Source organism: Paenibacillus sp. FSL H8-0259, from assembly GCF_037963255.1.
In the GTDB taxonomy this organism is placed as follows: Bacteria; Bacillota; Bacilli; order Paenibacillales; family Paenibacillaceae; genus Paenibacillus_AQ; species Paenibacillus_AQ phytohabitans.
Genome location: NZ_CP150147.1, coordinates 3,805,083 through 4,727,828, shown reverse-complemented (window position 1 = coordinate 4,727,828; position 922,746 = coordinate 3,805,083). Strand labels below are relative to the sequence as shown.

At 50.3% G+C, this 922,746-nt stretch carries 800 protein-coding genes, 10 pseudogenes, 3 riboswitches and 1 other annotated feature (2 of these 814 running past the window's edge); of the genes and pseudogenes, 424 read left to right on the top strand and 386 right to left on the bottom strand.

All coding sequences use genetic code 11. The features are described 5' to 3' along the window. Together NSU01_RS20220 and NSU01_RS20215 are read right to left on the bottom strand one after the other, a co-directional pair. Positions 1-975, bottom strand: the 5' portion of a protein-coding gene (locus tag NSU01_RS20220) for a glycoside hydrolase family 88 protein (RefSeq protein ID WP_076246847.1). The gene continues 132 nt to the left of window position 1, outside the view; 975 of the gene's 1,107 nt are visible here — the first part of the coding sequence; the start codon lies at positions 973-975; the stop codon falls past the left edge of the window. 102 nt (positions 976-1,077) lie between these two features. Then, positions 1,078-1,938 (bottom strand): AraC family transcriptional regulator, encoded by an 861-nt coding sequence (locus tag NSU01_RS20215; protein ID WP_076246845.1) that lies wholly within the window; start codon positions 1,936-1,938, stop codon positions 1,078-1,080. A gap of 162 nt (positions 1,939-2,100) precedes the next feature. On the opposite strand from NSU01_RS20215, the gene NSU01_RS20210 reads away from it, so the two are divergent. After that, a complete protein-coding gene (locus NSU01_RS20210) occupies positions 2,101-3,690 on the top strand; it encodes a glycoside hydrolase family 43 protein (protein ID WP_042137999.1) in 1,590 nt (529 codons plus the stop codon). A 27-nt stretch (positions 3,691-3,717) separates the two neighbouring features. On the opposite strand, the gene NSU01_RS20205 is transcribed toward NSU01_RS20210, so the two are convergent. Next, positions 3,718-4,818, bottom strand: a complete 1,101-nt coding sequence (locus NSU01_RS20205) for an endospore germination permease (protein WP_042137997.1) — start codon at positions 4,816-4,818, stop codon at positions 3,718-3,720. A 185-nt stretch (positions 4,819-5,003) separates the two neighbouring features. Here NSU01_RS20205 and NSU01_RS20200 point away from each other — a divergent pair, with 185 nt between their 5' ends. The 4 genes from NSU01_RS20200 to NSU01_RS20185 all read left to right on the top strand — a co-directional run bounded on the left by NSU01_RS20200 (position 5,004) and on the right by NSU01_RS20185 (position 9,341). After that, positions 5,004-6,512, top strand: coding sequence for a spore germination protein (locus NSU01_RS20200; protein WP_076246842.1), 1,509 nt, complete (start codon positions 5,004-5,006; stop codon positions 6,510-6,512). Positions 6,513-6,537: 25 nt separating this feature from the next. Next, positions 6,538-7,740 (top strand): Ger(x)C family spore germination protein, encoded by a 1,203-nt coding sequence (locus NSU01_RS20195; RefSeq protein ID WP_339302331.1) that lies wholly within the window; start codon positions 6,538-6,540, stop codon positions 7,738-7,740. A 6-nt stretch (positions 7,741-7,746) separates the two neighbouring features. Next, complete coding sequence (locus NSU01_RS20190) at positions 7,747-7,977, top strand: hypothetical protein (RefSeq protein ID WP_231575152.1); 231 nt, start codon at positions 7,747-7,749, stop codon at positions 7,975-7,977. 134 nt (positions 7,978-8,111) lie between these two features. Next, complete coding sequence (locus tag NSU01_RS20185; protein ID WP_042137992.1) at positions 8,112-9,341, top strand: MFS transporter; 1,230 nt, start codon at positions 8,112-8,114, stop codon at positions 9,339-9,341. A gap of 90 nt (positions 9,342-9,431) precedes the next feature. On the opposite strand, the gene NSU01_RS20180 is transcribed toward NSU01_RS20185, so the two are convergent. Beyond that, a complete protein-coding gene (locus NSU01_RS20180) occupies positions 9,432-9,746 on the bottom strand; it encodes a helix-turn-helix domain-containing protein (protein ID WP_042137990.1) in 315 nt (104 codons plus the stop codon). A gap of 198 nt (positions 9,747-9,944) precedes the next feature. Here NSU01_RS20180 and zwf point away from each other — a divergent pair, with 198 nt between their 5' ends. The 4 genes from zwf to NSU01_RS20160 all read left to right on the top strand — a co-directional run bounded on the left by zwf (position 9,945) and on the right by NSU01_RS20160 (position 14,284). Further along, positions 9,945-11,483, top strand: coding sequence for a glucose-6-phosphate dehydrogenase (zwf, locus tag NSU01_RS20175; protein WP_076242876.1), 1,539 nt, complete (start codon positions 9,945-9,947; stop codon positions 11,481-11,483). 45 nt (positions 11,484-11,528) lie between these two features. Further along, positions 11,529-12,422: a phosphogluconate dehydrogenase (NAD(+)-dependent, decarboxylating) gene (gnd, locus tag NSU01_RS20170; protein ID WP_076242877.1), complete on the top strand. Its 894-nt coding sequence runs from the start codon at positions 11,529-11,531 to the stop codon at positions 12,420-12,422. A gap of 224 nt (positions 12,423-12,646) precedes the next feature. Then, positions 12,647-12,853 (top strand): hypothetical protein, encoded by a 207-nt coding sequence (locus NSU01_RS20165; RefSeq protein WP_039294632.1) that lies wholly within the window; start codon positions 12,647-12,649, stop codon positions 12,851-12,853. Between the two features lie 141 nt (positions 12,854-12,994). Then, positions 12,995-14,284, top strand: a complete 1,290-nt coding sequence (locus tag NSU01_RS20160) for an L-serine ammonia-lyase, iron-sulfur-dependent, subunit alpha (RefSeq protein WP_042137984.1) — start codon at positions 12,995-12,997, stop codon at positions 14,282-14,284. A gap of 20 nt (positions 14,285-14,304) precedes the next feature. Here NSU01_RS20160 and NSU01_RS20155 read toward each other — a convergent pair whose 3' ends face one another. Then, entirely contained in the window at positions 14,305-15,360 is a 1,056-nt protein-coding gene (locus NSU01_RS20155) for an ankyrin repeat domain-containing protein (RefSeq protein WP_076242878.1), read from the bottom strand. Positions 15,361-15,576: 216 nt separating this feature from the next. Beyond that, a complete protein-coding gene (locus tag NSU01_RS20150; RefSeq protein ID WP_042137981.1) occupies positions 15,577-16,332 on the bottom strand; it encodes a DeoR/GlpR family DNA-binding transcription regulator in 756 nt (251 codons plus the stop codon). Between the two features lie 368 nt (positions 16,333-16,700). Here NSU01_RS20150 and NSU01_RS20145 point away from each other — a divergent pair, with 368 nt between their 5' ends. The 13 genes from NSU01_RS20145 to NSU01_RS20085 all read left to right on the top strand — a co-directional run bounded on the left by NSU01_RS20145 (position 16,701) and on the right by NSU01_RS20085 (position 31,610). Further along, complete coding sequence (locus tag NSU01_RS20145; RefSeq protein ID WP_039294619.1) at positions 16,701-17,852, top strand: iron-containing alcohol dehydrogenase; 1,152 nt, start codon at positions 16,701-16,703, stop codon at positions 17,850-17,852. 29 nt (positions 17,853-17,881) lie between these two features. Continuing rightward, the gene (gene rhaB, locus NSU01_RS20140; RefSeq protein WP_076242879.1) at positions 17,882-19,357 is read left to right on the top strand and encodes a rhamnulokinase; all 1,476 of its coding nucleotides are present in this window, start codon (positions 17,882-17,884) and stop codon (positions 19,355-19,357) included. 20 nt (positions 19,358-19,377) lie between these two features. Further along, positions 19,378-20,634, top strand: coding sequence for an L-rhamnose isomerase (gene rhaA, locus NSU01_RS20135; protein ID WP_042137975.1), 1,257 nt, complete (start codon positions 19,378-19,380; stop codon positions 20,632-20,634). Positions 20,635-20,706: 72 nt separating this feature from the next. Next, positions 20,707-21,552, top strand: a complete 846-nt coding sequence (gene rhaD, locus NSU01_RS20130) for a rhamnulose-1-phosphate aldolase (protein WP_076242880.1) — start codon at positions 20,707-20,709, stop codon at positions 21,550-21,552. Between the two features lie 172 nt (positions 21,553-21,724). Next, positions 21,725-22,819, top strand: coding sequence for an NADH:flavin oxidoreductase (locus NSU01_RS20125; RefSeq protein ID WP_076242881.1), 1,095 nt, complete (start codon positions 21,725-21,727; stop codon positions 22,817-22,819). Positions 22,820-23,055: 236 nt separating this feature from the next. After that, the gene (locus NSU01_RS20120) at positions 23,056-24,054 is read left to right on the top strand and encodes a collagen-like protein (RefSeq protein WP_144025994.1); all 999 of its coding nucleotides are present in this window, start codon (positions 23,056-23,058) and stop codon (positions 24,052-24,054) included. A gap of 171 nt (positions 24,055-24,225) precedes the next feature. Further along, a complete protein-coding gene (locus NSU01_RS20115; RefSeq protein WP_042137969.1) occupies positions 24,226-24,609 on the top strand; it encodes a cytidine deaminase in 384 nt (127 codons plus the stop codon). A 235-nt stretch (positions 24,610-24,844) separates the two neighbouring features. Further along, the gene (miaB, locus tag NSU01_RS20110) at positions 24,845-26,428 is read left to right on the top strand and encodes a tRNA (N6-isopentenyl adenosine(37)-C2)-methylthiotransferase MiaB (protein WP_076242882.1); all 1,584 of its coding nucleotides are present in this window, start codon (positions 24,845-24,847) and stop codon (positions 26,426-26,428) included. A 24-nt stretch (positions 26,429-26,452) separates the two neighbouring features. After that, positions 26,453-26,905 carry a YlbF family regulator gene (locus NSU01_RS20105; RefSeq protein WP_039304693.1) on the top strand — a complete coding sequence of 151 codons (453 nt, stop codon included), beginning with the start codon at positions 26,453-26,455 and terminating at the stop codon, positions 26,903-26,905. Between the two features lie 136 nt (positions 26,906-27,041). Continuing rightward, on the top strand, positions 27,042-27,812 hold the full coding sequence (locus tag NSU01_RS20100) for an NUDIX domain-containing protein (RefSeq protein WP_039304691.1): 771 nt from the start codon (positions 27,042-27,044) through the stop codon (positions 27,810-27,812). Between the two features lie 48 nt (positions 27,813-27,860). Next, positions 27,861-28,403, top strand: coding sequence for an isochorismatase family cysteine hydrolase (locus NSU01_RS20095; RefSeq protein WP_076242883.1), 543 nt, complete (start codon positions 27,861-27,863; stop codon positions 28,401-28,403). A gap of 125 nt (positions 28,404-28,528) precedes the next feature. Further along, positions 28,529-29,980: a nicotinate phosphoribosyltransferase gene (locus NSU01_RS20090; protein ID WP_076242884.1), complete on the top strand. Its 1,452-nt coding sequence runs from the start codon at positions 28,529-28,531 to the stop codon at positions 29,978-29,980. Positions 29,981-30,380: 400 nt separating this feature from the next. Further along, positions 30,381-31,610, top strand: coding sequence for a glycosyl hydrolase family 8 (locus NSU01_RS20085; protein WP_076242885.1), 1,230 nt, complete (start codon positions 30,381-30,383; stop codon positions 31,608-31,610). A 166-nt stretch (positions 31,611-31,776) separates the two neighbouring features. Here the strand turns inward: NSU01_RS20085 and NSU01_RS20080 are convergent, their stop codons facing one another. Next, positions 31,777-32,979, bottom strand: a complete 1,203-nt coding sequence (locus NSU01_RS20080; RefSeq protein ID WP_076242886.1) for a site-specific integrase — start codon at positions 32,977-32,979, stop codon at positions 31,777-31,779. A 31-nt stretch (positions 32,980-33,010) separates the two neighbouring features. Beyond that, positions 33,011-33,676, bottom strand: coding sequence for a LexA family transcriptional regulator (locus NSU01_RS20075; protein WP_083705271.1), 666 nt, complete (start codon positions 33,674-33,676; stop codon positions 33,011-33,013). Positions 33,677-33,826: 150 nt separating this feature from the next. Here NSU01_RS20075 and NSU01_RS20070 point away from each other — a divergent pair, with 150 nt between their 5' ends. From NSU01_RS20070 to NSU01_RS20010, 13 genes are all read left to right on the top strand, one after another. Next, positions 33,827-34,108, top strand: a complete 282-nt coding sequence (locus tag NSU01_RS20070) for a helix-turn-helix transcriptional regulator (RefSeq protein WP_076242887.1) — start codon at positions 33,827-33,829, stop codon at positions 34,106-34,108. A 15-nt stretch (positions 34,109-34,123) separates the two neighbouring features. Continuing rightward, on the top strand, positions 34,124-34,321 hold the full coding sequence (locus tag NSU01_RS20065; protein ID WP_076242888.1) for a helix-turn-helix domain-containing protein: 198 nt from the start codon (positions 34,124-34,126) through the stop codon (positions 34,319-34,321). A gap of 61 nt (positions 34,322-34,382) precedes the next feature. Continuing rightward, positions 34,383-34,589, top strand: a complete 207-nt coding sequence (locus tag NSU01_RS20060; protein WP_076242889.1) for a hypothetical protein — start codon at positions 34,383-34,385, stop codon at positions 34,587-34,589. A gap of 15 nt (positions 34,590-34,604) precedes the next feature. Next, the gene (locus tag NSU01_RS20055) at positions 34,605-35,738 is read left to right on the top strand and encodes a ParB N-terminal domain-containing protein (RefSeq protein ID WP_076242890.1); all 1,134 of its coding nucleotides are present in this window, start codon (positions 34,605-34,607) and stop codon (positions 35,736-35,738) included. After that, entirely contained in the window at positions 35,725-36,168 is a 444-nt protein-coding gene (locus NSU01_RS20050; RefSeq protein ID WP_076242891.1) for an ORF6C domain-containing protein, read from the top strand. Before NSU01_RS20055 ends, NSU01_RS20050 begins: the two co-directional genes overlap by 14 nt. Next, on the top strand, positions 36,165-36,314 hold the full coding sequence (locus tag NSU01_RS20045; protein ID WP_179093438.1) for a hypothetical protein: 150 nt from the start codon (positions 36,165-36,167) through the stop codon (positions 36,312-36,314). The genes NSU01_RS20050 and NSU01_RS20045 overlap by 4 nt, the downstream gene beginning before the upstream one ends. A 2-nt stretch (positions 36,315-36,316) precedes the next feature. Further along, on the top strand, positions 36,317-36,679 hold the full coding sequence (locus tag NSU01_RS20040) for a hypothetical protein (protein WP_076242892.1): 363 nt from the start codon (positions 36,317-36,319) through the stop codon (positions 36,677-36,679). 80 nt (positions 36,680-36,759) lie between these two features. Continuing rightward, entirely contained in the window at positions 36,760-37,800 is a 1,041-nt protein-coding gene (locus NSU01_RS20035) for a replication protein (protein ID WP_076242893.1), read from the top strand. Beyond that, a complete protein-coding gene (locus NSU01_RS20030) occupies positions 37,800-38,777 on the top strand; it encodes an ATP-binding protein (RefSeq protein WP_076242894.1) in 978 nt (325 codons plus the stop codon). The genes NSU01_RS20035 and NSU01_RS20030 overlap by 1 nt, the downstream gene beginning before the upstream one ends. A gap of 2 nt (positions 38,778-38,779) precedes the next feature. After that, the gene (gene dnaN / locus NSU01_RS20025) at positions 38,780-39,883 is read left to right on the top strand and encodes a DNA polymerase III subunit beta (protein ID WP_076242895.1); all 1,104 of its coding nucleotides are present in this window, start codon (positions 38,780-38,782) and stop codon (positions 39,881-39,883) included. Positions 39,884-39,885: 2 nt separating this feature from the next. Beyond that, positions 39,886-40,431 (top strand): hypothetical protein, encoded by a 546-nt coding sequence (locus NSU01_RS20020; protein WP_076242896.1) that lies wholly within the window; start codon positions 39,886-39,888, stop codon positions 40,429-40,431. A 25-nt stretch (positions 40,432-40,456) separates the two neighbouring features. Continuing rightward, positions 40,457-40,660 carry a hypothetical protein gene (locus tag NSU01_RS20015; protein ID WP_076242897.1) on the top strand — a complete coding sequence of 68 codons (204 nt, stop codon included), beginning with the start codon at positions 40,457-40,459 and terminating at the stop codon, positions 40,658-40,660. Then, entirely contained in the window at positions 40,657-42,579 is a 1,923-nt protein-coding gene (locus NSU01_RS20010; protein ID WP_076242898.1) for a DNA cytosine methyltransferase, read from the top strand. Before NSU01_RS20015 ends, NSU01_RS20010 begins: the two co-directional genes overlap by 4 nt. A gap of 26 nt (positions 42,580-42,605) precedes the next feature. Here the strand turns inward: NSU01_RS20010 and NSU01_RS20005 are convergent, their stop codons facing one another. After that, positions 42,606-42,821: a helix-turn-helix transcriptional regulator gene (locus NSU01_RS20005; protein ID WP_144025995.1), complete on the bottom strand. Its 216-nt coding sequence runs from the start codon at positions 42,819-42,821 to the stop codon at positions 42,606-42,608. 158 nt (positions 42,822-42,979) lie between these two features. Between NSU01_RS20005 and NSU01_RS20000 the strand changes: the two genes are divergently transcribed. The 24 genes from NSU01_RS20000 to NSU01_RS19885 all read left to right on the top strand — a co-directional run bounded on the left by NSU01_RS20000 (position 42,980) and on the right by NSU01_RS19885 (position 56,151). After that, entirely contained in the window at positions 42,980-43,153 is a 174-nt protein-coding gene (locus NSU01_RS20000; protein ID WP_156118609.1) for a hypothetical protein, read from the top strand. A 72-nt stretch (positions 43,154-43,225) separates the two neighbouring features. Next, positions 43,226-43,903, top strand: coding sequence for an HNH endonuclease (locus NSU01_RS19995; protein ID WP_076242899.1), 678 nt, complete (start codon positions 43,226-43,228; stop codon positions 43,901-43,903). Between the two features lie 12 nt (positions 43,904-43,915). Beyond that, positions 43,916-44,509, top strand: coding sequence for a sigma-70 family RNA polymerase sigma factor (locus NSU01_RS19990; protein ID WP_076242900.1), 594 nt, complete (start codon positions 43,916-43,918; stop codon positions 44,507-44,509). Positions 44,510-44,565: 56 nt separating this feature from the next. After that, positions 44,566-45,312 (top strand): hypothetical protein, encoded by a 747-nt coding sequence (locus tag NSU01_RS19985; RefSeq protein ID WP_076242901.1) that lies wholly within the window; start codon positions 44,566-44,568, stop codon positions 45,310-45,312. A gap of 60 nt (positions 45,313-45,372) precedes the next feature. Further along, entirely contained in the window at positions 45,373-46,008 is a 636-nt protein-coding gene (locus NSU01_RS19980; protein ID WP_256703769.1) for a hypothetical protein, read from the top strand. A 289-nt stretch (positions 46,009-46,297) separates the two neighbouring features. Beyond that, positions 46,298-46,654, top strand: a complete 357-nt coding sequence (locus tag NSU01_RS19975) for a hypothetical protein (RefSeq protein ID WP_076242903.1) — start codon at positions 46,298-46,300, stop codon at positions 46,652-46,654. Between the two features lie 85 nt (positions 46,655-46,739). Then, entirely contained in the window at positions 46,740-47,060 is a 321-nt protein-coding gene (locus tag NSU01_RS19970) for a hypothetical protein (RefSeq protein ID WP_076242904.1), read from the top strand. A 30-nt stretch (positions 47,061-47,090) separates the two neighbouring features. After that, positions 47,091-47,318: a hypothetical protein gene (locus tag NSU01_RS19965; RefSeq protein ID WP_076242905.1), complete on the top strand. Its 228-nt coding sequence runs from the start codon at positions 47,091-47,093 to the stop codon at positions 47,316-47,318. A 269-nt stretch (positions 47,319-47,587) separates the two neighbouring features. After that, a complete protein-coding gene (locus NSU01_RS19960) occupies positions 47,588-48,088 on the top strand; it encodes a hypothetical protein (RefSeq protein WP_076242906.1) in 501 nt (166 codons plus the stop codon). After that, positions 48,085-48,261, top strand: a complete 177-nt coding sequence (locus NSU01_RS19955) for a hypothetical protein (RefSeq protein WP_179093440.1) — start codon at positions 48,085-48,087, stop codon at positions 48,259-48,261. Before NSU01_RS19960 ends, NSU01_RS19955 begins: the two co-directional genes overlap by 4 nt. Before the next feature lie 107 nt (positions 48,262-48,368). Next, on the top strand, positions 48,369-48,788 hold the full coding sequence (locus NSU01_RS19950; RefSeq protein ID WP_076242907.1) for a YopX family protein: 420 nt from the start codon (positions 48,369-48,371) through the stop codon (positions 48,786-48,788). A gap of 13 nt (positions 48,789-48,801) precedes the next feature. Then, on the top strand, positions 48,802-49,251 hold the full coding sequence (locus NSU01_RS19945) for a hypothetical protein (protein WP_076242908.1): 450 nt from the start codon (positions 48,802-48,804) through the stop codon (positions 49,249-49,251). A 20-nt stretch (positions 49,252-49,271) separates the two neighbouring features. Next, positions 49,272-49,607: a hypothetical protein gene (locus tag NSU01_RS19940; protein ID WP_076242909.1), complete on the top strand. Its 336-nt coding sequence runs from the start codon at positions 49,272-49,274 to the stop codon at positions 49,605-49,607. Between the two features lie 82 nt (positions 49,608-49,689). Continuing rightward, the gene (locus NSU01_RS19935; protein ID WP_076242910.1) at positions 49,690-50,043 is read left to right on the top strand and encodes a hypothetical protein; all 354 of its coding nucleotides are present in this window, start codon (positions 49,690-49,692) and stop codon (positions 50,041-50,043) included. Beyond that, positions 50,015-50,365, top strand: coding sequence for a hypothetical protein (locus NSU01_RS19930; RefSeq protein ID WP_076242911.1), 351 nt, complete (start codon positions 50,015-50,017; stop codon positions 50,363-50,365). Before NSU01_RS19935 ends, NSU01_RS19930 begins: the two co-directional genes overlap by 29 nt. 18 nt (positions 50,366-50,383) lie before the next feature. Continuing rightward, positions 50,384-50,545 (top strand): hypothetical protein, encoded by a 162-nt coding sequence (locus tag NSU01_RS19925; protein ID WP_179093441.1) that lies wholly within the window; start codon positions 50,384-50,386, stop codon positions 50,543-50,545. A 24-nt stretch (positions 50,546-50,569) separates the two neighbouring features. Beyond that, positions 50,570-51,226, top strand: coding sequence for a hypothetical protein (locus tag NSU01_RS19920; RefSeq protein ID WP_083705275.1), 657 nt, complete (start codon positions 50,570-50,572; stop codon positions 51,224-51,226). Between the two features lie 12 nt (positions 51,227-51,238). After that, positions 51,239-51,520, top strand: a complete 282-nt coding sequence (locus NSU01_RS19915) for a hypothetical protein (RefSeq protein ID WP_076242913.1) — start codon at positions 51,239-51,241, stop codon at positions 51,518-51,520. Positions 51,521-51,588: 68 nt separating this feature from the next. Beyond that, positions 51,589-51,828, top strand: a complete 240-nt coding sequence (locus NSU01_RS19910) for a hypothetical protein (protein WP_144025996.1) — start codon at positions 51,589-51,591, stop codon at positions 51,826-51,828. Positions 51,829-52,216: 388 nt separating this feature from the next. Further along, positions 52,217-53,110, top strand: coding sequence for a hypothetical protein (locus tag NSU01_RS19905; protein ID WP_076242914.1), 894 nt, complete (start codon positions 52,217-52,219; stop codon positions 53,108-53,110). Positions 53,111-53,114: 4 nt separating this feature from the next. After that, positions 53,115-53,702, top strand: a complete 588-nt coding sequence (locus NSU01_RS19900) for a hypothetical protein (RefSeq protein ID WP_076242915.1) — start codon at positions 53,115-53,117, stop codon at positions 53,700-53,702. Between the two features lie 85 nt (positions 53,703-53,787). After that, positions 53,788-54,339 carry a tyrosine-type recombinase/integrase gene (locus tag NSU01_RS19895; protein ID WP_076242916.1) on the top strand — a complete coding sequence of 184 codons (552 nt, stop codon included), beginning with the start codon at positions 53,788-53,790 and terminating at the stop codon, positions 54,337-54,339. A gap of 262 nt (positions 54,340-54,601) precedes the next feature. Further along, positions 54,602-55,342: a phage terminase small subunit gene (gene terS, locus NSU01_RS19890; protein WP_076242917.1), complete on the top strand. Its 741-nt coding sequence runs from the start codon at positions 54,602-54,604 to the stop codon at positions 55,340-55,342. Between the two features lie 245 nt (positions 55,343-55,587). Beyond that, complete coding sequence (locus NSU01_RS19885; RefSeq protein ID WP_076242918.1) at positions 55,588-56,151, top strand: hypothetical protein; 564 nt, start codon at positions 55,588-55,590, stop codon at positions 56,149-56,151. A gap of 322 nt (positions 56,152-56,473) precedes the next feature. Here the strand turns inward: NSU01_RS19885 and NSU01_RS19880 are convergent, their stop codons facing one another. Both NSU01_RS19880 and NSU01_RS19875 read right to left on the bottom strand, forming a co-directional pair. Further along, complete coding sequence (locus NSU01_RS19880; protein WP_076242919.1) at positions 56,474-56,710, bottom strand: hypothetical protein; 237 nt, start codon at positions 56,708-56,710, stop codon at positions 56,474-56,476. A gap of 32 nt (positions 56,711-56,742) precedes the next feature. After that, a complete protein-coding gene (locus NSU01_RS19875; protein WP_076242920.1) occupies positions 56,743-56,988 on the bottom strand; it encodes a hypothetical protein in 246 nt (81 codons plus the stop codon). A 191-nt stretch (positions 56,989-57,179) separates the two neighbouring features. Between NSU01_RS19875 and NSU01_RS19870 the strand changes: the two genes are divergently transcribed. The 36 genes from NSU01_RS19870 (at position 57,180) to NSU01_RS19695 (ending at position 88,885) form a co-directional block, all read left to right on the top strand. Further along, entirely contained in the window at positions 57,180-58,631 is a 1,452-nt protein-coding gene (locus NSU01_RS19870) for a terminase family protein (RefSeq protein ID WP_076242921.1), read from the top strand. 159 nt (positions 58,632-58,790) lie between these two features. Further along, entirely contained in the window at positions 58,791-59,363 is a 573-nt protein-coding gene (locus NSU01_RS19865; RefSeq protein WP_144025997.1) for a hypothetical protein, read from the top strand. A 209-nt stretch (positions 59,364-59,572) separates the two neighbouring features. After that, positions 59,573-60,427, top strand: a complete 855-nt coding sequence (locus NSU01_RS19860; RefSeq protein ID WP_076242923.1) for a restriction endonuclease — start codon at positions 59,573-59,575, stop codon at positions 60,425-60,427. 110 nt (positions 60,428-60,537) lie between these two features. After that, positions 60,538-60,996: a hypothetical protein gene (locus NSU01_RS19855; RefSeq protein WP_076242924.1), complete on the top strand. Its 459-nt coding sequence runs from the start codon at positions 60,538-60,540 to the stop codon at positions 60,994-60,996. Positions 60,997-61,037: 41 nt separating this feature from the next. Next, entirely contained in the window at positions 61,038-62,498 is a 1,461-nt protein-coding gene (locus NSU01_RS19850) for a hypothetical protein (protein ID WP_076242925.1), read from the top strand. 5 nt (positions 62,499-62,503) lie between these two features. Continuing rightward, positions 62,504-62,716 carry a hypothetical protein gene (locus tag NSU01_RS19845; RefSeq protein ID WP_076242926.1) on the top strand — a complete coding sequence of 71 codons (213 nt, stop codon included), beginning with the start codon at positions 62,504-62,506 and terminating at the stop codon, positions 62,714-62,716. Between the two features lie 75 nt (positions 62,717-62,791). After that, the gene (locus NSU01_RS19840; protein ID WP_076242927.1) at positions 62,792-64,093 is read left to right on the top strand and encodes a hypothetical protein; all 1,302 of its coding nucleotides are present in this window, start codon (positions 62,792-62,794) and stop codon (positions 64,091-64,093) included. Between the two features lie 3 nt (positions 64,094-64,096). After that, positions 64,097-64,477 (top strand): head decoration protein, encoded by a 381-nt coding sequence (locus NSU01_RS19835; protein WP_076242928.1) that lies wholly within the window; start codon positions 64,097-64,099, stop codon positions 64,475-64,477. Between the two features lie 14 nt (positions 64,478-64,491). After that, positions 64,492-65,505 (top strand): major capsid protein, encoded by a 1,014-nt coding sequence (locus tag NSU01_RS19830; RefSeq protein WP_076242929.1) that lies wholly within the window; start codon positions 64,492-64,494, stop codon positions 65,503-65,505. Positions 65,506-65,519: 14 nt separating this feature from the next. Further along, positions 65,520-65,930, top strand: coding sequence for a hypothetical protein (locus NSU01_RS19825; RefSeq protein ID WP_076242930.1), 411 nt, complete (start codon positions 65,520-65,522; stop codon positions 65,928-65,930). Next, positions 65,920-66,357 (top strand): hypothetical protein, encoded by a 438-nt coding sequence (locus NSU01_RS19820; protein WP_042136416.1) that lies wholly within the window; start codon positions 65,920-65,922, stop codon positions 66,355-66,357. The genes NSU01_RS19825 and NSU01_RS19820 overlap by 11 nt, the downstream gene beginning before the upstream one ends. Next, positions 66,357-66,926 (top strand): hypothetical protein, encoded by a 570-nt coding sequence (locus tag NSU01_RS19815; RefSeq protein ID WP_042136418.1) that lies wholly within the window; start codon positions 66,357-66,359, stop codon positions 66,924-66,926. The genes NSU01_RS19820 and NSU01_RS19815 overlap by 1 nt, the downstream gene beginning before the upstream one ends. Before the next feature lie 47 nt (positions 66,927-66,973). After that, positions 66,974-67,501, top strand: a complete 528-nt coding sequence (locus NSU01_RS19810; RefSeq protein ID WP_231575357.1) for a hypothetical protein — start codon at positions 66,974-66,976, stop codon at positions 67,499-67,501. Continuing rightward, complete coding sequence (locus tag NSU01_RS19805; RefSeq protein WP_042136421.1) at positions 67,498-67,932, top strand: hypothetical protein; 435 nt, start codon at positions 67,498-67,500, stop codon at positions 67,930-67,932. The genes NSU01_RS19810 and NSU01_RS19805 overlap by 4 nt, the downstream gene beginning before the upstream one ends. Before the next feature lie 69 nt (positions 67,933-68,001). Beyond that, positions 68,002-68,187 (top strand): hypothetical protein, encoded by a 186-nt coding sequence (locus tag NSU01_RS19800; protein ID WP_042136422.1) that lies wholly within the window; start codon positions 68,002-68,004, stop codon positions 68,185-68,187. A gap of 30 nt (positions 68,188-68,217) precedes the next feature. Continuing rightward, the gene (locus NSU01_RS19795; protein WP_076242932.1) at positions 68,218-69,000 is read left to right on the top strand and encodes a hypothetical protein; all 783 of its coding nucleotides are present in this window, start codon (positions 68,218-68,220) and stop codon (positions 68,998-69,000) included. A gap of 49 nt (positions 69,001-69,049) precedes the next feature. Further along, positions 69,050-69,373: a hypothetical protein gene (locus tag NSU01_RS19790; protein ID WP_076242933.1), complete on the top strand. Its 324-nt coding sequence runs from the start codon at positions 69,050-69,052 to the stop codon at positions 69,371-69,373. After that, entirely contained in the window at positions 69,339-69,629 is a 291-nt protein-coding gene (locus NSU01_RS19785) for a hypothetical protein (RefSeq protein ID WP_076242934.1), read from the top strand. The genes NSU01_RS19790 and NSU01_RS19785 overlap by 35 nt, the downstream gene beginning before the upstream one ends. 126 nt (positions 69,630-69,755) lie before the next feature. Further along, positions 69,756-75,164 carry a transglycosylase gene (locus NSU01_RS19780; RefSeq protein WP_256703786.1) on the top strand — a complete coding sequence of 1,803 codons (5,409 nt, stop codon included), beginning with the start codon at positions 69,756-69,758 and terminating at the stop codon, positions 75,162-75,164. After that, entirely contained in the window at positions 75,165-75,968 is an 804-nt protein-coding gene (locus NSU01_RS19775) for a phage tail domain-containing protein (protein WP_076242936.1), read from the top strand. A gap of 14 nt (positions 75,969-75,982) precedes the next feature. Next, complete coding sequence (locus NSU01_RS19770) at positions 75,983-76,810, top strand: hypothetical protein (protein WP_076242937.1); 828 nt, start codon at positions 75,983-75,985, stop codon at positions 76,808-76,810. A gap of 15 nt (positions 76,811-76,825) precedes the next feature. After that, a complete protein-coding gene (locus NSU01_RS19765) occupies positions 76,826-77,866 on the top strand; it encodes a hypothetical protein (protein WP_076242938.1) in 1,041 nt (346 codons plus the stop codon). Positions 77,867-77,881: 15 nt separating this feature from the next. Beyond that, positions 77,882-79,069, top strand: coding sequence for a hypothetical protein (locus tag NSU01_RS19760; RefSeq protein ID WP_076242939.1), 1,188 nt, complete (start codon positions 77,882-77,884; stop codon positions 79,067-79,069). Positions 79,070-79,081: 12 nt separating this feature from the next. Continuing rightward, positions 79,082-79,567, top strand: coding sequence for an XkdW family protein (locus NSU01_RS19755; RefSeq protein ID WP_076242940.1), 486 nt, complete (start codon positions 79,082-79,084; stop codon positions 79,565-79,567). Then, the gene (locus NSU01_RS19750; protein ID WP_076242941.1) at positions 79,567-79,698 is read left to right on the top strand and encodes an XkdX family protein; all 132 of its coding nucleotides are present in this window, start codon (positions 79,567-79,569) and stop codon (positions 79,696-79,698) included. Before NSU01_RS19755 ends, NSU01_RS19750 begins: the two co-directional genes overlap by 1 nt. Positions 79,699-79,786: 88 nt before the next feature. After that, on the top strand, positions 79,787-82,003 hold the full coding sequence (locus NSU01_RS19745; protein ID WP_076242942.1) for a phage tail spike protein: 2,217 nt from the start codon (positions 79,787-79,789) through the stop codon (positions 82,001-82,003). A 48-nt stretch (positions 82,004-82,051) separates the two neighbouring features. Beyond that, positions 82,052-82,603, top strand: coding sequence for a hypothetical protein (locus NSU01_RS19740; RefSeq protein ID WP_076242943.1), 552 nt, complete (start codon positions 82,052-82,054; stop codon positions 82,601-82,603). Positions 82,604-82,625: 22 nt separating this feature from the next. Next, positions 82,626-83,021 (top strand): hypothetical protein, encoded by a 396-nt coding sequence (locus NSU01_RS19735; RefSeq protein ID WP_076242944.1) that lies wholly within the window; start codon positions 82,626-82,628, stop codon positions 83,019-83,021. Between the two features lie 96 nt (positions 83,022-83,117). Then, positions 83,118-83,327 (top strand): hypothetical protein, encoded by a 210-nt coding sequence (locus NSU01_RS19730; protein WP_076242945.1) that lies wholly within the window; start codon positions 83,118-83,120, stop codon positions 83,325-83,327. A gap of 42 nt (positions 83,328-83,369) precedes the next feature. Continuing rightward, complete coding sequence (locus tag NSU01_RS19725) at positions 83,370-83,648, top strand: hypothetical protein (RefSeq protein ID WP_144025999.1); 279 nt, start codon at positions 83,370-83,372, stop codon at positions 83,646-83,648. A 189-nt stretch (positions 83,649-83,837) separates the two neighbouring features. Continuing rightward, positions 83,838-84,230: a hypothetical protein gene (locus NSU01_RS19720; protein ID WP_076242947.1), complete on the top strand. Its 393-nt coding sequence runs from the start codon at positions 83,838-83,840 to the stop codon at positions 84,228-84,230. After that, on the top strand, positions 84,217-85,017 hold the full coding sequence (locus tag NSU01_RS19715; RefSeq protein ID WP_076242948.1) for a M15 family metallopeptidase: 801 nt from the start codon (positions 84,217-84,219) through the stop codon (positions 85,015-85,017). The genes NSU01_RS19720 and NSU01_RS19715 overlap by 14 nt, the downstream gene beginning before the upstream one ends. 2 nt (positions 85,018-85,019) lie before the next feature. Beyond that, positions 85,020-85,235 carry a phage holin gene (locus NSU01_RS19710; protein WP_076242949.1) on the top strand — a complete coding sequence of 72 codons (216 nt, stop codon included), beginning with the start codon at positions 85,020-85,022 and terminating at the stop codon, positions 85,233-85,235. A 552-nt stretch (positions 85,236-85,787) separates the two neighbouring features. Continuing rightward, entirely contained in the window at positions 85,788-86,954 is a 1,167-nt protein-coding gene (locus tag NSU01_RS19705) for a hypothetical protein (protein WP_076242950.1), read from the top strand. A 260-nt stretch (positions 86,955-87,214) separates the two neighbouring features. Next, positions 87,215-87,919, top strand: coding sequence for an acetylglutamate semialdehyde dehydrogenase (locus tag NSU01_RS19700; RefSeq protein ID WP_076242952.1), 705 nt, complete (start codon positions 87,215-87,217; stop codon positions 87,917-87,919). A 174-nt stretch (positions 87,920-88,093) separates the two neighbouring features. Beyond that, positions 88,094-88,885: a hypothetical protein gene (locus NSU01_RS19695; protein ID WP_076242953.1), complete on the top strand. Its 792-nt coding sequence runs from the start codon at positions 88,094-88,096 to the stop codon at positions 88,883-88,885. 531 nt (positions 88,886-89,416) lie between these two features. On the opposite strand, the gene NSU01_RS19690 is transcribed toward NSU01_RS19695, so the two are convergent. Then, positions 89,417-89,644, bottom strand: a complete 228-nt coding sequence (locus tag NSU01_RS19690; RefSeq protein WP_076242954.1) for a hypothetical protein — start codon at positions 89,642-89,644, stop codon at positions 89,417-89,419. Positions 89,645-89,854: 210 nt separating this feature from the next. Here NSU01_RS19690 and NSU01_RS19685 point away from each other — a divergent pair, with 210 nt between their 5' ends. From NSU01_RS19685 to NSU01_RS19665, 5 genes are all read left to right on the top strand, one after another. Next, entirely contained in the window at positions 89,855-90,916 is a 1,062-nt protein-coding gene (locus NSU01_RS19685) for a fibronectin type III domain-containing protein (RefSeq protein ID WP_256703770.1), read from the top strand. Between the two features lie 460 nt (positions 90,917-91,376). Beyond that, complete coding sequence (locus NSU01_RS19680) at positions 91,377-92,531, top strand: protein kinase family protein (RefSeq protein ID WP_076242956.1); 1,155 nt, start codon at positions 91,377-91,379, stop codon at positions 92,529-92,531. 86 nt (positions 92,532-92,617) lie between these two features. Next, positions 92,618-92,794 carry a hypothetical protein gene (locus tag NSU01_RS19675; protein WP_179093444.1) on the top strand — a complete coding sequence of 59 codons (177 nt, stop codon included), beginning with the start codon at positions 92,618-92,620 and terminating at the stop codon, positions 92,792-92,794. 224 nt (positions 92,795-93,018) lie between these two features. Further along, complete coding sequence (locus NSU01_RS19670; protein ID WP_256703771.1) at positions 93,019-93,951, top strand: hypothetical protein; 933 nt, start codon at positions 93,019-93,021, stop codon at positions 93,949-93,951. A gap of 152 nt (positions 93,952-94,103) precedes the next feature. Further along, the gene (locus NSU01_RS19665) at positions 94,104-95,081 is read left to right on the top strand and encodes a HEPN domain-containing protein (protein ID WP_076242957.1); all 978 of its coding nucleotides are present in this window, start codon (positions 94,104-94,106) and stop codon (positions 95,079-95,081) included. Between the two features lie 271 nt (positions 95,082-95,352). Here the strand turns inward: NSU01_RS19665 and NSU01_RS19660 are convergent, their stop codons facing one another. From NSU01_RS19660 to NSU01_RS19645, 4 genes are all read right to left on the bottom strand, one after another. Then, the gene (locus tag NSU01_RS19660) at positions 95,353-96,543 is read right to left on the bottom strand and encodes a hypothetical protein (RefSeq protein ID WP_144026001.1); all 1,191 of its coding nucleotides are present in this window, start codon (positions 96,541-96,543) and stop codon (positions 95,353-95,355) included. A gap of 170 nt (positions 96,544-96,713) precedes the next feature. Then, on the bottom strand, positions 96,714-97,385 hold the full coding sequence (locus NSU01_RS19655) for an SOS response-associated peptidase (RefSeq protein ID WP_042136476.1): 672 nt from the start codon (positions 97,383-97,385) through the stop codon (positions 96,714-96,716). Between the two features lie 26 nt (positions 97,386-97,411). Beyond that, the gene (locus tag NSU01_RS19650; protein WP_076242959.1) at positions 97,412-98,275 is read right to left on the bottom strand and encodes an ATP-dependent DNA ligase; all 864 of its coding nucleotides are present in this window, start codon (positions 98,273-98,275) and stop codon (positions 97,412-97,414) included. A gap of 154 nt (positions 98,276-98,429) precedes the next feature. Then, entirely contained in the window at positions 98,430-98,936 is a 507-nt protein-coding gene (locus tag NSU01_RS19645; protein ID WP_076242960.1) for a hypothetical protein, read from the bottom strand. A 155-nt stretch (positions 98,937-99,091) separates the two neighbouring features. On the opposite strand from NSU01_RS19645, the gene NSU01_RS19640 reads away from it, so the two are divergent. From NSU01_RS19640 to NSU01_RS19630, 3 genes are read left to right on the top strand one after another with little or no spacing between them, the layout of a single operon-like run. Continuing rightward, complete coding sequence (locus NSU01_RS19640; RefSeq protein ID WP_076242961.1) at positions 99,092-99,289, top strand: hypothetical protein; 198 nt, start codon at positions 99,092-99,094, stop codon at positions 99,287-99,289. Further along, positions 99,282-99,581, top strand: coding sequence for a hypothetical protein (locus NSU01_RS19635; protein ID WP_076242962.1), 300 nt, complete (start codon positions 99,282-99,284; stop codon positions 99,579-99,581). Before NSU01_RS19640 ends, NSU01_RS19635 begins: the two co-directional genes overlap by 8 nt. A gap of 14 nt (positions 99,582-99,595) precedes the next feature. Continuing rightward, complete coding sequence (locus NSU01_RS19630) at positions 99,596-100,075, top strand: hypothetical protein (protein WP_076242963.1); 480 nt, start codon at positions 99,596-99,598, stop codon at positions 100,073-100,075. 17 nt (positions 100,076-100,092) lie between these two features. Here the strand turns inward: NSU01_RS19630 and NSU01_RS19625 are convergent, their stop codons facing one another. After that, complete coding sequence (locus tag NSU01_RS19625; RefSeq protein WP_179093445.1) at positions 100,093-100,263, bottom strand: hypothetical protein; 171 nt, start codon at positions 100,261-100,263, stop codon at positions 100,093-100,095. Between the two features lie 139 nt (positions 100,264-100,402). Here NSU01_RS19625 and NSU01_RS19620 point away from each other — a divergent pair, with 139 nt between their 5' ends. The 16 genes from NSU01_RS19620 to NSU01_RS19545 all read left to right on the top strand — a co-directional run bounded on the left by NSU01_RS19620 (position 100,403) and on the right by NSU01_RS19545 (position 112,695). Continuing rightward, a complete protein-coding gene (locus NSU01_RS19620; protein WP_179093446.1) occupies positions 100,403-100,573 on the top strand; it encodes a hypothetical protein in 171 nt (56 codons plus the stop codon). 30 nt (positions 100,574-100,603) lie between these two features. Further along, positions 100,604-100,801: a hypothetical protein gene (locus NSU01_RS19615; protein WP_076242964.1), complete on the top strand. Its 198-nt coding sequence runs from the start codon at positions 100,604-100,606 to the stop codon at positions 100,799-100,801. Between the two features lie 38 nt (positions 100,802-100,839). Then, positions 100,840-101,217 (top strand): hypothetical protein, encoded by a 378-nt coding sequence (locus tag NSU01_RS19610; protein WP_076242965.1) that lies wholly within the window; start codon positions 100,840-100,842, stop codon positions 101,215-101,217. Positions 101,218-101,334: 117 nt separating this feature from the next. After that, positions 101,335-101,580 (top strand): hypothetical protein, encoded by a 246-nt coding sequence (locus tag NSU01_RS19605; RefSeq protein WP_076242966.1) that lies wholly within the window; start codon positions 101,335-101,337, stop codon positions 101,578-101,580. 112 nt (positions 101,581-101,692) lie between these two features. Beyond that, on the top strand, positions 101,693-102,322 hold the full coding sequence (locus NSU01_RS19600; protein ID WP_076242967.1) for a hypothetical protein: 630 nt from the start codon (positions 101,693-101,695) through the stop codon (positions 102,320-102,322). Then, positions 102,319-102,846, top strand: a complete 528-nt coding sequence (locus NSU01_RS19595) for an accessory gene regulator B family protein (protein ID WP_076242968.1) — start codon at positions 102,319-102,321, stop codon at positions 102,844-102,846. The genes NSU01_RS19600 and NSU01_RS19595 overlap by 4 nt, the downstream gene beginning before the upstream one ends. Next, the gene (locus NSU01_RS19590) at positions 102,843-102,986 is read left to right on the top strand and encodes a cyclic lactone autoinducer peptide (RefSeq protein ID WP_144026002.1); all 144 of its coding nucleotides are present in this window, start codon (positions 102,843-102,845) and stop codon (positions 102,984-102,986) included. Before NSU01_RS19595 ends, NSU01_RS19590 begins: the two co-directional genes overlap by 4 nt. A 17-nt stretch (positions 102,987-103,003) precedes the next feature. Further along, entirely contained in the window at positions 103,004-103,402 is a 399-nt protein-coding gene (locus tag NSU01_RS19585) for a LytTR family transcriptional regulator DNA-binding domain-containing protein (protein ID WP_076242969.1), read from the top strand. A 656-nt stretch (positions 103,403-104,058) separates the two neighbouring features. Then, positions 104,059-104,253 carry a helix-turn-helix domain-containing protein gene (locus NSU01_RS19580; RefSeq protein ID WP_076242970.1) on the top strand — a complete coding sequence of 65 codons (195 nt, stop codon included), beginning with the start codon at positions 104,059-104,061 and terminating at the stop codon, positions 104,251-104,253. 512 nt (positions 104,254-104,765) lie between these two features. After that, positions 104,766-105,776, top strand: a complete 1,011-nt coding sequence (locus tag NSU01_RS19575; protein ID WP_076242971.1) for a 2-oxoacid:acceptor oxidoreductase family protein — start codon at positions 104,766-104,768, stop codon at positions 105,774-105,776. Positions 105,777-105,802: 26 nt separating this feature from the next. Continuing rightward, positions 105,803-108,109 (top strand): thiamine pyrophosphate-dependent enzyme, encoded by a 2,307-nt coding sequence (locus NSU01_RS19570; protein ID WP_042137959.1) that lies wholly within the window; start codon positions 105,803-105,805, stop codon positions 108,107-108,109. 153 nt (positions 108,110-108,262) lie between these two features. After that, the gene (locus NSU01_RS19565) at positions 108,263-109,288 is read left to right on the top strand and encodes an ROK family transcriptional regulator (protein ID WP_076242972.1); all 1,026 of its coding nucleotides are present in this window, start codon (positions 108,263-108,265) and stop codon (positions 109,286-109,288) included. Positions 109,289-109,299: 11 nt separating this feature from the next. After that, on the top strand, positions 109,300-110,508 hold the full coding sequence (locus tag NSU01_RS19560) for an MFS transporter (RefSeq protein WP_076242973.1): 1,209 nt from the start codon (positions 109,300-109,302) through the stop codon (positions 110,506-110,508). Next, positions 110,508-111,107: a DUF1349 domain-containing protein gene (locus NSU01_RS19555; protein ID WP_076242974.1), complete on the top strand. Its 600-nt coding sequence runs from the start codon at positions 110,508-110,510 to the stop codon at positions 111,105-111,107. The genes NSU01_RS19560 and NSU01_RS19555 overlap by 1 nt, the downstream gene beginning before the upstream one ends. 127 nt (positions 111,108-111,234) lie before the next feature. Next, positions 111,235-111,756, top strand: coding sequence for a hypothetical protein (locus NSU01_RS19550; RefSeq protein WP_042137954.1), 522 nt, complete (start codon positions 111,235-111,237; stop codon positions 111,754-111,756). A gap of 741 nt (positions 111,757-112,497) precedes the next feature. Next, positions 112,498-112,695, top strand: coding sequence for a hypothetical protein (locus NSU01_RS19545; RefSeq protein WP_042137953.1), 198 nt, complete (start codon positions 112,498-112,500; stop codon positions 112,693-112,695). 421 nt (positions 112,696-113,116) lie between these two features. Here the strand turns inward: NSU01_RS19545 and NSU01_RS19540 are convergent, their stop codons facing one another. The 5 genes from NSU01_RS19540 to NSU01_RS19520 all read right to left on the bottom strand — a co-directional run bounded on the left by NSU01_RS19540 (position 113,117) and on the right by NSU01_RS19520 (position 117,899). After that, entirely contained in the window at positions 113,117-113,935 is an 819-nt protein-coding gene (locus tag NSU01_RS19540; RefSeq protein WP_076242976.1) for an ABC transporter permease, read from the bottom strand. Continuing rightward, positions 113,932-114,945: an ABC transporter ATP-binding protein gene (locus NSU01_RS19535; RefSeq protein WP_076243174.1), complete on the bottom strand. Its 1,014-nt coding sequence runs from the start codon at positions 114,943-114,945 to the stop codon at positions 113,932-113,934. The genes NSU01_RS19540 and NSU01_RS19535 overlap by 4 nt, the downstream gene beginning before the upstream one ends. Positions 114,946-114,975: 30 nt before the next feature. Further along, the gene (locus NSU01_RS19530; RefSeq protein ID WP_042137949.1) at positions 114,976-115,773 is read right to left on the bottom strand and encodes an ABC transporter permease; all 798 of its coding nucleotides are present in this window, start codon (positions 115,771-115,773) and stop codon (positions 114,976-114,978) included. 31 nt (positions 115,774-115,804) lie between these two features. Continuing rightward, positions 115,805-116,851, bottom strand: a complete 1,047-nt coding sequence (locus tag NSU01_RS19525) for a metalloregulator ArsR/SmtB family transcription factor (RefSeq protein ID WP_083705277.1) — start codon at positions 116,849-116,851, stop codon at positions 115,805-115,807. A 532-nt stretch (positions 116,852-117,383) separates the two neighbouring features. Next, complete coding sequence (locus tag NSU01_RS19520) at positions 117,384-117,899, bottom strand: MogA/MoaB family molybdenum cofactor biosynthesis protein (RefSeq protein ID WP_076242978.1); 516 nt, start codon at positions 117,897-117,899, stop codon at positions 117,384-117,386. 181 nt (positions 117,900-118,080) lie between these two features. Between NSU01_RS19520 and NSU01_RS19515 the strand changes: the two genes are divergently transcribed. The 5 genes from NSU01_RS19515 (at position 118,081) to NSU01_RS19495 (ending at position 122,133) form a co-directional block, all read left to right on the top strand. Continuing rightward, on the top strand, positions 118,081-119,091 hold the full coding sequence (locus NSU01_RS19515) for a GTP-binding protein (protein WP_076242979.1): 1,011 nt from the start codon (positions 118,081-118,083) through the stop codon (positions 119,089-119,091). Positions 119,092-119,184: 93 nt separating this feature from the next. Continuing rightward, on the top strand, positions 119,185-119,532 hold the full coding sequence (locus NSU01_RS19510) for a four-helix bundle copper-binding protein (protein ID WP_039304665.1): 348 nt from the start codon (positions 119,185-119,187) through the stop codon (positions 119,530-119,532). 213 nt (positions 119,533-119,745) lie between these two features. Then, complete coding sequence (locus NSU01_RS19505) at positions 119,746-120,714, top strand: ABC transporter ATP-binding protein (protein WP_076242980.1); 969 nt, start codon at positions 119,746-119,748, stop codon at positions 120,712-120,714. Beyond that, the gene (locus tag NSU01_RS19500; RefSeq protein WP_042137944.1) at positions 120,711-121,421 is read left to right on the top strand and encodes a hypothetical protein; all 711 of its coding nucleotides are present in this window, start codon (positions 120,711-120,713) and stop codon (positions 121,419-121,421) included. Before NSU01_RS19505 ends, NSU01_RS19500 begins: the two co-directional genes overlap by 4 nt. Before the next feature lie 247 nt (positions 121,422-121,668). Further along, on the top strand, positions 121,669-122,133 hold the full coding sequence (locus tag NSU01_RS19495; protein ID WP_042137943.1) for a hypothetical protein: 465 nt from the start codon (positions 121,669-121,671) through the stop codon (positions 122,131-122,133). A gap of 86 nt (positions 122,134-122,219) precedes the next feature. Here the strand turns inward: NSU01_RS19495 and NSU01_RS19490 are convergent, their stop codons facing one another. From NSU01_RS19490 to NSU01_RS19480, 3 genes are all read right to left on the bottom strand, one after another. After that, on the bottom strand, positions 122,220-123,476 hold the full coding sequence (locus NSU01_RS19490) for a winged helix DNA-binding domain-containing protein (protein ID WP_256703773.1): 1,257 nt from the start codon (positions 123,474-123,476) through the stop codon (positions 122,220-122,222). A gap of 141 nt (positions 123,477-123,617) precedes the next feature. Next, positions 123,618-125,714 carry an ABC transporter ATP-binding protein gene (locus NSU01_RS19485; protein WP_144026004.1) on the bottom strand — a complete coding sequence of 699 codons (2,097 nt, stop codon included), beginning with the start codon at positions 125,712-125,714 and terminating at the stop codon, positions 123,618-123,620. Between the two features lie 66 nt (positions 125,715-125,780). Further along, complete coding sequence (locus NSU01_RS19480) at positions 125,781-127,529, bottom strand: ABC transporter transmembrane domain-containing protein (RefSeq protein WP_076242983.1); 1,749 nt, start codon at positions 127,527-127,529, stop codon at positions 125,781-125,783. Positions 127,530-128,009: 480 nt separating this feature from the next. On the opposite strand from NSU01_RS19480, the gene NSU01_RS19475 reads away from it, so the two are divergent. Beyond that, complete coding sequence (locus tag NSU01_RS19475; protein ID WP_042137938.1) at positions 128,010-128,327, top strand: hypothetical protein; 318 nt, start codon at positions 128,010-128,012, stop codon at positions 128,325-128,327. 128 nt (positions 128,328-128,455) lie between these two features. Here the strand turns inward: NSU01_RS19475 and NSU01_RS19470 are convergent, their stop codons facing one another. Further along, the gene (locus NSU01_RS19470; protein ID WP_039304650.1) at positions 128,456-128,971 is read right to left on the bottom strand and encodes a hypothetical protein; all 516 of its coding nucleotides are present in this window, start codon (positions 128,969-128,971) and stop codon (positions 128,456-128,458) included. Between the two features lie 120 nt (positions 128,972-129,091). On the opposite strand from NSU01_RS19470, the gene NSU01_RS19465 reads away from it, so the two are divergent. After that, positions 129,092-130,840, top strand: a complete 1,749-nt coding sequence (locus NSU01_RS19465; RefSeq protein WP_042137935.1) for an ABC transporter ATP-binding protein — start codon at positions 129,092-129,094, stop codon at positions 130,838-130,840. Between the two features lie 111 nt (positions 130,841-130,951). Here the strand turns inward: NSU01_RS19465 and NSU01_RS19460 are convergent, their stop codons facing one another. Both NSU01_RS19460 and NSU01_RS19455 read right to left on the bottom strand, forming a co-directional pair. Continuing rightward, positions 130,952-131,395 (bottom strand): DUF441 domain-containing protein, encoded by a 444-nt coding sequence (locus NSU01_RS19460; RefSeq protein WP_076242984.1) that lies wholly within the window; start codon positions 131,393-131,395, stop codon positions 130,952-130,954. Between the two features lie 20 nt (positions 131,396-131,415). Continuing rightward, a complete protein-coding gene (locus tag NSU01_RS19455; RefSeq protein WP_076242985.1) occupies positions 131,416-132,399 on the bottom strand; it encodes a YpdA family putative bacillithiol disulfide reductase in 984 nt (327 codons plus the stop codon). Positions 132,400-132,618: 219 nt separating this feature from the next. Between NSU01_RS19455 and NSU01_RS19450 the strand changes: the two genes are divergently transcribed. The 4 genes from NSU01_RS19450 (at position 132,619) to rsgA (ending at position 136,466) form a co-directional block, all read left to right on the top strand. Next, positions 132,619-133,215, top strand: a complete 597-nt coding sequence (locus tag NSU01_RS19450) for a metalloregulator ArsR/SmtB family transcription factor (RefSeq protein ID WP_039304641.1) — start codon at positions 132,619-132,621, stop codon at positions 133,213-133,215. A gap of 120 nt (positions 133,216-133,335) precedes the next feature. Next, a complete protein-coding gene (locus tag NSU01_RS19445) occupies positions 133,336-133,794 on the top strand; it encodes a DUF3939 domain-containing protein (protein ID WP_076242986.1) in 459 nt (152 codons plus the stop codon). A 153-nt stretch (positions 133,795-133,947) separates the two neighbouring features. Beyond that, on the top strand, positions 133,948-134,616 hold the full coding sequence (locus NSU01_RS19440) for an HAD family hydrolase (protein WP_076242987.1): 669 nt from the start codon (positions 133,948-133,950) through the stop codon (positions 134,614-134,616). Between the two features lie 758 nt (positions 134,617-135,374). Then, positions 135,375-136,466, top strand: a complete 1,092-nt coding sequence (gene rsgA / locus NSU01_RS19435) for a ribosome small subunit-dependent GTPase A (protein ID WP_076242988.1) — start codon at positions 135,375-135,377, stop codon at positions 136,464-136,466. Positions 136,467-136,662: 196 nt separating this feature from the next. Here rsgA and NSU01_RS19430 read toward each other — a convergent pair whose 3' ends face one another. Continuing rightward, entirely contained in the window at positions 136,663-137,289 is a 627-nt protein-coding gene (locus NSU01_RS19430) for an FMN-dependent NADH-azoreductase (protein WP_039310081.1), read from the bottom strand. 329 nt (positions 137,290-137,618) lie between these two features. Here NSU01_RS19430 and NSU01_RS19425 point away from each other — a divergent pair, with 329 nt between their 5' ends. Next, positions 137,619-137,756 carry a hypothetical protein gene (locus NSU01_RS19425; protein WP_171715981.1) on the top strand — a complete coding sequence of 46 codons (138 nt, stop codon included), beginning with the start codon at positions 137,619-137,621 and terminating at the stop codon, positions 137,754-137,756. Between the two features lie 139 nt (positions 137,757-137,895). Here NSU01_RS19425 and NSU01_RS19420 read toward each other — a convergent pair whose 3' ends face one another. Continuing rightward, entirely contained in the window at positions 137,896-138,135 is a 240-nt protein-coding gene (locus NSU01_RS19420) for a hypothetical protein (RefSeq protein WP_039310083.1), read from the bottom strand. Positions 138,136-138,315: 180 nt separating this feature from the next. Here NSU01_RS19420 and NSU01_RS19415 point away from each other — a divergent pair, with 180 nt between their 5' ends. Continuing rightward, entirely contained in the window at positions 138,316-138,984 is a 669-nt protein-coding gene (locus tag NSU01_RS19415) for a hypothetical protein (protein WP_144026005.1), read from the top strand. On the opposite strand, the gene NSU01_RS19410 is transcribed toward NSU01_RS19415, so the two are convergent. Next, positions 138,971-140,710: an alpha-amylase family glycosyl hydrolase gene (locus NSU01_RS19410; protein WP_076242989.1), complete on the bottom strand. Its 1,740-nt coding sequence runs from the start codon at positions 140,708-140,710 to the stop codon at positions 138,971-138,973. The genes NSU01_RS19415 and NSU01_RS19410 overlap by 14 nt on opposite strands. Before the next feature lie 389 nt (positions 140,711-141,099). Here NSU01_RS19410 and NSU01_RS19405 point away from each other — a divergent pair, with 389 nt between their 5' ends. From NSU01_RS19405 to NSU01_RS19375, 7 genes are all read left to right on the top strand, one after another. Next, the gene (locus NSU01_RS19405; protein WP_042137922.1) at positions 141,100-142,107 is read left to right on the top strand and encodes an ABC transporter substrate-binding protein; all 1,008 of its coding nucleotides are present in this window, start codon (positions 141,100-141,102) and stop codon (positions 142,105-142,107) included. A gap of 146 nt (positions 142,108-142,253) precedes the next feature. Next, positions 142,254-143,033: an ABC transporter ATP-binding protein gene (locus tag NSU01_RS19400; protein WP_076242990.1), complete on the top strand. Its 780-nt coding sequence runs from the start codon at positions 142,254-142,256 to the stop codon at positions 143,031-143,033. Positions 143,034-143,086: 53 nt separating this feature from the next. Beyond that, positions 143,087-143,866, top strand: coding sequence for an ABC transporter permease (locus tag NSU01_RS19395; protein WP_076243175.1), 780 nt, complete (start codon positions 143,087-143,089; stop codon positions 143,864-143,866). Positions 143,867-143,960: 94 nt separating this feature from the next. Then, a complete protein-coding gene (locus NSU01_RS19390) occupies positions 143,961-144,950 on the top strand; it encodes an aromatic acid exporter family protein (RefSeq protein WP_076242991.1) in 990 nt (329 codons plus the stop codon). A 155-nt stretch (positions 144,951-145,105) separates the two neighbouring features. Further along, positions 145,106-146,188 carry an HD-GYP domain-containing protein gene (locus tag NSU01_RS19385; RefSeq protein WP_231575150.1) on the top strand — a complete coding sequence of 361 codons (1,083 nt, stop codon included), beginning with the start codon at positions 145,106-145,108 and terminating at the stop codon, positions 146,186-146,188. Between the two features lie 245 nt (positions 146,189-146,433). Further along, positions 146,434-146,991, top strand: coding sequence for an outer spore coat protein CotE (locus NSU01_RS19380; protein WP_039310097.1), 558 nt, complete (start codon positions 146,434-146,436; stop codon positions 146,989-146,991). Between the two features lie 232 nt (positions 146,992-147,223). Then, a complete protein-coding gene (locus NSU01_RS19375; protein ID WP_076242992.1) occupies positions 147,224-148,816 on the top strand; it encodes a hypothetical protein in 1,593 nt (530 codons plus the stop codon). A 444-nt stretch (positions 148,817-149,260) separates the two neighbouring features. Here the strand turns inward: NSU01_RS19375 and NSU01_RS19370 are convergent, their stop codons facing one another. Next, complete coding sequence (locus NSU01_RS19370; protein ID WP_076242993.1) at positions 149,261-149,713, bottom strand: hypothetical protein; 453 nt, start codon at positions 149,711-149,713, stop codon at positions 149,261-149,263. 265 nt (positions 149,714-149,978) lie between these two features. Here NSU01_RS19370 and mutS point away from each other — a divergent pair, with 265 nt between their 5' ends. The 19 genes from mutS to NSU01_RS19275 all read left to right on the top strand — a co-directional run bounded on the left by mutS (position 149,979) and on the right by NSU01_RS19275 (position 171,231). Beyond that, positions 149,979-152,720, top strand: coding sequence for a DNA mismatch repair protein MutS (gene mutS, locus NSU01_RS19365; RefSeq protein ID WP_076242994.1), 2,742 nt, complete (start codon positions 149,979-149,981; stop codon positions 152,718-152,720). Positions 152,721-152,827: 107 nt separating this feature from the next. Then, on the top strand, positions 152,828-154,954 hold the full coding sequence (gene mutL, locus NSU01_RS19360) for a DNA mismatch repair endonuclease MutL (RefSeq protein ID WP_076242995.1): 2,127 nt from the start codon (positions 152,828-152,830) through the stop codon (positions 154,952-154,954). A 42-nt stretch (positions 154,955-154,996) separates the two neighbouring features. Further along, positions 154,997-155,782 (top strand): class I SAM-dependent methyltransferase, encoded by a 786-nt coding sequence (locus NSU01_RS19355; protein WP_076242996.1) that lies wholly within the window; start codon positions 154,997-154,999, stop codon positions 155,780-155,782. Next, positions 155,766-156,722 carry a tRNA (adenosine(37)-N6)-dimethylallyltransferase MiaA gene (miaA, locus tag NSU01_RS19350; protein WP_076242997.1) on the top strand — a complete coding sequence of 319 codons (957 nt, stop codon included), beginning with the start codon at positions 155,766-155,768 and terminating at the stop codon, positions 156,720-156,722. Before NSU01_RS19355 ends, miaA begins: the two co-directional genes overlap by 17 nt. A 586-nt stretch (positions 156,723-157,308) precedes the next feature. Continuing rightward, on the top strand, positions 157,309-157,548 hold the full coding sequence (gene hfq, locus NSU01_RS19345; protein ID WP_039299258.1) for an RNA chaperone Hfq: 240 nt from the start codon (positions 157,309-157,311) through the stop codon (positions 157,546-157,548). A gap of 139 nt (positions 157,549-157,687) precedes the next feature. Continuing rightward, the gene (locus tag NSU01_RS19340) at positions 157,688-160,357 is read left to right on the top strand and encodes a PBP1A family penicillin-binding protein (protein WP_076242998.1); all 2,670 of its coding nucleotides are present in this window, start codon (positions 157,688-157,690) and stop codon (positions 160,355-160,357) included. Positions 160,358-160,535: 178 nt separating this feature from the next. Continuing rightward, positions 160,536-161,090, top strand: coding sequence for a DUF402 domain-containing protein (locus tag NSU01_RS19335; RefSeq protein ID WP_039299253.1), 555 nt, complete (start codon positions 160,536-160,538; stop codon positions 161,088-161,090). A gap of 2 nt (positions 161,091-161,092) precedes the next feature. Further along, on the top strand, positions 161,093-161,749 hold the full coding sequence (locus tag NSU01_RS19330) for a YdcF family protein (RefSeq protein WP_042137901.1): 657 nt from the start codon (positions 161,093-161,095) through the stop codon (positions 161,747-161,749). 90 nt (positions 161,750-161,839) lie between these two features. Beyond that, positions 161,840-162,811 carry an AAA family ATPase gene (locus NSU01_RS19325; RefSeq protein ID WP_042137900.1) on the top strand — a complete coding sequence of 324 codons (972 nt, stop codon included), beginning with the start codon at positions 161,840-161,842 and terminating at the stop codon, positions 162,809-162,811. A gap of 35 nt (positions 162,812-162,846) precedes the next feature. Further along, on the top strand, positions 162,847-164,136 hold the full coding sequence (hflX, locus tag NSU01_RS19320; RefSeq protein WP_039299242.1) for a GTPase HflX: 1,290 nt from the start codon (positions 162,847-162,849) through the stop codon (positions 164,134-164,136). Between the two features lie 178 nt (positions 164,137-164,314). Continuing rightward, a complete protein-coding gene (locus NSU01_RS19315) occupies positions 164,315-165,568 on the top strand; it encodes a methionine gamma-lyase family protein (protein ID WP_042137898.1) in 1,254 nt (417 codons plus the stop codon). 349 nt (positions 165,569-165,917) lie between these two features. Beyond that, positions 165,918-166,454: an ATP-binding protein gene (locus NSU01_RS19310; protein WP_076243000.1), complete on the top strand. Its 537-nt coding sequence runs from the start codon at positions 165,918-165,920 to the stop codon at positions 166,452-166,454. Between the two features lie 278 nt (positions 166,455-166,732). After that, positions 166,733-167,143 (top strand): MerR family transcriptional regulator, encoded by a 411-nt coding sequence (locus NSU01_RS19305; protein ID WP_019910684.1) that lies wholly within the window; start codon positions 166,733-166,735, stop codon positions 167,141-167,143. 29 nt (positions 167,144-167,172) lie between these two features. Continuing rightward, a complete protein-coding gene (gene glnA / locus NSU01_RS19300; protein WP_039299225.1) occupies positions 167,173-168,501 on the top strand; it encodes a type I glutamate--ammonia ligase in 1,329 nt (442 codons plus the stop codon). Positions 168,502-168,842: 341 nt separating this feature from the next. Further along, positions 168,843-169,355, top strand: coding sequence for a hypothetical protein (locus NSU01_RS19295; RefSeq protein WP_076243001.1), 513 nt, complete (start codon positions 168,843-168,845; stop codon positions 169,353-169,355). A 148-nt stretch (positions 169,356-169,503) separates the two neighbouring features. After that, entirely contained in the window at positions 169,504-169,836 is a 333-nt protein-coding gene (locus NSU01_RS19290) for a hypothetical protein (RefSeq protein ID WP_042137891.1), read from the top strand. Positions 169,837-169,983: 147 nt separating this feature from the next. Continuing rightward, a complete protein-coding gene (locus NSU01_RS19285; RefSeq protein WP_197072940.1) occupies positions 169,984-170,127 on the top strand; it encodes a hypothetical protein in 144 nt (47 codons plus the stop codon). 2 nt (positions 170,128-170,129) lie between these two features. Next, the gene (locus NSU01_RS19280; protein WP_076243003.1) at positions 170,130-170,405 is read left to right on the top strand and encodes a M15 family metallopeptidase; all 276 of its coding nucleotides are present in this window, start codon (positions 170,130-170,132) and stop codon (positions 170,403-170,405) included. Between the two features lie 322 nt (positions 170,406-170,727). Further along, entirely contained in the window at positions 170,728-171,231 is a 504-nt protein-coding gene (locus NSU01_RS19275; protein ID WP_076243004.1) for a hypothetical protein, read from the top strand. A 322-nt stretch (positions 171,232-171,553) separates the two neighbouring features. On the opposite strand, the gene NSU01_RS19270 is transcribed toward NSU01_RS19275, so the two are convergent. Next, on the bottom strand, positions 171,554-171,898 hold the full coding sequence (locus tag NSU01_RS19270) for a hypothetical protein (RefSeq protein WP_042137886.1): 345 nt from the start codon (positions 171,896-171,898) through the stop codon (positions 171,554-171,556). A 1,138-nt stretch (positions 171,899-173,036) separates the two neighbouring features. Here NSU01_RS19270 and NSU01_RS19265 point away from each other — a divergent pair. From NSU01_RS19265 to NSU01_RS19240, 6 genes are all read left to right on the top strand, one after another. Then, entirely contained in the window at positions 173,037-173,213 is a 177-nt protein-coding gene (locus tag NSU01_RS19265) for a hypothetical protein (RefSeq protein WP_156118654.1), read from the top strand. 15 nt (positions 173,214-173,228) lie between these two features. Then, the gene (locus NSU01_RS19260) at positions 173,229-173,588 is read left to right on the top strand and encodes a hypothetical protein (RefSeq protein WP_042137882.1); all 360 of its coding nucleotides are present in this window, start codon (positions 173,229-173,231) and stop codon (positions 173,586-173,588) included. Between the two features lie 104 nt (positions 173,589-173,692). Then, positions 173,693-173,917 (top strand): hypothetical protein, encoded by a 225-nt coding sequence (locus NSU01_RS19255; RefSeq protein ID WP_305954185.1) that lies wholly within the window; start codon positions 173,693-173,695, stop codon positions 173,915-173,917. Positions 173,918-173,970: 53 nt separating this feature from the next. After that, entirely contained in the window at positions 173,971-174,156 is a 186-nt protein-coding gene (locus tag NSU01_RS19250; protein WP_039299211.1) for a hypothetical protein, read from the top strand. 80 nt (positions 174,157-174,236) lie between these two features. Continuing rightward, positions 174,237-174,458, top strand: coding sequence for a hypothetical protein (locus tag NSU01_RS19245; RefSeq protein ID WP_144026006.1), 222 nt, complete (start codon positions 174,237-174,239; stop codon positions 174,456-174,458). A gap of 188 nt (positions 174,459-174,646) precedes the next feature. After that, positions 174,647-175,204 (top strand): hypothetical protein, encoded by a 558-nt coding sequence (locus NSU01_RS19240; RefSeq protein WP_042137880.1) that lies wholly within the window; start codon positions 174,647-174,649, stop codon positions 175,202-175,204. 86 nt (positions 175,205-175,290) lie between these two features. On the opposite strand, the gene NSU01_RS19235 is transcribed toward NSU01_RS19240, so the two are convergent. Both NSU01_RS19235 and lexA read right to left on the bottom strand, forming a co-directional pair. After that, complete coding sequence (locus NSU01_RS19235; protein ID WP_076243005.1) at positions 175,291-175,629, bottom strand: L,D-transpeptidase; 339 nt, start codon at positions 175,627-175,629, stop codon at positions 175,291-175,293. Positions 175,630-175,765: 136 nt separating this feature from the next. Beyond that, on the bottom strand, positions 175,766-176,392 hold the full coding sequence (lexA, locus tag NSU01_RS19230; protein ID WP_039299199.1) for a transcriptional repressor LexA: 627 nt from the start codon (positions 176,390-176,392) through the stop codon (positions 175,766-175,768). Between the two features lie 196 nt (positions 176,393-176,588). Here lexA and NSU01_RS19225 point away from each other — a divergent pair, with 196 nt between their 5' ends. From NSU01_RS19225 to NSU01_RS19135, 19 genes are all read left to right on the top strand, one after another. Beyond that, positions 176,589-177,002, top strand: coding sequence for a LysM peptidoglycan-binding domain-containing protein (locus NSU01_RS19225; protein ID WP_076243006.1), 414 nt, complete (start codon positions 176,589-176,591; stop codon positions 177,000-177,002). Positions 177,003-177,112: 110 nt separating this feature from the next. Beyond that, positions 177,113-177,322, top strand: a complete 210-nt coding sequence (locus NSU01_RS19220; RefSeq protein ID WP_042137875.1) for a DUF896 domain-containing protein — start codon at positions 177,113-177,115, stop codon at positions 177,320-177,322. 47 nt (positions 177,323-177,369) lie between these two features. Beyond that, positions 177,370-177,897 carry a hypothetical protein gene (locus NSU01_RS19215; RefSeq protein ID WP_042137873.1) on the top strand — a complete coding sequence of 176 codons (528 nt, stop codon included), beginning with the start codon at positions 177,370-177,372 and terminating at the stop codon, positions 177,895-177,897. A gap of 34 nt (positions 177,898-177,931) precedes the next feature. Next, positions 177,932-178,717: an HAD-IA family hydrolase gene (locus NSU01_RS19210; RefSeq protein ID WP_042137871.1), complete on the top strand. Its 786-nt coding sequence runs from the start codon at positions 177,932-177,934 to the stop codon at positions 178,715-178,717. 226 nt (positions 178,718-178,943) lie between these two features. Further along, the gene (locus tag NSU01_RS19205) at positions 178,944-179,366 is read left to right on the top strand and encodes a FixH family protein (RefSeq protein ID WP_042137869.1); all 423 of its coding nucleotides are present in this window, start codon (positions 178,944-178,946) and stop codon (positions 179,364-179,366) included. Between the two features lie 118 nt (positions 179,367-179,484). After that, positions 179,485-182,922, top strand: coding sequence for a methionine synthase (gene metH / locus NSU01_RS19200; RefSeq protein WP_042137867.1), 3,438 nt, complete (start codon positions 179,485-179,487; stop codon positions 182,920-182,922). A 227-nt stretch (positions 182,923-183,149) separates the two neighbouring features. Beyond that, on the top strand, positions 183,150-184,100 hold the full coding sequence (gene rnz, locus NSU01_RS19195) for a ribonuclease Z (RefSeq protein WP_042137866.1): 951 nt from the start codon (positions 183,150-183,152) through the stop codon (positions 184,098-184,100). Between the two features lie 294 nt (positions 184,101-184,394). Then, positions 184,395-185,183 carry a TIGR01457 family HAD-type hydrolase gene (locus NSU01_RS19190; protein WP_076243007.1) on the top strand — a complete coding sequence of 263 codons (789 nt, stop codon included), beginning with the start codon at positions 184,395-184,397 and terminating at the stop codon, positions 185,181-185,183. A gap of 45 nt (positions 185,184-185,228) precedes the next feature. Beyond that, positions 185,229-186,044 (top strand): DNA-formamidopyrimidine glycosylase family protein, encoded by an 816-nt coding sequence (locus NSU01_RS19185; RefSeq protein WP_076243008.1) that lies wholly within the window; start codon positions 185,229-185,231, stop codon positions 186,042-186,044. Next, positions 186,034-186,891: a deoxyribonuclease IV gene (locus NSU01_RS19180; RefSeq protein ID WP_076243009.1), complete on the top strand. Its 858-nt coding sequence runs from the start codon at positions 186,034-186,036 to the stop codon at positions 186,889-186,891. The genes NSU01_RS19185 and NSU01_RS19180 overlap by 11 nt, the downstream gene beginning before the upstream one ends. Further along, positions 186,891-187,232 carry a cyclic-phosphate processing receiver domain-containing protein gene (locus tag NSU01_RS19175; protein WP_305954186.1) on the top strand — a complete coding sequence of 114 codons (342 nt, stop codon included), beginning with the start codon at positions 186,891-186,893 and terminating at the stop codon, positions 187,230-187,232. Before NSU01_RS19180 ends, NSU01_RS19175 begins: the two co-directional genes overlap by 1 nt. Further along, positions 187,229-187,552 (top strand): thioredoxin family protein, encoded by a 324-nt coding sequence (locus tag NSU01_RS19170; RefSeq protein ID WP_076243011.1) that lies wholly within the window; start codon positions 187,229-187,231, stop codon positions 187,550-187,552. The genes NSU01_RS19175 and NSU01_RS19170 overlap by 4 nt, the downstream gene beginning before the upstream one ends. Continuing rightward, positions 187,552-188,334 (top strand): ATP-binding cassette domain-containing protein, encoded by a 783-nt coding sequence (locus NSU01_RS19165; protein ID WP_042137857.1) that lies wholly within the window; start codon positions 187,552-187,554, stop codon positions 188,332-188,334. Before NSU01_RS19170 ends, NSU01_RS19165 begins: the two co-directional genes overlap by 1 nt. After that, positions 188,331-189,398, top strand: coding sequence for an SAM-dependent methyltransferase (locus NSU01_RS19160; protein ID WP_083705283.1), 1,068 nt, complete (start codon positions 188,331-188,333; stop codon positions 189,396-189,398). Before NSU01_RS19165 ends, NSU01_RS19160 begins: the two co-directional genes overlap by 4 nt. A 117-nt stretch (positions 189,399-189,515) precedes the next feature. Continuing rightward, a complete protein-coding gene (locus NSU01_RS19155) occupies positions 189,516-191,045 on the top strand; it encodes a serine/threonine-protein kinase (protein WP_076243012.1) in 1,530 nt (509 codons plus the stop codon). Between the two features lie 145 nt (positions 191,046-191,190). Then, complete coding sequence (locus NSU01_RS19150) at positions 191,191-192,747, top strand: ABC-F family ATP-binding cassette domain-containing protein (RefSeq protein WP_042137854.1); 1,557 nt, start codon at positions 191,191-191,193, stop codon at positions 192,745-192,747. Between the two features lie 114 nt (positions 192,748-192,861). Beyond that, positions 192,862-193,932 (top strand): ThiF family adenylyltransferase, encoded by a 1,071-nt coding sequence (locus tag NSU01_RS19145; protein ID WP_076243013.1) that lies wholly within the window; start codon positions 192,862-192,864, stop codon positions 193,930-193,932. 16 nt (positions 193,933-193,948) lie between these two features. Continuing rightward, positions 193,949-194,251 (top strand): Dabb family protein, encoded by a 303-nt coding sequence (locus NSU01_RS19140; protein WP_076243014.1) that lies wholly within the window; start codon positions 193,949-193,951, stop codon positions 194,249-194,251. A gap of 129 nt (positions 194,252-194,380) precedes the next feature. Next, a complete protein-coding gene (locus tag NSU01_RS19135; RefSeq protein WP_083705285.1) occupies positions 194,381-195,139 on the top strand; it encodes a response regulator transcription factor in 759 nt (252 codons plus the stop codon). Between the two features lie 110 nt (positions 195,140-195,249). Here the strand turns inward: NSU01_RS19135 and NSU01_RS19130 are convergent, their stop codons facing one another. Then, positions 195,250-195,789 (bottom strand): C40 family peptidase, encoded by a 540-nt coding sequence (locus NSU01_RS19130; protein ID WP_042137848.1) that lies wholly within the window; start codon positions 195,787-195,789, stop codon positions 195,250-195,252. A 281-nt stretch (positions 195,790-196,070) separates the two neighbouring features. Further along, positions 196,071-196,712: a thiamine diphosphokinase gene (locus NSU01_RS19125; RefSeq protein ID WP_076243015.1), complete on the bottom strand. Its 642-nt coding sequence runs from the start codon at positions 196,710-196,712 to the stop codon at positions 196,071-196,073. A 168-nt stretch (positions 196,713-196,880) separates the two neighbouring features. On the opposite strand from NSU01_RS19125, the gene NSU01_RS19120 reads away from it, so the two are divergent. Then, entirely contained in the window at positions 196,881-197,354 is a 474-nt protein-coding gene (locus NSU01_RS19120; RefSeq protein WP_076243178.1) for a low molecular weight protein-tyrosine-phosphatase, read from the top strand. 135 nt (positions 197,355-197,489) lie between these two features. On the opposite strand, the gene NSU01_RS19115 is transcribed toward NSU01_RS19120, so the two are convergent. Beyond that, a complete protein-coding gene (locus tag NSU01_RS19115) occupies positions 197,490-198,221 on the bottom strand; it encodes an alpha/beta hydrolase-fold protein (RefSeq protein WP_076243016.1) in 732 nt (243 codons plus the stop codon). 266 nt (positions 198,222-198,487) lie between these two features. On the opposite strand from NSU01_RS19115, the gene pdhA reads away from it, so the two are divergent. The 8 genes from pdhA (at position 198,488) to NSU01_RS19075 (ending at position 208,221) form a co-directional block, all read left to right on the top strand. Further along, positions 198,488-199,555 (top strand): pyruvate dehydrogenase (acetyl-transferring) E1 component subunit alpha, encoded by a 1,068-nt coding sequence (gene pdhA, locus NSU01_RS19110; RefSeq protein WP_039299153.1) that lies wholly within the window; start codon positions 198,488-198,490, stop codon positions 199,553-199,555. A gap of 15 nt (positions 199,556-199,570) precedes the next feature. Beyond that, positions 199,571-200,548, top strand: coding sequence for an alpha-ketoacid dehydrogenase subunit beta (locus NSU01_RS19105; RefSeq protein ID WP_042137842.1), 978 nt, complete (start codon positions 199,571-199,573; stop codon positions 200,546-200,548). 108 nt (positions 200,549-200,656) lie between these two features. Then, a complete protein-coding gene (locus NSU01_RS19100; protein WP_076243017.1) occupies positions 200,657-202,309 on the top strand; it encodes a 2-oxo acid dehydrogenase subunit E2 in 1,653 nt (550 codons plus the stop codon). A gap of 3 nt (positions 202,310-202,312) precedes the next feature. After that, positions 202,313-203,725 carry a dihydrolipoyl dehydrogenase gene (gene lpdA, locus NSU01_RS19095; protein ID WP_039299144.1) on the top strand — a complete coding sequence of 471 codons (1,413 nt, stop codon included), beginning with the start codon at positions 202,313-202,315 and terminating at the stop codon, positions 203,723-203,725. Positions 203,726-203,859: 134 nt separating this feature from the next. Beyond that, positions 203,860-204,834: a S66 peptidase family protein gene (locus tag NSU01_RS19090; RefSeq protein WP_076243018.1), complete on the top strand. Its 975-nt coding sequence runs from the start codon at positions 203,860-203,862 to the stop codon at positions 204,832-204,834. Positions 204,835-205,161: 327 nt separating this feature from the next. Then, positions 205,162-205,956 (top strand): thymidylate synthase, encoded by a 795-nt coding sequence (thyA, locus tag NSU01_RS19085; RefSeq protein ID WP_042137834.1) that lies wholly within the window; start codon positions 205,162-205,164, stop codon positions 205,954-205,956. A 49-nt stretch (positions 205,957-206,005) separates the two neighbouring features. After that, the gene (locus NSU01_RS19080; RefSeq protein WP_076243019.1) at positions 206,006-206,497 is read left to right on the top strand and encodes a dihydrofolate reductase; all 492 of its coding nucleotides are present in this window, start codon (positions 206,006-206,008) and stop codon (positions 206,495-206,497) included. 236 nt (positions 206,498-206,733) lie between these two features. Continuing rightward, positions 206,734-208,221 (top strand): glutamate synthase subunit beta, encoded by a 1,488-nt coding sequence (locus NSU01_RS19075; protein WP_042137832.1) that lies wholly within the window; start codon positions 206,734-206,736, stop codon positions 208,219-208,221. Positions 208,222-208,338: 117 nt separating this feature from the next. Here NSU01_RS19075 and NSU01_RS19070 read toward each other — a convergent pair whose 3' ends face one another. After that, a complete protein-coding gene (locus NSU01_RS19070) occupies positions 208,339-210,339 on the bottom strand; it encodes a methyl-accepting chemotaxis protein (RefSeq protein WP_042137830.1) in 2,001 nt (666 codons plus the stop codon). Between the two features lie 579 nt (positions 210,340-210,918). Here NSU01_RS19070 and NSU01_RS19065 point away from each other — a divergent pair. Together NSU01_RS19065 and NSU01_RS19060 are read left to right on the top strand one after the other, a co-directional pair. Further along, on the top strand, positions 210,919-212,622 hold the full coding sequence (locus NSU01_RS19065; RefSeq protein ID WP_076243020.1) for a proline--tRNA ligase: 1,704 nt from the start codon (positions 210,919-210,921) through the stop codon (positions 212,620-212,622). Positions 212,623-213,786: 1,164 nt separating this feature from the next. Then, a complete protein-coding gene (locus NSU01_RS19060) occupies positions 213,787-216,054 on the top strand; it encodes a type IA DNA topoisomerase (RefSeq protein ID WP_076243022.1) in 2,268 nt (755 codons plus the stop codon). A 76-nt stretch (positions 216,055-216,130) separates the two neighbouring features. Here NSU01_RS19060 and NSU01_RS19055 read toward each other — a convergent pair whose 3' ends face one another. From NSU01_RS19055 to NSU01_RS19045, 3 genes are all read right to left on the bottom strand, one after another. Next, entirely contained in the window at positions 216,131-216,874 is a 744-nt protein-coding gene (locus tag NSU01_RS19055; RefSeq protein WP_042137822.1) for a DsbA family protein, read from the bottom strand. 85 nt (positions 216,875-216,959) lie between these two features. Next, positions 216,960-217,712, bottom strand: a complete 753-nt coding sequence (locus NSU01_RS19050) for an HAD family hydrolase (protein ID WP_042137820.1) — start codon at positions 217,710-217,712, stop codon at positions 216,960-216,962. 123 nt (positions 217,713-217,835) lie between these two features. After that, positions 217,836-218,753 (bottom strand): helix-turn-helix domain-containing protein, encoded by a 918-nt coding sequence (locus tag NSU01_RS19045; RefSeq protein ID WP_042137818.1) that lies wholly within the window; start codon positions 218,751-218,753, stop codon positions 217,836-217,838. 182 nt (positions 218,754-218,935) lie between these two features. On the opposite strand from NSU01_RS19045, the gene NSU01_RS19040 reads away from it, so the two are divergent. The 6 genes from NSU01_RS19040 (at position 218,936) to NSU01_RS19015 (ending at position 225,386) form a co-directional block, all read left to right on the top strand. Then, the gene (locus NSU01_RS19040; RefSeq protein WP_042141254.1) at positions 218,936-220,072 is read left to right on the top strand and encodes an MFS transporter; all 1,137 of its coding nucleotides are present in this window, start codon (positions 218,936-218,938) and stop codon (positions 220,070-220,072) included. 89 nt (positions 220,073-220,161) lie between these two features. After that, positions 220,162-220,887, top strand: a complete 726-nt coding sequence (locus tag NSU01_RS19035; protein ID WP_042137817.1) for an ATP-binding cassette domain-containing protein — start codon at positions 220,162-220,164, stop codon at positions 220,885-220,887. 30 nt (positions 220,888-220,917) lie between these two features. Further along, positions 220,918-222,210 (top strand): hypothetical protein, encoded by a 1,293-nt coding sequence (locus NSU01_RS19030; RefSeq protein WP_076243023.1) that lies wholly within the window; start codon positions 220,918-220,920, stop codon positions 222,208-222,210. Continuing rightward, positions 222,203-222,901, top strand: coding sequence for a response regulator transcription factor (locus tag NSU01_RS19025; protein WP_039299112.1), 699 nt, complete (start codon positions 222,203-222,205; stop codon positions 222,899-222,901). The genes NSU01_RS19030 and NSU01_RS19025 overlap by 8 nt, the downstream gene beginning before the upstream one ends. Further along, on the top strand, positions 222,898-224,304 hold the full coding sequence (locus NSU01_RS19020) for a HAMP domain-containing sensor histidine kinase (RefSeq protein ID WP_076243024.1): 1,407 nt from the start codon (positions 222,898-222,900) through the stop codon (positions 224,302-224,304). The genes NSU01_RS19025 and NSU01_RS19020 overlap by 4 nt, the downstream gene beginning before the upstream one ends. Beyond that, positions 224,301-225,386 (top strand): GNAT family N-acetyltransferase, encoded by a 1,086-nt coding sequence (locus NSU01_RS19015; protein ID WP_083705292.1) that lies wholly within the window; start codon positions 224,301-224,303, stop codon positions 225,384-225,386. The genes NSU01_RS19020 and NSU01_RS19015 overlap by 4 nt, the downstream gene beginning before the upstream one ends. A 92-nt stretch (positions 225,387-225,478) precedes the next feature. Here the strand turns inward: NSU01_RS19015 and NSU01_RS19010 are convergent, their stop codons facing one another. Continuing rightward, positions 225,479-226,702 carry a glucose-1-phosphate adenylyltransferase gene (locus NSU01_RS19010; RefSeq protein WP_042137813.1) on the bottom strand — a complete coding sequence of 408 codons (1,224 nt, stop codon included), beginning with the start codon at positions 226,700-226,702 and terminating at the stop codon, positions 225,479-225,481. Between the two features lie 217 nt (positions 226,703-226,919). Here NSU01_RS19010 and glgB point away from each other — a divergent pair, with 217 nt between their 5' ends. Together glgB and glgA are read left to right on the top strand one after the other, a co-directional pair. Beyond that, on the top strand, positions 226,920-228,839 hold the full coding sequence (gene glgB / locus NSU01_RS19005) for a 1,4-alpha-glucan branching protein GlgB (protein ID WP_042137811.1): 1,920 nt from the start codon (positions 226,920-226,922) through the stop codon (positions 228,837-228,839). Positions 228,840-228,869: 30 nt separating this feature from the next. Next, positions 228,870-230,306, top strand: coding sequence for a glycogen synthase GlgA (gene glgA, locus NSU01_RS19000; protein ID WP_042137810.1), 1,437 nt, complete (start codon positions 228,870-228,872; stop codon positions 230,304-230,306). A gap of 376 nt (positions 230,307-230,682) precedes the next feature. Here glgA and NSU01_RS18995 read toward each other — a convergent pair whose 3' ends face one another. Then, entirely contained in the window at positions 230,683-232,428 is a 1,746-nt protein-coding gene (locus NSU01_RS18995) for an alpha-glycosidase (RefSeq protein ID WP_076243025.1), read from the bottom strand. A 376-nt stretch (positions 232,429-232,804) separates the two neighbouring features. On the opposite strand from NSU01_RS18995, the gene NSU01_RS18990 reads away from it, so the two are divergent. The 4 genes from NSU01_RS18990 to NSU01_RS18975 all read left to right on the top strand — a co-directional run bounded on the left by NSU01_RS18990 (position 232,805) and on the right by NSU01_RS18975 (position 236,782). Then, a complete protein-coding gene (locus tag NSU01_RS18990; RefSeq protein WP_076243026.1) occupies positions 232,805-233,620 on the top strand; it encodes a transporter substrate-binding domain-containing protein in 816 nt (271 codons plus the stop codon). Positions 233,621-233,758: 138 nt separating this feature from the next. Beyond that, positions 233,759-234,418, top strand: coding sequence for an amino acid ABC transporter permease (locus NSU01_RS18985; RefSeq protein ID WP_042137804.1), 660 nt, complete (start codon positions 233,759-233,761; stop codon positions 234,416-234,418). Then, on the top strand, positions 234,405-235,127 hold the full coding sequence (locus NSU01_RS18980; protein WP_039299084.1) for an amino acid ABC transporter ATP-binding protein: 723 nt from the start codon (positions 234,405-234,407) through the stop codon (positions 235,125-235,127). Before NSU01_RS18985 ends, NSU01_RS18980 begins: the two co-directional genes overlap by 14 nt. Positions 235,128-235,255: 128 nt before the next feature. After that, a complete protein-coding gene (locus NSU01_RS18975; RefSeq protein WP_042137803.1) occupies positions 235,256-236,782 on the top strand; it encodes a Ppx/GppA phosphatase family protein in 1,527 nt (508 codons plus the stop codon). Here NSU01_RS18975 and ppk1 read toward each other — a convergent pair. After that, a complete protein-coding gene (ppk1, locus tag NSU01_RS18970; RefSeq protein WP_042137801.1) occupies positions 236,730-238,850 on the bottom strand; it encodes a polyphosphate kinase 1 in 2,121 nt (706 codons plus the stop codon). The two genes, NSU01_RS18975 and ppk1, sit on opposite strands and share 53 nt — an antisense overlap. A gap of 391 nt (positions 238,851-239,241) precedes the next feature. Between ppk1 and NSU01_RS18965 the strand changes: the two genes are divergently transcribed. Next, positions 239,242-239,919, top strand: coding sequence for a 3D domain-containing protein (locus NSU01_RS18965; protein ID WP_039299072.1), 678 nt, complete (start codon positions 239,242-239,244; stop codon positions 239,917-239,919). Between the two features lie 158 nt (positions 239,920-240,077). Here the strand turns inward: NSU01_RS18965 and NSU01_RS18960 are convergent, their stop codons facing one another. After that, a complete protein-coding gene (locus tag NSU01_RS18960) occupies positions 240,078-240,938 on the bottom strand; it encodes a polysaccharide deacetylase family protein (RefSeq protein ID WP_039299069.1) in 861 nt (286 codons plus the stop codon). Positions 240,939-241,131: 193 nt separating this feature from the next. Between NSU01_RS18960 and NSU01_RS18955 the strand changes: the two genes are divergently transcribed. The 8 genes from NSU01_RS18955 to glp all read left to right on the top strand — a co-directional run bounded on the left by NSU01_RS18955 (position 241,132) and on the right by glp (position 247,787). Beyond that, entirely contained in the window at positions 241,132-242,172 is a 1,041-nt protein-coding gene (locus NSU01_RS18955) for an NADH:flavin oxidoreductase/NADH oxidase (RefSeq protein WP_076243027.1), read from the top strand. A gap of 86 nt (positions 242,173-242,258) precedes the next feature. Then, positions 242,259-242,963 (top strand): dihydroorotate dehydrogenase electron transfer subunit, encoded by a 705-nt coding sequence (locus NSU01_RS18950; RefSeq protein ID WP_076243028.1) that lies wholly within the window; start codon positions 242,259-242,261, stop codon positions 242,961-242,963. Beyond that, positions 242,956-243,888 carry a dihydroorotate dehydrogenase gene (locus NSU01_RS18945; RefSeq protein ID WP_076243029.1) on the top strand — a complete coding sequence of 311 codons (933 nt, stop codon included), beginning with the start codon at positions 242,956-242,958 and terminating at the stop codon, positions 243,886-243,888. Before NSU01_RS18950 ends, NSU01_RS18945 begins: the two co-directional genes overlap by 8 nt. 97 nt (positions 243,889-243,985) lie before the next feature. Continuing rightward, entirely contained in the window at positions 243,986-244,324 is a 339-nt protein-coding gene (locus tag NSU01_RS18940; RefSeq protein ID WP_042137791.1) for a hypothetical protein, read from the top strand. Positions 244,325-244,404: 80 nt separating this feature from the next. Beyond that, complete coding sequence (locus NSU01_RS18935) at positions 244,405-245,073, top strand: PspA/IM30 family protein (protein ID WP_039299055.1); 669 nt, start codon at positions 244,405-244,407, stop codon at positions 245,071-245,073. 126 nt (positions 245,074-245,199) lie between these two features. Further along, complete coding sequence (locus NSU01_RS18930; protein ID WP_042137790.1) at positions 245,200-245,610, top strand: DUF350 domain-containing protein; 411 nt, start codon at positions 245,200-245,202, stop codon at positions 245,608-245,610. 166 nt (positions 245,611-245,776) lie between these two features. Further along, positions 245,777-246,283, top strand: a complete 507-nt coding sequence (locus tag NSU01_RS18925; protein WP_039299317.1) for a DUF4178 domain-containing protein — start codon at positions 245,777-245,779, stop codon at positions 246,281-246,283. Between the two features lie 211 nt (positions 246,284-246,494). Next, the gene (glp, locus tag NSU01_RS18920; protein ID WP_076243030.1) at positions 246,495-247,787 is read left to right on the top strand and encodes a gephyrin-like molybdotransferase Glp; all 1,293 of its coding nucleotides are present in this window, start codon (positions 246,495-246,497) and stop codon (positions 247,785-247,787) included. A 1,354-nt stretch (positions 247,788-249,141) separates the two neighbouring features. Here glp and NSU01_RS18915 read toward each other — a convergent pair. Then, complete coding sequence (locus NSU01_RS18915) at positions 249,142-250,017, bottom strand: pentapeptide repeat-containing protein (protein WP_256703787.1); 876 nt, start codon at positions 250,015-250,017, stop codon at positions 249,142-249,144. Positions 250,018-250,080: 63 nt separating this feature from the next. After that, on the bottom strand, positions 250,081-251,175 hold the full coding sequence (gene xerS / locus NSU01_RS18910; RefSeq protein ID WP_076243181.1) for a tyrosine recombinase XerS: 1,095 nt from the start codon (positions 251,173-251,175) through the stop codon (positions 250,081-250,083). A gap of 172 nt (positions 251,176-251,347) precedes the next feature. On the opposite strand from xerS, the gene NSU01_RS18905 reads away from it, so the two are divergent. From NSU01_RS18905 to NSU01_RS18870, 8 genes are all read left to right on the top strand, one after another. After that, on the top strand, positions 251,348-251,857 hold the full coding sequence (locus NSU01_RS18905; protein ID WP_039299018.1) for a GNAT family N-acetyltransferase: 510 nt from the start codon (positions 251,348-251,350) through the stop codon (positions 251,855-251,857). 109 nt (positions 251,858-251,966) lie between these two features. Then, positions 251,967-253,013, top strand: coding sequence for a hypothetical protein (locus tag NSU01_RS18900; RefSeq protein ID WP_076243032.1), 1,047 nt, complete (start codon positions 251,967-251,969; stop codon positions 253,011-253,013). A gap of 81 nt (positions 253,014-253,094) precedes the next feature. Further along, positions 253,095-253,496: an Rrf2 family transcriptional regulator gene (locus tag NSU01_RS18895; RefSeq protein WP_076243033.1), complete on the top strand. Its 402-nt coding sequence runs from the start codon at positions 253,095-253,097 to the stop codon at positions 253,494-253,496. 105 nt (positions 253,497-253,601) lie between these two features. Then, positions 253,602-254,255 (top strand): MBL fold metallo-hydrolase, encoded by a 654-nt coding sequence (locus tag NSU01_RS18890; RefSeq protein WP_076243034.1) that lies wholly within the window; start codon positions 253,602-253,604, stop codon positions 254,253-254,255. Between the two features lie 24 nt (positions 254,256-254,279). Continuing rightward, positions 254,280-255,386: an AbrB family transcriptional regulator gene (locus tag NSU01_RS18885; protein WP_076243035.1), complete on the top strand. Its 1,107-nt coding sequence runs from the start codon at positions 254,280-254,282 to the stop codon at positions 255,384-255,386. A gap of 288 nt (positions 255,387-255,674) precedes the next feature. Next, positions 255,675-256,304, top strand: a complete 630-nt coding sequence (locus NSU01_RS18880; protein ID WP_076243036.1) for a TetR/AcrR family transcriptional regulator — start codon at positions 255,675-255,677, stop codon at positions 256,302-256,304. A gap of 35 nt (positions 256,305-256,339) precedes the next feature. Beyond that, complete coding sequence (locus NSU01_RS18875; protein WP_083705298.1) at positions 256,340-257,218, top strand: hypothetical protein; 879 nt, start codon at positions 256,340-256,342, stop codon at positions 257,216-257,218. A gap of 41 nt (positions 257,219-257,259) precedes the next feature. Further along, positions 257,260-257,745 carry a flavodoxin domain-containing protein gene (locus NSU01_RS18870; RefSeq protein ID WP_076243037.1) on the top strand — a complete coding sequence of 162 codons (486 nt, stop codon included), beginning with the start codon at positions 257,260-257,262 and terminating at the stop codon, positions 257,743-257,745. Between the two features lie 378 nt (positions 257,746-258,123). Here NSU01_RS18870 and NSU01_RS18865 read toward each other — a convergent pair whose 3' ends face one another. Then, the gene (locus tag NSU01_RS18865) at positions 258,124-259,059 is read right to left on the bottom strand and encodes a Gfo/Idh/MocA family oxidoreductase (RefSeq protein ID WP_076243038.1); all 936 of its coding nucleotides are present in this window, start codon (positions 259,057-259,059) and stop codon (positions 258,124-258,126) included. 115 nt (positions 259,060-259,174) lie between these two features. Here NSU01_RS18865 and NSU01_RS18860 point away from each other — a divergent pair, with 115 nt between their 5' ends. After that, the gene (locus tag NSU01_RS18860; protein WP_339302327.1) at positions 259,175-260,134 is read left to right on the top strand and encodes a WYL domain-containing protein; all 960 of its coding nucleotides are present in this window, start codon (positions 259,175-259,177) and stop codon (positions 260,132-260,134) included. A gap of 180 nt (positions 260,135-260,314) precedes the next feature. Here NSU01_RS18860 and NSU01_RS18855 read toward each other — a convergent pair whose 3' ends face one another. Further along, the gene (locus NSU01_RS18855) at positions 260,315-261,556 is read right to left on the bottom strand and encodes an MFS transporter (protein ID WP_076243040.1); all 1,242 of its coding nucleotides are present in this window, start codon (positions 261,554-261,556) and stop codon (positions 260,315-260,317) included. Positions 261,557-261,698: 142 nt separating this feature from the next. On the opposite strand from NSU01_RS18855, the gene NSU01_RS18850 reads away from it, so the two are divergent. Together NSU01_RS18850 and NSU01_RS18845 are read left to right on the top strand one after the other, a co-directional pair. After that, positions 261,699-263,474 carry an ABC transporter substrate-binding protein gene (locus NSU01_RS18850; RefSeq protein WP_076243041.1) on the top strand — a complete coding sequence of 592 codons (1,776 nt, stop codon included), beginning with the start codon at positions 261,699-261,701 and terminating at the stop codon, positions 263,472-263,474. A 142-nt stretch (positions 263,475-263,616) separates the two neighbouring features. Beyond that, positions 263,617-264,603: a cation diffusion facilitator family transporter gene (locus NSU01_RS18845; RefSeq protein ID WP_076243042.1), complete on the top strand. Its 987-nt coding sequence runs from the start codon at positions 263,617-263,619 to the stop codon at positions 264,601-264,603. Positions 264,604-264,709: 106 nt separating this feature from the next. Here NSU01_RS18845 and NSU01_RS18840 read toward each other — a convergent pair whose 3' ends face one another. Continuing rightward, positions 264,710-264,883 carry a hypothetical protein gene (locus NSU01_RS18840; protein ID WP_179093450.1) on the bottom strand — a complete coding sequence of 58 codons (174 nt, stop codon included), beginning with the start codon at positions 264,881-264,883 and terminating at the stop codon, positions 264,710-264,712. Positions 264,884-265,236: 353 nt separating this feature from the next. On the opposite strand from NSU01_RS18840, the gene NSU01_RS18835 reads away from it, so the two are divergent. Continuing rightward, positions 265,237-266,457 (top strand): aminotransferase class I/II-fold pyridoxal phosphate-dependent enzyme, encoded by a 1,221-nt coding sequence (locus tag NSU01_RS18835; RefSeq protein ID WP_076243043.1) that lies wholly within the window; start codon positions 265,237-265,239, stop codon positions 266,455-266,457. A gap of 12 nt (positions 266,458-266,469) precedes the next feature. Here the strand turns inward: NSU01_RS18835 and NSU01_RS18830 are convergent, their stop codons facing one another. Then, positions 266,470-267,798 carry a PQQ-binding-like beta-propeller repeat protein gene (locus NSU01_RS18830; protein ID WP_076243044.1) on the bottom strand — a complete coding sequence of 443 codons (1,329 nt, stop codon included), beginning with the start codon at positions 267,796-267,798 and terminating at the stop codon, positions 266,470-266,472. 235 nt (positions 267,799-268,033) lie between these two features. On the opposite strand from NSU01_RS18830, the gene NSU01_RS18825 reads away from it, so the two are divergent. Beyond that, positions 268,034-268,390, top strand: coding sequence for a hypothetical protein (locus NSU01_RS18825; protein WP_052770023.1), 357 nt, complete (start codon positions 268,034-268,036; stop codon positions 268,388-268,390). A gap of 127 nt (positions 268,391-268,517) precedes the next feature. Here NSU01_RS18825 and NSU01_RS18820 read toward each other — a convergent pair whose 3' ends face one another. Beyond that, positions 268,518-269,468, bottom strand: coding sequence for an alpha/beta hydrolase (locus NSU01_RS18820; RefSeq protein ID WP_076243045.1), 951 nt, complete (start codon positions 269,466-269,468; stop codon positions 268,518-268,520). 187 nt (positions 269,469-269,655) lie between these two features. Next, positions 269,656-270,972, bottom strand: a complete 1,317-nt coding sequence (locus tag NSU01_RS18815; protein WP_042137759.1) for an amino acid permease — start codon at positions 270,970-270,972, stop codon at positions 269,656-269,658. 117 nt (positions 270,973-271,089) lie between these two features. On the opposite strand from NSU01_RS18815, the gene NSU01_RS18810 reads away from it, so the two are divergent. Continuing rightward, a complete protein-coding gene (locus NSU01_RS18810) occupies positions 271,090-272,004 on the top strand; it encodes a LysR family transcriptional regulator (RefSeq protein WP_042137757.1) in 915 nt (304 codons plus the stop codon). Beyond that, positions 272,001-272,933, top strand: a complete 933-nt coding sequence (locus NSU01_RS18805; RefSeq protein ID WP_042137755.1) for a tyrosine-type recombinase/integrase — start codon at positions 272,001-272,003, stop codon at positions 272,931-272,933. The genes NSU01_RS18810 and NSU01_RS18805 overlap by 4 nt, the downstream gene beginning before the upstream one ends. A 369-nt stretch (positions 272,934-273,302) precedes the next feature. Here NSU01_RS18805 and NSU01_RS18800 read toward each other — a convergent pair whose 3' ends face one another. Next, positions 273,303-274,226 (bottom strand): L-lactate dehydrogenase, encoded by a 924-nt coding sequence (locus NSU01_RS18800; protein ID WP_039298976.1) that lies wholly within the window; start codon positions 274,224-274,226, stop codon positions 273,303-273,305. A gap of 267 nt (positions 274,227-274,493) precedes the next feature. On the opposite strand from NSU01_RS18800, the gene NSU01_RS18795 reads away from it, so the two are divergent. The 17 genes from NSU01_RS18795 (at position 274,494) to murB (ending at position 293,196) form a co-directional block, all read left to right on the top strand. After that, complete coding sequence (locus NSU01_RS18795) at positions 274,494-275,879, top strand: amino acid permease (RefSeq protein WP_076243046.1); 1,386 nt, start codon at positions 274,494-274,496, stop codon at positions 275,877-275,879. 25 nt (positions 275,880-275,904) lie between these two features. Next, positions 275,905-277,197, top strand: coding sequence for a YCF48-related protein (locus tag NSU01_RS18790; protein WP_076243047.1), 1,293 nt, complete (start codon positions 275,905-275,907; stop codon positions 277,195-277,197). Between the two features lie 215 nt (positions 277,198-277,412). Continuing rightward, on the top strand, positions 277,413-277,589 hold the full coding sequence (locus NSU01_RS18785) for a hypothetical protein (RefSeq protein ID WP_171715899.1): 177 nt from the start codon (positions 277,413-277,415) through the stop codon (positions 277,587-277,589). Between the two features lie 227 nt (positions 277,590-277,816). Continuing rightward, positions 277,817-278,209 (top strand): DUF2500 domain-containing protein, encoded by a 393-nt coding sequence (locus tag NSU01_RS18780; RefSeq protein WP_042137749.1) that lies wholly within the window; start codon positions 277,817-277,819, stop codon positions 278,207-278,209. A 289-nt stretch (positions 278,210-278,498) separates the two neighbouring features. Beyond that, positions 278,499-278,921 (top strand): cell wall hydrolase, encoded by a 423-nt coding sequence (locus NSU01_RS18775; protein ID WP_042137747.1) that lies wholly within the window; start codon positions 278,499-278,501, stop codon positions 278,919-278,921. Between the two features lie 170 nt (positions 278,922-279,091). Continuing rightward, positions 279,092-279,496 (top strand): spore coat protein GerQ, encoded by a 405-nt coding sequence (gene gerQ, locus NSU01_RS18770; RefSeq protein WP_256703788.1) that lies wholly within the window; start codon positions 279,092-279,094, stop codon positions 279,494-279,496. Positions 279,497-279,809: 313 nt separating this feature from the next. Next, positions 279,810-281,126, top strand: a complete 1,317-nt coding sequence (locus tag NSU01_RS18765; protein ID WP_042137745.1) for a hemolysin family protein — start codon at positions 279,810-279,812, stop codon at positions 281,124-281,126. 204 nt (positions 281,127-281,330) lie between these two features. Continuing rightward, positions 281,331-283,250, top strand: a complete 1,920-nt coding sequence (locus tag NSU01_RS18760) for an ATP-binding protein (RefSeq protein WP_076243048.1) — start codon at positions 281,331-281,333, stop codon at positions 283,248-283,250. 93 nt (positions 283,251-283,343) lie between these two features. Continuing rightward, positions 283,344-284,099, top strand: a complete 756-nt coding sequence (locus NSU01_RS18755; protein ID WP_076243049.1) for a DsbA family protein — start codon at positions 283,344-283,346, stop codon at positions 284,097-284,099. Beyond that, complete coding sequence (locus tag NSU01_RS18750; protein ID WP_042137742.1) at positions 284,096-284,530, top strand: disulfide oxidoreductase; 435 nt, start codon at positions 284,096-284,098, stop codon at positions 284,528-284,530. Before NSU01_RS18755 ends, NSU01_RS18750 begins: the two co-directional genes overlap by 4 nt. Before the next feature lie 226 nt (positions 284,531-284,756). Continuing rightward, positions 284,757-284,916, top strand: a riboswitch (cyclic di-AMP (ydaO/yuaA leader). 128 nt (positions 284,917-285,044) lie between these two features. After that, positions 285,045-286,862 carry an APC family permease gene (locus NSU01_RS18745; RefSeq protein ID WP_042137741.1) on the top strand — a complete coding sequence of 606 codons (1,818 nt, stop codon included), beginning with the start codon at positions 285,045-285,047 and terminating at the stop codon, positions 286,860-286,862. 198 nt (positions 286,863-287,060) lie between these two features. Further along, positions 287,061-288,083 carry an iron-hydroxamate ABC transporter substrate-binding protein gene (locus NSU01_RS18740; RefSeq protein ID WP_083705307.1) on the top strand — a complete coding sequence of 341 codons (1,023 nt, stop codon included), beginning with the start codon at positions 287,061-287,063 and terminating at the stop codon, positions 288,081-288,083. A 220-nt stretch (positions 288,084-288,303) separates the two neighbouring features. Continuing rightward, a complete protein-coding gene (locus NSU01_RS18735; protein WP_076243050.1) occupies positions 288,304-289,362 on the top strand; it encodes an iron ABC transporter permease in 1,059 nt (352 codons plus the stop codon). Continuing rightward, the gene (locus NSU01_RS18730) at positions 289,362-290,396 is read left to right on the top strand and encodes an iron ABC transporter permease (RefSeq protein ID WP_042137737.1); all 1,035 of its coding nucleotides are present in this window, start codon (positions 289,362-289,364) and stop codon (positions 290,394-290,396) included. Before NSU01_RS18735 ends, NSU01_RS18730 begins: the two co-directional genes overlap by 1 nt. A 57-nt stretch (positions 290,397-290,453) precedes the next feature. Next, a complete protein-coding gene (locus tag NSU01_RS18725) occupies positions 290,454-291,260 on the top strand; it encodes an ABC transporter ATP-binding protein (protein ID WP_076243051.1) in 807 nt (268 codons plus the stop codon). 42 nt (positions 291,261-291,302) lie between these two features. Further along, on the top strand, positions 291,303-292,112 hold the full coding sequence (locus NSU01_RS18720) for a (2Fe-2S)-binding protein (RefSeq protein WP_052421904.1): 810 nt from the start codon (positions 291,303-291,305) through the stop codon (positions 292,110-292,112). 169 nt (positions 292,113-292,281) lie between these two features. After that, positions 292,282-293,196, top strand: coding sequence for a UDP-N-acetylmuramate dehydrogenase (gene murB / locus NSU01_RS18715; RefSeq protein ID WP_042137735.1), 915 nt, complete (start codon positions 292,282-292,284; stop codon positions 293,194-293,196). A gap of 138 nt (positions 293,197-293,334) precedes the next feature. Here murB and NSU01_RS18710 read toward each other — a convergent pair whose 3' ends face one another. After that, entirely contained in the window at positions 293,335-293,670 is a 336-nt protein-coding gene (locus tag NSU01_RS18710) for a hypothetical protein (protein ID WP_039298941.1), read from the bottom strand. A 299-nt stretch (positions 293,671-293,969) separates the two neighbouring features. On the opposite strand from NSU01_RS18710, the gene NSU01_RS18705 reads away from it, so the two are divergent. The 12 genes from NSU01_RS18705 to NSU01_RS18650 all read left to right on the top strand — a co-directional run bounded on the left by NSU01_RS18705 (position 293,970) and on the right by NSU01_RS18650 (position 302,834). Continuing rightward, a complete protein-coding gene (locus NSU01_RS18705; protein WP_042137733.1) occupies positions 293,970-294,710 on the top strand; it encodes a membrane protein in 741 nt (246 codons plus the stop codon). A gap of 90 nt (positions 294,711-294,800) precedes the next feature. Beyond that, positions 294,801-294,844, top strand: a riboswitch (PreQ1 riboswitch). A 175-nt stretch (positions 294,845-295,019) separates the two neighbouring features. Continuing rightward, on the top strand, positions 295,020-295,520 hold the full coding sequence (queF, locus tag NSU01_RS18700; RefSeq protein ID WP_042137732.1) for a preQ(1) synthase: 501 nt from the start codon (positions 295,020-295,022) through the stop codon (positions 295,518-295,520). 48 nt (positions 295,521-295,568) lie between these two features. Further along, a complete protein-coding gene (gene queC, locus NSU01_RS18695) occupies positions 295,569-296,231 on the top strand; it encodes a 7-cyano-7-deazaguanine synthase QueC (RefSeq protein ID WP_039298934.1) in 663 nt (220 codons plus the stop codon). Continuing rightward, positions 296,231-296,713 (top strand): 6-carboxytetrahydropterin synthase QueD, encoded by a 483-nt coding sequence (gene queD / locus NSU01_RS18690; protein WP_042137730.1) that lies wholly within the window; start codon positions 296,231-296,233, stop codon positions 296,711-296,713. Before queC ends, queD begins: the two co-directional genes overlap by 1 nt. After that, positions 296,706-297,428 (top strand): 7-carboxy-7-deazaguanine synthase QueE, encoded by a 723-nt coding sequence (queE, locus tag NSU01_RS18685; RefSeq protein WP_042137728.1) that lies wholly within the window; start codon positions 296,706-296,708, stop codon positions 297,426-297,428. The genes queD and queE overlap by 8 nt, the downstream gene beginning before the upstream one ends. A gap of 216 nt (positions 297,429-297,644) precedes the next feature. Further along, positions 297,645-297,806: a hypothetical protein gene (locus tag NSU01_RS18680; protein WP_167549552.1), complete on the top strand. Its 162-nt coding sequence runs from the start codon at positions 297,645-297,647 to the stop codon at positions 297,804-297,806. 72 nt (positions 297,807-297,878) lie between these two features. Further along, positions 297,879-298,181 carry a VOC family protein gene (locus NSU01_RS18675; protein WP_076243052.1) on the top strand — a complete coding sequence of 101 codons (303 nt, stop codon included), beginning with the start codon at positions 297,879-297,881 and terminating at the stop codon, positions 298,179-298,181. Between the two features lie 112 nt (positions 298,182-298,293). Beyond that, positions 298,294-298,821: a cysteine hydrolase family protein gene (locus NSU01_RS18670; protein WP_042137727.1), complete on the top strand. Its 528-nt coding sequence runs from the start codon at positions 298,294-298,296 to the stop codon at positions 298,819-298,821. Further along, positions 298,818-299,636, top strand: a complete 819-nt coding sequence (locus tag NSU01_RS18665; protein ID WP_042137725.1) for a VanW family protein — start codon at positions 298,818-298,820, stop codon at positions 299,634-299,636. The genes NSU01_RS18670 and NSU01_RS18665 overlap by 4 nt, the downstream gene beginning before the upstream one ends. An 88-nt stretch (positions 299,637-299,724) precedes the next feature. Then, on the top strand, positions 299,725-300,861 hold the full coding sequence (locus tag NSU01_RS18660) for a zinc-dependent alcohol dehydrogenase (protein ID WP_076243053.1): 1,137 nt from the start codon (positions 299,725-299,727) through the stop codon (positions 300,859-300,861). 157 nt (positions 300,862-301,018) lie between these two features. Then, a complete protein-coding gene (locus tag NSU01_RS18655) occupies positions 301,019-301,933 on the top strand; it encodes a DMT family transporter (protein ID WP_039298918.1) in 915 nt (304 codons plus the stop codon). Between the two features lie 64 nt (positions 301,934-301,997). Continuing rightward, the gene (locus NSU01_RS18650) at positions 301,998-302,834 is read left to right on the top strand and encodes a class I SAM-dependent methyltransferase (RefSeq protein ID WP_076243185.1); all 837 of its coding nucleotides are present in this window, start codon (positions 301,998-302,000) and stop codon (positions 302,832-302,834) included. Positions 302,835-303,343: 509 nt separating this feature from the next. On the opposite strand, the gene NSU01_RS18645 is transcribed toward NSU01_RS18650, so the two are convergent. Then, a complete protein-coding gene (locus NSU01_RS18645; protein WP_076243054.1) occupies positions 303,344-304,273 on the bottom strand; it encodes a LysR family transcriptional regulator in 930 nt (309 codons plus the stop codon). Positions 304,274-304,533: 260 nt separating this feature from the next. On the opposite strand from NSU01_RS18645, the gene NSU01_RS18640 reads away from it, so the two are divergent. From NSU01_RS18640 to NSU01_RS18610, 7 genes are all read left to right on the top strand, one after another. Next, positions 304,534-305,481 (top strand): phosphate ABC transporter substrate-binding protein PstS family protein, encoded by a 948-nt coding sequence (locus tag NSU01_RS18640; RefSeq protein WP_042137717.1) that lies wholly within the window; start codon positions 304,534-304,536, stop codon positions 305,479-305,481. A 99-nt stretch (positions 305,482-305,580) separates the two neighbouring features. After that, positions 305,581-306,483, top strand: a complete 903-nt coding sequence (gene pstC / locus NSU01_RS18635; protein WP_039298909.1) for a phosphate ABC transporter permease subunit PstC — start codon at positions 305,581-305,583, stop codon at positions 306,481-306,483. Beyond that, the gene (pstA, locus tag NSU01_RS18630) at positions 306,480-307,376 is read left to right on the top strand and encodes a phosphate ABC transporter permease PstA (protein WP_042137714.1); all 897 of its coding nucleotides are present in this window, start codon (positions 306,480-306,482) and stop codon (positions 307,374-307,376) included. The genes pstC and pstA overlap by 4 nt, the downstream gene beginning before the upstream one ends. Before the next feature lie 108 nt (positions 307,377-307,484). Continuing rightward, complete coding sequence (gene pstB, locus NSU01_RS18625; protein WP_039298903.1) at positions 307,485-308,261, top strand: phosphate ABC transporter ATP-binding protein PstB; 777 nt, start codon at positions 307,485-307,487, stop codon at positions 308,259-308,261. A 320-nt stretch (positions 308,262-308,581) separates the two neighbouring features. Continuing rightward, a complete protein-coding gene (locus NSU01_RS18620; protein ID WP_076243055.1) occupies positions 308,582-309,310 on the top strand; it encodes an MBL fold metallo-hydrolase in 729 nt (242 codons plus the stop codon). Continuing rightward, positions 309,303-309,887 (top strand): TetR/AcrR family transcriptional regulator, encoded by a 585-nt coding sequence (locus tag NSU01_RS18615; protein WP_076243056.1) that lies wholly within the window; start codon positions 309,303-309,305, stop codon positions 309,885-309,887. The genes NSU01_RS18620 and NSU01_RS18615 overlap by 8 nt, the downstream gene beginning before the upstream one ends. A gap of 24 nt (positions 309,888-309,911) precedes the next feature. Further along, complete coding sequence (locus NSU01_RS18610) at positions 309,912-310,604, top strand: hypothetical protein (protein WP_083705310.1); 693 nt, start codon at positions 309,912-309,914, stop codon at positions 310,602-310,604. A 177-nt stretch (positions 310,605-310,781) separates the two neighbouring features. Here the strand turns inward: NSU01_RS18610 and NSU01_RS18605 are convergent, their stop codons facing one another. The 3 genes from NSU01_RS18605 to NSU01_RS18595 form a co-directional block, all read right to left on the bottom strand. After that, the gene (locus NSU01_RS18605; protein ID WP_156118649.1) at positions 310,782-310,955 is read right to left on the bottom strand and encodes a hypothetical protein; all 174 of its coding nucleotides are present in this window, start codon (positions 310,953-310,955) and stop codon (positions 310,782-310,784) included. A 425-nt stretch (positions 310,956-311,380) separates the two neighbouring features. Further along, positions 311,381-312,610 (bottom strand): aminopeptidase, encoded by a 1,230-nt coding sequence (locus NSU01_RS18600; protein ID WP_076243057.1) that lies wholly within the window; start codon positions 312,608-312,610, stop codon positions 311,381-311,383. Between the two features lie 53 nt (positions 312,611-312,663). Beyond that, the gene (locus tag NSU01_RS18595; protein WP_042137704.1) at positions 312,664-313,902 is read right to left on the bottom strand and encodes an aminopeptidase; all 1,239 of its coding nucleotides are present in this window, start codon (positions 313,900-313,902) and stop codon (positions 312,664-312,666) included. 166 nt (positions 313,903-314,068) lie between these two features. Between NSU01_RS18595 and NSU01_RS18590 the strand changes: the two genes are divergently transcribed. Beyond that, positions 314,069-314,350 (top strand): hypothetical protein, encoded by a 282-nt coding sequence (locus tag NSU01_RS18590; RefSeq protein ID WP_076243058.1) that lies wholly within the window; start codon positions 314,069-314,071, stop codon positions 314,348-314,350. 132 nt (positions 314,351-314,482) lie between these two features. On the opposite strand, the gene NSU01_RS18585 is transcribed toward NSU01_RS18590, so the two are convergent. Next, positions 314,483-315,829 (bottom strand): TrkH family potassium uptake protein, encoded by a 1,347-nt coding sequence (locus NSU01_RS18585; RefSeq protein WP_042236724.1) that lies wholly within the window; start codon positions 315,827-315,829, stop codon positions 314,483-314,485. Positions 315,830-315,979: 150 nt separating this feature from the next. Between NSU01_RS18585 and NSU01_RS18580 the strand changes: the two genes are divergently transcribed. The 3 genes from NSU01_RS18580 (at position 315,980) to NSU01_RS18570 (ending at position 317,366) form a co-directional block, all read left to right on the top strand. Beyond that, positions 315,980-316,339: a VOC family protein gene (locus NSU01_RS18580; RefSeq protein WP_042137700.1), complete on the top strand. Its 360-nt coding sequence runs from the start codon at positions 315,980-315,982 to the stop codon at positions 316,337-316,339. A gap of 117 nt (positions 316,340-316,456) precedes the next feature. Then, on the top strand, positions 316,457-316,831 hold the full coding sequence (locus NSU01_RS18575; protein ID WP_179093452.1) for a GNAT family N-acetyltransferase: 375 nt from the start codon (positions 316,457-316,459) through the stop codon (positions 316,829-316,831). A gap of 16 nt (positions 316,832-316,847) precedes the next feature. Continuing rightward, a complete protein-coding gene (locus NSU01_RS18570; protein ID WP_081970028.1) occupies positions 316,848-317,366 on the top strand; it encodes a GNAT family N-acetyltransferase in 519 nt (172 codons plus the stop codon). Between the two features lie 110 nt (positions 317,367-317,476). Here NSU01_RS18570 and NSU01_RS18565 read toward each other — a convergent pair whose 3' ends face one another. After that, positions 317,477-318,799 (bottom strand): hemolysin family protein, encoded by a 1,323-nt coding sequence (locus NSU01_RS18565; protein ID WP_042137696.1) that lies wholly within the window; start codon positions 318,797-318,799, stop codon positions 317,477-317,479. 115 nt (positions 318,800-318,914) lie between these two features. Between NSU01_RS18565 and NSU01_RS18560 the strand changes: the two genes are divergently transcribed. From NSU01_RS18560 to NSU01_RS18540, 5 genes are all read left to right on the top strand, one after another. Then, on the top strand, positions 318,915-319,682 hold the full coding sequence (locus NSU01_RS18560) for a DUF1836 domain-containing protein (protein WP_042137694.1): 768 nt from the start codon (positions 318,915-318,917) through the stop codon (positions 319,680-319,682). Positions 319,683-319,764: 82 nt separating this feature from the next. Continuing rightward, positions 319,765-320,976, top strand: a complete 1,212-nt coding sequence (locus NSU01_RS18555) for an MFS transporter (RefSeq protein ID WP_039299274.1) — start codon at positions 319,765-319,767, stop codon at positions 320,974-320,976. A gap of 499 nt (positions 320,977-321,475) precedes the next feature. Next, on the top strand, positions 321,476-323,065 hold the full coding sequence (locus NSU01_RS18550) for a TerB N-terminal domain-containing protein (RefSeq protein WP_076243059.1): 1,590 nt from the start codon (positions 321,476-321,478) through the stop codon (positions 323,063-323,065). An 8-nt stretch (positions 323,066-323,073) separates the two neighbouring features. Continuing rightward, positions 323,074-324,393: an ATP-binding protein gene (locus tag NSU01_RS18545; protein WP_042141234.1), complete on the top strand. Its 1,320-nt coding sequence runs from the start codon at positions 323,074-323,076 to the stop codon at positions 324,391-324,393. Next, positions 324,390-326,591 (top strand): DEAD/DEAH box helicase, encoded by a 2,202-nt coding sequence (locus NSU01_RS18540; protein ID WP_076243060.1) that lies wholly within the window; start codon positions 324,390-324,392, stop codon positions 326,589-326,591. The genes NSU01_RS18545 and NSU01_RS18540 overlap by 4 nt, the downstream gene beginning before the upstream one ends. A gap of 225 nt (positions 326,592-326,816) precedes the next feature. Here NSU01_RS18540 and NSU01_RS18535 read toward each other — a convergent pair whose 3' ends face one another. Beyond that, a complete protein-coding gene (locus NSU01_RS18535; protein WP_076243187.1) occupies positions 326,817-328,127 on the bottom strand; it encodes an amidohydrolase family protein in 1,311 nt (436 codons plus the stop codon). Positions 328,128-328,292: 165 nt separating this feature from the next. Between NSU01_RS18535 and NSU01_RS18530 the strand changes: the two genes are divergently transcribed. The 8 genes from NSU01_RS18530 to NSU01_RS18495 all read left to right on the top strand — a co-directional run bounded on the left by NSU01_RS18530 (position 328,293) and on the right by NSU01_RS18495 (position 336,280). Continuing rightward, a complete protein-coding gene (locus tag NSU01_RS18530) occupies positions 328,293-328,724 on the top strand; it encodes a MarR family transcriptional regulator (protein ID WP_042137690.1) in 432 nt (143 codons plus the stop codon). 244 nt (positions 328,725-328,968) lie between these two features. Then, positions 328,969-329,346 carry a hypothetical protein gene (locus NSU01_RS18525; protein WP_076243061.1) on the top strand — a complete coding sequence of 126 codons (378 nt, stop codon included), beginning with the start codon at positions 328,969-328,971 and terminating at the stop codon, positions 329,344-329,346. A gap of 26 nt (positions 329,347-329,372) precedes the next feature. Further along, positions 329,373-329,813, top strand: coding sequence for a GNAT family N-acetyltransferase (locus NSU01_RS18520; protein ID WP_042137688.1), 441 nt, complete (start codon positions 329,373-329,375; stop codon positions 329,811-329,813). Between the two features lie 117 nt (positions 329,814-329,930). Continuing rightward, positions 329,931-331,304: an extracellular solute-binding protein gene (locus tag NSU01_RS18515; protein WP_042137686.1), complete on the top strand. Its 1,374-nt coding sequence runs from the start codon at positions 329,931-329,933 to the stop codon at positions 331,302-331,304. Between the two features lie 162 nt (positions 331,305-331,466). Continuing rightward, positions 331,467-332,357: a sugar ABC transporter permease gene (locus NSU01_RS18510; protein ID WP_039301056.1), complete on the top strand. Its 891-nt coding sequence runs from the start codon at positions 331,467-331,469 to the stop codon at positions 332,355-332,357. An 18-nt stretch (positions 332,358-332,375) separates the two neighbouring features. After that, positions 332,376-333,200, top strand: coding sequence for a carbohydrate ABC transporter permease (locus tag NSU01_RS18505; protein WP_042137684.1), 825 nt, complete (start codon positions 332,376-332,378; stop codon positions 333,198-333,200). Between the two features lie 93 nt (positions 333,201-333,293). After that, complete coding sequence (locus tag NSU01_RS18500; protein ID WP_076243062.1) at positions 333,294-335,072, top strand: sensor histidine kinase; 1,779 nt, start codon at positions 333,294-333,296, stop codon at positions 335,070-335,072. Further along, on the top strand, positions 335,069-336,280 hold the full coding sequence (locus tag NSU01_RS18495) for a response regulator (protein WP_076243063.1): 1,212 nt from the start codon (positions 335,069-335,071) through the stop codon (positions 336,278-336,280). The genes NSU01_RS18500 and NSU01_RS18495 overlap by 4 nt, the downstream gene beginning before the upstream one ends. Positions 336,281-336,341: 61 nt before the next feature. On the opposite strand, the gene NSU01_RS18490 is transcribed toward NSU01_RS18495, so the two are convergent. The 4 genes from NSU01_RS18490 to NSU01_RS18475 all read right to left on the bottom strand — a co-directional run bounded on the left by NSU01_RS18490 (position 336,342) and on the right by NSU01_RS18475 (position 338,787). Next, complete coding sequence (locus NSU01_RS18490) at positions 336,342-336,707, bottom strand: DUF4190 domain-containing protein (protein ID WP_076243064.1); 366 nt, start codon at positions 336,705-336,707, stop codon at positions 336,342-336,344. A 91-nt stretch (positions 336,708-336,798) separates the two neighbouring features. Further along, positions 336,799-337,572 (bottom strand): GNAT family N-acetyltransferase, encoded by a 774-nt coding sequence (locus tag NSU01_RS18485; protein WP_339302325.1) that lies wholly within the window; start codon positions 337,570-337,572, stop codon positions 336,799-336,801. 52 nt (positions 337,573-337,624) lie between these two features. Further along, positions 337,625-338,404 carry a glutamate racemase gene (murI, locus tag NSU01_RS18480; protein WP_076243066.1) on the bottom strand — a complete coding sequence of 260 codons (780 nt, stop codon included), beginning with the start codon at positions 338,402-338,404 and terminating at the stop codon, positions 337,625-337,627. 212 nt (positions 338,405-338,616) lie between these two features. Beyond that, complete coding sequence (locus NSU01_RS18475) at positions 338,617-338,787, bottom strand: hypothetical protein (RefSeq protein ID WP_179093454.1); 171 nt, start codon at positions 338,785-338,787, stop codon at positions 338,617-338,619. Positions 338,788-339,033: 246 nt separating this feature from the next. On the opposite strand from NSU01_RS18475, the gene NSU01_RS18470 reads away from it, so the two are divergent. After that, positions 339,034-339,486, top strand: coding sequence for a GrpB family protein (locus NSU01_RS18470; RefSeq protein WP_256703776.1), 453 nt, complete (start codon positions 339,034-339,036; stop codon positions 339,484-339,486). Here the strand turns inward: NSU01_RS18470 and NSU01_RS18465 are convergent. Then, positions 339,446-340,606: a C45 family peptidase gene (locus NSU01_RS18465; protein ID WP_042137669.1), complete on the bottom strand. Its 1,161-nt coding sequence runs from the start codon at positions 340,604-340,606 to the stop codon at positions 339,446-339,448. The genes NSU01_RS18470 and NSU01_RS18465 overlap by 41 nt on opposite strands. A gap of 519 nt (positions 340,607-341,125) precedes the next feature. Here NSU01_RS18465 and NSU01_RS18460 point away from each other — a divergent pair. Continuing rightward, positions 341,126-342,499 (top strand): annotated as a pseudogene (locus NSU01_RS18460) (DNA cytosine methyltransferase); the annotation flags it as partial. 435 nt (positions 342,500-342,934) lie between these two features. Here NSU01_RS18460 and NSU01_RS18455 read toward each other — a convergent pair. Then, a complete protein-coding gene (locus NSU01_RS18455; RefSeq protein WP_076243070.1) occupies positions 342,935-343,219 on the bottom strand; it encodes a phosphatidylinositol kinase in 285 nt (94 codons plus the stop codon). A 124-nt stretch (positions 343,220-343,343) separates the two neighbouring features. On the opposite strand from NSU01_RS18455, the gene NSU01_RS18450 reads away from it, so the two are divergent. The 3 genes from NSU01_RS18450 to NSU01_RS18440 are packed head-to-tail and all read left to right on the top strand — an operon-like array spanning position 343,344 to position 344,323. Next, positions 343,344-343,829, top strand: coding sequence for a hypothetical protein (locus NSU01_RS18450; protein WP_076243071.1), 486 nt, complete (start codon positions 343,344-343,346; stop codon positions 343,827-343,829). A 45-nt stretch (positions 343,830-343,874) separates the two neighbouring features. Then, positions 343,875-344,174, top strand: coding sequence for a hypothetical protein (locus NSU01_RS18445; protein WP_076243072.1), 300 nt, complete (start codon positions 343,875-343,877; stop codon positions 344,172-344,174). Between the two features lie 17 nt (positions 344,175-344,191). Next, on the top strand, positions 344,192-344,323 hold the full coding sequence (locus tag NSU01_RS18440; protein WP_305954187.1) for an ASCH domain-containing protein: 132 nt from the start codon (positions 344,192-344,194) through the stop codon (positions 344,321-344,323). Between the two features lie 335 nt (positions 344,324-344,658). Here the strand turns inward: NSU01_RS18440 and NSU01_RS18435 are convergent, their stop codons facing one another. After that, entirely contained in the window at positions 344,659-345,072 is a 414-nt protein-coding gene (locus NSU01_RS18435; protein WP_076243073.1) for a hypothetical protein, read from the bottom strand. A 109-nt stretch (positions 345,073-345,181) separates the two neighbouring features. Between NSU01_RS18435 and NSU01_RS18430 the strand changes: the two genes are divergently transcribed. The 16 genes from NSU01_RS18430 (at position 345,182) to NSU01_RS18355 (ending at position 355,338) form a co-directional block, all read left to right on the top strand. Then, positions 345,182-345,646, top strand: a complete 465-nt coding sequence (locus NSU01_RS18430) for an ArpU family phage packaging/lysis transcriptional regulator (protein ID WP_076243074.1) — start codon at positions 345,182-345,184, stop codon at positions 345,644-345,646. Positions 345,647-345,684: 38 nt separating this feature from the next. Next, on the top strand, positions 345,685-346,563 hold the full coding sequence (locus tag NSU01_RS18425) for a DUF5677 domain-containing protein (protein ID WP_076243075.1): 879 nt from the start codon (positions 345,685-345,687) through the stop codon (positions 346,561-346,563). 309 nt (positions 346,564-346,872) lie between these two features. Beyond that, the gene (locus NSU01_RS18420) at positions 346,873-347,181 is read left to right on the top strand and encodes a hypothetical protein (RefSeq protein WP_076243076.1); all 309 of its coding nucleotides are present in this window, start codon (positions 346,873-346,875) and stop codon (positions 347,179-347,181) included. Between the two features lie 15 nt (positions 347,182-347,196). Further along, positions 347,197-347,370: a hypothetical protein gene (locus NSU01_RS18415; RefSeq protein ID WP_179093455.1), complete on the top strand. Its 174-nt coding sequence runs from the start codon at positions 347,197-347,199 to the stop codon at positions 347,368-347,370. A gap of 569 nt (positions 347,371-347,939) precedes the next feature. Then, positions 347,940-348,248 carry a hypothetical protein gene (locus tag NSU01_RS18410; protein ID WP_144026011.1) on the top strand — a complete coding sequence of 103 codons (309 nt, stop codon included), beginning with the start codon at positions 347,940-347,942 and terminating at the stop codon, positions 348,246-348,248. Between the two features lie 623 nt (positions 348,249-348,871). Next, positions 348,872-349,237, top strand: coding sequence for a hypothetical protein (locus tag NSU01_RS18405; protein WP_076243077.1), 366 nt, complete (start codon positions 348,872-348,874; stop codon positions 349,235-349,237). A 67-nt stretch (positions 349,238-349,304) separates the two neighbouring features. Further along, positions 349,305-349,436, top strand: coding sequence for a hypothetical protein (locus NSU01_RS18400; RefSeq protein WP_339302324.1), 132 nt, complete (start codon positions 349,305-349,307; stop codon positions 349,434-349,436). A gap of 126 nt (positions 349,437-349,562) precedes the next feature. After that, a complete protein-coding gene (locus tag NSU01_RS18395) occupies positions 349,563-350,681 on the top strand; it encodes an acyltransferase (protein WP_076243078.1) in 1,119 nt (372 codons plus the stop codon). A 78-nt stretch (positions 350,682-350,759) separates the two neighbouring features. Then, positions 350,760-352,334 carry a phage tail spike protein gene (locus NSU01_RS18390; RefSeq protein WP_256703778.1) on the top strand — a complete coding sequence of 525 codons (1,575 nt, stop codon included), beginning with the start codon at positions 350,760-350,762 and terminating at the stop codon, positions 352,332-352,334. Continuing rightward, complete coding sequence (locus tag NSU01_RS18385) at positions 352,321-352,752, top strand: hypothetical protein (RefSeq protein ID WP_076243080.1); 432 nt, start codon at positions 352,321-352,323, stop codon at positions 352,750-352,752. The genes NSU01_RS18390 and NSU01_RS18385 overlap by 14 nt, the downstream gene beginning before the upstream one ends. 134 nt (positions 352,753-352,886) lie before the next feature. Continuing rightward, positions 352,887-353,450: a hypothetical protein gene (locus tag NSU01_RS18380; RefSeq protein WP_076243081.1), complete on the top strand. Its 564-nt coding sequence runs from the start codon at positions 352,887-352,889 to the stop codon at positions 353,448-353,450. Positions 353,451-353,756: 306 nt separating this feature from the next. Then, a complete protein-coding gene (locus tag NSU01_RS18375) occupies positions 353,757-353,921 on the top strand; it encodes a hypothetical protein (RefSeq protein ID WP_339302323.1) in 165 nt (54 codons plus the stop codon). An 85-nt stretch (positions 353,922-354,006) separates the two neighbouring features. Continuing rightward, positions 354,007-354,291, top strand: coding sequence for a hypothetical protein (locus NSU01_RS18370; protein WP_042215747.1), 285 nt, complete (start codon positions 354,007-354,009; stop codon positions 354,289-354,291). Between the two features lies 1 nt (position 354,292). Beyond that, positions 354,293-354,508, top strand: coding sequence for a hypothetical protein (locus NSU01_RS18365; protein ID WP_042215744.1), 216 nt, complete (start codon positions 354,293-354,295; stop codon positions 354,506-354,508). 63 nt (positions 354,509-354,571) lie between these two features. Then, positions 354,572-354,874, top strand: a complete 303-nt coding sequence (locus NSU01_RS18360) for a hypothetical protein (RefSeq protein ID WP_076243083.1) — start codon at positions 354,572-354,574, stop codon at positions 354,872-354,874. Then, the gene (locus tag NSU01_RS18355) at positions 354,871-355,338 is read left to right on the top strand and encodes an N-acetylmuramoyl-L-alanine amidase (protein WP_083705319.1); all 468 of its coding nucleotides are present in this window, start codon (positions 354,871-354,873) and stop codon (positions 355,336-355,338) included. The genes NSU01_RS18360 and NSU01_RS18355 overlap by 4 nt, the downstream gene beginning before the upstream one ends. 141 nt (positions 355,339-355,479) lie before the next feature. On the opposite strand, the gene NSU01_RS18350 is transcribed toward NSU01_RS18355, so the two are convergent. Beyond that, positions 355,480-355,701 (bottom strand): hypothetical protein, encoded by a 222-nt coding sequence (locus NSU01_RS18350; RefSeq protein ID WP_076243084.1) that lies wholly within the window; start codon positions 355,699-355,701, stop codon positions 355,480-355,482. Between the two features lie 277 nt (positions 355,702-355,978). Here NSU01_RS18350 and NSU01_RS18345 point away from each other — a divergent pair, with 277 nt between their 5' ends. Both NSU01_RS18345 and NSU01_RS18340 read left to right on the top strand, forming a co-directional pair. After that, positions 355,979-358,525 carry a diguanylate cyclase gene (locus NSU01_RS18345; RefSeq protein WP_076243085.1) on the top strand — a complete coding sequence of 849 codons (2,547 nt, stop codon included), beginning with the start codon at positions 355,979-355,981 and terminating at the stop codon, positions 358,523-358,525. Positions 358,526-358,682: 157 nt separating this feature from the next. Next, entirely contained in the window at positions 358,683-359,363 is a 681-nt protein-coding gene (locus NSU01_RS18340; protein WP_076243086.1) for a succinylglutamate desuccinylase/aspartoacylase family protein, read from the top strand. Here the strand turns inward: NSU01_RS18340 and NSU01_RS18335 are convergent. Further along, positions 359,352-360,860, bottom strand: coding sequence for a hypothetical protein (locus NSU01_RS18335; RefSeq protein ID WP_076243087.1), 1,509 nt, complete (start codon positions 360,858-360,860; stop codon positions 359,352-359,354). The genes NSU01_RS18340 and NSU01_RS18335 overlap by 12 nt on opposite strands. Before the next feature lie 222 nt (positions 360,861-361,082). Between NSU01_RS18335 and NSU01_RS18330 the strand changes: the two genes are divergently transcribed. From NSU01_RS18330 to NSU01_RS18320, 3 genes are read left to right on the top strand one after another with little or no spacing between them, the layout of a single operon-like run. Beyond that, positions 361,083-361,463: a GntR family transcriptional regulator gene (locus tag NSU01_RS18330; protein ID WP_042137658.1), complete on the top strand. Its 381-nt coding sequence runs from the start codon at positions 361,083-361,085 to the stop codon at positions 361,461-361,463. Next, a complete protein-coding gene (locus NSU01_RS18325) occupies positions 361,460-362,329 on the top strand; it encodes an ABC transporter ATP-binding protein (RefSeq protein WP_076243088.1) in 870 nt (289 codons plus the stop codon). Before NSU01_RS18330 ends, NSU01_RS18325 begins: the two co-directional genes overlap by 4 nt. Then, positions 362,322-362,960 carry an ABC-2 transporter permease gene (locus NSU01_RS18320; protein ID WP_076243089.1) on the top strand — a complete coding sequence of 213 codons (639 nt, stop codon included), beginning with the start codon at positions 362,322-362,324 and terminating at the stop codon, positions 362,958-362,960. The genes NSU01_RS18325 and NSU01_RS18320 overlap by 8 nt, the downstream gene beginning before the upstream one ends. A 99-nt stretch (positions 362,961-363,059) precedes the next feature. On the opposite strand, the gene NSU01_RS18315 is transcribed toward NSU01_RS18320, so the two are convergent. After that, entirely contained in the window at positions 363,060-363,407 is a 348-nt protein-coding gene (locus NSU01_RS18315; RefSeq protein ID WP_042137651.1) for a ribosomal protein L7/L12, read from the bottom strand. A gap of 242 nt (positions 363,408-363,649) precedes the next feature. Between NSU01_RS18315 and NSU01_RS18310 the strand changes: the two genes are divergently transcribed. The 43 genes and pseudogenes from NSU01_RS18310 to NSU01_RS18100 all read left to right on the top strand — a co-directional run bounded on the left by NSU01_RS18310 (position 363,650) and on the right by NSU01_RS18100 (position 459,657). Beyond that, positions 363,650-363,994: a hypothetical protein gene (locus NSU01_RS18310; protein WP_039291910.1), complete on the top strand. Its 345-nt coding sequence runs from the start codon at positions 363,650-363,652 to the stop codon at positions 363,992-363,994. Positions 363,995-364,071: 77 nt separating this feature from the next. Next, positions 364,072-364,263 carry a hypothetical protein gene (locus NSU01_RS18305; protein ID WP_039291913.1) on the top strand — a complete coding sequence of 64 codons (192 nt, stop codon included), beginning with the start codon at positions 364,072-364,074 and terminating at the stop codon, positions 364,261-364,263. A gap of 144 nt (positions 364,264-364,407) precedes the next feature. After that, positions 364,408-365,387: pseudogene (locus NSU01_RS18300) on the top strand (patatin-like phospholipase family protein). Positions 365,388-365,573: 186 nt separating this feature from the next. Then, complete coding sequence (locus NSU01_RS18295) at positions 365,574-366,023, top strand: YdeI/OmpD-associated family protein (protein WP_076243092.1); 450 nt, start codon at positions 365,574-365,576, stop codon at positions 366,021-366,023. A gap of 405 nt (positions 366,024-366,428) precedes the next feature. Then, complete coding sequence (gene iorA / locus NSU01_RS18290) at positions 366,429-368,177, top strand: indolepyruvate ferredoxin oxidoreductase subunit alpha (RefSeq protein WP_042137644.1); 1,749 nt, start codon at positions 366,429-366,431, stop codon at positions 368,175-368,177. A gap of 7 nt (positions 368,178-368,184) precedes the next feature. Next, complete coding sequence (locus tag NSU01_RS18285; RefSeq protein WP_076243093.1) at positions 368,185-368,775, top strand: indolepyruvate oxidoreductase subunit beta; 591 nt, start codon at positions 368,185-368,187, stop codon at positions 368,773-368,775. Continuing rightward, entirely contained in the window at positions 368,765-377,224 is an 8,460-nt protein-coding gene (locus NSU01_RS18280; protein ID WP_076243094.1) for an SDR family NAD(P)-dependent oxidoreductase, read from the top strand. The genes NSU01_RS18285 and NSU01_RS18280 overlap by 11 nt, the downstream gene beginning before the upstream one ends. 5 nt (positions 377,225-377,229) lie before the next feature. Continuing rightward, positions 377,230-383,535: a beta-ketoacyl synthase N-terminal-like domain-containing protein gene (locus NSU01_RS18275; RefSeq protein ID WP_179093460.1), complete on the top strand. Its 6,306-nt coding sequence runs from the start codon at positions 377,230-377,232 to the stop codon at positions 383,533-383,535. Positions 383,536-383,569: 34 nt separating this feature from the next. After that, a complete protein-coding gene (locus tag NSU01_RS18270) occupies positions 383,570-390,022 on the top strand; it encodes an SDR family NAD(P)-dependent oxidoreductase (RefSeq protein WP_076243096.1) in 6,453 nt (2,150 codons plus the stop codon). Next, entirely contained in the window at positions 390,015-392,210 is a 2,196-nt protein-coding gene (locus NSU01_RS18265; RefSeq protein WP_076243097.1) for a type I polyketide synthase, read from the top strand. Before NSU01_RS18270 ends, NSU01_RS18265 begins: the two co-directional genes overlap by 8 nt. Positions 392,211-392,270: 60 nt before the next feature. Further along, positions 392,271-404,654, top strand: coding sequence for an SDR family NAD(P)-dependent oxidoreductase (locus NSU01_RS18260; RefSeq protein ID WP_076243098.1), 12,384 nt, complete (start codon positions 392,271-392,273; stop codon positions 404,652-404,654). Next, positions 404,651-408,460 (top strand): beta-ketoacyl synthase N-terminal-like domain-containing protein, encoded by a 3,810-nt coding sequence (locus NSU01_RS18255; protein WP_076243099.1) that lies wholly within the window; start codon positions 404,651-404,653, stop codon positions 408,458-408,460. The genes NSU01_RS18260 and NSU01_RS18255 overlap by 4 nt, the downstream gene beginning before the upstream one ends. After that, positions 408,461-417,712 (top strand): SDR family NAD(P)-dependent oxidoreductase, encoded by a 9,252-nt coding sequence (locus NSU01_RS18250; protein WP_076243100.1) that lies wholly within the window; start codon positions 408,461-408,463, stop codon positions 417,710-417,712. It begins immediately after the preceding gene. 53 nt (positions 417,713-417,765) lie between these two features. Next, the gene (locus NSU01_RS18245) at positions 417,766-426,738 is read left to right on the top strand and encodes an SDR family NAD(P)-dependent oxidoreductase (protein WP_076243101.1); all 8,973 of its coding nucleotides are present in this window, start codon (positions 417,766-417,768) and stop codon (positions 426,736-426,738) included. After that, a complete protein-coding gene (locus tag NSU01_RS18240) occupies positions 426,735-429,293 on the top strand; it encodes an alpha/beta fold hydrolase (protein WP_076243102.1) in 2,559 nt (852 codons plus the stop codon). The genes NSU01_RS18245 and NSU01_RS18240 overlap by 4 nt, the downstream gene beginning before the upstream one ends. A gap of 141 nt (positions 429,294-429,434) precedes the next feature. Beyond that, a complete protein-coding gene (locus tag NSU01_RS18235; RefSeq protein WP_039291928.1) occupies positions 429,435-430,112 on the top strand; it encodes an MBL fold metallo-hydrolase in 678 nt (225 codons plus the stop codon). A 26-nt stretch (positions 430,113-430,138) separates the two neighbouring features. Then, on the top strand, positions 430,139-433,702 hold the full coding sequence (fabD, locus tag NSU01_RS18230; protein WP_042137630.1) for an ACP S-malonyltransferase: 3,564 nt from the start codon (positions 430,139-430,141) through the stop codon (positions 433,700-433,702). Continuing rightward, positions 433,699-433,938 carry an acyl carrier protein gene (locus NSU01_RS18225; RefSeq protein WP_039291935.1) on the top strand — a complete coding sequence of 80 codons (240 nt, stop codon included), beginning with the start codon at positions 433,699-433,701 and terminating at the stop codon, positions 433,936-433,938. The genes fabD and NSU01_RS18225 overlap by 4 nt, the downstream gene beginning before the upstream one ends. Continuing rightward, positions 433,925-435,229 carry a beta-ketoacyl synthase N-terminal-like domain-containing protein gene (locus tag NSU01_RS18220; protein ID WP_076243103.1) on the top strand — a complete coding sequence of 435 codons (1,305 nt, stop codon included), beginning with the start codon at positions 433,925-433,927 and terminating at the stop codon, positions 435,227-435,229. The genes NSU01_RS18225 and NSU01_RS18220 overlap by 14 nt, the downstream gene beginning before the upstream one ends. Next, positions 435,230-436,462 carry a hydroxymethylglutaryl-CoA synthase family protein gene (locus NSU01_RS18215; protein ID WP_076243104.1) on the top strand — a complete coding sequence of 411 codons (1,233 nt, stop codon included), beginning with the start codon at positions 435,230-435,232 and terminating at the stop codon, positions 436,460-436,462. Positions 436,463-436,474: 12 nt separating this feature from the next. Next, the gene (locus NSU01_RS18210; protein ID WP_076243189.1) at positions 436,475-437,257 is read left to right on the top strand and encodes an enoyl-CoA hydratase-related protein; all 783 of its coding nucleotides are present in this window, start codon (positions 436,475-436,477) and stop codon (positions 437,255-437,257) included. Between the two features lie 10 nt (positions 437,258-437,267). Next, positions 437,268-438,041: a 4'-phosphopantetheinyl transferase superfamily protein gene (locus tag NSU01_RS18205; RefSeq protein WP_076243105.1), complete on the top strand. Its 774-nt coding sequence runs from the start codon at positions 437,268-437,270 to the stop codon at positions 438,039-438,041. A 33-nt stretch (positions 438,042-438,074) separates the two neighbouring features. Further along, a complete protein-coding gene (locus tag NSU01_RS18200) occupies positions 438,075-438,587 on the top strand; it encodes a flavodoxin domain-containing protein (protein ID WP_042137623.1) in 513 nt (170 codons plus the stop codon). A 31-nt stretch (positions 438,588-438,618) separates the two neighbouring features. Next, the gene (locus NSU01_RS18195) at positions 438,619-439,371 is read left to right on the top strand and encodes an electron transfer flavoprotein subunit beta/FixA family protein (RefSeq protein WP_076243106.1); all 753 of its coding nucleotides are present in this window, start codon (positions 438,619-438,621) and stop codon (positions 439,369-439,371) included. Between the two features lie 139 nt (positions 439,372-439,510). Further along, the gene (locus tag NSU01_RS18190) at positions 439,511-440,533 is read left to right on the top strand and encodes an electron transfer flavoprotein subunit alpha/FixB family protein (protein WP_076243107.1); all 1,023 of its coding nucleotides are present in this window, start codon (positions 439,511-439,513) and stop codon (positions 440,531-440,533) included. 4 nt (positions 440,534-440,537) lie between these two features. After that, positions 440,538-440,807 carry an acyl carrier protein gene (locus tag NSU01_RS18185; RefSeq protein ID WP_076243108.1) on the top strand — a complete coding sequence of 90 codons (270 nt, stop codon included), beginning with the start codon at positions 440,538-440,540 and terminating at the stop codon, positions 440,805-440,807. A 26-nt stretch (positions 440,808-440,833) separates the two neighbouring features. Continuing rightward, positions 440,834-441,907 carry a 3-oxoacyl-[acyl-carrier-protein] synthase III C-terminal domain-containing protein gene (locus tag NSU01_RS18180; protein ID WP_076243109.1) on the top strand — a complete coding sequence of 358 codons (1,074 nt, stop codon included), beginning with the start codon at positions 440,834-440,836 and terminating at the stop codon, positions 441,905-441,907. Positions 441,908-441,923: 16 nt separating this feature from the next. After that, complete coding sequence (locus NSU01_RS18175) at positions 441,924-442,958, top strand: hypothetical protein (protein WP_039291955.1); 1,035 nt, start codon at positions 441,924-441,926, stop codon at positions 442,956-442,958. A 22-nt stretch (positions 442,959-442,980) separates the two neighbouring features. Next, positions 442,981-444,627, top strand: coding sequence for an AMP-binding protein (locus NSU01_RS18170; RefSeq protein ID WP_042137615.1), 1,647 nt, complete (start codon positions 442,981-442,983; stop codon positions 444,625-444,627). A 56-nt stretch (positions 444,628-444,683) separates the two neighbouring features. Continuing rightward, positions 444,684-445,838, top strand: a complete 1,155-nt coding sequence (locus NSU01_RS18165) for an acyl-CoA dehydrogenase family protein (RefSeq protein WP_076243110.1) — start codon at positions 444,684-444,686, stop codon at positions 445,836-445,838. After that, positions 445,831-447,438 carry an amino acid adenylation domain-containing protein gene (locus tag NSU01_RS18160; protein ID WP_076243111.1) on the top strand — a complete coding sequence of 536 codons (1,608 nt, stop codon included), beginning with the start codon at positions 445,831-445,833 and terminating at the stop codon, positions 447,436-447,438. Before NSU01_RS18165 ends, NSU01_RS18160 begins: the two co-directional genes overlap by 8 nt. A gap of 30 nt (positions 447,439-447,468) precedes the next feature. Next, a complete protein-coding gene (locus NSU01_RS18155; RefSeq protein WP_339303507.1) occupies positions 447,469-447,732 on the top strand; it encodes an acyl carrier protein in 264 nt (87 codons plus the stop codon). A 5-nt stretch (positions 447,733-447,737) separates the two neighbouring features. Continuing rightward, entirely contained in the window at positions 447,738-450,668 is a 2,931-nt protein-coding gene (locus NSU01_RS18150; RefSeq protein ID WP_076243113.1) for an amino acid adenylation domain-containing protein, read from the top strand. Further along, positions 450,665-452,035: a radical SAM protein gene (locus NSU01_RS18145; protein WP_076243114.1), complete on the top strand. Its 1,371-nt coding sequence runs from the start codon at positions 450,665-450,667 to the stop codon at positions 452,033-452,035. Before NSU01_RS18150 ends, NSU01_RS18145 begins: the two co-directional genes overlap by 4 nt. Then, positions 452,032-452,280, top strand: coding sequence for a phosphopantetheine-binding protein (locus NSU01_RS18140; protein WP_042137607.1), 249 nt, complete (start codon positions 452,032-452,034; stop codon positions 452,278-452,280). The genes NSU01_RS18145 and NSU01_RS18140 overlap by 4 nt, the downstream gene beginning before the upstream one ends. A gap of 45 nt (positions 452,281-452,325) precedes the next feature. Further along, entirely contained in the window at positions 452,326-453,030 is a 705-nt protein-coding gene (locus tag NSU01_RS18135; protein WP_042137605.1) for a response regulator transcription factor, read from the top strand. Then, positions 453,027-454,058 carry a HAMP domain-containing sensor histidine kinase gene (locus NSU01_RS18130; protein WP_052421892.1) on the top strand — a complete coding sequence of 344 codons (1,032 nt, stop codon included), beginning with the start codon at positions 453,027-453,029 and terminating at the stop codon, positions 454,056-454,058. Before NSU01_RS18135 ends, NSU01_RS18130 begins: the two co-directional genes overlap by 4 nt. An 87-nt stretch (positions 454,059-454,145) precedes the next feature. Continuing rightward, on the top strand, positions 454,146-454,913 hold the full coding sequence (locus tag NSU01_RS18125; protein WP_039291976.1) for an ABC transporter ATP-binding protein: 768 nt from the start codon (positions 454,146-454,148) through the stop codon (positions 454,911-454,913). Continuing rightward, positions 454,903-456,861, top strand: a complete 1,959-nt coding sequence (locus NSU01_RS18120; protein ID WP_076243115.1) for an ABC transporter permease — start codon at positions 454,903-454,905, stop codon at positions 456,859-456,861. The genes NSU01_RS18125 and NSU01_RS18120 overlap by 11 nt, the downstream gene beginning before the upstream one ends. A 173-nt stretch (positions 456,862-457,034) precedes the next feature. Then, positions 457,035-457,487: a hypothetical protein gene (locus NSU01_RS18115; protein WP_052421891.1), complete on the top strand. Its 453-nt coding sequence runs from the start codon at positions 457,035-457,037 to the stop codon at positions 457,485-457,487. Between the two features lie 65 nt (positions 457,488-457,552). After that, entirely contained in the window at positions 457,553-458,104 is a 552-nt protein-coding gene (locus NSU01_RS18110; RefSeq protein ID WP_042137601.1) for a GNAT family N-acetyltransferase, read from the top strand. A 142-nt stretch (positions 458,105-458,246) separates the two neighbouring features. Continuing rightward, a complete protein-coding gene (locus NSU01_RS18105; protein WP_042137599.1) occupies positions 458,247-458,669 on the top strand; it encodes a MerR family transcriptional regulator in 423 nt (140 codons plus the stop codon). 16 nt (positions 458,670-458,685) lie between these two features. Further along, positions 458,686-459,657 carry an aldo/keto reductase gene (locus NSU01_RS18100; RefSeq protein ID WP_076243116.1) on the top strand — a complete coding sequence of 324 codons (972 nt, stop codon included), beginning with the start codon at positions 458,686-458,688 and terminating at the stop codon, positions 459,655-459,657. Positions 459,658-459,844: 187 nt separating this feature from the next. Here the strand turns inward: NSU01_RS18100 and NSU01_RS18095 are convergent, their stop codons facing one another. Beyond that, positions 459,845-460,447: a hypothetical protein gene (locus tag NSU01_RS18095; RefSeq protein ID WP_144026013.1), complete on the bottom strand. Its 603-nt coding sequence runs from the start codon at positions 460,445-460,447 to the stop codon at positions 459,845-459,847. Positions 460,448-462,116: 1,669 nt separating this feature from the next. Here NSU01_RS18095 and NSU01_RS18090 point away from each other — a divergent pair. Next, positions 462,117-462,629, top strand: a pseudogene (locus NSU01_RS18090) (NlpC/P60 family protein); the annotation flags it as partial. 403 nt (positions 462,630-463,032) lie between these two features. On the opposite strand, the gene NSU01_RS18085 reads toward NSU01_RS18090, so the two are convergent. The 8 genes from NSU01_RS18085 to NSU01_RS18050 all read right to left on the bottom strand — a co-directional run bounded on the left by NSU01_RS18085 (position 463,033) and on the right by NSU01_RS18050 (position 471,687). Further along, positions 463,033-463,179, bottom strand: a complete 147-nt coding sequence (locus NSU01_RS18085; protein ID WP_179093462.1) for a hypothetical protein — start codon at positions 463,177-463,179, stop codon at positions 463,033-463,035. 89 nt (positions 463,180-463,268) lie between these two features. Then, complete coding sequence (locus tag NSU01_RS18080) at positions 463,269-464,606, bottom strand: glycosyl hydrolase family 28 protein (RefSeq protein ID WP_339302322.1); 1,338 nt, start codon at positions 464,604-464,606, stop codon at positions 463,269-463,271. 143 nt (positions 464,607-464,749) lie between these two features. Further along, complete coding sequence (locus NSU01_RS18075) at positions 464,750-466,105, bottom strand: glycosyl hydrolase family 28 protein (RefSeq protein ID WP_076243117.1); 1,356 nt, start codon at positions 466,103-466,105, stop codon at positions 464,750-464,752. Between the two features lie 285 nt (positions 466,106-466,390). Beyond that, positions 466,391-467,332 (bottom strand): alpha/beta hydrolase family protein, encoded by a 942-nt coding sequence (locus NSU01_RS18070; RefSeq protein WP_256703781.1) that lies wholly within the window; start codon positions 467,330-467,332, stop codon positions 466,391-466,393. Between the two features lie 691 nt (positions 467,333-468,023). Further along, the gene (locus NSU01_RS18065; protein ID WP_076243118.1) at positions 468,024-469,169 is read right to left on the bottom strand and encodes an alginate lyase family protein; all 1,146 of its coding nucleotides are present in this window, start codon (positions 469,167-469,169) and stop codon (positions 468,024-468,026) included. Beyond that, positions 469,166-469,345, bottom strand: coding sequence for a hypothetical protein (locus tag NSU01_RS18060; protein WP_076243119.1), 180 nt, complete (start codon positions 469,343-469,345; stop codon positions 469,166-469,168). The genes NSU01_RS18065 and NSU01_RS18060 overlap by 4 nt, the downstream gene beginning before the upstream one ends. 728 nt (positions 469,346-470,073) lie before the next feature. Further along, a complete protein-coding gene (locus NSU01_RS18055; RefSeq protein ID WP_076243121.1) occupies positions 470,074-470,676 on the bottom strand; it encodes a hypothetical protein in 603 nt (200 codons plus the stop codon). A 333-nt stretch (positions 470,677-471,009) separates the two neighbouring features. Continuing rightward, entirely contained in the window at positions 471,010-471,687 is a 678-nt protein-coding gene (locus tag NSU01_RS18050) for a lactate utilization protein (protein ID WP_076243122.1), read from the bottom strand. Between the two features lie 112 nt (positions 471,688-471,799). On the opposite strand from NSU01_RS18050, the gene NSU01_RS18045 reads away from it, so the two are divergent. After that, positions 471,800-472,483 carry a Crp/Fnr family transcriptional regulator gene (locus NSU01_RS18045; RefSeq protein ID WP_076243123.1) on the top strand — a complete coding sequence of 228 codons (684 nt, stop codon included), beginning with the start codon at positions 471,800-471,802 and terminating at the stop codon, positions 472,481-472,483. Between the two features lie 281 nt (positions 472,484-472,764). After that, positions 472,765-473,508 carry a suppressor of fused domain protein gene (locus NSU01_RS18040; RefSeq protein WP_076243124.1) on the top strand — a complete coding sequence of 248 codons (744 nt, stop codon included), beginning with the start codon at positions 472,765-472,767 and terminating at the stop codon, positions 473,506-473,508. A gap of 366 nt (positions 473,509-473,874) precedes the next feature. Here NSU01_RS18040 and NSU01_RS18035 read toward each other — a convergent pair whose 3' ends face one another. The 3 genes from NSU01_RS18035 to NSU01_RS18025 form a co-directional block, all read right to left on the bottom strand. Further along, the gene (locus NSU01_RS18035) at positions 473,875-474,606 is read right to left on the bottom strand and encodes an NAD(P)-binding domain-containing protein (protein WP_076243125.1); all 732 of its coding nucleotides are present in this window, start codon (positions 474,604-474,606) and stop codon (positions 473,875-473,877) included. A gap of 53 nt (positions 474,607-474,659) precedes the next feature. Beyond that, positions 474,660-475,085 carry a MarR family transcriptional regulator gene (locus NSU01_RS18030; RefSeq protein WP_042137556.1) on the bottom strand — a complete coding sequence of 142 codons (426 nt, stop codon included), beginning with the start codon at positions 475,083-475,085 and terminating at the stop codon, positions 474,660-474,662. Positions 475,086-475,187: 102 nt separating this feature from the next. Beyond that, complete coding sequence (locus NSU01_RS18025) at positions 475,188-476,156, bottom strand: nitronate monooxygenase (RefSeq protein ID WP_042137553.1); 969 nt, start codon at positions 476,154-476,156, stop codon at positions 475,188-475,190. 217 nt (positions 476,157-476,373) lie between these two features. On the opposite strand from NSU01_RS18025, the gene NSU01_RS18020 reads away from it, so the two are divergent. Then, positions 476,374-476,742, top strand: coding sequence for a helix-turn-helix domain-containing protein (locus NSU01_RS18020; protein ID WP_081970015.1), 369 nt, complete (start codon positions 476,374-476,376; stop codon positions 476,740-476,742). A gap of 159 nt (positions 476,743-476,901) precedes the next feature. Here the strand turns inward: NSU01_RS18020 and NSU01_RS18015 are convergent, their stop codons facing one another. Both NSU01_RS18015 and NSU01_RS18010 read right to left on the bottom strand, forming a co-directional pair. Next, a complete protein-coding gene (locus NSU01_RS18015; RefSeq protein WP_083705354.1) occupies positions 476,902-477,840 on the bottom strand; it encodes an NADP-dependent oxidoreductase in 939 nt (312 codons plus the stop codon). Positions 477,841-477,885: 45 nt separating this feature from the next. Continuing rightward, positions 477,886-478,353: a MarR family winged helix-turn-helix transcriptional regulator gene (locus NSU01_RS18010; RefSeq protein ID WP_042137550.1), complete on the bottom strand. Its 468-nt coding sequence runs from the start codon at positions 478,351-478,353 to the stop codon at positions 477,886-477,888. A 282-nt stretch (positions 478,354-478,635) separates the two neighbouring features. On the opposite strand from NSU01_RS18010, the gene NSU01_RS18005 reads away from it, so the two are divergent. Next, a complete protein-coding gene (locus NSU01_RS18005; RefSeq protein WP_076243126.1) occupies positions 478,636-480,912 on the top strand; it encodes a hypothetical protein in 2,277 nt (758 codons plus the stop codon). A gap of 218 nt (positions 480,913-481,130) precedes the next feature. Here NSU01_RS18005 and NSU01_RS18000 read toward each other — a convergent pair whose 3' ends face one another. The 12 genes from NSU01_RS18000 to NSU01_RS17945 all read right to left on the bottom strand — a co-directional run bounded on the left by NSU01_RS18000 (position 481,131) and on the right by NSU01_RS17945 (position 496,106). After that, complete coding sequence (locus NSU01_RS18000; protein ID WP_042137548.1) at positions 481,131-482,288, bottom strand: glycoside hydrolase family 172 protein; 1,158 nt, start codon at positions 482,286-482,288, stop codon at positions 481,131-481,133. Positions 482,289-482,314: 26 nt separating this feature from the next. Continuing rightward, positions 482,315-483,148 (bottom strand): carbohydrate ABC transporter permease, encoded by an 834-nt coding sequence (locus NSU01_RS17995; protein WP_042137546.1) that lies wholly within the window; start codon positions 483,146-483,148, stop codon positions 482,315-482,317. After that, entirely contained in the window at positions 483,145-484,080 is a 936-nt protein-coding gene (locus tag NSU01_RS17990; protein ID WP_042137545.1) for a sugar ABC transporter permease, read from the bottom strand. Before NSU01_RS17990 ends, NSU01_RS17995 begins: the two co-directional genes overlap by 4 nt. Positions 484,081-484,161: 81 nt before the next feature. Next, on the bottom strand, positions 484,162-485,580 hold the full coding sequence (locus tag NSU01_RS17985; protein WP_076243127.1) for a sugar ABC transporter substrate-binding protein: 1,419 nt from the start codon (positions 485,578-485,580) through the stop codon (positions 484,162-484,164). Between the two features lie 174 nt (positions 485,581-485,754). Further along, a complete protein-coding gene (locus NSU01_RS17980; protein ID WP_076243128.1) occupies positions 485,755-487,545 on the bottom strand; it encodes a histidine kinase in 1,791 nt (596 codons plus the stop codon). A gap of 7 nt (positions 487,546-487,552) precedes the next feature. Next, positions 487,553-489,160: a response regulator gene (locus tag NSU01_RS17975; RefSeq protein ID WP_076243129.1), complete on the bottom strand. Its 1,608-nt coding sequence runs from the start codon at positions 489,158-489,160 to the stop codon at positions 487,553-487,555. A gap of 140 nt (positions 489,161-489,300) precedes the next feature. After that, entirely contained in the window at positions 489,301-490,293 is a 993-nt protein-coding gene (locus NSU01_RS17970; RefSeq protein WP_076243130.1) for a LacI family DNA-binding transcriptional regulator, read from the bottom strand. Between the two features lie 45 nt (positions 490,294-490,338). Next, complete coding sequence (locus NSU01_RS17965; RefSeq protein ID WP_076243131.1) at positions 490,339-491,427, bottom strand: glycoside hydrolase family 172 protein; 1,089 nt, start codon at positions 491,425-491,427, stop codon at positions 490,339-490,341. A gap of 21 nt (positions 491,428-491,448) precedes the next feature. Next, complete coding sequence (locus tag NSU01_RS17960) at positions 491,449-492,282, bottom strand: carbohydrate ABC transporter permease (protein ID WP_076243132.1); 834 nt, start codon at positions 492,280-492,282, stop codon at positions 491,449-491,451. A 1-nt stretch (position 492,283) separates the two neighbouring features. Beyond that, entirely contained in the window at positions 492,284-493,159 is an 876-nt protein-coding gene (locus tag NSU01_RS17955) for a sugar ABC transporter permease (protein WP_076243133.1), read from the bottom strand. Positions 493,160-493,249: 90 nt separating this feature from the next. Continuing rightward, positions 493,250-494,584 carry an extracellular solute-binding protein gene (locus NSU01_RS17950; protein ID WP_076243134.1) on the bottom strand — a complete coding sequence of 445 codons (1,335 nt, stop codon included), beginning with the start codon at positions 494,582-494,584 and terminating at the stop codon, positions 493,250-493,252. A 58-nt stretch (positions 494,585-494,642) separates the two neighbouring features. Next, positions 494,643-496,106, bottom strand: a complete 1,464-nt coding sequence (locus NSU01_RS17945) for a glycoside hydrolase family 32 protein (RefSeq protein WP_076243135.1) — start codon at positions 496,104-496,106, stop codon at positions 494,643-494,645. Between the two features lie 254 nt (positions 496,107-496,360). Here NSU01_RS17945 and NSU01_RS17940 point away from each other — a divergent pair, with 254 nt between their 5' ends. Next, positions 496,361-496,714, top strand: a complete 354-nt coding sequence (locus NSU01_RS17940; RefSeq protein WP_076243136.1) for an ROK family protein — start codon at positions 496,361-496,363, stop codon at positions 496,712-496,714. Between the two features lie 276 nt (positions 496,715-496,990). On the opposite strand, the gene NSU01_RS17935 is transcribed toward NSU01_RS17940, so the two are convergent. The 3 genes from NSU01_RS17935 to NSU01_RS17925 form a co-directional block, all read right to left on the bottom strand. Next, positions 496,991-497,422 carry a hypothetical protein gene (locus NSU01_RS17935; RefSeq protein WP_083705357.1) on the bottom strand — a complete coding sequence of 144 codons (432 nt, stop codon included), beginning with the start codon at positions 497,420-497,422 and terminating at the stop codon, positions 496,991-496,993. A gap of 326 nt (positions 497,423-497,748) precedes the next feature. Then, on the bottom strand, positions 497,749-498,591 hold the full coding sequence (locus NSU01_RS17930; RefSeq protein WP_042137525.1) for a hypothetical protein: 843 nt from the start codon (positions 498,589-498,591) through the stop codon (positions 497,749-497,751). Positions 498,592-498,866: 275 nt separating this feature from the next. After that, the gene (locus tag NSU01_RS17925) at positions 498,867-502,655 is read right to left on the bottom strand and encodes a glycosyl hydrolase 53 family protein (RefSeq protein WP_179093464.1); all 3,789 of its coding nucleotides are present in this window, start codon (positions 502,653-502,655) and stop codon (positions 498,867-498,869) included. 551 nt (positions 502,656-503,206) lie between these two features. Here NSU01_RS17925 and NSU01_RS17920 point away from each other — a divergent pair. Then, positions 503,207-504,811 (top strand): M4 family metallopeptidase, encoded by a 1,605-nt coding sequence (locus NSU01_RS17920; RefSeq protein ID WP_076243137.1) that lies wholly within the window; start codon positions 503,207-503,209, stop codon positions 504,809-504,811. Positions 504,812-504,910: 99 nt separating this feature from the next. On the opposite strand, the gene NSU01_RS17915 is transcribed toward NSU01_RS17920, so the two are convergent. The 7 genes from NSU01_RS17915 to NSU01_RS17885 all read right to left on the bottom strand — a co-directional run bounded on the left by NSU01_RS17915 (position 504,911) and on the right by NSU01_RS17885 (position 517,282). Further along, positions 504,911-505,213 carry a MazG-like family protein gene (locus NSU01_RS17915; RefSeq protein ID WP_197074245.1) on the bottom strand — a complete coding sequence of 101 codons (303 nt, stop codon included), beginning with the start codon at positions 505,211-505,213 and terminating at the stop codon, positions 504,911-504,913. A 344-nt stretch (positions 505,214-505,557) separates the two neighbouring features. Continuing rightward, positions 505,558-507,420, bottom strand: a complete 1,863-nt coding sequence (locus NSU01_RS17910; protein ID WP_076243138.1) for a beta-L-arabinofuranosidase domain-containing protein — start codon at positions 507,418-507,420, stop codon at positions 505,558-505,560. Between the two features lie 315 nt (positions 507,421-507,735). Beyond that, entirely contained in the window at positions 507,736-510,753 is a 3,018-nt protein-coding gene (locus tag NSU01_RS17905) for a right-handed parallel beta-helix repeat-containing protein (protein ID WP_076243139.1), read from the bottom strand. 32 nt (positions 510,754-510,785) lie between these two features. Then, positions 510,786-511,928 (bottom strand): hypothetical protein, encoded by a 1,143-nt coding sequence (locus NSU01_RS17900; protein WP_076243140.1) that lies wholly within the window; start codon positions 511,926-511,928, stop codon positions 510,786-510,788. A gap of 163 nt (positions 511,929-512,091) precedes the next feature. Next, complete coding sequence (locus tag NSU01_RS17895) at positions 512,092-513,819, bottom strand: extracellular solute-binding protein (protein ID WP_042137515.1); 1,728 nt, start codon at positions 513,817-513,819, stop codon at positions 512,092-512,094. Positions 513,820-513,930: 111 nt separating this feature from the next. After that, positions 513,931-515,541: a response regulator gene (locus NSU01_RS17890; protein ID WP_076243193.1), complete on the bottom strand. Its 1,611-nt coding sequence runs from the start codon at positions 515,539-515,541 to the stop codon at positions 513,931-513,933. Beyond that, positions 515,519-517,282 (bottom strand): sensor histidine kinase, encoded by a 1,764-nt coding sequence (locus NSU01_RS17885; RefSeq protein WP_042137514.1) that lies wholly within the window; start codon positions 517,280-517,282, stop codon positions 515,519-515,521. Before NSU01_RS17885 ends, NSU01_RS17890 begins: the two co-directional genes overlap by 23 nt. A gap of 223 nt (positions 517,283-517,505) precedes the next feature. On the opposite strand from NSU01_RS17885, the gene NSU01_RS17880 reads away from it, so the two are divergent. Further along, positions 517,506-518,357, top strand: coding sequence for an ABC transporter permease subunit (locus tag NSU01_RS17880; protein WP_076243194.1), 852 nt, complete (start codon positions 517,506-517,508; stop codon positions 518,355-518,357). 32 nt (positions 518,358-518,389) lie between these two features. Next, positions 518,390-519,268 (top strand): carbohydrate ABC transporter permease, encoded by an 879-nt coding sequence (locus tag NSU01_RS17875; protein ID WP_076243141.1) that lies wholly within the window; start codon positions 518,390-518,392, stop codon positions 519,266-519,268. Between the two features lie 161 nt (positions 519,269-519,429). Here NSU01_RS17875 and NSU01_RS17870 read toward each other — a convergent pair whose 3' ends face one another. Continuing rightward, a complete protein-coding gene (locus NSU01_RS17870) occupies positions 519,430-520,677 on the bottom strand; it encodes an MFS transporter (protein WP_076243142.1) in 1,248 nt (415 codons plus the stop codon). A 561-nt stretch (positions 520,678-521,238) separates the two neighbouring features. Between NSU01_RS17870 and NSU01_RS17865 the strand changes: the two genes are divergently transcribed. Then, positions 521,239-521,412: a transposase gene (locus tag NSU01_RS17865; RefSeq protein WP_256703783.1), complete on the top strand. Its 174-nt coding sequence runs from the start codon at positions 521,239-521,241 to the stop codon at positions 521,410-521,412. Between the two features lie 75 nt (positions 521,413-521,487). Here NSU01_RS17865 and NSU01_RS17860 read toward each other — a convergent pair whose 3' ends face one another. From NSU01_RS17860 to NSU01_RS17770, 19 genes are all read right to left on the bottom strand, one after another. Beyond that, positions 521,488-522,318 carry a phosphoenolpyruvate hydrolase family protein gene (locus tag NSU01_RS17860; RefSeq protein WP_076243143.1) on the bottom strand — a complete coding sequence of 277 codons (831 nt, stop codon included), beginning with the start codon at positions 522,316-522,318 and terminating at the stop codon, positions 521,488-521,490. Positions 522,319-522,337: 19 nt separating this feature from the next. Next, positions 522,338-523,561, bottom strand: coding sequence for a Tm-1-like ATP-binding domain-containing protein (locus NSU01_RS17855; protein ID WP_076243144.1), 1,224 nt, complete (start codon positions 523,559-523,561; stop codon positions 522,338-522,340). Between the two features lie 108 nt (positions 523,562-523,669). Next, on the bottom strand, positions 523,670-524,869 hold the full coding sequence (locus NSU01_RS17850) for a phosphoenolpyruvate hydrolase family protein (protein ID WP_076243145.1): 1,200 nt from the start codon (positions 524,867-524,869) through the stop codon (positions 523,670-523,672). A 209-nt stretch (positions 524,870-525,078) separates the two neighbouring features. Next, entirely contained in the window at positions 525,079-526,791 is a 1,713-nt protein-coding gene (locus NSU01_RS17845; protein ID WP_076243146.1) for a beta-L-arabinofuranosidase domain-containing protein, read from the bottom strand. A gap of 2 nt (positions 526,792-526,793) precedes the next feature. Next, entirely contained in the window at positions 526,794-529,952 is a 3,159-nt protein-coding gene (locus NSU01_RS17840) for a family 43 glycosylhydrolase (protein ID WP_083705363.1), read from the bottom strand. Between the two features lie 891 nt (positions 529,953-530,843). Beyond that, positions 530,844-532,694, bottom strand: a complete 1,851-nt coding sequence (locus NSU01_RS17835) for a histidine kinase (RefSeq protein WP_042137499.1) — start codon at positions 532,692-532,694, stop codon at positions 530,844-530,846. Between the two features lie 20 nt (positions 532,695-532,714). After that, positions 532,715-534,157 (bottom strand): response regulator, encoded by a 1,443-nt coding sequence (locus tag NSU01_RS17830; protein ID WP_076243147.1) that lies wholly within the window; start codon positions 534,155-534,157, stop codon positions 532,715-532,717. Between the two features lie 120 nt (positions 534,158-534,277). Next, complete coding sequence (locus tag NSU01_RS17825) at positions 534,278-535,885, bottom strand: extracellular solute-binding protein (protein WP_144026014.1); 1,608 nt, start codon at positions 535,883-535,885, stop codon at positions 534,278-534,280. A gap of 118 nt (positions 535,886-536,003) precedes the next feature. Beyond that, entirely contained in the window at positions 536,004-536,900 is an 897-nt protein-coding gene (locus NSU01_RS17820) for a carbohydrate ABC transporter permease (RefSeq protein ID WP_081970010.1), read from the bottom strand. Further along, a complete protein-coding gene (locus tag NSU01_RS17815) occupies positions 536,894-537,844 on the bottom strand; it encodes an ABC transporter permease subunit (protein WP_042137495.1) in 951 nt (316 codons plus the stop codon). Before NSU01_RS17815 ends, NSU01_RS17820 begins: the two co-directional genes overlap by 7 nt. Before the next feature lie 198 nt (positions 537,845-538,042). After that, on the bottom strand, positions 538,043-538,777 hold the full coding sequence (locus tag NSU01_RS17810; RefSeq protein ID WP_042137493.1) for a glutamine amidotransferase: 735 nt from the start codon (positions 538,775-538,777) through the stop codon (positions 538,043-538,045). 72 nt (positions 538,778-538,849) lie between these two features. Further along, entirely contained in the window at positions 538,850-540,163 is a 1,314-nt protein-coding gene (locus NSU01_RS17805) for an ArgE/DapE family deacylase (protein ID WP_339302320.1), read from the bottom strand. 70 nt (positions 540,164-540,233) lie between these two features. Beyond that, positions 540,234-540,743: an ureidoglycolate lyase gene (locus NSU01_RS17800; protein WP_042137490.1), complete on the bottom strand. Its 510-nt coding sequence runs from the start codon at positions 540,741-540,743 to the stop codon at positions 540,234-540,236. Positions 540,744-540,769: 26 nt separating this feature from the next. Continuing rightward, the gene (locus NSU01_RS17795; RefSeq protein ID WP_042137488.1) at positions 540,770-541,807 is read right to left on the bottom strand and encodes an autoinducer 2 ABC transporter substrate-binding protein; all 1,038 of its coding nucleotides are present in this window, start codon (positions 541,805-541,807) and stop codon (positions 540,770-540,772) included. A 5-nt stretch (positions 541,808-541,812) separates the two neighbouring features. After that, the gene (locus tag NSU01_RS17790; RefSeq protein ID WP_042137486.1) at positions 541,813-542,757 is read right to left on the bottom strand and encodes an ABC transporter permease; all 945 of its coding nucleotides are present in this window, start codon (positions 542,755-542,757) and stop codon (positions 541,813-541,815) included. After that, a complete protein-coding gene (locus NSU01_RS17785; protein ID WP_042137484.1) occupies positions 542,754-543,716 on the bottom strand; it encodes an ABC transporter permease in 963 nt (320 codons plus the stop codon). The genes NSU01_RS17790 and NSU01_RS17785 overlap by 4 nt, the downstream gene beginning before the upstream one ends. Then, a complete protein-coding gene (locus NSU01_RS17780) occupies positions 543,713-545,224 on the bottom strand; it encodes a sugar ABC transporter ATP-binding protein (RefSeq protein WP_076243148.1) in 1,512 nt (503 codons plus the stop codon). The genes NSU01_RS17785 and NSU01_RS17780 overlap by 4 nt, the downstream gene beginning before the upstream one ends. Before the next feature lie 151 nt (positions 545,225-545,375). After that, complete coding sequence (locus tag NSU01_RS17775; protein WP_076243149.1) at positions 545,376-546,293, bottom strand: ribokinase; 918 nt, start codon at positions 546,291-546,293, stop codon at positions 545,376-545,378. A 21-nt stretch (positions 546,294-546,314) separates the two neighbouring features. After that, complete coding sequence (locus NSU01_RS17770; protein ID WP_076243150.1) at positions 546,315-547,331, bottom strand: LacI family DNA-binding transcriptional regulator; 1,017 nt, start codon at positions 547,329-547,331, stop codon at positions 546,315-546,317. Positions 547,332-547,826: 495 nt separating this feature from the next. Here NSU01_RS17770 and NSU01_RS17765 point away from each other — a divergent pair, with 495 nt between their 5' ends. Beyond that, positions 547,827-548,981 carry a glycosyltransferase family 61 protein gene (locus tag NSU01_RS17765; RefSeq protein WP_076243151.1) on the top strand — a complete coding sequence of 385 codons (1,155 nt, stop codon included), beginning with the start codon at positions 547,827-547,829 and terminating at the stop codon, positions 548,979-548,981. A 41-nt stretch (positions 548,982-549,022) separates the two neighbouring features. On the opposite strand, the gene NSU01_RS17760 is transcribed toward NSU01_RS17765, so the two are convergent. The 8 genes from NSU01_RS17760 to NSU01_RS17725 all read right to left on the bottom strand — a co-directional run bounded on the left by NSU01_RS17760 (position 549,023) and on the right by NSU01_RS17725 (position 558,859). Beyond that, positions 549,023-549,832: an AAA family ATPase gene (locus NSU01_RS17760; protein ID WP_076243152.1), complete on the bottom strand. Its 810-nt coding sequence runs from the start codon at positions 549,830-549,832 to the stop codon at positions 549,023-549,025. Further along, a complete protein-coding gene (locus NSU01_RS17755) occupies positions 549,829-551,379 on the bottom strand; it encodes a right-handed parallel beta-helix repeat-containing protein (protein ID WP_144026015.1) in 1,551 nt (516 codons plus the stop codon). Before NSU01_RS17755 ends, NSU01_RS17760 begins: the two co-directional genes overlap by 4 nt. A gap of 686 nt (positions 551,380-552,065) precedes the next feature. Beyond that, positions 552,066-553,259, bottom strand: a complete 1,194-nt coding sequence (locus NSU01_RS17750; protein ID WP_042137473.1) for a Ger(x)C family spore germination protein — start codon at positions 553,257-553,259, stop codon at positions 552,066-552,068. Next, the gene (locus NSU01_RS17745; protein ID WP_076243154.1) at positions 553,256-554,344 is read right to left on the bottom strand and encodes a GerAB/ArcD/ProY family transporter; all 1,089 of its coding nucleotides are present in this window, start codon (positions 554,342-554,344) and stop codon (positions 553,256-553,258) included. Before NSU01_RS17745 ends, NSU01_RS17750 begins: the two co-directional genes overlap by 4 nt. A gap of 25 nt (positions 554,345-554,369) precedes the next feature. Further along, entirely contained in the window at positions 554,370-556,121 is a 1,752-nt protein-coding gene (locus NSU01_RS17740) for a spore germination protein (RefSeq protein ID WP_076243155.1), read from the bottom strand. Between the two features lie 154 nt (positions 556,122-556,275). After that, a complete protein-coding gene (locus NSU01_RS17735; RefSeq protein ID WP_076243156.1) occupies positions 556,276-556,938 on the bottom strand; it encodes a hypothetical protein in 663 nt (220 codons plus the stop codon). Positions 556,939-557,099: 161 nt separating this feature from the next. After that, a complete protein-coding gene (locus tag NSU01_RS17730; protein WP_076243157.1) occupies positions 557,100-557,555 on the bottom strand; it encodes an amidase domain-containing protein in 456 nt (151 codons plus the stop codon). A gap of 440 nt (positions 557,556-557,995) precedes the next feature. Then, positions 557,996-558,859, bottom strand: a complete 864-nt coding sequence (locus tag NSU01_RS17725; protein ID WP_076243159.1) for an alpha/beta hydrolase — start codon at positions 558,857-558,859, stop codon at positions 557,996-557,998. A gap of 187 nt (positions 558,860-559,046) precedes the next feature. On the opposite strand from NSU01_RS17725, the gene NSU01_RS17720 reads away from it, so the two are divergent. Next, on the top strand, positions 559,047-559,619 hold the full coding sequence (locus NSU01_RS17720) for a TetR/AcrR family transcriptional regulator (protein ID WP_076243160.1): 573 nt from the start codon (positions 559,047-559,049) through the stop codon (positions 559,617-559,619). 47 nt (positions 559,620-559,666) lie between these two features. On the opposite strand, the gene NSU01_RS17715 is transcribed toward NSU01_RS17720, so the two are convergent. The 25 genes from NSU01_RS17715 to NSU01_RS17595 form a co-directional block, all read right to left on the bottom strand. Then, on the bottom strand, positions 559,667-559,855 hold the full coding sequence (locus tag NSU01_RS17715) for a hypothetical protein (RefSeq protein ID WP_052421883.1): 189 nt from the start codon (positions 559,853-559,855) through the stop codon (positions 559,667-559,669). 114 nt (positions 559,856-559,969) lie between these two features. Next, on the bottom strand, positions 559,970-560,821 hold the full coding sequence (locus NSU01_RS17710; RefSeq protein ID WP_076243161.1) for a chromosome condensation regulator: 852 nt from the start codon (positions 560,819-560,821) through the stop codon (positions 559,970-559,972). Between the two features lie 93 nt (positions 560,822-560,914). Beyond that, entirely contained in the window at positions 560,915-562,267 is a 1,353-nt protein-coding gene (locus NSU01_RS17705; RefSeq protein ID WP_076243197.1) for an MATE family efflux transporter, read from the bottom strand. A gap of 242 nt (positions 562,268-562,509) precedes the next feature. Next, positions 562,510-563,196: a MarR family transcriptional regulator gene (locus tag NSU01_RS17700; RefSeq protein ID WP_052421882.1), complete on the bottom strand. Its 687-nt coding sequence runs from the start codon at positions 563,194-563,196 to the stop codon at positions 562,510-562,512. Between the two features lie 113 nt (positions 563,197-563,309). Further along, positions 563,310-564,119, bottom strand: coding sequence for an alpha/beta hydrolase (locus tag NSU01_RS17695; RefSeq protein WP_042137456.1), 810 nt, complete (start codon positions 564,117-564,119; stop codon positions 563,310-563,312). Between the two features lie 7 nt (positions 564,120-564,126). Continuing rightward, positions 564,127-564,259, bottom strand: a riboswitch (cyclic di-AMP (ydaO/yuaA leader). Positions 564,260-564,439: 180 nt separating this feature from the next. Further along, entirely contained in the window at positions 564,440-565,750 is a 1,311-nt protein-coding gene (locus tag NSU01_RS17690; RefSeq protein WP_076243162.1) for an extracellular solute-binding protein, read from the bottom strand. A 66-nt stretch (positions 565,751-565,816) separates the two neighbouring features. Then, a complete protein-coding gene (locus NSU01_RS17685) occupies positions 565,817-566,644 on the bottom strand; it encodes a carbohydrate ABC transporter permease (protein ID WP_042137452.1) in 828 nt (275 codons plus the stop codon). A 12-nt stretch (positions 566,645-566,656) separates the two neighbouring features. Then, entirely contained in the window at positions 566,657-567,535 is an 879-nt protein-coding gene (locus NSU01_RS17680) for a sugar ABC transporter permease (protein WP_076243163.1), read from the bottom strand. Beyond that, complete coding sequence (locus NSU01_RS17675) at positions 567,532-568,623, bottom strand: ABC transporter ATP-binding protein (RefSeq protein ID WP_076243164.1); 1,092 nt, start codon at positions 568,621-568,623, stop codon at positions 567,532-567,534. Before NSU01_RS17675 ends, NSU01_RS17680 begins: the two co-directional genes overlap by 4 nt. Before the next feature lie 46 nt (positions 568,624-568,669). Beyond that, positions 568,670-569,404: a glycerophosphodiester phosphodiesterase family protein gene (locus NSU01_RS17670; RefSeq protein ID WP_076243165.1), complete on the bottom strand. Its 735-nt coding sequence runs from the start codon at positions 569,402-569,404 to the stop codon at positions 568,670-568,672. Next, entirely contained in the window at positions 569,401-570,144 is a 744-nt protein-coding gene (locus tag NSU01_RS17665) for a glycerophosphodiester phosphodiesterase (RefSeq protein WP_076243166.1), read from the bottom strand. The genes NSU01_RS17670 and NSU01_RS17665 overlap by 4 nt, the downstream gene beginning before the upstream one ends. 17 nt (positions 570,145-570,161) lie before the next feature. After that, the gene (locus NSU01_RS17660; protein WP_256703785.1) at positions 570,162-571,016 is read right to left on the bottom strand and encodes an HAD-IIA family hydrolase; all 855 of its coding nucleotides are present in this window, start codon (positions 571,014-571,016) and stop codon (positions 570,162-570,164) included. 108 nt (positions 571,017-571,124) lie between these two features. Next, a complete protein-coding gene (locus NSU01_RS17655) occupies positions 571,125-571,685 on the bottom strand; it encodes a glycerol-3-phosphate responsive antiterminator (RefSeq protein ID WP_042137442.1) in 561 nt (186 codons plus the stop codon). Positions 571,686-571,882: 197 nt separating this feature from the next. Then, the gene (locus NSU01_RS17650; RefSeq protein WP_076243167.1) at positions 571,883-572,782 is read right to left on the bottom strand and encodes a HAMP domain-containing sensor histidine kinase; all 900 of its coding nucleotides are present in this window, start codon (positions 572,780-572,782) and stop codon (positions 571,883-571,885) included. 22 nt (positions 572,783-572,804) lie between these two features. Further along, complete coding sequence (locus NSU01_RS17645; RefSeq protein WP_076243168.1) at positions 572,805-573,566, bottom strand: ABC transporter permease; 762 nt, start codon at positions 573,564-573,566, stop codon at positions 572,805-572,807. Further along, complete coding sequence (locus NSU01_RS17640) at positions 573,559-574,482, bottom strand: ATP-binding cassette domain-containing protein (RefSeq protein WP_042137436.1); 924 nt, start codon at positions 574,480-574,482, stop codon at positions 573,559-573,561. The genes NSU01_RS17645 and NSU01_RS17640 overlap by 8 nt, the downstream gene beginning before the upstream one ends. A gap of 81 nt (positions 574,483-574,563) precedes the next feature. After that, entirely contained in the window at positions 574,564-575,256 is a 693-nt protein-coding gene (locus tag NSU01_RS17635) for a response regulator transcription factor (RefSeq protein WP_076243169.1), read from the bottom strand. Between the two features lie 392 nt (positions 575,257-575,648). Further along, positions 575,649-576,842 (bottom strand): IS256 family transposase, encoded by a 1,194-nt coding sequence (locus NSU01_RS17630; RefSeq protein ID WP_042133759.1) that lies wholly within the window; start codon positions 576,840-576,842, stop codon positions 575,649-575,651. Between the two features lie 300 nt (positions 576,843-577,142). Further along, positions 577,143-578,429 carry a Gfo/Idh/MocA family oxidoreductase gene (locus tag NSU01_RS17625; protein WP_076245937.1) on the bottom strand — a complete coding sequence of 429 codons (1,287 nt, stop codon included), beginning with the start codon at positions 578,427-578,429 and terminating at the stop codon, positions 577,143-577,145. A 69-nt stretch (positions 578,430-578,498) separates the two neighbouring features. Beyond that, the gene (locus tag NSU01_RS17620; protein ID WP_076245935.1) at positions 578,499-582,248 is read right to left on the bottom strand and encodes a sugar-binding protein; all 3,750 of its coding nucleotides are present in this window, start codon (positions 582,246-582,248) and stop codon (positions 578,499-578,501) included. Positions 582,249-582,275: 27 nt separating this feature from the next. Further along, positions 582,276-583,673 (bottom strand): FAD-dependent oxidoreductase, encoded by a 1,398-nt coding sequence (locus NSU01_RS17615; protein WP_076245933.1) that lies wholly within the window; start codon positions 583,671-583,673, stop codon positions 582,276-582,278. Then, positions 583,670-585,739 (bottom strand): hypothetical protein, encoded by a 2,070-nt coding sequence (locus tag NSU01_RS17610; protein WP_076245931.1) that lies wholly within the window; start codon positions 585,737-585,739, stop codon positions 583,670-583,672. Before NSU01_RS17610 ends, NSU01_RS17615 begins: the two co-directional genes overlap by 4 nt. Positions 585,740-585,769: 30 nt before the next feature. Continuing rightward, positions 585,770-586,624, bottom strand: a complete 855-nt coding sequence (locus NSU01_RS17605) for a carbohydrate ABC transporter permease (RefSeq protein WP_039292182.1) — start codon at positions 586,622-586,624, stop codon at positions 585,770-585,772. Further along, positions 586,618-587,589 carry an ABC transporter permease subunit gene (locus NSU01_RS17600; RefSeq protein ID WP_042137421.1) on the bottom strand — a complete coding sequence of 324 codons (972 nt, stop codon included), beginning with the start codon at positions 587,587-587,589 and terminating at the stop codon, positions 586,618-586,620. The genes NSU01_RS17605 and NSU01_RS17600 overlap by 7 nt, the downstream gene beginning before the upstream one ends. Before the next feature lie 86 nt (positions 587,590-587,675). Then, on the bottom strand, positions 587,676-589,274 hold the full coding sequence (locus NSU01_RS17595; protein ID WP_042137420.1) for an extracellular solute-binding protein: 1,599 nt from the start codon (positions 589,272-589,274) through the stop codon (positions 587,676-587,678). A gap of 261 nt (positions 589,275-589,535) precedes the next feature. Between NSU01_RS17595 and NSU01_RS17590 the strand changes: the two genes are divergently transcribed. After that, complete coding sequence (locus NSU01_RS17590; protein WP_042137417.1) at positions 589,536-591,845, top strand: helix-turn-helix domain-containing protein; 2,310 nt, start codon at positions 589,536-589,538, stop codon at positions 591,843-591,845. A gap of 400 nt (positions 591,846-592,245) precedes the next feature. Here NSU01_RS17590 and NSU01_RS17585 read toward each other — a convergent pair whose 3' ends face one another. The 9 genes from NSU01_RS17585 to NSU01_RS17545 form a co-directional block, all read right to left on the bottom strand. Continuing rightward, the gene (locus NSU01_RS17585) at positions 592,246-595,038 is read right to left on the bottom strand and encodes a polysaccharide lyase family 8 super-sandwich domain-containing protein (protein WP_052421881.1); all 2,793 of its coding nucleotides are present in this window, start codon (positions 595,036-595,038) and stop codon (positions 592,246-592,248) included. Between the two features lie 333 nt (positions 595,039-595,371). After that, positions 595,372-597,630, bottom strand: a complete 2,259-nt coding sequence (locus NSU01_RS17580) for a polysaccharide lyase 8 family protein (protein WP_076245927.1) — start codon at positions 597,628-597,630, stop codon at positions 595,372-595,374. 33 nt (positions 597,631-597,663) lie between these two features. Beyond that, the gene (locus tag NSU01_RS17575; RefSeq protein WP_083705628.1) at positions 597,664-599,823 is read right to left on the bottom strand and encodes a GH92 family glycosyl hydrolase; all 2,160 of its coding nucleotides are present in this window, start codon (positions 599,821-599,823) and stop codon (positions 597,664-597,666) included. A gap of 39 nt (positions 599,824-599,862) precedes the next feature. After that, complete coding sequence (locus NSU01_RS17570; protein WP_042137412.1) at positions 599,863-600,966, bottom strand: glycoside hydrolase family 88 protein; 1,104 nt, start codon at positions 600,964-600,966, stop codon at positions 599,863-599,865. Positions 600,967-601,051: 85 nt separating this feature from the next. Further along, positions 601,052-602,623, bottom strand: a complete 1,572-nt coding sequence (locus NSU01_RS17565; protein WP_042137410.1) for an ABC transporter substrate-binding protein — start codon at positions 602,621-602,623, stop codon at positions 601,052-601,054. Between the two features lie 77 nt (positions 602,624-602,700). Continuing rightward, positions 602,701-603,612, bottom strand: a complete 912-nt coding sequence (locus NSU01_RS17560) for a carbohydrate ABC transporter permease (protein ID WP_042137408.1) — start codon at positions 603,610-603,612, stop codon at positions 602,701-602,703. A gap of 16 nt (positions 603,613-603,628) precedes the next feature. Then, complete coding sequence (locus NSU01_RS17555) at positions 603,629-604,564, bottom strand: ABC transporter permease subunit (RefSeq protein WP_197074243.1); 936 nt, start codon at positions 604,562-604,564, stop codon at positions 603,629-603,631. A gap of 106 nt (positions 604,565-604,670) precedes the next feature. After that, positions 604,671-606,503 (bottom strand): sensor histidine kinase, encoded by a 1,833-nt coding sequence (locus NSU01_RS17550; RefSeq protein ID WP_256703953.1) that lies wholly within the window; start codon positions 606,501-606,503, stop codon positions 604,671-604,673. Beyond that, positions 606,391-608,043 (bottom strand): response regulator, encoded by a 1,653-nt coding sequence (locus tag NSU01_RS17545; RefSeq protein WP_076245921.1) that lies wholly within the window; start codon positions 608,041-608,043, stop codon positions 606,391-606,393. Before NSU01_RS17545 ends, NSU01_RS17550 begins: the two co-directional genes overlap by 113 nt. A 282-nt stretch (positions 608,044-608,325) precedes the next feature. Between NSU01_RS17545 and NSU01_RS17540 the strand changes: the two genes are divergently transcribed. Then, on the top strand, positions 608,326-612,051 hold the full coding sequence (locus NSU01_RS17540) for a glycoside hydrolase family 9 protein (RefSeq protein ID WP_076245919.1): 3,726 nt from the start codon (positions 608,326-608,328) through the stop codon (positions 612,049-612,051). 185 nt (positions 612,052-612,236) lie between these two features. Here NSU01_RS17540 and NSU01_RS17535 read toward each other — a convergent pair whose 3' ends face one another. After that, positions 612,237-612,785: a TetR/AcrR family transcriptional regulator gene (locus NSU01_RS17535; protein ID WP_076246048.1), complete on the bottom strand. Its 549-nt coding sequence runs from the start codon at positions 612,783-612,785 to the stop codon at positions 612,237-612,239. A 148-nt stretch (positions 612,786-612,933) separates the two neighbouring features. On the opposite strand from NSU01_RS17535, the gene NSU01_RS17530 reads away from it, so the two are divergent. Further along, positions 612,934-613,845 carry a 2-dehydropantoate 2-reductase N-terminal domain-containing protein gene (locus NSU01_RS17530; RefSeq protein WP_076245917.1) on the top strand — a complete coding sequence of 304 codons (912 nt, stop codon included), beginning with the start codon at positions 612,934-612,936 and terminating at the stop codon, positions 613,843-613,845. Here the strand turns inward: NSU01_RS17530 and NSU01_RS17525 are convergent. Further along, the gene (locus NSU01_RS17525; protein WP_076245915.1) at positions 613,829-614,917 is read right to left on the bottom strand and encodes an NAD(P)/FAD-dependent oxidoreductase; all 1,089 of its coding nucleotides are present in this window, start codon (positions 614,915-614,917) and stop codon (positions 613,829-613,831) included. The genes NSU01_RS17530 and NSU01_RS17525 overlap by 17 nt on opposite strands. A 561-nt stretch (positions 614,918-615,478) precedes the next feature. On the opposite strand from NSU01_RS17525, the gene NSU01_RS17520 reads away from it, so the two are divergent. Together NSU01_RS17520 and NSU01_RS17515 are read left to right on the top strand one after the other, a co-directional pair. Next, positions 615,479-617,527 (top strand): radical SAM protein, encoded by a 2,049-nt coding sequence (locus NSU01_RS17520; RefSeq protein WP_179093568.1) that lies wholly within the window; start codon positions 615,479-615,481, stop codon positions 617,525-617,527. Positions 617,528-617,558: 31 nt separating this feature from the next. Further along, entirely contained in the window at positions 617,559-618,845 is a 1,287-nt protein-coding gene (locus NSU01_RS17515; protein ID WP_042137385.1) for an MFS transporter, read from the top strand. 374 nt (positions 618,846-619,219) lie between these two features. Here the strand turns inward: NSU01_RS17515 and NSU01_RS17510 are convergent, their stop codons facing one another. The 3 genes from NSU01_RS17510 to NSU01_RS17500 all read right to left on the bottom strand — a co-directional run bounded on the left by NSU01_RS17510 (position 619,220) and on the right by NSU01_RS17500 (position 621,519). Then, entirely contained in the window at positions 619,220-619,888 is a 669-nt protein-coding gene (locus tag NSU01_RS17510; RefSeq protein ID WP_256703952.1) for a cyclase family protein, read from the bottom strand. Positions 619,889-619,989: 101 nt separating this feature from the next. Continuing rightward, a complete protein-coding gene (gene map / locus NSU01_RS17505) occupies positions 619,990-620,736 on the bottom strand; it encodes a type I methionyl aminopeptidase (protein ID WP_076245909.1) in 747 nt (248 codons plus the stop codon). A gap of 27 nt (positions 620,737-620,763) precedes the next feature. Continuing rightward, complete coding sequence (locus NSU01_RS17500) at positions 620,764-621,519, bottom strand: helix-turn-helix domain-containing protein (RefSeq protein WP_076245907.1); 756 nt, start codon at positions 621,517-621,519, stop codon at positions 620,764-620,766. 159 nt (positions 621,520-621,678) lie between these two features. Between NSU01_RS17500 and NSU01_RS17495 the strand changes: the two genes are divergently transcribed. Then, positions 621,679-622,458 (top strand): ankyrin repeat domain-containing protein, encoded by a 780-nt coding sequence (locus tag NSU01_RS17495; protein WP_076245905.1) that lies wholly within the window; start codon positions 621,679-621,681, stop codon positions 622,456-622,458. Here NSU01_RS17495 and NSU01_RS17490 read toward each other — a convergent pair. Next, complete coding sequence (locus NSU01_RS17490) at positions 622,442-623,371, bottom strand: NAD(P)/FAD-dependent oxidoreductase (protein ID WP_042137377.1); 930 nt, start codon at positions 623,369-623,371, stop codon at positions 622,442-622,444. The two genes, NSU01_RS17495 and NSU01_RS17490, sit on opposite strands and share 17 nt — an antisense overlap. Before the next feature lie 175 nt (positions 623,372-623,546). Continuing rightward, on the bottom strand, positions 623,547-625,205 hold the full coding sequence (locus NSU01_RS17485) for a DUF6138 family protein (protein ID WP_076245903.1): 1,659 nt from the start codon (positions 625,203-625,205) through the stop codon (positions 623,547-623,549). 278 nt (positions 625,206-625,483) lie between these two features. Here NSU01_RS17485 and NSU01_RS17480 point away from each other — a divergent pair, with 278 nt between their 5' ends. The 3 genes from NSU01_RS17480 to NSU01_RS17470 are packed head-to-tail and all read left to right on the top strand — an operon-like array spanning position 625,484 to position 627,408. Then, positions 625,484-626,068 carry a papain-like cysteine protease family protein gene (locus NSU01_RS17480; protein ID WP_076245900.1) on the top strand — a complete coding sequence of 195 codons (585 nt, stop codon included), beginning with the start codon at positions 625,484-625,486 and terminating at the stop codon, positions 626,066-626,068. Positions 626,069-626,105: 37 nt separating this feature from the next. Next, entirely contained in the window at positions 626,106-626,867 is a 762-nt protein-coding gene (locus tag NSU01_RS17475; protein ID WP_042137370.1) for a hypothetical protein, read from the top strand. Positions 626,868-626,883: 16 nt separating this feature from the next. Next, entirely contained in the window at positions 626,884-627,408 is a 525-nt protein-coding gene (locus tag NSU01_RS17470) for a hypothetical protein (protein WP_042137368.1), read from the top strand. Between the two features lie 104 nt (positions 627,409-627,512). Here the strand turns inward: NSU01_RS17470 and NSU01_RS17465 are convergent, their stop codons facing one another. Together NSU01_RS17465 and NSU01_RS17460 are read right to left on the bottom strand one after the other, a co-directional pair. After that, positions 627,513-631,505 carry a collagen binding domain-containing protein gene (locus NSU01_RS17465; RefSeq protein ID WP_083705624.1) on the bottom strand — a complete coding sequence of 1,331 codons (3,993 nt, stop codon included), beginning with the start codon at positions 631,503-631,505 and terminating at the stop codon, positions 627,513-627,515. 484 nt (positions 631,506-631,989) lie between these two features. Further along, a complete protein-coding gene (locus tag NSU01_RS17460) occupies positions 631,990-632,853 on the bottom strand; it encodes an AraC family transcriptional regulator (RefSeq protein ID WP_179093567.1) in 864 nt (287 codons plus the stop codon). A 182-nt stretch (positions 632,854-633,035) separates the two neighbouring features. Between NSU01_RS17460 and NSU01_RS17455 the strand changes: the two genes are divergently transcribed. Next, a complete protein-coding gene (locus NSU01_RS17455; RefSeq protein WP_076245896.1) occupies positions 633,036-634,334 on the top strand; it encodes an alpha-glucosidase/alpha-galactosidase in 1,299 nt (432 codons plus the stop codon). 89 nt (positions 634,335-634,423) lie between these two features. Here NSU01_RS17455 and NSU01_RS17450 read toward each other — a convergent pair whose 3' ends face one another. The 3 genes and pseudogenes from NSU01_RS17450 to NSU01_RS17440 form a co-directional block, all read right to left on the bottom strand. Further along, entirely contained in the window at positions 634,424-634,774 is a 351-nt protein-coding gene (locus NSU01_RS17450; RefSeq protein WP_042137363.1) for a hypothetical protein, read from the bottom strand. A gap of 98 nt (positions 634,775-634,872) precedes the next feature. Next, complete coding sequence (locus NSU01_RS17445; RefSeq protein ID WP_042137362.1) at positions 634,873-635,796, bottom strand: alpha/beta hydrolase; 924 nt, start codon at positions 635,794-635,796, stop codon at positions 634,873-634,875. Positions 635,797-635,966: 170 nt separating this feature from the next. Next, positions 635,967-637,125: pseudogene (locus NSU01_RS17440) on the bottom strand (transposase). Between the two features lie 800 nt (positions 637,126-637,925). Between NSU01_RS17440 and NSU01_RS17435 the strand changes: the two are divergent. Next, positions 637,926-638,288: a YmaF family protein gene (locus tag NSU01_RS17435; protein WP_042137358.1), complete on the top strand. Its 363-nt coding sequence runs from the start codon at positions 637,926-637,928 to the stop codon at positions 638,286-638,288. A 163-nt stretch (positions 638,289-638,451) separates the two neighbouring features. Here NSU01_RS17435 and NSU01_RS17430 read toward each other — a convergent pair whose 3' ends face one another. After that, the gene (locus NSU01_RS17430) at positions 638,452-638,772 is read right to left on the bottom strand and encodes an ABC transporter substrate-binding protein (protein WP_042137356.1); all 321 of its coding nucleotides are present in this window, start codon (positions 638,770-638,772) and stop codon (positions 638,452-638,454) included. Positions 638,773-638,774: 2 nt separating this feature from the next. After that, positions 638,775-639,908 carry an NADH-dependent flavin oxidoreductase gene (locus NSU01_RS17425; RefSeq protein WP_042137355.1) on the bottom strand — a complete coding sequence of 378 codons (1,134 nt, stop codon included), beginning with the start codon at positions 639,906-639,908 and terminating at the stop codon, positions 638,775-638,777. Between the two features lie 125 nt (positions 639,909-640,033). Here NSU01_RS17425 and NSU01_RS17420 point away from each other — a divergent pair, with 125 nt between their 5' ends. Further along, positions 640,034-640,522, top strand: coding sequence for a MerR family transcriptional regulator (locus NSU01_RS17420; RefSeq protein ID WP_052421872.1), 489 nt, complete (start codon positions 640,034-640,036; stop codon positions 640,520-640,522). A gap of 47 nt (positions 640,523-640,569) precedes the next feature. Here NSU01_RS17420 and ppsA read toward each other — a convergent pair whose 3' ends face one another. The 6 genes from ppsA to NSU01_RS17390 form a co-directional block, all read right to left on the bottom strand. After that, positions 640,570-643,182, bottom strand: a complete 2,613-nt coding sequence (gene ppsA, locus NSU01_RS17415; RefSeq protein ID WP_076245894.1) for a phosphoenolpyruvate synthase — start codon at positions 643,180-643,182, stop codon at positions 640,570-640,572. Positions 643,183-643,460: 278 nt separating this feature from the next. After that, positions 643,461-644,732, bottom strand: coding sequence for a BNR-4 repeat-containing protein (locus NSU01_RS17410; RefSeq protein ID WP_197074373.1), 1,272 nt, complete (start codon positions 644,730-644,732; stop codon positions 643,461-643,463). Positions 644,733-645,531: 799 nt separating this feature from the next. Further along, complete coding sequence (locus NSU01_RS17405) at positions 645,532-651,927, bottom strand: GDSL-type esterase/lipase family protein (protein WP_076245892.1); 6,396 nt, start codon at positions 651,925-651,927, stop codon at positions 645,532-645,534. Positions 651,928-652,304: 377 nt separating this feature from the next. Continuing rightward, complete coding sequence (locus NSU01_RS17400; protein ID WP_076245890.1) at positions 652,305-652,907, bottom strand: lysozyme inhibitor LprI family protein; 603 nt, start codon at positions 652,905-652,907, stop codon at positions 652,305-652,307. A 335-nt stretch (positions 652,908-653,242) separates the two neighbouring features. Continuing rightward, entirely contained in the window at positions 653,243-654,223 is a 981-nt protein-coding gene (locus NSU01_RS17395; RefSeq protein ID WP_076245888.1) for an aldo/keto reductase, read from the bottom strand. 31 nt (positions 654,224-654,254) lie between these two features. Beyond that, the gene (locus NSU01_RS17390) at positions 654,255-654,650 is read right to left on the bottom strand and encodes a cupin domain-containing protein (protein WP_042137347.1); all 396 of its coding nucleotides are present in this window, start codon (positions 654,648-654,650) and stop codon (positions 654,255-654,257) included. Positions 654,651-654,881: 231 nt separating this feature from the next. Between NSU01_RS17390 and NSU01_RS17385 the strand changes: the two genes are divergently transcribed. The 3 genes from NSU01_RS17385 (at position 654,882) to NSU01_RS17375 (ending at position 657,502) form a co-directional block, all read left to right on the top strand. Next, the gene (locus NSU01_RS17385) at positions 654,882-655,430 is read left to right on the top strand and encodes a TetR/AcrR family transcriptional regulator (RefSeq protein WP_076245886.1); all 549 of its coding nucleotides are present in this window, start codon (positions 654,882-654,884) and stop codon (positions 655,428-655,430) included. Between the two features lie 266 nt (positions 655,431-655,696). Further along, entirely contained in the window at positions 655,697-656,548 is an 852-nt protein-coding gene (locus NSU01_RS17380) for an aldo/keto reductase (protein WP_076245884.1), read from the top strand. A gap of 21 nt (positions 656,549-656,569) precedes the next feature. After that, positions 656,570-657,502 carry an AraC family transcriptional regulator gene (locus NSU01_RS17375; protein WP_076245882.1) on the top strand — a complete coding sequence of 311 codons (933 nt, stop codon included), beginning with the start codon at positions 656,570-656,572 and terminating at the stop codon, positions 657,500-657,502. A 426-nt stretch (positions 657,503-657,928) separates the two neighbouring features. Here NSU01_RS17375 and NSU01_RS17370 read toward each other — a convergent pair whose 3' ends face one another. After that, positions 657,929-658,357 carry an NUDIX domain-containing protein gene (locus NSU01_RS17370; RefSeq protein ID WP_179093566.1) on the bottom strand — a complete coding sequence of 143 codons (429 nt, stop codon included), beginning with the start codon at positions 658,355-658,357 and terminating at the stop codon, positions 657,929-657,931. A 199-nt stretch (positions 658,358-658,556) separates the two neighbouring features. Then, positions 658,557-659,342, bottom strand: coding sequence for an ATP-binding protein (locus NSU01_RS17365; RefSeq protein WP_076245878.1), 786 nt, complete (start codon positions 659,340-659,342; stop codon positions 658,557-658,559). Positions 659,343-659,636: 294 nt separating this feature from the next. On the opposite strand from NSU01_RS17365, the gene NSU01_RS17360 reads away from it, so the two are divergent. Further along, positions 659,637-660,431, top strand: a complete 795-nt coding sequence (locus tag NSU01_RS17360; protein WP_042137336.1) for a helix-turn-helix domain-containing protein — start codon at positions 659,637-659,639, stop codon at positions 660,429-660,431. 42 nt (positions 660,432-660,473) lie between these two features. Next, entirely contained in the window at positions 660,474-661,700 is a 1,227-nt protein-coding gene (locus NSU01_RS17355) for an MFS transporter (RefSeq protein ID WP_076245876.1), read from the top strand. 109 nt (positions 661,701-661,809) lie between these two features. Here NSU01_RS17355 and NSU01_RS17350 read toward each other — a convergent pair whose 3' ends face one another. Next, a complete protein-coding gene (locus NSU01_RS17350) occupies positions 661,810-662,919 on the bottom strand; it encodes an NADH:flavin oxidoreductase (RefSeq protein ID WP_076245874.1) in 1,110 nt (369 codons plus the stop codon). A 218-nt stretch (positions 662,920-663,137) separates the two neighbouring features. Here NSU01_RS17350 and NSU01_RS17345 point away from each other — a divergent pair, with 218 nt between their 5' ends. After that, complete coding sequence (locus NSU01_RS17345) at positions 663,138-663,731, top strand: TetR family transcriptional regulator (protein WP_042137331.1); 594 nt, start codon at positions 663,138-663,140, stop codon at positions 663,729-663,731. 742 nt (positions 663,732-664,473) lie between these two features. Next, entirely contained in the window at positions 664,474-665,208 is a 735-nt protein-coding gene (locus tag NSU01_RS17340) for a hypothetical protein (protein ID WP_076245872.1), read from the top strand. Between the two features lie 90 nt (positions 665,209-665,298). On the opposite strand, the gene NSU01_RS17335 is transcribed toward NSU01_RS17340, so the two are convergent. The 3 genes from NSU01_RS17335 to NSU01_RS17325 all read right to left on the bottom strand — a co-directional run bounded on the left by NSU01_RS17335 (position 665,299) and on the right by NSU01_RS17325 (position 666,877). Then, complete coding sequence (locus NSU01_RS17335; RefSeq protein ID WP_042137328.1) at positions 665,299-665,790, bottom strand: pyridoxamine 5'-phosphate oxidase family protein; 492 nt, start codon at positions 665,788-665,790, stop codon at positions 665,299-665,301. A gap of 118 nt (positions 665,791-665,908) precedes the next feature. Then, a complete protein-coding gene (locus NSU01_RS17330; protein ID WP_042137326.1) occupies positions 665,909-666,373 on the bottom strand; it encodes a hypothetical protein in 465 nt (154 codons plus the stop codon). A gap of 24 nt (positions 666,374-666,397) precedes the next feature. Then, on the bottom strand, positions 666,398-666,877 hold the full coding sequence (locus NSU01_RS17325) for a GyrI-like domain-containing protein (RefSeq protein WP_042137324.1): 480 nt from the start codon (positions 666,875-666,877) through the stop codon (positions 666,398-666,400). Between the two features lie 100 nt (positions 666,878-666,977). Here NSU01_RS17325 and NSU01_RS17320 point away from each other — a divergent pair, with 100 nt between their 5' ends. Together NSU01_RS17320 and NSU01_RS17315 are read left to right on the top strand one after the other, a co-directional pair. Continuing rightward, positions 666,978-667,940 carry an HTH domain-containing protein gene (locus tag NSU01_RS17320; protein ID WP_076245870.1) on the top strand — a complete coding sequence of 321 codons (963 nt, stop codon included), beginning with the start codon at positions 666,978-666,980 and terminating at the stop codon, positions 667,938-667,940. A 149-nt stretch (positions 667,941-668,089) separates the two neighbouring features. Further along, positions 668,090-669,268, top strand: coding sequence for a serine hydrolase domain-containing protein (locus NSU01_RS17315; protein ID WP_076245868.1), 1,179 nt, complete (start codon positions 668,090-668,092; stop codon positions 669,266-669,268). Positions 669,269-669,400: 132 nt separating this feature from the next. Here the strand turns inward: NSU01_RS17315 and NSU01_RS17310 are convergent, their stop codons facing one another. From NSU01_RS17310 to NSU01_RS17300, 3 genes are all read right to left on the bottom strand, one after another. Beyond that, a complete protein-coding gene (locus NSU01_RS17310) occupies positions 669,401-670,312 on the bottom strand; it encodes a glycerophosphodiester phosphodiesterase family protein (RefSeq protein ID WP_042137318.1) in 912 nt (303 codons plus the stop codon). 97 nt (positions 670,313-670,409) lie between these two features. Next, positions 670,410-670,772, bottom strand: a complete 363-nt coding sequence (locus tag NSU01_RS17305) for an NUDIX domain-containing protein (protein ID WP_256703946.1) — start codon at positions 670,770-670,772, stop codon at positions 670,410-670,412. Positions 670,773-670,785: 13 nt separating this feature from the next. After that, positions 670,786-671,364: a TetR family transcriptional regulator gene (locus tag NSU01_RS17300; RefSeq protein ID WP_076245864.1), complete on the bottom strand. Its 579-nt coding sequence runs from the start codon at positions 671,362-671,364 to the stop codon at positions 670,786-670,788. A gap of 163 nt (positions 671,365-671,527) precedes the next feature. Between NSU01_RS17300 and NSU01_RS17295 the strand changes: the two genes are divergently transcribed. Beyond that, positions 671,528-672,436: a 2-dehydropantoate 2-reductase N-terminal domain-containing protein gene (locus NSU01_RS17295; protein ID WP_076246043.1), complete on the top strand. Its 909-nt coding sequence runs from the start codon at positions 671,528-671,530 to the stop codon at positions 672,434-672,436. A 66-nt stretch (positions 672,437-672,502) separates the two neighbouring features. On the opposite strand, the gene NSU01_RS17290 is transcribed toward NSU01_RS17295, so the two are convergent. The 8 genes from NSU01_RS17290 to NSU01_RS17255 form a co-directional block, all read right to left on the bottom strand. Then, positions 672,503-673,213: a Crp/Fnr family transcriptional regulator gene (locus NSU01_RS17290; RefSeq protein WP_042137310.1), complete on the bottom strand. Its 711-nt coding sequence runs from the start codon at positions 673,211-673,213 to the stop codon at positions 672,503-672,505. A gap of 40 nt (positions 673,214-673,253) precedes the next feature. Continuing rightward, positions 673,254-673,436: a rubredoxin gene (rd, locus tag NSU01_RS17285; RefSeq protein ID WP_039307922.1), complete on the bottom strand. Its 183-nt coding sequence runs from the start codon at positions 673,434-673,436 to the stop codon at positions 673,254-673,256. Between the two features lie 27 nt (positions 673,437-673,463). After that, positions 673,464-674,678 carry an FAD-dependent oxidoreductase gene (locus NSU01_RS17280; protein ID WP_076245862.1) on the bottom strand — a complete coding sequence of 405 codons (1,215 nt, stop codon included), beginning with the start codon at positions 674,676-674,678 and terminating at the stop codon, positions 673,464-673,466. Between the two features lie 16 nt (positions 674,679-674,694). Next, the gene (locus tag NSU01_RS17275; protein ID WP_039307916.1) at positions 674,695-675,933 is read right to left on the bottom strand and encodes an FprA family A-type flavoprotein; all 1,239 of its coding nucleotides are present in this window, start codon (positions 675,931-675,933) and stop codon (positions 674,695-674,697) included. Positions 675,934-676,170: 237 nt separating this feature from the next. Next, on the bottom strand, positions 676,171-676,875 hold the full coding sequence (locus tag NSU01_RS17270; RefSeq protein WP_042137305.1) for a class I SAM-dependent methyltransferase: 705 nt from the start codon (positions 676,873-676,875) through the stop codon (positions 676,171-676,173). A 47-nt stretch (positions 676,876-676,922) separates the two neighbouring features. Continuing rightward, positions 676,923-677,252, bottom strand: coding sequence for a protein-tyrosine-phosphatase (locus NSU01_RS17265; protein WP_042236460.1), 330 nt, complete (start codon positions 677,250-677,252; stop codon positions 676,923-676,925). A 32-nt stretch (positions 677,253-677,284) separates the two neighbouring features. After that, positions 677,285-677,722 (bottom strand): hypothetical protein, encoded by a 438-nt coding sequence (locus NSU01_RS17260; RefSeq protein ID WP_042137301.1) that lies wholly within the window; start codon positions 677,720-677,722, stop codon positions 677,285-677,287. Positions 677,723-678,258: 536 nt separating this feature from the next. Continuing rightward, complete coding sequence (locus NSU01_RS17255; RefSeq protein WP_076245860.1) at positions 678,259-680,514, bottom strand: excinuclease ABC subunit UvrA; 2,256 nt, start codon at positions 680,512-680,514, stop codon at positions 678,259-678,261. Between the two features lie 153 nt (positions 680,515-680,667). Here NSU01_RS17255 and NSU01_RS17250 point away from each other — a divergent pair, with 153 nt between their 5' ends. Beyond that, the gene (locus NSU01_RS17250; RefSeq protein WP_042137299.1) at positions 680,668-681,816 is read left to right on the top strand and encodes an epoxide hydrolase family protein; all 1,149 of its coding nucleotides are present in this window, start codon (positions 680,668-680,670) and stop codon (positions 681,814-681,816) included. A gap of 6 nt (positions 681,817-681,822) precedes the next feature. Here the strand turns inward: NSU01_RS17250 and NSU01_RS17245 are convergent, their stop codons facing one another. Both NSU01_RS17245 and NSU01_RS17240 read right to left on the bottom strand, forming a co-directional pair. Beyond that, positions 681,823-682,248, bottom strand: a complete 426-nt coding sequence (locus NSU01_RS17245) for a MaoC/PaaZ C-terminal domain-containing protein (RefSeq protein ID WP_076245858.1) — start codon at positions 682,246-682,248, stop codon at positions 681,823-681,825. Between the two features lie 46 nt (positions 682,249-682,294). Next, positions 682,295-682,882: a TetR/AcrR family transcriptional regulator gene (locus tag NSU01_RS17240; RefSeq protein WP_042137297.1), complete on the bottom strand. Its 588-nt coding sequence runs from the start codon at positions 682,880-682,882 to the stop codon at positions 682,295-682,297. A gap of 171 nt (positions 682,883-683,053) precedes the next feature. On the opposite strand from NSU01_RS17240, the gene NSU01_RS17235 reads away from it, so the two are divergent. Next, positions 683,054-684,037 carry an NADP-dependent oxidoreductase gene (locus NSU01_RS17235; RefSeq protein ID WP_042137296.1) on the top strand — a complete coding sequence of 328 codons (984 nt, stop codon included), beginning with the start codon at positions 683,054-683,056 and terminating at the stop codon, positions 684,035-684,037. Between the two features lie 79 nt (positions 684,038-684,116). Here the strand turns inward: NSU01_RS17235 and NSU01_RS17230 are convergent, their stop codons facing one another. From NSU01_RS17230 to NSU01_RS17190, 9 genes are all read right to left on the bottom strand, one after another. Then, positions 684,117-684,974, bottom strand: a complete 858-nt coding sequence (locus NSU01_RS17230; RefSeq protein WP_076245856.1) for an aldo/keto reductase — start codon at positions 684,972-684,974, stop codon at positions 684,117-684,119. A 93-nt stretch (positions 684,975-685,067) separates the two neighbouring features. Continuing rightward, the gene (locus NSU01_RS17225) at positions 685,068-685,436 is read right to left on the bottom strand and encodes an SDR family NAD(P)-dependent oxidoreductase (RefSeq protein ID WP_144026134.1); all 369 of its coding nucleotides are present in this window, start codon (positions 685,434-685,436) and stop codon (positions 685,068-685,070) included. Continuing rightward, entirely contained in the window at positions 685,408-685,563 is a 156-nt protein-coding gene (locus tag NSU01_RS17220; RefSeq protein WP_179093565.1) for a hypothetical protein, read from the bottom strand. The genes NSU01_RS17225 and NSU01_RS17220 overlap by 29 nt, the downstream gene beginning before the upstream one ends. A 22-nt stretch (positions 685,564-685,585) precedes the next feature. Continuing rightward, positions 685,586-686,341, bottom strand: a complete 756-nt coding sequence (locus NSU01_RS17215; RefSeq protein WP_076245854.1) for a carboxymuconolactone decarboxylase family protein — start codon at positions 686,339-686,341, stop codon at positions 685,586-685,588. Positions 686,342-686,511: 170 nt separating this feature from the next. Then, positions 686,512-687,060, bottom strand: a complete 549-nt coding sequence (locus NSU01_RS17210) for a GNAT family N-acetyltransferase (RefSeq protein WP_042236442.1) — start codon at positions 687,058-687,060, stop codon at positions 686,512-686,514. Between the two features lie 225 nt (positions 687,061-687,285). Next, positions 687,286-688,026: an SDR family NAD(P)-dependent oxidoreductase gene (locus NSU01_RS17205; protein ID WP_256703945.1), complete on the bottom strand. Its 741-nt coding sequence runs from the start codon at positions 688,024-688,026 to the stop codon at positions 687,286-687,288. A 211-nt stretch (positions 688,027-688,237) separates the two neighbouring features. Further along, positions 688,238-689,161: a metal ABC transporter substrate-binding protein gene (locus NSU01_RS17200; protein WP_042137290.1), complete on the bottom strand. Its 924-nt coding sequence runs from the start codon at positions 689,159-689,161 to the stop codon at positions 688,238-688,240. Beyond that, on the bottom strand, positions 689,158-690,000 hold the full coding sequence (locus NSU01_RS17195) for a metal ABC transporter permease (RefSeq protein ID WP_144026133.1): 843 nt from the start codon (positions 689,998-690,000) through the stop codon (positions 689,158-689,160). Before NSU01_RS17195 ends, NSU01_RS17200 begins: the two co-directional genes overlap by 4 nt. Further along, entirely contained in the window at positions 689,993-690,736 is a 744-nt protein-coding gene (locus NSU01_RS17190; RefSeq protein ID WP_197073119.1) for a metal ABC transporter ATP-binding protein, read from the bottom strand. The genes NSU01_RS17195 and NSU01_RS17190 overlap by 8 nt, the downstream gene beginning before the upstream one ends. Before the next feature lie 215 nt (positions 690,737-690,951). On the opposite strand from NSU01_RS17190, the gene NSU01_RS17185 reads away from it, so the two are divergent. Then, positions 690,952-691,371, top strand: a complete 420-nt coding sequence (locus tag NSU01_RS17185) for a GNAT family N-acetyltransferase (protein WP_042236440.1) — start codon at positions 690,952-690,954, stop codon at positions 691,369-691,371. A 65-nt stretch (positions 691,372-691,436) separates the two neighbouring features. Here NSU01_RS17185 and aldA read toward each other — a convergent pair whose 3' ends face one another. After that, entirely contained in the window at positions 691,437-692,882 is a 1,446-nt protein-coding gene (gene aldA, locus NSU01_RS17180) for an aldehyde dehydrogenase (protein WP_256703944.1), read from the bottom strand. Between the two features lie 169 nt (positions 692,883-693,051). On the opposite strand from aldA, the gene NSU01_RS17175 reads away from it, so the two are divergent. The 3 genes from NSU01_RS17175 to NSU01_RS17165 are packed head-to-tail and all read left to right on the top strand — an operon-like array spanning position 693,052 to position 695,896. Next, on the top strand, positions 693,052-693,801 hold the full coding sequence (locus NSU01_RS17175; protein WP_076245852.1) for a (Fe-S)-binding protein: 750 nt from the start codon (positions 693,052-693,054) through the stop codon (positions 693,799-693,801). Then, complete coding sequence (locus tag NSU01_RS17170) at positions 693,798-695,225, top strand: LutB/LldF family L-lactate oxidation iron-sulfur protein (RefSeq protein WP_076245850.1); 1,428 nt, start codon at positions 693,798-693,800, stop codon at positions 695,223-695,225. Before NSU01_RS17175 ends, NSU01_RS17170 begins: the two co-directional genes overlap by 4 nt. Then, positions 695,222-695,896 carry a lactate utilization protein C gene (locus NSU01_RS17165; RefSeq protein WP_076245847.1) on the top strand — a complete coding sequence of 225 codons (675 nt, stop codon included), beginning with the start codon at positions 695,222-695,224 and terminating at the stop codon, positions 695,894-695,896. Before NSU01_RS17170 ends, NSU01_RS17165 begins: the two co-directional genes overlap by 4 nt. On the opposite strand, the gene NSU01_RS17160 is transcribed toward NSU01_RS17165, so the two are convergent. From NSU01_RS17160 to NSU01_RS17140, 5 genes are all read right to left on the bottom strand, one after another. Beyond that, positions 695,893-696,501 (bottom strand): sugar O-acetyltransferase, encoded by a 609-nt coding sequence (locus NSU01_RS17160; RefSeq protein WP_076245845.1) that lies wholly within the window; start codon positions 696,499-696,501, stop codon positions 695,893-695,895. The two genes, NSU01_RS17165 and NSU01_RS17160, sit on opposite strands and share 4 nt — an antisense overlap. A 140-nt stretch (positions 696,502-696,641) precedes the next feature. Further along, positions 696,642-697,877, bottom strand: a complete 1,236-nt coding sequence (locus tag NSU01_RS17155; protein WP_076245843.1) for an MFS transporter — start codon at positions 697,875-697,877, stop codon at positions 696,642-696,644. 150 nt (positions 697,878-698,027) lie between these two features. Further along, a complete protein-coding gene (locus NSU01_RS17150) occupies positions 698,028-698,501 on the bottom strand; it encodes a MarR family transcriptional regulator (RefSeq protein ID WP_042137278.1) in 474 nt (157 codons plus the stop codon). A gap of 48 nt (positions 698,502-698,549) precedes the next feature. After that, positions 698,550-699,224, bottom strand: a complete 675-nt coding sequence (bshB2, locus tag NSU01_RS17145; protein WP_076245841.1) for a bacillithiol biosynthesis deacetylase BshB2 — start codon at positions 699,222-699,224, stop codon at positions 698,550-698,552. A gap of 15 nt (positions 699,225-699,239) precedes the next feature. Next, positions 699,240-700,121 (bottom strand): LysR family transcriptional regulator, encoded by an 882-nt coding sequence (locus NSU01_RS17140; protein ID WP_042236432.1) that lies wholly within the window; start codon positions 700,119-700,121, stop codon positions 699,240-699,242. Between the two features lie 113 nt (positions 700,122-700,234). On the opposite strand from NSU01_RS17140, the gene NSU01_RS17135 reads away from it, so the two are divergent. Continuing rightward, positions 700,235-701,614, top strand: coding sequence for an MFS transporter (locus NSU01_RS17135; RefSeq protein ID WP_076245839.1), 1,380 nt, complete (start codon positions 700,235-700,237; stop codon positions 701,612-701,614). An 82-nt stretch (positions 701,615-701,696) separates the two neighbouring features. On the opposite strand, the gene NSU01_RS17130 is transcribed toward NSU01_RS17135, so the two are convergent. The 6 genes from NSU01_RS17130 to NSU01_RS17105 form a co-directional block, all read right to left on the bottom strand. After that, the gene (locus tag NSU01_RS17130) at positions 701,697-703,028 is read right to left on the bottom strand and encodes a serine hydrolase domain-containing protein (RefSeq protein WP_076245837.1); all 1,332 of its coding nucleotides are present in this window, start codon (positions 703,026-703,028) and stop codon (positions 701,697-701,699) included. A gap of 99 nt (positions 703,029-703,127) precedes the next feature. Further along, positions 703,128-703,436: a hypothetical protein gene (locus NSU01_RS17125; RefSeq protein ID WP_076245835.1), complete on the bottom strand. Its 309-nt coding sequence runs from the start codon at positions 703,434-703,436 to the stop codon at positions 703,128-703,130. Positions 703,437-703,487: 51 nt separating this feature from the next. Beyond that, entirely contained in the window at positions 703,488-704,030 is a 543-nt protein-coding gene (locus tag NSU01_RS17120) for a GNAT family protein (protein WP_076245833.1), read from the bottom strand. A 109-nt stretch (positions 704,031-704,139) separates the two neighbouring features. Beyond that, a complete protein-coding gene (bshB2, locus tag NSU01_RS17115; protein WP_076245831.1) occupies positions 704,140-704,847 on the bottom strand; it encodes a bacillithiol biosynthesis deacetylase BshB2 in 708 nt (235 codons plus the stop codon). 38 nt (positions 704,848-704,885) lie between these two features. Continuing rightward, the gene (locus tag NSU01_RS17110) at positions 704,886-705,230 is read right to left on the bottom strand and encodes a YojF family protein (RefSeq protein ID WP_042137271.1); all 345 of its coding nucleotides are present in this window, start codon (positions 705,228-705,230) and stop codon (positions 704,886-704,888) included. Positions 705,231-705,239: 9 nt separating this feature from the next. Beyond that, positions 705,240-705,902 carry a TetR/AcrR family transcriptional regulator gene (locus NSU01_RS17105; protein WP_076245829.1) on the bottom strand — a complete coding sequence of 221 codons (663 nt, stop codon included), beginning with the start codon at positions 705,900-705,902 and terminating at the stop codon, positions 705,240-705,242. Between the two features lie 173 nt (positions 705,903-706,075). On the opposite strand from NSU01_RS17105, the gene NSU01_RS17100 reads away from it, so the two are divergent. Further along, positions 706,076-707,503, top strand: coding sequence for an aldehyde dehydrogenase family protein (locus tag NSU01_RS17100; RefSeq protein WP_076245827.1), 1,428 nt, complete (start codon positions 706,076-706,078; stop codon positions 707,501-707,503). A gap of 19 nt (positions 707,504-707,522) precedes the next feature. On the opposite strand, the gene NSU01_RS17095 is transcribed toward NSU01_RS17100, so the two are convergent. Continuing rightward, the gene (locus tag NSU01_RS17095; RefSeq protein WP_076245825.1) at positions 707,523-707,912 is read right to left on the bottom strand and encodes a DUF5071 domain-containing protein; all 390 of its coding nucleotides are present in this window, start codon (positions 707,910-707,912) and stop codon (positions 707,523-707,525) included. A 94-nt stretch (positions 707,913-708,006) separates the two neighbouring features. On the opposite strand from NSU01_RS17095, the gene NSU01_RS17090 reads away from it, so the two are divergent. After that, positions 708,007-708,237 carry a hypothetical protein gene (locus tag NSU01_RS17090; RefSeq protein WP_076245823.1) on the top strand — a complete coding sequence of 77 codons (231 nt, stop codon included), beginning with the start codon at positions 708,007-708,009 and terminating at the stop codon, positions 708,235-708,237. 81 nt (positions 708,238-708,318) lie between these two features. On the opposite strand, the gene NSU01_RS17085 is transcribed toward NSU01_RS17090, so the two are convergent. From NSU01_RS17085 to NSU01_RS17060, 6 genes are all read right to left on the bottom strand, one after another. Then, positions 708,319-708,450, bottom strand: coding sequence for a hypothetical protein (locus NSU01_RS17085; RefSeq protein WP_256703943.1), 132 nt, complete (start codon positions 708,448-708,450; stop codon positions 708,319-708,321). Between the two features lie 269 nt (positions 708,451-708,719). Next, the gene (tnpB, locus tag NSU01_RS17080; RefSeq protein ID WP_076246023.1) at positions 708,720-709,865 is read right to left on the bottom strand and encodes an IS200/IS605 family element RNA-guided endonuclease TnpB; all 1,146 of its coding nucleotides are present in this window, start codon (positions 709,863-709,865) and stop codon (positions 708,720-708,722) included. Positions 709,866-710,078: 213 nt separating this feature from the next. Further along, a complete protein-coding gene (locus NSU01_RS17075; RefSeq protein WP_076246021.1) occupies positions 710,079-710,828 on the bottom strand; it encodes a hypothetical protein in 750 nt (249 codons plus the stop codon). 402 nt (positions 710,829-711,230) lie between these two features. Continuing rightward, positions 711,231-711,845 (bottom strand): HD domain-containing protein, encoded by a 615-nt coding sequence (locus NSU01_RS17070; protein WP_076246019.1) that lies wholly within the window; start codon positions 711,843-711,845, stop codon positions 711,231-711,233. A 105-nt stretch (positions 711,846-711,950) separates the two neighbouring features. Next, complete coding sequence (locus tag NSU01_RS17065; RefSeq protein ID WP_076246016.1) at positions 711,951-712,940, bottom strand: Gfo/Idh/MocA family oxidoreductase; 990 nt, start codon at positions 712,938-712,940, stop codon at positions 711,951-711,953. Next, positions 712,941-713,957 carry a Gfo/Idh/MocA family oxidoreductase gene (locus NSU01_RS17060; protein WP_076246013.1) on the bottom strand — a complete coding sequence of 339 codons (1,017 nt, stop codon included), beginning with the start codon at positions 713,955-713,957 and terminating at the stop codon, positions 712,941-712,943. A 186-nt stretch (positions 713,958-714,143) separates the two neighbouring features. On the opposite strand from NSU01_RS17060, the gene NSU01_RS17055 reads away from it, so the two are divergent. Beyond that, the gene (locus NSU01_RS17055; RefSeq protein WP_076246011.1) at positions 714,144-715,010 is read left to right on the top strand and encodes a MurR/RpiR family transcriptional regulator; all 867 of its coding nucleotides are present in this window, start codon (positions 714,144-714,146) and stop codon (positions 715,008-715,010) included. Here NSU01_RS17055 and NSU01_RS17050 read toward each other — a convergent pair. The 4 genes from NSU01_RS17050 to NSU01_RS17035 form a co-directional block, all read right to left on the bottom strand. After that, entirely contained in the window at positions 715,005-715,358 is a 354-nt protein-coding gene (locus NSU01_RS17050) for an Asp23/Gls24 family envelope stress response protein (RefSeq protein WP_039291716.1), read from the bottom strand. The two genes, NSU01_RS17055 and NSU01_RS17050, sit on opposite strands and share 6 nt — an antisense overlap. 22 nt (positions 715,359-715,380) lie before the next feature. Next, positions 715,381-716,802 (bottom strand): HAMP domain-containing sensor histidine kinase, encoded by a 1,422-nt coding sequence (locus tag NSU01_RS17045; protein ID WP_076246009.1) that lies wholly within the window; start codon positions 716,800-716,802, stop codon positions 715,381-715,383. After that, positions 716,780-717,487, bottom strand: a complete 708-nt coding sequence (locus NSU01_RS17040; protein WP_042137244.1) for a response regulator transcription factor — start codon at positions 717,485-717,487, stop codon at positions 716,780-716,782. The genes NSU01_RS17045 and NSU01_RS17040 overlap by 23 nt, the downstream gene beginning before the upstream one ends. 249 nt (positions 717,488-717,736) lie before the next feature. Continuing rightward, complete coding sequence (locus NSU01_RS17035; RefSeq protein ID WP_076246006.1) at positions 717,737-718,531, bottom strand: SDR family oxidoreductase; 795 nt, start codon at positions 718,529-718,531, stop codon at positions 717,737-717,739. Between the two features lie 117 nt (positions 718,532-718,648). On the opposite strand from NSU01_RS17035, the gene NSU01_RS17030 reads away from it, so the two are divergent. Then, on the top strand, positions 718,649-719,533 hold the full coding sequence (locus NSU01_RS17030) for a LysR family transcriptional regulator (RefSeq protein ID WP_076246003.1): 885 nt from the start codon (positions 718,649-718,651) through the stop codon (positions 719,531-719,533). Positions 719,534-719,618: 85 nt separating this feature from the next. Here the strand turns inward: NSU01_RS17030 and NSU01_RS17025 are convergent, their stop codons facing one another. The 32 genes from NSU01_RS17025 to NSU01_RS16870 form a co-directional block, all read right to left on the bottom strand. After that, positions 719,619-722,432, bottom strand: a complete 2,814-nt coding sequence (locus NSU01_RS17025; protein ID WP_256703949.1) for a glycoside hydrolase family 2 TIM barrel-domain containing protein — start codon at positions 722,430-722,432, stop codon at positions 719,619-719,621. 172 nt (positions 722,433-722,604) lie between these two features. Continuing rightward, on the bottom strand, positions 722,605-724,086 hold the full coding sequence (gene abc-f, locus NSU01_RS17020; RefSeq protein WP_076245998.1) for an ABC-F type ribosomal protection protein: 1,482 nt from the start codon (positions 724,084-724,086) through the stop codon (positions 722,605-722,607). Between the two features lie 359 nt (positions 724,087-724,445). Beyond that, on the bottom strand, positions 724,446-725,303 hold the full coding sequence (locus tag NSU01_RS17015) for a Cof-type HAD-IIB family hydrolase (RefSeq protein WP_076245996.1): 858 nt from the start codon (positions 725,301-725,303) through the stop codon (positions 724,446-724,448). A 291-nt stretch (positions 725,304-725,594) separates the two neighbouring features. Then, positions 725,595-726,794 carry a hypothetical protein gene (locus tag NSU01_RS17010; RefSeq protein WP_076245994.1) on the bottom strand — a complete coding sequence of 400 codons (1,200 nt, stop codon included), beginning with the start codon at positions 726,792-726,794 and terminating at the stop codon, positions 725,595-725,597. Between the two features lie 125 nt (positions 726,795-726,919). Beyond that, positions 726,920-728,167: a SpoIID/LytB domain-containing protein gene (locus tag NSU01_RS17005; protein ID WP_076245991.1), complete on the bottom strand. Its 1,248-nt coding sequence runs from the start codon at positions 728,165-728,167 to the stop codon at positions 726,920-726,922. Positions 728,168-728,412: 245 nt separating this feature from the next. Continuing rightward, a complete protein-coding gene (locus NSU01_RS17000; RefSeq protein WP_076245989.1) occupies positions 728,413-729,564 on the bottom strand; it encodes an amidohydrolase family protein in 1,152 nt (383 codons plus the stop codon). Beyond that, positions 729,561-730,625 carry an aminotransferase class V-fold PLP-dependent enzyme gene (locus NSU01_RS16995; protein WP_076245987.1) on the bottom strand — a complete coding sequence of 355 codons (1,065 nt, stop codon included), beginning with the start codon at positions 730,623-730,625 and terminating at the stop codon, positions 729,561-729,563. Before NSU01_RS16995 ends, NSU01_RS17000 begins: the two co-directional genes overlap by 4 nt. A 23-nt stretch (positions 730,626-730,648) precedes the next feature. Further along, positions 730,649-731,398: an ATP-binding cassette domain-containing protein gene (locus tag NSU01_RS16990; protein WP_076245984.1), complete on the bottom strand. Its 750-nt coding sequence runs from the start codon at positions 731,396-731,398 to the stop codon at positions 730,649-730,651. Next, complete coding sequence (locus NSU01_RS16985) at positions 731,398-732,159, bottom strand: ABC transporter ATP-binding protein (RefSeq protein ID WP_042137225.1); 762 nt, start codon at positions 732,157-732,159, stop codon at positions 731,398-731,400. Before NSU01_RS16985 ends, NSU01_RS16990 begins: the two co-directional genes overlap by 1 nt. Next, on the bottom strand, positions 732,159-733,025 hold the full coding sequence (locus NSU01_RS16980; protein ID WP_076245982.1) for an ABC transporter permease: 867 nt from the start codon (positions 733,023-733,025) through the stop codon (positions 732,159-732,161). Before NSU01_RS16980 ends, NSU01_RS16985 begins: the two co-directional genes overlap by 1 nt. Further along, positions 733,022-734,011: an ABC transporter permease gene (locus NSU01_RS16975; protein ID WP_339303411.1), complete on the bottom strand. Its 990-nt coding sequence runs from the start codon at positions 734,009-734,011 to the stop codon at positions 733,022-733,024. Before NSU01_RS16975 ends, NSU01_RS16980 begins: the two co-directional genes overlap by 4 nt. Beyond that, the gene (locus tag NSU01_RS16970) at positions 734,008-735,627 is read right to left on the bottom strand and encodes an ABC transporter substrate-binding protein (RefSeq protein WP_076245980.1); all 1,620 of its coding nucleotides are present in this window, start codon (positions 735,625-735,627) and stop codon (positions 734,008-734,010) included. The genes NSU01_RS16975 and NSU01_RS16970 overlap by 4 nt, the downstream gene beginning before the upstream one ends. Before the next feature lie 142 nt (positions 735,628-735,769). Then, entirely contained in the window at positions 735,770-736,897 is a 1,128-nt protein-coding gene (locus NSU01_RS16965; RefSeq protein WP_076245978.1) for an FAD-binding oxidoreductase, read from the bottom strand. A gap of 18 nt (positions 736,898-736,915) precedes the next feature. Further along, on the bottom strand, positions 736,916-737,674 hold the full coding sequence (locus NSU01_RS16960; protein ID WP_083705629.1) for an alpha/beta hydrolase: 759 nt from the start codon (positions 737,672-737,674) through the stop codon (positions 736,916-736,918). Positions 737,675-737,877: 203 nt separating this feature from the next. Next, entirely contained in the window at positions 737,878-738,753 is an 876-nt protein-coding gene (locus NSU01_RS16955) for a TatD family hydrolase (protein ID WP_076245975.1), read from the bottom strand. 20 nt (positions 738,754-738,773) lie between these two features. Then, positions 738,774-741,896, bottom strand: coding sequence for a GNAT family N-acetyltransferase (locus tag NSU01_RS16950; RefSeq protein WP_076245973.1), 3,123 nt, complete (start codon positions 741,894-741,896; stop codon positions 738,774-738,776). A 190-nt stretch (positions 741,897-742,086) separates the two neighbouring features. Next, complete coding sequence (locus NSU01_RS16945) at positions 742,087-742,581, bottom strand: DedA family protein (RefSeq protein ID WP_039291658.1); 495 nt, start codon at positions 742,579-742,581, stop codon at positions 742,087-742,089. A gap of 6 nt (positions 742,582-742,587) precedes the next feature. After that, positions 742,588-743,112, bottom strand: coding sequence for a CDP-diacylglycerol--serine O-phosphatidyltransferase (pssA, locus tag NSU01_RS16940; RefSeq protein ID WP_042137216.1), 525 nt, complete (start codon positions 743,110-743,112; stop codon positions 742,588-742,590). A gap of 56 nt (positions 743,113-743,168) precedes the next feature. Beyond that, the gene (locus tag NSU01_RS16935; RefSeq protein WP_042137214.1) at positions 743,169-744,923 is read right to left on the bottom strand and encodes a HAMP domain-containing sensor histidine kinase; all 1,755 of its coding nucleotides are present in this window, start codon (positions 744,921-744,923) and stop codon (positions 743,169-743,171) included. Beyond that, a complete protein-coding gene (locus NSU01_RS16930; protein ID WP_076245971.1) occupies positions 744,920-745,600 on the bottom strand; it encodes a response regulator transcription factor in 681 nt (226 codons plus the stop codon). Before NSU01_RS16930 ends, NSU01_RS16935 begins: the two co-directional genes overlap by 4 nt. Before the next feature lie 148 nt (positions 745,601-745,748). Beyond that, the gene (locus NSU01_RS16925; RefSeq protein ID WP_076245969.1) at positions 745,749-747,593 is read right to left on the bottom strand and encodes an ABC transporter ATP-binding protein; all 1,845 of its coding nucleotides are present in this window, start codon (positions 747,591-747,593) and stop codon (positions 745,749-745,751) included. Next, a complete protein-coding gene (locus NSU01_RS16920) occupies positions 747,577-749,322 on the bottom strand; it encodes an ABC transporter ATP-binding protein (RefSeq protein WP_076245967.1) in 1,746 nt (581 codons plus the stop codon). The genes NSU01_RS16925 and NSU01_RS16920 overlap by 17 nt, the downstream gene beginning before the upstream one ends. Before the next feature lie 31 nt (positions 749,323-749,353). Continuing rightward, positions 749,354-749,839: a nitroreductase family protein gene (locus NSU01_RS16915; RefSeq protein ID WP_076245965.1), complete on the bottom strand. Its 486-nt coding sequence runs from the start codon at positions 749,837-749,839 to the stop codon at positions 749,354-749,356. After that, on the bottom strand, positions 749,826-750,161 hold the full coding sequence (locus NSU01_RS16910; protein ID WP_076245963.1) for a hypothetical protein: 336 nt from the start codon (positions 750,159-750,161) through the stop codon (positions 749,826-749,828). The genes NSU01_RS16915 and NSU01_RS16910 overlap by 14 nt, the downstream gene beginning before the upstream one ends. Before the next feature lie 546 nt (positions 750,162-750,707). After that, positions 750,708-751,649: a 2-dehydropantoate 2-reductase N-terminal domain-containing protein gene (locus NSU01_RS16905; RefSeq protein ID WP_042137204.1), complete on the bottom strand. Its 942-nt coding sequence runs from the start codon at positions 751,647-751,649 to the stop codon at positions 750,708-750,710. 171 nt (positions 751,650-751,820) lie between these two features. Next, positions 751,821-754,142 (bottom strand): universal stress protein, encoded by a 2,322-nt coding sequence (locus NSU01_RS16900; RefSeq protein ID WP_076245960.1) that lies wholly within the window; start codon positions 754,140-754,142, stop codon positions 751,821-751,823. 77 nt (positions 754,143-754,219) lie between these two features. Further along, the gene (gene kdpC, locus NSU01_RS16895; RefSeq protein WP_076245958.1) at positions 754,220-754,843 is read right to left on the bottom strand and encodes a potassium-transporting ATPase subunit KdpC; all 624 of its coding nucleotides are present in this window, start codon (positions 754,841-754,843) and stop codon (positions 754,220-754,222) included. A 42-nt stretch (positions 754,844-754,885) separates the two neighbouring features. Next, complete coding sequence (gene kdpB, locus NSU01_RS16890; RefSeq protein WP_076245955.1) at positions 754,886-756,919, bottom strand: potassium-transporting ATPase subunit KdpB; 2,034 nt, start codon at positions 756,917-756,919, stop codon at positions 754,886-754,888. An 18-nt stretch (positions 756,920-756,937) separates the two neighbouring features. Further along, on the bottom strand, positions 756,938-758,614 hold the full coding sequence (gene kdpA / locus NSU01_RS16885) for a potassium-transporting ATPase subunit KdpA (RefSeq protein ID WP_076245953.1): 1,677 nt from the start codon (positions 758,612-758,614) through the stop codon (positions 756,938-756,940). A gap of 587 nt (positions 758,615-759,201) precedes the next feature. Next, positions 759,202-759,528 carry a hypothetical protein gene (locus NSU01_RS16880; RefSeq protein ID WP_076245951.1) on the bottom strand — a complete coding sequence of 109 codons (327 nt, stop codon included), beginning with the start codon at positions 759,526-759,528 and terminating at the stop codon, positions 759,202-759,204. A 220-nt stretch (positions 759,529-759,748) separates the two neighbouring features. Next, positions 759,749-760,465: a response regulator transcription factor gene (locus NSU01_RS16875; RefSeq protein WP_042137193.1), complete on the bottom strand. Its 717-nt coding sequence runs from the start codon at positions 760,463-760,465 to the stop codon at positions 759,749-759,751. After that, on the bottom strand, positions 760,458-763,118 hold the full coding sequence (locus NSU01_RS16870) for a sensor histidine kinase KdpD (protein WP_076245949.1): 2,661 nt from the start codon (positions 763,116-763,118) through the stop codon (positions 760,458-760,460). The genes NSU01_RS16875 and NSU01_RS16870 overlap by 8 nt, the downstream gene beginning before the upstream one ends. Positions 763,119-763,343: 225 nt before the next feature. Here NSU01_RS16870 and NSU01_RS16865 point away from each other — a divergent pair, with 225 nt between their 5' ends. Both NSU01_RS16865 and NSU01_RS16860 read left to right on the top strand, forming a co-directional pair. Next, a complete protein-coding gene (locus NSU01_RS16865; protein ID WP_042137189.1) occupies positions 763,344-764,327 on the top strand; it encodes an SHOCT domain-containing protein in 984 nt (327 codons plus the stop codon). A gap of 350 nt (positions 764,328-764,677) precedes the next feature. Further along, on the top strand, positions 764,678-765,361 hold the full coding sequence (locus tag NSU01_RS16860) for a YitT family protein (RefSeq protein WP_256703947.1): 684 nt from the start codon (positions 764,678-764,680) through the stop codon (positions 765,359-765,361). A gap of 58 nt (positions 765,362-765,419) precedes the next feature. Here the strand turns inward: NSU01_RS16860 and NSU01_RS16855 are convergent, their stop codons facing one another. The 12 genes from NSU01_RS16855 to NSU01_RS16800 form a co-directional block, all read right to left on the bottom strand. Beyond that, on the bottom strand, positions 765,420-765,650 hold the full coding sequence (locus NSU01_RS16855; RefSeq protein ID WP_218639458.1) for an FMN-binding protein: 231 nt from the start codon (positions 765,648-765,650) through the stop codon (positions 765,420-765,422). Between the two features lie 229 nt (positions 765,651-765,879). Then, positions 765,880-766,653, bottom strand: coding sequence for an NAD(P)H-dependent oxidoreductase (locus NSU01_RS16850; protein WP_076245947.1), 774 nt, complete (start codon positions 766,651-766,653; stop codon positions 765,880-765,882). Between the two features lie 257 nt (positions 766,654-766,910). Next, positions 766,911-767,819, bottom strand: a complete 909-nt coding sequence (locus NSU01_RS16845) for a fumarylacetoacetate hydrolase family protein (protein ID WP_076245945.1) — start codon at positions 767,817-767,819, stop codon at positions 766,911-766,913. Positions 767,820-767,821: 2 nt separating this feature from the next. Beyond that, positions 767,822-768,754 carry an alpha/beta hydrolase gene (locus tag NSU01_RS16840; protein ID WP_076245943.1) on the bottom strand — a complete coding sequence of 311 codons (933 nt, stop codon included), beginning with the start codon at positions 768,752-768,754 and terminating at the stop codon, positions 767,822-767,824. Positions 768,755-768,870: 116 nt separating this feature from the next. Continuing rightward, entirely contained in the window at positions 768,871-770,460 is a 1,590-nt protein-coding gene (locus tag NSU01_RS16835; protein ID WP_076245941.1) for a peptide ABC transporter substrate-binding protein, read from the bottom strand. Positions 770,461-770,603: 143 nt separating this feature from the next. Then, positions 770,604-771,983 (bottom strand): peptidoglycan-binding domain-containing protein, encoded by a 1,380-nt coding sequence (locus NSU01_RS16830; protein WP_042137176.1) that lies wholly within the window; start codon positions 771,981-771,983, stop codon positions 770,604-770,606. Positions 771,984-772,642: 659 nt separating this feature from the next. After that, positions 772,643-776,587 (bottom strand): discoidin domain-containing protein, encoded by a 3,945-nt coding sequence (locus NSU01_RS16825; RefSeq protein WP_042137174.1) that lies wholly within the window; start codon positions 776,585-776,587, stop codon positions 772,643-772,645. A 346-nt stretch (positions 776,588-776,933) separates the two neighbouring features. Then, positions 776,934-777,827, bottom strand: coding sequence for a (Fe-S)-binding protein (locus tag NSU01_RS16820; protein ID WP_081969994.1), 894 nt, complete (start codon positions 777,825-777,827; stop codon positions 776,934-776,936). A 129-nt stretch (positions 777,828-777,956) separates the two neighbouring features. After that, positions 777,957-778,409 carry a MarR family winged helix-turn-helix transcriptional regulator gene (locus tag NSU01_RS16815; RefSeq protein WP_042137172.1) on the bottom strand — a complete coding sequence of 151 codons (453 nt, stop codon included), beginning with the start codon at positions 778,407-778,409 and terminating at the stop codon, positions 777,957-777,959. Positions 778,410-778,568: 159 nt separating this feature from the next. Further along, a complete protein-coding gene (locus tag NSU01_RS16810) occupies positions 778,569-779,048 on the bottom strand; it encodes a GNAT family N-acetyltransferase (protein ID WP_231575379.1) in 480 nt (159 codons plus the stop codon). A 265-nt stretch (positions 779,049-779,313) separates the two neighbouring features. Further along, a complete protein-coding gene (locus tag NSU01_RS16805; RefSeq protein WP_076245939.1) occupies positions 779,314-780,507 on the bottom strand; it encodes an IS256 family transposase in 1,194 nt (397 codons plus the stop codon). 131 nt (positions 780,508-780,638) lie between these two features. Continuing rightward, positions 780,639-780,863, bottom strand: coding sequence for a thioredoxin family protein (locus NSU01_RS16800; protein WP_256704038.1), 225 nt, complete (start codon positions 780,861-780,863; stop codon positions 780,639-780,641). Positions 780,864-781,016: 153 nt separating this feature from the next. Here NSU01_RS16800 and NSU01_RS16795 point away from each other — a divergent pair. Beyond that, positions 781,017-781,654: pseudogene (locus NSU01_RS16795) on the top strand (LysR family transcriptional regulator). After that, positions 781,654-782,295 (top strand): AAA family ATPase, encoded by a 642-nt coding sequence (locus NSU01_RS16790; RefSeq protein WP_042137166.1) that lies wholly within the window; start codon positions 781,654-781,656, stop codon positions 782,293-782,295. Before NSU01_RS16795 ends, NSU01_RS16790 begins: the two are co-directional and overlap by 1 nt. A 27-nt stretch (positions 782,296-782,322) precedes the next feature. Here the strand turns inward: NSU01_RS16790 and NSU01_RS16785 are convergent, their stop codons facing one another. Both NSU01_RS16785 and NSU01_RS16780 read right to left on the bottom strand, forming a co-directional pair. Beyond that, on the bottom strand, positions 782,323-783,240 hold the full coding sequence (locus NSU01_RS16785) for a class I SAM-dependent methyltransferase (RefSeq protein WP_042137164.1): 918 nt from the start codon (positions 783,238-783,240) through the stop codon (positions 782,323-782,325). A 103-nt stretch (positions 783,241-783,343) separates the two neighbouring features. Further along, entirely contained in the window at positions 783,344-784,729 is a 1,386-nt protein-coding gene (locus NSU01_RS16780; RefSeq protein WP_042137162.1) for an FGGY family carbohydrate kinase, read from the bottom strand. A 137-nt stretch (positions 784,730-784,866) separates the two neighbouring features. On the opposite strand from NSU01_RS16780, the gene NSU01_RS16775 reads away from it, so the two are divergent. After that, on the top strand, positions 784,867-785,625 hold the full coding sequence (locus NSU01_RS16775) for an SDR family oxidoreductase (protein WP_039291601.1): 759 nt from the start codon (positions 784,867-784,869) through the stop codon (positions 785,623-785,625). Between the two features lie 72 nt (positions 785,626-785,697). On the opposite strand, the gene NSU01_RS16770 is transcribed toward NSU01_RS16775, so the two are convergent. The 5 genes from NSU01_RS16770 to nirB form a co-directional block, all read right to left on the bottom strand. Next, positions 785,698-786,018 (bottom strand): iron-sulfur cluster biosynthesis family protein, encoded by a 321-nt coding sequence (locus NSU01_RS16770; RefSeq protein ID WP_042137160.1) that lies wholly within the window; start codon positions 786,016-786,018, stop codon positions 785,698-785,700. Positions 786,019-786,211: 193 nt separating this feature from the next. Further along, positions 786,212-786,979, bottom strand: coding sequence for a uroporphyrinogen-III C-methyltransferase (gene cobA, locus NSU01_RS16765; RefSeq protein WP_042137158.1), 768 nt, complete (start codon positions 786,977-786,979; stop codon positions 786,212-786,214). Continuing rightward, entirely contained in the window at positions 786,976-787,845 is an 870-nt protein-coding gene (locus NSU01_RS16760; protein ID WP_076248293.1) for a formate/nitrite transporter family protein, read from the bottom strand. The genes cobA and NSU01_RS16760 overlap by 4 nt, the downstream gene beginning before the upstream one ends. Positions 787,846-787,874: 29 nt before the next feature. Further along, positions 787,875-788,186 carry a nitrite reductase small subunit NirD gene (nirD, locus tag NSU01_RS16755; protein WP_042141172.1) on the bottom strand — a complete coding sequence of 104 codons (312 nt, stop codon included), beginning with the start codon at positions 788,184-788,186 and terminating at the stop codon, positions 787,875-787,877. A gap of 18 nt (positions 788,187-788,204) precedes the next feature. Beyond that, positions 788,205-790,631 (bottom strand): nitrite reductase large subunit NirB, encoded by a 2,427-nt coding sequence (nirB, locus tag NSU01_RS16750; RefSeq protein ID WP_076248294.1) that lies wholly within the window; start codon positions 790,629-790,631, stop codon positions 788,205-788,207. Positions 790,632-790,973: 342 nt separating this feature from the next. Here nirB and NSU01_RS16745 point away from each other — a divergent pair, with 342 nt between their 5' ends. Then, complete coding sequence (locus NSU01_RS16745) at positions 790,974-791,570, top strand: ANTAR domain-containing protein (RefSeq protein WP_039291592.1); 597 nt, start codon at positions 790,974-790,976, stop codon at positions 791,568-791,570. Positions 791,571-791,582: 12 nt separating this feature from the next. Then, positions 791,583-792,629, top strand: a complete 1,047-nt coding sequence (locus tag NSU01_RS16740) for an anthranilate phosphoribosyltransferase (protein WP_076248296.1) — start codon at positions 791,583-791,585, stop codon at positions 792,627-792,629. Between the two features lie 644 nt (positions 792,630-793,273). On the opposite strand, the gene NSU01_RS16735 is transcribed toward NSU01_RS16740, so the two are convergent. The 8 genes from NSU01_RS16735 to NSU01_RS16700 form a co-directional block, all read right to left on the bottom strand. Then, positions 793,274-793,768: a DMT family transporter gene (locus NSU01_RS16735; protein WP_042137149.1), complete on the bottom strand. Its 495-nt coding sequence runs from the start codon at positions 793,766-793,768 to the stop codon at positions 793,274-793,276. A 48-nt stretch (positions 793,769-793,816) separates the two neighbouring features. Beyond that, the gene (locus tag NSU01_RS16730) at positions 793,817-794,515 is read right to left on the bottom strand and encodes a cyclic nucleotide-binding domain-containing protein (RefSeq protein WP_042137147.1); all 699 of its coding nucleotides are present in this window, start codon (positions 794,513-794,515) and stop codon (positions 793,817-793,819) included. Between the two features lie 31 nt (positions 794,516-794,546). Then, the gene (locus tag NSU01_RS16725; RefSeq protein ID WP_042137145.1) at positions 794,547-794,972 is read right to left on the bottom strand and encodes a DMT family transporter; all 426 of its coding nucleotides are present in this window, start codon (positions 794,970-794,972) and stop codon (positions 794,547-794,549) included. A gap of 182 nt (positions 794,973-795,154) precedes the next feature. After that, on the bottom strand, positions 795,155-795,556 hold the full coding sequence (locus NSU01_RS16720) for an NUDIX domain-containing protein (protein ID WP_042137143.1): 402 nt from the start codon (positions 795,554-795,556) through the stop codon (positions 795,155-795,157). Between the two features lie 15 nt (positions 795,557-795,571). Next, entirely contained in the window at positions 795,572-797,530 is a 1,959-nt protein-coding gene (locus NSU01_RS16715; RefSeq protein WP_076248298.1) for a TetM/TetW/TetO/TetS family tetracycline resistance ribosomal protection protein, read from the bottom strand. Between the two features lie 9 nt (positions 797,531-797,539). Continuing rightward, on the bottom strand, positions 797,540-798,523 hold the full coding sequence (locus NSU01_RS16710; protein ID WP_076248301.1) for an aldo/keto reductase: 984 nt from the start codon (positions 798,521-798,523) through the stop codon (positions 797,540-797,542). A gap of 390 nt (positions 798,524-798,913) precedes the next feature. Beyond that, complete coding sequence (locus NSU01_RS16705; protein ID WP_042137137.1) at positions 798,914-799,093, bottom strand: hypothetical protein; 180 nt, start codon at positions 799,091-799,093, stop codon at positions 798,914-798,916. A 35-nt stretch (positions 799,094-799,128) separates the two neighbouring features. After that, the gene (locus NSU01_RS16700; RefSeq protein ID WP_042137136.1) at positions 799,129-799,971 is read right to left on the bottom strand and encodes a GNAT family N-acetyltransferase; all 843 of its coding nucleotides are present in this window, start codon (positions 799,969-799,971) and stop codon (positions 799,129-799,131) included. 134 nt (positions 799,972-800,105) lie between these two features. Here NSU01_RS16700 and NSU01_RS16695 point away from each other — a divergent pair, with 134 nt between their 5' ends. Further along, a complete protein-coding gene (locus tag NSU01_RS16695; protein ID WP_144026215.1) occupies positions 800,106-800,210 on the top strand; it encodes a TOBE domain-containing protein in 105 nt (34 codons plus the stop codon). Between the two features lie 98 nt (positions 800,211-800,308). Here NSU01_RS16695 and NSU01_RS16690 read toward each other — a convergent pair whose 3' ends face one another. From NSU01_RS16690 to NSU01_RS16620, 15 genes are all read right to left on the bottom strand, one after another. Continuing rightward, positions 800,309-801,595 carry a HAMP domain-containing sensor histidine kinase gene (locus NSU01_RS16690; RefSeq protein ID WP_083705745.1) on the bottom strand — a complete coding sequence of 429 codons (1,287 nt, stop codon included), beginning with the start codon at positions 801,593-801,595 and terminating at the stop codon, positions 800,309-800,311. Then, positions 801,582-802,262: a response regulator transcription factor gene (locus tag NSU01_RS16685; protein WP_076248303.1), complete on the bottom strand. Its 681-nt coding sequence runs from the start codon at positions 802,260-802,262 to the stop codon at positions 801,582-801,584. The genes NSU01_RS16690 and NSU01_RS16685 overlap by 14 nt, the downstream gene beginning before the upstream one ends. Positions 802,263-802,284: 22 nt before the next feature. Next, the gene (locus NSU01_RS16680; protein ID WP_042137133.1) at positions 802,285-803,061 is read right to left on the bottom strand and encodes an ABC transporter ATP-binding protein; all 777 of its coding nucleotides are present in this window, start codon (positions 803,059-803,061) and stop codon (positions 802,285-802,287) included. A 47-nt stretch (positions 803,062-803,108) separates the two neighbouring features. Then, complete coding sequence (locus NSU01_RS16675; protein WP_042137132.1) at positions 803,109-805,460, bottom strand: ABC transporter permease; 2,352 nt, start codon at positions 805,458-805,460, stop codon at positions 803,109-803,111. A gap of 136 nt (positions 805,461-805,596) precedes the next feature. Then, on the bottom strand, positions 805,597-807,168 hold the full coding sequence (locus NSU01_RS16670) for an ABC-F family ATP-binding cassette domain-containing protein (RefSeq protein ID WP_076248305.1): 1,572 nt from the start codon (positions 807,166-807,168) through the stop codon (positions 805,597-805,599). A gap of 130 nt (positions 807,169-807,298) precedes the next feature. Next, complete coding sequence (locus NSU01_RS16665; RefSeq protein ID WP_076248307.1) at positions 807,299-808,471, bottom strand: alanyl-tRNA editing protein; 1,173 nt, start codon at positions 808,469-808,471, stop codon at positions 807,299-807,301. Beyond that, complete coding sequence (locus NSU01_RS16660) at positions 808,468-808,911, bottom strand: GNAT family N-acetyltransferase (protein ID WP_179093642.1); 444 nt, start codon at positions 808,909-808,911, stop codon at positions 808,468-808,470. The genes NSU01_RS16665 and NSU01_RS16660 overlap by 4 nt, the downstream gene beginning before the upstream one ends. A gap of 23 nt (positions 808,912-808,934) precedes the next feature. Further along, positions 808,935-809,699 carry a TSUP family transporter gene (locus NSU01_RS16655; RefSeq protein WP_042137127.1) on the bottom strand — a complete coding sequence of 255 codons (765 nt, stop codon included), beginning with the start codon at positions 809,697-809,699 and terminating at the stop codon, positions 808,935-808,937. Between the two features lie 122 nt (positions 809,700-809,821). Next, a complete protein-coding gene (locus NSU01_RS16650; protein ID WP_076248310.1) occupies positions 809,822-810,256 on the bottom strand; it encodes an NUDIX domain-containing protein in 435 nt (144 codons plus the stop codon). A gap of 191 nt (positions 810,257-810,447) precedes the next feature. After that, a complete protein-coding gene (locus tag NSU01_RS16645; protein ID WP_042236321.1) occupies positions 810,448-810,627 on the bottom strand; it encodes a hypothetical protein in 180 nt (59 codons plus the stop codon). Between the two features lie 139 nt (positions 810,628-810,766). Then, positions 810,767-811,486, bottom strand: coding sequence for a YebC/PmpR family DNA-binding transcriptional regulator (locus tag NSU01_RS16640; protein WP_039291545.1), 720 nt, complete (start codon positions 811,484-811,486; stop codon positions 810,767-810,769). 94 nt (positions 811,487-811,580) lie between these two features. After that, positions 811,581-813,134 (bottom strand): lysine--tRNA ligase, encoded by a 1,554-nt coding sequence (lysS, locus tag NSU01_RS16635; RefSeq protein WP_076248312.1) that lies wholly within the window; start codon positions 813,132-813,134, stop codon positions 811,581-811,583. A gap of 110 nt (positions 813,135-813,244) precedes the next feature. Beyond that, positions 813,245-813,510: a binding site (T-box leader), on the bottom strand. A gap of 476 nt (positions 813,511-813,986) precedes the next feature. Next, positions 813,987-815,102: a 5-methyltetrahydropteroyltriglutamate--homocysteine S-methyltransferase gene (locus NSU01_RS16630; protein ID WP_076248316.1), complete on the bottom strand. Its 1,116-nt coding sequence runs from the start codon at positions 815,100-815,102 to the stop codon at positions 813,987-813,989. A 15-nt stretch (positions 815,103-815,117) separates the two neighbouring features. Next, a complete protein-coding gene (locus tag NSU01_RS16625; protein ID WP_039291538.1) occupies positions 815,118-816,050 on the bottom strand; it encodes a LysR family transcriptional regulator in 933 nt (310 codons plus the stop codon). 118 nt (positions 816,051-816,168) lie between these two features. Continuing rightward, complete coding sequence (locus NSU01_RS16620) at positions 816,169-817,290, bottom strand: phosphodiester glycosidase family protein (RefSeq protein ID WP_076248319.1); 1,122 nt, start codon at positions 817,288-817,290, stop codon at positions 816,169-816,171. Between the two features lie 213 nt (positions 817,291-817,503). Between NSU01_RS16620 and NSU01_RS16615 the strand changes: the two genes are divergently transcribed. The 3 genes from NSU01_RS16615 (at position 817,504) to NSU01_RS16605 (ending at position 819,743) form a co-directional block, all read left to right on the top strand. After that, complete coding sequence (locus NSU01_RS16615) at positions 817,504-818,265, top strand: DNA/RNA nuclease SfsA (protein ID WP_076248321.1); 762 nt, start codon at positions 817,504-817,506, stop codon at positions 818,263-818,265. Positions 818,266-818,292: 27 nt separating this feature from the next. Further along, positions 818,293-819,243: a YafY family protein gene (locus tag NSU01_RS16610; protein ID WP_076248323.1), complete on the top strand. Its 951-nt coding sequence runs from the start codon at positions 818,293-818,295 to the stop codon at positions 819,241-819,243. Between the two features lie 131 nt (positions 819,244-819,374). Then, positions 819,375-819,743 carry a VOC family protein gene (locus tag NSU01_RS16605; RefSeq protein WP_042137108.1) on the top strand — a complete coding sequence of 123 codons (369 nt, stop codon included), beginning with the start codon at positions 819,375-819,377 and terminating at the stop codon, positions 819,741-819,743. Between the two features lie 235 nt (positions 819,744-819,978). Here NSU01_RS16605 and NSU01_RS16600 read toward each other — a convergent pair whose 3' ends face one another. Next, entirely contained in the window at positions 819,979-820,428 is a 450-nt protein-coding gene (locus NSU01_RS16600) for a MerR family transcriptional regulator (protein WP_076248326.1), read from the bottom strand. Between the two features lie 168 nt (positions 820,429-820,596). On the opposite strand from NSU01_RS16600, the gene NSU01_RS16595 reads away from it, so the two are divergent. Continuing rightward, positions 820,597-821,448 carry an aldo/keto reductase gene (locus tag NSU01_RS16595; protein ID WP_076248328.1) on the top strand — a complete coding sequence of 284 codons (852 nt, stop codon included), beginning with the start codon at positions 820,597-820,599 and terminating at the stop codon, positions 821,446-821,448. Positions 821,449-821,565: 117 nt separating this feature from the next. Here the strand turns inward: NSU01_RS16595 and NSU01_RS16590 are convergent, their stop codons facing one another. The 9 genes from NSU01_RS16590 to NSU01_RS16550 form a co-directional block, all read right to left on the bottom strand. Beyond that, positions 821,566-823,026 carry a TPM domain-containing protein gene (locus NSU01_RS16590; RefSeq protein WP_076248330.1) on the bottom strand — a complete coding sequence of 487 codons (1,461 nt, stop codon included), beginning with the start codon at positions 823,024-823,026 and terminating at the stop codon, positions 821,566-821,568. A 194-nt stretch (positions 823,027-823,220) separates the two neighbouring features. After that, a complete protein-coding gene (locus NSU01_RS16585) occupies positions 823,221-824,813 on the bottom strand; it encodes a TPM domain-containing protein (protein ID WP_076248331.1) in 1,593 nt (530 codons plus the stop codon). 126 nt (positions 824,814-824,939) lie between these two features. Continuing rightward, a complete protein-coding gene (locus tag NSU01_RS16580; protein ID WP_179093643.1) occupies positions 824,940-825,773 on the bottom strand; it encodes an aldo/keto reductase in 834 nt (277 codons plus the stop codon). Between the two features lie 35 nt (positions 825,774-825,808). Continuing rightward, entirely contained in the window at positions 825,809-830,299 is a 4,491-nt protein-coding gene (locus NSU01_RS16575; protein ID WP_076248333.1) for a hypothetical protein, read from the bottom strand. Next, the gene (locus NSU01_RS16570) at positions 830,286-831,044 is read right to left on the bottom strand and encodes a DUF6063 family protein (RefSeq protein ID WP_042137096.1); all 759 of its coding nucleotides are present in this window, start codon (positions 831,042-831,044) and stop codon (positions 830,286-830,288) included. The genes NSU01_RS16575 and NSU01_RS16570 overlap by 14 nt, the downstream gene beginning before the upstream one ends. An 11-nt stretch (positions 831,045-831,055) precedes the next feature. Next, positions 831,056-832,561, bottom strand: coding sequence for a hypothetical protein (locus tag NSU01_RS16565; RefSeq protein ID WP_042137094.1), 1,506 nt, complete (start codon positions 832,559-832,561; stop codon positions 831,056-831,058). A gap of 243 nt (positions 832,562-832,804) precedes the next feature. Beyond that, positions 832,805-833,401 carry a GNAT family N-acetyltransferase gene (locus NSU01_RS16560; RefSeq protein WP_076248334.1) on the bottom strand — a complete coding sequence of 199 codons (597 nt, stop codon included), beginning with the start codon at positions 833,399-833,401 and terminating at the stop codon, positions 832,805-832,807. 44 nt (positions 833,402-833,445) lie between these two features. Then, entirely contained in the window at positions 833,446-835,359 is a 1,914-nt protein-coding gene (gene thrS / locus NSU01_RS16555; protein ID WP_042137090.1) for a threonine--tRNA ligase, read from the bottom strand. A gap of 454 nt (positions 835,360-835,813) precedes the next feature. After that, positions 835,814-836,479 (bottom strand): HAD family hydrolase, encoded by a 666-nt coding sequence (locus NSU01_RS16550; RefSeq protein WP_042137088.1) that lies wholly within the window; start codon positions 836,477-836,479, stop codon positions 835,814-835,816. 120 nt (positions 836,480-836,599) lie between these two features. Here NSU01_RS16550 and NSU01_RS16545 point away from each other — a divergent pair, with 120 nt between their 5' ends. Next, positions 836,600-837,085 carry a DUF6803 family protein gene (locus NSU01_RS16545; protein WP_042137086.1) on the top strand — a complete coding sequence of 162 codons (486 nt, stop codon included), beginning with the start codon at positions 836,600-836,602 and terminating at the stop codon, positions 837,083-837,085. A 231-nt stretch (positions 837,086-837,316) separates the two neighbouring features. Continuing rightward, on the top strand, positions 837,317-837,994 hold the full coding sequence (locus NSU01_RS16540) for a DUF1796 family putative cysteine peptidase (RefSeq protein ID WP_042141169.1): 678 nt from the start codon (positions 837,317-837,319) through the stop codon (positions 837,992-837,994). On the opposite strand, the gene NSU01_RS16535 is transcribed toward NSU01_RS16540, so the two are convergent. The 11 genes from NSU01_RS16535 to NSU01_RS16485 form a co-directional block, all read right to left on the bottom strand. Then, positions 837,995-839,380 carry a HAMP domain-containing sensor histidine kinase gene (locus tag NSU01_RS16535; protein WP_076248336.1) on the bottom strand — a complete coding sequence of 462 codons (1,386 nt, stop codon included), beginning with the start codon at positions 839,378-839,380 and terminating at the stop codon, positions 837,995-837,997. Continuing rightward, positions 839,370-840,083, bottom strand: a complete 714-nt coding sequence (locus tag NSU01_RS16530; protein WP_339303390.1) for a response regulator transcription factor — start codon at positions 840,081-840,083, stop codon at positions 839,370-839,372. Before NSU01_RS16530 ends, NSU01_RS16535 begins: the two co-directional genes overlap by 11 nt. 130 nt (positions 840,084-840,213) lie before the next feature. After that, a complete protein-coding gene (locus NSU01_RS16525; RefSeq protein WP_076248340.1) occupies positions 840,214-841,404 on the bottom strand; it encodes an ArsR family transcriptional regulator in 1,191 nt (396 codons plus the stop codon). 77 nt (positions 841,405-841,481) lie between these two features. After that, positions 841,482-842,840, bottom strand: a complete 1,359-nt coding sequence (locus tag NSU01_RS16520; RefSeq protein WP_042213531.1) for a glycoside hydrolase family 64 protein — start codon at positions 842,838-842,840, stop codon at positions 841,482-841,484. A gap of 343 nt (positions 842,841-843,183) precedes the next feature. Then, complete coding sequence (gene msrA, locus NSU01_RS16515; protein WP_076248344.1) at positions 843,184-843,696, bottom strand: peptide-methionine (S)-S-oxide reductase MsrA; 513 nt, start codon at positions 843,694-843,696, stop codon at positions 843,184-843,186. A 95-nt stretch (positions 843,697-843,791) separates the two neighbouring features. Next, positions 843,792-844,226: a GNAT family N-acetyltransferase gene (locus NSU01_RS16510; protein WP_042137076.1), complete on the bottom strand. Its 435-nt coding sequence runs from the start codon at positions 844,224-844,226 to the stop codon at positions 843,792-843,794. 22 nt (positions 844,227-844,248) lie between these two features. Then, positions 844,249-844,830, bottom strand: coding sequence for a TetR/AcrR family transcriptional regulator (locus NSU01_RS16505; RefSeq protein WP_052421865.1), 582 nt, complete (start codon positions 844,828-844,830; stop codon positions 844,249-844,251). Positions 844,831-845,003: 173 nt separating this feature from the next. Then, positions 845,004-846,029: a Gfo/Idh/MocA family oxidoreductase gene (locus NSU01_RS16500; RefSeq protein WP_076248346.1), complete on the bottom strand. Its 1,026-nt coding sequence runs from the start codon at positions 846,027-846,029 to the stop codon at positions 845,004-845,006. A gap of 38 nt (positions 846,030-846,067) precedes the next feature. Beyond that, a complete protein-coding gene (locus NSU01_RS16495; protein WP_042137072.1) occupies positions 846,068-847,156 on the bottom strand; it encodes a Gfo/Idh/MocA family oxidoreductase in 1,089 nt (362 codons plus the stop codon). Continuing rightward, the gene (locus NSU01_RS16490; protein ID WP_042137071.1) at positions 847,153-847,929 is read right to left on the bottom strand and encodes a sugar phosphate isomerase/epimerase; all 777 of its coding nucleotides are present in this window, start codon (positions 847,927-847,929) and stop codon (positions 847,153-847,155) included. Before NSU01_RS16490 ends, NSU01_RS16495 begins: the two co-directional genes overlap by 4 nt. A 70-nt stretch (positions 847,930-847,999) precedes the next feature. Further along, entirely contained in the window at positions 848,000-849,163 is a 1,164-nt protein-coding gene (locus NSU01_RS16485; RefSeq protein ID WP_042137069.1) for a Gfo/Idh/MocA family oxidoreductase, read from the bottom strand. 159 nt (positions 849,164-849,322) lie between these two features. On the opposite strand from NSU01_RS16485, the gene NSU01_RS16480 reads away from it, so the two are divergent. Continuing rightward, positions 849,323-850,156, top strand: coding sequence for an AraC family transcriptional regulator (locus NSU01_RS16480; RefSeq protein ID WP_305954236.1), 834 nt, complete (start codon positions 849,323-849,325; stop codon positions 850,154-850,156). A gap of 428 nt (positions 850,157-850,584) precedes the next feature. Here NSU01_RS16480 and uxaC read toward each other — a convergent pair whose 3' ends face one another. Beyond that, entirely contained in the window at positions 850,585-851,994 is a 1,410-nt protein-coding gene (uxaC, locus tag NSU01_RS16475) for a glucuronate isomerase (protein ID WP_042137067.1), read from the bottom strand. A 210-nt stretch (positions 851,995-852,204) separates the two neighbouring features. On the opposite strand from uxaC, the gene NSU01_RS16470 reads away from it, so the two are divergent. Both NSU01_RS16470 and NSU01_RS16465 read left to right on the top strand, forming a co-directional pair. Next, positions 852,205-852,882 carry a GntR family transcriptional regulator gene (locus NSU01_RS16470; RefSeq protein WP_039292670.1) on the top strand — a complete coding sequence of 226 codons (678 nt, stop codon included), beginning with the start codon at positions 852,205-852,207 and terminating at the stop codon, positions 852,880-852,882. Positions 852,883-853,020: 138 nt separating this feature from the next. After that, entirely contained in the window at positions 853,021-853,875 is an 855-nt protein-coding gene (locus NSU01_RS16465; RefSeq protein WP_076248348.1) for an SDR family oxidoreductase, read from the top strand. 37 nt (positions 853,876-853,912) lie between these two features. Here the strand turns inward: NSU01_RS16465 and NSU01_RS16460 are convergent, their stop codons facing one another. Beyond that, a complete protein-coding gene (locus NSU01_RS16460) occupies positions 853,913-855,004 on the bottom strand; it encodes a YeiH family protein (RefSeq protein ID WP_076248356.1) in 1,092 nt (363 codons plus the stop codon). A 198-nt stretch (positions 855,005-855,202) separates the two neighbouring features. Between NSU01_RS16460 and NSU01_RS16455 the strand changes: the two genes are divergently transcribed. Continuing rightward, on the top strand, positions 855,203-856,078 hold the full coding sequence (locus tag NSU01_RS16455; protein ID WP_076248358.1) for a LysR family transcriptional regulator: 876 nt from the start codon (positions 855,203-855,205) through the stop codon (positions 856,076-856,078). A gap of 110 nt (positions 856,079-856,188) precedes the next feature. On the opposite strand, the gene NSU01_RS16450 is transcribed toward NSU01_RS16455, so the two are convergent. The 9 genes and pseudogenes from NSU01_RS16450 to NSU01_RS16410 all read right to left on the bottom strand — a co-directional run bounded on the left by NSU01_RS16450 (position 856,189) and on the right by NSU01_RS16410 (position 872,458). Beyond that, positions 856,189-857,982 carry a glycoside hydrolase family 36 protein gene (locus NSU01_RS16450; RefSeq protein WP_076248361.1) on the bottom strand — a complete coding sequence of 598 codons (1,794 nt, stop codon included), beginning with the start codon at positions 857,980-857,982 and terminating at the stop codon, positions 856,189-856,191. Between the two features lie 42 nt (positions 857,983-858,024). Next, the gene (locus NSU01_RS16445; RefSeq protein ID WP_042137061.1) at positions 858,025-859,743 is read right to left on the bottom strand and encodes a sensor histidine kinase; all 1,719 of its coding nucleotides are present in this window, start codon (positions 859,741-859,743) and stop codon (positions 858,025-858,027) included. Position 859,744: 1 nt separating this feature from the next. Continuing rightward, positions 859,745-861,310 (bottom strand): response regulator, encoded by a 1,566-nt coding sequence (locus NSU01_RS16440; RefSeq protein ID WP_042137060.1) that lies wholly within the window; start codon positions 861,308-861,310, stop codon positions 859,745-859,747. A gap of 138 nt (positions 861,311-861,448) precedes the next feature. Further along, positions 861,449-863,092, bottom strand: coding sequence for an extracellular solute-binding protein (locus NSU01_RS16435; protein WP_042137058.1), 1,644 nt, complete (start codon positions 863,090-863,092; stop codon positions 861,449-861,451). Positions 863,093-863,164: 72 nt separating this feature from the next. Then, on the bottom strand, positions 863,165-864,064 hold the full coding sequence (locus NSU01_RS16430; RefSeq protein WP_042137056.1) for a carbohydrate ABC transporter permease: 900 nt from the start codon (positions 864,062-864,064) through the stop codon (positions 863,165-863,167). A 76-nt stretch (positions 864,065-864,140) separates the two neighbouring features. After that, positions 864,141-865,103 carry an ABC transporter permease subunit gene (locus NSU01_RS16425; RefSeq protein ID WP_042137054.1) on the bottom strand — a complete coding sequence of 321 codons (963 nt, stop codon included), beginning with the start codon at positions 865,101-865,103 and terminating at the stop codon, positions 864,141-864,143. A 142-nt stretch (positions 865,104-865,245) separates the two neighbouring features. Then, positions 865,246-868,248 (bottom strand): glycosyl hydrolase, encoded by a 3,003-nt coding sequence (locus tag NSU01_RS16420; RefSeq protein ID WP_076248363.1) that lies wholly within the window; start codon positions 868,246-868,248, stop codon positions 865,246-865,248. A gap of 158 nt (positions 868,249-868,406) precedes the next feature. Continuing rightward, positions 868,407-870,659 (bottom strand): hypothetical protein, encoded by a 2,253-nt coding sequence (locus NSU01_RS16415; RefSeq protein WP_076248365.1) that lies wholly within the window; start codon positions 870,657-870,659, stop codon positions 868,407-868,409. 589 nt (positions 870,660-871,248) lie between these two features. Then, positions 871,249-872,458, bottom strand: a pseudogene (locus NSU01_RS16410) (IS110 family transposase). Positions 872,459-872,868: 410 nt separating this feature from the next. On the opposite strand from NSU01_RS16410, the gene NSU01_RS16405 reads away from it, so the two are divergent. Both NSU01_RS16405 and NSU01_RS16400 read left to right on the top strand, forming a co-directional pair. Continuing rightward, a complete protein-coding gene (locus NSU01_RS16405) occupies positions 872,869-874,023 on the top strand; it encodes a YARHG domain-containing protein (protein WP_076248987.1) in 1,155 nt (384 codons plus the stop codon). Positions 874,024-874,323: 300 nt separating this feature from the next. Next, on the top strand, positions 874,324-874,746 hold the full coding sequence (locus NSU01_RS16400; protein ID WP_042137047.1) for a VOC family protein: 423 nt from the start codon (positions 874,324-874,326) through the stop codon (positions 874,744-874,746). A 122-nt stretch (positions 874,747-874,868) separates the two neighbouring features. Here the strand turns inward: NSU01_RS16400 and NSU01_RS16395 are convergent. From NSU01_RS16395 to NSU01_RS16360, 8 genes and pseudogenes are all read right to left on the bottom strand, one after another. After that, positions 874,869-875,545: pseudogene (locus tag NSU01_RS16395) on the bottom strand (ABC transporter ATP-binding protein). Beyond that, positions 875,542-876,666: an ABC transporter permease gene (locus tag NSU01_RS16390; protein WP_042137045.1), complete on the bottom strand. Its 1,125-nt coding sequence runs from the start codon at positions 876,664-876,666 to the stop codon at positions 875,542-875,544. The pseudogene NSU01_RS16395 and the gene NSU01_RS16390 overlap by 4 nt, the downstream one beginning before the upstream one ends. Positions 876,667-876,838: 172 nt before the next feature. Beyond that, on the bottom strand, positions 876,839-877,780 hold the full coding sequence (locus NSU01_RS16385) for a HAMP domain-containing sensor histidine kinase (protein WP_339303502.1): 942 nt from the start codon (positions 877,778-877,780) through the stop codon (positions 876,839-876,841). A gap of 41 nt (positions 877,781-877,821) precedes the next feature. After that, positions 877,822-878,223 (bottom strand): hypothetical protein, encoded by a 402-nt coding sequence (locus NSU01_RS16380; RefSeq protein ID WP_339303381.1) that lies wholly within the window; start codon positions 878,221-878,223, stop codon positions 877,822-877,824. Then, positions 878,220-878,896, bottom strand: a pseudogene (locus tag NSU01_RS16375) (response regulator transcription factor). Before NSU01_RS16375 ends, NSU01_RS16380 begins: the two are co-directional and overlap by 4 nt. 84 nt (positions 878,897-878,980) lie before the next feature. Next, positions 878,981-879,817, bottom strand: coding sequence for an SDR family oxidoreductase (locus NSU01_RS16370; RefSeq protein ID WP_042137039.1), 837 nt, complete (start codon positions 879,815-879,817; stop codon positions 878,981-878,983). A gap of 2 nt (positions 879,818-879,819) precedes the next feature. After that, positions 879,820-880,422, bottom strand: coding sequence for a MarR family transcriptional regulator (locus tag NSU01_RS16365; RefSeq protein WP_256704082.1), 603 nt, complete (start codon positions 880,420-880,422; stop codon positions 879,820-879,822). A gap of 1,093 nt (positions 880,423-881,515) precedes the next feature. Continuing rightward, complete coding sequence (locus NSU01_RS16360) at positions 881,516-882,706, bottom strand: metallophosphoesterase (protein WP_076244978.1); 1,191 nt, start codon at positions 882,704-882,706, stop codon at positions 881,516-881,518. 207 nt (positions 882,707-882,913) lie between these two features. On the opposite strand from NSU01_RS16360, the gene NSU01_RS16355 reads away from it, so the two are divergent. Continuing rightward, a complete protein-coding gene (locus NSU01_RS16355; RefSeq protein ID WP_144026106.1) occupies positions 882,914-883,543 on the top strand; it encodes a hypothetical protein in 630 nt (209 codons plus the stop codon). Between the two features lie 40 nt (positions 883,544-883,583). On the opposite strand, the gene NSU01_RS16350 is transcribed toward NSU01_RS16355, so the two are convergent. The 5 genes from NSU01_RS16350 to NSU01_RS16330 form a co-directional block, all read right to left on the bottom strand. Beyond that, positions 883,584-884,000: an HIT family protein gene (locus NSU01_RS16350; RefSeq protein WP_076244974.1), complete on the bottom strand. Its 417-nt coding sequence runs from the start codon at positions 883,998-884,000 to the stop codon at positions 883,584-883,586. A 67-nt stretch (positions 884,001-884,067) separates the two neighbouring features. Further along, positions 884,068-884,481, bottom strand: coding sequence for a bacteriohemerythrin (locus NSU01_RS16345; RefSeq protein ID WP_081969990.1), 414 nt, complete (start codon positions 884,479-884,481; stop codon positions 884,068-884,070). Between the two features lie 333 nt (positions 884,482-884,814). Next, complete coding sequence (locus NSU01_RS16340) at positions 884,815-885,726, bottom strand: NUDIX domain-containing protein (RefSeq protein ID WP_042137032.1); 912 nt, start codon at positions 885,724-885,726, stop codon at positions 884,815-884,817. Positions 885,727-885,846: 120 nt separating this feature from the next. Beyond that, positions 885,847-886,710, bottom strand: coding sequence for a cation diffusion facilitator family transporter (locus NSU01_RS16335; protein WP_042137029.1), 864 nt, complete (start codon positions 886,708-886,710; stop codon positions 885,847-885,849). A 326-nt stretch (positions 886,711-887,036) separates the two neighbouring features. Beyond that, entirely contained in the window at positions 887,037-887,540 is a 504-nt protein-coding gene (locus tag NSU01_RS16330; protein ID WP_039292730.1) for a ferritin, read from the bottom strand. 116 nt (positions 887,541-887,656) lie between these two features. Between NSU01_RS16330 and nagZ the strand changes: the two genes are divergently transcribed. Continuing rightward, complete coding sequence (gene nagZ, locus NSU01_RS16325) at positions 887,657-889,030, top strand: beta-N-acetylhexosaminidase (protein WP_076244972.1); 1,374 nt, start codon at positions 887,657-887,659, stop codon at positions 889,028-889,030. Positions 889,031-889,373: 343 nt separating this feature from the next. Here nagZ and NSU01_RS16320 read toward each other — a convergent pair whose 3' ends face one another. The 5 genes and pseudogenes from NSU01_RS16320 to NSU01_RS16300 all read right to left on the bottom strand — a co-directional run bounded on the left by NSU01_RS16320 (position 889,374) and on the right by NSU01_RS16300 (position 896,455). Continuing rightward, positions 889,374-890,477 (bottom strand): efflux RND transporter periplasmic adaptor subunit, encoded by a 1,104-nt coding sequence (locus NSU01_RS16320; RefSeq protein WP_331281722.1) that lies wholly within the window; start codon positions 890,475-890,477, stop codon positions 889,374-889,376. Positions 890,478-890,501: 24 nt separating this feature from the next. Beyond that, on the bottom strand, positions 890,502-891,893 hold the full coding sequence (locus tag NSU01_RS16315; RefSeq protein WP_171719390.1) for an ABC transporter permease: 1,392 nt from the start codon (positions 891,891-891,893) through the stop codon (positions 890,502-890,504). Between the two features lie 224 nt (positions 891,894-892,117). Continuing rightward, a pseudogene (locus NSU01_RS16310) lies at positions 892,118-892,777 on the bottom strand (ABC transporter ATP-binding protein); the annotation flags it as partial. A gap of 48 nt (positions 892,778-892,825) precedes the next feature. Beyond that, positions 892,826-895,438 (bottom strand): hypothetical protein, encoded by a 2,613-nt coding sequence (locus NSU01_RS16305; RefSeq protein ID WP_076244969.1) that lies wholly within the window; start codon positions 895,436-895,438, stop codon positions 892,826-892,828. A 183-nt stretch (positions 895,439-895,621) separates the two neighbouring features. Continuing rightward, positions 895,622-896,455, bottom strand: a complete 834-nt coding sequence (locus NSU01_RS16300) for an AraC family transcriptional regulator (RefSeq protein WP_042137023.1) — start codon at positions 896,453-896,455, stop codon at positions 895,622-895,624. 144 nt (positions 896,456-896,599) lie between these two features. On the opposite strand from NSU01_RS16300, the gene NSU01_RS16295 reads away from it, so the two are divergent. The 3 genes from NSU01_RS16295 to NSU01_RS16285 all read left to right on the top strand — a co-directional run bounded on the left by NSU01_RS16295 (position 896,600) and on the right by NSU01_RS16285 (position 900,295). Continuing rightward, positions 896,600-898,663: a beta-galactosidase gene (locus NSU01_RS16295; RefSeq protein WP_076244967.1), complete on the top strand. Its 2,064-nt coding sequence runs from the start codon at positions 896,600-896,602 to the stop codon at positions 898,661-898,663. 595 nt (positions 898,664-899,258) lie between these two features. After that, positions 899,259-899,978 (top strand): AzlC family ABC transporter permease, encoded by a 720-nt coding sequence (locus NSU01_RS16290; RefSeq protein WP_042141160.1) that lies wholly within the window; start codon positions 899,259-899,261, stop codon positions 899,976-899,978. Further along, the gene (locus tag NSU01_RS16285) at positions 899,969-900,295 is read left to right on the top strand and encodes an AzlD domain-containing protein (RefSeq protein ID WP_042137016.1); all 327 of its coding nucleotides are present in this window, start codon (positions 899,969-899,971) and stop codon (positions 900,293-900,295) included. Before NSU01_RS16290 ends, NSU01_RS16285 begins: the two co-directional genes overlap by 10 nt. A 4-nt stretch (positions 900,296-900,299) precedes the next feature. On the opposite strand, the gene NSU01_RS16280 is transcribed toward NSU01_RS16285, so the two are convergent. The 11 genes and pseudogenes from NSU01_RS16280 to NSU01_RS16230 form a co-directional block, all read right to left on the bottom strand. Beyond that, entirely contained in the window at positions 900,300-901,241 is a 942-nt protein-coding gene (locus NSU01_RS16280) for an alpha/beta hydrolase (protein ID WP_083705580.1), read from the bottom strand. Positions 901,242-901,339: 98 nt separating this feature from the next. Further along, entirely contained in the window at positions 901,340-901,747 is a 408-nt protein-coding gene (locus tag NSU01_RS16275) for a MerR family transcriptional regulator (RefSeq protein WP_042137014.1), read from the bottom strand. Between the two features lie 27 nt (positions 901,748-901,774). After that, the gene (locus NSU01_RS16270) at positions 901,775-903,118 is read right to left on the bottom strand and encodes a hypothetical protein (protein WP_076244964.1); all 1,344 of its coding nucleotides are present in this window, start codon (positions 903,116-903,118) and stop codon (positions 901,775-901,777) included. Beyond that, on the bottom strand, positions 903,115-904,203 hold the full coding sequence (locus tag NSU01_RS16265) for a DUF58 domain-containing protein (protein ID WP_076244962.1): 1,089 nt from the start codon (positions 904,201-904,203) through the stop codon (positions 903,115-903,117). The genes NSU01_RS16270 and NSU01_RS16265 overlap by 4 nt, the downstream gene beginning before the upstream one ends. Positions 904,204-904,206: 3 nt before the next feature. After that, positions 904,207-905,184: an AAA family ATPase gene (locus NSU01_RS16260; protein ID WP_076244960.1), complete on the bottom strand. Its 978-nt coding sequence runs from the start codon at positions 905,182-905,184 to the stop codon at positions 904,207-904,209. A gap of 94 nt (positions 905,185-905,278) precedes the next feature. Further along, positions 905,279-906,370, bottom strand: a complete 1,092-nt coding sequence (locus NSU01_RS16255) for a GerAB/ArcD/ProY family transporter (protein WP_042137005.1) — start codon at positions 906,368-906,370, stop codon at positions 905,279-905,281. Positions 906,371-906,388: 18 nt separating this feature from the next. Then, positions 906,389-907,537: a Ger(x)C family spore germination protein gene (locus NSU01_RS16250; protein WP_042137003.1), complete on the bottom strand. Its 1,149-nt coding sequence runs from the start codon at positions 907,535-907,537 to the stop codon at positions 906,389-906,391. Further along, complete coding sequence (locus NSU01_RS16245) at positions 907,534-908,982, bottom strand: spore germination protein (protein WP_042137001.1); 1,449 nt, start codon at positions 908,980-908,982, stop codon at positions 907,534-907,536. Before NSU01_RS16245 ends, NSU01_RS16250 begins: the two co-directional genes overlap by 4 nt. A 184-nt stretch (positions 908,983-909,166) precedes the next feature. Continuing rightward, a complete protein-coding gene (locus NSU01_RS16240; protein ID WP_042141158.1) occupies positions 909,167-910,144 on the bottom strand; it encodes an aldo/keto reductase in 978 nt (325 codons plus the stop codon). 97 nt (positions 910,145-910,241) lie between these two features. Then, a pseudogene (locus NSU01_RS16235) lies at positions 910,242-911,411 on the bottom strand (right-handed parallel beta-helix repeat-containing protein); the annotation flags it as partial. Between the two features lie 1,175 nt (positions 911,412-912,586). Beyond that, on the bottom strand, positions 912,587-913,447 hold the full coding sequence (locus NSU01_RS16230) for a DUF421 domain-containing protein (RefSeq protein WP_042136999.1): 861 nt from the start codon (positions 913,445-913,447) through the stop codon (positions 912,587-912,589). A gap of 223 nt (positions 913,448-913,670) precedes the next feature. On the opposite strand from NSU01_RS16230, the gene NSU01_RS16225 reads away from it, so the two are divergent. Continuing rightward, entirely contained in the window at positions 913,671-913,877 is a 207-nt protein-coding gene (locus tag NSU01_RS16225) for a DUF1657 domain-containing protein (protein WP_042136998.1), read from the top strand. A gap of 93 nt (positions 913,878-913,970) precedes the next feature. On the opposite strand, the gene NSU01_RS16220 is transcribed toward NSU01_RS16225, so the two are convergent. The 3 genes from NSU01_RS16220 to NSU01_RS16210 form a co-directional block, all read right to left on the bottom strand. Continuing rightward, positions 913,971-914,564 carry a protein distantly related to SAM-dependent methyltransferase gene (locus NSU01_RS16220; protein WP_076245007.1) on the bottom strand — a complete coding sequence of 198 codons (594 nt, stop codon included), beginning with the start codon at positions 914,562-914,564 and terminating at the stop codon, positions 913,971-913,973. 219 nt (positions 914,565-914,783) lie between these two features. Beyond that, the gene (locus NSU01_RS16215; protein WP_076244958.1) at positions 914,784-915,848 is read right to left on the bottom strand and encodes a Gfo/Idh/MocA family oxidoreductase; all 1,065 of its coding nucleotides are present in this window, start codon (positions 915,846-915,848) and stop codon (positions 914,784-914,786) included. 21 nt (positions 915,849-915,869) lie between these two features. Then, entirely contained in the window at positions 915,870-916,757 is an 888-nt protein-coding gene (locus NSU01_RS16210) for a sugar phosphate isomerase/epimerase (RefSeq protein ID WP_076244956.1), read from the bottom strand. 124 nt (positions 916,758-916,881) lie between these two features. Here NSU01_RS16210 and NSU01_RS16205 point away from each other — a divergent pair, with 124 nt between their 5' ends. After that, the gene (locus tag NSU01_RS16205; protein WP_076244953.1) at positions 916,882-917,751 is read left to right on the top strand and encodes an AraC family transcriptional regulator; all 870 of its coding nucleotides are present in this window, start codon (positions 916,882-916,884) and stop codon (positions 917,749-917,751) included. Between the two features lie 96 nt (positions 917,752-917,847). Here NSU01_RS16205 and NSU01_RS16200 read toward each other — a convergent pair whose 3' ends face one another. The 6 genes from NSU01_RS16200 to NSU01_RS16175 form a co-directional block, all read right to left on the bottom strand. Further along, positions 917,848-918,051, bottom strand: coding sequence for a transposase (locus NSU01_RS16200; protein WP_231575423.1), 204 nt, complete (start codon positions 918,049-918,051; stop codon positions 917,848-917,850). A gap of 3 nt (positions 918,052-918,054) precedes the next feature. Further along, positions 918,055-918,288 carry a hypothetical protein gene (locus NSU01_RS16195; RefSeq protein WP_231575422.1) on the bottom strand — a complete coding sequence of 78 codons (234 nt, stop codon included), beginning with the start codon at positions 918,286-918,288 and terminating at the stop codon, positions 918,055-918,057. Positions 918,289-918,901: 613 nt separating this feature from the next. Beyond that, the gene (locus NSU01_RS16190) at positions 918,902-920,062 is read right to left on the bottom strand and encodes a Gfo/Idh/MocA family oxidoreductase (protein WP_076244951.1); all 1,161 of its coding nucleotides are present in this window, start codon (positions 920,060-920,062) and stop codon (positions 918,902-918,904) included. 210 nt (positions 920,063-920,272) lie between these two features. Next, positions 920,273-921,481: an L-serine ammonia-lyase gene (locus NSU01_RS16185; protein ID WP_076244948.1), complete on the bottom strand. Its 1,209-nt coding sequence runs from the start codon at positions 921,479-921,481 to the stop codon at positions 920,273-920,275. A gap of 22 nt (positions 921,482-921,503) precedes the next feature. Further along, on the bottom strand, positions 921,504-922,340 hold the full coding sequence (locus NSU01_RS16180) for an enoyl-CoA hydratase/isomerase family protein (protein WP_076244946.1): 837 nt from the start codon (positions 922,338-922,340) through the stop codon (positions 921,504-921,506). Further along, positions 922,330-922,746, bottom strand: partial view of an enoyl-CoA hydratase/isomerase family protein gene (locus tag NSU01_RS16175; protein ID WP_042136985.1) — the 3' portion only. 423 nt of this gene lie beyond the right edge of the window; only the last 417 of its 840 coding nucleotides appear in the window; the start codon falls outside the window, past its right edge; the stop codon is at positions 922,330-922,332. Before NSU01_RS16175 ends, NSU01_RS16180 begins: the two co-directional genes overlap by 11 nt.

Here is a 922,746-nt window from a genome sequence, read left to right as displayed (position 1 = left end):
CTGCTGGTCCCAGGTGGCATAGTTCTCGGTCAGTGAACGCAGAATCCGCTCCGCGGCATTTGCGTAGAGGCTTTTCTCGCCTAGCGGCACGATGTCAGCCAGCTCCAGCAAGCCTGAAGCAGCGATCGATGCGGCGGAGCTGTCTCGGAACATCCGCTTGTCGTCTGCCAGCCGGAAGTCCCAGTACGGCACATGATCCTCCGGAAGGGCGGAGATGAAATAATGGGCAATCCGCTTCGCAGTATTCAGGAAGCGTTCATCCCCGGTGTGGCGGTAAGTATTAATGAATCCGTACAGTCCCCAGGCTGCTCCCCGGCTCCAGCAGGATTCTGCGGAATAGCCCTGGCCGCCGAAATTCTCGATATATGCGCCAGTCTCGGCATCGAAGGAGAGGATATGCTTGGTCGATCCATCCTCACGCACACCATACTGCATCGCAGTCTCCGCGTGGCTGACCGCAATATGTCTATAGCGCGGATCGCCAGTCACCTTGCTTGCCCAGAACAGCAGGGAGATGTTCAGCATGCAGTCAATGATCACCCAGCCGTGTTTGTCCTCATTCCAGGCGCGGATGAACCTGCCAACCGGATTATAGCGTGCGGCCAGGAAGTTAGCGGCCTCAAGGCCCCGGCGCAGGCCATCCTCGTCCCCGGTCAGAACGTTCTTGATTACGGCTGTAGGCAGGAACTGAAAACCAACATCATGATGCAGCTCCACGGTCGGCTTAACGAACCATTGCTCCAGCGTCTCATCCCAGTGCCAGGCCGCATTCTTATAGTGGTCCTTGCCGGTCATATCATGCATAATCCAGAGCATCCCCGGCCAGAAGCCGGTCGTCCACCAGTCGGAGGCGATATCATCGAACTTACCGTCTTCTCCGGCGAAATGCGGAGATTTTCCGCCGATCTGCTCTATCATCCGCGTAACCTTCGTATCCAGCCGGTTCATAACTTCCTGCCAATATGCTGTACTCATCACTGATGCCTCCATTAATTAGAATATGGCCTCAGTATAGCGTCCTATGATTATGGAAAGTTGCACTTTGATATGAAGAAATATCGTTATATTGTCATCTATCTACATGTTCCCCTTCCGGTATTTCAGCGGAGTGGTCCCGAGGACCCGCTTGAACAGCTGATTGAAATAGGAGGCGTTCGGGAATCCGACGGCAATGCCGATCTGCTCCACAGGCATATCGGTCGTTCCGAGCAGCCGGCAGGCCTGCTTGAGCCGCCGGGCGGTGAGATAGTCAACCAGCCGGCCGCCTGTCTCCTGATGGAAGATCCGCGATACATAGGATTTCGACAGATGAGTCTCCTCCGCAAGCTGATCCAGATTAACCTCTTCCTGATAATGAGCCTCAATCCAGTTCATGATCTGCTCCGAATAGCGGAGATTCCGGCGTTCTCCGGTATGGATCAGCGATTGCTCGCCTGTTCCGAGACAGCTGAGCAGCTGCAGGAGAAGCATCGAGATATCCTCAGGGTCTTCCTCAGACGATTTCATCCTTAATTCATTGTAATTCTGGTAGAACCATTCTATGGTTTCAACCCGGTCCCCGAGATCAAAGCCGCAATACGGGTTGCTCCCCTGCCAGAGAGCAGAGAAGACCGCTTTGCGCTTGCTGAAGCCCTGCAGCAGATTCTCGGCAATATGGGGGTCTAGATAGAAGATCGTGCGTACGAATGGACACTCAGGTGAAACTTCCGAATAGATCCGGTGCAGCTGATACGGCTGGAAAAAGAAAAGCATGCCCGGCCGGATATCATACATCTGCTGATTGACCACAATGCTGCCTTGTCCGCCGTGCACGAACATGATTTCACAGCACTGGTGCCAGTGGTAATATCCCTTGTAATGATCGTCGGTATAGATGCGGTAGTCCCAGATCAGAGACTGCCGGTTCGCAAACAGAACAGGTTCGAATAGCTGTTTCATAACGCTTTGCTGATGCCTCCAACATGACAAAATACAAACATTTTATTATAACCCATTATAACTTTCTGTTCTCCCGGGCGCTACAATAAAAACAGGGGTTCTTCTAAGAATCCAATCGGTGCAATCCAATCTGTAACTTACATTAACCAGGGGGTAACATTTATGGCTCCAACCATTGTCAATCCGGTGCTGACCGGCTTTCATCCCGATCCGTCTTTCCTTAGGGTGGGCGATGATTATTATATCGCAACCTCAACCTTCGAATGGTTCCCCGGTGTAGAGATTCATCATTCCCGTGATCTGGTGCACTGGCATACGCTCACCCGTGTGCTGACCGAGACCTCACAGGTGGACCTGCGCGGCAACGGAAGCTCCGGCTCCATCTGGGCGCCGGCACTATCCTATGACAACGGCTTGTACTACCTGCTGTTTACGGATGTGAAGTCCCGCTCCAGTGTGTATAAGGATCTGCATAACTACCTGATTACGGCTACCAGTCTTGAAGGGCCCTGGAGCCCGCCGGTGCGGCTGAACGGCAGCGGGTTCGATCCGTTCCTGTTTCATGACAGTGACGGACGCAAATGGCTGCTGAATATGCGCTGGGATTTCCGGCAGAATCACAGCAATTTCTCCGGCATCGTGATGCAGGAGTATAACCATGAAAGCGGCAGGCTGACCGGCCCTATTCATGAAATATACAAGGGGACTCCGACAGGTGTAACGGAAGGCCCGCAATTGTACAAGCGCGGAGATTACTACTATCTGCTGGTTGCTGAAGGGGGCACCGGAGTGAATCATATGGTCACGATGGCCCGCAGCCGCAGCCTAACCGGACCTTATGAGACCGATCCGGATTACCCGGTCATGACTACGGCTCATGATCTGACCTATGCCTTCCAGCAGGCAGGGCACGGCTCACTGGTGGAGACGCAGTCCGGGGAATGGTATATGGCTCATCTGTGCACCCGCCCGATCCCGGGTACGGGCAAGCTGAATCCGCTGGGCCGGGAGACGGCGATCCAGCACTGCGTCTGGACCGAGGACGGCTGGCTGCGCCTGGCGCATGGCGGGAAGCTGCCGGCCCTGCGGACCGAAGCGCCGGAGCTTCCCCCGCACCCGTTTGATGCCTTGCCGGAGCGCGATGATTTTGACGGCCACGTGCTGGGTTATCCTTACCAGAGTCTGCGCGTGCCGTTCGAGGAGTCGTGGGTAAGCCTGCAGGAGCGTCCCGGCTTCTTGCGGCTGCGCGGCCGGGAATCCCTGGCATCGCTGTTTGACCAGAGTCTGATCGGGAGGCCGATTCAGCATTTCGCCTGCACCGTAACTACCTGCCTGGAATTCAAGCCGGACAGCTTCATGCAGATGGCCGGACTGGTGCTCTACTATGATGACAAGGACTACTATTATCTGCGTGTAACGGCGGATGAACTCAGAGGGGTAGCTTTAGGAGTCGTAATGTGTCAGGCCGGCAAATATGGGGAAATTTCCTCCATGCAGATTTCGGTGAAGGACTGGGAACGTTACTATTTGAAGGCAGAGATTAACGGCAGAGATATTATGTTCTACGCTTCACCGGACGGGGAGGTCTGGACGGCGATGTGTACGCCGCTTGATTTCGGCACCCTCTCGGATGAGCATGGCGGCAAGCTGGGCTTCACCGGCTCTTATGCCGGAATCTGCGCCCAGGATCTGGACCAGCAGGCGAAGGCGGCGTATTTTGACTACTTCGAGTATACAGGCCTGTACTTCTGAGGCGGGCATAGCCTATAGCTATACAGCTTATGAGGCAGCCGTACGCTGTCTCACTTTATATACAATCAGCATAATCAGCGGCAGCACGAGCGAAAGCGTGAGATCCCAGTCTACCCAGTAGTCCGGGATCTCTTTTACATAGAATATTAAGTTCTTGGCGATGAGCTGGGAGAGTCCGTAGATCAGGAAGGCCACAGGGAAGATAAGCGGACGGTGGCTTTTTAATTTGAATAACTGGGCGGTTCCGAGAACGAAGGCATAGAAGTAGAGCGCTGTTTTGAAATAGGTTGTGATAATCCACGCCGTAGCCATCAATGCTTCAAGACGCTGCAGAAAGTTGCCTATATTAATCTTCTGGGCCAGGATATAGGCTGCATAGAAATTATGCTCTGAGAAATAGACGCCGAGAACGGTCAAAGAGAGGAACAGAATCAGATTCAGACCCAGCGCCCCAAGGATGAGGGCAAGGAAGATATCCCGGTTGATCTTACGGCTCTTGCGGGTGTAGGGATAGACCATGAAAAATACACATAATTCCCCAAACGGATAAAACACGCCGAACAAGACAGCATGCAGCATATCCGGAAAAGGCGTATTCAGAATGGGCTGGACTCGCTCCAGCTGGACCTGCGGAAATAAGAGCACCATCAGGCAAACGAGGAATAAAGCGAACAGCGGAAAAAACACCTGAGCCGCTCTGCCGACCGTCTCAAGGCCCAGACGCAGCCCGTAGACAAGTATAACAATACTCATGAACCGGATGACACCGCCCGGAGTTCCCTCATAGATCTGAGTACACATGAAGTCCTCGATCTCTCTGACATAGGTAGAGGCCGCGATGATGAAGAAGAACAGATAATATACGCCTACCGCACTGCCAATCCACTTCCCCAGAATCTGCTGGCTGAGCTCAATAATGTTTTTGTCCGGATTTATATTCGCAACAGTGACGAACAGGAAGACCAATGCGATTCCCGGCGGAATGCTGATCAGGGCAGCAATCCAGGCATCCTGATGAGCTACAGCAGTCATGGCTGCCGGGTAGACTAGGGCCATATCCCCAATAAAAGTGAAAAGTCCGAGGATTACCATCTGCGCCGTACTGATCCGATCTTTTTCAATACTCATGTCTACCCTCCATTTACACCTTACTATAGCCCGCAGGTTATATCTTTCCGGAAACCATCTTAGTATGGCATCTCCTTCCAGAATTATGTGTTTCAAGCGATGGCAACGATTCAGGAATAATTATCAAGCGGTGCTACCAAACTACAACAGAGTGAATGGATAGGGAAGGGTGGAGGGGAACGAAATTGAAAGATGCGGTTAACGGTGAGTTATCCTGCCGGCTGGAAGACAATGATGATCAATTGTACAAACTGCTTGGGCAGAGCTCAGATCTGGTGCGGAAACGTCTGCAGCTGGGGGAACGTACTGAGCTTGCTATTTTTTATATCGATGGTCTGATAGATACACAGCTGCTGCATAACTCAATTCTGTACTCGCTCCAGGAGGGCAGGGTTTCCGGTCTGCTGGAAGAACTGGTTCCTGACGGCAAAATAGAGATGCTGAGAAAACGCGTGCTTATGGCCGGCGATCTTACTGTGATCCATGACTATAAGAATTTCGTTCACGATTTGTTATCCGGGAATGTGATGCTCATGGTGGAGGGGAGCGCTTCAGCGCTGCGGATCGGACTGCCAGGCTGGGAAGACCGCAACGTGAGTGAACCAATCTCGCAATCTGTGGTCCGGGGACCCATGGAAGGCTTCACAGAGAATCTCAGAACGAACACTGCTTTAATCCGCCGCAAAATCAAAGATAGCCAGCTGTGGCTGGAAACCATCCAGATCGGCCGCGTGACGCAGACCAGTGTGTCGATTATGTATCTCAGCCACATCGCGAATGAAGAACTGGTGCAGGAGGTTAAGCGGCGCCTGAACAGCATTGATACGGACAGTATCCTGGAGAGCGGCTATATCGAGGAGTTCATTCAGGATACGGCGGCGACGCCTTTTCCCACGATTTATAACAGTGACCGTCCCGACACCATTGCTGCAGGGATATTGGAGGGGAAGGTGGCAATCCTGGTTGACGGGACGCCTTTTGTACTGCTGGCGCCTACGATTTTTGTATCGTTTTTTCAGTCGGCGGAAGATTACTATCAGCGGGCGGATATCTCCACGTTGCTGCGGTGCGTACGGTTCCTGGCCTTCTTTGTTACCTTGTTTGCGCCTGCGTTCTATGTAGCCATTACAACCTATCATCAGGAGATGATCCCGACCAATCTGGTAATCAGTCTTGCGGCCCAGCGGGAAACAGTGCCGTTTCCGGCTTTTATCGAGGCGCTGCTGATGGAATTCACCTATGAAATCCTGCGCGAAGCAGGTGTGAGAATTCCCAAGAATGTCGGTCAGGCTGTCTCTATCGTCGGCACGCTGGTCATCGGGCAAGCGGCGGTTGCAGCAGGCTTCATCTCCTCGGCTATGGTTATCATTGTGTCGATCACAGCGATCTCAAGCTTTGTCATTCCCGAAGCAGGGATGGCCATTGCCGCGAGAATTATCCGGTTTGCCCTGATTGGACTCGCCGGGTTCATGGGGCTGTACGGAATTTTGTGCGGAGTGTTCCTGCTGGTGCTGCATCTGGTCAGCCTGCGTTCCTTCGGCGTTCCTTACATGAGTCCGATTGGCCCCTTCAGGGCGGCAGACCTTAAGGATTCCATCTTCAGGCTTCCCTGGCCGCTGCTGAAGACAAGGCCGAAGGAGAATAAAACGCAGAATCTGCAGCGGATGAACACTTCCAAGCGTGAGGAACCTTAATATGTATACAAGAATCAGGAAAGTCTTGACGACATGCATTCCCCTATTGGTGCTTCCGATGCTGCTCAGCGGCTGCTGGGAACGGAAGGAGTTAAATGAACTGGCTTTTGTGCTGGCTCTGGGGCTGGATAAAGCCGAGTCGGGCTACAAGGTATCTATGCAGGTCGTCATTCCGTCTTCGATTACATCACAGGGGGCCGGGGGTTCAGGGGCAGGCGGGGTTCCGGTAGTCACCTATGATTTTACAGTGCCGACGATCTATGAATCGCTCCGCAAGTTCAATCTGGTCAGTTCGCGTTCGCCTTATCTGGGGCATATCCGTGTACTCGTTATCGGAGAAGAGCTGGCTCGTGAAGGGCTCGGTGAAACGCTGGATGTACTCAAAAGAAGCCGCGAGCCGCGTATGGACTTCTTCATGCTTGTGGCGCGGAATACGACCGCAGAGAATGTGCTCAAAGTCCTGACGCCCCTGGACAGGCTGCCGGCGAATAAATTATTCAACGCACTGGACAAGTCCTATAAGGTCTCCGCCAAGACAGCTGCGGTTACACTGGACAAATTCATAGAGGATGCGCTCTGCGAGGGAGAGAATCCGGTGTTGACCGGAGTAGAAGTGCAGGGAAGTCCCGAGGCAGGCGGTGAGAAAATAAATATTGAACAAACCATTCCGCGTGCAAGGCTTAGCTATAATGGGGTGGCTGTATTCAAAAGGGCGAAAATGCTTGGCTGGCTGGATGACAACGAGATTGTAGGATACAACTATGTTATTGATAACGTAAGCAAAAATACAGGGCACATCAAAGACAAAGATAACGGAAGCCTGGTAATCATCGAGGTACTGTCGACTACAACCAGGCGCAAAGTGAAAATCATCGGCGGAGAGCCGCATATTTATCTGAAGGTCGAAGCTGTAAGCAATGTGGAGGAAGTAGAGGGTTCCGGCAAGCTGGATTCGGAGAACAAGATTAGACAGCTGGAGGAGGAATCGGAGGACCGGATTATTGAGCGGATGAGACGATCGGTTGAGAAGGTCAACGAACGCTTTAATGCTGATATTTTTGGCTTCGGCCAATCCATTTACCGGTCCCACCCCCGAATTTGGGCCAAGCTGCTGGAGCAGAACAAGGAAGGCTACCTCAAAACGCTGCCTATTCATTACGATGCCAGTGTGACAATCAACCGGATCGGTACGATAGACAATTCTTTTCTTGACGATATCAAGGAGTGAGCCTGTATGTTGCTGGTGCTGTTGTTTGTCATTATAGCCGCAGGCTGTATTGCGGCGGATTTGCCCTCCCTGAAGGGCAGGGCTAAGCGGCGTGATCTTATGGTTTACGGCGTACTCTGGATTGGCGGATTGGCGGCGACGATCTGCACACTGCTGCGGATTCAGGTCCCAAGCCCGCTGCTGCTCATTATAGTCATCTACAAGCCGATCAATGATCTCGTGGCATCATGGTTCTAACCCGTTGACCCGGGAGCGGGATGAGAGGACCGCCCAGCTGTGCAAAAATTCACTTTGAAAAGGTAACAATTATAATATAATCCCAATAATTAACTCGGGTTGGAATATCAGCGAGGTGAAAGGCGGGATGCAAAGTGGAGAACAATCAGCTTCAACGGAAATACAGTGTATTTCTGGGCGTCATATTGTCGGGGTATAATGTGGCTGATAAGCTCTATGGCGCGGTTTTTATCATTTTGATGAGCTTGCGCGGCGTGGATGCCTTTCAGATCAGTATCGTGTTTGCCGTTTCTTCACTGTCCATGGCTGTCTTTGATTATCCGAGCGGGAATCTGTCCGACATCTATGGGAGAAAGCGCATGACGGCGGCCGGGTTCATAGTGTGGGGAGCGGGACTTTGGTTTTTTGCTGCTGCTGAGGGTCTCGCTTTATTCATCCTCGCCTCCATAGTGATGTCTTTGGGTGTAGCGATGATCTCGGATTCTCCCCAGGCCTGGTACATTGATCAGCTGGAAGAGCTGGGAATGCCGGATTATAAAAAAATTGCCCTGCCCCGCATCAGCGGGTTTGTCTCGGCATTTGCCATCGTCGGCGCATTGCTGGGTACGGTGAGCAGCAGCGTTCATTATGTTCTTCCGGTGGCAATTGCCGGCGTGCTGGCGGTAGGCCTGGGCATTTATACCTGGCTCAGCTTCAGCGACAACTACGGAAGCAGAACGCAGAGCAGCATCCTCAGGGAGATCTATGCCAGCTCGGCCGATTTCGCCCGCAGCACAGAGATGCGGTTTATTCTTCTGCGCAGCATCCTGACACATACCGCCTTGCTGGCCTTTCTGTTGTCCTGGCAGGTATATGGGGTGAATGAGCTGGAATTTCCGGTCAGTGCCCTCGGGGTCCTTCTGATTCTGTTCATGGGAGTAATCAGTGTATCGAGCTTCCTGGTCTCCTATCTGGCCAAAAAAGAGGTTGCTGCCGTCCGGATCATCGTCTGCGGAACTGTAATCTCTGCACTCGGACTGCTGCTGGTTGGATTGTTTCCGCATAAGGCTGTATTTATTGCCGGTCTGGTGCTGTTTGAATTCGGGCTCGGGATGGATATGTCTTCTTCAGGTGTCTGGGTACAGGATTTCATTCCCGGGGCCAAGCGGGCGACCTTCTCCTCCGGACTGTCAGCACTCAAATCACTCGCCGGGTTCCTGATTACGCTGATCCTGGGGATCATGGCCAAGAATCTCGGGTATGCCTTCATCTGGTGCTTTGCGGCCGCCTCACTGCTGGGATCCAATGTCGTGCTGCTCTATTTCAACACTAAGTATGTACGGGCAGGCAGCGGAGCAGACGGAGAGAAGACACTGGTGTCCTGATTCTGAGAGGCTTAATTTATACTATAAAAGCTAACAACAGCAGGTCTTCTTCCCGGAGATCTGCTGTTTAGCGTGTTCAGGGCAGCGGCATTACAGCCATTTCATCGCCCATGCCTCGACGGGCAGGAGCGCCGTACCCAGCTCCTGCCCCTTGGCAGTGAGCGAATATTCCGTCCGTACCGGTCGGTCAGGAATGACCTCGCGGCTGATCAGGCCGCATTCTTCAAGCTCCTTCAGGCGCTCGTTGAGCATACGTTTGCTTAGATCGGGGATGACCGTGTGCAGCTCACTGAACCGTTTGGTGCCCTCCATTAACACATGGATGATCAGATTCACCCACTTCTTGCCGATGATATGATGGACATGCTCGACTTTGGCGAGCAAGGGCTTAAGCTCCTGTGTCATGCGGATTCCACCTTATAAAGTTATTATTAATATCCACCTTACTATAACATAGTGAAAAGTGCGTGAAAATAAGTACTTTTCGTAAATGTCGAAATGAGGTTGACGAATGGATTCTGCAGTCGTATGATGAGTGTTATAAAGTTTGTGAGTAATAATAAGTAACCACATAAACATTTGATAATTACGGGAGGAATGAAAGTGGAATCATCATCATTCGTACTATTTGGCGCAACCGGGGATTTGGCCAAACGCAAAATATACCCCGCCCTATATAACCTGTTCAAGGATGGCAAGCTTTCTGGTCCTCTCTCAGTCATTGGCCTCGGCAGAAGAGAGCTGTCGAATGAAACCTTCCAGCATCAGGTGCTGGATTCACTGCGCACCTTTTCGCGGCGTCCGGTTGAGGATTCAGCAGAGCTGCAGAATTTCCTGCTGGCTTTTGAATATAGCGTGCTGGATGTCGGACGCCCCGAAGATTATGTGAAGCTGCTGGGCCATGTGCAGCGCCGTGAGGAAGAGCTGGGACTTCCGCAGAACCGGATGTTCTATCTATCCGTCGGTCCTGAATTCTTCGGTGAGATTGCCCGTAACATTAACTTCAGCGGACTTGGTGACACGAAGGGATGGAAGCGGCTGATTATCGAGAAACCGTTCGGACGGGATCTGCAGTCGGCACGGGTGCTTAATGACAGCCTGAACGCTGCTTTTAAGGAGGAAGAGATCTTCCGGATTGACCACTTCCTCGGCAAACCGATGGTGCAGAACCTTGAGGTGCTGAAATATTCCAATCCTGTACTGCGGGCATTGTGGCAGAACCGGTATATCGAGAGCGTGCAGATTACGGCCAGTGAAACGGTCGGTGTGGAAGAGCGGGCAGGGTATTATGACAAGGCTGGCGCGCTGCGCGATATGTTCCAGAACCACATGCTGCAGCTGCTTATGATGATGGCCATGCAATTGCCCAAAGGCAGCACCCCGGAAGATGTCCGCAGCAAGAAGCGCCATGTGATCCGTTCGGTACGGCCATTGCTCCGTGAGGAAGTGACGCAGCATGTGGTACGCGGCCAGTATGCAGCGGGTGAGCTGCGCGGGCAGCAGGTTCCCGCTTATACGGCTGAACCCGGCATAGAGGCCTCTTCACAGAATGAGACCTACATCGCCGCCCGGCTGTGGATTGATGACCCGCTTTGGAAGGACGTGCCTTTCTATATCCGCACCGGCAAACGCATGAAGGAGAAATCGACGCGGATTGTTATAGAATTCAAAGAGCCGTTTAATGATTTGCATAATAAGAACAGAAGCAAGCTTGCCCTGGACCCTAACCTGCTGGTGATTGATATTGGTCCGAACGAAGGGATCTCCCTTACCTTGAATACCAAAAATCCGCGCCAGCACGGACAGCTCGAGCCGGTCAGCATTAAGCATGAGTCGGGCAACCCCGATCTGCCGGAAGCCTATGAGAACCTGATTTATGATGCTTTACTGGGAGATGCCACCTTCTTTGCCCATTGGGATGAAGTTGAGTTGTCCTGGCAGTGGGTTCAGCCTATAATCGAAGCAACAGCAGAAGGGACGCTTCCGCTTCATCTGTATCCAGCCGGTTCCTTTGGACCCCAGGCTGCTGATGAACTCCTTGGAGAGCATCACTGGTGGCTTGATGAACCGGAGGCTGTGGAGCATTCCGGGGTCCGCCAGACACAGGAGCTGAATCCGGAAGCCGTCCGGCCTGGTGCGTGAGCGGCGGCATAATCATCTAATCTATAACATTCGGAGGGATTTGCAATGAAAGTCGGTTTAATTGGACTAGGCAAAATGGGCTTCAATCTCGGCCAGAATCTATTGGAGCACGCACACGAAGTCGTGGCTTATGATGTGAATGCCGCTGCGGTGCAGGAGCTGGAATCGAAAGGAGCTGCCGGTGCGGGAAGTCTGGCGGAGCTTACAGGCAAGCTGGAATCGCCGCGTATTCTCTGGATCATGGTCCCGCACACCTTTGTGGATTCGGTGATCTCAGAACTGACGCCGCTGTTGTCGGAGGGCGATATCATCATCGAAGCCGGGAATTCTCATTATAAGGAGTCGATCCGCCGTCACGATGAGCTTAGCGCCCACGGGATTTATTTCATGGATGCCGGAACCTCAGGAGGGATGGAAGGCGCACGCAATGGCGCTTGTTATATGATCGGCGGAGATGAGGAAGCGTGGGCGGTCGTCGAGCCGATTTTCCGCGATACTTCGGTCGAGAAGGGGTACCTGTATGCCGGCAAATCCGGCAGCGGACACTTCCTGAAGATGGTCCACAACGGGATTGAGTACGGCATGATGGCTGCCATCGGCGAGGGCTTTGAGGTGCTGGAGAAAAGCGGCTATGACTTCGACTTCGAGCAGGTGGCCCGCGTCTGGAATAACGGCTCGGTCGTCCGCTCCTGGCTGATGGAACTGATTGAACGCGCCTTCTCCAAGGATGCCAAGCTGGATGAGATCAAGGGAATCATGCATTCCTCCGGGGAAGGCAGATGGACGCTGGAGACCGCATTTGATCTGCAGGCGGCTACGCCGGTTATCGCCATGGCGCTGCTGATGCGCTACCGGTCGCTGGAGACCGATACCTTCACCGGCAAAGTAGTTGCTGCGCTGCGTAATGAATTCGGCGGCCATGCTGTGGAAGCGAAGTAAAGGAAGCGGCAGGGGCGGCAGTTGCCTGACTCTGGTTCTATAAGATAATAGCAGTGTGAAGAGCAGCAGATCCTTAGGGGATTTGCTGCTTTTTTGGTGCCCGGGCAGTGTCTTTGAGTCGGAGGCAGCCGGCTGATAGCGGCTCAACCCTGCGGCATCCGGAATTAGACAACCCGCACGGAGCATATAGGTACAGAAACACGAAGCAGACGGGGGATGAACCAGTGTCTCGTAATCAGGAATTTACAGTGTATCTGATCACTAAGGGTGATATCATCCGGTTTATTGCAGTTGAAATTGTCATTGGCAGCATGACGTATTCACTGGCACTGAAGATTTTTCATAATGCTATTCTGGCAGGTGCGGGGGGATGGGCCTGTACTGAAGGGCTGAAGCGGCTGGGAAAACTCGGGTTGTTACTTGGGAAATAAAAGAATTCACGATTTCAGCCGGATGGAAATGAAGTGACCCGCTGGTTAATGGTTAATAACGGGGATTCCCCCAGGCTATCAATCTGAGGTACTATATAGGAATAGTTATATAGAGAGAGATAGAGGAATGGTGATTCGCGTATGGTTAACCTACTGGAAGTATTGATAAAAGAAATTGTTCCGGCAGAAGGCTGCACCGAGCCGATTGCGGTTGCCTATGCAGTCTCTTTGGCGGCTGAACAGGTTGAGGGAGAGATTACTTCGATTCAGCTGTTCCTCAGCGGGAATATTGTGAAGAATGCGATGGGTGTAGGGATTCCGGGCACCGGGCAGACCGGTCTGCCGATAGCGGCAGCCTTGGGCGCAGTGATCCGCCGTTCTCACCGCAAGCTGGAGATTCTCTCCGGACTTACTCCCGAAGAGCTGGCGAAGGCTAATGCGATGATCGAGCAGAAGCTGCTCTATGTGGAACTGAAGGATACCCCTGAGAAATTGTATATTGAAGCCAGGGTATGCAGCTTGAATCATACAGCGACTGCAATTGTAGCCAAAGAGCATACGAATGTAGTATTCCTGTCCAAAGACGGCGTTAAGCTGGAGCAGGGGATAGACAAGGCGGATTGCGAGGAGTCAGACACGCTGGACCCGGAGGTATATTCGGTTTCATTAGAAGAAATATATGAGTTCATCCAGACTGCGGATTTCTCTGAGCTGCGGTTTCTGCTGGAAGGAGCGCGGATGAATAAGGCGATTTCGGATGAGGGGCTGCGCGGAGAGTATGGCCTGCAGGTGGGCAGGAAGATGAGCCAGCAGTCGGCTGTCAATCTGTTCGGTAATGATGTGGCGAACCGGATTATTGCCGCGACGGCAGCGGCCTCCGATGCGCGGATGGACGGCAGCGCCATGCCTGTCATGACCACTGCGGGAAGCGGAAATCAGGGCATTGCCTGCACGATGCCGGTAATTGCCCTTGCAGAGCTCCTCGGCAAAGATGAGGAGACACTGGCAAGAGCGATGGCGCTCAGCAATCTGATTACCATTCATGTCAAGCATTATATCGGCCGTCTGTCCCCGCTGTGCGGATCGGGAATTGCCGGCGGAGTAGGGGCAGGGAGCGGTATTGTCTACCTGATGGGCGGCACGCTGGAGCAGATCAAGCGCTCCATCCAGAACACTATTGCTTCTACTTCCGGAATGATCTGCGATGGTGCGAAACCGACCTGCGCGCTCAAAATCTCAACCGCCACGAACGCGGCAATCCAATCCGCAACACTGGCGATGAACGACATTTCAGCCAGTCTGAATGACGGGGTAATCTTTGAGAAGGTTGAAGATACAATCAAGAATATGGAGACACTGGTCCAGGAAGGGCTTGCGGCAACCGACCAGGCCATCCTGAACATTATGCTCTCCAAAGGAGCGGTATCGTAATACGTCCGTATATATTAGACTTAACGGGTATAATCCGGTTGTACCATAGAGACAGGCTGAGGATTGGCCAGTACCCACTGCACTGCCAGTTCACTTAATCTTGCCGGTTCATCGTAGCCGGAACCCTTACGCAGCCTATTGGTTAATGAAGCTGCCTCCTGGAGGAGGGCAGGAGATAACGGTGTACCTGTGCCCAGATGCCGGATAAGGGCATCCAGCATTTTACGGAAATTGGCATCCCAGTTGCCTCCGCCGTTATCCAGGATTTCATGAGAGACCCGTCCGGTGATGCGGATAACCTCTCCCTGTACAGTTTGCGCGTGCCCTGAAGCAGGGACAAGGTAATCCCAGAGCTCCTGATGCTGGGCGGACCATGCCGCTGTAGCAGCCTTGATGGGGGAGGTTCCATCGTGCTTCACCTGTTTCGCTACAGGCTCGACATCGAATAGCCGGTACAGCTCCAGCAGTGCGGATGCTTTTTGATCCAGCTCATCGTTACTGTGGCTGGCTCTGACGAATTCCAGATCTTTGCCGATCCGCTGCACGGAATCCTTCATCTCCGGTGTGATTGCGGCTCCGGCATCCAGCAGGATTTTTGAGATTTCCACCATGTGGGCAATATCGATATTCCGGCATTGGGATAATCCCTTAGCAAGCGGTGTTTGTTTCCGTTTATTCTCCGCATGGATGTTTGCACCATGGGCGACCAGGTCCTGTATGGCCCGGGTCCGGTAATAACCTGCCGCTGCGTGCAGCGGTGTCTCATTCTGATAATCCAGGGCATCCGGGTCCGCGCCTAATTCCAGCAGTAACGGGATATTTCCGGACCAGGTTGCAGCCTGGGAGTGCAGCGGGGTGTGCTCATATTTGTCCCGGGCGTTGATGTCGGCACCCTGCTCTACAAGCCAGCGGACCAGCTCATCCGGGATTTGCCGGAAGCTGAGCGCGGTTCCTTTGCTGTAGCCCCCGCGGGCATCCCATTCGCACTCCTCAAAGATGGCCTTGAGCGCTGCGATATCATTCGTTTTGACCCGCTCGCCAAAATCGGCGGGTAAGGTTTGCTTCTTTTTCCCCATAGCATTTTTCCGCTCCTTTATGAATAGCAGATAATTTCTGCAAGTTTATCATATAGGGGAAGTGAATTCCAATAGAGTCAGGAATAGACTGCAATGTAACGGAGAGTATGCAAAAAGGCAAAGCTTCTGATCCCGAATCCGGGAAGAGAGGGTTTGCCTTTTGCTTTTATACACTTATATAGGGGACTGGTCTGTTGATTCCTGCGCCAGGTCTACTTAATATAACACTTCCACATTCTTCCCAGACAGCAGCTTAAGCCATGTATCCGAAGGTTTGCGGTCGGTAATCAGCACATCGATCCGGCTCAGCTCGACCAGCTTGGCGAAGGCGGTTTTGTCAAACTTGGTATGGTCGGCCAGCAGCACTACCTTTTCCGCCTGGCGCAGCATATATTTCTTCAGCTCGCATTCCGGTTCATTGGAATCGGTAACTCCGTGCTCCATATCAATGCCTTTACAGCTGATCACTGCGATATCCACATTATAGCGCTGGGTGGTGTCGTGGGCTACAGGGCCGACCAGCGACAGGGAGCGGTGGCGCAGCGAACCCCCGGTGGATATAATGTTCAGGCTGGAATTCGCGAATTCATGCAGAATGTTGATCGAATTCGTGATGATTGTCAGATTGCTTTTATTGCCCAGCAGCTTAAGGAATTCAAACGAGGTGGAACTGGGGTCCACCATAAGCGTATCCCCGTCGTTAATCAGATTGAGTGCTTTGATCGCAATATTGCGTTTGATATCCGTATTGAGCGCCCCCCGGGTCAGGAACGGCAGATCTTCATTGGTATGTCTGTTCAGCATGGCTCCGCCGTAGGTGCGGCTGACAATTCCGTCCTTCTCCAGCTTCTCCAGATCTCTGCGTATCGTTTCCTCTGTGACCTCGAACATCCGGCTCAAATCAGACACAAGCACACGTTTATCCTGATGGACAAGATCTATTATTTTTTTGCGTCTTTCGGCAGCAAGCATAGGTATCACCTTTCCGGTAGCTTCTTATATTTAAATATAGACCGTTATTTCTGTGTTGTACAATGAATTTAAGGAAAACAACATTTATTCTAATATAATCTTTGTAAAACAGACATTAAACAAATAAAAACAACATAATTAATATTTTATTTGTTGACAACAAAGATTATCGGCGATACGATGAGGGTGCTAATAATCCCTTTGAAAGCGTATGCCGGTTCCCAACGGAAGCGCCGGAGCCGGTCTGCTGCTTAACCTCAGTGACCAGCCTGAGGCGCCACAGCCAGAATGTACATCCTACTATCAGTGGAGATACTTAGCTTTCTGTAATCGTTCTATACTAATTTGCCTGGGAGGCTGGTCAAGCAATGAGTACTCATGTCTATTATGTTCCGTCTATCAACATTATGGGTAAGGGCTGTCTGAAGGAAATCGCTCCCTATATTCAAGAACTGAACCTGAAGAAAGCGCTCGTGGTTACGGATAAGTTCCTGACGAAGAGCGGAATCGCCGGCAAGCTGCTGGCTGTGCTGGATGAAGCGGGAATTAACTATGTGGTATATGATGAAGTGAAACCGAACCCGACCTGCAAAAACGTCCATGACGGCGTTGATTTCCTGAATGATCATGAATGCGACTATCTGATCTCTATCGGCGGCGGTTCGCCTCAGGATACAGCGAAGGCAATCGGGATTGTAGCGACCAACGGCGGGTACATTGCCGACTATGAAGGCGTTCACAAGTCCAAGAACAAATCCTTGCCGATCGTAGCCGTGAACACTACTGCAGGAACCTCAAGTGAAGTTACAATTAACTATGTCATTACGGATGAAGAACGCAAGATCAAGATGGTAATGGTCGACAAGAACAGTATCGCCACCATTTCGGTGAATGATCCTGAACTGATGGTCGACAAGCCTGCTGCACTTACAGCGGCTACAGGTATGGATGCATTGACGCATGCGATCGAAGCTCTGGTCACTCCGGGTGCTTACCCTGTAACTGATGCTACTGCACTGGCGGCTGTTGAACTGATATTTGGCAACCTGGCCCGGACCGTAACAGACGGACATGATATCGAAGCACGTGAGCAGATGGTGTATGCGATCTTCCTGGGAGGCCTGGCCTTCAACAATGCCGGCCTTGGTTATGTGCATGCCATGGCGCATCAGCTCGGCGGCGTGTATGATCTGCCGCATGGCGTCTGTAATGCGATGCTGCTGCCATATGTGGAAGAAGAGAATGCCAAATATGTGCCTGAGAAATTCAGAGCGATTGCCAAAGCGATCGGACTGCAGGTACAAGGCAAAAGCGACAAGGAATGCGCGGATTTCGTCATCGAATCGATCAAAGCCCTGTCCAAGGAAGTTGGCATTCCGGCCAAACTGTCTGAACTTGGTGTAGATGAAGTAGATTTGGATCTGCTGGCTGAGAATGCGATGAAGGATGCCTGCGCACCGGGCAACCCGTTCATTCCTACCAAAGAAGAGGTTATTGCCTTGTTCCGCAAAATTCTGTAATTTACCTTCTATAGATAAGGAGATTCCCTATGAACAATCATATCGCCGTCGATATCGGCGCCTCCAGCGGGCGGCTTGTACTCGGAACCCTCGTGGACGGGAGTCTCAAGCTGGAGGAGCTTCACCGATTCAGCAATGGATTCACCGAGCAGGAGGGCTCCTGCTTCTGGGACATTGAGTATTTGTTTAATGAAATTATCAGCGGTCTTCATCAAGCGAAAACCGCGGGAATTACTGAATGTACACTCGGGATTGATACCTGGGCCGTGGATTATGTACTGCTGGATGCGGAAGGCAAGCGGATCAGGGAAGTATACGCCTACCGTGACCGCCGCACTGATGGGGTTATGGAGGAAGTCGGCAAGCTGCTCTCCCCTGAGAAGGTTTACGCCAAGACAGGGATTCAGCAGCTGAGCTTCAATACACTGTATCAGCTGTATGCGCATGACCGGGTAGAGCTGGAAGCGGCCGATCAGATTCTGATGGTGCCGGATTATCTCTACTATAGACTCAGCGGCCGCAAAATCAACGAGGTGACCAATGCCTCCACGATGCAGCTGCTGAACCTTGCCACCCGTGACTTTGATCCGGAGCTGCTGTCCTTCCTGCATCTCCGCAGAGAGCAGTTCGCACCGCTTACGGAGCCGGGAGAAGATCTCGGCTTCATTACGGCAGAGCTGGTGCAGCAGCATAATCTGCCGCAGTGCCGCCTAATCTGTGCCGCCACGCATGATACGGCTTCGGCCGTGCTCGGCGTGCCTGCGCAGCAAGGCAGATCCTCAGCTTACATCAGCAGCGGCACCTGGTCACTGCTCGGGGTGGAGCTGGATCACCCGATTAATGACAGCAAAGCTCTGGCAGCCAATTATACGAACGAGTGGGGAGCATACGGCACCTACCGTTTCCTGAAGAACATTATGGGCCTTTGGCTGATCCAGGAAGTACGGAGACTGGATGGGGGAAGATACAGCTTCGCTGAGCTGTCGTCAATGGCCGCGGGCAGCGAAGGCTTCCGCAGCCTGATTCCATGCAACCACCCGCGTTTCCTGAATCCGGACCATATGATAGAAGAAATTCGCCAGGCCTGCGCGGAGAGCGGCCAGCCTGTTCCAGAGACGCCGGGTGAATTAGCCCGTTGTATCTTTGACAGTCTGGCCCTATCCTACCGCAGCTATCTGGCCGAGCTTGAAGGCCTTACAGGCCAAGAGATCGAAGTTCTGCAGATCGTCGGCGGCGGCGCCAATAATGAACTGCTGTGTCAGTTGACCGCCGATATTATCGGCAGAGAAGTACTGGCAGGCCCGACAGAATCAACGGCACTGGGCAACCTGGCCGTACAGATGATTCAGTCAGGCCGTATGGCCGACATCCATGAAGCCCGGGACGTCGTCGGCACTTCCTTTGCAATCAAGTCGTATCTGCCGCGGCCGGTTCCCCGGCTGAATCAGCTGCTGGCCCGCTGGGATGAGCTCCATTCTGCGGCAAGTACGAATGAGAATATATAAAACTTTTAGGAGGCAACGACATGGATCAGAGCATCACAAACAGCTATAACGAAGCCAAAAAATTATATGCAGCCCATGGAATTAACGTAGATGAGGTGCTGGAGAAGCTTGCGAAGATCAAAATTTCAGTGCATTGCTGGCAAGGCGATGATGTTCAAGGATTCCTGTTCAAAGACAAAGAGCTCAGCGGCGGGATTGCTGTAACTGGCAGCTATCCCGGACGTGCCGGCACACCGGATGAGCTGCGCAAGGATTTGGAGAAAGCCCTGTCGCTGATTCCGGGTAAACATAAAGTCAATCTGCATGCAATCTATGCTGATACGGACGAACAGGTCGATCTCGATGAGCTGGAACCGCGCCACTTCGCAAGCTGGGTAGAGTGGGCGAAAGAGCAGGGACTGGGATTGGATTTCAATCCAACCTGTTTCTCGCATCCTAAGGCTGCTGACGGCTTCACCCTGAGTCATGCCAATGACGAAATCCGCAATTTCTGGATCAAACACTGCAAGGCTTCCCGCCGGATTGCCGAGTATTTCGGCCGCGAGCTGGGACAGCCCTGTGTAACGAATTTCTGGGTACCGGACGGCTACAAGGATACTCCGGTTGACCGCCTGGCACCGCGTGTGCGTCTTAAGGAATCTCTGGATGATATTTTCAGTGAGGAAATTGATCCGCAGTACAATATTGATGCACTTGAGAGCAAGCTGTTCGGGATTGGTTCTGAGAGCTATGTTGTCGGATCACATGAATTCTACATGGGTTATGGCCTGACCCGCGGCAAAGCGATCTGCCTCGATGCCGGACATTTCCATCCGACTGAAGTGATCTCCAATAAGCTTAGCTCGATCCTGATGTTCAGCGAACAGCTGCTGCTGCATGTCAGCAGACCGGTACGCTGGGACAGCGATCATGTCGTCACGATGGACGATGAGCTGCTGGAAATCGCCCGTGAACTGGTTCGCGGAGATTTGCTGCCGCGCACGAACATCGGCCTTGATTTCTTCGACGGCAGCATCAATCATCTCGCAGCTTGGGTAATCGGTACGCGCAACACCATTAAGGCTTTGCTGCGCGCAATGCTGGAGCCGGTTGAGGAGCTTCGCGCCATTGAACTGGCAGGTGACTATACTTCACGCCTCGCGCTGGTAGAAGAATTCAAGTCCTATCCGTTCGGCGCAGTCTGGGATTACTACTGCGCATCACAGGGCACTCCGGTCCGGGAGCAATGGCTGGCTGAAGTGAAGAGCTACGAGCAGGAAGTACTGGCTGCAAGATAGATTAGCACTTTTGTAATTACCGAATGACAAGTATCCACGCACTTATACGTGCATATAGAGGAGAGATAACATATGAGTACTTCAGTAGTAGAATCCAAAGGTTATATCGCCGGCGTTGAAGCACCGTTTATCCGGGAAATGTCCGAAATCACCGACCACATGTGGTCCCTGGGCTGGGATGAGCTGAACGGAGGCAACGTCAGTTATCTGCTGGATGAAGAAGAAGTAGCCAAGTATATTAACATCCGCGAGCCGCTGCGTACAATCGCCCTTACCTTCCCTGTAACTGAGCTGTCCGGCAAATACTTCATCGTAACCGGCTCCGGCAAATACTTCCGTAATGTCATTAAGGACCCGGAAGCCAACCTAGGTGTGCTGCGTGTCAGTGACAGCGGTGAGAGTGTAGAGGTTCTGTGGGGTCTGCGGAATGGTGCAGTACCGACCAGTGAGCTTGCTTCCCACTTCATGAGCCATATTGAACGGCTGAAGGTAGATCCTTCGCACCGCATCGTGCTGCATACCCATGCAACGAATGTGATTGCCATGACCTTTACCCATGATCTGGATGAACTGAAGTTCACCAAGACGCTGTGGGAAATGTGCACAGAATGTCTGGTTGTCTTCCCGGATGGCGTCAGTGTCATTCCTTGGATGGTTCCGGGCAGCAGTGATATCGGCCGGGCTACTGCGGATAAAATGAAAGACTATCGTGTGGTGATTTGGCCGCAGCACGGTATCTTTGTTACGGGCGCTACCATGGATGCTACCTTCGGTCTGGTAGAAACCATTGAAAAAGCGGCAATTGTCTACAACCTGATCGGCGGACGTGAAATCAAACAGAAAATCACGGATCAGCAGCTGGCTGATCTGGCCGCAGCATTCCGTGTAACTCCGAAAGCCGGCGTTCTGGAGCTGTAGGTTAATTAGGATCATGAAGTCTTGAGAATGCTACGAAAGCCGGACAATGCAGCATGGCTGCTAGTTTCCGGCTTTTTGGCATATTTCCGGTGCTAGTTCATTTGCATTTGCCGCTGAGAACAGTCATACTATGCTTACTTAAAGTAATCATAGTATGAAATGGAGGCCGATCATGAATACCGATAAATTGTTTGAACCCTTTGAGGGAGGGGGCCTGTCCCTGACCAACCGTGTAGTAATGGCACCGATGACACGGGTGCAATCTCCGGGAGGCGTGGCTAGTCCGGAGGTAGCGGCTTATTACCGCCGCCGGGCGGAAGGCGGCGTCGGTCTGATCATTACCGAAGGAACAGCTATCGATCATCCGGCGGCGGTCAGCCACCCGGATATTCCAAATATCCACGGCGAAGCCTCTCTGGAGGGATGGGCGCAGGTAGTCAAGGAAGTGCATGCTGCCGGAGGCAAGATTATTCCGCAGCTGTGGCATGTCGGCATGGCCCGGAGCATCGGTGAATTGCCTAATGCTTCAGCGCTTCCTATCGGTCCTTCAGGGCTTAATCTGGCCGGAGAGCAAGTTACCGAGCCGATGACCAAGAATGAAATCCAGGGGATTGTCAGCGCCTTTGCCAAGGCGGCCAAAGATGCCAAGGCCATTGGCTTCGACGGCATTGAATTACACGGGGCCCACGGCTATCTGATCGACCAGTTCTTCTGGGAGAAGACTAACCGCCGTAACGACGAATATGGCGGTGATCTTGAGGCACGGACCACCTTTGCGGTTGAAGTGATCGATGCCTGCCGCCGTGCGGTAGGACCGGACTTCCCGATTGTGCTCCGCTTCTCGCAGTGGAAGGGCGGCCATTATGACGCCAGACTTGTGGAGACGCCTGAAGATCTGGCCCGCTTCCTGACACCGCTCAGCAATGCGGGTGTGGATATCTTCCACTGCTCCACCCGGCGTTTCTGGCAGCCGGAGTTCGAAGGGTCTGATCTTAATCTGGCAGGCTGGACGAAGAAGATAACCGGCAAACCGACGATCACGGTAGGCTCTGTGGGACTCGACAGTGCTTTTCCTAGCCCGGTAACCGAGAAGAATCAGGAAGATAATATTGACCTTCTGCTGGAGCGGCTGGACAAGGCAGAGTTCGATCTTGTTGCGGTAGGCAGAGCTCTGATCAGCGATCCGGCGTGGGCTGCTAAAGTGCAGGCTGGCAGAATTGGTGAGATCATTCATTTCACCTCCGACGCAACCAAGACATTATACTAAGAATACTAATTAATATAGTTTGAGCCAGAACACCCGATGTATTGGAAATTGCGGCGAACCTCGTGTTTATCCGCTAATGTCCATCTACATCGGGTGTTTTTTGCGCAGATTAACCCCATTAAGCTGTACTCCTGTCCAATTTCCTGAAATAATGCCATTGTCCGAGCACCCTTACCTTTCTCTCGAATATTGCTATAAGGAGGACCTTTGTAAATTCAGAAGAAGGAGAGTGAGATATGGCGATTCTATCGACGGGACCTATCGAGAACAATGTGGTAAACAGCACAGGTGCCCGCCCGACTCAATCGGTAACGGTCAAAATAGACGGCCGCAATACAACCGAAGAATTCGATGTTCTTATCTTGGGCTACAGCCTGATTGGATTCCGTACCTTGTATGTGCAAGAAGAATTAAGTGTCGGACCGTTTCAGGTGATCACCAGGGATTACTTTGCGGATCTGGACGCATTCGAGTTTGTGTTCAGCACAACAGGAAGCGCAGAACCCGAAGCCCAGGTGTCCGTATGGGGCAAAAATGCCGCAGGACAGCTGGTGACCGCACACCGGCTGGTATCCCAGGAGTTACTGGGTGAAACCGGGGGAGGGATCACTGGCGCAACCGGAGCCACGGGGTTGACGGGTGCTACGGGATTACCGGGAGCTACAGGAGCTACGGGAGCTACAGGGTTTACGGGTGCTACAGGAGCTACAGGAGCTACAGGATTGCCAGGGACTATCGGTGCTACGGGGTTGACGGGTGCTATAGGGTTGACAGGGGGTACAGGCGAGACGGGATTACCGGGTGCTACTGGAGCCACAGGCAGTGTTTCATCGTCCTATGCCTATATTTTCAACACAGGTGCCCAGAGTGTCGCGACCGAAGCGGATGTTACTTTTGACAGCAATGAGAGTCTTGTCGGCTTCAGCCATACCCCTAATACAGCCGCTATTAACGTGGAGAATTCCGGAGATTATGCGGTAATCTTCATTGTCAATGCAGTTGAAGCGAATCAGTTCACTTTGTATCTGAATGGTGCTCCAGTAGGAGGCAGCGTCTACGGTTCAGGAGCGGGAACCCAGCCTAATCCGGGTATGGTGATTATCTCTGCAGTCACTGGTGATGTAATCACTTTAAGGAACCATTCCAGTGCCGCAGCAGTCACATTGCAGACCTTAGCTGGAGGAACACAGATCAACTCCAATGCATCGATTCTGATCTATAGGCTTGGAGGCTGAGCCCGGTTATGGCAAGCAGTGTTTAATGAATAAGTCCGGAACCATAAGCTTGGGCCGGGCTTATTGCTGTGGATAGAATGGAAGGATGCAGTGATATTCTTTGATGAAATATTAAGAATATTTAGTATTATAAGGAAGTGAGTGAAATTGATACATAAGGAGACTAATACAATGCAAGTTGAGCAGAGAGATCTGGAACTGATCCAGGAAGCCATTAAGGTAATAGACCGCAACTTTGATGAAGTGAATGAACGTCACACGGTAGGTGCAGCAGTACGCTGCGTTAATGGCAAAGTATATACAGGAGTGAATCTCTATTCCATTCATGGCTCCTGTGCAGAGTTTATTGCCATCGGTGCTGCGATTACGGCAGGGGAACGGGAATTCGAGACCATCGTTGCAACCAGAACGCAAAGCGAGGGAGGGATTCTGCTTCCTCCATGCGGCAATTGCCGGGAGATGCTGGTACGTTATGCGCCGGATATTCAGGTTCTGGTGCAAACAGGAAATGGAGTGGAGAAGTACAGTATCCAAGAGCTTATGCCGCATCATTAAACGTAAGATTCAGGAAAAGCTCTGCCTTGTCGCGGGCTTTTTTTTGTCATTCAGGAAATTTTTTCGCATAGCACATTTTCCTCATCCTGCCGGCCCAAATCCAGAATTTTTGTACAAAAGGCTGAATCGGATCAATGGATTAGATGGTTAGATTATCCTTATCTGTGATATAATTTTGAATTGATTGCGGGTGTATCTGAATTCATGAATTACTTATAAAGGAAGTGTAAATCTGATGACGAAGGAGAACCGGAACTCAGCGGACTTCAACTCCACCAAGGGCAAGGATTACTCCAAGTATTTTGATTTTACCGATGCTAAAGTGATAAGTGAGCAAGAGGGCAAGACCACCTATCGCATAAAAGGAAGAAACGTTCAGATAAACAGCCAGCCCGATTACAGGGAAGGCAAGCGCCGCGGCAAGGAAGAGATCGAGGTGCTCTACCATTTCGAGATTCCGCCGGAGATGGAGGATTTCGGCCAAGGCAAAACCTATCATATCACCACCTACGGCTGCCAAATGAATGAGCATGATACCGAAACGATGAAGGGTATGCTGGAGCAACTGGGTTACCGGCCGGCTGATGACCGCAGAGATGCTGATCTTATTCTATTAAATACATGTGCAATCCGCGAGAATGCGGAAGATAAGGTGTTCGGAGAGCTGGGCCATCTCAAATCGCTCAAGCTGGAGAAGCCGGGGCTGCTGCTCGGGATCTGCGGCTGCATGTCCCAGGAAGAAGGCGTTGTTAACCGGATCATGAACCGGTATGGTTTCGTGGATATGATTTTTGGTACGCATAATATCCACCGGTTGCCGGAGCTGATTAAGGAAGCGGTGTTCAGCAGGGAGCTTGTGATCGAGGTCTGGTCCAAGGAAGGCGACATTATTGAGAACCTGCCGAAGAAAAGAGAGGGTTTGCGCGCCTGGGTGAATATTATGTACGGCTGTGACAAGTTCTGTACATACTGCATTGTGCCGTTTACACGGGGCAAGGAGCGCAGCCGGCGTCCTGAAGATGTCATTGCCGAAGTCCGCGAGCTGGCCCGCCAGGGGTTCAAGGAAGTTACGCTGCTGGGGCAGAATGTAAACGCCTACGGGAAGGATTTTACGGACATAGACTATACATTCGGGGACCTGATGGACGACATGCGGGGGATCGATATTCCGCGTATCCGCTTCATGACGTCGCATCCCCGTGATTTTGACGATAAATTGATTCATGTGCTCGGCAAAGGCGGTAATCTAGTGGAGCATATTCACCTGCCGGTGCAGTCGGGAAGCACAGCAGTACTGAAGCGGATGAGCCGCAAATATACCCGTGAAGCTTATCTGGAGCTGGTCCGCAAGATCAAAGCAGGTGTGCCGGATGCGGTGCTGACTACAGATATTATCGTCGGATTCCCCGGTGAAACTGAAGCTCAGTTCGAGGAGACACTGTCGCTGGTGCGCGAAGTAGGGTATGATATGGCATATACCTTCATTTATTCTCCGCGTGAAGGTACTCCGGCTGCTGCAATGGAAGATAACGTTCCGGCAGAGATCAAGAGCGCACGCCTGCAGCGTCTGAACGATCTGATCAAAGAGCAGAGCCGGCTGGGGAACGAGCGGATGCTCGGCAAGTTGGTCGAGGTGCTGGTGGAAGGCGAGAGCAAGAACAACGTCAATGTACTCGCCGGACGTACCCGTGACAGCAAGCTGGTGCATTTCGAAGGCCCGCCGTCACTGATCGGCACGATGGTGCAGGTGAGAATTACCAGTACGAAGACATGGTACATCAAAGGGGACTATCTGGCGGAAGCCGCAGCAGTCGTCTAATTATAGAGAAATGGGGCGAGAAGAATGAGCCAGGAAGAAGCGCGTTTGAATGAATACGGCATGCAGACCCACAACACCCGTGATTTAATCGTAAGAGAGGATATTATGGGCAAAGCGAAGGAGCTGGCTACACTCATCTCCACCAGTGAAGAGGTCCGGCATTTCCAGCAGGCCGAGCAGAAGATTCTGAATCACGATCGTGTGCAGGGTTTGATAGCTACCATTAAGAAGAAGCAGAAGGAGATTGTGGCCTTTGAGAGCTTCAAGAATCAGGCAATGGTCGCCAAGATTGAACAGGAAATCGAAGTGCTGCAGGATGAAATCGACAGTATTCCGGTCGTGAATGAGTTCCAGCAGAGCCAGAGCGACATTAACTACCTGCTGCAGCTGGTCATCTCCGTCATCAGGGATACCGTCTCGGACAAAATCAATGTGGAAGCAGGCACAGAAGCGCCTCCATCCACTTGCGGTGACTAATTGAATACCCCCGGGGCGGATGAGAATCCGTCCCTTTTTCATATATAGCGCGAACTGCGGTTGATTTTAAGAGGACAGGTTTGGTACATTAAAAGATACGAACAGCAAATATAGCTGCGGCAAAGGATGATCTAAAGTGAGCGAGAACGTGGAACAAACCTATAACGCCAAAAAATACCGCACTCCGGACGGCGTTCCGGCGGATATTGTCATGTTTACGCTGACCAAACGCGAACGGAAGACGGTCACGAAGACACTCCCGCTGCGGGAGCTGAAAGTTATGCTGATCCGGCGCAAGAAATGGCCCTATGCAGGCATGTGGGCCTTGCCGGGCGGCTTTTGCCAGGAAGATGAATCGATCTATGATGCGGCTACGCGCGAGCTGAAGGAAGAGACCGGCGTAGACGGCGGCCATTTGGAATATCTCGGTGTCTACAGCAAGCCGGGGCGCGATCCGCGCGGCTGGATCATCAGCCATGCGTTTTTTGCACTGGTCGAGGAGTGGATGCTGGAGCAGCGGCAGGCCTCTGATGATGCAGGTGAGGTTGGCCTGTTCACCCTGCAGGAAGCGCTGGAGGAGCTGGAGCTGGCTTTTGACCACCATGATATTATTACCGATGCTTATCTGCGGATTCAGCAGCAAATGCTGCAGACTACGATTGCACGGCAGTTTCTGCCGCGCCATTTCACACTGAGTGAGCTGTATCAGGTGATCCAGACGGTCGTGCCTGAATTCAAAGAACCGAATTTTATCCGTAAAATTACGTCAACACGCAGCCGGCAGGGTATATTAAAGGAAGTAAGTGATGAAGCGGGCAATCCGCTCAGCTCCAATCAATACTCCCAGCGTCCGGCACAGCTCTATATGTTCACGGACCATGAACCTTTATTATCGATTTATACCTAAGCTGCAGGAAAGCTTAAGCTCACAACACTTTTAGGAGGCGGTCTGCTTATGAGAGCACTCATCGTAATTGATTTCACCAATGATTTCATTGACGGAAGTCTGCCGGTTGGGCAGCCCGGTATCGACATTGCACCAAGGGTTAGCCAGCTCACGGAACAGTTCGTGCAGAGCGGGGATTATGTTGTGATGGCTGTAGATTTGCATAAAGCAGATGATCCATATCATCCGGAGAGTAAGTTATTCCCGCCGCATAATCTGCGGGGCAGTCAGGGGCGTGAGCTCTACGGCAGCCTGAAGGCCGTATACGAAGCGAACCGCGAAGCCATCTATTGGATGGACAAAACCCGTTACAGCGCTTTTAGCGGCACGGATCTGGCGCTGAAGCTGCGTGAACGCGGCATTACCGAGCTGCACCTGATCGGAGTATGTACGGATATCTGTGTGCTGCATACGGCAGTGGATGCGTACAATCTGGGATTAAGCATTATTGTACACGAGGATGCGGTAGCCAGCTTCAACCCGGACGGCCACACTTGGGCGCTGGGACATTTCCGGGGCAGCCTCGGAGCGAAGGTGGTCGCTTCCACATAGATAAAAATATAATTGAACGAAGATAATATCAAAAGCTGTAAGGAACGAAGGGGAAATTTGGATTATATAACACAACAGCAACTGCAGATCCCGCTACAGCAGTGCAACTATTAGGAGATGAGGACTTGAGGAGAGAACTTGCTCTACATACAGACAAATATCAGATTAATATGATGTACGCCCATTGGGTTAACGGCACACACAAACGCCGGGCTGTGTTTGAAGCTTATTTCCGCAAGCTGCCGTTCGGCAACGGGTTCGCGGTATTTGCAGGCCTGGAGCGGATCGCCCAGTATATCGCTGAACTGCGGTTTACAGAGGATGATATCCGCTACTTGTCGGAGCAGGAGGAGAATTATGCCCCGGCGTTTCTGGAGGAGCTGCTGCAGTTCCATTTCCAGGGCAGCATTCATTCGATGAAGGAAGGCGCGCTTGTCTTCCCGGATGAGCCGCTGATCCGCGTGGAAGGCACGATTATGGAGGCTCAGCTGGTGGAGACAGCCATCCTGAACTTCATGAACTACCAGACGCTGATTGCAACCAAGGCCTCCCGGATCAAGCAGGTGGCTCCGAATGATACGCTGCTTGAATTCGGGACGCGGCGTGCGCAGGAAGCAGATGCGGCCGTATGGGGAGCCCGTGCAGCGTATGTGGGTGGCTTCCATGCGACCTCCAACATGCTGGCCGGCAAAATGTTCGGCATTCCTACGAAGGGCACCCATGCCCATTCCTGGGTGCAGAGCTTCCCGAGCGAACAGGAAGCCTTCGACGCTTACGCCAGAGTCATGCCGGACGGCGTTACCCTGCTAGTCGATACCTTCGATACCCTGCGCAGCGGTGTGCCGAATGCAATAAATACTGCCAAGAAGCTGGAGGCGCAGGGCAAACGGATGAACGGCATCCGGCTCGACAGCGGTGACTTGGCCTATCTGTCCCGCAAAGCCCGGCAAATGCTTGATGAAGCCGGCCTGCAGTATGTGAAGATCGTTGCCTCCAATGACCTGGATGAGAACACGATCATGAACTTGAAGTCGCAAGGCGCGGCTATTGATACTTGGGGGGTTGGAACCCAGCTGATTACAGCTTCCGATCAGCCTTCTCTGGGCGGAGTCTACAAGCTGGTCGAGATTGAATCTCCAAGCGGAGAGATGATTCCAACAATCAAGATTTCCTCCAATCCCGAGAAGGTATCGACTCCCGGCAAAAAGGCCGTTTACCGCATTATCGGGCAGAACGGCAAAGCTTTGGCGGATTACATCAGCTTCTCCGGGGAAGAGGCGCCGCGTAACGGTGTCCGGCTCAAGCTGTTCAATCCGCTGCATCCGTATATGAGAAAACATGTGGAGCACTACGAGGCGCTGCCGATGCTGGAGCCGATTGTGGTGAACGGCTTCCAGGTCTATCAGCTGCCGGATCTGAACGAGATCCGCCGCTACCATCAGGAGCAGCTTGATTTGTTCTGGCCGGAGTACCTGCGTAAGCTGAACCCTGAAGTATTCCGCGTGAATCTCAGCGAGCAGCTGTGGAACCGCAAGCAGCAGCTGATTGCGGAGCATATGATGCCTGATGTGGACTAGCCTGATCGCCACAGAAGCATAGACTTATTAATACTTAGCCCTCCCAGTTGGTGGATAATCCACGACCGGGAGGGCTTTTTGCCGGGGCGAGGACAGAAGGGCAGAAGACAGGCAGGCTCATCCCCCTGCCCCCTGCGTATATCTTCATAGACATGTAATACGCAGGACCATATGCTCATTGACACGAACTCTCTGGAATAATATATTAAATATGTTCTTAAATACAATTTTTACAGGAATAATTATTTTTTTGGGGCTAAAGTTAAAGCGCTTTAACTTTAGCCCGGCGACAGTTAGGCGGATACTCTATGTGAGGGGGTGAACTTTTCCTACGGCAGTTCGTTTGTGATTGCAATGGATTCGAAGCCATATCCACCAAATCATGAGGAGTGAATGCGTTATGAATAAGCAAGGGAAACGCAAGCTGCACTGGAAAAGTCTGATGCTTCTTTGTCTGGCGCTCTTTATCCTGCCTGCCGGGTCCGCTTTCGCCGCAGTGAACAAACCGTTCCCGCAGCATACGACTTATACGGCCGGAACCATCAAACCGAATAATGTCACACAGACGGTTATGGATAATGCGGTTAAGACTAAATGGGATGCCTGGAAAGGCGCTTATCTCAAACCGGCCGGGACAGGCAAATATTATGTCAAATATAATTCAGACGGGGAGACCGTCTCCGAAGCGCATGGCTACGGCATGCTGTTCACTGTCCTGATGGCCGGTTACGACACCAATGCGCAGACGTACTATAATGGACTCTACAATTATTACACAGCACATCCAAGCTCCATCAATCCTTATCTGATGTCCTGGAAACAGAACAGCAGCTTCCAGAATATCGAAGGCGAGGATTCCGCAACGGACGGTGATATGGATATTGCGTACTCGCTGCTGCTGGCTCACAGACAATGGGGAAGCACGGGATCAGTTAACTATTTGCAGGCAGCAACCAGCATCATTAATGCAATCATGGATAATGAGATCAATCAGACCCAGTGGACCATCCGCCTGGGGGACTGGGCGAACAGCGGTTCATACAATACAGCAACCCGTCCTTCCGATTTCATGCTCAGCCATTTGAAGGCCTTCCAGTCCGCTACCGGGGATGCGCGCTGGCAGAATGTAACGGATAAGACCTATACGATTATTAACAGCCTCTATACCGGTTATAGCTCTACCACTGGCCTGCTGCCGGATTTCGTAGTCTACTCGAGCAATACCTACAAACCGGCCGCAGCGAATTTTCTGGAGGATGCTAACGACGGCCATTATAACTACAACTCATGCCGCACACCATGGCGGATTACCACCGATTATTTGCTCACAGGCGATAACCGCGCCTTGTCCCAGCTGAATCAGCTGAACAGCTGGATCAAGACCAAGGTAAGCAGTACTCCTGGCAACATCAAAGACGGCTACAAGTTGAACGGAACTACCTTTGGCAGCTACAACAGCGGCGCGTTCTATGCTCCGTTCGGTGTAAGCGCAATGACCTCATCAGGGAACCAGAGCTGGCTGAATTCACTCTGGAGCCATACGTCAGGCAGCGCGGCAGAGGATTATTATGAAGACAGCATCAAGCTGTTCTCCATGATTGTGATGTCCGGCAACTGGTGGACTTACTAAGTATTTTTATTCTTGATATGATCCAAAGACGAAATCCGGGTGATCACTGATCACGGGTTTCGTCTTTTTTCATAATGGGCGCTTGTGACATTTATCATGAAATCTGTGATAAATTCACCTTATAGAATAAGGGAGATTTATCATTTTACCCACAGATTCCCCACAATTATATTCTGTTCATGAATAGATCGAATTTTATAGGGGCATCTTTCTTTCTTTTCTTAGTCACATGTAAGTAAATTCGCCTAGTAACCGCAGCGTTGCTATGGCCTAATCTCTCCTGGATTGTCTCAATATCTATTCCAATTTCAGCCAATAATGAAACATGAGTATGACGTAAACTATGGGGTGATAAGTTCGAGGGAAGCTTTGCGAGTTCCAAGTAATCTTTAAATCTTTTGCCAACCGAAATTATATTCAAAGGGTAGCCTGGCAAGTTTTTGTTGTTCACAAACACAAAATCGTCTTTATCGTAATATTCTTTTCTGCGAGACATTTTGAATTCATTGCGCCAAGCTAATTGATTTTCCAATACAGACAAAACATTAGGCGTAATTTCAACTTCGCGGTGAGATGATTTAGTCTTCGGTGTGTTGAGGGAAAATTCAGTAGCACTGCCCTTCATGTAAATTGTTTTGGTAATGGAAATAAAACCTTCGACTTTATTAATATCTTTTGTTTTTAATGCTGCCAATTCGCCTATTCGCATACCCGTATACGCTAGTAAAAAGAAAAGGTTGTAATCTTGCAATTCCCCCTGAATCTTAATAATAGTTAAGAGCTTGGATAATTCGTCTCTTTCAAGATAATGAGGTAATTCGGTTTTGTTTTCTAAATCTTCTACAGTCAATGTGTACGCTGGAAGCTCAGCACCATTAGTAGGGTTGTTATTAATTATCCCTAAATCAACCGCCTTTTTAAAGAGCATTCTACAAGTTGTGTTTAATAGGGATATTGTATTCTTCGCAGCACCTTTGTTTTTCTGGTCATCAAGCATCTTTTGATAGTCTAATTTTGTGATATCACCTATCTTCTTATTACCAAAATAAGACGAACATTTTTTTAACTCCCATCTTCGGATGTCGACAGTAGAATTCTTTACTTTTCCTGGTGCTGCGTACATAGTAAGCCACTCAGTAGCAAAATCATCAAATAATATGTTTTTTTCTTCGAAGTACACGCCGTTAAGCAATTCAGCTTTAATGCGAATACCGGCTTCGTATGCTTGTTTGGCTGTAGGGAAACTAGGTGTCTCCTTTTGCTTTCTCCCTGTTTTACTGGTTCCAGGGATGCTGTAGCGATAGGTGAATCTTCCATCTTTCTCTCGAACACCTGGATACTTTAAAGGTTCTTTTGGTTTTCTAGCCATTTAATTTCACCTCCTTTCAAATAAATAATAATTAATATTTGGTATTAGGAGGAGACATATACCAAACCATTTTCCCCACGATCCTTAAACTTTCCAAATCAGGACCAGTAAAGTTCTGAGCAACAAAATCAGGGTTATAGCTATCAGGTTCAAGAACAACTGTATTTTGTAGGCGATAAAATCTTTTTAGTGTAGCATCATAACCGTTTACTTGAATTACAACTACATCTCCATTGGAAATGTTTTCTACAGATGAAGGACTTATTAATGCGTATGCCCCATTTGGGATAATACGGTTCATGCTATCTCCATTCACTTTTAGTAAAAAGGCATCAGGATGGTTTTTTCCGATTTCTTCAGGGACTTCTATGTATTCTTCAACAGGCAGCATTTCAAGAGGTAGTCCCGCAGCAATAGATCCATATAAAGGTATTAGGTGGGATTTAGGTTTGATTTTAATAGCGTTTACTGGTAAATCAATAGACTTTTCAGAAGACTCATATACAAGCTCCTCCAAAGTTACTCCTAAAGCATCTGCCAGTTGTTGCACCGAACCCATTTTAGGTTCACTTTTTCCTGATTCCCAATATCCGATAGAAACATCGGAAACTCCGATTCTCCGACCTAATTCCGATTTAGATAAACCCCGAGCTTCTCTAAACTTTGTTAGATTAGTGGCGAAAGCTATTGTTTTCACGTTTCATACCTCATTGTTTTTTATTTATCATACCATGTAAAATCTAATTATTCCACAAAAAATCTAATTATTATTAGATGTATTGTAATTTAGCGTTGACATCTAAATAAATTTAGAATACGATTTGGTTAGCGGAGGGAGGTAGGCAGAATGCATATAAATACTGAAACCGCAAATGAATCGAGTAAGATTGCGGACATCAATTTAAACGGAGGGATAGACAACAAAAAAACCTTAAGAGAGTGGAGGGTAAAGCGTTTCAAAAGTAAACAAGATCTTGCGGAACTACTTGATGTACACCCAAGCACGTATGCCAAAATGGAATTGAAACCTGAAGAAATGAGATTGCGTCAATTAGTGCTGATTGTTGACTTTTTAGAATGTAATCTCAGCGATATCCTTTTTTTTGAACAAAACTCTAAAAATAATTAGAGGTGGGGATTTGAAATGCGATCTGAAGATTTACCAGAAATTTGCACGCCCGAACAGGTAGCTGATTACTTAGGGGTTACTCGGAACACTGTTTATCGCTGGTGTAAAGAGGGGGATATTCCAAGCATCAAAGTTCGCAAAGTTCGTCGGATACAAAAATCAACTTTAATTGATTGGATAGAGAAGCAAGAGAAGGCCAGTTGCAGCTCTTAAATATCCCCCATAAGCAATAATGACCAAAACATAGAGTTTTATACCCGAAAGGAGAATTCGATTGAAACAAGATTTACAGATTGCTTATGAAGCTCTATCAAGAGTAGTAGCCGCAGGGTTGGCAGAGGGAGACAAAGTCGCTTTGAGAGAAGCCGGTCTTGCTCGGGCGAAAACGCTGGAGCTAAAGACAATGCTTCAGCATCGTGAGGCTAAGCCTCAAAGAGTGACACTTAACCGCTTGGAGAGTTATTGCTTACCAGTACTTTAGGAAAGGGGAATTAGCTTGCTCATTGATATCAGCAAGATCAAAGTAACGGATCGTATCCGGCAAGACTTTTCAGGCATCGAAGAACTGGCCCAGGACATTGCAGAGAACGGTTTAATCAATCCCATTGTCGTAACATCAGATTATCAATTAATTGCCGGAGAACGGCGGTTGAGAGCGCATCAGCACCTGAGGAGACAAGAGGTGGCAGTGAACGTAATGGATGTGCGTAATTATGCCCATCATTTACAACTGGAAATCAGCGAGAATGAGCATCGTCGGGATTTTACTTTTTCGGAGCGAATCGCTTACGGGAAAAAAATTGAAGAGTTAGAACGGATCAAGGCCAAGGAACGAATGACTGCACCCGATAAGGAAAATTTGCCTGAGGGAGAAAAAGGCCAAGTCAGGGATATTGTCGCTGAACAAGCCGGATTTGGCAGTGGCCGTAATTACGATAAGGCAAAATTCATTGCCGAACATGCTACGGCTGAAATCATCCAAGAGCTTGATGCCGGACTTATCAGCACTCATAAAGCTTTTACTCAAACCAAGGAACGTATGGAAGCAGCTGAAAAGGCTGCTGCGGAAGCAAATGCTCGAGCTGAGGCCGCAGAGAAGGAGAAAGAGAACCTTAGAAAGCAATACAAGGACTTTATACCTGCTGATCAACTCGAAGAGGCGGTTAACGCCGCCATAGAGCGACAGCAAGAAGAGAATGAGGTATTTATTGCTCAGAAGGACAAAGAAGCTCAGGCGGCACTTAAAGCGCGTGACGTGAAGTGGAAAAAGGATATTGAAGCAGAATCTCAGAAAGTGCGTGATCTTAATGCCGGTTATAAAAGAATTCAAGAGGAACTGGAGACGTTGAAACTTCAGCAACCTGAGGATCTGGATGAACAACAGAAAATGGCTCAGTTAAAGAAGCTGCGTTATGAGGCGGATTCGAACACAGTTCAGTTAAGTATCCATGTGAAGCAGTTCCTGCAGAAGGCAGCTGTTACTACTCTAAACCTTGGGTCCGTAGCTTCGGCATCGAGCAGTGAGAAAAAGCGCTTTAACGAGAGCCTGGACATGCTTCAAACATTTATCGATCAAATGCGGCCGGCTGTAAACGGCAGAAGGGTGGTAGAGGCAGATGTCATTAATTAATCAAGGTAATACATTGGCTATGCTGGAAAACCAGTTGAAGCAATCTGAAGCGCAAGGCGCTGCTGTGCGGATGATGTTTGAAGAAATGAAGCAAATGCATGAGAATATCCAAGAAATGAAACTTGATGTAAGTGAAAAATTTGAAGAATGCCAGATCATGGTTCAGGAGGTTCGCGATAGCGTTACGCTGATCGATGCTGAATGTGATCAGATGCAGGCAGTAGTCAGATTGAGATCAAATGAGCTGACCAAACACCGGTTTAAAGACTCGGACATGAAATTTAAAGAAATGGTCGGAAAATATCGGCGAACAATATGGAGTAAATTGAAAGAACAGTTCAGTGTAGCCAAATATAGTCATCTTCGGCGAATTGATTTCGAGGACGCAATTGAATTTGTCCAGAAATTTCAACCGGAGGACTACATGTGATGACGGATGAACGCCTGAAACAGCGCCATGATGCATGGAAGAGAATGAATCAACTTCAAAACTTTATTGGGCGAGGATTGCAATCTGCCGAAATAGATCGGGAAATTAATATCCTGGAGATTTTTTTACAAACTAGGGAGGCGTAGAGATGCAAGAATTTAGCATCCCCGTTATCGCCTTAGGCGAGCAGTTTGAAATGACACAACAAGCAGAGTTTCATTTTGAAGCAGTGGCAATCTTGCATGATAGCCTGAATGACGGATCGCTTCGAGTTGACCTTGTTCGTTTGGATCTCAATCCGTCTGAAACCGAAATCATAGACGCACTTTTTCGCAAGCGCAGCATAGAGATTCGCATCAGATCTTTGCGTAAATTTATTCGTGTTATTGGAGATGTTCCAAATTTAATCGATCAAGCTAGTGGGCAACTGAGAGATGCAGCGAGAGAATTAGAGGCGTTAATCGAAGGTATTGAAATAAAAATGACCACGTTGAGGGACGCGGCCATTTAAAATCAAATCAAAATATATTTAATTTATCGTATCACAGCCTTTTTATACGGTCAACTGGTTCGGCAGGAGAGGTGAGGTGATTGGCGGACACGCAGCCAGAGAAGGGCTATGTCAGGCTTGCCAATGATTTAATAAATGAACTGATACGCCGGAACTTCACGAAGCGTCAGAAGGACATCCTGCTGTTCGTCTGGAGGATGTCCTATGGATGCAATCTCAAAGTAGCACACATATCGAAATTAAAAGATTTTGAGATTTGCGGAGTACCGGCGACCCACATTAAAAGTGAACTTAAGCATCTGGAGAACGCGAATGTAATCAATTGGGACAGGAAAGAAAAGCTATTTTCTATAAATAAGGACTACGATCTTTGGCAAATTACCCCTGTCGTGGGCTGGGAATCTGAACGTTTTAATGCGCTTATCCATCTGAATTTGAAACGAAAAACTTCACAAAACGTGAACTTTTCAGAACCAGAACAAGAAGATGAAACTTCACAAAATGTGAACCCTGACTTCACAAAAGATGAAGTTATTGAAGAAGAAAACTTCACAAAAGATGAAGTTGAAGGTGCTTCAAACCCTTGCGGCTCTAAGGCGGAGGAGGTCTCTAAAGACAGTTCTTTTAAAAACAATATTAAAGACAGTAGTAATAGTTGTTGTTTAAAGGAGGGCTCAATCATGAATCAAGAATCTCAAAACGAAATTAAACCAGTTAGCCAGGATGCCGTTCCTGCCGGGGATTCCGACTCCAACCGGAAAGCTGCTGAATTAGAGTATCGTAATACAGTTTCAAGTCGTTACCTCGATCGTAAAGGTAGTGGGCTGATTATTACCATCAAGGATGAGGCATTCATAAGCGAACTCATTGCCGATGGAGTGCCCTTGACAATAGCTCTTGACGGTATCAATCAATCATTCGACAAATTCAAGCCCAAGCATAAAAAAGACTCAATCAAAAGCCTGGGTTACTGCGAAGGAGCAATTTATGGACTGCTTGCCAAGCAAGAGGACAAGTCTTCCAATACGGTAGCGCATGAGGAAAGCGTTCCTGAAATCAGCCAAGATGAGTATCGTAAGACACTTGAGAAACTAAAAGCCAAACGCGGAGTTGAGGCTTGATGGAAAGCATGGGCGATGAACTTAAGAAATTAATTCCGAAAGGATTCGCAGAATTCCAAGCTCAAGTAATGAAAAAACTTGAGGAACATCCGGAAGTGATTCGCATAAAGGAAAAATTTCCTGGGCGAACCGACATGTTGACTCACCCCACAAATTACGGATCAATTTCGCGGCATATCGCAGTCTCGGATAACTGTAAGACATGTCAGGGATTATCATCATGTCAGAACGACCACATAGGGCATTGCAGCGTTGTAGAAGAGAATCCGAAGGACGGCAAAGGCTTAATTTTTAGGCTCCAGAAATGCCCATTGCTTCTCTCCTACGAGAAACGTCAGAAGGTTACGGAGAAGATCAAAAGCCATTTCATACCAGAACATATTGTGAATGCAACTTTTGAAGATATCGAACCGGATGGGTACAGAGTGAAAGCAATCACAAAATGCATGGAATTCTGTGCAAATTATAAAGCCGGAAAGACTAAGCGTGGCATTTATCTCCATGGTCAGTTCGGAGTTGGGAAGAGCATGATTGTCGGGGCGATTGCACAAGAACTGGCATCTCAGGGAATAGACGTTGCTATGGTCTATGTACCGGACTTTATGGCCGAGGCAAAGGACGCGATTAGTTCAAAGACGGAAACGGTTCTGTCAAAGCTAGAGGCGCTACAGAACGTGACCGTGCTCATCTTGGATGATATCGGAGCGGAGGCCTTAACTATTTGGACAAGGGACGAAATACTTGGACCTATCCTCCAGCGCCGCATGGAAAGGTTAGTTACAATCTACACATCTAATTTATCAATGAAGGAATTAAAGCAACACTTATTAAACGTCAAGGATGCTAAGGTTATGGACCCGCGTCAAAACGAGAAGAAGGTTGAACGTATATTTGAACGGATTGAACCTTTTGTTGAAGTGCTGCATGTTGGCGGACGTAATCGCCGTAGAGACAATTCTCATAACACAGGAGGATAGACATGAAAATATCAATTGATAAACATATTTTAGCTAATCCGATTGAACAGGCTACGAAATTTATATCATCCAAAAATATCGTTCCTATTTTGTCGGAAGTGTTAATCCAAGCAACACCGGAAGGTCTTTTCATTACTGGCGGTGATGGGGTGCAATTCCTCCAAACGAAAATTGCGGATGATGATTATCAACTCATTGAACCAGGTACGATCACGATGCCCGGAAAGAGAATAGCTGAAATTGTGAAAAAGATGAAAGGCGTCATTGATATTGAATCGGAACGCATGCAGACCAAGATAACAAGCAAAAGTGGAGATTATGATCTTCCTAGCTTAGATTTCGAGGAATATCCGGAGTTTATCAACGAACAACCTGGACCTACTGTTGAAATTGAAGGAGAAACCCTCATCCGGTTGGTGGAGGAAACAGAGTATGCTGCTTCCACTGAAGAGGCCACCCCTATCCTAATGGGCCTGAGATTTAAATTTCACGAAGACACAATCACTGTAACCGGTACGAACCGGCATAAGCTTTCATCATCTGTTCGAACCATAGAAAACTTGCAGGACATGCAGGTTGTAGTTGGAGCAAAAACTATGAAAGAACTAACGAAAATAATCGAACCCAAAGAACGCATTTCAATCCGTCTTGTTGATTCCAAATTAATCGTGAACACTTCGAAATTTGTTTTTTATTCACGAGTGTTAGAGGGAGCATATCCAGATGTGGATAGATTGATTCCTAACAATATTCTATCTGAGGTTAAGGTGGAGAGAGAACAGTTTTTAGATGCATTAGAGGCTGTTTGGATTATCGCGGAAGTGGACAAAACCAAGATGGTGAGAATGGCAGTAGGGAAAATGCTTGAACTTAAAGCAAATGTGTCAGGCGTTGGTAAAGCCAATCGACTTATCGACATTCTGGAAATTCAAGGAGAATCCTTCGCAACTGCATTCAACTGCAAATATGTCTTGGAAGCAGTGAAGTCTATTAATACAAATGAAATATCAATTACTTTTACAGGAAAGTTCTCTCCCATCGTGTTTAGAGGAACAGATGATGAACGTAATTATCGTATTGTATTACCCTACCGGACGGAGGTATAGGAATGAATAACGGACTAAACTTGAAAGAAATTTCAAAACAGATAAAAGCATCCGGTAAGAGTGGAAGTTTGATCTGGTCACGGGAAGAGAAACAACATTTCATTACGAACCGACACTTCTTGTTGAGAGTAGAAGAAGTACCATCCGAAGTCTTAATAGCGCTTTTCTCTATCTTTTTAAAAATACCTGAGAAGGGAGAAACATTAACTTGCTTTGCCGGACAGATCCAGGATACCGAAAAACAAAAGCCTATTAGCTTCGAGAAGATTTATATCCCAGAAAAACAGAATGAACAGGGCGAAGTCTCCCCGTTTATCAAGGATCTCGGAAATAAACTTCAAGCTAGAGTCATTCAGTTCCCTGATCATTTCGCTTATGTAAATGAACAGTATATGAAAATGACCAATGATACGGAACCAGTGTCAACTAACGGTCCTATGACGCCGATCTACTTTGCTGATCGAAACCTCATATTACTTCCCTATAGGGTTCATGAGACGAAAGATGTTGCAACGCTATCGGTTCTGATCGGAGATAAGCATGTGTGATAACCATGAGAAAGGAAGAGTAAACATGAAGGGTATGCCTAATCAAGAATCCATAATGCTCATAAATCAAGATGTTGAAAGATATCTGGACGAGCACGATAAGAGTGAATTGTCCCGGATAGTATGGAAAATGGAGCAGTTGAAGGCTGCTGATAATGATCCGAATCAACTGCAGCTGGTGCTTAACGAGAATGTATTGACCACACCGGAACCCGAGGTGATCAAGTGAAGACAGAATATACAGCAGCGTACTTATTCGGAGGTATCGGTGGGGGAGCGCTCGGGTTCAAGGGGGCCAGAGCTGAGTACATGAACAAAGTCGCTCACTTCCGCAGCCTATGCAGCATCGATTCCGATCCCATAGTTTGCCGAAATTACGAACAGATTACAGGAGGCAGGGCTGTTCAAATGGATTTGTTCAATCGACAGCAATATCTTGATTTCCACGGAGTAGATGAGCCTCCAGCAGTTTGGCATGAGGCGGAAGCTTGGGATATCTGGAAAGCTTTTGGCGAAGAAGTTCCGGATGTTATTTTCACTTCACCACCTTGTAAAGGGTTCAGTGGTTTGCTCCCGGAGAAGTCAGCCAGCAGCAAAAAGTATCAGGCGCTGAATCTCTTAACAATTCGAGGAATCGATCTCTCCTTGCGGGCCTGCCGGGATTACGGCGGCGAACTTCCTGCGCTGTTCTTACTTGAAAATGTTCCGCGCATTATGACGAGAGGGAAGCACATCCTCAAAAAGATCAAGGACACTCTCATCAAATACGGATATGCGGTCAATGATGAAACTCACGACTGCGGAGAAATCGGCGGATTAGGGCAACATCGCAAGCGGTACTTGCTTATAGCCAGAAATGAGAAGCGCATGCCGGCCTTTGTGTATAAGCCAGAGGTTAAGCCTTTGAAAACTATCGGTGATGTAATAGGACACCTGCCGATGCCTGGGGATGAAGTAAACGGAGGACCAATGAATCGCCTCCCAATGCTTCAGCGGAAGACATGGGAACGGTTAGCCTTTATCCCGGCTGGTGGTGATTGGCGAGATCTTGAAGGCATTGAGTCTGAAAAGTACAGGCTCGAACACGAACCCCGTGCCGGAGCATGGGCAGTTGATGAATGGGATAAGCCAGGGAGAACAGTAACGGGCGGCGCGGGTGTTGGTAGGAGTAACGGCCTGTCGGCGGTAAACGACCCAAGAACGGGCTTCAAGAACGGCACGCACCCAACTATATACCGTGTGTCAAAATATGATGAGGTGAGCTCGACAGTAACCGGCGCAGCGCGTCCCAACAATGGAGCACTATCTGTAGGTGATCCAAGGCTCAACGATCGAGAGGGAAGGCATCCCGGAGTTTATCGGATTGTGCGATGCGATGAACCAGCCCCTTGCGTAACAGGAACAAGATTTGGTAGTGGAGCATTAGCTATCGCCGATCCTCGTACCCCTGGGGATCACTACGATGGTGATTACAACAGAGTGGATGTGTATGGAGTGCAGGACTGGGATAAGACCTCTAAGACGGTCAGAGGCGCAGCCAGGATAATGAATTCCGCTTCATCTGTAGCAGACCCGAGGCTGAATACAAGGAGTCAACGCTATCCCGGAACATTCCGAGTGGAAGACTGGGATGAAGCAGCAAATACAGTCCTTGGGCAGACAGACGTTCAATGCGGCGCGGCATCGATTAATGATCCGAGACTGGGATGCAAGCCGAGATCAGGATCTTATGGTGTACAAAAGTGGGATGAAACGGGCACTACAGTAACAGGTTCTGGAGACGTGCATTCCGGTAATGCAGCTATTGCAGATCCGCGAATACCGGAATATAACGAGCGTTGTGTAATGATGATCATTTCTGTGGATGGGACTTGGCACAGGCCGTTTACAACGTATGAGTTGGCGGTCGGTCTGCAAGGGTTTCCGAAATACTTGCTTGACGGTAGGCCGTTTCAGATTGACGGTTGCAGCGATGCTAAGGCAAGAGAGTATGTGGGCAATGCCGTTCCCCCGGATGCTGCAGAGGGGATGGCAAATGTAATCCTCATGGCAATGGTAATGTCAGAGCATGGCGTGAGTTTTGAGATGAGTTGGAATCTAGTGTGGGTACAACCTGAACTGAAACAAGAAATTGCACTTATTCACTGATCAGTAAAAAAAGGAGCATAGAGGATTTATTCCTCTTGCTCCTTATCAAACAAATCTTCAATTGATACTCCCAAAGCTTCTGATATAGAGAATAAATGACTTGCCTCGTGTCTTGAGTTCTTATCAAACCGGCTCAGTGATCCTTGAGGAACGCCGGATTTTTCAGACAGTTGCATTTGAGTCATATCACGTTCTTTTAGCAGCTCATTTAGTTTAGGGCGTACTTTCTTCAAATATATCACCTCTTATAGCGAGTATACGATAACGAATATTTTTCCGCAAGATCCATTGACCTATTATTCGATATCGTATATTATTGAGTTACAGACAAATATACGAAATGCGATAACGAATAAAATTCATGAGGAAAATTTTCCTTAGGTGCAGGGGAGTGAATGCTTTGACTAAAAAGAAACTTGATTTATCGGAACTTGACGATCAGCCGCAGGAAATCAGAGAAGCAATTGCATTTTATGCTGCTCACACCGTCTTACCAATTCATTTCACCGCAGCTGAGCGCGAACGGCATTATCAAACGCTGGAACAGGCTGGCTATTTGGAGGGAATTTATTGAAACCGTAGTAACAGCGCGGCGGAACAACATTGTTATAGCCCTAAAATAGAAATATAGGAGGTGTAAAAGAGCATGGGAGAGCATCAGACATTTTGGAAACCGGTCAAGGAAGTTAAGGAGAAAAAGACCTATAGCAGTCTGGGGTCAAATAAATCCAAGGCTAAGAAGGAAGTTCCAGAATGGAAGAAGGATCTCCTTGCTCATCACAAATCAGGAAAGAGTTCGAAAGATCGGTGTGATTTTACAGATGAAGTAATTGCTGAGCTCATTGCAGAGCAAGGTGAAATATGCCCGTGCTGTAAGACTGCGGCATCCTCTACTACACACCACGTGTGGCCTAGAGGCCGGAAGGGTCGGGGAGTCAAGACAAACGGCCTCAGAGTCTGCTGGCCCTGTCATGACAAGATCCAAACGACCGATGAACTCCTTCAATATTGGATTTCAGTATACCGTGAGAAATATGGAGATCATTTTTACTTTGACGAAAAAGACTGGGAAGAATTCAACCACAAGCAAAATGCTCTACAGCAGAAAGAGCACGAGAAACAGGAACGACAGAATCAAATTAAACCAGTTGTTGATTTGCTCTCAGCAGCAGCCGGACGAAATCTCAAAGCAACTGAAATACGCTTACTGCAGTCTTTCGAGGATAAGGACATGGCGATATTCGCCAGTATGATGGCAGATGCATTGGGAAGAGCAGCAGAGCCTGCACCGGTCTATAGCTACGGTGAACGGTTCGAGGACTAAGGAGGTACAACATTGAAGAAGCTTCCAACAAAACGAATAAGGGATAGCCATCCTCAGCTTGGTACAAAAGAGGAGTGCTACCAGAATCACTATAAGATGGTTCATGAGGTTGCGAAGAAATTCGGACACTTGAGATTCCAAGGCATTGATCCGGACGATTTAGTCAGCGAGGGAACCATTGGATTATTGATGGCTTATGACAGATTCGACCCCGGCAAAACATCGGCTAAGAAGTTTTCAACGTTTGCCTATCCATATATTAAAGGCTTCATTCTTAGATACCTGGAAACCAGAGCACAATTAATTCACATCCCGTTTCATTCAGGCTTGCAACCCAAATCAATCACAAGGTTAGATCGAATGATCAAATTCAAGGATGGAACTGAGCTTGGATTGGCGGAAACAATCGCAGATGAAGAAGATGATACGGAGCTTGCGGTTAATCAGTTCATTTGTGCTCTGACTCCGGTGGAGCAAGAGACTGTAAGAATGATGATGGACGGTTACTTACATCGTGAGATAGGAAAAGCGGTAGGAGTATCAGCGAATACTATAGGCCAATACAAAAATAGGATTGCACTGAAATACATTCAAATTGCTCAATAATGGGTCAGTTTAATTCGGATAACAACGTTAAATCACAATCAAAAGGAGCGAATTATATGTCGTTGGAAAACAGCATCAAAGACGTTATCACTAAGAAACTTGAGGACGGGACGATCGAGAAACTGATTGCAGAACAATTAGAAAACGGAATCAAGAACGCTCTTAAGGATCTGCTCGGTTCTTATGGCGATGTAACAAAGGTCATCGAAAAGCAAGTTAAATCCGTAATGATTCCTTATTTGGAAAATTACGATTATAGCGAATACATCACTAAGCTTGATTCTGTTTTAGTGGATGTGCTGAAAAGTTCGGCGCTTGAGAACAAAAAGATGCTGGAAAACTTCAAGGATTTAATGATTCCAGAAGAAATGGAAACTATCAAAGTAACTGATTTGTTTGAACGTTGGAAGAAATACGTAGAGCACAACGTTGAAACCGATGATCTTGAGGTTTGTTACGAAGACGGACCGCCATCTTTCGAATATGTGGATGTACGTTTTGAAGTTGAATTTAACGAAGAACGGTCTTGGAGCAGTGTAAAACATGCAGTATTGGTTTTTGAATGTGAGCATGACAAGAAAATGAACTTCGAAATTCGAATTCACACATGGCCTGAATTCGACAAAGGAAAATGGACAATCGAACGCAATTCAATTCACGATATTAATTCACTAAGATACTTGGATGAGTTTTCAATACTCCTAATGAAACTCAACCAAAATGGGACGAAGCTAATCCTTGATTCTGATTCTGAAGGCGATGAAATTAAACCTGATAAAGAACCAGAAGCAAGTTTCTCTTAATTATTGATTCTGAGATAAGTCGGGGCGTAAATCGCCCCCTAATAAAGGAGCTGAAAAGTAATGAGTAATGAAAAAAAGCAAGCGATATTGGATGTTTTGAACAGCCTGGAAGTTGTGGATCAACAGGGCGGAGATGATGCGTATATTTTGGTTGATGTAACGCCGGAAATGGTAGATAAGCTTGGCGTAGTGGGGGTTCCTCAAGAAACCCTTCATAAATACGGCGATGCCGAAACAGTTTGCATCTTGGCTCTGGCATTTGGTGAGGGCTACGCAAACGGGTTTCAAAAAGATAAATTGGTCTATTACGCTCCTGGAACAATCAATTATCTTGTTCAAGATGCTCATAGTAATGCAGTAGATAAGGGCTGGTGGGACGAGGACCGGAGCTTCGGGGAGATTATTGCTCTTATCCACTCAGAGGCATCAGAGGCGCTGGAAGATTATCGTAACGGAACTGCGCCAACAGAAATGTGGTTCGAAGCAAAGGATAAAGACACAGGTCATAAGGCAATTTCAACTGCGCAACATACACCTTACTGGAAACCATGCGGCATACCTTCCGAGCTGGCTGATATCGTAATCCGCGTATTTGACGCTTGCGGTCGTTATGAAATTGATCTAGAGCAGGCGATCCGGGAGAAGATGGCCTACAATGCTACTCGGCCGCAGCGGCATGGAGGTAAGGTGCTATGACACCAGAACGGATACAAGAGTTAAAGGGGCGGTACGAGGGTTTATCGCCCACGGATATTACATTTATGACAGTAGAAGAACTCACGAGCTTGCTGGTTGTTCTAGAAGAGGCACTACAGACCATAGCCCGGCAACACGACCAAATAAAGATACAGGACGACATTATAACAGGCCATTCCCAGATTATAGCCCGATACCATGATGCACTATTTAAAATATCCCAAGACACTCAAGATGAACGTACAGCAGCGTTCGCTTGGTCAGTACTTGAATAAGGGGAGACACAGCCATGACACAGGAACTCCCATATGCAGGGCTCTCTGGCTTCCTTGCACCAGATGGCATCTTTCATTCATGCGGTTATCAAGAACACCGTCATCTGGCGGTAGAACTGGTGAAACAATACGATGTTCAATTTTTCGATGGAGACAGCAATAAGGTTCCCAATTTCATTAAGTTTGGCTGCTTCCCATGGGTAGACAAGAAAGGAGATTCAGGTTGTCACGCGTTCGGACATGACGAACCTACACCGGAACAGGCTGCGTGGCTGCTGGCTAATGTTGATCGTATGACAGACATCCAGCGGCGGCAAATACTTCGTGATTTGGTATTCTGGGAAATTGATATTTCGGGGGTCCAACCATGACACAGGTACAGACAACAATTAGCCCCCGAGAGAGGGCAGAGGCGGCATATATAACGCTACACCAATCTGTTAAGGGGTGAGAGGAATGTTCTATTTAAGAAAGCTACCGGAGGCGAAGACGCTACCGGAGATTCGGAAGACTGACGGCACAGTGGTACCGGAGCGGCCCTACATGAGTGATGACCGGGCAGTATATAAGCATAGAGACTTCTCGCGCTTCTACCGGGGCGGATTTACCGGGCTGGATGGCCGTTACCAAGGCATGAAGGTGTACACCTGTAAGACGCTTAAGCGCATCCTGGAATTGAGGGAATCAACACTCCGGGCTACGGGAGAACTGTTTGAGGTGTATGACGAGAATGGAAAGGTGGAGTTTCCTATCGCAGAAACTTCAGTGCCGCAGTAGACGCAAACTGCACAGGAAGGAGTTAAAGGTATGGAAGCAGGAGATCCGGGTGAAGCGAAGTTTCTCGCCAGTCTGAAAAAGATGATTCGGACAGCGAACAATGCTGCTGAGCGTAAGAACTATCAGCATGGGCAGATAGAGTTAGGCGCTATTGCACGGGTAATGGATGCCCAAAGTATAGAATCTGTACCTCCGGGAGTAGAACGGGTAATAGGGGCTTATTATGAACGGGTGACCGGGCGCAAGGCATACTACTGAAGCATATTGTGCAGCTAAAGGAAGTGGAGACGGTGAATGGTAGTTGCGAACGTTGCGGTTATAGCCTCGGTTTTGAATCTGACGTTTGCGGTGTCTGCTTAGATGAATTAGAGCTGGAACATCAGTATGAAGTCTATAGGCTTGTTTGCGCACTTAAAAGCATCCCCGCAGCAGACTATGACGCTTGGGTAGATGCTGATGAATAGTACGAAGATACAGGGACAGAGAGGGTATACAGCCCTCCTCTCCCACTAAGGGAGGAACAGGATATGACACAAACACCGAGGGACTGGCAAAAGGATATGGAGCTAGCCGAGCAGCTAAAATCGTGGGACGTAGATCCGGGAGGCGAAGAGGAAGCGGCAGCCTTTTACACGATGGATGAGGATGGGATTTACACTACTGTCCGCGCAGATAACATGCTTGGCGAAGATGCTGAACTGCTTCATGAGGCGTTGTATGCCCTTCCCTACTGGCTCCAAGAAGCCAAGACACTCCAGGAGATTGCTTCAGGCCGCGGCAGAGAAGCACTGAGACTTAGCAAATTGCTGGGCGCTCTCAACGATGAACTGACAGCATCGGAAGAACGTGCAGACGCAACAGAGGCCCGGGAACAACGGCTGAAAGAGGCAGTACAGGCTATCTCAGATGAATACTGCCAGTGGAGAGACAAAGGTAGGGCGGCTAATGTGATGTTTAATCTAGCCAGTGGGACTCTCTCCACCCTATACCCAGATACCCCAGCACCCAAGGAGGACGATAACCAATGATGTTTCGGAAAAAGGACCGCCAATTACTAAACCTGATTGAAAGTCAAACCAGAAGTATTGCAGCGCTGACCATGGCACTGACGACATGCCTTGCGGATGAAGGCCACATTGACGGAACTAAGGCAGCGGAGATATCGAAAGAGCTTATGAAAACTTATAACGTCCAGAAATAGGCCGTCAGGCCTCCGATTCGACCGCAATACTCAGCGACAGCGGAGGCCGCAGCAGGTCTGGTACTTAACTTATAAGGGGGCATAGACCCCAAAGGGAGAGGATACACGTGAGAGAGATTAAGTTTAGGGCGTGGGATAAGGAACGTAAGGAAATGCGGCAGATTCAACTCATGGACTGGTCCGCATGGTGGGTTAGCACAGGCACAACATGGGAACGCGGAAATACATTGGAATTTGGAGAACGTTATAGTTTCAAAAATGAAAAGACGGATCGGCATATTCTGATGCAATTCACTGGATTAACGGACGATAACGGCCGGGGAAGGGAAATGTACGAAGGGGACATATATCAATCTGAAGGGCGACTGTACGTTATAGAATGGTCAGAATACAGCCTTGGATGGGTAGTGCGCAGCTTAAAAACGAAGCAAGTCCTGCCGGGGTATCTTCAGGGGGAAGTAGCCGTGTATGACGACTATGTTTACAAGGGAACTATCTACGAGAATCCAGAACTACTAGAGGTATAAGGGGGAGAAGAGGATGAGCATAGAAGCGCATCACTGCAATGTCGAAGGGTGCAAAGGATTTGTAGTATTTGAGAATGCCGACTTTGATTTTAACGATATCCCGACTGATTTTAAAACGGGTCTGCATGCTTTTAGTGATCCGAAATGCAGCGAATGTGGGAAGGAATATCTTGTCGTTCCTCATTATGCAGTAGTTGATGTTAAAAATGACGAAATCATAAAATCAGCCTGCATTACTGAGTATGAACGGCGAGAAAGAGAACGGAAGTATGATGCAGAAACGGACGCATCTTTGCGGATCATGAATTATATCATCCGGTGCGGGTACACATACACGGTCAGTGAAGTAATTGCTTCGTATTCCAGGTATAAGGAGACGGGTTGTTACCTCAGTCATTCCATGAAGGATTGCGTTAGGAATTTGAAGGACGAACTGGAAGAAATGCTTGCAACAGTATCGTGAATTGAGGGGGAGAAGAGGATATGAGCGAAATAACCGTTAACTACGTCACACAAAGATCGCATTGCGAATGCTGCGAACAGAGGCTGCCACAGGTTGAGACCAGCAAGGTCAAGCAGTTCATGATTAAAACGGAAGATGTGACCGATTGGGCAAAACTTGAATATTGGGAGAGTTCATATGTTGGCGCTGATGAATTTTTTGATATGGTCAGAGAGTTTACAAATGAAACAATACAATTCTTCGCTGCTGATATGTATGACCACGTTGTCATTGAAAAAACGGAACTGGAAAGAGTGAATGAGTTTATTGTGCGAGAAGTTTTGCATCAGGCCGTAGGCCATCTATCGACAGAATAATCCCAGCAGCGCGGGGGCCGTACCATTTTGTTGAACTCAGCAATATGGTCTGGCTCCCCATAAAGAAAGGAACAACAAACCTATGACAAATGAAGAAGCAATCCACACAATCAATTGCAACTATCCACATGAGCGTTACACCATGCTGCGGGAAGCATTGGACATAGCAATGGTACTGCTGGCTGCTGAATCCAAACCAATTATTCCATGGATCAAGTATGACGAGTACGACAGGGGCATAGAAAGCCATGTAACGCATTTGGTTATCAGCGAAAACGGACCGCAACTTGCCCAGCGCGCTAAATTATTAGACAGTCCTGGTTACGGATGGCACAGATTTGGCGGTAACCGAGTTTACAACGTTACACATTGGGCACCCATCAACCTACCAGGAGAGGAAACAGATAATGCCAACACCAATCCTCCCTCCACTTAAACCCATCCCTAACTATCCGGGATACAGCGTAAGCCGGGACGGAGTGGTGTACAGCAGTCGGAACAGTCGGGACGGGACGCCGAAGCTAATCAAAGTAAATTCCCGGGGGAAGGTGAACCTGAACGGGCTTGGCTGGCAGAAGGTCCGAGATCCTATGGAGGTAGCCAGAGAAGTATGGAAAATCAACGATGAACCGGCAGAAATCAAAGTGAAGAAACCAAAGTATAGGCGTATAAGGGTAGCAGCTCTGATCATGGAGGAAAAGGAAGGCATTTCAACCAAACTGATTATCGGTGGCAAAATATACGTACTGCAGCAATAAACCAAGGAGGAAAGAGCCATGCAAAACAACAACTCTACAATGATTGACGATTACGACCTGATCGACAAAGATCCAGAGGAATGCAGACGCCGGGGCATAGAAGCATACGGCATAACTGAATCCCAATTATCCGTAGTAACTCCGTATGAAATCCACTCTATACTGATTGTAAATATGTAAGACAAACGCAAGGAGGTTATGCTAATGATAGAGTTAATACCTGCACCGAATAAAGACTTCACTCCTAAGAATGATCTGGCAGATATAACGAGAGCCTATCAGGTTCAGTTCTTCACCAACGCCGACCAAGAAGATATACGCAAAGCACTCTGGCTGTTAAGCAGTTACCGGACCATCAAGGGGCTGGTGGACAGTTATGAATTTGTCCTTAAGCAGCCGCAGGAAAACGGATTAAATGATTTTGACATGGCTGGTGTTGAGGGGGCCGTCAAACGCCTCAGCACCAGCGACCACGTTTCCAATTTACCAGCCAACGTACTCATAGCTAAAGAGACACGCCATCTTAACTACATGCTATATAAACGAGTTACAGAAGCTGTGATGCACGCAGCAAATAACATCATTGATCCTCATGAGTTTAAAATTGTTGAATTACTATTTACCGGCGAAAGGAAATTCAGATACAAAGACGCCGTAGAATATATGAGGCATGAAAGGAAAAAAGGGATTTACAGCATAGAAGCCACTACATTCGCAGAGAAGCGCCGGAAAGTCATTGCCTCCCTTGCTAACACGTTGCTGTTTAATGGGACGCTGGATTATGTGACGATAGATTACGGGCGTGGACGAAATAAGGAAGGCGAAATCGGATTAAGACAACTAAATAACTGGGATGTGTAAGGAGGTAATGGTATGGAATTAATCGATGTACCATCTTATATGAGAAAAGAAATAGAGGAACTTATAAAGTCTTACACCATTACAGTCGAAGAAGCATGGAGATATTGTTTGATGGGTGGATTCGACCATGCGAAGAAACTGCTCGACTTTAGGGCGAAGATGCGTTCTTCATTAATTGGTATGATGTATAGCGAAGAATCTCTTAATAGTGCAGTTCGAAGTTTTAATAATCAATTATGGGGACAAAAGTATAAAAAAGAAGGATTAGGACAACTCAACAACCGCGAAGGGTAGATACCTAGAGCGGTTGTTTTTCTTTTCCGTATAAACTTGAAGTGCTAATATGTGTACATAACCTAGGATTGGAACCTATAACTAAAAAAACTCTTTTGGAAGGTATCGAAGAACACGAATCTGAATTTGGAGAACGACCAGAAGAAATAAGGATGCGCAGTGAAACGTGGAAAGTAATATTCAATTATCAAGGCGACCAGTTTGAGAGCATAACTGAGCCTACTTTTTTTCAAGGTATTTCAATAATAATTGATGAAAAATTACCTAAAGGGACAAGTATTGAAATGGTGGGCACACTTTCGGAATAACTGACACTAATTTCCGTAGCGCAGCAGCACAACACCCCAAATATAATAAAGATACCGAGGCGAGAGCTTCCGTACTACTCCATATCTGGTTGCGGCAATCTGTGACGGGCATATCACACCGCAGCTCATACCCGACACCTCCTGGGCAACCGTGATCTCAGCGGCTAAAGATATGGATCGAGAGCGTGGACCGGATACGTGAATAAACACCGGACGCATTCAAATGTGAAGCCCAAAATGGGGCATAGAGCATATCAAATCGATAAAACAGATAAATACAAACCTATTGTATAGTGCAATGGGTTTGTATTTATGTCGATTTATGGGTAAAAAGAAGGAATATACATTATCGGTGTGGAAGAATATCCCTAACTAAAGGGGGATGTTTATGCCACGAAAATCAAAAAGCTTTAATGCTTATCAGATAGACATGCATTACTTGGATACCAGAGGAAGACAAGATGTTGATGCGGTTAAATGGGATGCAACAGTTACCACACAACTTTTCGCTTCGATTTACGCATTAAATGATGCTGATAGAACCATTCGATTTAAAGATTCATGGTTGATGTATCTCGATCATTTAGATGAGGATCAGCATTATATATTTGGTAGGTTCTCTTCAGCTGAGTACGGAACGGTTGGGGAGTTACTTCATGCAGATAACTTGACCCGGCGCCCCAATCCTAAATTGGTGAGAGAAGGTGAAAACCAATCCACTTATTTCATTATTAAGAAAGCCGACGGCTTATTGTTGCTACAGAGTAATATTAGATTAAATCGTCCTAGGTTTGAAGAGTATATAGAAAGGTTAGGCGCAGGGGTTATTGCTGCAAATACATTAACATACATTCAAGTATGCACCCTTCTTGAGAATAATTTTTTTGATGGAATACGTGAATTAAACACGATACACAAGGTGGAAATTGAAGTGTCTCGTTCTGAAGTAGTTGCTGACGAAAACGAGGCTGTAAGAGCGCTACAGAATGATGTTGAGGAAATTCATGCTACTGATGTGAAATTGCAATTTGAAGCAAAATACCAACGAGAAGGTTTGCATGGTGTGTTTCCTTTGGTTCAAAAATATAAAGACCAAAGAGGTGTTACAAAAATTGTTGTTCGAGGCAAGCTCGCTGGCGCAGAAAAAGTGATAAGATTGGATGAATCACAGGAAAAGTACAGACGGAAAGTTGAAGTGGACAATAACAATCAGCCATTATTGACATCAACTGAGGATACATTACGTGAAATTGCAACAAATAGAAGACGTTTAAGGGGATGATATTATGATTAGTGGCATGAAAAAGTTCATAAAGGCTAACAGTTTTCCTTGGACTACGTTAGCAAAATACTGGCGTAATTCCAGCAAGTCTGAACTTATCATGGACATTTTTCTGCCAATGCTAATATCAGCTCTGTTGCTTCTATTAACTTCTAGATACATTAATGATTTCAAAGGACTAATAGGTATTTTTCAACAACTTAGTGGTCAGGTTATAGCTGCGATATCGATATTAGCTGGGTTTAATATTGCAAGTATAACGATAATAGCAACTGCAGGAGGCATTTCCGATGCTCTTAGAAATAGGAGAAGCACTCCCACTAGCTTGTCGGTATACGAGATTCTTATCATATTCTTTACGTGGGCAGTAATAGTCCAACTAATTGTTGTGTTATTAAGCGTAATGCTTTTCTACACAGGATCATTTGTACCTACTGAGATGAACGTTCTTATACCAGTATGGGGATGGTGTGCTGCCTGGTTTTGGATGTCAATCACTCTTCACTCAATTTTTATATCAATACGTAATATGAAGACGCTGTATCTTTACGTAACTTATACACCGCCACCACCAACGCCGCCTATACCATGAATAAAATTTACGTATGAGCGCCCTTCGAGGCGCTTTTTCTTTTGCTCAGGAAAATTTACCTTAACTCTAAATTGGAGGTGATGAAATGAAATTCGTACAACCAATACGAGATCCCCAAAAACTAGATGCTATGAAGAAATACTTATATTTCAAAAATATTCGTGACTTCATCATGTTCTTTGTAGGAATCAATACAGGATTTCGCATATCAGACATACTTCCACTTACAGTACGAGATGTAAAAGGTACTCACATAACGATAACCGAAAAAAAGACAAAGAAAGTAAAGAGTGTTCTTATTCGAAAATCACTTCGGAAAGCACTCGATGCCTACATCAAAGACAAAGCCGATTTTGAATATTTATTTCCAAGCAGAAAGCGTAAAAGAGGTAAGGCGTATCCGATCACACCAAACATGGCGTACAAAATCATTAGAGGCGCTGCTAAAGAACTTAATCTCGAAGAGATCGGAACACACTCCATGAGAAAGACATTCGGTTATAGATTGTACCTCGAAACGAAGGACATAGCGTTACTAATGGATCACTTCAATCATTCAGAGGAAAAGGTGACTCTGAGGTATGTAGGGCTACTACAGGACACCCTAGACGATGCTTTGGAGGACTTTGAGCTCTAACGAATGAACTACAATGGGGTCATGATGAATTCATTTGGGGGAATGAAGAACAAATCAAATCAGATCAAGGAAAATCCGTACTTTACGAATGACATACAATATATATTAAAGTGAATTCAATTAACAAATATTAGTAGAATACAGCAAGCAGCCCAAGCCTGAGTTCAATCTGAGGCTTATTTTCATTAGTAACGTTTGACCAATTTAGACCTTTCAAAAGAGGGTCCAACTCAAATACGTAGTAAGGCCGAGGTGAAGTTAGTTGACAAGAGAGAAAAGCCCAGATCGTGAAAAGGCGCTGAAGATATGGCTGAAGAGTGGAAGGCAGAAGAAGTTGAGCGAAATTGCCGCAGAACTGGGGATCAATCCATCGATGGTCCGTAGGTGGAAAAGCGCCGATAAGTGGGATGAAATACCGGCATCAGGCAGACCACGAGGAGCTAAGAAGGGCAATCAGAACGCGAAGGGGAATAAGGGTGGAAAGGGTGGACCCAAAGGGAATCAGAAAGCGCTCAAGCACGGGTTCTTCAGCAAGTTCATGCCTCAGGACCCCGAATTCATGGAGATCCGTGAGATCGTAGAAACCATGAGCCCGGCAGATATGATCTGGGAGAACGTACTTAGTCTGTATCAACGCCTCATTTGGGGACGCCGTATCACCCATGTTAAGGATAAGGACGATGTTACGAAAGTACTTAAAAAGAAAAAGCCTGGCATGTTTGGAACCGAGCAAGAGTGGGAGTATCAACAAGCCTGGGATAAGTACAATAGCGCCATCAAAGCTGAAGCTACTGTAATGAAGGAGCTCAGATCGGCAATTAAACAGTTTATTGAGATTGCTCCGGAGAAAGACGAACGCAGGTTGAAGTTGGACAAAATGAAGGCCGAGATTGAGAAGACACGTTTTGAAATAGAAAAACTAAAAAATGGCACAGGAGATTCTGAGGATGATCTTATAGAAGATTGGGTTGATGCGGTAACAGAGGAGGCAAGCAAAAATTAAGTTCAACAGGTGCGTTATTGGAGTATAAGGATCAGTATGATTCGATTTATTCGGTAAGTTTGGGTGATAGATCATAATTTATTATTGAGAGAAGTTGAGGAGTGGATTGCACAATAAGACTTCTGAATATGTAAGGATAAATAGATGTTGAGGGAAGATGAATTATATCTCAAACTAAATTTACAAAGAGAGTAAACTCCTGTAGATTTAATATGAAAAAGTAAAAAAATGGAGTGATTAAATATATGAATGAATTGACTAGCAAATGGCCCGAGCTAACAATAACTATCTCAGGAGTTTTTCTAGGAGCTATTCTTGCGTTGTGGCTCGCTAAATGGCAGTTATCACGCCAAGCACAAGAAAAACTAAAAGAAGAAAGAATAACTTTAGAACACAAATATGATAGGGTTCTAACAGAATTGAGGGATAACAGGAATTCAATCAAGATTTTAAGCGAGGCACTCGGTGAAAGTAGCATTGATACCACACGCGAAGAATGGGAATACATGATTTCCATTGCTAATTCTTTATCCCTATATTTGTACCATGACCTAATTAACACATCTCTAAACAAACTCTTGCCTCCAAAAATAGACAAAGAACTATATAATTCTTATAAATATGTACAAGATCTTAATCACTATGTATATAAACAAGCTAAACTTCATTTTGCGTTGAGAAGTATTTCAAATCCTAGAACTCAACTGAACATCCCCTATAATAATTTGTGCAAATTTACTAATACAGTATTAGATCATCTAGACTACTCAGTAAACCAATTGGATTCAGCGAATTCCAATACTAATTGATATCTGAATGACCGCTCATTGGCCGGGATATGTACCTGCAATTGAATTCATTAGGGCTTTGACATGATATATTTATAATCTGAAAATTAGTCAAGCTAGTAATGGGGCAGTTCATAACTCCAGTAATAAAGCCGCTGAGAATATTCAGCGGCTTTATTACGTTAACCTTTAGGGGGAAATGAGGCATTGCCGTGACTATCTTTAGTTTGGATCTTTCCATCTTTACCATGAATGATGTGTGCGCGAGTTTGAATTCTTAACCAACAGCAAAAACGACTTAACATAAAAACACCCCTACATTTTATCGCAGGGGCAAAGTTATTTATTTAACATCCATCAATAACTGAGCAATCGCCGAAAGAAGATCTGGAGCATGCTCAATATCAAATTCTGGACCTGGACGAGGAGACTTGCCGTGTGGCCGAATGTTAAGGCGAATACAAGGCTTTCCTGTAAACCCGTCTTTAACATAAGTTACCCTTAGACTTTCAACCCCTGTTACTGTTTCAATTTCTATATACTCTTGTTTGGAAGAATCGGTTTTTATTTCATGGCTCATTTTGAACACTCCTCTTTAAGAATGAATTGTTATTATTCAGAACTGTCTCGGACAAAAGTTACGCTCTTACCCAGAACTACTGATTTAACCTTCCAGCCAGCATTAATCCAGGAATGAGCTTGTGTTCTGGTTGGATGAGAAGTATTTCCCCACCATGTTCGATCTTTAAATGCAGATTCAGGCAATTTGCTGCCAAGGATTTTTTCAATCTCAGCAAGTGTCAATTCAATCTCCACTTGCTTTTTAAAGTACTCTTCAAGGGCTGAATATTTGCTCATTCAAGAACCTCCATATTTGTTTCCTAAATTATACATCAATCTTCGTAGGTGATGAAATATAACATGGCCAGAAAACGCAGTCCCGAACACCTAACTTCATATATAAAACTTGAGCGCCTGCGGAGGCGTTTTTTCTTTTGATCAGGATACATTTCTTTATCAATAAATAAATAATAGGAGGTCAAGGCGTGATGAAAACGGAGAGTATAACAAAACGGATGTCTGCCTTTAAAAAGAGAATTCCTATTTATAGAAAGAGTCCAAAAACCTTTTTCAAAGAAATTCTTAACTTTAACCCAGATCAATGGCAAGAAGAAGTTTCAAGTGATATAGCAAATCACCGGTTCGTGACTGTTCGATCGGGCCAAGGAGTGGGAAAGACCGCTCTTGAGGCAGCCATTGCCCTATGGTTCCTATGCTGCTTCCCGTATCCCCGAGTGGTTTGTACAGCACCTACAAGGCAACAGCTAAATGATGTCTTGTGGGCTGAGATCAGTAAGTGGCAATCCAAGAGCCCGATCCTAAAACGTATCCTCAAATGGACCAAAACTAAGGTATACATGAAGAACCATGAGGAGCGATGGTTTGCTACAGCAAGGACAGCGACCAAACCGGAGAACATGCAAGGGTTTCATGAGGATTACATGCTGTTCATTGTAGATGAAGCCTCAGGTGTAGATGATAGGATCATGGCTGCAATTTTCGGTACTCTATCCGGTGAATATAATAAGCTATTCATGTGCGGGAACCCAACTAAAACGAGTGGGTTCTTTTTTGATTCTCATAATAGAGACCGAGCCATCTACAAAACGCATCAGGTATCATGCCTTGATAGTCCGCGTACCAGTAAAGAAAACATTGAAATGCTCAAGAGAAAGTATGGCGAGGGTAGTGATGTTTACCGTGTTCGAGTTCAAGGGCAATTCCCACGAGGCGAGGCCGGCACATTCATAACTCTTGAAGCTGCGGAGCATGCAGCCAAAGAGGTACAAATAAAGGTAACTGGAACAACTCTGGTTATCGGTGTAGACGTTGCCCGTTATGGCGATGATGAAACAGCAATGTACGCTGGTATAGGCAAAAAGACAGTCGGTCAACATAGCCATTTCAAAGAAAGCACAATGGTTACCGTGGGGAATGCTATTCGATTAGCCAAGGATATGCTACTGGAACATCCCGAGGTTGAACATGTCAAATTTAATGTCGATGACACCGGTGTCGGTGGTGGCGTAACAGATCGTCTGATCGAAGTCATTAACGAAGAAGGATACGGCTGGGAGGTGGTGCCGGTTAACAATGGCTCATCATCGCTGGATGAGTATTGCGCTAACCTGGTTACGGAGATGTGGCAATCAATCAGGACGGACTTGGAAACCAATCTGACGAACTTCATCAATGGAGATCCAGGAGTCATGCAATTGCCGGATGATGATGTTCTAATTTCACAATTGGCCACAAGAAAATGGCGAATGACTTCAAAAGGGAAGATGATTCTTGAGAGTAAGGAAGATATGAAGAAGCGCGGACTTAAGTCACCTGACCGAGCTGACGCATATGTTCTAACATTCGGAGAATTCATGGTTGAAGAACCGGAACACATTATGGTTCCATCCATTGGAGGCGTAACTTTTAGAAGACAATAGCGGCATGGCCCATCAAATGAGATTACGCCGTCCACCAAGTAAATAACATGTAATGCTTCCAAGAATAAGCGGAGTATCAATTAGAAGATAATTTAAATTGTTTATCGAAGGGCGAATAAATAATTGCAACCTGAGTCAAAATATATTATAGGAGGTGCTATGATGCACGATAAAGACTACCAACAATTAGTAAAACAGATTGGAGACAGAACGAACAACGATTCGGGTGAATTGTTAAATATCGAAGGGTGGGGCCCATGGGATTACAAGGATGTTTCTTTTGATGAAAAAGGACCAGAAATAATTATTCCAAGCGGTTCGTCGATGACAGGATTTATCTATTTCGAGCATCCTGGTGATGCTCTATCGAATATACGACTGATATACAATGGTGATTCTGGTGAACATCTTACTGATGATGCTTCACAAACATATGGAGGAGAAATAAAAACACGTCTTGAAACTCGTTACAATCCAGATAAAAAATTTGTTGCTTTGAATACTAGAATACTCTTTGGTTACGCTATGTCAGATTTACAGTTCATCTATGTACATTCAGCAGATGGAGTATATGGAGCGCGTTATCCCTTGGGATTTATTCACCCAGAGTGGTCGGCTAATGATTCGTTTTTACATCTCGCATCGGCTGGTTGGGAAATCGATGGATTGCAAATGGCGGTTCATTATGGAGATGCGGTTTGTGCAATTCGAGTTCATACACGAAGAATATAAGACGACATAAAATGCAAGGATTGTCAGGTTGGAAATCCGTAGCAACAAAGAATAAAACAAATAATAGGCACAAAAAAACAGAAGGTGAATAGATAAAACTCGCCTTCTGTTTTTGTATCTGAAAATTCAAAGGAAATCTGATATCTCCTAGTATTGGAGGTGTTACAATAAAGAGGCAATAACAAATACTAGGAGAGTGATATGTTCAGATGGAAGCAAATCCGAATATTCAGTATGAGTTACTAGCAAAAGAACTATACGAAATACTTCATAGGGCTGAGGGGATTAACACTATTGACATTCAACATAATGTCAAGGTTCGCGGCAGATCTGGTTGTGAACATCAAATTGATGTTTATTGGGAATTCGAAATGGTTGGGCAGAAACACAGAATTGCAATAGAATGCAAGAATTATACACACGATATCCAGATAGGAAGAATTAGGGACTTCTTTGGTGTTGTTTATGACATAGGCAGTATTAATGGGATATTCGTTACAAAAAAAGGTTACCAGAGCGGCGCCAAAAATTTTGCTGATTACTATGGGATTTCATTACAAGAAATGAGAGAACCTAATGATGAAGATTGGGAAGGCAGAATTAGAAAAATCATTTTTGACATAACTGCGTATTCAAGTAAGATAAAGAAAACGAATGTTGTACTTAACAAGGAGTGGTCCGAGAAAAATGGATCTGTGGAAGCAATAGATAATACTCAGTTATATGAACTAATGGATAAAATGGTTTTAATAAATGAAATGGGAGATAGAATAACAGATGTTTATGAATTGTCTAATCAGTTACCTAGCCCATTGAAAATAGATAAAATTGAACTTTCCGATTTCACTGATTTAGTGCATACATTCAATTATTCAGATGCATTCATGATAATTAATGGACTCAAAGAAAAAGTAGATGAAATCACATTTACTTATGACATAATATCAGATCAAATTATCTCAGAAGCAGAGTTCTTTGCTAAGGCCATACTAAAAGATGTAAAGTCAGGTGAAATTAAATTCTTCGACGAAGAAGGCGGTGTGAAATTACCAAAAAAGCCGTAGTAACACCGAATAAATCCAATGATATTATTAATCCATAGAAGTATGAACGAATACAGAAGGTCAGGAAATTTTTCCTGCCTTCTATTTTTATGTCTGGAGGAATGTTACCCATGAGATGCCCAGCATGTAGAACGGAAGAAGTGAAGCAGTTAAATATCGGCAAGTGTGACAAATGCATTGAGATCAGCAGGACCTGCACTGAATGTGGGTTACTGGTTGATCCATCAGCAGTATTCCTAAAGGTTGAAGATAGCCAAGAAGTCGCGCGGGGTCACAAAGACTGCATTGATCTAAAGGCAGTAGCACCAAAGAAAACCATGTTTTCTGCAGACTACCAATTTGATCCTGTACAAGATCTCATAGCATGGGTTAATGGCATGTCTAACAAAAAGACCCAGCATCATAGCCCCAGATTAATCAAAATGCGACCAGAGATCTTTGAGAACCTTAAAGGGACTATACCGATTGAAACGCGGTCATTGTTGTCTGATCATCAAATCATGGATTACTTCGGCATTCCACTTGAAATAGTTCCAGATCTGAAACCGCCCATTGATTACATCTATTAATACAAAACAAAATGTTATTTCTGGAGTGAGGAGGTGAAAACTTGAAATGGTATCATAAACTCATATATTCTGCTGCCAATGCAATCTTACCGGCATCTGTAAAGCGTCAGATGATGGGTGTTGGCAGATCAACAGTGCCAACCAATAACAATGCCTGGGGCATATTCAATTGGCTACCGAAGAAGTACCAGCGTGCGCACACCATTGATTTCACCAAGCTGCAAAGCTACACGGCTGAAGAATTGCTTGAGCTTCTGATATCAACCCATCCGGATATTTCACATGCCTTATATACTTACTTGCGAATGGGCGATACAGAACTGACGTTCACGGCCAAGAAGAAGACAGGCACAGACGACAAGTCTGGACAATGGGCACTGGATGCAATTAAGGAGATGCTTGAGACACCGTTGGCTTCACCTGGATATCAGCACGGACGTTCTTTGGATAAACTTGACACCGTTCAGCGCATGATGATAATGGTTCGCGGGGCATGCGCCGGTGAAGTAATTTTAAATGAGCGATGCAATGATGTAATCGACATTGTGCCAGTAGATCCGGCGTTGATCTGGTTTCGCAGGGAGCCGGTCACGAATAGATTGGTGCCGTGGCAGTATGTCAAGAATCCCGGCAGCAGGCAGACAGGCGAAGAATGGTTCGGGCAATACAAGAAGATCGACACTCCAACCTTCATCTATGAAGAGTTCGACCCAATGGTTGATGATCCATACGGACGCACACCGTTCCTGCCGGTGCTACAAGTTGTGTTTTTCCACCTGCAGGTGCTTCAGGATCTCAAGGCGGTTGTTCACAACCAAGGCTATCCACGGTTAGACATATCCATGCTTGAGGAAATCATGCTGAAGAATATGCCGACAAGCATCAAAGGGAACGCCGCAGCACAGCAGACATGGCTCAAGGAACGAATGGACGAGATGCTAAACCATTTCAACTCACTCAATCCAGACGATGCCTTAGTCCATTGGGACAGCGTAAAGGTCGAATATTTGAAGGGCGGTAACAGTGGCCCGATGATCGACATCAAGAAGCTGATCGACATCATTGATACTCAGATGGCGACAGGTTTAAAGACGCTACTTACTTTGTTATCCCGGCACCAAGGTTCCACAGAGACATACAGCTCAGTGGATACCCAAATATATATCAAGTCCGTAGAGTCCGCCCGGAGCGTAACCAAACGTTTCTGGAAGCGGGCTTTTTCTATGGCTGTAAGAGTGCGTGGAGTACAGACACAAATAGAAGCTGACTATGCTCCGATTGACTTACGTTCTGAGATGGAACGTGAACGTGATCTAAGGTCAAAGCTAAACAATTACGTTCTAGCTGAGAAAAACTTTTACATCACTCCAGGAGAAGCGGCTACTGAAGCTCGTTGGATAATGGGACTTGACCCGAAAATCCCAGCCGAGCTGTTACCGAAACTTGAAAAGAAGCATGAAACCGATCCTACCCAACAGATTCCACCGAATGGAGGTGAATAGCCAATATGCAACCAACAGTAGGACGTATGGTTCACTATTTCAGTTATGGTACGCCCGGCGGTGAATACAAGAGCGAACCGAGAGCGGCGGTAATTACTCAAGTTCACAATGCAACATGCGTGGACTTGTGCGTGCTCAACCCAACAGGATTGTTTTTCAATCAAAACGTTGTTCAGGGCCAAGACGGTGGTAAATGGGACTGGCCTGCAAGAGTTTGATTCTGATGCGACCTTGAGCGCGAGAGGTGATCCCAAATCTAATTTTCATTACGAGAGGGAGGTGAAAAGAAGTAAATGGCAAAGCCTACAGCCGAGCAATTGGCGAAGATTAATCAGAAAGCTCTAGTACCTCTTACTGATGAACAAGTCAATGTCTTTCAGGCCAGGATTATTGGAACCAAGCGAATAGAGAAGTACATGATGAAGGTAACTCCAAATTTCCTTCGGAAAATGGCCGATCAAGTTAAAGAAGGGGTCGCCTTACTGGTAGATCATCCTTGGCAAAAGTGGGATGCCTTATCATTTCCTTATGGACGGACCTTTGACAGCAAGATTGTTGAAGAAGGCGGCGAACTGGAACTATACGGCGACCACTACATGGCAAAAGGCCTTGAAGCTAACGGTATCTCGACAGACCAACTGGCTATAGGCATTGATGCAGGTACAATCTTTGATACTTCAGCCGGGTTTGTTTCCACGAAACACACTTGCAGTATCTGCGGCGGGGATTATTTCAGAGGTTCGGAATGCTCTCATATGAGAGGCCAAGAGTACGAAGGTAAGGAATGCCTTGTCCTCGCTGATGATGGATACATCATGGAGAACTCCATCGTCTTTGATGGTGGATACGAAGGTGCTGGAATTACTCGCGGATCTCTCTCTGCAAAACCTCATGAAGAAGCGGATGACCAGCAGCAAACTGAATACGAACCACTCCCCTTAGATGCGAAGTCGCTGGATGGCGATGGACGCGTCTTTTATTTTTTCAGCAATAAAGGCGGCATGAATGCTTTTGTATCCAAACAGCACCACACATTAGAACAGGCCAAGATACTGGCCGAAGGAGATGACACTGTGACAGAAGAACAAAAGGCAGCTTTAGCAGCGGCACAAACACAAGCAACTGCGCTGGCGGCTGCAAGTGGGGTGCTGGGACAAGTCCGGGTAGCGCTGGGTGTTGAGAATGATGCTGATATCACGGCGAAGCTTACAGCGCTGAGCGCTCAAGCAGCTGACGGAGCAGCATACAAGGTCAAGGTTACTGAACAAGCCTGCGGAGCCGGTGTCCGGGCATTGGGTGATGCCTTCAACGTTGAAGCAATGAAGACAGCGCTGTCCCATTTACCGGTAACTGAGATTGAGAAGATCAACGCGACCTATGAAGCCCAAGCACAGGCTGCATTGGGTGGCGGCGGACGACATACCACGGGCGAAGACCTTAATCTTCCTGAAGGAGCTCTGAGTGGTGCGGCTCCTGCAAATCCACAGAAACCTACAGATAAGACGCCGGAACAACTGAGAGAAGCGGCCAAGACTGAAGCTCGGGCATCGCTTTCTAAGACTGGCTACGGCGGAATTATGAAGGAGGCGAAATAAAGTATGAACGGAAATAATTACGGCGGATATCCCGGCCCAGGGCAAATGTTTACACAGGAGTTCACAGAGGTCCTGCTTTCTACGGATCTCCAAGCGAAACTGCCAGGCGGAATCCTTTTGAAGCAAGGTCAAGGCATTGTCAAAAAAGGGACTATCATAGGCAAGATTTCAACAGCCGGAGCAGACAAAGACAAAGCAGTGGCTTACAGTTCAGCAGCAACTAATGGCTCAGAAGTAGCGCTGTGCATCCTTGATAACGACCAGGACACTACGCTTACTGACATGCCGGCTTCGGCATGGATTGCCGGTATTTTTGATTCAGCAAAATTGACAGGTCTTGATACTGCCGCAAAAACAGCGCTCAAGCTCTGCTACTTCGGTTAAGGGAGGAAAAACAATTGCCAAACGTACTTGATCCATACTACCAAACTGAGGTAGTTCAGAATATTCGCACTGATATCAATTCCTTTCGTGGAGCGCAACTGCTTACTGGCGGCGTAGATCTTAAAACGGAAACCAGCCTTACCATCGAGTATGACATCGTCAATGACGATACTGGCATGACACCACCTACTCAAATGAATGATCCATCGCCTATCCACTCTGCACCACCGGTTGGTCACATGAACTTCACCAACCAGGAATGGCGTGAAAAAGCAATTATTGATCGCGAGAAGATTGCTAAGCTTCGCAAGCCTGGTGGGCCATTGGATGAACTCTGGGGCGAAGAATACATGGTTGAGCAACTCGTCAACTTGAACGGTCGCCTTGAAACGCGATTCGAGTGGATGAGATGGAAACCACTCTCGGGAACTCTTGTAATCCCAGCGACCAAAACTATGCCTTCAAGAACGATTGATTACAAAGTTCCTGCTGCAAACAAACCAACGGCCGCGACTCTTTGGAGCAACTTGGCTGCTGCTGATCCATTGTCTGATTTGGACCTTTGGAAGTTGCTATTCCGTGGAACCGGTGCAAGACCATATGGTTTCTTCGTAAATCAGAAGACAGACAACCTTTTGAAGCAGAATGCAAAAATCCGCGACTTGCTGAGAACACAGTATGGCCGTGATCTTATTGCTGCTGATTCATTGTCGTTCATCATTAAACAGCAGTTGGGCGGCTTGACGTATGAGGTTTATGACGGTGGATACATTGACGATGCCGGTAACTTCCAGCCATTCATTCCGGACGGCGTTGCAATTATGGTAGGTCAAGGCATGACCGGAAACATGATGGACTTGGTAACAAGCCCTAATAACTACGAGGACATTTTCAACGGCCATGTTGGCAAGTTTGCATTGACGAAAGAAATCGGTGATGATCCAAAACAATGGACCATCGTTAATGGTGCTACCGTGCTGCCTCGTATGCGTCATACAAACTGGCATGTTTACGCGACTATCGCGTAAGGAAGGAGGTTAACATGACCATTGTAAGAATACTGAATGGATACGTGGGCGGTTGGGCTCCGGGGGATATCGTAAAAGATGCCCCCGAAGGTCTTATTGAAATTGCTCGGGATGGAGTTAAAAACCTAGCAACTGGTGAACTCATTGCCGAGATTATCGAAGGCGACTCAAATGGTTCAGGAGATACATCGGAGAGAGAACAGCAGCTGCAAATCGAGTTGAACGAATCCAAGAATCGTGAAGCTGAGTTGTTAGCTCAAATTGCCGAACTACAATCCAAGTCTGATAACGGAGAAGCTGACGATGAAGTGAAAGAATTGAAGGCAACGGCTAAGGAGTTGAAAATCCCTGGCAATACCAAAATGGACGCTGAAGAGTTGAAGAAGGCTATCAGCGCTGCCGGTGGTGACGGTGATGGCAAATAAGATCCTCACTACGGAAACGTACCACGAGGAAATAAGAGGGCGTCTAGGAGTCGGTGAGGATGTAATATCCGATGCCGATATAGACGCCCTTTCTGTTTTAACTATTGCCGAAGCTAAGGTGATTGCAGCAGTGCCGGACTACGCCGAGTTGGTTGATGATGATAGGAACTATGTGTATGCAGCGGCTGTAACTATGGTCGCTGCTATGCTGGCTCCATCCATGACGGCCAGAATCGCCAAGTCCAAGAAAGACTTCGATTTCTCTATTGAGAATCAAGTTGTGGACTGGCGTGCATATGGAATCCAACTGGTTGACGATGCTTATGCACTGATTGATCTGATATCTACAGTTACACCGAGCGCTGATGCTCCGATATTCGGCGTTGCTGGTCCAACGCGATTCAAGGAAAGGTGGCGGAACTGCTAATGTTCAAACAATTTGCTCACCGCCATTCACCTTGTACTGTCAATGGATTGCCGGATGTCGTCATACTGTCCAGGGATACCCGAGCAACGACGATTGTCGGTAAGGAATACATGTATAATGGCGTGTTTGCGCCAACTTCCCCAGTGACTCCTGGAGACTTGATTGATAACGGGGACACGTTTCTTGTACAGACACTGCGTTTGACCACAGAGAGGGATAAATACTGTTCTTTAATCAAGACCAATGCAACAATCACCGTACAGCGCTATTCGCAAGAATACGACGATAATGACAATCCTATCGGCGATGAAGAATATAGACCCATTGCCGAGAATGTTATCGCCTTTGCTCAATACGTCACAGCGCGGCTTCGCCAGGATGATCCGGGCTTGCTGCCCTCCACATCATACACGTTGCAGTTACAAACAACGGTTGATATAAAAGATCCGCAAGATGCCATCCACCCCGATCAAGTCATTCTGCACGGCAAGGCATATCAGGTAGATGCCGTTGATGTGGTCAAATACCCCAATCTCCTGCATGTGCAGTTATCGGACAGTGTCCGATGATTACCGGATATGATGCCGTAAGGGCGTCTAAGGACCTCGAAAGCAAGTTGGCAGTTGAGATTACCGGACTCACGAAACTGGTGTTACTGACCGCCAAGGGCGGTATACGGTATTATCCAGCAGTAAGAGACAAGATACAGATGGAAATGTTCGTGCTTGCAAACAAAATGATCGAAGGCGACATCACCGCCGACTATTGGCAGGCATGGCTTGAACAGTTCGGTAAAGGTTCCTTAATGGCCGATACTTCGCAAAACCCTGGGTTGGTTACCTACATGAATTCCGATGCATGGAACCGTCTGAGATCGCGCGGTAGGAAGGTGGTTGTCGGGCGTGGGCAAGGAAATTACAAAAGCATTGATGGAACAATGCGATATTCAGGTGGTGGTTATGCTGGAGTGGACCTGGAGGAACTAGCTGAACGCGGTGATATTGATCCAAAGTTCAAGCCAACACCTCCAACCTATTTCCTGCGTATCGCTATCCAGTCCAACCGAACCCGAATCCTGCAAGGCATCGCAGAGGTAATTGAAAACTTCCCGTACCACCGGTACTTTCTGGAGGACAAGCAATGAGTTTACAACTGATTGACGCTATACAGAACACACACAAGGCTGACGCGGCGTTCATGGCTTTGCTTAAGCTTTTACCTACTGCAAACGGCGAGCAGATGGCGGCGCGATTTACAAAAGGCGTGGAGCCGGAAATTGTGGTCTCCAAGGATACAGTACCTCATATCTGTCAGTACATTATGCCGGGTCAATATGGTAGAAATCATCTTGTTTTTAAAGGGAAGTTTTGTTTGGACTTTTACGGAAAGACGGGATATGAAGCGAAACTGCTGTTCGAAAGATCATTCAAGCTTTTTCATGACGACCATATTATTCAACCGGGATTCAATTCCTTCCGTTGTAGTCTTGCTTATGATGGCGACTTTTCCACTGGCATAGCCGGCGTCAAAGGCTACAAAGGAATTTATGATGTCGATTATATCCGTACGAATTAAGCAGGATAGCAGGATAAACGGCAGTATAAAGTATAAGTGAAGAAATACGAGGAACGGGGTGAACCATTGATGGATAAGCCTGATCTCAAAAAAGATCCGTCTGAAGTTGAGAAGCTGGTGAAAGAAAAAGTTTCCCTAGCTAGAAAACTCGGCATATGGGAATCTTTTAATCCAGTTGAAGATTATCAAAACAAAGAAGAATTTGCTCAGATTACCGAAATTGACAAACGCCTATCCGTAATCATTAACGGCTAGGTTTTTTAATGTCCTAAGGAGGGATAAGGAATGGGTATTTCACCGAAACAGTGGGTTATAGATGACATTTCGAATGCAGCCCTGTTTGATCTTGCTACTGGAGATCCAATGGCTTACTTTGAACGGCTCGGAAAGTTAACGCTGACAATTGCCGCACCGCAGCAGCGTGTGTACGGCGGTACAAGCAAGTATGCTTTTCACTTGACTGAACAGGACGCGGAATCAAGTGTGCAAATTGAAAACGCCGTCCTGGACCTTAACCAACTTGTCGCAGCGACAGGAGCAGAAATTACAACCGGCAGTACAGTAGTGCCGCGTGTCGAAAAACTCACAGTTTTGACTGGAGCAACCTTCACTTTGTCTAAAGGAGCAACTCTGGTTGCTGGCAGCGACCGAATCATCGTGGCAACAAAAGGTTTGACAAACTCAGGGGTGCAATTAACACGCGTTGCTTCTGCACCTACTGCACTTCAATATTCGATCACAGTAGCCGGTGTTGTAACTTTGGGCGATTCAACATTGGTAGGAAAAGACGTTCGTGCCTTTTACGACTCAACCTCTGCTACTGGTACGGCTACGTCCATCAAGACGGACACTAAAAATAAGGCATATAAATTCGTAGCTTACGGTAAAGCCTTGGATGATGAAACTAACGAATGGTTTGAATGCGTTATTGTCATCTATAAGTCTCAAATGCTGGGATCGTTCGTCATTGATCAGCAACGGAAATCGGCAACCACCAGTTCTATCGAACTTGCGGTGCTCGATCCAAGTCGGGCAGACAAAAAAGCGATTGATATTCTAACGGCCTAATTAATTGGGGGCGAAAGTCCCCATATTCTAATACATGGAGGCAAGCAATATGGAAGATCAAGAGAAGATGGATTTAATTATGGGGATTGGACCAAAAATCACTCTATCCCCAGAGGTCAGCAAGACTCTTAGAGTCGGTACACTCAAGCAAATCAAAGAGGTTGGGGCGTTGTACAAAAATGGGCTGACTCAACTGAAATATGCTGCTGTATTCCAAGAAGGAGATGAACAAAAGGCTACGTACGAGAAGTGGTCTGAAATATTGAATATTGTGTTCATCGAAGGGTTCAGTGGGGCGGACATTGAGGAGTTTATTCCTGATGTGCTGGAGGAAGCGGTTGATCGATTTCTCTTCAGTAAGCCAGGGGCCTGAGCGTAAAAGTCGGGGCAAGAGCATACCGGGGGAAGAAAGTAAGCCATTAACAATGGACGAGCTTTACGGCAGGTTATCTCGCCGTAAACTTGCAAAGCCCTGGTACGATCATAACTGGTATGAAGTAATCGCTATATTTGATGACATGAACGAGGAAATGAAAGACCAAATTCGCCTTCATGGCGGTGAAATTGAAGAGCCAAAACCACTGACAAGAAGCGGAATCGCTGAAATCCTCAGTTTTTTCAACCGGTAGTTACACATTTACAGAGACCTCCGTCACCAAGCGGCAGGTCTCTTTTTCTATATATATGGATCAAACAGAAGCTAAGGAAAATTTTCCTTATCAAAACCCAAGAGGGGTGAAGATACATTGACAGACATGGGTAAGGATGTAGTCGGAGCAAGGCTTAAGCTGGATACATCTAAGATGTTTCCTGCATTTCAGGCGATTGATAGAGGAGCAAAAGGCAACGCCGAAACTTTCAAGGTACTCAATCAAGAAATAAACGTCACCACTAAGAATTATACCGCCTTGGCTGGTGCAGCAGATAAACTCGCGCTGACATCCGAAGATCGGCGAAAGAAGATCATGGCTGAGTCTGATGCTTTGGTTAAGCAGCGTAATGCTCAAACTGCATTGATCAAAGCAAAAAAGAGTCAACTAGATCAGACCAATCAATTGGTAGATGCTAAACTCGCTGCGCAAATGGCAATCGTAGTCAAGAGAGAGAACGCTATTGAGCAACAAGAGCGGGAACACCTCAAGCGCATGGAAGCCCTTCAAAACCGGGCAAATAAAACTGCGGGTAGCAGTTCAACGGGGATATCAAGCACAGCTGACAGCACTCGGGAGCGCGTGCTAAGAGAAGAACAATCAATTCGGCAGAAGCTTGCTCAGATGGAAGAGAAAGAAGCCCAACTTGCTCGTAAGAATGCTGCAGAACGTGAAGCTGCGGTGCGTTCCCAGGAACAAAAGGAAATCAAGATGCGGGAACGGGTCTTGCAAGAAGAACAGAAGATCCGCGCGGCCTTGAAGGCTCGGGAACAGCAAGAGGCAAATATCCGGGAACGGATCATCCAGGAGGAGCAGAAGGTTCGCAGAGCGCTTGTGACCCGGGAACAGCAAGAAATCAAAATGCGTGAGCGCATACTCGCTGAAGAGAAGAAGGTATTACAGTCCCTTATTTCAACCGAAAATCAAATGAATCAAATGGGGAAAAATACGGGTTTTCTAACTCAAATTAAGGATGCCGCCATCCATGCTGCTGTTTTCCATACCGTTTTCCGTTCGATGATGACCGTTCAGGAAGCCATGAAAGAAGGTATCGTGGATATTGAATCCAACATGGCTGGTTATGTGCAGACCAATGAACACTATTTCTTGCAGTACAACCAAGGAACAGGCGAAATGGTCATGAACACAAAACTTCTAAATGCTGAAACTGAAAAGTTCATCCACACCACACATGACCTCGGATCGGAAATCACCGATGTAACCGAATCAGCCCGCCTATGGGGCCGTATGTACAAAGATGCTGGAATAGTGCAGGAAATGGTACGCAAGTCCACGATGTTATCTACAGTCGATCTGGTGAGCCTTGAAGATGCTACAAAGAGCATGGAATCTACACTTGCGCAATATGGGGTGCAGATCAAAGACGCAAACGATGCTTCTGTGCTAGGTGGACGTATCCTAGACTCCTGGTCTAAGGTAGCTCATGATACTATGGCTCCGGCACAGGACTTGGGAGCGGCATTTGAACGGACGGGTAAAATCGCTGCGGAGACCGGCGTTAGTTTTGATGTGATGAATGGTTTGATCTCTTCTGGTATTCGTAATACTGCGCTATCCGGGGAGAACCTGGGTAACATGTGGAAGACCGTTCTCGGTACGATCCGGACGGATAAAGCCGTTGCTGAAATTGAAAGCCTTGGAGTTGCCACAAAGGAAGTTGTTGACGGTACTGAACAATGGCGCAGAGCAGATGATATCTTACTCGACCTGTCTACTAAAGTAATCGATAAAAATTATGATTTGACGAAGTCCTATGCGGATATTTCGCGCGGGGTCTATCAGTATGCCAAACTGGCAGCGTCCCTTAATGCTGGGGACATCCTCTTAGGAACAGCAGCATCCATCGGTTCTACTGGATCTACACTGGAGTACCTCAAAGTTCAGATGGATACGATATCGCGGAAGGCGGCGCAAACTAAGGCTTCGCTTCTGGAAATATTCAACCAGGCAGGTGATGATGGATTACGTTCAGCAATTAAAAAATCACTGGATATCATCGATCAGTTATTGATCGGGCTTACTAAAATACCTAAAGGAGCATTTGCGGCCACTGCTACACTTGGCGGCTTGCTGGGCTTGTACAAACTGATTGCGCCGTTGCTGACTCAATGGAGAGCGGCACAGACAGCGCTAAATACTGCCATCGCTATGCATACCACATTACAAACGGCGGCTACAGCGGAAATGGTCGTTTATACTGCGGCTGCAAAAGCGGCAATGATTACTACAGCGGCATGGACTGCTGGATTAACGCTACTTGCTGGAGCTATCGCCGTATTTGTTTATCAAAGCGGCAAGGCCGAAAAGGCACAGAGAGAGCATACCCAGGCTATGAAGGATGAAGACGCAGCCAACCAGCAGATGATTAGTCAACTTCAGCGGCAGATAGAGTTATTGCCCAAACTCGTGAATGCTCATAAATCCTTGGAATCATCACTTCAGTCCGCTAATCTATCTGAACAGAAACAAACACAGATTAAGAAGCAGTTGGACGAGGTCTCCAAAGCACTAGTTATCACATTGGGCGAAGAAGGGGCGAAGCAACTAGAGACTGCGGGATTTACCGATGAAGCCGTACAGATTCAAGTGAATGCCTTGAATGCTTTGATAGCAAAACAGAATGAGGCAAGGAAGAATGTTCTTTCTGACCAGCAAAATCAAGTGAATAAGGATCTGGAGAAAAACGTTGCAGAGATCAATAAAGCTAAGGATAAATTAACTAATCTAAAAACAAGCCTGCTCGCTCAAACAGGTGAATTTGTTAAAAATGTATTCACGCTAAATGATTTACAAGATTCATCGAAATCAGTAAAGAATCTAGAAGATAGAATTGCCAGTCTAACCGTAAAAAACAACGAACTAAGAGCATCGTCTGCGGATTTAGGCGTGCAGATGTCCACTCTTGTATTGCAAGAGGATCAATTCGCAGGAAAAGCCGGAACGGCATCGGAATCAGCATCGGACCAGGCGGCGATACTGGCAGACCTTCGAGAGCAGATTGACGGAAATGGATCTGCCATCAGCGAAATGAATACACTCCTGAAAGAAATGACTGGAGAACAGTCCATGAATGCTTCTGCGGCAGCTGAACTGATTTTGAAATACCCCCAGTTAGCCACGGAGATATATAAAACGGCGGATGGATGGAAATTCGAGAAAGATGCTGTTGAAGTGCTGCGAAAAGCCAAGGTACAGAAGGCTATTGATGATCTTAAGTCTGAAAAGGCTTCTACCTTCAACACCAGACTAGCGACTGATGAACGTCTGAAGGCATACGGCATTGAAGCTGAAGCGATAAAGAGTCTAGCCGACCTGAAGGCAGCCATGAACGGTGTAACGTCTACAACCCTAACTACCGGAGATGATCTTAAGTACTTCAAGCCATCGTTTAAGGATAAAGGCGGGGTTTTAGACGAAAAAGCCAAGCAAGAAGCTGCGGCCAAGAGTGAGCTGGACAAGATATATGACTCCTATGCCAAGGAACAAATTGATTACCAAAACAAAATAAATGCCTTAAGCGGACTATATAAAGATCCGGACTTTGGAGTAAGTGCGGATAGCGACAAAAAGAGTAAAAGCGGAACAAGCGAAGCCGATAAAGCAGCCAAAGCAGCAAGTGATGCGCGTAAAGAGGCATATGCTGAAGACTTGGATAACTTCAAGTACACGGCAGAGAGGCAACAATGGACCATTGATCAACAAGCGGCGGGTTATGAGCGCCTAAAGAAACGGCACGCGGCATACTTGGCCGAAGATAAAGATGCAATGAAGCAATGGAGCCGGGATGTCATAGCGCTCAGCGATGCGCGGTACACCGAAGATGTTGCGAACCTGGATAAGAAAACCGAGCGCATGCGTCAAGCCAACCTGCAGGAGATTGAGATCGTAAAGGCCACCTTTGATTTCTATACCAAGGAATCCAAGAAGGCCTACTTAACCGCTGATCAAAAGACAGAAGCCGATAAACAAGTTTATGACTTATCCAAGCAATACAACGAACTTCGGTTTACCAACTCCACAAACTGGATAGAAAAAGAAGCCAATAAGATGGAGATGGCCGGAAACAAGAAAGTCGATATCATCAACATGGAGTTACAGGCTTATGAACGTATGACGAAAGACAAGAATCGATCTGCAGAAGATAATTTGAAACTGGAACAAAATATTTACGAACAGAAGAAATCTCTTATCGAACAACAATTTTCAGACAGTCAGAAGGTTATTAGTCACCGTAAGGCCATTGGGGAGCTTACTGCGGCTCAAGAATTACAGGAGTGGCAAAAGATACAGGCTATGTACCGCGTAGGCACTGAACAGCGTATGGAAGCTGATGAACAGGTATACGCATTACGGCAGAAGTTGATTGAAGATGAAACAAAGTCGGTTGAAACTCTAGCATCTACTTATAAATCCAAAATTGAAGCCACGCGCGACGCAGCGGTGAAAGCAATAGAAGCGGAGCGCGATGCATATCTTGCGGGAAAGGACGCTGAGATTCAGGCGATCGATGATCTGCTAAGCAAGCAACAGGAACTTAATGAGGATCAAGATTATGAGAGTGCCTTAGCAGAGAAACAAGCGCGGTTAGCACTGCTGGCTTCGGCGGTTGGCCCGGACGGGATTGCCGAACGAGTGCAGGTCCAGAAGGACATTGAAAAACTGCAATTGGATCATGAACGGGAGTTAGCGAAACGAAGCCTTGAAGAACAGAAGCAAGCCCTCCAGGACGAGAAGGACGCAAAGAAGACAGCCTATGATAAGGATATCGAAACGGCTAAATCTCACTATGAGGATCTGATATCGGCTTTCGAAAGCTTTTCATCTGACACAGCAAACCGTGCTGAGGTTCTGAAGAACATCCAAGTGCTGAAGGAGTCCGAGAAGAACGCGGAGATCCTGAGTCAGTTAGATCAGTTCATTTCAGACTATCAATCCAAGATGAGTGCAATTACCACGCTGTCGCCTACTGTGAGCGGATCTGTGACACTGGCGGCATCAACAGGTGTAAGTCAGAAGGACGCAGACTTAATTGAATACAACTCAAATAAGGATGCCTGGGACGCAGCCAAAGCAGCAAAGAATACAGCCGAAATGGAAAGATTGGCTGCACGTAATGAGGAGTTACGGCAGAAATACGGCGTAATTAAAGACACTAGAAAACTTCAGACATTTCATGATGGTGGCGTAGTCCGAGGAGCGCGGCGCGGTGAAGAAACAACAGTCAATGCAAGAGTCGGAGAGATGTACATCAATGACCGGCAGCAGGACAACCTTTTTAGAATGCTTAACTTTAAAATGCCTTCAATTGATTTCTCTATGCCAAGTTTTTCTATGCCAGCAGCGTCAGGAGGTTCAAATCCGCAGCGGGTAAGCAGCACCAGCGTAACATTCTCAGGAGATACTTATATTACAGACGAAGCCGTAGCAAAGGTTTATTGGACTGAAAGGGATAACTTCGTGCGGAGGTCGCAATCCAGATCGGGGGCGAAATAATTGATTACAGCAACAGTAGATGGTGTAACGTTTGAAAGTATCGGACTGGGGCTGAAATCTCACAATATCCCTGTTCTGCCCCCGACAAAGGATAACACAGTAGAACTGGCTGATCGTGACGGTGCCTTAGATTTTGGCAGTACCTACGGACCCAGACCATTCAACCTTGAGTGCATTATAATGGCTGACGATCCGACATTGGATTATCAAAGGAGAGTCGCTCTTGTAGCGGCTCTTTTTAACATCCAAAAAGGCGATATTGTATTTACCTTTGAGGATCATCCGGGAAAGAGATTCATAGGTAGGTACGCAGGCACTATGGATATCACAAAGCTGATATTTGATGGAGAGGTTACAATACCCGTCAAAATGAATAATCCATATCCTGAGTCGATCCAGGATACAACCGTCCGAGAATATGGGCAAGGGTTGGAATATGGACAGGGATACTTGTATAGCGATTATGCAAATTGGATATCTGCAAATGGACAGAGCATTGTTATTCGTAATGAAGGCAGTGCCAAAGCTTTCCCTATCATACGAATTAGCGGATCTTTCTCCGATTTGCATCTCTCAGATGGAACTTCGACACTCATACTATATGGCACGAGTAGCGCTTCGGATGTGTGGGAGATTAACTGCGATATGGATGAATGCACCGTTCTCCTCAACGGACAGAACGCTTTTTCAAGAAGCAATGCTGTTTTCTTTAGACTCCAACCCGGGAATACAACATTCACAGTGTCAGGTGGATCATTGGCGGTTAACCTCGCATTTATATTCAGGTACAAATATCTCTATTGAGAGGAGGAATCGTTTTGGCATTTAATCGAAGAACAATCAACAAAGAACTCGACATAGCAAACCTTAATAAGCACAACGACAATTACGCGGATATCGAATCAACATTAGATGCGCATGATATTGCCATTGCAACATCAGCCAGCCATATAGCAGACGGTAACATCCATACTACCGCAGCCGAGAAGACCAAGCTTGCGGGGATCACGGCCGGAGCTGGTGGAGCGAACTCAGCTACGGATTCTGTGATTGGGAGCCGGACGGCAACGGACAGTGTGACACCCAGCCTGACAGGGACAATAACAGCGCTGTTCTCCAGTTTGTTCACCTTGATCAAAGGGATTACGGGCAAGTCCAGCGCTCTTACGGCTCCGGCTACTACGCTTGAGGCGACCAAGGCTCATATGGATACAACCAGCATCCACACTACGGCAGCGGAGAAGACCAAGCTTTCCGGTATTGCTACCGGGGCAGAGGTCAACCAAAACGCCTTTGCCCAGGTCAATAACATCCCGGCTGCTGCTGAGTCGGACACGTTGACCGTGGCAGGCGGGACCGGCATCACCATCACGAATAACCCAACAACCAAGACTTTGACGGTCACGGCCACGGGGACGGCCACACCAGGAGCACATGCCTCTTCTCACTTATCCGGTGGAAGCGATCCTATACCTGTGGCGACTACAACGGCAGCGGGATTGATGGCAGCAGCAGACAAAACCGATCTGGCAGCGGTCAAAACGAAAGTGACGGCATTAGAGGATTTTTTGGGATACATGCCGATTGATGGCGGGGCGTTCACTGGCAATCCTATGGGGCCTACTATTGACGGCGGAACAATATAAAGGGGGAATTAGTCCATGGCAGTAACGACAATTAAGATCAGACGGGGGCCAGCATCTAACCTAGCCGGGCTGAGTTTACAAGAGGGTGAACCGGGGTTTGTAGTAGACACGGGTAAATTCCTCATTGGGGATGGTCAGGGCAATAATGTTGTAATCAATCCGGATCAGGCCAATGCGACCACGGCAGATAAGCTCAAGACGGGGCGTACTATTGCAATCACGGGGGACGGCACAGGCACCAGCGCTGCTTTTGATGGATCAGCCAATGCTTCTATTGCATTAGTACTTGCGAATACCGGCACAGCCACAGGCACTTTTACAAAATTCACGGTAGACGCAAAAGGCCGGATTACTTCCGCTGTGCTTCTCACAGCAGCTGATATTCCGACTTTGACTTTGGCGAAAATCAGTGATGCTGGTACAGCAGCAAGTAAAAATACGGGTACGGCAATTGGTAATGTGCCCATTGTTGGAAGTGATGGTAAACTTGACGCCGCTATTATGCCTGCTCTAGCAATATCAGACACTTCCGTTGTTGCAAGTCAGGCGGCTATGTTGGCCTTAACGGCTGAGGTGGGCGACCTCGCCGTCCGGACAGATATTAATAAGACCTTTATCCTCCGGGTAGCAGGGGCTTCCACCCTCGCAAACTGGCAGGAGATCCTATCACCTACGGCAGCAGTATCCAGTGTAGCTGGTAAGACTGGAGCCGTGACGGTAACGGCGTCTGATGTAGGGCTGGGTAACGTGACTAATGAGAGTAAGGCAACCATGTTCACAAGTCCAGCCTTTACAGGTACACCTACGGGTCCTACTGCAGCAGCCGGTACCAATTCAACACAACTAGCCACAACAGCATTTGTGGAGGCGGTCCGTGCAATTTTAGCTGCAGCAGATGCGCTTAAGGCTCCGTTAGCATCGCCTGCTTTTACGGGCAATCCTACAGTGCCCACACAGGCCACCTCAGATAACAGTACAAAGGCGGCAAGTACCGCCTATGTTCAGGCTCAGGGATACCTAAAGGCAACCGACACCATTGACGGCGGCACATTCTAAGGAGGGCAGTTCACTATGGCGAATAAAATACAATTAAGACGCGGTACTAAAGCACATCTGGCAACTCTCGGAGCCTTATCAGCCGGAGAGCCTGGTTATACCACGGACACCAAAGAGCTCTATATAGGTAATGGGGCCGGAGCCAATACACCTGTGGTTACAGCGACCTCAACAGATATTACCTACTATGTCCGTACAGATGGTAATGACGCTAACACGGGGCTTGCCAATACTACGGGCGGGGCGTTAAAGACGATAGGTAAGGCGGCCAGCATGGTTCCGCAGGCGGTTAACCACACCGTTGCAATCAATGTGGCGGCTGGAACGTATGCGGAAGATGTTCTGATATCGGGAACTAATGGCGCTGGATATGTTGCGTTTAATGGCACTTCAGCAAATATACGATCATTCACCGCTGCCAGATGTAGCCGTGTTGTAGTTTCCGGTTTTACAGGAACGTCTACCTCTCAGTCACCTTTCTATGCATATGATGGAGGCAAGTGCGATTTTAATAACTGTATCACTACGGTATCAGGATCTAGTGCGGCAGGCGTTGCAATCTTCAACCAAGATAGCACAATTGAGGGGTGTACAATATCTAATCGTGGTACTGCAATTCAAGCTGAGAAGGGGCAAGTAACCGTTGTAAATTGCACTGGAACCGGAAATTCCACGGCTATTCTTCCAAGTGGCGGTGCGCTGGTTAATACTGCGGGAACTTTAATGAGTGGTGCCCTTGATGGGGCAAATGGTGGAGTTATTAACCCTTGGGGAGATAATACAACAGAATCACGTTCTACCGTATGGGCTTGGAGAAGTGCTAATGCTGCTGTTAGTGCAAATACCTTTACAACTGTTATATTCGATGGCGAGGGCACTGACAAACTTAGTGAATATAATAATGCTATCGGAGGATTCACACCTTTGAAAAGCGGCTGGTATGCGATAAATACGCGAGTGCTGTGCTCATCTTTACCGGCGGGTTCTATTTTGTATCTTCGTTTCCTTAACGTCACTACTAGCAGTTCATACGATATGGATAGAGTAAACGGAGGAGGACAGGATGCAGCGGCACAAGGTTCTCTATTGGTCTTCATTCACGCAGGGGAAACTATCGTTATACAGATAAATCCCGCAGGAACTACAACGACAGTATACGGCGGTTATCAGTTTACGAGGTTAGAAATAATCAGAGTAGCATAAGGAGAGATCAAGATGAATATTGCGTACGCAGTTATGCATATATACCCTGGCTCAGATCCAATCAAAGACTTTGAAGTCTGGGACAATGGCCCGGAGCCGGTACTGCATCCGGGAGCCGAAGAGAAAGGCCGGGTCCGGTATGAGATCAAGCCCCCGGAGGAAGGCGAGGAGCCGCAGGAGGGCGTACACTACCGTTACGGCATCGACTATAACCTGCTTACATTGGGCGAGGATTACGACCTTGTAGAGCGGGGGCCGCATATCGCAGTGTGGAATCTGGACGAGCCGCAGCCCACGGAAACGGAGCTGCAAGCAGCCTGGGAAGCCTACCAGGAGGCAGAAGCCAACATGCCGCCGCAGCTGACGGAGATCGAGCAGCTGCAGATGGATAATGCCGGTATATTGTTGGAACTGGCTCAGACACAGACGAGGCAAGAACAGCAGGAACAGGATCAAGCTGCCTTACTCCTCAGTCTTGTGATGGGAGGTGTATTGTAATGGACTGGTACGCATTAGTTAAGCGCTACTACGCTGCAGGGCTTTACTCAGCAGTGCAGGTGCAGGTATTTGTATCCGCCAAAAAGATTACAGCTGATCAAGCTACAGAGATTACAGCCAGCGCCGAATAGTAGGCGTTTTTATTTTGCCCTCGGAGCTGCTTCGGGGGCTATTTTTTGTTAAGGAAAATTTTCCTTAGCCATCGAGGGAGGTTAGGAGTTGGAGTTTTTAGAATCTTACGATAAAAATTTGGTAGCAATCGGGGCTTTGGTCAAATCCTATGATGTTACCAGAAAACGCCGCATTAACTCAGATTATGAATTGTCTTTTTTGGTACCCATGAATTCAAGGGACTATCTTGAAAAGATATTAATCAAAGGCCACGTTAAAGATGAGCGCGGCCAGTTCTATGTAATTAACAGCCGATCCCGGGTCCGGGAAGATCGGAAGTTGACGGCATCTATCATGTGTACCCACGTAATGTTCAAGCTTACCGATTTCAAGTTTCCATACTCTTCGTACATTGCCGAAGCATATGGCGTGCATATTTCACAACTTACAAATCTCATCTCTTCTGCAAGCGGTGGACGGTTTACGTTTTCGATTGATGATACGTTTGATCTTTCTGATGTTAAGGATTTCGGACAGGGGAACTGCCTTCAGGCGCTAAATAAGGTCATTGAATTGTACGGATGTGAGATCGAAGCGGATAACTTTGTCATTCACCTCAAAAAGCAAATCGGTAAAGATGAAGGCATGCAATATCGTATACAGAAAAACATTGTCTCAGATCAATTTAAAGATGATGCTTCATCGCTTGTGACACGCCTGTTTTGCCAAATGAAGGACGGTAGAACGTGGATAGGTCAACCTGCATCGATCCTCACCAACGAAGAGAGAACACTGCTGGGGGCTGTACCAGGGGCAATTGTTAATGGTATTCTGCAAGTCAATTATCTTATCTCTCCATATGCCGCGAGCTGGGGGAGTAATTCAGTTCCATATTTCGATGGGGAAATAATTGAGCAGGATATTGAGTCGGTATCTGATCTCTTAGAAGCTGGGAGAAAGACACTGAGAGAAAAGGAGATCCCAAGTTTTGAAGTCACAGCAGACAGTGCTGACCTTTACAAGATCAGAAGCAATGCGGTGAAACCGGATCTCGGTGATACCGCCTATTGCTATGATCCAGATATCGGGCTAGTCAACCTTAAAGCCCGGATCATGGAATTGACGGAATACCCATATGCCAAGGAAAAGCATGCTCAGGCGGTATTGTCTAATGTTGAAGTCAAAGACATGGATGATATTATTGCTGATTTGGATAAGAGTAAAAAGCTTGTAGATAACCTTTATTCCAATGGCAGAATTCGAACAGAACTGTTTGAGGCTGTGGCAAAGCAAGTCATTACAGATATTAATAATTCAAAAACCGAACTTCTCTATCCATCGGACGGCGGTATACTGGCCCAAGACAAGAATAATCCACTTCGCCAAGTGCGTTACACTTCGAGGGGATTAGGGATATCCACTGACGGTTGGAATACTATCAGGGCGGCGATTACAGCAGATGGTGTATTGGCAGAAACGGTAGTTGGACAGTTTGGTTCCTTTGTCTCGATGCTGATCGGGAGCGGGAATGCCGTTACTCAAATCAATACCAATGGGATAGCTGCTGGACATGCTAATTTCAATGAAGCACCGTTTCGGGTGGATATGGCTGGTAACGTGGTTGCAAATAAGTTGACAGCAAATTATGCTTCGATCGCAAACTCAAGCTTTTCTGGTGGTGCTATTGTAGGCTCCTCGATTAATGTTGGAAGCGGAAAATTTGTAGTTAATTCAGCCGGAAGTGTATATGCAGCAGACGGAACATTTCAAGGGACAATTAATGCGAGAGGGGGGACCTTCGAAGGGAACATTTATGCTAGCGGTGAAATCATTGGGGGCATTATCACAGGTGCTAGATTCCGAACGGGTTCTTCTGGTATTTATCCAAGAGTAGAGATCGATCCTACTAGTGTTGCATTTGGGGTTTACTCCGATGCTACAAGCGGGATTTTGATACCAGCCTATGATGGTGGAGTCAGTAAAATCCGGTTCTTGGCAAATGGTGCTGAGTCAACAATATACAATTCTCCGGGTGTAGGCCTTGCATTGAGTGCAAATGGCAATTTAACTTTATTGGGAGCTAACATTGATTTGCAACCAAGCGGGAAAGTGAGGATTTACTCGTGGGCTGGAATTCAAAGCACGTTGTCAGGCTCCACACTTCAAGGGGAGCTAGACTCCATAAATAGCGCAATCGTTGCTCTTTGGAATGCCCTTAATACTAAATCGGATATTGGACATAAGCATACTGTTGATATCGGGACACATAACCACGGCAATGTAGCTAATCAAAATTGGGGAGGCTCCTTTACAACTTCAAGTTAACTGTCGATAATACGGATATAGAAATCTTTGCCAAGGAGAGTGTATTCGATGAAGAGATTTATATCCGGATTTGTTGCAGGCGCGATTTTGTTTGGTGGAGTTTCCGCCTTCGCTGCTTCAGGGTTAATCGGCCAGAAGGTACAGGGATTGTTCGTGATTGAAAAGGCAGGTGTCAAGGTTGCTGATGCTATTATTATAAACGGTTTGGCCTACGCCCCCGTGCGGGCTGTTGCGGCTGCTACAGGTGCAGGCCTAACTGTAGAAGGGAAAAAGATAATCATGGAAGATAAAATCACGGAAGAGACTCCTGTACAAACAGTGACAACGGGTTTGGATAATATTTCAGATTTGCAGACTGAGCGCAAAAAAGTAGGGGAACAGGTAGAGAAGAAAATAGCGATTATTTCTGACTTTAAAAAGACTCAAGTTGATATCTGGGATGTCTTAATATCAGAAAACCCAAATTCAACAACAATCCCACAGTGGGAAAACACAAAAAAGGAAAGAGAGGCTATGCTTGACCAGCTTAAAGCCGAACTGGAAACACTCCAACAACTACTTACTGATATAGATGCTCGAATCGCAGCTCTGCAAAAATAACATACCCTTTGGAGAATATTATATGAACAAAATATTAATTATCATCTTTTCAAGTACTCTCCTATTCGGAGGAGTCCATAGTGTTTCTTTAGATAGCCTAACTTTATCAACGTCTGAATCAGATTCAGATAAGGCTGGATTGAGTGATCGCTTAGTAATGCTAAGGATTGAGCGTGATGAATTGGAGTCTCAGATTTTAACAACAGAATCCTTCATAGACAGCTACAAGAAAAATCAGGTGGATAAATGGGGAAATGAAATAGAGAAAAATCCAGACTCTCCGATGATTCCGAAATGGGAAGAAGCATTTAATGACACTAGTGAATATTTGGAACAGCTTAAAGCTGATCTTGTCACGCTTCAACGACAACTCACTAAGGTAGATGCACAAATAACAGCACTAAGCAATAAACCGTAGTAATACAGCATCTACAATCAGTTACTCTATAGATATAAGAAAGCCTCTCCAATTCACTGGAGGGGCTTTTACTCTTGTCTGAAAGGAGGAATACAATTGGTAGTTGTAAAGAAAGTGGAATTGTCGATCGATCTCACCAGACCGGCAGAAGAACTTATCGATTCAATCATATCGGTTCTGAGCTTTTTCCCAGGGAGACAACAAGAGATCCTGCAGAAGGTTGATCATACAGTTGGCGACATGCTGGCAGCGATGCAGCCCAAGGAAGATCCAGGACCAGTAGAAAAGATAGAAGAATCACCATAGAGAGAAGGGAGCGGGGGAATGGAAGCAGATGGAGTAAACAACTTGAAAGAAATACTGCCACTGGTGGAGAAATACGGCCTATCAGTGGTGCTACTGTTCTTGTTTCTGATCTTCGCCTATGCGCAGTGGAGGGCCGTGGCTACCGGCAAGCTAGTGCCGCGTGAAATGCTGGACCGGGCCTTGCAGGATAATGACCATCTGCAGGAAATCCTGGACAGCGAGCGTAAGGCATTTATGCAGCCGACACTGGAAGTGCTGCAGCGGCTTAAGATTGATCACAATGCCGTAAATCCTGAAAATACCGAGGACAGGGGTGGATAACCGTGTTGATGAAGTGGATTCACCGTTTATTCCCCCGGCGACACGGCGAGTTAGATAAAGAGATCAGCCAAGCATCACGCCGGGTAGCCCTATCAATTGATAGGTACAAAAATATGTCACAAGAGATACAAGCTGAGATCGAGCGCAACCGATTTGCAAAGTACCTTGTGTACGATAAGGGGGATCACCATGGGGTTCATTGATGTTTTACTGTTGGTGCTGTATGTCGTTGCTATTGTGACGGCGGTCTATATCCTGTACAAGCATAGGTCTTATTTTCACGAAAGATTCCGTAAAGGCGTTGTCAGTGTCTTCATGCTGGCGATGCTTTTTTTCTTGGCTACTTATACGTTCAAGATGCTGATCGTGCTGCTGATCCGAGCTTCAATAGTCTTCGGCTTTGCAACTCCCGAACTTTCTGAATGGCTGCTGGAGGGCTGGGCGATTGCTCAGATCGGTACAACCGGTGGGTTGATTGCATTGGCTTGGCTGACACACTCAGGACGATATGACCAATACGCAAAGCTCTACTGGTTTGACAAAAGAATTGAAGAGGAGGCAAAGCGCGATGCTGACGCTTGATCAAGTAAAGCTTAAATCCATGTCCAAGGTTGAGAAGCTGCATCCGGTCCTTGTGGCGGCTACGGTGGCGCTGATTGAGCGCTGCTATGCCCGGGGAGTCAATATAGCCATTACCCAGGGGCTGCGGACCATCGCAGAGCAGGATGCACTCTACGCGCAGGGCCGCACGAAGCCAGGGCAGATCGTAACCAACGCCAAAGGCGGGACCAGTTACCACAACTACGGGGTTGCTATTGATTTCGCGCTGCTGCTTAATGATGGCCGCATTGTTTCCTGGGATACCGAACTTGATGTTGATAAAGACGGTATTTCCGACTGGATGGAAGTAGTAGACGAGGCTAACAAGCTGGGCTTTGAGTGGGGCGGGGATTGGACCAGTTTTAAGGATCTCCCACACCTGCAGAAGACCTTCGGTTTGAGCACGACTCAATTACGAGCTGGCAAGAAACCAACGGAAGCACAGGTAGCGGCGGCTTATGCCGTCATAGATAAATTGCAAGGGGAGGTAAAAGAGGATATGAGTAAAATTGCGGAGTTGGAGCAAGTCATAGAGGCACAGGAAGGACGCATATCCGCACTGGAGAAGCGTCTGAATGTCTCCGGCAAGGAAACGTATGCCAAAGACTACGAAAAGGCCATACAGGTCGCCAAGGATGCCGGAATTATCACCTCTTCAGCAGACAAGTCGAAGATTGAACTGAATGTAATCACAATGCTGGTGAATGTAGGGCTGGCGAATAAGGCACTTATTTCATTTTTCAAAAACTTTAAATCCGAGGTGAAGTAATCATGAAAAGCAAATGGCGTAACTATGGCATGTGGGTATCCTTAACGGCAGCCGTGCTGCTTGGTGTGCAGACAGTGGGGGCAATCTTCGGCGTAGAGTTTACTCCAGACAAATACGATCAAGTTACCGTGGCGGTCAATGCGGTCTTGGGCGTGCTGGTGGTCTTGGGGATTGTGAGCAACCCGGAGGCAGGCAAGGGGTATACAGATAAAGATTAAATTCGGTCCTACAGACGAGGTCACTGGTTGATGGATACCCATTAAGCAAACCATTTCCACAATTCATATTGACTAGGTACCGTGGTGCCGATAAAGCAGTAATCGCTATTTACAAACATATGTTCCTATGTTATTATTACCTCATGATCTAAACCAGTACTGTGAACTTACCTTTAACAGAAGCCGAAACAGATACCGATTCCTATTCATTGATTTCTAATGGAAGGAGAGGGTTATAATGGCAGCAGGTGTTGTTATAAATGGCAAGGGATATCGAATTGAAGAATACGTAATTTTTCTTTTTCTGGTATCTGCCATTTATGCTCTGATTTATATCGCAACAAGATAACGAAAAAAGCCCACTGAACCCGATGGTGGGCTTTTTGTATATGCTGGTGAAATCTTATACGGATTAGAATAACCCGAATAAACAGTAAACGCCACTCAGATAGTTATCACGTTCAAAATATATCCAAAAAAGGATTTCTATTTTTCAATTCTGTGTTATTATTTTGGGAGGAATTACCCAAAATAATAATACAGGTGGTTTATATGACGGACAAAGGCGAATTGGCTGTTGAGGGGAAAGTTGATGAGTTTTATAAAAAGTTGTTGACATCAACTATTATGGAAGGATACCCAAAATATCTACAAGAAGGTCTCCTTAAGAGTATGGAAAAGCAAGATCTACTGCTCTTGAAAAAAAGAAAGAGTGGGGTTAAGGACAACATATTGGATCTTTCAGAAGTTGAAAATACTAATGATCAAATATTACAAGCAATTAATAACGAAGAAGAAACTGTAAAAGTATTTGAAAAAAATGAATTTTTTAAGTCATATAAGTATTCATCTATTTTCTTTGTAAATAAATTAGATGAACATTTAATTAAAGGATTAGTGTTGCGTGACGAAATAAATGATTTTTTTGCAGATACATATACACATGATGAATCGACAGTGATAATCCAAGGGGTTAAAAACCCGACGATGTATTCGTTAGATAATACTATATTGTTTAAATTCAGTAAATTGCTGTCGGGATTTACTCCTGGAGATGGCGATAAAAAAGAAATAAAGTACCCTATAGTTGCAATTTACTCTAAGACAATGGGGACACTTGAAGTGCGGTTGGATAGTGTTCGTACAATGTATCAGGCTTCTGATATTTTTTACGAGTCGCAGATTTATTCTGTTTTGACTTGGTTTGAAAGTTATCTTAATTGCAAATTTGATACGGTTAACTTTCTTCCGATAATTGAATACATAAAAAGAAACAAACAAACTGAGGTCGCCGTAGAAGCACAGTCGATGGCATTTCAAAATGGCGGGAAAGCAATACTTGAAAATGGGATAAATGATAATTATGTCCTTCCGTTACTTGGCGAACTCCAAGAGTTGATTAAGGCCAATCAAGTTGTTTTCGACAGTAACCCAGAAGTGAAAAAACTGCTCGATAAGTTTATCACTGAAGCTGAAACGCTTTCTGATTTGCCTTGGGTTACTCTTGTGTGGAAAAAAGACAAAACAAAAGTTAAGTTTAAATTTGGTCATCATGATAATGATTTCACCATATTACAATATTATGGTCGTCAATCTGATATGGAGAAGATGGAATATGTCACCCAATACGTTATTGAAAATAAAGCAGAACTTGATCAACTCGAACAGACTAACGCCACAGAAGGTGGACACTCTCCTCTCGATAATCAAGTCGTATAAAAAGGGGGATTTTATTTATCCAGGCGCTCTAATCCGACACTTAAACATATCAATGAATGAAGTTTATGGTGTACTTGAATTAATAAAGGATCTCGGAATTATAAAGAATCATTATGAATTGTATTGCAGATCTTGTAGAAGGTTCACTGGGATTGGTTTTGAAACAATTAATCAAATTCCTGAATTTGTAGAATGCGAAGAATGTTTCAAAGAGTTAGATCCTATTGAAGATAGCATTGTTATTTACAGGGTGATAGCAAATGATTAGCGATGGACTAACGATGAAGCAATTATTGCTGAGTGAGTATTATTCTGAAGAAAAAAGGTTCAGGGAAATTACGTTATTGGATGAAAAAGATCAACATGAATATAGGCAACTACTCCAAATATTGACTGAGTTACACGAAGGATCGAGAAAGGCAGCTAATACACTAGAGAAAGGCAAGGCGCTTGAAAACCTAGTTAAATTTTTATTAATTAAATCAAGTGTTTTTGAAGTGTATGAAAATATTCGTAACACTACTAATGAAATTGATGAACTCCTTGTACTAAACCGTCTTGGGAAAAAATTCAAAGAATTCATGACACTACCTGGGGAGCTTTACCTATCTGAGTGCAAAAATTACAATAAAAAAATAGATGTAACTTGGGTTGGTAAATTTTTCACTTTACTTGCTTCGAATTCATCAAAGATAGGTATTCTGTTTTCCTATCACGGTCTGACAGGGAAAGATTGGAATGATGCTGTTGGTTTAACAAGGAAACTTTTCTTGCTCAAAGAAGAACTAAAAGATCGCACTTACATAATTGACATAAATAAAGATGATTTTAAGAAGATTGAGCAAGGACAAAGCTTATTAGAGTTAATTGATTCAAAAATGAAAGCTCTTCAATTACAAACAAACTTTGAGATTTTTTTAAACCAGAAACACCCTGCCATAATAGATAAAGAGAAAGAAAAATAATCTAAGTAACGATTTATTGACTTGAAAAATATTATCACAAATGCTATCGCACCCCGTCAATATTGGCGGGGTATTCTTTAGGTTAAGGAAAATTTTCCTTATCGTCACATACATAATGTGGAAAGTGAATTATATTTAGAATTGTATGTACCGAATCTTAATTTGGAGGAAGTTATGAAAGATAAACTGTTCAATTTCTATAATGAGCGATGCACAGCAAAAGTATTAGTTTATCCATACATGAAGTATCTACATGGATTCCTAATATGGCTTTTTTATCTTTGTATAGCATCTTTAGTATTAATAATATTTTTCTTACCCATTGCATTAATTAATATTAAGTGGATCATAGGACCAATTATTATATTCTTAGTTATGGTGTTGCCTACATATATTCTATTTAGGGTTCATGAAAAAAAAGCTGCTAGAATAATTAAAAAGCAATTTGGGTTAATGGACTCACCTAAAAATCGACATATAATTTTGAAGGAAATTAAAGTGCATATGATTTCAGAATATTTAATTGAGAATGATTTGTACTCAAAATGGAAAATAGAAAAATTGATTGAAGATTATAGAAAAGATAATGAGGCAGGGAAGTTACCTCCTTTAATTGCTCCCGGTCTTCTTCTAGCAATCACAATACCCAATGTTTCACAGTTTCTAAATCATGTATATGGCTTCTATAATACGAAAGAGAATATTCCAGATTTAGTGAAAGATGTGGATAAACAAGGCCTCGCTTTAAATGGTTCATTATTCCTTGGAATATTTTTTCTATCAGTAGGATTTGTTGGAGCAATTACGGTTCTGAATAATATAAAAAATGAAATTAAAGAAGTGGTAATCTATACAAAGAAACCGATTAGAGATAATTTGATTGTTGTTCTAGAAGATGTATTGTATCAAATGAAGGAGAAGACAATTGAAGAGAAATTCATACAAAGTCCTCCTCACAGACAATGATTTCTTCGTTGCTGCCCTGGCCCATTCTAAGGTATCAGTATGGTACCGATAAGATCCTGACTCTATAGGACAACTTATAGATTATGGGGGAATAATGGTGGAGGGCAAGCCGAAATCGATTAAGATAGTCGGTGCCCGATTTGTCCGTAAACGATTTGAATGTACAACATAGGCAAAAGTGAATTAACAGTTGATTTTAAAGTATATCTCATGTAAAATTATGGTTACCAAAGCCCCTCAAAAATTAGGGGATGATCGCATGAAAAATGTTGACTGGAAACCAATGCTTTTCACATGGCTTATAATTTTTACAGTCCTAACATTTCTCGTTGTAATGAGGATCATCAACTGATGGGTATGTAGCAAGCAAAAAGGAAGCCTAAAATCAAATATGCAGGGGCTCTGGCTGGCTTCCCGCTAAATGCGGAGTTGGTCAAGAGCCCTAAAGAATAAATATATGTAGAATGCATGAAAAAAGCTTTGTCACGAGATACTTCGGACAAAGCTTTTTTCAATGGTGGAGAAGTGCCTCTATTTATTTGGCTCACCTTCAACCCGCAGCCTAATTACTCGTGAAATACTCTCCACATCAACAAATGGGACCCAGACCGGCCCTTCAATGGTATTGATCTTTACTCGCTCTGGATCTGCTGATACCTCCGCAATGCCCTTAATCTTATCCCCATTAAATAGCCATACAACAATCATTTCTCGTCTTACAGCTGCCACCTTCAAACTTTGCTTAAGCTTTTTATCCATGACCACACCTCGGGTCTTTTTTGATTATTATACGCCTCAGAATATAGCATCAGGAAAATTATCCTTACCAGAGATCATGATCTCTATATCATTCCACATTTTTCCTCAATAACCCTTAAGTGTATTGTAAATTCCTGTCGATAAACAGACTGTTTGTTCGCCTTTATTTAGTGTAGGCTTGATGCATACATATTAAAGGAGATGGATGATTTGAAGAGATGGAGAGCATTGGCGTTGAGAGTAACAATAGTTTTATGTTTAACAATATCCATATTTGGCATTCAGTCAACACAGAGTTTTGCCTCGCCAACCGGATTTGGAGATCCTACTACCGTTAAAGGAATGACTGGTTTTCAAATGCCTGAAGGAACAATTGCAACAGCGACTAGTGTTTACCAAGGAAGAGAGGCAACTCTTACTATCGATAACGATGACAGTACATATTGGACTGGGAGTGGTTACGATGCACATGTTGAGCTTCGGTTTCCAAAAGCACTACTTCTTGACTATGTTCAGGTAATGAGTGCTCCCCTTAACCCTTCCAATTCAACCTATACTATCTATGGAATAGTCAACGGTGCAATTGTGTCAGAGCCAATTGGATCTTACACAACATATAACGATAATGGTGTGATAGCACCTCCAATAAAAATTACACATGGAAGTTATGATGGAATTGCAGTCAGAGCAGTTATGGATAAGTCATGGGTTGGTATTCATGAGATAACAATCTGGAATAATCAGAATATAACTCTTGCGGCTAGTGGAGGAAATACTACAGCGACTTTAACATGGAATGCTATCGAGAATGCAGAAAGCTACACTATAAAATATGGGACCGAATCCAGTGTTTATACTGAAACAGTAACAGCTACGAAAGATGAGTACAGTAACTATGTTATTCCTGGTCTAACGAATGGCACAACATATTTCTTTGTCGTTAGAGCAACGGTTAATGGTGTGGCATCTGATTACTCAAATGAAGCTTCCGCAACTCCAAATGCAACTACACCAACTCCAGAACAACCAACAGGCGACCGGGCTATCCTGGTGGTAACTATGACCACTGGTCTTGAAAAAGAATTTGACCTGACTATGTCTGAAGTAAATGCTTTCATTGCTTGGTACGAAAATAAGCAGTCCGGTTCAGGCACAGCCTCATACGCCATTGATAAGCATGATAACAATAAAGGGCCGTTCACCAATCGGAAGGATTATATGATCTTCGATAAAATCTTAACTTTCAGCGTAGATGAATATTCTGCGGAATAGTATGTTTGCTTAGATTGCCCTGCCTGCATGGTGGGGTATTTTTTTGCGTTCAGGAAAAGTTTCCTCGGGTGGGGACGGTTCATTCATTCGTTTCGCCTTGAACCCGCAGCCTAATTACTCGTGATATATCCTCCACATTGACATAAAGGACCCAGACCGGACCCTCGATCGTATTGATCTTTACTCGCTCAGGATCTGCTGATACCTCCGCAATCCCCTTTATCTTGTCCAAGTAACCATACAACAATCAATTCCCGTCTTACTGCAGCAACCTTCAAACTCTGCTTAAGCTTTTTATCCCTGACCACACCTCAGGTCCTTTCTGATTATTCAATCAGTCTGATAATAGAAGGAAAAGTTTCCTTACTCGCATTTACATAATGTTCCATGTGGATTATAATTACTTTCATTGAAAATTTAAACGAACAAAATATATCATTTCATAAGATGGGGGTAAGAAATGAATCCAAAAATATTAAACGAAGATGAAATACTTGTTTCTGGAAAGAAATTTAGACTAAATAATATAAAATTTTTAGACTACGTAGGTTCAGGAAAAAACGGCTCTGTATTTAAATGTCTCAATACACTATCAAATCAACAGTCCGCAATTAAAATATGGCTCCCACGGAGACCGCATAAATACCCAGATGTGGAAAGGTTTGCTGCAGAAATTGTAAAGTTATCGATTTTAGATCATTCGAATGTAGTTAGAATTAAAACTGCGGACAAAATAAATAAGATTTGTTACGCTGAGATGGAGTTTGTTAACGGCATTACTCTAAGAGACTGGTTGAAAGAGAATAGTGGTTTCGAAGAGAGAATAAAAGTAGCTCGGGATCTAATAAATACTATGGATTATGTACATAGTTTGCCGGGTTCAATATATCATGGTGATTTACATAGTGAAAATATTATGATTGCAGTAAATAACAAAATTAAGATTCTTGACTTTGGTACAAGTATATTTAGTCCTGATACATCTGATTTAAGAGCTTCGTGGCAACTGGCGAGAACATTAGATGAAATATTAAATATAAAAGATTCAGCTTATTTTCAATTATTAGACAAACCGATTCAAGACTTTTTAACCCACTCAAAATTTAATAGCATTCAAACAAAATATACTGATAACTACAAAGCGGATATAGTGAATGCTTCTTTCGAAATAATAATTACCTTAATGATAGCTGAAGTCAGATACTTGAATACATCAATCAATTTTAGACAGTTACTTATAGATATAGGACATTTTTTATTGAAGTCGCCTTTCCTTGATTTCACAAGAACACAACTATTTCTTTTAAATTTCATCAATCAGACAGATTTAAAGAGTCTATACGACGGAATTTTACATGCTTTATATGATCTGGAAAGTATTGATATCTTGATGAATATTCCCATTATTGATGATATGACTCGAGAAGATATTATAGCGGTAGTAGAATCACTGCCAATACTACAAATTGATCCAGACAGCTTAGATGCAAAGCGCCCTGATATTATTTATGAATCAACTAAACAGTATCTAATGGGGAATATAGAAGTTTTAAAAATTTGGAGAAAAATCTATGTAGAATATACTAAATATCTCAATATTCCTATTTTAGAATAAATCCTATATTCATTTTTTTGGATTCTTAAGTCAACCTACCATTGCCATTACTGGCGGGGTATTTCAATATAAGGGGATGAGCTTCAATGTCTAATAATCATTCGGTTGAAGATTATAGAGAACTTGGAGGTTATCCTGGACTAAACCACAGTATGCCTTCATGCTGTAAAGCAATGTATGATTACAAAAAGCCAATTGATACTGTTATGGAGGCACCACCTAAAGGTAAAGGAGCAACATTGAAAATTCGTTACTATACATAGGGGGCTGCGATGAATAGTACATAGGAGAGATTTGAATTTAGAGCATACATAAAATAACCCGTTAACCTTAATTGGTTGGCGGGCTTTTTCTGTATAGTGGCTTAAATCCACATTTTTCCTCAATAACCCTTAAGTGTATTGTAAATTAATGTAGAGAAACAGACTGTTTGTTCGCCTTTATTTAGTGTAGGCTTTATGTATACATATTAAAGGAGATGGATTTTTTGAAATTTGGTAAAATTAGAGTTAGAAAGTTTTCTATGATTTTGGTGCTTTCACTGGTCGTTATTTCCGTTCTAATATCGATTTCAGGCAACAAATTGTCTGCTGAAGCGGGGGACTCTAATTCAATTGAGGGTATGCATGGAGTCAAGGTTCCTTCAGGAAGTATTGCAGCAACGTTTAAATCTGCCAACTTAGGAAGAATAGGTAGTTTAGCTATCGACGGAGATTTACATACCTTTTGGAACAGTACATCAACCAATGACACTATTGATATTACTTTTCCCAAAGATATCAGTCTTAATTTTATTCAATTAGCGGCGCAATCTTCTCCCACTGCAAATGTGAAATACACGATATATGGTTTTAAATCTAAAAATTGGAGTAATCCCATTAAAATCAGCGACGAGATAAGTAAAGACGTAAAGAATTATCAAGACCAAGAGTATACAATACTTGATCCTTTCAATGTAACAGCAGGAAGCTATTCTGCAATAAGAATTGTAGCTTCTTCTTCAAGCACATGGATCGCAATTAACGATATTACTCTTGGGATAATTCCTGAAACGACTCCAACAGTGACTCTTGAACCAACCACTGAGCCAACACCAACTGTAGAGCCTACTTTTACACCAGAACCGACCATTGAGCCAACACCAACGGTAACACCGTCACCGACTCCAGAACAGCCGACAGGCGACCGTGCAATACTGGTGGTAACGATGAACACCGGACTTGAAAAAGAATTTGACTTGACTATGGCTGAAGTGAATGCTTTCATTGCTTGGTACGAAAATAAGCAGTCCGGTTCAGGCACAGCCTCATACGCCATTGATAAGCATGATAACAATAAAGGGCCATTCACCAATCGAAAGGATTATATGATCTTCGATAAGATTCTTACATTCAGTGTAGATGAATATTCTGCAGAATAACTTCTTCTTATTTTTAACCCTGCCAGTAATGGCGGGGTATTTATTTGTGTTCAGGAAAATTTTCCTTACCCGCATATACATAATGTTCCAAATCAAGTAAAGTGAAGTGAAAGCATAATACATATATTGTTTAAAGATCCGGAGGTTATACAATGGAGTTTTTATTTGTTGCACGAATAATAAACCTTACAGTAAGTACACCAATCACTAAATTAGATATTTTCGATGAGCTCAAATTTTCTAATAACAAAGACATTTTAGATAAAATAATTCGTTATAAAGATGTAACACAAGATATCATCGGGTTGTTGGAATATAATTCTCTATATGAAGGCACTTTCGCCTATGCCACAGGGGACAGCGAGAAGGTTAAGCATAACTTTAATAAATATGAAACGAAAATGGATAAGCTTCTTTTTTTAGACCATTACATGAAATTGATTCAGCATTTTACTAATTCACTTTGGCTTGTTAAGGATAATTGTGTAAATACAGAACTCGGATATTTATGCTTGTATGACGCAGGGGTAGAGATTACTAGTAATTCAAGAGTGACTTATTTCTCTAAAACAGATGGAAATAGAGAAAATACACATTTCACTCGACAAGAAATTAATAAGGCCCTTAGTGCTTCAAATGAGTTGTACGATGTCGAAGCCAATAGAACAATGACAGCTGCAGAAACACAAATAAAGGTTAGCTCAAATTCATATCGAGTCGAACGTTTTTTTTATTTTTTACAGTCAGCAAGATCTGAAGTACATTTGCCAAGTAGAATTGCGCTTTACTGTACAATGATAGAGAGCATTTTCTCGACTAGTAGAAATGAGATGACACATAAGATTTCTGAAAGAATTGCTGTACTCTTAGGTACAGACGGTGAAGACCGAATGAGAATCTATAATGTCGTTAAAGATGCATACAGTATTAGATCAAGTGCTGTACACGGTGATCTAGTAAGTAGTAGGTTAAAAAACTATCAAAAGCAGAAAGAAATATGCATGAGACTGGATGAATTGCTTAGAAATCTTGCGTGGCTAATTATTCAAGATAAAACATTTCAAGATGTTCTAACCTTGAAAAATGATGAATTAGAAGAATACTTTATTAAGATGATTCTCAAATTCTGAAAATTGGAGGGATAATTTGAGCACTACATATATAGTCCTGGAAAGCGATAAGGATTTCTTCGTGGCCGCACTGGCGCAATCTAAAGTATCTGTCTGGTACCGAGAAGACCCGGACCCGATTGGTCACCTTATGGATTATGGGGGAATAGTGGAGGGATACACACCGGAATCGATTAAGATAGCCGGCGCTCGGTTTGTCCGGGAACGATTTGAATTTCGCGCATACATAAAATAACCCGCCGGGCTTTTGCCTGACGGGTTTTGTTTTGGTTTACTCTGTTGTGTATTCATTTACTTCAAAGGTTAGAATCTTATCGTGTATCACGTATTCTGTTCGTTTGCTGAATGGGCCTTTGTTGTTATCATGCTTATCGATGCCATATCGGACAGATCCGTTCGCTGAATCGTACCAGTTCAAGAAAGCAGTTATCTCTTCTGATGTTAGGTCGAATTCTTTTTCTAGACCGGTGTTCATGGTTAGAACCAGAATAGCACGACCTCTTGACGGCTGTTCAGGAGATGGAGATGGAGTTGGAGACGGCGATGGAGACGGCGATGGAGTCACTATAGGCGTTGAAGTAGGAGTTGCCGAAGGAATGGTAGGCTCTCCATAAACATTTATAGTCATATAGTTATGTCCATCTCCTAAGCCGGTAACCTTCATTGATCTAACCCCAGGTATTGATAAACCAGTTTTGTTCTCCGCTGTTCCTGTTCCTGTAGGAGTATATGATTGGATTAAGTTTTTCTGATCGATATCTGAATAAAAATCATATCTTATTCTCTCAACGTAAAGTTGTCCTTTAGTATAGATTCTGGTAATAGTTGTTTCATTATCTAAATGAAGTATGAAATACGCATTATTAGAAAGGGTGTTGCCTGTACCATCAGATCCATCCGCAATTCTTGACTGCCAAGATTTAGCACTAATCGATCCGTCAGAATTATATATGGGAATATTAATAGGAGTTAGTAATGTTTCCCCAGTATCCGTATCAGGGAATAAGTTGAATTCATATATTTTAACAGTCTGCCAAGAAGTTGTGTTAGATACAACCACTTTAGAGACGTTTTTCACATATACATTTTGTTTCGTCCCTGTATTTAGGGAGGCTTCGGTACTACCTATGTATGTATCGGTAGAGTCATAATAATCAATTTTAATATTTGCATAATCGGCTAATAATCTATATGAATTAACGGTAATTGGTGAAGAAAACTGATACCACAATGAATCTTTATTTGGAGCATAAGGTGATGATGTATCAAGTGTAACAAAAGTTGATTCATCGTTATCAGTGGCAAGTGATGTTGTATTTGATACAGAAGAACCATCAATTCCTTGATTCATCGTTTTTTCATTTAAGAAGCCATTAGTACTAGAAGAAGCATTGGTAACAGAGATTACACTTACTGCTGTGAAAATAAGAAAAAATACTAGCAATAATTTAATTTTTTTCATTAATTACACTCCTTATTATGTATTGTCGCTATTGAGTTTACAAAACTTAACAAGGATTGTCTAAACATATATGTCTATATCTGCAATAAAGTGAGCGAACAGTAGTATTTATTTTTTGATCCCATTAGAAAAAGAAACAACCCCGCCAGATTTGTTGCCGGGGTTGTTTCTTATCCGATATCTTCTAGTAATTCCTTAGTGTTATTCCGTACGTTGCCTACAGTTGAAGGGACCTTATAAGCCCTCATCATTGAAGCATCATATGGCTTCAGAAGCTTTAATAAGGATTCGACATCGTCATTGTCTTTCCCCAGCCAATCAGCTTCATCTTCAGGACGCAAGATCACCGGCATGCGGTCATGTATGTCCTCCATGAGACTGTTTGGGGTAGTGGTGATGATGGTGCAGGTGCTCAATTTCTTTCCTTCCGTATCTTCCCAAGTGTCATACAATCCGGCGAAGGAGAAGAGGCTGCCATCACTCATGAGGATTCGATATGGCTGCTTGCTGGTCCCGTCCTTTTTCCATTCATAAAAACCGTCAGCTGGTATAATGCAACGCTTGGATTTAAGCAGCCGTTTAAAGGCGGGCTTCTCAGCGACTGTCTCCGCGCGGGCATTGATCATCTTACTGCCGATCTTATCGTCTTTGGCCCAGAACGGCACCAGCCCCCAGCGCAGTTCCCCAAGGCGTTTTCCTTCGTCACTGGCGATCACTGCCGGGATATTATGCATTGGTGCGACATTATAGTTTGGCTTTAAAGTAGCTATTTTGGTGTCATCGATTAGGTAATGAGTAATTAACTCCTCAAGCGTGACTGTAATTGTAAAGCGTCCACACATGTTATCCACCTCCAAATCTATAATACTCAAATTATGAACTGTTCAAACACCGGCGTCCGGAGCATCCCAGATTTGGTCCAGTTTCTCATTCTTACCCGGGCTCGCAGGCGAGGATCCAGGTGTACAAACTCCTTATCCTCTCCGGTAACGAGTTGGCCGGCCACTCCCCTGAATGCTTGCTTGTGGAGCGGGGATGCCCCAAACTCAATTATCCCAGCCGGACGCAGTTTACCGGACGTACCGGAAGGTACTGCAGCAAGCCAGCCAAATTCCTGCTTACGATAACCTGTGATATACACCTCTGCATACGTCCAGTTAATTACCTTCTGCCAAGCATGGGAGCGGCGTCCAGTCTCATAGATGCTATTCTTGCGCTTGGCGACTACACCTTCCATGCCTCGGGCTTCTATTTGCTCAAACAGAGCCTCCCCTGCACCGTCTATGTGCGGCACTACGCCAAAGCTTACAGAGGGGAGGGATAATCCTGCCAGAATCTCTTTGCGGCGCAGGAGCGGCAGCCCACGCAGGTCTTGGCCTTTGTACTGCAGGATATCAAAGATGGCGTAATAGGCTGGAAGAGTAGCAGTGAGCTTGAGAATCTTGTCCGCCCGCCGGGACTGGAAACGGCTCATGACAGCCTCGAAATCTGATACCCCGGTTGTCGGATCTACGCAGGCGACCTCGCCGTCCAGGATTACATCATCTTCAAACGGCAGCTGCAGTTCAGGGTACTGCCGGGTGCAGTCGTTATCGTGGCGGGTGTACAACCGGACCTTTCCGGCTTGCTGGGAGTATATCAGCCGGTGGCCGTCTATCTTTGGTTCATATATATAATCGCTGTGCGAAAATGGCCCGGGAGCCGTTTGCAGTAGCATAGGACTTATAAACATAGTTTCACCTCTACCTAATTATAAATCCCAGTGGAAGGTGAGGGGGCAGGTAAGTCTTGGGCAAAAAAAAACGTCAACCATGATTAGTTGACGGGATGAATATTTACCTCTGCTATTTATATAATGTTATTTTGCAAATTCTTACACATGGGCTTTAATATGCATAGATCCTACATGTCCATGTAGCAATCCCACCAGAGAAAATTAATTCAATGTTTTTAAGAGGTATAGGTTCACGGGATTCTAGAAATCCATGACTTTGACAACCATAAGTTCTATTGCCAATGTCTCCAAAAGTGGATGTACCATTGCCCACAATTCTTTTTGATTTTGAATTAACCGCGAGGGTGTAATCGAGTGTAAATGATGCGTCAAAACGACCTAAATATCCGCCGTTTCGTCCAACATATATACCTCTATCTTTAACTTCATCTTGTTTATGCCCCCATTCGCCCTCTCGTTCGTCACCGCCAACATCTACATAACTATAATAACCTTTATCAATTTTGTTGATCCTTAAGATTAGGTAGCGAGTTATTTCACCTGACTTTAACTCTCCAAATGCTGAGATTCTAAGTTTACGGTCGATTGTTTCGTTTTGAGGCAGATCAATTGAAATGTTACTGTCCCCTTGAATAGATTTTTCACCAATTAAATGCATTTAAATCACACCTATCTGCTATTTATTTATTTATTTATATTACTCTTTCCTTAAGCACTTCCTTTATACGTTGTTTCAGTTATTTCCATTGCTTAAAAATTGCAGGTACGGTTATAATACAAACAAATGTTCTTATTTTACGGAGGCGATCATCCATGAAGATGAGCATCGGCCAAACCATTGAAATTATATACCTGGACAAAGCGGGCAAGATTACGCAGCGGAAGATTGAAGTGAACGGCATCCGCAACGGCCGTATCCGGGCTACGTGTCTCACTACCAGTGCGCCGCGCGTATTCCTTGCGGCCAGTATCTTATCGTGGCAGCCTGTGCAGGAGCGGCGACATGCTTGATGATACCCCGCGCAAGCTGCTGCGGATCATCGCCCAATATCGATATCATTTCCGGCGCATGCCTACAATCCGGGAGCTTGGAAACCTAAGCGGGCGCAGACCTGCAGATATAATCAAGGGTTTTAAAGTGCTGGCTGCAGAGAACTATATATCATGGGACCCAACCAAACCAATCGAGACAGCCGAAATTATTGAGGGGTGGGAACGGCATGTACCATACGACACAACGCCGCAAGGAGGCACGCAGAGCCCAGGGCGCAGTACTAACATAGATTACTGGTTGTATCATTGAGGGGGCTTTACATAATGAGTAAATTGGACGGGAATGAGCGATGGAAAACTAAGATGGTTTCGACTGAACATGTGGATCAATACGAGCAGGAGATTAAAGCGGAGGGGGCCGGTAACAAGATGCTTACCGTAGAGGAGCGGACAATGGTGCGTGACCTCATATTACTGCCATATATCGAGACTATGGTCGATAAAAGCCTCCGGGAGATTGAGCTCTCTGGCAGCATACTGAAGAGGGCCTATTTAATGGCTGGACAGAGCATACAGCGCCGGATCACACAGGATACGTATCAGCTGAAAAAGGAACTGAAGCAGCGGAACATAAAAGTCGTGCCGGATGAACAGGAAGAATTCTTGGTTTATCATAAAATCTTTTGCCGGGGACGACAGGAGAGGTTCGGTCTTACCCGTGACGTTATGCGTACAGAGATAAGCCTGCGGTTGACCCAGTATACTGCCGAGCTGGGAATGACATTAAAAGATCATTTTAAATAACAAAGCCCCGTCAGTGATTATACTGGCGGGGTTCCACGTTTTTCTGCAGTTATTCTATTAACAATTACGCTGACCGTGCATTTCTCGCGGTCGGCTTCTTCGCGTAACCATTCCAACAATTCAGGTTCAAAGTAGATGGCCTCACGAATTTTCTTTTCACCTTCGGCTTTCGGTGGTCTTCCAGCCATGAAATCACACTCCTTGTCCTAATGAATTTTACAGCATTTAAAAATATTTAGCAATATTATAAATCACCTATTTACAAGCATTTAAAAGCATGTTAAATTAGATTTATCAACAAGGCAACCTTAAAGGAGCGTGAAGAGATTGGATGAAGAGAACGAATACGAATTTGAAGTTCATTTCATGAATGCACCGTATCTGGAAATAACTCGCCGTGGTAAAACGCAGCTGGAAGCATTATTTAACGCAGAACGTGACTACGAAAACGAACCCGGTTACTCTGCAGTGATCTCAATAGATCCACATAAAATCTAAGCCGGCGGGCATACGCGGGAGGGATAAGGGATGGACAAAAGAATGAAGATTCGCGGCCAATATCGGAGTTTATTGATGGAAGATGATGTACACCAGTATGAAACACCAAATGGTGTGACTTTCGTAAAGGTGGATGCCTACGTTTGGTACAACTACGATAATGCTAAGGAAACACTCACCACCAACCAACTTGCAGCAAGATGCGCTGATGAGGAAATAAGCAAATAACATGGGCTACGGCCCCTCTAAAGGAGGAAGTGAAGCTTATGAGCCGTCAAGAAGAGGTCCAGCGATATGCGGAAATGATAATTGAAGAAGGGGATGGATACCGTTACCCAACTGCGGTCGGGATAATTAGAGCAACCATCACCGGTGATCAGTCGCCATTTGCAAAACTTCGGCGAATTGAAAATGTCTTATCTGCTCTGGACCTTGTATATAAGCAGAGTGTGGACAGCAGGGATTGGGCAACAGTGCTGGAGCATAAGGGACGTAAAATCCAGGTACTTAAAAGAGTTGGCTCGGGAGATCCATTTGGATACCGAATTGAGCCACCCTTGCCGTATGCCGCAAACCCGGAATGCTTGACGTATTACTATGACACCATAGGTGAGGCAATAGAGAGTATCGATGAATCCGCCTGATGAGCGCTGAGAGCGCCTCGGACCGGTTGCGGGACTGGTCGAAACCTTGAGCAATATGGTCGCGGAATCCGTCATACGAGGGCTGCGCGCGTCCTCAATGCATAGGAGTGATAGATAATGTTATATGCTCATGAACGAATGGCAGAGTTATGGACTATTCAAAAAAATCGGCCACTGAAGAATTCGGAAAAATTGGAGATGGATATTTGCCATCAAGCAAATGCTCTGTACTGCTGGGATTGGGCAAGACTTAAGCATTTTTCTGTAATTGCTTCTGAGACTAATGACGTGGGATTACATCACGAAATATGTGCTCAGATTGAGGAATTACAACTTACCGGGAAGGTCACTAAGAAACATTGAAAGAACGCCGCCTGATAGGCCTATATCGTAGTAAATAAGTTGTATACGCTATACCAGGACCAGATATATAATTAACCTATTGAATGAAAATTATGTCAGGCGGTGTTGTGTCGTGTCGTGGGAACCTGTAAGTTTTGTTTTTTTCTCAACCTTAGAGTTTGTAGCTATTTATTGTATCATTTGCGCTTTATTTAGATTCAAACCAACGGAAATTATTTTTCCTGCATTATTCATCATACTGCTAATGGATTTGCAAAGCTTCATTTTCAGAGAGGATCTACAATTAACCGAAATTGTGCCATTGATTAATATTTTATTGTACATCTTATTATTTACAATCGTGATGCGTATACCGCTGATCTGGTCGGCTGTTATTTCTGTCATGGGGTATTTTGCTTACGTGCTCCTGCAAGTCGCATTAGTCCAATTATCATTTGGATATTTATCTGTAAATGAATTAGCATTACATCCCGAAAAAGGGTACTTACTGCAGGCTATGAGTAGTGTGATTGGTATTGGTGGAGCTTATCTATTTTATATGTTTGGCGGAGGATTTACATTTGATTTTGAAAAGTTGAGGTTAAAACGCGAAGCAATTTATGTGTACACACTTATTGGTAGTGCGCTTTTACTAACAGTATGGCTTCTATATAAAGGCAACACGTTGACTGATGTTATATCAGTGTCGATTGCATTTATCTTCTTTACTTACTATGCAATAAAGAAGGAGAAGGAAAGATGATAGATTTTCTCTCCTTGAGGATCGCTCAAGGAATAAAGAAGGGCGCTCCTGACAGTACAGTATCTATTGCCGTTATGAAGTATGCTTTATCAATCATTATAAACGCGTCAATGATAATCTCTCTATCGTTACTGTTCTCAATTTTTACAGGGAAGACAGTTGAAGTAGCAATAGCACTTGTGGCGTTCCCTTTACTACGACAGGTTTCTGGTGGGTATCACATGCAATCAGGATTGAAATGCATCGTGTTTTCGACAATATTAATAACTGCAATATCCCTTGCCAATTTCGGATACTGGACTATCGTGACATTAGGGATCGTAAGTTTTATACTCGTGGCATTATTTGCTCCATCGAAAATTGAGAGACAATCGCGGATACCCAGAAAATTCTATCCATTCTTAAAAGTTGTCTCTCTGATAATCGTATCAACTAATTTTTTATTGGTTTCATCAGTTCTCAGCGCGACATTCTTTGCACAGGGCATCTCGCTGATTCACATGAAGGGAGGTGACAACAAATGAAAAAAATTATGGTAAATGCAAAACGATTATTATTGATGAACGCAGCGGCTCTACTTGGAGTCGTAGCTTTATCTACAGTAAGTACTGCGAGCGCGTGGTACGTGTATAACGGGGACGTGCCTGATGAGTTGTTAAATTAGAGAAGTAGGTGGTAGGTATGCTGAAACTCTCCGTAACTCGTGATCCAGAGGGAGAATCTGGCCTGATCAACATAGATGCTGATAATGTATTGATGTTGAACTTTGAAATGAGTTCAGATAAAGTGGCTGTTCATACTGCGGAGGATGTCTTCTTTATGGTAGGAACATTGAAGTATTGGAATAAGGCTTTAAATAATAGCGGATATAGATTTGGAATAGCAGATAGAAGCAACTGCGTGAACTTAAATAAAATAACGGTGCTTGATAAAACCTTGAAAATTGCTTTCTTTGAAAAGAACTTTACAAGTAAGTCAAAGCGCTGCATGATTGCTGGATATCGTTATAAAGAGGTTGCAGAAAGTTTGATGTTAGTCAACCCTAATATAATAATTACAACGAGCGAGAGCCTTTATTAAAGGCTCTTTTTTATTACCACAATATTCATAAAATGTAAAGCAAAATACACACGTTCTCCTATACAATCTGTCCAGCCATTTGCAATATACAAAATACACAATATGGGTTTTAATATAAATATATTCGCAAGTTGAATGGGTATTGACCAGTCGTGTTGTTGCGTGTTATGGAGAGTTTTAACATGGGGGAGCAGATATCACTCCGTCCTACTGCAGTTTCCAATCATACAAATCAGCCTCAGTACAGTTAAGCGCTAAGCATATAGCTCGTTTCTGTAACGTTGTCATAGGCCGTTCGCCTCTTTCCATACGTGATAAATGGCTGACTGAAATGGAAACACCGTATAGTTTCTTTAAATTTTTAGTTAACTCAGATTGAGTTACCCCAGAAGACTCACGGATATTTGGCAGTAGGCACATCCCTTGTATAAGGTGCGCCATAACAACCTCCAATTAGAATGTCAAAGAAAGGAGACGATGTTCGAGCGAATTATATCATAAGTAATAACAAAAAGCATTAGACGCAAAGAAGGGGGACGCCCTGGCAGACGTTCCCCTTCAAGAATGCATTAGAAATTTTACATTGTAATATTAACACATACTGCAATACTTTTTGCGATTGGATATTTTAAACATACATAGAGAGAGGGAACGAGATGGAGATAAAATTAGAATTGAAAGAACTGAGAGAACAGCGCAACCTGTCAGTGGATCTTGTTGCCCAAAAAACTGGAATACAAGTGGCAGACATTAAGGCTTTTGAAAAACATCCTTTTTCAGTTGGGCTGATATTGGCCACCTCTTTTTCAATATTATATAATGTTTCATTAGATGAAATTAATTGGAACTAAATAAAAGGCCTTGAGATAATTATCTCAAGGCCTTTTATTTAGTTCCCCACATCCTCCCCACAAGGAGCAAAAATAATATTCGAATTATCAATTTTTTAACAATGTTATTGATACGTAATCGATACAATAAATACAGTGTTTAAAAGGAATAAAGATCATTGACGATGTTGCTGATACTGTGCTTTACCCATGAAATCTGTGATAAATTTAACATCTTAATTTTTAATTTTATTGCTAAATTAAGGGTGACATTGGTTCCACATCATCCTTGGGAAAACGCGGAATTACACACAATTTTCACAATTTGTCGTTTTTATGGCAGATTACCTTCTATTGAAGTAACGCCGCGCTGTCGCGTATAAAGAAATCCATTGAAATCCATAAAGAATTGTGATTCCCAAAGCGTGGATAATGCAAGATATGTCACTTCGCGGCTTGCAATTTCAAGTTACAATCGTTGAAAAAGTCAAAAGGATGTTATTCTTCTTGACACTAAGAAAGGGGTTATGTCGGTGGTACAATTGCCAAAAGTAAATGAGCTCGGCTTCTTTGAGATTCGTCTCGAATCTATTGGGGGCCTGGGAGCGAACCTTGCCGGTAAAATGCTCGCGGAAGCGGGTGTAGTCGGCGCAGGACTCAATGGCGTCAGCTTTTCATCGTATGGTTCGGAGAAGAAGGGGTCGGCGGTTAAAGCTCATATCCGTTTCTGCGATATGGACACTCATATCCGTGATACCTCCCCGGTTGAGCGTCCGCATGTTGTCGGTGTTTTTCACGAAGCGCTTGCCAAGACCGTTAACGTAACCAGCGGAATTCATGAACACAGTACCGTTCTTGTGAACTCGGCCAAGACGCCGGAAGAACTCAAAGAACTGCTGAAGATGAAGGCCGGTACGATTGCAGTAATCGATGCCACCAGCATCGCACTGAAAGAGAAGAACCGGGTGAATATGGCGATGCTAGGCGCGCTGTTCCGGCTCTGTCCGTTCCTGGATACCGATATTATGAAGGGCGTTATTGAGAAATCGCTCGGCAAGAAATATCCGCAGGCGGTCCAGTCGGCCATTACGACCTTTGACCGTGGTTATAATGAAGTGAAATTCATGCATTTCGAGCTCGCTGCCGGCGACAGCATGCCGGTGTATGTCCGCTCCGATATTTCCGCTCTCGGCTACGAGACTCAGCCGATAGGCGGCACCATCACGAACCCGGGCGGCAGTTTCCTGAAGAACCTCAGCATCTCCCGTTCCGGTATGCTTCCGGTCTATGAGAATGAGTCCTGTATCAATTGCGCACAGTGTGACACGGTATGTCCGGATCAATGCTTCGTCTGGGAAGAGCGGCTGGACCGCAAGGGCCGTTCGCAGATGTTCCTGCTCGGCATTGACTATCAATATTGCAAAGGCTGCCTGAAATGCATCGGCGCCTGCCCGACCTCGGCGCTCTCCAGCACCCGGGAGAAGGAAGGCTATGCGGACAGCCATACCGTGAAGCATACGTTTGATCTGGTTACTCAAATCTAAATTTCGGAAGAAAGGTGGAATGAATTGTGGCTATTGATTATGAAAAAGAAGTAGGCTCCGCCAAAGTGGAGCAGAAATTCCTATATGAATCCGGCAATGAAATGGCTGCTTATGCCGCCCATCAGATTAACTACCATGTCATGGGTTATTTCCCGATCTCCCCGTCGACGGAGGTTGCCCAGTTCCTCGATACCATGAAAGCCAGCGGACAGCATGATATTATGCTGGTGCCTTCCGATGGTGAGCACAGCTCCGCCGGGATCTGTTACGGCGCTTCCACAGCAGGCGGCCGCGTGTTCAATGCTACCAGTGCGCAAGGGTATATGTTCATGCTGGAGCAGCTGCCTGTACAAGCAGGTACGCGGATGCCTATGGTCATGAACCTGATCTGCCGTTCGATCTCGGGTCCGCTGAATATTCACGGTGACCATTCCGATTTGTATTTCGCCCTGAACACCGGCTGGCCGATCCTGATGTGCCGTGATCCGCAGTCCGTCTACGACATGAACCTGATGGCATTGAAGCTTGCGGAGCATGCCAAGGTCCGCCTTCCGGTAATGGTTGCTTCTGACGGTTATTTCACTTCTCACCAGAAGCGCCGTGTGCAGGCTTTTGCCCACCGCGAGGATGTTCACAAGTTCGTCGGCGAGCAGCCGCCAGTTGGCTTCACCGATACGCTGGACCGCAATAACCCTGTTACTGTAGGTCCTTATATGAATGAACCGGATTATATCAACAACCGTTATCAGCAGTCGGTAGCCATGTACAATGCCGGTGAAGTGTTTGAAGAGATCGCAGCGGAATTCGCTGTACTGACAGGCCGGCATTATCCGATGATCGAGCAGTACCGGATGGAGGATGCCGATGTGGCCGTATTCCTGATGAACTCCGCTTCGGAGATTATCAAGGATGTGGTCGACCAGCTGCGTCTGCAAGGAATCAAAGCGGGTGCCATCTCCCCGAATATGATCCGCCCGTTCCCGCAGAAGCAGATTGCTGAAGCGCTGAAGAACGTCAAAGCCATCACTGTCGGTGACCGTGCGGATTCCGTCGGCGGCCACGGCGGCAACATGGTTAACGAAATCAAGGCTGCACTGTTCACATATGGCAACACGACCACTAAGGTAATCAGCCGCATCTACGGACTGGGCGGTAAAGACTTCTATGCTGAAGACGGCCATCATTTCTTCCAGCTCGCAATGGATGCAGTGGTAGCAGACCGCGTAGAAGTGCCGTTTGATTACTACGGCCACAATCCGGGAGCGCCGGAGAATGCGCCGAAGCGTCTGCTGAAGCCGATGAACTTTGATCTGTTGAAGACCGGCCTGATTACGGTGAATAAGAATGAAGAAACTGGTAAGCTGGCCGTGAAGATTCCGCCGATCCGCTCCCTGATGAAGAAGCCAAGACGCTTGTCTCCGGGACATGGTGCATGTCCGGGCTGTGGTATTTTCTCAGGCCTTGAGCTGTTCTTCAAAGGGATTGAAGGGGATATCGTAGCGCTGTATCACACCGGCTGTGCCATGGTTACAACTACCGGCTATCCTTATTCGTCACATAAATCAACGTTCATCCACAACCTCTTCCAGAACGGTGCAGCTACACTGTCCGGTGTGGTCGAAATGTTCTGGGAACGCAAACGCCGCGGCGAGCTGGACGGCCTGGGGCTGCAGGATGACTTCACCTTCGTTATGGTAACGGGTGACGGCGGTATGGACATTGGTATGGGTCCGGCGATTGGCGCTGCACTGCGCGGCCACAAGATGATCATCGTGGAATACGATAACGAAGGCTATATGAATACAGGTGCACAGCAGTCTTATTCCACACCGCTTGGACACCGTACTTCAACTTCGAGCATCGGCAAAACCCAGCAGGGCAAGCTGACCCAGCATAAGGATACTGCGCAGATTATGGCTGCGACCAATATTCCTTATGTCTTCACCGGCTGTGAAGCTTATCCTCAGGATCTGCTGAAGAAGGCTGCGAAGGCCCAATGGTACGCGCAGAACGAAGGTCTCGTCTACGGCAAGATCCTGATCGCCTGCCCGCTCAACTGGATGAGTGAAGACAAAGACGGAACAGATATCGTCTCCCTGGCTGTTGAGTCCTGCTTCTTCCCGCTCTATGAAGTAGAGCAGGGCATGACCAACATTACGTATAACCCGGAAGACAAGGAGAAACGGATCGAAGTCTCCGCCTGGCTGAAGACTATGGGCAAAACCCGCCATCTGCTGAAGCCGGAGAACGAGCCTGCGCTGCGCAGCTTCGAGAATGAGGTACAGCGCCGCTGGAGCCGTCTCAAAGCGAAACATGAGCATCCTGATTTGTAAGGCTTAACCTAAGCACCACTATAATTAGCCATCATTCATTCCCGCCCGGCAGAGATTCTCTGCCGGGCTATTTCAACATTTCAATAATTTTTTTCAAAAAAACCATTTATTAAAATACTTTATTAAAGTATTATTATAACGAGGTGAAAGCAGATGCAGAAGATTGGCGGCAATGCGTTAGTCATTCGCGAAGTGAATATGAACCTGGTGCGGCAGGTGCTGAAGGAACACGGGCAGGCAACCAAACGGCAGATTGCCGGAGTTAGCGGCCTTAGTGTCGTTACAGTGGGCACTGTGCTGCAGCTATTGGAAGCGCAGAATGAGGTGCTGGCTGGAGCACAGGTGTCCTCCAGCGGAGGGAGACCTGCACAGCAATACATATACAATGACGAGTATGCCCTGGCGCTGATTCTGTTCACGCATGAAGAGCAGGATGTAATCTACATTCACAGAACGGTTGTTACGCTGACCGGACGTACACTGTTTGAGGATAATACAGCGGTCTCAGGCGTCGATCTGGCGGCCTTTGAAGCGGTGATTGACAGCTCGCTGCAGATGTACCCCCTGATACAGGCTATCGGGCTGGGCCTGCCTGGTGCGGAAGTAGAAGGCCTAATGGTTGTATCCGATTACAAAGCCTTGCGCGGTGTTCCGGTGGCAGAGCATTTCCGGCAGCGGTACGGCAAACCTGTAGTGATCGAGAACGATGTCAACGCTGCCGTGATTGGCTATTGCAGAAGGATGAAGGAGGAGACAGCTTCAGTTGTCTATTTGTATTTTCCGGACCGCTTCGCTCCGGGAGCCGGCATATTTATAGGAGGCAAGCTGTATAAGGGGAAACGCGGCTTCGCCGGAGAGGTAGCCAACATTCCGCTCGGCATTGCCTGGGGAGATGGCGGACTGATTGCTTCTTTTGAGGCACTTACGGATGCAATTGCCAAGCTGGCGGCTGCTGTCAGCAGTGTGCTGAATCCGGATGTTGTTGTGCTGTACGGCAGCTTCCTGAAGGAAGAGCATCTTCTATCCGTGGAGAAGAAATGCAGCGCCTCGCTGCCTTATCCTGCAATTCCAAGGGTGAGAATGTCAGACGATTTCGCTGCTGACTATATTCAGGGCATGATTGTGCAGACGCTGGGCACTTTGGAACAAAGACTGTATTTAACGAAAATAGAAGGTTAGGCGGGGAAGAGATGGCAACGGTATTCTTGATCATTATTTATATGGCATTTATCAGCTTAGGTCTGCCGGACTCCATGCTGGGAGCGGCCTGGCCGATCATGAGGCTGGATTATGGGGCGCCGGTTGAGACAGCGGGACTGCTCTCCATGATTGTAGTTGCGGGGACGATTATTTCTAGTTTAGCCAGCAGTGCCGTGCTGAAACGGCTGGGTACGGGGATGGTTACTTTTATCAGCGTGGCTGTGACGGCTCTGGCCTTGCTCGGCTTCTCTTACTCTTCTTCCGTGATTTGGCTGGCTGTGCTGGCCTTGCCGCTGGGGCTGGGTGCCGGTTCTATCGATACAGGGCTGAACAATTATGTGGCTACCCACTATAAGGCGCATCATATGAGCTGGCTGCACTGCTTCTGGGGCATCGGGGCAATGCTCGGACCGATCATTATGTCGCGTTATATCGCAGGCGGCGATTCCTGGAGAACGGGATACTTTACTGTCAGCATGATCCAGTTTGCGCTTGTGGTGCTGCTGTTCATCAGTCTGCCGCTATGGAAAAGGGCAGGCAAGAGCGGCAGTCCGCAGGCTGAGAACGTCAGGAATGAGCCAGAGACGGTAATGGCAGCGGAGGCTGCTTCCGGCAATGTGCTGCGGATCAAAGGCGTGAAGCTGGCGATGATTACCTTCCTGTTCTATTGTGGAGTGGAAGCCACGGTAGGACTCTGGGGCAGCAGCTATCTGGTTAATGTCAAGGGTGTCTCAGCAGCAACTGCTGCTGGCTGGGTGTCATTGTATTACGGCGGAATTACGGCCGGGCGGCTGCTTACCGGGTTTATTACCTTCCGGTTCAGCAACAAGGAGCTCATCCGCGGCGGTCTGGTTATATCCATGCTGGGTGCGCTGGTGCTGGCTTTACCGCTTCCGGCGGTCTTTTCACTGGTTGCATTTATCCTGATTGGATTGGGCTCGGCACCGATCTTTCCCTGTATGCTGCATGAGACACCAGCCCGGTTCGGACAAGCGAACTCCCAGAAGATTATGGGCTATCAGATGGCTCTGGCCTATACCGGTGGAGCTTTTCTGCCCCCGCTTCTGGGCTGGGTGGCAGCGCGCAGCAGCTTTATGATTCTTCCGCTGGTGATGATCGGGTATATTATTGTTATGATTCTAAGCTCTGAGCAGATCAACAGTATGATGAAAAAACGGAAAGAAGAGGTGAGCCTGTAATGAGAATAGTAGCGTGGCAGGATGGATCATGGAGTAACGAACCGGTGTCCAGCAGAGTTGTAGCAGGAGCACTTGTGGCGGAAGCTGCAGAAGGCAGTGATTATTGGCAAAAAACGATGTACGGCTTCCAGCATGACAATGGGCACGCCTTGCTCGCACCCTGGGGGGATGCGGAAGCTATAGAGGTCAGCTTTTCGCTGGACGGGTTCACAGAGCTGTATGATCAGGCAGGCATTATGCTGTGGTATAGTGAGGAAGTCTGGATCAAAGCCGGTATTGAGCTGAATGATGGTATTCCGCATGTGGGCGCCGTTGTGACCGATGGCTACTCCGACTGGTCGCTGTCACCTGTTCCGGAATGGACGGGTGAGGTGATCACCCTCCGGGCTTCGCGGATGAAGGATGCCGTAATCCTCAGAGCCAGAACGGAGAATCATCCCTGGAGGACGATCCGGGTCGCCCGTTTTCCGTATGTGACCGGTAAGCAGGCAGGACCCTTCCTGTGTGCTCCAACCCGGCCGGGATTTCAGGTAACCTTCACACGGTGGGCTGCTTCAGCTCCTGATACCGATGTGCATACGGACCCGCCAGTACGTTAATCTCCCGGTGCACGGAATCATTCCAGCAATTTGCGGTAAGACAATCGGCTCTTTGCATACTTTTCACGTACTCAGCCATCCTATACCCAACAGGAAGAATCTGAGTGTTTGTGAAGGGGGAATAGTTATGAAGCGCCGATTAGCAGGTATGCTGGCTGCGGTATTGACTGCAGGCACACTGCTCGCAGGCTGCTCCGGGGAGCAGAACAAGAAGGAAGCGGGAAGCTATACGATGCAAGCGTATCAGGACGGGTCAATGCTGGCTTACTCGCAGGGAAAAGGGCTGGACGGCCGGTTCCGCAAGGCGATGCGGCGGGCTTTTGCCATTGAACAGCTTGCGCTGACCGATGAGAAGTTCACCGAAGACAACCGCGGAAATACAAGCTATCAGTACCTGATCAACAACCAGCCCGCGCAGAATATCACGCTGCATGTATTCACCAGCCGCCCTGAGCGGGTGAGCCGGATTACGGATTGGTACGGCGGTATAGAGCTGGCGGAGACGTCCGGGGCGAGAACAGAGGTCTATAACAAGGATAATACTTCTCTGGTGTATACCTCCATGGGCAAAGAGAAGGGGAAGTATTCGAAGAAGGTAAAGGACCTGTTTAGCGGACTTCTGGAGCACCTGGGTACACACGCCCATTAAAAGATCACACAATATTCACCATTCAGGGGATTAATTTTTAGGCAGCGGTTAGGTATTTTAATACAAAGTAATTCAATTGGTATTTGTTTAATTAGCCGAGCGGTTCACCGCATGCCGGTCTCAACATCCGTAAGCGGGTGGGGTGCCGGCCTTTTCTTTTATACACCTATGTGAACAAGTTCACAACAAAGCAATGACTGCATAACAGCTTTAAGCAGGAAGCATACACCAAGAGTATAGCGCAGCATCTGCTGAGATTGGGCCGACTGGACCACAATCCGGAGGTCAAACCATACACCTGGGAGGTGAGCGGTTTGGCCTCTTTGTGTATCGCAGAATAGGAGGAGATGGGAGTGACGTGGAAGATTGCTATCGGAAGTGTGGACGCATCCACATCAATCAGCATTTTGGGCGATGTGACCGGTTCCTGATCTATAGGATGGAGCCGGAGGGAAGTTACAGCATTATAGAGGACCGGAGTTATGACCGGCAAGCGGAAGCAGCAGGCCATGACACGCATTCGATGCAGAATACCGCCGCCCTCCTTGCAGACTGCAGTTTGTCCTGGTCAGCCACATTGGACCGGGAGCGAGAGCGCTGCTCTACGAGCGGGGAATTCAGGCTATGGCGGTCGAGGCTCCGATTGAACAGGCGCTGAAGCGTCTGGAGCATTTTCTCCGCTCAGGCAGGGGTGCTATTCTGCAGTGAATTATTGCATATTACATCAAAGGAGTGTCGGACATGACTAAGAAGTTGAAGCAGATCGCAATTTACGGCAAAGGAGGAATCGGCAAGTCGACAATCACTTCCAATATCAGTACTGCGCTGTTGGGTGGCAGGCTACAAGGTCATGCAATTCGGCTGTGCTCCCAAAAGCGATTCCACCAATACGCTGAGGGGCGGAGAATACATACCTACACTGCTGGATTCATTGCGTGATAACCATTCGGTCAGGGCTCAGTTTTTTGAAATGGCTATGTTGAATTTGGTCAAAAGGCGGTTATCGAGCTATGGCTCAGGTCAATATTCGGATTCCCGTCCGATTTCCCTGTAAGGTCTTAGATGTTGAAGCGGACTGAGAATCCTTTAACTTGTTCTAAAGAGCTTGAAATGAGGCATTTCAAGACGCTTAAGGGAATCTCAGTCAGGATGATCCCAAATTCCTGCAGATTTGGCCAAGTAGCGGAATCTCATTCCTCCTCAGAAGCCGATTCCTTATATTACTCGGTGAAAACGGCTACCCTCTTAAGGACGCGTAGCCGTTTCTACCGGAAAGTGAAGACTTATTATGTTTGGGGATCCCCGTAAAGTTCCTGGATCATCCTCGAAGTTAAAGTCCACCTTTGCGGGGGGATCTTGTCTAGAACATGCTCCAGTTACCCTTCAGGCGGGCATGGCGCTCAGCGCGGTACAGGATATACCGGGTGCATCCGGCAAGCAGAAGACTGCCCGCCACCAGAACGGTCAGCGCCAGCCACCAGGTCCGACCGGTAGTGCCGTACAATGCTCCGCGTACAAGGATCAGACTGTATGTCACGGGGAACAGGGCGGACAGCCCCGTTGCCCAGGCCGGGAAGACGGCTGGAGGAATACGGACTCCCCCGAACAGCTCCATAGGAGTCTGAAAAATATAATAGAGAAATGAGGATTCCCGGGAGAACAGCGACACCGCGCTCAGCATTGCCCCCCAGATGATAGCGGCAATTATAATCAGCAGCAGAGCAACGGTTAGCGCCGTCCAATTAACTGAAGCGGTATCTGAAACAAACACAAAAGTCAGAATGGAGAAGGCCGCGAACATCCATATTCCATGCAATAAGGAATAGAGGGAGCGTCCATACAGGAAGGCTATTTTGGATGCCGGAGTGAGGAAGACGGTCTCAACAGTACCGTCCTTGCGTTCCTGCTCAAAAATCCAGGCCGCTTCCACCACCGTCCAGAACAGCTGGAATACTAAGTAGCCGCTCAGCAAAAACAACGGGATACGTTCGTCCGGGATGACCCGTGATAACACAGAGCCTTCCCCGGTCCGGTAGGGCTTCATCGTGTAATAAGAGGTCAAGAAGCTGATGATAGGCCAGAAGAGCAGGGAGAAGAAGGTAGCCCGTCCCTTCCGGCGGTTTCTGTGCTGCTTCTTAAGTTCAGCGGCAATTGTCATCCATAGGCCGCCGGGTCTCATGAGGCCCGCTCTTCGGAGAGGAGTATAATAGCATCCTCCAAGGTGGGCTTTTCGCAGGAAAAGCTGTGGATGTGCAGACCGTGATCACTCACCCAGGGAAGCAGCTCTGTAATGAGCCTGTCCGCTTGGGGAGTTTGTACAGAAATTCGATAGGCTTCTTCCGGGCTGGAAGAGATTAGTCCGGCAGCGTGTTGCCCGCCCGCTAGCTTCGCCGGATGACCCAGTGCTCCCAGATGAGCAAGCAGCAACGGCCGGAGGCACTCGTCCCATCCGCTTACATCCAGATGCGCGGTCTGCGAACCGGCAATCTGCGAGACGATAGCCTCCGGTTTGTCGCAGAGCAGCAGCTCGCCGCGGCGCAGGATATACACCCGGTCACACAGCTCTTCAACCTCCTGCAGATAATGGCTGGTCAGCAGAATGCCTTTGCCTTGTTCCTTGGAGAGCTTCCGTACCGTTCCGCGCAGCTGCCGTGCAATGGGTGCATCCAGCCCCAGTGTAGGTTCATCTAAGAATAAGTAAGCCGGATCATTGATTAATCCGCGGGCAATCTGCAGCCGCTGCTTCATCCCTTTGGAGTACTGCTCGACCGGCTGGTCAGCCGCTTCAGCCAGTCCGACCTCCTCCAGCAGCCTGCTGCTTTCCCGGCGGATTGCCAGGCTGCTGAGTCCATACAGCCTGCCGAAATACTCCAGGTTCTCCCTGCCGGTTAGCCGCCAGTACAGCATCCGTTCACCGCCGGGAATCATGTTCACCTTCGATTGGATAGCTTTCCGATTATCATCCATAGAGAGGCCATCCACCTCTATACTCCCCGAAGTCGGATCGAGCAAGGTGGAGAGCATGCGGATGGTTGTGGTTTTGCCTGCTCCGTTCAGGCCGAGCAGTCCGACAACCTCACCCGGTTCAATGGTTAGCGACAGTGCCTTGACAGCGGTATGAAGCTTAATTTCAGAGCGGAACAGGCCAAGCCTGTTTTTGGTCTGATAGATTTTGGTAACCTCATTCATGCGGATCACTTGGACATCAGCCTCCCTTATTTAGAATTGCTCGAATAAACGTCGTTCCACCCTGGAGATGCACCATAACCCTACAGTAATATAGACCAGACTAAGCAGCAGTGCAGGCAGGAGGTCCGTCAAAGATACCGTCTCCCCGGTCAGCAGTGCACCGCGCAGTAGCTGGAGCGAAGTGGTAAGCGGGAAGACCTCCGCCGCCATCTGCAGGAATCTTGGCAGATACTGGCGCGGGAACTGGAAGCCGCAGAGCAGGGTCATTACGGTGAACAACGTATTCTGCACGATGTATGTATCACGTGTAAGCAGCATCACACTGCCCATCACCAGTGCCATTGCATAGGTAGACAGGATAAAGAGGAAGGCTCCGGCCAACACAGACAGCAGATGGGGAGCTGGAAGCCGCAAGCCGGCCAGAATGCCGAAAGCGAGAACAGCCGCCAGGATTAACCCGCTGCGGTAAAATTGCTGCACGGCCGTTCCGAGGAAATAGCCGTTCCTGCTGGAAGGAGAGAGCAGCAGCGCCTCAAGAGTGCCTTCCCTCCATTCGGTGATTAGTGACCTGGAGACATTCATCATCATGCTGACGCAAAAAATATTCAAAGTGCCGCCGATGATGGCAAATGCGAGATAGTTATTTGTTCCGGTATAAAGGGCGAATTTGTCATCCAAATCCCCTTGAATCAAATAAACATACGAGAAATAGGCGACCAGGACGAGATAGGCTCCTTCAATAATGTGACCCAGGGTGAAATTCCAGGGAAACGCTCTGAGGTTGGACCTCTGGTTTCTTACAGCGGTTGCAATGGCGGTTTGCCACACGGGCGGACATCTCCTTACTCGGGAATCAGACTCATTGTTCAAAATACTGCCGCTGAAGAACAATCAGGCTGTCAAACGCCTCCTTGCTGCTGGAGTAAAACAAATAATTTCCCTTGCGCTCCGAAGTGACGAGTCCGGCTTCGCTGAGCAGCTTAAGCTGCTTCGATACGGCAGCCTCCGAGATGCCAAGCACCGGAGCGAGCTGCTTCGTGCAGTGCGGAGCCTGCCAGAGCAGCTTAAGCATGCGCAGGCGCGTTGCATCGCCGAGCCCCCTGAACTGGCGCAGCAGATCTTCCGGCGGCGCTTCATTGAAGGCCAGCCCGGGAATATCAACAGCAAGCGGCAGCATAAGCCTTCCCTTGTCCCCGGTCCAATCGATCAGCAGATGGGGGAAAATGAAGGTGGAGGATAGCACAAAGATCTGCTTCAATTGTTCATATTCAAAATGATAGGTGAACGCTTTCTGTGCAGTAATGGTCCCATCGGCGGCCTGCAGCCGGGGATGCAGCGAATTCAGCGCTTTCTCCGCAGAGCGTGAGGCTGCTTCCTGAAACTGTGCCGCTGCGGTATGGATCCAAGGCTGAATATACTCCCACTCCTTGCGGAAGTATTCCTGTTCGTAATCCTCCAGGGTGGTGATCAGCAGGTTGCGTACAGACTCCAGATGCTGCAGCAGGTAGCGGGCAGGTTCATCCGGCGGAGTTACAGGTTTGCCGTGCCCCGGCGGCAGTCCATGCTGCCATTCCAGAATCGTACCCAGTGATATCCTGCCGTTCAGCATCACATGAATAAGCTCAGTGTCCGGCAGCGCCTTAAGCACCCGGATGCCTTCCTGGCTGGAGGAGAAAGAGCCAAGGCGGTCCATAAGCGTGAGGCCCGTCCAGCTGTCGGACAGCCTCCCGATCGCCTGTATTCCCTCCACAAGGGAAGGGGACATTCTGCTTAACAGTTCCTTAGCCCAGTGCAGGCGTTTGGGGTGATGTTCCGGCTGATGGAGCACATGCAGGCTGCACAGCATTTCGTGATAGGGGCAGACAACGGTTTTGATCTTGCGTTGCAATCGTTGGAGTGAGCTCATCTCTTTCCTTTCCGGTTAACCATATGGTTAATCAAAAACCACTTTCGCGTAAAGTGTTCAATAGTATAATTACAACTCCAGAAGTTGTCAATGTCATTTGAGGGCAGCTCAAAAAAGGCAAACCTGCCAGCGCGCGCCTCATTAGAGACGCGGTTGGCAGGTCTGCCTTCTGCTGTTAACGGTAAAGTATAAGCGGGGAGGGAGTTCTATCTTCTTCTGCCGTGCTAATTCCGGAAATACCGCACATTTCATCCCGGACGGAATAAGTGTAGATATGCTGCGGGACCGGAACACATGGCGCCGGACCACTTCAACATGGTGGACTACCTGGACTACCTGGGGGTGATAGTAATCTTCATATACGACCTCTGTAGGGTCTGTAACCGTTTGAACAGGGCATTTTGGACAATTTCTCATTACATTCAGCTCTTTCGCGATTGGACTTATGCCAGTATACGCGTAGTACAGGGGCCTGCTTGTTCATTTGTCCATATTACCGGAAATTGGGTGTATGACTATCCTGTACCCTAGATCAGGAACGCTTGTAGATCTCGCGCATCACATGGCGCAGTTCGGGAAGAATCAGCCGCTCCATGGCAAGCTTGATTGCACCGGTGGAGCCGGGCATCGAGAATACTGCCGTACTGCCGATCGTGCCGGCAATAGCCCGGCTAAGCATGGCGGCAGAGCCGATATCTTCCGTGAAGCTAAGCAGCCGGAAAATCTCCCCGAAACCCGGAAGCGATTTGTCAAGCAGTGAAGCAACCGCCTCATAAGTCGTATCGCGGGGTGAAATGCCTGTCCCTCCAGTCAGCAGTACGGCTTCAATGCCGGAATGGACGGAGCTTTTGTAGACCAGTTCACGGATATCCTCATAATCATCCTTGACGATCGTGCGGCCGGTAACAGTGTAGCCCGCTTCCTCCAGCATATTCTGGATCAGCGGCCCGCCGGTGTCCGTCTCCAGGGTCCGGGTGTCCGAGACCGTAATGATATAACAAGCTACTGAATCGGGGGCTTCACGCCGGTGTTCTTCTACGGATGTCATGCGAACCAGCTCCTTTTGTCTGTAATGAACGCTTTATAACCCCCATGATAGGGGATGAAGGAAGCAAAGACAAGTTCGTGCCGGACAGGCAGAAGCGCCGGAGGGGGCCTGTGTCTTGCACAGAGGCGGTCATTGTAGTACACTCGCTACCATAACTGATTTTTGCGGGGAGCGATTGAACTTGGAACAGTCATTACCAGTTTATATATTGTCGGGATTTCTCGGCAGCGGCAAGACTACATTACTGCAGCGGCTGCTGGAGCACTGGAAGACGCAAGGGCTCCGGCCGGCGGTCATCATGAACGAGCTTGGCGAGGTTAATCTGGATGGTCTGCTGGTAGAGCAGTCTGTGCCGATGGCCGAGATGCTGGGCGGGTGTATCTGCTGCACAAGCAGGGGAGATTTAAGTACAGAACTGACCACTCTGGTCAAAAAAGAATCACCGGATGTAGTCGTCATTGAAGCGACAGGCGCAGCTAATCCGCTGGAGATTGTCGATGCGGTTACTGAAACCTCACTGTATCAGCAGGTGGAGCTTAAAGGCCTGATTACTGTGGTCGATGCCGCCCATCTCCTGGAGCTGTACCGTTCCCAGCAGGGGGCTACCTACCGCCTCATGCAGGAGCAGATCCGCTGCGCATCCGTGCTTATTCTGAATAAGACAGACCGGATCAGTGCTGAAGAGGCTGAAGAGATCATGGTTGTGCTGCGCAAATGGAATGCGTATGCAGAGATAATGCCCGCTGTACGCTGTGAGCTGGAGCCGGATGCCCTGCTCGGCAATATCGGTGGAGTCTATTCGGAAGAACGTGGTGTAACAGAAGAGAATGAGCATAGTGAACAGGATGGAGATGCCAGGCAGATGCATGCCTCGCATGATCATGTGATGGCGTACACGCATTATTTCAAGAATTCCGTGAACAGCGAGGCCTTCGAACGGTTTGTTAAGGACTTGCCGCGTGATGTGTACCGGGCTAAGGGAATTGTATCCTTTAACGATACCTCCAGCCGGTTTCTGTTTCAGTATGCATACCGGGAAGCGGATTTCATGAAAATCACCCCCCAGGGCGAAGTGCCTGATGTTGCCGTATTTATCGGTGAACATTTCTCCTCCAGCGAACTGCGCACGGAACTTCTGCGGTTGGAGAAACGTCTGCTGGCAAGACCGGCTGCCGTCAAAAGAAGCCTGTAATACCTTCCCCTGAAGCCGGGGGATTGGTTCGTTCCTTTTCTTGCAGGTTAATACATAGGCATACCCTATAATAATTGCAGGAGGTTTAAGGCTATGACCCGAATTCAATATCAGGAATGCATTGATGCTTGTATGAAATGTATGGATGCCTGTAACTATAGCTATGTCTCAAGCCTGAAAGAATATGATTTGGCAGCACTAAGGGAGACTATCCAGCTTGACCGCGAATGTGCTGACATGTGTTCTTTCGCAATCCAGGCAATGACCCGGCAGAGCCCGTTCGTGGTGGAGATTCTCCGGTTATGTGCTGATATCTGTGAGCGCTGTGCGGATGCGAGCAGCAGACATGAGCATATACACTGCCAGAAATGCATCGATGCCTGCCGCAGTGCGGCAATGGCCTGCAGACTGGTAAGCGGAGCTGTTGAGGTATACGCATAATACAGATTTAAGCACTTCCTTATATAAAAGCAGGGGCCAGACAGGTGCGGGAATCATTCTGCACCTGTCTGGCTTTTTTGTATCCGATATTCAGTAATCTGCGAAATCCAACAGGAGAAAAGGAGACTTCCGGCGAATGTAGTAAATAGAGAACTTTGGCTGTGATTCCATGCGGCCTGTGTCCTAAAGTAAATTGATGGAGGCTTTAAGCGGATGTTCCTTCAGAGTACAGACAGAATTAATAGGCCGGAAGATGCGGCGGATGCACCGCCGCTTATTACACTCACCCGGGGAGCCAAGCGGTATGGAGGCCGCCCGGTTCTTCATGAAATATCAATGATTGTCCGCCCTGGCACGGCCACGGCGCTCATCGGCCGGAACGGCTCCGGCAAGAGTACACTGCTCTCCATTCTCGCGGGACTGCTGAGGCTGTCCTCCGGTGAACTTACATACGGCCGTCAAGGGCTGACTACGGGTTATGCGCCCGAAGCGTTTCCGGGACTGAAATTAACAGCAGAAGATTATCTGCACGACATGGGCTGTATTGCCGGGCTCTCCCGGGCGGCAGCGGTATCGCGGGTGAGCGAACTTCTGGATATCTTTAAGCTGGGAGCGTCCCGCAGCCACCCTTTGGCAGGCTTCTCCAAGGGCATGCTGCAGAAGGTCAATCTGATCCAGAGCCTGCTGATCCGTCCGCAGCTTCTGCTGCTGGACGAGCCTATGTCCGGGCTGGATCTTCCGGCGCAGCATACGCTGACCGAACTGCTGCAGGAGCTGAAGTCGGAAGGGACGGCACTGGTCTTCTCCGTGCACGAGCCCCAGACCGTAGAAGCTCTGGCGGATGCCGTGTATGTGCTGCAGGAAGGGCGGATTATCCGGACAATCCATGGAGCAGAGAACCTGCGGACGGTGCCGTCAGTACATATCGTCTACACAGACCTTCCGCCAGTGGAACAACAAGCGGTAATGGCGTTGCCTGGTGTGCTCCATATGCTGCAAGTGCCGGATTCTGCAGGTGCAGCCTGTACAGGATTGACTGTAGAGCAGAAGATGTCGGATACTTGCCTGCAGCAGATTCTTGCCGCAGGAGGTTCAATTGTTTCGGTTGAACGTCTCGGGGGCTTAAGCGGTATAACAGAGTGGATGGACCCGAAGGAAGAGAACGGGAGTGGACGCGGGTGAAGGCTCTCATCGGATATTTTTTGCGCAGCTACAGTGTCTCCCAGCGGTATTTCGGTCCGGTTGCCGGCATTATTATAGCCGTGTTAATTTTGTATTCCTATAAGCCTAATCCTGTAATGAACAGCTACTCCGCTACGGCAGTCTTTCTATTTGTAGCCTGCTGCTGGCTGGGGTTAAGCTTTCTGAATCATGAGCATGCGGTACAGAAGCAGGTGGTTATCGTCCAGCTCCGCAGTGCCCGCCGCTACAGTATCGGCGGTATACTTACATTGGGTCTGCTCACCCTGCTGCTGGACCTCTTCATTGTCATCTATCCGGTGTTGACCGGGAGTTTCAATGAACCGGCCGGGCTGGACCGGATCCTGCTTGCTTTTACCGGACATGCTCTACTTGGGATGTTGGGTATTGCGGTCTCCCTGTACCTGCAGTCCTCGTGGGTGTCCAGAACCAGCTACGCCGCCGGCTTGATGCTGATCACCATCATTTTGTCCATCAGCGCCAGCAAGGTTGCTGAGCTGGTGCCCGGACCCGTTGTCCCGGTGCTGCTGCCGCCCGTATTTCCGGTGATGGATGCAATGATGAATGCGGATACGCTGCCGGTGCCGACCCTGCTTGGCGCCTATGCCCACGCACTGGTATACATAATATTGCTGACCGGATTCTACATTTACCGCTCCGGCCGCATGGACTATAACAAAATAACATGAGCTGTATCCTTTGAACTTGAAGATTTACAGTTTGGAAAAAGTGACGGAGGAGATATTTGGAACTGTAGGAGCGATAGCGTCCGCCTTTGTCTACGGATTTCCACCGCGTACAGCGGTTAAATTCGAGAAATCTGTAGACAACAGCGGCAGGAAGTCCAAATATTCTCTGCAGTAACGGTCATTCCAAAATAGAAATAAAGTTTCAATCTATACAGCTCAAATAAACAGATCAGGAACGGGAGGAAAGATGAAGGATACACAAGTACCGGAGAGTGAACAATCCAAAGAGCTATTTGCTTATTTCGGGCTGGCCGTTTATTATTGCCAGGCGCTGGAGCAGCAATTGACCAATCTGCTGCTGCTGACCAAGCTGTCACAGGGCAAAACGCCAACCGATGCAGAGATATCAGAATTGTATCAACGCAAGCTTAGCAATTCACTCGGCCAGCTCATCAAAGAAATCCAGCATCACTTTCCATTCTCGGAGGAAGAAACGAGCCAGCTTCAGGCAGTATGGAAAGAACGCAACCACATTGTCCATGATTATTTCAAGGAACGGATTCAGGAGACGTTCACTCCGGCGGGACGGGCCCATATGATCCGCGAATTGAAGCGGTTTAAGAACAAGGCAAGCAGACTGGAGATTAAGCTGCAGGGCTATTGTACAGAGATGTATAGCAAGCTGGGGCTTGAAGAAGAGCATATCAAGTAACGCCATTCTATCAGTTCATACCAAAGAGACTCACTCTTTACGCAGATAAACCCTGCGGATAAGAGGAGTCTCTTTACGTTGTGATGTTATTGTGGAGAGGACAGCGCGGATTCCAGCTCCTGCAGCCCGCAGGACTGGACAGTTTCCGGCGCAAACCGGATACCGGATGCTCCGGTTGATCGGGCAAGTGAAGTAAGAGCCTTGACGAGCGCGGGAAGCATGCCCGGAACAAGCGATTCTCCGGTTTCCCACCACCAGCGGACAATGGTAAGAATTCCGCTCTTCTTATCCATCACCGGTTCAAGCCGGGCGATAAAGCGGTCGCCATATAGAAGGGGAAGTACATAGTAACCGTATTCCCGCTCAAGCACCGGCTTGTATACCTCCCAGCGGTAATGGAAGCCAAACAGCTGGCGGATCAGCTCTCTGTCCCACAGCAGGTTGTCGAGCGGAGCCAGCGCCGCTGCGAATGTAATCTCTTGTGTGCCAGTGCCTGTATCAGCGGCGTCTTCCAGCTGCAGTACCGCTTCCAGCTCGGGAGCATCTATTGTCCGCATATACAGCGGGAGCTTGATGCCCTCGACCCGTACCTCCCGGAGCTTATCGCTTAGCAGCAGGCGCTGCACGGCTGCTGTCCGCTCCTTGCTCTTCAGGCCGGAGATTCCGAGCCAGCCGTCCCCGGATTTGTTCCATTGCAGCCCGATGCTGCCGATCCGTCGCAGCACATACCAGTCATAGTGCTGATCCATAGTTACATTCGGATCGCTTGCACTGAGCAGTCCGGCCGGCAGCAGCTTAGCCGTATAATCATAATAACGGCGGGTATGCACCCGGTGGTGAATGGATAGCTCTCCCCAGAAATACATGCTCTCCATCGCTGCCCGGGATAGTCTCGCCGGAGCCCAGGACCAGTCGATCTTCTCTTTGCTCTCCAGATCGAGCGAAGAGAGCGGACCCCGCGAGTTCAGCTCCTCACGGACATGGGTGACCATGGCAGCCATGGCTTCATTGTCCTGATGCCTGGCGGCGGCTTCTCTGCGCCTCTGGAAATAAGGCCAGTCCTCAGTGCAGTAGATCGACATATTCTTGTCCCAGCCGTCAATCAGCAGCCTGTCCTTATAGAGCAGCTCCGTGGCCATTTCCGGCCGGAATCCCGGGAGTCTGGCCTGTAGCACAAGCTCATGATTATGTCCGGCGATGCTGAGCGGATCATATTGGATACAGCCCACGTGGCGGACGAACTCGTGGATGCTCATCTTGCCCTCCTTCAGTCCTCCCGTGACCAGCCGCTGGTGACGCAGCAGGAACAGCCGGGCTTGCCGCTTGCTCAGACTATAGGTCATCAAGTCCTTCACCCCATCCGTATGTATTGCTTTCCATTATACGGAACAAATGTTCTGAACTCAAGCGAAAGAACCCCCCTGAAGCTTCTACAGCATCAGGAGGGCTTGTTAACAGCAGAGAGGCTGGCTGATCCTCAAAGATTAAATCTGCTCCAGTGACGGACGCAGTCCGGCAGCGGAAGTAGAAGAGGAGACAGCGCCTGAGGCCGGTGCCTCCGCACCGTTACCGGCACCGGCACCCAGCTGAAGCTGATACATGCGGAAGTAACGTCCGCCAAGTGCCATCAGCTCATCATGGCTGCCCCGTTCAACAATCTCACCCCGGTGCAGCACCAGAATCTGGTCTGCGCTGCGGATGGTGGACAGCCGGTGGGCAATGATGAATGTAGTCCGGCCCTTCTTCAGCACCTCCAGCGCCTGCTGGATGATGCTCTCCGTTTCGGTATCGATGTTGGAGGTCGCTTCATCCAGAATCAGGATCGCCGGATCGAACGATAACGCTCTGGCGAAGGAGATCAGCTGCCGCTGGCCGGCGGACAATGTGCTGCCTTTCTCAATTACCGGTTCGTCGAAGCCTTGCGGCAGATGGGACAGCAATTTGTCAGCCCCTACTTCACGCAAGGCACGCTCTACACGTTCCCGGCTGATGCGCTCATCCCCGAGACTGACATTCGAGGCAATCGTTCCGGTGAAGAGGTAAGGGTCCTGCAGCACAATGCCCATATGGCTGCGCAGCCACTGTTTCGGCAGATCCTTAACCTCCTGGCCGTCAATAGTGATGCTTCCGGCTTGCGGATCATAGAAGCGGAACAGCAGATTGATGATCGAGCTTTTGCCCGAGCCGGTATGACCGACCAGAGCGACAGTCTCGCCCGGACGCGCCTCGAAGGAGATATCGCGCAGGACGAAGTCTTTTTTGTAGGCGAAGGATACATCCTTGAAGACAACATCACCTTTATAACGCGGCATCGAACCGTCGGTTACCGGCTCTCCAGGCTCATCCATCAGGGTGAAGACGCGCCCTGCGGATACCATCGAGCTGTCGAGGTTCGCCAGCTGGTTGACCATCCCTGTAATCGGCTGGAACATCCGTCCCAGTACATCGACGAAGGCGTAAAGGACGCCCAGAGAGACGAAGGTTGAACCGTCAAGACTGCCGAAGCCGAAGTACCACAGCACGAGCACGAAGGAGAGACTGCGCAGGGAGTTCACCAGGTTGTGGGACGTGAAGGCATTCAGGTTAAGCATTTTGTTCTGGTATTTCAGATAATCATCATTCAGCTGTTCGAATTCCGCACTACTCTGCTTCTGGCGGCGGAAGATCCGGATAATGGACATCCCTTGAATGGATTCATTGATAATGGCATTGATCTCACTAAGGCGTGAGCGGATGATCGTATTGTATTTCGTTGCAATCTTGCGGTAGAGCACAATCCAGACAATGATAATCGGTACGATGAACAAGCTGACAAGACCCAGCTTCACGTCCAATAGGAAGAGGGCAACATATACACCCGTAATATTAATAATCCCTGTTGCGAAGTTGGACAATACAGCAATGAACAGATCCTTGACCGCTTCCGTATCATTGGTGACCCGGGACACCACCTTGCCTGCAGGCAGATTATCGAAGAAATGCACCGGGAGGCGCTGGATATGCGCATACACGTCCGTCCGCAGCTTGCGGATGACCTGGTTGGCTGATGATTGCAGCCAGTAGGTTTTGCCGAACTCCGCAATTATGGAGATAACGAGGAACATGGCGTATAGAGCGACTAGTTTATAAATCCCGGGGAACTCCGGTTTGTAAAATGAAAACAGGTCATCAGCCGACAGTCTGACGGCCGGATAGACCGTTGCCTGATCGCCATATTGGATACGCAGGTTCCCGTCCGAGAAACTCCGTTCGCCTTCGGTCTGGGCTACAGCTTCATTAATGAAATAGAAGCTTCTGCCAGCCTGAAGCAGGCGGATTTCCTGGCCTTTGACTTCATCTGCGGCAAACCGGTCACCGCGCTTGTAATAGTTGTTGTTATATTCAGCAGCATCTTCAGGCGAAGCAGTCTCGAAATAAGGCTTCTCAATCGCGAGCAGGTGATTGTCAATCATACTCTTGGCGATGAAAGGCCCCGCCAGCTCAGCCGCTACCCCGATGGTGAGGAGCAGAAGGGCTGCTATGAATGTTTTTTTGGCAGTCAGTGCGTACTGCAGCAGACGTTTGCCTGTACTCTGTGTCAACGGTGACACCTCCTATATTTCAGAACATTATAATAGATATGATGCACGTTATAACTTGTTTTTGGGTTATTCATTCGTCAGGTTATTCTCAACCTGCTGACGGTCGAACTGCTCACGGTACCAGCCGTTCAATTCAAGCAGCTCCTGGTGGGTACCCCGCTCCGTAATATGTCCTCCGTCAAGCACGACGATCAGATCGGCGTGTTCAATAGCCGAGAGGCGGTGGGTGGAGATGAGCGTGGTTTTACCGCTGCGCTCTTCACGGATGTTCTCGATGATCTTGGCTTCTGTCCTCGCGTCAACAGCAGACAATGCATCATCCAGAATCAGAATATCCGGATTAGAGATGAAGGCTCTGGAGATCGAGACCCGCTGCTTCTGTCCTCCGGACAGGGAGACACCGCGTTCGCCAACCATCGTGTCGAGCCCGTCGGACAAGGTGCCGAGATCATTTTGGAATGCTGCAGCCGTTATAGCCTGCATAATGAGCTCATCGCTGGCTCCCGAATGGCCGAACTGTATGTTCTCGCGTACCGATTTGGAGAACAGAATCTGTTCCTGCGGGACATACCCCATCCAGCTGTGCAGCTGATCCAGAGCAATCTGCCCGATCGGAACACCTGAGATCAATATCTCACCCTGGCCGGTCGGATATTCATGCAGCAGCTGCTTCAGCAGGGTCGATTTGCCGCTGCCGGTCCGTCCAACCACACCGAGTGTCTGGCCCTGCGACAAGGAAAGGCTGACTCCACTCAGGTTGTCGATAGTTGAGGTAGGATACCGGAAGGTCACATCCTTCAGTTCAATAGATGACGGATGTTCTACCGGGGTGGGATGAGGAACATCCTGCACATCAGGTATGGCATGCAGTGTCTCATCGATCCGCTCCAGCGAGGCGCCGCCGCGCTGCATAATGTTAATCAGCTCGCCGATGGCGAACATCGGCCAGACAATCATGCCGAGATACATATTGAAGGAGACAAGATCTCCAAGTGTGATCTGATTGCGGAAGACCAGATAGATTCCGTAGGTCAGTGCAATAATATAACTGAGGCCTACGCAAAAGCGGATCGTCGGCTCGAAGAAAGCATCGACCCGGGCTACGGCCATATTCTTGCGGTATACATCTTCGGTGATATCAGAGAAACGCTTCTCATCCTGGCGTTCCTGCACATAGGCACGGATAACGCGGATACCGGATACGGATTCGAGAACCTGATCGTTCATGTCACCGAAAGCATCCTGCGCCAGACTGTAGCGGTCGTGAATGGCTTTGCCGTAGAAGACCATAGCTATCGCGATCAGCGGAAGCGGGATAACTGCGGCAAGTGTCAGCTTCCAGCTGACCAGGAACCCCATGGCGAACAGCACTACTGTCAGATAGACTGTCGAATCGACGAGGGTCAGCATACCAAAGCCTACGGTAGCCGATACCGCACGGATATCATTGGTGGCCCGGGCCATCAGATCACCGGTGCGGTTGCGCTCGAAGAAAGCCGGTGTCATCGTCATGAGATGATTCATGAAGCGCGAGCGCAGCAGGCGCTCCACCAGGTTTGAACCTCCGAACAGCTTGTGCATCCATATGTAGGTGATCCAGTAAATAATCAGCAGCATGAGCACGATCATGCCAATATATTTCATCAGTGAACCTGCAGTAATGGAGCCGCTGACAATATCGTCGATGGCGTTACCGAGGAGACGGGGAGGCAGCAATTCAAGCACACCTACCACAATTAGCAGTATAAGGCCAATAGCATAGCGCCTTTTTTCCCGGCGGAAGAACCAGCCGAGATCGCGGAGAACGGAGAACAAGGGAAATCCCTTCCTTTCGTGTTGAGAATGTTGTTTGCCGGCTTGGTAAGGAAATTGTGGGGCTTCAGGACAATGGATAACTCTCTCAAAGCATGCAAAAAAGCGTACCATCCGAAAACGGATGATACGCCTGTCATTTACGACTATCATGTCCACGGTGCTTGTCGCAGCACAGAGACATGGAAGAGAATTGCTTAGCCTGAATTCATACGGTACGCGTAACACGCATGATACTCAGGAATTATCCATTACTCGGGCTGCTTCGGTATTCAGTTGTGTGGATTTGCCGACAATAGTTAGGAAATATGCTGGAACAATAGTAAACACCGCGCTCACCCTTTCTTTGATTTGGTAATAACTTGAAGACGATTCGTTATGTTCCGAGTTTATCATCCCCCTTCAAGGATTGTCAAATGTAATTTTGAACAAATTGCGAATAAGCTGTATGATAAAATAAACTTAATCGGGAGGAGTGGAGAGATGAACATGTTAATTAGCACGGAAGCTGCCGCCTGGTTCAAGAGAGAGCTGAGCCTCCAGAATGGAGCGTATGTCCGTTTGTTTCCCCGGTATAGCTCAGGGGGCGGGCTGCATCCCGGATTCTCGCTGGGAATCGCTACAGAACCGCCGGGCCGTCCCGCTGTTCAGTTTGAGCAGGGAAGCCTAATTTTCTATATGGAAGAGCAGGATCTGTGGTACATGGAGGGGTATAGCCTGTCGATTGTCTATTCGGAGGCTGAGGATGATATCGAGTATAAGTATGAGCCTGTGCCGGTCGCCGGAGGCGTAAAGGAATAACCCGGAAGTGAGGAATGGTGCAGGCCCCGTTACGGTGAAAGATGTCAAAATCCCTTGCCAAGTGGCAAGGGATTTTACGTGAGAACGCATAGCGGATAGGCATTCTGCCAACATCAGCTGCTGCGGCTTCAGGGTGAGCTGCGGAATGTTTCTTCTTCCATCGCGAACTCGAAATCATCAATATCAAACACCTGCACCGGCACTCCGCCTTCGATGATACGCTGAATCAGCTCGAATTGGTCGGTGAGAATCGGTACCTGCTCACGTTGGGAGGCCAGCAGCAGCTCCGTCTCGATTGGATCAAAGGTTTCCCCGTAGGAAGCGTTGTCGAGGCTATTGATGATGGTAATCTGCGCCTGTCCGCCGAGCAGAATGCCGGAGCTTTTGGCCCACGGGACATTGAGACAGCGGTTGATCTTCTTGGAATTAAGCGGTTCCTCGAAATAGTTGATCAGCTCGCGGATTCTCAGCTTCACATGCTGGTCATCGTCAGCGTGGCTCATCACCGGCTCATCACTGTCCCGTAGTTCGTACAATTCCATAATAGTAGTGTAAGGCACTATATATTCTACAGGGCTCCGCGGTGCGAGAAGCTGGCCGTAAATCGCCATCATGACGGCTTCCGTCACAAATTGTCTGGGCATCATTATCCTCCTGGATTTCAGGTACTGCGATCGTAACTAATAAAATTATAAAAACACTGCGGAGCGCAAATGTCAACAGTGTCCGGGTAAACCAATTAACGGGAAAGGGCGTAAGAGGCTGTGAAACAATGGAAATCTTATTATACCTTCGTACGGCCTTACATGAAATGGATAGTGCTCACATTAATTATCGGGATGATCAAATTCAGTATTCCGCTGACGCTGCCGATGATTTTGAAGTATGTAGTAGATGATCTGCTGGGCAATCCTGCGTTAACCATTGCTGACCGGGTGTCCAAGCTGATGATCGTGCTCAGCGGCGCATTTGTGCTGTTCGTGATTATCAGAGGTCCGGTAGAGTATTACCGCCAGTATTTTGCCCAGCTGATTACAAGTAAGATCCTCTTCGATATGCGCAATAAGCTGTATGGACATATGCAGCGCCTGTCGCTGCGTTATTACCAGAATACCAAAGTGGGCGAGGCGATCTCCAGATTTATTAACGATGTGGAGCAGTCGAAGAATCTGGTTGAGGTCGGAATGATGAATGTCTGGCTGGACATGTTCACCCTGCTCTTTGCACTCGGGTTCATGTTCTACCTGAATCCGGTGCTGGCGCTGGTCTCGATTGCGATTCTGCCGTTGTACGGCATTGCTGTGAATACCCTCTATAAGCGGCTTAAGGTGCTCACCAAGGACCGGTCCCAGGCGCTCGCGGTCATTCAGGGCTATCTGCATGAACGGATTCAGGGGATTGCGGTGATCCGCAGCTTCACCATGGAACGGGTGGACCAGCAGCAGTTCAAGGACATTAACGGCCGATTTCTGGAAAAAGCGATGGCGCAAACGCGCTGGAACGCTTTTACCTTCGCGATTATCAACACCTTGACGGATATCGCGCCGCTGCTCGTCATTGGATATGGGGGATATCAGGTGATCCAGGGTAATCTGACTCTGGGAACCTTCGTAGCCTTCTTCGGATACCTGGACCGCATGTATGCACCGCTTCGCCGGCTGATTAATTCCTCGACTGTGCTGACCCAGGCTTCTGCTTCGCTGGAGCGGGTGATGGAGCTGATGAACGAGCCTTATGATATCGTAGACGCCCCGGGGGCGAAGCCGCTGCTGGCACCCGCAGGAGAGATTGAATTCAGCGGAGTATGGTTCAAGTATAACGATGAGAACGAGTGGGTGCTGCGCGATATTAATCTGCGTATTGCTCCGGGGCAGACGGTGGCTTTTGTCGGGATGAGCGGGGGCGGCAAGTCCTCGCTGATCAGCCTGATTCCGCGGTTCTACGATATCAGTGAAGGCAGCCTGCGGATGGACGGGCAGGATATCAGAGGGCTGACCCAGGAGAGTCTGCGCAAGGCAGTGGGCATGGTGCTGCAGGATAACTTCCTGTTCAGCGGCTCCGTGCGGGATAATATTCTGTTCGGCAATCCGCAGGCAGGGGAGCAGGAGGTCATTGCAGCGGCGGTGTCAGCTAATGCGCATGATTTCATCATGCAGCTGCCGGAAGGCTATGATACGGAGGTGGGAGAGCGCGGAGTGAAGCTGTCCGGAGGCCAGAAGCAGAGAGTGGCGATAGCGCGGGTATTCCTGAAGGACCCCAAAGTGCTGATTCTGGACGAAGCCACCTCGGCGCTGGATCTTGAATCAGAGCATCTGATTCAGCAGTCGCTGCAGGCCCTCTCCTCAGAACGGACCACACTGATTGTGGCGCACAGACTGTCTACCATAACCTATGCCGATCAGATTGTTGTGCTGGAGAACGGGGCCGTTACTGAACGCGGAACCCATGAACAGCTGATGGCGGTGGAGGGCAGCTACGCCCGCCTGTTCAATGTGCAGCGGCTGGATGGTTAACAGGGTCTCCAAGCGCCAGCAGGGCGTCAACTTATTAGGCAGGACAACAAACAGGCTGCATACTCACCCGATTAGGTGAAGATGCAGCCTGTTTCATCTTTGCGGCGGGGTTCAGATCCGTCCAATCAGCAGCGACAGGATGCCGGCCGCTATCAGCGGACCAACCGGAACGCCTTTGAACAAAGCGACGCCGATGACGGTTCCAATCAGCAGTCCGGCCACAATGGTCGGCTGGCTGCCCATAAGCACCGCGCCGCGTCCGCCGAGATAGGCAACGAGAATCCCGATTCCGATTGCGGCCAGCGATTTCCAGTGCAGGAACGATTGCCCGATCGTCTGCAGCGAGATTTTACCGCTGGCCAGCGGTGTCATCACTCCGATGGTGAGGATGATGATGCCAACGGTAAGCCCGTATTTCTCCAGCCAGGGAAAAGCCTGCTGCAGGCCCAGCACCCGGATCAGCAGCAGAACGACCATGGCAATCGTGACCGGAGAATTGCTGCTGATAACCCCCAGTGCGGCCAGACCCAGCAGCAGTAACGAGGTCATATCCATAGCTTAGAAGCACTCCTTCTCTAAGAAAGCCTTTTGCTCATAATATGATCGGCAATCAGTTTGCCGTGTCCCCGACCGCTCTCGATGAATACCTCATTGGCGTTCCGTCCGGACGCGATAACGCCTGCGACATAGATACCGGGAATATTGCTCTCCATCGTAGAAGGATTGAAGGCAGGTTTATCGAGGGACTCATCCATCAGCACACCTGCTGAGGATAACAGGGTTCTGCTCGGACGGAAGCCGGTCATGGCAAGGACGAAGTCATTATCAAGGATGCGGGTCTCCCCGCTGCCTGCCGTGACCACTGCAGAAGACGGGGTGATTTCCGTTACCCATGACTCCAGATGAAGAGTAATGTTCCCTTTCTGGACCATGCTCTCAAAAATCGGACGCACCCATGGCTTAATATTCTCCGAAATACTGCTTCCACGGTAGACCATATCCACCTTGGCACCGACCCGGATGAGCTCCAGAGCGGCATCAACCGCCGAGTTGCTTCCCCCGATGACGGCAACCTTCATGCCGGAATACGGATGGGCTTCACCGAAATAATGGGTTACTTTGGATAGCTCTTCCCCGGGAATCCCGATCATATTCGGCTGGTCGAAATAACCGGTTGAAATGACTACATTCGCGGCGCTATGGTGCTGCTCTTCTCCGCGCTTGTTGCGTGTATGTACGATGAAGCTGCCATCCTCCTGCGGCAGAACGGACAGTGCCTCCTCATAGGCGGCGATGTCGAGGCCATACTGCGCGGCAGCGCGGCGGTAATAGACCAGGGCTTCATGGCGGTATGGCTTGTCGTTCGGGGAGGTGAAGGGCACATCTCCGATTTCAAGCAGCGGGGTTGTACTGAAGAACTGCATATTCGTCGGATACAGGTAGATAGAATGGACAATAAAATTCTTTTCAATGATCAGGCTGGAGAGCCCCTGGCGCTGGCATTCTATAGCTGCAGACAGTCCGCAGGGACCCGCACCGATAATAATTACGTCTTTCATAATAGCTGCATCCTTTCGGGTAAGTATTCTTTTCAGTAAATGGTACCTTATATTTTAGATTTTTGCCATTCCCCGGTGTTTCCAGTAACAAGAGCATTGCTCAAACGTTGAAAAAGGTATATAATTAGATATATATCTAAACGCAATGCAGCAGATAAGGTATGTATTTTCATACAACAGAGTTTATGAATGTTCAAATGTCTATAGGAGTGTGTTCCGATGCAGTTAGATAAAATTGTTGCTTACCATAAAGCGTTGTCCGATCCGACCCGGCTGCGGATTCTGCTGCTTTTGTCCAAAGGCGAGGTTCACGGGCATGCGCTGGCCGAGAAGCTGAACCTGTCACAGCCCACTGTTACCCATCATGCCGCCAAACTGCGTGAAGCTGCGCTGATCATGGAGCGCAGAGACAAGAATACCGTATATTTCAAGCTGAATCCTGAGTTTATTCAGGCAGGCTCAGAGGCCTCGCTGAAATTTATTTTTGCCAAGGGGGTGGAAGAGATGGAGGAAGAGTCGCCGGAGAGCAGCCTGAAGGAATCGGTGCTGCGTAATTTTTTTGCCAAGGACGGACGCCTGCGGCAGATTCCCGCACAGTATAAGAAGAAGCTGATCGCCCTGCAGTATATGGTGGAGAAGCTGGAGCCGGGTGTAGTCTATTCGGAAAAAGAGATCAATGAATTCATCAAGCCGTTTCACGAGGATTATGCGACGATCCGCCGGGAGTTCATTATGCATCAATTCATGTACCGGGAGAATGAGAAGTATGAGCTGAATCCGCCGGAGTTGTGGACTCACTGGGAAAATGTCAAATAATGATCTAATAAATGGGGATTTTGTGTGACAAGTTCGAATCTGCTGATTAAATGTTTGAATAACGAATAAAATGGAATTGTAAGCGTTATCTGACATAAACTTCGAAAGGAGACTTTCAGTATGATATTCAAACGCGCCAAAAAAAATATGCCGTCTGTTCATCTCACCGTTACCTTGCCGCAGATCAAGCAGGCTGTTAGGCAATTTGAAGAAGATATGCCTGCGCCGATTAACCGCACTGCTCTGATTATGGACGATAAAAGTATTGATCTAAACCGGCTTAAACGATATTTGGGCGGGGTCCCGCAACAGAAGTTCTATATGTCCCGCGAAACCTTTGAAATCTTTGAGGAAGCTGACAAGCTGGTACCGTATTATCTCGACATGGTGCAGTCGGCTGTAGACAACTATATCAGTGACACGGGCAAGCTCCCGCTGCTTGAAGATGCCTGGCTGCCAGAAGTTCATTACCGGCTGCTCTCCACGGAACGTTATCTCAAGGAAACGCCGCCGTTCCCGCTTTACATTACGGAAGAGGAAATGATGCTTACGCATCGCGCAGAGCATTTTGAACCTTAAGTGTCCCGGACCTGATCTGAAAATAGAGGCCATCCTGTGGAAGAAGCGGTTGTTCTTCTTAACAGAATGGTCTTTTCTTTGTTCCCCGGTGCATAGTACAATGAATTTCTGATGTGGGATCATTGAAATTGATGAAATAAGGGGAACGAAAGAATGAAGGAAGTACAAGCCTTACTGTTTGACCTCGACAATACGCTGATGGACCGTGATCAGACCTTCCGCAGCTTCAGTATGAAATTTGTACAGGATTTCCTCGGACACCTGAATGAGGATGAAGCCGGCCGGGTGGTTGAAGATATGATTATCAGAGATGCCGACGGCTACCGTGATAAGGATGGCTTCTTTGCAGAACTAAGCGAAATTCTCCCTTGGCAGACAGAGCGGTCGGCAGAGGACATCCGGAAATACTACGACGAAACCTATATTCACCACGGGGCAATCATGAAGCATGCTGTGGCGACACTGGAATATTGCCAAGGCCGCTATCCGCTGGGACTTGTAACGAATGGCAGCAGGGATATTCAATATGGCAAAATTGATCTGCTCGGCCTGCGCCCCTACTTCCGTACTATCGTAATTTCTGGTGAAGTAGGAATCAGCAAACCGGACCCGCAGATCTACCGGCTGGCCTTGGAACGTCTGGGTTCAACGGCAGACCGGACCCTGTTCATAGGGGACCATCCGGTGAATGATATCTGGGGGGCAGTCCGGGCCGGAATGGATACCATCTGGCTGAAGCGTAACCATGCCTGGGATGACTCGCTGAACGTGCAGCCGATTGCCACCATTCATGAGCTGAATGAGCTAGAAGGCATTATTTAATTAGATTTTGTTAAAAAATTCAAGAGAGCCTGTTGACAAACAGCTGGCAGCGCGTTTATCATAACAGCATATTAGTTCGGAAGGAGACGATGTCAAATGACAGTTTATACCGTGTTATCAGGATCAGTTGCAACTGTTGTGGATACGTGTCTTCCGGGAACAGCGGCTGTGGAATAAGATTCCCAGCTTAGCAGGTAAGCTCTAACATGCCTTTTAGAGCCGCCGGGAACCGTATCGGTTCCGGCGGCTTTTTTGCGTGCATAGCCAGATGTATATTCATGCGCTTGAATATATCCTGGTCTGCGGCACGCACAGAAACCTGAGGCAACTCTCTTTGTACGAGGGGAGTGCTTCAGCTTTTGGTTTGGATTCCGCCGCCGGAACCTTTGGGTTCCGGCGGTTTTTTTGTTGAAACAGCAGCCGTTATATGTTGCATGCTGTCAATGATGCTGCTGTGCTAAAAGAATTGGAAGGGGTACAAACTCCCGGAAATACACGTGAATGATTAAGAGGGTAAGCAAAGCAAACAAGCTGGATAAAAGATAAAACACAAAGTACAAAGGATCGGAGGGGAAATTTGGAGCTGTAGGAGCGATAGCGTCCGCCTTTGTCACCGGATTTCTACCGCTAACAGCGGTTTAAATCAAGAAATCTGGGGACAACAGCGGCCGGAAGCCCAAATCTTCTCCGCAGTGACGAATGAGCTTTAAGTTAACTCTTATATTCAGCATAAACAACAACAAACCAGGAGGAATTGAATGAATATCGAACAGTATGGCTGGAATGAAGAATGGAAAAATAAGTGGACAGAGAAGCTGCAGCAGCTCGAGGTCAGGGTACTTGAGCCGGGCCGGATTGTCGGTGATTTCGGCAGCAAGTACCGGGTCATCGCAAGCACGGGCGAGATCTGGGGAGTGTTATCCGGCAAGCTCAGACATACCTTGACAGGGTCCGGTGATTATCCGGCGGTTGGCGACTGGGTGGCTCTGGCCATGCAGGACGGCGGGGAGCATGCCGTGATTCATGGCGTCTTGCCCCGCCGCAGCGTAATTTCGCGCAAGGTGGCAGGGGTGACGCAAGAGGAACAAATCGTTGCCTCCAACGTCGATACCCTGTTCCTGGTCAGCGCCTTGAACGATGATTTCAATGTGCGGCGGATGGAGCGGTATCTGATTATGGCCTGGAACAGCGGGGCGAATCCGGTGATTCTGCTGACCAAGGCAGATCTCTGTGCCGATGCGGCGGAGAAAATTGCCGAGATGCAGCAGGCGGCTCCCGGGGTAGCTGTACATGCGGTCAGTGCGCTGCTCGGCGATGGGAGGGAGGAGCTGCTGCCTTATATCGGCCGCGGTCAGACCGTAGCCCTGACCGGTTCCTCCGGCTGCGGCAAATCAACGATGGTCAACTGGCTCAGCGGACAGAATCTGCAGCTAACCCAGGATATCCGGGAAGGGGACAGCCGCGGGCGGCATACGACTACACACCGTGAGCTGTTTGTCCTGCCGGACGGCGGCATCATTGTCGATACGCCGGGGATGCGTGAGCTGCAGCTGTGGGAAGATGAGGGAGGCCTGGATCTGGCCTTCGGTGACATCAGCTCGCTCGCGGCAGATTGCCGCTTCAGTGATTGCAGCCATGTTCGGGAGGAAGGCTGCGCGGTGCTTGAGGCAGTAGCAAGCGGTGTACTGGATGAGAAACGGCTGCTCAATTACCGCAAGACGCAGAAGGAACTGCAGTTCCAGAACAGCAAGGAAGTGAAGCAGAAGCGCAAAACCGTAGCTGCCTCCTCCAAAAGCACACCTCCGCGTGCCAAAAGCAACAGCTGGCAGCGGGTATTGGAAGAGTATTAACCTCTCCGCAGAGCACAAAAAGAGGCCCTGCAGCTGACGTATCAGCTGCAGGGCCTCTTCCTGTAGGGTCCGGCGGGTGTCCCGGAGGATGCACCGGCGGAGCTATATATAAATAAAAGTCCGGTTGATGTTATAGCAGATGCCTGATAAAAGTGCAGAGCTCTAAAGGTGAAACCGGACTTTTAACGCTGGCGGATTAGAACGATGCAGCTGCAGTTTTTGCCAGTTGCAGACCGGTAGCGATAATTTCAGCGGATTTCTGCGGGTTCTGGTTGTGTCCTTCAACGATAACTTGTGTAGTTTCCTTGAAGCCCCAGAAGTTCAGGTTACCCATGATGAAGTTAACAGCCATTTCAGCACTTGCAGCAGGGCCTTCGGAGTACACGCCGCCTCTGGCGTTCAGTACAGCTGCTTTTTTGCCTGTCAGCAATCCTACAGGACCTTCAGCAGTATACTTGAAGGTTGTGCCGGCCTGGTTCAGGTAATCGATGTAAGTGTGCAGTACAGCCGGAACAGTCATGTTCCAGAGCGGGAAGGCGAATACCACTTTGTCAGCGGCCAGGAACTGGTCCAGATATTTCTTAACAAGAGCGGCGCCGGCAGCTTCTTCAGGAGTTGCCTCGAAGCCTTGTGCTGCTTTGTATACGCCAGTGATCAGCGTGTTATCGTAGTAAGGAAGTTGTTCAGCGAACAAATCCAGTTCAGTAACTTCATCCTGCGGATGGGATTCTTTGTAGCTCGCCAGGAACTCATTATAGAGCTGAACACTTACAGATTGCTCGGCTGGGCGGTTATTTGCTTTGATAAACAGGACATTAGACATTATGATTTCTCCTTAAATATATATTTAATATTAACTATAGATAATATAGCATTTAATAAATTGTTTGTAAATATCCGTCGGATAAAATTTTTATTTTGCCGACACAAACAGGCTGTTTTTTGCACAGATACCATATCTCCTGTTGAAGGAATCCAATCGCAGAAGAACCGTCAATATGTAGTAAGACTAATTTCGCAGCTGTTTGCAGCAGTGATATTGGCTGGTTTAAGCCATCCGGGACCCGGTTATATAGGTGTTACAAGGAGACAAGGAAATGATTTCCTCTCCCTACAACGGGATTCTGATCCCATTCCAAAGGAGCGATTGACATGTCCATTGACCGTTTCATAATTAAGAAATTGGACAACTGTCACGAAGAGCATACCCGGCGCAACCTGGTGAAGTTGTTCAAGCTGCGGATTCAAAAGGCAGAGAAAGAAGAGAAACGGAATCTCAGGATTGGCTGAGGTAAAGCATACCCTGATCATACAGATAACACGCATTATATAAAGAGGGCACATTCCTGGACTGCAGGCGTGTGCTTTTTTGTATGGTGTTCTCCGGGGCTGTATCATGCATATATTCCGGCAAAAAAATATCCCTCTATTAATAGAGGGATAAAGCCAGTGAATCATTTTCACTATAACTGTGCAATATAGCTTCTGAGCCTTTAATTTCGATACTGATCAGAGAATTCAAACATTTCTGCAGGGCGTTTTTTCCCTTTTGAATTTTGAGCTCCAGTGTGCTGTTAAGCAGTCGAAGTACTTTTTGGGTAGGCTGTTTGTTTTCTGTTGTGAAATATACTGGTACAAGCTTGTTCTGAAATGTGATGAGCATTCTCATTTGAAATCACCTCGCTAAAAGTATTTCATGGTATTGATCTTACCCTGCATTTCTTAATTTTACCTTAAAATTAGCTTATGATAACATAAAGATTGCAAGTTTTATAGTTTTACCGTTTTTTGAAAGCCACTCATTGACAATAAATTTCAGATTTATGGGAATAGGGAAGGATATATGGATGTGAAAACTCAAGATGTAATCTGTTTAGCACAGTTTCTGTTCCCCGGTGAAACAGAGCGTAAAGTGGTGGCGGATATTCTGCAGACCGTCTCTGGTGCAGTTGGAATATGCAGGGTGAAGTACATGGAAGGCGAATCTTCGCAGGATGTATGCATGCAAATACATAAAGATAAAATAGTTGTTACCGGTATACTGGAAGAGGACCCCTTCGGTTATGAATTGAAGGAGCCAAGTGAGATGAAGCGGGCCTGTTATTATCTTTTTAATTGCTTTGAATATGCAGAGACCCGCATGGTGTCTGTTCCGGCACTCTTCCTGTCCAGAAGCAGGTATGAGGAGATTAAACAACAAGCAGGGTCCTGCAGTTTGTGTATGCTGGCTGAGTACCTGGGGGAGGAAACAGGTGATTTGGCCAGTTCAACTGAACTGGCCAAGGTTATGTTGGGCCCGGAAATGACCGGAGAACTGCGGTTATGCTCCCGTGCCGGCAGCGGCTGGAGCCTTCAGCAGGCTTCATATTTTGAGAACGCTTCTGGCGGCTGGCTCCTGCGGATGAGCTCCGAGCCCGCGCGGGACTATCTGATCGCCGCCCCGCTCACGAAGGCGGAGCTGTGCTGCGCCTTTTATGAGTGGGTCATGCATTCTACTCCGATTTTTACTCCAGAATAACTGTTGTGTAAGCAGGAAGTGTGAGTCTGCCGCTGCCGAGTGCAGCCTTGCCGCCAACTGACCGGAGGATACCAGCGTATGTAATGCCTCCAGTTCCGCTATGAAGCTGCATCGTCTGTGCCGATCCCGTTAAGTTATGAATAACAAGGACCTGCTGTCCGGCGGTTATCCGTTCATAAGCCATAATTCCCCCGTTCCCGGAAGGGTAATCACGTATGTCCCCGTCTCGCAGGGCCGGCACCTCTTCCCGCAGCTGAATAAGCTCGCGGTAGCGCACCAGCAGTGAATCCCTGCGCTTTTGCTGGCTCTCTACATCGGCCCCGGGATTCGCAGCGTTATTGCTGCCCGGCTCCCACGAAGTCTGACCTGTATCCAGTCCGTCCGGCGTCCATTTCATGGGCTCACGGATGCCTTCATCCGGCTTCACACCCAGCAGTCCGATCTCTTCCCCATAATAGATAAATGGATTACCCGGCAGGGTCAGCAGCATGGCTGCCGCCATTGCGGCATGATCTGGCTGATTCTCAAGCTGGCTCATGACCCTGTTCTGATCATGATTGGTCAGGAAAATCGCATCTGTGAAAGCACCGCCTGAGATTTGAGAATACAGTTTGTATGTCCGTTCCAGGGTGAACGCGGCTCCGCTGTCCTTCTCCGTTTGAGCCGAATGGACCAGCGTTTCAGCAAGCCCGAAGTTAAATCCGGAATTGAAGGCCTGATCTAGATAGGCCCCTACGGATACAGCGGAATTCTCCCAGACCTCACCCACGATATAAGCCTGCGGATTCACCTCGTTCATGGCTGTGCGGAATTCCTGCCACCAGGCTACATTCTTGGCTGTTGTCGCCGTACTTTTGTCCGAAAGAAGATCCTCATAAATATGCTTTGCAGCATCCAGACGGAACCCGTCGACGCCTTGTTCCAGCCAATAGGTACCGATGCTCTTCATTTCCCGGCGGACCTCAGGATTATCGAAGTTCAGATCCGGCATTCCCTCCCAGAAAGTCCCTATATAATGGCTTCCCCGCAGAGCATGCCACGGACTGCCGGCAGCACTGCTTCCACTGACCGGGCGCTTCTGATCTTCGGCCCAGATATACCAGCTGCGGTATGGGCTGCCTGGATTCCTGGCTGAATCCACAAACCAGGGATGAGCCTTGGATGTATGGTTCACTACCAAATCCATAATTACCTTGATGCCCCGTTTATGTGCCTCCTTGATCAGTGTCTGCATATCTTCGAGTGTTCCATAGTCAGGGTTAATACTCCGGTAATCGGTTACATCATACCCGTGATAGCTGGGCGAAGGGTTAACCGGCATCAGCCATATTCCTCCTACACCCAGATCCTCATGGGTCCCCGGGTCGCCGTCATTCAAATAATCCAGTTTCTCCGTGATCCCCTGCAGATCACCAATACCATCCCCGTCTGAATCGTAGAAGGAGCGGACGAATATTTCATAAAATACGGTGGAAGGCTGCTCGTCTACAGCTGCATTCGGATTAGCGGCAGGTTGCACAGCGCTGTTGTTCTGTATCCCTGCCCCTGATTGCGGTTCTGTACTGTGAACGGGAGAGGAAGGTTGTGACGATGAGACACCGGCAGCGTGATTTCCGCCTGTGCGCTCAGTGCTGCTGCAACCGGCCAGCAGCACCGCAGCCAGGCCAGTGATTGCTAAGGCATGCAGCATACGGGTTGTTGGAATAACTGATGAAGAACGAGACATAGAATTAAAACTCCTTTCAGGCATTCAGGATATTTTTCTTCATTAAAATATGTAATTTCGTAAGCGCTTTATTGTTACATCTTATTGGAAACTCCTCTATTGGTAAAACGTTTGCACAAGCTGAATATTGTGATATATATCCATGGGAGCGTTCTTGAACAAAGAAATCAAAATTTATCGCTTAAATGCTTTGATTTAGTCTGTTTTATTGCCTGATATGAGTATTGGCTTAATCCCTGTCCGAAAGATCTGCCGAAAATATATACAAATCGCTTTATATAACGCATATTTTTTGTGCAAACGATAGCAATACAGGTCTTTAACCTTTCGGCGGGCAACCGCATATGCATAGAGCAAGGGCGAAAGACCCGGAAGAAAGGAGAATGAAGATGAATCTCAAGAAAAAACTGTCATTGTCGCTCCTGATGATTGTCACGTGTTTCACAGTACTCGCCGGGTGTGGCGGTGATTCGGCTGTAGTGAAGGTGAAGATCGGTGAGGTTACCCGCTCCGTGTTCTATGCGCCGGAGTATGTGGCGTTGTCCCAGAATTTCTTCAAGGAGGAAGGGCTGGATGTCGAGCTGCAGACCATACCGGGCGGGGATAAAACGATGACGGCGCTGCTCTCCGGTGCTATAGATGTAGCGCTGGTCGGTTCGGAAACTTCGATTTATGTGTATCAGCAGGGGGCGGATGATCCTGTGATCAATTTTGCCCAGCTTACGCAGCGGGATGGAACATTCTTATTCGCACGTACACCGGACAGTGCTTTCACATGGGACAAAGTTAAAGGGTCCACTTTCCTGGGGCAAAGGCAAGGCGGCATGCCGCAAATGGCTGGCGCATTTACCCTCCTGAACAAGGGGATTGATACCGCCAGGGATCTGACGCTGATTCAGAATATTGATTTTGCCAATATTGCCGGCGCCTTTGCTTCCGGGACAGGGGATTACGTACAGCTGTTTGAACCGCAGGCATCGATCTTCGAGAGTGAAGGAAGGGGCCAGGTTGTCGCTTCATTTGGCGTAGAGAGCGGTTATCTCCCGTATACCGTGTTCATGTCCAAGGAAAGCTACATCAGCAAAAACAAAGACACAGTGCAGAAATTCACCAATGCCATCCAGCGTGCACAATTGTGGGTGAAGGATCATAGCGCGGAAGAAATCGCTGATGCGGTTATGCCTTATTTTGATAAAACGGACCGTAATATTGTCGTCTCCGCCATCAGCCGCTATAAAGAACAGGACACTTATGCGGTAAACCCGGTTATTGATGATAAGGAATGGAACAATCTGCTTGATGTGATCGACAACGCCGGTGAGCTGAAGGAACGTGTCCCTTCAGGTAAGATTGTGGATAACACTTTTGCTGAAAAAGCGGAGAGCAGCATTAAGTAGGGTTGTGATGCTTCCGAAGCTAGTTTTGCTGCAGAGAAGAATCGAAGATGTGATTTTTACGCAAAACTAAGTTGATGCTTACGAAGCTAGTTTGTTCGATGCAGAATCGTGAGAAGTAATGCTCACAAACTTTTAGGAGGGCTGATATGCTTCCAGTAGTGGAGTTGAAGGAAATCACGCACGCCTATCTGGGAGACCGCGAGGCTTCGCTTGCGATCGAGGATTTCAATCTCAGCGTGGGCCAGGGTGAGTTCGTCAGCCTCGTCGGGCCCAGCGGCTGCGGCAAGACGACGCTGCTGTCGATCATTGCCGGGCTGCTGCGGCCCTCGCGGGGCGAAGTTCTGCTCAGCGGACGCTCTGCGGTTGGGCCGTCTCCTGAAGTAGGCTATATGCTGCAGCAGGATTACCTGTTTCCCTGGAGGAGCATCCAGGATAATGCACTGCTTGGCCTGGAGCTGACCGGAAGGCTGGATGAAGAGTCGCGCAGCAAAACCCTGCAGCTGCTGGCCGATATGGGGCTTGCGGGCAAGGAGCTTGCCTTTCCGGCTCAGCTCTCGGGCGGAATGCGCCAGCGCGTCGCTCTGGTGCGGACGCTGGCGACAGATCCCGGCCTGCTGCTGCTGGATGAACCGTTCTCCGCGCTGGATTACCAGATTAAGCTACAGCTGGAGGATCTGGTCTCGGAGACGCTGATGCGCCGGGGAACAACGGCTATTCTGGTTACTCACGACCTGTCTGAGGCAATCGCCGTCAGCAGCAGGGTCATTCTGCTCCAGCGGAATCCGGGAAGGATCCGCAGGATTTTTCAGGTTCCGGAAGCCATCCGCAGTACCCCGCCTCTGTATGCGCGGGACTTGCCCGGATTCGCGGAGCTTTTTCATGAAGTGTGGAAGGAAATGGAGCTGGCAGGGAGGGAAGGCGTGTGAAGACGGAATTGCCCGCAGAAGTGGCGGCCTCCCGTGCACTTTGGCTGGAACAAATGCATGCGGACTACAGGAAGAAGAAGCTGCGCCGCAAGACTCAGGTTCTGATCGTAAGAAGCAGTATCCTGATCCTGTTCTTTGTGCTCTGGGAAGCGGGGGCCAGGCTGGGCTGGATTGATGAACTGCTCTTCAGCTACCCGACGAAAGTGTTCCGGCAAATTTGGGATGACATGGTCAGCGGCAGTCTTTGGCCGCATCTGGGGATGACTGTAGGAGAGACAGTAGTCGGCTTTATTCTCGGAACCCTGCTTGGGACGCTGCTGGCTGTGATCATCTGGTGGTCGCCTTTTCTGTCTGCCGTACTTGATCCTTATATGGTCGTCTTCAACAGTATGCCGAAGGTGGCGCTGGGTCCGATCTTCATTGTTATGTTCGGCGCAGGGTTCACCGCGATTGTGGTCACCACGTTATCCATTACGGTGATTATTACCACTCTGGTGGTGTACAACAGCTTTTGCAGTGTGGACCCGAATCTGGTTAAGGTTGTCCGTTCATTCGGCGCTTCCAGAGTACAGGAATTTAACAAGGTGATTCTTCCGGCGTCCTTCCCTACGGTGGTCTCCACGCTGAAGGTGAATGTCGGGATGTCCTGGGTCGGAGTCATTGTAGGGGAATTTCTGGTAGCCAAATCGGGGCTGGGTTATCTGATTATCTATGGCTTTCAGGTATTCAATTTCACGCTCGTCATGTCCAGTCTGCTTATCATCGCCGCGGTGGCTACAGCCATGTATCAGCTTGTTGTATATGTGGAGAAGCTGTTATTGTCGCGGAGGTAGAATAATGTAATATTGTGTCTCCCGGCAAAATCTTGTACCATGACTATATCTTTACCTGAATATTGAAGCTGAACTTTGTAGGAGAGGTATTAACATGGGATTTCGTATTATCAAAACGGCGGCTGCAACTCTGCTGTCCATTCTGCTGGCAGCCGCCGCAGGTATTCCCAATGCGCAAAGCGCGGGACTGCTGGCCATTCTTGGGGTGGAAACAACGCGCAAAAGGAGTCTCCGCACGATCACGGCACGCTTCTTCGCCTCGCTGGTGGGACTCTTTTTGGGCTGTATTCTCTTTTTCACCCTGGGCTTTCATTATTGGGTTCTTGGACTTTATGTACTGTTCGGCTTCCCGCTTATCGTCAAATCCGGCTTCAAAGAGGGGATTGTCACCAGCTCCGTTATTGTGTTCCGTGTTTTTGGACAAGCTGACATTACCGTTCACATCCTGCTGCAGCAGATTGAGCTGCTGATTATCGGCCTGGGTTCGGCCGGACTCGTCAACTTCATCTATATGCCGCAGACCGGAGACATGATTGCCGGTATCCGCAAAGAGGTGGACGGCTATTTCTCGGTTATCTTCCGGCAGATTGCCAGAACCCTGCGTGATCCCGCTTATGTATGGGACGGAAAGGAACTGATCGGAGCCGGTGAAGCGGTGCAGAAGGGTCTGACCGCGGCTTCAAGGGAGATGGAGAATCATGTGATCCATCCGGATGAAGCCTGGAATGTGTACTTCTACATGCGCAAGGAGCAGCTGGAGTCAATCCAGAATATGATGCAGCTTCTCTCTCAGGTATACCGCCAGCTGCCGCATGGTGATATGGTTGCGGAGCTGTTCGATCAGCTTAGCGGCGATGTGCTGGCTGAGGAATATACGGGCCGGACCGAGAAGCTGCTGGATGATCTGCAGCAGGAGTTTCAGCAGATGGAGCTCCCGGATTCCCGTGAGGTATTCGAGATCCGCTCCGCTATTCTGCAGTTATGCCGGGAGCTTGCGCTCTATCTCAAAATTGCCAAACGCTATAAAAGTCCGGTCGATCCAAGGCCGGTGAAGGACAAGCTGCCCGCAAAGGGAAATGCTTGAGCAGGAAGGTAAATATGTCTCAGGTATTAACATTACGGTGTGAATTAACGATAAGATATATAAGCACTTAAAGTGAGCTTATCTCTATAGTTATGTTCATTTTCTGTTCGGGACAGAGAAACACATTTCAGGATAAGATTGTAGATGAGGCCGCGATGCTTCCAATTACAGCAGCGGTTCACTCCGGTGGACGGCTGCACTGGCAGGTGAGGAACATGAACAACAGCAATGAACAATATATCGGCAAACAGCTTGCAGCCAACCTTTTTAATCATAGCGGTGTGTTTGTTCTGCCGGCGATGACCTTATTAAGCGGGGAACATATCCGGCTGATCTCCCAGCACAAGATCCTCCTGGAGCCGCATGATGTGCTTCAGCTGGACAATGCGGCATTCTATCAGCTGGCCGTGGATGACTGCACAGCAGCGATGGAGAGCATTTTTGACCAGCTCCGCTATACCAAGACCAAAAGGCTGCCGATGATAGAGCTCAGAAATGAAGTCATTCCTTTTATCCAGCAGGTAAGTGAGAAGAACGATTTCTACGGAATATTGGCTGCACTGCAGTCCAAGGATGATTATACATACAGGCATAATGTTGCGGTTGGTATTATCTCCACGCTGCTAGGCAAATGGCTGAAGCTGAAGCCGGACGAGCTAAGCATGCTGACCATCGCAGCGACTCTTCATGATATCGGCAAAATTATGATTCCGGCTGAAATTCTCGCCAAACCCGGTCCGCTGAGTGAGGAAGAATATGCGCTGATGAAGAAGCATACCACCTTTGGATATGAAATGATCCGGGATACCGTGGGCACCACTCACATGCAGGCACTTGTTGCGCTGCAGCATCATGAACGGATGGACGGCAGCGGTTACCCCTTCGGGGTGCTGGGGCACCGGATTACCGATTTCAGCAAAATTGTCGCTGTGGCGGATATTTTTCATGCGATGACCTCAGACCGCTTCTACCGCACGGCCGCCCCTTTGTATGAGGTGCTCAGGCAGATGGACGATAATGTCTACGGCAAGCTGGACCCTTATATCTGCAGTGTGTTCATCAACAAGCTGATGCAATCGATGATCGGCAATGAGGTACTGCTCACAGACGGACGAATCGGCAAAATCATCATGATTCTTGCCCATGATCCGCTGCGTCCCCTGGTGAATATCGATGACGATTTCATTGATCTGAGCCGTCACAGACAATTGGGGATTGTGCGTGTAATTCCGCAATAAGCACAAGGTGCAATATCGTAAAACGAAAAAAAGGTAGCGGTTCCCCATATTTTGGGGAAGGGCTGCCTTTTGTTTTTTTCGGAAGCGGGACTCATAACTGGCTAATTTCAGCAATAAAATGAAGCAGGAGGCTTAATTAGACTCTCATGAGGGCTTACCCAAATTTATTTCTACTCTAACAATCAACAAATGCCCAGAACGTGCATACACTTGATAGTGAATGATTGTATGGAGGAGGTTCAAAGATGTCATTAAGCCATAAACGTCAAACAAGGGAGATCATTACGAAGGCAATTTGCGGCAAAGGTCGTAAGTTCTCTACCGCAACCCATACCGTGACTCCGCCACATCATCCGACTAGTATTCTGGGGGCTTGGATTATCAACCACCAGTACGAAGCGGTTGCCGCCGGGAACGGAATCGAAGTAATCGGTACTTATGATGTGAACATCTGGTACTCGTACGACAAAAACAAGCAGACCGAGGTTGCCAAGGAAACGGTCTCCTATGTGGAGCTTATTCCATTGTCGTATCTGGACCCGAGACACCGTGCTTCCACGGCACAGGTCTCTGCGGAGGCAACGCAGGAACCCAATTGTGTGGAAGCCGGGGTATCGCCGGGCGGCGGCAGTGTGACGCTCCGGGTGGAACGGGAGTTCGAGGCGGAGCTGGTGGCTGAGACCAAGGTCCGCGTGTATGTCAGCGATCAGAGTGATGATCTGGAAGACAAGGATTATGATTTTGACGGCGAGAGTTTTGATTACGATGATCTGGACCCTGACGCCCTGGATGATGAGCTGTAAGGAAGGAATACGCCGCTGCCTTTCTGTTACTGTATTGGGTTATGATCCATTATATGATGAGAGGGCAGCGGCGTAGAGGGCGAATGCCCTCTTTTTTTTAAAATATTTTGGGGTTAGGTTTCAGCACCAAAAGCTTCATCTGCGTACTGCAGAAGGGCGGGCTATCCGGTTATGAAGGATGATGCAGCTGTAGGCGCGGCATGAAGAATTTCGGATGGGCGGTGGCATAAGGATGAACGAAGGGCTTAACTTATTCCTTCAGCTGGCACCGGAGCAGATTATGCGCAGACTCCGCCGCTGCGGGATTGAAGCGGACCCCGGGGCTATAGGCAGACCAGCACGGCGGAAGGATGCAAGAGAGAGTCATACATATTCCCATGGACAAGACCCCGCAAGTTACAGGCAGCACTACCGGGTGGTTATTTTCAATCTGGCTGTGCTGGAGTGCCAGCCTCTGGGTGCAGGGGCGGCTATGAATGCTGCTTTTTTGGGGCCGGTGATAGGAGAGGGCGGGTATGGCGGAGCGGGTGCTGGCGCGAGCGGGAACAGGGTTAATGGAGCAGGAGCGGGTGGCGGCAGGGATGGCGGGAATGGTACTGGTGTAGCAGGCGCTGCTGAGTATGGTGAGCGCGGTTATGGTGGAACGGGTGCCGGAAGTGATAGCGGGAACAGTTATGGCGGAGCGGAAATTGAAGGGCGTGACGAGAACAGCTATGAGGGAACGGGTGCCAGAGGTAATAGCGGGAACAGCTATGGCGGAGCGGGTGGCGTAAGTGAGATGCGCGGGGTGGCTGGAGCAGTCCGTGTAACGGCGGTCCGGGCGCTTTACAGCCTGGGGCTGGACAGCGGCGAGGTGGAGCTGCGGGCCATGGGCGGGCGGCGTTATGTGGTGACGGGCATTACTCCGTTGATGCCGGTTCCCGGCAAGCCGCTGCCTGAGCCGTACCGTGCAGCCTCGCGGGAGCTGGCCCGTTCCCTTGCCCTTGAGCAGCCAGGCCGTGCCGGGCTGCTTATGGGTATGGACCCGGAGTTCCTGCTGCTCCGGGAGTCCACGGGCCGCGTCGTGCCGGCGTCGCGGTACCTGCCCATGGACGGCGCCGCGGGCTGCGACGCCGGACCCCCGGGAACGCGCGGCGTGTTCCCGGTGGCGGAGCTGCGCCCTGCGCCGCGCGGGGAACCGCGCGCGCTGCTGGCGCAGCTGATGTCCGCCGCGCGCGAGGCGGACCGGCTCATCGCCGACCGCTCGCTCCGCTGGCGGGCGGGAGGCATGCCGCTGCGGGGCTGGGCCCTAGGCGGCCACCTGCACTTCAGCGGCGTGACGCTGTGCGCGCCGCTGCTGCGTGCGCTCGACAACTATCTCGCGCTGCCCATGCTGCTGCTCGAGGACGTCCGGGCTGCGGCCCGGCGTCCCCGCTATGGCGTGCTCGGCGATTTCCGGCGGCAGCCGCATGGCGGCTTCGAATACCGGACACTGCCGAGCTTCCTGGTGTCCCCGGTCATCGCCAAAGGCGCGGTCTGCCTGGCTCACCTGATCGTGAGCCATTATGAAGAGCTGCCGCTGCGTCCGCTCGACCGGGAGAAGCTGCATGCCGCCTTCTACAGCGGCGACAAGCAACCGCTCCGCGAAGCCTGGCCTCCCCTGGAGGCGCAGCTTCGCGCGCTGGGCGGCTACGCAGCCGCCGCCAGCTACATAGATCCTCTGCTGCGCTCTATAGCCGCGCAGCAGACCTGGGATGAGTCGCGTGATATCCGCGGCTTGTGGTGCGGCAGCGCCCCGTCAGTCTCCGGGGCGCGCCCGGCCGGGCCGGAAGATACTTTTCAATAGAAGCTGTCTGTATAACGGCGGCTGTCTGTTTTCTTTTAGCGAGAAGCGGTCTATTCAGTTACCGGACAATCGCTGCGGGTCCAGCAGAATACGTCACATCCACACCTGAATCGATGCTGGTAGCTTGGAGACTTATTTAGTTAGCACTGTCAGACTTAAAATGTTGTACATTATGCAACGTTGATTCCCAAATAGCTGTCTGTGCGGAAGATTGTTGTATGAAATACAGGAATTCATCCCTCTAGGCTGTAAGGAGAAGGCGAAATACTGCCTTTTCTACAACAATTTTGGATTGAGACCGCAATGATGAGCGAAATGTTGTATAATGTGCAGGATTTTGGGGATTCACTGGATCACTGCTTTATAAACTCCACTATCCCTCCGCTTCCATAGCGGCCTCTTAAACAGGAGGGCCTACTCTTCTCAAAGAGTGGCTCCGGTTTCCTATTTGTACAACATAGACCAGGTGCGATATCGGTGAACCCCAGCTTTTTGCAGATTCATCCGTCTTGCCCTCTTCCAGCACATCAGCACATCAGCGCATAAGCGGGCAACCACCTCTGTGGCTAAACCTTGGCAGTCCGGCACTTGGCCGAACTCCCGCAGTACGTGTGATGAACCCGAGAGCATTTCGGTCTTCCCGCTCTTTCTCACCAGCTCCGCGAATCGTTCCACGTCAAAAGAACCCTCCGCATACGGCAAAAAACTTCCATAGAACCGCAGCATTACCGCTTTGATCCGTCCGGGCCGGTTCATCCATCTCCCCCACAGCTCCATGAAATCCCGTTCAAACCCGAAATTCTCCACATCCCCGATGATAAACAAATTGAGTGCAGGGTCTTTGTGCAACAGCGCCATCAGCGGAATGCGGTCAGCTTCATTCAGTTTTCTTATCACGATTTTTCCTCCTTACATAAGATAGAATGTACAATCGTTTTCATAGATCATATTATAGAATATTATGGCTTGAAAATATAAATTCGTTCCAATTGGCTTAACGCCAAAGGAAAAACGCTGTATTACAGCGAGAAAAGCTGCTGCCAGCCGCCGGAAAATCTGCACACCAGGTTTTAGCAGGAGACCGGAAGAGGCTGCGGGTAACTTTGAGAGGGAAGTTTCTGCTATAATAGAGAACAGTATGAAGTAGGCATGGAGGTAGACGATGGCAAACTATACGCCGATGATTCAGCAGTATTTAAAAGTGAAGGAAGGGGCAAAAGACGCTTTCCTTTTCTTTCGTCTGGGCGATTTCTATGAAATGTTCTTTGAGGATGCCTTGCTTGCCTCGAAGGAGCTAGAGATTACACTAACAGGCCGTGATGGCGGGGTCGGCGAAAAGATTCCAATGTGCGGAGTGCCGCATCATGCTGCCGAGGGGTACATACAGCGCCTGATCGAGAAAGGCTACAAGGTCGCTATCTGCGAGCAGCTCGATGATCCTGCGGTGACCAAAGGGATGGTCCGCCGCGATATCGTCCGCGTAGTTACACCGGGCACCGTGATGGACGGCAAAATTATAACGGACAAAAGCAACAATTACCTCGTCTGTGTGACTGAGGAAGATGGCATGACGGCACTGGCTGCCTGCGATTTAACAACAGGTGAGCTGTATGTCACCTCTGTACTCTCCAGCACCGAATGGCTGCGGGATGAGATCGGCATCTATGAGCCGGCAGAGATTATCGGGGACGAGGCGCTCCTGGAGCAGCTGCGCAGTGAAGCCTCCCTGCTGGCTAAGCCAGTAGTTTATACACCGTGGGACAAGCAGGAGGAAGGACTGGCCCGCCGCCAGTTCGGCGAAGCGGCATGGGTACGGCTGGAGAAGGAACGCGGCCGCTGTCTGGCACTGCTGATCTCCTATTTCAGCGAGACCCAGCGCCGGTCACTTGGGCAGCTAACCCAGATATCTCCTTACGAGCCCGGAAATTATATGATTCTTGATCCGTTCACCCGGCGCAATCTGGAGCTGACCGAAACCGTAAGGGAGCGCTCCAAAAAAGGCTCGCTGCTCTGGCTACTCGACCGCACGGAAACCTCGATGGGCGGGCGTCTGCTGCGCCGCCGGATAGACAAGCCGCTGCTGCAGCGTGCGCCGATTGAACGCCGCCTCGAAGCTGTCGACTATTTGTATAACCAGTTTATCGTCCGCGAGGATTTGCGCGGAGCACTGAAAGAAATCTATGATCTGGAGCGGCTAGTCGGACGTATTGCCTTCGGCAGCGCCAACGGTCGGGATATGAACGCCCTGAAGCTGTCGCTGGCGCAGATTCCGGCGCTGAAGGAGATGTGCCTGACATCCGGTTCGGCCACCCTGCGGGAGATCGGCACGTCCATGGATGAGTGCGCAGAGCTCCGGGAGGATATCGAACGGGCCATTGTTGAGGATGCTCCGGTATCTGTCCGTGACGGCGGAATTATCCGCGGCGGATATCATGAGCGGCTGGACGAGCTGCGTGAAGCCAGCAGCAGCGGCAAACGCTGGATTGCCGAGCTGGAAGCGAAGGAACGCCAGGCGACGGGCATCAAATCCCTGAAGATCGGCTATAACAAAATCTTCGGCTATTATATTGAAATTACCCGCTCCAATCTGTCTGCACTTCCGGAAGGCAGATATGAACGGAAACAGACGCTGGCCAATGCCGAGCGTTATGTTACCCCGGAGCTGAAGGAGAAGGAAGCGCTGATCCTGGAGGCCCAGGACAAAATGACAGACCTGGAGTACAGCTTGTTTACCGAGCTGCGCGAGCGGATTAGCGCCCAGGTTCCCCGGCTGCAGGCGCTTGCTGAGAAGGTAGCCGAGATTGATGTGTATCAATGTCTCGCGGCGGTTAGTGCAGAGCACCGTTTCGTGAAGCCTAAGCTGTCCGACAGCTATGACCTGCGACTCGAAGGCGGGCGCCATCCGGTGGTTGAGGCAGTGCTGAAGGATTCCGCGTTTATTGCGAACGGCAGCACGCTCAGCAAGGATGAGGGCAATATCCTGCTGATTACCGGACCGAATATGGCAGGCAAAAGCACGTACATGCGCCAGGTTGCGCTAATCTGCATCATGGCCCAGATCGGCTGCTTCGTGCCGGCATCCAGTGCTGAGGTTCCGCTGATTGACCGCATCTTCACGCGGATCGGAGCAGCGGATGACCTGATCGGTGGCCAGAGTACCTTCATGGTGGAGATGGCCGATATCCAGGTCATGACCGAAAAGGCTACGGCCCGCAGCCTGATCATCATTGACGAGCTGGGCCGGGGGACCTCGACCAGTGAAGGTATGGCGATCGCCCAGGCGGTGATTGAATACGTGCATGATACTATCGCCTGCAAGGCGCTGGTATCGACGCATTTCCATGAGCTGGCTCATCTGGAGCAGAGTCTGAGCGGACTCCACAACTATTCCATGGCGGTGCAGGAGAGCGGGGACAAGGTCAACTTCCTGCGCAAGCTTGTGCCGGGAGCGGCGGACAGCAGCTACGGGATTTACTGTGCGAGACTGGCCGGACTGCCGGAAGGTATCATCGACCGCGCGTACGGCCTGCTTCAGAGCATCGAACAGGCATCTCCACCGGGCAGCGTGCCGCTGAACTACGGTACGGACTATAATGACCGTTCCGGACCTGTGATTCAGGAGAACCGGGCTGTGGCTTCCATGGCTGCGGCTCAGCAGGAAGCAGCTGTTACACTTGCTTCCCCTGCGGAGGAAGAGGACAATGAGGTTGTACAGCTCTCTATATTTGGTGAGGACGAGCCCCGCAAGAACCGCAAAGGCGGGGTCGCAGCACCGGCAGCCAAAGAAAATCCGCTCCTGAAAGAGCTGATCTCAGCTGTACAGGGTGCGGATCTGATGAATATGACACCGCTGCAGGCGATGGGTCTGCTTAATGAACTGAAGATGAAGGCCAGGGAGCTATAAGCCTGAGAGTATATAAGCGAGTGGGCTAATTAAGATTTTACCGGGCTTATTCAGACATCAATATGAGTTTGCAGCTACATTATTTATAAATTGCGGGGTGAACGAATATGGCCAAGATTCATGTGCTGGACGAGCATATTGCCAACCAGATTGCTGCCGGAGAGGTAGTGGAGCGTCCTGCCTCTGTAGTGAAAGAGCTTGTGGAGAACGCGATTGATGCGGGAAGCACACGTATCGAAGTCTCTGTGGAAGAGGGCGGACTGCAAAGCATCCGCGTCAAGGATAATGGCTCCGGCATAGAGCCGGAGGATTGCGAGACGGCCTTTTACCGCCATGCAACAAGCAAAATCGCCAACGGCCGTGATCTGTTCCTGATCACCAGCCTCGGGTTCCGGGGGGAGGCACTGCCGAGTATCGCGGCGGTATCGAAGCTAACCCTGCTGACTGCCAGCGGTGATGACGGGAAGGGACGGCTGCTGGAGATTGAGGGCGGGAAGCTGATCCTGAGTGAGGATGCGCCTTCCGGCCGGGGAAGTGATCTCACCGTACGGGAATTGTTCTATAATACCCCGGCACGGCTGAAGTATATGAAGAGCATCCAGACGGAGCTGGGCCATATTTCGGATGCGATGTACCGCATGGCGCTGGCACATCCGGATATCTCATTCACCTTGCAGCATAACAGCAATCAGCTGCTGCATACGCTGGGCAACGGCGATCTGCTGCAGGTTATTGCCGCCGTGTACGGCACCTCCGCCGCCAAGGCGATGCTGCCAGTCGCGGCTGAAGACCCGGATTATAAGATCTCCGGTTATATCAGCCGTCCGGAATGGACGCGTTCGAACCGTAATGCCGTAACGACGATTGTCGGCGGACGCTATATCCGCAGCAACGGACTGAATGCCGCGATCATGCGTGCGTATCATACGCTGCTGCCGATTAACCGTTATCCGCTGCTGGTGCTGCAACTCGACATGCATCCGTCACTGGTCGATGTCAACGTGCATCCGGCTAAGCTGGAGGTCCGTTTCAGCAAGGAGACCGAGCTGTATGCATTCGTGGAGCAGCAGATCCGCAGCCTGCTCATGGGACAGAGCCTGATACCACGTCCAACCAAGGAAATTATCGGGGGCAAGAATAGCAGCTCCTTCATTCAGGAGCAGTTCGCCTTTTCCAAAGGGGCGGTTCCGGGAGCTCCGCAGCAAGGTGCTGAGCCAGCTAACCCTGCAGATGCTTCCGCTGGCCGCGGTCCCGGCCAAGGGATGCCTGCTGATGCTCTGCAGGGAGGCAGCAGCCAGCCGCGCCCGGGAGGGAACAGTGCTGCTCCGTTTCCCGGCGGCGCAGCCCCGCTAACCGGCAGCAGTGCTCCGCTGTTCGGCGGTGGGGCCGCTGCCGGGGCTCCGCAGCGTTATCCAAGCGGCGGCAATTCTCTGCCGCCGCAGTCTCAGACCAGGGAGACGGCTGCAGCTTACGGCGGCGGTGCCATGCCGCCTGCACCTTACCGGAACGGGACCGCAGCACAGCCGTCATCCCGTCCGCGCGACAGCTACCGCCCGCAGGCAGCTGCGGCTGACCGGGGACAAATGCCAACCGCAGAGGAGTTATACGCCCCTGCGGTTGCTCCTGCCGGAAGCGAAGACACAGGACTCCCGCAATTTCCCGAGCTGAATTATATCGGCCAGCATCACGGAACGTATATTATCGCCCAGAATGACAGCGGTCTGTATTTGATTGACCAGCACGCTGCGCATGAACGGGTGAATTATGAATTCTACTATGAGAAATTCGGCAAGCCGGAAGACGCATCGCAGGAGCTGCTGCTGCCGATTACGCTGGAATTCACGCCTTCGGAGAGCAGACAGCTCAGCGAACGGCTGCACTGGTTCCAGCAGGCGGGAGTATTTCTTGAGCATTTCGGCGGACAGACTTTCCTGGTCCGTTCCTTGCCGTACTGGTTCCCGGAAGGTGACGAGAAGGCGGTCATCGAGGAGATGGCGGAGTGGGTGCTGAGCGAACGGTCCATTGACCTCGCCAAGCTGCGCGAGAAATCCTCGATTCTCTGCTCCTGCAAAGCCTCGTTCAAGGCTAACCAGAAGCTCACAGAGCTGGAAGTAGAATCGCTGCTCTCCCGGCTAGCGGCCTGCCGCCAGCCTTATACCTGCCCGCATGGACGGCCGATAGTCGTCTCCTTTTCTTCCTATGATCTGGAGAAGCTGTTTAAGCGCGTGATGTAGTGGCAGTACTGTACATTTGAAGAGAGCAAGATCGGAGGCAACATGATTATAACCACGGGCTTTAACCCGATACCGGAAATTGTAGACCGGGCCAGGACTCTGGCTGAGCGCACCGGCTGTCTCTATGCGCCCCGTGCCAAGTTATCCATGGCGAAGCTTGTGGATCAATATGGGGACGAGCAGGTCCTGGTCGTTCTGCAGGAGGCGGTCCGGCTGATAACGCCGGAGATGCCGCCTATGGAGTTCCATCCCAGCATGGGGTTTGTCCGTGCGAAACGGATCATTAGAGGCGAATCAGACCCCCTGATTGATGCAGCAGGCATGCTGCCCGGCGACAGTGTGCTGGATTGTACGGCAGGTCTCGGGGGAGACTCGCTGCTGTTTGCCGTCACCGGAGGTGAGCATTCCCGGGTTACGGCGCTGGAGAGCTCCCTGCCGCTGTATGCGCTGCTGCTGGAAGGGATGAGCCAATATATTTCAGGCCAGATTAAGGTGAATGAAGCCCTGCGACGCATCAATGTCCAGCGGGGTGACCATCTGGAGTATTTGAAGGCTCAGCCGGACAACAGTGTCGATATTGTTTATTTCGACCCCATGTTCCGGGTACCGCTGACGGATTCGGCGGCGATCTCCCCGCTGCGTAAGTTCGCTAATCCCGCCGCATTGTCGGCGGAGAGTGTGGCTGAGGCGGTCAGGGTTGCACGCAAGACCGTTGTGCTGAAAGAGAAGGCGCTGAGCGGGGAGTTTGCCCGCCTGGGCTTCACGGAGCTGCTGAGAGCAAGCGCCAAAACATCGTACGGGGTGATCACCATTGACAACAGAGACTAAACGCAAGGTACTCGTGCTGCTCGGTCCGACCGCCGTAGGGAAGACCAGGCTGAGCCTGGAGCTGGCCGGGGCTTTCGGTGCCGAGATCATATCAGGGGATTCCATGCAGGTCTACCGTGATATGGATATCGGTACGGCGAAGATCACCGAAGCTGAGATGAAGGGGATTCCCCATCATCTGATTGATATTCATGATCCGCTTGATGCCTATTCCACCGCAGAATTTCAGGAGCAGGGTACCCGGCTCATCGAAGAGATCAGCAGCAGGGGCAGGCTGCCTTTTATTGTCGGCGGGACGGGACTGTATATTGAGTCCCTATGCTACGGATTCCGCTTCTCCGAGGCGGTGGCGGATGAGGCCTTCCGCAGCGAGCAGGATGCTTACGCTGAAGAGCATGGGGCGGAAGCGCTGCATGCCCGGCTGGCGGCGGTAGATCCGGCCAGTGCGGAGCGGCTGCATCCCAATGACCGGAGAAGAATTATCCGCGCGCTGGAAATCTATCATCAGACTAACATTCCGCTTTCCGACTCTCTTTCAGGGCAAAAGAAGGAGTCCCCTTATGAGTTGTGCCTCATAGGGCTGACTATGGACCGTAAAATACTATATAAACGTATTGAAGAACGGATTGATCAGATGCTGGCGGAAGGACTTGTGGCTGAAGTTCAGGGACTGCTTGAGCGCGGCTACAGCAGAAGCCTTGTATCTATGCAGGGACTGGGCTACAAAGAGATTGCCGCCTATCTGGAGGGAGAGACAACGCTTGAGGAAGCCGTGATCCTGCTGAAGCGCGATACCCGCCGATTTGCCAAAAGACAGTTATCCTGGTTTCGCCACATGAAGGAAATTCAATGGATCGACGTGGAGGAGAGTCCGGACTATAATGAGATTTTCGCAATAATTCAGCATAAAATTGCGCAAACCTTTGCAAATTCAATATAACTCTTGAGGTTATACCCATTAAATCCATTCGTTGCTGCACGAACATTGTAGGATGCTTCCAAAGCGTATTCGCGCTTTACCGAAGCATCTTTTTACATCCCGCTTCATGCCTCTTTTTGCCGAATGTACTGATAACCGGGGGGACCAAATGTTAAAAGCTCGATCAGAGCAGCTGCCCAGAGTGACTATGCGGAAGCTTCCCGCGTCACTGCTGATTCAGAGGATATTGTTGTGCCGGATAAACCTGTTGAAGCGGGGCCGCAGCAGATGCTGGAGCTATTGAGATTGACCGGAAGGGCTCCGAAGATTTAATATGTAGTGGAGGGAACCATAAATATAACCATTTCAACTAAAGGGGATTGGGAGAAAAAACAACTGAAAAATCAGGGTTTATCTTTTATTAACTTTCAAAGGGTTTTATAAATGAGCTGATTTCATCCATGTGTTAACGTTTTACATACCATATCTCAGCCTGTTTTATTACATTGCTGTGCTTGCAGAATACATGGTATAATAGCAGGAAAGTTTCTCTAAGGTGTTGAATATACTTACGAACAATCTAATTGAACCATTGGGGGTACGTCATATGAACAAGTCCATTAACATCCAAGATACGTTCTTGAACCAGCTGCGCAAAGAGAATATCCCTGCTACAGTATATTTGACTAACGGTTTCCAAATCCGGGGAATTATCAAAGCCTTCGACAACTTTACGATTGTCATCGACAGCGACGGGCGCCAGCAGATGGTGTACAAGCATGCGATTTCCACGTTTACACCACAGCGCAGCGTATCGCTGATGCAGGACAATAATAACGAGATTTAAGATTTTACAGCCTTGAAGCGAAACCTTTTTGTTTATCAATCGTTTGAATAGAGAGTGCGAGAGAGCAACCTGTGAAGGTTGTTCTTTTCATTCGTGACCATAATTCATGATTTTTCCGCTAAGGGAGTCAGGAGGCAACATGTCCAGAGACCAACTAACCAGGAATGGCGGCAATAGAAACAGAGGTAGCAGTACGCCGAATTCCAAAGGGAAACCAAAGAAAAAGAAGAAATTTCTAACCAAGAAACGTGTATTGTGGAGTTTGTTTTTTGCAACGGCACTGGCGATTTTTTGTGCGCTGGGCGGCTATTTGTTCATTATGCTGAACGGGCAGAAGCTGCTGGAGGAGAACCAGGGTAAATTGACGGTGAATCCCCCTACGCAGATTTTTGACCGGAATGCGAATCTGATCGGAGAGCTCGCTCTGGAAAAAAGTGATCCGGTGGAATACGAGGATCTTCCCAAGATGCTGATCACCGCTTTTGTAGCTACCGAGGATAAAAGGTTCTTCGATCACAAAGGTGTAGATATCTGGTCCATCGGACGGGCGGCGGTGAAGGATATTGCGGCACGCAGCATGGTTGAAGGCGGAAGCACCATCACCCAGCAGCTTGCGAAGAATATCTTCCTGACCCGGGATAAGACCTTCTTCCGCAAAGCGACAGAGGTTTCGATTGCTGTTGCGCTGGAGAATAAGCATACCAAAGAAGAAATTATCACAATGTATTTGAACCGGATACCTTTTGGGGGAACCATTTACGGTATCAAGGCCGCCTCTATCCGTTATTTCGGTGAGAGTAATTTGAACAAGCTGGAGCTGTGGCAAATCGCTACTCTGGCTGCCATGCCGAAGGGGCCTTCCCGCTATAATCCGCTGCGTAATCCGGAGTTGTCCAAGGAACGCCGCGCGGTTGTGCTGCAGCTTATGTATGATCAGAAAGAGATCACGAAGGAACAGATGGATGAGGCAAAGGCTGTTGACTATAATTATACGCCACCTGAGAGTAGCAAGCAGCGTTACCAGGCTTTCATTGATTATGCTATTGACGAGGCTGAGGATAAATTCGGGCTTACCGAAGATGATCTGAATATCGGCGGTTACAAAATCTATACAACGATGGATAAGCATGCCCAGGAGACCATTGAGGATGCTTTTGCCGACAGTGATAATTTCGAGAAAAGCGTGGACGATGAGCTGGTGCAAGGTTCGATGACGATCATCAACCAGGAGAACGGCAGTATTGTGGCGCTGATGGGCGGTCGCAATTATGAGAAAAAAGGCTACAGCCGCGTTGACGGCAGCCGGCGTTCTCCGGGTTCAGCGTTCAAACCGCTGGTTGCGTACGCACCAGCACTGGAATCCGGCAAATTCACGAATGATTCGAGACTGAGCAATGAGAAGCAGTGCTTCGGCAAATATTGCCCGAACAATCTGCATGGCTATTCGACAACGATCAGCATGGCGGATGCCTTGACGAAATCAGAGAATATTCCGGCGGTATGGCTGCTGAATGAGATCGGTGTGAACACCGGCTTCCAGTTCGCCAAGAAGCTTGGCATCAATCTGAAGGATGAAGACAAGAACCTGTCGCTTGCCCTCGGCGGGATGAGTGAAGGGACCAATACACTGGAGATGGCCCAGGCCTACAGCGCATTTGCCAATGGCGGAGAGCTGCGGGATGCCTACTCCATTAAGTCGATTGCCGACAGCGATGACAAGACGGTCTACAAGGCCAATACCACCGCTGAACGGGTGATGAGTGAGGACACGGCTTATCAGATGACTGAGATGATGCAGAAGGTCGTACAGGATGGCACGGGTAAAAAAGCGAGAATTAACCGTCCGGTAGCCGGTAAGACAGGAACCACCCAGAGCGGCTACGAAGGAATCAGCTCTAACCGCGATGTCTGGTTCGTCGGCTATACACCGGAATGGACAGCAGCCGTCTGGATGGGCTATGACAAGCCGAGCAAGAAACATCTGCTCAAGAACAGCAGTCCGCTCGCGGCAGCATTCTGGGGCAAGGTCATGGAGGAAGCGCTGGAAGGCGTTCCTGCCAAATCGTTCCCGGTTCCCAAAGGCTCGGCAGAGGTTGAAGCTACACCGACACCTGAGGCGACTCCGGTTGTAACCGGTCTGCAGGCGGCTTATGATGCCTCGACCATGACGGTCAACCTGAGCTGGAATCCGGTTGAAGCTGCAGGTGTGGACTACCGCATATACCGCCGGGAAACCTCAGAAGCAGATTTTACTCAGCTCCTTAACACGAGCACTGCTAGTGTCGGTGATATAAGTGCGATGCCGGGACTGTCTTATGAATATTATGTAAGAGCTTATTATCCGGAGCTTGATGTGGAAAGTGAGCCTTCGGATATCGTAACGGTGTCCGTGCAGGATGAACTGCAAACGCCGGAACCTGAACCAACACTCGATCCGAACCTGCCTACGGATGACACTGGCAACGGCGGCAACCCCGGAAACGGCGGTATTCCGGGTGATGACGGCTCCGGCAACAACGGAAATGGTAACGGAAATGGTAATGGTAACGGAAACGGAAATGGTAACGGAAACGGAAATGGTAACGGTAACGGCAACGGCAATGGCAATGGCAATGGAGGCAGCGGCAATAACGGCGGAACAGTAACACCTCCGCCTGAAATAACACCGCCTCCAGTGCAAAGCACACCGCTGCCTACGCCGGCTCCGGAAGCAACCGCGACTACTGGCGAACCTGTAACGGATCCCGCTACAGATCCGGGCAGCGATCCGAATGCCGGTTTTGTAGAAGGTGTTAATACTACGCAGTAGATAGCAGTAGTTTAATAAAATTCATGGAACCATTTGACCCCGGCAGCCCGGGGAGCTCTGCATGTTGCAGAATTCCCGGCTGCCGGGGTTTTCTGGTGACTGGGATCACAGTGATATTTTGAGTGTCTAAGCGAAATGTGTTAAGCTGAAGGCACCATTATCTGAGAGGGTTATTCATATGAAACGTAAATTCGGAGACCGGGCCAACTGGCGCCGGATTACGCGCCGCCATTTTGCCTGCCGCTATGTGGAAACCCGGGAATTCAGCGGTTACATTACACTGTATACCATTTACGGGTTGAAGGAGCCGCTGTGGAAGAGCTATGGCAGGCATACATACCGCATTGCGGACAAAGGGTATTCATGGCTGCAGTATTTTCCCAAAGACAGCCACTATATTGTGACGGCCATGTTTGACGAACGGCAGAATATTGTACAATGGTATATCGACACCTGCAAGGTTCAGGGAGTAACAGACCAAGGGGTTCCCTGGTTTGATGATTTGTACCTGGATGTTGTGGTGCTGTGGAACGGTGAAGTGTTCTTGCTGGATGAGGATGAGCTGGAGGAAGCGCTGGAACGGGATGATATTACAGACAGTGACTATAATTTAGCCTGGTCTACAGCGAATACGATACTGCGCAGTATCGATGCTCATGCCTTCCCTTATTTCTCCCTTTCACTGAAGCACCGTGCCGAATTGTTTCATCACGGAGAGTTCAGGAGGAAATAATAATGGAATGGTATGTCTATCAAAGAGGATCATCTCCCATTCGCAGAGTCACCCGGAAGCGCCACTACCGTATGAAGCGCATATTGTGGGCTGCACTGATACTGATTATCGTTGCCGGACTGATCTGGTGCGCTGTGGCATTTAACAGAATTAACAGTGCAGAAACAACCGCGCCTATGGTGAAAGCGGATGCAGGTGTAATTCTGGGCATGTCGATGTGGGGGGATGAACCCAGTCCGGGTCTGAGGGAGCGGCTGGATTATGCGCTTGAGCTCTATCGTTCAGGAGTATTCACCCATTTTGTGGTTTCCGGAGGTCTGGATCACCCCGATTACAAGTATACTGAAGCCGAAGGAATGAAGAGGTATCTGGCGGCACATGGTGTTCCGGAGGATGTGATCTATCTGGAGAATCAGTCTACCAGCACCTATGAGAATCTTCTGTTCAGTAAGGCTGTCATGCAGCAGGAGGGCTTGTCTTCTGCGGTTATCATTACGCATGATTTCCATGGCCGCCGTGCGCTGGAGATTGCACGTGAGCTTAAGTTCACGAACCCGGAGCTTGGGGTTACGGAGTCTGAGGTCATGTCGATGTTCAAGTACAAGACACGCGAAATTCTGGCCTATACCAAATGGAAAATGCAGCAGTTATCTTTATAAATCTGCTAATTTCGGAAACTGCTAATAACACCCCCTGTACCGGAATAGACTGTTTAGAGCAAGTCAGCCCTGTATAATGAGGTGAACAAGGTGAACGGACATGTAGCGGCGGCAAGTGGACGGGATGAAGGAAGACCGTCACGGCAGATCAATATTGTGCTGAGGAATCAGGATCCGGCGCCGGTGGCCAGCTCACCCGCAGACAGTGCCAGCGGACCGGCCCCCTCCAAAAATCACAGTCACAGCGGACTGTTCCAGGAACTCAGCCGGGAACTGGACGCGTTAGTAGGTCTGGATAATATCAAAGAGCTAGTTTTTGAGATATATGCCCTGCTGCAGGTAGCGCAGATGCGCAGTGAAGCCGGACTCGCCAGCGGGGGCCAGGCCTATCATATGGTCTTCAAGGGAAATCCCGGCACAGGCAAAACAACCGTAGCACGTATTGTTGCGAAGCTGTTCCAGCGGATGGGTGTGCTCAGCAAAGGCCATCTCATTGAAGTGGAACGGGCCGATCTGGTGGGCGAATACATCGGGCATACTGCACAGAAGACGCGGGATCTGGTGAAAAAGGCGTTGGGCGGCATTCTTTTTATCGATGAGGCCTATAGTCTGGCCCGTGGGGGAGATAAGGATTTCGGCAAGGAGGCCATCGACACACTGGTGAAATCCATGGAGGATCACCGGAGCCAATTTGTGCTGATTCTGGCCGGTTATTCCGGAGAAATCGACTATTTTCTGATGAGCAACCCCGGTCTGCCCTCACGGTTTCCGATTCAGGTGGAATTTCCTGACTATACGATTGACCAGCTGCTGCAGATTGCCGAGCTAATGGCCAAAGAACGCGATTATATTCTGATGCCGCAGGCCATACTCAAACTTAAGCAGGCTTTACTGCTTGAAAAAACAGAAAGTCTGCATGCCTTCAGCAACGCAAGGTACGTGCGCAACAGTATTGAGAAGGCGGTGCGCTCGCAGGCGGTACGGCTGCTGAATCAGTATGAAAGCACAAGTCCCGGCAAGCAGGAGCTGATGACCCTGCGGACGGAGGATTTCAAATTGTAAGATATGAATGCATACAGATAAGGAGCACTTAATTAATGGCAATCACCACACATGATACCCAAACAGATGTTCAGGACCGGGCAATACTCGTCAGTCTGGTCACGGACAAAATCAAACGCACGGGCATTGATCCCGAGCTTTCACTCCAGGAGCTGGTCCAGCTGGCTGAAACGGCCGGAGTGGAAGTGCTCGATGTCATCCGGCAGAACAAGGAAACCCCGGATTCCAAATGGTTCATCGGTAAGGGAAAGGTAGAAGAGCTGCGGATGGCCGCTGACGGACTGGGTGCCAATACGGCGATCTTCGACCAGGAGCTGTCCGGAGCACAGGTACGGAATCTGGAGGAGTCTCTGGATCTGAAGATTATTGACCGGACCCAGCTGATCCTTGATATTTTTGCCGGCCGGGCAAAAACCCGGGAAGGCATCATTCAGGTAGAGCTGGCGCAGCTCTCCTATCTGCTTCCGCGTCTGTCCGGACACGGCAAGAATCTGTCGCGGCTCGGCGGCGGGATTGGTACGAGAGGTCCAGGGGAGAGCAAGCTGGAGACTGACCGCCGTCATATCCGCGACCGGATTACCGAGCTGAAACGCCAGCTTGATGAGGTCGTCAAGACGCGTGAGCTGCACCGTGAACGCCGCCGTAAGAGCGGCGCTGTACAGGTGGCACTTGTTGGCTATACCAACGCCGGCAAATCCACGCTGCTGAAGCAGCTTACAGATGCGGATGTCTATATTGAGAACCAGCTGTTTGCGACCCTCGACCCGACTTCACGCGTGCTCCAGCTACCTGGGGGTAAAGAAGTTGTCCTTACAGATACTGTAGGGTTCATTCAGAACCTGCCGCATGATCTGGTAGCCTCCTTCCGGGCTACACTGGAGGAAGTGAATGAAGCGAATCTGGTGCTGCATGTCGTTGATTCCTCTTCGCCGATGCGTGAAGAGCAGATGGATGTTGTCCAGTCTATTCTGCAGGATCTGGGAGCCGCAGGAAAGCCTCAGATCGTCTTGTTCAACAAAACCGATCTGTGCCAGCCGGAGCAGCTGGAAATGCTTCCTACAGGTCCGGGCTTCCTGAAGATCAGTGCTTTTAATCAGGATGACCTGACCAGGATTACGGAGATTATCAGCGATGAACTGGCCGGGGACACCCTTATCTTCCGGATTCCCGGGGACCGGGGAGACCTGTCATCACTGCTCTACCGGGTTGGAGAAGTACTTGAGCAGAATTATGACGGGAATGACGTACTCTATAATGTTCGTCTGAATAAAGAGGACTACGATAAATGGAGCTACAAGCTTGCTGAGTTTATCGAACCGCAATAAGTGCAAGATAGGTACAGGCATTACAAGTCCCCGCACAGCCTCAGTTCTGCTTCGTATCATTCGGGGCAGGCGCTGCTGTGCGGGGTTTCTCGCTGAAACGCACACCGTTCCTCTTGGAATCGCGTAGATGTGTTCAGCTTTGACAAGTAAAAGTAGGGTAAGGAGAGATTGAGGGGAAATGGCAGTATTTGCAGAGGATCTATTACAGGCAGCGGAAGCTGCAGAGCTTGAAATTGAAGTTGCCGTTAAGCGGCTGGATAAAATTGTAGATCATAATCAGTGGAAGGTCATTGAAGCCTTTCAGCGCCAGCATGTCAGTGATTTTCATTTTGCCGGGTCTACGGGATATGCCTACAATGACCGGGGGCGTGAGGTACTGGATCTGGTCTATGCTGAAGTATTCGGCGCCGAGGCGGCGCTCGTACGCCCGCATTTCGCTTCTGGCACTCATACGATATCTACGGCGCTCTTTGGTGTGCTTCGTCCCGGAGACGAGCTTCTATACATTACAGGACGCCCCTACGATACACTGCATAAGGTAGTTGGCAAGGCCGGCGACGGGACAGGCTCTCTGGCGGACTTTGGCATCGGCTACCGCGAGACTGCACTGACGGCTGACGGTAAAATTGACTGGGACGAGGTTGCAATAGCGGTAAACGATAAAACTAAGGTCATAGGAATCCAGCGTTCCCGCGGTTATGATTGGCGTTCTTCCTTCACTGTTGCTGAGATTGGTGAGATGGTAGCGAAGGTAAAAGCGCTAAAGCCTGATGTAATTGTATTCGTAGACAACTGCTACGGAGAGTTCACCGAGACTCTGGAGCCCCCTCAGGTTGGCGCTGACCTCGTTGCCGGTTCATTGATTAAGAATCCTGGCGGCGGAATTGCCGAGACAGGCGGGTATATCTGCGGCCGGGCAGATCTGGTGGAATTGGCCGCATACCGCTTGACTGCTCCCGGGATAGGCGGAGAAGTCGGTGCCATGCTGGGGACGACGCGCGGACTGTATCAGGGGCTCTTCATGGCTCCGCATACCGTAGGGCAGGCTGTGAAGGGCAGTATTTTCGCTTCCGCTGTATTCCAGCGCTGCGGGTTTACGACCAAGCCTGCCTGGGATGAGCCGCGGACGGATCTGATCCAGGCAGTAGCTTTTGACGGACCTGAGCATCTGATTGCTTTCGTGCAGGGAATTCAGCGTGCAGCGGCAGTAGACAGCCACGTTGTTCCCGAGCCATGGGATATGCCTGGTTATGAGCATCCGGTCATTATGGCGGCAGGGACGTTCATTCAGGGCGGCAGTCTGGAGTTATCTGCGGATGCGCCGATCCGGGCACCGTATATCGGGTATATGCAGGGCGGATTAACTTATTCCCATGTAAAGTACGGGGTACTAATGGCCCTGCAAAGCATGAGAGAGCGCAATTTACTTTAATTAATTGTGAACTTACATTGACCGGACACTCAGCAGATGGCTGTCCGGTTATTTGCATTGGTGGATTGAATTAGAATTTCTCAAATTTGTCTACTTTCATAGAAGCCACTTCGCCGCATCTTTTGCAAATTGTCAATGTAAGCTTCGAACCAAAAGAAAAGTAGTTATTTACAGGCCTTACATTAGCGTAGCCCTCCAGCTTTCCTTCAGCAAAAGTGTTATTTCCGCAAGCTTTACAAATGAGATTATTCTGGTTCATAGAAGTCACCCCGTAGTAGTTTTATACTATATCTACGTAGTTTAAGGAGAAGCGTTCCCCTATGCTCAAAGTGAAGAGGAGATGAAGTCTATGCTGAATGAAGCGGCAGCGATAGAATATTTAACGCAACAAAACAATGTGAGCGAAGCTCCCGTTATAGTGATGATGTGCGGTGTGGCTGGCTCGGGGAAAACAACCTTTGCGCTGAAGCTGGAGAAAGCGGGATTCGTCCGGCTCTCGATCGATGAGGATATTTGGAGTACACATGGCCGTTTTGGTGTAGATTATCCGGAGCAGGCTTATGAATCCTTTAAGGAACAATCGGAAATCAGGCTGCGGGGGGAACTGGTGAAGCTGATTCAGGCGAAGCGTCATGTCGTTATCGATTTCAGCTTTTGGCAGCGGCAGAAGCGGGATGAATATAAACAACTGATTGAGCGTTATGAAGGCGTATGGGCACTGATCCATTTAAAAGTCCATCCGGACGAATTGCGCCGGAGGCTTCAGATCCGGAGCGGGCGTTTTGATGCTAATGCCGCTTTTCCAATCACGGAAGAGATTCTGACCCGTTTTTTGAGCGGATTTGAGACCCCGGCAGGAGAAGGGGAGCTGGTGATTGAAGGTTAGCCAGTCACATTTTCTTTTGAATAAGGAGTTTCTGAAAAGTTGGAGTCGTGCATGATGCGCGTTTGAGCGAAACTGTTTTCCAGTACGGAACTTTTGCTTGAGGATTGATCTATGTGATATACTGCGGGAAGCCAGGTCCCATGTAGCTGACACTTTGTTCACTTAATCTCTCATTGGCTTAAAGAAATCTTGTGAGAAAAACTCACATACCATTGACACGCCATATAAGGAAATGTACAATGAGATGAGAAAAAGATCATTGGAAGGTTGGATGAGTCATGGGTGATGAAATCCGCAGAAATATGGCATTATTCCCTATAGGAATCGTAATGAAGTTAACCGATCTATCTGCCAGACAAATTCGTTATTATGAACAGCACAGTCTGATCGTACCCGCGCGCACATCCGGCAACCAGCGTTTGTTCTCCTTTAATGATGTTGAACGTCTGCTAGAGATCAAGGCATTGATTGAGAAGGGTGTTAATATTGCCGGCATTAAGCAGGTGATGAATCCTGTCTCGAAGGAATCCGAAGAAGCTACAGTCATTACCCCTGATACAGAGGTTCGGCGTAGAGAGTTATCCGATTCACAGCTTCACCGTCTGCTTAAGCAGGAACTGGTTTCCGGTAAAAGACCGGGACAAGTGTCTCTAATCCAAGGCGAGCTATCCCGGTTTTTTAATAAATAACATAGAGATTTTGAAAGGGAGAGGGTAAAGTGAGCTTTTCTAAAGAGGATATTCTGCGTATTGCCAAGGATGAGAACGTCCGGTTTATTCGCCTGCAATTTACCGATCTGCTCGGAACAATCAAAAATGTGGAAATTCCCGTAAGTCAGCTGGAAAAGGCACTCGACAACAAAATGATGTTCGACGGTTCCTCCATCGAAGGTTATGTCCGGATCGAAGAATCCGATATGTACCTGTATCCGGATCTTAGCACTTGGGTGATTTTCCCTTGGGTGACGGATAGTCGTGTTGCACGTCTGATTTGTGATGTGTATATGCCAGACGGAACACCGTTTGCCGGAGATCCGCGCGGTATCCTCAAACGTTGTCTGCTCGAAGCTGAAGAAATGGGCTTTACTGCTATGAACGTTGGACCTGAACCTGAATTCTTCCTGTTCAGAACAGATGAGAAGGGTAACCCGACCACTGAACTGAACGATCAGGGCGGATATTTCGATTTGGCGCCGATGGATCTTGGGGAGAACTGCCGCCGCGAAATCGTACTGACGCTTGAAGAAATGGGCTTTGAAGTGGAAGCCTCCCACCATGAAGTGGCTTCCGGCCAGCATGAAATTGACTTCAAATACGCCGATGCTATCAAGGCAGCGGACCAGATTCAAACCTTCAAGCTTGTCGTGAAGACGGTAGCCCGTCAGCACGGCCTGCATGCTACTTTTATGCCTAAGCCGCTATTTGGCATGAACGGATCCGGTATGCACGCACACCAATCCTTGTTCAAAGGCAACGAGAACATGTTCTATGACGAAAGTGACACACTGGGTCTGAGTAAAACAGCCCGTTATTACATGGCAGGGATTCTGAAGCACGCACGTGCTTTTGCTGCGATCACTAACCCGACTGTCAACTCATACAAACGTCTGGTGCCTGGTTATGAAGCTCCTTGCTACGTGGCCTGGTCTGCGAGCAACCGCAGCCCGATGATCCGTATTCCCGCTTCCAGAGGGCTCAGTACACGCGTTGAAGTCCGTAACCCGGACCCGGCAGCTAACCCTTACCTTGCACTTGCTGTAATGTTGAAGGCAGGTCTGGATGGAATCAAACGCCAGCTTGATCTTCCGGCTCCAATCGACCGTAACATCTATGTGATGTCTGAGGAAGAGCGGATTGAAGAAGGCATCCCAAGCTTGCCGTCCGATCTGAAGGAAGCCCTCAACGAAATGATCCGCAGCCATGTTATTACCGAAGCTCTGGGTGAACATGCGCTGGCCCACTTCTACGAACTTAAAGAAATTGAATGGGATATTTACCGGACCCAGGTTCACGAATGGGAAAGAGATCAGTATATGACGCTTTACTAGGATACAACAGCCCTTGGCGCTCTAAGCGCCGGGGGCTTTTTTGTTTGTGGGCGTGAGGGTGGTGGGGGTTGCTTAAATTAATGGTGGTGCCCACAAAATGCCCACAAATAAATAGTGGGAATTATTCGAGGATAGATTTCATGTAGCTGTTTGCAGAGTGGTTGTAAACGAAATGACATTATATTCAAAAATAGTCATATTTCGGCATTTTAAATTATCAATAAATTACATATTTGTGATAAAAAATGGATTCTAATGAACCATGGAAAATAAACATATAAAAGGATAATATTAACTTTGTAATCGGCCGATTAACGAAATTATCGAAAGGCGGAAGATCATTGAAATTTAAAAAGATTCTATCTGCACTTCTTGTCTCAGCTGTTCTTATGATACCTTCGGCATCAGCCTTTGCAGAATCCAATGCATATGCCGCTGAGGTAACACCATTTCTTATAGGTATTGGTGATTCTCAGGCATCTGCAATATCGCTTGTGCTAAGTAATGGGGTTGATGTGGCCACCGGTGGTGTTATTTATGACCTTTTTATACAAGACGCTTCCGAGAAAGATTGGTTTAAGTGGACCAATACATCTTCAAGTTTTAGGAGGGTTGCTGCTAATATAGGTGGTTATAGTGGAAATGGCCCTATCAGAGCGGGCTTCAAAATCAATTATAACAACGGTTTCGGTGAGACTGATTTGTATTATTCTGATAAGGCAAACACTACAAATACTCAAGTCTTGGGAAATATTTTTGTCCCACCTGGAGCCACAGTATACTTAGTAGTTGATGCTCCTAATTTAACAACACCTCCTTCGTACCATCTTAATTTTGCAGCCTACACTTTTTAACGGTTATAGTGCAAGCGCCTCTTGAATTTAAGAGGTGCTTATTTTTTAGAAAATGGAATGGATGAGAGCGCCTACGAAGGCGTTTTTATTTTGCCCTCGGAGTCGATCCGGGGGCTTTTACATTAGAGAGAGGAAAGGGGAGCGGGGGATGGGCACAGAGGTATCCACAATACAAGAGCTGCTGCCACTGGTTGAAAAGTGTGGGCTGTCGGTTGTCTTACTGTTCTTGTTTATCATATTTGCTTATATTCAGTGGCGGGCTGTCTCAAAAGGCGAGTTGGTTCCGCGTGCGATGCTGGATCGTGCCCTGGAGGACAATGACCGCCTGCAGGATATCCTGGACAAAGAACGGGCAGCTTTTACGCAGCCAACTCTTGAAGTACTGCAGCGATTAAAGGCAGATCATTCCGCCAATAGCGGAAATGATGAGGATAGGGTAGGACAACCGTGTGGAGTATTGTTCAAACGTCTATCGCCCTAGCACAAAAAGAGAAATGGAGCTGGCGCAGGCATCCCGCAGGGTTGCCTTTTCAATCGCACATGCATATGGGATTTCATTCATCTGTGCGCTGCTGCTTATAGCCGCGCTTTTTTTTGTAATTCCACACACGGTTCCGGTGATTCAGCGGTGTATGCTGCGTTGAAGTCCACAGCCTTGGCCGTAGCTCAAACCGGCACAACCCTGGGCCTGCTGATCCTGACGTATCTCATGTATACCCGGCGGCAGGATCTGTTTATGATCTTCCCGGCCGTCAAAGAGGGGGGGCTATAAAGATGCTGACGCTTGAACAGGTAAAGCTTAAATCCTTGTCGTGGCTGGGCTGCATACGGTCCTGGGTGACGGCTACAGTGGCGCTGATCGAGCGCTGCTACGCCCGGAGAGTCAATATAGTCATTACTCAGGGGCTGCGGACTATCTCGGAGCAGGATGCATTATACGCGCAGGACCGTACGAATCCCGGGCAGATCGTAACCAACGCCAAAGGCGGGACCAGTTGTAAATTGTCAGTCTCAAGTGAAAGCTTTATACGCCTCATACAAGTTTGGTAAGCGTTTGAAACAAGTTCTTCAGCCCTTGGCGCTCTGAGCGCCAGTTTTTTTGTTTATAGGCCAGGGGACTTTTCCTACTCAGTGCATCTAAAGCTCATGCTCCCCTTTGAATATCGAGGCTTTGTCCCTACATTAATATGCATGTAAAAATCCACATGACAGGAATGGAGGGGTTTGTTCATAATTCAACAACAATAGACATAAAATATCGGTAGAATATTATAAAAATTGACAACTTATGGACTATATAATAGCAAAAGGTAAAGATGTATTATTTAAGTGTAATCGGCCGGTTAACAATAGTTGGAAAGGCGGAAGAATTGTGAAAATCAAAAAGTTTCTTTCTGTTCTTCTTATCTCAGCTGTAGTAATGATCCCATCGGCTTCCGCATTTGCTGAAGAAAACATTTCAGCGGCCGAAATCACTCCTTACGTTGTTGGAATTGGTGATAGTAGAGAGAATGCACTTACCATTACACCGAATGAATACGGTGGTGCGATATATGATTTGTTCATCCAAAGTGCTACCGATCAAGATTGGTTTAAGTGGACAAATACAACAACAAATCTCAAAAGAATTGGTGTTCATGTGGGAGGATTTAGTGGTAACGGTCCTACAAGAGCGGGTATAATTATTAATTACAATAATGGTCTCGCTGAACTGGGCCCACTTTACACAGGAAAGGCAGGAACTGCTGAAGCGCAATCGTTTAGTAATGTTTTGCTTCCGCCTGGAGCAACAATATATGTGGTCGTAGATAATCCCAACTTCACTGCAATGACGCAGTATCATCTGAATTTTGCTCATTACAACATAAGTTTTTAAATCTAACATGGATGCACCTCGGAATTTTTTGAGGTGCATTTCTATTAAAAATTCATTTATCACATTAAACTGCTTTAAGGGTGTTTTAAGTTTGGTCTTGGAGCGATTTGGGCGTCTTTTTATTACATACTTTTAGAAATAGAGGGGAGCGGGAAGAAGGATGGTTCATTCATGTATAGGAATTATTCGAAAAACTGTGTTTTTTGTTAAATTCAGAGCATACAAAAAATAACCCGCCGGCTTATGCCTGACGGGTTATTTTTTGAATTAATAATTGTCGGTTTGGATGACAGAATTATCATTTCTTGAGCATCGTCAAGACTTAGTTAACTAAGATAATATAATAAAATGTAATACCATTCCCAAAGTCAGCTGCGACTGTACTGGTTCCAGGATGTAAGGCAGTAAACTTTCCTTCAGCCGGTATTATTTCAATGGATCCGTCATAATTAATATACCAAAAATTATAGCCAGTCAACCATATAGTTTCGCCTACTTGCATTCTAACAATAGCCTGAGTCTCGTCAATTGGTTTTATTACAGCATTTGGAGAAATTGAAGTTGAAGAGCTAAGAGTAGAAGATGGAGCTTCAGCAGCAAATGATGTCGATCCTACCGTAAAACATGCGGCAATAGTTAAAAGTCCAATAAGCAATTTCCTTTTCATGAATAGATAATCCTCCCAAAAAAGTATTTAGTTGCATGAAAAACAATACCCCTAATGGATAATAATGTATATGAGTAGTAAGGATGATTTGAAATGCGGTATTATGTAAGAAGGTATATAAATAGGTCGAAAAATAATAAAATGTATTAAAATGGTTGTAATTGCCTAGGACTAAATGATCGGAGCTTGAAGCGGAATGAAAATAACTTAAGAGCATTATTTGAAAAATAGAAAAGGCATTGTGCTAATAATCGTAGGATTAATTGTTGCGGGAACAGCGCAGATTAAGCTGGAGAAAAGAGATAATAAAAAAAGAACCTTTAAAAGGTCCTTAGCGGGAAATCTCAGACAACTGTTTGGTATGGGCCTCTAACAACTCGACGACAATCATTTGCCCCGTGACGCCAAAATTCCTTAAGCAACGCAATTCAGCCAATGAAGCTTTCATCAAATCACCCACGGTGATGTAATTGCTATCATATAACGAATTAAGAATACGAGAAATGCTTTTAGGGTTTCTGGTCGATCTCTGTCTTAAGGTGTGAATAGGTCGTGGATATAGTCTACGGTCAATTTCAATGTAAGACATGAGGGGAAGAGTATCTCTAGTGGACAATCTTGTGATGTCTCCCTTCATATATCTGGTAATTATTATAAATATATGAGAATATATTTCAATCCTTTTTTTACAAAATACACATAAAATACAAAATTTTCATTTAGGATAATAGATATTTAATAGAGCTATTGAATTAAAGCGACTCACCGGACTAATGGCTGACGGGTTATTTTATCTACATCCCAATGGTTAGCCGGATGGTTTATTTTACATAATGTACCATGTCCTATATACTAGATCATATACACACTAAAGGAACCCTTTGCAGGTGCTTACCCTGAGAATCACTTTTATGACTAAGGATAGGCTGAAGTGAAGCATGTGTTTAGAGGGTTTGGGCTTGGGGACTATTGCTGTTACAGCTGATACTGGCCGTGGTTGTTGCGGTGCCGGTATTTCCTTTTTAATAAATAAGATACATAGGGGTATGAAATGAGAAATAAATATGTAAGTATTATTGCAATGATCCTATTATTAACGCTAATTTGTTCTCAGGCTGGAGCTGCAGAAGGAACTGGCATGTCAACTGAAACCAGGGAACGGATTATAGAGCAATATGGGCTGGATTCACCGGTAGCAGGTAGTCCGGACTGGAGCGGAATGGATGTGGGGATAAGCGGGCCGGTTGATGTACTGGTTATAATCTGCAGGTTTATTGTGAGTCCGTTAGTGTTCACGATTCAAGAAATATTATAGCTGGAGGGAATAAACATGAACCCACGATATGATGCTCCGCAGCCTGAACCCAGAGCCCGCAAGAAAACAGCGGCGAAACTGTCTTTCGTAATTATAGTAGTACTGGTTTTACTAGCAGTCATGAATCCGGGCAAAGAGGACTTTGGAGAATACGCGGTGAATCATCTGGAGGAAACACTGGGGGGAGGGCTAGCTGGAGGAATTACCAGTATGGTCGCTCAGCCTATGGTCGAATCGTTTACAATCCGGGAAAATCACATTCTGTTCTCCACCTTCAGCATACCTGATATTCAAGACGGTAAGACATTTATCGGTGATATTAAGGCAAAGCGCAAATACCTCGGGCTGTTTAAGATCATTTTCATCAAACTCTAAGCTCTAAATAGGGTATACATTTTGTTCCAGAACCCGGTATAATTGAACTGATTTGTGTGCTCTATGAATCCTTATCATTCTTGCGTGTGCACTAAGGAGGAAAGATGTTGAATACTGCGTATAAAGTTCTTTCAAGTGATGCTGATATATTCGCGGCGGCACTTGCCCAGGTGAAGGTCTATGTCGTTCAGCTGATCGAGGGTAAACCGCATGTTATAGCTGATTACGCCGGACCTGTACAGAAATGGACGCCGGAGTATGTATTGCTGGCCGGAATGACCTATAGACGTGACGAATTTGAGTTCCGGGTAAGGCTGCCCAAGAAGTAAAAGCAGGTAAACGCTTCGGGGTAACGAATTAGAAGCTGAGGAGGTGGTCGCAAGTGAGTAAAGTTATTTTTGAGCTTCAGTATGTGAATGGGCAAATTGAAGAGCTAGAATCTGTGTTTGAATCGGCGGCAGAAGCCAGAACCTATCTGACATCCGGTGGTTTGACAGGCTGGATTCCAGCAGGAGGCAAGTATCTTAATCCTGTAAATATTATCTCCATCAAAGTCAAAGAAAGCTAATTATAATATTACTGCCAAATCACACAGTCTCCGAAGCCAATCTTTGCATTTCTTATACTATAAAACGTAAAAGAGGTGTAATGATGACGCAAAGAGAACGAAACAGAATCCGCAGAGCAATTAATGCTCTGCTCGCACAAAGAGCAATCCTGCTGGAAAGACTTGAGGAAATTAATGAGAACCTGCGCAGATTTCCAAGCGGTTCACGTGCCAGAAGAGAATTGCTGGCTGCCAGAGCATCCATCCGTGAAGCAATTCGTTTAAATACTATTGCTATCCGGTTGTTGCGCAGCGTGTTGTAGTCAGTAGGCAAAGGATATGAATCCACTCAAAGACATCCTTGCGGATGTCTTTTTGGCGTGCGATTGAGACTGTGGGAGGCTCAGAGTATAATTAATCGATGAAGAGTATGAGGCTTGAGGAACAGCTACATATCAGGATAACATGGTGAACAAGCTGCACAAGAGCTTGATACAGGAAGGTGTGAAGAATGGACGATCAATTACGCCAGCGTTTGGGACTGCCGGAAATACAGGATAGTACACTGTCTGTTAACGCAGATCCGGTGATGGAAGAAAGTTCAAAATGGGATGCAGCCGGATCCACCGTGCTGAATGTCTCCAGAGAAGATGTGGAGAAGGGACGGCTGGAGAGCTATTTGCGTGAATTTAAGAAATATGAGAAGAAGCGGCTACGGGGCAAAATCATAATTATATTCAATGGGTATGAGCAGGATCGCCGGGAAGTCTATCAGGTTCGGGAGATTACGAACTGGGTTGACCGTCTGCTCAAGAACGTGCCTCATTTGTTCTATTTCCTCAGCAGAGACAATTACGCGATGCGGATTGCGTTCTTTTGTCTGTCTGAGGTGGTGGGCCGCTCCGGGATGGAAGTGTCCATCACCAAAGAGCAGGGACGCAGGCTGATCGAGAAAGTTACCAAGAGTGCATTGGTCTACGCCAAAAAAAGCAAAGACTCACCTGCGGAACAGTGGAGTCTGGCTGAATATATTCTGGACGAGCTTGGTTATGAGCAAACTGTGCAATAATGCTGTGAAGAACCCCTTTGGCGAAAACCCGTCAGAGGGGTTCTTGTGTTCAATATAGAAATTTATAGGCGGCTGCATGACTGCGGCTACTCCCTGATGGTTACACGGGTGCCAATGGGAATGATAGCAGCCAACGCGACCACGTCCTGGTTATACATGCGGATACAGCCGTGGGAGACCATGTGGCCGATGGAGGAAGGGTCAATGGTTCCGTGAATTCCATAATGTGGCTTGGACAGGCCCATCCAGAAGGCTCCGAACGGTCCGCCCGGGTTGGGCTGCTTGTTAATGATCGTGTACTCGCCTACCGGCGAGACGGTCAGCATCCGGCCAATGCCGACAGGAAATCCTCTGGTTACGGTGTCATTATCAAGCAGATAAAGCATGCGCTGTGAAAGGTCGACAATAATTCGATAGTTGGGCATGGGATCAGCACTCCTTTGTAACAGGATATGTGCGGATAGCTAAAGCGGTTCGGAGTTTGGGCAAGCGTAACAGGATCTAAAGAGGAAAAAGGCTGCTTCGCGTGATGCGGAGCAGCCTGATTATGGAGGAGAAAGATTAATGGATATCGCGGAATAATCCAATGACTCTGCCCAAAATAGTAACGCGGTTAAGGCGGAGAGGCTCGTAAGCCGGGTTCTCCGGCTGCAGCCGGATATGATCACGTTCTTTGTAAAAGGTCTTAACGGTTGCTTCATCTTCTTCAGTCATCGCAACAACGATGTCACCATTGTCAGCGGTTTGCTGTTGGCGGACAATAACATAATCGCCGTTCATAATACCGGCATCAACCATGCTGTCGCCGAGTACAGAAAGCATGAATACCTTGTTATCCCCTACGTAATGAGTAGGAAGCGGGAAGTAATCCTCAATATTCTCTGTAGCGGTAATAGGAACACCAGCAGTAACCTTGCCAATTACAGGGATACGGGTAACCGTCTGGACGAATTGATGTACATTCTCTGAATCTTCCTGGCCGAGCAGTTCAATTGCACGCGGCTTCGTAGGATCGCGCCGGATCAGGCCTTTCTTCTCAAGCCGGTCCAGATGACCGTGCACTGTAGAACTGGAGGCCAGGCCAACAGCTTCGCCAATTTCCCGAACGGACGGAGGATAACCCTTGCTGCGGACTTCGTTACGTATAAATTCCAGGATCGCCAGCTGGCGACTCGAAATCTTTGACATCGGAATCAACCCCATATACTATGTTTGGGAAAATTATAACATAGAACTGCCGTTCGTACAAACATAAGTTCTAAATTGTGAGAATTATAGCCTGAAAAATAAAGGGAACAGTTGTTCGAAAAAACTATTGATCAAAACACATGTTCGTGTTATATTATTTTCGAAAGTAAGAACAAGTGTTTGGAGGACGATGTTTATGTTAAAATACAGTACCTACAATAGTATCTACAATGAGGATATCAAGGTGTCCGCTCCCGGTAATCCATTACCCCATAATCCATTGGCACAATTCAGAGACAAGACCCTTCGCCTGCTGTCTGTACTTACCTCAATATTCCGCCAGGTCAGCTTTATCAAGATATCTCTGATACTATTACTCACGATCTCCGGATTTACAGTAGTCGGTAATGTGTTCGCTGGTTCTGTCACTTTAATGAAGCCTGAGAAACGGATAGTAGTTGAACGCGGAGACACCTTGTGGCGCATTGCCCTCAAGAATAAACCGGATGATATGAGGACTGCTGTATATATAGAAGGAATCAAGAAGTCAAATGGTCTGAAGGACAGTGGAATTAAGGCAGGAGATATACTGTCCGTGCCGGTATATTAACCGGAAGAAGCATAATGGTGTTCGACTAAGAGAGCTTTCAGGGGGTAGACCTTGACAAGCTCTTTTTCTCATGGCAAAGTTAGAATGAATTTATAGGGGAGGGGAAAGTATTGAATATTGACGAATTGGTCGCACGCATCAATGAATTGGCACGCAAACATAAGGAAAGCGGCCTGAATGAGGAAGAATTGGCAGAACGCGCCAAACTCCGCGAGATTTATCTGGGCAATATCCGCAGCAATTTCCGGGCCCAGCTTGATACCATTGAGATTGTGGATAATCCGGAGCATGAAGAAGGCAACAACGGACGTAAAGCTTAGTCTGCGGCCTTTTCATAGATAATACAGGATGACTAGGGGGAACTAACATGGCCCGTTCTTGGGAAAGAATGGTTCAACGCAACACCAAGCAAATCAATCAGCAAAGAAAGAAGCAGGGAAAAGAGACGATTTATGCAACGAGCTCTAAAGCTGCTGCAAAGAGCACCGATATTTTCAAAGGCCGGAATATTGTATTCCCTGTCGTATTGCTGTTGCTTGGCATTATGTTCTGGGTAGTCGGTTCCATTGATGAAGCGAAAGGAAGCGGAATACTGGCCAACTGGCTGGGGGTAGTGCTGTACTTCCTGCTTGCCGCGCTGCTATTCTTCCGCCGTCCGTTCCTTAAGGTGGAACGCGCCCGTCTGTCTACTATTAAATACAACCGTGAACGCTTTTTGCCAGCAGCTGAAATCGAGAAGATTACCTTGTCGCGCAGTGTAGTTACCATTAAGTATAAAGGCAAGCGCAAGCAGTGGATTTTCTCCAAGCTGATCAACCGGTATGATACCGCCGCTATGGCTGCACGCCTGGAACAATTCGGCAAGAACAACAACATTGAAGTAGTGCACGAATAGTAAGATAGACCAGCATAGGGAGTGGGAGAACGAAATGCCGATTACCGCCGTACTATTTGACCTTGACGATACACTGCTATGGGATGATCGAAGTGTGGAAGAAGCATTCCGCTACGCCTCTGAGGCTGCAGGGGATTCTGTTGATCCGCAGGAGCTTGAACAGGCGGTGCGCAGAGAAGCGCGTGCGCTTTATGAGTCTTACGAGACTTTTCCGTTCACGAAGCTGATCGGGATTAATCCTTTTGAGGCACTATGGGCTAACTTCACAGCTGGAGACCAGCCGGAATTCCGGCAGCTGGAACAGCTTGCTCCGGCCTACCGCACCGAATCCTGGCGCCGCGGCCTTGCCTCTCTTGGAGTGGACGATGAAGCGCTGGCGGAACGCCTCGCGGCCAAGTTCGCCGCTGAGCGCCGCAGCCGTCCTTATATATATGAAGAGACGCTTCAGGTGCTGGATGAGCTGCGCGGCAAGGTGAAGCTGCTGCTGTTGACTAATGGCTGTCCTGCACTTCAGCAGGAGAAGCTTGATGGTGTACCTGAGCTTATTCCGTATTTTGACCATATTGTCATTTCTGGAAGCTTCGGTAAAGGGAAACCGGACAAGACAATCTTCGAGCATGCCCTCGGACTGCTGGATATTACGCCTGAGCAGGGGGTCATGGTCGGAGATAAGCTTACGACTGATATTCTCGGAGGATTGGCCGCAGGTCTAACGACGGTCTGGATCAACCGGACGGCCAAGACTCCTGACCCGGACATTACTCCGGATTATCAGATCAGCCATCTTTCGGAGCTTCTGCCATTGGTACACTCCCTATAACTGAATTAGATGAAGCCGGTATCCTTATAGGATATTGGCTTTTTTGATATCCCTGCGAGGATTTGGACAAATGTAGTTCATGTATATGACTATTCTCATGTGATAGGGCGGTTAACGAAGCTTATTTCCGACAAGTTGAATAAAATGTGTATAATAAGGAAGAAAGCAATCTGACTTTCGTTGTTAACATGAAGATGAATCTATCGATGAACCGGGAGGGCTCCAGATGATTAAGCCAAAGATACTTAGAGGTCTCATTTGCATTGTCATGGGTATGACGCTTGCCGGCTGTTCAGGGAATAATGAAGAGGATATGTATATGCATGCAGCTGCTGATTCCTCAATGGTACCTATCAAGGTAGAGCTAAGCTGGAGTCCGGAGGAAATATCCGTTAACGACAAGGTGATTTTTAAAGCAGTCATTAGTCAGGACGGAGAAGTTGTTGAGGACGCCAAAGAAGTGATCTTCGAAATTGTAGATAATGCAGAGCCAGGCAAGAGCACTCAGCTGAAAGGGGCAAGTGACGGAGAAGGAGCTTATATAAGTGAACGTACATTTGAGCAAGCCGGCAGCTATACGGTCACTTCCCATGTGACTGCCCGGACGCAGCACTCTATGCCGTCTAAAGAACTCACGGTACAGCCATGATGAGCTTGTAAGCTGTAGCTATACTGTCAATACAAATAATGCAGGGTGGAAAGGAAGGCTTTCCGAATTCCCTTTATTCTGCTAAACTTACTCTAATGTTTTACTGGGGGGATTGAAAGTGGCCAAATTCACACTTGCAGAAAGCTTGCAGCAACGCATATTGATACTAGACGGAGCCATGGGCACAATGATTCAACAGGTGCCGCTTACCGGCGAGGATTTCGGCGGGGATGAGCTGGATGGCTGTAATGAAATGCTGGTGCTTACCCGGCCGGAGGTGATTCAGGATATTCATGAGAAATATCTGGAAGCCGGTGCGGATCTGATTGAGACCAACACATTCGGCGCCACCTCTGTGGTGCTTGCAGAATATGATATCCCGCAGCGGGCCCGGGAGATTAACCTGGAGGCTGCCAGACTGGCGCGTAATGCCGCAGATAAATATGATACACCTGAGCGCCCAAGGTACGTTATAGGGGCAATGGGACCGACAACCAAGACACTCTCTGTAACCGGAGGAGTAACATTCCAGGAGCTTGTGGACAGCTATGAGGAGCAGGCGGTCGCGTTGATCGATGGCAAGGTAGATGCCCTGCTGCTGGAGACTTCCCAAGACACGCTGAATGTGAAGGCCGGAAGTATAGGCATCCACAATGCCTTCGAGAAAAGCGGAATTACACTGCCGGTGATGATCTCAGGTACCATCGAACCGATGGGGACTACGCTTGCGGGGCAGAACATCGAGGCCTTCTACATTTCGCTGGAGCATCTTAAGCCGATCTCTGTCGGATTAAACTGTGCGACCGGACCGGAATTCATGCGCGATCATATCCGTTCGCTGTCGGCCATTTCTTCAGCAGCGGTAAGCTGCTATCCGAATGCCGGGCTTCCGGACGAGAACGGCAACTACCATGAATCTCCGGATTCACTTGCCCGCAAGCTTGCCGGCTTCGCCGAGAAGGGCTGGCTGAACATTGCCGGCGGCTGCTGCGGCACAACCCCGGATCATATCCGGGCGATGGCCGAAGCCCTGTCGGCATATCCGCCGCGCGGGCTGGATGGCATCCATCCGCCGGCACTCTCCGGCATAGAGCCCGTGTACATTGAGAGCGATAACCGTCCTTACATGGTCGGTGAACGGACCAACGTGCTGGGATCTCGGAAGTTCAAGCGGCTGATTGTCGAAGGCAAGTATGAGGAAGCTTCAGAGATTGCCCGCGCACAGGTGAAGAGCGGAGCGCAGGTCATTGACGTCTGCGTGCAAGACCCTGACCGTGATGAGACAGAGGATATCAAACGTTTCCTCGAGCTGGTAGTGAAGAAGGTCAAAGTCCCGCTGATGATCGATACCACCGATCCGAAGGTGATTGATCTGGCCTTGCAATATTGCCAGGGGAAGGCGATTATTAACTCCATTAACCTTGAAGATGGTGAAGAGAAATTCGAGCTAGTGACTCCGCTGATTCATAAATACGGTGCTGCGATCGTTGTGGGCACAATTGATGAAACCGGGCAGGCGATTCTCGCTAAGGACAAGCTGGAGGTTGCCAGACGTTCATACGATCTGCTGGTGAACAAATACGGGCTGGCCGCTGAAGATCTGATCTTTGATACCCTTGTATTTCCTGTCGGAACAGGTGACGAGCAATATATCGGTTCTGCGAAAGAGACGATTGACGGTATCCGCCTGATCAAGGAAGCTCTGCCTTCCGTTCATACAATTCTGGGCATAAGCAATGTATCTTTTGGGCTGCCGGAAGCGGGCCGTGAAGTGCTAAACTCAGTGTTTCTCTATGAGTGCACCAAAGCCGGGCTGGATTATGCAATTGTGAATACCGAAAAGGTGGAGCGTTATGCCTCCATTCCGGAAGAAGAACGCAAGCTTGCCGAACAGCTGATTTATAATACGAATGACGATACTTTGTCTGCGTTCGTAGCGGCTTTCCGGGAGAAGAAGGTCGAGAAGAAAGAGAAGATCTCCAATCTCTCGCTGGAAGAACGTCTCGCCTCGTATGTCGTTGAAGGAACCAAGGAAGGGCTCATTCCTGACCTGGACGAAGCCCTGAAGTTATCCGGTCCGCTTGAGATTATTAATGGTCCGCTGATGGCGGGGATGTCGGAAGTCGGCAGATTGTTCAACAACAATGAATTGATTGTTGCTGAAGTGTTGCAAAGCGCTGAAGTGATGAAGGCCTCGGTCGGTCATCTGGAGCAGTTTATGAAGAAGGATGAGACCTCGGTTAAAGGAAGAATAATGCTCGCAACCGTTAAGGGCGATGTGCATGATATCGGCAAAAACCTTGTGGAGATTATCCTCTCCAATAATGGTTACGAGATCGTCAATCTGGGGATAAAGGTTCCGCCAGAGAATATAATTGAAGCCTTCCGCAAGGAAAAAGCTGACGCCATCGGATTATCCGGCCTCCTGGTGAAGTCGGCGCAGCAGATGGTACTGACGGCGCAGGATCTGCGCGCTGCCGGTATCGATGTGCCGATTATGGTCGGCGGTGCGGCATTAACCCGCAAGTTCACCAAGACCCGTATCCGCCCTGAATATGACGGCCTGGTACTATACGCCAAGGATGCCATGGACGGCCTGGATATCGCCAACCGGCTGATGAATCCGCTGGAGCGGGGCAAGATTGAGGAAGAGGTACGCCAAGAGGCAGAGGCTGCCGTTGCTGTAGCTCCTCAGCAGCCGCTTCCCGAGCTGACGCGTGCCGTCCGCTCCAAGATTTCAGCCGATGCCCCTGTGTTTTCCCCGCCGGATCTGGAACGTCATGTCCTGCGAAATTATCCGCTTGGACATATTATTCCTTATGTGAACATGCAGATGCTGCTCGGTCATCATCTGGGGCTGCGTGGTTCCGTGGAAGCGCAGCTGGCAGCGGGAGATGCGCGTACAGTGGAATTGAAAGAAACCGTAGACGATATTCTGCATCAGGCGATGCTGGAAGGTACCATTGTTCCACATGCCATGTATCAGTTCTTCCCGGCCCAGTCGAGCGGGAATGATATCCTGATCTATGACCCGCAGAACGCTGCCAATGTGCTGCATACCTTTACCTTCCCGCGGCAAAACGTTGAGCCGTATCTCTGCCTCGCCGACTTCCTGAAGCCGGTGGACAGCGGGGTTATGGATTACGTCGGGTTCCTGGTCGTAACCGCCGGCCATGGTGTACGTGAATTGTCCACTGAGCTTAAGGACCGGGGAGATTATCTCCGTTCCCATGCCCTGCAGGCAGTAGCGCTGGAGGTGGCAGAAGGCCTGGCTGAACGCGTTCACCATATGATGCGGGATACCTGGGGGTTCCCGGACCCGGCGGATATGACGATGAAGCAGAGACACGGGGCGCGTTATCAGGGAATCCGTGTATCCTTTGGCTACCCGGCTTGCCCGGATCTGGAGGATCAAGGGCCGTTATTCAAGCTGCTGTCTCCGGAGGATATCGGAGTTCACCTTACCGAAGGCTTCATGATGGAGCCGGAGGCTTCGGTATCGGCTATGGTATTTGCACATCCTGAAGCACAGTATTTCAATGTGGAGAAGCTGTAAACTGCCCTGATTGATCATCACCCGTCAGAAGGGCCTGTGCCCGTCATAGCGGAACCTCCCGTCACCGGGAGGTTTTTTGCTGGGAATATAAGAATTTTATAGGTAACGTATCCGTCTGATTCCGCTTGAAAGATGCTTTCAGCGCCAAAACAGAGTAGAATTCTTTTCATAAGAACCGGCATGATAAAAATAAGGTGAGAAGTACGAGAGAAGAGAGGAGGGGCATAATGGAAATTTATTTCTTGGGAACAAATGCCGGGGTACCGACACTGCAGCGGAATGTAACCTCAATCGCCCTCAGGCTGCTTGAAGAACGGCGTACGTTCTGGATGTTCGATTGCGGAGAAGGGACGCAGCATCAGGTTCTCCGTTCACCGCTGCGGCTGGGCAAGCTGGAGAAGCTGTTTATCACCCATTTGCATGGTGACCACTTGTTCGGCCTTCCGGGGCTGCTGTCGAGCCGTGGCTATCAGGGCGGTACATCACCGCTTACAGTGTATGGACCCCCGGGGATCAAAGCTTATCTGGATATTTCACTGTCCGCAAGCCAGTCGCGAATCCCTTACAAGCTTGAGATTATCGAGCACTGCGGCGGGCTTGTATTTGAGGATGACACGTTCAAGGTTGAGTCGGGACTGCTGGAGCATAGAATTGACAGCTATGGGTACCGGGTAACGGAGAAAGACAGTCCGGGCAACCTCGATGCAGAGCTGCTTAAGAGTTACGGGCTGAAGCCGGGACCGCTGTACGGCAAGCTGAAGAGAGGCGAAGATATTACAACTGAAGACGGGACTGTAATCCGGGCAGCGGATGTGATCCATGCGCCGAAACGCGGCCGTATTGTTACTATTCTGGGCGATACCCGTCCTTGCGAGGGAACACTGCCGCTGGCACAGGATGCTGATCTGATCATTCATGAGGCTACCTTTGCTCATGACCTGGCGGATATGGCCTACCAGTATCATCACAGTACAGCCCGGCAAGCTGCGGAGCTGGCACGTGAGGCAGGCGGGCGTGAACTGCTGCTGACCCACTTCAGCTCGCGGTACAGCTCACAGGAGGAGCTGATTCCACTCCTGGAAGAGGCGCAGGCCATCTTCCCCAATACACTGCTGGCGGAGGAATTCTGCACCTTCCCGGTCCACCGGAGAGCCGCGGGAAATGCCCCCGGGGAATGAATTATTTTCCGGGAAAGCGCAGGAAATGACAGGGCTGTGCCATAAAAAGCCTGCCGGTACTGCGGTTCGCTATCGTTCGACGAAGTATGTTAAATTTTAAATAGTTGGAGAGCTTTAAGCGTACGAAGCAGTAGAGAAATTGGCGAAACGGAGTAGCGGAAAAGCTAGGATGCCATTAAAAAACTCAATAACAGTGGGCTATAGCGGGAAATGGTTAGAAAATTGCGAAGATAATTTATAGCATTAACTATTAATGTGATGAATTAAATAAACGGGACTCAAACAGGGGGTATTATGAACAATATAGGTGGTTTGTTAATTGATCTGGACGGAACCTTGTATCACGGCGGCCGGATGATTCCGGATGCAGATCGGTTGATAGCAGCGCTGCGTAGAGCGGCTGTACCGTTCCTGTTTGTCACGAATAACTCTTCCCGCACAGCGGCAAGTGTTGCTGCACATCTGCGCGGGATGGGAATTGATGCGAATCCGGAAGAGGTCTGCACCTCATCGCTTGCTGCGGCACGCTACATTGCTGAGGAATCACCGGAAGCAACCGTGGCGATACTTGGAGAAGAGGGACTGGTGCAGGCCTGCGCCGAAGCGGGGTTGACCCTGGTCACGGAGAATCCGCAATATGTTGTCCAGGGCATCGACCGTTCTTTTACATATGAATCGCTGGCCCGGGCCTCGCGCTGGATCCGGGAAGGAGCCAGGTTTGTGCTGACCAACCCGGACCTGATGCTCCCCTCCGATAACGGGGTGATGCCCGGCGCCGGAACCCTTGGAGCTGCAATTGAAGCAGCCAGCGGGGTGTCACCTGTAGTAATCGGCAAACCGGAATCCCATCTGATTACCTATGCGACAACATTGCTGGGGATCACACCTGAGGAATCGGTTGTAGTCGGAGATAACATGCGTACAGACATTTCTGCCGGTGTAAATGCAGGGTGCCGCACGATACTGGTGCTGACGGGTCTGACCACACGCGATAATCTGGAGCACTACCAGACTGTTACGGGAGTTAAACCGGATGAAATTTGTGCTGATTTAGCTGAACTAATGGTACTGCTCGGTGTATAATGACAAAGGTATGCCTTTTACCAACCTGGAAGGGAAGATGACAATATGCCGGAATTGCCGGAAATGGAGAATTACAGAAAGCTGCTGAGCCAGCATTTAATAAATGTTCCAATTACGGGGGTAACCGTTAACAGAGAAAAAACAATCAATATGGAGACCGCGGATTTCGTGAACGGTCTGGTTGGGGCGCGTGTTGTGTTCGTAGAGCGCCGTGCCAAGCATATCCTTTTCCATCTGCATGACGGCAGAAGACTGCTGCTTCATCTGATGCTGGGCGGACTTTTATTCTATGGGACAGAGGAAGAGCGTCCGGACCGGACTACTCAGGTTGAACTGGCTTTTGGAGAGCATATCCTTTATTTCATGGGCCTGCGCCTGGGGTATCTGCATCTCCTGTCTGTTAAGGAAAGTGAAGCGGCAATGGGTAAGCTTGGACCGGAGCTGCTGGACCGGAGGATGACGGCTGAACGCTTCGCCGCTCTGCTCAAAGGACGCCGCGGTGCGCTGAAGAGTCTGCTGGTCAACCAGCATGTTATGGCTGGAATCGGCAATTGTTATGCCGACGAGATTGCCTTTGAAGCAAGACTTCTGCCGTCTACGCTCGTTCAGAATCTGTCACCGGAGGCAGTAACCCGGCTATATGACAGTGTGCGCAAGGTACTGACGGAGGCAACCGAGATTGGCGGTTATATGGAAATGCCGTTCATGACCGGAGATACGGTTACCGGTTCTTACAACGATGCTTGTAAAGTGTATGACCGCGGCGGCGAACCCTGCCTGCGCGGCGGGGGAACGATTATCAAGACAGAGCAGTCCGGACGCAAGGTATTTTATTGCCCGGATTGTCAGCATGACGCTTAATCCCGGTATAGGGGCACATGTCAGCATACGCGGCGGATACGGGCAGGCTGCCAGGTCCGCCAGGGAGAGCGGCGCGTCATGTTTCCAATATTTCCCGAAGAATCCGCGCAGTCTGAAGCTTAAGCCGGTTGACTACCGGGATGCCCGCAGCTGTGCCAGTTATTGCCGGGAACAGGGGATGGTCTCCATAGCCCATACCCCTTATCCGACTAATCTGGCTGCAGATTCCGCAGGCAGAGCCGTTATGGCTGCTTCGCTGCGCAATGATCTGGAGATCGCCGAGGCTTGCGGATCCCTGGGCATTGTGGTGCATTTTGGCCATTTTGCCGGAATGGAGCCATTACAAGGCTATCAAAATATTATACAATGTATAAATGACACCCTGTCAGGATGGGAAGGCCAGACAAAGCTGCTGATTGAGAACATGGCAGGCAATCACGGCCATGAAGGCATGACACTGGAAGAGCTGGTTAAAGTCCGTGAACTGAGCCGCTATCCGGAGAAAATCGGCTTCTGCTTCGATACCTGTCATGCCTTTGCATCAGGGATTTGGAATCCGCAGCATACGGATGAGCTGCTGCAGAGGGGGGAAGCACTTGGTTACTGGCCGCATCTTGCTGCCGTACATCTGAACGACTCCCAGTTCCCCTACGGCTCGAGGCGGGACAGACATGCTCAGATCGGGCAAGGCCATATTGGAGTTAAGGCGCTGAGAGAACTGCTGACTTCTGCTCCTCTGCGCAAGGTGGCAGCGATTGCGATGGAAACGGAAAAAGGGCCTGACGGCACTCACAGGGCGGAAATTGCTGTAGTCAGGCATTGGTTTGAAGCGGAGGATGAATCGTGATGAATATATATATGGACGATATGAGAAGACGGCCTTCCGGTTTTGCGCTGGCCAGAACCACCGGAGAGTGTCTGCTGATGCTGCGCAGCGGCCCGGTTGATATTCTGTCGCTTGATTATGATATGGGCCCGGACGATTTCTGCGGCGGTGAAGTGGTCAAAAGGATGGTGCTCGAAGGATTATTCCCGCGGGAAATCTATCTGCACACCTCCAGCCTTGAGGCGCGCAAGGAAATGTACGAAATCTTGTATCCGGCCGTGCCTGCCGGCACACAGCTGCACAATGGCCCGCTTGGGCTGGAGAGGCTGCAGGAAATTGCTGCAGGAGCGGCGGCTGGATGAAGGATATGAATCAGGAAGAGCTGATGGAGCTGCTCGGAAGGCCGGGAGAACCTCTTGCAGTGTTCTTGTATACCCCGCTGTGCGGGACCTGCAAGGCCGCACGTCGTATGCTGGAGGTTGCGCAGCATCTGCTGCCGCCCGGACTTCTGATTGCTGAGGGCAACGTAAATATGCTGCCCGGACTTATTAATACGTACCGTATATCCAGTGTGCCTGCACTGATGGTAGTGCCGGCGGACCGCCGCGCTGAACCGGAAATCTTTTATTCAATGGGCTCGGTAGAACGGGTACTGGATTACATAAGGAGAGTGACCTTATAATGATATCTTTACAACATCTTTCCCTGCGCAGGGAACAAAGCCTGATTCTTGATGATGTATCTCTGGAAATGAAGCAAGGCGAGAACTGGGTAATTCTCGGGCGTAACGGCTCCGGTAAAACCACCTTGCTGGAAATGATGACCGGTTACCTGTTTCCAAGCAAGGGTTCCGTTGAAGTGCTGGGCTACAAATTCGGCCAGTGTGATGTACGTGAGGTGCGCAAGGAAATCGGCTATATTGGTCCGTCCCTGATGGAAAAGCTCTCGCTCAGCGATCCCGTATGGGAAGTCGTCGCAACTGGCGCTTATGCCTACTTGCGCTTCTATCAGGCAATCCCGCAAAGTGTGCAGGATCAGGCGCTGAAGCTGCTGGAGGATATGAATCTCAGCGAACTGGCGTACCATCCTTTTGGTACCCTGTCCCAGGGGGAACGCAAGAAAGCGATGCTGGCACGCTGCCTGATAGCCGAGCCCAAGCTGCTGATCATGGACGAGCCTTGCGCCGGCCTTGATCTCTACGAGCGTGAGAAGATGCTGGCCGAGATCGACAAGCTGAAGCAGCGCAATGTTGCTGTAGTGTATGTAACGCATCATGTAGAGGAGATTGTACCTCTCTTCACCCATGTAGCGCTGATCCGTGACGGGAAGCTGGCGGGAGCCGGCCCCAAGGAAGAAGTGCTGACTAGGGAAATGCTGATGGACACTTTCGATATACCTGTTGATGTTGAATGGGATAGCGGCCGTCCCTGGATAAAAATAAGACCTGGAGGCACATCGATTTGAATGATTTTACGCAAGAACCCCTCGAGCCAAATCTGGCTCCTGATGAGAAAATAATTTCAAGATACATCTGCACCGCGAATCACGGCTTTGCTCCCTATGCACAAGAGGAGCTGCGCCGCCTGTTCGGAGCAGTGAAAAGTACTTTGCTGCTGCCGGGTGAAGTGTTCCTGGCAACGCTGGAGGCAGAGCCTGAAGAGGTATCGCGGATGCTGGCACAGAACCTGCCGATCTTCCTGCGCCATATCCAGCCGGTGCAGTTCCAGGACACAGGCGATATGTCTGCTATGGACAGGCTGGCCGTATACTTAAGCCGGCGGACAGAGCTGGAGGGTGAGAAGGTCTCGCTGCATGTCCGCAAGGGCAGCACGTCCTTCTGGGAAGACAGCCCGGGAGAGCTGCGGGAGTGGCTGCAGGGCCGGCTTGACAGTCTGGGTGCAGAATTCACCGTACAGAAGCCGGCATGGGTGGTGTCCGTATATGCAGATGGAGAAGCCCTGTATGCCGGTGTATCCCGGCCGGAAGAGAATCTCTCCAGCTGGAACGGCGGGATGATCCGCTTCCGCAAGGAGGACGGGCAGATCTCACGGGCTAAATTCAAGCTGATGGAGGCGGAGAAGGAATTCGCCATTCCGTTCTACAGCTTCAAGAATGCGGTGGATATCGGCGCTTCCCCGGGCGGCTGGACCTCGTTCCTGCTGGAACGCGGCCTTAAGGTAACCGCTGTGGATCCGGCCCTGATGCATGAATCGCTGCGTAATTATCCCGGACTCAAGATTCTGCGTAAAAATGCCGGGGAGGTCAAATTCCGCGAGAATGAATTTGATCTGCTGGTCTGCGATATGAGCTGGAGTCCCAAGCTGATGGCGAAGCTGGTTACCGGACTGCTCCATAGTCTGACCCCGGGCGGTACAGCCATTGTCACGGTGAAGCTGATGCATAAGAAGCCGCTGGCGATGATCAAAGAGATTATTGCCATGTTCGAAGGTGAACGGATGCAGATTCAGCGTGCGAAGCAGCTGTTCCACAACCGCGATGAAATTACACTTTATATGATTAAATATTAATTAGGTTCATGGATAAAGGGAAAGCATCCCGCTATCTGCACCGCCGGCTTCATGCCGGTACCAGGTGCTGACGGCGGATGCTTTCCCTTTTTTGTGTGACAATAAGGAGGAAAAAAGATGAATGTAGCGGGCAAGCTGACAACCGGACAAATCCTTGGAGGACGTTACAGTATTACCGGACTTATCGGTGCAGGAGGAATGAGCCGTGTATATCTGGCAGAGGATTTGCGGCTGCCGGGAAAGATATGGGCGGTAAAGGAAAGTGTGATACTGGAAGGGGGCGGGCATCGAATTGGAGCCATCCAGGCAGAAGCAGAGCTGCTGATCTCACTGAATCATCCTAAGCTGCCCAGGGTTGGCGATTTCTTCCCGCCGGACCATGACGGCTATAGTTATCTGGTGATGGATTACATTGAAGGGGTAACCCTGCATCAATCCATGATTGAGCATCCGGCAGCCCTTACGGGAGGGCGGATTATCAGCTATGCCAGGCAGCTGCTGGAGGTCCTGCAATACCTGCACAGTCATCATCCGCCGATCGTATACCGTGACCTGAAGCCCTCCAATATTATGCTGACCGGGCCTCATGAGCTGCGGCTAATTGATTTCGGTATTGCGCGTAAGCTGAGAACCGGATCTGATGAAGACACGGAGAAGCTGGGAACCGCCGGCTTCGCTGCCCCGGAGCAATATGGCAGTGCACAGAGCAGTCCGCTGTCTGACCTGTACGGGCTGGGTGCGCTGCTGCTGTACATGGCTTCCGGCGGACAATTCAGCAGCTGGCAGCCGGGAATGGAACGGAAGCTGCATGGCAGCATTCCGGACCGGTTGATTCCGGTAATACGGCGCCTACTGCGTCATCATCCGGAGGAGCGGTACGGCAGTGCCCAGGAGGTGCTGTCAGCGCTTGAACCGATTGAAGCCGAAGCCGCAGCGCTGACAGCGCCGGAGCATAAGCCGGATTTACAGGCCGCTTCTGTTAGGCTGCAGTCCCGGCAGACCTTAGTAGTGGCTGTGCTGGGCGTAGCTCCGGGACTGGGGACAACGCATACTTCACTGGCTGTGAGCCATTATTTGTCGCAGACTGGCCACACCGCCTGGGTGGAATGCGCTCCTGAAGCGCAAGTATTTAATCGCATTAAAGGAATGGCAGAAGTGCCTGAAAGAAGTGCCAGCCATGGTGTAGTGCTGCCGGAGCATCCCTTTACCTGGAGCAACGTAGATTTCTGGAAGCTTGCGCCTGCTGACGGACTACCTCAGCGGACGGGGAAGTCGTATTCCTTCGTGGTTCTGGATCTGGGGACAGGCGGTTACGAAGGGGCGCTGCCCGCCTTCACGGCCAGCGGCAGGCCGGTGCTGGTGGCCTCCGGGGCGGATTGGCGACTGGAGGATACGCTGCACTGGCTGCGCCGCAGCGGTCTCACCCCTCAGCCGGACTGGCGGATCTGTCTGCCGCTGGCCGGCGGTTCAGCAGCAGCGCTTCTGGCTTCTGCTTTGGGACAGGCCAAGGTGTGCAGCCTGCCGCTTCAGCAGGACCCTTTTCAGCCGAAAGGGAAGCTGGGTCAAGCGGTTGGAGAGATGCTTGGACTGGGAACGGACAAACGATTTTCTGCAAAAAACAGTGGAATATTTCAGAAAAAACGTTGAAATCACTACTTTTTCTGCGAGTTTTTCAGGAATTAGGCTTATTTTCTATTTCGGCGCAGGACATAGGTGTGCTAGAATGGAGTGATGTATGTGCTTAACCCGTTTCGTAATATTTATAATATAGACAGGAGCTTGCGGAGAATTTATGAGTTTACTTACTGTAGAAGACGTTTCCCACAACTTTGGGGACCGGGTATTGTTCAAGGATGTATCTTTCCGCCTGCTGGATGGAGAGCATGTAGGAATTGTTGGAGCTAACGGCGTGGGTAAGTCGACGCTGATGAATATTTTGACCGGTAAATTGTTGAAGGACAGCGGCAAATTAGAGTGGACTCCGCGTGTCCGTTACGGCTATCTCGATCAGCACACCCAGCTTACGGCAGGCAAAACGGTACGCGATGTGCTTAAAGATGCCTTCCTGCCGCTGCTGGAGCTGGAGGCTGAAATGCTGGCCATTACTGATAAAATGGGCGACGCCACTCCCGAAGAGCTGGAAACGCTGCTGGATCAGATGGGCACGATTCAGGAACAGCTGGACATCGGCGACTTTTATATGATTGATGTGAAGGTGGAGGATATGGCGGGCGGCCTCGGCCTGTCGGCAATCGGTCTGGACCGGGACGTAACCAGCCTGAGCGGGGGGCAGCGGACCAAGGTTCTGCTGGCGAAGCTGCTGCTGGAGAAACCGAATGTGCTGCTGCTCGATGAGCCTACGAACTATCTCGATGTGGAGCATATTGACTGGCTGACCAATTATCTGAAAAATTATCCGTATGCCTTCATGCTGATCTCCCATGATACGGAATTTATGAATAAAATCGTAGATGTGATCTATCATCTGGAGTTCTCGAAGCTGACCCGCTATACGGCAAACTACGAGAAATTCCTGGAAATGGCGGGGATGAACAAAGCCCAGCACATTGATGCGTATGAGAAGCAGCAGGATTTCATCAAAAAGCAGGAAGACTTCATCCAGCGCAATAAAGCGCGGGCTTCCACATCGGGCCGGGCCAAGAGCCGCGAGAAGCAGCTTGGGCGTCTGGAACGGATTGACCGTCCGGAAGAGGCGATGAAGCCGACCTTCCAGTTCAAAGAGAGCCGGGCCAGCGGGAAGACCGTGTTCGAAGGCGTTGACTTCGAGATTGGTTATGATCGTCCGCTGCTGCCAAGCAAGCTGAATATGATGATTGAACGCGGAGAGAAGATTGCTATTGTCGGGTACAATGGTGTCGGCAAATCCACGCTGCTCAAAACGATTCTAGGCGTAATCCCGACCTACAGCGGCAAAACCTATCTGGGGGATTACCTGAGTTCAGCGTATTTCCAGCAGGAAATGAAGGCGGAGAATATTACCCCGATTGAAGATGTATGGAATGAATTCTCAAGTCTCACCCAGAATGAAGTACGTGGCCATCTGGCACGCTGCGGGCTGAAGAATGAACATATTACCCGTCCGCTTAGCATGCTGAGTGGTGGCGAGCAGGCCAAAGTACGTCTGTGTAAGCTGCTGATGCGTGAGAGCAACTGGATTCTGTTCGATGAGCCTACGAATCACCTTGATATTGTTGCCAAGGCAGAGCTCAAACGGGCGCTGCAGGAATACAAAGGGACGATTCTGCTTGTCTCCCATGAACCGGAATTCTACGAGGATTGGGTAACGAAGGTATGGAATGTGGAGCAGTGGTCTGCTCAGACTGTATAGATGAATTACAACGTCCGGGGAGGAGCGCTGCAAGGCGCTGTTTCCCGGATTTTCATAATATAGAGTGATAAATGGAATAAACATTTTCTATTGGATAAAGGGGGCTGTTCAGGAATGGGTCCTAATGACAATGACAAACTGGCTCCGGCATCAGCGGCGGGACGGGACGGAAGGTATTCTAGACAGGTCCGCTTTACTCCGTTCGGGGCTGCGGGGCAGCAGGGACTGGCGCGTTCAAGTGTGCTGATAGTAGGAATGGGCGCATTGGGTACAGGGATTGCCGAGACTTTGGCGCGCTGCGGGGTAGGCCGGCTCATCCTTGTGGACCGCGATTATGTAGAGTGGAGCAATCTGCAGCGTCAGCAACTGTATACGGAAGAGGATGCCCGTCTGAGGATGCCCAAAGCGGCTGCGGCCAAATCCAGACTCATGGAGATTAACTCGGAAATCGTGCTTGAAGCCCATGTACTGGATGTGCGTGCAGAGGAGATGGAGAGCCTGCTTCCGGGGGTGGATCTGATTATGGACGGGACGGATAACTTCGACACCCGGCTGATCATGAATGACCTGGCGCAAAAACACGGCATTCCCTGGATCTATGGCGCCTGTGTCGGAAGCTACGGAATTACATACACCATCCTGCCGGGTGAAACGCCCTGTCTGAATTGTCTGCTGGGTACTATCCCGCTGGGCGGGGATACCTGTGATACGGCCGGCATTCTGCCGCAAGCTGTACAGATGGTTACGGCGAATGGAACGGCTGAGGCGCTGAAGCTGCTCGGCGGGTACAAAGAGAAGCTGCGCGGCAAGCTGCTGACATTCGATGTCTGGCAGAGCGAGCAGCAGGAGATTGGCGTCAAGGCGGCGAAAAAGGTAGACTGTCCATCCTGCGGTGACCGTCCGGTCTATCCGTATCTGTCTGCAGCTAACACAGAACGCAGCGATGTGCTCTGCGGCCGGGATACGGTGCAGATCCGCCCGGCGCAGCGCCGGAGCCTCAATCTGCAGGAGACTGCCGCCCGCCTCTCCAGGCTGAATAGCGGCAAGGTAGAGAGCAATCCGTACCTGGTCTCCTTTACAGAGGAGCCTTACCGTATGGTTGTGTTTGCCGACGGGAGGGCATTGATTCATGGAACCAGTGATATTGCTGCGGCACGCAGCTTCTATCACCGGTATTTCGGGTAACGAAGGGGAGGATAAGATGAAGAACGGAACAATCAGGCATATGGCTATTTTTACATTGAAGCATGCCCCGGACTCTGCGGAGACTGCTGCCTTCCTGCGGGACGGAGCGGAGATCCTCAGCGCCATTCCGGTAGTGAAGAATTTCGAGGTGCTGCGCCAGGTCAGTGTGAAATGTGATTTCCGGTATGGCTTCTCGATGGAGTTCGAAGATCAGGCGGCTTATGATGCCTATAATAGCCATCCCGAGCATCAGGCATTTGTTGCAAAACGCTGGGAGGTAGAGGTAGCCGATTTCCAGGAGATTGACTTCGTGACTTAATCGTCCGTAGCCTAAGCAAAGTAAAGTAAAGAGACCATTCCCTGGAATGGTCTCTTTACTTTACGGGAACTCTAAGCTTCATCTGCGCCGGTACAGCCGGTACAAAGGTGGAAGGTGGGGGACTTCATTGTGAATGAAATCATTGCCTGGTATGCGCCCGGTCCGGCGCCGGAGGTGCGGGAATCTGAGGCGGAATGCAAGAAACGGGAAGAGGGGCGTGCGGAGCTTGAAGCCGCAATCCGTGAGCTGGGTATGAAGACAGCAACAAGCGAAGATGTAGAGGATCTTCGCTTGCTGCTGTCTGGTCAAGAACCAGTGCTGCTGCTCGCAGAGCTGGGTGAACCCGCAGGCTGGTCAGGCTGGAGGGTAGTGTCAGAAATGCGGGAAGGGGGGATGGTTCTGCCGGTGATGGTGATATCCGGAGGGGATGAAGAGGCGCGTGGCCCGGCAGCTGTATCAGCTTTTGATGCAGGGGGCAATGAATATATGGCGAGGCCTGTACATACCGGTGAGTTCAAATGCAGGGTGCTCAATTTATTGAAGCTTACCGGACGCCGCAGAGGAGCGGCTTCGCTGCTTAAGGTGGATGGCTTATTGCTCGATCCCAGCCGCCGGCAGGTCAGCCGGGACGGAATAGAGCTGAAGATGACCCCCAAGGAATTCGACCTATTGTACTATCTTGCCGTTAATCTGGGTGAAATCTGTCCCAGAAACGAGATTTTACAGCAGGTATGGGGGTATCACTTTCACGCTGACACTAATGTGGTGGATGTCTACATCCGGCATATCCGTATGAAGATAGACAAGGGCCACCGGAATAAACTGATACATACGGTACGAGGAACCGGATATGTACTGCGGGCGCCGGAGAGCGGTGTCACAGGTTAGGGAATACTTAACTGACTCTCCGGCTTTTTTGAGAACCGTGCTATGGACTTGCAACAAATCGTGAATGAAGCACGTTTAATATTTAATAAGAGAGAGCTGATCAGATGCGTTTACAGTACGCGGCGTGCTTTCAGGTAGGTTTTTTTCCAGTTGCCCGAATTCAGATCTGAAAGCGTTACTCCAGGTGAACCGTAGGTGTGGAGAATCTTGCCATTGCCTGCATAGACTGCTACATGCGTTACATTCTTGCCTGTTGCCCGGCTTCCGCTGGAGAAGAACACCAAATCGCCGACGCGCAGATTGGCCTTGCTCACGGATGATCCGACTTTAGATTGGGCTACGGAAGTACGCGGCAGGTTAACGCCATATTTCTTGAAAATATATTTCGTGAATGAAGAGCAGTCAAAGTATCTTGTAGTAGAAGTGGATGCACCGAACTGGTAGCGCGTACCCAGATATTTTTTGCCGAAGCTGACAATACTTGAGCCGGTTGAAGATGCGGAAACGGATTCTGCTGTGACAGCGGAAGAGGATACGGATGCGGCAGCAGCAGGGGCTGTGCCTGCTCCGGTAGCCATTAGGGTGCCGAGCCCGATTGTTGTGCACATTCCAATAGCAATTGCTTGCTTAAACCATTGTTGCTTATTCATGTAGTAATACCTCCCAGGTTTGTGTTTATCTTTCTAGTTTCTTTCTCTGATTCGTAGTATAGCAGGTTATCTATTTCCTAAATTATGGAGCAGAGGCTTCAAATGCAGGCTGGGTCTACGTTGTAAGCGTTTTATTAAAATCTCATTAAAAGTTACAAAATATTAATATTTAGCTTGAACAGGCATAGAAAAAAGCCGGGAAACCCTTACTGTGTAAGGAGATTCCCGGCTTTACATTTTTGAAACAAAGGTTACAGTGATGTCTCTAAAAACCTATGTAATCAGTCTTTACTCTGGATAATCAGCAGAAGTCCGCTCTCAATAGTAACCGTTCCGCTAGCGGCAAGCAGCACATTACTTACGGCCAGAGACTGGCCCAGCTTAAGGGTGGCATTCTCCAGCGGATATTGAAAACCCTGCAGCGTAATTCCTGTAACCTCCGGTGTCAAAGGCAGCAGAGAGACATAGGTATACCCGCGTTCCTCGACTACAGCATGCGAGCCGGTCAGCGTAATATAGTTATTCGCATCCATGATAGAACAGGCGACCTGACGCTGCAGTGCCCGGGTCATCATCTGGATACTGGCCAGTGTATGGTCCATACGGGTTCCGGTTACACCCATAAGGAGAATGGACTCAGGCTGTGTATTCAGGGCAAGATCCAGCGCCATTTCACTGTCCGTCAGGTCCTTGTTGACCGGATCACAGCTGATGGTTTCCTTGCTTCCCGCCTGTATCAGCAGCAGCGCTTCGGGGGAGACGGAATCGAAATCTCCGACGGCAATATCAGGTGTGTATCCGTGATCAATCAGGAAAAGTGCCCCCCGGTCCGCTCCGATAATAAAATCCTCTTCATCTAATAGGTGCAAACCATCCGGTGATAGCTCACCGCCTGCAAATATGACAACACGCCCAGATGGCAATGTGATCCCCTCCTTGTTGTGGCTATTAAGTTAGTCACCCTGAACAGTATAATGCAGTTTGAAAAGTTGTACAATTGCTGCCATAACGCTAAAATGAAGTCAGATGCATTTCGCCGCAAGACTTATCCGCGGATTGGAAGGCATAAATGGTCACGGGGGGTGAGAGAGATCGTAAACGTGTTATTCGTATGTCTGGGCAATATTTGCCGTTCGCCGATGGCTGAAGCAGTTCTGCGCCACAAAATAGAGCAGCGGCAATTGTCCAGTCAAATCACTGTGGATTCAGCCGGAACCGGAGACTGGCATATCGGCAAGATGCCGCATGAGGGCACAAGAGGGATTCTGGATTTGCATGGAATCAGCTATGAGCACATGACAGCCCGGCTGGTGAGCGGCGAAGATTTTGAGAAGTTTCAATATATAATCTGCATGGACAAGTCCAATGGGGACAATGTTCGCAAAATTCCCGGAGGCGAGAAGTCGGAGCTGTTATTCTTCATGGAACTGCTGCCGGACGAGGAGCTTCGTGAAGTGCCGGACCCGTATTTTACCGGAAATTTTGAGCAGGTATATGATCTGGTGAATGCCGGCTGTGAAGTGCTGCTGGAACGTATTATTACCGAGAATCTGGAGCAGGCATAGATCCGCAGCATGACCGGTTGCCGTCCTTACATTTAAGGACGGGCACCGTATGCCCGCCCTGTACTGAAAGCGCACTCACCTGCACAACGTACATAAGTTCGGAAGATGTTCACTTTTTAGGCCTTAAAGGCTGTTTCAGCGGTTGAAGAAATAGAGTAATGATTCCGGTAGCTCTTTTTGCCAGAATCCCCAGAGATGGCGGCCGTCCTTCTCACGGTAGGATACGGTGGCTCCCCTTGACTCCAGCATCGCTTTGGTTTCCCTGTTCATTTCTACGAAATCGTAGATTCCGGTATCAGTCTTGTAGTCTCGCTCCTGCAGACCGACGACCATATTGATCTGAAGCCAGGAGAGATCAGCTTCCTGTTCCAGCTGCTGGCGGGTTTCGGGGTAATAGGCGCCGGAGAGGCTGAGCACACGGTTGAATAAGGCGGGATAAGCCAGGGCAAGATGCAGGGAGACACTGCCGCCCAGGGAATCGCCGGCGATGATTCGTTCTTCCGGCGTACGCCGTACAGGATAATTATGTTCAATGAAGGGAATGATCTCTTCGGCGAAGCATGCAAGGTACTGCTTAAAGCGGCTGCCAAACGGAGCGTATTCTTCGGTGCGGACAGCTACGTTCACTTCGACACCCACTATAATGAAGGGATCCACATCCTGCTCCAGAATCAGCTGCCCGGCAAGCGTGGCGATCCGGCCGAAGTTGAAGAATTCTTCCCCGTCCTGGCAGTAGACCACCGGGTAACTGAGGACTTCGTTATAGCCGGGAGGAAGATAAATGCGCAGCTTGCGTTCCTCCTGCAGATGCTCGCTCCACAGTGTTTGTTTCACTATTGTACGTTTCAGAAAAACAGGTTCGCTCATTGTCCAATCGTCACCTTTCGTGTCGGATTTTTGCATTAGACTAAGTGTTACGTTAAAATTACCCAAGCGGCAAATGTGGGATATATCATTTACTTGAATAATATCCTTCTATCTGTTATAGGATATTCCAAAGCCTGTTATACATACAAAATTTATGGAAACATAAATTTTATGCGTATTTCTTTGACGAAACAGCTACAACAGGTGTATAATAATTCTATAACAGAGACCACTGATATTCAAATTTTTTTATTGAGGTGAAGATAATGACTAGAGTTCCTTATGAAGTGTATACAGAGGACGTTGAAGCCCTTTCGGTACTTTCCCCGGATGGAGAAGTTATCAACAAGGAAATGATGCCTGATCTTACCGATGACCAACTGAAAGAAATTATGTACCGTATGGTATTTACCCGTACTTGGGATGACCGTGCCGTCAACCTGGGCCGTCAAGGCCGTCTCGGCTTCTATGCACCGGTATCCGGTCAGGAAGCTACGATGATCGGCAGCGAGTTCGCTTTGCAGAAGGAAGATTTCGTCTGCCCGGGCTACCGCGATATTCCACAGCTGGTATGGCATGGACTTCCATTATATCAGGCTTTCCTGTATTCCCGCGGACATCAGCACGGCGGACAGATTCCTGAAGGCGTAAATGTACTTATGCCGCAGATCATTATCGGGGCACAGATCCTGCATGCTACCGGTATTGCAATGGGATTCAAATTGAAGAAACAAGCTAATGTAGCTATTACTTATACAGGTGACGGCGGTTCATCCGAAGGTGACTTCTATGAAGGCCTTAACTATGCAGGTGTCTTCAAACTTCCTGTAATCTTCTTTGTTCAGAACAACGGCTATGCGATTACAACTCCGTTCGCGAAGCAGACGGCAGCTAAATCGATCGCCCACAAAGCGGTTGCAGCAGGTATTCCGGGAATCAAGATCGATGGTATGGACGTGTTCGCGGTAATCTCCGCTGTTCAGCAGGCTGCTGAACGTGCCCGTAAAGGCGAAGGCGCGACATTGATTGAAGCCGTAACTTACCGTTTCCGTCCGCATTCCCTGTCCGATGACGCCAGTAAATACCGCTCCAAGGAAGAAGAAGGACAATGGAATGAGAAAGATCCGATTGCCCGTCTTGCCAAGTACCTGGAGAAAAAAGGCCTTTGGACCGAAGAAGACACTCTGCGCGTAAGAGAAGAAGCGAAAGCAACTGTGAACGAGCAGATTAAAAAAGCAGAACAGACCGAAAAAATGACCATTCCCGGCTTGATCGACAGCATGTTCGAGGTAACTCCGAAACATCTTGAAGAACAAAAAGCCGATTTTGAATAAGGGGGATATCAGGCAATGGCACAGATGAATATGAAAGAAGCAATTCGTGACGCAATGCGCGTTGAACTGACTCGTGACCCCAATGTTCTTATCTTCGGAGAGGATGTTGGTAATGTAGGCGGCGTGTTCCGTGTAACGGAAGGGCTGCAAAAGGAATTTGGCGAGGAGCGTGTCTTCGATACTCCGCTGGCTGAATCCGCAATCGGAGGTTTGGCTTTCGGTCTCGGCGTACAGGGCTTCCGCCCGATTGCCGAAATCCAGTTCGTAGGCTTCATCTTCGAAGCACTTGATCAAATCGTCATTCAGGCTGCCCGCCTGCGCTGGCGTTCCGGGGGCAGATACAATGCTCCTGTAGTCTTCCGCACTCCATTCGGCGGCGGCGTTAAAGCAGCTGAACTTCATACCGATTCCCTGGAAGGCCTGATTGCCCAGAGCCCGGGTATCAAGGTTGTTATTCCTTCCAATCCATACGATGCCAAGGGACTGCTGATCGCTTCGATCCGCGACAATGACCCTGTATTCTTCATGGAGCACTTGAACCTGTACCATGCTTTCCGTGCAGAAGTGCCTGAAGGTGAATACACCGTTGAATTGGGTAAAGCTAATGTAGTACGCGAAGGAACTGATGTCTCAATCATCACTTACGGCCTGATGGTACATACTGCTACCAAAGCGGCCGATCAGCTCGAAAAAGACGGCATCAAAGCCGAAATTATCGACTTGCGTACGGTTAGCCCGATTGATATCGATACGATTGTCGCTTCTATTAAGAAGACCAACCGTGCCATTGTAGTCCAAGAAGCACAAAAGAGCTCCGGCGTAGCCGCTGAAGTGATTGCTCAAATTAATGAAAAAGCTCTGCTGCATCTTGAAGCTCCTGTGCTTCGTGTAGCTGGCCCTGATACAATCTTCCCGTTCGCACAAATCGAGGATTCCTGGATTCCTACACCGGCGCGTGTCATTGCGGCAGTGAAGAAAGTAATGGAATTCTAAGAGAAATGACCTTGCCGTCCTTGCAAAAGGGCGGCACCCGTTTCTGCAATACATTGTACTGCTTACAAACTTAGCGTATGTAAACATAACTTTTAGGAGGTTATCAAGGTGGCAAAATTTGAGTACCGGTTCCCTGAGCTGGGCGAAGGTCTGCATGAAGGCGAAATTATCAAAATGCATATCAAAGCCGGCGACAAAGTAACCGATGACGATATCGTAATGGAAGTTCAGAATGACAAGGCAGTAGTAGAGGTTCCTTGTCCGGTTAACGGCACAGTGCTTGAAGTCTTCACCAAAGACGGTCAGGTATGCCGCGTAGGTGAAGTAGTTGCAATTATTGATGCAGAAGGCGAAGTTCCTGAACAGGAAGGCGGCCATCCTGCAGAACAGGCTTCCCAGGAAGCAGATGCAGCAAAGGGCGGAGCAGATACAACATCATCTCCGGCAGCCAGCAGCCCTGCAACAGGCGGAACCAGCAACTTTGAATATAAGTTCCCTGAACTCGGCGAAGGTCTGCATGAAGGGGAAATCATCAAGATGCATATCAAGGTCGGCGACAAAATCACCGACGATGATATCATCATGGAAGTACAGAATGATAAGGCTGTAGTTGAAGTTCCTTCTCCTGTCAACGGTACAGTGGTAGAAGTGTTCACCAAAGACGGTCAAGTATGCCGTGTAGGCGAAGTGGTGGCAATCATTGCTGCAGAAGGCGATGTTCCTCAGCAGGAAGGCGGCCATGCAGAAGCGTCTGGTGCGCAGGCAGCAGCTCCTTCTCAGGCTCCGGCAGCAGCGGCGGCAGCTCCGGCTCCTAACCGTGAAGTGCTGGCAACCCCTAGCGTACGCAAATTTGCCCGTGACAAGAGTGTTGACATCTCTCAGGTAAATGGCTCCGGCAAGAACGGCAAGATCACACTTGAAGATGTAGAAGCCTTCCTGAAGGGCGGATCAGCAGCACCTGCGGCATCGGTACCGTCGGCGGCATCTGCACCTGCAGCAGCAACAGAAGCTCCAAAAGCTAAGGCAGCAGCTGCTCCGGCAGCTTCCGGCAATGCAAACCTGGAAGAAGAACGCGTACCATTCAAGGGTATCCGTAAAGCCATTGCCAATGCTATGGTTAAATCGGCATACACAGCACCGCATGTTACCATTATGGACGAAGTGGATGTTACTGAGCTTGTAGCCTTCCGTGCCCGTATGAAACCTGTAGCCGAGAAGAAAGGCGTGAAGGTAACTTACCTTCCGTTCATCGTGAAGGCACTCGTTGCAGCTTCCCGTCAATTCCCTGCGCTTAACGCTATGATTGATGAAGCAACGAACGAAATTGTCTACAAGAAATACTACAACATCGGTATCGCTACAGATACAGACAACGGTCTGATCGTTCCTGTAATCAAAGACGCTGACCGCAAGAGCATCTGGATGATCGCAAGCGCGATTACAGATCTGGCAGTCCGCGGACGCGACGGCAAACTGGCTCCGAATGAAATGAAAGGCAGCACCATCTCGATCAGCAACATCGGTTCCGCAGGCGGCATGTTCTTCACCCCAATTATCAACTTCCCTGAAGTTGCGATTCTGGGTACAGGACGCATCACTGAGAAGCCGGTTGTTAAGAATGGCGAAATCGTCGCAGCTCCGGTTATGGCCCTGTCTCTGAGCTTTGATCACCGTATTATCGATGGTGCAACCGCTCAGAACTTCATGAATTACATTAAGACCCTGCTTGCAAATCCTGATATGTTAGTTATGGAGGTGTAATAAATGGTAGTCGGAGACGCTTCAATCGAAATCGACACATTGGTAATTGGTGCAGGTCCCGGCGGGTATGTGGCGGCAATTCGTGCCGCCCAGCTCGGCCAAAAGGTAATCATTGTAGATAAATCGGAACTCGGCGGCGTGTGCTTGAACCGCGGCTGTATTCCTTCCAAGGCGCTGATCTCTGCAGCTCATCAATTCGAGGCTGCTCAGCACGGCGAAGTATTCGGTGTTACTGCCGAGAACGTCAAAGTGGACTGGGCCAAAACCCAGGAGTTCAAAAATGGCGTTGTCAAAAGAATGACTTCAGGGGTAACCAGCCTGATGAAAGGCAACAAAATTGAAGTATTCAGCGGTGAAGCTATGTTCATCAGCACAAACGAAGCCCGTTTGTTCAATGATCATGAATCCCCGCGCTACAAATTCAATAACTGCATCATCGCAACGGGCTCCCGTCCGATTGAACTGAAGCCTTTCCCGTTCGGCGGACGCATTCTGTCCTCGACTGAAGCACTTGATCTGCCGGAAATTCCGAAGAGCATGATTGTTATCGGCGGCGGCTATATTGGAGCAGAGCTTGGCCAGATGTACTCCAAATTCGGCACCAAAGTAACGATCATTGAAGGTCTGGACACTGTTCTGCCTGGCTTCGACAAAGACATGACCCGTCTGGTTGCCAAGAATATGGCGAAGACCGGTATTGAAATTGTGACTAACGCCAAAGCTGAAAGTGCTGTTCAGAACGACAAGGAAGTAACCGTGAAGTACTCCGTGGGCGGCGAGTCCAAAGAAGTGACTGCCGATTACCTGCTGGTTACTGTAGGACGTCGTCCTAACACTGACGGTGAACTGGGTCTGGATCTGATCGGTGTTGAGCTGGATGAACGCGGTCTGGTCAAAGTCGACCACCAGGGACGCACTAATATTCCTAATATCTTTGCCATCGGCGACATCGTTCCCGGTCTTGCTCTGGCACATAAGGCTTCTTACGAAGGTAAAATTGCTGCTGAAGCCATCTCCGGTCACAAATCGGTTGTTGACTACAAGGTTATGCCTGCAGTAGTGTTCACAGATCCTGAATGCTCCAGCGTAGGTCTGACTGAGAAAGAAGCGAAGGACAAGGGCTATGCTGTGAAGAGCGGCAAATTCCCGTTCGCAGGTAACGGCCGTGCCGTTTCCCTGAATGCTCCTGAAGGCTTCATCAAGATTGTGGCTAAGAGCGACAATAATCAGGTGCTCGGCGCGCAAATCGTCGGTATCGAAGCTTCCAACCTGATTGCTGAGCTGGGTCTGGCTATTGAAATGGGCGCTACGCTTGAAGATATCGCCCTGACGATCCACGCGCATCCAACCCTAGGCGAAATCGTCATGGAAGCGGCTGAGCTGGTAGAAGGACACCCGATTCACGTGATTAAATAATACCCTTACGCCTGCACGGGTAAGATCATAAGAGGATGTTTCCAAAGCCATGTAGAATGGTTAAGGGGACATCCTCTTTTCGATCGGCGGCAGAGGAGAGGGGCCGGTATTTTCTTTTGCCGGGGAGTGGGATCATGCAAGCTGCGAAATTAATAACAGGGGACGAAATCAGAATTATATCACCGGCAAACAGCCTGGGGATCATAGCTAAAGATCAGCTCGAACATGCCACAAAACTGCTGGAGAAGCTTGGTTTTACGGTTTCTTTTGCCGGACATGCTTATGAACAAGATATCTTCGGCTCATCATCCGTTGCTTCCAGAGTAGAAGATATACATAATGCCTTCAGCGATCCCCAGGTCAAAGGAATATTGACAACCCTGGGCGGACATAACAGCAATCAGCTGCTGCGTGAACTTGATTATGACCTCATTGCGGCCAACCCCAAGCGGTTGTGCGGGTATTCAGATATTACTGTGCTGAGTAACGCAATATACGCCAAGACAGGCCTGCTCACCTATTCCGGACCCCATTTCTCCACTTTCGGCATGAAGCTCGGTAATGAGTATACTGTGGAGTGTTTCACGAAAATGATGATGGGTCATGAAGCCGTCACCGTAGAGCCCTCTGAACATTGGAGCGATGACGCTTGGTTTATAGATCAGGAGAACCGGGTTTTTGAAAAAAACAGCGGCCCTTATATCATTAACGAAGGCGAAACGGAGGGTACGCTGCTCGGCGGAAATCTGTGTACGCTCAGCCTGCTGCACGGAACGGAGTACATGCCGGATCTGGAAGGCTCGGTTCTGTTTCTGGAGGATGATTTCGAGGTCTATCCTGAAGTGTTTGACCGTGATCTGGTATCGCTGATTCAGCAGCCGGGGTTCTCAGGGGTCAAAGGACTGGCACTAGGCAGGTTTCAGCGGGGGGCGAGAATGAGCCGCGAGATCCTGCACACCATCATCAAATCCAAAAAGGAGCTGGAGGAGCTCCCCGTGATTGCTGATGTTAATTTTGGCCACGCATCGCCGATAATCACTTTTCCCATAGGAGGAAGAGCATCACTGCAAGCATTGCAGGAGAAGGTAGAGCTTAAGATATGGGAGTAGAGGAGGGCAGAGCATGATGAACAACGGGACAGAGCATGTGCTGGAGCTGCAGAGGGTGCTTAAGCAAATAATTACTAAACAGATTCCTGTACATGTTAGCTGTCTGCTCTTATCGCCGGATGAGTTGTAGACTCAAGAGTAATCATCATATTTTAGTGCGGGAATTCCGCTAGTTAATTCCCTCTATTATCAGGATTAGGAAAAACTGCTTTTGTCAGTATTTGCTGTCCGCAGGAAATAACATTTTCTGCGCGCGAACAAGTTACAAGCACGGGCAGGTCATGGTAAACTGGTATAAGAAAAAAAGAGAGTGGGGTGCGATACTGCTTGCGTAATTACTTGGATTTATTGCAGGATATACTGGACAACGGTACAGCCAAAGGCGACCGGACCGGCACAGGCACAGTGTCTGTATTCGGGCGTCAGCTCCGCTTCGATCTGTCGAAGGGATTTCCGCTGATGACCACCAAACGCATCCATCTGAAATCGGTGGTGCATGAGCTGCTCTGGTTCCTCAAAGGGGATACCAATACTTCTTATCTGAAGGAGAATGGAGTCTCCATCTGGGATGAATGGGCAGATGAGAACGGTGAGCTGGGACCGGTATACGGTTCACAGTGGCGGGCCTGGGAGAGCAAGGACGGTCGCCATATCGACCAGATTGCAAATGTTATTGAGTCGATTAAGCATAATCCGGATTCGCGCCGTCATATCGTCAGTGCCTGGAATGTAGGCGAGATTGAGCAGATGAAGCTACCGCCATGCCATTTTGTGTTTCAGTTCTATGTAGCGGGCGGGAAGCTCTCCTGTATGCTTACCATGCGTTCTGTGGACACGTTCCTGGGGCTTCCTTTTAACATAGCCAGCTACGCGCTGCTCACCCATATGGTGGCCCAGCAGACAGGGCTTGAGGTTGGTGAATTTATCTGGTCAGGCGGCGATGTGCATATATATACAAATCATATGGAGCAAGTGGCCACACAGCTCGCGCGGGAGCCTTACGCATTGCCGAAGCTCAATATCCGCCGGGTGCCTGACAGTATTTTTGATTATACGTTTGAGGATTTCGAGTTTACCGACTATGTCCATCATCCGGGGATCAAAGCGCCGGTTGCTATATAACCCTGTCCGGAAACCTAATCTATGATTTCATGGAAAAGAGGGCATGAATATGAGTATCACCATGATTTGGGCGATGGCTTCGAATGGTGTGATTGGTAAGAATAACGATATGCCCTGGCATTTGCCGCTGGATTTCGCTTATTTCAAAGCAGAGACTCTCGGCAAAAGAATGCTGATGGGCCGTAAAACATGGGACTCTCTAGGCGGGAAGCCGCTTAAAGGCCGCACCAGCCTTATTCTGACCCGGGACCACAGCTTTGCGCCGGAAGGTGCGGAGGTTGTACACTCGTTGGAAGAAGCCCTGGCAGAAGGCCGTAAAGAGGATGAGCTGATGGTGATCGGCGGAGCTGAGATCTACAGCCTGATGCTGCCTCATGCAGATAAGCTGCTGGTCACGCGGATTTACGCGGATATTGCGGGCGATACGAAGTTTCCGGACGTCAACTGGAGCCAGTGGAACGAAATCTCAAGTACACTGGGGATTCGCAATGAACAGAATCCTTATGATTACCGTTTTTTTGTATATGAACGCAGGGAGTAACGAAAAAGCGTTTTCTCTGACACAAGATGTGAAATAGTACAAATAATCAGCAGATTAGTCCATTACAGTGTGAAAGTATTGAATGCTACTATAATTAAAATTAGAAATGATATTTCACTAGGTAGTATAAAATATGCAGGTTCTTCACCTACGCTGCATTAGATATATTTCTGCCGCAGGTATGTTATAGTGTACTATACATCAACACGAAGAGAACGGATGGGGGAAACGTAAATATGTCTACACCTACTGGATTTATGGAGTATAAGCGCCAGCTCCCAGGGGACCGGGATCCCGAGCAGCGCATCAAGGATTGGGAAGAGTTCCATGAGCATCTGACCGAGGACGAGCTTCGGACCCAGGGTGCCCGCTGTATGGATTGTGGAACACCTTATTGCCATACCGGCATAGATATGAGCGGCGGTACCTCGGGCTGTCCGGTGCATAATCTTATTCCGGAATGGAATAATCTTGTCTACCGGGGATTGTGGAAGGAAGCGCTGGAACGCCTGCACAAGACGAATAATTTCCCGGAATTTACGGGCAGCATCTGCCCTGCACCCTGTGAGGGTTCATGTACCGTCGGCCTGATTGGCCAGCCTGTCACCATTAAGACCATTGAGCTGGCAATTGTAGACAAAGGCTTTGAAGAGGGTTGGGTGGTACCGAACCCTCCGGAGAAACGCACAGGCAAACGGGTTGCCATTGTCGGCTCCGGACCGGCAGGTTTGGCGGCAGCAGCTCAGCTGAACAAAGCGGGCCATACTGTGACGGTCTTTGAACGCAGTGACCGCATCGGCGGCCTCCTGATGTATGGTATCCCTACCATGAAGCTGGACAAACGTGTCGTGCAGCGCCGTGTGGATCTGCTGGCAGCGGAAGGCATCCAGTTCGTAGTGAACACGGAAATCGGCAAGGATATTCCGGCACAGCAGCTGGTGGATGAATATGATGCCGTTGTACTCTGCGGCGGAGCGACCAAAGCCAGACGCTTCAATGTAGAAGGCAATGAGCTGAATGGCGTAATGTACGCTATGGATTACCTTAACGGTACGATTAAGAGCTATCTGAATTCCAATCTGGAGGATGGCAACTATGTATCGGCTGCCGGCAAGGATGTTATCGTACTTGGCGGCGGGGACACGGGTTCCGACTGCGTGGCTACCTCATTGCGTCACGGCTGCAGCAGTATTACACAGTTCGGTACGCATGACAAGGCGCCGCTGGAGCGCGATCCGATTGCTAACCCATGGCCGCAATTCCCTAATGTCTATACGCTGGATTATGCCCAGCAGGAAGCCAAGGCGGTCTTCGGTGAAGATCCCCGTGAATTCTCCATCATGACTACGAAGTTTGTAGGCGATGAAGAAGGCAACCTCAAGGAGCTGCACACCGTGCAAATCCGCCGTATGGTGGACGAGACCGGACGGAAGATTTACCAGCCGGTTCCGGGAACTGAGGCTGTCTATCCCGCTCAGCTTGCGCTGATCGCGATCGGCTTCGACGGACCGGAGCAGGATATTATTGAGGAGCTCAAGCTGGATACGGACCGCCGCAGTAATGTAAAGGCCCGTTACGGTAAATTCAACACCAATGTGGATAAAGTATTCGCAGCCGGAGATATGCGCCGTGGACAGAGTCTGGTGGTCTGGGCGATCAACGAAGGCCGTGAAGCGGCACGTGAAGTGGATAGATATCTGATGGGTTCGACCGTACTCGTCTAGATAATAAGACAATGAGTTTTTAGCCTTAATATAATAAAATGCACAAAAAAACCGTCATCCCAGCATTTGCTGAGTGACGGTTTTTTTGTGCTGCTATAGGACTGTAATCTGTGTGAACTAGTCCTCCAGCTTGAAGCGTTCGATCTTAAGCTGCAGTGCTGCGGCCATCTTGGACAGCTCGGTGGAGGAGGAGGAGATTTCCTCCATGGAGGCAAGCTGCTGCTCGGTAGCCGCTGTTACGCTCTGGAATGCATCTGAAGTCGAACGCGAGATGCCGGAAATTTCATGAACAGAAGCAGCTACCTCCTGCGCACCGGCAGACATTTGCTCGGTAATGGCCGAGATGTCATGCAGCTGGCTGTTGATTTTGGTCGTAGAGTGCTCAATACTGATAAACGCTTCCTTAGCTTCGGCAGTAACCTGAATGCCCAAATCTACATCTGCTGCAACCGTATGCCGGATGGCTTCATAGGTCTGATCAATCAGCCGGGTCATCTGCAGCAGGGTGTCCTGGATATCTCCGGCGGTATTCTTCGATTGATCCGCCAGCTTCCGTACCTCAGTGGCGACTACAGCGAATCCTCTGCCATGTTCTCCGGCCCGGGCGGCTTCGATTCCGGCGTTCAGCGACAACAGGTTAGTCTGCACGGCAATAGCTGTAATTGCGCTGCTCATAGCCGAGACTTCGGTGTTCAGGCCATTTAATTGGCCGATCAGCTCCGAAGAATGGTGGGTGGAGGTACGGATGGCATCCATCTGCCGGCTGACCTGTTCGATCTTGAGGCTGCCGCTAAGCACGTCAGCTTCTGTATTGGCCGAAGAATCTACGATGGTGGCTGCAGCTTCTGCGATTTTTTGGATACCTGAGGACATTTCCTCCATCGCACGCGAGGTCTCAGCCATCGCTGAAGTCTGCGTTTCAGCACCTTCTGAAGATTCCTGCACGAGTCCGGTCACATAAGCAGTAGCTTTGGAGTTCTCCTCAGTCGTGGCTGTAAGCTGCTGGCTTGAAGAGGCAAGCTGTGCCGAAGTGTCTGAAATATCAGAAACGATACCGCGCAGAGAACCTACCATCAGATTATAATTCTCCGCCAGCTGGCCGATTTCGTCCGACCGGTTAATGTGAATCTGTTCGTTCAGATACCCTTCGCTCACCCGCTGCGCGGAACGGTTCAGACTGCGGATCGGATTCGTGATGGAGCGGATAATCAGGAACAATAAGGTCATGCTGACGATCAGAGACACAGCCAGTACAATTGCTCCTGTATTAATAATAGGCTGCGTCGCATCAGAGAATTCCTGGGTCGGAAGAATGCCGACAATCTTGAATCCGGTATTCGCATCGGTTGTATAGTAACCCCGCATATCCATGCCTGAATCCGGATTTGTATAGTCGAGATCTCCGCTTTCATTAACCAGCATCTCCACGACATAGTCTGCTACATCATCACCTGCAGCTTTTACGGGATGAGAGACGAACTTATGATTCCGGTCAACAATATAAAAATAGCCTGTTTCCCCTGGCGTGGTCTTGTTGATTTTCTCACTTAAGGCTTTCAGGTTAAGGCTGGTTGTAATCGCGCCCTGGCCATCCTTCAGCGTTTCCGAGATAAAGAGCGTATAGTTGCCGGTTGTTGCTGAGACAAAAGGGTCGATGATTGTGATTTTACCGGGATTCAGCAGGGTTGCCTTATACCAGTCTCTGGTGCGCGGATCATATTCCTGCTTCCCGGGATCGGGGGCTTTCATCCAGGCACCCTGATTATTGCCCACCGTTAAGATCTCCAGCTCGGGATGCGCCTTCATGAACAATTCAATCAGCGTACGCGTTTCCGGCGAATTTGCATCAATATCGGAAGAATTAATCTGCTGGCTTAGCAGATCTACATTTCGCATTGCGGCTGAAACATATTCGTTAATTGTACTTGCGACCAGATCCACACTGGAATGCGTGGCATCCTGCATTTTGATCTTCAATTGCTTGTTTGCACTGAAATAAGAGAAAGTACTTACGAGCAGGATGGGGATCACCAGCATAATACTGAATAGGATCATCATTTTTCTTTGCAGTGACCCTGACTTGGATTTTCGTTTAGAACGGTTGACGGATTTGGACATTGGAATGGTTCCCCCTCGGATACATGGAAATCGGCTTCTATATGAGAATGTAGCCGTTTCTTTGAATAACTCTACTCATATATTCGGTTTATCGACACAGTTTTTTCATATCTGAAGACGTCTGGAAAAAATATTTAATTGCATCATAGCTTTTCGCGAATGAAAGGGTATACAATTTACAAAATGTTGAATTTCAGCAGAATTGTGTTTTTTCAGTACGGGCTTGACGGGTACCGAAATATCGTATAGATTAAGTACAATATTTATAGTGTACAAAGCGTTGACCAAGGATCTATGTTTCCGTACCCGCCAGAACAGAGAGGGGATTCACCGGCTGAAAGGTCCCTCAAGTGCGCGTGAAGCATACCCTGCCTTGGAAGCTGCAGCTTATGGCGATATGTATAATGCTGCCGGCCCCGGCCGTTATCCGGATTTGAGGATCGCCAGGCTCTGTATGGCGGTTGAACCAGGGTGGTAACACGACGCATTCGTCCCTGACGGATGCGTCTTTTTTGCGTCCTTTTGGAGTTATTAAGCTGGGCACTAAAAATATTTATCGAAAGAAAGAGGCTGATCACTATGCGCCAAACCAATCTATTCGTCACAACTCTCCGCGAAGCCCCTGCTGAAGCGGAAACGATGAGCCACCAGCTGCTGCTGCGCGCCGGATACATCCGCCAGCTGGCGGCAGGAGTGTATACATATATGCCGCTGGGGCGGAGGGTACTCCGCAAGATTGAGAACATTGTCAGGGAAGAGATGGATGCCTCTGGAGCACAAGAGCTGCTTATGCCTTCTCTGCAGCCCGCAGAGCTCTGGAAAGAATCGGACCGATATGACGTGTACGGTAAGGAGCTTATGAAGCTGCAGGACCGTCATGAACGGGAATTTGTGCTTGGACCTACCCATGAAGAGGTAGTGACAGCACTTGTAAGGGATGAAATTAACTCCTACCGGCGCCTTCCCCTCACGGTGTATCAGATTCAGACGAAGTTCCGCGATGAACGACGTCCGCGTTCAGGGCTGCTGCGGGGCAGGGAGTTCCTCATGAAGGATGCCTACTCTTTTGACACAGGCTGGGAAGGTCTCGATATGAACTATGAGCAGATGTACAATGCCTACGGGCGGATATTTAACCGCTGCGGTCTGACCTACCGGGCAGTGCAGGCCAATGCCGGGGCTATCGGCGGAAAAGGCCAGAATCACGAATTTATGGCTCTGTCAGAGATTGGAGAGGATACGGTTGCGGTCTGCTCCATCTGCGATTATGCCGCAAATCTGGAGCAGGCTGAAGTACGCGGGGGAGCCGCATTCGAGGAGCGGGATTACAGCGGCATTCCTGTTCCTGTAAAGTTCCACACGCCTAATCAGAAGACGATCCAGCAGCTGGAGCAGGAGAGCCGGATTAAACCGCAGGATATTATCAAGACACTGATCTACACCGGCGGCGGCCGGTCCTTTGCCGTGCTGGTGCGGGGAGATCATGAGGTCAATGAACTGAAGGTGGAGAAGTATCTGGGCTGCGGTGAAATCGCATTGGCTGAGTATGATAGTGTGCAGGCGGCGGCCGGAGTTGAGAGCGGCTTTGTCGGTCCGGCCGGATTGTCTTTAACCATCCTGGTTGACGCAGCCGTTGCCGGCATGACAGAGGCGGTCACGGGTGCCGGGGAAAAAGATTACCATCTGCGTGGCGTAGTACCTGGCCGCGATTTCACGCTTGCGCATGTTGGGGATTTCCGCAACGCTGCTGCAGGTGATATCTGTCCGGAGTGTGGCGAAGGGAAGCTGGTGTTTCATCAGGGGATTGAGGTAGGGCATGTCTTCAAGCTCGGCACAGTCTATAGTGAGAAGCTTGGTGCGACCTTCTTAGATACGGCCGGGCGGAGCCAGCCTATGGTGATGGGCTGCTATGGTATCGGCATTTCGCGGCTCCTGTCATCAGTCGCAGAGCAGAATCACGATGACCAGGGGCTGATCTGGCCGGCGGCCATTGCTCCTTATACGGTTCATATTCTGCTGATGTCCGTGAAGGATGAGGGGCAGCGTGAGGTTGCTGAAGCCTTGTACGCACAGCTCACCGCCAACGGCATTGAGACGCTGCTGGATGACCGGGATGAGCGGGCCGGGGTCAAGTTTAAGGATTCCGGGCTGATCGGTATTCCGGTTGCTCTGGTCGTGGGCAAGGGGGCAGCAGAGCAGAAAGTCGAATATATGGACCGCCGAGCCGGGACCAAAGAAGTGATTGATATCAGTGAGGCTGTGGCGCGGGTGAGTCGGATCTAAGGTTTCATGAGCGGGACATGGTACAAACGCCGATTAAGGTTTCAATGGAACCTAATCGGCCTGCTGTATCTATCCAATATAAACAACTACCTCTATACTCCGAAACGCAGCAGGCAGTTCTTCCACAAGCGGATGGGCATTTTCAAAGAAATATTCTTTATCGGTATCCTTTAATATAAAATCCTGCACGAAATACAACATTCCTCTCATTAAAATGGCGTAAATTTAAAATGTTGTATGGAATGCAGCAATTCTCCGCCATTATGTGGCTAATCGGAACAATTCTTGTATTTTGTACAACAATCCACCAGCACGGCTGGGTATTTACGAATCAAAGCTGCACAACGTACAACATTTTGAATAACTCCGTTTGATTACCCATAACAAAAACTGCGTCTTTTACGTATATGTGTTTTTCACTCTTTTAGATATGAGTAAGTAAGGCAACCAGATCAGCATATAAGCCAATGAAGATATAACTCCCTGATATATATTTATTTCTTCATAGAATTCCTCCGGCATAAAATGAATACCCAGCAGCCAAAAAAGTGTTAAGCATTGAATAATGAAAGAGCTGATTATGTAAATTACAGATAACTTTTTGAACCATATACTATGCCTTATACAAAAATAGATAATGAATATAATCATAATACAGATGAACAAACTTAGGATGGTATCAACAATTAATGACGGATACAAGGATGAATTATAATATTCACTGTCTGGATCGGTGATTAGTTTGAATTCGTCAGAAATGATAATGGAGTAGTTATCAAGGGTACTTAATAGAAGTCTGATAAATTGTACGAACAAGCTAGCAGCAAACAGCACTAACCATCCGCCAAATCCTACATATGATTTTCTTGAAATGTTTTTATTCGCAATGAGTTCACCCTTAAGATCCGCATCGGCTGCAGGTTTTGCTGAATTTATGTAACTGAATTATATATCGCGAATAAATAGTGCGAAATGACATATTTAGATGTATCTATTGGAATGAGAAAATATTTATTGAACTGCGACTCAACCTGTGAGCTATAACCGCTAATTCCGCGGGTCTGAACTCAGTCTTCAAGTCAATACGTTAAAAAGTGGTGAAGTAATGGTATAATAGACTACTGGACGTATTTTGGAAGAACCATGGGTAAGGAGCGATTATTTTTGAAGACACTCATTATTGCGGAAAAACCGGACATGGGGCGGAATATCGCCGCCGCAATAGAACCGAAGGCCAAAAATTACCGTTCCTATCTGGAAGGGGAGCAGTACATTATCACCTGGGCGATCGGGCATCTGATTGGCCTGGCGGAGCCGGAAGCTTACGACAACAAATATAAAAAGTGGAACATTAATGATCTGCCGATCATTCCGGAGCAGTTCAAGCTGGTGCCGAATGCGCGGACGCTGGATCAGCTGAAGGTGATCGGAGAACTGGCGAAGCGAAGTGATCTGCTGGTCAATTCCTGTGATGCCGGGCGCGAAGGGCAGCATATTTTCTCGTTAATCCAGCGCCATCTGGAGCTCAGCCAGCCGGTCAAGCGGCTGTGGATTTCTGACCTGACACCGGAAACGATCCGCAAAGGGTTCCAGGAGCTGAAGGACGGCTCGGAATACGAGAACCTGACCAAAGCGGCAAGGGCACGCAGTGAAGCGGATTGGCTGATCGGGATGAACGGCTCGCGGGCATTTACGACCAAGCACAATGTGCTGCTGTCCGTAGGACGGGTGCAGACCCCCGTGCTTGCGCTGATTTATGACCGCCAGAAGACGATTGAGGCGTTCTCCTCATTGAAGTTTTTTGAGGTGGAGGGGCATTTCAGCCAGAATGAACTGAACTACAAGGGAATGTGGCAGGGGGACCGGCTTACTGACGGCGCCAAGGCAGAAGCTCTCGCAGCCAAAGTCAAGGGCAAGCCTGCCAGAATTGAATCGTATGAGGTTAAGGAAACCAAGGAATATCCGAACAAGCTGTATGATTTGACGCTGCTGCAGCGTGAGGCGAACGGGAAATATGCATTTTCGGCCAAAAAAACGCTGGATATTGCCCAGGCGCTCTATGAAAAGCATAAAGTGATATCCTATCCGCGTACCAACTCCAACTACGTGACGGAGCAGAATATCCCGGAGATGCACAAGACGCTGTCGGCACTGCAGGGTACACAGTACGATGAATGGGTGAAGGGTGCCAACCGCAACCTGGTCCATAAAGGCAATAAGTTTATCTGTAACCCGTCCAAGGTTGAGGATCACCATGCCATTCTGCCGACGAACCGCAAGGCGAACGGACTGAGCGCGGATGAGGCCAAGCTGTACGACCTGATCGTCCGCCGGTTCCTCTCCCAGTTCTATCCGGCTGCTGAATACAAGGTGCATACCGTAATCACCGAGGTGGAGAATGAGAAGTTCAAAACCACCGTCAAGGAGCTGCTCAGCCTGGGCTGGAAGGTGATTTACGGAGACCAGAAGAAGGACAAGTCCAAACCGGCCAAAGGCAAGGGCAAGGAGGATGAGGAGGACGAGGAGGTTGAGGTGAACGAGCCGTTCTCGATCTCAACAACGGATGAGGTGATCTGCAGTGACGCCATCGTTAAGGAGAAGGATACCCAGCCGCCGAAGCATTACACGGAAGGGACTTTGCTGAAGGCGATGGAAAGCGCAGGCAAGCAGATTGAGGATGAGGAGCTCCGCGATGCCATGAAGGATTCGGGGCTCGGCACTCCGGCGACACGGGCAGCAACCATTGAGCGGCTGAAGAATGTCGGCTACGTGGAGATGCAGGGTAAAAAAATAGCCATCACCCAAAAGGGGCGGACGGCGATTGAGCTGATCCGCGGTGCGGGCGTCGAACTGCTGACTTCGCCGGAAATGACCGGCCAGTGGGAGCGCCGCCTGAATGAGATTGCCCGCGGCACAGCCGCGGACGGCCAGTTCATGGAGAACGTCAAACGTTTCGCCTCCATGATCGTGGACAAGGTCCGGGTGCAGTCCCGTGCAGCCAAAACCTCCTTCGAAGGCGAAACCCCTTCGCTGAACGCCGGAGCCAAAGGACGCAGTGCGGGAGCTGCGCCCCGCAAAGCTGCGGACCGCAAAGCCGCCGACAAACCGGCTGTGGCAAGAAAACGCAGTGAGCCGGCTGCCGCGAAAGTAGATGATTCCGGGCCGAAGATAATCGGCAACTGCCCGCGGCCCGGCTGCGGCGGGATGATCTTCATGGGCCGCAAGGGCTACGGCTGCTCCCATTACAAGGAAGGCTGCAAATTCGTGATCTGGAAAGAAAATCACGGCCGCACGCTCACCGACGCCCAGGTGAAAGCATTGATCGAGAAGGGCAAGACCGGCAAGCTGAAGCTGGCTGCCGAAGACGGCTCTCCGCTGGAAGGCAAGCTGGTGCTGACCAACATGGATACAGGACAGCTGGCTGTGGAATAATTCATAAATGAAAAAAGCGCCCCGGCCAGTTTTTCCCGGCCGGGGCGCTTTTTATATGCTTTTACAGGCTGTGAATTTACTTAGCTTCTTGCAGTGCGCTGTCAATCGCAGCGCTTAAGCCTTCATAAGAGGAGTCAGGCAGCAGAACACCGTTCACCATGAACTTGGGCGTGCCGTTTACACCGTAAGCGCCGGCGATCTTGAAGTCTTCTTTTACATCGAACATATAGGTATGGTTCTTGACGTCCTGCTCGAACTGTCCGTAGTCGATGCCTTCGATGTTATCCTTAACGAATTTCAGGATGAACTTCTGCGTAGCCCAGATCTTGCTCTCATCCCCCTGATTGGCATAGAGCTTATGGACATATTCCCAGAACTTCTCGTTGCTCTGCTTGTATATGGCTTCACCTGCACTGGCGGCAAGATAGGAGTCCCGGTCAATGAAGGCAAAGTTCATGAAGTAGAACTGTGCTATTCCGGTATCCACGTAATCCTTGATGAACGTATCCAGATAGGTTGCGGTCCATTTTTTGCAGGCTGGACATTTGAAATCGGCAAACTCAATGACCTTCACCTTAGCATCTTCCTTGCCCAGATGAGGCTGTTTCTCATATTTCAGCCCGTCAACAACGATTGTTCCCTTCACATCTGTGTAATTGGGCAGGCCCTCGAGTTCGGCTGAACCGGATGACTTGCTGCCTGTAGTGATGAAGAACAGTAAAACCACCAGAAGAACCACAATGACTGCAAGCAACATGGGGAGCAGACGTTTGTTACCCGTGGAATTCTTGGAATTCTTAGATTTCATAGGTTTGTTCATTGCCTACCTCCTGCGCGGGATGAAAATCTACTCAAATAGTATAATCATACCCGCAGCAGGCTGCATATGTCATTTGTAACACCAGTCAGCCGTGATGCTTGCGCAGGGCAGCCGAACGGATCACCGGCGGTACCTCATGAATTGCTGAAATGGTCATGACCGACTGCTGCATTTCACGCTGAAGCTCAATCAGGTTGTAGAGCCACTCATTCTGTTGCTTCAGATAGATGCTGTTAATGCCGGCAGTCAGCGCGGGAAGCACGTCCGTCCGCAGGGAGTTGCCGATCATCCAGGTTATTTTGCGGTCGAAATTGTAAGTGGTCAGGATATTCTCAAGCGCCTCCACATTCTTATGCTGGCGGATGTAGATCCGGTCATCGAAGTAGGCGTCCAGCTTCATTTGGGCGATTTTGCGCTGCTGGATGGAATCATCTCCGCCAGTGTAGAGGTACAGGGAATGACCATCCTGCTTCAAGGTATCGAGGGTTTCCACCATACCCGGGTAGGCTTCAACCTCCTGATCGTATACGCTCAGGCCGAGCTTCATCAGCTGCTGCTCCTCGAACGGATCGGTCTTGCGGTTAAATTTGGCGGCGAAATAACGGTATGTGGCAATCAGGGATTTCGGGAAATTATCGCTGGCCAGTCCGCTGGTGCTGACTGTTTCTACATCGATTTCTACCTGCTTGGTGCGGAACTCGCTCATGGTCGGTCCGTAATCACTGAACCAGTCCGACATAAGCTCGAAATACCGGCCTAGAATGAGGTCAAAATATTTGTTGCAGTGCACCAGGGTGTCGTCCAGATCGAAGATTACTTGTTGTGTCAAATATTTCATACTGCTCACTCCTAAATGTTTTGTGAGGAATCCTTCTATGATGTGCGCTTCGAACAAAACCTGCTCCGGAAGCATCCGCTTGGTTGTGTAAGTAAATACGCCTCGGCTGTAAATGTACAATTATTATATACGAATATAAGACTCCAGAAACATCTGAAGTTCAGCTGCGCCATCCGGCCGTATGCTGTAGCGTTCAGTGCCTTCACCTCGCAGATGTACGCGCAGCAGTCCGGCGACCCGCAGACTGAGCAGATGATGCATCAGCATCTCCCGCGACTGGTTCAGCTCGGACTGCATCTCCCACAGGGTCTTGGGCTCACCCGCCACAAAGCGGAGCAGTCTCAGCCGGGTCGGGTCGGAGAGGGCCTGGGTTAACCGGAGCAGCACTGTCGGCGGCTCCTCTTCATTCTCGGAGGGTACATCGACCGGATATTGTACAAGCATCAGATTCTTATAGAAGCAATAAGTATTAATCGGCCGGTTATGTACCGTAGGAAGCAGCACAATGGTCTTCAGCTCAGGAATATCTTCAATAACTACGCCGCCCGAGGCATATTCGATCAGCGGCACCATGTCCATTTTGCTCTCAAGCATTTTTTTCTCGGATGCGTCTTCAATCAGGAGCGGCAGGATCGTGTGTTCCACATGACGGAAATAATGCTCATACCACATCCGCAGCAGCGGGGTATAGCCGTTCTTGATCCGGGCACATTCCTCAAGTGTGAAGTTGTGGAAGAAGGGGGCGGTCCGCAACAGGCAATCCTCAACGGTAGAGGCTTCAAGCTCATCCAGGAACTGCAGTACTTTGGAAGCTTCCCCCCGGCTGTAAGCCCAGGCATAGAGCACATCATAGTCGTCAAAAGGCCATTCGGCAGCCTGCTTCAGCGCGGCCAGCTGCATAGGCGGGAACCGGCCGTCTACATCCCGGACCCAATCGGTGCCGATCTCCAGATTGGAAATCCATTTCTTCGTCACATATAGCATAAAACTGTCCAGCAGTTCATATACGGGTGAAACATCAATTTCGAGTTCATACTTCATCAAGCCGGGTCACCTCCAGAAAATCCGTCACTTCTATATATTATCTCTTGTTTTGAAGAGGGTTGTCCACTATAATGTTCGGTGTTTGCCGCTCTGACGGCAGTTTTGATCACCGCTGAATTACATAGGAGGATTTATTCGTGTCCGATTCCAAATCTATACCGCTTGCGCACAGCAGCACAATGAATTATATGATTCTGATTACCGTAATTATATTGGCAGGACTTAGCCAGGGGATGCTGCTGCCGGTATTATCCATTCTGCTCGAGCAAAAGGGTGTATCCTCCTCACTGAACGGATTAAATGCCGCAGCGCTATACGTAGGATCCTTCGCAATGACCCTGATTGCAGAGCGGGTACTTGGCGCAATCGGCTTCAAGAAGCTCATTGCCGCAGGCCTCAGTCTGGTGCTGGTGACACTGCTCCTGTTCCCGCTGCTTCCCGGGGTCAAGGTCTGGTTCGTGCTCCGGCTGCTTGTAGGCATAGGCGATTCAGCCATTAACTACGCCGCTCAGCTATGGGTGCTGCTGATGTCACCCGCCGAGCACCGCGGCCGCAATCTGTCCCTGTATGGAATGTCCTACGGACTGGGCTTCAGCCTGGGACCGCTGGGCATCATCCTGCTGCGCTTCGGCCCGTCCGCGCCGTTCCTGATTACCGCCGGACTGTTCGTGCTTGTCCTGCTGCTCGTTGCGGTCAAACTGCCGGATTCCCGTCCGCACCCGATAGACCATAGTGAAGGTCAGGCCAGACGGTTCGGACGAAGCTACAGGCTGGCCTGGTACGCACTGATCCCGGCACTGCTGTACGGATATATGGAAGCGAGCCTGAACAGTAACTTCCCTGTCTACGGACTGCGGATCGGCTTCAGTACGGATCAGATCGCAACGCTACTGCCGTTTGCCGGCATTGGCGGCCTGCTGCTGCAGCTGCCGCTTGGCATATGGAGCGACCGCTATGGCCGCAGAGCCATCCTGATTGCTTCGGGAGTAGGCGGAGGCCTTGCCTTCACACTGCTTCCGCTGGCCGGAGAGCATTTTCTGCTGAATCTGCTGCTCCTGATGATTGCCGGAGGCCTGGTAGGCTCCTTCTTCTCCCTTGGCCTGAGCTATGCCGCAGATATCCTGCCGCGCCATCTGCTTCCGGCGGCGAATGTTGTGTCTTCCTTCCATTATAGCCTTGGAAGTATCGCCGGACCCGGTGTCGGCGGGCTGCTGCTGCAATTCGGCTGGGGTGGCAGTGTATTCGCAGTAATGGGTGGTTTATATATTCTCTTCGGACTGACAGGCTTATTATTCTCGCCACGGAAGATAATTTGAGGTAAGATAAGAACGAATGCTCGCATGGAATTTGATCCCGCTTTCAGAGTACACTATAGAGTAGAGTTGAAGACAGGAGAGGCTGAACTATGATTACAGTTGAACATTTGGCCAAAGCGGTCGGGGAAGATAAAGCACCAGTTCTGCAGGATATCGGATTTCAATTAGAACCGGGTGAATTTGTGGTTATTCTGGGAGCCAGCGGAAGCGGAAAATCGACACTTCTGAAATGCCTGGCTCTGCGCGAGAAATGGGATAGAGGGAATTTCCGGGTAGACGGCAAGGACATCATGAAGAGCCCTTTTGCCGGCAAACGCAAAATCCGCCGCGAATGGGCCTATCTGGAGCAGAATGCGGAGCTGAATCCGAACCGTACGGCACTGAAGAACGTGCTGATCGGACAAGCCTCACAGACACCTCTGTGGCGGATGGCTACAGGAATGGTCCGCTCTGATGATTATATGGGGGCGATGGACCAGCTTGATCTGCTGGGTCTGCTGGACAAAGCAAAGATGAAGACGAGCCACCTCAGCGGCGGTGAACGTCAGCGTGTGGCTATCGCCCGCGCATTGGTTCACGGTGCTAAGGTTATACTTGCCGATGAACCTGTTACCGGTCTGGACCCCAAGACTGCGGAGAATGTGCTTGAAACGCTCCGTAAGCTGTGCAAGGAAACCGGATTAACTGTGATTACCGTACTGCCGATTGAACTGGCGGAACGTTTCGCCAGCCGGTTATGGGTACTGGAAGACGGAAGAATCAAACATGATGTGAAGGGGCGCCGGCTGACCTCACAGGAGCGGCTGCATCTGTGAAGCGGCAAGGCGTGCAATAAGGAGAGAGTGATGAAGTTGAATAAACGGTTACTCGGAAGGCTTACAGCAGCCTCTTTGTCCCTGTTTGTAATGTCCGGCTGTACCTTCATCAGCGATCCTGTTTCCCAGATGAAGGTGCCGCAGCTGTCCGCTGACAAAGCTTCGCTGATGACAGCGATTAATTCCTCACTGAAGCCGCTTGATGCAACGCTGATCCGTCCGGCCAATGATGATGACAGTTCTATTTTTACCGAGGATCTGGACAAGGACGGGATTATGGAGACGCTTGTCTTCTACCAGACGAAGAATGAAGCTGTAGTGATCCACGGGATGATTCTGGAGAAGCATGAGGACACCTGGGTCAAGAAGCTTGTTTTTGACGGTGACGGAACGATGCTGGATTCGGTTGATCTTAGGGATGTGACGGGTGACGGGAAGCTTGATATTGTTACCGGCTATTCGCGCGGGGAAGAAAAGGGCATGGTGGTCTACAGTTATTCCGGAGGAGAGCTGGAAGAAATTCTGACGAAGCCTTACACCAAATATATACTGGATGATTTGAACGAGGACGGGATTGCCGACATTACAGTCGTGTATTTCAAACGCAATGAATTCGCCACAATAACTACCTATCAATATAATGACAGCTTCAAGGTGCTTGACGAATTGGATAATCTGGACCCCTATTTCGATAATTATTACAATATTGTCTCAGGAAAAGTGGCGGAGAACAAAGAAGGTATAGTTCTGGATTCTGCTGTGGATTCGCGCTCTGCTTATACAACAATTGTTGTTATGGAGAATAACAAGCTGCGCGTAGCCATTCCGGGAGATGTACGGACCTTCAAGGACCGGAAGATTGTCAGTGAGGATATTGACCTGGATGGAATTATTGAGATCGGAATGCTGGAGCCCCCCTCGGGGTGGGAGTATTTCGACCCTGAGACCATACCGTATTTCAATTCTTATTACAAATGGGACGGAAAAGACGGCTTGACCTTTAGTACTCAGTTGTATAATGATCCTTCGGACCGGTTTACCATTAATTTTTCTCCGGAATGGCATGAGAATGTCACTGTGGATACCAAGTCCGTTCAGGATAAATCGCTTAAATTCATTATGCTCGACACCGGGGAGACTGTAGCTGAGGTATCGTTCTTCTCACCGGCTGAGTGGGATAGGGTAAAGAACTCCGGCTGGAAGCTTCTGGGGCGTGATCTGGACAAAATGATCGGCTACCGCGGGGAACTGGAGCAAAACACCATCGGGGGAGAGAACGGAAGAGTCAAATCTTCTATAGAGAGGAAGGGAATCGATGAGTAAAGTACTGATTCTGGAGGATGAAGAATCCATCCGCAGTTTTATTGTGATCAATCTTAAACGCAACGGGTTTGAAGTGCTCGAAGCCGCTGACGGCAATGAGGCTCTGCATAAGCTGACAACGGTTCCGGATATTGATATTGCCCTGCTGGATGTCATGGTGCCCGGCATCGACGGCTTTGAGGTCTGCAGACGCATTAGAGAAACTAACGAGCGGCTCGGCATTATTTTTCTGACAGCCAAAGTTCAGGAGCAGGATAAGGTATATGCACTGTCTGTGGGCGCAGATGATCATGTCAGCAAGCCGTTTAGTCCAACCGAGCTGATTGCCCGTATCCAGTCCCTGCTGCGCCGGGTCAATGTTCACCGTGAGCAGTCGGCCAAAGTCTCATTTCACTCGGGTCCGTTTACGCTGGATCTGATCTCGAAGCAGTTCAAGAAGAGCGGTGAAGCGATTGAGCTTACGCCTACTGAATTTTCGCTGGTGCAATTCTTCCTTGAGAAGGAGAATACGCCGCTCAGCCGCGACTCCCTGCTCGATCATGTGTGGGGCAAGGAGTACATGGGTGATCCCAAAATCGTTGATGTGAACATACGCCGCCTGCGCCAGAAAATCGAAAATAATCCGTCAGAGCCAGAATTCCTGCAGACGGTGTGGGGGCACGGCTACAAATGGAAAGGTCAGGTACAATGATTAAGAAGGGGATGCGCAGACAGATCGTACTGCACTATATTCTTGTAGTCTTTGTGGCGCTTCTCCTCGTGGAGACTATTTTTCTGCTGGCGATCCGGACGTATTATTACGACAGCATCTACAGCAAAATCACCACTCATATCAGTGCGGGGGAGACTTTCGTAAAATATGAATTCTCAGCGGAACGATCGCCGAATCAGCTGCTGAACCTGCTCGACTTCTTCAATCTGGAGTATACCGAACTAGAAGTTCTGACATTAAATGGAGATATCATTACCAGTTCCACCGGATTTCAGCCGGACCGGACCATCACCACCAGTGATGTTCCCGAGGCTGTGGGCGGTAGTGTCGGGCGCTGGGTGGGCCGGCAGGCCGGGACGAATGAGAGTGTAATGGCCGTCTCCAAGATGGTGCAGATCAACTCGCATGAAACTTACATCTTGCGTTACCTGACCTCCATGGAGGGAGTCAACAAGGATCTGCTGAATCTGACGCTGCTCTCCATTGGCATCGGGGCGGCGGTTATGTCGATCGTGGTCTTGTTCAGCTTCGGTCTCGCAAATTCCATTGTGCGGCCGCTCAACAATATCACGGCTGTGTCGGCGCAGATGGCCAAGGGGAAGTTCACCACCCGCATCAAGGGGGATTACCGGTACGAAATCGCTGAACTGGCTTCAACGCTCAATTATATGGCGGATGAGATCGTCCGCAGTAATCAGATTAAGGATGATTTCATTTCTTCGATCTCCCATGAGCTGCGGACACCGCTGACCAGCATCAAGGGCTGGAGTGAGACTCTCATCTCAGGCGGCTACGATCCCGAGGAAACCAAGCTGGGTATGGGCATCATCTCCAAGGAGAGCGACCGGCTGATCGGGCTGGTGGAAGAGATTCTGGACTTCTCCAAGCTGCAGCAGAACGAAATGAAGCTGTCGATTACCCAGGTGGATATCAAGGTCCTGCTGCAGGAGACGCTGCTGAATATCTGGGCCAAGGCCGAGAAGAAGCGGATTCACCTGCTGCTGGAATGCGAAGAGACTATCTATATAAGAGGCGATGCGAACCGGCTGAAGCAGGTGTTCCTCAATCTGGTCGACAATGCTGTGAAGTTCTCGCCTGAGGATTCCAGTATCGTCCTGTCCGCTGAACGCCTGTCGAATACAGAGATGGCCGTAATTGTAAGGGATAGCGGGATCGGCATCAGCGAAGCGCATCTGTCCAGAGTGCGGGACCGGTTCTTCCAGGTCGATGCGCTCAACGGCGGAACCGGCCTTGGCCTTGCGATCTCCCAGCAGATTGTAGAGCTTCATAACGGCAAGCTGGAAATGGACAGCGAGCTTGGCAAGGGTACTCAGGTTACCGTTATTTTGCCGCTTGATGATGTGCAGGAGGAGAAGGCATGAATACACAGGAATCAGGGAAATCTTCTTCAGAACAAAGGCTCGAGATGATCTGCGGCGGACGTGAACATTCAGCGGATATTCTGAAGCTCCTCCGGGAAGCGGCAGGCTGGATGGAGAGCAAAGGAATCAACCAGTGGACGCCGGGGCAATTCAGCATCCGCGATGTGGAGGATTATTTGAGCAGCAGAGAGGTTTATCTGGCCATGGAGGGAGCGGCTCTTGCCGGGATGTTCACTCTGCAGTTCAGCGATATCCAGTACTGGGGAGACCGCAATGACGAATCCTATGCCTATCTGCACCGGCTCGCTGTAGCCAAATCCCACCGCGGCATGGGACTTGGCGGCCAGATGATCCGATTTGCGTTACGAAGAGCGGAGGAACGGGGTTGTGCGGGTCTCAGACTGGATACAGTAGCCCATAATATTAAGCTTAACCGTTACTATCAGAGCCTGGGATTTCACTATATGGGTACCCGGGATGTCGGAGCAGGCCGGTTGGTTAACCTGTATGAGTATGAAGCGGAGACCGGCGATCCGGGCAGCGTAATTCTCCGGTATATGGGGGAAGCTGATTACGCTTTAATGAGGGAATGGAGTGTTTCGCCGGAGTATTTGAAGAAGTGGGCAGGTCCATCGTTGTCCTACCCTCTGGATGACCGGCAGCTTGAGCGATATCTGGACGGAGCCAATCATCCGGCAGAGTCTGGTTTGCTGGTCTATTGTGCGGTGCTGAGAGCTACCGGACAAACGGTTGGACATATAAGCTTATCCGGAATCGACCGTGAGAACGGTTCGGCCAGAATAAGCAGGGTCGTCGTCGACCCCGGGAGCCAAGGGCGGGGAATCGGACTGCAGATGGTTCGTGAAGTCCTGCGTATCGGCTTCGACGGGTTGCGGCTCCACCGGATATCCCTTGGAGTTTTCGATTTCAACACGGCGGCACAGAAAACCTACGAGACAGCCGGATTTACACGGGAGGGGATTTCGCGTGAGGCTGCTACATTCGGCGGGCGCTATGCCGATTGCATCGAGATGGGCATATTGGACAGGGAGTGGAGGGCAAACCGCCCCTCCGGCAAATGAATAGGAAGAACCTACAAAAGGGATACAGCAGAAGGTCGGATAGACCGTAGCTGTATCCCTTTTATGTAGCAGCCCTTAAGGCTGATGTAAGATTATGAAGGCATCCCTTCCGCGCGCAGACGGCCGGTCTTCTCGTAGACCTCCTGAAGCAGACGGGAAGGCTGGGTACGGATGATTGGCTTGGCTGCTACGATCTCATGCGGGCCGACAACCACGATGTTGTCCGCGCTGCCTTTAATCACAGCGCCGTCTTTGATGACTGCTCCCTCCCCGATAATCGCATTCTCAATCAGAACACCGCGGCCGATGCGGACACCCGGCATAATTACACTCTGCTTGATCTTGCTTAGCTTGCCGATCTCTACACCGCCGAAGATAACGGAACGCTGGAGATTGCCTTCCAAGGTGCAGGTTTCGTGCATCAGGCAATCTGCAGGCGGTGCCTGAACCCGTGGTTTATAGGCAGCCAGCTTCGTACGGTAAGACCGACTGTACATCGGCCAGCGGGAGTTGTCGAGCTTGAAGCCATTCTCGGACTGCAGCAGATCCATATGTGCCTCCCAGAGGCTGTCAACCGTACCTACATCTCTCCAATACCCGTCAAAGCGGTATGCGAACAATTGGTCGTTGGCATCCAGCATGGACGGAATGACATCCTTGCCGAAGTCATGGCCGGATTCCGAATTAGCGGCATCCCGCAGCAAATAGCCTTTCAGATATTCCCATTCAAACATATAAATACCCATGGAGGCGAGGTTGCTTTTCGGAACCTTTGGCTTTTCGGCAAATTCAGAGATCTGGAGATCATCATTAACGTTCATCACACCGAACCGGCTGGCTTCATCCCAAGGCACTTCCATGACCGAAATGGTGGCTTTGGCTGCTTTGCCTACATGGTAATCCAGCATTTTACGGTAATCCATATGATAGATATGATCTGCAGACAGGATAAGCACATGCTCCGGATTCTGGCTGTCAATGTATTCTATGTTCTTATAAATGGCATCGGCTGTACCTGAATAGGTGTCTCTGCCTTCAACCCCTGAAGGAAGCAGCTTCACGCCTTTATCGCTGCGGCTGTGCAGTCCCCAAGGCTCACCTTCCCCAATATGATGATGTAAGGAATCGGCTTCGTACTGTGTCAGAACTCCAATAGTGTCGATCTTGGAATTTACACAATTGCTGAGTGGAAAATCAATGATTCTATATTGTCCTCCGAAAGGGACTGCAGGCTTAGCCATACTGGAGGTCAAGGGGGCTAATCTGCGGCCTTCCCCGCCAGCCAGGAGCATGGCGATACAATCTTTTTTACTCATTTGTTATCCCTCCCATTTTTTTGTCAATGCTTGTAATATAACCTGCCGGCAAGCGCTTGAAACGACATAGGTGAATTATATTGCTGTGCATCAGGAAAAATTACATCAATAATTTTCTTAATTCAGAAATCATTGAATTTGCCCGCAAAATCATTTTCAAACGGCACATATTGGGGTAATGTAATAGGTGCATCCTATATACTAAGGTGGTGATGATTTGGCCGAAATACCAAAAACAGTAAACCTCCCGTCATCTGAAGATATTTATCTGTTCCATGAGGGCACGAATTATCGCAGCTATACGATGCTTGGCGCGCACATTGCCGTGGAAGAAGGGCAAGCTGGCGTTCGCTTTACCGTGTGGGCTCCTCATGCGGCATATGTAGGACTGGCTGGTGATCATAATGGCTGGGATGGAACATTGGACTCCGACTCGTTATATAAGATACCCGATTCAGGATTTTGGAGTCGTTTTTTTCCGGGTATAGAGCCGGGAACTTTTTACAAATACAGGATTCATGGTGCAGATGGAACAAGCTTCCTCAAGGCTGATCCTTACGCGTTCAAAGCTGAGGTACGTCCGGCCACCGCTTCCGTTGTGGCGAATCTGGATGGTTACCAATGGGGCGACGCCGCGTGGCGCCGGAAGAGCAAAGCACCGTACAATGCGCCTATGAACATTTATGAAATGCACTTTGGGACCTGGCGCCAGAAGGATAATGGAGAACTCTATACTTATAGAGAGATGAGCAGCCTGCTGATCCCGTATCTGACGGAGATGAGTTACACTCATGTGGAGTTTATGCCGCTTGCCGAGCACCCGTATGATTTGTCCTGGGGGTATCAGGGAACCGGTTATTTTGCGGCCACCAGCCGCTTCGGTGATCCGCAGGATCTGATGTACCTGATTGATCAGCTGCATCAAGCCGGCATTGGGGTTATCCTCGACTGGGTTCCGGCCCATTTTGCCAAGGATGCCCACGGACTGAGAATGTTTGACGGTTCGCCGCTGTATGAATACGCTGATCCAATGCTGGCCGAGAAGCCGGGCTGGGGCACACTATCCTTTGATTTCAGCAAACCGGAGATCATATCGTTCCTGATTTCTAATGCGCTTTTTTGGTTTGAGATGTATCATATTGACGGTATGCGTGTGGATGCCGTAACCAGTATGCTGCGGCTTGATTTCGAGAAGCAGCACCATCAGTACACAAAGAACATGCACGGGGGTCTTGAGAATCTGGAAGCGATCGCGTTCATTCAGCAGTTGAATACGGCGATTTTCCGGTATTATCCGAAAGCTCTGATGATGGCCGAAGAATCCAGTGCCTGGCCTGGCGTAACCTCACCTGTTCATGAAGGGGGGCTCGGCTTTAATTACAAATGGAACATGGGCTGGATGAATGACACTCTTGGGTACATAGAACATGATTTCGGGGCGCGGCCCTACCATCATAATTTGTTGACCTTCCCGATCGTCTATGCCTATGCCGAGAACTATACTCTGCCTTTGTCCCATGACGAAGTGGTGCACGGCAAGAAGTCGCTGCTGAACAAAATGCCAGGCTCGTATGAGCAGAAGTTCGCCGGTCTGCGGGCATTGCTCGGTTACCAGATTAGTCATCCGGGCAAAAAGCTGCTGTTCATGGGCGGTGAGTTTGGTCAATTCATCGAATGGAAGGATCAGGACCAGCTCGACTGGCTGCTGCTGGAATATGAGGCCCACCGCCGGATGCTCGCTTACACGGCTGCCCTGAATAAGCTCTATCTCACGCAAAAAGCGCTGTGGGAGCTCGACCATGATATGGAGGGCTATCAATGGATTGACGCCGATGACAGCGGCCAGAGTGTTGCCTCCTATATCCGCAGAGGGAAGAGGCCTGTGGATACCTTGGTGATCATTATCAATTTCCAGCCGGTGGAACGGCGTAATTACCGGATCGGTGTGCCGCGTCCGGGGACCTATGAAGAGATATTCAGCTCGGAGACCCGCGAATATGGCGGTTCTGGTATTCATAATGAGCCTGTCAAGAGTGAGAAGAAGGAATGGCATAACCAGCTGAACAGCCTGGAGCTGACCCTTCCGCCGCTTGGATTCCTGGTGCTCAAGAAATCCGGACGCAAAACGATTAAATAAACTATTCATATCTATAAGGAGGAAATCTGGATGAAAGTTCTATTTGCTGCAGCTGAAGCCCATCCATTTATCAAAACAGGCGGGTTAGCCGACGTAATCGGTGCCCTGCCGAAGGCGCTTAAGGCTGCCGGAGTAGATGTTCGGGTAATCCTGCCCAAATACAAGGGGATCGCAGAGAAGTATTCCTCCCAGATGGAGCATGTCGCTGTCCTTGAGGTGCCGATCGGCTGGCGCAATCAATATTGCGGGATTGAACGGATTGTCTTTGAGGGAGTTCCTGTATACTTTATCGATAATGAGTATTACTTCGGACGTGACGGCATCTATGGGTATATGGATGACGGCGAACGTTTCGCTTTCTATAACCGCGCTGTGCTTGAATGCCTGCCGGCGATTAACTTCCAGCCTGATGTCCTGCATTGCCATGACTGGCATGCCGCGGTAATTCCGTTGCTGCTGCAGGCGCACTACCGTCACAATCCGTTCTACAGTGAGATGCGTACAGTGTTCACTATACATAATCTCCTGTACCAGGGGGTATTCCCGTATTCGGTGCTGGGCGAGCTGCTCGGTCTCGATGACAGCTATTTCCCTGGTGTAGAATATTACGGGAACGTGAACTATATGAAGGGTGGAATTGTCTACAGTGATCATGTGACCACGGTCAGTCCAACCTATGCCGATGAAATCCGTACACCTTATTATGGATATGGCCTTGACGGACTGCTGACCTCTCGTTCAGATGCTCTTAGCGGGATTGTCAACGGGATTGATACCAAGAGCTACAATCCGGCCAGTGATCCGTCTATTTTCACCCGTTACCGTTCCAACCTGGTCAAGAAAGCTGAGAATAAGCTGGGACTCCAGCAGGAACTGGGCTTGCCTGTAGCTCCTTATATTCCAATGGTAGCTATGGTTACCCGTCTTGTGGATTCCAAAGGGCTGGATCTCCTGACCCGGGTTCTCGATGAGCTGCTCTACTATGACGATATTCAGTTTGTCCTGCTGGGCACTGGTGATGAGGTCTACGAACGCTGGTTCCGCGAGGCGCAGTGGCGTTATCCGACCAAGCTGTCTTCACAGATTCTGTTCAATGATGCCTTGTCCCGCAAAATATATGCCGCCAGCGACCTGTTCCTGATGCCGTCCAAATTCGAGCCTTGCGGCATCAGCCAGCTGCTGGCTCTGCGTTATGGCAGTATTCCTGTAGTGCGTGAGACAGGCGGACTTAACGATACTGTTCAGGCGTACAACGAGGAGACCGGAGAGGGCAACGGCTTTACCTTCAAAGACTATAATGCCCATGATATGATGTACACGCTCCGCCGGGCCGTATCGTTCTACCACAAACCGGAGCACTGGAAAAAAGTAGCGAAGAATGCTTTCACCGGCGATTACAGCTGGAATGTATCTGCGCAGCAGTATATTGATATTTATAACAAGATTTCGGATAAAGTTACGGAGTAGAAGAACTATTGTATAGAAAAGGCATTCCCCGATCATGGTGATGGGAGGAATGCCTTTTTAAATTATGTATAGGGATAATACTGACTCATACTCACATTTGAAGTACCATTCAGCAGCAGTCATGCTGCCTTGATGAATAAATTGTTTTATCGTCCAGACCAGAACTGTACCTCTTGTATTCCAGTCGTCAAACCATTTTGTTATTGTGGCTAATCCGTGATATTCAGGTCCGTAACATTCTGTATAGGTGAGGTTTGGGTCGAAGATTTGCCTTGAGATTCTCCATCTATCCGAATTAAAAAAAGGTGATGTTCCAAGCAGCCATTTCTCAGCTTCTGGGACACCACCCATATTCGTTTGACATATATCTGTTACCTTAACGTAGATTCCGGTACAATATCCTATATCCATACGGATCAAGCGCAACATTCATCATCCCGTTCTCCGGCAATACAGCTTCTCCCGTCAGCGCATCCTGCCAGTCATCGGTCTCCATCGGGTGGCTGAGCGTACGGGGTTGCGGCGAATTGTTCATCCAGACGGTGAAATGAATCCGCTCATCTGCACGCTCATAGACGATGCACGGGTCATTCTCACAGGCCTGGAGAATCCGGAAGCGGCCTTCCCGGAGCGCCTTATGTTCCTTGCGCAGTGCGATCATCATCCGGTAGAAGTCATACAGCTCACGGTCCTGCTTCGTTTCATCCCACTCCATACATTTGCGGCAGTCCGGATCTTCCCCCCCGGTCAGGCCGATTTCGTCCCCGTAATAGATACAGGGAGTGCCCATGAACGTAAACAGGAAGACGACGGTCAGCTTCAGTTTGCGCTTATCTTCCCCCAGGACGGTGAGCAGGCGGGGGGTGTCATGGCTGCCGAGCAGATTGAAGACAACCTCGTTCGTCTGCTGCGGATAACGCATGAGCAGGCCGCCGATCCGGTGGCCGAAGGTGATGCCGTCCATCCCGCCGTTGAAGAATTCCAGCACCGCCCCCGAGAAGGGGTAGTTCATTACCGAATCAAACTGGTCACCGAGCAGCCAGGTTAAGGAATCACTCCATACCTCGCCGACGATATAGGCATCCGGGTTTGCGGCTTTGACCACTTTGCGGAAATCACGCCAGAAGTGATGATCGACCTCATTGGCCACATCCAGCCGCCAGCCGTCTACACGGATCTCCTTGATCCAATACTCCGCAACCTCCAGCAGGTAGGACTTCACTTCATGATTGGCGGTGTTGAACTTCGGCATATTGCCATAGAAGCCGAACGTATCGTACGTGGGAATACCGTCAACAATCTCAGCCGGAAAAGAATTCATATGGAACCAGTCGCGGTAGACGGAGAATTCGCCTTTTTCCAGAACATCCTGAAATGGCGGAAATTTGTCACTGCAGTGGTTGAACACGGCGTCCAGCATGACACGGATGCCACGTTTGTGGCATTCTTCTACGACCTTCTTCAGCAGCTCATTATCGCCGAAATGCGGGTCGACTTTTTTATAATCCACGATGTCGTATTTATGGTTGGAAGGGGAGACGAACAGCGGCGTGAAGTAGACGGCATTAATACCAAGCTCCTGCAGATCATCCAGATGATCCAGCACACCTTGAAGGTCACCGCCAAAGAAATTATCGAGCTTCGGTTTGCTGCCCCAGGGTTCAGTGCCTTCCGGATCATTCAAAGGATTGCCGTTCGCGAACCGCTCGGTCATGATCTGATAAAACACAGCATCCTTCGCCCAGGTGGGTACTTTGAATAAGTCAATCCCGTGTATATAAGGAAACTCATAAAAGTGGTTGGGCGGCTGCGGACATTCGGTCCGGATGCCGTTGTCGAGCAGATACACTGTCTCCGAACCCTTGCTGACGCGAAAAGTATAGCTGAGGCGCTTGTATTTGGGACGGACAGCCGCTTCCCAGTAGTCGAATTTATCGTCTGAGGCAGCTTTTTCCATTATGATGTCGTAAGAGGTATGCTGCCAATCGTACTTGTCGCCAGTAAGCGCAACTACGTAGTCCACATCATCACGTTTGGTACGCACCCGCAGATGTATGGTTGTGGCATCGTAGGCATAAGCCCATTTATCGCGGGGAACATGGTACATCGCTTCCAGCAGCATGACTTCACCTCCTAAAAGTTTTGTGAGCCTATTCACCTTGAGATTTCATCGCACTGCAACAAACCAGCTTCGAAGACATACACTTAATGTGTGTCTGCCTATTCACCTTATCCGTTAAATAACGCCTGCGGCGGCATCTGAACCAGCCCGGTTATTCCGGCGGCAAATGGAGATAGTAAATAGTATATACCTCTTTTCATAGGATGTGCAAAATGGGGGAATAGCAGACCCGGCCAACAGCCTGCAATTTATTCATGAATTTAACAGGCTTTGTCACAAATTTGTCTTTGCATATTCATGCGGAGTGATTTATAATAAATCGGTCAATGGGACTACTTAGAGAAATGAACATAAAGAGAATAGGGGAGACAGACAAATGAACAAATGGGGTAAACTTTCATTGGGACTGCTGCTGGCAGCTGGACTACTGGCCGGATGCGGCTCTAATAACAACGAGAATAATACCGCAGCAAGCGGAAATGCCAACACCGGGGCTGCCGCCAAGAAGCTGATTATGGGCACAAGTGCAGACTTTCCTCCGTATGAATTCCACAAGGTGGTTGACGGCCAGGATACGATTGTTGGCTTCGATATCGAGATCGCGAAGGAGATTGCTGCTGATTTGGGCAGAGAGCTTGAGATTAAGGATCTGCCGTTTGATTCGCTGCTGAATGAATTGTCGAGCGGCAGAATCGATATGGTAATCTCCGGGTTAAGTCCGACACCGGAACGTGCTGAAGCTGTGGGCTTGTCCGATATATACTACAAAGCCGAACAGGCTGTCGTTGTACGTGAATCGGATAAGGACAAATATGCAACAATGGACTCGCTGAAGGGTGCCAAGCTGGGCATTCAGACCGGTTCGATCCAGGAAGATATTGCCAAAGGTATTGAAGGCGCACAGCTGACATCCCTCAGTAAAATTTCTGAAATCGTCCTGCAGCTGCAATCAAACCGCGTAGACGCTTCAATTATGGAAGGACCTGTTGCCAAGTCCTTTGTGAAGAATGTTAAGGGACTCGCGATTACCGATGCCAAACCTGAAGTGGAAGATGACGGCTATGTAATCGGGGTGAAGAAGGGTAACACAGAGTTGCTGGACCAAGTGAATAAGACATTGACCCGCCTGAACTCGGAAGGCAAGATTGATGAGTATGTAGCGGCAGCAAGCGAGCTTGCTGAGAGCAAATAGAACGCGAACCCGTTACACGGTTAGCCCTGATGAATTAAGTACAACCCGCAGCCTGCTGCGGGACAATGCTCTACTTTGCAGAAAATGGCGGTGATCCGCTGTTTTCTATTTTTTTGAAGACAGGAGGGTTTGAGGGCAATGAATATATTTGATATGGCTTATGAGTACCGCAATTTTTTCTTATCCGGTCTAAAGTACACACTGCTGCTCGCGGTGCTGGGCGTATTCTTCGGCTTCATACTGGGGATTTTGGTTTCGCTGCTGCGGATGTCCAAATGGAGAATTCTGCGTTTTATTGCCACCACCTGGGTGGAGTTTCTGCGCGGGACGCCGATGCTGGTGCAGCTGTTTCTGATTCACTATGGTTTGACAGAGCTGGGACTGGAATTCACGCCGATCCAGTCGGGTGCGATTACATTAACCATCAACAGCTCTGCTTATCTGGCTGAGATTTTCCGTGCCGGAATTCAAGGCGTTGATCGCGGTCAGGTAGAGGCGGCACGTTCGCTCGGGATGAAACAGGGGATGACGATGCGTTACATCGTGCTTCCGCAGGCGATTAAGAACGTGCTGCCTGCCATCGGGAACGAATTTATTACAATCATTAAGGAATCTTCCATCGTATCCATGATTGGGGTTGCAGATTTGTTCTTTCAGGCCAAGACCATTACAACGATAACGTATGAGGGGCTAACTCCGTATGTCGTCATTGCACTGATGTATTTTGTGCTGACCTTCACGTTATCCAAGCTGCTGGGTATATTGGAAAGGAGGCTGAATACGGATGATCGAGGTTAAGAACCTGCAGAAGAGCTTTGGCAAGCTGGAGATCCTCAAGGGGATTGATCTGAATATTCACAAGGGTGAGGTTGTTGTAGTGATCGGTCCCAGCGGCTCGGGCAAAAGCACCTTCCTGCGTTGTCTGAACCTGCTGGAGCAGCCTACCGGCGGTGAGATTTCGTTTGAAGGACAATCGATTACAGCCAAAAAGCATGATATCAACGTGACCCGCGAGAAAATGGGGATGGTGTTCCAGCAGTTCAATCTGTTCCCGCATAAGTCTGTGCTGCAGAACATTATGCTCGCGCCACTGAAGGTGCGGAAACAGCAAGCTTCCGAAGCGGAAAAAATCGCCACGGAGCTGCTCCGCACCGTCGGCCTTGAGGACAAGCGGGATGCGTATCCGGCCCAGCTCTCCGGCGGACAGAAGCAGCGGATCGCGATTGCCCGGGCGCTGGCGATGCAGCCGCATGTGATGCTGTTCGATGAGCCTACCTCGGCGCTTGACCCGGAGATGGTCGGTGAGGTGCTGGAGGTTATGAAACAGCTGGCAGTAGACGGTATGACGATGGTCATTGTGACGCATGAAATGGGCTTTGCCCGTGAAGTCGGCGACCGGATCCTGTTCATGGATGGCGGGGTTATCGTAGAACAGGGGACCCCGGCAGAGGTGTTCGGCAATCCCAAACACGCCCGTACCCGTGATTTCTTGAGCAAAGTTTTATAAAATTACTGGAACGGCCGCTGAAAATTCCTTCAGCGGCCCTTTTTGTGAGGGAATTAAATTTTGGCGGAGCGTGAAATGGGTGATATAGTATACAAATGATCAATCTACTTGAAAGGGAGTACATACAGATGAGAGATGATCTTTGCCGGATAGGCATTATTGATATTGGTTCCAACTCCATACGGCTTGTAATTTATGATACGACGCAGGCAGGCGGCTACAAAATTATTAAGGAATGCAAGTACTCTGCCCGTCTGAGTGAGAAAATTACCAAGGAAGGCAGACTGGAGAAGAAGGATATGGATACGATTATTCCTGTCCTCCACCAGTTCAAAGAGATTTGTGATGATTTCGAAGTGGACAACATCCGCGCAGGAGCTACCGCCGCAATCCGCAACGCAGCCAACTCCGCCGAGATTATAAGCTATCTGTCTGAAGCGTCATCCATCCGGATTGAAGTAATCAGCGGGCATCAGGAGGCTTATTTCGGATTTCTCGGGGTCATCAATGCCTTTGATATTCAGGACGGGTTCGTCATTGACATCGGAGGCGGAAGCACGGAGGTCACCTTGTTCCGCGGACGGCGTTATCAGCACAGCATCTCTTTCCCGTTCGGTGCGGTCAATACGAATCTGATGTTCAGCCAGGGCGGCAACTGGAACGCTGATCAGGTCCGTAAGCTGCAGCTATACGTTACCGGCAGGCTGGTAGAGCATGATTGGCTCACTACGGGCAACGGGCTTCCGTTATATGGACTCGGCGGAACGCTGCGTTCACTCGGCAAGCTGGACCAGAAGAACCGGGAATATTCGCTGCCGAACTCCCATGGCTACGTGCTGGAAGGGGAGACCATAGAGAAGTTCATGGAGACATTGCCAGCGACTCCATATGAGAAGCGCAAGGATCTGGATGGTTTGTCGAAAAGCCGGGGAGACATCATCGTGTCCGGTCTGGTTATTTTCCATACGGTGTACCATTATATCGGGGCCAGCCGTGCTGTAATTAGCGGGGAAGGCTTGCGTGAGGGCATGCTGCATGATCTGCTGAAGCCGGAGCAGCCGGTCCGTGACAGCGCGCTGGAGTACAGCCTGGATACCATTATCCGCTTTGATATCCGTACCTCCAAGCGGCATCTGGATCATATCTATAAGCTGGCACTCGGCCTGCTGGGGGCTTTTGAGAGGGAAGGTGACCGGGAGGAGCATGAGATGCTGATCTACGTGGCGATTATGCTGCACCGTACCGGCTCCAACATTAATTATTATCAGTCCAAGCGGCATACCCGCTACTGGCTGATGAATTCCCCGATCCGCGGCCTGACCCACCGGCAGCTGATTCTAAGTGCGTACATTGCTTCCTACAGCACCAAAAGCCGGAAGCAGAAATTGTCCCAGATGCATAAGGACATTTTGCTGGCTTCCGACGAAGAGTGGATTCATAAGCTGGGTACACTGGTGCAGTTAAGCATTGCCCTGGACAGCACCGAGATCGGCATTGTCAGCGGGGTCAACGCCCGGCTGCATAACAATACGCTGGATCTGGAGCTGCAGGGCGGACAAGTTCTTATCGGGCTGGAGGACATTGAGAATGCGCTCAAAGCCTTCAGGAATGCTTGGTCGGTGAAGGTAAAGCTCGGCTTCCCTTCCAGCGGGTAACATTCATAGCAGCGAACTGGCTCCGGAACGGGGCCTTTTTGTCGTCCGCCCGTTCGTAATAACCGTTAGGCTGCAGGAAGCTGGATTTCACATTATCCATCAGCGACAGGTCCAGTATTTTGACGATCTGCTTGCGGATGCTGCTGTCCTTCACCGGACACATCAGTTCAATCCGCCGCGTCAGGTTCCGGGTCATCCAGTCCGCACTGGACAGATAGACCTCCGGTTTACCGCCGTTCTCGAAATAATAGATGCGTGAATGCTCCAGGAAACGGTCGACAATGCTGCGGACTGTAATCCGTTCGCTTAATCCTTCAATGCCCGGACGCAGACAGCAGACACCGCGTACAATCAAATCAATCGATACACCGGCCTGTGCTGCGCTGTACAGGTTGTCGATAACCTCCTGATTGGACAGGGAGTTCATCTTGGCGATGATCCGTGCAGGTCTGCCGGCGGCAGCATGCTCTGCTTCGCGCAGGATCAGCTTTTGGAGCGACAGGCTCATATTGGTCGGTGCCACAATGAAGGAGTTCCAGTTATAGTTGGCAGAATAACCGGTCATCTGGTTGAACAGCTCCGAGGCATCCAGGCCGATCTCATGATTGGCGGTGAACAGGCTAAGGTCTGTATACGCCTTGGCCGTGCTGTCATTATAGTTACCTGTCCCTACATGCACATAACGGCGCAGCTCAGGGCCTTCCTGGCGTACAATCAGCGTGACCTTGGCATGGGTTTTGAGACCTACAAGGCCATAGACTACGTGGCAGCCCGACTGCTCCAGCTTACGTGCCCAGGCAATGTTACGTTCCTCGTCAAATCGGGCTTTCAGCTCCACAACTACCGTAACCTGCTTACCTGATTCGGCGGCATTGGCCAGGGCGGTGATCAGCGGGGAGTTCCCGCTGACCCGGTACAGGGTCATTTTGATCGCCATAACCTGCTCATCTTCGGAAGCCTGAATGATGAAGTCCGTCATGGCATCGAAGGATTCATACGGATGATAGACCAGCACATCACGTTCGCCAAGCACCTCGAAGAAGTCCTCATTCTCCTCGAATTCCGCCGGATAGAGCGGCTCGATCGGTGCATGATGCAGGTAGCTGAAGCCCTTGACGCTGCCGGCGAACCCCCGCAGGAAACTGAGATCCAGCGGCCCCTCAATTTCAAACACGAAATCCTCAAGCTCGAATTCGGCCTGCAGCTGCTCCAGGGCATAAGGGTGAATCCCCTTTTGTACTTCAAGACGGGCAGGGACGCCGCGGCGGCGTTTGCGCAGCTCCTTCTCAATCTCCTCCAGCAGATCCTCTGCGCCTTCCTCATCAATGGTCAGATCGGAATTGCGGGTCAGGCGGAATTCACTGACAGCCACAGGATCATATCCGCTGAACAAGGTCTGGATATGCTGGCGGATCACATCTTCAATGAAGACAAACTGCCGTTTCTTGCTGTTGGAGCGGTGGGGCAGCGGGATACAGCGCGGCAGATTCGAGGGAATCTGCAGGATTGCGAAATAAGGTTCTTCTTCCTGGCTGTTCTTGCGTGTCAGCACTACTGCCAGATAGATGAACTGGCTGTGCACAAGCGGAAATGGACGGCTCTGATCCACGGCCATCGGCGTTAAGACTGGATAGATGATATCACGGTAATATTGCTCTATGGATTGCTCCTGGGCATGCGTGAGGTCCTTGTAATCGACGAACACGATCCCTTCCTTGTGCAGACTCCGGGAAATGTCCTTGAAGGTACGGTATTGGTCGGCGATGATTTTGGTGACCCGTTTGATCAGACGCTTGTACAGGCCGGAGGGGGTGTAGCCGGTGAAATCCTTTTTGGTATAACCCGCCCGGATCTGATCCTGAATGCCCGCTACCCGGACACTGATGAATTCATCCAGATTGCTGGACACAATCGCCAGAAATTTGGCCCGCTCCATAAGCGGGTTCTCCGGATCCTGTGCTTCGGCAAGGACACGGCGGTTGAATTCAATCCAGCTCAAATCGCGGTTCAGATAGGCTGTTGCGGGACTGGTGTGGTTGTTTTTTTTCTCTTCTGCATTCACGTTCATTGACCCTCCAAGTTATGCTTCAGTCTCTACATTATCTATCGTATTCTATCATTCTACTATTTGCCAAAGGGAGAAATGTTAAAACTGTGTAAAATTTTCGCGAAAACTTAAAAAAGATTGCCGAAGCCACGATAATTCCAACGCGAAATATTAAGAATATGTAATAATTAACCCGATGAAAACGCTGTATATAGGCAAAATATTTCCAAACGTAACAAAAACATAGCCACTGGTTACAAAGTTGTGATATATTCATAACTGTTAGTTTACAAAGCACCGCAATTCCAGAGACCTGGCAACAAAAAAGTACATAGGTCCAGCGTTATCTTGGCGTCACTGGCGGAGCGTATCCGTTATATCCTGGACGCCCACTAATGAAGGAGGCTATTTAATGAAAATCAAGTTCGGAGCCATCACAGCCCTGGCTGCTGTACTGGGACTCGGCACATTGCTCCAAGCCGCCCCTGTTCAAGCTGACAGCGTACATATCGCTGGAGAAGCAACTACCTTTTATACGCTGTCCAATCATTATGACATCAGCGTAGAAGAGCTCATGAGCGCAAATCCGCAGATCTCTGCAAGCAACATCTACCCGGGTCTTAAGCTTGCCATTCCCGGCACTGTTCAGGCCAAGACGGTAGCAGTCACAGAATCGGCAGCCGCCGCCGTTGTAACTAACGCAGACTTGTCAGCACTAAGTGTGGAGCCTGCATCAAACACCGTTCAAGCCTGGGGCAAAGCTTATACTTATGCCAAATCCATACAGGTAAAGGCTTCGGCTTATTCCTCTGCTGCCAGTGAGAATGGAAAATGGGGCGCGGTTGATTATTTCGGCAATGCGCTTAAGCTGGGAACGATTGCAGTTGATCCTAGTGTCATTCCGCTGGGTACCAAGGTTCTCGTTACCGGATATTCTCATCCGGGTCTCCCGAAGCAGGCATTCCTGGCGACCGCCACTGACATGGGGAGCGCGATCAAGGGCAACCGGATTGACATCTTCATTCCCGGCAGCCAGAGCTTTGTAGCCGATTTCGGCTATCAATATGTACAGTTGTATATTATTCAATAACCCGATAAATGTATAGCTGCACCATTTACCAAAGGAAACAAAACCCGGCCGTTCTCCGGCAGGTTTTGTTTCCTTTTTTTAATATATAAAGGGCTTCAAGCTATATTTTATCCCTCTGCTTCTATTTGATATACTGGCTCTCCGGTGCATCAGCCGGTTCATTTGCTTTTGCTGACTTCGAACATTTGCGGAACAGTCACGAAGCTATACCCGCGTTTGCGCATAATGCTGATGACTTCCGGAAGCGCCTGTATGGTACCCTGCAGATTGCTGCCCCGGCCGCCGCCGCCGTGCTGGAGTATAATTGCGCCTTTTCCGGCCCTGGAGAGGATATTGTTCCGTACCTGGGTCTTGGATAAGCCTCTCCAGTCCAGGGAATCGACGTTCCAGTTCACCAGCTTGTAGCCGTGGGCTCTGGCCCATTTCAGCTGCTGCTCACTGATGTCACCGTACGGGGGACGGATCAGCCGCGGTTTGTAGCCCGCAAGAGCCTGGATGATATTCTCAGTACGGATAATCTGGGTGCGGAATTCATTCATCCCCAGCTTGCCGAATTCGGGATGATTGTAGGAGTGGTTGCCAATCGCATGGCCTTCCCGGATGATCCGCGCAACCAGACCGGGATGTTTCTCGGCACGGCTGCCGACCACGAAAAAGGTGGCCTTGACATTATATTTATGGAGAACATCCAGCAGCTGCGGAGTAAAGCGCGGATCAGGAACATCGTCAAAGGTCAGGGCAATGATCTTGCGCCGCGGCCCCTGGGTCTTGATCGTATCCGGATATTTGCGCAGCAGCTGGCTTAGAGAAAGTCCTTTATTTCTTTTGTGGCGCCGGGCTGAAGACTGGGAGGCGGTGGAGCCGGCCGGAACAGCAGGATCTTCTTCCATAGAGACATTCGGCCGGGCGGAGGCTGGAGCGGATGCAGAAGCAGACACAGCAATCGGGAAGATGCTGGGCAGGATCACTATTATTATGAAAATAAGGAGCAAAATGCGGCGGATTCTTGCCAACTTCATGGGTTACGCCTCCTCTGATCACACAGCTGGATATTTTGAAATACAAGGGTTGTTATTCCCAGCCTTTGCGAATTTATGCTGTCAGCATGTGAATCACCTAAAGATTTAACCTGTCCGTAAATACGTGTATACTTAATGAATACGGGGGTAAGCCCGCCAAATGATGAGAGATACGGGAAGGATGGAGACAAGAATGACAGATTTGTTTGCACCTTATGAACTGAAGGCCCTCACTTTGAAGAACCGCGTGGTTATGCCGCCGATGTGCCAATATGCAGTTGAGAAGCAGGACGGGATTCCTACGGAATGGCACTTTGTGCATTATGTCAGCCGCGCTGTCGGCGGTACCGGATTTATCATTGTAGAGATGAGCGGGATTCATCCGGACGGGCGGATTACCAATCAGGATACGGGGATCTGGGAGGACGGGCAGATTGCGGCGTTTAAGCGGATAACAGAGGCTGTTCATGCCCAGGGTGCCAAAATCGCCATCCAGCTCGGACACGCCGGCCGTAAGGCGGTGGATGCCAATCCCCCGGTTGCGCCTTCGGCGATCCCGTTTGATGCACATTCCCAAACGCCCCGTGCGCTGACCCGGGACGGGATTGCAGAGATGATCGGGGCATACAGGGATGCTGCCCGCCGGGCGGTCGAGGCCGGATTTGATACCGTTGAGCTGCATGGTGCTCACGGGTACCTGATCCACCAGTTCCATTCCCCGCTGTCCAATGTCAGGGATGATGAGTACGGCAGCGATCCCGCGCTGTTCGGTGAGCAGGTAGTGGAGGCGGTGCGTGAAGTGCTGCCGGCGGAGATGCCGCTTCTAATGAGAGTTTCCGCTAAGGAATATGTAGAAGGCGGATATAATGAAGCTTACGCGCTGGAATTCTGCCGCCGCTACAAAGCTGCAGGAGTAGACATGTTCCATGTATCATCCGGCGGGGAAGGCCCGATCGGCTCTAATGGAGGTCCTAATGCAGGACCGGCTTATCAGGTGGAGCTTGCTGAGTACATACGCAGCGGACTGCAGGTACCGGTAATAGCTGTAGGCCGTCTGGAATCCTACGGGGAAGCCCAGGCGGTAATTACCGAAGCGAGGGCCGAACTTGTGGCTGTCGGCCGGGGGATGCTTAGTGATCCGTACTGGACTTTGCATGCGGAAGAAGCGCTCGGAGGGGTACATCAGGCCAATTTGCCTAAACCTTATCTGCGCGGGATTTGGAACAAGAAATAGAAGGCTGTGATTGTGAAGTATGTCACAGATTTTAAGCTCCTTCTAAGGCATGGTTAATAAGATTAAATTTGAAGGAGCTTGATAACGTGGCGACGGTGATAAGTAACGAGCGGCTTGGAGACGGAGTATACCACCTGGTGGTTGAAGGAGGTAACGGCGGTGCGATGGGTCAATTCTACATGCTGCGGGCATGGGGAGCCTATCCGCTGCTGTCCAGACCGCTTAGCATACATCAGGTGAATGACAGCGGTGTTGATTTTTTGTATCACGTAGTAGGGGAAGGCACGGAGATTCTTGCCGGACTGAAGCCGGGAGACAAGCTTGAACTCGAAGGGCCATTCGGCACCGGCTTCCCGCATGTGGAAGGTAAGGTTGCGTTAGTAGGCGGGGGCATCGGAATTGCTCCGCTCTATTACTGCGCCCAGGAGCTTCCTGAGAGTGACATCTACCTCGGCTTCAGCCGGGAACCTTTCCGTACCGAAGCCTTCCGTCCGCTTGCTGCCGAGCTAACCGTCGATGTGGGCGGCCACATTCTAGACAGCGTGGATTTCACAGCCTATGATCATATATTTGTCTGCGGTCCCCATCCCATGCTGAAGGCGGCACAGCTCAAGGGCATAGCAGCGGAAACAGCCGGCAAGCGTCCTGACGTATATCTGTCGCTGGAGAACCGCATGGCCTGCGGCATCGGTGCCTGTCTCGTCTGCAGTGTATCCTGCAAGGATGGACAACGGAAGGCCTGCGCAGACGGCCCTGTCTTCCTGGCTGAGGAGGTGCTGTTCCATGATTAATACAACTGCTACTATTGCCGGTGTTCATTTCAAGAACCCGATTGTTATGGCTTCGGGCACGTTTGGCTTCGGCCGTGAATACGGCAAGCTCTATGATGTATCCCTGCTTGGCGGCATCTCCGGCAAAGGGCTGACGCTCCATGCCAAAGCGGGAAATCCCGGTGTACGCGTGTATGAGACAGCATCGGGCATGCTGAACAGTGTAGGACTTGAGAATCCGGGAGTGGAAGCCTTCCTGGCCAAGGAGCTCCCATACTGGGAGACGCTGGACACGGCGCGTATCGTGAATCTGGGCGGCAACACACTGGCTGATTACGTGCTCGGCGCCGAGCTGATCCAGCGCGATGCGGATGTCCGCCTGATTACAGGCAAACCGGCAGTGGATATGATCGAGCTGAATATCTCTTGCCCGAATGTGAAGGAGGGCGGCATCGCCTTCGGCGTGAAGACGCCGGCAGCGCTTGAGGTTGTCCGGGCAGTTAGAGCAGCAACCCGTCTTCCGCTGGCCGTGAAGCTGTCGCCGAACGCCGAGGATATCGCAGAGATGGCTGAGATGTGTGAGGCTGAGGGGGCTGATGCCGTCTCGCTGATCAATACGATCTCAGGAATGAAGATTGATGTGCGCCGCCGCCGCAGTGTATTTAATAATCTGTATGCCGGTCTGTCCGGACCTGCCATTAAACCTGTAGCCTTGCGGATGGTGCATCAGGTATCCAAACGTGTATCCATTCCGGTTATCGGGATGGGCGGCATCACCTCAGCTACCGATATTATTGAATTCATTATGGCCGGGGCAGCCGTTATTCAAGTGGGAACGTACAACTTCATGAATTTACGGGCCGGCAGTACGCTTGTCGAAGAACTGCAGCAGTTTATGGCTGAAGAGAATATCAGCTCGCTGGATGAAATCCGCGGTATTGTATAGCTGGAAGGCTGATCCTGCGATTTCGCATAACTTTTTTGCACAGCCTGAGAGATCTTCACTTGCCATGGTTAATATAATGGGTAGGGGGAATTCTGTTATGACATCCGATCAGCCGCATCCTGATGACATTGAGCTGTCTGAAATCACGGTTGGCCGTGACCTGCTGCTGCTGATTACCGGAGGTGTCCGTCATATCGGTGCGGCAAGCACCGCTTATATGGATGGTGACAATGCCAGGGTCATGACTTCAGCGGTCCCGCATCATAAGGAGCATACGATCAGCGAATCGGTTGCACTCCGGGCAGCAGCTGCGCTGAACGTGACAGTCACGGTTGTGATGGGGATTCATTATGACAATCTGACCAAAGAGGGCATTATGGAGGTCGTAAATATTGTGAATACCAAAGTGGACCAATATTTATTGCAGAAGGTTTAACAATTTTTGAAACGATAGTGGCACTCCCTGCGTAAAAGATACCAAATGAGCAACTAACTTTTATTTTGGAGGAATGAACCATGTCTATATTTAAAAGATTGCGTGATCTGACCATGTCCAATGTGAATGCGATTATTGATAAAGCGGAAGACCCGGTCAAAATGACCGACCAATACATTCGTGATATGACCGAGGATCTGGAAGATGCGGAGAAAGCGGTAGCTGCCCAGATCGCTATTGAGAAGAAGTTCAAGCAACTGTACGAAGAGCAGGAAGCACTGGTGAACAAGCGTAACCAGCAGGCACACGCTGCCGCACAAGCCGGTAATGCAGATCTGGCCCGCCGTGCATTGGAAGAGAAGAAATCGGCTGAAGCCAAGCTCGTAGAGTACAAGACCAGCTTCGACCAGAACAAGGCTTCAGCAGACAATCTCCGCGGCAAGCTCGAAGAAATGCGCAAGCAGCTTACACAGATGAAGAACAAACGTGAGACCCTTGTTGCCCGTTACAACGCAGCAAAGGCGCAGACTGAAATCAACAAAGCCATGAGCGGATTCAGCTCCGATTCGGCTTCCGCCGGTCTCAAACGGATGGAAGACAAGATGCTTCAGGCAGAAGCGCAGGCAGAAGCCAGCAACGAGATGAGCTCCGGCAACAAATCGCTGGATGATGAATTCGAGAAGCTGGGTAAAGACCAGGCGGTAGAGGATGAGCTGGCTGCATTGATGAAGCAGTACGACAAACAATAATATATTGGCATAAGCCGGAGTTCAGGCGGTTGTCCACAGGCGAAGGGGAGACAGAACTAGCGGTTTCTCCTTCGCCTTATCTTTGTCTTACCTGGAAGGTAATCTGAACAAGCGGGGGCTAAAGCAATGGATTTCCATACCCTGGTGTCCATGGTAGTGTGGACGGTCAGCGGCGCAGTACTGCTGTGTGTGCTGATGTTCGTGGATTCGCTGTTTACCCGTTATGATGATTTGGAAGAACTCAAAGCAGGCAATATGGCAGTCACTACGCGCTTTGTGCTGAAGCTGGGGGCTCAGGGCTATATTTTATCGTCATCCATTGCTGCGGCTAGCCGGCTTGGGGAAGCGCTTGTTGTCTCTATTGTATCTTTTGTACTGTTGTTCGTTCTGGAAAAATCAGCCGAGCTGCTGCTGGGCAGGGTGGGCAAGCTTGATCTCGATCATGGCACTCAGCTGGGCAAAGTCGGCTACGGTCTGCTTGCAGGCTCTTTGCATGTAATCGGGGCTCTAATTATTGCTGCATTTATTCGTGGATAACATACTTACTCTGACACAACTAAGCGGATGCTTTCGAAGCGAGTTTTGCGGAGGGAAATCGATGTAGTGTATGCTAACAAAACTAAACGGATGCTTTCGAAGCGAGTTTTGCGAAGAAAAATCGACGTAGTGTATGCTAACAAATCTTTTAGGAGGATTGATGGCTTTGGGTTTATGGAAAAGGATCGGTAATATGTTCTCGAAGCCGGAGGCGCCCGCTGCGCCCAAAAGCATGCTCGACCTGTCTCCCGGAGATATTTGCGAAGTATCTTTGGTAACCTACGAAGTAACAGGCCGGACGAAGACCAGCGGCCGCAATGCTGCTGTATTGACGCTTCGCGACGGAAGCCAGATTTCCTATCTGTATATTGAAGAACGGGAACAGCTGCAATACAGATTATATCATCCGATCGACGGGCGTCTGGATAGCCCTTCCGAGGTACCGGCTACATTGGAGCTGGATGATTGTACCTTTTATCTGGAGGAAGAATACGAGGGGTATGCAGCAGTTACAGGACAGACTCCATACATGAATGGCGGAGAACAGCATGTCTGGCAGTACCAGTCGGATGATTCGCGGCTGCTGCGCGTGGAATGGCAGAATGGCCGGTTCATGCTCTATGAAGGTGAAACTGTCATTCCGGCTGATGTCCGAGTGATTCGTGCGTCTTAAGGTTTACATGGAGCAGAAGAGATCAGTCTGCTAACAACTGAAGCGTATTGAGATTAAGGGATGCAACTGCCTGCTACAGGCCGTGTGCGTCCCTTTTTGCGTGCGAGCCAGCCCGGAGCTGAATTTCCCTTTGTAGTGCCGCATGTTAAAATGGGCGTAGCTCAGCAGATGCAGGAAACTGCCAACTTAACAAGGAGGATGGACTATTTCCATGGTTAACCCAGAGAACCATAACAAGGAATATACCAATGATAAATTTCAGCGCTCGGCGCTTCAGGTGACAGAGGCTCAGGTTCGGCTGACAGCATTTGCAATCCCCCTTGCGGATGAAGAGGTTCCTTTGAATCAAAGCTGCGGGCGCTATCTGGCCCAGTCTGTTCATGCACCGCATCCTTTTCCGGCATTTGACCGCTCAAGTATGGACGGCTATGCAGTTATCGCAGCAGATACAGCATCTGCTGGTGATAACAGCGTGCTGTGGCTTGAGGTGGTAGATGTTATTCCCTGCGGCGTAGTAGCGTCAAGAGAGATTTCGACGGGGACTGCTGCGCGGATCATGACCGGAGCGCAGGTTCCGGATGGAGCGGACACTGTAATTATGTTGGAGGCCACAGAGAGCCGGATGGAAGATGGTGTTACTTATGTGGGCATTCGCAAGCCGCAAGCGGCGGGTCTTCATATTACGCCGTGCGGCCTGGAGCTGGGGACAGGAGAACTGGTGCTGTCTGAGGGGAAAATAATCGGTGCCGGTGATATCGCTGCACTGGCTGCGCTGGGGGTCGCGAATGTTCCCGTGCATCGCAGACCTAAGGTAGCAATCTTCGCCACCGGGACTGAACTGCTTGAGGTGGACGAGCCGCTGGCTCCGGGTAAAATCCGCAACAGCAACTCTCCTATGCTGGAGGCGCTTGTACGGGAAGCAGGCGGCGAGCCTGTAATGCTGGGTGCGATTGTTGATGATCTGGAGCTTGCCCGAAGTAAAGTGCAGATGGCTCTGGAGAGCTATGATCTAGTAATTACTACTGGAGGTGTGTCCGTCGGAGATTATGACATTATGGGTGATCTGATCCGCGAGCAAAGCGGTGAAATGCTGTTTAACAAAGTAACCATGCGACCGGGCAGCGTTACAACCGCAGCAGTACATGGAGGGACTATTCTGCTGGCCTTATCAGGCAACCCGGGAGCCTGCTTTGTAGGATTCCAGCTGTTCGCCCGGCCTGTCATCGGGCTGATGCAGGGAGCGGCGCAGCCTTTTTTGCCGGAATGGACTGCTGCGCTAGGCGTGGATTATAAGCGGGTAAACTCCTTCACCCGGTATGTCCGGGCCCGGCTGGAGATCCGGGAGGGTGTTCTCTATGCTTATCCTGCCGGCGTTGACGAATCCTCCGTGACGGTTACGATCAAAGACAGCGATTGCCTCATCGTCATTCCGCCGGATAGCGGGCAGATGAATTCCGGGAATAAGGTAACCGTACTTAAGCTGCCGGGGGAGATCCGGGGGTGAGTAGTGGGGAGACAGGAACCTCAACAGAAGCGCATATCAGCTTTGAAAGGAAAGTCTAAGAAACTGTACTGAAGCAAGTAGAGCCAAGTAGAGCAAGTAGAGCAAGTAGAGCCCGGGCGCGAACCCCGACTTTAACCCGAACCGGAATTTGGACAAACCCTCATAGATGGGCGCTCACCAGCATGGACAAGCGTATGGCCATGCTGAGTATGTCATTTTGTGAGAAAATGTAAGGGGAATACTGGGGTTGAACAACTTATGAGTGCGGATAAAACGTAGGCGCTTAATGTATTTTAACGTTTGATGACTTATTATCGTTTGATGTTACTATCGCTTGATGTGTTACTATCGCTTGATGTGTTACTATCGCTTGATGTGTTACTATCGCTTGATGTGTTACTATCGCTTGATGTGTTACTATCGCTTGATGTCTTACTATAGTTTGATGTTTGGTTTTATAATTTATTTAATATTTTCACCATATGAAAAATTCATAATAGAAAAGTGACTTACTGGTAGTGCATGAGATGCTGTCGTGGATGGGATGATGCTTAAGTTTGCTTAAGTTTCATATTGTAGCGGCTTAAATGTTGTACGTAATGCAACTCGGACCCCAAGATATCGGGGTATTCGGACAGATTGTTGTATGAAATACAAGAATTGGTTCGTTCAACGGCTTGGGGGAGGAGAATTGATGCCTTTTGTACAACAATTCTCTTGTTATAGCCGGAATCATAAGGGAATTGTTGTATTCTGTGCAGGATTTGGCAAAGAAATCAGTTCTTCCTCACACGTCGCGGGTTGAAATCGTAAAATCTTGCCCCAACAGACCAAAAGGTCCAATACTTACTGTGGTGAAGGCTAAAATTGATGTGAATATTTTTAATTCTGCTATGGGCAGCAACGAGGCTAATTCTAATATTACAACATATGAAAAATTCACAATAGAAAATCAAAAAAGTAGAGCAATCTGCCAGCATAATCATCCCATCGTGCTCCTATTTTCATAATGCGCCTCCCGAAAGACGGGTTACAAGGGAAAGCCCTAAGTTCTCAGAATACTTAATGAATATCAAAAAGAAACCCGGATCAACTACGATCCGGGTTTCTTGATAATCTAAGCTCAGAAGCAGAAGTACGCTTCAAACCGCTGCTTTGTCGCGTAAAGCCCGAATCAGGCATATGGATACCCATGATCATTCGCATGCGGCTGAAAAAAGGAGAATCAGGTGTACAAATGCGCTTGTATCCGAAGATATGGAGCAGACAGTCTGAAAACCTCAATCAACACACAAATACGCTAGTAACTAGCCACCTGTTGCTATATAAAACAGCAGAGCAGCCTAACTTAGTCTCAACCTTTGTCCGCTGACCAGTGCTCAGGATGCGTAAGCGATCCCGGCAGCTTGGTAGCCGAATTTCCCTTAGCGGCTTGCAGCTGCGCTTGGGTAAGGAAGAGGCTATCCCGCAGATCGGCGCCGCTCAGATTCGTGTCGCGGAGGTCAGCGCCGATCAGGTCGGCATGCCGCAGATCTGCACCGCTGAGGTCAGCGGCGATGAGATATGCACCGCGTAAGTTGACACAGCGGAGATCGGCCTTACGCAGCTTGGCGCCGATCAGATCTGCCCCGCGGCCGTAGTTTTTCTGCCGCTTGGGAGCCGGTGTCAGCTGCGCCCAAGCGGCATTACGTGCCAATTCGCTGGCGCGCAGCAGCAGTTCATTGACTTCAGCGCGGTGAACAGGCACATCTAGCGTCAGGAGTTCTTCCGGGCTGAGTGTAGTCAGATTCAAGGTCCGTTCTATCATCAGCATAAGAGAATCATGCATAATATCAGCGCCGGGGAACGCCAAGGCCTCACGCAGATACCACAGCAGCTCGTGAAGCTGGCGCATCACCAGGAAGACCTCGAACATCTGCCCGGCGGTTTCAGGGGCCTGCCGCCAGTCACGGCCTCCATAGGTCAGATTGGAGACCTTCTGCCCGGCTCCGAAGCAGTCATACACTGTGCAGCCCCGGAAGCCCTTCTCCCGCAGTTTCGTGTGAATTCCGCAGCGGAAGTCCTCCCGCAGATTGGGGCAGGGCTGTCCTGCATTCTTATCTATTGCGAAGTCGGAGGAAGCGGCAAAAGGAAGCGCCGCGCAGCAGAGGCCAAAGCAGTTCAGGCAGTCAGAATGCAGCTCATGCAGTCCAGTGTCCTGAGTTTCAGTCCAATTTAAATAATTTTCTATCAAAGGAATAATACCTCCACATGAATAATGAGTTTCAGCCCGGAGCTTTTCGCAAATGTTAGACTATTGGGGGGATTCACTCTCCAGACGGCGCTCAATAGCTTCTGACATTGTTTTGTCCGTGAGATGGGCATAGATTTCGGTGGTTTCAGTTGAAGCATGTCCGAGCTGTTCCTTCGTCCTGTAAATATCATTTTGCAGATAATAGTCGGTTGCGAAGGAGTGCCGCAGCTTGTGTACGGTCAGATAAGGTTTGCCAAACCGCTTGGCGTATTTGATAATCATTTCTTGAATCGCCCGCTTGGTCATCCGTTTGCCCTCAGTGCTGCCATTTGGCAGGGTGATGAAGAGCGCTTTTTCCCGTTTCGGAGTCTTGTATCTGGACTGGCGGAGGCTGAGGTACAAGCTGAGATCGTCCTTGGCCTGCTCGCGGAAATAGACCGGGGTCTTGAAGGTTTCGTCATTATGACCCTTGCGGAAGACATAGAGCAGCTTGTTGTTCACATCCAGATCATCCACATTGAGATTGACTACCTCGGATACGCGCAGGCCGGAGTTCAGAATCAGACTGGCAATACAGGCATCCCGCTCACGGTTCAGCTGAAAAGAATAATAAGCCTGCTTGTTGGCTTCTACATCCTTGCCATAACCCTCGTAGATGTAGCCTACGAATTCCAGCAGCTCCTCATCCTCCAGAATTTTGCCCTTCAGCTTGGCGGCCGTATCCTTCGGTTTGTGAATCCGTTTGATCTCCACCTTGGCCATAATATTACGCTTAAGCAGCGGATAAAAGTTCTCATCCTCCGCAATCTGGCTTAAGTAGTGGAAAAGGGAGCGCAGTGCAGACAGCTTGCGGGACACTGTAACGCGTGTGTTGGCACTCTCAGCCCGGCTAGTCAGATGCAGGCGGTAGCCGACGATGCTGTCCATATGCAGGGTCTCCAGATCGAGCAGCGTAATTTCAGTATTGCTCGCAGCTGCGGATAGACCTTCACCGCGCAGCCAGCCGAAAAAGGATTCATAATCACGGATATACTCCAGCAGAGTGGAGGGGGACAGATCCGGACGCTTATAATCGATGAACTGCTGCACGAACCAGGGCATCTGCGGCAGACGCTGGTCGAGGTTTTTCCGGTCGGTGTTTTTTTGAATACTGATAGGAATCACCTTCTTTATAGTTTGCCGGAAGCCCGATAGGGCTGTCATTCTATCTTAACATGTTTTTAGCATTTTATGGCTTGAATCTGCTTCCGGGAAAGGCAGTGCCCTTGCTCCTGATGTAACAAAGTTATATGATGTGAAGTAAACGAAAACGGCAGAGGTGAACCTGATGGAACTTGGAATCGAGCTGGTTCCTAAAGAGCAGAAGCAGATTATAAGCAGATTAATGCAGTTCTATTTGTATGATTTTACGCGGTACCTGGAGCTGCAGGTGGACCGTGATGGATTGTTTCCGTCTTATCCCGGGCTGGAGGCCTACTGGAACAGCGGTCTAAACAAGTTTGCCTACTTATTCACGGTAGACGGCAATATTGCCGGCTTTGCGCTTGTAGACCGGCTACTGCGTGATCCGGAGGGACAGTTCTATATGACGGAGTTTTTTGTGATGCAGAAATACCGCCGCAGCGGCGTAGGAACCTGGGCTGCACACCGGCTGTTCGATATGTTCCCCGGCGACTGGAAGGTCTCGCAGATCCGTGCGAATACGCCTGCGCGTAACTTCTGGCACCGGGTAATCGGTTCATATACTGGAGGGGAGTTCCAGGAGAGGTTCAACTCCCGGCAAGGCAATCCCAGCCAATACTTCAGCACATTAAATACTAATAGGATTAAGAAATAAATGCGGAATGCCTTAACATGGATGAATTCACTGGTTCATCACATACAATTCCCAGAATGGCGCGCAACTTTAAGGCGCTTCCAGCGTCTGGTAAATGAGGTGATCACAAATGTCCATGTGTAAAAGTGTGCTCGGAGCGGGCTGCATTACAATGGTATTAGCGCTCAGCACAGGCTGCGGCAACGGGGCAGAGATTAATTCCTCCGGTGCCGGGGGGATGGCACAGCCGTCCGCAACGACAGCTGCAACAGCTGCAGTATCCGTTACTCCTTCTCCAGCCCCTGCTACCCCGGCAGTAATCCAAACAGAACCGCCTGTGGTCAAATCAGTCGCGCTGATTCCGGCAGTGCTGGATTATACCGAGAGCGGCAGAGGATATGTAATTAAGGGAGAGGTTGTACAAGCTACATTCTCGGCAGATCAGATTTTGCCTTTGGGGCTGTTCATGCCTGAAACGATGGTGCGGTTTGAACAGGACGGAAGGACTGCCAGGGGCACACCGGATAAACAGAATTATATTACTTTAATTAAACTTGATGGAGCGGATACGGCAGCTGGTGATGGAGAATTTGGGCCAGGCAATGATCTGGTGCTGCTGAAATATAAGGAATACCTCGGAAGCAAAGTAGAAGAAAGCACAGTAAAAGGAAGCCAGACGGCCGAAGCATTCAAATTCACGGCGAAAGATCAGGCTTACAGGGCGGAAATCCATATACAGGATGAACAACGTACAACTTTGCTTCCTGTGTTCATTGATATGCTTAGAGCTGTTGAATATATGAAGAAGCAACCGCCCATCACTCCGGGTGTGTTCTTAACAGCGCCGGATGTAGGAAGTGATCCCGGGAAAAAGCAGGCGCTGCAGGAAACGATGGACTGTCTTGAAGCCTGGGCGGCAGGGGATAAGGAGAAATTCGACTCTACTCTATACTCACCGCAGCTTAATGAAGCTCTGCAGTTTTTTCTGGATCATAAGAATGTCTATCATTTCTCCGAATTGACCGTCCGGGGCATTCCTATGGAAGGGGCCAAACGGGCTGCCTTCATCGTCAGCTATACCCGGATGACTTCAGAGGGATATATTGTTGATGGAGCTAATGAGATCTCTCTGCTCAAAAACAAGCAAGGTGAATGGAAGATAGCTAGTATTGATTAGCCGGTTAATAAGGTTGTATGCAGATATTAAGTGTGCTATGATTTGCACATATTAGTAGCAGTGAAGGAGTTACTACTTCCCATGGCAGAGCTCAAACGATTTGGTTATGGATTGCAGGCGTTAGTCGTGCTCGCTTCAGCTAAGGAGCAGTACTCAAGCAGGGAGATTGCTGAACAGATCCGCTGCGAGCCGACAGCGCTGCGCAAGATCCTGTCCCGGCTTACTGAAGCCGGTTATATTGAGGTACGTCAAGGCCGGGGCGGAGGCTATATGCTGGCTAAACAACCCGGAGATATTACCTTGGCAGAGGTATACCTGTCCATGCATGATGATGTACCTATGCTGGACGGCATGCTGGACACTACCGGCAATCATTTGTTTGGACAGAAGGTCCGCCAGTCCTTCGATCAGATTATGACGGATATCCGTTTCCAGGTTGAGCATGTGCTGAAATCCTATACGGTTGCTGATTTGGTGGAGTGACGGCTGAGATTCCGTGGCCGTTCTCCAAACATATGCTTTTTTTGATTTAAAATGTGCAAATAAATGCACAATTTAATAGCACTATTCAATTATGGAGGAGATTAAATGAGAATACACTGGTTTGGACACTCCGCATTTCAGCTAACATCTGAGCAGGGGACGGTAATTCTGATTGATCCGTACGGGAAATTCCTAGGCTACCGGATGCCCCGGGTTAGGGCGGATATACTGGCAGTCACCCATGATCATAAGGATCACAATCAGGTTCATATCGCTGAAGGCGACTACGAACTAATTAATAACCCAGGGCATTTCAGTGTAAAAGGAGTGGAGATTCATGGGGTGCCCACTTATCATGATAATGTTGAAGGGGCCAAAAAAGGCAGCAATACGGTCTTTGTCTTCACCGTCGACGGACTGCGGATTTGTCATGCCGGTGACCTCGGCCATATTCTGACCCCGGAGCAAGTGGAGCAGATAGGGGAGGTTGATGTGTTGATGATTCCTGTCGGCGGAAGAATGACGCTGGATGGTACTGGAGCAGCGGCAGTGGTGAAGCAGCTGCAGCCGGCGGTTGCAATTCCTATGCATTACAGCACCAAAGCGCTGGGACTGCCCGGCCGGTTTTATTTTGCCAAAGCGGATAAGTTCTTGCAGGCTGCAGGCCGGCCTGTTAACGTTGTAGAAGAGCTGGTGATTAACGGTGAGACCCTTGCCGGACTGAATCACATCTATACTCTCCAATATGAACCAAGCTGAATGGGCTGGAAAAGAGGATTGTTGATGTCAACCCTATCTGTGACCCGGCGTAAACCGCTATATGTTCTGATGACCCTGATTACCGCGTTGGCTGGCGGGGGCATCTTTATGCTGCTGCATCTCCCGCTGCCTTGGCTGCTCGGCCCAATGATCGCTGTGCTGACCGGTTCCAATCTGCGTAAGCAAGTATATATCTGGCCCGGACAAATACGGAACACCGGGATGATTATCGTCGGCTATACGATTGGTCTCTCGTTGACCGGTTCTGCACTGAATCAAATAGCTTATCAGCTGCCCTCTATGCTGCTTATGACTACGCTTCTGCTGCTGTTCTGCGCCGGAATTGCGGTGATTGTATCTAAGGTGTCGGGAACCAACTACAAGACCATCCTGCTGGGAAGTATCCCCGGCGGCTTAACCCAGATGCTGGTGCTGGCCGAAGAGCCGGAGGATATCAATCTTACGGTTGTAACCGTCATTCAGGTGGTCCGGCTGATGATGATTATTATCTGTGTGCCGCTGCTGATCTACAGTCCCTTGTTTGCCAGCCACGCTGGCGGGGGAGAGAATACACCTCTTCTGGTTGAATCTGCGGCCGGGTGGGGAGGGCTATTCCCAAATATCTTTTATTTTGTCGTCGCTTGTACGGTATGCGGAATTGTAGGCCAAAAGATTAAATTTCCAACCGCCTATCTCCTCGGTCCGGCAATTATTACGGCTATTCTGCAGATCAGCGGTCTTCAGGGTCCCGCGCTTCCGGATGTTCTGATCAATGCCGCGCAGCTGATGATTGGGGTATATGTCGGACTGCTGCTCGATCCGCGTAAGCTGAACAATAAACTGCTGACACTATCGCTGGCTGTAGGCAGCGGGGCAGTGCTCATAGCAGGAGCGTATGGCCTGAGTCTGCTGTTCGCTTATCTGGATTCGGTATCATCAGCAACTGCGCTTCTCAGTCTTGCTCCCGGAGGGATGGATCAGATGAGTCTGATCGCGCATGAGGTAGGGGCGGATTTGCCAACGGTGGCGGGTTATCAGTTATTCCGGACGTTTTTCATCTTTTTTGCGGTTCCGCCGTTGTTCAAATTGATCTTCCGGGAGAAAAAACGCAAGACGGCAGTAGTTAGTTAACATAACTATGATTATGTTAACTAACTGCTGCGTTTGGTCAGCTAAAGCGGAATTGAAGTGAAAAGAGAACTTAAAAAGAGAACTTAAAAGTGAACTTAAAGCAAAGCTTGGGATGCCCTCCGGGGGCTGTCCCGGGCTTTTTCTGCTCGTGCAATGGGTCGATTTCTCAAAATGTAAAAATAATCACATCATTTAAGGTATCCCGGTGCATATAATTTGTATTGAACAGTGTTTTAAAACATTACAGTGTTAAATTAAATAACACCTTGTTAAAGGAGTCTTACAATCATGGGCAAAGAAGAGAGACAAGAGCAGGAACGGAAAGCGATGCGCAATTTAATTCTGACAACGGCTGGTGAACTAGTGGCCGAGAAGGGGATTGAGCAGCTGTCTATCCGCAAGATTGCTGAACGGATGGAGTATTCCGCCGGGATCATTTATCACTATTTTCAGGGAAAAGAGGATATAGTGGAGCAGCTTCTTCAGCAGGGGTACATGAAGTTGATGGGCGGGCTAACAGCCGGATCAGACACTGTGCGGAGTGAAGTATCGGCTGAGGATAACTTAAGCCAGTCGCTGTCACAGTTTATCCGGATGACCACCGCGGAAGGATCACAGTACCGGAATGTGATGCTTAATGATTCGCCTGCTGTACTTAAACATACTGCAGTACTGCATAAAGGGGCTGCACTGGAGCGTAATGCGATCAGCATGCTCTGCAGGACTCTACGCCAATTCAGAGGGATGGCAGCCCGCAAAGAGGAGGAAATTGAACTTACTGCCCAAGTGATCTGGAGTGCGGCATTTGGACTGATCATGAGGCTGAGCGTCGAGAAGAATCTGCCGGAGGAGCAGAAGGAGGCGCTGATTGCCCGGCATATCGAGGCAATGCTGCTTATTGCAGGGAGTCGGGAATGAGTTTTTACGATTATTCGGCTAAGGGGTAGAAGGCGATGGGGTATAGACGGTCAGTTGGCATTTTAACGGGATTAATTATTATCCTTGCGATAGCCGCGTCGGGGTACGGAATACTGTCAGGTCACGGACCGGGGGAGAGAGGGAGTTCTGAATCATTTACCTCAATCCGGGGTGAGAAGGTCGAATTATATGGTAGTGGAATCTATAAAAATGATTCAATTTCCGTCGTTGCCCAGGCCAAAGCCCAGGATGGAGTTACACTGGTACTGGGGGTTCCTTTGCTGCTCGTTTCACTTGTTATGAGCATCAGAGGGCGGGTCAGAGGGCGGCTGCTGTTAGCTGGAGCCTTAGGATATTTTACATATACTTATGCGTCTTACAGCTTCCTGTCTATGTACAATAACCTGTTTCTAATCTATGTAATATTGTTCTCATCAAGCTTATTTGCATGTATTCTGACCCTGCTGTCATTAGAGAAGGAGAAGGTAGAACGATTTTTTAGACCAAGTTTACCGGCACAAAGCATAGGGTTATTCCTGCTTTTCACCTCATTAATGATCATGTTGTTATGGCTGGGCAGGCTTGCTGGTTCTTATCGCCAAGGGACAGCACCCGAAGGGTTGGAGCATTACAGCACATTGGTGATTCAGGCACTCGATTTAGCCATTGTTGTTCCGCTATCTTCAATTACCGGGGTACTGCTCATTCGCAGACGGCCTTATGGTTATCTGCTTGCTTCTGTAGTCATAGTAAAAGCCGCGGCCCTGCTAACCTCCATCACTGCCATGATCATTGGGATGCTGAGGGCGGGAGTAAGTGTATCTACAGTAGAGCTGATAGCGTTTCCTGCCTTTAATTTAGGTGCTATTGTTTGTTTATACCTTGTATTAAGCAATGTACAGGAACCGGGATAGTCTTCAAACCCATTTACCATAGATAAGGAGCGGCGGATAATATGAGTAATAGAACACTGATTTTATATGCAGGCAAGTATGGATGTACCGAGAAAGCGGCATTTCTGTTGAAATCGAGGCTTGGAGAGGCTGAGGCCGTGAATCTAAAGTATGCCAAAGTGCCGGCGCTGGCTGCCTATGACACGGTGATTCTGGGCGGTTCCATCTACTACGGTAAAATACGTAAAGAAATGGCGGCATTCACTTCCAAAAACGTACAGGAGCTGTCGGGTAAGCGGCTCGGGTTATTCATCTGCTCCGGGATGACGGGGGAGAAAGCGGAGCAGGAGCTTCAGCAAGCTTATCCGGAGGTTTTGTACAAGAAGGCACTTGCCAAGGAAATCCTGGGCGATGAGATTTATCCGGAGAGAATTTCAGCACTGGACAAATGGGTTCTGCGGATGGTTAAGGGGAAAGGGAATGAAGCTGGAGCTGGATTATCGATGAATAAGCTCGAAGGATTCGCGCGTGCAATGACAGTGAGTTAGATTGGCTGTAAGCCAACGGCAGGGGCTGGAATGATACAGTTTCTGTAAAAGAGCGGCAGCTAAGGAAATTGATCCTGTGCAAAGAGCTGCCGCTGCATTGATTTTGGGAAGATATAGCATTCAACTCTATCTAGGGTAACATAAATATAATTATGTTAACTAACGATCTGCATGTATCACTAAAAATAACAGACCGTCCCCTATGTATTATACTATTTCAACATGTGAAAAATTCATAATAGGAAAAACTTCACCAATTACTCCACTTTGCTACCACGCTCGCCTGCAAATTCAATACGTACCTATCCACAAACAGATGGAAAAAGGATAAAAATACCACAACCAGCTAAAGAAATCAACAGTATTTATTGCGATTAATTAACGGAGCTCTTCCGTCAATTTTGACGCCATTTCCAGTGACCTCAGCGCATGCTGCAGAGAGAGGATGGAGTCCGTACCGTCCTGCAGACATCGGAGTGCATGGCGTAAGCTTTTTTCATAAGGATTGTTTGGGGTCAATGGAATACTCTCTTTGCCTATAGACGTATATGCGGTTAAGCTGGCCTCTATATCCCCGTTCGCATAACCGACCTCGTGGAACACCAGCTTCGCCTGATCGAAATAAGCTTCATAACCGACGGTAAAAGGATAAGACTCCGGCATCTGAGAAGAGACAATCAGCTGTGCGCTCACCTCAGATTGAAGGAAGGAAGCATGCACCAATGCTTGACCGTCTTTAGCTCCAGAGGTACCCCAGACCGCAGAAGGTGCAGGTAAATCCAGCAGCCATTCGATGAAATCCAGATCATGAATCATCAGATTAGCTGCGATCTTGGAGAGGCCCAGGTCCCCCCATAGCGGTGCCGTTTCCCGGCGCAAGGTGACTTGCAGCAATTTGCCGTATGTAAGCTCTTGAACTGCCTTATATAAGTACTCATAGGCATAATCGAATTTGATGAATTGATTGACCAGAATTCTCCGGCCGTATTGCTGTTCAGCCAAGAGCATCTCCCGTGCATCTTCCGGCTCCAGGGCAACCGGCGTTTCGCAAAATACATGCTTCCCGCGTCTCAGTGCCTCCACAGCATAAGTCTTATGAAGCGCAGAAGGCAGACAGATATCTATTACATCCAACCCGGGATCAGACATTATATCTTCTATAGACAATGTGATCTCTACTCCAAGCTCTTCCTTCAGCTTCAGCAGCTTGGCTTCATTTCGTCCGAAGACGACCACACGGTCTGTAGACTCCAGTTGCTTCAAGATCGATGCATGATAGGCTCCAAAACCTGTTCCCAATATGCCAATATTCATTTACAGCAGCTCCTTAGATTTGATACATTCATCATAACGTCCTATTGTTGACAACAGAGTGGCAAGAATAGAGTTGTGAAATGATGCGTCTTTGAAATGTAGAAAAAGGAGGGATATGATGCGGCTGCACCGCTTGATTGCAATTCTTTTATTGGTTGAATCCAGGGGCAGGATGAAGGCAGCTGCTCTGGCAGAGGCCCTCGAAACGTCCGTCCGCTCCATTTACAGAGATATTGATGTCCTGGCTGAATCGGGCATTCCTCTCGTTACCACAACCGGGCCGAACGGCGGAATTTCATTGATGGAGGGCTATACGGTGAATCTGCGGCGGCTGCATGGCGAAGAGGTGGTTCAGCTGTTTTTGACAGGGATGGGGATGCCAGCAGGCGGTTCGGGCGAGACCGGTATTCTGCTCCAAAATGCTCTGCTGAAGCTCGAAGCAAGCTTGCCCGCTCCTTATCAGGAGGATATCCGTACCGCGCAGAGCCGTTTTCTGTTCGATGATACACCGTGGTGGAGTGATCGGGCGGTAGTGCCATATCTGGAGGCGCTGCGCACTGCGGTGTGGCGAGGCAGACGAATTGAGACGAAGTACCGCAAAATGAATGGAGATCTCTCCTGCCGGAAGCTGCATCCCTATGGACTTGTTGTCAAGCAGGGCGAATGGTATCTGGCCGCTTATTGCGAGGGCGCGGAGGCTGTTCGTACGTTTAAATGCGAGCGGTTTGCCGCGGTGTCGTTAATAGAGGGAACCTATACTATCCCTGAACACTTCTCCCTGCAGGAATACTGGAAGGAAGGAGAGCTTGCCTTCATTAATGCCAGCAAAGCACGGGAAATCTACCCCGTAGTCATCCGCACGCCAGTGCATAATCATGGGATTAGTAAGAGGTTAGAAGTTATGAATACGGAACCAGAGGGGGAATTCCAGATCATCACTGCGAATATGTACGACTATGAGACTGCGTGTGAGAAGGTGCTGCCCTTGCTCGTCCAAGCTGAAATTATGGAACCGGCAGAGCTTAGGGAATACATTAGCAGTCAGGTTCGTATATGGGATAAAATGTATTGTTGAGATTGATATTGTTGTGAAATGGTAACATAATTAATATTATGTTAACTTATTAATAGTGAGTGGTTGTTAAGCAATAGTTCGCGAGTGAATTTATGGTAGCATGTTAGTGTTATAGAGACAGGTAGTCAAAATAATCCCCAGACCTAAGCTTCTCAGCGGGGTCTGGGGATTAGTCATGTCTTAGGCACTTATGTTAGCCTTATTGCCAGCTTCGGCAAGCTCTCTGCTCCGGAGCCTTTTGTGCGCCGTAATCAGGAAAGGCAGACCCAGCGCGGTAGTCAAAGCCAGCGGCACGAATACGGCCGGACCATTCGCCGTACCGAATTGATCGAGCAGCAGGCCTCCCAGAATAGGCGCCATTACATTGCCAAGGTTATTGAAGCCGATGGTGCCGAAATAAGTACCTTTCCACTCCGGACGGGCAATCCGGTCTATCAGCATATCCATCATCGTGAAGAGCAGGACTTCCCCGACTGTGAACAGCACGACACTGAACATAATCAGCGCGACTCCGCCAGGCATGCCAAACAGCAGCAGACTGAGAGCAACGCAGCTATTACCCAGGATCAGAGGAATGACCGGCGGGAATTTGCTGGCTGTACGGACGATCGGATACTGCACAATCAGCACCGTTACCGCATTCAGAGACAGCATGTAGGAGAAGAGCTGTTTGCCATTACTGAAATGGGGGTTGTTCGCCAGATATTGCGCCAGTGTTGAACTGAAGTGCCCATATCCCAGCACGCAGAAGATCGTACCGAGCAGAACGGGCAGGAAGACCTTATCCCTTCCGGTGGTGGACAGCGCTTCAAGCAGCTTCGGTGTACGGGCTTCGCCATGAACCGGCAGGCTGGCACGGTGTACAGAGAATTGCAGGAACAGTACAAGTCCATAGGCGATATAGACGATCCCGGCGATCATGAACGGGAATGTGGATTTGGCTGAGCCCAGCTGCAGGCCAATGATCGGCCCGAATACCACACCCAGATTGACCGCTGCATACCGCAGATTGAAGACCAGCAGCTTGTGATCCGGAGGTGTAATATCCGAGAGTAAAGCCCGCGAGGTCGGTTCGAATACTGCACGGCATAGCCCATTTAGCGTATTGACGAGGAAAAAGACCCATAAATGCTGCGCGGCTGAGAAGCCGAAGAATACGCAGGCCCAGCCGAAAACGGAGACCAGCATAACGATTTTGCGGCCGATCACGTCAGATATGTAACCGCCGTAGAAGCTGATCAGAACACCCGCCAGAGAGCTGACGGCTACCGTAAATCCTGTTTGGGTGGCAGTAGCGCCCAGGACTTGTGTCAGGTAAATCGATAGAAAAGGGATACTCATGGAGGTGACCAGCCGGCCAAACATCGTTCCGATGATAATGGTCCAAGCCAGAGGATGAATGTGCCGCAGATGCTGTTTCATAGAATCAGATGTCTCCTAATCGGGTGATTGAATTTGGCGAATGCTTCTTGATGCTGTATTAAGTATAATTGTATAGATAAAAGGATGAAATAAAAGTGTAAGGATTTCATGTGACTTTTCACCTTTAAAGGAGCCTGGATATATGGACAATAGCAGCATGAATTATCTCTGTTTGGCCGCAGCTTTAGACCCGGCTTTTATCGTACAGCAGCCCATTCCGGTCACTATTGAGCAACTAACCGGCATCCTGTGCTGCACGCCGCGCAATGTAAAGTTTATTCTGCGGAAGCTCGAGGAACAGCAATTGATCACATGGATACCCGGCAGAGGCAGAGGAAATTATTCGCAGCTGACGTTCCTGCGCAGTGTGGACGAGGTGCTGGAGGAGAAGTTTCAGGACATGGTCCATAAAGGCCGGATTAAACCGGCGATCGAGTTAATTAGCCAATATCAGGTCAATGAGCCGCTTAAGGAACGTCTGCTGGCAGTACTCGACAAACAAATGGGCTTCTGGAGTGAGCCGGACTCCACATCCGGGCAGGAGGTGCTGCGGATTTCCCGTAACCGCCCGATGGAGAAGCTGGACCCGGCGATGGTGTACACAGCTTTTGAAACCTATTTGCTGGGGCATATTTGCAGTACATTAATTACCTATGATGCAGAGAATGGCAGCTTTCTGCCTGGGCTGGCGCATACTTGGGAGGCCAATCCGGACAGTACAAGTTACCTGTTCTATTTGCGTAAGGGGGTAAGGTTTCACCACGGGCGGGGGATGACTTCACGGGATGTCAAAGAGACCTTGCAGCGTCTGACCGATCTGAATAGTCCGGCGATCAGCCATTTTAGGGATATCTGTCATGTCGAGCTGGAAAGTGATTATCGAATCCGGTTTGACCTCGTGCAGCCCAATACCTTTTTTCTGCATCTGTTCAGTTCAATCTATATGTCTATTCTGCCTTATGATGTGGATTTCGCCGCTAATCCGGTAGGGACGGGGCCATATCAGGTACTGGATCTGAATGAGGATGTACTGGTGCTAGGCGCATATGACCACTATTACGGAATCCGCCCACTGCTGGACCGGGTAGAAATCTGGTATTTACCGCATTTGGGATCGAGTGTCCGCCAGTATCAGCTTACGGATGCCGGGCACAACCCGCTTCCTGCCGGGGAAGAGCAGGGTCATAGCATTGATTACCCGGCCTTGGGCTGCCGCTATATCCTGTTTAATTTTAGAAGAGAAGGACTTCACCATCAGCAGGCTGTACGGCAAGCGTTACGGATATTGTACAATCAGCCGGCCATGATCCGGGAGCTCGGGGGCAACCGGATTATGCCGGCGGACAGCTTTTTGCCCTGGAAGAGTAATCAGCAGGAGTTCAGAGAGCCATCGCTTGAGGAAGCAAGAGCGCTGCTTCAGGCTGGCGGCTATGGGGGAGAAGTGCTGACGATTGCCTACCGGAGCCGGAAGGAGGATCAGGAGGAGGCTTTATGGCTGCAGGAACGCGGCGGGAGGATCGGACTTAAGCTCCAGCTGCATCCTTTGACCGAATACGATCTCGCAGATATCATGGGCTATGCTGACTTGCTGATTGCCGAAGAGGTGCTGGAGGATGACTGGCAGTGGGGGATGATCAATTATTTCCGCAATGAGTCGAACTATCTGCATGATCTGCTGCTGGATCGTCAGAAACTGGTGCTGCAGCGGGTACTGGAGCATTTCTCCCGACTGCCTGCTGAAAAGCGGGCGGAGCTGCTGGATCTGGCGGAAGACCAATTGCGCGACAACTGCTGGGTGCTCTATGGCTGCCATATGAACAAAAAAGCGCAGCTTAGCCAAAACCTGTTCGGACTGCAGACCGGCTCTTTCGGATTTCTGGATATTTCGAAGCTATGGGTTAAATCGGGATTCCAGTAATTCAACCTCCAACTCACCGCAGCTGATAGAAAATTGCCGCATGGGGTAAATAGATACATAGACCACGGCGGGAGCCGTACGAAATCAGCTGCGGAGGCGTCTGCCGGATTTCGGTATATGAGCTTAAGGAGGCTGCCGGATAATGGAGCAGACAAACGAAAGCATAAGAAGCTTAATCAAGAAGGGCAATAAATCCTCAGGCTCGGCTGCTATCGGCAATACAGGGATTGCCATCGTTAAGGGAATCGCTTTTGCACTGACAGGCAGCGGTTCAATGTTTGCCACAATGATGCATTCGATTGCCGACGCTGTGAATCAGATGTTTGTATTTACAGGCAGTGTGCTGGCTGAGAAAAGACCGACACGCCGCTTCCCGGACGGTTTCGGCCGGGTGATTAACCTATTCTGTATGGTGGCCGTAATTGTCGTGACCATCATGGCGTACGAGACAATGCATGAAGGTTTCCATCTGCTGAAGCATCCGGCTACGGATTCGCAAGGCTACTGGATCAATGTGCTGGTACTTGTGCTGTCGATCGCGGCAGACGGATTCGTCTGGGTTAAGGCGATGAATGAGGTGCTGCATGAATCACGGGTTGAGGCCAAAGGGCTGGGCAAGTTCACGGCTTCCCTCAAAAATGTGAAAAGAGCCGCCCCGCCTACCCGGCTTGTCTACTATGAGGATCTGGTTGCAACCAGCGGCGGGCTGCTCGCTATGATCGCTATTCTGGTAACTGCTTTTACCAACTTCAAGCTGCTGGATGGTGTGAGCAGTATTCTGATTGCCTTCATGATGATCGGGGTGGCCTTCCGTGTAGGCTACGACAACATGGTCGGGTTGATCGGTGTGGCTGCACCGCCGGAGATTGAGGAGCGGGTGGCAAAGATTATTTTTGATGACCCGTGGGTGACGGATATTTATCAGATGCGGATTCTGCAGGAGGGACGTTATTACCACGTAGAAGGACTCATTGAGCTGAAACGGGGATTGACGCTCGCCGATGCCGATGACATTAAGTTCAAGGTAAGGGACAAGCTGCTTGCAGACCCGCATATTTCGGATGTGACGCTCGGCATACTCGAGGATAATGGAATTCAGAACTGGGTACCGCAGCATGAGTTGCAATGAGTCTCTGCTTAAGCTGGAACAGGAGAGAGGGTTTACTTGAAGAAACGGCTGCTTCCCCTAGGGGACAAGCAAGCCGTTTCTTTGTGCAGGCGAAGCCGGGATTAGCTCAGACCGCTGCCTGCTGCTTGCCGTCACATTTCTTGCAGACGGTGAGCTTCTCGCCCGCAGGACCTTTTCCGAAATACAATAGCTTAATACGGGTGCTCCCGCAGATCGGACAGGTGCCTCTTGCTCTGGAAGGAGTGCGCCAGAGTGCTTTGCCGCGCTTGTTTTTGGCCATGATACGTCCCACCTTTGTAATGTATACCCCTATCCTATGCCCAGAGGGAACCTACGGTTCGGCCGGAACTGAAATCATTTGAAAGGAAGTGAGGTCCGTTGAAATAGGGGCTAAAATGGCCGAAATATACCCCGAAAAAACAGCGTATAACATAAATTATACGCTATTTCAGTTCTGAGGGACTTTTATATGAATTCAGGCACTAGTGATCAGCTCAAATAGAGTCAATTTAGTAGAATAATAATATATTAATGTAATATAATCCCATTCGCGAAATTTGCTCAGGCTTTCATGGTTTCTGCACTCTGAACGCATGCTATAATAATTGGAAAACAAATGCTGGAGGTATTGTATTGGTACATAGCAGCCCGGAACATAAATGGAGATCGGACAAGCTGTCTCATCTGGGGTCGTCGATTTTTGCTGAGGTAGCCGCCTGGAAGGCGGAAGCACGAAAGTCTGGATTGGAGGTCATTGATCTCGGGATTGGCAGTCCGGACCGGGCGCCTCTGCCTGAAATCCGTCATGTCTTAAGCGAAGCAGTGCTGCGGGAGGACAGTTATGCTTATCCGGCTTCCAAAGGAAGTGAAGCATTCCGTAAGCAGGCGGCCAAATGGATGAAATGGCGTTTCGATGCTGAAGTTGATCCGGATGAAGAAATCGTATCCCTGATGGGTTCGCAGGACGGACTGGCACATCTCGCACTCGCGGTCTGCAATCCTGGGGATCTGGTGATTGTGCCGGACCCCGGCTATCCGATCTACTCAGGATCACTGGCTATAGCCGGCGTTAGAGCCTGGCCGCTGCCGCTGCTGGAAGTGAATGCGTTCCGGCCCGATCTGGAGAGCATCCCTGATGAGGTATGGCGTGAAGCGGTATTTATATTACTCAGCTTTCCCGGCAACCCGATATCTGTCACGGTAGATCTGGCTTATATGGAGCGGTTAGTGGAGCTTGCTCTTAAATGGGACATGCTGATCATTCATGACCTGGCCTATTCGGAGATGGGCTTCGATGGCTACCGGCCCGTCAGTATCCTTCAGGTACCAGGTGCGATGGATACGGCGGTTGAATTTCATTCCTTCTCCAAAAGCTTCAATATGGCCGGCTGCCGCATCGGCTTCATGACAGGCAATGCTCAGGCCGTCGGGGCACTGCGGGAGCTGAAGAGCAATGTGGATTACGGTGTCTTCGATCCCATCCAGGAAGCGGCAGTCGTAGCGCTGGAGCAGGCGATGACTTCCGGACCGGAGCGGGGAGTGGCTGCACTGTATGAACGCCGCAGGAATGTTTTTGTGGAAGCCTTGGCACGTGAAGGCTGGAGTGTGCCATTGCCGGAAGCAACGATGTTTATCTGGGCGAGGCTGCCGGAGAACTATGGAGTGAACGGTGAAGCCGGAAGATCACAGAGCTTCGCTCAAGAACTGCTGCTGAAGACCGGGGTTGCGGTAATTCCCGGAAGTGCTTTTGGGAGCCAGGGAGAGGGTTTCGTCAGAATAGCGCTGGTTGAGGATGAAGAGCGGCTTCTGGAAGCCGCCCGGAGGATAGGGGAGTTTCTGCGTACGAACGTTTAAACTTCGCGTATGTTACTGATATTCTTGTGGCAGGGCAACGGCTAAGATATGGTGTTCAGTAGGAATCAGCGCGGTTCCATGATCGATGGTTATATTGCCGAAGTATGGATACTTTGAACCGCTGTTGATCATCCCCAGCAGTGCGCCGGTATCGGAATGGTTAATCGAGATATAGCCATTCTTGTAAATGGCGAATACAGCCTTGCCAACGCGCTGCAGGTGCTCCACCTTGTCTGCCGGATGATCGAAAGCAACGACATTATCATTCGCGAGGTTAATTCCGCTAAGCAGTGTCTCATGCTGGAAGAAGGCCATTCCTTCCGCGGGACCGGCCAGCCAGTTGCCGAAGCTAGCATAGCTTGTGGGGGCCGTATTGGTATCCGCTCCACGCTTAAAGCGCGTAAGAGTATATCCATCCTGGTCGAGATTGCCGTCTGCCGTATAAACATAAGAGTTCTGGATGGAGGTAGCAGCACTCCCCAATCTGGAGATGTCGTCCAGCAGATTATAGTTTTCCCGGCCGGAGATCTTGCCTGTAGCGGGATTCAGCTGTACCAGAGTCAGCTGGTAACCCGGCACGGCCGTTGCCGTATTCCCCGCTGCAGTCTTTGCCTGCTCACGGAGTAATAGTTGTCCATTCTGATAAGTTACATAACTATATAACCCCTCAATTCTCCACAGCCGCTTCCCGGTAGCCGGATCAAGGCCGTAGAATTGGGTGCGGATGTTATCGACCGTGCTGGAAACGACAAACACACCTGAATATTCTCCATAAATAGTCCCCGCATACATAGGAATATTCTTATTCTCCCATACTTTCTTTCCGGTAACCGGGTTATAGGCCGCGACAACGCCGTACTCATTGGCAAAATAGACTTTTCCGTTAATCAGGCGGGCCTGTGCCCCAATCTCTATAGGCCGCTCCGACACCTTAACCTTCCAGATCAGCTTTCCGGTTGCAGCGGATACTTTGACGAGCTGTTCCTGATTGTCGATGAAGAATACGGAGTTATTCGTGACGATTTGCGGATGCGCCCCCTGTTTATAGGACCACTGAACTTTGCCGGAGGCTATATTTTTGGCGTAAAGCGTATTGTTGATGTCTGAGTAGTAGAGAATCCCGTTCATAATAGGCGGCTTGCTGTCATACATGCCCATGCCATCCGTGGCTACTTGCCACTTCAGCGGCAGCAGCTTGTCTTTGGAGACCGCAATGACTGCATTGTTCGTGGAAGCAGCGTATACTGTACCCGGCAAGAGGTCTGCTGAAGAGAGAGCGGTGAGGGATGAGAGCAGGGAAAGGGCGAGTAAACTGGTGAGGATGGGTTTCATTGGCGGCATCTGAGTCATCTCCTTGATGTGTCTTGTACTAAATAGTAAGACGCCGGGAGCAAGGATTGGTTGCTAAAATAAGGAAGACAATATTGTAACCGTAGGTACAGCCACAACGATAACCATAATCATAACTACAATCATAACAATAACGTAACATAACATACATTATGTAAACTAGGTAATTCGCTGAGCGGTATTTAGGGTAATAAGGAGCAACTACAGTTATCAGGAGGTTGCCTTTATGGGATTCAATTTCGGAGGCTTTGGCGATAAAATACAAGGATTAGTGGATACGTTCAAAGAGGGCGGAGTCGGTGAGCTGCTGCAAAAGCTTCCGCTAGACCAGCTGCCTGTCGATCAATTGCTGGAGAAGCTGCCGCTGGATCAATTGTTGTCGGGTTCTTTTCTGCAAAAGTTCACACCGTTCGAATCATTGACGGAGCTTCTGCAAAGCGGGGGATTCTCTGCCGGATCAGCAGAGGAGCTGAAATCGCTGCCGCAGGATCAGCTGAACGAGCATGTCACGAAAACTACCTCCTTCAGCTCACTGAAGGACATGCTGGTCAAAGCGGCGGAGTTCTATTCCCAGCGGAAGTAGCGCGTTTATCTCCATAATTAGACCAGCGGGAACTAGTCTAATTCAATAAAACAGCGGCAGCTCCGGATGTATATCATCCATGGCTGCCGCTGTTTTCATTATGTGATTTCGTATTTTAACGTAATCTCTATTGCTTGAGCCAGGCCGTTGCCAGCAGCAGGGCCCCTTTTTTGGCATGGGTCTCTGCCAGGGCGTTAAGCATCACGAAGTCGTGGATGATGCCCTGGAACCGCACTGCCGTAACCGGCACTCCTGCTTCGCGGAGTTTGGCGGCGTAGGCTTCGCCCTCATCCCGCAGCACATCTGCTTCGCCGGTGATGATTAAGGCTTCCGGCAGACCGCTCAGCTGCTCCAGGCTGGCCCGCAGCGGGGACGCGGTAATCTGTGCCCGCTCCTCCGGATCAGTGGTATACTGATCCCAGAACCATTTCATGCCGGTGCGCTGCAGGAAATATCCTTCGGCGAACAGGTGATATGATTCTGTATCGAAGGCTGCATCGGTCACCGGATAGAACAGCAGCTGCTTGGAGATTGCCGGGCCGCTGCGTTCCTTGGCCATAAGTGTGATGGCCGCAGTCATATTGCCGCCAACGCTGTCTCCGGCAACGCTAAGCTTGGACGTATCCAGCCCGTAAGTGGAGCCTTCTTGGGCAATCCATTCCAGTACAGCGTAGATTTCTTCAATGGCTGTAGGGTATTTGGCTTCGGGAGAGAGGCTGTACTCCGGGAAAACGACGGCAGCTTCGGCACCGACGGCCAGCTCGCGGATTAAGCGGTCATGCGTATGGCTGTTGCCGAATACCCAGCCGGCTCCATGAATATAGAGTATGACCGGGAGAGAAGTAGAAGCGGAGCCGATAGGACGGACAATTCGTACCTTCACCTCACCACCAGGGCCGCCGGATACCGTCAGATCCTGGATATCGGCTTCGGGCTTGAATATTTCACTGGATTGGACTGTATTTACCGTTTCGCGGCCTTTCTCAGGCCCAAGGTCGGGCAGAAAGGGAGGCTCGGAGTTGTCATCAGCGAATTTCTGGGCTGCAGGTTCGAGAACAATCTTCTTGTCTTCTGGCATGGTTTACAGTCTCCTTCTTAGATCTGATTTAGGTCAGGCTCTCCTTCATCCATAACCATCTGACACTTTTCTGAAACGTAAAGCGAACGGAAGCTCTGGTCAAGGGCTGGAAACTCCGCCGCTCATATAGATAAACAGGCTGCATCCTCAAATAAGGAGGAGTGCAGCCTGTTTCTTATAAGCGCCCTTATAATGCGCGCCGGGAAATCTTTTCAGCATCACTGGCTACAGGAATATTTCCTGCACGTTTACGTCCCTGTCTTAAATAATCCACCAGAACAAACAACAGTGTAATCAGCAGTGGATACATGATCGCCCAGCCTGTAAACGGAAACACGGCTAACGTAGCGGCAAAAGAAATCCAGCTGATCGTTACGCCTGCCCGGCTGCCACGCAAGAGGCGGATTCCTGCAGCACAACCGCCAATATAGGTGAGGATGAAGGTGGCATTGGGAAATTTAATCAGTGTCGTAATCGAGAGCAGGCCACTGCCGTAGAGCGATAATACTGCTGTGAAGCAGAGGGTCAGGAAGCCGATCGCTCCCACAGGTGTCTGATAGCGGTCTGATAAGCGGCCCATCCATTTCGGGGCATAGCTCTGCCGTGACAAGGCATAAGCTACGCGTGATGCAGCGCTTGAATAGGCGATGATCGTCGCCGTACAGATGAAAAGTCCGGTGAGTCCGGCAATGAATCCGCCCCAGGCTCCAAGCGGCTGGCTGATGATCCAGACCAGTGAAGAGTCGGCACCTCCGCGCAGATAGCTCTGCGTACCGACTGTAGCGAGTGCCGAGAGGAAATAGAGGACTCCGACAATGACCGCAGCGATGGTGACACCCTTGACCGCAGCGCGCTGCGGGTCCTTGAATTCTTCAGACAGATGTGAAACGGCCTCCCAGCCGATGAAGCACCAGAAGAGAATCGCTGCTGCCTGCCCAACGCTCATCCAGCCATGCGGAACAAATGGGGTGAAGTGAATACTCTCCATTCTTGGCAGAGCCGCAGCAAAAGAGAAGACCAGTACGGCAACAATCGCGATAACCACGGCGATCTGCACTTTACCGGCAACCTTCATGCCGATCCAGTTGACAATCAGGCCAATGGCCAGCATTCCTGCAGCGATGGCAATTCTGGCCGGATCGCCCCAGCCCATGGCGGCTGTCATATAGCCCGCTCCGGTCAGTGCAGCGACAGGACCGCCAATCGGCACGGACATGAGGAAGAACCAGCCAACCAGTGCGCCTGCCTTCGGGCCGAAGGCCAGGGTGACGAAATGGGATACCCCGCCGGCATTAGGGAATTTGGCCGAGAGCAGACCCATGGACAGCGCAAGCGGGAGAATCAACAGGGTCATGAATCCCCAGGCCAGCAGCGAAGCGGGACCAGCCATCTCCGCTGCCAGTCCGGGTACGATTAACACACCTGAGCCGAGGACGGCTCCTATGTACAGGGCAATAGCCTGCGGCATCCCGATATTCCGTTGTAATGATTTATTTTCCTTCATATAAATAGTCCCGCTTTCCTTGTATTTAAATATAGAGTATCAGATAATAGATCCATTGGAAAAACGGAATTATCGAATGGAATCCATTCGAATAACCGATAGGTTGAAGGAGGTACTATGGAGTCTAAGCATCTGTTCACCTTTCTCGTTGTAGTTGAGACCGGCAGCTTTACCCGCGCAGCCCAGAAGCTTGATTACGCCCAGTCCAGCATTACCGCACAGATTCAGGCGCTGGAGGCAGAACTGGAGCAGCCCCTGTTTGACCGGATCAGCAAAAAGATCATTCTCACCGATGCCGGCCGCCGCCTCCTGCCGTATGCCCAGGAAATCTCCAAGATGCACACGATGGCCGAGAACGCCCTGCGGTCGGAGACGGAAATATCCGGTTCGCTGCGGATTGGTGCACCTGAATCTTTGGCGGCCTTCCGCCTCCCGGGGATTATTAAGGAATTCCGCAGCCGGCATCCGCAGGTGCAGATTACGCTGAAGCCGGGAGCCTGCTGGGAGCTGACGGAATTCGTCCGCTCAGGAGAGCTTGATCTGGCCTTTCTTCTCCAACCGGAGACGGAGTATAAGGAGATGTACTGTGACACGCTGATCCATGAAGCGATGACGCTGGTCGCTCCACTGGATCACCCGCTGCTGGAATTGGAAGAAGTAGAACCGCTGCATCTTAAAAATGTAACGATTCTGCATACGGAAACAGGCTGCACCTATCGTACCTTATTTGAGCGCCATCTGAACAGCCATGGAGTGTTCCCAGATCCGAATCTGGAGTTCTGGAGCATTGAAGCGATCAAGCAATGCGTAATGGCAGGACTCGGTATCTCATTCCTGCCGATGATTACGGTCCGCAGGGAATTAGCGGAAGGCAAGCTGGGCCGGCTGAACTGGAATGATGATTCCCAGCGGGTGGCAACCCAAATTGCCTATCACAGCAAAAAGTGGAAATCCCCGGCGTTAAGTGAGTTTCTTGGAACGGTACAGAAGCATGCTGTAATGTGGAGGGAAGAGGAGGAGCACAGGGCATGAATGAGCCGGAGCTTGAATATGAAGAAGAGCTGGATGCCTTTCTGATCTGGATGAAGGACGCCGGCTACACAGCATATACCCAGAAATCCTATCTTGCTGATGCACGGGAATTTCTGGGCAGTCTGAATGGGCGGGAGCTGGGTACTGTCAAAAAACTGCAGGTTGTCTCCTATCTGACTTCTGTGCGGGAACGCGGGGTAAGTGATGCGACACGTAACCGCAAGCATGCCTCAATAAGCTGCCTCTTCAAGGCACTGACGGAGCTGGAGCTGCTGAATATCAACCCGGCCGCCGGAATCAAGAAGTCCAAGACTGAAAAAAACCGTGAGCCGGTCTATCTGGATGAACAAGACCTGCAGCGGTTTCTGTCAGCGGTAGACGGCAAATACAGAAGCCGCAATCTGGCTGTTTTTTTGCTGATGTCGTATATGGGTCTGCGGGTAGGAGAAGTACATACGCTGAATCAGAGTGATTATAATGTAGAGAGACGTTCACTGCGTGTCTTCGGCAAAGGACGCAAATGGCGCAATGTCCCGGTTCCTGAGGATATTGCCCCGTATCTTGACGAGGCGCTGAAGGACCGTCTTAATCCTTGGCACAGCAAGGAGGAGGCGATGTTCATCTCGCAAAAAGGCCGCCGGCTCTCCATCCGCGGCATCCAAGGGATTGCTGCAGATACATTCAGCCGCTTCCAGAGTGAAGTGCCTTTGTCCCAGCGCCGGCCGTACTCCAGCCACAAGCTGCGGCACTCCTTTGCCACCATGCTGCTGCGTAAGGGAGCGGATCTGCGCACGGTGCAGGAGCTGCTGGGCCATTCCTCGATCCAGACGACCACTGTATACACACATATTACGAGCCGTGAGAAGGAAGAAGCTATGTCCAGACTGCAGATCGGCATGCCGTATAAGACAGGCAGCGGTGACTCGTGAACCTGGGGCTAACAGCGTCAATACACACTATGAACTTTTGTTCAAAACATAACGCATAAATCACACGGAATGTGCATTTTTATAATGACAACACCGCCATGAATTGCTACCATGAGAAGGGGTTATTATTCAGGGTAGAAGGCGGAGAGGGACAAGCCTCGAAGTCGTAGACACAACGATTAGACCATGGATAAAAGAAATCGATAAGCTGGACAGCAATTCTGACTTTAATTGGTTAACGCGTCTGTGCACGTCTGATGGTAAGGCGGGCTGGAGAAGAAGCAGAGTCTGAATCTTGAATCTCTTCCTATAAGTAAAATAGCCGCCAATCCTCAGAGGATTGGCGGCAGGCTTGTCCACACACGGAGATTACAGCTCCAGCTTGGCAATCTCACTTTTGAGCTTATCAGCGGATTGCTGGAACAGAAGCTGTTCTTCGTCACTGAGCGGAAGATCAAGTACTTCACGCACGCCGGAACGGTCTACGACACATGGAGCGCCAAGGAACACGTCTGATACGCCGTTGTAGTTGTTCAGCAGTGTGGAGACATTCAGGACGGAGCCTTCATTGTTCAGGATGGACGCAACAATCCGGTCCAGTGCCAATGCGATGGCATAGGAGGTAGAGCCCTTGGCATCTATGATCTCGTAGGCGGCATTCTTGGTGTCCTCAAAGATCTCATCACGTTCCGCTTCATCGAAGCCCAGGTCAATTCCCGCGACATTGGCGAGACTCCAGACCGGCAGCTCGGAATCGCCATGTTCACCGATGATTTGTCCATGAATACTGCGCGGATCGATTTCCTTATGAAGCCCAATCAGGTAACGGAAGCGGGCGCTGTCCAGTACAGTACCGGAACCGATAACCCGTCTGCGGTCGAAGCCGCTGATCTTCAAGGTGGCATAGGACAGAATATCGACCGGATTTGTGGCAATCAGCAGGATAGCGTGATGATTGTATTTCGTGATTTTTTGGATGATATCTTTGAAGATCGAGATGTTCTTGCGCAGCAGGTCGATCCGGGTTTCACCAGGCTTCTGGGAGGCTCCGGCAGTGACGATGATGATGTCGGCTTCCTTGCAGTCCTCATAGGTGCCGGCCCACAGCTTCACACCGCCGACAAATGGCATGCCATGGTTCATATCCAGCGCTTCACCAAGCGCCTTCTGATGGTTCACATCGATGAGTACTAGTTCGGGCATGCGCTTACGCAGCAGCAGCGTATAGGCTGTCGTGGTTCCGACTGCACCGGTGCCGATCACTACGACACGATTGGGCTTAAATGGGGCCATTGTTAGATCTCCTCCAGCTTTCGAATTTTGAAATATAAGGGTTTATAAGTTAAACGCCATCATTCATCCTTATATTTCTCGCTGAAACGGTACCGTCCTATATAAGGAAGGCAGAGCCGTTTCCACTTGCGGTCCAATCTTATCCATCATAATCTCTAGGGATAGTGTTTTCAAGCTGTCCGCTTTTAATCCATTACCCCAAAACGGGCATGCTAACAATGTATTTCTTATTATCCACTCAACCACTTGACAGGAGCGAATTTCAGAATGGATTTATTCCGCAAAAAACCGCTGGCTATTCCCCAGAATACCGGAGCGGAGAAACTTAGCAAGACACTGGGTGCAATGGATCTGACCATGCTCGGTGTAGGGGCCATTATCGGCACCGGAATTTTTGTAATGACGGGAGTGGCTGCTGCGGAGCATGCCGGACCGGGACTTGTGCTGTCCTTCATCATCGCCGGCTTTGCCTGTGTGTTATCCGCACTGTGTTACTCCGAATTTGCTTCCACACTGCCGGTATCCGGCAGCGCTTATGCATACAGCTATGTCGCCTTCGGGGAACTGCTGGCCTGGATTCTCGGATGGGATCTGGTGCTTGAATACGGCGTAGCCGCAGCGGCGGTAAGCAGCGGGTGGTCCGGTTATTTCCAGGGACTTCTGGAAGGCTTCGGCATTCATTTGCCCACCGCTTTGTCAGGGGCGTATAATGCAGATAAAGGAACCATTATTAATTTACCCGCAGTTGTCATTATTCTGCTGATCTCTTACCTGCTGACACGCGGGGTCAAGGAGACCGCCCGTTTCAATGCAGTGATGGTTGTGATCAAAATCTCGGTGGTGCTGCTGTTTATCGTCACCGGTATATTCTATGTGAAGCCGGAGAACTGGACGCCATTCCTGCCGTTTGGTTTCCATGGTGTGGTGAATGGTGCGGCAACCGTATTTTTTGCCTATATCGGATTTGATGCCATCTCGACTGCTGCCGAAGAAGTGAAGCGTCCGCAGCGCGATCTGCCGATCGGTATTATCTCGTCGCTTGCGATCTGTACCGTACTCTATATCGCCGTATCCTTGGTACTTACGGGGATCGTGCCTTATCAGAACCTCAATGTAAGTGATCCGGTATCGTTCGCCCTGCGGTTCGTTGACCAGAATATGATCGCCGGTCTGATCTCTGTAGGTGCCATTGCCGGGATGACTACCGTGCTGCTGGTAATGCTGTTCGGACAAACCCGTCTGCTGTTTGCCATTTCCCGAGACGGATTGCTGCCGCAGAGCTTGTCCAAGGTCAGCCCCAAAACACATACGCCAGTGCGCAGCACATGGATGGTCGGCGGACTGATTGCCGTTCTTACCGGCTTCGTCCCGCTTGACCGGCTGGCCAATCTGACCAGTATCGGGACCTTATTCGCCTTCCTGGTGGTTTCGCTGGGTGTTATTGTGCTCCGCCGTACGAAAACAGATCTCATAAGAGGCTTCAAGGTTCCTTGGGTTCCGTTCATTCCGCTCCTTAGTGCGGCAACCTGCGGTTATCTAATGTATAATCTGGGAAGAGAAACCTGGATTGGCTTCCTGATCTGGCTTGCGGTAGGACTGCTAATCTATGGTCTGTACGGATACAAACGCAGTAATTTAAATACGAAGAAATAACGATTAACGGGAAGAGGAGAGAGCATTGTCATCCACAGCTTCAGGTTACAAGGTTCTGAGAAGGGTGCTGCTGCTTCTCCTGACCTTACTTATTCTCTCGGCTTGTTCTTCTGCTCCTGCTCCCGAGCCTTCCCAGCCCCCGCAGCCGACGGAAGCGCCGGAAGAAGGGCAGATGATTACGGTCATCACACCGGATGCCAAGAACGTCGATAATGAGAATGCCCCGAAATATCAGATTCAGACCCGGCTGACAGACTTCAGGCTGCTTAACCCGTCAGCGGGAATAGCCTGGGGTGTCACCAAAAATGAGCTGCGCATGTATATGACCCTTGATAACGGCAAAACCTGGGCCAATATCTCGCCGGCTACGACTGTGCAGTTTCTGAGCAACCCGGTGTATGGCAAAGAGATTTTCTTCACCGATCCCAGCAACGGCTGGATTATACGAAGCTCTTTCGGCACGACCGAGACCGTGGTGCTGCGCACAACAGATGGGGGACACACCTGGAAAGTTTCTGCTTTTCCTGACACCAACACCTTGTCTTCGTTCTACTTCAGTTCACCGTCCCATGGCTGGCTGATGACTTCATGGGATGCCAGCTCCACCAAAGAGAGCAAAGCCTTGTATGCTACGCAGGACGGCGGGGCAACCTGGGCCCTGGTCATGCAGAATGAGCAGTATAATCCGAATCTGCCTAACAATACAATTCCGCTGCCGGGCGTTACGACCGGAATGATATTTAAGGACGGGAGCCGCGGATTCGTAACGCTTCAGACCGGGGCACTGCCTAAGATCTATGTCACCAAAGACGGCGGGGCAACCTGGGCGGCAGGCTCTGAATTTCTGGTCAACGAGAGCTTTGGAGGCTGTGACCGGGTCATTGCCGGTGAACCTGAATTCTTCGGTACGGATCATACAGGCGGATGGCTGTCTGTAGGTTGTCAAAAAGAAAAAGAGGCCAGCATGACCTACAACGGCTATTTCACTGCAAACGGGGGAGAAAACTGGAAGTTTATCAGCTTCAGCCGGCCGGCGTTGACGGGAATTAACCGGCATGTGGCACCTGAATTCCTCAGCTCGCAGGCGGGCTGGTCTTTAGAGGGGAACCTGTTGTACAAGACGATGAATCAGGGACAGACCTGGACGGCACTTCCGGCCAGCAGTGTACTGCAGTCCAAGCTGCTGGAATACCCGGAAGTAGTGAAGCTGCAATTCATCTCGGATGATGTAGGCTGGCTGCTGATCCAGAAGGAAGAGGACCGCAGATCTATCCTGCTGCAGACTACGAATGGCGGAGTGAGCTGGCGGGTTATGTAAAGGTAATTAAGAGGTTGTCCGCATTGGCGGGTAGCCTTTTCTTTTTGATAATACGGCCGCAAAGCCCTCTTAATATAAGGAAAAAACTTATTTAAAATTTTCTTTAAAAATGTGAAAAAAATCACATGACAAACTTTCACTCCTGTGATATATTTAACACATAGAGAACAAGTTCATTTTTTCACAAACTTTCATCCCGAATAGGAGAGATTATTATGAAAACATTTGAAACGGATTATATGACAAGAAACCTGCTGCAATTGTGCTACAACTGTGACGATGCTCACCTGTGTGAAACGGAAGAACAATGCAGAGCTTGCTGGGCGGACAACGGTATGCTGCCGGAAGAAACAAGCGAAACCAGACAATTGCTAGATCTCGTACATGCTTAATGTGATCGCCTCTCTTGGTATAATGAAGACCATTTAGGTTCCCGGATATAGGGGGATTTAGGTGGTCTTTTTGGCGTGCTGTCATCACCCCAAGTGAAGATTCTCTCGGAGCAGATGGGGGTGTTACACATTTGTTATGCTGTCTTCAAGGGAAGAGGCATATACATGTAGAGAAGACCTGCCAAGGGCAGGGAATCTAACCAGATGGGAACAAGGGGGAAGAGACCATGGGAACGGGACCGGATCCATCCTGGATGTTTGATTTTACAGGAACGGTATTGCCGATATTCCTCGCTGTAGTCGTGGGGATTATCGCTGTGTCTGCAGGCAGAGGACTGCTTCAGTGGAGCCGGAACAATAATGCCCCCCTGCAGTCCATACCCGCCCGAATTGTCAGCAAGCGCAGCGAAGTCCGCCAGCAGCAGGCACAGGATGAGAGCAGCCGCACCAGCACAACCTACTACCTGACGTATGAAGCGGAGGATGGTGTCCGCAGAGAGTTCAAGGTGGACGGCCATGAATATGGTATGAGTGCTGAAGGGGACAGGGGAGTGCTGACATATCAGGGTACAAGATATCATGGCTTTCAGCGGCGCCCGCATTACTCCACAGCGGAATAGTGAACAGGCTTGTTCATGGATAGTGTGATGTTTATTTGAAAAGTGTTCAGCAGCCCCCCTTGTAACCGTCAGCGGTGGAAGGGGGTATTTGGGTTGTGCTTGCTTCGGCTCAAAAGCAGGTATTTCATGGTATACAAGGTATTGCTGCAGACCGCAAGAAATTGGGCGGGGACTGTCACCACTTAGGCGAATGCACATACAATACAGCGAGCAGTAAAGAACAACGGATGCTTGGCGTTACAGCTTTGTTCCATAACTGTCAATGAAGTGATTACAAGGAGGAGAACGCGTGGCCGTCATCAAAACGAATTCGGAGGATGTAAGGGTGCTTGCGCGGCTGATGCGGGCCGAGGCCGAAGAGGATGGGGAGTCAGGCATGCTGATGGTCGGTAATGTCGGGGTCAACCGGATTCTCGGCAACTGTCTGGACTTCAACAACATCCGCAGTGTGAATGATATGGTGTACCAGAGCCCGGGCGGCTTTGAAGCCCCGCAGAAGGGGTACTTCTATCAGCGTGCACGGGAGGCCGACATCCGTTTGGCAAAACGCGCTATCGCCGGGGAAAGAACCTGGCCAGCATCAAATGCACTGTGGTTCTTCCGGCCTGTCGGGGCCTGTCCGGCCAACTGGTACAACCAGCAGAACACCGGCCGCTACAAGGCACACTGCTTCTTCACTCCGACCCAGGTGGATTGCCCGTCATTATTCTAGGTACGCTTAAGTGAATGCTAATTCAAATTTTAGGAGGTTATTCGTAAATGATCGTTCAACCCTACCGTCCCGTTAATTATATGATGGGCAGCAACCCAGCAGGTGGCATGAGCAACATGAACAACATGAACAATATGAACGGCATGGGCCCGATGAATACTATGGGTGCCATGAGCAACAAGGGAAACATTGGAAACATGGGCACCATGGGTACTATGAGCAGCATGCCGCCGCAGGTCACCAGCGGCAGCCCCATGACGCCAGCCGGAACCGTGGTCTCAACAACTGCACCGGTGTTCGAACAGTCTTATGTGGAGAACATCTTCCGCCTCAACCTTGGCAAGGTCGGCACCTTCTACTTCACCTATGAGAACAACAAAGACTGGAACGCCAAGGTCTATACCGGTGTGCTTGAAGCTGCGGGCCGCGACCATCTGATTATCAGCGACCGGGCGACCGGACAGCGGGTTGTGCTGCTGATGGTAAATTTCGATTATGCCACCTTTGAAGAGCCGCTTGTCTATCAATATCCGGGAGTTATCGGAAATCCGGCGGTTGTACGGAGCTGCCGATAAGCTTTCTGGCCATTTATCCATAGAATAACGCAAAAACGGCTGTCCACCTTTGTTTAAAGGCGGTCAGCCGTTTCTTTTGCTACCGTACGCACATATGCTGTATTTTTCGAGGGGACACGCATGCTTGCTGTTTCACCTAATATATTTATATAATAAAAGTATTATTTATAATCCGTGATTTATGTACTGGAGATGAAGGCATTGGGAAATTGATACGGAAAGGAACAGCTGGCATGATCCAGTCTGACATTTTGAACAAACGAAGGAGGTGGGCCTATCCGCCCGCACAGGAAACGGCGGATAGGAGTATAAATTGAGCGACCCTTTACCCGGTATATTAAATGTAGGTCTTATTATTTTGATTGTGCTGCTTAACGGTTTTTTTGTTTCGGTTGAGTATGCGATGGTGAAGGTGCGCAGCGGGCGCATCGATTCACTGATTGAGGAAGGCAGCAAGAGAGCCCCTGCAGCAAGACAGATCGTTCATAATCTGGATGGTTATCTGTCGGCCTGTCAGCTTGGCATAACACTTGCCTCGCTTGCGCTAGGCTGGCTCGGAGAACCGGCGATTGCTACGATTGTGGGGCCGGTTATTACGAACCTCGGCTTCGGAGAAACAACTGTTTTTGTGGTTTCGCTTATCATAGCCTTTATGTTCATCACTGTTCTGCATATTGTACTGGGCGAGCTTGCCCCGAAGACCATTGCAGTGAATAAAGCCGAGGCTGTACTTCTGCTTGCTGCAGGTCCGATGAATGTCTTTTACCGGATCATGTATCCCTTCATCTGGGTGGTTAACGGCCTGGCTCGCGGGCTGCTGCGTATCTTCCGTCTGACGCCGGCATCGGAGCTGGCTACAGCACATACAGAGGAAGAAATACGCATTCTGATGCAGGAGAGCAACAAAAGCGGATTGATCGACAACACGGAAATGACCCTGGTGGATAATATCTTCGAATTTGCCGACACGATGGCCAGGGAGATTATGATTCCGCGCACGGAAATGATCTGTCTTAACACGCATCTGGAGACGGACGAGAATCTTGAAATTGCCTTTGACGGAATGAGAACCCGTTATCCGGTCTGCGACGGAGACAAGGACCATATTCTCGGCTTCATTCATATCAAGGATATGATCCGTGATAATGCGCCCAAGTATAACGAATTGATCCGTCCGATATTGACTGTACCGGAATCGATTCAGATTAGCAGCCTCCTCAAGGTCATGCAGCGTGCCAAGACCCAAATCGCTATCCTGATTGATGAGTATGGCGGTACCTCGGGTATGGTTACTCTGGAGGATATTATGGAAGAGATTGTCGGAGAGATTCAGGATGAGTTCGACGAGGAACGTCCCGGCATCGAGAAGCTGGGGGAGGATGAGTTCTCTATCGACGGCCTGATGCTGATCGAGGAGATCAATGATACGCTCGGAATCCACATGGAGACGGATGATTACGATACGATAGGCGGCTGGCTGTATTCCAAGCTGGAGGTCAATCCTCCGCAAAAAGGCCAGACGGTGGAGTTCGACAATCATTTATTTGTGGTTGAAGAGACGGACAATAAGCGGATTTCCCGGATTAAGCTGCTGAAGGTGCAGTTTCTGACGGAGGAAGCCGGAGCTTAATTACGAGATGACAAGAGCATGGCGCTATTACAGCGCTGTGCTTTTTTTAGTATTCAGGGGCTCTCGTTTTGTCAGCGCTTCCCTTAAGCAAAAACTGTCTGTCCCATTAGACACAATCTACGATTCGACTGGTTTCACCCAGGGTAAGGTTAGTGTAAATAGGTGAAATGCAATATCTTAAAGTTCATGAAAGGAGAGAGGCCTATGGAGCATCATCCGAATCATTACAATGATCTGCTTGTCCTCTTATCTGTTGCTATAGCATTTCTATCGTGCTTCACAGCCCTGGATCTGGCGGAACGGCTGCTCCGTGGCCGCAAGGGGAATCTCTATATTCTGCTTATCTCTGTAGTGCTGGGCACAGGGATGTGGAGTATGCATTTTATCGGAATGCGGGCGATGGATTTGGGAGTTCCGGTATCGTATGATCTGCTGCTGCTTGTGTTCTCGCTGATCATTCCTGTGGCCGCTTCTTATATGCTGTTTGCAATGCTTGGCAACCCCCATACCCGCAGCCGTGTCTATCTGGGTCTTGGCGGCATGCTGTTCAGCAGCGGAATACTGATCATGCATTTCAGCGGTATTCTGGCGATGAAGCTCTCGGCAACGTATGAACAAGGGTTCTTTTCCATTATCCTGTCTATCCTATTCGCCTTTGTTGTCCCTGTAATTACTGCATCCTACGACCCGAAATGGCTGGGGAATGCCTACAATATGCTTAGTGTCAAAAAATTGCTGCTCGTGTTAACCCTGACCGGAGCGTTCACAGGAATACATTATTCTGCAATGGCCGGCGCATCCTTCACAGTAGTAGACTCCTTCTTGTATACAGGGCGCGCTCCGCTCTTGGATGATTCACTGCTGGGCATTATTCTGGGCGGTTCCTTCTTGTTCATTGTGACAATTGTGCTTGGCCTGCTCTATAGGGACCGGCAGCATGTGCTCCGCTTTGCAGCATTTAATGAGCAGCGTTATATGGCCTTGTTCGAGCATAGCCCGGATATGGTGCTGTGTATTGATCCGGCCCTTAAGAAGATCATCAGTGCTAATCCTTCCCTGCGGTATACCACCGGATATGGAAGAGAAGAACTGGGGGAATTCAAGAACATCCTGTACAGTGCCCGGGATGAAGCCGCGGTCAAGGAAGCTGTGCGCAATGCCTCCCAAGGGAAGTCCTCCAAGCTGGAGCTGAGGGTTATCACCAGGGACGGCCAGCAGATGATCTGCAGCGTAACGGTGTTTCCATTGCTTCATAATAAGGAACAGCTGGTCTATCTCGTTGCCGAGGATGTCACTGCCTTGATGCAATACCAGCATGAACTGATTCAGGCCCGGGATGCGGCAGAGAGTGCAGCCAGGATGAAAAGCGAGTTTCTGGCGACGATGAGCCATGAAATCCGTACACCGCTGAACGGAATTATCGGCATCAATCAGCTGCTGGCCGAAGAGATCAGCAAGCCCGAGCATCTGGAGCTGCTGAAGCTGCAGAGTACCAGCAGCCAGGCGCTGCTCCATGTAATGAGTGATGTTCTCGATATCTCCCGCCTGGAAGCAGATGGTCTCGTGTTGAACCAGGAGCCGTTTCAGCTGACCGTGCTGCTGCAGGAGTGTATGGATCTGTTTGAAGTAATTACCAGAGATAAGCAATTGTCGTTTGTGCTGTCGGTAGAAGAGGGGCTTCCCGGCAAGTTCGTGGGAGACATTGCGCGGATCCGTCAGATCCTGGTTAATTTAATCGGCAATGCGGTGAAATTCACTCCTTCGGGAGCGGTTACAGTTACTGTTGAGTCCGCCGGCATGAAGGGAGCTTCTCAGACGCTGCAATTCAAAGTGCATGATACAGGCATCGGCATTCCGCCGGATAAGCTGCAGCTGCTGTTCCAATCCTTTTCCCAGGTGGATGCTTCCCACACGCGTAAATATCCGGGTACTGGTCTGGGATTGGCCATTTGCAAGAAGCTGGTGGAGCTTATGCAGGGAGAAATATGGGCGGAACCGGCGCCGGGCGGCGGGACCCAGTTCTTTTTCAGAATTGTACTGCAGTCGCTGGATTCATCGCCGGAGCTGATTTACAACCAAGAAAATGAAGACAGCGGAGTGCCTGCGGCAACAAAAGCTGTATAATGTAGGGTTTGCCAAGGAGAGAACTTTAATTATATAATTTTAAAGTAACTTATCTTTTATCACGACAGTCCTATGGACAGAAAGGAACTCTCTTTGAGCAAACCGAATAAGAACAATGTCGCGCTTCCCCAGATGAGCAAGCAGGAGAAACGCCGGGCAGAGCAGGAACAGCAGAAGCAGAAAACGAGAATTCTGATCGTGAGTACAGTGGCATTAGTCGTAATTATTTTTGTAGGATTATTCATGCTGGCCTCGAAGGACGGCTCAACCACAGGATCTGCTGCGGCTCCCGTTGACTTCAATTACAGTGAAATGGCACGGCTGGGGAAAGAAGATGCTCCAGTCAAAATCGTTGAATTCGGCGATTACAAATGTCCGGCTTGCGCCCAGTTCACCGGGGTGATTAAACCGCAAATCGTTCAGGAGTATGTCAATCAGGATAAAGCAGCCTTTTACTTCGTCAACCTGGCCTTTATTGGTACGGATTCGAGAACAGCCTCACTTGCGGCACTCTCCGTATACCATCAGAATCAAGAGGCTTTCTGGAAATTCTTCGATGCCATCTATGCTAACCAGGGTGAAGAAAAGGTAGAGTGGGCAACACCGGACTTCCTGGTAAGTCTGGCACAGCAATTAGAACTGCCCATTGACTTCGACCTGCTGCGTAAGGATATTGAAGACAAGACCTACGAAAGCGAACTGGAGAGAGATATCCAGCTTGGCACAGACACCGGTGTAACCAATACGCCATCACTGTTTGTCAATGGAGTCAAGGTGAATGAACCTTTTAATATGGAGGAGATTGATGCTCAAATCCAGGTAGCTGCGGAAGCTGTGGCTGCACAATGAATAAATTCTCTGCATTCTGCCGCCGGAATTGTCTCTACTTGGCCTGGTTCGTCTCGGTTGTTGCTGTAGCAGGCAGTCTGTATCTCAGTGAAGTGCTGAAATATGAGCCCTGCAAGCTATGCTGGTTTCAGCGGATATTTATGTACCCGCAGCTGATTTTGCTCGGAATCGCCACTTACCGGGGGGATAAGCGCATTATCCCTTATGTCCTTCCCTTAAGTTTGATTGGCGGAAGCATTTCGATCTATCATTACGCAGAGCAGAAAATTCCGGCACTCAGCAAGGTGCTTCCATGTACAATCGGTGTGCCGTGCAACACGGATTATCTGAATTATTTCGGATTCATCACCATCCCGCTGCTGGCACTCATTGCGTTCGCATTAATCACAATTCTGCTATGGACAGGGCGTAAAGAGGATGCAGCTGAGTAAGAAGCCGTCAGGCAGAATGAAGAGTAACTATTTCCCTTAAATTAAGTGTAAATTATTATGCAGAAACGCTGTAAAATCACGCGATAAAGGGATAATGAAAGAGAATGAAAGATCAAGACATACCGGATCATGGATTTGGTTGTTTTGGTTGTTTTTCATTCTTTTTTCATTTGTTTCAACGCTTTACGGAAGAGGCATTGTAGATTAATATTAGTCCTTGTGAGAAGTTGAATATGCGCTGAATTTTCCGGAAGGAAAAACGGGGGAACCAAACTTGGCCGAGTGCCAACGGGGTGAATCGGAAGCGGGTCAGCAGACTCGAAAACCGTAGGGCTACCACAGCCCGAATCCGCCAGCTAACCTCGTAAGCAATAGTGGGATAATGACCATGCACTCAAGGCATGCGGATCATTTCCGTATGCTTATTTTTGTGCCTGCATTTATGAAATCCACTTATGAAAACAGCGCGCGGTACTGCCGTTTCAACTTAACAAAGAGAGGAACTGTTACTACAATGGTAAGCAAGGTAAAACGACTATTGATCGGGCGTCCGATGAAGTCGAACGAACTCGATCATGAAAAGTTATCCAAGGTGAAAGCACTGGCTGTCCTGTCTTCTGATGCGCTCTCGTCTGTAGCCTACGGAACAGAACAAATCTTAATCGTACTTGTGGCCGCAGGTTTCACAGCTATCTGGTACTCATTGCCAATTGCATTAGCCGTATTGGGCCTGCTGGCCATCTTAATCCTGTCTTATCGGCAGACCATTTTTGCTTATCCGCAAGGCGGGGGCGCCTATATTGTTGCCAAAACCAATCTCGGGGTTCATACCGGCTTGCTTGCCGGCGGCTCTTTGCTGGTGGATTATATTCTTACGGTGGCGGTAAGCGCCTCGGCGGGAACGGATGCGATCACATCAGCGTTCCCGGGTCTTCATAATCATAGTGTACTCATAGCGGTTACTGTCATTCTGCTCTTAACGATTGTCAATCTGCGGGGTGTTACTGAATCTGCTTCATTCATAGCCATTCCGGTATATCTGTTCGTCGTCTCCATCTTTGTACTGATTATCGCGGGAGTCTTCAAGTATGCAACCGGCGGTGCTCATGCCCAGGTTCCTGAGATCGGCTCGGCGGTATCGAACGTCAGTATGTTCCTTCTGCTTAAGGCCTTCAGCTCCGGCTGTTCGGCACTGACCGGGGTAGAAGCGGTCTCCAATGCGATCCCTAACTTCAAAGCACCGGCTGAGAAAAATGCGGCTAAAACGCTGATGCTGATGGGTCTGATTCTCGGGGCTATGTTCACGGGGATTACGCTTTTGGCTTATTGGTACGGTATCATGCCGGACGAGAAAGCAACGGTTGTGTCACAGATTACCGAGTCTACCTTTGGCCGCGGCGGTTTGTACTTCTTCATCCAAGGCATCACCGCAGTAATCTTGTTCCTGGCGGCGAATACAGCGTATTCGGCCTTCCCGCTGCTGGCGTTCATGTTCGCCAAAGACAAATATTTACCCCACGCCTTCATGGTGCGCGGAGACCGGCTGGGATTCTCCAACGGCATTATTTTCCTCGGCGTAATGTCGGCTGTGCTTGTAGCTGCTTTTCACGGAAATACCGAAGGGTTGATTCCATTATACGCCGTTGGGGTATTCATTCCGTTTACCCTTTCACAGCTTGGCATGATGGTCCAGTGGTACAGAACCAAGCCTAAGGGCTGGCAGAGCAAATTCGCTGTGAATACAGTAGGCATGCTCACAACCTTAACCATTACGCTCATCTTCATTATTACTAAATTCTCGAGTGTATGGATGGCCTTCATCTTCCTGCCGCTTGTAATCATCGTGTTCCACCGGATTCACCGCCATTATATGAATATTGCCGATCAGCTGCGTATTTGTCCGGCTACGGATAAACCTTGCATTAAAGGAAGCACAGTGGTTGTACCTGTTGCCGGTGTCACCCGTGCAGTACTGCATTCGATCAGCTATGCGAAGTCATTGACTGAGAATGTAGTGGCTGTATATGTCGGATTCGATGAAGAAGAGATTCACAAAATGGAACAGAAGTGGGAAGAGTGGAACCCTGGAGTGCGCCTGATTGTACTCCGCTCTCGTTACCGCAGCATCATCCGCCCGCTGGTGAAATTCATCGATACGGTGGAGTGGAAAACCGCTTCTACAGACCACATTACTGTACTCATTCCGCAATTTGTTACGAAGCATTGGTGGCAGGCGATTCTGCATAATCAGACCAGCTTGTTTATCCGCTCTTATCTGATGAATCAGAAGGATATCGTTATAGCAACTGTACCGTATCATTTGCACAAATAGACATACCCTTTATATGTAAAACGGCTGTTTCCGCAGGTTGCGGGAATAGCCGTTTTTTGTTATGCGCAGGGTGAGTATAAATGGAATCAGATAATTTAGTTGACATAGAGAATGAGAATCAATATCATCAGTTTATGTGAGGCGAAGGCCGCAATCACCTTTGACCAATAATGAATGTATATACAGGAGGGGTAATTAATGTTTTCGTTCAACCTGCAAAGATCAACAAGCATGAAGCTGGCTATGGCCGGACTCATGACCACGACGTTGTTATTATCCGCATGCGGAAATAACAATGCAGCCAATAACGGGGCTGCGGCAACTACGGCACCTGCAGCAACTGCAGAAGCCACTACTGTACCGGCAGAAACAACAGCTCCAGCGGTAGAGCAAACAGTAACGGATGCCATGGGACATAAAGTCACTGTCCCTGCGAACCCGCAGCGTGTGCTTGCTTCTTATCTGGAAGACTATCTGGTCGCACTTGGCGTGACTCCGGTTGCCCAATGGTCCGTGACAAACGGCACTCAGGATTACCTTGCAGCTGAGCTTAAGGACATTCCAACCATCAGCTATGACCTTCCACTCGAAGCTGTAACCAGCTTCGCACCGGACTTCACTATTGTACAATCGGAAGGTACTGTCCAGAACGGTCTGTATGACCAGCTGAACAAAATTGCACCAACGTATGTACTCGGCGACGAAGTCAGCAAGGACTGGCGCAAATCGCTGCTCAAGATCGGCGAGCTGTTGAACAAAACGCCTGAAGCTGAAGCAGCCATTGCTGCCTATGATCAAAAAGCGGCTGATGCCAAAACAAAAATCTCCGCTGCGATCGGCGATGAGTCCGTTGCCATTCTCTGGCTGGTATCCAAGAACTTCTATATAGTAGATGAAACCCGCAGCAGCGGGGCAGTCCTGTATGGTGATCTTGGCGTGAAGCTTCCGAATCTGGTTACCGAAATTCCTGCTGAGTCCAGAGCAACGTGGAATCCGATATCACTTGAGAAATTGTCTGAGCTGACTGCAGATCATATCATCCTAGTGAACAGTGACGGGGCGGATGCTGCTGAAGTTACGGATGGCGCGATCTGGAAGGGGATTCCGGCTGTTAAGGCGGGGAATGTTCATGAGTTTAGCAGATCAACCAGCTGGCTGTACAGCGGTCCTATAGCTAACTCCAAAACAATTGATGATGCTCTGAGCAGTCTTGTAAAATAAGATGCGTTCAAAATGCCGGTAATCAGCCTCTGCCGGTATAGAGTGTGCAGGTCCTTGTATCCCCGGATACGATGATCTGCACCTTTTTTTAAATGGAGCGATAGATGAGGGCGTTCAGCATAGATTACGCGTTATCTGCTTGTACAAAATTCATATATTTGCGATAATGAGAATGATAATCAATTAGAAGCAAGTAATAATCCTGTTAAGGAGACGGCTTATGGTTTCATCCACACGTTCTAACCTCAATCCTTCTACGGCTGCAGGGGATAAACCCATCAAGTCGCGGCCGGTGGCTGCAGCTACGATACTGCTGCTCGGAATAGCTGTCATCGTCTTCGGACTGATGTTGTCTGTATCGGTAGGAGCAGCAGATATCCGGCTGGCTACTGTATGGGAAGCTGTTGTCCGCTTCAATCCGGAGCTGGCGCAGCATCAGGTCATCCGGGAGCTGCGAATCCCCCGGGCTTTGGCCGGAGCGCTGGTGGGGGCATGTTTTGCTGTTGCCGGCGCGATCATGCAGGGAATGACCCGGAATCCGCTGGCGGATTCGGGGCTGCTGGGACTCAACGCCGGAGCCGGTGTCGGCCTGGCATTGGCTTTCGCCTTTGCGCCTTCGCTGTCTTTCATGTATATCATGATCTACTGCTTCATTGGAGCGGCTGTGGCATCGCTCTTAGTCTTCGGCATCGGTTCGCTGTCCCATAGCGGGCTGACACCGCTACGCCTGACCTTAGCGGGTGCTGCGGTCAGTGCTATGCTGCTGGCGCTCAGCCAAGGCGTCGCCATTCTGTATCACCTCTCCCAGGATATCGCGTTCTGGATGGCAGGCGGGATTGGGGGAGCGAACTGGACACAGCTCAAGATTATGTCCCCCTGGGTTGCAGGTGCGCTTATCGGGTCGCTGGTGCTCTCGCGTTCCATCACGCTGTTAAGCCTGGGAAGGGATGTTGCCGCTGGACTGGGGCAGCGCACACGGCTGGTACAGACCGTAGGGATGATCATTGTGGTCATTCTTGCCGGAGCGGCGGTCTCGACGGTGGGCCCGATTGCTTTTGTCGGATTAATGGTTCCGCATATTACCCGTTATCTGGTGGGGGTGGATTACCGCTGGATCATTCCTTGCTCGGCAGTACTCGGGAGCGTCCTGATCCTCTTTGCCGATATCGCTGCGAGAATGATTAATGCGCCTTATGAAACACCGATAGGTGCCCTGATTGCAGTAATCGGCGTACCGTTCTTCATCTATCTGGCCAGCAAGCGCAAGGGGGAGCTGTAATGAACAGGACCATGTCTGTACCCTCAGTGAAATCGCGCCGCACCAGAGAAGCCGGTATTCTAACGCTGCTTGCTGCACTTATCGTCATTATTTTTATTGTCAGTATGAATACCGGCTTCATGCGCTTATCACCACTTGATGTTCTACATACTTTGCTCGGTGAAGGAACCAAACAGCAGAAGCTGATTCTGTTTGATTTCCGGCTGCCGCGTATAGTGATCTCACTGCTCATCGGGGCGGGTTTCGCAGTATCCGGATCTATTCTGCAAGGCCTGTCGCGCAATGCTCTTGCTGAACCCTCTACCTTAGGGATTAACGCCGGAGCGGGATTCGCAGTGCTGATCTTCATTTCATTTGTCCCGGCAACCACAGCGGGGCCCATCTTTGTTCTTCCGCTGCTGGCGCTGGCAGGTGCAGCGCTTACGGCCACGCTGATCTATTTTCTCTCCTACCGGAGAGCCGACGGACTCTCGCCGACACGGCTGATCCTGATCGGAATTGCCGTAGGTGCCGGCATTTACGCTTTTCAGCTGATCCTGTCGTTAAGACTGGACCCGCAGAATTATCAGTTCGTAGCCATCTGGCTGGCCGGCAAAATCTGGGGCGGAGACTGGCGGTTCGTGCTGGCATTGCTCCCCTGGATATTGATTCTGCTGCCGTTCGCGTTCTACAAAGCCCGGGTGCTTAACGTACTAAACCTGGGGGATGAAACCTCCAAGGGACTTGGGCTGCCGCTGGAGCGGGAACGTCTGCTGCTCTTGGCTGCTGCTGTGGCTCTCGCAGGCGCCTGCGTCTCGGTCAGCGGAGGCATCGGCTTCGTCGGACTGATTGCACCGCATCTCGCCCGCAGACTTGTAGGCCCGCGTCATCAGATCATGCTGCCTGCAGCCGCTCTGATAGGCGCGCTGCTGCTGCTTACCGCAGACACCATCGGGCGCTGGATTCTGCAGCCTACAGAGATACCTACAGGTATCGTGGTGGCGATCATCGGCGCCCCGTACTTTTTATATCTTTTGGCAAAATCTAAGGCTTAACATAGGCATTCATAGGCGAATTATCATGAAAAATTAAAATCCTGAGGAGTGAGTATCATGTCGGAACGTTTGAATACAGAACAGCTGAGTATCGGATACGCAGAGGCAATGATTGTAAAGGGGCTGAACCTGTCACTTCCGACAGGGAAGATTACAGCGCTGGTTGGAGCGAACGGCTCAGGTAAATCGACTATCCTGAAGACGATGGCACGCATCATGAAGCCGAAGAGCGGCAGTGTCATGCTCGACGGCAAATCCATTCATAACCTGGCCACCAAAGAGGTGGCCAAGCAGCTAGCGATTCTGCCGCAGAATCCTACTGCACCTGACGGTCTGACTGTATCTGAGCTTGTGGGTTACGGCCGCTACCCGCATCAGAAGGGCTTCGGAACCATGACGCCTGAAGACCGCAGCATCATTGCTAATGCAATCGAAGTTACCGGTATGACAGAGTTCCACGACCGTCCGATTGACCGGCTCTCCGGCGGACAGCGTCAACGGGCCTGGATTGCCATGGCTTTGGCGCAGCAGACAGATATTCTGTTCCTTGACGAACCGACGACATTCCTGGATATGGCCCATCAGCTGGAGGTGCTGCAGCTGCTGCAGAAGCTGAATGAAGAAGAAGGCCGGACGATTATCATGGTGGTACATGATTTGAACCATGCTTCCCGTTATGCGCAGCATATGGTAGCGATCAAATCCGGCAATGTGATCAGTGAAGGGGCGCCGGTTGATGTAATGACACCGGTAGTTCTGCGCGAGGTATTCGGCATTGAAGCCGATATTGTGCCTGATCCGCGTACCGGAGTGCCGCTGTGCCTTCCTTACGAGCTGGCTGCGTACAAGGCAGCGGGACTATAAGCGCGAGCTGTGCAGGCTAGTGGAGCGGAGAGGGGCAATGCAATGAACGAACTATTGATTAAGGAATTCACCACCAAGTTTGACCTGCATCCTGCGGTACCGGAGGGAGCTCTGCACTCCTTCGCTGCGGCTGAACTGGTGCATGAGCAGGGTATGAGGGCATTTGTAGACACTTACGGGCCGTTAATGAAAGCACTGGACGATAAAGCGGTTGCTGCATATTTCGGCGGCTATCTGTCCAATCTGGCGCTTGCGGTTCAGTATTCAGTCACAGGATTCTCCTTCGTTCCTGAGCTCAGCCTAGCGAATCTGGGGATTCATCTCATTCCGGCAGACGGATATTGCCGGATTGCCTTCTCCCTTCACGTGTGGAAGACAGAGCAGGCTCCTGAGGAGCAGCAGAGCAGGGAAGCGTGGCGTAATGATGTGTTTGCCCGCTTTTATCAAGAGACTGCCGGTCCTCTGGTACGCTGTATTTCACAGGTGAGCGGTTTATCACTTGGTGAGATCTGGGGACAGATGCCGTCCAAATTCAATTATTATGTGGAGTCCTTTGCAGCCGGAATTACCGATCCAGCGGTGCTTAAGCGGATTGAAGCAGATTACAGCTATCTGAAAGATGAACTGCCTGCTGAAGTATTCCAGATGCCCCGGAATCCGTTTCATGTGAAGGTACGGAGAATTGAATCGCTCGCTGACCCGGAGCAGACTGTACAGATGCGCAACCGCTGCTGTATGTACTACCGGACAGAAGGCGGTCGTCTATGTTATACCTGCCCCCGGATGAAAGAAGAGGAACGTACAGCGAGAAGGGAAGAATTCCGTTCAGAGCGTGCTGCGGCCGGAAGTTAGGTTATAAACGGGAATGATGAAACATAATAATGCTGTATGCAGCTTCCAAACAGGCTCCTGTCATTGACAAGGGAGCCTGTTCGTTGTTAAAGTTGTGGTTGCCGCAATGCACAGTTGAGGCAGGCAGATGATCACGGTCATCATTTTCATAGAGTTAGGAGCATGAAGTATGAATATCGACAACATATATAAGGACCTGCAGCAGCTGGTCACCGGAGGCTCGCTGAAGCGCCACGTGAGTCTTAAGCATCTGGTGTATACCCGCATGGGCGGGGAAGCGGATATTTGGGCTGCTCCGGCAACCTACGATGAAATTCAGAGAATATCTACATATGCGCATGATCATCATATTCCGCTTACTGTACTCGGAAACGGCTCGAATGTCATTATCCGGGACGGGGGTATCCGCGGTATTGTGCTTCAGACCTCCGACATGACGGAAATGGGCATCCGGGACGGACTGCTCTACGCGCAGTGCGGGGCGAAGATTATCGATGCTTCAAGATATGCGCTGGAGCTGGAGCTGACGGGGCTGGAGTTCGCCTGCGGCATCCCCGGCACGGTAGGCGGGGCGCTGTATATGAATGCCGGAGCTTACGGCGGTGAGGTTAAGGACGTGCTGCAAAGTGCACTTGTGATCGACAAGGACGGACAGCTTATTACTATGCAGGGCGACCAGCTTCAGTGGGGATACCGCAAAAGTATCTTTGCCAGCGGAGAGTATATTGTGCTGGAGGCCAGATTTGCGCTTCAGCCGGGTGATCCTGCTGCGATCAAGACCTCCATGGATGAGCTGACCTATCTCCGCGAATCCAAACAGCCGCTGGAATATCCTTCCTGCGGCAGTGTGTTCAAGCGGCCGCCGGGCCGCTATGCCGGCCAGCTGATTCAGGAGAGCGGCCTGCAGGGAACACGCATCGGCGGAGCGGAGGTATCTCGCAAGCATGCCGGATTCATCGTCAATGCGGATAATGCGACAGCCAGTGACTACATCGGACTGATTCAGCATGTGCGTTCAACGGTGAAGGAAAAATTCGATGTCGAGCTGGAGACGGAAGTTGAGATTCTCGGGGAAGAAGCATAAATCAGCTAATAAATTCTTGTATCTGAATCAATAGACGTGTGTAAGGCCATGGGTGTGTTTCACCCATGGCCTGTATGTGTCTCAAGTAGAGGGGAAATAAACATGACGCGCACAACTTTCCTGTAATACTTAGATCATTCAGCTTAAGGCTAAGGAATATTTCGCTCTGTCCGTCTCCAGCTCGACATTATCCTCAGCTACTGTATTCAGCTTCAGCCCGCTGACCGCGATCTCATAATTAGGCTGCGGAAGCGGCACAAGCTCACCGTCTGCATTGAGTGTATTTCCCGTTCCCCGCAGAATCAGTGCACTGCCCAGGTATTCATCAAGAACATCCTCGGCATTGCGGTAGTCTACGGTGTCCAGATTAAAGTGAACTGTATCCAGATCATCCAGCTCCTGCTTCTTGATCACCAGGGTTGCATGCTCCTGCGCCTCCAGCCAATCGATAAGCTTCTGTACGTTTTGTTCCATATAGGATCCCATCCTTTGGTTAGTAAGAGATTGATAATTCTAAGTTACCCTTTTCCGGGCAAATGAATCCATCGGCTTGTCACATCTCCGCTCACAGCCTAACCAACTGCTCCATTCCCGTGAAGGCGAAATATAATTAATAATATTAATAATTAACATAATGAATAATATATAAGCGTAAAAGAATAGATCTCGAATAGGTGCCCGCCGGAAGATGCATTGTTTGCAGTTCCCCATTAGGGTGTAAACTACATCTATGCACTTCTATTAACAATACATAAACGGGGAAGGTGAGCATAATGTGGGGTGCATTGATGTGGGGCGCCATTTCCGGCTCAGCTGTGTTACTCGGGGCGCTGCTCGCTCTGTTCCTGTCCATTCCCACCAAGCTGATCGGCTTCATTATGGCTTTCGGGACAGGCGTACTTATTGGAGCAGCTGCTTATGAACTGCTGGAGGATTCCGCGAGTGACGGCGGGCTGACCCCGACGATCATCGGTTTTACCGCAGGAGCGTTGGTGTTCACGCTGTTTGACTGGTATATCTCGCGGAAAGGCGGAGCCGGCCGCAAACGCTCAGCCAGAGCATCAGGGAAGACGGAAGCTAAAGGCGGGAGCGGCATGGCTATTTTTGCCGGAACGGTACTGGATGCTATTCCTGAGTCGATCATGATCGGGGCCAGTCTGATTGCCGGCCAAGGTGTAAGTCTGCTGCTGGTTATTGCTATTTTTATCAGCAATATTCCGGAAGGGCTGTCGAGCACGGCAGGGCTGAAGCAGGACGGCTACGGCAAAAGAAAAATTATGCTGCTCTGGCTCGGCGTACTGGTAATCTCCACCCTGGCTTCAGGCGCTGGCTATACATTTATGGACCATGCAAGCGGGTATACGGAGGCGATGATTGCTTCTTTTGCCGGGGGCGGGATTATCGCGATGGTCTCCTCCAGCATGATGCCGGAAGCCTATGAGGACGGTGGACCGCTAACGGGATTTATCGCCGCCATGGGGCTGCTGTGCTCGCTGATCCTGGATCAGCTGTGAGGGTTGTCAAGCCTCCGGCAATCATGGTATAGTTCAAGACGCACCATATGTATAGTCATAAGCACAAAGAAGGAATCTGCGCGCGCAAGCGCAGGAGAGGTTCGCAAACTCCCTCTATAAAAAACTAAGACCGCTACAGGCATGAGCAGCTTTCCGGATATCCGGGGGCTTAAGGAGTACGGGCATTTGCCTGTACTTATTTCTTGTTATGCCGCGCGTGTCTCATCTTAGTAGAGCCAGGTTTTCGAAATCTCGTTCTTCTTTCCAGTTCAGGCCGTGAGCCTAGGGAAAAGAGAGGGGTTTTTTGTCATGTCAGAAGGCAGACTGAAAGAGGAAATGCAGGAGGTTACCCTGCTGGGTAATCAAGGTACGAAGTATAATTTCGGCTATGCTCCGGAAATTCTGGAGGCGTTCGATAACAAGCATCCCGGCCGTGATTATTTTGTCAAATTCAACTGCCCGGAGTTCACCAGCCTGTGTCCGGTTACGGGACAGCCGGATTTCGGCGTGATGTACATTTCGTATATTCCTGATATCAAAATGGTTGAATCCAAATCCCTGAAGCTCTATCTGTTCAGCTTCCGCAATCACGGGGATTTCCATGAAGACTGTGTCAACATTATTATGAATGATCTGATCTCGCTGATGGAGCCCCGCTATATTGAGATCTGGGGCAAGTTCACGCCACGCGGCGGCATTTCCATCGATCCTTACTGCAACTGGGGGCGTCCGGGAACGAAGTATGAGGCCATGGCCGAGCACCGGCTGATGAACCACGACCTGTATCCCGAGAAAGTGGATAACCGTTAATCCGGGAGATCCGCAGCACACAGAACAATAAGGAGGAGAGAACTTACGATGAATAAAAAAGCACTGGTCGTCTTCAGCGGCGGCCAAGACAGCACCACCTGTCTGGTATGGGCTTTGCAGCAGTTCCAGGAGGTTCAGGTGGTTACTTTTAATTATAATCAGCGCCATGCGGCAGAGATCGAAGTCGCCAAGGAGATTGCCGCGAAGTTTGGGGTGAAGCAGCATATTCTCGATCTGGGACTGCTGAATCAGCTGGCCCCGAACGCGCTAACCCGGGACGATATCGAAATCGCTGCCGGGGAGGGCGAGGAGCTGCCGAGTACATTTGTAGACGGACGGAACCTGCTATTCCTGTCCTTTGCAGCGATTCTGGCCAAGCAGCTGGGCTATAGCAATATCATCACCGGTGTCTGCCAGACGGACTTCAGCGGATATCCGGATTGCCGGGATGTGTTCGTGAAATCACTGAATGTCACACTCAATCTGTCGATGGATTATGAGTTCGTAATCCATACTCCGCTGATGTGGCTGGACAAAAAAGAAACCTGGAAAATGGCCGACGAGCTTGGCTATTTCGACTATATCCGTGAGCAGACGCTTACCTGCTACAACGGGATTATCGGCAGCGGCTGCGGCACCTGTCCGGCATGTCTGCTGCGCCAGCGCGGCCTTGAGCAATATGAGGCGGAGCGCCAGGAGGCTGGACTATAATGCTGGGCGAAGTATCTGTCTGCAAAATCTTTACCTTTGACGCCGCCCATCAGCTGATAGGGCACAAGGGGAAATGCAGTAATCTGCACGGGCATACGTATAAGCTTGAGGTTGTACTGAAGGGCGTTCCGTCCGTGGAGCACGGCCAGTCGGATGAGGGGTTTGTCATCGATTTCAGCGATATCAAAGCGACGGTGAAGCAGCTTGTAGTCGACCAGCTGGATCATGCTTTCCTGGCCATGGGCAATGAGCCTGTACTGGAGACACTTACGGCTACTGGCTCCAAGGTAGCACTGCTGTCGTTCCGTACGACGGCGGAGAACATGTCAGCATACATCGCTTATGAGCTGAAGCGGGCTTCCTTACCGGTCTATTCGGTCAAGCTGTGGGAGACTCCGACCTCCTGGGCGGAGGTGCTGGCGGCAGACATTCTGGAAGCGGGGCCGTCTTACCGTCTGTACGGAGGCTGCGACCATGAGTAAAATACCCGTTATCGAAATGTTCGGCCCGACGATTCAGGGGGAAGGGGCGGTCATCGGTGTCAAAACGATGTTCGTCCGCACCTACGGCTGCGATTACCGCTGCGGCTGGTGTGATTCCGCCTTCACCTGGGACGGATCGGCGAAAGATAAAGTAACCCTGATGGAACCGCAGGAGATTCTCGCCGGGCTGCTTGAGCTGGCAGGAGATAATTTCAATTGCGTAACCATCTCCGGAGGCAATCCGGCGCTTATCGGGGAAGCCATGGGTGAGTTCATCACCCTGCTCCACGAACGCGGTATCCAGGCGGCCATCGAGACACAGGGCAGCCGCTGGCAGGATTGGTTCAGTGATGTCGATGTGCTGACGATCAGCCCCAAGCCGCCAAGCTCCGGGATGAAGACCGACTGGGATAAGCTGGATGAGATTATGCTTAGAGTCGGCAGCAGCGGCAAGGCTGCCCATAGCCTGAAGGTGGTTGTTTTTAGCCAGGAGGATTATGAATATGCCCGGAAGGTACATTTCAGGTACCCGGAGGTCCCGCTGTTTCTTCAGCCGGGGAACGATAATGTCACCGAGGAAGGCGACATTTCAGGCCGCCTGCTGGGCCGGCTGGAATGGCTGTTTAATCTGGTGATTGCCGACCCGCAGATGAACAAGGCGCGGGTGCTGCCGCAGCTTCACGCACTAATCTGGCATAATAAGCGGGGCAAGTAAGGCTTGCGCATTATATATTGAATGAAGACCGAACCTCTGCGATGCGGAGGTCCGGTCTTTGTGTTATAGTCCCCCGGTCCGCCTGCTCTTCCTTCGGGGTGCCGGTACCCAATACCTTTTAATGTAATTATTAGGATTAATGTAACAAGCGGAGGTGCATCACCCATTCTAGGCGTAATATACTTGATGGATGATCAAGTATGAGGGGGAATTGAAATGGAGAACGGATACTACGCAGGCTGGGGAACGCTGGCACTGATTAATGCGGGAATTGCCCAGGGGAAAAACCGGAGCGGATTAAACTGGTTTCTGCTGTCATTGCTGCTGGGACCGCTGGCTACCTTTATCCTGGTGATCTCGGATAAGCTACCAGAGTGAATTATCAGTTATAATATTAGGGAGTATTAGTGCTTAAACGCCATGGTTACAGCATCTGGAGGAGGGAATGAAATGGAATTCAAAAGCCCGCAAATTAATCTGTATGTCACAGATTTAGCCCGTTCAAGAACTTTCTATGAAAAGCTAGGGTTTAAGTTGACTTTCACTGCGGAAATCGAGGGTGAAGCCGTGCATCATGAACTTGTGCTGGATGGCTTCAAGCTGGGGCTGGCCAGCAGGACTTCAGCGAATAAGGTACATGGGCTGACGCCTGGAACCAACACTGGCAGCGAGCTGGCCCTCTGGACAGAGGACGGATCTGGCGCTTCAATACCTGCTGGAGAACGGCGGTACACTTCTTTCGGCAGCACATGATTTCCTAAATGATCTGCGATCCGCATGGATAAATGATCCGGACGGCAATCCGGTCCAGCTGGTATGCAGAAGAAAGTCTGCAGCAGGAGAATAACAGTCCGGGGAGGAATTGATGATGTCAACCGCATTACTGATTATTGATGTTCAAGAGGCGATGTTTGCTTATCCTGATATGAAGCTGTTTGACGAAGAAGGGGTTCTGGAACGGATCAGCTCGCTGCTGGACAAGGCCCGCTTAGCCGGGGTTCCGGTGATTTACATCCAGCATACTGAAGAAGAGGGGGAATTTGTGAAGGGGATCCCTACCTGGGAGATCAGCAGCCGCATTGCACCGCAGGCAGGGGAGAAGGTAATCGAGAAGACAACTCCGGATTCCTTCCATCTCACCGGGCTTCAGGAAGAGCTTGAACGGCTTGGAGTGACGGAGCTGGTTATCTGCGGGATGCAGACGGATTACTGTGTAAATGCCACCAGCAGACGCGCACATAGCCTTGGGTATTCCAGCGTCCTGGTCAAAGATGCACATAGTACCTTCGATGATAACCATCTCACAGGTGAAGAAATCGTGAAGCAGCATAATGATGCGCTTGGCTCCGGAATTGCTGCGCTGCGCTCGGAACAGGAAGTAACCTTCCGATGAATCCGGTAATTACCGCAATGAAGCCGATCCGCCGCTCCAGGCTGAGATTATTTGCCGGCAAGCGCTATTTTATCTGGAAAAGATATTGGAAATGGATCACAGCACGGGGCAGGCTCGCCAAGGAACTTCGCCCGGAAGCTCTGCCTTATGAGGCGGCCAGCCATGCCACACCTCTGCTTCGGAGCCTGCGTAATGTCGATATGCAGCTGCAGTATAATAAAATAACGAATTTGCGCCTGGCTGTTGCCAAGCTTGACGGACTCGTCATCCGTCCCGGCGAGACTTTCTCCTATTGGCGGAGTATCGGAAAGCCGACCCGCAGGAAGGGATATCTGGATGGAATGGTTCTGCATTATGGCGGCTTCCGGTCCGGAACGGGAGGCGGACTCTGCCAATTGTCGAATCTGATCTACTGGATGGCGCTGCATACACCGCTCACGGTTACTGAACGGCACCGGCACAGCTATGATGTTTTTCCCGATGAGCAGCGGACACAGCCTTTTGGCAGCGGGGCCACCTGTTCCTATAACTATCTGGATTTGCAGCTTAGAAATGATACGGAGTACACCTACCAGCTGAAGCTTCATCTGGATGAGACCCATCTGCACGGGGAGTGGCGTTGTGACAGCCGGCAGCTCTACAATTATGAGGTCTATGAAGACGGCCATGTGATCAGCCTGGAGCCGTGGGGAGGATATGTACGAAGTAACGCTATCCGCCGCAGGGTGCTTACCCATACAGGAGAGCTCGCGGGTGATGAGGCTGTCGCCGAGAACCATGCACTGATGATGTATTCTCCGCTGCTGCACGGATAAAGCCGGAGGATTTGGGGTTATAACATAGTGTAGCGTGAATTTACAGCTGCGATGTCCATACCCAACTTCTGAAGGAGTGACTCTCAACATGAAGGCAGTAACCTATCAGGGCAAGAAGAAAGTCGAGGTTAAGGAAGTCGCTGATGCGCGGCTTGAGAAAAAGGATGATATCATTGTCCGCATTACCTCAACCGCCATTTGCGGATCGGATCTGCATATCTATAATGGCGAAATCCCCGGCATGCATGATGATTACATTATCGGGCATGAGCCTATGGGAATAGTGGAAGATGTGGGACCGGAGGTCACCAAGGTAAAGAAGGGTGACCGTGTCATTATCCCTTTTAATGTAGCCTGCGGGCAATGCTTCTTCTGCCAGCACGAGATGGAGAGCCAATGTGACCACGCGAATGAAGCCAAGGATACCGGCGGTTATCTGGGCTATTCGGATACTTACGGCGGCTTCGCCGGCGGGCAGGCCGAACTGCTGCGTGTACCGTACGGAAATTTCGGCCCCTTTGTCGTTCCGGAGGATGCTGAGATGGAAGACGAGAAGCTGCTGTTCCTCTCGGATATTGTACCTACCGCCTGGTGGGGGGTTGAGAATGCCGGCGTGAAGCCCGGAGATACCGTAATTGTGCTCGGATGCGGGCCGGTAGGTCTGCTGACACAAAAATTCGCCTGGATGAAAGGCGCATCCCGGGTCATTGCCGTCGACCATATCCCATACCGGCTGCAGCATGCGAAGCAAACGAATAATGTGGAGATTTTTAATTTTGAGAAAATTAAAGAGTTCGAGAAGCACATGAAGGAGATCACCCGTGGCGGGGCCGATGTGGTCATTGATTGTGTAGGTCTCGACGCCAAGAAGACGGTTGTAGAAAAGGTGGAGACCACATTAATGCTGCAGGGCGGCTCACTTGGGGCGTTCCGTATCGCATCAGAGGTGGTCCGCAAATTCGGTACGATTCAGCTTGTAGGGGTGTATGGGCTGAACTATAATATGTTCCCGCTCGGTCATCTGTTTGAGCGCAATATTACGCTGAAGATGGGACAGGCTCCGGTCATTCATTATATGCCGTTGCTCTACAAGATGATTAAGGAGAATAAGTTCGATCCCACAGATATCATCACCCACCGGCTGCCGATCAGCAGAGCAGAGCATGGCTATAAGGTGTTTCAAGAGAAGGAAGAGGACTGTATCAAGGTTGTACTTAAGCCATAGATACAGATGCTTATTAGCACTGGTATAGCTCGTATGAGGCATGGAACCCGCTGAAAGACGGATTCTATGTCTCTTTTAATGAAAAATGCTGCTTTTTTCTGCAATTTGCGTTAAATTAACATAATGAGTCTTACAAAACACGAAGGGGCAACTACGTATGATTCCCAAAAAACCGCCCGTTCCCGTACCGCTGCTGATGGTGATCGGAATTGTGGCCATATCCTTTTCTTCTATCTTCATTAAATGGTCGTCTGCTCCGGTGTCGGTTCAGGGGATGTACCGGCTGCTGTTCACCTCACTGCTGATGCTGCCGTTCGCCCGCCGCTATAGCGGAGCAGCTTGGGCGCTGCGCCTGAAAGACTGGTTGCTGCTGGGCGCTTCCGGTGTAATGCTGGCCCTTCATTTTCTGCTCTGGATGGGATCGCTGAATTACACGTCAGTGGCCAGCTCGACAATGATCATGGCTCTGGAGCCGTTATTCATTATGCTGGGTGCGTACATACTGTATAAAGAGCGAAACAGCGCCTCAGCTATGCTGGGTATGGCTATTGCAATCTTTGGGGTTGTCTTTATCGGCTGGGGCGATATAGGACTGTCCGCCGAGAACCTGAAGGGTGACATGCTGTCGGTTGGCGGAACGGTAGCTGTAGCCGCACATTTATTAATCGGTCAGAAGCTGGTGGCGCGTATGCCTTCCTATTTGTACAGCCTGATTGTATTCATCTCTGCGGCCATCGTATTTGCTGTTTACAATCTGGTAACAAGTACACCTTTCTTCGCTTATCCCGCCCGGGAATGGGGCATCTTTGTCCTGCTGGCGGTGGTACCAACCGTATTCGGCCATATTCTGTTTAATTGGCTGCTGCAGTATGCATCAGCGACTACAGTATCGATGAATATTCTGGGAGAGCCTGTCGGCGCTAGCATTCTTGCTTTCCTGCTGCTGGGGGAACAGTTGAGCGGTTTACAATGGGCAGGAGGCGTGCTGGTCATGGCCGGCCTCGGGGTCTATCTGTATTCCGGACGCAGGAAGGCGCTCAAGCTCCAGGAAGCTCTGCCTAATGCGTCATAATGTGTTAGACGGTGGAGCGATGACATTATTTTCACAGAACATATATAAAGGGGTAACGAACGTAATGAATGAACAAGATCAGAATGAACCTTCAGGTCTAAACGGCGGGGCCGCTCCTTCCAGTGAAGAATTGTGGAATGAGGATACCTATGCGGCATGGACTAGCCGGTTCGGATCACCAGCCGAGGCAGCAGAGAAGCTGGCCAAAGATCCGGCTGGGAAGCTGTTCCCGCTGAATGCCTATATGGGAGATGTGCAGGGCCGCAAGATTATGAACCTGATGGGTTCGAACGGCATGAAGGCGGTAGCGCTGGGGCTGATGGGGGCAGAAGTGACGGTTGCTGATTTCTCGGAGGCGAATGGGCGTTATGCTGCTGAACTGGCGCAGGAAGCCGGAGTGAAGCTGAATTATATCGTCTCAGATGTGCTGGGACTGCCTGAAGCCGTCTTGGACGGCTCGTATGACCTGGTGTTTGCGGAAATGGGAATTGTCCACTATTTCACCGACCTGGCTCCGTTTATGACTACGGCATACCGGCTGCTGGCACCCGGCGGGAAGTTCGTACTGCGCGATTTCCACCCGGTAACGACCAAGCTGATCTCCTCCAAGGGTTCAACTGCCAAGGTGCGCAAGCATAAAGTGAACGGTGATTATTTCGATACGGCACTGGAAGAGAAGCAGGTGTCCTACTCCAAGTATATGCCTTCTTCCGGAGAAGCAGCGGGGGCAGACAGACCTAATGTAGTCTACTGGCGGCGCTGGACACTCGGCGAGATTGTAACGGCTGCTGCGGCCAGCGGGCTTGTTATTCAGGAACTGGTGGAAGAGCCCAACCTGTCGTCGGATGTATATGACAAGGGAATTCCCAAGACCTTCACTCTGGTGGCGGGAAAAAGATAATAAACGAAGTGGAAACGGCTTTGCCGTCCCTTTTTAAAGACAGCAAAGCCGTTTCAGCGGGAAATAGCAGTAATTTATAGTGTGAAACCTAAGAAGTCATATGTTTCAAACAAACGGTATCTCTTGAAGCACGGTTACGTTCGTGCGCTAAGGGATACCGTTTTTGTTATGTAAATGTAAATTTCAATTCTTTACATTTGATTCGTTACGGCAGAATGGTGACTTCATAGTACGGTACTAGTGAGTGAAGTGTTGTACGTTTTACAACTTTGATGTATGGATAGCCAGGTGTTCAGATCGATTGTTGTATGAAATACAAGAATAATCCTGCTCAGCCGCTTGGAAAAGATGAAATGCTGCCTTTTTTACAACAATTTTAGTTTCGGGTAAATATAATGAGGGAATTGTTGCATTTTGGGCAGGATTTTATATAAAGTTACCAGATTCCTGCTCAGGAATGCGGATAATCTGGAAATCCCTGCGATGACATCCACCGCCCGGAAGTCAAGCTATTCACTGGGTATCAGATCTTCGCGCTGGTCCTCCTCCTGTAATCCGTCACTGCCTGCCATTCCGGCAAAAGCCTTCTGTAGCGGGGAGAGGGTGTAGTCTTTGCGCCAGGCCAGCACAAATGCACCATCCCCGGGATGAAGTCCCGGCAGCGGGGCATAGGCCAGACTTCCGGCCGCCACCTCGGCCTCAATCCCTGATTTGGAGAATACTCCGACCATCCCGCCGCCGCTAATCATACGTTTGACCGCCTCCGGCGAGCCGAGTACGGCATGGTTCCACACTTTCACATGATTGAGCTGCGTCCACTTGTCGGAGATTCCGCGCAGGAAGGAGGCGGCTTCATGCTGCACCCAGGGTTCTCTTGCTGCCGTTTCTACCGTAATTTCCTGCGCTCCGGCAAAAGGATGGCCAGGCGCAAAAACCAGCACCGTTTCATCTCTGGCAATCACTTGAGTATGGAAGGAATCATCCTGTCCGTCCGCACTGTGCAGCACGGCCAGCTGAATCTCACGGCTCCGCAGACGCTCCCTGACGGCATCATCCGGCAGTATGGACAGGAACACATCAATTCCATCATGCAGGCCAGTGAATTGGGACAGCAGTTTAGGCACAAGATAATTACCGGGGATGTCGCTTGCTGTAAGCTCCAGATTCCCCGAAGCCAGAGAGGTAAACTGCTTAACTGTCCGCTCTGCTTCTGCCGTCAGCGATACAATCCGCACAGCATATTGATACAGGGCGCGTCCGGCATCGGTCAGCAGCACCCGGCCGCTCCGGAACTGGAACAGTGAAGCGCCAAGCTCACTCTCGAGACTCTTCATATGGAAGGAGACGGTCGGCTGCTTAAGTCCCATCTCGGCGGCTACGTCCGTTACCTTTTTATATTTTTCAATCAGGACTACGATTTGTAATTTCACAAGATTCATGCTGATTCCTCCGGTTAGATGGCGATAAATTAGCGATTGTTGCTTATATATAGAATATATCTATGCCATTATTCAAAATCTATTATAACTTTTATCTTCCGCTTTACAAACTCAGTACTTTTACATAACGAACGAGCCCTAGAATAAGAAGAGTCAGAAGAGAAGCTGACATGAGCACAGACAATGCTTCCAAAGTGAGTTTTGTACGAAGCAGACCAATGAAGCAGACACTCACAAAACCTTTAGGAGGAAAAAAAACAATGCAATTCAGAAAATCTTGGATCATGGCTTTGGCTTTAACAAGCGTAGTAGCACTTTCGGCATGTGGCAACGGGGGAAATAATGCGGCAACCAATAACGGAGGCAATGCAGCTGCAACAAATACACAAAATAGCAGCGGCGCCGAATTAAGCGGATCTATCCTGGCTTCGGGCTCCACAGCACTGCAGCCGCTCGTAGAGCAGGCAGCAGAGAAATTCATGGATGCCAATGCAGGCGTGGATATTCAGGTTCAAGGCGGCGGAAGCGGAACAGGCTTGACACAAGTGGCTGAGAAGCAAGTGGATATCGGTAACTCCGACGTATTCGCAGAAGAGAAATTGAAAGATGCTGATGCAGAAAAAGCGGCAGCGCTGGTTGATCATCAGGTAGCCGTTGTAGCTATCGCAGCAGTAAGCAATCCGGATGCAGGCGTAGATACACTGACTAAGCAGCAGCTGGTCGACATCTTCACTGGCAAAATCAAGAATTGGAGCGAAGTCGGCGGCGCTGACCAGGCGATTCAGATCATCAACCGTCCTGCAAGCTCAGGTACACGCGCAACCTTCGAGAGCTTCGCGCTTGGCACCAAAACGGATGATCTTCCAGGATCTATTCAAGAGGATTCCTCCGGTACTGTTAAGAAAATTATCGGTGAAACACCGGGAGCTATCGGTTACCTGGCTCTGTCCTATCTGGACGATTCCGTTAAAACCTTGAGCTATGACGGCGTTGAACCTTCTGTAGACAACGTAATTTCCGGTAAATATCCGGTATGGGCTTACGAGCACATGTACACTAACGGTGAGCCGAATGAAACAGTAAAAGCATTCCTGGACTTCATGATGACTGACGAAGTACAGACAGGTGACGTAGTAGAGCTTGGTTACATCCCGGCTTCGCAGATGCAGGTATCCCGCGATGTAGCAGGAACTGTAACAACTAAGTAAGTACTACAGATTCATTCACAGGTATCATCCATTAGAACTTCATGTGATTAGAGGCGGATTTCTTCTGCCTCTCTTTTCACTTTAGAAAGAGGGAGCATCTTGAGGGTAAAACCAAAGAAAACGCGGTTTGAAAAACATCATATAGAGAATTTTATCGGACGCGCTTATATGTCCTTTTGTGTACTGCTATTGATTGTAATCATTGTATCGATGGTTTATTTTGTAGCCTCTAAAGGAATTGCGAACTTTGTAAGCGGTGAGGTTAAGGTTTCCGATTTCCTGTTCGGCACAAAATGGTCGCCTGAAGCGGATACGCCTTCTTATGGAGCTTTTCCGTTTATAGCCGGTTCCTTCCTGGTAACACTGCTTGCCGCGCTTATCGCAAGTCCGCTTAGCATCTGCGCCGCATTATTTATGACTGAAATCGTCCCTGGGTGGGGCAAAAAACTGCTGCAGCCGGTTATTGAGCTGTTGTCAGGTATTCCGTCTGTCGTATACGGATTCGTTGGCTTAAGTGTCATTGTGCCTTTTCTGCGGAATACATTGCCCGGACAGGGCATCGGGGTTGCTGCAGGCGCGCTAGTACTGTCGGTGATGATCCTGCCGACCATTACCAGCGTGGCTGCAGACGCGCTTGCTTCTTTGCCGCAAAACTTGAAAGAATCCTCCTTTGCGCTCGGTGCCACTCGCTGGCAGACGATCTCCCGTGTCATTCTCCCGACGACCTTCCCGGCTATTATGACGGGGGTGGTACTGGGGATGGCCCGTGCATTCGGTGAAGCACTTGCTGTACAGATGGTTATCGGTAATGCTCCTTTTGTGCCGCGTTCGCTGTTCGAATCCGCGTCTACTCTAACCAGTGTTATTACGCTGGGTATGGGGAACACGACGATGGGTTCACCGCAGAACAACGCGCTATGGAGCATGGCTCTCGTGCTTATGCTGATGACATTTGTATTCGTATTGCTTGTTAGAATGCTCGAAAGGAGAAATAAAATTTGAAGCCGAGAACAGCAGACAAAATTGCCACTGCTATTATTGTAACGTTCGCTTTGCTTATCGTAGCTATTCTGGTTGGCCTGCTTGGATATATCCTCATCCGCGGGATGAGTCATATCAGCTGGGACTTCCTGACTTCGGCACCACAGAAGATCCGTGCAGGAGGCGGGGTAGGACCTCAGCTCTTCAACTCCCTGTTCCTGCTGGTGCTGACCCTGATCATTACTATACCGCTTGGACTTGGAGCGGGGATCTTCATGGCAGAATATGCCCGTCCCGGCAGACTGACTAACTTCATCCGGCTGGTTGTGGAAGTGTTATCTTCCTTCCCGTCCATCATCGTCGGTCTGTTCGGTCTCTTATTGATCGTCAATACCTTCAATCTCGGATTCTCCCTGATCTCGGGAGCACTCGCGCTTACCTTCTTCAACCTTCCGCTGATGGTTCGTATCACCGAGCAGGCTTTCCGCACGGTGCCTAAGCAGCAGAAGGAAGCAGGCTTCGCGCTTGGTTTATCCAAGTGGAAGATTGTGACTTCGGTACTGCTCCCGGTTGCTCTGCCAACGATCATTACGGGAACGATCCTGTCCGCCGGACGCGTCTTCGGTGAAGCGGCGGCATTGATGTTCACGGCGGGGATGAGCAGTCCGCGTCTGGATTTCAGCAACTGGAATCCGCTTAGTCCTTCTTCACCGCTTAACCCGTTCCGTCCGGCAGAAACACTGGCGGTTCATATCTGGAAGGTCAACAGCGAAGGTCTGGCGCCGGATGCGCTGCAGATCGCAGCAGGTGCTTCGGCAGTGCTGGTGCTGACCGTATTAATCTTCAACCTGGCTGCCCGTTACTTCGGCAGATTCATCTACCGCAAGCTTACCGCTTCCAAGAGGATGAACTAGGCTAATAAGAAGCGGATGCTGACAAAACTAAGTGTATGCTTTCGAAGCAAGTTTTGCGAAGGTGATGCAAGAAGCGGATGCTGACAAAACTTTTAGGAGGAGTAAGAGATGGGCATAGCGGAACCGGTGGTACGCGAATCATTTCAAACTGAGGATCTGAGTATTTTTTATGGCACTTATGAGGCGGTTAAAGGAATTAGTCTTCCCTTCGCCCAGAATACGGTAACAGCATTGATCGGCCCTTCCGGCTGCGGGAAATCAACCTTTCTCCGTTCTCTTAACCGGATGAATGATGATATCTCCGGCTCGACTACCAAAGGCAGCATCTGGATTGACGGTATAGATATCAATGCTTCAGGAACAGATGTCATTAAGCTGCGGCAAAAAATCGGCATGGTCTGGCAGAAGCCGAACCCTTTTTATAAATCCATCTATGACAATATCGCTTTTGGTCCTAAGTATCATGGAATTAAAGGCAAAAAAGCACTGGATGAAATCGTGGAGAGCAGCCTGCGCCGCGCCGCCCTGTGGGATGAGGTCAAAGACCGCTTGAAGGACTCTGCACTGGCATTGTCCGGCGGACAGCAGCAGCGTCTGTGTATTGCCCGGGCATTGTCGGTTAACCCTCAGATCCTGCTGCTCGATGAGCCGGCTTCAGCACTTGATCCTGTATCGACAGGCAAGGTGGAGGAGCTGATTAAGGAACTGAAGGAAGAGCTGCGGATCGTAATCGTTACCCATAACATGCAGCAGGCAGCGCGGATCTCGGATTATACAGCCTACTTCTATCTGGGCTCGCTTGTGGAATATGACAAGACCGAGAAGGTCTTCAGCAATCCGGAGAATCAGATGACCCAGGAATATATTATGGGCCGTTTCGGCTGACGGACAGGCATTACAATAGTTTCAGGAGCCATAGGCACCATTCCTTGCGGATGGTGTTTATTTTATATCCTAAATGCAATATATAATGTACATAATGGTTTTCTTCTTAGGAATTACCGCGCTGCAGTGGCTAATGATCAAGCGACCCAATAAAAATGCCGACAAAACGCTGGATTCGGAGAACTAGGAAGAATCCGCAATCGGCGGGGATTTAACCCTCGTTTTTTCAGTACATATGTAGAAAATACAAGTGCCACTTGTAAAACTAATCATATTAGTTTATTATTTAACTAATTACATTAGTTTCAAGGAGGGTCCTTATGAGAGTAACTCAAGAAGGGTATCTGCACCAGCTTACCTGGCTGCCGCGCTTATTTCCCGTTAACTGTTATCTGGTCGAAGAAGAAGAGGAGCTTACTCTAATAGATGCAGGCATGCCATATAGTTTACAAGGTATTCTACAACAGTCCGCCAGGCTTCAAAAGCCGCTTACCCGGATCGTGCTAACCCATGGCCATATGGATCATGTCGGGGCGCTGGATACGCTCAAAAAGCTTGTTCCAGAGGCCAAGGTCTATATCTCGGAGCGGGATGCGGCGCTGCTGGCCGGTGACCGCTCGCTAAGGGCAGGTGAGCTTCAGACCCCGATTAAGGGCAGTGTACCGTCCAAGATAGCAACGAAGCCCGATGTGCTGCTGTACGAAGGGGATACCATCGGTTCATTGACGGCCATAAGTACGCCCGGGCATACTCCGGGATCTATGTCTTTCCGGGATCAGCGCAGTGGCGCACTGATTGTAGGAGATGCGTTCCAGACCTTCCGGGCAACCGCTGTGTCCGGCAAGAAGGTGCCGTTGTTTCCTTTTCCGGCTATGGCGACATGGAGTCTGGAGCAGGCACTGGCCAGTGCCTATAAGCTGATTGATCTAGTGCCTTCAGTGCTGGCTGTAGGACATGGAAATCTGGTGAGGCACCCGGTGGAATCCATGAAACATGCGGCAGCAGAGGCGGGCAGGGTATTGGTGAATGGAGGGAAGGTGCATGGCTAGAGCCGGTTTGGACACACATACTCTGGTGCTGGCAGCAGCAGAGCTGGCTGATGAACAGGGTGTTCAGGAGGTGACGCTGGCTGCACTGGCGGCCAAGCTGGGCGTTCGCCCGCCGTCGTTGTATAATCACATTAACGGACTCGCGGGTCTGCGGACACTGCTGGCGATTCACGGGCTGGAGCAGCTCTATGACGCCATGTCAGCGGCAGCGGAAGGCGCACGGGGCGAACAGGCCGTTCATGCGCTGAGTCAGGCTTACATCGGATTTGCCAGACAACATCCGGGGCTGTACGAAACAACATTGAGAGCACCTGAGCAGGGAGATACCGCACTGGAGGCTGCGGGCGGGAAGGTCCTGTCACTGATTATTCAAGTCCTGTCCTGCTTTGGGCTGGATGAGGAAGGGAACCTGCACGCCGTCCGGGGATTGCGCAGCATACTGCACGGGTTCTCTGCCCTTGAGAATCAAGGCGGCTTCGGAATGCCGCTGGACTTGAATGTCAGTCTTACGCGGCTGATCCGCGCTTATATTGCCGGAATCCGCTGCATGGGTGAGGGAGCAGATGAGCTTGAATGAATTTACATCGAGGAGGCGGAATGAGTGGGTAGTGTAGAAAGCCTAGAGAGTATTACAACATTTGAGGAGATGGCTGAGGTTGTGGCCAAGCTGGGGATCGTACCGCTGGCCCCGTTGATCCCTGGGCATCCTTCTGTAAACGGGCTGACCCTGGCGGAGAACTGGCATACCGGTTCCGAGCTGGACCCCTGGGGCTGGCGGGTGAGATTTCCGGGAGAAGGATTGGCCGGTTATGGAAAGTTTATCAAGAAAAAAGCCGTTCTGGTATCCCGTGAGTGGCTTCCCGCTTATCTGGCGGCAGCAGGAAGTCCGCGTTCCCTGGAGGAGCGGTATGACAGCGGTCTTGCTACCAAAGAAGCGCTAACGTTATTGCAGATTATCCGGGAGCATGAAGGCATAGAGACACGCCAGCTCCGTTCTATGGCTGATATGAAGGCCAAAGAGAAGAAAACGGCTTTTGACAACGCCGTAACCGAGCTTCAGGGCACTCTGGATATTGTAATCTCCGGAGTTAAGCAACGGCTGAATGCGGACGGTGAGCCGAACGGGTGGAACAGTACCTCTTTTGAAACCTCGGGCCACTGGATGAACGAAGCGGGAATTGAATCTTTTGAAGGAACGAGAGAAGAGGCGGTGGCGTGGCTGCGTTCGAGAATGGACGGGAGCTGGACGCCGGAAGCGATAGCCTGGATCAGCAAAGCGTTAGGCTGGAAATAAGCATATTATGGTAGTCCTCGAGATTAGCGGGGGCTACTTTTTTTGTATAGCCGTAGTTGCCAAATTAGAGAGGCTGTTTCTAGAACCCCTATCTGCAAAATAAAACGGCTAATCCATTTCCCTTAGGAACAGACCGGCCGTAAGCGCTTACGGGGAAGCGTATATATTGAAGCAGCCTTATAGCATAGGGGCGAGGTATGCAATCAAAAAGTACAAGAACCCGAACAGCAGCATGATGTAGGCTGTGTACTTGATTGCATCGGAGGCTACGATACTTAAGTCTTTGGGGGCCTGGACTTCCAGACGTTCCGGTTCAGTCGAATCCACTTCTTGGTTAAAAGATTCTTTCATCAGGATTCCCTCCTAAGTGTTTGGTAAGCATAAACTTCCAGCATCACTTCGCAATTCTGGCATCAGAAGCTTCGAGGTAACTTTGGATGCGGAACTTGTAAATACCATCCTTAATTGTATTGTGACATATTTGTGAATTAAATTCAACAATATTGTGAATATTCTTTGAACTAATCTTCAAATTTGGGCTATTGGAGGAATGAACAAGCAGGAAACTAACGATTCTATTTCCAAGCTGTACGATGGGAGCACACCCTGCCAAGGTTACTTAGCGGAATCTGAGTCGGAAAATTCTCGATACACTAACTCCATAGCTCTCTTATACAAAATGACCCCGCCATTCTCCCATAAGGGGAACGGCGGGGCCACAATTCATTAACAAACGTCAAACCACAATCCTCAAGCTACAATCCACAGGCAAAAGCTTAAGCCCAATCTCCGTTACGAAAGATAGGGTCAACAGAGCCGTCATCGGCAATTCCGTCGATGCTCATCTCCGGGGAACCCATCATAAAGTCTACATGTGTCAGACTCTGGTTCATGCCTCTTTCAGCAAGCTGTTCCTTCGTCATATTGATGCCGTCCTGCAGCGTGAAAGCATAAGCAGCACCCAGCGCTAGGTGACAGGAAGCATTCTCGTCATACAGCGTGGTGTAGTAGAGAATGCCGCTCTCCGAGATCGGAGAGTGGAAAGGCACCAAGGCCACTTCGCCGAAGTAGGCCGCGCCTTCATCCATAGCCAGCAGGGAAGCCAAGGCCTCCTGGCCGACCTCTGCGGTAAAGTCTGTGACCTTGCCGTTCTCCAGGGTCAAGGTGAAACGGTCGATAATGTTGCCGCCGTAGCTAAGCGGCTTGGTGCTGCTGACCTTGCCGTTCGCACCGGTCTTCAGCGGGGCCGTGAACACTTCCTCGGTCGGAATGTTGGCCAGGAAGGAAATACCGCGGCTGTTCACCGCACCGGCCTGACACCAGATATGGCCTTCAGGCAGCTCGATCGTCAGATCGGTTCCCGGTGCTGTGTAGTGAAGCTTGCGGTACTTCTTGGCGTTCAGCAGATCGCAGCGCTGCTTGAGGCCGCCCAGATGGCTGCTCCAGGCTGCAACCGGGTTCTCCTGGTCTGCGCGCACAGCTTTGAAGATTGCATCCCATAGCAGTTCAATCTGCTGCTCAGGGGCAGCGTCCGGGAATACCTTGGCAGCCCATGAAGGAGAAGGGAAGGCGATGCCGCTCCAGCTGACATGGTTAGCCATCATCATCTCCCGGTAAGGAGCCATGGCCTGGCCGGCAGTCTTCTGGTTATCAGAGATCCGGCTTGGTTCTACCCCGCTTAGCAAGTCCGGATTAGCCGAGATAATCGTCAGGAACGCAGCGCCATTACGCGCGAGATCCTCCAGCTCATCCGCCTGCCACTTGGGCGGCTCGAGGAAGCTCTCGGATGGAGCAAGATCATAACGTGTCCGTGTAACGAATTCATCGGTATAATTAACCTTTACCAGCTTTGCTCCTGCTTCATAGGCTTGGCGTACAATGAGCCGTACCAGCTCTGCGGAGACGATATCCGCATTGACTACAAGCGTTTGACCGGGCTGAATGTTGACTCCGATCTTTACAGCGAGCAGGGCGTAATTTTCGAGCTTTTGCTTGAAATCCAGCATGATTTCAGCTCCTTTCACGATCTTCTATTTTGTAATATGGAGTAGAAAAGGCATTAGAATGCCCAGTTACCCTTCAGGAATACAGGCTCACGCGTACCGTCAGCAGTGATACCATAAATATCCATCTCTGCTGAGCCGATCATGAAATCGACATGGGTTACGCTGGTATTGAGACCATGGGCGATCAGCTCATCCTGGTTCATTTCTTTGCCGCCTTCGAGGCAGAAGGCATATGCGGTGCCGATCGCCAGATGGTTGGACGCATTCTCATCAAACAAGGTGTTGAAGTACAGGATGTTGGAGTCGGAGATCGGCGAGTTGTGCGGCACGAGTGCGACTTCACCCAGGTACTTGGCGCCTTCATCGAGACTGATCAGATATTCCAGAGCTTCCTGGCCTTGCTCTGCGCTTACGCTGATAATCCGGCCCTGTTCAAAGGTAATCGAGAAGCCGTCAATAATATTCCCGCCGTAGCTGAGCGGCTTCGTGCTTCTGACAGTGCCGTTAACGCCGGTTTTCTTCGGAGCCGTGAACACTTCTTCGGTTGGCATGTTGGCGACAAAAGAATGACCTTTGGCATTGATGCTGTCGCCCTGCGCCCAAATATGGCCTTCAGGCAGCTCGATACTAAGGTCGGTTCCAGGTGCTATGTAATGCAGGCTTTTGTATTTCTTAGCATTGAGAACATCCGCTTTCTGCTCCAGCGTATCCAGATGCTCCTGCCATGCGGCTACAGGGTCTTCGCGGTCCAGGCGTACGGTGTGGAAGATTGCCTCCCAGAGTTTATCTACGCGCTCTTCTTCAGGCACGTCAGGGAATACCTTGTCTGCCCAAGGCTGGGACGGGATGGCTACAATGCTCCAGCTGACTTTATCGGACATCTGCATTTCGCGGTATTTCGTAAGTGCAGCCCCCCGGGTCTTCTGGAAGTTGGCAATCCGCTCAGGATCAATGCCTTTGAGCGCGTCCGGATTCTCGGCAATAACGTTCAGAAATGCAGCACCGTTCTCGGCGAATTCGGTTACTTCACCCGCGTACCAGGTTGGAGCCTTGGTGAACACTTCCGGTGAAGCATGCTCGAACTGCTGGCGCGTAATGAACTCGTCACTCCAGTTAACCTTGACCTGGCTTGCGCCGATGGCATATGCTTTGGCGGTAATCAGGTGGACGAACTCGGCTGCGGAAATCGGAGCGTTCACGACCAGGATTTGCCCCGGCTGAACATTTACACCGATCTGCACAGCCAGATCAGCATATTTACTTAGCTTGGATTGAAGCTCTGTTTGAGTCATTGCGATTTCCTCCATTACCATAATTTTAGCTCGGAATAAGCATTGTACTAAATTATTAACCGCCGGATGAAAAAAGTCAATTACAGCGCAAAAGGAAAGGAATTGCTTACATATCAATGTTATACTGAATATTGTGGGCATGATCAGATGAAAGGAAGGAAAGAGTATGAACCTAGAAATCACCAATGCAGAAATGAAACGCGTAGAGGATAGAAGTTTTGTCGGGAGAACGGTGTTTACACTGGAGAATCACAGCTCCCCTTATGAGATCACTTTCTTCAGTTCACGGGGAACCGAATGGGATTACAGCCTGAGCTTCGCCGGTGAACCGGGAAGTGAAGAGCAGTTCCTTGAGGTGGATGCCCTGCTGGAGAATGATGACGATGTATACAATCAGCTGCTGGACGCGGCACTCGACACTCAGGAGATTCCGGAGGAGGAAGCCTAGACCCTTTCCGGATAGCCTTGTCATACAATAGACTTTCTATGTACAAGCTGTTATTAAAAAATGCGACTCCGTTCCGGCAGGATAATCTTGCCGCACAGGGTCGCATTTCACATTTCAAAGGTAACGCAGAGTTTAGCCGATGGTAATATTGCCTTCAGGGTACCGGTAGAGTTCCTTACTATTCTTCGGTTTGAGTGCATAAGCAAGTGTAAGCGGTCCTGTCCGGCCGACAAACATCAGAATGATCACCAGCACCTTACCGATTGTTGTCAGCTCTGTAGTCAGTCCCATTGTTATACCGGAAGTACCGAAAGCGGAGACTGCCTCGAACAGCACGGTCAGAAAATCCGCACTTTCCGTCACGGACAGCAGCATGGTCGAGATGACCACCAGCATCAGTGACAGCAGGGTCATGGTAATCGCCCTGTAGACATTCTCCTTCGAGATCCGGTGGCGGAACATTACGATATCCTCTTTGCCCCGAAGCTTGGCATAGGCTGTGCTGGCCAGAATCGCAAAGGTGGTAATCTTAATTCCGCCGCCGGTGGAGCCGGGAGCTGCTCCGATAAACATCAGCAGAATCATCAGGAATTGCGTGGATTCACGCAGCAGCGGGATCTCGATCGTTGTCACCCCACCAGAGCGTGGCGTAATCGCCTGCAGGAAGGAAGCCATTATCTTGCCTCCGGCATGCAGCGGCTTCAGCGTGGAATTCAGCTCCAGCCAGAAGAAAATAGCCGCGCCAATCACAATGAGAGCAGCAGAAGTGGCAAGGACTACCTTGGAATGAAGAGTCAGCCGCTTACGTTTCGGAAAGTCGATTACATCAGATAATACAATAAAGCCGATACCGCCGAGGAAGATCAGCAGCATGGAGGTAATATTCACAATCGGATCTTCAACATAGCGGGTTAAACCGCTGAAGGGCCCGTGAACATCCCCGAACAGATCAAATCCGGCATTGTTGAAGATGGATATACTATGGAATACTCCGTAATACGCTGCTTTGCCAAAAGGCATGTCCATCATAAATCTTGCGGCAAGAAGAATGGCCCCGGTCAGCTGAATCACCAGCGAGTAGATTAGCACCCGGCGGATCAGCTTCACAATTCCCTGCATGGAATTCTGATTCATGGATTCCTGCAGCAGCAGGCGCTCCTTCAGTGAGATCCGCTTGTTCAGCACCAGCGTGATCAGCGTCGCCATCGTAACGAACCCGAGACCGCCGAACTGGAATAGCACGAGCAGTACAATCTGTCCAAAAGCCGTCAGCTGCGTTCCTGTGTCAATGACAGCAAGCCCGGTTACACAGGTCGCTGAGGTAGCCATGAACAGTGCATCAATGAAAGAGATTCTTCCGCCGGTAGAAGCAGCAGGGAGACACAGAAGCAGGGTGCCGGCCGCGATTAGTATTACAAAGCCCAGTGATAGTATTTTGGGCGGCGTCAGCCTGAGATACCCAAAGGATAGGTTAGCCAAGTCTCATTCTCCTGACATCTGGATAGGATCTGACAAGATTATAGCATAACTTATATTCCCGTCACCAAAGAGGCAGGAAATTGACATATTTTATCGAAATGATTAAAGGCTCCACCTACTACTGTACTTTTAGAGGAGGCTCTACTTGCTGTGACAAGTCCCATACGGAATCAGGTTGGCGCTGTCTTCATCCCGGTTAGTGATATCGAAAGGTCCAAAAACTGGTATTGCAGCTTGCTTGGACTGCCGCTTGACGGTGAAATTTTGTTCGGGCATCTGTATGACGTGCCGATGCAGGGTCCGGGAATCGTGCTCGACAGCAGAATTTTTACAGCCGAGGCTGTGCTGAAGGTGCCTTCCTTCCATCTGCTTACCGACGACATTGATGCTGCCTATGATTATGTCAAAGCTACCGGAGCTGAAATTCTCACAGATATTGAACATGATCACTGGTTTAATTTCAAAGATCCGGACGGGAATGTGCTGATGATTTGCCGTTCAACCAACTAATTAATCGCATTAACTATATTAATTAATGTTGTTAATTATAATACAGGGAGTATTGCGAATGATAAGAGAAGCCACACCGGAGGATGCCTCCGGCTTAGAAAGCTGTACCGGATTCTGTTGCCGGAGCACACGGATATCCAAGTATCGCCGCAAAGAATCAGCCAAATTGACAGTAATCCGGACAGCCTGCTGATCGTATACGAAGAAGACGGGGAGGTAGCGGGTACGTTACATCTGCACTTGTGCATGGATGCGCTTAGCGGTGACCGCCCGTTCGTGGTCATAGAGCGTGTTGTAACTGACCCGCAGCTGCGCGGCAAGGGAATAGGAGCCTCACTGATGCAATTCGCAGAAGAGGCAGCAGCGGCCAGAGGCGCCCTTAAGGTAATGCTGTCCAGCAAGAGCTGCCGCACGGATGCCCACCGCTTCTACGAGCGCCTGGGGTACGACGGAGAGGGAAGCAAGCTTTTCAAAAAATACATACCGGTCTAAATGCAGGAGGAATGAAATGGATATCATACTGAGGGAACTGATTCCTGAAGACGCCGCCGCACTCTTAAGTCTGCAGCACCGGCTGGATCAGGAAACTTCGTATATGCTGCTTGCACCCGGAGAGAGGCAGACCGGAATTCCGCAGGTGGAAGAAATGATCGCAAGCTTCGGGAATGCTCAAACCTCTATCCTGATCGGAGCCGAAGCTGACGGTGAGCTGGCGGGATACCTGTCAGTCAGGGGAGGAAGCGTCAGCCGCAATAAACACAGTGCCTATATAGTCATCGGCATCCTGAAGCAATATCAGGGCATGGGAATCGGCAGCGGATTGTTCCATGAGATGGACTTGTGGGCGAACCGGAGCGGCATTGTGCGTCTGGAGCTTACGGTAATGAAGCATAATGAGCGGGCTGTTGCGCTGTATACGAGGTATGGTTTTGAGATTGAAGGCGTGAAGAAAAAGTCGCTGCTGGTGGATGGGGAATGGGTAGACGAATATTACATGAGTAAAATATTTAACCCCGCCTCTATATAGTTAATGGTATTAATTATAGGCGTGATTACGTTAGTACTCACCAAAGTATGCAAGAAAGGCGCTTCCCAGGGGAAGCGCCTTTCTGTATTACTGCAGCGTATCTATCCGCTTTAGTCGCTGTGTACTGCGGCATCTTCGGTGACCGGAAGATCAATCTTGATCTCAACCTTACGGATACGGTGGCGGTTCATCTCACGCACAGTCAGAGTGACATGCTCATACACATGGCTTTTGCCGACAACCGGCTCTTCCAGGTGACTGTACAGCCATCCGCCGATCGTAGTCACTTCGTCGTCGTGGAAATCAAGACCTGTAAGATCTTTGATCTCCAGCAGAGACACATTGCCGTCAAACAGATAATGGGTCTCGCTCAGCTTCTCTACATTTCTGCGTTCGTCCCCGTCGAATTCGTCGCGGATCTCACCGACAATCTCTTCCAGGATGTCTTCAATCGTAATGAGGCCGGAGGTTCCGCCGTATTCATCCAGCAGCAGGGCGATATGCACGCGCTCCTTCTGCATACGGGTCAGCAGCGTCTTCACCGGCGTTACTTCCGATACGGTAAGAATCGGCAGAATCAGGCTTTTGAAATCAAAATCAGGGTTGTTGTCATATTGCAGGTACAGCTGCTTGGTATTAATCATACCGATGATATTGTCTTTGCTTCCGTCTGCTACAGGGAAACGCGTATACTGCTCCTTGCGGATAATAGAGATATTCTCCAGCAGCGAGTGGTCGGTGAACAGACATACCATATCTGTCCGGGGAACCATGATTTCTTTGGCCAGCATTTCATCAAAGGTGAAGATCCGGTTCACATAACCGTATTCCGCTTTGTTGATTTTGCCGCTCTCATAGCTCTCGGACAAGATCAGGCGGATCTCGTCTTCACTGTGGGCATCGCCATGTTCACTGGCCGGCTTCATTCCGAACATACGGACGAGCAGGTTGGCGGAACCGTTCATGATCCAAATCAAAGGGTACAATACTCTGTAGAACCAAATAATCAGCGGTGCGGTAATCTGACCGATTTTCTCCGGAATGTTTATAGCGGCCGTCTTCGGTGCAAGTTCACCGACAACGACATGCAGGAATGTGGCGATAATGAAGGCCAGTGCAAAAGCAATAGGCTCACTAACGCTGTGGCTCAGGTTCGTCAGGTCGAACAATGGTATCAGCAGCTGCTCAAATGCAGGCTCTGCCAACGCCCCGATCCCGAGTGCAGTAATGGTGATTCCAAGCTGACAAGCAGACAGATATCCATCGAGGTTAGCAGATACCCGCTGTACCGCTAGCGCATTCTTCTTCCCGTCGAGTACCATCTGGCTGACCTGGCTTCCTCTTAATCTCACTACTGCAAACTCCGTTGCTACAAAAAATGCGGTTAAAATAATCAAAATTGCCACGAGCGTCAAACTAAGTCCTATACCCATATAATCTTTACCATCCCTTTCGTCCCTAAAATAGGTTATACTCATATTATGAGTTCATATGAACCTATTGTACGAACTTTTCAATGAAATATCAAATGGTGGAGGGTTGCCATCTATGGAAGCATTTACACTTAGCCGGATAGAGATGTCCGGACTATTACTGTCTCTAAGCGAAAACTCGGAGCGGAAGCCGCTCCATATTCTGCAGGAAGCCTGGACCAAGTTCCACCGTGAAGAGGTGCGGGAGGGGACGTCACTGCCGGCTTTTCTCTCTACGGATATTCCCCCGATCCTGCAGAAATTGATCAAAGGCAGCGGCATCAAAGGGTTATCCCTTGGTGAAATCGCCTCGCTCGGCAGTCTGATTGAGTATTCCACATTATCTGTTACGGCTATGCAGAACTGGGTAAAGCGTGACTTCAAGGAATATCTCGGGGCGCCGCGTGAAGGGAAGAAGTATTCCATTAATCAGGCTGCGCTTCTATTTATAATTGATGATCTCAAGGCTGCACTCGATTTCGAGAGCATCCGCCAGCTCTTCCGTATGCTGTTCCTGGCGCCTGAGCGTGATGATGACGACCTGGTCGAGCCGGCACAGCTGTATCACGGGTATGCAGAGCTGTTCGAGGAGATCAAGACCCGCTCCCCGATGCCGGTGCAGGGGCAGGCTCAGCCTGGTAACCCCAAAGAGTATTTGCTGAAATCCGACAGTGCGCTCAAATCGGCGATGGACGGAATGATGAAGCGGCTCAGCCATCTGACCAGATCACAACGGGATGCCGTGCAGAATATGCTCCTGATCGCGGCCATATCGGTTCAGACCTGTTATTTTCAGGCGATGGCCCGGCAATATTTCAATGCGGTGTTATTCCTTGATTTTTGAACCGTCCGATTCTAGAATGTGTAAGTGAAACTAGTCTTACTCCGAGACTTAGCGGGAATCAGGGAAGAGGGTGCTTGTTATGATGAATCAAATGTCGCTGCTGCAGAATCCGAAGCAAAGAAAACTGCTCTTCAGTGCAGGACTCAGCTGGATGTTCGATGCGATGGATGTGGGGATGATATCTTTTGTGGTGGCTGCGCTGGCCAAGGAATGGTCGCTGGGACCGGAGAAGATCGGATATTTAACCAGTATTAACTCGGTGGGTATGGCGGTGGGAGCGGCTGCAGCCGGGATTCTCGCGGACCGGTTCGGCCGCAAATCCGTACTGCTGTGGACGCTGCTGATCTTCTCCATAGCAAGCGGCCTGTCGGCATTCGCCGCAGGGTATGTAATGCTGTGCGTGCTGCGCTTCATTGCCGGCTTCGGGCTGGGCGGTGAATTGCCGGTTGCCTCGACACTGGTGTCCGAGAGCATGCCGGTCAAAGAAAGAGGACGGGCCGTCGTACTGCTGGAGAGCTTCTGGGCGCTTGGCTGGATTCTGTCCGCGCTGATCGCTTATTTCGTTATTCCGGATTACGGCTGGCGGATTGCCTTCGCGATTGGTGCAGTACCGGCGCTCTATGCGCTCTACCTGCGTAAGGCAATTGATGACTCGCCGAAATTCGCCGAGATCAAGAAGGCTCCGGTATCCCTGCGGAACCGGATTACGGCAGTCTGGTCTGCGGAATACCGCCGTTCGACGATTATGCTGTGGATTCTGTGGTTTACGGTTGTTTTCTCCTACTACGGTATGTTCTTGTGGCTGCCGACAGTTATGGTGCTTAAGGGCTTCAGTCTGGTCAAAAGCTTCGAGTATGTGCTGATCATGACGCTCGCCCAGCTTCCGGGATATTTCACCGCCGCTTATTTCATCGAGAAATTCGGCCGGAAGTTCGTGCTCGTGATCTATCTGCTGCTGACAGCTGTCAGCGCCGCCTGGTTCGGAAATTCCACGACCGAAGGCATGTTGATGGCCGCCGGGATCTGCCTGTCCTTCTTCAACCTGGGGGCATGGGGCGGGATGTATGCTTATACACCGGAGCTGTATCCGACTACCATCCGTTCAACAGGTGCAGGACTGGCAACCTCGTTCGGCCGGATCGGGGGTATTATTGCACCTACACTGGTCGGCGTGATGGTGGGGAATTCGGTCGCGATCAGCACAATCTTCATGCTGTTCTTCGTAACGATTATTATTGGTGCGCTGGCCGTGCTGTTCCTGGGGAAGGAAACGAAGGGCACAGAGCTGCTCTAAGAATAATTGGAAAAACCATCAGGAGTTATACTCCAACAAGGCCAGCCGGAGCTTCCGGCTGGCCTTTGTTGTGGCTTTAGCCAGTTGAGTGCGTGAAATGCGCAATACAAAAAACCACCCGCATAGCGGCTGGAGGGAAGCCTCCGCTATTGCAGCCCATAGGGTGAATATAGTATATTCTTAAGGAAGACACAAACAAACGTTCTCATTGTCCGGCAATGTGCGGTGACAGACACTCTAATCTAGGATCTTGAGGGGCCAGTCTCTCAAGGTCTTTTTTGAAATATACGCCAGCATGGATATGTTTACGCCTGCCGAACTTGCTTGATTTGTTCCAAGTAGCGGTTTTTCAGTCCGGCTTACCTTTTGACGGAACGGCGGGAGCAAGAATAGCTCCATTTGATGCCCCTAGTACAGGACTGGAGACCGCTGCATCACCTCATAAGGCATATGGTATAATGGTAAAAATTATTATGGCACACTAATGGAGCGGGTAAGTATGGCTAAAGACAGGCAGGGCCTGCATTTCACGGAGCTGGTCTGGGAGAGCACGGAGCAGAATATGGCAATTCCGCCGCGGAGTTCTGCAGAAGCGGTTATACCGAAGCCTCCGGAAGGTCCGGGCAAGAAGAAAACGTCCCAATATGATACAGTACAGCTCCAGCTATGGGATATGGAAGAGACACAGGAGCCGGTAACCACTACGGAGAGCCAGTTTGTCCAGCGGGCCCGGGAACTTGCGGATCATAAGGAGCCTGCGGCTTTATTTGTTCCCTTTAAGAGCTATTGGCCGACTTACGGCCATATGACAGGTGCGCAGAGCCGGTGGTATTTCTTCTGGCGGGATGAAGTCCGGCAAGGGAGATACCCTAAGACCGACCTCTCCTATATTTTTCTGCATATATATGAGCTGATTAACGGTGTGGGCTGGGATGAGCCGCAGGATGGATGCCGTCAGCTCGGCTTGCTCTGGGAAGCCTACCGTGACATGTATAAACGTCTGGATCAATACCTTGGCGGATGGATTGCGGATTTCTCATTCGTGCATAAGCTTGATATCCCGCTCTCGGAGATTGTGATCCGTACACGCGGGCTTGCCGGGGACTTGGCTGAGCTTGAGCTTGTCCGCTGCCTGTCTGCTGCCCCGGAGCAGCTTAGCATCGAGGTGCTGAGTGTGATGTCGGATTATGATATCAGCAAATCGAAATTTTATACAGGTGAAGGAAAAGCTGCTGCGGAAAAGTACATCCCCCAAGTAGTGGCACTAATTGATACGTATGTCGCGCGGAAGCACGGCTCGAATCTGATCACGATGTTCCCGCCCGGTCCGCCGGTTGTCCGTGAGCGGTATTTGTTCCGCAGCGCAGTATATGATATCTCACTCTATGGCTACTCTGTTCTTATACCTGTCGTACGAATCAGCAAATCGCCGCCGCTGCGCAGTCTGATTACACGCTTATTCCGGCTGACCGAGAACAAACTGCGGGCACTTATGGGTTATCGCGGACGGCTCAAGGATGTCAAAGTTGATGCCGACATGGAGGACTTGGTGACCAAGTTCCTGCAGCGTGAATTCCGCAAGGCGGAGCAGGAGGAGAAGGGTCCGGCAGTTGTGATTGATCAGCGGAAGCTGGAACAGCTGAAGAATGACTCCGAGGTGGTGCGTTCGCTGCTCACGGTGGAGGAAGCGCTGGAGAAGGATGATGAAACGGATTGGGAACAGGAGACAGCGGGTGAAGAAGAGCCAGCGGTTAGAGAAAGTGACGAAGAGAAGCTGGACATTATTGTTGAAGAACCTGCTGTGCGAGGACAAGCAGATTCTCCGCTGCCAATTATTGATGGCGAAGCGGACAGCTGGACGTCCTTCGCTTCTGAACTGAGTCTGCTGCAGCGGGATGTGCTGCTTGCGCTGGCAGAGGAAGACGGCCTGGTGAAGGTGAACCGGCTGGCAGCGGGCGGCGGGACCATGGCAGAGCTGCTGTTTGATGAGATTAATGAACTTGCTATGGATAGTCTGGGGGATCTCGTCATCGACGGTGAAGAGCTGACCGAAGAATGTATATCCATGCTGCACTTTATAAAGAGGTGAAATCAGGAATGAACCCACTCAAAATACCGAAGCGGATGACCACGGCGCTTGTCAACTCTTTGACGGCGGGAGTTGTGCCGCGTATCGGTCTTGAATATATTGCCGTCGGCCGCCGGCCGGAGGTTGAAGCCATTCTCCGCGATATGGATAATATCGCCGAGGGCGGAGCCGCCTTCAAGCTGATTACGGGCAAATTCGGCAGCGGCAAAAGCTTTCTGCTGCAGATTATCCGCAATTACGCGATGGACCGGGACTTCGTGGTCGCGGATGCGGACTTGTCGCCGGAGCGGCGGCTTGTCGGTACGAAGGGGCAGGGGCTTGCCACCTACCGCGAGCTGATGAGCCATCTGTCAACCCGGACGCGCCCCGATGGCGGGGCACTGGAGATTATGCTGCAGAAGTGGATTATGTCTCTGCAGCAGGCCGTCATGCAAGAGAAGGGCTATGGGCCGGATGCGCTGGAGCTTGGTGAAGAAGTGGAGCAGCGGATCTATGCGGTTGCCTCCGAGATGCGCGGGCTTGTGCATGGCTTCGACTTCGCGAAGGTGCTGGCCTCATACTGGAACGGGCATAAGCTGGCTGATGACGCACTGAAGCAGGATTCGCTGCGCTGGCTGCGCGGCGAGTTCGCGACCCGCACGGAAGCGCGCAAGGCGCTGGGTGTGGGCGTTATTATCGATGACGACAACTGGTATGATTATATGAAGCTATGGGCGGAATTCACCGGGGCCATCGGCTATAAGGGGTTGCTGCTGTTCATCGATGAGGGAGTCAACCTCTACAAGATAACCAACAGCATCTCCCGCCAGAGCAATTATGAGAAACTGCTGACCATGTTCAACGATACGATGCAGGGCAAGGCAGAACGGCTGGGGATCTTCGTCGGCGGCACACCGCAGTTCGTTGAAGACCACCGGCGCGGCTTATTCAGCTATGAGGCACTCCGTTCCAGGCTGGTAGCCGGGCGGTATGCCGGTGCCGGACTGAATAACTTCACCGGACCGATCATTGCGCTGGACATGCTCTCCCATGAGGAGATTCTGATTCTGCTACAGAAGCTGCGGGACATTCACGCGCTACACTACGGGTATGAAGCCAGACTGACGCAGGAGCAGCTGGTGCATTTCATGGAAGAGGCTGTGAACCGGCTGGGTGCAGATGAGCTGCTTACCGCGCGTGAGGTCGTGCGCGACTTCATGGATCTGCTGCATACGCTGAACCAGCATCCGGAAATGTCGTTCGAGAAGCTGGTCGGGGAGCGGACTCCGCGGCCTGCCGAGACCGGGCAGAATGAACTGGACGGATTCCTGGCGGAGTTTGACCTATGAGTGATAACCCTTTCTACCGGCTGGCTCCGTTCATTAAAGAATTCATCTACAAGAACCGCTGGGATACGCTGCGTGAGGCCCAGGTAGATGCTTGCCGGGTGCTGTTTGACACACCGCATCATCTGCTTATCGCTTCCGGAACCGCTTCGGGCAAGACAGAGGCGGCTTTTTTCCCCGCGCTTACGGAGCTGTATGAGCGTCCGTCCGCATCTGTAGGTATTCTGTATATCGCTCCGCTGAAGGCGCTGATCAACGATCAGTTCACCCGGTTAAATGATTTGCTCCGCGAAGGGAATATTCCGGTCTGGCACTGGCATGGCGATGTGCCGCAGGCGGATAAGACGAAGCTGATGCAGAACCCTTCCGGGGTGCTGCAGATTACACCGGAATCGCTGGAAGGTCTGCTGATGAACCGCCCGAATGCCATCCCGGCGCTATTCCATGATCTGCGCTTCATCGTAATCGACGAAGTGCATGCCTTCATGGGGGCGGACCGCGGCATTCAGGTGCTGAGCCAGCTGGCCCGGATCTCGCGGATGGCCGGCTGTCATCCGCGGCGGGTGGGTCTGTCCGCAACGCTGAGCGACTACGCCTCCGTCACGGAGTGGCTGGCGGCGGGCACGCGGGAGAGCGTGGAGGTCAGTGCACCGCAGGGCGGGCGCAAGCTGCGCCTGAGCGTGGAGCACTTTTCTTTCCCTGATGCGCGGAATGAGGAAGAAGCCGAACACCTGGAGCGGGCGCGACAGGCTTATTACGGCTTCATCTACGACCATACGCATGTGAAGAAGGCCTTGATCTTCACGAACAGCCGCACAGACGCCGAGGAGGCGATTCTGGAGATGCGGCGCATTGCCGCTAAGCGCGGCGAGCGGGATGTCTTCCATGTGCATCATGGAAGCATCTCCGCGATGCTGCGCGAGGAGACGGAGGCCGCGCTCCGCCAGGGTGCGGGGCCGGCTGTGGCTGCAGCGACGCTGACGCTGGAGCTGGGGATTGACCTGGGCGAGCTGGAGCGGGTGCTGCAGCTCGGCGCGCCTTACAGCTGCGCGAGCTTCGTGCAGCGGCTGGGCCGCTCGGGCAGGCGCGGGGACGCCGCCTCCGAGATGATCTTCGTCACGCCCGAGGAGGAGGACGAGGAGGCGCAGCTGCCTGCGCGGATGCCGTGGACGCTGCTGCGGGCCATTGCCGTAATCGAGCTGTACGTACGCGAGAAATGGGTCGAGCCGCTGGTCGTGCGCCAGCTTCCGGTCGGGCTGCTGTATCATCAGACGATGAGCATCCTCAAGAGCATGGGAGAGGCGGAGCTGGAGGATCTGAAGGAGGCGGTGCTGAGCCTGCCGTCCTTCCGCAGTATTGATCCCGCTGATTATGACGCCTTCATGGAATACATGCAGGGCATGGGCCACATTGAGAAGATGGATGAGGGCAGTCTGCTGATTGGCATGGCGGGGGAGAAGATCGTCAACAACTTCCGTTTCTATGCGGTATTCAAAGACGATGAAGAGCATGTCGTCTATAATGGCACCGAGGAAATCGGTTCAATTACTACAGTGCCACCGCCGGGTTACTGCTTCACCCTGGCCGGCAAGCTGTGGAAGGTGGAAGAGGTCGACAACCGCCACAAGGCGGTCTATGTCAAAGGATCACGCGGCAAGGTAGACACCTTATGGCTTGGAGCCGGAGGGGATGTCCACACCCGGATCATGACGAAGATCCGCGAAGTGCTCGGATCGACAGCCTTGTATCCGTATCTTGCGCCAAGCGCGGCCACCAGACTGGAGCGGGCCCGCAGGCTTGCCAAAGAGAGCGGACTCTTGACGCGTTCTGTCCTGCCTGCCGGAGGAGACTCCATGTTCATCCTTCCATGGGCGGGCAGCCGGCAGTTCCGTACGCTGGAGCGCCTGCTGAAGAACAATCTGAAGGGACCGCTCGGTCTGCGGTCCGTCGTGCCGATGGAACCTTATTATATGGTTGTCGCCGGCAAGGCAGATGCAGAGACGCTGGAGGAAGAGATCATTGCCGAAACCGCCGCAGCTACGGATGCTATTTCCCTGCTCGGACCGGATGAAGCCCCTTACCTCGGCAAATACGATGAATTCATCCCGCATGATCTGCTGCGCAAAGCTTTTTCGCTCGACGGGCTGGATGTTCCGGGATTGCTCAGCGTGATTAAACAGTGGAAGCAGCCGCCAGCATAATTGATATAGTAATATATAACAAGAAGCAGCCGATTCTAACGTGATCGGCTGCTTCTTTTGAATAATTAGTGGCGAAAAGTAATGCTTGCTTTCAACGGGATGCTCCAATGAAATTCATGGACCCAGCGATCAGAATGTTTTATATGTTTGTAGGGCGGCCGTGTAATTATTTCGTTTACACTAAGTAATCGCTCTGACGACATAGTACGGGGATATCGGCTCTGATTAATATCGTTGTTGCACACCTTTGAACCACACGGATTTGATCGACAAGGTATCCGAGATGTTGGTTGTCGGATCACCGGTTACTAAAATAAGGTCAGCGCGTGCGCCTTCGGCAATACGACCGCGATCGTTAAGACCAAAGCAACGGGCCGGTTTTGCGGTAGCTGACTGAAGCGCTTCTATCGGAGTGAACCCGGCCTTCACCAGCAATTGCATTTCATGATGGACGCTGGCTCCATGAGCAAGGCCGCCAAGATTCGGAACAGGAACCGGCGCGACATCCGTCCCTACCAGAATATCAACTCCGGCACGGTGAAGGTCCATCACATTTTTAAAGCTGTTCTCCATATTGCCTTGCGGAAACGTATTGAAGCTTGAGTTCAAGATATCGATCCAATCCGAACTTAACTTGGAATGAACACGCGGATCATTCGCCAATTCCGATGCCGGATTTCCAAGGATAGATGAATTCAACACCAAGCACGGTATAACAAAAGCGCCTGAAGCCGCTATGGACATTACTAACCCGGACGTATTCTCGGGTCTGTCGATAAACAAGTGGCCCAAACCGTCGACTCCAAAATCGATGGCCTCTTGCGATGAAAGAGCCGTCAATACGTGGGCGATGACCAGCTTATCGAACTTGTGGGCTTCTGTCACGGCTGTTTTTAGAATCTCCTCGCTTAGTACAGGCAGGCCAGGCGCACCCATGACCGTTCCTTCTTCAATCATGATCTTAATATAGTCGGCGCCATTCTCCACTTGGGTATGCACATGTTTAATCGCTTCTTCCACCGTTGTCACTTGCGGTATTTCTTCGTGATCGTGAGCGTATGCAGCCAACATCGATTCCCGGTCTTCCTCCGATAATTTCTCTAGTTCCTTTAATATGAATTCCGGTATTTCATCTCCATCTGGCAATAATTCATCTGGGTGTCCGCCCGGAGCGGTGATCGCTGTGCCAGCAGAACGGACGTCTGCGACGTCATTCACATTTTTTAACTGAATCTCGCGCCCTCTTTTTGTAAAATCGCCGTTCATTTCGAGTTCTGTTGTCACGCCGAATTTTAGTGCATCTCGTAATCCGCCGATCGAAGTGTGGACATGTGCATCAATGAAACCAGGCATTAGAGTCGCATTTTCTCCATCGATAATCGTTGCACCAGCCGGAAGGTCTCCGCCCACTGAAATTATGGACTCCCCCTTAACGACAATATGTCTTGGCGCAATCATTTGATTTCCATCAAAAATACGTATATTTGTAATTGCCGTAACTTGTTCTAACGCAGCATTTTGTGTGACCTTATCCATCTCCATATGAATTCCTCCCAAGTGTTTGTAATTTGAACAATTCGAAGTATAACTATTAGTTAACTAACTGTCAATAATCTAATTATTCTTTTGACAAGCCTATAGGATCACTGTATAGTTTATTTGCTTACAGTTAGATTCCTAACAATCACAGGGGGGAAGATCATGGAATCCCGAAAGGATACGCCTTATCTGGATTTGTTTCAGATTATCGGTCTTAAGTTAAAGAAAAGAGCGGACGAAAGTATAAAAGAGCAGGGGTTAAACGCTCAACAAGGAAAAGTAATCGATTATATTTACCAGAACCAAAATAATCATATTATTCAAAAGGACCTTGCCGATAGGTTTCATCTACGTGGGGCCAGCATTACAAGCATGCTTCAAGGTCTAGAGCAAAAAGGGTTCATCGAGCGCAAAATCCCGGCCAATAATGAACGGCAAAAAAATATATATGTATTGCCAAAAGCGATTGAACTGATTGCAGACTTTCAAGACTCATTCCAAAGGGTGGAGGAAGAAATCGTTCAAGTCCTTACCGAGGAGGAGAAGCAAATCTTGAAGGAAATATTGATCAAAATTAATGAAAGATTATCATAAAGGAAAAAACCTGCTCGACGGCTGCTTTCAAAGAAATACCGAAATAAGGGATTAGTTATTACAGGATAAAATCATTGAACTCCATAACGGGGTAACTATAGCTTAACAATCATTTAACCGAGGTTGCCGGTATGAGACGGCAGCCCCGGTTAGCTATGGGCAGACGTTGAAGTGAGTGGATATTTGTCAAGATGAATGGCTTCGTTACCATAGCTTTGTTCAAAATTGGGACGAGGGTGTTTGTATGGCGAAAATAGATAATGGAGCAGGTGATCATCTAATTATTTTGTTTTCCGCTGATGGCTCCATAATAAAAGGCTTCGATCATGAATCTGAATTAAGCCCGTATGGCGTAAAAACAGCTAACTGGCACAAGGGAAAAGTTGAGATTCCAAAAGGTGTAAGCGATGGTTCTGATTTTTTAGTGGGCTGTATATTCCATACACCAGAGGATTTTGTAGAATTTGCAATAGGTTATTTTGAGTTATCACCATCCTTAGATGTTGTTGCAAAAATTTACGATGATTTCCCCATTACGGAAGAGATGATCAATATCCTAAATTCCAACTGTGATGTACAGGAAGTTCTTCAAGAATTAGAGTTGTTAAACTTTAGGGGTTAGATATAGAAATGGAGGGGTGACCGAAGATGGATTCTGTTGCAAATGTACGGCTGGCATCCTTAACCGATGCTGAAGATCTTTCCAGACTAAATCAGGAATTTAACGGTGGTGCACCAAGACCCGCAGCTAAGATAATTGAACATTTGAATATAAATCATAATGAACTGATTGCCGTAGCAGAGATAAATGGTAGAATCGTTGGTTTTGGCTGTGCTCAATGCTTTTCTTCATTTTGTTATGATGAACCCTATGGAGAAATTACTGAACTCTACGTAGAAGAAGCCGCTCGAAGAAAAGGAATTGCAATTGCCATTATTTCTTGCCTGGAAGAAAATTTTAGAGAACGCGGAGTGAAAAGTATAAAGGTACTGACAGGTAGAAGCAACACTGCTGCAACCAGAACCTATGAACAGTGCAGCTATGTTAAAGACGATGAACAGATGTTAGAGAAAAGGTTGGACGATTAGGCTGCTTAAGTGCAGTATACCTAGAAAAAACAAACCTTTATTCTGTAGTTCCCACCTTGTTGGAAGCGCTTCACAGGATGATAATAAGCATATCACGAACACAGGGGGCATCAATTAATGGTCAACAGAAAAATGAAGCAATCCGCTACCATCGCTTTCACCGCAGTTATGGCGTTAAGCCTTGCAGCATGCGGTAACTCGAACAACAACGCAAACGACGGCGCCAAAAACAACGCCGCACCGAACACAACAGATAGCGGAAACGCCGCAGCAACAACTGCTCCAAGCGACAAGAAAGTAACAATTACCTTCCAGAATATCTATCCTGACCCTGCAACACCGGCTTACAAAATGATCAACGAGCTGACCGAGCAGTACCAGAAGGATCATCCGAATGTGAAGATTGAACTGGATACGCTGAACACAGACCAGCAGAAGGTGAAGCTCAAGACACAGGCTGCTTCCAAAGAAGTACCGGACATCACCATCGTTAACCCGGCTGCACAAATGAAGCCTTTCGTAGATGCAGGATTGTTCGCTCCACTGAATGATATGCTCGATCAGAATGGCCTGAAAGACACTTATCAGGAAGGCCTGCTCGATTACTACAGCTTCGACAACAATGTGTATGCGCTTCCTGACGGCAACAACATCGAAGTCGTGTACTACAACAAAGATCTGTTCGCACAAGCAGGAATTGCTGCTCCTCCGACAACCTTTGAAGAATTGCTCCAGGATGTCAAAATCCTGAAAGATAAGGGAATTACCCCACTGGCTATCGGTGAAAAAGATTCCTGGACCGGCTCGTTCCTGTTCATGAACATCCTGCTCCGCACCAACGGCGGCCCTGGATTCCTGCAGGATGTGCTTGACGGCAAGAAAACCTTCGAAGATCCTGCATTCGTAGAAGCTGTAGAAGCATTCCAGCAACTGGTTCAAGCCGGTGCATTCCCGGATGGAGCTACTTCCATTGATGCCAATGCCGGCGGTAACATCTTCAAAACAGGTAAAGCGGCAATGTGGTCGATCGGATCTTGGGAAACAGGCGCAATTGACGCATCGCCTGTAGCCGGTAAAGTTGGAGCCTTCCAATTCCCTACAGTGAACGGCAAGGGCGATCCTAACGAATTCATGCTTGCACCAGGCAGCGCATTTGCCGTATCTGCAAACAGCGAACACCTGCAAGAAACCAAAGACTTCCTGAACTACTTCGCTTCCGAATATCCTAAGAAACAGTTTGAACTGAAAAATGCTGTAGGTATCGGTCAAAAGGTAGACGGCGACCTCAAAGCTGCCGGTTACTCTGATCTGGCTGTTAACATTGCCGGCCTGTTCAACCAAGTTAAAGGCGGCGACCTGGCGTTCGATAACACGATGAACCCTGCAACAGCTCAAGTTCACCTCAGCAGCATTCAGAACCTGTTCGTTCAGAAAATGGATTCCGCTGCGGTAGCGAAAGAGCACCAGGCTGCATTTGAAGCCAACAAATAAGCAATAAGCAATACGCTACAGGCAACCGTAAAGCTGTCCTTCTCGATGCGAAGCAAGCTGATCCAGGCTTCTTCGCATCGAGTTTATCATGAAGATTTTCAATGTGAATATCGTGAATATCGTAAATAGACAAAGAATCTGCTTGTTTAGGAGGCGGGAAAGATGAAAGTACTTAAGGTGCCAGCACGCACAATAGCCGTCTTCATACTGCCATGTCTGCTCTTGTACGTGTGCCTTGTGTTTGTTCCCATACTGGTATCATTATATACGGGCTTATTGAAGTGGGACGGTCTTACTACTGCGGAGTTTATCGGTTTAGGCAATTTCAAAGATATGTTCTTCAATGATCCTGTGTTCTGGCCTTCCGTACGAAGAACCCTGCTGTATGCAGTGGCTTCCATGCTGGAAATTCCACTTTGCTTAGGAATGGCTATCCTGCTTAACCGTTATCTGAAAAAAGCCAATACACTGGTGTCGATCTACTTCACACCGGTGATCCTGTCGGTTGTTATCATTGGACAACTCTGGAAGACCATCTACAACCCTACTTCCATGGGGGGCATGCTGAATGGCGTGCTAGTGTCACTGGGTCTTGACAGCTGGACTCACAATTGGCTCACCGAGCCGAACATCGCCATGTATTCCCTTTATCTGGTATCACTCTGGCAGTTCTTCGGCTACCATCTGCTGATCCAGTATACCGGAGTGCAGAATATTCCTGATGAGCTATATGAAGCGGCCAAAATTGACGGAGCAGACGGCTTCAAAGCGGACCGTTATATTACCCTCCCGCTGATTGTTCCGATCTTCAAAATATCGATTATCCTGGCGTTTATCGGCTCCCTGCAGGCCTTCGATCTGGTCATGGTCATGACAGGCGGCGGTCCGGCGCATGCGACAGATGTCATCTCAACCCATATGTATAACAGTTCCTTCATGTCCTTCAAGTATGGATACGGCAGTGCGATCGCAACGTTCCTGGTTGTTGTCTGTCTCATCTTTACCGGAGTGATCAATACCATCTTCAATAAACTTGAGAAAAAATACAACTAGGAAAGGAGTGCGCGAATCATGCGTAAATTAAAAAAAGGAATCGTGTATCTTCTTTTTGCCATCCCTGTGGTCACCCAGCTGTACCCGCTGTTATGGCTGCTGCTCTATTCACTCAAGACCAACGAAGAAATCATGGACGGCAGCTTCTTTTCTTTTCCCAAAAAAATTCAATGGCATAACTACTATGAAGCTTACACCTCCGGGAGTTATCTGAAGTATCTGTCCAACAGCGTATTCGTTACCGCATTTACGATGATCTGTGTTATCCTGCTGGCCTCAATGGCAGCTTATGCAATCTCACGGTTCCGCTGGAAATACGGCAATCTCGTGATGACCATCTTCCTGATGGGGATGATGATTCCGATGCAGGCTACACTGTTGCCGCTGATGATTATTTTCAAAAATATGCATATCCTGAATACTCACTGGTCGCTGATTCTGCCTTACGTCGCATTCTCCACGCCAATCGCCGTATTCATCTTAAGCGGATTCATGAGAGCTATCCCGCATGAGATTGAAGAGTCGGCGTTCATCGACGGAGCGAGTGTGTACCGGATCTTCCGCAGCATTATTCTTCCGGTGTCTGTACCGCCGGTAATGACGGTATGTATCCTGACCTTCATCAACATCTGGAACGAGTACATCCTGGCGGCAACGTTCATCTCGTCCGAGAAGCTCAAAACCCTGCCATTCGGGGTCTACACCTTCGTCAGCCAGTATTCGGTCAACTACGGCAACATCGGGGCATTCCTCGTTATGGGTGCGCTGCCGGTTATCCTGATCTACTTCTTCCTGTCGAACCAGATCACTAAGGGCATGGTGGCAGGGGCTGTCAAAGGCTGATCTGCAGAATTATGAATTCACGCGTTGCATATAAAATTGGGTTAGATTTATAATAGGAAACGGCAGGACAGGGTGTTGAAAGGAGAGAGTCCTATGAAGAGCGGCTTTCATTCCATCCATCATCGGTTGTTCTTGCTGTTTCTTTTTTGCATGTCCAGTATTCTGCTTATTGTCAGCTTGCTGTACTATAACCGGACTACGGATCAGCTGCATGAGAAGATCAGTGATTTGTCGCAAAAAAACGTTGCCCAGACCGCAGGGTTGTTCACACTCCTCTACAAGGGCTATGATGCATTGTCCAAATCGCTCAGCAATAACTTCGAGATGATTCGTCTGATTAATGAGAAAACCGATGAGCCGGCGGTGGCTTATATCAATGAGCAGACCGTGACGAATATTATCGGCTCGATTTTTTATTCACGGGATGACCTGGTGGGCATTCATGTGATCACAGACAGAGGGAAGATTTATAATTACGGGAATTATATGAACGTGGTCGATCCGGATTACGCCGATGAAGACTGGTATCACCAGCTGCAGGCCTCGTCAGGTAAAATGGTCTGGCTCGGGGTGTACCAGCATTCCCTGATCGATCAGGTGGAGGACAGCCCGGTGTTCGCCTTCGGCCGGCAGATTTATGATCTGAATGAGCATAAGCCGATCGGGATCGTGCTGTATGAGACGAATCCGCAGCCGGTGCTGGATGCCCTTGAGAACTTGAAGCTCGGTGAGCACAGTCAGGTGTATCTGATGTCCCCGGATGGACGGTTTGTCACTTCTGCTACAGATCCGACGCCGGACGTCTCCAATCTGCCTATGCTGCCGACTTCGCAGAATGTGATGGTTGAGCAGCAAAGCGACCGGCTGGTCGTAGCCTCCAAGCTGTCATTCTCCGGCTGGTGGGTGATGAGTATAACCCCGGACAAGGATTTGAATGTAGAGCTGATTGAGATGAAGCGTTATTTGCTGATTGTCATCTCGGCGCTGATTATTGTCTCAACACTGATTGCCTCGATCGTATCTCAGACCATCTCCTCGCCGCTGAAGAAGCTGATCCGGGAGATGAGGCAGGTAGAGGTCGGTAACTTCCGCGGAATGGTCAATGTCTCCTCCTATCAGGAGATTAATATTCTCGTGGCTTCCTTCAACCGGATGGTCCGGCGGATCGAGGAGCTGATTGAACGGGTGAAGCTCTCTTCCGTCAGTGAGAAGAATGCTGAGCTGCATGCGCTGCAGTCCCAGGTCAATCCGCATTTCCTGTACAATACACTCGATATGATCTACTGGATGCTGGATGAGGAAGGCAATGAGCAACTGGGTGAGCTGGTCTTGTCCCTGTCCTCAATGTTCCGTTACAGCAGCCAGTGGGAGGATGGGGCCGAAGTGAGCCTGCACGAAGAGCTGGAGCAGATTGGCCATTATCTGAAGATTATCTCGATCCGGCTGGAAGGCCGGCTGCAGATTATTACGGAAATCGATGAACGCTGGCTGGACATCCGTGTTCCCAAAATGACGGTCCAGCCTGTAATTGAAAACGCCGTCAAGCACGGTCTGGAATCACTGGGCCGCCAGGGTATATTGAAGGTATATACCAGTGAAGAAGGTTCCGTTCTTAGACTGATTGTGGAAGACAATGGAAATGGAATGAATGAGGAACAGCTGAAACGGCTGCAGGACTCGCTGAATGGGGACGCTCCTGGTCTCAGTCCCAAGGAGAGCGGCAAAAGCGGCATCGGCCTGCAGAATCTGCACCGCCGGCTGCAGTTCATGTTCGGGGAGTGTTACGGCCTGCAGATTCAGAGTTTCCCCGGAGAAGGGACACAGGTTGCCATCGTGCTGCCGATTTCAGTGGAAGGAGAACAGACTACGTGAATATTCTTATTGCCGATGATGAACGGGTCATACGTGAAGGCATCAAGCGCACCATCGGGCAGATTAGCCCGGAGCATCAGGTATTCGTGGCCGCCCGAGCGGAAGAAGCGGTTAAAATCATGGAAGAACAGCGCATCCACATTGTGCTGACCGATATTCTGATGCCGGGAATGAACGGCCTCGAATTCATGAAGATCTCGAAGCGCCGGTATCCGTATGTGAAATGGATTGTCATCTCTGCCCACAGCGAATTCTCCTATGCGCAGGAAGCAGTCCGGCTGGGTGCGAGAGACTATCTGCTTAAGCCGATCGGCAAAACAAAGCTGACTGAGCTTATTGACAGCCTAACAACGGAAATCCAGCAGGACAATAATATCTCGCGGCAAGGAGAACGGCTGAAGGCCAGTCTGAGATTCCTCCGCGAGGGGGTATTCCAGCGGCTGGCCTCTGGGCTGGATATCGGGAATCTGGATATTGAGCCTTTTATTGAAGATTACAACCACTTCTATCTGGTAATGATCCAGCTGGACCCGGGTGACAAAAGTGTCCGCCTGGAGCATTTCATCGTCGAGAATGTGCTGTCTGAGCTGATCGACCAGCATGGACGGGGATTCGTTGTCAGCTATGACCGGCAGAGTCTGCTGGGCCTTATTACGCCGGGTGAGAACGTCCGGGTGGAGCATTTCCAGGAAGAGGTCAAGGCTCATTTGACGCATTACCTGAAGATTTCTTTCCAGATTATCCACTCCGGGCTCAGCTACGACTTCAACACCGTGCCGCAGGTTGTGAAGCGGATGCGGGAGGCTTCGGCCTCCCAGGCGCTTGAGCTGGAGCCGATGAAGGGCAGCGGGGAGAAGGCCATTGATGTTGCGCTGCACTATATCAAGGAGCATTTCTACGAGGATCTGTCACTGGAGAAAATGGCTTCGGTGGTGTTCCTGAATCCGGCGTATTTCAGCCAGCTGTTTAAGCAGAAGACGGGGCAGGGCTACAAGGAATATGTAACCTCCCTGCGGCTGGAGCAGGCCAAGCTGCTGCTGCTCAATCCCAAGCTGAAGCTGGCTGAAATTGCTGAACGGGTGGGTTATCAGGACATGCGGCACTTCACGCAAATGTTCCGTAAGAAATATCAGCTTACACCGACGGAATACCGTCAGCAGGAGAGCATCAACATTCTCATGAGTAAGGGGACTCCGCCGCAACAATAAAAGGAAGCTGATGCCGGTTATCGAAACCGGTGTCAGCTTCCTTTTATTGTTTTTTCACCCTTTAAAAGCTGTTTAAATTGTTGAAATAATTCACCGTGCCGGTGTCAATATTACCAAACATCACGAGTGCAAGAACAAACAGGAGGATTAGTACAGCGTAAATGATGGTGCCGACAATCCCGCAGACCAGCCCGGCAATCGCCAGCCCCCTGCCTTGCTCATAGCGGAGACGGATCTCCTTGAAGGCGAGTGCAGCCAGAACGATCGCAATAATTCCGAAGATAAGTCCGATATAAGGAACTACGATGGAGAGAATGCCGAGCACCAGTGCTGCGATCGCTTTGCCGTTCGTCCGCTCCTGGCGGGGCGGCGGGGGAAACTGTTGATAAAATTCCTGATCTCCAAAGGGTGGGGGTTGATAACTCATAGATTAACTCCTTCATAGTTTGTGAGCAGAGGCTCCATAGACAGATACATGTTTCTAACAGTATATAATATTTTGAATACAGAGATAACCGTTAATAGTTAATCCAGTGCTCAAGCTTCACTGCGGGGGTAAGACCAATCGATTCAGCCAGACGTATGGAGGCGAGATTGTCTTCAAGTACCTGATACCTCGGAATATATCCCCTTTGCAGAGTATGGTACAATGCTGTGCGGACCACGCGCTGCGCCAGTCCGTTTTTTCTTGCGGCAGCAGACGTATGTACAGCTCCAATCTCCCAGACAGACTCCTCATTGCGGAACACCATACAAGTGCTGATAGGCATGTCTCCCTCGAACAATGATACAGAGAAAGCCCCCTCCTGAAAAAATTGACTGATTTCCCCCTGTGAATAATCATTTGCCATCCATAACGGCAGCAGCCGTTCATCCATTGCTTCACTTACGATGCATGCCCCGTCTGCGCTGAAGGTTTGGCCTTCGGCCGTAGAATAGGAATAGAGACTGCGGACTTTATGCAGTGTGAAATACGGCTCCAGCGCCTGGCGGTACGCATCCTCCTGCAGCTTAAATACGAGCCTTGCGTCCCTTGGCAGCAGCTTCAGCAGGGCGGGGAAGACCTCCGGGCTGCTGTAGTCCATAAGCACAACGGTGTCAGCTTCCGGATAGGTCCGGTGATCGTAGGGGAAGGTCACGGCAGGCATCATCAATAACACTCCCCAGTGATCCTGCTGTTCGATCAGCGTACTGTCAATCTGACTGTGATAGGCAGTCATCATTTTGAGCAGCGTTATATTCTTCAGGGGGTTTCGGCGTAATTTCCCCATGACCGCTTCATAGTGGCTCAAGTCATACACTTCCTTTTCTCCGGTAATCATCAGCAGCTGAACATAATTAAATTCACAGTTCATCCAGAAGTTTAAACAGGCGATGGTAATTGCCTAACGTGCAGGTATCCTCAACTATCACACCAGACTTGAAAAAGATGATATCGCCGGTACCACTCTGGTTAACCTGACCTTTGAGTTCGAGTATGCGTTTCAGATGTCTTGCTGTTCCAATACTGCCTGAGATGAAGTCGACATGAGCAGGAAAAACCTTCTTAAGACTATTCTCGAAATAAGGAAAATGAGTACATCCGAGTACCACTGTGCCGTACTGCTGCAAATTAAACCGGGACAATTCTTGATGTAAATAGGGGATGATTTTCTTTTCATCAAATTCAAAGCTTTCAGCGAACTGCACCAGTCCGGGAAGAGGTAAACTGTCCACAATTTCCCCATGATCTATACGGTGAACTAAATCATGATACTTCTTCTCCTGCAGCGTAAGTCTCGTGGCTAACACCAGAACCTTTTTCTGTTTTCCTTCGGATTGTTCAATGGCAGGCTTCACTGCCGGTTCGATGCCCAGGATAGGAAAGTCATAACGGCTTCTGAGCTCCTCAATCACGATACTGGTGGCAGTGTTACAAGCAATGACCAAAGCTTTTATATTGTGTTTAGCAATGAAATCTACAGCATTTAGAATGTACTCTCTAACTTCTTCTTTTGTTTTCTCTCCATAAGGAACATGTGCAGTGTCTGCGTAAAAGAGGTAATCTTCTTGCGGCAGAAATTTCAGTGCCTGATGAAGCACCGTTAAACCGCCTATTCCGGAGTCAAATAATCCTATTCGCATATTTCCACTCTTCCCGTGATTATTAGAATGATTGTATTATTCTATCACTACATTAACTTTATAACTACATTGCCCGTTCAGATTCACACACTCTAATTCATATATGAATTCTGATTCCCGGCTGTGCTTGAGATCTGGAATTTCATCGGAAAACATAAAAAAGACCGGACTTCCGCCAATGTTTCCATCAGCGAAGCCCGGTCCTTTTACATTCAGCTTTCGTTCTTGGTCACGCCATTTAAGCTTGGCACATAATCTTCGGCTTTATCCGGATTCACCATCTGGGGGATTTCGGTGATGCTGGAGTGATTCTGCTGGTTGTTCTTTTTATCGGCACGGTTATCAGCACGGTCATGCTTCGGATCTGCACTGTTCTTGGGCATACTGTTCACCTCCATATCTGATGGATAGTATGAGATAGCGGTTTGCATTTTATCCCGGCAGACTTAAACGTTACATAGAATACTTGGCAGGCAGGCACATTCCCCGTTGACAGGTGCGCTATAATATATTTACTAAAAACTATTCTCACCAAGGAGGGGAAGATCATCGCTGAGAAAACAAAAGTAGTTGAAGTTGTTCCCTACGACCCGGCCTGGAAGGTTGAATACGCCAGAATTGAAGCGCGGATGCTGGAGATCGCGGGAGATCTGATCATAGCGGCTGAGCATGTGGGCAGTACCTCCATCGAGGGGTTATCGGCCAAACCTGTTATCGATATCGATCTGGTGATGGAGAGCTATGAGAAGCTGCCGGAGATCATCCGGAGATTACAGCAGTACAGTTATGAGCATCAGGGCAATTTGGGGATTGAGGGCAGGGAAGCCTTCCGGAGCGTGAAGGAGGACGGATTTATGAAGTACCACCTTTACGTATGTCCGAAGGACGGGAAGGGATATCTTGAGCATATCGCTTTCCGCAATTATCTGCGTAGCAGCCCGTCTGCCCGTGAGGAGTATCAGGCGGTCAAGCAGCGGCTTGCGAAAGAATACCGTTATGATATCGACTCATATTGTGAGGGGAAGACAGAGTTCGTGCACTCTATTCTGCAGAAGGCAGCTGATCCCAGAATCCGGCTGTAGATGGGCGGTTAGGCAGAACGGCTTGATATTCGTAGACTCCGGCCGGGTCGTTGAACCCAAAGGTTCTCCAGCTGTTCAGCTGCGGGGAACCGAAGCAGATATGCGCCTCTCGGGCCGAGTTATCACAGACCATGGACCATAACGTTCCGAAGCCCTCACTGTAATGATGACAGCAGACTCCCTTAGGGTATTCTGTGCCTGCGATGGCTTGCATGGCTCCCACGGGGCTTTGGAGGGCAACTTCGTCCGTAAGTGCCGACCGCAGCGCTTCATACCTTGTCCTCGAATTCTCCATCACCTGCAAATTATGAACCTGCATGGATGGAAGGGTATAATGGTTGGCTGAGAGGACAAGCTGGTTGCAGTTCCCGCCAGCCGCTGCCGGATAATACTGGACCTCTTTTTGCGTACCGGCAGTTTCAACTAGTGCGATATCGCCTTTGGCGTCCGAGATCAGGAAATTCCGGTAGTCGGAGACTGGCATGCTGCGTATCAGCAGCGCCGCTTCTTCCGCCGTGGTGCAGTTGTCGAGCAAGGCGCGGACCACTCCCGGAAAAATAAAGCCTTCACCGGTCATCTCCGGACGGATTCTCCCCGATGTAGTTGTTACAGTAAGCCCTTCATCGTTCATTCCGTCATAACGGCCGAACAGCTGGAGCGCAAATCCGGTATGCGCAGGTTTGCCCTTTACCCGAGTTGTACTGAGCAGCAGCTGATTATAGGGCTCATCCTCCCAGCCAAAATCGTAGTTACGCATATGACAGGTATGTCCGCCGTTATCCGGACTTGTCCGGTATGCAGCCTGTGTACAGTGACCGGATGGCTGGAAGTAGGAGTAATAGAACACAACCCTGCCGGGTTCAATACCGGTCTCGTCGGCGAAGCCTTTGATTTCTTCGTTCATGCCGGGGCAATACTTCTCGAAGCTCTCCATGACTCTATCTGCCGCAGACGGCAGCAGCGGGGAAGCCCCCATGAATGGAGAGGATAAGAATGAGATGAGCTCGGAATTATGCTTGTAATGAGCGCCCAAGGCACGGCCGACCTCATAATGAGTGCCTTCCGTAACGATATGGGAATATTGTGCGGTCCTGCGTTGAATAGGGGGATTAGCATCCATTGTATAAGTACCTTCTCTCGTTTACTCTCTGCGCAGAGTAGGTTCATTATAACGGGCGAGCTCTTCAGTCGGCAAAGTCCGTTCCGGCCGAAATACCCGCATGGGCTGCTATACAGGGAAGCGCAATCATTATAGGGTCTTATTTTCTTGGACGGAGTAGGAAATACTTGTATTATTGTCATTTTTAAGGTAACTTATTGATATAACTTCCGGATTAACTTTTGCCGGAGGCGCAGTTCCAATAACGGTATATGTAAGCCGAAGAGGAGCATTCCCCCAATGCTCCTTTTTGTGTTGTAAAACCCTTGAAAGGCGCGGTTCTTCGGGCTTTTCGAGGGTTTTATTATTGGAGAAATCACATAAAAATCACAACAGCGTGGATTGATTCATTTTCAACAGGTCTCCGAACTGAATATTTAGCTTATTTACATCATCCTGCTTCATCTTCTTCGTGACATGTAAATAGATCTTCGTAGTTGTTTTTGGATCATCGTGTCCGACCCGTTTCATAATATTGGCGATAAAATTATACGGGGGCTTGCTTGGGTTGCAGTACGGTGGGCGGCGACAGTCCGGCTCCCGGTGATCATGCTCGAAAATGTAGAGGAGTTTAAAACCTGGGGTCCACTGCTCAAAGACGGATACCCGGACCCGGATCGCAAAGGCCGGACGTTCAATTCTTTCGTCAACGCTCTGCGAAGGCAGGGTTACCGGGTGGACTGGCGGGAGTTGCGGGCCTGCGATTACGGCGCACCGACGATCCGCAAGCGGCTGTTCCTGGTGGCTCGCTGCGATGGCCGCCCGATAGTCTGGCCGGAGCCCACACACGGAGCACCGGACAGTCCGGAAGTACTGGTGGGTAAGCGGCTGCCATGGCGGACGGCAGCGGAGATTATTGACTGGTCGATTCCCTGTCCGAGCATCTTCGACTGGAAGAAACCACTGGCGGAAAATACTCAGCGCCGAATCGCCCGAGGCATTCAGCGCTTCGTGATCGATAACCCACGGCCGTTCGTAGTCCGGATCGGCCAGACCGGATTTGGCGGCGACCGACTGCAATATGAGATCGACAAGCCTCTCACGACCGTCACAACCAAGGCCGAACACCTACTGGTTACACCGGTGCAGGGAGTCAATACGACAGGGCACCCCGGCAGCTCACCGGAAGAACCATTGCGAACCATCACGACAGGCAATCATCACATGCTTCTTAGCCCGACACTGATTGAGATCGGCTACGGCGAAGGTCCGGGACAAAGCCCGCGTGCACCTGGGCTGCAGAAGCCACTGGGCACGGTAGTATCCGGCGGCCGGAAACATGCTCTGGTTGCTGCATTCCTCGCTAAGCATTACGGCGGCAATTACAACGGACCGGGGGCAGACCTGCAGAGGCCTTTACCGACTGTAACAACCGTTGATCACAATGCACTTGTTACAGCTCACGTTGTTCGGCACTTCGGGGAGTCGGTCGGCAGCCCTGCGGATGCACCACTGGGCACCGTTACCGCCGGGGGCGGCGGAAAGAGCAGGCTGGTCACTTCCCATTTGGTCAAGCTGCGCGGCACCAACATAGGCCAGCCTATGGATGATCCACTCCAAACGATAACGGCGGGCGGATTGCACTTCGGCGAGGTACGGGCATTCCTACTCAAATATTACGGTAGCGCCGATAACGGCCAGCAGCTGGGAGAGCCCCTGCACACCGTAACCACCAAGGACCGATTCGGCTTGGTTACGGTTGAGGGCGTGGATTACCAGATCGTAGTTATAGGCATGCGCATGTTGGAGCCGCATGAGCTGTTCGCGGCGCAAGGCTTCCGCCGCCGACAGCCGAGAAATCCGGGACTTGCTCCGGCGATTTACCCGGGACGACTTGCTGAAGATGGCCCGTGATTATGTCGGGTTCGCTGAATACCAAGGGAAGCCAAGCATCCTGAAGGCTGAGGGAATTGAGAAGCAGACTGACGAACAGCTGCGGAAATTCATTTTTGAAAGAGACTATCCGGGTTATAAATGGCGGTCAAGGGAGTGGAAGTCATGAAAGCGCAGTGTAAAAATTGTAACTTCTGCAAGCAGCACGGCAGGGTGCAGACGCAACAGAATCGCCTAGGTCGTAAGAAATACTTTTGCGAACATCCGGACGCAAATAAGGCAACGGACAATACTTTCGTTGGATTTGGCAATATGGACTACAGCAGCCCGCTGGTTATAAAAACAGCAAAGCGCTGGTGTCCATTGATTACTCAGATGCCAACGGCGAGCAAATAGGAGAAGTTATTTTAGTCCCAGGGAGGGAACAGATAGCGCCCCTCCCACCAGTGATTTGAATTAAATAAAAAATGGAAGCAAGTACAAAGCGGTAATGGCACCAAATGGTATACGTCGCGGATAAAAGCGGCGGCGAGGATAGAAGCCTGGATAGTATCCAAATTGTCTGTAAGTTGATGCGTTAGCAGGCATTCCGTTCATCATTTCGTTTGAGGGTATAGCAAGTGTAACGTAATCCTGATCAATATGAGCGATAAACCCGTCATGAGTCTGACCGTCATTTGTAGTCATGCCAACATATTTATTCACATTGTTCCAGGCGAGCGATTGATAATTTGTTTCCATGAGTAGCCTCCTCAAATAATATCTCGACAACAGTCTATGGACTACAACCTATGGTGATCACGGCATATGCCTATATTCAAAGATATTTTGATTAATTAAGTCCACTTTAAGGAGAGAACGAGCGATGGAAACAGTCCATATCAACAATTTACGTCCAGGGCAGTACATCAATCACAATGGCGAGGTTATCACACTGGAGCAGGCCAAGAAGTTGCTGGAGAGCGGTGCAAAACCGGTGCTGCATACCGTATCGGACGAATACATCGGCAGAGTCCTTGATTCGTTACATGATGCACGGAAGGCCGGCGAGGAACCTGGGGATTTTTGCGAGTCTGACCCGGAAGCAAAGCGGATTCAGTATGGTGATCTCCATGCTGTAGCCATTGGGCCAGACAGAGCGGACATTGTAGCAGGATACGGCACTAACGAAGAATTGACCGTCTGGTATCGATCTCAGGTCAATATCCCCGATGAAGAGTGGCAGGATTACAAAGTCGTCGATTTACCAATGGACAAAGCAATGGATTGGGAAGAAGACGGAAAGATGACGCTGCAGGAACTTTTGGAATGGGAGACGGAGTTTCCGCAATTCGTAGGTTCTAGCGAATAACGGAGAGGGTTAGCCACCCTCTCCCCTATAAAGGAGCTGATAAGCATGGCAAATACGACAAAGGTTAAGACGTTTACGATAGTCATTCCCGCAGGCCAAGGGCCAACGGTTACAACCGCTGAGGAATCCATACAAGAAATGCTGTGGGATCTGCGCGACCAAATGACCGACAACAACAAACCAACGGAGGACGAACTGCAGGCTGCCGACCAGTTAATTGTAAACGGATTCGGCGTAAACGATTGGCATGACGGAGAATACACGTTCTTCGAAGATTATAAGCTTAGGATCGAAACAATGCCGCAATACAAACTGGATGAAATGCCCGAATTCGCGGGCTATTAAGGGGAGGCATAACCAGTATGAGCATGAAGGCAATAACCATCATACAGCCGTGGGCGACACTGATCGCCCTCAGAGAGAAACGGTTTGAAACGCGCAGTTGGGCAACAAAGCACCGCGGCGAGTTGGCGATTCACGCCGGGAAAATGTAGACCGGGAAGCGTGCGAGGAGCCAGAGATCAGTGCAGCACTCGTCCGGCACGGATATACTGCTGAAATCTGCCGACCGGGACGGTTGTGGCTGTTGCAAGTCTTGAGGAGTGCTGGGAGGTCAGCCGCTGCATACGCGGGGATGTAGTGCTTGAAAAAGACGGTGGTAATGCGATGCGAGAGGACCCGGTCAGCAAAAAGGAACAGGCTTTAGGCTGGTATGATGATGGCCGTTATGCTGGGAACTGACGCATGTTAAGCAGCTGCCGGAGTCGGTCCCGACCAAAGGGTAGCAGAGCTTGTGGATCTGGACAAAGATATCCAATAGTAGATAATATTATTTTTTATATTTTTCTCTTAATCTCCTATCTCTGATAATTGAAATTTGCTCCATATGACTTTTATGTATTGCCTGTTTTTCTTTGCGCATTTGAATTTCATATTCAATAGTCTTTATGTCGTTCACTAGATTGGACACCACTCTATTTTTTTTAGTAAAGAGAAAATATATACATGCGGCAAAGAATAGAAGAAACAAAAAAAATAATTTTCCTGTGCCTGTATAAGTTTTATTAACGATAATGCCCACTATGGTTAAAATTATTGTTATCGCCGATAACAACACACCAGATAGTTTCAACTCTTCCAACGTTGCTTCGTAATCAATCTTTATTCTCATTAATTGATCATCAGTGATATTGGGATTGAGCATAATGTACGCACGCATGCTCCTTCTGTTGTTACTAAACATCGAATTACCTCCATTTTTATGAATAGCAAAAGACCCCCATATCCTTGGCCGGGGCGGGGGTCCAATCGTGTACCTTCATTCGAATTATACCACGAGTGAGGGAATTATCATGGGGAAAAGCGACAAATTAGCAATCCAACTGGCTTCTGACATCCTCCCGATCGACGAGAAGGAAACCCGACGCCGGGTGGAAGAACATCTAGAAACGATCCGTTTGTATCGGCAGATTGGATTCGTACGGCGCCAGGCAGCATTAACAGCGAGTCCGGAACCGCGGTATCACGGATCAACGAATGCGATCAGCCGGACGACGGAGAATATAGCGATATGGAACACGGACAGAGGGGCTGAGTTGGAGCAGCAATCTAAATTACTGGACATGGCCATGGAAAGGCTTAAGAAGTCGGAGCGGGAGATTATACAACTGCGATATCTGGAGTATGAGGATGAGTATGATTCGATACTGTGCGGGGAGCTGGGGATGAGCGATCGGAAGTACCGAAGGATAAAATCAAGAGCAATATATGTTTTAGCGTGCGCACTTGGATTAGAAGTGTTAATCGATCATAATTAGGTAAGGAAATGAGAAACTGCTTTTTAGGGGGAAGTTTATTGATTAAATATCCTGTTGACCTTTCAGAATCATGGAAAGAAGAAATTGAAAAAATAGAAGGTGTGGCGAACGCGGACGCAAAGCTATTACAAAGAATGATTTATATTCTTTTTATCTATGACCTAATGATCTATGAGGTGAATGAAAATCACAAAAAATATAAATCAGATAAATTGATTTATATAAGTCGTTATTTCCTTGCTCATGAGTATCATTTAGGTGAAAGTATTTATCATCTGATTATAAAAGGGTTCGGAGTTTCAAGTTCAATTTTAGTGCGTTCTATGTTAGAGAATTTAATAGATTTTTCTTATTTATGGCTGTGTAAAGAAATAAATAAATCCCAGAACGAAAGGGATAGTTGGATGGATTATGAGGCAATTACAAATGAGTCATTGTTTAATAGATGGAACGATTTTAAAGATTATATGATCAAAAAAGGTAATAAATTTAACGAAACGTTACTTTTTCATGGCCCAACGGAACCTTTAATAAATAGAGCTAAGAATTTTAAAAGTCAGTTTTATAAACACGGAAATAAATATCATTGGGCTAAATACCCTTCCCTAGATCAAAGAGCAAGACAAGTTGATATGACTGGAAGACTCCAGAAAGAAATGCCTGACTTCTACTTAGAGCAAGAGTATATAGTCAATTATAAAATTAATAGCCAAATGGTTCATGGTGAAAGTTCTATGTTTTCGAGTTATCGAGATAAAAATAATAATTTGTTAAGCATAGGAACTGAACGAGATGAATTAAATAGTACTATAAGTATGACCTCGAATTATTTACTTATTTTTGCATATGAATTGATACAAATTAACAGGCTCAAAATAGATATTGTAGAGCAATTAAATCACTTAGGTTTTCGTTAATATCTTGACCGTCTTTTGGCCGATATTTGACCGCACAATGGCCGTTCATTAGGTTTTAGACATAGTATATTGGTAATGTGGAAATCAGGCGAGAGTGACACGCACGGCTGCAGCAATGCAGCATTAACCGAGGCGTACCTCCTCTCGCTTTTTCTTTTACTCCGATCTTGTTACCCTTGTCCCCTAGAACCGTGACCACAACGGTTAAAGATTGGATCGTGGAGGCTGCCGGCCGCCTGAGTGAGTGCGGGATATTCTCGTTCTCGAATCAATGATGAATCAAAATAAAACATCAGGAGGGGTTCAATAATGGAAGGAATGGCTGTCCACTACGATAATTGCAAGGGTGGATTTCATATAGACTTGCAGCAGCGTCGGCTGGAGGATGCCGCCGAAGAGATTTACTTCATCTGCCCGTACTGCCAGACAGAGTACCCGTCGTTCTACACGGATACAAATGTTCGTGAGAAGCAGCGTTCCATCGGTAAGCTGCGGGAACGTTTCAATGCTCTGAAAGATCCTGTTAAGCGTGATGCACTTCAGGAGAGGATCGAACGGGATCAGGCGGAAGTCAAGGCATTAATGGCTGAGCTGAAGCTGAAATATAAGCCGGTATAACTGGAGGTGCTTATCGTGGAAGTCGGGAACATTAGGGAATTCGGATATTGGGTAAATGGCAACATCGTGCATGAGCCTGCCCGGGTCATCAGCACAGATAAAGTTACTTCGGGGCTCAAGGTTATAGAAGCTGAGTTTCAAGATGGATCCGTCCGGAAATACTCCCGGCAGCATTTGCCGAAAGAGTGAGCAATGGGGAGAGAGAATGAGATTTCCATGAGCATATCTGCTGTGATTAGCTGCGGCGGCTTTGACTCCGATTTCTCCAGGTCAGTAAAATGGTGTTGTTCTCCTCTGTAACTATGGAGATAAAGATTTAAGCAAAGAGCGCAGCGCATTTGCTGCGGACGCTTAGCGGACGCCGCTCTATAGACCAGGCTCATTGCAGGATTGAATTGAATACATATTCCGAAGTCGCTCATTATTGGGCGGCTTTTTTTATTATTCCGAAAGGGTGATTCTGGTGGAGATAGCAGCAAGGTTTTATGAGTTCGGTTCTGAAGAGTGGAAGCGGGAATTAGCAGCTGCGCTTCGTTCCAGTTCATTATCCCAAAGTGATTTGTATGATTGGGTTAAATTGTATTCACGAAAGGATGGTCATCATGGCGAGAAAACAGAATAGTATCCGGCCTCCGTTGGTTAAAGAGCATCCTAATCAGCCAGCGAAGTGTGCACGTTGTGTATGGGGAAGATGGGAAGGGTCTTCAGAATATAAGTGCAAATGCTTATACGTATAGTATACTGCAGATAGATTCCAAGTGGTAGATTCGGTAACCGGAACTCTGCCGACATCCATTACACACAGTAGGCAAAGTGTTACTCCAGGAGATATAAATGGAGCCTCTAATTATTACAGAATTGCTGTCAATGGGGCTGGTAGCGGCTTTGGAGCCAATGATGTTTATTATCTGCAACAACAAATTGAAAATGGTGTGCGTCTTTTATGTGGATTAGGGAAAAAAATTACTGTTAGTTTCTGGGCAAGAAGCTCGATTGCCTCCAAGAAAATTGGAGTGCGTCTTAATCAGTTTATAATTTCAGTGGTGCGTCATCTGCGGAGATTATAAATGGATCGAACTGGGTGCTGACATCAACATGGACACAGTACAGTTTTACATTCACAACCAATACTCTTGTTGGAAAAACATTTGGAACAGGAATGGAAGACAGAATGCAAGTGCGGTTTTTGACATTGTGGGGTTCTGGAGTAGCAGCAACCGTAGGACGACTGGGACCGAAACTTTTGTTGGAACTGGTACAATCGATATTGCAAAGTTGCAAGTGAATACTGGAGACGTAGGCCTCCCTTTTCAACCGCGATCCATTTGTGATGAACTAGCGTTGTGTCAGCGATACTACGAAAAAAGTTATGCAATGGATATACAACCACAAACTAATAACTCAGCAGGAGTCATTATATTTGGAGCAAATGTTTCGGCGTCGCAAACAATTAATGTAAATTTTAAAGTCCGAAAAAGAATTACGCCAACAATATACACATATTCACCATTTTCAACTAATCCCGGAGGAACTGGGAGTACAGCAAGGTATTATGTTGGATCTATCGAAGCCACTGACGGAGCCATTAATTTGCGGGTGAGTATGGGTTTAACATCGAGACACCTACGACCATAGACAGGTCAAGAGCATTTCATTTTACAGCAGATGCTGAACTGTAAGGAGTGAAGATATGTATAGACACTATATCCGCGTGGACGCAGACAGCAACGTGATCCACGCTTTTTCTGATGCGTTTGAGCAGCCGCATGAAGGCGACTTACTGGTCGCTCAAGATGGCGGGCGCCACTTTAACTTATACTTATGGTATAACAAGGTTATACCCCGATGGTATGTAAAGGGGGATGAAATAATTGAACGAACAGATGCAGAGATGACTACACTATGGCGACAGTATGAAATAGACCATACACCCGAGCCGACAGAGTTCGAGAAACTCCAAGCAGAAAATGAAGCTTTGAAAGCCTTAATTGAAGACAAGGATCGCGAAAACAAAAATGCGCTTTTTGAAATATACTCGAAGTTGTTAGGCGGATGATGTTGGCATATGTCCTCTTCCGCCTTTTATTATGGATCTTATTAAGTTCTGGAAAAGGGGGATGAAAATGATTATTGTTATGGCATCGCTCATTATTTATAGAGATATCACAATTGCCCAAGTTCCTGTTGGCTCTCAAGCTAGTGTAAAGGCTAGACTTGCTACTCTTGGATACGATGAGACTGGAGCGCCACTCTAAAAAAGAGAAAAGAATACAAATTCATAGAAAGTCCTTTTGATTAGTGATCGGATTTATGGTTTTAAATGAGAGACATTCAATATATAATCTAGTTCTAAACATAAATCTGTATCATGAGGGGAAAAAATGAATAGTAATCGATTGACACCATTAGATTCTCTAAGGGGAATTGCGGCAATTGGAGTAGCTTTTTTTTGGCATTATCAACACTTCCAACCTCAGAATGGATTTCCTTTTAGCAATAAAGGGTATTGGTTTTATCACTATGGATGGAATTTGGTAGATTTCTTTTTTGTGTTGTCAGGTTTTATATTCTCCTTTGTTTATAAAGAAAAAATAGTTAATGGTACAGTTAAATTTAAAGAATATGCAATTTTTAGAATGAGTAGACTGTATCCTCTTCATTTTTTAACATTGATGGTAGTCTTAGTCTTTCAAATAGTGCGAGTGCATCTTGATAAGGGTTTTTTTATTTATCAGAATAATGATCTTTACCATTTCATTTTGAATGCTTTATTTATACAAGGCGAGGGGTTTGAAAAGGGGTGGTCTTTTAATGCACCGACTTGGTCTGTGTCAAGCGAAATCGTTGCATATATCTTGTTTTTTATAATCGCTAAATATATATTGAACCGTAAGAATCATATGTTTTTTTATATCTATGTAACATGCATAATATTTGGATTTATTATACTCTTAAATAAGATGGATTATCTATTTATAAACGAAAAGGTAGGGCGAGTTTTAATAGGCTTTTTCATAGGTTGTATAACCTATGAAGTGAATATATTTATAAAAAATCAAAAGAGTAAAGTTTCTGCTTTATTAGTCTCCGGTGCAATCTTGCTAGCGACAATATGGTACTTGGTGACTATCGGACATCAAACAGAATATTGGCAGTTAGTTTATACAGTCTTGGTGTATCCTTTAATTATTATTTTCTCTTTGAATATCTCTGTGTTGTATAAATTTTTATCAATAAGACCATTATCATATTTAGGGGATATATCATATTCTATCTATTTGTGGCATTTCCCAGTCCAATTAATATTTAAAACACTAGATGATGTATATCAACTAAATACAAATTATTCTTCAAGAGTAGCATTTCTGATCTTTGTTTTTATAACAATTGCATTATCAATCGCGTCTTTCGAAGGAATTGAAAAACCCTTTTCAAAAATGATAAGAAGGAAATATGTTTCCACTAAAATTCAATCCAATAAGATGAAAATGACATTATAGATAGTGTTTTTTCTGATTTATCCTTCAGGTGATACCTGGAGGGTATTTTTATTGAAAATGATGAAGGAGGAATTTAAATTGGAGTTGAATCATCTTCGTTCATTTGATCGCAACCGCTCTCCAACCGGTCTGTTGGTCGCATCCACCGACGTCCAGCGCCGTCGCCGTCTGAACAGCGATTACGAGATAACCTTCACAGTTCCGATGACCAGCGCTGATTATAAAGAGTTGATTATACCTAAAGGCCACGTTCAAGACGAGCGTAGCCAATTTTATGTTGTGCAGAGCCGCGCTCGGGATCGCAGCAACAAGGTTATCAGTGCCCAGGTCATCTGCACTCATATCATGTTCAAGATGATCGACTTCAAAATGCCGTACTCCGATTACATTGATGAAGCCTACGGTATTCACATTAGCGTGCTGCTGGATAAGATCAGCGCGGCCACAGGTGGTGTGTATTCCTTTGTTACACATGATACCTTCGACCTCAGGGACGTGAAGGACTGGGGAGTGACTACGGCGCTGGCTGCACTGCAGGATTCCGTCAATCTGTATGGCTGCGAAATTGATCCGGATAACTTCGTCATTCACCTACACAAGCGCATCGGCATCGATGATGGTTTCGAATACCGGCTGAAGAAGAACATCATCAGCGACTCCTTCAAGGATGATGCTTCGAACCTGGTCACCAGGATGTTCAGCCAGATGAAAGACGGCCGCACATTCATCGGCCTCTCCGCCGACTTCCTGACGACTGAGGAACGCAGCCTGCTGCAATCCGTTCCCGGTGCCATTGTTGACAACAAGTTGGCCGTCAATTACCTGATCTCGCCATATGCTCAGTACTGGACCAATAACGTCAATACCTTCTACGACGGCGAGCTGATTGACCAGAACATCGAGGATCCGGTAGAACTGCTGATAGCTACCCGGGAGGCCCTGCGGAAGAAGGAAATGCCAGAGTTCGAGATCGGCGTCAGTGCGGCTGACATCTACAAGATTGACCCTGACGAGCAGCAGCCTCGGCTGGGCGACACCGTTTATGCCTACGATCCTGAAATGGAACTGCAGCGCGTCAGCTGCCGGGTGATGGAGCTGACAGAGTATCCGTTCTCTATGGATAAACACTCTCAGGCGACGCTCTCCAATTACCAGATGCGGGATGATACGCAGGTGCTGGCGGACCTGGAACGCAGCAAGCAGATCCTAAATGACCTCCTGTCCGGCGGCCGGGTGCGGGCAGCTGCGTTCGAGGAATTTGCGAAGCAGGCCGTCATCGACATTAATGCTTCCAAGAGTGAGATTATTTACGACAGCCGCGGCATTGTGCTGCAGGAGGTGGATCATCCGAACGTGCAGATGATCCTGACTTCACATGGACTCATTATTACGGAGGACGGCGGGGCCACAGCACGAACGGCCATCACTGGACGGGGCATTGCTGCTGAAGTGATTGCCGGGGTGCTGGGTAACTTTGTCAGGATGGAGATCGGCGAGGGTAACAACATCACCAAGATCAATCCTAGCGGCATCAGCGCTGGGCATGCGGATTGGGCGAGTGCTCCGTTCCGAGTGGATATGGCTGGGAATGTTGTGGCGAGATCTATTACGCTGACAGGACTGATTGAAGAAAGCCACGATGACCTATTCTGATATTATCGCCGGTACAGTGACGGGGGCGCTGATCAGGACTGCTGCTGCAGGAGCAAGGTTCGAGGTTGATGAAACCGGATGGAGGACTTATGATGCAAGTGGTACCAGGCGCATCGGAATCTATCAGGATGCTGGATATAATATGAGTGCACTTACATTTGATCAATCAAATGGTACTCGTAGTGGCGTAATTAATGGTGGTGATGGTCTGTTTGAAGTACGATCTGCTGGAGATAACGATCTGTTCTTATCTGCTATGACAAACACTATATTTTTTCAAGGGCAAATGAAATTCGCTTCTGCCTATAGTGTTTCCGGTTTCGGTATTAATTTCGTTAGCGGATTACGTGCTGAGCTTGATTCTATTTGGTCCGCCTTAGCGGAGAAAGCAAGCGCTAGTCATTTCGCACACGGTTAACCTTGGAACCCATAATCATGGTATTGCTGGTGCAGTGAACTGGGGAGGCTCATTCACAGTTTCTTAAAAAAACTACCATCTTATAAGCCTCTTGGATATACTTGGGTTATTACTATATTCAGGAGGTTGAAATATTGAAAAAGAAGATTTTTGTTATTATGACTTCTGCGCTTATGCTTGGTGGGTCGATTGGATTTGCAGCCGCAAGTTCTCCATTAATCGGTGCAAAAGTTCAAGGGCTGTTCACGGTACAGAAAGCAAATGGAACGAAGATTGGTGATGCTGTTATCATTAATGGTTCGGCTTATGCTCCAGTTCGTGCAGTTGCTGAAGCAGTGGGGACAAATCTGACTGTGGAGGGGAAAAAGATTATCATGAGTGACAATCAAACGATAGCTTCGGATTCAACTATTTCAAACGGAACATCCACAGACAAATCCGATTCAAGAGAATTTATTGAATATAAAATCCGGGCTGCTGAGAGTGAAATTGAGAGCGCTCAAGGAGCAATTAAAGGTTTGGAAGACTCCAAAGAAAAAGTCAAAATGTATCCGGCTGATTACCCGACAGAACAGCAGCAGCTTGATGCTTTGGCAAAAATTGATGAAATGATCAAAGCAAAGCAAGAGATCATAACTTTTAATGAAGAAGAACTTGTCAGGCTTAAGACGCTACTTGATGAACCCTCAACGCCATGAACAAACCTATCGTCTGGGTTGCTGGAGTCCTTTTGCTGTTATTCGCCTTTAGCATACTGATTTACCCTACACCTTATCGTTACTTAGAATTTGAGCGAGACGGCAGCATGTATCCAGTGAAAGTTAATGTAATTACTGGTCATACTCAGCACTACATTCCAGGTAGCGGTTGGATAAAAGATTCAGATTCACAATGAGTCCTTTTCCGAGGGCTCTTTTTTATTCCCTCGAAAGGAGGTGATCCCTCTGGCCAAAGTATTAAATTTCGACATCTCGGTGAACCCGAGCAATCCAGTGCAGGAAGCGGTGGCAGTTGTACTGCTGCTCATCAACTCCCATCCCGGCCGGCAGCATGAGCTGCTTCAGCAGATCGACATGCAGATCGGTGAAGCACTGGCGGCGCTGGACGAAGCCCGCAAGAAGGCAGCAGCCAGTAAAGTGGAAGCAGATTTGGAGTCACCGGTTGAATAGCGGCACGCCCTGCAGAGGAGCGTGCTATTTTTTGCCCTCGGAGCCGATCCGCGGGCTATTTCCATGTAGAGAGAGGGGCGGGAGGATGGATTTGCCTAGCTTAAAAGACGCCCTGTCGTTGGCGGACCAATATGGTATTGGCTGGTTGTTTGCGCTCGGGGAAGCGTTGCTGTTGGTCATTGTAGGTAGGTGGTTGGTTATTGGTAAGTTGGTGCCAGGGAAGTCGCTGGAGAAGGCGGAGAAGCAGCGGGATGACGCAATCGAGAAGGCCATATCCGCCGTGGCTGCTCTAAATCGGAGTAGTGATGTTATGGAGAAAATGAAGCCTGCAGATCGTTTGAATCCAGGCGACCAGGACGGAGGTGGGTAACATGCCGCGAGTTAGTTTGTTCGAACTGCTCAGAAAGATACCCGCCATCAAAAAGAAAGAGGCGGAATTAGAAGAGAAGGAACAGGAAGTGAAGTGGGCGATCCGGCGATATGAGGACCTGGATGAACGACACAAGGAAGTCGTCCGGTCCAATGGCTTCGCCGGCGCTTTTATTTACGATCACAGTACGAAAGAGGGGGAGAACTATGCGCGCTAACGACAACATTACACTCATCTGCTATGCGTTATCGCTGATCTGCATCATTTATATTACGGCTCCATGCACATCTATTTCCGCAAGAAGTACCGTGAGGGCGTTGTCGGTATCGGACTAGTGCTCGGCATGCTGATGTTCACGGCCTATGCATTGGAGCGGCTAATAGGATTCGTGATCCGTTTCGGTAGGATTGAGGGCTGGAGCGGTTACTACTTCCGTCTGCTGCAGGACTGGGGCTGGACCATCGGAGTGATCGGCACGACAGTTACACTGGCAGCTCTGGCCATTCTGGTGCAGGGCAGAGATTTGGGGCTGTTCTTAGAACGGCCCAGCGGTAAAAGGAAGGGAGGATCCGGAAGACGATGATCAAAAATAAATACCCAATCGAGCGGCGCTATATCAACAAGCGTTCCAATGTTCGGCCCGGCACCCGGTTAGTAACGGGTACGCCGGGCTTTTTAGTTGCCCATGATACCGGCAATCCCGGGGCAACAGAGGATAAACATTTTGAGTATTTTCAGACGCTGGTGAACCGATCGGCTTCCGCTCAGGTCTTTGTGGACGATAAGCGCGTCCTGGAGATCATCCCCACCGGCACCGGAACGGATCCGGCCGAAAAGGCCTGGCATGTGCTGTATAACGTGACCACCGACAATGCTAAATCCGGCGACGATGCCAATGATATCGCCCTGGGCGTGGAGCTGTGCTACGGCGGTAAGATTAATACCCTTGAGGCGTACAAGCGCCACATTTCAAAGCTAATTAGTGACTGGGCTTTCTCACCTACCCCTAAGGCCCAAACGAAACATTCTGAAGAACATACCGGATAACGAAGAAGGCAATGATCAGCACTGACGCAAATCCCAGCAGGAAAGAAACAATGTCTCTGCCTGAACGTTTGTATTTTCTCATTTACGGTCACCTCGTATATGAATAATAAAGACCCCTGTTGAGGGGTCAACTCTGGGGCATCAGACTGTTGTTGCAAATTTCAAGAGTTCATCAGGGACTGCGATTTCACCCAGAACCGCTTCTGCGGCTGCCCAAGCCTGACTGAACTCTTTTCCGCTGAAAAGGGTGCGGTTACGGGTTGGGCTGGAAAGTGACATATCAAAGACGATAAATTCCCCTGCATCTGTTGCAACTCTGAAGCTCACGGAACGGTCCTGCTTCTGTATCCGTACTTCTTCCATATGATTTAACCTCCTAAGACTTTCCTCTAACCATAAATATTATACATAATTATTCCATTCCAGGCATAGCGAAGAAGCTCCGTTGATTGTATTCTCCTGCCAGTTCTGAACTGGCGGGATTTTTGTATACATCTGTCCAGGAAATTAACCGGCCCTCGCAGATAGAAGCTTCTCCTAATTATGTTGCACGATTATGAACACTGCCGAAAATAGGATAATATGAAACTACACATAATGTATGCATAGAAATCTTTTACTTCATTGGAGGCGTTGCACCATGTCAGACTCTAAATCCCATAACGAGAATGATCCGCTCAACCGCACATTGCTGAACGAAGCCGGTCTGGAACTGAATGAATCGCTGGACCTCACGAACTGCGACAAGGAGCCGATCCATATTCCCGGGCTTATTCAGCCGCATGGCGTGCTGCTGGCAGTGACGCAAGGCAAGGACAATCTTATTGTCCAGGCCAGCCGGAACACAGATGTAGTGCTGGGAATTCCTGCAGAGACGCTGCTTGGAACTTCTATGGCTGAGCTGGTAGGCGATAGTCAGCTTCAGGCCTTACTGGAGCGCAGTGTGAACGCCAAGGAAACCGCAGATTTACAATATATTGTCCTGAAGATTGAAGTTGAAGGAGAGATGACCGATTTCTTCAGCATTATTCACGAAAGTGAAGGGCTGATGATTGTCGAGCTGGAGCCAGCCTCCGAAGAGGAGGGTGCAGGAGCCAATGATTTTGAATGGATCCGCACGTTCTTCGGCCGTATGAAGCAGACTGCAGGCCGGATTGAAGCCAGTCAGGCAGCGGCTGAACAGGTCAAAGAAATGCTCGGTTATGACCGCGTGATGATCTACGAATTCGATGACGAGTGGAACGGGAAAGTTGTAGCTGAAGCGAAGGAGGAAGGTCTGGAACCGTTCCTCGGGCATCACTACCCGGCATCGGATATCCCCAAGCAGGCTCGTGAGCTGTACTTGCGCAACTGGCTGCGGACCATCGTGGATGTTCACTATACGCCCGTACCGATTATCCCGGTGCTTCAGCCCCTAACCGGCAAGCCGCTGAACCTCAGCCTGTCGATCCTGCGCAGTGTCTCCCCGCTGCATATCGAATATTTGCAGAATATGGGGGTTGGAGCGACTACCACCATCTCGTTAATTCATAATAACAGGCTCTGGGGACTGATCACCTGCCATCACCATTCGCCAAAGTATGTACCGCATCGCATCCGCAATCTGTGCAATTTCCTGGGTTCCTTCTTCTCCAGTGAGCTGTACCAGCGCCAGCAGCTGGATACGTATCAGACAGAGCTGCAGCTGCGGACCAAGGCGACGCGGATTGTCGATGTATTCACAGGGAATTCAAGCTCCTTCCGGGTGATTGAGCAGCTGGGAGAGGAAGAGCAGACGCTGCTTGCGCTAATGGATGCTTCAGGAGCAGCGGTATGTTACCAGGACAAGCTGATGCTGTACGGGGTTACGCCTTCCCAGGATCAGGTACGGGAGCTTGCGGGCTGGCTGGCCGGTAAAGCCAGGGACTACACCTACTGTACTTCGGGGCTCAGTCTGGAATATGAATCAGCCAAAGCTTACAAGGACAAAGCCTCCGGCGTGCTGTATCTGGCTCTGACTCCCGGACAGCAGAACTATATGATCTGGTTCAGACCAGAAGTTGTAGAGATTGTGGACTGGGCAGGAGATCCTGCAAAGGCTGTTATTCAGGAGAATGACGGGATTCGTCTGTCTCCCCGGAAATCTTTTGAGAAATGGCGCCAGGTCGTTCAGTCTACTTCACTTCCCTGGAAGGAGCAGCATCTCAACATTCTGCCTCAGCTGAAATCAATCCTGCGCGGCCAGACGGAGAATCAGCTGCGTCAGGCCGAGGAACAGGCACTGCAGAATGCACGAAGTCTGCGTCATAATGAACAACGTTATCTGCAGCTGATGGAGCTGTCACCGGTAGCTTTCTTTATGATTACCGATGATATTATCGTCTATAGCAATAACCGTGCGCTGGACCTGATGGCTATAGAGAAGGGCAAGTCCCTAACGGGTCAGCCATTCCTGAAATATGTGCACGAATCATACCGTCCTGCATTGCGTCAGTATTTCTCGGAGCTCAGCCTGAACAAAAGCCAGTTCGTAACCGGCAGCGGACAGTTTCAGAATGCGGATGGACTGACGCTGGACATGAACCTGACACTGGCCTCCGTAATCCACGGCGGCAAACCTTCCATTATGGCTGTTCTGAGTAAGGGGTCTAACGCTGATGCGAAGGGTGAAGCCTACACCACTGTAACTACCCAATTGCAGAGTTACCTGACAACGGATTCCTTAACGGATCTGCCGAACCGGCTGGCGTTCGAGAACGAGCTTGCTAAGACATGGAAGGAATGTCTGCGCGCCCAGGAGCCGCTTCTTTTACTGTCTATCGACATCGATGATTTCCATTCCTATAATGCAGTCCACGGATTAAAAGGCGGAGATCTGTGTATTCAATCGGTGGCGGATGTACTGAACATCATCAGCAAGCAGCACGGCGCTTTCGTCGCCCGCTTCAGCGGAGCAGCCTTTATCCTGACCTTGTCCGGGGCAACCGCCGGAGAGGCGGAGCAGCTGGCCGAAGCTGTGCGCAAGGGTGTCTATGATCTGCAAATTCCCCGCGACCGTTATGAAGAAGAAGGTGTGGTCACCGTAAGTATTGGCGGTCTGCTGAAAGTCCCTCTTACAACGGAACGTACTTCAGAGTTCATTGCCGGGTCGGAGAAGGCGCTCTATGAGGCGAAATCCAGCGGAAAAAACCAGGTTGTATTTCACTGAATAACCGTTATGAACACAGAAGCCGGGTAAGGTCCGTCTGGACTATACCCGGCTTTTTGCCGCGCCTGTCTATGTGTCCAATCCACCATTGGCGATCCGCATACATTACAGAATAAAGCGAATGTACTTCTGCATACCTAAACGGAGGTGAAACGCGGTGTCTGTCGAGAAGCATATGCTGGCAGCAGGAACTCCCTATGCCACACCTTATTATGTCGTGAACAGCGTAGCTCCCGGTCCTGTATTTATGATCATCTCCGGCGTCCATGGCAATGAACCGGCGAGTACCCGTGCGGCACAGGGGATCGTAAGCCGGTTCAAGCGCGGAGATTGGGTTCTGCGCAGAGGGAAGCTGATTATTGTCCCGCTGGTGAATGTATCCGCACGGCGTAAGGGAATCCGCGGCAAACCTGATTTGAACCGTACCTTCCCGGTGGGTAGAGGCACTAAGGCTAGACATCCGCTGTCAGCAGCGGTGTTCCAACTCGCCGCACGTTATCGTCCATCCTGGTATTTGGATCTGCATGAAGCGAACGGGCTGTCACAGCTTAATCCGCGGCGCGTAGGGCAGACGCTGATTATCAGCCCGGCTAGCCGGGCGGCAGGTGTGGCGAAGCAAATTGTGAAGAAGATGAACTTGTCGGTTCCCAATAAAGCTTACCGCTTCAATATCCGCCGCCACGAGCGCGCCGGGACTTCACGGATGGCTATGCAGCGTCTGCTCGGAGCGAGAGCCGTTACAGTGGAAACCTGCTGGAGTCTCGATTTCTCCTTAAGGGTGCGGCTGCAAAGTGAGATTGTCAGCCATTTCCTGCGGGCTGCGGGTTTAACCGGCTGATCCGGTATAGTGTGCTGTGCTCTGTAACCGCCGATCTTCCTTGGGCTGCTTCACGTTATCGGGAACAAATACACTCCCGTAGCTTCCTTTGTAGACAGGAGTGCCGAGTGCTTTCACCCAGTCCTGATACAGCCTCCCGGAGCTGCCGTTTCGCACAATCACATAATCCGGGCGGTCATATTTCACGATATCAGGCAAGTATTCGGAGAAGCCGTACATGGAGCGTTCGAAGGCATTCCAGCCCATGATCCCAATCGAAGCCTTGGTGATAAAAGGGTCCTGGCGCCCGTCACAGAGCACATCCCCGCCGCGGAACATCACATAACCTGAAGATCCATAGCTGGACAGCACCTTAGGCCGCCTGCCTGCCGGTGTATGCTCCAGTACATAGCTCATTTCTAGGACGGGGTAATCTGCAGCAGTCACCACTGGCGGGACCGTGAAGATATATACAGTGTTGATCAGCAACCCGGTGGCAAGTCCAAGGGCAACCGCTCTTCTGCTTGTCCGCAGCCTGAGCTTGCCCGGAAGCGGAACCGCTTCGAAGAAGACTGCCGCGAAATAAGGAATGAACAGCCACATGAATAGATTTTGCTTGAAATTTGATACTCCGAGATAGAGAATGCCGGTCATCAGGAAGAAGCGGAACGGCTTCCGCTGCAGGGAGAAGGGCAGGGTGACCGCGAAAAAGAGCAGCAGAAGCAGAATCGGCAGCTGGTCCGTCCGGCTGAAGGAGAGAGGCTGCCATTCATTAATAAGCAGATTGTAGTTATTGTGTGTGACGGTGAAGATAAACAGCAGTCCTTGAAGTCCTCCCGGATTCGGCAGACCGGCCAGCAGGACCAGCAGGAAGACGGCAGCCCGCTTCCAGCTGAGATTGCGTGCAATCAGCGATTCCAGCATGGCCATACCGGTAAACACGGCAATCACCAGCCATACGCCGGTATGGACATTGGCAACGGCACAGGAGAGGATAAGCATTGCTGCCGCATAACTGGCCCGGGGCTTCAGCTGATATTCCCGCATGCAGATGAAGAACCAGACGATCAGCGGAGAGGAGACCATCTGCGGTCTTCCCTTGAAGTAGTTATAGTAGATCCAGCAGGAGATCAGCAGGACAAAGGGCAGGAGCAGAACATGATACTCCAGGAGACCTAGCTCTTTACGTGAAACTTCGCCAAGACGTATAAGCCCCAACAGTAAGCCAAACAGGCACAGGGCGGTCAACAGATAGATCCCCGGCCAGCCGAACCACTGGTACAGTGGTGTAATCAGCAGCTGAAACCCGGCTTCATGGGGGATATACGGCAGCTTGTCTCCATAAAAGGTATGTATCGCATGATGCAGCACCTTCCCGTGCTCAAGCATGTAGCGTCCGACCTCCAGATGCCAGAACGTATCCGGATCATTATACGAATATTTAGGCTGCATGAGCAGCATAACGACAGCCGTCAGCAGCCCGCAGATAAGCGGGTAGACGGCGGTTTTTCTAGACATATGAACTTCCCCTCTGTGTAGGCATTCGGCTTCCGCCTCTATATAGCATCACCACTTCCCATAAGTGATTAGATCAATACCTGCGAGAGAGCGGTAGTCCTAATGTGCGCCGCAGCTGTAACCAGACAGTGCTAATTTAGAGGATTGACACCACTGGACATAGTGTATATATTATATATATACATTAAATACAAAAACCGCAAAGGACGCTGGTGCTGCTGCATGAATATTTTGATATCAAGTACATCCGGTGAACCGATCTACGCCCAGATTGTGGGACAAGTCCGCCAGATGATTCTGCAAGGGGAGCTGGTCTCCGGTACGCCGCTGCCATCGATCCGCTTATTGGCCAAGGAGCTGCAGATCAGTGTCATTACCACGAAGCGGGCTTACGAGGAGCTCGAGCGGGAAGGGCTGATTAACTCCATTGTCGGCAAGGGCTCTTTTGTCTCCGGGGCAGATCAGGAATATATCCGGGAGCAGCGGCTGCGGATTGTAGAGGGCAAGCTGAAAGAAATCATTGATGAGAGCAGACTGCTGGGCATGGAGTATGCCGAACTGGCGGAGATGCTGAAACTGCTCTATGAGGAGGAACAGGAATGAGCGATGTAATCCGGTTAGACCATTTAACCAAAAGTTACGACCGGTTTGAGCTGAAGGATATCTCATTGTCCATCAAGGAGGGGTTTATTACTGGCCTGATCGGCCCGAACGGCGCAGGCAAGACTTCGCTGATCAAAATGATGATGGGTATGATCTACCCGGATCAAGGCAATATCACGATGTTCGGCCAGAATAACCAGCTATATCAAGCAGCGGTCAAGGAGCGGATTGGGTACGTCTCGGATGAGAATATCTATTATGAGAATCTCACCGTCAAGCAGATGAAGAGAGTTATCGCGCCGTTCTACACCCGCTGGAATGAAGATACATATGTGAAGTTTCAGGAGCTGTTCAAGCTTCCGCCCGGCAAGAAGATTAAGGATCTGTCCAAGGGGATGAAAATCAAATTCTCGCTCGCCATCGCCTTATCCCATGGTGCCGATCTACTTATTATGGATGAGCCTACCTCGGGGCTTGATCCGATTTTCCGCAGAGAGATGCTTGAGCTGCTCAGTGAGCATATTCAGGACGAGAAGAAATCGATTCTGTTCTCCACCCATAACACGATGGATCTGGACCGGATTGCCGACTATATTGTATTCATCAACGAGGGGCGGATTGTTTTCAATGAGATGAAGGAGAGTATCAGCGAGCGTTACCTCCTGGTCAAAGGCGGGAAGGAGCTGCTCGACCGTGATGTCCGGCGATGGTTCGTCGGTATCCGCGAGAACGTGCTGGGGTTCGAGGGTCTTATCAGCAACCGTGCGGAGGGCGAACGGTATTTCAGGGATACGGCTATCTGCGAGACGCCTACTCTGGAAGAAATCATGTATTTTACGGTAAAAGGAAGTGAAGCGCATGTATAGCTCCCTGCATCTGATCCGCAAAGACTTCATCCTTACCCGGAAATTCATTCTGCTGCTGGTGCCGTATTATATACTCATGGGATATACGAATGCGGATGCCTACACTATGTTCTCGCTGTTTCCGGCCATGCTGCTGCTGATCAATGCCTGCACTATTGATATGCAGCATAACAATCAGAAATTTCTGGTCAGTCTTCCGGTACCGAGGCAGCGTCTGATTCAGGCCAAATATTTAACGCTCATTCCTTTCTTGGCCTTCAGCATCCTCTGCACACTGCTGCTCTATCTGTTTGCATTTGCGATGGGGAAGATAGACGCTCCGCTCCGCTGGAGAGAGCTGGGCCTTGCGGCCGCGTCTTTTCCGCTGCTTGCTTCCTTCTATCTGCCGCTGTATTACTGGCTGGGACAAAAGGGCATGCAAGTAGTCAATTTCGTATTCATCATGTTAATCATGCTGAACGTCACGGCATTCAAAAGTTTATCTGAACGGTTGCCGGCACTTGCAGAATGGTTCCAGACCGGCAGGCTGGACGGCACGCTTCTGCCCGTTATTGGTGTTCTGGCCTATCTGATTATTATCTACGGCTCTTATCTGCTCTCTTTGCGGATTTTTGTTAAAAAGGACGTTTAGCCCCAGCCGGATTGCAGGCAAGCCGGCATCATAAAAAACGGCCTCAGCTTCCACTTTAAAGTGGAAGCTGAGGCCGTTTTGGTTCCGTGCAGGGGCAGGTCAGCGGAAGGTACCGCCTTGCTCCAGATTGTCGATGAAGTCCTTGGCATCCTTCAGGGATAAATTCCGTGCTTCCCGCATTACCTTAATCGCCTGAATCTTCTTGCCCTCCGCGAGCAGCAGATGCAGTCTCCGCTCCAGATCAGGAGCAATCTCCGGGTTCTGCACGAACAGCGGGGTCGGAATGCCGGCCATCCTGCCTCCAGCTCCTGCAGGTCCCCCATAAGCGTCCCTCTGCGCCAACTGAGACTCCAGCTCTGTTACGCGCTTTTTCAGACGGAACACACTTAACATAAGCAGTAACACAAGAACCAAAGCCAGAATTGCGATAATATCCGTATTGTCCATGGGAGCGGCTCCTTTCTGCCCTTATAGCATCGATTACGGTAACTAGACCTATCATATTCTACTACCCGCTGAGCAGAAGAATGAACACTTCACTCCTGAATTAGGAACAGTTCATACGTAGTTCAGCGGGTCCGGTTGAACGGACTTCATCCCGTATCATGCAGAATGTCATATTCAACCCTCTAAAATTATGATATTTTTATGCGAAATTTCAAATATTTATGGAGATGGGGGGCTTACCGGTGATAACTCCGTACAATCTTGAAGAATATTATGTAAGGATCGGCCGGCTGAAGCAGCGTTATTTGTCAGAGCGGTTTGAGCAGGAGCTTCCGGCATTCCATTCTCACCTGGAAGCGGCCCAGTGGTTCCGCAGCATGTTCCCTGGCGGGTTCATTTTTGTGGAGGAGATGGAAGCGGCTAACGCTGAGAGCTATTACTTGTATGACATCATCCACGACCGCGAGCTGTGGGAGCGCAGACAGCAGGATTTGAAGACCAAAGGCACCGCTTCCGGACTCGGCATGCTCCTATGCACCCAGCGGGTCGATATTTACGAGGACGGATCGGTGCAAATCGCTTTTTAACAATAAGTGCTGTTTCAGGACAAATGAATCAAAAGTGAGATTAAATGGTGTATAATCATGGAAAGGGAGGTGATTTCATGGCTGACTTCTTTAATCCGGGACCACATGCGAATTCGACTGATCCCGGCGGGCATAAAGCCAACCATGACGTGAATGCGCAGAAGTATCACACCGAAGGCCCTCCAGGCTTATGGAGGCAAATATCCGATCTGGTTATTGCCATAGCTGTCATTGCCTTTTTCATTTTTGTGATCATGTGGATCTTTTGATCTGTCTCCCCAACAAGCGGCTGTCCAAGACTGGTTTCATGGTCCTGGTGCATCCGCTTTTTGTTGTTTTACAAGTGAATAAATCAGAGTATCCAACACATACTTACAGATACATCTTTTACAAGTAACAGGAGGGGTACTCAGGTGGAGGCAGATGCAGTCTTTGAAGGCGGCGGCGTAAAGGGAATTGCTTTTGTAGGAGCCATTGAAGTGATGGAATCCAGAGGATATACCTGGAACAAGCTTGCGGGGACTTCAGCCGGCGCGATCATTGCAGCTTTGTTGGCCTGCGGTTACAATAGTGCTGAAATCAGAGAGCTGATGAGCTCGCTGGACTATATGAAGCTGCTCGGGCGTACCAGAATGAACAGCCTGCCGATCTTGAACAAGGCGCTTCCGTTAATGATGAAGTCAGGCATTTACAGCAACCACATTTTAGAACAGGTAATGACGGATTGGCTGAAGCGTAAGAAAGTTGTAACGTTTGGAGATATTCCCGAAGGCAAGCTTTCGATTATAGTCTCGAATATAAGCAATGGGCGGATTGCAGTTTTCCCTAATGATTTGCCTCACTATGGTTTGAAGGCGTCCGAATTCCCCATAGCCGCAGCAGTACGGATGAGCACCACGCTGCCTTTCTTTTTTCAACCCTATGTCTGGCATACGCCCCTGCAGAAGAAACCCTATTATATGCTGGACGGAGGAATGCTTAGCAATTATCCGATCTGGCTGTTTGACGTAGATGGAGTCCCGCGGTGGCCAACCTTCGGATTCAGACTGTCGGAAAGGCGAACTATGCCCAATCGATAGAGATCAATGGTCCGGTCTCGTTACTCAAAGGGATGTTCAAAACCATGCTGCAGGCTCATGATCAAAGACATGTAGACAAACATGCGGAAGAGCGCACAATATTTATTCCTACTGGAAAAGTAACGACGACAAAATTCGAATTGACGGAAGAAGATAAGCATTTCTTGCTCTCATCCGGTCACGCTGCGGCAGATAAATTCCTGGAGACATGGGACTTCGAAGACTATAAGCATAAATTCAGAGAAAATCATGCAGCATTGCCGGTTCAGCCCCTTTCCGGTGAATCGCAGCAGGAGCCCGGTATTTATCACTGAAACGCAAGGCTACTACTTCCACATTGAGGAGCAGTAGCCTTTTGTCTGGGGATTCACAAATTTGCCAATAGCACTGCCGGGAATGGGAAGGTTTCTTTTATAAGGATCAAGAATATAGACACAATGCCGAAGTGTGAGAAGAGAGTGGATATTGAAGCTTCTTTATAATGAGGAGTGATGCTTAAGATGGAGTATGAATTTGATAGCGAGATCAAGATGCTGGAAGGCAAAATGAAATGGAAAGTAGTGTATTTCCCATATGCAGTGAAGGAAATATTCGATACGAACGGTAAAGTGCCGGTTCAAATTACCGTTGACGGACACCGGTTCGAACATACGCTGCTGCCGTCAAAAAACGGGCATTATTTTGTATATAATGAATTCATCCGAAGAGCCGTACTTAAAAAGCCCGGTGACAAACTCCATGTCATTCTTACAAAAGATGAGGAGAGCCGTAATATTGTGGTGCCGGACTACATCACCAGAAACCTTGAAGATCACGATATGCTTAATCCATTCCTGGATCAGCCAGATTATCTTAAGCGGGAGCAGATCCATTACATCGAGCTTGCCAAAAAGGAAGAGACGAAGATTAACCGCATACTGGCTTTAATTAACACACTGAAAGATAAATGAATCCTGTTGAAGGACCTAAAGCACAATGGCACTGCAAACGGATTTGGAATGCTTCTCTGTACCCACAATCCGGTATCTATGAAGGACGGTCTGGTCCATTTGGCCTTTTGAGGGGAATCGACAATAAATACTATAAAAGATAAATATACGTTTTTATTTGGAAAGTCTGCAATAAAAGGTTGCAGGCTTTTTAATTATTTCAATTTTGTGAAAATTAGCAGATTAAGGAACTGAAAGGCTGGAATTTATTAAAAAAAAGTAACAAAGTTAATAGTAACACTATAATATTGATTATAGCCTATATATAAGTAGTAAGAGCCTATAAATGTTAAATATGTAATCTGTGATTTGGGAGAAATTCAGCTGCGTGGTTCTGTTAAATGAGATGAACGAGAGGACGATCCGATGAAAGCTCTAATGATGGGTAATGAGGCAATTGCCAGAGGCGCTTATGAAGCAAATTGTAAAATCATTTCATCCTATCCCGGAACACCGAGTACGGAAATAGTCGAGAGCATCAGTGTCTATGAGGGCGTATATGCCGAGTGGGCACCTAACGAAAAGGTAGCGCTGGAAGTAGCAGCAGGCGCCTGTATCGCCGGTATCCGCAGCCTGACCACCATGAAGCACGTAGGGGTGAATGTGGCGGCAGATCCGCTGTTCAATATGACCTACGAAGGTGTAAATGCCGGTCTGGTCATTGTTTCGGCAGATGATCCGGGGATTCATTCCTCGCAGAACGAACAGGACAACCGCATTTATGCCAGTCATGCCAAGATGCCGCTACTCGAGCCGACCAGCTCCCAGGAATGCAAGGATATGATTGTCGAAGCCTATGAGATCAGCGAACGCTTCAACACGCCTGTCCTGTTCAGGACCACAACCCGGGTGTCCCATTCGAAGGGGATTGTTCACTTCCAGGAAGACCTGGCGGTAGAGGAGAAATTCAGAACCTATAAGAAAAACAAGCTGGACAGGCTGCTCCTTCCGGCCATCTCCAGAAAGCGGCATCTGGAAATCGAAGCGAATCTTCTGGATATTCAGGCGTACTCCAATTCCTCCCCTCTTAATGTAATAGAGTACAGCTCCCCGGAGATCGGCATAGTGACGAGCGGAATATCCTATCAATATGTTAAGGAAGTGTTCGGAGATACGGTATCCGTGCTGAAGCTGGGTATGAGTTATCCTTTTCCGGACGAGAAGGCCAAAGAATTCGCTGCATGGGCCAAAACAATCTATGTCGTCGAGGAGGGCGAGCCCTTCATCGAAACCTCACTTAAAGCGATGGGCATTGCCTGTACCGGTAAGGAGATCATCCCCGTCTGCGGCGAGCTGAACCCGGAAATTATCAGAAAAGCGATCACCCGTGAAGAATTCGACTGCTACGAGGGTGTCCAAGTACCGGCAAGGCCGCCAAGGCTGTGTGCAGGCTGCGGTTATCTCGGACTGTACAGCGCAGTCAAGCAGCACAGGGACATTATTGCCGCCGGAGATATCGGCTGTTATACGCTGGGCGGCACCGAGCCGATCAAGGCGCTAGACACCGTGCTCTGCATGGGCGCTTCCATCTCTATGGCAACGGGCATGCAGCGGACTCAGGATTTCAAACCGATGGGCAAGAAGGTATTCGCCTTCATCGGTGACTCCACCTTTTTTCACTCAGGTATGACCGGACTGCTGAACGCAGTTTACAACAAGACCCCGATTGTCATCTGTATCCTGGACAATCGCTCCACATCTATGACCGGCAATCAGGAGAACCCGGGCACCGGGCGCACACTGCAGGGCAGCACGTCGGAAGTCATACGGATTGAAGATATCGTGCTCGCACTGGGCATTAAACCGGACAACCTCAGAATACTAGACCCCACCAACCTCCAAGAAACGCAGCAGTGTGTGGACACAGCCAAGCACAGCACTGAACCGTTCGTAATCATCTCCAGACATCCTTGTGAACTTCTCAAAAGCAAAGCGGAACCCACAAAAAAATACATCATTGACAATGTTACCTGTGTGAATTGCAAAAAATGCACTATGCTAGGCTGCTCGGCTATCAAAATTGTGGACCGCCAAATCATGATTGATCCGCTGGACTGCAAGGGCTGCAGCATCTGCCAGCAGGTTTGTCCCTATGACAGCATTAAGGAGGCTTAAGCGACCTATGACAGCAGCTACAAGCATTATTTTAGCCGGTGTGGGCGGAAAAGGTGTCATTACTGTAACCAATGTGTTATCCCAGGGACTGGTTGCGCTCGGGTATGACGTGAAGGTCTCCGAGGTGCACGGTATGTCGCAAAGAGGCGGAAGCGTGCATGCACAGGTTCGTTTTGGCGACAAAATCTACTCTCCCCTGATTGAAATGGGCACAGCGGACTATATTGTCGGCTTCGATCAGATCGAAGCGCTGCGCTGGGGAAGCTTCCTGAAACAGGAGGGGCGGATGCTCGTCAATCTGGCAGAGCTGAATGAAGATACATACAAAGGAAAGTACGAGGACAACTTCAGCCGGTACAAGCATATCACTTATGTCGAAGGAACTGCCATTGCGAAGGAAACGGGAAATGTGCGGAATGAGAATTTCGTCATGCTGGGCGCGCTGCTGCAGGCGCTTGGATTTGAATTCGATGTCTGGAAGAGCACGATGGAAAAGTATATCAAGAAGCAGTATCAGGAGGACAGCATTCTCTCTCTGCTTAGAGGGATGAGGGAACAACGGGTCGCCAGAGAAAAGGAGACGGTATATGAGCTCTAAGGCTTCGGCAAGCAAGCTTAAGCCGCGGAGGGCTGCAGCCGGGCAGGATGTGGCGATTGTCGGCATCGGGTGCAGATTCCCAGAGGCAGAGAATTACAGCAGCTACTGGAACAACATGATCAATCATGTGAATTCCGTCAAGCCTATCAGTTATGACCGCTGGCAGAACGGAAGATACGGACTGAAGAACGAGGCCGACCTCGGCTGGGACAATGAGCAGTTTGTGAAATACTGTGCTTCTTTATCCGGCATCGACAAGTTCGACAATACCTTCTTTAACTTGTCACCCAGAGAGGTGGCGAGCATGGACCCCCAGCAGCGGATTCTGCTGGAAGAAACATGGCATTGTCTTGAGGATTCAGGGATTCCGCTGGCCGAACTCCAGAAGGAACGGACTTCTGTGTATGTCGGGGTTACCGGCAATGACTACGGTCTGATTGCATTGACCGGTGGTGATAAGGTCGATCATTATGCGGGGCTCGGCAACTTCGAATGTATTGCGGCGAACCGCATCTCGCATACTTTGGGCCTGACCGGAGAGAGCCTCTCTCTGGATACCGCTTGCTCCTCTTCACTGGTTGCTGTTCACAAAGCAAGACAGAATCTACAGGCCGGAGAAGCGAAGTATGCCATAGCGGCAGGCGTGTGCCTGGCATATCATCCTTGGCGGTACGTGACCTTCTCCAAATCGAATATGATGAGCCGGGACGGACAATGCAAGGCTTTTGACGAGAATGCGGACGGATTTGTGCAGGGAGAGGGCGTTGGCGTCCTGCTGCTGCAGAAGCTGGAGGATGCGGTGCGGGACGGCAACCATATCTACGGCATTATCCGGGGAACGGCAGTGAACCACTGCGGCGCTTCACAGACCATCGCTGCACCGAGCATGAAAGCGCAAAAGGAATTGGTTGAAGCCGCTTTGCGGCAAGCCCGGGTAGATGCTTCGACCGTCAATTATATTGAGGCGCATGGCACAGGAACCGCTCTTGGCGATCCGATTGAAGTCGAAGCGCTGACCCAGGTGTTCAGGCAGTACACCGATCAGGAACAGTTCTGCACCATTGGCTCGGTCAAGACCAATATCGGACATTTGGCAAGTGCCTCTGGCGTTGCCGGGATCATCCGGGTGCTGCTGATGATGAAGCATAAGACTATTCCCAAGCTGCTCAACCTTACCGGTCTGAATCCGCTGCTGGACTGGGAGCATACCCCGTTTAAGGTAGCCACGGCCAACACGGATTGGGTGCCGGTCAATGAAGATACACCGTTGCGGGCGGGCGTAAGCGGCTTTGGCTTCGGCGGAGTCAATGCCCATGTGATTCTTGAGGCGTACGAGCCGCCGAAACCGGCCAGAGCCAGTAATAAATCCGTACCGGGTGCGCAGCTCTTCACTCTCTCTGCCCTGAACAGCGACAGTTTGAACGAGAGTATAGCCGTCTGGAAGTCTCATGTGAATTCTCCGGAGATGGCGGACGTATCCATCGGAGAGTTATGCAAAACGCTGCTTGCAGGCAGACGCCATTGCCGGGAATACAGAATCGGCGCTGTCATCCGGAGCAGGCAGGAGCTAGCCGAGTATCTGCAATCCGCTGCCTCCGCTGTTGAGCGGCTGGAGCCGGGCCGCAAGCGCTGGTCGGTACATTTCACCAATGTCATCTATACAGGATACACGGAGATTAAGAGCGTGATGGAAGAGCCGTATATCCGCGAAGTTCTTGAAGAGGTTATTGCCGAAACTGAGCTGCGCGGCGGGCCGGCCGCTATCCGGAGTGGCCTTACAATTGCCAAATGGAACAAGGATAAGCTTGCCGCCTACTCTTTCCTGATTAATTATACGCTGGCTAAAGTCTTGATCAGCCTGGGAGTAGATGTCGCATCCGTGAGCGGTGAGCAGCAAGGGACGCTGCTAGCAATGGCGGTCAGCGGAATGATTACGCCTGTTCAGGCGTATGACATTCTGACCGGCAGGGCTACTCTTGCGGAAACGGTGCTGCAAAGACCGGAGTTGACCTTCATAGACCCTGTTCATCAAGTGAAGATTCACCGTATTAACATTGGCCCGGCGTATATTGCCGGCTTGCGCAATGTATGCATCACCGGTGCTGACGCTGCGGCGTTCAGGCATTATGTGGAGAAAGCCAGAATACTCAGCCGGACGCAATTTACCTTTAAGAAATATTTGCGGGATTGGGATCAATCCCCGGCGCTGCAGGCAGCGAAGCTGTCCACAGACTCGCTGCTGCATCAGGAGCAGTTGTTAGCTGCCGGTGAGGGTGGCGAGGCAATGGAGCGGCAGCGTGTTCTTCTGCTGTTGATCGCCTACGGTTCGCTGCTGAAGCTGAATCAGAAATGGGATTTGTCGGAACGCATCACTTTAAGTGATGCGCGGCTGAGTGAATGGGTCCAGCTTGTTCTGGATGAGGTTATATCCAAGGAAATGGCCGTCCGGCTGTTAACTTCCTCTGATGAGGAAGAGGCTGGAGTGCTGGAAGCAGTCCGGAATCAGCTCAATGAACGGCAGGATCAACTGAATCTAAATGTCCCCTACACCTGTCTGCACGAAGCCAATCAGCATATGGCAGAAATTGCCGGGCCTGCAAGCTGGAGAGAACAGCTTCAGGAGCAATGTGCCGGGCAGAGCGTCCTGCAGTCTGAGGTGATCCGGCTGTGTGCAGGGGATAAGGAAACGGCAGCATTATCGCCTCAGAGTGACGGAGTCTTCGGGTTCCATGAGGTTCTGCTGAAGCTATGGCTGGCTGGGGCAGATTTAGATTGGAGCAGGCTGTATCCCGGCGGAAGCTTCAAGAAGCAGCCATTGCCCGGCTATGCCTTCAACCGTTCTTCGAATTGGATGGCGGCCCCTCAGGCTGCTCCGGCTCAGAGCCATCCGATGATTGATCTGGCGAAGTCCAGCCCGGAGCGGCTGCTATTCGTGAAGACACTTAAGGTGAGCGATTTCTATGTTGGCGAGCATATTGTGGATGAACGGGTGATTTTGCCGGGAGTCGCTTATCTGGAGATGGTCAGGGCGGCCGGCGAATTCGCGGCCAGGACGCAGGTGCATTCCATTAAAGATGTGCTATGGGTGAACCGGCTGGAAGTGGCCGATACACGGGATGCCTATATTCAGCTCACTCCCGAATCAGGGCATATGAAGTTCCAGGTGTATACCGCGGAGAACGGCACCCGGATTATTCATTGCACGGGCAAGCTCTATACCGGGACTGCACAGCAGGCGGAGCGGCACAGCTTCAATCTTAACGCTATTCAGGCCCGGGGCGGAGTCAGAATTGCCAAGGATTTCTGCTACAACGAGGTGTTTGGAAGCTCCATCGGTTTTCAATATGGGCCAAGCTTCCAGGCTACAACAGAAGCATTGTGCGGAAGCGGAGAATCGCTGGAGAAGCTCGACCTTCCTCCGGATCTGCTGCCTGCATTTAGCCAATATATGCTGCACCCGTCCCTTGTCGATGCTGCGCTGCGGGCAGTGACCTGGATCGGCGGAGCCGAGGCGTACAAGCAGCTAAGATTGCATATTCCGTTCGCACTCGGTGAAGTCCGCATCTACGGCAGGCTGACGCCAAGCTGCTATTCATATGCGGAGATCGTACCCGAGACCGCAGGCAAGGCAGCGGGGATGAAGCGGTTCAATGTCTATATTCTGAATGAGCAGGGGGAAGTGCTGGTGGAAGCCAGGGACTTCACGATCCGGGCCATTCAGCCAACCAATGCGGTTAGTGCGGCAAGCCGCCGTATTCACCTGTACACCGAGCGCTGGCAGGAAGCCCAGCTTCCGGAAGCCGGGGGGCTTGGCGGCCATAGTGAAGGGATCAGCAAGGCCGAAGTGAAGAATATGCTGTATATGGTCCGGGACAAAGGGAAGGCTCACCGGCTGGCAGAAGCATTCGCCCGGGAGCATACGGTGCCGGACAACATCATTATTGTGAATCCGGGAGCGGAGTACAGCGCAGCTGCAGGAAGTCTGGAATACAGCATCCGGCCTGAACAGGAAGCGGATTATGGCAGGCTGCTCACGGAGCTGCTGGCTAAGGGGATAAGGATTGACGCTATTCTGTATGAGTGGGATGGGGAACAGGCAGAGATCCTGAACGCTTTTTATCCGGTTCTGTATCTGTTCAAGGCGGTTACTCAGCTCTATTCCCAGGATCAGGTCCGCTTCTTGCTTGGCGCAGTCCACAGCGGCAGCCAGCCGGGAGCGGGAATGCTGCGGGGGCTGTCCAAGGCCCTTCAGGCCACCAACCGCAGCTTCATCCCGTCCGTGATGTATTGCAAGCGTGCAGAAGAAATTCCGTTCTACGCGGCGCAAGAGCTGCTGTACCGCAAGCAGGCGTCTTTTGTGGAAATTAGTTATTCAGGCGGAGCGAGAGCCAGCCGTGTAATCCTTCCGCTGGAGTCACTACCGGAAGCAGAGTTCAGCGGTTTCCGCAAACAGGGTACCTACCTGATTACCGGCGGAATGGGTAAGCTGGGACTTGCCGTGGCCGAATTTGCCCTGCGGAATTATGAAGCCAATGTGGTGCTGACCGGAAGATCCGCACTGGATGAACCGAGAAGCCGTGAGCTTGAGCGGCTGCAGAGTTATCCCGGGCAGGTTATTTACTTGCCTGGTGATATCGCGGAGCGGCAGACTGCCGCCGAGATTGTGGCGCAGGCCCAACAGGCTTTTCATTCCATTCACGGCATCATTCATTGTGCCGGAGTGCTCGGTGAGCAGCCGCTGATGGAAGCCAGTCCTGAACAGATGGCAGAAGTGCTGTTGCCCAAGATCCAGGGAGCGGTCAACCTGGATGAAGCTACGCAGATGGAGAAGCTGGATTTCTTCGTGTTTTTCTCGTCCATTTCCGCAATCATTGGAGATTTCGCCAGAGGTACTTATGCGGCGGCGAACAGCTATCTCGACCGCTTTGCCTTACTCCGGGCTGAGCAGGTTAAGGAGGGTATGCGTTCAGGTGCCTCGCTGTCGATCAACTGGCCGGTGTGGAATGACGGCGCGATGCAGTTGTCCGGAGAGGAAGCCGTACAATACCGCCAGCAGGCCGGGATGGAGCAGTTGGACACACATGCCGGTCTTGAACTACTGGAGCAGCTGGTCCGCACGGATGAATCCCGTATTATTGTAGCCTGCGGAGAACGGCAGCAGGTGAGCCGGGTACTTGCGGCAGTTACAGAAGAGAAGCCGCAGCAGGAGAGGGTGCTGAATGCTTCCGCGCAGAGTGTTCATGAGCGGCAGCGGGCAGCAGCGGTAACGGTAACAGGCGGGGCAACAGCTCCACTGAAGCTTCCGGTTCCGCCAATCCAGCAGCAGCCGCTTCATAGCGGTCTTGTCCCCAACGTTAAGGTGGAGGAAGCTATTCAGCAGTACTTGAAGGGAGTCGTGTCGCAGGCGACCGGGGTTCCGGCAGTGCAGCTTGAAGCCTCAGCCGACTTCTCCAAATACGGCATCGATTCCATCATGATCATGGAGCTGAATGGGATCCTGGGCAAAGACTTCTCCGATTTGCCAAGCACACTTTTCTTTGAATACAGCACGATTGCCCTTCTGGCGGCATTCTTTATGGATAATCATGCGGAATTCTTTCAGCAGTCCGCCGGGGAGCCCGGTCAGAGCGGGGGAACGGAGCAACAAGAAGCAGTAGTGGAAGAAACGGCGGAACAAGTGATGCCAGAAGCGGTGTCAGCAGAAACGGGAACTGTACAGGAAGCGGCTGTAAAAGAGGAAGCTGCCCCCGCCATGTCCCGGCATCAGGGAGCAGAAGCAGTAAGCGGGGATATTGCGATTGTCGGCTTAAGCGGACAGTACCCGATGGCGGATACGCTGGAGGAATTCTGGGATGTGCTAAGCGGGGGGCAGGACTGCGTTACGGAGATTCCGCCGGAGCGCTGGGATTACCACAAGGATTACCATCCTGAGAAAGGCAAGCCGGGCAAAGTGTACACCAAGTGGGGAGCGTTCATGAAGGATGTCGAGAAGTTCGATGCCGGATTCTTCCATATCTCCCCGCGGGAAGCGGAGCTGATGGACCCGCAGGAGCGGCTCATGCTCCAGACCACCTACCACACGCTGGAGGATGCGGGAGCTGCCGCGGATACTCTCTCCGGCAAGAAGGTTGGCGTATTCATCGGCGTTATGAATTCCCATTATCAGCTGCTAGGTGTCGAGCAATACAATAACGGCCGGCTCATGGATGTCCGTTCTTCGTTTGCGTCCATCGCCAACCGGATTTCATATCATTTCAACTTCAAGGGACCGAGCCTGGCTATTGATACGATGTGCTCGTCAGCGCTGGTGGCTATCCATATGGCCTGCGAGAGCATCCGGCATGGTGAGAGTGAAATGGCGGTGGCCGGTAGTGTCAACACCCTAGTGCATCCGGCAAAATATATCTTCCTGACCGATCAGCGGTTCGGCTCCACGGAAGGCAAGTGCCGGGCCTTCGGCCAGGGCGGGGACGGCTATGTTCCCGGTGAAGGCGTTGGCGCGGTTCTGCTGAAACCGCTGGAGGCGGCGCTCCGCGACGGGGATTCAGTCTATGGCTTAATCAAAGGAACGGCGGTCAATCACGGCGGCAAGGTCAGTTCTTATACTGTGCCTAATCCGAATGCCCAGTCCGAGCTGATTGAGGAGGCGCTGCGGAGGTCTGGCGTGCATCCCGAGCAGATCAGTTACATTGAGGCCCATGGTACCGGCACTGCGCTGGGAGACCCGATCGAGGTGGCCGGGTTAACGAAGGCGTTCAAGAAATTCACCGCCAAAACGCAGTTTTGCGCCATTGGCTCGGTCAAGAGCAATATCGGACATCTCGAATCGGCAGCCGGTATGGCCTCCTTGACCAAGGTGCTGCTGCAAATGAAGCACAAGCAGCTGGTGCCTTCAATTCTTGCGGAACAGCTCAACGAGAATATAGATTTTGCCAAGACACCGTTCTACGTACAGCGTTCACTCCAGCCGTGGAAGCCGCTTACGGAGGAGACGCCGGATGGGCTGAAGGTTCAGCCGCTCAGGGCGGGCATCAGCTCCTTCGGGGCAGGCGGCACCAATGCCCATATCGTAATTGAGCAATATGAGCCGGACGTACCTCCTGCAAGGCAGAGTGAGGAGCAGCTCATATTGCTGTCCGCCAAGAGCAGGGACAAGCTGCAGGCGCAGGCCCGGCAGCTCGCGGCATTTATCGCCCGCCACCGGACGGGTGGACGGGCTGTGGACACAAGTGAGCTAATAACCGCCCGATTACAGGCTGTCCGGAACCGCTGTCTGGACGTTGTCGCGGAAGTGCTAGGCGTGAACCCCGGGCAGATCGACTACGACGAAATTCTGACTGAGCTGTGCGCGGATGCTGTACACCAGGTTAGGCTGGCCGATGCCATCAATGAGCTGGTTCAGGAACATGCTGCCGACAGCACATTAGGGGCTAACCGGTCGCTGCGTGAGCTGATGAATCATCTGGAAGCGGCTGAGCTTAACCGGAGGAATACCGGAATCGGATTTGATACCCAGGCTTACGCCGAGACTGCTGCGGCTAGTGCGGCGGAGATGGATGCCGCCGATACAGAAGGATATACACTGCGCCTAGAGGATGTCGCTTATACGCTGCAGGTTGGGCGGGAAGCTTTTGCCGAGAGAGTGGCCATTGTCACCCGGAATATCGGGGAGCTTAGGGAAGTGTTAATCCGCTTTGCCGCCGGAGAACCGAATTTGCCGGATGTCTACACAGGCAGCCTGGACCCGCAGAATGATGTTGCCGCCATTCTATTCCAGAACGAATCCGGACATCAGTTTATTGCCAACGCGGTTCGTAACAGACAATGGCCGCAGATTGCCCAGCTCTGGCTGCTGAAGGCGAAGATAGACTGGAAGCTGCTGCATAATGAACGCAGCCGTGCACGGGTGATCCCGCTGCCGAATTATATTTTTGACAAGAAGAGATATTGGATCGGCAATGGCTTCTCGGCGCCTGCCGCTGAGGCCAATCGCTACACGCTTGAAGCAGAGAAGGATTGGGAACAGGAACCAGCCTGTGATGAGCAGAACAAGAGCCTTCGGCCACAAACTTCACAGACTCCGCAAACCGTGACTCCGGCAGAAGCGATCGGATATGTAGACACGTTTGCAGACTCGGTGGAGCAATGTCTGAACCGCACGCTGGAGGAGGTCATTTATTTGGAGGCCGGAGAGGTTAACGCCGATCTTCCCTTCTCGGAACTGGGCGTGAATTCAGTCTTGACGCTGGAATTGGTAGACAAGCTGAACGACCGGCTCGGCCTTGCACTGCATTCTAATGATCTGTTCAATTACAACACGGTACGGCTGCTGACTGCCCATATTCTGGAGACAGCAGGAACGGGATCTGCGGCCTCCGGGAACTCCGGACTGGCGGTGGATAGCCCTATAGATCTGAATGAACTTGAACTCTTACTGGAGGGGAGCTAATGCCTATGCAGAGCAGAACACATACACCGGACTTTACGCAAAATAATGGGAATGTGCGCAGCGATGATATCGCCATTATCGGCCTCTCCGGCAGATTCTCCGGCGCCCGCAATGTGCAGCAGTATTGGGACAACCTTGTGCAGGAAGTGAGCAGTCTTCAGGAAGCGCCTGCTGAACGCACGGAGCTGACCAAGCTGACCCCGGCGCAGAGGGCACATATCCGTTATGGGGGCTTTCTCCCGGGCGCGGATCAATTCGATCCTTTGTTCTTCCACATCTCACCCAAAGAAGCGGAGCATATGGACCCCAGACAACGGCTGTTTCTGGAAGAATCCTGGAAGGCCATAGAAGATGCGGGATATTCGCTGCAGGATATGTCAGGCAGCAAATGTGGCATATTCGTGGGCCTTCAGCAAGGGGAGTACCTGGAGCGGTTCCTGGGTGAGACGAACGAGCATGTCCCTACGGGGAACAGCTTGTCGGTCATTCCGGCGAGGATTTCCTATCTGCTGAATTTAAAGGGGCCGAGCATCGCCCTGGATACGGCCTGCTCATCGTCACTGGTAGCTTTGTCACTCGCTTGTGACAGCCTGCATAACGGCAGCAGCGAGATGGCGATCGCCGGAGGTGTCCAGCTTATGCTCACGCCATGGATTTATATGTCGCTGGGCAAGCTGGGGATGTTGAACACCGACGGAATCTGCAAGCCGTTCGCCGAGGAGGCGGACGGCATAGGCCTGGGCGAAGGCGTAGGCGCTGTGCTCCTCAAGAAGTATGCTGCCGCGAAGCGGGACGGAGACCATATCTACGGAGTCATCGCAGGCATCGGGGTCAATCAGGATGGTAAAACCAATGGCATTACCGCCCCAAATGGTCTCTCACAGGCAGCGCTGGAACGTGAAGTCTATGAGAAATCCGGGATTAACCCTGAACACATCAGCTATGTGGAGGCACATGGCACGGGCACCCGGCTGGGGGATCCGATCGAAGTCGCTGCCCTCACGGAGACCTTCGGCGCATTCACGGACAAGAAGCAATATTGCCATCTCGGCTCAGTCAAAGGCAACATAGGACACACCCTGTCCGCCTCGGGCATGGCGGGTCTGATCAAGGTTCTCCTTAGCCTGCAGCACGCCAGAATTCCCGCTACGCTTCACTCTGGTGAGGGGAACAAGCTAATCGATTTTAAGAACAGCCCATTCTATGTGGGAAAAGAGACCGAGGAATGGCGCAGGGAAGCCGGACGGCCAAGAATGGCAGCGGTCAGCTCGTTTGGAATGAGCGGAACCAATTGCCATGTGGTGGTTGCGGAGCATATAGAGCAGGAAGAAGAAGCCGTCACCGGCACAGCCGGGGACAATGACGGGAAGGTGCTGCTGTTCGCTTTGTCAGCGAAAAGCGATACGGCACTCGAGGCCAAGGTACAGCATCTGCGGGATTATCTGCAGGAGCGCACAAGCTTGGGCAGACTGGCCAATATATCGTATACACTGCTGACCGGAAGAGATCATTACGCCTACCGCAGCATGTTCATTGCCGCAAGCAAGGAAGAGCTGGTCCGGGAGCTGGAGGCTTTTCTTCATAAGCAGCCAAGCTCAGGCTGGTATAGCGGCGGCGGATCGGGCGGCAATGAGCGGGTGAACCCTGCGCTGAAATCCAAGATGGAGCAATTGCTGGTCCAGTTTCATCAGGACCGGCTTACTCCGCAGGAACGGGCAAAGGCGGCGCAGCTGATTGCCAATTATTACATCAAAGGCTATGCAGCCGATTTCAAAAGCCTGTCCGCTGCCGGGAGCTTCCGCAGAGTGCCGCTTCCAGGCTATCCCTTCGACTATATGCGCTGCTGGATCGAGGCAGCGGATGAGAAGGGAAGCGCGGAGAATGGCGGGGCTGCCGGAAGTACCGCAGCTGCCGGAGGCGCTCGCGGAGTATCCGGAAGTGGCGGAGCTGCCACAGGAGCTGACCAGATATCCAGAAGCAGCTCAGCTGCCGGGGCTGCCGGAAGTGCTGGAGCAGCGGCAGAGGGGCAGCTACATCCGCTGGTTCACCGCAATGTGTCAACGGTGCAGGGAATCGGCTTCATAAGTGAACCGGAGGCTGCCGGAAAGGCCGTGTTCGGCAAGTCTATTTATGGGGCAGCGGTATTCAGCGAAGCTATTCTGCTGGCTATAGGCGCGCAGGCTGCACTGCTGGGAAGTGGTGCTCCGGGTATTGCCTCACTGGAGCAGATTCAATTCTGCCATCCTGCTTCTGACAAGCAGCAAGTGAAACTGAATATTCAACTTCAAGGTGAGGGTGAGGGGGATTCCCTCCGGTTCGCTATCCTGCACGAAGGATCGCAGCAGGATATCCTTGCAGCAGGTACGGCCAGAACAGGCCTGGCTTATCCGTCTCACGAACCGGCAGCGCTGGATATAGGCAAGCTCAAGCAGGAAGCAGCGCAGGTTCGGACTGGGGATGAAGTCTACCGGGTACTTGAGAATCAAGGTATAGCTTATGAGGCACAGGCACAGATCATAACTGGCTTGTACAGCAGCCTGACAGACCACTTGGCGGTAATCTCACCAGGCCCGTTCCATTCGGCGGACGATGTCCTGGCAGCTATGCTAACTGAAGCCGTCCTGCAGGGGCTGAACATGGACATTATCAGCAATGGCGGCACGGCGTCTGCAGCTTATGAGATCGGTGAAATACAGCTTATCCGCCAAGCCTCATCGGCGAAATATGTTCATTTTCAGTCGGGTGGTCTGGAGACTGCCGGCAGTGAGCTTCATTATGACGTTCATGTGCTGAATGAGTCGGGTGAAGCGGTGCTGTCCTTTAAGAACATCCAGATGGTTCCCGTCAGCACCCGTGAGATTGTTACCGGGGAGCAATACGCTCTGCTTATGAAGGAATGGATGAAGTCGGAGCAGCCTCGTGAGCGCAAACGGGTTGAAGGGCAGTATCTCATCATCGTAAATGAAGAGATGGATGATGACGCACTTGCAGCGGTCAGAGCAAGCTTTGAAGAACCGCTAATCCTGTGTGACGGAAAGGCGCAGCAAGCCCGTGACTCCGTGTTACCCGTTGACTTCACGCTTACAGAGGATAGTGAGCAGACGATTGAAGCCGTACTCGGGATGAAGCTGAAACTCAAGGGAATCGTTGATTTCTCCGATCTCCATGCACAGCCGAAGCCCATGTCCAAGCAGAGCTACGGTAAAATCATGCTTCTGCAAGCGCTGGTTAAGCAGGCGGGCAAGGATTTTCGGATTGTCCATTTGACCGGCGGGGTTCAGAATCCGGAGAACCGCACGGTTACTCTGGCCGGAGCGGATATCGCCGGGATCATCCGCACGCTTGGCGCAGAATATAGACAAGTCACCGCCCGCACCGTGGATATCGGCCTGGATGCTTCGGATATTAACCGGCAGCTCCGGATTGTCCTAGGCGAATTAAGCCTGGAATCCGATACCGCTGAAGCGTGCTATGCGGACGGATTGCGGTATGAGCCGGTTATCACCACGTTGAAGCAGCAGAATAAATGGATCGGCCGCGAACGGCATAACCGGTTGAAGGTAGACCCCAAGAAGGTCTACGTCATTACCGGAGGCACGCGGGGGATCGGGGCCGAGGTGGCCCGTCTGCTGGTCCGAAGAGGCGCACGGAAGCTGGTGCTGATGGGGGTTCAGGCTTTTCCTGTCCGGGAGGATTGGCCGGACATCTTGTCCGGCACTATCCATGATCCGGGAAGTCTGGCACGAATCAAGCGGGTAGTGGAGCTGGAAGCCTCCGGTGCCCAGGTTGAGGTGTATTCCGGTTCGCTGACCGATGCCGGGCAGCTTATGCCTTTTGTTGAGAGCATCCGGCAGCAGTGGGGCGAAATTGGCGGTGTTGTGCACTGCGCAGGCTCCAATCTGAATCAGCACCCGGCCTTTGTGAACAAAAAAATCGCCGATATCCGGCAGGTCTTTGAACCTAAGGTTGAAGGGGTGGCGGCACTCCAGCACATTTTTGCCCAGGATAAGCTGGAATTCTTTGTTCTATTCTCCTCCATTTCAGCTCTGGCGCCGCTGTTGTCTGCCGGGCTTAGCGATTACAGCGCAGCCAACTATTATCTGGACCTGTATGCACAGCATCAGCACACCCTCGGAAACAGTTATTATCAGTCGATCATCTGGCCTAGCTGGTCAGAGGTCGGGATGCTGGCGGATTCCGGATTTCAGCTTAGCCCGCTCTATACACAGTCAGGATTTACCGCACACAGCCTTGCCGATGGCCTCTTCATGCTGGAGGACATCATCATTGGCAGTGATTCGCCAAGTGTGATTCCGGCTATCCTGGACATGGATCTTTACCGCCCGGAATTATTGATCAAGGCAAGCGCTGAACGGGGGAAGGGTTTACCTGGGGCGAAGGCCGTTGTGAAGAGTCAAGGCAGTCCTGACGCTGCGGTAGCCGGGGAGAATGTACAGAATACACTGAGTACCCCAAGTGAGCTGCAAAAAGCGTCCGCCCTGATTCTGGATATTTTCTGTGCAGGGCTGAAGCTGCCTAGGGAGCGTGTGCGGGAAGATGTTCCTTTTGCTGAAATCGGCGTGGATTCCATTCTGCTGATCGAGGTCATTAAGAAGCTGGACACCGCTTTTCAGACCCGTATGGATCCGGCGTTATTCTTCGAGCTTAGAGACATGCGCGCGCTGGCAGAGCATCTCTGCTCAAACGGCGCAGAATATAAGAGTCAGCCGGAACTGGTGCAGGATGACCCGCCTTTGCTGTCAGGCAATAGAATCAGATTCGCTGAACCGTATAACCGGGTGCCGGAATTTCATTACGGCCGTGGCAGGGAAGCAAGAATGCAAGCGGTACACAACGTACAGGACGAAACGCCAAGCCCTGAAGGCAGGCATGACGGACGGATTGCCGTTATCGGCATGGGCTGCCATTTTCCGGGGGCTGGAGACAAGGACGCCTTCTGGAACAATCTGCGGCAGGGACTGGACAGTATTACGGAGGTTCCGGCCAGCCGCTGGGATAAGGATGAATGGTACGCTCCTGTCTATGCAGAAGGCAAAAGCATCAGCAAATGGGGCGGGTTCCTGGACGATATCGAGCGCTTCGACGGCGGGTATTTCGGCCTTAAGGAGAATGTGGAGCAGATCAGTCCGCTTATGCGGCAGTCCCTTGAGGTTACAGCGGAGACCATTCTGGATGCGGGCTATGAGATGGAGGACATCAGCGGGAAGAAGGTCGGTGTGTTCATCGGCGCCCATCCAGGCTCTTATCCGGGCTGGGTGCAGGATATCAATAAGAATACGATCATCGGCATCGGGCAAAATTTCATCGCGGCTTATGCCTCCCATTTCTTCAATCTCAAGGGTCCCAGCCTAACGGTGGACAGCGCCTGTTCTTCCTCGCTCCTCAGTCTGCACCTGGCCTGCCAGAGCATCCGCTCCGGCGAGTCGGAGATGGCTATAGCGGGAGGGGTGGATCTGCTTCTGGATGAGCGTCCCCATCTCGTATTCAGCGCCTCCAAAGCCATGTCGCCGGACGGCAAATGCCATACCTTTGATGAGGAGGCGAACGGCATCGTGCCGGGAGAAGGCTGCGGGGCGGTGCTGCTCAAGCCGCTGGCCAAGGCCCTCGCCGACGGGAACAGAATCTACACGGTTATTGAAGCCTCGGCAACCAATAATGACGGCCGTACGATGGGGGTTACCACCCCAAGCATGCAGGCCCAGGAAGAGGTTATCGCTGAAGCGATACGCCGTTCCGGTATTAACCCGGAGACGATTGGTTACGTGGAGACCCACGGCACAGGTACGATGATCGGCGATCCCATTGAGCTGAAGGCCCTGACCTCGGTTTACAAAAGATATACCGGTGCCACAGGCTTTTGCGGTGTGGGCAGCGTGAAGACCAATATCGGCCATTGCCTCAGCGCGGCAGGCATTGCCAGCTTCATTAAGGCGGCGCTGTGCGTCCACCACAAGATGCTTGTTCCCACGCTGAATTGCAGCCGGCCCAATCCGCGCTTCGACTTCGGGCACTCGCCTTTTTATCCGGTGCTTGAGGCCGCAGCCTGGGACAGCCACGGGGAGGCCCGGCGGGCAGCCGTCAGCTCCTTCGGATTCGGCGGCACCAATGTTCATATGATCATCGGGGAGTGCGGGGAGGATACACTCAACGGTTATACCCAGCGCAGATATCCGTTGCCTGCACCGCTGTATAACAGGCAGCAGGCCTGGGTAAACCGCGGGAAGGAAGAGGGCAGGCAGACACAGGATGAACAGGATCAGCTGTCCTTTCTGCAATTCGTGGAAGAGTAGGCATGAATACGGGAGAGCGGAGAGGTGTGCACGCATGGACGCTTTAAATGGTGTGAAGTTCAGTACAGTAATTAAAAACAGCAATTATATCGTCAGAGATCATCGGGTTCACGGAGTACGGATCATGCCGGGTGTGACGCTGCTTGACATGATCTACCGGTTCCTGCAGACCAAGGGCATCAACCTGCGGGATATCGAGCTGCGCAAGGTTCTGTTCAGCGAGCCGGTCTCCACCAGCGGACAATATGATAAAAAAATCCAAATCTCGTTCACCAAAAAAGCGGACGGATACGAGGTCGTGGCGCAGAGCCGGAAGATTAAGGAGCACGAGCTCCTGGACAGTACCTGGGATGAAAACCTGCGCTGTGAGCTGCATTTGTCACCTGCGCGCACCGGCGAGCGGAAATCAATCGACATTCAGCAGATTAAAAGTCTGAGTCATCGCGTGGAAGATATGGACCATGCCTACAGCTATGTACGGAGAATTGATATCCGCCATCTGGAATTTATGAAGGGTCTGGGTAAGCTGTATTACGGCGATCAGCGTATCCTGGCTGAGATTACCCTGGGCGAGCTGGCGAGGGAATATATGGACCAGTTCTACATGCACCCTTGTTATCTGGATGCGGCAACGCTGGTTCAGGGATTCGTCGTATTGCAGGAGCTGGATTTCTCCAGGGAGATTCAGGCTTCCATACCGATGTTCATCGAATCCTTCCGTTCCTATGAACCGATGAAGGAGCAGATCTATGTCTATATCAAGGATGAGGGGTATCCGGATGGAGACATCAAGGATCTGATGTATTTCGATATCGAGGTGTATAACGGGCAAGGACAGGAGATTGCCAGCTTCAGACGCTGGGGTCTAAAGAAGATCCGCTCCAGGGAACTGATCAGCGGGCCTCAGAAGGTTCAATCTCCAGCAGCTTCCCCAGTGGCTTCGTCCGCACCTGCTAAGCAGGAGCCGGTCCAAGTCAAAGCCCAAGCTCCGCTGGTGCGTGCAGGAGTTCCGGCGGAAGAAGGTATGCGCAAGGCTGCTGTCACCGCTTATCTGAAACGGCTGGTAAGCGGTCTGTCTGGAAGGGATGAGGCTGAGCTGCGGACCGATGAGGGCTTTTACAATCAAGGGCTGAACTCACAGCATTTGCTTGACATCGTCAAGCGGCTGGAAGAGAAGCTGGGAAGCCCCCTTTACCCAACATTGCTGTTTGAATACGCCACGATGGAGGAGTTAAGCCAGTATATTCTCCGGGAGCATAGCGATTCGTTTTTCAGCTCCGATACAGCGGCTGGCGATGTTAACCAATCGGCCAAGCCGGAACCGTCCGCTGCGGCCATTCACGCCTATACCTCCGCTTGGATCAACGGCCCGCTAACACAGCTTAGCGAGTCAGGATACCCGGGGCAGCAGGAGCAGGTACTGGTCTTGTGCGGGCAGCAGGATGAACTACTGTCTCTGGCGGGAATAGAGGCAGGCAATCGCTACACCTTCGTGCTTCCGGGAGAGCAATTTGCCGCAGCAGAAGCCGGCATTTACCGCATGAACTTTAACTGCGGGGATGATTACAAGCAATTGGCAGATGAATTACAGCTGGCGGACCGCATGCCCACAGTTCTGGTCAACAGCCTGAATTGCGGCGGGCGGAAGCAGGGCGGTCTGCCGGAGTCCGAGCAGCAGGTGATTCCCATGTTCTATATCCTGCGGGAGCTGCTGAGAAGCAGAATTAAATCGGCAGTAAAGGTGCTGTATTTCTTCGATCAAGAGGGGGCTGCCGCTCATCCGGGCGATGCAGCGATGGAGGGATTCCTGCACTGCATCCAATCCGAAACGGATAAGGTGGCTTATAAATGTATCGGCCTGGATGCGGAGAACCGCAGGCAGCTCCGGACAATTTTCCATAATGAACTCTACAGGGGCTGGGACAGCGGGCGCCGTGTGGTGTATGAGCGGGACATACGGAGAATACAGACCTACCGTAAGGCAGGACACGTAGCTGGCGGAGGTAAAACGGCCATTCGCAGCAATCAGGTCTACTTGATTACAGGCGGAGCCGGAGGCATTGGACTGAAGCTGGCAGCCCATGTTCTGCAGCAAGGCGGGACAGCCATTCTCTGCGGCAGAGCTGCCAAGCTGCCGGAAGAGGCTGCAGCCGGGTTAGGCGCGCATCACCGCCTGGATTATGTAGCTTGTGATGTAACGGACCGGACATCGGTCGAGCGCCTGCATGCTTTTGTGAAGGAGAAATATGGGGAATTGGACGGAATCTTTCATTGCGCGGGACTTACACGTGATTCGTTACTGGTGCATAAGGACAGTGATGAGCTGCGTCAGGTGCTGCGGGTGAAGGCGGAGGGGACGGCCAATCTCGATGAAGTGTTCAAGGGGGAGCCGCTCACGTTTTTTGCTGCTTTTTCCTCCGTGGCGGGAATTCTGGGCAATCCAAGCCAAAGCGATTATGCGTTTGCCAATCTATATATGGACGCCTATGTACAGCAAAGAGAACTCTGGAGAGCGCAGGGGCTGAGAAGCGGCAAATCCCTGTCCGTCAACTGGCCTCTCTGGCGCGAGGGCGGCATGAAGGGCGACGAACATACGGAGCTTGCGCTAAAACACAGATTTGGCATCTCGCTCCTGGAGACCTCCGCAGGGATAGAGGCGCTGGAATGGGCGCTGCAGCGGGAAGAAACCCTATTGCTCATGGTTCCGGGGGAAGAAAGCAGGATTGACGCTGTCTTGGTCCGGGACGGGGAGTGGAATGAGGAGTTACATAAGGAAACGGCGGCTACACAGCCTGAGATGGCACCGAATCCGACTATCCGTTCTGCCGGAGGTACAGAAGAGGATGACCTCGCGATTATCGGAATCAGCGGGAGATTTCCGGGTGCGGACAATCTGTCGGAGTATTGGGAGCTGCTCAAGGCAGGCCGGGACGCCGTATCGGAGGTCGATCCGCAGAGGTGGAGTCATGAGGAGCAGCAGCGGATTGCCAGGGAGAGCTGGGGCAAGGACAGCTCCCGGTGGGGCGGCTTCCTCCGCGATGTGGACAAGTTCGATTCACTGCTGTTCAATGTGGCACCTTATCAAGCCGTGCTGATGGACCCGCATGAGCGGGTGTTTCTGGAGCTGGCCTGGGAAGCATTCGAGGATGGCGGGTATATCCGGTCTGCGCTCAAGGGTCAAAAGGTAGGCGTATTCGCCGGAGCCATGTGGATGCAGTACCAGCTGTACAACACCAGCCGGCAAGTCTCCACTTCCACCCTCTCGTCGATTGCCAACCGGGTCTCATATTATTTTGGACTGACCGGACCTTCGCTGGGCATTGATACCATGTGTTCCTCCTCGATGACGGCACTGCACATGGCCTGTCAAAGCGTGAAGAATCAGGATTGTGCCATGGCCCTGGTTGGAGGGGTGAATCTCTCTGTGCACCCGGATAAATACCTTCTGTTGTCTCAGGGTAATTTTGCTTCCTCGGATGGCCGGTGCCGCAGCTTCGGCGAAGGCGGAGATGGTTACGTGCCCGCCGAGGCAGCAGGCGCCATTCTGATCAAGCCGCTAAGGCAGGCGGAGCGGGACCATGACCGGATCTATGCGGTGATCAAAGGCAGCGCCATTAATCATGGCGGGGAGGCGAGCGGGTTCACGGTTCCCAATCAGCGTGCGCAGGAGGAAGCCGTGTCCGAAGCGATCCGCAGAAGCGGCATCGATGCAGGCACCATCAATTATATCGAAGCGCATGGCACGGGGACCTCGCTGGGCGATCCGATTGAGATCAAAGCGCTGATGAATGCTTTTGCTCCCCATAAGGACGAAGCCTTCAGCTGTGCCATCGGTTCAGTCAAGTCCAATATCGGCCATGCCGAAGCGGCTGCGGGCATATCCTCCATCGCCAAGGTGCTTCTGCAGATGCAGCACGGGCAGCTTGTACCATCAATTCATTCTGAACGAATTAACCCGCATATCCGGCTTGGCGATTCGGGCTTTTACATTCAGCAGAAGCTGGAGCCGTGGAAGCCGGTCACCCGTACCGCAAACGGGAGGACAACGGTGTACCCGAGACGCGCCGGCATCAGTGCTTTTGGTGCGGGAGGTTCTAACGCCCATGTCATTCTGGAGCAATATACCGGCAACAGAAGCAGCGGGAATCAGGATCAGCAGAATGTTGATAATGATCCGTATATTTTCATATTATCCGCGCAGACCCCTGAACGGCTGCAGGCTTATGCCCGGCGGATGAAAGCTTTTATGGAACAAAGAACAACAGAGGGCCACGGTAGTCATAAGGACATGACAGCTGCCCTGCAGGAGGTCATTGCTCAAATGCTGGACCTTCCGGTCACCGGGATCGGACAGGATCACTCCCTGGAGGAGCTGGGTCTCGGGCCTGTTGAATTCATCCAGCTGTGTGACAGGCTCCTGGCGAGCTTTGGCATCCAGGCAAACGCTTCTGCCGTTAGCGGTGACTTAACAGTGGAAGAGCTCAGCAGTCAGCTTGTACACGGAGTGGCAGGTATGGAAGGTTATGAGGCTGCTGAAGTCAGGGCCGGGGCGGTGCAGGAACTGTCGTTGCCGGGGCTCAGCTATACACTTCAGGTAGCCCGGGAACCCATGAAGCACCGGCTGGCTGTCGTGTACCGTACACTCAGTGAGCTGCTGGTGACGATCGGGGATTATTTGGAGCAGCGGGCATCCGCTCAACTGTTCACGTCAGAGGCAGGCTTGGCTGCACAAGGGCAGGCAAGTAAGGCGCAAATGCAGAGACATGTACAAATCCAGGCTAATCCGTATACGCCGGGCGATGCTGAACGCCTGGCCCAGGCATGGGCGGAAGGCGCAGCTATAGACTGGCGGATATTATACGGGAATGACGTACCTGAGCTTCTTTCGCTGCCGCATTATCCGTTTGCCCGTAAAAGCTATTGGATCGAGCCGATTAACCCTTCACAACTAATTACAACTATACAAGAGTATGCAGAACCCGCTCCAACTGCCGGATTCGCAGCGCCTGAAGCAATTCCGGCGTATGCGGGAAATGAAGTTATGCTGGAGCATGTGGAGGGCGGCGTCGCTATTATCCGCATTCAGGATGCCAAGCATAACAATACTTTTACCCATGAGGTTATACAGGGGCTCACCCATTGCTTCCAGGCCGCACAGCAGGATGAGCAGATCAAGGCGATTGTGGTTGCCGGGAACGACCGGATCTTCTCCATGGGCGGAACCCAGGAGCAGCTGCTGGATATTTCCGACTCCAGGCTGAGCTTCACGGATGCGCCGATTTTGTACAGGGGGATGCTGGAGTGCCCTATCCCTGTGATCTCTGCAATGGAAGGCCACGCTTCCGGCGGCGGCCTGCTGTTCGGATTGTATGCGGATGTTGTGGTTATGGCTGAGGAGAGCTTGTATTCCGCTGCTTTTGCCAAATACGGCTTCACTCCGGGGATGGGCGCAACCTTCATTCTGGAGGACAAGCTGGGAAAGAATCTCGCTGTTGAGATGATGTTCACAGCCAAAATGTATTCCGGCGAACAGCTCAAAAGCAGATCAGCCTCCGTCATCTTCCGGGCAAAGGACAAGGTGCTGCAGGAGGCGGTGTCGGTTGCCCGGCTGATTGCCGAGAAGCCGAGGACCACGGTCAGTGTGCTGAAGCAGGAGCTGTCCAGCCGGGTGCTGGATTCATTACTGCAATGTGTGGAACGTGAGAATGAAATGCACCGGATTACCTTCACCACCTCAGAGGTCAAAGCAAAGATCCGCCACTTATACCGGGCCGCGGAATCAGGGGGGAATGAGCGGGAAGCTGTAACGGCAGCAACCCTGTCTGCACCTGAAGATAAAGGAAACAAGGCAAGCCTGCCGACCGGGGGTATACATTCCGGTTTAACGGACCATGACGGTTCAGCAGGTCTTGCCAGTTCAACAGACCCTGCTGACTCCATTCCTTCCATATATGCTTCAGAAGCCGATCGGAACATTGAGCGGAACTTCAAGGACGAACTGACCCGGATCATCGCTAACCGGATACAACTGGATGAAGCAGAACTGGACGAGGATATGAATTTCAAGGATATGGGTGTGGATTCCATCAGCGGCGTTGAAATTGTGCGCGATCTCAATGAGAGCTTCAGCCTGCAGCTCGACACCATCGATATCTATGACTACTACTCTATTAATCTTCTTGCCGCGCATATCGGGCGCAAGCTGGAGTCGTTTTTACAGGTTAAGGAAGCGGAAGTACCGGGAATACCGGGATTAAAGGCAGTACCCGCAGTCTCAGGAACATCTTCAGGTACGAGTAGGGGAGCAGAAGAAGCCGGAGCTTCAGGAGGACATGCCGGTTCAGGAGTATCCGGGGGTTCTGCCAACTATACTCCCCCATCGGTTAACCAGGAGGACCGTGATCTGCTGGAGCTGTTGTCCAGGCTGAACGAGGATGAGCTGGATGTGGACGAAGTAGCCCAGTTTTTGGAGGTGTACTATGAGTAACGGCGAGACGATCAAGGACATATTGCAGCAGATCAAGGACCATAAGCTGGAGGCACGCGAAGGTCTGAGACGTATCCATGAGCTGAAGCAGCGGGGAGATGCGGTTTCCGGTGCAGAGCAGACCCTCTCTCCGGAAGCCGTGGAGCAGCAGGTCAAGGATGTGCTGTGCCGGGTAGTGAAGCTTCAGCCGGAGGAGCTGAGCCATGAGCTTTCTTTTAAGGAAATGGGCATTGATTCGATCAGCAGTGTGGAAATTGTCCGCGATCTGAATGAAGCGCTGCATATCCAGCTTGACGGCATCGTGCTCTATGATTATCCGACCATTCCCGAGCTGGCCCGGTATATGGTAGATGAGATTCAGAAGAACAGCGGCGCAATGCCGGGGAAGGGAATCAATGCCAGTGCTGCGAATGCAAACCCGCAAGAGCAGATACACGAACCTGTGCAGTCCCAACGCTTAAACCACAGATATGAATATATGAATGATCTAATCGATCAATTCTCGACAAACAAACCGGCAGCAGCGCCGTCCAAACCGAAAGCGCCAATGAAGGAGCCAGTGAACGACTTTAAGGAGCCGGTAAAAGCTTCTGAACCAGCCACAGTCTCGCCGCACGCCGCACGATCCCTGAAGCCACTAACCGGGCGTCAGGCCAAGGAGGAACAAGCACCTGCGGCGCAGGCTCCCTTATCCGCTGGACAACCGGCCTCTGGAGCGCCCAAGCTGACACTGAAAACCGGCCCGGCTCCCATAGCTCCCGCAGCTTCAAGTACAGAGGCTACGGGCAAGATCAAACTGGGCTTTGCCGCCTCCCGCCCTGCGGAAGAACCGGTAAAGGTCACGCCGGAAGCTCCTCCAGGAGTTTCCGCTGACCAAGCCACAGCCGCCGCGGCAGAAGGCGTTGCGATTGTCGGGTTATCAGGCAGATTTCCCGGCGCCGCTTCGGCAAGAGAGCTGTGGCGTAATCTCCGTGACGGTGTAGCCAGCACGGGTGAAATTCCCGCCAGCCGGTTCGATATTCGGGCATGGTATGACGAAGACCGGAAAGCGGATCAGAAGACTTATTGTACGGTTGCCGGACTGCTTGACCATGTGGATGAATTCGATCCGTTATTCTTCAATATTTCTCCTAAGGAAGCGGAGATTATGGACCCGCAGCAGCGGATTTTTCTGGAGGAGGCCTGGAAGGCGCTGGAGGATGCCGGATATTCCGACCAGGCGGTGCAGGATACCCGCTGCGGCGTATTTGTCGGCTGTGCGCCAAGCGATTATACCAAGCATCTGGAAGCGAACCGTCTAAGCAATACCGCAGATGCGTTTACCGGGACTTCTTCGTCGATTCTGGCTGCGCGAATCTCGTATTTTCTCAATCTGAAAGGCCCGAGCATTTCAATAGATACCGCCTGTTCCTCGTCGCTGGTTGCCGTACACCAGGCATGTGTCAGCCTCTGGAATGAGGAGTGTGACATGGCGCTGGCCGGAGGTATCCGGCTGATGATTACCCCGGACAGCATGGTGCAGAGCAGCCAGATGGAGATTTTGTCAGCGCAGGGTGTATGCAGGCCCTTCGATCAGGAAGCAGACGGGACCCTGCTGAGCGAGGGCGTAGGGGTCGTGGTGCTGAAGCCGCTGAAGCAGGCGCTGGAGAACAGGGATCATATCTATGGTGTAATCCGCGGCTCAGGTGTGAATCAGGACGGCCGGACCAATGGCATTACCGCACCAAGCGTGAACTCGCAGATTCAATTGGAGAAACGGGTGTACGAGAAGTTCCGCATCGATCCGGCCGAGATCAACTATGTCGAAGCGCATGGAACGGGCACCGCTTTGGGTGATCCGATCGAAGTAAAGGCCCTGACCGAAGCGTTCCGCGAATTTACGCAGGACAGCCAGTATTGCGCGCTTGGGTCCGTCAAAGCCAATATCGGACATGCCACAATGGCCGCCGGTGTCGCCGGAATGATCAAAATCCTGCTGTCTCTGAAAAACAGACAAATCCCGCCGCTGATCCACTATAACCGGCTTAATGAGAAGATCAGGCTGGACGGAAGCCCCTTCTACATCAACACCGAGCTGGTAGATTGGCCGGAGAACAAACGGGGCTCCAGAATGGCTGCAATCAGCGGGTTTGGCTTCAGTGGTACGAACTGCCATATCGTCATCGAAGAATACCGCAGGGGAAGCTAGAAGCTGTAAGAGCGGCCGGAATTCATACATTCATTAGGAAGAGAAGTGGAGGCTAAACAGATGAGCAATAATGGCATACATAGCGGCGAACGCCCTTTTTATCTGTTTCTCTTTTCAGCCAAGACCCGGGAGGGCCTGATTCGGAGACTTGCGGATCTAAAAGAGTGGATCAAGGAAGAGGCGGACGCCAGTACGGATGTCGGAAATATCGCCTACACGTTATCCGTCGGCAGAAGCCACTTTCCCGAGCGGGCGGCCGTGATTGCCGGCGATCTGCAGGAGCTGGAAACGGAGCTGCTGCGCACCCTGGAGGCGCTTGCTGCGGATACGGGCAGTGCCTCCCGCGTGCTGCGGCGAAACCAGAACGGGCGTGAGGATCAGCGCAGGCTTGATGACATTGTGGGGAAAGGATCAGCTGGCGGGGCAAACGGGGCTTCAGTCTCCCGGCAAGCGCTGGATGAGGCCGCAGGACTGTATATGGAAGGCTGCATTTGCAGCTGGAACGTCTTGTACAGCGACCGCCAATATAACAAAATACCGCTGCCTACCTATCCGTTTCAGAAACACAAGTATTGGCTGGAGCTGAACACGGCAGCGCCTTTAGCCGCAACAGGAGGCGCTGCGGTACAAGCGATAGGCCCGGTACTGGATAACAACCAGTCTACGGTGCATGAGCAGTGTTTTGCGAAAAAGCTAACCGGCGCAGAGTTCTACCTGAACGATCATATCGTATCCGGCCATAAGCTGCTTCCGGGTGTGGTCCAGCTGGAGATGGCCTTGTCCGCTGCGGCCGCTTCACTGCCGGGTACAACGGTCCGCAGGATAACCGGTGTTGTCTGGGCTTACCCGATCCAACTGGAAGACGGCGAAGCCGCTAAGACTGTGCAGGTGCGCCTATATCCGGGGGAAGCGGAAGCTGAACTAGATTACGAGATTACAAGCCTGTCCGAAGGAAATACGGTCATTCATAGCCAGGGAAGCATCAGTTATACAGCGGAAGAACCGTCCGGGAGTCTGCTGGACACTCTGGATATTACCGCGTTAAGCCAAGGGAAGACGCGCATCAGCGGAAGCCAAATCTATGACAAGTTCAGAAAACATCAGCTGCTGCTCGGCCCGTCCTTTCAGTCGATAACCGAAATGTTTGCCGGGGAGACAGAAGCGTTAGCTTTCATCGAACTGCCTGCACATTTGCGCGAAGGCTTCAAGGAATTTACGCTGCATCCCACCGTGGTTGACGGAGTGCTGGAAGCGGTCATCGGGCTGGTCAGCTCACAGGAAGAACTGGAGGGTGCGGTGGCTCTGCCGTATTCTTTTGACAAGCTGGAAATCTTCGGGAGCCTGCCGGCGAGCTGTGTATCCTATGTGAAAAAGCTGGAGTCCGCCAATAGCGGCGGTGACCAGGAGTTCGATGTCGTTCTGGCCGACGGGCAGGGCCGGGTCCTGTTGAAGTTCACCCGCTTTGTACTGAAGGTCTTCCATCAGGGAAGTCATCAGAGCATGGAGGAGATGAGCTTCGCTTACGAATGGAAGGAAAACGGTACGGCTCTTCCGCCACAAGGAAATATTCAAGGCGATGTGCTCTTATTCACGGGGCAGTCTGAGCTATATAAGGAATTTGCCAAGGCCAATAATCATCCTGATTCAGGGCAGTTAACTATTGTAGAAGCCGGTGCCGAGTATCATCAGGACGGAGAAGCGCATTACCGGATTAACCCGGAGCAGCCGGCCGATTATACCCGCTTGATTCGTGAATTGAAGAACAGAGGCTGTACACTGGAGACCATCGTGTATGAACAGCCGGAGGTCGCTGCTGCTTCTGCCGGGGCAGCTGCCGCCGGAGCTTACCTGCACCAGCTGTATCTGGCCCAGGCTCTGATGGCTGACCAGGAAAACCGGCATACCCGGGTGATCCAGTTATGCCGGGGCGGGGAGAAAGAGGCTGTACCACCGGAGCTTGGAGCACTGAGAGGATTCAACAAAACGCTCAAGCTGGAGCATTCAAAGCTGCATTTCAGCACGCTGTTCACCGGACAGGCCAGCACGGAGGAGATATACCGGATGGTTGCCGCCGAGGTCCAATCGGCTGACGATGAAGTGCTGTACAAGCAGGACAGAAGGTATGTTCATGCACTGAAGGAGATTGCACTGCCTGAGAAGGAAAGCGTGCAGGATATCCTCCGTCCTCAGGGCGTGTACCTCATTACTGGCGGACTGGGCAAGCTGGGGCTGATTGTGGCGGAGCATCTTGCCGGGCAGGTTCAGGCCAAGCTTGTGCTGATCGGCCGATCCGCACTTCAGCCGGGGCAGGAACAGCAAATCGCCCGTTTGCAGAAGCTCGGGGCAGAAGTGCTGTACGTGCAGGCGGATATTTCGCAGGAACAGGCAGCAGCAGCGGCTGTTGCCGAAGCAAGGAGCCGGTTCGGCAGCCTGCATGGCATCATTCATGCGGCGGGAGTCACCCGCGATGCACTTATCCAGGTGAAGGACGCGGAGCAGGCCGGCGAAGTGCTTGAGGCAAAGGTCCAGGGGCTGATCTATCTCGACCAGGCAACGCAGGAGGATAAGCTGGATTTCATAGCGGCATTCTCCTCAATAGCTGCAGTGACGGGAAATACCGGGCAGAGCGATTACGCGTATGCCAATGCTTTTATGGACGAATATATGCTATCCCGACATGCCTTGGTGCGATCGGGTCACAGATACGGAAAGTCCATCTCCATCAACTGGCCGCTCTGGAAAGAAGGGGGGATGCAGGTAGAGGAACAGACTCTCTTGTTCTTCCGGAATACCGTGGGTCTGAAACCGCTGGAGACTGCGGCGGGACTGGGCTATTTCGAGGTAATCCTGAACGGAAATGTACCACAAATATTGCCGCTTCAGGCAAACCGCAAGAAAATCAGCGGCATTCTGGGCCTTGAATCAGCGGCTTCCGGTGCAGCTATAACCGGAGAAGGAGCCGTTCTCCGGGCGAATCTGGCGGCCGATTTACTGGAGCAGACTCAGCAAGCCATCACCGGAGTCATCAGCCGCTTGATGAAGCTGGATGAAGCTGTGATCCATCCGGATCAGGATTTGGGCGAATACGGTATGAGTTCCATTACGTTCACGGATGCAGCGGGTGCGGTCAATGATACGTTCCAGGTGCGGATGACGCCGGCGGTCTTTTTTGAATATCCGACGGTCCGTGCATTATCTGCCCATCTGGCGGAGAGCTATCCGGACGAATTGGTTGAATATTTCAGTCACGGAGCCATTCAGGCAGCTGTAGCCTCTGTTGATTATGGGCCGGTTAAGGCGGGGACCTCCGGCACGAAGGCCAGACAAGGGTGGAAGGTGATTCAGCCGGAGTCAGCCGGAGCCGTCAAACGCGAACCTGTTGCCATTATCGGGATCAGTGGAGCCATGCCTGAGTCGAGGGATCTGGAGACATTCTGGGAGCAGCTGCGGCAGCAGAAGGATATGATCTCGGAGATTCCCGGCGACCGCTGGGATACTCAGGAACTGAACCGGCTGAAGGGCCGCGGCCCGGACAAGCCGATCTCCGGCTGGGGCGGCTTCATGAAGGACATCGACAAGTTTGACCCGGGCTTCTTCGGCATTAACCCGCGTGAAGCCGATCTGATGGACCCGCAGCAGCGGATATTCCTGGAAACCGTGTGGTCTACCCTTGAGGATGCCGGATATAAAGCTTCGGCATTGTCAGGCAAGAAGGTGGGGCTGTTCGTCGGGGTCTCTACGAATGATTACAGCACTCTACTGCAGGACAACGATATCGAGATAGAGGCTTATTCTTCCACAGGCAGCTCTCACTGCGTACTCGCCAACCGGATTTCTTACCTGCTCAATTTCCGCGGCCCAAGCGAGCCGATTGATACGGCCTGCTCCAGTTCCCTGGTGGCCGTGCACCGGGCGGTGGAGAGTATTCAGAACGGCGACTGCGAACAGGCGATTGCCGGCGGTGTGAACGTGATTGCCGCCCCAACCCTGCACATATCCTTCAGCCGGGCAGGCATGCTGTCACCGGACGGACGCTGCAAAACCTTCGATCAAAGCGCAAACGGCTATGTGCGCGGAGAAGGTACAGGAGCTGTTCTTCTCAAGCCGTTAAGCCAGGCCGAAGCGGACGGGGATTATATTTACGCGGTTATCAAAGGAACGGCGGTCAACCATGGCGGCAAGGTCAGCTCGCTGACGGTGCCGAATCCGAAGGCGCAGGCTGAGGTGCTGGTGGAAGCCTACGATAAAGCCGGAATTTCCCCGGATACCATCGGTTATATCGAAGCGCATGGCACCGGCACCAGCCTGGGTGATCCGGTGGAGATCAATGCACTGAAAAGTGCTTTTAAAGAGCTGTATCACAGACGCGGAATCCAGGCGACCCGGGAGCGGTATTGCGGACTGGGCGCGGTCAAGACCAATATCGGCCACCTGGAGGCCGCCGCAGGCATTGCCGGAATCCTGAAGGTTGTGCTGGCGATGAAGCATAAGACTTTACCGGGCAACGTTCACTTTAACCAGCTGAATCCGTATATCGAGCTTGAGCATTCGCCTTTTTATATCGTGGAGAAGACGCAGGAATGGACAACGCTTGAAGATGCGCCAAGACGGGCAGGGGTCAGCTCCTTCGGCTTCGGCGGAGTGAACGCCCATGTGGTATTGGAGGATTATACGCCTGCAGCCGCCATGGATTCTTCCGGTTCTGGTTCCGGTTCCGGGCAATCCGGGGAGTCGGGGCAGGGTAACGTGATCATTCTATCCGCAAAGACCAAGCCCCAGCTTCAGCAAAAGGTGCAGCAGCTTCTAAGTTACCTGACGCTTCATGGTGATAAGGAAGAGCTTACGCTGCATAACATCGCCTTCACGCTGCAGACAGGAAGAGAGGAAATGGCGGAGCGGATGGCTTTTGCCGCCGCCGGCAAGGAGGAGCTGGTGAACATTCTGCACAGCTGCCTCTCCGGGCCGGAACAAGCCTATGCAGTGTGCTACGGTCAGGTATCCGCACAGCCTGCGGCTGCACCATCGCTGTCCGCCAAAGCCGGAGACCGGTTATCGGCGCAGCCGGTTACAGCCTTGGAGCTTTCGGAGTTACCGGAACACTGGACCTCCGGAGAGGCGGTTGACTGGAGCCGCCTGTATGTGAACCGGAAGGGCAGACGCATTCCGCTGCCGGTGTATCCTTTTGCCAGAGAAATCTGCTGGGTCCGTAAAAATACACGCCGTATCGCTCCCAAGCTGTCTTCCGCAGAAACGGCTGCCGCCGTACTCCATCCGATGGTTGACAGCAATGTCTCCACTATGGAAGAGGAGAAATTCCGAACGGTACTTCGGCTGGATCAGTTTTTTGTGAAGGATCACGTGGTCGGCGGCAAGGTTCTGATGCCTGGGGTAGCCTATCTGGAGATGGTAAGAGCTGCTGCCGATTTGGCGGGAATCACCCCGGTAACGGGGCTGAAGGATGTCAGATGGATTAAGGCTGTGGAGCTGGAGGAAGACCGGAAGGAAATTTACACCTCTTTCCGGCTTGTTGAATCAGGAGAGCTGGAATACCGGGTGTTCAGTGAAGCCGGGGATCAGCGCGTTCTGCACTCCTCGGGGATAATTTTGCAGGAGACAACGCCTTCCGCCCAAACGCTGGAGATTGCGAAGATCAAGGAGAGAAGTACATCCACCTTCGATCATGCACAGTGTTATGACCATATCTTCAAGGGCGTCGGCTTCGATTATGGCCCTGCTTTCCGGGTGACGAAGACTGCTTACAGCTCTGTACAGGAAGGCTTGTCCGAAATTTCTCTGCCACAGCATCTTGAGGCGGATTACGCCGACTATGTGCTGCATCCGTCGATCATCGACGGTGCGGTGCGGTCGCTCTCATGGGCAGGAAGACGCAGCGATGAGGACTTGACGCTCCGGGTGCCGTTCGCCCTGGACCGTATGGAGCTGGTCGGTGAGGTTCCCCGGCAGTGCTACGCCTATGCGAAGCCTGCAGAGGGGGCAACCGGTACGGATGATGAGGGAACGCGGAAGTATGATATCCGGATTACCGACATGGAAGGCCAAGAGGTTGTGCGGCTGTTCGGATTCTCAATTAAGCATTACGCATCAGCCAAAGGAGTTGCACCCGTGCAAGCTGCCGGTTTATCGCTGTATGCGCCGGAATGGATAGAGGCTGGTCTGCCGCAGGAATCCGCTGCGCTGTCCTCTATTATAGTGTTCGGCTCAGCGGCTTTGGCCGTTTCTATCCGTGAGCAGGCTACGCAGCAAGGCTTGGCGCCAGACCGCTGTATTCAGGTTCAGGCAGGGGCCGAATATGCCCGGCTGAGCAGCACAGAGTATGTGATCAACCCGGGACAGGCAGCGGATTACCTCCGGTTACTGGAAGCTTTGAACACTCAGGGCGTGGAGCTACAGCATATTGTGCATGGCTGGAATGTGAATGCCGTTGCCGGGGCTGGGGATGCGCTGGAAGATACGGGAAGTCTGCAAGTTGGGCTGGCGGAATTTCTGGAGGCGCAAATGGATCAAGGGCTGTATTCACTGCTGCATCTCTTGCAGGCGGCGGCAGCATCGAAGCCGATGTCCAGAATCAGATGCTTATATGCCTATGACAGTGCGGAACATGTGCTGACGCCGCTGAATGAAATGGCTGCCGGATTGGCCCATTCAATCTCTGCCGATCATCCGTTGTTCCAATTGAGTCTTGTTCAGCTAAATACAGAGGCCCCGGCAGAAGCCGCAGAGCGGTTGGTCCAAGAATTACTGCCGCCGCAGCTTGCCGGCGGGACAGAAATCAGATACGACGGCGGTGCACGGTATCTGCGGAAGCTCCTTCCGCAGCCTATGCTTCACCAGGCCGGAGAATCCAGGTTCATCAGAGGCGGTGTCTATATTATTACCGGCGGCACCGGAGCACTCGGCATGCTGGTGGCGGCTGAACTGGCCGCTACGGTTCAAGCCAGGCTGGTGCTGGCCGGAAGGCAGCCGGTGGATGCGGCCATTCAGGCGAAGCTGGAGCATTTGGCGGGACTTGGCGCAGAAGCGGTCTACCTTCAGGCCGATGTTGCCGACATGGGTGGTGCAGTCCGGTTAATCGGACAAGCCAAAGCTCGCTTCGGCGGGATTAACGGCATCCTTCATTGTGCCGGAATCGGTGAGACGGTGAAGGCAGCGGAGAGCAGCAAAGCAGGCTTTGCCCGCATTCTCGGCCCCAAAGTCAGCGGGACCCTGAATCTGGATCTGGCCAGCAAGGTTGAAGCGCTGGATTTGTTCATCCTGTTCTCGTCCACCTCTGCACAGATCGGGGATATGGGAGCAGGCAGCTATGCGGCTGCCAATAGCTTCATGGACCGCTTTGCCGTCTATCGTGACCGTCTTGCCGCACAGCATCAGCGGCAGGGCAAGACCGTATCCATCAACTGGCCGCTCTGGCAGGATGGAAGATATCAGGTTGCCGCAGCCCAGCAGCAGGTGCTGGCCGATTATTACGGCATGCACCTGCTGGACAGCAGAACAGGCCTGGATATTCTGGAGGCTGTGCTAAAAGAGGATGTCGTGCAGGCCTTCGTCGGCTACGGCGATCCGCACAAAATCGCCCGGGCGCTCGGTATAAGCGGAACAGGTCAAACTGGTCAAGCTGGTCAGGCGGCCACAGCGGCGCAGTCAGCAAGCAGCAGCGTTGACAGCGGGGAACTGCTGGTACGGACGCAGGCTTATCTTGTCAGCCTGCTTGCCAAGACTCTGGGCATCTCGAAGGAACGGATCGGCCAGACTTCGCCGCTGGATGCCTTTGGTCTGGATTCGATCATGATTCTGGAGCTGAATGAGTCGCTGCAGCGCGATTTCAGCGGACTGCCGACCACATTATTTTACGAATATAACACGGTAGAATCGCTTGCCGGTTACTTCACCGGGCATTACGGAGCACAGCTTGCTTCCCTATTGAAGCTTGAGCAGCCGCAGAACCCGGAGGCGGTGAAGCCGCCGGCAAAATTGCCGGTAAATCCGCAGGGCGGATGCTTCCTGCCGAAGGCAGGGGAAGCTGCACCGCCGGTAAGAAACGCGGTGAACAACGGCGGTATGGATATTGCGGTCATCGGCATGGATGGCAGATTCCCGATGGCGGGCAATATCTCCGAGCTGTGGGACAACCTGAGGGAAGGCCGGGACTGCATTACTGAAATTCCCGCTGACCGCTGGGACTACACGCGGGACTACGATGCGGAGAAGGGCAAGAAGGGCAAAATTTACACCAAATACGGCGGTTTTATAGATGATGTGGACAAATTCGATCCGTTATTCTTCCAGATGACACCGCGGGATGCCCAGTTGACGGACCCGCAGGAACGGTTGTTTCTGGAATGCGCCTACCACACCGTCGAGGATGCCGGATACACCCGTGAGAAGCTCGCCCGCTCCAAGGTCGGTGTTTTTGTCGGCGTCATGTATGGACATTATCAGCTAATCGGCACAGAAGGCTACGCCTCAGGCAATCTGGTAGCGCCTAACTCGTCCTTCGCGTCCATCGCCAACAGGGTGTCGTACTTGTTCAACTTCCAGGGGCCGAGCATGGCGGTTGATACCATGTGCTCCTCGTCGCTGACCGCGATTCATCTGGCCTGCGAGAGTATCCGCAGCGGTGAGAGCGAGGCTGCGCTTGCCGGAGGCGTCAATGTGACGATCCACCGCAACAAATACGTGTTCCTGTGCAGCCAGCGCTTCGCCTCCAGTGAAGGCAAATGCCGGGCCTTCGGCGAGGGCGGAGACGGTTATGTAGCCAGTGAAGGCGTGGGGGCAGTTCTGCTCAAGCCGCTCAGCAAAGCCATAGAAGACGGAGACCATATCTACGGAGTCATCAAGGGCACGGCAGTGAATTCCGGCGGCAAAACCAGCGGCTACACTGTGCCGAATCCGGGTGCTCAGGCTGCGGCTATTGCCGAGGCTCTCCGCAAGTCGGGCGTACATCCCAGAACAATCACCAGTCTCGAAGCGCATGGCACCGGGACCTCTCTGGGCGACCCGATTGAAATTGCCGGACTGTCCAAGGCGTTCGGCCAGTACACGGACGAGAAGCAGTTCTGCTCGATCAGCTCGGTCAAATCGAATATCGGACACCTGGAATCTGCCGCCGGGATTGCCTCAGTAGCCAAGGTCATGCTGCAGATGAAGCACCGGATGCTCGCACCGTCGATTCATACGGAGGAACTGAACAGCGGCATCCATTTCGAGGATACGCCGTTCTATGTGCAGCGAAGCCTGGACCGCTGGGAGCAAGCTCCGGGCAGCGGAGAGATGCGCAGAGCCGGCATCAGCTCCTTCGGGGCAGGCGGAGCGAACGTGCACCTGATTGCCGAAGAATACGTACCGGCACAGGCTGCTGCAGAAATCGCCGGAAGCAAGCTGATCGTATTGTCCGCCAAGAACCGGGAACGTCTCATGGAGAAGATTCATGAGCTGCACCGCTTCCTGGAGGCACCGCTTCCTGGAGAATACACACTGGCAAATATCGCATACACGCTGAGCACAGGCCGGGAGGAAATGGAGGAACGGCTGGCTTTTGCCGCCTCCACACTGGACGAACTGAAGTCAGCCCTGCAAGCTATTGCGGCAGGTGTTGTCCACGAAGGTGTACACCAAGGAAATTCGGCGGCAGCGCTAACGAACGGAGCCGCCATTCTCGGGAATGACCCCGAGGATATCGCTTATATCGCCGCGCTGGCCCGCAAGAATCAGCTGGAACGGATTGCGAAGCTATGGGTCCTCGGCACGCCGATTGACTGGAGTCTGCTCTTTGCAGGCTATAAGCCGCAGAAGGTTTCCCTGCCGCTGTATCCTTTTGCCAGAGAACGATATTGGCTGGAGAACACGGGCAGCGGCAGCACGGGAACAGCTGTAACAGCAGCGAACGGACAAGCGGGGAACGGGCTAATGCCTGAAGGGCTGCTCTCCCTGCACCCGCTGCATCCGCTGGTGGATGTCAATATCTCCACACTGCGCGAGCAGCGGTTCCGCAAGCGGCTCTCTGTCGAGCAGTTCTACCTGCGGGATCATATCGTTGCGGAGCAGATGCTGCTGCCCGGGGTCGCTTACATTGAGATGGCCAGAGCTGCAGGTGAAATTGCTGCCGAAGCCACGGTCAGCGCGGTCCGGGACATTGTCTGGCTGAAGCCGGTGGTGATGACAGAGGATTCCATGGACCTGGATATCGTTCTGGAGCCTGAAGGGGAGGCCGTGCATTATGAAATCTTCAGTAATGCCCGGAGCGGCAAGGTTGTGCATTCCAGAGGCGTTCTGGAATTCGCTGAGGTGCCTGCATCCCGGAGAAGCCGGAGCCTGGACCTGGATGGAATCAAGGGCCGCTGCCCGGGCCGCAAGGATAAATACGAATGCTACCAGCATGTATTCAAAGGAATTGGCTTCGATTACGGTCCTTCCTTCCAGGTGACGGAAGAGGTGCTGAGCGGGAAGGAAGAGACGCTGGCCCGCTTGTCCCTGAATGAGGCCTACAGAGCCGCATTGCCTGAATTTGTACTTCACCCGGCGTTATTCGACGGGGCGGTACGCTCGGTGGCCGCAGGCAGGGATGAAGCAGGCAGAGCCACGCACATTCCGTTCTCGATGGGGAACATCGGGATATTCGCACCGATTCCTGCCGACTGCTATGTGTACACCCGGGTGAAGGAGCAGCCGGGAGAGAACAATCAGGGATTGAACATTTTTGATATTGCCATTCTCGACCTGGACGGCCATGAAGTGGTCAGAATCGAGGATTTCATCGTCCGGCCGTTTGCCGGGAAGCCGGAAGGCCGTCGCCCGGAGGAGGAGATATTCTACTATACTCCGGTCTATGAGAATGAAGCGCTTGTCCCGGTAATGGGCGCAGAGCGGCGGAATGTTCTGATCTTTGGCGAACCGGCAGGCGGCGGGGGCAACGGCGATAAGGATGCCACTCATCCTCCGCTCCATATGTTGCCAAGCGGAGCAGACGGCTGCGTCTGGATTACACCGCATACGGAATACCGGGCACGTCAGGGAAATCATATGGCGATTAACCCGCAGAGGGAAGCGGATTATGTGAGACTGCTGCAGGAGCTGCGGGAGAGCGGCTTTGACGCCACCCATGTCCTGCATCAGTGGGCAGGAACGGCAGCGCCGCTGCCGCTGACTGCGCTAAGTGATGACATGATCCAGCCTGTGCTGACACAGATGCTGGAGAACGGCGTATTTTCCGTTGTCTCACTGTTCAAAGCCTTCGTCCAGGTGTACGGACAGCAGCCGCTGAAGCTGCTGTTCATCTACCGGACAGACCAGGGAGCTTTCTCGGCTCCTCATGAACTGCTTGCCAGCTTCGCGAAGTCGATTGTAACGCTGCACCATAAGTTTCAGATTGCCAGCGTATCGGCGGATGACCATACAATCAACGGTGCGGGCTTCCAGGAAAGACTTTATCAGGAGCTGTTCTCTTCAGAGAACACAGGCCATGCGGATATCCGTTATACCGGAGGACAGCGGCAGGTGCGGAAGATCAGACCGCTGGAGCATGGCGGCAGGAAGACGGCTGCTGCATCCCCCGTGACTTTTAAAGAGAACGGTGTGTATCTGATTCCGGGCGGTACAGGCGCGCTGGGCATGATTTTTGCCAGATATCTTGCCCGCACTTACCGGGCCGCCGTTATTTGCACCGGCAGACAGCCGGCAAGTGAGCGGACGGATGTCTTCATGGCGGAGCTGGAGCGGATTGGAGGAGAAGGCCGTTATCTTCAGGGCGATATCGCAAGCGCCGGGGATGTGAAGAAGATCATGGGCAGCATCAAGAACGAGTTCGGCGTGCTTGACGGTATCATCCACTGTGCAGGCCAGGGCGGATCAGTACCAGTAACGGAAGCGGACCGCGCGGCAGGCCGGGAGATCATGAATTCCAAGGTACAAGGCTTGATCCACCTGGACCTGTTCAGTACGGATTTTGATCTCGGTTTTCTGATCCTCTTTTCCTCCATTTCGGTGGAGCTGGGTGATCTGGGCGTTGGTTATTATGCCATGGCCAACAGCTTCATGGACCGTTATGCACAGCTTAGAAATGAATCAGTGTCACAAGGGAAGCGCAAGGGCCAGACGATTTCGGTCAATTGGCCGCTGTGGAAGGACGGGGGATTTGAAATTCCCGAGAGTGAGTCGGCGTTCTATTCCAGCTACCTGGGCATGAGCATGATGGATGAGGATACGGGCATCCGGGCTTTTGAAGCCATCTGCCAGGCGGGCAGCGGTAATATCATAGTTGCTGCAGGGAACAAGCCCAAGATTGATCATGCGTTCAAGCTGGAAAAAAACACACCGGTGCAAGAAGTTCCGCTAGAGGATAAGGGGGCCATTGTTGACCTGCTGACCCGGCTGCAGGCCGGAGAGATGAGCGAAGCGGAAGTGGAACAGTGGATGGGGGGCCTACTATGAGTGACGCAAACCTGGAAATGGGCAGAATTCTGGAGCAGATCAAGCGGGGAGAGATAGACCCCGAGCAGGGCTATACGCTGATCCGGCAGCTGAAAAGCCAGCCCGCAGTGCCAGCAGACACCAAGCGGACAACCGGATCAAATGCAGATGCACAGGGAGGCCAGGGGCTGCATGACTATGCTGTCCAGTATTTGAAGGGGCTGCTCTCGCAGGTCATCGGTCTGGACACAGACCGGATCAATGCGGGGCAGAGCCTGGAGGAGTACGGGGTGGATTCGGTGGCGATTATGGAGATCAACTCGCTGCTGGACAAGGATTTTCCGAATCTTCCGAAGACGCTGATGTTCGAATACGGTAACTTGGCTGAGCTTGCCGGGTATTTTGTACAGAATCAGCGGGAGCTGCTGGAAGGGCAGGCCGGGTACCGGCAGACCCGCGAGAATCACCAGGCGGCCAAGCCCGCCGTACCGGCGGCAGACCTTGCACCGATTCAGAAGAAGAGTGAAGAACCTTCGAAGAAATACAGGACCTTCGTAACGCCCGGCAAGAGCAGGGACCAGGCAGTGGAGCAGGCTCATCCGGCAAAGGACGAGGGGATTGCGATCATTGGCATCAGCGGCGCTTTTCCGGGTGCCCGCAATCTGGATGAATTCTGGAATAATCTGAAGAACGGTGTGGACTGCATTTCCGAGATTCCGCCGCAGCGGTGGGATCACAGCCGATTCTACGATCCGGAGAAAGGCAAGAAAGGCAAAGTGTACAGCAAGTGGGGCGGTTTTATCGACGAATATAACTGCTTTGATCCGCTGTTTTTTCAGCTGACGCCAAGGGATGCGGAGCAGCTAGACCCGCAGGAGCGCCTATTCCTGGAGAGTGCACACAGCGCTATTGAGGATGGCGGCTATACCCGGCAATCCCTGTGGAACAGTAAGACAGGTGTGTTCGTCGGCGTCATGTACGGCCACTACCAATTGTACGGAGCGGAGGAGACCGCCAAGGGAAATACTCTGACACTCAGCTCGTCGTATGCCTCCATCGCCAACCGGGTGTCCTATTTCTTTAATTGGAACGGGCCCAGCATTGCGCTGGATACGATGTGTTCCTCGTCGCTTACCGCGCTGCATCTCGCCTGCGAGAGCATTTACCGGGGAGACAGCGAGATTGCGATCGCGGGGGGAGTGAATGTCACCATTCACCCGGATAAGTATCTGTTCCTCTGCAATCAGCGGTTCGCCTCGAGTGAAGGCAAATGCCGCGCCTTCGGCAGCGGCGGAGACGGGTATGTGCCCGGCGAAGGGGTGGGTGCACTGCTGCTGAAGCCGCTCGCCAAAGCAATGGAGGACGGAGACAACATCTATGGGGTGATCCGGGGAACCTCGATTAACCATGGCGGCAAGACGAACGGCTACACCGTTCCCAATCCGAATGCGCAGTCGAATATTATCGCGGAGGCGCTGCGCAAATCGGGCGTCCATCCACGGCATATCAGCTATATGGAGGCACATGGAACGGGAACCGCGCTCGGTGATCCGATAGAGATCAGCGGCTTGACCAAAGCCTTCAGGACCCGGACGGCAGATAACCAGTACTGCGCGATCGGCTCGGTCAAAAGCAATGTCGGTCATCTGGAATCGGCGGCCGGGGTGGTCTCCATCATTAAGGTGCTGCTGCAAATGAAGCATAGGCAGCTTGTACCCTCGCTCCATTCCGAGGTGCTGAATCCGAATATTAACTTTGCAGAGACCCCTTTCTATGTTCAGCGCCGCCTGGAAGAGTGGAAGCCTGCCGTTATTGAAGAGGGAGGCGTGTCCAGAGAATGCCCGCGTTATGCGGCGGTAAGCTCATTCGGCGCAGGCGGCACGAACGTGCATGTCATCCTGGAGGAATACATGGGGAAGCCGGAAAGTGTCTTGTCCGCAACGCACATTGACCGCGGCTGCGGGCCGTACATCTTTATTTTATCCGCCAAAAACAAGGACCGGCTGAACGCTTACGCCAAGCATGTCCTTGATTACATTGATCTGCACACGGTTTGGCAGGGAAATGCGCCGGAAGAGATCAGCAGCACTGCACTTAGAAAATATGTGATCGCCGACATCACCGCCTGCTTCCTGCAATCGGCCCTCCTGCCTGCATACATCAGCGCCCAGGAGGCCATTGAGGAATACGGCCTGTCCAAAGAAGAACTGATGGCTGCTGCGGACGCTCTTTATGAAGCTTATCCGGTCCGGCTGCCTATGGGCCTCCTGACGGGCAGCGCCACGATTGAAGGCATTGCCGGTCATCTGCTGGAGCAGCTAGGTTCTGCAGCCATTGCGGCCAGACATGGACTTGGAGCGGGAACGGCAGAATCAACGGAAGATGTGGAAAGCGCAATAGATGCGAACCGTACGGCCGCCTATGATTTCCGCCTGGAAGAGCTGATCTATACGCTTCAGGTTGGCCGGGAGCCCATGGAAGAAAGACTGGCGATCGTGGTATCCGGCACGCAGGAGCTGAGGGAGAAGCTGAGCCAGTTTCTGGCCGGCAGCCGCAAAGTCTCCGAGGTCTATGCGGGAAATATCAGCTCCGGCAGCGAGATCCGCGATGTTTTCACGGAAAGTGAGGAAGGGGAAGCCTTCCTGCTGTCCCTGGTGCAGTCCGGCAAGCTGAGCCAGCTCTGCAGACTGTGGGTTAGCGGGGTGAGCTTCAACTGGCAGCTGCTGTATGCGCAGAGCAAGCCGGGTAGAATCTCCTTACCGACTTATCCGTTCGACCGGACACGCTACTGGTATAACTCGACGGAAGCCGCTGCAGCAGTATTCAGCAGCAAACCCGCAGCCCTGGCGGCGGTCATCGATTCCAATGAATCTGTATTTGAGGAGCAATGCTACAAAAAAAGCTTAAGTGCAGCCGATGCCTACCTGCGCGATCATGTGGTCCAAGGCCGGATGGTGCTGCCGGGAGTGGTCTATCTCGAAATGGCCTGGCGGGCAGGGGCGCTCTCCAGCCGGGAGTGGAAGGTGCAGTCGGTTACCGATGTGAAATGGCGCAGAACGCTGGAGCTGCCGGCAGACAAGGATGTCCAGGACATCTTTGTGGGGCTGGTTGCCCAGGAAGACGGGATCGGAGCCAGTATCTATTCCCTGAACGGGAACGGTCAAAGAGTACTGCACTGCACCTGTACGGTGAATTATACGGACGGTGAAACCGAAGCCGCAGATGCGGATGCTGTGGATATTCCGCATATCCTCCAAACAGCCAGCCGCACCATTTACCGCGAAGACTGTTATGAGCTGTTCTCGGCTCACGGAATGAAGTACGGCCCCAATCTGCGGACCATTGAAGCGGTATATACCGGAGATCACGGCACCTTGTCCAAGCTGACACTGCCGGTACACACGCAAATGCCGCTTCAGGAATATATCCTTCATCCCGGATTTGCTGACGGAGCGATGCAGACAGCATTGTATTCGGTGCTCAGCGGCCAGCGGCAGAATGGAACCTTTGTCCCGTTTGCCCTGCAGTCTGTAGAGGTCTACAGACCGTTGACACCTGTGAGCTATTGTCTGGTTGCGCCTGCCGCTTATGCGAAGGAGCAGGATATGCAGTTCGATTTGCTGCTGCTTGACAGCTCAGGCCTTCCGGCGGTGCGTTTCTCCTGTCTTTCAGGAAGAGATTTGACGTCTTCTGCGCAGAACACGAGGGCGGCGGAAGCAGAGTCGGCTGCTTTGGCGGGAACTGCGCTGCTGGATGAGATGCTGACCAAGCTGCTGAACGGAGAAGCCGGGGTAGATGAAGTTGAGAGAATGCTGGGGGGAATCTAAGTGAGATCAATTATTGAAAGGATCGCCAGCGGAGCCATCTCCAAGGAGGAAGGCCTCCGGCAGATTGCGGCGCTTAAGCGCTCGGATAAGCAAGTGCTCCTAACCTTCACCAAGACTTTGGCGGAACAGCCGCTTACAGACCTTAAAGGGGATTCTCTCGGACATGTGCTCGTTCTGGCAGCCGATAGGGGGCTTGAGCCCAAGCTGCGCGGCCAGTTTGCCTCCTTGTTCCAGACGCTTACGTTTGTGACGGCGGATGAAGCAGGCACCGGGGCGGAAACAGGTCAGGACAGGCTTCCTTTGCAGGATCAGGAGGATTATACACGGCTGCTGTCCGGCCTGGAGCGGCAGGGACGTTTTCCCGGCAGCATTCTTCATCTCCTGTCCCAGGAGGAAGTGGCCGATGGAGAGGCGGATGCTGCCATGGAGAGCGGCGTATATTCAATGTTTGCGCTGACCAAAGCCCTTCTGTCCTTCAAAAAACGCGCAAAGGTTAATATCCTGTTCCAATATAAACAAGCGGAGAATCACGCGGTGCATGCTGCACTGGACGGTTTTGTGAAAAGTGTCATGATCGAGAACCCCGGCCTGCTGTACAAGACGGTATCCACCGATCTGGGCCGCGAAGCTTTTGACCCGCAACTGCTGGAGCAGCTGCTGCTGGAGCTTGGCTCCATGCAGAACGGCCACCGGGAAATTCATTACCGGGGTTCCCGGCGGTATGTGCCGGTTTTTGAACGGTATACTGCTCCGGCAGATCACCTCCCTGTACAGCAGCAAAGTCCCGCAGCTCATCCGGTCTACCTCATCACAGGCGGTCTGGGTGCGCTCGGCTACACGCTGGCCCGCCATTTGGCGGATACCTGTTCAGCCAGCCTTATTCTAACCGGAAGAACGCCGCTGAACCGTGCGCTGGAAGAGAAGCTGCAGGCGCTGCACAGAAACGGTAATCAGGTGAGGTATGTCTGTGCTGACGTGGCAAGTCCAGCCGATACCCGGGCGCTGCTCTCCGAAGTCAAAGCCAGCTTCCCCCGGCTTCATGGCATCCTGCACTGTGCCGGAATGACCAGTGATTCCTTCATCCTGCATAAGGAGCGGGAAGAGCTTGAACGGGTGCTGGCCGCGAAAGTTGCCGGTACGCAGAACCTGTATGAGGCATTTGGGCAAGAGCCGCTGGAGTTCATGCTGCTGTTCTCCTCCATCTCCGCCGTGACCGGCAATGTGGGGCAATGCGATTATGCTTACGCCAACAGCTTCATGGACCATTTTGCCAATGAAAAAAGAGCCGCTGCCGGTGTAAAGATACTCTCGGTCAACTGGCCGCTGTGGCAGGAGGGCGGGATGATGACGACAGCGGACAGCCTGGACATTATGCGGAGGAACCTTGGGATATCGGTCCTGCCTACGGCCGAAGGACTGGATGCATTCGATAAGCTCAGCTGCCAAATGGCGGAGAATGCCTTAGTACTCTACGGCGATGCTGCACGGATAGAGCAAGCGGTAGAGGCAATCAATTATCCGCAGCAGGGGGACAAGCCAAGGGCTGACACGGCGGTTTCCGGTGGCGGAGCTGTATTATTGCCTGAAGCATCACCCGCTATATCTATAGATACGGAGGCGCTGAAGCAAGGCGCGGAGCAATATTTGAAAAATATTTTCATCAAAGTCACCAAAATCCCGCCGCATGCGCTGGGCCTGGATGATTCGTTCGAGAAGATCGGCTTTGATTCCATTATGGCGATGAGCATCAACGAGGAGCTGGAGGCCAGCTTCGGCGAGCTTTCCAAAACGCTGTTGTTCGAATACCAGACGCTGCGGGAATTGAGCGAATATTTCACTGAGCAGCACAGGGAGGCACTCGCCGGTCTGATTGAGCCTCCTGCCGCCAAGAAGGCTGCTGTGCCGCCGCAAGGACTTCGTTCAGATGTGCGTCCGCAGCTCCCAGGCAAAACGCCTATTCCGCCTAAGCGGATTCAGCCTTCCGCAAACGCCGGGCAAGCTGCCAGGCAGCGGGACCGCAGCCGGGTGAATGAGGATATTGCGATCGTCGGCGTCAGCGGGAAATTCCCGATGTCCCCGGATCTGCAGGTCTTCTGGAATAACCTGCTTCAGGCGCAGGACTGCATTACCGAGATTCCCGCAGACCGCTGGAGCATTGACGAATATTACACTACCGATAAGAATCAGCTCGGCAAAATGTACTGCAAATGGGGCGGATTCCTTGACGATGTGGACCGCTTTGACGCTTTGTTCTTCAATATATCGCCCCGGGAAGCGGAGATTATGGACCCGCAGGAGCGGCTGTTCCTGGAGTGCGCCTACAGTGCCATTGAGGATGCCGGATATACACGTGATACGCTGGGCAGCCGCAAGGTCGGTGTTTTTGCCGGTGTGATGTATGGCCAGTATCAGCTCCTGGATGCCGAGATTGACGGCAATAAAATCGCCTTATCCTCCGTCTATGCGTCGATTGCCAACCGGGTGTCCTATCATCTCAACCTGAATGGACCGAGTATCGCACTGGATACGATGTGTTCCTCGTCGCTCACTTCGATCCATCTTGCCTGTGACAGCATCCGCAGGGGCGAGAGCGATTTTGCCATCGCAGGGGGCGTGAATGTCTCCATTCATCCCGATAAATACATATTCCTAAGCCAGCAGAAGTTCGCGGCCAGTGATGGGCGGTGCAGAAGCTTCGGTGAAGGCGGAGACGGATATGTTCCCGGGGAAGGCGTTGGCGCTGTTCTACTGAAAACGGTGGACCGGGCAGTACAGGATGGCGATCATATCTATGCCGTAATCAAAGCCAGCTCCATCAACCATGGCGGCAAAACCACAGGCTATACCGTGCCGAATCCGTCCATGCAGGGTGCGGTGATCCAGGAAACCTTGCAGGCTGCTGGGATTCATCCGCGTACGGTCAATTATATTGAAGCCCATGGCACAGGAACCTCGCTCGGTGATCCGATTGAAGTCAGCGGACTGGTCAAGGCCTTCAAGGAGGGGACAGGCGACAAGCAGTTTTGTGCCATCGGCTCAGTGAAGTCCAACATCGGACACTGCGAATCTGCAGCCGGGATTGCGGCCATCACCAAGGTGCTGCTGCAAATGAAGTACGGTGTGCTTGTTCCCTCACTTCATTCCGAGGAGCTGAACGGCCACATTAATTTTGAGGAAACGCCTTTTTATGTGCAGCGGCAGGCGGGTCCGTGGGATCGTGTATCGCTGCCGGAAGGCGGAGGTCAGAAGGAATATCCGCGCCGGGCAGGAGTCAGCTCCTTTGGGGCAGGCGGAGCCAACGCGCATATTATTCTGGAGGAATATATTCCGGCCCCGCAGAGCAGCAGTCAAGACAGCAAAGGCAGCAAAGGCAGCGGAGAGCCGCACATCATTGTCTTATCCGCCAGAGCGGAGGACCGGCTGAAGGCTTACGCGCTGAAGCTGGCACAGTATCTGGAGTTGCCAGAAGCGGAAGCGGCCAGTCTTAAGGACATTGCCTATACGCTGCAGGTGGGACGGGAGTCTTTTGCAGAGAGGCTGGCGATCATTGCCGGTTCGGTCTCCGAGCTCAAAGCGCTGTTGGATGAATTCAATCAGGGCCGATTACCGGGCGGCAAGGTATACCGTGGCAATGTCAAAGGCTTCAAGGATTATATCGAGCTGTTCAACGCGGGTCAGGCGGGAATCTCTTATGTAGACCTGCTGCTGGACGGCGGCAATACCGGTAAAATAGCCCAGCTCTGGTCCATGGGACTGGATGTGGACTGGCGGAAGCTGTATGAATCAGACAGCTGTACAAGAGTTCCGCTGCCGACTTACCCCTTTGCCCGGAACCGTTATTGGGTCAGCGAGGTGAAGCGGCGGGAAATCCGCGTCCCGGCTCTGGTCCCGGAGACTGCCGGTATGGGAGAGCTGGTCGAGCATAATCTGTCCACCATCGACGGCTACCGTTTCTCTTCCCGGTCTGCGGTGATCAGCAGCTTCTATGAGCCCTACACCTGGCAGGGACAAGAATACGTGAACGGCTTCGGGCTGCTGGCGTTTGCGCGGGAAGCACTGGAGCTGGCCGGTTATAAGCAGGAAGGGCTGCTGCTGGAGAATATGGCATGGTCGGGTCTGATGGACCGGCAGCAGCTTCCACCGGCACTGGACATTCACATTTTCCCGGACAGAGGAACCGGAGCGGCCGAGATCCGGAGCGGGGAGCAGGTCGTCTTTCAATGTGAGGCAGTTGAAGAGGCCAACCAGATCGTAGATGCAGTCTATGCAAAGAAAGATATTCCGGAAGCAGGACAAGGGGAGCCGGTCCTGAAGCAGGCCCGGCAGGCACTCCGCTTACTCTATGGCATGGAGGCCGGACTGAAGCATGTCACCGGCTTGCGGCAAGAGGAGAACCTGTTGCTGGCCTTCGTTGATCTTGGTGACGCCCCGGCCGAATCATTCTCCGCAGAGGCCGTGAATTCAGCCTGCCACACTCTGCTGGCTCTCGCTGCGCTGGAGCAGCCGCAGCATCCGGCGGTGCTGCATTCCATCCGCCAAATGTCATTCCGGCACAAGCCGTTGCAGCAATTCGTGATTCGTGCCGAGCGCATTGCCGGGGATGAATACACACTGGCTGTATTAACCGGAGATGGGGCAGTGGTCTGGATAATGCAAGGCGTTCGGCTTGCCGGTCTTCAGGCACAGGAGGTACAGGAACGGGAAACCGTCCAATATTACACAACCGCGTGGACCCCAAGTCCGCAGGAGACGGCCGGAAATCTGACCGGTAATGTGGTGCTGTTCCTGGATGATATGCAGGAGCTGCCGCACTTCAAGCGCAGCTTCGCAGCAGGCGCAAGGCTGATCTTCGTCACCACCGGGGAGCAATATGCCCAGCTTGGTGACAATCTCTACAGCTTGCGCTTTGACGACAAGCAGCATATTCATACGCTGCTGGAATCACTGCAGGCACGGCGTGTAAGCCTGACGCAGATTATATATTTGGCAGCTTCGGCTGCAATGAAGCCACGGGACAAGCTGAATCACAGCGTATACCCGCTGCTGTTCCTGACCCAGGCGCTGATGGAGAGTAAGGCTGCGGCCGGCATCCGGCTGCTGTATGCCTTCAGGGAGACAGGGGCTGCAGGCAGTCTGCTGGATGCCTCAATGGGCGGATTCATCAAGACGCTGCATCTGGAGAGCCCGAATTACAACTTCAAGACCGTCTCCCTGGCAGCTTCGCTGCCGCAGGAGGAGCTTCATTCCATTCTGGAACAAGAGCTGCTGCTGGACCCTGGGGAGCAAGAGGTTCAATACAGCAGCGCGGGCCGGTTCGTCAAGCGGCTCGTTCAAGCCGGAAGTGAAGCAAAGCCCGGCACTCCGGTAACCGTCAGAGCAAACGGTGTGTACATCATTACAGGAGGGCTTGGCGGGCTGGGGCGCGTGTTCGCCGCTTATTTGGCCGAAACGGCGCAGGCGCAGCTTGTCCTGACCGGCCGTTCGCCGCTGGACCGGGAGAAGGAGGAGAAGCTCGCGGCGCTCCGGGCGCACGGGGGTTCTGCCGAATACCTCGTATCGGACGCTGCAGACGGGCAGGAGGCACGGGAGCTTGTCGGCTATGTGAAGCAGAAATACGGCCGGATTGACGGCATTCTGCACTGTGCGGGGATTCACCGGGATGCTTTTATTCTGAACAAAGAACAGGCAGACTTTGACCAGGTCATCTCCTCCAAGATCCTCAGCACATTGAATCTGGATCAGGCTGCACAGGAGGAGAAGCTGGATTTCATCCTGCTGTTCTCCTCCATTACCGGAGAGACAGGCAATCCCGGGCAGGCGGATTACGCCTATGCGAACAGCTTCATGAATGAATTCGCGGTCTACCGTGAATGGCTGGCTGAAGCAGGCGCCCGGTCCGGGCGCACCTTCTCCGTGGCCTGGCCGCTGTGGGAAGCGGACGGCATGCAGCTGACCACGGAACAGCGGAGGATGCTGGAGCTGCAGACCGGCCTGACGCCGCTCCCTGTGCAGAAGGGCATCGCAGCTTTTGAATACATGCTCCAGCAGGGCAATATCAATCCGCTGATTGTCGGATACGGTCAGCCGGAGCGCGTAAGCAGACTGCTGGAGCGGATTAACCGCGTTGATCCGGCGGAAGCGGAGATTCACCCGGAGGAGCTTGAAGACAGCATTCTCTCTGACCCTGAATTGCTGGACCGGACGCTGCACTACCTGACGGAGCTGTTCAGCGGACTGCTTAAGCTTCAGCCGGAAGAGATTGATATTACCGCCGAATTTGAGGAATACGGCATTGAATCGGTGATGGTCGGCTATTTCAACGGCAAGCTGGAAGAGGATCTCGGCGAGATTTCCAAGACCCTGCTGTTTGAATACCAGACCCTTAAGAGCCTCGCTGCACATATGGTCAGCCGCTACACCGGTGCTTTGAATAAGCTGTTCCGCGCTCACGGGACAGGCCGGGAGCTCACGGAGCAGGCTGTTTCTTCTTCAACCGCTGATTTGGCAGGCCAGCCGGTAATCTCTGCCGCCCAGCCGCTGTTATGGAAAGAACTGACCTCCTTCGCGGGTCAAGGCGGACAAAGGGGGACGGCCCATGCGGCGGCCGGGAAGGGCGAGGAGATCGCAATTATCGGTCTAAGCGGGAAATATCCGCTGGCCGGAGATATTTACGAATTCTGGGACAATATCGCTGGCGGAAGAGACTGTATCCGCGAGATTCCCGCAGACCGCTGGGATTATAAGAAATATCTGGGCGGAAGCTTCGAGAAGGTGCAGGAAGGCAAGATGTACAGCAAGTGGGGCGGGTTCCTCGATGATGTGGACAAGTTCGATCCGGCATTCTTTAATATTGCGCCGCGGGAAGCAGTGATCATGGACCCGCAGGAACGGATATTTGCCGAGACGGTCTGGTCGGCTCTGGAGGATGCGGGCTACACCAAGAAGAAGCTGCAGCGTGACGGGGAGGAGCACGGCGCGAATATCGGCGTTTTTGCCGGAGCGACCACCTATTCGTACCAGCTGTGGGGACCGGAGGAATGGGAAAGGGGCAATCTTTCGGCCATGCCGAACGTGTCGCCATGGTCCATCGCCAACCGGATTTCCTATATGTTCAACTTCAGCGGTCCCAGTCTGGCGATAGACACCGCCTGCTCGTCGTCGCTTGCGGCCATTCATGCGGCGTGCGAGAGCCTGAAGAACAAAGAATGCCGCCTCGCGGTAGCGGGTGGAGTGAACTTATATCTGCATCCTTATAAATATGTGCTGATGTGCCAGACCAAGATGCTGTCTCCGACGGGGAAATGCCACAGCTTCGGCGATGCCGCTGACGGCTTTGTCCCCGGCGAAGGGGTGGGGGCCGTTCTCTTAAAGCCTCTGAGCGAAGCGATTAAGGATAAAGATCATATCTATGGCGTGATTAAGGCGACCGGAATCAACCATGGCGGCAAGGTCAGCGGTTATACCGTTCCGAATCCGAATGCCCAGGTCAGCCTGATCTCCAAGGCGCTGAAGCAGGCGGGAGTGGATGCCGGCAGCCTCTCTTATGTCGAGGCACACGGCACAGGGACCAAGCTGGGAGATCCCATCGAGATTAATGCGCTCAATCAGGTATTTGCTGAAGCGAATCCGCCCAAGCAGTCCTGTGCCATCGGTTCGGTCAAATCCAATATCGGCCACCTGGAAGCGGCAGCAGGCATTGCCTCCATTACGAAGGTGCTTCTGCAGATGAAACACCGGCAGCTTGCCCCTTCCATCCATGCGGAGCAGACCAATGCCAATATTGATTTTGCCAATTCCTATTTCCGTGTACAGCATGAGCAGGCACCTTGGACGGTGGCCGGACCGGACGGATCAGCCGTAAGGCGGGCCGGTGTCAGTTCCTTCGGGGCCGGCGGAACCAATGCCTATGTGCTTATTGAGGAATACAGCGCTGAAGTCCAGGCGGGTGTGCCTTCGGCACAGCCTGGTTCCGGCAACGGACACAGCAGCGATGATCAGGTCATCGTGCTGTCAGCCAAGACACCGTATTCCCTGAAGCAAATGGCCGTGAAGCTGCGCTCATTCCTGGAAGGCAATCCGGATACCGCGCTTGCGGATGCCGCATACACCTTACAGACAGGACGGGAAGAAATGACCTGCCGCCTGGCCTTTGCCTGTACCAGCATCACGGAATTACAGGCGAAGCTGGACAGCTATCTGGCCGGTGAGAACCTGGAAGATATCTATTCCGGCAAGGTATCCAAGCGGACGAAAGGGACAGTGCTCACGGCCGGAGATGCTGCAGAATTGGCAGCTGAATGGGTGCAGGGGGCCGAGGTTGAGTGGCCGAAGCTGCATTCCGGCGAGGAAGTGCGGATTATACCGCTGCCGACCTATGCTTTTGAAAGAGAGCGTTACTGGATCACCCGGACCGAATCGCCGGCTTCCGCAAAGGGCGGGGAAGAACGCAAGCTGCATCCGCTGGTGGACCGCAACCTGTCCAGCTTCAGCAAGCAGAGGTACGAGACGATCCTTCAGGCGTCTGATAGGAACAGCGGACTGGCGAATACAGCCTTTATCGAGCTGTTCCGCATCACAGCAGAGCTGTCATTGGAGTCGCCCTGCCATGTGATTGAGGATGTGATTTGGGGAGTGCAGCCGCAGCCTGGGGCGGCGGACAGCCTTATGACCTCCCTGTATGAAGCTGGAGCGCACATTGAATGTGAGACAGGCTATGACAACGAGCAAGGTGACTATGTTATTTGTGCCCAGGGTAAAGTCACAGCAGCTCCTTACAGACCTGCAGCCGCAGTAACGCCAATCCGTATGGCTGAACTGGGATCGCCCGCTGCGTGGCCTGCGCCTAATGCCACCGCCTTTCAGCATATTGAGACTATTCATGAGCTGCGGACCGGCGCACATCAGGCAGCAATCAGCGTTCGCCTTAAAGAACCTCTGGACTCGGCGCAGAACCGGGCGCTGCTTCACTATTCGGCTGTTGAAGAACTGCTGGGTTGCCTGGTGCGGCTGGCTGCACAGGCTGACCGGGTGGAATACCGCAAGCTGCTGAGATGTACGGTGCTCGGTCCGCTGACCCGGGATGTTCAGGTACTCGCCCGGTGGCGGACGATGAGTGACGGGCTGACGGCAGTTGATATCTCGATCCTTGATCCGCAAGCGCGGGTTCTGATGACCATGGAAGAGCTGACCCTGAAGCTCACAGGAGCCTCAGTCTTAGACGCAGAACGGCCGGTAGTACCCGCAACCGTCTGAACAGGGCAAGCACCAGAATATAGCATATCAAACATAGGTTGGTGGTCAGCACAATGAGCATGGACAAACCGGAAGACCGTAAGGAATTAATCTATTTCCAGGAGCTGTGGGCGGAATCCGCCCCCGTTCCGCAAGCCCCGGCGATCCCCTCTAAGGAAGAGGCTAAGGCAATGCTCCTGTTTATGGAGGCAGAGGACAGGGAAGGACAGGCGGCAGTGAGGGAACTCAGCCGGGATTTCACTGTAATTACCGTACTGGCGGCAAGCACCTTCCACAAACAGGACGGTCATACTTACACGATCAATCCTGCGGTGGAACAGGATTATACCGCTGTGCTGGCTGAAGCTGCCAGGGACAACCTGCAAATCGCCTATATGGCGATGCTCTGGAAGAATACCGCGCCGCCGGATGATTCAATGACACCGCCGGATACCGGTGCTATTTTCACTATTTTTCATTGGGTTCAGGCCTTTCATGCCCTGAAGCTGCGGCTTAATATCCGCTGGCTGTCCATCTCCCGGAGCGGCGGCGGAGAGCAGCCTGCAATCGAAGCTTTGGGAGCCTACGGCAGCTCGCTGCAGCGGGTATATCCGCGTCTTCGCTTCACTCATATCGGGCTGCAGGATGGAGAAGCGAATCTGGCGGAACTCATCCGGGAGGAAAGCCTGCTGACCCGCTTTGCTTTTGCACATGAAGTGAGATATACGGGTGGCTGCCGATTGGAGCAGCAGTTCAGCGAGCTTAACCTGGGGACAGACGGGCCTGCTCTGCTGAAGCAGGGCGGCGTGTACATGATTTCCGGCGGAGCCGGTGCGCTGGGCATGATCCTGAGTACTCATCTCGCGGAGAATTACCGGGCGAAGCTGGTTCTGTTGGGCAGAAGTCCGCTTACAGCCTTAGTGGAGGATAAACTGGCGGCCTTGCGTGCCTCCGGTGGAGAAGCGCTGTATCTGACCTGCGATATTGCGAAGACCGCTGAAGTGCATTCGGCAGTCCGGCTGGCCAAGCAGCATTACGGAGTCCTTAACGGTGTGGTACATGCGGCGGGACAAGCGAGCCATCAGCTTATTTTTCAGAAAAGCACGGCCGCCTTCACTGAGATTCTTCAGCCGAAAATCGCGGGTATTGCTGCTCTGGATGAAGCCACGCAGCAGGAGCCGCTGGATTTCTTTGCCGCCTTCTCCTCGACTTCATCCCTGCTTGGGGATTTCGGACAGTGTGATTATGCCGTGGCGAACCGGTTTTTGGACCGGTTTTGCCGCCGCAGGCAGCAAAAGGCCGAGAAGGGCGAACGGCAGGGCAGAAGCCTCTGCCTGAATTGGCCGCTATGGGAAGCGGGCGGAATGCATCTGGACAATCAGGGGGAACAGCTCTATCTGCAGACTTCCGGGATGGGGTATTTAACAGAGGCGCTGGGCATCAGCGCTTTTGAAGCCATCCTGGCGGGCCAGGAGCAGCAAGCTGCAGTAGTATACGGGGAACGAACAAGGCTGGAAACGCAGCTGAGGCTGAAGCCGAAGGAGGCCGAGCAGGCCAGAGGAGGAATAGCTAAGTTGGAGGAGCATACGGGGAATACAACCGAGTCCATGGAAGAACAGGTAATGCGCGATGTGCTGCACCTGGCGGCGCAAATTTTGCAGACACAGCCCGGCAGGCTGAACCCGGAGGAGAACATGGGCGATTTCGGCTTTGATTCGATTTCACTGAAGGAATTTGCTGACGGGTTAAGCGAGCTGTATGAAATTGAACTGTCTCCGGCTGTCTTTTTCGCCAAAACCACACTGAGCGAGCTGACCCCGTTCCTGCTGGAGGAATTCAGCCGGGAGATTCAGGCGCATTATGCTGCGGCGACTCCTGTGACTGATTCACTTGACCAGCAGATACGTATTGCACCGCTGCCGGCACAGGAGGCAATTCCTCAGAATCCACAGAATGCTCCGGCTGCGCAGACAGTTCCGCTTGAGGTTCCCGCCGGTCTGCCCCGCATGAGAGCTGGTGCAGGGGAAGAACAGCCGCCTGCGCTGCTGCCGCTGGCACAGAAATTCTCCGGCCGCAGCAAGACCAGCCGCACAAAGGCCGTGCACGAAGCTACGGCGCGGCGGGATGTGGCGGTGATTGGCGTGAGCTTCAAGCTGCCGGGTGCAGACACGGCGGAGGAGCTGTGGAATTTCCTCGAGCGCCAGGAGAATCAGATCCGGGAGATTCCTGCAGACCGCTGGGACTGGAAGGCCTATTACAGCACCGACCCGCAGGCTGAGAACCGCACCAATTCCCGCTGGGGCGGCTTTATCGGCGGCCATGATACCTTTGACGCCAAGTTCTTCCAGCTGTCGCCCCGCGAAGCGGAGCTGATGGACCCGCAGCACAGATTATATATTCAGGCGGTCTGGAAAGCGGTGGAGGACAGCGGATATAAAATGTCTACACTTGCCGGGAAGCCGGTGGGCGTATTCTCCGGCGTCCAGTTTACCGATTACCAGCAGTTATTGTCCGCGAATATGGAGAAGATTCAGGCCCAGTCCAGCATTGGCAACGCAACGGCCTTGCTCAGCAACCGCGTCTCTTACCTGTTTAATTTCAAAGGGCCCAGCGAATCAATTGATACCGCCTGCTCCAGCAGTCTCGTAGCCTTGCACCGGGCGGTGAAATCCATTCAGCACGGCGAGAGCAGCCTTGCGCTGGCAGGCGGGGTGAGCCTGATGCTTGATCCCAATACCTATGTAGGTGCTGGAGTCATGGGTGTATTCTCACCGGAGGGGCAGTGCAAAACCTTTGACCGCAGTGCGAACGGCTATGTCAAAGGAGAAGGCGTCGGCGTCGTAGTGCTGAAGCCGCTGGATCAGGCCGTGGCGGATGGCGATCACATTTACGGCGTGATTAAAGGCACAGCCGAGAATCACGGAGGCCGGGGTCATTCCCTTACCGCTCCCAATCCGGATGCGCAGGCTGAGCTGGTGGTGCAGGCCTTCACCGAAGCGGGCGTAGATCCGGCTGCGGTATCGTATATCGAAACGCATGGAACGGGAACGGAGCTGGGCGACCCGGTGGAAATCAACGGGCTGAAAAAAGCCTTCTCCGAGCTGTACCATAGCCGGGGCCAAGCTCCGGCCCCTGGTCCGCAGATCGGTCTCGGCGCGCTCAAGACGAACATCGGGCATCTGGAGCCGGCTTCCGGTATTGCCGGAGTGATTAAGGTTCTGCTCTCCCTCTCCAAGGGCAAGCTGCCGGGTAACCTGAATTTCAAGGAGCTGAATCCTTACATTCAACTGGAAGGCTCCCCGTTCTACGTACTGGAACGCACGAAGACCTGGGAGGCCAAGATGGACACGTCCGGCCAGTCCTTACTACGCTGCGCGGGTGTCAGCTCCTTCGGCTTCGGCGGCACGAACGCCCATGCCGTCATCGAGGAGTATGTGCCGTCTGCGGCTCCTGCGCAAACTGCGGATGAACCTATAGTATTCCTCCTGTCGGCCAAGAACAGTGACCGGCTGCGCGAATACGCCGCACTCTTCCGCGGCGCTCTAGCCGAGGCTGCAGATATGCGAGGGATCGCCTACACGCTCCAGGTGGGACGCGAAGAGCTGGAGGAACGGCTGGCTATTATCGCAGCCACTGCAGAGGAGTTGCGGGACAGGCTGGCCGCTTATTGCGGCGGATACGAAGCACCCGGCCTGTACACGGGCAGCGTTAAGAAATCCCGTCCAGAGACAGGAGCTGAGGACTATTCACAAGCGGTTATCGCCCATGCCTTGGCGGCTGCGGATCACGTTACCCTCGCCAAGGCCTGGACAGCCGGAGCCAGTATTTCCTGGACCGAGTTGTATGGGAATCAGCGTCCGGCGAGAGTTTCCTTGCCGAGCTATCCATTTGCACAGACCCGGTATTGGATGCCGCTGAAGAAGGCAGACCCCGCTTCCGTCAAGATTGTGGCCTCAGCCTTGCACGCCCTGATCGACCGCAACCTGTCGACGCTGTATGAACAGGAGTTCGGGAAGACCTTTCAGGGCGACGAGTTCTATCTGGCTGATCATGGGCATGTTCTGCCGGGCGTTGTCTATCTGGAGATGGTCCGGGCAGCCGGAGCCTTGGCCGATCCTAAGCATGATGTAACCGGAATCCGCAATGTGGTCTGGTCGAGTCCGGTGCTTGTGGACAAGGAAGCGTTACTGGTCAGAACCGCTGTGCAGCCCGGACCCCAAGGGATTGACTTCAGGATTTACTCCGAGCAAGGCGGGCAGCGGGTGGAGCATGCCCAGGGCAAGCTGGAGCTGGGTTCTTCCGGGGACTTCCGGCAGGAGAGCCTGGATATCAACGCCATAATCGGCAGAAGCAGCGGCGGGGAGCAGGAAGCGCGTGCCTATTATGAGCTGCTGGGCAGCCTGGGCGCTGAGCTGGGCAGCCGGTTCTCGGGGATTCAGGCTTTGTACTGCAATCCGTCCGAAGCCGTCTCCAGGCTGACTGTTCCGGACCGTCTTATGACCACATTGGATCATTATCAGCTGCACCCGACCCTGACCGACGGAGGCTTGCAGTCTGCGGTGGCTTTTGCCTACCGGACCGGGCTGATTGACCGGCAGGTGCTGTTTGTGCCGTTCGTGCTGGGACAGCTCGAAATTCTGGATGCTTCTGTTCAGCCCGCCTACGCCTATGTTCAGCGTTCGCCGGGTCAGGGACTGAAATTCGATATCGCTTTTGTGGCAGAAGCAGGACAAGTGGTTTCAAGAATGAAAGAGCTTGCCATCCGTCCGTTTCAGGTGAACCCGCTGGCGGGAACCTCCGCAGCAGTGCATCAGCCAAAGTCCGCCGGAAGTGAGCTGGTCTATTTGACCCCGGGCTGGGTGGAGAGTCCCATAGATCCACTTGCGCTGCCGTCTGCTCCGGGAGCCAAATTGCTGCTCATGGGCGGCGCTTCGGCGGAGAAGGAGGCGAGTCTGACAAATGCACTTGCGGACACTGCCATTCGGGTAAGCTTTGGCTCAGTGTACAAGTCACTAGCCGTTAATCAGTTTCAGATTGATCCAGCCGATCCGGAGAGTTATACGAGACTGGCCGAAGCCTGCGGCATTGCTGAGGATACGAAGCTGCAGATTGTTTATCTGCTTAGCGGCACAGGTGCCCGGACGGTCAGAGAGTGTGTGGCTCAGGACGTCTATCCCGTGTTCCATCTGTCCAAATGGCTGGCTTCCTTCGGGTTCCGAAGCCCGGTCCGCCTGTTCTGCATATACCGCGATGAGAAAACGGTGGCCGCCTATAGTGCATTGTCCGGCTTCTTCCGCTCAGCCGTGCTGGAGAGTCCCAAATTGCAGGGCAGCCTGATCCATATTAAGGATCACAGCAGGTTGAATCATGTGCTGGAACAGGAGTTTTCAGGCAGCCAGCCTGAGCATGAGGTGAAATATGAAGCGGGCTGCAGATATACCCGCCAGTTAATCCCTGCACAGCCGCCCCGGGACCGTACGCGCAGGCTGAAGGCCCGAGGTGTCTATATGATTGTCGGCGGACTCGGCGGACTGGGCTATAGGGTTGCCGAGCATCTCGCAGAGAATTACCAGGCGCGCCTGGTGCTGTGCGGCAGAAGCCCGGAAGGTGACCCGGCCAAGCTTGAGCGGCTGAAGTCGCTGGGTGCAGAGGCGGTCTATCTTTCGATGGATTTGGCCGATGCGAAAGCGGTGGAGCTTACGGTAGCGGAGATTAAGAATTTGTTTAACCAGCTGGATGGAGTTATTCATTGCGCCGGAGTAATCAAGGATTCGCTGCTGGTTAAGAAGAACATGGCGGATATTGCCGATGTGCTCAGTCCCAAGGTATACGGAACCGTATATCTGTACCGGGCGTTGTCACGGGAAAATCCGGAGCTGCTGTTCGTGCCCTTCTCCTCCTCAACCGCGTTAGTCGGAAATATCGGCCAGAGCGATTATGCCTATGCCAACAGCTTTTTGGATCATTATGTAGCGCTGATGAATGAGAAGCGGGGCAGAAGCGATACCGCAGTGAACTGGTCCCTGTGGGAGAATGGCGGCATGCAGGTGGACGGCGCTACCAGGGAATTGCTCTGGTCAAAGTTTGGGATGAACCCGCTGTCTGATGAACAGGGACTGCGGGCCCTGGAAGACAGCCTGTCCTTCCGGGAGGACCAGGTGATGGCGGTAGCGGGAGACAGGGAGAAGCTCATCCGTACCTTCACCGGCCAATTTCGCCAGGCCAGCCGGCAAAGCCGGCAGCCGGAAGGCAGTTTCGCCGCTGCGGCCGCTGCGCCTGGGGATAACGAACGAAGCCATCAGCTGGAGGAAGCGCTCATCGGCATCATGGCGGATATTCTCAAGAGCAGCCGGAGCGAGGTCAGCCGGGATACTGATCTCAGTGAGCTTGGTTTTGATTCGATCTCGTTCACTGAGCTGTCGAATGCTATCAACCGGGTCTTAGGAGTGGAGATTACACCAACGCTGTTCTTCGAGCAGTCTACTCCGGCGGCCATTGCGGAAGCGATATACGGTGAATACCGGACGGTGATTGACCTTCATTTTGCACCGCCGGAACGAGGCGGCGAACGCCTCCCGGTTCAGGCCCTGCAAGCGGAAGCACGGCAACCTTACCTTCAGCCGGAGACTGCATTCAGGCTACTGCACCGCAAACCGGATACCTCCTTGTTCCCGAACCTGGCGGATCGATCTGGGCGGAACACCGGTGCCCTGCCGGACACCAGGGAGCCTATCGCTATCGTGGGCATGAGCGGGATGATGCCCGGAGCGGACAATCTGGAGCAGTTCTGGTCCAATCTGGAAGCACAGAAGGACATGGTCACCACCATTCCTGAAGACCGCTGGAGCTGGCAGAACCGCTACGGCGACCCGCGCCGGGAGACGGGCAGAACCGATGTGAAATACGGTGCCTTCCTTAAGCGCATCGACACCTTTGATCCGCTCTTCTTCGGCATTTCGCCGGTGGAAGCGGAGAAGATGGACCCGCAGGAAAGACATATGCTCCAGACCGTATGGCATACGCTTGAGAATGCGGGCTACAAGCCGGAGGAACTGTCGGGAACCCGGACCTCGGTATTCATCGGGGTATCGAACGGGGATTATCAGGAGTTGCTGCTGAAGGATGAGATTGCCACCACGCTGACCCGCACGATGCTGACGAACCGGATTTCTTATTTCTTCAACTGGAGCGGACCGAGCGAGCCGATTGACACGGCCTGCTCCAGCTCGTTGGTAGCCATCCACCGGGCGGTGGAATCGATCTGGCATGAAGGCTGTCCATATGCAGTCGCAGGCGGAATCAATCTGATCGCCAGCCCGAACCTGTTCATCGCTGGCAGCAGCCTGGGGATGCTGAGCAAGGACGGGAAATGCAAGACCTTCGACAAGGACGCCGACGGGTATGTGAGAGGCGAAGGGGCAGGGGCGCTGCTGCTTAAGCCGCTGTCTGCCGCGCTTAGGGACAAGGATTATATTCATGGCGTGATCCGGGGAACAGCGGTCAACCACGGCGGGAAATCGAATTCGATTACTTCCCCGAATGCCAAATCCCAGGCGGAAGTCATTATCCGCGCACATGAGCGGGCAGGCATAGACCCTTCCACGGTCACTTATATTGAGACGCACGGAACAGGTACCAGCCTGGGCGATCCGATTGAAGTAGAGGGACTGAAAAAGGCATTCAAGGCTCTGTATCAAGAGTGGGGGAAGCCGGAATCAGAGCTGCCGCAATGCGTAATCGGCTCGGTCAAAACAGCAATCGGCCACCTGGAATCGGCGGCAGGCATAGCGGGTGTAAGCAAAGTGCTGCTGTCCATGAAGCACGGGAAGATTCCGGGCAATATTCACTTCAAGGAGCTGAATCCCTATATCAAGCTGGAAGGCAGCGGTCTTAGCATTGCAGGGCAAACTGTCCCATGGAAGCCGCTTGCCGGAAGCCGGGGCAGTGAGATTCCGCGCCGGGCGGGCATCAGCGCTTTCGGTGTAGGCGGAAGCAATGCGCATATCATTCTGGAAGAATACCGCAATCCGCCGGTTGAGCTGCCTGCAAACAGCCGCTCCCGGCACATCATTATCCTGTCTGCCAAAAGCCAAAGCAGTCTAAAGGAGAACAGCCGCAGACTCCAGGACTTTGTCGCCCGCAGCCTTGCGGGAGAGGCGGCCCTTCCTGCGGAGGACAACGCCCACAGTCTGGAAACAAGCCTGCGGCGCGATGTCATTGCCTTGTTCAGGCAGGTGATGGTTCTTGACGGTGAGGACATTGATCCTGCGGCGGAGCTCGAGGAATATGGACTGGACGCGGTCAAGAACGTGCAGCTGCTGGAATTGCTGAAGGACAAATTCACTCTCGAATTCAAGGACGCCGTGTACGGCTTCTCTTCGCTCAACAGTCTGGTGATGTTCCTGTTGCAGCACGATCCCGAGGGGATCAGCAGTTACTACGCGGCGGGACGCAGTAGAGTGCACCTGGAAGGAACTGCTCTGCCGGACAGCCTCACCCTGGAGCAGCTGGCTTACAGTCTGCAGACCGGACGCGCTGAAATGACGGAACGGCTGGCCATTGTGGCCGACAGCCTGAGCATGCTTCACGGGAAGCTGGGAATGTACCTGTCCGGGCAGCAGGATCAGGCGGGCATACATGAAGGACAGAGCAGCCAGCGCTCGGCGCTCAGCAAGCTGTTCGACGGCGAGGAGAGCCGCTTGTTCATGAATGAGCTGCTGCTGGGAGAGAAGCTGGACAAGATTGCCCAGCTATGGGTGCAGGGCGTTGCCATTGACTGGACGGCCTGGTACCCGCAGCCACTGCGCAAGACGCCGCTTCCCGAGTATGCCTTTGATGAGGAAAGATACTGGCTGCCCGGACCGGACCGCATAAGCGCGCCAGAATCTGCCCTAAGCCCGGTTCATACTCCGGAAGCAGAAGCACATGCGGAAGAAGAGCCGGTTGTTCTGGATGACGATCAGCTGCTGCTGTGGCTGAACAAGGTACACAAAGGGGAAATAAGCGCCGAGAACTTAAATCTGTTAGTGGGGGATCTCTTGGAATGAGCACCTATTCGAGAATGCAGTTGTTAAAGCTGGTGGAGAACCAGCAAATGTCTCCGGAGGAAGCATTGAAGATCATCAGGGAGAACAGTCAGCGTCCTGCAGGCCAGCCACAGCATCAGCCGCAGCCGCCGATCCAGGAGGAGCCGCTAATCGCGGCTCCTGCGGACCGGCAGGATTTGGGCTCGCAATTGAACAAGCTCCTGGTGGAGGGAGTAGCCACGCTGCTTAAGGTACCGGCGGGCAAAATCCACCCGGATGCCGACTGGAAAAGCTTTGGGTTTGATTCCATCAGCTTCACGGCCTTTCACAGCTATCTGACGGAGAAGCTGGGATTCAGCTTTCCCCTGGATGTCTTCTTTGAATACAGCACGATCAATACCTTAACCGGATTCCTGCTGACCCAATCCTCCGGTGCAGAGGTCAGCTTCAGCGGGGAGCCTGCTGTACAGCCTACGGGTCACCTGCTTTCTCAAGGCCCCGCTGAGACTGGGAAGTTCACCCCTGCCCGGCAGGATTCCCTATGGCTGGTCAACAGTTCGGATACCTTTTTCCTCGACTTTTGGAGCAAGCTTGCCGACTCCTCCATCAATGCTCCAAGGACGGGTTATCCTCCGCTGTCCACAGCTGAGCTGGATAGAGTCGCGCACAAATACATCCAGCTGCTGGTGAATACCTCGGCCGGTCAGAAGATGGAGGTAGTAATCTCCGGTCAGGGCAAGCCGCTGGTCATTGTCGGAGGTGTGGGTATGGCTTCGCCGATGATTCTGCATCAGCTCGATTATTTCTCAAGCCGCTACCGGGTCATCAGTATCCATAATCCGGGCTGCGGACTCAGTGAGGATATCGACAATTACTCGCTGGAGCACAGGGTCAAGGTGATTGCGGAGGTGCTGGACAATCTGGGAGTGAGCGGGCTGGTGGATTTTGTAGGCATTTCCTGGGGGGGACTCGTCGGGCAAACGTTCAGCGTGGAGTATCCGGAGCGGGTTTCCAGCCTGATCCTGGTCAGCTCCATCTATGAAATCGTCAATGAGAACCCGCAAATGAATGCCGACGCAGCGATGAAGAAGGATCTTGAAGCAGTCGAGCGGGGGCTGGATTCCCTGGAGCTAATGGAATACGGAAAGAGCATCAACAAGCAGATTTTCACGAAGTATATGGAATATTATCTGCCCGGCAATCACAAAAGCTACTCGACCATCCAGCTGATCGGCCGCATTCAGGTGCCGGTACTGATCGTATACGGCAAAAAAGACACCATCATCAATACCCGGCAATCCAGAGAAATGGCAGTTGCAATTCCGGGGGCCCGCTGCGTTGAAATGGAGGACGCCGCCCATTTCCTGTTCATGACGCATCATGAGCAGCTTCACCGGGCGGTGGAAGAGTTCATCTTCCGGCCGGAGGCTGAACCCTTCAGCCTGCGGGACAGCTACGCGCAAATTCTGGATGCTGAGCAATTGCGCAGATCAGAGCTGGACATACGGGGAATCGAAGGCTACGGGGGACTGGAAGAGCGTCTGAATGAGCTGTGCATGAGCTATGCCTACCGTTATATCAGGCAGTGCGGTCTCGACACCACTCCCGGTACGATTCATGACCGGACTGAGTGGGTGAAGAGGCTGAAGATCCTCCCCGGATATACCAAGCTGCTGGACTGCATGATCGACATGCTGGCGGAAGACGGCGTGGTGAAGCTGCTGAACAGCCGCGTCAAATTCATCAAGGCCGAAGCGGAGATTCCGCAGCCGCAGGAGCTGTATGAGGCCTGTCTGCAGGATTTCCCTGAGTTCCAGGGGATGCTCCAGTTCCTGGATTATTGCACCGGCAATTATAAGGATGCGCTCAGCGGACGGGTCCCTCCGGTCAGCGTGCTGTTCCCTAAGGGCAGCTCGGACGCCCTGGAGCGGAGCAACCGGGATACCGTGGAGCATGGCAGGGAACGGGTCTATGCCCGGGTGGTGCATGATATTCTCTCCATGCTGATCGCCAGGGACGGAGGCGGTAGACCGCTCAATATTCTTGAGGTCGGCGGCGGAACCGGACTCTTGACCCGGCAGCTGCTGGATCTGGCAGAACTCCCGAATGTGAACTACTATTTCACCGATATCGGCGAATATTTTATTAACAAGGCGAAGGATGAGCCCGAATTCACTTCCCTGCGCTTTAAGACTTTTGATATCAGCAAAAATCCGGCAGAGCAGGGCCTGGCACTGCACAGCTTTGATGTTGTGCTCGGGCTGAATGTGGTCCATGCCACTAAGGATATCGGCGGAACGCTGGCCAATTTGCGGCAGCTGCTTGTGCCGGATGGTCTGATGCTGCTGATTGAAGCCTGCAAACGCCTGCGCTGGGTGGATATGGTCTGGGGGCTGGCCGAAGGCTGGTGGATGTTCGAGGACCGGAGCCTGCGCGATAAATCTCCGATTATTGACCCGTATGCCTGGGAAAAAGTATTCGTGGACGCCGGTTATCAGGACATTCAGGTCTTCCCTGGCGACGATGAACGGCGCTTTATGGCCGACTGTGTTCTTGTTGCAGCCCACAAAAGGTAAAAATTCAAAAATATGATACTAATTTTAACATTATACAGCATAAACATTCATTGACATTGAAGGAAATCGTAGATGATAATTTAGTAGATTCATAAAGAAAATTGTGGAAATATGACAAACCAGATTTTCGAGGAGGCGGACATGGAAGCAACGTATGATCTGTTTACCATCAAAACGCAGTGTATGACTTTTTCTAACTACGCTTATCTCGGAATTGACAAGACCTCCCGTAAAGCTTTTGTTGTTGATCCATCCTGGGATGTATCGCAAATGATCCAGATTTTGGAGAAGCAGGGCGCATCCCTGGAGGCTGTACTGCTGACGCATTCTCATTTCGATCACACCAATATGGTCAAAAAACTGGAAATGCTCTATCATCCGTCGGTCTATATTTCCAGAACAGAGGCGGACTACTACAGATACCGCTGCACCCGGCTCAGAACCGTTGAAGACATGGACCGGATACGTATCGGGGACACCCAAATTACTTGTCTGGTGACTCCAGGGCATACGCAGGGAAGTGTCTGCTACTGGGGCGAAGACAACCTTTTCTCCGGGGATACGGTATTTATCGAAGGCTGCGGCTTATGCGACAGCGAGGGGGGCTCGGCAGAGGATATGTATTACAGCATCCACCGGCTGATCCGGCTGATTCCGGCACATGTGCGGGTTTTCCCGGGCCATTCCTTCGGCGATCCGCCGGGCAAAGAGATGAGCTATCTCTATAAAAGAAATCTGTATTTCCAAATCGATGACATCAATCATTTTGTGAAATACAGGAACAGAAAGAACAATGCCAGAGTTTTTGATTTCAAATAAGCTGCTCAAATTCAGGAGGTACCGTAATGCACAGCGAAATGGTGTTTATGTTCTCCGGGCAAGGCTCGCAATACAACAAAATGGGTCTTGAATTGTACGAGAATCAGCCTGTGTTTCGACAATCCATGGAACAGCTGGACCGTATTTTTCATGATCTGACCGGCAAAAGCGTAATAGAAGAGCTATATCTCAACACCAAGCGCAAGGGTTCCAGATTCGAGGATATCCTGTATACCCATCCCGCGATCTTCATGGTTCAATATGCGCTGGCGGAGACTTTGAAGGCTGAGGGAATGACTCCCCGCTATACGCTGGGGGTAAGCTTGGGGGAATATGTGGCGCTGGCGGTGGCTGGGGTGCTGACGGCTGAACAGGCGCTGGAGCTTATCGTGAAGCAAGTCGAGCTGCTCAAAAAGACCTGCAAAACCGGTGCGATGATTGCCATTCTGGACAATGAACAGCTGTATCACGGGAATGCGGAGCTGAATACCCGCTCGGAGCTGATTGCCGTGAACTTTGAGAAGCATTTTACAATCGCCTGCAAACGCGAGCATGTCAAAGAAATTCAGCAGTTTATCAAAGAACGTAACATCGCCAGTCTGAAGCTGCCTGTGAACTATGCCTTTCATTCCGCATCCATCGATGAACTGGAGGAGCCTTACCGTACATATTTGCAGAAGATTGACTACAAGACTCCAGCCCGGGGAATCAGTCTGGTATCGGCTATGGCCGGGGGAAGCGTGCAGGCTGTGGGAGAGTCCTTTTTGTGGGATGTGCTAAGGAAGCCGATGAATTTCCGCGGTGCACTGGAGAGTCTGTCCTCCGGCGGGGAGCGGCTGTTTCTCGACCTGGGTCCGTCAGGTACACTGGAGAATTTCAGCAAATACATTCTGGAGCAGCCTCAGGTCCGGCAGGTACGGTCTGTGATTACGCCAATGGGCAGCGAGCTGAAGAAGCTGAATGAGATCGTGGCCGAGTATGGGCAAATGAACCTTAAGAAGGAGGCGTGGGAGCCGAAGATGAAGATGAAGTCATATTTATTCCCGGGGCAAGGCGCGCAGTTCATGGGTATGGGAGGCACGCTGTTCAAGGAGTTCCCCGAATATACCGCGATTGCCGACCGGGTGTTGGGCTACTCCATTGAAGAGCTGTGTCTGAAGAACAGCAGCAGGCTGCTGGATACTACCGCTTATACACAGCCCGCGCTCTATGTCGTTAATGTCCTGTCCTATCTTAAGGAGCTGCGGGATTCCGGGGAGGCCCCCGATTTCGTAGCCGGACACAGCTTAGGCGAGTACAGTGCGCTGTATGCGGCAGGCGTGTTCGATTTCGAGACCGGTCTTAAGATTGTGCAAAAGAGAGGCGCGCTGATGAACACGGCGACCGGCGGCGGTATGGCCGCCGTCATCGGGCTGACCGAGGAAGCCATTCACCGGATTCTCGCCGACCACCGCCTCGATAAACTGGATGTGGCCAACCTGAATACGCCTACGCAGATTGCCCTTTCGGGGCTGATGGAGGATGTGCAGGCCGCCAAAGAGATTTTTGAACAGAATGGAGCTTCCGCTTATGTCGTGCTGAATGTCAGCGGCGCCTTCCACTCCCGGTATATGCGCAGCTCGGCGCTCCAATTTCAGGAGTTCCTCAGCCAGTTCGAGTTCGCTCCGCCCTCTATTCCGGTTATCGCCAACTTGACGGCGCGGCCTTATTCCGTAGGCGATGCCGTACATTATATGACAGAGCAGATGGTCAGCAGCGTGAAATGGTCCGAATCGGTCCGTTACCTCATGGGCAGGCATCCCGAAATGGAGCTGACCCAGATCGGCCCGGGTCACGTCATCGCAGGCTTGGTCAGCAAAATCAAACGGGAAGCGGAGCCGCTGATCGTGGATGATGCCGCCGAGGCCCGGCTGTTATTTGCCGAATCGGCATCAACTGCCGAAGCCGACACAGCACCGGAAGCGGCTGAGCCTGCTGTAGCATTTGAAGCCCCTGTCACAGCTGAAGCTGTTGCAGCAGTTGAGGTACAGAACACGGCTGAAGCCGCGGAACAGGAGGATGCTTCCGAGAATACTGTAATCGTTCACGCTGCAAATGCCACAAATGAAGTAGATGCGATAAATGCAGTAAATGCGGTTGAGGTCTCTGAGGTCTCTACAGGATTTGAACCGTTCGCAGCTGCGGAAGCTCCGGCCGCAGATTTCACAGTGGAGCCGGAGCCTGTCCAGACGCAGGAAGAGGCGCTGGTACAGACTGCCTTCACCGGAACCCGGCTCGGAAGCGCGGCATTCAAGCAGCGCTACGGACTGGATTATGCGTATTTGCTGGGAGGGATGAATGACGGAATCTCCTCCTCAGAACTGGTTGTACAGGCTGGCAAGACAGGCTGTCTCGCTTTTCTGGGCGCAGGCGGGATGAAGCCGGCAGAGCTTGCAGATGCCATCCGCCATATCCGCCGGGAGCTGGGCAACAGCAAATCTATTGGGGTTGCCGTAACCTATCATCCGATCTATCCGAACCGGGAAGAGGAGTTGATAGAGCTTCTGTTGAGAGAGAAGATTCAATTGGTTGAAGCCTCCTCGTACCTCACCCTGACGCCGGCGCTTGTAAAGTACCGTTTGCTGGGACTTACGAGAGCGGAGGATGGAACTGTGCACCGCGCCAACCGGATCATTGCCAAGGTATCCCGGCCGGATATCGCTACACTGTTCATGCTGCCGGCTCCGGCCCGTATCGTGGACAAGCTGCTGGCCGACCGTCAGATTACGGCAGAGCAGGCAGAGCTGGCCCGGCTTGTTCCGGTGGCGGATGATCTTTGCGCAGCAGGAGATTCGGCAGGTCCGACCGATCAGGCCAACCTTATCAGCCTGTTGCCGACGCTTTTGCGTCTGAAGAAGGAATTGTCCCGTACCTTCGCTCCGGTGCAGGAGATGCACATCGGTGCCGCCGGAGGGATTGGAACCCCGGAAGCTGCAGCTGGTGTATTCCTGATGGGCGCGGACTTTATTTTGACCGGATCGATTAATCAATGCACGGTGGAGAGCGGGGCAAGCCCGGAGGTGAAGGAGCTTCTGGAGCAGGTGAACGTCTACGACATGGCCTATGTTCCTTCCCTGGAGCTGTTCGAGCTGGGCGGCAAGGCCCAGGTCCTCAAGAAGGGGCTGTTCTTCTCGGCAAGAGCCAACAAATTGTATGAGCTGTACCGCAATACCGGCTCCATCGCGCAGCTGGACAGCAAGACGAAGTCTCAACTCGAAGACAAATATTTCGGCCAGCCGATGACGGAAGTTCTGGAGGCATGCAAGCGCGGAATGTCTGCGGAGGAGCGGGCTGCTGTCCAGGGAGATTCGAAGCAGCAGCTTGCGGCTGTCTTCAAATGGTATATCGCCAAAGGCAAGGCCTCCGCCATCGCCGGTGAATCCGGCAATAAGGTCAATTACAGCATTATGTGCGGCCCGGCCATGGGAGCCTTCAACCAGTGGGTGAAGGGTACACCGCTGGAAGCCTGGAGACACCGCCGGGCTGGCGAGATTGCCGTCAAGATGATGAACGGGGCTGCCCAGATCATAAAAGGAGAGGTTCTTGTATGAACAAAGACCAGGTACTGGAGATTATGAAGAGTAAAATGATCGATATCCTGCCGGATTTGACAGCAGAGCAGATTCACAGGGAAGCAAGCATGAAGGACCTCGGCGCGAACTCCATTGACCGCTTTGATATTATTTCCGACACCATGGATGAGCTGAACATTAAAATCCCGCTGCTGCAGTTCGGGAGCCTGAAGAATATCGGGGAGGTCGTAGATTTCCTGCATGAAAATCTATAACGGTGCAACAGGCTGGCGGTTTGAGGATTTCCGCCCGGTGACGGTCACCGGGATGGGGGTCCTCAGCGCGGCGGCAAGCGGTATAGAAGCCTTCGGGCGATCCCTGAAAGAAGGCCGCAGCGGAATTGGCTATCTTCAGGGATTAACCTATCCGGACGGACAGCCGCTGATCGGCGCTGAGCTGCGCGAGGAAGGGCTGCAGGAATCCTTCCGACGCTATGAAGGGGATTTATCGCGGAATGCCGGCCGGTTGTTCAGAATCTCCGGCAAATCGGTTAAGGCCTCCGCACTGGCCGGAGCCGAGGCATGGCAGCAGGCGAAGCTGAATGTAAGCAGGCCGGAGGCAGACCGGATCGGCCTGATCATTGCCGGAAGCAATATTTCTCCGGCGGTCAGCTATGCAGCAATGGTGGAATACGGACATCAGCTGGAGCTGCTGCATCCCAGATATGCGCTGAATTACATGGATACCTATCAGCTTGGGGTACTTAGTGAAATGTTCGGCATTCAGGGAGAGGGAGCGACGGTTGGCGGCGCCTCAGCCAGCGGAAATGCGGCGGTGCTGAGGGCAGCGCAATTAATCCAGCTCGGGATTGTCGATGTCTGTATGGTTATCGGACCTTTGGCCGATCTGTCCCCGCTGGAGCTGCAGGGCTTCCTCAATATTGGGGCGTACGGAGGCCGCAGCTTCCATGATGCACCCGCCTCAGCGTGCCGGCCGTTCGACAGCAGGCATGAAGGCTTCATCTTCGGGCAGGCTTCCGCCTGCCTGATCCTGGAGGGGGCGGACAGTGCCCAAGCCCGGCAAGTGGAGGTACTGGCGACTATAGCCGGCGGGGCGGCTGCTCTGGACGGACACAGCCTGTCTGATCCGAGCGAAGATGGACAGGTGCGGACGATGGAGCAGGCGCTCCGCACTGCCGGAATCGCCCCCTCTGTCATTGATTACATCAATGCGCATGGCACTTCTACACCGCTGGGGGATGTGACGGAGCTGAAATCAATCTCACGGGTGTTTGGCGGCCAGCTAAGTCACATCCGGTTGAATTCGACCAAAGCGCTGACCGGACATTGCCTGTATGCAGCCGGAGTGGTGGAAGCCGTGGCGACGATCCTCCAGCTGCAGGGGGATTTCCTTCACCCGCTGCCCTCTCTGGAGGACCCGATCAGCCGGGAGCACTATTTCGCTTCCAGCCTGGCGGAACCGGCGGGATTTACTTATGGGCTTAGCAATTCCTACGGCTTCGGAGGAATCAATACCAGCATTATCATCAGAAAAGGAGCAAGCTGAATGCGAGTAGGAATTGAGAGTATCAACTTTTACGGGGGACCGGCGGTGATCTCCGCCCGCAGTATCTTTGAAGGCAGAGGCCTTGACCTCAGCCGGTTCGATAATCTGATGATGGACCGGAAATCTGTGGGTGTAGCCTGCGAAGATGCTGTAACAGGCGGAGTCAATGCGGCGAAGCCGATCATTGATGCCTTAAGCGAAGAGGACAAGAACCGGATCGAGCTGGTGATTACTGCCAGCGAGTCCGGTGTGGATTTCGGCAAATCGCTCAGTACCTATATCCATGACTATCTGGGGCTGAGCCGCCATTGCCGGTTGTTCGAGCTGAAGCAGGCCTGTTACGGCGGAACGGCCGGGCTGCACATGGCTGCCTGCTTCATCGCCTCGGGTGCTTCCCCCGGAGCCAAGGCGCTGGTCATTGCCACGGATGTAGCGAGAGCAGCAGCCAAGAGTACCTACGGTGAGCCGACTCAGGCTGTTGGAGCCGTAGCCATGCTCATCAGTGCCAATCCGGAGATTCTGGAGCTGGACTTCGGCGCAACCGGACATTACAGCTATGAGGTGATGGATACCTGCCGGCCGCTGCCGGAGATCGAGACCGGGAACCCGGATTTGTCGCTGCTGTCTTATCTGGACTGCCTGGAGAATGCCTATAAGAATTATAAGGAGAAGGTGGACGGCGTCCATTTTCAGGAGACCTTTGATTTCCTGGCCTTCCATACGCCCTTCGGCGGCATGGTCAAAGGCGCGCACCGCAAGCTGATCCATGAGGAGCTGAAACTGAGAGGCGCAGTAGTCCAGCAGGACTTTGACAAAAGAGTCGCCCCGTCCCTGACCTACGGCATGCAGGTGGGCAATGTCTATTCCGCAGCTTTATACCTTAGTTTATGCAGTTTGATTGATCAGGCAGACATTGCGGATTACCGCAGAGTCGGGTTATTCTCCTACGGCTCAGGTTGCTCTTCCGAATTTTACAGCGGGGTGGTTACGCCGGAATCCGTAAGGAAGCTAAGTACGATGAATATTCAGGCGGGGCTGGACAGCCGTTATGAGCTCAGCTTTGAGGAATATGACGACATCCTGGACCAGAATGTGGAGTGGCTTTTCGGAATCCGGGACAAGAAGGTGGATTTCTCCGGATTCAGCCGCGTCTATGATCACTTCTTTAAGGGCAAAGGTTATCTGGTTCTGACCGAAGTCGATGACTTTCACCGCAAATATGCGTGGAGCTGACAAGTGACTGCCATGGAGTATCATTCTATTGCCGTAAGTCACCTGGACGAAGGGCTCTACAGCATCCGGCTGAACCGTCCGGAGCACAAGAACAGTATCACTGCCACCCTGGTATCAGAGCTGCAGCATGCCTTAGGGATGCTGGAGGAGCTGAGCGCCTGCCGGGTGATTGTCCTTGAAGGTACGGGCGGGTATTTCTGTACCGGGATGAATTTTCAGGCGTTTACGGACGGGGAGGACGACGCACCCGGTGATTCAGCCGCCCCGCCATCCGTAGATTTTTTGCAGACGATGAAAAGGATCGGCGAGCTGTCCAAGATGGTGATCGCCAAGGTAGACGGGCAGGTGCTTGCCGGTGGTGTGGGGCTGATGGCTGCCTGTGATTATGTGGTCGCTTCGCCGCGTTCCACCTTTGCCCTGCCCGAAGCGATCTGGGGCCTCGTGCCCGCTCTCGTCAGTCCTTATCTAATCCGGCGGACCGGCTATTGGCAGGCATACAAGATGACCTTGACCACGCTGCCCTTGTCCTCGGAAGAAGCGCTAGGGTGCAGACTGGCCGATGAAGTGACTGCTGACCCGGATGCCAGCATTCTGCGGCTATACCGGAGAATCAGCCGGATCACGCCGCAGACAGTAAGGGAGATCAAAGGCTATTTCCGGCAAATGTGGATTATCAACGAAACGATGGAACATGCCGCCGTAGCCGAGATTGACAAGCTGACCGCTTCCGCAGAAGTCAGAGAGAACATTCAGAATTATGTGCGTTACAAAAGATTTCCCTGGGAAAAAGAATAGGGGCACAGAGATGCTATATACAACCTTCGCAAGGCAATACGAACAGTTCCTCTCCCAGACGGTAAGAAGGATCAGCTTTGAACTGGAAGGCCCGGAGGATCGTTATGGGCTGAAGCTGAGTGTGGTCTCCCTGCCGCCGGAGGACGGGCCACTGGATTATCTGAGTGCGGCGGAGAAGGAGCAATACTCCGGGTTCAAATATCCCAGACGCCGCAACAGCTACCTGCTCGGCAAGCTGGCCGCCAAGATGGCTGTGGCCGGGGAGCAGGATGATCTGTCCGAAATTCAGGTTGATCACGGAATTCTGTGCCAGCCGCTGGTAGCCGGAAGCGACCGGAAGATTACGATTACCCATTGCGACACCCTGGGAGCGGCGGTTGATTATGACCCGCGTCTTCTGCTGGGTGTTGACATGGAGCTTGTGGATGAGAAGGCGATGGACGCGTTAAGAAGAATTACCTCCAAGGAGGAAGAGGCGCTGATGAAGGACCTTGGACCTGAGCTTGCGCCGACGCACTTCCTGACCCTGCTCTGGACGGCCAAGGAAGCGATGTCCAAAGTGCTTCAGACCGGCTTCACCGTTCCCACCGACCTGTTCGAAATCAAAGCGTGCACCCGCGGTGAGCAGGGAGTGATTAGCCAGTTCAAGAATTTCCCGCAATTCAAGGCCATATCCGTTCTGCGCCGTGAATATGTTTTTACCATTGTGCTTCCGGCCAAGGCCATGACTGACGGCTCGGAAGCCCGGTTATTGCAATGTCTGCAAGAAATGCTGCCATTATAACGTATGAGTATCAACCATTTCAGGAGGTGCTTTATGAAAAGTCTCGTCCTTTACACAAGCGTCTACGGAAGTACGAAGCAGTATGCGGAATGGATCGCGGAGGAGCTTGGAGCCGATCTCGCGGACATCGACACGTTTGACATTAAGCAGGCAGGCCAGTATGACACCGTAATTATAGGTACCTATGTGCGGGTACAGAAGCTGGTCATCGCCGATTATCTCAAGAAGGTCTGGGACCAGCTGCAGCATAAGAAGGTCATCCTCTTTTCCGTCTCCAAAACACCTGTGCAAAGCGAAGCCTCCATCAAGAACTACAACAAAAGCATTCCCGAAAAAATCCGTGCCGGGCTGAAATATTTCCCGCTGGAAGGCCGGTTTAACTTTGAACAGCTGGCCGACAAGGATAAAACCATGATGAAGGTCGGACAGAAAATGACCCGGCTGTTCATGGGCAAGGAAATGGCAGAAGAAATGGTCAGAAACTGCGACGATGTGCGCAAAGAAAACATTTCGCCGATTCTTCAGGAACTGCGCCAAACCTCATGAGCAGAACCTTGTCCAGGAAGGAGTGAGCGGATTGCAGATAGCAGTATGTGTCAAGCAGGTACCCTCCGCTCACATGGGGCCTGTTATGAACCCGGCGGATGTCTTTGCCCTGGAAGAGGCGCTGCAGATCAGGGAGCGCCAGGGCGGGAGCGTAACCGCCGTAAGTATGGGAGCAGAATCCGCAGCCCAGATCTTGCGGAGCTGCATCTCACTGGGTGCGGATGCAGGCGTGCTGCTGACCGACAGGCTGTTCGCGGGTGGGGACACACTCGCAACGGCCACTGTGCTCTCCCGTGGGCTTGAGCTAATAGGCAAGCCGGATCTGATTCTCTGCGGCACCCATTCGACAGATGGGGAGACCGCACAGGTCGGTCCGGCCCTGGCGGAGAAGCTGGGCACTGCGCACACCACGCATGTGCTGGATATCCTCGCCCTGGAAGAGCGGCACATCACCTGCAGGCGGATGACAGAGACCGGTTTTGAAATTGTGCAGCTGATGCTCCCGGCCCTGATAACGGTGCATAAAGGCATTAATCAGCCGCGGATGGCGACCATTAATGGAATTCTGAAGGCTAACCGCTGTGAAATCACCAGGCTGTCCGCCCAGGACCTGAGCCTGGACAAGCAAGCCTGCGGGCTTGCGGGATCGCCTACCCGGGTGCAGGCAACCCGGAATGCCGCAGACCGGCAGGTGCCCTTCACCGTAAGCGGCAAGAGCCTGCGGGAGCAGATTGAGGAGATCGCGCAGCTTTTGACAGATAAGAATATGTCACCAAGTATATGATGCTTTTTCTAAAATATAAGAATTTATATGTTTCACATGATAACTTATCCTTCTATTTCTCGCTGAAACAGTACCGTCCTTACAAAAGGACGGCAAAGCCGTTTCCACTTGTTATTTTCATTCAGATAAGGAGGCTTCCATGCCGGATCAGAGCCTGCGGGCCAGAGAATATGAAGGTCTCATGATTGCCGGTGAATACGCGGAAGGACAGCTTAGCCCGGCTGTATATGAGCTGCTGGGCTCAGCCCGTGAGCTGAACCGGAAACTGCAGACGGACATTGCCGTCGTGCTTATCGGAAGCGGTACATCAGCCTATGCGGCCTCCTGCATCAGCCATGGCGCGGACACCGTCTATGTTCTCGATCAGCCCGGCCTCAGTCCGCTGAGCGAAGAGGTTCATACGGAGCTGCTGCATCAGCTGGTATTGGAGGCTAAACCGGAAATCCTGCTGCTTCCCTCCACTATACATAGCAAATCCATCGCCGCTAGATTAGCTGCAAGGCTTAACACCGGCTTAACTGCGGATTGCACAGAGCTTGACATTGATCTGCCTAGCCGGGTGCTGCTGCAGATCCGGCCAGCCCGGGAAGGGGCGTTAATGGCGACCATCTGCTGCCCGGAGGCCAGACCGCAAATGGCGACAGTCCGGCCCGGGGCCATGTCCCCTTGCGAACCCGATCCGTACCGGACCGGACGGATTATTCATCCGCAGCTCCAGCTTCCATCCGTGCTACGTTCCTCTATCCTTGAGGTGATCAAGAGCAGAGAAGTGCCCGGCTCCGCCGCTTCCGGTATTATCGTCGCCGCAGGACGGGGCGTGTGCAGCAAGGAAGGTATGGAGCTGGTCCGAGAGCTTGCCGCATGCCTGGGCGCAGAGCTGGGTGCAACAAGACCGGTGATTGACCAGGGCTGGCTGGATTATTCCCGGCAGATTGGCTTAACAGGCCGGAATGTGAGCGGCAGAATCTATATCGCGGTCGGCATCTCGGGAGCGGTTCAGCATACTGTGGGCATCCGCAGAATGGACACCGTGATTGCTATCAACAGGGACAGGACAGCCCCAATTCTGGGACTGGCTGCGCACGGCATTGTTGCCGATCTGTTCGAAGCGGTGCCGCTCCTGATTGAACAGGTTAGACAAAACATAACAGTAGGCAGGTGAGCATATGGAAGAACGGATAAGCTTTGCACAGTTCCAGGGAATCTTTGCCGAATATTTGGGGATTGAAGCTTCAAGACTGACCCCGGAGGTCAATCTGCTGCTGGAGCTGGGGGTTGATTCTTTATCTTTGGTCAATGTGATGCTTAGGCTCGAAAGAGAGTACCAGGTCATGTTCAATCCCGAAGACCGGGTAATGACCCGGACATTGGGCGAAGCCTATGAGCTGTTTGACAACTATAGAAGTTTGGTCCTGGACGCGCAGACCGGCAATTAATCATCTTGATGCAGAGGAGCATGACCATGTTGAATCTGTCTATACGTGCCCTATCCTATTACATCCCCAAGGGGCGGATGACGAACGGGGAGATCGTAGATTTATTCGCGGAGAAGTACTTTCAGCATCTGCCGAAGGATGATCTGGAGCAGCTGGTGTACGGCAGCAAGCGAAAGCTCGATTTTCTGGAAATTACGACCCGTTCCTGCTCAGCGGACTACCGGGAGGAGAGCTCTGTGCAGATGGCCGTTAAGGTCTCGCAGGAAGCGATCGGCAAAGCGGGCATCACAGCAAGCGAAATTGACCTGCTGCTGTTCGTGGGTGTGTGTAATCCCTTCCGTGAACCGTCTTATGCGATTATCCTGGCGCATGAGCTGGGAATGACCCGGGGCAATTATTACGACATCAACGACACCTGCAACGGGTTCTTGAAAGCGATGGAGCTGTCCAGCCTCTATATCCAATCGGGCAAATACCGCAATATCCTCGTTGTCACCAGTGAGAATCCGCTGGAGCTGCTGGAGGCCTCCAACTATGCGGGCAAAGTCGGCAGTCTTGAAGAAGCCGATTACAAAATGAATCTGCTGTTCGCCGGGGCCGGAGCCGCCGCCATGCTGCTGAGTGCTGACAATGGCGAGAAGTCCATCCAGTACTACGGGGAGCAGAGGAACCATGCGGATTGGGAGCTGTCGCTGTATGTATCGCCCAAAATCCATATGCCCGCACCAAGGTTCGAGGGAATGGATTTCATGAGCTGGGCGGACGGGCGCGGGATTGCCGCCAATGTCATCCGCGATATGCCCGGCTTTGTCTATGAATTCCTGGAGGAGCATGAGCTGCACAAGGACAACATTGATTATATCTTCTCCCACCAGCTGGGCCGCAATATCACCAACTCACTGCTGAACAAGCTGGAGGTCAAGACGGAGAAAGTCTTCCCCGTTAATACCTTCCCCGAGAACGGCAACATGGGGAGCGCCAATATTCCCGCCGGTCTGGCGATCGCCGAGGAGCAGGGGCTGCTGCGTAAGGGAGACTCGATCCTGCTGCTGGGCAGTGCCTGCGGCTTAACCTATGCGGCGGCATATCTCATATGGTAAGGGAGGAACGCAGACTATGACGGCCACGAATTTTCCCGTTCCCAAGCTGATCGTAAGAGAACCGCTCGACAAAGCAATCATCCGTAAAAAGGTCGCCTACGGCAACTATTCCTGCACGGACAAGCTCGTGCCCATGATCAGGGCGCGGGGCACCAACCTGCAGACGGATGATGAAGGGAATCTGCATATTATCGGCTGGCAGCGGGATATCACCCGCATGCGCAAGCAGGATGTCTCCCTGTCCTTCATGGTTCATCTTACCGTCAGCCCGGACGGACTGATTCTGGAAGCGGCGGTGGATGATCTTTTTAACGGCGGCAAGGGTGTGCTCTGTTCCAGGGATTACTTGGAGCAGAAGCTGAAGGAGGAGCTGGAGGGTCAGTGGTTTGACAAAAAACTCGCTGCCCGGCTCCGCTTTGACCGGTTTAAATGTTTTCATATTTTTGAGATTATGAGCGGGATTTACAGCTCCTATTTCATGCACAAGCAGCATGGGGACACTGGACCCGGCGCTTTATTTTATGAGGAAGATATCGTAGACATTTACGCCGCTGAAGGCAATCTGTATTTGACCGGGCTCCAGGCGTTCAGCGGTAAGGAGGACATCAAGTATACGGTCGTCCTGTACGATGTGTTCAATCATATTACCTTCGACCAGGAAGGTTATATGAAGCTGAAATCTCCGATTCTGGCGGAGTTCTACCTGGACGGGGAGCTGGTCCATACAGACGAAATCTATCAGAAGGACAAGGATTATATCTTCATCCGTATGCAGAAATTTCTGTTCGTATGCGTGGAGAAGCTGAAGGCGGTACTGTTTCCGGATTTTGCGGACAAAATGATGAACACCAATCTGGCTCCCGGAGCGTTTATCGGGATCATCATGCAGGCCATCGGCATCCGTTCGTTCTCGAACAACTTCAATTATATCCAGTATATTATGACGGCCATGCAGCGCCCCCGCAGGCTGCCGGGCTGTATCGGCGCCATTCTGAATGAGGAAGAGGCAGCGCAGCATTTCGAAGGCTTTGATTTATCCTATTTGGGTTAACAAAGGAGACTAGGGCACACCGATGATCCAATATGAACGTTTGACCATTGACTGCGTGCTGGATACATTACAAAGGGATTTCCCGGACAAGCCTGCGGTCGTGTTCGAGCAGGAGACTGTCACCTTCGCGCAGCTGTATGACTATTCCCTCACCATTGCCGGCAATTTGCTGGACCTCGGGATTAAGAAGAACGACAAGGTGGCCGTGCTGCTGCCCAACAGTCTTGAATATCTGTACGTCTACTTCGCCCTGTTCAAAATCGGCGCGTGGATTGTTCCTGTCAGCACAAGGTATGAGCCGGATGAAATCCGGCGGATTCTGGATAATTCCGATGCGGAGACGATCATTTACCAGGACCGGCTGGGCATTTTTAACTATGAGGAAATTCTCTTGTCCGGGCTTCGTCCCGAACTGCCGGCGATCCGGAATTATATCGTGCTTGGCGATGAGCCTGCACCGGGCAGCATGTCTTTTGCCGGGCTGCTGAAGCCGCTCACAGTCCCTTTTCAGGACAGACAGCTCGAAGCTATTGATCCTGAGGATATTGCGATTCTCGGCTACACCTCCGGAACCACCGGCCACCCCAAAGGCGTGATGATCACGCACCGCAATCTGGTGGCCACCTCCTACTATGGCGGGCAGCTGCTGGATATACACGATGATATCGGCTTCTCGATTGCTCCTCTCTATGCTGCGCAGGGCTTCAATGCCGTGCTCGTCTACTTTGTCTCCTGTATCACGATGAAATGGATCTCCAACTTCAATCCGAATGATATTCTGACCCATGTCGCCAAAAACGGGATCAACCTCTTTCACACCCAGCCGACGATGTGGAGCCTGATCCTGGCCATGCCTTACTGCAAGCCCGGGCTGTTCAGGGAGCTGCGCAAGGTCGTGGTCTCCGGTTCCCTTTGTACCCCGTATTTAGCCCGCTCCATCGAGGAAACGACCCGCTGCACGCTAATCAATGCCTACGGCATTATTGAAGCTACGGGCCTGGTCACAATGACCCGGCTGGATGATCCGCCGGAGGTCCGGCTGAACACAGTCGGCAGGCCGATTGAAGGCTTCGAGGTCAAGATTGTAGACCGGGACCGCAAGGAGCTGCCGAAGGGCGAGATCGGGGAGCTGGCAATCAGGGGTTATCTGATGAAGGGCTACTACAACAACGAAGCCAAGACACGTGAGGTAATTGACGAGGAAGGCTGGCTGTACACCGGCGATTTGGCCTGCTATTACAAGGACGGCGTCAATATTTGCATTGCCGGCCGCATCAAGGATATGGTCATCCGCGGCGGCTTCAATGTCTACCCGGTAGATATTGAAGAATGTGTGCTGAACATGGACAAGGTTGAGGATGTATCAGTTGTAGGGGAGCCGGACGAGATTCTGGGTGAGGCCCTGGCTGCTTTTGTGATCCCAAGGCCCGGAGTTCTGCTTACCGAAGGTGAGGTCAAAGCCTATTGCCGCGGCAAAATCGCCAACTATAAGGTCCCGGACCGGGTGCATCTCGTCTCCCAGCTGCCGGTGCTGGAATCCGGGAAGGTGCAGAAGAATATCCTCCGAAGATGGGCCGTTGAGGGTATTCCGGCGGAAAGCCAGTTTTTGCTCAATGACATGATCGTCAGAGGCATGGCCGGGGAGCTACAAGATAACCCCGCAAAGTGAGGCTTTGGCTTCAAATTCTTATATTTCAATAAATCACAGGTCGAGGGGCGCTTATTGTGGATTTCAGCTATACCGTGGAGCAGCGGCAGATCTGCGGCTTAATGGAGGAATGTTGTGAGCGGTATTTGAATGACGGAGTGTATGCGGATGACGAGAGCGGCACCTTCCGCAGGGATAAATGGTCCAGATTAGCCGGTACCGGCGTGCTCGGACTTCCCTTTCCGGCAGCGTATGGAGGAGCGGAGCAGGGAATGCTGACCACGGCGCTGGCGATCCGTTCGCTGGCGCGCCGCTGCCAGGATGAAGGCCTGGTCTTCTCGGTATGCGCTCAAATGTCGGCGGCCCAAGTGCCGCTATGGGTATACGGCAGTGAGGAGCAGCAGGCCGGGTATCTGGCACCGCTCATTGATGGAAGATTCATCGGCAGCAGCGTAATTACGGAACCTGGGGCGGGCTCTGATTCTTCCGCCATGACCACCTCTGTCGAGAAGGAACCGGAAGGTTATATCCTGAATGGCATCAAAACCTTTGCAACACTCGCCCCGGAGTCCGACATCCTGCTGGTGTACGGCAAGCATGCGGAAGGCCTGCCCATGCTGGATGTGTCGGCCTTTATTCTGGAAGCGCGGCAGCAGGAATACGAGATTGGACAGGTCTTCGGGAAGATGGGCCTGCGGACCAGCCCGATGAGTGAGGTTCTGCTGAACCACACCCGCATTCCGGCGCACAGGCTGCTGGGACGGGAACGGCAGGGGATGGGCATTTTTTTCAAGGCGATGCTGTGGGAGCGTATTATAGTCAGTGCTTATCATGTTGGAGCCATGGAACAGCAGTATGAACAGACCTATCAGTATGCGGGCCAGAGGAAGCAATTCGGGCAGGCCATCCGCTCCTTCGAGGGGGTCTATGACAAGCTGGTCCAGATGAGAATCCGGATGGAAACAAGCAGGCTGATGCTGTATAAGGTGTGCGAGGACTTTGACCAAGGCCGCTGCGGAATGCACAGCGCCTCCATGCTGAAGCTGCATACCTCCGAATCCAAGGTGCAGAACAGCCTTGCGGCAGTGCAAATCTGGGGAGCTTACGGCTATGTGAAGGAGAGCCCGCCGGAGAAGCAGATGCGCGATTCCCTTGCTTCCAAGCTGTACTCGGGAACGAGCGAGATGCAGAAGAAAATCATGCTGGAAGGTCTGGGGGAAGGGTATGAGTGATTTCCTGCTTCAGCATTACCTGCTCCGCAGCGCTGAGCGCTGCCCCGACCAGACTGCGCTGCGCTTTGAAGGCAGGGAGCTAAGCTATGGCGGGCTGCTTCGGCGCAGTATTCAAATCTCAGATGCACTGATCGATACCGGCATGGAGCCGGGGGAGACCGCTGCAATCTGTCTGGACAAGTCCCCGCAGGCAGTATGCGCCATGTTCGGCGTACTGTTCACCGCAGGGGCGTACATTCCGCTGGACACGAGCTACTCTCCTGTACACAGAATGTTGACCATTCTAGAGCAGAGCGGGACGCGGTTTCTGGTTACTGATGGTGCGAACCTGCTGAAGCTGCTGCAAGGTGCGAATCCAGAGCAATTGGAGCGGCTGAGGTTACTTCATATACTGCTGGTGGAGGGGGGCGCCGAACTGGACGACGCAGATTTCGGCATGATCGTACAAGCTGCGCCGGAGCAGCCCCTGCGCCATTTGTACAAGAGCAGAAGACAGCCGATCAGCGAGGATCTGGCTTATATTCTGTACACTTCAGGCTCCACAGGAGTACCCAAAGGCGTGATGATTACCCACCTGAATGCCAGAACCTTCATTGACTGGTGCTGCGGTTACTTCAAACCGGAAGAACATGAACGCTTCGCGGCCATCGCACCTTTTCATTTTGATCTTTCGGTATTTGATATTTTCGTGCCGGTTGCCGTAGGGGCAACGCTCGTCCTCCTGACGGCTGAGGTCATTCAGCATCCGGCGCGTTTTACCAAGGCCATCGAACAGGGGGAAATTAGCTGGGTCTATTCCGTGCCTTCACTCTGGGCTGCCGTGGTCCAATACGGCCGGTTGCCAGCAGGCGGGCTGCCTTCGCTGCGGGGCGTGTTGTTTGCGGGCGAGGTTCTGCAGCCGAAGCTGCTGCACCAGGTGATGGAGCTGCTGCCAGAGGCGGATTTCTACAATCTGTACGGGCTGATTGAAACCAACGTCTGTACCTATTATCCGCTGAGTGAGCAAGACGGTATACGCGACACTCCCGTACCAATCGGGTATCCTTGCGGCAATACCGGAGTTGTGGTGGTAACCTCTGACGGACGTCTTGCCGGTACGGGTGAAGAGGGGGAAATCTGCGTAAGAGGCTCGATTGTCATGAAGGGCTACTACCGCAATCCTCGGCTCACGCAGGAGAGCTTCCGCAGTATACCGCCGGACTGGGGTCTTGGAGACAAGCTCTACTGTACCGGGGACATGGCTATGGTTAATGAAGACGGAGTGCTCGTCCTGATTGGCCGCAAAGACGCCTTGATTAAGAGTTCCGGCTTTCGCATTGAGCTGCCGGAGATTGAACGCGTGCTGCATGACATGGAGAATATTCTGGATGCCGCGGTTGTGGATATCCAGGATGGTGAAGGCCATCCGCTGATCTGCGCTGCCGTGGTTGTACATGAAGCTGGCAGCTTCACCGTCCTTGGGCTGAAGCAGGCTGTCGGCAAGCTGCTGCCCCGCTATATGATTCCCGATATGGTGCATATCTTTGACAGCTTCCCTACAGGGGGGAGCGGCAAGGTTGACCGGCAGCAATTGAAGCATGAATTCCGCAAGCGGCTCTGAAGGAAGATGAGGGGAGAGAAGACTGTGCAGATGCAGGACAAGCTGTATGAGATTATAGCCAGCGTATGCTACTTCGACAAGGAGGAGCTGCATCCCGGCTTGTCGGTTGAGGGTGATCTGGCCATTACCTCGGTGATGATTGTGGAGATTATCGCGATGGTGGAGAGCAGGCTTGACGTGAACCTGGAAGAGCATGTAGATGAGCTGCTCAGCTGTGAGACGCTGGGCGAGCTGACTGCGCTGACCGCTGAGCTGAGCAGTGAACATCCGCAGGGCAGCCTGCCCGGGAGGTGAGAGCTTTGGCCGACTCCCATTCCAAGCTGTCCATATCTGCTGCTGCCACGCTGCACGAAGCGTTCGAAGCCCGGGCAGTGCAGCAGCCGGAGCATCCGGCCATCGTTTTTGCCGGAGAGTCAATAAGCTACCAGGAGCTGAACCGGCGTGCCAATTGCCTGGCACATGAGCTGATTGCCCGGGGCGTTCGTCCGAATGATCATGTAGGCGTAAGTGTGAAGCGCAATATGAATCTGGTCATGGCCCTGCTTGCCGTGTTAAAAAGCGGCGCTGCCTACGTCCCGGTGGATCCCGGCTATCCGGCCAGCCGCAAAAACTATATTCTGCAGCATTCCGGGGCTTCTGCTGCTATCTGTGAAGACGATGAACCGCTCAATGTGCCGGTTCAGATCCGCCTGGGGTCTGCTGAAGCTGGCGCAACCGCTGCTCCCAATTCAGCAGACTATCCGGCAGACAACCCGAATATCTCTATTGACGGCAGCGATCTGGCCTATATCATGTACACCTCCGGCTCTACCGGCATGCCCAAAGGCGTAATGATCGAGCATCGTTCCGCTGTGAATTTAATCTCCTGGGTGAACCGGGAGCTGCAGATAGGCAGCCATGACAGGGGATTGTTCGTAACCTCAGTGTGTTTTGATCTATCTGTGTATGATATCTTCGGCCTGCTGGCCGCCGGTGGCACGATCGTCCTGTGTCCGGAGCCGCAGATTACTGATCCGGACAGCTTAACACGGCTGCTGATGGAGCAGAGGATCACCTTCTGGAATTCCGTTCCGACCACGCTGCATTATCTGGTCCGGCACTTGGCGGAGTATATCCCTGATTTCGCCCAATTGGAGTTGAGGCATATCTTCCTGAGCGGAGACTGGGTTCCCCTGGAGCTGGCGCGGAACTACTCGCGTTACTTCCCCCGGGCGAAGCTGACCGCTCTCGGCGGTGCTACGGAGGCTGCGGTCTGGTCCATCTATTATCCGGTTACGGAGGTCCGGGAGGACTGGACAAGCGTTCCCTACGGGATACCGGTTGAACAGAATTATTGGTACATTCTTGACGATGACCTGCAGCCGGTTGCGGCGGGAGAGACAGGTGAGCTGTATATCGGCGGTATCGGGGTAGCGCGCGGCTACATCAAGGACCCGGTGAAGACGGCACAAGCCTTCATGCCGGACCCCTTCCGCGAATCTGAGGCAGACCGTATGTACAGGACAGGCGACCTGGGCCGGATGCGGGAGGACGGAACTATCGAATTCCTCGGCCGCCGCGATGATCAGGTCAAGATCCGCGGCTTCCGCATCGAGACGAAGGAAGTGGAGAAGCTGCTGCTGGAATATCCGGGCATCCGGGATGTTGCTGTTATGGCCAGGAGCCACAGTTCAGGGGATAAATTCCTCTGTGCCTATCTGACTGCCGCGCAAGCCGTCTCCGGCGCTGGACTTAAGCAGTACCTGGCTGCGCGCCTGCCTGCTTATATGCTCCCGTCCGTCTTCATCCGGCTGGAGCACTTCCCGCTGAATGCCAACGGCAAGGTGGACAAAAAGCAGCTGCCTGAGGTTTCTCTGCACAACATGCTTACGGATAGTGAATTCACACCCTGCACTACTCCGTTGCAGCAGTCCATTTGCCAGGCATGGGGGGCTGTCCTGGAGCTTGAACCCATCGGACTGGACCATGACTTCTTCGAAATTGGCGGAAGCTCGATTGAGGCTGTTACGCTGCAGAGTGAGCTTGCCCGCAGGGGCATTCCCCTTTCTTACGAAGAGCTGCTGAGCGCCTCTACCATTCGGGCGCAGGCCGGGATTGTGGAAGCGGGAGTTACTCCGCGGGTAAGTGCAGCCTGTATCCCACCGGTTCAGGTTCACTGCGGGGAAGTCGCAGCTGCCTCCAGCCTCCCGGTAAAGATCATAACGGAGCCGAGCTTGTCCTGCCAGTTCACACAGCCACAGCCGTTTAACGATCTCTATTACAAAAGCTGCTTATATAACTCACTATTTCCTGTACTGAATGTCTTTGGCCGGAATATCAACACTTTTCTGAGCAGCGATATGTTTGTGTATACTCTTGATTCTGCACAGGCAGAGCCGTACCTCTCTGCGGCCTGCATGGAATCCGCGCCCCCGGAAGCTATTCTGGAGCAGCTGCACCTTACGGCCCGGTATGAGTCCCCGCAGGGCGGGAACGGGCTGAAGGAGAGGCTTATCACTGGGCTGGCCCGGCAAAGCCTGTTCATTCTCTGGGTAGACAGCTTCTATGAGCCGGCCCGTAGAGACGCTTATATGAAGAAGCATCTTGCCCACACGCTGCTGGTTTACGGTTATAGTGAGGCGCAGGATCAGTTTATTGTGCTGGAGCACAGCCATAAGGATGCGCTGAACTACAGGGAACGGACCCTGGCAGCAGAGGATCTGCTGAACAGTTATCATGGGTACCGCCAGCATCTAATGTCTTCTGCGCAGACGTACACCCTGATGGAATTCCCGCGCTTCCAGCGGCTGTACACCTATGAACTGCTGCCAGATGTTAATAGACTTAATTGCCTGTACCGCACACAGCGGGACGACATTACGCAGAGCCTGCTGACGTTGTCCGCCTTCAAAGATCACTATACTTCACAGCACTGGAGTTATACTGAGCAGCACATTAACCGCCAGATTGCTGGCCTGAACGCCATCATTGATTCTAAGCGGGCCGAAAAGTACCGGCTGGAGCGTCTTCTTACCGAAAGGCAAGCGGCTGCGGCCAGGCTCGGAGAAATTACCGGTGCATGGCTGGAGATCCGCAGTGACCTGATCAGGTACAGCAAAGGCATTGCGCTGCCGGACACTTGGAGAACTGTACATGGCCGCTTACTGGAAGACATTGTACACAAGGAGCAGGAAGTCATGGAGATGATGTGCCGCCCGGCAAGCCGGGGCAAGGAAGGAGCTTGGCAATGAATCAGACCATTCAGAATCAGCTGCATTATTTATCGCAAAAGTACAACGAATATAACCTTCCCATGTATTTAAGCTATCCGGTGGACAGCTACTGGCGCCAGCCTGCGGATGAATCTGCTATAGCTCAGGAGCTTAAGGAAATCGAAGAAGCACAGGTTTATGTGCATGTTCCGTTCTGCAAGTCGATCTGCTATTACTGCTGCTGTGACCGGGTGCTGAGCGGCAAGGATGAAGACAAGGATCATTATATCGATGCGCTGGAGCAGGAGCTGGCACTCAAGCTCTCCGGCCGTTCCCGGAAGCTGAAATCCGGTAATCTGCACTGGGGCGGCGGGACTCCCGCTTATTTGAATGAACAGCAGATCGAACGGCTGTACGGAATTATTGCCCGGTACGTGGATTTTGAAGACAACGCCAGAATAAAGCTGGAGGCTTACCCGGACAAGCAGATTGTTACCCAAGGCAAGCTGCGGCTGCTGAAGACACTGGGGTTTAACTATATCAGCTTTGGCATTCAGGACTTTGATGCCCGGGTACTGAATGCGATTCACCGGGAATGCGATCTTGAGGATACACGGGAGATTATCGGCCTTGCCCGGAGCATGGGCTTCACCGTCAATGTGGATTTATGCTATGGCCTGCCCTTTCAGGGACTCGGGGAATTCGAGCGTACCTTGCAGGAGATCGTACGGATCGCCCCCGATAAAATCGTAGCCTTTCCCTATGCCCATTACCCGGCCATCTACCCCCTGCAGCGCAAAATCCCGCATCTCAGCCTGCCTAACAATTATATGGTGTCCCGCCTGTTCGAGCTGGCCCGCCAGTATTTGTCCCAGGACTACACTGAGATGGGTAGTGATACCTTTATCCGCAACAACGGGCGGGAGAAGCATCCCGGAATGCATGTGGTTCGTGATTTCATGGGCTCCTCCGAAAGAAGCAGCCAGCATCTGCTGGGTCTGGGCAAGTCGGCAGTCAGTAAGATTGGCAGACTCTATTATAAGAATGTCCCGGCGATGGATCGTTACTGCTCCGCGCTTGATCTGGGCAGATTCCCTATTGAGACCGGCAAGACCCATCTTTTGTCCGGGGAGGATGCCATTCGTGAGGATATTATTCTGAAGCAGCTGCTGGGCGGTAACCCTATTGACAAGCAAATGCTTCAGGAGTGCTTTGGTATCGATTTCGACTCTTATTTTCAGGAGGAGCTGAGCGTGCTTAGAGGCATGGAGAAGGATGGCCTGCTGCTGGGTGTGGACTCTCCGCGAATTACAGTAACCCTTACCGGTACGTACTTTATCCGGGCGATTGCCCATGTTTTTGATCCCTACTACAAATCCACCAGGAATGGAGAAAATAGTATATGAAAATCACAGAACAAGTTACAATGATCGTAGCGGGTTTGACCCGTATTCCGGCAGGGGAGCTGCACCTGGACACCGATATTTTCGAGTCCAGATTGCTGACCTCCCTGGGTCTCCTGGATCTGGTTTCCAGATTGGAGCAGGAATTCAAGATTATTATTCTGCCCGAGGAACTGATTCATGAACACTTCGCGAGCATTGCCACAATTATCGGGTTTATCGATAACAAGCTGGCGGAGGCTTCATAACAGCGATTGTCTCAGGACTGCCAGGGCTGCTAAGAGGTGAGCCAATTGTTCAAGATCATGATCGTCGAGGATGATATCAAAATCAGAACCCTGATGACCGATATCCTGCGCAAATACAGCTATGAAGTGGTGGAGGTTGCGGATTTCCTGCAGGTGGAGAAGATCTTCGAGCAGGAAGCGCCGCAGCTTGTGCTGCTTGACCTGAATTTGCCTTATTATGACGGGTTCTATTATTGCCGGGTATTCAGAAGGAAAACAACGGTGCCGATTATTGTGATCTCTGCAAGGGATGAGGAATCCAGCCAGGTGCTCAGCATGGAGCTGGGGGCGGATGATTATATCGTGAAGCCGCTGAATATTCAAGTGCTGCTGGCGAAGATTATGGCGATCATGCGCCGGAATTACGGGGAATATGCGGGCAAGCCGGAGCCGGAGAAAGAGCCGTTGCCGATTCATCTGGATGACCGCAATTTCAGTATTTCCTGCAAGGGAGCCGTTGAAGAGCTCAGCAAGAATGAATATAAGCTGCTGAAGAAGCTGATGGAGAATATGGATACCATTGTCACCAGGGAAGAATTGCTGGGAGAACTGTGGGATGATGTGCATTTCGTCGTGGATAATACGCTGACGGTCAATGTCACCCGGGTCAAAAGCAAGCTGGCCAGTCTCGGCTTTCAGGATGTAATCAAAGTCAAAAGAGGCGTGGGTTACATTTTTGATTCGGCTATGATCGGAGGGACCCGCCAGTGAGCATTAAGCTGTTTCGGGGTTTCATGCGTGATCATCTGTCGTTCACCCTTGTCTATTTTTTAAGTCATATCCTGGTGAGCGTATACTGCAATTTCTTTATCAGCAGCAATATCCAGCTCATGTACCTACTTAGCATCTATTTTTACGTATTTATTATATTTATGTGCTTCCGCTTGATCAAATACGTCTCCACCCACCGGGAAATACAGCTGTTATCCGAGAATATCGAGATTGAGGAGAAGGGCTATTCGTACGAGCAGCAAGCCGTTATTCAGCTCATTCACCGGATACACCATAGCTATCAGGACCAGATCTATGAGGTCAAAGCCCAGGCCGACAACACCCATAAGTTCATCTCGCAGTGGATACATAATCTCAAAACGCCCTTGTCAGTCATCGACCTCATTCTGCAGAACTACAAAATGAACCCCACCGGCCATGCCCTGGCCCTGCAGCATATCGAGGAAGAGAAGGATAAAATCCTTAGCATGCTGAACCAGATGCTGAAGTTCTTCCGCCTGGAGCATTTCACCCGGGACTATAATCCGGAGCCTATCAACCTGCTGGAATCACTCAGAAGCCTGATTAACAGCAAACGGAATCAATATATCTATAATAATGTCTACCCGGTGATCGAATGTGAGGACGAGCGCATTATGGTCATGACGGACAGCAAATGGAATACGGCGATGCTGGATCAGATCATCTCCAATGCAATTAAATACTCTGACTCAGGCGAAGCGACGAAATCCATCCACTTCCGCATTGAGCAGCGTGGCGACAAGGTGGTGTTGTCCATCCGGGATGAGGGGATCGGCATTGAGCCCGTCGATTTGCAGCGGGTCTTCCAGCCCTTTTTCACCGGAAAAAACGGACGTACCCATCACCAGGCGACAGGCATCGGCCTCTATGTCTGCTCAGAAATAGCCCGGAAGCTGGGACACCGTCTCACGATTACCTCGGAAGTCAATCAAGGCACAGAAGTGCAGATTTCTTACCTTTCAAAAATGAAAGATAACGTAATGTAAATGGATGGATATGGAATCCAGTGTCTACTACAATGAAGCTATAAGCTGTAATTGAGGATAAATATATGACAAACGGGAGATGAAACTGTGAGCGTAGTACTGGAAGTCAAAGAGGTTAAGAAGGTTTATGGTGTGCAGAATGGTGAGAATTCCACAGTGGCACTGGATTCCGTCAGCTTTAACGTAGAGAAGGGGGAGTTTATCGGCATCATGGGCCCCTCGGGCAGCGGCAAAACCACATTGCTGAATATCCTGAGCGGCATCGGTAAGCCGAGCTACGGCGAGGTTTTTATCGGGGGCAAGAATATCACCTCCCTGGATAAGAATGAAATGGCGCTCTTCCGCAGACAGCATCTCGGCTTTGTCTTCCAGGAATTCAATCTGATGGACAGTCTGACACTGAAGGAGAACGTCATGCTGCCCATGATCCTTGACAAGCGGGACAAAGCACAAATGGAAGCCAAAAGTGAAGAGATTATGAAGCTGCTGGGCATTGAGGAAATCGCCGGCAAGTATCCCTACAACATATCGGGCGGCCAGCAGCAGCGGGTGGCGGTCAGCCGGGCGCTTGTGAATGATCCGGATATTATTTTCGCCGATGAGCCTACAGGCAACCTGGATTCCAAGTCCTCCAATGCAGTGATGAAATGTATCGAGAAGATGAACCAGGAACGGGAGAGCACCATCCTGATGGTGACTCATGACGCCTTCGCCGCGAGCTTCTGCAAAAAGATCATCTTCATCAAGGACGGTGCCATCAGCATGGAGATTGTCAGCAGCGGGGTCCGCAAGGAGTTTTTTGATCAAATCCTCGACTGCCTAGCGATCATCGGAGGGGAACGAAATGACCTTTAGAGATGTCACGATTAAGAACTTCAAACGCAATGTGCGGAATTTCTTCTCCTATTTCATTTGCAGCGCCTTTGCAATTACGATCTTTTTCCTCTATGCCGCCTTGCTGTTCAATAACAGCATCCGGGAAGGGGCGACAGAGGATGTGATCCAGATTGTGCTAATGCTGAGTCTGGCTGCACTGACCCTGTTCTCGGTGTTCTTCATCAACTATGCGCATTTCTCGTTCATCAAGTCGAGAAGCAAGGAATTTGCCATCTTTATGTCGCTTGGGATGCACAAGAACGATCTGCAGAAGATTATCCTGCTGGAGAATCTGTTTATCAGTGTCTCCTCGCTCATTGCCGGGATTATCACAGGCGCGATCTTTTCACGGCTGTTCCAGAATGTGGCGATTGATCTGCTGGATCTGCAAGGGGTGTCCTATTCACTGAGCGCGGCGAGCTTCATCGTCACTGCGGTTGTATTTACCGTGATTTTTGCCGCCTCACAGATGATTTCAAGTGTTAAGGTCGGTAAGCTGGACATCGCAGATCTGATGAAGGATTCCCGCAAGCAGGATAACCAGGCGAAGACAAGTGATACCCGGCTTGGGCTGGTAGGTGTGGGGCTGGTTGTGGCCTCGATCATTTTCCTGGTGGTAATCTCCAATCACGAAAGCCTGAATACGAATCCTTTTATGATTATTACCTATATCCTGCTTAGCTTCATCGGGATCTACATGGTCATCTCCCATCTTGGGAACACATTGATCAGCTTCCTGAAGAATAAGAAATTCTATTACCGGCATATCCTGTCCATCACCGAAATCAATCACAAATTCAATCAGAACAAGCGGATTATGTTCATTCTGAGCATTCTCAGCGGGATGACTATCTTTCTCGTTGCTTCGCCATTCTCGCTGCTGCAGCTGTCGGAGAGCATCGCGGAACGAAATAAGTATGATATCGAGTATATCTCGGTAGCCGGCGTGCATGTGCTGGAGAGCGGACAATTGGAGCAGGTGCTGAAGCAGTCCTCCGAGCCGCTGAAGTCGGTCCAGGAAACCAGCTTCCTGAATCTCAAAATGAATCTGGAAGGAGATAAATACGATGTCCTGAAGACGAAGCCGATTGTGTCGCAGGACATGTACAACTCTCTGACCGGGGAGAAGGTAACGGTTGGCGCCGGGGAAGTTCTTAATATTGTTACGGCCTGGGAGCCGGGCACCCATGGCATTGGCGAAGGGGAGGCGATTCAATTCACGGATGGCACGCAAACCTTCAATTACAAGGTGAAATCATCCTATCACGGGGATTGGTTTGCCACAGCGAGCTCTTATCCAACTAGCTCAGGGATTGTAGTAAGCAATGAGGATTACAAGAATATGGAGTCCAAGGTAAGCCCGAATGCAATGGGGACCCACTACGGAATTGATTTTACAGCCTGGAAAGGGACAGAAGGGGTTGTCCAGAAGCTCAAGGATACGCTAAATGCTACGGATAAGGATGGAAGCGGGCAGATGTTTGCGGTAGCCTCCAAAGTGGATGCCTACAAGGAGCTGAAGAAGAACTATTCACTCTTCGTGTTCGTCACCTCACTGATCGGTGTACTGTTCTTTGTAGCAGGCGGAATGGTGCTGTATTTCAAGCAATATACCGAAATCGGGAACGCCACCGTCTTTTTCCGCAAGCTGTATAAGATTGGGATCAGTGATAAGGAGATAAGGTCGGTAGTATCGGCAGAGCTGCTCATCACCTTCTTTGTTCCGCTGCTGCTGGGCAGCATCTTCGGCTACTGCTTCATCTATCTAATCACCCACGTCATGAGCGGGTCCGACATCATTGGCGAATTCATGAAGAATACAACGATTGTGGTCGCGATCTATTTCGTATTCCAGCTCAGCTTTTACTTCATCACCAAGCGCAAGTACAGCCAGGAGGTTGTCCGGAAGCTGACCCGTGCGGCATAAGGTTTAGTATAGCTGGCAACAAGGCAGGCTGGGAATCGTCTCTGATTCTTGGCCTGTTTAAATGGTGTGGATCTTTTGATTTGTTTCTCCAAAAAGCGGCAGTCAAAGGCTGGATTCACGGTCCTGGTGCATCCGCTTTTTTGTTGCATCCATCTAAGGAAAGGATAAGCCTCATGAAATCTATGAATAAATCTAAGGTTATGGGTTGTTTGGCTTTGCTGTCATTCGTGATATTGGCCGCACTGTGGGTGTATTCGAACCATTCTCAGTCCGGTAACAAGAATAAGTATGTTAGAGAGTATGTGATTGGTGCTCCGGGAATCAAAGGTTCTGTAGACATTACGCAGTGGGGAGATGATCCGGCATATCATATTGGGGCAGACCGCAAAGGTTATGCAGTTTTCAAGGACCCGGAACAGGCGTTCGCCCGGGTGAAGATTGATTATGCTGCAGGTATTGAAGCTATCCGCAAAGAGTTTGAGCTGCGTCCTTTGTCTATGGAGAACTATCAGCAGTATGGTACATACGGATGGCAACTGACGGAGACGGAAGATGCGGATACAGTAACGCAATCGCAACTGGTGACCGCTTTTATGGATATTTTTGAGAATAGTTATGTTGATTGAGGGGTTTCAATATACAAGAATTTCATAGTTGTTCATTATATGATATAGAGAGTAGGAGAAGTCAGATGAAATATAACCGTACAGACCGGACCCTTGAAACGGACAGATTACTTCTGCGCCTATTTAAGCCAGCGGATGCGGAGGAAGTTAGAGACTATTGTAACAATTACAATATCTACCGGAGTACATTGACCTTGCCGTATCCGTATCCACTAGAATGCGCTGTGTCCTGGATGGCCAATCATGAGCAGAACTTTGACCTGGACCGGATGTATGAATTCGCAATCACAGATAGGAACACAGGCAAATTGTATGGAGCAGTCGGCATTTCCAACCATCAGCCATATCATAACGGTGAGATCGCTTATTGGATCGGGGAAGCCCATTGGGGTCAAGGTTATGGAACCGAAGCAGCCCGGGCAGTTATTGAATTTGTTTTCACCGAAAAGAATTACCACCGGGTATACGCACGTCATTTCGCATCTAATCCGGCATCCGGTAAAATCATGCAAAAGTGCGGAATGAGCTATGAAGGGACACTGAAAGATCATATTTACAAGAACGATTCATATGAGGATATTGTATATTACGGGATTGTTAATCCTGTGAAGGTATGATACGGCAACTTAAGAATCTAACAACCAATCGGCAGTTTATTCTCCCAAAATAACGCTTGCCTTAAAGTGTACTTTAAGGTTTAGGATGAGAAAGAACCAGCCGATTCCGTATGAAAATAACCGATAAGGAGCGATCCGGCCCATGGCATTCACGATCAAAGAAGCTTCAGAGCGGCTTGGTTGCCCGGCTCATACGATTCGTTTTTATGAGAAGGAGGGATTGCTCCCTTACATTAAGAGAGATAAGAACGGGAATCGACTGTTCGAACAAGATCACCTAGATTGGATCCGGTTGATGACATGTTTCCGGGCGACTGGGATGAAGCTGTCGTTGCTGAAGGAGATGGTGAATCTTGCACTGGGTGGTGATTCCACGATTCCACAGCGCAAAGCGATCTTGAACCATTACAAGGAAGATTTATTTCGCCGCCAGAACGAATTGGCCGAAGCGCTCGACGCCGTCAATAACAAACTGTCGATATACGAAGACATCGAGAAAGGGAGAATCCCTTCCGAGAGCCAACTGTTAATCAAGATGGAAGAGTCAGAGCGACAACAAACATAGAAGGAGGGATTAACAAATGCAGCAAAGAATTCTGGGCAATAGCAATATCCCCGTCTCTTCGATCGGACTGGGAATTATGGGAATGTCTCCAGGCATATACGGGGAGACTAACGACGAACAGTCGATCCAAACGATCCATCGCGCTTTGGACATTGGCGTCACGATGTTCGATACCGCGGACGTGTACGGGAACGGGCATAACGAAAAGCTGCTCGGCCGTGCTCTTCAAGGGCGCCGCGAGCAAGCCATTATCGCCACCAAGTTCTCGTACACCCCAAATTACGAGAGCATCAGTGGCCATCCTGATTACGTTAAGAAGGTAGTGGAGGATAGTCTTCGCCGTTTGAATACGGATTACATCGATCTATACTACCAACACCGCGTCGATCCGCAAATCCCGATAGAGGAGACGGTCGGAGCGATGGCAGATTTGGTCAAGGCAGGCAAAGTTCGGGCGCTCGGCCTGTCTGAGGCTTCCGCTTCAAACATTCGCCGCGCTCATGCCGTCTATCCGATCTCTGTGCTAGAGAGTGAGTATTCGCTCTGGAGCCGTGACATCGAAGAGGAGATACTCCCTACCGTAAGAGAACTGGGGATTACCCATGTGGCCTACAGTCCACTGAGCAGGGGCTTTATCTCCGGAGAGCTTCGCACTTTCGAGGATCTTGCCGCAGGCGATCTTCGCAGATGGATGCCGCGGTTCCAAGGAGACAACTTCCGGAAGAACATTGAGGTTGTCGACAAGATTAAGGAAATCGCGATGGTGAAGAACTGTACACCATCCCAATTGGCCATTGCTTGGACGATTGCCAACGGGGCGCTGCCTATCCCGGGTACGAAGCGTATCAAGTACCTGGAGGAAAATGCGGCCGCGGCTGATATCCTTCTCATGAAGGAGGACCTCGAACGAATCGATCAGGTCAGCCCCAAGAATGTCGTTCACGGCACGCGTTATATGAAAGAACAGATGACGCTGCTCGACGGCTAGACTAGAATCAGAAAAAGCAATGGTCCACGGGCTCCGTGGACCATTTGCAATTGAATATTGTTTTAGGAGATAGCCAACCATGAACGCTCATTTTACAGATCGAATCAAAATCGCTCCAGGCTTCTGGACGAGCCTAAGAGAAATCGGATAGAACCCATTGAAGTTGCGCGCCAATTGAGTCTTCCGATTAGAAGCCGCGTTCTTCGGTAGTTTCGTAACCATAGTCGAAGGTTTCTATAGTACCGTCATCATATTGAAGAGTAAGCTGGTCAATGATAATCCGGTCCAGGGTATTCTGGTATGTAAAGTCACTGTAAATAAATAAAGTCTCATCAGGCTCAACCGGCCCCACGTATTTAACGAGAAAGTTGCTTTCGCCACTTAGCTGATCATAAGAAGGATCGCCCACCGGATTATACGTGCTGATATGAGCTGTATAATAATTGATTGTCTTTCCGGTTAGGTTGTAGGCTTCCCAGGTAAGCTTAACAGCATCGGCTGAGTTCATGCTGTACTTGAAATCAATGGGCTCTCCAATGCCTTCTCCGGATGGGACGTCTGCCGGTAGCTCCTCAGCGTCATAGCCGGCAGAGTCATCACTGATGGTACCCGTATCATTGTCCGATGGCATATCTTCCAAGACAACGGGTTCCAGGGATGGAGAAGGTGCAGGTGCGACGTCTACTGCAGCAGCAGAGGGGATATCAGTAGGGCTCGGCGGGATTTCTGCCGCAATGGGACTACTTGCCACAGTCTGCCCGCTCAGACGCGGGTCAATGCTAGGGGCCACATAAATCCCCAGGAGAAAAGCTATCATGATGGATAAAACAAAGATGAGAACTAGATTAAACCGACTCAAATTCACACTCCCTTTAATGTTATTTATAATACGAACCTACTTATAATGACATGATCATTAAGGATTTGACAATATTTTTCTGGAAAATCAGACGGCAACGCCATCTCCAATGGGTTAGGGATCTTGTATTGTGGGTGGACTTATGAATTCCATAAATAATTTTGAAATAGCATTGATATATAAATTACAATATGTGTAAATAAATTAATATGAAAGAGGGAGTGGGAATTTTATTGAAGATGTAACTTGTTCGGAATCAGTTAATAGAACTAAGGGTAGAACTTATAACGGATAATTGTTAGCAATTGTCTAAATGAAATTAATATCTAATCATTTAAGAGGACTAACTTAGAACTATATGACAAGAGTCTGACAAGAGTCAAATAAATCAGGTCGAATTATGATACTGAGTTTCAGGATTATAATTAAGACTGAATTAGGAATAACCTAAGCTTCACGGGATAATTCAGACGATCGAGTTACATAATCATCAAGCACAGCCTAATTAAGAGCGTCATAAACTTTAACAATATTTTGATGACGATACTAACTAAATGAAAAGTGTTGTGCCGATAAAAGAAAAAACAAAAACAATTTAGAAAACGATCTATGTAAAGATAAGAGGATTAAATCAGCATTAAAAGTACACAAGTACAATAAGCCAAATCAGATGCAAAAACGGATCGAAACAGCTTGAATTAGGCTGGTCTTATTTATTTACTTAGTACTACTTCACAAAACCCGTATTTTGTACATATGTCTTTGAGTTTGATTAAGCCCTTCGCTGACAGTTGCTGTCGTTAACGACACAACAACATGTTTGTGAACAAGAACATAGTCCCTTGTGAAAGAACTTAGTCCCATTGCCGAAAGCCCCTATTCTAGCAATAAAAAAACAACTCAATTGTAGTTGTTTTTAATAATCATGCTTCTTAATATAAGAACTTACGTAATTAATCAGTTGATAATTTTTTGGATAATCCATGGATATCCTTGCCGGCACATATGTTTTCATTTTTGAAATAGAAAAAACATCAGACTAAATCGATATGACCATTGTTCTTGAATCCACTCCAATGTATCTTTATTTACCTAATTCCCCTTCCATCATACTTGGCTCAAGGCATACAGACATTACGCTGCGATCCAAAGACCAGCCATGCAAAATAACTACCGGGAATCCTTCACCTACAATTTTGCAGTTAATGGACAATGAAATACACAGCCTTTCCCGTTGTTGGGTTGATTACGACACTCCATCCATCAAGTCAACAGCTAACTCTCGCTTGCCCGGAAGAAACAGCTGCTTGGATCACTGCAGCCCTCACTCTCTCAACGACGTTTCTGTCCAGCACTGCAGGAAATGGTGTATCCGGTGGTGTCCTTCATCTCCATGAGAGAATGCCCAATCTCCAACAAGCGGTCCCTGTACCAGGCATGTCAATAAAAAATAATGACAAAATCGTAATCTTTTTTTAATAAACGGCTTGTAAGCCTTGAAGGAGAAGTGAAATCGCAGTCATTAACAATTAATGTTAATAAATTCTGTGTTAGAGTTGAATCAGACAATTAACCAGACTGCAACAACAGGAGGTAACATATGAATACCACTCACGGCACAAGACGTTTACGCAACTTAAGTATCGTAGTCAGCTTAGGCGTGGTCTTGCTTACTGGCGCAACCGGCTTGACCGGCAGCAGCAGTACAGCATATGCGGCAACAAGTACATCTGCCTTAGACTCCGCATCTACGAGCGTTGCCGATCAGGTCATTGCAACAGGATTGAAATATCAGGGCGTCCGCTATGAATACGGTGCAGAGTCAGGGGATTCGAGTTCTTTTGACTGCTCTTCATTCACGCAGTTTATTTTCGAACAAAATGGAATCACACTCCCCCGTTCTTCCAAAGACCAGTCTACAACTGGAACATTTGTGCCAAGAAATGAGCTTCAGCCTGGCGATCTTGTATTTTTCTATTCTCCGATTCACCATGTAGCTGTATATATGGGCAACGGTAAAATACTTCATACGTACGGAGAAGATGGAGTGACCATTACTGCTCTGGATACAGGCTGGTGGGATTCACATTATAAAACAGCACGCCGTGTATTACCTGCTAACGGACAAGCTGTTTCAGATAGCGGATCTGCTACTCCGGACACACTCTCCCCAGCTTCTCCCTCCGCTGATTCGTCTCAGGATCAGACGATCGGTGATGCTTGGGATTGGCTTAACAGTATTAAATAAGCTACTTAATCATAAGAAAAATGAAGTTATCTTAAATGATGAAGTATGCGGTTTTACTATAAAATGAAAACTCCTTAACCGTGTACTTGGTGAGGGAGTTTTTAGTGTTATTATTACAAGCAACGGAGGACCCACGGTTTGTTTACGTAGTAGTTGTTCGATGGCAGCACCTATTAAAGGCCGCTTTCGTTCGTATAAGATCTGCCAAGCGGCACATTAAGAGTTATAATACCACGACCTGAAATGTTTATAATTTGTCATTCACATTCTATTTCGTGACGATGACTAGCATTTCAGCGCTGCGGGAAATACCGCTGCTGTTCACAAGCTCGGCCACATAAGTGTAGCTGCCCGGCGTTCTGCCGCTGATTGCGGTCTCGGCAGATTGGGCTGATTCCCCTGATTGTGAACGCAATAACCACTATAAATTTGAACGGTATCGTTGAATTTGGAAGATTCAATATAACGCTGTAAATTCTCAACTCCCGCATCTTTAGTTGTATCCTAAGCGTCAAATGAGACCCCGCGGGTAAACTCATTAATCTCCATAAATCCTGACTCTGGCTGAAGGATTAGTCTGCCGTTGACTGAAAGGCGGGTGAAGCTGATATTGTTGATCGTCCGTTCTTCATCATAGCCAAAGATTTGGCTTGGATGACTGGTGTCGCCATTGTAAGTGATATCCTCAAAGCTGATATTCTCGATCCGGAAGCCTGGTACGGGATTATAGTCTTTGTTCCATATTACTCTTAGGTCGATGAGACGGCCCAGCTCAATATTCTCGACACGGATGTTGCGGTAGACCACATTCCGGACCGAATTATTATCACCTGCGTTGATAGCCAGCGCTCCCATATAATTCGGCTGCGGTTCATGGTGCTCCAGAATGTCGATGTTCTCAAATAGAATATCTTCAATAATATCTCCATTCTCCCGATGGTTCCCATGGGTTCCGATCATCAGGGGATGAGCGACATCTGCCCATAACACAGAGTTCCGCACGGTAATGTGGCTGGTATCACCATAGTAATCCCACCGTGAGCCGTATATGGCTATACAATCATCTGAAGTACGCAGAAACACATCGTCGATATCAATATGCGAGCAAGACATCATATCAATGCCGTCGGACCAGCCCCGGGTACTGAAGGATTTGAAATTCTGGATATGCACATGCTTGGATTGTCCCAAATAAATACTGTAATGCGGAGGATCCAGCGTAATAATCCCTTCAACCGAGATATTCTCCGAGAAGACGATGCGGATTCCGCGGAATGCCGAGAAGCGGTGAAAGTCAGACAAGTAGAGAATGCCTCTGCCGCGTATCGAGACATTCTTCACATGGTCACAGACCATTGAACCGACAACAATTGCCCCGCCGGCAATATACACGGTCGTGTCCGAAGGAATCTGCAGCAGCGTCTGCTCCAAATAATGCATCCCCGGAGCGAAATAGATCGTATCCGGCAGGTTGCCCCCTTCCACCTTAGGTGTTGCCAGCAGGCGGTAAATATCCTCCGTACGGTGAATGGCCGGCTTAAGCAGGAGAACATGATCTTGCACCGGGTCCGGCGTATCCGTCTCAATGGGATTTGCGAACAGATGAAGATTGCTGAACCGCTCCCCGTTGATCTCTACCGATAACTTCAGAGGCCGGTCTAGGGTGAAGGAAAGTGTCTTCTCAGTATGTTCAAAAGAGAGGTTAGCCGACAGTGGACGAATAACCGCTTCCTGAATGCTCTGCTTCAGGCTCTCGATCCGTACTTCTACCCTTCCGCTCATATCAAAATAGGCCATAGAAGCCTGCCGCACATGGTGCATATCTACTTTAGCCTCGTACACAAACAGCTGCTCCCAAGCTTGTCCTGGATTCCTGACATACACCGCAAAGTCATCTGGTGTTAATTGCCCCACCCGGTGCACTATAAACAATCGTCTTATTCATTTTTCCTCCATGTCGATGTTGTAGTTAATGATCAGAAACATTAGTACTCCACAATTTCTTGCTTAAAGACCGTGCAGTTCTCGATAATATACGGCGCTCTTGTATCTTTATTAATAGCGTGAAGCTTTATCCCTTCCAGTGTCAGCCGCTCCACATTGCGGATATCCATAAACGCCGCCCGGCTCCAGGTTGGATAATAGTTCTCGGATACTTGTTCCGGATGGTTATACCGCATGTCCCATACCTTGGGATAAGCCGGGGGGATGTCTTCTTTATCAACGCCTCCGATAAAGGTATACGTAATATTCCTTAAGGTTACATCGCGGATGGGATAACTGTCGCAGGCATCCATCCGGATTCCGTTGAAGGATGGAGAGCCCATTACATCGTCAGTGAAACGGTAATGGGTATGCTGCATCTCCTCGTCGTCCGTCGCCGTAATATCCGCCAGCGTAATCCGCTCCATGGTCCCGATTTCCGGCATAACCTCAAGACCGAGCGAAGAACCGATTACATCCAGCCGGTTGTTCAGGATCATGAAGACAGGACGGGTTACATTCCGCATGACCAGGCCCTGGGCTACAATGTCGGTAATGCTGCCACCCTCTGTGCACTCCAGCTTGATTCCTTCACGCCATACATTCTCAAATGTACAGTTGTGGATGGTGACACCAGAGATATCGCCTACAGATTTCAGGCCGATGCGGATTCCGGCGCAGATAGAAGTGAAATGACAATTGACAATATGCACATTCTTCATCGGATACTCTTTGCTGCTGGCTTGTAAACAAAGATTGTCGTCGGTACCTAGTATTTTGCAATTGGAGATAAACACATTTTTACAACCATCATAATCGAGGCCGTCCCCGTTATATCTTCTTTCATTACGAATGTCCAAATCCTCGCACCATATATTCTCACTGTCCAAAAAAGCCGTTGTCCATGCCGTCGAATTATAGAGCCGCAGTCCCTTGACCTGAATGTTCATACAGCGCAGAAACCTCATCATCATCGGACGATAAATGCTGCCCTCATTCGGGAAGCTCTCCGCATTGCCGTTTATTTCACCTTGGCCGATTACCCCAATATTCACCGCATTCTCGGCATAAATAAAGCATTTATCCATGTCCTGTTCATTGATGTAACGGTTATAATGCGTTCCGTCCGGGTAGTCACTGATATCCGGATTGGCCAGCAGCACAGCAGACGGGTTCACCTGTAAATACACATTGGATTTCAGAAAAATGGTTCCCGAGACAAATGTACCGCCCGCAAGCACCACGGTTCCGCCGCCCGCCTCAAAGCAAACGTCAATCGCTTTCTGGATTGCTGCCGTATCCACGGCATTGCCGTCGGCCACAGCGCCATATTCTTTCGGATCAAAACTATCCTTCATTATTAGCTCCTCCAATTATCTCGATGAAAACGATCATTAATCAAGCTTCGTGATAAGTGCTTCTCCGTCCTTTGTCTGATTGAAGCCTCTCAGTTCGGCCTTCAATTTGGCCATGGACCGGCCTAGCTCTTCCTTCTTCTCCCCGCTGTATTCGCCAATTCCCGATCCTATCACAGCTTGCTGCGGGCAGTTGTGATCGAAAGGACTTGTTAAATGGCGGTCTCTCTCAAAATACCGGTGCGGACCATAAGCTTGAAGGTGCTTGGCACAAGCGATACCATCAGATCATGGTCTCCGCCAGCCAATCATAGGAATATCTGCCGCTAATCTCATGTACGCCAGGGAATAGGTCTGAGGACAATTGATTGGCAGCATTCTCCGCTTCATAAATCTTCCGGATGTCTTCCACACTTTGCAAAAACCTTGCTTCGGAAAAATAGGATCATGTTCGCCGGACTCCAGGAATAAGGCTCTTGGAGCAATTAGACCGATCCATTCCGGCAATTCTGCATAGAGCAATATGTCCGGAATATGGTTACAGATACAATGATCGACGGCAATGATGCTCTCCTTGAACGTGCTCGTGAAGCCGGTAAGCACGACAGCCTTTAACCGCTCATCCAGCGCGGCAGTGATAGAGGAGATTAATCCGCCGCCGGAAAAGCCCATGATTCCCAACCGTTCCGCGTCAACCTCCGGCCGCGAGGCTAAATAGTCCAATACCAGCCTCGATTCCATTACACGTAATCCGGTCAATGTTTTGCCTAACATCAGTAATTGTGTGGACATCTTATAACATGAGCTTGGAGCCAGGCCATCTTCCGTCAAGTCAGCTTCAAGCAAGTGTTCTCCGAAACCAACGATATCCGGGGCAATCACAAGCAGTCCCCGTTTCACTAATTGCAAGGCGAAATGCTGATGAATTCCCGGAGGATTCTCATCGACAGTTCCATCGAAGTTCAAACCGACAATCTCTCTGCTTCCATAACCATGCCCATGGACCGCTAACACAGCAGGAATTGTAGTCTGCTCATAGCCATCTGGAATTAGGACATAAGCGGCAAAGGACAACCCGGAGACAGCAGACAGCTCCACCCGCTCCCGCACATAACCGTCACACACAACACGTTCAATAATAGTAGCTTCGCATTTACCGCTAGGCTCAAAGCTTCCGATTAACCGTTCCAGGGTCTCCTTCAGATAAATCTTCCGTTCTGAAGGCAACATCTGTAGGCGCTCTTGCTCAATCCTCTTCAGGCTACTGATATATAACTGCTCCAATAACGAATCTGCTCTCCACGTCATGGTTATTCCCGCTTTCAATAATTGGAACGGACCGGTCATCTGCACCTTCAGCAAGCCATCTGAGAGTTCCGTGTTTAAGGGGGCCGCTGCGTACATGGATGTGATCGTGAAAACTTCACTTCCACTACCTGGCCGTCATAATGGAACAGAGATGTTGTTTCCGCACCACGCATCGTTCGTCCCTGCGAGAAGCCGTTCGGATAGTTGTCTCCGTTGAAAGAATCTGCATCAAGTTCTACCTCCGTTCCCATTGTGCTAAATGATGCTCTTCATATCGCTTAATTGTATTCCCGAGCGTGTATTAAAAGTTTCTGCAAATTCACCTGAAATGTTTATATTTTGTCATACACTTTAGCTGACCGGCAGCCGGTGCGTCAGCACGGGAACTCATAAAAAAGAGACCACCAGACTTAATGGTAGCTGATGGCCTCTCCGTTGTTTCAGATATAAGCTTCCCAAATTTATTGCAAAGTCAAATACAGAAGATTCATGCTTGTGCTGGAGCTGGCCCCTTTAAAAACAACATAGATCATATAGTTTCCGGTCACAGTGCCTCCTGCCGACCCTGAAGTGGTGAGAATGTTACCGGAGAGCGCTGTAGTCGTGTATGTGGTCAAGCTTCCGGTATTAGTGACAGGGATCGTGGCCAGTAATGTCCCTCGTCGTAACCGTTCTTGTCGGCCGCATACACCGGGTTATTCACATACTTGGATAAATACGTATATTCACTGGCTGCGGCAGCAGAGGAGAATTTGTTATAATTATAAGCTGACGCATACATATTCTCCGCAGCTTTTCCTCTGTCATAGGTGGTTATCCCGCTATCGCTGTGATGATTCCATGGATAGGCGGTTACGTAAGCATCTACTTCATAGCCCAGATTATATTGAGCGCTGAAATTTGTTGCCTTTAATAAGAGACGGTTATTAAATTCATACAGGCTGTTATCGCCCTGATTCCATGCAATTTGTGCCACGTTAATGAAGGCGGACAGATTTACCAGCGCATGTGCCTGATCCCGGTCGCTCTCCTTGCTCTGCCCCGTAGTGGCATTGTAATTGTACAATAGGCTATACCCGTTCGCCCCCTGGCTCTTATCCGGTTTTTTCTGCCAAGACTCAGCTCCCTGATTGGTGTAGTAGGCTGTGCTGTTTGCTTTGAAATCGCTCTTCACCAGATTATACAGCGTCGTATCCTCGGCAAATACGGCGTAAGCCATAGAACCCTCCCGCAGAATGGCTGCGTGACCATGGGTAATGTTATCCATATCATAGGTTGCAAGCACCGCCGCATTGGATAACAGCTGATACATACTTATGGCTGTGCCGCCCGTATTCTTGTTAAACATTGCGATCAACGAAGCTGTGTCTGCTGCGGACCATCCGCTATAGCCATATCTGAGCAGCTCTGCAGCAGCGCTGAACTTAAAAGTAACAACCCCTACGTCAAGATTAGTATCATACACGGAGCCGGTATCACCGCTGGTGCCAACTCCTGTAAAGATCGACGCATATTTCATCATGATCGTCCGTGATCCTGCGGCATAAGTGGCATCACCGGTGATGGTATACATCAAGGCCAGATTATAGACCTTGGTAGCAGCTAGGCGCATTTCATTCCATCCGCCGCTGTTGTTGTGTGTTATAGCCGTAAGGGTATAATCCCCGGCCGATATAGTGCCGTAGGAGGCAACCGTACTCTGAAGTGCCGTATAGGTTGAGTACCATGGCTCGGCATGGCTGGCTACCTTATCCTTCATAGTTTGGATGCCAGCAGCATTCTGCAAAATCCCGGGATGATAAAGGCTGCGGCGGCAGTGATCTCTTCACTGGCTGACTCAGCAGCTGCCAAACGGACAGTGCCAAGAGATATACTGGAAAAGCCAAGAAGTAAGATTGCTGCCATACAAACAGAAAACGATCGTTTCTTCTTCAAATAAAAACCTCCTCAAATGAAGTAGCTGAAAGCACAGGATAGCGCTTTCAAACAAGAAAATAATACCTTTTATCTGTACGCTGTCCAATATGCGGACCAAGGCTTCCAATTATCATGTTCTGATCGCCATTGCCATCGAGGAACGGCAAAGCGAAACAGCACGGCAGCTAATGGAAAGCCATATTCAGAGTATGCTGACAACGCTTAAGCAGTAGATTCAACCCTGAGTTTCCTGATAATGAGAATTCGGTAGCCCTCTTGATTTCAGAATAAGGACGCCGGGCTTATTCCCGGCGTCCTCATTGATGGCATGCTGTTAGATTTATGCTAACATGAACATTTTGAATGTTTTAAGTACCACTGTATGCATTTTTTTGAATGATTTTGAACTTTAGAAGTGCCTCTTCCAAAGTTCGTTTCGACTTCTCCTTCAAGTGTGAGAATCGATCGAATGCAGAAAACAGATGATGTTCCCCTTGCATTACAATGGATTCCACTCGCGGAATCCAGTTATGTTTCTCTGCTTCAATGAAATGTTCAACCACTTCGTGTGCATTCCAGGTTCCTTCCCCTTCCTTATTTTGCACCCATGCTTCTGACAGACCAGATAAGAAACGCTCCAGAGTTTCTGGTGTGCGCTCTAAAATATCAATAGCTTCATGTAAACGGAAATTAATATTAATGCAACCCTCCGATTCGTGAGAGCAACAAAGCATGAATATTTTAATTTACAAAAATTTGTCCCAGTCATGGCCCTCCGGAAATTGTCGGGTTAAAGAAGATTTCAGCCATGCTTTTTCTTGTGGCAGAAGTGTCGGCAGCATTGTTTGGAAATCATTAATATCCTTCTCCCGTACTTTCGAACCGCCTGCTTTATAGAGAAGTTGGATTTCGGGTCTCAAATAAGGTATTCCTTCAACAGTTTTCAAAATAATTTCAGCCATTGGCCTTCTAATTGATTTATCTCTCTTATAAGTCCATGAATTTTCTTCGGTATCAATGATCATAAGTTGAAAAGCCCAAGGCGAATCGTCGCTCTTACTAACCCATACATCATTTGTCGAGTTCAAATACTCTCCATCTTCCCAAAGACTAAGCTTACCATCTTCAGCCCTGTACAACATCCAATCACGCATTAAATACTGATAAGCGATTAATTGCTCTTCACGAGTAATAATAACATCAATATCACTATGTTCCCTGGTTTGTTTATGTAGATGCAAGTCTAATGCCCAGCCCCCGGCAATACACCAATGTATCGGAATGACAGAAAAAAGTTTATTTATTTCCGACACAGTTAAAGGCTTCCAATTACTTATATCCGTCCTCAAACCGATCCCTCCCATTACAGTTCACCGCGCTTTTCACAACGGTATGTTTTATAAGACTGATGTTGAAAAGTTGGCGAATTCCCGAAGAAAATCTTATTGATTGTCCGATCTGTTTGTCATTGCAACAACTCCGTATTAGTTTTTACCGGCCGGTATGAATTAACATATAAGAATTATCTTCGAAAGTATAGATTGATAATGGAAGATAATTTATAACATTATTATTAGGAAGCCAATTTTAGGCGTCTTCTATTTAGTAACCTCAAAAAAATAACAGACAACAAACGTGTGGTTTTATATGCCGTTTGGCAGCTATTAAACTATAATCCTTATTCAAAATCCCAAAGATTCACCAACGAGGATAACCTTTATTCTCCCCGCCGGTTTACACATTCTTGTTTGGACGATGTAAGAACAGATACAATCATCTGTTTTACAATCTCTGCAAGCACCATTGATCAGGCAGGGCGTTTTTTGAGGCGAATGTAAAAATGGGCTGGACGAACACGAACAGCGGTATACATTAATGGGGGCCGCATATGTTCTGGCTCTTATAACTGCGTCTTCTGCGGTCTTGCAGACCTTATTCATCCCAACGATAGCAATAACACTTTTCGGTCCAAAGGTAATCGCCGCTGTTCGGTTGCCCACACTATCTATATTGACCAATATGCCATCTTCGCTAACAGAGTTAAAGCTCGTTAAATAGGTGTCGCACAAAAGAGCTTGGCGCATGAGGTCATAACGTTCCTCCATGGTATGCGCTGTATCACGATCAGTGATCATATAGCTGCCTTGACGTACTCGATTAAGAAGCCCGATTTCCTCAAGCGTGACTGACCCACCCCATGATACCGAAGTATGTTCTGGAATAAATGATAGTGCCTTTTCTACAGCTTCTATGGCGTTATCACAGTAATAAGCCTCAAACTTTCTGCTTTGCAGATTTTTAATAACCTTTGAGGCTAAAAGCCGATTTCTCGCTTTTATTGAATTTTCTTTCCCTTGCATTGTTTTTCCTCCATTCTGACGTTAGAAAAGGTGACTAAATTCTTTTGTAGTTATGATTAATATAGTACAGTAAAAAGAAAAAATATGTTGCACATGCAACGAGGAGCCTCTCATGAACAACTTAGATTCCCTATGTCAATCACGTTTATTTTCAGGGATTTCCCCAAGTGATATTCCCCAAATGCTTAAATGTCTTTCAGCCACACGGAAAGAATATGCAAAAGATGAGATGGTTGTCCGTGAGGGCGATTTAGTGGATGATGTCGGCATCATATTGCAGGGTAGTGCTCAAAGTACGAAATTGAGCGTCACGGGAAAAAAAATTATTGTATCCCTCCATTATCCGGGTGGATATACCGCAGTTTTAACAGCGGCTAGCCGTGGAAGAAGATGCCCTATGTCAGTACAGGCAATAGAACCACTTGAAGTTCTGTTTATTCCTATCCAAAGCATATTGAGCCGTTGTACGAAGTTGTGTATGGCACACGAACAATTACTTGGCAATCTTTTTGATAGTATCGCAGAACGAGCGTTAGAACTGCATGACCGAAATGATTGTCTGATTATGCCTACTATTCGGGATAAGGTCTTAACTTATTTAACAAGAGTTATGCGTGAAACTGGAACAGAAACTTTTACTATTCCTTTTGATAGAGAAGCGATGGCCGAGTATTTAGATGTAGATAGAAGTGCTTTATCCAGAGAACTTGCATGGATGAAGCGGGACGGCTTGATTGACTTTTATAGAAACGAATTTAAGCTATTGCAAAAAGCAGTAGAAAAAGATTTTCACTAACCGGCAAGCAAAGGAGATTCATCGGCCGTATAAGCCTGCAGTTGTGGACCTAAAGACCTCCCGTTCACGCGCAATCGAGATTTACGGCCTCCTGCTCAAGTGCAAATATCCCATTTTTGCATGTATATCCCTGGTTATTCGAATCGATAGACCCATCGCTCCGGGGCTATCCTTTTGTTATACTTCCAAGTGAGGTTTCAAACCATCTAGAATCAGGAATTTAATCGCAGCATCCTTCATTTCGCATTTAATACAAAACCCGCACAGAGGAGCACAAAGACATGAACTTTTTCAAAAAACTGTTTGGCGGCAATGAAATGAGCAAATCGGAAGACGGTACCACAATTTATGGCTATGACGCTCCGGATGAGCGGCAGGTTACGCCTCCCTCCGAAATTTTGTACATGGAACAATTAAACGAACATTTTAATAAAGTCTTTCCAAACCGAGAAACCGGCGTGTTCCATGAACTGATTTCAGACATCGTACATATTGATGTGAACATTATGGAAGCTACACCTGATGAGCCATACCGAGTGCTGTACACCAATGGGATGAGCGATCTGCCGATGACACTCCCACAGGAGATCCGTAAAGAGTACAAGCATCTTGAACGCGCGGAGCTGATGATGTTTTTGCCGGCGGACTGGCCGCTTACGCAGAAGGATTTTGAAGAGGAGGAGAACTACTGGCCGATCCGGCTGATGAAGATGCTTGCCCGGTTCCCGCATATGTATCAGACGTGGCTTGGATACGGCCATACCATCCCCAATACGGAGGATTACGAGCCATATACGCCTAACACTGAGCTGTCCGGCGCGATCCTGTTTGCTCTGCCGGAAGAGGTTAGCACAGTCCATACGAAAGATGGCAATCAGGTTCAGGTTTATTTCCTGGTTCCGCTATACCGGGAGGAAATGGAATTCAAACTGGAGTCAGGTATGGATGAACTGGTTGCCAAGCTGTCCGAGCTTCCCGGTGATTTCCTCGTTCTGAATCCGAATAGACCCAATGCTTGTAAATAACTGCCCGGATTAACGGATTTGAAAGTATCAGAGCAGTCACTGCGGCAAAATTGGACTTCCGGCAATGCTCTGTTCATAAGAAACCGCCCCTTTTCGATTTCCGTTACTCAGTGACTGAAAAGTATCTCTCCTCTAAAGATATTCGACTTCTACCCTAGCTCACTAACTCCTTTGATCAACTCTTCTACGCGTTTGGCTTAGTTTAAGATGATTATCTAATCGGCAATAGTACCATGTTCTTGTCCATCGACACCACCACAGATAGTTCAAAGAAATTTATTGATCGACAAAGCCCCTGCTCTTCCATAAAAAAAACAACTCACCAGGAGTTGTTTTTTTATATTCATTAGATACTCGAAATTTAACTTAGGAGTTATATATCTCTCTATTCAAGTTCACAATTTCTTGGTGCGAATATCCTCCAGTAGCTGCCGTTAACTTCTCTATCACTTTATCGCGAAGGAATGGGGCTTTTTCTTTATTTGCTTTTTTTAATGCTTCGGTTAGTTCCTCTTTGGTAAGTTCTGTGCAGTACGCAGGGGTTCCTGGCTGTTGTCGCCACGAATCACTTAAGGATCCGCTATCTACAGAGTCGAAGCCGAGCTCATTGACTACGTTCATGGTTATTTGTTTATGCGACTGGTTATCACCGGCAATCGCTATGGCAAGTCGTCCACTGGTACCTTCGGGAGCTCCTTTATATTCCAACGTATATGCTAATAAATTGTTGAAAGCTTTAGTGATAGGTCTCCCTAACTGATTGGATACCCAAACACTTTCAACCAACCCATTCTCAATTTCTGCAATTTTATTGTCTCTACCCGGATAATAATTTGAAGTGTCAACAACGACTACTTCCTCCCCAACTTTATCTACAATGCTGCGAATGCTTGGCAGTGCGTGGAAAGGGATCGATATGACTAGAACAGCAATGTTTGTTATTACTTCATCTACACTCACTGGTGTACCTGCAAGTTCTTTTCCTTCTAGCCGTTCTATCCCGCGAGCATCTGCAATTTTGACATCATGTCCATTCTCAATTAATTTTTTGGAGATATTCGACGCGATGGGTCCTGCACCTATAATTCCAAATCTCATTTTCATTTCTCCCTATATATTAGTTAGCATGCTAAATATGAGCAAGAGAGAACTTAGAATAAGTTACTCTCCATCTCCTTCAAAAGCCGCCTTAACAGTAAGCGCTCTTCGGGTAAAATTGATTTCAGTAATTTCTCTTGCTGCTGCTTCCACTTGACTTCAATCGGTTGTTCTAACTCTTTTCCCTTATCTGTTAAAAAAATGCGCATAACCCTTGCATCTTGTTCATCACGCTTGCGGTATATGAATCCGTTTTGCTCCAGTGACTTAACCATATTGGTAACCGTAGGCGGCTCACATTTCAGATGTTCGCTTATTTGCATTTGTGTAATCCCATCGCCTAACCACAAGCGATACAGCAAATTATCCTGGCCAACATAAAGGTTAAGTTCTCTTAGAGATTCACTGTAATCCCGGCGCATTTGGGAAGAAATCCGGTCTAGCGACTGACGGATATCACAATCTACTGTATCATTCATAGTTTACCCTCAACTTGTAAAGTATTTTTAGCGAACTAACTATAACATGATGAAATTGAGGTGTCCACCGGTGAACGGAGCTTTACCTGGATGGCCTATATTTTACTTGATACCAGCTGCCAGCTCATCAACCACTTCTTGTACCGTTTGGATCTTTGTGATTGGCGTAATTCCAGTACCCACAGTGATAATACCACCTTCGCCAATACCTTCAAGCATACCGATACGGATTACACTAGAGCTACCCCCTACCTTAGCAATTTCTTCACGAGATGCGCCCTGGTTATCCATAGCCACCAATTTTTCAGCAAACGGTGTAGGCAACGAACGGTAGTAAGCAGGTAAAGTACGGTACAACAACAAATCTGCTGCAGATGAATCCACTATCCTTTGCTTTACTGATTGTGCTGCGGGGTTTTCAACAGTAGGAATAAAACGGCTTCCTAAAAAGACACCTTCTGCCCCTAATTCAAAGGCACTTGCAACACCGCGAGCATCACCAATTCCACCAGCAGCGATTACTGGAATATCAAGCACATCAACGATTATAGGCGTTATTGTAAACGTACCGATAATACTTGTCGGCAATGTTCCACCCTCATCAAAACCGGTAGCAACATAAACATCAACACCCATAGCTTGAGCAGTCTTTGCATCTTCGATCGTTGGAGTTAAAGGACGGTAAACAATCTTAATGCCCGCTTCCTTCAATGGGGTAATGATCTTTTCAGTTAACGTTCCTTCAACACCATTAAGAAGAATAACTTGCACACCTTCTTCAATGACAACTTCCAAAATGGGCCAAGTGAACTTCATATCAGCATCAGTAATTAAAGTTGTACCAAATGGTTTATCCGTCAGTTCCTTTGTCTTCCGGATCTCACGGCGCATACGTTCCGCGGTTTCCTCCGGTGAGGTTGTTATTGTCGTTTGGCCGGCATTAGGACCAAGAATCCCTAACCCTCCCGCATTACTCACGGCAGCAACAAATTCAGCATTCGTAATCCAACTCATTGGTCCTTGTAAGATGGGTTTTTCAATTCCAAGAATCTCTGCTACACGATTGTTCATTAATATTGTCCTCTCTTTAGCACCCTATAGTCGCAATACTGTACAGCTTAATTGGTCTCCTCTACGGGTTATGTTACAATAATCATTAGCTTGCTAATAATATTTGTATCCGTTAGCAGCCTTGGCAATATCATACGTCCATATGTTTCATTTGCGAAGAAGGCAATTTAAATGAACGTAGTACATATTTTTGTACTTTTAGACTGGGAGCGATATCATGCGGGTATGTAATGAAGGATTTGAAAAAGAGTTTATTGATGAAAAAAGAGATATGTATGCAATAGCCTTTACGCAAAATGTACTTTCGGGGCGATGGAAATATTTCATTATCTGGTATCTGGAAGGGGAAAGACGCCGGTTTACCGAGATCAAAAAATTCCTGGGAGGCTTGTCGCAAGGCTCGCTCACCAAGCAGCTCAAGGAGCTCGAGGACGACGGAATTATTCTGCGCGATGTGTATCCTGAAGTTCCGCCACGGGTCGAATATTCGCTGACAGAGAAAGGAAACAAGCTGTTGCCTGTCCTAAAGAAGATGGAGGAATTCGGTAAAGAATATGGGGAGAAGCCTGAATTAGATGAAGGATAAGGGTAAAGGTAAAGGCTCCCCCCTATTCAGCCAGCACATAAAATCGCGCAATCCAAACCAAAAACCTCCAAGATTATCTCCCTTTCTTACGACTGGACAGGGTTCCATTCTCTTGAAGGTGTGGTGATCTGCATCATAATTAGGACCGGCCGGGGTTTGTTAGATGGAGCTGATTTTCAGCAAAATTCTTCCACGTCCATGTCTGGCTTCGCTCTTCTCCAGTGCTTGATCCGCTTGGCTTAACGGGAATATGGAATCAATCTCCGCTTTAATCATACCTTCGGCAATTAATCTCGTTAGATGCTGCAAGTCTTCCCGGTTAGGGAATTTGGTATTGAACTTAGCTGTAACGCCATATTTTTCAGCGTTTTCTTGGGAGGGATCTTGAGTTAAAGAAACCAGGATTCCGTCTTTTTTTAGAACCGTCCAGGATCTCGATTCTGTCTCGCCGCCAACGGAATCAACCACCAGATCTACGTCCTTTGCGATATCTTCGAATTTTGTTGTGGTATAATCGATGACCTGATCAGCCCCCAACGATTTTACGAAGTCCACGTTAGAGGAAGAAGCCGTAGCGATCACGGTTGCCCCTTTCCATTTAGCCAACTGAACTGCAAACTGTCCAACACCCCCTGCTGCCGCATGGAGGAGAAGGGTTTGCCCTGACTGGAGCTCACCTTCAGTGAACAAGGCCTTCCAGGCGCTTTCTGCTCCTGCTTTGATCGTTGCAGCATCCTCAAAAGTGAGACTTTCCGGCATCGCCATTAATTCTTGTTCCTTCGCAACTCCATATTCTGCATAAGCGCCTTTGATGCCGCCAAAAACGCGGTCACCGGGCTTAAATTCCGTTATCATATGCCCCGCCTCTTCGACAACTCCTGAAGCGTAGAAACCAGGGATGTAGGGAAAGGTTACAGGAAATACATTTTGAAGCCAACCCTTACGAATTTTAAAATCAAGCGGAATGACCGTAGCATACACGATGCGAACCAGGACTTCATCCGCTTGCGGTTGAGGGCGATCAATGGTGACTGCCTTCAAAACATTTGGATCCCCGTATTCGTTGACCAGAACAGCTTGCATAGATTTTTTCGACATATTTATCTCTCCTCCTATATAATCCATGGTTTGGTTTACTTTCATTTATTTTTCCAGATTTGCAGCTATTTTTTTGGCCAAAGCTGCAAACTGTACTTTTTCTTCAGCATTCAGATGTTCCGTTGTAATCTCCTCCAGCTTGCGCCAAGCCTGATCGACTCTGGTTTCTATATCACGCCCTTCTTGGGTGAGTGATACTATGGTTACCCGTTTATCCACTTCGGAACGGCTGCAGCTGACGAGACCCGCAGCTTCCAAACGGCGGACGGACTTCGCTATGGTAGAGTGATCAAGCCGCAACGATTTTGTGAGATCATTCTGAGATTGACTGTCCCGGTGCCATAATTGCATCAGCACCAGTTCCTGGCCCGGGTATAAGCCTGCTTCCCGAAGCAGTTGTCCCGCAATCCGGTGATGGGAACGAGCCAGACTGAAGATCGAGAAATTCACGGGGAAATGCGTGACTGCGCCGATTTCATCCTCAATGGTTTCGCTGTTGTCACTAGGCTTCAATAAAGTCATCTCCTTTTATGTGGTCGTCAACATATCTGTACACCTACAGTAACATTTAAATATGTTGCCGTCAACATAAATGAGCCGGACTCGGCACATTCTGTTGGATTTATCTCTTCCGTATTTATTTCGAGGTCATATTTATCAAATCCTCATCCTGTTGAAAGCGCTATAAATTCTCCTGAAATCCAAAGCTTCTCCTATAGTTTTCTTCCCAAGCTTCTTGAATAATAAAGAAAGGCACTGCAGGCCGCTACTTCACTAATGCAAAGGAGAATACCCATGCCGCATCCCTTCACCACTTTCAGTGAGGCCCTTTCTCAGCCCAGAAGCCTCTATTTCGGCGTTGTCTATCAGGACGGCAAGTATACGGCTAATGATCCGGTGAGCTTCTTCGGCCGCAAGCTGCCTGACCCAGAGTTAACTTTTGATACCGGGAACAATAAAACACTGGTGAACGTTCACATGAACGGCTCCATAAAAAATGTCACGGTGTATAGCGGCAGCTATTACAGTGATAATATTCCCGGCGTTTGGATGTGCAAGGATTTCAGGGAAGCCGGACCTTACGCCTACAAGGTGGAGCTCGGCGGGAAATACTATAATTTGGGCAGCGATGATCTGCCTTATGTCACTTCTCTGCTCGATAATCTGTTTCCGGTCACTGAATATCAGCTGGAAGCCGCCAAAGCCACTCTTCTCGTCTATGCTCCAACGTCGGCGGACGGCTCGAAACGGCTGCGCGGACTGGTCTACGGGCTGTTGCTGGAGAATCAATCCAGCCAGACCCTAACAGGTGAAGTTACGCTGCCTTCCGCCGACACCCTGCCGGACCAGTTATTCTCCGGTCCGGATTTCTGTGTACAGGTGCTCGGCCATCAGGCAGACAGTGATGGCATCGTGTCTGTTGTACTGGCCCCGGGTCAGACCTGCTGGGTGCCCGCTATCATCTATCCGGCTGGTGATCCCTGTCCACGGCTTGTCGATGAGAAAGGCACACTCTACTGGCTTAATGAAACCTGGGCCTATTTACGGGGCATCACCGGTCAGCTGAAAATGGACGAGGATCCGTTCGCGGCGGAGTTCTATGAACGAGCCCTTCTCCAGTGCATGGGCTCCCTTGCCATGGACAGCCAGGACACTCTTGCTGGTGCCAATTGGGGCACGTCACCCACAACACAGTTCACCTGGAACAAGGATATGTACTACTCCCTGCTTCCCTTTCACACAGCAGAGCCAGAGTTATTCCGGCAGGGAATGTTATGGTTCCTGAAGCATGGAGTTCGCCCGCCCGGTAACCGTTATGAAGGGGGAATTACCCACTCTCTCAGTAATTCCTTATCTTCTGTTGTCATGGCGGGTCTCTACTACCGGAGTACAGGTGACAAACAGCTGTTTCTGGACCATCCCGAGATTCACGAGTCGATCTGTAATCTCCTGGAGGAACTGCTGCTGACCCGTAAGGAAGATGAACCCTGGCTCTACCCTTCAGTATGGCTCTCCGATGCCTATTCACTGGGAGATTATCATACAGGCTCCAATGTGATTGCCTGGACCGCTCTTTATCATTATTCCCGGATTGTGGATGAGGTCTTCAGTGACACGGCGGGAGCAGAACGCTACCGGACCATTGCCGGAAGAATCCGGGAAGATTTGGAACAGCGGGCTACTGCCCAAGGCCCCTTCGGCCGTCAATATACAGAGGGAATCAGCAGGTACGGCAACAAGCTTACAAACAGCATAGAGAAATACAACGGTAAATATAAGGATTTCGGCATGCAGTTTATTTGGAATCTGGTTGAAGAGGGGCAAGTCAACCTGCTGCATCACGATGGTGAGGAATCAGATACCATTCTGATGCCGCTGTACGGGTACACTTCATATGACAATGAGACCTACAAGCATTACATGCAGTTCTCATTAAGCCCGCATAATCCAACATATAACCCTGAATCCAGGGGGATACAGTGGGGAGACCATTCTGCCTGTACCTTCCCCGGGTATATGAACGGCATGGGCATGATTACAGACTCCGCCTCACTGTCTGGTGAAGACGGGTATTTGACCCGGATACGCCAATTGACCGATGCCGACGGCTCGCTTTGGTGGTGGCCTTACAACAACGGAGCCGCTTATGGGGATGTAGTCCGTCACAATAACTGCGGGAAGTGCGGCTGGGCCTCCGGCGTTTATGCCGGGCTCTTTGTCTCCGACATTCTGGGTCTCGCTTATGATGCCCCTTCCCGGCAGCTGTCCTTCCGGCCCTTCAGTCCAAGCAGCTCTTTCACCTGGGATAAGGTCAAGCTGGGCAGCGGATATTTCAGTGTAGCCTACCGGAAAACTGATGATTCCGTGCAGGCAACGATCCTGAATCTTTGCCCAGTGACGATTACCGTAATTACCGAGCTTCGGCATGACAATGCCGGTAAACTCATGGCTTCAGCAAGCAATGGACAAGATGAGCTTAATGTGCATGAAGAATTGCCGGCCCGTCCGGACTCACGTCTCTTCAAGCAGCTCCTTGATCCGGGATGTTCAATCACCTTCGCATTACGCTAAGCAAGGATTTCGATTACATGGTTTAACCGCATTAGTGCGATTTATGTAGGTGCTCGTACAGGCAGGAGAATCTTAAATCCTGCCTGTACGGGCTTTTTGTGTTATAGAACGAGGCCACGCCGGGCACATAAAACAAGAGCACATCTCCATCATCTGGAAACATGCTCTTATTTTATGAATATGAGAACCACGGATCAGTCCTGCGCCAATCCCCCGGATCAGAAAGTCTGGAAGAACTGCTTCGCGCTGTCCTTCTCAGGCAGCGGCAGCCGAAGGGCTACGGGCAGCATCTCCGGATAAGCTTTGTGAGGCTCACGCTGATACCAGTAGGCCACCGAAGAATAATCATTGGACTGGGAGTTTCCGTGACCATGTTCGATACTGAAGCGAAGGGACTCCCGGAAGATGACCGGATCGACAATATGGAAACGGTATTGCGTAATTTTGCCGGAGTAGTCATTGAACAGGATCGTATTGCTCTCCCTCCATGCGTCCCCGTTGCCGCGGATGGGCGCATACAGGGATATCCCGTGATACGGGCTGTCGTATTTACCGGACGGGTAGCCCCAGGCTGCACAGAAATAATCCTCCGTACCAGTGCCATGCAGACGGGGCGGCCACGGCTCGCCGTCGATGAAGAACATGTCATCCCCTTCTCCAGGCCAGCTGAAGCCCGGCATCGGATTCAGGTGATCAATGCTGAGATTGCAGCCGACATAATGCCCCTCTCCCACCGCATCCATAAGCACATAGTTGTCGTCACCCGTCAGATTCTTTAGCTCATATACTTTCTGGTCGGCATAATTGGCCTTATCCTGCGCGTCATGCTCCAGCTTCAACGCCGCAAGATCGACCGTCCCCTGTGTAGGATTCTCCCTCCGCCAGGAAGCATGGAAGTAGAAGCTGTCCTCTGGAATCTGCTTCTCCACATAGTCAACGTAGAAGTACAATACCAGCTCATCCTCGCATTCATTGATAATCTCAATGCGTGCGCTGCTGCGGAACGGCATCTCAAAAAAACAGTTCATCGCCGCCTTATCCTCAATGACATCCTGTGTTGTTATCATATTGAGCGGCATGGAGACATAGTGGCTGGCAACCCCATGACCTACGCCGAAGAAATCGCCTACCGGCGAATCTACACTAGGCTCTTCTTCTCCATCCCAAAACATACGCACCAGCACTTTGCGGAAAGCATATTTATTCCGGGCTGCGATCGTCATCCAGATATGCTGAATGATGCCCGATCCTTCAATCTCTGCGATCGCTGCCGTCTGGCCGGCTCCAATCACGATGAAATCCCGGTTGCCCCCGGTCTGATCCCAACTGGATAGTCTGCGGGACTGCCCTTCCTTGCGCTGATATAATGAATTCATCCTATTGTCTCACTCCTTCTGCAGGTTTAGGCTTTGATGCCTGTAAGTGTAATACCTTCGATAAAGTACCTCTGTCCGATAAAAAAGACGATAATCGCCGGAGCCAGCACTACAGTAGCTGCCGCCATCATCAAATGCCATTCCGCAGCGTACATGCCCTTGAATTGCTGCAGGCCAAGCGCCAGTGTATATTTGGACTCATCGTTCAAATAGACCAGCGGCCCCAGAAAGTCATTCCATGAAGCCAGAAAGGTAAACAGTCCTACAACGACCAGGGCGGGCCGTGTCAGAGGAATGATGATGGAGATGAAAATCCGCCCGTGGCTGGCACCGTCCACATAAGCCGCCTCGTCCAGATCACGGGGAATACTCAGATAGAACTGGCGCAGCAGGAAAATATTGAACGCCCCTCCACCGAACCAGGCCGGTGCAATCAGCGGAATGAACGAATTGGTTAATCCAAGCTTGCTCCAGCCGATGAAGGTCGGAATCAGCGTAACCGCATAGGGCAGCATCATACTGGATAACAGCAGGCCAAAGATAAGATCCCGTCCTCTCCAGGACATCCGTGCAAAGCTGTACGCGCTTATGGAGCATGTCACGAGGACACCCAGCATACTGAATATGACAATAATCGTTGTATTGATAAAATAACGTCCAAATGGCAGAATGGTCAGCGCCTCACTGAAATTGCTAAACCGGAAGGGGTTAGGTATCCATATGGGCGGCAGCTCAAAAATTTGCCCCATATCCATCAGGGAGCTGCGGATGAGCCAGATCAGCGGCAGCAGACTGAAGAGGCCCCCGGCTGAAAGCACCAAATACACGAATCCCTTCTCCATCCATGCTTTTGTCCTCATCGGGCTTCATCCCCCTCGTAATACACCCATTTTCTTGATGTCTTGAAGACCGTATAGGTCAACAGCATAATAATGATGAACAGCACCCAGGCAATGGCGCTTGCGCTTCCCATCCGCGAGAACTGAAAGGCTTCCCGGTACAGATAGAAGACATAGAACAAGCTGGCATTGTTGGGTCCGCCGTTAGTCATGACATAGGCTTGCGAGAACACCTGGAATCCGTTAATGATCCCCATGATCAGGTTGAAAAAGATCGTCGGCGTCATCATGGGGATGGTAATATTCCGCAGCTTGTTCAGCTTGGAGCCCCCGTCTATCTCAATGGCTTCATACAGCGAGCGGGGAATATCCTGCAATCCGGCCAGGAAAATAATCATTGTCCCTCCCGTTGTCCACAGGTTCATTAGCGCCAGTGAGGGGACCACAGATTTCTCTCCAAAAATCCACTGGCTGCCGGGAAGGCCGATGGCGCGGAGCAGCTCGTTGGCCAGCCCCAAATCGGGATTCAGGAGCCATAGCCAAATGAACGAAATCGCGATGATCGGCACGATCGACGGCAGATAGAAGACGGTCCGGAAGATGGCTTTGCCTTTGATATTCCTGTTCAGCAGAATGGCCAGGAGAAAGGAATAAATAATACCGGTGGGCACACTAAGTACGACAAAATATAGGGTAACTCCGAGCGCCTTGTAGAAATACTGGTCTTCCCCGCTAAACATTCTGGTGTAATTATCCAGTCCGATAAAGGAGGGGGAATTGGACCCGGAATAGTCGGTGAAGCTCATATACAGGCTGTAGATCATGGGACCCAGCGTAAATATCACCAGCCCAAGAATGGCCGGCAAGGCAAACAAGATGCCATACAGCTCATTCCTATAGGAACTGCGCTTGGTCTTTGCACGGTTTACACTCAGGGAAGAGACGGGTTCCATACACATGTTTCCTCTCTTCGGGCATTGCCGGCAGCGGATGTGCCCCAAGAATCCGGCAGATCCGCCTTCCGGCAAGGTCCGTTATTTCAAATAGGTTCCTTGTATAAGCGGCTTGATTTTGGCTTCCACTTCGTTCATCGCTTCTGCGGCCGTTTTGGTGCCGAGCCATACCTGATCCAGCCCCGCTGTTACCGCAGCATCGATTTCTACAAAGTTTCGGACATTATTCTCAGCCGAAGGCTCTGCATGTTCGTAGGTGGAACGCATAACGGCATCCTGAAAACCGGCCGGACGGCCCGGAAGCTCTTCATTTGCCCAGCTGTCCACCAGCTTCGGATCTTCATACCATTGCTTCAGCTGCGGCATCCAGAGTCCCTGATGAAGCTCCAGTACATTCTGCGGATCCGTCAGGAATTTGGAGAACTCCCAGGCTTCCTTCGGATGCTTGGAACTCTTGAATATAATCAGGGAGCCTCCAAGGAAGAAAGTCTTATAGTCCTTCAGCACCGGCAGGACACCTACGCCCCAGTTGATCTTGGCCTTGCTCAGGTCCAGATGGTTCCAGCTTCCGTCTATGACCATTGCCACCTTTCTGGATTGGAGCGCCGTTGCCGGTGCCGGAATGCTGCTGGCTTGTACCGGGGAAGGAGCAACATGATGGATATTGATTAGGTCAGCAATCTTCTGGATCGCTTCGGTCGCTTCAGGCTTGGATAGCCCAAATTCCGTACCGTCCTCAGTCAAATAGTCGCCGCCGTTAGACAGAACCAGCGGCATGTAGGATAACCAGCTGAGGCTGTACTTCACACCGTATTGCTTGATGTTCTTGGGATCAAATCCCGGATCATCCGGATGCTTGCCGTTCCGGTCAAGGGTGAGCTTCTTGGCTGTTTCCACGAATTCATCCCATTGCCAGGCTTCTTCCGCTTGGGTTGGCGGCAGTTCAACCCCCGCCTCTTTGAACAGATCTGCATTGTACATCAGAGATGGGACTACCGAAGCTTGATAAGGTCCCGCACTTTTATCGGTATCCCAGTTCCACCAGGCGTACTGAAGGTAATCCTCCTTCTTAATGCTGGGGTCATCCTTCATGAGATCGAAGAAATTATAGATCAATCCTTCTTCCCCCATCTTCAGCTTCCAGGCGGCCGAGTAGCTTAGATCCGGTGCTTCATTCCCGGCGATCATGGCATTCAGCTTCTGTAAGAAGTCTGTGCCCGGGATATGGATGGAATCGATGGTGACGTTAGGGTTCTTGGCTTCAAAAGCCTTAATCGCGTCCTCCACCGCCTTCTTCTCCTGGGGACTGCCCCAGAATGTGAATTTCAGCTTCACCTTCTCTCCGGTGGCCGTGCCTGCTTCTCCGGTAGCGGGAGTATTGCCTGAACCTGAATTGGCCGTATCTGTTTGGTTTCCGCCATTACCGCAAGCGGTTACAATTAATGCAACAATCATTAGGAAGAGTAACATCAGCTTGGTTCTGCCAGTGTGCCTGCTCATTTTGTTTATCCCCCTTAATTCGGATGTAAGCGCTGCAGTCGCTGATTACAGTGTAAATGTAGCTGTTGCCGTTGCCTATTGTACGATCTTTCGTTTCCTGTACGATTTTACGGTCAATGATAAAAAACAACCCCGCAGGCCATTGGCCAGCGGGAAAGGTTGGAATATCAGCCATTATTCACGCGGGCCGGGATACGGTATGACCAGCTTCACGCGGGTCCCGAATTCAGGGACCGATTCAATCTCTATTCCATATTCATTGCCATACAGCAGCTTAATCCGCTTATCCACATTTTTCAGACCTATATTGGCATTCTCCTCCTTCAGCAGCTGTTCCATACGCTCCGGCTCAATCCCGCTGCCGTTATCTTCTACACAGAACCGGATGGTATTCCCCTGTTGCTGTCCGTAGATGGTGATCAGCCCGCCGCTCTCCATATTCCGGAAGCCGTGAATGATGGCATTCTCCAGCAGGGGCTGAAGGAACAGCTTCGGTACATTCACCTCCAGCAGCTCAGGCTGAATATCGAAATCCACACGAAACCGGTGTTCGAAACGGTTAGCCATAATTACTATATAGTCCTGCAGCCAGGCGAGATCCTCTCTAAGCAGCATTTGGTCTCTCCGGTTGTCCGTAGTATAGTGCAGCATACGGGACAGGCTGATCAGCATATGGCTAACCTGCTCCTTCTCTCCGTGTACAGCCATCCAATTTATAATATTCAGCGTATTATACAGAAAATGGGGATTGAGCTGAATATTCAGCGCGAGGATCTCCGTCTCCCGCTCCCGCAGCTTGACCACATAATTCTCATCAATCAATGATCTGACCCGCTCATTCATGCTGTTGAACTTCATCAATACATGGCCCAGCTCATCTCTGCTCTCCACCTTGATCTGCGCATTGAAATCACCGCCGCCTACCCGCTTGATGGCCAGCAGCAGCTTGCTTACCGGAGAAGAGATACGTGCGGAGATCAGATAAGCGAACAATAGCGAGAGAGCCAGCAGCGGAGCCCCCAGTGTAATAATAAAGAACAGAATGGTGTCCGCAATATCATGGGTCAATGCGCCGGGCGGAATCAGCACAACCGACAGCCAGTTAGTCACCGGGGACACAGCGAAGCAAGCGATCATCCGCTGCCCGCCGGTAGTTACATATGCCGTCCCGCTGCCCTCGCGGCGCACCTCCTTCAGCCAGGCGGCGGATTCCACGGTCCCCAGGCGCGACTTGTCCTGATGGGAGATGATTGTACCGTCCTCACTGGCCACCATGAATACGGAACCTTTAATGGGGATACTGTCCCTAAAGATACCTGCATACACATCTTCCTTGAAATTCATCACCAGCACCGGTTTCTCGGACGCCCCTTCGGCCCGGACAATGACGTCATTCCGTACACAGGAGGGATTGATCTGCCGGACTGCCGAGAACATATAACGGTAATCAATATCTGTTCCCGCGAGCTCAGGCAGATTATGCATCCGGGTATAATCATAAGTCGGCACCCAGGCGATACGCCCTTTCCCCTCAGCGGCGCGCCGGTACAGCTCGGAGGTGTAGAAGTAGTCCGGGGGATAGGTATTCTTGCTTTTGCTGCCATACACGAACCCTTGCGTGACCAGTTCAGTGGAATACAGATCGGCCGACTGCGAGAAGTATCTGCCAAGAATCCCCGTCACCTTCTTATTGTTCTCCAGCAACTGCACTCCCCCGGCCGGACTTGGCTCATCAAAAATCTGGTACAGCTCACACTCCACCATCAGGGATAAGCTGTTGTCCTGAATGATCTTCAGCCGTTCGTTGATGATCTGATTGTTCTTAAGTACAATCTCACTGACGTTGTCTCGGGCCAGCTTCAGCATAATGTCCTTGCTTGCATAATAGTAACCAAAGCCGAGGATGGTGAGCGGTAGCGTAATCAGCACTATATAAGATAAGACCAGCTTATTCTTCAGTCTCATAGTCCACCTACAATACATCTTTCTTCCGGAACTCCTCTGGTGCCAGTCCAGTCTCCCTTTTGAATACCCTGGTGAAGTAACCCGCATCACGAAATCCCACGCTTAAGGCGATGGTAGCGATTTTCCGGTCCCCGTCCTGGAGCAGCTCTTTGGCTTTGTCCAGCCGCAGGCGCAGCAAATATTCGGTGAAGGTCATGGAGGTGTGCTGTTTAAAAAAACTGCTGAAATAGGCGGAGCTGAAAAAGAAATGCCTGGCGACAGACTCCAGCGACAGATCCTCCATATAGTGCTCCTCCAGAAATGCCTTACACAGGCCGATGGTCCGCCCGCTTTTGTTATTTTTGCGTTCCTCGATGCTCCCGATGATCCGGTGCAGAACAGAGACCGCCCGTGCCTCAACTTCCTCCAGACTCTCACAGGCGGGAATTTGAAACTCCATCTCTGAAATGAAATTACTCGCCTCATCCTGACGCAGCAAGACTTCGTTTCCTTTAACCTCGTTAACCAGAGCGTACAGAACAGAGTCCTTCAGATGAGCCGGGGACGGATAATCCCCTTCAAGCTGCCGCTGAATAAGCGTCTTCAAGGCCTCAGTAGCCGCAGCCCTGTCCATCCGCGCCAAGGCATCCGTCATGCCCGTATCCGCAGGAATCATCTTCAAGCTGGGCTTGTCAGGATTGTAAGCGATTTCATCGTAAAGGACAAGCTGGCCTTCGCCTGTGTAAAAGGTATATTCGAGCGCTTTCCGCGCCTGCTCAAAGGATGCCGGTGCCCCGCTATAGGGATCGGCCACCCAGTTCCCTGCCCCCAAAGTCAAAGTCAGGCCATATTCCTCCCGGATCTGGCGGATGAATTGCCGGAACTGCTCCAGATCCCGCTTCATCAGCCACTCCAGGGAATGGGCCGGGGTCACCACAGAAGCAATGATCGGGTGCTCTCCTTCCAGGCTGAACGATAGTGAAGGACCGACCGTCTGATAGATTTCCCGCATCCAGTTCTTCACAGTGGCCTTAAGTTCCTCGAATTCTTCAAGCATATAAGACCCGGTAATTTCTTTCTGCTGAAACCTTGCCAACATCACGAAACCTCCGTTTAAATCGGGGAAGAAATTGCGGATTTCCTGAAGCTCCTTCTCGCTTGCAGCGGAGCGCATCCACCGGTTGAGCAAGTGCTGCTCATAGACCGGGGCTGCCGAATGGAGCCTCTGCTGAAGAACTGCCCCGTTCTGAAGACTCAGCGTGTCCTTCTCCAGTGCCGTGTCAAGCTTGTCAAGGATCTCGGAGAGCTCTCCTAATGCCAATGGCTTCAGCAGGTAATCGAAGGCCCCAAGCTTCACCGCCTGTCTTGCATACTCGAAATTTCCGTACACGCTGAGAATTACAATTTTGACCCGTTCTCTACGGCTCTCCATATGTTCAATCAGAGTCAGTCCATCCATATTGGGCATCCGGATATCTGTGAGGATAATATCGATCCGGTTCTCCTCAATAATCCGCAGAGCCTCCAATCCATCCTTCACCATGAAAATCCGGTATTCCGGACGGAGCTGCTTAACCATGTCGGATACGCCGCGGCGGTGACGAGGTTCATCATCGGCGACAAGCACGTTATACATTGCTCTCTCTCCTCTCGCAGAATGGCCTAATTTCAATAAGATAGTAAGGTAGGCGGTTGCACCTGTCAATCTTCATCTTCAGTCTATCTTTAGAAAAAGGCTGCCGAAAAGTTCTCGACAGCCTGCACCTTCTTGCCTGCTCAACTGGTATGCCTTGCCATCAGTTCAATGGGGAACATCCTGTCTACGGGCTGGGCAGGCTCCCCTTTCCATTCAATGGATTGAATCATAAGCTCTGAGGCATTCATTGCCAGCTCGTTAATCGGATGCCGGATGGTGGAGAGACTAAGCAGTTCCGACACGGTCGGCATGTCATCCACACCCAGTACCGCAAGATCCTCAGGTACGGATAATTTCAGATCCTTGCAAGCCTTCAGCACACCAATGGCTGAAATGTCGTTCAGGCAGAATAACGCCTGCGGCAGCTGTCCATTCCCGGCCAGCTGCGTGACCGTCTCGTACCCGAAGCTCTCTGTCATATCTCCCGTAATGACCGTTGTAAGATTCCCCTTCTCCTGCAAAGACTGGGAGGCACCGTTCAACCGGTCGTCAAATCCGGGGACCTGTCCGTGCGGATAGGTCAGAATAATGATTTTGTGATATCCCCGTGACATTAAATGGTCTACACCCGTCTGGCCGCATTGATAGTCGTTCACCCGTACGATATGAGCACCATACGGTAAATTATGCCGACCGATGGTGATGACTGGAACATTGAGATCCATGAGCCTCGGCATGAACTTCTCAGTCTCCAGGGTCGCCTTTACAATAATCCCATCCACCATCTGGATATTCATGAAGATTTCATCAAAGTCCAGGAGAATCAGCTTGTACCCCATGGTCTTCAGATGCTGCTTCAGCACCTTGGCGAAGTGCAGGAAATACAAATCTTCGAAATAACCGTCATAAGTGCTGTTTGACAGAACGAGTCCGATGGTATGCATTTTGCCGGTAATCAGGCTTTTGGCAACAGGGTTCACCTGGTACCCTAGTCTGGTGATCGAGTCGCTTATTTTCTCACGGGTCTCCGGGCCCATCCGGTGAAAATTGCCGTTCATGAAATGGGAGACCGTTGCCGGCGACACGCCTGCATCTTTGGCGACCTGTACTAGTGTAACTCTTTGTTTTGCCATTTGCTGCACCTCTGCGGATTTACTTGCACAACTTTACGTCCACGCTTAACGCGGACGTCTTTCCATTACGTCCGGAAATTCCGGGAACGCCTGATGCGGCTCTGTCTGATACCAGTAGCTTATCGAGCTGATATCGTCACTGCGTTCAAATAAAGCTTGGCCGTCATGCCCTATTTGCTGCACAGTCACCTTCAGGTCCTCTTCGAACAGAATCGGATCGAGGATATGCCAGCGGTAGAAGCCCCGCATCGGGCAAGCCGCCCCGTCATAAATATGGGAGCGGGTGTCATCCCTCGTCGCAAAATAAGGGAAACCCATGAACGGGGTCGAGTAGGTCTGCTCCTGTACCGGGTTACCGTTGTCATATTTCACAAACCCCCAGGCGCCTCCGAAATAATCCTCTGCCCCGGTGCCGCAGATCGTCGGCCACTCCTGGTCTCCGTCGATATAGAATTTCACTTCTCCTTCACCATACCAATAACGGGATAGGGAAGTCCAGGACATATATGTGCCGATAAATTTGCCTCTCCCTTTAATTCCGTCAATTAAAGTGTAATCCTGCCTCAGCACAGTGGGATTCTCTCTGCGGTACTGGGCATGAAAATACTCGGTATCCTCATCCAGCTCATCAACCAGCCTGTAGTCGAATTGATAGAAGAATGCCTCAATGCCCTGCGGATGCTCATTCGTAATGGTTATTCTGGCAGCTTGGCGGAATGGCATGGCGAAGTAGCTGTTCATGCCGCCGACAGGATTCACCACTACCGGCTGTGAATTGACAACTGCACGTGCACCGAAGCCGTTGCAGAAGAAATCCCCGAGCGGGACTTCAACGGAAGGTTGTTCTTCATGATCCCAATACATGCGGAGTACCAGATCGCGCAGGACAAACCAGCCGGATTCGGTCTTATCGGTAACGGTCATCCAGATATGCTGAATGATCCCCGGACCTTCAATATCTACAAGCGTTGCGGTTTCTCCCTGAGCGAGTGAGATGAACGCCTTGCCTTTGCGGGCAACGCCCAGAGGCCCCTCCGCCTGGCCCCCTTGTCCCTTGAGACCCTGCGGATTCTCCGCCGTAATCGCTCTGCTCTTGCCCTTCATTCTGCCAAACAGCTGGTCCATCGATTGCATCGTTTATCGTCTCCTTATCCTTTATCCTTTGACTGCGCCGTCCGACGCCCCGGCCATTACATATTTGTTCAGGAACAAGTACGTAATAATAATGGGAATAATGCTGATACTGATTGCCGCAAAAGTCTGGCCCCAATCCGTTGCCCCAAATGCTCCGATAAATTCCTGAAGCCCGACAGCAATCGTCTTGTATGCCTTGTCATTCGTGAACGTGTTGGAGAATACGAAATCATTCCAGATGAAGATAAAGTTTATCGATGCCACTGTAATGGTTGTATTGACCGTAAGCGGTGAAATAATCCGGATAAATACCTGGTAGATGTTGCAGCCGTCGATGACTGCAGCCTCGATAAGCTCATTGGGAACATACCTGTAGAAGCTGGTAAAGATCAGGATGGACAGAGGCAGAGCAAAACCGACCTGCGGCAGGATCAGTGCCGGATACGTATTCAACAGCCCGTAATCTTTGTACATAATAAACAGAGGAATCAGTGTAACCTGAATCGGAATCATGATGCCGACTGTAAAAAACAGCAGCAGCTTCGAATTCAGCCGGTTAATCATTTTGACAAGGGCAAATCCTGCCGTCGCGCTGAGTACAATAATTAGAGCCAGACAGGTGAAGGTTACAATGGCGGTATTCTTGATATACAGGAGCAGACTGCTCTCCCGGAATACACTGGCATAGTTCTCAAACGACCAGGACGAAGGCATGGCAAACGGCCGTGTCGTCAGTTCGATGCTCGACTTGAAGCTGGACAGCATCAGCCACACTACCGGGTAGATTTGAATCAAAAGAATCACAATCACCAGAAGATACAACAGTGAAGAGGAGAGCTTTTTTCTCGCAGGCATATCAGGCATCTCCTTTCTTCGAATTAAAAATAGCCCGGATGATCAATACCGCAAGCAGACTCTCGATAACGATGAACACGGCAATGGAGCTTCCGTACCCATACTGGATAGTGGAGAACGCCTGCTTGTACATATAGGTGGTGACAAGCTCTGTAGCAGATCCGGGCACCCCAATAATGTAAGGAATATCGAAGCCGCGCAGCGCCCCTGTTGTACACATAATCAAAGCCAGGCTCAGCACATGCATGATACTCGGAAGCTTAATATAACGAATCAGTTGCCAGCCGGTTACACCGTCAATTCTGGCTGCTTCCTCGATTTCTTTGGGGATCGCGATCAGAGCGGCATAAAAGATCACCATATACATCCCGATAAACCGCCACCCCTCGGGAATGGACACTGCGATTAACGCCGTATGGGGATTGGAGAGCCAGGCCGATTGCAGATGCCCCATTCCCACCCAGTCCAGGAACATATTCATGAGACCCAGAGGTTGAAGCGAGTAGAAATTACGGAACATCTGCGCAATAGCTACAGTTACAACAACCGCCGGCAAATAATACAGGGTTCTGAAGATTCCTGCACCTTTGGTGACATAGGACAGGAGCAGGGCAAAGAATAAGCCGATGAACACCTGCATAAATACCACAATCACCACGTAAACCAGATTGTTTTGCACTGAATTCCAGAAGTAACTATCGCTAAACATCGCAATATAATTATCAAAGCCGGTGTAACGCGGCTCCTGAATGCCATTCCATTGCTGAAAGCTGTAATTCAGTGACTGGATAATGGGAACAAAAACCGTACCCAGATAAAATATCAAAGCAGGCAAGATGAAAACCAGCCATGCCTTTTTGTCCTTAAGCACATTCATGTAGGGTCACCCCGTTTTTGGAATTACGTTATTATTGATAAAAGGCTCCACCCGGCCCTGCAAGCCCGGGTGAAGAAATGTCAAGGTTATTTATTTGCTGGCTGTGTTCTTGGCAATGGCATCATCAATCTGTTTGGCAAACTCATCTGGAGTCATAAAGCCCATGGTCAGTTTGGTAATCAGATCACTCATCACCGAGTTGGTGTTCGGATCCAGCAGAGTATCCCAAGGCTTGGCAAACTCTGAACCATAGTTGTCCATATCCTTTTTGATCCGCAGGAACAGCCCGGAGAATTTGGATTCATCATCAATGGTGAATTTCAGCGGTGACATTTGTTGTTTGGCCACATAGACATCGCTATAATTTTTCAGCACATAGCTCAGGAATTCCTTCGGCAGCCCATCGAACGTTTTGGCAGAAGCTCCTAGTCCGATACCGCTGTTGCCGAAGAATTCATTCTCCGGTGTAACCGCATTGCTGGTGGTTGGCAGATAGAAATAATCGACATTCCCTTTAAGTCCTTCCGGCAGGCTTTCTTCCACAAAGGATGGTATTTCCCAAGTGCCCATGTTGTACATGGCAGCTTCTCCGTTTAGGAACATGTTTTTGGCTGTCGTATAATCCGTGGTTGCGAATCCCTCCTGAAAGTATTTACCGATTTGAGCAGCGAAGGTAGCCGCCTGCATGCCTGCCTCATCCGACATTTTGGCTTTGCCCTGGCTCAAATCACGGATGAACTGATTACCTGTAGTCCGGAACGGATACATGGCTGCATAACGCAATACCGGCCATACATCAACGCCGTCTACAGCGATAGGCGTAACCCCTTTGTCTTTGAGCACTTGGCTGACTGCAACCAGATCGTCTAGGGTTTTGGGCACAGCAAGGTTGTTATCTGCAAATATTTTTTTGTTATACCAGGTCATTTCCATGTGATATTCCATTGGCAGAAGATACAGGCTTCCATCCGGCAGCTCCTGGTATTTCAGTGCGGGCTCATAGAATTTATCGTACAGCCCCTCATCCTTCAGAAATTTCTCCATGTCCACCAGTAAGCCTGCATTTACAAGCTCCTGGGCAAAAGGGTCGGCATCGCTGTCAATGAAATCCGGCATCTGTCCTGAAGCAACCAGCGTTCTGAGCTTAGTAAGATAAGAGGGACGGTCCGCCGTCACCTGAAGGTCCAGCTTAAAGCCCGGGTGGTCGGCGGCGAACCGGTCGGCAAGCTCACGGATTGTCTGGACAATCGCTCCATTCTCCGGTCTGGCAGAGAGCCACGTTACCGTCTGTTCCTTAGGTGCATCCGATGAACCAGCGGTGTTTGTGTTTTTGTTGTCCGCGGAACTGCCGCAGCCCGCCAGAGCTGTTGCTGCCAAGGAGAAAATGGCAAGCCCGGTGAACACTTTTGATGTTTTCTTTGTCATTGTAATAACCCCTCCAATAGATTGATCGGTATAAGTTCTGTGAATCCATCCTTGCCAGTTAACGCTCAGCGGCTGTCTTCATGCTAATGTCCTCAACATTCACAGCACCCTCATTGGCAAAAAAACCAAAATGTCCGTCTTTGAAATTATAAATTCGTGTAGTCATGGCGACTTCATCGTTGACATACAGACACAGGATATCTTCTTCCAGAATCAGCTGAATACGAATCCGGCTATAAGCGGCAAAATTAAGTGGACGCTCCAGCTCAATCATCTGCGGCTTGTCCCCGGCGATTTGCCATTGGAAAAATCCCGGTTCCCTTCTCGGCCACATATCAAAGGTGATCCGGTTGTGAAAAGGATCAAACTTGATGAAATAACCATTGTCCAGCTTCTTGTCCGTGCGAACCGCGATCCCAAAGTCCTTGACATGCTGCCAATCCGTAAAGGACGCCTCAAGCATGACCTGAGGAGGCAAGGGGTTAAGTACGCAATACGCCAGCCCATCCGGCGAAGACAGCTGCAGCCTGTCCCCCTGCTTCATGCAATTGTCCGCCTCTTGCAGAATAATTTGTTCGTTCCTATTAAAATGTCCATAGATGGAAGAAGGCATTCTAACAAGCAGCTCTCCCAGTTCGTTCTGGTACACTTCATGGACAACCAGCGTGCCAGCCCACTCCCAATCTCCATAATCATTGCTGCCCTTCTTCGAGGGGACCCAGCCAAAGGCGTACCGCTTCTCGCCGTCTGAGGCTGTCTTGGCTGCGTAGAATCCTCTGCCGTCAAAGGTGTCCAATACCGGTGAGGTATATAAGCCATCGATTGTTTTGCTCTTTTTATAATGGGTGACAAACTTCTCACTGAACGTGGAGTAGACGAGGTAATGCCATTCTCCCATCTGGAAATAATCGGGACATTCCATCGTAATGTATTTGTCCGGGCTGTAGAAGGGCTCGCGGAATTCCCAGCTCAGGAGGTCGTCCGATGTCAGAAGTGCGATGCACCCGCCTCTTTTCTCAGAGGAGTTCATTTCCCTGGTAGTGACCAGCATCCAATACTCCTGCTTCTCTTCGTTGAAGAACACAAAGGGATCACGCCAATCAAATGCCTCATAGATCACTTCATCCCCGTAAAGCTTGAATTCACTATCCTTCGTCCAATGAATTCCGTCGGTGCCAGTGGCCCGCAGTACAACTTGTAAGGGCTTACCATCCTTGCAGAACGCAGGGTTGGGATTATGTCCCGTGTAGAATAGATGATACAGGCCTTCCTTGTCCCGGATCACAGATCCGGTATAGGCGTTCCGGTCTAACTCAGTCTCATTGCCATTTGGCAAAACCTCTCCGTAATCCTCAAAATCAAGCCCATTTCCAGTGGCCGCCAAATTCCATGAGGTATGGTTGCCATAATCCCCCCCCACTCTCTCATCGTGAAGATAATAAAGCTTGTACTCCCCTTGGTCATAAAACGGAATTACGTCTCCTACCCAGCCATTCGCAGGTCTGTAGAATACTTTTTTCATTGTCATCATCTCCATTGGTAAAACGTTTTACAAACACATATTATCATATTATTTTATATTGTCAACGGTTACATTCGTTATTATAATGGGATTATTGATTTGATTTACATTTACTGATTAATAATTTCGTAAAACGTTTACCAATAATTTAACGGGAAAGTCTATCCTTACCAAACAGGAGGGAAACATCATATGATCATTGGGGCGATTGAAGCAGGCGGCATCAAATTCATCTGCGGTTTGGGCCGCTGAATATGGAGCATCCCAGCCCTTTGTATGGACATATAACTGCTTTTGGTGAGGTAAAGTGGGGCGCGGCTCAAGGACTGGATAGCTGTGATTTGGGCCAAGCCATTGCAGACGTAATTCTTCTGTGGTCACCGAAGTGTATAATCTTGAGTGGGGGTGTTATGCATCAGGAGCATCTGTATCCAATGATCCGCAGTGAAGTCCGAAAGGCCCTGGATGGTTATGTATCGGCACAGGAAATCCTGGGGACCATGGATACTTATATTGTTCCGCCCGGTCTTGGCGACAATGCAGGATTATGCGGGGCTCTGGCGTTGGGAATCGAATTCTTCACCCAAATCGTCTTTCTTTTCCGATAAAAGCGGGCACTTTGCCGGAAGCCGTCCCATTTGTGGTAGCAGGTTTGGACCAAGTAATCGAGTAGCAACTGGACGGTCATTTGGGTTCCTCTGTCCACGTAGTCCTTGGTTTGTCCAGTCACAATTTGGACTTCTTCCGGTGTTAATACTTGTTTAAAAACGGCTAAAATGGGGTATTTATTCATGAGGTTGCCTCATTTCGGTTTGGTTTGGTCGTACTTACCATTACCCGAAATGGCGGCCTTTTTTGTCCCTTTATTTGGGGAATCAACACGCCTATATCATATTCAATGATTTTCGTAATCCGAGTAAAAGTCCTGCTACCAAAGGTGTAGATAAGGGGAGGAAAAGAACAGCGTAGACAGGACCCCATTGCAAATAACCTTCAATGTTAACGGTTTCATATCCCCAGGTTTCACCACTAACAATAATGGCACCAGCTGTCCCCATAATTAACACGTTTATAAATGCGATGATCATACATAACACCACAAATTTGGCGCTTTTAAATTGGATACGGTGGAATTGAAAACCGGATATAGCAAACGACAAGGATAACGGAACACATAAAGTTAAGAAAAACCATAACCAGCCATCACTTCCTGCTCCTCCTGCAACACCGTTTCCGAAAATTGCTATAAGGAAACCAATTACCAGGCTGGCAGTGAATCCATATACTAATCCTGCAAACAGATTTTTAATCCTCATCGCTAATCTCCTTTTATGATAGTTTTACTTACCTCAGTTTCGGACTTGATATCCTGTAATATATCCGCGGCTGCTTCATCTGAAACCTCCCCATAACCAAGAGATAACAGATTCGCTTTTGTAGCGTAAGGGCCTGATGTGCATACTTGTTGAAGCCCGGCATAATATTTGTGAATTACACTATTCCTTCTCTTCTTGCCAGGCAGATGGAAGATGCAGTGATAGTAATAGATATAGTTTTCTTTAAAAAAGACGAGACCTTGTTTACTCGGTCTCGTCCACGCGATATCACAGTAATTCGAAATACAACCAGTATAGTGAATTATTTATTTGATATATTTACTTTTATACTTATCAACAAGGATTCCGGCTTTGTCCAATTGCTTAGCACCTTCAATAACCTTCTTGTTACCCGTTTCGAATTTGGAATAATTTATTTTGGTCGTCTTCAGGCTATCCCGCATTATAGTGAACCCTTCCAGCTGGAGTTTTGCTCCTGCCAGATAGTAGTTATGTATTTCTTTCAACTCTGCATTATTGGCTTTGAGGTTTTTCAACCCGGATACAAACTTAGTATAATTGGGCAATACAGTATTGTTTAAAGTAAGAAAGAGTGACTTTCTTGTTGAATCGTTCAGGTGTCTATTTTGAATAAACGTATCTATGGCTTTATTTTCATAGCTTGCTATTGGCTGCAACTGTTCATAATAATCTTCCAAATCCTGTAACATGATTTCTTCGCGGGTAGGTTCCTTTATCACTACCGGCTTTGTTGGCTCAGAAGTTGGTTCAGGAATGACTGTATACTCATCCACCACTTGAACAGTGAATACATAAGGTTCAAACTTTTCTCCAATATTGACAGTTAAGGTGGCAATCCCTTTATTTATTGCATGGAGTTCAGAAACCCAATTCGTTTTCCGTACGACCTTGACAACATTCTCATCTGAAGAGATTGGAGTGAAGTCATGTTCCGTAACGTCTGCATCGGTCCAGTCAGTGATGGCTATTTCGTATGACTTCCACTCCCCAACTTTAATCTCTGCAGGTTTGGTCACTTTAACTATGTCGGTGATGTTCCGTGCAGCCGCATGAATACTACCACTCCCGGATACAACCGATACTATAATTGCTAGCATTAACGAATAAATCAGACTCTTTCGTTTCATATAACCTTATCCCCGCTTAATTATTAATAGTAAAGCATCTACCAATTTTGCTAGAACATTTCCTGATTAGGTTGCAGGTAGCAAAACAGCAAAGTGCTTTCCTCTGATATTATATAACTTAGCAGGTAAAATTGTCCTGTGTTTTTGTTGCTGCCCCATTAAGGTTCTTAATTATCAACCTCATAAAGGATCGATTTTGAGACCGGGTCCATTCTTATCCACTCACACAAATAGCCGGTCGCCAGGAATCTGCTGGCAGCCGGCTATTCAGCTTGTTATTTAATGCAATTATATATAATCTGTGCTGCCTCTGCCCGGGTCGCGACAGCCCCTGGACTCAGCTCTTTGCCCAAGCCCGTGAGTATTCCCGCTTCCACAAACTGCTTCATTGCTGTCTGGGCATATCCGGCTACTGCACTGACATCTGTAAAGCTGTCGTAGCTCTGAACGTTGCTGCCATCCGGCAGACGGTTCAGCTGCTTCATGATATTGTACAGAATTACCGATGCCTCTTGTCTGCTGATGACGGCCTCCGGCATAAAAGAGTTGCCGCCCACACCGGAAATCAAGCCCAGGTTCTTGGCTGTACCGAGATAGCTTGTGTAGTATTTGTTCCCTGCATCCACAAAGTTATCGGCGCTATCTGCATCAGGCTTAATGCCGAAAGCATTCATGACCATTATCAGAAAGTCAGCCCGCTTCACCTGGGCAACAGGTGCAAACACAGAGCTGCTTACCCCCTTAACCACCTCTCTCGCTGCCAAGTAATCGACAGCGCTGGAATACCAGTTGCCCGGTGCAACATCATTGAATTTGATTTCGTTATACCCTACAGCATAATTTGAAAAATGGGCGGTCTGGAAATTAACCTTTCCGGCTGCTGCATCGTAGCCGCCATTAACCAGCTGAAGGTTTCCTGTCTGATCGATATAATACACTACAATGGCATTTGACTTTTCAGTTGCTTTTGGCGTATAAGGTACACTGATCTTAACTGTTTCACCGTTGAATGCAGTAATTTCAGCATTTCCGGCTGTTACAGAGAAGTCTACAACCGGTCTGTCTCCAAGCTTGCTCCGGGCTTTGTCCGGCAAGCTTGATAAAGCAAGCTTCTTAATGCTGATTGTGCTATCTGCTGCTGCACTTCCAATTGCAGCTACTGCTTTAGACGTAAAGGTAATATCAGCAATGCCTGTATTCAGCTTCAGCTCTGCCCCGGCGGCTTCCATTAACTGCTTGAGAGCATCCGTAGCTATAACTACATCAACAGATGATTGGCCTGTTTCCGGATTCATCTGAATCTCCATGACAACCTTTTGACCGGCCGCTACGGCTTGCTTGACCTTGCCGACCAGATCGCTGATTATAGTGGAATCCAGCTTGACGATGGCAGCTCCTTCCTCCTTGCCTGCCGTTGCTTGGATCTTCACACTATAAGTAGTGGTGCCGTCAGCAGCGGTGCCCGAGGTCACGGCCACCGGAATTGCCGCCGGAGTACTGGTTGCAGTACTGACGCCCCCTGTTGACGCCAACCCGTTATCTTCACTGGCAGCTGTTGGACTTGGTGTTGGTATTGGTGTCACCGTTGGTAACGCCGTTGGTGATGATGTAGGTGTAGGTGTAGGTGTAGGCGTTGGCGTAGGTGTTGGTTCTACTGGAATGTCACCAGTCTTAACCAGCACAATATCATCATAAGAGCCCCAGTCCTTCGCATTCCCCTCAAGGGAAATCCCGATCTTCAGTGTTCCATCCGTAACCTTGATATTCCCAACAACCGCTTGGTTCCATACATTCCAGCCTTTGTTCGCGAAGCTTGAGCTCAGTAGGGTCTTCTCGCCATTCAAGGCATACAGCTGATTCTTCGTCTCATCCCCGGCGCCCTGCGACCAGGCCGTCAGCGTGTAGATTCCATTCTCCAGGGCGGTAAGCGTCTGATAGGCGTCCAGTGTAAAGGCGGAATCCTTCCAGAATCCCAGTGATCTTGCACCGGTACGGCCATCCGAACTCGCGGTCAGGGCAGCAGGGTCAGGAATGGTCCAGCCATCAGGCAGACCCGCTTCATTCACCTGCTCAAAGCCGGAGTTAACCACAGGGTTCGAATCCACCGTGAAGTGGAGGGTGTAGGTTCTCACTACCTCTCCTTTGACAACAACGGTTGCACTTCCAGGCAGCGCAGCTGTTTGTGTAATTTCTGCCGATATGCCTTGTTCTGCAACCGCCTCAACCGCTGGCAATGCAGTCGTGCCATACGGCAGAACTACACTGTAGTCCTGAACGGCTGGATCAAATCCGCTAACCGTAGCGCCGTTCACCCTCAAATCCAGCAGCTTGCTGGTATCCTTCTTAATCAGCTCGAAATCGTCGATATTCCCCCACTGTCCATCAGCAAGCTTAAGATGAGCGCCCAGGGTGAGGGTTCCATCCGTAACTTCAATAAGATCCAGAACCGGCTTGCTCCATTTCTGCCATCCCGTATTTGTAAACTGCTGTGTTCTGCTGCCGGCAAAAATTTCTGAAATCTCTTCACCGCCCCCGCCGGATACCCAGGCCGACAAAGTGTACGTTCCATTCTCCAGACCGGTGATCGTCTGCGAAGTCCTGAATTCAGCAGGAGTCGTACTATAGTAATGCAGGGCGGACGACCCCGAATGTGCATCTTTTTCAATATTGACTGCACTTGTATCTCCTGAAAGCTCCCATGCGTTCAACTCATCTTCAAACCCGGGATTCTGTATCAAATTTGAACTTGGAGTTACCGTGACCTCACTGAATGCAGAGAATCCCCCGTCATAGGTAACTGCGGTCACGGTGGCACTTCCGACAGAAACCCCGGAAAGTATTCCACTATAAGGATCTACTTTAACAACCTCCGGCTTAGAGCTTGTAAAGCTCACTCCTTTATAGGTTGCATTTAACGGATCGAAAATGGCAATTAATTTATCCGTCCCGCCTACTTCAATAGCGGTTACAGGCTTATCTAAGGACACCGCGGTAACCGGATGGCGGTTGATTTCGGCTGCACCGTCGATGAAGGCATCCATAGCGAGTGTCGGTGTGCCGTCAATATTCCATGCCGATAACGGATAGCCAAACAATACACCGGTAGGCTCCCAATAAAAGATTCCGGTTCCCCTATTGTCCGGAACAGCCTTTAGTTTATTCTGAACGGCCACGAGCATATTGTATACGCTATCAACATCCTCTGAAACATTACCTCCAACCTCAACGATCATAACTTCTTTGCCATATTTAGCTTCCAGCGCATTCATATTGTTGCTGAGATCGTTAATGGTAGAGGTGAAAATGGCATCAGGATAATAAGATAAGCCGATGATATCGTAATCCGTATCCTTAAGACCGGCCGCTGTCAGACCGGCAAAAAATGGCCCAACCCCTGCTTCAGCTCCGCTGGCCCGATGGATGATGACCTTAATATCCGGGAACACCGCCTTGGCAGCATGTGAACCGGCCTGAATCAACTGAACGAGGTTGGTTGTATTACTGTAGCTTCCTAAAGGATGCAGCATTCCATTATTAATCTCATTTCCGATCTGCACCCATTCCGGTGTTACTTTTGCATCTTTGAGCGCCTGCATCACTTCCGTAGTGTACTGCGAGACATGCGCCTTCAGCTGTTCTATATTATCTTCCTTCCAGGCTTCAGGAGTAACCTGTTGACCAGGGTCAGCCCAGCTGTCGCTGTAGTGCAAATCGATCATCACACGGAACCCGTAGGCGCTTACCCGGGAAGCCAGTGCAACAACCTCTTGTGTGCTGTTATGACCACTGGCCGGATCATCTGACGGGTTAACCCAGGCCCTGATTCTGATGGAATCGATGCCGTGCTCCTTAAGTATTTGTAAAAGATCCTCCTCTTGGCCATTATCATTATAGAATTTATAGCCTAAAGCCTCCATTTGCGGCAGCCAGCTGATATCTGCACCTTTGGAAAAGCCTCCGGAAACCGATGAAGCGTTTACATTAGCGGGCAAACCAATTGATGCTGCCGACAGAATCATCGCCCATGTAAGAATGATTACAACAACCTTTTTGCTGATTCTCATAGCTTAACCTCCATTATTTATTTAATAACTGCAGTTTCCAGCCTTTAACATCCTTATTGTAAAGAATTAAAGATCAGGTGTGGATGGAGCAGATCAACTATAAGTAATACTTCTGCAACAAACTAAAAAAAATTATTAATCCAAAGCTCTCTTTAATTAAATTAATAAATTTGATTACATATTGTAGAGATTCCTGTTTCTGTATGGGTATTAAACTTCGCTATTGCATAATTATCATTTATTAAATTTATTGCATTAATTGTGATTCTTATCACAGTTGATATTCAATTTCCAAAATATAATAAAAACACTATAATTACATTATTTTCATATATATCCATTTCAGGGGTCTGTGAACAAGAGTGTAGTTGTAAATTTCATGAAAGGGGTTTTGCCGTCTCCACACACTCTCCCTCCGTACATTTAAGGTTGTTCGCCGCCTAAATCCTTGCACCCCAGATCGCAGCTTGAGTACACAGGCTAGATAAAAGGATGTCTACAAGAACCCGGCATAACTTAAAACCAACCATTTTGATCGGAGGAGTATTAATATGAAAAAGACTGTAGCTTCACTTCTTGCAGGTGTTGTAGCACTTGGGTCCTTTGCCTCGGTGGGCACTGCTGCTGAAAACAATGAACGCAATAATCCTGTAGAACTCTTCTCAGGCTCGTCCCCTATTTCGATTACGGACCAATCCTGGAAAGCTCCTGCTGGCTCCGCTTCTGAGGACAAAGTATGGGGATATCTTGAAAGTGTGAAAGGGAACCTGAATCTTTCGGCTAAAGAGGATATTCGGGGGAAATTCAAAATTTCAGAGCAAAATACAAACAGCAAGACCGGCAGCCAGCATTACCGCTTAAGCCAGTATATCTCGGGGATACCGGTATATGGAGCTGATCAAACTCTGCATATCGACAAAGCCGGCAACGTTACCTCCCTGCTGGGAAGCGTAGTTGAAGATGTTTACCAGACGATTCCGCAGCCGCTGATTCAGCTCCAAACCATTTCCGGAGCAGATGCGATTCTGGCAGCCGAGCAGGATGCCACGCTGGAACATGGACCGCTTGGTGAGCCGCAGGTTACTCCTACAGCGGATTTATATTATTTCATTGTTGACGGAGAACCTAAATTAGCCTATAAAACGGAAGTGAATGTTCTGGAGCCCGAGCCTTTGCGGATACGGTACTTCATTTCTGCGGAGAATGGCAGCGTACTGTTCAAATATAATATTTTAGAGAACCTGACGGGTACGGGGACTGGAGTGTTTGGAGATACCAAAACGTTCGAGACACGCCTCTCGGGTTCAACCTATCAGCTCTATGACAGTACCCGCGGCAAGGGCATTGTGACGTATACCGTCAAAAACAAGACCTCTCTTCCGGGGACGCTCTTAACCAGTACCAACAATGTCTGGACTGACAAAGCCGCGGTTGATGCCCACACGTATGCTGAGAGAACCTATGATTATTATCTCCAGCATTTCGGCCGCAACAGCCTGGACAACAACGGACTGCAGATCCGTTCCACCGTCCATTACTACACTTCCTATAACAACGCATTTTGGAACGGTGCGCAAATTGTTTTCGGTGATGGAGATGGATCTACCTTTACACTGCTGTCCGGTGACTTGGATGTTGTGGGCCACGAGCTGACGCATGGTGTAACTGAGAAAACATCCAATCTTGAATACTACGGAGAACCAGGGGCACTGAATGAGTCCTTCTCCGACATTATCGGAAATTCAATTGAAGGTGCGAACTGGCTGATCGGCGATAAAGTATATACACCGGGTGTAGCGGGTGACGCACTCCGCTCACTGGCTAATCCCCCATTGTACGGACAGCCTGACAAATACAGCGACCGCTATACCGGTACCGGTGATGAAGGCGGGGTGCATACGAACAGCGGGATTAATAACAAAGCTTTCTATCTGGCTGCCCAAGGCGGTACGTTTAACGGTGTAACGGTCACAGGTATCGGCCGTGAGGATGCCGTTCAAATCTATTACAATGCACTTGTATATTACCTTACGACCTCATCCAACTTCTCTGCTGCACGCACAGCAATCATTCAATCGGCAACGGAATTGTTTGGAGCAGGCTCGGCTCAAGTAACTGCCGTAACCAAAGCTTACAATGCGGTAGGCGTCTACTAAGAACAGAATAACAGGCCAATGATCCTCAAGATCATTGGCCTGTTTGGTGTAAAAGGGATCGATCAACTGCTTAAAACCATATTGCATGAAATCTATATATTATTCTTTTACTTTTGTAAGCACACCATCTTTATTCTCGTATATTCTTTTTTCGTTTTTCTCCATTTTATGTATGATCTCTTCTTCCAGGTTAATTCCCAGAAGCTCCGAAAGTCCTATTAAGTAGAGTGCAACATCAGCCAGTTCTTCCCCCAAATCGTCTTTCTTTTTCAGATAAGCTTCGCAAGCCTCTGACAATTCACCATATATGAAACAGAATTCCTGGAAAATATCTGTAACATTAAATCCTTTCGCAACTTTATTCTGATAAACTCTTTTTTGTAACTGTAATAAATCAATCATTTTATTCTCTCCTATTCTACAAATATTTTTTATGTACAAAAACAGTATTTCACCCCTTTCAAGCAGCTCAGCAGGATTATTCTTATATTTCAGACAACAATCCTCCCGATCAACATTTATATCTTCAGTGCTTACCAAGAAGTCTAACATTCCAAAATATAGAATTCTATGCGGTTTGAGGGCAGGGTGACTTTAAGATACTATGGTACGAACGGGCTGCTGCTGACTCATATGGCCAATCTGCAGCGCAAAAAGATGCCACTAATCATGGCATCCTTTCAAGCAGCCTATAATGATGGTCAGCCACTATAACTTACGCAGGTGGTTATTTCAACAATAAGCGACTAAGCTTTTTTTACCGTGAAGTACACTTGATAGGGTTCATAACCGATATCGCGAATTCTTCTCAGCTGAATTCCCGGGTCCTGATTGGCCGTCTTGAAGAAATAGCGCCAGCTGCCCCACTCCCGTTCATTTTCCATGATCAACTCAGAGGCAACATCATCTAGCTGTGTAAAGAGAATCCTCTCATTCTCACAAATCCCAGCCAGAACTTCAGGACCAAAACGAAACGCACCTGTCTGTTCGTCGTCCGGCAGAGGAATGAAGCGGATCCCGACAGGCAGAATGATACTGACTCGATCGCCGTTCCTCCAATTTCGCAGCAGGGTATAGAATGCACTATGATCCGCAGATTTCCCGTGAAGCTGATCGTTCACATAGATGACGGCTTCCGACAGGACCCAGTCCGGTATGCGCAAATGGAGGGCAAACGCTTGGGCAGAGCCGGTATGGACAACGAAATCATACTTTTTATAATTCGGCAGATTCTCGTGAAGCGCTGTAACCTCATTCAATTCCTGCTGTCCTGCGGTATTCGAAGAGTTCAGCATGCTTCCGCTCATATGATCCTGAGATTGATGAATGCGGACATTCTCTCCATTGATCTCTGTGGTCAGCTCTGAATGGAAATACTGGCATACATAGACATCGTTGTGATTCTGATAATAAATGCCTCTGTTCAACGCTGCATTGGCTTGTACCATCGTTCCGTGGCAGCAGAAGAAGCTATCGGTCTCCGAACTCCAATCCTTCCGTAAGCCTGCCTTCATCGGCAGAAAATAGGTAAGCAGCCCTGTTCCGGGATTGTCGTGCCGGTTGCCGGTCAGATGATATTCCTGGTAGTAGGCTTGAGCCATAATACCGTTGTACAGATTATATTCAATATACTGCGCATATGCCGGATCTGATGTATGCCGGAAAAGAAACTCTGCCAGACGAATCATATTATAAACCGTACAGTGCTCCTGATTCTTATCCCCGAGGCGTGCTTTGATCTTCATTTTGGGCATCCACACTTCACCTGCTGTATTTCCGCCAGTTGCCAGAGTGCCTCTCTGCGTGACCGCACATTTCCAGTAGGCAGCGACAATGTCCATCCAGCGTTGTTCGCCGGTGACCTCGTAAGCTCTGGCACAGCCGAGTACTTCAGGAATGGTGGTGTTGGCATGCATGTTGGTCAAAGGGTCTTTGTTCTCCAGTAACGGGCGGAAAAGTCTGCTGCGGTAATAACGCTCCAGCAAGGTCTTGTATTTAGCATTCCCTGTAATATGGAGCAGGTCCGCCCAAGCCTCAAGCATCCCGCCTGTCTCCATGTCCAGAATGTCATCGAATTTCTCTCTGGTGAAGGTAGTGCTCCATGTGACGAACCAGTCTGCAAAACGATCGGCCACCTCGAGCGCTTGTTGACTGCCGGTGAATTGGTACATATCCACCAGTCCCATAAATAACTTATGGATATTATACTGCGGAGCCCATATCGCTTTACCTTGAGCAACCCAGTGTAAATATTTCTCCGGAATAGGCGCTGCCCATTGTCCACCGTTGTCCTTCTGGCATTCGGCAAGCTCGTCCAGGATGAGATCCGCTTTGAGCTTGAGTTCCAGATCGCCAGTCTCATGAAACCGCATAGCTGCCGCAGACAGCCAATGTCCAAGAAAATGTCCCCGGATCTGACAGACTGGCGTCTCCCATCCCCCATGTGCATCCTCTGGAATATCTCTGCCATGGTATCTTCCCGCTTCTACTTTATAGTTAAACAGGAGATTATCATTTGTCAGTTTCATTAAATACCGCCGGTTTGCTTCCTCCCTGCGTGTCAGATCATTATCATGAAGAACGACATGCTTGCCCTTCAGTTCTCTCATTGCTGCAGCCCCTTAATATACTGACATTGATTTTACAATGAAAGTATATAGCAGCGCTTCCATCAATCCAATGATTAATCCTAATATAAAGTTGATCCATACTGAGTAATAAACTGAAAGCCGGTGTTAAATAAAATTATGATAGATTGTCTCCACTTTCGGTTTGTTAGCCTCGTTTTTTAAAAAAAGAGCGGTCCTTTAAGTCACTGAAGTGACTTGAAGAACCGTCCCTTTTGATTGCCGGTTATACCGGAATTATCGTAATCCACTTCACCGCTTCAATACGGTTATTGATCTATTGTGATACCTTGGCTTCTACTGCTGCACCGCTGTCAGCACCAGGTCGTCGAAATGGACTTCACCGGCGGCGCTGCCTTTATACAGATAAATCGTGGCGCTGGTGTTGGCGCTTCCTGTTGTGAATTCAATTTCTTTGTGCACATATCCTGCGCCCTGCTCGAAGCCCCAGGCATCCGTGAATGTGCCGCCGTAATTCTTGACCCCAAATACCGCTACACCACCGTCTGCACTTTGTCCTAAGCCGGACAGCCTGTAGGTCGTGTCCGGAAGCAGGCTGGAGACCGTCTGCTCCATGCCTGAAGCCTGCCCGCTCAGCCGGGCAGCATAGTTCCCTGTATACGGGGCAGTGTCTGAGATCGCAGCACCATTATAATGGACTGCCCAGCCGGTGAAATCACCGATCTCGAAGCCGGGATTCTGCAGCAGGTTGACCGGCTCCGGTTCCGGTTCGGTCTCCACGGGAATGAACCGGAAATAATCATAGTTCGCCGTAAATCCTGTACCGCCTCCCGTGAACAGGCCGATCTTAGGCTCCGCAATTTCCACTGTCTGATCCGCTCCGGCCTGCTGGTAGCTCACACCGTCAGCGGAATAGAAGCCGCTGTACGTATTGCCCGTCTTTACGAGTCTAAGGTATACCGCCGATCCCAGGGTATCGGCAGTTTCGACATGCTGCCGCACGGTGTCTTTTTGCGCAGTGAACTGGAATTCGTTGCCGGTGCCGTACATCCGGGTAATCCGGACGAAGGTCGCATCGCTCTCATAGACAATCAGTCCGCCCTGGGCCCATGGGGACGCCGGTAATCCCGTCAGCTTAGTCTCTAAGGTCCAGTCCCCTTCAGGCGCTCCGGTGAGCAGAAGATTCTTGGCCGTTGCAGACCCCTCTGCGATTTCTCCGTTCTCGGCAGTAATCCGCATAGAGCCGGGATTAGCCGTCAGCGACCAGGCTGCGCTGTTCTCACGTACCCAAGTCCACTGACCGTCCAGATCCGGCCCGGCGAATTCGTCACTTCCGCCTTCGGTGAACACCGGTTCGGCGGGACCGGCAGGAGATGCGCTGAATTGAATCAATTCCAGATCGTCGAACGTCACTTGTCCCGTCCCTCCGGCTTTGTACAGAAAAATTGTAGCGCTGGTGCTGGAGGCCCCTGTCGTAAATGTAATTTCCTTGCGGGTATAAGCAGCTGCAGTCATATAGACACTCTGTTCGGCGTTGCCGTGGTTCTTCACTCCGAATACGGCTGAGCCGCCGCCGCTGGCTGCGCCATAAGCGTACAGCTTATACATGGTGTTCGGATGCAGTCCGCCAATGTTCTGCTCCATTCCGGCATAGTTGCCGGTAAGTGCCGCAGCGTAGGCACCGTTGTGCGCTCCGGTATTCACGATAGAAGCTCCATTGTAATGGAGCGGCCAGTTGCTGAAATCACCTGTCTCAAACCCCGGATTAAGCAGCAGATTATTCTGGGAAGGCGGCTGCGGCAGTGGAGGCAGATTGTTCGGATCCAGCCCCGCTCCCTGGTATGCCCCAATATTGGGAGCAGTGCCTGCCGGAACAGGGTTGCCGAAATAATCACTTCCGCCGTTGCCGCTGATGATTCTGCCGCTGCCAATGGCCGGAGAGGTATTCAGCAGCTGATAGCCCGCCAGCGTGCCGCGTCCAATGCCGCCTGAGCCTGGAGAAGCGAGCTTCGGATCAGCGGTGATTTTGTGCGGGTCAGCCGGTTCGCTGGATGGATGGTTGCCATAGAACAGATTATTATCGAATATGTTTCCGGTGCTGGAGCCGAACTGATATCCCCCGGTGCCCAGATTATAGATCAGGTTGTTGTAAAAGGCCGTATTTGAAGCATAGCCATCCCAAAAGCCGTAATTGACCACCTTAGTGCTGGAAGTGAGCGGCAGATAGACCGTATTATTATAGAACTTCGCGCCGCTGACCGGGCCGTTCAGATTGAACACCGCCCCGCCGTCATTCTCGCTGATATTATAGCGGACGACCGCATTGGTATTGTAATTGGAGGCAGCTGTCCCGTCATTGACGACCAGTACCATCCCCCCTGCATTATGGTGACTGTAGTTGTACTGGATAATAGTGCCGTCACTGTTATAATCCGCATCGTAGGCCATCGCGTCGCCGCCGGGGGCGGTGTTGTACACTTCATTGAACTGGATGACCGCATCCTTCGTGCCCCATACCCACAGCGGCACATGATACCCGGACGCTCGGACATGGGTATCGTACACCACATTATGCTCGATGACCCCGCCCGTCGTATTGAGCACAACCGCCCCGTCGGCAGCCACATCGTTAATGACATTATTCTGCACCTTAAGACCGGTGGAGTAGGTACGCTGTGCTCCATTCAGATAGATTCCTACACTGTCGAGCGAATAGATGCGGTTATTCTTGATGACCACGTCCGACACATGAAGATCCCAGTCCGGACCCCAGACGATAATTCCGCCGTTATGCACATAATCGGTGGCTGTTGTCCCTTTGACCTGATGGATATCGAGATTCTCGAACACGAAATGCTTATAGACCTTGGGATTGGTCCAGCTGCCGCTGCTGCCGCTGACATGAATGCCTCTGCGCTCGCCCGGACTGGCTGCATTATTGGTAATCTCGAGATTACGGACCTCCCACTGCTCCTGATTGTAGAAATATACGGCAGCGGCGGCACCACCACCTGCAATCAACGGCTTGGCCCCTTCGCTGTACCGGTCAATCTGAATCGGGCTGCCTTCGCTGCCGGAGCCCTGGGGTGACAGCGTCCCCGTCCAGACTCCGCCCGCCTTGAACAGAATGCGGTCCCCAGGCTGAAAAACTGTGGCGTTCACTTTGTCCAGGGTCTTCCAGGCCTGGGCATCGGAGCTGCCTGTGTTGCTGTCGCTGCCCCCTGCCGAATCGACATAATAGGATGTACCGTCTGCACGGACCGTTGACGGGACTAATACAGACAGTACAGATGCCAGAATCAGGATTGCCGTCAAAATCAGCTTGTTCATCTGATGCCATGGTCTTCTTGTCATCTTGTCTTAAACCTCCCGATATGAATGGTATGCTACTGCATTTGCAGGCCGGAATATCCCGGCTCCGTTAGCTCAATCCGGGCGGAACGGATTCGCTGCTCCAGTTTCCGCCCGAAGCCTGTCTCCGCCGCCGCTTTCCCTTTCCGCTCCTCCGCTGCTGTTTCTGGCTTCTGCGGTTTTACATCGCCAAGCACCGCCATTACCCATTCCCCTGTGAAGCCTTCATCCATGACCGGGCTGATCTCGCCGGACTCCCGCTCACCGGTCAGCCAGGCGTACAGCTGGCCCTGCTCGCGGAAATACACTCTGGCGTTTGCGCTGTCCAGACTTTCACTGCTTAGAGTCAAGTCAGGAAAGGAAGCGTTATCATTTCTCAGTTCTGAAATCGCCTCTTCCGGGCTTCTGCCCTCAAGAAGCAACTGACGCACCTCAGACAGAAGCTGTTGTGTTCCCGGCTTGTTATCCGCTACACCTTGCCCTTTGCTCCGGTATGCTATGGAAATGCGGGTAAACGTAAGCTCCTGTTCCTCAGGAATGCTGCTAACCTGATCCTCCCGTGCCGGTTCATCATCCCGTCCGTGTTCCCCAGGCACTGTCATCCTCTCCCGAAGCGCAACCTCCAGATTGCTCAAATAGTAGGGAATGAAGCTGCCTTCATCCAGCTCGGCCGGACCAAACACCGCTATCCCGGCAACAGCAGCCTGAGCCCGCCGTTTGTTCTCGCGTTCCATCTCAGAGAGCAGCCCGCCAAAGTCCGTGCTGTCAACAAGCCCTTCTTCATGACCCATCTCCAGCAGAATCCGGCTTCGAGTCCAGGAGGTAAGCGCCTCACGCTTGAGCATCTCCAGCGGATTCTCCCCGCCAATCTCCAGCTCCCAGAAGTTCCCTTCATAAGCCTGGTTGTAAGTATCCCGGAAGTACTCAATCACCTGCGTGCGCTGGAGTCCCATCGCATACTTCAGTTCCGCCGCGGTCACTGCATACCCGTTGATCCGTGCCACCTCGGGGTCCGTTGCCATCCGCTCCGTTATGCCCTGGGCCTTGGCGGAAGCATTCTCCTTTCCCTCAGGCCCAACGAGCCTTTCCGGGACTCCGCCTCCGCTTAACAGCAGGATAACGGCCAGACACAGCGGGACACCCGAAGCTGCGGCGGCTCTGCTTTTTGTCCACTTCATAGCCTCTTTCCTTCTTCCTTTGCAGGTATAGATAAGTTGCCTATTGTCCAAACAAGCAAAAAGGAGGAGATGATCCCGGCTTCCCGTCCGTTTCTCCTCCTCCTTCCGGCTAGACTCCTGCAGCAGGCAGCTTTAGCCCGGATAACTCCTGCTGGGTTCGCCGTCACTTCGTGCTGTCAAACCATTCATTGGCTTCCTTCGTCATCTGCTCTCCGCCAATGCTGTACCATTCCTTGACGAATGTATCGAAATCCTCCAGCGGCTTGCGGCCGTAGATGATCGCCATGATCGCCTCTCCTTCAAGCTTCGTCGTGATGCCTCCCTTGGACTGCATCGCCGGTGTACTGGCACCCAGGAACTTGGGCGCCCAGTAGCTGTCCTTGGCCCATCCATCGACGACGATCTGCGCCGCCTTCAGAATATCGGGATTGCCAAGAGCCGCAGCTTCAGCGTCTGTAAGATTTCCCTGTTCCAGCAAATCCCCTTTGTCTGCGGATTGCTGCAGCACACTGAACGGGTCCTTTGGCTCATACAGGAAGTATTTGTAGACCCCTACCGAGCCTCCGGGGATATCCTCGCTAACTGTGGAGACTGTTCCGTCCGCCTTGAGGGTATAGTCATAGTCTTCGGCCCAGCCGTGCTCGAATTCGCTGCCTGGTTCTTTGTCCACTCCGGCGAACAGACGGTTAAGATACAGGAACAGAGCATCGGTATGCTCAAAGCCTTCCCTTACGAGCATCCCTCCCTTCAGGAACGTGGTATCCCGCGCTCCCGCCTTGCCATTCTCAACGGGAATGGGGTACGGCTTCATTGTCGCTCCCGGCACGTTCTTCTGCAGGTCCGGAACCGGCCAGCTGCCCAGCCAATATGGAGCCACCACAACCCCTACCCGTCCCTGGCCAATCAGCTCGGCGAGCTTGTTCTCATCGTGCAGCCCGGCCTCCTTGGAGATATAGCCCTTCTGGTACCAGTTCCGCATTACCTCAAGGCCTTTCTTCATCTCCGGTACGGTCGAACCGTGCACCAGCTTACCGTCCGCGCCCTGGTTCCACTGGTAAGGAACGGTTCCGAACGGCCCGAAGATCCAGGTGCTCTCCCCGAGCCAGCCTGCCAGCGGATTCGGGTGGCCGCCGCCCGAGCCGAGACTCACGCCCAGCGGAATGATGGAATCCGTATTGCCCGGCTTCTTATCAAGCAGCGCCTGCATGAAGGCCTCCAGCTCCTCAAAGGTTGATGGAGCCTGCATCCCCAGTTCGTCCAGCCAATCCTGGCGGACCCACATGACAGCATTATCGTTACCGGCATTGGCGAAGTAAGGCAGGCCCATATGCTTACCCTCGAAGGTAACCTGGCTCCAGATCAGCGGGTGGGAGCTGAAGATCTCCTTCACACGGTCCGAGGCATACTTGTCGAAATCCGCTGAAACATCCTTGTAGGCTCCGGATTCGATCAGCTCATTCATCAGTCCGATATCCATCGTTGTGACGACATCCGGCAGCTCCTGCTTGGCTGTCAGCATCAGCCGCATCTTGGTGGCGAACTGCTCGCCGGGCACCTCCCACAGATGCTGGATATCAATCCCCAGCTGCTCCTTCGCCCAACGGGTATGCACATTGTCGCTCAGTGTCTCCCCGTTTTTGTACTTGAAGCTGGAATCCGTGGCTGTAACGGTAGTGATGGTGACCGGAGTTTCGAAGCGGTATGTTCCATCCCTGATCCCTTCAATCCGGGCAGCGTCTCCCTCCGCCTCCGCAGGCGCAGACGGCTGGGCGGATACCGGCGGTGCTGTGCCGGCAGCCCCGTTGCTGCTGCTCGGTGAACAAGCTGTGGGCAGCGACAGCAGCAGCGTTGCCGACAATAGCAGCGCGAACCTTTTTTTTGTCCTCTTCATGCAAGTGCCTCCCTGTGTTCCTGTAATCTCTGACGCATTCATCTTATTACAACGCTTTCACGGGAGTAAGAGAGAAAGATTTAAGGTGATATGCTAAATTCTTAAGCATTGTTACAGCAGGCGTTCCCGGTATTCCTGCGGTGTGATCCCGTAATAGTTCTTGAACAGCTTGCTGAAGTACGGAGGATTCTGGAAGCCCAGCCGGGCGGCCAGCTCATAAATCCGGATCTCCGTAGAGCGCAGCAGCACCGCCGCCTGCTCCATCCGGTAACGCATAATGTAATCACTCAGATTCTCGCCCGTCTCCTGCTTATACATGGAGGACAGATATACCGCATGGAGCTTCACGTGGTCGGCAATGCTCTGCAGGGAGACATCCCGGGCAAGATTCTCCTCAATGAAGCGGTGGATTCTCGCCAGCAGCTGGCGCTTGTGATCGTTGTATTCCGCATTCTCCGACTGCGCAAGACAGGACAATATCTCTTCCGCCCAGTCCGCAATGGTGCCGGCACTGCGCATAATCCGGGCTGATTCACCAATCTCTCCCTTCCCGGATGTCGCCTCCATGAGGGTCTTTCCCTGCTGGTGGGCAATGGCCAGGAAAGCGCTCACCAGCGTATGGTACAGCTCGGCCAGATGCTCTTCGGAATCGAGCAGCTTCTCCTCCATTTCGCGGACAATGGCGGCCAGATTGCTGCGTACTTCATCCCAACGGCCTCCCTCCATCAGCCGCAGGAATGCCGGCGGCGCATAGAGTGAGGTCAAGGTGCGTTCAACCGTCCGGTTGCTGCCCGCTATAGCCAGGAATTCCTGCTCACTGCGCGGGATTTTCCGGAATTCGTTCAGCGACTTGCGGTAGACCTGCGCCAGCTCCATGGGGAATCGCAGCGGTTCACTCAGCAAAAGCGAGACCTGCCCCTTGAGCAGGCCGGACACCTTCAGCTGCAGTTCATGTGCCTGTGTATGCAGAGTTTTCACCTCCATTTCACCCATCTCATGCGGTTGCTCCCGGCTGCGCAGCGCAAAGATGAGATAGCCATAGGCATCGCGGCAATGCCAGACATTACAGTGCGGCTCCAGAATCTCTGCGGCAATATTCCGCACCGCATATTCAAACAGCAGGGCATCCGGTTCTTCTCCGCTGCCGAATACCTTCTCGGGCCGCACCATCACCAGCAGCAGCGAATCCTCCGCATGGAAGGGGAGCTGGTACTCCTTCAACCGCTCGGCTAACGCTCCATTCTCCGGCAGCTGGCCTGACAGCAGATCATTCAGAAATCCCGACCGCAGCATCGGCATATGCTGGTGCAAGGTCCGCCGCGCCCGTTCCTGGGAAGCAATCTGCTCCCATTCCGTGCGGAGGCCGGCGGCAACCCGCTTCACCTCAGCAAGCAGCTCTTCATCCTTGACCGGCTTCAGCAGATAGCCTACCGTCCGGTGCTCAATCGCCTGCCGGGCGTATTCAAATTCGCCGAAGCCTGACAGCAGCACACAGCGGGTTCTTGGATAATGCTCATGCACATGCTTGCATAAGGCCAAACCATCCATCCCGGGCATGCGGATATCCGTGACCACAATATCGACCGGATGATGCTTCAGCAGCTCTGCCGCCTCCAGACCGGATGCTGCCTGATACACATGCTCCACACCGGCGGAAGCCCAGTCATTCTGGACCATGCTCTTAAGAATCATCGGCTCGTCATCGACGAGCATCAGCTGCATTTTCACTTGGCTGTCCTCCTTCATGTTCCCTTTTCCAGCGCAGGCTGACCCGTAAACCGCCGAGACCCGGCGAGGCGTCCAGCCTGATGCCGGACCCCGGACCGTACTGCTGCTTCAGACGCTGATTGACATTCCACAGGCCGCAGCCTGTCTGCTCATTCATGGGCAGCTCCAGCTCTTTCATATAGCCGGCGATCTTCTCCTCCGTCATGCCCGCCCCGCTGTCCTCAACCTGCAGCAGATTATACTCCCCTTCTTGTACACCTGTGACCTGTATCGTTCCCGCTCCCGGCTGCGGCTCCACACCATGGATAATGGCATTCTCCACTACAGGCTGCAGAAACAACCGGGGGACTGGCTCAGCCAGCATTTCCATCGGAATATTCAGCCCGAAATCCAGACGCTCCAGTCTGAAGGCGTAGATATGCAGATAGTTCCTGGCCTGTTGTACCTCTTCCTCCAGGAGCGGACGCTGGTTCTCCACCCGTGTCGTATAGCGGTAATAATCACCCAGATGATAGACCATCTCCCGGATCGTTTCCGTTTCCCCTGCCTTGGCGCAGGCGGCGATGAAGGAGAGGCAATTGTACAGAAAGTGGGGATGAATCTGGGACTGCAGCTGCTTCAGTGTTGCGAGCCTTGAACGGTTCTGCTCCTCATAGACGTCATTGATCAAATGCTGGGTCTGCTCGGCCATCTCATTGAACCGCAGGCGCATGTAGTCAAATTCGTTATTAAAGCGCTTTCTTATGCGAAAGGAATAATTGCCCCGCTCAAAGCTCCGCAAGCCCTTAACCACCTCTGACACCGGCTTCTGCACATGCTGGTACAGCAGATAAGAGGCAATAAGCGCCAGCAGGGCCAAAACAACAAAGCTGAGATAGAACATTCTGCGGCTCTGCACAATCGGTGCGTGAATAACATCAAGCGGGACATAATCCACCAGATAGGCATCCAGGGAGGAGAGATACGCATAGCTGATAAAAGTATCCTCCCCGCCGATTTCAAGGCTCCGGTGTCCGGATTCCTCCATCGGGTCTTTGAGCAGCCGGCGCCCGGTTTCCCTTGCGGCGGCATCGTCTGCGGATGCCGCGCCGTAAGCTGTACCGTAAGCCGTGAGCAGAAAAGCTTTGCCGGGATTATCCTGCTTGTAGTCACCCAGCATCCGCCGGATATTGTCGACCGTGAACCGTACCTCGAATACAGCAACGGGCTCCTGGTTCTGCTCCTGCGAAAGATAAGGGTCCCAGACGAACATCTGATAATACGGATTCACCGCACCGGTGCCCGGATGCAGCCTCCATACACCCGCGGGAGACAGCTTCATCTCCTTCATGTCGAACGTGTCACCCGGATTTGTGGATATACGTCGCCGGCTCTCCGGCAAATAGACGGACAGATCGTTGCGCCAGTTGCTGGAAAGGCTCTGCAGCTGCAGCTTTTCCTTGACCTGTGTCTGGTAGTATAGTGTCTGATAATAATCCTCGGTAAGCAGATTGAGCTGCAAATCCGTAATGGAGGAATCTCTCGTCAGCACACTGGAGGATAAGGACAAGCGGTCGATGTTCGACTCAATCTGATTCTTCAGGAAAAACAAGCGGCTTTCGTTGTTATCTGTAATCTGTCCATCGATGACTTCAAGACTCTTCTCACTGAAATACGTATAGAGCAGAGCCATTGGCAAAATCAGCATAAAAATAACGGCAGTGATTTTGACAAATACCGGCCGGTATCCCCGCATGGCAGCACCCCCTTAACAAATTGACAGTTACCTTAAATATCTATATCTGTACAGTTCAGGATTGTCAAGCCTAATATGGTGGTAGAATCCGCAAGCGGCGGACATTTAGGAGGAGACCCGTATGAAGCCAGGCACAGATATGGCGGCCAATGCCGCTCCCAAGGCCAATCCCGGAACCGGCACGATAGCCAGGCAGTTTGCCGCCACATGGAGGCTGCATCTTATGCTGGTGCCAGCCGTCATCATCGCGCTGATATTCAAATATGCCCCTATGCCGGGCATCATCATCGCTTTTCAGGACTTCAAGCCCTGGCAGGGCATTTCCGGCTCTTCGTGGGTGGGCTGGAGCAATTTCGAGCTGATTTTCTCGATGCATGATTCCCGGCAGGTCATTCTCAACACACTGATTATCTCCTGTCTCAAAATCGCCTTCGGGCTCGTAGTTCCGGTGATATTCGCCCTTCTGCTCAACGAAATCCGCCAGACGGGGCTTAAGCGTTCGGTTCAAACCCTGGTCTATCTGCCCCATTTCATGTCATGGGTGATTCTGGGCGGCATTCTCCTTGATCTCTTGTCCCTGGAAGGAATTGTGAACCAGCTGCTCAGCTTCTTCCACATGCAGCCCGTGATGTTCCTCAGTGAAGGGAACTGGTTCCGCTTCACCGTTATTCTAAGTGACTTGTGGAAGGAATTCGGCTTCAGCGCCATCGTCTTCCTGGCTTCACTGTCCGGCATCAATCCCGCGCTCTACGAAGCGGCGGAGATTGACGGGGCGGGCCGTATGAAGCAGACTCTCTACATTACGCTCCCCTCGATGCTGCCGATCATCGTTGTGGTCTTCACCCTGTCGCTGGGTAATATGCTGAACGCCAACTTCGACCAGATCTATAATCTGATCAATTCCCTGGTGCTGGACAAGGGCGATATTATCGATACGTATGTCTACCGTTCTTTCCAGGAAGGCCAATATAGCCTGTCCACCGCCGTCGGCCTGTTCAAGTCGGTGATCGGCTTCATCATGATTGGAGGAGGCTACTATTCAGCCTACAAGTGGGCAAATTACCGGATTTTCTGAGATGCTTGTCAATTTGAAGGAGGAAAGGCCTCATGTACCATAAAAACCCCACCTACCGCGTATTCTATCTGTTCAATATCGCTTTCCTTGTTTTGATTTCCGTGGTCTGTGTGCTGCCGCTGCTTCATATCTTTGCGGTGTCCCTCAGCGGCAAATCGGCAGCAGATTCCAACCTTGTCGGACTGATCCCCGTGGATTTCTCTTTGGATGGATATCTGCGTACCTTCGAGAATAGTAATTTCCTGTCGGCACTTCGAATCTCGGTGCTGCGAAGCGCTGTCGGCACGGTACTGGCCATGTGCGTAACGGTGCTGGCCGCCTTCCCCCTCTCGCGGAATTCCAAGGAATTCCGCGGACGCAGCTTCTATGTATGGTTCTTTCTAATTATTATGATCTTTGACGCCGGGCTGGTCCCGCATTATATCCTGATGGAGAAGATCAACCTGATCAATTCCTTCTGGATCTTCATCCTCCCGGGTCTGGTCAATGTCTGGAATATCATCCTGATGATGAATTTCTTCCGGGCATTGCCGCGCGACCTAGATGAAGCCGCGATTATGGACGGTGCAACCTCCTTCCAGATTATGTCCAGAATCTATCTGCCCGTATCGCTCCCGGCCATCGCCACCCTGTCCCTGTTCACCCTTGTGGGCCATTGGAATGCCTGGTTTGACGGCATGCTCTACATGACCTCGCCCGACCGCTGGCCCCTCGCCACGCTACTGCAGACCATCGTCGTTGTGCAGGACTTCAGCAAGACCGGTATCCGCTTCGAGGATCTGCAAACGCTCTCCAACCGGAGCGTCAAATCCGCGCAGATTTTCATCGCCATGCTGCCCATCCTGCTGGTCTATCCTTTTCTCCAGCGCTTTTTCGTCAAGGGTATCGTGCTTGGTGCCGTTAAGGAGTAGGTTGAACCCTGACAGGCATTACAGCCCATTAAGAACTGTTTATGCAGCACCCGTAAAACGTCAATGAAGCAGCGATTCTCCGATAACGGGGAATGCTGCTTCGCATCTTGCACACAATATCAGAAGGGAATAAAGTAAGTACACCATCTTTATCCGTGAGATTATATTTCTTGTGCAGCAGAGGTATGATCCGGCGCTTTTTGATTCATGATCGGCAACATCACCATTGCGCCGAGGAGGAATAATATCCCTGCTCCGCTAAAGATCGTACTCAGTGAAAAAGCGTTCTTAAGCGCGCCGGCAAAGGACATGGAAACGACCATCATCCCGACAAACATCGGATTCAGCACTCCGTTGACCCGGCCGACAATGGATGTATGTGACCATTTCAGAATCATCGTACTGATCCCGATATGAATGCAAGGGAAAACAAGCCCATTTAGAAACTGGATGCTAAGCGTGAGCGGAATGCTTGTCGAAAACCCGACAATCGTGGTACAAACGGCGCCTGTCAGCATGCCTATAGCCAGGAGAAGCTGGGGCGGTACTCTTTTGGCAAAGACGGCTACAATCCCTCCCCCGATCAGCATGGCTGCTCCATTCACCATAAGCATATATTGCAGGAACTCCTCACTTCGGCCCAGCCGCTCTGTTACGATAAACAGATTGAGCGCTTGGGCTACTCCAACCGAAAGTCCAGCCAGAATAAATGCGAGTCCGAGCATACACAGCACCTGGCTCTGCCAGACATAACGAAAGCCTTCGATGAAATCTTTACGGAATTGCCCTTTTACCTTGACCGTTTGGGATTGCATCTGATCCTCGGGCAGACGAACAAGGACGAGCGCAGACAGCAGAAAAACCACACCCATTACAGCGATTGAGGTTTCCAGGCCAAAGGTGCTATAAACGAAAGTGCCCAGCATGGGCCCAAGCACCATGAAGATGGCCATCAGCGATTGGAAGAGCGCCATGCCCTGCTGAAGCTGTTCTTCAGGCACATGGTATTTAAATAACCGCATGCTGGAAGGCTGTGAGAACTGGGAAAGAATAGCCGAGATGAAGGCGACCAGGTACACGGATTCCCAAGAACCGAAGTGAATGCTCATCAGAACGGCGAACACCGATACTGCGGATAGTGAATCGCACCAGATCATAGTCCGCTTCGGCCGCCACCGGTCGGCAAACGTACCTCCGATGAATGAAAACACAAAAATAGGCGCGAATTCAGCTACGCTAATCAGGGAAATAGCGTAGGGATCATTGTTGGTTCTGTCTGCAACATAGAGAAGAATAGCAAAATTACGCACCCAGATGCCAATCTGCAGCAGCACGCTTGATAAAAGAATTGTCTGCAGGAACCGGTTACGGAACAGGCTCGGCGGGTTTGCGCTTGTTTCAGGCCTCATCAGTCTTTATACCTCCTATTGATCCATAAATATACTTCCCTTAATGATAGGCAAGGATCTCCTTTCCCATCCTTATTATACGGACCAGACCCGGATCTATAAAGGCTTAAGTAAATAAATAGGAGCAGTTTCTCACCTCAATAAGGGGCTGTCCCAAAAGGCAGCCTTGGTTTTTTTGAGTAGGTTCAACGTGCGATGCTCCGAGAACGGACCGTTGTTCCAATCGCTGTGCTCTCCAGATTTTTTTCATTTCCCTTAGCGGTGAAAATCCGGAGACCAAGGCGAACGCTTCCGCTTTACCAAAAGGAGCGATTTCTTTGTACATTCAATAGTCCATGGACCAACTTTGCTTGCCAATGGACTTGGAAGAAGACATTCCAGAAAACCTCCTCGATCGCGCTCATTAACGCAGCCGTTAATCGGCTTGACGATACCATCATGGAAAAGGCGCGGCCGATCGTGGGGAATTTCCCAGAACGGTGATTGCGGATGCAGGCTACGGCAGTTAAGAAAACTACGCCTACCTGAAAAAGGATAAGATTCAGGCAATTCGGAAACGTCATGACGGAACCGGAAAGTGTATTTGGACAACTGAAGAATAACTGGGACTTCCGGCGCTTTCTGCTTCGCGGCATGGAAAAAGTGACGCTTGAGATCGGTTGGCTTTTGCTTACTCATAATCTGCTGAAGCAAGCCACCAATGACCAAAAACGCAGAGCAGCGATGCTCCAATAACGGGAGAATCGCTGCTCTGCTCACTTTTTGTAGTTTTTGGGACAGCCCCTTAAGGCAATGACCTGTTTCCCGTAGTTATTTCGAAATCGATTTGAAAGACTCGGTCTGCTGTGTAATGCCCTTCTCTGCCGCAAAGCGCTCAATGCTCGACGCGCCGAAGAACCCATCGATGCCCTTCGTTCTCTGAATGACATAAGCGGCATCCTCCGGCTCTGCAATCGGTCCGCCGTGGCAAATAATCATGATGTCCGGGTTCACAGCCCGCCCGGCTTCAATAATCGCTTCAATTCGTTCTACACAGTCGTCCAGGGTCAGTGCTGTTCTGGCACCGATCGTGCCCTTCGTCGTCAAGCCCATGTGGGCAACCAGAATATCAGCACCCGCCTCCGCCATGGCTTTGGCCTGCACAGGATCAAAGACATACGGGGTGGTTAGTAAATCCAGCTCATGGGCGATACGGATCATTTCAACTTCCAAGTCGTACCCCATACCGGTTTCCTCCAGATTTTGTCTAAATACCCCATCAATCAAGCCTACTGTAGGGAAGTTCTGAACACCGCTGAAGCCCTGCTCCTTCAATTGCTTCAGATATACCTCCATCACCCGGAACGGGTCTGTGCCGCATACCCCTGCCAGAACAGGAGTATGCTTGACAACGGGCAGCACCTCTGCGCCCATCTCAACGACGATCTGATTGGCATCCCCATAGGACAGCAAGCCCGCCAGTGAACCACGGCCTGCCATTCTGTAACGGCCGGAATTATATATAATCAGCATATCCGCTCCGCCTGCTTCACTGCTCTTGGCCGTAATCCCTGTGCCGGCCCCGACACCGAGGAGAATCTTGCCCAGATCCACCTCATTCTTGAATTTGGCCATAATTTCTGTTCTGCTTAGCTTGTTCATTCGTATATCCTCCTTATTGTTATTCAGGAAATCGATGTGCATGCATGAGTTCGATCAGCTTGAGTGCTGCAGCCTCTGCAAAGGCCGGATCGTTGATGGCGCAATCCATCTCAATGACTTCAACCCTTGTGCGGTCAACATGCTGGCGCAGGCTATCGAATAACATACGGTCCTCCTCCGGCCCGTAGAAGGGCTGCCCCTCCACATCAATTGCGGAAATGCCCCTAAGCGGCAGTATCAGCACGGTGCTCTCTTCGGCCATGTTCAGCTTCTCTGCCAGCTTCCTTCCGATCTGTTCATTCTCCGCCACTGTCGTTCTCATCAGGGTAACGGTCGGATTATGCTGGTAAAAGGTATGATCCTTGAATTTCTCCGGCACGGTATCTGCCGGTCCAAAATTGCACATATCCAAAGCGCCCACCGAAACGACCTGCGGAATGCGCTTGCGTCCTGCAGCCTCCAACCGGTGCGGCCCCGCATTCAAGACACCGCCGATGATCTCATCCGCCCACTCGGTCGTCGTCAAGTCGAGTACCCCTTCAATGAAACCCGCCTCGATGAGCGCCTCCATTGATTGTCCCCCGATACCTGTGGCGTGGAACACAAGCACCTCGTAGCCCCGTTCCTCCAGGTATTTTCTTGCCGCTGTCACACAGGGCGTTGTTACTCCGAACATCGTGGCTGCCACTAGCGGTTTCTTCTCCGGTATATGCGTATGCTCAAATTTAAGCATTCCCGCCATCGCATATATTGCGTTTGTAAATATTGCTGTGGAAATCGAATTCAAGCCTGCGACATCCACCACAGAGGGAATCATGATAATATCGCTTGTGCCTACGTATGGAGCTGTATTTCCGGATGCAACCGTTGATACCAATACCTTCGGAACGCCAATTGGCAGGGCTCTCATAGCCGGAGCGACCAGAGAGGTTCCGCCGGTACCCCCAAAGGATATGATACCGTCAAATTTCCCCTGCTTGTACAACTGGGGAATCAGCTTCTCCAATCCTTGGGATAGCAGCTCAGTAGCCAAAGCCCGGTCCTTCCTTGCTGCAAGCTCCTCTATGTCCATGCCTGCGGCGTACGCCACCTCCCGGTTAGACACATCCGGAACAAAGGCCGGCTCGAACACGCCTGTATGGATCATCAGGGTCCCCAGCCCAAGCTCCTCTGCAATCCTCTTAATGTATAGATACTCCTCACCTTTCGTATCAAACGTTCCAGCTATTGCGATGGTCTTCATTCTGCTGCCTCCTCATATGGATCATCTGGAACAGTGCTCAATCCCGGTAGCCGAGCGCTATAGACTAATCATACGGGGCTTACTTAAGAGTGAAAACGCTTTTATGTACTATGTTTTTGTGTTTAGGTTAGATCTGTACTGCTTGGGAGAGCAGCCCTTCAGCTTTTTAAACATTTTGCTGAATTGGGCATAATCCGGATACCCTGCCATCGCGGCCACCTCGGATAATTGAAGCTGCGGTGCCTGGAGCAGCGTCGCAGCTTTATTGATGCGGAAGCTCACCAGATAGGTCTGAAAGCTGCAGCCCACCTCTTGTTTAAACAAGCTGCTCAAATAACTGCGCGATACATGAGCTACCTTGGCCAGATCCGCAAAAACAACTTCATCGCTGTAGTTATGTGCGACATACTCTTTAACAAACTCAACATAATCATAATGCCTTGTGATGCCGCTGAGCATTTTGACCATGAAATCATCCTCATTCAGCTTGCCCAGGCGCTTGAAATCGCGGGTAATTGCCGTAATCGACTGCTCGGATGGAATCCGTTCGAAGGCAGAGCCGCCAATGTAGCCCATAATATCTGTGTTATTACTGTACATGTACTGGACGTCGACGGGTGTCTTCACCGGACCGCCGTAAATCATCTTAATCACATCTGGCTTAAGTTGCCCGCAGGCAGCAAAAATGCGCAGTGCCCTTGCTTTGGCTGCCTCTAAGGAGACAACCTTCCGCGCCCCTACTAATCCGCCTTCGGTCAGGCCGAGATGAGCACAGATTACATCTGCCCCCGCCTCGAGCATCTGGACCGCCTGGGACTCGTCAAATACGAAGGCCACCGTAAACAGCTCCTCCCGGTGGGCCAGTCGTATGGCCTCAACCTCTTTGTCATAGCTGATTCCGTCTTCTTCCAGAGCCTCTCTGAACAATCCGTCTATCAGGCCGACTGTCGGATAATTATTGACTCCCGCAAAGCCTTTGTCCTTGATATCCATTATATAACCGGCTATTTCTCTGGTGGGATCATTCGCATTCAGCCCGAAGAGCACGGGAGTATGCCTCACCAGCGGCACAATTTCCCTTGACCCGAAGTCCATCACCATATCATTGCTGTTGCAGAACGGTAAAAAGCCTGCCAGAGAGCTTCTCCCCATCTGGCGGAACTTGCCGGAGTTCAGCATTAATATAAAGTCCGCTCCGCTCTGGGCGGCAACCTTGGCTGTAATCCCCGTACCTGTCGAGACACCAATGACATGATTACCCTCATGCAGTTGTGATTGAAGGCGCTCCAGTATGGCTGTTCTGTTCAAGCTCTATCGCTCCTCATCTCTTCAGATTCCTCAATCTTAACCATCTTATATAAAAGAAAAAGCCACCCTGCTACTGAGAGCGCTTCAATCCTGTATCTTCTATTATAACAATGTACAGGAGCTGAAAAACCATAACCCGCAAAGTTACTTTTGCGGGTTATGGTTTCTGTTTGGGTCTGTATTTGAAGGGTCTGTATCCGTATCTGCCGTTACTTTTTCCCCTGTGCCTGCTGGGTAGGACCATAATTGGCGGCTCCGGTGAAGTGAACATCATCCGCCGACGGATAGTATTTCGGGACCTGTAAATCCCGCTGGTACAGTCTTAAGTGCTCTCCGCGCGGAACAATATCGACGACATCACAACCTCTCCAGGATACCGAATATTGTTCGCCGCGCACCGTTTCTTGTACCACCGCCGTCTCCACAGGATGCTCCAGCTCCACTATATCCCCTGCCTTAACATTGCGGAATACCACCAGATTTCCCTCTCTTGAGGGTGCACAGGCTATTCCATTAATCCTCCCTTCGAGATTCTGCCCCATCCAGTCGTACACCCGTACTGCAACATCATATGTCTGCTTGGGCTTGATGGAAATATAGCCTGTATCGGGGTAATTCATGCTCACCGTGGCTTCCTCTGTTTCTTTATCGACAGGGATATTAACGAGAACCATTCCACCGCGGTATTCCACCGCCCGGTTCCATATGATCTCCAGGGCCACCGGAGCCATGCCGACGCAGCAGCCCGCAATGGAGCGGAACTTGGACAATGAGATGGAGTTGACGAGGGAGCCGCCGGTGAAGCCGCCAATCATTCTCTTGTCAATCTCCCTGTAGGTGACCCCCTGCCCATCAGGTAAGGTATTGTCTGTCACTACATAAGATGCCACCTTGAGCTGATTCTCCACCAGCTGGTTCCGTGCAAACAGGGTCATATCGTTCCAATATTCCTCGTACCCGGCCAGAATTAACTCATTCGCGCATTCGATCATATCCTTAATGCAGCAGGTTTCACAGTGCTCCTCATGCTGCGGATGCCACTGGGCATATTCCGGTACCCAGCCGAAGGAGGAGGACAAGGAACGGATATAATCATAGATCCCTTTACCCGCGGTAATATACCGCCCGGCGCCTGTGATGCGTCCAAGACGGACGAGTCCGGAGGCAACCCAGCCTGCCGAATGGATATGGCCGAAAAACTCCATTTTGTAATTAAAATAACGCGAGGGTCCCAGGAGGTGGTTGGCAATGCCAACAGCCAGATCAAGCGCCACCCCGTCTCCGGTGATCTCATATCTGCGCACCAGGGAGTGAAGCATAATCGCATTGCGAATTCCCTGCTCCCCCCGTCCGGTGTGCCTGGACAGATCGAATCCGCCGTCTTTCAAATATACGTCATTGGGGAATTCATATACCGGCTCCTTTTCCTCATAATCACCTGACCAGAAGGTTCTTACCTTCCTTTCGATGACAAGGGAGCGTAGCCCTCTTACAAGCTCGGAAGCCTTCTTTTCCGGTTCCGGGTCCAAAGGGTTATTCTCCACCATCCTGTTCAGTGCCGGAAGAATATAGCCCATTTCGTGAAAGGAGCTGTGATTCGTATGTGTCCAGGAGTATGGCTCATGAAAGCGCAGCCCGTGCTCTCCCCAAGACTTCATAAGATGGCGGTAAAAGGATAACTGAACCTCAGCTCCCTCTTCGGTCTTCAGCATTTTCCGGACGGCGTCAATGGCTTCGTACCAGGAGCCGACCAGCTCCGCGTCGTCTACCCGGCAATGAGCAGCTTCCGCAGGCTTCTTATGAGGGAGCACAAGCCAATACGGAAGGTTATCCGCTTTCTCATCCACCATGGATGTCAGATACCCCAGAACAAGCTGCGCATTTCGTAAAGGCTCAAATTTCTCGTACGTCGGAGTTGACATAACTATCCCTCCAGGGCTCCCGCTGCTTCAGCAGGTGTATCATATGTTTTCGGCTGGGCAGTATCGACATCAGTATTAATATTAATCATGCTAACCTTAAAGTCGTCGTAGTCGATGGAGGCGTTGGCGTAGCCGTCGATGCCGAACAGCTGGCCGGTCAGCTTGCTGCCGCCGGTATGGCGGAAGCTGAAGTCCGTGGCCACCGGAGCAGGAGCATCGTTAATATAGACGGTATAAGTCTTGGCGTCCCAGTTAGCGACCATTTTGATTTTGTACCATGTGCTCAGACTGAAGTCTTTAACCTTAACCTTATTGGAGGCTCCATTCTGCACGATGATTTTACCCGTATCAAACGCCGTGACCATGGAATAATTGCTGGTACCGCTGTCGTTTCTCACCATGGCTCCATTGGCGTACTGAAAGCTGCTGTTTAATCTGACGCGGTATTCGATGACGACACGCTGATCCGCCTCAGCTTTGACCTCACCTGTATATGGCAGGAACAGATTGGCCTTGCCGGCTGTAGCGGTAGTCGTCAGCCGGAGGAATTTATTCCCGCCTTCCTCCTGCACAGTGGCGGTAGCGCCGCCAGTGAGAGCTTCGCTGACAATACCGTAAGGGTATTTGCCTTCCGTGTCGCCGGAGAAATCCCGGTAAGCGTTATAGAACACGCCATCCTGTGTAGTGTTAAGCGAAGCTAACAGGGCGGCTTCTGCTTCAGCAAGCTTATTAAGCTCCCTGTCAAACTGCTCTTTGGTCAAATTCGCGTTCCCGGCCAGTTCCTCCGCGTGATCCACTTCTGCCACGAAGGCGTTATACTTCGATTGACTATAGTTACCTAGCCCGTCTCCCAAAGGATAGGAGAAATTGACCAGCTTGCCGCGGAGCTGGTTCACAATCTCATCCAGACCATAACCCGGAACAACTTCTACGGAAACGGTGGAGAAGAACTCACGTCCGGCCAGCTTCAGGGTAACAGGCACCTGAACTGTGCCAATCGAACTGAAATCAAGTCCTGTCAGCTCCCGGCTGACGACAGCGGCCTGCTTCGGCTTATTATTGTAAACGACATCCACAATGCCGGGCAGCTTGGGGCTTACACCAGAAGGAGTCCTCACCGCAGTTACCACTTGAACCACCTCAGAAGCTGGGATGACGGTCAGGTTGTATTCCGCCTGTTTACCGCTATATGTGGCTGTTATAAGAGCTGTGCCCGGTTTCACCGCATACACCGATTGGCTAACCGAACCGGACTCCATCCTGGCTACCTCGGGATCGCTGCTGGTATACTGGGCATCGCCTGTCACCTTTCGAACTTCATAGTTGTTATAATGTGCTGTTAGCTGAAGGGGCGAGCTGGTCTGCCCGCTGGTCAGTATAGGGGACAATCCCTTCATCACAACAGACTGCACCGATTTAGGCTCTGCAGTTACGGTAACCGCGGCCGTGGTTGTTTTCCCGTTGTAGGCAGCGGTGATAGTGACACTGCCTGCCTTTAGAGCCTCAATCTGATTCCCTGTAATAACGGCCACCTTCGTATCAGAAGAACTGAAGACCGCTCCTGTATTAACAGTGGAATAAGTAGTGCCTGTTACCGAATACAGGGGCAAACTGCGGGTTTCCCCCAAGCCCAGCGTGAACCCTGGAGCTTCAAATAGAAGCTCTGACGTATTCAGCCGGAACACATCCATACTGTCGATTTCGGCAACATTTTTCCCCTTGTAGAAGCTGATGGTGTTGCTGCCTTGTTCAAGATAGACCTTCGCCGTGGAAGCCCCCCAGCGGTTCAAGCCCGAATAGACGATGTTCAGATTAGCACCGGAACCGCCGTTGACCGACAAGATATGGGAGGCCTCTCCCGCATCCGGTGAGCCATTGGCATTACGTACAGACAGCATATAAAAGCCCGCCTCCGGCACGTTAACTGTAAACCGGGCATAATCATTGGCGTTCCTGATGTTGGCGACCTTCATCCCGCCGGAAGCGGAGGCTTCCCGCCGGACAGCCGGGAAAGATTCACCAGCCGGATCTTTCACCAGTATCGCTGCTTCCGCTTCATAACGCGTCCGCACCGGCTCACCCGAAGGCACTGCAAGCGGACTGTTCGGATCGGCGGGTTCTCCCAGGTTCGGCGTATGGTCTGCATTCCAGGTGAACCTCTGCGCACGGACATTGCGGGTCCAGCCTGAGCCCGGCCAGCGGGCGGTATGGTAGATAATCCAGTCCTCTGTACCGTCTGGAGAGGTGACGATACTGTGGTGGCCCGGGCCGTACACGCCATTCGCACTGGAAAAGACCGGCTGATCGCGCTTAATCCAGGAGCCCGGATTCAGCGGATCATCACTGAGCTTGGCGGTAATCAGCCCAAGGCAGTAGCTGTCTGTCCAGCTTCCATTGGCAGAATAGATCAGATTAATGGTGTCCCCCTTTATAGTGATCTGCGGACCTTCATTGATTCTGCCCGGGGACGTCTCCCAATCATGTTCAGGCGTAGATATCAGTACCCGCTGCGAGCTTATGGTCCGCGGATCGCTCATCCGGGCGATGTATAGATTCTGGAAGCTTCCGTCCGTATCTTCCCAGCCGGACCAGATGAAATAGTGTTGTTCACCCACCGTCAGCACCGTTCCGTCGATCGCCCAGCGGTCGGTGGGATCGGTGATTTTACCTTTGAACTCCCAGGTTCCGCTTAGCGGATCTGCACTGGCGTTCTCCAGCACGTACATACGGTGGTTGGCGTTGGTTCCGTTGTCGGCTGCGAAGTAGATGTACCATTTGTACGCTCCGTCCGTATCTTTGAGATAGTGCATTTCCGGCGCCCACACATTGGAGCTATACTGCGTCCCCTTAACCGGTGTCCAGGCCAGGCTCCGCTCACCCGCTTCAATGCCGGTGATGGTCTTCGCCCTGCGGATCATGATCCCGCTGGCATTGACGAATACGTTGTAATAATAGCCGTCCGTATGCTGGTATACCCAAGGATCGGCTCCCGTCTGCATAATAACATTGTAGAAATCGGACACGTTATTCCCTCCTTGTACAGCGGCCGGCCCCGGTGAAGCCGGCGTTGACTCTTCCGCAGCAGCCACCCCACCCCATTGTGGCAGCATCAGCAGCAGTGCGAGACACAGCAGCAGCACTCTGGATTTTTTGCCAGGCATGTGCAGCCCTCCTTTGACAGATAAAAACGCTTTCATTTTTTCATCTCCCTCTTGTTTAGATTTTTCAGGTTAGCGTCCTCATTCTACCTTCTGGAGAACTTATAAAAAATGTACTATCTTAAATGGTTTTTGTAACCGTTTTAGAAAAAGTGCCTTCACTGTGGCAGGAAACCATAAAATCAACCGGAGGGTGAATCTGAGGTTATATAAGAGGCACTTAAGTATTGAACTTGAAGCTTCGTCGTCACTGCGGTGAACATTTGGACTTCCGCCGCTGTTGTCACCAGATTTCTTGATTAATACGGCTCTTCGCGGTGGAAATCCGGTGACTGCTGCTGCTTCCGATGCTAGCTTTCCTGCGGAAAGCTTTCAGGCGGTCGCTACCGCTCCTACAGTTCCAAATTTCCCCTCCGCTTCTTTTGCTTTTTATTAATTTCTTTAGGGCCTCTTATATGGAATAAATGATTAGTTGGATAAACGTATCTTAATTTGAATGCTTTGCAGCGTCTGAGAGAATTAGTTGGAAAAACGTCATTTAATTTCATGGATTTCCTCTACTCTGCTCGATTTGCCGCCTATTAAGTGCTATTTTTCCAACTGTTCCCTGTGAAGGACACCTCTGTTCATGAGCAAGTGTAGTTCATCATAACTATTTCCGGCGACGACAAGCGCTGCCACACCCTTGCCCATACTCTTCCCAGTTTCTGAAGCCATGCAATCAAAAAAGGACACATCCTGAATAACAGATGGGTCCTGATGGTACGAGTCAGGCTATCTACCCTTCCCGGTAAAGATCTGTCTGATGAGCTCCAGTGGAACCTTGGGAATCCAGCCGGATCTTACGAATTACGGACGGGATTCTTCTGTCCGCAGGATCGGCGTCGTCATAGCTCACATTCCCTCAGATTGTCTAAACTCTTCAATCGTATCGCGGTCGTACGCCAGCTGCGGGATCTTCACGGTCACTGTTGTTCCATGCCCGAACCGGCTTTCTATAGTGATCCCGTAACCTTCTCCGAACAGCAGCCGGAGCCTGTTATGGATATTTGTGATCCCAATACCTTGTACCGGTTGTCCGTCTGATGCCCGCGCCGGGTACTCCATACCCAGCTTGGCCTGGAGGGCGGCTAGTACTTCCGGTTCCATTCCTTTCCCTGTATCTGTAATACAGAAGCACACATCTCCATGCTCATCCATCCTTCCGGTAACCAGAAGCCGGCCGCCTTCGTCCATCCGCTCCAGCCCGTGGTAGACAGAATTCTCCACAATAGGCTGGAGGATCATCTTGGGCGTCTTCATAGATAGCAGCCTCTCCTCCACATCAAGCTCCATGGAGAATTTATTCTCGTAGCGGATTAAGATAATCTTCATATAGGCCTGAATACAGTCCACTTCTTCCCGGATCTGTACAAGATTATCCTTCTTGATGCTGTACCGGAAAATCTTGGACATACAGTAGGTAATTTGCGCAATCTCTCTGCTTCCGTATTCCAATCCGATGCTGCTGATACAATTAAGCGTATTATAGAGGAAGTGAGGATTAATCTGGCTCTGCAGGGCAGAGAATTCCGCCTGCTTCTGACTCAGCTCCGATTCATAGAGTCTAGCCTGGGTACCAAACATGTCTCTGGCCATTTCCTCCATTTCATCCATCATCCGGTTAATGTCGCGGGCCAGCAAGCCCACCTCATTGGTGAACCGGACTTTAATGCGGAAGCCCATGTCCCGCCGCCCGACCCTCTTCATATCCATAACAAGTCCCATTAACGGACGCATCAGATTGTTCATGAAGAAGCTGCCGGTTAAGAGCATGGTTAGAATAATGCCAATGCCGACGATAATACTGACCTTCCGCATCGGGGCCATGTCCGCAGTCAGTTCACGCACCGGAATCATACTAACAACCCGCCATCCGTCAGCCTCCTCCAGACCCTTGACCTGAACGAGAATCTCCTCCCCGTCGATGGTTTCTTTTACACCATTAAGCAAGATATCCTTATCCATAGACAGCACATCCCTGAACAAGGTACCGCGGGCATTAGAATTCGTGGAGGCGATTACTTCGTCCCGGTTATTCAGTATGTACAAGGTGGAATTGGCTGTTAATTCTGTATTTTCCACCAGCCCCTGCAGCTTGTCCATATTGACCATCACGGTGCAGTAACCTGTAATCTGGGAGAAATAGACTCCCCCAATATTCTCCACAATCGGCGCGATATAGAAGAACTGTTCCGTACCTGTCCGTTCGTCTTTCAGAATCGTGGTGAACATCCCCTGCTCCCGCAGCATAGGGTCATCCTTATATTTCTGAATAAAAGTATCATAGGGGTTGATGAAAAAAATATCGCCGCTTGCCGAGTCCAGACTGTGCAGCCGCCTTCCCTTGATGTCGTTAATGATGATGCCGTTCACATAGGAATTGAAGGATCTCATGTATTCCATAAGATCCAGTGCATACGGACCGCTGTCGAACGCTCTTTTGTAGTCATCAACCTCTACGGAGAATTCCTGAATTAGCTTGCTGTTGACTGCAATTCCGGTGCTGACCCGGATATCATTGAACACCGTATCAATCTTGTGGCGGGTCTGTTCAATCATCTGGTTGCCGTAAGTGGCAGCCCGCTTCTGGGTTAAATTAGAGAAGCTATGGAAGAAATAGATCTCCATGACGGTAAATATAACGATCGAGAAAAAAAAGATAAGCCATATCTGATGTTTTAATTTCACTTTACTGGTCTTCATGGCTTACCGCTCCGATCCGATTAGCTTTTTCTGAATTTGGTGGGCGTCATCCCGCAATGCTTCTTGAACACTTTATTGAAATAATAATAATCCACATACCCCGACTTAACGGCAATTTGCTCAATGGACAGGTCCGTATGCTTCAGCAGCTCCCGGGCTTTCCTGATCCTCAGCTCTGCCACATATTCGGAGAAGGTTCTGCCCAGATTGTTCTTGAACAACTGGCAGCAATACACCTGATTAATGAAGAACTGGACAGACAAATCCTTCAGATACAACTTCTGCTCAAAGTTCCGGTCGATATAGGCGACCATCCGGTTGAAGCAGGATAGGATATCCCCTTCCTGCAAGGAACGGCTGCTGCCTTGCCGGATGACCGTAAGGACGTCAAGCAAGAAGCTGCACAGAGACGCAAAGTCTTCGAACCGTTCCTTGATCTCGGAATAATTGAGGAATTCCAGCTCCATGTCCCTCAGTTCCTCAGCATACGCGTTGATAAGCATCCCGACTGCCTGATTCCATAAGTAGACCACCTCACCCATGCCCAGATGATGGTTCCTGAAGTATTCCTGCAGTCCTGTAATGTACACCTCCATATCGTCAAGCGAATTCCCGTGAATGATCGTATAGAGTCCATCAATACAAGGTTTCATGAGATGAAGCTTCGGCTCATAGTGAACGGCTGCTGAAGTCTGCTCCAGAAAAATATGCGAGGCGGACAGGTCAGCTTCTTTAATCAGCTTGCTCACCTGCTGAAGCTGGCTGCTGATGCTGCTGATGCCCACACTTTGGATTCCCGTCTCCGTCAGCACCTCTGCATCCGGGGTCCACTCCAAACCGCTCAGATGCTCAGCCATCCGCACGACCAGCAGCTTCCGGGACCCGGCTTCAACCTCCACGGCAGTTATGTTCCTGCCCTCCGGAGACAACAGCTTCCTGATACCCTTAATATCACTCCGCAAATAGACCGCAAACACTTGGTAATAGCATACAGCCGTGCTGGCCGGAAGCGGCAGGAAGCGCCTGATCTCGGTCTCATCCCCCGAGGTCAGCGCATCCAGAAGAAGGTGATTGCGCGTTGCGCTTCTCCGGGAAAAGTGAGCGGCCAGCTTCGCAATGAATGTATCTGCCATATCGACATCCAGAGGCTTCAGGAAATAATCGAGCGCTCCGTGGCGTATCGCTTCCTGGGCATATTCAAATTCCCCATATCCGCTTACGATGACAAACTCGGTGTTCAGCCCTTGAGCTTTGGCCCGCTTCATCAGTTCCAGCCCTGAGATATCCGGCATCCGGATATCCGTAAACACCAAATCCGGCTGCTGTGTGCGTATGGCCTCCCACGCTTTGTAAGCGCTTGTATATTGTCCTGCAATTTCAAAGCCATACTTCTCCCAGTCGAAGGCGTTCTGTATTCCTCTTATCGCCCACGACTCATCATCTACAATCATGACCTTGTACATGGGTAGCCTCCTGAACCTTTGGATTCCTCTGAATAATAGTGAAATTGTCCGGGAATAGCAACCGAAATTCGGATAAACCATGATGATGAACTCTCAATGGCTTATCCGAATATGATGAGATTATTTTTTGGCGGCTTGGCTCTCTCTGTAATTCTTCACATTCTCCTCTTGAACAGCTTTACCGCCGGCGTCCATATATTCTTTCACCAGCTTCTCGTACAGGGCGTCGAACTCTGCCGGCTTTGCAACGATCAGCCTGTCAATCATTTGCTTGTTCATGTCGCCCAGCGTTTTGCCGTACTTGATATTGGCTTCGTTCGGTATGCCATAGTTGTAGCTGCTATAGCCGTCCGTTGTATTGATTGCATAGGAGTCAATCGCCAGCTTCTCATAACTCTTGTCCCCGGCAGCCAGCGCTGCCGCATAGGTTCTGACATTCTTTTCGGTATCGCCCAGCTCAGCGCCGTTAACAATCATCGTATAATCCATATTCAAATTGCTCATTTGCATTTTCTCGCCGGTCTGTGCAATCCCGTGAGGGATGCCGTCTACCATCTTGTGGTTAACGCCTTCATCACCGAACTGCAGGAAGAACATCACTTCCGGATCAGCCATCCAGTTCAGATATTTAATCGCCAGCTCCGCGTTCTTGCTGCTCTTGGGAATGAAGGAGAATATACCATTCTCATTATATACCTCTTTGAGGTATTTGCCTTCGTCATTCTTGAAGGTATCAATCGGAACATAGTTGGCCTCCGGCGAATTTTGCTTCAGCGGAACACGGATTTTTTGTGTCATCGGATAATCCCAGTTGGCGGCATAGAAGCCTACCTTGCCGTTCGTTACATCAGCATCCGCCTGCTTGGTTGTTTTGTCCAGGGCAAAATCGGGGCTGATCAGCTTCTCATTGTACAGCTTGTTCAGCCATTGGTAAGCCTCCTTGTTACCGGGCTTCAGCCAGTTCGACGTGGTGATGAATTCCTCCTCCGGCATGGACTTCCAGAACGATTGCACCAGGTTGCCGAAGGTGTAGTTCATCCCGGCAGCCGCTGTAGCCCAAGGGATGACGCCGTCAACATTACCGGGGTTCTTGTCACGGAAGGCTACCAGCGTCTCATACAATTCGTCCCGGTTCGTCGGAACCGGCAGGCCCAGCTTATCCAGCCAATCCTTGCGGATGAACATTCCGTTCCAGGCCAGCAGGGTCCGCTTGCCCGGGATGGAGACCTGTTTGCCGTCATATTTTCCGTAGGAGAGCACCTTCTCACCCAGGTACGATTTCAATTGCTGGCCGTGCTGTTCAAGCAATTCGTCCAGCGTATAGAGTCCCTTGCTTTTGGCGAAGCGGGTGACCAGGGTCCCGTCGTAGGTGAAGGAAATATCAGGAGCCTGGTTCGCGGCCATTAACACATTCAGCTTGTCGACTTCCTGGGAGCGGGGGACAGGAACAAATTCTACAATGGCGTTATTGGGCTTGCCGAATTTCTCATTAACGTATTGGGTCCATTTGTTGTTGTTCAAATCCGGCTGTCCCTGAACCCCGCGGTCGAACACTTCTACCGTCAAGGTTGCCGGAGCACCGGAAGGGGCGCCAGATGCAGTCGTTGATGCCTCTGACGATGATGTCTCCCCGCTCTTGTTGCCATTGCCTCCACAGCCTGCGGCAACACTGGCCAGAAGAGCTGTACTACACAGAACTGCTGCTATTTTCTTCATGTCCGTCTTCACTATAAACCACCCTTTCATGCCCCTGTTTATTGAAATCGTTCATGCTGTAAACCCTTAGCTTTACATTTATCATTCAACTGTCCTGGAATCCCCTCCTTTGATCTAATATGTTGTTCTATCAGCCCTTGATCGCCCCGGTCATCACACCGTCTACGAAATACTTCTGCAGTTTGGGATAGATCAGTAGAATCGGGATCGTTGTAAACATGACACTGGCTGCTTTCAGGGATTCAGGCACAATGAAGGAGCCTATACTTCCTTCTCCCCCCTGCTGGCTATCCAACTGCTGATTGGCCGAAATGATCTGGTACAGCTTGAGCTGCATAGGGTACAGCTCCTTCTTCGTAATATAGAACAAGGCATCCTGGAAGCCATTCCACCGGTCCACAGCATAGAAAAGGCTTAATGTGGCAATGGAAGGCAGCGAGAGCGGAAGCACAATCCGGATGAGAATGCCCAGATCCGAACACCCGTCAATGGACGCTGATTCCTCCAGACTCTCAGGAAGCGAGGTGAAGAACGTTTTCAGGATGATCAGGTTGAAGACACTCATGGCGCCCGGCAGAATTAGACTCCATACCGTGTTCATCATACCGAGGTTTTTAACCAGAATATAGGAAGGAATCAGTCCGCCGCTGAAATACATCGTGAAGACGAGGGCTGACAGAATGAAATTTCTTCCCCACAGCCGCTTCTTCGTTAACGGATATGCCGCGCAAATGGTCAGGAACATGCACACGACGGTGAAGAAAATGGTAAGCACAATACTATATCCCAGCGTGTACAGCATATCCATATCGCTCAGAATGGTTTTGTAAGTCTCTATTGTGAAGCCTACCGGCCACAGTCCTACTTTTTGGGAAACGATCGCTTCATTGGAGCTGAGGGAAAGCGCTATCATATAAAGGAATGGAACAATACATGTGAAGGATAAGGCCACGATAAATACAATAATCGCAATATCGGCTACACTCATTTTTTTCCCTGGACGCACGTTCTTCATCAGCTTCACCATATTCCATCCTCCCCTAATTTCTTCGCGATGTAGTTGGCGCCTATGAGCAGGGTCAGACCGACCACGGATTGGAACAAGCCTACTGCTGTAGCCTGGGAGAAATCTCCCGAACTAATCCCCACTCTGTACACGAACGTACTGATTACATCGGAATATTCACTGACCAGTGAATTCCCCATCACGAAGGGGCGGTCGAACCCGATGGACACCATCCGGCCAATCTGAAGGATCAGCAGAATATTGATGGTCGGCTTAATGCCGGGCAGAGTAATATGCCACATTTTGCGGAGCCTGCTGCACCCGTCCATATCGGAGGCCTCATACAATTCCTTATTGATTCCGGTGATCGCCGCCAGATAAATGATCGTCCCCCAGCCGATATTCTGCCAGACGCCAACGAAGATGTAGGTGATCAGCCAGGGGACTTTCTGCGACAGGAACTCAATCTTCTCTAGCCCGAGGGCAGCGATGAAATGATTGACCATCCCGCTGTTCGAGAACATCAGGTATACAATCCCCCCAATGATCACCCAGGACATAAAGTGCGGCAGATACAGGACCGTCTGGGTTAATTTCTTGAATCTGGCCTGCCTTACTTCATTCAGAAGAATGGCCAGCAGAATCGGTGCCGGAAATCCCGCGATCAGATCCAGAACATTCAGCACCAGGGTATTCTTCAGTGCACGATAGAAGCTGTCCTGCTGGAAAATAAACCGGAACACATCGAGTCCAACCCACTCGCTCCCCCTTATTCCTGCGAAGATGTTGTAATCCTGGAATGCCATAATCAAGCCATAGATGGGAGCATATTTAAAAATGGCAATGTACGACAGAGGCACCAGCAAAAGGGCATAGAGGATGGCATCTCTTTTTATTCTGAACCAAAAAGTATTTCTCTTATTTATTCCGACACGATTTCGCTGATTGTATAAAACCGCTTTCATTTCTCTCATCCCTCCGGCTGTATTAAGGAGCTCTCATGTCCTTCATTATAGCTTCCGGGGAAAATAAGAAAATGTAATCCCTTAAATGAATTTGGTAATAACTTAAAAGGCTAAAAGTTATATAAAAAGAACAGCATCCTCCGGTTACGGAAGACGCTGTTCTTGCTGTACATTGAATTCTCTCGTCAAAATCTGATGTCAACCCTGCTTCAACGACTTGACGAGGTTAGCCCAGAATGCTGAATAGTGCTCCCATTCCATGAATTCCGTGGAGCCCCAGTGCGGTGAGCAGTCGCTGGCAAAGGCTGCGGTTCTGCCTTTGCCGTAAGTGCCAACGGTAAGAATGGCATCACCGTTATGGCTCAGCAGCTCCTCGGCCTCCGTCTTGGCCGCCAGCTTGTTGTATCCAAGCAGCTTCGGCCACTCGCCGTAGCCTGCAAGCGGATGTTCTTTGGCGATTGCAGGAGAGAACCCTGAAGGCATCTCCACCCGGTCATCTCCGTTCTGCATAATAACCGGCAGCACCTCGGCCAGTACCGTATTCGTGTAATTCGCCTTACCCTCAATTCCCATAAACGTCAGGTAGCCGCCGACCATCAGCAGACCGCCGCCTTCCTCTACATACTGCTTAATATTGTCCAGAGCGTTGGGTATGATTTGCATCTGGTAGAAAGTCGGGTTCTGCAGCAGGAACGTATTCGCTCCTACATCACTGATGACTATGGCATCATACGCTTTAAGCTCTTCAAGCGACTGGGGAAACCGGACCTGGACCTCATGGGCAGGCATATAGGTTACCTCAATCCCCTCTTTGCGCAGACAGGACAGCAGGTAAGTGGCCCCTTCCTCATACTTTGTGGATGTAAAGCTGTCATACCCCTTGGTATGAATCATATGCACTACCCAGGATTCTCCAATAAACAAAATTTTCATATTATCATAGCCCTCCGTATTCCGTATTCCATATATGGTCATTAAGGCCTGCACGGCCGGTTGATCGCTAGCTTAAGCCTTCTCTGTCCCGCACCAGTCGATAATCGTCTTGGCGATCATTTTCACAGCCTGGATCACTTCATTTACGGGTGTGAATTCATCGCTGTGATGAGCCAGGCTCGGGTCACCGGGACCGAAGTTAATCGTCGGAATGCCTACATTAACCGGCCAGCCCATGTCCGTGTGGAAGCCAAGCCCTTCGATGGTGCCTGCCTCGCCAATCGCCTGCAGGGACTGGACACAGGTCTGCACAAATGGATGGTCCACATCGGTTTCTGCACAATCCGCGTCGACCATCCACTCGATTTCCGGCAGATGCTCACTTAGCCATGGATCTTGCAGAGCAGCCTGGCGCAGGAAGTCTGTCAATTCCTTCTTCACGTTCCCTCCGACCAGCTTCTCATCACGCTCGGACGGCAGGTACTGCGCATTAAAGACAATCTCTGCCTCATTCGCAAATGAGGTCGGGTATTCACCGGCGTTAAGCTGGGCCACATGCACCTGGCAGGGAATCGATAAATAAGGGTGAGTCTTGCTTACGGCCCACTGCTCATTCAACCGGTCGAACGCATCCAGGATATAGCGTGCTTTCTTGATGGAGTCTACTGCGCCGCCGTCTTTCCAGTCCGCCTGCGGCATTTCGATATGGCCGCTCCGGCCCTGAATCTTGATTTTGCCCCACAGAATCCCTCTGCACAGCGGAGCAATCGTCAGCGAGGTTGGTTCGGTCAATATACAGGCATCGGCCCGGTATCCGTGGTGAATGAAATCGAGTGCCCCCATGCCTCCGGCTTCCTCATCCACCACGGTTCCCACTACAACGGGCCCCTTCAGCTTAAGTCCACTGCCCAGAACCGCCTCCACAGCCATAATCATTGCGGCAACGCCGCCCTTCATATCTACAGTGCCGCGGCCGTACATTTTTCCGTCCATGATCGTGCCTTCGAACGGATCAACCGTCCATTTCGAGCCCGCCATGACAACATCGATATGACCGAACAATAATAAGGACTTACCGGGAGCGTCTTTTCCGAAGGTTGCTGCCAGATTGGGTCTGCCGGTGAAATCTCGTCCCGGGTAATAACCCGCCATTCCTTCATACGGCTTCAGGTCATCCGCATTCGGCTCCCACATCTCGATCTCAGCGCCGAGGCCCTCAAGCTTACGGGAGATAAATTCCTGAACCTCCTTCTCCTTGAAAGGACCCGGTTCATCGAAGAACCACGGGTTGACGCTGGGAATCTGGATCAGCTGCTGCAAAAATTCCAGGATTTCCTCCTGATGATCTTCAATCCATTCCATGACTTGCTGTTCCTGATTCATCATCTCTACTCCTTCTCGGCCGTCTGCACCGGGCTTGCATCCCGGTGTAACGGCGCCCGCTGTAGTCTAACCTTTAATCAAACCGGATGGTGTCTCCACCAATGAAATCTACCCACGGATTAATCATCTCATCTCCGAACTTGTCCTTCTTCTTCTCAATGGCAAAGAGATACCGGGCATCTTCGGACGCCGGATAAGACGGGCTGTGCCAGACTCCGCGGCCGATGACAATGGCTTGTCCCGGCTTGATGCGGAAGCATTTCACAGTCAGGGGATCAGGCTGCTCCTCCGGGTCTTCGATGTCGTTGCAGCAGGCAACGGGCTGAATGATCTCCCGGTCGAAGGTGAGCAGCAGCTCCTCGCGGCTTACATGCCGTTCCATCGCAGTAACCACGAACGCGCGCTGCTGTGTTTCCACCAAGCCGAAGCCGATGGGCTCCGACACATCCAGCATCTGAATATAGCTCCAGCAGTCCCAGCCGTCACCTGTCTTGGATGGCTCGGTTGCCGGCAGATCAATGACTTTGCCATACGGGGCAAATGCGGTTCCCGTCAAATCTTCTATGATGACTCTATGTTCCATATAAGCTGCCTCCTTTCCAGCTTTGACTAGAAGTCAAAGCTGTCCACATTCTCACTGGTGACTTCAAGAGTGCCGATGAATACGTTCTGTCCGTCAACCTTGACAGCGCCCACGGTCGGAATTTCCATCCCGTCTTTAATTTCATTCCCCTGGGCCAGCTGGTCCAGAATGTAAACTGTAGTATATGCAAGCTTGCCCGGGTCCCAGATAATATCCGTTTTGATCGTGCCGTTGGCGATATAGTTCTTCACAACGCTTGGAACGGCAATCCCTGTAATGGCGATCTGCCCCTGCTCAATCGTGCCCGCCTTCACCGCCTGTTCAACGACCTCAGCCGCTGCCGGCGGCTCACCGCCCGCAAACCCGATAATCCCTTTGAGATCCGGATAAGTCTGGATTAAGTTCTGGGCATTGGCATAAGCCTTCTGCTGGTCATCGTCGCTCGATACGGTCGTTACCAGCTCGATGTCAGGATAGTTAGCTGCAAAATAGGCTTTGGCCGCATCAGACTTGGCAATCTGATTCTGGGAGCCGAGACCTGCCACCATGAAGGCAACCTGCCCCTTGCCGCCCATCTCTTCACCGATTGTCTTAGCCAGCAATTCTCCGACTTCTTCGTCAGTGGCCGGGGCTACATAATATTGACGGTCGGTATCCGGTGCATCGCTGTCCCAGGTGACGATCTTCACATCCTGGTCGGCAGCTTTTTTGAAGACAGGTCCTACCGCCTTGGCATCGTTCGGAGATACACCGATTCCGCTTACCTTGCGGGTCAGCATGTCCTGAATCATGTTGATCTGTTTGGATGAATCCGCCTCGGTTGGTGCATTGAATACAACCTCAACACCCATATCCCCGGCCGCCTGCTTGGCTCCCTTCTCCGCAGCAGCCCAGTAAGCAGGCCCGATCGATTTCGGGTTGATGAAGTAGGTTCTAGTGCCGGAAGCGGCAGCCCCGTTATTAGTCTGGGAGCCGGTGTCCGCCTGAGAATTCCCCGCATTTCCACAAGCAGTCAAGCTCAAAGCAAGTACGCCAGTCAGTAACGCTAATGTCATTTTTTTCATAGGGTTCACTCTCCACTAATTTTTTTATTTCCTACCGCAAGCAGCAGCAGGGCTCCTAAAATGACTGCCTGATACAGCACCGAAACGCCCAGCAAATTCAGACCATTACGCAAGAACACAATAATCAGCAGACCGACAAAGGTGCCGGTAAGGCTTCCCCTCCCTCCAAAAATATGAGTGCCGCCTATCAGAGTAGCTGTGATGACATCCAGCTCTATATTGGTACCCGATGTCGCTTCGGCGCTTGCCAGCCGTGACACCAGGAATACACCTGCCAGTGCAGAGAACAAACCGCTAAGCATAAAGAGTGCGAAACGAATACGGACTACCGAAATGCCGGAATAACGTACGACCTCTTCGTTATTGCCGATCCCGTAAATATAGGTGCCGAATTTCGTTTTCTTCATGACGAAGCTGGCAATCAGGAACAACACGACCAGTACGATTGCATTAAATGGAATTCCTGCAATGTAATGCTGTCCAAGGAAGTAGAAGGAATCCGGGTAGCCGCTGATCGGTCTGCCTTCATTGATGACATAGACCAGGCCCCGGAGCATAACCAGCATTCCGATGGTGACGACAATCGCCTGCATCCTATGCCTTGCAATAAGATAACCGTTAACGGCCCCGCACATCAGACCCGCCACAAGGCCGAAAATGACGCAAATCCAGATGTTGAAGCCCCGTTCAAAGGCGACCCCCATAGATACAGCGGAGAAAGCTAGGATTGATCCGACTGACAGGTCCATCGCACCGGAAATGATGATCAGCGTCATGGGTATAGCGATAAGCCCGACTTCAACCATCTGGTTCAGTACATTCATAAAGTTCGTAACGGATAAGAAATAGGGGGAGAGGAAGCTGAACAGGATTAGGATGAACAGCAACAGTGACAGCTGAACGAGCAGCGTATTCGATTTGAGCGGCAGACGGCTTGTCCAGGCTTTCATACCAGATCCCCTTCTTTCCCTTTATTTTGGCGTGCCCGCTGTAGCGTATTGATAACGATAGCCAGGATAATCAGAAACCCGGTGGTTGCATCCACCCAGAACGGGGAGACCTTCGCAATAATCAGGCCGTTCTTGACGATGCCCATAAAGAGTACGCCGAGCATCGTTCCGCCGATGGTGCCTACGCCGCCAAAGATGCTGCCTCCACCGATCAGAACCGCAGCCATGACTTCAAAGGACAGGCTGTTGCCTGCGGTCGATGCCTGAACACTGCCTACCTTGGCTGCAAAGATAACGGAGGCGATTCCTACCAGCATTCCGGTTAACACATATACCAGGAACTTGGTTCTGGCCACATTGATGCCCGCCAGCTTGGCTGCAGAGCTGTTGCCTCCGACGGAGTATATTCTTCTGCCTCCCCGGGTGTATTTCAGCAAGTAGATGAAGACGGCAATCAGGAGCAGGGCTATGATCAGCGGAAACGAAATCCCCAGCACCATCCCTTGACCGAAAAAGCGGAAGCTGTCCGGGAAATTGTTCATCCATGTTCCGCCGCTTATCCCGACGGCAACCCCCCGGAAGATATACATGGTAGCTAAAGTGACGATGATATCCGGGATTTTCCTTACAGCGATAAAATATCCGTTCACCACTCCGCAAAGGACACCGATAACGACTCCGAGCAAAGCCGCTATGACGGGGGAAACTCCTTTACTGAGAAACAGCCCGACTGAAGTTGCCGTCACTGCCAGGACAGAGCCTACGGATAAATCCATGCCGCCCAGCAGAATGACCATGGTCATCCCGATTGCCACAATAAACATGGTCGTATTCTGATCCAGAATAAGCTTGAAATTAGTAAGGGCGAAGAAGTCCGGTGTGATGATGGAGAAAAGTACGATGACTAGGATCGTGAATATCATGATAGGTGCTTCATGTATATTTGAAATGCGTTTCATAAGGTGCCTCCCTTCCCGCGCGGATGTGAGGCCCGCTGCAGCAGCTGCTCCTGATCAGCTTCGCCATGGGCAAATTCATGTACAATATCACCCTGGTACATCACCAGCACCCGGTCACTGAGTCCTATAACCTCCGGCATTTCCGAAGAAATAAGCAATATGCTTAATCCCTCCCGGGCGAGCTCGTGAATAATGCTGTAAATTTCCGCTTTGGCACCCACATCCACGCCACGCGTGGGTTCTTCAAGTATGAGAATATCGGGTTGGGCTGCAAGCCATTTGCCGATGACCACCTTCTGCTGATTGCCTCCGCTTAAGAAATCCACGGTCTGGCCATCATCCGGCGCCTTGATCCGCAGCTTCTTCATATATTCCGCGCTCACATGCTGAATGGCATTCCGGTCCAGCACTAGTCCTTTGGACAGCTCGGGCAGCATGGCGAAGGTGATATTTTGCCTGATGGACATCGGCTTAATGATGCCCTGGCGGTGCCGGTCAGGGGGGACATAGGCCAGCTTTTTAGCTTTGGCCTCACTGGGATTTGTAATCTTGACAGGCTGTCCATTAATCTCGATCTCCCCGCTTCCCCGCTTCAGGCCGAACAGACGCTCGGCAACCGTATGCGATCCGGAGCCCGGAATACCGAACAGCCCGGCAATTTCTCCTTTTCTCAGCTCAAATGAGATCTTGTGGCTGGCATCCAGTGACAGGTCCCTTACCTTAAGCACTACCTCTTTCCCATGCGGCTGCTTGCGGACCGGATACAACTGCTGAACCTCTTTACCTACCATCATCTGAATTAGGCTCTGCTCGGTGACTTCGCTAATAGGCTGAGTAGCAACCTTGTGGCCGTCTCTTAGAACGGTGACCTTGTCAGCAATCTCGAAGATTTCCTTCATCCGGTGAGAGACATACACGATGGCTACACCCTGTGACCGCAGCCGGCGGATGACTTCAAACATCTTCTTGACTTCATTCTCGGGCAATGCCGCTGACGGCTCGTCCATAATCAGCACATCGGCCTTGAAGGACAGCGCCTTGGCAATCTCGACCACCTGCTGGCTATGCACACCGAGGTGCCGCACCTCTTCACGGACATCGATGTCACCCCCTCCGATGGAGTCGACCAGCGCTTGGGCCTCTGCAACCATTCTGGACCACTTGATCCGGCCGAACCCGCCAGCCATTTCCGGACGGTCGATGAAGATATTCTCCGCTGCGGACAGATTCGTAAACAGGTTGAACTCCTGATGGATAATCGACACACCTTGGCGCTGGGCATCCAGCGGACTGCGGAAGACCGCTTCCTTGCCTTTTAACCTGACGGTTCCCCCTGTTGGCGGATACACACCGGAAAGGATCTTCATCAGCGTTGATTTGCCGGCACCGTTCTCGCCCATTAGTGCGTGGACCTCACCCGGATACAGCTCGAAACCGACATCGGTCAAAGCTTTTACACCCGGGAATTCTTTGCGAATACCCTCCATGGTCAATACTGGTTGAGTCATTCTGTGACCCCCTTTTTCATTCGCTATTGAAACATGGTTTTATAGTTACTTTAATAATTAAAAGCGTTAATTTGCGAAAGTGTTTGGGTGAAGAAACCTCTTTTTCACGAAGGAAACTAATATTTCTATGGTAAGTTATGAATTTCTACGGCTAGGAACCAGCCTGTTCAAGAAAAGCATTAACCTGCTCTATCACGGGTATAGAGCTTTGAGCTCCAGGAGCGGAGACGGTTATCGCGGCTGCAGCGGAAGCATATTGCAGACTGTCTGCCAGTTCCTTGCCTGCATAGTAGGCTGAAGCGAAGGCTCCGATAAATGTATCCCCTGCAGCTGTAGTGTCCACGGCTTCCACAGGATAGGCGGGAATCTCGATGATATTCCCGTCACCATCCATGTATACAGCCCCTTGGCTGCCCAGTGTAATAATCAATTGCGGAATTCCATCCTCCAATAACAACCGGCCCGCGCTGCACGCCTCCTTGAAGCTTACAATCCGCATCCCGCTCAGTGCCTCCGCTTCGGTTTCGTTCATGATCAGTAAGCGTATTCCTCTGAGCTGGTCACGGTCAAATCCGGTCACCGGAGCCGGGTTCATGCATACGGGGACGCCTGCAGCTACGGCCCTATCAATTATCCTGCGATTCACAGAGCCTGGAATTTCATTCTGCAGGAGGATGACATCGTATGGGGACAGCACCAGCGCTTCCAGATCGTCTCCGCCATAACTATAGTTGGCTCCCGGCGACAGGATAATATTGTTCTCCCCTGAGAAATCAGTGGTAATGAGTGCGATCCCGGTCGTTTCCGGCTTGCGGGCAATGGCTGTGGTATCGATCCCCTCATCTTCAAGCTTCCGGCATATCTCTATGCCAAAAGCGTCGGTGCCTACTCCTCCCGCCATCGCTACCTTGGCCCCGGATCGCGCTGCGGCACAGGCCTGATTGCCTCCTTTCCCTCCTGCATGAAAGCCAGTACCCAGACCATGTAACGTTTCACCGGGAACAGGAAGCCGGTCTACCCGGGTCACAATATCCATATTCATGCTGCCTACGACAAGAATGTTAGCCATACCTCTTCCTCCCGTGCTACTCTACTTTAGCTTTTTAACGGAACCCCGCTTGATCAGCTCCACATCCAGTATCACTTTTTTTAGCTTTGGTGAAGACCCGTTTGTGGGCACCTTGATCTTCTGAATAAGCATTTCCGTCGCGTGCAGCCCCATCTCTCTCATCGGTCTGCCCACAACAGTCACTTGGGGCTGGACAAACTGGGCGAGTTCGTTCTCGTCAAAACCAATTAAAGATATATCTTCACCTATCCGCAGATTCAAGTCCCGGATGGCTTTAATAGCCCCTGTACAGATCACATTATTGGTAGCAAAAATTGCTGTGGGCGGCTGTTCAGCCTGCATAAGCTCTATCGTAAACCTGTATCCGTCTTCCTCAAGCCACCGGCCCTGCTTATGATAATTGGAATCCGGCGTAATACCATTCTCATGCAGAGCCTGATGATAACCCCAATATCTGTCTTTGCCGTCATTGAAGTCATGTGCTCCGTCGATAATTGCGATACGTTCATGGCCATAGTCCACAAAATGTCTGACCGCCTCGTAGGCCCCCCGGAAGTTATCAATCAGAACACCGTCATGCCCGCAATCGTTGATAAACCGGTCCACCAGGATTGTAGGCTTGCGGATGTTGCGGTAGAATGCGGCCTCTTTGTGCGTACCGATAAGAATAATTCCGTCAACATTGCGTCCCAGAAAACCTTCGAAGAACTCTTCCTCCTCCGCCTCATCGTTATATGTAGAGACAACGAGTGTGGAGAATCCCTCTTTCTTAGCCGCTTCCACGGTTCCGCCAATGACGGCGGTATAGAATGGATTCTGAATCTCCGGAACAACGACTGCAATCATATGGGTTTTCTTGTTGACCATAGACGCAGCCATCGTATTCGGAACGAAATTAAGCTCCTCGATCATCTTCAGGATTTTTTTGCGGGTTGCATCACTTACACGATCCCGGCCATTCATTACTCTTGAGACAGTTGCCACCGAGACGCCCGCAAGTCTGGCCACATCTTTGATGGTAAGCTCTTTATCCGCCATAATTTTCCTTTCTGTCATAACGTTTACGCAAGAATTAGACTTCTATATCAACGTTATAATCAGTGAGTTTGGATTTATTTGCAAAAACGTTTTCGCAATTTCTAGGTTTATTTTAGTATAGGAATTCATGAATTACAATAGGAAATACTTAAAATTTAAAAATAAAAACGCTTACAACTGTTATTTATGACATTATTGCGTTATGTATTCGGTTTTTAATTTCTTTATAATGGAAAAAATCTGTTTTATATGTTAGATAACATAACATTTGATATTTTTAGAGCGTTCAATTTTGATGAATGGGTTTGAACGGATTTTGTGAAATATAAAATTCAAGCGTGAGGCATTCAGGGCTGTGAACTTGTAAAAACGTTTACGCAAATATCCCTACACTTTTCTTTGGGAATGTCCGCCTTTTTTTTCTGTCTTCGTGCCCGTTAAGCTAGGCCCGCATAAAATAACTTCATGAGATTAAACGGAATGGCGGGATGATCAGTGGATGAAATCTGCGGAAACGATAAGCCGGGTGGCACAAGCCTGAGAGAGTCCGGGTTCTACCGTGATGTGTGGGAATGGGAGGCTTCCGTTCCCTCTGGAGCCAGGGAAAGAGTTGTACCTTTTGACTTTGGTGGAGCCGCTGAATATAAGGCCCCCAACACACTTGAACCGGAAGTTCACCCGTACCTGCAACCCTATACTCTTCACCCCGGAGTCGGAAATGTGGCATGTATTCCGAGCGGGCGTGTATGGGGACGATCTGGGGCGGTCCTGACATCAGACAACAAACTGATCTATGACCTATCCCCCGAATACGATGGACAACTGCACAGAATGCTGACACTGGAAGAACACCCGGCGTTGCAGCGGCGGGAGGCCTTGGAGCATCAGGAGGTCCCTGGAACGGCTGCTGTATTAACTTTTTGCGGGAGCCATAACTATTTTCACTGGTTATATGATGTGCTGCCGCGGCTGGGGATGCTTAGGACTCTAAATCTCTCGTTTCATACCCTCATTATGAACCCGAATCCTTATGGGGCTTTCGTGGAAGAGACGTTAGCCATGTTTGACGTACCGGAATCGTCCGTAATTCACGCCGCCAATGACCGGGAAATTCAGGCCGAGCGGCTGGTGGTTCCTTCCCTGATGATGAATTCCCATTATCCGCCTTGGACCACTGCTACCCTCCGGAGGTTTATGCTGCCCGGACACGTCACACTCCACCATTCACCAAGCCGTATTTTGATTTCCCGGGGCCAAGCATCTGCCCGCCGGTTCACTAACGAGAACGAAGTCATCCGGCATTTGGAGGCGTACGGATTCGTTCCCGTTTGTCTGGAGGATTGGACCGTGGCCCAGCAGGTTCAGCTCTTTGCTTGTGCCAAAGCGATAGTTTCTCCGCATGGTGCGGGACTGGCCAATCTTGCTTTCTGCATGAAGGGAACCGTTGTTATCGAAATTTTTCATATCCGGCATGTAGTGCCTACTTACTGGATGATCAGCAACCACAACAAACTTGACTACTACATGATGTACGGACAAGATGACGGTACAGCACAGGACCGGTTTCCGGGACTTGCAGACTTCACGGTGAATTTGGACCGGCTGGAGCAAACACTTGTTATGGCCGGACTGAAGATGCAAGGCGCATGAGCAGCCGTTCAGGTGAAGCAGACCGTCATTACATTCCACTCTCATTCAAACAACTGCTTATGCTTATTGAAAAACTGATAAAAGAATTGGACATTGTCCAGCTCAAACCATTCTGCTGTCTGAAGAGGTTTTGCATCGAGGTTGTATATTTTTGCCTGCAGTGTGCCTAGAACATAGGGTGAATGAGTAGCAATGATGAATTGGCTGTCCAAATAACGCGCCAGCTCATTGATTTGCTCGACCATTTTTATCTGATTGGCTGGAGACAGTGATGTTTCCGGCTCGTCCAGTAAGTACAATTGCCCGGGCAGCAGATATTCCTCGAAAAACTGCATGGATGTTTCGCCATTCGAGTATTTCTCTTGTGAGAACTGAATGTCGTCCAGCTTCTTCTTAAACGCATAGGTTGCTTCATATTCTGCTGCCTGTTCTTTGCTCATTCCTTTGTTCATCTGCTCATATAACAGTCCCTCACGCAGGACGGAGGCTTGTTGGATCTTCTTGACCTCATATAGAATATCCTCTGATTTCAGATACCGGCTTCCTTCTGGAAGCCGCCTGATTGTACGCTCTTGCTCATCCTGCCCGAGCTGATAGCTGCTCCTCTCCACAAACCGCTGAGCATAAATACTATGCCCATAGCTGGTCATTCTTTCGGCTCCCGGAATCCCCAGCTTGCCCGAAATTACATTAAGTAACGTGGATTTACCGCTGCCATTATTGCCATAGAGCACTGTGATCCGGTCAAACAACAGCACCTCCCCGGCGATATGTTTAAATACATGGTCAGGGTAGATGTTGGGATTACGCTCGATTTCATCAGACAGCTTAAAGCTCCGCAAATAAATCATGGCTGTGCTCCTTCCTCTGTAGCTCCGCCATCGGCTCCCGGAGACCCCGGCTCCAGCCGGAAGTCATCACGGGCGGCATCTTTGAACTGCGGCTCGGCAAATCGTGAGCCGGAATCGTTGCCTGAGCCGCGCTGGTAAGCGGCGAAGCCGGTGTAGGGTTTCTTTTTCCAGACCCAGAACGCCTCATCCGCTCCAGCCTCAGCGTAATAAAGATTACCATCCACCGTGTTATTCCGGTTGCTCTTGTATTCGTTGCTGATGAAGACGCTGGAATCCCCAGCTACAATAATATTCTTACTAATCGTATTGCCGCTTAAGTTCGCTTGCAGATACAATTGTCCATTGCCGTCGCCCAAGAGGTCATTCTTGTACAGCGTATTGGATACAACCGTACTATCGCTGGTGCCGCCGCGTTCCCCGTCATAACCGCCCATTGCAATGCCGGTCAGGCGATTGCGGTAGATCAGGTTGTCTTGTACCGTGATGCCGCTGGTTAGCCGTCCCTTATGCTCGGAAGCAAGCTCAATCCCAATGTCATTATCGTATACGCGATTCTCCGCGACAAGGATTGACCTGCCCCCGTCGATGTATATTCCGCCCGCTGCATTGCTGCCGTTCGGCACAGAAGCGCCGTATGACGGATTAGTATTGGATGAAATCCCGTAGACTACATTGCCCCGAACCGTTCCGTTCCTTGCCTGGTCTACCGCCATGTCTCCGGCCGTACCTTCATAGCCGATCAGGTCAATCCCGATGTTGTCATTGTCATGAATGATATTGTTCGTAATCGCAAAAGCATCCACATTGCCATTCACAGCCAGCGCTTCACTGGAACCGAGGACCAAATCATACACTTCATTGCCGTCAATGGTCAGGCCAACCAGGGCTGCGTCTGTTTCAGTACCGTACACCGCTATCCCGTGGGCATCTCTGCCGGAAAGCTCGTCCCCCTCAGGAATGGCGGTATTGGCAATAGAATGAATGCGGTTATTCAGTAACGAGATGTTCTTCCCTGAGCCATGAATATAGATGCCTGCAGGCACTTCACCTCTGGTTGACGTCTTATAATTGCGAATTTCCAGTTCCCTTATGGTTACATAGCCCGCCTGACCGATCTCGATAAGTCCTTCCAGCCCGTTAACCGGCAGACCTTCCCCGTCAAGGACTGCTGTCTCATTGGGATAACCGGCGAACACGATAGGTCCCGCCGCCGCTGAGCCTCCTCTTGAGATGCGCAGCTTCTGATGATACACGCCTCCGCGAATATAGACGTAACTACCCGGACCGGCATGATCGGCAGCATACTGGAGTGTCTTCCAGGGTGAATCTATCGTCCCCGGGTTAGTGTTATCTCCAGCTATAGATACGTAGTAGATATTAGCGGCATCCTCCGGATCTGTATTTACAGTTGGCGAAGCTGGTGAGATGGGCGGAATGGAAGAGATTGGTGAGGTTGTATCCGGCAGCGGTGGATACTGGCTGCCGGAACATCCCCAGATCATAAGCAAACAAAGTAAAATGGCGGATCGCCGGAAGTTTCTAAGCATATTCGCCGTCCTCTCAACTACACTTCTATATAATTGCGGAAATTCATTCCATTGATTATCATAATTGATAACCCTAATCAAGACAAACCAAGAGAAGCGTATTCTATATAAAAGGCTATAAAAGGGCTATATAGCAAAAAAACAGATCCGGTTAGGATCTGTGTGCGTACAATTCGAGAGACATCTGCATAGATCGCGTGTAGAGGTAGACATAAAAGTTGTACGTTTTACAACTTTGATTCGTAAACAGCAGGGTATTCGTAAGGATTGTTGTATGAAATACAAGAATAATCCGTCTACGCCGCTTGAAACAGATGAAATGATGCATTTTTTACAACAATATTGGATTTGAGCCGATATGGAGAGGGGAATGTTGTATTATGTGCAGGATTTTATGAAAAGCTACAGAACTTCGTCTTAAGCCCCAGAAAAAAGATGAACCGGGAAATTCCTGCGGCAACTGCAGCCGCCCGGAGCCCGGATGCCGCATTATTCACGGTTGAAGGATTTGGTTGTCTCCCCCTGCTGCCGGATACGAAAGGCGAATCCCGTTTGAGCTTGGATGAAGTCCTTTTGCTGCAACCCGTACACCTGCCTTAACTAATTCCTCATTATACTGTGTCATGGCTTGCCTGAGTTCCGGACTTGGGAGATTCCCGGCCTCCGAATTCTTCGATGTATTTAGGTCAGTCCGTCGCTGTACCGGAAGCACCATACTCTTCGATTTGAAGCTTAACCTCAAGGTGTACCGGAAGACTGGTGAACGTCTGATCCCAATGCTCTTTCACTTTCCTCCATACCTCAGGATGCTGAATTCTCAGGGTTTTACCGAATCCGCCGACGTCGGCATGCAGCTCATGCTGCATTTTATCAATTACGGTCTTTACCAGCTCCTTTACCTCCTTCTCCAGCTCCATGGCATCCCGTCTCATAAAAGCCGCATCCAATCGGTCCCCGTCTGTTGAGAAGGTTTCGGCGTACCGGCCTTTCGATTCGATCTTTACATGGAACGAAATCTGCCCCTCTTCCACAACCGCCTTGATCTTGCTGCTCATCGCTTTCACCTCATAGGTGATCAGCCGGCCGGTGTCATCCTTGTGGGTTTTGAGTACACCGCCTTTACCCTTGCCTGTCAGCCAGACTACACCCTCCAGCTCCTTCTCGCTCAAAAAACCGCTGAGCTTGCCTGACTCACCGTCAATGATTCCGGCTCCGGCAAACTTCATTTCATTCTCCGCAGCAATAACATTCTGCAGCAGAAAGCTCTTCTTGCTGTGCAAAGGTCCAACAATCTTGGTAATGGTTACCGGGTCCCAGATGCGCAGGCTCCGGTCACGGTTGCCGAAGATGCCTTCGAGCACAAAGGCCGGTGTCTGGCCGGGCAGCACATTGTTCAGTACATCCTTGGCTTTCCCCTTGCTGACCAGGACCAGCACGCTCGGGCGGATATCATTATCCCGGCTGAAGAAATCAATCAGCTCCGACAGCTTCGTGGAACGGGCCAGCTTCTCGCCAATAACAATTACCTTTAAGTGGTGCCCGATCGGCTGGCGGTTTGTGCGCAGCGAGAGCTCACGGATGGCCTCAAAGATAGAATCGCCGGTCTCGGTCATATTGTAGAAATTTCTTGAAGCAGCCCCTTCTTTTTTGGAGCCTACAGCGCCTTGCGGCACAATAAATTGATAGGTCGCTGATATCCGTTCGCGTTTAGGATAGTCTCCTCCTTCACCTTCGAACTTCTTTTCAATGGCAGTCTCATCAGCCGCGTCCAGCGCTACCGCTACTTCCATATTCAAATTCTCAATCGGTGCACTGCTCCAGCAGGCCGTTAACAGCATTATTTGAGCAAACGACACAATCAGCAGAATGCAGCGCTTCATGAACCGGCACTCCGGAAATAAGCAATGAGCAGCAGCGGCAGCGGGATCAGACCGAAGAGCACAATCGCCCCATTGCCAAGCCCTGTGCCAAAGGCAAATAAATTATTAATGTTGTGCGGCGCTTCCGTGATGAGATAAGCAACCGGCAGCAGCAGGAATAAACAATGATCCAGTTTGAGGTTGAAGATATGCGAGACTCCCAGTGCAGCGCCGTAAAAAGAGATACAGAATGTACAGAAAATCTGCATAATCCAGATTACCAGCAGCAGCGACTCAAACCGTTCGAACAGAAGATTCACTTCAAAGCTGCGGATCAGGTCAATGAATGGCCAAGTCCGGGTAACCACTCCTTCTACAGAAAATGCCCCGATCGTCAGTATAACCGCCAGCAAATAAAAAACCATTGAGATCAGGGTTCCGATTACGAGAACTCTGCCGGCCCGTTTGGGCTTGTCCATAAAAGCAACAAGAAACAGCAGTGCTTCGCCCGCTGTATAGGTTAGGGCCGTTGGCTTAATTCCTCTCCAGACCGGAGCGAGGCCTTCTCCAAGTACAGGCCGCAGATTGTCCAGATCGAACACCTTCAGGCTGAGCAGGCAGACGCCGAAGAATATGGCACCGGCCATAGGAGCAACGAGTCTGCTTAGCCGTGATAAGGCATTGATTCCCCCTCTGCACAGATAAAGGGCGACCCACAGGAACATGCCGGCTACTGCCCATGGAGGGGTACCTTCCAGGAGGAAAAACATAGTTACCTCCTGCATAGTACGCAGCTCGTAGCCGGACACCGCGAGGAAATACCCGATGATCACCAGCCCGAGCAATACGGCGACCGGTTTACCGGTAATTTGGGTACTGTATTGAAAAAAGGTCTGGCCCGGAAACCTCTGGCTGAGTCTGACGATAATTACACCTGCTGCCATTGAACAGAGCGACCCCAGTATTACTGAAATCCACACATCGGGCGTGCCTGCAGCCTGTACGGTTGTCCGGGGAAGGCTGAATATCCCGGCTACGAGTATGTAATTCACCATAATAATGGTCGCTTGACTCGTTGTAATTTTGTCATGGGCTTTGTTGATCATAGGCTCACCTCCCTTTCACTGTGGCTTATCTTTTACGCAGCTTATCCTTGGGCTCCAATAGTGAAGGACGGCGCTTCATCAACTGGAGCGGTACCCGGATAATAAAGTCGCGAAGATCACTCATCCGGTTAGGGGTGATTATGCTCAGATATGGCACACCGAAGCTCTTCAGCTTAATCAGATGACTGCTCAGCAGGAGGAAGAACAGTACTACACCGTACAGCCCGAAGGTAGCGGCGAAGAACATCGCGAAGAAGCGGAGAAACCGCAGGGTGATCCCTGCACTGTACATCGGCACCGAGAAGGAAGAAATCGCCGTAACGGCAACGACAATGACCAGAATCGGGCTGACAATCCCCGCTTCTACCGCCGCTTGGCCGATGATCAGACCGCCGACGATACCCATGGCCGGGCCAATCGGCTTAGGCAGACGCAGACCCGCCTCACGCAGGATTTCGATCGAAATCTCCATAATGAGCGCTTCGATTAAGGTCGGGAATGGAACTCCCTGGCGTGAGCTCATGATCGAAATCGCCAGCTTGGTCGGAACCAGACCGGGATGGAAGGAGAGGAAGGAAATATAGAGCGCCGGAGCAAACAGTGATACGGAGGCGGCGAAGAAGCGCAGCATCCGCAGCAGGGAGCCGGAGAACCAGCGGTCATAATAATCCTCGGGGGATTGCAGCAGCATCCCGAACGTCACCGGCATGATCAACGCAAACGGCGTGCCGTCAAGCAAAATGGCAGCCCTTCCCTCCAGCAGTGCGGCCATCACCCGGTCCGGCCGTTCCGTATTCTGAATCTGCTGGAAAGGGCTGAGATAATTGTCCTCTACCAGCTGTTCGATATAACCGGATTCCTGCACATCATCGATATTAATCGTATGAATTCTCCGGGTGACTTCTGCAATCAGTTCATCATTAGCTATCCCTTTAATGTAGGTTAGTATCAGCTCTTTCTCGACTCTTTCTCCGACCGTAAAAGAAATCATCGCAAGATCGGTGTTCTGTCCGTGCCTGCGCAGCATGGCCGTATTGTCGCTCAGCGCTTCCGTGAAGCCGATTCGCGGGCCGCGCAGCAGCGCTTCCGAGATCGGTTCCTCTACACTTCTTGTATTCCCTTTAGACGTCCCCAGGATGAAGACCTCGCTCATTCCTTCGATCAGCAGCACCGCAGAGCCGAATAACACCTTTTTGAGCGACATGTCCAGCTGATTGGTGAATTCAACTTCCGAGACCAGCACCACCTGATGAACAATGATTTCTTTCAGGCTCGCCGGATCAGGCGGAGTGTCCAGCCCTTCAAATGGACGTGCTGCATTCATCAGCGGCCTTAGGATATTGCGGTCCATTCCATCCTTGTCGGTGAGGCCGTCCAGAAAGAACAGCGCTGCCTTCAATTTCAGGGTCCCTACACGTAGCTCCCGTACATTAACATCCGACATATCCGCACTGATCTCCCTAAAGGTCTGTAGATCCTGCTGAAATTGTCCGGTATAGGTTAACGTTGGCTGCTGATTATTCTGCGAAGTAGTTGAAGGAACAATCTTATTATTTTTCACAGCTTCACTGGTTTGCTCTGCTTCACCGGTATCCTCGGAGCTTGGCACGCCTCCGCCCTTCTGCCCTTCAGCCCGTCTTCCCCGGGTACTTGCCTTGCCTTCCTTAGCGCGAAGCCACAGCATGCATCTTGTCAAAATGACCGGAACAATAAAAATAATAAGTGCCTGCATGCACACACTCCAGCCGGGAATGTAACCAGTAATGCTCTTCCACAACACAAACACCCCCTCTGATCGTAACCCTTATTTTGGCCGAAGCTGGATAATTCATGCACACCTGCTAATTAAGACGAATTCAACCGTTTTTCTGAATCTATTTCACATCAAAAAAGCGAGTCACGGAGGACTCGCTTGTCAGGAATGGTGCTTATTATTTGCTGGTAAACACGCTGTAGACCGTTTCCTTATCATTCTGCACATAAACCACGTTGATTGTACTCACTTTCCAGTCCTGAAACGTTAAATAAACATATTCTGAGCCGGAAATTGTGATTATGAGGCCTGAGGATTTTTGATACAGTTCATCACTGGGATCGAGATAGCTGTATTCAAATCTTTTTTTAAGATACTCTGCGTATTCCTTCCCGGTTAATTCACTCATAAACTTATCTTCCAAGGAATAACGGTAGGCAGCAACATATCCGGGTCCTTTACTAAAGTTAAAAATAAGCTGCTTCCCGTCTTGCGTAGCAAAAGCACTCCGTAGTACGTTCGAGTATCTTTCTGATGTGAATGAGGCGGTATCGAAGGATCTGAGAAGAGACTTACCCTTCATATCATAAACATACACTCCGCCCGTGGTTTCAAATATTAACTTATCTCTATCTGCATAAATAAGGTGCGGAGGCTCAGAGCCAATAAAGAAATCATCAATTTTCTGTAAGTCAATCTCTGGAATAATAACTTCATTTTGATTTGCGGCAGCCTGGGTTGAAGCGGCTTTATCCCGATCATAATAATGCAAGAAAAGCATTATAACCACAACGCAAGCAACAACAGTAATACAGGAGAGTAATCCTGTTTTTCTATTCATTTGGCCTCCAGGCTAAACATGCTTATATAACAATTAGTGAACTTATTGTACAGCAGTTAGATGGATTAGTCTGTAAGCCAGTACGTCTGCTCCATCAATTGGGTATACGTTAGTAAGAATTTCATTTGTGTTATACGAATAATCACCTGTTCTGGATGTGATTAATGGATATTGAGTGTTATAGCTAGGAGCATAGGAACCAGTAACGATGGTAGAATGACCAAACCCTGGGTATCCGTAAACAGAATACTTAATCTGAATAATATCCCCATTCTCCCAGTTAACATATTGAGGCGGGCAGGCGTAGACCAACGGTTTGGATTCGGATCGTGAAATTCATTCACACCTGCCCATGACGGGGTACGTGCGGATAATGAATCATAATACCAGCTAGTGCGGTTTTCTTTGGCTCCTCCTGCTAACAAACTATGGGAAATAAAATTTGTACAATCATTTGCAATGGCGCTGAAATCATAATAAGGTGCGTAGCTTGAATTTCCTGAGCTTGGATCCGTTTTGCTGCTGTTAACAATTGCATATGTAACAATATTGCTTCTGGCAGTACTGCTTACACTTGCAAGACTGGCGGAATTAGGGGTTGCAGCATTAGGATTCATTGCATCCGTCTTGTAGAGCGAAACTTCAGAATCCAGCTTATCAAAAAAATTATTTTCATTGCTTAATTTAGTTTCTAAGATTTCATTTGGTTTTTTACTGTAATCAAGCTGGTATTATAAGTTATGACTACGTTATTATCTAATACCTGATAGTCATAGACACTTACCTCCAACGAAAAGCTGGATACATCAATATCGAAACGAACATTTCTGTTTTTGATAATATCATGCTTCAAATCGACATATTGGAGCACATTTTCGTCCTTAATATATTTGGACACATTCATGTCTTGCTTCATATCAATGAAATAATAATATTCCTTCAGAAATTCCTTACCAATCTCCTCGTATTTATCCATAGTTTTGGAGGAAGACAGCTCCAAAGCGTAGGCACTCGGATTAATTTCCACGCTAAAAACAAGAAATAGTATGGCGATATGCTATTTTAACTCTTTTTTAAGAAAACTGCGGATGAGGCTCACACTGAGTTCCAGATCTTCTTCGAGCGGGAAATGCCCCGTATCTAACAAATGAACCTCCACATCTTTTAAATCCTTTTGAAAGGCTAAGGCTCCCTCCGGTCCAAAGAAAAAGTCGTTTTTACCCCACGCAGCGAGTAAAGGCGGCTGAGAGCTCCGGAAGTATTCCTGCCAGACCGGATATTGTTTCAAATTATTCTGATAATCGTAAGAGAGAGCCAGTTGAATGTCTTGATTCCCCGGACGATCCAGGGCAATTTGGTCCATATTCCAGTTATCAGGGCTTATGGCCTCAGGATTACGGGTTCCATTCACATACTGAAACTTCGTCAGTTCCGGTGTCAACAGATTGAGCATACCTTCAAGACTGGCCGGATTCCCTGGATCATTCCAAAAGGCACGCATCGGTGCCCAGGACTCTCCGATTCCTTCTTCATAAGCATTTCCGTTCTGTGAAATAATGGCTTGAACGCGTTCCGGATGCATACGGGCCAAACGGAAGCCTACCGGAGCACCGTAATCATGAACATACAGGATATATTGGTTCAGGTTCAATTGTTCAACGAATGCATTGATCAGCACGGCAAGATTGTCGAAGGTATACGTGAATTCTGAAGTTGACGGCTGATCGCTGTTCCCGAAACCGGGATAGTCCGGAGCTACGATATGGTAATCGCCTTCGAGTTCACGAATAAGGTTTCTGTACATATGCGATGAAGAAGGAAATCCATGCAGCAGAAGAAGTGTTGGCTTCTCCCTGCTCCCTGCCTCGCGGTAAAAAATATTCAAACCTTCAACTTGTGCATAGCTGTATTGTATAGTCATTGAACCAACCTCCCCATTGTTACCGGTAACCAGCTTACCTGTTCCGATACTCAATAGTATACATACAGGTCTGTATAGTTTCAAGTTATTTTTTTTAGATTTATCATTTGCGTAGTAACCGTGAGCCATTTATAATAGATAGACTGATCTGTATACTTTTGAAATACTGTGAACCGGAGGGAATCCTGTGGCTAATAAAAGTAAAAAAGAACATATCCTAACTGTCGCCTCCGACTTATTTAATAAACAGGGAATCCGGGCTACCGGTGTAGACCAGGTTGTCTCTGAATCGAACATAGCCAAAATGACGCTCTACAATCATTTCCGTTCCAAGGATGAGCTTGTCCTTTCTTATCTCATGAAGTACGATGACGAGTGGAGAAAACGGTTCGAAGACTCAGTCAACAAGAGCGCAAAAACGCCCAGAGACAAATTATTGGCTGTATTCGATATGCTCGGAGAATGGTTCGGGGAGCCGGAATTTAATGGCTGCGTGTACATTAAGACGGCAGCGGAATTCATGGATCACTCCCATCCTTACTATGAAGCAGCCCGTAATTACAAAGCTTTTATGAAAAAATACATCGATTCTGTTCTTAATGAATGTCCGTCTGTGAATCGCGAAGCCTTATCCAGCGGTCTGTCTCTGTTAGTGGAAGGCGCGATTACTGCAGCCATGCTGCAGACCGATCCCAAGCCTGCGGAGCATGCCCGGGAAACCGCCAGGGTGATCATTGATTATTATCTGCAAAGCAAATAATGAGTAAGCCGGTCCCGAAAGGGACCGGCTTCATTTAACTTTTTAAGTTAATCCCGTTTGTTCTCTACAGATTTCATACGGTTCTGATCGTCAGGCACACGGTCAACACTAAATTCCTGGCCGGCTTCTGCCTCGCCATGGGCGCTGACACTCCGGGCAAAATTGGTGAACTGCTTTTTGTGCTCATCTTGCTCGTGCTTTAGACGAAGAAGCTCCTTCGGATCCTGATTTGTCATTGTCTTAACCTCCCGGGAAATTCAAAATGCCGCGATTTACGATCATCTTTTATCAACTTTTCCATTGATTACAATGCCCTTATTCGTATGATTTATTCGTATTTCATCCTGCTCTCAATAGTCCTCCAGCTGTCCGAAAGGCCAACTGCTCACCTCGCATTGACCATATGTATCATCACCCGCAGCTATCACCGTGCCATCTGACTTAAGGCCAACGCTATGAGCGCAGCCTGCCGCAACCGCCACGATATCGCGCCAGTCACTTATATTGCATTCGCCGTGTTTATTCCAGCCTTGAGCTTCCACTGTACCGTCTGCTTTAAGACCGATGGTGTGATGACTGCCAGCCGCTATCGCAACGATATCATGCCAGCCGCTTACCTCGCATTGACCTTCATGATTCCGGCCTGCCGCCACCACCGTGCCATCTGCTCTAAGGCCGGCGGTATGAAGATAACCTGCCCCTATCGCCACGATATCGCGCCAGCTGCTAACATTGGATTGGCCATACCGGTTATTCCCCGTAATTGTCACCTTGCCGTCCCGTTTCAGTCCGGCGGTATGCCAGTCGCCAGCTGCAACCGCTATAATATCACGCCAGCTGTGTACATCGCATTGACCTTCATTATTCCGGCCAACGGCCACTACCGTGCCATCCGATTGAATGCCAACCGAACGGCGCCAACCCGCAGCAACCGCCACGATACCGTGCCAGCCGCTTACCTCACATTGATTATGCTTATTCCAGCCCACAGCGGCCACCGTACCGTCCGGTCTGAGTCCGAGGGTATGTGAATTCCCTGTATGGGCATTAGCTGCAGCGATTGCCACCATATCCTGCCAGCCGCTTACGTCACATTGACCATATTTATTGTCGCCCACAGCCATTACCGCCCCATCCGGCCTAAGCAGGACAGTATGACGGTAACCAGCTGCTATGGAAGGCACTTTTTCCACCACATTCATGAATCTCGCTCCTTCATTGAAGACTTCGGTATTATTGCGGCTCCCTCTAGAGTATCTATCCTTGGCTGTCTTATCAAGCGCGGAATCCAGATCCTACTGTGCTAAACTCACCAAGTCCGGCTGTAATTTGTTCCGCAGAACATACAGCATGATGGCCCCGACCAGGAACGCCACGACATCGGAAATGACCAGCGACCAGACCACCCCATGGAATCCGTTCAAGCGGTTGGCAATGTAGAGCACAGGAATCAGAGTAATTCCTTGAATAACTGACATAATGAAGGCGGCGGTTCCTTGTGCTGTTGCCTGGAAGATCCCCGTAAATAGCGTCGTCATTCCTGTAATGAACAGGGATAAGAATGTCACATGCAGGATGTAGCTGCCCATTTCAATCAATTGCGGGTCATTCGTGAACAGCCCGATTAAGTGGTCAGAGATCAGGTAGACAATAACGCCGAACACGACAGCTAGCGCCAGTATGGTTTTAATCGTAAATTGAATAGTATGCTTCATGCGCAACCGGTTGGCTGTAAAAGAGAAGGCAATAAGCGGCACGACGCCCTCGCTTAAGCCCATCAGGATTAACTCGGGAAATTGCAGCAATCGTGAGGAAATTCCGAAGCCCGCAATAGCCTGCTCCCCATACTCAACCAGAAAACGGTTAAAGATAAGCGACATGGCACCCATGAAGAGACTCATTACAAAGACGGGAACTCCGATTTTGAATACATTTCTTAGAATGACCTTAGTGGCCTTGAATTGTTTCAGTGAGACTGTTAAGAATCGACTCTTAAATCCTATATGATAGGCGTAATAAGCACTCGCAACCATGTTAGAAATGACCGTGGCAGACGCAACACCGATTACATCCCAGTGGAAGACGAAGATGACCAGCGCATCGAGAATTATATTCACGGCCACACTAAGCAGCATACCAATCATAGATGTTATCGCGGCTCCCTCCGAGCGGACAATACTCTCCAGTGTGAAGAACAATACGACGAAGGGTGAGCCAATAAGCATAATGGTGACGTAGTCCTTGGTAAATCCGAAGGAGTCAGGCGTTGCCCCCAGGCCATGTACGATAGAATCAATGAGCGGCAGGCCGACGGCCATCGCGATAAGACCGAGAACCAGGCTGCTGTAAAAGGCGAATGCAGATACATGCTTAACATCAGCCGTATTTTTCTCTCCCAGCAAACGGGAAATGAAGGCGCTGCTGCCGACACCAATCAGGTTACCCAGCGCCATAATGACCGCGAATAACGGTAAGGTTAAGGCAAGTGCGGTTAACATGGCAGTATTATTAAGGGTGCCTATGAAAAAGGCATTTAAAATGGAATAGATGACACTCATTGACGTTCCAAGCATCATTGGTATTGCGAAGTGCGCTACGGCTTTTGCAACCGGTGCCTTCTCAAAGTAATGAAGGTTTTCTGTATCCATGCGGTTCACCACTTTCTTCCTGTATGTTAGTCTCTATATTAGTTAGAATTCTAACTATAAATTGATTGCGAACTTTGCGCCGCACCAAACAAACCCGTAACAAATGACAATACGGGTCTCGTGAGCGGGTGTTGACTAATCGTCAGTTTCAGACTGTATTTGGTAAAATCTTTATTGCGCTGCCTTTGCCTTCAGTTCTTCGGGAAAGACAGCGCCGCTGCTGCTAATAGGAAATGCTTTACTTACTTGTCATCCGAATCACTGGAGTTGTCCTTCGAGCCGTCTCTACCATCTCTGGAAGGCCAGCCGAAGCCGTTCATGCCGCCGCCTTGACCTTCCCGGCCAAATCCGGGGAATCTTCCGCTAAAGCGTCCGTCATCCATATTTCCCCACATTCTGCTCATTTGTCCGCGCATGGCCATCAGCTTGTCGAATTCCTCTGATCCTATGCGCTCCTTAGCGGCCTCCATCCACATAGCCATTACATCACGGTCTGCATCTGTTCCTAGTTCTTCTTCTAAGGCTGTAATGACGCGGACCAGGTATTCACCGAAGGCTGCCTGTTCTTCTGGAGACAGGACTGAAAATATGCTGCCGCCCTCAACCTCCTGGCCCTCTTCCTCCCGCCCTTTCGGCGTCAGATAAATCAGCATGATGCGTTTATCTGTCTCGGAAGGCTGACGGGTAATATATTCGGCCTTCTCCAGTTTGGCCAGCAATTCATTGAGCGAGGATACACGAATGTCCAGCATATAGGATAAATCCTTGGTGCTGATTCCGTCCTTCATCCGGAGAAACGCCATGATCCTGCCTTGTCCCCGTGACGTATCTGCCATAGGGCCAACAGCGGCGTGGTTCTTCAGATGCTGTCTCTGCAGCAGCCATTGCAGCTTGGCGAGCTTGTCGTACAATTCAGCATTCATATTCATTATGAATCCTCCCAGGGATATATTTACGGTACCTGTCAATCAATGTAACGGTACCTGTTGAATTTATTATAACGGTACCTGTTATACTTGTCAAAAATTTTCTACAGGTGCCGTTAATAAATTTTCCGCTGGAAGCATTGCTGGTCTTTCAGGTAATCAAGCAGTAGCCGGTTGAAGTGCTGCGGCTGACATAAATGGCTGGGATACATGGCATCTTCCAGTATTGCCAGCGTGGCGAGCGGATATTTGGCCGCTGTTTGTCTCACCTGCTCCAGAACCCGCTCATTCTGATTGCCTGATACACAAAGAACGGGAACCTGCAGCCTTAGTGCAAACCCGTAGCTGTCCGTATGTCTTAGTGCCAGACGCTGTTTAATCAATTCTGTTGTCCGTTCATGGACAAGCTCTCTTCTCAGAATATGATACGCAGACAGCCATTTGTTATATGTAATGCGCAAAGAACGGATGAACATTTCAGCCGGAAGATAATGGGCGGCCCATGCGCAGATTTGAAAGAGCTCCAGCACTTTGCTGCCTTTGGACGTACAATCTCCTAGGATGTAATTGTCCACCAACACCAGATTAATTACCCGTTCAGGATTCAGATAGGCGAATTTCTGGGCAAGCACAGCACCGCTGGAACAAGCTACGATGACGGCCCGTTCTACGGACAGTCCATCCAATAATCCCTTCAGATCTTCACACTGCGTGTCTACAATCCGGCTGATCTCCACATCCATTTTACCGGATTGCCCATTCCCTCTTAGGTCAAACAAGATCACTTTCGCCCGCTTGCTGAAATACTCCGCCTGAGGCTCGAACAGATGATGTGAAGTCGAATAATCATGAATAAAAACAATGGGCAGACCACTGCCCGACACCTCGTAATAGAGGGTAGTTCCATTGACGTCAATATACGGCATTACCTGTGCATCCTCTCATGTCGCTTACGGAGTTAGCTGCCGGATTCGGGCTTGAAGAGTAGCCCTACTCGATTCCTCGAGATTCACCCCAGAAAACTTGGTTTCCCCGCTTCCATTACGGAACTCAGCGATTACATATATTTTTGCGGATATAGATTAACAGAAACTTCAGTATAGCCCATATTCGTCTATGAATGAATAGCTTAGGTGAATTTGCCCAACACGCGCAGAAACCAGCCGCAGTGAACCCAAAAAACAGAGCAGCGATTCTCCCGTTACTGGAGACTCACTGCTCTGCTTGCTTTAAACATCATCTATAATCAGCGGTTCAGGATGTCATCCACCTCTTTGGCGAGCGTGTCCAGGCTGTCCTGAATTGGCAGGTTCTCCAGCCAGATATCGTTGATGCGTGTGCCCATCAGATCTTCAATCTCATGGTACGTACCGGTCATCGGACGCATTTTGCTGAATTCCAGCTCATCGGAAGCGACCTTGTAGCCTGGGAAGGCGGCAATGGTCTCTTTCATCAGGTCTGTGTCCAGGGAGGTTAGACGGGTCGGAAGATATCCCGTATTGGCAGAAGCATACGCCGCCTGTTCGGTATCCGACAGCCATTTCATGAATTCAAAAGCGGCTGCTTTCTCATTATCCGTTCCCGTATTCGCCAGATACGTATTCGATCCGCCGACCGGAACGCCCCGTTTGCCGTCTTCTCCGGCAGGAATCATGGATACGCCGAGATCAATTCCACTCTCCGCGGCCATGCCGGCAAACGTTTTGTAGCCGCCGACACTGGAGAAGATCAGCGCTGTGCCCGGATTGGCAATGGAGGCATAGTAGGCATCCTTGTCCGTGACCCCGAGTACTTTGATTAGTCCCTTGGATTCCAGATCCTCAATGAAGGAGATCAGCTTCACTGCGCCTTCACTGTTGATATTGGATTTCGTCTCATCCTCATTGACCACATTAGTATCCGAGTACGAATGCAACAGCGCCTCCATCACCCAGAAGTCATAGTTGAACAGGTACATCGGCGGCTGGCCGGTAGCATCATAAGCGGTTTGCAGATAGGCCTCCAGTTCGGCAAAGGTCGCCGGTCCGTTCGGATCCAGCCCTTCTTTAGCGGCGAGCGTCTTGTTTACATACATCACGGGAACACTCCGCATATGCGGAAAGGCATACAGATCCTCGCCCAGATACAGGTTGCCGAGGTCGCCGATTTTGAAATCTGAGGTGTCGAACTTGTCCGTTTCCATGAACGGTTCCAGATTGGCAATAATGTCACTGTCGGCAAAGCCCTTAGTCATCGCCACTTCATCAATAAAAACATTCGGCAGCGTACCCGCTATGGCTGCAGCGTTGATCTTCTGCTGCATTTCCCAGTAATCGCCTTGATATTCAGCATTCACATGGATATTCAGCTCGGCTCCCTTGGTCTCGTTGAACTGGTCCACCAGATTCTGATTTACATCCTCCACGGCGGAGGTCCAGAAGTTCAGCTCGGTAACGGAATCCCCTTTCTCATAGGCCGCTACACTGGATTCGGCTTCGGTGGTGGCACAGCCTGCAAGAACGGCGGTCAGTGCAACAGTGGCGAGCAGCGGAGCTACTCTTTTTCCCCATACCTTCATTATTCGTTTCTCCTCCATGAACTGCTGTATTTGGTATTCAACATGCAAGGCCGCAGGGTATTCCCGCTACTTCACTCCCATGTAGGTGAACGCTTTGATAATCTGCTTGCGTGCAATCAGGAAGACCAGCAGAATCGGCACGATCAGCATCATATTCCCGGCCATCACGATCTGCGGGCTGAGCCCCTCCACATCCTGAAGCTTCTGAATTCCAAGCGGCAAGGTCCGGACAGCATCTGTTGTGGTCCATACGAGCGGGAAAAAGTAACTGTTCCACGTCCCGATGAACGTCAGCAGCGCGAGTGTGGACAAGGTGGGCACAGCGGCAGGCATCATGATCGTGCAGATGATTTTGAACTCACTGGCATTATCCAGACGGGCTGCCTCCAGCTGGGAATCCGGCACCTGCATGAAGGTCTGCCGCAGCATGAAGATGGCCGTACCGCTGGCAATGAAGGGCACGATGAGCGATACATAAGTGTTCAGAAGTCCGGACTTCGCAAACATCACGAAGATCGGCAGGAAGATCAGCTGGCCCGGAATCATCATGGTGGCGAGCACGATGCCGAACAGCGCATTTTTACCCTTGAATTGATATCTTGCGAATGCATAGGCTGCCGGCACAACAACGACCAGCTGGCCGAGCATCGTCCCGAGCGTAATGATCAGGGAATTGCGGGTATAATGCAGAAAGTTAATCCTCGTAAAAGCATCCCGAAAATTCTGCCATTGCAGCGAATCCACCCAGAATTTCGGCGGCATCCGGAGCACCTCGCCCAGCGTCTTGAACGCGGTGAGGATCATCCAATAGAATGGCATCAGGAAGATCACAATCAGCAGAACAGATACAATGATCCGCAGTCCTGCGCCCGGCAGCCGGACCCAAACCTTCATTTCCTCACCCCTTTAGCGGTAATGAACCCGTTTATTCAGTGCTTTGAAGTAGAAAATCGTAATCAGCCCCACGATACCCATCAGCACGACCGCCATTGCGGAGGCGTAGCCGACCCGGTAATATTCGAAGCTCTGCTTATAAATGCTGAAGATCAGCGTGTTCGTGGCATTGGACGGACCGCCCTGCGTCATGATATTGATCGTCTCGAACACCTGGAAGGAGCCGATGATATTCATCAGGATCAGGAAGAACAAGGTCGGTGAGATCATCTTCAGCGTAATTTGAAAGAAAACGGAACGCTTGGACGCATTGTCCAGAGCCGCAGCCTCATAGAGGTAACCCGGAATAGAGCCCAAGGCGGAGCAAATGATCAGCGCATTGAATCCGACGGATTTCCAGACCGAGACCAGCACCAGCGAGAACAGCGCCACATCCTTATCGGTCAGCCAGCCCACCGGCGCTGCTCCCAGCACAGACAGCAGGTAATTGAACAGCCCCGTATCCGTGTTCATCAGCCACATCCAGATCAGCGATACGGATACCAGCGAGATGATATTGGGCGTGAAGCTCAGCGTCTGGATGAAGCGGTTCAGCGGCGTGTTTTTCTGTAAAAAAAGCGCCAGCCCCATCGCCAGCACCATCACCAGCCCAACGTCCATCCCCATGTACAGCAGCGTATTGAGCAGGGTATGGAGGAAATCCCGGCCGCTGAACAGCTCTGCATAGTTGCTGAGTCCGGCGAACTTCATCGGTCCGCGCATATTCCAGGTGAAGAAGCTCAAATAGATGTTGTACAGAATCGGATAGAGGTAAAATACCGTCAGGATGATCACTGCCGGAGCAACCAGCAGATAGGGAAGCACCTTCACGGACGGACGCAGCCGCTTCATGCCGAATCACCGGTGCTTCCGGCTGTGCTGATTCCGGACTGTGCAGCTACCCGGACCCGCTGCTCCTGTGCGTCGAAGAATGCCAGATGCTCTTTCTTCACGTAGAGTCTCACGGCTTCCAGCTCGCGTTCCGGACGGTCGAAGCATTTCACCGAAATGCTCAGCCCGTTCTCCAGCTGCACTTTGTAGATAATCTCCGACCCGAGCAGCTCCCGGCCGCTGAGCGTACCCGTCAGGCTAACGGTATTGTCCGGCTCCATTCCCGGCTCCAGGGTAAACTTCGCTTTCTCCGGCCGGAAGCCGAGATACCGGGCCTGCTGCGGAGCCAGCTTATGGATGTCTTCCCCGCAGCGGTCAAGGGCGAGAATATTCATCGGCGGGGTGCCGATGAAACGGCTGGAGAACAGGTTGGCCGGATCGTAATACAGGTTGTGCGGGTTATCCTCCTGCATGACCTTCCCGCTATCCATCAGCACGATCCGGGTGCCCATGCTCATCGCCTCCACCTGGTCATGGGTTACGTAGACAAAGGTCGCACCCAGCTTCTTATGCAGCTCGATCAGCTCCGCCCGCATCTGCTGCCTCAGCTTGGCATCCAGATTGGACAGCGGCTCGTCCATCAGGAACACGGCAGGCTTCTTCACCATGGCCCGCGCCAAGGCGACCCGCTGGCGTTCACCGCCGGAGAGAAACTCCGGCTTTTTGTGCAAATGCCTGGTCAGTCCAACGGTCTCCGCAATTTCAGTAATCAGCCGCTGGCGTTCCTCCTTCGGCACTTTGTTATTCTTCAGCCCGTATTCGATGTTCTTCTCGACCGTCATGGTCGGGTACAAGGCATAATTCTGAAATACCATCGCCAGATTCCGTTTGCCCGGCTCTACCTGATTCATGCTTATCCCGCCGATGTGAATCGAGCCTTCCGTGGAATGCTCCAGTCCGGCAATCATTCTTAGCGTTGTAGACTTGCCGCACCCGGAAGGGCCGACCAGCACCGTGAAGCTGCCGCTCTCAATCGTCAGATTCAAATCCTCAATAATCAGCTTGTCGCCGTATTTCTTGGTTACCTTTTCCAGAACGATGCCGCTCATATTCTCCTCCTCCAGCAGTGGTCTTCCGCCTGCTTCCTTTCGTCTCTCAGTGCTTCAGGCACTCCCGTGCAAGGTCTGGTTTATTGGTCATAATCCGCGTAACCCCCAGATTCCGCAAGCGGATCATCTCTGCCTCATCGTCCACTGTCCAGGGATTAACCTCGAACCGGCTGCGGTCCGCCAGCTCCATGAAGGCTTCATCTACCCCCAGATAATACGGATGCAGTACATCCGCCCGGCAATTCGCCGCATATGCCTCCAGCCGGTAGAAGCTTTCCATGAACGCAATCGCCGTCCTGAGCTCCGGGTAATCGCGCTTCAGCCGGGCCACGGCATTGTGATTGATCGAAGAGATCAGCGTATTCTCTGTGTAGCCATAACGGCGCACCAGCTCCGCTGTCCGCATATTCACTTCACCGTAAGGCCGGGAATAATCCTTGGTCTCGATGTTGATGTACAGCCCGTGCTTCATGGCGAACTCCATCACCTCGCCAAGCTCCGGCAGGCGGCTTCCGTCCGTTCCGTATTTCACGGCAAAAGCATACGAGAAATCATACTGCCGCAGCTCTTCGAGCGTCAGTTCTCCGACCAGACCGGTCCCGTTCGAAGTCCGGTCAATGGACAGATCGTGGATCACCACCAGCTTCCCGTCCCGGGTCAGCTGCACATCCAGTTCAATACCATGCGCCCCCATGTCGAGAGCCAGCCCGAATGCGGCCATCGTATTCTCCGGTGCATAGGCGCTTGCTCCCCGGTGAGCCAGTATCTGGGTCTGCTTCATGCGCATACCTCTCTAAGCTGATAGCAGACATCCGGACGGTCAGTGATGATCGCGTCTACACCGGCCTCCAGCATCATGCGGATATGCTCCGGATCATTTACTGTCCAGGCGTTGACCTGAACTCCTGCCGAGTGGGCTTCTTCTACCAGTTCGCGGTTAACCCCGATGTACAAGGGATGCAGAGCATCGGCTCCGGTCATTTGCGCATATTTTCCGCCCTCGTATAATCCTGCAATGTAGAGCAGCGCTGTCCGCATCTCCGGGCAAGATTCCTTGAGCCTTACCATAGAGGTATGATTGAAGGAAGAGAAGATCACTTGTCCGCAGAGGCCATACTCCTCAACCAGCTTTGCCGCCTCTTTCCCGAGTCCGTTATACAGCTCCGACTTAGAGAGGATATCCTTCACTTCGATGTTCAGGTATAGATCATGATCCTTCACCAATTCCAGCACTTCACGGAGGGAAGGAATCTGGGCTTCCGGGTATTGTTCCTCGAAGCCCTTATTGAAGCGGAAGGCCTTCAGCTCAGCCAGCGTGTAGGACATAATATCTCCTTTGCCGTTAGAGGTGCGGTCGATCGTATCATCATGAATCACCACGATCTCTCCGTCTTTGGTCAGATGAATATCGATTTCCAGACCGTCGGCATGCTGCTGCACCGCGAGCCTGAAGGCTTCCAGTGTATTCTCCGGTGCATAGGCGCTTGCGCCGCGGTGGGCCAGTATTTTACAATCCTGCATAGTTTCTCATCCTCCTGTTATTGGGGTTCGGCTTGCTTGTTGAACAGATCAGCCAGGGAGTTCAGAACATAACCGGGTATGATCTGCTGCCGGTCGATATCCGCTTTGGTGCTCACTCCGGTAAGGACAAGGGCCGTCTGCATGCCGCTGCCGTTACCCATTAGAATGTCTGTCTCCAGCCGGTCACCCACCATCAGGCATTGCTCCGGGGGACAGGCCAGCAGCCGAAGCGCCTCCTGCGCATAATAGGAAGAAGGCTTGCCAATAATCACATCAGCCTCTGTCCCGGCCGCAGTTTCCAGCGCTTTGACAATCGCCCAGGTATCCGGGATATAACCTCCGGGCACCGGGCAGGCCGGATCGGGATTGACCGCCACCAGCCTGGCGCCCCCTCTTGCCGCTCTCATTCCGAGCACCAGCTTCTCATAATTGAATTCGCGGTCCATGCCTACCAGCACATGGGTTGCTGCCTCAGGGTCCCTGGTTACGGCCACTCCGAATTCCTCCATTTGCTTTCGCATCACCGCTTCTCCAACCAGATACACCCTGGCTTCCGGCTCTTCCCGTGCGAAGTAGCCGCCGCTGACATAGAGTGCCGTCAAGATTTCCTCTTCCCCGCAGGCCAGCCCCATGTGCTCCAGTCTGCGCTGGCAATCCCGGGGAGTATGGACCGAGCTGTTGGTCAGAAATAGAACTCTCCGGCCTCTTCGCCGCAGCTCCGCAACCGTGTCCACCACACCCGCAAGCAGCTGATCGCCAATCAGCACGGTCCCATCCAAATCAAAGCAGTAGGCTTCATATGAAGCGATGTCCATCAGCGCTTGCTCCTTTTCATTCAGGTTCACTGGTTCTCCGCGCCGGAATTTCCGCACAAAAAAACCAGCTCCAGAAATTAAGCCTCCGGTTACAGCCTCGTAAGGCTCCATCGAATGCTAATAACTGACCGCTGGGTTTTCTCATCGTCTCCACCCCGGGGTACGTTATTCACTTATTTCACGCTTCCACTGCCACAGGGCCGCGTCCCCAATGGAGACATAATCGGCGCCGCTGTCCAGCGCACTGCTGATTTCCTGCTTTTCCCGGATCAGTCCGCCTACGATCAGCGGCTGCTTAATGCGCTGCTTCATATCTTTGATGATTCTCGGCATCAGTCCGGGCATGAGCTCGACCTCATCGGGATTACAGGTCTTGATCATCCGAAGCGCGGTTTCTATCGCTGCCGTATCAATGGCGAAGAACCGCTGGATACTGGCGAGCCCGTGCGCTCTGGCTGTGGCGATGGCATTGCTCTTGGTGGTAATGATCCCGTCGATCCGGAAGGCTTCGGCCAAATACTGAATCGCCGCCGCATCTCTGCCAATTCCGCCGACCATCTCTACATGGACGAATACCTGCTTGCCTGCATGCTGCAGCGGCTTCACAATCTGCCCCAGGTTGTTGATGTTCCCGGTCATCAGATTCACACGTTTCACACCGCAGACAACCGCCTGATCAATCTGTGACTCCTCGGTGATCGAAGCAATAATGGGGTTATGCTTCAAGTAAGCATCCTCCCTTCACTTATAGCTTGCAGCTGCCAGCTTGTCTTCCTGCTGGTCCTACCCCCTATGTTACAGAGCTTTTATTCGCTTAATATCAGAGCGCTGTAAAAGTTACAGTTAACATTCAGGCAAGGAATTCCATTGCCGCAGATAACTGACAGGGTTCGGGGCTTCGTATATCAAGCACTGCATGAGAGCTATTTGATCTTCCAACGGCAAGTCATCATCAAATGATCCTGGTGCATCTCGGCTGTCAGAGTTCCGTCCATCTTGTCCATAAGACTTTTGGCAATCGAGAGTCCTAGTCCGGATCCTTGGGCAGAACGTGTGCGGTCGACTGTGTAGAAACGGTCGAATATCAACCTTACCTCGTCACTTGATAATGCCTTCGCCTCGTTAACGATCCTCAACTCGGCAAACCCGTCCCTCTTTTGGAGGCAAATGTTCACCTCTCCGCTTGCATGTTTGACAGTATTGATGAGCAAATTCTCAACCACCCTGCGTATAGCTGATTCATCGGCATAGATAACCACGTCTTCCTCTGGCAGCCGGATATCCGGTATAATGTTCTGTTCATTGAAACGGTCGTAGAAACCAACCAGTATTTCTGAAAGGAGTACAGTCATTCCGATTCGCTCCGTCTTGAGCTGATAATCGGGGGACTCAATGAGGGACAGCTCGAAGAAATCATTCAACAACGCCTGCAGACGCTTCGTCCGGTTATGAATGATCGAGAGGTATTCCTGCTTCTCCTCATCCGTAACCGGCTCCGCTCCAAGCAGTTGAACATAACCTGATATGGAGGTCAGCGGAGTACGGATGTCATGGGAAATGTTCGCAACTGCCTGCCGCAGCTCCTGCTCGCTCCGTCTTCTGCGTGCTTCTGCCTCGACGACAAGTCCGGACTGGCGGTTAATTTGACTCGCTAGCGCTTCCAGCCGGTTGTCGAATAAGGTGACTTCAATTTTTTTACCGGTAGTTCCCTTGTTGTAAAGGTACAATTGCTGTGTCATACGCTTTAGCTCCCGCCTGAGCAGCAGCAGATAGGCAAGCAGAAGAGCTGCCGCCGCAGCCAGTATAAGCGTCAGGATAAGCAAGACTCTTCCGCCCCTTTCATATCTATTTGATTTCCTTTCTGCGGTACACAAGAATACCGAGCAGCCCGGATACGGCGATCGTCAGTATGGGCACAAGCAGGAGCGCCGGCAGATCATGGCTATCCATTCTGGGCTTGCCGATATCCCCCATAAGCTTGAAGATCGAATATTCATATACCTTGGTTAAGGAAGGAATGTATTCAACCAGGCCGCCCAGAACGGAATCAATCAATAGAAAGAAAATAATCGAGAAGCCGATGGATTTGCCGCTGTCGGTGAATAGGGCAGTGAACAGGGCTCCGATTGCCGCGTAGCCTGAAGTATACAGCAGCGTTAGTCCAAGAATTCGTAATATGAAGGACGAATCTACACCCTCCGGCAGGTGGCCGAAACCTGCAAGCAGCGAGACCTCTGCTGTGCTTATGACCGGGAATACCAGAGAAATAGCCATGGTTCCGATAGAGAATCCAATCAGCTTGGCAGCGAATAGCCTGCCTCTGGTGTGGCCTGATGATGCGATCGACTTCATTACACCTGTTGAATATTCATTGGCGATGAAGAATCCTGCCAGGGCTGCTACGCCCAATTTGATCACATAAGCATTGCTTGCAATAAAAGTAATCAGGAATTCTGCTCCCGTGAACTGCGGCGCTCCACTGGACTTGTTATCAAAATAGTAGAGCAGCGGGTAGGCCAGTGAAAGAGCGGCGGTTATAAGCAGCAGCACGCGGAAGGATCGGTCCTTGCGCAGCTTGAACAACTCGGATCTAATCAGATTATACATAGCCGGCACCTCCGATCCGCTTCATGAAATAGCTCTCCAGATCTTCTCCCATGGGCATGAACTGCTCAATCTGTACACCTGCAGAGAATAACGCCGAAGATATTTCCGCGGGTTGCCCGAAACGGCCGAACAGCTTAATGGCCCCATCCGGCATCACTTCGAAATCATGGGTATTTAGCTCGTTCTGAATTACCGTTACCGCTTTGTCCGGATTATCCGATTTAATGAACAAATATTGCTGGCATTTATCATTTAATTCCCGGGCGGTGAGCTGTTCCAGCAGCTTTCCCTGATGAATGATGCCATAGTGGCTGGCGAGCAGATGCAGTTCGCTCAGAATGTGGCTGGAGATCAGAATCGTTAATCCCCGTTCATGGTTAAGCCGCTTGAGCAGCTCGCGCATTTCGATGACGCTCATCGGATCCAGCCCGTTAGTCGGCTCATCCAGAATCAGAAATTCGGGATCGCTCAGCATGGCGATTGCCAGGCCCAGCCGCTGCTTCATGCCAAGCGAGAAATTCTTTACTTTCTTCCTGCCTGTATCCTGTAGCCCGACCAGCTCCAGCATACGTACGACGCTATCTTTACCGGGAATGCCCCGGAGGAGCCGGTTCACCTCCAGATTCTCTCCGGCAGTCATGTGCGGGAACAATGCGGGGCTCTCAATAATCAACCCCATTCGCTTGCGTGCCCGGGTTAACGACTTCTCGTCGCCGGCGCCAAATAATTCAATTGATCCTCCGGTTGGAAAAGCAAGTCCGGTTATGATGCGCATCAGTGTTGATTTTCCTGCTCCATTCTGCCCGATAAAGCCATAGATAGCACCTTTGCGGATCGTTAAATTTACTTTATCCAGTGCTACACCGCCTTGGAACTTCTTGGACAATTGATTCGTTTGCAAAATAACTTCATTCATAGTCTCTTGGCCTCCTTCTGTCTTAGACCAAGTATAGAAACAATAACTTAAGAGAGTCTAAAGCCGAATCTTAAGAATGTCTTAAGGCTTTAGCCGATAGCCCAAGCCCCATACGGTCTCGATATATTCGCTTCCCGGTGCAGCCTTCACAAGTTTGTTCCGCAAATTGCTCATATGTACGTTGACCGTATTGTCATCACCATGGTAGGGCTCATCCCATACGCTTTCGTATAGATTTGCTTTGGTGAATACTTTTTGGGGTGCCGACAGGAGCAAGCTTAGAATTTTGTATTCCCTGGCGGTCAGTGCAACCTTCATCCCTTCTGCAGTCACCGTTCTAGAGTCGGATTCAAGCAGGAGTCCTTTATGCTGCATGATGCGCGATACAGGCGGAGCCGCAATTTGTGCATACCTGCGCAGATGCAAATCGATTCGTGCGGACACCTCCTCGAGATCAAAGGGCTTCGTAATGAAGTCGTCTGCACCTCCGCGCAGCGCGGATACTTTGGTATGCTGTTCACCTTTAGCCGAAATGATAAGGACCGGCACATCTCCCCGTGAACGGATCCAATCCAGCAGCTCCTCCCCGGTCATTCCGGGCAGCATTAAATCCAGCAATACCATGCTCCATTCCCGTTGCTGCAGATAGAGTAACGCTTCCGTTCCGGAGAAGGCTGGCTGGGGTACATAACCGCTTTTCCGTATAATACTGCACAGCAGCCGGCTGATATCGCTATCATCCTCGGCTACAAGAATATGTATCGAATTATTCATCGTATCTCCTTGTATTTCCTTAATTGGCTGTCATTTCTGAAATCTATGTTTTTATGATAGACTGTTTCTGCTTCTTTTTCCAGAATGAATAGCTGTCCCCATCGGTAGTAAGCCCTTTAGGCATCATTGTTGTACGTTTTGCAACTTTGATTTATTAATAGCCTGGTATTCGGGAAGATTGTTGTATGAAATACAAGAATAAACCTGCTAAGCCGCTTGAAAAAGGTGAAATCCTGCATTTTATACAACAATTTTGAATTTGGGCCGACAGGATGGGTAGCGTCAAGAAGTTTGTGTAAGAGAGTAGAAGTACCTCCCCGGGTTACGGGTTGGGGGTGCAGGTGTTTCTGGGGGTCGGGGGAACCCCGACCCCCAGAAACTGGATTCATCCGCTATTCTTCTTCGGGTGTGGGCAAGGAAGGGTAGCGTGCTTCAAATAACTCGTTTAGCTTCTTTTTGACGGGTTCCATCCCAAAGCCAGGAACGACCCGCTGCCCATGACGTTCATTGTAGTCAAGCATTTCGAGATACACGATTTTCTCTGCCGCATCCATATTCGTCAAACTGTTCATCGGTTTAAGGCGTTTGCGGATTTCCTTGTTCATTCGCTCAATCGGATTCGACGTATAGATCGCTTTGCGAATGGGCTCCGGGTACTTGTAGAACGTCAGGAGTGTGCACAACTGCTCCTCCCAGGACTTCATTTCTTTCGAATACAGCTTGTTCCACTTGGCTTTGACCGTATCAAAGTTAGCCCGGGCCACGACCTCATCCGGTGCGGTATACACGGTCTTCAGGTCTTCAAGGACATCGGTTTTGTGCTCGATCCGGATTTTGGGGAACGTGGCCCGCACCTTGTGCACCACACAGTGCTGCACATCCGCCTGCGGGTACGTCTCTTTAAACGCCGCATCCAGCCCGGGAAGCCCGTCAAACACACCGAGCAACACTTCCTGCGCTCCACGGTCGTACAGGTCTTTAAGGACCTCACGCCAGCCGTTCGAACTCTCTTGACCGCCGACGTAGAACCCTAGGATTTGACGTTGTCCCTCTTCGTCAATCCCCATCGCAAAATAAACGACCTCACCGCGGACCGTACCCCGTTTGAGCTTCACGTACAGCCCATCCAGGTAGATCACGCTGTAGCGCTTGCTCAGCGGCCGTTTCTGCCACTGGTGGATGTCGTCCAGGACGGTAGCCGTAATGTTGCTAACGGTCGTTGGAGAGTAATGGCTTCCAAACATACTTTCAATAAACCGGGCCACATCCCGCGTCCCCATGCCGCTTTTATACATCTGGATGACCGCTTCCTCCAGCCACCCGTCCCGCCGCTGGTACGGCTCAAACATCTGAGTTTGAAACAATCCTTGGCGGTCGCGGGGGACCTCCAGGTCCTCTAGATTGCCGTATTTCGTGTGCAGGTTTCGGGTGTAGTATCCGTTACGGCTATTGCGTGTACCTGCTTCCTCGCTCGCCATGAACGCCTGCATTTCTGCACGCATGATGGACTCCAAGTGGTCTTTCACAAAATCGTTAACAAGTTTTTCAAATAGATTATTCAGTGAGCTTTCGGGTAAAATAGTCATTGGTAGGGTTCCTCCTTGGTGGTTTCGCAATCCTGAGGATACCCTACTTTTTTGTTGCCTGACTAGGCTCCAAATACTGGTACACAACTTATTTTACGCCATCACAGGATGAGGGGAATGTTGTATTATGTGCAGGATTTTATGGAAAGAGTTATTTATATTTCCTCAGGGAAGCTGCTGTTATAAGTAGAGGCATCCCCATACATCATTAACTGATGGGGATGCCTCTTATAAGCACACAACTGTAATCAAAACCTGCTCTTCCCGACGTAGCAGCCTACGCCAGCCTTCTTCAATAATTTAGATGGTAATCAGATCTTTGATCCGGACCGGTAGTCCGGTCCGCATGGCCTGATTGGCGGCGATTCCGGTCATGATGGAGCGGGCTCCGTCCCGGTGGTCGGCCGCACGGTGGTAAATATCCTCGTCCGGCGTTCCGAACAGATCGTTCAGCAGCACAGGATCTCCGCCGCCGTGGCCTCCCGTTCCTTCATCCACCTGAACTTCATAAGGCGCTCCAAACATGGGATGCACCACAATATGCTTACCCTCCACAGCTCCCTCCAGGGCACGGTCACCTCCGGCATTGACATAGGATTTTTCCACGATGCTCATTTCGATTCGGCCCTTGGAGCCGTTAAAAGCTATCCGGTAACCCTCCCAAGGCATGTAGGCGTTCAATGAATACGTAAGAATCGCCTTATTGCTGTACCGGACCATTACTCCCATGGTGTCCTCAATACTGATTCCGTCGCCGAACACGCTTTGATCCCGCTGATAGCCGTCCTCTGCTTCTGCATCCAGGTACATCTCCTTCAGAACGGGATTCTCATCCAGCTGCAGGGCAAAGGGATCGTCCTTGGCAGCCGGATTTCCGGTGGCACGCTGATAGAATGAAGTTACGCCGCGGTTCTCGGCATTCTCCCGGCCATAGAATCGCAGGTCGCCGAAGGCAAACACCGTTTCCGGCTCCGCACCGATCCAGAAGTTGACCAGATCGAAGTGATGAGTGGATTTGTGAACGAGCAGTCCCCCGCTGTTGCGCTTGTCCCGGTGCCAGCGGCGGAAATAATCCGCCCCATGCTCAGTATTCAGCAGCCATTCGAAATGAATGGAATGCACTTCCCCGATTATCCCTGAGGCAATCAGCTCGCGGGCTTTCGTATGATGGGGGGCATAGCGGTAATTGAAGGTGACCCTGACCTTGCGTCCGGTACGCTCCACCGCTTCGTAAATCTCCTTGCATTTCTCCACATCAACGGTCATGGGCTTCTCTGTGATCACATCACAGCCAAGCTCAAGCGCGCGGATAATATATCTGTGATGGGTCCGGTCTACACTGGTGACAATGACAATATCCGGTTTCTCTGTCTCGATCATGGTGTCAAACTGCTCAGCCAGGTAGGTGTTCACCTGCGGATACCCGTGTGTCTCCGACAACAGCTTGTTGGCGTAATCCATACGTGTCTGATTCACATCGCAAAAAGCGGTAAGCTCCGCAGAATCCCTGTACTCCTTCGCGATAGCTTCATAGAAAAATTGCGCCCTGCCGCCAATGCCTACCTGTACATAACGCTTCTTATCCAATTACGTGTGCCTCCTAAAGTTAGTTCTTATATTGAGTTTCAGTTTTTGCAGCGCAGCCGTGCACTACCCTCAGTTATCTGTCTCAGCCGGAAAGTCCAGACTGAACAAATAGGGGGTCAGCGGCTGAAGCTCTATAGTCTGGCCCGCAGTGCTTTGATCTGTAATCAGATCCATGAAGCCGTTTGCCGTTAATCCATTGCGGACTGCTTTGACCACCACGGGTTCCGGGCCATAGTTAACCACATTCATGAGTGTATGTCCCCCATATTCAACGGTTCTCCACTCGACATTGTATACGGGAGCATTGTCTGCCGGATCAAGCAGCAGCAGCTGCCCCGGATTTACAGTCTGCAGGAACGGTAACAAGTAATCTCTGATTTGGCCTGCGGTCCAGTCCGTTGCGGATATTTTGTCCGCATGGGCGAACACATAACTTCTGTCTGCGGCAGAGAGCGCCGCGCCGTGCGGCGTAAGCTCCAAAGCGTGGGAGCCGATCAGCAGCACCCGTCCGCCCTGCTCCATAAACTGTCTGATTCCGCTCAGCGTCTCCGGATTGACTCTTGAAGCGTTTGGCACAATCAGCAGCTTATAATCGTCCAACCCGCCATTGTCTACCTGCCCTTCAGAAACATATCCAGCCTTGTAGCCGCTGTAAGACAACGCTTCATAAGAGCGGAGTGAGACTGCCGAATAATCACCGGAGAAGACGCCTGAGGCTGTAGAATACAGAATCGCAACCTGTGGCTGCTCGTTCTGGAAGGCGGTAACCTGGCCGGCCAGCCGGTTCAGGTCCAGATTGGTTCGTCCCGCCTGAGCTACAACATCCGGCCGGTGCAGAATGCTGCCCTCGGTACTTGCCGTTTCATTGTATGTCCGCTCCCAGACCCAGATGGCCGAGCCGCCCCTGCCGTGAATCGCACTCTGCCACAGTACGGAGCGGACATGCTTTGCCTGTTCCGGCGTATACATTTTGTCCCCATCTGCGATCAGATGATGCTCAGAATTAAAGACCGGGGCTTCTTTGAAGGAGGCTTGCAAATCATAGAAGCTGAGTTCTTCCATGAAGCCCTTCGGGCCTTCGTTGATATAATTCCAGTTGTCATTGCCGTTGATCTGGCTGAACTCCGAGAAGCGCTCGATATCCACGCCCCAGGACAGGCTGCCCCGGGGATCACCCATGATTTTCGCCTGCACAGGCAGCTCAGGAGCAAGCTCATGGATAATTCCGGCCATCCATTCATGCCAGCTGGCGAAGTAATCCTGGTTGAACAGCACATAGTCATAAGACGCCGGAGAAGCTGTAATATTCTCAGGCATAGGCACTTCGCTAAATGAGCTATAGGCTGTTTGATAGACGCCGTTCAGCTGCCCGATATCGCCGTCATAGATGCCTTCAAGATACTCCTGCCAGGCAGGCAGCGCATAGGCATCCTTATTGGCCATATAGACCGATTCGTTGGTGAGCGTAAGACTCTGCAGCGAATCATAATCCTTGATGGCAGGAATCAAGGCCCGCAGATAATCCTCAATAATGGATTGGGCCATCGGCTGAAACAGGGAGAATTTGATAGAGCCGTTATTATCCACCTTCAGCTCCGGCCACTTTGCGAGCACCCAGTCCGGAAAATAATGCGGGGAAATCAGGAGATTGACCGCAATATCATAATCCTCAGCCCGCTGCAGCGCCGGTAACAGATCCGATTGGATTTTGCGGGTGGAGACAACGTATTCCTTGTCTGGGGAATAACCGCCCAGCTCCTCAAAGCCGGGATTCTGAATCAGATTCACCGTGCTCCCGGCCTTGACAACACTTAAGTCATCCACCCAGACCGTACCTGTATTCTCGGATAAAATAACCAGCGGGTAGGATACCTCCCCCTTCGCTGTGGTATATTCGAACGTCACCTCCGTCCAGTCATAGGTTCCGCCGGGCAACGGCTGACGCTGCTTCCAGCCCGTTCCGCCCGGGAACCAGACGTTCCTGGCATTGTCACCCTTCACCCATACCTTGAATTCATAGGTAGTCTCCGGCTCTACTGCTATGGTCTGGGCGACATTGATGAATACATTCGGCTGCCGCGGCGATGCATTGGCAATCTTCAGGGAATGATTGCCGGAATGGCTTATCCCTTCTGTAATTGCTGCTGTAGCAGACACCGCACCGGAGCGGTTGACGGTGTAGCGGTTTACGAAATCTTGTTTGTCCAGAATGACATCCCTTGGCCCCAGCTCAATCTGGATTACGTTCGCTCCGAGATCCTGAAGCTTCGGAATATCCCGCTTCACCTGGTTGAAGTGACCGTAGCCCGTGAAGAAGATTGGCCGTTCTTCGGTGACGCCCGTACTCCTCACGATGGTGTCACCCACGAAGGAATATCCGGAAATCTCCGGGCGTCCGGAGACATACCGGGGTGCGGACTGCGGGGTCAGGCTGCCATCCAGATACCCTTCCAGCTGATGCTTGCTGCCTGCAAGCATCGTCTCCAGCTCAGCCGCCACATACTGCGCTCTGCCGAGCCGCCCCTGCACGATATCCTCCTTGCCGTAACCAATGAAGTCCTTGATTACGGTATAATCAATCCGCTCATAATCTGTGGACAGTCCTTGTGCCTCACATTGCAGCAGCAACTGCTCCAGACCGGGCAGTTGTGCATTCACACTATCCAGCATGGCCTCAATCTCTGCGGGATCGAGCACCGCAGTCACCTTCAGCTCCTGCCGCTTGCCGGCAGTACTCCCTTGCTGCGCAAGCGTGAATTCAAGCAGCTGCTCTCCGGGGTCCGCCGTGGTGAACGGCAGGCTCCATCCGGCGGCCGAGCCGGCAGGCAGCGTGAAATCCGCTTCAACACCCGGCAGGCTGGATGACAGATGGAGGTTATGCGGTTCACTGGTCGTGTTCACAGCGTACACCGAATAAGAGACAGTCGTATTCACATTGATCTCCCGGGGACCTTCCACCCAGAAGCTCCAAGGGTCGGCGGAAGGGACCAGATGAATCACTGCATGATCGGCCGGACTTTTGGCTTTGCCGATGCCCGGTGTCCATTCCAGCCAGCCCCGGCGGCCCGCGCCGTCATTGTCGTTGAACAGCAACGTGAACGGAAGCTCCCCGTTCTCCGGCATACCTGTGGAGAGAGCAGACCACGGCATCCGTACCTCATAGAAGGTCTCCTGTCCGGTCCGGCTGGCTGCAGCCGTGATCACTTCCGCTCCTGCTGCGGCTCCGCCTTCGCTGAACTGCCAGACATGCGCCTGCCCGTCCATATAATTGATGGCGTATTCCGGCCCGTAGCTGCCGCCGGGACTGAAGGCGAACTGGATGCTGTCCCCTCTCCACATGGTGCTGTCGGAGACAGGAGCATGCACATTATCCGTCACCTTCGCCGCCCAGTAGAAGTAGCTCTGGTCATAAGCGAGATAGACGCTGGCGGATACATCCGCAGGTCCTCCCCAGCCTTCGACCAGCACCTGCCCGGCAGCCTCCGGAAGCCGGATCTCTGCGTAGCGATCCCATTCATCCACTACCCCGTCAATGACGATGTCCTCCGCTTCCAGAGCCAAAGCGTGCGTATGCTTACCGAAGCTGCTGCGGAAATCATCTTCCCAGTCTGTAATGACCGGGGACCCCGGTTCTTCATAGACGGACTCAGTTACTCTGGCGGGAGTGCCTGAAGCATCCGGCGGGATGATTCCCCCAGGTGATGCAATCGCTCTCAATGGTTCTCCGTAGACAGCAGAGGGGAACCCCTCTGCCGCCATGGAGAATACCAGCAGGATGATCAACGCCCATATGGCTTGCTTGCTGCTTCTCCTATTCATCGTTGCGTATTCCTCCCTTCTGAATGGTCAGTCATGACTTGACTTGAAGTTCGGTTCCAATGATCCAGGCTGTTCCTGCTGCGGACTGGCCGGAAGCGGAACCCGCTCCACTTCACCTTCTGTGAATTGCCCCCGCAGCTGCAGCACATAACGGATATGTGCAGGCATCACCTCCCTTACATCCGCCTTCCCCTGAATCACGGCCAGCGAGGCAGCAACCCCCGCCGCTTCACCGATGGCGCTGACCGACGCCATGATCCGGTAAGAGCTGTGCGCCTCATGGGTTCCGCTGATGCAGCGGGAGGCGAGCAGGAGATTGGAGCAGCCCACGGGGATCAGGGAACGATAGGGAATATGGTAATATCCGTCCCCGGGAATGCGCTCCAGCCGGGTCGCTCCTCCATCCGGGCTGTGAATGTCCAGTGAGTAGGCGCAAGCTGCAATCATATCCCCGAAATGCCGGTTGTTCAGGCAATCTTCGGCTGTCAGGACATACTCACCAGTGATCCGCCGGCCTTCCCTGACACCGAGTCGCGGCGCGATATAATCCAGCCTGGCCTGCCGGAATGCCGGATGCTTGCAGATGGCCCCGAACAATTCATTGGCTTGCCGGGTACCCTCCTCCATGCCCAGGCTTACTGAATCCGGACGGGTAGGGTCCACTCCCAGCACAGAGGTGGAGTTGAAGAGCAGCGACTTGCCGTCCGGATAAGGAAAGCAGGTGATGCTCTGCCTTGGATTAGCGGTCTCCCCCTTGTCCTTAAGCTCCTGATAATACGGCAGCAGCTCAAGCCGCAGGGAATGGATCGCCGGCCAGGTCTGGATATCCGGATTCTTCAGCTTCATGGGATCGAAGCCGCTCACACGAAAGGTGGCGGTGGCTGATTGCAGCTTGCCGTCACCTTCACGGCCGATTTCGTACTGCATCCCTGCCATTGCGGACAGATTACCGTCCGCCGTGGCATCCAGAAATACCTCTGCGGCAACCGTTCCAGCCTGATTGCCCTGAAGGTGAAGTCGCTGAATCCGACCCTTCTCCACATCAACCTCATTCACCGAGCACCCGGTCCACACGGTTAGCGTTGGCTCAGCTTCCAGGAGCTGCTGATAGGTGGACTTCAGAGACTGCTCATCATAGGTCGGCACCCGCTGTTCGTTGTAATGGGTATACGCCGCCGGGAACAGCTCGCGGTGAATGCCGCTTGTAACCGGTCGTCCCATACTGTCGCGGAAATTGCAGATCAGCGAGACGCTGGAGAAGACGCCGGTGCCGCCGACTTCAGGCCCCGCCTCAATCAGCAGCACCCGCCGGAACAACCTCGCAGCAGCCAGGGCTGCGCTGATCCCGCCGACTCCTGCTCCTACCACCACAAGCTCGAAATTCCAGTTTCCCTTCATAGCGTCCGCTCCCTTCTCTCTCTTCAATTCCTCAGGCTCCCGGGGGACTGAACAACCTCACGGAGGCTGGGGACACCGCTGTAGATTACCTTGTCATCACAGACGATTTCGCACCATTCCGGTCTCATCCGCACATCAATGATATGCCCCCGGAAAACGAAACCGGAAAGAGAGACCTTTCCTTCAGCGGGCGGGCGGGGATGAATCCATAAGCTGCCGTCCAGGCGGGGATCGAGACCGGCCAGGCCAAACAGTATTGCTTCCGCGCCGGCCAAGCCTGCGACCACATTCGCCCGCTTATGCACGGGAACAGCCGGGCGGTCACAGTAATGCTCCTGCGGATAATACGGCAGATGCTGCCCCATCCAGAAGTGGCGCTTCAATGTATCCCAGGCCAGCTCATCGCGGCCGGATTCCCACAGCGTCAGCGCAAGCATCGGCCCATCCCCGGTATAGGCTCCGCCTCCCGACCAATCCGGATCATTCTGCTCATAATGCAGCTCATCTTCGGCCGAGATACTGCTTACGCCGTATTTGCCGAGAAATGCCCCATCCCTAACCTGTGCGAACATTCCCTCCTTCATCTCCTCGGTGCAGGCCCCGAAGCGCAGCGCGTCATAATATTGAATCGAATAGATCGATTCCGCATGGCCTTCGGGATATATGGCCTTGAACCAGGCTTTGTCCTCATCCCACAGATGGGTGCGGATCGACTGGCGGATACGCTCCGCCTTGTCCCGCCATTCCTGTGCGGGCTGATCCGCCGCCAGATCCAGATGCTGCGCCAGATCGGCCAAGCGGTCATAACTCCATGCCCGCTCGGCATTCGGACTGGCTACGATATGTTCATAGCCTGCACCCCGCATTTCCAGCAGGTTCGGTTGAAGGCCGTAATCCAGCAGCTCATTCCACTCCGGCAACCGGCTATCGTCATATAAGGCCAGTGTCCGCATGGTCGGGAACAGTTCTGCCCCTTCTCCGTGCAGTACAAAGATAGACCAGGCAAAGTTCAGGAAGGACCATAAGCTATACGAGTAGGGCACATGGGCTCCTTGTCCGCTGGGAGCAAACCGGGAGTGCCGTTCAATGCCGCTGGCCGCCATTAGTCCCGCGAGCTCTGCCGCTTTGTCCTTCCCCAGCATCAGTGCCAGCGTTCTTGCTCCGTACCCCCCGGCATCCCAGGGATAACAGCAGATCCCTGCACCTTCCAGGCCGGAGACTGCGGGAAAAGGCTGAATGGCGAATTCAGGATTCTCCCACAGACATACCATCCCGCTGATCAATGAGCGGCGGTAATAGTCTTCCAGTCCCGGAATATCCGATTGCAGCACCGGCAATTCACGGCAGGCTTCCTCAAGCCGGCGTTCCCAGACTACGGTTGTCCGCCCCCCCAGCTCTTTCAGGGTCTGCCCTTCTTCCCAACGGAACTCTTGTCCGGCAGGAGTCAGAACCGCAGCCAGCCGGAACACGGCCTCCTCCCCTTCTCCAAGGCTCAGCTCCCGATCCCCTTCCCGAAGCAGTGTAATACGGACCTGTTCGTTCTCCCAGATTCCTTCCTCAATCTGCAGCGCAGGACCGGCAGAGGTCAGCGGTGCTCCATAGTCCCAATCGTCCAGCGGAACCATGGCCGGGCTTCCCGGCACCAGCTCCGGTAGAACCGCAACCGTTACCGTTCTAAGACTGCGGTTCTTGATCCGCTGAGTCAGGAGGAAGCCATGGGTATCCGTCAGAGGCGTCAATTCACTGGACACCGCCAGTGATAACAGGTTTCCGTCCACCAGATGATGGTATGTTCCTTGTCTTTTGATCTGATCGGGCTGCCATACGCCCTTCGCATACAGTACGCCACAGTCCCCCTTGCCTAAGTCTCCGTTATCTCGGACAGGATGTCCGTCCGCTGTTATATGAAGTTTTACGCCCAGATCCTTGGCGGCGAAAGGCGGTGAATAGCAGCCTTGAACGCCGCAGACCGTTCGCGCGGAAGGCGCAACTGTACTATAGCCGCTGCACACCCATAGATGTTCCGGGGGGGCCAGACTTTTCCGTAAATCAAACGCAAATGAACCGAGTGTATAGTTTGTAGTCACCTTCATGTGTTCCCTCCGGAAATGGAATTCTGCACTTCAGCCCTTCACCGAGCCCAGCAGAACCCCTTTGATAAAATGCTTTTGCAAAAAAGGATAAACGCAGAGGATTGGCAGCACCGTGATGATGATCGCCGCGGCCTTCAGCCCCTCCGGCTGGATGTATTGGGAGGAATCCCCGCCTGCAAGCAGGGAATCAATCGGCGTCTGCAGCATCTGGTACAGCTTGACTGTTACAGGCAGCAGCTGCGATTTGCTGATGAAATACAAGGCATTGGAATAGGTGTTCCACAGAGCAACCGCATAGAACAGCGAAATCGCAGCCAAGATGGGCTTGGATAAAGGCAGCGTCAGCTTGAAGAACACCGTCAGATCCGTTGCGCCGTCAATCGTCGCTGATTCTTCCAGCTCGGCCGGCAGGCCTTCAAAAAATGATTTCATCACAAACAGATTGTAAGCACTTACCAGCCCGGGCAGCCAGATCGCCCAGAAGGTATTGATCAGGTGCAGCTGCTTAACCAGCAGGAACAGCGGGATCAGCCCGGTACCGAACAGCATGCTGAACATCACCATAAACGTAAAGATCTGCCGTCCTTTCAATCTCCGCTTCGAAAGCGTGTATGCGGCCAGCGTAGTTGCAATCATCTGGAGTACAGTACCTACGGCTGTGATGATCACTGTATTCTTGAGAGCGATGAGCAGCTGCCCGTCGATGAACAGCTGTTTATAGGCCTGAACGGTAATTTCTACCGGCCACAATACCACTTCGCCCGAGATGATCGCCCGGCTGCTGCTCAGCGACATCGCCAGAATATTCAGAATCGGAAATACCGTTATGAACGCACACAGGGCCAGAAACAAATACAGCGGCATACTTTTCAGTCGGTTTACCATAATCCGCCTTCTCCCAGCTTTTTCACAATTTTGTTGACCGTCAGCACCAGAATCAGCCCGATCAGCGCCTGAAATAATCCCACAGCCGTTGCCAGACTGTATTGCGCGTTCTGCAGCCCTGTGCGGTACACGAACGTGCTGATGACATCGGATACACTGAAGACAGCGGCATTCTGCAGATTAAAGATATGCTCGAAGCCCACATCCATCATCTTCCCCATCTGCAGAACCAGCAGGACACCAATGGTCCCGCGGATACCCGGCAGCGTAATATGCCAGATCTGGCGCAGCTTGGTGGCTCCGTCGATTTTGGCCGCTTCGTATAAGCCGGGGTCAATAGATGAGATGGCGGCCATATAGATAATCGTACCCCAGCCCGCGCTTTGCCAGATGGTGGAGACAATGAACACCACAGGCCACCAAAAGGTGCTGGTCATGAAGTAAACCGGATCAATCCCGAACAGGCGCAGGGCCGCGTTCACTACTCCGGTGGAAGGTGACAGCAAGGAGACAATGATCCCCGCCAGAACTACCCATGAGATGAAAAAAGGCAAATACAGCATGTTCTGCACAGCCCGCTTGAACCAGTTCACCCGCAGCTCATTCAGCAGCAGGGCCAGCAGGATCGGAGCCGGGAAGGCAAAAACAAGATTGTATAAATTCAGCAGCAGGGTGTTGCGCAGCACATTCCAGAAGTCTGAGCTTCCAAACAAGGTATGAAAATGCTTAAGCCCCACCCAGGGGCTGCCCCAAACTCCGTCCAGCAGGCGGAAATCCTTGAAGGCGATCAGCTCGCCGTACAGGGTGACAAATTTGAACAGGAAGAAATAGGACATGGCCGGAATAAGGAACAAGTACAGATAACGGTCCCGGTAGAGATAAAATAGCAGGCCCCGCCCCGGCTTTTTCAGGCTTTTGGAGCGTATGGCCGCCGGACCGGAGGGCTGGTGCAATGTTTTTGGCATATAGCTCTTTCTCACTCCTCTATAAATTTCGGGAGCCTGGAATAGCGTTCATTCCGCAGCTCCCTTATATCCAAGAATCGTATGGGTTACTTCAGCTTGTCTTTGTTCGCGTCGTACCAGGCCTGAACCTTGGCGGTTACACTGTCTCCGTCCAGGCTGTTCCAGGCTTGGCGCAGCTCTTCGACCGCTTCATCCGGTGTCTGATTGCTCATCGCCATACGGGTGTTGATTTCCTTCCATTTGGTTTCAAACTGGCCGGCGATGGAGGCGTATTCCGCAACTGGCGGGATATATGGCAGATCCTTGCGGAAGGTATAGGTCTCACTGTTCTTAATAATCGTACTTTTGAGGGCAGCCATATCCTGATCATCCTTGCTGTCCCCTGCCCGGGTGACCAAATATTCCGGCGTCTGCTGCTCCTGCTGAACCAGCCGGTATTCCGAAGCATAGCCGACCTCCGTCTTCCATTTGTCAAAATCGGTTGTGACCGGAATGCTGTCCTTCAGCTGATAATGTACGCCTTCAGTTCCATAGGTCAGCGGCTCCCAGCCTGAATCCAGCATCCAGTCGATAAATTCCATCGCGGCCTGCGGATTTTTCATGTTTTTGTTAAAAGCGGTCAGCAGATGGTTAGGGACTTCGACCTCATAGCCATTCGTTCCGTATTTCGTGGACAGAGGCGGAACTGCGGCCAGTGTGGCCTCCGGATTATTTTTCCGCAGCTCGGTAATGGTATTGTCCATGTTCAGGTTACTGAAATAGATGCCGGAGCGACCCGTTGTCCACAGCTGCTTCTGCCGCGAAAATTCCTTATCTGTCGCAAATTCCTTGTCAACGAGACTCTCATGGTAAGCAAGCTGGCGGAAAGCAAGTGCGTCTTTATACCGTTCGGTGAAGAAACTCTGGGTGAGCTTCCCGTCCTCCACGAACCAGGCCGCACTGCGCGCCATATACCAGTCGTCGGTAATCGCCGTATAGGCCGTTGACATCGCCATAGGAATGGTATCGGCCGCACCGTTGCCGTCAGGGTCATTGTCCCGGAAGGCTTTGGCGACCTCCACCAGCTCATCCACTGAAGTCGGCATAGCCAGTCCAAGTTTATCCAGCCAGTCCTGCCGGATGAAGATGGCGGTATTGGCACGGGCAGGCCGCATGCTGGCGATGGCATAGATTTTACCGTCATCCAGCGTCAGGTACGGCTTCAGCTCGGGATGCTCCTGCAGATATTTTTTGTAGCTGGTGCTGTACTTGTCGATATACTCATCCAGCGGTTGAATGGCTCCTTCATCGGCCCAGCGGACAATAAAGTCGCGGTTGAAGGTAGTCATCATATCCGGCGCCTGATCGGAAGCAATCAGCACATTGAATTTATCCGCCTCCTGATTGCGCGGAATCGGCACCCAATTCACCTTCACTCCGGAATTCTCATTGATATACTTTGTCCAGCGGTTCTCTTCATAAGAGCCTTCTCCCGTTGCCACCTGCCCCCTGTCATAAATGGAGCCGGATATTTCCTTGGGCAGCGAAGCATAGGGATCTGCGCTTGGCGCCTGTGAGGCAGCGGCCGGGGATGGCTCTGCGGACGTGCCGGCGTTTCCGTTACTGTTGCCGCATGCGGACAACGCCGCCGTTCCTAACAGCAGCACCGCGAGAAGCGCGGGGGTGAGCTTTCTGTTTCTGTACATTCTTTTGACCTCCAATGGACTTGTGATGTTGGGCAGATCATGTCTTGCTAAGACGGTGAAGCCTGGCGCCTGGCCTCCACCTAACTATAGCGGGCTATCCGGCAGACTGAATAGTTGCAGAACCTACAATGAACTCTCATCTCCCGCTATCCTCCGGATATTTGTAGATAACGCTACATCATAATGGAAAGTGACACCCGCTTACCGCTGCATTATGTCATATAATGAAGTGAACATCCGCCGGTTAAGGAGCGATAGCAAGTGAAGAGAAGAATTTCAGCCAAAGTACAGCTCATGTATACCGCATTATTCATCCTGATTATCCTGATGACAGTGGCGATCAGCTATATCAGCTCTATCCGCCAGTTAGAAAGGCAGGTGATTGGTTCGAATCAGAATGTGCTGAGCCAGATCAGCAAACGGGTAGACAGCACACTTCAGGAAATCGATTTGACCACCATCAATCTGCTGCGGAGTAATGATACCCGGTCTTTTTTTGAGGACTCCGGTCCGGATTCTGCACAGCATTTACTGGGCCTCTCTATGCTCCAGGATCAGCTGGGCAACAATCTCGCAGCCAATTTTAATATGAAGGCGATCTATCTGTATTCGGAGAAAAGCGGCAAGCTCCTCTCTGCTTCCGACTATTACCCGCTGGAATCAGCGCCTTCCATGGGCTGGATCAAGTCCTTCACCGGCAGCGGCAAGACCGGCAAATGGAATGCCTCTCCTCCGGCAGCAGAGAGCAGCGATTTCCTGCTTGTCCGCAATTACCCTTTTACCGCCGGACCCAAAGACAGAAGCGGTGTAATGGTCACGCGAATTAATGAAAAGAGTATCTCGAAGATGTTCGGCGATCTGCAATTCAGCGACAGCTACAATGTATTTCTGGTCGACCGGAACGGGAATGTGCTGTCCCATAAGGACCCCAAGCTGATTCATCAGAGCATTCTGGACAACAGCTACGCTTCCCGGGTACTTGCACGCGAAGGGCGGGGGTACGTGGTAGAGAAAACAGCCACCGGGAAAAATCTCGTATTCTACGATAACTCTGCTTATACCGGCTGGAAGCTGATTTACATCGTATCCCAGCAGCAGCTCAGTACGCTTTCGCTTACAGTGCGCTATATTCTGATCGCCATGGCCGTGCTGATGGTTGTCATCGCGGTTTCCGCAAGCCGCTTCGTCAATCACCGCTGGTTTGCTCCCATGGAGTTTTTCATTGCAAGGCTGGAGGAGATTACTGTGCGCACTCCCTCTGGTTTCCAGAGCTTACCTTCTTCACAGGCACTCTCCTATAATGATCTGCATAACAGAATAGAGCAGGTATTCACCGGTTATTCCAATGCAGAAAAGAAGCTCCACGAGAGCATTCCGGCGCTGAAGCTGCAGATTATGTTCGATATTCTGACCGGCAACCGGACGAAATTCGCCTCCGCTGAGCCTATGCTTAATCATGTGGGCATTGAATTGTATCCGCAGCATTATATCGTCCTCACCATTGAATTCGATAATAAGGCTATGCTGGAGAAGGTTGGAGACATGAATCTGTACCTGTACGCGCTGTGTAATGTAGCTGAAGAGATGATCCGCTCCCGGCAGGACAAGGTCAAAGGGGCTGCGATTCAGATGAACGATGATCAGGCGGTAATGATTCTGAGCTTCAGGGATGCAGGTCGTGCGGAGAATACAATGGAAGCCAGATCATTCGGAGAGGATTTCATGGCCTATGTTGAGGTGCAGTTCAGACGGACGATTTCCGTCAGCATGGGTGAGTATTATGATCATTTTCAAGATATCCGCAAGTCTTATCTGGAGTCGGCAGGGCTGATTTCCTGTAAAATCCTCATGGGACATAATGCGCTCATCACCTCAAACGATGTTGGTGCATGGGACAGCGGCAGGCTGCTTGAGGTCTTTGAGTCCGTTGATGCTGTGCAGGAAACGGTCAAGCAGGTGAACGCGGAGAAAACCGGAATCGTGCTGGAGGAGCTGTTCAAACGGGCGGCGCGATGCAATCTGTCCAAAGAGATGATGGTCCAGCTCTGCCTGCAGGTCATTCTAAAAGCGCTGCGGACCGCAGCTGACTCCAGCCTGAATGAACAATTTCAGACGGAGCATGAAGTGGTGTTCATACGCCTTCAGCAATGTGAGACATTGTACGAGATGCGGATGGTTCTAAGCTCGCTGATGACCGAACTGATTCAGTCTCTGCAGGAGAAACGTAGCAGTAAGAAAAAAAGCGGCGAATTGATTGAAAGCGTTCTCTCTTATATCACAGAGCACTATGCCCAGAGCGACATTTCCGTTAATTATTTGGCTGACCGGTTCAGCATCAGCCCCAATTATTTAAGCAAGCTGTTCAAGGAATATACCTTCAGCAATTTTGTCGACTATCTGATTGAAGTACGCATGAAGGCCGCCCACCGGCTGCTGCTAGAAACCCCCATGAAGCTGAATGATATTGCCGAGCAGGTCGGCTACACCAACTTCTCCAGCTTTCTGCGCAATTTCAAGAAATACTATGGCATGACGCCGACGGAATACCGGCAGCTGCATTTGAATTCCTGATTGAAACCTCTCTGAAAACACAGAAAGCCGCCGGATGGGCGGCTTTCTGTGCGTATATGTTCTTGTCCGACAATGCTGTTATCTATACACGGCTCAAAGCCGCTCCAGAAAAGGAACAGCCAGCCCTGCAATCCGCTGAAAGCCAGCCGCGTTCGGGTGAAGACCGTCGAGGGTGAAATAATCCAGGGTTAACCGGGTAATCAATCAATGTGGCGTAGCCACCGCGAAAGGTATGAATGTCCCGCCTTCAATGCTCCCAGCGGCTGATAGCCACCCGCCGCGCTGATGCTGTCTCCAAGCGTGGCCCAGCTTTTACCTGCCCATCTGGCGGATTGCTTCAAATAAATTCTCCTTTCCCGTTAGTGTCTCTTGATGCAACCTTTATTCACTTAGCTGCCAGTTACGGGTTACGCACAAATCTGACCGCATCGGCAGCAACATATCCGCTGGTTCCGTTATTGCGGATCGTCACACTGCCGGAGGTGCCGGCAGTGAAGGTGTACGTTCCGATTAAGTTCCATACCCCGCCGTTTGAGGTCTGGTCTATGGTAAGTGTTGCCGTCCCGCCGGCATGAACGACTTCAATTGGGATCGCAGTGGAGCGGTTAAAATGCTCCGGCCACATCATATAGACGCTATAAGTGGCGGTGACGGGCAACTCGGGTGTATACGTAATACTTTTGCTGCCTTTGCCGCTGTTGTCATCATGTACATAGTTGATTCCGTACCGGTCTGTCTGTACCGCAGAGGTCTTCCAGCTTCCCGTCTTTAGCACACCTGTGGTGTCATTATTGTCCACAATAACCTCTTCTCCAGGGAGGGGTGGCGGCGTACCGCTGCCCGGTTCAAAGGAGGCCTTGAACGTCTTGCCTTTGGCTGCGTTGACATTGACTGTTAATTTGATGGTCGGGCTGAGCTGCGTCACTGTAATTCCGGGGTCCGCAGTATATCCGCTTGCCGAACGGTCCAGTTCAACCTCAATAACACCGGTATTTAACTGTGTCGGATCGCTGACCGATAGTTCCAAAGTGCCATCTTCGGCTTCTCTGGTCATCACTGATGCTTTCTTGTTCACTGAGATCAGATCGACGGAGCTGGCCCCATCTTCCCAGAAATTCGCCCCAATGATGCCCAGCTTCGTTTCTTTTACCGCTTGAACAGAGGAGGAGTTTGACAGCACTTCAATATCAGGCGCTGCGGCATAAGCAGCCACTTGAGCAGCGGTCTTGCCCGGCAGCAGGACATATTGATATTCCCCGCCACCCGGATTCACGCCATGATTCAGCCATAAGGTCATATAATTGCGGGTTATCGGTGTGGACGGGGTTACCGGACGTGGGTTGATCTGCTTCCAGTTCCCTGTTCTGGCCTCTCTCTTGGCGGTAAGCGATACATTCTGGGGAAAATAATATCCGGTATCGGCACCAGCTGTGCTACCGGACAGGTGAGCCCAGTCTACCTGGTCTAGGGTATCCGACCACCCCAAAGCTGAAGGCTGTACTTCGCCATTCACAGTGAGTGTATTACTGCCCGCCGTGTTCAGCTTCCGGTTCTCCACGATGGTTTCAACGGCAATATTGTCCGTGCTGGTGATGCCTGCACCCAGGGAGACGATTTCGCCGTCAAACATGAACCAGGATTTCCGGGCGCCAAGCGTATGATCCGCATACTGCAAATCCATACCTGAGCTGCCGTATAAGTTCTGAATGTCGGTGCCGCCAGTCCACGTATTTGCACTGGTATGGCTGCTTGACGGGGTCTGGGACAACACGGTTGTTCCCGGCAGGCGGTAATTATCGACGGTTGGCCAGAAATCATTGCTGTATTGTCCGAGATCGCTGTTATACAAGCTGGTCATCCCGGCTGAGGTGTACCAGGCTTTGGCGTTCTCGCTGTTGATCGCTTCAAAGCTGCTGATGCGCTTCGAATACATAGCAAGTCCGATGCTATATTCAGGCCGGTGCTGGACTGCCCGGTCCATCGCCGAGAACTGCTTATAGACCTTAAGCTCTTCCGCCGGCTCAATCAACGGGTCCGCGCTTATGCTCTTGGCCAGTACGATGGATGGGATCGGTGCACTGGAATAGAAGGACTTGAAGGTATCCGACATTATCCAGCCCTTAAGCATCTGCTTGAAGTCAGCCGCTTGTGCGGGCGGCGCGATCCCGGACAACAGCAGGATACCTTGCATCGCTGTATGTCCCGCGTCATGATCCTGACTGTAATTTCTGGAGATTTCCCTGCCGCGAACCATATCCATCATGGCGCCTTTGTACATCAGCGGCTGATAGGTGTTGTATACCCAATCCCAGACATTGGACTGGTTAGGATCGGTGACCTGCCATGTTGAACCGTGGAGCATTCCCATCAGATCGCTTACAGCCAGCAGCAGACTGAGTCCATACCCTCCGGTATAGGGGATATTGCCATGCTGAATGAATGAACCATCTCGATAGAAGCCGTCTCCGCTAACCGTGTAATTAAAAATCGAAGATAGCCCGTCACGCGCAGCGGCAATCTTGGCACCATCTTTGACGAGGATTCCCCGAACGCCTACGACGATCGCTTTCCACGAGCGGTTGGCTCCTGTTAAGGTGACGGTTGGCGAGAAACGTTCCACGGCTTTCATATAATTCGTAATTTGAGCCGGACTTAGGGAGTCATACATCAGCACTGCTGTATCGTTCAGCTGCATCGGTATGCCGATCTGCCAATCCCACCAATTGCTGGTTCCGCTGGCGGTCGTCGTTACCGCCTCATGGTATCTGGTTGCATACATATAATCGAGTGCAGCAACGATGTCGGTCTCAAGCTGACTATCCTGGTACAACGCCGAACCAGTGGTGGCATAAGCGAGCGCCATGGTGTATAGATGTTCATAGGTCACCCGGATGTGAATCGAATTCCCGGTGCCGGGATTATCGCTCCACAGATAGGTACGGCTGGGCGAGGTATTCATTGTCTGCCAATAACCATTCGCTTCAGTGGTCAGCCTGGTAATTGCAGCGGCTATATCCGTATCCGCAGTATTCAGGGAGGCTCCTCCGGTCAGCATAACCTTGCGGTGCTCCCTCATTCCGTCGAATTCATCCGCTGCGCGGGCACGCTGCATACCCATTATTCCTTCAAAGCTGCCGACAGTCAGGAGCAGAATTAACATAATCATGCAGCTTTTCAATAGCATTCTTCTCATCCATAATCCTCCTTTTTCATCCATTGCTTCGTTTGCTTCGTTTTCGTAATCCAAACACTTCTTTTTCCCGACATAATTCTTTCTTTACCGCGCCTGTAATTCCGCCTTACGATGAAGCGCTTACATTTAATAGTATGATATGGAATGACAGCTAAAGAAACTATGTGAATTCGAGAAAAGGTATGAAATTTCGAGCGATCTTGAAAGGTTACCTTTCATTTCCCCATTTAGCCCGCTTCGGGCGGAATAAAGGCGCTGGTGCCCCTGATTTCACCCTCTCATTCTTTAAGAAGAAAGCCGCAACTCTGGCGGCCAATACATTTCATAGATTCGCTAGGTCCCAAGCTCAACGTGAAACGAGGCTCCCCCGGCACCATCCGGGTCAAACCACAGTCTCACCTTGCCGGTTTCACTGTGTTCTACCGTTATCCGGTCTGACTTGTTCATCACTCGGGTACCAGGGTGATTGAATTCAATCCTGATTTCGATCAGACTGCGCTGCCTTTGTGTCGGATCGGCTATAGCCAGGCTCCAGCCTGCCGGATTCCTTTGCAGCACAATGGAGGCTTGACTGCTGCAAGCAATCCCCCCGCTTGTATACCAGCCTGCCTTCCAGAAATGCGCTGCTGTAATTCCCAGTTCAGAATCTTCAACCGCATGCACCTGAGCATTCAATTCCAGGATTCTCACCCTGGGTTCCTCAGCGAAACAAGCAGTCTCTTGCTCACTGTAGCCAGGTAGAAGCACATATGCATAGGTATCCCCCGCCGGGGCTTCTCCATGACCGAACCACAACGTCTGATAGAACCGTTCCATCTTCTCAGGTGAACCGGCATCGTTGATTTCCTTCCAGCTCCCCTGGCGCTGTTCACGCAAGGCATGTACACGGCATTGTTCAGGAAAAAAGAAGCCCACATCCGCTCCCCGCTCACCGCCCGCTATATGAATCCATTTGGGGTGAAGGGTCTCTGTCACGGCATATCCAGGATTCCGGCAGATTCTTCTTCCGTCTGCGGTAATCGCATGGTCTCCCAACGATTTCAATTTCCGGATATCGATGATCGTCTCCACTTTAGCGGAATTACGGCTCTTAATATCCGAACCTAAGGCAACGATGCGGGTTCCGAGCAAAAACCAGCTTTTGAGCGCTGTCAGTCCATCGGCCTCGTTAACTACATCCTCCAATTCCATGGCAATGGCGCCGTATTGGTTATGAAAAACGGCCCCACCGACAAAATCCCGGTTGCTTAAACGCCCTTGCCCGGCTCCATCCTCCTGACGCTTGTTTGTTACTGTAGTTCCGGGCAGGCGGCAGGGATCAACGGTCGGCCAGTAAGCATCGGCATATTGCCCCAAGTCACTATTATACAGATGACCCATGCCATACGAAGTATACCAGCCCTTTAGATTTTCCCCATTAATAGATTCATAGCTATAGATCCGGCTGGAGAACATACTAATGGAGTAGGCAAAACCCGAACCCTGCAGCACCGCCCGGTCCATATGCGCAAACAGCTTGCAGAAGGACTCTTCCCGGGCAGGCTGCACGAATTCATTGTCCAGCAGAGCTTTGGCTTGAGCCGCAGTATCCGGCGGTGCACCGGCTGTATAGGATTTATACGTGTCAGCCACAATCCACCCTTTCGCTCTGGAGAGCAGACGTACCTGCTCCGCTTCATCCAGTATGCGCGAGAAGCGTAAGCAGGAGGTGATCACCGAATGCCCGCTCTCATGATTCTGCGAATCCGCCCGCGAGATTTCCCTGCCGCTGGTCATATCCAGCAGGCACCCCTTGAACATAAGGGGCACAAAGGAATCTTCAATCCACTTGGCTGTCAAATCGCGGGCTTCACCCGGCAATTCCCAAGGAGTATCATGCAGCCACACCATCAGGCGGACCACATCCTGCAGCAGTGAGACCCCATATCCGCCGGTGTACGCGTATTTATCATGCTGAACAAAGGAGCCATCCTCATAGAAGCCGTCCCCTTCGCTAACATTCTTGAATACCGGAAGCAGCGCACTAAGGGCGGCGGACAGCTTCTGCACGTCGCCCTGAATAACGGCAGCAAGAGCAACTGCCGTAGACTTCCAGACCAGATTAGCTCCGGTGGACGGCGGAGCCTTAGCCACGAACCACTGTGCATGAAACGCCGGATCGCCCACATATTTGTCTATGGGGAGGAGTAGACGCTCTACAAGTTCTGTATCCGGCAGCTCCTCCATGAGCAGCAGGGTTTCCAGCAGAGCTATCGGCACGCCAATCTCCCAATACCACCAGTTTCCATAGGGACGGGAGCTTTCGTTGTATCTCTGTGCATATAGCCATCCCAATCCATAAATCACCTGTTGCCTTAATGTAGAGTCCAGATAACAAGCAGACCGTGATGACTTCAGAGCAACCGCCATCGCTCTTAAACGGCCAATGATCACAAATACATCCGAAGCGTTCTCAGCATAAGGAACATCAGCCCATAGCAACTCCTGGTGATAGAGCATCGTATCCTGATCATGCCTGACACTTTGCAGAAATTCATGACTCAGCGTATCTCCCGAGATATATTGCAGCCATTTGTTTTTTAAGTTCTGCATGGGAATTCTCTCCTTCAGCCACCGGTTCGCCCTTTATGACTTTGCGCGCTGTTCCCATTCCTTGAGCGGGGAAGGTGGAATCATGCTTCCCCACTCTCCGGCTTCAGAGCCAAGCTCCAGCAGAAGCGTGCCTCCTCCGGCGATTTCTTCATGGCGGACCCAGGCACGGTTCAATTCCTTGCCGTTGATGGAAGCGGACAGGATATACCGGTTGCCGGACCCGCTGCATTCACCCTGAGTCTCGATCGTCAGAGGAACGGGAGTCTCCTTCGCTCCCAGCAGCAAGGTTACCTTATTGAACAACGGTGGGACGAGGAAATAGATGTCCTGACCCATCAAAGGGTACAACCCCATAGCTGAACAGATGAAAAAGGCACTCTGACAGCCCATATCCTCGTTATCACCCAATCCGTCACGTTCAGCCCTGAAGTATGTCTCCAGACATTCCCGGACCCGGTCAGCCGACCGGTCGGGTCTTCCCGCATAAATATATAAATAAGGAATATGCAGCATAGTTTCCTTGGAGTTATAGAATCCGCCGTCAAAGAAATCGTCTAAATGCCTGATAAAAGCTTCTGTCCCCCCATGCCGTTCGACCAGTCCATGAAAGTCATGATGCGTGCTGAACGACCATTGCAGGCTGGTTCCTTCGTAGAAGTAAGGATCATTCCATGAATCCGGCAGGCAGGATAAGGGGTCGAAGGACTCTGCCCATTCCCCGCCCGGAAGCCGGGGCGCGAAGCATTTGAGATCCTCCCGCCATAAATTCCATAGCTTCTCCGAGCTTTGATAATATTCTTCTGCCGCCTCCTCCTCACCAAGAACTTCGGCCAATTGGCCGATACACCAGTCCTGATAGGTATACTCCATATGACGGGATACACAGTTCTTCTTCACATCCGTCGACAAGTACCCCAGGGAATGGTAATCCTTCAGGTGACGGCCATAGAGCCAGGTGTCCGGAGACGGAACCTCATTATTCTTGCGCATTTGCTTCAGGGCTTTAACATAATCTATTCCCTCCAGCTTCTTAAGCGCCGCTTCACAGAACAGCACATCTGCGGAGCTTCCCCCTTGAATCATCGCACTATGTCCCATAATCCAGGCGTCCGGCAGCCAGCCGGTATGATCCGCGATATCCAGCAGACAATTGAGGATATCCGCTTCAAGCTGCGGGTCGAGCAGTGTAATCAACGAGTTGGCATTTCGGACGCTGTCCCACAGTGCATACAGATCAGTGAAGTGCCGGACCCCGGATTCCCAGGCGAAGTTCTCATCGTCTACCCCCAAGTCACTCGGCATACAGAACAGCCGGGTCATCAGAGTATAGAACAGCCGCGTATGCTCCTCACTTCCGCCTTCCACCGTGACTCTGCTCAGTTTATCTTCCCAGATGCCGCCGGCCGCTTGCCGGATTTCATCGAATCCTGCGGATGCTTCCCGGTCCACACTGGCTCTGGCCTTGCCGACACTTACATAAGAAATGCCTGTCTTCGCCACCAGAACTCCGCAGTCACCGAAGCTAAGGGAAGCCTTACAATTCGGGCCATCCACAGACGGGCTGCGCCGTACTCCGCCGGCGTCTGCCAGCAGGCTGCTCTTCATCGGCTGATCGAAGCGAATAAAGAAGTAGACGGAATAAGGGAACTCATGCCCCCAGCCCCCGCGCAGGTCGGAACGGCCGACAATCTCGTACTCCGATATTACTTCAAGGTAACCGCCCGTGGAGACGCCGGTAGTCTTCCCCGGCTCATCTCCGCCTACCTGAATTACTGCTCCGGCATCAATCAGCAGGTTGGCAGCATCCCCGGCCTTGAAGCTGTAACGGTGGATGCCTGTGCGCGCTGTGCTGGTCAATTCAGCCTGTATGGCAGCGGGCATTAATCGCACGCTGTAATATCCTGCTTCGGCCTGCTCATTCTCCTTAAGGTAAGGATCAATATGGAACCGCTGCATGCCGGTATAAGGGGTGAAGCCCACATTGCCGTAACGGCCTCCGCCTCCCGTTCCGCTGACATGCGTATGGCTGAATCGGATAATCGGCCTCGAACTGTTGTAGCCGTGGGATAGCTGCGGCGGCAGCGTATCCGGGCCAAGCCTTACGATACTGCCCGGCAGATAAGGCCCGCACAAGCAATTGTTTTCTCCATCCACGCCTATAAACGGATCGACATAATCCACTCTTCTTCTCATCAACGTTGTACCTCCTTCATTGCCGGTAATGCCTTCCCTCTACCAAAAGATTTCGCTCTCGCCCTTTAACTTCAGTAAGGCTTCCAGAAAGTAAAAGTCGCCGTAGATGATAGGCACCTCTACTTCGGCATTGGACGGGAAGCTGCCGGTCCCCTTGGTAATCAACGCTTCTTCCGCCGGGTCCTCCGGCGTGTAATGACGGAACAGCGCTTCCGTTATTGCCGCGCCGAGCTTCCGGTAGCGCGCTGCTTCTTCACCTTCCAGCAGAAAGGCAATTTCCAGCATTCCGCTGGCTGCGCAGGCCGCAGCTGTTGAATCTTTGGCCCATAGCTGTTCTGCAGGTGCCCGGAAATCCCACGGTGGCACAAGATCCTCCGGCAATTGTGCGGCGAAATAATCCGCAGCCGCTTTGGCCGCATCCAAAAACCGGATGTCGCGCGTATAGCGGTACCCTATAGCGAATCCGTAAATCGCCCAGGCCGATCCGCGGGACCAGGCGGAATCCGGACTATACCCTTGTCCGCCAAGCGCTTCTATCCGCTCTCCCGTTCCGGGATCGAAGCGGACGATATGGTGCACCGAGCCATCCTGACGGATGAATTCCCGCAGCGCCATTTCAGAATGTGCAGCGGCTATATGCCGGTACCGCGGGTCCTTAAGCTCTTCGCTGGCCCAGTACAGTAAGCCAAGATTCATCATGCAATCTATAATAGCCAGGCCTTCGCTGCCCTCATACAGCCAGGCACGGATGAAATGCCCTTTAAGATTAAAGCGGCTGGCTAAATGGCTGGCAGCGATCAGCCCTCTTCTTCTGGACAGCATATTGCCGGTAAGCTTGTAGTCGGCTACCGCTGACAAGCTCCAGAGGAATCCGTTATCATGATGCAGCTGTTCGTATTCCTGAAGAGGCGCATCCAGCTGCTCCTCACAGTTCTCGGCGATCCTCCGGTATTCCTCATCGCCGGTAGCACGATAAGCCAGCCACAGGATTCCGGGCCAGAACCCGTTGGTCCAGCAATCGGGGTCACGCGCATCATATTTTCCGCCGTAAGAGGCATTGGGGAAGGTTGCTCCGATTCTGTGGCGCGTGGTGCTTAATTTGCCCAGGGAATAATCCCAGGCCTCATTTATCCAAGTCTCCATCGTGTATGGTCTCCTTTTCTCTTGTACAGTTAAATGGCAGGACGCCCTGAAACAACAGACCTCCTGCCATGCTTCAATCCGTTAATTATTGAGCTGCTTTCCAGGCATCAATTTGGCTCTGCAATTCTGTTTGGACCTTCTCAATGCCGGCCTTCTTTAATTTCTCATTTCTTTCCTCAAGCATTTTGGCAGGGTCAGGAATAGCCCCCGTGCTTGCGGCCCGGTACTCGCCAATGACCGAGGTAAGCTGAGTAATCTCGTTTTTGACGGACGACTCATCGAATACGAACCCTAACAGCGGTGAACGTTTGGCCTCATTGTTGAATTCCTTCCAGCTTGAATACAAATCATCAGGCTGACCCGGCTTGAGATAATTGATGAGCTGATTACCGATCACCCAGAACAAGGCGCTGGTGCCATATCCGGAATCGGCAATCGGCTCGATGCGGTTCTCGCTAATCTTCTTATAGTGGGTGCCTTCAATTCCGTTAACGAACAGGTTCACGGCGTAAGGATCGGTATGCAGCGCATTTAATACCATCATGGCCCGCTCCGGATCTTTGGAGGTGCGGGAGATGGAGAACATCGATCCGGCGGCAAGGTCCGTGGTTACAATAGGCTCTTCGATAACCTTAGAGACAAAATCATATTTATTGTCTGTGGCAATTTTCAGTTCAATATCAGCCCCCGGCTTCCAGACGGCCTGCTGCATCCAGATTTTACCCTGTTTTCTTAAATCACCGATGTCAGTCGTTGTTGTAGCTGCATCGCTATTGATGTAGCCCTTCTCATAATAGCTGCGGTTCAGCTCATACTCCGCTTTGGCAATCGATGAGATTTCCGGATCAACAACCGACTTTATCTGGATGTTATCTGTATTCGTATAGTCATATAAGAACAAAGGAATCTTGTTAGGCGTTGGCCCGATAACGCGGAAGTTCGAGCGGGTCTCATACATCATGCCTTCACCCGACTCCTTAATGAAATCCAGAATCAATGCCGGCTCTTTCTCCTTCAGCAGCTTGAACCAGGGTTCAAAGTCTGACATCGTCTTAATATCCTCAATAGGGATACTATATTTGTCGACTATATCTTTCCGGTAAGTGTAGGCCTTGCCCTGGGTAATCTCTTTGTTTGTGGGAATCCCATACAGCTTCCCTTTGTAGCGCGGAGCCTCCAGGTAGATCGGGTTCAGGTTCTCCGAGATGCCCTGCCCGTATTTGGCCAGCAGATCATCCAGATCCAGGAAGGCGCCCTTAGAGACGTTGCCGAAGAAATTAAGCCAAGAGGCTGTGAATACAAGATCCATCGGCTCACCGGCATTTAACATCAGCTCGGTCTTCTGCTTGTATTCGCTGGAGGCGATCGGCTGAAGATCAACAGTGGCATTAAATTTCTCTTTGAAATATTCACTGAGCTTGGCTTCGACCAGCGCATCATCCCGCTGCGGCGCACCGAAGTAGATAATCGACACCTCGTAAGGCTTCAGTGATTCCGGACTGTCAGCAGGTGCCGCAGTACTCGTGCTCTCCGTGCCTTTTGATGCTGCCGGTTCAGAAGTACCCCCGTTATTACCGCCAGAGCATGCCTGCAAGGCTAACGCAAGAACCAGAACAATCGCCGTGAATAGCGGTTTGCGCCCTTTTAACTTTTTCATATTAACCCTCCCTAAATGATTAAGCTTATATATAGAACGGCAGACAGAATATGCTGCTTGCCGGCTCCACCGCTGCTTTAGCCCTTAACAGCCCCTACTGTGAGGCCTTTGACAAAATATTTCTGAAAGAAAGGGTACGCGATCAGAATCGGCCCCATCCCTATGACGGCCATTGCCATCTGTAAGGATTCATTCGGCAGGTTCTTCATCATCGTTGGATTTTGGGCGGCCAGCTCTACGTTATTGCGCAGATACTGCACGTCATTGAGGACACGCATCATCAAATACTGGAGCGGATATTTGTCCTCACTGCTGATATACAGCAGCGCATTGAACCAGTCGTTCCAATAACCTATAGTGCTGAACAAAGCCATGGTCGCCAGGACAGGCAACGAGAGCGGCAGAACGATCCGCAGGAAGATTCTAAGCTCACCCGCACCGTCAATTCTTGCCGATTCAATCACTGCAGGATGAATGGTCGTCTGGAAAAAGGTCCTCATAATAATTACGTTGAATGGCACAATCAGCATGGGCAGGATCAGCGCCATATAGGAATCCTTGATATGCAGCACCTGTGTGTAAATTAAATATCTGCTGACCATCCCGCCATTAAACAACATCGTGAAGAACAAAAAGAACGTAAATGCATTACGGAACGGATAATCCGCACGTGAAATGGGATAGGCATACAGTGCCATGAGCAGTACACTGAGCGCTGTGCCAAGAATAGTTATGGTAAAGCTCACCCGGTAGCCCGACAGAATCGTCTGAAAATCCTTAAAGATGGATTCGTACGCAATCAACGACCATTTATCCGGAACAAAGCTGTACCCTTGAGTCAGAATGGACTGTCCGTCTGTGAAGGATACAATAATGACTAGCAGAACAGGCAAAAAGCAGATTAATGAGAGGATTACAAAAGCAATGTTTAAAATTAAACTGGAAGCTACAGAAATTCCGCCGATGCGGCTGCCGGAGTCGTTGGCCATGATTGTTCTCCTTTATTTAGAATAATGCCTGTTCCCGGTCAATTTGTCTGACCGCGCTATTGGTTGCGATCACCATGATGAACCCAACCACCGATTGAACAAGCGCCGTGGCCGAGGACATCCCGATATCATTTAATTGCATCAAGGCCCGGTATACATACGTATCCACGGTATCCGTAACCGGATACAATGCCCCTGAGTTCATGGGCACCTGGAAGAACAGCCCGAAGTCTGAACTAAAGATACTTCCCATCGACAGAATCGTCATAATGATAATGACCGGCCGGATAAAAGGGATCGTTATGTTCGTAATCTGCTTCCACTTGGAAGCCCCGTCGATAAGCGCAGCCTCATAGTATTCGGGGTCAATTCCGGCAATCGCCGCAATGTAGATTACAGCACCGAAGCCGGCATGCTTCCAGGCGTTCACGAACACCAGGATATAAGGCCAGTATTCCTTCTCCGAATACCAGAACACCGCATCCTGCCCGAAGGCTTTGAGGACGGTGGCATTAATGAAGCCATGATCCGGCTGCAGGAAAGCGTATACGAGATAACTCACCACGACCATCGACAGGAAGTGCGGCAGGATAATGAAGCTTTGGTAAGCTTTTGCCAGAAACCGCCTCCGGATCTCATTGATGGCCACCGCGATCGATACTGACAGCACTAGGTTCAGCATCATAAAGGTTAAGCTGTACAGGAGCGTGTTTCTTACAATTCTCCACATATCTCCCGAAGAGAACAGGAATTTGAAATTATCAAATCCTACCCATGGACTCCCCCAAATTCCGTCAATGTAATTCACATTCTTGAACGCAATGAATATACCGAACATCGGCAGATAGCTGTGCGCCAGAAGGACAAGAACGGCCGGCAGCATCATTAGTGTCAGCGCCTTGTACTTCCACATGGCATGGATAAATCTTGAGAATCCAGTGGCTCTAGTCATGTCCATTACTCCTTTCATGGACTTATTATAGAACCATCTCTACACGGCTACGATGATGCATTCCCGTAAAAACGTGATCTTTTAAACGCCCATAGCCGGTAGTCCTTCATTCAGGCCTGCGCAAAGGCAGGGTGATGATTGCCCGTGTCCACCCGTCCACACTTCGTTCATAGGTTAAACCATACGCCTCCCCGTAATGGAGCTGGACCCGCTGATACACATTTCTGATGCCGTACCCCTTCGGACTATGCTCTGCCTGCATAATGGCTGAGAGTTCATCCGGATCTACAGGCAGATGTCCGTTGTCCTCTACGATGAAGCGTAGGGTATCTTCACTTTGAACGGCAGATACCCGTATCTCTCCTTCCCCATCCATTCCGCGCACGCCATGAATAATGGCATTTTCGATCAGAGGCTGAATAATGACTTTGGGAGTTTCATAGCCGCTCAATGTTTCATCGATCTGCCAGCGGACCTCGAAGGTGTCAGGATAACGTTTCTCTTGCAGCCGTGTATAGGCCTGGGCATGCTCCAGCTCTTCCCCGGCTGTAATCATTTTACGGCCTTTGCTTAGCCCAATACGCAGCAGCATGGATAAGTCACGGACCATTTCGCCTACCTCGGTATTTCCGCTATCCAGCGCGTACCAGTAAATCGAGTCCAGGGTATTGTACAGATAATGGGGGGTGATCTGGGATTGAAGCATCAGCAGCTCATACTCCTTTTGTTTCAGCTGCATCACATAATTTTCTTCAATTGAATAATCCAGCCTTTTGGTCATTTTCACAAATGATCCATACAGAATGCCGAACTCGTCATGCCTGAGCGGCTCCTCCGTCCATGACAGCGTTTTGCCGGGTTCATATATTTTCATAACCGAGACGAGCTTCACTACGGGCTTGACGACAAGCCGCACTAAATAGAGAACAAACGTGAGGACAAATGCTAAAAAAACGACGGAGATAATGACGAGCATATTTTGCAGCCAGATTTGTTTACCGGTAATGGACGCTAAGGGGATTTTGTACAATAATCTGGTGTGGAATTTCGGACTGTCCGAATAGGCATAGAGCCACTCTTCCCCGCCTTCTTCCGCAAAGGTGAAGCCGTAAGGCCCCGCAGGTCCGATATTCTTGTCAATCTCGGCCAGTGAAATGCTGCCTGAACCTGCGGACATTAACAGCTCATCCTTGTCGTTGAATAAAAAGATACCGGCAGCAGACGGCACCTCAACAGATACCATATCCCGGGTTAAAAGCACCTCTACCTTGTTGACCACCAGCAGGCCGATGGCCTCATTATAATCCCGGGGATTGAGGATACTGCGCATGAACGAGATTGTTTGCTCACCGGTCTCTGCATGCGTAATGCGCAGTGCCCCGCCGCCGCTGACATCCATGTTGCTTACCATAGCGTCAGGCAACACGCCGGAGTCATTATCCAAATACTTGAATCCCTTCGTCTTATGGGAAAGATCAAAGGGCGTATCTCTACGCTCAATATTTCTCATATAAATTGCATATTCCGTGCCCCCGGTAGACCAGCTCTCCAGAATATTATCGGCCTGCTGGATTTCATTCAATGTGTCAATTCCGGTCCAGAAGCTGTACCCCGCCGGATTACTGAAAAAGTGATTATCCAGCAGTGTGACCGTCCTGTCATTGATCGCGGATATGGTTTTGTCTATCGTCACATGATTTTGTTTAACCAGCTGGAGTGTTGTACTGCCGACTTCTTCCTTGATGGTGTCTACAGCCACATAAGCTGAAATCCAGCCTACTACTATAAAGGGCAGGACAATCAATACGAGGAATGCCAGGGTGACTTTATGCTTCAGTTTCAGTTTCAGCTTCAGTCCGGTTCCCTCCTCTGGCTTGCTTGCGGAATTCTGCCGGTGTGAGCCCCAGCATTCTCTTGAACATCCGGCTGAAGTGCTCAGGCGACTCATACCCTACCGCAAAGGCGATTTCATACCGTTTCTTGTCCGTGGTAATCATCAGCCGCCGGGCCTCTTCCATCCGCAGGGCCGTCACATAATCCCAGAGGTTGGTTTTCATATCACGTTTGAAAATATAACCCAAGTGAGCTGCGCTGAAATGAACCTCCTCGGAAATATCCTGAATTTTCAGCGCCGGATTACGGTAATTCTTCTGGATGTAGCTGGTAATCCGCGAGATGACGTTCTGATCTCTGGCCTTAGAGAGCTGCTGCAAAAAAGCAACCGAATCTTCAATGTACCGGTGCAGCCGTTCCAGCTTCTGCTGTCCGCTAAGCCCCTGGAACACCATATCCGGGTTGAAATCATAGAGGGAGACCCCATTCCCCTGCCCGTATTCGACCAGCAGCCCGTAAATCCGGTAGATCAGCATCCCGCAATAGCTGTTCGTGACCTCCTGTGACTGTTCAGACACCGACAGCTGGCCAAGGATGCTTTGCGGATTCACGTCCCCTGCGGATTCTACCGCTGATTTCATCTGCTCCATGAATTCACTGACCTTGCTCATCCAGACGACCATACTCAGATTATCCTGCACGGCTATATCGTGATAATAGAAGACTCTTTGTCCGGGATGGACTTTGGTCCACTCCGCCGCAGTGTCTGCTTCTTCCATCAGCCTGGGGAGCATTAATACATCTCCGCCCAAAGTGCTGAGGCCGATCGTTGCCTCCACATTCAGATACTGCTTCATATTCATGGCGATCATCTGCCCGATCATATGGATCTGCGAGTGTACTCTAACCCGGGGATCGCCCATTTCTTCGGCAGATAACTGGATAATGCTGATGATCGAATGGCCGAAACCGTTGAAGGTCAAACCATTCCACTCCATTAAGGTTTCATTCATAATATTAATCGCCGCATATTTCAATAATTTGCGGTCATGCAGAGTGACCTTCTGTTGGCTGAAGCCGGCCTGGCTATAATCAATGCGGCTGGAGATCACGCCGAAGAATTGTCCTTGTAATAGCTCTCCCAGTTCACTGGTCACATCTTCAATATCCTTCCGGGTCAGATTCCGCTCTGTAACCAGCTCCATCAGCCACTCATTGCGCCTGGACTGGTCCTGTACCGGCCTGCTGTCCCCCTCAAGGCTCTTCCCCGGAAGCTCTTTCTGGGTTAACGCTTTGCGGACTACCCGCAGCAGCTCTGTTCGCTCTACCGGCTTAACCAGATAATCCTTTGCCCCCAGCCGGAGCGATTTTTTGGCGAAATCAAACTTCTCATGGGCGGAAATGACAATCACCGGGACATTCCACTGCTCCATATAGATATTCTCCATTAATTCAATTCCGCTCATCCGGCCCATCTGTATATCGGTCAGCACCAGATCAAAGCGGTCCATCCGCAGATAATCAATCGCTTCGAACCCATTGATTGCCGTTTCAACATAAGTGATGTTCATATCTGAAGCGAGCAGGAAGTTCTTGATCCCCGCACTCACTCTCGGCTCATCGTCTACCACGAGAATTTTATACATGATGCTCCCCCCTTTTGTATCACAGTACACTCGCTGCAAATTCCGGTAGATGATCTATTTCATCTTTTGTGTGATCTATATCAGGATTGTTGACCGCCAGGCTTTGAAAGATCTCTGTTTCATAGGTTTGAAGCCGTTACAGCCCTAGTATAGATCACATATTTCCCGTAATTCATCATCGATTAGTGATAGTAACTCTTTTATGCTCTTTTTGCAAGCGTTTACATAAATAAGGAAAGGAGATTAGGGTTCACACTATCCGACTATGAGGAGGTTAAACAGATGTTCAGATCAAGCCTATTCCCCGGGAGACTCAAAAAGTTATTACCGGTATGCCTCAGTCTGTTGTTGATCATAAGTACTGTCGCTCTGTCTCCCCGGCCTGCCGCAGCAGCGGTTAACCCCTTGCCGGGACCCGGCCACCCTCTTCTGTATGATGATTTTGCCGGCGGCGGGCTGTTCAAACAAAATTGGACGAACTGGTACAATCAGAACGGGGGTAGCGGCACTTTCACCAAGACGGTCCAAGGCACCCGTACGATTGGAAAGTTCACACAAACCCCAAGCTCCTCCACCTCCTGGGCCAAGTTTCAGCCGATGAACGAGACCTTTGACCTCTCGGGCTACCGTTACATGAATCTGTCTCTGCAAAATGCAGGTTATGCCCAGTCACTCATTCGTGTTGTCATAAGCGATGGCATCACCAATTACAATCTTACCGGTGGTTACGTACCTGCAACGAATACCTGGACCAGCCTGCAGTTTGATCTGGATGCCCTGTCGCCCAAGATTCAGAAGGAGAAAGTCAAACTGGAGGTGTGGCTTAGACAAGCCGGCGGGACTTACGGGGAAATGCTGATCGATGATATCGTGTTTACCACGGCCTCCGGTGGTACCGCGCCTCAGTTAAGCCCGGCTGTGATGAGTGCGGATACAGATGGCAGCTATAACCAGAACACTAATTTCACCTTCGATGCCACTTATACCGACCCGGATAACGAGGCGCCATATGCCGTCCAGGTGATCATTGATGACACGGCCTATACTATGCGCGAAACCGATCAAGCCGATGTTACCTACACGGATGGAAAAGATTACAGGTTCATGACCAAGCTTACGGCGGGAGCCCACTCCTATTATTTCCGCACCACAGATACGACTTCCAATGAAGTCACGACCGGAATTCACAATTTGAGCGTAACCAATTCCTCTTCTGTGATTGATATTGTAGTGAGCCAAGCCGGCTACAGTGCGGACGATATCAAGAACGCCAATTTCATCTCAACCACAACCGTCACAGACGCTACTTATGAAATCTTGGATGGATCTAATGTCGTGTCATCAGGCACCATGACTTACGAGGGCTTCTATTGGAATAAGCATGTCTATTCTATCGGTTTCTCCTCCGTCACGGATGCCGGGAACAACTACAGGGTGCGAAGTAATCAGCAGTATTCCTATCCTTTTGAAATCACGCCTAAACTGTGGAATCAATACAAGGATGAAATGACAGCCTTCTACCGTCTTCTGCGTGCCTCAGTAGCCACCAGTGATGCTTATCCTGAGGGTTACAGCAGTGTAGCTCCTTCCGCTAAGCTCTACCATGCCGCGGGACACCTGGATGATGCCCAGTCTGCGGACGGCCTGACCCATTATGATCTGACAGGCAGCTGGTACGATGCTGGGGATTACGGCAAATATGGCGGTAACCAATGGGTCGGCGCAGAGATTGCACTTGCTTATACGCGTTATGCGGACAAAGACAGCGTGAAGTACGATAACGACAGCAATGGCATCCCGGACCTGGTAGATGAAGCTGTCTTCGGCAGCGAATATCTCATCAAGTTCGCGGATCAGCTTGGCGGGGAAATGTATAATCTCAGGAACAATGCTTCTTTTGTACACCCGGAGAAATCTACCGACAACATCTCCGGCACAGCGGATGACCGGAAGCTGACCGATTTAAGCGTCGGCGGCTCAGCCAAGTCAGCGGGTACACTGGCAGCCACAGCGCGCGCGATCCGCACAGCGGTTAACGAAGGCGACATCTCGTCAGCCCGGATTGCAGAACTCACGGATTTTGCCGACCAATGCGAGAGCGCAGCTGTAATCTTTTATGATTATGTGGTTGCCCATCCTGACGGTCCAATAGGCTCCTACTCCACCAGAGGAGGCATCCCCAATTCCAAGCTGCTCGCTGATGTGGAGCTGTACTTGCTGACCGGCGATAACCAGTATAGGAATGCAGCTTCAACTACAATCAACGCCTTAACGCTGGGTGACATTTCATCCACGAACTATTGGGATATGAGTCCAATGTCCATGGCCGAGTTCTACCCGGTGGCCGATGCCTCAACACAGTCTCATATTCACAGTTTGTTAAAAGGGCAAGCGGATTTCTTCCTCTCCACTTCAGATGATACCCCGTATGGTGTACTGAACCAGTTCAAAAACTTCGGCGTAAACGAACCTCATGCTTCTTATTTAGGGGACCTGCTGCGGTACTATGAATTATTCGGTGACCCGGCAGCACTGGAGGCGGTGGTACAAGGTATGTATTGGCTGTTCGGAGAAAATCCGTGGAATATCAGCTGGGTCTCCGGCATTGGCACCCATCATGTAATGTTCCCGCATACCCGCTACAATGAGGATTCCAATACTGCGGGTGATACCGGGATTATCTTCCCCGGCGCCATGGTCAGCGGACCGAATATGAAAGATCCTAAGAATCGGAACAGTATAAGTCCCTGGTACGAGGACCGTTCCCTCTATCTGGATGATACGAATCAGTGGCGGTATAACGAGTTCAGTATCAGTATTCAGGCAGGACTCCTGTACACAGTTATGGGACTTAGTGCAACTCCGGGAACAGGGGCAGACAACACAGCGAAGCCGCCCGCCTTGCCGCTACTCTCTCCGGTGATTGGAGAATGGGTCCGCGGAGATGTAACTGTTTTTGCTGAGGCTGGGGATGATCTGAGCCAGGTAGAGTATGCGGCAGCCGGATTGCCTTATCAGCCGATGACGGTATCCGGTAATGTATATTCAACTGTAAGCGGAGCGGTGTACGCTGCGGTTATCGATGAGAGCCAATCCTTGCCCTATACCAACCGGAGAGTAGATGTTCGAGCGAAGGACTCTTCCGGCGGATACACCTACAGCTCGACTCATTACACCGTTGCTCCCGCGTTGCCGGACCCCTCCACTCCGCTGTTATATGATGATTTTGGAGGAGGCGGATTCTGGGGTGGTTCTGCGGCCAACACGACCTGGGTCAACTGGTATAATCAGAATGGCGGCACGGGAACGTTCACCAAGCTTACAGTAGACGGACGTTCAGCCGGCAAATTCGCCCAGACTCCGGCAAGTGTGACTTCAGCGGCTAAATTCCAGCCGTGGAACGATGTGGTCGATCTGAGCGGCTACCGGTATTTGAATATTACGCTTAAGAATCCGGCCTCGCCTGACCTCAGAACCCGGATTGAAATTAATGACGGCAAAAGAACGTACAATCTGACCGGAGGCTGGGTAGAGGTTCCAGCGGACTGGAGCGTTCTGCAATTTGATCTGAATGCACTTAGTCCGGCCATTGATAAAAAGGCGCTGAAGATGTCCATTTGGCTGAAACAAAATACAGTCACTGCCGGAGAAATGCTGATTGATGAAATTAAGGCGACCAATCAGGTCAGCGGAAGTGCGCCAACGTTAACTTCAGGAGGCGTAAATCATACAGAAGGCACGCCGCAAACCGAGTTTACTTTCACAGTCACTTATACCGATGCGGACAATCAGGCCCCATTTGCCATGGAGCTGGTCGTGGACGGCGTTGTCCGGACCATGCAGCCTGCTAATCCAGGTGACACTAACTATGTTGACGGCAGAGTCTATCAATACACGACCAAGCTTCCTCCCGGCCAGCATTCCTACTACTTCCACACCACCGATACGTTTACGGATGCCATAAGTACAGAGGTTCTGAGCGGCCCTATAGTTGGTTGGGGTAGCTAATAAGCCCCTTTTTTTGGAGTAGGATCATCGTGTGTGTATCAACAATCTTAAAAAAACAAATTAAGAAACCTCTCTTTTAGTCAAATGGAGTTTCCACACAACCATTTCAAAGGAGAGGTTTATTTTTACATTCAATAGTGCCTGGAGCCACTCTGCTTGCTGTCCAATTGGCCTGAGCACAGTCATTAATTCGAATAGGCCGTTACCCCCGCAGTATATAGGTTGTCCACTAACCTGTGGAATTCTTCCGGCGGTAAATCCTTTTCCCGCTGAAGCCATAGACGAAGCAGAGAAAGTGAGGTTGAGATCTGAAACTCAATCAGGTATGGCTTTAAGGAATCGTTGTGCGGAACGTTTAAATCCAATCTATCCAGGATCATTTCTCTTTTCAAGCGTTCAATAAAATGGATACTGCCATAATCACCCAGGAGGGCCTTGAGGACCGAGAGATATTCCTGGTTTTCCAGACAATGAAGCGCATCCTGAACAGTATAGGCAGCCAGCTTTTTATTCGCCAACTCTTCTTTGATGTAATTCAACAAATCATTCTCAACAGAGTCCAACAATTCGTAAATATCAGTGAAGTATTGATAAAAGGTGCTGCGGTTATATCCCGACTTCTTCGCAATCTCTTGCACCGAGATTTTTTCAATCGGCTTTTGGCTATACAGCTCACAAAAAACATCTATGAAATTTTGTCTTGTTTTTTCCGTGATTTCGGGCTGTTTTTTCATTCCATACTCCTTCGCAGACAAGATTATCATCCGACACATCCTGAAAAACTGATGGTTGATGAGGGAAGACTAAAGATTTATGATCACATCATACAACACGTTGTTGGATAGTCAATACCGGAATGTTAGAAAAATAGGGGGGATTATTATGCCAGTAAAACAAAAAAGAATTTTGATTTTTGGTGCAGGTGTTATAGGGAGCGCGTATGCAATCAAATTCTTGGAAGCGGGGGTGGATGTTACTCTGTTTGCACGTTCTAACCGGTTTACAGCCTTGAAAGAGAAAGGCCTGCAATATAATGAGAAAGGTGCCGTTAAAGCGGTACAGGTAAAAGTCATCGATAAGCTTGAAAATGATGATGTATATGATTTTATTTTGGTAACCGTTCGTTACGATCAAGCCGAATCCGCGTTGTTAGCACTCAAAGAAAATCAAAGCAAAAATATTGTTACCATGACTAATAATTCAATTGGATTTGCTTCGTGGCTGGATATTGTGGGAGACAGACTTTTACCGGCTTTTCCCGGGGCTGGCGGACAGATTAAAGAGGGGATTTTGTATGCCCGGTTTCCGCCAAAGATGCTATTCGCTACTACATTTGGAGAAATCAACGGTTCAGTGACAGAACGTGTAGAAAACCTCGCACAATTATTTAAAACAGCAAAGCTTCCTTACAAAATGAATAAGGATATGAGAGCTTATCTCATAACACATTCCGTATCGGACATTGCATTGCTTAGTAGTTTACACTCTGACCATAAGATTATTGACGAAAAAACAGTCAGAACCAGACAAACGGCACACCAAATAACAGTCACCTTAAAAACGTATTTAAGGGCCATCCAACAAGCTGGTGTTGCTATTCATCCATCTGTATTTAAATTTATGCTTTTATGCCCAAACCTGATTTTGGATTTTTTCTTTATGCTATGGCTGCGGACTAATATGGTACGGGATATGCTGCTGCCGGATTACGCGGATAGTGCAAACAGGGAAATTGTGCAGCTGAGGAACGATTTATTGAAGCTCTTAAGCCAAAAAGTTAGCTCTTCAGCTTAATATAGGGACGAAGCAGATAACTTGCTATTTTTAAAGGATTAAGGTTTGGGCTTGTTAGCAATTTTTTGCCCAAGTAGCTGTCGAGATTACGGATAATTAGATCCAGGGTCTCATCCGAGAGATGCTCCATCGTCCTGCGCAGAACAATCGAGTTCTCATAACTCTCTCTGATCGGCTTGGTAAGCTCCTCATAATCACCCAAACCGCATAAATCCCGGGCGGCATAAATCCCTGTCATCCAGGAGGCATGCTGTCCGAACCCCATGAACGGCATCATTGCCCCAAAGCAATTACCGACATAAAATGTATTGCCGATCCTGCCGGAGTGACATACCCCTAGGGGGTAACCGGTGATTTGGAATTGGTCTGTGATGGGCAGCGCTTGCTGGAGTTCCGCTTGTACCTTGAGATAATAACGCTCCCATAGAGTTTCTATACCGGTATTCATCTCAGGGAGATCAGGAATGGCAATGACAAGGTTAGCCTCTTTCTCCGAGAAGGGAATCAGGTATCCGTATCCGAAAGGTGCGAGGTCGTAATCCAGCCAAGCCTTAACCTCATACGGATCGAATTGGCCCTCAACCGTTGCTCCTTTGACCGAAACCGTCAGATCTTCCCTGAAATTGCGGGTTTTCTTCGCGTAATCGCTGTCCCCCGTTGCAAGCACCACATGCGTATAGTCTGCCAGCAGTTCCTCATATGTTTTGTCAGATCTATAATGGATTTTTGACTTAACCTGCCTCCCCAGCTGTGCTTCATAAGAATTCTTATGTCTTCCACGAATGTTCGTGAAGCCTAGCTGCCCTTCCAGAATAGCCTGCTCATGCTTTGAATAAAATGTAAACTTTGAAATGCCGGCAGCCGGATGAAGATATATACCGTATTGCTCCGATAAGTAAGCGATACTGTCGTTAACGGGACGGGTGAACATGGAGAGCAGCACTTCGGCATTCACAAACCGGTCTCCAATCATACTGCGGCTCTCAAAAATTACGGGTTCTATTCCATGCTTCTCAAGTGTAATGGCACAGGCAAGCCCCGATATTCCTGCCCCCATGATTGCAACTTTCATCTAGCGCTCACTCCTTCCAGACATTCTCTTGCATACATTCTTCCCGTAACAGCAGAGTGAGTATTCATTTAGGTTTGAGCGATTTTACACAGAAATACCCAATTTAATAGTTTATCTGTAATTAATTTCATCGTCAATCTGCTAACTCATAGGTCTAATGGTATTTTATAGCATATAATCTCTTTAATTAGCTAAAGGAGGTGAATTTACATGAAAAAGGAAGAAAAAGAGCTGCTTGCAGCGATTTTGGAAGTTACCGAAGCATCTGATAACGATGTTACACGCCAGAACAACGTCAATAACATTCACTAAGTAACTCTCCGCAGCCCATCCTCCTCATTGAATCTTCCAATGAGGAGGAATTCTCTTCATGATGGAGGTTTTGGAATGGTAAAAACTGCGCTAATATACCCTCCGGTCAGCGATCCTACTTCAGGTTATCACAGCCTATGTTGCTTGGCGGGCTATGCGCGGCAATTCGGCTTTGAAGATATTGATATTATTGATAGTAATATAGACTCTTGGCTGTATACCGTAACGCCTGGGCAAATCGGAAGAACAATGCAATATATAAATGAACGGACCGCGCAGCTTCAGGCACTGGAACAACCTACGCCCATTGAACAGATGGAGCTTTATTACGCGCTCAAAGTACAAGGCATGAATTTTGCCGGGGCGCTGCCAGCCGCGCTGCATACTTTCCGTGATGAAACAGAATTTTTTGACTACAGGCTGTATACCAGCGCCGTTGAGACTGTAATGCTCTGGATGGATGCCTTATCTCTAAAGGGCTTCCCGGGGCAGTTCAGAGGGTTCAGCTTAGCCACCAGCGGATTCTTCAATGTATTTAACTCCCTGGATATGCGCGATACCCGAATTACCGGAGTGATCTCCGGACCTTTCACCGACTATTTCAGGAACGAATTGATTCCCGGCATCATCACTGGCGGTTATTCCCTCGTCGGGATCAGCATCACCTATGTCGCCCAGCTTCCTTTTGCGCTCAGCATGGCGCAGCACATCCGGGAGAGCTGCCCGGAAACCCGGATTATATTTGGCGGGACTGCCGTCTCAGATTACTGGAAATATATTTTGAACAAAAGCGATTTCTATGCTGTATTTGACTCTGCAGATGCCTGCATTATCGGCGAAGGTGAAAGTGCACTGGTCTCTATCCTCCAGGCATTGAAGCACCATAAGCCGCTGCCTGCGTCACCGAATATTGCACTGCATCCCCGGTACCAGGCGGTGCATGGTGCCTCCGCTCTGGAAATCAAATACGAAGATATCTGCTCCTTTCCGGTGCCGGAGTACAGCAAGCTGCCCTGGGAGAAATACTTATCCCCCTTTCCGTTCATTTACTATTCTCCTTCACGGGGATGTTATTGGAACCGGTGCACCTTTTGTGATTACGGCCTCAATACCGATTCGCCTACCAGTCCCTGGCGGCAATTCCCGCTGGATAAGATTATGGAAGATTTGAGGACGCTCGCCGTCACCTACAAATATATCTACTTCTCAGTGGACGTGTTATCTCCGGCCCTGCTGCTTAAGCTGGCAGCAGCGATTCTGGAAGAAGGACTCGACATCCGCTGGGGAGCGGAGATCCGGTTAGAGGAATACTGGACACCGGAACGCTGCGCGTTGCTTCAGCAAAGCGGATGTACCGCCATCTCGGTCGGATTTGAATCCGGCAACCAGCGGATATTGAATCTGATTAATAAAGGAACCAAGGTGGACCGGCTGCAGGAAACAATCCAAATGTTCAGCGAAGCCGGCATCGGCGTACAAATTATGGGATTTACCGGATTTCCTACGGAAACGGTTGACGATGCCCTGAGTTCAGTTGATTTTTTGCAGCATAACAGCAGGCACTGGACTTTTGGCGGGCTTGGCCAGTTCGTGTTAACCAAAGGTGCCATTATTGCCAAAGAACCGGAGCGCTTCGGCATTCAGGATCTCCGGCCTTTTGAGGGCGAAGATGTCGCCTGGAGGCTGTTTTACAGTGAGCAAACGCACTTGCTTGCCAACACTTCCCGTTGGGGACCGAAGGAGCTGACAGAGGCCAAAGCATCCCTCAGAAGCAACCTTTTTGACCGTCCCTGGGTGGGGGGAGTGGATACTGCGCATTCGATGTTCTATCACGACCGGTTTGGGAACAAGGTCCTCCAGGTCATCAGGGGGACAACTCAGACGGCAGCTAACGAGAACTCAATTTTGGAATTAAACGGACACCTTCTAGAGGGACATTATTACCTTCCGGTCCACAAGCTTTTTAACAAAAAGAACCTGGATAACATCCTTGACAGATCCGAATGCGAAGGTAAGGCAGTCACCGCGCAAAATATAACTGAACTTCTTGGGCAATGGAAACCGGATTGCTCCAGTTACCCTCAGCCCAAAGAACAGCAGCTGTTCGTCCGGCGGGATGGCACTCTTTTTCCGTTTCCTGTACCCATGATCGAGTTTTTGCGGAATTTCGTACCTGGCTTAAGTTTGACGGAGCTGCTGCAGCAATCGGCGCAGCATGAGTTCCATACTGAGTTATGGCAACACTGTATCTCGAACCGGTTTCTGCGGCTGAAACGGTTACCGGCAGCAGAAGCCTGAAGATCGCTTTATGAAGGAGGTGTGCTATTCCTTGAACCCCGCAATCAGCAAACCTAATTACAGACTCCTGTTAAAACATAATGCCGATTTCCGCTATCTATGGCTGGCCCGTGCCAGCTCCGTCTTCGGGGATTCCTTATACAATCTGGCTATCAGCTGGCTCGTGTACTCGATGACCGGCTCCTCGCTCCAGGTGGGGCTGGTCATTGTTGCCAAGTTCCTGCCGGAAATGATACTAGGTTTATTCATTGGCGCCTGGGTAGACCGCTTGAACAAAAAGATTCTGATGCAGATCGCCGATGCCGCTCAGGCTCTGCTCACCGTAACCCTTGCTGTACTTATGCTCACCGGGCAGCTTCAGCTGCTGCATATCTATCTGATCACAGTTGGCTTATCGATTATGGGCAATCTGTTTGCTACCTCGCAGAGCTCCTTCCTGCCTGAGCTCATCGCGGATAAAACCTATCTCATCTCAGCCAATTCACTGCTGTCCGTTTCCCTGCAAATCACCCGTATTCTCGGAACAGTTGCGGGTGGAATATTGGTGGCCTCTATCGGAAATTCAGGGGCTGTGATTGTGGATGCGGTAACCTTTATCATCTCGCTTGCTCTGATCCAGCAAATTAAGCAACGCGGCAAGGCCGGGATGAATTCCCGTGCCGCCACCGGCTTGTCCATCTTCGCGGAAATCGGCGAGGGCTGGCAATGGCTGCGGGGACAAACGGCCATGCTCGTGCTTATCCTTCTCGGTACACTCAGCAATATTGCCTTAGGGCCAAGCAATGTGCTTCCCCCCATGCTGATCGGTGAGCTGCTGGAAGGCGGTTCCGGCGAGCTTGGTATTTTCAATGCAGCTATAGCTGTGGGGCTGCTTCTGGGCGGACTGTTCGTCGGCAGCAGGTCTCCCCGGAGAATTGGTGTCTGGTTCTCCTGCGGCCTTGGGGTTCAAGGCCTTGGCATGTGTGTGATCGCCTTATCTTCCGCTCTCTGGCCGGCTTGCTTCGGCAACTTGATCCTGGGCTTTGGCGTAACAGTCACGGTGATCCCGATGAGCACCTTGTTCCAGCTGCTGGTTCCGTCTCCGCTTCGGGGGCGTGTCAACAGCATCAGCTCCATGGCCTTTAACATCTCCATCCCGTTAACCTATGGCGGAGTAGGTATTCTGGCTGACAGAATCGGCGTGGAAGTATGCTTCGGTCTTGCCGCTGCCTTGTTCGCCGTTTGTCTGATCATCGGGCTGACCAATCATCATCTGCGCAGCCTCGACATCCAGGCTCCACAGTCGTCCCCATCACCTCAGACCAGTCAGTCGGTATAAGTAATCTACATATTTGCATCTCTTCGTGACCCGGTACGCTGGTAACTCCAGTCATGCCGGTAGGACCGGTAGAACCTGCCGGGCCAGGTTTTTTATTTCATTCAAATATTTCGTTGAATACCAGTTCAGCTGAAACCAGTCTGCATTGCGTTACTGCCATTCATCACTCAACCATTTGCCACAATTACTGTTGCTAGGGTCTGGTCTGGTCAACTCTCTATAAATACAAGCTGAGTGATTGATATACTAATATTCAGACTTAACGGTTTTGAGAATCCCAAGTTCCTCGGTAAACAAAATAAAGACTGCAACTCATTTACGAGTATACAGTCTTTATTTTAGCAGTAAGCTTCACCAGTTTTTCATAATCGATCTTAAGCTTCTACTTCAACAATGATATTAATAATCGAAGCGTCATGGTCTTTAATACGAAGGGGTGCCGCGAAGGCGGAAATGAGTTTTTTATCAATTAACGGCGCTGGATTAATATCTTCATAAATTAGCATCGTCGGCTCTTTATACTTCTCATGGTCTAAAAAGGCATGGTGGACAAAAAATCCGGTTCTTTTGGCTTCCGCCATATTTTCAATGCTTAAGGTATCAATAGCTACGGCTTTGCAGTTTGGCAGCTTCGTCCGGATGTATTCAGCAGCTTCGGGAGAGACGGCCGGAAAATGATTCGCGTATTGCTCGAAATCCGTATCCCTGTATTTCCAATAGCCCGTATTGAAGATTAGAATATCTGCTTCATGAAGCTCTTCGTACGCCTCAAGCATAGCGGTTGTAATGAAACCGTCAGCGCCCAGCGGGCAGTCAATTAATAGCGGGCTTCTGTAGATGAAGTCTTCAATTGGAACAGCATCTATGCCCTTACCGTTATTCAAATGATGCCACGGTGCATCAACATGGGTACCCGCATGAAGATAAATGGTTAATACACTTCCGTTCCATTCGTCTCCTTTACTCAAGCGCTCACGAGGATCTAATTTCACTTCTGGCAGCCCTGGAAAAACCGGCATTCCAGCATAAATCGGGTAACCGATTTCGACGTATTTTGAAATAATAACACTCTCCTGTAGTTTCTTTGGGCATAGTACAAGTTCACCCTGATTAACGTTAATCGGTTATTAAGTTCTAATAACACTTACTGGGCAGTCAGAATCAGCGGTCCGTCCGCCGTGATTGCGATCGTATGCTCATATTGCGCCGACAGCTTGCCGTCTGCTGTTCTTGCCGTCCACTCATCATCGTCAATCGTGATGCGGTACGTACCTTCGTTGATCATGGGTTCAATGGTAAATACCATGCCTTCCTTTAACCGGATGCCTTTGCCGGCGATGCCGATATGCTCATAGCTCGGCTCTTCGTGCAGGCTCCGCCCGATCCCGTGCGCCAGCAGATCACGCACAACGGAATAACCGTTCGCTTCCGCGTGTTGTTGAATCGCCGATGTGATATCGCCGAGCCGGCCTCCGGGAACCGCCCGGGCGATCCCCAGGTCCAGACATTCCTTCGTCACCTTCATTAATTGCTGCGCCTCCGGCCGGATGTTGCCCACCGCATAGCTCACGCACGAATCGCCGAACCATCCGCCGTATTCCGCGACGATGTCGAGCTTCAGCAAGTCTCCGTCCATGACCGCCCGATTCGAAGGAATGCCGTGTGCCACTACATCGTTAATCGAAATACAGGTTTCTGCGGGGAACCCGTTATAACCTTTCGTGAACTGCTTGCCGCCCAGCTTGGTAATGTGCCTGGCTACAAAGTCATTGATTTCTTGGGTGGTGATCCCAGGTTCGATCAGGCTGGCCACCGCGCGGTAGCAATCCGCCACGATTTGACCCGCCTGTTTCATTTCTTCGATTTCTCGGGGGGATTTTAGAATAATCATCTTTGGTTTATTCGCTCCTTATGCTTGCTAGAATTTCAGAAGCCGGGCGATATCCCCGGCCTCCTCGTGCAGCTTCCCGCGGCGAAGCGAAAGTGAGGCGCACCCGGTCATCGCGGCCAGCAGCATTTCCGCTCGCTGCAGCTTATCCGGTGATTCCGCTGCGTTTCCGCCGGAAGCGGCAGCCCCCTCCGCCGCACTCCCGGTTTCCAGCAGCGAGGCAAATGGCGTGAGCACCTCCTGGCGGAAAGCGTTCGAGAGCGGGGAAGAACGCCCTTCAGGCAGCGAGGCAAAACCCTCACCCGCCAGCTTATAAAGCAGGTATACGGAGTGGTCCTCCGCCCAAAGCTGCAGCAGCCGGATGCTGGCGGTGGCGGGGTCAAACTCTACGGCACCGGCCGTTTCACCGCTGCCGCTTAGATAATCCGGGGCTCCCGTGCCCACGGTGTCTGCCACAGCAGCCAACCCCATATGTCTGCCCGCCGTTGACTGCATTGAAGTCGAATCGCGTAGGACCTCCAATGGGATTATGCCCGGTGCCTCCCGCTGGGCACCCATCCATCCCCCGGCCCGGTCCAGTGCGTCCCATAGCAGATCGTTGAGCAAATCGCCTTTATTGCTGTAATAGTGATATACCGTACCATACCCGAGTCCCGCCTGCGCGGCCACATCGCGGATCTCCAGTAATGGTCCTTTATCCAAAAACACATCGGCTGCGGCTTTGCGGATCTGCGCCAGCCGGCGCAGCCGGATATCCTCATTTTGTTCCTTCGTGCGTGGAGTCATCTCGTCCATCCACCTCTTTTATTTTTGACCTGCTGTTATGTCAATATAAAACATCGGCACGGGAATAACAAGTATCTTTTTGAAGTTGGCTATACATATGAAGTATGATTAGTGAAGGAGTCCGTCGCGATATACCTATGAACGGGAGGCATTCTAATCATGAGTGATGAGAAGAACATAGCTTACATTCCAGAGGACCATTCGCTGGGTATTTCGGTAATTACTGCGATTCATTCCGGCGATATCCCGTTGCTGAAGCTGCTGCTTGAAGAGAATCCCGGGTTGGCCGCCTCAAGAATTGTAAGGAACGGAGAATTGCGTTCTATGCTGCATATTGCAACTGATTGGCCCGGACATTTCCCTAACAATACAGTGACAATTGCACTGTTGATTGATGCCGGTGCTGAGGTGAATGCCCGGTTTACTGGACCGCACAGCGAGACCCCGCTTCATTGGGCTGCAAGCTGCAATGATGTCGAAGTGCTTGACCTCCTTCTCGATGCCGGTGCTGACATCGAGGCTTCCGGTGCCGTCATAGCCGGCGGAACGCCGCTCGACGACGCAGTGGCATTCGCGCAATGGCGGGCAGCACATAGATTAATTGAGCGTGGAGCCAAAGCTTCTCTCTGGCATGCAGCCGCGTTGGGTCTGGTAGATGCTATGAAAGCTCATTTTGCCGGAGACCCGCTCTCACAGCAATACCCTTGGGGAGCTGGACACTCATCGCCTCCGGACGAGGTGAACGTCGCTTTCTGGTGCGCTTGCCACGGCGGACAACGACACGCAGCCGAATACCTGCTCGGCCACAAGGCGGATATAAACTGGCCTTCTGTGTGGGACGGCCTCACTCCCTTGGATGCTGCTCAGCGCAGTGCCTCCCCTGATCTGGTACAGTGGTTGCTCGGACTGGGTGCTAAATCCGCTACCGGACTTCTTTGATATTTCTCCGCCAAGCTTCTGTATTCAGCTCATTATTCATGACTGCAGCCACAAATGAGCCGGCCGAAGCCGAAGCAATTGCCTGATGCATCATAGATGCTGCATCCCCGGCGCTATAAATGCCCGGGATATTTGTTTGTCCGGATTCATTAACGGCGAGTACTCCTGTTTCTGTGAATTCGCATCCGATGGTGCGTGGAAGGTCAGAGCCCATCGCCAGCTCAGGTTTGAAAAAGATTCCCCTGGCTGGAATCACCGTCCCGTCTTCCAATACAACTTGTTGAACGATACCATCCTTCGAGTCGATATGCCGGATCGGTGAATCGAACAAGGGAATATCATTGTGCTGGAACTCCTGGCGCTGAGCCTCGGTCAGTTCATCCGGACCATTCGTACAAACCGTAAGCCGGCTTGTCCATCCGGAAACAACCGGAGCGAAATGCATTAGGACTGTCCCCTTCGATATGACGACAAGCGGCTGATCCCTTAATTCCCACCCGTCACAATACGGGCAGACGAAAGCACTTTTTCCGTATACCTCCTTAAGGCCCGGAATAGAAAAGGGCTGATCCTTCATGCCGATAGCGAATAATATTTTTTTACTTGTTATCATTTGTCCTTCCATCGTGCTCAATTCAAACTGACCGTTGGTGCCTGCGATCGATATCACTGTATCCGCTACGAATGATGCCGTGGGATAGGCCAGAATCTCTTCTTGTGCGATTCGCCGGAACTCCTTCGGAGTGATCCCATCACGGGTAATAAACCCGTGAACCGCGCCAGTTACAGCATTGCGTGGACGCCCCTCATCAATCACCGCTACCTTTTTCTTCGCCCTCGCCAATACCAAAGCGGCATTCAGACCCGCCGGTCCGCCGCCGATAATTGCCACATCAACATATTGTTTCTCCATAATGAATAGCCTCCTTCATAGATTCGAAATGTCTACAATTATAACGCAAGAAGCCTGGGACTTCTTGTTTGACCCGATAAAACAGATATCAAAGAGCTTCTTTGTCCACAATAGATGGTTTATTACTATTTTGCAATGATTATTTTTAAATTAATATTATCTTTCAGTGGTGGTATCAGCTCCGATTGGCCGCTTGGATCAGTCCGGCAAGGTATTGCTTCTGCTCTCCCTCAGCTTTGTCAGCAAGCTTCTGCAGCTTGTTCTTCCCGCCCCAGATCAGGTAGACAAGATGTTCCACCTGGTAGTAATGCAGGCCGTGTACCTGATCGAGCAGCAGTCTAAGCAGTCCCACATTCTCCAACTCTCGCGTCATCTTCAGCTTTAATGAATCTGTACAGTACAGCATACACGTCAACAGCACGGGAAGCATCTCTTTGTTAATGCCGTATTGTTCGATTAACGCAGCTGTGAATCTATTCTGGACAGACTGATGTTCAACATCTACCTTCTCCATATATTGAAGGACCAGCGGGAAATATGCCTGATCTGTGAGACCCAGTCCAAAGACCGCATAGCTGCCCGGCATGCAGCATTTCTCCGCTTCTGCATCCGTATACCATTCGAAGGTTTCCATCGCTGCGATGGCATATTCTTCAAGCAACGGGTGTATCTTCGGGTATTCAAGCGCATTCGCAAAGAAACGGTGCGTGCCCGTTTTGGCGAGTCCTTTGAGCGGCAGCCAGTGCTTAACTGAGGAGGTTAGCTTGATCTGATAGCTTTTTGGAAAGCCCGACTTCAGCAGATTCGTCAGATGCCGGAGCGCAAACGCATAACTCTCCTCTGACTCCTGATTAATACGGATGCGTACCTCGGCAAATACATCATTAGCGCTACATTCCACCTGATCATTGCGTAATCTCGTAACCTCTTCAGCAAAGGCACCGCTGCCATAATTAATTAGCCGTGCAGCCTGGACACTGCCGAGTTCGAGCGCGCATTGCAGGAAGGCAAGCCCCGTACTTCTGCTGTAGGAAGGCTCAAATTTAAGGATGCAAACTGCAGCATAGATCACGAGCCCAACCGTTTCTTGCCCGACATTTTCCAGCACAGCATCGTTCCTCTTCGTAAATCCCATCTGCCACTGGGTTCCTGTGTTCTCGAAATAACGCGGCAACCAATGATCTTCTACCCAGTTCCTGAGTGCTACGGTGATAGTATTGCGATGCTCAGCCAGATGCTTGTTCCCCTTGTTCAGCTCTTGTATCTTGTCATACACAGCGGTGATTCTGCCGGAATCCAAGACGGGATACAGTCCTTCATCCAGGAGATGCCGGGCCAGGAAAAAAGTTTCCAGCGGCTTGGTCGGATATTTGCCGGCATCTAGCTTGTTTAAGGTATAGAGGCGGATCTGTTCCAGCAGTTGTTGCTTCTTCGCCTCATCTACATATTCAAGAATGTGCACATGGACAACACCTTCATTCACCTTGAATTTCCCGTCAAACCTGAACCGGTAATCCAGGACTGCCGGCGGCAATGCATTTAATTTGTTCTGCATATACGAAGCAAGCTCAGGGATGATCTGCTCCCGCACTTGTACCTCTGTCAGCTGCTCAGGGGTAGTCTGCTTGCTTTTACCCGGTTCGTTTAAATCAAGCAAATTATCTGTCACATCCACTCTGCCATCCGCATATTCGAGGAGAGCATACCCGTGAATGCCTGCCTGCAGGGTGGTCCGTTTTACAATTTTCTCTGCTTCTTTATCACTGATATAGATGAGCCACTTGTCTATTTCCATTTTCATTTCTTCAAGAATTGCTTCCAGCGTATAATCCATGTCTATTACATGCTCCTTTACACAGCGATATCGGCAGTGAAGTTGTTCATGCCCACTCTAAAATTATGTACATTAAATATTACCGTATCTTGATTTACCGTTCAAATCGGTTGGGGGTATCTGTCTGATGATCAATCGTTAATTGATACCGGAAATGATTATGTTTCTTAAAATGATATCTGTGATTTTCAAGGTAAATCCTTTAATTACCACACTTCCATATAAAGTATTTTATGATAATATCATCTATAGTCCTTTCGGCCGAGAGCTCAATTCTTATGAAGGGTTTGAGAAAAGTGAAAAAAATAAAATTGAGATCGCTTTCAATATTTTTTTGTTCGATTATCTCTGCTTCACTTTTTACAGCAAGTGTATACGCCGCTTCTGGCATTAGCATTCATGACGTAAGTGCCCAGAAACAACAGGGAGGCTATTTATGCTGGGCGGCCGTATCCAGTATGGCAGGACAATACTTAGGGAAATCCAATGCGACTCAGTATAACATAGTAACAGCCGCTAAAGGATTATACATGGACACTGCCGGATCTGTATACGATGCCCAAAAAGGTCTTGCAGCATATGGTGTAAGTTCGACTGCACTTGTAACTGTGCCAACTTACGACAATATAACGAGTAACATCAATGGTAACTCTAATGTTCTCGCATTTATGAGTAAAACGGGAGCAACGCTTGGTCATGCCTTTTTGATTAAAGGTTACTACTATAACACTGATACCAGCACTCAGAACTTATACTATATTGATCCAGCAGATGCTTCCAGTAATATTCAAAGCTTCTCAACTTTCAAGAGCAATTCTATCTATACTTGGGTCAATACAGTAAACAATATAAAAGTGAATTAACTGTAAAATAATCACTATCAATTAAGGAGGGTTTTTTTTGAAAATTCGCGCCATTATATTAACTATTTTATTTGCTCTATTCACATTGGGAAATGTTGTGTATGCAGATTCAAGTCTGGAGACAGCTGGGGCAGATATCAAGGGGGCGATTGCTAGGGAATATACAGAGTATTATGCTGATACTCTTGAAGCCCAGAAGACTAGCTTTCACGGCAGCGACAAAGCAAGCTTTCATGAAGCAACTTTGGGAGAAGGAGTTGCCTATTATCAAGTGAATGTCCACGGAGATTCACTTTCACATGAATTGACTGGTTATAAATTCCCGCTTTATTTAGAGGGAACTCAGGTTGCGGTGGTCGATGCCACTTTTGAATCAGGTGCCTGGAAAATTTTCAACATCAGTAACCATGATGATTTTGACAGTGCAATTAAACGGATCGAAGCTGAGTATGCTGGAAACGGTAAATTCGAGCTTATTGATGATAAACGTTATAATCTAAATTATGTCTATACTAATAGTACGATTAATGAGGAATATATCAATTTAACAAATGATGAGAGTATAAGTCCTGCAGAGATCCTGAATATTATCAGCGAGTCTGTGGATTCTCTTAATAATTTGAATCGAAATTCAAATGACGGAGTGATTTTAGTCGGTGGCGGCCCCAATGTCTCTCCTTCTGACAATCAGACCTCTTTGCTTCTGCCAATTATTTTATTCGGATTATCTCTTGCCTTTGCTGTTCCACTAATAGCCATACCGACTCAAAGAAGAAGAGCCTCAGGCACATTGGAATGAGAATGGTCCGAATATAATGAGACGAAAAGGATGGGTATTCCCTCTTCTATGCCTTGTGCTGATAACAATGATAGGATGCAACAATGAAGATTCCGCGGCGGGAAAGACCGACGAACAAATCGCCGCCGATTATCTTCAAGCTCTTGGTTACACAATTGTTGCGGATGAAGGAGAGGTCGCAAAATATACCTTGGAGCAGAATATGCTTGAAAACCTGGATTATATGCTGCTCTGGGCAGTTCAGGAGAAAGAACCTTCTGCCTATTTCGGGAAAGAAATCGTCTCTTATGATTTTCTTGTAAAGGATCATCCGCTGGAAAAGTTGTTTAGCCCGGAAGATTACTTTATTTCTGTGGTTGTCATGCTTGTAGACGGTGATGTTATAGGCGGAACCTCCGGTCCAAGAAGTAAAATCAAAAATCTAATCATGGCGGGCGGAGAGTATTCAATAGATGGAAAAACATTGAACGAGATAAAAGGAACCGATTATCCGCAATGGCTGGACTATTGGAAGAAAACGTACGGTAAGCGAACGGAGTGACCTGAAAGACCTGAAAGACCGCCGCTTCAATTAGAAGCGGCGGTCTTTTGTTTACCATTATTTTTTTTGAAAACTGTTCTTTAAAAAGGATTGCAAAGCCGTTTCTACTTGCGTGTCTTAAATCTCTTCGAGAGCACGAAACCAAGGATGATCAGACCCATTCCGGCTAGGTACATGCCTATCGGACTTTCTTCACCGGTCTGAGGCAGCTTACCCGGCAGACCGCCTTGATTCGTTGGTTCATTTTGTGAAGGTTCATCTATTGTTCCTTTAGGCACTTCATCTACCACTACTTCGATCTCGATCTCCTGGTCCTCTCCATTATCGCTAACGATAATAGTGAACTTGTCTTTTCCGGTATAGCCAGGGTCAGGTGTGTACTTCCATTTCCCGTCTGGTGTAATCACGACGGTTCCATGTTCAGGCTCATCACCAAGGCTAGGAATTCCCCCAAGCGGGATTTCACCCTCGACCGGAATGTCCTCTATTGTGTTGACAGCTGTTGGCTGTGGACTTGGAGGACTGCTAATTACAGGTGTTGCTGTCGGTGCATTTGTCGGTTCACTTGTAGGTTCTGGAGAAGCCGATGGTGAAACTGATGGTGTCACCGTTGGAACAACTGTTGGACCCGGAGTGACTATGACTCCTGGTATTGAAGGAGTTGTTGGCGTTGATGACGGCGTTGACGGCACATATGGTGTTGCTGTTGGCGCCGTTGGTTCTGTTGGAGCTGGCGTTGCTGTTGGTGCAACAGTCGGCGTTGCGGTTGGCACTGGTGTAGGTGCAACAGTCGGTGTTGTCGTTGGTACTGGTGTTGGCGCAACCGTCGGTGTTGTTGTTGGTACTGGTGTTGGCGCTACTGTTGGTGTTACGGTTGGCACTGGTGTAGGTGCAACCGTCGGTGTTGTCGTTGGTGATGGTGTTGGCGCTACTGTTGGTGTTGCTGTCGGCGATGGTGTCGGTGCCACTGTTGGCGATGGTGTTGGCGCAACAGTCGGCGTTGCCGTCGGTGATGGTGTTGGCGTTGCTGTTGGTGTTGCTGTTGCTGTTGGCGATGGTGTTGCTGTTGGTGATGGTGTTGGCGCTACTGTTGGTGTCGCTGTCGGCGATGGTGTTGGCGTCGCTGATGTTTTGTTTTTTATTTGCAGATCTATGGCTGTAGTTGAATTAATTTTAACTGCATGAGGTGTCGTATCTAACAGATAACCTGCAGGTGCAATTTTTTCAACTACTGCATAATCGCCACCAAGTAGTTTCGTGAATTCAAGCTTACCTGTATCATCTGTTACTCCCTCATTAATCCAAATCTGCTCATTGCCGATGACGCGGAATAAGTCAAAGGCAGCTCCTTTGAGCGTGTTGCTAGGATCACTGGCATCAATCTTTTCAATGCTGAGCGTGCCTCTGACACCACTGCCTGTGCCTGAACCGCTCGAGAGCTGAACTTTAACTTCAGAATTGGTTTCTTTGGTAACCTCTTTCACATTCTTACCTGTGAGCTCTACCTCGTTGCTGACTGTTTCATTATTTTGTGCAGTGATCACAGATTGGTACTGAAGAATAAAAGCTTCCGAGATTTCTTTGGTAAACTTCAGTTCGAAGCTTTCTTTGCCTTCACTGTCTTTCAAGAAGTCCAGCGTATAATCAGTGTCTCGTGTCAGTTCCTCGCTAGTGGGTGTTATCGTCCCGTTGTCTGCAACATTAGTCTTGTAGAGATGATAAGTATTAGTGAGCAGAATTTGATTCTCACTAGGAATATCTGTTACTACTGCATCCCTCACAACGGATTGATTACGGTTGATATACACCGTCCAGTCAATCTTATTGTTGTTTTGTGCGCCTGTCTTGGCGATATATTCGCCTCCATTAGGAATGTTGACCGAAGCATTCAGGTCTGCGGATTCCTTGGTCGTACCATCATATAGTACTGCTGTATTATCGACAGTCTTTACGTCAATAACCTTATCAGCGAAAGTAGTCTTAAAGGTAACGTAAAATGCATAATTGATCGTTTTGTTAAAGCTTACCTCAAGCTTCCCGTCGTTCAGAGTTACCTTGTAATCATCTTCATCGACGTTTACGTCCACCGAAGGGTCTCCATTGGTACCGTAGATCCATTTGAATACCTTAACGGAATCCGGAACCACAACTTGACCGCTGCTGATCGTGTCCACCAGTTTAGCATTAGTCAGGGTTTTCATATTATAGTTGGCCCCGACATTCCAGGTAATCTCTTTGGTGAAGGCATTGTACGAACCGTTCTTGAGACCGTTATTCTTAACTTCTGCTCTTGGATCGAATGTTGATGTTGTCTTGATGGTCCGACTCTGACCATTCTCCACCCATTCCAGCAATGCCTGATTGACAAACTGGTTTTTATCCTCCGCCAACCAATCAAAGTTAAACTTAGTGAGGTATGTGATGGTATACGGTTCAGAGATCGGAGCTTTAAAAGTAATCGTGAACCCGTCGTTCACCGCCACAGGATCATGTTCGGTATAAACAACCTCAGTGGCGACTGCGGGACCTCCAGCGACCGGTTTAATCGTAAGGCTTCCCGGTACCAGCTTGAGCCCTGCGTTAACGAAGGTATCCGTTACTTTCAGATTTTCCATCGTCTTTGAATCTTTGTTGATCGTAATTGTCCAACGTACTGTCTTGTTCAGATAATCTTTTTCGCTGTTACCCTTGACCAATATTTGTTGGGTGATATTCTGGGAAGCTGAGTCCGAATGTTCACCGTAAGTCACTGTATTAGTGACCTTGCCATTTTCAAAAACACGTTCCGGCGCTTTAGTTTTGTATTCGATGCGGTAAGCAGATTCAATATCATCATTGAATTTGAGTTCAAAATGATATTTACCATCTACCACTGAATCTGTAACCGTGTATTTATTATCCGGAAGAGGCTGGGCATCTTTGACCCCTTTACCATCGGCCGCAATAGTCACCGGGTACACCTTCAGCGAATCTGGAATGAGTTCCTGTTTGAGGTCAATGGTATCCTTCAGAACCGCGTCGTTTGCCGAAATAAACTTTTCATTGTAATTGAATTCAATTGCCCAGCCAAGAGTCTGGGTTGCAGGATCGTAGCCGTTTGTTACTTTGGTAAGCGGCTTCCCACGGCCAACGGTTACGGTAGTCTTCGATTCTTTAGATAAACCGTTGTCTCCCGTAAAAATAGCTGTATTCTCATAGCTGACCGCATCCTCACCGCTGGCTGTAATATCGGTGGTGAATTTTACACGATACGCCTTGGTGATCGGGCTCTGTTTAAATTTTAATTCCAGCTTCGCCGGTGTGGACCCGGAGGCATCATAACTGCTACCCGGAACAATGTCACCTGCTATAACTGTACCGTCCAGCTTCACTTCAAGTTCACGGACAACAATGGAGCTTGTATCAAGCGTCAACCCGTCCGGAATCGCATCGGTAACAGCAGCGTTGCCCACACTTTCCAAGACCTTGTTGACATCGACGGTCCAGCCGATTTGCGTCGGATTGTAGAATTGAGGCAATGGAGTACCTTTCTTCTCTACAGTTGAACTGACGTTAGGCTTGAAATGAAGTTCAATTACCTGGGTGCCGCCATTGATCGGGAACTCCACAAGCTGTGTGGTCGACCCTTTTATTTTTTTAGAACTAAGCAGTGAACGGACAGTAAAGGTCCCCTGCACTTTATCATATTGTTCAATAAATTCATTAAACGTAAAGACAACATGATTATTACCTTTATCGACATGATAGGTGCCTACTGTATCTCCACCAAATAGAAGATCCCCATCCAAATCACTATAAAGCTCAAACGGATCGGGTATATTAAATTCAAAAGTGGAGCCTGCTTCATAACCGTGCCCGTCTGCTAATGACCACGTGTAATTCAGTTCGGAATAGGAATCCAGCTGATATACATTTCCGGTGACTGTCTCTGAGTAGTGCTCATCCGTATACACGGCCAGAGAAACGCTGGTGATCAAATTTTCCGTAATTTTACTGGGTTCTGCATGAGCACGTTCAGTGAAAGAGCCAAAGCTTGTTGTCCATTGGGTAACCAATAGAATAAGTACGAGCCAAATGCTAATCTTTTTCATTTTCATTGATGAATACTTCCTCCTTTTTCGTCATCGATTGTGTTTGAAGCTTCATGCCATTGCCTGCGCAACTTGTGGGAGAACTGCGCCGACAGCAGTTTAAGTAACTGTAAACCTGACATATGAACAATTTCTGAACAGCTTCCGGATTTGCGTGTGAAAAAACAAAATAACCCGCCAAGCATAAGGCTCGGCAGGTATTTGGTACTTGTATACGGCTTATCCCTTTTACTTAGTCACGGGTTACAAAGTGCTCCACCCCATCTGCTAAATTCGAGATTTTATTCTTAAGAAACTCAGGGTAAACCTTATAGTCCAGTAATTCGTTGATATCAACCCACTGGAATATCAATCTGGATTCATCCGTTTGAATTTTACCCTCATGAAGCAAAACTCCGGAGCTCCGGAAATTATGAATTCGATTCTCTTCTGCGAATAACCAATCTCTGTTTTTCATACTCAAACACCACCAATCTCTACCTTGCCCCAGCTATTCCCCACTTCTCAGACCCGCCCGGTACTCGCTCGGCGGCATGCCGGTGTGCTTGCGGAATTGCTTGGAGAAATACAGCGCATCATTGAAGCCCACGGACGAAGCCACCTGCTCAATGGTCAGGGGAGACCCGAGTAGTTGTCTGGCCTTGTCCATCCGCTTTTTGAGCAGAAACTGTTTGGGCGAGAAGCCGGTTCGCTGCTTGAAGGCTTTGGACAGATGCACCCGGTGGTAGCCGAGTGAGGATGCCAGGTGATCAATACTAATCTGCTGGTGGAACTGCAGCGAAATCCAGCGGATAGCCTGGTCAATCTGCCGGTCAATAATCTCGGGCATTTCGGCAGGGTGCAGGGGCAGCGCGCTTAAATTACCCAGCCCGAATTGATGAAGCAGCAGCCGTGCCCAGCCTGAAGCCTCCAGACTCTCCAGCCGCGGGTAAGCAGACTGCTGGAAGGCATGCCGGATACGTTCGTACAAGCTGTGAAGCTCTGTGACATTACCGGAATGCATGAAGGGTTGTGCTCTGGTAATGCCGACAGCGGAGAGAAGTTCTTGAACGCCAATCCCCTGCAAGGCTACCCACGCATAATGCCACGGGAAATCCTGATCTGCCTGATAACTGAAGAGCGCACCGGGGAAAATAACGAAGGTGTCCCCACTCCTGCACTCGGCAGAGAACGTCCCGTTTTGAAACAGGCCCTCCCCTTCCAAGACAGTATGTATCAAATAAAAATCGTGAACGGAAGGTCCGATTTTATGGCCGGGATAAGGCCTTGCCTCCCCGCTGAACAGGACAGACAGATCCTGCTCCTCAGGTGTAAGATTAATCCCTAAAGTGAAATTATAATGGTCCGGATTCATATGCAACATTCCTCCATATTCATCTTGTCTTTCTCCATAGTCGTGCCTTCGGTTCTATTCTATAGTGATTATAGAAGAAAACAGCGGAAAAAGCTTCTAAACCAACGATTATCATTCGGATTAAGATTCATATTCCCAAATGAATGAAGCGTATTCCGCAACTTACAGGAGGCTAATGTCTAATGTCCAAAATTACATTTATCGGTGCCGGCAGCACGGTTTTTGCCAAAAACGTCCTGGGGGATATCATGGCTACACCTGCCCTGCAGGGGTTCGAGCTTGCCTTGTATGATATTGACCTTCAGCGGCTCAAAGACTCCGAGAATATGCTCACGAATCTGAAGAACAGCGGCGGCAGCACCTGTACCATCATCGCCTATACCGACCGCAAAGAAGCGCTGCGCGGCGCCAAATATGTAATCAATGCCATTCAGGTCGGGGGATATGATCCATGCACCATTACAGATTTTGAAATTCCGAAGAAATACGGCTTGCGTCAGACTATTGCGGACACTGCAGGCATCGGAGGATTATTCCGCAATTTGCGCACGATTCCGGTCATGCTCGATTTCGCTGCGGATATTCGTGAGGTCTGTCCGGATGCGCTGTTCCTGAACTACACGAACCCGATGGCCGTTCTAACGAATGTGATGAACACTTACGGCGGAGTGAATACGGTGGGATTATGCCACAGCGTGCAGCAATGTATCCCCGGATTATTCAGTCACCTCGGGATAGAACAGGAAGGTGTACAGGCGACGATTGCCGGTATCAACCACATGGCCTGGCTGCTCAAGGTTACCAAGGACGGCAAGGACTTGTACCCGGAGATCAAACGCCTCGCTGCAGAGAAGCAGCTTGAGCCTCACGGTGATATGGTCCGCTATGAGATGATGCTGAAATTCGGCTATTACATTACAGAATCCTCCGAGCATAATGCCGAATACCATCCGTATTTCATCAAAAGAAATTATCCCGAGCTGATTGAGCGGTTCCAGATCCCTCTAGACGAATATCCGCGCCGCTGTGTAGAACAGATTAGTCGCTGGGAACAGATGAGTGAGGAGCTGGTGAATAATCAGGAGCTTGCGCATGAACGTTCACATGAATACGCCTCTTATATTCTGGAAGCGATGGAGACTAATGTGCCGTTTAAGATCGGCGGCAACGTTATGAACACAGGACTGATTCCTAATCTGCCCAAAGAAGCCTGTGTCGAGGTCCCTTGTCTGGTTGACCGCAGTGGAGTAACTCCGACCTACGTAGGCGATTTGCCTCCGCAATGTGCCGCACTGAACCGGACGAATATCAATACACAACTGCTAACGATTGAGGCCGCCATGACACGCAAGAAAGAGCATATCTACCACGCAGCCATGCTGGATCCGCATACTTCAGCAGAGCTATCGATGGATGATATCATTAATATGTGTGATGAGCTGATCGCTGCCCACGGTGACTGGCTGCCTGACTATCAATAAAAGGTGAAATTTGTTTTATCGCTATAAGCAAAGAAGCCCCCCTATAGGACGCTATAGGAGAGGCTTCTTTGCTTATGATGAATTTTAGTTCAACGACTCCATTCGCTCAGGCTGTCTGGATTGAAATCTAACTCCTTGCCGCTTTGATTAATCACATATACTCTCTCCGGCGGACTTTCCAGGCTTCTACCCGTAAGTACAAGCTGGCGCCCTCCTTCAATGGGATAATTCCTTATATATAATCCTGAACCGGTATCTTCAAAAGAATATTTGTTCAAATCGCTCCAATCCAATGTGTTGCCCTTTTCCGATAAATCCGTTAATTCATCTAATGAAATATAACCGTCCAGCCCTCCTTCCTGGTTGTTTTGGCATGCTGAACCAATCATTAGAACGAATAAGACAATCATTGATAACTTCAAATATTTAGCTAGTCTCATATACAACCCTCTCCAGAATGCCATTATCCAGCTGGTGATCTATAGGGGTAAATATACCATAATATAGAAGTCAACACTAAGTCTGCAATAACAATCTCCTAGCTCTTAATAATCTCAATAATCTTCCGCTGGGCATCTATCGCTTCGGGGATGGGCATGATCACAAACACATGGTTCATTTTGGGATATACAAAGGTATTGATTTCAATTCCCTGCCCGGTTAGCTTGTCATCCAGTTTCATGGCATCGGGATATAGCCCTTCGTGCGTTCCGATAAAGTGAGTGATTCTTCCGAGGCCTTCAAAGTCCCCGTAGATGGGACTGATTATAGGATCGCTTAAGCTTTTATCATCCGCCCAGATCCTTGTAATGACTTCCATTCCACCCACCGACAGCATCGGGTCCTTCTTTTCATATTCAGGAATAAGCGGGTTAGTAAGCCCCATATCCACACAGGCAGACAATAGAATGATGTCCTTGGGCTGGGGAATATCATTCATTTGGAGCAGATGGGCCAGACCCAGTGAGATGTTTCCGCCTGCTGAATCGCCCATAATCGTCAATTGTTCCGGACTTTGAACGGTTCCCAGAATATCTTTATACAGGTTAAGGAGCTTCGGATAGGTATTCTTATAATTAAAGTTAGGAATTTTAGGATAAATAGGGGCAATTATTTTCGCATTAAGCGACTGTGCCATTCTATCCATGAACATCCAGTGAAAGCTTAAAGGCTGGTTGACCCAAGCACCGCCATGGATATAGAGAATTACTTTTTGCGTCAAGGATTGTTGGTCATTTATTGTAAAAACCTTAATTCCCTCAAACACTTCCTCCGTAATTCCGCTGATGAATTTAACATCAGCAATTATATAGGGTTTACTGTTTTCTAGGCCTACCCGTTTTACAAACTGGGTCGTGTTTTCAATACTTGAAAAGCCTTTTTTTGTGTTTCGTAAAGCTAAATACTTCTCAAACAGAAAACTCTTAGTTGAACGTTTTTTTGTATATACTTGTACACTCATCGTTCCCCCTCCTGTCATGCTGAATGATTACTGTATTTGCATTATAAGGGTTGATGTATACTTCAAGGTCAAGAAAAATTCTATTTGGATTCGACATTAGCAAAATCCTAAGAATAATTAAACATAACGTTGATTCCATGCGCAAAAAAGGCGACAGCCTAATGAATCCGTTATCGCCTTTTTGAATTGGGCAGAGCGGAGATCCAGTGCTGGAGTTGACTTTTAATCATGGCGAATAGTTTCTTGCCGAGTTGATTGGCGATTTCGTTCATCAATTCCACCAGTTGTTGTAAAGCAAGGGCCCAGTCCAAAGTGCCGACTTCATCACAAAGCAAATAAAACAGTCCGCCGAGCGTCCGTTGATCGGTACTTTGCCGATGCTGCCAGACCAGCAGAATATAGCGGGAAAAGACAATCGTTGTATGGCTAATTAGCAAACCGTAGGAGCGACCTTGAAACTCTTTTGCAGACGTAACAAGGATTTAGCGCATTTAAAAAAGACTTCGATGTCCCAGTGAAGAGCGTAGATTTTAATCATTTCCGGTGCCGTTAGCGTCAGATCCGTCGATAGAATAGCTAGCCACTCGTTTTTTACCATACCAATGATATGAAGATCTCAGTCTACAATCCGCCCGATTAGGGGGTATGCGTGAACCAGATATCCATAAGTTCGTAAGCTGCAGAAACCCCGGAATCGATGGCCCGATCCAGCAGTTCGGAAACCAGATGTGGGGCAGAAAGTAATGCTTCCTTCCGGCGTTTGTACCCGCAGGAGCACTTGTCGATTCCCGGATTCATGCCGGTAAGTCCGGCCTTTATGGAACTCAGCAAAGCGAAGTCCAAAGGGAGAAACGTATGGCCGTCCGACCAGCCCAAAGTCAGCATACGAAACCCTTTATAGTAAGCACCCGTCGCGTGATCCTTGAAACGAGCCAACAATTCTACAGTTTTGCTCCGATTTCGTTCAAACATGGAATCGTCCACAATGAACACGGAGGTTCTCGTGACGGAAGTCAGGGTTTCGACCCGCTACACAGTGTCACTGCTGAGCGAAGTCAAGAAGCGCCGCCAAGCGAAGCCGCTATGATTGAGAAACCGATAGACCGTATCTTTGCCAGGAAAGATTTCACCTTTGGCACTTTCCAGCAGGCGAAACCAGTTTTTCTGATGGAAGAGTAGCACGAAAACGAGCAGGAACAGATGGGAACAGGTATAGCCGAAAGCCTTTTTGAATCCTGATTTTCTCAGGTGCTTCAGTACACCGAGCTCCTGAAAAGCAGGCCTCATTTCAGGCGGGAGTTGATCTAGAGACAGCTTTTGCTTTATCATGGGTAGGACACATTTTCTGTGGTTTAGTGGAAGCTTCGACACTCTCACTTTACCAAATGAATTAGTGTTTTTCTATGGTGGCAAGACCCTTACTTAAACATGCTCCACCTTAACCCCAGTATGGGGTCAACTCGATTTTGACTCTGCGAAAATTGAGTCAGATAGACTTAAATGTGAAGGTGGTCGAAAATAGCTTGAAGAAAACGTTTAGAACGCTTAGTATACGTTCGCTGCAGCAACTCTTGGCCTAAGCTTGTCTTTATTGACGAATGACTATAGTGCAGTTGATCAAGCCAGACGCTCATGGTCGATGGTAATGTTATGCGGTACATTGATTTTTAATCGAGGATATAACTATCTGAAAAGTAAAAATAAGCAAGCGAATATAATGACATTTACAGGGGCGCTGATTTTGGTCTTTGTTCTTGTTAAATTCCTCTTTTAAGAGCGAGAACAATGTAATCAAGGCCGGCTTGAGTTAATCCACTTTCGGTTAGCATAACGGGCTTGGTGAATATGCTTTAATACAATAGTAATATCTCTCTGATCCATCCCTAGCTCCTGAAAACGAGATTCTTTTTCTGCTCCAAGCAATTTCAAAATTTGATACACAGGGTCAGCGCTTATCAATCCGTGCAACATCCTTCCTGTAATTTCTATGGGGATAGCATATTCCCACTTTGGCTTTTTGGTGACCATCTGTAATATTCATTATATTCTCTGAAAGTTGCCTAGCACGTACATTCGCTTCCCTTAATAGGATGTTATGAAGTGAAGAATCCTAAGGAGGCTGGTAACGGATGCAGAAGAAGAATCCTAAATTGGTGAAGAAAGTACTGTACTCCACACGGGCGCAGAGACATGTGCATGAATTTGAGGGGAGTACAAAACTGGCTGAAGCAGGTGCAGACCGCCATAACCATCGCTTCGCAGGCGTGACCGGGCAAGCCATCCGGGTAGGAAGCAGTCATGTTCATGAAATTGATCTCAACAAAACTGATTTTCTGAACCATTTTCATAATCTGAAAAAGATTAGAACAGGACCGGCTATTCCAGTGGGGAATGGTAAACATGTACACTTTGTAATGGGCCAAACGACAGTAAACGATGGTCATAGACATCCATTTAATTTTGCGACATTGATTGACTCCCCTCTTGTTTAAATAAAGTAAGACTATATTACCCATGAGAAAGTGTACTCGTTTGAATTCGGTTATATAAAATAGCCTAATAAACCATCTCCAGCCATCAGTCTGTGTGCTTTTGCCCACAAATAAAGATACTCCATCAAACATATTGTCTGATGGAGTATCTTTTGTGATAGGGCTATTTGCTGAATAAATGTTCAGCATCATCAAGCGCCATGCTTTGGCCAATGGAGGAGTAATCGAGCCATTTTTGTCCATCCAAGAGGTAGACATGATTGTTTTTAACAGCTTTTAGATTTTGCCATACCGGATTCTTCTCCAGCTCTTCGAAGTTCCCCTTAGCTTCTTTACCCGTGCTGATGATTAGGAAATGGCATTTATATTCGAAAGACCAAAGAATGTGGAAAATGCCCGCGTGCCGTAAGACTTTCCCGATGTGTAGAGCGGCAAAAAGTTTGGAAAAGCGAGACTGTTCAGACAGGGAATGTTGTTTTAACATGTTTAATTTTCGATTTTAAACCACGGACCTGAAGCTTGAAGGACAGCCCATAGTTTTTCCGGAAGATCAATGGTATTAATATTGGAAGCCTTGATAGCTGTTTGAATATCTGATTCCTGTCCGCTTTGAACCTTGTCAATCCAATCTGGATCTGTAATTAACGCATGTCCGATCACAGCTAGGTTAAGTCCTTTATCTAATCCTTTTGCAGCATCATCGGGCGTTACCATAGAACCCGCAGCCAGTAGGGAAATCCGGCTATTCACATGTTCAACGATCAACTCAAGATAAGTCCTATCATCTTGGCTATCAACTGGCTTAGAGGATAGAGCATCAGCTAGTGAAGCATGCACATAATCAACTTCTGCTTCAATCAGACGGTCAATCAATACATAAGTATCTTTCATCCTTATACCGCCTTCTTGATGTTCATCAGGAGAAATCCGGTAACCGAGAATAAACGGTTTAACAGCATGCTTTTCAATAACCCTTTTCATTTCCTTAACGATTGCCAGTGGAAAACGAAGGCGGTTCTCAAGTGATCCTCCCCAATCATCCTCACGTCTGTTGAAGTAGGGAGAGAAAAAGTTTTGAACTAAAAATCCGTGTGCACCATGAATTTCAACCCCGTCGAACCCTGCTTCTATCGCTCGTCTTGTTGTTTCTCCAAATGCATGAATGACTTCCCATACTTCATCGTGCGAAAGCTCTCTCGGCATAACGGAAGGAGCAAATCCTGTAGCTTCCGTCTCAACAGCACTTGAACTAACTACATCTCTATTTGGGGTAAGATCCGGGAGTGCTTTGCTGCCTGCGTGAAAAATTTGAAGCACAGCAGCAGCTCCGCCGCTTTTTGCCGCATCCGCCAATCTACGTAAACTTGGAATGAATTTATCGTCATAGGCTGCAAATTCATTCGTAAAACCAATCCCATTAGGCTGAACATGTGTACACCCTGTTATAACCAGACCTACACCTGTTACTCTTCTTCTGTAATAGTTCACTTCACCATCTGAAATTGTGTAATCGTCATTGCTGGCCCAGGTGGTCATAGGCGACATTACTACCCTATTTCTAAGAGAAATCCCATTTTTGAATGTGAAAGATTCGAACAGGCTGTTATATTTTGTGTTCATTTTCTTACCTCTTTCTAATTAGTTCATTTCTAAACTTACCAGTTGATGAGCGGCAACGACATTGTTACAATAACTTCATTAAGTATTCGAGTTACTCGAAGTCAATATCATGGAGGTACGAAATTTTGAATCAGTCATTACATGAACCCAAATATACGATTAAAGATGTAGCAGAAATCACCGGACTTACCAAACATACAATCCGTTACTACGATGACCAACAATTAATTCCTTTCGTTTCAAGAGATGGCAGAAACAACCGTTTATTCTCTGACCATGATCTGGATTGGCTACGAATGGTTCACTCCTTTCGTATTTCAGGATTGCCGATTTCAGAAGTCAAACATTACATTGCTATGTGTTTACAAGGTGATGAGACGATTCCTGACAGGGCTGAGCTTGTTGCAAAGCAAGAAAAAGAACTAGAGGCAAAGATCCATGCGTACAACCTTCAATTAATGCACATTAAAGAAAAGAAGGCTTATTACAATAGTGTCTTGGCTGGCCAATTGAACGACACCTGGAATCCGGTTAACAATAATCCGGAATGCGGTGAGAAATATGATATACCGGAACATATCCATTCAGCATCAAAGGCTCATGTTTCACCCTAAAAGTTAGTCTAGGGCTTCGTGTGCACACGAAGTCAATATTTTTCTTCTCACAATATTTCAACATACCCTTCGGTTCCATGCACACGGATGCGTTGCCCGTCCTGGATGAGTCTGGTGGCATTCTCCACTCCGACAACTGCCGGTAAGCCGTATTCCCGTGCGATCACTGCGCCATGGGTCATCAGTCCGCCGACTTCTGTAATTAGGCCTTTGATGGAGACGAACAACGGAGTCCAGCTGGGGTCGGTAAACAAGGTGACCAGGATATCCCCCTCCTCCAGCTTAGCCTCTTCCATGTTGAGGATCACACGTGCCCTGCCTTCTACCACTCCGGAAGAAACAGGCAGACCTGCAATAGCTCCAGCCGGGAGATGAGCCCGTTTGTACTGGCCGGACAGGATTTCTCCATCAGAGGTAATCACACGCGGGGGAGTGAGCTTGTCATATAATTTATAGTCCTCTTTACGTTGATTGATGAGCCGGTAATCGATTGTATTCGTGCGGACGGTTTCGTGAAGCTCTTCAAAATTGAGGTAGTATATATCTTCTTTGTCGTGGATAACACCTGCTTGAACGAGCCGTCCGGCTTCTTTCAGTAACGCCTGCTTATAAACCAGGTAACGGCTAACCATGCCGTATTTAGGATATTCCCGGTAACCGATGTAATTCCGGACCAGGTCAATTCTTACTTTGGTTTCTTCGGCTTTGTGTACTCCATCCGGTAACTGCTTCAAGCGGTCTAACAGCTCCTGTTCTTTCTCCCAAGCTTCCTGCCGCCCCTGCTCAAATTTCTGTCTGCTGGCATCCGGTGCAAAGTTCCTGATGTTGCTAAGAATCATGGGGATCAGTATCGCCGGTTTCTCGCTCCAGCGGGTTCTGGTAATATCGATTTCTCCGGTACAGCGCATTCCATATTTGCTGAGATAATTATTTAGAGTGTCATACGTTTTTTGCCCGCCCTCTATCTTCATCAGTCCGTCCAGGAAGTCCTCCTCTTGTACTTGCTGCAAATAATCAATGACCTGCGGGAAGGCACGAATTACATCTGCGACATCCATCAGTTCCAGACCCATTTCCGAAGTAATATTGTTCTGCACCGATTGCGAAAGGGTATCAGCCGCGTTAATTTCACCCAACCACTCGTTCATTTTTTCGTTAATCCATGCGGAAGCATCCATTGCGGCCATGAACACTGCCGTACTCTGCGGGTTGAATAGAACCCTCTTCAGTTCCTGGATATCTTCAAGGATGAACTCGAATAGAGCCGAGCCTGATTTCGTCTTGATGTTGTGTTTCAGCTCTTCTACCGATGCTGCATTACTCTTGATCAGCTCCGTAACGATGGCCGGATCGCTGCCGGCAGGTGTTTGATCGCCAACGGGCGGCTTACCTGGATTGCTTTTGCCGGACTGCGCGGCCGCTTCAGCTTGCGGTGAGATGGGTATGAAATCTCCCCGCTCCACGATAGTCATAAGCGCGTCTTTGACAAGCGGATCGGATTTCCCCAAGGTATCAATGATCATCATTCTGGCGGGCGAAGCCAAATAGGAGGTGACATCGACAAACAGTCTTCCGCCGGCTATACGCATGGGAGCAGGAGTAATTAATAGGTGAAAAGACAGTCCCAGCGGCTTCATAGCATCTGTCATCATTTGCCCATGACCCACAGATACATAAGCGCGGTTCTCTTGATCACTGGCTTCAGGGATCGGGAATAGCGTGGTGATAGGCCGGCTCTGCACAATATAGAAGGTATCATCAGCCAGACACCATTCAATGTCCTGGGGTGAGCCAAAATAAGCCTCGATTTGTCTTCCAATACGTTCCAACTGTAAAATTTGCGGTTCAGTAAGCGTCTGCGCCTGTTGCTGGCCGGAATCAAGCTGCCGGGTTTCGGTACCGCCTTGCGGCAGTCCGTAGATTGCCAATGTTTTGGCTGCAATCCGCTTATCGATGATCTCGCCTTCCTTCACCTTATAGCAATCGGGAGACACCAGGCCTGAGACCAATGCTTCTCCAAGTCCAAAGCTGGCGTCGATGGACAGCAGCTTGCGGTTATTTGTTACCGGATCAGCGGTAAACAGAATGCCCGAAGCCTGCGGGAAGACCATTCTTTGAACGATAACTGACAAATAGACCTGAGTGTGGTCAAAACCATTCTGCAGCCGGTAGATTACCGCGCGGTCCGTGAATAGTGAGGCCCAACATTTGCTGATATGCTGGAGGATGGCATCAACGCCGATAATATTTAAGTAGGTGTCTTGCTGGCCGGCAAAAGAGGCATGCGGCAGATCCTCAGCAGTCGCACTGGAACGTACCGCGTAAGCCTGTTCACTCCCCAGCCGGGAGAGAACCTGTGTAACTGCTGTTACAACCCCGGACGGAATTTCTGCTTCCGTAATCATCCGGCGGATCTCCCTGCTGATTTCTCTAATCTGCTCCCGGTTGTCCGCTCGCAGTGTGGTTAGCCGATTCAGTAGAACATGATAGGTTTCGTTATGCACGATTGCTTCCTGATAAGCTGCGGTTGTAACACAGAAGCCTTCGGGGACTTGGATGCCTTCTATTCCTGATAACATCCCCAGATTTAACCCTTTGCCGCCAACCAGCAGCAGCTGCGTATTATCCATTTCCTCAAAACCCAGAACCAAAGCATCCATTCCATATCTCCCCTAACTATTGAGTTGAAAAAAAATTTGACAAGAAATTTCCGGCATGTTATATTAAATATATAAGATGCATTAACTTTGTTATTTCAAATAAAAACAGTTGTGAAGTGATTATATCATCCTGTATGTATATATGCAATATGAAGAACCTGAGCTGCTGCTCAGGTTCTTTTTTTTGACGTATGGGAAGTTATATTGAAGCGGACTGAGATTCCGCGAATAACGCCTGATTAACACAAATAAAGGAATCTGAGTCCTCCTCTATTCGTCTATTCGTTACGCCCGTAGTAGAGCTTCAGGTTTGTCACATCCACCAGATACAGGATATCGATACCTTTGGGACTGCGGTCAACCGCCAGCCGCTCGACCGGGATACCCGGCGCAAGCGATGTTTCGGTCCAGCCTGCGCCCGTATTTACGGCCATGAATGCACGATCGCTGCCGCTGCTTTTCACGTAATAGATTCTTGCGGCATTGCCTGCCCAGGTCACATCAATCGCGGCTGTAGTCGGAGCTGCATTATAGACCGTCTGCAGCACCCATCCCCCTGTGCCATAAGTGGCCTGCTTAACCGAGAAGCTCGTAGCGCCTTCTTCACGATAGCGGTACGCAATAACCGGGCGGCCGAGAGTATCGAGCGTCATCTTGGCGCTCTGAACGCCCGGTCCGCCGGGATCGCTGCCGCTCTGTACATAGGCTTCACCAGGAGCCATAGGCTGTACAATATCTGCGGTAGTCAGTGAGACCGGAGCTGACACAGGCGTTCCGTCTGCTTTGGAGAATCCCCCCGTGGAAGGACTATATTTCAGATAAGACAGCTGGTGGCGCAGCGGGCTGGCAGCGAAATACGCCCACTCGAACAAGATATGAAGATCTCCCCTGGCATCAAAGACCAGATCGTCAGGGTAGACAGACCGGTTAAGGTGCGCGGCAATCACCTTGACCTGGCTCCACACAGATTCGGCATTATTCCAGCGGAACAGAACGGCCTCTCTTTTGCCTGCCGGATCTTTGTCAGCACGCACCATCAGATACAAATCCCCGTTCGGGGCTGTCGCCAATACCGGATAGGTTACCGTCATGCCTTGAGGCAGCTCATCGGAGTGATTCTGCGGAATCCCGCCTACCGTATCCGAACGGAAGTACTGCCATGGATTGCTGTGCATGGAGGCGAATACGTGAAACCGGCCGCTCCCGTCTCTGGCCATCGACGGCTGATTATGCCCCAGATCGTCGAGATACTCTGCAGGTGCGGTTCCGTTCATGAGCGGCAGCTTGCTCCAAATCCCATCGTTATCCCGTCTGGCAATGGCTACGGTATGCTTACCAGCAATAGTTCCCGGTGCATTATAGGCCATGTACGCATACTCATAACCCAGTCCATACGTGGCAAGGGGAGACCACCATCCGGCCTGATTGCTGGAATCCATCGGAAAAGGAACCTCTTCCAGCACAGCGGCTGCGCTACCTGTTCCTGCTGGCAGCATCAGCATCAGCACTGTCATCATGAGTCCGAGCTTCCATTGTTTAATTTTCTTCAACCCTTCCGCCTCCCTCAGATAAATGCTTCTTACAAAGTGCAGTATTCATTCAATCATCCATCCACTAATGTAAACGCATTCAATTTTGTCCGGTGTACCTCCTTCCTAGGATCTTTCAAGTATTTCTGACCAAGAATAGCACGCGGAAGCGGGATTTGTTACTGTACTTTTGCAAGATTACTGTGTACGAGGATAGAAAATTCAACATGACAAAATCACCCTATCGGGTGAATCAAGCTGGAGCTTAAGCGCCTTTGCACCTGATGCAGATTCAAAGGTTACCATACATTACTCCATTCAGACATGAGCAGCATCCAGTGATATAATCTTCTTCCTTCCGGGAAAACACAATGTATTCGGTTTTTCGCATACATATGGTCCGGTTACCTCCACGCATGCACAATGTGTTCGATTTTTCGCATACATTTGGTCCAGTTACCTCCATGGATGCACATTGTATTCGATTTTTCGCATACATTTGGTCCAGTTACCTCCATGGATGCACATTGTATTCGATTTTTCGCATACATTGGTCAGGTTATCTCCACGGACGCACATTGTATTCGATTTTTCGCATACATTGGTTCCCCTTTTAGCCCGACCTCCCGGGATTCAGTGGGATTCCTGATACAAGAACACATTCGTCCTTCTGACAGATTTGCTCCAAATTTCAAAGTAACCGATTGTCCACAGCTCACGCCTATCATCATTTCCTATGCAATAAAAAAAGGAAAGTCCGGGTCGCGGACTTTCCTGAATGTGAAGCTTAAGCATCTGCCAGGCTATCAGCCTGGCCGGTCTATTTCCGTACCGTGACGATCATCTTCGGCGTTCTGGTTTCACCCGCCGGGTTGCGTAACACCACCTCGTATTCATAGGTCCCCGGAGCTTTGCCGGAAATTGCAGTGACTGCCGATTGTGCACCTGGTGTCTGTGCCTGCAGGGTTTGGGTATCTACCAGAATTCCATTCTCATAGAGATCATATCCGGTAGCATTCGTACCCCACCACAGATTCATACTTACATTATAGCTGCCGTCCCCGTCCCAGTTGTCGTTAGACAATACGGCTTGCCCTGGAGAGGCATCCGTGACTGTTACACTCAGCGGGGCACTCTTCGTTGTACCGTATGAATTGCTCAGTTCACCTGTATAGATATACGTACCATTCCGTTTGCCGGTAATATCGATCTGTACAGACTGGGCGGAAGGGGACTGGTCTGCCAGAGACACTTCTTGGATCAGCTCACCGTTCTCATACAGCTTGAACTTTGTGCCGTTGTTACCCCACCAGAGATTCATGGTGATGGTGTAATCTCCGTCTCTCAGCCCAGTATCATGGCCGTTGTTGTCGGACAATACAGGAGTGCCGGGGGCACTGTCCGCAAGTGGTGTGCCCTGGCTGATCCATGCGGCCCACTTACCCAGTACATCTGCCTGTTCCGCTGTAAATACCGTATTCCTGCCGGCATTGACATCATTGCCATAGGATGCGAGCAGCTGTCGTGCCTTCGCACCTTCATGTGCACCCGCTGCTAGTTCTGCCAGCTGCAGTTTGCCTCCCAGCTGTTCGGCAAGTGCCCCGGCGTTCGGATCATCCGAAGCAGCCGCGAAGGTACGTGTCAGCTCAGCCAAACTTGCAAAGGTAGCCGAAATGCCGAAACTGTAATCCACACTCGTTTCCCGGCCCGCCAAGTCGGAGACCGTAGCTGTTACCTCATGCAAGCCAGGCTCCAGCGTATAAGCAGGAGCGTTCAACAGCACGCCGCTTGGTTCTGCTACACCGGACACGGTATCGGAAGCTGTATATATAATCTCTACCTGCTGGTCAATCGTGTATTCTGTCTGGCCCTGAATATCGATGGCCGGAGGGGCGAGATCCACAGGTACTGCAAGTGTCTGTTCAGCCTCCTTATTGCCGTTCAGGTCAACGCTCCAGTAAGTGACGGTGTGTTTGCCCTCATCACTTATCGTCAGCTTCGTGCCGGTCTGGATCTCCCCGCCGTCGATTTGATAGTAAGTCGAATCGACTCCGGAAGCTTCATCCGTTGCGGTAAACGTTACTTCTACCGCTGAAGTATACCAGTTATTCTGCAACTCTCCTGCCATAGCCGCAGTAGTATGCGGCGCTGTCTGGTCCGAAGGTTCTTCTTCAAGGGTAACCAGACTAGAGAGCGGAATGTCCAGCTTTTGCACGAGCTTAGCTACCATCCCGGATACCTTTACCGCACCGTTCATCTGAAGATGTGTGTTGTCCTCGGTTGTACCCACCCACATAAATATGGATTTGGTACCTTCCGGCCCAAGCTCCTGGAAATATTCCCAGCTGGCTTGATTCAGATCAATCAGCAGGGCTCCAGTCTCCTGTGCCGTTTCTTTCATCGCCTGCACATATTCCGGGAAGCTCTTGTTCAATACTTCTCCGGTGAAATCGCGCCGGTTCACCGGCGTGACCAGCACCGGAATTGCGCCTCTCTGCACAGTACCGTTAATGTAATCTTTCAGATACACCTTGAACTGCTCCGGTGTAAGATAACGTTCCGGCCGGGACGGTGTGGAATCATTATGCGACCACTGCATGAACAGATAGTCACCTTCATGAATACCCAGCAGAATGTCGTTAAGATATCCGCCAACCAGGAAGGTCTTACTGCTTAAACCGCTGACAGCACGGTTGTCAATACGAATCTGCTCCAGATCGAAATAACCGCCTAGCGTCTCACCCCATCCAGCCTGCGGGCGATAGCTTTCTGCATAATTGGCGACCGTGGAATCGCTTGCCAGATAGAGGGTCGGCTGGTCAGCTACGCCGGTCTCCGGCAGGCGCTCGATCTTCAGCGCATTGATCTTCGGCGAATTGCCGGAGAACGTAAAGTCAAAGACACCGTCAATCAGGGCAATATCATAGGTTACTTCGGTAAACTGGCCCTTGGCTACGGTTGTAACCGGAACTTTGGTCATCTGTTCGACAACCACAGCAGCGTTAGTCGCTTCCTCTGCATCGCCAATGGTCATGGTTACACGGTAATTAGCCGGCTTCATTTCCACCAGGAAGCTGCTGCCGTTCATGCGGATGAAATCCTCTGTCAGCGCATTTCCGGTTTCGCGGTTCTCATCCTGTACCAGCGCGGTATCCGTAAAGCCGTAGCCATTCCCTTCAATATAAGCTCTTTTGGAATCTACTCTGGTGTAGCCTTGTTCAGCGCTTCCGGAGCCGAAATCAAATTTGTATACGCTGATATCACCAGCCGGGCTACTGGTCAGTGATTCCCTCGCGACTGTCAGCAGGTTCACTGCATGGTCGACTTGAGCCTGTGTGGCATCTGTACCCAGCACTGCTTCCACAGACGCCAACGCTTTATTCAGCACTGCTACGGATGCGTCCGTATAGGCTGACAGATCCAAGGCTTTCACTTCTTGATGCAGCGCAATCAATGCCGCCTGATCGCCTGCAACCGGTGGAAGCATCTTGCCTTCGAGCTTCACATTATCGATCTGCGTGGTCCAGCTCAGCGTGCCGCCGCCTCCCTTTCTCGTTCCCAGGAACCGGAATCCCCTTACGTTATTGGCATAAACGCCGGGACTCATCGGGATATCCTTGATCGTCTGAGTGACAGTGGGGTCAGCCAGACTCGTCAATGTCAGATCAATCTTCTTCTCGGCAAAATTAATCTTCACATTGGCATTGACCCACTGGTTCTTCAGAATGTCCGTCGTAATTCCGCCATCCGGAACAGCTGTGGTGCCGATTCCGTAGTCAGGTGTGTACGGGCCCACAAAATAATGGATTTTTGTACCGGGACTGGTTGTTCCTGTTTTTGTTAACAGTGTGAGAATGATATTCTCGTTTGCATCCTGCAAGGTCAGATGTCCTTCTGACGGGGTAGCACCTACGTTGCCGGAATGCCAGTTGAAATTAACATTAACGATGTCCCCGTTCACCGCATCGAACAACCGGAACACTTTCGCGCGATTCCCGGAGCCGGAACCGGTAACCGACATCACCTTGTTTCCGCTTTGCTCGGTGACCGTGCCTGTCATTGTCCCGGCTATACCCGTGGCATTCACCATTGAATATTGAGCGGCCGCCGGATCACCCTCAAAGTTCTCCTCATAGACCTGAACCTCCGGTTCTGGCTCCGGTTCCGTAATATCCGGATCGAAGACTAATGGTGATATGCTGAGTCCCATGTCTTTCACTGCTCCCGCTACCAGACCGGCAATAACCTGCGCACCGTAGCTGCTGAAATGCGTATTATCGCCGACGCCGTTCGGGTACTTCGGATATTCGCCGGGATTAGCGTACAGGAAGATTTTCTCCGTAGCCGCCAGGCCGATACGATTGTAATCCGCAATGCTTAACTGGCTCAAATCAATCAGCGGTACATTCAGCTCTGCCGCTACTTCTTTGGCCGCCTTCACATATTCGGGGAAGCTTACGTTAAATTCCTGAGTGACTGTATTGAAGTCTCTTCGTCCTACCGGCGTAAGCAGGACCGGGCTTGCACCGCGCTGCTTGGCTCCGTTCACATAACGGGTCAGGTAGGTTTTATAATCCGCCGGGGAGGCATAGCGGTCAGGAATTCCTATGCTGGCATCGTTATGTCCGAAAGAAATGAAGAAGAAGTCTCCCGGTTTGATCCGCTGCAATATCGTATCGAGACGGCCGTCAACCATGAATGATTTGCTGCTTCTGCCGCCGATCGAATCGTTCTGGACCACCGCACCATTCGCAAAATATCGTCCGAATTGCTGGCCCCACCCTTCCTGAGGAGCCTGCGCACTGCTATAAGACTGCATCGTGGAATCGCCGGCCATATAGATCGTCTTTGCAGTTCCCGGCGTCTTCTCCGGGTACTTCTCGATAATAATCTCCTGCACGTCAATGGCTGTGCCGGAGAAAATGAGCTCCAGCTGACCGTCTACCACCGCAATATCATACGAGTAGACCAGAGGTGCTCCCGCGCTTACACCAGTGACGGCCAGCTTTTGAACAAATTCAGATTTGACGCCGATATTGGAATCCCGGGCATCAGCACCAAGCTTGAGCGTTACCTTGTAATTGGCACTCGGCAGGTCAACAGCAAACTTTGTGTTGTCCGGAAGCGAAACATGATTTGCGTCCAGAGTAATTCCGCTTGTACTCTCAAAGCCGTATCCGGTTGCCTCTGTGTAAGGTGTATCCTGAACTGCTGTTGCTCCGGCAGCCGGGTCCGTGCCGAAATCAAAGTAATAAACCTGCTGAGGTGTTTCTTGTGCTCCGGTTAGAGTGACATTCGCTTTAGGGAATTCGGTCGCTTCCGCTCCGAGATAGAATCCGGTGTGCGGCGGCTGGTTGTAGGCGACATTCTGCCAGGCTATCCCTAAACGGTATACGGGATCCTGCATCAGCGCAGGAATCTTGTAGCTTGTGGGAATCGTTGTTGTATAGAGTCTGTACTCCGAGCTGTCTTCGCTGCGCAGCAGCAGCTCTTCACGCCAGTCACCCAGGATATCCGCCTGAAGGGCAGGGTTGCCTTTAGTATGATTATTGGTCAAGGTACCGGTTGCCCGGAAAATCTCCTTCAGTTGCTTATTCTCATAATCCCACTTGTAAACGAGCGGAATGCCTTTCGCTGTAGTGTTATTCCATTCATGGTCGAACAGCTCCCGCTGAAGATCCCCGTCCCACCAGATCGCAAAGTTGGCGCTTCGCGGCACTTCATTCTGTTCATAAATAACCTCTCCGTCAGCCGCGTATCCGCGGGATAAAGGGTCCATCTGACCATCGACAATCGTGGCTGCCCATGATTCATATCCCGGGTAGTTCGGATCAATATCCGCAGACATTCCGCGTCCGGTATCCTTACCGGTATACTGGCCCCAGATAATCTCACCTGTTGCAGCATCACGCATCTCCAGCCCGTATTCAGCGTTCGTATGCTCATGCACACTCACGATCTGGTAACCTTCCCGGCCCGGATCGAGCTTGCCGGCATGCATCGCATCGCCATGGCCGAGTCCGGTGCTATAGATTAGGGTTCCATCATCGTCAATCGCCAGGGATCCGTACATGATTTCGTCTTTACCGTCACTGTCAACATCAAGCACGCTTAGATTGTGATTTCCTTGTCCTTCATATTGCGATCCGGCTTCATTGGTATCAAAGTTCCAGCGCTTCACCAGCTCGCCGCCAACATAGTCGTAAGCTGTGAGAGTCGTTCTTGTATAGTAGCCGCGGGCCATGACTACGCTTGGCTTCACGCCATCCAGATAGGCAATCCCCGCCAGGAAGCGGTCTACGCGGTTGCCGTATCCGTCCCCCCACGCACTTACCTCTCCTCTTGGAGGGTCGTAATTCACGGTGGATACGGCTGCGCCGGTCTGACCGTCAAATAGCGTCAGATATTCTGCTCCGGAGATGATATATCCGCTCTCATTGCGGTAATCCTTCGTGCCGTCACCGATAACTGTGCCTTGGCCGTCCTTCGTGCCGTCTGCTGTTTTGACGACGACTTCAGCTTTGCCGTTGCCGTCCAGATCATACACCATCAGTTGTGAGTAATGGGCTCCTGCGCGAATGTTAACACCCAGGTCGATTCTCCATAGCTTCGTACCGTCCATTTCAATCGCATCGATATAGACGTTGCCGGTATACCCGGCCTGTGAATTATCCTTGGAATTGCTCGGGCTCCACAAGAAAACGATTTCATAATCGCCGTCGCCATCCAAATCTCCTACAGAGGCATCCCCTGCATAATAGGAGTATGTGCCTCCGTCTTTGGTCCGGCCGTCAGCCGGTTTATCCAGCGGGATGGGCATATAGTTGTTGTGCAGCACCGATACCGCCTCCGCCTGCATTTGTTCCTTACCGCCAATGACGGTAGAAATCTGATACTGCGAGCTGTCTGCGCCTGTCGCGTCCACGTAATTGGTGGAGCCGCTGATCGGAGCTGAGTTTACTTTATATCCGTTTTTATATACATTGAAAGCGATTACATCTGAATCCGTATTCAAGTACCTCCAGCTCAAGTAGACACCGTTATCAACCAGGACCGCTACTAACCCCCGGTTCAGATATTCTGCTTGACGTGCGGGAAGGCTGCCCGTTGATTCTGCATGTACCGGAGATGCCGGAATGGCAAGCGGGAGAACCAGTAGTAATGATAATAAGAATGCGAACACTGATTTTTTGACGAAAATTACTTTTTTGCCCATGTACTTAACTCCTCCTATTATTCTAAACTCATTTAGAAATCGGGGGAAACTTGTACGTTCACATCATAGTTGTCATTTAACACACCTGCTGCAGTCCTCTTAACTTCAATATGCTATACCTGCTCAGCCAGAGGTTATCATCCCCTTTCATTAGGTCCCACCAAATATGCACAAGTGTATCAAATAATGGGATTCAATTCTGCTCAAAAAAACGCACTTTCAACCCAGAATCGACTATTTTAAAATATAAGGATTTATATAGTTCACGTTATAAATCATTCTTACAGGCACAAAAAAAGAAATCCCGATAGGCAACTGCCTGCCGAGATTTCTGTAATGTTATTACCTATCCTTGTACCCCTCTGACAGCTCCTTCATCAATCCATATACAACTCAACCAGCTTATAACAGCGGTCACGGGTAACACTGGCCAGCGTGATGGCATACTCCAGTCCCTCCGCTGTCCCTCCTTCGTATTTGGCTGCCTCCTTGGCCGCCGTCTCATCGCGGAGTGTAATCCAGTTCCGCTGTTCCTCTTTCAGCTTAGCCATTTCTGCTTCGGGGAGCTGCTGTTTGAGCACCTGGTAGATCTCATTCAGCGCTTTGTCCCACCGTTCGTTCTCCTGAACGGCCGCTGTTGACATTGCAAGCGTTGTGCCTTTATCCGATATAGCCTTCAGGTCTGACAACCCCTCTTCAATCTCATCCAGTTTGTCAAAATAGGCCTGACGCGTGGACTCCTCCGGCTCCGGAGTAGCTTCAGCAGTAGTCTCCGGCGAGGGAGCTGCCGTCGTTGTAGCTTCGGGAGTGGGCTGCACAGTAGCAACCGCTGTCGCTGCGGGTGTTATCTCCGGCGCTGCAGAAGTTTCCACCCCGGTCTGCTCAGGAGCCACTGCATTGCCGTTGCCGGCCTCATTATTGCCGCAGCCGCTTAACAGCAGACTGGAGATCAACAGTGTCGTTATTATTGCTTTTTTCATAAGTCCTCATCCTGTCGGTTTGGTATAGTAGTTAGCATACTTCACAGATCCGGCTGGAATCAACTGCCTCTAGACTTATTACCTGTAACTGCCGCTTACTAATCATTACCGGCCCCGGGATCATAAAAAAGAAGAGCCCAAAAGGCTTAACGCCAATCAGGATCTTCTTCATTCAAATCTAATTATGTACGGGCCCTGCAATCTACATTCCGAATAAATTCACAGATTCTCCGGAACGGGTATTTCTTCTACCCGTACATCTCCGGCAGCGTACATAATATTTGCTTTCATTTCTAAGTTCCACCTTTTCACTTGAATTATCCGCCCTATTGTAATTACTGCGCTCCAACTACGTTGTGCGGAACATACAGCTCTTCAAGGAAATTAATCTCTTCAGCTGTTAATTTCACCTGCAGTGCACCGGCAGCATCTTCGAGCTGCGACAGCTTCGTTGCGCCTATAATTGGGGCAGCTACAGATTCTTTCTGCAGCAGCCAGGCTAGTGCGATATGGATGCGCGGTACACCGCGCTCTTCGGCCAGAGACGCCACACGCTGGACGATCAGACGGTCAGCATCAGCTGTAGAGTCGTATTTCCATTTCTGGACATGGTCGGTCTCGGACCGGTGAGTGCTTTCCGACCAGTCGCGGATCAGTCTGCCTGAAGCCAGGGGGCTGTAAGGAGTGACCGCAATTTTCTGATCCGCGCAGAGCGGCATCATCTCCCTTTCCTCTTCACGGTAGATGAGATTCAGGTGATTCTGCATCGAGACGAACCTTGTCCAGCCATTCTTCTCGGCCACATGCTGGGCCTTTTGGAACTGCCAGGCGAACATTGCCGATGCGCCGATATACCGGGCTTTTCCGGCCTTCACTACATCATGCATAGCTTCCATCGTTTCTTCAATCGGCGTGTTGTAATCCCAGCGGTGAATGATGTAGAGATCTACATAATCCGTTCCCAGCCGCTTTAAGCTTTTATCGATTTCACTCATGATGGATTTCCGGGACAACCCTGCACCATTCGGACCTTCATGCATACGTCCCCAGACCTTCGTAGCGAGAACCAGTTCATCCCGGTTCGCATATTCCTTAAGCGCGCGTCCGGTAATCTCTTCACTTGTTCCATTGGCGTAAACGTTCGCTGTATCAAAAAAGTTGATCCCGAGGTCCAGGGCTCTTTTGATAATCGGCCGGCTGTGCTCTTCATCCAGAACCCACTGATGGCCTCCCGGCAGCACCTCACCAAAGCTCATACAACCCAGACAAATCCGCGACACATCCATCCCTGTATTTCCGAACTTAATATATTCCATAGCCAAACCCTCCGTTTCCTATAATTATCTATTACAATTCAGCATACCATTCGTCATGAACAGCTTCGAACCAGTCTGTTGGTCCCGGGGTCATAGCCAGATGTACAAACCAGCTGTCCTTGGTTGCACCATGCCAATGTCTCACGCTAGCCGGGATGTTAACTACATCACCTGTCTGGAGCAGCCGGGCCGGTTGGCCTTCTTCCTGATACCAGCCGTTGCCGCCGGTGACTAGCAGAACTTGTCCGGCCTGATGTGCGTGCCAGTTATTGCGGGCGCCTGGAGCAAAGGTCACATTACCGATTGCCGTATTGAGCGGTGCCGGATCTGTAAATATCATCTGCAGGTAAGCATCGCCTGTGAAATTAGCTTCAACCTTGTTGCCTAGCGGGAAAATGGTGCTGCTGCTGAGGTGTTCATTTTCCATCGTAGATTCCTTCTTTCTTGTAATATGGTTGTGACAGCTCACGTTAATGTACTCACGTCTATTATTATAACAACCTTCAGTAACTTTCCAATTGTTGATTTCGCCGGTTTTGTACAATACTGAAACGAATGCAGGAATTTGTTCAGTATCGTAAGAATTCGTTTGATAAAATAATATACAATTGTTTATAATTATAACCAAGTATAAATATTAGAAAGCCCGGTGAATGATATGACCAAGATCGACAGGAGAATCCTTAAAACCCAGGAAGCCTTAAAGGCTGCAATCATTGACCTGATGAAGGAAAAGAGTTTCGACGATATTACAATTCAGGATCTTTCGGATCGGGCTAACGTCAGCCGCGGAACGATATACCTGCACTATATGGATAAATACGACCTGCTGGATAAACTGATTGAGACTCATATTGACGAGTTACGGATAAGATGTGCAGCCGCTGCAGATCTGGATTTTGCAACCGGGTCCGTATTGTGGACGGAATATTTCGAGTCCCATTATGCTTTTTTCTCCACGATGCTGGCCAGTAAAGGGGCTCCGTTCTTCCGCAGCCGGTTCATGGAGTTTCTGGTGGATGAGTTCCAGGATGAGGTGGACAACACCAAAGGAAAGAATGAAGGATTAAATCAGGATCTGGTCGTGAATTTTGTGGCCGCTTCGTATGTTGGCGTTGTCGAGTGGTGGTTCATGAACGACAGACCTGTAACTTATCTGGTATTGGCAGATCAGCTGGGAGCCTTGCTGGATAGAATCTGTGAGTAGTAAGTACGTTCAACCTTTCGAGGCGCCTCCCTCCCCAATTTCCCCCAATTTCTATTATCCTATAAATAAAAGTGCAGGCGTTAGATCATAAATGCTAAATGATTGCCTAATCCTATCACCAGCAAAACGTATTCAATAAGAGGATTAGGCAATCAAATGGCAGGATTGGTCTAACGCTTCTCTTGTGATCTGCAGCATAATAAGTAGGTAACGGATAGCTTGTCCCGATAGAGAGACAATATTTCACAACCTATGGAGGTAATTATATGCGGCAAGTCATTCTTAACAATGGTGTGGAAATGCCGGTGCTAGGGTTCGGAGTCTATCAGATTGCCGATCAAAGCCAGTGTGAACAAAGCGTGCTTGACGCGATCTCAACAGGTTACCGGCTGATAGATACAGCTGCCTCCTATCTGAATGAAGAAGCGGTAGGCAAAGCCATTAGACGCAGCGGCGTAGCCAGAGACGAGTTATTTATTACTACGAAGCTTTGGGTGCAGGACACTGGTTATGCGAAGACCAAGCAGGCGGTGGAGAACTCTTTGAAGCGGCTGCAGCTCGATTATCTCGATTTATATCTAATCCATCAGCCGTTTGGTGATGTGTATGGTTCCTGGCGGGCGATGGAGGAGCTGAACCGTGAAGGGAAAATCCGGGCGATCGGCGTCAGTAATTTCCATATGGACCGTCTGATCGATCTGATTCTTCATAATGAAATCGTCCCTGCCGTGAATCAGGTGGAGACGCATCCGTTCAATCAGCAGGTCGAAAGTGCAGCCTTCATGAAGGAGAACAAGGTTCAGATCGAGTCCTGGGCGCCCTTTGCTGAAGGAAAGAATAACTTGTTCCACAATGAACTGTTATCCTCAATCGCTGACAAGCATCATAAATCCGTTGCGCAGGTCGTTCTGCGATGGCTGACTCAAAGAGATGTTGTCGTGATTCCCAAGTCGGTCCGCAAGGAAAGAATGGCCGAGAACTTCAATATTTTTGACTTTGAATTGAGCAGCGGGGATATGAACTCCATTACGGCGTTGGATACGAAAGAGAGCCTGTTCTTCTCCCACCGTGATCCTGAAATGGTCAAGTGGCTTGCCAGCCGTAAACTGGATATCTGATAGAAATCTGGAGGAATCGTCATGCTGGAGGCTATCTTCAAACAACAAAAAGAATTGGCAAAGCTTATTCAACACTTCTCACCAGCGGATGGTGTACTTGAAACAGCAATTCCCCATCTGTTCATTATTAGATATTCAGAAATCTCCGAACCTGCGTACAGGGTGTACAAGCCCGCTTTTTGTGTGATTGCCCAAGGCTCCAAAGAGGTTTTTCTGGCTCAGGAACGGTTCGAATACGGGTCAGCCAACTATTTGATTTCTTCGATGAACCTGCCTGTGGTCGGCCAGATTATAAAGGCTTCAGCCGAGATTCCATATCTGAGTTTAAAATTAGAATTTACGCATGACCAAATTTTAGAGGTGATTAACGAGGCTAACATCCGGATCGTACCGAATGACAATGCCAAACGCGCCTTATTTGTAGGTGATATGGAGCATGCTTTAATGGATGCAACATTAAGACTCGTAGAATTGCAGAACCGTCCGGAGGACATCCCTTTCCTTGCTCCACTGATCACTAAGGAGATTCTATATACTCTTCTAAAAGGTCCTTACGGGGTTACCTTAGGCCAAATCGCAATGGAAGGCAGCAATGCATACCGGATCAGGGAAGCCATCGATCAGATTACTACCCACTTCACTCAATCTATGCGTGTTGAAGAGCTTGCCGAAGCCGCGAATATGAGTCTCTCCTCCTTCCATCGCAACTTTAAGGAAGTGACTGGTATGAGCCCGATTCAATTCCAGAAGCAGCTCAGGCTGCAGGAAGCACGGCGTGTATTGCTCTCAGAATCTGCAGAAGCTGCGGAAGTCGCATTCCGTGTAGGTTATGAGAGTGCCTCCCAGTTCAGCCGTGAATACTCGCGGATGTTTGGCTCTCCCCCGAGATCCGATGTGAAGCAGCTAAAGGAAATGTACGATCCTGCGAAAAGCATGGTTTTCTTGGGAGATTAGTACAACATCAGCGCATAGAAGTGAGTTATTCAACAATGCAGCAATTGATGTATTCAGTATCAGGCAGGAATTCAGTGATAGTTGTATTTTGTGCAATTAAAAACAGCGAAAAGGGAGGCTTTCCTCTTATAACTGTATTCTGTACAACTAAATCTGCCCCAATGGCTGAGAACCGAGGTACAATGGCAGTTTAATTGTACGAAATACAACTAAACGGAGAATCGGTTGTAAATCAGTTGATTTAGTTGTACAGAGTGCAATTAAGCATACCGCATACTCCCGGCATATCCCATAGTTGGGTCACTTCAAACCCTTAGCAAGCGATTTGCTAAAGTGGATTCCACTAACGCTTACTTGTGAGCATGAGAAAAGGAGCAGATTGCTGTTGCAATGTACTCCTTTTCTCATGCACTGTAGTATTCTGTATTATTCAAACCATTGTCTAGGCCCCACCGTATGAAATAGTTGTTTCCGATCAGGATTCAGAGCATGCTCAATACGGTTACAAGTAAAATCGCTGATCGGTTTGGGCAATTCATCTTTGGAGTAGAAGCCGCATTCTAGAATCTCCGGAGAAGTGGGCTGTGGCACTTGATGATTGACGTTATCCGCTATAAAAACAAAATGATGCATATCATGCACCGCTTCATAATACACCCCGGTCAACTCTTCAATCCTAACCTCCAGCCCCACCTCTTCAAACACCTCTCTTTGCGCGGTTTCCTCTGCGGACTCATTGTCCTCCCCTTTTCCGCCGGGCAATTCCCAGTTGTTTTTGCCGTAGCTATGCTTCACTAATAATATTTTACCGTCAGAATCTACAATCACTGCTGCTGCTCCGGTTAATTTGGGCACGATCATTCAACCTCCGGATTTCATTTTATGTAAATAAGATGTGATAGAACTTACAGTGGTTATCGTCCTGCGACGTATTGCATCCAACATATCACGAAACGGGCTGTTCTCGCTCACAAATCAAAACGTCCCGTTGATTTATACAAGCATCATCCGGGACGTTCAAATTACACTCTATTTTTTATAAGGACGGACTATATTACTCATAGGATAGCACAATATGTTCGTGTGTTAGCGGGCTATGCTCTATGATCGCCTTGCGTTTGGCCTTCAAGACAATTTGTTCAATATCTGCGAAGCTGCATCCGTCAAGGCGCCCGCATACCTCTTCCGTCAACCCTGCTTCCCCTTCGAATCCATTGATCAATAGCTCGATATATTGACGCCTGCTGGATTCATCCGGCAGCGAATAAGTCATCTTCGTATCAAATCTTCTCCAGATCGCCCGGTCCAGTTCATTCTCCAGATTCGTTGCCGCTACAAAAATACTGCTGTCGCCAAAGTCATCCAGACATTGCAGCAGGGTATTTACCGCGCGTGCCATCTCTTTGACTTCATCATTGCTCTCGCGTGTTCTTGCAATCGCATCAAATTCATCCAGAAAGAGGACGCAGGGTGTTGCTTTGGCATATTCGAATATTTTGCGGTTATTGCTGCCGGTCTCCCCCAAATGGCTATGAATAACCGCATCCAGCCGAACCAGAATAAGCGGAAGCTCCAGCATCTGAGCCATATAGAATGCGGTCAATGTTTTCCCGGTGCCTGGCGGACCATACATGACCACTTTATTGGGAATGGGTACGTTGTGTTCTTCGAATGTCGCCCGCATCCCAAGTATAGTAATGAACTCCTCAACAATCTTCCGGTTCATCGGGGGCAGCACGAGATGCTTTACTTTTCTGGCACATTCTTTTGGTGTGTAATAAGTCCCCATATCTATACCCTTCGCTCTGGGAAGACGCTGATTGCTGCTGTTTTTATTCATTGTTGTCTGGAAGCTCCTTAAATGTATCATGAGTTTACATATCCGGTGCAGTTAATACTTTATAGTGACATCTATTTAATCGTAATAATTACTATTTAATCAATATACCTGCTCACTACCTGCGTTGTCAACCAGCGGCCCTCAGAGTTTCTAATCATCCCCAACGGAGCTTGAGGATGAATGGGGCTGGCAAAATTATGATGCGGCAGTCTTGACAGCTACTCAAGTCAGGAGTAGTATTTTGGAATACTTCTAACGTTCCTGGAAGATCATCGAATACTAAGGAGGCCCCCTATGATTGATGCTCTAAGGAAACTCGGCTTGTCCGATCTTGAAGCCCGCTGTTATCTGGCGCTGCACGGTCAGCCCCCTTCTTCAGGCTACGAAGTCTCTAAGCAAGTGTCAGTATCGCGCTCCAATGTCTATGCTGCGCTGCGCGGCCTTGTAGAGAAAGGTGTCTGTCGTGCTGAGGAAGGTGATCCGATTACCTTCGCTGCAATCCCAATCGGGCAAGTTGTGAAGCTGCTTCAATCGGAGTTCGAACGCACTGCCCGCTTACTGGAGAGTGAGCTGACTACCCTGCCGGATACGCCGCCCTTCTTCAGTAACTGGAAAGGAGATCAGCAGGTGGATCTGGCGATCCGCCGCCTCGCCGCCAATGCCAGAGAGGAGATTCTGGTCGATCTTTGGGCAGAGGATCTGCACTGGGTCGAGGAATCGCTGCTCTCAGCCGAGCACCGGGGTACCGCCGTACATCTCATGGTCATCGGTGAAACGCCGACAGAGCTTGAACATGTCATCGTACATAGTGTGCCGCCGGGGGGACCGCACCGGACACGCAATTTCTCCATGCTGCTGGATAAGGAAACGGCGGTCATCGGCAGCTTCAGCCGGCACGCGCCGGTATCGGCGCTGGAGAGCAACCACCCGGCGGTGCTGAACGTACTGCAGACCTCGTACTTCCACGATGTTGTGATGATGCGGATCGAGAAAGATTTTGCCAGTGAGCTGGAGGACCGGTACGGGAAGGATTATGCACTGATCCGGCGGGAGCATCCCGAGATGCATGCGAAGAACTCCGGCATGTAATGAATTTAATGTATACCTGTGAATTAGAAAGGATGACATGTTTTGAATCCAAAAGGCTCGTCCGTACTACATAACCGCTCGTTCCTGCACCTGTGGATCGCACGGATATTCTCGACCAGCGCTTTTCAGATGCTGTCTGTCGCCATTGGCTGGCAGATGTACGCGCTGACTGACAGCGCCTTCCAGCTGGGTCTTGTCGGCCTGGCGCAATTCCTGCCGATGCTCCTGCTGACACTGCCGGCCGGACAGACCGCTGACCGGTACGACCGCCGGACCATCGTCTACCTCTGCCAGCTGATGGAGAGCGTAGTTGTCCTGCTGCTCGTCCTCGGCAGTCTGCAAGGCTGGCTGGGCTCGCTTCATCTGCTGGTCGCCGCCGCCATTCTCGGCGCCTGCCGTACCTTCGAAGGCCCAGCCTCTGCTGCGCTTGTGCCGGACATCGTGGACCGGGAACAGCTGCCGAAGGCCGCAGCCTGGTCTGCCTCCGCAATGCAGACCGCGATGATCGTCGGCCCGTCACTTGGAGGAGTGCTTGTCGTTTGGGGTACTGCCGCTGCTTACATTGCCTCACTGGCAGCGCTGCTGATCTCGACCGTGCTCATCTTCTTCGTCAAGACCGTTCACTTCGTGAAGAAGCTGGACGCCGTCAATATGGACACGTTCCTCAGCGGCTTGAAGTTTGTCTTTGCCCGCAAAATCATTCTCGGCACTATCTCGCTTGATCTGTTCGCCGTGCTGCTTGGCGGTGCGACTGCTCTGCTGCCGATCTTCGCCGAGGATATCCTGAAGACCGGCTCACTCGGTCTGGGGCTGCTGCGCTCTGCGCCAGCGGTCGGGGCGATCCTTGTCTCGCTGATTCTAACCCGATATTCGGTGGAGAAAGCAATCGGCAAGACATTGTTCGCCTCCCTCGTTGTATTCGCCTTGGCGACGATTCTGTTCGGAGTGTCCCACAGCTTCTGGCTCTCGCTCTTCGCGCTGTTCCTCATCGGCGCCTCCGACGTCGTAAGCGTCGTAATCCGTTCCACGCTGGTTCAGGTCAACACACCGCAAGAGATGCAGGGCCGGGTCAACGCCGTCAACTCCCTGTTCATCGGCACCTCGAACCAGCTGGGCGAATTCGAGTCCGGTACGATGGCCGGTCTGGTCGGTGCCGTACCAGCGACAGTTATTGGCGGGCTTGGTACACTCGTCATCACCGTTGTCTGGATGTATTGGCTCTTCCCGGTCCTCCGGACGCAGAAGACCTATATGGCGGAGAAAGGGTAATAGAGAGCTGATATTGGAAATTATTCACCTGTAGATAATGGTCTAAATAAAATAAAGTTAAGGCTGCCCAAGGGCAGCCTTATTTGTGCGTTTATAGACACTCTATGCTTCAATACAGTTGGGCAGCCGCCTCAGGAGTAAAGGCTTGAATCTCCTCCACCCTGCCCTCGCGGATTTTCTTTGCCCATGCCGGATCACCCAGCAGCGCGCGTCCGACGGCTACCAGATCGAACTCCTGATTGTCCAGCCGCTTCAGCAGTTCATCCATCCCTTGATGATCCGCTTCCCCGCCTTCAGCGGGATCATTGTCCATGCCTACGGAACCAACAGCAATCGTTGTCTTCCCGGTGAGCTTCTTCACCCATCCGGCGAGACCCAGCTCCGAGCCCGCGAATTCCGGGTCCCAGAACCGGCGGGTCGAGATATGGAAAATATCCACGCCGGCCTGTACCAGCACATCCAGGAATTGCTTCAGCTGCTCGGGTGTATCTACCAGATTCGCCGTGTAATCAGTCATTTTCCACTGGGACAACCGGATGGAAATCGGATAATCCGGTCCGACTGCAGCGCGGACGGCCGCGACAACTTCGGCTGCGAATGTGGTGCGCTTCAGGAAATCGCCGCCATAGCGGTCCGTCCGCTGATTGGTTTGTTCCCAGAAGAATTGGTCAATCAACAAGCCGTGGCCGCCGGAAAGCTCTATCCCGTCGAAGCCAGCCTGCTGTGCATTCACTGCCGCATCGGCATAGGCTTGAATGACGCCGGAAATTTCTTCTTCTGTCATCGGCTCGCTTATCTTGTTCCCTTGCATATCGAGGCCTGATGGCCCGATCGATGGTGCATCCGGGTAAGGCTGGGAACCTGTGGAACGAATCATTCCCATATGTGACAATTGGGGAAAAATAATCCCGCCGGCCTCATGAACCTGTCTGACGACTTCACGCCAGCCGCTCAGAGCGGCTTCGCCAAACAGATTAGGAAGTCCCGGATCACTGCTCGCCGCCGGATGGTCAATCATACCAACGGTGATGATCAGCCCCACCCCATTCTCAGCGCGGCGGCGGTAATACGCTGCCATATCCTCCCCTGGAATACCCTCAGGTGCAAAAGCACGCGCCATCGGTGACATTACGATCCGGTTGGGTATATTTAATTGTTGAACCGTATAAGGTTCAAATAAGGTCTCCAGTGAATGAATTTGCTCCTGCTGTTTAGCCATGGTTAACGCCTCCTGTAGATTGTATGATTATTCTCAAAGCGGGGTATGAATGCAATAGTAACAAGCTCCAGTCCCCCTTTCAACCAACAATCTGCCCAAGTTGTTGCTTAAGCTAGAAGACGGAAAAACTGTCGTATTGGCAGATCCTATTTGTTGTCTGCCAATAAGGTGATTATAATAAAGGGATTCTACTCTCTACTGAAAGGGGTGTTCCTTGGATGGCTGGCATACTCCCCCCCAATCCGAACGACCCGCGGGTGATTCGGACCCGTCAATTAATTCTGGATGCCTTCATCCGGCAATTGAATATCATGGACTTCAATTCGATAACCGTCGGCGATATTACCAAAGCAGCCACTATTAACCGGACCACCTTTTATGCACATTTCCAGGATAAATATGCGCTGTTCGAAGCCTTTTTGTTAGACGCCTTTACGAATATGGTCCTCCATAAAGTCGATGCAACTGGACCGTTGACCGAAAAGACGCTTCAGGAGCTTATCGTGGCCTTATGCAATTATCATGAAACCAGCCACCGCTGCTTCAAAAGATATGATTCCGTAGCACTCCTGCTTGAGGAGAATATCAAGCTGCATCTTGAGAAGCTTATCCTTCAGCTTATTTGCGAATCAGACTCAGCTGCAGATTCGAAGCCGCTTGCCACTGCGGCCACCCTGCTAAGCTGGTCCTTATACGGCGTAACCTACCGCTGGAATGTGGAAGGAAGAGCGGAGTCTCCCTCCGAACTTGCGGAGCGGGTCATGCCGCTGATCACGGGCGGATTCCCCATGTTCAATCCGCAAGTTTCCTAATCAGACTGGCCCAGGTGTAAAATCAGCGGCAGCCTCGGACGTGAAAATCATGTCCTGGGCTGCCGCTGTTTATATTGAGCCGACGTTGTGGGGCAATATCGAGATACATAATCGCTGAATGGTGAAGGTTGTCGCGCACACGGTAGATAGATCACCTTGATTTACGTTAGGAGGGAGCGAGTGCTATCAAATCCTGCACAGAATACAACATTTTCTTGGATAAATCGGCTCAAAACCAAGATTGTTGTACAAAATACAACATATTTCCTTTTTCAAGCAACCTTGGTGGAATATTCTTGTATTTCATACAACAATCCTCCCGAACACCCGGCAATCCAGGAATCAAAGTTGTAAAACGTACAACATTTATGCTTACAATAATTCTTTACTTCTTTACTTCTTTACTTTTCCCTTCCTTCCTTCCCTAAGACTCCCCATTCACCGGTATAGAATCAGTTGTTGCGACTCCTATTATGACTACACTTACCACAATGGGGCATGGTGTCGGTTGGGGCTGAGGTTAGATTCTCTATCGTACACACTAAAAGGACTTTCCTTCAGGGGAAAGTCTTTTTCTTTTTACATACCGGCTCTAAGGCGGAAAAACAGCCATCTTTTCTGGCAATTACAAGTAAGCGTAAATTGAAATGTTACTTTTTTTAAAAAAACAAAATACATTTTTTAAACTTATTGAATTATAAGAATGTATATACTTAAAAAAATGTAAATGGAGGATATATTTTTGAAAAAAATCATGATTGTCACAATGGTAGGAGCTATTTTGTTATCCGGATGTGGGGCAAATAATCAGTCTTCAAGTCCGGTAAAGATTGATGGAAATGCGTCAACACCAGCTACATCAATTCCCAATACACCACTATCCGAGACTTCAGATAAGAAAATTGCTATTTATGGTGTTCAAGAAAAATCACAAAAAGACATATTTTCGTCATTAGATGTTGTAATAAATGGAGAAACGAAAACATTCAATTGGATCAATGTAACGAACCCCTCCTTCTATCCTCAAATATCGGTCATTGATTTAGATGCAGATGGAGAAGATGAAATTGTCATTGTTCTGACAAAAGGCGCAGGGACTGGAGTACATGATTCGGAAGTGCATGTGCTTAAATCAGATTTTACAGAAATATCAGTTTCAGATCCAAGAGAATTCGTTCTAAGCAATCTTAACGTTGATCTAAAAACAGATAAGGAAATTCGACAGTATACAGTTTCAGTTGATGGTCAGGAGCACTTATTTGAATTCAGTGAGAGCGATTCAAACGATTGGTTTGAGCAACCGACGGTTCAGAATATATTGAGATTTGGAATAAAGGATAATCAGCTTATTGCGGAGCTACCCATTCAGATTTCAACAGGTAATTATTTAGGGGATGCAATCATTAGATATGCATTTGTTAATGGGAAATTAGAGCCGTTTAAAATAGAGATTACAAAAGAAGGAAACTCATTATGAGCTTCCTTCTTTTAGTCTGAAGTATTAATAGCCTTCAACTTTAAAAAATGTGTGGTCGAGGTGGGGAATTGACAGATTCCGCTGATTCCGTTATTCCAATTCAACCGTCTTGTTCAGATCCGACTTCTCTGTGTCCCGATTGGTGATTCGTTTGAACATATAAGTCGCCATCTCGGCCAGATTACCGCTCTTCCAGTATTCAGCAGCTTCGGCATGAACCTGAATCAGGATCACGTTCGGGTCATCATAGGTGGTCTTCAGGAACGTGTTATAGCCTGCACTCCAGAATTCTTTTTTCTTCTCCAGATCCTCGACAATCCTGGCGGTTCCGCGGATGGAGACATAGGATTTGTCAGCGTACACAACATTAACCCTCGGATCATGGAGGATCTCATCGAACTTGCTGGTGTCCTTCTTGGTCAGGAACCACAGGTCTCCGTCAAACTCGACTTCCTGTGTCTTCATGGGACGGGATACCAGGCCTTCGGGTGAGATCGTCGTGAACATCGCTGTATCAATCCCTTTGATAAGGTCTCTGACCGTCTCGACAGCTTCCTGATGACTTTTATCCAAAGTTGACATGCTTATCGCCTCGTTTCTTCCGGGTTATGGGAATAGGATATCCAAATGCGTACCTATTATTAACCCGATTAGGCGAAAACCTATCTTTAACGGTTCAGTCACAGCTTTATCAGCTGGTTCAGTATTCGCCTTTGATGACGAAGAACGAGCCCCGGATCGTTCCGGCCAGCTTAGACTTCTGCCTGGCGAATTTGAACTTTGTCTCCAGCTCCTTGGGAATCTCCATGCCCTCAGAGAGCTTGAATCCGACAGCCCGCTTCTTGGGATCATCCACGGTATACATCACGTTAAGCGCCAGTCCGTCCTCATAAAAGACGTAAGCAAACCGGATATTCTCTACCTGAAACCGCGAGGTCTCCAAAGGCTTGGCCGAAAATTCAAGATCACGTTCTTTTTTCAGAATTCCATTCACATAATCCAGGGTCTCCTGGCTTTCGCTGGCCGGGACAACCGTGAACTCATGCTTGTACTTATTCATGAAGTAACGCGCTTCATTCGCACGCAATCCTGCAAGTGCATCCACTACAGGTGACGACTCCAAGCCGGCCGTAGACACCTCTTTGAAATCAACGATATAAGACATTGCACTTCCTCCTCGGCTAACCCGTTATTTACTTACAACAGGAATCCACATTTCACCTACAACCTGTCCATCCTGCTGCCCCATCTCAACCGATGTATTGGGCCCGCCCACATAGGCGACATCCTTCGCTTCCGGCAGAGCTTGACCAAAAGCAACTCCGGCGAGCTTATTATTCAGTTCATCAGCCGTTGCCGCTTCCCCTCTAACCACCAGGTATTTACCCTTAGGAAACTGGATAACTCTGGCCTCTTCCGGCGCAGCTGCTTCGGTCATGACACCCGCATAATACATCATTTTGTTGTTCACCGCTTCACTCACGGCAAAAATATAGTCGTTCACGGCCATCGCCTTCAACTTATCGAGCCTTCCATCTTCACTGACGGCCTGCCAGAAGTCTGACTTTTCTTTGTTAATACCTGCATAGTCCGTGTAATCGCTCTTAAGCTCCGTGCCCAAGCCGATAACGATGAAGCTGTCTTTTTCCTCTAACGTGTAATTTGCCATGTCTGCAACCATCCTTTGTATTTGAAATTTGTCTTCTTGTCTTGATATGTATATGATAGTCTTAAATCATGTCATAGAATGAAACTGTTTAGGAGACGCGATGAAAAAAGTTGAACGGGTAAATGTGATCATGCGGTATATTAACAACCGGGCCCACTTTACTATTACTGAAATCATGCAGGAATTTAATATCTCCCGTTCGACTGCGATTCGGGATATCCGGGAAATCGAGGCGCTGGGGATGCCGCTTGTCGCTGAAGTTGGACGGGATGGCGGGTATTCTGTGATGCGCAATTCTGTCCTTCCCGTGGTCCGGTTTACAGATAATGAGCTCAAAGCCCTGTTCATTGCCTTCATGGCCACAAGAAACGGGCAGCTCCCTTATCTCAAGAGCCGTCAGTCTCTAACGGAAAAATTACTCGGACTCGTCTCGGAGAACCAGCAGGAGGACCTGTTTCTTCTGAATCAAATTCTGCTGTTTGAAGGGACCAACCCGAACAATCCTGACCTGCTTGATCTGTCTGATCTCCCCCACCCCATGCTGGAGAAGCTGATCCAGATCCTGCTGGTGGACCGCTATTTGCTGATTACCAGCGAAGTAGCGAGGATCATCCAAGCTTATCCCGTTTATCTTTTGCGCCTCTATCGTGAGAAAAGCCAGTGGCTGATCGAGGCCTTCGACTTAAACGATGAAAGGAAGCGGATTATTCCTGTGGACCAAGTCACCGATGTTGTCTTAAATCCGGATAAAAAAAGATTAAGCAGGAAAAAGATCCTGGAAAAACTGAACAGTCAGGAAGAAGAAGTCAACCTCGTTCTTGAACTCGGCCCCAAGGCGATTGCCCAATTCAAAAAATATCATCCATTGAAGGTATCGCTCTCCTATACGAATCCTTACCAGAGCACAGCCATTCTCAAGACGTATATCCATGCGGATATGCCCGACGAACTGGCGGAAATCATAAACTGGCTGCTTTTCCTGGGCGGAGATATCAGACTTAAGGAAGCGCCGGAGGAAATCTGGGAAGGGTTAAAAGAGAGACTGCGTTTATTATGCCTATAATCAGTGTGCCACCAAATGTACCGGATATTCAGATTGAAATTCTGGCCTCTATACAACCTGTCCAAAAGAGTTTAATATTTTCAAGTAGTGTAATGACCATATCTGATTTGGCTTCAGGGAACTTATCCGGAAAAGGAGACTTTAGAAACATGCTAGATTCAAACACAACCAGCCTATTGAAAAAAACATTGAGAGCAAGTATCGGTAACCAGGAAATTGCAGGTGCGAACCTGATGGTCATCAAGGACGGCCGCGAGGTGTTCTATCACGAAGACGGCTTAGCCGATGTCGAAGCGGGACGTCCTATCACCCGGGATTCGATCTTCCGTCTATACTCGATGACGAAACCGGTTACATCCGCCGCCATCATGCTGCTGCTTGAGCGCGGAGAGATCGATTTGTTCGATCCGGTAAGCCGTTATATTCCAGGGTTCAAGAACCAGCTGGTCGAAAAGAACGGAGAACTGGTGCCTGTCAGCCGGGAGGTTGTCATTCATGATCTGCTGAATATGACCTCGGGACTGGTATACGGAGGAGGAACAGACAAAGCCGCTCTGCATACGGAGGCTTTGTTCAAGGAGCTGGACAGCCGCTTGCACGGCGATAACCGGATGAGCACCATGGAATTCGCCACCCGTCTGGGTGAAGGCCCGCTTTCGTTCGAGCCGGGTTCGTTCTGGCAGTACGGGACCTCAGCGGATGTTCTGGGAGCCATTGTGGAAGCGGTTAGCGGCATGCGGTACGGAGAATTTTTGCAGAAGGAAATATTCAGCCCGCTGCAAATGCAGGATACCGGCTTCTGGCTGCCTGAAGACAAAGGAAACCGCCTGGCCAGAGTCTACCAGGAGGACGGCGAAGGCGGCTTGAAGCTGTATGCGGAGAGCCATCTGGGCATCTACCACCATATGGACCGGGAACCGGCCTACGAGTCAGGCGGAGCGGGCCTGGTCTCAACGATTGACGATGCTGCCAAGTTCACCACCATGCTGATGAACCAGGGCAGCTTGAACGGCGTTCAGCTGCTCAAGCCTAGAACCGTTCAATATATGACTACAGCTGTTCTAAGCGATGGACAGCAAAAAGGCTTCGATACCTGGCATTCCCTGCAGGGGTATAGCTATGGCAACCAGATGCGTATCCTGAAAGACACCGGAAAAGCCGGAGTGATCGGCGGCCAGGGTGAATACGGCTGGGACGGCTGGCTGGGAGCTTATTTCACCAACAGTCCGCAGGACGGCCTGACCTTCCTGTTCATGATCCAGAAAAAAGATGCCGGCACACTGCCGGTCACTCGCAAGCTGCGTAATATTGTGTTTAGTTCGTTGTAAGAAACCTGCTCTTCTTGTCCAAAATACACACAGGGTCCAACTCTTGCTCCGTTAAGAACAAGAATTGGACCCTGTGCTATGAAATGAGAAAATCCGCATTTTCACTACGCTCTCTCCACACGATCTGCTAAGTTACCAGTTCGCGTTCTTCCTGTTCGTCTCAATGACTTCATGGAAACGGTCAGGAAAATTGGTATAGACTCCATCTACACCCCAAGAATAAGCTTTATCCATATTGAGCTGATAATTAATGGTATAGGGCATGACCTTAAGTCCCGCCCGCTTTATCTGCGCCACATAAGACGCGCTGGTCCCCTGGAAATTCGGGCTGATGCCGACAGCATAGGACTTCACATCTGCCAGATAAGCTTCAGTAAGTCTTACCGAGGTATAATCATTCCATACGAGCTGGTACAACGGAATATCCGGGTTGATGGAATGGAACTTCCGCAGACTGGCTGCGCTGAAAGAGTGTATGGCCACTACTTTTTCCAGATCATATTTCTTAATGTATTCATTCAAGAGGACTTCAATATTAATCTTCGGCGTTGATTCCTTGATTTCAAGGACATAGCTGATCTCTTTGCCAAAGGTTTCGAATACCTCATCGAGGGTGGGGATGGTGGTCCCTGCATATATTTCTCTGGCAAACATCGGATACGCCTTATTGAACCACGATCCGGCATCCAGCTGTTTGATCTGCTCCAGCGTCATGTTCCTTACATACCCTTTGCTATTGGTCGTGCGGTTGACTGTATCATCATGGATGACAACAGGAATCTGATCCTTGGTCAGGTGGATATCCAGCTCAATCGAGTCGGAATCCATTTCACGCGCCAGCTCGAAGGCCGGCATCGTGTTCTCCGGAGCATATCCGGACGCACCACGGTGGGCGATCGTATATACTTTTTCCGCCGGATCGATGATTTCTTTCACTTTAACCCGGATGGCCGGGAAGGAAGCGTACAGTGTTGTAAATAAGAGGATAAATATTAGTACATGCATTCCGATAAAATAAGCTTTATGGCTGACAATCTTCTTCATTCCGTCGTCCTCATTTTCCTGTAACCTTAACTTTTGCAAATATTATTATATTAACAGTTAGGGTCATTGAAATCCACATTTTTAATTACAGCGCAATCTAACAGCATAATTCTAAACCGTCTCCCTGCCCGCCGCTGAGTTCAGCTTCATGTACCGGAATCCAGAAATATTCAAAGGTTAGACTTGAATCTTCTCCGGATGCTTCTATAGTATGTTCCCACCGGGCCGGGCGCTCTTGAATTAACTCTAACTGATACACATGTCTTTCATGATGTTGTTGTTTATACGCCGCGTAGTACAGATACGTCTTCAAATGCTTGACTAGCCGCAGCTCATCCTTCGTTATTCCTGATTCCTCCAGTATCTCCCGGAATAATGCCGTTACTACACTCTCGCCCGATTCTACAGTCCCGGCAGGAACCTGCACACCAGCTTCCGGGTAGTCCCTGTGCCTGAACACGAGCAGCTTATTGTTATATATAATGTAGGCCCAGACCGTTCATCACATAGGGGCGTACCAGATCAACAAGCAGATCCGTCCGTTCCTTCTCCCCGGCTTTGAACCATTGATACGCTGCGCTATAGATCGCTGACCCTGTCATGGCCGCCAGGATTGTTGTCTGATTGGGGTCTGCTGTATGGGGATGATCTCCTTTTACAAAAATGCGCTCAATAATCTGCTGCAGCAGCTGCTTGATCTTCTCGTCCACCAGCGTAGCAATCGATTTGGAATCCATCCGGCAGATCTCAAAAAAATCCAAAATGTACCGGTAAGTCATAAGGATCAGCTCGTTACATATTTCATCTGTGAACTCCAGCGCATGCTCCACGGGTCCGGGAATCATCTTGCGGAAAGCCTGTTCGATGATTTCATCCAGCAACGCATATTTATCCTCGTAATGAGTGTAAAATGTGGCGCGGTTAATGGTAGCTCTCTCTGCGATATCTTTGATGGTGATTGTATCGAAGCTTCTCAGCCGCAGCAACTCACGGAAGGCTTCTCTGATCAGCTGCCCTGTGCGCACAACCCTTGGATCTATCTGGTTAACCATCGCTAACTTCCCCTCTTAGACATCAAATCTTAATCTATGTTGTTTAACCGACTTATCCCCGAGTCTGCCGATTGAATTCAACAGGATGCCGGACTATCATCAATCGTATCAGACATGTGTTGTTTAAACAATGTGTGTTACCTAATTGAAAGGACAGATGAACTTGAATATACAACCAGACAGAATATTAATCGTTGGCGCTGGAGTGATTGGCAGTGTGTACGCACTCCGGTTCGCACGGTCAGGACTTGACGTTACCTTACTGGCCCGGGGCAAGCGGCTGAATGCCCTCCAGAAGAAGGGTCTGCAATACAATGAGAAAGGCACGATACAGCAAATTCCGGTGAAGGTAATTGCGGAGCTCGATAACGATGACATCTATGATTTCATCTTTGTTCCGGTCCGGTATGATCAGGCGGAGTCTGCTCTTGAGGCGATTAAGAATAACAGAAGCCAAACCATTATTACGTTGACCAACACGGTAGGTTATGAATCCTGGCTTGAAATCGTAGGCGAGCGGCTGCTCCCAGGCTTCCCTGGTGCTGGCGGAGACCTCAAAGACGGTGTGCTCTACGCCCAGTTTGGAACGGAGCCTGGGCAAGGGACTATATTTGGTGAAATCAATGGACAGACGACCGAAAGAGTGAATCGTCTTGCCGGACTACTTGATCAGGCAGGTCTAACTAATATAATCGAACCGGATATAAAGGCCTTCCATATCTCACACGCTGCCCTGGCAGCAGTCAACAAGCACTTTTATACGGAGGATGGTACGGGTATGGTGGATTTGGAGACTGCAAGAAGCGACAGTACATTGAGCAAGCTTGCTGCTGATATTAAACGCAATATTAGGCAAGTTGAGCAGTCCGGAATACAGGTCATCCCGCCGGAAACGAAACAGATGGCTGAATTGCCGGAAGAGGACATTATCGCCCGGTACCGCCAGATGCTGAGCAATGACTTCATCATTGATGTTAAGCTGGGGAATCAGGCTGTCAGCAGAAGAGCAGAGATTATGCTGCTGGACATAGCGTTTGGGGATGGACAATTGTTGCAGCAGACTACATCCTAACTATTTCATGCTTAAAAAGCGGCATCTCCCCATTATCTACTGGTGGAAATGCCGCTTTTATAATATTCAATTTCCCATATACTTCTCCACACCGGCCGGATCCATGAGCACCATCTGCTTGTTACCAATCAGCTTGATCAGGCCCGAATCCTCAAACCTGGAGAACTTCCTGCTAATGGTCTCGCGGGTCACCCCGACATAACTAGCCAGCTCTTCACGGGACAGCGGAAGATCAATATGAATACGGCTTCCATGCCGCTTGCCGTATTTGTCACTGAGTTCCATGATCATGCAGGCAATCCGGATCTCCGGATCTTTGGTCGCCAGGCTCTGCGCCAGATTCTCCGTATGGGCGAGTCTTTTGGTTACACTTTTCAGCAGCCGTAGAGAGATCTCCGGATTATCCGTCATTAAATGCTCCATATCATTCCGGGTCAGCATACAAATATTAGTGTCTTTCAGGGCATATGCGTTAAAATTACTAAGCTCATCACTGTTAAAAATACTGAGCTCTCCGAAGAAATCCCCATTCGTCAGAATGTGCAGGATTTGTTCCTTGCCTTCAGGAGTCATTTTGGATAGCTTCACATGCCCCTGTTGAATAATGTACAGCGTATCTGACGGCGCCCCTTCAAGAATTAACGGCTGACCTTTGGTAAACTTGCGGTGCTTAATCATGGCGCTAATTCTGGTGAGGTCATCGTCCGTCAATGCAGCAAAAATCGGTACCTTGCGTGTACAAGGTTCTGCGGCGTGCTGGCAGGAGTGCTCTTTCATACCGTTCCCCCTGAAATGTAGTATTTAGAAGCTTCTTACTCTAATGAGTAACAGATTTCTTATCTTCAACTGCTACGAAGTGACTTGTATCCTCTCCGCAGACCGGACATACCCAGTCTTCAGGCAAATCTTCAAACGCGGTGCCGGCGGCTACATCCTCATCAGGATCGCCTATTGCCGGGTCATAGATATAGCCGCAGGGTGTACAGATGTATTTCTTCATTCTTCTCAGCTCCTAATAGTTTGTTTTTTAGTTCAATCGGGATTGTACTTCAGCCATAATGGCTTCTATGTTATTGCCGGCAAGATGAATTCCGGTCAGGCTGATCCCCTGTTCTACAGCCGACTTATACGTCAGGGAGGCAGCGGCTCCTTGCCAGGATAACGCACCGGTGATTGTATTATCTTTCACATAGATCCGCGTATAGGCGCCATTCTCTTCTCCGCTGACCGCCACATCGCATTGCCGTTCATCTGTGTTGCCAATGGAGAACAGAGAGATCCCAAAAGCATTAAACAAAGTAACCGGAACCGCTCTGCGGTAAACGGTCAGACTGTCAGCCATGTTGCTGCCGGCAATCCTTCCCTGTTCTATTGCGCCGCCCCATAGTCCTTCAACATGCCCGTTAATTTCAGCAACATCACCGGCAGCAAAGATGTTCGGATCACTGGTTTGCAATTGTTCGTTTACAATAATGCCGTTCCGGACTTGAATAGCCGAGCCGCTTACAAGCGCAGTGTTCGGGACAATTCCGATAGAGTATACAACATGGTCACACGGGAGATTAGAACCATCGTCCAGCGTAATTCCGGTAACATAGTCTGTACCCGTAATAGAGGTTATCCCTGCTTGCAGAATCACCTTCACTCCGGATTGTTCCAGAGTCTCCTTAAGAAGGCTGGAGGAGTGCCCGTCCAGCTGTCTGCCCATCAGGGACGGGGCTGCTTCGATCACGGTTACCTCGTAACCTGCTTCGAACAAAGCCCAAGCCGTCTCGATGCCCTGGACACCTCCGCCAATTACGGCTACGCGGCTTCCATCCTGCAGACTATCTTTTAACCGGTCCGCATCGTTCATGTCTCTGATAGTATGGACATTGTGAAGTCCGGCACCTTCGATAGAGAGTGCGCGGTTCCTCGCGCCCATACACAACAGCAGCTTATGATACTCCACCCGCTGGCCGTCTTCTGTCTCTACCATCCGGCGATCCGGCTGGATCGAGGTGATCCGGGTTGAGGTCTTGACGTTTATACGGTTATCCCGGTACCACTTCTCTTTCTTGATCAGCACCTTCTCGCTGTGCAGGTCGGTGAACAGGCCTTTGGTCAGCTTAATCCGGTTATACGGTAGCCCGCTTTCCTCACCTAGTATCGATATTTCTGCTTCCGCGTCCTGATCGCGGATTGCTTTGGCCGCATGGACGGCGGAGACGCCGCCGCCGACGATTACATAATGCTTCGTCATGAGTTGTTCCTCCTCCCTAAATTGAGCTCAGCAGCAGATCCGATACAAATTCAGCCGCATTTTTAATTTTCTGGACCTTCTCTGGCTCTTTAGGGGAGAATCTTACTCTAACCGGGAATTCAACATGTGTCATGCCGGTGGTTTTGATGACCTCCGAAGTGCTTTGCACGGTCATATTCGTTCCGTTCAGATAGTCCTGAATGACCTCGATGGCTTCTCCGCTCCAGCCGTACGAGCCAAAGGATGCCGCAAGCTTGCCCTCCAGATTCATATGCTGCAGCTCCTTCAGCACATCCTCCAGGTTCCCGATCATGTCCGCATATTTAGTAGAGCTGCCGATAAAGACCGCGTCTGCAGAAGCAATGCTGTTCAGAATATCCGCAGTGCTGCTTTTATCCGCATCCCAGACTTCTGTTCCGATATTATTCTCCTGCAGGCAATCCTGGATGATTTTGGCCATTTTCTTCGTGCTGTTCTTGATGGTGGTATATACGATGACTGCTTTTTTACCCTGAGTCGTTTCGCGGCTCATCGTGGCGTACAGATCAATGAATTTAGGGATATCCTCCCGGATCAGGAATCCATGGGATGGGGCAATCATGCGGATATCCAGATCCTTGACCGCTTCCAGCAGTGTTCTTACATATCTTCTGTGCGGATGAATAATGGCGGCATAATAGCCCTTGTAATCTTCGGTGATATCAAATCCCGCTTCATCACTGAACAGATTCTCCACAGCTACATGTGTACTGAAGATATCGCAGGGGAACAGGATCTGATCCTCGATACAATACGTAATCATCGTCTCAGCAGTATGAAGGTACGGCGTTTCTTTGAACAGCAGTGTTTTTCCGCCGATATCCAGCGTATCGCCATCTTTAACGACCAGGAAGTTCCGGCTGTGCAGCTTATACATTTCCTGCAGTTCCGGCACAGCGATTTCGGTGCACACGATCGTGGCATTTAGCGCCTGGGATGCAAGGGCTGCCAGGCCGCCGGAATGGTCGGGCTCCGTATGGTTAATTACGATGTAATGAATATCCATGAGGTCAATCATACCGGCGAGACACTCGGCATATTCACGGCCGAACTCCATATCTACCGTATCAATCACGGTCGGCTTGCCCGTTTTTAACAGATAGGAATTATAGGTTGTTCCTTTAGCCAGAATCAGGCGGTGAAACGGAACCTGACGGTTATCTATTTTGCCTACCCAGTAAGTATCCCCGGCGATTTGTTTGAATTGTGTACTCATTTTGTTAACCTCCAATGTTTGATTGATAATCCTTATCAGCAACCTCATTCTATTACGGCTGCCGTACAAAAAGGAGGATTCAAATCAAATTCCGGAAGTTTATGAAACAACTCAACCGTATACTTTTAATGTAGACGATTGAACAGAAGGGGTGGTGCGTATGGTCACAGTTGGACAGAAATAATGAAATTTCTCTTGCAAGTCAGCGTTCAAAATAAAAAGCCAATCCCCATGAGATCAGCTCTTCTTAGCCACAAACGTTATACAATCCGAAGTCAGCCTGACAGGTTCACCTTTTCTGCTGATTTCATATTCCAGCGGTTTTACGAAGCGTTGCTCAACTTCCCAGCCGGCATACTGCTGATCCAGCAGCTCGAACATTCTTGCCGTAGTTAGATTCACTTCAAACATGGGATCGAGTTCTTCCGCTTGTGCGAGGTTAACTTCATGAATGTTCGACGCGATAATAATACAATTCGCTCCATTTTGTTTCGTACCGGCATTCATTTCCTGCAGTTTCCGCTCCAGTGCCTGCTCTGAACTGATATGCTCTAAAGAAGATACGGCTACGATAATATCATACTCATCTGGTTCAATGGTGAACTGTTCAATATCGGATAACCTTGCCACTATGTATTGCTCAACTCCAAATTCCTTACTGTAATGATATAGTTTATCTATAGCCGATTCCAGCAGGTCAACGCATACCACTTTACCATTTCTGTGCTTCAAAGATTCAGCGATAGGAATGCTGTTCCGGCCGATCCCCGATCCCAAATCCAGCACACTTAAGTATTCCCGCTCCTTATATTCCTCTAAAAGGCTGATCACCGTCTTAACAGGCCTGTGAAGCCAGGACCCTGGCTTGAATAAGTCGTATGTATCGTAACAGTCATCATGATATTTCTTCTCTTCGGATCTGATGTTGGCTATTCTGTCCATTGGTTCACCTTACGCTTTCAACGATTCCACTTCATTCTGTATTTGCTTTATTCAGGAACTTCAATATATTCGGATACTCTGGATTTCAGGATTTCTATTAGTTCTTCATCCATAAATCTATAGTCGTCCGGGATATCAAGACAGATTACCTGTTTGTTCCTTAGGGAGTCTGCAAATTTGTCCCTTAGCCTTCTTGTATGCTTCTTCTCCATTACGAATATCAGATCCGACCATCCGATATGTCCTTCGGTCACCTGTATTCTTGCTCCTTCTTCCGTGCCTGCCGACCTTGCTTCGTAACCGTTATATCCGTCAAAAATCTTCTCAGCAGTCAAACTGCGCCACTTATTCCGGCTGCAGATAAAGAGTAGTTTAATGTTGTATCGCCTCTATATTTACTTTGGGATTTCTAGTAATGCGCTCTTATTAATTTGTAGTTTATATTTTCTATGAATTGTTCAATCCTAATCACTTCATCTTCTTCGGGATTCATGATCTCAATAACATATTTTGCAAAACCCATTGGCCAAATATAATACAATTCATTTAATGATAAGGCCGAGGCGCAGCAAGGTGAAATTATTGATAAATCATTAAACTGGTTGGAGCTTTTTGTATCCATTTGCTCAGCCCACCAATCGGGTTCTAAATACGTCATACAATGATTGCATCTAATCCCTTCAAAATTCGATCCACTATCTATAAATGTTACTTCATTATATAGCTGTTCACTTATTTCTTTGTTAACGGTCATTAATCTCATTTGATTTTTAATTGCATTTCTCTCTTTTTCGCCGGGGATGGTTTTCTCATGCTTTGGTATGATTTTTACAATGTAATTAGACATTATCACTCCTCCTATTCCCTGCTTGAACTGCAGGCTGGCCGTAACGAGCATGCACGTAAGCTTTAACTGTATTATGTACAACTAAAGCGATCGATTATTGCGTTGAGAGTGTTTTAATTGTATTTTCTACAATTAGAATCATCATATTTCGTAAGAGAAGACTTTCCGCTATTTTTAGTTGTACAGAATACAATTAAACCGTCAAATCAGGTTTATCTCCATGATTTAACTGTACGAAGTACAGTTATTTGCTATGGACTCCACATTAGTTACTTACTCTCAATAGATTTGAAGGCGTAGGCTTCTAAAGAGCAGGACATTTTTAAGTTCGATTTATTTAGTGAAATAGAATTATACTTCATGTGTTAACGTCTAACATAACCACATTTCCAAGAAAAGGTGATTGCATCAACTCTATGGTATCTTTCTATTTATCTACGGTCAATCTCATTTCTGGCTCTGAAGATGGGGTTATCTATAATAATTTATAGCATAATAAAGAAAAACCCGCATATAATGCGGGTTCCAGACGATAACTACGCCAAATATCTTCCCGTAATTGAATGCTCCGCATCAATAATCTGCGAAGGTGTGCCCTCGAATATGACCTCGCCGCCCTTGCTGCCTCCGTCCGGCCCCATGTCGATGATCCAGTCTGCCTGGCTAATCACATCGAGATTATGCTCGATGACGATCACCGTATTGCCAGCATCCACAAGCCGGTTCATGATCTCCAGCAGGTGTCCGATGTCGGACATATGCAGGCCGGTCGTCGGCTCGTCCATCACATAGATGCTGCCCTTCTTATGCAGCTCGCTGGCCAGCTTAATGCGCTGGCATTCTCCGCCCGAGAGCGTGCTGAGCGGCTGGCCGAGTGTAATATAGTTTAGCCCCACATCACTCATAGCCTGAAGCTTGCGCACCACCTCTTTGAGCTGGAAGAACTCAAGAGCCTGTTCAACAGTCATCTCCAGCACCTCGGCAATGGATTTGCCGTTCAGCTTGTAGGCAAGCACTTCCTCCTTGAACCGTCTGCCTCCGCACACTTCGCAGGGCAGCTTCACGCTGTCGAGGAAACCAAGGTCTGTGTACACGACACCAAGTCCCTGGCAATTCTCGCAGGCGCCCTTGGAGTTGAAGCTGAACAGCCCTTGATTTACTTTATTGGCTGCGGCAAAAGCCTTGCGGACATCATCCATAATCCCCGTGTAGGTAGCGGGATTGGAGCGTGTTGAGACGCCAATCGCCGATTGGTCAATAACGATCGTATCCGGATGCTGACTGAGGAAGACATCATTAATCAGCGTACTTTTGCCCGAGCCTGCGACACCTGTTACCACTGTAAGTACTCCTGTAGGAATATCCACACTTACATTCTGCAAGTTGTGCAGAGAGGCATTCTGGATGGACAGCCTGCCGGAAGACGCCCTGCAATCCTGCTTCAGCTGAAGCGGACGTTTCATATGAGTGCCTGTCAGCGTTCCTGATTCCAGCAACCCCTGGAAGCTGCCTTCATAAACAATATTACCGCCGCGGCTGCCGGCGTGAGGCCCGACATCGACAATATGATCCGCCAGCTTGATAACATCGGGATCATGTTCAACGACAATGACGGTATTCCCTTTGTCGCGAAGCTTCTCCAGCAGCTCATTTAACCGGTGGACATCCCGCGGGTGCAGACCGACGCTGGGCTCATCGAAGATGTAGGTGACATCCACCAGGCTGCCGCTTAGATGCTTCACCATCTTGACGCGCTGTGATTCTCCGCCGGATAGCGTATCGGTCTCACGGTCCAGCGTCAGGTAGTCCAGCCCGATATCGACCAGATGCTGCAGCCGCTCCGCCAGCGACTTGACGACCGGAGCTGCGGCAGGTTCCTCTATCTCCCGGATGGTGCGGATAAGCTGCCCGACTTCCATAGCGGACAGCTCCGCAATGTTCCTTCCATTGATCCGGCAGCTGAGCGCAGCCTGGCTAAGTCTTGCTCCATGGCAGCTGGAGCAGGTGCCTTCGGTGATGAACGGGGCGACCATTTTTTGCGTACGCTCAGATTTGGTCTTCACATCCTGTTTGATATACTTGCCCGTGAACTTCTCAATAACACCTTCTACCGTAATGTTAGTTGCCTTCCCGGCAAAATCCATCTTCACTTTCCTGGCCTTGCCGTGCAGCAGCTGTTCCAGCTCCGCATCTGAATATTCGCTTAGCTTCTTGTCCAGATCGAAGTCACCCGCCTGCACGATCATGTTCCAATCCCAGCCGCCGACTGCATAATCCGGCAGCATGAGGGCTCCATCATTCAACGACTTGGACATGTCCACGGCCCGGCTCATATCGACCCCCAGCTTGCGGCCGATCCCGTTACATTCGGGACACATCCCTTGCGGATCGTTGAACGAGAACATGTTCACTCCGCCTACATGGGGCTGTCCCACCCTGGAGTACAGCAGACGGAGAATAGGCGAGATGTCGGTTATCGTACCCATCGTGGAATGAGAACCGCCGCCCAGCCGCTTCTGATCTACGATAACAGCCATGCTCAGGTTCTCGATCCCGTCTGTATCCGGCTGCGGATAACGCGGAAGGAAGGTTCGCACGAACATGCTGAAGTTCTCGTTCAGCAGCCGCGTGGATTCAGCAGCAATCGTATCGAAGACGATGGATGACTTGCCGGAGCCGGATACTCCGGTGAAGATGGTAATTTTTCGTTTCGGGATACGCAAGGATACGTTCTTAAGATTGTTCTCCCTTGCACCGGATATCACGATATACTCCTGATTCATTTCGTTCATGCTTAGCATCCCTCCAGGTGGTATAGATTTCTTTTGTTTCTATTATCCTTAGCATTATCCTTAGCTTTTGTTTACGGCATTGCCTCATGATTTTGAAAAGATATATTATAGTTATATCGTTGCTGTAGCTAATACACTTAAGGAGAGAGCAATATGCCGATTGAACGGTTTCAAATCCATGTGTCTGATGAAATCCTTGAAGATCTGAAATACAGACTGGATCATGTCCGCTGGCCCGATCCATTAGAGGGTTCTGACTGGGAACGGGGTTCGGATCAGAGTTATTTACGGTCGCTCGTTACGTATTGGCGGGAGCAGTTTGACTGGCGTGCCAGAGAAGCCGAGTTGAACCGCTTGTCACATTTTCGCTGTAACGTCGATGGAATCGATGTGCATTTCGTGCACGAGCGCGGCAAAGGGCCTAATCCGCAGCCAATTATCCTTACGCACGGATGGCCGGACAGCTTTGTGCGATACGAGAAGATTATCCCTATGCTTACGGACCCTGAACGTTATGGCGGGAATCCCGAAGACTCCTTCGATGTCATTGTCCCTTCCGTGCCCGGATTCGGCTTCTCTAATGGCCTGAAACGCGCTGGTGTGAATAATGCCTATGTTGCTGAGCTGTGGGCCAGACTAATGACCGAACATCTGGGCTACCCGAAATTCGCTGCGGCAGGCGGGGATATCGGCTCTGGTGTTACACGGTATCTGGCATTCAATCATCCTGAACTTCTGACCGGCATACATCTTACCGACATCGGCATCATCCGGAATCTTCTGGCTGTGCAGGATAAGTCAGGGCTGTCTGAAGAAGAGCTCCTGTACATCAAGAATACTTCGCAATGGATGGCTGATGAAGGCGGGTACATGTCGATTCAATCGACGAAGCCACAGACGCTTGCCTACGGACTGAACGACTCACCTGTAGGATTGGCAGCTTGGATTATTGAGAAATTCCATGCATGGAGTGATTGCAAGGGTGACCTAAGGAACAGCTTTAGCGAGGATGAACTGCTTACGAATATTATGATCTATTGGGTTACCCATACAGCAGGGTCAACAGCGAATATCTATTACGAGAACACGCATTCACTGCCGCCTCTCGGGCGCATTGAGGTGCCTACCGGTATAGCTATTTTCCCGGGAGATGTCGCCTTGCCGCCCCGGGAATGGGCTGACCGCAATCTGAATATCACCCGCTGGACTACCATGCCCCGCGGCGGACATTTCACAGCCATGGAAGATCCCGCGCCTCTGGCGGAAGACATCCGTGAATTCTTCAGAGCATTAAGAGAATAAAAGATTTCACTGCTTCACCAGCACAGACAGCTCGCCCTCAAAAACCTGATCGTCTGAGCTGGTGAACGTTGATAATATCACCGTAACCAGGCCTGTTGCATTCCGCTTCTCTTCTACCCCGGTCACTTCAACCATGGTATACAATTCATCACCCGGATATACGGGGCGCATGAATTTAATGTTGTTCATCGCAGTTCCGGCAATAACCTCATCCCCATAACTGCCTGTCTCCACCCACAGCTTAAACGACACAGCCAGGGTCTGAATTCCTGAAGCAATGATTCCGTTGAATCGGCCTTGCGCTGCCTTCTCTTCATCCAGATGCATATATTGCGGATCAAATTCGCCGGCAAATCTGGTGATATCCTCTTTCGATAAGGTTAGAGATTTGGTTCTAAATACTTGTCCGATATAAAATTCATGAAACCGCATGATTGCACCTCTTGAAGTAATTTTGCTCGTTTATTTTAGAGTAGGATTATATCACAGATCCGGAATTTTGGTTAGACAGGGGCAAACTAATCATCGTCCGGTCTAATAATGCCCATATCTGTTCAGCCATCACTGAAGCTGGATAAGGCATAGAATTGCTAATCCACCATTCGAAAGAGCTTATTACCGCAGAAGCTAGAAACTGTACGGTTATTTCCTTGTTAAAATTTGGCCCGGCAGCGATTAAATCGAATTGTCTGCTAAAACTTTCCCGGACAACGACAAGCAAACGATTTCTAAAAGCAGGTACTCCCCGGTTTCTCAGCATCTTAGAATACAACCCGGAATTCTGTTCCAAATATTCAAAAACCCGAAGCAATGTGGATTTCGAAGTGAATTTACCGGTAACCTCACTGTCAGGCGCGCATTTGTCGATTAAGCGGTTAATTTGTTCTTCCAAACAATGATCAAGCAGATCATATTTATCTAGAAAATGTAAATAAACCGTTCCACGGTTAACATTGGCCAGCTCAGCAATTTTATTTACAGTGATATTTTCAATATCTGTTTCCGACATTAATGCTAAAAAAGCATCCATAATAGCCTGTTTGGATTTCTGTATACGTCTATCCATATATTTCTCCTTCATGAGTCAGAATTGAACATTTCTAAGGTGTGTGTTGATTAATCAACATAAGGGATCGCTTTGGGGATTGTACAATTCTCTGCTTTTTTGTAATGTGATTTTAACAAACAAACGTTGGTTTTTCAACGAATGTTCAATAATACAAATGGAGGCTGCGCTATGAAAGCAATGGGTATAACCGGCTTTGATATCCCTGAGTCTTTTGAAGAGTATGAACTAGCTGTTCCTGCAATTAAAGAGACACAAGTACTGGTGGAGGTGTATGCCTCCTCAATTAACCCTGGAGATAATCATTTACGTTCGGGTGAGCTATTACTGAGCCCGGTAGGCGGGCAATTTTCCATTCAATTCCCGTTTTTTCTTGGAGGTGATGTTGCCGGTGTTGTAAGAGGTGTGGGTACGGGGGTACAGCACTTTAAAGCAGGTGACCGCGTTATGGGGATGGTCCGTGGAGGCTCTTATATGGATCAAGTGGCTGCCGATGAGGATACCTTAACGATGATACCGGACAATGTATCCTTCGAAGAAGCCGCTGCTGCGCCTACGGTAGCCTTGACGGCCTGGCAGGCACTTTTTGAGCATGGTAAGCTTCAGCAAGGTCAGCGTATTCTCATTCATGGGGGTGCCGGTGGTGTTGGACATGCGGCCATTCAATTAGCCAGACATTATGGTGCTTATGTAATTGCAACTGCAAGAGAGCATAATCATGGCTTTGTCCTGGGTTTAGGCGCAGATGAAGTCATTGACTATTATTCACAACCGGATTTCGTGACAAGGTTATCCGCACCTGTAGATATGGTTCTTGATACAGCTATGCTAGGGAAAAAAGAATTAGAAACTGGACTTCCAGGCGAGTTCGGGGATTATAGCTATGACATATTAAAGGATGGCGGGAAATATATTTCCATAACCTCTTTCGGTATTGGAACCTATCCAGGCGTTCGCAATATTGACTCGCTATTTTTCCGTGCCCGTCCAAACCGGGATGATCTTAATGTAATTTCCACTCACATGCAGGAGGGGAAGCTCAACATTCATGTAGATCATAGGTATCCATTTACCACTCAAGGTTTATTTGAAGCGTACCGCACAAGCGAGAAACAACCCAGACGGGGAAAAATTGTGATTTCAAAAGAAATATAAAAGAAGGGCAGCTTCCCGTTAAGAAGCTGCCCTTCTCTTTTAACTGCCCATGTCTGGCTATCTATACTGGATCTGCGTTTTATTCCAGACCCTGTTTCCCGTAGCCAGTGAGGTTCTCAACGACTTGCGGATCGTAGTGGGAGAAAAATGCGCTTTCGCCTGTATCGAGTGCAGCGATCTTAGCCATGTCCTCCGGCGTCAGTCCGAAGTCAAATACATTCATGTTTTCTTCCATTCTGTTTCGGCTAACTGTTTTGGGAATGACTACCACGCCTCTCTGAATCAGATAGCGCAACGCCACCTGGGCCGTGGATTTATGATATTGATCAGCCACCGTTTGTAAGGTGGTGTTGGTGAACAAATTATTTTTCCCTTCGGCAAAAGGACCCCAGGATTCAATCTGCGTATGGTATTTCTCCATGATTTCCTGAGCTTTGACCTGCTGGTTGAAGACATGGGTCTCCACCTGATTTACAGCCGGCACTACTTCAGTAAACTGCACAAGGTCGATATATCGGTCCGGATAGAAATTACTTACACCAATTGCTCTGAGGGTACCGGCCTTATACAGCTCTTCTAATGCACGGTACGTTCCGTAGTAATCCCCAAACGGCTGATGAATCAGGACCAGATCCAAATAATCCAGCTGCAGCTTTCGCAGGGATTCTTCAATAGAAGCTTTAGCTTGTTCATTGCCTGCATTAGAGATCCATACTTTGGTTGTGATAAACAATTCTTCCCGGGGAACTCCGCTCTTCTTAATAGCACGGCCAACGGCTTCCTCATTCCGGTAAGCTTGTGCGGTATCAATGGAACGGTAGCCTACGCTTAGGGCATCCAGCACACATTTCTCACATTCCGCGTGATCTGAAATCTGATAGACTCCATAGCCCAGAATCGGCATTTGTACTCCGTTGTTTAACGTTACATACTCCATTTGTAATTCCTCCAAAGTTAATAGTTACAAGTGATTTTAACCCCGTCTGATTAGTGCCGGTTATTCACCAGCCGGAAAGTCCGTTGAGGCAGCCTAGTCGGTCTGCTTCTCAAAATCAGCAACACGCTTAATAAGGGTCGACAGGGTGGCGGCCAATGCCTGGGAGCCTAACACCATACGCATCGGTGCAGGCTCTACGTTCACACTCTCGATAATACGGGCAGCCATACGCGCCGGATCGCCGGGAGCCAGTCCATTCGAACCGTCCAGCATGCTCAAAAAGCCGTGCGCAGGATTCCCCTCATATTCTGGCATTAATGAAGCAACCTGTGCGCTGCCATAGCGGAATTCGGTACGGGCTCCTCCCGGTTCTACGAGTGTAATCCCGATGTTAAAAGCAGCGACCTCCTGGGCCACAGATTCACAGAAGCCTTCAATGCCGAATTTGGTAGCATGGTACATTGAATTGCCCGGGAAGGCAACCTGTCCGCCATAGGATTACCTTGTCCCCTTGCTCAAGGAGCTGCTGCGTCATCACATAACCAAACCCGCTGCTGACACCTGTAATCAGCCATGTTCTTTTGTGCATAATCATTCTATCCTCCTGTTAACTATGATTTCGCTGCTGCTTCGTTCACGCACCGCAGCGCATTCAGACTGCGCGGATAACCGATGTAAGGCAGGCATTGGGAGATAATTTTGATCAAGAACTCCTTATCATTTCCAAGCCTCATATTGGCTGCGGCATGACTGGTCGCCTGCGGTTCACAACCGCCTTGGGCATACAGGAAGCAGAACGTAATCATCTCTCTTTGTTTGAGATCCAGTCCTTGCCGGGTATAGTAGTCGCCGAAGCAATTAGCCGCAAGCCATTGATTGATGTGCCGGCTCTCCTCCGGTCCTGATTTCCAGAACTCCTGCATGCTCTCGCCAAAAATATCCACCTGCGCCTGAATCCCCGCTTTAAGACGCGTTTCCATGGTGGTTGTGGCCTGCCCCGGTAGAGGAAGCTCCACACCTCCCGCAGTCAATACATCATTCAGGACATGCAGGAAAGGAAGAACTCTGCCAATACCGAGATAAGCGACGGACTGATAGACTATTTCCTTGGCTTCTACCGGTGTAACGCCAAAGTTCAGGGCTGCGGGCAGCATAGCTTTGAACTCATCGATTCCCTGACAGCCGATTAATACAGATAGAATGGCCATCATACGGGTCCGGTCATCCAAATCATCCTGATGAACCACTTCATCAAATGCAAAATTATCAAACCGCTCGATAAACTCGGGATCGGTTACTTGAAGCTTGGATTCGTAGCCCGGAAACATTCTTTCGAGGTATTTCTTTGCGGTATTTGTAATCTCCATTGTGTACTCCTCCTGATCATTTCTGGACGCTTATTATTCTTTCGCCAAAAAGGGTCAACCAAACAAGTTGGCTAACCCTTTATTTAAATGAATTCATGTCTATTATTATACTTGAGTCTCTTTATAATACAATTTATGATTTCGCCTAAAAAGTACAGTAATGTACTATTTTAACGAAAATGTCTATTAAAATTAACTTCCAGGTCCGGAGCTATTCTCCAGTCGTTACACCGGATCATCGTGCCTAAAGGATATTCAAAATCACATTCACCCATAAATGTGAAGCCAAGCTTACTGCAAATGGCGTTAGAAGCAGGATGGCTGATTTTGGGGAAAGCATGAATATACTTGTGCTTCTGCTCTGAATGGATCCTAGCTATGGCCTTAACGGTTGCTTCTGCAGCTATACCTTGCCCTTGAAAAGCAGTTAACACGCTCCATCCGATCTCATACACCGGTTCCCCATGCCAAGTCTGATCCCAGTAACCTACACTGCCGGCTACTTCTAGCTCTGGCTGCAACAGGATCTTGAACATTCTCCCTGTTCCAGTTCCGGCAATCTCACAGTAACGTTTATGACGGGACAGGAGCTTCTCCTCCGTCTCCGGTCCTCCAAGGAACACTGTCATCTCGGGAGAATTCAATTGCTGCAGCAATCCGAAATCTCCGGCATCCCAAGGTTCAATGCTTACCTCCGGCCTGTACTTCTGTTCTGCCATTACACACACCTCCACATATAATTGCTGACGGACTCTCAGCTTCATATTATACGATCCCATTAAAAAAGCCCGAAAGCTAAACTTCAGGCAAGTTTCTTCTATAATTAGCCGCTGGGAAGCGAAGAAATGCTGCATTTCATACAACAATGGCGGATTGGTGCCGGAAAAATGAGCACATTGTTGCAATTTGTGCAGGATTTTAAAATGAAATTGGATCTTCACCACTTACCAGGGCAGCGTATTACCGGCATAGTCAATCAGAGTAAGCTCTTGCTGCTTGTAATCCGACTTCAGGCGATTCGCGATCTGCTGCAGAATAGACCCGGCTGATTCATCAGCGGTGAGGCTTCCGGTTATATCCAGCTTTCCTTGCATATAAGTCTGGACATGACCCGGATGGATAACCATAACCTTGCCGCCCTGCGCCGCAATCTGATTCTGAATTAACTGAGACTGCATATTTAGCGCGGCCTTGGACATGCAGTAAGCGTACCAGCTGTTGCGCCAGCAGGTTCCAATACTGCCTGCTTCTGATGAAATGTTAACGATCAGCTTGCTGTCACTCCGGAGAATAGAATCAATTAAGCCATTCGACATCCGCAGCGAGCCTAGCGTGTTCACCCGGAAGACCTGCTCCATTTCATCAAAATCCAGCGTATCCTGAATCGTCTTGCTCATATCACCCAGAATCGCCCCGTTGTTAATCAGTATGTCCACCCGGTCCGTGTAAGCTGCAATAGCCGCGACCGCTTGTTGTACACTTTCTGCGTTGCTTATATCCAGGTTCAGCACCTGCAGCTGCTCTTCATAGCTTGCCTTCAGCTGTTCCAAGTGTTCATTGCTCTCCTGCAGATACTGCCCGGCCAACACATGATAACCCTGCTCCAGCAGTGCCTTAACCAGACTCAGCCCAACGCCCCGGTCAGCACCCGTAACTATAGCCCATCGACTCTCCAACAGGCTCACCTCCTGCCCGATTTCTCGTAAGTAAAATGCAGTACACCAGTTGATTATACGAGACTAGGCGTGGCATATCCATAACGGAATGCTTGCAGTTCATGTAATAATGTCCGCAAAACACCTCGCAAAGCGGGCATCCGCAGCAAACCATGAAACCTAAAAAGAGTGTTCCAAGCAGCGGATTCCGCTTTTTGGACACTCTTCATGTGCCTTACCTTCATTTATCAGGTGACAACCCTTCGATGACCTTGTCGATATTCCATTGAATCATCTTAATGTAGGTGTCGCCGTCTTCCCCTTTTTTAGCTAAAGAATCAGTGAAGATCTTAGAATGTATGGGCACTCCTGTCTCATTAGAGATGGTCTCCATCGTCTTGGGGTTCACGCTCGTCTCCAGGAATAACGCAGGCACCTGATTCTCTTCAATAATACTAATGATCCGTTTCATTTGCTCCGGCGTCCCCTGGCTGTCCGTATTAATCTCCCAGATGAAAGCCGATTCGAAGCCGTAAGCCTTCGAGAAATACTTGAATGCCCCTTCGCTGGTAACGAGAATCCGCTGTTCCTGCGGGATCTTATTTACTTCCTCTTTGGCGTATTGGTCCAGCTCATTCAGTTCCTTCACATAGGCTGTCTGATTGTTAAGATAATACTCCTTGTTGTCCGGGTCCTGTTCAATTACACGTTTGGTGATCACATCCACATACTTAATGGAATTCTGGATATCCAGCCAGGCGTGGGGGTCCACTTGCGTTTCCTTGCCTTTCTCAGTCAGATACATCGGGGTCACTTCATCGGAGACTGCAAAAGCAACCTCGTTCTTGTTCGTCACCTTCAGCAGGTCCTGGAACCATCCTTTTCCCGTCTCCAGATTCAGGCCGTTATAGAAAATCAGATCTGCGCTAGACACCTTGCCCGTATCTGCGGGTAATGGATCATACATATGCGGGTCTGTTCCAATGGGAACCATACTGTATACTTCAGCTTTGTCCCCGACAATATTCTCGGTCATATCTGCGATGATGGAGTACGTGGCAACAATCTGCAGCTTATCCTCACCCGCTTCCCCCTCATTAGTATTAGAACAAGCAGCGAGCAGTGAGATCAGTACGATAGATGATAGCCATTTGAGTTGTTTCATCCTTGCTTCAGCCCTTTCCTTAAGAAATTATTTTTGGGTGACAGTATGAAGGAGACCGCGAACAGGCTCACACCCACCAGTACTATCGTGGCACTTGTCGGGAGATTAAAGCCAAAGCTGAGATACACACCTACAATTCCCGATACCGCCCCCACCGCAGAGGCTAATACAATCATGTGGATCAGCGTATGGGTCCATAAATAGGAGGTGGCTGCCGGGATCACCAGCATCGCAATGACAAGCACAATCCCCACTTGCGATAACGAGGATACCGTAACTACAGACAGCAGCATCATCAGCAGATAATGATAGAAGCCTGTTTTTAAACCATAAGCCTTGGCAACTACCGGATCGAACGAGCTGATCAGCAGCTCTTTATACAGCAATACAATAATGGCAATCACAACGAGCATGATGATGAAAGATTGCGTTAACTCAGACTGCGGAACGGCGAGGATATTCCCGAACAGAATATGAGTCAGATCCAGACCGCTTTTGGCAAAAGTAATGAGGACAATCCCCAGGGCGAAAAATGAACTGAGTATAATGCCGATAGAGGTGTCGCTTTTGATCGTACTGCGGCTTGTAATGAATTGGATAAGGATTGCGGCCAGCAGGCCAAACAGGGATGCGCCCAGCAGGATGTTGATCCCCAGTATGTAGGACAAGGCTACACCAGGCAGTACAGCATGAGATAAAGCATCGCCCATCAGCGACATCTTCCGGAGAACAATGAAGCTGCCCAGCGCCCCCGATACAATGCCCAGGATGATGGCGGATAAGCCGGCGTTAAGCGCATAGACCGGGATGTTGAACAAGTCTGACATATAATTAATCATATTCGGTCCCTCCTGCCCCTTTGATGATCACATTGCCCAAGGAGGCACCATATGCTGCGCGGATATTGTCGGTAGTGAAGGTATCTTTCACATCTCCAAAGGCGATCAGTTTTTTATTCAGGATAATAATTTTGTCAAAATACTCTTCCACCTCATGCAGATCATGGTGAACGACGAGAATGGTTTTGCCCTCTTCACGAAGATGCTTAAGCAGATTCACGATAATCTTCTCACTGACCATGTCGATCCCGACAAACGGTTCATCCAGGAAAAAAACGTCCGCTCCCTGGGCGAGTGCCCTGGCAATAAAGACCCTTTGCAGCTGTCCGCCGGATAAATTGCTGATTTGTTTATTCGCAAGATCGCTTATATCCACCATCGCCATACATTCCTCGGCCCGTTCCCGGTCTTTTTTGCCGGGGCGCTGGAAGATTCTCAGGTTCGGGTAGGTTCCAGTCAACACCGTATCCTTCACCGTGATCGGAAACGTGAGATCAATATCATTTTTTTGCGGCACGTAGGCAATCTTCCGTTTGTACTCCGAAATATCCCTGCCCTCAACCCTGACCGAGCCAGTTCTCTTCTTAATCACTTCTAATAATGCCTTAATCAGTGTTGATTTCCCTGCGCCATTCGGTCCGATGATCCCCACCGTATGCCCGAACGGGATCTCGAGATTCACATTCTCCAGTGCTGAACTGCCGAAATAATCAACATTTAGGTCTTTAATCTCGATCATATGCTAACTCCTTATCTGCTAATAGCTGTCTGAAATATGACGTAATTATGAGTCTGAATATTCTTTGTTTCCTGAATGAAACAATAAGTTCTGAATACATAATTGTTTCCTGCGGGAAACATTTAGTCTTATGAACAATATATTTAACTGCGGGCAAATTGTCAATAATAATTTAAATTTGTGTTACAATTTCAGCAGAAGGAGTGATTGGGTTGAGAATCGCAGATTTGAACCTGGAGCAGAACAGTCAGGAAATATCGGGATTACTGGAGGAGCATAGCCGGCGGATGGATGACAGCATTCCGCCTTATGAGCGCGAAGTGATCTCGCTGGCAGCTTATGAAGGTGATACATATGTAGGAGGCATTACCGGTGATATGGTCTGGAAGATTCTAAATGTTCACCTGCTGGCCGTCGATCCCGCCTATAGAGGCAACGGACTAGGCGGAATACTGCTCAAGGAGCTGGAAGACAGAGCCCGGTCGCACGGCTGTAAGGTGAGTGAATTAACTACCATGAGCTGGCAGGCTCCGCACTTTTATCAGAAGCTGGGGTACGAGGTCTTCGGGGAGATCCATAATTGTCCCCAGGAAGGCCAGACGAAATATTATTTGAAGAAAAGTCTTGAATAACCACGCAAAAATGCTCCCACACTGCCTGGGAGCATTTATTATATCTGCGAGAATTATGAGTTCATTTAGTTAACTGACTTGTCATACTGTAGATAGACTACGTGCGTCTGCAGGTATTCGTTCAGTCCATGTTTGCCGTCGGCACCGCCGATCCCGGACTTTCTCCAGCCTGCGTGGAAGCCCTGCATCGCTTCAAAATTCTCGCGGTTAATGTAGGTCTCTCCGTATTTCAGACGTTTGATTACTTTCATAGCGACATTCAAATTCTGGGTATATAAGGACGAGGTTAAGCCGAATTCACTGTCGTTGGCAAGCGCGATCGCTTCATCCAGGGTGGAGAACGAAATGACCGGGATAACCGGTCCGAAGATTTCATCCTGCACAATCTCCATGTCGTTGGTGGCATTCGTGATGACCGTCGGCTCGAAGAAACTGCCTGCACCTTCTACCTTTTTACCGCCAAGAGCAATTGTAGCCCCCTCTTGTACTGCACGGTCTACCTTCTGTTGAACCGATTCCTGTGCGGCCTTATTAATCAGCGGCCCCATATGAATATCCTTATCCTTGAGCGGGTCTCCGTATTTCACTGCCTTCATAGCTTCAACCAGGCGGGAGGTGAATTCATCCTTAATGCCCTCATGTACATAGACGCGCTCTGCACAGTTACAGACTTGGCCTGTATTAATCACCCGGGAATCTACGATCGCTTTGATCGCCAGGTCCAGATCGGCATCCTTCATGACAATCGCCGGTGCCTTGCCGCCCAGCTCCAGACTGACCTTGATGATATTCTCGGCGGCCGCCTCCATCACCTTTTGTCCGGCGGGTACACTGCCTGTAAGACTGACCATTCCGACCTTCGGGTTACTGGCCAGTTCATGGCCTACTTCTCCGCCTCTGCCTGTTACCAGGTTGAATACCCCTTTGGGCAGGCCGGCTTTATCAACAATACGGCTGAAGGCCACGGCATTGTTCGGGGATTCCGCACTTGGCTTGACGACAATCGTATTGCCGGTAATCAGCGCCGGAGCCATCTTTCTCGCGATCAGGAAGAACGGGAAATTCCAGGGCAGGATGCCTGTCGTTACACCAATTGCCCGTTTAAACACAAAAATATTCTCATTATCACGGTCGCTCTGAACGATCTCCCCTTCATAACGCCGTGCCCATTCCGCCATATAATCCAAATAATCCGCTGTAAAGTTAACCTCTACCGCAGATAATTCCAATGTCTTGCCTACTTCTTCCGAGATCAGCCTGGCGATGCTGTCCGCCTCCGCGCGTATCCCGTCTGCAATGGCATGCAAATATCTGCCTCTCTCGACGGCCGGAGATTCCTCCCAGGCTAATTGGGCTTCTTCCGCTGCATTAATGGCACGTATGACATCATTCCTTGTAGCCTTGGGAACCTGTGAGATTACTTCATCTGTTGCCGGGTTGGTTACTTCGATCCATTCTTTGCCTTCGGATTCCGTAAATTGGCCATCGATATACATCAAATGCTTGGTCACTGTTTCTCCCCCTCAAGGTAGATTATTACAATTGCCCAACCATAGTGTAAACGCTATCAATATTTATTGTCAATAAGATTCACATTTACTATTTGTTTTTATGTTGTTTTTCATTGACTTCTTGAGTTAAGCTATGAATATAGGGTTACATTGATTGGAGGGATCGGCTGTGAAAGTCAGTATTTTCTCTACTTGTTTAGTAGACCTTATGACCCCGGAGGTCGGTATTGCTATGGTTGAAGTCCTTGAGCGGCTGGGTTGTGAGATCGATTTCCCGGCTTCGCAGGTCTGCTGCGGGCAGCCCACTTACAACAGCGGCTATTTGAAGGATTCGAAGCTCGCCATGCAGAATATGATGCTTGCCTTCGAGAACTCCGAATATGTCGTGGGTCCTTCCGGCTCCTGCGTTGCTATGTTCCATGAATACCCGAAGATCTTCAAAGGTGATCCGCAGTGGGAATTGAAAGCGGTTGCTTTGAAAGAAAAATCCTATGAGTTCACGCAGTTCATCGTCAGGGTGCTTGGCGTCACTGATGTTGGTGCAAGCCTTGAAGGAACCGCCACCTACCACCGTTCCTGCCATATGACAAGACTGCTGGGTGAGAAGGAAACTCCATATCAGCTGCTTAAACACGTCAGAGGACTGCAGCTGGAGCCGCTTAAGAACAGCGATAACTGCTGCGGTTTTGGCGGAACCTTTTCGGTCAAAATGCCCGAGATTTCCGAGCAGATGGTGGACGAGAAATGCGGCTGTATCAAGGATACCGGAGCTGATATTCTGATTAGTGCAGATATGGGCTGCCTGCTGAATATCGGGGGGCGTCTGTCCCGCAAGGGTGAGCCTGTCAAGATTATGCATATTGCTGAAGTGCTGAATCAGCATCAGCCTGTTGTTAGCAGAGGAGGAAGCCGGACTTGAGCCTGCAAACCGATAAACGTAATTTCAGCGAACGGACTTTGGACGGTCTTGGGGATTCATTCATGCGAAATGCTGTCGGTTCTGCGCAGGACAGTCTCAAGACGAGACGTCTGTCTGCCGCCACCGCACTAGGGGATTGGGAGCAGTGGCGGAACGCAGGCCAGCTTATCCGCCAGCATACCCTGCTGAATCTGGATTATTATCTCGGCCAGCTCGCCGATAATGTTGAGCGACAAGGCGGCCATATTTATTTTGCAGCTACCAAAGAAGAAGCCAGCAGTTATATAAGAGATGTGATCGTCCGCAAGCAGGCTAAAAAGGTTGTAAAATCCAAATCTATGGTCACGGAGGAAATTGAGCTGAACCATGTCCTGATCGAAGCCGGCTGTGAGCTGATTGAGACGGATCTTGGGGAGTATATCCTCCAAATGGATGATTGGGACCCGCCCTCGCATATCGTCGCTCCCGCACTGCATAAAGACCGGAGACAAATCCGGCGGGTGTTCTCAGAGAAGCTCGGATATACGGGAGATGAAACCCCGGAGAATCTGGCCGGATTCGCCCGGACGGTTCTGCGGCAGAAGTTCCTGGAAGCTGAAGTCGGGATTACGGGCTGCAACTTCGCCATAGCTAATCTGGGAGCGATCAATCTGGTGACCAATGAGGGCAATGGTGATCTTACGGCTGCCATTCCGAAGACCCATATTGCGGTGATGGGTATGGAGCGGATTGTCCCGACCATGGAGGAAATGGAGGTGCTGGATAACCTGCTCTGCCGCAGTGCCGTCGGACAGAAATTAACCAGCTACATTACCGTATTGGGGCCTTCTGCAGCCGGAGAGACAGATGGTCCCGAGGAATTCCACCTGGTTGTTGTCGACAACGGCCGGTCCGATATTCTGGGAAGTGAATTTAACGAGGCGTTGCAGTGTATCCGCTGCGGTGCTTGCCTTAATGTCTGCCCGATCTACCGCCATATCGGCGGGCATGCCTACGGATCAATCTATCCGGGCCCGATCGGTGCGGTAATCACTCCGCTGCTTGGCGGGTACGATGACTATAAGGAGCTGCCGTTTGCCTCCAGTCTCTGCGGTGCTTGTACAGATGTCTGCCCGGTGAAGATTCCGCTGCATGAGCAGCTGATCATGCACCGGCAGAACATTGTCGGGCAGCGAAGAACCGGCGCCGCAGACAGGCTTCAGATGAAAGCGGCCAGCCGGCTGCTGTCCTCCCCTGCCCTATTCGGCCGGACCCTGCGGTTTGCACACTCCGCCAGCCGATTGATGAGTAAACAGGGGCGAATCGTAAGAGGACCCGCCTTGATTCACGGCTGGATTCATGCCCGCGACCTCAAGCAGCCCGTCAAGCAGCAGGACAGCTTCCGGGCATGGATGGAGAAACGTAAAGGAGGGTCAGAGCAATGACAGTATCCTCGAATAAGGAGGCTTTTCTGAATACAATTGCCGCTAAGCTGGGCCGGGAACGTAAGACTAATGTTCAGCGGCCTGTTATACAGGACTTGATTCCGGACAACTATGGCGAGCTAACTAACGATGATCTGGTAGAGATTCTTAAGGAGCAGTGTTTCTTCATTCACACTCAGGTGATTGAATCGAATCCGGAGATTCTGCAGCGGACCTTGGATGATCTTATAGAAGCGAATGGCGGCGGGCTGGTTATGACTTCCGGAGATCCCCGGTTTGCCGAATACGGGCTGGAGTTCCCGGATGCCGCCATGTGGGAGGAAGCAGCAGGAAGAGAGGAGAATATTAGGCGGGCTGAATCAGCGAATACAGCGATTATCTTCGCCGACTGTGCGCTGGCTGAGTCCGGAACGGTTGTGGTGGAGAGCCGCCCGGATCAGGGCCGCTCCCTTCACTTCCTGCCTGCCCATTATATTGCGGTGATTGAGCGGCAGAGGCTTGTGCTCCGTTCTACTCAGGCAGCAGCAGCGTTTAACCGGAGAATTCAAGCCGGTGAGCCGGTGGGCTCATCGATTAATTTCATCTCCGGCCCCTCCAATTCCGCCGATATCGAAATGAAACTCGTGGTGGGTGTGCATGGACCGCTGAGAGCTACCTATGTGCTTATTTAGTAATCCGTAACATCAAATTCTCTGTCCTTATAATAAAATTTCCGGTCTTCTTCAGTGATCTCACGGATAATTCTGCATGGGCTGCCTACTGCTATCACATTATCGGGAATGTCCTTGGTCACCACGCTGCCAGCCCCGATCACTACATTGTTACCTATGGTTACACCGGGATTCACTATAACATTGCCGCCGATCCAGACATTATTGCCGATCGTTATAGCGATCCCATATTCATAGCCTGAATTCCGGGAATCGGGATGGACGGGATGTCCTGCGGTATAGAGCGATACATTCGGAGCAAACATGACATTATCACCGATGACGACTCTGCCGACATCAAGAATAGTGCAGTTGAAATTAGCATAGAAATTATTCCCCACAGAGATGTTGGTTCCATAATCGCAGTGGAAGGGCGCTTCGATATGAACTACCTCTCCTGTCTTGCCGATAATCTTCCGGATCAGTGCTGCTCTCTCCTCTTCTTCATCAGGACGGAGCAGATTGAACTGATGGACCATCAGTCTGGCAGCTGTTCTCTCTTCCGTTAATCCATCCAGCCAAGCTTTATAAGGGAGACCTGCAAGCATTCTTTCTTTCTGGTTCATTGTTTGTTCCTGCCTTTTCTTGTAGAGTAATCGGCCGACCTGCACCTCAATCACCACTTATTAAATGACTTGTAATAAGTTATACCATAATTATATAGGAAGAACAAGAGCCCCACTGATTGGCGGGGCTGCAAGACATTTTACATTGTTACATACGTTCTCTTGTATAGAACCGGTATTGCCGCTGTGATTAGGATGATCCCCATAACAGCAGGCGCAGAATGACCAAGCGATACATAGATTTGCCCCCCAATGAGAGGCCCGATCATCCTGGCCAACGCCTGAATCGATTGGCTGCCGCCTTGAATCCTCCCTTGTTCACTCGAATCGACAGACTTGGATAGCATCCCGTTGAACGAAGGCCCGAAGATCGAATCACCAAAGCCGAAGATGAACATTCCAACGATGAAAAGCGGATAGAACGCTAAGAGTGACGAGACGGCAATGAACCCATAGCCTATAATCTCCGAGACCATTCCAAGTACGGCGATCTGCTGATCACTTAATTTCTTCAGAAGCTTGGGCATGATGAAGCCTTGCGACAGGATATCCTGAAAACCCATAATGGAGAACATTAGTCCGATGATTGCCGGTTTCCAGCTGAAGGAATCCATTGTGAATTGTGAGAACACAGCCTGCATAGATCCATTAGGTATCCAGAGCAGGAAGGCGGAAATAAGCAGCCTGTTCAAGTTTTTCATGGAGAGCAGACTGGCCAGCTGTGAGAATGGATTCAGTCTAACAAAGGTAATCTCTTGCAGTCTATTATTCTTGCTCAGACTCTCCGGCATGTAGAAGAATCCGTAGATAACATTCAATAAAGTAATGGCCGCTCCAAAATACATCGGTACAGCATAGCCAAACTTGGCAAGTAATCCGCCTACACTCGGGCCAATAATGGTGCCTGCACCTACTACTGCACTCACCCAGCCAAAGTATTTGGTTCTTTGCTCCGGTGGAATAATGTCTGCAAAATAGGCAAAGATCGTGCTGATGCTCCCGCCTGTTATACCTTCTATGATCCGACCGGCGAACAGTACCCACAGGGCTCCTCCTATACCAAAAATAAAGTACCCGATCGCAGAACCTAACAAGCATATTAAGAGCAATGGACGGCGGCCGTATTTGTCGCTTAGTGCTCCAAGTACCGGGGCCGCAAAAAAAACGCAAAATGCATAAACGGAGGTCAGCAGCGTAACCATTACCGCTTGTTCTCCCGGATTATCGGTATACGGCTGCACTAAGAATGGAACGACAGGCGCTATGATAGTGAAGCCTATTCCGCACAGAAATACAGAGATAAGGCCGAAGATTAAAGCGTGTCTGTCTACGGTTTGTTCTGTGTTCTGTGTAGAGTGTGATCTGGATTTGAACATGTAATTCTCCCCTCAAACGTCATGATTATGTTTCCTAGGAAACATAATCATCCTACTGCATTTTTGTTTCCTCGTCAACAAAAATGCAATAAAAAGACAACCGTTCTCGAAAGAGCCCGGCTGCCTGAGGTTTCATTATCAGTATTCAATTCATTCCGATTTCAAATCTGTACCGAGTTTTGTGATTTCTGCATCCAAATGCCTGCTATACTTCTCAATGAAGCCAAGCATGTTGTCATATTGCTCCTCTGTTACCTGCTCGAATACAGCTTTATCCCGCTCGCGGAATTCCTGGTGCAGCTCCTCATGGACTTTGCTGACCGCTTCCCCTTGCTTCGTAAGCCTGAAATAGATTTCTTTCTTATTATCCGGCTTCTGGTAGCTTTCGATATAGCCCTTTTCCATGAGCTTCTTGGTTATTTTGCTTATAGCACTTCTAGTCATATAAAAATGCTCCGCAAGTATGGTCACGTTGGAATCCGCATTTTGCCCGATATATTCGATGCAATGTACCTCAGAGGGCTTGTACCCCTTAAGACTCTCTTCCATCTTGGATTTATTCAGCCAGCTCAGCTTGTTAAATAAATCCCTGAAATTCATCAGGACCTGTTCTTCTTTGTTCATGGCCTGCCCTCCCGACGCCTTAGTGCATTAACATTATTATTGTAGCACTTATTCCATCCGGTAGGTCCAAAAGGATTCCCGTCCGAACCGGGTTTGAATCTCCTCCGCAGTCAGCTCCCGGCTTCCCACAAGCTCCGCTGCTTGATATTGCGAACGGTGGGCCTGAATCGAGGCCATTTTCTTCGCTAGGAATGCAGTCACGTCTACGTTCACATCCGCCGGGCCGATCATCTGCTCATGGTTGCTGGAGAACGCAATACAGTGCACTGTTGGCCGCTGCGCAGCCGGGAGCCTGCCGACCGCCCGGATGACAGCGGCTCCGGTGGCATCGTGATCGGGATGGACACTATAGCCCGGATAAAAGGTAATGACGAGCGATGGGGTCAATTCCTCGAGCAGTGCCAGCAGTGTATTATCCAGCAGCTGCGGGTCTTCGAATTCGATCATTTTATCGTGGAAACCAAGCATCCTTAAATCCTGTATGCCAATCGCACGGCAGGAGGCTATCAATTCTTCCTTGCGGATCTCCGGCAAAGTAACCCGGTTCGCGAATGGCGGGATTCCCATGTTCCGTCCCATCTCCCCTAAGGTCAGACAGGCATAGGTTACCCCGGCACCGCTGTCTATGTACTTTGCCAGGGTCCCTGCAGCAGCGAAGGCTTCATCATCGGGATGCGGAAATACAACTAGCACGCGCTTATGTTCAGCTTGATTAATATCCATGGCTCACAGCCCCCTTCATTCTTCATTGTTTCCATCAAAATATTCAATAACGACGTCACGGAATATCCGTCCAGCCTGTGAAATGTAGCGGCTCTTATGCCATAACAAGGCGATTTCCCTGACCAGGCCCTGATCCTCAACAGGGATCAACACTATATTATCCTGGGCATTCTTGGCCGTGCCGGGTATGAAGGCTAAGCCGATTCCGGCTTCCACCAGGGCGACGAGCCTTGCCGGTTCATCCCCTTCATACACATACTTTGGGGTAAATCCTGCGGATTGGCATACGGAGTCCACCAAATCACGAATCCCGTAGCCTCTTGTGACACCGGCAAACCATTCATCCTTGAGCTCTATTAGGGATACGCTCTGGCGGCCTGCCAAACGGTGCCCCGCTGGAACGGCAACATAGATAGGGTCGGTGCAGACGATTTGACACTCCATCTCTTCTCCCCATACCGGAGGTGAGGACAAACAGAAATCGACCTCTCCCCTTCGAAGAAGGGTAATCATCTCCTGCATGGACAGCATTTGTACGTGAAAATGGACAGCCGGCAGCTTTTTGCGGAATTCCCGGAGGATATTAGGCAATGTGCTTGCGGTGGTGACGGCTAATTCAAGTGTATCCGGCTCCAGGCTGGACAGATCTCTAAGCTCCTGCCTCCCCTGTTCCAATTCAAACAAGGCTTTCTCCGCACGCGGAAGGAATCTGCTGCCGGACTCATTTAAGCGCAGCTTCCTCCCGGTCCGGTCAAACAGGGGAACCCCAAGATCCTCTTCCAGGCGCTGGATGGTCTTGCTGAGTGAGGACTGAGTCACATGCAACGTAAGCGCAGCCTCGGTCATATGCTCTAAACGGGCCACTGCGATGAAATATTGCAATTGAAGAAGTTCCATAACCCGCCTCCATTCATTCCCTCAAGTCTATGAAATCATAACATAAAATGCGTTGGAGTAAATAATCCAATTCAAGTACGATATCCCTAACGCAATGATAGGGGGAAATTACAATGAATACCCGCAGCTGGTGGTTAATGATATCCGTCGGGCTGGGAATCCTGCTAAACCCGCTCAACTCTTCGATGGTTTCTGTGGCTATACCACGATTACAGCATCAGTTTCAGCTTGATTACACCGTAGTCTCCTGGATTATCTTCTCATTCTATATTGCCAGCGCGGTTGCTCAACCTGTCATGGGCAAAGCCAGTGATATATTCGGACGCAGGACCATCTTTCTTACCGGGCTGGTTATTGTCTTCGTTGCTTCTATATTAGCTCCTTTGGCCCCGGGCTTCGGGTGGCTGATCGTATTCCGGATTGTTCAATCCGTTGGAACCAGTATGGTGGTGGCGGTAGGAATGGCTATTGTACGGGTGCATATTACGGAGAAGCAGGCTACCGCACTGTCTGTTCTGTCTATGTTCACATCGGGAGCCGCAGCCATTGGGCCTTTTATCGGAGGGGTACTGATTCACTTATGGGGCTGGTCGTCCATCTTCTTCATCAATGTTCCCTTTGTGACGGCAAGCTTTGTGTTAGCCTGGAGGACTATTCCTAAGGACCAGCCGCTGGCGGCCGCTGCCAATAAGCTGTCTATGCGCCAATGGATGAACCGTATGGATGTAGCTGGTATTCTGCTATTCTCTGTAGGTCTGGTTGCCCTGCTAGCTCAACTGCTGTCTGCCAAATCCTCCGGACATGTCTCCTTATTCAATGTTATAGCCGGACTTGCCGGACTTGTTCTACTTGCATTCTTCGTGCGGCATGAGCTCAGCGCAAAGTCACCTTTTATTCCGCTGCGGACTTTCGCGAGCTATCCGGCGCTGACCTGGGTCAATCTCCAGTTCATGCTGGTTAATCTTCTGTTTTATTCTGTCTTTTTCGGCTTGCCGTCTTACCTGCAGCTGGTTCGTCATGTCAGCGAGTTCCACACGGGAATTCTTATGTTAAGTCTGGGTTTATGCTCACTGGTTGTCTCTCCGCTGGCTGGGAAATGGATTGATGTATCAGGTCCAAGGCCCGCCATGGTAGTATCCGCAATCCTTATGACACTCGGATCAGTATGGATCGTGATGTTGAATCCGTCATCTCCGTTGGTCAGCATATGCCTCGCTCTGGCGGCCTTCGGAATCAGTAACGGATTGAACAATGTCGCGATGCAAGCCGCCTTGTTCAACAGTTCCCCCAAAGACATCATCGGCGTATCCTCCGGATTATTCAGTACGTCCAGATACTTCGGGACCATCCTTTCTTCGTTGCTGATCGGCATCGTGATGGGGAATCAGTTCAGCTTCGGCGGATTCCGGGTACTGGGGATCATCCTCACCGTTGTTGCTCTGTCTCTGGTGTACATGGGCTGGCGGCGTATGGATTCAGTGCAGCAACTATAGAATCTTATAAAAAGGCTCCTCCGCAGTCCTTCTGACTGTCGGCGGAGCCTTGATAAGTTCATATTAAGTATCTGCAAAACGTCTATGCTTCTGTCATAAGCCCCTTCAGCCTGTCTGAAACCGATTCACTATCAGGGAAGATTGCGGCGGCACAGGTAAGAACGCGGATAGCTTCTTCATGGTGGCCCCTCCAGCTTAAAGTATCCGAAACGCGCACAAATTCAAAATCTGCGGAATAATAGTTGTCCTGCTCCAAACTATTGATACGCTGGTATTCTTCGAGTGCCTTATCGACTCCATTGGTTACAGCAACCATGGCAACGAGATGTGCCATCGACTGCTTGAGCTGACTGACATCCGAACCCAGCAGCAAATCAAGGATTGGATGGGTCACGCTGCCCAGCCATACATAGTCACAGTTGGTCATTATAGAGATGCCGATATGATCATCCGGGAACAGGATCAGTTCACTCAGAAAGCCGGTATCCCATCCGGAATGCGAGAGAATCCGGGAGCCTTTATATTGGCCCAGGAACCAGCCCAGCCCGACCTGCTCATGCTCAGGGCCCCAGCCTGTAGCCATGGTAGGATTCCACATCAGATCATAGCTGCCGGGCTGTAAGGCATTATACCGGTCCTTGGCCTTCCCCTGGCTCAGCTGCATCAGCATATAATGGCACATATCTTGGGCGTTGGTATACAGCGTGGAACTGGGGGCATGCGCCCTGTTGTATGGAAACACCTCACTTACACCAGGGCCGTACCCTGCTGAATTCTTCAGTACATGAGGAGCGGCCAGAGCACTTTCCACCTCCTGCTTCAGAAATGAACTGGATGTCATCCCCACCGGTTCAAGAATATGCTCATTCATATATTGCTCAAAGCTCAGACCGCTGACCTTGGCGATCAAATCCCCCAGAATCTCATAAGCGATATTACTATAAGCAAAATGAGTGCCGGGTTCGCTCAGCAGCTTGTGACGGCTGACGCTTTTCACGTACCGTTCGAGACTCTCTTCATCGTATTCAGGCCGGTCCCAGGCATAATCCTCTTCATCCGGCATGCCGGAGGTATGGTTGAGCAGCTGCCCTACAGTAATCTGAAGATAACGTTCATCCTCCATTTTGAAATAAGGAAGATAGTTCTTGACGGGCGAATCCAGCTCTACCTGTCCGCGTTCCACCAGCCGCATAACCGCTGTAACTACGAATGTTTTGGAGACGGAGGCTTGATGAAATAAAGTGCTGCTATCCACTGGCTCACCCGTTGCCACATTGGCTGCTCCATACTCACCTGTGAAGATAACCTCGTTATCTTTAACAATGCCTATAGCTAATCCCGTAAACGGTCCATTCTCAACAAAATCGGTTAACATCTCGTGCAGCGGACTTACTCTAGTCTTAATATTATTCATACAATTGCCCCCTAAATGTGCCGTATTCATTGGATAAATATAACATCACCCGGGGTTACTTAATGTGTAATAAACAGATTAACCTGAACTTTCCCTAAGCTACCCTTCAACCACGTCAGCCCGCAGGGCAGTGGCAATCTCGAGCAATACAGGAACTATGGCTTCTGTGGAAAGGGCTACGTACAGATCTCCCATGTACAACCGGAAAGGAAACTCCATCCCTTCATAGCTCCACATGAAAAAGTCACCCTCAATGGACATCGTGCTCTCGGGTCCTTTTACGGTTAAGACTTGTGAGTACGAGAAATCGGGTTTGTCTGCAAAATACTGTGTGCACTCTTCCAATGTAATGGCTTGCTCTGCATTGCCTTCCTGCATCGAACGGGTAATACGCAAACGCTGACTCATAGATGAACCTCCGGAATTAAGATTATGAATGCTATGACTGCATTGCTTCTGTTAGATAAGATCTGACGGATTGAGAATGGCCAGAATCTGATGATCCTCCCATACTCCCTTGATCTTCACGTTGCGCTGGGCAATTCCTTCCTTGTGGAACCCGGCATTCTCCAGCACACGGATTGATCCGGGATTACCGGGGGAAGCTTCCCCTGTGATCCGGTGGAACTTCAGCTCCTCGAAGGCATAGTGTACTACTTGCTTCACAGCCTCAGTCATGTAGCCTTTTCCGTTATAATCCTTATCCAGGCTGTACCCGATCATGCAGCTCTGCAGCGGTCCCCGCACCACAAAAGACAACCCTACGGTGCCGATAATCCGGTGATCTGCCTTGTGACATACCAGAAAATCGTATCTTTCGTCCTCTGCCCTGTCTTCCTTATACTGTGCAATCTTGTCGCGCTGGTACTCTTCTGTATAGAACTCCTCAGGTACATCAGGCGAATGTTTCTCAAAAAACTCCCGGTTGCGCTTGTACATCGCCGTCAGCACAACAGCATCTGTATCCTCAGGGAACCGTATGTACACTTGTTGTTCTGCCATCAGTAACACTCCTATCGAGCTAAATTCATCACATAATTCACTGCATCTTCGAGATTAACGGCAATATAGTCCGGTTCGGTAACGGAAACTTGTTCTATGTACTAAGCACTTATGTCTGCGCACACAGCAATTCTCCAATCCGTTTAGTCGTATCATGCTCCTCGAATGAATAGGTCCAGAACCGTTCTATGCCGAACTTGCTACGGATAATATCATCTGTTATATCACGGCCGCCAAGAAGCTTGTCTGCTTGGAACTGGGAGCTGTGCGATAGAATAGACTTAATCTTCACAGCGAGGAATGAGGTCACATCTATAGTTACATCCGCTTTCCCGATCATCTTCTCATGATTGTTAGAGAAAGCGGAGCAATGTACAACTGGCCTTTCTGTCAGAGGTAACCGGGCAATGGTGCGAATAACAGCAGCGCCGGTGGCATCATGATCAGGATGAACGCTGTACCCCGGATAAAAGGTAATGACTAGCGACGGAGCCAGCTCCTGAATCAGCTTCATAATCTGACTATCCAGCAGATCCGGGTCTTCGAACTCGATCATTTTATCATGGAAGCCGAGCATTCTTAAGTCTTGAATTCCTATTGCCTGACAGGACGCGGCGAGCTCCTCCTTACGGATCACCGGCAGGGTAACCCGGTTCGCGATTAAAGGAACCCCCATGTTGCGGCCCATCTCGCCGAGTGTCAGACAAGCATAAGTAACCTCAGCCCCTTCTTCAATGTACATAGCCAAGGTTCCGGATACAAAGTACGCCTCATCATCGGGATGGGGAAGTACAACTAAGATCTTCTTATTGTCCATAGGTCTGCTATTCACGGTTGCTTGATCCTCCATTTGCATTAAAAAGGGTTCCGGCTAAGCTGCAGCGCCACAATCAGCTTGCCTTGATTATCATGTCCGGCCAGGATTAGCCGCTCAGTTTCGTTCTCATCCACATGGGTAAGCCCTTCCGCATAAATCCAGCCCTGCTCTGTCTTCAGGCCGACCCGGTAGGGACCCGTTCCCGAAATCGAACCGTGCGTGTAGCGGATAAGTGCATTACTGATGAACGCCGATCCCGGCGGACGCGAACTGTCAATGTGACTGGCATAAGCACCAGTTGTGAGCTCCAGGTGTATATAAAGGTCCTGACCGGTGAACCGGTCGATTTGAGTTTGGATATCTTTTGGGTGAATTAGCTGCATATTGTCCTCCTACAGTGTACGATTGTATTTCTCTGCGACATGATTAATGACCGGAATGATCAGATGATCATCGATGAGCCCCATCTTCTCCGGGCGGAACAGCTGGATTTTCTTGAAGTGATAATAGTCCGTCAGTACCTGCTGAATGGAGGTCTGATTCTGCAGTAAATATTTCGTATTCATAATCTCGCGCAGCAGCAGCTCATCTTGAAGCAGAATGAACCTTTCGTTGAGCGGCTGGAATATGCCTTTGTCTATACCATGGCGGTAGAATTCCAGCGATTGCTGCTCGCGCTTCAGTAGTGCCGACCTCAGGCTGTCGGACAGCTCCGGGTAAGCGCTCTGCAGCTCCTTCAGGAATACCTCAGATATTTTACCGGCGAGCGAAACTGACTGCTCAAACAGCTGCTGAAAAGAAACCCCGAATAATTCTTCCTCCACCTGCACGGAAGGAAGCTTCAATTGATCTATGTAGTCCACAAAAATGTACACTACACCAGCAATGACCTCTTCTTTAGAGGAGAAATGCTTGTACATAGTCGCACGGCTGACATCCATCAGTTTCGCGATTTCTTCCATTTTCAGCTGCTGGAAGCCATCCTTCATAACGGCTGGAATGATTTTTTTCAATAGCTTGCTTTGCGCCTGGGACTTCTTTGGGTCTAAGGACATACTGTTTTTTCCTCCTGTTGGCCAGTGAACCCATTATACATGAAAATCACAAAGCAAGAAACAAAATATACTACGTAGACACTTTGTGCTTTATTTGTTTACTTTGATTACTTATCGTGATATTATTTCCTCGTCTTCATACTATCCCATCTTAAGAACAGGAGAATGTCTACATGTTTACATTGGATCGCATGTATGTGAATGGCGAGTATATCGAACCGCAAGGGAAGGAGATTCAGCGGCTGATCAACCCGGCTACCCAAAAAGTGATAGGTCAGGTTGTACTCGGTAATGAAGAGGATGCCCGACTGGCTATTGCTGCGGCTAAGGAAGCTTTTGCAACCTTCTCTCAGACTTCTGTGGAAGAGCGTAGTGAAATGCTACAGCGGCTGCATGATGCTGTACTGGCGAATATGGATGCAATGGCGGAAGCGAATATTATGGAATATGGCGCCCCGACAAAATCAGCCATCGGCCGCGTGAAGCTGGCTGCCGCTAATTTCCTCGATACGAAGCAGGCGCTGGACAACTTTGAGTTTGTCCGTTATATCGCTTCTGCCAAGGTAGTCTCTGAGCCTGCCGGTGTCGTCGGGATCATTACGCCCTGGAATGCAAGTTATTCACAAATCACGGCGAAGCTTGCGGCTGCCATTGCTGCGGGATGTACGGTTGTCATCAAGCCGAGTGAGCTTAGTGCCCTGCAGACCGAAAGAATTACGGAAGCCTTCCACCATGCAGGACTCCCCAAAGGAGTCATTAATGTCGTGAATGGTTACGGTCATACCGTGGGTGCTGAATTCACCCGCAATCCGGATGTTGCGCTTATTTCTTTTACCGGATCGACCCGTGTCGGCAAAGAAATCCTGAAAGGTGCAGCAGAAACGCTGAAACGGGTTACGTTGGAACTGGGCGGTAAGTCACCAAACATAATTCTGGATGATGTCGATTACACCAAAGTGATTCCAATAGCGGTAGCTCAAGGATTTATGAATAATGGGCAGGCTTGCGTAGCAGGTACACGCCTTCTTGTTCCGGAGCATCGTCTCCAGGAAGTGAAGCAGCTGGCACAATCAGCTATCGGGGCAGTGAAGATCGGCAATCCCTGGGAGGAAGACACGGTGCTTGGCCCTATTGTTACGGAGAAGCAGTTCCTGAACGTACAGCGCTATATTCAGACGGGTATTGATGAAGGCGCAGAATTGGTGACCGGAGGCACCGGCCGGCCTGCGGGGTTAGAACATGGTTATTTCGTTAAACCTACCCTATTTGTAAATGTTACTGAGGACATGACGATTGCCAGAGAGGAAATCTTCGGACCCGTATTAGTGGTTCTCACCTATAAGACCGTGGAAGAAGCGATTGCTATCGCCAATAACACCAACTATGGGCTTGGGGCCTATGTGCATTCCGCGGACCTGGATCAGGCCAACCGGGTTGCCTCCAGTATTGCTGCAGGTGTTGTGAGCATTAATGGTGCCAGCCCGGAAATGAAAGCCCCCTTCGGCGGATACAAGCAGTCCGGGCTTGGCAGAGAATACGGGGAATATGGTATTGCGGAATGTCTGGAGACGAAGACGATTACGGGCCACGGTATACAATAATTACAATTGCTCAAGGAATTCAGCTGTAATCCTTGAGCAATTCTCTTGCTGTAATATGCACTTCTTCAAGTTCCTCACCCTTGGTGGGGTTATAGGCTATTCGCTGAATCTGCTTCTCTAATGAATGTCTGAATTCTTCAGGCAATTGGCTAACATAACACTCTAGGCACCATGTCTTCCATATGTCATCTCCTCCGTTTAGAACCTCCTCTATGTATGGAACCGTCTCTTTAGGAACCGTCAGTAACAAATTGGAGATTTCTTCTGCTATAGGCCAGTTTATATCCTGCAGCCATTGTAACAACTCCGGGATTAATGGGATGAGGTCCTGTTTATCCAGCTTCTTCAGATCGTGTACCCGTTCAAAATCGTGTTTGTCTCTTGGCAATAGAGTGAAAGAATCATTCATTTATTTGCCCCCTTCTTAGAATTAGTTGGTCACCAATATCCCTCCTTGTGCATATGCTAAAGCCATATTGCTTACAGGAAGGAAGCTGAATGAATTGCTACGTACGGACCCGGTATATCAGATTCTGAAGTTGCTTGAAGAAGAGAAGGAACCCCGCTTCAATCAAATAGGTATGGACGAAAGAGATTTCAATATTACCCTGACCCATATTCACGAAGCCGGTTATGCTAATTCAGGTGAGTTAACTCACTCAGGCCTCAACTATATTCATGGGTTTGAACAAAGGTTGAAATTGAAATTTAACCAGTCCCTGCAGAATTCTTAGTTTTATATTACAAAAGAAAAAGCCTCAACGGTGAGGCTTTTTCAGTGTAGTACCATTTACGAATGACTTAGGCGCAATCATCTACAGCTCATAATAATATTTCAGCTTGTTATTAACGAAATACAGATATTGATGGCCGTATACGATATATCCCAAATCTTCGTTGTAGCTGTCGGGCTCTCCCCATGACAGATAGACTTGTTCAAACGTCATGTCGGTAATGATCCGCTCATCCCGGATAGCAGCCCATACGGCATCACTGCTGGGATAAGCTGTTCTAGGATTCGTGAACTACCCCCACCTATAGAGGTGGCGGCTTCTTGGAAACAACCCGGACTTGCTCAAAACGGCGTACATCCGTGAGCAGCGGTCAGATTTATTGCGCGCTTAAGCAAATGGAGGGAGCGGCTTTTCCCCTCCCTTCGCATCTGCTCAGCGCCCTACCCAAGCGATCCCCGCAGTCCCTGCGGTTCGGGGTCCAGTTAACGCACTCCTGTGCCTTGCAGCAGGCGAAGCCCTTCGGTTCGAATGTTCAAGCTCGCATTGACGTCACGGTCATGGTGGACACCGCAGCTGGGGCAGCTCCATTCCCGGATGTGGAGCGCCTTCTTCCCGCCTGGATGCCCACAAGCCGAGCACAGCTGGCTCGAAGGAAACCAGCGGTCCACCTGTACGACTTGTTTGCCGTACCACGCCGCTTTATAGGTCAGTTTGGATAGAAAGCTTGACCACGAGACGTCATGAAGCGACCGGGCAAGTCTGCGATTCCGAACCAACCCTTTGACATTCAGCGACTCCACACTGATCACATCGTGGTTGTTGACGAGATCCGTGCTGAGTTTGTTCAGAAAGTCATTTCGTTGGTTGGCCACTTTTTCATGCAGCTTGGCGACCAGAATTCGCTGCTTCTGGTAGTTGCGGCTCTCGCTGAGCAGATGTCCGTCCTTCTTCGCCTGCTGCGCCCGGCGCGATAGTTTGCGCTGCGCTTTCGCTAGGGTAGCGGCGGTTTGGGCGAGAACTCTCGGATTCGGTACCTTTGTTCCATCCGAGAAAATTGCAAAATGCGCAAGACCGAGATCAATCCCGATCACCGAACCCGTTTGGGGTTTGGGCGGAATGTCCGTTTCGCACAGCAGGGAGACAAAGTACTTGCCGGATGCGGTGCGGGAGATCGTCGCTGACTTGATCACCCCTTCCGGTTGTCGATGTAGTTTGATACGTACCGGCTTCATTTTGGGCAGCTTCAGATAGCGACCCGCCTGAATTGCAATCGTTCCTTTTTGATTATTCGTGGTGTAGGATTGAACGGGATTTTTGCGGGATTTCCACTTGGGGAAACCAGAGGCGGGCTGCTGGAAAAAGTGGCGGTAGGCGGTATTCAGGTGGAGTTGCGCATTAGCCAGAGCCAAACTATCGACTTCTTTAAGAAAGGGAAATTCATTTTTGTATTGCGCGGGTGCCTTGAACTTGATTTTCTCACCAGTTTCTTGATGCTTTTGGTACGATTCGATGCGGTCATGGAGCATGAGATTGTAGACTTTGCGTACGCAGCCGAAGGTTTTGGCGAATAGTTCCGCCTGCTGTGTTGTGGGTTCCAGGCGATATTTGAATGCTTTGAGCACAAGAATGCCTCCTATGTACGTGGTGCGCCTTCGATTTGCTGTTCAACCCGAAGGCGAGTCCGCAAAATAGAACAAAGTTCCGGCTGGCCAAATCAACCATGGACGCAATCCACGAACAAATCGGACAAGACCATTACAGGAACATACATTCGCTTTCCCTAGCATAACCGAAATCCCTTTAAAATCCAAGTCCAAACCGTTGTCATTCATCCAGCCACTTTAGAAGTGGGGGAATTCTGACAACTTTTTGTTAAAAGGGCTGTCCGGAATCTTTGCATTTACAGCCCATGCCGAATCACCGTTGAAATTCTCTTTGAAAGCAAAGAGATTCTCTTCCGTGTACAACGTGTCGGTCTCACTGTCGTCCAGATCCAGCGTCCAGGTTAGTCCAGCTTCGCTCAGCATGGTGAACGTAGAAGTATTGGTATCATCCTCGTATTGAACATCTGTCACCCAGTGGCTGCCGGGATGTGCATATAGATAGACCTTCTTGCCCACAGCCTGGCCCATTGTTCCTGGCAGCTTGCTGATGGCGTAGAGCATACTGTTGCTCTTTATTTTGCCTTCTTCCGTACTCCAGATGAACAGCGAATACGAACTGGTGGCATATTTGCCGTCTATGGCTCCAAGCTTAAGCAGTGTTTTGAACGCGACATAGTTGGAGTTTTTGTAGAGTATGGAGTTGTCCTTGTTCAACTTTGCGCTTCCCTTACTTCCGGTGAGGGTCACAACAGAGGCTGCGGTAGCAACGGTAAAGCCGGGAATCTGATTCAGCAGCTTCACAGGTACATAAGCCAAACCATTGACGAGTACAGACTTGGATGCCGAGATCATAAGTGTCCCGTCCACAAATGTGGAAATCTCCGTGTACTTCGGTGCTGCGGCTGCCGCTGCCTGTCCGGTGCCTCCCGGATACCCCAGCCCAATCATGAGCAACAGCGTGATGAGCAGTAATACAATCTTTTTCATATGTTCGAATTCCTTCCCCCATTGTATGTAAGCTGCCCCTGGCTGTACGCCGGATTAGCCCAAACCAGTAAATTCGGCAATAAGTTAATTATTTCCTGCAAAATTCCTTGAATCATCGACTTTCTGTAGCAGAGATCTGGTGACTTTTATAAAATCCTGCACAGAATACAACATTTTCCTCGTAATATCAGCCCAAATCCAAAATTGTTGTATAAAAGGCAGGATTTCACCCTATTTAAGCGACTTAGCAGGATTATTCTTGTATTTTATACAACAATCTTTCCAAACCCACGGTTACCCATGAATCAAAGTTGTAAAACATACAACATTGTTATCTACAGCCATAAAAAAGCAGGCACCTGTGGAAAATTTTCCGGGGTACCTGCTGTTTTATCTGCTTCGTTAGTTGAAATCTACTTCTCCATTGCACTCTGCCTTGAAACGTTCCTGGAACTGCAGCTCAAACTTCAGCTTAGTATCAAAAATTTGCTTCGAGCGGTCGAAATTCAGCTGACCTCGTGACTTCTTAAGATAATTATCGAACTCTTCACTCTCCCAGAACCGGATAGTATCCCATACATTCTCCTCTTCATGCGCACTATGGAAGAATTTCATCCATATATCCATGGTTCCGAAATGATCCAGCATATCAGCATCTTGTACAAGCTTTATGTAGTACGGGAGCTCCTCATGATTGCGAATATTATGTAATGCAATAATATCAGATATGAATTCCAGCTGCTCCGGGGAGCATTCATCCTTCAGCAGTGACTTGACCAGAACAGAGCCGGTCTCCTGGTGGGGTTCAATTCCTTTGGTAACGTCATGGAAGATTGAGGCAACATACATGATATCGTCCATTGTACCTTCATCCGGGAACAATTCTTTTCTTAAGCTTAGAGCAATCTTGGCTACCCGCTGACAATGATAATAGACGAACCCCGTCTCTCTCTGCAGATGAGATTTCCGTTGACTCATTGTGTTAAGAGCAATTTCACTAATTCTGTCCAGATTCATTATGTCCACATCCTTTAGGCATTTGTTAATAATTGTATATCATTCCTCTGAAAAGATAAACAAAAGAACAGAGCTTCCCCCAACCGGAAGAAGCCCTGCTCTTTATTATCCGCGATCTGATCCAAACACAAGCCCGGCGCTGGCCTTCGCCTGTTCAATAACCCGCATCACCCGCTCACTGTGTGCGAGCATTTCCGCGGCCGTCTTCCTGTCTTGCTCTCGGATGAATCGTTCGAAGTGAAGGAATTCGTCATACATCCGGTGGGGGTGATCCTTGCGATCCACGCGGACGGGCTTCTCCCGGTTAAGGACGTAATCGTAGGAGTCGCATCCATTCGCAGAACCATTGATCTGAATGTACCCTTCCGTCCCCTGAATGTTCACTGCACCAGGAGCTGTGCTGTCTTTGGCACCAATGCAGACGCATTTGAAATCACCATAGTCCAGCAGCAGCATCCCCGACGTATCGATTCCCCGTTCCATGTTCGCCCGGTATTCCACGTACAGTGGACTTCCGAAGAATCCGAGGACCAGATGGATGTTGTAGATATTAATGTCCATCAAGGCGCCGCCGGACATCTCCGGATTGAATGCAGGCAGAATCTCACCGCGTTTGAAAGCATCATAACGGGAAGAATACTGCGAATAATTGCACGTCACCATTTTAATGGAACCGAGACCAGCCAGCTGCTCCTTCACCGCCACGACATTGTTCAAATATTGATTCGAGATGGCTTCAACCAGGATAAGCTCCCTTCGCTCAGCGATCTCTTTCAGCTCCAGAAACTCCGCCAGATTAGAGGTAAACGGCTTCTCGCAGATGACATGCTTGCCGCTAAGCAGCGCCTCCTTGGTGAAGGCATAATGCAGGTGATTCGGCAATGCCACATATATAGTATCAACGTCTGTATCCTGAAGCATGGCGCTGTAATCTGTATAGAGCCTGGCTATCCCGTACTGGTTCTGCAGCTCCTGCAGAGCGTCTTCCCTGCCGGGTCTGGCGAACACGGCTGTCAGTGATATTCCCGGAATCTCTCCGATGAAGCTGAGCAGATCCTTGACAATCATTCCGGCTCCGGCTATTCCCAAGTTCATTTAGCGGCACCCCTTCATTCCCTGCTCCAGAATCTGCATAACGCCTATGGTCTCTTCATCCTTAATCACTTTATTTGTGCCAAGAACGATGGATTCATAGATCCCGTCATACACCCTGGCATAATCGCCTTTGGCTGAGGTGACCTTCTCTTCATGGTACTTGCCCTCATCATCGAGATACGTTAGAATACCATAATGCTCCGGCAGGTCAATACCGAAGTCACTGTGTCCCTCAGGCAGGTAAAATAACTTCAAATGCTCCTCCTGACGGTCCTTCGTCTGCTTGACGAACACACCTTTTTTACCATAAAGTACGAAGCTTGGCCGCTCTTTGAGCCGGAAGTAGCTGGATTTAACCGATACTTTTAGCGAAGGGTAGAAGAAATCCAGATCGAAGTAATCATTCATCTGCTGCGGTCCCAGCAATTGGCGGACGTCGTAATGAATGGTATCCGGTTTGCCGAAGTATGACAACACCTGATCAATGGTATGACATCCATGTCCATACAAGTAACTGTAGTACTTAGAGAATGGAGTTGAAGCCGGAACCTCAGGACGGTAGTAATCAAAGTGCATTTCCACTTCCAGCAGATCTCCAAGCTTACCGGATTCTATGACCTGCTGTGCGGTGAGGAAATCCGAGTCATAACGTCTGTTCTGGTAGCACTGAATGACAAGATTCCGCTCTTTGGCATACCGAAAGATTGAGACCGCTTCTTCTTCCGTCAGCATGTAAGGCTTCTCCACCAGAACATGCTTGCCGTGATCCAGCGCCATTTTGGCATAATGATAGTGGGAATCGGTGTTGGTGCATACTACAATCAGCTGAATCTCCGGGTCATTCATCATGGATACAAGATCGTCCGTGTATTCAATCCCGGGCACTCTGGGCCATTCCGCTTTCGTAAGCGTGCGGGCGTAGATCGTCTTGACCTTCAAGTGATCGCGGTTCATGGAAAATGGAAGGTGGTAGCGGTTGGTGCTTTTGCCGTTGCCGATATAGCCGAGTGTTAACATCATAATTCCTCCTCTTCTATTCTCTTTCATTAATTATAGAAAAAAAAGACCCGCCGTGAAGACTTAGCAGGCATAACGGTACAATTATCCGTTCATATGTATTTACCGGCGTAAATCCTTGAACATTATGTTCAGAGCCGGGTCTGTTATAGCTTAGAAATTCAATTCTTGAGGTGAACCTTAGTCATGAAGCTGCTGCTGCAATTAAAGGAAATGAACAATTTTACCCCCAACGAACGAAGCATTGCTGCCTATATCCTGACCCATAAGGAAAGTATACTGCCGATGTCCATACAGGAGCTTGCCAAAGCCACCTATACCTCGCATTCGGCGCTTAACCGCCTGACGCATAAACTCGGACTTGCGGGCTATAAGGAATTCATTCTAAAGCTGGCCCGGGAGTTCCAGATGGATGTCCATAGCATTTCTAATGTGGATGTCAATTATCCGTTTGAGCATGGTGAAACGCCCATTCAGGTAGCCAAAGAAATCGCGGAAGTAATGAAGGCAACCATTGAGAAGAATTTTGCTTTTCTGGAGAATGCCCAGTTAGCCGGGGCTGCTGAAATCCTTGAACGGGCCGGCAAGATCTTCATCTATGCGCTGGGCGATTCCGAGATCCGGGCGAAGAGCTTCCAGAATAAATTAATCAAAATCAATAAATACGCCGTGATTGCGACGGAGCTGTCTGAGTGGGAATATCATACGGTTAATCTTACGCAGCAGGACTGTGCCATTTTCTTAACCTATCACGGGTTATCAGCGAATAATTTGCAGGCGGCAAAGTACCTCACGCGCAACAGCATTCCCTTTATCACCATCACCGCAGCTCACGGCACGGAATTGGCCAAGCTCAGCACCCTGTGTATCCAAGTGCCTGAAGATGAAGTGAAGCATGCCAAGATCGGCACCTTTTCCTCGCAGATTGCCTTTGAATATGTCCTAAATGTCATCTATTCCTGCATCTATAGAATCAACTACCCGAAGAACAAGCTGGCTGCCCGGAAGGTCGTGAAGGATTTCTATACCGATGACGTGAAGACAGATCTATAGGTTGGGAAAAGCGAGCTTATCGACCTTGATATTCACGATAGGCGGAGACAGACCCAGCATATGCTCAACGGCCTGATGGACGTTATCCTTAAGAATCTGGCATACCTCAGGAATCTTGTATCCGTAGTTAATAATGATATCCAGCTGAATCGCCACGGCTTCATCCGTAACATCCACAGACAACCCGTTTGTGCCAATTTTGCCGCTTAGTCGCCGGGCCAGATTTCCGCTGACCGGATTGCCGGACATTCCGGCAATGCCCGGTGTTTCGGTAACTGCATAGCGGATTATACTTGAAATTACCCGGTCAGAAATCTCCACAAGCCCCTTGAACGTATCCTGCTTCATTATTATTCCTCCTGAAAGTTATTTATCTGGGAATCCGGATCATGAACACCGTCGGCTCCCCTTCCCGGCTCTCAAGCATCAGGGAACCGCCCATCTTCTCTACGTTCTTTTTGGCAATGGATAACCCGAGACCTGTCCCACCGCTTGCTGTCGTCCGGGCTTCATCCCCCCGCACAAACGGATCGAAGATCGTGGACCAGAGCTCCTTGGGAATGCCCACTCCATTATCTGCAATCTCAATCCGGACAGTCGTGTCCTCCGGAATGACCGTCACACGGATGCGTGTCCCTTCTGGATTATAGGCCAGCGCATTGGAGATCAGATTGTTGATCACGCTTGCGAACAGCTCCGGATCATAATGGGCATACACCTGCTCTTCAGGCAGCTGCAGCTGCAGCTGGAACTCTTTTTGCTCAATTTCCCCGTAAGTGTCGGCAATAATCTCCCGCAGTTGATCTCCAAGCTCCAGCCGCTCCACGCGAAGAATGAAATCCGGTGAATCCAGCTTGAGCAGGTCCAGCATATGCTGAATCAGCTTCGTCACCTGTACGGATTTGGTATAAATATAATTCAGGTATTTGGTCTGCCGTTCAGGGTCCGTAACCCGTCCTTCGATCAGCGCCTGTGCATAACCCTGAATACTGGTAATCGGTGTCTTCAGATCATGTGACAGATCGACCATCAGCCGCTGCTTGCTCTTCTCGGCCTGCCGCTTCTCCTCCGTAGTCCGCTCAATGACATCCGCCATATAGTTGAAGCTATTGCCAATCCGCAGAAACTCCGTCTCCGCATAGAGGGCAATCCGTGTATTGTAGTGCCCTTCCATCATACGGTTCATTCCCAGATTTAGAACCCGCAGGGGCTTCTTGATCCGTCTGGAAACCCAGTAGCTATATACAAAGATCAGCATCAGAATCAGCCCGCTGACCACAAACACATAAAAGAACACCGAATGATTCAGATAGGCCAACAGCATTTCGTTGTTAATGGATACGCTGACCACATCGCGGGGAATCTTGAGCAGCAGCCAGGCCACTCCGCTGTCACTATCCACTTGAGAAATGGAGTAGTAATAGGGCTGATCGCTGCGGTTCTCAAGTCCCTGGAACAGACTGTTCTCATCATAGCCCATAGTCTGATCCTGCTTCTCTCCAATAACGCGGATGACCTGCTTGCCCGAATCGAGCAGCTCCAGCCACCCTCCACTTTGCAGCAGCCGGTCGCTCTCCGGTCCCTGGCCCAGCTCGTTACGGTAATCTCCGGCTTCGACCGACAGATCCGGATCGGGGATCAGCTTCTCCATGATGACGTGAGTGATATCCTTCTGGATGAACAGATAGACCACCAGTACAAGCATCACCAGCATACAGTTGAACAGCAGAAAGTCGATCGTCAGCGACGTTTGCAGCGGGCGGTTATCTCTACTTTTCCACGGGTGCTTCAATTTTGTACCCCAATCCCCTGATCGTCTTCAGGTATTCCGGTTTCTTGGAATCGCGCTCGATCTTATCGCGGATATTGCTGATATGCACCATGATGCTGTTGTCCTCATAGACATAGAAGTCTTCCCAGACGGCCTCATAAATCTTCTTGCGCGTAAATACCCGGCCCGGCTGCTCCATCAGCAGTTCGAGGATTTTGTACTCTGTAGAAGTCAGGGCTACCGGTTCGCCGGCCACCTCAACCTGACAGCTGCTCCGGTCAAGCGTTAACCGTCCGAGCACAATCTGTTCCTTCGTCTGCTCTTCTTCTACAGCCTTGGCATCGAACTGATGCACCCGGCGCAGCAGGGCACCGACACGGGCAACGATCTCCAGCGGATTGAAGGGCTTGGAGATGTAATCGTCTGCTCCCAGCTCAAGCCCTAGGATTTTATCATGATGCTGGCTCTTGGCTGACAGGAACAGCACCGGGAAATGCTCATGCTCACGGATCCGCTTCAGCAGCTGCAGCCCGTCCATCCCCGGCATCATAATATCCAGAATGGCCAGATCTATCTTGTTATTCTGCATCTGCTTCAACGCCTCAATCCCGTTCTGTGCTTGCAGAATGTTGTATTCCTTCTCCAGATACAGCTGCAGAAGCTCTACAATCTCCGATTCATCATCCGCTATGAGAATGGTATACATGGTGAAATCCCCCTCTATCTAGTCATGCAAGCTGCGCTAACTGTAACTATAGCCTGCCATTCTTAATCCAGTCTAAACCAAATCTAAAGAAAAGCTAAAGATTAAAGCTGCTAATCTTAAGAAATAATATCCTGAAACAGACAAAAAGAACAGCCTGGAGCAGCCATTAAGTGGCTTGCAGGGCTGTTCTTTATCTTTTAGCGCAGAATCGATCCTTCTTGCCAGTGAAAGTGCAAGTACGGCTGATGCTTAGACCGTAGGCACGGTTCCTCCGTCAATCACATATTCGGCCCCCGTAATGGAAGCTGCACGGTCGGAGGCCAGGAATGCCACCAGCTCGCCTACTTCCTCGGGGAAGCCGGGACGGCCCAGCGGAATCCCGCCCAGCGCATCCATTACAGACTGCAGCGCGCTTTCCGCACTGCCCGTAACCTTGGCGATATTCTCCATCATGGCATCTGCCGCTGTCGTTTGAATGAATCCCGGAGCTACGCGGTTTACACGGATGCCTTGCGGGGAGAATTCTTTGGAGAGGCTTTTACTGTAATTGCTTAACGCAGCCTTGGCGGCAGCATAGGGAATGGTGGACTCGATCAGCGGCAGTACTCTTTGAATAGAAGAAATGTGGATAATTACGCCCTTACCCTGTTCCAGCATCAAGGGGATCAGACCCCGGTCGAGCCGGACGGCTGCAAGCAGGTTCAAGTTCAGCGCATCCATCCAGTGCTCATCGTTTGCCGCCAGGAACCCGCCGGGAGGCGTAGAACTGCCGCCAATGTTATTCACTACGATATCGATGCTGCCGAAACGTTCCTTAACCGCAGCAATCACTTTCTCCACGCCTTCTTTGACAGACAGATCTGCTTGTACGAACAAGTCAGCATCTGTCAATCCGGACGGGAGTGTGCGGGCAGTAGTCATCACTGTAGCACCGGCAGCCTTAAACCGGTTTACGATGGCCTCACCCATACCTTTAGTTCCGCCTGTTACGAGTATTTTTTGGCCTTCATATTCAGTCATTGGATTTGCATAAGTAATTGTCATGGTTTGGTTCCCCTTTTCATCATTTGATTCTTTAATCTTATGCTTGATTTACTCATGCGTCTAATTTATTATTTTCATTAAATCCATTACTAATATTAATATAAGAGGGGTCCTGAAATGGAGCTAACGCAATTGGAGTATTTCCTGACTGTGGCCCGGCTTGAGCATATGACTTCGGCCTCCAAAGCGCTTAGAATTACCCAGCCCGCGCTGAGTCATGCCATCTCCAAACTGGAGAATGAGCTGGGCGTTCCTTTATTTGAGCGGAATGGACGGGGCGTTCAGTTGAACCGGTATGGGGTAACGTTCAGTAAATGGGTGGAAGAAGCCATGAAGAACATCGGTAACGGTATTCGTGAAATTGATGAATGTTCGAATGCGGAGACAGGCGTAGTACACATCTCATATCTGAATATTCTCGGTGTTGATCTGGTGCCTTCACTGATCCGGGATTATCAGGCGGGCAACCCCAAGGTCCGGTTTGATTTGTATCAGGGAAATCACGGGGATATCGATGAAGCTCTGGAGACCGGCACTTCAGATATGCTGATTACTTCCAGAGAAACCACAATGACCGATGACGAATGGATGATTATCCGGCGCATGCCGATCTTTATTGTGGTCTCCACTCAGCACCGGTTTGCTTCACGCTCCAGTCTGAGTTTGTTTGAGCTGTCCGGTGAACCCTTTGTCGGCTTGAAAACGAACTGCGGACTCAAAGCTACGATTAGCTCGCTATTCAAAAACACCCATTTCGAGCTGGCCTCGACCTATGAAGCAGAGGACCTGATTACGGTAGCCGGCTTCATCAAAGCCGGGCTTGGAGTCTCTGTACTGCCGCAGACACTGGGCTTGCTGCTGGACGGCCTGGTCTGGATTCCGATTGAGGAAGAGGGCTGGGAATGGGAGGTCGGCTTGAAATGGCGTCATGACCGTTACCTGTCTCCTGCCTCCAGACGGTTTCTGGATTATATTCAGCAGGTAGGACTGAAGTCTGAATAGATGAAGTCCTACAATCCTGAAAATAACACAAAGGAGCGGCTCTCCCGATGGAGAATCGCTCCTTTGTGTTATTCGTTCGTTACTGCTATTGAATCAGCACCTGAAGCTCGGCAACAGTTGCCTGGTATTGCGGTTTGAATTCAGCAGACTTCATATAATTAGCCACGCTGGTCAAGAACTGTCTGCCTTCAGGGGTCTCGCTCACCTTGCCTGTATCCAGTGCACATACCAGCAGATTACCGTTGCCTACACGGCACTCCGTAAGGAAGCTAAGCTTATGATTACGTTCGAAATTATCAATGGTCTGCACAACGGGATTCCAGCTGCGGTCAGCATCATCCATAATCAGCGATTTCGAATTCTCCACAATGCTCCACCATGGATAGGTCGAATGCTCCTCACTCGGGAACTCACGAAGTACCGGGTGACTGTTATCAATCAGCAGACCCATCGTACCGACAGGCACAGGCCGGTTCATGCTCTCCGAGATGGAGCGGAACATCGGATAACACCAGAAATCAGTGCAGTAATACCCTTCAATTGCATTCTTCAGGGATTCCGGCTCTGGCATCAGCAGCACATTTCCTCCCTTCTCCAGCTGTGCAAGCGCCTCTTCGGACAGCTTCGTGAATACATGTATGTCCTCAAGCGGGTTGCTGCTCTGCTCAGGGTATACCCACAGGTCGTAGCTCTTGCGGATATCCGTTCCCTGGATGGAAAGGGATAATACGATCTTACTCATCCGCTCTACGACAGGAAGAGTTACCGCCAGATCGCAGATGTCGATATAATGGCTTCCGGCCGGAATGGCCGCTAAGGTTGATCCTTCAGCAATTACATTACCGTCTGCTGCAAGCTGCCATAGCAGCTGAGCGGAATCCGGCATACCGCTGCGGAAGCAGCTAAGCTCCACATGGGCAGCGAACAATTCACCCGCAGTATAATTATACTTAGGGAATCGTGCCATCAGCACCGCATCATTGCAGAACGTACGCCATTCCTCGGCACTGACCAGTCCCTTGGAATCCATGAAGGCATCAAGCACGCCAACCAGCGCAGTTCCCTGACCGCTGAAATCCTGCAGGTCCAGCAGCTGGAAGCCGGCCAGCCGCCGCGAGCGGAAGGCAGCCTCAAGTTCTTCCTTATAACAGGCTACCGCAAGCTGGCCGGAGGCTTCAAAGTATTTCGATGCCAGATGACCCAGTCCCTTACTCTCCAGCCGTTCACGGAAAATCACAAAGTTCTCAGCTTTGATCGAACCCGTGTATTTCGTAATTTCTTCGAAATTAGGGAATGTAGCGTATTGTCCGATCTCATGCGAGACTACCGGAACCTGCGGAATCCATTCGCCGGATTCTCCGCCAGCCTGCACCGTTTTGGCTTCGGTGCCATACTGGATCTGGATCTCGCCGCCGGCAGCAGCAGCCTGTCCTCCTCCATTCAGGAAGTCCGGAGGAACGATCTGGTCGTCATAATCCTTCATCGTGCCTGGCACAGCCGTCTGGACATGGCCCAGCGGAGCATCGCACATTGCATAAGAGCCTCTGAACAGGCGGTCGCGGGTAAAACGCACCCCGCTGAAGAAGTCGTCATGCTCCAGAACCTCCGGTACCCATTGGTGGTTATTGGAGCCTTGGGTGTATAAAGGCCGGTCATCGAACGCTTTGTAGTCCTTCAGGAAGGAATCAATCTTCTCTTTGCTGCCCCACAGCTCGTTGCCGAGAGACATCATTACGAAGGATGGATGATTGCCAAAGTCCCGCAGAATGGCATAGCCTTCGCTGATCAGGTAATCCTGCTCTGCCTGATCATGCCCTTCGTCCGTTTCTACCGTAATCGTACCCCAGAACGGAAGCTCCGGCTGCATGTAGATCCCAAGCTTATCTGCAGCGGTAAAAGCAGCCTCCGGCGGACAGCAGGTATGGAAACGGTAATGATTGATCCCGTAAGACTTGGCGATGCCAAGAATTCTAACCCATTCTTCAACATCTGTAGGAGCATAGCCGGTCAGCGGGAAGATCAGTCCGTCATGTTTGCCGCGGAGGAAAGTCTTCTCCCCGTTAATCGTGAACTTGTCGCCTTCTGCCCGGAATTCCTTCAGTCCGAAGATAACCTCCTGCCGGTCGATGGCATTGCCTTCGCTATCCTTCAGAACCAGGAGGATATTATATAGATTGGGAGCGGATTCACTCCAGAGCAGCGCCTCTTGACCGAGTGCATAGTCTACTGAGAACTTACCTGGTGATACTATGTACTCCTGCTCTTCTACCATGTGTGAATCCTCACTATTGAAGCTCTTGGCAGATACCACAAGAGTAGTCTCGCTCTTACTCTCCAGAGTTGCTGTGATGCGGACGGAACGTGCAGCCAGCTCCGAATCCAGGCGGATGCCGCTAAGCTGTGACTCTCCGTAGAATTGCAGCTCCATACGGCCGGTAATTCCGTTCCAGTTCGTCTGGGTATCCGGCGAAGTCAGATGTCCGCCTTTGGTCGGGTAACCCGTGTTATCTACGCGGATCGTGATTGTATGCGTTCCCGGCAACAGCTGCGGGAGCTCGTATACATGGGCGGTGTTCAGACTGTCACGGCTGCCAATCTCCTGCCCGTCCACCCACAGCGTTGTAAGCCGTGTACGTTCCAAATATAGATAACTGCTCTTGCCGGCCAGCTCCTCTGGAATGTCAATCTCCCTGGAGTACCAGACGGATCCTTCGAACAGATATTCATCCGTTAGAGCGCTTACCAGAAACTCCTCATTCTTCGGTCCTTTGCGGGCATGGGAGGTTGTTCCCGGCAGTGTGATTACATCTGTGTAAGGTAATACGAGTCCTTGCTTACTCTCATCTAACTGCAACTTCCATTCGCCTTCGAGGCTGATCTTTGTCTGCAAAATCCTCACTCCTAATCGTGGTAATCTCTAAGCTTCTGTTCTATAGTGCAGGCTGCTTGCTATTCTTCCTGAATAAGCTTAGCATATTACGCCAAATATTACAGTCCTACCTTCCGGAATGCATTCACACTCCATTTACACGCAGAAAAAAAGCCCCTGCCGCTCGCAGAGGCTTGTCATCTTAATCCATAGCTACGATCTTGGTAGCAATATTCGCGCAGAATTCCCGGTCATGCTCCACAAACAGGATTGTCGGCGTATGTTCCATCAGCAGCTCTTCAATCTGCATCCGGGAGATCACGTCAATGAAGTTAAGCGGTTCATCCCAGATATGCAGATGCACCTTCTCACTGAGGCTGCGGGCAATCAGTACTTTCTTCTTTTGGCCGCCGCTGTAAGTGGACAGATCCTTCTCGAATTGGATCCGCGAGAAATCAAGCTTGCGCAGAATCGATTTGAACAGACTTTCATCGATCCCGTGCTCTCTGGCATATTCACTCAGACTGCCCTGCAGATGCGAGGTGTCCTGGGATACATAAGAGATGGCAAGCTGGCTGTCCTTCCGTATGACACCAGTATGATGAATCTCCTCCCCGCAGATCAACTTGAGAATACTCGATTTCCCGGAGCCGTTGCTGCCGGTGAGTGCAATCCGGTCGCCCTGCTCAATCGTGAAGCTCACCTCTGAACAAACACTTTTGTCCCCGTAAAAGACTGAAACCTCATCCAGTTCGGCCAGCTGTTGCTTATGATACGGAAGCTGTGATATTTCCAGACTGTCCGAGCTTTCAATGTTCCGCAGCAGCTTGGATTTATCGGTGATCGCAGATTCCTGCCGCTGCTGGATCGATTTCGAGCGTTTCATCATTTTTGCAGCCTTGTGGCCGACATAGCCCTTATCTAATTTGGAGCCGGAGTTCCGGGTGCCGTTCTTGGACTTCTCGACCTCATGAGCCCAGCCGCCCGTCCGTTTGGAGGAAGCCGATAACCGCTTAATGTCCCGCCGCAGCTTCTCGTCTTCCGCCAGCTCGAAGTTATCCTGCCTCGTCTTATTCTCCCACCAGCTGCTGAAGTTCCCCTTCTGGATCTCAATGTTGGTCTTGTTGATCGATAGGATATGGTCTACACAGTTGTCTAAGAAGGATCTGTCATGGGAGACCAGAATATAGCCGCTCTTCGTACTGAGATAGTCACTGACTAGTTTACGAGCCTTCATATCCAGATGGTTGGTGGGTTCATCAATGAGCAGGAAGCTATTCTCCTTGATGAAAAGGGCTGCCAGCAGCACCTTCGTCTGCTCCCCGTTCGACAATGAATTGAAGGGCCGGTACAGCACATCCTCCGCCACCTTCAGCAGGTTCAGCTCCCGCATCAATTTCCAGTGAACATATTCCGGGTCAATTTCACTGATTACATCCAGGGTCTGACTTGTGGTGTCCGCAACCGGAAACGGGAAGTATTCAAAGCTTACTTGTGCGGATATCGTCCCGCTGTATTCATATTTGCCGAGCAGCAGGTTCAGGAAGGTGGTTTTGCCCCGGCCGTTGCGCCCGGTAAAGCCCAGTTTCCAATCGGTATCCAGCTGGAAATTCACCTGCTCAAAAATATTATCGTAAGTGCCCTCATAGGCAAACGTCAGATTGCTCACATTGATTAATGACATACAATATCCTCCTGTATAAAATAATAAAAGCTGCAAGAAGGTTATCTTCTTACAGCTCAAATAAATACAGCAAATTCAGCCCTGACGGACTTGAATAAGGATATATTGATTGAGTGAAAAGATGCAGACCCTTCTTGCATATAAAGAATAAAACGCGCGCACGAAATAACGCCCTTATAAGATGAACTTATGAATGAAAATGTAGCCATTCTTAAGATCATGTACTATAAAGCTGTTTTATTGTTTAATACCGCAAGAGAATCCTACACTATACTATTCAACTCCAATCGTTTAATTAAGTGCATTTTACCATGTGCTTTATTGGATATCAACCCGGTCCGTATGCATACAGTGTCTATTTAAGCTGAGATCAGGCCGTATTTCAGGAAACAGTTATACAGTCCGTCTTCCTCAATGTGGTCGGTGATATCATCGGCAATCTCTTTGAGCTGCTCTCTGGCATTACCCATAGCAACCCCCACCTGGACATAGTCCAGCATCTCCAGATCATTAAGCCCATCGCCGAGCGCCATACTGTCTTCACGGGGGATATCCAGATGTTTCAGTACATCGGCAATAGCCGAAGCCTTGTGGACACCCGGAATCATCAGCTCCCCGCTGTTCTCTCCAAACAGGGGGATAGAACTCTGGAGTGCTGTGAACCTTCCTTCTAATGCCTCCCGGATCTGATGAAAGGGCAGACTGCTCTCCAGAAAACAAATTTTGTTGACATCATCCAAATATAATTCTTCGTTCCCATAGGTGAGTGTTGCGATATAAGGATGCGGGGACAGCCGTTTTCTCTCCTGCGCTGCAGGATCATTCAGCAGATCACCATAAATTCTGCGTTCCAGATGCGGCTGTAAATTCCGGCTTCCGTATAGGGCAGTGTTGGACTCCAGAATGAAATCCACCTCATTGGCGTGGAAATAATCGATCAGATGTTTGGCATCTTCCGGGGTTACTTTTTTGTGATAAAGCATTTCATTGCCGTTCTCTACATACCCGCCTGCGGCTCCAATCAAGCCGTCGAAGCCAATATTCCAGATGGAGTCATAGATCTCAGCCTTCGAGCGGCCGGTACACAGGTAGAGCAAATGCCCGTTCTCCCTCGCCTGTCTGCACGCCTGCTGCGCCGATTCCGGTATGATTCCATTCTCTGTGAGAAGTGTTCCGTCAATGTCGATGAAGACTATTTTTCTGCTGTTCTGACTCATATTGTTGTGCCTCCCCTTTTGTATCCTGCCTCTGCAATATAATTTGTGAAACGCATTACATGTCAAGAACTTTTTGGGGGATTTATACACTAACATTCCTTGATGCTCCGGTTAGCCGCTAGGAAGACACTTGGAAAACGGTGCCACCAGCCTCCTTATTAAAGCTACCCGGGAGACAGGGTTGTTAACTCCGGCTAAAAAGCCTAAAAAAGGCGGGCTGAAGGAGTTCGCCTCCAACAGCCTGCCTTTGCTAATACCCTTTGTTAATGCCCCTTGCTACTTCTACCGGTTCTATTCTGCGGTATAGCGGAAAAAAGTAACCGATGCAGTATTGGTCATTTGCGGAGATCCTTTGAAATAATGCTGGATCAGCTGAGCCGCATTCTTCTTCTTGACCAGTTCCTTCGTATCCGCCATATAAAATATACCGGATGCAGCTGTCTTAGCTGTGTCTCCTGCTGCATAACCGGAGCTCTGGGCAAATCCGGGCAGGAACAATCCTTCCGAGATGCCGTCCTTGAAGCCTACCCCTGCTACACCCGGCGAATGGAAGACTTCTTCAAGCCTCGCGATCCGCTGCTTCTCCTCGTCATTCTTCGGCTTATAATCCGCGTAAAAGATGATGTTGCCCTGTTCATCCGTATCATCCACTCTTGCTGACGGCTGCTTAGTCAGAGGATTGACGGACACGGCGTACCAGGCCCGCATTTTCCAGGCGAGGGCTCCGGCCTTAATGGCTTCAGTATTCATATCGCCTTTCCAGACATGGGGGAATGACTTTTCCAGGTACTCCAGGAAGTCAATCTCCTGTATGCAGACCTGCGCATCCGCACATCCCGGATAGAAGTCCTTGTTCTCTTTGAGTTTCATGTGGACAGCAATCTTGGCGGGCCGTGGGTAATACGGGTTAACCGCGTCTGGAAGCCGGTTCTGCCAAGCGGATTTCTTCAACCGCAGCGACGGATTGCCGCCTGTCATCTCTTGTTTGAGTTGATCCTCTGAAGCACGGTTCACATAACCGATTACCTTACCTGCATAATTCTCAAGGATTCCCTCCCGCCGCTTCTTTTCAATCTCCACCATTCGGGTTTCTTCGGGAATTTGAAACGCATAGGGGGTGCCCACAATTTGGGTTACAGGGGCTATGGAATAGGAAGCGATCTTCCAGCCGCCATTCGGCTTCGTGAATATGATTATCCGGAAGTTCAAGCCGTTCAGGCCTTGCTCGCTCTCTTGCTTCAGGTTATATTCCACAGCTGCATATGCCACTAAGAAAGGCATTCCGGACAATTCATAGGGCGCCACCGTGAGGAAATTCCGCGCCATTTCAACATCAATCGGCTTCACCGCCTTGACATTGAAGGAGAGCATCGTCCGCTCTCCGCCGCTTTCCCATGCTTCTTGCTCGAAGCTCTGGATATGCTTAGCTATAAGATTCTTCATCATATCCTCAGTCAGAATATTCGGGTCAGCCGGTTCTTCCATTCCCACGGCTGCCGCTCCTTGAGTGAGATAGGCGCCAGGTATACCGGCCGGTATTGAACACACCATCAAGAACACTATCATCATACACAAACTGATTCGTTTCATAATAGTCTATACTCCTTCACCATTCATTATCGGGTGTAATGGAAAAAATTGATGGTTCCCTTGTCCATAGTCTTGGGTGATTTGTCGAAGTAATAACGCAGAATCTCATCGAAATGCATTCCCTGCTTGGCCAAATTGGTAGAGTACTTCTGTGACACTAATCCACTTGCCTTACCAGAGCTCTCTGCACGATACTCCGCAAGAATCAGATTCCCCATATTATCCTTGAATCCGGCACCGGCTATGTCATCCACATGAAACATGCTTTGCATATGGGCAATATCCTCCGGCTTCTTTCCAATCGTCGACAAATCAGCCAAGAATTTTTGATCCCTCGTACTGTCATATACATCGGCTTCTCCAACCTGGGCTGAAGGAGTGACAGCCACCTTGTACCATGCATACATTTTCACTGCCATAGCCCCTGTCTTTAACGATTCATCAGGTGCATGCTCATCCCATTCGTTGGGAAGCACATGCTTGCAGTAATCCAGGAAATCAAGAACCTTGACGCATTGGTCATCCCCGGCGCAGCCGTAATACTTCAAATTCCGCTCATCCTTCATGATAACCCGAATATAGCGGGGACGTTTGTAACTGGCATTAATCTCCCCTGGGGACTCTTCGGATAATGCGCCAAAGGCTGCTGCGCTGCCGGACATCTCTTCTTTTAGTTGACTGGGGGTGGCTATATTATGCATGCTGTAATCCGGCACAGTCTTACCCTCATAATCCACGTAGATGCCATCCTGGTGCTTCTTCAGGATTGATGCCATTTGGATTTCGGCTGCGGCTATCCTCCGGTCCTCCTCATTGTTAATACTCTTCCCGAAGCCTATGCCGTTCTCAAGAAAATAGGGAACCGGGGCAATCTCGTACTCATCTCCGACGACCTCCCATTCTCTACCGAGCGGTTGAATGACCGCCAGCATGAAGTTGATGCCGTTCAGCATGTACTTGCTTTCCCGCTCCATGTCATATTCGATAGCGGCATATACAAATCTGTATTTTTTATTGTTCAGGTAGCTGGCTTCCTTCACCGCTTTAAGTTGATCTTTGGGTATCTCCATTACCTTAAGCACTTTGGCACTCTTTACAACTTCCCGGTTAAAAATCTTCTGTTGCTTTCTCTTTAGAATGGTCACATAAACATTCATTGCCTGTTTGGCCAGTACGGGATCAACAGGATTCGTTGGTGCTGCCTGGACAGGCGCCACCAGGTGGGGACTGACCAAGGATACCAGCAGCAATATCGACATGAATTTGCGTAACATTCGAACTTGTTCCTCCTTCAACTTGCCAATTCGTACGGCCTGGGACGAAGCTGATAATTGCAGGTACACCGCCGCCAAGTCGCCTTGAATAATATCCGCTTCCCGACTTTTTTGTATCCATAAATGATTTATATTCACAAAAATGTATTAATCAAATCTGATATGAAAGCACAAAAAAATCGCCCTTATTGAAATGGAATACCACCTGCCATTTCAGTAAGGAGCGACTATTACTTGTTCAATAATTATATTAATCCCGCTTCATCCGCCCCGGTAACCACCGAGATGATGCTCTTCCGCAGCTGATCTGCATTCTGTGCCTGATAGGGATCGGCAGCATAAATGACCGCATCGGCAATGTAGCCCTCGGCAATCCTCCCCAGCTCATGACCGCTTCCAAGGATCTCTGCTGCGTCTTGCGTAGCGGACTTCCATGCTTCTGCCCGGTTCAGGCCGTAATCGAACAGCGTATCGAATTCCTGCAGGTTGTAGCCATGCAGTGAAGGAGTAGCATAATCTGTACCGAATCCAAGACGTATTCCCGCCCGCTTGGCATATCCAATGGCCGCGGCATGAGCATCGGCTGCACGGGCGGCCCGTTCACAGATGACCGGACTCAGCGCCAGTACACCTTTGGGGTCAGCTGCGATCCGGTAGATCGAAGTTGTCGGCACGAAGGCTACGCCGGACTCGGCCAGTCGGCCCGCCTGATCCCAGGTCAGGAACATCCCATGCTCAATGGACTCCACTCCGGCCTGGATGGACCAGTCAATCGTCATGCCGCCCCAGGTATGTACCAGAACCTTCTTCCGGTTCGCGTGTGCATGACGGACGATGAAGGCGAACTCTTCCTCAGAGAAGTTCGGCTCCGTTACCTTCTCGGTAGGTGCGCCTAGACCGCCTGTTGCCATGATTTTGATCCAGCCTGCTCCGGTGGCGTAGATTTCTGCCAGACGGCCCTCCAGATGCTTAACCCCCTTGGCATCCGCTGCGCCCAGCATTTCACTGCTGGTCTGCACCCGGAGCGGCTGCTGATAATACTTCACGAGATGACGGATGGTGCTTGGCAGAATGCCGCCGGCATCACGCGCAGTAGTTACGCCAGTCCGTAAGGTGGCTGCGAAGGCCTCTGCCTGCATCACTTCAACCTCCCGGCTGTCCCGGTTCAGCTGGTCGGCATGATCGAAATCTGTCCAGGCCAGATGTGTATGCAGATCAATGATACCCGGACTGATCCATAGCTTCTGCTGAGGTTGTTCCGCCTGTACATGGCGCGGTTCTGCTTCCTTAACAGAAGTGAACCGGCCATTCTGAATTTCAATATCGAACGGTTTGCCTTCGATACCTGCGATATGGATACTGCTGTACGCCTGGAATTGCGGATGCTTGAGAATCATAGGGCTTCACCCCAAACCTGACGGGCAGCTTGTACTGCCTGCTCTGCATCCTGCTTCAGTAATCCGGCAAGCGTCCGCACTGCGCCTTCAACACCTTCCCGGTTGGCATTTGCCCCGAAATGGTTAATCCGCAGCAGCTGGCCGGATAATTCGCCGTCTCCGGGAGCCACGATGCCGATAGGCTGCTTGATCAGCAGCTTCTGCTCCCCGTTCACTCGAACCGTGGTCGTCAATGTGGAATAATGCCGGCTATTCTTCTGCCAGGGTTCAAGACCCAGAGCTGTGATCCCCGCTATGGCAGAAGCTGCTGCAATTTTATGGCGCTTAATCACTTGAACCAGTCCCTCATCGGCAACAGTCGTCAAGGCTACGATCAGAGCTCTGGCCTCCAGTGTTGGAATATTTGGCGGGACGCGAAGCGGCGGCGTGCCGTCCGGTGCCGGCTTCAGATCGAGCAAGGATAGAATGGAATTGCGGGGCGCTCTTTCATTCGACTCCAGGAATGCCCAGCCGCGTGGTGAAATGCTGACTGCGCTGACGCCGTTAGGTCCGGCGAGTGCTTTTTGCGCACCCATTACGGCAAAGTCCACGGACCACTCATCGACTAACAGAGCCTCTCCGCCTACTGCTGATACGGAATCCGTTACCGTAATAAGATTATGCTTGCGTGCAAGCCCGAAGATTTCCTTCGCAGGATTAGAGCCGCCTGTAACTACTTCTGCCTGTACGAAAGAAATAGCAACCGGATGGAACCGCTCAACCGCAGACGCCACCTCTTCCACAGTAATGACTTCATCAAATGAAACTTTCACTTCAATCACCGTCGCTCCACCGCGCTCCAGCCATTGTCCAAACAAACTGCCGTAAGGTCCAGTCACTACATTTAGAATGGTCCGGCCGGGTGCAGCAATTCCTGCAGCTACCGCTTCAATGCCCAATATGGCTTCCCCCGGAATGATCACCGGAGGGTACTGGGTGGATAAGAGATCAGAGAGCTGTCCTGTTAATGTTTTGAACTCTGACAGGGACAGCGGGACAAATCCTTGTGCTTCTCGGTTCATATAGACCTCCTGATGTAATTGTGTCATTGTGGCATCTTCGGAACCGCCGATAACAGCTCGCGGCTATATTCATGCTCCGGACGGATGAAGAACTGATCCTTGGTATTGATCTCTACCAGCTTCCCCTGCCGCATGACGGCAACGGTATCGCTGACCGCATGAATAACCCCGAGATCGTGAGAAATGAATAACACGGTAAGATTAAGCTCAGCCTTGAGCGTGTGGAACAGTTCCAATACGCTCCGCTGCACGGATACATCGAGTGCACTTGTCGGCTCATCGGCGATCAACAGGCTCGGCTCCACACTTAGAGCGCGTGCAATGGCAATCCGTTGGCGCTGGCCGCCGGAGAATTCATGCGGATATTTGTCCAGGGACCTGGCTTCCAGCTGCACCCGGCCAAGCAGCTCTTTACTTCTTGTCTCCACTTGGGAACGGTCGACAATCCTGTGAAACAGCAGGGCTTCAGACAGAATCTGCCGGATAGAATGCTTGGGATTCAGCGAGGCATCCGGATTCTGAAAGATCATCTGAATCTTCTTATGCTGCTCCCTGCTTCTCTTCTTGCGCAATTCCTGGGAACCCAGCAGAATCTGCCCCTCATCCGGAGCGATCAGCCCGGCAATGACCCGAGCCAGCGTAGACTTTCCTGAACCGGACTCTCCGACAAGTCCCAGCGTCGTATGCTGCTCCAAATCCAGTTGAATGTGGTCGAGCGCGGTGAATCCGCCGTAACGGAACGTTAAATCCCGCACCTGCAAAGCTAAATCCATTATTGTCCGCTCCCTTCAAGCTCAAGCTCCGGCAACGGAAGCACCGAATCGATCAGCATCTGCGTATAGGGATCAGCCGGATGCTGCAATAGACTAAGCGTCTCACCGTGCTCGACAATCTGCCCCTGCTTCATGACATACAATCTGGAGCAGAGGTTAGCGGCAATTGCCAGATTGTGTGTAACGAAGACCATGGCGAAGCCCAGCTCACGCTGCAGACTGGTGATCGTGTCGATGATCTGCCGCTGAACGGTGACGTCCAGGGCGGTTGTCGGCTCATCGCAGAGCAGAATGCCGGGCTTACAGGCAAGAGCCAATGCGATAACAACACGCTGACACTGGCCGCCTGACAGCTGGCTGGGATAGCGGTCCTTTTTTCTCAAAGAATCCGGAAGACCCAGTCTTTCAAGCAACTCCAGCGCAATCGTCCGTGCAGCTCTCCGGCTGACTTGTTGTCTGTAATACACAACTTCTGCCAGCTGCTTCACAACCGGACAGAGCGGGTCCAGGGCACCTCTCGGGTCCTGGAATACCATCGCACTGCTTACCTTACTCCGGACGCTCCCTCCAGTCTGCTCCACCCCTCGTGGAAGGAGGCCGAGTATTGCACGCAGCGTAAGCGACTTGCCCGAGCCTGATTCTCCTACCAGCCCGAGACTCTCCCCGCGTGCAAGCGAGAAGCTGATATTATTGACGAGAATTTCTTTCGACTTGGCTGCAAGTGTCAGTGATTCTATTTCGAGCACAGGTTCAGTTGACATTATTTTTTCCTCCAAATATCGGCCAGGCCATCCCCTAACAGAGACAATGCAATCCCCGTATACACCACGGCGAATCCCGGAACTGCTGACAGCCACCAGGCGGTGGTAATGAAGGGTTGTCCGTCTGAGATCATTGTCCCCCAGTCCGGTGTAGGCGGTGCGATACCGATACCCAGATAACCCAGTGTAACAATGGCTACAAGCAGTCCGACCATATCCGTCATCAGCACGACAACGGCTTGCGGCAATACATTAGGCAGGAGATGGCGCAGAATAATGCGGCTGCCGGGCAGTCCCAGGGTCTGGGCAGAAGCCACCCATTCCTGTTCCCGGAAGGATGCGCTAAGACCTCTGACCACACGGGCGAATACAATCCAGCCCACGAGAATGAAAGTGATATAAATCCCCCGCTCCCCGGCACCGCTGGCGAAGGCCACAATAATTACGATCAGATAGAACGGGAAAGCGATAAATGTATCTGTAATCAGTGCAATAATTCTATCGGTCCACTTGCCGTAATACCCTGACAGCATTCCCAGTAAGATACCGGTACAGAACGGAATGATCTCGGCCAGAACCATGATAGTCAGATCCGTCCGCGCTGCATAGATCAGTCTGGTAAACAAATCACGCCCCAGCTGATCGGTACCCAGCCAGTGGGTGGAAGACGGCGGCTGCAGGAAGGCGCTCAAATTCTGCTCCGTCGGATGATACGGACTTAAGTAAGGGATGAACAGAGCCAGCAGAATAAGCACTGCAAACATAATGATTCCGATCAGCAGGGATGGGGTATTCCATATCCGTCTCAGCCCTTTTACTTGCTTCTTGCCCTCTGGCAATTGTATATCTGGCGTTGTAGTTGTCATTGTTTCCCCTTCGTTCTGGGATCCAGCCACCAGGAGATGATTTCAATCAGCAGACTGATGATCACTACAGATAGCGCGCAATAAAGGGCTATTCCTTGGATGACAGGGAAATCCCGATTCGAAATTGAAGTGAACAGCAGGCTGCCAATCCCTTTGATGCCGAATACCTGCTCGACGACAAGCGTACCCCCGATGAGATAAGAGATGTTGACTCCCAGCAGCATCAGTGTCGGCAGCGCAGAGTTGCGCAGGACATGCTTAAACAGAATAACTCTGGAAGGTATGCCCGCTGCTCTCAGCGTGACGACAAAGTCGGATTCAAGTACCTCCAGCATTTGCGCTCTGAGCGAGCGGACCAGCGTAGGAATCTGTGAAAAAGCAACCGTTATCGCCGGCAGCGCCAGGCTTCGCAGCGTCCCTGTGAAGCCTTCGCCTACTCCCCCGACAGGGAACCAGCCCAGCCGGACACTAAAGAGCAGAATCAAAAGGATGCCAACCCAGAAGATTGGCATACCGAGAGTGATCGCAGGAAAGATGCGGATCAGGTGATCCAGCAGTTTATCCTTATGTGTGGCTGCGGCAGTAGCAAGCAGAAGTGCAGTAATAATCGCAAGCACACAGGCAATCAGGATAAGCAGCAAAGTTACAGGAGCCCGCTGCATAATCAGCTCTCGTGCCGAGGTGCCCATAATAATGGAGTTGCCGGTATCCCCTTGCGTGAACAAGGTCTTCATAAACCGGATGAATTGTTCCCATAGCGGGAGATCCAGCCCCAGGGTGTGATGCATATTCTTAAGCGCTTCGGGCGTACTGTATTCTCCGAGAATCATTTTGGCAGGATCGCCGGGTACAATACGTATGAGGAAAAAGACTGCCGTCATCACGCAGAGGATAACAATTAAGGCTCTTACAAGTGCTATCCCCAGCCACTTGTAAGAACCATTGTTTCCTTGCGCACCGGTTAAGGTTTTCCTGGAATTCATCATTTGCTTAAGCGCACAGCTTCCAGACGGATACTGCCGTTAGGCAGAACAACCAGTCCATCCACCGAAGAACGGGCACCAATCAGGATATCCGGGTAGTAGAGCGGAATGTAAGGCACTTCATCTGCAAGCGTCTGCAGCAGCTCGGTGTAGATGGCTGCGCGGGCATCGCCGTCTGCTGTTTTTTGACCCTCATACAGCAGCTTGGTTACATTATCGTTCGTGTAATGCGTCCAGTACGACTTGCTGAAGCCTTCCGGATCGGTCTGGAACGCCAGGATCGAGTTCGCTTCCGGAGAGTCGGCTTGACCGCTGTTCAGCATCGCCGCAAAATCATAGGCGAAGAAGCGTTCACGGAAGGTGGCAAGTTCAACGGATTCGATCTCAATCTTGATTCCGATGGCCTGGCCTGCTGCCTGAATAATCTGTGCTTCCTGGGCTCTTGTGCTGTTGCCGGAAGCGATCAGCAGCTTGGTTGAGAATCCGTTAGGGAATGCAGATTTGGCAAGCTCTTCCTTCGCTGCGGCGGCATCGAAGTTCAATGACTTAAGGGTATCATTGGCGTTGTATGGAATCGTTGTCGGCAGCAAAGAATTGGCGGTCTGTGCATATCCGAAGGTTAATGCTTTGGTCAGACCGTCACGGTCCAGCGCCAGCGCCAGTGCACGGCGGACATGCACATCGGAAAAATGCTCATCCAGCGTGTTGAAGAACAATTGCTCCGTCACCCAGCTGCCGTTTGTTACGACAGTAGTATCTGTGCCGTCCTTAATTTCACCTGCATTCTGAAGGGACAGCGCTTCTACTGCATCCACTTCTCCTGCCTTCAGCTGGTTGATCGCCTGACTGTCGTCTTCAATCAATTTATAGACAAGCTTATCGATATAAGGCTTGCCTTCCTGCCAGTAGTTTGTGTTCTTGGTGAAGGTAACATCACCAGCAGGGTCCCAGGTTTCAACTACGAAAGGGCCCGTGCCTACCGGCTTCTTGAAGAATTCTTCTTCGCTGACGCCGCCGAAGTTATTCGGGATGATACCATTGGAGAAGTTGGACAGCTCAGAGATGAAAGGTGTGTAGGGTTCTTTCAGCTTAATTACCAGTGTCTTGTCATCCTGTGCCTTGAAGGATTCGACCGTCGCCGAGATCGCCAGCGGACCTTCAACCGTCAAATGACGGTTCAGGGAGAACACGGCATCCTCTGCTGTGACTGGCGTTCCGTTCGAGAACTTCAGACCGTCACGCAATACGAAGGTATACGTTAAGCCATCTTCGCTGATCGTGTGTGACTGGGCAAGAAAGTCCTTAATTTCACCCTTGCTGTCAAAAGCGACCAAAGATTCAAACACTTTATCAATCGCAAACGCATTATTGGAGGTGATCTGGTTATGCAGATCAAACGAGGTTACTGAAGCCGGCCGGCCATAGGTAAAAGTACCTCCTGCAGCAGGTTCTGCTGTGCTTGTGCTTTCCGTTGCGGCTGGACTCGCACTTGCCTGAGCGCCATTACTGGTGTCCGCATTGTTGTTAGAACCGGAGCAGCCTGCCAGCAGCATTACAAACATTACTGTCAGTGTCCCCATTCCAATCGTTTTTCTAAATTTTGCATTTAACTTGGTCACGTGTGATCCACCCTTCCTCTATAAATCATATATGTTTAGTATGGATTGTATTATGGATTACACATCTTCTTCTGTCAAACAAAAGTTCAATGGAGCAGCAGAATTGAATCTAATCCTTCCATTGCAGGAAATGAATTCGTAATCATCTGCTCTCCAACGCCGCCTGGAGGTCATAATCACTAATATCCATATCGGTCTCTCTGCCTAGTGCCAGCTTCGCCAGCTGGCTGCCGATAAACGGGCCCATTGTGAGTCCGGAAGCTCCCAGTCCATTGGCTGCGAGAAGCCCTTTCCATCCAGGGACAGCACCTAAGACCGGAAGGAAGCCTGGTGTAAACGGGCGGAATCCTACCCTCACTTCACCCAAAGTGCTGTTTGCTAGTTCAGGTGCCACCTCCAGCCCCTTATTCAGAATCTCCTGCATGCCGCCTGCGGTCACTCTGGTATTATATCCTTTTATATCATTCTCATGAGTTGCCCCGATTACAATATGCTGCTGGTCAAAAGCGAGCAGATATTGATCACTTGGCGGGATAACTACCGGCCATTCTCCAGTATTCTGATGACCGGAAACCTGCAAGTGCATGATTTGCCCTTTTTGGTAGCTGACTTTGAAATTAATGCCAAGCGGCTGGAGCAGCGGGTTCGCCCAGGCGCCTGCGCACACAATAACTTCATCCGCCGGGTAACACTCTGCACCTACAGTAACCCCGGTCACCCGGCCTGGCTCATATTGAAGCGCCGCATCTCCGGCAATTCTGGTGGCACCCTGCTGCTGCGCAGCGTGAAGTAACGCATCCCTCAGGGCGCGTCCATCTACCCGGGCAGCCCCGCTGATATGAACAGAGGCATACCCTTCGGCAAGCAACGGGAACCGTTCACGGGTTTCTTCAGCCGTAAGCCGCGTAATTTCTCCGATTTCCGGTGCATCCGCCCGCCGCAGACGCGCCCGCTCTTCTATTTTATCCAGCTTGCCATCATCCGTATGAATACTAAGTGCACCTACCCGGGCATAGCCCGTATGGGTTTCGCCTGCATGCTCAAGTTCCGCGATCAGCTGAGGATAATATCTTGCACCAGCCTTTGCCAGCCGGTACCAGGTCTGATTGCGCCTCTGTGACAGCCAGGGACAGATGATGCCTGCGGCCGCATCCGTGGCTTGTCCTTGATCTTTACGGTCGACAATCAGCACCTCTGCCCCCATTTTTGTCAGCTGGTAGGCTGTAGAAGCCCCGAGAATCCCTGCTCCAATTACGATGACTTTCTTCATAAGATATGTACAGCCCTTTCACTTGAGGTTAGAATTCTTCGCAAGAAATTCAAGGATCGTATCGTTCACCAGCACCGGCTGTTCCCTTCCCATATGCGGCCGGTGGCCGGCACCCGGGACGATCAGGCATTGTGATCCTTTGATCAGCGAGACTAGCTGAATGATCTTATCCGCTGCAGCGTATGTATCGTGCTCTCCTGCAATGATTAGAACCGGACAGCCGATACTGCTTAACTGTGCTTCGCTCAGGTCCGGATATCTACGCCAGTCAGTAGCTGATTGCCGCATGAATTCCTGCCAATTCCCTAGATGTGCTTCTTCATGCCTCTCTTTCATCTGACGGATGATGCCCTGTTGCTCAAGCTCCAGCAGACGCTCCGGCTCAAAGTCTTCAGCACCAGCCGGATTGCAGAATCCGCCGGTTCCAATTGTAGTTAGTGTAGCAACTCTTGCCGGATCATTTACTGCGAGGTACAGTCCGACATTTGCACCCATGCTGTAGCCGGTCAGATGCGCTTTTTCAATACTCATGCTATCCATGAAGGCTGCGATATCATCCGCCAGCTGAGGCGTAGACCATTCGAGACTTTCACACCTGGTTCTGCCATGGCCCCGGAAATCAGGGAAATAACAGGTGTACTTATTTTGGAAATCCAGAATTTGACTAGAAAAGGCCAATAATCCGCGCGAATAACTACTATGCAGAAAAATAACTGGCTCTCCTGTACCCATTTTTTCATAAAACAATTCCAGATCTTTAACTTTCACATGAGGCATGAAACTAACCCTCCATCTGCAGGAATAATTATATTTCGTTAACTCTGACCCTTAACAGCTTAGCACAGGTTGCCTCATCAAGCATCAGGCGGGAGTAAACCCTGGCCCCAACCCATTTCACGCAAAAACAAAAAGAACAGTAATTCCCCGGTTAGAGGGGGATCACTGTTCTAAGTTTCAGATAGATAAAAGTGCTTTTGCGGTTAAATGTTGTCCAGTTCTCTAATCCGCTCCTCCAGCTTAGGGAACACGCGGAGCGCATTATTATAGAAGACATCCTCCCAGTGTGCTTCCGGGATCAGATGCTTCACGAATGTAATGTAGGCATCCAGCGGAACCAGCGGCCAGTCGGTACCGAAGACGAGCCGGTCATATTTCTCGGCGAATACAATCGCCCGGCGGAAATGATCGGTGTAGGTCTGCTCGGTCAGCAGACGGTCCACCTTGGCCTTGTCACCGACGATCCAGCCGGACAGGTCGGTATAGAGATTCGGATTCTTCTCCAAAAGCGCCGCTGTGTCCATAACCCAGGGATCGCCCAGATGGCAGAGCATAAAGGTAATATCCCGGTGCTTCAGGAACGTCTCTTCCATAGACAGCGGATGCGAATATTTCAACAGTCCCCGGTCAGAGTAAGTTAGCCCTCCATGAATAACGACCGGCAGTCCGTAAGCAGAGGCCAGCTTGTAGACCGGATCGTAAATCTCATCCCCCACATTGAAGTGATAATACCCCGCATAGAGCTTGATTCCAACAACATCCTTCTGTTGCAGCGATTGTTCCAGCGCCTCCAGCTGCCCGTCCAGATGGAGGGTCAGCGGATTAATTCCGGCACAGGTAAACAAATTGTCCGGAAGTGTCCCACTAAGATCAAGCAGCATGGGATTAAGCGCTTCGGAATCCGGAAAAGCACCGGCTGACGTCTCCGTTACGCCCATACCGACTCCCGCGACAACACCGGAGCGGCGGAACTCCTCCAGGAGTCCTTTGCCGTTATAATCGATATGCGCTAAAGTCCGGGCTGTCTCGTGAAAGGTATCAATATTCGAATAATGTACATGTGCGTCAATGATTTTCATGGGTGCTTCCTTTCTTCAGCTCATTTGTTGAACCGGATTGTCAGCAGATCGGCGTAGGCCTGCTCAGGAATCTTCAGATCCGAGATAAGATAGAATTGTGGCTTGCTGAACCGCTCTTCCCCGTCTTGAAGATACAGCGGGTCTATGGCATAAGACAGTGCCGCATGAGTGTTGGCCATCAAGGCTGTAGAAGTAAGATCCGCTGCAGTAACTAGAGTCAGGCGCTGTTTACGTTCTGTGGAGCCCACTTGAAGGATTCCGTTAGTACTTCTAACCCCCAGTTGGACTCTTCCTGCCTTATACACAAGCTCTTCACCGCTGCTGTTCTTCAGATACCCTCTGCTGTCCTTAAGCTCGGCGGCCGCACGGTAATGGGACGAGGTTTCAAGCTCGAGCGGATATAACGGCGTGCCTGTATTCTGTTCAATGTGTACAGTAGAAGCAAGCACAGGCACACCCGGAAGCATCATGAAATACTGATGCAGGATAAGCCCTCTGTATTTATCATTCTGCTGAATGGTAACGCTCATGCGTATGCCCGACCAGCGGTTACCCTTGTTGTCCGTGAGCTCAGCGAACTCAGCGGTCCGCGGCTCCTCCATGAAGCTGCGTAATGACATGTCAGTGATCGAAGTTAAAATCCCACCCACCCAGGGATTCCACCAGGATTTAGCTATGGGCTGTGGAAAAGAGGAATCCAGCCACTCCTGGCCCTGATACTCCAGCGAGAATAATCCCGGGGCAAAATGGCTGCTGGCCTGTATCCGCAGAATTCCGTTGTCTACGGCAAGCACCTGGGACTGCTCAATCTCCAGAGTCTGACGGCGGAGAACCTGATCCGACACAGGAAGGACAAGGAAAGCTCTGGAGCTCTCATAAATATCCATATCCAGCTGCAGCGTAAGGAGATCGGGCTCAGAGCCTGATGAACGGGTCAGCGGAAGGCTGATTTCCGAGAACTTGTGTTCACCTTGTACCATAATCGATGTCTCCTCAATGCTGCCTGCACGAGAAGAAACAGTGATCTCGCCGTCCAAATAACTCTTCTTCTGCTCCAGAATGGAGAGTGTAAGCTGACCGCTGATGAACGGGTTACCCTGATTAAGCTTCACTTCCAGTTGTTGCGCAGAATTGAGATCGCGCGTGTTGCTGCACTGCAGTGCGAACGAACGGAAATCCTGCCAGGTATTCCAGGTCCCCAGCGCAATCCGCAGCGGACCTGTCTCCAGCTTGCCTCCAGCCGGAATCCGGCCCAGCGAATGCTCAACTGCATGCAGCCACGACTCCTGGATAAGCTCTAATTCTGCCGGCCAGCTGATTCCCCGCGAGATTGCCCCATGGGAAGCGAACATCCAGTTCTCTGTAAACTTCTGCACATCCCAGTAGTCCGGGCTGGAAGCTTCTGCGCCTAATTTCAAATCCAGATACTTGCCGTTATAGGGAATAACGCCTCCCCTAAGGCTGAACTCGAAGCTGTCCTTGAGGACCAATTCTTCCTCCTGATCCGTGTCCAGCGGATTATGAATCCTGAAATGCCGGGAGATGAGCCCATTGTTGTTCAGTTTCACCACCATGGTCAGCAGCATGCCCTTTCTTGCTGTCAGTTCATAGACGGCTTCAAGCACAATGGCTCCATCATCTGTACCATACTGCACTTCAACAGGCGATACCTTCTTGAACTCATTGGTATAAGGCAGACCGAACTTCGGATAAGGCAGGCTAACGACATTCTTACGGCCGTCATATAGCTTCAGCGTATTGCCGGATTTCTCCAGGACTGCCGAATATCTTCCGCTGCTGATGATCCATTCCTTCTCCGTTTTGCCGCCAAAGGCAGCATCTGCCCCAGGGAAGACCAGGCTCATCTCCTGCTGGAGAATTAATGAAGCGGCCTCCTCCGGACTGCTGCCCTCATTAAGGATCTTCACATTATGATGCCAAATGCCGTAGTCTTGCAGCCGCGCTTGTACAGTAACCGTTCTCCGGCCCTTTGCCGGAACTTCAACTTTAAGTGCAGACTGCCCGAAAGCGAGTATAGCATCATCAGGCAGGTCGAAGACGAACACCGTATCTGCGTTGTATTCATTTTCGACAATCACATCAATTTCAAGCTCTTCGCCTATATAAGCTATTTTGTCCGGCAGCTGCAGCTGTACTTTGACCGGGAATTTGGGTTCAACCCCGATTTTGAATACGGCGGGCAGGCCATTAATGAGCAGTTCGGCCTCAACAACCGGATGGGTCTGATAGATACTCTGTTCCTCTTCTGCCGGATGGATGAAGAAGCTGCCTTCGATCCGTGCCTCGGATTCAATCTCCTGCGTTCCGTTCAGCTCAAAGCTGATTTGCGGATTGCTTATACCCTTAATCTCCAGAGCCAAAGGCTTTCCGCTTTTATTCACAGCTTCATAGACAATGGGGTATCGGGCTCCAAAAGGCAGCTCATGCCGGTCAGGAATCGTTGCCTGTATCCGGTAATCCTCCGTCTCAATCAGGCGCAGGCCGCGGCCGCTCCGCTCATACTGCATTTTCAGCTGCAGGCCGTCTTTCAGCCATTCATATGTAAAATAGTCAAATCCGTTATCCCCCTGGCCGTCAGGCTGAACGTTGATCTCGCGGATGCTGTCGTTATACCAGTCGATCTTCCCGAAATAAGACTTCACCGCTCCGGTCTGCAGCACTGAAGGGATAAAATTCATCAGGTGGGTGGTGTCGTCGCGTTTCTCCCAGAAAAAACCGCTTTTCTTATAGGTAGGAACCGCCTTGACGTTCCCTGCCCAGGTGTACAAATCGAGCCGGGGCCAGCCAAGCCGGATGGTCTCCTCTACAGCTTGTCTCACCAGTCTCTTACCAACCTTACGTCCATGGAAATCCGGTCTGACGTTGAGCAGTGGAATATAAAGCGCGCCTGTATCCTCTTTGTAGTGGGAGAAGCTGCAATATCCGATAACCTCTCCGCCCGCAACGGCCAGAAATACCTTGAGCAGCGTGCTGTTCTCGTGTTCACGGAGTACACTTTCCTCTGTCCGGTAAGTATTGTCCCCGCCCCAGCTCTCAAAGCTCCGATTCCACATCTCGGCAATGGACGCGGCATGTTTGGCAGGCACGTATTCTTCAATGACTATTTCCTGTGTTTCCGGCATTACGGTATTCCCTCCTCAGATCACTATAGCTTCTCACCTAATGCAATGCACACACGGCAGTAAGTGGATGTTTTTTACAGTATATAATAGAAGGTTTAACCATAGTAATATCTTCTTTGATTATAAAAGATTATTACCTACAGCTATCATCATACCCTGCCCGCTCCGGTCATTGCAAAGCTATGCAAAGCTACGCAAAGGATAACCTTGCCCCCACCAGATAGCCGATAGATACAAACAGGAGCGACCAGATAAATGCACCGGCAACGGTGACAACCAGATATTTTCTGAAAGACATTGCACTGATTCCGGAGATATAGCTGGTAACATGTCTAAGGCCCGGGACGAAATAAGCGATGAAGACCGTCCAGTTTCCGAACCGGAAGAACCATCGTTTCACACTCGCGAACCGCTTCGGCGTAAGCCCTATCCACTTCCCGTATTTGTCCACCACCGGCTGCCCGAGTCTTAGACCGATCGTATAGCTGATCAGCATACCTGTTATTGAGCCGATGAAGCACACCAGCACCGAAACTGAGAAATTCAGCACCATGGTAGAAGACAGATAGCCCACGAACAGCATCAGCAACTCATCGGGAACGGGGAGTCCAAGAAGTCCCAGCGCGAGCAGTGCAAATATAGCTATATATCCGTATTGCGAGATCATCTCCATGATCCAGGGCATAAGGCATCACTTCCTGTTGACGAATTTTTTGAACGACGGGAATGGAATCCGGCTTACCATGAGCAGTGACAGCAGCCCCATTACGGCGATGACCAGCTCCGGCTTCATCCGTTCATCCACCAATGCAATCATTGATAAAATAACGCCTGCAGCCGTAATCGGCATCCCCGTGAACCCCTTCGAAGGCGCAGACAGATTAAATCTGGCCAGGCGCAGCGCTCCGCAGATCAGGAATGCAATCGCTGCAACAGGTCCAAGCCACTGCATATTCTCCAGCCTGTACAACAATATGAGGAAGGTTGGAGCAAGCCCAAAGGAAATAATATCTGCCAAAGAGTCCAGTTGTTTGCCGAAATCGCTGGTACAATTGAGCATTCTTGCCAGTAATCCGTCCATGACATCACATATTGCCGCAAGCAGTATCATGAGTAAGGCGAGATTGTAACGTTCTTGAATGGTGAAAAGCAAGGAAACTGATCCAAGTCCCAGGTTTCCCAGTGTGCACATTGAAGGCAGCCAGTTCCATTTCATGCTGTTTCACTCCTTTCTCAAATATAAGAATTCTTGACAGGTTGTAATAAGTCCGTTCAGCCTTCAAAGGTCACACTAAAACAGACGCCGTCCGTTGTGTTTATCACTGCATACCGGCAGCCGTGCATATCCAATATCTGCTTCGTAATCGACAGCCCGAGTCCGGTTCCCCCTGTCAGACGGCTGCGTGAAGCCTCCGCCCGGTAGAAGCGCTCCCAGATCTGCTCCAGCTGATCTTCGGGGATATTCTCACCCTTATTGTGTATGTTGAATGAAAGTGATTTCTCTTGACCCTCCACGGCAACGGTTATTGTACTGCCATGCTCCGCATGTCTGATCGCATTGGTCAACAGGTTGCTGATTACCTGCTCAATCCAGGACGCATCGGCATAAAGCGGCCGCTCGTTCGCCGGAATAATTACCACATTCAGCTGCTTGTCACCGAGTGAATGTATTAGCTTGTCCGTCACCTTCTCGGTCATTTCACTCAGCATAAAGGAGCTTTTGCGGAGTTTGATGGTTCCGGACTCCAGCTTGGCTAAATCCAGCATATCTTTGACGAGAAACTCCATCTTGTCAGCTTCCTCGATAATGACCTTGATATAATGATCCTGTTTGCCGGCGCTTACCCCATCCTCCAGACCTTCGGCGAAACCCTTGATAATACTGAGAGGAGTCTTCAATTCGTGAGAGGCGCTCGCAAAAAAGTCCTGCTGCATCTGCTCCATTTTCTTCTTCTGCTCCATATCCTCAACCAGCTGCTGATTCGCCTCACGAAGCTCACCCAGTGCAGCATCCAGACTTTGCGACAAAGTGAACATGCTTTTGGACAAGCTGCCCAGCTCATCCTTTTGACGGATCGAAGAATGACCTGTGAAATCGAGCGACACCATCCGTTTGGCGATATTATTGAGCTTAATCAACGGCCGGGTAACCATCTTGGAATAGAACAGCGACAGGACCAATATCAGAACAAACCCGCCGATCCCCAGATATAAAAAGAACCAGCGCAGCGCCACATTCGAATCCTTAACATCCTGCAGGGAGGTGACCGTGAATAAGAGCTCCACTTCCCCGTTCGCCTGCTTGACCGGAAGGATGATGATAGAATTCCGGATACCGCTCCAAGGAGCGGTCCACTCCTCTTTCACTATGTTCAGATTACGGAGTTCTTCATTCTGATCAAGTGTCAGAGGAAACCAGTCCTCCAAGGCTTCGAAGAGGATGCCCTGCCGCGGGTTCCAGACTTTCAGATCCGGTAATACAAGTTCAGTGATTGTCCCGGAAATAGTGCTCATCCCATCATCGGGCTCCTCGCCGATCTGCGGACCGCCTTGCTTCGTAATCGTGAGCGGATAGATCAGATTCCCGGGGTCATTGTCTTCCTCGAGACGTTCTCCCAGGACGGTGACTTGATCATTTTCCTTGAGATTGGCTGCCCTAAGCGGATCCCCGTACTCGTTCATGAACAGGGACATCGGAATCACCTGAATCTTGCCGTCTCCATCCATCACCTTCATCCGGAACGGATCCTCAGACTTCATTCGGCCATCCAGCTTCAGAATGACCATTTGAGTCTTATTGCGCAGCATGAAGCGGACCAGTTCGCGGGAAGTACGGCTCCGCCCCCAGGATTCTTCCGTATAGCCCGTCCCGAAGCTCTTAAGATGCTTTTCCACCCTGTTCTCCTTCTGGCTCTGGTAGAAGCTGTCGAAGAACAGCAGCTGGCTCAAGATCACCATCCCGTAAAAACATACAAAAAAGATCACGGTCATCACAAACAGCTTAAAGGTAATTCCGCGTCTTCTCATTCCTCAACCTCAAACCTGTACCCTGTACCGATGACCGTACGGATATAGCGGGATTCATAACCCAGCTTGCTGCGCAGTTTCTTGATATGGCTATCCACGACACGGGAGTCTCCTTCAAATTCAATTCCCCAGACCCGGCTGAGGATCGTATCCCGGGAAATCACAATCCCCTTATTGCGGATCAGCAGCCATAAGAGATCATATTCCTTCGGGGTAAGCTCGACTTCTGCACCCTCTACCTCCAGACGGTGTGCCAGCGTGTTGAAGATGGCCGAACCAAACTTCACAATGCCCGAATCCGGCAGATGTGTGCCTTGGGCCCGTTTCATCAGCGCGTTTGCCCGGGCCACCAGCACTTTGGGACTGAAGGGCTTGGTTACATAATCATCTGCACCTAATTCAAAGCCGTATATTTTGTCGTCATCTGCAGACTTGGCGGTCAGCAGAATAATGGGGATCGCTGATTGCCTGCGGATTTCCCGGCAGACCTCAAATCCATTCATCTTGGGCATCATGATATCCAGAATCAGCAGATCCGGCAGAAGTGAATCGAACCAGAGGAGCGCATCCTGTCCGTTGTCGGCTTCGCGCACTTCCCAGCCGTTCTGGATGAAATAATCACATACCAGTTCACGGATACGCAGCTCATCCTCGACGAGCAGCAATTTTTTCTTCAATGTAGTCCCCGCTTTCCGCCCGTTTATACCACTCAGCATAGTCGAGTGTTATGTCCTTTATGTGCCCTGATTCAAATTTCCCCAAAAAAAGAAGCAGCGCATTGCGCTGCCCTCCTGAAAAGTAACTATCAAATGTACTGTTGCTGCCTTACCCTGCCTGAACCGCATGTTTGAACTGGCTGTTATACAGTTCATGGTACACACCTTTAAGGGCAAGCAGCTGCTCGTGGCTGCCCTGCTCGGCGATCTGACCGCCCTGGATGACGAGAATCCGGCCCGCATCCTGGATCGTACTGAGCCTGTGGGCAATCACGAAGCTGGTCCGGCCCTTCATCAGGGTCCGCATCGCTTGCTGGATATGCATTTCAGTCCGGGTATCGACGCTGCTGGTCGCCTCATCGAGAATAAGGATAGCCGGATCCGCAAGGATGGCACGGGCAATCGTCAGCAGCTGACGCTGGCCGTGGCTGAGTGTCGTTCCTTCTGTACCCAGCATCGTATCATATCCCTGCGGCAATCTTGCGATGAATCCGTTGACATTAGCCAGGCTCGCAGCTTCTTCAACCTCGCGGTCGGTAGCGTCCAGACGGCCGAACCGGATATTCTCACGAATTGTTCCTGAGAATACATGCGCGTCCTGCAGTACCATACCTAACTGGCTGCGCAGCTCATTTTTGTTCAGCTCGCGGATATCTCGTCCGTCGATCAGCAGCTCCCCGCTGTTAATTTCGTAGAAGCGGGTTAGCAGGTTAACAATAGTGGTCTTCCCTGCCCCGGTCGGGCCGACGAGTGCGATCTTCTCGCCAGGCTTCGCTTTGAAGCTTACACCGCTCAGAATCGGAGCATCCGCGTGATAGCCGAAGACCACGTCACGGAAAATCACTTCCCCGCACACCCGGGGCAGCTCTTGCGGCTGCTCGCCGATGTACTCCGAAGGCATATCCATCACTTCGAATACACGCTCCGCTCCGGCAATTGCCGACTGGATCAGATTGTACTGGTTCGCAAGCTCGGATATCGGCCGGCTGAACTGCTTGGCGTAGTTCAGCATACTGACAATAACACCAACCGTAGCCAGGCCTTTAAATGCCATCCATCCGCCCACACTGGCAATCAGCGCGAAATCCAGATTGTTAATCAGGTTCATGACCGGACCGACCAGCCCGGATACAATCTGCGCCTTAATGCTGACCTTATTGAGTTCACTGCTCATTCCGCGGAATCTTGCCGTTTCCGCTTCTTCTCTGCGGTACTGCTTAATCACCTTCTGGCCGCTGATCGCTTCTTCAATGAAGCCGTTGAGTTCCCCCAGATGCTGTTGCTGGTTCTTGAAATAGATCCGGCTCAAGCCTGTAATCTTACGGCTGGCCAGCAGGACCAGCGGGATCGTCACCAATGCGATAACCGTCAGCGGAACGTTCAGCATCAGCATAATGACCAGCGAGCCGCTTAATGTGATGAGACTGTTCAGCAGCTGGGTAACACTTTGATTCAATGAGTTCGATACGTTGTCGATGTCATTGGTTGCCCGGCTCATCAGCTCGCCATTGGCACGCGTATCGAAGAAGCCTATAGGCAGCTCCTGATATTTAGCGAACAGATCACGCCGCAGCTCGAACACCGTTCTCTGTGACACGGAAGTCATTACATAGGCCTGTACCCAGGAGACGGCGCTGCCGAGCAGGTAAACACCGCCCAGCATGATGCAGAACCGGACGAGCAGCCCATAATCATGGGGAATAATTGCCGAGTCTATTGCTTTTCCGAGCAGGTAAGGCCCGATTAGTGCTACTAAGGCATTAAGAATTGTAAATATATATACCATAATGAGTCCCGTACGCTGACGGTTCAGATAGGACCAGATACGCTTGATCGTAGCCATACGGTTCTTCGCGCGAACCTTCGGCACCACAGCTCCGCGGCCGCCGGGTGGACCCCCGCCGAACCCGCCTGGTCGAACGGGGGCCTGTGCCTGATTAGGATGACTGGACATAAGGCTCCTCCTCTCCCTTCAGCTGCGACTCCCGGATATCCCGGTAAATCCCGCTGTCTGCCATCAGTTCTTTATGGGTGCCCTGGGCAGCAATCCGGCCATTCTCCAGGATCAGGATCCGGTCCGCATCAATGATTGACGATACACGCTGGGCAATCATCACTATGGTGCAGTTCCGCAGCTGAGTCTTCAGAAGCAGACGAATCCGCGCATCCGTTACCGCATCCAGCGCGCTGGTGCTGTCATCCATAATCAGAACGGCGGGCTGAATCAGCAGCGCACGCGCGATGGACAGCCGCTGCTTCTGTCCGCCGGACAGATTAACGCCGCGCTGCCCGAGCAAGGTATCATAGCCTTGCGGCAGCGTATTGATAAATCCATGTGCTTCGGCGGCTATAGCTGCCTGCTCTACCTCTGCATCTGTTGCTTCCGGACGGCCGTAGCGGATATTGTCCCTGATGCTGCCGCTGAACAGCAGCGACTGCTGCATTACGAAGCCGATCCGGCTGCGCAGATGATCAATACCAATCTGCCGGATGTCTGTTCCGTCAATGGCAATAGCTCCGGACAACACCTCGTAGAACCGTGGAATCAGGCTGACCAGAGTCGATTTGCCGGCACCGGTGGCCCCAAGAATAGCAACTGTCTCGCCGGGGTTCGCAACAAAGCTGATATCCTCCAGCACAAGATTCTCATCTGCCCGGTTATAGGCGAACGAGACATGGTTGAATTCGATCCGGCCATGTGTAATTACATCACTAATCGCCGAAGAAGCATCTGAAATCTCGCTTGTGGTTGCGAACACTTCATTCACCCGGTCTCCTGACACCTTAGCCCGTGATACGAACGCGAGCATATTGCTCAGCATCATCATGGACATCAGCAGCTGGGTTACATAGTTAATGAATGCGATCAGCTCACCCACCGGCAGCTTGCCGCTCCAGTTCTGCAGACCGCCGAACCAGAGAACGGCAATAATACTTGCGTTCAGGATAAGCATCATCAGCGGCATGTTGAGCGCCATTAGGCGAATGGCTCTAATTCCGGTATTGGTATAGTCTGTGTTAGCGGCATCGAACCGCTTCTGCTCATGTCCCGCGCGGACAAAAGCTTTGATTACGCGGATGCCGGACAGGTTCTCCTGCAGCACATTGCTTACCCCATCCAGCTTCTCCTGCATTCTTGCAAACAAAGGAAAAGATAGACGGATCAGCACGTATAGCAGAATGAACAGCAGCGGCACCGCAGCCAGCAGGATTAGCGCCAGCGACGGGCTGATCCGGATCGCCATCACCAGACTGCCGATCAGCAGCAGTGGAGACCGTACAAACATCCGTAATATCATCTGCATGAAAGTCTGCAGCTGCACCACATCATTCGTTAAACGGGTGATCAGCGATCCGGTCTTCAGCCGGTCCAGATTCCGGTTAGAGAAGGTCTGGATATGCTCAAACAGCCTGATCCGCAGATCATTTCCGAAATTCTGTGAAGCGATACTTGAAAAAACAGTACAGCCTACACCGCCGATCATACCTATAATTGCAACCCCAAGCATGATCCCGCCTGTTGAAATAATATGCGGCAGATCATTCATCATCAGGCCCTTGTCCACGATGCTGGCCATCAGTGCCGGCTGCAGCAGGTCCATAACAACCTCAACTACCATTAACAGCGGGGCGAGCACGCACCAGAGTACGTACGGCTTCATGAACCCCCTGAGTTTCCACATTCAGGTCACCTTCATCTCATCAGTCGTCCGTTTACGGCAAGTAAGTGATTTTATCAGCAATTGGCGTTCTCTGCTTGGCAGCAGGGATTTCCGCCGGATAGCCTACAGCGAGTACAGCAATCACATCATGCTCCTGCGGCACGCCTAGAATCTCACGGCCCCGGACCGAAGCGCCCAGGGACGACCAGAACACGCCTGCGCCTGCTTCATGGGCAGCCAGCATGAAATTCTGAATATAGCAGGAGACGGCCATAACGTTCTCATCGCGTTCCATCTGGCTGGCGGCTGGCTTGGAGAGAACGCCAATTAACAATGGAGCACAGCCGAAATCTGTCTTATGGTTCAGCGCGGCTCTTGTCTCGGGTCCAATAAACAGCAGCTCCCAAGGCTCGTTCATCCGGTGGTTCGGAGCATAGCTTGCCGCCTCCAGCCATGTGTTCAGCTCATTCTCGCTGATAGCGTCAGGTTTGAAAGCCTTAATTGTTCTGCGGGTCTGGATGGTATCAATGATTGTCATGGTTTATGTCCACTCCTTCAGTTGTATTCTCTTGTTCTGCCAGTACTTCACGCAGCTCGAAGGCCTGGATGAATTCCTGGATGATTCCATCCGTTGCTTTCAGCTCACCGCTGATCACCTGTCTGATAGCTTCGAATTCCGGCTGGTCCAGCTGCTGCATTAAGGTTGAGCGTTTGACATGGAGCCGGTCCAGAAAAGCAATCGCCCGGCCGCGGCGAAAGGTTTGGGCGCTCTGGAAATTCCTCTTGCCGTCATCATGGGGATGGCCACAGTTCTCTCTGTGCTCTTTGTGCCCTTTATGTTCATGTTTTCCTTCGCGCATGATACTCTCCTCCTTCCGTTGTATACATATGTATACGATTATTACTTGTATACAAATGTATACCCTTATTCAGGGAATTGTCAAGCTGCATAAGCAGAAAATCACCCTAACAGGTGAATCAAGCTTGAGCTTATGCGCCTTTGCAGCTTATGCAGATTTTATAGGTACCTCTCTCATTGCTCCATCCAGACTACTCATGGGCCAATCAATGTATTCGATTTTTCATATACATTTGGCCTGATTACCTTCACAGCAGCTCATTGTGTTCGATTTTTCGCATACATTTGGCCTGGTTACCTTCACAGCAGCTCATTGTATTCGATTTTTCGCATACATTTGGCCTGGTTATCCTCAAAGCAGCTCATTGTATTCGATTTTCCATATACATTTGGTCCGGTTACCTTTGCGGAAGCATTTTGTCTATAACTGACGAATATCATAATTGCCTAATCAACAAAAACAACTCAAAAAGTTCCGCAGCAGCGGCTTCTTCATGAGTTGTTTCTGGATAGTGCAATTATACGGTATCCGTTACAAATTGGTTCGTCATTTCTGCTCCAGGGCATATTTCGTGAACGTTTGCTGCTTGAAATCATCCCAGGCCGGAGTGGATAGACCCGCTTGCTGTTTAAGGGGCTCAAACGCTTGATAAAGTGCAGAAATCTCGCTGAAGGAGCCATCGACCAGCTTCATGAATGGCAATTTATGAACATACTTCATTCCTTGGTAGAGCATCGTTGGATGCCGCTTAACCCCTTTGACAAGTGCTGCCGGATTCGTCTTAATACCAAGCTTGTTAAGCACGCTGAACCCTTCATCGATCAACGCAACGGCTTGTTTCCAGCGGGCGTTATCCTTTGTTGCTTTTGCCAAGTCGCCGTTATGAAGATAACTGACCGAAGTGATAGCTACAATTGGAACAATATGGCTCAATAGCCAAGCGTTAATATCCTCCGGATAATCAAGCTTGTATTTCGTCTGCCGGAAGGCCTGCGCAAGCTCGGGCTTGAAGGGAACCTCCCCTTCCAGGCTGCCCAGCACCATTTGAACGCCCATACGGATGCTGATCACACGGCCATTCTTCTCCCTGATCCCTCCGCTAAGCTGAAACCCGAACACTATATTCTGTGGAGTCCGGCTGTTCTCCTTGAAGAAACGCAGCATGCCATGAGTATCTCCGTTATTGCCGACCAGAACAATATTGGTGCTCAGGTTGTCCGCCAGAATCGGCAGCACCGCCGGGAAATCATTGTACTTCATCACTACGAAGATCAGATCATAGATATCATCCGTCCGCAGTTCAGAAATGACCTTCACCTGATCTACAGTCGTTTTACGCTGAAAATAATGCCGGATCACCAGCCCGTCCTGCTGCAGCTGGGCCGCTCTCTTCGCCCGGGCGAGCACCGTTACGTCATTGCCGCCCCGCACCAGCACATGTGCCAAATAACTGCCGAGTACACCTGCTCCAATAACTAATATCCGCATATTATTCCCCTCTCATCTTCAAACATTTGTTCTTTTATGAACATCTGTTCATTAGATTATCAGCAGAGGGGATGTTGCGCAATTGCCAATGCAGGCATGTCTGTACATTTATGAACATAGGGCAGGTGATTGTCTATTAATAAGCTTGAGCCCAGGCCCGGCGGTTCTTCTTCATTCCACAATCGGGGTGTGAACCGCTACGATCAGCATATCCATATGCCGGGCATGCCGGAGCAGGTAATGGACGAAGCTTTCTTTGAACAACGCACGCCATAGAGGTCTGCGTGACTGGCCGATGATCAGCTGTGTAGTCTGCATTTCATTCATCCGCTGCAGCAGATGCTTATGCAGATGCTTGCGGCTGACGGCCTCGGTAATATCCATGACGCCGCCCAGCCGCTCCGTCAGATGTTTCAGCGTATCAAGCCGCTTCTGCTCTTCTATTGTCCGTATGCGGGTACAATGAACATAATGCACATGCCACTCGGCCTTGAGGCGGTGCGCTATGCGGAAACCGCGGCGGATTAACCGTTCGGCCTGCGGGCCGGTGTCCACACAGACGAAGATCACTTCCCGTCTGCTCCAGGGACCCCGGAGGGAGGGCTCGCGGTCCCACGCTTCCAGGCGTTCATCCACATCATCGGCAATTTCGCGCAGAGCCAGCTCACGCAGCGCGATCAGATTGCCGATCTTGAAGAAAGACTCCAGCGCCTGATTGACCTTCTCGGCAGCGTATATCTTCCCTTCCCGCATCCGCTGCTGCAGCATCTGCGGGGTAACGTCGATGAGCTCCACCTCACTCGCCATACGCAGGATCGCATCCGGCACAGTCTCGCGGACACGCACTCCCGTTAACTGTTCCACGGCATCATTCAAGCTCTCCAGATGCTGCACATTGACTGTGGTAATGACGGAGATCCCATTCTCCAGCAGTCTGATTACATCCTCATAACGTTTCTTGGTCTGGCTTCCGGGAACATTGGTATGGGCAAGCTCATCCACCAGCACCACCTCGGGATGCCGGGCAAGGATCGCCTCCGTATCCATCTCCGTAAGTTCAGCAGACTGGTAGTGGATCTGTGCTCTGGGGATCGTCGTTAATCCGCCCACCTGCCCCTTCGTTTCCAGCCTGCCATGAGTTTCCAGCAGACCGACTACAACATCAATCCCTCTGTTCAGCAGCAGATTGCCTTCCTGCAGCATTTTGTAGGTTTTGCCCACGCCCGGGGCTGCGCCGATATAGACCTTGAAGGTACCACGGCGGATCTTCTCAATCCGCTGCTCCAGCTCCTGGCTGGTTAAGCGGTGGAAGGGCTCCTCTGTTCCCTTAGGGGCCGAGCGGACCGGCAGAATCCGCTCCCCGTCCCGTTCAGCGCGGTCTGCCATCAGGAACACATCGATGTTCCTCGTCCGCCGCAGGACACGGCTGGCGATGGAGCCATGCCACTTCTCCTGCCAGCGGCTTTTCTGCGAATGGCCCATGACTATCCGTGTGACATTATTCTGAATCGCATAACGCACGAGCAGCGAAGGAAGCAGCCTTAAGCGGAGCAACTCTAACTCTTCAAACCTGGCATTGATCCGTTCCGTCAGCTTGAGAATGGAACGCTTGAAGACCTGCTGATCCTTGGTCAGCGGGCGGCCGCGCACGAGAAATGTAACAATAATCAGGTCACCGTTCAGCCGTTTGGCAATTTGCTGCCCCCTCCGGATATAGAGTGACCCATTCCAGTGATACTGCGCAGAGACAAGAATCCGCTCCGTTGCACCGGAAGGTCCGATCAGCCCCTCGGCTTCCCGGTGTTTCTCCAGAGAATCATTGACCCCTTCTGCCATCAGCCGCAGAGACAGCTCGCGGAGCACGCCAAGATTCCCCCGGCGGGAGAGGGCGGGATGTGCCCCTTCTCCAAGCACCCCTTCCTCCATCCGCTTCAGAATCGTTTCCGGAGAGACATCGATCAGCCGTACCTCATCCGCGAATTCCAGTGTGTTCAGCGGTACGGTATCTTCCACACGGATACCGGTCATCTCATAGATTCTCTCACCCATTCCTGCAAGCTCATAGACATTAATGGTAGTAATCACGCTGATCCCCTGATCCATCAGATAACGGATGTCCTCCAGCCGTGTCGGGAACCGGGCGCCTTCACGGTTGCGGTGCGCCAGGCCATCGACCAGCAGCACCTCGGGATTACGCTCCAGCAATGCTTCCAGCGGAAGATCCTTCTCTTCCTTCCCGTCCTTCCACCAGTGGATGCTGGGAACCCGTTCCAAATCGCCAAGCTGCTGAACGGTTTCCGCCCGGCCCATGGTTGATACCGCACTGATCACCACATCAATGCCCTGATGCTTCAGGAGCTTGCCTTCCTCCAGCATATGGTAGGTTTTGCCCGATCCGCTAACCGAGCCGATAATAATCTTCAGCCGCCCCCGCTGCAGCTGATAGATGGAATAGAGGATTTCCTCCGGTGACTTGCGTTTATATGGTGCCATAAGTTAACCTCCTTTCCTGCGGCACTAACCGGAAATGACCCTGTCCGTATAGCTTACGGGCAGGGTTCAGACCGGTATTACTTCGCTTTGAGTTCCGTTAATGCCAGATTCAGCTTCAGTACATTGACACGCTTTTCACCGAACAGTCCCAGATCCCGGTCTTCGGTATACTCAGACACCATGGCTGTAAGTGTCTCTGGAGGAATTCCGCTCAGATTGCTGATTCTGGGAATCTGCACAATCGCTGCAACCGGTGAAATATGAGGATCGAGACCTGAACCGGAGTTCGTGACCAGATCAATAGGCAGCTCACTTACGGGCACACCGGGATTATCCAGCTTCCACTGGGTAATTGAATCGCTTGTGCGCTGCAGCATATCAGGATTTGATGGTCCATAGTTGTTCGAACCCGAGGCTTCAGCCTTATACTCAATGCTGGATACACGGCTCTGGAACAACGCCTGATCCGTGAAATTTTGCCCGATCAGTGTGGAACCGACCACCTGCCCCGCTGAATTCTTCAGCAGGCTCCCGTTGGCCTGCGAAGGCATTAACACTTGGGCGAGAGCGGTAGACGCCAGCGGATATATGATTCCGCAGAGTACAATGAATACTGCGCTTAGCCGTATAATTGTGAAGATATAGGCAGCTTTTGAAGGAGACAGCTGCTCTTCGGCAGTCTCTTTATTGAAATTGGCCATGATGGTATTGCCTCCTTAAGAATTCAATCGTGTGCTAGTTCACTAAATCCATATCCTTACGATCATATCAATCAGCTTGATCCCTGCGAACGGAACAACGACGCCGCCAAGACCGTAGATGACAATATTCCGCGCCAGCAGCTTCGTAGAGCTCATCGGCTTATAGGAGACACCGCGCATAGCCAGCGGAATCAGCAGCGGGATAATGATGGCATTGAAGATCAGCGCCGAGATAATGGCAGAGCTTGGAGAGCCGAGTCCCATCACATTGAGGGCTTCCATCTCCGGAATCGCCAGTGTGAACATCGCCGGGATAATCGCGAAATACTTGGCAATGTCGTTAGCGATACTGAAGGTAGTCAGCGCCCCGCGGGTCATCAGCAGCTGCTTCCCGATTGCTACAACCTCAATGATCTTGGAGGGATCAGAATCCAGATCGACCATGTTCGCGGCTTCCTTGGCAGCGGTCGTGCCGCTGTTCATCGCCAGCCCCACATCGGCTTGTGCCAGTGCAGGCGCATCGTTGGTTCCGTCACCGGTCATGGCTACCAGCTTGCCTTCATTCTGCTCGCGGCGGATAACCGCGATCTTGTCCTCCGGTGTACTCTCGGCAATGAAGTCATCGACTCCGGCTTCACGGGCAATGGTAGCCGCCGTCAGCGGATTATCGCCTGTGCACATGATGGTCTTGATCCCCATGCTGCGCAGTTCATCGAAGCGTTCCTTCATGCCGGGTTTAACCGTGTCCTTCAGATAGATCAGCCCGTAGATCCGGTTATCTACTGCAACCGCAAGCGGTGTGCCGCCTAACCGGGCAATCGCATCCGAGTTGCTGTCCAGATCGGCCGGTACTGCACCGCCCTGGGACAGCACCCATTTCTTCACGGAATCCACGGCTCCCTTACGCACCAGGCGTCCGTCGCGCAGATCGATACCGCTCATCCGGGTCTCAGCCTTGAACTCGACGAATGCTCCGCCTTCGGCAAGACTGCCGTCATAGCTGAGCTCCAGCTTCTTGGCCAGCTCCAGTACGGAGCGCCCTTCCGGCGTCTCATCCTTCAGCGAGCTGACCGCCGCCCAGGCGGCCAGCTCAGTGCCTGACTCACCGCCTGCCGTGACGAATTCGCTCGCCATCCGGTTGCCGAAGGTGATCGTCCCGGTTTTATCAAGGATCATTGTGTTGATATCCCCGGCGGCTTCCACCGCTTTACCTGACATTGCCAGCACATTGAACTGGGTAACACGGTCCATCCCGGCAATCCCGATGGCTGACAGCAGTCCGCCGATCGTAGTCGGGATCAGGCAGACCAGGAGTGCAATCATCACGGGGATCTCCAGCTGAACGCCGATGTAATCAGCGATTGGACGCAGCGTAACCACAACGATCAGGAATATAATCGTCAAGCTGATCAGCAGCGTGTTCAGGGCAATTTCATTCGGTGTTTTCTGCCGTTTCGCCCCTTCAACCAGCGAGATCATCCGGTCCAGGAAGGATTCGCCCGGATCACTCGTAATCCGCACCTTGATCTGATCGCTGACTACGCGGGTGCCGCCTGTAACTGAGCCGAAGTCCCCGCCGGCTTCTTTGATGACCGGCGCCGATTCCCCGGTGATCGCTGATTCATCTACAGAGGCCAAACCTTCAATCACCTCACCGTCACCGGGAATCATTTCCCCCTGACTGACGAGAACAACGTCGCCTTTGCGCAGCTCGGAAGCCGGAACCTGCTTGATCGCTGATCCGGCCAGCTTATTGGCTGTAATGTCCTGCTTCGTTTTTTTGAGCGAATCGGCTTGCGCTTTGCCGCGCCCCTCAGCCAGTGCTTCGGCGAAGTTAGCGAACAGCACCGTGAACAGCAGGATGAAGAATACCGAAATATTGAAACCTACCGAATGCTCCGCATTGAAGTAGCCTGGTGCCAGCACCATAAGCAGTACGATTACCGTGCCGACCTCAACTACGAACATGACCGGATTCTTCATTAACGTAACCGGATTAAGCTTCACTACACTGTCCTTGGCCGCACTTAGTAGGATAGGACCTGTCAGCAGTTTTTTTCTTTGTACAGTACTCATTCTCTTCTCTCCCTCTCCCTACCGTAAAGTCAAATATTCTGCAATTGGACCGAGGACAATGACCGGCAAGAAGGTCAGCGCGCCGATAATCAGCACCGTACCAATCAGTATTCCGGTGAACAGTCCGTTATCCGTACGGAAGGTGCCAATCGTCTCCGGCACCGGCTTCTTGCGCAGCAGGGAGCCGGCGACTGCCAGCATGGCGATAATCGAAACATAGCGTCCCAGCAGCATGACGATACCGGTCGTTATATTCCAGAAGGAAGTATTATCCGCCAATCCTTCAAAGCCCGAGCCGTTATTGGCGGCAGAGGAGACATATTCATACAGGACCTGGGTCATTCCGTGGAATCCGGGGTTGCTGATGCTGCCTTGACCAAGGTCGGTCAGAAAAGCAGCGGCGGTCGGCACCAGAATAATCAGCGGATGAATCAGAATGGCTATGGCAATCAGCTTCATTTCCCTCGCTTCAATCTTCCGTCCGAGGAATTCCGGCGTCCGGCCGACCATCAGCCCGCATAGGAAGACTCCGAGTATTGCATACATCAGCATATTGACCAGCCCGACACCTTTACCGCCAAACACGTTATTCAGCATCATCAGCGTTAGAGGCGTAATGCTGCCGAGCGGCGTCAGCGTATCATGCATATTATTCACACTGCCGGTTGTGGCGGCTGTAGTAACTGTTGTGAACAGAGCGGACTGTGCAATCCCGAACCGCACCTCTTTCCCTTCCATACTGCCTTGCGAGGCATCAATGCCCATCGCGTTAACCGCCGGATTACCCGCACTTTCAGCAGCATAATTCAGTCCCAGCAGCACGACGAACAACGTCATCATCGCACCGAAAATCATCCAGCCCTGGCGTTTGTTCCTGGCAAACTTCCCGTACATGTACGGCAGGGAAGCGGGAAGCAGCCACATGGAGAGAATCTCCAGCACATTGCTCAGCGGGCTGGGATTCTCAAAAGGATGCGCCGAGTTCGCTCCGAAAAAGCCCCCGCCGTTCGTTCCGATATGCTTAATGGATTCCAGTGAGGCAATCGGCCCGATCGCAATCTGCTGGCTCTGCCCCTCGAGCGTCGTAACCTCAAGTGCAGGTTTCAGTGTCTGCGGCACATGAAGCGCAACGAGCGCCAGTGTTACAAGCAGCGCGAGAGGAATGAAGATCCGGATATGCGCTTTGACGAAGTCTTCGAAGAAGTTCCCCACCGAGCTGCGTCCTGTAATCCCTCTGACAAAAGCGACAGCTACCGAGAATCCGCTGGCCGCCGAAGTGAACATCAGCATCGTCATTACAGCCATCTGTGAGAAGTAGGACACGCCTGTCTCCCCGCTGTAATGCTGAAGATTCGTATTGGTGATGAAGCTAATCACCGTATTGAAGGTGAGCGTCTCTTCCATGTTGCCAATCCCGCCCGGGTTGAGCGGAAGCCCCTTCTGCAGCCGCAGAAGGATGTAACTGAATGTTACCAGGGCAATATTCGTTACAATAAAGCTGACTGCATATTTCTTCCAGGACATCCCACCCCGTTGTTTCAGCCCGATCAGACGGTAAATGCCTCTCTCCGTCCCGCCGAAGATCCGGTCTGTCCGGTTCGGTTCTCCCGAGAATACATGATATAGATAAGTTCCTGCCGGTTTCACCAGCAGCACCAGAATTAGAATGACTGCTACAATTTGCACAATACCCACGGATGACCCTCCTCAATATAAAAAATAGCATATTGCCTTTGTCTCTTCTGCTTCCTCTTTCCTGTACAAGCTGAATTTTGAATTTACCTATATGGGTAAAGTGACGGAGGGGAAATTTGGAACTGTAGGAGCGTTAGCGACCGCCTTTGTCAGCGGATTTCCACCGCGATCAGCGGTATAAATCAAGAAATCTGATGACAACAGCGGCCGGAAGTCCAAATGTTCACCGCAGTCATGGCTAATCCATAAGTTTAGATTCTCTTTCAGCTTTTACAGCCCCCTTTTTAAAATTTCTCCGGATGAATCAAAGCATAAACCAGATACAGAAACAGGAGTAACGTTGCCGCAAGGACTACCGCCATCACTCATTCCCCCCTTGTTCATCCACCACATGACCGCACCATTGCACAAATGCGTAGAACAAAGCGAATACCGCTGCCAAGACCACCGTCATATACACATCCATCATTGTCTTTGCCACTCCTCATCCGAATTTATAAGAATCTCTCTCTTGTAACTTCCGGTCTAGCGTAACATTTCTCCCGTTAGTTCAGGGTTAGGGTTTCAGCAGGCGTATTAAGATGACATTAAGAGCGGTAAATATCCTCTCCCAGCACCTGATTGACCGCCTGGATAAAAGCCTGATGGCCCCCGTCCGGTTCCATTCTGCGGGGCAGCGCCCGGGCAAGAATCTGTTCCGTCCCCTTCGGATCGAACTCGAAGCTGTCTGTGAGAATCGCCCGAACCTCCTCTGGAGACGCTCCATTAGCGAACCGGTCCGCTGCTTTATATACATCACAGTTCTCATAGCAGCCTTCCTGCTGCAGGCCGATCCAGTCGTATCTCTTTTTGATCAGCACCAGTAATGTTGTTATGACCGTGAGCAGACCGATATTTCTAAACATCAGATCCATGAATATTGCCTTCTTTCTTCTGTGTTTCACTTCCGGTTCAGCTTACCACTCCCGCCATTAGTTCAGGATTAGGGTTTGCTTCAGCGAATTAAGATTTCGTTAAAATGCCGGTAGCGCAGCCGCTCCAGTTAGCCGCCTCCATAGCTGGAACGACAAATAACCATGTCCGTTAAGGACATGGTTATTTGGAACCGGAGCTATGCGGATTCCGCCAGCCAGTTCAGATCACCTTGCTGTCGTCTCCCGCCTGAAGCATCCGGTAACCGACGCCAATATGTGTCTGGATAATCTTCGGCTGGGAGGGTGTACTCTCGATCTTCTTCCGGAGCGTAGCCATAAATACACGCAGTGCCGGAATATCATACGTATGGCTGCCCCAGATTTCATGCAGGATGTAATTATGGGTCAATACCTTACCCACATTCTTGGCCAGCAGGCACAGCAGCTTATATTCAATCGGTGTCAGATGGATTTCGTCATCCTCCAGCCAGACACAGCCTGCCGAGTAATCGATCCGTAAATTCCCGTTGGTAAAAACAGACGAATCCTTCATCAGCTTCTCGCTGTCCCCCCGGATCCGGCGCAGACTGACCCGTAGCCTGGCCAGCAGCTCCTCCACGCTAAACGGCTTGGTCAGATAATCATCTGCCCCCGCATCGAGCGCTTCAATCTTGTCCCGGTCTTCACTGCGCGCACTGACCACAATAATCGGAATATTGGACCAGGCCCGGACCTTCCGGATAATATCGACACCGTCCATATCGGGCAGTCCCAAATCCAGAATCATGATATCCGGCTGACTGGACACGGCCTCCAGAATCGAAGCTTCCCCTGTCTCCGCCGTATGATATTTATAGCCTTGGGTCTCCAGTGTTGTCGTAATCAGCTTGCGGATAGGTTTGTCATCCTCTACCACAAGTATCAAGGGTTTATTCATGGACATTCACCTCTTCTGCCTGCAGGGTGAAGCTGAATACCGTCCCCTGCGGTGCGTGATCTCGTAATTCAATATTGCCGCCATGGGCGTGGATAATCGACTTGCAGAGTGCCAGCCCTAGGCCTAATCCGCGCCTGCCGTCGCCGCGCACGTTGTCTGCCGTGTAGAACATCTCGAACACCTTGGCTTTGGCTTCAGCTGAAATGCCGGGGCCATCATCAGCAACCTCCACCACTACCCAGCCCGCCTCGCGTCTGGCGGATACCGTTATATGTGACCCGGATTGAGTATATTTGATCGCGTTATCCACCAGATTGATGATGACCTGAATAATCAGCCGTGAATCCATTCTGGCCATGAGCAGCTCATCCTCCAGCCGGATCTCAATGTGATGCTCATCCTTATTGCGGTTTACATGCAGCAGCGCTTCGGCTATCACTTCCTCCAGCAGCTCCGCCTGAAAATTCAGGTGAAGGGCGCCGTTATCGATTCGGGTAATAGACAGCAGATTCTCCACCAGATTGATCAGCCACATGGAATCATCGTAGATATCGTTATACAGTTCCTTCTTCTGCTCTTCATTCAGGACCATCGAGTTGCCGATCAGTATGCCCGCATTGCCGGAAATACTCGTAAGAGGTGTGCGCAGATCATGTGAAATGCCCCGCAGCAGATTGGTACGCAGCTGTTCCTGCTGGATTTGCAGAGAGATTTCCTTTTGCTTTTCATTCAGCTTATCTTTCTCCAGGGCAAGGGCACATTCACCCAGCATGGCAATCATCAGGCTTTTCTCAAAAACCTCCAGCGGTTCCTCCTGCTCCATTACGATGCCCGCCACCGCAAAGACCGTATCCCCTCCGCGCACCGCATGATACAGACAATGAGCTGCCGAGAACGTATCTGTAGAAGCTCCTGCCCGTTTATTATTCTGCAGCACCCACTCTGCAACTTTGCGTTCATCATCGAAGATATAGCTCTGGGGATCAACTGCAGCTTCCTCCTTGGCAAAAATCAGCGGTTCGGCAAGCTCCCCCTCCACTACCTCATAGACAATTATGCTCCGGTCCAGCAGCTTGACCATTTGCAGTGCCGTTTCGTTGATGATCGCCGGGGTATCCTTGGCCTGCTGCAGCTTCCGGCTTGTCTCCAGCAGAACCTCAGTCCGGTAAGCCTTTTGCGCGGATTCCCTGGCTTGTTCCTTCACCCGCAAGGTCAGTGTGCTCGTAATAAACGAAGCTGACAGCATGACCAGAAAAGTCACCGGGTAACCGGAATCATAGGCCTGCAGAGAGAAAAAAGGAGCAGTAAAGAAATAATTAAAGACAAGCACACTCAAAATCGAAGTAACCGCGCTGTACAGCCGCCCCTTTGTGACCATCGCATCCAGCAGAACACCCAGGATATACACGGTGATAATATTGGCTTCACTGAAGCCGAGATACTTGAACCATAACCCGATCAATGTACAGACCAGCAGGATACCTATAGTTTTGCCGGTATCAGCCAGCGTCAGAAGCGGAGATTTGGCATATTGCGGGAACTTTTTGTACATGGAAGGCCCATTATCCGGAATAATATAAATATCGATATTCGGAGCGGACGCCGTCAGCTTGTCGACAATGTTAGATTTGGCCGGCCAGCGGGTTTTGTGCTGCGAACGTCCCAGAACGATCTTGGAGACCCGGCTTGTTTTGGCGTATTCGGCAATTTGTCCGGGAACATCCTCCCCATATACGGTCGCGACCTGTGCTCCGAGCTGCTCTGCCAGTCTCAGATTCTCACGCAGCTCTGCCTTGTTCTTGGCGGTTAATTCTTTCGTCCTCGACGTTTCCACATACAGTGCCGTGAATGTTCCATGCAGGGCATCGGCCATTCTGGCCGCAGTGCGGATCACCTTCTTGCTGGAGATTGCCGAGGACAGGCAGACCAGTATATGATCCTTCGTATAAAAGGTAGCACTGGCCGCCTTCTCCCCGAGCTGTACGGCAATCCTGTTCAGCTGGTCAGCTGTATAACGCAGAGCAATTTCCCGCAGGGCAAGCAGTTTTTCCGGGATGAACAAACCGGCATGCCTCTGCTGCAGCTGTTCATCCGGGTATATCCGGCCTTTCTTTAAACGGTCTATCAGATCGCCGGGTCCGACATCAACAAACTCCACCAGATCCGCACGGTCAAATACGCTGTCCGGAATACGCTCCAGCACAGGAATACCCGTTATGGAGGTCACGACATCGGTCAGACTCTCTATATGTTCGACATTTACCGTGGTGAACACATTAATTCCAGCCCGCAGCAGCTCCTCCACATCCTGATATCTTCTTTTGTGGCGGCCGCCCGGAGCATTGATGTGGGCTAGATCATCAACCAGGATCAGCTCTGGCCTTCTGCGGATTGCGAGGTCAATGTCAAACTCCCGGACCCTTTCCCCGTGAATAGATATCTCCAGAGGTGGAAGAAGCTCAAGCCCCGACAGCAGTTCCGCCGTATCTGCTCTGTTATGAGATTCGATAAAGCCCGCGGCCACCTGAAGACCTTCCTTTTGTTCTTCATGGGCGGCATAGAGCATAGCACAGGTCTTACCTGCCCCGGGTGCGTATCCGAAGAATATTTTCAGCCTGCCCCGCTGCTTCTCAGCCGTTGTGTATCCTGCCATTCGAATGGTTCCTTCCTATATGGGCATCATGCCTTGCGTTCGTACTCTTTATGATAGCGTCAGTATAGCATGTGCACAATCAGCATGACATTACGGAATTGGCTGTGGCATTAAGATTGCATTAAGATGAGGGGATGGATGGCAGCATTTAGGAGGTGATCCGCAGGCGGTGCCGAATATTGTAGAGTAGCAAATTTCAACATACCGATTCTAAGGAGATCTGAGATGACAAACGAACAGCAATCCGGACAAGGGACGATGGAGATGATTTTGGCTGGTGCAGTGAAGCTTCCCGGGGTACAAGTAGACCGGAGTGAATTCCTTGCACAGCAGTTTGCCAAATATGATACTTATGGAAATATGAGTACTATTCTGGAGCGAGGACCACTTGAGGCCGGAATCAGCCTATCGGTCATTGACAAACTAGCCAAGACGCTAATTGAAAAGCGTACTATCTTAAGTACAGCAGCTTCCACAGCAGCCGGCCTTCCGGGAGGATTAGCCATGGCGGCGACCATTCCGGCAGACACCCTGCAGTTTTTTGGCGTAGCCATGCGCTTGTCCCAGGAATTAGCCTACCTGTATGGGGGCGCGGATCTGTGGCAAGGCAACACCCCGGACTCGGAGCAGGTTAGCCGTGAGCTTACATTATATCTGGGAGTTATGTTCGGAGTGGCCGGCTCTGCTCCGATGCTGCGAATTCTGAACGCACCTAATTCCCGGCAGCTGCTGAATGAGCAGACCCGGCAAGACTTGGCCCAAACGATGTATTACCCGCTGCTGAAGAAAATCTCCTCTTATATCGGGATTAAAATCACCAAGAAAACCTTTGCCCAAGGCGCATCCAAGTTCATACCTGTTCTGGGCGGACTTCTCTCCGGCGGGATGACCTATTTCTCCATGAAGCCTATGGGGCACCGCCTGCGGGAAGCTTTGTATGATGCTTGCGATCATTATTCGGAAGCTCAACTGGCGCAGGACAGGGATAAGGTGCAGCGTGCGGTTGCAGATTCGGAGATTAATGTAATTGAAGGTGAATTTTTTGACTTAGGGTTTGATTCGAAGCCAGAGCCGGCAACAACTGCTGCTGCAAGACCGGAGAAATTTAGTGCCGCGGATGAACTGCTGAAATTCAAGCAGCTGCTGGATATGGGCGCAATTACCCAAGAGGAATTCGACCGGAAGAAATCCGAGCTGCTGAACAGCTGATTTCTCGCATGAATCTTGAAGAGCTAGGACCTCTGCTGTGGCAGGAGGCTTAGCTCTTTTTTGTGAGTAAAATTCATGATGCTCTGATCTAAGAAGAAACAGAAGTTAGTAAATATAACATGCATGTTCTTGTTTAATAACAGCCTCTGTTTCGAGAATTGGCGACAAGACTGCACTGCCAGCCCAATATAAAAAGCTAAAAAACTAAACGTATCAAGCGGTACTTTATCCTTTTAAAGTAGATTCGCGAACAAGCGGACGCGCAGCAACGCATGTTTTTGCCGGATTTCCGAACTCCCTTTATAATCATAACATTGATTCAATATAGAGATGGAGTGAGTAAACCTGACATGAATACAATTCAACTGGAGTTCACTGAGCAAAGAAATATCAGGGCCAGCCAGAGATTACAACAAGGAATACTGCAAATCCTCAAGGTGCTGCTGGGCACACTTATCGTGAGCATTGGTGTACTTATCCTCAAGCATTCCGAGATCATCACCGGTGGAACCGTCGGTTTGTCGCTCAGTTTATCCTATTGGTTGGGTACTTCTTTCTCCGTTACGTATCTTCTGGTCAACATCCCCTTTTACGTGCTGTCCCTGTTCAAAATGGGCTGGAAATTCACCGTATCCACGCTGTTCGCTGTCTCTTCATTAAGCCTGATGTCGGCTGCAGCTGCCCGCTTGCCTGAATTCGTACTTCCGGGCTGGTTCGGAGCAGCAATCGGCGGCTCTGTCATGGGTCTCGGGATGTCCTACTTGTTCCTGAACGGCTCATCGCTGGGGGGGAGCAATATCCTGGCTCTAATTTTCCATAAAAAGTTCGGCTGGAATCCGGGGAAAGTTATGTTCGTGCTTGACGGTCTGATCATCACCGGGTCGTTCTACTCCATCGGGCTGTTCAAGGGACTCTACTCCGTTCTTTCGATTGTCATCCTGTCCTTCATGATTCATTTGTTCAAAAGCCGCTTCGCTGCTCCGGCCAAAGCCCCGGCCCAAACCCGTACCCTACCGGCGGCGGAAGCTTCTTAATCGTGTTATTGAAGCAGTCTCAGCCAAGTCAGCGATCCCGAGCACTGATTTATGCTTGTTACCGCTGTGCTTGATCAAGTGCATCTTCTATCGCTTTGAGATAAGCTTTGCTCGTAAGCGTAGCGCCGCTGATACTGTCTACCTGCAGCGATTGAGCCTGGATCACTCTGCCGAACAGCTCTTCCGTAGAAGCCGCAGGCTGATTCTCCGCGTGCTCCAGTAGCTTAATCGCTGTTACTTTCTGCGCTGCAATAGTTACCTGAACCTTATTCGCCCTCCATTTATACATCCCGCCTGCGTATTCACCAACATATTGCCTGCATGCAGCTGTTTGAAATCCACTTCACCGATTTGAACATTCCGGGCTTCACGCCGCTCTTTCTCCGTGAACAGCCAGCCTGCAGCAAGTCCAACCAATACAATTATAATTACAGAAATACACATTATGAGCAGGTTGCGTTTCCACTTTGGTTTCACTTACATCACCTCTTATGAATGAATATAACTGTATTCATTCATTATTTTGCATTCTTGGCCATTCTTCTTCCGATTAGATCAAATATACGTCCGGCCAGCCTTTTGAATGGCCCTAGAGATGCCGTGTAATAATACGCCGACTCAAACCAGCCGTTAGCCTTGTAATGCCGGTAATCTTTGGATTTGTCATCCAGCATGTTATGAATACTGGTCCGTGACAAGCGGAACAGCATCAGTCTGAACAACGTGGGCGCCGGAGGTGACGAACGCATAAGCCCTTTGTAGAATCTGGCGGCGGCCTTGCGGATTTCCTGTGAATTTTTCTCCCGGGCAGCTTGTGTTATCGGCTCCATCGTATGAAGCACACATCCACGGGTTACCTGGAAGCCCAGATTCTCCCCCATACTGCTAAGATATTTGACGATACCCTTACCGCCGTGAATGCCCTGGTTGACGACCGCTGTATAAGTCTTGCCGAAGAATTGCGGCCGATGGAATACATAAGCCAGCCGGTCCAGCAGGTTCTTCATCGATGCCGATACATGGAATGCATAATTCGGAGTGGCCATAATAACGCCGTCGGAGTTCTCCATTTTCCCGATCAGCACATCCCGGTCATCTTTGAGCGGACAAAATTCTTCGCCTTTACTGAAGCATACCTTGCAGCCCCGGCAGAATTCAAGTCTGTAATCCTTCAGGAAAATGTACTCAAACTCAATCTCCCCGTATGTCCTTAGCCGAGCTTCAAATTCGCAGACTGCCTTGTACGTGGCATGCTTTTGCTGATTACCAATGATTGCGGTGACTTTCTTCATGACTGTCCCTCCAGAGTAGTGATGAGATCATACTTTCATTTCGAATCTTTATGAATGAATATATTTATATTCATTCATTTCATATAATAACATAGATATGCCCCATTGTCTGGCCGGATATAGCGTGATCTTGAACGATTAGTGAAGACCTGCTACTTTTTTATGCTTTCCCGTCCGGCATGTTAAAAAGGCCACAAAGCGTTATCCGCTTATGACCTCATCATGTCCGTATAGTACTTAACCGGGATTAATCCATACTAAATTGTCATCGTATTCGTCAACCGTCCCAGCTTCTCGATCTCTACGGTTATTGTATCCCCGGCTTGCAGATATACCTGCTGCTCCGGCGGATACCCCAGCATAACGCCTTCCGGAGTACCTGTCATAATCATATCTCCCGGCTCCAGTGTGAAATGCTGTGAAATATAGCTGATAATCTCATCACACTTAAAGATCATATCGGCTGTATTGGATGACTGGCGAAGCTCGCCGTTAACAGTACACGAAATCGCAAGCTGGTTCGGGTCCCCCACTTCATCCGCAGTTACGAGATAAGGGCCGACCGGAGCGAATTTATCACAGGTTTTGCCCAGGAGCCACTGCTGGGTCCGCATCTGCAGATCGCGGGCGGAGAGGTCATTGCCGCAGCAATATCCATAAACATACTTATAGGCTTCCTCCCTGGAGACATTCCGGGCCGTCCGGCCCATCACGATTACAAGCTCGGCCTCATAGTCCACTGTCTGCGAGGCAGCAGGCAGCGGTACCGGCTCCAGATGAGCTGCCAGCGCATTATTGAATTTGCTGAAGAGAATTGGCGTCTGCGGTATAGGAGCATTCGTTTCTTCTGCGTGCTTGCGGTAATTGAGTCCGACACAGATAATTTTACCGGGCCTGGGAACACAGGGGGCAAGCTGCAGCGTGGATTCGTCGAGCAGAACTACGGCATCTGATTCTGGCACAGTTCCGCTTACTGCCTGCCCGGCAAGTCCGTTAAGATGAGATAGCATTTCCAGCCCTCCGGCAATCACGTTCTGCAGTGTTACGGAGCTTGTTCCTTTCAGGTAACCTGATGCTGTCAAAGCATGTTCAACATCCAGTATGCCGGCTTCCGTGTGTACTCCAACGCGGGTAACGCCTTCTTGAATATAGGATAGTAGTTTCATATCTAGACCGCCCCGTATAGTCTTGTAATAAAAGCATGAACAATACCGAGCACATCATCAGACCAGAAGTCCGGGCCGCCATGATCGGCTCCCTCTATTTTGAAGAACTCAATATCCTTGCCCTTTTGTTTCAGGTCGTTGTACAGCAGCACACTTTGCTCAAAAGGAACCAGGCGATCCTTATTGCCATGGATAATCAGTATAGGTGGAATGTCCACTTCCTGCGAAATATGATTCATAATAATGGTTGGTTCCGCCTGCACCGGATTCTCCAGGACATTCAGACCTCCGATCAGCAGGCCTTCGGGAGAATCTGCTCCGGCATGGTCCATCGTTGAGTGCGCCTCATTCATCCGGGTAATATCTGCAGGACCGTAGTAGTCGATGATTCCCTTCACTTCGCAGGATAATCCGTCGTACACATCCGTATCGAGCGTCTTGTCATGCGGAGTTATCCCCGTCATCACTGCCGTATGACCGCCGGAGGAGTCTCCCCAAATTACGATTTGCTCTGGATCAATTCTAAACTGCCCGGCATTCTTCCGCAGATACCGTATAGCTGTCTTGGCATCCTGGATCTGCGCGGGGAACGGCGCCAGGTCTGACGGGCGGTATTCCACGATTGCAACAGCATAGCCTTGTCTGGATATCCAGGACAGCGGTGCGAGATTCGCATCCAGATGCTGCTGTCTCCATGCCGAACCTTGCACGAACACCAGCAGCGGCCAGGTAGCATCCGGACGTTCATGCTGGGAGGGTAATATCAGATGCATATGCAGGGGCCGACCGTCCCTCTCGCAATAGGTATGATTGTGCAGCACCGTGCAATAGACCGCGTCAGGATTCATAGACATTACTTTCATCCCCGCCGCTGTCGCTTCCGATGCAGGGAATGCTTTGTAGCTGAGCTCTCTGGGTTCAATCCGCATCATCATTTGCCTCCTGTGAAATCAGTTGAGTAAATTTTACCACTTCTATTCATACCTTGTCTTGCCGATGCGTTCAGGTGCAAAAAAGGAGCTGCGGTAAGATACCGAGCTCCTGTATAGATTCACATCCAAAACCCTCTTGTAAAAGCTATAGACCCGTCGTAGTCGACGTATACATTTTGGATATTGGGATTACTCAAAAGATCAGTGACACAATAGAATAGCGGGATAACCGCCATTTGCTCGATAAGCAGCTTTTCTGCTTTGGCGTAAATTTCCATACGTTTTCCAGTGTCTGTTGTCTGCTGGGCTTGGTGCATATAACGATCATACACTGTATTGCTCCACCCTGCATCATTAGAGACGCTTTGTGAACTGAATAGCTCCATCATCGAAGCCGGATCATTGAAGTCAGCGGTCCAGCCCGCTCTTGCCATGGTATAATTCTGATTCTCGCGGTTTTTCACTAGCTCCGGGAAGCTTTGAATTTCTATATTTACATCAATTCCTAAATTCTTATGCCAGCCATCAATGACTTTTTTGGCGATAGCGCCATGATTACTGCCATCATTCACAATAATTGTAAATACCGGCAGTTTGGCAAGTCCCGATTCTCTCAATCCTTCCTTCAGCAATACCCTGGCCGCCGCAGCATCCTCTCTAAAATATGCCCGGCCGGACATCTCTGAGCGAAAATTCAGCTTCGCTCCGTGAATACTTGGCGGCACAAATCCATACGCCGGATTGCCGTAACGCAGACTTTCACGGTCAATCGCCATCGCCAATGCTTTGCGGATCTTCAAGTTGTTAAAAGGAGCCTTACTCAGATTGAATTGATAAAAATAGGTTGAAGCATAAGGTGCCTCATCTAAAGACCTTTCGGTTGCGCTATCTAATGAAGCATAAACTACCGATTCCTCTCCTCCGCCTCCAACCCAGTCGACCTCTTTATTCATGTAAGCGATTGTCGGATTCTCCGGCAGCAGCAGACGCACCTCTGACAGTTTAATATCCTTGGCTGCATAATAATCAGGGTTTTTAACTAAGGAAATTTCATTATCCGTCCATGCTTTTAGCTTAAATGGACCATTAGTTATCATTGATTTGATGTCTGTTGCCCATTTGCTGTTGCCCTTTGCGGTCTTAGCGTAAACCGGCAGATAAGTACTTTCCGCAAGCAACTGAATGAAATAGGAGGTTTTCTCCTTCAAGGTCACTTGAAGTGTGTTGCTGCTCAATGCTTTAACACCGAGAGAAGAAGCATCCTTCAGGATTCCCTGATGATATTTCTCAGCATTAATAATGACGTACATATTAAACGCGAAAAGATTATCTGTTTCCGGAGCGAGCGCCCGCTTCCAGGCATACTCGAAGTCCGAGGCCAGCACCTGCTGCCCATTGCTCCATTTCGCATCAGCACGTAGTGTAAATGTATACGTTCTGCCATCACTGGAGAGGGTCCAGGATTTAGCCGTTCCAGGCACAGCAATACCGGCCTCGTTCAAACGGACCAGACCTTCAAACAACCCTTTGACAGCCGTATTTGTACTTTTATCTGCCGATGACGCCGGGTCCAGTACCTCTGGAAGACTTCCCAGACCAATACGCAATACCTTATTAGTTTGTGCAGCAGATGAACTGCCCGTCCCTCCCGTGAGCGTTACACTCATCATTAAACCTACTGCCAAAATGATATGAAGCAACCTTTTCATCAACGTTTCCCCTTTGTAAAGCCATTATGTATTAGTAATAGGATAGCATGGAGGGCAGATATTACGCTGTCGTAATTTATCGAAGATCTTGAATTATATCCTATGTAAATAAAAAATGAGCGCTTTATAGCGCTCATCAACATCTAAAACATGTATGCTTGCATTAGGCGGCTCGGTGGTTCAGCAAGTTTAAAGGTTTTAACATACACATCTGACATTTTGTACCATGTAGCTTCATCAACAACCCCTTTATTCTTCTTTCCTTTCTCGTATATTTCTTGAAATTTAAGTACTGCCTTTTGTGTTTTTTCATCAAACACACCATTTACATCTACTGGAGGAAATGACTTATTCTTTTCTCTAAAAAGCTTTAAAAATTCTTGTATAGAAAATACATCACCACCATTAGAACCAAGCAATAGTGGAGATCCAGGGTAGGATTTCGGATTGCCTTCCACAACGTCTGCTGTCACTATTTCAAATTCAATTTTTAATTTGTCTAAGTAATACTTCAATAAATCCTGATGTGTAAGCTCGCGATTGTTCAGAGATCTATTATTTAAGCCGATTTGAGGAATCCCCCCATTGCTACATTTATCAGTTTTACCAGCACAATATTGCGTTAATAGTGGCTGGTTTTTTTCTTTGATCTTTATATATTTATTGAAGTATTTTTCAACAATTAAATCTGTATGCTGAAATGTAATCCCACCTTTAGGGTAGTGTTGATCTATATTTATATTGTTTGTAATGTTAAATTGATAACCAACATTACGATATAACTCTGTGTAAACTCGATTCAACGCGAAGGAATTTGACAATAAAAAGAGTGCTATTCCTGCTTGCTCTGTTAGATTTGCTATTCCACCAAATTCCTGGGCTGAAACCATCCTTAAGTATTTTCTAAAGTCCTCGGTAATAATCTTAGATTTATTAATAGGCTTAGCCGCTTCATAAGGATTAGCGGCTCCTAAATAAATATCAATCTCGGAAGGTATATACGGATATCTTGGTACTGAAATTGTTGGGGGAAAAGCATATAATGTCCCGGGTTCAGAAGGCAACTCTATTATTAATGGTTTTGGGTCTGGAATATTTAGAGGATTTTGAATTAATTTTGTGGGTTCTTGTTGAACAATACTATTTTCTTCTATCTCAATGACATTGTTTCTATATCCTGCTCGCGCTAGTTCTAATTGTCTTATTTGGAGTAATTCATCTTGATTAACTGTAATTCGATCATTCCATACTTGAACTCCAGATTTGATGTACTCTTGTTGCTCATTATATCTTCCTTGTATTGGGGGAACTTGAACAATTAGATCATATTTTTTGTAAGGAAGATTCGAATACCCACCGTTTCTTGATTCAAGTTCAATGTCATTGATTTGTCCTGAATTATTAGTTTCGAGTTCCTTTATTACCTTATCTCGCGATCCATGTTCAGTAATAAAAACTTTTGCCCCTGCAATGGGGTCCGCTTGATTTCGATCATTAATAGTTACATTTAAGATTCCACTCATTAGCCTACACTCCTTTATTTAGAATTAATGCATCATTCTATGCGGATTATGTGAAAATGGGCACTTATATGTTGAAGTCATCATTATCAATTAGTCTTTCATCAAAAGATCGGTTTATCTCATAATTCCTAAGAGATTAAAATCACTCTAACGTGTGTAATACGTTCGAGCCAGCAGTCATTAATGCTCATACTCAAGTGTCTTTACCCGATCTTACTTTGGAGACCACGTCGGCATAAAATCCATAAGCAACTTCTGGCACAATTTCCGCAAGTAATCGTACGAGATGTACTCTACTTTCTTCCACTCCTTGTCCCGGTCAAGGGCCCCTCCATAATGAACTATGGATATGCGGGTTGAATTCACATCACGGTCAATCGTATAAATCACTATAATGACGCCGACTTTCGTAGTTCTTGTTTTTATTTTTCCGGTAATAATTTTGAATGATTTTGGCTACTTGATTTATTCACCGTTTCCACGATGCTTCTGTCGAGCCCCTCAGAAAGGTTATGACCGTTTATCTCTATGTCTCCTGCCTGATTCTTCACTTTCATTCCCTTTTATTTTCCATACGGTGTAATGCACATTTTTTTCATTGTATAATTCCTATACAAAAAAGAGGAGCCCGCTTGAGCCCCTCCCCTTACTATCCCTGTCTACTGTATCAGCAGCCCAAATCCGGTCTGAATATAATACAGGCTTGGATAAGCAATATTGCTGGTAGTCAGGTTGTTGAATGTAGCCGAGCCGTTGCCGGTATACGTGTAGATCGCAGCTCCCTTATGGGCGCCGGAGAAGCGTGAGGTCGTTACTCCATCGAGCCCTGTGCCGTTAATGTTGATGTTGTTGAATACGATATTGGAGAATCCGCCTCCGTATCCGAACTGGATCGCATCGCGCTGGGTGTTGATGATATCGATGTTAGTGAACGTTACGTTCTTGATCGGGTCACTCGAAGCTTCGAGGTCAATCGCGCCGCGTTCCCCGTCATACAAGTCACGGCTGGTGCCGCTGTTGATAATCGTGGTATCCGAGAAAAGAATGCCCGTGTTATTGTTGAAATGCGCACCCGGGAAGGTCGTGTTCAGTCGGATGCCGGAACCGCCTACCGTGTCGATAATGTAGTTATGATCCGCCTTATGGCCGCTGCCTCCGAAGAAGGCAATCCCGCCTGCACGCCAGTTATTCTCAATGGTGTTGTATGAGAAGGTATTATTCACCCCATCCGGAGCACCGAAAGTGTTGCTCGGCCACACGGCCAGACCATCGTCTCCGTTATTGCGCACATTGGTGTTGCGGACGGTCGAGTTGCTGGTACCTTGGGAGTAGTTAATACCGTCAGCCAGGTTGTTGCGGATACGGCTGTTCTCCACAAGCAGATTGTTCGCGAAGATTGCCGGGGTCCGTGCATAATCCCCCACCCACATGCCGCATTCAAAATGCTCTACCCAGACATCATGGATAATAGAGTTATTGCCGAAGTTATCCATGAAGCCTTTGTAGATGGCATTCTGGTTGTAACGCGATCTCAGGTTCGAGTTCATATAGACATTGCTGAAATCAAGCTTACCCAGGATGCGGAGCGAGATCCCGCCGCCCGCAGCATTAGGATTGGTGAACTGCAGGTTGGTATGCCAGTAACCAGCACCAGTAACCGTAAAGTTATTGATCATATTGCTGACAGAGCCAATCACCCACATGCTGCTTAGATTGAAGGTTCCGGCTGGAATATAGAGCGATTTGCCGCCTGTGACTGCTGCTGTTACTGCACTGTTGAAGGCTGCAAGATCATCCTGTCCATCACCCGCAACTGCACCGTAATCGGTTACCGATACCGAGTTGGCCGGACGGGCGATTGCCGCCGGTACTGGCTCGATTTCCAGGAAGTCTACACCGTATTCCAGACTGTCCCCGTTATTCTTCTGAATACGGATCGTATCGCCGGGCTGGAGCGGTGTATCCATCTTCCAGTGTACTTCGTCGAAGCGGAACAGCGGACGTCCGGCACTTGGTGCATCACCAGGCTGGTCGCCGGAGAAATATTGCCAGGAGTAATAGGAAGTAAGCGGGATGGTTTTGGCTTTGGTGCCGTTTACGTATACATCCAGCGCTCCGGTAAGACCCATACCATCTGCCGAATCCGGCATGGTGAATCTCATCGTGACCCCGGCGCCGCCTTGACCTGAACGGACGGTCCACTGGGCATAAGAGCCATTCGAAGGAAGTGTTACGTAACTCTGGCCCGATGCTTCTGAAGCAATCAGCGTCTGATCGAAGTTTGGAGCAGATTTCAGTGCAGCAGCTCCGCCACGGGTCGCATCCTGCGTATCATAGCGGGCATAGGGCACGCTTGCTCCGCGCAGGGCATAAACAACCAGATTAACGGTATTCACATTATTAGCCTGCTTGGTCGTAACTTCATTCGCATCTGCAGCAATTGTTGTGGTGACGGTGTAATTGCCGTTGACAGCGCTCCATGTCCCCGGGATGGAGACATTCACAGAAGCACCGGCAGCAATCGCTCCGCTGTAGGATCCGGTGAAGGTCTGCACGGTGGAGCCAGCTGAATTCTTCAATACTACTGTGATTCCATGTGCACCTCCTGCGGAAGCAATCGTCCCCTGATTCTTGAGATTGACTGCAAAGGATACGCTATTACCAGCTACCGGATTGCCCGGTGTCCAGGATGTCGTACCTACAAGGTCAGAGCTTGATACAGGAGCAACAACAAGTGATGAAGGACTGCTGTAGCTGTTGTTGCTGTCATTCTGTTCAATGATCTGATTAGTCTCATCTACCTTGGCACTGAGCGGGTAGGTGGCGGCTGTTCGGGTACCGGCATTCAATGACACGGTTGCCGAAGCACCCGCTGCCAGAGCTGCTACCGGGGCCGAGCCTGCCAGCTCATTGTTCAGATAGAAATTGACTGTCGTGGCCGCTGCTGCGGCACTGCCGCTATTCTTCACGATGGCATTCAATGTAATCTCATTCGTTTCAACGGGAGAAGCCGGAGTCCATGACATGCCTGTAATCGTCAGGTCCGGGTTCGGTGCAGGTGTTCCATAGACCTGGAACTCGGCAATCTGTCCCGCAGGGGCACCTGAATTGGAAGTAATATTGATCTGGACACGCTTGACGGTTGCCGTAACGGGAATGGTCACCGTATTTCCGCTGGCTGGGTTGAACGTATACGCCTGAGCGGAGACCAGATTGCTGAAGGTTGTCGTGCTCTGATTATGTCCTAGTACTTGAATATTCTGAGTCCGTGTCCCCCATTCCGTGGCCGGGTTCAGCTTCAGTACAATCGAAGTGATGTTATGATTGGCGCCGAGATCAAGCGTGAGCGAATTTGGATTACCGCTTCCTTCCCAGTAAGTAGCCGTATTGTTATCGTTGGCATTACCGGCAACGAAATTCTGTGTGCTGGAGGATGCGCTGATTGCCTTACCAATAGCGATGTTCCCTCCAGGGGACACCGTTGGTGTGGGCACCGGTGTGGCTGTCGGTGTTGCCGATGCCGTCGGAACTGGGGTTGCGGTAGGCGCAGGTGTAGTTGTGGAAGTAGGTGCCACCGTAGCCGTAGGTACCGGTGTTGGTGATGGAGCCGTTGTAGGAGCTGTTGTAGGTGAAGGTGTCGGCGTGGCGGTCACTGCTGCCGCTACTACAATCTGATCCAGATTGACGTTACCCGTATCACCGGCATCATATTTGTAGGCGATGGTATTACTGCCGGAGTTCAGCGTCAGGAGCTCGGCCTTCGTGCTCCAGGTATCCCAGTTCGCCAGATTCGGCAAGGTGGACTGGCGGATTTTGACTCCGTTCACATAGATGCTGAGGGTCTTATCGCTTCCGCTCGCGTTAGCGTACTTCAGCGTAACATTCCGCGAACCCGCTGCAGCTACACTCACCGTGAAGGTAGTTGCCGGTCCTTGGGTCAGATAACCGTCAACAAAACCCGTACCGGAGTAACCCGCATGATCTGTGTTCACTTTCGCCCCGCCGGAGAGTGCAGCGGATTCTGCTTCATAGGTACCGGCTGGAACCGGTGTTGCAGCAGGAGTGACTGCAGGCGTGGCCGTTGGGCTGCTGGAGCCGTAAATTTCAAGCTCAGAGAACTGGGCTGCCGGCCATCCGGTGTTCGCGGTTACGAGCAGGCGCACATAACGCGTACTGGCTGCTGCAAAGTTAACCGTGACACTGTTGCCAGCAGCCGATGGATTAAATACATAGGCTGCCGAAGCCACGATATCTGTAAATGTGGAACCGTTCGTACTCCCTTGTACGGCCAGCGTCTGCGTGCGTGTCTCCCAGCCTGCAGGAATCTTTAGCACAAGCTGGTCAATACTGGTAAGCGCACCCAGGTCAACCTGAATCCACTGGGGAAAAGCATCATTTGTGCTTTCCCAATAGGTGCTCTGGTTGCTGTCCTTGACATTGTCAGGCGTATACGTTTGCGATTGGCCGCTGGAAGTAATGGTTTTGTTAAGTGTCAGATTCTGTCCACCGGCAGCTGATGAATGTGTCAGCGGTCCGGCGGCCATAAACAGAGTTGAGATTAGCAGCGTTACTACAAGCGACCATACGACATACTTGTTGCGCATTATAATCCTCCTTAATCTGATGTTAGAACGGCACATAGAATTTTCTGAAGTACTAGAATGATAGCGATTACAAAAAATTAAATCCTTACCAATCCATCATTTGCTTCCAACGTGCAGGTGCCACTCTACTGATATTGCCTCTACTCAACCGGCTTGCGATAGTTCTGCCCAGCCCCCTCTCACTGCAATACACACTCATTATAGTTTTAACGCAGTGCAATCTATAATAGCTAATTCTACGGAAAAGATAGGCGATTCAATGATCGTGATGATTTGCAGCAGCGGGTCAGCCCGAAACATCCTGAATAGACAAAAAAGCACCTCCGCCAGGGAAGTGCTTCGTACTTCACTTAGTATTTCGCATCGGATTTCTGCTCTCACAGGGCACCTTGGTCTGGCATAATCCGCAGCCAGCTCCTGATGTAGCCTCCCCGCCGCTTTGGGCCGCCCACTCCCGTGAACCCTGGCCATACACAAATTTCATGCAGGCGATTTTGTCATGGCCGTTTGTGCTGATCGCCTGCACCGGGCAGCGGGTAATGCAGACGCCACAGTTCCCTTTGCTGCATAACAAACAATTTCCCGTATGAGTAGCCGCGGATCTTGGATTAGACGGGAACTGCAAATCCGTTACTACCGACAGCAGCCGTATGGCAATTCCCTTCTCCGAAATGAATCCATCATTAAGACTGAAGGTGCCCAGCCCGGCAGCATAAGCAACATGACGTTCTGACCAATTGGAGATTGGGCCTGTTTCTGAACTGGAGATCCCGTACCAATCCGTATCCAGCGGCGCAGCCGCAAGGCGGCCAAGTTTTTTTAAATAATCTGTCAGATAAAGGCGGGCCGCCTTCAAGAAATACTCATCCCCGAACGTACGCAGCAGGGCCCACTCCCGTGAAGCTCTTTCCTTTTGCTGGCGGTTGGCCTTCCTGATGGATTCATGAATGGGCAGCACTATGCTGATCACCGAACCTCCATTGTAGGTCCCTGAACCGAATGAACGCTCTATTACCTCTTTTGGCGTTGCATGGCCGGGACCAATAATGCTTTTATACTCCTCAAACAAAGGATCGTCAGCTGAAGCAAATTGAATGATAGGCTCATCATAATAAGGTCCCTGAAGTACATCTGACCAGTTCAATGGGCTCTCCTTAACAAAGGCTTTCATCACTTCAATAATGAGCTGCTTCTGTTCCTCTTCCGCTCTTTCATTAATTGCAGTACTGTCTGGGTGCATGGTCTTCCCTCCTCTTGAGTGTACTCTTTCTATCCGGAAGTTAACGTGTATATACACGTATTGGCGATAAGCAACTGCTGTTGCGTCATTACTGCGTAAAGTTTGATGAACCAAGAGTCGAGATTATGCTCAGGCCATCAGTTTTTCCACTTTGGATAAAAGGGTAGTAAGTACTTTCATATCTTCATCGCCCAATGCCTCCTGCAAAAAACTCTGCGCCTGCTCCCATTGGTTCCCGGCAGCTATATATTTCACTTTCCCGCTCTCCGACAGGATCAGCAGGCGGTTCCGGCTTCCCTGCGGAGAAATATCCTCCACATAGCCAATCTGTTCCAGTGCCTTGAGATTGCGGACAATAGTGGTCCGGTCCAGTCTCATCTTAAGTGCCAGGTCGCTGACACTTGCCGGTCCGAGGGAGTAAATATGCTTCAGTAAAGAAAACTGGCTGATATTTAAACCGCTTGAAGACAGAAATCCGTCATATATTCCTGTAACTGCTGAGGAAGCCCTCCGCAGATTAATACAGCTGCAGACACTGGAAACGCGGATATTGGGTGAAGAAGGGTCTCCGGCTGTTGTCATAGATTATTCTCCTCCTGTTGTATTTATCGTGTACATACACTATTTCAAAATGGAGAGCTTTTGTCAGAGTCATTTATCACAAGGACGCGTAATTTGAAAAATGAAAATAATCCTCCCTGAATCTTCAAGGAAGGATTGTGGATACAATGGTTTGAATTTCTAAGACAACTCTTTGATATACCAGGCGTCGCAGGCATAATGCTCTGAACCGGCAAGCGGAGCATCCAGCAGCCCGAAACCATGTTTGAGATAGAAACGGCCTGCGGCCTGCATGGTCTGCAGCGTCTCCAGATAACATCTGCTGTAATGTTGCCTGGCGAATTCCAGTGCCGTCCCTAATAAATCTGCAGCAGCTCCTTGGCCGCGGATGGCGGATGACAGATACATTTTCTGCAGCTCACAGATCCCGTTCTCCTCATCAAAAGGTGCAATTCCGCAGCCGCCAAGCACCTCCCCATCTTCTTCAACAATCCAGTAAGCCCTGTTCGCAGCACTATTGTAATAGGTGTATAGGTCATGCATGCTGTCATCAGCCCAGGCGAGACCGTCACGGTTGCCCCCGAATTCAATCAGACATTCCCGGATAATCCCTTCAATAGCCGCATTATCTCTGCGCTCTATGTATCTGATATTCATCATTCTGTTAAGCCTCCCGCCATTCTTCCGGGCTATGTCCCGTTATCCTATTCACTTTATCATAACAGCAGACTTCCTACTCCACAAAATCGCAAAAAGCCGCAAACACATCCCTTCATACCTGTAGAATAGGATGTATTTGCAGCTCAATAGGTAGCGTCAAGAAGTTTGTGTAAGAGAGTAGAAGTACCTCCCCGGGTTACGGGTTGGGGGTGCAGGTGTTTCTGGGGGCGGGGGAACCCCGACCCCCAGAAACTGGATTCATCCGCTATTCTTCTTCGGGTGTAGGCAAGGAAGGGTAGCGTGCTTCAAATAACTCGTTTAGCTTCTTTTTGACGGGTTCCATCCCAAAGCCAGGAACGACCCGCTGCCCATGACGTTCATTGTAGTCGAGCATTTCGAGATACACGATTTTCTCTGCCGCATCCATATTCGTCAAACTGTTCATCGGTTTCAGGCGTTTGCGGATTTCCTTGTTCATTCGCTCAATCGGATTCGACGTATAGATCGCTTTGCGAATGGGCTCCGGGTACTTGTAGAACGTCAGGAGTGTGCACAACTGCTCCTCCCAGGACTTCATTTCTTTCGAATACAGCTTGTTCCACTTGGCTTTGACCGTATCAAAGTTAGCCCGGGCCACGACCTCATCCGGTGCGGTATACACGGTCTTCAGGTCTTCAAGGACATCGGTTTTGTGCTCGATCCGGATTTTGGGGAACGTGGCCCGCACCTTGTGCACCACACAGTGCTGCACATCCGCCTGCGGGTACGTCTCTTTAAAGGCCGCATCCAGCCCGGGAAGCCCGTCAAACACACCGAGCAACACCTCCTGCGCTCCACGGTCGTACAGGTCTTTCAGCACCTCACGCCAGCCGTTCGAACTCTCTTGACCGCCGACGTAGAACCCGAGGATTTGACGTTGTCCCTCTTCGTCAATCCCCATCGCAAAATAAACGACCTCAACGCGGACCGTACCCCGTTTGAGCTTCACGTACAGCCCATCCAGGTAGATCACGCTGTAGCGCTTGCTCAGCGGCCGTTTCTGCCACTGGTGGATGTCGTCCAGGACGGTAGCCGTAATGTTGCTAACGGTCGTTGGAGAGTAATGGCTTCCAAACATACTTTCAATAAACCGGGCCACATCCCGCGTCCCCATGCCGCTTTTATACATCTGGATGACCGCTTCCTCCAGCCACCCGTCCCGCCGCTGGTACGGCTCAAACATCTGAGTTTGAAACAATCCTTGGCGGTCGCGGGGGACCTCCAGGTCCTCTAGATTGCCGTATTTCGTGTGCAGGTTTCGGGTGTAGTATCCGTTACGGCTATTGCGTGTACCTGCTTCCTCGCTCGCCATGAACGCCTGCATTTCTGCACGCATGATGGACTCCAAGTGGTCTTTCACAAAATCGTTAACAAGTTTTTCAAATAGATTATTCAGTGAGCTTTCGGGTAAAATAGTCATTGGTAGGGTTCCTCCTTGGTGGTTTCGCAATCCTGAGGATACCCTACTTTTTTGTTGCCTGACTAGGCTCCAAATACTGGTACACAACTTATTTTACGCCATCGCTCAATATCTAAAAGATTATACTTTGATTACTTTTTGACATCCTCCATGCTGGCTCCGAAATTAATAGGATAGACCCATCCATCCAGGACAAGTGCCGGAACGGATTTCACTCCTGCCAGCTCAGCTTCTCCAATCCGGGAGGTGTCCGTGCTGAAATTCACGACTTCAATTTCAGTTTTGGCCGGGTCCAGATAGTTCAGAATCATCTGCTCCGCATCTACACATACCGGACAGCCCGCATGATAAAACACCGCTTTTGCCCTTGTAATTTCTCTTTTCTAAGTTTTGTTGTTTCTGACAACTCTTATTTTAGAGAATGGCAGGTGCTTTTTCTATTCAGAATAGGCTATCATTATCATAGTTTCAGCCAATGCAAATTAAACAAAGGAATGAAGTGAATCCTCATGGAAATGAAGCAGCTGGAGTATTTCTTGGCCGTGTGTGAAGAAATGCATTTTACCCGCGCAACGGACAAGGTCCGGATATCGCAGCCTTCGCTTAGCCAGCAGATCCGGAATCTGGAGTATGAGGTCGGCACCCCGCTGTTCGACCGGATCGGCAAGAAGATCGCGTTGACCGAAGCGGGAAAAATACTCAAGCATCACAGCCAAAATATCTTCTACGAATTAAATCAATCCAAAAATGCGATCGACGAGCTGCTTATGAAGCCTGGCAGGACGGCATCCCTATGAAGCAGCTTGCGGAGCTTCCCCTCGTTCTCCTGCCGGACAACTTCTTCATCCGGCAGCTGTTGAATGACTACAGTGAATCATTAGGATTCACAATTAAACCTTTTCTGGAGATGACCACGATAGAGGCACTTGTCCATATGGTGGAGAGCGGCATGGGCTGCACGGTTCTGCCCCGCAGCTTAATGGAGCATCTGCAGAAAGATTCAGTACGGGTGCTTCCGATTATTAATCCTTCGCCGACACGCCGGATAGGCGTTGTGTTTCGCAAAGAAAAATACATGTGTGCAGCGACCAAGCGCTTCATCCGCGAGCTGCAAGAGAATGCTGCACATTTCAAGGAGAGCGTCTAATGAACAAACTTGTATTTTTCCTCGGTCCGGGCGGGGCCGGCAAAACAACACTCGCCAAAACCATAGCAGCCCGGCGCCCGGCCTCTGTATTCGATATGGATATTCTGCTGCGTCCGGCAGCTACCGCGATCATGACTATGCATGGACTGGACCCCGATGACAGGGATTCGGATGAATATAAAAGCTTATGCCGGGACCTGGGGTACCGGATTACAATGGACGCTGCACTGGACAATATCGGCCTTCAAAGCGATATATTCGTCGTAGGTCCCTTCACCAAGGAGGCGGCCGACCCGGAATGGATCGGGCGTGAACTGTCGCGAATCGGACGTACACTGGCGGAGGTCGAGGTCAAAGTTGTCATGGTCAGTCTTCCAGATGCGGCAGCGTTCCGTGAACGGCTTGAGGGCAGACAGTCCCCTCTGGACGCCTGGAAGTTCGCACACTGGGATGAGTTCAGCGCTTCCCTGGGCAGCCGCACCGTGGCATGGCCGCTTCCGGCTTCGCAGGTGGCACAGATCGATAATTCCCATCCGGACAGGAACGTTGCTGCTGCGGCTGTGGAAGCTTTTATTTACGGGGAGGCATCTTCCTCCGCATTCCTTATCGAAAAGAACCTCCCGCCTATAATAATAGACTGAGAGGTTCCTTTGTAATTCGAATATTTATTATTGTTTTATCGCATGAATATAATGAATCGTCTCAAAAGCGGTCAAAGCATCACTCCGGTTGCTGAAGAATCTGTCATTGATCTCCGCCGGGGACAAGTGCTCATAAATCAGCAGGCCTGCTTGCTCCAGCAGCTGCTCCATTTCATGATAAGCGAAACAGGATTTCATCGGCTCACCGCTGACGGCAGCCATCTGTAGCATCTTTTCCACCCGGCCGGACACTCCCTTCTCTTCAAAAAGCCGCTCATCCGCATAATCCAGCACGATAGAGCTACCTGCCGGGAGACCGGCGAATACTTCAGTAATCAGTCTGGCATTCTCCTCTTTCGTGAGGTAATAGGACACACCCAGCAGGCTGAAGAAGGTCTTGGCTTGTGAATCAAATCCTTGCCCAACCAGATTGGAAGAAGAGAATTCCCTGGTGAAGTCCATGGGTACAAAGTGAAGATTGACCGGAACTTCCAACCCGGCGTCACTGAGCCTCTGCTGCTTGAACTCCTGTGTAGCCGGATAGTCCACTTCAAATATCTCCAGCAGGTCTTTCAATTCAGGATGACGGTAGCCAAAGGTATCAAGTCCGGCTCCAAGGATGACATACTGCTTCAGTCCTAAGGTTAGCTCATGCAGCAATAGGGCTTCACAGTAAGCAGCACGCGCGAGCGGTGTCGGAGACAGCTGTACATGTGTAATCCATTTCAGAATGGCGTCCGGATCATCCTTATGTTGATTTGCAATGTCTGTGTTGAAAAAAGAGATGCCCTGCACCATATTCTTGCGGATGTCTGAAAACTCCTGCGGTGAAATCAAGTCTTGGGCCAAATAATCATCGAAAATCTTGGGTGTGTCATATTTACTGTGATAGGCTCGGCCAAACGCTGCTACTTTGGAAGTCAAACTGGACTCATTCTGCTTCAAACGTGTATCCTCCCATATAAAAATAAGATTCCCCCGGCCGGGAGAATCTTATTATATACACAAACTATTAATATGTAAATTATAGCATAATTAATATATTTTGTCAATGATAAAATTCTCCAAGAAAAGCACCAGCTTCCCTGAAACTGGAGATCACCCCGCTGCCGACAGCTGCACAGAGCGCTGCTCCTACAGCAGCCTCTTCAGTTTGCGCACCGGCTGTGAGCGGCACTCCGAATGCTGCTTCAGCCTTGGCACACAGCACAGGATTACTCCGCAATGCATTACCGGAACCTATGAGGCGGGTGAACCCCTTCGCCCCCTGCTGCTCCAGATCCTTCAGGAAGCCGTATAATTCATCAATCATCCCCTGGAGAAAAGCATGGGCCAGTCCGGCAGGTGTGAAGTTATCTAGTGTGATTCCCTCGATGCTACCGCGATTGCCCGGCTCAGCTCTTGTACCCAGAAACTGTGTATTCACCTTTAGGCCAGTGTTCTTTCCACCAGATGGCTCTTCCGTAAGCAATTGAGCCAGCAGAGAATAGATATCTGCAGGTGCTTCTCCTGTGTAAGCTGTGATCAGCTGCCGGATGAAGCCTTCCAGCAGAGCATAGGATCTGCCGCCGCTAAGCGCAGCCCCTACCATGAGTACTCCACCGCCCGGATAAGGGCGCACCTCCATTGCTGAAGGAGCAGGGGTGTATTCAGGAAGCCAGGCCGATAGCTGGCTGCCCGTGCCGATGTTCAGCAGCAATGAACCGGCGGGCTGCGGCACGCTGCCCAGGAAGCTGGCCTGATTGTCCCCGAGTGAGGTGTACACAGGTATTCCCTGCGGTGTAGCACCGATTGCAGTCCCTGAAGGGACGACCGGCGGCAATATCGCCACATCGATTCCGGCCTGAATGAGTGCTATTTGATCAAAATCGCCCGTCTGTAAACTGAAGCCACCAATGCCGGCTGCCTGTGTTGCATCAATTAAAGGTACCGCGCTGTTTGCCAGCCTCATCGCGATGTAATCCGCAATCGTGCAGAATCGGACCGCATTCCCAGGCACCAGCTGATGCTGCAAATTATAATAATGAGTGGCCAGTCCGTAGCCTGGAGCTATATGATATCCGGCAAGTACGCTTAGTTTCTGCGCATAAGTGTAACTGCTGTCCTCCACACAAGGCTGGCCGCCTCTCCCATCCTGCCAGGTATAGAGCGGGCCCAGAGGATTGCCGCTCTGGTCTATATATAGAATCCCGTGCATCTGCCCGGTCAGGCCGATTCCTGCTGCTTCCGGCTCCCTTGACAGCAGGAGACCAAGGATACGTTCAGCCTGCTGCAGAATAATCCCCGGCTCCTGCAGACGTTCCCATTCATGATTCCGGCTGGATGGTTTACTTGTTTGTTCCTCAGTAATCGTATGCAGGACGGTTCGTGTCTCCAAATCGTAGAGCAATCCGGAAATTGAGGTGGTTCCGATATCCAGTCCGATCATGATCATGTACTTCATCCTCTTTCCGTTCATATAGCCTATATGGTAAGCCTTCACGAAGTATAGCGTCAACCCGGCGCATAAAACCCCATGGATCAAATGATACTAGACCAGACAAAGTATAAATTCAAGCGGGAGGCGTACATGTGAGACTTCAGAACAAAGTGGCAATAGTAACCGGCGCGGCATCCGGTATGGGCAAAGCGATTGCGGCTCTCTATGCCAAAGAAGGTGCTAAGGTAGTAGTGGCGGATATTCACTTGGAGGCTGCGGAGACGGTGGCCGGGGAGATTAAGTCCGGCGGCGGTGAAGCCCTCGCGGTGAAAGCAAATGTTGCTGATGAATCTGATATCCAGAACCTGATCGACACTACAGTAAAAACCTACGGAACCGTAGATATCCTGGTGAACAACGCGGGGATTATGGATAACTTTGAACCGGCAGGTGACATTGAGGATGACAGCTGGAACCGCATCTTTGCCGTCAATACTACATCCGTAATGCGTGCTACACGTAAAGTACTCCCTATCTTCTTGGCTAAACAGCAAGGGGTGATCATTAACGTAGCATCCGCAGGCGGACTTTTTGGTGCCCGGGCAGGTGCAGCTTACACAGCCTCCAAGCATGCGGTTGTCGGATTCACCAAGAATACCGGATTCATGTATGCTCCTCAGGGCATCCGCTGCAATGCGATTGCTCCGGGCGGGGTGGAGACCAATATCGGATCTACCATGACGCATATTAATGAATTCGGTATGGGACGTACGCAGCCGGGATTGGCTCTTAACCCGCGCACAGGCAAACCGGAGGAAATCGCGCAGCTTGCCCTGTTCCTCGGCTCAGACGAAGCAAGCTTTATTAATGGAGCGGTGGTAACGGCTGATGGCGGATGGACTGCTTATTAAAAGTCTGCGCTGCTTCAAAAGAAAGGCCATCTCCCGTTATTCACGGTTGATGGCCTTTGTTACATACCGTTGTTAGTTGCGTGCATCCTGCACCCTGATATTACTGCCGAACAAGGTAGAATCGCTTGTCAGTTTGTAGGCTGGGTAGCCTTCCTCTGCTTCCAGTCGCATGATCTCATCGAATAGGGATTCCTGCTGCCGGTCACACAGAAAGGTAAAGGGTTCGGTTTGAAATACGATATCCGTCGGGGAAGGCCCGCTTACAATCCGGATGACTAGAACGCCATTGCAGCCGCAATCCTCTGTATCATAGAACATTTTGAATTGCCCGGGCTGGCCGGCAAGGCTCTGCGCAAGCCGTTCTTCGGTGAGCGGGTTTAGTTGTATTTGCATCAGATATTTCTCTCCTTTGTTGGGCAAAATGCCTGCGAATTCGATCAGGTGTCCAGTATAGTGTGTATTTTGCCCGGACTCCTGTGACAGCAGTCACTTTGGGTATGACATTAATATAACATATCATCAGGCGTTGACGTGCCCAAGCCTGTGCTTGGGACATATCAACGCCTGATTAGGGATATACTATATCCTAGCCGATCTGTGAGCGCACTGTCTTTTCCAGGCTGAGCAGTTCCTCTCTTACCTTAACCACTTCGCCAATAATGATGATGGCCGGATTGCTGATTCTCATCGCCGCTGCCAGTTTGCCGATACTGCCGAGCGTTCCGGTCACTGTCCGTTCGCGCACTGTTGTCCCGTTCTCAATCAGGGCAATAGGTGTCAGCGGATCTTTGCCATGCTTAAGCAGCTGATCACAAATCTCGCCCAGTTTGCTGACTCCCATATAGATGACAAGGGTGTCCACACTATGGGCAAGTGCATCCCATCGTACCGGAGAGTCCTGATCATGGCAGCGGCTGCCCGTCACGATAGCGAATGAAGCCGCCAATCCGCGATGGGTCAGCGGGATTCCCGCGGAAGCGGCTGCGCCGATCGCCGAGGTGATCCCGGGAATCACTTCGTATGGGATTCCCGCTGCAGCGGCTTCCAGCGCTTCCTCTCCGCCGCGTCCGAAGACAAACGGGTCTCCGCCTTTCAGGCGTACCACGTGACATCCGCCTGCAGCATAGTTGATCATCAGCTGCTGGGTGGATTCCTGCGGCATCGAGTGAAGTCCGGGCGCTTTGCCGCAGTAGATGCGCAGAACATCGCTTTTGGCATAGCCCAGCAGCTCTTCATTCACCAGGCGGTCATACAGAATCACATCTGCACTCTGAATACGCCGCAGTGCCTTGACTGTAATCAGCTCGGGATCACCGGGGCCTGCACCGACAATGGATATGCTGCCCTGCTTCATAGGCTTTTCTCCAGGGCGGCTGTGGCTGAGATCACTGTATCACGTCCCGGCGTCAATCCGGCTTCAGAAGCGGCTCCGGGTTTGAAGCTTTTTTGCGACAGATAGAGAAGAATGCCCGTGAACAGCAGGCCTCCGGCGAAATTGCCGATCAGAACGGGAATGCCGTTCCAGATCCACCAGTCCGCGAAGCTGACATTCGCGCCAAGCATCATTCCGGCAGGAATAACGAAGAAGTTGACAACCGTATGCTCGAAGCCTTGCCCGAAGAAGGTCAGGATCGGCAGCCACATGGCGAAGATTTTACCGGATGTGGACTTCGAGGTCATAGCCATTACCGCACCCAGCGTAACCATCCAGTTGCAGAGCATCGCTTTGATGAAGACAAGGGTCATCCCCTCAGCCCCCATGCTCTTGTATGCTGTAGTCTTAGCCTCACTGGTCGAAATTAATGTCTGGATCAGCGGATTCGACATATCCGTCCCCATCTTCGTAATTGTGAGTCCATACAGAGCTGCGTATACTGCGCATCCAATCAGATGCCCGATAATAACCCAGAAGAAATTGCCCAGCATCCGTTTTATTGTTGTCCGCTTCTCCAGCACAGCCAGCGGGACCAGGGCAAAGCTGCCGGTGACGAGTTCTAGCCCAAGCAGAATGATCATCACAAAACCTACAGGAAACAGAAGTGCACCAACCATCGGGATCTTGGTCTGGGCGGTGGCGGTAAAGGCCAGTGTTGTGGCACAGGCCAGTATGGCACCCCCAAGGCTGCCGCGGACAATCAGCTGCATAATGCCCAGTTCCGCTTTGGTCTTGCCGGCTTCAATCATTGAGGTCAATACTTCACTTGGTTTGACATAGTCCATTAGGAATCCCCCTTATATGCTCGGATGAATTATATCGTTAGGTACAAGCTGCCGCTGGTGTGATCAACCTCCACCTCATAGGTTGTCACATGCCCTGTATCCGGTGCCTGCACGTCACCGCTATGGAGATCGATCCGCCAGTCATGGAGCGGACAATGCACCTTGGAACCGCAGACCATTCCTTCGGATAAGACTCCGCCTTTATGCGGGCATTTATTCTCCACTGCCAGCACCTCACCGCTGCTTAACCGGAACAAGGCAATCTCGGTATCTCCCACCCGTAACTTACGCGATCCCTTGATGTCAATATCGTTCAAGTTACCAATGAGCATCTTGGTCATTGTCATTTGTAAGCCCCCTTAGACTGTCTCCGGCAAGGAGATCGGTTCGAAATTTTTGCGCAGCTCCGGTGTATTCACAATTTGCTTCCATGGATCGGTGGTAAGACTAAGCGTCTTCTGAATTCTCTCCTGCAGCGCCAATCGTGCCTCGCGGGACTCCAGCGCCTGCTTGATGCTGTCAAGCCCGACACGTTCCACCCACTGGGCAGTCCGTTCATTCCACCCGGCATTCTCACGGTAATATTGCAGGAACGCACTGGCCCACTCCATCACCTCATCATCGGTCTTCACCACGCAGAGCAGTTCCGTGGCCCGGACATGAACGCCGCCGTTACCGCCGATATGCAGCTCCCAGCCGCCGTCAATGGCTACGACTCCGAAGTCCTTAATTGTCGCTTCCGCACAGTTGCGCGGACATCCGGATACGGCCAGCTTCACTTTGCCCGGTGTGTTCAGCCGTTCAAAAGCCTGTTCCAGCCGGATACCCATTCCAAGGGCATCCTGTGTGCCGAACCGGCAATAGGTGGAGCCGACACAGGTTTTCACTGTCCGCAGTGTCTTGCCGTAGGCATGGCCGGAGGGCATATCCAGCTCTTCCCACATCCTCGGCAGGTCCTCCTTCTTCACCCCAAGCAGATCGAGCCGTTGTCCGCCGGTGAACTTGACCAGCGGGACATCGAACTTCACCGCAACTTGGGCAATCTTGATCAGTTCAGCTGGAGAGGTAACACCGCCGTAGATTCTCGGTACCACGGAATACGTACCGTCCTTTTGGATATTGGCATGGTAGCGCTCATTGGTGAATCTCGATTCATTCTCATCAATATATTCTTCAGGATAGAGCATCCCCAGATAGTAGTTCAGGGATGGACGGCATTTGGCGCACCCTTCTTCGTTGCCCCACTCCAGGACATTCATGACTTCCTTGACGGTCATCAGCTTCATCCGCTTGATTTCGGCGACGATCTCATCCCGCCCGAGCGTGGTGCAGCCGCAGATTCCTTCTTTGACCGTTACGGCAGCCTCGCCGGCATATAGCTGCAGCAGTCCTTCCACCAGCGGCTTGCAGCCGCCGCAGGAAGCCGATGCTTTGGTGCAGGCTTTGATCTGCCCTACACTGGTACAGCCGCCGGAGGTAATCGCCTCGGCAATCGCCCCTTTCGAGACTCCATTGCAGCCGCAGATGATCTCATCATCCACCATTCCTTCAAGCCGGTTCCCTTTGGGTGCCAGCGCATCAGCAGATATTCCAAGCAGCAGCTCTTTCTCTCTCCCCTTAATATTCTCGCCCTTCTTAATCATCGAGAACAGCTGCGCCCCGTCACCTGTATCTCCGAACAGCACGGCTCCAATCAGTTTATCACCGTGAATGACCAACTTTTTATACACACCATCGGTCTCATCCTGGAACCGCAGCGCCTTGGTGCCGGGCTGTTCGGTGAATTGTCCAGCCGAGAATACATCAACGCCGGATACTTTCAGCTTGGTAGAGGTAACCGAACCGGCGTAGCCTTCTGTTGTTACACCTGCCAGCCTTTTAGCCAGGACAGCGCCTTGTTCATATAGCGGGGCGACAAGCCCGTAGGCAATACCCCGGTGTTCCGCACACTCCCCGACGGCATAGATGCCGGGCAGACTGCTCTCCATATAATCGTTCACAATAATTCCGCGGTTGACTTCAATCCCGCTGCTGCGGGCAAGCTCTACATTCGGCTTGATGCCGACTGCCATCACAATCAGATCCGCGTCTTCAATGCTGCCATCTGCGAACAAAAGGCCTTTGACCCGCTTTTTGCCAAGAACCGCTTCGGACTGCTTCTTCAGCAGGAACTTCATTCCCTGGGCTTCCAGTTCCTTGCGCAGCATTACAGAGGCGGACTCGTCCAGCTGGCGCTCCATAATATATTCATGGATGTGGACTACCGATACCTCCATCCCCAGATGCAGCAGCCCTCTTGCCGCCTCCAGTCCGAGCAGACCGCCGCCGATCACCAGCGCTTTGCCATATTTTTGCGATACCTCCTGCATGATTTGTGTATCCTTGATATCCCGGAAGGCAATGACGCCCTCCTTCTCGGCACCTGGGATCGGCAGCATGAAGGGGTTGGAGCCGGTTGCCAGAATCAGCTCATCATAACTTGTAGTAATTCCTTTATCCGTATGGACTTTGCGCTCTACAGGATCAATGGAGGTTACGGTGTGTCCCGTATACAGCTGAATATTGAAGCTCCGGTACCACTCCAGGTCGTTGATTACGATCTCATCAAGGCTTGCACCGCCTGCAAGAACAGAAGACAACATGATCCGGTTATAATTCGGATGCGGCTCCGAACCAAAGATTGTAATGTCATAAGCCTCCGGCGCTAATTTGAGCAGATGCTCAATCGCCCGTACCCCTGCCATTCCGTTACCGACTAATATCAGTTTTTTGCGAATTGCTGACATGTCTCTCTCTCCTCTCCAGGTAAACAACAGAAATAGCCCGCTTCACTCCGCCCGGAAACATACTTCTTCCGTTGCGATTTAAGTGAAAGCAGGCGCCATTGCCGCTTCAACCGAATACATCGTTGTATTCGCAGAATTGATGAATTTGTTAAAACGACTATACTACAGCCATCCTAATTACGTCAATAATTATGACATATAAAATTTTATTATTTTAATTCATCGACAAAATTACCAGAACTGTGTTATATAATATTACATCATCTTTATTCCGACTGTACTTATTCTACACTGGTGTGCAGACTTATCCCCTTATTATATGTAAAAGGAGCGTCGTCAACTATGCATTCCCTGTTAGTTATAGATCCGGGCAGAACAGAGAATTCCGCAGAAGAACGCTCCTCCCCAACTCCTGACAGTATCCTCAGTTCCTGTGGTTATGTGATCGGGACGGCTGCTTCGGAAGATCAGGTCTTTCCGCTGATCGGTGACACGGATGCCTTCATTCTCCATCTCCCCGTTACTGAGATCAGCTATTGGAGAAGTATTCTGGTTCAGCACAAGGTTGCCCCGGTACTCTGGTGGTGTACCCCGCGGACCGCAACGTTATCCGTCTCTGCCTGTGGAGATGATATTATGGTGGACGGAATATTGTCTCCGGCGATGCAGCCCCAGGAGATCCACTGGATTCTTCACTTCAGCTCCAGGCAATGCTTCGAGCGCCAGCAATGGCTCAAGGAACGGGAACAGCTGTTATCCCGGCTTGAGGAGCGTAAATGGATCGACATGGCCAAAGGTATTCTCTCCAAAGCCAGGAACATCAGCGAATCCGAAGCTTACGACCTGCTGCGGAAGCAGGCCATGAACGAACGGAAACGGATGGTCGATGTCGCTACTTCCATCGTCAAGGTGTACCAGATGCTGCAGGATCAAACTTAAGGAGACTTCCATATGATTAATATTCTGAAAGAAGTTGCCCGCGGCAAACGCGGTGCCAAGGATTTAAGCTACGGGGAAGCGGAATATGCGGCGGAAGCCATTCTTGGACAGACTGCTTCTCCGGTGCAGATTGGCGCTTTCCTGATCGCCGAACGCATGAAGCTGGAGAGCCTGGAAGAGCTGGAAGCCTTCGTTGCGGTCTGCCGCAAATATGCCTCAAGGGAACCTGTCCAACAGGGGATCGATTGTGCCGGACCCTATGACGGCAGGGTGCATTCCTTCATCGCCACGTTCCCTACTGCCTTTCTGCTGTCTGCCGCCGGTCTGCCGGTTACCCTGCATGGCTCCGCAGGCTTGCCTCCGAAGTGGGGAATTACGCTGCAGGATATCATTCATGCATCCGGAATTGATATTGCAGGTCTGAGCCGCAGTGCGGCCATTGAGGCGGCGGAGGCCAGCGGTGTGCTGTTTGCGAAATCGGAGCAGTGGTGCCCGCCGCTGGGTGCTCTGCGCGGCCTGCGTGAAGACATTGGGCTGCGCACGATTTTCAACACAGCCGAGAAGCTGATTGATTATTCCTGTTCACCTTATATCGTCTTCGGCATTTTTCATAATACGGTATTCGACCGGATCTCCCGGCTGATTGTGAAGCTCGGATATCAGCGGGGACTGGTTGTTCAAGGCGTGGAAGGCTCGGAGGATCTGTATATCGACCGGCCGAACCGCGTATACCGCATTCAGGATGGAGCGGCGGAGCTGGATATCATTGATCCGGAGTCGCTCGGACTGGAAGTGCCCGTTCCGGAGGTCGATTGGACAGCCGAAAGACAGCTGCGTACCGCCGAGGAAGTGCTGCAGGGCGGCGGACATCTGGCGTTCTACAATCAGACACTGCTGAATGGTGCAGCCAGGCTCCATGCCGCCGGCAGGGTCAACTCTATTGAGGAAGGCGTCTATACCTGCAAGCATCTGCTGGACAACGGCCAGGCGTGGAACACGTATGCGAAATGGAAAAGCGCCATGCAAGGCAGCACAGCAGCCTCTCTCGGGCAGGTGTAGCCTGCTTTGCAGGCGTATATAGGGGCGGCAGACCGTATTGCGGTCTGCTATTTGCGCGCGCTTAAGCGCCGGGCTGCAGCATGGTGTTGCTTTGCTTTGCGGGAGTACCGGCAATCAGGCACTTTTTCTGCGGGAGCATACCGGGGTTCTACACGACTCATTCGCTAATGTCGAGGACTGAGATTCCGTTATTTCAGCAATTATGGCGAAATCGCATGACACGCGGACTCAGATTCCGTTAAGTGTCCGAAACACGCTTATTTTATGTCCGAATGTACAGGATAACGGAATCTCAGTCCGCGTACGCACCAATAGAAGCTTTTTACATGAAATAGAGGAATATCAGTCCGCTTCTTCACTTATTCGAACATCACCATCGCCAGCTTCAGTTCCAGCACCTCCAACACACCAGCATTACCAGTTCCACCAGCACCACCAACTCCACCAGCTCCACCAGTACCTTCAGTCCCACCAGTACCCGTTCTTAGCAAGCCCTCCACTTATCCGCATCTCTCCTGAAACGGCGGCTTACCCATCCCTATAAAGACAGTATTTTTTCAGCTAGTGTGAAGCAAATAAATTCTTGTCTGGCGAAAAAAAAGCACGCAGTCCGTTTTTGAACGGGTGCGCGCCTCTCATTTAATTCAATCCGTATGCAGCGCACTGCGGCGCTCGATGGCTCCGGCGGAGTCTTTAGAATCGCTTTTGCCGCCTAATTTGAACACCAGAATGCCTCCAACGATGATGAGCACGCCGATTAGCTGGTTAAACGAGAACGGAACCTTCTCCAGCCCCAGCCAGCCCAAGGAATCCCATAATAAGGCGAAGCCGAGCTGCGCAGTCAGGACGATCGAGATGGCATACGTTGCGCCAAGAATTCGGGTGGCCTGGACCAGACAGATGACGACGCCTACACCGATCATACCGCTGAACCAGTACCAGGGCTGCATATGCTGCAGCGTGAACATGTTCTTCCCTTCCATAATCAGCCCCATAATCAGTGAAGCTGCGAATCCCATACCCAGCACCAGTGTGGTGGTTGTCCAGGAGCCTGTATGCTCATTGACCTTGGCATTGAAAATATTCTGTAGACTAACCAGTGCACCCGCGATCAGCGCGAGTAGTATTCCTGCTAACATATCTGTTGCTCCCTTATATGCTGATTTGTATTGCCTTATTGCCTGGTTTTATTCGTAAATATTGCGGCTGGCCAGAGCTGAGAGCCCTTCCCTGTCCTTGACGATAATTGCCCCTGAGCTGCGCTCGGTCAGCCCTTCCTGGCAGAACTTCCGGATCACTCTGTTCAAATGCCTGTAGCTGGTGCCGATGAAATTCGCGGTATCCACCAGATTAATCGTATTCAGCTGGCCGGTAAATTGCGGATCCGATTCGTCGTAGGAGATGGACAGCAGGTAGCTGGCCAGCCGCACATCCACCGGATGCATCAGATTAAGACTGAGGAAGCTGGACTTCCGGTAGAACTTCTGAGTGATGATCTCCAGCATAAAATGCAGCAGCGGCGGATGATCCTTCGCATATTTATTCAGCCAGCGGTACGGCACCGCAATCATGTGAACCGGTGATACCGCCTCTACCGTATTGAGCATTTCCGTACCCTGAATATATTCAACATCGCCGATAAGCTCCAGCGGTGTTTTGAATGAGATGATTAGTGTTCTGCCCTCTGCCGAGGTCGTGTAAATCTTAAGCTTCCCTTTGACCAGCACATAGAGTGTGCTTGAAGGGTCTCCTTTGGAGCAGATATGCTCTCCCGGATCGTAGCTTAGCAGCGACAAGAGCTGTTTAAGCGGCTCTGTGAAAATATGATCGAGCTGGTGCTTCTGCAGATATGCTTGCAGCCGCCCGGAATCTTGAATTTCCTTCATCGCACAGGTTCACCTCCGCTTGACCTAATCATCAGAACTTCAGCACAACCACACCCAGGATCATCATCCCGATCCCGATAAACTGCGGCAGCTTCATCTTCTGCCTGGCTACCCCGAACCAGCCCTTGATGTCGATAACAAAAGTCAGGCACAGCTGGGCAATCAGCAAAGCAGAGATGGTTAAGGTGACACCGATGCTCTGAATCGCCGTAACCTCACTGAAAATAACGAATGCGGCAAATCCGCCGCCGATCAGATACAACGGATTAACCTTACGGAAGCCGTGTTTCTTCCCGTCCCGTACGATCAGCGCAATGACCAGCGCCATCAGGAACCCGGTGAACTGCGTGATCGTCGCTGCCTGCCACGTACCAATATCCTGGCTGATTCTTGCATTCGCTACCCCTTGCAGCGTAATGCAGGCCCCGCCTATAAATGCGAAAATTATCCCCTTCATCTGTCTCTCTCCTCTATATACTGTCTGCTTTAATTAAAAGCCAGTTTGCCGGATTCGGGAAGGACATATGTCCTGAATTGTAAAAGTGTCTGCGGGCGGCTGCCCGAAAGCAGCCGGTAAAGAGATAAAAAGCCCATTCCGAACCGGATTTCCGGCTCGAAACGGGCTTATAACAGTATGGTTTAGGAGAGCAGCTTCATTTCCCGCAGCTTGTCCATAATCATCACACTGACAGCTGATACGCGCGCTTTGTCTTCATAGGTTAACCAGGCCAATTCCTCGATTTCGGAAGCCGGGCTCAGTTCACCCGTGAACTCAGCCGTCAGGCAGGTCATACGGACTGAAACGCCTTCTGCTTTGCCATGCGCGGGAGCTTCAAAGCTTCCGAATTCTGCAATGGTCTCCGGTTTGATCTGAACAGATAATTCCTCTTCGATCTCCCGGATCAATGTCTGTGCATCACTCTCACCAGACTCCCGTTTGCCTCCGGGGAAATAATAGGTGTCCTTTCCTTTGGAACGAGCGCCAAGCACCTTGCCGTCCACGATATATATCCAGGCAACTTTATCTATGATTTCAGCCATTGTTCATCTGCTCCTTCATCGTACTTTAATATGCATATGCTGCTCCGCTTCATCCCAGGGGACCGGATACGCCTGGCCTTTGGCGCAGAAGATCGAGGTCGAGGAGTAAGCCGGATCGGCATTTTTATTATAATTCCGCTGCTGAATTACTGTTTCGGTCTGATGGCACGGCTGATAACCGGCGACTCTAAGCGACAGCGAACCCTTGCCCTGGGTCATGGAAGCCAGTCTCACCCCATAATTCATGAAGCTTGCCACTGGAACCGTACCGGTAATGACAGCCTTGGACTCTGTAATCTCAGGAGGGTTGAAGCTGCCGCTGGCCTGCTGGATATCACTCATTACTTTGCCCACGTAGTCTGAATCTATCCGGAGCTTCAGGTCATAGACCGGCTCCAGCAGCAGATTCACGGCCTGCTCCAGTCCCTGGCGCAAGGCACGGTAAGCCGCTTCTCGGAAATCTCCGCCGCTCGTATGCTTGTTATGAGCTCTGCCGCTAAGCAGGGTGATCTTCAGGTCGGTCAGCGGTGACCCGGTCAGCAGGCCGTGATGGCTGCTCTCCAGCAAATGCTGCCCAATCTGATGCTGATAGCCCACGGCCAGATCATCCGGGTGACAGCTGTTGATGAAGGTAATACCGCTGCCGCGATCCCCTGCCTCCAGCTTCAGATGAACCTCAGCGTAGTGGCCAAGCGGTTCGAAATGTCCGTAGCCATAGACGGTGCCAGTGATCGTCTCCTTGTAGAGAATCTCCGGCGGCCCAAAAGCAATCCGGAGCCGGAACCGTTCAGCCATGATCTGCTCCAGAATCTCCAGCTGAATTCCGCCCATGACATGGATATGCAGCTCCTGCAGCTCTTCATCCCAGCTTACATTGAGCGAAGGATCTTCCGCACCCAACTGTCCAAAGGCATTCATCAGTTCCTTCAGGTGTACCGGCGGCTCAAAAAGGACTTTGGATTTCAGCGTAGGTATCAGGCCGCTTTCCTGTGAGTCCGTCAGTTCACCAACGCCCTCTCCCGGCAGGGCTTCAGTAAGCCCTACAACCGCGAACAGCTCCCCTGCGGCAGCCCAATCGGCGGAAATATATTTGGTGCCGTTGTATTTGCGGATTCCGGTAACCCGCGCCGATACACGTTCCGGTCCATGTCCATACATTAAGTTGTCCCTGTTCTTCAGTACTCCCTGTAGAGCCTTGATGTAGGTGATACGGGTGCCTTTGTCATCGTGGCGGATCTTATAGACTCTCCCCGCAAATGGCAGCTCATGATCGTACTCCGTGAAGGTTAACGCGTTCAGAACCTCCAGGAACCCGTCCACCCCTTGATCAAGCAATGCGGAGCCCTGCATACAAGGAAAAATGTCGCCCCGTTTCAACATGTCAGGCAGTGCACTGCGGCAGACATTGTCAGGCAGAGCTCCTTCCAGATACATCTCCAGCAGCGCGTCATCACGCTCCGCTATAAATACTCTCAGCTCATCAGTCAACGCCTCCCCCGGCAGCTGCGGCAGCATTAAGGCATTACCACTGAGCTGCTGCCGAATCTCTTCGAGTACACGCTGCGGGTCCGCACCGGCACGGTCGGTTTTGTTAATGAAGAACAGGGTGGGAATGTTATGCTGGCGCAGCAGCTGCCACACAGTTTCTGTATGACTCTCTACACCCTCCACCGCGCTCAGAATGACCACCGCATAATCCAGCACCTGCAGACAGCGCTCCATCTCTGGAGAGAAATCAACATGGCCCGGGGTATCCAGCAGGAAATATCGCGAATCCTTATATACAAATTCCGCCTGATCGGCAAAAACAGTGATTCCGCGCGCTTTTTCAATCTCGTGGGTATCCATGAAGGTATCCTGATGATCCACCCGGCCCCGGCTGCGGATCGTTTCGGTATGGTAGAGCATCTGCTCAGCGAAGGTCGTCTTGCCGGCATCTACATGTGCAAGCAGTCCGACGGTTATATTGTTCATAAGGTGCTGCTACACACCTCCACGGATATGCGGAACAACCTCGGACTGATAAAATGCGCTCAGGCGCTCCATTTCAGTTGAACTATAGGAAGGAGCTTCAAGTGTAGCGAGATTATCCGCTACCTGAGCTTCATTCTTGAAGCCCGGAATCACACAGCTGACGGCGGGATGGTCCAGAATCCAGCGCATGGACGCTCTGGCCATATTGCCGCGTCCTTCAGCAATCCACTCCAGCTTGCGGGCCAGTTCCACTCCGGTAACAAACGGAAGTCCGGCGAAGGTCTCACCAACGTTGAATTGCTCGCCGTTCGCGTTGAAGCTGCGGTGGTCGTTCTCCTGGAAGGTACTGGTCTCCTTGAACTTGCCGGTCAGCAGACCGCTGGCCAGCGGCAGACGCACCAAGATTCCTGCGCCGCGGGCAGCCGCACGCGGTAATAACTCCAGCGCCGGCTGCTGGCGGAACAGATTGAAGATCACCTGAAGCGCCTCTACTCCCGGATATTCCAGGCATAGCAGCCCTTCCTCGATGGTTTCTACACTTACGCCGTAGTGGCGGATTTTACCTTCGGCCTTCAATTGTTCAAGGGCCCCGAAGACACTGCCATCCCGCAGAATTTCCATAGGCGGACAGTGGACCTGATACAGATCAATCGCTTCCCTTTCCAGCCGCCGCAGGCTCTGTTCACAATATTCGCTTATTCTGCGCGCAGAGTAATTCTCCGGATCATGAATATCACCGGCACGGCAGAATTTCGTAGCAATATGTATCTCATCCTGCTTGCCTTTGGTTGCCTTGGCCAGCAGCTCTTCCGCATGCCCGGAGCCGTATACATCGGCAGTATCAAAGAAATTAACGCCCTGCTCCATAGCCAGCTGTAAGCCCTTAAGCCCGTCTTCATCCCTGCTGTTGCCCCAGTCCCCCCCGATTGCCCAAGTGCCAAAGCTGACTTCACTTACTGACAAACCTGTATTTCCCAGCTTGCGGTATTTCATCGTAGAACCTCCGTTTATGAGTGTAGTTAGTGTAATGAACCCTATGGAACCGTTAACAACTGACCTTATTATTATGAATGGTTTGCGCGAGAAGGTCCAGTCTCTGTATAGCTATACCGCCCGTGCTTAATCTCAGACTAATCGGACTCAGAATCGCTTATATTACTCGATACTGTGCATTTGGGGCACGATTTAACCAGATAACGGAATCTCTCAGTCCGCTTCATCCTCAAAAGGTGGTTTCCTCACGAAATAGGGTCCTCTCAGTCCGCTTCATACAACACTGGCTTTCTTGACCAAATGCAACATAGAATTGCTTACAATAAAAAAGACCGCCTCCATTATAGCGGAGCACAGCCTTTCACTAAATCCCGGCACAACATTATAGCTCTATCCGGTAGAACGGTCCTCATTTCTCGACTGATAGAAGGCCAGGCCCCATACAAGCAGAACCAAAGGAATGAAGACAAACCAGGGAAGTGTGACGGTATCTCCAATAATGAACGAAATAGCCAGCAGAATGACTACCACGATAATGGAATACAACATCCCTCTGCCAAAAGTTCTCATAATACTCTCCTCCTGTCACTGGATTATATTGTATATTACCCCGGTGACTGAAGTTTAAGCTCCTGGCTCTCCATGACAAAAGCAAACACCGGATAACTCTCCACAGGCTCGAATCCCAGCTTCAATGCCAGCCTGTGTGACGCGGTATTCTCATGTGTGGTTTCCCACAACGGAAGCTGGCCTCTGTCCAGGTAATAACTAATCAGTGACCGTGCGGCTAGCGTTGCGTATCCTTTGCCGCGCTCAGCTTCTGAGTATGTATCCACATCAATGAAATATCTGTTGTTATCGGTGAAGCCGTTATGCTTACAGACAGAGACTGCCTGACCCTCTACCTTCACCACAGCTCCGGTGGTTGTCAGGCTGCTGAAGCGGTTATGTATGTCAGACATATCATCTTCATGCTCCTCCAGAACAGGAAATTGCCTGTAGTCAACGGTCACGCCGCTGCCTGAAGCGTCTTCCGTAACCTTACTCTCAGGCGGATTAAACCTTGCACGATTGAACTCATATACCGATTCCATATGTCTATATACTTGCAGTCCGGCATATCCGGGCTTAAATAATGCCGTCCATGCATCACAATCATCCGTGTATATCTCGAACCAATTCTTTTGCCGCCGCCGGCAATCCGGAATCACTTGGGTCTGCAAAAATGCTGTCAGCTTCATCCTGTTCAGCTCTGTTCTGATATCTCCGGCAGCATACATCCATCTCCCCGTAGCCCATACCACGGCAAGGGATGGTGCAGCTGCATCATCGGCAAATACCCGTCCGGGATAATTCCCCTGCAAGACTGACAATGCGGGAATATGCTGCTTCTTATCGGCAAAAAAAACTTCAGCCGCAGGATAATTCTCAAATTTCAGCTCAATCATCGCATTAAACCTCCAATACAATCCATGTTTCCGTTTACAATAATACTCTATTATGCTATTTGTCGACAATGGTAGCAATTCACTTGTGGATTATCGATATATTTGGCAATTTTTAGTTATACTCGGTATTCTATATCTCTACCATCATCTCAGTTGAAGCGCTGCGCGATTTGGAACTGAAGGAAGGCTCTCCTGTTACCGCAATTATCAAAGCTTCCTCCGTATTGCTGATGGCATAACCGGCTTTCAGCTTACGCCGGGTATGCGCATAGCCTATACACGCCCGCACGCCAAAAAACCTGATCCGGCGATCCTCCGCCGATCAGGTCTTTTAGGTTCAATACCGCAGCACCAGCACAAACCGCATCCCCTGCTCCAGCGGCTCTGCGAAGATGTCGCCGCCCATCTTCATCAGCAGCTGCTTGCAGATGAATAGGCCGAGGCCGTTGCCTGGCTTCCCGTCCGCATTGGGGCCGCGCCAGAAGCTGGTGAAGATATGGGGCAGCTCGCCCAGCAATAGCGGTTCGCCTGAATTCTCAATGACGATGAGCTGGCGGTACTCCTCTTCCCGGAAGGTCATGCTGACCGTACCGCCATCGCCGTATTTTATCGCATTCTCGATAAGATTATTAAGCACTTCAAACAGCCTGTCCAGATCACCCAGCAGCAGCTTATCCTGATAAGGCCCCACCTTCAGCTCTATCTTCAGCAGCTCCAGCCGTTCTTTATGACCCGGGACAACCTTCCTGATCAACTCACTGATGTAGAACTCTCCCGGCACGACCTCCATCTCCTGCAGGGAGGAGACCGAGGCCGTGATAATATCCCCGATCAGCTGCTCCATCTGCTCCGCTTTCCGGCCGATCAGCCTGGCGGCCGCTTGGCGTTTCTCTTCACTGTCATAGAGGCTGCCGTCTAGGGCACTGGCGTACAGCCTGATTGCGGCGACTGGTGTTTTGAGCTCATGTGACAGGGAGGCGACCAGCGTCTGGCGGTCTTTTTCCAGGCGGAGATTGGTCTGCTTCTGGGCATCCAGTGTCTGCCGCAGCAGGTCCAGCCCCCATACGAAACGGCCGAAGAACCGGCTCCGGTGCTCCTTCATGCCTGTATTTAATTGGCCTCTGGATAACTCGTAAGGCAACTCCTGTAAGGTGTGAAACGGCTGCAGGATCTGCCTCCGGATATAGAACAGCAGTGCAGTCACCGCCCCAAGCGCCGCCAGCAGGAACACATTCAGGATTAGGAATACGCTGTGATCCGCACCGGGCAACCGGTATGAGAACCTTAAATACCCTGTCAGCTGCTGGTCCTTATAGACAGGTTTGACCGTGAATTCGTATGAATCCGCTACACCTATTCCGGCAAAAAACCGCTCAACAGCCTCTGCTTCCGCCCCCTGATCTATCCAGCTTAAGCCGTTAACGTATGTATAATCTCCCGGAGTAAGTATAATCTCATCCGGCCGCACCCCGCGCTGCACCTGCTCAATGATCCGGTTGATCTCCACCCGGTAAGCTTTGCCGGGCTCCCGTATTTCCCGGTAGGATACATATGCATTCAGAATGGCAATCACGATGAACCCGGCGAGTATTGTCCAGAGAATCAGCCGGTTAAATGCCTTCATATTTGTATCCTACCCCCCAGACGGTTACAATCCGCCTCGGCTCTTTGGGGTTCAGTTCGATTTTGTCCCGCAGCTTATTCATATGTACCGTCAGCGTAGAAGGCTCACTGAAGCTGTCTGCTCCCCATACCTGCTGGAACAGCCACTCTTTGCGCAGAGCCTTTCCCTTGTTATTCATCAGCAGCACCAGCAGCTCATATTCCTTGGCCGTCATCCCGAGCGGCTGCCCGCCTCTATATACCATCATCGAGGTCCGGTTAACTGTAAGGTCTCCATCAGCCAGCAGCTGCTTATCATCGTTCATCTCATAGCTTCGACGCAGATGTGCTTTGACCTTGGCAGTCAGCAGGTTGACCGAAAAAGGCTTCTCCAGATAATCATCTGCACCAAGCTCAAGACCAATAATCTTATTGTCATCCCCATGGCGTGCACTCATAATCAGAATCGGCAAATTGAACTTCTCCCTGGCGAGTCTGCAGACGGCGAAGCCGTCAAGCTCCGGCAGCATAATATCGAGCAGCAGCAGCCTGACAGGATGCATCTCCAGATAGGCCAGCCCCTCTTCCCCGGAAGCCGCAATGAATACAGAATACCCCTCCATCTGCAAAAAATCCTTAATCACCTCCGCCAGCTCCGCATTGTCTTCAATGATCAGAATATCCGCCACGGCTATCTCCTCCTGCTGCTTGTTACCAGCCCATCTCCATCAGCCAGCCCGTCAGGCTGCGCTCACGTTCCCTCGAACCCTGCTCCGGCGAATATTTGCCCAGGACATGCTCGCCCTGAATATTTCCGTCCACCATATATAATACCTTATCGCTCTGTGCGGCGACCTTCACATCATGGGTTACAATCATAACGGTTGTTCCCTCACGGTTGATCCGGCACAGCTCATTCATTACTTCCTGGGCTGCTTTTGAGTTGAGCGCACCTGTCGGCTCATCGGCAAACAGCATCGCCGGCTCATTAATCAGCGCCCGGCATATACAGGCCCGCTGCAGCTGTCCCCCGGATACCTCTGTAATGTCATGTGCCGCAGTTTCAATTATATTCAGCTTCCGCATTAGAGCATCGGCGTACTGATTGACATCGCTGCGGCTGCGCCCGCTTCCTTTGCCGGATAGCGCCTGATAGCCCGATAGAATGATATTATCATAAACGGACAGATTGCTCAGCATATGCATCTGCTGAAAGATGAACCCCATCTTATGCAGGCGCAGCCCGGCCATCTCTTTCTCGGAGAGCTGTGAGAGGCTCTGCCCGTCAAACACCACTTCCCCCGCCGTGAGCCGGTCCATCCCGCTGACAGTATAGAGTAGCGTTGATTTGCCCGATCCGGACGGTCCCATTACGGACACGAACTCTCCTTCATGAAGCGTAAGATTAATATTCCGCAGGACATTATTCTGTCCTTTGTTTACAATATAGGTTTTGCATAGATTGGTTACTTCCAGTACGGCTGCCATTTCTGTATTCCTCCTTGGGTAGTTGTTTGCAGTTCGCTAATACTCACTCATTCTTTATTCATATTCCAGATCTGCACGCGCCTGATTTGTCCGCAGCTGGTGTATACCGCCAGCATGACGACAGCAAGCATCAGGAGCGGATAGAAGACATAGACCTGAAGCGGAATGATGACGAGGTCCAGCTTCGTCAGACCGAATATCCTGAAGATGATGCCGAGCAGACGTCCTCCAAGGGTATTCGCTGCGATCACCCCAAGGATTAATGAGGCAGCCATGATAATCAGAATGCGCAGTACCTGCCACAGCCGGATGGCTGAATTCGTGAAGCCGATGCTTTTCATGACCGCAATGCCGTGTACTTCCTTCGTAATCATCAACCTGACGAACAGACTCGTAATAAAGAACGTAATAATGCAGATAATCGCCGTGAGCAGTGCATTGAGGCTGCGCAGCTGGCTCATGAACCCTCCGGTAGTCTCTCCCAGCATTTCCATCCCCGATTTGATGTTAAGTCCGCTGATTTGGCTCTGAATGTCCTTAATAATTTCAGCCTTCTGCTCCTCCGGGGCATGGATATTACCAGAAAACAGGTAAGCTGATATAACCTTCGGGTTGTAATCCCGTGCAATCCAGACGCCATAACCTTCGTTAGAGATACTCTGGAACAGTCCGCTTATCATGAAAGTGCTTTGCTTGCCATCCATTTCAAACTCAATAGTATCCCCTACCTGCTTACCGTACTTCTCGGACATGATGCTCGTTATGGCAATTTCATTCTTAAGTATAGGGGCAGTGCCCTCCAGATATGGAATGGACTCATCCTGATCATTCTTCTGGGCGTTGATGCGCCGGTTATCCTGACCGTCATCTGAGATATATTTGATCAGGAGCGCATAGTTGGCCGTGAGCGAGACATCGAAGCCTTTATCGCGGAAGCTCTGGCTGAGTATCGCCTTTTCCCGCTGGATCTCATCCACAGACTTCTCAGTCATTTCCGTTTTGGTATAGAAATCCGCCCCGACTGTGCCGAAATACTCTAAAAACTTAGGGGTAACGATCGTATTGGTCAGATTAACCGGGATGAGGATGATCGCTGTACTCAGGACAAGAGTCAGGATGAGTGAAGTGTAGCTCTTCAACCGGTTCAGCACATCGCTCAGCGCCAGGAAGAATGCGGTGTGCAGGTAGCGGCTTTTATGTAAATGAATTCTGCGGGAAGCCTTGAAGCGTTCTCCTGTCTGGCCTTGCCGGATGGCGTCAATGGCGGAAGCCTTGTTAATCTTGCGCATACAGAGCAAACAGAACAGCAGAATGAAACCTATAATGGCTACAGTACTGCACGCGGATATAATGATGCTGATACTGCCGCCCGGCAGAATCATATACTGCGAAGTCCTGCCGGACATCAGCCCTGTAAGCGGAAGACTGATTCCAAGTCCGATGATGCCGCCAAGCAAGGACAGCCCCATATATTTCGTTAAATAGAGCTGTTTGATCGCGTGGTTCCTGAAGCCAATCGCCTTCATCACACCGATCTCCTTGTACTCATCCTGCAATGTAGAGACAATCGTGAAGCGCAGGGTAAGAAAGGCAATGAAGATCAGGAACAGGCTAATCGCAAACATCATTGCGGAGATGATCCGGTCTGTCATATAGGACATCGCAACGAGCGACTTGTCGACCTCGAAGTTAATCGGCAGATCCGCACCGGCAAAGGCTCCGGACAGTTCAGTAGGCTCGATACCCGGAACAGCGTTGAAACTCCATAAATTCACGCGGGAATTCTCCGGCAGCGTCTTCTCAATTTCGTTAAAGTCTTCTGTGGAGATTATTAGACGTTTGAGGCCCAGCAGATTCGAACCCATAAATGCATCCTTGAAGTAACCGCTGACGGTAAAAGTTCTCGTAATCCCTTCCAGCTGGAAGCTGATCCGCTCTCCGGTTTGGATGCCGCTAGTCAGCATCAGGTTCGTAGGCAGTCCAATCTCCCCTTGCTGAAGGGTATAGGGCTCATTATCTGCGCCGAAGATCAGGTTCACCTGTTCCGGGATGGCGGACAGTACAAGACTTGTATTGCCGGAAAAGCTGGTACGCCCCTCTGGCATCTTGATTTGCTCCAGTGAAAGACTGATTTGTTTCTCCGTATACGCCGTCTCCACTCTCTTCTCATTCCGAACCCAGTCCTGGACCGCCCCGTTATATTCGGGATTATCCGCCAGTGTGATATTAAGATCGGCCACACGGCTCTTGTCAATAAAGCTGTCGAGGGCACTGGACGTCGAATACATCAGGCTGGAGCTGCTTGCTACGAGCGTTGAAGCCAGAATAATGAGTACCAATAGAACGGTATTCATCACTTTTTTACGCCGCAGATCTTTTTTAAGTATTTTCAGGAACACGATGTTGTTCTCCTTTCGTCAAGCTCTGTCCTGAGTATAGCGGGTCAATTATTAAATAATCCTTAAGTCGCTGCAAAAGAAGTCCGCGCAAAAAAAGAGCTACGGAATGATCCATAGCTCTCTGCTTGCTTCCAGCCTAAACGTCCTGCTCCGAGATCCCCGATTCCGGGTCAAAGGTAAGCATCTTCGTCGCTATTTTATCAATAAAGAACCGGTCATGGCTGACCGTAACTACCGCTCCGGGAAAATGAATGAGTGCCTGCTCCATCACTTGAATACTGGTCAGGTCCAGATGATTGGTAGGCTCATCCAGGATGATCACAGCAGCACCGGAGAGAAGACATTTCGCTAACGCTACTCTGGCCTGCTGGCCGCCGGATAGATGTCCGATCCTTTTACTCAAATCCACTTCAGAGAATTGCAGCATAGACAGGAATTTGTTCACTTTTTTCCGCGGCGCATCGAGTCCCAGACCATACACATTAACCGCATGACTTACTGTATCTTTAGGATCAAGCTCGTCCCACATACGATTGAAATTCGCGTAACTGACACCTCGCTCCCAGGTCACAACCCCGGAATCCGGCTCCTCCTGACCCGTCAACACCTTGATTAGCGTCGATTTCCCGCTTCCGTTAGGGCCGACTATGACCATCCGGTCTTCCTTTTGGATGTCGAAGCTAATGTTCTGGAAGATAGTCCGGCCATCATACGTCTGGCCAATTCCCTTCACTTCACCGAGCTTGTCCGGAAAACGCAAATTGCTATAAATATCGGTAATCAGGACATTCACCGGATGCGGCTCCACCCGCTTTTTGATCTCCGTCAGCTTGCGCGACAGGCGGTCTTTGGGAGACTTTTTACGGCCCCGGGTATCAATGGCTTCAGACTCCATAAGCAGAAGTTCTTCTTCCCATTCAAACTGACGGTCGAGCACCTTTTTGCGCATCTTCTTTTTTTGAACATAATCGGTATAATTGCCTTCGTACTCCTGAAAATGATAATTCTCGATCTCTATGGTCCGTGTAACTACCCTGTCAATAAACTGCCGGTCATGTGAGACCAAAAGCATCGCCCCGGTGAAACGGTGCAGCCACTGCTCGAGCCATACGATTCCTTCCATATCCAAAAAGTTGGTAGGTTCATCGAGCAATACGACATCGGGCACCTCAATTAAGACCTTGGCCAGTGCCGCGCGGTTCCGCCATCCCCCCGACAACTCCTCTACAGGCTGATGCCGTGATCTCTCATCAAATCCCAGTTTAGTGAGCACCGTATTAATCTCCACCGAGACATTCCAGCCATCCAAATGATCCATCTGTTCAAAAAGCTCCGCTTGCCGTTCTAACAGGGTATTCATCTGGTTATCATCCGTTACTTGCCCAAGCTGTTCCCCGATCTGATGCAGCTCCTGTTCGATTAGCGTCACCTGCCCGAAGCACAGCTCCAGCTCCTGTTGAACAGACAAGGACCCGGATAGCTCCGAGAATTGGGAAAAGTAACTGATCTTAACCTTCGGGTCCAGCTCCACGTTCCCGGCCGTTGGCTGTTCTTGTCCCATGATCAGCTTGAACACCGTTGATTTACCTGCACCATTGCGTCCGATTAGACCTATGCGTTCGCCTTTGCTTACACGGAAATAGATATCTCTGAAGATCAATGTATCCTCATATTTCTTAGTCACGTTCTCCATACGTATTACACTCAAACCTATCGCCCCTCTGGTTCATAACATCAGAATTCATCTATCCGCACACAGAGGTGATTATAACATTAAATCCGTATTCCCGTTCTCCGATTACACAAAAGGCCGCGATCTGCGGCCTTTTCACTTGAAATTAGAGTTGTTTTTGGGCAAAATCATAAAACGCCACTGCTGCTTCCCAAGCCGGGAAGCCGGCCTGGGCCAGCTTGTCGCTGCCGCCGCCTTTGCCCTGGTATTCGCCGAGATGGGCTTTGAAGAAGGCCCCGCAGGACAGATCCGCAGATCCGCTGTGGGCGAGTACCACCTTATTCTCCACCGCGCTCAGCAACAGAACAGGAAGGTCGGTCAGCGCCGTAAGCTTCACAGCCAGACTCTGCAAATCCTTCAGCGTTCTGGTGTCGGAGATATGCGTAATCACCCGGCTGCCTGGTTCCATGGCGGATAATAGCTCCCGGGCCAGATAGATATCATTCTGTTCCTTAAGCGCAGCCAGTTCAGTCTGCACCAGCTTCTGCTCATGCTCCCATTTCTCAAACCGGTCGATAATTTCGTCCTTACCCGTATTGAACCTGGCTGACAGCTGCCCCAGAATACGTACATTGTCATTGAATTCATCCAGTGCGCGGCTTCCGCATTTGAAGGTAATCCGGATGTTGCCCTTCTGCTTCTCGGACCGCAGCAGCTTGATCATGCCGATGGCTCCTGTTGAAGCTACATGCGTCCCCCCGCAGGCGTTGTGTTCGACACCTTCTATCTCAACAATCCGGATATCCTCTGTCACCTTAGGCAGCTTCACAAGCGGCAGCCTGGCCATTTCTTCTGCTGTTACGAAGTAGCTGACAATGCTCCGGTTCAGGTAAATCTGCCGGTTGACCTCCTGTTCAGCCTCCGCCATCTGCGCAGCAGACAGCTCCGGCAGCCCGATGTCAATCGTGGCATAGTCACTTCCTAGATGGAAGCTAAGGGTCATGGCCTGGTACAAATCACGGAAGACCGCCGACAGCAGATGCTGTCCGCTGTGCTGCTGCATATGGTCAAATCTCCGGTTCCAGTCGATTCTGCAGTTAACCTCTGTATGCGCAGGAAGCTGCGCTACCTTATGAAGCACCTCATTATCTTCCAGCACTACATTCAGCACTGGAAGTTCACCTATGTACCCTGTATCACAAGGCTGTCCGCCCCCGTGGGGATAGAAGGCTGTCTCCGCAAGCGTCACATAGATCCCGTCTTCACGTTCTAAGGTTCCGCTTATAGTTGTACTCCATTCATTCAAATAAGCTGATTCATAATACAGCTTCTTAGTCATGGGTAAACTCCTTTCTGTTTGTCGTCTTCAGCGGGCGTGAAGAACCTTTCCATTACGACATAGTCCTTGCCGCCTTTGCTGAACACTTCTTCTGTCGCCTGCATTCCAAATTTCTTGTAGAAGCCCGCTTTGTAGGTTCTTGCGTTGCAATAGATCCGCTGTACCCCTGCCTGCTCTGCCTCTTTCAGTACGGTCTGCAGTAGTCTGCTGCCGTAGCCCAGACCCTGTTCCAGCTCCAGCGTAGCAAACTTGCGGAACTGTGCTTCTGTACCATTAATGAACAGGGATAACACTGACACCAGCTGTTCTCCCAGATACAGCCCGTAATGCACGCCCAGCTCATCATCCGCCAGCTTGATGTAATCCGGCTCACGCTCGGGCCACATCACTTCATGCCTCAGTTTCCATGCTTCTTCTTTCTGTATGATTCTGATCTCCATCTCATCCACTCCATTATATGTACTTAATGCATCGTATCCCATATCTGCTTGCCGATCAATATAACAGTAACTGTTATGAATAGCGGGCGGATGTAAGCCGCTCCATTGCGGATAGCTATCCTGGAGCCCACAATAGCTCCGATCACCATCGGAATGCCCAGGATCAGCCCATGGGTATAGCTGACAGAGCCGAGGGCAATAAACGTAAGCAGACTCGTGATGTTGCTGGCGAAATTCAGCATTTTGGCATTGCCGGCGGCCGTAACAAATTCGAAGCCCATCATCAGAAAAGCAAAGATCAGAAAAGATCCGGTTCCCGGTCCGAAGAAACCATCGTAGAAGCCTATGACCAGTGCCGCGATAATCCCGATCAGCCGTGTTCTGCCATTGCTGCCGGAGAAGGTGGATACGTCTCCCCATGCTTTTTTGAACAAAGTATAGACCGTTATCACTACCAGCATCACAATGACCAGCGGCTTTAGAAACTCTGATGGCACCTGGCGGACGGTAAGTGTACCGGCCACCGCACCTATAATGGACAACGGAATCAGTGTCCGGACCAGCTTGAAATTGATTTTGCCGGAGCGCACGAAAGAGGCCGTACTGGTCAGCGAGCACATGGACCCGGCTAATTTGCTGCTGCCCAGGAGCAGAGGAAGCGGAATCCCTACAGACAGCAGTGCAGGAATTGCAATCAGTCCTCCCCCGCCTACCACAGAGTCAATTAATCCGGCCAAAAAACCGCAAAGCACCAATACTGCCACCATGCCAATCGTCCAATCTTCCATCCTGCGGAAATCCCCCTGCTATGTACTTTACATTTGTTTTCAGTAAACTTCATTCAGCATACACAATTTTGGCGGGATGCACCATAGATTTGTGAAATTGCGCTCGGCTCTGGTTACTTCTGTCACGCCCATCCATGTGAAGCAAACCAGACACCGTCTCTGAATTTGCTCCATGCCTCCTGCACAAAAGGGATGATATTCTCCGGAAGATCATCCAGCGGGAACCAGCGTAAATCATCGCATTTATCAGGCTCGGTGTTGCTAATCTCACCACTCCAATGCTCCGCTTTGAAGAAGAAATCAATCCGTTCATTTCCGGAAATCCGGATATGCATCGCTCCGAGCATTTCAAGGTCAGAAGGCGCGATAACAGCTCCGCACTCTTCCCGGACTTCACGGATGGCGGCGGAATGAAGCTCTTCTCCTCCTTCCAGCTTGCCCGCAGGCAGACCGTATTCTCCATCGTGATGCCCTGTATTCGAGCGCCGCAGTAGCAATATCTGCCCATCCTTGATCAGAAATACATGGACTACACTCAACAACCGGAAAGGTTCCATTTATTAATTCCTCCTGTTTGATCAGCCAACCAATTAAAGAGAACGCTAGTTTGCATATTTACAATCGACTATAGCATACCAGGGTGAGCTTTGTCAGACGGGAATGGTACTGTCTACTTCATCGAAAGCCAAAAAAGCGGTGAGGTTACCCTCACCGCCCGCTTGGTCCCTGCTACATTTACAGGAACAAATCATTTATACGTATTTTGCTCATTTTTCTTATAGGTCGTTTTGTCATCCCTCAGGGATTCCTTGCGGATGTCACTCTTCTTCTGCTCCATCTGCTGCGCTTCCTGACTGGTGACCGGGTCCTGATCAAGCTCCTTGACGGTATTAACCAGGTTCTTATCCGGTGCTGTATATTCTTCCACTGTATTGCCTCCTCTACGTAGTGTGCTGCTCGGTTCGGTTTATTTTGGCAAAGATCGGTATAGAATATACACAGCATGGCAGAAGTAAAAAAGCGGACAAGCCCGAAATAGGCTTGTCCGCTTAGCAAAGCAGCTTATTCTATTCTTCCGAATCCACGTTGTGGTAGACCTGCTGCACATCGTCCAGTTCTTCGAGAGCGTCAATCAGCTTCTCGAACTGCGCCTGTGCATCTTCAGGCAGGGCCACATAATTCTGTGGAAGCAGAGTCAGCTCGGCTACGGTGAATTCCGTAATGCCTGCGCCGCGGAAAGCTTCCTGTACAGCGTGGAACTGGTCGGGTTCGGCATATACGATCACTGCTTCATCCTCTTCCAGCACATCACGGACATCCAGGTCTGCTTCAATCAGCAGCTCCATCACTTCATCCGCAGTTTTGCCTTCTACACCGATTACCGCTGTCGGATCGAACATATACGTTACCGAGCCGCTGACACCCATATTGCCGCCGTTCTTGCTGAAGGTGGAGCGTACCAGCGGAGCTGTACGGTTAACGTTATTCGTCAGCGCATCGACCACGATCATCGAACCGCTTGGCCCGAAGCCTTCATAACGAAGCTCCACGTAATTTTCGTCGCCGCTGCCTTTTGCCTTTTCAAGTGCGCGGTCGATAATCGCCTTCGGCACATTGTAAGTTTTGGCCCGTTCCAGAACCACCTTCAGTGCACGGTTGGATTCGGGATCAGGTTCACCCTTCTTAGCGACAACATAGATTTCTACTCCGAACTTAGCGTAGACCTTACTTGTATTGGCATCCTTGGATGCTTTCTTTTCCTTAATATTATTCCACTTACGACCCATATCGTTACCGCTCACTTTCCAACATTTGATTAAAAACAGTCCTGTACATTATACCTCTGTTCGATATATCCCGTAAAGGGCCGTCCGGCTCCATTCATAAATCCAGTAAAGACAGCATCCGCTCCGTCCCCGCAGCCTGAATAAGCATCGGCAGACGCGGGCCTTCATCCGCACTCAGAACCAGCTGATAGATAATGGTGAACAGCCTTTTTTGCTGAGTCCGCATTGTTTTTTTGTCCTCATGATGACAGATGGCGTAGATTTGGGTCATTCTCTGCGTTTCATCCAGCTCACAGTTTCTTAGCAGACTGCAAAGGGTGCGCAGCCATTTCAGCTCTGCCGCGTCCAGTGTATGATAATAGGCTAAGTCCGGCGAAGAATTGACCGTAATCAGCTTGTGCGGCATCCAGTTTCTGATCCAGTGCTCCGCCCGGTCCGCCGTCAGCAGCAGCTGATGCTCATCTGCCTTCTCCCCATTCTTGGTGAGAATATCCCGGAGCAGTTCCCGGTCGAAGTTGATTAATGGCAGCAGACTGGACACCTGACTGAAGCTCGGGGACGTTCCGGTAGAGCCGCTAAGCAACGATAACTCCAGCGCATCCGCAAGATCACCCGTTAATGTTCCGGCATGAACTCCAGCAGCATATCGCTCGAACTCCGCATAATTGCGCAGCACATCCTCATCCAATCCAATATGAAAAGCCGCATTCGGCTGGTATTTGGCGAACAGGAACAGGATATTCTCCGGGGCATATATGTTCAGCAGATCATCGGGTGTGTAATTATGCCCGGAAGAGCTGGACATTTTGGAGTAACTGCCTTTAATGCTGATAAATTCATAGGGCTCATACATAGGCGGCGGGTTGCCGAAGATCCGCTCCGAGATTACTGCGGCCACATTATAGCTTCCGGTTTCAGACGAGTGATCACGTCCGCCGGGCTCAAACACCACCTGCTCCATGTTCCAGCGCATCGGCCAGTCGATTTTCCAGTGCAGCTTCAGGTTGTCAGCCTCAGGAACACATATGGTATCGGCATGACCGCACTTACAGCTGTACACCACGGTCTCTGCGCTGTCGTCGAAGCTGTGAATCGTTGTCGCATCTTTTCCACACCGTCCGCAGTATACATTCACCGGATAAAAAGCTGCCCGGTCTTCCGCAGAGCTCTCGCCAGTTTTGAACGACATCAGAATATCGTAGATCTCTTCCCGGTGGCGCAGGGCATGCAGGATTGCCGGATTATAGCGGTGTGACTGGTATTCCCGGCTCTGATAGATGAATTCAGGCTCGATCTCAAATGCCTGCAGCGCCTGCTCAAACTCCGCCTCGAAATGTGCCGCGTACGAAGTATGGCAGCCATGCGGACAGGGAACCTGCGAATATGGCAGCCCTATATATTGTCCGAATGCAGGGTCCACAAGCTTCGGCACCTTCCGGAACCGGTCAAAGTCATCCCACGAGAAAATGAACCGTACCTCCTTCCCCGCCCGCCGCAGCGCTTTAGCTACAAACGAAGTGGTCACAATCTCGCGGAAATTTCCGATATGGACCGATCCGGACGGACTGATCCCCGATGCACATACAAAAGTCTGCCGCTCCGGATGGTTTTCTATTAACTGGCTTGCAATTTTTTCTGCCCAATGCATTGGCAAATCACCTCTACTGTTAGTATGGAGTTCATGTGGAGCCTGTTTGACTTGGCACGACGCCCGGCCGCCCGGGAACGCAAAAAAGCTCCCGCCCTCAAGATTGTTATCTTGAGGACGAGAGCTTGAATAAGCTTCGTGGTACCACCTCTGTTCGCGGACATGTTGCCAGGCCCGCCTCTTCGGGTACGGCCATTACGCTTATACCCTATCTCTGTAACGGGAGATCCCGGCATAGCATCCTTGGGCGCCATGCCCAATTCCGTATGCAGCTCAGAGACTTTTTTCAGATCAGACGCTTTGCTGCCCCCTTTCACCACTCTGGAGCTCTCTGTGAACGCTGCCGCCTGCCTACTCTTCTCTTCATCGCTTGTGTGTATGTAAGTAATTATTTGCAAGTGTACTGCGGGAGCTGGGTTCTGTCAATAACAAAGCATTAACCGGGAACAGTCCCCCCCTTGGGAGATGCCGGTGTGGAAGCTGTAAGGGTACCGCCTCGCACGATAAGCAAGTGGAAAAACGTATCTTAATTTCCCCATTTCTGAAGGAATAGTGAAAGCAAGTGGATAAATGACATCTAATACTATTGGTTTTTGCTGCTCTGGGTGAAAGATGATCATTTAAGTGTTGTTTTTCCAACTGCTACCTTGACAGGGACCATTTGTTCATCAGCAAGTGGATTAAATCCAACTAATTCCGGGTCCTCATCCCGGCGCGTGGTGCTTGGCCCAAGGTGGTGGTCAACCCCCCATCCCATCAGGTCCTGGCGAAGCATATATCTTATATCTCCCCTCAAAAAAGAGAGCAGGTCACCCCTTCGTACAACCCCGCTCTCTATGCAGCATATACCTTCTACACCCAAACCTCATCCGCCGTCTCAATCACCAGCCGCAGCTTGTCCCACTGTTCTTCTTCGGTCAGGATATTCCCTTCCTCGGAGGAGGCGAAGCCGCATTGGGTGCTGAGACAAAGCTGATTAATATCCACATATTCTGCCGCTTCGGCTATCCGGGCTTTGAGCTGCTCTTTGTTCTCCAGGCCGCCATGCTTCGTGGTCACCAGCCCCAGCACAACAAATTGGTTACGAATAAAGCGCAGCGGTTCGAAGTCACCGGAACGTTCATTGTCATACTCCAGGAAGAACGCGTCCACTTCGGCGCCAGCGAACAGCTCTTCGGCAACCGGCCCGTACCCCCCGGCAGCAAACCAGGTCGAGCGGAGATTACCTCTGCACACATGCAGCGCAATCGTCATATCCGCAGGGCGGGCAGCGATGCTCTCATTAATCAGCCGGACATAGTCCTTCGCCAGCTGGTCGGGATCGACGCCTCTGCTGCGCAGATGCGCCCGGTGTTTGCCGCTGCAAAGTGTGCCCCACGTAGTATCATCCAGCTGCAGATACCGGCAGCCGGCATCGTAGAAGGCCTGTATCGCATCCCGGTACACCCGGATGATATCTCCATACAGCGTTGCGGCATCCGAGTAGACCTCGTTTCCGTTATAATCCTGCACGAAATGAAACAGCGCCGGTGAGGGAATCGTCATTTTGGCAAGCGTGTCTCCGGCCATCTGCTGCAGACTGCTGAAATCTGCCACCATAGGATGGTCGCCGAATGCGATTTTACCGGTAATCTTGAAGCTCTCTGCCCGGTTCACCGGTTCCTTGGAGCTGCCGGCCGGCCCGAGTGTGATCTTCTGCGTCCCCTGTACCCCGAAGAAGAAATCAAGATGCCACCAGGAGCGGCGGAACTCGCCATCGGTTACGGCATGCAGCCCCAGGGATTTCTGCTGCTGGAGCAGCTTGGCAATCTCTATGTTCTCCACCTCACGCAGTTCCCCGGCGGTCATGGTACCTTGGGCATGCAGGCTGCGCGCTGCTTTGAGCGCTTCTGGCCGCAGGAAGCTTCCGACAATATCATAGCGAAAGGGCGGTACATTTCTTGTCGATCCGATAACTGGACTACTCATACGTCCCTCCTGCTGTTAAAGTAAGAATGATTCAAGCTCGAAATAATTATCCGACACCAGATCATTCAGAATGTTAATATACCCCGACATAATCTCGCTCGGTTTACGGTCCTTGTGGGCAATCCAGCCGACAGAGAACACCTCTTTGCTGTCAAAAGGAATAGTGACCAGTCCCGCATCATTCAGCTCAGAGGCCATTATTCCTGTGCCTACCGTATACGAATCACTTCCGAGCAGCAGATGAGTCAGTGTGGCGCGGTCGGTAACTTTAATATTCTTCTCAATTTGTGTGAAGCTAAGCATTTCCTCCGAGAAGTGCAGTGAATTGTTATCCCCCTGCTCAAAAGTAATATAAGGAAACGCAAGAATATCATCAATAGTGATTCTTTCTTTGCCGGCCAGCACATGTCCTGCCCGCACATATACATGCGGATTCGTATTGAATAGCGGTGTAAACTTCAGGTTACCGTCGCTAAACAGCTTGTTCATTACCTTATAGTTACTCTCATTGATATACAGAATACCAATATCGCTGCGTAGGGTACGCACATCCTCAATAATCTCATAGGTCTGTGTCTCCCGCAGGCTGAAATTGTATTCCGCTATCTTACTCTCCTTCATCAGCTTCACAAATGCGTCCGTAACAAAAGCATAGTGCTGCGTTGATACCGAAAAGTAGATCGGACTGCGTTTCTTGCCGGTATAACGGTTCTCCATAAACTCCGTTTGTTCAATAATCTGCCGGGCATAGCCCAGAAACTCCATGCCTTCCGCCGAGATGCTGATCCCCCGGTTGTTGCGTTCGAAGATTGTAATGCCAAGCTCGCTCTCCAGCTCCTTGATAGCATTCGAGAGGCTGGGCTGTGACACAAATAGCCTTTTGGCCGCTTCGTTCATAGAGCCGCTGTTCGCAATCTCAATTGCGTAGCGGAGCTGCTGCAATGTCAAACCTGTTCCCCCTCTGATCAAGGAATTCCCCTATGCTACAAATAAGAATTTAATAGTTATCCTATCACACCTTGCCGCACCCAATCTACTAGGGATTATGCAGCGTGAAAAACTGAAGTTATCGGGTCCGCTTCTTGCCTGCATCGATTTTGGACGGATCCAGTCCTTCCCAGATGTTCTTGATATCCGCCTGCTCGGGATTCTCAAACACCAGGAATGCCGTAGGCAGATAACGCTCCCCGTATTGTGAAGAAGGCTTGTTAAGAATCTCGTTGTCCTTCACCAGTACAGTGGATGATCCCCCGTCCAGATTGGCTGCGATCACTGCACCCTGCTTCAGCATAATCTGCTGCACATCATACAGGTTCGCCCCGATGCTGTAGCCCGGCTGCCGCCCGTCGATGACCACGAAGATCAGTGCGCCGTCAGCCCGCTGGCCCATAGCTGTTCTTGGGGCGATCCCCCAGCCTTCAGCGGCATTCTTGATCTGGCCTTTGCCGTTCACGATAATCCGCGGCTGAAAAGTCACCGCCTCCTGCACACCCAGCTTGCTTAGCTCATCTAACGTGTAATTTCCGGCAATCATTTTGCCTTCTTTATCGAGACCCACAATCTGCGTAGACTTCTTGCCGCCAAGTCCGTTATAGTACAGCTTCCCTTGCGAGACGACCAGCCCGATCGGCTTGAAGCCATTGCCCTTCCAGTTCGGATCGGCGAAGCCCCCGCCGTTCACCCCGGCGATTGCCCCTGTCCGCGCCACCATACTGGATACCTTTTCCCCTGAACCGATCTTATTAGGTACACCGAGGCGAACCTTCTTCGGATCGTTAACAATCATCACATAACCTGCGTACCCGCTGCCATTCACCTTTTCAATCTCGACCAGAGGTTTATCCTCCGGGACCACGGGCTCCGGCTCAATCACATGGGTATCCACCTCATCGCCCATCTCCTGGAACCGTTCTGTATATTCGCTGACGCGGTTCTTGAGCTCATCTTCACCAATAATATATTTGGCCATATACCGGTGTTGTGTCGTAATCAGCGTATCAGCGATAAGATAGCGGGTGTTTTGGGCAGACGGTGCAAGGTAGAGCCAGCCTCCGGCTACAATCAGCAGGATGAGGCAGAACATAAATACTCTGAAAACTGTACGGAAAAAGCCCCTTTTCTTGCGCTTGCGGGCCGGTTTTTTCTTCTTGCGGACAATGGAACGTTGCGGTAATGATGAAGAATTCACTTCTAAATATCCTCCCTAAACAAACCTTTTGTTGTATACTTCTATAAACTCACATATCTCATAATAGACCAATATAGAAGTTTAAAAGTTTCAGTTTGGTCAATTCTCTGCCCATTATCTGTTATTTTCTAACTCATCCATGTGGCTGCTGACATTCCGTTGTCAGTAGCATTTTGTATAATTGCTTAAAGAGATTACTGAGGAGAACTTACTATGCAAACTAATAACAATCCATTTATTTTTGAAACACCTCTCATTGAAGGTGTGATTTGCAGACGGCGTAACCGGTTCATTATGGAAGTCGAGGTTGACGGAGTCATTTATGATTGCCATTGTCCCACGACAGGCCGTATTGGTGACATCATTTTGCGTGATGTTCCTTGCCTGCTTTCACTAAGCAATAATTTATCAAGAAAGACCCTTTATACAGTGGAGGCCATATCAGTTGATTTACCATCCAATGCCACTAAATCATGGATAGGAATCAATCAGAATGCAGCAAATAGATATGTAGAGCATTTTATTAAAAGCGGCCAGCTTTCTGGTATGGTGAATAATGGTGAAGCAATAAAAAGAGAACAAAAAGTCGGCAACTCCAAACTTGATTTTCTTGTGGGAAATACTTACATTGAGGTCAAAACACCCCTTACGCGATTACAGGTCGAGGTTAAGGAGCATATCGAAACTAAGGAAGGAAGCAGCTTCACTTCCTTTGAAAGATTCATAAAACATATTGGGGAACTGGCCCATAGTTTAAATAAAAATGACAAAGCAATCCTGTTGGTATGTTTCATCTATGATAGTTCTAAATATATGGGCTCATCGGGCGGGAAGTATAGCAGCTATATCCGGAATTCCGTGCAATCATCAATAAACCAAGGGGTTGAAGTGTGGCAGGTTAATTTCAAAATAACCCCTACTGAAGTAAATCTCATACGTTATTTTGAAACCACGAAAGATATGATCAAGGGTTGAATTCTAAACAAGGGAGTGCAGCTTCCATTGAATAAAACAGAGCGTCTTTTATCGATTGTGATGGAACTACAGCGAAGCAAATTGCATACGGCTGATGAATTAGCAGCGGTCTTAGGGGTTAGTGTAAGAACGATCTATCGTGATATGCAGGCTCTGAGTGAAGCGGGAGTTCCCATCATCGGTGAGACAGGATTAGGATACTCCTTAATGGAAGGCTATTTTCTTCCACCCATCAGTTTTACCACAGAAGAGGCAGTATCACTTCTTCTTGGAGCTGAATTCATAGAGAAACGTTTTGATCCGACTTATCGCAATAGTGCCCGTTCTTCCCGCAGGAAAATAGAAGCCATTCTTTCCCGGCCCATGCGTGAAGAGACAACCCGAATACAAGGGAGCATCCGATTGCTTCAAAGGGATGAAAAGGTCAAAATGGCCCGGGAGAAAGTAAACTTGGGAATCATTCGTGAAGCCATGCTGGAGGGCAAGAAACTTCGTTTAACCTATCACAAGCGGGTGGCTGAAGCTGGTGGGAACCGGGTAAATGTGCGAACTGTATCGCCATACGGATTGGCACATGATGAGCAGAATGGCTGGCTGTTACTTGCTTTCTGCGACCTAAGGGAGGATATCCGCCATTTTCGGGTCTCCCGGATCAGTGACCTTACCGTGACTGAGGATACGTTTCAGACTCCCGATAACTTCAACCTTGAGTCCTACCGGCCGAAGGATACCCGCAGCATACGGGTCTGTGCCATTTTTAATCCAGACATCACAGATAGAGTTGAAGAAGCTAATAACTATTATATGGAGACTGCCGAATCTAAAGAGGACGGTTACCATGTCACTTTTCGTGTCCACGAGCCGGAAGAATTGCTGAGCTGGATGCTTGGATGGGGGGCAGATGTAGTAGTCACTGAACCTGAATCCTTCAAAAACCGGATAAGAGAAGAAATCGGAAAAATGAAAGAACGCTACTGACATGCTGTTGGCAGTAGGGGGCTTGTATAATCAAGACATACGAATAGTACATTGAAGATTTGCAAATGCTGATTTTGAGGCGATGGCGAGTCAGATGATTATTCTAATAACATAAACAGGAGGACATTATTATGTCAGCAATTGGACCCGACTTCATTTCAATTCAGGTGAGCAATCTTGAAGGCTCTGCGGAATTCTATCAAAACTATCTCGGACTGGTACGCTCTCAAGCAGGACCACCTCATGCTGTAGTCTTTGATACCAAGCCTATAGCATTTGCTCTTCGTGACCTAATGCCTGGAACAGAACTCGGTGCAGGGACTCAACCTGGACTTGGTGTCGCTCTGTGGCTTCATGCCCCTGATACGCAAGACATCCACGACAAGCTTATTGCAGCAGGCGTAACAATTACATCCGCACCAATAGACGGACCCTTCGGGCGAACCTTTTCATTTGCCGACCCGGACGGTTATCAGGTTACTCTTCACAGTAAAGGCTAATACGCAAAAGTATTCAGCTTAATAACTAGTGATAGGCTCCCCATATGGTAGACAGGTGAGATCATACAACCTGTTACTGTCAGGGGAGCTTTTTCATGCCGGCGAATGGTCAAGCTAAGTGGAACACCTTGTACGGCAAGGCTATTTCTCCAACTCATAGCGGGCCGCGATAATGCCCGACTTGAGCGTTCGGCTGGACAATAACTATTGTGCAAATCCGTTCGTTCTGAGCATATCACGCCTTCCTGACAGCTGGCGAGTACAACACGTCAGCATGCATACGCTGGATTTCGCCCCAGTTGCCGGGATTGGTCGTGTCAGGTGCACCGTGCTCCAGAATGTCCTGATATAGGGCAGTTTTTTGTTCCAGATGGGCTATATGCCGTTTGGCTTCTTCAAGCTTAATGAGCGCTGCTTCTTTATGCTTCATTATGAGTTCACTGCGTTGCGGAAGGGTCGAATCCCCTTCGAGACAGAGATCGACGTATATTTTGATAACTTCAATCGGCATTCCGGATTGCTTGAGACATCTGACGCCATGCAGCCAGTTGATCGATTCTTCGTCGAACAGCCGGATATTATTCTGGTTTCGCTGTACGCTGGGCACCAGCCCTTTATCCGTGTAAAAGCGTACAGCGTGCTCCGTGAGTCCTGTGATCAGGGCGGCTTCTTTGACCGTATGCATGTGTGATCCTCCTTGAAAAATATGATAAGACCGCTTGACTTCGTGTTACACGAAGGCGATAGGCTTATTGTAATGCAACTCGGATGGAAGTGGAATCCCCGATTCAGTATCCTACTTCGGGATACGCACCGTTTGCTGTTGTACATCTGAATACTGGGAGGAATTATAATGCTAAACGTAACCTTAAACAATGGTGTGAAAATGCCGATCATCGGTTTTGGTGTCTACCAAATCCCGGATGCTGGAGAATGCGAGAACGCCGTATATGAAGCACTGATGGCTGGATACCGCCTCATTGACACAGCGGCCGGTTACCTCAACGAGGAAGCGGTTGGACGCGCAATTAAGCGTAGCGGCTTGAAGCGTGAGGAGCTGTTCATCACGACCAAGCTTTGGGTTCAGGATGCCGGCTACGAGAGTGCCAAGCTGGCGTTCGCCAAATCCTTGAATAAGCTGCAGCTGGACTATCTCGATCTATACCTTATTCACCAGCCGTTCGGGGATTACTACGGCGCTTGGCGTGCGATGGAAGAATTGTACCGCGAAAACAAGATCAGGGCGATCGGTGTCAGCAACTTCCTGCCCGACCGTCTGATGGACCTCATTGTGCATAACGAAATCGTACCCGCTGTCAACCAGATCGAAACGCACCCGTTCTACCAGCAGGCTGAGAGCGCTGCTTTTATGAAAGATCAGGGCGTGCAGCACCAGTCGTGGGCGCCGTTCGCTGAAGGACTGGGCAACATGTTCGGCAACGAAGTACTGGCTTCAATTGCTGAGAAACACAACAAGTCTGTCGCCCAGGTCGTGCTGCGCTGGCTTGTTCAGCGTGGTATCGTTGTGATTCCAAAATCAGTGAGAAAAGAGCGGATCGCGGAAAACTTCAATATTTTCGATTTTGAGTTGAGCGTAGATGACATCGGACAAATTACCGCCCTCGATACGCGGGATAGCCTCTTCTTATCCTATCACGATCCGAAGTTCGTCAAGATGCTGGGCACCTTGAGAGTCGATCTGTAAACCTTGATCATACCGTAAGCTCATCACATCTTTATCTTTATCTATGAAAAAGGGACAGGGCGGCCGCACGGCCACTGTCCTTTTTTCATTATTTTCTTAGTCTGCAACTCCAGCCAATCACCGGTGTCTGCCTACACCGCCTCCTCCGCTTGCACTGCCGCCTCCGCCGGAATTATTATCGTCATCATAGGAAGAATAACGCCCCGCTCCACCACCATTGGTAGAACCGCCGTCCCCCTCATTTTCATCCTCGTAAGAGGAATAGCGCCCTACTCCGCCTCCGCTTGATGAACCGCCGCCTCCCTCATTGCTACCCCAGAAGCTGCTCTGCGAACTGCTGTGATTCAAGGCTTCGTTACGATGCCGCTCATGCCGGCGGTGCCGCCGCTGCCTCATAGTAGAACCTGAGCCGAACCTGGTAACTAGACGGTTCATATTCTGCTGGTTGAACGGATTAAGCTGTGATCCGAAACGGGCAATTAAACGGTTGCGGCCGGATGCAGCAAAACTGAATAGAGCAATGATTATCAGATACACTCCCATAATCTTTAATCCTGTAGATGCGCTGACGGGTTTCGGTTTGTCGTTAATATGCGATTTCACAGGTGATTGGGTTGCTGCTGCAGCGGTTGATTTGGTGCCCGCCGCAGCCTCCTGGCTGGCATCTGCTCTGGCCAGGAAGAAGCTGTAGAAGGCATTCGCCGTGGCGGTTGCCCCTCCGGCGTAATCTTTTGCGGCAAATTCGGGTTCAAGTACCGTGTCCTGTATTCCGCCAATGCGTTCATTGGTCAAGACTCCATCGATTGCCTTGCCCTGTAATACATGATAGTTATCTCCGCCGATATCGAGCACCAGCATCACATCTTTAGGCCCTGCGGCTACACCGGCGAACTTTGCGTACGTATAATCCTGCAGGCTTTTATCACCGGAATTCTTGATTGTCACTACATAGATCCCGCTTCCGGTCGTTGCCGCATAACGGTTGCTGGACTGGTTCAGATAATCCTTCGTTACCTGCTTGAAGACTCCGGCATTATCCGATACATAGTTTTTGGTGCTGACAGTTTCCGAATAGATTCCGCCAAGACTCTGAATTAACGCACCATAAGTTTTGCGCGCGCCAGCACTGTAATCCTTCTTGGCAAAATCCGGCTCCAGCGACTCCGAGAGAATCCGGGATAACACATTGTCGTTCAGCGTATCCTCCAGGCCTTTGCCCGGAACCGCCCAGTAATCATCATCCTGGGTGGAGAGCAGCAGCAGGACTCCGTTATTCTTAGCCGCTGAGCCGACTCCCCATGCATTGAACAGCGAGGTCGCATACTCTTCCATCGGTGTTCCGTTCGTAGTATTCACCGTCACCAGCACAACTTGAGCACCAGTCTGCTGATGCAGCTTCACGCCGTAATTGACCATATAATTCTCTGTCTTCTGATCGATTACGCCCGCGAAGTCATTCACATAAAAGGACTCCGAATGAGCGGGAACAGCTGCCTCCATCCGGCTTGGCGCCAGCGGCAGCAGAAGCAGGATCATAAGGATGACGGTAAACGCTGCTAGTATACTTTTACGATTCATTCGTACCCCTCCGCTAGTTATATCTCTTCTATACTATATCGGTTACGCACATTATGGTATATAGTTCCATTCCGGTTGTACTTATGTATGAAGCAAAAAAATGGCAGGCCAGCCCGCAAAAGGGGAGGCGCTGCCGTTGTATTTGTGCTGTCTCTAGTCAGACTATTACAGATATAAGAATTGAAAAGAACAGATTACCGGTGTCTGCCTACACCACCGCCGCCACTTGCGTTGCCGCCTCCGCCGGAATTGCCGCCCCCAGAAGAACCTGAGGAGTGGCGGCCCACTCCGCTGCTGCTGGAAGATCCCGAGGAATGACGGCCTGAGCCGCCTCCGCTTGACGAGCCTCCGCCTCCATGATTCGTTTCTCTACTGGAGGAGGAAGAGCGGCCCGAGCCCCCGCCGCTTGTTGAACCTCCGCCTCCCGAATTACTGCCCCAGAAGCTGCTCCGTGATTCATTACGGGACGATGAGCTGCGGGGTTGAGGCCGCTGGTTATAGCTTCTTTGGCTATGGCTTCTTTGGTTATAGCTTCTTTGGGTATAGCTCCTACGCCTGATGCCATAATCCGGCTGCCCCGTCCAAACACCATAGCGCTGTATATTGCCGGGGTGATGCGGGTTAATTCCGATTCCGTACCGGGCAATATTCCGGTTGCGGCGCGAGGCGGATACGCTGAAGCCCAACACCAATATTAGAAAACAAAGAATAATAGCACTCCCGTCTAAATGGTCAACCGGATCTTTGTCTAGCGGAGGATCATAGCTGGAGGCTGGATACGTGCGCACCTGCACTTTCGAAGGGTTGTCCGCTGCCGGCAACGTGTTTACCTCCGCAGACTCAGCGCTTTGAACTGCAGACTGTTGGCTATGATCCGCTCTGGCCAGGAAAAAGTTGTAGAAGGCATTCGCCGTAGCGGTTGCCCCGCCGGCGTAATCTTTTGCCGCAAATTTCGGTTCAAGCGCAGTATCCAGAATCCCGCCGATCATATCATTAGTCAACAGATTGTCGATATCCTTACCCTGAAGGACATGATAATTATCTCCGCCGATATCCAGCACCAGCATTACATCTCTAGGTCCAGCTGCTACGCCGGCGAACTTCGCATACGTATAATCCTGAAGGCTAGTATCACCGGAATTCTTGACAGTCACTACATAGATCCCGCTTCCGGTCGTTGCCGCATAGCGGTTACTGGACTGGTTGAGATAATCCTTCGTTACCTGCTTGAAGACTCCGGCATTGTCTGCGACATAGTTCTTGGAGCCGACCTGCTCCGAATAGATTCCGCCAAGCTCCTGAATTAATGATCCATAGGTTTTGCGCGCACCAGCGCTATAGTTCTTCGCCGCGAAATCCGGCTCCAGTGACTCCGAGAGAATCTGAGATAACACGTTGTCGTTCAGTGTATCCTCCAGACCTTTGCCCGGTACCGCCCAGTAATCATCATCCTGGGTGGAGAGCAGCAGCAGGACTCCGTTGTTCTTATCCGCCGAGCCGACTCCCCATGCATTGAACAGCGAAGTCGCGTAATCTTCCATCGATGTTCCGCCTGTAGAATCCACTGTTACCAGTACAACCTGTGCACCGGTCTGCTGATGCAGCTTCACGCCATAATTGACCATATAATTCTCTGTTTTCTGATCAATGACTTCCGCGAAGTCATTCACATAAAAGGACTCCGAATGTGCCCGAACAGCCGCCTCCGTGCGGCTTGGCGCCAGCGGCAGCAGTAGCAGGATCATCAGGATAGCGATAAGCGCAGTTTTTAAAGTTTTCCCATACATTAATACCCCTCCGGCTACTCATATCTCTACTATACTATATCGGTTAAGCACACAATGGGATATAGTTCCATTCCCTTTATACTTATGTCCGAATCTAGTAAATATTCAAAAGAGACTGCCCGGAGGTTACTCGTTGTTAAATCTGTCCGGATGCGATCCAAAACGCTGGTTGTTGTTCAGCGCATTAATGCGGCTGATTTCATCCTCTGACAGCTCGAAATCAAAGATATCGGCATTCGCGATAATCCGCTCTTCCTTGACCGACTTAGGAATAGTCACGATACCGTTCTGCAGATCCCAGCGCAGGATGACCTGAGGCAGCGTTTTGTTATGGCGTGCCGCAATGTCAGCAATCACTTCATTGTCCAGCAGATGGCCTTGGGCCAGCGGAGCCCAGGCTTCAATCTGGATACCCTGCGCCCGGCAAAACTCACGAAGCTCAAGCTGGCTAAGCAGCGGATGAAGCTCGACCTGGTTAACCATTGGCTTCACGTTAGCTTCAGTTAAAAGATCTTCCAAATGATCAATCTGGAAGTTCGAGACACCGATCGCCCGGACTTTGCCATCCGCATACAGCTTCTCAAGTGCACGCCAGGTGTCTTTATATTTGGCTCGGATCGGCCAATGCACCAGATACAGATCTACATAGTCCAATCCCAGTTTGCTGAGACTCAGGTCAAATGCCGCCAGCGTAGAATCATACCCCTGATCGTTATTCCATACCTTGGTGGTGATGAACAGCTCTTCGCGGGCAACCCCGGATTCACGGATCGCCTGGCCGACTCCCTCTTCATTACCATACACAGTTGCTGTATCAATGCTTCTGTATCCGGCCTTAATTGCTGCTTTGACAGAATCCACAACCTCTTGACCTTCCTGGACCTTGAACACTCCCAGACCAAACCAAGGCATTTCTACACCGTTAGCTAACTTTGTTGCCGATTTTAGATTCATCATTATAAGAATACCACCCATCTATATAATTTGGATTGTTGCTAGAACAATGAGGCAGGGATCAGCTTGCGGCCGCCCTTAATCAGGGTTGAATCCAGTGCATCTCCTTTATCACCGCCAAAATACAGCTGCCAGTACACGCCGAAGCGGATGCTGACATCATTCTTCACCAGCTCCGGCGGCGTAACGATCAGCCACTGGAACTTCAGCGCCTTGGAAATCTCGAATACCGGATCAAGCACGTTATTGGAGACCATTTCACCGAACGGATTATCGTACAGGAAGACTGTCCAGCCTTTATTCTCACGGTTGACGCGCTTGTGGGTCATAATCATCATCGCCACCAGCAGCTGAACCGACTGGCGTTGACCGCCGCTGCCGACGGCCTCATCCAGCGCCCCGCGGTTAATGACCTCCCAATCCGAGTAATGGTACTCTTCCGGTGCTGCGTAGAGGAAATAATTCTCGGTCACCGGTTTATATACCTGGAGCACCGGGAAGCGGTTCTGCAGCGCGGCATACACCATCCGCCCGTCATTAATCAGCTCTCTGACTGCGGAAGCCGGAACCTGTTCGATCTTCGGGAACTTCTCCAGCAGGCTGCTGATGCAGCGGTTGAAATACTCACTGACCAGCGGTTCGATGTCATCTGTCGTTCTCGGAACGGTAATATTCTTGTAATTCAGCCGGACCAGCGGGAAGGCATGCCCGTTCTCATTATGAATAATCATCCGGCGTTCCATCCGCTTGAGAATGTCGGTAATCTGCACGACCCGCTTCGCGGCACGTCCTACCCACAGCTTGCGCGACAGCTCCATATCTTCCTTGTCACTGCGGATACTTTCAATCTGATCACGTGAGCTCTGGAGCATGGAGTCCAGTACCTGCAGTGCAATCGAGAAATCATCCCAGTGAACCGTGTTCAGGCGATCCTGAATTTTGGTCTCCAGCTCTGCGTTCCAGCCGGACTTGGCCAGTCTGCCGCTGAGTGTTGTCTTCTCTTCTTTGACTTTGCGCGAGATCTCCGCACGCTGGCTGCGGCTCTCCTTGCTGCGCAGGAGCCAATCTGCAACCAGCTGCTCACAGTTCTCCCGCACATCCAGCTGCACCTCTTCCGGAACATCCCGCAGCTGTACGCGGCTCTCGACATGGGTATCCATGACCTTGCTCTGATTGGAGAGTGTCTGCAGCCATATATCCATAGAGGCAAGCGCCTGCTTGCTTGTATTCAGCAAATACTCATTCTCTCGGAAGCGCGCACTGAGCTCTTCTTCCTTCTGCGCCAGCGGCTCATGCCAGAGCTCTACAGCACGCTCGTGCTTCTCCTTGATGGCCTTCTCGGATTTGCCCAGCTCCTTCTGCAGGTTATCCAGCTCCGCCATACAACGGATGTAGGAATCACGGATATGCTGATAATCCTCATCCAGAATTCCCGTGTCACTCTTCTGGCGCGTTCTGGCCGACTGAATAACCTCGGGCGAATCGTCCGGTTCAGGTGCGGACTGCCATCCGTCATCGACCTGCTGTACTGCTGCTTCCAGTTCAACCAGCTGTTGCCCTGCCGCTTTGATCTGGGCAGCCCGTGTGCGGATTTCCAGCTCATTCTGGCTGAGGGACTGCTGCAGACTTTCCACGGTACTCAGAAGCTGCAGCAGCTTATCCTGTACAGCCTCATCCGGCACTGCTTCTTCCTGCACAGTATCTTGTGCAGCACCGCCATGTTCACTTGGGAAGTGGATCTCCGGGAACCAGTTCTGCAGCCGCGGGAACAAGGAATATTTAGCTTCTCCCAGCCATTTCTCACGCTGCAGGGCGAGGCTGTCCATATCTGCCTTTAAATGTGCCAGCTGCTGTTCCTTAACGGCAATCTCTTTGCTTAAGCCTGTCTTCAATTCAACTGACTTTTGTTTGTCCTTGTAATCCTGCTCCTGCTTCCGGCTACGCTCCGCCCACTCACGCAGCGCCGCTGCCCTGGCCTCATGCTCGGTTTTCTCGGCCTCACTGACAGCCAGGTCTCTGGAAATTCCGGATAGAGTCTCTTCATTCAGCGACATTTCAGCGTTCAACTCATTCAGACTCTTGCCAAGCTCCTGCTTCAGGGTCTCTAATACCTTCTGTCTGGCCCGAAGACTTACGGTGTGTTCACTCTGGAGCAGCCGGTCATACTCCTGTCTGGCTGATTTCAGCTTCGCCAGATACCCTTCCGCATCCTGCAGCTCTTCTTCCCGCTCTTTGAGCCGGGAGGCGATCCCTTGCTTCCAGTCCAGGAAACGCTCCGGCTGCAGCACCATCTGTGGCCCCTGATGGGAGAGCAGCAGGAATGAAGCTCCTGTGGCATCCGCCATTTCCTCACGCACGAAGACCGGGACAGGCGATTTGAGCAGAAGCTCCTGAAGCAGCTCAGGCTGAAGCTTAGCCGATTCACGCTTCGTTACAATCAGCCCGTAAGGCAGCAGCGGGTGACGTTCCAGCTCCTCTTCACGGAGCAGGTAAGACTGGTCGTTCAGATATGCACTGCCGATCATGGAGCTGATCTTAAGGGCATCCAGGGCATCCTTCACCGTCAGGATATCATTATTAGGCAGCCAATAGGCTTCCTGCTGCAGCTCTACATCCAGCAATTGATTATAGTATTCCCGTCTGAGCCGCTTCGTCTGCTGCTCGGCATCATCCAGTCTGCGGATGAACCGTTCCTGGATAAGTGATTGGGCCTCGAACAATGCTGTCGTCCCGAGCTGCTGATGTTCTTCATACATTTCCAGCAGGACTACGAGCTGTGACCAGAGCTGTGATTCCTTGCCCATCTGGCCTTCAATCCGGTCCGTAAGCTCCTCCGCCTGGCTTGCAGCCCCCAGCAGCTTCTCAGTCAGCCGTGTATGTCTGGTATGCAGAGCAAGCTTCTCTTCTTCTGCGGATTTGCGCTGCTCGTTCAGGACAACGATATTCTCGGCAATGCTTCTGGCTGCAATCAGCGTGCGCTGAAGGGCGGCTGCCGGTGAATGGGCAGCCTCCTGCCCGTGGCGGGAAGTGAACACTCCCAGATCTTCGGTATACTGGCGGATGAGCGCCGTCAATTCATGAATCTTGCCCTCAAGTCCGCCGAATTCAAGCAGGAATGCCTCCCGGCCTTTGCGCAGAACGGCCTCTTCTGCACCCAGAGCCTGCTGGCGGCCGCTGAAGAACAGCATTCGCGCCTGCCACAACCGGTAGACCTCATCCCACTGCAGGCGAAGCTCCTGCTTGGCCGCTTGGATAACCTCTTGACGCTCCTTCATCGCAAGGGAGCCTTCAATGGCTTCAATTTCCTTCTGCCACTGCTCCATCTGGCGGATCTGCAGTCTGCGTCTGGCTAAATAATGGGCAACCTCAAGATCCTTTTCCTTGATCTTCGATTCCTCCAGCCGCTGCTTAGCCCGTGCCTGATTATCCGAGACCGCTTTGAAATCATCCTGCTTGCGGTCACGCTCTTCCTTGAGCTTCAGATACTTCAGATTATCCGTCTCAAATTTCAGCTGCTTCGCTTCCTGATAATGCCCGGCTAACTCATCCGCAGTTTTGCGGCGTTTGTCTTCGGCATTCTTCAGCTCATCATAGATCACGGTGTACAGCTGCCGTCCAAGCAATTCCGTTTCCTGAAAGCTGCGGTCAGCCTCCGTCCCCTGCTTGACAGCCTCGTAGAGCGGGGCGGCAAGTGAAGTGAATTCGGCAAAAGCCCGTTCTCTCTGCTCCAGCATCGGCAGCCGCTGTGCAACCGTAGCAGAATCTATGAACATCCGCTGAAGCGAGCCTTCATCCTCGCGCATGCTGCCGTTCAGACTGGACCCGATTTCCGGAATAATCAGCTTCTCGAACAGATTATGGTTGGTGAAGGCATCATTCTTCTGGAAATAGCCTTTAATTCCGCCCTCCTCGCCGTTGATTCTCCGCATATTCCGCCATTCATCAATATGAATATCCCGGTCTGCCAGAAAAGCATAATATTTCTTCAGGTCCGAGCTGTGGCTGCCATACGCAACGATCTCATTACGCCGCTCACGGACAAATTGCTGAATCGCTTCAAAGCTGGCCGGAGTGTTCAGCTCGTGATCATAGAGCGGCAGGGTAGACAATGTAAGCTCCGCATTCTCATCATAATTGAGCAGCGCATAGAGCAGATAATCTACTTTGATCTCCAGCTGATCCACCGAGTTCTGGGCAGTCATTGCGATTCCGGTGGTTATGTACTCCGTCCGTTCCGGCTCGTCCAGCCGCCATTCGATGGCAACGTGGAACGTATAGGGCTTCAGCTGTTTTTTGTGATTATGGAAGAAGGCTTCTACCTGGTTCTCATTATCTTTACCCCAGGCAGCCTTGGGCATCAGCAGCTGGAATATCGACTGCAGCAGCACGCCCTTTCCTCCGCCGTTCATCAGCGTAATCAGCGTGTTGGACGGGCCTTCCTCATTGCACAGGTCGAGGATCATATCCTCATATTTCTTCAGCATCTTCTCATATTTAAGTCCGGCGATGCGGATTCGCTCAATGCGCGGCATGGGCTTCCTCCTCCTTCTCGCTGAGTGTCCGGCCAATCAGGGCCTTCAGCTCCTTATAGCGGTCCACATCATGATAGAGATAACGCATCCGCTCATACAGCTCTTCCCGGGGGAAAATCCGCTTCTCATTCTCGGAGATGAATACCAGATGCTCTTCCTCCAGCAGCTTCATCCCCTCATGGATCAGGCCGATCCGTGAGCCGGCGCCGCGGGTCAGCGAATCGCCCTCCTCCTGGCTTTTGGTCTGCATATACAGGCTGCTCCATACTTTGTGCATCGCCTGAATATCCAGCCGCCACTGCTTGCTGAAGCTGCCGTCTTCGTCCATGTCCATCCATGTCTGGAACAGGGCGGATACCTGATCCGAGAGCTGTATGTAGGACATGCTGTCCTGACCCGGCTTGAAATGCTGTTCATCCTGATCCATCTCAGCCAGGAACACCAGAATGATTACGTTGATGATATGCAGATGCGTCTTGCGTTCTATGCGCGAATATTTATTGCGCAGCTGTGTGAAGTTACTGGCAAAGCCGGAGCCCATTGGACTCACGAGCAGGTGCAGACGATGCCCGGAGTTCATAATCCGGCAGCCGGCTTCCTTGGCTACATATTGTAAGGCATCATAAGCAACGGTATCCTGCAGGCATTCGGCCGCAGCGGGATCATCAAGTGATATCACCTTGCGGCGAAGCAGGTCGAAGAACAGCCGTGAAGCCTGTTGTACTTGCTCTAACGAATAACTCATGCTGAATCATCTCACTTCTCTACTATAGTAATGGTATAAGGACTGATCTCCAGGCCGGGCCAGCGGATGCTGTCCTGCTGCCCGTTAGCAATCCTGGTCTGCAGCACTTTGCCCCGCAAGGTTTCAAGCTCCGGGTGGTCCGCGATCAGACGCCCAATCAGCTTCTGACATTCGTCGGCCCCGCCGTGACCTTCCGCTTCCTGCTCCTGCACCTTAATTTCGGTATGGAAAAATTGAACCCACAGGTCCACCGCATTGGGAGTAACCGCCCAGCGCCGCTGTTCATCCTCCGTGAAAGCCTCTGCCGAGAATGTAAAGCTTCCCTGTTCTGCCAGTCCGGCGAAGACCGGCAGCCAAAGCTCAGACACCTCGGTCCACGGTATGCTTTTGGGGACATAGTGGAGTTCTTCCTCCTCCCCGGCTTCATCCGGGTCGTCCGGCAATTCGTCAGGCAGGAAGCCGACATCCTGCTCTTCCCAGGCCCAGGCCAGCGGATAAATAAAGTCTTGGCTGGGAGAGAATAGCCCGCTGATCAGAGTTTCCATGCTGTCTCCATCCGGCAACCCTTCCGGCTTCACCCATTCCTCCCAGACATGAGTACGGAAGTTGAAGCCGGCGGCACCCCAGAACAGCTCCGGGAAGTTGAGCCTGAGATTGGTTTCCGCTTCAAAAATGCTAAGTACCACTTCGGCAAGCTCATCATGCACCCGACGGGAGAGTTCGACCCGCTCGGAGAGCAGCCGCAGCTCATTGAAGTCGATGACATCCTTCTCATCATTGGCCAGCCGGGCCAGCGAGCGGTGAATATTATCGAAATGCTTGCGTTCTTCGTCAAATTGCTGGTGAATCTCCTCCAGCCGCTGGTGCCGCTGAGCGCCATATTCGCTGAAGATATGCTTCGGATTGCGGCGCAGCGCATTGCGGTATTCCTGCTGCTGCTGCGTCATCTTCCGCACCCGGGAGATCAGTTCATTCACATCCTGCATCGCCCTCGTTACCCGTCCATGCTTGATATGCATCTGAATCTCGAGCAGCTTGATGCTGATCTGAAATTCGTCAATGATCTCATGGCTCATGAAGATCAGCTCCATCGCATATTCGGAGAGCCGGTAGATTGTGGTCCCGTTCTCTTCCCAGCTGGTCCGGGTAGCATCTTCATCCACTGTGAAATATTTGTATTTCTGCACCGCCATCTGACGGGACTGATCATCGTAATAATTGGCCTCGAAATCCCCGCCGTTTCCGCTCCACAGCAGCCCGTCCACCAGCCGTTCCACCGATTCCGGACTTCCGAGCCTCGCGATGCCGAAGCGTTCAAGCGAGCTCCACGTCAATTCGACCAGGTCCTCCCTGGATCTCTGCTCATTCGATTCCAGCTCCAGATAATAGACCTGCAGCAGCACGCTTAGAGCAATCATTTCCTTATAAGGCTGAAGCTCGCCGAGATTCATGCCTGCCCCCAGACTCCATAGGGGATTCAGCCGTTTATTCCGTTCTCCAAAATCATTCCAGTTCATGCTCCTGCCAACCTCGCCATCACTTCATAATTTACCTCACAACATAACATAAACCCACATCTGCCCCGAAGGGTGAAGTATGGGCTAGGATTACGATAAACGATATATTGGGGAATGTATGTTTCTATCCTCATGTCTTTCTATTATATCAATGTTTCTCAGATCTGGCTATTTGCAAAAAATAATAGAGGAGCCCGCAATGGGACCCCTCTAAGTTTCGCTTGGGCACCCGGATGGATGCAGCTACTTATATTTCACATTCAACAGATAATCAAGATTAGCCTTCACCGCAGGCCACTCGTCATCAATGATACTGTACAGCGCATTATCCATAACCATGCCGTCAGAGGTGAGGCGCTGCTTGCGCAGCACGCCTTCCCGGACAGCGCCAATCCGTTCAACCGCCCGCTGCGACCGGAGGTTGGTACTGACAATACAGAAGTTAACGCGGATTAATCCGAGTGCCTCGAAGCAGTACTGCAGAAGCAGCGACTTCGACTCCGTGTTCACTGCGGTTCTCCAGTAATCCGGCGAAATCCAGGTGCAGCCGATCTCTGCATTGCGGTGCGTCCGGTCCAGATGCATGATCCGTGTAGTGCCGGCAATCCGGCCGGAAGCCTGCTCAATGATGACAAAAGGGATATCCGTACCTTTGGCCTTGTTCACCAATGCCGCGTCTATCAATTGTCCTACCTGCTCTTCTGTACTGATCCTTCTCCAGGTATATTCCCAGATCAGCGGATCGTTCAGCACCTTAACCAGCTCCGACTTATGCTCTTCCATCAGGGGCACAAGCCTGATCACGCCGCCCTCCAGTTGCTCAGCATTCTTCGAAATCATGTATCAGCCCTCCTGACTTTTGATTACCTATTTAATGAAGCAATTTATTTCCGCTCAGCGATTTGGCCGGCCAGCAGCTGAATGAACTCCTGTACGCTGAGCGATATTTGTGAACTCTCCGCACGGCCCCGTACGGAAACTGTACCGTTGTTCTGTTCCTGATCTCCGAGTACGAGCATATAAGGCACTTTCTCCAGCTGCGCTTCACGGATTTTGTAGCCCAGCTTCTCATCCCGCGCATCCAGCTCAACCCGCAGTCCGGCCGCCTGCAGCTGCTCTTTAACCTCGAAGGCATAATCAGCATGAACCCCGGATACAGGCAGCAGCTTGACTTGCACGGGAGACAGCCATAGCGGAAAAGCTCCGCTGAAGTGCTCTGTAAGAATGCCCATGAACCGGTCAATGGAGCCGAATACAGCGCGGTGAATGACTACCGGACGGTGCTTCCCGTTATCTTCACCAATATAAGTCAGATCGAACTTCTCCGGCATTTGGAAATCCAGCTGGATTGTACCGCATTGCCAGCTTCTTTTCAAGGCATCAAGGACATGGAAATCGATCTTGGGCCCGTAAAAAGCGCCATCCCCCTCGTTCACCCGATACTCGATCCCGTTGTTCTTCAGCACGCGTTCGAGCGACAGCTCCGCCTGATCCCAGAGTTCTTCAGCCCCCATATAATCATCCGGACGTGTGGACAGCTCCACCTTGTACTCGAAACCGAATACTTTGTACATCTGATCAATGAGCTCCAGCACCCGGCTAATTTCATCCTCAATCTGTTCAGGCAGGACAAACAGGTGGGCATCATCCTGGCAAAAAGTGCGGACGCGCATCATTCCATTCAGCGCCCCTGAGAATTCATGGCGGTGGACCTGGCCATATTCAGCAATCCGGATCGGCAGCTCCCGGTAGGAACGAAGGCTGTTCTTGTAGATCAGCATATGTCCGGGGCAGTTCATCGGTTTGAGCGCAAAATCTGTTTCATCCACTTTTGTGAAATACATCTCGTCTTTATAATGATCCCAGTGTCCGGATTGCTCCCATAGCCTTCTGTTCATCATCAGGGGTGAACGGACTTCATCGTAATCACTATACCTCTGCAATTCACGCGAGAAGTTCTCCAGCTCTGTACGGATGATCATGCCCTTCGGCAGATAGAACGGCATGCCCGGCGCTTCTTCGGAGAACATGAACAGCCCAAGTTCCTTGCCCAGCTTGCGGTGGTCGCGCTTCTTCGCTTCCTCCAGCATGTGGAGATGCTCCTCCAGCTGGGATTTCTTGAAGAATGAAGTTCCGTATATCCGCTGGAGCACCTGATTATCTGAATCCCCGCGCCAGTAGGCTCCCGCTACGCTAAGCAGCTTGAAGGCCTTGATCCGGCCAGTTGACGGCATATGCGGCCCCCGGCACAGATCAGTGAATTCACCTTGCTCATACAAGCTGATCACTGCATCCTCCGGCAGGTCACGGAGCAGCTCAAGCTTAAGGGGCTCCTCCAGCTGCCGAAACAGTTCCATCGCTTCACTTCTGCTGACAACCCGGCGCAGAATCGGCAGATTTTCTCCGATTATCTTCTCCATTTCCCGCTCAATCGCACCCAAATCCTCCACGGACAACGGCCGTGCTATATCAATATCGTAATAGAATCCATCCTCTATGACCGGACCGATACCCAATTTAACATTCTGATCCCCGTAGATCCGTTTGACAGCCTGGGCCATCAGATGAGCAGTACTATGTCTATGGATCATTAGACCCTCAATGCTGTCCGCCATTATAATTTCAACGAGGCTATCCTGTTCAACCGGGTGATCAAGGTCAACGAGCCTGCCGTCGATTTTACCGGCTACCGCATTCTTCTTCAGACTTGCACTGATTGACTCCGCAACCTGCGCAACTGTGGTGTTACGCGAATACCTCCTAATTGTTCCATCCGGCAGTTTCACTTGAATCTCCATGATTGTGGCCTCCATTTCTTCAGGTTTCTGTTAGTGTGATTTGAACGCAAAAAAACGCATCTCATCCCGGAAAGGGACGAGTGCGTCTAAGCTCGTGGTTCCACCCTAATTCGACTATGTATCTACGGACCCCCGGCTGTTCGGCGGAAACGTGATAAGCACAATCCTCATGGCATCCGTTAACGGGGATGGGGCGGTGGCATTTACAGCCTCACTAACAGCAGGAGGGTTCAGTGTCACGGCTGCAAAGGGGTAACATCCGGCTGGTCTCTGTAAGAAGCTCTCACCTTGCACTTCTCTCTCTGGTCAGTCCTGGGAGGATATCCTGTCTCTGGTCATTGCCTTAGATATGGTGTTGCTTGGTTACATAATACTGAATGCCTTCGCTAAAAGTCAATACTGCGGTGAAAAAATAGTTGTATGCCGCTGTCCCCCGGCAATCTATCCGTTAATATCATTCACTTGAAATCCGCGAAATAATCATACCCGTTTCTTCAACCGTAGCAGCAATATAATCCGCTCCGGCAGCCGATAATTCCTCCTCCGAACCGTAGCCGAATAACACGCCAATGGAAGGCACACCGCAGGCCTTCGCCCCGATAATGTCATGCTCCCGGTCCCCGATCATCAGCGCCTGTGCGGCAGGAATATCATTCTGGTCCAGCACATACTGGATCACCTCGCGCTTCTTCGAGCGTGTCCCGTCCAGATTGCTGCCAGCGGTGAACCTGAAGAAGTGATCCAGCTTGTAATGGCGGAGAATTTCCTCAGCAAAGACCGTGGGTTTGGATGTCGCCACATACAGGCTGAATCCCTGATTCCGCAGGTTCTCCAGTAACTCCGGAACGCCTGGAATCACACTGTTCTCGAACATGCCGAGCGTCCGGTAACGCTCCCGGTAGAAGTCCACACCCTGCAGGGCAGCTTCATGTGTCAGCCCCTGGATTTGAACAAAAGAATCATAGAGCGGCGGCCCGATATACGGGATCAGCAGGTCAGGATGCTCCACCTCGATCCCTAGCTTGTGCAGCGCATATTCCACGCATTTGGTGATGCCTTCTTTGGGATCGGTTAATGTGCCGTCCAGATCAAATAAAATATGATGCAACGCGTCCTTCACTTCCGTTCGTGCTCCCTTCCTGTTTAACTTTGTTCATCATACCTTCCTTTCTTCATACTTTCCACACACTTGTCTACTAACATCACTATGTAAGCTATATTTGAACCTGGAGGATGTAACATGAACATGACGCATTATATGTCCCTGCTGGCGGACAATCAGCCATGGAATCTGATTCTTTTTATGGCGATTCCCGTGATTTTTGCCGAGACGATTACGGTTACAGAGTTTATTATTCTGTTCACCAAGAAGCTGAACGGGCCGCTCCGAGCGTTCAACCGGGTATGCAGTATTCTTGCCGGACTCTATTTCACCGGAGTTTTCCTGTACTTGTTCCCTACCGCCTTCATCCCGCTCACCGCAAATGGCGAATGGCACACCTGGGTGGATGTGGTTGCGGTAAGCTTTTATCTGAGCGGAGTCATCTTCCTGCTGCCTCTGGCCCTGCTGGATCTCGGTCTCATCGCCCGCAAACGCAGTGAAGAGAGTAAGCTTAAGCTACATTTCCTGCTAATCAGCGGCTTCCTCGTTGTTGCCCACATCGCGATGATCTTCGGAATGGTGAATCCGGAAATTATGGGCGGAATGGCTGGAATGAACCACTAAGAGTTGAGTCACCTAAGTTTATAAAAGATTGACAGGTGTCCGGGGAGGCTATAGAAATAGCTGCCCGGGCGCCTTTTGGTTTTCATTACGCACAAACCCGTCAGAATGAGATTGCTACCAGCTATCCGAAGCATGTGTGCTGCTGAATTTTGTCTCATCCGTCCAATCAATCCCGGAGCATCGCGTATATGATTTACTAACGATGGAGACTGGATAGAGATGGGTGAATTCATGAAACTACAAGACGTCAAAAAGGACTATGAACTGATCGTCAGCTTAGGTTCATCTTGTGCGCCGGCAATTAACCTGAAGAGATACGGTCTACGGAAATTCTCAATGCCTCTAGACTGGATGATTTCGTATTCACTGGCCGATGTCAACCGGCTTCTAAAGAATGAGTTCAGGAACTTTATGGATTTCAGAAATCTGCATCCGCTGGATGAGACCCATTTTTTGCTGGATGATGGAGATCCCGTGTATTTGGATCATTCCAGGAACAATCTGTCACCATCTTATTTCATACGGGACTCACTGTATAACATCATCTCCGCCCACGATTTCCCGATTATTACAGGTCAGGGCTGGAGCGCTTCCTATCCCGCCTACAGACTGAAGCTGGAATACCGGATCGGCCGGTTCTGGAACAGTCTGCTCAGCAGCGACGATAGTTTATTTGTCAGATGGTTTGCAAGCGCTGAACAGGTACTGGAGCTGCATATGATTTTATCAAAGCTATTAAATAACAAGAAATTTACAATCCTCATTCTTAATCCTATACCCGGCCTTAGTGCAACACGAGAAGCGGAATGGGGTATCGGCAATGTCTGCGTTCTGGAAGTGCCCGGTGATATGAATGATTATGCGAATTGGGATTACATCCTGCAAGGTATAAGTCTAAATCATTCTTAGTTATCTCCTAAAAGCAACCTCACAGCGTGTTCCTACGCCCACCTTACTTGTAAACACAATCGTACCGCCGAGCAGCTCGACCAGCTTATTCACAATGGAAAGACCGAGGCCGGAGCCTCCGTATTGCCGCGAGCGGGATTTCTCTACCCGGTAAAAACGGTCAAAAATAAAGGGAAGCTCTGCCTCCGGAATACCGATTCCCGTATCCTCCACAACAAATATTGCTGAGTCCGGAGTGAATCTTAGACTCACCTTGATCTGTCCCTTTTCGGTATAGCGGACAGCATTCTCCAGCAGATTCATCACGATTTGCTCCATCCGTTTGCCATCGCCTAATACTCTTACCTCCTGCCCGTCATCGTACGAAGCTGTCAGCAGCAGACCTTTCTCCTTCGCCGGTAATTCCACCCTGCGGACCGCCTGATCCATGATCTGTCTGAGATTGACCTGTTCCAGGTTCAGCGGAATTCTGCCCTCTTCCATCTTAGCCAGCTCGAACAAGTCATCGACCAGATGCTGCAGCCGGTGTGCTTCCTGATCGATGATGTCGAGATACAGCCCCTTCTCTTCCTCCGTCTCATATAACCCGCTCTTCACTACCTTGGCATACCCCTGCAGATAAGTAATCGGTGTCCGCAGTTCATGCGAGATATTGGCCAGAAATTCCTGGCGGGTATCCCTGTAACGCTGCAGGTCAACGGCCAGATCGTTAATGGCTCCTGCGAGGAAACCAATCTCATCCTTGCCGCGGATGGTAAGGCGTGTCTCCAGTTCACCGGCGGCGATCTTGCGGGTGGCTCTCTGCATCTGCAGAAGCGGACGGGACAGGACCACGGCAATGATCCAGGTGATGCCGAGCGCCAAAGTGAACGCGCCAATCCCCGCGAGCAGCAGAATATTGCGCACTGAAGCCAGCGATTCTTCCATATTCGTGGTAGAGGACATTACATACAGCGCCGAACTGACCCCATCCTCACCTGTGATAGGTTGTCCAGTGACGAAATACCGGTGCCCCGCTGGATCTTTGTACAGGAAGCTGACTGTTTTGCCGGTAAAAATGTCTGTAAGATCACCGGTCCGGATGAACGCCCGGTCCGCAGAATCGTGAACGCCTGAATGCAGATTCGTACGGCCATCAGGAAGAATGTTAAATATACTGACATTGGAGAATTCAGCAAACGTCGTCATCATCTGGCTGGTCGTGGACTCCTTGGACTGGGCCATGACCGTGAAATGGGAGGCCAGCTCCTCCGTTTCCGTCTGCATTTCGTTGTAATAGAAGCTGGTGAACATCCTGTCGATCACCATGCCCAGCGACAGCAGTACGATCAGGAATACGGACATAATGACCAGCCCAAGCTTGGAGCCGATGATATTATGTTTCATCCGGACTACCCGTGACCTGGAATTTATACCCGAGGCCCCATACCGTTTGCACCGGATTATACGCTAGGCCCGCTCTCTGCATCTTTTCGCGGATATTCTTGATGTGGGTGTCGATGACCCGGGTTTCACCGCCGTAATCGTTGCCCCACAGCCGTTCGACCAGCTCGTCGCGGGTGAATACCCGTTGTCCGCTGCGCGCCAGCAAGGCCAGGAGATCGAACTCTTTTAATGTAAAATCAACGTTCTGGCCCTGTACACGCACCTCGCGTGCCTCCGGGTAAATCCGCAAATCGGGATACTCCAGTACTTCTTCCCGGGGCGCCAATGACTGCGTCAGTGCAGAACGGCGGAGCAGCGAATGTATCCGGGCCAGCAGCTCCTCCGGCTCAAACGGCTTGGTCAGATAATCATCTGCGCCGATGCCAAGACCCTGCACCTTATCCTTAATCTCCGAACGCGCGGTGAGCATCAGGATGGGGATATGACTCTGCTCCCGGATCAATCGGCAGACCTGCCAGCCATCCATGTCAGGCATCATCACATCGAGCAGAATCAGATCAAACGCGTGCTGCCCCGCCATGCGGATGGCCTCCTGCCCCGTTGCAGCTTCTCTGGTGCTGAACCCCTCGTTCAGCAGATATATACGCAGCAAATTCCGCATATTCCATTCGTCGTCTACTATAAGTATTTGAGATTTGGACAAGCCGTTCACCCTTTTCGTGGACTGGTTAATAGTTCGTGCATTCATTATACCCAAGTGGAAACGGTTATGCTTTCTTACTTGTTCTATAAATAAAGAGGCCGGCAGCGGGTCCCGCTGCCGGCTTGCTCTTCTAATGCCCCGAGTGCGGATTATCACCGGAGGCGGAGGAAATCTCCAGCATGTCATCGATCTCACTCTGCGCTGCGGCGCTAATCGTCGCTGTATCACCAGTCAGCCAAGCGTGATTATAAGGCCCTTCAGCCGGTGAATCCTTGAATTTCGGCTGCAGCTCCATCGTATAATTCATCAGGGAATCCGGCAATCCGTCCTGCTTCAAGAAGACCAGCGGCGCGTGTTTGCCCAAGTGGGAGAAGGGGGCAGCGGCAATCGCCAGCATCGTTGAATCCGTAGTCAACAAGGACAGGTTATGTCCGGGAGTAGTGATTCCCCAGCCGAATCCGTTCGCCGTATCCTTGAATTTGGCAAAGGCAATGGCATTCTCATAAGGATCCTCTCCTGCTATGCGCGTAACCGTTCCGTATTGCTTAAGCTGCTCCTCCACATCTGCTGAAATGACAGATTGGGGACCGAGAATATAGATTACTGCACTGCCGCCGCGTTCCTTGAGCGCGTCTGCTGTTGCAGCCGGGATTTCGCTTTTCCCCACAAATAGTAAAGGCTCCGGCATATGAGCGATCCAGTTGACAGCCGGGAGGGTATATTCAGGACTATCCATTGAGCCGATAATTACACTCTGCGGCAGCTCGCCTGACACTTTTGCATAGTAAGAATCAACAGCGCCTGCCACTGCGGCTGGATCATCCCCTTCAATCTTGTCCAGCTTCAGATTAAGCGAGTTGAGCTGAGTCTCGACTGCTTCAGACGATGGCCCGACAATTACAACCTGAATGCCGTCATTGCCATCCGCACCAAGCGGCTTCAGCCGCTTCAATTCAGTAAGAGTCTCATCCGGCACACCGTCTTTGGTGAAAAAGAGAACCGGCCCGTTGCTGGGATGGTGGATCAGATCCGTGCTTATCGCGGCAATCTGCCAGTTATCCACACTTGTCAGGACTACAGACGATGGCCGGTTGCTCTTCGTTTCAGCCGTCCATAAGGTCCGGGAGACCAGCACAGCCGCCTGAACAGGGTCAGAGGTGTTGATCCGTGTTGTATTCTTGGTAGCGATCCAAGGTGTAGTTACCGCTGTTTGTGCAGTGATAGCGCTTGATTCTTCCTTGTTATCCGCGCCCGGGCTGCAACCCGCCAATGTTGCTCCAAGCAGCAGGATAAAGGTCGCCGTCAGCAGTCTTCTCTTCATTATTGTCCCTCCACTTCAGTTGCTCTCGCGAATAACTAGAAGTGTACAGGACAAATGTGTAGAAAGAATGAAGCTCCTTACCAGGCCACGCGGATAATCAGGCCTTTGGGATCGCCGACTTCGAGATAGGCCGCTTGGCCGTTGACATCATCATAAGGGAAGCCGTAGGCCAGCCCGCTAATGCTGTGATCATGCCAGAACTTCGCATAGTAATTGGCTGGAGCCGCTTTGTAATAGTCCGCGACATTGTTCCAGTTGCCGGAGGTGTAGACATGGCGGTTAATGGCAGCGCTGGTGGCAGCATCAATGAGCGAGCCATCGTTGCGGAGAATATCCTGGGTGCTGTAGCTGGAATAACCTGCGAAATAATTGCTGTTGGCCCCGCCGGCTTTAAACGATCCATGGACAGGAGCGATAATACGGTAAGGTGCCTGATCCGTAGCAAGTGATTTAAAGGCGGATGGCACTTCATTCTGGTATTTGCTGAAGATTCCGGCACGTGTCTCCGATTCCAGCTCGCCTACGGTTTTATCATAGCCTCCAGACAGGCCAACCAGCCGGTGCTGGATCGGAAATCCGAAGGCATCTACGCGCGTCGTGTTGCCGTGATAGCCTGTAGCATCCACCGTGAATTCAACGAAATCGAAATAGAGATTACGGTTAGGATCGGTAGGATTATCAATATCCGGTCCGGCAAAGCCGTCATCATAAGTCTTGATGTACAGCGGCGTGCCTACGCTGAGGAACATGCGGCCGGAGGTGATTTTGGGCATCGTTACCCAGGAAGCCTGACTTACGGTATGGTAGATATTCGCGTAATTCACGCCGTTTTTGGTCAGATGGCCGGAGGCATCATTCAGCGCATTAGAGATTGGCAGCAGATTGCCGCTCAGATCCAGATAACTCCATTTGCCGTTGGCCGGATTGATGCCGATCACACCCCAATATATCTGGTTGTCAGGATAGGCCCCGCCCGTGCCGTTCATGACCTTCACCGACACGGAACCTCCCGGCGGGGTGGGAATGGAAGAGGCGGCTATGGAATAGATCGAAGCAGAGGAACCCCCAGGCGGGGTGGTCGGCGCCGTTCCGGCGGTATACGTAAACCAGCCGGTATCATATGCCGGTGTTCCATTGTTGTACGTGAAGAAATAGGTGAGAACGGTTCCGCTGGCAACGCCTGTGACCACCTGCTCATATCGGGCTTTGCTGCTGTTGTAGGTTGTACGGTAATTCAGCTGCGTTCCGGAATTGACCTTGTAATGTACATCCACCCAACTGGTGCTTACTGTAGATTTGAACCAGATTGTCGCTGTAGTTCCCGACAAATCTACTCCCTGTGTATAATCAGCGGCGGCAGCTTTGGAACCAAAGAAAGGCAGGCAGGAGAGCAGAAGCACGAACGCAAGCATGGACATTAGCCATTTTTTAGGCATCGTAATATTCCTCCTTAATTATATTGGCATTGCTATAATCATTACCTTTGGCAACCGGAAGCTACAGACAGATCATTCAGCATTTCAGAAAGCCTCCACCCTCCTCCATTCCCCGGATCAAAGCCAGAATCATGTATAATTGTATGCGTTTACAAATATGATTATAGTAGGGCAAATCTTCATTTAGTAGGCTCGAAATTTCGGATTTAGGTTCCCATTTTTTGGTTTTATGACTTAATTTCTTCTGTTTCACCTCTAGAGCGCTGCAAAAATAGCAAAAAGCCCTCAATCCCCAGATGCCAGGTGATTAAAGGCTTTTCTAACCTTATTTCATTTTCCGCTTTTACCAGTGCTGCGAAATAAAGGTATCCCGTCCGGATTGCTCACGGTCCTCTTTATAATGCTTCGGATTCTTCTTGTGATAGTCCTGATGATAGTCCTCAGCCGGATAGAAATGGGGTGCAGGCAGAATCTCCGTCACCACAGGAAGCTCAAATCTGCCGCTGGCCGCCACTTGCTCCCGGGAGGCCAAAGCCGCCAGCCGCTGCTCTTCATTATAGTAGAATACCGCTGTCCGGTACTGTGTTCCGCGATCCTGAAACTGTCCGCCGTCATCCGTCGGATCAATCTGCGGCCAGAACAGCTCCAGCAGTCTCTCGTAGGGGAAAAGTGCCGGATCAAACGTAATCTGAACCACCTCATAGTGACCGGTTGTCCCTGTCTTGACCTGTCCGTATGTAGGATTCTCTACCGTGCCTCCGGCGTACCCCGATACAATTCCGTGAATTCCGGGAAGCTCTTCAAACGGTGTAACCATGCACCAGAAGCAGCCTCCGGCAAACATTGCCTGTTCCATAAGCTTAATCCCTCTCCCTGTCTCTCATCTGCAATTCATATATTAACACATGTACTGAAGATAAGGCCTGCTGGTCATAAAGTCAATTTGAGAGATTAGACCTGCAAGCTTTTAACCATAATGACGTGGGGGATTCCATCTTCCATAAAGACAGCCGAGGAAGTCTCATAGCCCAGCTTCTGATAAAAGCCTTCGGCCTGCTTCTGGCCATGCAGCTTGGCTTGCCGGAGTCCTTGCTCTGCAGCCATTGCCTCCAGTGTGCCGATAATTACGGACCCTAGCCCGCTTCGGCGGTACGGGGCCAGAAGACAAATCCGCTCCAGCTTGGCCCATCCGTCCACAACCCGCAATCTGGCTGTCCCTACTGGAGCCTCCTCCGCCTCATGAAACACCAATATATGCTCTGCCTGGCTCTCATAATGATCAAATTCATCAGCCAGCGGTACGCCCTGCTCCTCCACAAACACTTCACGTCTGATCCGGAATGCCTCTTGTAATCCTGCTTCATTCGTAACCTTGTCTACACGCATATCATCCTGCCTCCCTTTCCGGTTAAGATTGCTTAATGCCCGCCCAGAAAATCCCCCAGATATCCTCCAGGCGCTGTTCAAATTCCTCTTGCTTGTAAAAAAACATCTGCATGGCGATCCCGTCAAGCAAACAGTAATAAGCCGAGAGCAGACTATCTGCCCGCTGCTGCCGTATGATCCCCGTGTTCATGCCTTCCTCAAAAATCGCCCGGTACAATACAGCGGAACGCTGCTCCATCCCCGCAATCTGCGCCTCCAGCAAGTCCTGGAAGAAAGGAGGCGGAAATTGCACGGCCATTTTATAGAATGCGGTCAATACCGGGTGCTCCACTTTGTAATAATAGTTCTTATACATGATCTCACGCAGCTTCATCTCTATAGGTGTATCCCTGAGGCCCTTATACAGCTGTTCAAGAAATTCATAGTAATGCCGGGCCATTTCGCCGAAGGCGGCCATGAACAAATCTTCTTTTTTCGGAAAATAGGTGGCAATGGATTGCTTCTTAATCCCTACTGCCTGAGCTATGCCGGCCAATGATGCTCCTTCAAAGCCCTTCTCGGCGAATTGTGAACATGCAGCCTGCAGTATCGCGTTAGCAGTCATCTCTTCAGCCCCCCTGACGATCGTCAGGTAATTATCACATGCAGATTATAATTTGTCAATCGGGTGGTTACCTGCCTTGTATTCCCGTTACAGCACGCAAAAAAAAAAGGATCACAGCACGTGATCCTTTCTCCCTGGCTATCAAGAATGTATGATCTCACACATGTCCAGTACTACACATACTGTCCTGCCGTCAGACCCGTTCTGCCCGCCGAGGACTTGTAGATTCCATCGATCAGCTCCAGCGCCTTAATGCCCTCTGCTGCGTCAATCCAGAACTTTCGGCCATCACGGATGTGGGCATAGAAATCATGAATTAACCGTGAATGTCCGGTCCCCCAATACGATTTACCTCCGGTGCTGCCGGTTGCCGGTTCGCTGAGCAGCGTCTCTTGCCTGTCCTTCAACAGATACAGGCAATCCCTACGCTGCAGCAGCGTTCCCTGCTCGAAGACCAGCTCCAGTTCAACGGGAGAATTCACCCCATAAGCATTGGTTCCGTAAAAGAGTCCGCGCACCTTATTCTTGAAGCTGATGCAGGCATGTGCACTATCTTCCACCTCAATAACATCATTCAGCACATCAGTGGTAACACTGCCCTTCACGGAAGAGATTTCACCGCCGAACCATTGCAGCAGATCCAGAGTATGAATAGTCTGGTTGATGAGCACACCTCCGCCTTCAGTAGCCCAGCGGCCTCTCCAGCTGCTATTCTTGTAATAATCTTCACTCCGGGTCCAGGTAACCACCCCTTTCATACAAATGAGGGCTCCCAGTTCGCCGGAATCTATCATCGTCCTGATCCGGACCGAAGGGTCATTGTAACGGTTCTGGAAGACTACACCGAGTTGCCCCTCCGCTTGATCCGCTGCTGCCTGCATTAACCGGGCTGAAGGTACATCCAGCGCCATCGGCTTCTCGGTTAATACATGTTTGCCGGCCTTCAGCAGTTCCACCGCCATCCCGGCATGCAGATGATGGGGCGTGCACAAATGGACAATTCCGATATCTGCCCGCTCCAGAAGCTGCTTGTAATCCGTCAAGCCCTCACATCCGTAATCCTGGGCGGATTGCGCTGCCTGAACGGGATCACTGTCCACCACGGCCAGCAGCCGCGCATAATCTATAGAAGCAATGGCCCTGGCATGCAGCGGAGCAATTGCACCACAGCCGATAATCGCTGCTCCAATTGGATTCATCTTATACACCTTCCGTTCTTCTGATAGCTGTGATGCAACTATTTGAGAGTATCCGGGGTCAGATTGAGCGCTTGCCGCTGCGCCTCCAGGCATAGTTCGGCCGCTTTGAAGGCATGCTCCTGGGTCATGGCATTTTCTGTACGCTGCAGGCAGTCCATGATCAGCTCACCGAAGAACGGGAAGCCGATTTTGCCGGCCACATGCTCATAATGTTCCCCCCCACGGTCCACATAGTAGACATGGTCAGGCGTGCTGGAGCGGCCAATATCGCTGTATTTGCGCAGCTCGATATACCCTTCGGTGCCCATAATAATCGTCCGGCCATCGCCCCAGGTCCCTAATCCTTCCGGAGTGAACCAGTCCACGCGGAAATATTGGGTTGCCCCGTTATCGCCCACCAGCGTGGCATCACCGAAATCCTCCAGCTCCGGGTATGACGGATTGTTATAGTTCGCTACCTTGCTGTGCAATATCTTGGCATCGCGGCAGCCGGCATAGAAGAGGAACTGTTCAATCTGATGGCTGCCAATATCGCAGAGAATGCCGCCGTATTTATCACGCTGGAAGAACCAGTCCGGCCGGCTCGGAGCATTTAACCGGTGAGGCCCCATTCCAATTACCTGAAGTACACGCCCGATCGCACCCTGTTGCACAAGCTGACCTGCATACACAGCACTCTCCACATGCAGTCTCTCACTGAAATAAGTCATGTATTTCTGCTTCGTCTGTTCCGCCTGAGTCCGTGCTGCCGCCAGCTGATCGAGTGAGGTGAACGGTGTTTTGTCCGTGAAATAATCCTTGCCGTGTGCCATGACGCGCAGACCCAGCGGACCACGCTCTGACGGAATAGCCGCCGCCGCTACGAGCCGGACTTCAGGATCTTCGAGAATCTCTTCAGCCGAGCGTGCGGCCCGGACGCCGGGATAGGTGTTCTGGAACACTTTTACCTTCTCCGGGTCAGGATCGTATACCCATTTCAGCTGTGCTCCTGCTTCCACAAGCCCGTTGCACATCCCGTAAATATGCCCATGATCCAGCGCCAGTGCGGCAATTACGAATTCACCCGGCCCCACCACAGGCTTGGCCTCATGCACAGGGGCATACATCATCCCATCCTTGCGGCTCATGCCTCAACCTCCAGCTTGGCGTGCAGATAGTTCAGACTAATCTCCAGGCTCTCAAACGGATCACGCTGGCACACATCCTGCTCCACGATATGCCATTCCACACCTGTCTTGCGGCAGGCTTCAATAATCGCTCCGTAATTCATGTTCCCCTGGCCGATTTCGGCAAAAATCGGTTTACGCGACAGAACCGTCATATCTTTGAAATGCACGGCCTGCATTCTGCCTTCCACTTTATGAATCCACTCTACAGGATCGCCGCCGCCTGCCTGAACCCAGTACAGATCCAGCTCAAAGCCGAACACCTCCGGATCACTTTCCTGCAGCAGAATTTCCATACCAGTCATACCTTCGAAACGTTCAAATTCAAAATCATGATTATGATAGACAAATTGCAGGCCATACTGCTCCTTCAGGGTACGCGCAATACCGGATGCCAGCTTGGCAAAGGTGCGGTATCCTTCCTGGCTGGTCTGATACTCTGCCGGTAGTCCGCCAAGGCCGATGTACTTGCAGTTCCACAGCTTATGTTCAGCTGCGAGCGCATCCAGATCATTCACCAGCCGGTTCCAGGGGACATGCGTTGCACATATTTTCAAACCGTATTCATCCGCATACTCCTTCACCAGCTTAGGGTCCATCGGGCCAATTCCCGAGATCTGCACGGCCTGGTAGCCAATTTCGCTCACCTTCCGCAGACTTTCTCTTAACCCCTCCGGGGTCTGGGTAAATTCACGTAAGGTATACATTTGTGCGGCAATCGTTGAACGTTCCATTTCATTCATCCACTCCCAGATTAGTTTGATTTGGTTAGATGATGCTATACCTGCAGATTAAAGAGTGATGCTAGTGGGTTCCCGATACATCCAGCGCTTTCTGGCTGACGGGTGCCTTTTGAAAAGTAGAATTCTGCACCTGCACCATCAGCTTCTCGTGGAACAGGTCGCTGTCGATCGGCAGGTCCACCCAGTTATCCGTCCACGCTGACAGGTACATCGCATTGGAAAGAGTCAATCCGTGAATCCCCTCTTCGCCAGGCGCCAGGAGCGGCTCGTCATGGAGAATGGCATTGGTGAAATTACGCATAATGCCTTTATGCTGATCCCCATCACCTGGTGCTACCGGAATCTCGCATTTCCAGCACTCGGGTGCTCCGAATCCTCCGGTAAATTCAGCATTGAATTGCGGCTCCGGTGTGCGCAGGCGGAAGAACGTCAGCTTGCCGTCTTCGATTACGATTTTACCGTTGTCGCCTGTGATCTCGAACCGGTTCGTTCCCGGTGCCTCCCCTGTAGTGGTGATGAACAGCCCCGTTGCGCCATTCTCATATTCCACATAGGCAGTCACATCATCCTCAACTTCAATATTGCGGTACTTCCCGAAGTGGCAAAAAGCCCGTACCCGCTTCGGCATCATTCCGGTCGTCCACTGCCAGAGATCCAGTTGATGCGGGTCCTGGTTAAGAAGTACACCGCCGCCTTCTCCGCCCCAGGTCGCCCGCCAGCCGCCGGAGTCATAGTAACTCTGAGAGCGGTACCAATTCGTGATAATCCAGTTCGTACGCCGGATCTCTCCAAGCTCTCCTGACTTGATCAGCTCTCTCAGCTTCTGATAGAGCGGGTTGGTCCGCTGGTTGTACATAATGCCGAACTTGCGGTCAGACTTCGCAGCAGCGTCGTTCATCTCCTGAACAGCTTTGGTGTACACGCCTGCTGGCTTCTCAATCAGAACATGCAGCCCGTAACCCAGTGCCTCAACCGCGAGCGGCGGGTGGTCATAATGCGGTGTAGCAATCAGCACAGCATCAATGGTCCCGGACTTGAACAGCTCTTCCGGTGACAGGAACCGCTGCACGCTATCCGGCAAATGCTCTTCCGCCCAGTCCAGCCTTTCCGGGCTGGTGTCACATACGGCTGCCAGCTCGGCTCCCTTAATATCACTCAGCAGGCTCTGCGCATGCGCTCGCCCCATATTGCCCACTCCGATAATGCCAAATCGTACCTTTTCCATCTCCCAATCACTTCCTATTACAGTTTATGATATGAGGATAACCTTAATCGCCTCCGGTGAACATGACTGTAATTAAGGTGTTTTTGTATATAAATAAGATGTATTAGATAAATGAAAGCGGTATAATGAATTTATGAGCGTTGTAAAGGAGCTAAACCTATGAATATGTATGCCAGCGGAAATCTGACCGGACGCCTGCTGCAGAATCTGACCGTTACCGTTACGCATGCCCAGTTGACCAGCAGATACCCCGGATGGAATAGGACGAACGAGACCCCTTCCTTCAACCGGCTGTACTATATTGATTCCGGCGAAGGCAAGGTGATTATCAACGGCGTGGCGTATTATCCCAGACCCGGGCAATTAATGATCATGCCGGCCGGCTCTACCCAGACCACGGACACCTCGCCCAATGATCCCTACACACGCTACTATTGTCACTTTGATGCGCAGATCGGGGAATGGCCGCTGTTTCATTCTGCCAATAAGCTCTATATCAGCGATGTGCCGGATCCGGATGCGGTAAGGGCGATTTTCACGGAAATGATTGATTTGTTTCAGGATACCGGCTTTCTGGCGACTCTGCGCACTCAGGCTTCACTGCTCACGCTATTGGCACTGTGTCTGGAATCGGGAGGCTACAGCAATTTCCTGGATGACCTGACACATACCAGCGATCAGGGGAAGCTGGCGAATGTGCTGACTTACATTGACCAGCGCCTGATGCGGCCGCTTGATGTGGAGGAGCTGGCGGAGCTCGTCCATCTGCATCCGAACTACTTCATTCCCTACTTCAAGAAATTCATCGGCGTCCCTCCGATGCAGTACGTTCAGCTGAAACGGATGGAGCTCGCCAAAAGGCAGCTCTCGTACACCGACTTCAGCATCTCCAATATCGCCGAGCAGGTCGGCATGGAGCTTGCCCATTTCTCCAAGGTGTTCAAGAAGACTACTGGTGTTTCTCCTTCTGCTTACCGGAGCAGTACGAAGTAGGGGGGATTTGTTAGTTGGAGTATGATTTACGCTATCCTTGCATTCAAAATCCAACTTGATTTCATAATAGTTGTAGATTGTGCAGTTAAAAACTGCGATAAAGGCTGCCCACATCTTATAACTGTATTCTGTACAACTAAATTTGCCCGGAACGGTGATAACCAGCTACAACCGATAATTTAATTGTACGAAATACAACTAAACGGATGATCGATTGTAAATCAGGCGATTTAGTTGTACAAAGTGCAATTAAAAATTGCGGGACCAATGTGCACATAACTTAATCCGGTCACTGCAACCACGCAGCAAGCGAATTATCAAATTGGTTATCACGAGTTTAAGTCACCATAACATGTGCGCTCAATAAAAAAGGAACAATCCCAAGCCATATGATGGCTGATAGGACTGTTCCTTTTTGTAGCTACATACTATTTTATCCCGAAATATGCATCGGCATTGTTGTAACAAATGTTCTCGATCGTCCGGCCCACAAAAGCATAATCGCGCGGCAGATCGCCCTCTTCAATCCATGTGCCGAACAGGTTGCATAGAATCCGGCGGAAGTATTCATGACGCGTGAAGGAGAGGAAGCTTCTGGAGTCGGTCAGCATGCCGACGAATGGACTGATCAGGCCGATGCTGGAGAGCGCCTTCAATTGCTGCAGCATGCCTTCCTTCTGATCATGGAACCACCAGCCTGAGCCCATCTGCACTTTGCCTTTGATCCCCGAGCCCTGGAAATTACCGATCGATGTTGCAATCATCTCGTATTGTGACGGATTCAGCGTATACACAATGGTCTTCGGAAGCTGTCCGCTGGCATCCAGATCATTCAGCAAGGCATTCAGGCTGCGGGCCATATTGAAGTCCAGAATGGAATCGAACCCGCTGTCCTTGCCGAGCGCATCGAACATCCGTGAGTTGTTATTACGGAGCGCCCCGATGTGCAGCTGCATGCTCCAGCCCCGCTCGTGATACAGCCGGCCTAATTTGAGCAGTGTGTAGCTCTGGAACTTCTGTTCCTCCTGGGCGCTGATCTCCTCGCCTTTGAAGGCACGGGCAAATATGTAAGCTGCTTCATGTTCGGTTGAATGTGCGTGCGGAAGCTCACCGAAGGCCTGATCGGACAGACGGCAGCCATGCTTGTGGAAATAATCGATCCGCGAAGTCACAGCCTTCATGAATTCGGAATAACAGTGAACTTCCATTCCGCTGGCTTCACTGAGCGTGGCAACATAGCCGGCAAAACCTTCATCGCGGATATTCAGCACCCGGTCCGGTCTGAAGGTTGGAGCAACAACGGTCTCCAGTGCACTGTCGTTCTTAATAAGAATGTGATGCTCCAGGGAATCAGCCGGATCATCCGTTGTGCAGACGACGTCAACATTCTGCTTCTTAAGGATGCCCTGTGTAGTCATGCCGTCTCCTTGCAGCTGTTCATTACAGCGGTCCCAGACACTCTCCGCATTATCGGCCGAGAGCAGCTCATCGATGCCGAAGTAGCGTTTCAGCTCCAGATGTGTCCAATGGTACAGCGGATTGCCCAGCATCTCGGGTACTGAACGCGCCCAGACCATAAATTTGTCTTTGTCCGGAGCGTTCCCGGTAATCAGCTGTTCATCGATGCCGAGCCAGCGCAGCGCACGCCACTTGTAATGGTCCCCCGATAACGCCAGATCGGCGATATTGCGGAACTTGCGGTTGCTGCTGATCTCCTGAGGATTCAGATGACTGTGGAAATCGTAGATCGGCATTTTTTGAGCATAGTCATGGTACAGGGTTTGTGCACTTTTGTTCAGGAGCAGCCAATCTTCATGAATAAAAGGTGAGGTACTCAATGTGTTCTCCAGCCTTTCGTCATACCGTATTTTAGAAGATAAGAATGTATAAGCTACTCGCAATATAACGTTCTTATCTTTTCCGCAGAAGCGGAAATTTGTCCTGGTAAGGACGGTATTAGCCGTTTCTGCCTGTTTGCACTACCATACTACCATACTTGTATGGTAGTATGGTAGTGCTTCTGAACAACTTAACAGGAGGGCTACGCGATGGAATACATTATCGGTACACAAGCGGTTTCCACACGGGACATCGTGTATCGTTCTTTGAAGAATCAGATTTTGCTGTTGGAGCTCCCTCCCGGCACCAGCATCTCGGAGAAAGAAATTTCACTTAAATTCAATGTTAGCCGCACTCCCGTCAGAGAGAGCTTCGTCCGGCTGGCCCAAGAGGGCCTGCTCGATGTCTATCCCCAGCGCGGAACGGTTGTCTCTCTTATTGATTCCGGCCTCGTCGAAGAAGCCCGCTTCATGCGCGAGCATCTGGAGCGGGCGGTTATGCGCGAGGCCTGCAGCTCTTTTCAGGCCAAACATCTTATAGATCTTAAGGCGAATCTGGATAAACAGAGACTCTGCATTGAAGATCAGGACTATAAGGAAATGTTCATGCTGGATGAAGAATTTCATCATCTGATCTTTACAGGCTGCAGCAAGAAGAATACCTGGGAAGTAGTCCAGCAGATCAAGGTCCATCTGAACCGCAGCCGGATGCTTAAGCTTACGGCAGATCATAATTGGGAGCATCTGTATCAGCAGCATTATTGCCTCTATGAAGCGATTCAGACACATGATGTTTCGCAGGGTGATCATATGATGCAGGAGCATATGGCATTAACCATTGCCGATCAGGAGATGCTGATGGAGAAATACCCGCAGTACTACAAGTAGAAACGGCTTTGCCGTCCATTTAACAAGGAATCCGGGGAACTGAATAGACGCCCCGCCCGGCGGGTAATGATGCCCGATAGTAAACAGACTTAGTCCTTACTTAGGATCATACTTACATTAGAGAAGGGTTGGATACCTATGTCTGAGTTGGCATTACAGCCTCAACTGGCAGGCAAAATCACCGTGATTACCGGAGGAGCCGGCGCACTTTGCAGCGTGATGGCCCTGGAATTAGCCCGTCAAGGCGCCAAGGTCGCCATTCTGAACCGCACTGCGGACAAAGGCGCCGCTCTGGCCGCGCAGATAACTGCAGCCGGAGGCCAAGCACTTTCCCTGGCCTGTGATGTTATGGATTCCAGCAATGTGCAGCAGGCAGCCGATGAACTTCTGAAGCACTGGGGGCCTTGTGATTTATTAATTAACGGGGCCGGCGGTAATCAGCCTTCGGCAATTACGACCCATGAGACCTTCGCGGACGGAGACCTGGAGAATCCGGATATCGTCTCCTTCTTCGATCTGTCTGTAAGCGGGTTCCGCAATGTCCTTGATTTAAATATGACCGGAACGTTAATTCCGACCCAGATCTTCGCCAAGCAGATGCTCGGGCGAACCGGAACAACGGTAATCAACATTTCTTCCATGAGTGCCGCTTCGCCAATGACCAAAGTTCCGGCATACAGTGCTGCCAAGGCGGGGATTAACAACTTCACGCAATGGCTGGCCGTCCATCTGGCAGACGCGGGAATACGGGTTAACGCTATAGCCCCGGGCTTCTTCGTAACCGCTCAGAATGAACAGCTGCTTGTGGACAGTAATGGAGAGCTGACAGAACGTTCCCGCAAAATCATCTCCCAAACCCCGATGCGCCGTTTCGGTACGCCCAAGGATCTGCTCGGCACCCTGCTCTGGCTGGCAGATGAGCAAATGTCGGGGTTCGTCACCGGAATCACCGTGCCTGTGGACGGCGGATTCATGGCTTACTCAGGGGTTTGAGCGTGATCTATGATGTGATGTGTTCCGTTCCACTGGACTAAGATAATCCCAACCAATGTACCAGCCCAAATCCGAGCAGCGACATGAATACCGAACCTATGAATCCGGCGATTACCGGCTTACGCCCCATGCTGCTGAAGGTCTTGAGGTCTATCCCGAGTCCAAGTCCCGCCATCGCCATGGCCAGCAGCAGATAGGCAAGCGTGATCATGTCTGACGCAAGCTGCTGAGGGATGACCTCAAGTGTATTAATGCCGCTCATCAACAGAAAGCCTGCAATAAACCAGGGGACCGGGAGCTTCTTGCGCTCCCGGTTTCCTTCCGTTTCGGCGGCACACCCTTCTTCTGCTCCATCGGACAGTTTCATGCGGCGGTGTAGCTTCCGCTCCCTGCGGCCTTCTATCAGGCCCAGAATCAGAGCGACCGGAACCAGCATTGCTACCCGCGTCAGCTTCACCAGTACTGCCAGATCGGAGCCTTGCTGCCCGGCAGGTACGGCTGCAGCGATGACATGTGCCACCTCATGCAGGGTTGCTCCTGCGAAGATTCCGTATCCCGAAGCGCTTAAGCCCATATATGGATATAGAATCGTATATACAAGTGTAAAAACAGTTCCCAGAATCGCCACTGTTGCCGCTCCTACTGCCGTCTCGTTGTCTGTCGCTTTGATCTGCGGGGCAATGGCAGCTACTGCTGCTGCGCCGCAGATGGCTGTTCCGCACGCGGTCAGCAGCCCCAGTCTTCTGTCCATCTTCAGCCAACGCGCCAAACCATACACAGTGAACAGCGTGAACACCAGGTTAATAGCTGCAATCCCGGCCACCTTTGGACCCGCCTGTACGATATCCCCCAGATTCAGTCTCATCCCCAGCAGAATGATTCCTGCTCTGAGCAGTCTTTTGCCCGAGAACCGTACGCCTGCCATGGCCTGCTCCGGAACACCGGCTACTGCTCTGAGGCCAATCCCCAGCAGAATGGCCAGCACCAGCTGGCCCATAATGCCGAGGACCGGCAGCATGGCTAAATATTTCGCCGCAACCGCCAGAGTGAGTGTAACAACAATCCCGCCGGCAAAGTAGACATATCTATGATTACTCCGCTGCAATCTGTAACTTCCGCTTCCATTCATCCGTACCCGCGCCCCATTCACTACTTCGTTATAACGCCGCTTTTATAGCTTTACTATATAAGCATGCTTACGGAATGTGAAATACAGGTTTGCTATTTCAATCATTACAAATACTTATGCTTAGGCAAATTCACTATGTTAAAATAGTGAAAAATAGCAATTACAGCTACATCCATCTTCAATAAATGAGGGATTATTATGATTACTGATGCGCTCCGCGTTTTTGTTACCGTAGTAGAGCAGCAGCATTTCTCTAAGGCGGGCGAGCTGCTCAACCTCTCCCAGCCCGGAGTCAGCCTGCATATCCGCAATCTGGAGAACGAATTCGCAGTGAAGCTGCTGCACCGTTCCCCCAAGCAAGTGCGTCTTACTGAAGCCGGAGCCATTCTATATAAGCATGCGAAACAGATGCTCATGCATTATGAAGAGGCCGGCCGGGAAATCCGGCTGCTGCAGGACGAAGTGACCGGCACCCTGCAGATCGGAGCCAGCTTCACAATTGGGGAATATGTGCTCCCGGCCCGCCTGGCCGACTTCGCCCGGCAATATCCGCTGGTCAGTCTCCAGGTCACCATAGGCAATACGGAAGAGATTATTGCTGCGGTCCGGTCTAACCGGCTGGATATCGGCTTCATCGAAGGTGAAACGTCGGGCTCTGATCTGTCCATTATCCCGTATATGAAGGACGAGATGATTCTGGTCGCGCCCTCCGCTCACCCGCTAAGCAGTGAACTCGCTGTAGAGGATCAGATGCTGCATAATGAAGTCTGGGTGCTGCGGGAACCGGGTTCCGGCACCCGGGCTTTCAGCGACCGTTTTTTGCAGGAATCAGGTATTCAGGTCAAACGCTCCTATGTATTCAACAGCAGTCAGGGTGTCAAGGAAGCGGTCAGCGCCGGACTTGGACTGTCCCTGCTGTCCAGATGGATTGTACGCAAAGAGCTGGCCAGCGGCGAATTAAGTGAACTAAGAATCAGGCATACACTGACTGAAAGGGATTTCCGGATCATCCGGCAGAAGCATGCTCCAGATACACTGGCTATGCGGGTCTTTATCGGGAAGCTGCTGGATTGATTTACTCTGCTCCCATTAATCAACTGGCAGTAGCCAGACCAGAACAGCTTCAAGACGCCTGGCCCCCCCACTGGAATATGTGTGGGGGACCAGGCGTCTTGTAAGATTAATTATTCAGCTATTCTGGCAGGCCGAATCATGATTACCCCTGCCGGCGGCACCTCTAGTGCATGCACTCCTTTATTCCACAGCAGCCTGTGATCCGCTACAACCGTTCCCCCGCAGCCGAGGATATTCACAAGAAGCAGACCCGGATCGCGGTCCATTTCCAGTACCAGGCGCGGGTTCAGCGTCCCGTTGATTACCAGAACCAGCCCGGGCAAATCCCCTGCTAAAGGGATTACTGTATCATGATAAGCGGCAAACACCCACTTCTGCGCGGTCCGGGCGATGACAAGCGGATACAGCAGCTCGGGACTCACCGGCTCCAATGTTCCGTCCAGCAATACATCCCGGTGCCCGCGCCAGAAGCTTAGCCAGAAGCCCAGCATAGCCTTATGCGGCTCCGGCAGAGTATCCAGCCGGACGGATATCTGCGGCACAGCGAACAGAATGTTAATGAACTGCAATGCCGCTGCCTCGACCGGTTCCTCCGGATTCCACATCAGCATATCGGCATGTGCCGCGGTATCCCCGCAGATCAGCCGGATATCGATTGTATGTATCCGGTTCTGAAGTGCATCGTTTGGACAATCTGCTGCCCGGAACATATTGCCGTATTTGCGCATCAGCGGTCCGGTATAATTCTGGCGGAATTCGATCATAATATCCGGCTTCAGCTGCCGCAAGCGGGAGAGGATTCCGCTTAACAACAGATCGACGGCTTCCGGAACCGAGCCTGTATCCCGGCTGCCCCAGTCGTCATCCTTCTGGTCCGCCGCCTCCCGGGCCGTATAGAAGCTATCTACAAAGTCTAGCTTGAAGCCGTCCAGATCCCAATCCAGCAATGCCTGCTCATATAAGGAAATTAAGTATTCCCGGACTTCCGGATAACGGGGATCGGCCACGCCTGCTCCGAAGCTCTCACTATAGTAGAGTAACTTATCCTTGAAGCGCAGCCAGGCTTCACTATGCTTGCCGATGAACGGCACGGCATACCACAGCAGGTATTTCATGCCAAGGTCATGGACACGGGCTATATGAGCCTGCATATCCGCGATTTTGTCCGGGCTGGCCTTCCAGTCTCCGCAATACGCATACCCCCGGGCTTCATCTGACGTCTGCCAGCCGTCATCCACAATTACCGCGCCGCAGCCCAGTTCAGCTGCGAGTCTGCACTCCAGCTCTACGGTCTCCGGCTTCAGCTGCTGATGGAAGCTATACCAGGTGGAATACACCGGCTCCCTTGCGGTATCAGGAACCGGGGACGGCTCACTCCCTTTCAAGCCTGCCCACCATTTCCCCGCTGCGCCCAGTGCTTCATAGTACGGAACGCTGCGGGAATCCAGCCGCAGGATGAGCTCATAATGTGTTATGGGAAAGACATCGCCTGCGAACAACGTTACAGCACATTGAAAGCTGGACGTTTCTTCATTCAGCCCCGCACGCAGCTCCAGCGGATTCAAGACGTCTGAGCAGGCAAAGGTCAGAGCATTGTTCCCCCTGCTGCCATACAGGCTGACAACCGGTGCAGAGAAAGTGGATCTGGACAGGAACCCCTCCCGCCAGTCGGGAACCAGTCCCCTGTTTCGTTCCGCTGCCGGATGCCACATTCCTTGAATATCAATGGCCTGGCAGCTCCAGCGAAGCGTCAGCTTGGGGGGAGCTGCCGGAGCGGGAGCACTGAGTGTCAGGATGGCATAGGCAACGCCATCTACTCCGCGCTGCACATGAAGCTGAGATTGAAAGTCCGGACTGCTTCCTTCAAGAAGGATCTCGTAATCTCCTGTGTGAATGGTCTTCAATAAGGTCAAAACTCCTTTGTAGCCGATTGACTGCTTATACGGTTATAACCGGCAGGGAATAGAAATCTGCACACAGGTGCCGATTCCGGAACGGCTGGCGATCAGCACTCCGTATTCACTGCCTCCATGCAGCTTAATCCGGGAATCTACATTACGGATGCCGTAGCCGATCCGGGTCCCCTCAGGGGCCAGAATCTGCCGGATGGTATCCGCATTCATGCCTACCCCATTGTCTATAATCTTGAATATGATACTGTCCTCCCTCTTCTCCGCCACCAGCCGGATTCCGATGGTGCTGCCGAACCAGGCATGCTCCAGCACATTCTCAATCATCGGCTGGAGAATCAGCTTCACCGTCGCATACTCCAGCACCCCGGGGTCAATATCGTAATATACCGACATCCGCTCCCCGTATTTGATGCCCTGAATGGCAATATAAGCTTTGGCATGCTCAATTTCATTGCCCACGGTTGTGATAATTCCTCCCCGGTTCAAAGACAGACGGTAGAACTTGGCCAGCTCCTGAACAAGGGTGTGCAGCTTCTGAATATCTCCGAACTGGGCCAGACGATTGATCGAGGAGAGTGTATTGTAGAGGAAATGCGGATTGATCTGCGCCTGCAGCGATTCCAGCTCCGCTTCTTTTTTCTGAAGATTGGCGACATAATTCTTGTGAATCAGCTCTTCGATATTGCTGCCCATCCGGTTGAAGGCTACGGCAATCTGTGCCAGTTCGTCATTGCCCTTATACTTAATTCTCTTGTGAAAGTCTCCATCGTGAAAAGCGTTCAGCGATCCGACGATCTTCTGAATCCGCCGGGAGAAATAGCTGGATACTCCGATGCCGAGACAGGCCAGAACCAGTGCGCTGGCCAGACAGACCAGCAGTGTCATTCTCCGCACTTCGCTTGCACTTTCATCGAACAGGCTGTTCGGAATATAGGCTTGCAGCTCCCAGCCGATGCCTTCCAGCGGCTCTCTCAGTTGCAGCAGGTTGCCGGCGGATTGCAGGCTGGCGACTTCCGCACCCTCCGGTGAAGACTCCAGCACCACCCTGCCGCTCCCGTCAGTCACCATAAGAGTGGCATATTCGCCGATCTTGCGGTAATCCACCGAATCCAGCAGATCCCGCATCTGCACCGTTACCCGGATTAGACCGATGCTCCGCTGCTTCTGGATATCATCCATCCTCTGGATCAGTGAGATATTGCTGTTCTCTTCATCGCGCAGAATCTGACGCCATTGACCAGCACCCGGTTTAGCTTCCGGCGCCACGAGGTCATGATACCAGTCTTCTCCCCGGATTCTCTGCAGATGAAAGATCTCATACCGCTTGGTCGAGAGCAGAGGATTGGGTCCAATCTCGCTGTAGTATAGTTCAGGAATAGAATCATTCTCCAGGTACAGGGATAACCCGACATTGCTTGCCGTGTAATTAAGCAGATTCTCAAGCGTAGGCATGAGAGTCTTAGTCATCGTCTCATAGCTGTACCAGCCTTGCTCATAACGCCGCAGTGCACTTTGCAGATTGAAGTTGTAATAGAGAGTGCTGGAGATACGTTCAATATTATCCGTACGGTAGGTGATGTTATCCCGCATTTGCTGCAGTGTGCCTTGGATGTTCTCGCGCGTCTTCTGTTTGAGCGAGTTCACGGAATGACTGTAAGCAAACAAGCCCACTGTACCCACAGCTAGCAGCAGGCAGACCACATAAGGGAGAATCAGCTTGTATCCGTAAGGCATACTCCATCTGCGCCGCATATTACAGATGTCTCCTATAATCACCCGGGCTGACTCCGTAATAATCCTTGAATTGCTTGCTGAAATGGGACAGATTCTTATAGCCGACCCGCTGGGCAGCTTCATAAACCTTAAGCTTCGGGTCACCAAGCAGCAGCTTCACCCGTTCCAGCCGTCTTAAAGAGACATAATCGGAGAAATAAATTCCCTTCTCTTCGTAGAAAATCTGCCCCAGATGATTAGGCGAGAAGGAGAAATGATTGGCAGCATCCCGCAGCATCACGTTATGCTCCAGACGTTCCTCTATATAAGCTTCAATCTCCTGCACGAGCTTGCGTTTCTTGCCCTGCCGTTTGCGCTGCAAATGCTCCGACAGCTCGAACATACGGCGGCGCAGCCAGGATTTCATATCCTGGGTAGTCTCGAAATGATAGAGAATGCTCAGATGCTTCCGGTCCAGTCCGAGCACCTCGTAGAAGTCCTCATTAATCGTATGCAAATAGGCATCGAGCTTCGACACCACATGCAGAAACAGCTGATAGATCTCCAGCTTGGTCTCCATATGACCTACCCACACGAACAGCTCCTCATTACAATCGTCGATAGCAACCAGCCGGTAAGAGGACATGGCCTGAAACAAGGCCTGGAGAATATCATCAAGATCCTTGGCTTCAGCCGTAACCGGCCCTCTGGCATCCGTGTGCAGGATCAGCTTGCCTTTGCCCAGGAACAGCTTCAATCCAAGGGCTTCCTTGGCCCGCTGGAAGGAGTAATGCAGCTCCTTCAGACTGTTCACCAGCGGTCCTGCTCCTATGGTCACTGTCAGCGGAGTTCCGCTGACCGCATGATGAATGAATTCCCTTAACCGTCCATGGTCAACACGTTCTTCAAGGATTAGAGCAAAATGGAACTGATCCAGTCTGCAGACCTGAATCCGTTCCATCGCACAGAACTGTTCAACAGACAGGCTCAGCTGCCGCTCTATTGCCGCTTGGGCCTCCTCACTATAGCCGTTCAGCTTCCAGGCCAGGTCATCCGGTTCCAGCAGAGCGGTGTACAGGCGGGATCTTTGCCAAGCAATCCCCATGCGCTGAAGCAGCGGCAATACCCGGTCCTCATCCGGTGTTCCATCGAGAAGCTGCATGAACAGCTCACGCTTCAGCAGGGGTTCCGACTCCGAGAAATAATGCTCCAGATGGCTATGCGCCCGTTCCTTGTCCAGGGCCTCCTTCACATCAATCAACGTCCGCCGCATATCCTCATCGTCCACAGGCTTCAGAACATAACCGCAGGCACTCATGGAAATGGCCTGCTTGGCATACTGGAAATCCTCATAGCCGCTGACAAAAACTATCTTCAGCTTCGGATTCAGCTCAAGTGCTCTGCGGGCAAGCTCCATCCCGGTCATAATCGGCATCTTGATATCCGTGACGACAATATCCACCTGCTGTGCTTCCAGCACTTCAAGCGCCTCGAAGCCGCTGCTTGCGGCTGCACACACTTCCATGTCCATGTCTTCCCAGTTCATGAAGTATTGCAGACCCTTCAGATCCAGCAGCTCATCGTCAACCAGCAGCACCTTATACATTCCATCCCCTCCTTCGGACCCGCTTGCTGCCAAGGCGCAAGAGCGGAGGTTATCCCCATAAGGCGGAAGGCAGCCCCTTCCCAAATAATGGGGTATACTTGGCTTCAGTATACCCCACGCCCCAGGCAGACTCTATTGTTATTTCATCTTGCTGAGGTTGTTCTGCCATCTTTCCGTCTGGTATGCCAGCAGCTTGCCGTAACCCGCTTTTGAGGCGTCTTCATTCGCTTTGTTAATAAGGCTCAGCACCTCTTCATCACTCTTGGCATACAGCGTCTTGGCAAATGCCTCCTGATAGATATCGTTAACGGCAGTAGCAATGGTTCCTTCTTCCGAATCCGGAAGCGGATCAAGGTTCACGAATTCCGTGAAGTTCCGGGAAGTCTTCCAGGTCACTTTCTGCTGGGCCAGCGTTGTCCAGTTCTGCTTGTCAGCCGGCAGCTGCGCATCCATCTTGGCTTTGGTCTGATCGATGAATGTCGTGTTGCCTACCCAGTTGAAGCGGCCGATTCTTTCCTTGTCTTTCCCTGCCTGCTCTGTGCTAAGTCCCCCGGCATTCAGAATCGGTACTCCATCTGCGTCAGTCTCATCCCAGTAGAGCCCCTTACGTCCGAAGTTGATAATACGCTGGCCCTCCTCCCCGGTCAACCAGTCCAGGTATGAGAAGATCGCTTCAGGGTCCTTGGCATTCTTCGTAATCACGAGCACATTCCAGCCGAGGGAATTGTAATTATTCGGAGTGATTTTGGTGGCATCCAGGCCGGCTTTGTGGATCGGCCAGATGATCTCGTAGCCCGCTTCCGGATCGGTTGCCTTCAGGGCACCGTCCGCTCCCCGGCCCGGATTGACCACATCGCCATCCACGTATACTGCAACGCGGCCCGTTTTCAGCTTTTCGTTAATCTGGTCTCCGGTCTGTGTGAATACGTCCTGTGAAATCAGCTTGTCGCGGAACAGCTTGCTGGCATACTGCATGTTCTCAATGAAAATCGGATCTTCAAAGATCGGCTTCAGTTCATTGCCTACAGGATTAGCTCTCGTCAGATAAGGTTTGTTCTCCGCCCATCCGCCATACATGGTATCAATGCCCCGGCCTTTGGCTCCAACCTCGAGGGGAACAACATCACTGTATTTCTCCTTCACCAGCTTCAGATAGGCATACAGATCATCAAAGGTTTCCAGCTTCGGCGAGCCCAGCTCTTTATAAATTTTCTTGTTGATGATCCATCCGCCGTTGCCGTTGGGGCTTGAGGTATACCAGTTCGGGAACTGGTACAGCTTGCCGTCGTCTGAGCGGAGCATACCGAGTGTGGCTTCCCCGGCGTTATTCTTAAGATTCGGATATTTGTCGAGATAATCATCCAGTGCCACCAGCATTCCGCCTTGCCGCAGACGCTCGACACTTGCACCGCGGTCCGTCATAATGACATCCGGCAGACTGCCTGAAGCAATCATGGTGCTGAACTTCGTCTCGGCAGCGCCGCTTGACTGAACGGGAGTCATGTTGACCTTCAGGGTATCGGCAATCCAGCGTGTGGTTGAGTCGGCGCCCCACTGCTCAGTAGTATCCCAGTCATAATTGCTGTAATAGCTGAAGGTTACCGGCTTCACTGTACTTACTTCGTCTGTGGAAGGCTCCTCCGAAGTTGCGGGTACCGCCGTTTCCGCTGCAGCAGTGGCTGCCGCCGTTTCTTTACCGGGTTCTGCCGTACTCTGAACTGCTGCGTTATTCCCTCCGCCGCACCCGGCCATCAGCAGCACCGTGCATAATACAACCGTCATTTGTGTCCATCGTTTGGTCGTCCGTTTCAAATTAAGTAACCCCTCTCTACATGTGAGTTCAAGAAATCTGCGCTACTCTTTCAAGGAACCGATGAGTACCCCTTTGACAAAATATTTTTGCAGAAACGGATACACCATAATGATTGGCAGCGTTGCCACCATAGTGGTAGCCATAATCAGCGACTTGGTGGTGACAGACTGCACCAGAGCCAGACGGTCCTGGGCTGCTGCATTGCCGACGGACTGAAGCTGATCAGTCACAATATTGGAGCTCAGGATCTGCTTCAGCAGCGTCTGGATCGGAATCAGGCTGGGGTCGTTAATATAAATGCTGGCTGAGAACCAGTCATTCCAGTGATAGACGGCGGTAAAAAGGGACAGGGTGGCCACAACGGGACCCGATATAGGCAGGACGATGCGGATCAGCACACCGATATGGTTGCAGCCGTCAATCCGTGCCGACTCCGCCAGTCCCGCCGGCAGGCCAAGAAAGAAGGTCCGAAAAATAATCATATTATATACACTGATTAACCCGGGAATAACGAGAACCCAAAAGGTGTCCATCATGCCAAACTCCCGCAGCAGCAGAAAGGTAGGAATTAAGCCGCCGCTGAAATACATTGTAATAATGCAGAAGACCATATAGAACCTGCGCCCGATCAGCTCATGACGCGATAGCCCGTAAGCCAGGATGGCTGTGAACAGCACGGACAGGATCGTCCCGGTTAGCGTTCTCAGAATGGATATCATGAACGCCTGCCCGATCCGGCTGTCCTGGAAGACGACCTCATAGTTATCAAACGTTGGAACCCGGGGCCAGAACGTGATGCCGCCCAGCGATGTATCCGAGCCCATATTGAAAGATATAACCAGGGAATTCCAGAAGGGATACAGGGTGACGAAGCCCAGCAGGATCAGAATGATATAAATGAACAGCTGCAGCACTTTATCCCCCGTTGACAGCTTCATCATAACCTGTAACCCCTTTCCCCGCAGCGTCTGATTTCATGAACATTTCTGCATCTATACCGCTTTGAGGCTGCTTCGCTCACCATAGGCTGGAGCCCATTTTTCTGGCTGCTTTATTGGCTAGCGCCAGCAGTGTTACACTGACAACTGCCTTGAACAACCCTGCTGCTGCCGCGTATGAGAAGCGGTTATTCAGAATCCCCATCCGGTACACATAGGTATCGATCACATCCGACACATCACGGAGAATCGGATTCGTGGCCAGAATGAGAATATCTTCAAACCCGGCGTTAAGAATATTGCCCACCGCCAGAATCATGAAGATGATAATGACGGGCCGGATACAAGGCAGTGTGATCAGCTGGATCTGCTTGAATCTCCCCGCCCCGTCGATGGAAGCGGCTTCATACAGATGCGGATCAATTCCGGCAATGGCAGCCAGATAGACAATGGCGGCAAACCCCATTTCCTTCCACATCCCCGTCCCTACGAGAATACCCCAGAAATACTCCGGCACAGACAGAAAGCTGATCGGTTCAGATGTTAGATTCAGACTCATCAGCAGCATGTTAACGCTTCCATTATCAGTCGACAGCATCGAGCCTACGAAACCGCCGACGATCACCCACGAGAGAAAATGCGGCAGATAGCTGACGGTCTGCACGACCCGCTTGAACATCATACTCCGGACTTCATTCAGCATCAGCGCCAGCAGTATCGGTGCCGGGAAGCCGAAGCAGAGCTTCAGCAGACTGATCACCATCGTGTTGCGCATGACTCTCCAGAAGTCCGGGGAATTGAAGAAAGCCTCGAAATGCTTCAGGCCCACCCATGGGCTGTGTAAAAATCCGCCGAACAGCTGATAATCCTGGAAAGCCATTAGAACTCCGTACATGGGCAGGTAACTGAAAATAAAGATGAAGATCAAAGCAGGCACTACCATCAGCTGAAGATCCCATTGTCTGATCCAGTTATTCCACCAGGATACTGCGTTTCCTTTCTTCCGGACGGGCAATCTCCGCTCGATTTCCACATTGGTCATCCTTCCTGTTTCTTTGCTTTACACCTTCATTCTATGATCTCCAGGAAGGAGCTACCAGTAGCGCAGCCAACGAAAACTGTGGTCCAGCAACGGAGATTTTTTTAGGGTTCACTTTGGTTAGTTAGAGTTAGTTAGAGTGGGCTTATTCTTCATCCACGGGCAATTTGATAGCTTTTACATCGTCTATATACAGTGTTCCGCTTCCCTGTGTCCCGCTGCCTTGGGCAATATAGAAGGCGAACTCTTTAATGGAACCCAGATCGATGACGCCGTTGCCGCCGGTAGACCACCCGGGCCGCAGGAATTCGGTAAAAGGAATGCTAACAAGCACTGGAGTTGTGCCTTGAACCGGAATACTCGCTTCCCATACCTCACCGTTCGTCTCATGAAACTGAACCGCAAGCTGCCGGTTCGAGCCATCCGGCTGCAGCCAGAAGGAGATGGCTTCCATCCCCGGCCATTCCTTGCCCATGCTGCGGTATAACCCCGCATAGCCGGGATTGCCTACCGTATAGTCCAGCTTAAGCCCGTAGGTACCGCTGTTCAGATGGTAAGTGTCCAGCGTGACCGTTGCCAGGTTACCGGAGACATTCCGCTGCCATTTGGCACGCAGGCTGCTGTTCGAGCTGCCATACTGTTCGAAATCATCAATGAGATAACTGCCCGCAGGCGGCGGTACATACGGGCCGTTGCCTGTTTCGCCGTTATGGAGTGCACGCGGATTGCTATAGAGCGCTTGAATGGCACTGAGTGAATTTTTGTCGGTCAAATATTGTGACCAGGTCATGAAATACGCATACCGGGGCTGCTTCTCCATCAGCATATCCATGTCCGGCAGCTCCCCGTTCTCTCCTATAGCAATCGGTCTGCCGCCGCTAAGCTGCACAAGCTTGTTGTAATACGTATCCCGGTAATCGTTGTTATAGATATCCATCGCCAGCACATCTACGGCATCATGACCGGGATAATAAGGAGCAGAATCATAGGCCCATGAGCTCTCGGCATTCGGGCTCCATACCCAGATCAGATTATCCAGACCATGCAGATGGGTGAAACGGTCATACATATTGTCCCACAGCTGCCTGAACAGCTCCGGCCGCGCGCCCCACCAGAAGAATTCGGCATTCATCTCATGATAAGGCCGCCACAGCACCGGAATGCCTTCGTCTCTCAGCTGGGCAAGATATCCTGCAACTTCATCCACTTGAGCAGCCCACTGATTGTAGAGTGCAGTCCCCGGAGTAACAATCTCCGTCATCTGAGCTGCCGTTACATCTCCTGTGACACTTTCCCATCCGGCGGTGGCAGAATCCATAGGACGGGGCTCATGATACGTCAGGGTAATAATGCTGCCCGTATGACCTTTGTTGATAGCCTCGTCAATCATGGCCTGGCGCAGGGCGCTGAAATCCCCGCCGGTATAATAGGCGAAATCCGAACCCCAGATCGCCGGATAATATCCGGTTAATTCTGCTGCCGTATCATACCAAAGGGATGGCGCTTCATAATAATTATGCTGGCCTGTATACACGGCGCTGCCAACCGTGGCATAGAGCCGGTCCAGAAGTGCTGCCGCTTCCTCCGACGCTCCCGGATTCACCGGGAACATCTTGCCGGTAGTGAGCTCCAGTGAACTCGCCGCCGACACTGCCGTCCCTTCGCTGACTGCTGTCACCTTCACCTCATAGAGACTCTCAGGTGACAGACCTTCCAGCTTATAGGCATACAAGGATTGACCAGGAACATAAGGCACCGTTATACTGCTCCATTCAGTATCCGCCGCCTTTTTGAAGGTAATGCTATAATTCTTCACACCAAAAGGACCCGGAGCTGCCAGCCACTCCAGATCTGCGGACACCCCATCAGCACGGTTCACGGTAAACCCTGCTGGCGCCCCAGGTGCAAGGTCCTCTGGAAGCTCCGGCAGCTTGCCGATATATACCTGATCCAGGAACTGATCCGTCCCTGTCTGATTCTTTGCTGTCAGCTGCATATATTCGGTGGTACCTGTTGTCCGCAGCTGATTCTCCGAGCGTGCCCATACCGAAGCAGTATTTGTGATCAGCGGATGCTCAGTTTCAGAGGATTCCTGATAGACACTGAGGCTTACGGTAGATGCTTGCGGGGGTACAGCTGCTGACCTGGTCCAGTAGGAAACCAGATAAGAGCCCTCCCCGTCCACAGGAATCTCCTCGCTTCTGATTGCCGAATTGCCCGTCAGGCGCGCCGCATATTGTCCAGCGTATGTTCCGTAGGTTGTTGTCTGCACTGTTCCCGTTTCGGTCCACGGGCTGATCGAAGCTGTTTCGAAACCGCCGTTAGTGAGCAGATTCACTCCCGGTGTCGCCTCCATCCCCATCACAGCACCGGAAGTATTGCCGGCCGTATCTCTGGAACGCAGCATAATGGCATACACAGAGAATGGATCAAGATTCTGCAAAGTATAGGTGTATGATGTGACGGTCTCCTGATGGGGAACCGATAAGGTATTCCAGCCGGAGTCTTCTGTTTTTTTGTAAGACAGCTGGTAAGATTCGACCGCCATATCATCTGTAGAGCCCGCCCAGGTCAGCTTAAGTGAATCCGGCTCATGCTCGGCTGTCCAGGTTCCGGGAGTTGACGGCCGTTCAATGTCAACATTCTCCCGGATCAAAGCGTCATCAATATAGTAATCTTTGCTGGTGCTGTTCCAGAAGGAGAAACGGATGTACTGCACCCCGGGAGCCGGTGTGTACAGCAGCTGCTTATACTCCCACTGGGTCGAACCGGAGAAATAGAGATATTGCTTCGTCTGCTGACTGCCGAAGGCATCCAGATCGATCGCCGCACTCGTCACTCCCGTTCCTGCGAATTTGACCCACAAGCCTACCCTGTAGGTTTTACCTTCCTGCACTGCTACGGACGCAGATGCCCCGCCTGTATTCCGCTTCACCTGAAGACTCTTCGTGCCACCATGCTTCTCGGCGGTTGTCACCACCGGACTCCCCCATTTCTCCCACGACACATCTCCCGCTTCGAAGCCGGGATTTCCAAGCAGATTCTCCCCTGCCGAATAAGATACCGCTGGCGGCAGGAGAATTGATGCAACAAACAGAGCGAGGGCCAGGCAACCATGCAACCATTTTTTGCTCGTTCGTGCAGCCACTTTGTTCAGTCCTCCATTTGAATAGAGCCGGATTATATTCGATGATTACATCGTCCGGCCCATCAAATGTAAGCGTTTTCCTTGAGACTCAACAAGAACCCGCAGCAACGAAAACTGTGTTTCAGCAATGACAACGCAGTTAAAAGCAGCAATACCCGCTACAGGCTGATTGTCCCGCGGAAAGCACCGTTGCCGCAGGTGACGGCAAGCACTTGTCTGACCTCACAATCAAGCGCAATCCCCTTCCAGCGGACAGCTCCAAGCGGGGCATGCTCCCACTCCTCCCAGGTATCTCCCCCATCCCGGCTCCAGGCCATTTCAGATTCTGTGGAGGACCGGACCATCGGTTCGCTGGCCGATATCAGCACATCCTCTCCGTGTTCACCCCGCCCAACACAGAGTGCTGATACATTGAAGAGCTTGCCTGCCATAACCGGAAACAGCTTGTGCCAGCTCTGTCCGCCGTCACTGCTGCGCCATAGCCCTTCCGAAATAAACCCCGCATAGATTGTCCCCGGACAGGAGGGGGAGTACGCCACTGCGCTCAGTATTGAAGCCGGGCCGCCATGCTGAAAAGGAAGCCCCTCTCCTATGAAATCCCAGGTGTCCCCATGGTCTGAGGATTGCCAAATCCCCTCCGTGGCTTCTCCGGCAATTAGCTGTCCTGCCAGATGCGGATTCGTATCCATGAGCTGGTTGGACCCGCAGGCATTCTTAACCTGATAGACTACAACGGACAGCAGCTCGGCTTCAATCCAGCGCTTCTGATGCGGAAGTGTCTCCACATAAGCCGGAGGCCGAAAAGCTGTGCGGTCCCATGAAGTGCCGCCGTCCCGCGACCGGTAGATTCCTGCGCCTGCACTGACTGCCCCGTCCACATAGGCATAATAGGTGCCCGGCTGATTGCCGTCCTCACGCAAAGCCTGCACGAATAACCCGGGACCCAGTGTTAAAGCTGCTCGGGCACGGTCTTCACCATCGTGGTATACAGCGATACAGGCTGTATTGCCGTGGCCGATGAGGCCGTACAGATACAATCCCGGATCTGCTGCGGAATTAACAGCCGCAGAGCTTCCGGAATAGCCGGACAGTCCGGGCAGATTGCGGAAGGAGAGACCGCCATCCTCGGTCACCTTCGGAGAATGGTCCGCCATGGTGACACAGAACTTGCCGGGCTGCAGCTTATCTGCTACCACCGCTTCCATGCAGGTGGTCTCAAGCCCCCGGAACTGCCCGGCCCGCCAGGTCATTCCGCCATCTCCGCTGTAGGCTACCCCATACCAGTTGCAGAGATAGAGGCGGCCTGGTGTGAACCGGTCTACGATAATCTTAGAGATCGCCCAGCCGGCAGCAGAAGCCCGTGAACCTCCGTTAAAGCTGTCCATGTATGCCGGAAAGCCGCTTAAATCATTATCACTGTGATGATGCAGCAGTCTCCACCGCTCCGCGCCATCGTCTGTAACATACAGCGGTATCGGCGGGATGTCCTGCATCTGCGGGCGCAGATCAGGTGCTGTATACCAGCGCTCCGGGACATGCCAATCCTGGACAAGGGTCCCGTACCGCTGCTCTCCCTTCAGCAGACCTTCTCCGGCAGACTGCCAGGTCTGCCCTCCGTCTGCACTGCTCTTGATGCCGCCCCAGATGCAGGCGGCCAGCAGCCGCTGCGGGTCCCGGCTGTCGAATGACAGCCCGGCAAAGCTGGGACCTTCAACCAGCAGCTCCCACGATTGTCCCGAGTCACAGCTGAGATACAGCCTGCCCGCCTTCCCCCGCGGGCGGTCCTGCAGCAGTCCTAATATGCCGTACTCCCCCGGATCGGCATAATCCATATTCAGCTCCTCATCGCTGATCGTTCCGGCATATAACATACCCTGCTGATCCGGGTGAAAAGCTACACACCCGAAACGCTCCTCCGGAAGGCTGCTCTGCTCCCAGCTCTCTCCTTCATCCCTGCTGATCCAGAGTCCGCCGGTATACCCTCCGGCCGCTACAATACCGGGATGAAAGGGATCTACGGCAATGACCTCCCCGTACATCCGGGTCGGCCCGTTGCCGTAGAAGCCCATCCCGCCGCAGACCTCATACCAGCTGTTCCCGCCATCTGCCGATTTGTGCACCGCGCCGTAGAAGGTCCTGCTCCTCACTTCGCCGCAGCAGCGGAACATCACCTCCGGGTGATGACAGCTAATGGCAAAGCTCTGCACCTGATGGTGGTAAGCCTGGGTCATCCCCCGGTTCAGGGTCTCCCAGCTCTCCCCGCCATCACTGCTGCGGAAGACGCCCGCCACATCACAGCGGGCATATAATACACGGTTGTCCGCCGGATGCTGCAGCAGGCCGGTAATATAACCGCCTCCGCCCAGCGCCGCCGGCAGCAAGACACCTGGCAGATTCAATGAATTTCCCATGTCAGCTTCTCCCCCTCGCTCCAGTTCTTCTAAGCATAACTTGGAGCTGACCAGAGCGGCATCCCCGGCAGCAACGATATCTACCGCTGAACAAGGAATGTGAATCGCAGTACAAAGCTGCTTCTTTTCCAAATTCAAGGGCAAGTTCACCTTACATTACTGTCATTCAGACTTATTAGGGAGCAGCATCCGGGGAAGCACATTGTATTCGGTTTTTCGCATACATTGGCCGGGTTACCTTCGTATAAGCACATTGTATTCGGTTTTTCGAATACATCTGGCCCGGTTACCTTAACGGAAGCTCATTGTATTCGGTTTTTCGAATACATCTGGCCCGGTTACCTTAACGGAAGCTCATTATATTCGGTTTTTCGCATACATCTGGCTCGATTACCTTCGTAGAAGCACATTGTATTCAATTTTTCGCATACATCGCCCCGGGCAGGTGTTTCATTAGACTATACCAGCTAATAGCTTGTCAACATTACCAGTAAAGTGATTCTAAATCATGTGGTATAGTTAAAATGAGGCATGCCAAAAAACCCTCCAATTTTCTTTGTGTCTTGGAAGGTTATGCCAATAATATTTTTTAAATTGGACGAAATTCCTTTTTATTTTTTAAGATCGCATAGAGCCAATGGACGAGTTTATTTGCACATGCGATTAGAGCTACTTTTATGTGGTTTTCCTTCAGCTCTCTTACGTTCATAGAACGCTTTGATTCGCATATTTCGGGAGCGTATAAGTCCACACTGAACAGCCATCACCAGTGCGTAACGCAGCTGCCTGGAACCACGTTTCGTGATTCGGTTTCGAGTCGCTGTAAACTTACCGGAAGCAAAGACACTCGGGTCAATGCCTGCGAAGGCGACTAACTTCTTAGGATGATCAAATCGTTCGACTTCTCCTATTTCGGATAAAATTGTTGCAGCAATTTTATGCCCAATCCCGGGAATCGACTGAATTAATTCATACTCTTCAATTTCTTCAGCCAGAGCATCTATGTTCTGTTCCAGTTCAGCAAGATGCTCTTGGTATTGAAGAATAAGGGTAATAAGAACTCTCATATTGATTAAATGACTTGCATACATGGTTTGCTGAAATGGATTTTGTTTTGCCGCATCTACTAATCGTTGAACCCGTTGGTTAATCCAGTCCTCTGAACGCCCCCGTTTCGAAGAAAGCAGTTCTTTCATCTTAGCTCTAAGTGTATCTTCATCCGTCTGTAAAACTAAATATGAGGTTGGGAATTCACTTAAAAACCGCAGTGAAACACCGGAATACATAGCTCCAAACACGCCTTTATAACCCGGGAAAACCTGATCTAAAACAGCTTGGAATTGCAGTTTAGTCGATACACACATCTTTGAAAGAGTCTCATATTGCCTTGTAAGATAGCGCAGATTGAGAAGTTGCACACCTCTTTTCTTAAAAGGTTCAAACTCTTCCCTGTAGTACAACTCACCCAATAGGTAAGCGTCAGCAGCATCCGTCTTTACTTTACGAAGCTGAGACTTTCTAAGCCGATTGGAGATTAGCGGGTTAATGACAATGTAAATATAGTGATGTTCCTCTAAGAACTGAACAACAGGGCTTTGGTAATGTCCTGTTGCTTCTAGAATAAGCAAAGGACGTTGTTTGGATACCGATTCAACGTCCTTTAAAACTTGATGTAGATTTGCTAGGCCATCACGAGTGTGCTCGAAGTGGAATGTCCCTCTGAAGAGCTTTCCGCGCGCTAAAAAGGCTTGTCCATGACTTTCTTCTTTTGAAATATCTAGACCGACAACTGGATTCATTTCATCTCATCTCTCCCTGTAAGTTTAAATTCACCGGCATCCCTACGGTTCTTCTTGTCGCTCCATAGCATCGCTTGTTATACGGGATCTTACGTCCCAACCAGCCTCAATCATGGTCATGACAAGTAGGGTGAACATTATAGCGCTCGGGATCAAGTCCCACGGGCAGGTACGTTCGACCAGGCTACTTTAATCCTCTATGCAAATGAAAAAAGGATCAACCAGAAAGAACTGGTTGATCTCATAATACGAACGGGCAGGATAGCGAACATTCAAATCAAAAGGCGATACAAACATTCGCGGATTTCTCAGAAGTGGAAGGCTCATTTTCCTATACGCTAAATACCACTTTATGGTATATTTAAATGCGATTATCAAATCAAATTCCTATGACGAAGTGGGTCAACAAAATGGATTTTCGGAAGTTTCGGCTTACATATGGGGTAATTGCCCTGTCATTAATCATTTCTGGCTGTACTTATGCGGAAAAAGAGAAAGCCGCTGAAGGAGCGGTCAGTGATCTAGTTGCGGCAAAAGAGTCAACTGCGGCTCCTTCTACTGTTGCACTTGCAATACGGGAGTATATTTTGAAAGACAGCTCGAATGCGTTGCTGTCCCCTGAAAAGATCGGCAGTCTGGACAACCGTATTCTGAAGCTTGCGCGCAACGAGATATTTGCAAGGCACGGGTATGTATTTAAACAGAAGGATTTGAAGGACTACTTTGCCGCCAAGCCTTGGTATCATGCAGACTCTGCCTACAAGGAGCATCTTAGCCCGATTGAGAAACAGAACGTTGCGCTACTTCGTGACTACGAAGCCAAATACGCTGGCTATAAGCTCGAACCTTCTCATACAGATGACGTCCATTTACGAGGTTACATAGGTGATTCGGGCTTTAAACAGAAGAAGATGAAAGTGGATCTGAACGGAGATGGTCGTGAAGAAGAGATCCAGCTAATACCGCCGGAAACGGAATTAGGGGTCTTCAAGCTGAAGGTGAATAACATCACGATGGAGGTGGACAGTGAGCTGCTTCCTTATGTGGATATTGTCGATCTGGATATTGACGATCCATATTTCGAGATTGCACTTCAAATGGATTCGCAGATGGTCTCTTTACGATCAACATCTTTCTATGCCTATGACGGCGAAACCCTCAAGCAAATAGGTGAGCTTCCCGATTTCTCGGCACACAGCTCAATGTATGACGGCCATGGGAGAGTGGTCAGCGCAAAAGAAAGCAATAACTTTCAGACCTGGTTCCGTAATTTGGTATTCCGTCTGGATGCCGAACATTCTCTCCATGAAGAGCAACAGGATTTTTATCCGATGGAACCACCGACGCCTTTAACGATCAAAAAGGAAATTGCCGTGCAGTTTCATAAAGATGGCACGGACGAAGCCTTTTCCCTGGAAGCAGGAGACAACGTGAAATTCCTGGGTGACGACAAGCAGGGCCATATCAAGCTTCAGACTAGCACGGGTAAGGAAGTCTGGTACACCACGGGCGATGAGTACGTCGACTATAGTATTTTTTTTGACGGGCTAATATTATATGATTAGACGGAGTATTTCGGCATAGGACCCGTTGCTACAAGTAGAGATGAACATTTATTTAATCTCACTGGTGACGGATTGACGAGTAATCAACCGTTAAACTAACGGAGAACGTTAGCTCATTACAAACAGGAAGGCAGCCGGATCAACATGGTCAGCTCCCTTTGTTCAAAGAACGGGCCGTTTAACTCTTCCAAGTTCATTATTATTCCAGAAGGTTAGACAAATGACGGGCGGAGGATAGTTTGATTAACTTCTTCCCGATGTAATAAGATAATACTACTTGAATTGGAGGATGATTTAGAAATGATTCAGTCCATTGTACATATTGCTTTGGTGGTTAAAGATTATGATGAAGCGATAGAATTTTATACAAGAAAGTTGAATTTCACCTTAGTTGAAGATATCTATCAGCCAGAGCAAGATAAAAGGTGGGTAGTGATTTCCCCTCCGGGTTCTGTCGGCACTACGATTTTACTAGCTAGAGCATCAAAACCTGAACAAGAGCTGTTTATTGGCAACCAAACTGGTGGCCGGGTATTCCTATTTCTAAACACCGACGACTTTTGGAGAGATTATAATGAAATGGTTCTCAGGGGGATAGAATTTGTTAGAGAGCCCCAAGAACAGTCTTATGGAATAGTTGCTGTATTCAAAGATTTATACGGTAATTTGTGGGACCTACTGGAAATGAATGAAGATCATCCGATTTCCAAACGAGTTCGGTGATACCTTTTCATTTAGAGTTCTTCTAGAGTTTCACTAATAACGAAGATCATCCAATTTCCAAACTAACAAAAACTGAACCCCGTCCCCGGGATTCAGTTCTAACTAACCATCCAAGTTCTAACCTAAACTTGAACCAGCACGCCATCCTCCAGATGAAGCACACGGTCGCACCACTCCAGCATGCGGTCATCGTGCGTTACCATGACGGCTGCCTTGCCTTCGCTCCGCACCTCGTCAGCAATCATCCGCACTACTTCTCTTCCGCGGCTGTAATCCAGACTCGCTGTCGGCTCATCTGCGAACAGGATAGCCGGTTTGTTCATCCACGCCCGGGCAATGGCCACACGCTGCTTCTCACCGCCGGACAGCTGCTCGGGATACTGGTTGCGCCGCTCCCAGATTTCCAGACGCTTCAGCAGATAGGTTGCCCGAACCTTGGCTTCCTTCGTGGTGAGCTTAGCCAGCTTGGCAACATAGAGCAGCTGTTCCTCCACCTTCAGGAAAGGCAGCAGCTGTGCGCTTTGGAACATGAAGCCGATCTTCTGCAGCCTCGCTCCGTCAAAGCCCCTTTGTCTTTGTCACGCAGCGATTCACCATCGATGAAGATTTCCCCGCTTGTTGGGGTGAGCAGAGCACCGGCGGCAGAGAGAAAAGTGCTTTTGCCGGACCCCGAAGGCCCCAGTACTGCTACGAATTCACCCTCGTTCACCGTAAAATCCAGGTTATTCAAAACAGTCATTGCCCCGTCTCCGTCCCCGTAGGTTTTGGTCACTTGCTTCATGATTAATTTGGCACTCATGCTCCAGTCCTCCCTATCGCTTCCAAGGCATCCACCTTGGCTACTCTTGCTACAGAAATCAGTGAACCCAGCAGCGACATTCCGATGAACAGCAGGCTGGTCAGAATCATCGTCTGCCCGTCCAGCTGGAACGGCATCGCATCCGGCAGCCCCATATTCATTCCGAACGTAAGCAGCAGGCTCAGTGCCAGACTGGCTACAGACAGAATCAGGACTTGGCCGACTACGCTCCAGGCTAAATAGGACATTTTGGTACCCATTGCCTTAAGAATACCGAACTGGCTGGTCTTCTGGATTGTGATGACGTAGAAGAATACGGCAAGTACAACTGCAGCAATAATGAACAGAAAGGCTATCATCATAAGCAGTGAATTCTGTTCAGCCGCATATCCGGGGACACTGGAAATCGCCTGTTTCTGGGTAATCACCTCTACCGCCTGCTGCTGTCCGGCAATTTCAGATGCCTGTGCAGAAGATACTTTTATCGCGATAACGTTGTAAGGAGCATTGCCTGTACTGTCTGAGCTGCCGCCCTGAACCGCCCCTTGCTTCATGGCCTGCCAATCCAGCTGGTTAATATATACCACCGGAGTGTGGCTGTAAGAGCTGTCTTTCACAAAACCGCTAACCGTCCAGCTCATGCCTGTTGCCTGATCACTTATTGTACTGCCGATCGTGACACCGGACTCTTCCAGCTTCGAATCTACCACGGCACTCCCTTGAACTTCATTGGTGATTCCAGCACCTTCCGTCACTTCAGGAGCCAGCATACCCGCCATATCTACGGCAAAAAAAGTAATGTCCGCCTTCACATCCGCATCGGCAGCAGTAATAGTACTGGTCTGCACGCCAAGCGGAGTTGCCTTCGCCTCCCCGGCTACCGCACGGGCTGCTGCAAGCTCCGATTCGCCTAACTGTGAACGTCTAAACGTATGGTCAGCGTCGCTCTGCACGACAAAATAATTCGCAGGCATATTCTCCAGTGCCGAGATATTCGCATAGGCAAGTCCTCTGGCCAGGCCCGTTACGAACAGAACCAGAAACGAAACCAGCAGCATAATCACCATTATGAGGCTGTAGCGTGCTTTGGAGTGCCTCATCTCCCGTAAAGCCAAAAACATATAACCACTCCTTCTAATCTGTATATCCACAGTTTAGAGGATGAAAATGAACGGAGTATGAATAAAGAATTACATTATACAGATTGAACTATAGACTTTCCATAACTGATGCTAAGCGCAACTACGGTGAATGTTGGACTTCCGCTGCTTTCATCTGTTACTATACCTCTGCTCAATCTGTATTGTGGCAGGGCAGGGAGACTTTAAAGGTAGTCCCTTCTCCAACTGTACTTGCCGCCTCGATCGTACCGTTATGAGCCTGAATAATCTTCTGTGCAATGGCGAGCCCCAGCCCGCTGCTGTTGCTGTCACGGGTGCGCGCCTGATCCACTTTGTAGAACCGGTCGAAGATCATCGGCAGCTGCTCCGCAGGAATCCCTTCACCGTTGTCCGTCACCGTTACAGTGCACGTATGATCGTCTGCACGTGCCGCTATGCTGATTGTGCCGCCCGCCGGAGTATACTTCACGGCATTCGTGACCAGGTTCATCCATACCTGATAGAGCAGGTTAGGGTCGCCTTCCAGTGTAATGTCAGCTACGTGCAGCCGGACCGCAAGCTCCTTCTCTGTAAGATGCCATTCCATAATCTGCATGACCTGGCGGAGCTGGGCACGGAGGTCGAAGCTTCGTTTCTGCAGGGCATGTTCTTCATAGTCGAGTGAGGATAAGGTGAGCAGCTGCTTGCTGAGCACGGATAGCCGGCGGCTCTCTTCATCAATGATCGACAGGTACTCCAGCCTCTGGGGTTCGGGCAGCGCACCGTCTTTGAGCGCATGGGCAAAACCCTGGATGGACGTCAGCGGGGATTCAATTTCATGCGAGACATTGGCGACAAATTCCTGACGCGCCCGGTTTGTCCGTTCCAGCTCCCGGCTCATCGTCATGAAATGGGAGGCCAGCTGGCCGATTTCATCACGACGGGCGGTATATAATTTGATATCGTACCTGCCTTTGGATATTTTGAGCGTAGCTTCGGTCAGACGCGTTATGGGCTTCACCACATGGAATACTGTAATGAGCATAAACCACAGGCTGAATAAGATAATGACGCCAATCAGCACGGCAAAAAAGATCCGCAGTTCGCCAAACTGCACCTCAGCATCCGGACGCATGAACAATGCATAAGTCTGTCCGGTGATCTGAACAGGTACACCTATCGAATTACTGAGCTGATTATCGAAGAAGCCGGTGATAAACGCTGAGCTGGGGAAATTACCGACTCCGTGGTAAATCCCCCCGCCAGCACCTTTTGCAGCGCCCCCTCCTGCAGGTCATTTTTGCGGAAAGGCTGGCCGTAAAATTGTTCATCGCCGTTGTCATTGGACAGATACATCTTGTAGCCTAACGAGGCTGTACTCAGCAGATACTCTTCCACCGCATCCGGGTGGTCCTGAATGAACTGCTGCAAGCCTATGGCCATTTTGGTCAGCTTGGCATCGTTCTGCGGTTTGATTTTGGCCTGATAATAGAGATTGGAAACGAGGAACCCCAGTACACTGCTGATCACTATAACCGAGCAGAACACAATACTCATTCTTACATACAGCGATCTCATGTGTTCACCATGTCCACTTTGTAGCCAATCCCGCGTACGGTGCGGATCGTGAAATCATTCTGGTAGTCGCTGAACCGCTGGCGCAGCCGTTTGATATGCACATCCACCGTCCGCTCATCCCCCTCATAATCCGCACCCCAGACCCGTTCGATCAGCTCACTGCGCGAGAACAGCCGTCCGGGATATTGCGCCAGCTGGGCCAGCAGCTCGAATTCCTTCACCGGCAGCAAAAGCACCTCATTCCCGTCACTGATCTCATAATTCTTACGGTCAATCACCAGTGAGTTCAGGCGGATTTTGTCGTCAGAGGCAATCGAATAACGGCGGAACAGTGCCTTAATGCGGAACAGCAGCTCCTCCGGTTCAAAAGGCTTGGTCACATAATCATCCGTCCCGCGCAGATACCCCTGCTCCTTGTCGCTGAGCTGCTGGCGGGCCGTCAGGAGGATCACCGGAATATCGTAAGTTTCCCTTATGTACGAGCATAGCTCCAGACCATCCATGTGCGGCATCATCACATCCACCACCGCGAGATCCACTGTCTGCTCCTGCATCAGGGTTACCGCTTCCCGGCCGTCGCCGGCTTCCGGACATGATACCCCTCTCTCGTCAAGACATGCCGCAGCAGCGTGCGGATATGGACATCATCGTCGGCTACTATAATCTTTTTCAACTGTAAGCTCTCCCTCCGGGCTTGCCGAATTCAATGACATCATACTAGCAACAAACCAGTTTCGAGACAAGCCTTAGTCCATTTCTACATTATCCGTTCTTCCGGCAGCTCAATAAAAGGCATAATGCTCTCCTTCAGCGGTGTGACAGGACGCCCCATTAGCCGTTCCAAATCTCCTGAAGTGGATGAGGTATCCAGCTTGCTCATAAAAGCATAGATCCAGTGCTGAACTGCGGCATCCTGACGGTGTACCACCGGCTTCCCGGCAACCTCGGTTAATACTTCAGCCAGATCTGCAAAATCCCAGGTATGTGCAGCGGCCAGCTCATAAATATGATTGCCTGCCTCACCTTCACTAAGCACAGCCGCAGTTGCCAGCGCAAGATCTCCACGTGTTACCGAATTGAACTTCCATTCACCCGGAGCGGTTATCAATTCCCCGCTGGACAGTGCTTCCTTCAACCCCAGCACTCCTACGAAATCAATGTATAAGGCATTGCGCAAAAAAGTATATTCCAGTCCGGACTCTATAATCGCCTGTTCGGTTAGCGTGTGCACATTGTCCGGCTTGCTCTGCTCAGATCTCTGCCGGGGAAAAGCAAAACCCGTATAGAGAATATGTCCGACACCGCTTCGCTTAGCAGCATCAATAACCCGCTTGTGCTGGATCAGACGGACGGTGTCATCCGTATTCGAGCTGGAGATTAGCAGCAGCCGGGAAATTCCGCGAAAGGCTTCATCCAGCGATTCCGTCACATCGTAATCGGCATAACGGACTTCTACGCCTTGCTCCTGGAGATACGCCGCCTGCTCAAGCTTCCGTACTCCGGCTACAACCTGTTCTGCGGGGATACGGCTGCGCAAATTTTCTATGATCAGACTTCCCAATTGTCCGGTGGCGCCAGTAATCATAATCTTCATTATTATCTCTCCCTTGTATGTTCGCTCAATTTGTTCAGCAGACCCAGCAGCTGGTGCAGCTCCGTATCATCCAGACGCTTCATCACGCCGGCAACAGCTTCCCGGTTTCCAGGCAGCTGTTCAGACAGAAGGTCGCGGCCAGCTTCGGTAATCGAAATCACCGTCTTGCGTCCATCCTTGGCATGATCCGCACGGGAGATATAACCGTCTTTCTCCAGCGGAGTGAGCAGCAGGCTGATATTGGCTTTGGTTACACCGATTCTCTCTGCGAGCAGCGAAGGGAGTACCGTTCCCCCGTGCTTCGCAATCTCAACCAGTACGCGGATTCTTGCCCCGTTCAGCCCTTGAGCCTGCCAGTATTTCTCGGATACGGCTACTGCATGGGCTGTCGCTCCCACCATAGCGAAGAATACCTCATTGTGGAGCGGCAGCTCCAGCACATACTTTTGCAAAGCATCCATCCGTGCATCCAGCCGATCATTTACTCGGTCATTCATAAGTCCATTCATAGAATCATCCATCAGTCCGTTCAATAGTTCGTCGGCTGGTTTATTCATCCGCTCACCCATTTGATCACCCATTCTATCATTCAAAGTTTTGTCCATATCGCTCTTTAACGAGACATAACACCACTTAACGCCTCTTAACGCCCAAGCTCAATTTAGTTAATAGCTTAACTATATTTATATAGAGAATAACTCAACCAGCTCATATTGTCAAAATGTTGCCATCAGAGCACCCCCGGCAGGTGTGGGTTTATACAAAAAGCCATTTTAAAGACACATAGTTTGAGTTTGGGTTTGGGTTTGGGTTTGGGTTTGGGTTTGGGTTTGGGTTTGGGTTTGGGTTTGGGTTTGGGTTTGGGTTTGGGTTTGGGTTTGGGTTTGGGTTTGGGTTTGGGTTTGGGTTTGGGTTTGGGTTTGGGTTTGGGTTTGGGTTTGGGTTTGGGTTTGGGTTTGGGTTTGGGTTTGGGTTTGGGTTTGGGTTTGGGTTTGGGTTTGGGTTTAGCTGTGCATTTAGGCGTGCATTTAGGTGTGCGTTTGGACATGCAGTTTTGATACTTGTTTGATCATACGATTTCAGTACTCGGTTGGTTTGTGCATTCGGTTGGACATGCAGTTGGGTATTCATTCGGATCTTGCGGAGGATTACTGGTGATTTAACCGGATTAACCCCGGATTGTTGTACTAAATGCAAGATTATTTCTTTATTTACTTGTAAAATTGGTTATTGTTGTACTTTTTACAACAATTCTTACGATTCAGCGGGTTACCCGACTGAATTGTTGTATTTTGTGCAAGATTCCCGGTAAATTAGCGAGATCGAATTTGAATTGTTGTACTTTCTGCAGGATTTCCCTCGCTTGATCGGATCAGGTCTGCTTTTTCCCACTTTTCGCATAACCTCCAGTAGTTTTTCTGGATTTCAACTACAAAATTCGCCCTACACCATAACATAAAACCAACATAAAACCCCCTATCCTTCAATCGAAGGTAGGGGGCATGGCGGAAGGCACACGGAGTACGGTAAAAGGTACAAGTTACGATAGATGGCTCGGTTCCAATAGATGGTTCAGTTCCAGTTGACGGTACACATCCGATAGATGGTTCAGTTCCAGTAGATGGTACAGTTCCAGTAAATGGTACAGAACACAGTAGCTGACTCCCATACAATTATGTTGCCTCCACTAGACAATCGTTAGATCAATACCGCCTTAGCTGTTGAAGTCACTGGTTCTTCGTTGTAGCTCATACTACCCTCCAGAACAACCTCCAGCTTGATCAGCTCAGAGCGGCTGGCCAGACGGATTGGCGGTCCCCAGGTTCCGTAGCCGGAGGAGACAATGACATGCAGCTTGTCTTTGAGCAGATAACCCCAGTCCAGCTCGAACAGGCGTCTCGTAATCCAGTGATTCGGAGCAATCTGCCCGCGGTGGGTATGTCCCGACAGCAGTACATCCACGCCAGCCCGCGCAGCAAGCTCGAAGCCGGTCGGCTGATGATCCATCATAATAATCGGCTTCGTGCGGTCAAGTCCGTCCAGCAGAGCCTCTACACTGAGCCGTCCGCCTGCTTCCATCGCCTCCGCCGTCTTGTCTTTGCGGCCCACAACGTATACTCCCGAGGTTTCCACAACCTCATCCTGCAGAACTTTAATGCCGATGTTATTCATCACTTCAGTGTACTGTGCAATCGAACCGCCATAATACTCATGATTTCCCAGCACAGCATAGACCCCGTAACGTGCCTTAAGCTGCTTCAGCTGCTGGTCCATTCCATTGCGGATAAAAGGTTCAATGCTGTCATCCAGCACATCTCCGGCCAGAAGCACGATATCGGGATTCATCGCATTAATCTCCGAGACCATCCGGCGTAAATGCCGGTTCCCGACAATGTTGCCCAGATGCAGGTCAGAGGCGACAGCTACCGTCAGCGGAACGCTGGTTCCGATAGACTTATCGACTTTCAGTCTGTGGCTCCTCACCACTGTACTCCAGGCATTGCGTGAACCCCATAGCAGGAATACGGCAAGCAGTGCCAGTACGGTAGCTCCAGCTTCGGTAACAAACGCCGAGAGGCCCACACCGGTGAGCGCCAGCACTCCATATACCAGATCGGTCAACGGCAGCAGAATCACGGCAAACTCCATACAGGCCAAATAATAGGAGCCGACCACCTTGAACAACCGGCCAACCGGCTTAAGCGCCTTCGGCAACGGAACTCTGCCAATAATATAAGAGAAGGCAATCACAAGAAAGACAGGCCAGTAAGCAGCAGCATGAATACCCGGCAGCCATTCCTGGAGCAGAACCCACAGATGCCATCCAATGTAGAAATTAACAAGTCCAAGCACAAGAAGCATGATAATTCCCGAAGCCAGCATGCGCATGTTTTTCACCCTATTCACTCCCTTAAGGTAAGTTTCTATAATATCTACTTCAGATCATATCACAAAGTATTAGTGAGGTATAAATTGTGCTCCGCCACTATGAAAAATCTTAGACACATGCAGGAACTTAGCTGAATAAAAACGAATCCGTTCTATGTAACACTTGAGTAACTATTTACGTTAAGCGGGAGAAAGGTGAGGGTTTCCTTGGATCACTCTTTTAAGATTTCGTTTAGGGCTTTTTCAAAGATTTCTCTATTCATTTCATTATTAATTCTGATTGTCGTATTAACCGGCAGTGATTCAAGTGCAAATATACAAACCACTCCAATAGACCTTAACAAAAGCTCCGTTTCAAATATCCCCTATTCCATTCGTTCGAGCATGTCTTTTGCATTTCATAAGGCAGAAATTGAGAAGCAATTGGGAAAAGCCGATATTACCAGACGCATGAAAGGCTATTCCTATGAAATACGCAATGTTTCTGACGGCAGTCATATCTTTATAATGTACATGAGCAGCAGCTATGTTTCTGACGTATGGAGATTAACGCATTTGTTAAGTCTGGATAGCTTCAGCAAGATCACCATCGGAGAAAGTACAGTAAGCGATGTGGGAAAAATTGATCCCTACTTCATGGAGTTTAATTACTCTGATCAGCAAAAGGTGGCAACGAGTGAACATAAGCTAGACGATGATGGAGTAATGATTATTAGCTATACACACAGCAATAATACTTGGGTTGTTGATTCGATCGAGCACACCAAACAAGATCCGTCAGCGTTTGCTGCAAAACTTCTGCCTGAGGATAAAGAATTGCTGCTGGAAGATTATTAAGCTGTGTACGCACAGTAAAAAAGAGCCCAACAGGCTCCATTTATACTTCACTTAACGCTTTCAGAAATTTCGCTTTAGTCTCCTTTAGCCGTGTCTCTGCACCATCCGGATGCAAGGGCTCACTCCAGGCCAATCCGTCACCCTCGTAGCGTGGAACAACATGCATATGGTAATGGGTCAGATCATTAAATTTACCGCCGTCAGCACAAATTCTGATTCCGTCCGGTTTGTACAGGCTTTTGAGCAGCGCAGTAACCTTCTGCGAAGCATCCGTAACCGCATGCGCGGTTTCCGGGTCCAGCTCGTCGGTATCCAGGTAATGTTTTTTAGGAAGAATCAGGGTATGCCCTTCATTGAACGGAGCGATATCAAGTACACAAGTGATAAGTTCATTTTCCAAAATAATGTTCAGGTCTGGTTCAATACCATTAGCGATTCTGCATCCCAGGCATTCCATATTGCGCCTCTCTCCCCTCTAAAAAAAGAAAATGCCCTGCGGCATCTTCGTGTTCCGGATTATGTAGTTAAACGGCTTTGTTACCTTTTGCAGCGATACAGTCCCCGATCAGCTTGTCACATTTGTGAATGTGATTAATCAGCCAGTCAGTCAAAGTACGGTTAAGCTTGATTGTTGACAATACGGATACCCCTTTGGTCTTAATACTCTCTTCCAGATCCAGAACGGTCTGTACGAATTCAGCATGCGTCTTCTGGTGTTCTGTCAGTTCAGGGAAGTCGATGTCCTTCATCAATTGCTCTTCACTGCCGAAATGCTCCACGGTGTAGTCCTTAAGGAACTTCAGTGTTTCTTCGATCTTCTCTTTGCCCTGCTGGTTGGTACACGCTTCAAAAAAGTCATTCAGCTTCACAAGCAGCTGTCTGTGCTGGCAGTCAATCTTCTCTACTCCGATGTCATATGAATCCTTCCAGTTAATCATTGACTCACCTTACCCTTTTCCATAAATTACATAATGAAAAGCATAATTCATTGTCCGCTTTTCCGCATAAAACTTCTATTAACAACATCACACGACAGCAGAAAACAACTTTCTGCAGAATTGGCGTTGCAGTTTGTTATGGAAGGAGTACGATATAGCTAAGTCATTAACCTGTTCTACCCGAAGGAGTGATATACAATGTTCAGCAAAAGATATTCAAAACCTCTGATTACCCGAAAAGTATCCGGAATCGGCTGGACCTTAAATCCTGCTCATCCCGTGGCCTGGCTTGTACTAGCCGCTATATTAGCAGTAAGCCTGTATTTCGCCTTCTCAAGTTAGATTCCACTCCAGGTTGTATCTGTACAGCTTCGATGGGCGGTGTCCGGCATCGCGGGTACTCTCATCCGTCTCAATTACCCGCTCAGCAATCTTGCGGCGGAATGCGGCGGCGAGCAGCTCTTTGCCAAGGATGATTTCATACACACGCTGAAGCTCGGACAAGGTGAACAGCGGCGGCATCAGATTGAACACAATATCGGTATACTCAGCTTTGCCGCGCAAGCGTTCGATTGCAGCCTGTACCATCATCAGATGGTCAAAAGAGAATCCCGAGCTCCGGACAATCTCACGGTCCAGATGGCGGACATGGCCCCGGATGGTTTCGGTAAGCTTGACCACACCGCTGAGCCTCGCCTGTTCATTCTGCAGAATAATCTCCACAAATGTCTCCAGCCGGATACCCTGCTCCTGCTCCAAATCTTCGCGGCGGGTCTCCAGGATATTGTAGGAAACCTCAAACCAGGCGGCTGCTGCCGCATCATCCCCTGCTTGTACAGTCAAGGCTTTGCGGTCCACGAGTGCCATGTAAGAACAGCTGATCACCCGCATCCGCGGATCACGCTGAACATCGCCCCAGGTATATAACTGTTCCATATAAATGTTATCGATATTAGTCTCACTGTACAGCTCCCGGCGGGCTGCCTCCTCAACGCTTTCGTGGATCCCCACGAATCCTCCAGGCAACGCCCATTGTCCCAGAAAAGGATGTTCACCGCGCTGTATGAGCAGAAGCTGCAGAGATTTCTCCGCCAGCTTGCGGTAATTATCCTGCTGCTCCTCCATTACGGTGAAGATCAGCATATCCACAGCAACAGACGGACGTTCATAGTTCCCGGCGTCATAAGTCTTCAGGAACTGCTCCTCGGTTAGACCGTTGTAATCAGTGACGGGTTGATTAGACATTGGCAGGCTCCTTTATAGGAATATCTTAATATTATCCCATTGTTAATAACATATCGTTATTATATACCTGCTGCCGAGGAATGCGTCAAGTACAAAGGTGTTGAATCAAGCTATATATCATCACAAGGGTTCAATATGGACAAGCACCGTAGCTACTTGATGGCGGTCCTTCAACTGATCTTCAATCTCTTCCGTAATGTCATGGCTCTGCACCACATTCAGCCTGGAATCCACAAGTACCGTAGTATCCACTAGTACATTGTTTCCGTGAATGCGGGCTTTGATATCCTTAATTAACTCTACGCCTTCAATCTCCGATACCGTCTGCTTCATTAACTCCAGCTCACTTGCATCGAATCCGTCTGTCAGGTCATGAGTGGCTTTGCGGAAGATATCCCAAGCAGTTTTGCAGATCAGCAGACCGACAATGGTAGCGGTGAGCGGATCAAGCCACGGAATGCCGAACTGTGAGCCGATGATACCAATGAAGGCACCCACGCTTACGAGCGCATCCGAACGGTTATCCTGCGCAACGGCATGCATCGCATTGCTGTTCAATTTGCGGGCAAGCTTGATGTTATACCTAAACACAGCGATCATAATCACAGCACAGGCAGCTGCCGTCCACGCGGCAATTAGATCAGGGGTTTCCAGTGAAGGCTGAATGAACTTGTTGATACCCTGATACAGCACTTGAAAGCCTACAGCAATCATTATGAAGGAGGCGATCAATGCAGCAACTGTCTCTGCTCTGAAATGACCATAGCTATGATTGGAATCCGGGGGTCTGCGGGAAATCTTCAGGCCTGTCAAAATTGCTATGGAAGCAATAATATCGGTGCTGTTATTCAGTCCGTCCGCAAGTAATGCCTGCGAGCCTGAAACAGTGCCGATGAACAATTTGACGGCAGATAGCAGTATGTAGGCCATTAGACTAAGCCAAGCCCCTTTTTCACTTTGCTTGATATCGCTGTAATTATCCAAGAAAAAGGACCTCCAAATAATAGTATTGTTCCATACTACACGCTGAATAGCGGGTGGGTCTAGAGAAACAGTGTTGCCGGACGGCGCAAGAGTTAACCCCGCCAAATAGAGTTGCGGAGCCGGAAGTATGTTGCCTCGCCCAACATTGTTTGCCCCGGTTCAACATTGAGCACAACTCCCTGCTGCAGAACCCAGTAACTTTTCATTGCAAACATCGTCTAACTAATAGGAAGCGGTCACGGCAGCCGCATTAAAAAGCGGATACCCTCCTTATAAAGGAGGCATCCGCTGTAAAAGCAAACGAAAGGTACAAGTCCGGAATCATATTATTCCGCCGGCGGTGTAAAGGAACGGGCGGCGAACTCGGCATCCAGCATATAGAAGGCATTGCTGTCCGTTTCAATCCGTTTGAGCTTGGCGATAATATTGCTGAAGAGCGCTTCTTCTTCCACCTGCTCGTCAATGAACCATTTGAGGAAATAGATTGTAGCATGCTCGCGTTCATCCAGGGCCAAATCAGCCAGATGATAGAATTTCTTCGTATTCTGCTGCTCATGGGCGAAGGCATGCTCGAACGCATCCAGCATGGATGAATATTCATTATTCGGCTCCGGCAGGGCGGCAAGGGTGGCACGATAGTCACGGTCATTGAGGAATTTGTAGATTTTCATCGCATGGAACCGCTCTTCTTCAGCCTGCACCAGGAAAAAGTTGGCGAATCCGTCGAGACTTTCACCGGAACAATACGCGGCCATCGCCAGGTATACATGAGCGGAGTAGAACTCGAAATTCATCTGTTCATTAAGCGTGTTCATTAATTGTTCTTTCATTGACAGGTCACCTCATCCTTCTCATTTGTGTACACAGTAAGCAGTTCTTATGTAAAATCTACTTCATCTTATCATTCCTACCCGCCAATCAGCAAACGAAAGGACGAATCTCAACAATGAAATGGTTCAGCCCACGGCAATATAAGTCGACCCCGCATCAGCACCCGCTCCTCCTCTTGACAACCGTTGTATGTCTTCTGCTGGCAAGCGGTTGTCAAGGAAGCGGAAGCTCTGCACAGGCAGGCACGGGTCCTTCGCGGGCACCGGCATCAGCTTCTCCCTCTGCTCCGGTGACTACACCGGCAGCAACAGCAGCAGAAACACCTGCAGCCAGTGTCCAGCCTTCCGCTACTCCTGCTTCGGCAGCAAACAGTACAGACAGTAATGACGTTATCTCCCGGAAGCTAGCCGGAATGACACTGGAGGACAAGATCGGGCAGATGCTGCTGGTCGGAATCGATGGAACTACGGCAGAGTCAGCCGCACAGAAGATGATTGCCGAAGACAAGGTAGGCGGAATCATCCTCTATTCCGATAATATCAGCAGCCTGAAGCAATTGGTCAGTCTGACCAATGCCTTGAAGAAGAGCAATAACGGCAATCCTGCCCCGCTGTTCATGAGCGTGGACCAGGAAGGCGGCAAGGTGAGCAGACTTCCTGATGAATATGCAGTGTTCCCTTCCAATGCAGCAGTAGGGAAAGAGAATAGTGCTGCCGCTGCCGGAACGATGGGCGAACTTCTGGCCCGGGCGGTGAAGTCCTCCGGCTTCAACATGGATTTCGCACCTGTCCTAGATATTAACAGCAATCCGGATAACCCGGTTATTGGCGACCGCTCCTTCGGCAGCACTGCAGATCTGGTAGTCCGCCTCGGCATCGCCGAAATGAAGGGCTTGGAGTCTGAAGGAATTGTGCCTGTAGTGAAGCATTACCCCGGCCATGGGGATACTTCCGTCGATTCCCATCTGGAGCTGCCGGTAATTAACAAAACAGAGGCGCAGCTCGCCAAGCTGGAATGGCTGCCTTTCCAGGCGGCCATTAAGGAGAAGGCAGATGCTGTAATGGTAGCCCATATCCTGTATCCGAAGCTGGACCCTGAGAAACCTGCTTCCCTGTCCCAAGTAATCATCGGTGAGCAGCTGCGCGGAGAGATGGGCTTCAAGGGAGTCATTATAACCGATGATCTTACGATGGGCGCTATCGTCAAGAACTACAGCCTCGCTGCGGCTGCAGTCGATACTGTACGGGCCGGCAGCGATATCCTGCTGGTCGCCCACGAGTACAAGAATGAGCAGGCGGTGCGGGTCGCTCTGCTCAGCAGCGTGAAGGACGGTACGATCACAGAGGCACGGATTGATGAAAGTGTCTACCGCATTCTTGCACTGAAAGCCAAATATGAGCTGAACGATCAGGCAGTCCCCGTCCCCGATCTTACCGGGCTGAACAGCGATATCAAAGCCTGGCGTAAGCCATTTCAGCAGAACAAATAGTTAACAAGCGGAATCGGTACCACTCTCAACAATTTATACGCTCTGGGGAAGTGAAGCTTATTCCTTATGCAGTAGCGAGAGGTGTGAACCAGCAGAGTTGGAAAAAAGGCACTTAATTCTGCCGAAACCATGCGCTTCAGGGAAGCAGTTGGAAAAAGTACAATTAATCCACTTAGCCCCAAGGATTTTAGCAGAATTTGGTCTGATTAAGTGTTGTTTATCCAACTGTTTCCAAGAATTGTACCCGTGACATCAAATCAGATGTACTAATTCCACTTTTATATTTAAAAAAAGCCCCAAACCCTGCAATCAACCAGGTTTGGGGCTTTTCACTGCTGCTATACTACTGAAGAACTACCGTATCCCCAGCCTTCAAGCCCGAGAGTACTTCAGTCTTCTCTGTCGTTTCCATGCCAATCTTGATCTCCGTGCGCTCATATTGGCCATTCCCTTTGTCCAGCATGACATAAGCCAGATCACCTTCATGGACAACGGCAATACTGGAGACCACTACCGCCTTCTCTTTACGCGAGGTCTCGATGTCACCGCTGAGGCTGAGGCCGCCGATCAGATGCTCGTCAGGCTGCAGGGAGATAACTACTTCGAATTGCGGGATTTGCCCAGCCGTATTCTGGCCGGTGGTCGTCGTCGCAAATTTGGATACCTCGGTTACTTCCCCATTAAGGATCAGATCCTTCATCGCAGTCATCTTCACCTGTACCTTCATCCCTTTTTTGATACGGAAGATATCCTGCTCTCCGACCTGTGCAATGAACTCCAGCTTGTTCAGATCAACGATCTTGCCGATGTACTGGTTATCTGTAACCGTCTGCGGACGTTCAGTACTGCTGTCGTAGAGGAAGATGCCGTTATCGGGTGCATGATAGACCGCCGTGTTCAGCTTCGTTTTTTTATCCGCAAGCTCCTTGGCCTGGATCTCCGCATTCACCTGATTCAGCTCGTCGTTCAGACGCGCAGCCTCCTGGGCAGCCAGCGCCTTCAGCCGTTCCGCTTCCGTACCGGCCGGAGCCGCACTATCATCCTCCTGCTGGCTGACAAAAGCGTTCAGCTCCGCCTCCAGCTTCGTTTTGCGGTTGGCAGCTTCTGCCGTCGCAATCTCATTGCGGAGTGTACTCTGATCCAGGGTAAAAAGGACGTCCCCTTTCTTGACCTGTGCCCCGTTCTCTACTTTCCAGGCGGTCACCTTAGAGGCAAACGGTGCATACACCAGCGTCTCCTGCTGGTATTGCGATCTTCCTTTTACCTGTATCGAGCTGGTCAGCGTCTCCTCCGTTACCGGGAAACTGATTACCTGCATCGTTTCCGGCGGAAGCTCTGCCGCCTCCTTGCCCTTGAAGAACTTGGTATACCCCAGATAACCTGCGGTACTGATGATACCTAAGATTATGATCCACTTCAGGCTCTTCTTTAGAGTCCTCTTCATCATTTCGGCTTCCTTTCTAGCTTAGGCTTAATCTCGTTTAATGGCGGTCAACGCATCGGTTCGGGAGGCGCTGATGGCCGGATAGATTCCGGACAGAACTCCGGTCATAATGGCAAAGGATATCCCGATCGGCAAATTCATCGGCGGGATGAAGAAATTCATCCCATCGCCTGCCGAACCGACCAGCTTATTTAGCCCCATGACAATTAAATAGGAGAACAAGACACCGAGCAGTCCGCCCAGCAATCCCAGAAGCGCGGCTTCTGTAATAAACATATTGCGGATCTGACCCATGTTAGCCCCCAGGACTTTCATAATGCCAATCTGCCGGCGACGCTGATGGGTCGACATCGTCATAGCCACAATAATGGAGATCGAGGCGATGATCAGAATAAATACACCGATGCCGAGTGCTGCCATCTTAATCATGTCAAATTGTTCCTTCAGCATTTCCTGCTGGAACAGATTGTCTTGAGCGTTCAGTGACAGCTTCTGAATCATCTGCTCGACTGACTTGATGTTCGCCACATCATCCACTTTCACTGTAACTGCGTTATAGCTCCCCTCTTCCGGGAGATTGAGGACACTGGTGGTGGAATTATCAAATACCAGTTCCTTGGAGAGCTGCGCTGCAGTTTCAGGTGATATATACATAATCTTGTCATACGAAGCCTGCATATCGTCGATCCCTTTTGCTCCTTCCAGAATGCCGCCCACCTGAAGCGGAGAGCTAAGCTTCGTTGCAGGTGTTGTTGTGCTATAGTCCTGCGCCTGAATCTGAATCTGCTTGCGGTACAGCTCGGAGGGCTGGACCGATAGTTTTCTATACTGCTCCTGAATATCCTGATTGAACGGATCATTGCCCATACTTTCATAAAGCTTCTGGCGGGTCTCCAAGTCGATTAAGCCCAGCGTCGCCCCGTAATTGAGCACGATCGTTCCCGGCTGGCCATTCGCTCCGCCCTGCTTGAATTTATGATCGTATTCCGTCAGCATCTGCAGATCGGCGACAATGATCCTGACATCAGCAATCTTATTGTCGATCGTCACCAGCTGCAGATATCCTGCCTCCTGAAAAGGTGAAGCGGCCTTCACATGATTCAGTCCCTGGATAATCTTCAGCTTCTGGTCCGTCAGCTTGCCCGGGTCGAGGTTCTCATTCACCTCTCCAGAACCGCCGCCTCCGCTGCCGCCCTTGCCGTTTGAAGGAATTCCCCCGCCCGGCGAGACCATAATTTCGTCCATTTTGAAACTTTGGTTCACCTGTTCGGTCACATAGACTTGAGCAGATTGGCCCACACTCAAGGCCACGATAATTGCTGCGCAGCCGATGGAAATCCCGGTCATACATAGACCTGTAACCACCTTGCGCCGTTTGACCTGTTCCCAGGCCATCCGTGAAATATCTCTGATCTTCACGGCTTCCCTCCCTCTGCAGGCTCAGCTTCACCAGGCGTCTGCTGCTCAGCTTCACCAGGCGTCTGCTGCTCAGCTTCACCAGGCGTCTGCTCTTCAGTACCTGCAGCTGCCTGCTCTTCAGTCTCTGCAGCTGCCTGCTCTTCAGTCTCTGCAGCTGCCTGCTCTTCAGTCTCTACCTCTACAGCTGCCTTCTGCCCGGCTTTCGCAGCTGTCTGCTGCTCAGTGATCAGGAAGCCGTCTCTGAGCGTAAAGATCCGCTGCATTTGTTCCGCCACCTTATATTCATGTGTAACTACAATAAACGTGGTTTTCATCGTACGGTTCAGATTCAGCAGAATGCTGATAATCTCCTCCTCGGTCTTGGAATCCAGGTTCCCCGTAGGCTCATCTGCAAAGATGACCGACGGTTCTGTGATCAGTGACCGGGCAATACTGACCCGCTGCTGCTGTCCCCCGGAGAGCTGGGAAGGGAATAAATCCGCTTTGTCGGGAATGCCCACCTGCTCCAGCAGGGCGAGCGCCTTCTTCTTGCGGACGGATGGAGACACCGATTGGAATACAAGCGGCAGCTCTACATTCTCCCGGACAGTCAGGCTGGTAATCAGCTCATACGCCTGAAAGATAAATCCGATATGCTTGCGCCGGAACTCGGCAAGCTTGTTCTCGCCCATCTTCACAATGTCTTTGTCGGCAATGTAGATATGACCTTCCGTAGGCTTCATCAAGCCGGCCATCAGATTAAGAAGCGTCGACTTGCCGGACCCCGAACTGCCCAGTAGTGCAACCATCTCCCCCTCCTTGACGGCAAAATTGATTTTATGAAGAACGGATGTCCATTCATTACCGCTTTTGTACGAATGCGTAATATCTTCAACACGCAACATGGAAGCTGCTCCTTTTTTAACCGGTATATTTAGTTTGATTTATGAAGATCATTCCTCAGGCTTGACCGGATTCACATTGGTGACTGCATAAGCCTGGCTGCCCAGCTTTATGCGCTCACCCTGGAATTCATCATAGAATGTTAAGGAGTAGGCCCCTCCACCCATCGTTTTGTACAGGGTTCTGCTGATGGAGAGCGAATACTGGTTGTTGGTTCCTTCGGTCAGATCTGTTCCGAGTGTAAGTGTCTTCTCTGTAGAGATTCCAAACGGATCGGTAATCTGCAGAATCAGCTTATGTTCAAGCGCTCCCGCATCATACTGGTTATCCCGCTTCAAGCCATAGTTGATCGTAATATCCAGGGTATCCGATGACCTCAGATGCTTGCCTTCAGAGCTCTGCACGGAAATTGTATACGGATATAACACAGTCGAAGCCAGTGTAGTAGCAGGTACATTACCCTGCGGATTCAGCTGGAGCGCAGCCACATCCACAAATCCGGTCGCTTCCTCTTTACTCTCAATTAGCTTGCCTCCGTTGATACCGGCACCCAGGTAGAGTGAAATGTCCGCGATATCAGCAGCTTTGGGCAGCTTGGTCCAGAATACTACCAGCTGTTTGGCACCCGGAGAAGCACTGTTATCCGATTGGCTGGAGCTTGCTTCAAAATATTGTCCATCTTTGGTTTTGTAGTAGGCCTGCAGCCGGGCCATCTTGCTCTGCCGCTTCTCTTCACTGCTCAGCAGAAGCTCCGTGTAGACCAGATTGTAATTCTCTCCTTCATATACAGTGGTTTTGTTCTCCTTCAAACTTGCCGCTTTACCTTTTTTGCTTATAGTGTAGCTCTTGCCCTGCGCAATGGTCGGGATACTGTTGATCGAGTTGTTGACACTGAGATCCAGGAACGGAACACTTTCCGAATTCTGTGTGCCGTATAAGGCAACCCGCATGTCCCGGAACTCTGACGTGTAGGCTATTTTGCCAAGTACATACAATTCCACCGATTTACCGGGGGCTAGCACCGATGATTCCTTGTTGTCCATGTACAACTCCGTAGTCACGGGCAGACTGTCATTGTCAAGCTTGATTGAACCCTTCAGCTCCGGGATCGTAAGTGACACAGTCTGTGTGTTGGTGATTCTCAGTCTTGCAGCTACAATGTCATCATCTCTCCATGGGTAACGCTGCAGAGATTGAATACTGTAAGAGAATGAACCGTATGAATTCGTCGTCATATACTCCTGGCCGGTCATCACATCAGCACGAAGCGCATAGGGGATTACGAAGTAGGCTACAGGGAAAATCATCTTAGTAGTCGCGGTCACAGGACTTGCCGGAGCCGGTGTGCCCGGAGTACCGGTAGTTCCCGCTCCCTCGCTGGTCCCGGATGAATCAGGCCCGCTTATATTATCCGCGCCAACCGCTTCGATCATCAGCAGCTGCAGGCCGGACTGCTCCACTTCAAGCGGTACGCGGACCGTCAGCGGAATGATTTTGGTCTCTAGCGGCTTGAGTGTAACTCCGCTTAACCCCTTCGCACTCACCGGGAAGGTTGTGCCTTTCTGGGATTTGACCGCCAGCTCATAGCTTGGCAGCGTTACTGCTTTGTTGCCGGTATTCTTGATCTGCATCTGAAAAGTCCATACCGCATCTGCATCCTGTGAATATACATTGGCATTGCGTATCAGCGTTTCTATGGTATTGCTGTTCACGATGATTTTTTTGACTACGCCGCTGCCGACGACCAGATTAGGTGATGTGGCCGCTGGAAGCTTATAGGCCGATTTCGGCAGCTCCAGCTTCGTAGTTTCATCCTTTTGCGTAAATTGTAGCTTCATATTATCCGTCTTAAGGTAGGCTGGTATTTCGGCCAGATAATAGATGCTCCGCTTCTCTTGCGGCTGAATCTTGTAATCTGCCTGCGTGCTGCTTAACGCAAGCTCAAAGGAAGTCCCGCTGGCGGATACCAGATACGCAGAATACCCCGGATCCCCCAGCACCTTATTTCCTTTATTGGTCAGATTGAGTCCAACCTTGGCATAGACTTTGCCGCCGTATTTGTAGAGCTGCAGTGAATCTGCACTGGCTGTAACAGGAATGTCGTTCATGGTGGTATTCAGGCTTGTACCGGCTGCTGCAGCTGTAGAGTAATTCGCCGGAACTGCGTAAGAACCCGTCTGCTTCAGATACCCCTTCGCCTTGGCGTCCCAGACATGCATGGAGATCTTAAGGCCCTGCAAGGATGAAGTTTGTCCCACATTTACATAGTAGGTAACGCTCAGACTTTCTTTCGCGCCGACTTTTTTCTTCAGTGCATCCGTTCCTACCGGATTCCCCGGAAGCACTGAACCGCCAGGTGTTACAACCCGTGAGAAATATTTCAGCAGACTCGCGCTTGAATTACCGGAATTGGTATATTTCAGCGTATACGATACGATATTTCCGCCGGTCTGACTCCAGATGTTCACGTTCTCAAGGACTGCAGTCACCCCGGCTCCCAGCGGAACGGAATTGAATTTGAATGCTGGTGCAGCGGCGGGTGCCGCCGCGTTCTTTGATGTTGCGGCTGCGGCGGCAACGGGGGCAGTGATGCTGCCGGCCAGCTGGCCGGCTACAAGCGTACTCACGAGCAGAGCAGCATATGTAACTCTATACTTTCTCATTTATTTCCCTCCAGATGTATTTACTAGCAATATTATAGTTGCAGACAGCGTGGAAATTGTATCCACTTTGTAACCCTTCGCCTCCGGTTGTAACCTTCTCAAGCAAAAACATGTCAAGTACAGCACAAAAAGCGCGGATAATGTAACAAAGTTTGTTAATATTGTTTCGGCTACACTATGATTCTATGAGCTGAACAGCCGTCTGTACTGGTTTGGCGGCATGCCTTCCAGCTGTCTGAAGACCTTAATGAAGTAACTCGACTGGTGAAAACCGCTCTGCAGCGCTATTTGCGCGACAGACAGCTCAGTCGAAACCAGCAGCAGCTTGGCACGGGCCATCCGGCAGTCACTTAAATAACGGTTCGGCGTCTTGCCCATTATGCTCCGGAACAGCCGCAGAAAATGATAGCTGCTGTAACCGGCAAGCCGGGCCATCGCTTCCAGTGTCCAGGGCCGCTCGCATTCGCTGTGTATCCTGTCGGCCGTGAGCCGGATGGAATGTCTGATCTCCAGCGGTACCGACCCGTGCAGCGGCTCAGAATTCTGCATCAGCGTCACAAGAATCTCATAGAGCAGGGTAGACAGACGCGGTTCACTCCGGGTCTCATAAGCCGCACTTAGCCTGTACATCTCCTCGAAGACCGGCTCATAGCCCGTTCCGGGATCGAAGGTAAAAAAATAACCGCGGGAGTGATCCGCCTCCTCCAGCATCGGCAAAGATAAAGCTGTGGCGAAATGGACCCAGCGCACATTCCAGGCCTGGCCCGGATCAGAACCGTATTGCTGGTAAGCCCCCCGCGGGAACAGAAACCCGCTCCCCCGCTTCATCGATATCCGTTCCCCTTCCTGGAACACATACCCTTCTCCGCCAAAGACCATATGAAGGTTATAGCTGCCCAGGAAACCTTCACTTCTGCGCTCCGCATGCTGCGGGAAGTCGCTGTAATGGCCCAGCATCTCCGGATAACATACATAATGGGCATACGCTGGCTGCGGTAGAACATAATGCTTTTTCATACGATCCCCTCTTCTCTCCGCCTTGAATCAAGCACGCAATATAGTAATATAATAGCAATATTATGTTATATAAGTGTATACACTGCTGATAATACAATAGATTGGTACCAACTATAAAGCATATATTTACACTTGGAGGTTACTATGAAGAAACCTGTTGCTGCAGAACGATTCGAGCTTGGCGTCTGTTATTATCCCGAGCACTGGCCTGAATCCATGTGGGCGGATGATTACCGCCGTATGGTTGAAACCGGATTCACTATTGTACGTCTGGGCGAGTTCGCCTGGTCGGTATTTGAGCCGGAAGAAGGTCAATTTCAATTCGGCCTGTTTGACCGTGCTATAGATTTGGCGCACAGCTACGGGCTGAAGGTGATTATGGGAACACCTACTGCCACTCCGCCCGCCTGGCTAACCGAGCAATATCCTGAGGTATTAAATGTGACTCATGAAGGTGTGACGATGCAGCATGGCATGCGCCGTCATTATAATTACAGCAGCCCCAAATACCGTGAGCTCTGCGCCAGAATTGTGACTAAGCTTGGAGAGCATTACGGCAGTCACCCCGGAGTGACCGGCTGGCAGATCGATAATGAATTGAACTGTGAGGTAAATGTGTTCTACTCGGAGAGTGACCATCTTGCCTTCCGGACGTGGCTTCAGGATAAATATGTGACACTGGATAAGCTGAATGAAGCCTGGGGTACTGTGTTCTGGAATCAGACCTATACCCGCTGGTCACAGGTCTATCTGACCCGGCCAACCCCCTCGCCTAACCAGCCCAATCCGCATCAGGCACTGGATGAGAAGCGTTTCATCTCTTATAACACGATTTATTTTGCCAAAATCCAGGCGGATATCCTCCGTGAACTGGCACCTGACCAGTGGGTGACTACGAACGGCCTATTCGGACATCTGGACAGCCATGAACTGAATGACGAGCTGCTGGACTTCTTCAGCTATGATTCATATCCGCAATTCTCGACCATTTACTATGATCCGGCAGAGGTGAACCCGCTGCGTGACCGCGGCTGGGGACTGTCACTCTCTGCGGTCCGCTCGGTCAGCAGCAACTTCTGTGTGATGGAACAGCAGTCGGGACCCGGCGGTTGGGTCAACCGGATGGATATGCCTTCTCCGAAGCCCGGGCAGATGCGGCTGTGGACTTACCAGTCTATCGCCCATGGTGCGGATATGCTGCTCTATTTCCGCTGGCGGACAGCTACTATGGGGAACGAAATCTATTGGCACGGCTTGAATGACTATCATAACCAGCCTAACCGGCGCGTGAAGGAAGCTGAGTTGATCGGCAAGGAGCTGGCAAAGATCGGCAAAGCCTTCATCGGCAGCCGGACTCAGGCTAATATCGCCATCGTGCGGGATTATGATAATGAGTGGGACGGGGAATATGACATCTGGCACGGGCCATTCATGTGGCAGAGCAACAAGGAATGGTTCAAGGCACTGCAGCGGAAGCATATCCCCAATGATGTTCTGTATATGCGCAGCAATACAACGCTTGCGGAGCTTGTGCGTTACGAGGTGCTGGTCTACCCGCATCCGGCCATTATGAGTGACGACACAGCGGCCCTGCTGGATCAATATGTACAGCAAGGCGGGAAGCTGATCTTCGGCTGCCGCACCGGATACAAGGATACCACCGGACAATGTTATATGCGGCCTTTTCCCGGAGCAGCCCAGGAGATGTGCGGTGTAACCGTGGAAGAGTTCACTATGGTCAAAGGAACACGTCAGCCTACCTCGATCCGATGGACGAATAATCCAGGGACGCTTACGGGTGCGGATGCTTTCAATGATATTCTTCATGTGGAAGAGGACAGTGTCGAGGTTATGGGAACCTACGCTACCGATTATTATGCCGGCAAACCGGCGGTAACCCGCAACAAGCGCGGCAAGGGGGAAGTCTGGTACTACGGGGCTGTATTCAATGAGCAGGCCGTGCTGCAAATGATCGGAAGTTTGGGACTGAATTCACCAGCTGCCGAATGGCTGGAATTGCCGCCGGAGATTGAGCTGCAGATCCGCGCTTCTGAGGGAGATGCCGCTGCAGGACTCACCTTCCTGCTTAACTATAGTGAAGAACCGGCAGAGATCGTGCTTAAGGAATCCAGAACGGATCTGCTAAGCGGGCAAACCCTCACGGGAAGTTATACGCTGGATGGATATGGCGTTCTGGTGCTGGAATAACAATTCCTTTTAAGCTTAGGCATGACTAAATCAATATAAAAGGGTTCCGCCGCCGCAGATTGCTCTGTGGATAGCGGAACCCTTTTGCTGCTGCAAGCTGCCCGGTACCGAAACGAGCGAGGGCATTGCAGCATATGAAATATAGAATTTCCTTGCAATTCGCTGTGAATTATTAGATATTAAAAACTGAAATTCATATTCAGTTTCAACGTGGAAGTTAGTGATAGTTGTATTATGTGCAATTAAAAAACAGAGAAAAAGCATGTTTGCCTCTAATAACTGTAGTCTGTACAACTAAATTTGCCCGAATGGGCGAGCACCCCTCTACATAGGGCATTTTAATTGCACGAAATACAACTAAACGCTTAAACACTAGTAAATCAGGTGATTTAGATGTACAAAGTACAATTAAGCATACCTGATATACCGTGACCGGTCACTGTCAAACCTTCAGCAAGCGGTTTACCAAAGCGGTTATTACAAGTTTATATGTGATGCTATACATAGCTTGGAAATGAATAGTTTGGAATATAGAGGAGCGAGTGAATCCGTGAAGCCAGAATTCATACAACAGGAGTCTCCGGCGAATGGCCGCCTGCAGCGGGATGCCCTAGAGGTACCGGAGGGGAATGACACCTTCCTGCAAGGGGTCAAAGACTGCCTCCCTACTCTGCTCGGCTATCTAAGCATTGGCTTTGCAGCAGGTGTCGTGGAGAAAACTGCCGGCCTCTCCATTGCCGAAATTGCCATGATCTCCATTATTCTTTATGCCGGATCAGCCCAGTTTATCGCCGCAGGAATGATTGCGGCCGGAAGCAGCGCCTCCAGCATCATCATCACAATTCTGCTGGTCAATCTGCGTCATCTGCTGCTGAGCGCGGCGATATCGCCGTACTTCCGCCATTTGAATCCGCTGCGCAATCTGCTGATTGGATCACTGCTTACCGATGAGACCTTCGGGGTAGCCATCCAGAAGAGCGCCTCCAGGAAGCGGATCAGCGAGAAATGGATGCACGGGCTTAATATCACAGCCTATCTGAACTGGTTCCTGGCCAATATCGCCGGCGCCTTCCTCGGACAGTGGATATCCAGTCCGGAGAAGTGGGGGCTGGATTTCGCTCTGCCCGCCATGTTCATCGGACTGCTGGTACTGACGGTCATGGCACGGCGCAAATATCTGCTGGACATTACCGTCGGCTTCATAGCTGTCATTGTTGCCGTTCTGGTCTCTATTCTGTGGTCGCCCAGCATGGGCGTAATTGCGGCAGCTCTTATAGCCTCTACGATTGGAATGGTGATTGAACAATGGAAATAAGACTGGACATCTTCTTCATTATCCTGGGCGCTGCACTCGTTACCTTCATCCCGCGCGTTCTTCCGCTTATGCTGCTTAGCCGGATCTCCATTCCGGACTGGGGGATGCGTTGGTTAAGCTTTGTACCAATTGCGGTAATGGCTGCATTGGTCGCCCAGGAACTATTCGTAACAGACGGCAGGTTCGCCGGCCTTTCCACGAATGTGGAGCTGATCGCGGCATTGCCCTCCTTCTGGGTAGCCGTCAAAACCCGCAGCCTGCTCGGAACCGTAGTCACCGGCATCCTGGCGCTGATGCTGCTGCGCCTACTGTTTTGAACCCTTATACTTCAGCTTCCAGCTTCAGCGTCTCTTTTACATATTCGCCAATATGATGAATCGCCTGCTGCGCTTCAGGCAGCAGCGCAGCCAGCATCTGAAACACACTCCACATGTTCTCCCACACTTCCAGCTTGGCGGGTGTCCCCTCCTCTAGTGCCTTACCGGCCAGCCGCTCGGCATCGCTCAGCAGAACCTCGTGATCACCTACTTGAATGAACAGAGGCGGCAATCCAGTGAGGTCTTGTCTCAGTGGTGATAATAGTGCAGGAGCTTCCCCGGCATACTCCCCAAGATAATCTTCCAGAATACGCTGATTAGTCTCCCGGCTTCCGGTCGGATCTCTATCCGCCCGGCTCGTATAAGACTCTCCGTCCAAATGAACTAGATCTCCATGAGGCGAGAGCAGGAATGCGCCGCCCGGAAGCGGCTTCCCTTCATCCCGCAGAGAGATCAGCGTCATAAGGGCAAGCGTGGCACCTACGGAATCTCCGCCAAATATGATATGCCCGGGCTTGAAGCCCTGGTCCAGCAGCCACAGGTACGCAGACAGGCAATCTTCACCCGCAGCCGGATAACGGAATTCCGGAGCCAGCCGGTATTCCACAGTAAGCACCGCAATTCCGCTGGCGGCCGAGAGCCTGGCGGCCAGATCCCGGTAGACTGCACAGCTGCCGGCCACAAACCCTCCGCCGTGGAAATACAGAATTACCTTTGTATCCCAATGCGCATCCTTTTTCCCAGCAGTTCTGACCCACTCCCCACTGAACCTCTCTGTCTTTACCTGCTCAACCTGCACACCGTTTAGCACAGGCAGTTGTCCGGCGGATTCCGCAAGGGCAGCGCGGATCTCTTGGGCCGGTTGTCCCGGATAGGGTTTATTGTGCTTCAACTGGTTGGAAATGGCCTGCAGCTGTCCGGCTGGAGTAACACTAGGGCATAACATAACGGTTCATTCCTCCTCTTAATCGTTCATAGACTCAATATAAACCCTGTACCGGAGTACAGGGTCAAGTGGCTATCTCAGATTAAATTCCCGCCGGTTCAGCCTTTCATGTTCAAGATATCAAGAGTCTCCTGAACACCCGGATGCCTGTCCTGTGTAAGGAGGCTGCTCTTCAATTCTTCCAGCTTTGTGCGGGTCTTGTGCCGTTTGGCAATCTCCAGATCAACAGCAGCCATTTTACTCTCAATAACTGTAATAAAATCCGGTATTCCGATACTGCCGTCTGCAGATTTGACCAAAGCTTTCTTGATCTCACGCAGAGTGAAACCGCAAGCTTTCGCATTCTGAATAAAAGCGATCCTTTCCAGCGCTTCCTCCGGATACATCCGGTATCCGCTGGACGTGCGCTGAGGCTGCGGAATCAGCCCGTATTTCTCATAATACCTGAGCGTTTCTATGTTTACTCCGGCCTCTTTGGCCAGCTCGCCTCGTAAATATGGGGTCATCCCTATTTCTCCTTCCTGCAGGATTAGCTACAGCTTCAACTGTTCTTTAAGTGCCGTAATCTCTTCAGCAGAGAGCTCAGTGAGGTCTGACTGTTCCTCATCTGCATATCTGGCTTTATTATAAAATGCAAGCAGGCGGTTATAGGCTTCCCCTTCGCTGCCCGGGTATTTGCGCTGCCGCTTCTGTCCTTCCGACCATGCTGCCACATCGGCAGCCGTCTCCTGAGGCGTCAGATATGCCTTCACCTCATACCCGTCAGTATGCTTGGCGCGGAGCCAATGACGATAGAGCCAGCGGATGCGTGCCCGGCTTCCGTCCATCGTCTCCCACCGGTCCCGGCGGCTGGATGGTGTACGCCTGGTACGAAAGTAATCCCTGAAGCCCTGAACGGTCTGCTCCCAAGTGAACAGGCTGGTCTCTTCATCCTGATAACCGGCAGCAGCTGCAGGCGATTCTCTGCGCAGCACTGTCAACAGCCAGTCCATTGCTCTGCGGAGCAGTCCACCGGTATTTCTGTATAGCCAGCGTACTCCGTAATACAGCACCACAACTATTGCAGCTGCACCTATAATATAGAAGCCAATGTTAAGAATTGCGGCCAGAATGCCAGGTTCACCGGCTTCCGCTGCCGGGAATTCCTGAATGGCTTGTGGAGGAGCCTCCTCCGGCGGAGGTTCCTCTGCACCGGAGGATAGCCGGCTGAGCCAGGTGAAGAAGAGCCTCACCGCATTCCACAGCAGCATACCCACCGTTTTGCCGCCGCCCGCCGCCAGGACTGCCGCCAGGACAATGAATCCCGCCAGATACAGGCGGTTATGCCGCCGCAGGCCTTCAGGCAGACGTGCAGAATCACTGTTTAAGGAGCTGTAGCGCAGATGGCTGCTGTTGGAGTCAATCAGTGCCAGCACCAGGCATAAGCTTCCGCTCCAGGTTAATATAGTCACATTAGCCTGAAGCTCCGGAATCTGGGAGAAGGCTATTGAACCAATGAAATAGATTGTGATTCCGGCCAGATAGATTCTGAACCGGTTCACCCGTGAAGCTGTAGTCATGCCAAGATACGCACAGACTGCGGCACCCGCTACCAGCGGTATGCCCGGGAGTGTCAGTGTGCTGCTTATCAGTCCGGTCAAGAGACCCAGCAGCAGCGCCGCCAGCAGCTGCTGCCATAACCGGCTGCATCTATGCCGCAGCAGTACACCGCCTGCAACCAGCAGCGGTAATAGGTAAATCCACCGAACCGCTGCTTCACCGGATTGCAGATAAGTCTGCAGCGCCAGCCAGAGGGGCAGAAGCAGCAGCCAGTCTATGAAAGCAGTAATCCATAGCGCAAGGTTGGCCTGGAATGAAGATGAGAAACGGAGTTTCATAGCGCTGCACCGCCTTCTTCCGGAATATCCAGCCATTCTACTCCATTCCCCATGAAGCTCAATACCGCAGCGGCATCCTGCAGTTCCGCCCCCCGGTGACAGGTAATGATCAGATAATCCGTATCGCCTTCATCCTTCTCTGCTTCAATCTCCATCAGCCTGCTCATTGGCAATGTTCTGTCCAGATTCAGTCTGGCCAGCATGCCAAGGAATTCTTCAGCCTGTGATATCGGCCAGGTATCCACCGGATCTCTTGCCCCGCCGCCGTCCAGCCTTCCGTTGCTGAGCAGCCGGGTCTCAATGCCATGGCTGATGGCATATTCAGCCACGGTCGCCGCATACCGGATGCCTAGCTCGATCCGCTCCACATCGGTTACGGTCCGCCACATGGAATCGCTGATCTCCACGTTCAGGCAGATTACAAGCCGTGAATCGGCCGTGAAATCCTTCTGATGCACCTGCATGCTTCCTGTCCGGGCTGTCGCTTTCCAGTTGATCGAAGCCAGGGAATCCCCTGCACTGTACTCGCGGGTACCTGCAGTAAGGAACGGATCTTCTACAATCCAGCGCTTGACGGGCAGCTCGCCGAGCCAGCTGTGCACCGGCAGCGGAAGCTCATGAAATTGAAGCAGCCCCGGGTAGACAAGCAGCTCCAGCTGCAGCGGGAAGGTCTTCGATTTGCGGCTCATCCCGAAGAGATCCCCTGTGGTCATCGTCGCGGTCTCCAGAAGAAACAATCCGCGCTCCCGGCAGATCACGTTATGCCGGCGTTTGATGTGGCGGTAAGACCTGAGAAAGAACAGGCTGACATGATTCTGTGAGATCTCACCGCTGCTGATGCCCAGATTCTCCTGGGAGCCGAACTCAAGCCCCCGGGCGATACTGGATTCCAGACGCAGCCAAGGCAGCGGAAGCAGCTTCTTATTCATGATCTCCTCGACCATCTCCACCTGCTCTCCTGCATATACGGCCTTGGCCGAGAAATAGCGGGTATATGTGACCTTCTTAAGTGCGTTACGGTCGTATATAACAGAGACGAACAACAGCAGAAACAGCGTGCTTGCAATGAACCACGGCAGCGACATGGCTCATTCCACCCTTCCGCCTCTGGACAGGACAGCAGCCTCCGCCGGAACCTCCACCTCGCGCAGCACCTGTAGCACGACCTCTGCCGATTGCCCCTCGCGGACTCCGGGTCCGCGCTGAAGGATTAGCCGGTGTGCAAGCACCGGAACGGCCACGGCCTTAATATCATCCGGAAGTACATAATTCCGCCCTTGAATCAGAGCATATCCCTGCGAAGCGCGCAGGAGGGCGAAGCCTGCCCGGGGGCTCGCACCCAGCCGGACAGCAGGAGATCTACGTGTAGCCTCGACCACACTGATCATATACGCCAGCAGTTCATCACTTACATTAATACCAGCGGTAAGCCGCTGCATCTCTTGAATTTCCTCTGCACCTGCAACCGCACCGGTATCCTCCAGCGGGTTGTTCTGGCGGAACCGCTGCAGAATATGAACCCCTTCATTAAATGTGGGGTACCCTGTTGTAATCCGCATTAAGAACCGGTCGAGCTGTGCCTCCGGCAACGGGAACGTCCCCTGGCTGTCAATCGGATTCTGCGTGGCGATGACCAGAAACGGCCGCTGCAGCTCATGAGTCACACCGTCGATGGTAATCTGCCGCTCCTCCATACATTCCAGCAGGCTTGACTGGGTACGCGGAGTGGCCCGGTTAATCTCATCAGCGAGCAGAATACTGGCGAATACCGGACCTGGACGGAATTGAAATTCCCCGCTTTTCTGGTTGTAGTAGTTGATGCCGCTTAAGTCAGAAGGCAGCAGGTCGGGCGTGAATTGAATCCGCTTGAATGTGCAGTCCAGCGAGCGGGCGAGTGTTTTGGCAAGCAGCGTTTTGCCTGTTCCGGGCACATCCTCCAGGAGTACATGACCATTTGCGAGCAAAGCTGTCAGCAGCAGGTTTACACCATCTTCTTTTCCGACAATAACCTTAGCCAAATTTCCCCTTATCGATTCAATTAGAGCAGATGCTTCTTGAAGATTCATGTATAATGACACCATCCTATTCCAAAAAAAGGTATGTACTATAGCTTAATCATACCAGAAAGCGTCTACATTATATAATTGGGAGAATCAACAGTCATTTCAGCTGCTTGCCGGACTTCGAGCGTACCCATGCTACGATAAAATAGTACACCGGTATAAACTCCACAATCAGCCAAAAAATACTCGTATTGAAAGAATAATAATTGTGGTAATATACGGCCACATTCATCGAGTATACAAATGCAATTGTAATGGAACAGACCGTCAGGAGCGGAATCATAATTTTTTTTGCTTTTTGTCTGGTAAGATACAAGGCGCATTTATAAGCAACATAGATCATAAAAGAGCTGTGAATGAACATTGAGGACGACCATATGCCAATCAGAATCGGATCAGAGTTTCCCAGGAGATCATCATTCGAGGAACTGCGGATCATCTGCAGGAAGGGAAACTGCAGTTCCTTCCCGAGATACGGGCCGAAATTCAGCATGGTCATAAGCCATACTATCAGAACAATCAGTATCACAGTGATCCCCCCCAAACTTAGTGGCTTCATGATCTTATTGCTGATCTTAAGCTCCGGGGCAACAAAAAGAAACACAACCCATTCGCCAAACCAGGACATCACCGTAATCGAATCCTTAATGACGATGCGCGGGTCATGATAATGGATAAATGCCGGAAGCATAGAATATTCTGCATGCTGGATGAATAAATACGTACTTAGAATGGCGAAGACAATGCAGATCAGAGCAATGCCTTCCGACATATACACCATAGAGGCAAAACCCAGATGAGCGGTGTACATAATGACCAGACCTACAACAAGTATAATAAAAAGCGGGGGAGTTCCGCGCAAATAATTGCCTCCGAAGAACAGTGCGAAATTGTGTATATCATATGATACGTAATAAATACACCAGCACAAGAGCAGAATCACTATGATTCCATGCAGCCACTTCCCCATAATTTCTGCCCCGAACTCAACCCAGCCTATTCCCGGCTTGAGCTTTCCCACCATGATCGTGAAATATAACAGAATCAGCCCAAGGAAACCGCCAAGAATCAGGCTTATCCATCCTTGATAGGATGAGGTTTCAATGAGACCGGGAATCAGAAACATCGTACTTTGAGAGCCAAGGTATACAATCGAGAACCGAGTCATTTGCCATTTAGATGTCCGCATATTTCCTCCTTCGCCCCCTTATTTCTCCGAACCAAAATCCGCAATTTTAAAATCAGCTGTCACCTTGATCCGGGCCTCCCTGCTGTAATAATCCTCCCAGTGATCACGCAGACGTTTCCATTCTTCCGGATAATTCCATTCCAGCAGCATACCGAGCTGAAGTACATCTATTCCCGCCTTCTGCACATTTTCCAGCGTCTCCGAAACTTCCTTTACCGCTTTCTCCTGAAGTTTGGTCTTAAGCAGATGGCTGAGCTGGTCCGCTTTACGTTGTTTGGAATCCTTGAAGGAGGTTATACTCGCCCGGCCTTTTAGCTTCACATGGAATTCTGGCCCTTCAGGAGTCATCTTGACAGAGGAGGAGGTTTTGTCATTCAGAAAATACGCAGTGGCAGTCCCCTTGCCGTCATCATCCCAAGCAAACGAATTTACAGATTGAACATAATGATCTGCTGCCCAAGCCAAGGCTCTACCCTCTTTCACCTTCAGTATGGCCTTCATCTTCTTATCCTGAAACAGCATCACACCGTCTACCCCGCACCAATATTCCGTTTTCCCCTGCTCGGAAGTTTCACTTTTTTTGCCGAAAGATAAATAATTCATGGCATAGCCCATATGGTAGGATTCCGACAGTATGCAGTCTCTGATTGTTGTGCTGAACAGAATCTTTTGCCTGGCCATATTATTAAGCACCTGATCGGGCAATTGCTCGAAGACCGGTGTCAGCATCGGGATCTCCTTAGCCTTGCCTGGAGCAGCCATAATATAGGTTCCGAGAGAATTCTCAGGCTGCCGCTGGAACCATTCCAGCATATCTCCTATCCCCTGCTTGGCATATTGTTTGCCCAGTACAATAATCTTGAGATGTGAAGCCTCCATTTTGCGTGACAAATCCTTCTGAATCAGCAGGATAGCTTCCGGAATGGTCGGTGCAGTCTTGGATACCATAGAGTAGCTCTTTCCGTCTCCAGCCGCGCCCCCTTGTGCGCCTGAATCCAGACGGTTCGGGAGCGGCGAACTGATAGTCACCTCAACCGTTCCGGGTTCCTCACCAACATCAATAAACAAGCCAAATACAAAGGTCAATTCGTCGAGTTCCAGCTTGGACCAGCAGCCGGTCAGATTCAAAAGCAGCACTAACACAAGGATCAGCTTGAGGGGCTTCATTGCTTCTGTCTCCTTTTATTCTTCCTGTCGGTATAGGAGGAGCTGCGCTCCGTCATATACTGGGACGGAACACGGACCACGGTATCCTTCCAGTCTTCCAGAACCAGCGGAGCCACCGGTTGGAGAAAGGGAGTGCCAAACGATTTTAGATTAGCCAGATGGCCATATATGATAAAAACGGCGATGAAGACACCAATCAGTCCCATCGTCCCCCCCAGAATCAGGAGCACGAAACGCAGCAGCCTGAAGGTCAATCCAAGCTCAAGATGGGGGATGATGTAGGAGGCGATACCCGTAATGGAAACTACAATGACCATGGGTGCTGAGACAATTCCCGCCTGTACCGCAGCCTGCCCTATGACAATACCGCCGATAATAGAGACAGTCTGGCCAACCGGCTTCGGAATGCGGGTCCCTGCTTCTCTCAGTGCTTCGAAAGTAAGTTCCATGAGCAAAGCTTCCGTCAGTGCGGAGAAAGGGATATTCTCACGGGCGGCAGCAATGGTGATCAGCAGGTTGGACGGAATAATCTGTGCGTGGAAGGTTGTGATCGCCACATATAAAGAAGGCAGAATCATCGATATCAGCGAGAAAAAGAAGCGGACCAGCCGGATCCAGCTGCCGGCATAGAAGTTCTGGTAATAATCCTCAGAGGATTGCAGGAGCGCAAAGAAAGTTACAGGTGCCAGTAATGCCGACGGGGTACCGTCCTGCAATATGCTGATTCTGCCCTCCATCAACGATGCGGCTACAGAGTCGGGACGTTCTGTATATTGATAGATTGGAAAAGGTGAAAAATGCCCCTGGCGCATATGCTCAGCCAAATAGCTGATGCCCAGAATTCCGTCGACTGAGAGATTATTTAGTTTCTCTTCCATTTCAGCCAGGATTTCCGGCTTACAGAGCCCTTCGATATAAACCAGATATACATCGGTTTTGGTGTATCTGCCGATCGAGAAATGTTTGGTCTTCAGATCGGCATGCTTGATCTTGTGCCGCAGCAAGGACAGATTCGTCTGAACATCCTCGATAAAAGCCTCCTGGGGTCCAATGACCACCAGCTCGTTCTGCGATTCGGACACTGCCCTCTTCTGATACTGGGTAATTTCGAAATAATAGACATACGGCAGTCCTTCAATACAGAGAACCGGATTCCCGCTGACAATCAGCTCCACGGCCCTGTCCGGATGAAAAGCCTTCATATAAGGAATCGCAAAGGCTGAGCCGCGGTCCAGACGCTCCATGAATTGCGGCCAGTCCGGTTCACTGTTAGCCTCTGATTTCAGCGGGCTGGCAACAAACTCCTGCAGGCTGAGCATGTCCACGATGGCAGGTATATAGATCAGCATGCAGGCGTGTCCGTACACATGTATCGACTGGTATACAGCATCGCTGCAATCCGTGAGCTGTTCTTTGATGAGCTCCAGTATATTCTTGTCCGGCACCCTGCCTGCCTCCTTCCGGTTATAGAGAATCTTCCTTAGTGTGCCAGAACACCCTGAATTTATGCCCCCTAAGCGCAAATAGCCCCACTATGCGGGCCCCAAAATATATAAATTTCATTAAAAAAGGAGCCGGATCATCCCGGCTCCTTCATTAAACGGTGTATTATCGTTGCTGTATCTGTCCTTAGTAGCCCATCACAGGATGAGGAATATAAGGCTCCTCCAAACGGAGTACATCTTCCGGACTGAGCGTGACCGATACCGCTGCAGCAGCATCCTCCAGATGGCTCATGCTGGTCGCTCCGACAATCGGTGCTGTGACCGGCTTCTTCTGGAGGACCCAGGCTAGTGCAACCTGGGCACGCGGAAGACCCCGTTCTTCAGCAATCTCCTTCACTCTCAGCGCCACAAGGCGGTCGGCTTCCTCCGTCCGGGAGTACAGCAGCTTAGCAAATTGGTCACTTTCCGATCGGGTACTCGTCTCCTGCCAGTCCCGGGTCAGCCGCCCGCGGGCCAGCGGACTCCAGGGAATCACTCCGATCCCTTCCGCTTTGCACAGCGGCAGCATTTCCCGTTCTTCCTCACGATACAGCAGATTTACATAATTCTGCATCGATACGAATCGTGTCCAGCCGTGCCGCTCCGCCACATGCAGTGCCTTCAGAAACTGCCAGGCAGACATCGAGGATGCTCCGATGTAGCGTGCTTTGCCCGCCTTCACCACATCATGCAGCGCTTCCATCGTTTCTTCAACCGGTGTCGACGGATCCCAGCGGTGAATCTGGTACAAATCCACATAATCCGTCCCCAGCCGCTTCAGGCTATGGTCGATCTCGCTCATAATAGCCTTACGCGACAGGCCTCCGCCATTGGGGCCCGGGCGCATTTTACCATGCACCTTAGTAGCAATGACTACCTCATCACGGGAGGTGAAATCCTTGAGCGCACGTCCGACAATCTCTTCGCTGGTACCGTCAGAATAAATGTTGGCCGTATCGAAGAAGTTGATGCCCAGCTCCAGCGCTTTGCGGATAAACGGCCGGCTCTCCTGCTCATTCAGTGACCAGGGATGAGTTCCGCGCTCCGGCACCCCGTAGCTCATACACCCCAGACAAATCCGTGATACATCCAGTCCCGTTGTTCCCAGCTTCACATATTCCATAATCGGCAGCATCCTCCCTTTAGCAAATTAGATCCTATGAAACCGATTATAGTATACCGCTGCCGGCCGGAAATGGAAATCAGTCCTGTTATCCGGCTTATTGAAACGTAGCGCCGATGTTCGTACCGCTTGGCGTACCTGATCCGATCAGATCACTTCCGGCGGCCAGCTTCAGAAAGCTGCCGAGGCTGAACGAACCGTCCGCATTTCTCACGACCGAAGGTGTAAGACTGACAAAATCACTACTGCTTACGCTTAGGCCTTTGGCATTGGTGCTGGCATTGCTTTTCCACCATACATTGGTGCTGAGGATGTCCGTTCCGCTGGTCTTATCGCTGGAAGCGCCGGCAAAACTCAGATTATTCGTAAATTGATGAGTTCCTGTATCAAAGGCAAAATTGCTCTGACCATTGCTCCACGAGGTATTATTGGTCATTTGAATGGAACCTGGATTGCTATTGTAGGTGAACCCGTGTTTTTTGTTCTGAAAAGCGATGCTGTTCAACACGATGTGATTGACAGCAATCTTTTCACCGCCAAGCTTGAAGCCATTGCCGTCACTGTTCGCTGTGCTGTTTCCGTCCGAGGTCTGGCCGTTCTTATATGCAATGCTGTTCTTGATCGTGACCACCCCAATAGGGCCGGTATCCGATTTGGTATAGAGATCCCAGCCGTCATCTGTGTTCCAGGCCGAGATGCAATAGTCGAACACATTCCCGGGTCCAATCGTCAGCTTGGCGGCAAATCCGTCGGCATCCTCGCCATTATCCGGATCGAAGTTGTCATGGGAATACACGCCGATGATCTGGTTATAGCTGGGCCAATCGGCCATGTTAGACAAGGTAGAGGAATAGCGGCTGATTTGCAGCCCGGAGTCCCGGTTATGATGAACCTCAACATTCTGGATAATGTTGTAGTTACCGCCGATGAAGATACCGTTATCTCCTGCCCCTTTCACTTCAAGGCCCTTTACATTCCAGTAGTGTCCGAATATCTGCAGGCCGCGCTCAGTAGAAGCAAAGGTCTCTCCTGAGAAATCCAGTACCGGCTTCTCACTTCCGTAGGCCACCAGGTTCTTGCGCAGCCCGGAGCTTCCGCTGTTCTCCCGCTCAACCGTTACCGGGGCTGTGAAGGAGTAGGTACCTCCGCGCATGTAAATTGTTCCTCCGGCAGCCACTCTGGTAAGTGCCGAAGAGAGTGTCGTCGGACTGCCAATTGTACCCGGATTACCGGCTGCCCCGTTGGGTGCAACATACAGGCTTCCTGATACCGGTGTTACCGTTGGCGTCGGGGCGACCGTAGGAACTGGAGTTGGTGCTGTGCTCGGTGTTACTGTTGCTGTTGGTGTACTTACAGGGGTTGCCGTAGGTGCTGAAGTCGCAGTAGCTGTAGGGGCGGTAGTTGGACTTGCGGTTGCTGTCGCTGCTGGTGTTGCGGATGGTGCAGCGGTCGGAACCGTGGAACCTGCCCCGTTGACTACGACATTGTCGAATTTGACTGAAGTCTTGTAAGCGACAAGGCCAATGCCTCCGGCAGTCAAATTGTTATCGTGTGCATTTAATTGCAGCACATTATTCACATACATATTTATTGAATCTCCACTCAGCTCAAGCTTCACTGTGTACACAGTGCCTGTAGAAACCGCGAAGTCTTTGGAGGCCAGCGTTGTGCTCGAACCCGAGACTTTTTTGCGGATTTCGAGTGTGCCGCCATTGCTGTTCGACAAAGAAGCTGCGTAGTAGTTGTTCCCGTCCGTATACCGCCCGCACACATAAGTCCGGTTGCTTCCGTTGAAGTTATCCACCTTCACATCCGCTTGCACACTATAATCAGTCCATGTGCTGCTGCCTGCGGAGGTGCGGCCTTCTGTACTGGCAGATTGATAATATACCTTGGAGCTGCCATCCTGAATCACAGACCATGTACCTGTGGTACTGGTCCAGCTGCCTGCACTGCCGGATTCAAAATCATCATTGAACAGACTTGCCGCAGCAGCTGAAGGTATGCCCCATTGCAGCCCGCCCAAGACGAGCACTGAAGAAAGCGCAATCATTAAAGCATAAGTAAATCGCTTTTTTATTTTCACGTTAACATTAACCTCCAAAGTATTGGATTATTTAATAACCATTTGCAGCGTTTGCATTACGGTTGCAATTCCAACGAAAACTTGTCTGTCTAAGTGCAGCAGCTATACGCCATGGCGTTCCTCCCTTTGCCCGACTATGCAGATCACTGCTTTGTGTTCTTTTTCGCAGCAGCCAATCTAATCTCCACTATAAGTAAATATTTGTAATTGTACAGAGGTTTCAGAACCATTTTATTGTATTTCTTTGAATTATAGAATTTTCTATGAATTTTCCGCCGGACTCTTCTGGATTCACAGCGATGTGCATAGGAAATAACCCCACTATGTGGGGTCTTAGCTTCAATCAATATTTGGTGTCAATTTTGGATAAACGGCTTCAGCTTCTTCAGCAAGGTCTGCAGCTGTTCTGAGCAATTTTCGTACATCTGTTTGGCTTCTTTATGCTTCGTTGACAAGCTGAACAGCTCCAGATCGGCTTCGCATTTCTTCAGCAGCGCATACAGCTGGGGCTTGTCCTGCGGCTGCTGAACCTCCACATTATCCGTGTACAGATCTACGGTAAGCTCGCCGTAAGAGTCTACCTGGCCCAGGAATACATTCTCCACGCTCAGATCAAGCTTACCAAGTTCCCCCTCCAGCCAGCCGCGCGACAGATTCAGGGTATCGAGCGGTTCATCCATAATTTCGCCGTCCATAATCACAGCCTGAGTCTCTCTCTCTGGAGCAACCTTAATCCCAAGATGCTTGGGTGTAAGCGGCTGATTCTCACGGGTGAGCAGCACATTGATCGCACCGTCCGACTCCATAATGGCAAATTCAACATCAGCCACTTTGAAGACATCCTTTTTGCGCAGCTCCTCCAGCAGCTCGTCCGTCGACAGACGCTCCTTCTTCATATTGTCTTCCAGGATCTTACCGTCTTTGATCAGTACGGTCGATTTGAAATCAATGAAATCCCGCGCTTTCTTGCTCTTGATCTGAAGGAATTCAATTCCGAACGAGAAGGCAACCCAGACAATTAGTGCAATCAGGCCGAGGTGCCAGGTTTTGTCCGTATCCAGCGAGATATATGCTGCCAAGCTGCCTATAGTAATTCCCGTAATGTATTCGAAAAAAGACAGCTGTGAAACCTGACGCTTCCCCAGTATTTTAGTAAGGAAGAAAAGCACTACTACAGCAAAAATTGTCCGAAGAATGACCTCCAGTGCTTCCGGCATTCGTAAAACCTCCTGTAAAGTTATTCATTACCCGCATATATCGCATCAGCTTCATTATTTGTCAAAACAGGCGGAAAATAACCAAGAGAATAAATTCCTGCTGCCAAATGGGCGCACAGACTATCTGCCAAATGGGATTTGTTACCTGTATGTCCTGCTAAGGGATGCGGATACTACACTGTGAGATTCTGTTCCAACCCAGACCCGAGGAGGTAATGATCCAATGACTGTTGCATCACAGGTCAAAACCTGCGTAGCTTCGCTGAAGAGCGCCCAAGCCAGTCTTGAGCAGTTCGCCATGGAAACCCAGAACGAGGAAGCCAAAACCCTGTTCACCAATGCTGCAGAGCAGACGCTGCAGATTGTCCAGCAGGTGGAAGGCCGCGTAGCCGAAATCGAGAAAGAAGAGCCGCAGTATAAAGGGTTCTAACCGGCATTAGTTATTAAGAACGCAAAAAGGCTGATCCATACGCAGATTTCTCTGCTACCGGATCAGCCTTTTTGTTACTTTTAAATACAAGTCTCACACTTTAACTGCATCTGCAATTAATGAAACAAAACCTAACTTCCCCTCGGTATTACGGTGATCAAAACGCTTCGACCGGTAGATGAAACCGCCGCGCTCATCCCAGGGAAATTCATGAAATTGGCCGGATTCATCACAGTACTCCAGCAGTTTAACCTGATACCCTGCGGCAGTGAACATCTTCTGCAGAGTAATATAAGTATGTACGATCCGGTGAGAGGCAGCAGGATGGTCCAGGGGTCCCGGCCCGCCGATCTGCACAATGTTCTGATAAGCTTCATCCGGGAAGAATCCGTCCGGAACAGCACAGCGGATATATCCGCCTGGAGCCAGATAGGTATAACAGTTGCAGGCTGCCTGCACACCTTCCTCATAGGTCAGATGCTCCCAGACATGTTCGGCAAGAACGACCTTCAGGGAGCCGGGGCGGAATTTCTCTGACCAGTCCACTTCACGCAGCAGATTCAGTTCCGTTTCTTCCGTATGCAGCCATCCTTTGTTGTGCGGACTACCTCCGCTTCCAATCACTACTCTTAATGGTTCATTCAACCGGATCACTCCTTGATTAGCATCCACTACCCTGGTATTCATTGTAATCTCAATTGGAGTAATCAGGAATACAGCATTGTCAGATTCAGATGGATTTATGTGACTTATTTTGCATAACGGATTCTCAGTCCGCATCACGCTACTCGTCTTGTTCCAGCACTACCAGTAACCAGTTACAAGTTTCTTAGAGAATCGCTGATTTCCTATCTTTCACAAAAGAAAAGAGCCGCCGGTCGGCTGCCCTTCCCTCTTCCGCACAATTTATTTTTCCGGCACATTCCGCTCGGCATTCCGGATGAATTCGGCAATGTCCAGCTTGCTGCCTGTCCGCGCACTCTCCAAAGCGCCAAGCACCATCGCCATACTATAGCGGTTGTCGCGGCAGTCGGTCTCGGCTGGGCGCTGCTCCGCAAGCGAGCGGAACATCTCTTCGAGACAGCCCTGATGGAAGGTCTCCTCCATCTGCACAGCCGGCCCTTCTACCCGCTCATATTCATTGAGGAACTGTCCGGCAGCTTCACCGCCACCGATAATCTCGGCATACGGCATATCCCGGCCATCCCAGATGGCTGCCCCCCGTTCCCCCTGGACCCGCCATGAGGCTTCCCAGGACGTAGGCGCGCCTTCTGCACACCATGAGCCCTGATAACAGAATACGGAGCCGTCTGACATTTCAAAAATACAGATAGCCGCCGCATTCCCTTCATACCACGATCCTGGAGGGTTGAATTCCTGGCAGTACACACTTACAGGATCGGCGCCGCTGATAAAGCGGGCCTGATCGAAGGTATGGATGGCCATGTCCAGGAGCAGCGGGCTGTCCATCGCTTCCCGGAAGCCGCCGAAATGCGGAGCCAGAAAGAAGCTTGCGCTTATGGAGCCCGTCCGCCCTATGACTCCCGAGGTGATTAGCCCGCGCAAAGAGCGGATATGCGGATCATACCTGCGGTTCTGCATGACGGCATGGCTCAGCCCGGTACGTCCGGCCATGTTAACGATTTCATTACATTGCTCCATCGTTTCCGCCAGCGGCTTCTCGGTAAAGACATGACATCCGGCTTCCAGTGCCTTACTGGCAATACTGAAATGGCTGGAAGGCACGGTGATATCGAACACCAGATTGGCCGCTGTAGCTTCAATTGCCTGTGATATATCTGTAAATACCGGGCAGGTGAGTCCATGTTTCTCTGCCATAGCCTGCGCGGATTCCACCCGGATATCTACGAGGCCGACGATTTCAATATCAGCATGCTTCAGCGCATAGCTGATCCATTCATTAGCCATCGCTCCACAGCCCGCAACAACTACACGATACTCTGCTGTCATAGGTGTTCCCCGCTTTCTGGATTAGACCGGATTTGGCACGAAACTGCCGCCCCGGCAATTCTTCAAATAATGGAGCGCATGAACCTGGCCGGTCATTTCCAGATCGTCACGGTAAACGGGATCATGCCAGCCTTCGATGTCAATCGTTCCTGTGTATCCGGCCTGCCGCAGTACCGAGATTACATCAGTCCAATTCGTATCCCCGAAGCCCGGTGTCCGGTGCCACACATACGGTTTAGGTCCGTGAATTCCGTATTCCTTGATAATATCCCAGGCAATCGTAGCGTCCTTGCCGTGCACGTGGAAAATTTTGTCCGTCCATTTGCGCAGCTGCGGAATCGGATCAATCAGCTGCACCATCTGGTGGCAGGGCTCCCATTCCAGACCCAGATTATCGGCATTCACCGCATTGAACATCTTCTCCCATGCTGTAGGGTTATGGGCAATATTCCAGTCTCCGGATTGCCAGTTTCCATCCATGGAACAGTTCTCAAAGGCAATTCTGACGCCACGGTCCGCGGCTCTTTTGGAGAGCTCACCAAACACCTCTGCAAATTTCGGGATGGACTCCTCAATCGAAACCCCGGGCAGTCGTCCGGTGAAGCCGGAGACCATATCGGTTCCAAACAAATGGGCGTGGTCGATCAGCCGTTCCCAGCTGCCCAGCGCATCCGAGTTATCCCCAGTGCCTGTAAGCGGATTCCCGAATATCCCTACAGAAGAGATCACGAAATCATGCTCCGCAGCCAGTTCACGCACCCGTGCAGCAGTTTCTGTCAGATCCGTGTTTCCCGTTGTCTGCCAGAAGGTCAGGCTGAATGATTCGAACCCGTGACCTATAATTTGTGGAATCACTCTTAGTGCATCCCCGCCTCCCACCAGTGTCCCGATTCTCATTGTATCCTGCATCTTGTATACCACTCCAATATTGGTTTATAGTTAGTTCAACAACCCAAGTATATCCTTCATTTCGGGCAAAATCTCTTCTTATCTTGTGTTAAACTAGCTGAATCTTGTGGGAGTTGAAGCCATCATGACTTATCCGAAGGAACTTAAGGAATACCCTGCGCTCGAGGAGAAGATCTATCCATTCCGCTTGTTCTTTAATCAGTGCCAGGGCGCCAAGCCCGAGCAGAATATCCTTTTCCTGCACTGGCATGAGCATTTCGAGATTATTGTCATGCGTGAAGGCAGGGCGATCTTTCATGTGGACAGCAAACCGTATGAAGCCGGTCCCGGAGACGTAATCATGGTACCTTCCGGCGGGCTGCATGTCGGCTATAGCTTGTATAGCGGAGATGTTTCTTATATCTCGATTGTTTTTCATGCCTCATTGTTCAAGGACCGGAATCAGGATTCCCAGCATGAGCAATTTGTGGCCCCTTATCTTAGCAATCAGTATCAGTTTCCGGTCATGCCGGTGGTCCACAACCCGGAATGCGCCTCGTATTATCCCTTGCTTGAGCGGATTATTGAGGAGGTGCAGGCTAAACAACCGGCTTTTCAGCTCGTGGTGAAGAACCAGCTCCACTTATTCTTCACACTCCTGTCCCGTACCTTCCCCGCCCAGCAGAGTGAACGTCATTCTATCAACCGCGAACGCTTCAAGCCGCTGCTGGAATACCTGGAAACACATGTCGATCAGAAAATGTCGGTCGAGCGTGCTGCCCGCTTTGTCAATCTGAACGCTTTCCATTTCTGCAAAACCTTCAAGAAGCTGACCGGACGCACCTTCATTGACTATGTGAACCTGTGCCGGATGGATGAAGCCGAGCGGCTGCTGCGGGAGACCGGCTTCAGCATTACAGAGATTTCCGGCAGAGTCGGCTGTGACAATCCCAATTATTTCACGAAGCTCTATAAGCAGTACAAAGGCCAGACACCTTCTATGGTTCGTAAATAGCCATAGGGGCTGTCCCAAAAGTAGGTTTTCTACGGCGGAAGACCGTTCTCTTCATTCTGAATGTTACAAAAAGTGAACAGAGCAGCGATTCTCCCGTTATTGGAGGATCGCTGCTCTGCGTTTTTGGTCATCGTACGGCCAAGGTGTAACCTTCTTCACTCCGTAGAATTTCACGCGCCTGTTTCTGGTATCGCAGTCGTTCACGCTGACGACCACTTCCCGATTTCCTGCCGCTTTCGTGCAACGCTCCTTTAGGGGGCAGCCTTCACAGGAGCTGCTTCGGTAATGCCGTCTGCGAATTTCTTAGCCACTCTCTAGGGTCTCCTTGCTTTCCCTGTGGAAATGCAGCCTGTTCCCAGCTGGGCACGTCCAGTGATCCTCGGCTGTATCGTATGTCCAGTTTTCGATTTTACAAACATTCGCTTTCCAGGCTCTAGTCTTTTCCTTGTGGTAGCTGCCGTACTTCACCACCGCCTGTATCTCTTTCTTTTCCAGATAGGCGTAGTTTTCTTCGCTGCCGTAGCCTGCATCCGCAATGACTGTCTTTGGCCATTCCCGAGGATTTGCTGGGCTTTTTCCAGATGCGGCTCTAAACAGCGGGTGTCGGTCGGTCTTTGATGTATACTAGCAGTAGATGATGACTTTGGTGAGCATTTTAGGATGGTAGCTGTCACGGCCGCCGCCGGGATAGGCCGCGTCAAAAATGGCGTTGTCCACCGATTGACGGCGGCATTCACGACGCGAACGAGGTGATTTTCCGGGATATCTTCTTCCAGATCCATTGGCAAGCAAAGTTGGTCCAGGTATATTGAATGTACAAAGAAACCTCTCCTTTGAAATGGTTGTGTGGTAACTCCATTTTACCAAAGGACGGTTTCTTTTTGTGATTTTAGAAAGATTTGAAGAAACTTTTCTCGCTTAAACAGCGGAGAGGACGGAACGATTGCGGAAAAGCGGCAGCGGTCGCCTTGGTCTCCGGATTTTCACCGCTAAGGGGAATGAAAAAAATCTGGAGACCACAGCGATTGGAACAACGGTCCGTTCGCGCAGCGTCCACTCATGTGCTCACGTTGATCCTACTACAAAATAAAGAGCTGTCCCAAGCAGCCATTTCATGGCTTTTGGGACAGCCCCTTTTTACATTTAGAATCTACATTTCAGATATCGGAACCCAGCGCCGCTCTTCAATCGAACGTTCCACAGCTTCCAGTACAGCCTGGCATTTCACACCGTCCCGGAAATTCGGCTCCGGCTGACGGCCTTCGGCAATGGCACCTGACAGCTCCAGCATCTCGTGAATGAATGTGTGCTCAAATCCAATCGTATGACCCGGCGGCCACCAGGCTTCAGCATAGTCATGTGCGGGATCGGTGGCGAGCACTCTCCGGAAGCCCTGCACATCCTCATCATCCGAGGTCAGATAGACCTCCAGTTCGTTCATCCGCTCGAAGTCGAATTTCACACTGCCCAGACTGCCATTGATCTCAAAAGAATTGGTCGAACGATGCCCGGCCGCGAACCGTGTCGCCTCAAAGCTGCCCAATGCGCCGTTTGCAAAACGGGCCAGGAACAAAGTAGCATCATCCACCGTTACCGCGCCGCGCGGTGCATCTTTGCTGGCCCGGGCGCTGAGACCTGTCATCTCCGTTGCCAGGGGCCGTTCCTTGACGAACGTCTCACTCATGCCGATGACCTCCTGCACATCCCCTACCAGGAAATGGGCCAGATCAATCAGATGGGCCCCCAGATCCCCATGCGATCCTGAACCGGCAATCTCCTTCTGCAGCCGCCAGACCAGCGGGAATTCAGGGTCGAGAATCCAGTCCTGCAGGAACCAGGCACGGAAATGATAGATCTTTCCCAGCCGCCCGCTCTCGATCAGCCGTTTCGCCAGCCTGACCGCCGGGGAGAAACGGTAATTGAAGCCAACCATATGAACAATGCCGGCCGCCTCTGCAGCCTGGAGCATTTCTCGCGAATCTGCCAGATTCAGCGCCAGCGGCTTCTCGCAGAAAATATGCTTGCCTGCAGCAGCAGCCGCCAGCGCAATCTCCTTATGGGCATTGCTCGGCGCATTGATGTCGATTAGATCAATATCGTCACGCCCGATCAGCTCTTTCCAGTCGGTTACACTCTCCGACCAGCCCAGCTGGTCTGCCGCCTCCTTCAGCGCTTCTTCATTGCGTCCGCAGATGACGGACATTTGCGGTTTGACGGCCTTCGGGAAGAACATCGGCAGACTGCGGTAGGCGTTGCTGTGGGCCTTGCCCATGAATTTATAACCTATCATTCCAATGCGTAGCTGTTCCATTTGAAGCCTCCTCTGTTGAAATCACACTCCATGTACACGCATACATTTTCTCATCCAAGCGGCGCCCCGTCAAATTGCTTCTTGAAGCAGCAGCCTGCCCTGTATAGCCTCCAAAAAAAGAACGTCCTTTCTGCCAACCGGCAGCACGGGACGTTCTTCGTTACATTACACAAGTATGAAATTACAGCCACATGATCATGGAAGTATCATTTAACTGTCAGCTTTGTAGAGCTTAGCGAGCCCGCCTTCTGAAGTTTCGCGGTACCTGCTGTTCATATCCAGGCCTGTCTCATACATGGTCTGTACAACCAGATCAAAGGATATCTTACGGGTACCAGACAAGAATTTGGCCAGGCTCAGCGCATTGATCGCCCGCATCGCACCGACAGCATTCCGCTCAATGCAAGGGATTTGAACGAGTCCGTTAATCGGATCACAGGTTAACCCCAAGTGGTGTTCCATAGCAACCTCCGCCGCATACTCAATCTGGTCAATCTCCATACCGGACAGTTCAGCCAGTGCAGCCGCTGCCATAGAGCAAGCCGTGCCAACCTCCGCCTGGCAGCCGCACTGAGCGCCGCTGATGGAGGCGTTCTGCTTGACCAGGTTGCCAATGAGCCCGCCGACGGCCAGAGCCCGGAGGATCTGTTCGTCCGGGACCTGCATCTTCTCCTGCATATAACGGAGCGAAGCGGGCACGACACCGCTGGCCCCGCAGGTCGGGGCCGTTACGACTGTGCCAGCGGCGGCATTCTGTTCGTTGACAGCAAAAGCGTACGCGCTGACGATCCTGTTCTCCCTCGTCTCCGGGCTCTCATCCATATCCCGCTGATGATACAGATATTTCGCCTTGCGTTCGACCTCAAGACCGCCCTCCAGAATACCTGTGACAGACAGCCCTTCGTCAATCGAACGCTTCATCGCTTCCCAGATTCCTTGGAGGAAATCCCAGATCTGTTTGCCTTCGCGCTGCTCGACGTAATCGCTTAGACGAATATGATTGGCGTTACAAAAGGTGCTGATCTCAGCAAAGCTGTTCTCAGGGTAGACATCTGGCGTTTGCATCTCCTCCCGTCCCTCAATAACGATGTCCCCGCCGCCGATACTGACGACACGCATGGATGAGATTTGGCGCCCGTCTTTGTAAGCGAACAAATCCATCGTATTGGGATGGGGCAGAACAAAATCTGCCTGTGGAACAAATTCAACCTCCGCCGGAACGGGTGAAAGTGCTCTAAGAATAGCCTTGTCCGTCAAATGGCCTTTGCCTGTTTTGGCAAGGGAACCATAGATCAACGCCTTGAACTCATCTGCGTCTTCATTCTCTGATTTGAAGATCCTGGCCGCCTTCTCCGGCCCCATAGTATGGGAGCTGGACGGTCCACTGCCAATCTTAAATAGCTCAGTCAAAGATCTCATAGCACCCTTATCCCCCTTCTGGCTATTGCCCATTCCTCTGAAAACGTTCCTTGAGCTTCATGAGCCGCTCATGAATCCCCTCATCATCCATGGCCATGTCATACAATTGGTGAGTAATCTGTAGACCCTGATCATGGGCAAGGGCTTTTTTCCACGGGTGCGACACAATCGAATGTGTAAGATGTCTTACCGAGCGGGGCGCCTGCATGATTCTTTCTGCCAGCTCCCACGCGCGTGGAAGAAGCTGTTCACGAGGCAGCACCTCACTGACCAGACCGAGGTCTAATGCCGCTTGAGCATTAATGTTCATCCCCGTATATGCGTAGAATGCCGCTTTCTTGGTTCCCAGCAGTTGTTGAAGTGCTAAGACAATTCCGTCTCCGGGCGGTACACCGCCCAGGTAATGGGCATCGAAGAACGCTGTGTTTTCCGCACAGATGGTAATATCACACAGCGTCCCCAGCTGCCAGTGTGAGCCCGTGCCATTGATCACCCCAATAGTAGGGATGTCCAGGCAATGAACCATATTCTCAATCATTCTAAGTGATTCATGGTACATTTCCAGCTTCCGGCGATTCGGCCAATCCATGAATTTCGTATTCCAGACTTCAGGATTGCCGGTCTGCCATAACTCTCCTGTCCCTGTAAGAATCATGACCTCATTCTCAGGATCACGGCCAATATCTGACCATACGTGACCATAAGCGGCTTGGACCGGCCAGTCGAATTGTAAAGGTCCCCCGTCAGTGTGCATACGCACTTCCAGGATGCCGCCGCGGCGGGTCATGAGGAATAAGTCCTTGTACTTCTCCGAGTATTCTTCGAGCCGAGTAGGCCCCGTCATCTTTCTATTGAACATCGTTGCCCATCAGGCGTCCCTGCATTTTCTTCAGCCGTTCCAGTGCTCCTTCTTCATCAATAGCCATGTCGTACATCTGGTGGGCAAGCTGGAATCCCTGATCGGCGACCAGAGCCTGCTTCCATGGCCGGGAGATAATGGAGTGAGACAGATGTCTCGTTGAACGCGGTGCCTGCATGATCATCTCCGCGAGCTCCCAAGCGCGTGGAAGAAGCTGCTCACGGGGCAGAACTTCACTGACAATACCCAGATCCAAGGCGGTCTGACCGTTGATATTCTTGCCGGTGTATGCGTAGTAGGCTGCTTTTTTGAAACCGATCATGCTCTGCAGTGTGAGCAGCATTCCATCTCCTGGAGGCGTGCCTCCCAGATAATGCGGATCGAAAAAGTCCGCGTCTTCCGTGCA

Excerpts from the sequence above, each read along its gene's own strand:
- NSU01_RS17235 (WP_042137296.1), top strand. The coding sequence starts at position 683,054 with ATGAAAGCAATGGGTATAACCGGCTTTGATATCCCTGAGTCTTTTGAA.
- NSU01_RS17915 (WP_197074245.1), bottom strand. The coding sequence starts at position 505,213 with ATGATTGATTTATTACAGTTACAAAAAAGAGTTTATCAGAATAAAGTT.
- NSU01_RS16595 (WP_076248328.1), top strand. The coding sequence starts at position 820,597 with ATGCTAAACGTAACCTTAAACAATGGTGTGAAAATGCCGATCATCGGT.
- lpdA (WP_039299144.1), top strand. The coding sequence starts at position 202,313 with ATGGTAGTCGGAGACGCTTCAATCGAAATCGACACATTGGTAATTGGT.
- NSU01_RS16330 (WP_039292730.1), bottom strand. The coding sequence starts at position 887,540 with ATGAAAGAACAATTAATGAACACGCTTAATGAACAGATGAATTTCGAG.
- NSU01_RS16770 (WP_042137160.1), bottom strand. The coding sequence starts at position 786,018 with ATGCAAATACAACTAAACCCGCTCACCGAAGAACGGCTTGCGCAGAGC.
- NSU01_RS17310 (WP_042137318.1), bottom strand. The coding sequence starts at position 670,312 with ATGAAGAAGATTGTCAGCCATAAAGCTTATTTTATCGGAATGCATGTA.
- NSU01_RS19640 (WP_076242961.1), top strand. The coding sequence starts at position 99,092 with ATGAAGATGAGCATCGGCCAAACCATTGAAATTATATACCTGGACAAA.
- NSU01_RS17955 (WP_076243133.1), bottom strand. The coding sequence starts at position 493,159 with ATGAATGTGCTTAAGGACAAAAAGGCATGGCTGGTTTTCATCTTGCCT.
- NSU01_RS19900 (WP_076242915.1), top strand. The coding sequence starts at position 53,115 with ATGATTAGTGGCATGAAAAAGTTCATAAAGGCTAACAGTTTTCCTTGG.
- NSU01_RS19735 (WP_076242944.1), top strand. The coding sequence starts at position 82,626 with ATGAACAAAATATTAATTATCATCTTTTCAAGTACTCTCCTATTCGGA.
- NSU01_RS16525 (WP_076248340.1), bottom strand. The coding sequence starts at position 841,404 with ATGAAGAGAAGACTGCTGACGGCGACCTTTATCCTGCTGCTTGGAGCA.
- NSU01_RS16360 (WP_076244978.1), bottom strand. The coding sequence starts at position 882,706 with ATGCGCATGCTGGCTTCGGGAATTATCATGCTTCTTGTGCTTGGACTT.
- NSU01_RS17875 (WP_076243141.1), top strand. The coding sequence starts at position 518,390 with ATGTACCATAAAAACCCCACCTACCGCGTATTCTATCTGTTCAATATC.
- NSU01_RS16575 (WP_076248333.1), bottom strand. The coding sequence starts at position 830,299 with ATGCCGCGCATTGAGCGAATCCGCATCGCCGGACTTAAATATGAGAAG.
- NSU01_RS19715 (WP_076242948.1), top strand. The coding sequence starts at position 84,217 with ATGCTGACGCTTGATCAAGTAAAGCTTAAATCCATGTCCAAGGTTGAG.
- NSU01_RS17270 (WP_042137305.1), bottom strand. The coding sequence starts at position 676,875 with ATGGACAGAATAGCCAACATCAGATCCGAAGAGAAGAAATATCATGAT.
- NSU01_RS16425 (WP_042137054.1), bottom strand. The coding sequence starts at position 865,103 with ATGACCAATGTGGAAATCGAGCGGAGATTGCCCGTCCGGAAGAAAGGA.
- NSU01_RS17125 (WP_076245835.1), bottom strand. The coding sequence starts at position 703,436 with ATGAGTCAGCGTTTGCGTATTACCCGTTCGATGCAGGAAGGCAATGCA.
- NSU01_RS17030 (WP_076246003.1), top strand. The coding sequence starts at position 718,649 with ATGGAGCTAACGCAATTGGAGTATTTCCTGACTGTGGCCCGGCTTGAG.
- NSU01_RS19540 (WP_076242976.1), bottom strand. The coding sequence starts at position 113,935 with ATGAGACCCGGCGGCCTATGGATGACAATTGCCGCTGAACTTAAGAAG.
- NSU01_RS19615 (WP_076242964.1), top strand. The coding sequence starts at position 100,604 with ATGGACAAAAGAATGAAGATTCGCGGCCAATATCGGAGTTTATTGATG.
- NSU01_RS17805 (WP_339302320.1), bottom strand. The coding sequence starts at position 540,163 with ATGATGAATCAGGAACAGCAAGTCATGGAATGGATTGAAGATCATCAG.
- NSU01_RS16910 (WP_076245963.1), bottom strand. The coding sequence starts at position 750,161 with ATGCGCGAAGGAAAACATGAACATAAAGGGCACAAAGAGCACAGAGAG.
- NSU01_RS17905 (WP_076243139.1), bottom strand. The coding sequence starts at position 510,753 with ATGACAAGAAGACCATGGCATCAGATGAACAAGCTGATTTTGACGGCA.
- NSU01_RS18895 (WP_076243033.1), top strand. The coding sequence starts at position 253,095 with ATGGCAGAGCTCAAACGATTTGGTTATGGATTGCAGGCGTTAGTCGTG.
- rd (WP_039307922.1), bottom strand. The coding sequence starts at position 673,436 with ATGAAGAAATACATCTGTACACCCTGCGGCTATATCTATGACCCGGCA.
- NSU01_RS18795 (WP_076243046.1), top strand. The coding sequence starts at position 274,494 with ATGGATTTATTCCGCAAAAAACCGCTGGCTATTCCCCAGAATACCGGA.
- NSU01_RS18240 (WP_076243102.1), top strand. The coding sequence starts at position 426,735 with ATGAGCACCTATTCGAGAATGCAGTTGTTAAAGCTGGTGGAGAACCAG.
- NSU01_RS17635 (WP_076243169.1), bottom strand. The coding sequence starts at position 575,256 with ATGAATAATTCGATACATATTCTTGTAGCCGAGGATGATAGCGATATC.
- NSU01_RS18940 (WP_042137791.1), top strand. The coding sequence starts at position 243,986 with ATGACATCCGATCAGCCGCATCCTGATGACATTGAGCTGTCTGAAATC.
- NSU01_RS16735 (WP_042137149.1), bottom strand. The coding sequence starts at position 793,768 with ATGTTAGCAGGAATACTACTCGCGCTGATCGCGGGTGCACTGGTTAGT.
- NSU01_RS16270 (WP_076244964.1), bottom strand. The coding sequence starts at position 903,118 with ATGAAACTCCGTTTCTCATCTTCATTCCAGGCCAACCTTGCGCTATGG.
- NSU01_RS18120 (WP_076243115.1), top strand. The coding sequence starts at position 454,903 with ATGACCTTTAGAGATGTCACGATTAAGAACTTCAAACGCAATGTGCGG.
- NSU01_RS16950 (WP_076245973.1), bottom strand. The coding sequence starts at position 741,896 with ATGCCGGAAACACAGGAAATAGTCATTGAAGAATACGTGCCTGCCAAA.
- NSU01_RS16815 (WP_042137172.1), bottom strand. The coding sequence starts at position 778,409 with ATGACAACAGCCGGAGACCCTTCTTCACCCAATATCCGCGTTTCCAGT.
- NSU01_RS17055 (WP_076246011.1), top strand. The coding sequence starts at position 714,144 with ATGAAGCTGCTGCTGCAATTAAAGGAAATGAACAATTTTACCCCCAAC.
- NSU01_RS17390 (WP_042137347.1), bottom strand. The coding sequence starts at position 654,650 with ATGGAAAATGAACACCTCAGCAGCAGCACCATTTTCCCGCTAGGCAAC.
- NSU01_RS19475 (WP_042137938.1), top strand. The coding sequence starts at position 128,010 with ATGAACATGTTAATTAGCACGGAAGCTGCCGCCTGGTTCAAGAGAGAG.
- lysS (WP_076248312.1), bottom strand. The coding sequence starts at position 813,134 with ATGCATTGGGCAGAAAAAATTGCAAGCCAGTTAATAGAAAACCATCCG.
- NSU01_RS17085 (WP_256703943.1), bottom strand. The coding sequence starts at position 708,450 with ATGACGTTTGAACAAGTCTATCTGTCATGGGGAGAGCCCGACAGCTAC.
- NSU01_RS16810 (WP_231575379.1), bottom strand. The coding sequence starts at position 779,048 with ATGATGAATATCAGATACATAGAGCGCAGAGATAATGCGGCTATTGAA.
- NSU01_RS18660 (WP_076243053.1), top strand. The coding sequence starts at position 299,725 with ATGAAGGCAGTAACCTATCAGGGCAAGAAGAAAGTCGAGGTTAAGGAA.
- pssA (WP_042137216.1), bottom strand. The coding sequence starts at position 743,112 with ATGAAATGGAACTGGCTGCCTTCAATGTGCACACTGGGAAACCTGGGA.
- NSU01_RS19380 (WP_039310097.1), top strand. The coding sequence starts at position 146,434 with ATGTCATTAAGCCATAAACGTCAAACAAGGGAGATCATTACGAAGGCA.
- NSU01_RS17575 (WP_083705628.1), bottom strand. The coding sequence starts at position 599,823 with ATGAGAAGAAGAGTGGATTATGTCGATCCGTTTATAGGCGTGGATGGA.
- NSU01_RS17215 (WP_076245854.1), bottom strand. The coding sequence starts at position 686,341 with ATGGAGATTACAAATACCGCAAAGAAATACCTCGAAAGAATGTTTCCG.
- NSU01_RS20210 (WP_042137999.1), top strand. The coding sequence starts at position 2,101 with ATGGCTCCAACCATTGTCAATCCGGTGCTGACCGGCTTTCATCCCGAT.
- NSU01_RS17070 (WP_076246019.1), bottom strand. The coding sequence starts at position 711,845 with ATGAATCTGGACAGAATTAGTGAAATTGCTCTTAACACAATGAGTCAA.
- NSU01_RS17980 (WP_076243128.1), bottom strand. The coding sequence starts at position 487,545 with ATGAGACTGAAGAATAAGCTGGTCTTATCTTATATAGTGCTGATTACG.
- NSU01_RS18965 (WP_039299072.1), top strand. The coding sequence starts at position 239,242 with ATGAAAATCAAGTTCGGAGCCATCACAGCCCTGGCTGCTGTACTGGGA.
- NSU01_RS19885 (WP_076242918.1), top strand. The coding sequence starts at position 55,588 with ATGAATGAATTGACTAGCAAATGGCCCGAGCTAACAATAACTATCTCA.
- NSU01_RS17345 (WP_042137331.1), top strand. The coding sequence starts at position 663,138 with ATGGCTGGCATACTCCCCCCCAATCCGAACGACCCGCGGGTGATTCGG.
- NSU01_RS17670 (WP_076243165.1), bottom strand. The coding sequence starts at position 569,404 with ATGAAGCAGACCCAGATACTGGCTCACCGGGGAGCAAGCGCCTATGCA.
- NSU01_RS18655 (WP_039298918.1), top strand. The coding sequence starts at position 301,019 with ATGATTCCCAAAAAACCGCCCGTTCCCGTACCGCTGCTGATGGTGATC.
- NSU01_RS18980 (WP_039299084.1), top strand. The coding sequence starts at position 234,405 with ATGATCGAGGTTAAGAACCTGCAGAAGAGCTTTGGCAAGCTGGAGATC.
- NSU01_RS16780 (WP_042137162.1), bottom strand. The coding sequence starts at position 784,729 with ATGATCATGATCGGACTGGATATCGGAACCACCTCAATTTCCGGATTG.
- NSU01_RS18140 (WP_042137607.1), top strand. The coding sequence starts at position 452,032 with ATGAAAATCACAGAACAAGTTACAATGATCGTAGCGGGTTTGACCCGT.
- NSU01_RS17775 (WP_076243149.1), bottom strand. The coding sequence starts at position 546,293 with ATGGCTAACATTCTTGTCGTAGGCAGCATGAATATGGATATTGTGACC.
- miaB (WP_076242882.1), top strand. The coding sequence starts at position 24,845 with ATGACGAAGGAGAACCGGAACTCAGCGGACTTCAACTCCACCAAGGGC.
- NSU01_RS19505 (WP_076242980.1), top strand. The coding sequence starts at position 119,746 with ATGTTCCTTCAGAGTACAGACAGAATTAATAGGCCGGAAGATGCGGCG.
- NSU01_RS19630 (WP_076242963.1), top strand. The coding sequence starts at position 99,596 with ATGAGTAAATTGGACGGGAATGAGCGATGGAAAACTAAGATGGTTTCG.
- NSU01_RS18070 (WP_256703781.1), bottom strand. The coding sequence starts at position 467,332 with ATGTTGCCTTCAGAACGGAAGATTTATCTGAAGGAGACCCTGGAACGG.
- NSU01_RS19440 (WP_076242987.1), top strand. The coding sequence starts at position 133,948 with ATGAAGGAAGTACAAGCCTTACTGTTTGACCTCGACAATACGCTGATG.
- NSU01_RS19315 (WP_042137898.1), top strand. The coding sequence starts at position 164,315 with ATGGCAGTATTTGCAGAGGATCTATTACAGGCAGCGGAAGCTGCAGAG.
- msrA (WP_076248344.1), bottom strand. The coding sequence starts at position 843,696 with ATGGAACAGGCAATGTTTGCCGGAGGCTGCTTCTGGTGCATGGTTACA.
- NSU01_RS18285 (WP_076243093.1), top strand. The coding sequence starts at position 368,185 with ATGACAGCAGCTACAAGCATTATTTTAGCCGGTGTGGGCGGAAAAGGT.
- NSU01_RS16710 (WP_076248301.1), bottom strand. The coding sequence starts at position 798,523 with ATGAAATACCGCAAGCTGGGAAATACAGGTTTGTCAGTAAGTGAAGTC.
- NSU01_RS19020 (WP_076243024.1), top strand. The coding sequence starts at position 222,898 with ATGATTAAGAAGGGGATGCGCAGACAGATCGTACTGCACTATATTCTT.
- NSU01_RS18735 (WP_076243050.1), top strand. The coding sequence starts at position 288,304 with ATGGTTTCATCCACACGTTCTAACCTCAATCCTTCTACGGCTGCAGGG.
- NSU01_RS16745 (WP_039291592.1), top strand. The coding sequence starts at position 790,974 with ATGCATTCCCTGTTAGTTATAGATCCGGGCAGAACAGAGAATTCCGCA.
- NSU01_RS17910 (WP_076243138.1), bottom strand. The coding sequence starts at position 507,420 with ATGAGAGAACTGAAGGGCAAGCATGTCGTTCTTCATGATAATGATCTG.
- rhaB (WP_076242879.1), top strand. The coding sequence starts at position 17,882 with ATGAACAATCATATCGCCGTCGATATCGGCGCCTCCAGCGGGCGGCTT.
- NSU01_RS18545 (WP_042141234.1), top strand. The coding sequence starts at position 323,074 with ATGAACCCACTCAAAATACCGAAGCGGATGACCACGGCGCTTGTCAAC.
- NSU01_RS18345 (WP_076243085.1), top strand. The coding sequence starts at position 355,979 with ATGTCAGACTCTAAATCCCATAACGAGAATGATCCGCTCAACCGCACA.
- NSU01_RS18360 (WP_076243083.1), top strand. The coding sequence starts at position 354,572 with ATGCACATCTATTTCCGCAAGAAGTACCGTGAGGGCGTTGTCGGTATC.
- NSU01_RS18800 (WP_039298976.1), bottom strand. The coding sequence starts at position 274,226 with ATGGCCCCATTTAAGCCCAATCGTGTCGTAGTGATCGGCACCGGTGCA.
- NSU01_RS16510 (WP_042137076.1), bottom strand. The coding sequence starts at position 844,226 with ATGCGTGTAGACAAGGTTACGAATGAAGCAGGATTACAAGAGGCATTC.
- lexA (WP_039299199.1), bottom strand. The coding sequence starts at position 176,392 with ATGTCAAAGATTTCGAGTCGCCAGCTGGCGATCCTGGAATTTATACGT.
- NSU01_RS17565 (WP_042137410.1), bottom strand. The coding sequence starts at position 602,623 with ATGAAAAAGTTAAAAGGGCGCAAACCGCTATTCACGGCGATTGTTCTG.
- NSU01_RS18540 (WP_076243060.1), top strand. The coding sequence starts at position 324,390 with ATGAGTGATAACCCTTTCTACCGGCTGGCTCCGTTCATTAAAGAATTC.
- NSU01_RS16255 (WP_042137005.1), bottom strand. The coding sequence starts at position 906,370 with ATGCGGACATCTAAATGGCAAATGACTCGGTTCTCGATTGTATACCTT.
- NSU01_RS16350 (WP_076244974.1), bottom strand. The coding sequence starts at position 884,000 with ATGGAATGCCTGGGATGCAGAATCGCTAATGGTATTGAACCAGACCTG.
- NSU01_RS19040 (WP_042141254.1), top strand. The coding sequence starts at position 218,936 with ATGAATTATATGATTCTGATTACCGTAATTATATTGGCAGGACTTAGC.
- NSU01_RS18260 (WP_076243098.1), top strand. The coding sequence starts at position 392,271 with ATGAGCAATAATGGCATACATAGCGGCGAACGCCCTTTTTATCTGTTT.
- abc-f (WP_076245998.1), bottom strand. The coding sequence starts at position 724,086 with ATGTCATTAATCAATGTGAGCAATCTGACGTTTGCCTATGAGGGCACT.
- NSU01_RS17195 (WP_144026133.1), bottom strand. The coding sequence starts at position 690,000 with ATGATTAATTATATGTCAGACTTGTTCAACATCCCGGTCTATGCGCTT.
- NSU01_RS18370 (WP_042215747.1), top strand. The coding sequence starts at position 354,007 with ATGGATTTGCCTAGCTTAAAAGACGCCCTGTCGTTGGCGGACCAATAT.
- NSU01_RS19055 (WP_042137822.1), bottom strand. The coding sequence starts at position 216,874 with ATGAACAAACCTATGAAATCTAAGAATTCCAAGAATTCCACGGGTAAC.
- NSU01_RS19210 (WP_042137871.1), top strand. The coding sequence starts at position 177,932 with ATGCCGATTACCGCCGTACTATTTGACCTTGACGATACACTGCTATGG.
- NSU01_RS17800 (WP_042137490.1), bottom strand. The coding sequence starts at position 540,743 with ATGGAACATAGAGTCATCATAGAAGATTTGACGGGAACCGCATTTGCC.
- NSU01_RS17405 (WP_076245892.1), bottom strand. The coding sequence starts at position 651,927 with ATGGGCAAAAAAGTAATTTTCGTCAAAAAATCAGTGTTCGCATTCTTA.
- NSU01_RS16995 (WP_076245987.1), bottom strand. The coding sequence starts at position 730,625 with ATGAACCGAGAAGCACAAGGATTTGTCCCGCTGTCCCTGTCAGAGTTC.
- NSU01_RS17770 (WP_076243150.1), bottom strand. The coding sequence starts at position 547,331 with ATGGCGGATAAAGAGCTTACCATCAAAGATGTGGCCAGACTTGCGGGC.
- NSU01_RS17240 (WP_042137297.1), bottom strand. The coding sequence starts at position 682,882 with ATGGATAGACGTATACAGAAATCCAAACAGGCTATTATGGATGCTTTT.
- NSU01_RS20080 (WP_076242886.1), bottom strand. The coding sequence starts at position 32,979 with ATGGCTAGAAAACCAAAAGAACCTTTAAAGTATCCAGGTGTTCGAGAG.
- NSU01_RS19580 (WP_076242970.1), top strand. The coding sequence starts at position 104,059 with ATGGAGATAAAATTAGAATTGAAAGAACTGAGAGAACAGCGCAACCTG.
- NSU01_RS19490 (WP_256703773.1), bottom strand. The coding sequence starts at position 123,476 with ATGACCTATAGTCTGAGCAAGCGGCAAGCCCGGCTGTTCCTGCTGCGT.
- NSU01_RS18535 (WP_076243187.1), bottom strand. The coding sequence starts at position 328,127 with ATGGATAAGGTCACACAAAATGCTGCGTTAGAACAAGTTACGGCAATT.
- NSU01_RS16730 (WP_042137147.1), bottom strand. The coding sequence starts at position 794,515 with ATGAAGGAAATTCAAGATTCCGGGCGGCTGCAAGCATATCTGCAGAAG.
- NSU01_RS17685 (WP_042137452.1), bottom strand. The coding sequence starts at position 566,644 with ATGAAGGTTTGGGTCCGGCTGCCGGGCGCAGGACTGCGGATCATTGTA.
- NSU01_RS17050 (WP_039291716.1), bottom strand. The coding sequence starts at position 715,358 with ATGAAGCAGGATACGTTCAAGGGGCTTGTGGAGATTTCTGACCGGGTA.
- NSU01_RS16830 (WP_042137176.1), bottom strand. The coding sequence starts at position 771,983 with ATGAGTGGAATCTTAAATGTAACTATTAATGATCGAAATCAAGCGGAC.
- NSU01_RS18885 (WP_076243035.1), top strand. The coding sequence starts at position 254,280 with ATGTCAACCCTATCTGTGACCCGGCGTAAACCGCTATATGTTCTGATG.
- NSU01_RS19280 (WP_076243003.1), top strand. The coding sequence starts at position 170,130 with ATGCTGACGCTTGAACAGGTAAAGCTTAAATCCTTGTCGTGGCTGGGC.
- NSU01_RS19645 (WP_076242960.1), bottom strand. The coding sequence starts at position 98,936 with ATGCATTTAATTGGTGAAAAATCTATTCAAGGGGACAGTAACATTTCA.
- NSU01_RS18710 (WP_039298941.1), bottom strand. The coding sequence starts at position 293,670 with ATGGAACAAAACGTACAGAAGCTTATCGATTGGCTGGAGGCGCAGGAG.
- NSU01_RS19180 (WP_076243009.1), top strand. The coding sequence starts at position 186,034 with ATGACGCTTAATCCCGGTATAGGGGCACATGTCAGCATACGCGGCGGA.
- NSU01_RS18435 (WP_076243073.1), bottom strand. The coding sequence starts at position 345,072 with ATGTTTAGTAACAACAGAAGGAGCATGCGTGCGTACATTATGCTCAAT.
- NSU01_RS16660 (WP_179093642.1), bottom strand. The coding sequence starts at position 808,911 with ATGGAGATCAGAATCATACAGAAAGAAGAAGCATGGAAACTGAGGCAT.
- queF (WP_042137732.1), top strand. The coding sequence starts at position 295,020 with ATGTCAGAAGGCAGACTGAAAGAGGAAATGCAGGAGGTTACCCTGCTG.
- NSU01_RS17810 (WP_042137493.1), bottom strand. The coding sequence starts at position 538,777 with ATGAAAATTTTGTTTATTGGAGAATCCTGGGTAGTGCATATGATTCAT.
- NSU01_RS18850 (WP_076243041.1), top strand. The coding sequence starts at position 261,699 with ATGGACAATAGCAGCATGAATTATCTCTGTTTGGCCGCAGCTTTAGAC.
- NSU01_RS19390 (WP_076242991.1), top strand. The coding sequence starts at position 143,961 with ATGGGATTTCGTATTATCAAAACGGCGGCTGCAACTCTGCTGTCCATT.
- NSU01_RS19720 (WP_076242947.1), top strand. The coding sequence starts at position 83,838 with ATGGGGTTCATTGATGTTTTACTGTTGGTGCTGTATGTCGTTGCTATT.
- NSU01_RS16225 (WP_042136998.1), top strand. The coding sequence starts at position 913,671 with ATGACTGTTGCATCACAGGTCAAAACCTGCGTAGCTTCGCTGAAGAGC.
- NSU01_RS19815 (WP_042136418.1), top strand. The coding sequence starts at position 66,357 with ATGTTCAAACAATTTGCTCACCGCCATTCACCTTGTACTGTCAATGGA.
- NSU01_RS16340 (WP_042137032.1), bottom strand. The coding sequence starts at position 885,726 with ATGTCTAATCAACCCGTCACTGATTACAACGGTCTAACCGAGGAGCAG.
- NSU01_RS17690 (WP_076243162.1), bottom strand. The coding sequence starts at position 565,750 with ATGAAGGTATGGGGAAAAAGAGTAGCTCCGCTGCTCGCCACTGTTGCA.
- mutL (WP_076242995.1), top strand. The coding sequence starts at position 152,828 with ATGGCCAAGATTCATGTGCTGGACGAGCATATTGCCAACCAGATTGCT.
- NSU01_RS16390 (WP_042137045.1), bottom strand. The coding sequence starts at position 876,666 with ATGTTTTTGGCTTTACGGGAGATGAGGCACTCCAAAGCACGCTACAGC.
- NSU01_RS20065 (WP_076242888.1), top strand. The coding sequence starts at position 34,124 with ATGCGATCTGAAGATTTACCAGAAATTTGCACGCCCGAACAGGTAGCT.
- NSU01_RS16205 (WP_076244953.1), top strand. The coding sequence starts at position 916,882 with ATGACTTATCCGAAGGAACTTAAGGAATACCCTGCGCTCGAGGAGAAG.
- NSU01_RS16180 (WP_076244946.1), bottom strand. The coding sequence starts at position 922,340 with ATGTTCAATAGAAAGATGACGGGGCCTACTCGGCTCGAAGAATACTCG.
- NSU01_RS19155 (WP_076243012.1), top strand. The coding sequence starts at position 189,516 with ATGAATGTAGCGGGCAAGCTGACAACCGGACAAATCCTTGGAGGACGT.
- NSU01_RS19650 (WP_076242959.1), bottom strand. The coding sequence starts at position 98,275 with ATGTTTATAAGTCCTATGCTACTGCAAACGGCTCCCGGGCCATTTTCG.
- NSU01_RS19240 (WP_042137880.1), top strand. The coding sequence starts at position 174,647 with ATGGACGATCAATTACGCCAGCGTTTGGGACTGCCGGAAATACAGGAT.
- NSU01_RS19940 (WP_076242909.1), top strand. The coding sequence starts at position 49,272 with ATGAGCGAAATAACCGTTAACTACGTCACACAAAGATCGCATTGCGAA.
- NSU01_RS17320 (WP_076245870.1), top strand. The coding sequence starts at position 666,978 with ATGAAAAAAGTTGAACGGGTAAATGTGATCATGCGGTATATTAACAAC.
- NSU01_RS16520 (WP_042213531.1), bottom strand. The coding sequence starts at position 842,840 with ATGCCTAAAAAATGGCTAATGTCCATGCTTGCGTTCGTGCTTCTGCTC.
- NSU01_RS19960 (WP_076242906.1), top strand. The coding sequence starts at position 47,588 with ATGACACAAACACCGAGGGACTGGCAAAAGGATATGGAGCTAGCCGAG.
- NSU01_RS19165 (WP_042137857.1), top strand. The coding sequence starts at position 187,552 with ATGATATCTTTACAACATCTTTCCCTGCGCAGGGAACAAAGCCTGATT.
- NSU01_RS16400 (WP_042137047.1), top strand. The coding sequence starts at position 874,324 with ATGATTCAGTCCATTGTACATATTGCTTTGGTGGTTAAAGATTATGAT.
- NSU01_RS18955 (WP_076243027.1), top strand. The coding sequence starts at position 241,132 with ATGACAGATTTGTTTGCACCTTATGAACTGAAGGCCCTCACTTTGAAG.
- NSU01_RS19105 (WP_042137842.1), top strand. The coding sequence starts at position 199,571 with ATGGCACAGATGAATATGAAAGAAGCAATTCGTGACGCAATGCGCGTT.
- NSU01_RS18075 (WP_076243117.1), bottom strand. The coding sequence starts at position 466,105 with ATGAAGGATAGTTTTGATCCGAAAGAATATGGCGCTGTGGCCGACGGC.
- NSU01_RS18455 (WP_076243070.1), bottom strand. The coding sequence starts at position 343,219 with ATGGAAACAAATTATCAATCGCTCGCCTGGAACAATGTGAATAAATAT.
- NSU01_RS18465 (WP_042137669.1), bottom strand. The coding sequence starts at position 340,606 with ATGGATGCTAATCCCCCTATTCAACGCAGGACCGCACAATATTCCCAT.
- NSU01_RS19840 (WP_076242927.1), top strand. The coding sequence starts at position 62,792 with ATGGCAAAGCCTACAGCCGAGCAATTGGCGAAGATTAATCAGAAAGCT.
- NSU01_RS17540 (WP_076245919.1), top strand. The coding sequence starts at position 608,326 with ATGTTCAGATCAAGCCTATTCCCCGGGAGACTCAAAAAGTTATTACCG.
- NSU01_RS19825 (WP_076242930.1), top strand. The coding sequence starts at position 65,520 with ATGACCATTGTAAGAATACTGAATGGATACGTGGGCGGTTGGGCTCCG.
- NSU01_RS17395 (WP_076245888.1), bottom strand. The coding sequence starts at position 654,223 with ATGGAATATATTAAGTTCGGAAATACAGGGATGGATGTGTCGCGGATT.
- NSU01_RS18490 (WP_076243064.1), bottom strand. The coding sequence starts at position 336,707 with ATGAGTTATCAACCCCCACCCTTTGGAGATCAGGAATTTTATCAACAG.
- NSU01_RS19695 (WP_076242953.1), top strand. The coding sequence starts at position 88,094 with ATGAAAGATAAACTGTTCAATTTCTATAATGAGCGATGCACAGCAAAA.
- NSU01_RS19375 (WP_076242992.1), top strand. The coding sequence starts at position 147,224 with ATGAACGAAGGGCTTAACTTATTCCTTCAGCTGGCACCGGAGCAGATT.
- NSU01_RS17695 (WP_042137456.1), bottom strand. The coding sequence starts at position 564,119 with ATGCCGTATATTGACGTCAATGGAACTACCCTCTATTACGAGGTGTCG.
- NSU01_RS17820 (WP_081970010.1), bottom strand. The coding sequence starts at position 536,900 with ATGGTGAAGCTGATGAAGAACGTGCGTCCAGGGAAAAAAATGAGTGTA.
- NSU01_RS17330 (WP_042137326.1), bottom strand. The coding sequence starts at position 666,373 with ATGTCTTATATCGTTGATTTCAAAGAGGTGTCTACGGCCGGCTTGGAG.
- NSU01_RS20205 (WP_042137997.1), bottom strand. The coding sequence starts at position 4,818 with ATGAGTATTGAAAAAGATCGGATCAGTACGGCGCAGATGGTAATCCTC.
- NSU01_RS16265 (WP_076244962.1), bottom strand. The coding sequence starts at position 904,203 with ATGTCGCTGCCGTGGTTCATTGCAAGCACGCTGTTTCTGCTGTTGTTC.
- NSU01_RS17725 (WP_076243159.1), bottom strand. The coding sequence starts at position 558,859 with ATGACTATACAATACAGCTATGCACAAGTTGAAGGTTTGAATATTTTT.
- murI (WP_076243066.1), bottom strand. The coding sequence starts at position 338,404 with ATGCGAATAGGATTATTTGACTCCGGAATAGGCGGTTTAACGGTGCTT.
- NSU01_RS19510 (WP_039304665.1), top strand. The coding sequence starts at position 119,185 with ATGACCCGAATTCAATATCAGGAATGCATTGATGCTTGTATGAAATGT.
- NSU01_RS18865 (WP_076243038.1), bottom strand. The coding sequence starts at position 259,059 with ATGAATATTGGCATATTGGGAACAGGTTTTGGAGCCTATCATGCATCG.
- NSU01_RS18115 (WP_052421891.1), top strand. The coding sequence starts at position 457,035 with ATGAAATCTATGAATAAATCTAAGGTTATGGGTTGTTTGGCTTTGCTG.
- nirD (WP_042141172.1), bottom strand. The coding sequence starts at position 788,186 with ATGACCAAGATGCTCATTGGTAACTTGAACGATATTGACATCAAGGGA.
- NSU01_RS19855 (WP_076242924.1), top strand. The coding sequence starts at position 60,538 with ATGAGATGCCCAGCATGTAGAACGGAAGAAGTGAAGCAGTTAAATATC.
- NSU01_RS18845 (WP_076243042.1), top strand. The coding sequence starts at position 263,617 with ATGGAGCAGACAAACGAAAGCATAAGAAGCTTAATCAAGAAGGGCAAT.
- NSU01_RS16280 (WP_083705580.1), bottom strand. The coding sequence starts at position 901,241 with ATGTTATGCCCTAGTGTTACTCCAGCCGGACAGCTGCAGGCCATTTCC.
- NSU01_RS16230 (WP_042136999.1), bottom strand. The coding sequence starts at position 913,447 with ATGCCGGAAGCACTGGAGGTCATTCTTCGGACAATTTTTGCTGTAGTA.
- NSU01_RS16705 (WP_042137137.1), bottom strand. The coding sequence starts at position 799,093 with ATGAGAACTTTTGGCAGAGGGATGTTGTATTCCATTATCGTGGTAGTC.
- NSU01_RS17710 (WP_076243161.1), bottom strand. The coding sequence starts at position 560,821 with ATGAATGTGGTGGAAAAAGTGCCTTCCATAGCAGCTGGTTACCGTCAT.
- NSU01_RS19400 (WP_076242990.1), top strand. The coding sequence starts at position 142,254 with ATGCTTCCAGTAGTGGAGTTGAAGGAAATCACGCACGCCTATCTGGGA.
- NSU01_RS19920 (WP_083705275.1), top strand. The coding sequence starts at position 50,570 with ATGATAGAGTTAATACCTGCACCGAATAAAGACTTCACTCCTAAGAAT.
- NSU01_RS19905 (WP_076242914.1), top strand. The coding sequence starts at position 52,217 with ATGCCACGAAAATCAAAAAGCTTTAATGCTTATCAGATAGACATGCAT.
- NSU01_RS18815 (WP_042137759.1), bottom strand. The coding sequence starts at position 270,972 with ATGAAGGAAAATAAATCATTACAACGGAATATCGGGATGCCGCAGGCT.
- NSU01_RS18560 (WP_042137694.1), top strand. The coding sequence starts at position 318,915 with ATGGAAGCATTTACACTTAGCCGGATAGAGATGTCCGGACTATTACTG.
- NSU01_RS18825 (WP_052770023.1), top strand. The coding sequence starts at position 268,034 with ATGGGATTCAATTTCGGAGGCTTTGGCGATAAAATACAAGGATTAGTG.
- NSU01_RS16480 (WP_305954236.1), top strand. The coding sequence starts at position 849,323 with ATGAATATGTATGCCAGCGGAAATCTGACCGGACGCCTGCTGCAGAAT.
- NSU01_RS19335 (WP_039299253.1), top strand. The coding sequence starts at position 160,536 with ATGAAACGTAAATTCGGAGACCGGGCCAACTGGCGCCGGATTACGCGC.
- NSU01_RS19555 (WP_076242974.1), top strand. The coding sequence starts at position 110,508 with ATGAGAATAGTAGCGTGGCAGGATGGATCATGGAGTAACGAACCGGTG.
- NSU01_RS17795 (WP_042137488.1), bottom strand. The coding sequence starts at position 541,807 with ATGAAAAAAATGACATTAGCGTTACTGACTGGCGTACTTGCTTTGAGC.
- NSU01_RS19760 (WP_076242939.1), top strand. The coding sequence starts at position 77,882 with ATGGCGAATAAAATACAATTAAGACGCGGTACTAAAGCACATCTGGCA.
- NSU01_RS18160 (WP_076243111.1), top strand. The coding sequence starts at position 445,831 with ATGAGTGATTTCCTGCTTCAGCATTACCTGCTCCGCAGCGCTGAGCGC.
- NSU01_RS19225 (WP_076243006.1), top strand. The coding sequence starts at position 176,589 with ATGTTAAAATACAGTACCTACAATAGTATCTACAATGAGGATATCAAG.
- NSU01_RS19140 (WP_076243014.1), top strand. The coding sequence starts at position 193,949 with ATGAAGAACGGAACAATCAGGCATATGGCTATTTTTACATTGAAGCAT.
- NSU01_RS19310 (WP_076243000.1), top strand. The coding sequence starts at position 165,918 with ATGCTGAATGAAGCGGCAGCGATAGAATATTTAACGCAACAAAACAAT.
- NSU01_RS19675 (WP_179093444.1), top strand. The coding sequence starts at position 92,618 with ATGTCTAATAATCATTCGGTTGAAGATTATAGAGAACTTGGAGGTTAT.
- gnd (WP_076242877.1), top strand. The coding sequence starts at position 11,529 with ATGAAAGTCGGTTTAATTGGACTAGGCAAAATGGGCTTCAATCTCGGC.
- NSU01_RS17750 (WP_042137473.1), bottom strand. The coding sequence starts at position 553,259 with ATGAAGCGCTGCATTCTGCTGATTGTGTCGTTTGCTCAAATAATGCTG.
- NSU01_RS17105 (WP_076245829.1), bottom strand. The coding sequence starts at position 705,902 with ATGTCCTTAGACCCAAAGAAGTCCCAGGCGCAAAGCAAGCTATTGAAA.
- NSU01_RS18270 (WP_076243096.1), top strand. The coding sequence starts at position 383,570 with ATGGACGCTTTAAATGGTGTGAAGTTCAGTACAGTAATTAAAAACAGC.
- NSU01_RS16740 (WP_076248296.1), top strand. The coding sequence starts at position 791,583 with ATGATTAATATTCTGAAAGAAGTTGCCCGCGGCAAACGCGGTGCCAAG.
- NSU01_RS19805 (WP_042136421.1), top strand. The coding sequence starts at position 67,498 with ATGAGTTTACAACTGATTGACGCTATACAGAACACACACAAGGCTGAC.
- NSU01_RS20020 (WP_076242896.1), top strand. The coding sequence starts at position 39,886 with ATGAATAACGGACTAAACTTGAAAGAAATTTCAAAACAGATAAAAGCA.
- NSU01_RS19655 (WP_042136476.1), bottom strand. The coding sequence starts at position 97,385 with ATGTGTGGACGCTTTACAATTACAGTCACGCTTGAGGAGTTAATTACT.
- NSU01_RS16700 (WP_042137136.1), bottom strand. The coding sequence starts at position 799,971 with ATGATTGAGCTGAAATTTGAGAATTATCCTGCGGCTGAAGTTTTTTTT.
- NSU01_RS18810 (WP_042137757.1), top strand. The coding sequence starts at position 271,090 with ATGGAGTCTAAGCATCTGTTCACCTTTCTCGTTGTAGTTGAGACCGGC.
- pdhA (WP_039299153.1), top strand. The coding sequence starts at position 198,488 with ATGACTAGAGTTCCTTATGAAGTGTATACAGAGGACGTTGAAGCCCTT.
- NSU01_RS16305 (WP_076244969.1), bottom strand. The coding sequence starts at position 895,438 with ATGAGAAAGTATAGAGTTACATATGCTGCTCTGCTCGTGAGTACGCTT.
- NSU01_RS17445 (WP_042137362.1), bottom strand. The coding sequence starts at position 635,796 with ATGAGTGTACAAGTATATACAAAAAAACGTTCAACTAAGAGTTTTCTG.
- thrS (WP_042137090.1), bottom strand. The coding sequence starts at position 835,359 with ATGGAGATTCAAGTGAAACTGCCGGATGGAACAATTAGGAGGTATTCG.
- NSU01_RS18995 (WP_076243025.1), bottom strand. The coding sequence starts at position 232,428 with ATGCTGCTGGAAGCGATGTACCATGTTCCCCGCGATAAATGGGCTTAT.
- NSU01_RS19420 (WP_039310083.1), bottom strand. The coding sequence starts at position 138,135 with ATGAGAATGCTCATCACATTTCAGAACAAGCTTGTACCAGTATATTTC.
- NSU01_RS17845 (WP_076243146.1), bottom strand. The coding sequence starts at position 526,791 with ATGTCAACTCCGACGTACGAGAAATTTGAGCCTTTACGAAATGCGCAG.
- NSU01_RS16470 (WP_039292670.1), top strand. The coding sequence starts at position 852,205 with ATGGAATACATTATCGGTACACAAGCGGTTTCCACACGGGACATCGTG.
- hfq (WP_039299258.1), top strand. The coding sequence starts at position 157,309 with ATGAACAAGTCCATTAACATCCAAGATACGTTCTTGAACCAGCTGCGC.
- NSU01_RS17900 (WP_076243140.1), bottom strand. The coding sequence starts at position 511,928 with ATGAAGTGGACAAAAAGCAGAGCCGCCGCAGCTTCGGGTGTCCCGCTG.
- NSU01_RS18020 (WP_081970015.1), top strand. The coding sequence starts at position 476,374 with ATGCGGGTATGTAATGAAGGATTTGAAAAAGAGTTTATTGATGAAAAA.
- NSU01_RS19710 (WP_076242949.1), top strand. The coding sequence starts at position 85,020 with ATGAAAAGCAAATGGCGTAACTATGGCATGTGGGTATCCTTAACGGCA.
- NSU01_RS17940 (WP_076243136.1), top strand. The coding sequence starts at position 496,361 with ATGGAGCATCCCAGCCCTTTGTATGGACATATAACTGCTTTTGGTGAG.
- NSU01_RS18315 (WP_042137651.1), bottom strand. The coding sequence starts at position 363,407 with ATGGACAATACGGATATTATCGCAATTCTGGCTTTGGTTCTTGTGTTA.
- NSU01_RS16965 (WP_076245978.1), bottom strand. The coding sequence starts at position 736,897 with ATGAAGAAAGTCATCGTAATTGGAGCAGGGATTCTCGGGGCTTCTACA.
- NSU01_RS17815 (WP_042137495.1), bottom strand. The coding sequence starts at position 537,844 with ATGAAAGCGGTTTTATACAATCAGCGAAATCGTGTCGGAATAAATAAG.
- NSU01_RS16190 (WP_076244951.1), bottom strand. The coding sequence starts at position 920,062 with ATGGAACAGCTACGCATTGGAATGATAGGTTATAAATTCATGGGCAAG.
- NSU01_RS18515 (WP_042137686.1), top strand. The coding sequence starts at position 329,931 with ATGGTCAACAGAAAAATGAAGCAATCCGCTACCATCGCTTTCACCGCA.
- NSU01_RS19185 (WP_076243008.1), top strand. The coding sequence starts at position 185,229 with ATGCCGGAATTGCCGGAAATGGAGAATTACAGAAAGCTGCTGAGCCAG.
- NSU01_RS16560 (WP_076248334.1), bottom strand. The coding sequence starts at position 833,401 with ATGATTTCGAAGAATGCTGAGCAACTGGAGGGCGGCGTGATCAGGCTT.
- NSU01_RS18245 (WP_076243101.1), top strand. The coding sequence starts at position 417,766 with ATGAGCATGGACAAACCGGAAGACCGTAAGGAATTAATCTATTTCCAG.
- NSU01_RS19075 (WP_042137832.1), top strand. The coding sequence starts at position 206,734 with ATGTCTACACCTACTGGATTTATGGAGTATAAGCGCCAGCTCCCAGGG.
- NSU01_RS17165 (WP_076245847.1), top strand. The coding sequence starts at position 695,222 with ATGACAGTATCCTCGAATAAGGAGGCTTTTCTGAATACAATTGCCGCT.
- NSU01_RS19330 (WP_042137901.1), top strand. The coding sequence starts at position 161,093 with ATGGAATGGTATGTCTATCAAAGAGGATCATCTCCCATTCGCAGAGTC.
- NSU01_RS17595 (WP_042137420.1), bottom strand. The coding sequence starts at position 589,274 with ATGTACAGAAACAGAAAGCTCACCCCCGCGCTTCTCGCGGTGCTGCTG.
- NSU01_RS19190 (WP_076243007.1), top strand. The coding sequence starts at position 184,395 with ATGAACAATATAGGTGGTTTGTTAATTGATCTGGACGGAACCTTGTAT.
- NSU01_RS18650 (WP_076243185.1), top strand. The coding sequence starts at position 301,998 with ATGAATGAACAAGATCAGAATGAACCTTCAGGTCTAAACGGCGGGGCC.
- NSU01_RS19170 (WP_076243011.1), top strand. The coding sequence starts at position 187,229 with ATGAAGGATATGAATCAGGAAGAGCTGATGGAGCTGCTCGGAAGGCCG.
- NSU01_RS18395 (WP_076243078.1), top strand. The coding sequence starts at position 349,563 with ATGAATAGTAATCGATTGACACCATTAGATTCTCTAAGGGGAATTGCG.
- NSU01_RS17790 (WP_042137486.1), bottom strand. The coding sequence starts at position 542,757 with ATGAAAGCCTGGACAAGCCGTCTGCCGCTCAAATCGAATACGCTGCTC.
- NSU01_RS17455 (WP_076245896.1), top strand. The coding sequence starts at position 633,036 with ATGTCCAAAATTACATTTATCGGTGCCGGCAGCACGGTTTTTGCCAAA.
- NSU01_RS18985 (WP_042137804.1), top strand. The coding sequence starts at position 233,759 with ATGAATATATTTGATATGGCTTATGAGTACCGCAATTTTTTCTTATCC.
- NSU01_RS17450 (WP_042137363.1), bottom strand. The coding sequence starts at position 634,774 with ATGAGACTAGCTAAATATTTGAAGTTATCAATGATTGTCTTATTCGTT.
- NSU01_RS16605 (WP_042137108.1), top strand. The coding sequence starts at position 819,375 with ATGTCAGCAATTGGACCCGACTTCATTTCAATTCAGGTGAGCAATCTT.
- NSU01_RS16285 (WP_042137016.1), top strand. The coding sequence starts at position 899,969 with ATGGAAATAAGACTGGACATCTTCTTCATTATCCTGGGCGCTGCACTC.
- NSU01_RS18305 (WP_039291913.1), top strand. The coding sequence starts at position 364,072 with ATGGCTGACTTCTTTAATCCGGGACCACATGCGAATTCGACTGATCCC.
- NSU01_RS16495 (WP_042137072.1), bottom strand. The coding sequence starts at position 847,156 with ATGAGCCGCAAGGATGGGATGATGTATGCCCCTGTGCATGAGGCCAAG.
- NSU01_RS17530 (WP_076245917.1), top strand. The coding sequence starts at position 612,934 with ATGCCAGTAAAACAAAAAAGAATTTTGATTTTTGGTGCAGGTGTTATA.
- NSU01_RS16545 (WP_042137086.1), top strand. The coding sequence starts at position 836,600 with ATGAACATGACGCATTATATGTCCCTGCTGGCGGACAATCAGCCATGG.
- NSU01_RS17755 (WP_144026015.1), bottom strand. The coding sequence starts at position 551,379 with ATGCTTAGAAACTTCCGGCGATCCGCCATTTTACTTTGTTTGCTTATG.
- NSU01_RS18805 (WP_042137755.1), top strand. The coding sequence starts at position 272,001 with ATGAATGAGCCGGAGCTTGAATATGAAGAAGAGCTGGATGCCTTTCTG.
- NSU01_RS18830 (WP_076243044.1), bottom strand. The coding sequence starts at position 267,798 with ATGCCGCCAATGAAACCCATCCTCACCAGTTTACTCGCCCTTTCCCTG.
- NSU01_RS16825 (WP_042137174.1), bottom strand. The coding sequence starts at position 776,587 with ATGCGCAACAAGTATGTCGTATGGTCGCTTGTAGTAACGCTGCTAATC.
- NSU01_RS18975 (WP_042137803.1), top strand. The coding sequence starts at position 235,256 with ATGAGAGATGATCTTTGCCGGATAGGCATTATTGATATTGGTTCCAAC.
- NSU01_RS19780 (WP_256703786.1), top strand. The coding sequence starts at position 69,756 with ATGGGTAAGGATGTAGTCGGAGCAAGGCTTAAGCTGGATACATCTAAG.
- NSU01_RS18105 (WP_042137599.1), top strand. The coding sequence starts at position 458,247 with ATGGCATTCACGATCAAAGAAGCTTCAGAGCGGCTTGGTTGCCCGGCT.
- NSU01_RS17985 (WP_076243127.1), bottom strand. The coding sequence starts at position 485,580 with ATGAGCAGGCACACTGGCAGAACCAAGCTGATGTTACTCTTCCTAATG.
- NSU01_RS16915 (WP_076245965.1), bottom strand. The coding sequence starts at position 749,839 with ATGACAATCATTGATACCATCCAGACCCGCAGAACAATTAAGGCTTTC.
- NSU01_RS19625 (WP_179093445.1), bottom strand. The coding sequence starts at position 100,263 with ATGGCTGGAAGACCACCGAAAGCCGAAGGTGAAAAGAAAATTCGTGAG.
- NSU01_RS16505 (WP_052421865.1), bottom strand. The coding sequence starts at position 844,830 with ATGACTGCTAACGCGATACTGCAGGCTGCATGTTCACAATTCGCCGAG.
- NSU01_RS19585 (WP_076242969.1), top strand. The coding sequence starts at position 103,004 with ATGCTGAAACTCTCCGTAACTCGTGATCCAGAGGGAGAATCTGGCCTG.
- NSU01_RS17315 (WP_076245868.1), top strand. The coding sequence starts at position 668,090 with ATGCTAGATTCAAACACAACCAGCCTATTGAAAAAAACATTGAGAGCA.
- NSU01_RS16460 (WP_076248356.1), bottom strand. The coding sequence starts at position 855,004 with ATGAATGGAAGCGGAAGTTACAGATTGCAGCGGAGTAATCATAGATAT.
- NSU01_RS17255 (WP_076245860.1), bottom strand. The coding sequence starts at position 680,514 with ATGAACGAAATGAATCAGGAGTATATCGTGATATCCGGTGCAAGGGAG.
- kdpB (WP_076245955.1), bottom strand. The coding sequence starts at position 756,919 with ATGAGTACTGTACAAAGAAAAAAACTGCTGACAGGTCCTATCCTACTA.
- NSU01_RS19115 (WP_076243016.1), bottom strand. The coding sequence starts at position 198,221 with ATGAGCGAACCTGTTTTTCTGAAACGTACAATAGTGAAACAAACACTG.
- NSU01_RS19450 (WP_039304641.1), top strand. The coding sequence starts at position 132,619 with ATGCAGTTAGATAAAATTGTTGCTTACCATAAAGCGTTGTCCGATCCG.
- NSU01_RS17570 (WP_042137412.1), bottom strand. The coding sequence starts at position 600,966 with ATGGAGACTTGGATAAATGAGGCCTGGGATTATTCCCTGGGCAAATTA.
- NSU01_RS18740 (WP_083705307.1), top strand. The coding sequence starts at position 287,061 with ATGTTTTCGTTCAACCTGCAAAGATCAACAAGCATGAAGCTGGCTATG.
- NSU01_RS18275 (WP_179093460.1), top strand. The coding sequence starts at position 377,230 with ATGCAGAGCAGAACACATACACCGGACTTTACGCAAAATAATGGGAAT.
- NSU01_RS18730 (WP_042137737.1), top strand. The coding sequence starts at position 289,362 with ATGAACAGGACCATGTCTGTACCCTCAGTGAAATCGCGCCGCACCAGA.
- NSU01_RS20145 (WP_039294619.1), top strand. The coding sequence starts at position 16,701 with ATGAGTACTCATGTCTATTATGTTCCGTCTATCAACATTATGGGTAAG.
- NSU01_RS17600 (WP_042137421.1), bottom strand. The coding sequence starts at position 587,589 with ATGCCAAAAACATTGCACCAGCCCTCCGGTCCGGCGGCCATACGCTCC.
- NSU01_RS16665 (WP_076248307.1), bottom strand. The coding sequence starts at position 808,471 with ATGACTAAGAAGCTGTATTATGAATCAGCTTATTTGAATGAATGGAGT.
- NSU01_RS16925 (WP_076245969.1), bottom strand. The coding sequence starts at position 747,593 with ATGTCCAGTCATCCTAATCAGGCACAGGCCCCCGTTCGACCAGGCGGG.
- NSU01_RS18880 (WP_076243036.1), top strand. The coding sequence starts at position 255,675 with ATGGGCAAAGAAGAGAGACAAGAGCAGGAACGGAAAGCGATGCGCAAT.
- NSU01_RS17130 (WP_076245837.1), bottom strand. The coding sequence starts at position 703,028 with ATGAATAATATTAAGACTAGAGTAAGTCCGCTGCACGAGATGTTAACC.
- NSU01_RS17095 (WP_076245825.1), bottom strand. The coding sequence starts at position 707,912 with ATGAATGATTCTTTCACTCTATTGCCAAGAGACAAACACGATTTTGAA.
- nagZ (WP_076244972.1), top strand. The coding sequence starts at position 887,657 with ATGAAATGGTTCAGCCCACGGCAATATAAGTCGACCCCGCATCAGCAC.
- ppk1 (WP_042137801.1), bottom strand. The coding sequence starts at position 238,850 with ATGAACGTGAATGCAGAAGAGAAAAAAAACAACCACACCAGTCCCGCA.
- NSU01_RS19680 (WP_076242956.1), top strand. The coding sequence starts at position 91,377 with ATGAATCCAAAAATATTAAACGAAGATGAAATACTTGTTTCTGGAAAG.
- NSU01_RS18450 (WP_076243071.1), top strand. The coding sequence starts at position 343,344 with ATGGAAACAGTCCATATCAACAATTTACGTCCAGGGCAGTACATCAAT.
- NSU01_RS16920 (WP_076245967.1), bottom strand. The coding sequence starts at position 749,322 with ATGTGGAAACTCAGGGGGTTCATGAAGCCGTACGTACTCTGGTGCGTG.
- NSU01_RS16415 (WP_076248365.1), bottom strand. The coding sequence starts at position 870,659 with ATGGGAAATTCATTGAATCTGCCAGGTGTCTTGCTGCCGGCGGCGCTG.
- NSU01_RS19495 (WP_042137943.1), top strand. The coding sequence starts at position 121,669 with ATGAAGGATACACAAGTACCGGAGAGTGAACAATCCAAAGAGCTATTT.
- ppsA (WP_076245894.1), bottom strand. The coding sequence starts at position 643,182 with ATGGATGCTTTGGTTCTGGGTTTTGAGGAAATGGATAATACGCAGCTG.
- NSU01_RS17730 (WP_076243157.1), bottom strand. The coding sequence starts at position 557,555 with ATGAATCCTAATGCTGCAACCCCTAATTCCGCCAGTCTTGCAAGTGTA.
- NSU01_RS17490 (WP_042137377.1), bottom strand. The coding sequence starts at position 623,371 with ATGGAGAAACAATATGTTGATGTGGCAATTATCGGCGGCGGACCGGCG.
- rhaA (WP_042137975.1), top strand. The coding sequence starts at position 19,378 with ATGGATCAGAGCATCACAAACAGCTATAACGAAGCCAAAAAATTATAT.
- NSU01_RS19445 (WP_076242986.1), top strand. The coding sequence starts at position 133,336 with ATGATATTCAAACGCGCCAAAAAAAATATGCCGTCTGTTCATCTCACC.
- NSU01_RS17500 (WP_076245907.1), bottom strand. The coding sequence starts at position 621,519 with ATGACTCCACGCACGAAGGAACAAAATGAGGATATCCGGCTGCGCCGG.
- NSU01_RS16365 (WP_256704082.1), bottom strand. The coding sequence starts at position 880,422 with ATGGACAAAACTTTGAATGATAGAATGGGTGATCAAATGGGTGAGCGG.
- NSU01_RS19260 (WP_042137882.1), top strand. The coding sequence starts at position 173,229 with ATGAACCCACGATATGATGCTCCGCAGCCTGAACCCAGAGCCCGCAAG.
- NSU01_RS18220 (WP_076243103.1), top strand. The coding sequence starts at position 433,925 with ATGAAAATCTATAACGGTGCAACAGGCTGGCGGTTTGAGGATTTCCGC.
- NSU01_RS18840 (WP_179093450.1), bottom strand. The coding sequence starts at position 264,883 with ATGGCCAAAAACAAGCGCGGCAAAGCACTCTGGCGCACTCCTTCCAGA.
- NSU01_RS17675 (WP_076243164.1), bottom strand. The coding sequence starts at position 568,623 with ATGAGCGGCATCGTTCTGGAAAAGGTAACCAAGAAATACGGCGACAAG.
- NSU01_RS18350 (WP_076243084.1), bottom strand. The coding sequence starts at position 355,701 with ATGGAAGAAGTACGGATACAGAAGCAGGACCGTTCCGTGAGCTTCAGA.
- NSU01_RS19880 (WP_076242919.1), bottom strand. The coding sequence starts at position 56,710 with ATGAGCCATGAAATAAAAACCGATTCTTCCAAACAAGAGTATATAGAA.
- NSU01_RS16955 (WP_076245975.1), bottom strand. The coding sequence starts at position 738,753 with ATGAAAATCATTGACGCACATGTACATTATTCGAATATTGATACCTTT.
- NSU01_RS18155 (WP_339303507.1), top strand. The coding sequence starts at position 447,469 with ATGCAGGACAAGCTGTATGAGATTATAGCCAGCGTATGCTACTTCGAC.
- NSU01_RS17300 (WP_076245864.1), bottom strand. The coding sequence starts at position 671,364 with ATGGTTAACCAGATAGATCCAAGGGTTGTGCGCACAGGGCAGCTGATC.
- NSU01_RS17545 (WP_076245921.1), bottom strand. The coding sequence starts at position 608,043 with ATGTATAAAATTCTCGTGGTAGACGATGAGCCGAGAGTGAGTGCGGGG.
- kdpC (WP_076245958.1), bottom strand. The coding sequence starts at position 754,843 with ATGGCCAATTTCAATAAAGAGACTGCCGAAGAGCAGCTGTCTCCTTCA.
- NSU01_RS17535 (WP_076246048.1), bottom strand. The coding sequence starts at position 612,785 with ATGAAAAAACAGCCCGAAATCACGGAAAAAACAAGACAAAATTTCATA.
- NSU01_RS18670 (WP_042137727.1), top strand. The coding sequence starts at position 298,294 with ATGATGTCAACCGCATTACTGATTATTGATGTTCAAGAGGCGATGTTT.
- NSU01_RS16455 (WP_076248358.1), top strand. The coding sequence starts at position 855,203 with ATGATTACTGATGCGCTCCGCGTTTTTGTTACCGTAGTAGAGCAGCAG.
- NSU01_RS19935 (WP_076242910.1), top strand. The coding sequence starts at position 49,690 with ATGACAAATGAAGAAGCAATCCACACAATCAATTGCAACTATCCACAT.
- NSU01_RS19130 (WP_042137848.1), bottom strand. The coding sequence starts at position 195,789 with ATGAATAAGCAACAATGGTTTAAGCAAGCAATTGCTATTGGAATGTGC.
- NSU01_RS19470 (WP_039304650.1), bottom strand. The coding sequence starts at position 128,971 with ATGCCCAGACAATTTGTGACGGAAGCCGTCATGATGGCGATTTACGGC.
- NSU01_RS17780 (WP_076243148.1), bottom strand. The coding sequence starts at position 545,224 with ATGACTCAACCAGTATTGACCATGGAGGGTATTCGCAAAGAATTCCCG.
- NSU01_RS17425 (WP_042137355.1), bottom strand. The coding sequence starts at position 639,908 with ATGAACACAAAATATAACAGCCTGTTCGAATCTTTCACATTCAAAAAT.
- NSU01_RS16585 (WP_076248331.1), bottom strand. The coding sequence starts at position 824,813 with ATGTATGGGAAAACTTTAAAAACTGCGCTTATCGCTATCCTGATGATC.
- NSU01_RS17585 (WP_052421881.1), bottom strand. The coding sequence starts at position 595,038 with ATGAGAAGAATGCTATTGAAAAGCTGCATGATTATGTTAATTCTGCTC.
- NSU01_RS19150 (WP_042137854.1), top strand. The coding sequence starts at position 191,191 with ATGAGTTTACTTACTGTAGAAGACGTTTCCCACAACTTTGGGGACCGG.
- NSU01_RS18470 (WP_256703776.1), top strand. The coding sequence starts at position 339,034 with ATGCTGGAGATCGCGGGAGATCTGATCATAGCGGCTGAGCATGTGGGC.
- NSU01_RS17605 (WP_039292182.1), bottom strand. The coding sequence starts at position 586,624 with ATGGTAAACCGACTGAAAAGTATGCCGCTGTATTTGTTTCTGGCCCTG.
- NSU01_RS17460 (WP_179093567.1), bottom strand. The coding sequence starts at position 632,853 with ATGAATCCGGACCATTATAATTTCACTTTAGGGATTAATCTTACACCT.
- NSU01_RS17155 (WP_076245843.1), bottom strand. The coding sequence starts at position 697,877 with ATGTTCAAATCCAGATCACACTCTACACAGAACACAGAACAAACCGTA.
- NSU01_RS17350 (WP_076245874.1), bottom strand. The coding sequence starts at position 662,919 with ATGGCTAAACAGCAGGAGCAAATTCATTCACTGGAGACCTTATTTGAA.
- NSU01_RS17950 (WP_076243134.1), bottom strand. The coding sequence starts at position 494,584 with ATGACAAAGAAAACATCAAAAGTGTTCACCGGGCTTGCCATTTTCTCC.
- NSU01_RS17400 (WP_076245890.1), bottom strand. The coding sequence starts at position 652,907 with ATGAAAAAAGCAATAATAACGACACTGTTGATCTCCAGTCTGCTGTTA.
- NSU01_RS17000 (WP_076245989.1), bottom strand. The coding sequence starts at position 729,564 with ATGATTCTCAAGCATCCGCAATTCCAGGCGTACAGCAGTATCCATATC.
- NSU01_RS18820 (WP_076243045.1), bottom strand. The coding sequence starts at position 269,468 with ATGCCAGAAGACAAGAAGATTGTTCTCGAACCTGCAGCCCAGAAATTC.
- NSU01_RS16875 (WP_042137193.1), bottom strand. The coding sequence starts at position 760,465 with ATGAATAAACCCTTGATACTTGTGGTAGAGGATGACAAACCTATCCGC.
- queE (WP_042137728.1), top strand. The coding sequence starts at position 296,706 with ATGAGTAAAATACCCGTTATCGAAATGTTCGGCCCGACGATTCAGGGG.
- NSU01_RS18750 (WP_042137742.1), top strand. The coding sequence starts at position 284,096 with ATGAATAAATTCTCTGCATTCTGCCGCCGGAATTGTCTCTACTTGGCC.
- NSU01_RS19875 (WP_076242920.1), bottom strand. The coding sequence starts at position 56,988 with ATGAGCAAATATTCAGCCCTTGAAGAGTACTTTAAAAAGCAAGTGGAG.
- NSU01_RS18605 (WP_156118649.1), bottom strand. The coding sequence starts at position 310,955 with ATGAAAGAATCTTTTAACCAAGAAGTGGATTCGACTGAACCGGAACGT.
- NSU01_RS17895 (WP_042137515.1), bottom strand. The coding sequence starts at position 513,819 with ATGAAGAGGACAAAAAAAAGGTTCGCGCTGCTATTGTCGGCAACGCTG.
- NSU01_RS17925 (WP_179093464.1), bottom strand. The coding sequence starts at position 502,655 with ATGAGAATCAGCAAAAAGGTTGTTGTAATCATTCTTACATGGGCGATG.
- NSU01_RS19755 (WP_076242940.1), top strand. The coding sequence starts at position 79,082 with ATGAATATTGCGTACGCAGTTATGCATATATACCCTGGCTCAGATCCA.
- NSU01_RS18385 (WP_076243080.1), top strand. The coding sequence starts at position 352,321 with ATGACCTATTCTGATATTATCGCCGGTACAGTGACGGGGGCGCTGATC.
- NSU01_RS19590 (WP_144026002.1), top strand. The coding sequence starts at position 102,843 with ATGAAAAAAATTATGGTAAATGCAAAACGATTATTATTGATGAACGCA.
- NSU01_RS17630 (WP_042133759.1), bottom strand. The coding sequence starts at position 576,842 with ATGACTATTTTACCCGAAAGCTCACTGAATAATCTATTTGAAAAACTT.
- NSU01_RS16760 (WP_076248293.1), bottom strand. The coding sequence starts at position 787,845 with ATGGACTATGTCAAACCAAGTGAAGTATTGACCTCAATGATTGAAGCC.
- NSU01_RS18445 (WP_076243072.1), top strand. The coding sequence starts at position 343,875 with ATGGCAAATACGACAAAGGTTAAGACGTTTACGATAGTCATTCCCGCA.
- NSU01_RS17610 (WP_076245931.1), bottom strand. The coding sequence starts at position 585,739 with ATGAAGGTGACTACAAACTATACACTCGGTTCATTTGCGTTTGATTTA.
- NSU01_RS17100 (WP_076245827.1), top strand. The coding sequence starts at position 706,076 with ATGTTTACATTGGATCGCATGTATGTGAATGGCGAGTATATCGAACCG.
- NSU01_RS17210 (WP_042236442.1), bottom strand. The coding sequence starts at position 687,060 with ATGGCAGAACAGAAGTACAGGCCGGAGGTAAGCATTGAACCTTGGGAT.
- NSU01_RS19605 (WP_076242966.1), top strand. The coding sequence starts at position 101,335 with ATGTTATATGCTCATGAACGAATGGCAGAGTTATGGACTATTCAAAAA.
- NSU01_RS18025 (WP_042137553.1), bottom strand. The coding sequence starts at position 476,156 with ATGAACAATCGTGTAGCAGAGATTCTTGGAATTGAAAAACCCATCTTA.
- NSU01_RS18355 (WP_083705319.1), top strand. The coding sequence starts at position 354,871 with ATGATCAAAAATAAATACCCAATCGAGCGGCGCTATATCAACAAGCGT.
- NSU01_RS18185 (WP_076243108.1), top strand. The coding sequence starts at position 440,538 with ATGGAAGAACGGATAAGCTTTGCACAGTTCCAGGGAATCTTTGCCGAA.
- NSU01_RS20160 (WP_042137984.1), top strand. The coding sequence starts at position 12,995 with ATGGTTAACCTACTGGAAGTATTGATAAAAGAAATTGTTCCGGCAGAA.
- NSU01_RS16865 (WP_042137189.1), top strand. The coding sequence starts at position 763,344 with ATGACAAACGAACAGCAATCCGGACAAGGGACGATGGAGATGATTTTG.
- NSU01_RS18875 (WP_083705298.1), top strand. The coding sequence starts at position 256,340 with ATGGGGTATAGACGGTCAGTTGGCATTTTAACGGGATTAATTATTATC.
- NSU01_RS16485 (WP_042137069.1), bottom strand. The coding sequence starts at position 849,163 with ATGGAAAAGGTACGATTTGGCATTATCGGAGTGGGCAATATGGGGCGA.
- NSU01_RS19460 (WP_076242984.1), bottom strand. The coding sequence starts at position 131,395 with ATGGATATGACCTCGTTACTGCTGCTGGGTCTGGCCGCACTGGGGGTT.
- NSU01_RS16845 (WP_076245945.1), bottom strand. The coding sequence starts at position 767,819 with ATGAAACTACTATCCTATATTCAAGAAGGCGTTACCCGCGTTGGAGTA.
- NSU01_RS16210 (WP_076244956.1), bottom strand. The coding sequence starts at position 916,757 with ATGCAGGATACAATGAGAATCGGGACACTGGTGGGAGGCGGGGATGCA.
- NSU01_RS16720 (WP_042137143.1), bottom strand. The coding sequence starts at position 795,556 with ATGGCTGAAATCATAGATAAAGTTGCCTGGATATATATCGTGGACGGC.
- NSU01_RS18430 (WP_076243074.1), top strand. The coding sequence starts at position 345,182 with ATGGGGAAAAGCGACAAATTAGCAATCCAACTGGCTTCTGACATCCTC.
- NSU01_RS16540 (WP_042141169.1), top strand. The coding sequence starts at position 837,317 with ATGAAACTACAAGACGTCAAAAAGGACTATGAACTGATCGTCAGCTTA.
- NSU01_RS18675 (WP_076243052.1), top strand. The coding sequence starts at position 297,879 with ATGGAATTCAAAAGCCCGCAAATTAATCTGTATGTCACAGATTTAGCC.
- NSU01_RS16615 (WP_076248321.1), top strand. The coding sequence starts at position 817,504 with ATGCAAACTAATAACAATCCATTTATTTTTGAAACACCTCTCATTGAA.
- NSU01_RS19740 (WP_076242943.1), top strand. The coding sequence starts at position 82,052 with ATGAAGAGATTTATATCCGGATTTGTTGCAGGCGCGATTTTGTTTGGT.
- NSU01_RS19305 (WP_019910684.1), top strand. The coding sequence starts at position 166,733 with ATGGGTGATGAAATCCGCAGAAATATGGCATTATTCCCTATAGGAATC.
- NSU01_RS19235 (WP_076243005.1), bottom strand. The coding sequence starts at position 175,629 with ATGCCCAACTATCGAATTATTGTCGACCTTTCACAGCGCATGCTTTAT.
- NSU01_RS18785 (WP_171715899.1), top strand. The coding sequence starts at position 277,413 with ATGAAAACATTTGAAACGGATTATATGACAAGAAACCTGCTGCAATTG.
- NSU01_RS18745 (WP_042137741.1), top strand. The coding sequence starts at position 285,045 with ATGGTAAGCAAGGTAAAACGACTATTGATCGGGCGTCCGATGAAGTCG.
- NSU01_RS20190 (WP_231575152.1), top strand. The coding sequence starts at position 7,747 with ATGTTGCTGGTGCTGTTGTTTGTCATTATAGCCGCAGGCTGTATTGCG.
- NSU01_RS19980 (WP_256703769.1), top strand. The coding sequence starts at position 45,373 with ATGAGTAATGAAAAAAAGCAAGCGATATTGGATGTTTTGAACAGCCTG.
- NSU01_RS18645 (WP_076243054.1), bottom strand. The coding sequence starts at position 304,273 with ATGAATCTTGTGAAATTACAAATCGTAGTCCTGATTGAAAAATATAAA.
- NSU01_RS19030 (WP_076243023.1), top strand. The coding sequence starts at position 220,918 with ATGAAGTTGAATAAACGGTTACTCGGAAGGCTTACAGCAGCCTCTTTG.
- NSU01_RS19395 (WP_076243175.1), top strand. The coding sequence starts at position 143,087 with ATGCATGCGGACTACAGGAAGAAGAAGCTGCGCCGCAAGACTCAGGTT.
- NSU01_RS18475 (WP_179093454.1), bottom strand. The coding sequence starts at position 338,787 with ATGCCCAAGAACAGTGCAGATCCGAAGCATGACCGTGCTGATAACCGT.
- NSU01_RS16980 (WP_076245982.1), bottom strand. The coding sequence starts at position 733,025 with ATGACAACTACAACGCCAGATATACAATTGCCAGAGGGCAAGAAGCAA.
- NSU01_RS16260 (WP_076244960.1), bottom strand. The coding sequence starts at position 905,184 with ATGAATCTTCAAGAAGCATCTGCTCTAATTGAATCGATAAGGGGAAAT.
- NSU01_RS18325 (WP_076243088.1), top strand. The coding sequence starts at position 361,460 with ATGAGCGATGTAATCCGGTTAGACCATTTAACCAAAAGTTACGACCGG.
- NSU01_RS16715 (WP_076248298.1), bottom strand. The coding sequence starts at position 797,530 with ATGAACAATATAACCGTCGGACTGCTTGCACATGTAGATGCCGGCAAG.
- NSU01_RS16295 (WP_076244967.1), top strand. The coding sequence starts at position 896,600 with ATGAAGAAACCTGTTGCTGCAGAACGATTCGAGCTTGGCGTCTGTTAT.
- NSU01_RS17335 (WP_042137328.1), bottom strand. The coding sequence starts at position 665,790 with ATGTCAACTTTGGATAAAAGTCATCAGGAAGCTGTCGAGACGGTCAGA.
- NSU01_RS18510 (WP_039301056.1), top strand. The coding sequence starts at position 331,467 with ATGAAAGTACTTAAGGTGCCAGCACGCACAATAGCCGTCTTCATACTG.
- NSU01_RS16870 (WP_076245949.1), bottom strand. The coding sequence starts at position 763,118 with ATGGCAGGATACACAACGGCTGAGAAGCAGCGGGGCAGGCTGAAAATA.
- pstB (WP_039298903.1), top strand. The coding sequence starts at position 307,485 with ATGGGCATAGCGGAACCGGTGGTACGCGAATCATTTCAAACTGAGGAT.
- NSU01_RS17365 (WP_076245878.1), bottom strand. The coding sequence starts at position 659,342 with ATGAATAAAAACAGCAGCAATCAGCGTCTTCCCAGAGCGAAGGGTATA.
- NSU01_RS18280 (WP_076243094.1), top strand. The coding sequence starts at position 368,765 with ATGAGCTCTAAGGCTTCGGCAAGCAAGCTTAAGCCGCGGAGGGCTGCA.
- NSU01_RS19750 (WP_076242941.1), top strand. The coding sequence starts at position 79,567 with ATGGACTGGTACGCATTAGTTAAGCGCTACTACGCTGCAGGGCTTTAC.
- NSU01_RS19870 (WP_076242921.1), top strand. The coding sequence starts at position 57,180 with ATGAAAACGGAGAGTATAACAAAACGGATGTCTGCCTTTAAAAAGAGA.
- NSU01_RS18110 (WP_042137601.1), top strand. The coding sequence starts at position 457,553 with ATGAAATATAACCGTACAGACCGGACCCTTGAAACGGACAGATTACTT.
- NSU01_RS17885 (WP_042137514.1), bottom strand. The coding sequence starts at position 517,282 with ATGCGGGGATACCGGCCGGTATTTGTCAAAATCACTGCCGTTATTTTT.
- NSU01_RS16220 (WP_076245007.1), bottom strand. The coding sequence starts at position 914,564 with ATGAATACCAGGGTAGTGGATGCTAATCAAGGAGTGATCCGGTTGAAT.
- NSU01_RS18420 (WP_076243076.1), top strand. The coding sequence starts at position 346,873 with ATGGAAGGAATGGCTGTCCACTACGATAATTGCAAGGGTGGATTTCAT.
- NSU01_RS19975 (WP_076242903.1), top strand. The coding sequence starts at position 46,298 with ATGACACAGGAACTCCCATATGCAGGGCTCTCTGGCTTCCTTGCACCA.
- NSU01_RS18235 (WP_039291928.1), top strand. The coding sequence starts at position 429,435 with ATGGAAGCAACGTATGATCTGTTTACCATCAAAACGCAGTGTATGACT.
- fabD (WP_042137630.1), top strand. The coding sequence starts at position 430,139 with ATGCACAGCGAAATGGTGTTTATGTTCTCCGGGCAAGGCTCGCAATAC.
- NSU01_RS19215 (WP_042137873.1), top strand. The coding sequence starts at position 177,370 with ATGGCCCGTTCTTGGGAAAGAATGGTTCAACGCAACACCAAGCAAATC.
- NSU01_RS17120 (WP_076245833.1), bottom strand. The coding sequence starts at position 704,030 with ATGGCAGAACAACAAGTGTACATACGGTTCCCTGAGGATACAGATGCT.
- NSU01_RS16630 (WP_076248316.1), bottom strand. The coding sequence starts at position 815,102 with ATGAGTAGTCCAGTTATCGGATCGACAAGAAATGTACCGCCCTTTCGC.
- NSU01_RS18030 (WP_042137556.1), bottom strand. The coding sequence starts at position 475,085 with ATGAATGATACAGTAGATTGTGATATCCGTCAGTCGCTAGACCGGATT.
- NSU01_RS20040 (WP_076242892.1), top strand. The coding sequence starts at position 36,317 with ATGCAAGAATTTAGCATCCCCGTTATCGCCTTAGGCGAGCAGTTTGAA.
- NSU01_RS18640 (WP_042137717.1), top strand. The coding sequence starts at position 304,534 with ATGCAATTCAGAAAATCTTGGATCATGGCTTTGGCTTTAACAAGCGTA.
- NSU01_RS18555 (WP_039299274.1), top strand. The coding sequence starts at position 319,765 with ATGAATCAAATGTCGCTGCTGCAGAATCCGAAGCAAAGAAAACTGCTC.
- NSU01_RS17225 (WP_144026134.1), bottom strand. The coding sequence starts at position 685,436 with ATGTACCATGCTACCAAATTCGGCATTGAAGGCTTCTGTGAATCTGTG.
- NSU01_RS18100 (WP_076243116.1), top strand. The coding sequence starts at position 458,686 with ATGCAGCAAAGAATTCTGGGCAATAGCAATATCCCCGTCTCTTCGATC.
- NSU01_RS19945 (WP_076242908.1), top strand. The coding sequence starts at position 48,802 with ATGAGCATAGAAGCGCATCACTGCAATGTCGAAGGGTGCAAAGGATTT.
- NSU01_RS19930 (WP_076242911.1), top strand. The coding sequence starts at position 50,015 with ATGCCAACACCAATCCTCCCTCCACTTAAACCCATCCCTAACTATCCG.
- NSU01_RS18600 (WP_076243057.1), bottom strand. The coding sequence starts at position 312,610 with ATGCTGGATTTCAAGCAAAAGCTCGAAAATTACGCCCTGCTCGCTGTA.
- NSU01_RS17485 (WP_076245903.1), bottom strand. The coding sequence starts at position 625,205 with ATGGATTATACGCTGGAAGCAATTCTTGAAGAAATGAAAATGGAAATA.
- NSU01_RS18015 (WP_083705354.1), bottom strand. The coding sequence starts at position 477,840 with ATGTCGAAAAAATCTATGCAAGCTGTTCTGGTCAACGAATACGGGGAT.
- NSU01_RS17930 (WP_042137525.1), bottom strand. The coding sequence starts at position 498,591 with ATGAAACGAAAGAGTCTGATTTATTCGTTAATGCTAGCAATTATAGTA.
- NSU01_RS18500 (WP_076243062.1), top strand. The coding sequence starts at position 333,294 with ATGAAGAGCGGCTTTCATTCCATCCATCATCGGTTGTTCTTGCTGTTT.
- NSU01_RS19290 (WP_042137891.1), top strand. The coding sequence starts at position 169,504 with ATGGGCACAGAGGTATCCACAATACAAGAGCTGCTGCCACTGGTTGAA.
- NSU01_RS19820 (WP_042136416.1), top strand. The coding sequence starts at position 65,920 with ATGGCAAATAAGATCCTCACTACGGAAACGTACCACGAGGAAATAAGA.
- NSU01_RS19800 (WP_042136422.1), top strand. The coding sequence starts at position 68,002 with ATGGATAAGCCTGATCTCAAAAAAGATCCGTCTGAAGTTGAGAAGCTG.
- NSU01_RS19045 (WP_042137818.1), bottom strand. The coding sequence starts at position 218,753 with ATGAAGTATGAACTCGAAATTGATGTTTCACCCGTATATGAACTGCTG.
- NSU01_RS17380 (WP_076245884.1), top strand. The coding sequence starts at position 655,697 with ATGCGGCAAGTCATTCTTAACAATGGTGTGGAAATGCCGGTGCTAGGG.
- NSU01_RS17075 (WP_076246021.1), bottom strand. The coding sequence starts at position 710,828 with ATGAAAAAGATTGTATTACTGCTCATCACGCTGTTGCTCATGATTGGG.
- NSU01_RS18330 (WP_042137658.1), top strand. The coding sequence starts at position 361,083 with ATGAATATTTTGATATCAAGTACATCCGGTGAACCGATCTACGCCCAG.
- NSU01_RS17470 (WP_042137368.1), top strand. The coding sequence starts at position 626,884 with ATGAGACGAAAAGGATGGGTATTCCCTCTTCTATGCCTTGTGCTGATA.
- NSU01_RS17060 (WP_076246013.1), bottom strand. The coding sequence starts at position 713,957 with ATGTTAACACTCGGCTATATCGGCAACGGCAAAAGCACCAACCGCTAC.
- NSU01_RS16680 (WP_042137133.1), bottom strand. The coding sequence starts at position 803,061 with ATGGCAGCCGTACTGGAAGTAACCAATCTATGCAAAACCTATATTGTA.
- NSU01_RS19255 (WP_305954185.1), top strand. The coding sequence starts at position 173,693 with ATGTTGAATACTGCGTATAAAGTTCTTTCAAGTGATGCTGATATATTC.
- NSU01_RS17220 (WP_179093565.1), bottom strand. The coding sequence starts at position 685,563 with ATGCACAAAAGAACATGGCTGATTACAGGTGTCAGCAGCGGGTTTGGT.
- NSU01_RS17520 (WP_179093568.1), top strand. The coding sequence starts at position 615,479 with ATGCAATATATAAATGAACGGACCGCGCAGCTTCAGGCACTGGAACAA.
- murB (WP_042137735.1), top strand. The coding sequence starts at position 292,282 with ATGAATATCGACAACATATATAAGGACCTGCAGCAGCTGGTCACCGGA.
- NSU01_RS17620 (WP_076245935.1), bottom strand. The coding sequence starts at position 582,248 with ATGAATAGGAGAAGCAGCAAGCAAGCCATATGGGCGTTGATCATCCTG.
- NSU01_RS19010 (WP_042137813.1), bottom strand. The coding sequence starts at position 226,702 with ATGAGTAAAAAAGATTGTATCGCCATGCTCCTGGCTGGCGGGGAAGGC.
- NSU01_RS16430 (WP_042137056.1), bottom strand. The coding sequence starts at position 864,064 with ATGATGAAGCTGTCAACGGGGGATAAAGTGCTGCAGCTGTTCATTTAT.
- NSU01_RS16465 (WP_076248348.1), top strand. The coding sequence starts at position 853,021 with ATGTCTGAGTTGGCATTACAGCCTCAACTGGCAGGCAAAATCACCGTG.
- NSU01_RS18860 (WP_339302327.1), top strand. The coding sequence starts at position 259,175 with ATGATGCGGCTGCACCGCTTGATTGCAATTCTTTTATTGGTTGAATCC.
- glp (WP_076243030.1), top strand. The coding sequence starts at position 246,495 with ATGGTTAACCCAGAGAACCATAACAAGGAATATACCAATGATAAATTT.
- NSU01_RS16565 (WP_042137094.1), bottom strand. The coding sequence starts at position 832,561 with ATGAACTGGAATGATTTTGGAGAACGGAATAAACGGCTGAATCCCCTA.
- NSU01_RS17360 (WP_042137336.1), top strand. The coding sequence starts at position 659,637 with ATGATTGATGCTCTAAGGAAACTCGGCTTGTCCGATCTTGAAGCCCGC.
- NSU01_RS16690 (WP_083705745.1), bottom strand. The coding sequence starts at position 801,595 with ATGAAGGCATTTAACCGGCTGATTCTCTGGACAATACTCGCCGGGTTC.
- gerQ (WP_256703788.1), top strand. The coding sequence starts at position 279,092 with ATGAGCAACAAGGGAAACATTGGAAACATGGGCACCATGGGTACTATG.
- NSU01_RS19050 (WP_042137820.1), bottom strand. The coding sequence starts at position 217,712 with ATGAAATATTTGACACAACAAGTAATCTTCGATCTGGACGACACCCTG.
- NSU01_RS19635 (WP_076242962.1), top strand. The coding sequence starts at position 99,282 with ATGCTTGATGATACCCCGCGCAAGCTGCTGCGGATCATCGCCCAATAT.
- NSU01_RS18525 (WP_076243061.1), top strand. The coding sequence starts at position 328,969 with ATGGCGAAAATAGATAATGGAGCAGGTGATCATCTAATTATTTTGTTT.
- NSU01_RS16835 (WP_076245941.1), bottom strand. The coding sequence starts at position 770,460 with ATGAAAAGGTTGCTTCATATCATTTTGGCAGTAGGTTTAATGATGAGT.
- NSU01_RS18005 (WP_076243126.1), top strand. The coding sequence starts at position 478,636 with ATGCCGCATCCCTTCACCACTTTCAGTGAGGCCCTTTCTCAGCCCAGA.
- NSU01_RS19385 (WP_231575150.1), top strand. The coding sequence starts at position 145,106 with ATGCTTCCAATTACAGCAGCGGTTCACTCCGGTGGACGGCTGCACTGG.
- NSU01_RS17665 (WP_076243166.1), bottom strand. The coding sequence starts at position 570,144 with ATGCAGGATTGTAAAATACTGGCCCACCGCGGCGCAAGCGCCTATGCA.
- NSU01_RS18050 (WP_076243122.1), bottom strand. The coding sequence starts at position 471,687 with ATGCAAGGGAAAGAAAATTCAATAAAAGCGAGAAATCGGCTTTTAGCC.
- NSU01_RS19665 (WP_076242957.1), top strand. The coding sequence starts at position 94,104 with ATGGAGTTTTTATTTGTTGCACGAATAATAAACCTTACAGTAAGTACA.
- NSU01_RS19560 (WP_076242973.1), top strand. The coding sequence starts at position 109,300 with ATGGCAACGGTATTCTTGATCATTATTTATATGGCATTTATCAGCTTA.
- NSU01_RS18205 (WP_076243105.1), top strand. The coding sequence starts at position 437,268 with ATGCTATATACAACCTTCGCAAGGCAATACGAACAGTTCCTCTCCCAG.
- NSU01_RS17140 (WP_042236432.1), bottom strand. The coding sequence starts at position 700,121 with ATGGAACTTCTTCAATTGCAATATTTCATCGCAGTGGCCCGTTTAGAG.
- NSU01_RS18530 (WP_042137690.1), top strand. The coding sequence starts at position 328,293 with ATGGAATCCCGAAAGGATACGCCTTATCTGGATTTGTTTCAGATTATC.
- NSU01_RS19065 (WP_076243020.1), top strand. The coding sequence starts at position 210,919 with ATGCGCCAAACCAATCTATTCGTCACAACTCTCCGCGAAGCCCCTGCT.
- NSU01_RS19175 (WP_305954186.1), top strand. The coding sequence starts at position 186,891 with ATGAATATATATATGGACGATATGAGAAGACGGCCTTCCGGTTTTGCG.
- NSU01_RS19535 (WP_076243174.1), bottom strand. The coding sequence starts at position 114,945 with ATGAATGAGGTTACCAAAATCTATCAGACCAAAAACAGGCTTGGCCTG.
- NSU01_RS19080 (WP_076243019.1), top strand. The coding sequence starts at position 206,006 with ATGAGTATCACCATGATTTGGGCGATGGCTTCGAATGGTGTGATTGGT.
- NSU01_RS17465 (WP_083705624.1), bottom strand. The coding sequence starts at position 631,505 with ATGAAAATGAAAAAGATTAGCATTTGGCTCGTACTTATTCTATTGGTT.
- NSU01_RS18945 (WP_076243029.1), top strand. The coding sequence starts at position 242,956 with ATGATTAATACAACTGCTACTATTGCCGGTGTTCATTTCAAGAACCCG.
- NSU01_RS17040 (WP_042137244.1), bottom strand. The coding sequence starts at position 717,487 with ATGTATACCATTCTCATAGCGGATGATGAATCGGAGATTGTAGAGCTT.
- NSU01_RS16790 (WP_042137166.1), top strand. The coding sequence starts at position 781,654 with ATGAACAAACTTGTATTTTTCCTCGGTCCGGGCGGGGCCGGCAAAACA.
- NSU01_RS17065 (WP_076246016.1), bottom strand. The coding sequence starts at position 712,940 with ATGAACTTGGGAATAGCCGGAGCCGGAATGATTGTCAAGGATCTGCTC.
- NSU01_RS18870 (WP_076243037.1), top strand. The coding sequence starts at position 257,260 with ATGAGTAATAGAACACTGATTTTATATGCAGGCAAGTATGGATGTACC.
- NSU01_RS18210 (WP_076243189.1), top strand. The coding sequence starts at position 436,475 with ATGGAGTATCATTCTATTGCCGTAAGTCACCTGGACGAAGGGCTCTAC.
- NSU01_RS17325 (WP_042137324.1), bottom strand. The coding sequence starts at position 666,877 with ATGGCAAATTACACGTTAGAGGAAAAAGACAGCTTCATCGTTATCGGC.
- NSU01_RS16880 (WP_076245951.1), bottom strand. The coding sequence starts at position 759,528 with ATGGATCTGATGTTTAGAAATATCGGTCTGCTCACGGTCATAACAACA.
- NSU01_RS19455 (WP_076242985.1), bottom strand. The coding sequence starts at position 132,399 with ATGAAAGACGTAATTATTATCGGTGCGGGTCCCTGCGGACTGTCTGCA.
- NSU01_RS20120 (WP_144025994.1), top strand. The coding sequence starts at position 23,056 with ATGGCGATTCTATCGACGGGACCTATCGAGAACAATGTGGTAAACAGC.
- NSU01_RS17640 (WP_042137436.1), bottom strand. The coding sequence starts at position 574,482 with ATGAATGAAGTTATTTTGCAAACGAATCAATTGTCCAAGAAGTTCCAA.
- NSU01_RS18935 (WP_039299055.1), top strand. The coding sequence starts at position 244,405 with ATGTCTATATTTAAAAGATTGCGTGATCTGACCATGTCCAATGTGAAT.
- NSU01_RS18190 (WP_076243107.1), top strand. The coding sequence starts at position 439,511 with ATGCCGGATCAGAGCCTGCGGGCCAGAGAATATGAAGGTCTCATGATT.
- NSU01_RS17735 (WP_076243156.1), bottom strand. The coding sequence starts at position 556,938 with ATGAATAGAAAAACAGGATTACTCTCCTGTATTACTGTTGTTGCTTGC.
- mutS (WP_076242994.1), top strand. The coding sequence starts at position 149,979 with ATGGCAAACTATACGCCGATGATTCAGCAGTATTTAAAAGTGAAGGAA.
- NSU01_RS17840 (WP_083705363.1), bottom strand. The coding sequence starts at position 529,952 with ATGCCTGGCAAAAAATCCAGAGTGCTGCTGCTGTGTCTCGCACTGCTG.
- NSU01_RS19025 (WP_039299112.1), top strand. The coding sequence starts at position 222,203 with ATGAGTAAAGTACTGATTCTGGAGGATGAAGAATCCATCCGCAGTTTT.
- NSU01_RS18225 (WP_039291935.1), top strand. The coding sequence starts at position 433,699 with ATGAACAAAGACCAGGTACTGGAGATTATGAAGAGTAAAATGATCGAT.
- NSU01_RS17260 (WP_042137301.1), bottom strand. The coding sequence starts at position 677,722 with ATGTCTAATTACATTGTAAAAATCATACCAAAGCATGAGAAAACCATC.
- NSU01_RS19405 (WP_042137922.1), top strand. The coding sequence starts at position 141,100 with ATGAATCTCAAGAAAAAACTGTCATTGTCGCTCCTGATGATTGTCACG.
- NSU01_RS19925 (WP_179093441.1), top strand. The coding sequence starts at position 50,384 with ATGCAAAACAACAACTCTACAATGATTGACGATTACGACCTGATCGAC.
- NSU01_RS16860 (WP_256703947.1), top strand. The coding sequence starts at position 764,678 with ATGAATACAATTCAACTGGAGTTCACTGAGCAAAGAAATATCAGGGCC.
- NSU01_RS19015 (WP_083705292.1), top strand. The coding sequence starts at position 224,301 with ATGAATACACAGGAATCAGGGAAATCTTCTTCAGAACAAAGGCTCGAG.
- NSU01_RS20125 (WP_076242881.1), top strand. The coding sequence starts at position 21,725 with ATGAATACCGATAAATTGTTTGAACCCTTTGAGGGAGGGGGCCTGTCC.
- NSU01_RS17555 (WP_197074243.1), bottom strand. The coding sequence starts at position 604,564 with ATGACTAGAGCCACTGGATTCTCAAGATTTATCCATGCCATGTGGAAG.
- NSU01_RS16275 (WP_042137014.1), bottom strand. The coding sequence starts at position 901,747 with ATGACCCCATATTTACGAGGCGAGCTGGCCAAAGAGGCCGGAGTAAAC.
- NSU01_RS17290 (WP_042137310.1), bottom strand. The coding sequence starts at position 673,213 with ATGAAAGAGCACTCCTGCCAGCACGCCGCAGAACCTTGTACACGCAAG.
- NSU01_RS19425 (WP_171715981.1), top strand. The coding sequence starts at position 137,619 with ATGTCCATTGACCGTTTCATAATTAAGAAATTGGACAACTGTCACGAA.
- NSU01_RS16440 (WP_042137060.1), bottom strand. The coding sequence starts at position 861,310 with ATGTATAAGGTGCTGCTGGTTGACGATGAGCTGCTGGATCTGAAGGGT.
- iorA (WP_042137644.1), top strand. The coding sequence starts at position 366,429 with ATGAAAGCTCTAATGATGGGTAATGAGGCAATTGCCAGAGGCGCTTAT.
- NSU01_RS17880 (WP_076243194.1), top strand. The coding sequence starts at position 517,506 with ATGCTGGTGCCAGCCGTCATCATCGCGCTGATATTCAAATATGCCCCT.
- bshB2 (WP_076245841.1), bottom strand. The coding sequence starts at position 699,224 with ATGGATATTAATCAAGCTGAACATAAGCGCGTGCTAGTTGTATTTCCG.
- NSU01_RS19690 (WP_076242954.1), bottom strand. The coding sequence starts at position 89,644 with ATGGATAAAAAGCTTAAGCAAAGTTTGAAGGTGGCAGCTGTAAGACGA.
- NSU01_RS19525 (WP_083705277.1), bottom strand. The coding sequence starts at position 116,851 with ATGAGCTCACTCCAACGATTGCAACGCAAGATCAAAACCGTTGTCTGC.
- NSU01_RS17150 (WP_042137278.1), bottom strand. The coding sequence starts at position 698,501 with ATGAACAAAGAAGAACAGGTCCTGATGAATTTCAGGGATTTATTTAAC.
- NSU01_RS20095 (WP_076242883.1), top strand. The coding sequence starts at position 27,861 with ATGAGAGCACTCATCGTAATTGATTTCACCAATGATTTCATTGACGGA.
- NSU01_RS17560 (WP_042137408.1), bottom strand. The coding sequence starts at position 603,612 with ATGGCCAACGACTCCGGCAGCCGCATCGGCGGAATTTCTGTAGCTTCC.
- NSU01_RS19545 (WP_042137953.1), top strand. The coding sequence starts at position 112,498 with ATGACTAAGAAGTTGAAGCAGATCGCAATTTACGGCAAAGGAGGAATC.
- NSU01_RS17745 (WP_076243154.1), bottom strand. The coding sequence starts at position 554,344 with ATGATCAACAAAGCCCATGACAAAATTACAACGAGTCAAGCGACCATT.
- NSU01_RS17965 (WP_076243131.1), bottom strand. The coding sequence starts at position 491,427 with ATGCAATCGATGGACCAGCTGTTTGGCAGAATGAAGGGCAAGAGCAGA.
- NSU01_RS16820 (WP_081969994.1), bottom strand. The coding sequence starts at position 777,827 with ATGCACCCAGACAGTACTGCAATTAATGAAAGAGCGGAAGAGGAACAG.
- NSU01_RS17785 (WP_042137484.1), bottom strand. The coding sequence starts at position 543,716 with ATGAAACGCATTTCAAATATACATGAAGCACCTATCATGATATTCACG.
- NSU01_RS16935 (WP_042137214.1), bottom strand. The coding sequence starts at position 744,923 with ATGAGAAGACGCGGAATTACCTTTAAGCTGTTTGTGATGACCGTGATC.
- NSU01_RS18900 (WP_076243032.1), top strand. The coding sequence starts at position 251,967 with ATGTCCATGTGTAAAAGTGTGCTCGGAGCGGGCTGCATTACAATGGTA.
- NSU01_RS17935 (WP_083705357.1), bottom strand. The coding sequence starts at position 497,422 with ATGAGGATTAAAAATCTGTTTGCAGGATTAGTATATGGATTCACTGCC.
- NSU01_RS17890 (WP_076243193.1), bottom strand. The coding sequence starts at position 515,541 with ATGCAGCTGATGCTCGTCGATGACGAGCCGATGATTCTTAAGAGCATG.
- NSU01_RS17160 (WP_076245845.1), bottom strand. The coding sequence starts at position 696,501 with ATGAACCAGAAAGAAAGAATGCTTGCAGGTCTCCCTTATAAAGCTTGG.
- NSU01_RS16490 (WP_042137071.1), bottom strand. The coding sequence starts at position 847,929 with ATGGAACGTTCAACGATTGCCGCACAAATGTATACCTTACGTGAATTT.
- NSU01_RS17920 (WP_076243137.1), top strand. The coding sequence starts at position 503,207 with ATGAAAAAGACTGTAGCTTCACTTCTTGCAGGTGTTGTAGCACTTGGG.
- NSU01_RS16445 (WP_042137061.1), bottom strand. The coding sequence starts at position 859,743 with ATGCGGCGCAGATGGAGTATGCCTTACGGATACAAGCTGATTCTCCCT.
- NSU01_RS18000 (WP_042137548.1), bottom strand. The coding sequence starts at position 482,288 with ATGAATTCATTATATCAGCGCAAGGAAGGGCAGTCCCGCAGACTATCC.
- NSU01_RS16975 (WP_339303411.1), bottom strand. The coding sequence starts at position 734,011 with ATGATGAATTCCAGGAAAACCTTAACCGGTGCGCAAGGAAACAATGGT.
- rsgA (WP_076242988.1), top strand. The coding sequence starts at position 135,375 with ATGAATATCGAACAGTATGGCTGGAATGAAGAATGGAAAAATAAGTGG.
- NSU01_RS18590 (WP_076243058.1), top strand. The coding sequence starts at position 314,069 with ATGAACCTAGAAATCACCAATGCAGAAATGAAACGCGTAGAGGATAGA.
- NSU01_RS16500 (WP_076248346.1), bottom strand. The coding sequence starts at position 846,029 with ATGAATCCAATTGGAGCAGCGATTATCGGCTGTGGTGCAATTGCTCCG.
- NSU01_RS16370 (WP_042137039.1), bottom strand. The coding sequence starts at position 879,817 with ATGAAGATTATGATTACTGGCGCCACCGGACAATTGGGAAGTCTGATC.
- NSU01_RS18365 (WP_042215744.1), top strand. The coding sequence starts at position 354,293 with ATGCCGCGAGTTAGTTTGTTCGAACTGCTCAGAAAGATACCCGCCATC.
- NSU01_RS19205 (WP_042137869.1), top strand. The coding sequence starts at position 178,944 with ATGATTAAGCCAAAGATACTTAGAGGTCTCATTTGCATTGTCATGGGT.
- NSU01_RS17855 (WP_076243144.1), bottom strand. The coding sequence starts at position 523,561 with ATGAAGACCATCGCAATAGCTGGAACGTTTGATACGAAAGGTGAGGAG.
- NSU01_RS17860 (WP_076243143.1), bottom strand. The coding sequence starts at position 522,318 with ATGAACAAGCTAAGCAGAACAGAAATTATGGCCAAATTCAAGAATGAG.
- NSU01_RS17275 (WP_039307916.1), bottom strand. The coding sequence starts at position 675,933 with ATGAGTACACAATTCAAACAAATCGCCGGGGATACTTACTGGGTAGGC.
- NSU01_RS18520 (WP_042137688.1), top strand. The coding sequence starts at position 329,373 with ATGGATTCTGTTGCAAATGTACGGCTGGCATCCTTAACCGATGCTGAA.
- NSU01_RS17250 (WP_042137299.1), top strand. The coding sequence starts at position 680,668 with ATGCCGATTGAACGGTTTCAAATCCATGTGTCTGATGAAATCCTTGAA.
- NSU01_RS19795 (WP_076242932.1), top strand. The coding sequence starts at position 68,218 with ATGGGTATTTCACCGAAACAGTGGGTTATAGATGACATTTCGAATGCA.
- NSU01_RS16960 (WP_083705629.1), bottom strand. The coding sequence starts at position 737,674 with ATGCCTCATGTGAAAGTTAAAGATCTGGAATTGTTTTATGAAAAAATG.
- NSU01_RS17135 (WP_076245839.1), top strand. The coding sequence starts at position 700,235 with ATGAATACCCGCAGCTGGTGGTTAATGATATCCGTCGGGCTGGGAATC.
- NSU01_RS19790 (WP_076242933.1), top strand. The coding sequence starts at position 69,050 with ATGGAAGATCAAGAGAAGATGGATTTAATTATGGGGATTGGACCAAAA.
- NSU01_RS18440 (WP_305954187.1), top strand. The coding sequence starts at position 344,192 with ATGAGCATGAAGGCAATAACCATCATACAGCCGTGGGCGACACTGATC.
- NSU01_RS18040 (WP_076243124.1), top strand. The coding sequence starts at position 472,765 with ATGAACTTTTTCAAAAAACTGTTTGGCGGCAATGAAATGAGCAAATCG.
- NSU01_RS16320 (WP_331281722.1), bottom strand. The coding sequence starts at position 890,477 with ATGATGAAGAGGACTCTAAAGAAGAGCCTGAAGTGGATCATAATCTTA.
- NSU01_RS18215 (WP_076243104.1), top strand. The coding sequence starts at position 435,230 with ATGCGAGTAGGAATTGAGAGTATCAACTTTTACGGGGGACCGGCGGTG.
- NSU01_RS17110 (WP_042137271.1), bottom strand. The coding sequence starts at position 705,230 with ATGCAGCTAATTCACCCAAAAGATATCCAAACTCAAATCGACCGGTTC.
- NSU01_RS17680 (WP_076243163.1), bottom strand. The coding sequence starts at position 567,535 with ATGAAGCGGCTGCGTCCGTCCGTGAAGGTGCTTCCCTATCTGCTGGTT.
- NSU01_RS18295 (WP_076243092.1), top strand. The coding sequence starts at position 365,574 with ATGGAGTATGAATTTGATAGCGAGATCAAGATGCTGGAAGGCAAAATG.
- NSU01_RS18930 (WP_042137790.1), top strand. The coding sequence starts at position 245,200 with ATGGATTTCCATACCCTGGTGTCCATGGTAGTGTGGACGGTCAGCGGC.
- NSU01_RS19915 (WP_076242913.1), top strand. The coding sequence starts at position 51,239 with ATGGAATTAATCGATGTACCATCTTATATGAGAAAAGAAATAGAGGAA.
- NSU01_RS16535 (WP_076248336.1), bottom strand. The coding sequence starts at position 839,380 with ATGAAACATAATATCATCGGCTCCAAGCTTGGGCTGGTCATTATGTCC.
- NSU01_RS18170 (WP_042137615.1), top strand. The coding sequence starts at position 442,981 with ATGATCCAATATGAACGTTTGACCATTGACTGCGTGCTGGATACATTA.
- NSU01_RS16990 (WP_076245984.1), bottom strand. The coding sequence starts at position 731,398 with ATGGATTTAGCTTTGCAGGTGCGGGATTTAACGTTCCGTTACGGCGGA.
- dnaN (WP_076242895.1), top strand. The coding sequence starts at position 38,780 with ATGAAAATATCAATTGATAAACATATTTTAGCTAATCCGATTGAACAG.
- NSU01_RS19070 (WP_042137830.1), bottom strand. The coding sequence starts at position 210,339 with ATGTCCAAATCCGTCAACCGTTCTAAACGAAAATCCAAGTCAGGGTCA.
- NSU01_RS17375 (WP_076245882.1), top strand. The coding sequence starts at position 656,570 with ATGCTGGAGGCTATCTTCAAACAACAAAAAGAATTGGCAAAGCTTATT.
- NSU01_RS18550 (WP_076243059.1), top strand. The coding sequence starts at position 321,476 with ATGGCTAAAGACAGGCAGGGCCTGCATTTCACGGAGCTGGTCTGGGAG.
- NSU01_RS17700 (WP_052421882.1), bottom strand. The coding sequence starts at position 563,196 with ATGAATATGAATGCTGAATTGTACGACAAGCTCGCCAAGCTGCAATGG.
- NSU01_RS16640 (WP_039291545.1), bottom strand. The coding sequence starts at position 811,486 with ATGGGTCGTAAGTGGAATAATATTAAGGAAAAGAAAGCATCCAAGGAT.
- NSU01_RS18960 (WP_039299069.1), bottom strand. The coding sequence starts at position 240,938 with ATGAAGTTGGCAAGAATCCGCCGCATTTTGCTCCTTATTTTCATAATA.
- NSU01_RS18890 (WP_076243034.1), top strand. The coding sequence starts at position 253,602 with ATGAGAATACACTGGTTTGGACACTCCGCATTTCAGCTAACATCTGAG.
- NSU01_RS18595 (WP_042137704.1), bottom strand. The coding sequence starts at position 313,902 with ATGACTCAAACAGAGCTTCAATCCAAGCTAAGTAAATATGCTGATCTG.
- NSU01_RS18505 (WP_042137684.1), top strand. The coding sequence starts at position 332,376 with ATGCGTAAATTAAAAAAAGGAATCGTGTATCTTCTTTTTGCCATCCCT.
- NSU01_RS17865 (WP_256703783.1), top strand. The coding sequence starts at position 521,239 with ATGACGGAACCGGAAAGTGTATTTGGACAACTGAAGAATAACTGGGAC.
- NSU01_RS18780 (WP_042137749.1), top strand. The coding sequence starts at position 277,817 with ATGGGAACGGGACCGGATCCATCCTGGATGTTTGATTTTACAGGAACG.
- NSU01_RS19265 (WP_156118654.1), top strand. The coding sequence starts at position 173,037 with ATGTCAACTGAAACCAGGGAACGGATTATAGAGCAATATGGGCTGGAT.
- NSU01_RS16945 (WP_039291658.1), bottom strand. The coding sequence starts at position 742,581 with ATGCCCTGGATCATGGAGATGATCTCGCAATACGGATATATAGCTATA.
- NSU01_RS19895 (WP_076242916.1), top strand. The coding sequence starts at position 53,788 with ATGAAATTCGTACAACCAATACGAGATCCCCAAAAACTAGATGCTATG.
- NSU01_RS17200 (WP_042137290.1), bottom strand. The coding sequence starts at position 689,161 with ATGAAACAACTCAAATGGCTATCATCTATCGTACTGATCTCACTGCTC.
- NSU01_RS18990 (WP_076243026.1), top strand. The coding sequence starts at position 232,805 with ATGAACAAATGGGGTAAACTTTCATTGGGACTGCTGCTGGCAGCTGGA.
- NSU01_RS16855 (WP_218639458.1), bottom strand. The coding sequence starts at position 765,650 with ATGTATAAATGGAGGGCGAATAAGGTTCAGGTAACTATTGCAGCGCAG.
- NSU01_RS20215 (WP_076246845.1), bottom strand. The coding sequence starts at position 1,938 with ATGAAACAGCTATTCGAACCTGTTCTGTTTGCGAACCGGCAGTCTCTG.
- NSU01_RS16250 (WP_042137003.1), bottom strand. The coding sequence starts at position 907,537 with ATGAAGCCCCTCAAGCTGATCCTTGTGTTAGTGCTGCTTTTGAATCTG.
- NSU01_RS19520 (WP_076242978.1), bottom strand. The coding sequence starts at position 117,899 with ATGACATCCGTAGAAGAACACCGGCGTGAAGCCCCCGATTCAGTAGCT.
- NSU01_RS19430 (WP_039310081.1), bottom strand. The coding sequence starts at position 137,289 with ATGTCTAATGTCCTGTTTATCAAAGCAAATAACCGCCCAGCCGAGCAA.
- NSU01_RS17580 (WP_076245927.1), bottom strand. The coding sequence starts at position 597,630 with ATGCAGAACTTAAAAAACAAATGGCTGCAATATATCTCGGGAGATACG.
- NSU01_RS18405 (WP_076243077.1), top strand. The coding sequence starts at position 348,872 with ATGTATAGACACTATATCCGCGTGGACGCAGACAGCAACGTGATCCAC.
- NSU01_RS20155 (WP_076242878.1), bottom strand. The coding sequence starts at position 15,360 with ATGGGGAAAAAGAAGCAAACCTTACCCGCCGATTTTGGCGAGCGGGTC.
- NSU01_RS20180 (WP_042137990.1), bottom strand. The coding sequence starts at position 9,746 with ATGACACAGGAGCTTAAGCCCTTGCTCGCCAAAGTCGAGCATGTCCAT.
- NSU01_RS17230 (WP_076245856.1), bottom strand. The coding sequence starts at position 684,974 with ATGGAGTATGTAACGTTAAACAACGGAGTACAAATGCCGATTCTGGGC.
- NSU01_RS16725 (WP_042137145.1), bottom strand. The coding sequence starts at position 794,972 with ATGAAGGGGATAATTTTCGCATTTATAGGCGGGGCCTGCATTACGCTG.
- NSU01_RS16215 (WP_076244958.1), bottom strand. The coding sequence starts at position 915,848 with ATGACAGCAGAGTATCGTGTAGTTGTTGCGGGCTGTGGAGCGATGGCT.
- NSU01_RS20115 (WP_042137969.1), top strand. The coding sequence starts at position 24,226 with ATGCAAGTTGAGCAGAGAGATCTGGAACTGATCCAGGAAGCCATTAAG.
- NSU01_RS16850 (WP_076245947.1), bottom strand. The coding sequence starts at position 766,653 with ATGAAGAAAGTCACCGCAATCATTGGTAATCAGCAAAAGCATGCCACG.
- NSU01_RS17715 (WP_052421883.1), bottom strand. The coding sequence starts at position 559,855 with ATGACAAATCAGGATCCGAAGGAGCTTCTTCGTCTAAAGCACGAGCAA.
- NSU01_RS17760 (WP_076243152.1), bottom strand. The coding sequence starts at position 549,832 with ATGATTTATTTGCGGAGCTTTAAGCTGTCTGATGAAATCGAGCGTAAT.
- NSU01_RS17525 (WP_076245915.1), bottom strand. The coding sequence starts at position 614,917 with ATGAAAGTTGCAATCATGGGGGCAGGAATATCGGGGCTTGCCTGTGCC.
- NSU01_RS19270 (WP_042137886.1), bottom strand. The coding sequence starts at position 171,898 with ATGAAAAGGAAATTGCTTATTGGACTTTTAACTATTGCCGCATGTTTT.
- NSU01_RS19970 (WP_076242904.1), top strand. The coding sequence starts at position 46,740 with ATGTTCTATTTAAGAAAGCTACCGGAGGCGAAGACGCTACCGGAGATT.
- cobA (WP_042137158.1), bottom strand. The coding sequence starts at position 786,979 with ATGAAGCAGGGCAGCATATCCATTGTCGGTGCAGGCCCCGGTGATCCC.
- NSU01_RS17990 (WP_042137545.1), bottom strand. The coding sequence starts at position 484,080 with ATGGAACCCGTCTCTTCCCTGAGTGTAAACCGTGCAAAGACCAAGCGC.
- NSU01_RS19865 (WP_144025997.1), top strand. The coding sequence starts at position 58,791 with ATGATGCACGATAAAGACTACCAACAATTAGTAAAACAGATTGGAGAC.
- NSU01_RS19985 (WP_076242901.1), top strand. The coding sequence starts at position 44,566 with ATGTCGTTGGAAAACAGCATCAAAGACGTTATCACTAAGAAACTTGAG.
- NSU01_RS16570 (WP_042137096.1), bottom strand. The coding sequence starts at position 831,044 with ATGAGTTATTCGTTAGAGCAAGTACAACAGGCTTCACGGCTGTTCTTC.
- NSU01_RS19355 (WP_076242996.1), top strand. The coding sequence starts at position 154,997 with ATGATTATAACCACGGGCTTTAACCCGATACCGGAAATTGTAGACCGG.
- NSU01_RS19035 (WP_042137817.1), top strand. The coding sequence starts at position 220,162 with ATGATTACAGTTGAACATTTGGCCAAAGCGGTCGGGGAAGATAAAGCA.
- NSU01_RS17430 (WP_042137356.1), bottom strand. The coding sequence starts at position 638,772 with ATGTTAAAACAACATTCCCTGTCTGAACAGTCTCGCTTTTCCAAACTT.
- NSU01_RS18725 (WP_076243051.1), top strand. The coding sequence starts at position 290,454 with ATGTCGGAACGTTTGAATACAGAACAGCTGAGTATCGGATACGCAGAG.
- queC (WP_039298934.1), top strand. The coding sequence starts at position 295,569 with ATGAATAAAAAAGCACTGGTCGTCTTCAGCGGCGGCCAAGACAGCACC.
- NSU01_RS16405 (WP_076248987.1), top strand. The coding sequence starts at position 872,869 with ATGGATTTTCGGAAGTTTCGGCTTACATATGGGGTAATTGCCCTGTCA.
- NSU01_RS18065 (WP_076243118.1), bottom strand. The coding sequence starts at position 469,169 with ATGAAGGATAAGGTAGCCAGCCATGCCGAGCCATGGTACTCAACCTAT.
- NSU01_RS18720 (WP_052421904.1), top strand. The coding sequence starts at position 291,303 with ATGAACGAACTATTGATTAAGGAATTCACCACCAAGTTTGACCTGCAT.
- NSU01_RS17835 (WP_042137499.1), bottom strand. The coding sequence starts at position 532,694 with ATGAAGACCAGTAAAGTGAAATTAAAACATCAGATATGGCTTATCTTT.
- NSU01_RS20105 (WP_039304693.1), top strand. The coding sequence starts at position 26,453 with ATGAGCCAGGAAGAAGCGCGTTTGAATGAATACGGCATGCAGACCCAC.
- NSU01_RS16905 (WP_042137204.1), bottom strand. The coding sequence starts at position 751,649 with ATGCGGATATTAGTTATTGGAGCAGGTGTACTCGGCAGTTATTTGGCA.
- nirB (WP_076248294.1), bottom strand. The coding sequence starts at position 790,631 with ATGTCAGCAATTCGCAAAAAACTGATATTAGTCGGTAACGGAATGGCA.
- NSU01_RS18705 (WP_042137733.1), top strand. The coding sequence starts at position 293,970 with ATGTGGGGTGCATTGATGTGGGGCGCCATTTCCGGCTCAGCTGTGTTA.
- NSU01_RS17970 (WP_076243130.1), bottom strand. The coding sequence starts at position 490,293 with ATGGCAAAACAAAGAGTTACACTAGTACAGGTCGCCAAAGATGCAGGC.
- NSU01_RS18665 (WP_042137725.1), top strand. The coding sequence starts at position 298,818 with ATGAATCCGGTAATTACCGCAATGAAGCCGATCCGCCGCTCCAGGCTG.
- NSU01_RS19995 (WP_076242899.1), top strand. The coding sequence starts at position 43,226 with ATGGGAGAGCATCAGACATTTTGGAAACCGGTCAAGGAAGTTAAGGAG.
- NSU01_RS17995 (WP_042137546.1), bottom strand. The coding sequence starts at position 483,148 with ATGAGGACAAAAGCATGGATGGAGAAGGGATTCGTGTATTTGGTGCTT.
- NSU01_RS19955 (WP_179093440.1), top strand. The coding sequence starts at position 48,085 with ATGATGTTTCGGAAAAAGGACCGCCAATTACTAAACCTGATTGAAAGT.
- NSU01_RS16840 (WP_076245943.1), bottom strand. The coding sequence starts at position 768,754 with ATGATGATGCGGATTGAACCCAGAGAGCTCAGCTACAAAGCATTCCCT.
- NSU01_RS17495 (WP_076245905.1), top strand. The coding sequence starts at position 621,679 with ATGAGTGATGAGAAGAACATAGCTTACATTCCAGAGGACCATTCGCTG.
- map (WP_076245909.1), bottom strand. The coding sequence starts at position 620,736 with ATGATTATTCTAAAATCCCCCCGAGAAATCGAAGAAATGAAACAGGCG.
- NSU01_RS20070 (WP_076242887.1), top strand. The coding sequence starts at position 33,827 with ATGCATATAAATACTGAAACCGCAAATGAATCGAGTAAGATTGCGGAC.
- NSU01_RS19610 (WP_076242965.1), top strand. The coding sequence starts at position 100,840 with ATGAGCCGTCAAGAAGAGGTCCAGCGATATGCGGAAATGATAATTGAA.
- NSU01_RS16240 (WP_042141158.1), bottom strand. The coding sequence starts at position 910,144 with ATGGAATATGTGAAGCTGGGAACAACGGGACTGGATGTATCACGGATT.
- NSU01_RS19765 (WP_076242938.1), top strand. The coding sequence starts at position 76,826 with ATGGCAGTAACGACAATTAAGATCAGACGGGGGCCAGCATCTAACCTA.
- NSU01_RS16590 (WP_076248330.1), bottom strand. The coding sequence starts at position 823,026 with ATGAATCGTAAAAGTATACTAGCAGCGTTTACCGTCATCCTTATGATC.
- NSU01_RS17035 (WP_076246006.1), bottom strand. The coding sequence starts at position 718,531 with ATGACAATTACTTATGCAAATCCAATGACTGAATATGAAGGCCAAAAA.
- NSU01_RS19595 (WP_076242968.1), top strand. The coding sequence starts at position 102,319 with ATGATAGATTTTCTCTCCTTGAGGATCGCTCAAGGAATAAAGAAGGGC.
- NSU01_RS17480 (WP_076245900.1), top strand. The coding sequence starts at position 625,484 with ATGAAGGGTTTGAGAAAAGTGAAAAAAATAAAATTGAGATCGCTTTCA.
- NSU01_RS19965 (WP_076242905.1), top strand. The coding sequence starts at position 47,091 with ATGGAAGCAGGAGATCCGGGTGAAGCGAAGTTTCTCGCCAGTCTGAAA.
- NSU01_RS19410 (WP_076242989.1), bottom strand. The coding sequence starts at position 140,710 with ATGTCTCGTTCTTCATCAGTTATTCCAACAACCCGTATGCTGCATGCC.
- NSU01_RS17005 (WP_076245991.1), bottom strand. The coding sequence starts at position 728,167 with ATGTTACGCAAATTCATGTCGATATTGCTGCTGGTATCCTTGGTCAGT.
- NSU01_RS19860 (WP_076242923.1), top strand. The coding sequence starts at position 59,573 with ATGGAAGCAAATCCGAATATTCAGTATGAGTTACTAGCAAAAGAACTA.
- NSU01_RS17945 (WP_076243135.1), bottom strand. The coding sequence starts at position 496,106 with ATGAAAAAAGTATTCTACAGACCTGCGAATGGCTGGGTAGGAGACGTA.
- NSU01_RS16650 (WP_076248310.1), bottom strand. The coding sequence starts at position 810,256 with ATGGAACCTTTCCGGTTGTTGAGTGTAGTCCATGTATTTCTGATCAAG.
- NSU01_RS16900 (WP_076245960.1), bottom strand. The coding sequence starts at position 754,142 with ATGGCACCATATAAACGCAAGTCACCGGAGGAAATCCTCTATTCCATC.
- NSU01_RS18175 (WP_039291955.1), top strand. The coding sequence starts at position 441,924 with ATGACGGCCACGAATTTTCCCGTTCCCAAGCTGATCGTAAGAGAACCG.
- NSU01_RS17870 (WP_076243142.1), bottom strand. The coding sequence starts at position 520,677 with ATGAGGCCTGAAACAAGCGCAAACCCGCCGAGCCTGTTCCGTAACCGG.
- NSU01_RS18570 (WP_081970028.1), top strand. The coding sequence starts at position 316,848 with ATGGATATCATACTGAGGGAACTGATTCCTGAAGACGCCGCCGCACTC.
- NSU01_RS17435 (WP_042137358.1), top strand. The coding sequence starts at position 637,926 with ATGCAGAAGAAGAATCCTAAATTGGTGAAGAAAGTACTGTACTCCACA.
- NSU01_RS18035 (WP_076243125.1), bottom strand. The coding sequence starts at position 474,606 with ATGAGATTTGGAATTATAGGTGCAGGACCCATCGCGTCGAATATCTCC.
- NSU01_RS16185 (WP_076244948.1), bottom strand. The coding sequence starts at position 921,481 with ATGAGATCTTTGACTGAGCTATTTAAGATTGGCAGTGGACCGTCCAGC.
- NSU01_RS18335 (WP_076243087.1), bottom strand. The coding sequence starts at position 360,860 with ATGTCTAGAAAAACCGCCGTCTACCCGCTTATCTGCGGGCTGCTGACG.
- NSU01_RS18620 (WP_076243055.1), top strand. The coding sequence starts at position 308,582 with ATGAGAGTAACTCAAGAAGGGTATCTGCACCAGCTTACCTGGCTGCCG.
- NSU01_RS18905 (WP_039299018.1), top strand. The coding sequence starts at position 251,348 with ATGGAACTTGGAATCGAGCTGGTTCCTAAAGAGCAGAAGCAGATTATA.
- glgA (WP_042137810.1), top strand. The coding sequence starts at position 228,870 with ATGAAAGTTCTATTTGCTGCAGCTGAAGCCCATCCATTTATCAAAACA.
- rnz (WP_042137866.1), top strand. The coding sequence starts at position 183,150 with ATGGAAATTTATTTCTTGGGAACAAATGCCGGGGTACCGACACTGCAG.
- NSU01_RS20085 (WP_076242885.1), top strand. The coding sequence starts at position 30,381 with ATGAATAAGCAAGGGAAACGCAAGCTGCACTGGAAAAGTCTGATGCTT.
- NSU01_RS19550 (WP_042137954.1), top strand. The coding sequence starts at position 111,235 with ATGAAGCGCCGATTAGCAGGTATGCTGGCTGCGGTATTGACTGCAGGC.
- bshB2 (WP_076245831.1), bottom strand. The coding sequence starts at position 704,847 with ATGGACAATAAGAAGATCTTAGTTGTACTTCCCCATCCCGATGATGAG.
- NSU01_RS18680 (WP_167549552.1), top strand. The coding sequence starts at position 297,645 with ATGGAGAACGGATACTACGCAGGCTGGGGAACGCTGGCACTGATTAAT.
- NSU01_RS18855 (WP_076243040.1), bottom strand. The coding sequence starts at position 261,556 with ATGAAACAGCATCTGCGGCACATTCATCCTCTGGCTTGGACCATTATC.
- NSU01_RS17645 (WP_076243168.1), bottom strand. The coding sequence starts at position 573,566 with ATGTATAATCTGATTAGATCCGAGTTGTTCAAGCTGCGCAAGGACCGA.
- hflX (WP_039299242.1), top strand. The coding sequence starts at position 162,847 with ATGGCAATCACCACACATGATACCCAAACAGATGTTCAGGACCGGGCA.
- NSU01_RS17015 (WP_076245996.1), bottom strand. The coding sequence starts at position 725,303 with ATGAGTCAGAACAGCAGAAAAATAGTCTTCATCGACATTGACGGAACA.
- NSU01_RS16985 (WP_042137225.1), bottom strand. The coding sequence starts at position 732,159 with ATGTCAACTGAACCTGTGCTCGAAATAGAATCACTGACACTTGCAGCC.
- queD (WP_042137730.1), top strand. The coding sequence starts at position 296,231 with ATGCTGGGCGAAGTATCTGTCTGCAAAATCTTTACCTTTGACGCCGCC.
- NSU01_RS16600 (WP_076248326.1), bottom strand. The coding sequence starts at position 820,428 with ATGCATACGGTCAAAGAAGCCGCCCTGATCACAGGACTCACGGAGCAC.
- NSU01_RS16435 (WP_042137058.1), bottom strand. The coding sequence starts at position 863,092 with ATGACGGTTGTATTATGCACGGTGCTGCTGATGGCCGGGTGCGGCGGA.
- NSU01_RS18400 (WP_339302324.1), top strand. The coding sequence starts at position 349,305 with ATGATTATTGTTATGGCATCGCTCATTATTTATAGAGATATCACAATT.
- NSU01_RS16300 (WP_042137023.1), bottom strand. The coding sequence starts at position 896,455 with ATGAAAAAGCATTATGTTCTACCGCAGCCAGCGTATGCCCATTATGTA.
- NSU01_RS19845 (WP_076242926.1), top strand. The coding sequence starts at position 62,504 with ATGCAACCAACAGTAGGACGTATGGTTCACTATTTCAGTTATGGTACG.
- NSU01_RS18180 (WP_076243109.1), top strand. The coding sequence starts at position 440,834 with ATGTTGAATCTGTCTATACGTGCCCTATCCTATTACATCCCCAAGGGG.
- NSU01_RS18615 (WP_076243056.1), top strand. The coding sequence starts at position 309,303 with ATGGCTAGAGCCGGTTTGGACACACATACTCTGGTGCTGGCAGCAGCA.
- NSU01_RS19245 (WP_144026006.1), top strand. The coding sequence starts at position 174,237 with ATGATGACGCAAAGAGAACGAAACAGAATCCGCAGAGCAATTAATGCT.
- NSU01_RS19565 (WP_076242972.1), top strand. The coding sequence starts at position 108,263 with ATGCAGAAGATTGGCGGCAATGCGTTAGTCATTCGCGAAGTGAATATG.
- NSU01_RS17975 (WP_076243129.1), bottom strand. The coding sequence starts at position 489,160 with ATGTATAACGTGCTTGTCGCCGATGATGAACCTCGTCACCGCCGCGGC.
- NSU01_RS17385 (WP_076245886.1), top strand. The coding sequence starts at position 654,882 with ATGACCAAGATCGACAGGAGAATCCTTAAAACCCAGGAAGCCTTAAAG.
- NSU01_RS17705 (WP_076243197.1), bottom strand. The coding sequence starts at position 562,267 with ATGGATACAGAAAACCTTCATTACTTTGAGAAGGCACCGGTTGCAAAA.
- NSU01_RS16345 (WP_081969990.1), bottom strand. The coding sequence starts at position 884,481 with ATGATTAACTGGAAGGATTCATATGACATCGGAGTAGAGAAGATTGAC.
- NSU01_RS18760 (WP_076243048.1), top strand. The coding sequence starts at position 281,331 with ATGGAGCATCATCCGAATCATTACAATGATCTGCTTGTCCTCTTATCT.
- NSU01_RS19835 (WP_076242928.1), top strand. The coding sequence starts at position 64,097 with ATGAACGGAAATAATTACGGCGGATATCCCGGCCCAGGGCAAATGTTT.
- NSU01_RS19145 (WP_076243013.1), top strand. The coding sequence starts at position 192,862 with ATGGGTCCTAATGACAATGACAAACTGGCTCCGGCATCAGCGGCGGGA.
- NSU01_RS17280 (WP_076245862.1), bottom strand. The coding sequence starts at position 674,678 with ATGACGAAGCATTATGTAATCGTCGGCGGCGGCGTCTCCGCCGTCCAT.
- NSU01_RS19700 (WP_076242952.1), top strand. The coding sequence starts at position 87,215 with ATGATTAGCGATGGACTAACGATGAAGCAATTATTGCTGAGTGAGTAT.
- NSU01_RS16385 (WP_339303502.1), bottom strand. The coding sequence starts at position 877,780 with ATGCGTCCGGATGCTGAGGTGCAGTTTGGCGAACTGCGGATCTTTTTT.
- NSU01_RS20050 (WP_076242891.1), top strand. The coding sequence starts at position 35,725 with ATGTCATTAATTAATCAAGGTAATACATTGGCTATGCTGGAAAACCAG.
- NSU01_RS18320 (WP_076243089.1), top strand. The coding sequence starts at position 362,322 with ATGTATAGCTCCCTGCATCTGATCCGCAAAGACTTCATCCTTACCCGG.
- NSU01_RS18565 (WP_042137696.1), bottom strand. The coding sequence starts at position 318,799 with ATGGGTATAGGACTTAGTTTGACGCTCGTGGCAATTTTGATTATTTTA.
- NSU01_RS19090 (WP_076243018.1), top strand. The coding sequence starts at position 203,860 with ATGCAAGCTGCGAAATTAATAACAGGGGACGAAATCAGAATTATATCA.
- NSU01_RS20030 (WP_076242894.1), top strand. The coding sequence starts at position 37,800 with ATGGAAAGCATGGGCGATGAACTTAAGAAATTAATTCCGAAAGGATTC.
- NSU01_RS18265 (WP_076243097.1), top strand. The coding sequence starts at position 390,015 with ATGAGTAACGGCGAGACGATCAAGGACATATTGCAGCAGATCAAGGAC.
- NSU01_RS16380 (WP_339303381.1), bottom strand. The coding sequence starts at position 878,223 with ATGAGATCGCTGTATGTAAGAATGAGTATTGTGTTCTGCTCGGTTATA.
- NSU01_RS16655 (WP_042137127.1), bottom strand. The coding sequence starts at position 809,699 with ATGGAAGATTGGACGATTGGCATGGTGGCAGTATTGGTGCTTTGCGGT.
- NSU01_RS19705 (WP_076242950.1), top strand. The coding sequence starts at position 85,788 with ATGACGGACAAAGGCGAATTGGCTGTTGAGGGGAAAGTTGATGAGTTT.
- NSU01_RS20150 (WP_042137981.1), bottom strand. The coding sequence starts at position 16,332 with ATGCTTGCTGCCGAAAGACGCAAAAAAATAATAGATCTTGTCCATCAG.
- NSU01_RS18045 (WP_076243123.1), top strand. The coding sequence starts at position 471,800 with ATGAACAACTTAGATTCCCTATGTCAATCACGTTTATTTTCAGGGATT.
- rhaD (WP_076242880.1), top strand. The coding sequence starts at position 20,707 with ATGAGTACTTCAGTAGTAGAATCCAAAGGTTATATCGCCGGCGTTGAA.
- NSU01_RS17830 (WP_076243147.1), bottom strand. The coding sequence starts at position 534,157 with ATGTACAAGGTCATGATTGTAGATGATGAGTCGTGGGCGATAAGAGGA.
- NSU01_RS18255 (WP_076243099.1), top strand. The coding sequence starts at position 404,651 with ATGAGTGACGCAAACCTGGAAATGGGCAGAATTCTGGAGCAGATCAAG.
- NSU01_RS19340 (WP_076242998.1), top strand. The coding sequence starts at position 157,688 with ATGTCCAGAGACCAACTAACCAGGAATGGCGGCAATAGAAACAGAGGT.
- NSU01_RS18200 (WP_042137623.1), top strand. The coding sequence starts at position 438,075 with ATGAAAAGTCTCGTCCTTTACACAAGCGTCTACGGAAGTACGAAGCAG.
- NSU01_RS20015 (WP_076242897.1), top strand. The coding sequence starts at position 40,457 with ATGAAGGGTATGCCTAATCAAGAATCCATAATGCTCATAAATCAAGAT.
- NSU01_RS17245 (WP_076245858.1), bottom strand. The coding sequence starts at position 682,248 with ATGCGGTTTCATGAATTTTATATCGGACAAGTATTTAGAACCAAATCT.
- NSU01_RS18145 (WP_076243114.1), top strand. The coding sequence starts at position 450,665 with ATGAATCAGACCATTCAGAATCAGCTGCATTATTTATCGCAAAAGTAC.
- NSU01_RS17960 (WP_076243132.1), bottom strand. The coding sequence starts at position 492,282 with ATGCCTGCGAGAAAAAAGCTCTCCTCTTCACTGTTGTATCTTCTGGTG.
- NSU01_RS16805 (WP_076245939.1), bottom strand. The coding sequence starts at position 780,507 with ATGACTATTTTACCCGAAAGCTCACTGAATAATCTATTTGAAAAACTT.
- NSU01_RS19660 (WP_144026001.1), bottom strand. The coding sequence starts at position 96,543 with ATGAAAAAAATTAAATTATTGCTAGTATTTTTTCTTATTTTCACAGCA.